The sequence below is a fragment of the Pseudomonas abietaniphila genome, from assembly GCF_900100795.1.
GTDB lineage: Bacteria > Pseudomonadota > Gammaproteobacteria > Pseudomonadales > Pseudomonadaceae > Aquipseudomonas > Aquipseudomonas abietaniphila.
The window spans coordinates 1-805,289 of sequence record NZ_FNCO01000001.1 but is presented as its reverse complement, the minus strand read 5'-3'; the positions used below and the strand labels follow the sequence as shown (position 1 = coordinate 805,289).

Genomic DNA, 805,289 nt, shown 5'->3' with positions numbered 1-805,289 from the left:
TTCAGCGCATTGATACCTCCGGCATGGTACAGCCTCTTCCATTCCCCGATGCTGTTTTGCCCGCGGATGCCAAAGAGAATGGCGGCTTGCTGGTCCGACAATCCATCCTGCTCAATGCGCTGTAGAACACTGAGTTTGAACTGGGCGTCATAGCGGCTGTACTGCCTCGCAAGGCCGGGCAGACCGTGTTGCTGATAGCTGCGCACCCAGCGCTGCAGGATGGAATGACCGATACCATTTTTGACTGCAACCCCGTTGGTGCTGCTGCCGGCCAGGCATTGTTTAACCAGTTTGAGTTTGAAGGCTGGATCGTACTTCGTCATGGCTGTCCCCTCGGTTGGACTGGGTGTCCAACTTTCGGGGGTCAGTTCATTCGGCGGGTTACTTGATGACCCCAAGTAACCAAGGGTTTCAGGCTCCCGGTTTGGCGACTCCTTCGTCGCCGTCCCCTCACTCCGGCGACGCTCCGTGGGCCCGCCGCCATCGGCCATCCATGGCCGGGGGCGGCTCTCGCGGCATCCATGCCGCTCGGCCCACTCCGCATCGCCTGCGTTCAGCCTGCACCCAAGTCGCGTTTTGTGGTGTCTGGACGGGCGTGGTATGAAAAACAGATCAAGAGCTGGATGCGCTTGCGCTTTCTCTTTTGATCATTCCCACGCTCCGCGTGGTAACGCAGCGACTGACGCTCTGCGTCAACGTCGACGCGGAGCGTCCTGGCAGGCATCCCAACGCAGAGCGTTGGAACGATCAACCTGCACTTCGACGCGGTACCTGTGGGAGACGTCCGAGGTTACGAGGGCAGCGAATGCGGTGCGTCAGGTACATCAAAGCTGAATGACACGCTGCATTCGTCAGCAAGCTGAATCCCACCGGTCTGAGGTAGACCGCGTGGATACTCGCAAACGGTAGGAGCGACCGGGGTGGCGTTCCACCTTGCCCGCGACCTGCCGGGAACCGGCAGCAAGACCTGTGCACGCGGGGTGTCAGGCATGATTGAGTCGCCTGATTTTGCTACCGCTGCGCGGTAGATCGCGGGCAAGGTGGAACGCCACCCCGGTCGCTCCTACAGGGAAAGCGTCAACCTGATGTTTCTGTTTCTGGTCTGGAGCCAACGCTCTTCGCTTTCTTGATTCGATCATCAAGCGCCCGCACGCCGCCCCTAATTGTAGGAGCGCGCTTGCCCGCGATCTGCCGGGAACCGGCAGCAAGACTTGTGCATGCGGAGTGTCAGGCAGAATCGAGTCGCCTGATTTTGCTACCGCTGCGCGGCAGATCGTCCGGATGCGGCCCAGACACAAGCCACGCTCCTACAGGGACTGCGTCAACCCGAGGTTTCTGTTTCTGGCCTGGGGCCAACGCTCTTCGCTTTTTGATTCGATCATCAAGCGCCCTCACTCCGCCCCATATTGTAGGAGCGCACTTGCCCGCGATCTGCCGGGAACCGGCAGCAAGACCGCTGCATGCGGAGTGTCAGGCAGAATCGAGTCGCCGGGTTTTGCTACCGCTGCGCGGTAGATCGCGGGTTTGGCCGTTAGGCCAAACCAAAACGGGCGTCAGGCAACGCTCACACCTGACGATGCCAGCCCCGTCGCGCCAGTGGCAAGTCCACCAATCGCCGCCCGACCGCCTGGCTCAACGCATTCCCCAGCGCCGCTGCCATCGGCCCCTGCACAATCTCCGCCGCGCCCAGAAACGGCTGGCCCGGCTGATCGATCAACGCCACCTCCACCTGACGCGGCAACGCCGGAAAGCGGATGATCGGGTATCCGCTCCAGTCATAACTGCGCACACCCTGCGGGTCATAATCGACCTGCTCGTACAACGTCCAACTGGCTGATTGAACAATTCCACCCTCAACCTGATTGCGCAAACCATCCGGCGTCACGATCTGCCCGACGTCCACCGCTGTCACCACCCGGTCGATCACCACCTCACCCGTCTGCCGCTGGACATGCACCTGAACCGCGATCGCGCAGTAGCCCATGATGTTCTTGTAACGGGCGAAGGCAAAACCAATGCCGCTGCCGGGCCCCGGCGCTTTTTGCGGCCAGCCAAACGCTTTGGCCGTGTGTTCGATAACGGCTCGGGCGCGGGGGTCACTGAGGTTCTGCAAGCGAAACTGAACCGGATCGACACCCGCCTGTGCCGCTAACTCGTCCATCGCGCTTTCGATGCTGAAGACATTGATGTGCGCCCCCAGCGAACGCATCGCTGACGTCCGGAACGGCATCTGCGTGACGAACGTCATGTTGATCCGGCTGCTGGCAACGTCATACAGCGGTACGACGTTTCGGTCACCGTCGCCTTCGGGCTGAGCGATGGGGACCGAAGGAGCCGGTGTGAAAGGTCGGGCCAGTAACCAGGAGGGCATCAAGCGCCCCGCATTGACGATCCGCTCATTGTGCGGCGTGGTCCACAGTTCAGTGTTCCAGTGTTGCAAGCGCCCGGAATCGTCCATCCCGACGTCCAGGTCGACACGCATCGCGGAGCTGTAAGGCTCCCAGAGGTTTTCCTGCTCGCGCATCCATTGCAGCCGCACCGGCTGGCCGGGCATCGCCATCGCGATCAGCGCCGCGTCGGCGGCGGCATCGTCAGCGCCGTTATGGCCATAACACCCCGATCCCTCGACATGGATGCAACGCACCTGCTGCACCGGCAGCCCGACCATTTCCGCGATACCCGCACGCAACGGGTAAACACCCTGGGTGTGCGTCCAGACAGTCAACACGCCGTCCTTGAACCAGGCAACCGAGCACGACGGGCCGATAGAGCCATGCATCAGGTATTGCTTGGTGACCCTGGTTTTCCAGCCGTGGGGCGCAGGGTCATCCGGCGTGCCTTTGCGGGTGATGGGGTAACGCCGAGAAGGCAGCTCGGTGAGCAATTGATGAATGTTTCCGGCGTCAGGCAACGGGTTGCCATCGGACCAACGCGCCACTTCATAGCCTTTGCGCATGGCCTTGATGGCCTGCCATTCATCCTTGGCGACCACCGCCAGATAGCTGCCGTCGCGCACCAGCTTGAGCACGCCGTTCATGTGTTCGATGACCGCCTGATCAATCTCCAGCAACTGGCTGCCACGTCTGGGTGGACGGATGACCCGCGCATGCAGCATGCCGGGCAGGCGCATGTCCTGTACGTAGCTGGCGCCTCCACTGACTTTGCCCGGGATGTCGAGACGCGGCATTGATCGGCCGATCAACGTGAAATGTTCAGGCGGTTTCGGCGGCGAATCAACACTCGCATAGCGGTGCAGTTGCACGCCTGCAACGGCCTGAACATACGTCATGGATCGACCGTCACGCCCCAGCACGTTTCCGTCTCGGGTACTCAGGGTGTTGACCGGCTGCCCCCACTGCCGCGCAGCGGATTCCAGCAGCAACTGCCGAACCTGCGCGGCCGCGTTGAACAATGCCGTGCCGCTGTCGAACATCGTGTGGCTGCCCGCCGTGTAGCCTTCATTGGGTGTCAGCGCGGTGTCGGCCGTCAGAAACCGGATGGACTGCGGCGTAACCTCAAGGCGCTCTGCAGCAACCTGCAATAGCGCCGTCTTGACCCCCGTCCCCAGTTCGACCTTGCCGGTGTACACGGTAATGCCGTCCTGCTCGTCGATGCGAATCCACGCATCCAGAAACGGGTTGGTGCGCAGGCTGCCCGGTAAATCCGGCGCCAGCACCTGAGTCCCGAGTGTGTCGACTTCCGTGTCGGCAAACGCCCGACCGGCGCCGGGAATCATGGCAAAGCCGACCACCAGCGCGCCATTGATCAGGAAGGCACGGCGGCCCTGATAGACCTCCTCATGACGACTCTTCATGGTTTCACCCCGCTGGCGACCACGGCCTTGATCGCCGAGAAAATCCGCATGTGAGTCCCGCAGCGGCACAGGTTGGGCGCCATGTGTTCGCGTATCTGCTCATCAGAGGGGTGCGGCACCGTCTCGATCAAGGCTTGGGCGCGCATGATCATCCCGGCGATGCAGTAACCGCATTGCGCGGCCTGCGCGTCGATGAAGGCGGCCTGCAACGGTCCCGGCTTGTCGGCGCTGCCGAGGCCTTCCACCGTTCGGACCGTTTTGCCCGACGCCGCAGCCGCCGGCACCAGGCAAGAAAACACCGGCTTGTCGCCGACCATTACCGTGCACGCACCGCACTGACCCAGGCCACAGCCGTATTTGGCACCGTTGAGCGCCAGGTGATTACGCAGGGCATATAACAGGGGCATGTCGGGATCGATGTCCAACTGATGATCCTTGCCGTTGACGTTCAAGGTGATCATTTCGGCTCCCCCTCATGACGAATCGTGGTGACGGTTTTTTCAAGGTCGGCCCACGGTTTTGCGGCACACGCCTGACCGCGCAGGTAACCGGCCAGTGCGGCGATATGGGTGTCGTCGAGGGCGTCGGCGAACGGCGGCATGTAATGACTGGGCGCGCGGGTCGACAACGGAATGCCTTCGAGGATCGTCTTGATCAGGTTGCGCGGACTGTCCGACGTTGCCGCAGACACCACGCTCAGGCCTGGCCGACCGTCAATCGTGCGCATCGGCGCGCCGCCGCCGTGGCAACCCGCACAGGCGCCTGCGAACAGCGCCGCGCCCTCGCGTTGATCGGGTTTGATCGGTTCAGGGGATGCCGCAACGCAACTCGACGCCGGCGGGGTTATGTCGGCCTTCAGGCTGAGGATGTACTCAGCCACGGCTTCGGCATCCTCCTGCGGCAGCTGCGCCATGCTCAGGCTGACCGGCAGCATCGGCCCGGCGGCACCTCCATGGCCCTGCGCGACTTCACCGCGCAGGTAAGCGACCAGTTGCTCCGGCGTCCACGGATTGGCCGCCTGCGTCATGCCGGTCAGGGCCGGCGCGTGCCAGCCATCCACCAGGCCACCTCCCAGATGCTCGCTGGATTTTTCGCCGCCGATGAAGTTGAGTGGCGTATGACAAGACGAACAATGTCCTGCGCCCTCGACCAGATACCGGCCCCGGTTCCAACGTTCCGACTGGCCTGCGACCGGCACCAACGGGTCGTCGCGAAGGAACAACAGGTTCCAGAACGTCACCAGCGGCCGGAAGTTCATCGGGAACATCATGTGGTTTTCCGGCGCACGGGCCTGCACCGGGTCAACGCTCATCAGGTACGCGTATGCGTCGCTGATGTCGGCGTCCGACATCCGGCTGTAATGCACGTACGGGAACGCCGGGTAAAGGAAATGCCCGTCACGGGAGACGCCTTTGCGCATCGCACGGACAAAGGCTTCTTCCGGCCAATTGCCGATGCCGGTGCCCCAGTCAGGGGTGATGTTGGTGGTGTAGAGCGTGCCGAACGGCGTCACCAACGGTAGCCCGCCCGCCATGTAGGCACCGCCGGGACGCGTGTGGCAGACAGCACAGTCGCCCTGCTCCACCACCCTGGCACCCCGTTCTATCTTCGTGGCATCCGCCGTCACCGGCGTGTTGAGCGGCTGGATGGATGGGCGCCACATCATCGCGGCACACACGATGACGCCGATCAATGCGATCAGCAGCACTGCCCAGAGCGTCATTCGCTTCATGGTCGGGCCTTCCTCGGATTCACGGCTTGTTGAGCAGAAAATCTATCGGTCGGCTCGCGGCTCGGCTTGTACCGCTGTGCTCATTCCTGTGCCTGACTCAAGAAAAACCCCATTGCTCGTTGCCGATTGCGCCAGGCGCTGGGGGTTTCACCGGTCAGACGCGTAAACACCCGGGTCAAGTGCGGCTGATCGGCAAAACCGCAATCCTGGGCGATCTGCGCCATGGGGATAGGCGGCACGGCGCGCAATAATTCCCGCGCTCGCTCGACGCGCATTTTCAGCAGCCAGGCATGAGGCGCGATACCTGTGGCCTGTTTGAAGGCCCGGGAAAAGTGGCTGCGGGTCAAGGCGCATTCCTGGGCAATGCGCTCGACCGACAACTCGCCATCCAGTTGACTGGCGATCATGTCCTTGGCGATAGCCAACTGAACCGAGGTCAGTGCCGCGTGAGGCTTGCCGGACAGCGGTGCCACTCGCCCGTAACGGTCGATCGCATGGCTGCACATCGCCAATAAAAGATGATCGAGAAACAGCCGGTTAGCCGTCTCGGGTTGCTGTAAGGCGGGCAACATCGCCTGGGCCAAGTGATACAGCACGGCATCCTGGGCACCGCCCTGATCGTACCGAAAGACGCCCATTTTCTTGGCGCCACGCTCGGCCTGCAGCTCGTCCAGTGTCTGGCGGGAGATCGTCAGTCGAAGGTTGTCGTAAGGCGAGCGGTGCTGGCAGCGAAGCTCGTTACCCATGAAGGGCAAGGACACGCTGCCCGCACGATAGCCGCCTGAATAATTAAGGCGTCGACCGTGCCACAAGCGATGGGCGGCGAAATCCTGCAGTTGGACGATGATCGAGAAGGCATCGAGACAGGGTATATCGATGACTTTTTCAGGATCGGGCGTCATCTGACGGACGCGCACGGCGGTAAATTTGTCGTGGCTCAGCTGTGTGATCAGGGGCGCATTCAAGGATGCCTCCTCGTCTGGAATCCTGTTTGATGGGGTCAGCCAACCGACCACTCCCTGTATATGGACGGCTGGCTTGCGGCAATGTTAGTCCACCAGCGGCACGTGCGCTGCACGCTGGTACGGACCGTACTCAACAGGCACCCACTGGAAATGCTTGCCAACGGTTTCGATGTGGCCGGTGCCAGGGAACGGCAGATGGGCGGCCGCGACCCAGACTTTGCGCTTGGCCGCATCGCTGAACACGGCATCGCGACTGGCGATCGCGTTTTTGCTGTTTTCATCGAAGGCGATGCTGACCTCCGGGTGTTCGAACTGCACAGCGAGGTTATGCACCAGGTCGCCGATGAACACGATGCTTTGTCCGTTAGAGGTGAACTGATAGGTCGTGCTGCCTGGCGTGTGCCCCGCCTCCAGCGTGGTATGCACTTCAGCGACCGGCGACTGACCCGGATTAAAGGTTTTGAAGCGGCCGGCCGCGACGTAAGGCGCTGTCGAATCCTGGGCGATCTTGAAATACGCCTTGGCTTGTTCCGGCACGCGGTTCAGTGCGGTGGGGTCCAGCCAGTAATCGGCTTCGGGCTTGGCGGCATAGACCGTGGCATTGGCAAATACCGGCTGCTTGTTGGCGTCGACCAGGCCGCACACGTGATCCAGGTGCAGGTGCGTCAGCAGGATGGTATCGATCTGATCCGGCTGATACCCGGCGGCCTTGATGTTCTGCGGCAGCATGCCGGCGGTTTCGCCGATGCACTGCCCGGCGCCGGTGTCGACCAGGATCAGGTTTTTCCCCGTGTTGATCAGAAAGGCATTGAACGCGGTCTGTACACCGGGGGTTTCGATGGCATGCCGGGCAAGGAGCGCACGAATCTCTTCGGGCTTCATGCCTTTGAGCAATTTGGGTGACAGGTCGTTGTAGCCATCGAACAGCGCGGTGACTTCGTAATCGCCCACGGCAAGGCGGAAGTAACCCGGCACCTGGGTTTTCTGCTGGGCAGGGGGTTGAGCAGCGGCAAACGGGATGGACAAGGCCATACCCAGTCCCGCAATGACGGCCAGAGGAAACAGGGAAGCGCGCATGGGAAGCCTCAATCGATGTGTGTAGAGGCGCTCGATGGTGAGGCTCGCGTCCGCCGCGCGATTGAAGCAATGTGCTTGTTTTCCGACCGCGCCGCGCGCTCGGCCCTCCTTGCGCCCGCATGAACGCGTTTGAAGGACGTCAAGCTGACCACAGACTTTCGGCGGTGCCCCAAGCACCATCGGTTATAGACATCCCGCCACCTCTGTCCCTACCATCCGCGCGTGCCACAGCGACCTGCAACTTTCTAGCGGATATCCCTCAATGTCTACAGCCGTCCCCCATTACTCGCTGGCCTGGAGCCTGCTTCTGCTGTTGGCCGACGTGATCGCCTGGCATCTCCTCGCCGAGCGCAACCGCCTGGCGCGGATTGCCACCCGCCTGGTGGGATTCGTGGCCTACAGCCTGGTGATCATCAATGCCGGCGTCAGCCCGTTGGAAGCGCCGGCCTGGCCGGACGACAGCGCGCTTCAGTTCGGCGCGACGGCGCTGGCGATTGTCTGGTGGATGTACGCGGCCCGTACCTTGACCGTGTTGCTGGGGCTGTTGCTGACCGGGCGCGTCGGCCACAGCGGGCGACTGTTGCAGGAGGTCATCGGCGCCGTGATCTTCCTGATCGCCATCGTTGCGGCCGCCGGTTATGTGTTGCAGTTGCCGGTGAAGGGGTTGCTCGCGACCTCTGGCGCCATGGCGATCATCGTCGGCCTCGCGTTGCAGAGCACGTTGAGCGACGTGTTCTCCGGGATCATCCTCAATACCACCAAGCCCTATCAGGTGGATGACTCGATCGCCATCGACGGCATGGAAGGCAAGGTCATGGACATTGACTGGCGGGCCACGCACCTGCTGACCGGGGTCGGTACGATGGTGGTGATTCCCAACTCGGTGGCGGCCAAGGCGAAAATCGTGAATTTGAGCCGACCGGTCAATATTCATGGGGTATCGATCAACATCATGATGTCGCCCCACATCCGCCCGCGTCGGGTACTCGATGCGCTTGAGCGTGCGTTGCAGGGTTGCAGCGCGCTGTTACCGACACCCCGCCCTCGCGCCGTCGTCAAAGACACCAGCCCGACCACCATCGAGTACTCCGTCACCGGTTTCATCAGCGACCTGGCGAACAAAAGCGACGTGCGCAATTTGCTGTTCGACCTGGCGTATCGTCACCTGGAAGCTGCCGGTATTGCCTGGCAGTCGGAAACCACGGCCGAAGCCGTGTCGCGACCAAGGGCCTTACTGGACGAAGTGAAGGTCTTCCGCACCAGCACAGCCGATGAGAAAGCGCAGTTGGCGCAGACCATGGTGTCGCGCGAATACGCGACCGGACAGACCATCGTCGAACTGGGGGACATCACCGACGGGCTGTTGGTCATCGCCACCGGCGTGGTCTCCGCCAACGTTCCGGATGGCAGCAACATGGTTGAAGTCGGGCGCATGGGACCGGGCGAAGTGATGGGCGAACAGAGCGTGCTCACCGACACGCCGTCGGAGGCCCGCTTCATCGCCCTCACCTCCTGTGTCGTCTACCGCATCGACAAAGCCGCCACCCGCCAATGCATGGAGCACCGCGCCGACATCACCACCGCACTGAATAAACTCCAGGCGATTCGTCAGCAAAGCACCCAGCATGTGCTGCTGCGCAAACCGGTTGCGATCAAGAAAAACAATTTCCTGGGCTGGTTGCAGAAGCGTTGATCAACAGGTTCGATGCCTGCTCCAGGTTTCGTCTGCGCTGCGGGACCTGTGGGAGACGGCCGAGGTTACGAGGGTTTGGGCCGCACTTCGGACGAATGCGATGGGTCAGGTACATCAACTGTAAATGACACGCCGCATTCGTCAGCACGCTGACTCCCACCGATCTGAGGTGCACCACAGATCCGGTAGACGCAAAGCATCAGGGGCCGGTTGAAGCGCTTTTCAGGTCATTCGTCTTCCAGCAGCGAGCGCAACATCCAGGCGGCTTTTTCGTGCACCTGCATACGCTGGGTCAGCAGGTCGGCCGTGGGTTCGTCGCTGACTTTCTCCAGCAGCGGGAACAGTCCGCGCGCGGTTCGGGTCACGGCTTCCTGGCCTTCCACGAGCTGTTTGATCATGTCGGTTGCAGCGGGCACACTCGGTTCTTCCTTGATCGACGACAGGCGTGCGTAGGTGGAGTAAGTGCCAGGGGCCGGAAAGCCCAGCGCCCGGATCCGTTCGGCAATGGCGTCAACGGCGGTGGCGAGTTCCGTGTATTGCTCTTCGAACAGCAGGTGCAGAGTACGGAACATCGGACCTGTGACGTTCCAGTGGAAGTTGTGGGTTTTGAGGTACAGCACGTAGGTGTCGGAGATCAGCCGCGACAACCCCTCGACGATCTCTGCGCGATCCTGTTCGTTGATGCCGATTTCAATAGCCATGTGTTGCTCCCTAATGGTCTGTTTTCTCGTGATGGGACCATTGTAGGGAGCCGTTCACCGGGCCGGAAATCAGCCGTGGCAATCGCGGCCATCGACAATCGCTATGACTGCGTGCGGTCTGGCCGGGTGAGTCCGAGCTTGTCGATACGGTAACGCAGCATGTCGCGGGTCAGCCCCAGCAGACGTGCCGATTTGGTGACGTTCCAGTCGGTCTTGTCGAGCACCTTGCGCACCATTTCGTTTTCCACTTCAGGCAAGTTCATGTTGCCCATGCCCTCGTCTGCCGAGGGCGAGTGAGGGTGCGGTTGATAGGGTGACTGCGACTGCGCCTGACCTTGCAGATGTGAGTGTGCCGGAGGAGTGAACTGCTGCATGAACCCGTGAGGCGTCATCGGCTCATCCATCAGGCTCATGCATAACCCCAACTGATGAGGGGCGATGCAGCTGTTCTGGGTCAGCAGGACGGTCTGCTCCAGCATGTTGCGCAGTTCGCGGACGTTCCCCGGCCAGCTGTAACTGCGCAGCAGGTTTTCGGACTCGACGCTGAAATACAGGTCTGTCTTGCCATAGCGCTTGCCGTGCAACTGCAGGAAATGCCGCGCCAGGCGGATGACATCGTCGCCCCGTGCCTGCAGGCGCGGCACCTTGATGGAGATGATGCGCAGGCGGAAAAACAGATCACGGCGGAATTTACCCTGCTGCACCATCTGTTCGAGGTTGCAGTTCGTCGCGCTGATGATCCGCAGGTCCACCTTGCGCTCCTTGACCGACCCGATCCTGCGCACCGTCCGGTCTTCGAGCAATTTGAGCAACTTGGCCTGCAGCAACAGGTCCATTTCCCCCACTTCGTCGAGGAACAGCGTGCCGCCGTCCGCGGCTTCCACCAGGCCCGTGCGGCGGTCCTTGGCATCGGTAAAGGCGCCTTTCTCATGACCGAACAGCTCGGCTTCGATCAAATGCGCCGGAATCGACGCACAGTTGAACTCCACGAACGGCCCTTTGGCACGCGGCCCGTCGAAATGCAGGGCCCGGGCAATCAGCTCCTTGCCGGTGCCGGTGTCGCCCTCGACGAGCACCGGTGGCAGGTCGCTGCTGGTCATGCGCCGCTCGGCGTCGAGCAACTGGGTGACCACGCCCTTGACGTGCATCATGGCCGGTGAGTCGCCGATCAAGGCTTGCAGGCCGGAATGCTTGGCGTCCCGGTCTTGATAGAAGGACAGCGTTCGCTCCAGACGCTCTGCCGCCAGCGCCTTGTCCAGCAGCAGCTTCAGTTCAGGCAGCGCGACCGGTTTGGTCAGGTAATGAAACGCGCCCTCTTTCATCGCCGTGACCGCGTCTTCGATGTTGCCGTAGCCGGTCATCATGATGAGTTTGAGGTCTGGCGCGCTTTCTTTGAGCGCATTGATCAACTCATGGCCGCTCATGCCCGGCAAGGAGTTGTCGGTCAGTACGACGTCAGGGCGCCAGTTCTGCAGCAGTTTCAGCGCGTCTTCGGCCGAATGACACACCCTGGCCTCGAAATCCCTGCGTTCCAGATAGGTCTGAATGTTGCTGGCCAGGAGCTCGTCATCTTCAACCACCAGTATGCTGCGTTCCATCGAGTCTCCCTCCTGCCGCAATTTTGAAGGTCAGTTTCACACGGGTGCCTTCCTGTTCACGGCTGGTCAACGAGACCTTGCCGGAAAACCGCTCCATGATCCGCTTGACCAGAACCAGCCCTACACCGAGCCCTCCCTGCTTGGTCGTAAAGAACGGTTTGAACACCATCGCCTCTTGCTGCCGGGACATGCCCTTGCCATTGTCAGAAACGGTCAGGTAAACCCGGCCTCTGGCCGGCTCGGAAACGACGTCGATCTTCAACTTGCCGTCCGTGGTCATGGCTTCCAGTGCGTTGGCCATCAAGCTATTCAGGATCTGTGCCAACAAGATTCGCTGACTGATGACCAGAGGGACTTCGACCGGATTGAACGCCACGTCGATATTGGCGCGACGAATCTGCTGCTCGTACGACTGCAGCACATCCTGCATGCACGACACCACATCCACCGCCTCGGACTCGCCGCTGATGGGGCGCAGCGAGAGCAGCAGTTCGCGCACCCATTTCGACATGCGGTCCACTTGGTTAATGATGTCGTTAATGTTCTTCTGCGCGGCCGGATCGACCACTTCCAGCGCCAGCTCGGCGCTGGACCGGATCGTCGCCAGCGGGTTGCGCAGGCTGTGCGCCACAGCCGAAGACATCTCGCCCAAGGCGGCGAATTTCTCGCTGTTGATCAGCTGCCGTTGCTGGAACTCCAGAAGCCGGGATGCCCGACGTACGATCCAGAACAGGCCCAGATAAATAAGCAGGCCGCCGATACCGGTCGAGACCCAGATCACTACATAACCGCGCTGGATGCTGGCGATCAGATCCTTGGGCTCCTTATAGATCTCGACGATCGCCAAGACGTCTTTCTCTTCGGCATCGAACAACGGAACGTAATTCTCGATGAACAGGTAATCCGGCGGGTTCAGGAACTTCTGTTCGTTCTGATGGCGCTGAGTTTCATGATGCGCGCTGCCCGTGCGCTGCCGAGAGCGGAATGCAGCCTCCAAGTCGTCATTGCCCAGAATGGCCTTGCCGATCAGTGCAGGGTTGGTTGACCAGATAATGACCCTGTCCTGAGCGTAGACGTTGACCAACAAGGCATCGGGCAGCGACGAAATATGGTCAAGGAATTCATCACGCGATCGGCGGCGAAGCTCTTGATCGACATCGGCAAGCGGTAAATCACGTCGGATGTCCAGCAGTTCGGCCATGGTTCGGCTATAGGGAATCTGGGCGTGACGGATTTCGGCAGAGGCAATGGCGTGGACGAATTGCGAGGTCAGCAGTGAGTCTCGCTGGACCGCTTCGCTGACGACGAAACGGGTGGAAATCAGCCCTAAACCAATGGCCACCGAGGCGATGACCAACAAGCTGACAATTGAAAACCAGCGCAGCAGGTTAAAGCGAGGCCGTGGTTTTTTTTCGAGTTCTTTGATGCTGGCTTGAGTCAGCATTTCACTGCGCCCTATAGATCCCATGACAGCCGTCCTGGTCACTTTTTAAAGTCGGTATAGCGTAAGGCGTTGCTTTGCGATAGCTGATTTTTAGCGGCCTTCATGGCAATTGATATCATCATGACAGCATTTCGAATGACCGTTCGGCGCTTAGTCCCTGATAGCCAAGGCACTTTTCAAAAAAGCACTGAACTTTTTTGAATACTCGCCGTCCGTCCGACTTTCTTAACAGCTTTCCCGGGGCTCTTCCCCAGCGGTTCCCCAACAGTGGGGAGAGCGCCCCACTCCCCGTAGTGTTTCACCTGCGCAACGCTGCGTCCCACTCTCGGGACCTGAACCACCCGCCCCTCTAGATCAAGCCTTCCAGCCGACATTCAGCATTCTGGTACAGATGTTGCGCTGCCCCTCCCAGCCTCCTGGAACCGACGCCTTCGTCCGACTCACGCCAGAGGCAGGTTCATTGCGAGAGGGAAGACAAATGCCCAGCAAATTGACCCCCGCCGTAACGTTGCTGTCATTGATCGCAGCGATTCACGGTTCCGCCCAGGCCGCGTTGTTCGCGGTCGATCAGGGCCCCTACAGTCCGCAAAACGGTAACTTCGCCCAGTGGTATCAGGACACGCACGGTCGCACGCTCGACTTGTGCCTGGGCAAGGCGCTGAGTTCCCGGGTCCCTTCCACCCCTGGCGTTCCATCGTATATGTGCACCCTGGCCGTCGCCGCCGGCGTGTTCGACGACAACCAGCCCACCGTGTTTCCAACCAACTTTCCTGATGAAGCGTTCTGGTTCCTGGCCGACGCCGCCATCCCGACAGCGGGCGCCACCGCACTCAATCTGAAATATACGGCAGCTCTGGAAGCGGCATTTGGTGGCGGCGATCCCGCGCCGAATGACCAGATCAGCTTTGCGCGGATCCGTATCCGGATGGACGCTCCCGTCGCAGGGACCTACACGATCACTCACCCCTACGGCGTCGATGTTTTTCAGGTGGACACACCCGGCACCAAAGCCATCAACATGACCCGCGACATCGGCATCGGCTCACCTGGAAATTACAGCGGAGCGTTGACGGGCGACGTTGGCCCCTTCCTGCGCAGCGTGAACGGCCCCTACATCGAGACCGACCCCACGACAGGCATCGCCTCAAGCTACGTCGGAGACCCCAACCTGACGGAACAGGTCACCGGCAGCCCGTTCAACACCAACTTCATTCATGTCGAAGGCCCCAACGGCATTGACGGGCGCACCGACGTATTCGGCATTACCGGCAAGCTGTCCACGGTCGTAAGGCCCACCCCGACGATCGTTCAGCGCGCCACGTACTCCCGCAAGACCGGCGGCACCGGTAACAGTGGCGTTCAGGCCCAGGAGGACGTGTTCTCGCTGGCGCCACCACCGCCCGGCACGTCGAAGTTCGTCGACACCGATAACGCTGACATTGCCATGACCGAGGCCGACGGCACCGGCAGCTGGTACGGCCAGTCCACGGCCAACCCGACACTGCCCGTCAATCTGCAGGTCACTGCCGACAACCATGTGGCGATTCCCCAGAACACGCCGACCACGGTGCCGCATGCGTTAACCGACCTGGTGAGCATTGACACGGCCAATTACAGCCTGTCGTCCGGGCAACTCACTCTGGTCGCCAGCACCAGTGACGCGGCCACCGCGACCTCTCTGACAGCGACCGGCAGCTCAGGCGGCGCCATCGGCACCCTCAGTGGCGACGGCGCGATCAAGACATTGACGACCGGCATTTCGCCGATTCCCCCGGCCAAGGTCACGGTGACATCGGCCAACGGCGGCAGCGATACCGAAGAAGTGGTGATCGTTCCCTGATCGCAACCACTCCTTGCTCTCGAATCTGGAGGCAACATGAACAGTTGGCCAAGTCTGATTTTCGGCGCCATGAGTCTGATCGCAGTCAGTGAGGCGGCGTATGCCGGTCTCTCGGCTGTGGACCCGGGGCCTTATACCGTCGCCACAGGACGTTTCCCCAAGTGGTACAAAGACCAGAACGATCTGTCGCTGGAACTGTGCCAGTCCAGGGCCGTGAGCTCGCGGGTCGCGGCGACCGTTCCACCGGCTTACATGTGTACCCTCGGCGCGGTGCCGGGGCTGTATGACGATGCATTTCCGATGGTCTATCCGGACAACTTCCCGGATGAGATGTTCTGGTATCTGCTCCAGGCTCAGTTGAAAACAACGGTGAGCCCGATCGCCGGTTACGGACTGGAAATCTACACCGCCGGTGTCGAAGCGGCGTTCGCCACCGATCCACCCACCGACGGTTCGCAACAGAGCTTCGCGCGGATTCGCATCCGCATCGATATCCCGGCCGGTCGGCCCGGGACGTACACCGTCACCCATCCCTACGGCGTGGACACCTTCAATGTCACCACCACCGGGCGGCGGGCGATCAACCTCACCCGCGACATCGGCATCGGTGCCGCCGGCGACTTCGGTGGTGCGCTCAACGGCAACCTGGGGCCGTTCATCAAAGGCGTCGGTGCGCCTTACACCGAAGTCGATCCGGAAACCGGCAGCGTCAACACCTACATTGGCGACCCCAATGTGCCGGAGGCGATTGTCGGCAGTCCGTTTGGCACCAACTTCGTGAAAATCGAAGGACCCGCCGGGACGCTCATCCAGAACCTCTTCACCGTCAGCGGCAAGGTGCTCGACCCGAGGGTTCAAACCCCGGTCGAGGTCAAACGCGGCACGTACAGCCGCAACGGCTCCGGCACCCGGATCGAGTTGTTCGCCTCATCCCCGAACAGCTCAAGCCTGTGCTATCGCGAGACGCTCGCACTGGTTCCCGGCACGCCGGCTTCACCTTGCCAATTCAATATGCTCAGCGACAACAACGGCCACTTCTTCGTGGCGCACTCAGCCTCGACGCTGCCACCGTTCGTGATCCTCACCGCGAGCAACCCGGTTGGCACCACCAAGCCCACCGCCGTTTCGACCAAGCTGGTGGACCTGGTGAAAATCCGTACCGCGCGTTACTCGTGGGACAACCACACTCTGGTCATGGAGGCCACGTCGAGTGACGAAACCTCAGTGCCTGATCTGCTGGCCCAGGGTTTCGGCCGCATGTCCAAGTCCGGCACCACGCAGCAGTTAAGCGTGCCGAACCTGACCCAGCCACCGGCCTTCGTGACCGTCAAATCGGCCAGGGGCGGTGCCGACACCGAACCGGTGACCATCGTCGGCACAGCACCGAATACCGGCGCCAACCAGCCTCCCGTGGTGGTCAACGACACCGGCACCACCGGCTTCGGTGTCCCGCTGACCTTGAGCGTGCTGGTCAACGACAGCGATCCGGACGGCGACCTGCCGCTGACCATCAGCGACCTGACTCAACCGGCCTCTGGCCAGGGCACCGTGGCGCTGAACGGCACGACGTCCATCGTCTACACACCGCCAGCAGTGATCAACGCGCCGATCACGGCCACGTTCACCTACAAGGCCGTGGACAGCAAAGGGCTGAAGTCGACCTCGGCGGGCACTGTCAGCGTGACCGTGACGCCTAACCGCCCACCGGTTGCGGGTGCCGACACAGGCGCAACGCTGGCCGGGACACCGTTGGTGGTCAACGTACTGGCCAACGACACCGACCCTGAGGGCAACGTGCCGCTGAGCGTGACCAACCTGACCCAGCCTGCTGTCGGACGCGGCACCGTGACCACCAATGGCACCACCGTGACCTACACACCGCCTGCGACGATCACCGCACCGTTCACCGCAACCTTTACCTATCAGGCAGCGGACTCGTTCGGCGCACTGTCGACACCGGCCACGGTCAACGTCTCGGTCACCGCGCCTCCGGCCGGCACCGAAACCCTGACCATCACGGCGGCAACCGTGCAGGTACGTGGCGGCGGAGCACTGTTCAGCTGGGATGTTTCGGGGACCAGTTCGGTGACGACGGGCAACACCATCGTCATCCGGGTGACCACACCCACCGGGGTGCAGGAGCTTGATCGCGTGACGGTGCCTGTCACGGGTCGCTGGAGAAGTTCGGTGGTGAACACCATCGCACCGTCGGCCACCAACCCGACCGCTACGGTGACCTCGTCCAAAGGCACGGTCCGGACACTGCCGATCACCGTTCGTTGATGAAACCGGCCCGCCTGCGTGCAAACGCAGGCGGGCCAACGTCGCGGGCCGCACACGCGGCTTTAGACAGGAGAACACCATGTCAGTCCATCGTTGCCGTTCCCTGTACCGCGCCGCCCTGGTTGTGGCGTTGGGCTTGGTTTGCCTGTCAGCGCAGGCGGACGAGTTCACGGGTGGCGACGAGCTGGGCGGCGGTTCGGAACTGGGCGATGCGCCGATCAACTTTCCCGGAAGTTCGATCATCGGCCAGCACGCGACGATCCTGCAGCAAGGCTCGTCGAACATCGCCAGCCTGTCGCAAAGCGGCAGCTCGTTGTTGGGCAACATCGTTCAGGTCGGCAGCGCGCAAGAGGCTTACATCCTGCAACAGGGCTCCAATCTCTCGGCGTCCATCAACCAGCAGGGTTATGGCAACCAGGCGGACATCACGCAGACCGGTTCGAACAACCAGGCAGCAATCACGCAGAACGGCGCCAACAACAGCGCCAGCATCAAACAGGCCGGCACAGGGCTGCAGAGCAGCATCAGTCAGTCTGGAAATGGCCAGAGCGTAGAGGTTCGTCAGCTGCATTGACGCGCTCGACACCTCGGCAACCAACCATCAGGAGGTCTACATCATGCTTTTTAAACTCACCCCTGTCGCTGCGGCTGTTCTGGTCATGCTTACCGGACACGCCATGGCGGCCAACAGCCTGTCCACCCAGTACCAGAACGGTACGGGCAACACCGCCGACGTGCAGCAGATAACGGCGGCCCAAGCCAGCGTCCAGCAGGTGCAGATCGGTGACGGCAACGACACCGCTGCCTTCCAGCAGGACACCAATTCACAGATCGACCAGTTGCAGAACGGCAACCAGAACGGCGCTTATGGCGAGCAGCTTCAGGAAGTGGCGAGCAAGATTACCCAGCGCCAGGCCGATCAGCGCAACAATACCCATGCCAGTCAGTCGTTGGGGAGCGGCAACCGGATCACGACCCAACAGTCGGGCAACAACAATATGGTTTTCGCCTATCAGGACAGCCAGATTGGCAGCACCATCACTACGGATCAGGCCGGCAGCGCGAACGACATCGCCGCCGAGCAACTCTTCGGCGGCAGCAACAACAGCGCGCAGATCACCCAGCGTGGCGATGGCAACCAGGGTTACAGCGAACAGGTCAGTCACTTCAACGGGCAGATCCAGATCAATCAGAACGGCGAAGGCAACTACGCATACACCGACCAGCGCAATGGCCTGGGTGGCTCGATTACGGTCGACCAACTGGGTCAGTACAACACCGTACAGATGTTCCAGGATGCGCAGACCAACAGCCATTCGAGCGTCAACCAGACCGGTACTTTCAACGAAGGCATCGTCGATCAGTACCAGGGTGCCAACAACATGGGCGCCATCATCCAGTGGGGTGATCGCAACGCTGCAAGCGTTACGCAATACTTCGTCACCAGCAGCACCACCAACGTGTCCCAGAATGGCCAGGACAACCTGCACTACAGTTCCCAGGACGGCACCGGTCACAACCTGACGGCCGTCGCGACCGGCTCGGGAAACAAGGTGTACGCCAGCGATTACGAGAACACCAAGCCGGGTGGGCAGTTCGGTAGTGGTCAGACGGCATTCCTGAACCAGAACGGTCAGCAAAACAGCATCAACCTGACACAGAAAGGCGTCGGCAACCTCAGCAACCTGAAACAGGACGGCGCGCGTAACGATGCGAAGGTGACCCAGAACGACAACTACAACGAGCTGTATTTCGAGCAGAACGGCAGCGACAACATTCTGATTGCCGATCAGCGCGGCGATGGTAACTACGCGACGGGCAACAGCTTCGGGAACGGCAACACGACCGATATCACGCAGTCGGGCAGCGACAACCGTTCGTACACCTATCAGGATGGCGACGCGAACATTGCGACGGTCAAGCAGGCTGACAGCTACAACACGGCGTATGTGAGTCAAACCGGTAATGGGAACACCGCGAACGTGAACCAGAGCGCTACCAATCAGGCGGCGAGTGTGACTCAGGTGGGTTCTGCGAACGTGGCGAGCGTGCGTCAGCAATAGTGGGTTCAGCTGGATTTCGAAGCCGCCGAAAGGCGGCTTTTTGTTTGGTCTCGGTCTGCTGGGCGGACGCCGAAACCTGTAGGAGCAATCGGAGGTTACGACGGTCGCGAATGCGGTCTTCCTGACTGGATTGGGATTGGGATTGGGATTGGGATTGGGATTGGGATTGGATTGGATTGGATTGGATTGGATTGGGTTGGGTTGGGTTGGGTTGGGTGAATATCCATTATTTGCGGTGGGGGCAAATGGTTGGGTTCTGCCTAACCGTAAAGGCAGAAGCGTTACGCCTTCATCCTGGCTCCTCCCACAGATCTGAGGTGCACCACCGATCCAGTAGACGCAGAGCGTCAAAACCTGCATGCCCACGCGGAGCGTGGGTACGATCAAGATATTTCGTCTGCGCTGCGATACCCGTGGGAGACGTCCGAGGTTACGAGGGCATGGGCCGCACTTCGGACGAATGCGGTGGGTCAGCTACAGCGACGGTGAATGACAACCCGCATTCGTCAGCCAGCTGACTCCCACCGATCTGAGGCGGACCGCGTGGGTACTATCAGATCTCCCGAACTTCACGTCTCAGTGTAGGAGCACGCTTGCTCTGGGCCGCACTCGGACGATCTGCCGGGAACCGGCAGCAAGACTTGTGCATGCGGGGTAGCAGGTAGATTCGAGTCGCCTGGTTTTGCTACCGCTGCGCGGTAGATCGCGGGCAAGCGCGCTCCTACAGGGACCGCGTCAACTTGGTGTTTCTGTTGCTGGTCTGGAGCTAAAGCTTTTTGCACGTTTCACTCGGGCATCCATCTCCCGAACTCCACATCTCAGTGTAGGAGCGTGGCTCGTCCCGCGATCTGCCGGGAACCGGCAGCAAGACCGGTGCATACGGGGTGCCAGGCATCATCGAGTCGTCTGATTTTGCTACCGCTGCGCGGTAGATCGCGGGGCAAGCCGCGCTCCTACAGGAACCCCTTCAACCTGATGGTTCTGATCTGAAGCCAACGCTCTTCGGTTTTTTCACTCGGGCATCCATCTCCCGAACTACACGTCTCAGTGTAGGAGCACGCTTGCCCTGGGCCGCACTCGGACGATCTGCCGGGAACCGGCAGCAAGACCGGTGCATGCGGGGTGCCAGGCATCATCGAGTCGTCTGATTTTGCTACCGCTGCGCGGTAGATCGCGGGGCAAGCCGCGCTCCTACAGGAACCCCTTCAACCTGATGGTTCTGATCTGAAGCCAACGCTCTTCGGTTTTTTCACTCGGGCATCCATCTCCCGAACTACACGTCTCAGTGTAGGAGCACGCTTGCTCTGGGCCGCACTCGGACGATCTGCCGGGAACCGGCAGCAAGACCTGTGCATGCGGGGTAGCAGGCATCATCGAGTCGTCTGATTTTGCTACCGCTACGCGGTAGATCGCGGGGCAAGCCGCGCTCCTACAGGAACCCCTTCAACCTGATGGTTCTGATCTGAAGCCAACGCTCTTCGGTTTTTTCATTCGGCATCCATCTCCCGAACTTCACGTCTCAGTGTAGGAGCACGCTTGCTCTGGGCCGCACTCGGACGATCTCCCGGGAACCGGCAGCAAGACCTGTGCATGCGGGGTGTCAGGCATCATCGAGTCGTCTGATTTTGCTACCGCTGCGCGGTAGATCGCGGGCAAGCGCGCTCCTACAGGGACCGCGTCAACGGACGATCTGCCGGGAACCGGCAGCCAGACCGGTGCATGCGGGATGTTCCGCACCTATCCAATTCACCGAGCGAAGCGCCCTCACTGCCCTTCTTCCGCCGGCTTGTTCTGGCTCAAATACCGGTCCAGTGTCTCATTCGGCTCGCTGGTATCCCCGGCGATCTGCCACATGTGCCGCTCGATCCCCTGCGCAACCAGATGCCCCACCGCCGCCTCGATCGCCGACAGCACACACAACTGCGCTGGCTCGTTGGTGGTGTAGCCCGCCTCCAGTTCAAGCAGCTTCTTGAACTCCACGAACTTGAACACCCCGGCGTTGTAACTGGTCGAGTAGATGGTCTTGCTGGTCATCACATTCGCCAGCACCTGACCGCTGCGCACGTCGACGGCGCGCAGGTTGATGGTCACCTGATCCACCCGGTACTCCTGAGAGGCACCGATACCCAGATAGCGCGCGCCCTCCCCGCCGCTGCGCACATTGGTGTCGTACGCCACGATGCCGCCTTCGAGCATCAGGTTCGCCGCTTGCAAGGGCGGCAGTTCGTTGGGCAGTTGCACGTTCACCGGCGCACCGTTCGGTCCCACCACGGCAGGCGGTTTTTTCTGCGAGGCGCGGATGATCTTGCGTTCGGTCAGCAGATTCTGCAGCCCTTCGCGCTCGAGCACCACGAACCAGCCGCTGGCCTGCATGGCATCCATCAGCATGCTGGCAGCGCCTTGGGTGACGCTGGTGGAGAACGAACTGGCCGGCGTGGGTTTGTACTGCCCGGTCTGGTCACGAAAACCGTAGACCACCGCCACCAGGCGCCCTTTGGGCCGCGGCATGGACAACAGGTCGTAATAGGTCGACGCGCGTGGCGTCAGGGTCGGGGTTTCCTTCGCCTGTTCGGCCGGCATCGGCTCGCGGACGGCGCAGCCTTGAAGGGCTGCGACCAGCATCAGAACGGTGATGCACTTTTTCATGGTCTTTCGCTCCTTTGGAACTTCAGCACCCGTCAGTTGGAGGTGAGTCCGTTGACGTTTACTTCCGAGATTTCGCCCGTGACCCGATCGGTGATCTGGATGCTCAAGGAGCCCGAATCGTCGATGACGTTGACGATAAAGGCATCCGTGGTCAGGCTGCCGCTGTTGCCGTTACGGATATTGGTGAGCACCTGGGACAGCAAGCTTGATTGCAGCTGCTGGCTGAACCGCTCCAGTGCCGTCGTCCCCGCCGTGCTCGACCGTTTCAGGTCCGGGTCCTTATAGTCGTTCTGCGCCTGCGCTTCGTTGAGCAACGTGGGGCCGTTGAGCGGGTTGCCTCCGAAATTCGGGTTCACCGGTGTGTACACCAGTTCGGTGGCCTGACTCAGCACGCTGAATCCAGTCAGGAACAGGCAGGTCGAGACGGCCGTTATTGTTCTGTTCATAGTTCGTCCTTCCCCAGATCAATGTTGTCCTGCAATTGGACTTGCAGCTTGCGTTGAACCACCGCCGCGCGAACGTCGTCGGCGGCTTGCACTGCCAGTTCGCGGGTTTCGGTGGCGTTGGGTGCGATAAAGCGGCGGTACACGATGCGCTGGTCGTACTCGACCCAGATCAGGCTGCCCCAGCGCGGGTCGGGCCGTTCACGCACCACGAGGTTGAAATCCAGGCGGCTGGTGGCGCGCAGGCGGTCGGTAAACGCGTTGTAGAAGTTATGGCCGACCAGCGAAATGCAGTCGTCGACGATGAACCCCATCATCTCGTCTTCCTCGTCGGCATGCCCGACGGCAGCCGCCAGGCCGCCGATCAGCAATGCGGCGCACAACCCGATCTCTTTCAGACACAACCCTTTGAGGTGAAGGCCGACTGCGTTCATTGGCTGCCCCCTCCCAACGGTGTGCCCAGGGACGTTCCCAGCGACACACCCGGTCCGTTGCCCGGCGGTGCGCCCACGGTGCCAGGTGCCCCTGCCGGGCGATTGTTCGAGGATTCCAGGAAGGCTTTTTCAGCCACAAAACGCCAGTCGGCATAGCTGGTCATGTCTTCGAATTCCTGCCACTGCGGCGGGAAGTTCGCGGTTTTCAGCGGGGTCTGACTGGACAGGCTGTAGACACCGGTGATGCGGCCGTCGATGGACTTGGTCAGGCCCCAGTCGTCACTGCCTGTCATGGGGTCCGGGTACAGGCGACGGATGTGCCGTTGAACCGACGGAAACCGATGGTCTTCGAGGAGTTCATCCAGCGTGGCCGGGTACTGAGACACGCCGGTTCCACTGCGGTAATAGCTGCGCAGCGCCTGGGCGTACTGAGTGCCGACCCAGATCAGTTGCACTTCGCGCTCACGGGCGCCAATGGTGGACCAGACCTGGCCGACGGCTGCCAGCGCCGTGCCCATCAGAACGATCAGCATCATCGCGCTCATGTAGGTGAAGCCTTGCTGGCCTCCCGCAAAAGCGAGCGACTTACCATTGACCGAAGAGACTGCCATCACGCGCCCTCCCGGTGGCCCCGCTTTTGATATCCGCCACCGTACCTGCGACACCTTCCGGTGGCGGGACGATGACCCACATGTCATTGCGCTCGGTGATCGGGTCGGTCGGCAGGCTGCGCAGGTAACGATGAGTGACCATGTCTTCCAGCGAGTCGGGATAATGGCCGGTGTCCCCGTAGTAGTGATCCAGCGCCTCGCGCATCACCGACAGGCTTTGGCGCAGCGCCGTTTCCCGGGAGTTTTCCAGGCTGGAAAAATAGCGCGGTACGGCGATGGTCATCAGCGTGGCGATGATGGCCATGACCACCAGCAACTCAATCAACGTGAACCCCTTGTGCTTTTTCATGGCTCACCACTCCGAATAGGCAATGCCGTTGAGGCCCTTGCCGCGTGTTTTGGAGTAAACGTCGAACACATCTTCACCATCGCGGGGGTTCTGCGCCGGGCTGTCGTAGGAACGCAGGCCCCAGTCGTCCTGCGCTTCACGCTTGGGTTTGCCAAACGGATCGCGCGGAATACGACGCAGGAAAAAAATCTTCGCGCCCTTGGGGCTGCGCAAGTCCCGCACGCCCTCGACCAACACCTTGAGGTTGGCCGGATACCCGTTGCTGGCCACCAACTTCTCGATCCTTCCCGAGTCGGCCGCACGCTTGTAGGCGTCCAGCGCATCGCGAATCTGGTACAAGGCGGTGCGCAGTTCCTGCTCCTTGCCACGGCGAATCACGGTTTCGGTCAATGGCGCGGCGATGCTCGCCAGCAGACCGACGATGGCGAGGGTCACGACCATTTCGATCAGGGTGAAACCGCGGGTGGCGCGCTGGCGGTTCATGCTCAAGGTCTCTCTGCAGCAGCAGCGGGTGCAGCCGAAGGCACGGCGGCCAGAGGCGCCGACCGGCCGTTGATTTCCACGGTCACCGGCGCCATGTCCGGGTTGACCGAATTCATGCGCATGCTGGTTTCGGTGCCGGAGTCAAATTCCATGTCGCTCGGCGCCTGATACGGCAGGTTGCGCACGATGCGCGGCGTGATCGACAGCACCAGCTCGGACTTGCCGACGGTGTCCTTGTTGCTGCCGAACAAGCGGCCGAAGCCCGGGATGTCACCCAAACCGGGGATTTTGTTGCCGGTGGAGCTGTTGTCGTTACGCACCAGGCCGGCGAGGATCTGGGTTTCGCCGTCGTGCAGGCGCAGCGTGGTCTGTGCGTTACGGGTGTCGACCTGGACCGGAATCGTGCCCTGGCGGGTCGGTTCCAGCGGCGTGGCGTTACTCACTTCCAGCGCGATCTTGATCGCCACCTCGTTGTCCAGGTGCACGATGGGCGTCACTTCCAGCTTCAGACCGACGTCCAGGTACGTGATGCTTTCAGTGATCACCGGACCTTGTGTCGATGGCACCGAGGTGGCGCTGATGATCGGCACGCGTTGACCGATGTGAATCCGAGCCTGTTCGCGGTTGCTGACGCGAATGGTCGGGCTGGCCAGGGTGTTCACGTCGTTGTCTTGGGCGTTGATTTTCAGTTGCGGCGAGGGCGAGATCGAGATCCGCCCGGAGTTGATGCCCTTGAGCTGGTTGAGCACGCTGACCGCGGTGCCGTCGCTGTTGATCACCCCGAAGGTGTTCGGCCATTGCAGGCCCAGGTCAAGAATGCGCTGACGGGCGACCTCCATCACTTCCACTTCGAGCACCACTTCAGGGTTGGATTGGTCCTGGGAGAAAAACAGCTTCTCGGCCATGCGAATGGCATCCGGCGTGTCACGCATGGTCAGGGTGTTGAGGCGCTCGTCGATGAACACATCGCGGGTCTTGAGCATGGTCTTGACCATGTTCAGCGCCGTATTGGCGTCGGTGTTGGTCAGGTAAAAGGTGCGCATCACCAGCTCCTGATAGTCCTTCACCTTCTGCGGCGAGTCGGGGTAGATCAGCAGCGTGTTGTCATTCACCACTTTCTGGTGCAGCTGGTTCTGTTGCAGCAGCAGATCGATGGCGTCCTCGATGCGCACTTCACGCACGAAGATCGTGGCTTTCAAGTCCGCACGCATGTCTTTGTCGAAGATGAAGTTCAACCCGGCGACCTGGGACAGCACCTCGAAGATTACCTTGAGGTTGGCGTCGCGAAACTCCAAGGTTACCGGTTTTTCCAGGCGGGTCTTGAGCTGCGGGTTGGACACGGTGTTGCGGGTGCGCATCAGTTCGACGTTGCGCATCAGCTCCATCGCCCCTTCGTGCCGTGGGTCGAGCGCCAGCACCTGGCGGGCCTGCTGTTCGGCGCCCGTCAGGTCGCCGCGACGCAGGCTGGTCTGGCCCTTGATCAGCATGTCGTTGATGTTGCGCATCTGCTCCAGCAGGTACAGCGCGTCCCGGGCGCGGCCGTTGCTGGGTTCGATGGCGATCACCCGCGAGTAGTCGATCGCCGCGCTGTTGAAGTCCCGTTGTGAGCGCTCGGAATCCGCCTTGGTCAGCAAGGTCTTGACCACTCGGGCCTTGCCTGATGTCAGGGCGATGCGCAGGGTCGCATCCCGGGGATTGGCATTGACGGCCTCCTGTAACTTGGTCAGGCCTTCTTCGTAGCGCCCCTCCTCGATCAGGTCCTGACCGATGGCCCGATTCATGTCCGATGTGCAGGAAGCCAGCATCAGCCCCAGCGCCAAGGTGAAGCCCAGCAACAACGCGTTCAACGACAACCGCAGCGGACTCATGGTGCACTCCCCACAGACAAAGTCTGCGCAAACTTCAACGGCAGATAGACGAGGCTCATTTCAGTGGCGGAGATGCGGTCGACTTTGTAAACGTCGTCGATTACATCACCGGCCCTGACCACATAGAGCCGTTCTCCGTTCTGCAGGAAAACCTGCAACTGCTGGCTGTCCGCAAGCTTGCCAATGAACTGGAACGGAAGGGGCGGTGCAGTGGGCACCGTTGGGGCAGCGGGTACGCTGTTGAGCGCGGCCTGCTCGGCAGTCACCACGGGGGCGACGTACCAGCTCTGGGCAGCGAACAAATCCAGTTGCGGCACCTTCGCCACACCTGCTTTAGCGTCGCCGCCCTTGTCGGAACCGCCCTTCGCGGTGGCGACGGCATCCCGATGTTTACTCGCCACCGGCGCGGCAGCGCTGCTCAGGTCCTGCGCCTGTTCGCCGAAAAACTGCTCCGGCACCCAGGCGATCAGCCCGCAGATACCAAAGAACGCCAGCCAGGCTGTTACGCGACGAGTGTTCATCACGACCTCGACAGGTAAAGGGTCATGCGGATACGCCCGGTCAACTCGGTGTCGGCGATGCGTTTACGCTGAAGGTCCACATCCTCGATCACCACCGCCGGCAGCTCGGTCAGCAACGCGTGGAGGAAGCGGCGCAATTGCGGGTAGCTGCCCCTTACCGGAAGCAGAATCTGATAACGCGCCAGTTGGGTTTTAGGGTCGATGCCCAGCGAGTACTCGCCGCGCGCCAGGTTGATTTTTTCCTTGCCGGCCATGGCGTAGATACGGTCGATGGCCGACGTGGCGTCCAGCTGGGTCGGCAGCGCGCGATGGAATTCGTCCAGTTGCTGCTGGGGCACTACGGGCAGTACCGCAGTGCCGTTGGCGACTTTCTCCAGAAATTCGCTGGCCTTCTGGCTGTTCTGACGCAGGCTGTCCAGTGACTGCCAGTCCGGCAGCAGGCTGAACATCCCATACGCCAAGACCAGCACCACCAGCGCCGCACCGCCCAGCCCCGGCCAACCGGCCCGCTGAACATGTTCACGCAGAATCAGGCTAGGGACGGACATCGCTCACCTCCCAGGTGGCCAGCAGGTTGAAGACGATCTGTTTTTGTGGCGAGTTGGCGACGATCTCGTGGTTGACCAGCGAGACATCGCTCAACTCGGGGCTGTCTTCCAGTTGCCGGTGAAAAGTCAGCATCGCTTCCAGATCCCGCGCTTCGGCGGTGATCCTGAGCTGGCCCTTGCGTGCGTCGGGGCTCAGGCTGAGCAGCGCGATGTCCTTGCCGCGCAGGGTTTCCATTGCAGCAAACAGACGTTCCCAAGGACGGCGCAATTGCGTGGAAATCTGCTTCATCTCCTGCAGACGCACTTCCTGTTCACGCTGTTGCGCCGGGGACAGACCGGCGACAGGGCCGCTGTGCACCTGCAATTTCTTTTGCGCGTGGCCCAGTTGGCTTTGCTGCTCGTGAATCTCCTGACCGATGACGTGCGCACCGGCCGCCACCGACACCCCCAGCACCAGACCGATGGCCAGAAGGCTCCAGCCCATCGCGCTGCCACGACGTTGCGGCTGAAATTCCAGATCCAGGGCGCGCATGTCAGTTCACCGCTCTGGACATGATGTGCAGAGGATCCTGGGTGTCGGCCTGATCGGCGGGCAACTCAAGGGTCTGGACGCCCAGAATCAGCGGTGCATCGGTGTGACGGGCCGGCGCATGCACGAACAGGTCGACAGGTTTGTCACCGTTCAGGCCGTGCAATTCGCTCTCGCGGGCGATCATCGCGGCCAGTGCGGCATCGCTGTCGGCGATGCGCAGCGAACGCACGGCGGACCAGCGCCCTTCCCTGGCCAGCAACAAGGTGCTGCGACCCGGCTCGGCGACCACGAACAGGAAGTCACGGTCACCGAAGCTTTTGTGAAAGCGGTTGAACGCCGTCATCACGTAGGGTTGCACCGACACTAGGCGCAAGCCGAGCGCTTTGACGACGTCGCGCAGCCGGCTCAGCAAGGCTTCTGGCAAAGCGACGGCGATGCGCGCCAGCCCGGCGTTTTCTGGCGACAGACTGAGCGTCCACGCTTCGGCCGACTTGCCAAAGGTGTCGTCGAAATATGCGCTGGCGTAGGCGCGCAGCTCATCGGGCGTGGTGATGTGGTCGCTCCAGGGAATCAGTCCGAAACGGCTGTAGTGGCTGGACAACAGAACACTCAACCGGGCGCGGCCCTTGACGTGCTCGGTGAGTAACCGTTGCAGCGTGTCCAGCGCCAGCGTGGCGGTCGATTGGCGGTCGGCGATGAACCCGGCACTGCCCAGCCAGGTTTTGCCGCGCGCATCGCAGCGGGAAAGGCCGACGCCATTGGCGCCGATCACGGCGACGTAGTGTTCACGAAATGAAAGTGACACGATTGATCTCCTCCAGCGTGGTCCGGCCATCGCGCACCAGTTCCAGTGCCGAGCCGCGCAACAGGCGCAGGCCACGGCTGCAGGCGTACTGCTTGATCTGGGAAATGGGTTTGCGCTCAACGATCATCTGGCGAATTTCGTCGTCCAGGTGCAGCAGTTCGGCGATGGCCGTCCGGCCGCGATAGCCGGTGCCACGGCAGCGGCCACACCCGCCGCCGTGTACGAAGCGGTAATGGCCGCTGTCCTCGGCAGTCAGGCCAGAGGCCCGCAACTCACTCTCGTCCGGAACGACCGGCGTCGCGCAGCCAGTGCACACCAGACGAATCAGGCGTTGGGCAACCACCGCATTGAGGGCGGAGACGAAGCTGTAAGGGTCGACTTCCATTTGGGTGAAACGGCCAATCACATCGAACACGTTGTTGGCGTGAATGGTGGTGAACACCAGGTGCCCGGTCAGGGCCGATTGCACGGCAATCTGTGCGGTGTCGGGGTCGCGGATCTCACCGACCATGATCTTGTCCGGGTCATGACGCAGGATCGAGCGCAGGCCGCGGGCGAACGTCAGGCCTTTTTTCTCGTTGACCGGAATCTGCAGAACACCCGGGAGTTGGTATTCCACCGGGTCTTCGATGGTGATGATCTTGTCCACGCCGTGGTTGATCTCGGTGATCATCGCGTACAGCGTGGTGGTCTTGCCGCTGCCGGTGGGGCCGGTCACCAGCACCATCCCGTAAGGTTCGGCGGCCAGCCGACGCAGGCTGCGCAACGTGGCCTCTTCAAACCCCAGAGCTTCGAGGCTGACGCCACTGACCCGATCCGCCAGGTCCTGTTTGTCCAACACCCGCAGCACGGCGTCTTCACCGAAAATGCTGGGCATGATGGAGATCCGGAAGTCGATCTGCCGACCACTGATGCCGATCTTGAAACGACCGTCCTGAGGCACGCGTTTCTCGCCGATGTCCAGCTCGGCCATGACCTTGATGCGGGAAATCACCTGATCGGCGAACTCGGCGCCCTGCACTTTACTGATGTTGTTCAACACGCCGTCGATGCGGTATTTGATCACCAGACCGTTGCCGGTCACGCCCAGATGAATGTCGCTGGCGTGCATTTTCAACGCGTCGTAGAGGGTCGAGTTGACCAGCTTGACCACGGCGCTCGCGTCTTCGCTGATGCTGGTCAGCGACAGGCTTTCCAGGTTGTCGTATTCGTGCTGTTCGTCGCCGTGGCTGCCCAATGCGGCGACCGCATGGAAGCCTTCTTCCTGACGGGCAAGGTATGCGCCCAGGTCGTCGGCGTGACACAGATACAGCGCGGCGCCTTGCAGGCACTCATCGATCCAGGCCAGCCGCGCGTCGTCGAAGGGGTCGGCAAACACGCCGATCAGCGTGTCGTCGTGGCGCAACATGACGAACTCGCGTTTCAGCGCCTGGGCCAGGCTGACTTGATCGAACTCGGGGGTGCATTTGAACAGGCTGGAAGCGTCCAGCACCGGGTAATGCAAGGTGGCGCCAAGGGCGCGAATGAAAGCGGCAGGTTCCAGGGCAGAGAGGGCTTCAAGTGCTTCGATCGGACGTTCGCTTTCAGCGACGGCGCGTTCTCTGGCGGCTGTCAGAAGGCTGCCCGGGAAACGTGTGGGTGACTCGACTGGCTGCGCCAGTGGCGGTCTTTCGACTGCGAGCGTAAGACTTTCCATCGAATGCACTCCCGGACCCCAAAAAAGGAACCACACATTCGACGCGCCCGACCCTCCCTGGCCGGTGTGCCGTTCCCGGAGCGCTCAAGAACAAGGTTCCCGAGGCGTCCGGACCCGGCTAGAGTTTGCCCTCCCCATCGAGGACCGCTTTGTCACCGTCAGGCGACGCGGTCTGCTTGTTGCCGCGACGGTCCGAGTTAACCCAGGTACCGTCGTACAACTGCAACGGGAATGCCTCTGCCGGGCTGTGCCGCCGTTCGATGAACCCGGCCGCCGGTGGCGACTTGCTCGTCGAACGTCGCTCAGTACCCAACAAGTCACAGACAGCTCGGGCCAGTTCGGCCAGCGGAAACGGCTTGAAGAGAATGTGGCTGACACCCAGATCAGTGGCCCGACCGCAGACTTCGCTGGTCGGATGGCCGGTGATCAGAATGAAGTAACAATCCCTCTGTTTGCGTACCGCATCGAGTACCTGAAACCCTTCCATATCGGGTAGGCGAAAATCGAGGACAACCACGTCCGGTGCGAAACCTTGTGCAAGGTCGATGGCACCCGCGCCATCGTTCGCGACCCGGACATCCAGGCTCTTGGCCTCCAGATACGACTGGAGGTTCTGCGCCAGGATCTGCTCGTCCTCTACAACCAACACTTTGTTTAACAAGGTGGACTCCTGAAATCGGGACAGGTCCTGTGGCCCGGTCTGGGGATTCCCGCCTTGTATTGGTACAAGAGCACTGTTCATGCCAGACCCTCCACTTGAAATTCTCTTCGCCCATGCCACTGATTTACTTCAATAAAAAACCAACACCATGGGCACAACCTCAACCCCACTGCTGGGGGCAGTCGCCATCGAGAACCGGATTTGCCCCCACATTCGGGGAAAACCCGGGTCATCGCTCTGCCACCCGTTCTATCCTGCTTGCCGCGCGCAATCGTTGCAGTGCCGCAGCGGTCGCTTGCGCCTGTCGTTGCTGATCCAATGCCTGACGCGCCATCGCCAATCCTTGACCGTCGTCGATGGCGGTGTCCGAGACTGTGTTCTCAACTTTGATCAAATGCCAGCCATAAAGGGTCCGTACCGGCTGACTGACGGTGCCGGGCGTCAGACTGAAGGCCGCATCGGCGAACTCCGACACCATGCTTTCACGAGAAAAATAGCCCAGATCGCCGCCTTCGGCTGACCGGCTGTCCTGTGAGTAGCGTTGAGCGAGGGCAGCAAAGTCCTCGCCGCCGACGATCCGGGCCCGCAACTGGAGAGCTTGCTGGTACACGGCTTCGACGTTTGCTGCGTCGGCGTTGGCCTCAAGGGGCAGCAGAATGTGCCGGGCGTGGATGCGCGGCGAGAGTTGCCGGTAGAAGGCTTCGACGTCGGCATCACGGGCAGGTGCCACCTGGCTCAGCTCAGACAGCATGCGCTGGCTGGTCAACTCCCGCCGCAGGTATTCGGTGAATGACGGGGTGTCAAACCCGGCTTCCTCCAGTCGCCGATTGAAGATGTCATCGGAGGTGAACTCGTTACGCAGGGCGGATAAGTTGTCCTGCACACTCTTTTCGTCGACGCGCACGCCGCGCTTGCCCGCTTCCTGCCACAGCAGTTCCTTATCGATCAGGTCATCAAGCGCCGCGCTGCGCAGACGGTTGTAGGCCACGGGATTGCGAATGGAGCCGACCATCCGTCCCTGGGCCTGCAGGTAATCGGCGAAGTAGTGCTCCAGCTGCATCTGCCCGATCTCCACGCCGTTGACCCGCGCCACCGCCAGTTGCCCGAACGTGGGTTCTGCCACCGCCTCGGTGCGGCCCACCATGAGCAGCAGACCGGGCATTACGAACGCCAACACGAATAAAATCAGCTTGAGCTTCATGGCGAAATCTCACTTCAGTTAGCAGCATTGACCCTGGCGTATGGGCTGACCAGGTCAAAACGTTGTTGCTGCACATCCACCGTCACGACATGGGCGCCCGACATGCCCAGCCGACGTCCCGGCCCAAACCCCAACAGTGGGGTAAGCCCGGTGTTCACGTCATGCAACCCTTCCAGCGCCTTGACCAGTTGCTCGCGCGCCGGATGACGACCGATCTGTCGCAGTGCCTCGGCGACCAGCAGCACCGAGCAATACGCGTCCACCTGCAACACCGCGTACTGTCCTTTCAGCCCGCTTCGCGCGCGTACGCTGGCAAGGGCCGCCTTGCCCTGCTCCGTCCAGTCGCCCGGAATGAACGGATACGCCAAAAACAGGCGGCGGGAAAAAGACGCGGGGACTTGCCAGACGTCCGCCGGGAGCTGGGCCGAGGCCGCAAACAGATACGGCGGCAATGCCGGACCTTGCCGTGAAGCGTGCAGCGCCTGCGCCATTGGCACGAAGTCCGCGGAGCGTCCGAGGAAGAACAACGCGTTGGCAGCGGCCAGCGATGCGTCGACCGTGACGGGTTGATCCAATGAATAGGCCCGCAGGCCGACATCGCTCCAGCCCTGCCCGTTGAGGTGCTGCTTGAGGGTTTCGGCCTGATGCAGCCCCGGCGGGTTGTCCTGATACACGATCAGCGTCTTCTGCGCTGCCAGTGCCAGTGTGTCCTGCGCGTAGCCGGCCAAGGCCCGCAGTTGCTCGGAAACGCCGGGCAACGGTTCGAAGATCATCGGACTGTCGCTTTCCCCACCCAGCAACGAGACCGATCCCACCAACGGGACCCGGGCCTGCTCGAGCAGCTCACCGATGCGACCGTCCAGCGCCGGAGCAAGGGGCGCAATCAATGCAAACACACCGTCTTCACCGGTCAGCGTCTGCAAGGCTGCCTCGGCAGTTTGCGCGTCAGGGCCAGGGTCGACGATCTGCAGGGTCAGTTGCCGTCCATGAATACCGCCCGCCTCGTTGATCGCGGCCAATGCGCCTTTCAGCACGGCGGCCATTGTCTCGCCCAACGGCGCCAGCGCCCCCTGACTCGGCAGCAAGGTGCCCAACCGCAGGGTCGAGCCTTGTATGCCTGGATCGCCGTCCTCTTCAATGCGTTTGAGGTAGGCCACGAGGTTGATCTGGTCCTGACTGGACATGACGAAACGCGGCATGGCGCTGTCCAGCGCATTACCGCCCGGATCGACGCCTTCAATGACAGCGTGAGCGACAGCACCGTCGCTGTAAGGCGGATGGCTGCGCCCTGATCTGACCTGTTGACCGTAGGGCGTGCTCAATCGCCGCCAGGTGATGTCCGGCGGACGCACGCCGCCTTCCGGTCGCCCACGGCCATCGGCGCCATGGCAGCCGGCGCACGGAACGGTCGACGCTGGCACAACGCTGCCGGACACGCCGATGCGCGCTGACACATCGGCACCGCTGACGGAAACGCCTTCGCGGTACAAACGTTTGCCAGCCGCCTCTGCCGGGCTCAGCGCTATCGCGTGAGCCGCGCTCGTCAGGCACCCCAGCAGGCTCAGCGTCATGCTGAAAATCGCCAGCGACTTCATGGTCGACTCCTTAACGTCCGGCCACAGGCAAGGTCAGGAACTGCAAGCGTTGGGCAATCGCGTCCACCGGCGCATCCGGACGGATCTTCGCCCAGCGCTTGTTCGCCACGTCTCCCACGATCAATTGCGTGGAGTGTTGTTCAGGGCTCGGAATCACTTGGCCCAAACGCCGCAACACCAGGTTCATCTGCTCCTGCGTGCCGGTCAAAAAGCGCCAGTTGGGACCGTCGACCCCGTGTTTGACCGCGAATGCCTTGAGCACGTCAGGCGTGTCGTTTGTCGGGTCGCTGGTCAGGGTGATGAAATACACCTGACGCGCCACCTCATCGCCCATCGCGGCCCGAACGTCCTTGAGCTTGCGAGTGATCAGCGGACAGGCATCCTGACAGTGGGTGAACACCACGTTGAGCAGCACCAGACGATTCTTGAGCTCGTCGCTGTAAAAGCGCACGGTGTTACCGTCCTGATCTTTCAAGGGCGTGTCGGTGAAATATTCCTGCGCGTCGTGTGTACCGCTGGACGGCGGCGCGACCTGCACAGGCGACACCTTGGCCAGGGTCGGGGTTTCGTGGGCTTCATGGGCCATCAATGCGGGCACAGCCGACATCAAGGCCAAGCCTATCAGCCACCCTCTGGTCGACCGGCGGGCAGCATCAAACGGTATCCCGCTCATTGCTGTTCCCCCATCACATACACCCCGTGCCGACCGCTTTTGGACGCGCGGTCGCCGCGCAATTGTTCCACCCGTTCAACCAGCAAATCAGGGTCGGTAAAACCGTAGAACCGCGTCCAGTGGCTGCTGCGCCCGTCTCCGACCATGATCAGCGGCGGGTGGTTCTGCGGGTCGGCTGTCCATGTCCCCAGGCCTTTGAGCGTTGCGTCGATGGCCTGCGGCGTGCCGGTCAGCCAGGCCCAGCCCGGTCCGTGCTGGAATCGGTTGGCATACGTGAGCAAGCGCGGTGCGGTGTCGCGCAGCGGATCGACCGTGATGGAGACGATCTGCACCTCGGTGCCGACTTTCGCGCCCAGCTGCTTTTGCACCCGGGACATGATCGAGGAAATCACCGGGCACACCGTGGTGCAGGTGGTGTAGATGAAGCCCATCACCACAATCCGGTCGCTGACCAGATCGTGCTTGAGGTTGACCGGCTCGCCGTTCTGATTGGTCAGCTTGACGTCGGCAAAATGCACCACCGCGCTGTCCTGTTTCGGGGCCGACTGGTGTTGAGAATGGTCAGCGCCACCTTGCGCCTGGTGTTGCGCGTGATTGTCCCCTCCGTGCGCCTGGACCAATGGAATGAAACCCTGAGCAATCATCAAGGCCAACATCGATACTGCAATGGCGTTTTTCATGGCGTCGTCCTGTCGGAAACAGAAGGGCTTTGGTTGCTCAGGTGGACCGGCGAGGTGTCGACCGGTATCACCCGCAAGCTGGCATAGGATTGCTCGTTGGCGCGGATGCCCAAGGATTCAGAGCGCGCGTGCAGGTAATACGCGCCGGTCTCGCTCAGGTCCGCCTGGGCTTCATAGATCCCCTCACCGATTTCCACCGCCAGCACTTCTCGTGGCCGGGAGCTTGGTGCAAGGAAGTAACGCAGGTACACGTCTTTGGCTTCGGTCATGGGTGTGTTGTCGCGGCCCTGAACCAGGCGAATACGGATCGGTACCAGCTTGCCCACGGGTTCAAAACGGCGCTCCAGCAGGAAGGTCACGCGCGGTATGGCCAGGCGTTTTTCCAGCACCGGGTTGACCTCGATCTGCGCGGTGAAACAGTGAATGACCTGTGGCTGGTTGAGCATGAACGCCACGTCGAATTTGCCCGCGCTCGGCAGGCGCACCCGCGAGCTGTAAACCCCTGGTTCAACTTCACGCAGGCTGCGGTCGACCACCCGGACGGCACGCGCCGCGTTGCCCCGGTTGGGGTAACCGGACATCGGCGCGTTCATGCCTTCGGCGTAGAAGTAAGTGGTGTTGTCCACGGGATTGACCACGAACACCGCGTCGTTGTCCCGCGCCGGGCTCAGGCCAGCCGCCAGCGGCAAATCGCCCGCCAGGCGGGGTGCGGCGGGTCCGGCTACAAACGATTGCAAGATCGGCTTGCGGTCCTTGCCCAGGCTGGAGAGGTTGACCATGGTCACCCGGGGCGACGCCAACCCACGGATGTACGCGTAGTTTTGCGTCACGGTGATCTGAAACGGCTCGGGCGACACCTCCAGGTCATGCACGACGCTGTCGCTGGAAGCGTCGATCACCAGGGCGTGGCTGGTGAGGGTGTTGAGCACGAAACCATAACGACCGTCTTCGCTGAAACTCATCGGCCCCAACCCTTGCTGCGAAGCAATGACCTTGCGCACGTCCAGGCTGCGCGCATCGATCACGGTCACAGAGCCGTCCTGACCGTCGGCGACATACACCGCCTCGGACAACGGCGAATAGGCGAGCGACAGCGGATGAGCACCGGTTTTCAGGGTTTTGCTGCGCGTGAGCGTCGCGACGTCGAAAACATCCACGGTGCCGGCGTCACGGCTGCTGACAAAGGCAAATTGCGAGTCCTTGCTGAAGGCGATCTCATGATGACCGGCACCGGTCGCCAGAAAACTCAGAACCTTCATCGACTGCGTATCGATCACGGTCACACCGCTGGCGCCCTCGGGGGCCGCGTTGTTGCCCACCCACAGGTATCGCTCGTCCGGCTGCAGCGCCACACGTAACGGGTTCTCGCCCGCTGGAATGTTCAGCAGCACCTGGAATTTTTCAGCGTCGATGACCGCGACTTCACCGGCGGCGGGCATCGACACGAACACCCGCTTGTCATCGTTGGTGGACGTCCAGTCCATACCGGGCTGCTTGAGCGCGATACGGCTCATGGTGCTGGTGATCCCGCCCACCGAGACCGTGGGGTCGATCACCGTGGCGCTGGCGTCCTTGTTCAACACCATCAGAAAGTAACTGTTGAGGTCCAGCAGAGGCCGCGCGCCAATCGTGCTTTTCAGGTAAAGCCCGACCCGCGACTTGCATTGCGCGTCGTGGGAGCCCGGCTTTTGCTCGGCCACCGACGGGTCAAGCCAGGCCCCCGGTGCGACGCCCGGTAACGGTTGGCCCGTGGCGGTGTCCGTCACGCTGAAGCGCACGTCGGCAAACATGCCCTCCATGAGCGGGCCGCTGTTCAGCGGCCGCGCTTCGAACTTCACGGTCACACCGTTTTTCACCCACTGCTGCTTGTCGCTGGCCATGCCGGGGATCGCCTGAGGGCTCTCACTTTCACCCAGGGCCTGGTTGGCCTCCTTGAGCGGCTCACCGGTGTGCCCCATGACCACCAGAGCCATCGCCAGCGCGCCGCCGGCAAAACCACCTCTGATCCATCCATTCACGCTGCACCCCCTGTGGAGCGGGCGCCAGTGCGCCGCTCCGATGAGTTGTGTCTGACCCGCGCCGATTGTTCTTGGGCGCGCGGGCGGCTGGTTCGCAAGCCGGGCGCTAGGGCGCCGCAGCGGGTTCTGGATCGTTGGTCACCCGGAGAATGCCCCACAGCCCCGAAACGTTGCCGAACCCGGCATAGTCACGGAACAGGTAATCCCCCGGCACGGCGTTCGCGCCCCCGGCACTCGGGAACATGAGGTTGAAGTGCGCGGCGGGCAGGAGGCTCTCCTGTGCGCCGATGTACAACGACATCGGGTTGTAGGCGAACCGCACCGAGCCCACGCCCGACGCCCCCATCGGGTAGCCGCCGATGTCGGACTTCTCGGCCTGGAACGGATGCATCGCCCAGACGTGACCGTCCAGCTGGAAGGTCGTGCCGCGACTGCCGCCGCCCGGCACCGTCAGGTGCGTACGGAACGGCTGCCCCGGTTTGACGTACAGGACCGGTGTTTGCGGATCGCCGCCGACCAATGCATTGCTGTAGGCCATGTGCGCATTCGGTACATCGGCAAACCCATGGCCGTCGGCGTGGCCGAACGGTGCATCCGGGGACAGCCCAAACCGGTACCACAGCGGCTCGGTCCGATAGTTGATGGCCATGCCGGAGTTGTCCTGCGGATCAGCCGGCACGCCATTGCCTTCGGCGGCCAGGTTCTCCACGGGCCGTCCATTGCCCCAGCGCATGTTCAGCGACTTCTGCATGACCAGCATGAAGTCCCGGTAGGCGGTCTGCCCGCTGACGCTGACCGTGGCATTGGCCCGGGATTTGGTGTCCTCGGTCCAGGTCGCACCCAGCGGCATGATTGCCATGGCGCCTGCCAGCCCTTTCTGCGGTTGCTTGATCATGTCCGCCGACGTCAGGTTGAAACCGCCGAACTCGATGGGCGTGGTGTTGATGTTGTCCACGGCGCGCCCCAGTTGCGACACCGGTTTGCCTTCACGCTCCAGATGCCCCGCGTAGTACTGATAGGTGCGGGTTGGCCAGGCGCCCGATGTGCCTGCCCGAGGTGCAATGGTTTGCACGGGGTTGAGGCCGACGTTGAAACCGTCCGACTTGGTGATGTCGTAAGCCAGCAACTGCGTGTGCATGCCCACGTGGCTCGATGGACGCATCAGGTTGTTATTGAAGGTCGTCGAACCCTGCGCACTGTTGCGGTCACGTTTGACGGTACCGGCCATGACGGCGTAGTTCGGCAGGTCGGGCATGGCCGTTGGCAGTCGGTTTTCCAGGGTCACGTTGATGCAGTCACCCGCACCGGCTCGCAACATCAGCGGCTCGATCGGTACGCCGGCCTTGAGCTTGCCCGTGATCGGGTCGAGATCGGCCTTGCGCACGTACAGGATCGCGGTCGGATCGTGCAACGGCCCGGCTTGACCGCCGATGGTGAAGGTCACGCCGTCCTCAGGGTCCGTGACCGTCGCCTGTGGAATGGTTACCGCACGCTTGTTGTAGACCAGCGTACCGCCCGCCGGATTGAGCGGCGCGCCGACGTGCTGGCCCTGCCCTGCGGCGTCGCCGAGGGTCAGGTTCAGCGGATTGCCGAGGATGTCGTTGGCCAGTGCGACCACCACTTCGAAGTTGCGCTGTACCGTCGGACGTGTGCCGATACCATTGGCATTGGTGGTGTAGCGTGGGCAGATACCGTCGAACGCCACGGTGTTGCGCGCAATGACCGGTTTGGGGTTGTTCGGCAACGCGAACAGATCACTGCGCTGCGACCCGTAGTTGCGCATGATGCCCCACATGCCGTTCCAGTAGCCTTCAAGCGAAGCGTCCATCGAATACAGGTAGTCGCCGGTGTCGCTGGCCGCGCTGGAGATCGTCGCGACCGGTGCGTTGAAGCCCATCTGCTCGGAGATGCCGACCATCTGCGACGACTTCCACCCCGAGTTGGAGCTGTTGCCGAACCCACTGCCTGAATGCAGCCACTTCACGCCGTGCAGGGTCACGTTGTGTTCTTCCTCGTGACCACCGGCGTGCAAACGCAAGCGCACATTGTCACCGGTGTACGTACGCAGCATTGGCGTAAACGGATCGCCCGGCATGTCGCCGCCACGGTTGATGTGTGGCGGGAACTGCGTGATGCCGCCGGTAGGGCCGGTCGCCGACGTAATCGCACTCGGTGCCAGGTTCAGCGCAGGAATCGCCCTGTCGGTGCGGGTCTGCAAGGCGTACGCCAGGTCCCCGGCCAGACCATTGGCCTGCATGCCCGGCTTTCCATCCGGGGCCGTGCGGTTCGGGTCATAGACCCTCAGCCCCACAGGCTCGTGACGGTAGTTGACGACGAAGATGCCAGGGTCGTCCACGGAAATGGCCTGCGGGCAGGGCCGGGTCGGACAGCCTTCCAGCTCGCCGCTGCCAACTTCCAGCACCGAATCCAGCAGATTGGCCGCTGCCTTGCGTCCTGGCGGGTTGATCGCGTAGCGGAAGCTGTTGGCGGTGGCAGGGTAAGCGTTGCCGTTCGGCACGCCGTTTGGCCCTGCCCCGACATACACCCCGGCTTCATAGGCATGCACAAAGTCGCTGTACTCGAGGAAGAACTCACGGAAGCTGTCGTTCTTGCCGTCGCCATCCAGATCGCCGGTGGAAACCACCGCTTGCCACGACGTCGGACCGCCGTCCTGCCGCGCACCGCTGTACAGAGGTTCGCCTGTCTCGGCATGGAACCAGGTGGAACCGGCCGGTTCGGCCAGCACCGTGGCATACAGACCCAACTGCTGGTGGGTCGATGGGCCGAGGTGGTCGTGGGTAAAGATGGTGCCCAGGCCTCGGTCGATACCCCGGGTGTTGACCACCGGGTCAGCGAACCAGCGCTGCATGGCGGTGCGGGCGCCCATCCAGTCCGCCCGGCCGTACTGCCCGAAATACGGGTGCGCCTTGGCTTTCGGACACGCCGGGGTGCCATCGCGGGCGTCCGCTTCGGTGCAGTTGTTAAAGGCACGAATGGCATGCACCCGTTCCACCACCGTCGCCGGTGAAAGCAGCCCGTCTTCGTAGTTCCAGCCGTTGGCCGAACCGTCGGCGGCCGTCAGGTCCCATTTAGGCAGGTGAATGTGCTGGCCGATCACGTCGGTCGGCGTGCGCACCTGGTAATCGTCCAGCTCGTAGTAATTGGGGATCAGGTTGGTCTGCTGATACATCACGCAATCAAAGGTGTTGATGCGCATCACCAGCGGTTCCGGCGGACGTTGCTTGTTGATGACCGGCCACACGTCCTCCCAGAGCGCCAGGATGCGTGCTTGCGGGAAGTGATAGCCGACCTTGTTGTACACCGCGTCGAATTGCAGGTTCGCCGCTTTATAGATACGCGGGTGATCGGCGCTGTACTGCGAAGAACCGGTGAACGACATGCCGTTGCCCGTCTCGCCGCTGTTGAACATGCCGTTGCCCGCCATCGACGTCAGGCGCTTGCCCCGATCGTCCATGCAGGGTTCGTAGAACGGCGCGCCCGCCACCGGCAAGGCGCCATTGGTGCGAAATGCCTTGGCGACCACTTGCTTGCCAGGCAGCAAGGCGAAGCTGGGGTGATCCGGTTTGGAATGGAACAGCATGGCGGCCTGCTCCACGTCCGTGCCCTCTTCCGGCATGAACACGGCCTTGGCCTTGTGAACCACCTTCGACAAATCGGTAGCGGTGGTCACCGTTTCGGCTTCCCCGCCCGCCGCGACGCCATCGAGCGCGTGGCGTGGCAAGCCGCCGTCCCAGCCGGCCGATTGCAATGGATCGAGATTGGCCCACAGGGCATTGCCGCTGTCGCGCAGGGCCTGGGCCTTGGCGCTGTCGAGCATGTCCAGGGGTGGGGTCGGTGGGCGTTGTCCTACGGTGCTTTCCATGCCGCCGATCCAGAACGGATATCCCGGGTTTTTCAATGAACCGTCGGCGTTGCGGTTGGCTTCGCTGCGGTCGACCAGCGCCACCGAGCCAATGACTGCCTGACCGCCCTCACCCGAGTGACTGGCGTCGCCGCCGCCCTGATCATCATCGTCATCGTCATTGTCATCATCATTGGCGGCCACCAGCTCACCGAGCTTGGGCACCACAGCGACCTTGCCAGGCATGGGGGCCATCGCCTTGCCCGGCAGCGGTACGATGGCGGGTATTGGTGTGCCCGCTACGATTTCACCGTCCGGCAATGCGCGGGCACCCGCAGCCGGTTTACCGCTGCGCAGGGCAAACGGAGTGGTGTGGAACCCGTCGTTACTGGCCTGAGACACCTCAAGCCGGGTTCCTTCTTCGAATACGTCATGGATGCGCCACATGGTCCACATGCCTTGGGCAAAGTGCGGATAGAAGTGACAGTGGTAAATTGCATCGCCCGACACCCGGTTGCGGTTGCCCGAACCGCCATTGGCGATTTCATAGGTATAGCCGACGCCCGGACCGATGCCTTGGGCATCCATGTAATCGGAGTTGTCGTCGTTGGGGTTGAACAGCCACTGATGCCCATGCAAGTGGAAGATGTGCTGTTCCTTGCCGTTGTGCGTGTTGCGGATCTTCACCAGATCGCCGATGTAGCTGTGGTTCACGTTCGACGGCTCGGAGGGATACAGCGCCATGCTCGCCTTGATGCCCGTCGCATCCCTGGGTGGCACCTGGCCGGGCAGGATCTGTTCAAGGCCGACGTTGGCCGGTACGTCCACCAGCATGCCGATGTCCCCCACGGTGTGGGAGCTGAGGAAGAACTCCTCATACGCGCATGACAGGCAGTCATGCATCGGCCCGACGCCCAGGCGGTTGGCGATCACTTCGGCGCCGATACCGCCTGATCCGTAGTTGATCATGAACGCGTCGCGGGTCGGTTCAAGCATGTGCCCGAACACAGGGTCGGCAAAATAGCCGGGAAACGCCTGGGTCACGGCGGACTCATCGTTGAACACGGCGGCAAAGTCCCGAAACGGCTCCAGTCGGTTGGGCACGGCCGGGTTGCGCTTGCCGATGCTTTCCAGCGGATAGGTGGAAGGCGGGAAACTGCCGTCAGGGTTGGGCCCCATGACAACGGCGTCCGTTTCACTGTTGATGATCTCGTTGCCGTTGACCATGTTGATGATCGGCAGACCGGCTTTGCCTTCGGTGATCCAAGGCTGACGCTGCGGGTAGCGGGCTTCGTAGTCGACGATGGGCTGACCGGTTGGCGCGCGGCCGACACTGGCCAGGCGCATCTCCTCTTCACTCAGGGTGTTGCGGTACATGCGGCCACCCTTGGGCACCACAACGACCTGGGCAAACAAGCCGTTGGCCATGTTGCCGGACGTGCCTTCTCCCCCAAACGTCGCTGCCTGGCTGTTGGCGTTGAACGCACCCTCACGCTCGGCGTACAAGGTGTAGGAGCGTGTTGCACCGGGTGCCAACAGGAAATTGCCGTTGCGTCCGACGTTGGACGACATGTCGGCAATGCTGTTGACCGCCTGCATGCCGTTGACCGAGAAGCCGACATAGCGCTCGCTGACCTGGTCGTTCACCACGAATTCGCCCGGCATGTTGGCAGCCGGTGCCTGGGCATCGTCTTCACCTTCCGGCAACTCCGGCCCTTCCATCTCGCTGTTCGGGTTGGCTTGCAGCGCCAGGAGGTTCTGCAAGGTGACGGTCAGACAGTCCCCCGCCGCCACCCGCAGCACCATCGGCCGCGGACGCTTGTCGGGGCGCAACGTCACCTTGCCGGGCACTGCAGCACCGCCCTGACTGAGCAGGACGTTGTGTTCGTCGACCACATCACCGCGCAGTGCGTAGATCATGCCATTGGCGTTTTGTGCGCCGAGCCGGTTGTACATCAGCGGTTGATCGAGCGCCACGACGTTGGCGACCAGATTGCGCTCACAACGGATGGCGGCTTCGACGGTGTCCTCGACGGCGAACAAGGCGCCGATCGACAGACAGAGATTGAGCAGACGAGATGGATTGGGTTTCATCGTGACGGGTCCTCCGCAACGGAAAATCTCACCTAACGGCGCATAACAGCCCTGAGCAACGTCCATGCCACAAAATCATTGCCTGTAATTCAACGAGTTAGCGAATAGCGATGCAAGAAATGGGGAAATGACAACGGTTTCGAACAACGCCCAGTCCCCGGAAGTGGGGCAATTCCCCAACGTGTTTTCCGCCTGAACCACCCGACTCCCACCCGCCAGCCCCACCCCGTTGAATCCACGTTCGCAGTGGCCCGCAATCATCGGCCCTCAATTGGCCAGAGCGGTCGACGCATCCCCCAACAGCCGGTGGTAATCGCGCAGTACGTCGGGGACGTAACGCTGGGTTTCGGCGAAGGGCGGGATCACATTGCCGCGTTTGCTCACGGCTGCCGGGCCTGCGTTATAGGCGGCCACGGCGAGCGACACGTCGTTGCCGAACATCACCAACAATTGCTTGAGATAACGCGCGCCGCCCTGGATGTTCGAGCTCGGGTCCCAGACATTGGTGACCCCCATTTCCCGGGCCGTGTCGGGCATCAACTGCATCAGCCCCGCCGCCCCTTTCACCGAGCGTGCCGAGGGGTTGTAGCCGGACTCGATGCGGATCACCGCGTGCAGCAACGCTTCGGGCAGATCATTGCTGGCTGCGGCCTGCGACACTTCCTGCGCATAGGGACGTTGACTGGCCGTCATGCTTTTTTCGTCGGTCCCGGCCAAGGCGGTGCCGGCAGGTTGAAACGGGGGTTGCGACACGGGTTCGTGGAACACGCTCTGAATGTTGCGACCGGCTCGCTTGACGTTGGAAATGATGATGTTGCCGTCCGGTCCCTTCGAGATGTACACGTCGGCCTGAGCGGCCAGCGGCAGTATGCACAGCGTCAGCAATACGCCTCTGAACGTACGTTCAAAGTCCATCCGTGCCTCCTCTGGCACGCTCGCTAAAACTGGGGGTTATTCCCCACTCGCGGTGCCATGCAGGGGGTCAACGCAAAGGCTGTGCCGAACTGGCGTCCCCCGCAAACGCCCGGTCCAGAAGGCTGCACGCAAAAGCTCAAGGCCGCGGCTGTCGGCGCGCACGGCAATTGCATAAGCCCTCAATACAACCCAGTTTGCGGAGGTTTCCATGGGGCTTTTCACCCGCTGTGCGCCGTCTTCTTCCCCACGTTTTCAGCGCGGCTTCACCCTGCTCGAATTGCTGGTGGTCCTGGTGGTTCTGGGTCTGCTGGCCGGCATCGTGGCACCCAAATACTTCAGCCAGCTGGGTCGCTCCCAGGCCAAAGTCGCCCGTGCCCAAATAGAAGGCCTGTCCAAGGCACTGGACCTCTACCGGCTGGAAGTGGGTCATTACCCCTCTTCCGAACAAGGTTTGCAGGCGCTGGTCGCGGCCCCGCCCGAAGAGACGCGCTGGACGGGCCCCTATCTGCAGAAAAACGTGCCGCAGGACCCCTGGGGCCGCAACTACGTCTATCGCTATCCCGGTGAAAACGGTGAGTACGACCTGCTGTCCATGGGCAAGGACGGTCAGCCCGGTGGCGAAGGCGAAGACGCCGAAGTCGCCAGTTGGCAGTGACGGCCATGAAATTCCTGATCAAGGCCGTGGGTAAACGCGGCGAAGTCCTGTCCCTGGCGATGGACGCCGACAACTCGATCGATGCGCAAAGCCTGGCGGAAGCGCAAGGCATGCGCGTGCTCAATGTCCGCGCCCAATCGCGCTGGGTGATTCGAGGCTTTCGCAAACCTGAACATTTCAACCTGGTGCTGTTCAGCCAGGAGCTGACCACCCTGCTCAACGCAGGCCTGCCACTGATCGATGCGCTGGAGAGCCTGGCGGAAAAAGAAACCGCGCCTCAGGCCCGCAAGACCCTCTGCGGGCTGGTGCGTCTGTTGTATGAAGGCAAGTCGTTCTCCCAGGCGCTGACCCAATTCCCGGCGGTGTTCCCCACGCTGTACGTGGCGCTGGTGCAATCCAGCGAGAAAACCGGCGCGGTGGGCGAGGCGCTGGGGCGTTACGTGTCGTACCGCAAACGCATGGACGAAGTGCGCCAGCGCATCGTCAGCGCCTCGGTCTATCCGATGCTGTTGCTGATTGTCGGCGGCGCGGTAGTGCTGTTCCTGATGGGGTATGTGGTCCCGCGCTTCAGCCTGGTGTTCGAAGGACTGGGCTCCAACCTGCCCTGGCTGTCGCGGGTGCTCATGGAAACGGGGATGTTCCTGCACGCCCACCAGATGGACTTCGCCATCGGTTTCGTGGCGTTCGTGCTGGGCTCGGTGGTGCTGGTCCGTCAGCGCCGTTTTCGTCTGGGATTCAACCGCGCCATCGAGCGGATACCCACGGTCTATCAGCGGGTGTTCATGTACGAGCTTGCGCGGTTCTATCGTTCGCTGGGCATTCTGCTGCAAGGCGGGATTCCGATCCTCACGGCCATGGGCATGGTCCGTAACCTGCTGGGCAGCGCGTCACAGCTGCGTCTGGATGCGGCCAGCGAACGCATCCGCGAAGGTCAGGCGCTGTCGGTCGCGCTGGAGCAGAACAGCCTCTCCACGCCGGTGTCGTTGCGCATGCTTCGCGCGGGCGAACAGTCCGGCAACCTCGAACAGATGATGGAACGCACCGCCGACTTCTACGACGAAGAGATCAGCCGCTGGATCGAGTGGTTCGTGCGCCTTTTCGAACCCCTGCTGATGACCTTCATCGGGCTGTTGATCGGTTTGATCGTGATCCTGATGTACATCCCGATCTTCGAGTTGGCGTCGAGCATTCATTGAAAGGGCTGCCACGCCTAAAGACTGGAGGAGCCCCGCTCTGCGCGAGCAAAAAAAAACGCCACGGCGAACCGTGGCGTTTTTATCTTTCAACGACTGCCGTTCAACGGATCAGCAGCACTTGGGACCGGCCTTGCCGCCGTAACGGGCGTCCTGACGTTCGCGGAAGAACGCTTCGTAGGACATCACCGCCTGGTCCGGGTGAGTCTTCTGCATGTGCTCGACGTAGTTATCGTAGTCAGGCATGCCCACCATCAGGCGGGCCGCCTGCCCGAGGTATTTGCCGAGGCGACTCAGGTCATTGAACATCAGCGTACTTCCGGCATCGCCTGGAACGGTGCTTCCTTGTCACTGCGCTCCTTCTTGACCCATGCCGCGCGGCCGACTTTCACCGCATAGAACAGGATGCTCAGGACCACGAACAGGAACAGTGTGGTCAGCGCCGCGTTGGTGTACGCGTTGAAGATCACATGCTGCATCTGATCAACGGTCTTGGCCGGGGCCAGAATCTGACCCGCGTCAGCCGCCGTGCTGTATTTCTTCGCCAGCGCCAGGAAGCCTACCGCCGGGCTTGGGTCGAACAGCTTGATGAAGCCTGCGGTCACGGTGCAGATCAGCAGCCAGGACGCGGGCAGGATGGTGACCCACACGTACTGCTGACGCTTCATCTTGATCAGGACCACGGTTGCCAGCATCAGCGCGATACCCGCCAGCATCTGGTTGGAGATACCGAACAGCGGCCACAAGGTGTTGATACCGCCCAGTGGATCGATCACGCCCTGATACAGCAGGTAACCCCATAGCGCCACGCAACCGCCGGTGCCAATCACGTTGGCGGTCCAGGACTCGGTGCGTTTGAGTGCAGGGACGAAGCTGCCCAGCAAGTCTTGCAGCATGAAGCGACCGGCACGGGTACCGGCGTCAACGGCCGTCAGAATGAACAGCGCTTCGAACAGGATCGCGAAGTGGTACCAGAACGCCATGGTGTTTTGACCTGGCAGCACCTGGTGCAGGATCTGCGCGATGCCGACTGCCAACGTGGGTGCGCCACCGGCTCGGGCCAGCACAGTGTTTTCACCGATGTCTTTGGCCACCGCAGTCAGCGTGTCGGGGGTAATCGCGAAGCCCCAGCTGGTGATGGTCTGAGCCACGGTAACCACGTCACCGCCGACCACCGCTGCCGGGCTGTTCATGGCGAAGTACACGCCTGGGTCGATGACCGAGGCAGCCACCATCGCCATGATGGCGACGAAGGATTCCATCAGCATGCCGCCGTAACCGATGTAACGGGCGTTCTTCTCGTTATCCAGCAGTTTTGGCGTGGTGCCCGAGGAGATCAGTGCGTGGAAACCCGACACCGCACCGCAAGCGATGGTGATGAACAGGAACGGGAACAGAGCGCCTTTCCAGACCGGACCAGTGCCGTCGGTGAACTGGGTCAGGGCCGGCATTTTCAGCTCAGGCGCAAGAATCAGAATGCCGATCGCCAGGGCGACGATGGTGCCGATTTTCAGGAAGGTCGACAGGTAGTCACGGGGCGCCAGCAGCAGCCAGACCGGCAGCATCGCCGCCACAAAGCCGTAACCGACCAACATCCAGGTGATCTGCACGCCAGTGAAGGTGAAGGCATGCGCCCATTCCGGGCTTGCTGCGACCTGACCACCGGCCCAGATCGACAGCAGCAACAGCACCACGCCGATGATCGAAATCTCGCCGATGCGACCTGGACGGATGTAGCGCATGTACACGCCCATGAACATCGCGATCGGGATGGTCGCCAGCACCGTGAACATGCCCCACGGGCTCTCAGCCAGCGCTTTAACCACGATCAGCGCCAGCACCGCGAGGATGATGATCATGATCAGGAAGCAGCCGAACAAGGCGATGGTGCCGGGAATACGGCCCATTTCCTCACGGACCATGTCGCCCAGCGAACGGCCGTTACGGCGGGTGGACAGGAACAGGATCATGAAATCCTGAACCGCACCGGCCAGTACCACACCGGCGATCAGCCAGAGCGTGCCGGGCAGGTAACCCATTTGCGCAGCCAGCACCGGGCCGACCAGCGGACCTGCGCCGGCGATGGCGGCGAAGTGGTGACCGAACAGAATGTGTTTGTTGGTGGGAACGTAATCCAGGCCGTCATTGTTGATCACCGCAGGCGTGGCCCGGGTCGGATCAAGTTGCATGACGTGATTGGCGATGAACAGGCTGTAGTAGCGGTACGCAACCAGATAGATGGCAACGGCAGCAACGACAATCCAGAGAGCGTTGATGGCTTCGCCGCGGCGCAGCGCGACGACACCCAAGGCGCATGCCCCAAGGGCAGCGACGGCGAACCAACCCAGATGTTTGGTCAGTCGGGTCATTGTGGGTCTCCTGCCGAAGCTCATGGCTTGCGGCGTAATTGTTATTGTGTGCACCGGGATAACGGAGCGTCGCCACTATCCCCGCTGCTGTCACCCAGATAAATTCGTATTACTACGGGATCAACTGCGTAGAACTACGCAGACGCCCCTACAGATTCCTGACTCTGCGTTCGGTGCGGCAGGCTGCTGTGGGAGCGAATTCATTCGCGAAAGATGTTCCAGGCAGCGCAGATGTTCGTGCTGTAATGCGCCCTACAACAACACACCCGCCCGCCGGACATCACCACCATGCAACTCAAACACAAGATCGTCGCCCTTGGCATTCTGCCGCTGATCCTGGCCGTGTCGGTGATCTGCGCATTGGTCATCGTGCAGAATCAGCGCCTGGGTGAGCAGCAAGCGCAGTTGATCGAAGACAGCATCCTGGCCAGCAAGCGCGCCGAACTGAAAAACTACGTAGAGATGGCGATGAGCGCCCTGGCACCGATCTACGACAGCGGGCGCAACGACGAGCAGACCAAACAGCAGGTGCTCGAAGAACTGTCCAAACTGAGCTTCGGCATCGACGGCTATTTCTTCGTGTACGACCAGAGCGGCCGCAACCTGATGCACCCGCGCCAGGCCGCGCTGGTGGGCAAGGACCTGTGGAACATGACCGACCCGCAAGGGTTGCTGGTGATCCGCGCATTGCTGCAAAGCGCGGAATCCGGCGATGGCTTCCAGCACTACGCTTGGGAAAAACCCTCCACCGGTCAGGTCACCGGCAAACTTGCCCATGTGGTCATGCTCAAGCGCTGGGGCTGGATGCTGGGCACCGGCATCTACCTGGAAGACGTCGAGCGCGCCACGCAACAGGCGCGACAGGAAGTGGCGCGCGGCATCTATGCCACCATGCTCGACATCGGCGCCGTGGCCCTGATTGCAGTGCTCCTGGTCTTTGTCTGTGGCGTCACGCTCAACGCCAGCGAACACCGCCTCGCCGACCGCAAGCTGCAAATGCTCAACCAGCGCATCATGAATTTGCAGGAAGAAGAGCGCTCCCGGTTGTCGCGAGAGCTGCATGACGGCATCAGTCAGGTTCTGGTGTCGATCAAGTTCCAGTTCGAACTGGCCGGTCTGCAACTGGAGGGCAATGACCAGCGAGGCCTGGACACCCTGCGTCAGGGCACCGAGCGTCTCGGCGAGGCCATCGGTGAAATCCGCACCATTTCCCACGACCTGCGCCCTTCCCTGCTCGACACCCTGGGCCTTGCCGCCGCCGTCACGCAACTGGTGGCCGAATTCGAGCAACAGACCGGGCTGACGATTCATTACACCCACCACCTGAGCAACCTGAAACTCGCCGAGGGTGCGCCGGTGGCGCTGTTCCGGATTCTTCAGGAGGCGCTGACCAACATCGAGCGCCACGCCCATGCGCAGAACGTGTACATCGACCTGCAAGGCACCCGCAAACAGGTGCAGTTGACCGTTCGCGACGACGGCGTCGGCTTTCGGGTCGATGTCGCCCACCTGCCAGAGATACAGGGCGGCATCGGATTGCGTAATATTCGCGAGCGCGTCGAACACTTCCACGGCCAACTCAACCTGTATTCGGCGCCGGGCCACAGTGAATTGACCGTGACCATGCCCGTGAGCGTCGCCGCATGAACACTTTCTTCAGAACAGGAACCCCATCGCGATCATGAGCGCCAGCCAGACCATCCGCATTGCCCTGGTCGATGACCATTCTCTGGTTCGCGATGGTGTGCGCGCGCTGCTGTCGACCCGTCCCCTGTTCGAGGTGGTGGGCGAAGCCGAGAACGCCGCCCAGGCCTTGACGATGTGCGAGTCGCTCAAGCCGGACATCCTGCTGGTGGACATCGGCCTGCAGGACATGAACGGGCTGGAGCTGACGCAACTGATCCGCCAGCGCTGCCCGGCGATCAAGATTCTGATCCTGAGCATGTATGACAATCAGGAATACGTCGCGACCTCGATCCGGGCGGGCGCCAGCGGTTACGTGCTGAAGAACGCCCCGTCCAGAGAAATCGTCGCGGCCATCGAGGCCATCGCCACCGGCGGCACGTTTTACAGCGCCGAGGTGACGCTCAAGCTGGTGTCGAAAAAATCCGAGGAGAACGAGCTGACGCCCCGTGAAGTGCAGGTGCTCGTGGGATTGGCCAAAGGGCTGGACAACAAGACCCTCGCCCGGGACCTGGCGATCAGCGTCAGGACCGTGGAAACCCACCGCCTGAGCATCCGCCGCAAGCTGAAAGTCGACAAGCCGGCGGGGCTGGTGAAATACGCGATGGAGCACGGGTTGCTGCTGCCGTGATCAGTGATGACATCCTTCCATTCACCGGTAATCGTCACCCCTGCGGCAACGCCTTCTCTGCCGTGTCCTGATCCACTGGCAGCGCGAACCTGAAGGTCGCTCCCTGCCCCGGCACATCGATCAACTCAATCCTGTGCCCGTGCAGTTGCAGGATCTGGTGAACGATCCTCAACCCCAGCCCGCCGTCGCGCCGGGCGCCGCCAATGTTGAACGGCCGCAGAAACAGGCCTTCCCGTAGCTCGGCGGCGATGCCGGGGCCGCTGTCGCTGACGGTGACTTCGACGACTCGCCCCTTAGGCAGCAGCGATACGCGGATTTCTCCGCCGTGGGGCGTATGGCGCAGGGCGTTGTCCAGCAGGTTGGTCATGACCCGTTCGATGAGTCCCAGGTCGGCATGCACGCCAGGGATGGACGGCGCGAGCACGGGGGTTAACGTCACGGCCTTGGCTTCCGCGCTCAGTTCGAATTTCTGAAAGATGTCCTGCACCAGGTCCGTCAGCGAGAAACGCTCGACCACCGGGACCACGAACCCATGCTCCAGTCGCACCAGTTCCAGCAACGACTGGGCGAGTCCACCGACCTTGCGGCTCTGGTCCAGCGCGATCCCCAGGTAACGTCGACGCTCCTCGGGACTCAGGCTGGCGTCCTTGACCGACAGCACTTCCAGATAGCCGTGCAACGACGCCAAGGGCGTGCGCAGGTCGTGAGAAATGTTGGCGACCAGTTCGCGCCGGTCCTGACTCTGCCGGGTCAATGTCTGCCATTGCTCGCTCAACCGGTTCTGCATCTGTTTGAACGTCGCATCGAGCACCGCAATCTCGTCATGGCCCTGACGCGGGGGCTCCATTGACGCATTGGGCAGCGCCACAGGCGCGGCATTGATGTCGAAGCGTCCCACCGAATCGGTCAGCCGTCGCAAGGGCCGCGTGATCAAGCCGAAGGCCGCGAGCCCCGCAAAGAGGCAGAGCAATGCAATCAGACCGATGGACCACAGGGCCGTGTTCAACGCCTCGCTGGTGGCGCCCCGCTCGGCAAACCGGTCGTGGGCCTCACCCAGCAGCACGACGTACAAAAAACCCGACGGCTTGCCCATGACCATCAGCGGTGCTGCGCTGAACACCTTGCGCGCGTCCACGCTGCGCGGATCATCGCCCAGAATCGGCAGCGGCGCCCCGCTGAGCAATTGCCGCACCGGCGCCAGATCGACCCGATCACGCAGGATGCGGTCTTTGGGCGCGGCGTCACCGACGATCTTGCCGTCCATGTCCAGCAGGTAAACCTCGACACTGGGGTTGACCAGCATCAACTGACTGAACAGCTCGCGCACCGCGTCCGGTTTGAGGCCGTTGGCGTCCATCAACTGCGTGTCGCGGGCGATGTGCTGGGCAAGGTCACGGGACAGGCCCTGAACCACTTCCAGCTCGTGCATTTTGTTGGAGCGCACCTGCAACCACACCGAGGTGCCGCAACAGATCAGCAGCAACAGCGCGAAGACCAATGACAGCCGCTGGGTCAGGGTCATCTTCATGATGCGTCCCCCGACGACTCACCGGGTGCCACGAACTTGTAACCGCGTCCCCACACCGTGAGGATCCGCAACGGTTGGGCCGGATCGGCTTCGATCTTGGCGCGCAGGCGGTTGATGTGGGTGTTGACGGTGTGCTCGTAGCCTTCGTGGTTGTAGCCCCACACCGAATTGAGCAGGTCAAGCCTGGAGAACACCTTGCCGGGTTGGCGAGCGAAGAAATACAACAGGTCGAACTCGCGCGGGGTCAGGTCCAGCACGCGGCCTTCCAAGGATGCCTCACGGGTCAGCGGATCGATAAACAACCCGGCGCTCGACAGGCTGCCGGCGTCCATCTTCAGGTTGCGCGCCATGGCATCAACCCGACGCAACAGGGCTTTGACCCGGGCCACCAGTTCCATCATCGAGAACGGTTTGGCCAGGTAATCATCGGCGCCCAGCTCCAGGCCGAGAATCCGGTGCATTTCGCTGGAGCGGGCGCTGGTGATGATGATGGGTGTGTAGCGGGTCATGGCGCGGGCGCGGCGGCAGATCTCCAGGCCGTCCACGCCCGGCAGCATCAGGTCCAGGATCAACGCATCCCAGCCGCCTTGCTCCAGCAGGCGCAGGCCCTTTTCGCCGTCGGCACTGTGCACCACGTCAAAATGCTCATCCCGCAGATGCAGGCAAATCAGGTCGGCGATATGGCTATCGTCCTCGACCACCAGAATGCGTTTGGGCTGATCCATTGAAAGCAAACCTTACGGGCGCATCGTTTGCGCAATGACGCCATTGTGCCGATTTTGTCGGCGGGCAGTTATCACGAATTGTTTAACTCTCGGTGAGGATTCCGGGAACAGCGCGTGCGTAGCCTTGGCTCCATCGCATCAACGACCCGATCCGAAAGCGGAACGGGCTGTGCCGAGGAGATCATCATGCTTTCAAGAAGACAGTTCATGGTGCTGAGCAGCAGCGCCGGGGTCGCCGCCATTGCGCTGGGCGTCCTGCCCAAGTTTGCCGACGGCGAAACCATGACGCCACATAGCGCGTTAATGGAAGACCAGCCCATCGGCAGTTTCGAAGTCAGTCACACCGACGCTGAATGGCACGCGCTGCTCAGCGACGAACAGTTTCAGGTGCTGCGCCGGGAAGCCACCGAGCGTCCCTACAGCAGCCCCCTGAACGACGAGCACCGCACCGGTACGTTTGCCTGCGCCGGTTGCCAGTTGCAGCTGTTTTCCTCGACCACCAAGTTCGACAGCCATACCGGCTGGCCCAGTTTCTGGCAGCCGCTGGACAACGCCACCGCCATCCGCACCGACACCTCGTTCGGCGTGCTGCGCAAGGAGGTCCACTGCCGCCGCTGCGGCGGACACCTGGGCCACGTCTTCACCGACGGCCCGAAACCCACCGGCCTGCGGTATTGCATGAACGGGCTGGCGATGAATTTTGCCGAGCAGTCGTGACGACACCGCACTTGTAGGAGCGTGGCTTGTCTCTGGGCCGCATCCGGACGATCGGCGGGGAACCCGTCGTAAAACCTGAGAATGCCGTTTGTCTGGATCGACGCGTGATCTGAATCTACGACGACTTCGTCGCCGATCGTCCGGATGCGGCCCAGAGACAAGCCCTGAGAATGCCGTTTGTCTGGATCGACGCGTGATCTGAATCTACGACGACTTCGTCGCCGATCGTCCGGATGCGGCCCAGAGACAAGCCACGCTCCTACAAATGTGCCGTCGCTTTCAAACTGGATTTATCTGAAGGGAATTAACCCATGCTCCTGATCATCCTTGCCTACCTCGGTGGCGTGCTGACCATCGTCAGCCCTTGCATTCTGCCGGTGCTGCCGTTTGTTTTTGCCCGCACCGGCCAACCGTTCGTGCGCAGTGGCCTGCCCTTGCTGGTGGGCATGGCGGTGACCTTTGCGCTGGTGGCGACACTGGCGGCGGTCGGCGGTGGCTGGGTCGTGCAGCTCAATCAGTACGGACGCGGTCTGGCGCTGATTTTCGTCGCGCTGTTCGGCCTTACGCTGCTGCTGCCCAAGCTCGCCGAGCGCCTGACCCGGCCGTTGGTGGCCGCTGGCAGTCGTTTGTCTGAAAACGCCGGCGTGGACGCCAGACCCAGCCCATGGGCGTCGTTCATGATCGGTGTCGCCACCGGGCTGCTCTGGGCACCGTGCGCCGGGCCGATCCTCGGTCTGGTGTTGACCGGCGCGGCGCTGCAAGGCGCCAGCGTTGGCACCACCTTGCTGCTGCTGGCCTATGCCGCAGGCGCTGCCACGTCCCTGGCCCTCGCGTTGTTGCTGGGCGGCAAGGTGTTCACAGCAATGAAACGCTCACTGGGTGCCGGTGAATGGATTCGTCGCGGGCTGGGCGCTGCCATGCTGGCGGGCGTAGCCGCCATTGCGCTGGGCCTCGATACCGGCATTCTGGCCCGCGTGTCGACCGCATCGACCGGCGGCCTGGAACAGTCGCTGGTCGGCCGCCTCACCGGGCACACCCAGCCCGACAGCAATGTGATGCAGGGCGGCGCGATGATGGCGCAAAACATCCCCGGTCGCGACGAGGGCGGCGCGAGCATGCAGGCTTCAGGGGCGATGATGATGGCCGCGAAAAACGCCACGTCGAGTTTGCCGATCGAAGGTCAACTGCCGTCGCTCGAGGGTGCCGTGCAGTGGCTGAACTCTGCCCCGCTGACCGCCGAACAACTGAAAGGCAAAGTGGTGCTGGTGGATTTCTGGACCTACTCCTGCATCAACTGCCTGCGCACCCTGCCCTACGTCAAAGCCTGGGCCGACAAATACCGTGACCAGGGTCTGGTGGTGATCGGCGTTCATGCCCCTGAGTTCGCGTTCGAACGCGACGTGAAGAACGTCACCAAGGCCATGGCCGATCTGGGTATCCACTACCCGGTGGCGATCGACAACGACTATAAAATCTGGCGCGCCTTCAATAACCAGTACTGGCCTGCCCACTACTTTGCCGACGCCAAGGGCCAGATCCGCTACCACCACTTCGGTGAAGGCGCCTACGACGAATCCGAACGCGTGATTCAGGAGCTGCTGCGCGAAGCCGGCAACAACCAGATCACCACCGACCTGATCGATGCCAACGGCAACGGTGTGCAGCAGGCCGCAGACATGGGCGAGGTCAAATCGCCGGAGACCTACCTGGGGTTCGAACGCGCCGAAAACTTCGTCTCGCCGGGCGGCGCCAAAGCGGATCGCGCGGCCCGCTACAGCACACCGGACACCCTGGCACTCAATCACTGGGGCCTGGACGGTCAGTGGAGCATCGGTGCCGAACGCGCCAGCCTGACCGCGCCGAAAGGCAAGATCGTCTACCGCTTCCACGCCCGTGATCTGCATCTGGTGCTGGGCCCTGGCAGCGACGGCAAGCCGGTACGGTTTAACGTCATGATCGACGGCCAGATGCCCGGTGCATCACACGGCTCCGACGTCGCGCCGGACGGCAGCGGCACCGTGACCGAACAACGTCTGTACCAACTCGTGCGTCAATCCGGCGATGTCGCCGACCACACCTTCACCATCGAATTCAGCGATCCGGGCGTGTCCGCTTACGCCTTCACCTTCGGTTGATTCCATCCCGTTTCAGGAGTGTCAGACATGAAAAAGCTCAGTGTTTCCGGTTTTACCGCCGCCTTGCCTGCCTGGCGCCGCAATGGCCTTCGGCTGTTTGCCGGGGCCGTGCTGCTGCAAACCGCGGCCTGCTCGTTCGCCGGTGCGGAAGATGCCGTAAGCATCGCGCCGCCGCAGAAGGACGAAATGATCACCACCTCGCACAGCGAAACTGCGGTGCTCGCGGGCGGCTGCTTCTGGGGTGTCCAGGGCGTGTTCCAGCATGTGCAAGGGGTGAAAAAAGTCGTCTCCGGTTATGCCGGCGGCAAGGCCGATACCGCGCAATACGAGCGCGTCAGTGAGGGTGACACCGGGCACGCCGAATCGGTGGAAGTGACCTTCGACCCAACTCAGGTGAGCTACGGCAAACTGCTGCAGATCTTTTTCTCGGTCGCCCACAACCCGACCGAACTGAACCGTCAGGGCCCGGACCACGGCACTCAATACCGGTCGGCGATTTTCCCCGAGACACCGGAACAGCAGGCCGTGGCCCAGGCGTACATCGCCCAACTCGATTCCGCCAAGTCATTCAACGCGCCGATTGTCACCAAAATCGAGCAGTACAACGGGTTTTATCCGGCCGAGGATTATCACCAGAACTTCCTGACCACCCACCCGACCTACCCCTACATCGTGGTCAACGATCTGCCTAAAGTGGGTCAGTTGAAGCAGCTGTTCGCCGATCGGTACAGCGAGCAGCCGGTGTTGTTGAAAACCGGGCAGTAGCGTGCCGCGGCGTTGATTCCGGGCGGCATCGACTGCTCACAGGCGGTTGAACAAACCAAAGTATGACCGCCAAAAACCTACGTATCAGCCCATGGTACCTAGGTACAAGTGACCTGGGCCGTCGGCAGGAATACCTTTAAGTCATTCCTGTCGCCCAGGCCGATCTCTCTCCAAGCTGTGGGAAACAGACCGTAACGGACAGGCCCGTCGAAGCACACTGTGAGGAGATTCATCATGTTTGCCGAACTCGATCCACGGCCCGGGCTGAACGCCGAATTCGCCGCCGATGCCCACGGTTTGTTCACCACCCTGCACGGTCAGGAGCGTGAGGCGTTTGTGCAACTGCTTGACGAACATCTGCGCACGACCGAGCAGGTGGGAGGTTTCGCCCGGGAAGTGCGCTGGCGTTTGCGCAAGCTGAATTACCGCGCCATCAAGGAATTGTTCAAGGGCCTCGATCAATCGACCCAGCAATTCATGATGTTCCTGCGGGCAAAAATTCATGGGTTCAACGGTACACCGGGACAGGATTTGCTGCCTGCACTGTCCTTGTCCGATGCCGAACAGGCCCCGGGTTTTCGTGAATGTTTCAAGGAAATCCATCAGTTATCCCAGCACCTGGCCGCATTGGCCGCTCGTTCGCAGCACTTCATGGACAAAGCGGTGGATGCAGGCGATTACGCCACGGCCAATCTGGTCAGTGAGCTGCTGTACCGCACCAATCAGCTGATCTGCAAAATCAAACTGGACATTCCGTCCGGGGCCTCGTTTACCAGCGAATGCCGCCAGACCACCCGCCCACATACCTGGTTTTCGACCATGGAAGTCTGGGCACAAAGCCCGGGCCTGCAGGCCGTTACCGCCCTTGACAGTCATCGCCTCTAGTTTCACCTGCCGTGCCGTTTCTCTCCTCCCTTTGGCGCCCTGAACGGGCGCTTTTTTTAGGTCTCGTTATCCGCGGGTCACGCTCGCGTCATGAATTTCACCTATTGATGAGAACGGACTACGCTCACTCGATTCGAATGAAGCGCTGCGGGCAAAAAAATCATTCAACTGCATGGTAGGGTGGCTGCCCGGATGAGCTAAACCGCTCTATCTCAGGCTCCTTGAGCCTCGGGCATAACCCGAAAAAAGAAAAAAGGCGCACGAGCGTCCAAGAACAAGTTCGTTGATCCAGCGAGACTGACCGTCCCTTACCGGAGCCTGATAATGAATAAACTCACCACAGTGGCGGGCGCCCCCGTCGTCGATAACCAGAACTCACAATCGGCGGGCCCACGCGGCCCGTTGATGCTGCAGGACGTGTGGCTGCTGGAGAAACTGGCCCACTTCGACCGTGAAGTCATCCCGGAGCGTCGCATGCACGCCAAGGGATCCGGCGCGTTCGGCACGTTCACCGTCACCCACGACATCAGCCGCCATACCAAGGCGCAGCTGTTTTCGGAAATCGGCAAGCAAACCGACATTTTCATCCGTTTCTCGACCGTGGCCGGTGAGCGCGGCGCCGCCGATGCCGAGCGCGACATCCGTGGGTTCGCCATCAAGTTCTACACCGAGCAAGGCAACTGGGACCTGGTGGGCAACAACACGCCGGTGTTCTTCCTGCGCGACCCGCTGAAATTCCCGGACCTGAACCACGCGATCAAACGCGACCCACGCACCAACATGCGCAGCGCCGACAACAACTGGGATTTCTGGAGTTCGCTGCCTGAAGCGCTGCACCAGGTGACCGTGGTCATGAGCGACCGTGGCCTGCCCAAGTCCTACCGTCACATGCACGGTTTCGGCAGCCACACGTTCAGCTTCATCAGCCCGAAAAACGAACGCTTCTGGGTCAAGTTCACGCTGAAAACCCAGCAAGGCATCGAGAACCTGACCGATCAGGAAGCCGCCGATCTGGTGGCCGGTGACCGCGAAACCCACCAGCGCGACCTGTACGACAGCATCGAGAAAGGTGACTTCCCGAAATGGAAGATGTTCGTGCAGATCATGCCGGAGCAGGACGCCAACACGTACAAGATCCACCCGTTCGACCTCACCAAAGTCTGGCCGCACGCGGACTACCCGCTGATCGAAGTCGGCACGCTGGAGTTGAACCGTAACCCGGAGAACTATTTCCACGACGTGGAGCAAGCCGCCTTCAACCCGGCCAACGTGGTGCCGGGCATCAGTTTCTCGCCGGACAAGATGCTGCAAGGCCGTCTGTTCTCCTACGGCGACGCACAGCGCTACCGCCTGGGGGTCAACCATCATCAGATCCCGGTCAACGCACCACAGTGCCCGGTCAACAGCTATCACCGCGACGGCCAGATGCGCGTGGACCGCAACGGCGGCGGCACCATCGGCTACGAGCCCAACAGCAAGGGTGCGTGGGTCGAACAGCCGGACTTCTCCGAGCCGCCGCTGGAGCTGCATGGCGCGGCAGCGAACTGGGATTTCCGCAAGGACGATGACGACTATTACTCCCAGCCGCGCGCATTGTTCCGCCTGATGACCCCGGCGCAACAGCAGGTACTGTTCGACAACACCGCTCGCGCCATCAGCGGTGCGTCGACGCTGGTCAAGCAGCGTCACATCGACAACTGCACCAAGGCTGACCCTGCGTATGGCGCAGGGGTTGCCGCAGCCATCGAGTTGCTCGGCTGACGCACATTCGGCGTTGACACAAAGGGGTGTTCAGGCGACGGTACTGACACCCCTTTTTCTTGCGCCGTTTTTACCTGCGTCTTCTGTGGAGCAACCCGCCATGAACGAACTCCAGCAATTGAACGAAAGCCACGGCCTGCTGCTGGTGTTCGTCAACGTGCTGCTGGAACAGATCGGCTTGCCGGTCCCGGCCTACCCCACCCTCATTGTCACTGGGGCGCTGGCCATGCAAAGCAAGCCTCTGCTGGGCGCAGGCGTGCTGGTCGCCATGGTTGCCTGCCTGATCGCCGATGGTTTGTGGTATTGGGCGGGCAAACGTTACGGCGGCGTGCTGCTGAAATCCATCTGCAAGATCTCGTTGTCTCAAGACACCTGTATTCGTCAGGGCCTTAACGTCTACGACCGCGTCGGCCCGCGGGCCATGCTGCTGTCGAAATTCCTGCCCGGCGCGGGCGCGCTGGTCACCACCGTGGCGGGCATGAACGGCACGCCGATCGCCACCTTCATGCGTTACTCCCTCGCCGGCTCCTTCATCTGGGCCGGCTCGGCGCTGCTGCTGGGCATGCTGTTCACTGACGCCATCATTCCACTGCTGAGCCTGTTGGCCAGTTATCTGCCCATCGCCATCGCAGGCGTGCTGACGGCGCTCGGACTGTTCATCGGCTGGAAATACTGGAAGCGCCGGCACCTGATGTCTCGCACCTCGAAAGTGCCACGCATCACCGTGCCCGAGTTGCTTGCCCTGCGCGACTCGGTGGACGCGCCCGTGGTGATTGATGTGCGCCCTAAATTTCACACCGCCGTGGTCGAAGGCATTCCCGGCGCGGTGTCGATCAGCCTTGAAGAACCACTGGAACCCTGGCTCGCGCAACTGGCTGACGTCGACATGGTGTTTTACTGCGCCTGCCCGAACGAGCTGTCGGCCGCCCTGCTGGCGCAGAAACTGCGCGCACACGGCCTGACACGGGGCAAGGCACTGGTCGGCGGGCTGGATGCCTGGCGTGAAGCACACAATGAGTCCGACACCCCAGGCCAGACCGCGACGGCCTGACCCGCTTCCGCGCCCATCAGGCGATATCGATCACCACCTTCCCTTGATTGCCTGCGCGGCTGACGCGTTCATACGCCTGATTGACCTCTGCCAGGGTGAAGCGCTGCTCGTCCAATAAAACCCGCAGTTGCCCGGCTTCGGCCATCCGCGTGGCCTCGGCCATGATCTCGCCGTGGTGCTTGCGTCCCTTTCCGGTCAACAAAGGCAACAGGGTGAACACACCCGAGTAAGTCGCGCCGCGAAACGACAGCGGTGCCAGCGCGTGGTCGCCCCAGCCCAGGCAACTGAGCACATGCCCGGTGTAGATTTTTGCCGCGGCAAACGAGGCGTCCAGCGTGCTGCCGCCCACGGTGTCATAAACGATGTCGAAACCCTCGCCACTAGTGTGCAGGGCCATGTAGTCATCGACGCTGCTGCTTCGATAATCAATGGCGGTGGCGCCAAGACGTTCAATGGCAGCCCGGCTGTGCGCCGACCCGGTGGCGAACACGTCTGCGCCACGTGCCTTGGCAATCTGCACGGCAACATGCCCCACGCCGCCAGCGCCGCCGTGAATCAGGACTTTCTGACCACTGCGCACATTGGCACGGTCCACCAGCCCTTCCCAGGCGGTGATGAAGATCAACGGTAACGCCGCCGCCTCGCGCATGCTCAAGTTGTTTGGTTTGCGAGCCAGCAGCTCGGCGTCCGCCGCGATATACTGCGCCAGCGCGCCCTGATGCCCGCCGATGCCGCCCGCCATGCCATAGACCTCATCGCCTACCGCAAAGGCCGTCACGCCTGAACCGACCTGTTCCACGACGCCGGCCATGTCCATCCCCAAGACCGCCGGCAGCGACTGTCGGGCATGCCCACCCTTGCCTGCGCTGATCTTGGTGTCCAGCGGGTTGACGGCACTGGCCATCACCCGCACCAGCACTTGACCTGCGGCCGGCGACGGCTTCTGCAGCGTTTGCACGTCCAGAGGCTGTTGATACTCCACCGCGACAGCGGCTCGCATGGTGTTCAAGGGATGAGTGCTCATGGTGGTCTCCGATTCAGTGACCCGGTGTCGGGTGATGAGGCCAGTGTGTGCCCACGCCATAATTCCGATAAGCCTCTAAATGGCTATAGTATTCATTCCATAACACGACTAACTGAGGCTTCGATGGACACGCTTGAAGCGATGACCATGTTCGTGAGAGTTGTCGAACGCGGAAGTTTTTCGGCAGTGGCCCGCGAACTGGGCACGACGCAGCCGACGGTCAGCAAACAGATCAGTGCGCTGGAACAGCGTCTGGGCGGACGGCTGATTGCGCGCAGCACCCGGCAGTTATCGCTCACGGACGAAGGACAGCGTTACTACCGGCAATGCCGCGAGATTCTGGCGGCCGTGGACAATGCCGAGCACAGCTTTCAGACCGGTCGCGAAGGCGTCGCGGGGCCGTTGCGCATCGCCTCTTCGGTCAGTTTCGGCCGATTGCAGATCGCGCCCCGGTTGCGCGGGTTTCTGCAGCGCTATCCGGACGTCACGATCGACCTGCAACTCAGCGACCAGAATGTCGACCTCGTCAGTGAAGGCGTGGACGTCGCGTTGCGCATTGGAGACCTCAAGGACAGCAGCCTGATCGCCCGTCAGATTGGCCTGACCCGCCGGCTGACCGTGGCATCGCCCGCGTACCTGGAGCAACACCCCGCGCCGCAAGTACCCAGCGACCTGGCCCGGCACAACTGCATCCTGTTCAACCTGCTGGAACACTTCGACACCTGGACATTCGACGCAGGGCTGCATCAGGTGCAGGCGCGCGGGAACGTGCGCAGCAACAACAGCGAGGCGATCCGGCAGATGGTGTTGAGCGGGCTGGGGATTTCACTGTCGCCGTCGTGGCTGTACCGCAAAGACATTGAGGCCGGCCGGGTGATTCGGGTGTTGGAGGGCTACACGCCCTCTTCGCTGCCCATCCACGCCGTGTCACCGGCGAACCGCAGGCAGTCGGCGCGGATTCGCGCGTTCGTGGATTTTCTGGTGGAGGCGTTTGCGGCGGATGAAGACCTGGCGGTTGTGTAAACGCCATGGATGCTGGTCGAAAGCCGTGGGAGCGCCACACGGGGCGCCTCCCACGCCCCTAGCGCAGAAACTCGGCGGATGCTTCAGACAGCGCTCAATGCAACACACTCTGCAAAAACTGCCGGGTTCGAGGGTGCTCAGGTGCCGAGAAAATCTGTGCTGGCGGGCCCATTTCAACGATCTTGCCGCCATCGAAAAACACCACCCGATCGGCCACTTCACGAGCAAAGCCCATCTCGTGAGTCACTACGATCATCGTCATGCCTTCCGCCGCCAGGCCCTTCATGACGTTCAGCACTTCGCCAACGGTTTCCGGGTCCAGCGCTGAGGTCGGCTCATCGAAGAGCAGCAGGCGCGGCTTCATCGCCAGAGCACGGACGATCGCCACACGCTGTTGCTGCCCGCCCGACAGCTCGCTCGGATAGCCATCGGCCTTGTGCCGCAGCCCGACACGATCCAGCAACGCCAGCGCATTGGCCTGGGCCTCGGCCTTGCTCTGCTTCTTGACCTTGACCGGCGCCAGAATCATGTTGGCCATGACCGTCATGTGCGGAAACAGGGTGTAATCCTGAAACACCATGCCGATGTCTTCACGCAAGCGGGCCATGGCATTGCGGTCATCGGCCCGTACCGAGTCGCCGCCCTCCACCACCACGCTGCCTGCCGAAGGCTCTTCCAGGCTGTTAAGGCAACGAATGAACGTCGACTTGCCCGAACCGCTAGGGCCAATAATGACGACCACCTCGCCCTGCGCAACGTCTAGGTCGACGCCCTTGACCACCTCGAGCTCGCCGAAGTGCTTGTGCAATCCACGCACCGTCAACATGCTTTTCATAGACCGGCCTGCGCACGCGTGGCGGCTTGCAATTTGTCCTGCGCGACCGAGAGGCGGTCCCGTCGCGCCTGATTGGCCTGACGCTCCTCCTGCAAGCGCGCATTGGCCCGCTGCAAGCTTGGGCGCAGCGACGACAACGCAGGGCCACCGGCCGAATCGCGGGACTGCACGTTGGCCGTCGGGTCCAGGCATTCACGGACCTTGTGCGCTGGCAGATTCAGCGCGTGCCCCAGTTGCTCCATGGCACAGCGGTCGACCATGTCGGTGTCGATACGATGCGCAGGCAAACCGGCGTCCATGGCCATGCGCACGGCAGCGCCGACCACGTGATGAGCCTCGCGGAACGACAGGTCAGCCTCACGCACGATGAGGTCGGCCAGCCCGGTCGCCGTAGAGAAATCTTCCCCGGCACGACGTACCGCGAGGTCAGCGTTGGGGATCGCCGTGCGCAGCACCAGCTCCAGCAGTTTCAGACAACGCAGGGTTTCTTCCGCCGCTTCCCAGAAACCCCGAGTGCCTTCGCGGTTGGCGTCGCCGGTGTGGGAAAAGTTGCTGCCCTTGACCGTCACACTCGCTGCCATCAGCAGGCCGACGATATGCCCGGTACGCCCTTTGAGGTATTCGAGCACGGTCGGGTTTTTCTTCTGCGGCATGATGCTCGAGGTCGCGGCCACGCTGTCCGGGAAGTCGATCAGGCTGAACTCGTGGGTGCTCCAGACAAAGTAATCCTGAGCCACCCGACTCCAGAACACCGACAACAGGCTCAGATGCGACAGGCTTTCCAGAATGAAATCCCGTGAGCCTACAGCGTCCAGTGCGTTGTCCAGATACCCGTCGAAACCCAGCAGTTCAGCCGTGCGCGCACGGTCGATGTCGAACGGCGTACCCGCAAACGCGGCGGCGCCCAGTGGGCTTTGATTCATGTTTTCCAGGGTCTGGGTCAGGCGCTTGCAATCGCGCTCAAGGGCCTGCTCCACAGCCGACAGGTAATACCCGTAGGTGATCGGCTGCGCAGGCTGCAAATGGGTGTAACCAGGCATCACCACTTCAGCGAAGACTTCAGCATTGTTCAAGGCGGTCTGACGGGTCTGGATCAGCGCGTCGATCAGGCTCATCAGCACTTCCCGGCAACGCAGGCGATCAAGGGTGGCGAGGATGTCGTTGCGGCTGCGCCCGGTGTGGAGACGGCCGCCGATGTCGGTGCCGATCTGCTCGATCAGGTGCGCCTCGTAGTTGAAATAGGCGTCTTCGCGGGAAGGGTCGAGCGTCACCTCGCCGGGGCCGGCGGCTTCCATGTCCAGCACGCCTTTGGCCAGCGCGGTGGCGTGTTCGCCGCGGATCAGACCCTGCTCGGCCAGCATCACGATGTGCGCCTTGTTGACGTTACCCAGGTTGATGAAGCCATCGGCAAACCCTTCCAGACGTGGCCGGTAGATGTACTCGTTGACCTCAGGGGCGGTGGTTTCTTTCAGGCGACGACTGACTTTGGATTCTTGCATGATCAAACCCCTTGACGAGTTACGCGCATCGCCGGACGACCCAGACGACGTTCGAGATAACGGCTGAGCCAGCTCAGCAATGAACAGATGACGAAGTACACCAGCAGCACCAGCCCATAGACGCTGAACGCAGGGCTGACACCGGTCATGACGGTGGAGCGTTCGACGATGATCTGGCCGACCTTGAGAAACTCGCCGACGCCGACCAGCGCCCCTAGAGAGGTGGCCTGCACCAACATCGTCAGCAACCCCGTGTACGCAGGAAGAATCGCTTTCATGGATTGCGGCGCAATCACATGCAGGTAGATCTGCCAGGGGCGCAGCCCCAACGTCCACGCGCTTTTCCACTGGTGGCGGGATACCGATTCCAGGCCACCGCGTACGATCTCGATCCCGTTGGCGCTGCCCCACAACGTCAGACCGGTGACCACCGCCGCGAATGGACTCAAATCGAGTCCGAGCATCGGCGCGCCGAAGAAAATGAAGAACACGTTGACGATCAGCGGGATCGAGCGAAACAGCTCGACATAACCATGAATGGCAAGGCGCAACAGACGACTCTTTAGGGTCGCCAGCACACCAAATACCGCCGAGATGATCGTGGTAAACAGCAGAATCACCAGCGCCAGACGCACGGTCATCCACAGTCCCTTGAGCACGAAGCCCCAGTTTTCGACCAGAAAATTCATGTGGGCCTCAGTGCCTGAATGGACGTTGCAGGTGGGCGGACAGACGTCCGGTCAACAGCGACAGAATCGCCACCAGGGTCAGGTACATCACACAGATCGCGCTGAACATCTCGATAGCCCGAAAATCGGTGGCGATCCGATCGACCGCCACGAACGTCAGTTCCGCCAGGCCAATGGCTTGCAGGTACGACGAGTTTTTCAGCAGTGAGATCGCGGTATTCAGCACAGCCGGCAAACTGGTACGAAAGGCGATCGGCAAGGCCACCAGATAAAGGTATTGATGAGGCTTAAGGCTCAAGGCCATGCTCGCCTCGCGCATCTTGTGCTCCACCGTGGCCAACCCGCCCCGCATGTTCTCTACCTGATAGGCGCCCGCCCACAACGACAGACAGAACACCCCCGACCAGAACAGCGACAGTTCGAGCCCTATCGCTGGCAGGCCGTAGAAGATGAAGAACAACTGCACCAGAATCGGCGTGTTGCGGATCAACTCGACGTACAGCGCTACGACCTGCGCCAGCACCGGGACGCGCATCGCCCGCGCCGCACCACCAAAGATGCCGATCAGTAGGGAGAAGGTGATGGCGAGCAGCGAGACCCGGAGTGTCATCAGGACACCGTCGAGCAGCGCAGGCCATTGCGCCAGCAGGTAATTGAAATCGAAATCCATGACAGCGCCCGATCAGAGTTTTTCAGCGGGTTTGGCTTGCTCGAATACGCTCAGGTAATAGCTCTGAATGTTTTCCGGAACGTACTGACGCACCCAACCGCCGAACAGCTTGTCCTCGTGCATCTTCGCGATGGCGGCGCTGAGATAGTCGCGTAATGGCTCGTCGTTCTTGCGCACGCCGATGGCGGCATCGGATATCTGGAACGGCTCGTTGATCAGGCGTGCATCGCTGTCGTTCGCCGCGACCACCACCAGTGTTGCGGCGTCATGGGTATAGGCATCAGCGCGGCCCTGACGAAAGGTCTGCAAGGCGTCGGCGGCACTGTTCATGCGCAGGGTCTTGACCTGAGGCATGTGGTCCTCAAACCACTTGGCTTGCACCGAGCCTTTGAGCGTGGCGAGGGTCTTGCCGTCGAGGTCCTTGATTGACTTGATCGGGCTGTCCTTCTTGACCACCACGTCACTCGCTCCCCAGCGATACGGTGTGGTGAAGTCGATCACCCGTTGACGCTCAGGCGTGACACCGAGGGTCGCGATGAGGAAGTCGACCTTGCGCCCCAACAACTGCGGAACGCGGTTCTCGGCGGTGACGCAGGTGAAGGTCACCTTGTCTTTGGAGCCCAGCGCCCAGAGCGCGATTTGCCGCGACATTTCCACTTCAACCCCGGCGAACTCGCCGTTGCCGTTCTGGAAACCGTAAGGCGGCTGGTCGCACCGTACCCCGGCACGCAGTTGGCCGGCTTCCTTTATTTCATCGGGCACTGGCGGAAGATCCGTCGCGTGAACCTGTGCGATGCCTGTCAGGGAGACGCATGAGAGCGCAAGTGCACGGCCCAATACGCTTAACGAAAACAGCCTGGATGAGAACGGCATATTGCCTCCTGGTTACCTACCAGCGCGGCGCCACACCACGTGACGTCACGCAACGATTTCAAGGGCAGAGAGCAGCGGGATTTACAGCGCACCCTGAGGACGCCAGACGCGCTTGAACATCGCGTCCGTCTGCGCGGAAGCTTCGATGTCGAAAACAGTTATAAAGCCTCTGGCTCATGCCAACAAATGACAATACATTGGTCATCCATACCGAATTGATATGGCCTGCCATGAACTTCAAACAAGTCGAAGCCTTTCGCGCCGTGATGTTGAGCGGCTCAATGACTGCCGCAGCCGAGTCGCTGCACACCTCGCAACCCAATATCAGCCGCCTGATTGCGCAACTGGAACGGGCCAGTGGCTTCAAATTGTTCGAACGTGTGGGTGGCCGCCTCTTGCCCACCGATGAAGGCGCGGCGCTGTTCGCCGATGTGGAGCGGGCATTCATCGGTCTGCAAAACCTGGAGACGTCAGCGCAGAACATCCGCCGTGGGGGGACGGGGCAATTGCGCATCGCTGCGGTACCGTCGCTGTCGCTGACCGTTTTGCCGAAGGTCATCCAGCGCTTTCGTCAGGAGAATCCCGAAGCGGCCATCTCGATCCACACCAGCGATTCGCCGATGGTTGCCCACTGGGCGGCTTCGCAGTTCTGCCATGTGGGGCTGGCGTCGTATGTCGGCGAGGACATGCCCGGGGTGCGCACGCGCAAGATATGCGACGTGCCGGGGGTCTGTGTGTTCCCCACGGGGCATCGGTTAGGCAAGCTGAGGGCGGTCAAACCGGAGGATCTGAAAGGCGAGGAATTTATTTCGCTGTCGCTGAGTGACGGTTCGCGAGCCCGCGTGGATCGTGTGTTCGCAGGCGACAAGGAGTATCGCAAGCTGAACCTGGAAACGCCCTATGCCGCGACCGTGTGCTCGTTGGTGGCGCTGGGACTGGGGGTGAGTATCGTCAGCCCGATGGTGGCACTGGAGTATGTACACATGGGCATCGAAACCCGCCCGTTCCTGCCCCAGATCCGTTTTTCCACTTACCTGTTGCTGCCGGAAGACAGGCCACAAAGCCTGCTGAGTCAGCGGTTCGGTGTGTTGATCGAAGAGATGCTCACCGAGGCGAGCAAAGACTGGCAGGGATAGCGGACATGTCGATCGACCGAACGCTGTGAGCGTGAATGCGTTCACGAACACCGGGGCCATCCCTGAAAGGTTCATTGGATGTGCCCCGGCATTCGTCGGAATGCCGCCCAGAGCGAGCTCACTCCCACAGGTCTGCGGTCTGGACACAGGTTCGCGCATCAACCCGGCTCCCTGTGGGAGACGTCCGAGGTTACGAGGGTATGGGCCGCACTTCGGACGAATGCGGTGGGTCATTCACCGTCGACGTCGCTAACCCAACGCATTCGCCAGCAAGCTCCCACAGACTCTCTGCTGCGTATGAATCAGATCCCGCTCAGCGCCAGATCCATCGCGAAGTACGTGAAGATCAGGTCTGCGCCCGCGCGTTTGATCGCGCCCAGGCTTTCGCGGACCACGCGGCCCTCGTCGATTGCACCGGCTTGAGCGCCGAACTTGATCATCGCGTACTCGCCGCTCACCTGATACGCCGCCAATGGCAGGTTCGAGGCTTCACGGATATCGCGAATGATGTCCAGGTAGGCGCCCGCCGGCTTGACCATCAGGGCATCGGCGCCTTCGGCCTCGTCCAGCAGCGACTCACGCAGGGCTTCACGGCGGTTCATCGGGTTCATCTGGTAGCTTTTGCGGTCACCCTTGAGCGCCGAACCGCCTGCTTCGCGGAAAGGGCCGTACAGCGACGACGCGAATTTGGTCGAGTAGGCCATGATGGGTGTCTGGGTAAAACCTGCTGCGTCCAGCGCGGCACGAATGGCCTTGACCTGGCCGTCCATTGCCGCCGACGGGGCAATGACATCGGCGCCCGCGCGCGCCGCCATGACCGCCTGCTTGCCGAGGTTTTCGATGGTCGCGTCGTTGTCGACATGCGCACCGTGCATCACGCCGCAGTGGCCGTGGTCGGTGTACTCGCAGAAGCAGGTGTCGGACATCACGATCATGTCCGGCACGGCGTCCTTGATGGTGCGCGACATCCGCGACACCAGACCGTTCTCCTGCCAGGTGTCACTGCCAGTGGCGTCCAGATGATGGGACACACCGAAGGTCATCACTGACTTGATCCCGGCGCGGGCATAACGCTCCACTTCCTGGGCCAGTTTCGACTCGGGGATCCGACGCACGCCCGGCATGCTGTTGATCGGCACGAAATCGTCGATTTCTTCCTCGACGAAGATCGGCAGCACCAGATCGTTCAGCGTGAACTCGGTTTCCTGGAACAACGCGCGAAAATTTGCGTTGCTGCGCAGGCGACGTGGACGGGCGGCGGGAAACAGACTGGACATGGCAATTCCTGATGAAAAGTTTCCGAAAAACGACCGGGCTGACGCATCCGGGCGATATCAATGGCGCGAAGCTTATGCCTGCACCGTTCTCGATTCAAATGTCGCGGCAATAAAGTCTCTTACCGAACCGGTAATAGTGGCTGAAGGGTCGTCGAACCAACTCAACGGCGCCCGGTCATTAAGCAAGAGCGGCACCCATTCCGGTTGCACGAGCGCTTACCCCGAGAACTCTCTTGACCAGCCCATCCGCCGCGCGTCATTCAGACCTTCGTAACAACCGTTCACTGGACGGCCTCAACTTTTTCCTGGCGGATGTTCGCGACGGGCTGGGTCCGTACCTCGCGATCTACCTGTTGGCGGTCCATAAATGGGACCCGGCCAGTATCGGGCTGGTAATGACCCTGGCCGGTATAGCGGCTTTGGTGACCCAAACGCCAGCGGGTGCGCTGATTGACCGCACCCGCAGCAAGCGGATGGTGGTGGTCGTGGCGGCCTTGCTGGTGACCGCCGGATGCGTGGTGCTGCCTTTCATCCACAGTTTCACGTGGGTCGCCATCACCCAGTCCCTCAGCGCAATTGCAGGGTCTGTGTTTGCGCCGGCCATCGCGGCAATTTCCCTGGGAATCACCGGGCCCAAGGCGTTTACCCGGCGTACCGGACGCAATGAAACCTGGAACCATGCCGGTAACGCTTGCGCGGCGCTGCTGGCGGGCGGTTGTTCCTGGTTGTTCGGGCCGATCGCGGTGTTTTATCTGATGGCGTTCATGGCCTTGGCAAGCGTCGTCGCGGTCAGCTTCGTCGACGGTAATGCCATCGATCATGAAGTGGCCCGAGGCTTCGATCCCAGCCACAAGGGCGCGAACGATCAACCGAGCGGATGGGCGGCGCTGCTGAACAATCGGCCGTTAATGGTCTTCGCGATCTGTTGCGGGCTGTTCCATCTGGCCAATGCCGCGATGCTGACGCTGGTCAGCCAGAAGCTGTCACAGATCGACCTCCAGCTCGCCACGCCACTGACCTCGGCGTGCATCGTGGCCGCACAACTGGTGATGGTGCCGGTGGCCTGGCTGGTGGGCGCCAAGGCAGACAGCTGGGGACGCAAACCGCTGTTGATGGCGGGTTTCGTGATCTTGCCGCTGCGCGGCGTGCTGTATGTGCTCTCGGACAACCCGTACTGGCTGGTGGGCGTGCAATTGCTCGACGGCATAGGCGCCGGCGCTTTCGGCGCACTGCTGCCGCTGGTGGTCAAGGACCTGACCCAGGGCACTGGACGCTTCAATGTCAGCCTGGGTGCGATCTCAACGGTATTCGGTCTGGGCGCGGCCTTGAGCAATGGCCTGGCCGGTCTGGTGATTCGCGAAGCCGGTTACAGCGCGGCCTTTCTCACACTGGCGGCCATTGCCGCCGTCGCCTTCGTGCTGCTGTGGTTAGGCGTGCCTGAAACCCTTGGGATCAAAGCCGACCCGACAGAGCGCCAGCGCCATGCAGACGCTGAGGACAACGATGAACAGGGCCAGCCAGAGCAACGCCCGATCACCTGACGAGTCGCGCACAAAGGCGAAGCACTCATATTACGTAATACGCCCGATACACCCATTCATGGGCCAAGCGTGAGTGACAGTAACTGAGCGGCCCCTCCATTCGACAGCCAGCGGATGGCTAGCCACGGGGCACGCTGCCTGCGCCTTCACCCAGTTCGCGCTGCATCAAAACCGTGTCCAGCCAACGGCCGTGCTTGAAACCCACTGACTCAAACACGCCGACAGTACGAAATCCCTGGCGTTGATGAAGCCGAACCGAGGCCGTGTTTTCGCTGTTGCCAATGACAGCGACCATTTGTCGACGACCACCGGCGATGCAACGCTCGATGATCAGCGCCAGCAAGGCCTGGCCGATGCCCTTGCCCGCCATACCCTCACGTACGTACACGGAGTCTTCCACAGTAAAACGGTAGGCCGGACGGGGCCGATACAGCGTCGCATAGCCGTAGCCGACGACCTCACCCTCAAGTTCGGCCACCAGGTACGGGAGGTCATGGCCACGGACGTCCGTACGTCGCTGACACATCTGCGCAAGGGTCGGCGGTTCCAGTTCGAAGCTGGCAGTGCCATGAATCACGTGGTGGGCGTAAATCGCCTGCACGGCAGGCATGTCGTCTTCAAGGGCGTCGCGCAAGATGAGGTCGTGAGGCATGTGCGGTCTTCTTCTGGATCAAGATAAAAGCAGGTGAGCAATGATGAAGCGCTGCCACCCCAAAACAAAGCTATGATTTATCATCCTCAGCATCAGTAAAACTTTGCCATGCAGCGGCTCAACCTCAATCACCTTCACTCCTTCGCCCATGTTATCCATCACGGAAGCTTTTCCGCTGCGGCGCAGCGCCTCGGTTTGACTCAGCCAGCCGTGAGCCTGCACATCCGCCTGCTGGAGGAGCGGCTGAACCTGCGCCTCATCGAGCGCGTCGGTAAACGCATCAAGCCGACGCCCGCCGGCAGCACGCTGCTGGAGCACATTGGTCGAATCGATGCCGTGGTCGAAGACGCATTGCTTGACCTGTCGAGCCACGCGCAGGGCGTTGCCGGGCGAGTCGCTATCGGCACGGGCGCGACGGCCTGCATCCATCTCCTTCCGCCGATTTTACAAACCTTGCGCCGGCAGTTTCCGGCACTGGATGTGCGCGTCAGTACCGGCAACACCGACGGCATCTTGCGCGCAGTGGAGGAGAACCGCCTGGACCTTGCGCTGGTCACCCTGCCCGCATCCGGTCGCAGCCTGTCGGTGACCCCGCTGCTGGACGATGAGTTCGTGGCGATTTTCAGTGCTGAGCAACATCCTCTTCCAGCGGACGTGACGGCAGGTTCGCTGCTGGACTTGCCCTTGGTGGTGTTCGAAGCCGCTAGCAGCACTCGCCTGCTGATCGATGAGTGGTTCCTGCAGGCTGGGCTGCGTATCAAGCCGGTGATGGAGCTGGGCAGTATCGAGGCCATCAAGGAAATGGTCGCCGCCGGCCTGGGTTACAGCATCGTGCCACGCATGTCGGTGGCGGCGCCCCATCATCAACGGGGCTTGCAGGTTCAGGCGCTGACGCCACCCCTGAACCGGACGCTGGGCATCGTGCTGCGTCAGGACAAACCGGTGAACAAGGGACTGAGGCAAGTCCTCGACGCATTACAGACGCTTGCCCCCTGATTGGGTTTAGAATGCCGCCCTTTCTCATGACCGACCCGCCGCCACCCGATGAATGCCGACGCGCTGAACACCCTCAACGAACACCTGCTGACTGCCCTCGCCCCTGCACCCGCAGAAACCCGCCGCCTGTTCCATGGCCGTGGGCGACGCTGGCCAGGGCTCGAGCAACTGACCGTGGACTGGATGCAGGGTGTCGTGCTGGTGTCGCTGTTCAAGGAGCCTGCCGGCGAAGACCTCGACGCGCTGAAACGCCTGCTCATTGAGCTCGTGCGGACGCCCACGTGGCAGAACAGCCAGGCTCACACCCTGTTGCTGCAACACCGTTACCTGCCGGACAGCCTGACCGAAGCGCTCGCAGGCGAGATGCCGGACGAGTGGACCCTGACCGAAGGCGGCTTGCGCTACCTCGTGGATTTCGGCAAGAAGCAGAACACGGGTCTGTTCCTGGACATGCGTTACGGCCGCGACTGGGTGCGCGCCAATGCTTCAGGCAAACGGGTGCTCAACCTGTTTGCTTACACCTGCGGCTTTTCCGTGGCGGCCATCGAGGGTGGCGCGGAGTTCGTGGTCAACCTGGACATGTCCCGGGCGGCGCTCAGCCGAGGCCGCGACAACCATCGCGTGAACGGCCATGACCTGAGCAAGGTCAGTTTTCTCGGGCACGAGCTGTTCAAGTCGTGGGGCAAAGTGAAGAGCGGCGGCCCTTATGACCTGGTGATCATCGACCCGCCGTCGTTTCAGAAAGGCAGCTTCCTGTTGACCAAGGATTACCAGCGCGTCCTGCGCAAACTGCCGGAGCTGTTGAGCCCCCACGGCACCGTATTGGCCTGCATGAACGACCCGGCATTGGGCGCCGATTTCTTGATTGAAGGGGTGACCCGTGAAGCGCCGAGCCTGCGTTTCGAACGGCGACTTGAGAATCCCCCGGAGTTTGCCGACGCGGAGCCTGAGGGTGGGTTGAAGGCGCTGGTGTTCCGCCAAAGTTTCAACTGACACCGGACGACGCGTGTCGACGATGAGCCTGTGAACGGCCATCGTCGGCACGCCGGACGCCTTCGGGCTTATCTCGCCAATGCCTGTTCCAACCGGGGCTGTAGCAAGCCCGGGATCTTTCGTCCTTGCTCGAGCACCGGCAAGAACCGCCTGCGTTTTTTCTCCTCGTGGTTCTGCGCGATGTCGGCAATGCGATGTTGCAGAAACGGATTGAGAAAACGGTCGCGCACACTGGCCAGATAATCCCGCGCTTGCGCCAGCTCTCCTTTCGCGGCAAACACCGGCAGCACTTCCTCCTCCCACAGCGCCTCAAGACTCTGACGCAACGCTGCGTCGCCCATGGCCTGATACACCGTTTCCTCGGCCGCACGCCCGTCCACCCGCCAACGCTCGGCGAGCCAGCTGTGCCCCAGATTGAGCATGTACAGCTTGAATTGCTCGTATTGTTCCAGTTGGTCGGTGAGGACGATGCAGGGATGCGTGCACGGCAATTGCAGCCCCTCCTGCCGCTCGATGGCCCAGATTGCGTAGGGCTCCGCCACCGCGCCGACAGGCTGGATGGGCTGCGAAACAATACGGTCGACCAGTGAGTTGGCCCAGCGACAGGTGTCGCGCAGATACACAATGAACGCAGGCGCCATTTGCCATTCCGTCGCGAGGCGAATGATCAGGTCGCGCAGCACATCGCCGTTGCGCGACACCAACTCACAGGGGAACAACGACAACGTGCTGTGTGGATTCAACAACCAGCGATCATGCAGCAAGACCAGCAATTTGGCCGGGAAGCTCACGGGCGCTGGCGCGTTGGCCGACAGCAGGTCAGTGGAGTCTGCCGCATCGAGCACATAGCCTTTGTCGCCGGTATTGGAAATCACCACCTCGACGTCCTTCACGATGGCCCGACGCAGCTGCGACCAGTCTCGCCCGGCGTGCAGCGCCGTGGCGATGGACGACGACCAGTACTCTTCATCGACCGTGCGCCCGCCTTCCGTGCCCTGGATCCGCACCGGATAACCGACGCCGCTCGCCAACGCCTGAACACGTTGCGCGCTGTCGGCACTGGCGGTGGTTTGTACGACCGTCACCTTGCCCAGTGCCTCGCCCTTGGCGAGCGCTTGCGAAATAAAAAGGTCGGCATGTGCCTGCAGGAATCGGCTGGTGCCAAATTGCAGGATCGGGGTTGAAACGGGAGTGTTCATGCAGTGTCCCTTTCAAAGTGATGCGCGCCGCCCATTCGACGCTCGAGGACCTGTAGGAGCGAATTCATTTGCGATACGGGGGTGAAGCCGTAACATAAGCCGCGCCTGAAACATTTTTCGCGAATGAATTCGCTCCCACAGACGTTTATCTCTGCCCGATGCGTGCGATCAGCACTCGACGATCGCCTTGACCACGCCTTGCGTCGGGTCAAGCAGCATTTGAAAACGCTCCGGCACTTCGCTCAATGTCATGCGATGGGTGTTCAGTGCTGCATCGGGAATCAAACCGTCGCGCAGGCACTGCTCCACGTAACGAAAATCCTCGACCGTCGCGTTACGGCTGCCCATCAACGTGGCTTCGCGCTTGTGAAATTCAGGATCGGAGAAGCTGATGGTGTCGCGCACGATGGACACCAGGACGTATTTGCCGCCGTGCGCGATGAACTCGAACCCTCGCTCCATGGCCTTGGCGTTGCCGGTGGCGTCGAACACCACGTCAAAGAATTCGCCTTGGGTCAGGTGTTCCAGTTGCTGCTTGTCCTCGGCGCCAATCAATACGGCCGAACTGACTTTCAGATGCGCCTTGCAGAACACCAGCCGATCCTCGCGGGTGTCCAGTACCGTGACCTGCGCGCCGCGCAGGCGGGAGAAAATGGCCACGGCCATGCCAATCGGGCCGGTGCCGACCACCAGCGCACGCTGCCCCGCCTGAATATCGGATCGACGCACCGCGTGCGCGCCAATCGACAGAAACTCGATCATCGCCGCTTGGTCCAGCGTGATCCCGTTTGCCTTGAGGACAAAGGCGTGCGGCAGGCTGAGGTATTCGGTAAACGCGCCATCGCGATGCACGCCCAGTACCTGAATGCGCACGCAACAATTGGTTTTCCCCTGACGACAGGCGATGCAGTCGCCACAGGACAGGTAGGGCATCACGTACACCACGTCCCCCGCCACCAGACCGCTGCCCGCCTCGCTTTCTTCGACAATGCCCGAGAATTCGTGCCCCATGACCCTGGGGTATTCCAGAAACGGTTGATTGCCGTTGAAGATGTGCAGGTCGGTGCCGCAGACCCCGACGCGCTTGATCCTGACCAGCGTTTCGCCAGGCGCGCGCTCAGGCTTTTGACGATCCTGGGCCAGCAGGGAGCCGGGTGTTTCGCAGACGACGGTGAGCATGCTTTCTCTCCAGACCATGCACGCCGGCACAGCGGTGATGACGAACGCTGCGGGTGACTGGGCGTGATCTATTGTTGTTGTGATCCTGGATGCGCCGGCCCGTGTAACGCGCTCGGCGCCGCTGCGAAAAAACTACACAGCGATTTGCATATTGGCAAGACCAATTAAGTTTTAATCATATTGGCCTGACCAGAAAGCCAGTTGACAGGTGCGTGCTGCGCGCCGACAACCGGCTGTAATTCAGCCCCGAGCCTCGCTATGATCAGACCCCATGACGCCCACTCTGCCCATTCGCTCACCCTGCCCGCCCGGCGCCTGCACCTGCGACCGCGAACGCCTGCTGGAAACCCCCGGCACGGACATGCGCATCCTGTGCCTGACCCGTCAGGAGGAAAAGCGTCTGCTTGAGCGTCTGGAGAGCATCGCCAGCCTGAGCGATCTGGAGCACATGCAGCGGCGCATGTTCGAGTTGCTCGGCATCCGCCTGGCCATTGCGCCCGGCTTCAATGAAGTGCGCAGCATGCGCGGCCTCGTCATCGACATCGCCGAACTGCCCGGCATGTGCCGCAAGACCCGCGCAGCGATCCCGGCGGCGATCCGGCGCGGCCTGGAAAAGAACCCTGAAATCGCTTACGGCCTGCTCAATGCCCATGACCTGTTGCGGGATGCTTGAGGTCGGCCTCCGCCCGCCTGGCACGTGAGCGTGCGAATACTCTGATCATTCCCACGCTCCCCGGGGTAACGCAGTGGCTGAAGTTCTGCGTCAACATGGACGCAGAGCGTCCTGACAGTCACTCCAACGCAGAGCGTGGGAACGATCAATCCTGTGGGACATCGCAGGCTACAACGGCCGCGAAGGCGGTGGGTCATTTACCGGTGATGTGACTGCACCTACGCATTCGCCACTGTCGTAACCTCCAGCAGCTCCCACAGGTCTTGCACCCGCCACGCGCCCCGGCCTACCCGGTCGATGGACTGAGACTCTCCCGTGGAATTTGGCGCAGCAGCCCCACCTTGTCGCATCAGTAAGGCTTACTTCTCCCATTGCGCCTTGTCGATCTTCAAGCCGTGCAGGCCGTTGTACTCCGCGCGCTTGGGTTGCTCCCACCCGTGCAGCAGCGACGCGTCGAGGTCGTAGATTTCCACGCCCAGCGGGCGGCAGACGGTCAGCGGGTCCTGCGCATCGGGGCCCCACATCGGCAGGGACAGGTCGCCGCCCGGGCAGGTCGACAACGCACACAGCAGGTCGATCTCAGCGAAGAATTCCAGATAATCCCCCTTCTGCGCCGGACAGGCTTTCATGAAGTACATATCATCGTGGTTCAGGCCCGTGCACTGGAAGATGTTCAGCACATCGTGCACATCGAACTCGGTCAGGCCGTGAGGCAAAACGGCACGGGTCAGGTTCGAATGGCAGTGATGATGGAAATCCTCCCCCGTCAGCATCTTGTTCACGTACGGGTCGCAACGGGTCCCGAGCAGGTCATGCAAGCGGCCGCCGTGCTCATCGATGCCGTAGCTCGCCAGGCTGTCATCGGTGATGGTGACCATCGGCCGCAGGAACGGCAGGTTCGACCACAGGCGATCATGGGTGGTCACGTGCGCCCCTTGTAACTGACGGGTACGCGATGCCCACATGCGCTCACGCGGGTCGTTGGCGTTCCAGACGTTGAAGTCGCCCACCTGCGGACCCACGGGCGTCGTGACGCGGAACACCTGTCCCGCCTTGACCTTCCAGGCACGCCCGGTGCGAATCGGCACCTCGAACTGCTCGACCTGCGTGCGACAGTCCTGACGCTCGCGAATACGGTCATAGAACGCCGTATCGACCTGCAACGCAGCGCCTTTGCTGACCTGATACGCGGCTGGGTAATCTTTGTACATGGCAATCTCCTGGTTCAGTGTCTGGTAGCGCGCGAAAGCAGGTCCAGCGCCTGGTGTTCGGAATCGTTGAGGTAGCTGTCCATGGCTTCACCCGCTTCGTGGCGATGGCCGTCGATCAGCAACTGATGAATGTGCCGGTCGCGCGCCAGCCAGGGCGCCTGATAGCGCGCTTCGTCGGGGGCGGCGGAAAACACCAGGCGCATCTGCGCCACGATGTTGGTGAAAAACTCATCGAACGACGGACTGTGCAACAGGCCCACGACCTGCTGGTGAAAGCGCAGGCTGTGGGTGCCAAAGGCGCGCCAGTCTTCGCGTTCGCTGGCGAGCTCGGCGGCTTCAATGGCATTCGCCATGCGCGCGGAAGACGAATCGACCAGCAGCTTGCCGGTGAGTATGGCTTGGGATTCAAGGGTGCGGCGGACCATGAAAAGGTCACGTACATCGTCCACGGTCAGACGACGAACGATGACGCCCTTGTGCCGGACGTAGGTCGTCAGTCCCTCGCGGCCGAGCAGGTGCAGCGCTTCGCGCACGGTGTTGCGCGAGGCGTTATAACCACGCACCAGTTCGCTTTCCACCAACGGCATGCCGGACAACAGCCGTCCGCCGATGATGTCTTCGCGCAGTTCGTGGGCAACCTGGTCGGCCAGCGACAGGCCGTTTTCTTTGGCGATGGACACAGTGTGCAGTTCCTGAAAGATCGGGATTGTTCAACAACCCGTATTCATTCAGGACAGCACACAGCGTGCCAGAAATGGCGACTGTATCTTTGCAGGAAACATACAACATCCAGCACCACCGATGAATCATTGGACTCAGGCCAACCGCTTAACCCGCATCACCTCAACTGCCTCGACAAACCGCTCCACCGGCCAACGCTCCTGCAACGCCAACTCGAACAATTGCTGCCCCGTCTGTGGCGCCATGCCGTGCAATGGCGGGTCAGTGTCCAGGTTGGTCGGAAATGAATACCCGTCCGCACTCATCGCAATCACCGCCTGCATGCCCTCTTCATCCAGTTCGCCTTGCTCGACCCGCTTGAGCATCAGCGGATACAGCGCCAGCATCATCCGCTCCCGATTGACCGTCTCCATCGGCTTGCCGAACGCCGACGAAATCTGCAGCAGGTTCGCCATCCGGAACTCATCCGTCGTGCGGTTGGTGCCCGCCGCATGGAACAGCGCGGGGTTGAAGAACAGCAGATCACCTTTGTTCAGCGGCAACTGAATCGCGTGACGATCGAAGTAGTCGATGAACGCCTGATCACGCCACGCCAGATAACCCAGCTCGTACTGCTGCGAGAACGGCAACAACAGTGTCGGCCCGGTTTCCAGCGGCATGTCGGTGTGCGCCACCGCCCCTTGCAGCGTGAGGTGCTGCGACAGGCGATGCATCGGCAGCGGAAAACGCGCGGCCACTTCATCGCTCTGGAAGCCCAGGTGATAGTCGCGATGGGGCTGTTGCGCCTGACCGCCCGGCGTCACCACATTGACCTGCGCCGTGGCCTGAAAATAAGGCCCCAGCCACGATTCGGCGATCAGGCCGAGCAAAGGGTTGGCGTAGTACTCGATGAACGAGTCCGGCGAATGTTCGGCGGCTTTCTGCAGCGAATTCCAGATCCGCTGATTGGCGCCCGCCTTGGCGAAGTGGTCGGCCCGCACCACCCTCGCCGCTTCGTCGGTGATGATCTGGCGGAACACCTCGCTGTGCCGGTCAACGACCGCGAGATCGGGAAAGGCATTGCGCACCACCATCACACCCGGGCCGTCGCGAAACAGCCGGTGCAGCTCGCTCAATATGCCCAAGCGGTCATGCAGAGCGGCGCTGCGCAGCGCATCGGCGTCATAGATCACCACCTGACTGACCACTTCCTGCGCATGAGGATACTCGGCGGCATTCACCCGCTGTTCACATACCGCCGCGAAGGCCCGGACATCGATGTCACGCGAGGTGGCGAAGAGGCTCACAACGCTGCTCCGGCAACGCCGTTCAGGGTCAACGGTGCATCAGGACGGGGTGTGGAACCGTCGCCGCAGCCCATGATGCCCTGCTCCATGTCGATCACCGCGCCGGTGGTCATGCCCGATTGATCGGAGAGCAGATAGGCGACGCTGTTGGCCACTTCCTGAGGTTTGAGCAAGCGACCGAACGGTGACTGCGCCTCGGCGCGGGCGAGCCAGCCTTCGTCGGCACCGTGGTACTGGCGCTGGATCTGGTCTTCGTGGGGAGTGTCCATCCAGCCGATGTTCAGGCCGTTGACCCGAATGCGGTTGCGCAAGGTACTGAAGGCGACGTTCTTGGTCAGCACGGCGAGTGCGCCTTTGGAGGCCGCATACGCTGACAGGAACGACTGACCGCCATGGCCGGAGACACTGAGGATGCTGACGATCGAGCCTTCGACGTTGTTGGCGATCATCAGCTTGATGCATTCCTGCATGAGAAAAAACGGGGCTTTTACGTTGACCGCAAAGATACGGTCGAACAGCTCGGGTGAGGTGTCGATGATGGTGCCGCGGTCAGACATCCCGGCGCAGTTGACCAGGCCGTGAACAGTCCCGAAGTGTTCCTTGGCAGCGGCCACGACACGACGGCAATCGTCGACGTTCTCCATGTCAGCCTCGACGAAGAACGCCTGGCAATCCAGTTCGGCCAGTTGACGCACTTGCTGTTCGCCTTTGTCACGACTGCGTCCGCAGATGATCAGGCCCGCCGCACCGCGCTGCGCAAGGGTATGAGCCACCGCGGCGCCCAACCCTTGAGTGCTGCCGGTGACGACGAAGTAGCGACCGGTGAAAGAAGTGGAAAGATCGAGTGCTGACATGCCTGTCTCCTGCTGTTGTTGTTTTTGGCTGCGGGTGATCGTCGTCGCAATAGAATTTAAATTCCATCTGTACAACGATTGGAACTGAGACTAGCATTGCGAAAACCTCACAGACGCCCGAATCAACCTCAACAAGACCTCAAAAAGGCTCAGGGACTCTCATGCTCGACCGCGCCCGACGTTTCTCCATCAAGCAGATCGCCGCCCAGGCCGGCGTCAGCAAGGCTACAGTCGATCGCGTGCTGCACGAACGCGGCAGCGTCCATTACCAGACCAACCGTCGCATTCAGCAGGCCCTCGAAGAACTGGAAGCCCAAGAAAAAACCGGGCCTGCGGTCGGCCGCACGTTCCATATCGACATCATCCTGCACACGCCCAAACGCTTCAGCGACGCGGTGCAGGAGGCGATTCACGCGCAGTTGGGCAGCCTGGCGCCGTTTCGCATTTTTCCCCGTTTCCACCCGTACCAGGAGATCGACACCCAGGAGATGCACGACCTGATCCTGCGGTGTGCCGGTAAAGGCAGTCAGGGCCTGATCCTCAAGGCGGCGGACGAGCCGCAGATCAATGAGGCCGTGAATCAGGTCACCGCCGCCGGCATCCCGGTCGTGACATTGGTCTCCGATCTGCCCCAAAGCGATCGCATCGGTTACATCGGCATGGACAACCGCACGGCCGGGCAAACGGCGGCGTACCTGATGGCGAGCTGGCTGGACCAGGCCGCGCAAGACGTCGCCGTGGTCATCAGCAGCGAGTTGTTCCGGGGTGAAGAAGAACGCGAAATGGGGTTTCGCACCTGGTTACGCAGCCGCGCGCCGCATCTGCGCGTGGTCGACATCACCGGCGGATTTGGCGTGTACGAGCCCACACTCGAACGCGTGACCGAAGCGCTGAAGGCCAATCCGTCGATCAAGGCCATCTACAGCGTCGGCGGCGGCAACCGCGCCATCGTCGACGCATTCGCCACGCTTGACCGCTCGCTGGCCGTGTTCATCGGCCATGACCTGGACCAGGAAAACCGCCAGCTGCTGGCGGAAGAAAAGATCGCCGCCATCATCGACCACAACCTGCAGGTCGACGCCCGGCATGCCTTCCTGCACATCCTGCAGTTTCACCGTCTGTGGAAGGTCGATCCGATTCCCGCCTCTCAAGTACAGATCGTGACGCCGTTCAATCTGGTGAACTGACCCCCGTTCCGAGCCACAACCGATCTACCCGACAACAACAATCCAAGGAGATCCACCCATGCTACGCATCGCAGTCCTCGGCGCAGGCCGCATCGCCAACATTCACGCGGCCAACGTCGCGGCCAATCCGGATGTGCAACTGTCGGTGATCGCCGACCCCTGGCGCGAAGGCGTCGACACACTGGCGGCCAGACTGGGTTGCGCGGCGGCTTATGACTGCGCCGAGGCCATTGCCCGTGCCGACGTCGATGCAATCGTCATCGGCACGCCCACCGACACCCACATCGACCTGATGCTGCGCGCCGTTCAACTGGGCAAACCGGTGCTCTGCGAAAAGCCCATCGATCTGGACTTCGCCAAGGCCGCCAAAGCGGTGGAAGACATCGAGCGCCTGAACGGCAAGGTGATGCTGGGCTTCAACCGCCGCTTCGACCCGGACACCCTGCACATGCGCAAAGCGATTGCCAACGGCGACATCGGCGATGTGCGCCAGGTGGTGATCACCAGCCGCGACCCCGGGTTGGCACCGGTGGAATACCTCAAGCATTCTGGCGGGATCTTCCGCGACATGACCATCCACGACTTCGACACCGCGCGCACGTTGCTCGGCGAGGAACCGGTGGAAGTGCTGGCCATCGCCAGCCGTCTGGTCGACCCGGCGCTGGCGCAGATCGACGACTACGACAGCGTCATGGTTCTGCTGCGTACGGCGTCCGGCAAGCAATGCCACATCAACTGCTGCCGCGAAGCGGTGTACGGCTACGATCAGCGTCTGGAAGTCTTCGGTTCCAAAGGCATGATCCTCAACGACAACCACCGCCCAAGCACCGTGCGCACCTACAGCGCGACCCAGACCGAAGCCCGTGAGCCGCTGGAGAACTTCTTCCTTGAGCGCTACGCCGATTCCTATCGCAACGAGCTCAACCAGTTCATCGACGCGGTGAACGCCGGCGAGCCGTTGCCGACCAACGCCCGCGATGGCCTGAAAGCGCTGCACCTGGCCAACTGCGCACTGGAATCGATCAAGACCGGTCGAGCGGTAAAGGTAGAGGTTTAAGCCGTCCCGATCTTCCAGCCAACTGCAGCCCCTGTGGGGGCGAGCGTGCTCGCGGATGCTGTTCTACGACCGTTGAAGGTGTATCGGGTGTAGCGACGTCTTCGTGAGCAAGCTCAGACCGTGTTCGTCTGTCCATGCAGTGGGTGTCGGTTGTCCTGCTCATCACTTGAAATCACGGCTGCGCACATCCAGTCCCGTCAGTAACGGCGTCAGGTCGAACAGCCGTTGCGCAATCACGTGGCGCACGCCTTTCTGGTATTCGAACTTGCCGAACACCTGCATCAATTGCGACCCCACCAGCACCTTGCGCTGACGCTCGGCCAGGTCGCGCCAGACCACTACGTTGATCATGCCGTGCTCGTCTTCCAGGGTGACAAACGTCACGCCGCTGGCCGTGCCGGGCCTTTGTCGACCGACCACCAGCCCGGCGACGCTGAAATTGCGCCCGTGCTCTTCGGTGAGCAGGTCCTTTGAGCTGCGAAAGCGTTTGGCCGCCAGTTTATTGCGCAGCAAAGACAACGGGTGCGGGCCCAGTGTCGTGCCAAGGGTGTCGTAATCGGCCACCAGGTCCTGAGCCACGCTGGGCAGCGGCAAGGCCACCTGTGCCTCTTCGCCAAAACAGTCATCGCCGAACAAGGGCCGCTGCGCTTCGACCCCGGCAATCTCCCAGCGCGCGCGATGGCGATGCCCGGCCAACCCGCGCAAAGCCCCCGAATCGGCCAGTGACGCACGGCCGCGGTTGTCCAGATCGGCGCGGATGCACAGGTCGGTGACGTCCTTGAACGCGCGTTGTTGCCGCGATTGCTCGATGCGCCTGGCGTCTTCTTCGCGAAACCCGCGAATCATGCGCATGCCCATGCGGATCGCCAGGTTGCGCGTGTACTCGGGGCTGTCGACCGGCTCCAGCGAACAGTCCCAGTCGCTGTAGCGCACGTCCACCGGACGGATTTCGATGTGATGCCGACGCGCGTCCTGCAGCAACTGGTCAGGGCTGTAGAACCCCATGGGCCAGCTGTTGATCAGTGCGCAGGTGAACGCGGCCGGTTCGTGGCATTTGAGCCAGCAGCTGGCGTAGGTCAGCAAGGCGAAGCTGGCGGCATGGGACTCGGGAAAGCCGTAGCTGCCAAAGCCCTTGATCTGCTCGAAGATGCGGTGGATGAACTCGTCCGGATAGCCCTTCTCTTTCATGCGCTCGCTGAGGCGAATACGGTGCGGTTCGAGCCCGCCGTGACGTTTCCAGGCGGCCATGGAGCGGCGCAACTGGTCGGCTTCTCCCGGGGAATAGTCGGCGGCGACGATGGCCAGTTGCATGACCTGCTCCTGAAACAGCGGCACGCCCAGTGTGCGCTTGAAGACGTCCTCGAGCGCCTCGGAGGGATAGGTCACCTCCTCCTCGCCATTTCGACGCCTTAGATACGGATGCACCATGTCGCCTTGAATAGGCCCCGGTCGGACAATGGCGACCTCGATTACCAGGTCGTAAAATTCCTTGGGTTTGAGGCGCGGAAGCATCGACATCTGCGCCCGCGATTCAATCTGGAACACGCCGATGGTGTCTGCCCGGCTGATCATCTCGTAGGTCGGCTCATCCCCGTCCGGCAGCGTGGCGATGGTCCAGCGTTTGTGCCGATGCAACTCGACCAGATCGAACGTGCGGCGCAGAGCGCTCAGCATGCCGAGGGCCAGAATGTCCACTTTGAGCAGGCCCACCAGGTCCAGATCGTCCTTGTCCCACTGAATGATCGTGCGGTCAGCCATGGCGGCGTTTTCCACGGGCACCAACGTCTCCAGTGGATGCTCGGAGATCACAAAGCCGCCGGGATGCTGGGACAGGTGCCGGGGAAAACCGATCAGTTCGCCGGTCAACGTCAATACACGGCGCAACACCGGGCTGTCGGGCTCGAAACCGCATTCACGCAGACGTTCAGGCGACGGCAGCGTGTCGCTCCAGCGGCTGAAACAGTCCGCCAGTGCGTTGATCTGATCGGGCGGCAAGCCGAGCACCCGCGCCACATCCCGAACCGCGCCCGCGCCGTGATAGGTGCTTGCCACGGCCGTTAACGCCGCCCTGCCCCGGCCATAACGACGAAAGATGTATTGCAGGACTTCCTCGCGGCGCTCGTGCTCGAAGTCGACGTCGATGTCCGGCGGCTCATTACGTTCTTCCGAAATGAAGCGTTCGAACAGCAGATTGATGTTTGCCGGGTCCAGCTCGGTGATGCCCAGGACGAAACACACGGTCGAGTTGGCGGCCGAGCCACGGCCCTGACACAGAATGCTCTGATCGCGGGCGAATTTGACGATGTCATGCACGGTGAGGAAGTAACTTTCGTACTTCATCGTCGAGATGATCTTCAACTCCTTCTCGATGTTTTTCCGCGCCACCTCGGGCACGCCGTTGGGCCAGCGCCAGCGTGCACCCGCTTCGGTGAGCTGGCGCAGCCAACGGGCCGGGGTGTAGTCGGCGGGCACCAGTTCGTGTGGGTATTCGTAGCGCAACTGCTTCAGGTCAAAGCGGCAGCGCCGGGCGATGTTCAGGGTTTCAGCCAACAGGTCGGCGGGGTACAACTCGGCCAGTACGTTACGCGTGCGCAAATGCCGCTCGCCGTTGGGGTACAGGCGATGGCCGGCTTCAGCCACGGTGGTGTGGTGACGAATGGCGGTCATGGTGTCTTGCAAGGCGCGGCGGCCTCGGGCGTGCATGTGCACATCGCCGCTGGCCACAGCAGGCAGGTCGAGCGAACGCGCCAGCGCCAGCAGCCTCGACAGACGCAGGCTGTCATCGGGCCCGCAGTGCAGCTGCACGCTCAGCCACAGGTCTTGCTTGAAGGTCTGACGCAACCAGTCACCTTGCTCTTGCAGCGCCTCGGCACGCTGATCCAGATCCGGCACCCATAACGCCAGCAACCCTGCCACCGGTCGCCGGAAATCTTCGCGCAACAGTCGGTACTCGCCCTTCTTGCTGCGCCGTCGACCTTCGGTGATCAAACCGCACAAGGCCTGATAACCCGCGAGGTCTTCCACCAAGAGCACCACCTTCGGGCCGTTCTCGAGGGTAACCTCGCTGCCGATGATCAACGGCAACTCACATTCACTGGCGGCTTGCCATGCCCGCACGATACCCGCCAGCGTGCATTCATCGGTGATGGCCAAGGCTTGATAGCCGTGACGTTTCGCCCGCTCGAACAGCTCCTTGGCGCTGGACGCTCCGCGCTGAAAACTGAAGTTGGACAGGCAGTGCAGCTCGGCGTAGTCCCCCCTCATGCGAACCAGCCCTGCAGCAACAGGCCGCTGTCATCCCCGACCTTGCGATAGGCCCAGCCGCGCTGCCCGGTGCGGGTCTCGACCAGGAAGTAATCGCGACGCACATCACCGCCGTCCCACCACCCCGATTCGATGCGCTCAGGCCCGGCCAGCACGCGGACGCTGGAATCGCTGAGATGTTCGGGTTCGCGCAGCAGCCATCCCGGACGCGAAACCTTGTGCGCCGCCATCACGGGCTTGCTGACAGATGTCGGCAACCACGCACACTCCGGACGGTGGTCGGCATGAAAACCCAGGCCGCTGACGGCCTCATCGCCCAGTCGAGCACGCAGGCGTTCGCGTAACTGCTCCCACGGCATGTTCTGTTGCGGGCGGTCATCGAACAGCTCGCGATGAGACGGCACGAAGGCCGGCAGGTCCTTTGCCTGCAACCTCAAGGCGCGCACGGGCGACGGCACCACCACCTGTTCCAGACGCCCGCGGGCCAGTTCGAACAGCCTGTCGGCTTCACGCTCGGCACTCAGCAAGCCCACCGGAATCAGGGTATCGGGCGCCACGCTGCCGACACTGGGCACATGCTCCAGATGGATGATGAACCGCTGCACACCGCTGTCGCGCCCGCCGAGAAACAACGCCAGATCGGCAATCATGCGCTTGAGCGGGAACAGCAGGGCCTGATGGGATTCCACGTCGAAATTGAGTTCGATGCGGGTGTCGAAATGATCGGGCGGCACGTAGCACTCAAGGGGCATCGGCCTGCGCCCAAGCAAGGTGTCCAGGTGCTGCAGCACTTGGGGCGCAAAACGTCTGGCCAGGGTATCGCGAGGCAATGCCGACACCTGGCGCAGGCGATGCAGGCCCATGCGGCCGAAGGCTGTCGACACGTCCTGAGACAAGCCGATGCGATTGACCGGCATCTGTTCCAGCACCTGTTGCAGGCTGTCGTTGCAGGTCACCGCCAGACCATCGTGGGCATTGGCGAGCATGCGCGCCGCCACCGGATTAGGCGCCACGACGATGCGATGACTGAACCCCAACGCCGTCAGTTCCTGACGCAAGCGCGCTTCGAACACCGGCCAGGGTCCGAACAGCCCCAGGCTGGACTCGACTTCCATCAGCAGGACGCGGGGGTATTTCAGGCTGACCTGCGAGCTGAACCGATAGGCCCAGGCGGCCAATAAACGGTGCCAGCGGCCTGTTTCGTCCGGGTCGTATTCGACCGTCGCAAACTCGCGAGTCATGGCATGTGCGGCGGTCAGTGACTGACCGGGGCGCAATCCGAGTTCGCGCGCAGCGACATTGACGGTTTGCAACACCCGACGCTGGGCCGAGCCGCTGATCAACGCCAGCGGTTCTTCAGGGTTGGCGCGACGACGCATGACGCCGTCCAGCGCCAGTTGCGGCAGCAGGACACAGGCCCAGAGCATGGAAACCTCAGGCGTCGGTGGTAAACGGAATCGGTGAAGACGGCGCCAGACCGCCACGGCACTTGAGCACCCGTAGCTGACGCGGTCGTACATCGATGGCGATGCGCAAGGCAGCGGGCGACGGGTTGACCGCGGCGTATTGCCCACGGCAGGCAAAGGCCAGGGTTTCCCCGGTTTCCGCCGCCACTTGCAGACGGCGCAAGGCACGGTCATCGACCTTGTTCGGCCAACACAGCACCGCGCCACAACTGCCCGAACGCAGGCACTGCTCCACGGCCCACAATGCGTCGCGTTCACTGGCTTCGATCACCGACAACTGCCGCAGATCGACACCAGCCGCCTGCCAGGCCTGGGGATACGGCACATGAGGCGGCGCCACCAGCACGATGCGCTCGCCACTGTCGGCCAGCCGCGCAAGGGTCGGCCACAGCAGGCGCAACTCGCCGCTGCCATTGGCGGGAATCAGGATTTCGGTCAGCGCCGCAGGCGGCCATCCGCCCATGGGCAACGCCGCGTCGAGCAAGGCATGGCCGGTGGGTTGCGCGGCCACCGGCTGAACCTCGGGGCGCCCTTTCCAGACCCGACGCTCGTCCAGCAGCGCGTTTAGGCTGACCACCGCGCCCATCATTCTCGGCGCACCAGGCCGCAGAACACGCCTTCGATGGCGAAGTCCTGATCGGGACGCACGACGATGGGCGCATAAGCGGGGTTACGCGGCATCAGGCGGAAGGTGTCATGGCCGCGCTCAAGGCGCTTGATGGTCACCTCGCCGTCGAGCCGGGCCACGACGATCTGTCCATCCCGGGCCTCGGCACTTTGCAGGATGCCGACCAGATCGCCGTCGAAAATGCCGTCCTCGATCATCGAGTCGCCTTTGACCCGCAGCAGGTAATCGGGGATGCGCAGGAAGGTGCGGCTGTCGAGGGTGAAGGTGTCGTGGATGTCGATATCGGGACCGATCGGCGCCCCGGCGGCGACGCGACCCAGCACCGGAATTTCCAGCATGTGTGCGCGCGGCCTGTTCTCCACCAGACGAATGCCCCGCGCCTGATTGGCCGTGACCTCAATAAAACCGGCTTCGGTCAGCGCCACGATGTGCTTGCGCGCCACGCTGCGCGAAGCAAATCCAAAGGCTTCGGAGATTTCCGCCAGGCTCGGTGGCTGGCCATTCTGGGCGATGCGATCCCGAATGAAGGTCAGGATGGCAGAGCGTTTGGGAGATAAAGTCGTCATGGAGCACATTTGTACTCTTTTCGGACAATTCTGGCTAGGGCCGTTTATCCAGAGGCAGCGTCTTACAGACAAAGGTGACTTCAGAGTGAGGAACCGAAGGCCGCGGCACGGTCATGGCGTATGCTCTGGAGAACCGCGCCCGCCACTGTGCAGTCTTGGAGTCCCAGCATGAATACACTGCCCGGCTTGTGCGCTCTGCTGCTGACCCTCGGTTGCGCCTCGGCGACGGCCGAGGACTGGAAGCTGGCCAAGGTCGAAGATGGCATCAAGGTTTACCTGAACCGTTCACCCACTTCGCAATACCAGAGTTTTCGCGGCGTAGCGCTGATCAAGGCCGACGTGGCAACGCTCAGCCACCTGCAAGAGAACCTGACCATTGCGTGCAAATGGCTGTACGCCTGCGACGACATGCGCCTGTTGAAAGTCGATGGCGACAGCACCTTCGTCTACCTGACCACCGCCCTGCCCTGGCCCGCCAATACACGGGACATGGTGCTTAAGGTGCAGACCGAACAGGCCGGCGACGGCAGCGTGATACGCCATTTGAGTGCGGTGAATGGCATGGAGCCGATCGTGCCGGGAATGATTCGTGTCGAACAACTGCAAGGCGTGTGGCAGATGGTGCCCAAGGGTGAGCGGGAAACAGAGGTGACGTATCAACTGCAAGCCGAACCCGCCGGGGACATTCCCTCATGGCTGGCAAATCGATTCGTGATCGATGCGCCCATGGTGACGCTCAAAACCTTGCGCGCGGTCGCTGAGCGTCAAGGCGGGCATGCTGCGGACAGCGATCTCCCGTAGGGCAGAAACAGGAAATGTCCTGGCAGAAGCAGGCATGGTCATCTCCGTTGTTCGTTTTTATGCGGCAAGGCGGATGAGTCTAGAACAGCGATGCCTGAGTGGGCGTGCCAGGATTCGCGGGCTTTGCCGATCGCTGAGGCATGCCGCCTTCCAGGGTCAGCAGCAGTTCCTTGGCGGCCAGGCCACCGGCAAACCCGGTCAGCGCGCCGGAACGGCCAATCACACGATGACAAGGCGCGACGATGGAGATCGGGTTCTTGCCATTGGCGGCACCGACCGCACGGACAGCGGCCGGGTTGCCGATCTGGAGGGCAATATCCAGGTAGCTGCGGGTTTCGCCAAAAGGGATGGTCAGTAAAGCGCGCCAGACTTTTTTCTGAAACTCGGTGCCGTGGAAGTCCAGCGCCAGATCGAACCGGTGACGGGTCCCGGCAAAATACTCAGCCAGTTGCTGTTCGGCCTGATCGAGGATCTCGCTGCCCTGATCCTCGTTCATGTCACCCAGCAAGACGCGATTGGGACGGTCGTTTTCCCAGAGAATGGCCGCGAGAAAAGGACCTTTTGCGATCAGTTTCAACTGACCGACCGGCGATTCGATGAAGCGATAGGTGAAGGTCATGAGGGCTCCTTGTCGAGCGTCGACCGGGCCTCTCAGACATTTGAGGCGGGCCGGCATGTGCCCATAGTAACCGCGGTGGTTATCGCGGCCATCCCGTTCTTGCGATCAAATTCGGACTCAACCGCCCTTGGCCTTGCCCGCGACGTCCGCCGCCGAATTCCAGATGTGCATCGCCGCGTAAGCGCGCCAAGGCTTCCACGCCTCGGCCCGCACTTTATGCAGCGCCAGCCGCGTGAGGCTAGGGTCGTGCTGGGTCATGAGGTTCATCAGCACCAGGTCCGATGCGGGCCAGGCATCGGGGTCGCGCCAGGCGCGCATGGCGATGTACTCGACCGTCCACGGGCCAATGCCCGGCATCGCCAGCAACTGACGACGCAGTTGTGCGACCTCATCGCCATGGCTGACATTCAGCGAAATCTCGCCACTGGCGACGGCGGCGGCCACCCGCTGCAGCGTTTCAACCCGTTTGCCGGGCATGCCGATCTTGTCCAGATCGACGCGCGCCAGTGCATCCGGCGTAGGGAACCGCCAGGCAAGCTGTTCGACGGGGCTTTCAGGCACCTGCACGCCCGCGCGCTGCACCAGACGCCCGACGATGGTGGTCGCGCCCTTGACGCTCACCTGTTGCCCGACGATGGTCCGCACCACCAGCTCAAACCCCGAAAAAGCGCCTGGCACGCGCAGCCCCGGACGCTTCTGCACCAACGACGCCAGCCAAGGGTCAACCGACAGGCAGCGGTCGATGTCATCCGGCGCCGCGTACAGGTCGAACATGTGCGAGATCGGCTCGACCAGGTCGTCGATGTGCCGACTGACCTCGCCATGCACCGTCGCGATCAGGTGATCCTGCGAAGGCGCCATCGCCACCGAGAGCGTGCCGACGCTGCCTTTGAACTCGATATTGCGCAGGTACACGCCCTCAACCACTGCCTCAACCCCGGCCGTCATCCGCGCCGCGAAGAAGTTGAGCATGCGTTGCCAGTCGAAGGGCGGTTTGAACGGGAGGTTGCGGGAAGCCTGGAGGTGGGATGTTTCGAGCATGGGGAAGCCAGAGAGTGTTCGACCGGCTGAACGCTAGCGCAGTCTCGGGCCAAATACAAAACCTGCAGGCGCCCTCAAGACGCGGAGCGTGGGAACTATCAACAACAGGCGTGGGGCGTCCAGAGGGCTACCACGCGGAGCGTGGGAACGATCAACCTGTGAAGAACGAAAGGCGTTTGAGAAAACGACAGCGCGTCATCACGTTGGACACCCCACCGACCCGTCATTCAGATTCTGCTTGTAGTTCTCGTACTGCAGCGTGGCTTTGCCGTTGTTCCATTTCAGCGTCAGCACCAGCACGGAGTCGAAGTCATCGCCCGTCCAGTCCTTGACCAGTTTGAGGTCCTTGCCGGAGGCCTCTTGGGCGACCTTGTTGATCAACTCCGGCAGGTAACCGTGGGACCAGGCGGTGTAGATCGTGGCGTCGTGGTATTTGTCGCGCATGAACTCATCGGCCAGGTCCGTAGTGTCATTGGCCGCGAAGTCGATATTGACCGGCAGGCCCAGCTTGATCGCGCTCGGCCCGACGGTCATCAGGGGGCGAAGGTAGCTGTAGGAATGGTCACCTACGCCCTCTTCCACATGCCGGCTCGGGTTGGCGGCGAAGATGAAATCGGCTTTGCCGAAGGTCTTCGGCAACACCGTGGAAAGGTCGATGGCGCGGTTCAGGCCTTGGCAGTTCAATTGCCCCAAGCCCATATCGGGTTTTTCGGCGTGCCGCAGGAAAACGAGGGTCTGAGTGCCGTTCTTGGGTTCTGCATGAACGCCCTTGCCCACGGTGAACCAGAACACCGCTGAGCAGATGAGCAAAAAGGGCAACAGAAAATACGCGAAACGCTGGAGCACGTGAGAGGCAGAGGGTGATTTGAAAAAGGTCATAATGGCCCGGGTTCTGATGGTGCATGAGGGGCGGTTTCGCCCTGAGCAACGTCCCTGTGAACTGGCAATTGGCTAACGAATGCAGGCTAGCGAAGCTTTATGTCCGTATGAAGAATGATCATCAGATGGGAAACAGCGTCAGAGGTTGCACGCAACCTGCTGATTTATCGTATTAATCGCCGAACGGTATGTAAGCGGATGTATCAGGGTCAGGGTTACGCGACGGCTTCGCGCCCCCTGTAACGGCTGCAAACGACGGCGCTCACCACCACCGCCAGGCCCGCCACGCTGTACACCCAAGAGGGTGAGGCGATGGGCAGCAACACCCCGGCCAGCAAGGGACCGACACCTGCACCAACATCACGCCAAACGGCATTGCCGGCCAGCGCCTGAACTCGCCCCGCGCCCGGATTGCGCTCCGCGACCAGCGTGGTCACCAACGGCAGTTGCAACGCGCGCAAGATCAAGACACCTCCCGCACCCAGAATCAGCCAGTGAAACCCAAAGGCTGTGAGCGCCAGCGTGGTCAGCCCGGAAAACACCACCAGCATGCGCACGGCCCCAAACGCATCGGCTGCACGCCCGCCCAATGGGCTGAGCAGCATCTCCGAGACATACCGCAGCGCCAGCAGGACGCCCGCAATGAACACCGCGTTGCCGCCGAGCACCGATTGCGCCTGCAAGGACAGGCCGAAAATGAACAACCCGTCCAGCGCCACGCCTTCGATGAAGGACCACATCGCGATGCTGTCAGGCGCCTTGAATCGGCGTCCGCCCGGGCTGGGCATCGCATGGGGAATCTTCGGCAATCCCTTGGCGATGAACAACCCGGCCAACGAGAAGAACGCCAGAATCAGGAAAATCAACCGGGGACCGAAATGCAGGCTGATCAAGGCGCCAATCGGCAGCGCCAGCATGGGTCCGATTGCGATGATCGCCCGCGAGGTCCCTGAGCGGCGTGCAGCGCCACCGGGCTCGGAGGTCGCCAGCGCCTGGGTCGAGAGGTTCAGCGCGCCGAACGTCAGGCCCCACCCCAAGCGCAGGATCAGCAACCACCAGAACCCGGAAATGAACGAATTGCCCAGCGCACACAGTGCTGACACCACAGCCGCCAGCATCACTGTCGGGCGATCACCGTGTTTGGCGTAGAACCGCACCACGTAGCTGTAGCCGAAGATGCGCACCAACCGATTGGCCGCCAACAGGATCCCCGCTTCCGGCAGGCTGATGCCGAACGCATCAGCGTTCATCGGCAGCAGCAGATACAGCAAGACATCGCTGGGCAGGCACAGGCTGAGAACGGTCGCCGAACGGCGTGAAGCGGAATCGGCATCTCGAGCGGCGACAGACATGCGCGGAAAGATCCTGTAACACGTTGAGAGCCGCAGCATGAACAGCGGCAGCGCAACTGACAACCTTTGATCGGGGAATTCTCTAAAAAACACGACGCGTCCTGCGCAGATGTCTGTCCTGCAACAGCCATTCAGCAGCCCTGTTGACCGGGCAACTTTCCCGCCCTGGGAGAAACAGCCACAAGCACGGTTTTCCGCAGGAAACCTGCTCATGGCACAGAGCCTGCAATATTCCAATAACGCAGGCTGACTCGCGCTGACTGCTGAATTCGACATAAGCAGCCCTGTGCAGCTTCCGCCTCTTTCGAATGGAAATCATCCCATGAGCACCTTTCCTCGCTTGCCCACATCCCTGAAGCTGCTGGCTGCGGCACTGACCCTGACGCTTGGGCCTCTGGCTCAGGCCGCTGAGACGCCACCTGCCGAGGTCCATCTGGACTACGCCTACTATTCACCCGTCAGCCTGGTGCTCAAGCATTTCGGCTGGCTGGAGAACGCATTGCCCGATACCAAAGTCAGCTGGGTTTTCAGTCAGGGCAGCAACCGCTCGCTGGAGTACCTGAACAGCGGCGGCGTTGATTTCGCCTCGTCTGCCAGCCTTTCTGCGGTGCTGGCGCGCGCCAACGGCAGTCCGATCAAATCGGTGTATGTCTACAGCCGCGCCGAATGGACAGCGTTGGTGGTGCGCAAGGACTCCACCCTCAAGAGCGTTGCCGACCTCAAGGGTAAGAAGATCGCCGCCACCAAGGGCACTGACCCTTACCTGTTCACCCTGCGCGCCTTGCAGCAGGCGAAACTGACCAAAGACGATGTCGAGCTGCTGCACCTGCAACACCCGGATGGCCGCATCGCGCTGGAAAAAGGCGACGTCGACGCCTGGGCCGGCCTTGACCCTCACATGGCCGCCAGTGAAATCCAGGCCGGTTCGCGCCTGCTTTACCGCAACAAGGACTTCAACAGCTATGGCGTTGTCAGCGTGACCGAGCGCTATGCCAAGGAACACCCGGAGGCGATCAAGACAGTGATCGCGGCCTACGAAAAAGCCCGCGAATGGGCGCTGAATAATCCGGATGAGTTTGCCCGGTTGCTGGCGACCGAATCGGGCCTGCCGCTGGACGTCGCCAGGCTGCAACTGACTCGCACCGACATCACCCGCCCACAGCTCACCGACAAGGACGTGACGGCGTCGAAAGGCGCCGCGCCGATCCTGGTGTCCGAGGAGCTGGTGCGCAAGGGTACGGACGTTGGCCACGTCATCGACGAGCTGATAGCGCCAGACTTTGGCAAGGCCGTGATCGGCAAAACCATTGCCGAGAAGCCATGAACAGTTCCAGGGTCGAAACGTTGAAGGCTGACGAGGCTCAACCTGCGCGCCAGCCTGTGCGCCTGCCCACGCGATGGCGCACCCGACTCAAAGGCCTGGCCGTGCCGGTGGCGATTCTGGTGTTGCTGGAAATCGTCGTGCGCATAGGCTGGGTGCAGTCGTATCAAATGCCCGCGCCCAGCGAAATCGCCGCCACCCTGACCGACCTTGCCGACGGCGCCTTGTGGAAGCACATCGGCGCCAGCCTGATTCGCGTACTCAGCGGGTTCGCCATCGGCGCCAGCCTTGCGCTGATGTTCGCGGCCTGGGTGGGGCTGAGCCGCGAGGCCGAAGCCTATCTGGAGCCGACGTTTGCCGGCCTGCGATCCATTCCGAGCCTGGCGTGGGTGCCGCTGCTGCTCTTGTGGCTGGGGATCGGTGAGACGTCCAAGATCGTGCTGATTGCCATCGGTGCGTTCTTTCCCGTGTACCTGAACGGCGTGGCGGCGATACGCGGCATTGATCGCAAGCTGGTCGAAGTGGGTCGGATGTACCGGTTCAGTCAACGGCAGATGATCGTTCATCTGTTCTTGCCGGCCGCCCTGCCCGGCCTTTTTACCGGCCTGCGCTCAGGGCTGAGCCTGGCCTGGATGTTTCTGGTGGCGGCGGAACTGATCGCCGCCACCAAGGGGCTGGGGTATCTGCTCAGTGATGGCCGGGAAACGTCACGCCCGGACATTGTGCTGGCAGCAATTATTGTGCTGGCGTTGTTGAGCAAATTGACCGACGGCGTGCTGGCGATGCTGGAAAAACGCTTTCTGGCATGGCGCGATACGTTCAAGGGGAATCATTGATCTCGCAAATAATGCAGAAACCTGTGGGCGTGAGCTTGCTCGCGATGGGAGTGTTCCAATCGATGAACACGCGTGGGCAGTACCGGCCCCTTCGTAAGCAAGCTCACTCCTACGGAAAACCCTGTTCACGCCTGGCATCCACCCTCTGAACCCACCCACCTTTCATCCGATCCGGAGTTGACGACGCACTCGCTTTGGTGTTTCCTGAAACCGGTTTCAGAGCCGAACACGCTTTCCGCAAAAGCCTGCTGATAAATCCAATAAGGGTCAGGCCATGAACAGTATTCCGACACCGGCGCGTGCCCGCGTCACCATGAACGATGTCGCCGACATGGCCGGCGTGTCCAAAGCCAGCGTCTCGCGCTTCATCGGCGAAGACCGGCAATTGCTGTCCGAAGCCATTGCCCAGCGCATCGAACACGCCATCGAAACCCTCGGTTATCGCCCCAATCAGATGGCGCGCGGCCTCAAGCGTGGCCGTACCCGCTTGATCGGCATGCTGGTCGCAGACATCCGCAACCCCTATTCCATTGCCGTCATGCACGGCGTCGAAACCGCCTGCCGTAAACACGGCTACAGCCTGGTGGTGTGCAACACCGACCGCGATGACGAACAGGAACGCCTGCATCTGGCGGCACTGCGTTCGTACAACATCGAAGGCCTGATCGTGAACACCCTTGGCCACCATCTGGACGAATTGCGCGAACTGCACCGCGAACTGCCGATGGTGCTGGTGGATCGCAAGGTCGATCAACTGCAAAGCGATCTCGTGGGCCTGAACAATATCTCTGCGGTGAACCAGGCTCTCGACCACCTCCAGCAATCGGGGTATCGCGACCTCCTCATGGTCACCGAACCGCAGGATGGCACCAGTTCGCGGATCGAGCGCGTCGATGCCTTCAAGGCCGGTATCGCCCGGCGCGCCGGCATGCGCGGTCAGGTGCGCGAGACCGGTGACAGCTTGCGCGATCACCTTCGTGAGTTCCTTGCCCAGACCGGTCATGGCCCTAAAGCCCTGTTCACCGGCAACGGCGTCGCGACCCTGAACACAACCCGTCAGCTGCATGATCTGGGCTGCCATCTGTTCGATGACATCGGCTTGATCGCCCTGGACGAACTGGATTGGTACCCGTTGGTGGGCGGCGGGATTACTGCCCTGGCGCAACCGACCCACGACATCGGCGTGACCGCCTTCGAGTGCCTGCTCGGGCGGCTGCGCGGTGATCTGGATGCCGTGAAAACCTATGACTTCCCGGCGCAACTGATTGTGCGCGGCTCCACGCGACAGCGACCCTGAACGCCCCTTTTTGATACCGCAGGTCTTCACGCCTGCCGATTTGAAGAACTTTCCTCGGGCGCCCCCGCTCGAACAAAAATGAAACCGGTTTCAGAGGACAATAACAATGAGCCGATTCCCCGTTGCCATCAGCCTGGGCGCCTTCGGTGCCGACTTCGTCCGCGAGCGCGGCCAAGCAAGTTTCATCCCGCTTCTGGTAGAAGCAGGCGTCACGCGCATCGAACTGCGCGAAGAACTCTTCAACGGTCGCGAAGACCTTGCAGCCCTCGGCGAAGCCATTCGCGCACAAGGTCTGGAATGCCTGTATTCGGCACCGCTGGAGCTCTGGCTTGAAGGGCAGCGTCAACCCAACCCGGCGCTGGAACCGACGCTGCAACGCGCATCGGCGTGTGGCGCTGCATGGCTCAAGGTGTCGCTCGGGCATTTGACCGAGGACAGTGACGTCGCCGCCCTCGCCGACCGTCTGGCCCGTTACGACCTGCACCTTCTGGTGGAGAACGACCAAACGCCACAAGGCGGTCGCATCGGGCCTCTCACCGACTTCTTCGCCCGCGTCGATGCGTTGCAGATGCCCATTGGCATGACCTTCGACATCGGCAACTGGATGTGGCAGGACCAATCGGCCTCCAGCGCCGCTCGCCAGTTGGGCCGTTTCGTCGAATACGTGCACTGCAAAGCCGTGGTGCGCAACCCGGCGGGCAAATTGATTGCCGTGCCGCCTGCGCCAACCGATCTGCATCAGTGGGAGCAATTGCTCAAACACATGCCCAGCGGCTTGCCCCGGGCCGTCGAATACCCGCTGCAAGGCGAGGACCTGCTGGAGGTGACACGCACCCAGGTTGACGCCCTCGCCCGACTTGGCCAACCGCTTGTTCAACCTGCTACTGAGGCCTTGAGCCATGTCTGAGATCGATATCCTTTGCTTCGGCGAAACCATGACCATGCTGGTCGCCGAGCAGACCGGCGACCTGGCTCAGGTTCGTCATTTCGAAAAGCGCATTGCCGGCGCCGACAGCAACGTTGCCATTGGCTTGTCCCGACTGGGCTTCAAGGTCGCGTGGCTGAGCCGCGTGGGCAACGACTCCATGGGCCGCTTCGTCACCGACAGCCTGCAACAGGAAGGCGTCGATTGCAGCCATGTGACGGTCGATAACGGCCACCCCACCGGGTTTCAATTCAAATCGCTGGAACTCGAAGGCGCTGACCCCGTGGTCGAGTACTTCCGCCGTGGCTCGGCCGCCAGTCACCTCTCGGTCAACGACATCGTGCCGGAGCTGCTCAAGGCCCGGCACCTGCACGCCACCGGGATTCCCGCCGCCCTGTCCGACACCTGCCGGGAGCTGTCGCATGTGCTGATGACGCAGATGCGCGATGCCGGACGCAGCGTGTCGTTCGACCCCAATCTGCGGCCTTCGCTGTGGTCAAGCCAGGCGACGATGATTCGTGAGATCAACCGTCTCGCCAGCCTGGCGCACTGGGTGATGCCGGGCATGGCCGAAGGTGAACTGTTGACGGGCTACGACACCCCGGCCGACATCGCCAGGTTCTATCTGGACATGGGCGTGGAAGCGGTGGTGATCAAACTCGGCGCCAAAGGCGCGTATTACCGCACCCAACTCAATGAAGCGTTCGTGCCCGGCGTGCCGGTGGCCAAGGTCATCGACACGGTCGGTGCGGGTGACGGCTTCGCGGTCGGCGTCATCAGCGCGCTGCTGGAAAACCTGGGTTTCGATCAAGCAACGGCCCGTGGCAACTGGGTCGGCAGCCAAGCGGTGCAGAGCCGTGGCGACATGGAGGGTCTGCCGACCCGCGCCGCGTTGCAAGCCGCCGAACTGAACCCGACATTGCGACGACAGACCGCCTGATCCCCCCGTTTATTGCGTGCACACACTGTTCCCCTTCACCTGCTGCGACAAAAACAACATGCTCAGGGAGCCTGAAATGGAAAAGCTACTCGAAACCGTCAAGCACGCCGGCCTCAAACGTCGCTGGCTGCTGATCATGCCGATCGTCTTCATCACCTACAGCCTGGCCTATCTGGACCGCGCCAACTATGGCTTTGCCGCAGCCTCGGGCATGGCGGAAGACCTGCACATCACACCGGGTATGTCGTCATTGCTGGGGGCCTTGTTCTTCCTCGGCTACTTCTTCTTCCAGGTCCCGGGCGCCATCTACGCGCAGAAGAAGAGCGTGAAGAAGCTAATCTTCGTCAGCCTGATTCTCTGGGGCGGCCTCGCGACCCTGACCGGTATCGTTTCCAACGCCTACATGCTGATCGGCATCCGCTTCATGCTCGGGGTGGTCGAGGCCGCCGTGATGCCCGCCATGCTGGTGTACCTCTGCTACTGGTTCACCAAGGCCGAACGCTCGCGCGCCAACACCGTGTTGATCCTCGGTAACCCGGTGACCATGCTCTGGATGTCGGTGGTGTCGGGTTATCTGGTGGCACACTTCAGCTGGCGCTGGATGTTTATCGTCGAAGGCCTGCCTGCCGTCATCTGGGCGTTTATCTGGTGGCGTCTGGTGGACGAGCGTCCCGCGCAGGCCAAATGGCTGACCGAGGAAGAGAAGACCGAACTGCAAGCGCGTCTGGACGCCGAACAGGTCGGCATCAAGCCGGTGAAGAACTACGCCGAAGCCTTCCGTTCGCCGAAAGTCTTGCTGTTGGCCGCTCAGTATTTCTGCTGGAGCATCGGCGTATACGGCTTCGTGCTGTGGCTGCCAACGATCCTCAAGAAAGGCATGCAGATGAACATGGTCGAAGCCGGCTGGTTGTCCGCATTGCCTTATCTGGCGGCGGTGATCGGCATGGTGCTGGTGTCATGGGCCTCGGACAAACTGCAAAAACGCAAACTCTTCGTCTGGCCGCCGCTGCTGCTGGCTGCCGTGGCGTTCTACGGCTCTTACGCACTGGGCACCGACCACTTCTGGTGGTCCTACGCCCTGCTGGTGATCGCCGGGGCCTGCATGTACGCGCCTTACGGCCCGTTCTTCGCCATCGTGCCGGAAATCCTTCCGGCCAACGTGGCCGGTGGTGCCATGGCATTGATCAACAGCCTCGGCGCACTGGGTTCGTTCGCAGGCTCTTATCTGGTGGGTTACCTCAACGGCGTCACCGGCACGCTGAGCGCGTCCTACCTGTTCATGAGCGGCGCGTTGCTGGTGTCGGTCGTATTGACCTTATTGCTCAAGCCGGACAACGCCGCAAAGCAGGTGCTCGATGAATCGACGGTTCGTCGCACGCCCGCGCACCCCTGATCTGGAAATCATTCGATGAAAAAGCACGTTGTTCTTTATAAAAAGCTGTCGGCGCCCCTGATGGAGCGCCTGCAGGCGTACGCCGAGGTCACGTTGATCGAGGATCCGAAAAGCGCAGGTGGCGTGGCCCGCCTGCGCGACGCCCTGCCCCAGGCTGACGGTCTGCTGGGCGCCAGCCTTAAGCTCGACGCGCAACTGCTCGATCTGGCGCCGCAGCTCAAAGCGGTGTCCAGTGTCTCCGTGGGGGTCGACAACTACGACATCGACGACCTCACCCGACGGGGCATCCTGTTGAGCAACACCCCGGACGTCCTGACCGAAACCACGGCCGACACCGGGTTTGCGCTGATCATGGCCACGGCCCGTCGTGTGGTGGAACTGGCCACGATGGTGCGCAATGGCGAATGGACGCAGAACATCGGCCCGGCCCATTTCGGCACCGATGTTCACGGCAAGACGCTCGGTATTGTCGGCATGGGAAGGATCGGTGAAGCCGTGGCACAGCGCGGCCACTTTGGTTTCGGCATGCCGGTGCTCTATCACAGCCACTCGCCCAAGCCGGCCGTCGAAGCGCGTTTCAATGCGCAGTACCGCAGCCTCGACGCACTGCTGCAAGAAGCCGACTTCGTCTGCCTGACCGTGCCGCTGACCGCTGAAACCGAAGGTCTGATCGGTGCAGAGCAATTTGCCCGGATGCGCCCCGAGACGATCTTCATCAACATCGCGCGGGGCAAAGTGGTGGATGAGCAGGCCATGATCCACGCGCTGCAGACGGGACAGATTCGCGCGGCAGGCCTCGACGTGTTCGAGAGTGAGCCGCTGCAGACGGACTCCCCGTTGTTGCAACTGGACAACGTGGTAGCGACCCCGCACATGGGATCGGCCACGCACGAAACCCGCGAGGCGATGGCGCGTTGTGCCGTGGAAAACATGATCAGTGCGTTAAGCGGCGAACGACCGAAGGACCTGGTGAACAAGGAAGCCTGGAAACACGCCTGACCATTTCCGGCGGTGGCCAGGCGATGGCGATCAACTCAAACCTTGAACCGCGTCACCATTGCCTTCAGGTCCACCGCCAGGCGCGACAGTTCATGGCTGGCCGCGCTGGTCTGGTTAGCCCCTGCCGCCGTCTGCGCGGCCAGGTCACGAATGTTCACCAGATTGCGGTCCACTTCACGCGACACCTGCGCCTGCTCTTCCGAAGCGCTGGCGATCACCAGGTTGCGCTCGTTGATCTGAGAGATCGCCTCGGTAATGAGCTCCAGCGCGTCGCCCGCCGAACTGGCCAGGCCCAACGTGGTGCGCGTGCTGTCCGTGTTACGTGACATCGATTGCACCGCGTCGCCCGTCCGGGTCTGAATACCCGCCACCATTTGCTCGATTTCGGTGGTGGATTGCGCCGTACGGTGGGCCAGTGCACGGACCTCATCGGCCACCACCGCAAAGCCACGCCCCGCCTCGCCCGCCCGTGCGGCTTCGATCGCGGCGTTGAGCGCCAACAGATTGGTCTGCTCGGCGATCGAACGAATCACATCAAGCACCTTGCCAATGTCGCGGCCCTGCTCCGCCAGGCCTTCCACTAACCCCGTGGTCGCCTGAATCTGCTGAGTCATGTCCTGAATCGACTTGACCGTTTCCACCACCCGGTCACGCCCCTTGCGCGCGGTCTGGTTGGACTGCTGCGAGGCTTCAGAGGTCGACACCGCGTTGCGTGCCACTTCTTCCACGGCCGCGGTCATCTCGTTGACCGCTGTGGCCGCCTGTTCGATTTCATTGTTTTGCTGCTGCAATCCGCGGGACGATTCTTCAGTCACCGCGCTCAGTTCCTCGGCGGCCGACGCCAGCTGGGTGGCAGAGCCGGAGATCAGCTCGAGGGTCTTGCGCAAGTTCTGTTGCATGGTCGCCAGCGCCTTCAACAACTGCGAGGCCTCGTCCTTGCCGTCCACTTCAATCGGTCGGGTCAGATCACCGCCAGCAATCTCTTCGGCAACCCGCACCGCTCTAGACAGCGGGTTGACGATACTTTTAGTCAGCAACCAGGCCAACAAGATGGTCATGAGTGCGGCAATAACCGAGACGGATATAACGCCGACATTGGCCCCATCATATTGTTGTTGGGAAACAACCGCCGCGTCGCCGGCGCTCTTCTTGTTAATGGCAATGAGCTGATTAAGCTGGACACCCATAAGGTCGGTGGCGTCTTTCATACGGGTGTTGATCAAGTTGCGCATCTCTTCCATTTTTTCCTGACGCGACAAGTCCAGTACTTGCGCCTGCACATCAAGAAAGGTTGCCAGCGTCGCTTCGAACTGACGATAGACCGTGAGTTCTTCGCCGTCGGCAGGTAACACGGCGTAGTTTTTCTTCGCGTCCTGCAACTTGCCGATCAACTCGGCAATGCGCCCTTCGGTCTCGCGCAGCGCTGCAGGCTCGCGATTGACCAGCGTGCGAAAGGACGTAATGCGCAGGCGCAAGGTGTTTTCCAGCATGTTGCCCAGGTACCCCACGCTGGGCAGCTGATTGGTTTCAATGTCGGTGGTGGCCTGTCGAATCACCGCCATGCGATTGAGAGAGAAAAAGCCCAACCCGATCACCAGCACGGCGATGAAGGCGAACCCCAGGAATGCGCGAGGCGCGATGTTCATGTTTCTAATCGACATGGAATGTCTCTCTTCAAAGATCCGGCTGAGGCGTCCATGCGTAAATCAGGCACTCGAGACTTGAGTTCGTCTCGTTAGTAAAGGGTGGCCGTCCTGTCACACGGAAGTTGATGTCTTGGCGGCCACCTGATCTTCTATCGGCAGAGGACAATCATTTATTCAGTCGACTTTGAAGTTATTTTGAAACGGATGTTTTGCTGGATCCCATTTGGCGCAGTAAAACGTTTGCGTGTTAAGCGCGTGTAACACCTCCCTTAAAAGCTGTTCTTTTATAGGGGCATTACACGTGGCGAATGCCCCCGCGATCAGATCAGATGCAGAGGGGGAAACCTCGAATACTGGCCGTGTGCCTTATTTTGAAATAACGATTCAGTGGTCAGTCGTTTTGATTAATCGGATATAACGGAGTTTGACCGATATCAAAGAAACATAAATTTTTTACGGCTGTAGGATTTTTTTCTCATACCTGTCAGAAGTCGGTGCTACCTTTAGCTGACTCGTGAACTGTGGATCCATGATCCGGCGAACGCGGTATTTACAAGATGCATCGTTGTGCTCTGGCACACGCGTTGCGACGTTCCCGGCACCGACACACAGACACTTTTTCCTGCCCTGCGGAGCTCTGGATTTGCTCGATTGAACGAGGTAGGCCCCATGAACAAAGTCACGTTTCCAAACGCCTGTCAGCTGATGCGCTGGCATTTCCACCCGGTGGGCTTCGAAGCCAACATGGACGCGCCCAGCAGTATGGTTGCGCGTCTGTTCGACCGCGCCAGCGGCGAGACGGTGATCGCGATCGCGGGGATTCCCTGCCAGACGGTCATGAACGCCATGGACGTGGAGCGCATCATCGAGGCCATTGAACTCGAGCTGGAAACCTTCGTTCCGCAGCAGACGCTCTACCTCAATCAAGCCTGACATCTGCGGCACGATGCCGTTCTAGCCGTTTGACCCGATGATGACAACTGTCGACGGGCCTAACGGCTACAGCCATCAATGCCCCACATCACTGAGATGATCCAGCCCCGCCAGCATCAACTCGTGCCGGCGAATCGTGTCCAGGCTGGCCTGTGACTCCGACAGGCCAGGCACCGCGTGCCACACCACGAAGTCACGTTGCACATCAAGAAACAGAAAGTAGTCGTTGAACAGTTCCGCCTGGGAGAAACGCCTCTCCAAGGCATCTCGCAGCTGTTCGGGACGTAACGCCCGACCTTCGATGTGCAAAGCGATGCCCCAATCGCGGTGCTCGCGTCGGCTGACGAAGGCCACTCCGGTCGCCACCGGCCAGATTGCCGCGCGTTCGGCCGCGACGTGGGCGTAGAACGCCGCCTTTTCCGATACCCGAATCATGCTCAATCCTTTAATGGCACAACGGTGAAATCCAGTTCGTGATCCCGCTCGTCCAGGCCCTGGCGCATGTCGGGGGGCCACCAGATCACCAGCTCGCGATCATTGGAGTCCGGGCGCTTGCAGGCATACCCCGAACACCCCGAATGGCTCGCACAACCCGTCAGGGTGGCGAACAGCACGAGCAGGAAGACGTAAACGCGCGCGGTCATCGTGTTGCCCCCTTGAGCAGCGAAGGTCGGTTCTGTCTGGCTTTGGTCGACACCTGCGGCTGGCGCAAGGCGATATAGATTTCACTCTCCGCGCCCGGTTGCAACCAGGCGCGTGGCCAGGCGCTGACGCCCATCACCCAACGCCCGCCGCATCGGCTCTCATCGATGCGAACCGGCTTGCTGGTGGTGTTGCGGGCCACGACGACGGCAATGCCCCAGTCTTTTTTCGAGAACCACTGCGACCGCTGTTTATCCAGCACCAGACCCTCACCCGGATCGCACAGGCTGTCGGCCTCGAACGGCAGCGCCTCGCCGCTGCTGAATCCCACGGGCGCCACGCCGTCCAGCAGTTGGGTAAACACGCTCTGCACATCGCCACGGGTGGGCGCTTCGCCGCCGTCGCGACGTTGCTGGATACGCTTCATCTGGTCATCGACATCGTGCGGGTTACTGATTTCGACATAGCGCGACGGGTTGACCTGATCGCCAATCAAACGCGGCGTGAGAATAAACAAGCGCTCGCGCTGGTTGAGCTCGCGATTGCGCGATTGAAACAGCAACTTGCCAATGACCGGAATGTCCCCCAGCAACGGGATCTTGTGGACCTTGTCGGTGGTTTCCAGCCCGTGAAAACCACCGATCACCAACGAGCCGTGTTCGGCGATCACCGCCTGGGTGCTGACATTGCCCTTGCGCACCGCAGGCTGGTCTTCGTTGATCTGCGAGGTGTCGATCTGGCCGTCTTCGATGTCGACGATCAGTTGCACTTGAGACTTGCCGCCCTTGTCCAGCGAGCGCGGGATGACCTGCAGACTGGTGCCTGCGGTGATCGGTTGAATATCGGCGACCCGCTCCGAGGTGGCGGTGAGGTATTCGGTGCGACTGAAGTCGATCACCGCCGGTTGGTTTTCCAGGGTCAGGATCGATGGGTTGCCGATCACCGAGGCGGCCCCGTTACCTTCCAGCGCGTGCAGGTCGGCGGCGAACTTCCCGGCGTCCTGGATGAACAAGGTGGAACCGCTGCCCTGCTCGAACAGGTTGGCGCCGCCACTGACGCTGCCGGCATTGAAATTCCAGCGGCTGGACAATTGCGCCAGCTCGTTGCGGTCGATGTCGAGGATGACCGCGTCGATTTCGATCAGGTTGCGCGGCGTGTCGAGTTGCTTCACCAACTTCTGGTACATCGCCTTGCGCTTGGGCAAGTCATAGATCAACACCGAGTTATTGCGCACGTCGGCGCTCACCCGGATTTTCGAACGGCTGCTGGAACCGCCCGACGAACCCGCGCGTTTGCCACTGGCACCCAGTACCCGATCCAGCCCTTGCTCAAGCGCGCCGGTATCAAACCCACCACTGTCCAGACCGCCATAGTTCAAACCCACGGCGTTGTTGCCGCCGGTCATGCCGCTGGCGGTGCCGCCCCGGCCTTGTAAAAGACTCACGCCATTGATCGTCTCACCCCGGGAGCGGCTTTCCAGCAGTTCCTGAAGAATACTGGCGACGCCGGCCACGGTGAGCTGTTGGTCGCGGTAGCGAATGGTGCGATCGGCGGCGTTGGCGTATTTGAGCGGCAACACCACGATGTCCTGTTTCTCGGCCTTTTCCGGCGCTTCAACCTTCTTGCTGTAAGTGCGCACAAAGTCGACGTATTTGGCCGGTCCGCGCACCAGCACCACGCCTTCGTCGGGTAAGGCACCCCAGCCAAAACGCTTGTCCAGCAACCCGACGTCGGACAACGCCTGTTGCAGGTCGTCGACCGCCTCGGGCGACACTTCGATGCGCGCCGAGGTCTGTTCACGGGTGGGGCTGATGTACAGGGTTTCGTTGTACACGAACCACTGGAAATGGTGCTCCTGGCCCAATCGGTCGAGGAATTCCTGCGGGTTCTGGGCGCGGATACGGCCATCGAGCGTGCCTTGAATCGGCGCCATGTCCAGTCCGATACCGAACTCCTTGGCGAAATCGCCCAGCGCCGTCGCCAGATCGGTCTGCCGCGCGTCATAGGCATACGCTGTGTGTTTCCAGGCGTCGGGCACCGCCGCCAGGGCGGGCGCCGTCACGCCGATCATCAGCAAAGGCAACCACATTAAGGCCTTGCGCATTTCACACTCCTGGTTGCCAGGTATTGAGGGTGGCGCGGGGCGAGGCCGTGGCCGTCGCGTTGCGCATTGAGGTCTGCATGAGGCTCAGCATGGCCGCACGCTGGTTGGCCAGACTTTCCAGACGATCGAGCAGCCGGTCAGGGGTGCAGGGATCCGGCAGCCAGCTGAGCAGCACGACACAACGTGTTTCGGGGTCCATGCCCAGCGCACCGTCGCAGGCACAGGCGACGCTGGCGCCGCCCTGATTGAGCAAGGCATCGAGACGCTGCGGGTCGCTGCCGTCGTAGGGGTCCAGCAGATCGAGGCTCAGACGAACGCCCTCCCCGTGCACGGACAAACGCGCGTTGGCGTCGTCGATCCAGCAGTCCAGCGGTGTAAGCGGACGACGCTCACACCACTGAACGAGGATCGCCGTGAAGTCACTGAACGCCATCGATGATTGCTTTGGTGATGCCGTGTTTGGCGCGCAGCCCCTCGTTGAGGATCATGTTCGCCACGTTGGTCTGCTGGGAGGCATCGTTGAAGGCGCGCATGTCTTCCAGAGAACCGCTGTCGGAAGCCGCCTCTGCGGCATCGTCCATATGGCTCTGGGCGCGGGTGAAGGAATGGTCGAGGTGGTTTTGCAGGGATTTGAAACTGATCATGCGGCAACTCCAACGGAAGGGTTCATTCCCTGAGTGGAAGCTGCCCACGCTCCGGTTCCATCCGCGGGCGCATAAACCGTGAGCCCGGATTCAGGAACGATCATTCGTCGCCGCAGGCGCCCAGCAACCCCCTGCGCAGGCTCGACCACTCGATATCGAACGCGCCATTGGCGTCACTCAAACGCAAGCTCTGCGGGGCGAGCGAGGGGTCAGCCTTGAGTTGCCAGTGCTCGGCAAACCGACTCTGCGCCAGCCATTGCCTGAGGTCATCGAGCATGTCGGGAGGCGCACCAAGCGTCGCCTGCGCTCCACAGGTCTGGCTGTCCGCCAGATTTCTCACCAGGGCGCGGGTGCGTTCGGCCAGCGTGCTCTCATCCAGCAACCGCGCGAGCGTGCTGTTCAGCAACCCCTCCACGGCCACCATCGATTCGCGCTCAAGGGCTTGGCGTTGCTGATTCAGGCCTTGCAGAAAGTGATTGGCGCTCGCCCAGAACTGGCCAAGCGCTTCGTCTTTTTCCTGCTGAGCCTGATGCCGGGCCTCCTCCAGGATCAAAGCGGCTTCGCGGCGGGCGTTGCTCAACACCTCGGCGGCCCGTTGGGTATCGGCAATGTCCTCACGTCGCAGGAGCGGTTCAACGAGCACCGCGGACGGCGACAGGACAAGGCGGCGTTTGGTGAGCATAGGGGCATTCCTGAAAGGGTCGCGAGGCTTGGACTCAAGGCGTCATGACGCGCCACAGCACTGACTGCCAGAGTGTTTGCAGTTTGTTAGACGGCATGTTGGTGGTTGCGGGTTGCACTGCGTGGGGCGGCCAGCTCAGGCGCAAGCGCGACCAGCAATGCTCACCGACCCAAGCGGCCAGCAGCAGGCGCGGATCGTCGAGTGTCGGGTCCAGCCATGCGCCCGGCCTCAGCGCCTTGGCCACCGCCCGGCACCAGCCTTCGTGTGCCGACGCAACGCTTGGCGCGTTGGCATCGCCCACGGATGTGAGGCAAATACGGGCAGCCAGGTGCAGCGCCTGCTGCTGTTGATCCGCCGTGAGTGCCAACCATTGCAGTACCGCATCGACAGGGGCCGGAGGCTGACCAGGTTCGACGTGCGCACTGTGTAAAAAGGCGTTGTGACGGCCGTGTGGTGCGTCAATCCGATCGTCTTCAGGCAACCCGTTAAGCGCGAGGAACCGCGTTTTCCACGCCGGATGCGCCCACTCCCAGGGCGCACACCACCACTGAATCCAGCGCGCTTCGGTGGCGTGCATCACGCACGCACCGGCAAGCTCGAACGCTCACCGCGACGCAGGCCGATGCGCTGCAGCACCGCGGCTCGCCAATCGCCACGAATGCCCAGCACCAGCAACATGATCACCAGCAAGGCGGCGAATGGCACGGCCCAGAGCATGTTTTGCCAGAACCCGAGGTTGTCGCTGTCGATCAGAAACGGTCCGAAGTTGACCAGTCGTTCGGTGTCCTGAAACTCCGCCGCCGGCACGAATACGATGGCGAATTTCTTGGAGTCCAGAGGCTCGCCCGACATCCCGGGAATGCTGCTGGCGACCATCTGCTGAATGCGTCCGCGCACGCTGTCCGGATCCAGTGCTGGCGTGTGCTTGATGAACACGGCAGCCGACGCGGGTTGCACCGGTTCGCCCGGCGCAATGCGCTCCGGCAACACCACATGCACCCGTGCGACGATCACACCGTCGATCTGCGACAACGTCGCTTCAAGCTCTTGCGACAGCGCATAGATGTACCGAGCACGCTCTTCCAGCGGCGTGGAAATCACCCCTTCCTTTTTGAAGATTTCGCCCAGACTGGTGCGCGATCGTCTCGGCAAACCTGCGGCGTCCAGGATACGCACGGCACGGTTGATATCGCCCGTCGGGACGCTGATCACCACACCGGTCTTCTCGCTGCGCTTGCGCGCATCGATATGCTGATCGGCGAGACTGGCAATCACATCATTGGAGTCCTGCTCGGACAGACCGCTGAACAGGTCGGTTTCGTCACTGCAGCCACTGAGCAGCAACATCAGGCACAACAGACCCGCAGTCAGATACTTCACGTCAGACCTCTATTGCAGGTTGGTCAGCTTGTCGAGCGCCTGCGCGCTCTTGTTCACGACCTTGGTCGTCAACGCCATTTGCAACGAGTACTGCGACAGCGAGCGGCTCATTTGGACAATCTCCATCGGATCGTCCGTTGTCGAGGCGTTTCTCATCTTGCGCACCGCTTGCTGAGAGAGCTTGTCAGTGGCGCCCAGCCGCTCGGACAAGGCACTGGCGATCTGCTCGGACAGATGGCTTTGCTGCAACGCCATGTCGGGACGCATGGCGGCATTGAACAGGTCGACATCCGCCTGCGAAGGCGTGCTCACCAATCCCTGATCCATGGACGGCTCAAGATCGGGGGATGACGATTTGAGTTGATTGATATGGGAAATGGTCACGGGTGATCTCCAGCAGACGGTGTCGATTATTTAGCGCGAAGCCTGACTGAGAAGATCAGGCGGCCTGGCGGGTGTCGCCCGCGCCCAACAGTGCAGAAACGATTGCCGTGGCCGCTTGAGCCAGGGTGTTCTGCAGGTCGTGTTGCGCGAACAGCGGATTGGGCTGACCGCCCGTGCCGCCGACGCCGCCACTGCCCGAACCACTGCCGCTTTGGCTGGCTTCCAGGCCTTTCTCAATCAGCCCGCCGAGCAGCTTGCCAAGGTCCTGTGTCACGCTGTTGCCAGAATTCCCTGGCTGCTGGGCATCATTGACCGGCGTACCTAGACCACCGCCGACGTTGTTGCCGTTGCCCAGGCTCGCGTTCATGCCTTGTTGCAGCAGGCCGCCCAGCAATTGACCCAGTTCCTGAGTCGGGTTGCCGCTGCCAGGCATTTCCAGGGTTGAAAGGCCGTTGGATAACGCATTGCTGTCCAGTGGACTGCCGCCGCCATTCTGTTGCTGCTCCAACTGACCGCCCAGCATGTCCAGCGCGGCACGGAAAGCACCGGTCTCTTTGCTGTCGAGGTAGTTGTCTTCCTTGAGTTCGTTCTTCCAGGAACCGGAATCCGGCGCCGGGAATTTGCTCGAATTCTGGTCCATGAACTGCGCGATCTTGTCCAGCAGCGGCATGTCGTCAGAGGAAAACTTCGTTCCATCACCCTGCTTGCTCAAAAGGTCATCCAACGACGCTTTACCCAGACCGTTGAGGACCTGAGACATCAGATCTGGCTTACCGGAACCCGCGCCACCGCCGAGCCCGAAATCGGCAGCAGCACCGAAGTTGTCGCCCAGTTTGTCTTTGATGACGGCGCTGAGGGCCGCCTTGATCATGTCGGGCGAGCCGCCGCCGAGCGAGGCCAACGGGTTCATCTTTTCCATTTGCTTACCGACCATTTTGCCCAGCGGCGAGTCCTGGTCGAGATGACCGTCCTTGGTCAGGGCCTGTGCGAGTTTGTCGATGACGTCCTTGAGCGACTGCGGGCCTTGCTGCCCACCGATGCCGCCGGTGGAGACGACCGTGCCGATATGCGCGCCCTGCAGCGGATTGATGTTGGCGTTGAGACTGATCATGAAACCTCCGTATTCAGGTGATTGCCCCCTTGATCAGGGGGCAGTCCAACAGGATCAGAAACTGATGCCCTTGGCGTTCTGGGCGGTCGCACTGATTTCCTTGTTGGCGGAGTCGGCCTTGCCGGACGCGATGGCGTTGAGGACGTCCATGGTTTGTTTGCGCTCGGTTTCCTGTTCTTGCAGGCCGATCAGTTTGGCCTGGTTGGCATCCGCCTGTTGGCTGGCCTGTTGTTGCGCGGCGACGGACTGGCTGTTGCCGGTCCCTTGAAACAAAGCGGATTGCATGTTGGCGTTTGCCGCCAGGCTGTTGGCGCCCTGAGCGAGGCCACCGGCAGCGTTAACACCGGAGTTGAGCATGTTGGTCAAGCTGGACATGGGGTTCAAATTGACAGCCATTTTGCATACCTCTTGATCGACACCAGCGTCATTGCATGGTGTTGATGGGTGGCAGCGAGACTGGAATCGGTTCCGCGGGACATTCAATTAATTTGGGAGAGTGTGGAAGGTGAACATGCCTGTGATCTGGGGGTTGGGTTGGGTGAATATCCATTATTTGCAGCGAGGCAAATATTTGGGTTCTGCCTGACGGCAGAACCCGCATTCAGCCTCACCAGAGAGAAGAGATACGGGATAAACACACCATTGCGTCCTCACCTGGAAAAACGCCATCTCAAACATCCAGCTCTTTCATCCGGTGATACAACGTCCGTCGCGGGATATTCAGCTCCTGACTCACCGCCTCGATGCTGTTGTTATGCCGCTTGAGCGCGGCCTGAATCAGCACCTTCTCAATCACCCGCAACTGCGACCTCAACCCCGCGGAAGACACACCCTCGCCCCCCGACTCACTGCCCAACAGTGGAACCCCCAGCACAAACCGTTTGGCCGCCGACTTCAGTTCACGGATGTTGCCCGGCCACTGATGATTCAACAGCACATGCCGCAACACCCCGCTCACCTCCGGCACCGATAACCCTGCTTCACGCGCCGACGCCGCAGCAAACTGCCTGAAAAGCGGGATGATGCGCTCGCGCTGAGCCCGCAACGGCGGCAACTTGAGGGTCAGCACGTTAAGCCGAAAATACAGGTCTCGACGAAACCGGCCCAGCTCTACCCACTCATCCAGAGAATGCTGCGCCGACGCAATCACACAGACATCCAGCGCGATCGGTGTTGTCGATCCCAGCCGTTCAACCGAACGCGTCTCCAGTACGCGCAGCAGCTTGGCCTGAAGACTCAACGGCATGCTGTCGATTTCGTCCAGGTACAACGTGCCACCCTGCGCCGCTTCGATGTACCCCACCCGTGAACGATCGGCACCGGTGTAAGCACCACTGACCACACCAAACAGTTCGCTCTCGGCCAGTGATTCAGGAATCGCCGCGCAGTTCATCGCGACCAGGCGCCCCTTACGCCCCGACAACCCGTGAAGACGTTGCGCTACCGTGTCCTTGCCCGTTCCGGTCTCACCGGACAACAAAACGTCGATGCCCAGTTGTGAAATGCTCTGAGCGACGATCGCCAGGTTCGGCACATGAAGATTGTCTTCCAGCTGTTCATCAAAAAAATCGTACACACTCATCCACGACCTCTGACACTTCAAGCGCCTGTGGCTGCCCCGTGCACCGAGCCTTCACAGCCCCCACCAGGCAACGGGCATTCAGGTGTTACGAAAACAGCGGATCGGACGCGCCGAGGCAGGTCAGACCCAGCTCCTTCATGCGGTGATACAAGGTGCGTCTCGGGATTTCCAGCTCCTGCACCACGGCATCAAGGCTGTGCTTATGGCGTTTGAGGGCGTCCTCAATGAGCATTTTTTCGATGACCCGCAGTTGGGTCTTCAGGCCGGTGTCGGGGTCGCGGGCGGGTTCGGCATCAGCGCCCAGCAAGGGAAACCCCAGCACGAAACGTTTGGCGGCTGACTTCAACTCGCGGATGTTGCCGGGCCAGGCGTGGCTGAGCAGCACCTGCACCAAACCGTTACTGAGCGTAGGCACCGGGCGGCCGAAGTCGCGGGCGATGCTCTGGGTGAACTGGTCGAACAATGGCAGGATCTGTTCCCGACGCTTGCGCAAGGCCGGCATTTGAATGGTCAGCACATTGAGTCTAAAAAACAGATCGCGACGAAACAGCCCTTGTTCCACGAGTTCATCCAGGGAGCGCTGTGCCGAGGCAATGACGCGCAAGTCCACCGGAATGAAGGCGGTGGAGCCCAGACGTTCGATCCCGCGGGTTTCCAGGATCCGCAGCAGCTTGGCCTGCAGGCTTAACGGCATGCTGTCGATTTCATCCAGATATAGCGTGCCGCCAGACGCTGCTTCGATGTACCCCTCGCGAGACCGGCTGACACCGGTGTAAGCCCCGTTCACCACACCGAATAGCTGACTTTCCGCCAACGACTCGGGAATGGCCGCGCAGTTCATCCCGACAAAAGCGCCTGTGCGACCCGACAGCTCGTGGATGCGTTTTGCCAGCGTGTCCTTACCTGTCCCTGTCTCCCCACACAAGAGCAAATCCATGCTCAGACTTGCGGTATTGACTGCAATCTGGTGAATGTCCAGCGCTGCATTTTCCCCCAAAGACGCCCAGCCGCTTACATCGATTTCTTCCTTCATCGATACCTCTCAAAGTGGGTGCAAGCGAGTTATTAGTACCACGCATTACACAGGCATCAATATTTAATTTAAGTTCCCACACTCGATGAGAACAGGTTCACAAGGTTCCCCAGTGATATCATTATGATCTTACTTGCTGTACCACTAATACGCCGTCTACTTTCAAACGATTATTTAAATTTAAGACTTGCTTGTGCTACGACGATGTTTTATTGAGGAACACCCGGAAAGGAAAGGTTCTCAACAATCATCACAATACATTAACAATCAATGGGTTATGCTTCAAAACTGTGCGCCTCAGCGCCAGCTTGCCCGGCGTCATCAGACCTCCAGAAGCAAACACCGGCGTCTGACCTTTCCCTGTCGTTGGCAGGATTGTTTGCACCCTCTTGCGAATGAACCCACCGCCTATTTATAAACGACGCACCCTCTCTATAACATCACCCGCAGCATTCAACTCACTTTTCCGCGGCGCATTAATTCGTCATGTAATTAACACTTTAAACTCCTCAACGCACCTTCATAAAACTTCATTTATTATCTATCAGACATTGCAACTTCACTCTAACTAACAGCTCGTTCGGATTACCAACTAAGGAGGTTCGGATTTCCGAACATTGCTTTATCCATTCAGCCGGATCCTCCAGAGCCCTTTATTTTCGGGGGCTTCTGAGTAGCACTACGCTTGTATTGACAGCGCTCGCGGGTGCAGAGGAGGACGTGATTTGTCTCCAGATCTGGATTGGGATCCAACTAACGGGAAGTGACCCAGCCCCACCCTCACACCGTGGCTGATACCGGCCTATTTGACAGAGAAATACGGGCACGATGTTTCAAGATATGTCGAAACAACGCGAAACCGTTCTGTATCAACAGGGTTACACCACGGCGAAAAAGTTCATGGCACTTATAGGGTTTCAGCTGAATGAAGGCCCCTGTGCTGGCTGATAATCGCGATGACATCAGCATTAGACGGGCTATCGGAGCTGTGTCACCGACGTTACAAAAACGCGGAACGCCCCACTGCAAGGCACAGCGCGCTTGAAGGGTGAGCAGCGGCGCGTACGTAACGCCACGGTCACGGCACCCACCTGACAGACGGCGATGAAGGTGTCGCGCTGATCGCCAGCGTTTCGGCAGAAACGTCGGCGGCGCCCTCCTCCATATTTGCGAGGCCAGCCGCCAACTGCCGCGCTTGATCTCGAGGAACCAGCAGGTGACGCGGTCCATCGATGGTTTTCTTGCGTACAAACGCAGGATTCAAGCCTAGAAGCACGGCTTCATCGACCCCAGCGGCGGCCGCCAACCGGGAAAGGTCGACAGGGTGCGTGAGCTCGATAGCCGTGAAATACGGTGCGTTGGCCACTGGGCTCAATTGCACGCCGTAGGCAGCCGGTTCGCGCACCAGCATCGACAACGCCAGCAGGCGCGGAACGTAATCCTGGGTCTCTCGCGGCAGATTCAGATGCCAATAGTCTGTAGGCAGGCCCCGACGCTGATTCGCCTCGATTGCCCGCATTACGGTGCCCTCGCCCGCGTTATAGGCAGCCATTGCCAAGAGCCAGTCGCCATTGAATTGGTCGTGCAGACGGGTCAGATAATCCATGGCTGCTTTGCTCGAGGCCACGACATCGCGCCGGCCGTCGTAAAACGCTGTCTGGCGCAGATTGAAGTCACGCCCGGTGGCGGCCATGAATTGCCACAGTCCGGCGGCGTCGCGAGCAGAGTTGGCTTTGGGGTTGTAGGCGCTTTCGACAATGGGCAACAACGCCAACTCTGACGGCATGTTTCGCTCGTCCAGAGACTGCGCAATGAAATGAAGATAAGGACTGGCCCGCTGGCTGGCATTGCGCAGAAAGGCCGGGTTTTCCAGCAACCAGTCACGCTGACGGACGATTCGCGGGTTAAGGCCGTTGTCATCGACCAGGCTGAAACCTTGCCCCAACCGTCCCCATACATCGCTGCCGTCATAGCGCGCCGGCACAGCGCCCGGTGTCTGAGGATTTACATCGCGATGAAGCCCCGCCACCAGCCGAGGCGTACGCTCAGCGGCGGCCTCGGGCGAGTAGTCGAAGGACTGGCAACCTGCGCAAAGCATGAAGACGCCGAGCGACCCGATGCGTATCTGACAGCCGAGTCGTGACAACCCGGTCGGAAAGGTCAAGGCAGGCCGCATGAAGGGATAATCCTGAGATCGTGATTACCCTAGGTGGTCCAGGCGCCCGGCCGGTTCCCTCTCAACAGCCATCCTCGCGCATGGCCTGGTGTGAACGCGGCAAGCGGCGGCAGGGGTTCACGCGCTCAGGTGCTTTTGCTCCACAGCAATCGTACGCCCCGCACGCCGATGGTAGGCCTCGACGTATGCATCCCGCGAGGGCGCCAGATGCGCACGACACAACTCGACAAGGCGCTGGGCGTCGGCGGCCTTGAGCGCGTCGATGATCGCCCAGTGTTCCCGGCGCGCACGCTCCAGTTGTTCGGGAAGCACCAGCGAGGACGATCGAATGGAGTGGGCACGCTGGGCGTGGTCCTGAATGGCTGCGACCAACACCGGGTTGTCGGACAGCGCAAACAACTGTCGGTGGAAACGCATGTTGGCGCGAAACACCAGGCGCAAATTGCCAGCGGCGATCTGCGCGTCATGCTCCTGCTGGGTCGCTTCCAGTGCGTCAAGCTGATCGAGTGGCACCGGAAAACGGATCAATTGCACGCACTGGCATTCGAGCAGTTCACGGACTGCGTACAAATCCTCCACTTCTTTAACGGTGTACGCGCGAACCAGTGCACCGATGTTGCGCTTGCGCTCCACCAGGCCCATACGTTCGAGCTCGACGAGCACTTGGCGCACAACGTGCCGTTTGAGGTTGAAGCGTGCGAGCAGTTCGTCTTCGACCAAGCGCTCGCGCGGGTGCAGAAACCCCAGCACGATTTCTTCTTCGAGGGTTTGCACGGCCCTTTCAAGGCCGCTTTGGGGATCATCGAGTTCCAGGGATTGCATAGCGGGTACAGCGCTCACGTGATCAGGATTGACCGCGTCAGACTGCCACAAACCCTCGTCCGACGCAGCTTGGTTTCGGCCTCATGATGAAAAACACAAGGCGCTTGCATCGCCTCGGTGTTCCGTGATTACATCGCCTTCACGGATTATCGATAATATACCCAATAATAAAATCAACCGAGGTGACCATGCCTGAGCACGATCCTGTCATCAAACCCCAAGGCATCCGCAAGGGGCTGACCAACTATGGCGACACCGGCTTCGCGCTGTTTCTGCGCAAGGCGTTCATCAAAGGCGCGGGCTACACCGACGACGCGTTGAATCGCACCATCGTCGGCATCGCCAACACCGGCAGCGGCTACAACCCCTGCCATGGCAACGCCCCGCAACTCATCGAGGCGGTAAAACGTGGTGTGATGATGGCCGGCGGGCTGCCGATCGATTTTCCGACCATTTCCATTGCCGAAAGCTTTTCGCAACCCACCAGCATGTACCTGCGCAACCTGATGTCCATGGACACCGAGGAGATGATCCGTGCGCAACCGATGGATGCGGTGGTGTTGATCGGAGGCTGCGACAAGACGGTTCCTGCGCAACTGATGGGTGCAGCGTCGGCGAACGTGCCCATGGTGCAACTGGTGACCGGTGCCATGCTCACGGGTGGCCATCGGGGCGAACGCGTAGGCGCGTGTACCGATTGTCGGCGCTTTTGGGGTCAGTACCGGGGCGATCAGATCGACGAGCAGGAAATCACCGAGGTTAACGACAAGCTGGTCGCCAGCGTCGGCACCTGTTCAGTGATGGGCACGGCCAGCACCATGGCCTGCATCGGTGAGGCGCTGGGCATTGTGATGCCCGGCGGCGCCTCCCCACCGGCCGTGACGTCCGACCGTATCCGCATTGCCGAGCTCAGCGGACGTCAGGCGGTGATCATGGCCCGGAGCGGTCTGACGCCGGACAAGATCCTCACCGAGAAAGCCTTCGAAAATGCGCTGCGGGTGCTGCTGGCCATTGGTGGTTCGACCAACGGCATCATCCACCTGACGGCCATTGCCGGGCGCATGGGGTTCGACATCGACCTGGAGGCGTTTGATCGCATGAGCCGGGAAACGCCGGTGCTGGTCGACCTCAAACCGTCCGGCCAGCACTACATGGAAGACCTGCACCGCGCCGGGGGACTGCAGACCGTACTGCGCGAACTGCGCCCGCAGCTGCACCTGGACGCCTTGACCGTGACCGGCCGCACCCTGGGCGAAGAACTCGATGCAGTGCCATCGTTCAAGCAGGACGTGGTCCGCAGCTTCGCCAACCCGATCTACCCGGCCGGCGGCATCGCCTTCCTCAAAGGCAACCTGGCGCCCGATGGCGCGATCATCAAACAGTCAGCTGCCGACCCGGTGTTGATGGAGCACGAAGGCCGTGCCGTGGTGTTCGAGAATTCCGAAGACATGGCCGCGCGCATCGACGACCCGGAACTGGACGTCAACGCTGACGACATTCTGGTGCTCAAGAACATCGGTCCCATCGGCGCTCCGGGCATGCCGGAGGCCGGTTACCTGCCGATTCCGAAAAAGCTCGCGCGCGCTGGCGTCAAAGACATGGTGCGGATTTCCGACGGTCGCATGAGCGGCACAGCGGCGGGCACCATCGTTTTGCACGTCACGCCTGAAGCCGCGCTGGGCGGGCCTTTGGCGCTGGTGCGCAACGGTGACCGAATTCGCCTGAGCGTGGCCGAACGCAGCATTGAGCTCAAAGTCTCCGCCGAGGAACTGGAACAGCGTAAAGCGCACTGGGTACGCCCTGTTCCTCAGGGCGCCGAGCGCGGTTACCGCAAGCTGTTCTTCGAGCAGGTGACGCAGGCCGACAAAGGCTGCGACTTCGAATTCCTGCGCCCGCCGCAGATGATCGCGCGGGTCCCCGCCCGCGATTGATCAGCACCGGTATCTCCCAGAATGTGCACCGCTGCGTGAACCCGCGCAGTGGCGCACTGACTCAAACAATAAAAACAGGACCGCCGTCATGACCGCACGCCCCACTCGAATCAGGTACCTGATTCTGTTGATACTGTTCATCGTCACCACCCTCAATTACGCAGACCGCGCAACGCTCTCCATCGTCGGCTCTACCTTGCAAAAAGACCTGGGCCTGACCCCTGTTCAAATGGGGGTCATCTTCTCGGCGTTCGCGTGGGCTTATGTGATCGGGCAAATCCCCGGCGGATGGCTGCTGGACCGCTTCGGTTCCAAGCGGGTCTACGCCTGGAGTATTTTTCTCTGGTCGATCTTCACCCTGCTGCAGGGCTTTGTCGGTGTGCTGAGCGTAAGCGCCATCGTCGTGGCGTTGTTCATCCTGCGATTTATGGTCGGTCTGGCAGAGTCGCCGTCTTTTCCGGGCAACAGCCGCATCGCTGCCGCCTGGTTTCCCACCGCCGAGCGCGGTACCGCCGCCGGAATATTCACCTCCGCGCAGTACTTCGCCACGGTATTGTTCGCCCCGTTGATGGGCTGGATCACCTTCCAGTACGGCTGGCACTACGTGTTTCTGGTCATGGGCGGCCTGGGAATCCTGATGTCGCTGATCTGGCTGAAAACCATCCATGCCCCTCGCCAGCACCCTAAGGTCAATGAGGCCGAACTGCAGCACATTTCCAGTGGCGGCGGCCTGATCGAAATGGACCAGATCGGGGTCAAGAATGAATTCACCCGTCCCCGCTGGACCCACTTCAAGCAACTGCTGACCCATCGCATGATGCTCGGGGTTTTCATTGGTCAGTACTGCATCAACACCCTCTCGTATTTCTTTCTGACGTGGTTCCCCGTTTATCTGGTGCAGGACCGTGGCATGTCGATCCTCAAGGCTGGACTGGTAGCGTCCGTGCCGGCGATTTGCGGGTTCCTCGGCGGCGTGCTCGGCGGCATCATCTCCGACGGCATGCTGCGACGGGGCCGCTCTCTGACCTGGTCACGCAAGACGCCGCTGGTGCTGGGCATGTTGATGTCGACCAGCATGATCGCCTGTAACTACATCGACGCTGAATGGTTGGTGGTGACCGTCATGGCCATCGCCTACTTCGGCAAAGGTTTCGGTGCTATCGGCTGGGCGGTGGTGGCCGACACCGCGCCCAAACAGATCGCGGGCCTGTGCGGCGGGATGTTCAACGGATTTGGCAATACGGCCGGCATCACCACCCCCATCGTCATCGGTTTCATCCTGCAATCGACCGGATCGTTCGAAGGCGCATTGATCTTCGTCGCCGCTAACGCGCTGGTGGCGATGTTCTGCTACCTGGTGATCGTCGGAAAAATCGAACGCATGACGCTCAAGGATGAGCCGGGCGAAACGCCGGTCACCTCCGGTGAGTCGTTGACGAGTAAACGCTGAGTCCAGCCGGCCGAACGCTGGATCAGCGATTCGCCCACCCTTCCACCGTACGGACCAGATCGGTCAGATCGCGATCTGCGCCGTCCTGCTGCGCGGCAACGTTCCACAGTTGCCGCGCAGCATTGCCGAGCCACATCGGCACGCCCAGCGCCTGACACTCCTCGACGGCGAGGCCCACGTCCTTGCACACGCTGGAAATGGGAAATCCGAAATCGAAGGTGCCCGGCAGTACATGTTTGGGAAATTTGTCCAGCGTCGCGCCATTCTTGCCGCTGCCGGCGTTGATCACCGCCATCATCACTTCGGGGTCCAGCCCTCCTTTGACGCCTGCAACGAAAGCTTCACTGGTGATCGCAAAAGCCGTCGTGGAGAGCATGTTGTTCAGCAACTTCAGCAGTTGGCCTTGCCCCGGCTGCTCGCCGACGATGAACACCTTGCCGAACACATCGAACAACGCCCGCACCCGTTCAACGACCTCGGATTTGCCCGCGATCATCAATGCCAGTGTGCCGTTCTCCGCGCCAGCTGCTCCGCCGCTGACGGGTGCATCGACGGTTTCGATGCCTTTGGTTGCGAGCGCACTGGCCACCTCCTGCTCGGCGCGTGAACCCACCGTCGACAGGTCCACCAGAATCCTGACCGCACCGCCTTCGATAATGCCATCGGCACCAGTCGCCACGGCCTTGAAAATCGCCGGGCTGGGCAAGCTGGTAAAAATCACTTCGGCACTGTCAGCCACTTCTCGCACACTGGAGGCCACTCGCGCTCCGAGCGCCGCGAGTTCATCCAGCGCGCTCTGATCTTTGTCGTAAATCACCAGTGAATGCCCGTGTTGCAGCAGTCGCCTCGCCATGGGGCGCCCATGACGCCCACCCCGATAAAACCCAATTGATGATCGGCCATGATGATTTCCTGATGGTTAGAGACTGGCCAGGCGCATCAGCGCGCCAGCGTCGGTTGAATGATCCAGTGCCCACAGCGCGTCGAGCAACGGCTGTGGTTCGCAGCCCGAACGGCCGTAGGCGACCAGTTCCCGCAATTTGTTTTCCAGGAACTGATCACTCAGCGGCGCACCCAGACTGCCCAGTGATACGTCGATGGTTCGGCTGAGGGTTTCTCGTGATGTGAAGAAAATCCGGACGTGTGCAGACTCCACCGCATAATCGGTGTCATCGATGAACTGCAAACGCCCATACAGCGCCCGCAGACGCTGATCGCTCACAGCGGCATCGCTGAACTCGCCGAGTCCTGCCTTGCCGGTGGCCAGGCTGACGGCCACCGCGTGCTGCGCACTGACCTGAGATTGCCGTCCCAGAACGATGTCCGGGCGATCGGTGCGCTGACGCAATAAAGGGTGGCCGGTCAGCTCGATACGCACGATGTCTTCCAGCGCCCAAGTGCGGTCCCGTGACAGCTCAAGACACGCCTGAATCACCGGATTGAGCACCACACCGCAGGGGTACGGCTTGTAGGTGTTGGCAAGCAACGCCCACGACTCACCCAGTCCGCTGCTGACCTCGCTGTAGCGAGGCTGCTCGCCGAAGACGTTAAGAAACCCTCGTTCACCCTCCAGTGGTTGCTCTGGCCCGGCGAAACCTTCCTCGGCCAGCAACGCCGACAGCACGCCATTGCGTGCCGCATTTCCGACACCGATGCTCTTGGCCGCGCTGCCCAGGGTTTCCACCAGCCCCGACGCCTGAGCGCTGGCGTTGCCCAAGGCCCAGACCAATTGCCGGGCGTTGAGCCCGAGCACCTTGCCCACCGCTGCCGCCGCGCCAAACACGCCGCAGGTCGCGGTGATGTGCCAGCCTCGACGGTAATGCTCAGGGGAAATAGCCATGGCCAACCGACACTCGACCTCTACCCCCAGTACGAAGGCGAGTAAAAAATCCTCCCCACTGATCTGCCGGGTTTCAGCCAGTGCAAACAACGCGGCCGCAACGGGCGCGGTCGGATGAAGAATGGTCGGAATGTGCGTATCGTCGTAATCGAAAACGTTGGCACTCATCGCATTCAGAGACGCCGCATTGAGCAGGTCCATCGATTCACTGCGGCCGACCACGTGGGCCTGATTGCCCGCGTTGTAGTGCGAAAACAGCTTCACCGCCCTGACGACATCCGGGTCGCTGCAGCCGGCCATGCAGACCGCGAAATAGTTAACCAGCGCCCGCTTGGCTTCATGTCCCACAGACGATGGAATGTCGGCCCAGGTCGTGCGTTCGATGTACTCGGCAAGTTGATGACTTAATGCATGGGTCATGCGGTATTCCCGATTCGTGTTGGGGTGGTTTTTTGGGTGGCACGCACTTAACCCGCCATCCATCCATCGTCCACCGGCAGGGTCGCACCGGTGATTGATGCGGCGGAATCGCTGCACAGGTATACGATCAGATCGGCGACGTGGCTCGCCTCGACAAAACGCCCGGTGGCCTGCTTGCCGTTAAGAAATTCACGGGTGGCGGTGTGCCTGTCCAGCTGTTTCTCCGCCATCAAGGCATTCAAACGGCCTTCGATATTCGGTGTCAGCACCGACCCCGGACACACCGCGTTGCAGGTAATGCCCTGGCCCTGGGTTTCCACTGCCACGGCCCGGGTCAGGCCCAGCAGCGCAGTCTTGGTGGTGACGTAATCAATGCGGTTGGCAATCGCGCGCGAGCCGTAGGCTGAAGACAGATTGAAGATGCGCCCCCATTGCCGCTCGCGCATGCCTGGCAACACTAACTGGGTAGCACGAAACGCCGCTGTCAGGTTCACCGCCAGCGCCTGATCCCAGCGCTCCAGAGGAAATGCCTCCAGCGGCGCAAAGTGCCGGACCACTGCGTTGTTGATCAACACGTCCACCCGGCCTGCGGCATCGATGAGCGACTCGATTTCATCGGGGTGGGCGACATCGGCCCTGACGTAGCGGACCCCCACATCATGGGCACGCATCAATTCATCGCACGTCTGACGCATCCCGTCAGGGTTCGCCAATCCGTGCAGAACCACGTCGAACCCCGCTGCTGCGAGGCCCTTGCCCATCGCCAGACCCAGTCCGTCTGAAGACCCTGTCACCAGCGCGACACGCCCCTTCATACGCCTGCCCCTCGTGAATCGATGCGCACCGCAAACGAGGGATCGCCGGGATCAACCGGCGCGAAGCGATTCATCACATCCGGGTCGTGCCCCGGTACGGCTACAGCACCGGGACGTTGCAACCACTCGCGAATCTGCACGTAGCCCTGATACATGTCAGCCAGGCTGTCGAGAACGGCGAACGGCCGGTCCTGCTCAAGCTCTTCGTAATAGTGAATGGCGTCCGATGCCAGAATCACCGGCCCTCCCGGCATCTCCACCACCACCGCCAACTGCCCCGGCGTATGCCCGCCGAGTTCGTGCAATTCGATGCCGGGGATCAACGTGTTGCGAGGCCCGTCCAGCAAAGTGATACGGCCTTCACGGTGCAAGGCCTGAATCCGCTCGATGTCCAGCGGATCGATATGATGGGCATACTGAGGCCGCTTGCCCATGTCGGTGCCCCAAAACTCGAACTCGCGCCGCGACATGACGATGCTGGCGTTGGGGTACAGCCCCAGATTGCCGGCGTGGTCGTAGTGCGCGTGGGTCAATACCAGCAGCTTGACCTCCAGCGGATCAATGCCCAACCGCGCGAGCGCGTCGGCCGGCGCAACCACGGGCTGTCGGCGCCGTGCAGTGGCCGCTTCCGGGCTGAACCCGGTGTCGATGACGATAGTCTGCCCGGCGTTGCGGAAGATCCAGAAAAAGTAGTCCATGGTGATTTCCGCGTCGGGCTCGCGGTACGCACGGAAGTTGTAATAACACTCGCTTTTGGTGGTCTGGCGCGTGCCGTAGCGCACGATAATGATCTCTGGATCGATCCAGTCGGGTTTGCTTGGGCTCGATTGCGTGCTCTTTGATGGCGTGTCCATAAAACAACTCCAGATAAAATCCAGGCAGATTCAGATGTTGACGTTTTGCGGGGCGCGTTCGACGGGCAGCGGCACGTCGGCAATGTCTTCCAGCGAACGGTTTTTCGTTTCCGGCCCGATCGTCGCCACGATCACCGCCTGCAGCAGCAACGTCCCGGCAATCAGCGAAATCACGCCGACAATGCCGAACCCGGCAAACACCGCTGCGATCGCGTATGGCACGAGAATATTGACGCCTCGCCCGATGGCGTTGCACAGCCCGGCACCGCGCAAGCGCAGCTCCGTCGGGAACAGCTCCGGTACGTAGCTGGCGACGCTCAGCGAGGACAGCACGTAAATGCAGCAGGTAATTGCGAAACCGGCCGCGATGATTGCTATCTCGGACTGGGCAAAGGGATAGCTCACGCCAAAGCCGATGCCGACCAGCGAAAACAGCACGATGCCCCACTTGCGGCCCAACCGCTCGGCAAGCGCAAACGCGATCAACGAACCCAACGGGCCGCCCGCAAACATCAGGGTGGTCAGGCCCAGAGAATTCGATACGCTGTGGCCCTGTTGCACGAGAAAGGTCGGGATCCAGCTGACGAAGGCATAGTTCACCGTGAACAACCCGACCAGTACCGTGATGCCGGTGATCGTGCGCGTAAGCAGTCGGCGGGAGAACAAGTCGCGAATGCGCGCAGGGGTTGCCGTGGTTTCTGCCAACGGTTCCTGAGCCACGTAGCTGTTTGGGCTGACACCGCAGCGGGTCTCGATGGTAGCGACGATCTTTTCCGCCTCTGCCGCGCGTCCCTGAGAGGCCAGCCAGCGGGGCGATTCCGGCATCGACTTACGAAGAAACCACACGACCAGGGCGCCCACGCCGGCAATCGCAAACATCCAGCGCCAGCCGAAATGCGGAATGATCAGCCAGCCCAGAAACGCCGCCAGAAACAGCGACGTGTTGATGATCAGATTGAGGACAGTGCCAAAGCGGCCGCGCCAGTCGGCAGGAATGAATTCACTGAGAGTGCCGTAGCCCACGACGATCTCCGCCCCCATGCCAACGCCCATGACCAGACGGAAGAAAATCAACCAGTACATCGAGGGCGCCAGCGCTGCTGCAATCGAGGCGAAACCATAGATACCGAGGTTGAACTGGTAGGTAAAGCGACGTCCGAAACGATCGCCCAAGACCCCGGACAACCAGGCGCCGGCCATCATGCCGATGAAGGTGACCGACACGAAGGTGGCGTTCAGTGCCAGGGTCGATTCATGGCTGTTGATCAATGCCGCGAGCACTGATCCGGCGATGTAAATGTCGAACGAGTCGAAGAACATGCCAGCTGCGATCAAGCCGAGCAGCCGGTAGTGAAACCCCGATAACGGCAAACGATCCAGGCGTGCGCCGATGCTGGATGTTGTATTCATGTGCGTGCCTCGTTGTTATTTTTATGAGTGGTCATCAAAGCGTTGCTACACGCCCGGTCGTGGTGGCGCCTTCACGTTGCACGTGTGCGTCATCAGGTTGAGCGTTGGTTCGGTTCCCCCAGCGCCTGTTCGAGCATGGGCGCCGCTTCCAGCGCGCCATGGATGCCGATGACACTGACGATCTCCAGCATTTCCATGATTTCTTCCCTGGTCGCGCCATAGCGCAAGGCATTGCGCATGTGCAGCTTGAGGCCCGGTACGTACAGGTGCGTGGCCGCTGCATCGAATGCGCAATACATCAGTTCCTTGACCTTGGGCTCCAGCACCCCCGAACGCCAAGGCACCGATGAAAACTCGACGTACGCCTCGAACAGTTCCGGGTCCAGTTCAAGCAGCCCTTCCCACGACGAATGCCAGTAACCGCGGTTGTCGATGAAACGGGACTTAAGCGCTTCTCGACGGGCATCGAAAGGCTCGGGACCTTCACGCATGCCCTCTTCCTCCAGCACCTCAAGCAACACCGGCACGCCGACATTGGACGCGTGTATGCCCACGGTGCTGATCAGCTCAAGCACTTCGGTCAGCTCTTCGCGGGTGGCGCCATGCTGGACGGCGACACGCAAATGCTCCTGGATGCCAGGCCGGTACAAGTGCGTGGCCGCTGCATCGGCAGCGATGGCAATGAACGCCTTGACCTTGCCGGGCAGGTGATTCTTCTGCCACGGCACGGCAGCGAAACCGGCGTAGGCCTCGACGAAGCCGGGATCGAGCCTGAGCAGGCTGTCCCACGCCAGGTTCCATGTCCCGCCACTGCGGGCGAAGGCATCTCTGGCCTTTTGTTGTTTTTCTGTGAGGTTCATGCGTACTTTCCCCTAACCGAAACAAGCGCTATCCGAGGCATGCGGGCCCACTGAGGGCGCACATTCATTCGCGAAAAACCCAGCAGGCGATACCGACGCGTCGATCCTGATGGCCAATCGCGAATGAAGGTGTTCTCACAGGCCTCCTCCGTCAGACCGGGGATTTTTCAATCCGCCGAACGCAGGTAGTCCGTGTCCTCCACCGCCTCCTGCCAAACGGTCTTGCCAATGGAGGTCGCCGTGTGAACCATGAAATTTTTGGTATTGGCGCCATGCCAGTGCCGTTCGTGCGGACCGATCCAGACCGTGTCGCCCTGGCGTATCGCCTGCGGCTCACTGCCTTCCAGGCAAATCCAGCCGCTGCCGGCGGTGACATACAGCACCTGCCCCTGTTCGTGATAATGCCAATAGGTGCGCGCACCGGGATTGAACGACACGTTATTGATCGTCACCCCATCGGTTGCGGGCATCACCGGGTCTGCCCAGACCACGCCCGTAAAGGTGCTGGAACGTTGCTCTGAAACGGCGCCTTCGATGCTGCCGTGAAAAACCTTCATGCGTTCTCTCCTGTGTTCATTGCTTGACGCGATTCGTGCAGGCGCACCCCACCGGACATGTCGCCAATGGCATCCACCACGCGATTGCTGATCAGGTCGCCATAACCCAGCGCTACCTGCAGGCCAAAACTGGCCAACGGCCCGGACGCATTGAGCGAAGCGACACCCAATTCACGAACGCGGTCCAGGTACAGCACCACATCCTTGCTCATCAACTTGCCGGTCAGTCCACCTTCCAGGTAGTTGCCATCGACGATGTGCGGGAATCGGTTGAGCGTGGCGAAGTTCACCCCGCTGCTGCTGTTGAGGACATCGAGCAATTGATGCAGGTCCAGCCCGGCCTTTTTGCCTGCGACCATCACCTCCGCCGTCGCGGCGAGGCTCACCGCATTCAGGAAGTTATTCAGCAATTTGGTCGTGTGCCCGGCACCGCTTTCCCCCATCACAAAGACCTTGCTGGCGATGGGCTTGAACACCCAGGCCAGCGCATCGACGGTGGCGGCATCGCCACCGACCATCAGCGTCAATGCGCCCTTTTCGGCCGCTGCCGCACCGCCGGAAATCCCGGCATCGATGTATTGCACACCGCGCTCGGCAAACAGACCGTGCAAGCGCAAGGTCGAACTGGCCGCTGCGGTGCTCAGGTCGACGACGATCTGGCCTTGGCGACAATGAGCGAGCAACCCTTGCGGACCTTCGACGACCGCCTCGACCACCTTACTGTCCGGCAATGACAGCAACACCACGTCGGCCTCGACCGCGACGTCGGCGACAGAGGACGCCACCTGTGCCCCCGCCGCTTCTATTCGCCGGGCGTCAGTGTCATAACCGAGCACATTCAGACCGGCATTCACCAGGCAGCGCGTCATGCGCCCGCCCATGTTGCCCAGACCGATGAAACCCAATGTCTTGTTGTCCACGACAGCTCTCCTCAAGCGCTCACGTTGTAGTGAGCCTTAGAAATCCACGTCTTTGGTTTCCGGCCCCATGTGGGCGCCGATGGTTGCAATCACACCGCCGACCACCAGCAACACGGCAGGCGTGACGGAAAACGGCATGAACTCGCCCAGCCAGGCCATATAGAAGGCGTAGAACGATGGGATGATCACCGACAGACTGAACCCGACACCGAATCCAGTGGCGCGTACATCGGTCACAAAACGCTCGTTGATGTAGGTCACGATCACGCCCCAGGGTGCGGTCACCAGCACCGACAGCACGCAGACGAGCGTCATGATCACCGGCAGCGAAAGGCCCTGGACGTTGGCGAGCACGTACATGATGGCGGCACCGACGGTGGCGATGACCGGCCCCAGGGTGATGAAGAAACGGCGGCGTCCGATCTTCTGCCCGATCATTCCCGAGCCGATGTAACTGAAAAACAGCACCGAGTAAGCGATCAGCAACGTGCCCGTCACCTCCATCCCTGACAAGTGCAGGATGTTTCTGAGCAGGCCGGTGGGCAGGAAGATGGTAATGACGTTCTGGGTCAGCCAGAAACCGGTCATCATCAGCAGCACCTGCAGCAGGTTGCGTCCGCTCTTGCCTTTAAGCAGATCGGTCAGCGGCAGTTTTTCACGGGGTGTGTTCCCGGCTTCGCTCTCCCAGATCTCCGATTCCGACACCGCGTACACGTAATACAGCGCCAGCACGCCAGCCAGCACCGCGCCGATCACGAACGGAATCCGCCACCCCCATTGCACATAAGGCGAGCCGGGGCCATCGAGCGGAAACAGGATGAACATCAACATTGCCACCAGATTGATGCTCACATACGCCAACGGGAACCCGGCAATGATCAGACCGCCGACAAAACCGCGCTGATGCTTTTTGGAATACTCGATGGCCAGCGGCATCGCACCGGTGTAACCACCGCCGAGGAAAATCCCGTCGACAAAACGCAGCAGCACCAAGGCCCAGTAAGACGCAATGCCGATGGTCTCGTAACCGGGCAGCAACGCGATCAACAACGTGACCACGCCAAAGCCGGACACTGAATAAATCGACGCCATGCGCCGTCCGGTCTTGTCGGCGATCATGCCGAACAGCAACGCACCAATCGGACGACCCAGCAACGTGGTGATAAACACCAGTGAGGCGAGAATCGCGGCCATGCCTGGCGACAACTGAGCGGGCTGAAAGAAAAACAGCACCGGGGACAACACCACTACCGGCAAGTAAATGTCGAACATGTCGATGTATTCGGAAAAGAATGCGCCCTTGATGGCGTTCCTTCTTTTCTTCTCGATCGACTGATCGGTTTCAGCCACCGAGCTGGCTGGGGCGTAAGTGCTCATGACGTTTCCTTATAGTTATTGTCGGACGCAAGCAGGGGGTCGTGGTGTCAGGATTCAGCGTGCCGAGGTTTCGGCTTCATAAGCCTTGATCGCTTCGGAGGCCACGCGAAACGCCGCAAGGCCCAGCGGCGCGCCGCAATAAATCGCTGCCTGCATCAGCACCGCGCGAATCTCCTCCTGCGTCACCCCATTGCGCAGTGCGCCGCGCACATGAATGCCAAGTTCATGGTGCTGACTCATGGCCGTGAGCATGGCGATGTTGATGATGCTGCGGGTCTTGAACGGCAATGTCGGGTCGCCCCAGATTTCACCCCAGCAGTACTCGGTGACGAGTTTCTGCATCGGCCGGTTGAAATCGTCGGCCGCTTCCCACGATTTCTCGACGTGGCGGTCGCCTAGTACTTCCTTGCGATTGTTGAAGCCCTGATTGAAACGTTCGTTGTTATCCATGATTCCCACCTTGTTCGTACGATCGACTGATTGTCATACAGTTAAAACAGGTAAATTTTTTTGAGGTGTTCATGTGCGTGCTACTGCAGCGCTCAGTGCATTGAATCAGGTCCCGTAGCCCACCAGCGACTTCACTTCCAGGTACTCGCGAAGACCGTACTCGCCCCACTCGCGGCCGTTGCCGGAGCGCTTCACGCCGCCGAACGGCGCTGCGAAATCGGCGGGCGGATAATTCAGGTGCACGCTGCCGGCCCGCAATTGACGCGCAACCTGGCGGGCACGCTGCTGGTCGGCCGATTGCACATAGGCGGCCAATCCGTAGTGGGTGCCGTTGGCGATGGCAATCGCCTCGGCTTCCGAGTCATAGGGAATCATCGACAGGACAGGACCGAAGATCTCCTCCTGAGCGATGCTCATGTGCGGGCTGACGTAGGCAAACACGGTGGGTTTCACGTAATAGCCTTTCTGGATACCGTCTGGCAGACCAACACCGCCGGTAACCAACTGCGCCCCTTCGTCGATGCCGTTCTGAATCATCGCCTGCACCCGGCGAAACTGGGCGCGATTGACCAGCGGACCGAGGTGGGTGCTCTCATCGCCCGTGGCGCCCACGTGGTAGCCCTCGGCCGCGACCCTGGCGATCTGAATGGCCTGATCCATAAGCGAACGCGGGATCAGCATGCGGGTTGGAATCGAGCACGACTGACCGCTGTTGGTGAAGCAAGCCGCGACGCCACGGGTCACGGCATCCTGAAGATTGACGTCATCGAGCAGAATATTCGCCGACTTGCCACCGAGTTCCTGCGCCACGCGCTTGACGGTGTCTGCCGCCGACTTGGCCACAAGGACGCCTGCGCGAGTCGAACCGGTGAACGAGAGCATGTCGATGTCGGGGTGTGACGACAGTGCTGCACCCACACCAGGGCCGTCGCCATTGACTAGGTTGAAGACCCCGGCCGGAACGCCCGCTTCGTCCAGCACTTCAGCGAACAGCAGGCTGCTCAGCGGTGAATATTCACTGGGTTTGAGCACCATGGTGCAGCCAGCGGCCAGCGCCGGGCCGACCTTGACGACGATCTGATTGATCGGCCAGTTCCATGGGGTGATCAGACCACAGACACCGACCGGTTCGTGACGTATCAGTGTGCTGCCTTGCGCTTCTTCAAACGCAAAGTGCTGCAGCACGTCGATCAACTGGTTCAAGTGCAGCCAGCCGCGCGGCACCTGGAATGTTCTGGAAAAGGTTATCGGCGCGCCCATTTCCAGACGCATCGCCTGAGCGAACGCCTCCTGACGGCGCTCATAGATCGAAACGATGCGTTTGAGCAATGCAATGCGGTCGGCCACGCTGGTCTGCGCGAATCCTGGCAGCGCCTTGCGCGCGGCAGCCACCGCACGATCCACGTCGCGGGCGTCCCCCAGCGCCAGGCGCTCGACCACGGCCTCGGTGGCCGGGTCAATGACGTCGAACCAGGTCGGCGATGCCGGCTCGACCCAGCGGCCGTCTATATAAAAGCAGGCTGCACGGGACATTTACTCGCCTCCTCGCTCGCCTTCCTTCGCCAGCATGCGGTACATCTCGGTGTGATCCGTGGTGGGCGTTGCCTCCTGCGCCACCTCGTTCCACACCACGATTGCGCTTTGGCCGAAGGTCAGCGGGTAATCCAGCGCATCGGACAGGCCTTTGGCAATCTTCAGGTCTTTGTTCATCAGCTGCATGGAAAACCCGGAGCCGAACGTGCCGCTGAGCATGAATTGTTTGGCCTTGTTCAACGAGGTGTTGGTGCCGCCGCTGGACGCGTTGAGCACATCGACCATGACGGCCGGCGCGATACCAAAACGCTTGGCCACGTGCAACGCTTCGACGGTCGCCATAAGCCCGGCGGCAGATACGAAGTTGTTCAGCGCCTTGGCCGCGTGACCGGCACCGGCGTCGCCAATGTGCAGGATATTTTTTCCCATGGCGTCCAGCAGTGATCGGCAGCGTCGCATGACCGTTTCGTCACCACCGACGAGAATGGCCAGGCTGCCATCAACGGCACGTTTGACCCCACCGGAAACCGGGGCGTCGAGGTATTCAAGGTTCAGGGTTTTGAGCGTCTGACCCAGTTCGCGGGAGCGTGCCGGCTCCGAAGAGCTCATGTCGATCACCACTGAACCGGCCTTCAAGTGCGCCGCCCAGCCACCGTCGGCCAGCAGCACGTTCTCGACGATGGCCGAGTTGGGCAGCATGGTGATCAAAACATCGAGGGTATTGGCGTTTTCAGGGGTGAGCGCGGAGGCATTCAGGGCAGCCTGCACATCGCGCAGCCGTGCGGCATCCGCGTCCGCAAGCAATAGCTGAAACCCGGCCTTGGCCAGGCAGGCCGTCATCGGCGTGCCCATCATGCCCAGTCCGATGAAACCGATTCGTTGCGGTTGCGTCATGTTCGTGCCCTTTGATTTTTATGTTCTTTTCAATCGGGTCGAGGCGACGTCACGCGGTGTTCTGAAGCGGTGACCCACGCCAACCGTTGCGACAAAACTATAGGATTGTCATACAGTCGGTCAATAGGCTAGTTTACAGTTTCCTACCAGCGGCACCTTTGAGGAGTAGAACGAATGATTGTCGAATTGCGCACCTATCACTGTGCACCAGGACGTCTGCCTGCCTTGCACGAGCGTTTTACCAGCGCCACCTTGGGATTCTTCGAGAAGTACGGGATCAAACAGATCGGTTTCTGGACCAACCTGACCGGGCCAACCAACCAGTCGCTGACCTACCTGTTGCAATGGGAAAACCTGGCCGAGCGCGAAACGAAGTGGAATGCGTTTCAGAGCGATCCCGAATGGATCGCCAAACGTGCGGCGAGTGAAGCACAGGCGATTATCGTGGAGCGGATCGAGAACCAGTTCCTGGCGCCGACGGTTTATTCGGCGTTGCGTTAAACCTGGCTGTGACTGTGCCCATTCGACAGTCTCAATGGTGAGGGTGCCTGGGTTCGGTCTGACGCCGAACCTTCAGCCCCGTCATCAACGGACGAAATCAATAGATACGCGGGTCAGAAGCGCCGGTTACTGCACTGAATGCCCCGCATCCACCGCCAGCATTTGCAGCACGTTCTTCGACGCGTTCTCGACGTGCAACAACGCCGCCGCACAGGCGCCTCCTTCGTCCCGCAACTGAATGTTGCGCACGATTTCCTGAAGCTCGGCCAGGGTGTGCGGCATCCGCCCTTCCCGGCCCAACGACAGTGCGCGGAGCAGGCTCACGCGGTTGTTCAACTGCTCCAGCATGCCGCCGACCACCCGGCTCTGCTCGATGTCCAGCAGCACATGGTAGAAACGTCGTTTGATGTCCAGCAATGCCGCACCGTCGAGGGTCGCGGTGTGGGATTGTTCGACGAACTCATCGAACACTTCAGCCAGTTCGCGAACGTCTTCATCACTGGCATGGCGGACAAAATTGCGCACTGCCAATACTTCCAGGGCGCCGCGCACGTCGTAAATCTGTACCGCATCGTTAGCGTCCACCGACGCGACGTAAGCACCGCGATGTGGCACCTGCTCCACAAGCCCTTCGGCCTCAAGCTGCCGCAACGCCTCACGCAGCGAGGTGCGGCTGACGTCCAGCGCGGTGTACAGCTGCTGCTCCACCAGTCGATCACCGGGTTTGAAACGACCCGAGATGATTTCATTGCGCAGTGCATCCTGCACTTGATGCCGCAAAGACGACGCCTGGCGTTGTACTTTCATGCTGTATTCCCGAAGACCTATGAATTTCATGGCTGCCACCCTTCTCGAGGAAGAAGACGCCGGATCGAATCTGGCGACCGATCCTCATGATCGGCCCCGCCAGAAGCAATCGTATTGTATTACAGCTCTTTTCGGAAAAATAAAATCGGTCTTCTTCAACTGGGGCGCACCACGTCTTCAGGAGGGTGATTCATCAGCGGCGTTCACCACACCGCAATCGTCGAATCCGCCCTCGGCTCGGTCCCTCCGCACAACACGCCGCTGACGGGATCGCGCACGATGATCTGCCCACGACCGTAATCGGTGGAATCGTAGGTGATGCTGATGTCGTGCCCTCGCCGGGCCAGCCCTGCCGCCAGAGCCTTCGACGCGCCCTGCTCGATGCCAATTTTCATGCCGCCCAGCCACTGCCAGCGCGGTGCGTCCAGCGCCGCCTGCGGGTTGAGGTCGAAGTCCACCAGGTTCATCACCATCTGCACATGCCCCTGGGGCTGCATGTAACCGCCCATGACACCAAACGGACCGACCGCCTGATCGTCCTTGGTCAGGAAGCCGGGAATGATCGTGTGGAAGGTCTTTTTGCCCGGTGCCAGGCAGTTGGCATGGCCTGGATCAAGGCTGAATTCCTGCCCGCGATTCTGCAACGCGAGGCCGCTGTCCGGCAGTACTACCCCAGAACCGAAGCCGTGGTAGTTGCTTTGAATGAACGACACCATGTTGCCCTCGGCATCGGCCGTCGCCAGATACACCGTGCCGCTGGCCTGCGGGTCACCAGGTTGGGGTGCTTGCGCCTGATCGCCGATCAACGCCCTGCGCTGGTCGCTGTAGCGGTCGCTCAACAGATCAGCCACTGCCACGCGCATGTGATCGGGATCGGTGATGTGGTGCAGGCCGTCGCTGTACGCCAGCTTCATGGCCTCCAGTTGCCGATGCCAGGTCAGCTGACTGTCGCGATGATCGAACGTAAAGCCTTCAAGGATCTTCAAGGTCATGAGTGCGACCAGGCCCTGGCCGCTGGGCGGGATCTCCCAGACGTCGTAGCCGCGATAACGGATGCTGATCGGGTCGACCCATTGCGCACGAAAACCCGCCAGGTCTTGTGCCCTCAAATAGCCGCCGGTTGCGCGGGCATGAGCGTCGAGTCGCTGTGCCAACGCCCCGCGATACAGGCTTTCGCACTCGGTGGCGGCCAGTTCTTCCAGGGTCTTCGCCTGGGCCGGATTGCGGAACAGCTCCCCGGCTTTCGGCGCGCGCCCGTCGATGAGGAAGGTCTGGAACCAGCTGTCCATCACCGGATCGCGATGAGCACTGAACTCGTCGAACGCGATTTGCCATTGATGAGCAACCACCGGGGACAGCGGGAACCCGTCGCGGGCCAGGCTGATCGCTGGCTGGAGGAGCTCGGCAAACGGCAGTTTGCCAAAGCGTCGGGACAGCTCTGCCCAGGCCGACGGACAACCAGGCACCGTCACCGGTGTCCAGCCGTACATCGGCATCTGTTCATGCCCGGCCGCCTTCACAGCCTCGATACTCAATGCCGCCGGCGCATGGCCGTTGGCGTTCAGTCCGTGGAGCTGGCCCTTGCACCAGACCAGCGCGAAGGCGTCGCCGCCAATCCCGCAACCGGTCGGTTCGACCACGGTCAACGCGGCCGCTGTGGCAATGGCGGCGTCGATCGCATTGCCGCCCTTTTGCATGACTTCAATACCCGCTTGTGCCGCCAGCGGTTGCGACGCGGCCACCATGCCGCGGCGAGCGAACACGCTCTGGCGTTGCGACGGATAGGGGTATTCGTGAGCAGAAAATTTCAACATGACGAACGCTCTTCAGAAAACTGGATTCATTGCCCGGACTTGATGCGGTTCCATTCACGCGTGATCAGGCGCTGGATGTTGTCCGGCAGATCGGCAGACACGAAGGTGTGGTTGATCACCTCGTCGCCCGGATAGATCCCCGGATTGCCGCTGACCTTCGGGTCCATCAAGGCAGTGGCGTCGGTGTTCGGGTTGGCATAACCGACGTAGTCACTCACCGGCGCGATGACTTCCGGACGCAGCAGGTAATTGATGAACGCATGGGCGTTGGCGACGTTGCCGGCATCCTTGGGAATCGCCAGCATGTCGAACCACAGGTTCACACCTTCCTTGGGGATCAGGTAACGGATGTCGACGTTCTTCCCGGCTTCTTTGGCGCGTGTCTGCGCCTGCATCACGTCGCCCGAATAACCGACCGCCACGCAAATATCGCCGTTGGCGAGGTCAGCCGTGTACTTGGACGAGTTGAAGTAGGTCACCGACGGGCGCAGTTTCATCAGCAAGGCAGAGGCCTTTTTGTAGTCGTCGGGTTTCACGCTGTTGGGGTCAAGGCCCAGGTACAACAGGGTCTGGGGAATGATCTTCACCGGCGCGTCGAGAAACGCCACACCGCAGCTTTTGAGCTTGGCCAGGTTGTCCGGGTTGAGCACCATCGACCACGAATCCAGCACCACGTCCTTGCCCAGCACCGCGCGCACTTTCTCTTCGTTGTAGCCGATCCCAACCGTGCCCCACATGTACGGCACGGCGTAACGATTGCCCGGGTCCGCGGCTTCCAGACGCTTCATCAGGCGCGGGTCCAGGTGATTCCAGTTGGTCAACAATGACCGCTGCAACGGTTGGTACGCACCCGCGCGAATCTGCTTGGACAGAAACTGGCTGGAAGGCACCACCAGGTCATACCCCGAATGCCCCGACAGCATCTTCGCTTCGAGCATTTCGTTGGTGTCGAAGATGTCGTACTGGACCTTGATCCCGCTGTCCTTTTCGAAGTTTTTCAGGGTGTCGGGGCCGATGTAATCCGACCAGTTATACATCTTCATCACGCCGTCGGCGGCATGCGCCACCGGCAGGAAGGCAACAGAGCACAGAGCAGCGGCAAAGCAGAATGAACGCATGACGATTTCCTTGTGAGCGTTACAACACGCGGCTGAGAAAGGCTTGGGTACGGGGATGGGTGGGACGGCTGAAAATCTGTTCGGGCGGGCCTTGTTCGATCAGTTCGCCCTGATCAAGCACCACCACACGGTCGGCGACTTCGCGGGCGAAGCCCATTTCGTGGGTCACGACCACCATGGTCATGCCGTCTTCGGCAAGCTCCTTCATGACCTGAAGGACTTCGCCAACGGTTTCCGGGTCCAGCGCGCTGGTCGGTTCGTCGAACAACATGGCCTTGGGTTTCATGGCCAGGGCGCGGGCGATCGCCACCCGCTGCTGCTGACCACCGGACAGCATCGAGGGGTAATGCGCGGCCTTGTCTGCCAGGCCGACCCGGGCCAGCAGTTCACGGCCCTGGATCAACGCCGCCTCGCGCGAAACACCGAGCACGTGAATCGGCGCTTCGATGATGTTTTCCAGCGCGGTCATATGTGCAAACAGGTTGAAGCGCTGGAACACCATGCCGATATCACGCCGCTGGCGTGCGATATTGCGTTCCGAATCACGCACCAGACGGCCATCGGCGCGTTCGCGATAGCCCATCGGCTGGCCATTGACCCGGATGCGCCCGGACTGGATGTCTTCCAGCAGATTGATGCAACGGATGAACGTGGTTTTCCCCGAGCCCGAGGCGCCGATCAGCACCACCACTTCCCCGCGACGGACCTGCAGGGAGATGCCCTTGAGGATTTCCAGATCGCCGAACGACTTGTGAACGTCCAGCGCTTCGATAATCAGTTCTTCGCTTTGATGCGCCATCTCAACGCCCCCTCAACAGTTTCATCGCACTGCGGCCAAACATGCGTTTCGCCGCCGGGGGTTGACGATCGGACTGGCCGAAGCGTTTTTCCAGCCAGCGCTGGAAAAACCCCCACAGCGTGGTGAGCATCAGGAAATAGATCGCGACGACCAGGTACAACTCAAAGACCCGGAACGTTGCCGACGTCACCATTTGCGTGCTCAGCAGCAACTCCTGCACGCCGATCACACTGACCAGCGTGGTGTTTTTCAGCATCACGTTGAACTCGTTGCCCAGTGGCGGCACGATCACCCGGAACGCCTGTGGCAGCACGATACGGCGCATCAATTTGCCGAAGGTCATGCCCAGCGACCGGCCGGCCTCATACTGGCCCTTGTCCACCGCACCGATGCCCGCGCGAATGATCTCGGCCATGTAGGCGCCTTCATTCAGGCCCAGGGCGATGATCGCCGCCTGAATGTTGCCCGGCACGATGAACCAGCCCAGGTCGATGTCCTCGAAACGAAAGATGCCGCCCGCCGCCAGCGCGGTGTAGAGAAAGACGATCTGCACCAGCAACGGGGTGCCGCGCATCAGCCAGACGTAAAAGCGAACCGGCAGGTTCAGCAACGGATTCTTCGACAGGCGCATCAAGGCGGCGATCAGGCCCAGCGTGCAGCCGAGCAGCATCGCCAGCACGCTGATCAGGCAGGTCAGCCACAGCCCGGTGAGGTACACCCCGCTAGGCTGCAACAGGTACTGCCAGAACACTTCCCAATTGAAATTCATCGGTCTATTCCGTTCTGCGGGATTTCAATCGAGCTTGTCGCTTTCGACGTGCCATTTGGCGAGAAGCTGCGTGTAGCTGCCATCGCTGCGCATGTCGCTGATCACCTGCTGCACGGCGGCGGTCAGTTGCGGGTCGCCCTTGCGAATACCCAGCCCGGTCAGAATCCGGCTGAAAGCGGGAACGCCTTCCTGGAACAGGTCGGGCGCCATGTTGGCGTAGTAACCGGCGGTTTCCACCGTGGTGCCATACGCGTCGACCTGGCTGATGCGCAGCGCCTGGAAGGCATCGGTGTCGGTGTTGTACACCACCAGTTTGAGCGGCGGCTTGCCGGCCTTGGTCAGGGTTTCATTCTGGGCGTCCAGCAGGGTCTTGATGGTGGAGCCATTGAGCACCGCGACCTTGTGCCCCGACAGATCGTCCAGCGACTTGATGCCTTTCGGATTGCCTTTGGGCACCACCACCGACTGGCTGGAGTACATGTAGTTGACGATGTTGATCACTTCCCGGCGCTCGGGTTTGTCGAACAGCTGATCGACGATCATGTCGCACTGTTGCGCCAGCAACGCCGGTACCAGGCCGGAAAACGGAATGACCCGCCACTCGACTTTCTTGCCACCCAGACGCTTGGCGATTTCCACCCCGAGATCGATGGTCAGGCCCACCGGTTTCTGCGCAGCATCGAAGGACACCAGCGGTGGCGAGTCCATACCGGAGCAATAGGTGACCTTGTCGACCTTCTGCAGACGGTCCGGCACGGTCGGGTTTGCGAACACCAGAGGTGCACACAGACTCAGGGAAACGAGGGCGGCGAGCGCGGCGGGTTTGTGCATGACGAAAGCTCCGATTTCGGTAAGAAAGTAAGGGCAGTTCTAAACGTCGATACAGGGTGACCGGGTGTCTCTGGCGGACTGGCTGCCCGCTTCTGGTGTTGAAAGAGAGTCAGGCGCTCATGCTGGTTTCTGCTGTTCGAGAAACGCAATCAGGCTGGGAATCGTGCCGTCGATGTGGTCGCGCAGGACGAGCTCCGCCTGATCGGCATCGCCCGCGCGCAGCGCCTCGAGAATGACCGCGTGTTCGTCGCGGGCGCTCAACGGCTTCTCCCCATGCTCCAGCCAGACCCGCATGTGCGGTTCGATGGCCGTGTACAGCGCAGAAATCTGGCGCATCAGTCGCGCACGCCCGCTGATGCTGCAGAGGTATTCATGGAATGCACGGTGGCGCCCTACCCACTCCGAACTGTCGTCGCGGTAGTCGTCCATGTCGTCGAGCAGGCGTTCGAGGTGGGTCAGGTGACGCTCGGTGATGTTCGGCACGGCGACCCGAATCGCCAGCCCTTCCAGAGCGCTGCGCATTTCGAACACTTCGCGCATTTCTTCGATGTTCAGCCCGCTGACCACCGCGCCGCGATTAGGCCGCAAGGTGACCAGCCCATCGGCCGCCAAACGCCGAAACGCCTCGCGTACCGGCATGCGGCTCATGCCGATCTCCGTGGCGATGTCTTCGGCGATGAGCCGTTCGCCCATGCGGTACGTGCCCTTGCAGATGGCATCCAGCAAAAAGGCGTAGGCCTCTTCTTCAGCGGTGACAGGTGGGCGGTCGGCGTATCCGGGTACGAGTCGCATGGCATTACCTTTTGAATTTTTGTATCCAATCATCCACGGATACACAAAAGCAAAAGCAGTGCCAGCTCGATGAATCGTGCGGCAACTCGATGAACCTGTTACGAATTTTCAGCATTACCGTGCGCTAAGCCGTCACCGTGGACTGCTACCGATTGGATCAGGCGTGGGAATGAACGCACCACCATCAAGCACAGGTGTGCGTTTGGGAAACGCGGAAATGACAGCGAATCGTTACGGGTGACGGATCACTGATTCGATCTGCAGCATGGCCGGCAGCAACGCGTCGGCTATTGCCTGGGCCTTTGGCGTGGGCTGCATCTTGCGATTACGCCGCAGAAACAAGGGGTCGCCGAAACACTGGCGCAACCGCACAAGCGATCCACTGACCGCAGGCTGAGTCACACGAAGATGACGGGCCGCTTCACTGACGCTGCGTTCGCGAAAGACCACCAGAAAAGTCAGCAGCAGATTCAGGTCAATGCCTAGCAGAATGTCTTCATTCAGGGACATGTCAGGTCACCTCATTCGCATCGACGACGAAGCTGTTGAACTGGATATGACTGATGGCCCCGCTCCACAGCAATTCCATAAAGCCGGTCAGTTCAGGGTGAGAGAAATGCGCTTGCATCTGAGTCTCGGACTGCCAGTAACCGCTGACGATCCATGACGCGTTGTCATGTTTGCTGGCAGTAAAGGTGTAGGCGACACACGGGGTCGTGCTGTTCAAAACGTCAAGCATGCGGGGCAAACGCGTACCGACCTCGTTTGAACGACCTTGGTTGGCGTGTATCTCTACGGTATTGATGGCCGAAACAAGCATCATCCTCTCCTGCGATAAACGATCGGGCAAGTCTGACGACCGGAGGCTTGCGGATAAACCACAGGTTTGGAGTTTCAGCGTTGCGGATTAAGTGACAATTAAGCAGAGCTGGCTGAACAGAGGACCCTCATGGCAGGCCGCAGACTTTACCTGTGGAGTCAGCTTGCTGACGAATGCGGCGTGTCATTCAGCGGTGATGTCACTGACCCACCGCATTCGCCACTGTCGTAACCTCCAGCAGCTCCCACAGGGTGCGCGGCAGGCACGGGGTCTCGGGTTATCCGGGCTTCTGCTGTTTTATGCGTACTACGGAGCATGGTTCTTACAAGGAGCGTGCGCGATGGTCGCCGAGAAACCTGACCTTGTGTCCATTTTTTTTTGCGCCTGCCGCCTCGCCACCAACGACGCGTCATCTGTAGGAGCTGCCGGAGGTTACGACGGTGGCGAATGCGGTGTGCCATTCATCATGGATGCCGCTGATCCACCGCAGTCGTCGAAATGCCGCCCAGACCAAGCTCGCTCCCACAAGTCATATGGCGTTCAACCGGGATGCCCGATCAGAAGTTACCTTTCAAGGCTTCAAGACCGCCGTCGTAGACGCCCTGAAACAACGCTTCGGCCTCGGCATCGGAAATGCCGTTCGGGGTAAAAATACCGGACCATTCGACCAAGGCCTCGTTGTCGCCCTTGGGACTGACTTTAAGCGTCGCCAGATAGCCCGTCACCGGGAACGGACCTTCAGTGATCGAGTAGCTGTACGTGCGTGCCTGATTGTCGTAAGACTGAAGACGTTCGCTGATTTTCTCGCCGTCCTGGGTCGTGAGGTCGCGAACGCGGCCACCTTCGGCGGACTCGCTTTTGGCGATGAACGGCAGCCAGTCGGGCAGCGAAAGAAAACCGCCCACGAGTTCCCAGACCTTGTCCGCTGAAACCGGGATGTGAACGGATGCAGATGCTGTAGCCATGATGATTCTCCAGAAAATTGTTCAGATAGCCAGGCTGTCGACGACACCGCCATCGACACGCAAGGCAGCCCCGGTGGTCGCCGAGGACAGTGGCGATGCGAGGTACGCAACCAGATTGGCCACCTCGTCCACTTCCGCAGCGCGCTGGATGATAGACGAAGGCCGTGCACGACGGACAAAATGATCGGCTTCTTCACGGGCGCTGCGCCCGGATTCGGCGATAGCGTCCTTGAGCATTTCCTCGACACCGTCGGTGAACGTCGGCCCCGGCAGAATGGCGTTGACGGTCACGCCGGTCCCCGCCAGGCGCTTGGCCAGCCCGTGGGAAACCGCCAGATTCGCCGCTTTGGTGGTGCCATAGTTGATCATGTTGGCGGGGATCGCGACGCCGGACTCGGACGAGACAAAGATCACCCGGCCCCACTTGTTGGCCACCATGTCATTGACGTAGTGCCGCGACAGGCGAACCCCGGAAATCACGTTCACCTCGTAGAAGCGCGTCCACTCCTCGTCGGGTGTGTCGAAGAAATCCACTTCGTTGAAGATGCCCAGGTTGTTCACCAGAATGTCCGCGCGGGGTTCGGCCTCGAACAGACGTTGTGCACCGTCGGCGGTGCCCAGATCTGCCACCACACCGCGCAGCTGCGCATCCGGCACGTCTCGCTTGATCGCGGCAATGGCTTCGTCGACCTTCGCGGCCGCACGGCCGATGATCACAACGGTTGCACCGGACAGCGCCAGCGCCTTGCCGATACCCAGACCAATGCCAGCCGTTGAGCCGCTGACAATCGCAAGCTTTCCACTTAAATCAATTTTCATCGTACACCTCAGAAATGTGGGTTTGGCCGGGGCCGCTGGAGCGGCACACAGTGGCCGGTCACCTGCGCGATGACGTTGAACCGAAGCGTAAGGCGATCAACAAAGATCGTCCAAGACGTGGGTTAGATGAGTTGAGTCTCCGAACGTCTTACCCATCGAGTCTGTGTCCATCCGAACACAAATAACCTCGTCTTTCCCTTCAGTCGCGTAGGACTCTGCCGATAACGTTGTCAGAACTGATACAAATACGGACGAATGCCGTCCAACAAAACAAACAATAGAGACGTCCCGGCCCGACAGAGCGCCGGGTTCAAGCCTTTAGCTTGACTCAGGCGCGTGCCCACGTTGCCGCCGCTGCCAAGGAAGCCGAGATGATCGTCAATACTGCTTCAAGCGCTGCACTTGCAGCCTACTCCAGCGCTGCCACCCGCAAAGCCTCGACTGACACCAGCTCGGTGCGCACCGACAGCGACCCGGTCGACAGCAACAGCCAGACGGGCAGCACCGACTCGGTGAGCCTGTCAAAAACGTCCACAAACTATAGCCAGTCAATCGCCAACTACTCAGCCTTCTTCCCGGTACGTTCAGGCATGGCCGCCGATGCGCTGGTGCTGGGTGTGTCTCAGCCTGGCGCAACGTCCAGCTCCAGGGACAAGGCGTTCGCCGACGTCGCGACCGACGCCCGCAAGCGCATGGATGACAAGTACGCGCTGATGAAAGCCAGCGGCAAAGCCTACGACGGCAGTGACACGGACCGAAACTCGCTGATGGGTGATCTGGACCGGCGTTCGCTGTACGCCGTGGCCACCAACCAGGGCGGTCAGTTCAGTGCCGAAGAGCAAACCGCAGCCAAGGGCCTGATGCGCCAGCAAGAGCGTCTGGCCACCGGTTATTACAGTGGGCCGGCGGATCAGGAAAAGAACTTCACCGACCCCTACGCCAACGACCCGGTGGGTCGTGCAAAGGCGGCGCTGGCCTTCCTCGACAACATGGGGCCGGAAGAAAAAGCCGATCCGCAGTGGCTGATCCAGCACCAGACCCTGAGCGATGCGCTGGCACAGACCGGCACCGACGACTCAACCACGAAGAAAGACCCAGGCCATTTCCATAATCTGTCGGAGATTCTGGCAGGCATCGACACCGACGGCTCAGACAGCAAAAAGCCCGGCAGCGATGAGAACTCCGCCAGCTATGTGTTCGAGCAGGTTCAGGCCGCGTTGCGGGCGACGCAGTAATTCAAAAGCGCTGCCATCGACCACCAACACATCAACCTGTGGGAGCGCATTCATTCGCGATGGGGTGACCCAGCCGATAGACACCTATCGGCGGTACCGCCCTATCGCGAATGAACTCGCTCCCACAGACGTTGCGAGTGACGGGCTCGTTTACTTGGCGGTAAACGCCGAGTAGCTGTTCATCAGGTTACGGTAGTTCGGAATGCGCTGGGACAACAGGTTGGCCAGGCCTTCCATGTCGTTGCGCCAGTCGCGTTGCAGCTCGCACGCCACCGAGAACCAGTTCATCAACTGCGCACCGGCCGCCGTCATGCGCGCCCAGGCGGCTTTCTGTACCACGTCGTTGAAGGTGCCCGACGCATCGGTGACCACGAACACATCAAAACCCTCTTCCAGCGCGCACAGCGTCGGGAACGCCACGCACACATCAGTCACCACGCCCGCAATGATCAGTTGCTTGCGTCCGGTGGCCTTGATCGCCTTGACGAAGTCTTCGTTGTCCCAGGCGTTGATCTGACCTGGACGGGCAATGTAAGGCGCATCCGGGAACATTTCTTTCAGCTCAGGCACCAGCGGGCCGTTCGGGCCGGATTCGAAGCTGGTGGTCAGGATGGTTGGCAGTTTGAAGAACTTGGCGCAATCGGCCAGAGCCAGCACGTTGTTCTTGAATTCGTTCGGCGAGAAGTCCTGCACCAGCGAGATCAGGCCCGTCTGGTGATCGACCAGCAGCACGACGGCATCGTTGATATCCAGACGCTTGTAGGGAACGGTCATGGTTGACTCCAGTTATGTAGGTGACAGGTGTGTGCGAGTGCCAGCGGACTGCGCCGGCGGATAGCCTCGCCGGTGAGTCCCGGCGAGGTGTTTCATGCTCTTTCGGGCCGTGTCGTCAGAACGCGAAGCACGAGCAGCCAAACGCGCCCCAGAACCCCTGGAAGTCGCTGACCGGCACTTTCGATTGACGGGCCTTGTCATGGCTGTGGGCATGCACGGTGCATGGGCCGCTGCACTGGTGAACGGCCGCCGCCATCGGCGCACCCGGACGCCAGTGCCCAGGCACCTTCGCCACCGGCGACCAGTCCGGCAGCACCGGTACGCTTGGCGGGGACAACTGATCAAACTCCTGGGTGCCGTAGACCACCTTGCCGTCGACGACCGTCAGCACCGACTCGATCCACTTGATCGACTCTTCCGGCACGCTGAAGAAATCCTGCGACAGGGCGACGACGTCCGCCAGTTGACCCACTTTGATCTGACCCTTCTTGCCCTGCTCGGACGAGAACCAGGCGCTGCCACGGGTGTACAGCTCGAGCGCGGTGTCCCGCGAAAGCCCTTCGGGGTACAGCTCCAAACCGCCCACGGTACGACCGCTGACCATCCAGTACAGCGAGGTCCATGGGTTGTAGCTGGACACGCGCGTCGCGTCAGTGCCCGCACCGACCGGCACGCCTTCGGCCAGCATCCGCTTGATCGGCGGCGTGTGCTCGCCGGCCTTGGCGCCGTAACGCTCGACGAAGTATTCGCCCTGGAACGCCATGCGGTCCTGAATCGCAATACCGCCGCCCAGCGCTTTCACGCGTTCGATGTTTTTCGGGGTGATGGTTTCGCAGTGATCGAAGAACCAGGGAATGCCGTTGAACGGGATCTCGCGGTTGACCTTCTCGAACACGTCGAGCATGCGCGAGATCGACTCGTCATACGTGGCGTGCAGACGGAACGGCCAGCGGTGCTCGACCAGATGCCGCACCACCGGTTCCAGGTCCTGTTCCATGCCGGGCGGCAGGTCCGGACGAGGTTCGAGGAAGTCTTCAAAGTCCGCCGCCGAGAACGTCAACATCTCGCCCGCGCCGTTGTGACGCAGGAAGTCATCGCCCTGATGCAACGTGACCGAGCGGGTCCAGTTCTTGAAGTCGTTGAGCTCTTCTTTCGGCTTCTGGGTAAACAGGTTGTAGGCGATGCGCACGGTCAACTGCTTGGCTTCAGCCAGTTGCGTGATGACGGCGTAGTCATCCGGGTAGTTCTGGAAACCACCGCCGGCGTCGATCGCACTGGTCACGCCCAGGCGGTTCAACTCGCGCATGAACTGGCGGGTCGAGTTGACCTGGTATTCAAGCGGCAGTTTTGGTCCTTTCGCCAGGGTCGAGTACAGAATCATCGCGTTCGGTTTGGCCACCAGCATGCCGGTCGGGTCACCGTTGCTGTCGCGCACGATTTCACCGCCCGGCGGGTTTGGCGTGTCACGGGTATACCCGGCGACGCGCAGCGCAGCACGGTTGAGCAACGCGCGGTCATACAGGTGCAGGACGAACACCGGGGTATCGGGCGCTGCCTGGTTGAGCTCTTCCAGGGTGGGCATGCGCTTTTCCGCGAACTGGAATTCGTTCCAGCCACCCACCACCCTCACCCACTGCGGGGTCGGTGTGCGGTCGGCTTGCGCCTTGAGCATGCGCAAGGCGTCGGCCAGCGACGGCACGCCTTCCCAGCGCAATTCGAGGTTGTAGTTCAGGCCGCCACGAATCAGATGCAAGTGCGAGTCGTTAAGGCCCGGGATCACCGTGCGCTTGTGCATGTCGATGACCTGGGTCGCACTGCCGCGCAACGACATGATTTCAGCGTCGGTGCCGACCGCGACGAACTTGCCGTCGCCGATCGCGACCGCGCTGGCCTTGGGTTTTTCCTGATCAACGGTGTGAAAGTTGCCGTTGTAAAGAATCAGATCGACGTTCATGGGGCCTCCGGCGGCTGAAGAGTGAGAAGCACCGACGGCGAAGCCGGTGACAGGCATTGAAGAGAAAATGGCGGCCGCAGCGCTGAGCAATGAGCCTTTGGCGACGAAGCTGCGACGCTCGCTGCTGGCCGGGGCTTCATCGCCCGGATCATCCTTCATGATCAGCTCCGGGCATGGGTTCAGGCTTGGCGTTAAGCCATGGCGCAAACAACCGGGTCGCCTGAGGCATCAGCAGGTAGACCACCAGCAGCACGATGGTGATGGTCACCAGTGCCGTGCTGATGACGTAATTGCCCAACGGTGGAAAGGCACGGAACACCGGGCCCCATAGGAGCGGGATCAACAGGGTCAGCGGGCAGATCACGAAAAAGGTGACGACCGCCTGCTTCCATCGTGGCGGCGGTGAACTGTCGCTGGCCGGCACAAACCAGAATTCGTTGTGTCGGTTGACCTCGGTGAAATCGCCGTCAGCGAGCATCGGCGCCGCTTCAGCGACCAGTTCCCGGCGTTGCGCCGAGTCCAGCCAGCTTTGCATGACCTCGGTTGAGCAGAACCGCAGCACGCAGGTGAACATGTGCAGACCGTCGGTCTTGCCACGAATCACGTCCACGCCCAGATGTCCCGGATAAGTGGCCGCAATCGCCACGGTGCGCCGCAGCCATGCTTCGTATTGCGCCTCCATGCCCGCCTTGACACGGTGCTTGATCACCAGCGTGACGATCTCGTCGGGCGACAGTTTCGAGGTCGGCGTGACCTCGGCAGACAAGGCGGAATCAGGCATAGCGAAGCGCTCCGGGCAAACGAATATTGAGCGCCAGACGGCCAGGACCGGCGATCAGCACACTGGTAAAAATGATGATCAGCAACCAACCGAACTGGCCTTGATCAACGCTCCAGTCGCTGTGCACCACGACCAGTGCCACCAGCAGCAGGAAGAGAATAGGCAGGCAAGCGATTCGCGCCAGTACGCCCGTCAGAATCAGCAGCGGGCACAGCACCTCGGCGAAGATCGCCATGCTCAGGGTCAGGGGTGCGCCCAAATGGAAAGGGTCTTCGATCAGGGATAACTGCGCCTTGAAGTTCAGCAGCTTCGGCAGCCCGTGCACGAACAGCAGGAACAACGCGCCACTGGCCCGCAGAAACAAAAGCCCCAGGTCCTGCGCACGGTCGTCGACAGTTGAATAGCTCATCGCACACCCACGAATTCAGCGATACCCGTCTAGCCGAATCAACGTGGACGGGAGGTGAAGCCATAGTGTCGTGGTGGGGTATTCGGGTCTTGAACAGACGTGCTGTGAATGGACGGTTTGTGCGCGGGGAAAAAGTTACCGCTTGTTTCCGGACCATCCCGAATGACGCAGAGCGTCATTGAATGTGTCAACACGCGGAGCGCGGGAACAATCATCAGCGCAAAGCGCGCTGTGGCTTTTGATCTTCATACCGCAGCAGGCCAGACACCACAAAACGCGACTTGGGTGCAGGCCAAACGCAGACGGCGCGCAGTGGGTCGAGTGGCATGGATGCCGCGAGAGCGCCGTCAGGACATGGATGTCCGTTCGGCGCGGGCCCACGGAGCGTCGTCGGAGTGCGGGTACCCGACGAAGTCGGGCCTAACCGGGCGCCAGGACCCTTGGTGACTTGGGGATGGTCCGGCATTCCGGTTTTCAAGTAACCCGCCGAAGGCGGAACAGTTTGGCCGTTAGGACAAACCAAACCATCAGCGTCACCTCAAATAACGGAAATTCACACCCTACATGTGAGCTTGGTCTGGGCCTGGAGGTGGACCACCGTCAGTGGCCACTACTGATTTCAACGATACTCCCGACTTCAGTTGGCTTCCTGAATCTGCCCCTTGCGCTCCATGATCATCCGCTCGCCGCTCTGCTGACGCTGCTGTTGCAGGGAGTCGGAGGTGCCGCCTGAAGAAGATGAGCCTGAGGTCGCGCCGGGCCGCAATGCAGGGTTGGTCGTGCCCACACCGTTGTTGTTCACGCCGCTGTTGTTCATGCCGTTCTGGTTGCTGGAGTTCTTAACACCGTTGGTGCCCGTCGCAGTGGTGTTATTGCTGTTGCTGCCATTGGTGTGGGTGGCATCGGTCCCGTTGGCGTTCGTGCCATTGGTGCCCGTCGCGTTGGTGTTGCCGCTGTTACTGCCGTTGGTGTGGGTGGCGTCGGTGCCGTTGGCATTAGTGCCGTTCGTCCCCGTCGCATTCGTGTTGCCGCTGTTCGTACCGTTGGTTCCGGTGGCGTTGGTGTTACTGCTGTTGGTGCCGTTAGTCCCGGTGGCGTTGGTGTTACTGCTGTTGGAACCGTTTGTGCCGGTCGCGCCGGTACCCGAGGCGCCGCCGCCCGCGGAGCCCGCCGCACCCCCCGCTGCGCCACCGCCCGCTGCACCACCGCCACCAATGCCCGAAGCGGCGAGCATCAACGGCAACGAAGCCGGCGGCTGCGCCATGGCACCACTCGACACGGAGGTTGTGGCTGCAAACAACAAACACATCAAGGTCTTGTGCGAGCTGATCATCATCGTCTCTCCAGAATTCCCGCAAGGGTCTTTTCGTTCGAGGACAGACGATCATCAGCGTTCGCTTTTTTTACGCCTCAATACCTCGGCTTGAGCGCTTTCCAGTCCGGCTTGTACTTCTGCATCTGCTTCACGTCGTCCCGTGAACGGATGCCGCAGGTCAGGTACTGGTCGTTGAGTTTGCCCAACTGGTCATAGTCCAGCTCAAGCCCCAGGCCTGGCTCGCGAGTGATTTTCACGCACCCGTCGACGATCCGCAGCTTGCCGCCCTTGATCACTTCTTCGTCCGGCTCCTGCCATGGGTAGTGGGTGTCGCAGGCGAAATCCAGATTCGGCACCGCCGCGGCCACGTGCGTCATCGCCATCAGGCTGATGCCCAGGTGCGAGTTGGAGTGCATCGACACCCCCAGGCCGAACGTCTCGCACATCTTCGCCAGCGCCTGGGTGTCGCGCAGGCCGCCCCAATAGTGGTGATCGGCGAGGACGATCTGCACGCTGTTCTGCGCCACGCTGCGACGGAACTCGTCAAAATCGGTGACCACCATGTTCGTCGCCAGCGGCAAGCCTGTGCGCTTATGCAACTCGGCCATGCCGTCTAGGCCCGGCGTCGGGTCTTCGTAGTACTGCAGATCGTCGCCCAGCCGTTCGGCCATGCGCAGGGACGTTTCCAGCGACCAGTTGCCGTTCGGGTCGATGCGCAGCGGGTAACCGGGGAAAGCTTTCTTCAGGGCCTTGATGCACGACACTTCATGTTCCGGATCGAGGGCGCCGGCCTTGAGTTTGATGCTCTTGAAGCCGTAGGCCTCGATCATCCGCCGCGCCTGGGCGACGATCTGCTCCTCGCTCAGTGCCTCACCCCAACTGTCCGGCGCATAAGGCGCGTCGGCGTGCTGCGCGTATTTGAAAAACAGGTACGCGCTGAACGGCACCTGATCGCGCACAGCACCGCCGAGCAGGTCCACCAGCGGCAGGTTCATCGAACGCGCCTGCAGGTCGAGGAAGGCGACTTCGAACGCCGAATACGCGTTGCTCACGGCTTTGCTCGCGTGCGAGCCCGGTGCCAGTTCGGCGCCAGCAATGCTCGCCGGTTTGTGGGCCGCGACCGTGGCTTTGACCACGGCTTTGAGCTGCGCAAGGTTGAACGGGTCCATGCCGATCAACTGGCTCTGCACCTGTTGCTGGATCGCCAGCGCCGGGGCGTCGCCGTAGCTTTCGCCCAGACCGATATACCCGTTGTCGCTCTCGATTTCGATGATCGAGCGCAGCGCGAAGGGTTCGTGGATTCCGCTGGCGTTGAGCAACGGCGGGTCACGGAACGCAATCGGAGTGACAGTAACGCGTGTGATTTTCAAAAGATGTCTCCCGGTCAATCTGGGTTTGAGGCTCGGCTCGAAACGGGTCTGGGGTCACTTGGCAGCGCGCAGCGCCACCGGCTTCTCAATCGAGGGGGCGAGCGCGACGTCTCGCGGCTTTCCCGGTTGTTCACCGTTGGGCGTGGTGCGGGCAAAGAAGATCACCACCGCAGCCACCAACGAGGTGATCGCCAGGCCGTAAAGGCCGCCCTGAATCGAGCCGGTGGTTTGTTCGAGGAAACCAAAAGCGGTCGGCGCGACGAATCCGCCAAGGTTGCCGATGGAGTTGATCAGCGCAATCACCGCCGCGGCGATGCGAGCGTCCAGATAGCCTTGAGGAATCGGCCAGAACAGGGCCGAAGCCGCCTTGAAACCAATCGCCGCGAAGCAGATGGCGACGAAGGCAAAGACCGGCCCGCCGATGGTCGACATGAACATCCCGCAGGCGGCAATCACCAGCGTCACGGCGACCCACGCCTGTTGGTGCTTGAAGCGCGCGGCCAGTGCAGCAAAGCCATACATCGCCACGATGGAAATGATCCACGGAATCGAGTTGAACAGGCCAACCTCGAAGTCACTCATACTGCCCATCTTCCTGATCATGCTCGGGAGCCAGAATGTCGCGCCGTAAATCGTCAGCGCCACCGAGAAGTAGATGAAGCAGAACAGCAGGATCTGCCGGTCCGCCAGCAACTTGAAGATCGACGGCTTGATCACCTGTGCCGCTTCACGGGCACGCTGCTCTTCTTCGATCGCACGGATGAGTGCGCCCTTCTCTTCCTCGCTCAGCCACTTGGCTTCGCGGGGATGGGACTGCAACCAGAACCAGACAAAACCGCACAAGGCAATGGAGGCAAAGCCCTCGATGATGAACATCCACTGCCAGCCGTGCAGGCTCAGACCGCTGACGCCCAACAACGCACCGGACACAGGACCGGAAATCACCGACGCAATGGCCGAGCCGCTGAGGAAGATCGCCATCGCCTTGCCACGCTCGGTCGAGGGCAGCCATTGGGTGAAGTAATAAATGATGCCGGGGAAGAAGCCCGCTTCCGCCGCACCGAGGATGAAGCGCAGGACATAAAAGCTGGTTTCACCGCGCACGAACGCCATGGCCATCGCCGCTGCGCCCCAGGTGAACATGATGCGGGTCAGCCAGGCGCGGGCGCCGAATCGTTGCAGCAGCAGGTTGGACGGGACTTCGAAGAGCGCATAGCCCACGAAGAACAGGCCGGCCCCCAAGCCGTACGCCGCTGCGCCGATACCAAGGTCGGTTTCCATGTGGCTGCGCACGAAGCCGATGTTCACCCGGTCGATGTAGTTGACGATGAACATGATGACGAACAGCGGCAGTACGTGCCGCTTGACCTTGGCAGCAGCGCGGGCAAGTACGGTCGGGTCCGTCGTGGGATTGAGGGTATTCAAAGGGCAACTCCCGTTCATTGTTTTTTTGGGGATGCGCCGATGATGGACGCCGGTATTGTTCCCGTCTAATCTAGATTGACTGTTGATTGATACCCGGAATATATCAATGTTCGAACTCGCTCAACTGCGCTGCTTCACCACGGTTGCCACGGAACTCAACTTCCGCCGGGCCGCCGAACGGCTGAACATGACCCAACCGCCGTTGAGCCGACAGATTCAGTTACTGGAGCATCATCTGGGGGTTGAGCTGTTCACGCGCAGTACCCGCAGCGTGGCCCTTACGGCTGCCGGCCGCGCCTTTTTCATCGAAGCCCAGACGCTGCTGGAGCACGCGCAACAGGCCGCACTCGCCGCCAAACGGATCGCCGAAGGGGATATCGGGTCGGTGACCATCAGTTTTGTCGGCAGCGCGGTGTATGAGTTTCTGCCGAAAGTCATCGCCGAGGCCCGCCTCAGTCAGCCCCACGTGAAAATCTCACTGACCGAAATGAACACCTATTCCCAGCACGAAGCCTTGAGGGCCCGGCGTATTGACCTGGGTATCGTCCGCGCGCCACTGCTGCAGGCGGGGTACGAAACCGAATGCCTGGTGCGCGAGCCGTTCGTGCTCGCCGTGCCCGGCAGCCATCCGCTGGCCAGCGCGGCTGCGGTCAGCGTGCAGGATCTGGACGCGCAACCCTTTCTGATGTATTCGCACTCCGCCTACCCGCCGTTCAACGAACTGCTCACCGGCACGCTGCGTTCCGCGCAAGTGGCGCCGGAGTACGTGCAATGGCTGGGCTCTTCACTGACGATTCTGGCGCTGGTGAACGCGGGGATGGGCTTGGCGTTGGTGCCGCGCTGCGCCACCAATGTGGTGTTCAAGAACGTGGTGTTCCGCGACATTGACCTGGGCGAAGGCGTGCAAAGCGAGCTGCACCTGGTCTGGCGTTCGGACAACGATAACCCGGCGTGCATGATGTTGCTGGAGGCGATTCGTGCGGCGGTGAAGGCAGAAACGGCGTAGCGGGTGCGGCCCGGTCAGGCCGCGCCCCTACTCACGTCAGGTGCGATGGGCGACCGTTGCGGCGTCCGTCGCCTCGGGTTGGTCCGGCGTGACCGACAGCGGCTCGATCTTGCCGACGATGAACAGGTAGCTGAACGCTCCCAGCAACGCGAATGCGCCTGCGGTCATCAACGGCGCCGTAAACGAGCCGTTGCCCATCACCAGCATGAAGCCGGTAAACGTGGTGATGAAGATCCCCGCCGTGTTCGACGCGAAATTCTGGATGCCGCCGATGGAAGCGACGTGAGCCGGCGTCGGCGCCACGTCGGCGGGCAGGCACCAGATGCTCGCACCGGCAAACGCCAGGCTCGCATATGCCAGGCTGAAGAACGCGAGCATGGCGTAGGTGTTGGCGGTGAATACCGACAACGAGATGCTTGACGACATCAGCATGCCGCCGACGATGCAGGTCTTGCGGGCTGCGGTCAGGCTCCAGCCACGACGGTACAACGCATCTGAGGTCAGGCCGCCGACCCAGCCACCGACAATGGATGCAATGGCCGGAATGGTCCCCAGCGTGCCGAGGGACTTCAGCGAGAAGCCGCGTTCGGTGACCAGATAGGTCGGGAACCAGGTGATGAAGAAGTAGATGACGAAGTTCAGGCAGAAGAAGCCGAGCATCATGCCCCACAGCGTGCGGTGGCGGAACAGCGATGCCCACTTTACCCTGGGGCGGGCGGCGACGGCCGCGACCTTGCCGGCCTCGTGCTGCTCGATGGCGGCGACGGCCTGCGGCTCTTTGTAGATCAGCCACCAGCCGATCACCCAGATCACGCCCACGGCGCCGGTGATGACGAACGACGCGCGCCAGCCCCAAAGTTCGATGATCAGCGCCACGACCGGAATCGACAGCGCCGAACCGACCCGCGAGCCGCTGTCGAAAATGCTGGTGGCAAACCCGCGCTCTTTCACATCGAACCATTGACTGACGATCTTGGCGCAGGACGGATACGCCCCCGCCTCCCCCACGCCCAGCATCAACCGACAGCCGAACATCGTAGCCAGACTGCTGGCCGCGGCCGTTGCTGCCGTGAACAGCGACCACCAGGCCACCGCCAATGGCAGCGCGATCCTTGCGCCGACCTTATCGACGAACCAGCCAAAGGGCATTTGCATCAGTGCGTAGGTCCAGAAGAAACCGCTGAGCAACAGGCCCATTTGCCCCGAGCCCAAGCCGAGTTCTTTCTGGATATAGGGCGCCGCAACCGCGAGGTTGGCCCTGTCGATGTAGTTGATGGCGACGGCAAGGAAACAGAGAAAAATGACCAACCAACGACCTTTCTGCATAGCGAGTCCTCCTGATTATTTTTATGAGTAAGACTTCGTGCGCGCTTCGGACAGGGCCTTGAACCTGGATTCACGCATGACTTTTAAACGCGTTCACACCGCATTAAAAATCGCGAATTGGCCTGACCAAATATCCGAATGCAGCCGATACTAGACCCGAAAAGGACGGTATGGGAATCACGTGAGCGGCTTTTTTCACATTTTTTTGCCAGTCGGTAGCGATTTGCATAATTTGGCCTGACCAATCTATGCTCCGCTCAACCGTCTTCCAAGAGGCTCTGCAAGGGCGACAGACTCGGACAGCAACTGTAGGCGCGCGCTTGCCCGCGATTGCGATTGACCTGCGACCAATTCGTTAACTGGCACAACGTAACCCATAACAAAAAGGACTCCGCGATGAAGATGACTTTCCGTTGGTACGGGGAAAGCGACCCCGTGACCCTCCAGTACATCCGCCAGATCCCCGGCATGACCGGCGTCGTGTCAGCCATCTACGACATCCCCGTCGGCGAGGTCTGGCCGCTGGAAAAAATCGCCGAGCTCAAAGCCACCGTGAATGCCCATGGGCTGGACCTCGACGTCATCGAAAGCGTGCCGGTGCATGAAGACATCAAACGCGGCCTGCCCAGCCGTGATCACCTGATCGACAACTACGGCCAGACCCTGCGCAACCTCGCGGCGTGCGGGATCAAGGTGGTCTGTTACAACTTCATGCCGGTGTTCGACTGGACACGTTCGACGCTGGCCATGGAACTGCCCGATGGCTCCACCACACTGGCCTTCGACGTCGCGGTCATTGAACAGGCGAACCTCGACAACGGCATCAGCCTGCCGGGCTGGGACGTCAGCTATGAACCTGAAACCCTGAAAGCGTTGATCACCGAATACGCTCAGGTCGACGAAGCCACCCTGCGCGAGCGTCTGGCGTATTTCCTGGAACGCATCATCCCGGTGGCCCGCGACGCCGGAATCAAGATGGCCTTGCACCCCGACGACCCACCCCGCTCCATGTTCGGCATGCCACGGGTGGTGAAAAACCGCGAAGACCTCGCGCAGGTCATGGCGATGGTCGACGACCCGGCGAACGGCCTGACGCTGTGCTCGGGCTCATTGGGCGCCGACCTGGGCAATGACATACCGTCGCTGGTCCGGGAATTCGGCAGCCAGGGCCGCATCCACTTCGCCCACCTGCGCAACGTCAAGGTCAACGAAGCCGGTGACTTCCACGAAACAGCCCACCGCTCCGAAGACGGCTCCCTGGACATGGCCGAAATCGTCAAGGCCTACGTGGAAACCGGCTTCGGGGGCTACTACCGCCCCGACCACGGTCGCATGATCTGGGGCGAAACCGGCAAACCGGGGTACGGCCTGTACGACCGGGCGTTGGGCGCGGTGTATTTGAACGGCTTGTGGGAAGGGATTCGCAAGGGGATGCCAACAGCGCAGTGAGCGATGCGTGGATGGCGGTCAGCTCTAACCGAGGAGGTCAATCGGGTTATGTCCCTGAATCAGACCTGAGGCCAGCATGCAGAATCAACAGCAGCGATGATCAACTGTGGGAGCGAATTCATTCGCGATTGGCCGGGATCAAGCACATCTCTGTTGCCTGAGCCTGTTTCGCGAATGAATTCGCTCCCACAGCGTACGGGCCCAAGGCGGTCTCCAGTGTTGGCTCAACCCTGTTCGGTGTTCATCCCGTCCAGCCAGCGCGCTTCGGACCGGCGCAGGTGCTCGCGCATGGCGGTCTGTGCGCCGATCAGGTCGCGGGCTTGCACCGCCTGCAGGATGGCTTCGTGTTCAGCGACGGCAATTGCCCAGGTCTCGCGGGTTTCAGAGTGTTCGCTGACGTGAGCCGTGAGCGGGCTGTAACGCTCTTCGAACAACGAGGTGATGATGCGCACCAGCGTCGAGTTGCCGCTCATCTTCGCCAGACGTTGGTGAAACTTGCGGTCGTCGTCCAGCGCAGGCACACCCTTGATCGCGCCTTCGCGCATCTTGTCGATGCAGGTCTGCAAATAACGATAGTCAGCCTTGGTGCCGTGCAGGCAGGCCAGCATGACGCTCTCGCCCTCGATCAACGCACGCGCCTGCATCAATTCGGACGGGCTCTCACCCAGCGTCCGCGTCTTGCCCTTGACGCCCAGCAGGTGCTCACAAACGTAAATCCCCGACCCCATGCGAATCTCGACACTGCCTTCAATCTCCAGCGCGATCAACGCTTCACGCAGCGAAGGCCGCGAGACCCCCAGCAACTGCGCCAGATCCCGTTCAGGAGGCAAACGGGAACCGGCCTTGATGCCATTCTTGCGAATATGCTCACGCAGGCGGTCAGCGGTAATCTGGTAAAGGCGTCGTTCGGCGGGAAGGCTTGGCGCGGTCATCTATCACGTTCCATCAGTCTGCGCCGGAGCATATCACAGGCCTTCCAACGAACCGTGCACGCGCCTAGCGATCCCGTTTCGATTTTTGCCCGACCGGCCCCTGCCCCTGCCCTTGCCCTTGCCCTTGCCCTTGCCCTTTAGCTTTTGATCTTCCTACCGAGAAAGCCCAGACACCACAAAGCGCGACTTGGGTGCAGGCTGAACGCAGGTGGCGTGGAGTGGGCCGAGCGGCATGGATGCCGCGAGAGCCGCCCCCGGCCATGGATGGCCGATGGCGGCGGGCCCACGGAGCGTCGCCGGAGTGAAGGAACCCGACGAAGTCGGGCCCAACCAGGAGTTCAGACCCTTGGCTGCCTCTTGAAACAAAGAGGGGGGTCCTTTCAAGTAACCCGCCGAAGGCGGAACAGTTTGGCCATTAGGACAAACCAGACCGCTCATCCTCGTCGCAAAATCAGATATTGCGGCTTACTCAAACTGCCAATACCCCATCAAGCACTCAACCGAGAAATCACATCATTCAACCCCACCGACAACCCATGCAAATCCTCACTGGCCGTCTGCGTACGCAACACATTGCTCTGATTCGTCGTCGCAATCGCCGTAATCTCCGTCAGATTGCGCGAAATATCCTCCGCGACCGACGTCTGCTCCTCCGCCGCCGTCGCGATCTGACGGTTCATGTCACGGATCGCCTCCACCGCAACCGTGATCCGCTGCAACGACGAACCGGCCAACGCCACCTGATCCACACTTTCCTGACTGCGCGCCTGCCCGCTCTCGATCGCCTGAGCCGCATCAATGGCGCCTGTCTGCACCGAACTGATGATCTGATTGATCTCCGCCGTCGACGCCGCGGTCCGCTGCGCCAACGTCCGCACCTCATCGGCCACCACCGCAAAACCGCGCCCGGCGTCGCCCGCACGCGCTGCTTCGATCGCCGCGTTGAGCGCCAGCAGATTGGTCTGCTCGGCAATTCCCCGAATCACCTCCAGCACCTTGCCGATCCGCCCGCTGTCACTTTCCAGACGGCGAATGACGTCGGCGGTATTGCTGATCTCGGTGCGCATCTGAGTGATCGCCGTGATGGTCGCGCTCATCACCTTGCCGCCGTCCTGCGAACTGCGATCGGCTTCGTCAGCCGCCTGGGCGGCTTGTGCCGCATGACGCGCCACTTCCTGCGCGGTCGCCGACATCTCGGTCATCGCGGTGGCCACCTGATCGGTGCGTTCGAACTGCTCGTGCGTGCCTTGCGCCATCAAGGCGGCAATCGCCTTCAATTCACCACCGGCGCTGTCCAGGTCAGTGGTGCTGCGTTTGAGGCGGGTGAAGGTATCCGCGAGAAAATCACGCAGCGTATTGGCAGCCACCGCCAGACGCCCCAGTTCGTCCTGACGTGTCACGCTGACACGGTCACTGAAACGTCCCTGACTCAACTGCGCGACGTATTCGATCAGCAGCGTGATCGGGCCAACGATATTGCGATTGACCACCCACAGCGTCAGCACACCCACCAGTAGCGCCGACACCAGCATCACCAGCGTGCCGATCAGAATGGTCCGATCCGCCGCGGTGCTGATCGACAACGACTGCTGGTCACTCTGCTTGCGCAGGCTGACCACCAGCTCGCTCATCTGCTCGCTGGCCGCGCGATCCACACCTTTAACGGCCTGGTCGCCGGCGACCGGATCGCCCCCCGCCGCGACGAACGCATCACGCCCCTTGCGGTAAGCAACACCCAGCGCACGGTGCTCGTCACGCAGCGTTTCCACCTGCACTCGGGTTGCGGCATCCAGAACGGGCATGGCACTCAGGCGCCCCAACGTGTCCTGCACCTGGCGCTCCTGCTCTTCGAATTGAGCCCAGAACTTGTCGCGATCCGCCGGCTGTTTGCCGCGCAACAGCACGTTCTTCCACTCCTGAACCTGGATCTTGAATTGAAGATTGGCCTGGTCGACCCACTGCGACGCGTGCAACGGACCCTCGAGCAAACCTCGATAATCCTTTACGTTGCTGGAGAGGAACTGAAAACACGCCAGGGCAATGAGCAGCACCAGCAACAGGCTGCCGCTGAGCAGCGCCAGAATCTGCAATCTCAGGGATTTGGACATACGGGAAAATCTCGTCAGGGGAACTGCCGTCTTCAGCGCTGGCCTCGTGAGCGCGCCGAAGGCTTGCTTGCTGGTCACGTCCCTGTGCCGCCGTGTTGATCACGTTCGAAAACGTTTAAAAAACAACAGGGTTACCTAACCTGATTCGACCCCGCGAGACCGTTCTTTAAGCGGCTGAACAGGCCTCCGACAGACGGTAAGAAACCGTCAACGAAGCGTCTGAAACCCAGGTCAAAAACTTGGCAGCCACCACCAGCGCCACCGACTCATGGACGAGATCACGGTGCGACAGGGGAGTGTCTCAACCAGCCCTCACGGCACTCCATCAGGTAGTCGATGAAGGCACGCAACCGCAGGGGCACGTGACGGTTACTTGGGTAAAGCAGCGTGAACGGCCGAGAGCGTCCGGCGTAATCAGCCAGCACTTCCACCAACGAGCCTTCTCGCAGCTCTTTTTCCACCGAAAAACGGTAGGCCTGAAACAGCCCTGCGCCGTTCCTGGCCAGCGTCACCCCACCCAGAACGTCGTCGGAGCAGCAGTACCCGCTTTCGGCGAGCAACTCGCGCGGCTGGCCGTTCTCCTGAAACAACCAGGGAATCCGTCGGCCGTTGCTCGGCAGTTCGTACTGAATGCACTCATGATGGGCAAGGTCGTCAAGGGTCTGCGGCGTGCCCGCCCGCTGCAGATAGTCCGGCGTTGCGATCATGACCAGCGCCCCGTCCTCCAGCTTGCGCGCAATGAGCGTCGAGTCCGGCTGCGTGCGCACGCGAATGGCCATGTCGTAGCCCTCGGCGACGAAATCGATGTTGCGATTGCTCAAGTTGATGTCGACAGTCACGTCCGGGTAGCGACGCCGGAACTCGGGGAGCAGCGGCAGGATCCGGTGATGCCCGTAGGTCGTCGGAATGCTCATGCGCAACGTACCGGAGGGCTTCAATTGCTGGCCCGAGACCTGACGTTCGGCTTCCACCAGTTGCGTCAGGGCCTGGCTGCACTGCTCAAAATACACCCGGCCGCTTTCGGTCAGACGAATACTGCGGGTGGTGCGCACGAACATGCGTGCACCGAGCCGCTCTTCCAGCCGGGAGATGGAGCGGCTCACGGCTGCCGGGGTCACCCCCGCCGTCAGCGCAGCCGCTGTGAAGCTTCCCGCCTCCGCGGCCAGACAGAACAGCTCGATGCTGCCCAGTTGAATGTCGTCGAAATGGCGTTTCACGATTCGTTGCACCGCTATCAAGTGGGGTTTTAGGCACGCGGTTTATCACTTTGATCAGCGTAAATATAGCCCCGTCAGACATCGCCGCCGGGCTTTAGGTGTTGCCCAAACACCTGGGATGGTCTGCGCAGCACCGGATCGAACGGGTTGATCTTCTGGCTGATGGCCGCCGCCTCACGTTTGAGCATGTCGACCACGGTCGGCATGCGTTCGGCGTTCAGACGGTCGCTGATGGTTGCCACGCTCAAGGCAGCGACGGCGCGGCCTTCCCGGTCGAGGATCGGTACCGCAAGCCCGGCCATGCCTTCGAGCACGCCGGTGTTGCGTGAGGCATAGCCCAGGCGACGTACGTTGTCGATTTCCGAGCGCAGCATCACTTCGTCGTACAGGTGAAAATCCCGCAGGCGTGGCAGGTTGTAGCGAATCACGGTGTCGCGTTCTTCTTCAGGCAGGAACGCCAGAATCGCCAGGCTGCCCTGTCCGACGCCCAAGGCCACGCGACCGCCAATGTCACCGGTAAAGGTGCGGATCGGGTACGGCCCTTCGCTGCGATCCAGGCAGACAGCATCGAAGCCGCTGCGCGCCAGCAGGAACAACGAGTCGCCCAACGAGGCCGATAATCGCAGAAGGCTGGGTCTGACCACGTCACGCAGATTGCCGGTCTGTCCCGCCCTCGCGGCCAGTGCAAAAAACGCCAGGCTCAGGCGATACCGTTTGCTGCGTGCGTCCTGCTCGACCATCCCTTCGTCCACCAGACTGCGCAGCAGACGATGCGTCGTGGGTTGGGACAGCCCCACCTGTTGCGCAAGTTGCGTGACCCGTTCACCGCCCTCGGGGCATTCACCCAGAGAACGCAAGACGGCGAACAGGCGCGAAACCGCCCCGACACCCGTTTCCTTAGACTCATCTTTATTCCGTTCAGTGGAATTCATTTGCACAGGTTCCTTTGTTAAATCCACCCAATGAATAAACTTGAAAAAATCACTCATTCAGTGAAATTCAGCGTTGAGCCCATCCTATTCCCGGGCATAGGATCAGTCCACAGGGCGATTTGAATAACAGCGGCAGCCGACCCAGATCGAGCGCCAGCGTCCACAGGTTTGCCAGCATCCCGGCACGCCTTCTCTCTTCGCATCTGCCCATAAAAAACGCATGCCACAGGCGTGCACGAATACGAGGTGGAAGCAGCCATGGCCTTTCTTCAACTCCAGGCACTCTGTAAACGCTACGGCCCCGTCGATGCGGTGGTTGCCACTGATCTGTCGGTGGAAAAAGGCGAGTTCGTTTCCCTGCTAGGCCCTTCGGGTTGCGGCAAGACCACCACACTGCAAATGATCGCCGGTTTCGTGGACGTCAGCGCCGGACGCATCCTGCTCGACGGACGCGACATCACCCACGCAAAGCCGGCGAGTCGCGGTCTGGGCGTGGTCTTCCAGTCCTATGCGTTGTTCCCGCACATGACCGTGCGTGACAACGTCGCTTTCGGCCTGAAAATGCGCAAGGTGGCCGCCGCGGATGTGCAACGCCGCGTGTCGCGGGTGCTTGAACTGGTGCGTCTGGATCAACACGCTGAACGCTACCCCCGTGAACTGTCCGGCGGTCAGCGTCAGCGCGTGGCGCTGGCGCGCGCGTTGGTGATCGAGCCCCCGGTCCTGTTACTCGACGAGCCGCTGTCCAACCTCGACGCCAACCTGCGCGAAGAGATGCAATTCGAGATTCGGCGCATTCAGCGCGAGGTCGGGATCACCACGCTGATGGTGACCCACGACCAGGCCGAAGCCCTGTCGATCAGCGATCGCGTGGTGGTCATGCAGGCCGGTCGTATCACGCAGATCGACGAGCCCTACAAGCTGTACGAGCACCCCCGCACACGTTTTATTTCCGGCTTCGTCGGCAAGGCCAATCTGCTGCACGGCGACCGGGATCACAGCGGCACGGCCCAGGTGCGCGAGCAACAGGGCGAAGGCGAACTGACCCTCAGCCTGCGTCCGGAAAAGATCGATCTGGTGGAGGCTGGCGCGGGTCGCCTTCAGGGCCGTATCGTCACCCGCTATTTCCTGGGCAGTCAGTGGTTGTATCGCGTCGAAACGTCCATCGGAGAAATGACCGTCGTGCGCCGCAACAACGGCGACGCGCCGCTCAACGAAGGCACCGCCGTCGGCCTCGACTGGCCCGCTGAATTGCTGCGCGTGCTGACTGCCGACGAGGTGTCGGCATGAGTGGGGCAAGCGTGCTGCGCGACACCGGTCGCGGCTACCTGCTGTCGGCGCCTGCGCTGGCGCTGTTCGTGGGTTTGTTGGTGTTGCCGTTGCTGCTGACCCTGGTGCTGTCGTTCAACGTGTTCGATTACGAAGTCGGGGTCAAAGGTGATGCCTGGACCTTTGCGCAGTACCTGAACCTGATCACCGATTCATACTTCTATGAAATCTTCTTTCGCACCTTTTGGATCAGCGCGCTGGTGACACTGCTGTGCGTGGTGATCGGTGTTCCGGAGGCGTACATCCTCAGTCGCATGGGCACACCGTGGCGCTCGATCTTTCTGATTCTGATCCTCACCCCGCTGCTCATTTCGGTGGTGGTGCGGGCGTTCGGCTGGAGCCTGTTGCTGGGGGCCGACGGATTGGTCAACCAGGCGATCCAGGCGCTGGGCGGTCGCCCGATCAGGATGCTGTACACCCCGTTCGCGGTGATCCTGGCACTGGTCCACGTGATGCTGCCATTCATGATCATTCCCGTGTGGACCTCACTGCAGAAGCTCGATGCCTCGGCCGAGCAAGCGGCGCTGTCGCTGGGCGCGACGCAAGCCAAGGTCATGCGCCTGGTGGTGTTGCCGCAGGTCATGCCGGGCGTGTTGTCCGGCACGTTGATCGTGTTCGGGCTGTCGGCCAGCTCCTTCGCGATTCCGGGGCTGCTGGGCGGACGCCGTCTGAAAATGGTCGCGACCGTCGTCTACGACCAGTACCTCTCTGAGCTCAACTGGCCCATGGGCGCGACCATCGCTGTGGCGCTGTTGCTGATCAACCTGCTGGTCATGTTGTCGTGGAACCGGCTGGTCGAAGGTCGCTATAAAAAATCCCTGGGGGAATGATTGATGTCCAAGAACGGTCCTCTGGCCCTGTCCTTCCACGCCCTGGTCGTGGTGTTCATGCTGGCGCCGCTGGTGATGGTCTGCCTGGTGGCGTTCACCCCGGAAAACACCCTGAGCCTGCCGTGGCACGGTTTCTCCCTGCGCTGGTTTGCTGCGGTGTTCGAACGCGCCGACTTCATTCAGTCCTTCTATAACAGCCTGATTCTGGCGGTGGTTGCCGCGACGCTGGCGACGCTGATCGCAGTGCCCGCCGCCCTGGCGATCACCCGCTATCAGTTTCCGGGACGCAACTTCCTCAATGGCCTGTTTCTGTCGCCGATCATCATCCCGCACCTGGTGCTGGGCGTGGCGATGCTGCGCCTGTTCGCGCTGATGGGCGTCAACGGCAGTTTCGTCTGGCTGATGTTCGCCCATGTCGTGGTGATCACGCCCTATGTGTTGCGTCTGGTGATCGCCGCGGCCATCGGCGTGGATCGCAGCGCCGAACAGGCCGCCGAATCACTGGGCGCCAGCCGCTTTACGCTGTTCCGCCAGATCACCTTGCCGATGATCCTGCCCGGTGTTGCCGGGGGCTGGCTGTTGGCGTTCATCAACAGCTTCGACGAAGTGACGCTGTCGATCTTCGTCACCTCGCCATCGACCCAGACACTGCCGGTGCGCATGTACGTCTACGCCACCGAATCCATCGACCCAATGATGGCGGCGGTGTCGGCGCTGGTGATCGCACTGACCGCCGCCACCATGATCATCCTCGACCGGGTTTACGGCCTGGACCGCGTACTCGTGGGTCGTCACTGATGCCCACGACCTGGATGGACCCAACCTGCCCCTTCTGCTGTTACCGGATAGAGAACGCACCATGGCTTTGCTGAAACGTCTGGCAGAACACGACCGCGACGTCCTGCCGTTTACCCTCGATGGCCAACCCGCCACCGGCTTGCAAGGCGACACCCTGCTGACCGCCGTGCTGACTCGTGTCGATTCGCTGCGCGGCAGCGACTTCAGCGCCGAGCCCCGTGCGGGTTTCTGCCTGATGGGCGCCTGTCAGGATTGCTGGGTCAAACTGGGCGACGGTCGCCGGGTGCGTGCCTGCGCCACGCTGCTGGAGGCAGGACAGTGCGTCAGCCGCGAACCGGGGCGGACGCTATGAAACATTCAGGCATTGTCATCATTGGTGCGGGGCCGGCCGGTATACGTGCTGCCCAGACCCTCGTCGCTTACGGCCTGCAACCTTGCCTGATCGACGAAAGCCTGCGCGGTGGCGGGCAGGTCTATCGGCGCCAACCCGAAAATTTCACGCGTTCAGCCAAGGCGCTCTATGGCTTTGAAGCCTCGAAAGCGCAGGCAGTGCACTCGACACTGGACCGGCTTCAGGCCGACATCGATTACCGCCCGCAAACCCTGGTATGGAACGCCGAAGCGCAGACTCTGGACACACTGCACGACGGCGTCGCCGCGCAACTGCCCTACACGCAGCTGATCGTGGCGACCGGCGCGACCGACCGCATCCTGCCGGTGCCAGGCTGGACGCTGCCGGGCGTCTACAGCCTGGGCGCTGCGCAAATCGCCTTGAAATTCCAGGGCTGCGCCATCGGCGAACGTGTGGTGTTCGCCGGCAGCGGGCCTTTGCTGTACCTGGTGGCGTATCAGTACGCCAAGGCGGGCGCGAACGTGGCGGCGGTGCTCGACAGCTCGCCGCTGTCCGCGCAGACCCGCGCCCTGCCCGCGCTGCTCGGTCAACCGGCGACCCTCGCCAAAGGCCTGTATTACCGGGGCTGGCTCACCGCCCATGGTGTGCCGGTGCATCAAGGGGTTCACCTGCAAAGCATCCAGGGCAATCAGCGTGTGCAGAGCGTGCGGTGGCGTCAGGGCGATAAGGACAAGACGCTCGATTGCGATGCCGTGGCCTTTGCCCACGCCTTGCGCAGCGAGACCCAACTTGCCGATCTGCTGGGCTGCGCTTTCAGCTGGAGCGACCTCAACCGCGCCTGGTTACCGACTCGGGATGCGTTCGGCCGCAGCAGCGTTGAAGGCGTTTATCTGGCGGGCGACGGCGCGGGCATCATGGGCGCTGACGCTGCCGAGATGGCCGGCGAGCTCGCCGCCTTGACGCTCCTCAGCGACACCGGCCATCAGGTCGATGCAGCACGCAGCACGGCACTGCAACACCAGCTCGACGCTATCCAGCGCTTCCGTCATGGACTGGAAACAGCGTTCCCTTTTCCCGAGGACTGGGCCGCCAATGCCCCCGACAGCCTGACCGTTTGCCGCTGTGAAGAGGTCAGCGCAGGCGAGATCCGGCAAACCGTCGAGCAAGGCCATTGGGAGATCAACCGCGTAAAAGCCATGTGCCGCGTGGGCATGGGCCGCTGCCAGGGGCGGATGTGCGCCATGGCGGCCACCGAGATCGTCGCTCAGGCCTCGGGCCGGGACGTGGCCAGTGTGGGCCGACTGCGCGGCCAGGCGCCGATCAAGCCGATTCCGTTCGGCGTGGAGGTGGAGCCATGAGCCTGCCGATCGACATGGACGCGGTGGTAATTGGCGGCGGCATCGTTGGCGCCTCCGCTGCGTTGTTTCTGGCGAAAAGCGGCCAGCGTGTGGCGCTGCTGGAGCGTGATTTTTTCGGTGCTCACTCCAGTGGTGTCAACTACGGCGGCGTGCGACGCCAGGGCCGCCCTCTGTCGCAGTTGCCGCTGTCCCAAAGGGCCCACGCCATCTGGGGCGACCTGACCAACCTGATCGGGATCGATGGCGAATACCTGCGCTCCGGTCATCTGAAACTGGCGCGCAGTGACAAGGACATGGCGGCGCTGGCGGCCTACGAGCAGGCGTCTCGAGGGTTTGGCCTGGACCTGCAATTGCTTGACCGCGACCAGTTGCGCGCCCGCTTTCCGTGGGCCGGTGATGTGGCCGTCGGCGCTTCGTTATGCGCCGACGACGGTCACGCCAACCCGCGCATTGTGTCACCGGCGTTTGCCCATGCCGCACGTCGAGCCGGTGCCGACATCTACGAGCAGACAGAGGTCTCTGAGGTCAGCCATGACGGTCATGCTTTCACCGTCCGCACCGCCAGCGGCCAGACGTTTCGCGCGCCCTGGCTGCTGAACTGCGCCGGCGCGTGGGCGGCGGCGCTGGCAGAACAGTTTGGCGAACCCGTGCCGATGCGCTCGGGGCACCCTGCGATGCTGGTCACTGAACCGCTGCCGATGTTCATGGACGTCAGCACCGGCGTCGAAGGCGGCGGCATTTATGCCCGCCAGGTCGCCCGCGGCAACTGTGTGCTGGGTGGCGGTCAGGGCTTCGCACTGGATCCTGCCACGGCGCGTCCCGGCCAGGCGGCGATCCTCGACATCCTGCGCAACGCCGTCGAACTCTACCCGCCATTGGCCGGTGCTCAGGCCATTCGCACCTGGAGCGGCACCGAAGGGTACCTGCCGGACCGCGAGCCGGTGCTGGGTGCCAGTTCCACTCAGGCGGGCCTGCTGCACGGCTTTGGTTTCGCCGGCTCTGGTTTTCAGATCGGCCCGGCGGCGGGCGAGGCCCTGGCACAGATTGTCTGCACCGGCACGCCGTCGATTCGACTCGACGCCTTTTCGATCCAGCGTTTTCAACCCGTTTCCCAGCCCACCTTGCCTACCGCACCGCCCGCCACCGCCGCCCCGGCTCACGCGGAAAACGTCATTCCATTGTTCAGAGGAAGATCGCAGCCATGAAAAACATGAACCTCGTTAAACGTTTTGCCCTGACCGGCTTGTCGTGCCTGCCGTTCGCCGCCTTGCTCACCTCGCTGCCGGCGCAGGCCGAGCCGACGCTGTATCTGGGCATGAACGGCGGCACCATGGAACGGCTGTACGCCGATCAGGTGCTACCGGCCTTCGAAAAGGCCAATCACGTCAAAGTGGTGATCGTACCGGGCACCTCGTCAGACATCCTCGCCAAGGTCCAGGCCAGCAAGGACAACCCGCAGATGCACGTGATGTTCCTCGACGACGGCATCATGTACCGCGCCATTTCCATGGGCCTGTGCGGCAAGCTGCAACCGAGCGCGACGCTGGCGGACATTCCGGCCAAGGGCAAGATCAAGGATGAAGCCGTGGCGGTCAGCCTCGGGGTGACGGGCCTGGCGTACAACACCAAGATGTTCGAGGAAAACGGCTGGAAGGCGCCGACATCGTGGGGTGACATGGCCGACAAGCGCTACAAGGACAAACTGGTGTTTCAGTCGCTCGCCTCCTCGACGTTCGGCCTGCATGGTTTCCTGATGTTCAACCGGTTGCAGGGCGGCAGTGAAACCAACGTCGAGCCCGGCTTCAAGGCCTGGCCGAAGACCGTGGGGCCGAACGTGCTGGAGTACATCGCCAGCTCCGCGAAGATTTCCGAGATGGTTCAGACCGGCGAAGCGGCGTTGTTCCCGTTGACCCCTACCCAGGTGACCGCGCTGAAACTCAAGGGCGTACCCGTCGAATACGCGCCGCCCAAGGAAGGCGCCGTGGTGTTGAACGTCGCTGAATGCACCATCGCCAATAACGACCAGCCGGAGCTGGCGCAGAAACTGGCGGAATTCCTGCTGACGCCCGAAGCTCAGGCCCCTGCGCTGGAACTGGGCGACCAGATCCCGTCCAACCCGAAAACGCCGACCACCGAGCGCACACGTGGCCAGGTAGACGCGATGAACAAATACCTGGAAACAGCCGTGACCATCGACTGGGATCAGGTCAACCAAATCCGCCCTGAATGGAACGCGCGCTGGAGCAAGACCATCGAGCGGTAATCGCGCTGCAGCAACCGTCCACCGTGGGAGTGAGCTTGCTCGCGAAGAGGTCTGTGCATCCGCAGGATCGCGGGTGATGACCCACAAGCTTCGCGAGCAAGCTCGCCCACAGGTCTTGCCGCAGCCATGAGCTCTGGGGCTGCCCTGTCCAAAGGTCTCGAGGTAGCAACAAGCTCTGTGGTCTACACGGTACCTGTAGGAGACGTCGGAGGTTACGACGGCAGCGAATGCGGTGCGTCAGTTGCCGCAGATGTCGCTGTCACACCGCATTCGCCACTGTCGTAACCTCCAGCAGCTCCCACAGGTCTTGCCGCAGACATGAGCTCTGGATCTGCCCTGTCCAAAGGCCATGGGGTAGCCGCAGGTCCTGTGGTCTACCCCGTCCCTGTAGGAGACGTCGGAGGTTACGACGGCAGCGAATGCGGTGGGTCAGTTGCCGCAGATGTCGCTGTCACACCGCATGCGCCACAGTCGTAACCTCCAGCAGCTCCCACAGGTCTTGCCGCAAACATGAGCTCTGGGTCTGCCCTGTCCAAAGGCCATGGGGTAGCCGCAGGTTCTGGGGCTGCCCAGTCCAAAGGTCTCGAGGTAGCAACAAGTTCTGGATCTGCCCGGCCCACAGGTCTTGAGGTAACAACAGCCTCTGTGACCTACCCCGTCCCTGTAGGAGACGTCGGAGGTTACGACGGCAGCGAATGCGGTGTATCAGTCGCCGCAGATGTCGCTGTCATACCGCGATTCGCGAGCACGCTCGCTAACAGGTCTTGCAGCGGTGTGTCATTCGCGGCGGATGTCGATGCGCGCTCACCGAACATTGCGTCCAACTATCCTCCCTCGCGTCGGTCACACCCTGGGTAACCCACTGATTGATGACGAGGCCGGATGAGTTTCATTCTTTGCATGACCGTGCTCGGCGTCCTGTTGATGCTGCTCGCACTCACCTCCTCTTCCCTGCGCTGGCTTCCGGTCACGACCTCGGCCGTGTGCCTGGGCTTCGGCACCGGTATCGGCCCCTGGGGCCTGGACCTGGTGCAACTGGACATCCGCGACGCACGCCACTGGCTGGAGCGTCTGACCGAAGTCGCCGTGCTGTTCTCACTGTTCAACACCGGCATCAAACTGCGCCTGTCATTGCATCGTAAAGCCTGGCATTCGGCGTACCTGCTGGCGGGGCCGGTGATGCTCGCCAGCATCCTGGGCGTGTGCCTGGTCGCCCATTACCTGCTGGAAGTGCCGTGGGCCATCGCGCTGTTGCTCGGTGCAATGTTGTCCCCCACCGACCCCGTTCTGGCGGGGCTGGTGCAGGTCAACAACGCGCAGGATTTCGACCGGGTTCGTTTTGGTCTCTCGGGAGAAGCCGGGCTGAACGACGGCACTGCCTTTCCGTTCGTGATCTTCGCCCTGCTGTTCCTCGGTCATGGCCCCTCGGACTTCACCTGGGTGCAGGGCTGGTTGCTGAAGAACCTGATCTGGGGCGTCCCCGTCGGCCTGCTGATCGGCTACGGATTAGGCCGCGGCGTCGGGCACTTGATGATCTACCTGCGGATCAAGAACGCCGACAGCACCAGTTCGCCCAATGATTTCCTGGCCCTCGCCCTGATCGCGGTGGCCTACGTCGTCGCCGAGGGCCTGGGCGCCTATGGCTTCCTCTCGGTGTTTGCCGCAGGCCTTGGCCTGCGACGCGCCGAAGTTCGCACCACGCAATCGGATCTTCCGTCCGAGCACGTGACAAAACCGGTTTTGGGACACATGGACAGCGACCCCAGGGCCGCCACGGTGACCCGGCACGAAGAACTCAGCGAGTCGCAGTTGGCGGCTGGCGTGATGATGGGGGACATGCTCGCGTTTGGCAGTCTGGTGGAACGGGCGATGGAAGTGCTGCTGATCACCCTGCTCGGCGCGGCCATCGCCCTTTACTGGGACTGGCGGGCGGTGGGCCTGGGCCTCGCGTTGTTCTGTGTGATCCGACCCCTGAGCGTCTGGCTGCTGATCAGCGGCCGGCTACTCTCTCGTCCGCAGAAAGCGCTGGTGGGATGGTTTGGCATTCGCGGCATCGGCACGCTGTATTACCTGTGCTACGCGCTGTCTCACGGTTTACCCGCCGAGGCGGTGCAAACCACCATCGGCCTGACGCTGTCCGTGGTCGCGCTGAGCATTCTGCTACACGGCATCAGCATCCAGCCGTTGCTCGAACGTTATGAGCGCAGCATGACGAACGACCAGGAGAAGTGATCGCTATACCGAAACAGGCGACAGCTGGCTTTCGATACCCGCGATCAAGTGCTCCAGGCTGACCGGTTTATGCAGGACCACGGCGCCGTGCTCACACGACGCCCGCACCGCGTCCAGATCGGCATGCCCGGTGAGCAACAGAATGGGCAGTCCCGGCCGGATATCGCGCAGCACGCGCGCCAGTGCCACGCCACTGAAATCACGCATGGCGCAGTCGCTGACGACAATGTCAGGCGGGCGATGCCGGATCGCCTCGATGGCTGCATATCCGCTGCAAACCGCCTCCACCTCGTAACCGGCATCGGCCAGAAGACGGGCCATGACGTCACGTAAACGGTCATCATCATCGACCAACAGCACGCTCACGGCACTGACAGTCTGAGGGGCAGACTCAGGCGGCGCGGCATGCGCCCGTTCCTCGATAGCGCGGTCGCGCACCTTCAGCAATAACGTCACCGTGGTCCCGGAGGTCATCCCGCACTGAATGGTCGCCGAGCCGCCCGCCTGTGCAGCGAATGCATACACCTGAGACAACCCCAGACCGGTGCCCTGGCCTTCCTTCTTGGTGGTGAAAAACGGCTCGAACACCTGGCTGGCGATGGCCGGGGGAATGCCTGGGCCGTCATCTTCCACCGTCAGTTCGACGTAAGCGCCGTCCGCCAGAAGCTCATGCCCGCCCAGTGTCAGCAAGCGCGTGGCCACCCGAATATTCCCTGTGCCCTGCATCGCATCGCGTGCGTTGACCAGCATGTTGAGCACAGCGGCCTCGAGCTGCGTGGCGTCGCACAGTATTCGGGCGGGTGTGGTGTCCAGCTCGAACTGCAGGTTGATGTCCGGGCTCAGCACCCGGTTGAACAGCTCTTCGAGGCTGCGCACCTGGGCGCTGACGTCTAGCAGCGTCAGGGCCGAAGGATCTTCGCGAGTGAATGCCAACAGTTGCGCGATCAGCGATGCGCCTTTGTTCACCGCTTGCAAGCCGACTGACGCCCAGCGCCGGACATCCTGCGGTTTCTCCGCCTTTCGTTCGACGAACTGCAAGCTGGCGCTGATGGCTTGAAGCAGATTATTGAAGTCGTGAGCGATGCCGCTGGTGAGCTGCCCGATTGCAGAAACGCGCTGGTGTTGACGCAAGCGCGCGTGCTCATGCTGATCATCGGCCAATGCCGAGATGACTTTACGACTCAGGCTGCGGGCCTGTTCGTCTTTCTCGGCGCTCAATTCACGCAATTGCAGCAGCGCAGCCGTCTGACGTGCCAACGCGGTCAGCGCGCCGACCTGACGCGCGTCCAGGGTTCGCGGCACAGTATCGATCACACACACCGTACCCAGCGCATGGCCTTGGTCCGTGACGATCGGCGCGCCTGCGTAAAACCGAATGAACGGCTCGCTCAGGACCAACGGATTGTTGGCAAAACGTTGGTCCAGTGCCGCATCTTCAACGATCAGCAATTGATCCGGTTCAAGAATGGCATACGCACAAAACGCCTGGTCACGATGGGTTTCACGTACCGACAGGCCTATGCAGGCCTTGAACCATTGCCGCTGATCGTCGATCAGAGACACCAGCGCAATGGGCGTGCCGCAAACGACCGACGCCAACTCGACGATGTCATCAAACGCTTGTTCTGGAAGGCTGTCGAGGATCTGAAGGTGATCCAGTGCCTGGATACGTCGAGCTTCATCAAGTGGCAGCGGCGCGGGTCGATGGGTCATGGGGTACGCAGGTCCACTCAAGGGGCGGTTTACCGGTTCTGTGATCGGAGCACCTTTCCATGCGCTTTGTTCCGCTCTGTACTGCACATGATGCCCGCCCCTCGACAAGGCTGGCAAATGACCATGGCGTTTTAATGGCTCCACCGGTCTGATTGTCAATCGTTCTTCAGAATCTTCTCGGCTGAACGAAATCGTCAGGGCCGCGTTGATAGACGACATCGATCATTTCATCGGAATAAGCGATTGGACGCTCTACGTACAGGTCGGTAGCTTGCTTATCAACTGATCACGTCTTTTTCGCCGCTTCTGCAATGTGGCCAAAAGTCGCACATCGTTGCCCTCACAAGGACCTGCCGTCGTGTCTTGCGACACGGTCGCGCATCGAGACCGGATGCTTTGAACCACTCCTATATCTGCGTGGCGCGCGGCCTTGTGTCGTGGTGCCGGCCATTGCGTGCGAGTCCAGAAGAACATGTCCATCAATACGCCTCAACAGATCGCTGAAATCACCATCGAAGCCGGGGTGAAGAAGTCGCATTTGCCCACCCTCTCGATCCTTGTGCTGGGATTTCTGGCCGGCGCGTTCATCGCCCTGGGTTTTCTGCTGGACATCCATGTCAGTACCATGATCCCGGCGCAGTGGGCCTCGCTGGGTAACCTGCTGGGCGCTGCGGTGTTTCCGATTGGTCTGATCCTGGTGATCCTGGCCGGCGGCGAACTGTTGACCGGCAATATGATGAGCCTGCCGACCGCGCTGTTCGCTGGACGCATTTCGCTGGCTGCCGTCGCGCGCAACTGGGTGCTGGTGACCTTCGCCAATCTGCTCGGCGCCCTGTTCATCGCCTACTTCTTCGGCCATGTGCTGGGCCTGACCGAAGGCGCCTATCTGGCCAAGACGCTGGCGATTGCCAAAGCCAAGGCCAGTGCCGATTTCGCTCAGGCCTTCATCTCGGGCATCGGCTGCAACTGGCTGGTATGCCTGGCCGTGTGGTTGTCGTATGCGAGCAAGGACGTCACCGGCAAGATCCTCGGCATGTGGTTCCCGATCATGGCGTTCGTCGCCATCGGCTTCCAGCACGTGGTCGCGAACATGTTCGTGATTCCGGCCGCGATCTTCGCCGATGCGTTGAGCTGGGGTCAGTTTGTCGAAAACTTCTTCGCTGTGTTCCTGGGCAATGCGGTAGGGGGTGCAATTTTTGTCGGGCTGGCGTATTACGTATCGTATTCAAAGGCTTTGCCTGCCTCGGCAGTCGGCGAACATGCCGCGATGATCGAGCAACCGGGAAGCCAAAAGATTTAAACGATTCAATCGCGGAACGTTCACAATGACGTTCCGCGGTTTGCTTCTGCCATGCAGCACGTTGTCGAGAAAAGCTATGTCGGATCGGGTTTTGATAGACGGGTATTCACGCAAGGTCGATTACGTTCGGATGTCCGTGACCGATCGTTGCGATTTCCGCTGCGTGTATTGCATGGCGGAGGACATGACGTTCCTGCCCCGCCAGCAGATCCTCTCCCTCGAAGAAATCCAGCAGATTGCCGAGCGCTTCGTCGCGCTGGGCACCAAAAAGATCCGCCTGACCGGTGGCGAGCCCCTGGTACGCGCCGGCATTGTCGGCCTGTGCAAAAACATCGCGGCCCTGCCTGGCTTGCGTGAGCTGTGCATGACCACCAACGGGTCGCAACTGGAGAAGCTTGCGGCACCGCTGTTCGAAGCCGGCCTCAAACGCTTGAACATCAGCCTGGACAGCCTGGACCCTGCCCGCTTCAAGGAACTGACACGCACCGGTGACCTGGCCAAGGTCATCGCGGGCATCGACGCCGCCAATGCGGCCGGCTTCACCCGCACCAAGCTCAACTGCGTGGTGATGCAAGGCCGCAACGATCACGAGATCAACGACCTGGTGGCATTTGCCATCGACCGGGGGCTGGACATCACGTTCATTGAAGAGATGCCGCTGGGCGTCATCAGCGAACACAGCCGTGCCGAGTCGTTCTTTTCCAGCGATCAGGTGCGTGAACGCATCGCCGAACGCTACACCCTGATCAACTCCACCGAGTCGACCCAAGGTCCCTCCCGCTACTGGCGCCTGGCCGAGGCCCCAGGCATCCGCGTAGGCTTTATCTCGCCCCACAGCCACAACTTCTGTGCGACCTGCAACCGGGTTCGTGTCACCGTCGAGGGCCGGCTGTTGCTGTGCCTGGGCAACGAGCATTCGGCCGACCTCAAAGCCGTGCTTCGGGCCAATCCCGGGCAACCGGAAAAGCTGGAAAATGCGCTGATCGAAGCCATGAAGCTCAAGCCCTACAAGCACAACTTCGAGATCAACGACGACGTGCAGGTGGTGCGATTCATGAACATGACGGGCGGCTGATACACCCTGCACCCTGTTCGTGACTGCTCCCTGGCCAGAGGTCAAGCCTAACCCAGCAACTGACTCACCACTGCCCGCAACTTGCCCGGTTTCACCGGCTTGTTCAGCAACGGCGCGCCCAGCTTCTGCAAGGACCTGCGACACAGGTCCGTACGATCGGCGGTGATCATTACGCATGGGATCTCCAAGCCGAAGTGCACACGAATGTTCGCCACCACCTCGCACCCCAACACGCCGTGATCCAGGTGAAAATCAAACAGAATCAGCTCCGGCGCGCGGTCCTGCAGAACGCTGTAGCACCCCGCCTGATCCGTTGCCGTGAGCACTTCACACCCCCACTGCTCCAACAACGCCGCCATGCTCTCAAGAATATTGGTCTCGTTATCCAGCACCAACAAACGCCGTCCTGGCAGCGGGTTGCCTGCGCCCGGCAACTGCTGCGCAACCACTTTGATCGGCACCGGCATGTCGGCCGACAGCGGCACATCGATCGAGAACACTGAACCGCGTCCTGGTTGCGAACGCACGTGAATGGCACAACCGAGAATCCGGCCGATGCGCTCCACAATCGCCAGCCCCAGCCCGACGCCTTTACGGTCCGCCGCGCGGCCGACGTCCAACTGGTTGAACTCCAGAAAAATCGAATCCAGCCGGTCCTCGGCGATGCCGCGTCCCGTGTCCCACACCTCAATGCGCAATGACTCGCCACGCTTGCGGGCCGCCAGCAAAATGCCGCCGTGCTCCGTGTACCGGCAGGCGTTGCTGAGGAAGTTGCGCAGGATGCGGGTCAACAAACGCAGGTCCGTTCGCACGGCCAAATGAGCGATGTGCGCCCGCAGGGTCAGCCCCGCTGCCGCGGCCACCGGCTCGAACTCGGACACCAGTGGCGCCAGTATTTCTTCCAGCCGATACAGCTCGATGTCCGGCTCAATGGACGCCCGGTCGAGCTTGGCAATGTCCAGCAGGTCTGTGAGCAGGTCTTCTGCCCCCTCCAGCGCCTGATGCGTACGCTCCACCAAGGTCTGTTCGGCGGTTGGCAACGTGCGCTCACGCAAGGTGGAGATCAACAGCCGCGCGGCGTTCAAGGGCTGCAACAGGTCATGACTGGCCGCAGCGAGGTATTTGTCTTTGCTGCGGTTGGCGGATTCGGCAGCGTCCCTGGCCTCGCGCAGGTCATGCTCGATCTGCTCCCGCTGAGTGATCTGCTGTTGCAGGTTACGGTTAGCCTCCAGCAACTCGTCGGTGCGGGCGGCCACGCGCAATTCCAGTTGATCGTTGAGTTCCTGCAACCGTTGCTGGGCCAGTTTGCGCTCGGTAATGTCGGCCACGAAGCCTTCGAACAAGCCGTCCTCGTCCGGTTTGAGCAACAGGTTCATCAACACGTCAACGTAACTGCCGTCCTGGCGCCGCAACCGGGTTTCATAACCTTGCAGGCTTTGCTCGCGTTGCAGCACCTGAGCAATGGCGTTCATTTCCGCGTCGCCGCCAATGAACAGCGTGCTGGCGAGGTCATCCAGCAACGACAGCACCTCGCGCTCATCGCGATAACCGAGCATGCGCGCCAACGCCGGGTTCGCGGCGCGCAGGCCTTGGTGCAGGCTGGCCTGGAAGATGCCGTGCACGGCATTTTCAAATAACCATTTGTAGCGGTTGCGCTCGGTTTCCAGTTCCCCAAGCCGCAGGGTCAGTTCCGGGTAATGGCTTTTTCGGGTCGAGTGATTGCCCAACCCGAGCAGCGCCGTGAGCGCGCCTTGCTGGACGTCAGAGGGCTTCGCCATACACCACTTCGACGTCCCGCTGACTGGACGCACGCGGGTTGGTCAGGATGCAGGGGTCGCCCATCGCATGCTGAGACAGAAACGGGATGTCGGCCATGCTCACGCCTTGCAGGCCGAGGGTTTCGTGAAATCCGACCTGATGCTTGAGGGCGATCAGGTGTTCCACCAGGCGTTTGCTGATGGCGACATGATTCAGGCCCCGGCAATCGATACCCAGGGTTTCGGCGATCACTTTGAAGCGGTCCGGTGCCGAACTGTAGTTGAACGCGACCACATGCTCGACCAACACCGCATTGCACAGCCCGTGCGGCAAGTCCAGAAAGCCACCCAGGCTGTGGGACATGGCGTGCACGGCCCCGAGAATGGCGTTGGAGAACGCCAGACCGGCCTGCATGCTCCCGAGCATGATTTTCTCGCGCAAGGCAATGTCGGCAGGGTTGGCAATCATCTGCACCAGATTGCCGTTTATCAGGCGCATGGCTTCCAGGGCATGAGGGTCGGTCAGCGGGCCATGACCGGTCGAAACGAACGCCTCAATGGCGTGAACCAGCGCATCGATGCCGGTACAGGCAGACAGAAACGGGTCCATGCTCAGGGTGGTTTCCGGGTCGATCAGCGACACGTCGGGGACGACTGCCTTGCTGACGATGGAGAATTTCATGCGTTCCTGCTGATCGGAGATGATCACGAACTGCGATACGTCAGCAGACGTGCCCGCAGTGGTCGGAATCAAGATCAGCGGGGGGCTCGGCACGCGAATGGTGTCGACGCCTTCGAACTCAAGGATGTTGCGCCCATGGGCCACGGCGATGCCGATGCCTTTTCCGCAATCCATCGGACTGCCGCCGCCCACCGCGACGATCACATCGCAATGGTGCTCGCGATACAGCTCGGCGCCGAGCATGACTTCTTCGACCCGGGGGTTGGGCGACACGTCGCTGTAGATGAAGTATTCCAGGCCCTGGGCCTGCAAGCTGGCTTCGACGTCGGCCACCCAGCCGGCAGCGATGACACCAGGGTCACTGACCACCAGCACTTTACGTGCGCCGAAGGTTTTGGCGTAGTTGCCCACGCTGTGACGACTGCCCGCACCGAAGATGATTTCCGGGGACACGAATTTACGCAGCTGGTTGAGGCTTTGGCTCATATCAAGCGCATTCTTATTGTTATTAGAGAATGAACGCCAGCCTAGAGCATCTGCGGGGTAATGCAATAAGACCAACGACTGACGGTGTCGGCTCATGGCGAGGGTCTTCGTGCAGGAGAGAAGACCCGGTCAACGTTCATTGACCGGGCATGCCGATCAACGGCTGGCGAAGTACATGGTCACTTCAAAACCGATACGCAAATCGGTGAACGCTGGTTTTTTCCACATGGGCCTTTCCTCGTGTCGTTCAGGGTAGTGCCGGATGGTCCGGCCCTTCATTAGGGCACGGAGCCGTTGCCTGGCGAATAGTACTTTGGGACTGATCTGATCGTCCCCACGCTCTGCGTGGGGATGCCGCCCCGTACGCTCTGCGTCCACGCAAAGCCGACGCGGAGCGTCGAGGGATGCATTCCCACGCGGAGCGTGGGAACGATCTTCACTCCCTCAGATGGACCGTCCACATCCGCAACGAGGGACGATCACATTGGCCGTATCAGCGCTTGGTCACCAGATCTTTGGGCAGCTTGAAGGTCCAGAGCATGCCGCCCTGGTTGAAGTCCTTCACCCGCTTGGCCACCTCGCCACCCCACAGCGGCACCGCGCCGCCCCAGCCGGACAGCACGGACACGTACTGTTCGCCGTCCATCTCCCAGGTGATCGGTGAGCCCAGTACGCCTGAACCGGTCTGGAACTCCCAGACCTTGTCGCCGGTTTTGGCGTTGAACGCCTGCAGGAAGCCTTCCGGCGTGCCGGTGAACACCAAATTGCCTTTGGTTGCCAGCACCCCGCCCCACAGCGGCGCATAGTTCTTGTGACGCCAGACTTCCTTGCCGGTTTTCGGGTCGATAGCGCGCAGCACGCCGATGTAATCCTCGTTCAGAGGCTTGATGGTGAAGCCCGCGCCCAGGAACGCGGCGCCTTTCTTGTAGGCGATACCCTCGTTCCAGATGTCCATGCCCCACTCGTTGCCCGGCACGTAGAACAGGCCGGTGTCAGGGCTGTAGGCCATGGGCATCCAGTTTTTCGCGCCGAGGAAGGCCGGCGCCACGAACGCCGACGAACCCTTGGCTTCGCCGTCTGGCGCGCCGGGGCGGCTGGCGTCGATATAGTTTGGCCGACCGTCCTTGTCCAGGCCGCTGGCCCAGGTGATCTTGTCGGCGAACGGGAAACCGCGAATGAATTTGCCGTCCTTGCGATTGAGCACGTAAAAAAAGCCGTTGCGGTCGGCCGTCGCCGCAGCCTGAACGGTCTTGCCGTTTTCCTGATAGTCGAAGGAGATCAGTTCGTTCACGCCGTCGTAATCCCAGCCATCGTGGGGCGTGCTCTGGAAATGCCATTTGATGGTGCCGTCATCAGGGTTCAACGACAGCCGAGAAGAGGAATACAGGTTATCGCCCGGCCGCATGTGCGAGTTCCACGGCGACGGGTTGCCGGTGCCAATCAGGATCTGGTTGTTGCTCGGGTCGTAATAGCCGCCAAGCCACGGCGCAGCCCCGCCGGTCTTCCACAGGTCGCCCGGCCAGGTCTTGTTCGCCTCGCCACCGGAGATACCGTTTTCAATGGCCTGACCGTCTTTGTAGACGTAACCCATATTGCCCTCGACGGTTGGACGCGACCACAGCAACGTACCGTTTTTCGGATCGTAGGCCTCGACCTTGCCGACCACGCCAAACTCGCCGCCCGCAACGCCTGTGATCAACTTGCCGTTGACGATCATGGGCGCGGCGCTGATGGAGTAACCGGCCTTGTGGTCAGCCACCTGCTTGCTCCACACCACTTTACCGGTGTCTTTGTTGAGCGCGACCAACTTGGCGTCGAGGGTGCCGAAGTACACCAGGTCGCCGTACAGCGCCACGCCCCGGTTGATCACGTCGCAGCACGGACGGATGTCGTCAGGCAGGCGCGCGTCGTATTGCCAGAGCTTCTTGCCGGTGTGCGCGTCCACCGCGAACACCCGAGAATAGGAGCCGGTGAGGTACATGACCCCGTCCTTGACCATGGGTTGCGCCTGCTGTCCGCGCTGTTTTTCACCACCAAACGAGAAGGCCCAGACGGGTCGAAGGTCCTTGACGTTGTCGGTGTTGATGATGTCCAGCGGGCTGAAGCGCTGGCCCTGCACGCCCAGGCCGTTGGTGACGATCTGATTGGGGTTCTTGGGGTCCTGGAGGATTTCTTCGTCGGTCACGGCGGCCAGAAGGCTGCCGGACGACAGCATGGCGCTGACCAGCAGGCCCAGTGCGAAAGAATGGCGACGTGCGGGTTGAATCATGACGGCTGCCTCTACGGTTTATTGTTGTTTTCTTCCTTTCGGGACAGTTTCCCGAACAAGTCGATTGTTGGCGGTGAGGCCCCTGCCAGCAATTGACCGCAGTGTGGAGGTTTCTAGTTCTTTGGTAGGTGGGCCAGCACCCGGCGAACGCGCGTCAGCGAGTATCGACCCTGACCATCTGCGCCCGCTCGTACGTCGGATACAGATGGCTGACGCTGCGAATCAGTTCGTACCGGGTCAGGCTGATGGCCGCGAAACGCTCAGGAACAGGCGTTCTGATCAGCTCTGCCATGTCGGCGCCCTGGGCCGCCCCGTCCCTCAACAGCCCGTCAAGCCAACCCAGGTAGTCACGCATCTGCTGCAGAGGCCGGGCGTCCGTCGCCACGGGCCCATGGCCGGGGACCAACCGTTTCCACGGCAGCGCCTGCAGGGTATCCAGGTCGTTCAGCCACACCTGTAGACCCGGGCTGTTCGGGGTCGTCAAGGCGCGCTGGTAAAAGACGATATCGCCCGCGAACAACACGCCCGTGTTTTCATCAAAGATGGCGAGGTCGGCGCCCGTATGCCCGGAGAGCGCCAACAGGCGCAAGCGGTGGCCGCCGAACGCCAGTGTGCCCGGCACCAACACCTGCGTCGGCAAACGCGTTTCAGTGCCGCGCATCCAGTCACCGACCATCCGGTACATGTTTTCCGTCAGGGCATCGCCCTGCGTGCGCATCAATTCGGTGGTACCGGCCAACGCACCGATCGGCACATCGGCGAATGCCTGGTTGCCCAGCACGTGATCGGGATGATGATGCGTCAGCAGCACCTGAATCACCGGCTTGTCCGTCACCGAGCCTATGGCCTTGCGCAGGGCCTCGCCATAGCGACGTGACGGTCCGGTGTCGATGACCACCACACCGCCGCCGGTGACAATGAAGCCAGTGTTAACGATGTTGCCGCCGTTACGTTTATCGAAGTTTTCGGTCGTGCCTTCCAGCAAGTAGGTATCTTCAGCGATCTGCCGGGGTTGCAGGCGATACTCCAGCTCAGCGTGTGCCAGCGCACTGACGCAGAACAGCAAGCACCCAATAAGGCGCATGGCGGCACTCCGGTTCATTTCACAGCCGCGCTGAACAGGTTGCCGCTGATATCGCGCAACGACAATTGCGTCTCGCCGTCACCCTCAATGTCGAACCCCAGCGTCGGGTTCTCACTCACGGCGGGAAACAGTTCCAGCGTCGCCAGCAGCTTGCCGTGGGTGTCTTTGAGTTGCGCCTGATTCAGATAGAACTCAGGGATGCCGCTGACCATGCCGTTGTCCATCGGATGGGAGATTGTCACCCGCAAACGGCTGAAGCCTGAGCGTGGATAACGCCCTCCCATCACCTCGCCGATATGCTCCTCCCAACCAGGCTGTGTGCGCACGACGCTGGGCGCGGTGCACCCTCCGCCCGCCGCGTCGATAGTGGTCGAACCGATGTGCCAGACGCCGTCGCGGGTCAGCACGGCGGCACGCAAGGGCGTGGCCTGCTCGATCCGGATACGGATCGACAGCCAAGGCAGCACCCGCTCGACCGGTTGAAAATCGACGATCTGCGGCAAGGGATTGAGCTCGGCCCACGCCAGAATCCGTACCACCTCCCCGGTGTACGCCCGCGCATCGATCTCGATCGGAACTTGCCGGGCGTCTTCGGCAAACGGCGGTGCGCGCAACAGCACCTTGTCGTCGAAGACGTAGGGCTGATCCTTGAGGAACTTCTGCTGGTAGTAGCCCCACATCACCGACGTAACCGGGTCTTTGCCAGGATCGGCGTGGGCCACACCTTGCAGAAAAAGCAGCAAGGCAAACCCGACCGCCCTGCCCCGGACACGGTTCACGGATACATCTCCGGCACGTCGTAACGCATGCCGTAAGCGGCGTAGATGCGCTGCACCTCGCCTTCACGAATCAACGTCTCGAGCGCCTCTTCGATGGCGTAGGCCAACTGGCGGTTGCTCTCATGCACCGCCATGCCGATCTCCCAGGTTTGCCGTCCCATGCTCGGGTAAGCGTTTTCGGCCAGCGACCATTGCGGGTCATGGGCCTGATGCAGTTGCCAGTCCACCTCGCCGCGCATGGCCATGACCGCGTCGACTTTGCCGTCGTGCATGGCAACGAAAGCCTCCTGCACCGACGGGAAATGGTGGGTGCTGCCTGCAAACTGGGCATTGAAGATCGACGTCAGGTAGAACGACGGCACACTGTCGATCTCGACCCCGATCGGATGCTCGGCAAACACCGCAACGCTGGGCACCGCGTCCAGCCGCTTGCGGTCGAATGCGACCTGCCAGCGCTCTGTCTGATAGGGCGCGAACATCACGACGTGGTCGTTTTCCAGTTCGCCGACGTCGTTGCGCTTCTGCGAGTAACCCTTGTCGTAGGGCACGCGCATCATCAGGTCGGCCAGTTGCTGACCGCGCAACGGGCTGCCGCGCCAGATCAAGTCGCGCAGGTCGTCGTCGAGCTTTTCGCCGGGCGGCGCCCACATCAACTCCAGCCGCACGCCCAACGCTTTAGCCAGCGCCGTCGCCAGGTCGGCATCGACGCCACGGGGCTGCCCGTCCACCTGAAAGCTGTAGGGTGGAAAATCCTGGTACACCGCCACCTTGATCACCCCGGCCGCGATGATGCTGTCGTAGGTGCGAATCTGCGCGTGGACGGGCTGGAACATCAATGCCAGGCAACAGAAGACGGGGCTCAGCAGTACGGCGAAGGCGCGCATACCGATCATTCCTCGTTATGAACACTGTCCAGATAGGTGCGAACAGCCCACAGGGCCTCCTGACTCAGGTAGTCGGCCATCTTGGGCATGTACACACGACCGTCGCGCACCGCGCCGTTACGAACCCGCTCGACAAACCACTCATCGCCCGCACTGCCGACGTCCAGGTGCCGCAGGTCCGGCGCGATGCCTCCGGAAATGGCTTCCAGCCCATGGCAGGCGGCACAGTTCTGGGTGTAGGCCGACTTGCCGATTTCCAGTGCCTTGTCGTGATCTTTGGATTCACGATACGGGTTTTCAGCACGCCACTCAGGCCCCAGCTGTTCCAGGCCATCAGTGGCAACGGCATGGGGCACTACATCACCGTGGGCCTGAGCCAGGTTGCTGGCGAGCAGACCGCAGAGCATCAATGCGCCCACCAGCAACGTGCATTTTTGGATTCGGGACTCGGTCTCAGCCGGGATCAGGTTTTTTGTTGTCATTGTTATGTCCTCAGAAGTGCATGCAAAGGCCTGTCGTCATCTTAGGAACGGCGTCTGCGCGCCCGAATGCTGCTTTGGTGGCCGCGCCTTACTACCTTGGTACTGGCAGACCCGTACCATCTGCATATTTCCCCACCGGACAGGCATTTCTATGCTGGCCCTGTCTGTCGGGAGTGCTCTATGCGCCAACTGGTGTTTCACCCATTGCTTTGCCTTGCCCTCGTCGCATGGTCGTTGCTGGCGATAGCGGCCGAAGACCCTGTGCAGGTGCGCATCGGCTATCTGGCGTATATCCCGGACACCGGCCCGATTCTGTCCAACGTCATTCCCGAACCCACAGACGCAGGGCTTCGCGGCGCAGAACTGGCCATCGTCGACAGCAACAGCACCGGGCGTTTTCTCAACCACCGCTACAGCCTGACGAATGCCAGTGCGAACAGCACTCACGCGCTGCTTGAGCAAGCCAGTGCGCAACATGAACAGGGTTTGCGCCTGTTCGTGGTCAACGCGCCGGTTGAAACGTTGCGTCAGCTCAGCGCCGCGATGCCGGACAGCCTGCTGTTCAACGCGGGCAGTCCCGACGACAGCCTGCGCAGCACCGCCTGCCTGCACAACGTGCTGCACACACTGCCCAGCCGCGCGATGCTGGCCGATGCACTCGCGCAATTTCTCACTGTTCGGCGCTGGACACGCTGGCTGTTGATCGTCGGCCAGACCCCCGACGATAAGGCCTATGCCAATGCCTTGCGCCGCGCGGCCAAACGCTTCGGTCACACCATCGTCGCCGAGAAGGCCTTCACCTTCGATAACGATCAGCGACGCAGCGCTCAGGCCGACATGCCGCTGTTTACCCAAACCGCCGAGTACGACGTGGTGCTGGTGTCGGACGAGCGCGGGGACTTTGGCGAATACGTGCCTTACCAGACCTGGTACCCGCGCCCGGTGGCGGGCACGCAGGGCCTGACCCCGATCGGCTGGCACAAGACCGTGGAAACCTACGGGGCCGCGCAACTGCAAAAACGCTTCGAAGCCACTGCCGGGCGCTGGATGAACGACCGGGATTTTGCCGCATGGATGGCGGTGCGCAGCATCGCCAGTGCCGTCACCCGGCTGCGAGGCACCGATGCAATGCAGATTCGTGAACTGGAGCTGGGCGACAACCTGCCGCTGGACGGCTTCAAAGGCAGCAAGCTCAGCTATCGGTCATGGAACGGCCAGCTCCGCCAACCGATTCCGGTTGTCCAGCCCCGCGCGTTGGTCACCACCTCGCCGCAGGACGGCTTTCTGCACCCCGGCACCGAACTCGACAGCCTCGGCTATGACAAGCCCGAGGTGGCCTGCACCTTTTGAGCGCCTGACGCTTTTAAGCAACGACCCACGCCAGACAATTCCAACAACAAGGACCGCACCATGCGCCGCACCCTGATAGCCACTGCCCTGTTGATCGCTGCGGGGCCAAGCCTGGCCGCCACCGCGTTCGTCTCCAACGAGAAGGACAATACCCTCAGCCTGATCGACATGGACACCTTGCAGGTGACCCAGACCTTGCCCGTCGGGATGCGACCGCGCGGCCTGCTGCTGTCCCACGACAACAAGCTGCTGTACATCTGCGCAAGCGACTCGGACCGCGTGCAGGTGATGGACGTCGCCACGCACATGATCATCAAGGAACTGCCCTCCGGCAAGGACCCCGAGCAATTCGCCCTGCACCCCAACAACCGTTGGCTGTACGTCTCCAACGAAGACGACTCGCTGGTGACGGTCATCGACACCGAAACCTCGAAGGTGCTGGCACAGGTGGACGTCGGCGTCGAACCCGAAGGCATGGCGGTGAGCCCCGATGGCAAGTGGGCGGTCAACACCAGTGAAACCACCAACATGCTGCACTGGATCGACACGTCGACCCAGACACTGGCGGATAACACGCTGGTCGATCAACGCCCGCGCTTCGTCGAGTTCAACAAGGACGGCTCGCAGCTGTGGTCGTCGGCAGAGATTGGCGGCACGGTGAGCGTGATCGACGTTGCCAGCCGCAAGATCCTCAAGACCCTGAAATTCGAGATCAAGGGCGTGCACCCGGACAAGGTGCAGCCGGTGGGCATCAAGATCAGCGATGACGGCAAATACGCATTTGTCGCCCTGGGGCCAGCGAACCATGTCGCGGTGATCGATGCAAAAACCCTGGACGTCATCGACTACCTGCTGGTGGGGCGACGGGTGTGGCAGTTGTCCTTCACCCCGGATCAGAAACAGCTGTTGGCAACCAACGGTGTCAGCGGCGACGTTTCGGTGATCGACGTGACCAGCCTCAAGGTGCTCAAGTCGGTCAAGGTCGGGCGTTATCCGTGGGGTGTGGTGGTGGCGCCATGAGCGCGTTGCACGTCGATCAATTGAGCTTTTCCTACGGCCCGCGCGAGGCATTGCGGCAGGTTTCGTTCAGCCTGGCGCCCGGTCGCTTCGCCGCCTTGCTGGGCCCGAACGGCGCGGGAAAATCCACCTTGATCGCGCTGTTGACCCGTCTCTACGACGTGCAAAAAGGCGAGATCCGTATAGGCGAGTTTTCGCTGCGTCAGTCACCTCGTCCAGCCCTGAAGCAACTGGGCGTGGTGTTTCAGCAAAGCACGCTGGATCTGGACTTGAGCGTTGAACAGAACCTGCGGTATCACGCCGCGCTGCATGGCCTGGCCCGGCGTGAGGTCAACGAACGGGTTGAACAGGAGCTGGCACGTCAGGGGTTGAGCGAGCGCCGTCGCGAGCGGGTCCGCGAGCTCAATGGCGGCCACCGACGCCGGGTGGAAATCGCGAGAGCGTTGCTGCATCAACCACGCCTTCTGCTGCTGGACGAAGCCAGCGTGGGCCTGGACCCGGGGAGTCGTCTGGCGCTGAACCAGCATGTGCGCAGCCTGTGCCGCGAACAGGGTATCAGCGTGCTCTGGACCACCCATTTGCTCGACGAAGTCCACAGCGACGACGACCTTCTGATTCTGCATCAGGGCCGCCTGGTTGCCAGCGGCCAGGCCCGTGAGGTCAGCGCCGAACACGGGGGCGGTCTGGACACGGCCTTCAATCGCTTGACCACCTCCGCGGGAGCGTCCCCACGATGAGCGCTTATTGGCATTGTTTCAGCGGGATCGTCCTGCGTGAATGGCTGCGATTCGTACTGCAACGCACACGGTTCCTCAGCGCACTGGTGCGGCCGTTGCTGTGGCTGCTGGTGTTCGCCGCCGGTTTCCGCGCGGCACTGGGCATCGCGATCATCGAACCGTATGACACCTACATTCCGTATGAGGTGTACATCATCCCGGGCCTGGCCTGCATGATCCTGCTGTTCAACGGCATGCAGGGTTCCCTGTCGATGGTCTATGACCGTGAGATGGGCAGCATGCGCGTGCTGCTGACCAGCCCCCTGCCCCGCACATTCCTGCTGGTGAGCAAACTGCTGGCGACTTCGCTGATCTCGCTGTTGCAGGTGTATGCGTTTCTGGCCGTGGCGTGGGTGTATGGCGTGCAGCCACCCGCGGCGGGGCTGCTCGTTGCATTGCCGGCCTTGCTGTTGGTCGCGTTGATGCTCAGCGCCCTGGGTTTGCTGCTGTCCAACGCCATTCGCCAACTGGAGAACTTCGCCGGGGTGATGAACTTCGTGATCTTCCCGCTGTTTTTCATGTCTTCGGCGTTGTACCCACTGTGGAAGATGCGCGAGGCCAGCGAGTGGCTGTACGGGCTGTGCGCGGTCAATCCGTTCAGCCATGCGGTGGAGCTGGTGCGTTATGCACTGTACGAACGGCTGAACCCGCTGGCATTGGCGGTCTGCCTGGTATTGACCGTGCTGTTTGCCTGGCTCGCCGTACTGACCTTCAACCCGCAGCATGCGGCGGTGCGCAAACCGGGCTGAACGACGAAATTACGACTTTAGTACTGGTTTTCCTTTCTATGGTCGCATTCACAAAGCAGCGGGAGTGGCTTGTAATGCAGTTCATAAGAAGAAAGGAATTCTCGCCATGCCCCGTGCCTTGTCATTCGCCTGCCTGCTTGCGCTGGCCTTGGGTTCAAGCCCGACGGTTCAGGCGGCAACCGCTGATGCGGCCGCGCCGCTGTTCAACGCCGACGGTTACCGCATCACGCTGTATCGTAGCCCGACGCCTGAACAGGTAGACGGTGCGCAGATCGTCGACACAGCACAACTTCAGGCGATGCTCAGCCAACGCCCCAAACCTGTCCTGATCGACGTTTACCGCCGGCAATGGCTGCAAGGGCGTTTCATTGAAGACGAACCCCACGCCAACCTCCCCGGCAGTCACTGGCTGGCCAACACCGGCGACGGCGAACTGGCCCCGCGCTGGATGGAATACCTGACCCTCAACCTGCGCGCGCTGACCGATGGTCATCAGGACACGCCCTTGGTGTTCTACTGCCGCGCCGATTGCTGGCTGAGCTGGAACGCGATAAAACGCGCCAGCGCCTTGGGCTACAGTCATCTGTATTGGTATCGCGATGGCCTGGACGCCTGGCAGGCCGCCGGACTGCCCGTGGAACCGGCACAACCCGAACCTTTGCGCTAAACGGCATCGACAATAAAAAAGGTGAAACACCATGTACAAGATCCTGATTGCCGACGATCACCCGCTGTTTCGGGAAGCCATTCACAACGTCATCAGCGATGGTTTTCCCGGCAGTGAAGTCATGGAAACCGAAGACCTGGACAGCGCGCTGGCCCTGACCCGGGAGCATGACGATCTGGATTTGATTCTGCTGGACCTGAACATGCCGGGCATGCACGGCCTCAATGGCCTGATCAACCTGCGCAACGAAGCGCCGACCATTCCCGTGGTGATCGTGTCTGCCGAACAGGACAAACAGGTGGTGCTGCAGGCAATCACCTATGGCGCGGTGGGCTTTATCACCAAGTCTTCGCCCCGCAAGCAGATGACCGACGCCATCGAGCAGATTCTCAATGGCAATGTGTACCTGCCGTCAGACATCATCCGCAGCCAGAAAAGCACGACACGGCGCAGCGGCAATGAAGCGCCCCACTTCCCGCCCGAACTGCTTCAGGCGCTTACCCGCAAGCAATTGCTGGTGCTGGAGCGCATGACCAAGGGCGACTCCAACAAACAAATCGCCTACAGCCTGACCATTGCGGAAACCACGGTGAAGGCGCACGTCTCGGCGATCTTGCGCAAACTCAACGTGCATAACCGGGTGCAGGCGATCCTGAGTGCGGGCGACATCGATTTTGCGGCGTATTTGCGCAGGTAGCGGATCGCTTCAACGCCTGCGGTGCGAGGGTTGCTGCGGGAGCGAATTCATTCGCGATTCAGCACAGCCGACAGACACCGCTCTGTCGGCTGTGCGAGCCTCTCGCGAATGAATTCGCTGCCACAAGGTTCTCACCCACACCGAAAATACCCAGGGCGATTACCCCTGCTGCACCAACACCTCGAATGCCTCCTCGATATAACTGACCTTGGTCGGTCGCACCAACCGGGCCACCTCTTCGCCGTCGCGCATAAACACCAGCGTCGGCCATAACTTCACCCCGAAAGAACGCCCCAGCCGGCGTCCGCTGCCGTCCTCGATTTTGAGGCGGCGCACCTGCGGGTACTCGGCGATCACTTCCTCTATCAACGGCTGCGCGGCATTGCAGTGACCGCACCAGTTGGTGCCGAACTCGATGACGCTGACGCCGCGCAGTGCATCAACGTCCGCTCGGCTCAACGTTTGGGCCACGTAAGGCTCGGTAGTCATGTGTTCACTCCCATCACGATCCCGCCAGTGTAGCGGCCTGCTGAAACCGGACGCAAAACACCGGCCGTCACTCCCATAGAAATAGTTACTTGCATAATGAAAGCCACAAGATTAGATTACGCCCATCATTTTCACGCAAACGATGCGTTGGAGGCCTGGTCATGCAAAAGAAAAGCTTCGCCGACATGCCTTGTCCGATCGCCCACAGCCTCGAACACGTGGGCGATTGGTGGAACATTTTGATCCTGCGCGACATGTCCTACGGACTGAGCCGTTTCGACGAATTCGAGAAGAGCCTGGGGATCGCGGCCAGCACCCTGACCCGTCGCCTCAACGGGCTGATCGAGTCTGGCCTGGTCGAACGCCGCGCCTACACCGACAAGCCGCCGCGCTACGACTACGTGCTCACCGACAGCGGTCGTGATTTTCGCCCTGTCGTGCTGACCCTTATGAAATGGGGCGCGCGGCACTTCTCACCCAACGGCTCGAACATCGAACTGGTGGACGAGACCAGCGGCCAGCCCGTTGATCTGGTGCTGACCGATGGCAACACCGGCAAGCGCATCAACATGCAGGACCACAGCCTTCGCTACAAAGGCCCGTCCGACAGCCTTTCCGCCTGGCGCCTGGAGGCCGGTCGCGCCCGCCGCACCGCCTACCGCGACTCGCTCCCTCCTTCCACCCCACTGCAGACCCACAGGTAAACCGCGATGAACAACCCACACATCGTCACCGAGCCGGCCGTCGCCGACGCGCCGCCCAAACCCGCTCGGGGCAAGCGTCTTATCCTGTTGTTACTCGCGGCTGCCATCCTGGTCGGCGCGGTCCTGTTCGGTATTCACTGGTGGACCGTCGGGCGCTTCCTCGAATCCACCGACGACGCCTATGTCGGCGGCGACGTGACGGTGATTGGTCCGAAGGTCCCTGGTTACATCACTGAACTCAAAGTGGTCGACAATCAGTTCGTACACGCTGGCGACCTGCTGGTGAAAATTGACGACCGTGATTACGTGGCGGCCCTCAACAAGGCCGAAGGCGCAGTCGCTGCGCAACAAGCCTTGCTGGCCAACCTCGACGCCACCGAACAGTTACAACACGCCGTCGTCAGCCAGGCGAAGGCCGGCATCGATGCCGCCAATGCCGAAACCGTGCGTTCGCGGGACGATCAGGTTCGTTACCAGGTCTTGTCCGGTCGCTCGGCCGTGTCAGTGGAAAGCTTTCAGCGCGCCGACGCCACCTATAAGACAGCTCAGGCAAACGGCGCAAAAGCGCAGGCGTCAATGCTCGCCTCGCAACGCCAACTGGACGTGATTGCCACTCAGAAACAACAAGCCCGCGCAGCCCTTGAGCAGGCCAGGGCCGAACGTGACATGGCACGCCTGAACGTCGGTTACACCGAGCTGCGTGCTCCGGTCGACGGCGTGATCGGCAACCGCCGGGCACGGGTCGGCGCGTATGCCGCCGCCGGCACTCAGCTGCTCGCTGTCGTACCGGCCACCGGTTTGTGGGTCGACGCCAACTTCAAGGAAGACCAACTGACCCACATGCACCCTGGCCAGGCAGTCACCATTGAAGCCGATGTGTTGCCCGGTCAGGTGTTCCACGGTCATCTGGACAGCCTCGCCCCCGCCACCGGTTCGCAATTCAGCGTGCTGCCGCCGGAGAACGCCACCGGCAACTTCACCAAAATCGTTCAGCGGGTTCCTGTAAGGGTTTATCTGGATGGCGAAGACGGCAAACTCGGCAAACTGCGCCCTGGTCTGTCGGTGATCGCCGAAGTCGACACCCAGGCCGATGCTCAAAACGAACACGTCGCCAGCGCCGCTGACGGGAACAAAGCCCCATGAGCGCCGCAACCGCCAATGCCAGTGCACCGGCTGCAAAACCCAAAGGCCCGGTAGACGCCGCGTCGATGGCCACCGCGGCCAAGGTCTTCGCGTTCGCCAGCATGTGCCTGGGGATGTTCATTGCGTTGCTGGACATCCAGATCGTCTCCGCCTCGCTGCGTGACATTGGCGGTGGCTTGTCGGCGGGGTCCGATGAAACCGCTTGGGTGCAGACCAGCTACCTGATCGCCGAAATCGTGGTCATCCCGCTCTCCGGCTGGCTTGCCCGGGTGTTCTCCACTCGCTGGCTGTTCTGCGCCTCGGCCGTCGGCTTTACCCTCGCCAGCCTGTTGTGCGGTCTGGCCTGGAATATCCAGAGCATGATTGCGTTTCGTGCGCTGCAGGGCTTCCTCGGCGGTTCGATGATCCCGATGGTGTTCACCTCGGCGTTCATGTTCTTCACCGGCAAGCAGCGCGTCATCGCGGCGTCCACCATTGGCGCCATTGCTTCGTTGGCGCCGACCCTTGGCCCGGTCATCGGCGGCTGGATCACGGACGTGTCATCGTGGCACTGGTTGTTCTACATCAATCTGGTGCCCGGCATCTTCGTTGCCATCGCGGTGCCGATTCTGGTGAACATCGATTCGGCGGACCTGAAGCTGCTCAAGGGTGCCGATTACATCAGCATGGTCTTTCTAGCGCTGTTTCTGGGCTGCCTGGAATACACCCTTGAAGAAGGCCCGCGCTGGAACTGGTTCAGCGATCAAACCATCCTCACCACTGCCTGGATTTCCGGTCTGTCGGCGATTGCGTTCATCAGTCGCACGTTGATGGTGAATAATCCGGTCGTCGACCTGCGCGCCCTGAAAGACCGCAACTTCGCCCTCGGTTGTTTCTTCTCGTTTGTCACCGGTATCGGCCTGTTCGCCACGATTTACCTGACGCCGCTGTTTCTTGGCCGCGTGCGTGGCTACAGCGCGCTGGACATTGGCGAAGCCATCTTCTCCACCGGCGTGTTCCAGTTGGCGGCCATTCCGGTCTATGGCTTCCTCGCCAACCGCGTCGATCTGCGCTGGATCATGATGTTCGGCCTGTCACTGTTTGCGCTTTCGATGTGGGACTTCTCGCCCATCACCCATGACTGGGGTGGACACGAACTGCTCCTCCCGCAAGCCATTCGTGGATTTGCCCAGCAGATGGCCGTACCGCCGACCGTGACCTTGACCCTGGGCGGTCTGCACCCGTCGCGCCTGAAGCAGGCGTCCGGGCTGTTTAATCTGATGCGAAACCTGGGCGGCGCTATCGGCATCGCGGCCTGTGCCACGATCCTCAACGACCGCACCAACCTGCATTTCACCCATTTGGCCGAGCACCTGAACACCACCAACGAGGCCATGAACAACTGGCTGTCCACCGTCGCCGGCAACTTCGCAGGTTTGGGACAGAACACCGCCGACGCCAGTAACTCCGCGCTGCATCAGCTCTGGCTGCTGACGTACCGCGAGGCCCAGACGCAGACCTACGCCGATGCGTTTCTGGCGATCATGGTCTGTTTCATCATTGCCGTGGCCATGGTGCCGCTGATGCGCAAAGTCGCTCCACCGGCCGCGCCCTCCGCCGATGCTCATTGAGACCGCCATGAACAGCCCCTTCCCACTTTTCGCATCACGTTTCGAGGACAGCCCCATGAACACTCTGGCGTCTCGTTTCAAACGCACCGGCCTTTTTGCCCTGAGCGCCCTGTTTATCGCCGTCGCCGGCTGCACCGTGGGTCCGGATTACACACAACCGGAAAACACCCTGACCGCGTCATACCAGAACCAGACCCTGTTGCAGCAGCGGGTCGGCGAAACCCCCGCCCCGGCGCTGGACACCTGGTGGACCGGCTTCAATGACCCGGAACTGACGCGCATCATTCAGCGCGTGCTGGATCAGAACCTCGACCTGGCAAAATCCTTCGCCCGTGTCGAGCAGGCGCGCGCCGTCGCGCAACAGGCAGGCGCCATCCGGCTGCCGCAAGGTGCACTGGACGCCAAGGCGGTCCGTCAGCGTCAGTCCACAGAGAGCTCGCAGGGTCAGGTGGGCAGCACCTTTCCCGGTTATGACCGTAACCAGACCCTGGAAACCATTGGCGTGGGCGCGAGCTGGGAAGCTGACCTCGCAGGCGGTTTGAAACGTGGCGAAGAAGCCGCGGTAGACGAAGCCCAGGCCGCCGAGGCAAACCATGTGGGTGTGCGGATTTCGGTTGCTTCAGAAGCGGCCGACGCCTACTTCCGTATTCGTGGTGCCCAGCAGCGGTTGGCCGTGGCCGAAGATCAGGTCAAGACTCAGAATGGCCTGCTTGATCTGATCAAAGACCGCATGGGCAGTGGCTTGTCCACCAACCGTGAACAGGCCCAGGCCCAGGCGCTGGTGTTGCAGGCCCGGGCGACGATCCCGCCGCTGCGCACCGAGCTGGCGACTCAGCTCAATCGTCTGGATGTGTTGATGGGTGCGCAGCCCGGCACTTACGCTCAGGCACTCAAAAACAGCCCGCAGCAGTACAGCGTGCCCACCATCAGCGACTCCGAAGGCCCGGCCGAGCTGCTGCGCCGTCGCCCCGACGTGATCGCCGCCGAACGTAAGCTCGCAGCCTCCAACGCACGGATCGGTGCGGCCATTTCCGAGTACTACCCGAAGGTGTCGTTGTCCGGGTTGCTGGGGTTCGACACCGCTCACAGCGGCCAATTGTTCACGTCGTCAGCGTTCCAGCCACAAGCGATCCTCGGCCTGCACTGGCGGCTGTTCGATTTCGGTCGCGTGGACGCCGAGGTCGCACAGGCCAAAGGTGCCAACGCCGAAGCCTTGGCCGAATACCGTCAAGTGATGCTCAAAGCCACCGAGGACGTCGAAAACGCCATCGTCACGCTGGTAGAGCTGGAACAGCAGCGGGTCGAAGTCGATCAGGAAGTCACTGCCCACCAAACCGCCCGCGACGCGGCGCAGGATGCCTACAAAGGGGGTGCGATCAGCCTCGTGGAAGTGCTTGATGAGGATCGCCAGCTATTGGTCTCACGGGATCAATTGGCGCAACTGCACGCCAACGATGCGCGCGCGGCTGTTTCCACCTTCCGCGCACTGGGAGGCGGCTGGCCGCAGGCGAGCAAAGAGAACGTGGCAAAACGGTAAGGTCGGTAAACCGAGCGCGCAGACGTGTGACGGCTGCGCAGCCCCTCGTCGACAAGGTTCGGGAGTGCGCTTGCCCGCGATTTGCCAAAGGCCGGCAGCGCCTGCGCTGCCGGCCGAGGGCTGGAACGTATTAACCCTTGATGAATTCCAACAGGATCTTGTTGATCTCTTCCGGCTGCACATTGCACATGCCGTGAGCGCCGCCTTTCACCACATGCAGGGTCGAGCCCTTCACCAGTTCGTGGCTCTTGTAGCCAGACGCGACGATCGGCACGATCTGGTCGTCGTCACCGTGCAGGATCAGGGTCGGGACGTCGATCTTTTTCAGGTCTTCGGTGAAGTCGGTTTCGGAGAACGCCTTGATGCAGTCGAACTCGCCTTTGACGCTACCGAGCATGCCGATCGACCAGAACGAATCGATCGCGCCCTGGGAGGTTTTCGCGCCGTCGCGGTTGAAGCCGAAGAACGGCACCGCGAGGTCTTTGAAGAATTGCGAGCGGTCGGCGGTGAAGCCGGCGCGGATGCCGTCGAACACGTCCATCGGCAGGCCTTCAGGGTTGGCCGCGGTTTTCAGCATGATCGGTGGAACAGCGCCGATCAGGACGGCTTTGGCCACACGCGAGGTGCCGTGGCGACCGATGTAGCGTGCGACTTCGCCGCCACCGGTGGAGTGGCCGATCATGATTGCGTCTTTCAGGTCCAGCGCTTCGAACAGCTGCGCCAGGTCATCGGCGTAGGTGTCCATGTCGTTGCCGTCCCAGGTCTGCCCCGAACGACCATGGCCGCGACGGTCATGGGCAATGACCCGGTAACCGTTCTGACCGAGGAACAGCATCTGTGCGTCCCAGGCGTCGCCGTCCAGTGGCCAGCCGTGGGAGAACACGATTGGCTGGCCGGTGCCCCAGTCCTTGTAAAAAAACTCGGTACCGTCTTTCAGGGTCAAGATAGACATGGGACGCAATCCTCGGGAACTGTGTAGGGAAGATTGAGCGTAGTCCGGGATTGTGAACGTGACTTGAAGTTATGTGCTTGTTTCAAGCCTGGTGCGGATGACCTGGGGGAGCGAATTCATTCGCGATGCGGGTGCAGACGCCAACTATGTCTCGGCTGTTCTGGCCTCTCGCGAATGAATTCGCTCCCGCAGGGAATTGCTTGCGGTCAGATGCGGCCGCGATGGGCGCTAGACCTCCATACCGTCTCGAGCCACGTGCACACCGTCCGGAAGCTCCCCGGCATGCTGGATCAGCCATGCATCCAGCGTGTGTCCGACGTGGGTCAGCACCGCCCGCTCAGGCTTCAATGCCTCGATGATCTGCAACGCCAGGTTCAAATCATTGTGATTGCGCGGCGCCTGCGGTTGCGGCGGCATCGAGCAGTCCAGGACCAGTGCGTCCAGTGCCTGGCGCTGCAGATACGCCGTGGTGTCGGCGGGCAACCCCACCGTGTCGGTCAAGTACGCCAACCGCCGCCCACCGCCTTCCAGCAGATAGCCCAAGGTCGGTTTCGAATGCAACAACGGCAAGGCCGTGACGCTGAGCTCGCCAAACAGGCGCGTTTCAAACGCCGAGAACGGCTGGCTGAAATCCAGAATCCCCGGGTGTTTATAGAGGTCCGACAGCCCTTCCGGATCGGCCGGGCCATGCACGGGAATCACCAGCCCCTGCCCCCAGCGTAAATGCAACAAGCCCTGGGCGTGGTCCGCGTGGTAATGGGTCTGGAGGATGCCGCTGAAGCTGCGCGGCGGGAACCGCTCGGTGAGGTCTGGCAGGCCGCTGTCGATCAACCAGCGTTGATCACCCAGCTCCACCAGCGCCGAGCAGGGTCGTCGACGCAGACGTGCATCGGCATGGGCCGCCTGACAGGCCGGACACTGACATCCGTAGACCGGCACCTGCCGCGCATCCCCCGTCCCCAACAAGGTCAAACGCATGCGTGCTCCCGATCGATTCGTTGCAGCAAGCGGGTGACGGTGTGTTCCAGCGCACCGGAGTTGTCCAGCACAATCACTGACGGAACATCGGCGAGCAGGTCATCGGCGAATTGCGCGTTGCGCGTCAATCGCTCTTCGACCTCGTCCGCCGACTCCCGACCTCGCGCCAGCAGCCGTTGACGAAGCACCGCCTGATCAACCGACAGCAGCACCACCAGCAGATCCGGATAGCGCTCCCGGGCCTGTGATAGATGCCCGCGCGAGCCGTTGATCAACACGTCGTGACCGTCCGCCAGCCATTGATCGATCTCTTTCGGTATCCCGTAGTGCAGGCCGTTGGCGAACCAGTCCAGGGCAAAAGCGCCTTCAGCCTGCAACTGGTTGAACTGCTCGACGCTGACCGCCTGCGCCGCTTCGCCCTTGGCTTCCGCCGAACGGGTGATCACCCGGCGCACGATCCGGCAACCGCGTGCGGCCATCGGTTCGCGCGCGGCATCCAGCAGGCTGTCCTTGCCCGAACCGGACGGTCCGATGAGATAGATCAACCTGCCTGCCATCAAAAAACCCTCTTCGCTTGTCGCCAGACCTGCCGGATCACCGGCAGCGTGCCCACGGCGCGGGCATGGATCAGGTCGGCACGCAGCCCGACGCGGATTTCGCCGCGATCCTGCAAACCGGCCGAACGTGCCGGGGCCAGACTGACCGTGGTCACGGCTTTGGCCAGCCCTGCCCCGGATGCCTGCTGTTCGTGGTCCAGTTGCGCACCCAGCGCAAAGGCCGCCTGCAGCAGGCTGGCCGGATAGTAATCGCTGGAGAGAATATCCAGTAGCCCTTCTTTAGCAAGGGTGGCCGCTGCAATATTGCCCGAGTGCGAACCGCCCCGGACGATGTTCGGCGCGCCCATCAGCACGCTCATGCCCAGACGACGACACGCTTGCGCGGCGTCCAGCGTGGTCGGGAACTCGGCGATGCTCATGCCGTAACCGGCTGACTCCTCGACGTGCTCGACCGTCGCGTCGTCGTGGCTGGCGACCGACAGCCCGCGCTCCAGGCAAATGTCGACGATCGCGCGGCGGTACCGATCACTGTAGATCTTCGAGTTGGCGACTTGCTCGACGATGAATTCATCCATCTGTTCGCTGCTCAGGTGGTACTTACCCATGTAGTACTCACGGTACTTGGATTCAAGGGCAAACTGACGCTGACCCGGCGAATGGTCCATGGTCGAAACCAGTTGCACCAGGGGCTGCTCCACCAGATCGCGGAACACGCTCAACGTGTCCGGGTGACAGACCTCGCAACGCAGGTGCAAGCGGTGTTCGGCACGGGTCATGTCGGCGGCATTGGCCTGGGCGATGGCCTCGACCATGCCGGGCAGTTGCTGCATGCGCTTGCCCTTGGGGTTGACGTCGCCGATGGACAGCGCGTCGAACACCGTGGTGATGCCCGCCGCGATGATCTGCGCGTCATGGCTCATCACCGCCGAGGCCGACGGCCAGTCCACACCCGGACGCGGGCTCAGGTGTTTTTCCAGGTTATCGGTGTGCAGTTCAACCAGCCCCGGCAGCAGGTAATCGCCGTCCAGGTCCTGTGCCTGAGGCAGATGGCTCACGCCGGTCTGAACATCGCTGATCAGGCCGTCGCGAAGGACCACGGTGCCGGTGAACACCTGATCGGCAGTGACGATTCTGGCATTCGTCAGGATCTGTTCGTTCAGCATTGCAGTAACTCCTTCGCAGTCAGGTCGAGCGGTGTCATGTCCAGATGGCGGTCGGACACCGCCTCGCGAGCCAGACGGTCATGGAAAATGCCGATCACGGCAGCACCGGCAGCTTTCGCTTCGTTGATCAGCTCCAGCACCACCTGGCGATTGCTGTCATCCAGCGACGCCGTGGGTTCGTCCAGCAGCATCACGGGCCACGGCACCATGAAACCCCGTGCAATGTTGACCCGTTGTTGCTCGCCCCCGGAGAAGGTCCCCGGCGCCAGTTGCCACAGGCGCTGCGGGATGTTCAGACGGCTCAGCAGGTGTTCGGCACGGGCCTGGGCCTGTTCACGGTTCCAGCCCCGGGCCAAGGCGGGCTCCATCACCACATCCAGCGTCGCGACACGGGGAATCACCCGCAGAAACTGGCTGACGTAACCCAGCGTCTGTTGCCGTACCGCCAGCACGTCGCGCGGCTCGGCGCCGACCAGCTCCAGCCATTGGCCCTGATGCTGCACGCGGATGCTGCCGCCTGCGGGCAGATAATTGCCATACAACGTGCGCAACAGCGTGCTTTTACCGGCGCCGGAATGGCCGTGCAAGACCAGGCACTCACCTCCGCGTACGGCGAAACTCAAACCGCGCAACACGTTCAACACCACCCCGTTCTGCTGATGCAGGGTGAAGGTTTTCGAGAGGTCACGGACCTCGATCAGCGTGTTCATTGGGACACCTAACAGTCAAAGGCTGAATTCAAATCAGGGCTGCAGCACCGAGGACACCAGCAGTTGCGAATACGGGTGCTGCGGGTCATCGAGGATCTGGTCCGTGAGACCGGTTTCCACCACGTGAGAACGGCGCATCACCATCAAGCGGTCGGCCAGCAGACGGGCCACGGCCAGGTCGTGTGTCACGATCACCACGGCCAGGTCCAACTCACGCACCAGGCTGCGCATCAGGTCCAGCAACCGCGCTTGCACCGACACATCGAGGCCACCCGTCGGCTCGTCCATGAACACCAGACGCGGTCCGGAAACCAGGTTGCGGGCAATCTGCAGACGCTGTTGCATGCCGCCGGAGAACGTCCGGGGCAGGTCGTCGATACGGGCCGGATCGATTTCCACCTGATTGAGCCAGTCGAGGCCGGCTGCACGCAGTTGCTGATAATTGCGCACGCCCTGAGCCATCAGGCGTTCACCGATGTTGGCGCCCGCCGACACCGCCATGCGCAGACCGTCACGGGGGTTCTGCTCGACGAAGCCCCATTCGGTGCGCAGCAACGTGCGGCGCTCGGCTTCACTGGCGCTGTACAGGTCCAGCCAGGCGCCTTGTGTGGTGCGGTAATCGATGACACCACGGTCCGGGGGGCAGCGACCGCTGAGCAGCGAAAGCAGCGTGGATTTGCCCGAGCCGGACTCACCGACAATGCCGAGCACCTCGCCTGGGTACAGCTCGAAGCTGACGTCCTGACAGCCCTTCTCCAGGCCGTACAGTTTGGTCAGGCCATTGACCTTGAGCAGCGGTTGCGTGCGATCCGCGACCGTCACCTGAGAAACCTTCTGAGCGGCGTTCATTGGCCCTCCCTCCCCTCATTGACCCGCTGCGCGCAGTAGTCGGTGTCCGAACAGACGAAGCTCTGGGTGCCCTGATCGTCGAGAATCAGCTCATCGAGGAACGAGTCCTGGCTGCCACAGATGGCACAGTTGTGTTCCCACTTTTGCACCTCGAACGGGTGATCCTCGAAGTCCAGGCTGGTAACGCGGGTGTAAGGCGGCACCGCATACAGACGCTTTTCACGGCCTGCACCGAACAGCATCAACGCCGGGCTCATGTCGAGTTTCGGGTTGTCGAATTTAGGGATGGGCGACGGGTCCATCACGTAACGCTCGTCCACGGTCACCGGGTAGGCATAAGCCGTCGCGATGTGACCGAACGTGGCGATGTCTTCGTACAGTTTTACGTGCATCACGCCGTAGTCGTTCAGCGCGTGCATGGTGCGGGTTTCGGTTTCCGAGGGCTCGATGAAACGCAGTGGCTCGGGGATCGGCACCTGATAGACCATGATCTGATCGGCTTGCAGGGGCGTCTCCGGGATGCGGTGGCGGGTCTGGATGATCGTCGCCTCCGGCGTGCGCTCGGTGGTTGCGACGCCAGCGGTGCGGGCGAAGAAGCGGCGGATTGACACGGCGTTGGTGGTGTCGTCGGCGCCCTGATCGATGACTTTGAGCACGTCTTCGGCACCCAGGATCGCGGCGGTCAGTTGCATGCCGCCGGTCCCCCAACCATAAGGCAGCGGCATTTCACGCCCGCCAAACGGCACTTGATAGCCGGGAATTGCCACGGCTTTGAGCAGGCCGCGACGGATCATGCGTTTGGTCTGCTCATCCAGATACGCGAAGTTGTACGCCTCGTCGCGCTGTGGGCGAGACTGCGGCCGAGGTTGCGTAGCGGCATTCATTGGGCCTGCTCCTTGGAGGGCTTGCGCAGTTTGCGGATCAGTTCCACTTCGGCCTGGAAATCGACGTAGTGCGGCAGTTTCAGGTGCGAGACGAAACCTGAAGCTTCGACGTTGTCGCAGTGCGCGAGCACGAATTCTTCCTGCTGCGCCGGTGAGATGATTTCCTCGGCGTATTCGCCAGCGCGCAGCGAACGGTCCACCAGCGCCATGCCCATCGCCTTGCGCTCGGCATGACCGAACGCCAGGCCATAGCCGCGCGTGAATTGAGGCAGCTCGGTGGCGGAACCGACGAACTGGTTGACCATCTCGCACTCGGTGACTTCGATGGCGCCGATGGCGATCGGGAAGCCCAACTCTTCAGGCTCGATCCAGACCTCGACGCCTCCGACCCGTATCTCGCCCGCAAACGGGTGGTTGCGGCCGTAGCCACGTTGCGTCGAATAACCCAGTGCCAGCAGGAAGCCTTCGTCGCCCCGGGCCAAGGCCTGCAAACGCTCTGCACGGCTGGCCGGGTATTCCAGCGGTTCGCGGGTGATGTCGGCGACCGGCGCGCCGGTGTCGGCCTCTTCCTTGATCAGCCCTTCCTTGGCGAGCAAGCCCAGCACCCGCGGGCAAGCCTCTACAGTGGCATCCGGTTTGCCTTGCGGCCCTGGGTATTCACCTTCGGCCAGCAGGGTGAAATCCAGCAGACGGTGGGTGTAGTCGAAGGTCGGCCCCAGCAACTGCCCGCCCGGAACGTCCTTGAAGGTCGCGGACAGACGACGGTTGAGCTGCATCGACGAGGTGTCGATCGGCAGGCTCGCGCTGAAACGCGGCAGCGTGGTGCGATAAGCGCGCAGCAGAAAGATCGCCTCGACCAGATCGCCGGCCGCCTGTTTGATCGCCAGTGCGGCCAGTTCTTCGTCGTACAGTGAGCCTTCGGTCATGACCCGGGCGACGGCCAGCGGCAGTTGCTGACGGATTTGCTCGACGCCGAGCTCCGCCACCGTGGTGTCGCCCCGGCGCTTCTTCGCCAGCAGCTTGTGAGCATTGTCGATGGCCTGCTCGCCACCTTTGACGGCAACGTACATCAGGCACCTCCTTTCTTGAACGCGACCTGGGTGCTGCGCGGCAGGCCCATCAGTTCGCTGCCCGCGAGGAAGAACACGTCGATGCCACGGGGGAAATCGTTGTGCGCTTCACGTTCTTCCCAGAACGCTTCCTGCAACGGCAGGCTCACATGATTCCGGGTTTCGATGCCGGGACCGCGCAGGGCCACCTGACGCCCGCCCTGCAGACTCGGCAGCTGAATCAGCAGCGTGCAGGACTGGTCGGGATAACGGTCGTTGCCCAGATCGAAGCCACTGAGGTCGTGCAGTTGGCTGTCGTCCAGCAGGGCAAAGCGCGCATTCTGCCGGTCGCTGACGATCGGGCAGCCACAATGAAAGGTCAGGTTGGCGCGAATCGCCTGGGTGTCGAACCTCGGTGCCAGCCACAGCGGTGTGTCGATATCCAGCAGCGCGAGGCACAGCGCATGACTGGCCGATGCCAGGCCTTCAAGGTGCGGCGGGGTCTGCGCTGACAGCAGGCTTTGCGTGACGCCGGGACCTGCCAGGGCCTTGAGGGCGGCACGAAAACTGCGCTGGGCATCCAGCACGGGGTCAGCGAAAGCAGGCTGCAAAAGGGTCGCACTCATCAGTTTTCTCCTCTGACCAGCGTGAAGAACTCCACTTTGGTCGCTGCGGTTTCGGCTTGTTGTCGGGACCGGCGCGCGGCTTGCGCCTGGGCCAGCGGTTCAATCAGCTCACGCATCCAGTGAGCCTGTTGCGCACCTTGCAAATGCGCATCGGCCAACGCGGCCAGTTCGGCATGGGCCTTATCGCGCCCCGCCAGATAGCTGTAACCGGTGCGGCCATCGGCCAGGCGCACGACACAACGCGTCACGCTCATTTCACCGACGTTGAACGGGGCGCCGCTGCCGCCCATGCGGCCACGAACCAGGGTCATGCCGATTTCAGGCGCGCGAATCAGCTGGTATTCGGCGTCACGCAGCGCGTTTTCATGGGGCAGCAACTCGGCGCGATGGGTGCGCGAGAGCACGCCGATCCAGTGCTGACGGGCAGCATGCTCAGGCGCGGTAGCGGGAACAGATGTGGCAGTCATCGAGGGCATCTCCATCAGGTGACGATCTGATACTGGAAGCGGTCGGAACGGCTGGTGGAATGGGCAATCTCCACCGGGTGTCCGTCCGCGTCACGGGAAAGGGTGAGCACGGTCAGCGCCGGAAGGTGGCGCGGCATCAGCAACACGCTGGCCTCCTCACGGCTGGGCAGGCGTGCGCCGATGAGGCTGAACGTGCGGGTCAGCGGCAAGCCGTGCGCCGCGAGAAACTGGCGCACCGAACCGCTTTTGTAGTCGGCGAGCAGGTCGCTGCGGCTGGCGCAATAACGATGCCGAATCAGGCTCACTGGCTGGCCGTCGAGACGACGCAGGGTTTGCAGTTCGATCAGCGGCGCGTGTTCTTCGAGGCCCAGGTGCCCGGCTTCCTCGCGCGTCGCAACGCACGGGCGGCGTTGCAGCAGAATGGCTTCGACGCCATGGCCCTGCGCCGACAGCGACTGGCTGTACGCGCTTTCCGCCGCCACCGGGTACACCAGCGGACGGCCCAGCACCTGAGTGCCCTTGCCTTGACGGCGCAGCAGGCTGCCTTCGCGGACCAGCTCGTCGATCGCCCGACGCACCGTGTGGCGGTTGACGTCGAAGCGAGCCGCCAGTTGCGTTTCGGCGGGCAGGAATTCGCCTGCGATGTAACGGTTCAATTCGCTGCGCAAGGTGTCCGCCAGTTCGCGGTACACCGGTTCTCGGCTCATCGATTCCCGCTGCGGGGGTTCACGGTGCAGGGCTTCGGCTTGTCTAGACAACTGCATGGCTAAAAAAAGGGTTCGCACCCTCTCCTGTCGTTGGCATTAGATGAACTGCTTGCGCAGGCGCTGGGAGAAGATGTCGATCACGCTGACCACCACGATGATCACCAACAGCACCGAGCAGGTCTGGGTGAACTGGAAGGCGCGGATGTTTTCCCAGAGGATCACACCGATCCCGCCCGCGCCGACCATGCCGACGACCGTGGCCGAGCGCACGTTGGATTCGAAGCGGTACAAGGCGTAGGAAATCCACAGCGGCATGACCTGCGGGATCACCCCAAAGATCACTTCCTGCAGTGCACTGGCACCGGTGGCACGCACACCTTCGACGGGGCCGGGATCGATGGCTTCCACGGCCTCGGCGAACAGTTTGGCGAGCACCCCGGTGGTGCTGATCCACAACGCCAGGACACCGGCGAACGGGCCCAGGCCTACGGCCACGACGAACAACATCGCGAAGACCATTTCATTGATGGAGCGGAATGCGTCCATGACCCGACGCAACGGTTGGTGAATCCACCACGGGGTGATGTTGTCGGCGCACAGCACGCCCAACGGCACCGAACAGACGATCGCGAGCAACGTGCCCCAGAGGGCGATGTGCACGGTGACGATCATTTCCTTGAGGTAAGCGCGCCATTCATGGAAGTCAGGCGGGAAGAAGTCGGCGGCGAACGTCGCCATGTTGCCGGAGTCGCGGTACAGCGCCAGCGGGTTCATTTCAGCGCCGTGCCAGGCCCAGGCCATGATGGCGAGGAACAGGCCCCAGCCCAGGTATTGCGGCCAACTGCGCTTGCCGGCGACTTCAACGTAAGCAGCGTGAGTGGTCATAAAATTTCCCGATTGCGAATGCATGAACTGCAGTGACTGACGCGGCGCCCCGCTTGCCGTGAGGCTCAGCTTGAGCGCCGCGTCCATACCATCAACCCGCCTTGGCGGTGTTCTGTTTTTCCAGTTCCGAAATGCGGTCCTGCAGTTTGGTCAGGCCAGCGTCGATCTCTTTCAGGCGGCTCGCCTTTTCGTCGGCGCTGAGCGTGGTGCTGGCGGTGGTTTCGGTCTTTTGCTTGAACAGCTCAAGCTGGCGAATGGTCAGCAACTGGTCGTCCGAGGACTTGAGGAACTTGCCCATCTGCATGTTCTTCAGCACGGCTTTTTCTTCGTCGGTGTCGCCATAGTTGGCGAAGAAATCGCGGATCTTGTTCTTGGTCTCATCGGCCATGCCCTTGCGCCAGACCATCGGGTCGGCCGGGATGATCGGCGACTTCCAGATCACCTTGAGCATGGCGGCCTTGTCCGGCTGCGTGACTTCCAGACGGTCCCAGCTTTCGGTGTTGAACGTCGCGACATCCAGCTGGCCCTTGGCAACGCTCAGCGCGTTGACTTCGTGGCTTGAGTTCAGCGTGCGTTTGAAAGCGGTGGCCGCATCAACGTGGTTCTTGGCGAACACGTAGTAACCCGGTACGAGGTAGCCCGAAGTGGAGTTCGGGTCACCGTTGCCGAAGGTCAGTTCCTTGGCGTGCTTGAGCATGTCCTCGACCGAATTGATCGGGCTGTCCTTGCGCGCAATGATCACGCTCCAGTAACCCGGCGCGCCGTTGGCGGCAGCGGTCTGGGCGAAGATTTCGCCGCCTGAACGGTCCACGGCTTCCATCGCCGCCTTGTTGCCCAGCCAGGCCACGTCGACCTTGTTGAAGCGCATGCCCTGGATCAGGCCGGCGTAGTCAGAGGCGAAGGTGGCGTTGACTTTCAGACCGGTTTTCTTCGACATGTCGTCGAGAAACGGCTGCCAGACGCTTTTCAGGTTCTGCGAGGATTCGGTGGACATGATGCCGAAGTTGATGGCGCTGTCGTCAGCCTGCGCGGTGCCCATCAGGCAACCGGCGAGCACAGCGGCAGACGCGAACACGCGACCGAAACGGTTCAACATGGAGAGCTCCTGGAACGTAGTTGTGGTGTGTTGTGAGTGGTTAAAGCGACGCAGTCGTCAGGCCTGGGCCAGCGCCAGCTGTGGCGGGTGGCCTTGATTGCGCCCTTTGTCTGCGAACATCAGACTGGCGTCGGCGTCGGCGCCATACAGGTCGTTGAGGAACGGTCCGCTGAGCTCTGTACCGTTACCGTCGAAGTGGATGCGGCCACCCTTCAGGGCCACGGCACGCGGGCAATAGCGTACGGCGTAGTCCACCTGATGCAGGGTGACGACGACGGTCTTGCCGTCCTGACGGTTGATGTCGGCAAGAATTTCCATGACCTTGCGCGCGGACTCCGGGTCCAGCGATGCGATGGGTTCGTCCGCCAGGATGACTTCGGCTTGTTGGGTCAGCGCCCGGGCAATCGCCACGCGCTGCTGCTGACCGCCGGACAATGTTGAAGCACGCTGGTGAGCCAGATCGGCCAGACCCACGCGGCCCAGGTTGGCCATCGCACGGGCTTTTTCCTCGGCATTGAACATTCCCAGGCTGCCACGCCAGCGCGGCATGCGGCCCAAACAACCGAGCAGGACGTTGTCCAGCACACTCAGGCGGTTGACCAGATTGAACTGCTGGAAGATGTAGCCGATGTCGGCGCGCAGTCGGCGGACCTTGCCATTGAGTCGGCCCGAGGCCTGCACTTCACGGCCCAGAACCCGCACACTGCCGCCATTGCTGCGATCGCAGCAGGCCAGACCTGCGAGATGGCGCAACAACGTGGATTTTCCCGAACCGGAAGCGCCGATCAGCGCGACCATTTCTCCGGGTTGTATAGACAATGCGAGGTCAACCAAAGCGGTTTTGCGAGCAAATGTCTTGTTCAAGCGGTCGACATGGATGGCTGCGTTCATGGGCTTCTCTTGTCTTTGATTGCGGCGTCCTGCCGAGGTGAATGTTCTACCGTTCAGCCCGTCCCTGGCCGCGTTCGGTGCGAGTGACATTAGAGAGCGCGTGTGGCAGTTCGATGAACCGTCCATGAACGCGAGATAACAGTTCGTTGACCATTTGATGCGGGGTAATTGGCGGTTTTTGTCGACATGTTTGCCGAAAACAGCGGCCTTGCGGGGGTGCTGGCTAGACAAGTCGAACGAAAGGAACGTGGCTTGTCCCGCGATCAACTGCGCAGAAGTCGTGAAGAAAAATGCAGTGGGTCAGGTAAAACGCGTAGCAGGCATTACGACCGGTTCCCGGCCGATCGCGGGACAAGCCACGCTCCTACACATTCAGCACCTGAGCACCTATCAATGAACTGGAAACAAACCCTCACCGTCGTACTGCTCAGCGTTTTGCCCTTCCTGGCCAGCGCCGACAATCAGGAGAAGCCCACTTTGGCCGCAACCGGCTCTGCCCATTACCGCTTCGAACGCCTGACCATCGATTCTCCGGATGGCCAGCGACATTACCGCCTCGACATCGGCATCCCTCGTAACCCTGCGCCAGCGATTGGCTATCCGGTGATGTACCTGCTGGATGGCAATAACGTGTTGGCCGAGTTGCAGGACAGCTGGCTGGGCGAGCTGGACGCAGGCTCCCCGCCGCTGCTGGTGATGATCGGCTACGACATCGAAGACACTTACGAAGGCGAACAGCGCACCCGGGATTACACCGGGGCCACGTCTAAAGCGTTTCTGGAACTGATCGAGTCAACGATCAAACCGCAGATACAGGCGCGCTACGCGACCGACCTCACCCGACAAACGCTGTGGGGCCATTCGTTCGGCGGGCTGTTCGTGCTCTCTGCACTGCTGGAACGCCCTGACGCTTTCCAGACCTGGATCGCCGCCAGTGCATCACTGTGGTATCAGCCGATCACCTTCGACCATGGCATGGCGCTTGGAAAATTCCCCGAAGGGACCACACGCACCGTGCGCCTGGTCAGGGGCGAAAGAGAAGGCAAGCCGCCCATCGCACAATTCGATGGCGGCTCGCCGGAAAGAAGGAAAGCGATGCAGGCAGTGCCCAGCGACGCCAATCGCCTGCTGGCAGAACACCTGGCCACCCTGCCCGGCACCGAGGCCAGCTACGAGCAGTTCAATGGCCGCAACCACGGCCAGATGTTCAGCACCGCGTTGCATCTGGGTTTGCGCAGGGCAGCCGGATTGCGCGAGCGGCCTTGAGGTTCTGAGGTTCTGAGCGATAAGCCGTGCTCACGACAAAACCTGTGGGAGCGAATCCATTCGCGATGCAATCCATCAGCCGACACATCCGCGGCGGATGCAACGGCATTTCGCGAATGAACTCTCTCCCACAAAGGCGTGCGTTGCGCCGCAATCGATGTTGTCAGATCCTGAACGTCCCCACCAGGTGCTGCAACCGCGCTGCCTGATGCTCAAGATGAGTACAGGCGTCCAGCGTCGACTTCAGGTTGTCCACGCCTTCCTGGTTCAGGGTGTTGATCTCGGTGATGTCAACGTTGATCGACTCGACCACGGCGGTCTGCTCTTCGGTCGCGGTGGCCACCGACTGGTTCATGCCGTCGATTTCACCGATGCGCCGCGTCACGCTGTTCAACCGCTCACCGGCCTGGTTGGCGATGGTCACGCTGCTTTCGCTCCGGCGCTGGCTTTCAGTCATGTTCGCCACGGCATCGCGAGCACCCACCTGCAGCTCTTCGATCATGCCCTGCACCTGCTGCGCCGAATCCTGCGTCCGGTGCGCCAGGTTACGCACTTCATCCGCGACCACGGCGAAACCACGACCTGCCTCACCCGCCCGCGCCGCTTCAATGGCCGCGTTGAGCGCCAGCAAGTTGGTCTGCTGCGAAATGCCGGTGATCACCTCGAGAATCTGGCCGATGTTGGCGGTCTTGTTGTTCAGCGTTTCGATGTTCAGGCACGACTCGCTGATCTTTTCCGACAGCTGATCCATCGCCTTGATCGTCTGCGTGACAACGCCCTGACCTTCGCTGGCCAGTTGCGTGGCTTCGCTGGAATGCTGCGACGCCATGGCGGCGTTCTGAGCGATCTCCTGGGCTGCGGCACCCAGTTGATTGATCGCCGCGGCCACGCTGCTGGTGCGGCTGGCTTGCTGGTCGGAATTGCTCATCGACGAGTTGGAAGCGCCCACAACGCGGGCCGCCACTTCACCCAATTGACCGGCGGTGGACGCCACCTCACGTATCGAACCATGAATACGCTCGACGAAGCGGTTGAACGACTGCGCCATCGCGCCGAATTCGTCCTGCGAGACAATCGACAGACGCTTGGTCAGGTCGCCCTCACCGTCCGCGATGTCCTGCATGGCGCGGCTCATCTGATGCAGCGGCTGCATGAGCACGCGGATGAGCAGGCCAAGCAGCAGCATGATGATTGCCACGGCGATGACCATGGCGGTGATCGCCGAAGAACGGAACTCACTGAGCATCGAATACGCCGCATCCCGGTCCAGCACCAGCGCGACATACCAGTTGGCCGAGGACAGGCCCTCAACCCTGGTGAACGAAATGAACTGCGCCTTGCCGCCCGATTCGATTTCAGCCACGCCTGGGGCGATCTTCGGCGCCCCGTTGGGGTAGGCCTCACTGACGTTCTTCAGGACTAGCTTGCTGTCGGGGTGGATCAGGATCTTGCCGTCGGCGCTGACAATATAGGCGTAGCCGTGCCCGCCGAAATTCAGCGCGTTGATGGTCTTGCTGATGGCATCCAGCGAGATGTCCGCGCCCGCAACGCCGATCATCTGGCCCTGCTGACGAACCGGGGTGGCCAGCGTCACCACCAGTTTGCCGGATGAAGCCGCGATGTAGGGCTCGGTGACAATGATGCCCTGCGCGGCATCGGCCGCCTTGTACCAGCCGCGAGCACGGGGGTCATAGTCGGCGGCCCGGTTACCGGCCGGGACCGAGAACATCAGGCCGTCCTTGCCGCCGAAGTAACTGAGCTGGAAGTTGTCCGGGTACACCGGCAGGCCGACGATGCGCTGCAAACTGCTCGGTGCCGGGCCGTCAGCCGCAATCTGCTGAGCCATGGAGTACAAAAGCTGAGTGCGACTGTCCAGCCAGGTTTGAATGTTCTGCGTGGTCAGACTGCCCAGTTGTTGCAGTTCTGCGTCTACGTTGTTCTTCAGTGTTTCCCGCTGACGAAAATCGTTCACCAGTATGAAACACGAGAAAGCAACAACAACTATCAGTGCAGCGGCCAGCAGGATCTTTCTGCTGAAACCCAGACGATTGATCATACGATTGTGTCCATAACCAAGAATGACAGCGACGTGAATGCGTAGCCGATCAGGCGCGCGCCGCGCTTTTTACGGGGTTATGCGAAGAAAGGGAAGACGCGGCCTGAAATATACTTCGGCCGTTGAGTGGCAGAGTTTAATGCCGGTCGTCGACGACACTAATCGGTCAGTACTTATTAGGGGCGATAGTTGGATTTTAATTTAAACATCCGTCTAAGTGTGTTTAAAGCTGGATCCAATAATGTGTATCACGCCGATAACGTGTAGGCGCTTGCTTGCCCGCGATTGCGGAGTGTCAGTTGATAAACTCATCTCAGACAGATCGCATTCGCGGGCAAGCGCGCTCCTACAATAAATGTGCGGCGTGTCAGGGCCCGACACGCACGTCGTTATTTCGCGAACAACTGCCCGATGTCCTTGAATGCTTTGAACTCCAGCGCGTTGCCGCACGGGTCGAACAGGAACATGGTCGCCTGCTCCCCGACCTGCCCCTTGAAGCGCACGTAAGGCTCGATCACAAACTTCACGCCCTGACCCTGCAATCGATCCGCCAGCGCTTCCCATTCTTCCCAACCCAGCACCACGCCAAAATGCGGCACCGGGACGTCATGGCCGTCCACGGCGTTGGTGCCAGCGTGGGCTTGCGAATCGGTTTTCGGGTGTTCGTGGATCACCAGTTGATGGCCGAAGAAATCAAAATCCACCCAGTGATCGCTGGAGCGGCCCTCGGGCAAATTGAACACGTTGGCGTAGAAATGCCGTGCGGCGGCCAGGTCATAGACGGGAATGGCGAGGTGAAACGGCGAGAGCTTCTGCGGGGTGGCGGTCACGGTCAACTTCCTCTATTTGGGATGGGAACATCTTTACCCATTGAATCATTGATTGAAAGATCATAATTTTCACGTCGAGCCACAACTATTTTGATCAGTGAGCCAGCATGATTCGCGAGTTGAAAACCTTCCTAACCGTCGAACGCCTGGGCACGTTCGTTGCGGCGGGCAACCAGATCGGCCTGACCCAATCGGCGGTCAGTGCGCAGATCCGCACCCTGGAAAAAGCGCTCGGCACGAAGCTGTTTGATCGCAGCGGACGCAGCGCCACCCTCAATGCGGCCGGTCAACGCGCATTGCCGATGGCGCGTGAAATCGTGGAGCTGTATGAACGCATGGCCACGCCATCAGCGGACAGCGGCTACTTTGGCGAGCTGGTGATCGGCGCTATCGCCACCGTGCAAACCGGCTTGCTGCCCGACGCGCTCGTGCAACTCAATACCCAGGCGCCCACGGTCGAGGCCAAAGTGGTGCCGGGTGTTTCGCAGACATTGCTCAATAGCGTTGATGCCGGCGAGATCGACCTGGCAATCCTGATCCGACCGCCCTTCGCACTGCCCAAGGAATTGTCGCTGGAGGTCATCGAACGCGAGCCGTTCGTGCTGATCGCACCCGTGCAGATAGAAGGCGACGATGCCCTTCAACTGCTTCGCGACAGCCGGTTCGTGCGATACGACCGCCATTCATTCGGCGGCCGTCAGGTGACGCGGTTCCTGCGTGAACAGAAAATCGAAACACGTCCGGGGCTCGAACTGGACGAAGTCGACGCCATCGTGCGCATGGTCGAGGCCGGACTCGGGGTATCGCTCGTGCCGCGAGCGGGTTTATGGCTGGAACGCGCGGCCCACATCCGGATCGTCGAACTCGGTGCGCTGACGTTTTACCGTGAGCTGGCGTTGGTGATGCGTCATGCGAACCGGCAACTCCCGCTGCAGCGGTTGTTTCGCGAGTGTCTGGCACCAAAACGCCTGTAGGAGGATTCGCGATCGGCTCGACGCCTCGCGCGCGATCAAGGGCAAATTCAAGGCGTGAGGCTCACCGCAGATCAGCTTTTGTAGGAGCGCGCTTGCCCGCGAAGACGGTGTGTCAGTCGATACATTCGTCGCAGGCATACCGCCTCGTCCGGATGCGACCCGGAACACGCGCACTCCGACAGGCTTCTGGCCCAGTTCACACCGATTGCAAATGACACCTCACCCACTCGGCACCGGCTGCGCCTCTGGCGGGCAACAACGCCTGCGGCTTATCGCAGCCCACGGTTGCCTTCGGGCAGCGGTCCCGAAAGAAACACCCGGTGGGCAGGTTGCGATTGCCGGGCAATTCAGTCGGCGCGGAGACTTGGGCGTCGTCCACCGCCACGCCCAGGCGCGGCACGGCTTCGAGCAATAACTGGGTGTAGGGATGACGCGGGCGCTCCAGCACCTCGGCGGCGCTGCCCAGCTCGACGATCTGCCCCAGGTACATCACCGCGACCCGATCGGCCATGTGCCGCACCACCGAGACGTTGTGCGAGATCAGGATGTACGTCAGGTCACGACTGCGTTGCAGTTCGGCCAACAGGTTGAGGATCTGCGCCTGCACTGAGATATCCAGCGCCGAGGTCGGCTCGTCGAGGACGATGATGTCCGGGTTCGACGACAGCGCCCTGGCGATGGCGATGCGCTGCCGTTGACCGCCGGAAAACTGATGCGGAAAACGGTCCATGTACTCCGTACGGATTCCGACCTGAGAAGCCACTTTGGCAGCGATGTCGCGCATGTCCCGACGCGGCGCCGAACGCTGGACGAACAGCGGCTCGGTGATTACCTTCCACACCGGCAGCCGCGGATCGAGGGACGATTGCGGGTCCTGAAACACGATCTGCACGTTGCTGCTGCGCTCCTTGGCGTTGTTGTAAATCCACTCGAGCTTGCCTGAGGTCGGTTTGATCAGCCCCATCAGCAATTGCGCCAGCGTGCTCTTGCCGCACCCCGACTCCCCCACCACGCCCAGGGTTTCCCCGGCACGCACCTGCAGGTCGATGCCGTTCAAGGCGTGGGCCAGGGCCTTTGGTCGACCGAGCCAGTCCTTGCCCATGGGGTAATGCACGCGCACGTCTTCAAGGCCGAGAATCACCGGATGTTCATCGGGCAAAGATTCAAGTGCTGCACGGGTCATGACGGCATCTCCTGTGCTGAGAAATGGGATGGCTCGCTCAACCAGCAAGCGCTCTTGCGATCAGCAACGGCATCAATGACCTGCATGGGCGGACGCTGCAGGCATTTGGGCATGGCATAAGCGCAACGGTCGCGGAAGGTACAGCCCTCAGGCAAAGCCGACAGATTGGGGACCTGACCGGGAATGGTCATCAGGTCCTGACCGGGTTCGACCTGTTCCGGCAAACCACTGAGCAGCCCTCGGGTATAGGGATGGCGAGGATCGGCCATGACTTGCGAGGTCACGCCCTGCTCCACCACGGCGCCGGTGTACATCACATAGACCCGGTCGCAGAACTGCGAGACCAGCGCCATGTCGTGGGTGATCAGTAAAATCGCCGTCCCTCGCTCGCGGGCTTTTTCGCGCAACAGCAGCAACACCTGCCGCTGCACGGTCACGTCCAGCGCCGTGGTCGGCTCGTCGGCAATCAACAACTGTGGATCGCAGGAGAACGCCAGGGCGATCATCACCCGCTGACGCATGCCGCCGGAAAGCTCGAACGGGTAACTGTTCATTACCTGCTCGGGATCGGCGATATGCATGTCGCGAAGCAAGGCGACGGCTTTGGCGCGGGCGTCGGTCTTGCTCAGTTGCTGGTGATGAATGATCACGTCGAGCATTTGTCGGCCGATGCGTCGTGTCGGATTCAGCGCAGTCATTGGTTCCTGAAAGATCATCGCGGCGTCGCGGCCACGGACCTTCAACAGGTCTTTCTCCCTGGCGCTGAGCATGTCGCGGCCCAGGATGCTCAGGCTGCCGCTCTTCACCTGATACGCGCGTTCAGGCAACAGACGCAGGCTGAGCATCGCGGTGACTGACTTGCCGGACCCGGACTCACCGATCACCCCGACAATCTCACCGGGATTGACGTGCAATGACACGCCATTGAGCGCCTTGACGGTGCTCTTGTACGCAGGGAACTCGATGCTCAGGTTGTCGATGGTCAATACCGGTGAAGTGCCGAGAACGGAATTGGAGGCTTGTGCGTGCATGGTCATTTCCCCTGCTGGCGTGGGTCGAGCAGGTCACGTACGCCGTCGCCCAGAAGGTTGAAACCCGTGGCGGTGATCAGAATCGCCACACCGGGAAAGGTCGAATACCACCATTGATCGAGGATGTAATTGCGCCCTGTCGCGACCATCGCCCCCCATTCGGCCGTGGGCTGTTGCGCACCGAGGCCAATGAATCCCAGCGCCGAGGCCATGAGAATGGCGCTCCCGATGTCCAGACTGAGCTGCACCAGCAAAGGCGGCATGGCGTTGCGCGCCACGTGCCAGAGCACCATGTGCCAGCGCCCTGCGCCGAAGGTTTCAGCGGCTTTGACGTAGCCCATCTGGCGGATGCTCAGGGCTTGCCCCCGCGCCAGTCGCACGTAAAACGGAATCCGCACCAGGGTGATCGCCAGCATCGCATTGAACAGGCTTGGGCCCAGCGCCGCGGCCAGCGCCATGATCAGCACCAGCGACGGCACCGAGAGCATGATGTCCATCAAGCGCATGATCAGGCTGTCGAAGCGCCCGCCGATGATCCCGGACATACAGCCCAGCAAGCCGCCCGCGATACATGACGCGAATGCGACGAACAGTCCGACGCCCACTGACTGACGGCTGCCGTACAAGACCCGGCTGAACAGGTCGCGGCCCACTTCGTCAGTGCCAAACCAGTGCGCGGCAGACGGCGCCGCCAGGCGCTGGCCCAGATTAAGCGCATTGGGATCATGGGACGCCAACCAGGGCGCGAAGACCATGCACAGCAGCACCATCAGGGTGATCAGCAACCCGGCCATGGTCAGCGGGCTGCGCCGCACCTGGTGCGCCAGGTACGCGAGTTTGTCCTGCCAGCGCGAAGCCTTGGGCAGCGGCGCCGCGACCGGCGCAGTGAGGGGAGTGGACATTTCAATTGACCTCGCCGATGCGTGGGTCGATCAGGCGGTACACCAGATCGATCGCCATGTTCAGCAGTACATAAATGAAGGACACCAGAATCGCGAAGCCCATGACCGCCGGGAAATCCAGCGACTGGATCGACTTGACCACGTAGGCGCCCATGCCGGGCCAGGCGAATACGGTTTCAGTCAGGACCGCGCCGTAGAGCAGATCGCCGAGGGTCAGGCCCAGCACGGTCACCGAAGGGATCAAGGCGTTGGGCAGCGCATGGCGCAGGATCACTGCCCACTTCGACAAACCATAGGCCCGCGCTGTCCGGATGTAGTCCTCACCCAGTTGATCGAGCATCGCCGAGCGGATCTGCCGCGCCACTACGCCAAGATTGACGAAACCCAACGTGATCGCCGGAAGGATCAGGTGCTGGACAGCATTGAAGAACAGGCTGGTATCCCCCACCAGCAAGGTATCGATCAGGTAAAAACCGGTCACCGTCGGCGGCGGTTCCAGGCCTTCGTCAATCCGTCCGCTGCCGGGCAGCCAGTTCAAATGCCCGTAAAACAGCACGATCAGTCCCAGCCCGAGCCAGAACGCCGGGGTGGAAATCCCGGTGACCGCCAGGGTTCGCGCCACCTGATCGATGAAGCGGTTGTGGTAAACCGCCGACAACACGCCCAGCGGCACCCCGACCAGAATCGACAGGGTCAGCGCCGCCAGCGCCAGCTCGAGGGTCGCCGGGAAGAACGCTTGCAGGTCTTCGAGCACCGGACGATGGGTGCGGATGGACGTGCCCAGATCGCCCTGCAACAGGTCGAGCATGTAGCGGCCGTATTGCTGGTACAGCGGCAAGTCCAATCCCAGTTGATGGCGAATGTTCTCGACAATCGCATCGGTGGCACGGTCGCCGGCAATCAGCCGCGCAGGATCACCCGGAATCAGATGAGAGATGGAAAAGGTAATCAGGGAAACGCCAAACACCACCAGCAGCAGACCGCCCAGGCGTTTACGCAAAATATTCAGGAAGGCCATCAGGCACCTCGGTCACGCATTCAATCGACAACGCGAATCAGCTCGCGGACACAGCCTTGCCATCCAACCGATACTCTGTGGGAGCGAATTCATTCGCGATACGGCGGTACATCCGGCAGAGATTTATTGGATGTACGGCCAATCGCGAATGAATTCGCTCCCACAGGGGTCAGAAGCATGGCAACACGATCACTTTGCCGCCCATGGGCTTCTTGAAATCCATGGGCGACGACGGCTTACTTGGTGATCGTGCCGATGTTGAACACTTGCTCCAACATCGGGTTGAACACGTAGCCCTTGACCTTCTCGCTCATCGGCAAGGTGTAGGCCTTCTGGTACAGGTAGGCGTAAACGCTGTCGTTGAGCACAATCTTCTGCGCCTGCTGGTACAGCTCGGTGCGTTTGGCCATGTCGTTGGTGGTCGCCGACTCGCGGATCAGCTTGTCCACCGCCGGGTTGTCGTAGAACGAACGGTTGCCCGCCAGCCCTTTCAGCTTCGAATCGAAGAAGAAGTTCATGAACATGTAGGGGTCGGCGAAGTCCGGGCTCCAGGAACCGATGGCAACGTCAAAGTCGCCGGTGCCCAGACGCTCACGCATGCTCGCGTTGGCCAGCTTCTCCATCTTCAGGTTCACACCCAGCGACTGCAGACCGGCTTGCAGCGTCAGACCGATCGGCTCCCAGTTCGGGTCCTTGTCGGAATACATGAAGGTCAGGTTGCTGATCTTCGGCGAGACCTTGGCCAGGTCTTCCTTCGCTTTGGTCATGTCCTGCTTGAACGCAGGCTGCTTCTCGTCGTACGCCCACATGCCCTGAGGGATCGGGCCGTTCAGCGGCTTGGCCTTGCCTTTGAGAATGCCGTTGATGATGCCGTCATAATCGAGCGACTCGACGATGGCGCGACGTGCATCCGGGTTGTTCATCGGCGCTTTCTGGGTGTTCAGGTAGAGCAAGGTGACACGCAAGGACGGATAGTCGCCGACCACGATGCCGGGCTTCTTCGCCAGTGCTTCGAGCTGGTCTTCGGGCATGTCCTCGATGATGTCCAGATCGCCGTGTTCCAGCTGCAGACGACGCACCGACGCCTCACCGATGATCTTCACCACGACCTTTTTCAGGGTCGGCTTGGGACCGGCGTAGTAGCTGTTCTGCTCCATGGTGAGGGTCTGGCCCTTCTGCCAGTTGACCAGTTTGAACGCACCGGAACCGGCAGTGTGGTTCGACAGATAAGCCTCGGCGCCTTCGCTTTTCTTGGCCACATCGGGGTTGATGATTGCCGCCCCGTTGTGCGCCAGCGTCGAGAGAAACGGCGCGTAAGGCGCTTTGAGCGTGAATTTCACGGTGAGCGGATCGACCACCGACACCGTCATGTCGTCCGGGAATGCACCGGACGGCCCTTGCTTGAGCTTCATCACCCGATCAAACGAAAACTTCACCGCCTCGGCGTTCACGTCGGCGCCGTCATCGAACTTGTTGCCGGGCTTGAGCTTGAATTCCCAGGTCAGGTTGTCCGCCGACGTCGACCAACTGCTGGCCAGCTCGCCCATGACTTCGGTGCTGCCTTTGCCGTTCTCGACCTTGTACGTCACCAACCGCTGATATGCCGGATAGGTCACGGTCCAGTCGTTGTTGTCGATGGTCACAGCCGGGTCGAGGGTCTGAGGGTCGGACGGTTTGCCGATCATCAGGGTGTCCTGAGGCACGGCTGCGCTGGCCGATTGCCAGGCACCCAGGCCCATGGCGGTGCAGAGGACTGCCATCGCCAGCGTGCGTGGGAGGGCGAGTGAGGTAACGATTGATTTCATGCCGGTTCCTTGATCGTTCGATGTGTGGAAGTTCGTCAGGTTTGTTGTTGGCGCTATACCGGGCAGTCAAAGCTCGAAGCCTTGCGGGCTTCGACAGGGGGCGCCCTGCTCTTGCGAGTCAGGTCGTCACCAGGTTCAGCCGGGATTCATGTTCGTCCCGGTCAGGTGTCACAGGTGTCTCGGTCAGTGGGCGGGGCGGATCGAACCGTCGTCGATCAGCGGATAATCGTCGGCGCCAGGCAGCTCGTAGTGCCACCACTCGCTGTCGATGTAAGTGAATCCGGCGGCCAGCATGATCCCCAGCAGCAGCAGGCGATTGCGCTGCACGTCGGCGGGCAGATCGGCGAAAAACTGGTGAGAGTGCTCACGCATGTCATCGAAGCCTGTGCCCATGTCCAGCGCCTGTCCCGTGGCATCGATCAGCGTCAGGTCGACCGCCACCCCCCGGGAATGATGCGAACCAAGGCTCGGGTCACGCACGTATTCGGGGTTGGGCAGCGCTTCCCACAGCAGGTATTGCGCGTACGGCGGACGATAGGCATCGAAGATGCGCAGGGTCAGCCCGGCCTGACTCGCCAGTCGGCTGGCCTTGCGCAGGCAGGCTTCGGCGTCGCGGTGCAACAGGCAGCGCGGATCCTGATAAATCTGCTTGCCGGCCAGGTTGTCGACGCCGGCATAGATCAGGTCGACTTCGACCTGCAGCGCCTTGGCATCGACTTCGACGAGGGGGCTATTCACGTAAACATTCTCCAGATCAGCTCAAACGGTTCATCACGCCCAAGGCGCTTGTCTCAAACAGGCAATCGGGTTATTCGAACTGCCCGAACAGTTGTTGCAGTTCACGGTTCTTCGCCAAGCGTTGATCGAGCCGGTCTCCGTACTTCTCGGCCACCGCCGACACCATCAGGTTGAACAGGCAGGTCAGCGGCGCGAGCGAGTCCCAGAACTGGCCGACATCGGAGTTCAGTTGCAGCAGATCGGTGGGGTAATCCCGCGCCCATGGGCAATGGAAATCCGTGATAAATGCCAGCGCCAGGCCCTGCTGGTGCGCCACCTCGCAGAACGTTCGGGTGACCGCCGAGTAGGTGCGAAAGTCAGCGATCACCGCATAAGGGTTGTCGAACTGCGAGTTGAGCGATTCGGCATAGGTGCCTGAAAGCCCATCGACGTAGTAGACCTTGGGCCGGATGTACTCGAGGTGCGAAAAGAACGCATTGAGAATCCCCCGTGTGGTCTGAATACCGACGATGAACACCGCATCGGCACTGCACAGCCGCTCGACGATGCGCACGAACGTGTCACTGCGGGCCAGGCCGTAGACGCGCTGGATGGCTTCCAGCTCCCGGTTCATCGAACGTTCCAGAGCATCGCCATGGGTGCTTTCTTCGCGAAAAGCCCCGAGACGGTCGGTGATCACCCACGGGCTGACGCTGTCGCCGCGCAGGCTTTGCTTGACGTCGTCAATGTTGCGATAGCCCAGCGAACGCAAGAACCGGCCCACCGAAATCCCGGTGGTGCCCGTTTGCTGAGCGATGCTGTCGGCAGTCTCGAACGGCAGCTTCTGGGGATTGGCCAACAGATACCCGGCGATACGTTTGCCGGTCGGCGTCAGGTCGCTGAACCGCTGCTCTAACGTCTCGAGGAAAGGACTCTTGACCATGAACATTCCGCTTGAAACCGGCATTGAGGAGAGTCGAAAAATGTTATCAGGAGGTCATTCATCGACAGGATGTTACCAACATAACATCGGTTTTCGAGATGGCACAATGATTTTTTTCAGGCGTTTTCCGTGGGGAGTTTTTGTGGTTCAGGGTGGTGCGGGCGGGACGCGAAATGCGCTTTTTATGGGCAAAAAACATCCCTGGACCGCTCTCCTGTAGGAGCGTGGCTTGTCCCGCGATCGGCGACGGAGTCGTCGTAAACCCTCACACTGAGTCGTATCTCAAACGCCGCGTTTACCGAATCCACGGCCGGTTCCCGGCCGATCGCGGGACAAGCCACGCTCCTACAGGAGAATGGCGCTTACCGCAAATTGGTCTTCGCCAGTTCCAGCACCTGATCCGCCTTGCCATTCATCACGGCCTTGAGCATGAACAGGCTGAACCCCTTGGCCTGCGCCAGTTTGATCTTCGGTGGCAGGCCCAATTCCTGTTTGGCGGTGACCACATCCACCAGCACAGGCCCCGGGTGTTCAAAGGCTTTTTTCAGGGCGTTGGGCAGGTCCGCCGAGTCCTCCACGCGGATGCCCAGAATGCCCGCGCCGATGGCGATGTTGGCAAAACTGGTGGCGTGCAGATCGGTGTCGTGTGGCACGTAACCGCTGGCCTGCATTTCCATGGCAACGAAACCCAGCGAGCTGTTGTTGAACACCACCATCTTGATCGGCAGGTTGAGCTGACGAATGCTCAGCAAGTCCCCCATCAGCATCGACAGGCCACCGTCACCGCACAGCGCTACCACCTGGCGTTGCGGGTGCGCAGCTTTCGCGCCCAGCGCCTGCGGCATGGCGTTGGCCATCGAGCCGTGGTTGAACGAGCCCAACAGTGAACGCTGGCCGTTCATGGTCAGGTAGCGCGCGGCCCACAGCGTCGGTGTGCCGACATCGACGGTGAAGATCGCGTCCGGGTCGGCGTAGGCATCGACCATGCGCGTCAGGTATTGCGGATGAATCGGCTCGCCGTGTGCCGACGGCGTGGCCAGCTCGTCGAGCTCTTCCCGGGCCTTGGCATAATGATCCAGCGCCTTGTCCAGGAACTTGCGGTCGGTATGAGTCTTGAGCCGTGGCAGCAGCGCGACGATGGTTTCGGCAATGCCGCCCGCCAACCCCAACGTCAGCGGCACACGCCGGCCGAGCGCTGCGGGGTCGATGTCGATTTGAATGATGTTGGCTTTTTCCGGGTAGAAATTGCGGTACGGAAAACTGCTGCCCAGAATGAGCAGCGTGTCGCAGGACAGCATCGCGTGGTAGCCAGAGCTGAAACCGATCAGACCGGTCATGCCGACATCGAAGGGGTTGGCGTATTCGATGTATTGCTTGCCACGCAGCGCATGGACCACGGGGGCCGACAGCTTTTCCGCCAGCGCCACCACCTGATCGTGAGCGTCGGCGCACCCGGCACCGGCCAGAATGGTCACGGCTTTTGATTGGTCGAGGAGGTCCACCAACCGTTGCAGATCGTGCTCGGTCGGAATGACATGCGGTGGCGTGTGATTGACCCACGCAGGTTTGGCGTCCGGCGCCTCGCTCAGGGCGACGTCGCCCGGAATCACGATCACTGCAACGCCACGCTGACTGATCGCCGCACGCATGGCGCGCTCAAGCACGCGGGGAAACTGCTCGGCACTGCTGACCGCTTCGACGAAGTGGCTGCATTCCTTGAACACATCCGTAGGATGGGTTTCCTGAAAGTAGTTCAGCCCGATCTCGGACGACGGGATTTGCGCAGCAATGGCCAGTACCGGGACGCGGCTGCGATGGCAGTCATAAAGGCCGTTGATCAGGTGCAGGTTGCCCGGACCACAGCTACCGGCACACACCGCCAACTGGCCAGTGGTCGCCGCTTCGGCGCCAGCCGCAAACGCCGCAACTTCCTCATGCCGGGTGTGCATCCACTTGATCTTGCCCAAACGCTCCAGGCTGTCGGTCAGCCCGTTCAGGCTGTCGCCACTGACGCCCCAGATTTTCGAGACGCCTGCAGCGGCGAGGGTTTGCGCGAGGTAGTCGGCGATGGTTCTGCTGGACATGGGGCAGGTTCCTTGTCGAGTCAAAAGGTACGCACGATGCCAAAGCCGACATCGCGCGCCGTTTCAAATCGACCTGTAGCACCGGTCACAGTTCAGTGCTTGTCAGGATGTGCGCCTTGTGGACAGCCGAATACGCAATGAACTGCACTGGACCTGTGGGAACGGGGGCCGCGTCAGGGCGGCGGCGAAGCCAGAGCACCATTCCCGCGCCCTGCACAACATCTCACGCGCCACACACAACCCTTGTGGGAGCGAATTCATTCGCGATTGGCCGGTACAGACGAGACATCTCCATCGCCTTCCACATCCTTCGCGAATGAATTCGCTCCCACAGGGGTTCGTTCACGTATTTCTCACACCGGCGGCTGCGCCACGGCCTTGCTCGGTGCGGCGATCTGCACTTTCGGGTTGACCGCTGTGGCCGCAGGCGTCGCGTATTGCTGCTTGAGGTGGCCGTCCTGGTCTAGCAGCCAGGCGTCGAGGATCTGCCGCACGACGGGACCGGCCACGCGACCGCCCGCCTCGCCGTTCTCGATCATCACCGCGACGGCGATCTTCGGGTTGGCGGCGGGCGCAAAGCCGACAAACAAGGCGTTGTCACGATGACGCTCCAGCGTCTTTTCACGGTTGTAGCGCTCGCCCTGCTTGATCGCCACCACCTGCGCGGTACCGCTCTTGCCGGCAATTCGGTATTGCGCGCCTTGCGCGGCGGCACGGGCGATACCCCGCGGGTCGTGCATCACCGCTTGCATGCCGTTGTTCACCTGATCCCACTCACGAGGATCACGCAGAACGATGTTCGGCATCGGGTGCTCGTCGACCGGTGCGACCCCGCCGATTTCCTTGGCCAGGTGCGGCCGGTTCCATACGCCTTTGTTGGCAATCAACGTAGTGGCCTGCGCCAGTTGCAACGGCGTGACCTGCATATAACCCTGACCAATACCGAGAATGACGGTTTCGCCCGGGAACCACGCCTGACGCCGGGTAGTGCGCTTCCACTCCTTGGACGGCATCAAGCCGGCGGATTCCTCGAACATGTCCAGCGAGACCTTCTGCCCGAGGCCGAACATGGTCAGGTAATCGTGCAGCCGGTCGATGCCCAGCTTGTGCGCCAGATCATAAAAGTACGTGTCGTTGGACCGCATGATCGCAGCGTTGAGGTCTACCCACCCGTCGCCGCTGTGGTTCCAGTTGCGGTATTTGTGATCGAAGTCCGGCAACTGGAAGTAACCCGGGTCGAACACCCGGGTCGATGGGGTGATGATGCCGCTGTCCAGACCGGCGATCGCCACTTCCGGCTTGATCGTCGAACCCGGCGCATACAACCCGCGCAGCACGCGGTTGAACAGCGGCCTGTCGACCGAATCGCGCAGCGCCGAGTACTCCTTGAAGCTGATTCCGGTCACGAAGAGATTGGGGTCGAAACTGGGTTTGCTGACCATCGCCAGCACCTCGCCGGTGGCCGGATCGATGGCCACCACCGAGCCGCGTCGATCACCGAGCGCTGCCTCAGCCGCTTCCTGCAACTTGATGTCCAGGCTCAGCGTGATGCTTTTCCCCGCCACCGGATCGGTGTGTTTGAGGACCCGCAGAACCCGACCCTGCGCATTGGTTTCCACCTCTTCATAGCCCACGTGGCCATGAAGTTCGTTCTCATAGAACCGCTCGATGCCGGTCTTGCCGATTGATTGAGTGCCGCGGTATTCGACTTGATCCAGCTGAGAGGCTTCTTTTTCGTTGATACGCCCGACGTAGCCGATGGAGTGCGCAAAATGCTCGGCCAGCGGGTAATGCCGAACGAATTGCGCCTCGACGTCCAGCCCCGGCAACCGGAACTGGTTCACCGCCAGCAGCGCGATCTGCTCTTCGGTGAGTTCATAGAGCAGCGTGACCGGCACGAAACGGTGCGGCGAGTTCTTCATCGCCTTGTCGAAGATGATGCGGTCTTCGTCCGGCAGGCTGAGGATCTGCATCAGTGTGTCGATGACCGCGTGCCAGTCCCCTGCCCGTTCGCGGGTCATGGTCAGGTTAAAGCTGGGACGGTTGTCGGCGAGAACCACACCGTTACGGTCGTAGATCAGCCCACGTTCCGGTGGAATGGGCAGCACGTGAACGCGGTTGTTTTCCGAGATGGTCGAGTGATAGGCGTATTCGGTGACCTGCAGGAAATACATCCGGCAGACCAGTGCAACGCTGAGGATGGCCACGAACAAGGCGCAGGCGATCAACCGCTTGTTGACCAGTCGCGTCTCTTTCTCATGGTCCTTGAGGGGTATGGGATCAGGCATTTCTACAGCTACTCGGTGAAGATATGAACGGCACAGACAGCGTCCGCTGAAGATTGTCTGGACGCAAATGGCGTGCACGATACCAAGAAGCGCCTTCTTTCATGGACCGAACTTCATGAAAATCCTGTCATGTTGGGGAAAAACGACCGAGGGCCGTCATCGCTGATGTGATCTCGCCAGGCCATTTTCATTGAAGAATTATTACTGCAATCCAATGCAATGCCCGACTGCCGATCAGTACAGATGATCGCCCCTGGAACGGATCAGATTGATCTCGTTTTTCACGCCCCTTCCATCAGCACACGAAACTCAGTAAATACCTGCTTCCCGGCAATCTTGAATATCTGTGCTGCAACAGGATCCGGATCAGCGCACACGTGGGCAAAAAACTCGACTATTACCAAATACGTAACAGTGATTTACGGATCCCGCAGGATGCAACAGCCAGTAACACATCTATGATTGTGATTCGCGTGGAAAAGATGGCTGTCGGTAATGGTAGTGCCCCGCCTAGCGTGCGCCTTTCGCTCGCGGGCTCGCCAGAGACCTAATGTCACACCTGCCGCTAAGACGACCGCACGACACCTCGCGCTGTCGTGCAAAACCGTGAATGACACTTTTAACGCCGCCCGCCTTTGGACCGTGCCCGTCATGGCCCTTGGACGGGTGCGTTCGCAAGGAGCCCTGAATGACAGAGAAATCCAAAGGCTTCACCCGCCGGCAGTTGCTGAAATCCTCAGCAGCGTCGCTGGCCGTGGGTGCTGCCGCTACGGCCAAGGCCGCCACCGTCGTCGGCGTGCCACAATGGGTGCCCTTCGACCACAACGGTCCGATGCACTAGGACACACCAGGCTGGCAGTTCTTCAGTGCTGCCGAGGCCACGGCGGTCGAAGCCATCGTCGCTCGCCTGATTCCGGCCGATGAATTGAGCGTAAGCGGCAAAGACGCCGGTTGCGCCGTGTTCATCGACCGCCAGCTGGCCGGTGAATACGGCACGTTCAGCCGTCTGTACATGCAGGGCCCTTTCGAAAAAGGCACGCCGATGCAAGGCGATCAGTCGCAGTTCGTGCCACGCGACCGTTACCGCCTTGGCCTGGCCGGGCTTGAGGCGTACTGCCAGAAGCAGTTCCAGAAGGGCTTCGCCGCCCTTGCCCCGGAAGAACAGGACAAGGTCCTTGTCGGCCTGGAAAAAGGCGAGATCGCCCTGGACGGCATCGACGCCAAGCTGTTCTTCCAGCAGATATTGGGCAACACCATGGAAGGCTTCTTCGCCGACCCGGTCTACGGCGGCAACCGCGACATGGTGTCGTGGAAAATGATTGGCTTCCCCGGTGCCCGCTACGACTACCGCGAGTACATCGGCCTGCATAACCAGAAGCTCGACCTCGTGCCGCTCTCCATCATCGGCAGCTCCGCCTGGACCAAGAAGGGTTAATTCGACATGGCCAAAAAACTACCTTCCACGGACGTCGTGGTTGTCGGGCTCGGCTGGGCCGGATCCATCATCGCCAATGAACTGGCTGACGAAAACCTGAAGATCATCGGCTTCGAACGTGGGCCATGGCGCGACACCGCTGCGGACTTCAACATCGCCTCGGCGGCCGACGAATTGCGTTATTCCCGTCGCCAGGAACTGATGCTGAGGACCCGGCAAAACACCACGACCATTCGTAACAGCGTCACCGAGACAGCGCTACCCATGCGCGCCTGGGGTTCTTTCCACCCCGGCAACGGCACAGGCGGCGCGGGTAATCACTGGGCGGGCATCACCTTCCGCTTCCAGCCTCACGAATTCCATCTGGCCACGCACCTCAAGGAACGGTACGGCAAGGAACTGTCGCCGGAACTGACCCTGCAAGACTGGGGCACCGACTGGGAAGAAATGGAGCCGTTCTACACCAAGTTCGACCGCCTGGCAGGCGTCTCGGGCAAGGCCGGCAACATCAAGGGCGTGATTCAGGAAGGCGGCAACACCTTCGAGGGTGCGCGCTCCGAGGAGTACCCCAACCCGCCGACGAAACAGACCTACGCGCCGACACTGTTTGCCGAAGCCGCGAAAAACCTGGGTTACAAGCCGTTTCCGGTGCCATCGGCGCTGGTGTCCCAGCCTTACGTCAACTCGTTGGGCGTCGCGATGGGACCGTGCACCTATTGCGGCTTCTGCACCAACTACGGTTGCGCCAACTACTCCAAGGCCAGCGCCATCACCACCGTGTTGCCGGTGCTGATCCGCAAGCCGAATTTCACCGCGATGACCAACTGCGAAGTCCTGCGCGTGACCATGGACGGCAGCGGTAAACGCGCCACCGGTATCGTCTACATGGACGCCAATGGCGAAGAGTGGGAACAGCCTGCGGAGTTGGTGGTGATCAGCGCGTTCATCTTTGAAAACGTGCGCCTGATGTTGCTGTCCGGCGTCGGCCAACCGTACGACCCGGTCACCAACACCGGCACTACTGGCCGTAATTACGCGTACCAGACCGCCAACAGCGTGCGCATGTTCTTCGATGACAAGAACTTCAACCCGTTTATCGGTGGCGGCGCGATCGGCATGGGGATCGACGAGTTCAACAACGACAACTTCGACCATTCGGGCCTGGGCTTCGTCGGTGGCGGCAGCACGCGGGTCACGCCGATCGGTGCCGCGCCTATCGACTCGCGCCCGCTGCCACCCGGCACACCTGCCTGGGGTTCGGAATGGAAGAAGGCCACGGTCAAGAACTACGCCAGCACCATGTCCATCGGCTGTGAAGCAAGCAGCTACGCCACACGCACCAACTACCTGTCGCTGGACCCTACCTACAAGGATCCGCTGGGGCGTCCGCTGCTGCGCATCACCTTCGACTTCCCGGAAAACGACCGCAAGATGGCGGCGTATGTCACGGGCAAGGTCGGCGAAATCGCCAAGAGCATGAACCCGCGCCAGATGGTGCCGAGCGCCCAGACCGGCCACTGGAACAGTTCGCCCTATCAGTCTTCGCACATCGTCGGCGGCTTCATCATGGGCGCCGATCCGAAGAACAGCTCGGTCAACAAGTACCTGCAAGTCTGGGGCGTACCGAACCTGTTCGTGGTCGGTTCCTCGGCCTTCCCGCAGAACCCTGGCTACAACCCGACCGGCACCGTCGCGGCGCTGGCCTTCAAAGCGGCGGACGCCATCCGCACCCGCTACCTCAAGCGTCCAGGGGAGATGATCACACTATGAAAACCCTTCTGACTGTTTGTGCGGGCGTCATCGGACTGTCCTTTTCAATCGCTCACGCCGCAACCGGTGCCGATTCCTACAACATCGTGGAAAAAGGTCGCTACCTGGCCACGGTTGGCGACTGTACGGCGTGTCACACCATGCCGGGCAAACCGCTGTTTTCCGGCGGCGTGATCCTCGACACGCCGTTCGGCAAGCTGGCGGGCGCCAACATCACGCCGGACCCGGTCAACGGCATCGGTCGCTGGAGCTTCGAAGACTTCCAGAACGCCATGTCCAAGGGCCACGGCCTGGACGGCAAACGCTTGTATGGCGCCATGCCGTTCACCGCGTACACCAAGGTCCTGCGTGAGGACAATCTGGCGATCTTCGCGTATCTGAAAACCGTCGATCCGGTGGACAACAAGGTCGAGACCAATCAGCTGCCCTTCCCGTTCAACGTGCGCACCAGCCTGATCGGCTGGAACCTGATCAACTTCAAGGAAGGCGAATTCAAGGCCAATCCGCAGAAGTCCGAACAGTGGAACCGGGGCGCGTATCTGGTCGAAGGACTGGGCCACTGCGGCACCTGCCACACGCCGAAAAACCTGATTGGCGGGGACAAGAATGACCAGTTCCTGACCGGCGCCAACCTGCAGAACTGGGTGGCGCCGAATATCACCTCGACCGGCCACGACGGGCTTGGCGCGTGGAGCGAGGACGACATCGTCAAGTACCTGAAGACTGGCGCCAACCGCTTCGACATCGCCTCCGGGCCGATGGCCGAAGAAGTCGAACACTCGTCGCAACACTGGACCGATCAGGACCTGATGGCCGTGGCGGTTTACCTGAAGGACGGCGCGAAGCCGGTGGAAGCGGCCAAACCGGTTGCAGCGACCGATGCCTCGATGGTGGCAGGCAAGGCGATCTACGCCGACCGCTGCTCGGCGTGCCATACGCCCAATGGTGAAGGCGCGCCGAACCTGTTCCCGAAACTGGCGATGGCCCCGCTGATCAACAGCAACGACCCGTCGTCGCTGATCCGTGTGGTCCTGGCGGGCAGTCGCGCAGGCGCCACCGACGCGGCGCCTACCGCCCCGGCCATGCCGGCGTTCGGCTGGAACCTGTCAGACGATAACGTCGCTGACGTGCTGACCTACGTGCGCAACACCTGGGGCAACGCCGCGCCGGCGGTGTCCAGCGCCAGCGTGAAAGATGTGCGCGAAGCCTTGCGAGCGAAGTAACCGCGCCGCAACGGTTCACAGGCTGTTGGCGACATGAAATGCCCGGCCTCAGAGATGAGGTCGGGCATTTTTTAGCGTCATCAAAACGTGCATCGAAATACGTGATCGGCACTGCGTAAAAACCTGTAGGAGCGCGCTTGCCCGCGATTGCGGTGAGCCATGAACAGCCTCGTAGCCAGACCTACTGCACTCGCGGGCAAGCGCGCTCCTACCCTTTAACGCGCCACCGCAACACTTGTACGATGTCTTATCACAAGGTATTACTAGCGCGCCCGTAAGAAAAACAATCAACGGAGAACGCTACATGGACTCAACGCTTTCTGACCTGCCCGGCAACGACGGTCGCAGACGTTTCCTGAAAAAATCCCTGGCTGTTTCGGCCACCCTCGCCGCCGCTGGCAGCATCACCCTGCCCCGCATCGCCAGTGCAGTGGAACCGCTTAGCCAGCGTTATCCGGACCCTCTGATCCACATCCTCGACGACAGCTTTCTGGAACTGCGCGTGTTCAACGCCGGGGTCGAAAAGCTCGCCACCGGCATGCGCTGGGCGGAAGGCCCGGTGTGGGTCGGCGACGGACGCTATCTGCTGGTCAGCGACATCCCCAACAACCGCATCATGCGTTGGGACGAGATCACCGACACCTTCACGGTGTATCGCCAGAACTCAAACTTCTCCAACGGCATGTGCCGTGATCGCCAAGGGCGTTTGATCGTGTGTGAGGGGTCGACCACTACCAGCGAAGGTCGTCGGATCACCCGCACCGAGCCCAACGGCAGGATCACCGTGCTGGCGGACAGCTTTGACGGCAAACCCTTCAACTCGCCGAACGACATCGTCTGCAAGCGCGACGGCTCGATCTGGTTCACCGATCCGCCTTTCCAGACCGGCAACAACTACGAAGGGCACAAGATCACGCCGACGCAGCCTCATGCCGTGTACCGGATCGATGGTCAGAGCGGCAAGGTCACCCGGGTCATCGACGACATGAAAGGCCCGAACGGCCTGTGCTTTTCGCCGGACGAGAAAACCCTGTATGTGGTCGAGGGCCGTGCGACGCCCAATCGCCTGATCTGGGCCATCACAGTGAGCGAAGACGGCTCCCTGGGCGCCCGACGCAAGCACATTGAAGGGCTGGATTTTGCCGCCATCGACGGCATGAAATGCGACGAAGCCGGCAACCTGTGGTGCGGTTGGGGCGGCAACGGCGACCCGAAAGCCGACCTGGAGAAGCTCGACGGTGTGCGGGTGTTCAACCCGCAAGGCAAGGCGATCGGGCATATTTCCCTGCCTGAACGCTGCCCCAACCTGTGCTTTGGCGGACGCGAAGGCAACCGGTTGTTCATGGCCAGCAGCCACTCGATCTACTCGCTGTTCGTCAACACGCGGGGCGCCACTTTCGAATGAGGGTGAACGCCGGCCCATAGCCGTTTGGCTCAGGGGCAAAGAAAAAAGGGCAGCCGGTTTACACCGCTGCCCCTCTTCATGAATCACCCAGCTGACCTTTCCAGTCAACCCCTCAAGCCATTTCAGCCTTGGCCATCGCGATCTTGGTCTTGACCTCTTGCTCAGCGATCTGCTGCTCTTGCTTTTGCTTCTGCAAATCGGCCACTTTCTTGTCGACCGCCGCCTGCTGCTCCGGCGACATGCCGTCGTACTCTTCCTTGCTCACACCGGTCAGTTGCTGACGCACCTTCTCGGCATCGGTCTGGTTCATGTACGCCAAAAACTGCTCTTTGGCCGATGAAGTCGCCGACGTACCGGAATCGCTGCCATCCACCGCAGCCATTTCGTTGTCGACGGTTTTGGTGACGCTGTCCGTCGCCGCGATTTGCTTATCAGCGCTGGACGAAAACGCAGCCGCAGCGGCTGCTTTGTCGTCATCCGACACTGAAGCGGTGGTGTTGGCCATGGCCGCCTTGAGGTTCACCATCATTTTGGCGAAAGACTCGTTGTAGCCCTGATCAGTGCTGCTTGCGGTCCAACTGTCGTTACTGCCGGCAATCGCCGCGACAGGCGCAGACGCCCCTGCCATCGCGCTGACGGTGTACGCATCCTTCTCCGTTGGGTCGAAGTGCGTGTGGGCCACGGCTTTCGACGCAAAGTGCTGGATGGCACTGTTACCGATGATCATCTTTCACCTCCTTATCCAGGTTATCGATGTATCACAGGTCACAGCAAAACCGGTGCCACATGCCGTTACATATGACGCAAGCCCCGTCCTGCAAGGCCTCCGACCCTGTCTGTCCGCCAACCGGAGCGGCAATACCGGCCCCGATTTGCCGTCGGCGGCAGCCGCTCGCCGCAGGGTCACTCCGCGCGTCTCTCATTCAAGGAACGCTTTCACCGTCTGGTCGACCTTTTTCATTTCGCAGACCGGTGCCATGTGCCCGCAATCGTTGTCCAGCACAAGCAGTTTTGTGGTGCGTTTCTGGGCGGCCAGGGCTTTGGAGGGCGCCGGATCGACCAGACGATCCTGCTCGGAGGTGATGATGAGCATCCGGGCCTTGATCTTGCGGGACAAGGTTGCCATGTCGCCGTCCCGCACCAGATCAAAGGTGGTCATGGCCTGCAATTGTCGATACCAGTCAACCGCGCTGAAACTCTGGCTGGTTTGCGTGCCATGGAGGCGGTCTTCCGTGGGGCGCCTGGCCGCCACGGTTTTCGCCGCGGCATGCTCCGGCGTCCACAGCGACTCGGTGTGCAGCGCGGCAAGGTTTTTGAAGGGCGTGCCCGGCAGGTAATTTCCGCCGTTCCACCCTGGATTGCGCTCGATGGCGGTCAACTCGGCGTTCCAGATCTGCAGATCGTTGGCCGTCGGTTGCGGCGTGCCGACGATGGTCACGATGTTGCTGGCGTAATCGGGGTACATCACGGCCCATTGCAACGCCTGCATGCCGCCCATCGAAATGCCGACGATGGCATGGACGTGATCAATGCCCAAGGTCAATGCCAGCAACCGATGTTGTGCCTTGACCATGTCGCGAATCCCGAACTGAGGGAACTTCAGGCGCGGGTCGGTCTTGCTGTTGGAGGGCGAACACGACACGCCATTGCCCACCGCATCCAGTGCGATGACGTACCAGCGGTCGGTGTCGATGAGCTTGCCAGGGCCGATCATGTCGACCTGATCCGCCGTCCGTCCGGTGAGCCAGGTCGGCACCAGCACCACATTGCTCTGGTCAGCCGCCAGCGTGCCGTAGGTGCGATAGCCGATCGAGCATTGTTTGACCTTGCCGCCAACCATCGTCAGTGAGCCGATACTCGCCAGTTGTTGTTCAGACGCGATGGACACACAGGCACTCGTCACCGCCAGCAGCGCGCAGAGCGTCTGGCCCGTCATTCGAAACAGATTCATGGCCTTCCCCCAAGAAGATCAGACGTCAATAATGCGGCCGAGGAAAACCATGTACGTCACAGACCATGCCGTCGTGCTGCAGGCTCAGCGTAGACGGTTGTATCGCGGGGAATGAAAGAAGGGATGAACTGCCGTGTTCGCGCGTTACACCGGCGATTGTGAATCGGGGTCTTCAGCCTGCAACTGCAAGCCCCAGTCACGCAACGACGCGACCACCGGCCCGACCGCTCTCCCCTTGACGGTCAGCAGGTATTCCAGCCGTGGCGGGTGCTGTTCGTACAGACGGCGCTCGATCAAACCGTGGGCTTCAAGCGCTTTGAGCCGCGTCGACAGAGTGCTGGGCGCGCACCCCTTGAGCGAGTCCTGCAGGTCCTGAAAACGTCGCGTGGGGTTGCGCAACAAATCACGCAGGATAAGGATCACCCACCGCTCCCCAATGACCTCCAGCGCGGTAATCACCGGGCAAAAGGCGTAGGTCGGCATGGCCTTGAAGTCTGTTTTCTTGGTAGGGATGTCTGACATGGGCGGGAGTCTAGCAAGGGCATACGGCACTGGAAAGCGCCCATTCCCGAGGTCAATCCGACCCGTGCAAGCAATCGACGTGCGTTTCACTGGGCAGCACGGCACCACCACGATTGCGCGTACCAGCGCTCGCCATCGAACTCGATCCCGCTCAGCGTGAAGCCCTCTCTGGCCATCGCCGAAACCGTCGCGTCGTAGAGTTCTGGCAATAACAACGCGCCCGCCCCGTAGACCGGTCGCAGGCTCGCCACGTTGGAATGCCGGTTCAGCGATTCGCACACGCGGTGGGCGATGGTCAGGTCGCCGAGGATGGCTGCGGTGCGTTTTGCAGGCACCGACTGGAGTGCAACGCCTTTGCTGCGTCGAGGGGTGATGACAAATTGCATGGTGGGGTTGCTCGATTAACTGTACGTATATACAGTTAACGCAACAGGGCGCGCAGGGTCAACGGCGCTGAACCTCATTCCGACAAGGTGACTGCTCATGTGCGGCGGAATCGAAGCGAAAGACAAGAACCGGGCGTACGAGCCCGTGCGGGTGTATTTCCCCAATCCCAAGGCGGCGTTCCCGGTCATGCTGGAAGACGGCACCGATCTGGGATGGTTGCCGTGGGGACGTCGTAAAGAACAACCTGGCAGCGGGCCGCAAGGCGGCTGGGCACGACAGGAGAGTTTAGAAAATGGCAGCTGGGCGAAATACCGTCCCCAGCGCGCATTCGGGCTGATCAACCGCTACATGGAGAAAGACGCAGAGCGCGTGTCGCACTGGTTCGACGTGGAAGATGGGCAGGCGCTGGAATGCGTGGTAACCGGTGAGCCGGGCAACCAACGCGTGTATGTCGTGACCGCCTCATCGCCGCTGCAGTTTTCAGCCATTCACGACCGCTGGCCGCTGATCGCGCACATTCCGGGTGATGGGTTCATTGCAGCGTACTGAGGTCCAGTTTGTCCTGCGGCACCGGCATCGAAAAATAATAGCCCTGCGCCTGCCCTGCGCCCATCTCCCTCAACAGCTGCAGAGTTGCCGCGTCCTCGACCCCTTCTGCGACCACCGTCAGCCCCAGGGACTCGGCCATGCGCACAATAGCGCGGACGATGGCGCGGCTACGGGAACTGGTGGTCAGTTCCAGGGTGAACGACTTGTCGATCTTCAAACCGCTGAAATGGTACTGGTGCACGTAACTGAGCGAGGAGAAACCCGCGCCGAAATCGTCGAGCACCACGGAAACACCGTTGTCGGCCAGGTGCTTCATGGCCTGACGGGCCAACTCGGGCTCTGCCACCAGCGCACCTTCGGTCAGCTCGAGGCAAATTCGCCCCGGCGCCACGCCGTGTTGACTGAGCAAGCCCAGCACCTCACTGGCGAACTCGGGCCGGCTGATGCTGTAGCTTGAGCAATTCACGTGCACCGTGGGCCAATGCGCATGCTCGGGCTGGGCGAGCATCGCCACGACCTGCTGCAGCATGTAGAAATCCAGTCTGCCGATCAGGCGCAACCCCTCCAGCGCGGGCAGGAATTGCCCAGGCGCAATCACCCGGCCATCGGCCTGGCGCCAGCGAATGAGCGCTTCCAGCGCGAGAATCCTGCCGGTAGCGACATCAATGATCGGCTGAAAATACGGCAGCAATTCGTCGGTGCGCTTGAGCGCATTGCGCAGCGCCCCTTCCTGCTCCATCTGGTCGGACACCTCGCGGCGCACTTCCTGGTTGAATACCGCATAACTGTCGCGGCCGGCGTTCTTGACGCGGTACATCGCCGTGTCGGCATCGCGCAGCAGATCGGCCGGCTCTTTGTGGAACTGCAAATCCGCCCCCACCACACCGATGCTGCACGAGGAAAACACCGCGTGCCCGTCGATGTAAAACGGCACGTCGAACGCCAGCAGAATGCGCTCGGCAATCGCAACCGTGATGTCGGGCGGCGCCGCATAGGCCAGCACCGCGAACTCGTCGCCCCCCAGCCGCGCCAGCAGGTCGCTGTCACGCATGCAACTGCGCAAGCGGTCGGCGGCCTGAATCAACAGCAAGTCGCCCGAATGATGCCCCAGGCTGTCATTGACCATCTTGAAGCGATCGAGGTCGATGAACATGACCGCCAGTTCCTGACCCTTGTCGCAGAAGTTGTCCCACGCCACCTGCAGACGCTGTTGCAAATGACTGCGGTTGGGCAAGCCGGTCAGTGAGTCATGGGCGTTTTCATGCTGCAGCTTGGCGTTCGCGTAATCCAGCTCACGGGTGCGGTCTTGCACACGGGCTTCAAGCCGCAGATTGGCGGTATGGATCGCCTCGGCAGCGCTGCGGCGTGACAAGGCGGTGTCGATGTGCCGGGAAACGAAGGTCAGCAAATCCTGATCGCGAAGCGAATAACTCACCTGCGGCGAATAACTCTGCACCGCCAGCACCCCGCGCACGACATCGCCGTCGAACAGGGGGATCCCCAGCCAGGAGCAGGAACGGTTGATTTCGTTCTGGAGCGTGATCTCACCCGAGTTTTCCAGGCGCCGTGCCTCGGCACTGTCGATCAGGCACGGACGGCGCTGGCGAATGACGTACTCGGTGAACCCACGCTCACCCCGTCGCGGCTCCGGTCGGCGGGTCAGGCGCTCGTCGACGTAGTACGGGAAGGTCACCTCCCCCGTCGCGTCGTCGAACAGCGCGATGTAGAAGTTCAGGGCAAACAGCAGCTCGCCCACAATGCCGTGCAGGCTTTTGAATAAGTCGGCCATATCGCCCGGCTGACTGGACAGCTCGGTGATCTGGAACAGCGCACTCTGCAAGTGTTCGGCGCGCTCGCGGTCGGCGACTTCACTGCGCAAGGCGTCGTTGAGGCGCGAGAGTTCAAGGGTCCGGCGGGCCACGGTCTCTTCCAGCTGAGCGCGGTGCAGGATGCGGTCCAGCGCCATGGCCACGTGACGGGCGACGACCAGAAACAGCTCCTGATCCTCAACGCTGTAGACCCGCGAAACGTCATAGACTTGCATCGCGAGCATGCCGAACACATCGTCGGAGGCATTCTTCAGCGGCGCCCCCATCCAGAACTCGGGGCGGTGCCCGACGCAGTGAAAATGCTCCAGCGCCTGTGCGCGCTCGATACCGGCGGCATCAACGAACAGCGGTTGCTCGGTGGTGAGGACATACCCGGTCATGGACAGCCGTTCCGGGTCGAGAAACTCCTGGGTTTCGGCCTCCAGCGCGTCCACGTCGGTGATGTCGATGTAATACGGATAGGTGACCTTGCCGCTGTGGCTCTCGTACAGCGCCAGGTAGAAGTTTTCGGCGTCGATCAGCGTGGACAGCTGTTCATGAACACCCTGAAGAAACGCCGAACGGTCACGGGTCGAACTCGCCAGGTAGGTGATCTCGTACAGCACCCGCTGAGTGGCCTGGGCGCGCGCCAGCGCATCGGTCTGCAAACGCATCCCCAGCTTGCTGGCCAACGCCACCAGAAACGGATTCCCCGACTCGCGCTCAGGGGTCAGTAACCAGCCCAAGGCCGATTCGCCGTGCCCCGTTACCCAGCGCTGCAAACCATGATCGCGACAGAACACGGCGAAGTCTTCCCGCGCAATCAGCCGGGGCCACTCGGTCGACGCATTGCCCTGCCCCATCAGATGCATGTGCTGGCCGGCACGGTAGGCCGCCCAGCTCAAGTCAGGAGCGGCCAGCTTCGCTGCGCGCAACAACGATTCAAGGGTGGTTTCGTCGATCATCGAAGACACATCTTCCAGCCCGTGGTCGGGTGATCGCGTCGCCTGTTCGTCGGCGAATGGCGAGCGCTGGGTAGGGTTCGAGACACGGGAATTCATTGGCGCTCCATTGCCAGCGTGGGACTGGGCTATCTTCATGGGGTCTGACAGATGGTTGCAAGCGCCATATTCGTTTTTGCTGCCTATAAACGACGGAAAATCGGAATTTCACGACATTTCACGTGACTCCCGCTTCTTTATCGGCAGGCTGGCATCGAAATGAAAGATTTTGCTGAAACGCTGGTCGGGTAAAGGGTCTGCAACGTTGCGCTGCCAGCGATTGTCCTTTGACCGTTTTCCCCGGTCTCAAAACCCCAAAACACCGTCCTTTTTGCCCAACTGGAGATGATCGCAAAATGATCAAGACTTACAGCTATGCCGCGCAAAGCGCCACCGACAAACTGGCGCCCTTTCAAATCGAGCGCCGTGATCCGGGCGCCGATGACGTGCAGATCGACATTCTCTTTTGCGGCGTCTGCCACTCCGACCTGCACACCGCGCGCAACGAATGGAAGAACACCCTGTATCCCTCGGTGCCGGGCCACGAAATCGTCGGCAAAGTCACGGCCGTTGGCGCCAACGTCAAACAGTTCAAGGTCGGTGATCTGGCGGGCGTCGGTTGCATGGTCGACAGCTGCCAGCACTGTGCTTCCTGCGCTGAAGGCGACGAGCAATATTGCGAAAGCGGTTTCACCGGCACCTACAACGGGCCTGTGTTCGGCGGTGAGAACACCTTCGGCGGCTACTCCGACAAGATCGTGGTGAAGGAGAAGTTCGTTCTGAAGATTTCTCACAGCGACAACCTTGCCGCTGTGGCGCCGCTGCTGTGCGCCGGGATCACCACCTATTCCCCGCTGCATCACTGGAAAGTCGGCCCAGGCAAGAAAGTCGGCGTGGTCGGGCTCGGCGGTCTGGGTCACATGGCCGTGAAGATCGCGCATGCCATGGGCGCACACGTGGTGCTGTTCACGACTTCGCCGAACAAGCGTGAAGACGGCCTGCGCCTGGGCGCCGACGAAGTCATCGTCTCCAAAAACGCAGATGAGATGGCGACTCAAACCAACCAGCTCGACTTCATCCTCAACACCGTCGCCGCGCCTCACGATCTGGATGCGTTCCTGAACCTGCTCAAGCGCGACGGCACCATGACGCTGGTCGGCGCGCCGGATCATCCTCATCCATCGCCTTCGGTGTTCAACCTGATCTTCAAGCGCCGCAGCCTGGCCGGCTCGCTGATTGGCGGCATCAAGGAAACCCAGGACATGCTGGATTTCTGCGCCAAACACGGGATCGTCTCGGACATCGAGATGATTCATATGAAGGACATCAACGAAGCCTACGAACGCATGGTCAAGGGCGACGTGAAGTACCGTTTCGTGATCGACATGGCCACCCTTAAAGAAGAAGCGTCAGCCGCCTGATACTTCCCAGGTGCAGGGCTGATCAGTTTCACCTGATCAACCCTGCACCTTTAGTAACAATCTGTGTTTTTCATCTGCGAAATTCCCGCAACCATTCCCTCCAGCACAGGTCACAAACCCTGCGTCCCTTGCTCCGCAAGCCCCGCACTCCCTTGTTCCGCCCGAGTCGCCAGCCTGTTTTTCATACCCATGGCAGGGATTAGAGAGAACCATTCAAAAGTGTATGTACTTATTCAAATGAATGCGCAGACCGTTCATTGATTATGGTGGGTCGCTTGACGCATCAACTGCCGTACATGCCTGGGCGCCCGCTCACCGTCGGGGGCCAGGCTTGACTCAACGCTGACGAGGAACCTGTCCATGACCGATCAGCCTGATAAAAATGAGCCGCAAACCGACCTCACGGCCTTCACCGTGCCGTCGCGCAGAAACTTCCTCAAATCCATCGGTGTTTCCAGCCTCGCCGCAGCGACGGCGCCGATCTGGACCCAGGCACTGGAAGCGCAGGCGGCCGTGCCGGACGACACCCACCCACCGGCCAAAGATGAGCGGCGCATGACCCTCAAGGTCAATGGCCAGGCCCATACCCTCAACCTCCCCGCCAATGCTGCGCTGCTGGATGTCCTGCGTGACCGTTTGCAACTGACAGGCACCAAAAAAGGCTGCGACCACGGCCAGTGCGGGGCCTGCACCGTCCACGTCAATGGCACTGCAATCAACTCATGCCTGTCGCTCGCCGCCATGCACGAAGGCGACGAGGTCACCACCGTTGAAGGCCTCGCGAAAAACGGAACACTGCACCCGGTGCAGGAAGCCTTCTGGGAACACGACGCTTATCAATGCGGTTACTGCACCAGCGGCCAGATCATGAGCGCCGTGGCCATGCTTCAGGACAAGAACATCGGCAGTGACGACCACAGCGTGCGCGAGGCCATGAGCGGCAATATTTGCCGCTGCGGCGCCTACAAGAACATTCTGGCGGCGATTCAGAGCGCGAGAATCAAGCTGCAGGAGGTGACCTGATGAGAGCCTTTGATTACGTGCGCGCGGACAGCGTCGAGCAGGCCGTCGCGACCCACGCGAAAAGCGACACGGCATTTTTTCTCGCCGGTGGTACCACCCTCCTCGACCTGGTGAAACTCGACGTGATGCCAGCCGATCAGGTGATCGACGTCAATCACCTGTCCCTCAAGCAGATCGACGTGCAGAAAGACGGCAGCGTGCGCATCGGGGCGCTGGTGACCAACAGCGATCTGGCGCATCACGCCTACATTGTCGAACACTACCCGGTGCTGTCTCAGGCGCTTCTGTCCGGTGCGACCACGCAGTTGCGCAACAAGGCGACCACGGCGGGCAACGTGATGCAGCGGGTGCGCTGTAATTACTTCCGCGACGGCTATTCGCCGTGCAACAAACGCCAGCCCGGTTCAGGCTGCGCGGCCATCGACGGCCATAACCGCAGCGTGCACGCGGTCCTCGGCACCAGCGACCAATGCATCGCGACGCATCCGTCGGACATGTGCGTGGCAATGGCGGCGATTGGTGCAACCGTCGACGTGCAGGGGCCCAAAGGCAAACGCAGCATCGACTTCCTCGACTTCCATCTGCTGCCCGGTTCGACGCCCTGGAAAGAGCACGCCCTGCAGGACGACGAATTGATCACCCACGTGGTGCTGGAGGCACCGCTGGCCGGGAGCACATCGGGTTACCTGAAGCTGCGGGACCGGGCGTCGTATCAGTTTGCCCTGGCGTCCAGCGCGGTGATTCTGGTGATGGACGGCGACACCGTGCGCGAGGCACGCATTGCCATGGGCGGCGTGGGCACCAAACCGTGGCGGGCGATGGAAGCCGAACGTGCGCTCAAAGGTGCAACGCTGACACTTCAAAACATGGAGAAAGCGGCCGCGATCGCCATGCAAGGCGCCAAACCCTATCGCCATAACGCCTACAAGATCGCCCTTGGGCAACAGGCGATCGTGCGCAACCTCAGCACCCTGACGGCATGACCGGGAGGACACGAACATGACGGACTCAACCATGATCGGCTCGGCGCCACGCCGGATCGACGGGCGACGCAAAGTGACCGGCACGGCCATGTACGCCTCTGATCACCACCTGAAAAACATGGCGTACGGCTACGGCGTTTTCAGCTCCGTCGCCAGCGGCAAGATCACCGCCCTGGACCTCGACGCGGCGCGCAAATCCCCAGGCGTGCTGGAGGTTTTCCACCACGGCAACTTCCCGTCGCTGTACCACAACTCCGCGCTGCCGATGTCTTTCGCGCAGATCCTCAAGGCGGCCAAGTCCGACGAAAGCCGCCTGCCGTTCGAGGACGACACGGTGTACTACGCCGGGCAGTTCGTCGCCCTGGTAGTGGCCGATACGTTCGAGCACGCCCGCGCGGCGGCCTACAAGATCAAGGTCAGTTACAGCAAGACCACCGCCGTTGCCAACCTTGAGCAGGGCCTGAAAGCCGGCACGCTGCAGGACGGCAGCCCGAACCACACGCGAGGGAATGCGGCATCGACCTTTGACAGCGCCGCGCACAGCATCGACGCGACGTATTCGACGCCGGTTGAAACCCACAACCCGATGGAAATGCACGCCACCGTCGCCAGTTGGGAAGATGGCCGACTGATTGTCTATGAGGCCTCCCAGGGCGTGGTTGCGCATCGCAACTCGCTGGCGAAAATCTTCGGGTTGATGCCTGAAAAGGTCGAGGTTCGCGCGCCGTTCATTGGCTCGGGGTTTGGCAGCAAACTGTGGATCTGGCCGCATTCGGTCGCAGCCTGTGGCGCAGCCAAAGTCCTCAACCGCCCTGTGCAACTGGTGGTTCCGCGGCAACAGATGTTCACCACCACCGGGCATCGGCCTGAAACCCGGCAGCGACTGCGCCTGGCCACCGACGACCAGGGCAAGCTGGTGTCGGTCCGTCACGAGTCGATCAACACCACCTCGTTCACCGACCCGTACAAGGAAAACTGCGGCACCTCGACCAAAAGCCTGTACAGCTGCGCGAATGTGCTGGTGACCCACAAGACCATCGAGGTCAATCGCGGCACACCGACCTCGATGCGCGCGCCAGGCGCCGCGCCCGGACTGTTCGCGCTGGAATCGGCGATGGACGAAATGGCCGACAAGATCGACATGGACCCGCTGCAGTTCCGCAAGCTTAACGTCTCGGAGCGTGACGAGAGCCAGAACCTGCCATGGTCCAGCAACCATTTGCAGGAATGCATCGATCAGGCGGCTGAACGCTTCGGCTGGAGCAAGCGCAATCCCAAACCGGGTTCGATGAAGGAAGGCACTGAAATCATCGGCTATGGCATGGCGGCCTGTAACTGGGACGCCTATCGCACCCCCGCCGAGGCGCAGGTTTCATTGCGTGCAGACGGCACGGCGTACGCGATCTGCGGTGTGCAGGACATCGGCACCGGCACCTACACCATCGTGGCGCAGGTGGTCAGCAGCATCACCGGCATACCGCTGGACAAAATCGACGTCGAACTCGGCAACTCCTCGTTCCCGCCCGCGCCCGTATCGGGCGGCTCATGGGCGACGGCCAGCGTGTTGCCTGCGATAGCCGAAGCGACGCGTCAGGCCATCGAGCAGCTGAAAGCCTTCTCTGCAGCGCCCAAAGGCGTGTTTGCAGGGACCAAGGCCGATCAGATCAGTTTTGAACAGGGTCAGTTGAAAAGCGCAGAGAAATCCTTTGCCATCGCCGACGTGCTCAAGGCGCAAAAGCAGTCCAGCGCTTTCGGCGAAGCGAAAACCGGGATGAACGACACCAGCAAGCATTCATTCCGCTCGTTCGGCGTGCATTTCGTAGAAGTTCGCTGGGATCCGGGCATCTCGCGGCTGCGCGTCGCGCGAGTGGTCAGCGCCATCGACGTCGGCAAAGTGATCAACCACAAGACCTCGCTCAATCAGGTCGAAGGCGCCATCGTCATGGGCGTCGGAATGGCACTGTTCGAAGCCACTGATTTCGACGAACGCGACGGCATGCCGGTCAATAACAACTACGCCGAGTACGTGGTGCCCGTGCACGCGGACCAGCCGGAAATTGACGTGATCCTGCTCGATTATCCCGATTACGAACTCAATGAGTTCGGCGCACGCGGCATTGGCGAGATCGGCATCACGGGCCTGGCCGCTGCCGTCGCCAACGCTGTGTCGCACGCCACCGGCAAACGCATCCGAGACCTGCCGATCACCCTCGACAAATTGATGGAGTTACCGCCAACGATGAGTGCGTAAGTGCTTGTGCCCGCAGGGCGTACGAGCGAGCCTCGCTACGCCCTGCGGGTAGAATCAAGAGCCTCTCATCCACCGCTGCGCCTCTGCCGAGGGCGTAGGAGCGCGCTAGCGCTGCGGGCAGAATCAAGGCAGCGGATCACGGCAGCTCCGGCTCGATCCGGTCCCGCCCTCCCATTTTCGCGGCATAGACGCCCGAATCCGCGCGCAGCAGCAAGGCATCGCCGCCCTCGCCTTTACGCCAACTGGCGATCCCGAAACTCGCGGTCACCCGGCCAACGCCGTCCACCGGCTCAGCACGCAACGCCGCCCATAACTCACTGGCGAGTGCAAACGCCTGATCGCCATCGGTGTCCGGGCACAGCACCATGAACTCCTCGCCTCCCAGGCGGCAGAACACATCGCTGCGGCGCAAACGGTGACACAAGCGCTTGCAGATCGCCTGCAACACATGGTCACCCACCGCGTGCCCCAACTGATCGTTGATGCACTTGAAATGATCGATGTCGAGCATCACCACCGAGAAAATCCCGCCGTGGCGGTCGACACGCAGCAGTTCCGCCTGCAGACGCTCCTGGAAATAGCGACGGTTGTAGACGCCGGTCAACGCGTCGGTCACTGACATGGTGCGCAGCTCTTCCTCGACACGCTTACGCTCGGTGATGTCCAGACACACCGCCAGGTAGCCAATCCACTGATCGTGCTCATCCAGCACCGGACTGACCTGCATGTTGACCTGCAGATGGCTGCCGTCCTGGCGCACCAATGTCCAGTCATGTGCCTGATGGCCATGCTCCTCCACCGACTCCACGAGCATGGCTTCGCCGGTCTTGATCGAGCGTCCATATCGCTGGCTCAGCTCGCAGACATGCTCGGCCAGTTCGGACGACAGGTGCAGTTGACGCAGGGTGAGTTGCCCGCACACCTGCGCACTGCTGTAACCCAGCATGCGTTCGGCGCCAATATTGAAGGTGGTGATCACCCCTTCCAGATCGGTGGCGATGATCGCCACCTGCGTCGCGGCGTCCAGCACATTACGCAACTGGCCGTGCGCGCTGCGCAATTGCTGCTCGCGCTGACGCAATTGCACAGTGCGCTGCTCCACCAGCCGCACGGCGCGCTGACGCTGGCTGATCAAGGCATACAACAAGGCACTGAGCATGAAACTGAGCAACGCGCCGAGGACCACCACGCTGTCATTGCCGGACGGGTTGGCAGTCATGAACACCGCCGTCGGGCGAACCTGCAAGCGATAGCTGCGCCCAGCAAAATCCACCGTTTGAGTGAGTTGCAGATCGCTGATCGCCGCTTTGGCAGCCGACCCATATAACACTTGGGGCGCCTGCGCCGACGTGATGTCCTCCAGACCCACCGCCAGATTGTCCTCATCAGTGGCGGGCAGACCTTCGGTCATCAATTTGCGCAGGCTGATCACCGCCAGCAGGAAACCCTGAAACGGCCCCGCCTCGGCCCCGGTGGTATGAGAGCGGGCGGTCACGGGTGCGACCAACAGCACCCCTTTACGGTTTTCCGTTTCCAGGCCGACCAGTTCCATCAGGGACGATGCTGCCATATCACCCGATTGGAGCGCGCGCTCAAGCGTTGCCCGCCGTACGGGTTCGGAATTTACATCGAAACCCAATGGCAAGGCCAGGGTGCTGCGGCTAAGGGTATACCGGACCGGGAAGTAATACGGGCGTGTGTCGGCGACCTTTAGGCTGCTGTCGGGACCAAGCTCTCGCACGGAATAATCCGTCACACCGGCCTCGCGCACGCGATGCTCGTACGATTCCCGCTCGGCGTCGGCCACTTTTGGCGTCCACGAGTAGGCCTGGGTGTACACCAGCAAAGGGTGGGCGAATCCATTGAATTCGTCCTCGGACACCTCATCGGAATACACGAAAAAGCGACGAAGACTGTCCAGCCCGCGGACTTGTCCCTGGAGGCGGTCCTCGATCCGGCTGACGCGCTCGCTGGCCAGCAGTTCGAACCGCTGACGCAACTGACGCTGGTACAACTCGACATTGGCCAGCGCCAGCAAGGCAGTCAGCACCGCGCCCGCCGAAAACACGAGCGTACCCACAACCCATGAGGAGCTGTCTTCGCTGATGAGGCCAAGGATCTTGGCGCTTGCCTTGTTTGACGACATACGCTGAACTCATGACGCCACAGTGTTGCCGCGACACGTGGCCAGAATTCACTTATAGCTATTCGCCATTAGTTTGCATAGTGCTGTGTGTCGCTCCGCTTATAACGCGTCGAAGCGCCAGCCCGTGCGGGTTGGCGCCTAACGTAGCGCGATGACCGCTCAGCGCGCGGTGATTTTCCAGGCGCGGTGGATTTTGCCGTTACGGGCGAAATCCGGGTCGATGGTCTGCTGGGTGATTTCCTCGACGGCATAACGCTCGGCCAGGTTTTCTTCCAGCTGGAACTTGCGGAAGTTGTTCGAGAAATACAGCACCCCGCCGCTGGCCAGACGCGCCATCGCCAGGTCAATCAGTTGCACCTGATCGCGCTGCACGTCGAACACACCCTCCATGCGCTTGGAGTTGGAGAAGGTCGGCGGGTCGATGAAGATCAAGTCGTACTCGTCCCGACTGGACTCAAGCCAGGCCATGACATCGCCTTGCTCCAGACGGTTCTTGTCCGAGAAACCGTTGAGCGAGAGGTTGCGGCGCGCCCAGTCCAGATAGGTTTTCGACAGATCGACACTGGTGGTGCTCCGTGCCCCACCTTTGGCCGCATGGACGCTGGCCGTGGCGGTGTAACAGAACAGGTTAAGGAAACGCTTGCCCGCCGCTTCACGCTGAATGCGCATTCGCATGGGTCGGTGATCGAGGAACAGACCGGTATCCAGATAGTCGGTCAGGTTGACCAGCAGCTTGATGCCGCCCTCGTTCACCTCGTTGAACTTGCCCTGCGCGCTCTGACGCTCGTATTGCTTGGTGCCGCTCTGGCGCTCACGGCGCTTGACCACCACGCGGCTCTTGTCGATGTTCAGCGCCTGCGGAATCGCGGCCAACGCGTCAAACATGCGAATCGAGGCCTTTTCAGGGTCGATGGACTTCGGTGCTGCGTATTCCTGAACGTGAACCCAGTCGTGATACAGGTCGATGGCCATCGCGTATTCAGGCATGTCCGCATCGTAGACGCGATAGCAGTCGATCCCTTCGCGCTTGACCCACTTGCCCATCGCCTTGAGGTTCTTCTGCAGGCGATTGGCAAACATCTGCCCGCCTTCGCTCAGGCGTGGCTGCTCGATGACCGGAGCCGGCGCGGGTGCCGGTTTGATCGGGTTGCCGTTCTTGTTGAATTGACGCGCTTGCGGCTCGTCCGGTGTCTGGTCGTACGCGGCCTGCTCGCGCTCAGCCTGACGCTGCTCCGGGGTACGCCGCTCGCCCGTGACGAACTGGTCTGGCTGGACCTTGATCAGCAACAGCTTGCAGGGCAATGCACCGTTCCAGAATGCGTACTGCTTGTGGCTGCGGATACCCATGCGCTTGCCCAGGTCCGGGGCGCCGGTAAACACGGCTGCTTCCCAGTTCAGGCATGCCTGACGCAGACGCTCGCCGAGGTTCTGGTAGAGGTACAACAGGCTCGCCTCATCACCCAGCCGTTCGCCGTACGGAGGGTTGCAGATGACCAGGCCTTTCTGGTTCTGATCCGGACGTGGCTCGAAGGTCGCAACTTCACCCTGATAGATCTTGATCCAGTCCGACAGGCCGGCGCGCTCGACGTTGTTGCGGCCCGGTTGAATCAATCGTGGATCGGCTTCGTAGCCACGGATCCAGGACGGTGTCTTGGCAAGGCCCGCCTCGGCACGCGCCAGCGCTTCGTCGTGCAATTTGCGCCACAGGGCCGGAACATGCCCCAGCCAGGCAGAAAAGCCCCAACGTTCACGTTTCAGGTTCGGGGCGATATCGGCGGCGATCATGGCAGCTTCGACCAGGAATGTGCCTACACCGCACATCGGGTCAGCCAGTGCGCCGCCTTCCGCGGCGATACGCGGCCAGCCGGAACGAATGAGGATGGCGGCTGCCAGGTTTTCCTTCAACGGCGCCGCACCCTGCTGCAAGCGATACCCACGCTGGTGCAGGCTGTGGCCGGACAGGTCCAGGGAGAGAATGGCTTCGCCACGGTCCAGCCGCAGATGAACGCGCAGGTCGGGGTTAAGCTTGTCGATCGAAGGGCGCAAACCGTCCGAGGTGCGCAGGCGGTCGACGATGGCGTCCTTGACCTTCAAGGCGCCGAAATGGGTGTTGTCAATGCCCGAGCCGTGACCGCTGAACTCCACGGCCAGTGTGCCGTCGGACTCCAGATGGTCGGCCCACTCGATGTCGTGAACGCCGTGATAGAGGTCTTCGGCGTCCTTCATCGGGAAGCGCTTGAGCACCAGCAAAACACGGTTGGCCAGCCGCGACCACAAACACAGCCGGTAGGCGGTTTCCATGTCGGCGCTGCCACGGATAGTCGAGGTGTGCTCGCGGGTTTCCTGGAGGCCAAGTGCAGTGGCTTCCTCAGCGAGCAGCCCTTCGAGGCCTTTGGGACAGGTGAGGAAAAGTTCGTAACGGTCCGACATGAGTATTCCAGAGCCTTGGCTATGAGTGGCTGGACAACGCATTGTCCAGCCCGATTCAAACAGACGCCTTTCATGGAGGACGCCTGCGTGGCACACACATTGTGCCGATCCACCACACCGATACATTTCGAGTGTGGCAGCTGTGCCGGCCCGCAATGGCGGGCCGACATTCTGATATTAAAAAACCACTATTCAGCCCGACGCCGGCAGTAATAAAAAGTCACATCACTGACCCTTCGTCGTTTTAAATCTGACGTCAATCAGCCATCAGACCTACATGAGAACCAGTCGCGAATCTCATGAAGACCCCCGAATCAGGGCGCCTGGTGAAAAAATCACCCTTCAAACCGCTCGTCTCTTATGGTCGTAACGCCTCAATGGTTACGTTCTTATGACAAAACGATCATTCACAGCGTCCCATGCATTGGTTAGAAATCAACTCAGGTTGTCGTCGCAACGGCGACAGCACCTGGCCCGCGACGCCGGCAGCGGGCCTGCAGAGGCAGAAGATTTCTGCCTGACCTCGACACGAGGTCTCCAAGGACATAACAGTCAACAAACGAGGGCAACACCCTATGAGAAGACTTAAGCGTGATCCGTTGGAAAGAGCTTTTTCGCGCGGATATCAATACGGCGTAACTGGTAAATCCCGTGAGCTTTGCCCATTTACTCTACCGTCGGTACGTCAAGCCTGGATCAATGGCTGGCGAGAAGGACGAGGCGACAACTGGGACGGTATGACCGGCACTGCGGGTATACACAGGCTCAACGAACTTCACGCGGTCGGCTGACGCTTAACGACCAAAGGGACATTCCGACTTTTTAAGATTTCCTCAGGAAATTCGACAATCAGATTCGTTTCACCCTAACCATGCACGTCCCATCCGGACGGCGGGCTAAAGCCCAAGAGGGGTTCCAGTCGGAACCCCTCTTTTTGTTTCGGCCTTTCAAGCGCGCTGGCGTGATCTATTTCGGCATCGCGGCGATGGCGTCAACCGACTCGCGAATCAGCGCCGGACCTTTGTAGATGAACCCTGAATAAATCTGCACCAGGCTCGCACCGGCGGCGATTTTCTCCGCTGCGTGCTTGCCCTCGGTGATGCCGCCCGCCGCGATGATCGGCAACTTGCCGCCCAGCTCACTGGCCAGCACTTTGACGATGTGCGTGCTTTGCTCACGCACTGGCGCACCCGACAGACCGCCCGCTTCGTCGCCGTGAGGTAGCCCTTCGACACCCACGCGGCTCAATGTGGTGTTGGTGGCGATCACCGCGTCCATCCCCGACTCCAGCAGCGCGCTGGCGACCAGTACCGTTTCTTCGTCGCTCATGTCCGGGGCGATCTTGATGGCCAGCGGCACGCGCTTGCCATGGGCCAGCGTCAAGGCCTCCTGACGTACACGCAGCGCTTCGAGCAACTGCTTGAGCGAATCACCGAATTGCAGGCTGCGCAGGCCAGGGGTGTTCGGCGAGCTGACATTGACGGTGATGTAGCTGGCGTGGGTGTAAACCTTGTCCAGGCAGATCAGGTAATCGTCGACCGCACGCTCGACCGGGGTGTCGAAGTTCTTGCCGATATTGATGCCCAGCACGCCGTTGTATTTGGCGGCCTGCACACGACTGATCAGGTTGTCGACGCCCAGGTTGTTGAACCCCATGCGGTTGATGATGCCTTCGGCATGGGGCAGTCGGAAAATCCGCGGTTTGGGATTGCCCGGCTGCGGACGCGGCGTGACGGTGCCGATTTCAACGAAGCCGAAACCCAACTGAGCAAACCCGTCGATGGCCGCACCGTTCTTGTCCAGACCCGCGGCAAGCCCGACCGGGTTTGGAAACTGCAAGCCCATGACCGTCACCGGCAACCGCGCGGGCGCCTTGTTGAGCAGGCCATTGAGCCCCAGACGACCGCCCGCGCCGATCAGGTCGATGGACAGATCGTGGGAGGTTTCCGGGGAGAGTTTGAACAGTAACTGGCGGGCCAGGTTATACATGGGCGGGCGCGGCTCGTTTGAGGCTGAAGTCAGCGGCGGATTATAGACGCGCACAGGGGTGCAGCGCGAGGCATGTCGAGCACTTTGCTCAACGTTCGACCGCTCACTGGCATATCGCTTGCTTGAACAGGTTATCGAGCTCCCTCCAACGGCGGAGAGAGTGATCGGACAATGGCGTCGTTTTCGTCCCGGTTAAGGCCCGGACGTGGCGACGTTTTTTTATGGAAGACCGGCAGCGCCTGCGGGCACGTCGATCTTCAGGCGGAACCGAAAACCATGAACGACACCCTTGATACACCACTGGCCTGGGTCAACGGCAGCGACGCTCCGGAACTGACCACCATCGACGTAGGCTTCATGGCGCTCACCGACGCCGCTTCGCTGATCATTGCCGCGACGCAGGGTTTCGCTCAACCGTACGGCCTGAACATCAACCTGCACCGGCAATCGTCCTGGGCGAGCCTGCGCGACAACCTGGTCAATGGCGAACTGCACGCCGCCCACAGCCTTTACGGTCTGGTGTACGCCGCACAGCTGGGGATTGGCGGCCCTGCGAAAGACATGGCGGTTTTGATGGGGCTGAATCAAAACGGCCAAAGCATCAATCTCTCCCGGGCCCTCCAGGCACAAGGGGTGATCACTCCTGAGGCGCTGGACCGTCGCACGCACCAAAGCGGAACAAAACTCACCTTTGCGCAGACCTTTCCGACGGGCAATCACGCCATGTGGTTGTATTACTGGCTGGCCAGTCAGGGGATTCACCCCTTGCAGGACGTCGACAGCGTGGTCGTCCCACCGCCGCAGATGGTCGAACACCTCAAGGCGCAACGCATCGACGGCTTTTGTGTCGGTGAGCCCTGGGGTGCGAGCGCCGTCAGCCAGAACCTGGGCTTCACCCTGGCGACCACCCAGGCCATCTGGCCAGATCATCCTGAAAAGGTGCTTGGCTGCAGCCTGGAGTTCGTCGAGCGATACCCCAATACCGCGCGCGCCCTGGTCATGGCCGTGCTGGAGGCCAGCCGATTCATCGAACAGAGCCCGGAAAATCGCCGCAGTGCCGCGCATATGCTCAGCGGCAGCGATTACGTGAACGCCCCCGTCGAGGACATCGAAGGTCGTCTGCTCGGCCAGTACGGCGACGGTCTCGGCAACCACTGGCAGGACCCACATGCCGTGAGTTTCCATCGCAACGGAGAGGTGAACATGCCTTATCTGTCGGACGGCATGTGGTTCATGACCCAGTTTCGCCGCTGGGGCTTGCTGCGCGAGGACCCGGATTACCGCGACATCGCCCGGCGGGTGCAGCAGCTCGCACTCTATCGACAGGCTGCCGAGGCATTGAACATCCCCGTGCCCGCGTCAGCGATGCGCAGCAGCCAGCTCATCGACGGCAAGGTCTGGGATGGCAGCGATCCGGTGGGTTATGCCCATGGTTTCAAACTGCACGCGCTGGCCCCTGCCGCGCCTGCCTCCATTGATCATTGAAGGGAGACGCCATCATGCTGCGAATCCTGTTGATCAACGACACCCCCAAGAAAGTAGGACGCTTGAAGGCTGCGCTCATCGAGGCCGGTTTCGAGGTGATCGATGAGTCCGGGCTGATTATCGATCTGCCCGGGCGCGTGCAGGCGGTGCGTCCGGATGTCATTCTGATTGACACCGAATCGCCGGGACGCGACGTGCTGGAGCAAGTCGTGCTGATTACCCGCGACCTGCCCCGCCCGATCGTGATGTTCACCGACGAGCACGACCCGGGCGTCATGCGCCAGGCCATCAAGTCCGGGGTCAGCGCCTACATCGTTGAAGGCATTCACGCACAACGCCTGCAACCCATTCTCGACGTGGCCATGGCGCGCTTCGAGAGCGATCAGGACCTTCGCGCGCAGCTCCACGCCCGTGACCAGCAACTGGCCGAGCGCAAGCGCATTGAAACCGCTAAAGGCCTGCTGATGAAAATGAAGAGCTGCACCGAGGATGAGGCCTATACGCTCATGCGCCGTCAGGCCATGAGCCGGCAGCAGAAGCTGGTGCAAGTGGCGGAGCAGATTATCGCCATGAGCGAGCTACTGGGTTAACGATTGGCCCACGTTTTGCTAGATAGTTTCCACAGGTAGCCAACGGCGGTTGCCCCACTTTCGACAAAGACGTCGCACACCCCTTCGCACAGCGCGAACAGGGTTGCGACGTTTTTTCGTTTTGGCCCCAGACAACGGGCCAGGTGGAGCGCCGGACGGTTGCTTCACCTGCAAGACCTGACCCGTGAAGGTGCGAGCGACAGCCGCTCCCGCAACGATTTCCTGCAGATGAGGTGTTAGATGAATACAAGCTTCTGGAACGCCGGACATAAACCCACGCTGTTCGCAGCCTTCCTCTACTTCGACCTGAGCTTCATGGTCTGGTACCTTCTCGGTCCACTGGCCGTTCAGATCGCCACAGACCTGCACCTCACCACGCAACAACGCGGGCTGATGGTCGCCACACCCATCCTGGCGGGTGCGCTCCTGCGGTTTGTGATGGGCATGCTCGCCGATCAGTTGTCACCCAAAACAGCCGGCGTCATCGGCCAGATCATCGTCATCGTCGCCCTGCTTTGCGCCTGGCAACTGGGCATTCACAGCTATGAACACGCGTTGTTGCTGGGCGTGTTCCTGGGCATGGCGGGCGCCTCGTTTGCCGTCGCCCTGCCGCTGGCGTCGCAATGGTACCCGCCGCAGCACCAAGGCAAGGCGATGGGCATCGCGGGTGCCGGTAACTCCGGAACGGTGTTCGCCGCCCTGATCGCACCGGTATTGGCCGCAAGCTTTGGCTGGAGCAATGTATTCGGCTTCGCGGTCGTGCCGTTGGTGCTGACGCTGATTGCCTTCTCGCTGATGGCCCGCAATGCGCCAGAGCGCCCGAAAGCCAAGTCCATGAGTGACTATTTCAAGGCTCTGGGCGACCGTGACAGCTGGTGGTTCATGTTCTTCTACAGCGTCACATTCGGTGGCTTCATCGGCCTGGCCAGCGCCCTGCCCGGCTACTTCAACGATCAGTACGGCCTGAGCCCAGTGACTGCGGGTTACTACACCGCAGCCTGCGTGTTCGGCGGCAGCATGATGCGCCCTCTCGGCGGCGCGCTGGCAGACCGCTTTGGTGGCATTCGCACCTTGTCCGGGATGTACGCGGTTGCAGCGATCTGCATCGCCGCGGTCGGTTTCAACCTGCCAAGTTCATGGGCCGCGCTGGCCCTGTTCGTCGCCGCCATGCTGGGCCTGGGTGCAGGCAATGGCGCGGTGTTCCAACTGGTGCCACAGCGCTTTCGTAAAGAAATCGGTGTGATGACCGGCCTGATCGGCATGGCGGGCGGCATCGGCGGATTCCTCCTCGCCGCGGGCCTGGGTGCAATCAAGCAAAATACCGGCGACTATCAGCTGGGTCTGTGGCTGTTCGCCCTGCTCGGTGTACTGGCATGGTTCGGCCTGATGAACGTCAAGCGCCGCTGGAGAACCACCTGGGGATCAGCTGCCGTCACCGCTGCTCGTGTCTGAGCCTGACGGAGGTTGGCGATGAATCAACCGTTGACGTTGAACACGGCCAAGGCAGTCGGCTTGCAGGTGCACTTTGCCGAGTTCAGCGCCAGTGGACCACGGCCTGAGAACCAGGACGCCACGCGCCTGGTCACGCCCGCGCCAGCACTCGCCGCCAGCAAGGGATACCTGTTCGGGCTGGCGGACGGTGTCAGCCACTGTTCGGATGGCGGCCTGGCGTCCCGCTCGACCCTTCAAGCCCTGGCAATGGATTACTACTCAACACCGGAAACCTGGGGCGTCGCTCAAGCGCTGGACCGCCTGCTGCTCGCACACAACCGCTGGCTGCTGGCGAACGGCCTTTTGACCACGCTCAGCGCGCTGGTCCTGCGAGGCCGTCGCTTCACCCTCGCCCATGTCGGTGACTGCCGGGTGTACCGCTGGCATAAAGGGGTGTTACAGCGCATCAGTGAGGATCATGTCTGGGAGCCACCGGACATGCAGCACGTACTCAAACGCGCACTGGGCCTGGATCAATACGTCGTCATGGATTATCTGGACGGTGAGCTGCGTCAGGGCGAACGCCTGCTGCTGATCAGCGATGGCGTCTGGTCGACACTGAACGATACGCGGATCGGCACGATCCTCAGCGAACAGCAGGATCTGGACGCCGCTGTGCGGACGTTGGTGAACGCCGCGCACCTGTCTGGAAGCCAGGACAACGCCAGCGCCGTGCTCATCCAGATCGATCAGTTGGGCACCGATACGCTGGCCGATACGCTCATTCAGTTACAGCAATGGCCGTTGCCGCCGTCACTCAAGCCTGGCCAATCCTTTGAGGGCTGGCAGATCGAGCAGCGCCTGGGCGATTCAAGACAATCCTTGCTGTATCGGGTCCTGGACGCCGAGCGACAACCCTGGCTGCTCAAAACCCTCCCGGACGCCCGTCACGACGAGCCCGGAGCCGGTCAGGCATTGCTGCTTGAAGAGTGGTTTTTGCGCCGGGTTGCCGGACGTTTCTTCCCTCAGGTTCATCCGCTGCCCGATCGCCAACACCTGTACTACGTCATGCGCCAGTACCCGGGCCAGACGTTGGCGCACACCTTCCAGAAACAGGGACCGATGGAACTGGCGCGATGGCCAAGCCTGGCGCGGGACCTGATAGGGGCCGTCGGCTTACTGCACCGACGCAACATCGTCCATCGCGACATCAAGCCGGAGAACGTGCTGATCGACGACAACGGCGAGCTACGCGTGCTGGATTTCGGCCTTGCCTTCTGCCCCGGTCTGTCTGCCGACGGTGAAGGCGACGTGCCCGGCACGCCTAGTTTTATCGCCCCGGAAGCGTTCGAAGGCGCCGACCCCGCGCCAGCGCTCGATCTGTACGCCGCCAGCGTCACGCTGTATTTCCTGCTGACCGGGCACTATCCGTACGGAGAAATCGAAGCCTTTCAACACCGACGTTTCGGCAACCCCATTCCCGTCAGCCGCTACCGTCCAGACGTCCCCGAATGGATCGAACACCATCTGGATCAGGCGCTTCAGGCCGACCCGGCAAAACGCTTTGAAACGGCCGAACAATGGCTGCTGCAGCTCCAGCACGGCGAACTTGCGACATTGAATACGCGGACCAGACCCTTGCTGGAACGCGAACCGCTCAAAGTCTGGCAAACCGTGGCACTGCTGTCGCTGGCGCTTAACCTGTTGTTGTGGATCATGTTACTTAAACACTGACGCTGCCAACCCTGCGTGAATCCATCGCTGCGCATCACGCCATGCGCGAATACTTCCAAAGAAGAATGCATCGCAACGCCGATTATTTTTACAAACGCCAGAAAAAGAAAAACCCGGCCGAGGCCGGGTTTTTCGTGAAGCGGGGCTAATTACTTAGCTTGAGCTTCTACTTGTGCTTCTACGCGACGGTTTACAGCGCGGCCTGCTTCAGTTGCGTTGTCAGCAACTGGGCGGGATTCGCCGTAGCCAACCGAGTTCACGCGGTTAGCGCCAACACCGTACTGGTTAACCAGAACTTGCTTAACGGCGTTTGCACGACGCTCGGACAGTTTCTGGTTGTAAGCGTCAGGACCGACGGAGTCAGTGTGACCTTCAACAGTGGTGGTGGTTTGTGGGTACTGCTTCATGAAGTCAGCCAGGTTCTTGATGTCGCCGTAGCTGTTTGGCTTGACGACCGACTTGTCGAAGTCGAATTTCACGTCCAGCTCAACACGTACGACTTCAGCAACAGCCGGGCAACCGTTGGCGTCAACAGTAACGTTGGCCGGGGTGTCTGGGCACTTGTCGACGTTGTCGCATACGCCGTCGTTGTCGCTGTCGGAGCACACTTCAGCTACTGGAGCTGGTGCTGCTTCAACTTTCTTGGAGCCGCCACCGAAGTTCACGCCGATACCGACGCTAGGTGCCCACTCGGTGTCGCCCTGGTCGATGTTGTACTGAGCTTCAACGCCAGCACGGGCGTAGAAGTTGTCGGTGAAGTACAGCTTGGCACCGCCGCCGATGTTGGCGAAAGTGGAGCGGTTACGACCGCCGCTGCCGTTCTGACCGATGCTCTGATCGGAGAAACCAGCCGAGACGTACGGACGCAGCATGTCGCCCGGGTTGTTGAAGTGGTACAGAGCGTCCAGAGCGGTGTTCGCGCCCTTGATGTTCTTGCCATCATCGCTACGAACGTTGTGAACTTCGTCGTAGCCCAGACGCAATTCAACGTCGTCAGTCAGGAAGTAGCCAACCGAACCGCCGAACAGGTTGCCGTCGTTTTTGAAATTACGAGCGCTGTCGAACTGTTCTTTCTTGGCGAAGCCTTCGATTTCGACTGCGCCTTGGCCTTGTGCCAGAGCGCCGAACGAAGTTGCGGCAACAATAGTACCAATGGCCAAGCCCAAGGTGTTTTTCAGTTTCATCCGTTAAATCCCCATCTGGTGATTGTAAAGCGGTCCCCCTAATCGAGGGACAACTCGTCGGCAAGTCTATCAGAACTTGCCTGCCCGTTAGAGATATTTGCTCCGAGTTAAGTTTCGGTAACGCCTGCAAATTTCTCACGTAATTTATCAAGTGCCCGCTTGTATCGCATTTTCGTTGCACTCAGGCCCATATGCATTATGTCTGCGATCTCCTGAAATTCCAGCTCTGCGACAAATCGAAGCACCAGAATTTCCCTGTCAATCGGGTTCACATGCACGAGCCAGCGATCGAGGCCGCCCTTCTCTTCCGGTTTCGGCGTCTTCTCTTCAGACGCTTCCTCGAGGGGGTCCAGACTCAAAGCGTCCAACAACCGACGCTTTCGTCGCTCCTTTCTGTACTGCGTGATGCATTCGTTGTAGGTGATGCTGTAAAGCCAGGTTTTGAATTTCGATTTCCCTTCAAAATTCTTCAACCCATACAACACCTTAAGCATCACCTCCTGACAGACATCGTCCGCGTCGCGATCGTTCCCTAAATAGCGCGCGCAGACGTTAAAAAGTGTCCGCTGGTAGCGTCGCATCAGCTCTTCGTAGGCTCGAGTCACATGGAACAACTCGGCGTGCGAGCGCGCAACCAACTCCTCATCAGAGAGCTCGCGGGGGTCGTAACGCAGTGAGAGCGATTGGGGTTTATTCAAAACAGGTCGTGCCGACAGTCAGATAAATGTCCGCCTGGTCCCGGAACCTCCGGGATTTTGCGGCGGCATACATTAGCAGATTTGCCGGTTCAGCGGCTGCTCACTCGCTGCTCGAGAAGGATGCGGTTCGACAACGACACCAGTTCCCCTTCATCGGTCAGCAGTGTGGTCTTCACCGTGCCAATCTCTTCGATCTGTCCTTCGACCTCTCCAATACGCACTTGTTGCCCTACCTGATACAACTCCCGCACATAAATTCCTGCCAGGATCTGGCTTGCGATCTCCCGACTGCCCAGCCCCATGGCCAGCGCAACTGCCAGACCAACGGTAATCAAACCAATCACGATGACGTGGTTCAGCAGGTCGGTTTTCACCTCCAGCTGACTGATCGCGACCGAAATGCTGATGATGATCACCAGCCATTGCGCGACGCGCCCCAACCCCGCCGAGTAATCCAGCCCAACGCCTTCTGCCGCGCCGCGAACGATGCCGTTGACCAGCTGCGCCAGCAGCACGCCGACCAGCAGCACCAGCGCCGCGCCAAACACCTTCGGCAGGTACAGCGCAAGCATGTCCAGGGTTGCCGAGACACGTTCAAGGCCCAGCGACTCTGCCGCCGACACCAGGAAAATCAACAACACGAACCAGTAGACAATCTTGCCGATCAGCGTCGAAATCGGGACCTGAATCCCTGCGCGGCTGATCAGTTTCGTCAGGCCGGTGCCGCCCATCAAGCGGTCCAGACCCAGTTTTGCCAACAGTTTGGACAACAGGGTGTCGAGCAGCTTCGCTACCACGAAGCCCAACAGAACAACTACCAGAGCGCCGAACAGATTCGGGATGAAGTTCGCGACTTTGGTCCACAACGCAGTCATTGCGGTGACCAGGCTCTGTGTCCAGAGATCCAATTCCATATTCAATCAGCCTTGTCTTTGGCAGCGGTAAACGCAGTGCCGGCAATCGTCGTCTTGCGACGGGAAACAGGTGAAACGTGAGCCGAGCCGTTGTTCACGGCCATCATCAATGCTTGTATGCAGCGGCCGAGCAGGCTGAACAGATCGCCCGCGCCGACCTGACGGTTGGCCGTCTTCAGCACACGCCCCAATGCCGCATCATCATCCCGGCTGGAGGACGAGGAATTAAGCATGTCTCGCAGTGATTCTTCAAACGGGTCGTGCATAGGCACCTCACGTGATGTCACTGGAAGACGCAGCCCGTTTTGCCTGAGTCACACACCACACCATAAACGACGTCGTTTTTTTTCATCAGACCCACCGCAAACGCTTGAACAGCCACATCTGCCCCACCGCAACCACAATCATCAGCGCGCAGGCGAACACGAAGCCATACGGATTATCCGAACCTGGAATGCCGCCAACGTTGATGCCCAGCAACCCGGTCAGGAAGCTCATGGGCAGGAAGATTCCGGTGATGATTCCGAAGCGGTACATGGTGCGGTTCATGCGCTCGTTGAGGCGTCTGTCTTCAGCCTCCAGCACCAGCCCCACGCGCTCTCGGGTCAGCTCCAGCTCCTCCAGATACCGCGTCAGGCTGTTGTTCAATTCGTTCCAGTAATCCGCATCGTCGTCCACGAACCACGGCATCTTGCTGCGCGTCAGCTGCGCATAGATTTCCCGCTGAGGGTGCAGAAACCGACGCATGCCTGCCGCCCTGCGCCGGATGTGAACCATGTTGCCGTGCTCAGGCATGTACCGTTCGTCGGCATCTATGCGCTCTTCCATGTCGTCGACCAGTTCGGTCAGCTCGCTGACCACCGCCTGGACCTTGTCAGTGAGCAATTGCGCGAGATAAACCAGCAATTCGGACGCCGTTTTCGGCCCTTTGCCCTCGTTGAGCAGGTCAATCAACTCATCCGTCGCACGCAACGAGCGAAGCCGCAGGGAGATCACACGCTGCGCCGCCGCGAAAATCCGTACCGACACCATGTCTTCAGGTTCGGCGCCGGGGTTGAGATTCACTCCGCGTAAAAACAACAGCAACTCATTGTCCGGCAGCGGCAGCAGGCGTGGCCGGGTATTTTCCTCAAGCATCAGGTCGCAAACGAATTCGCTGAGGCCACTCGACGACCGCAGCCACGTCTGCGTCTGCGGGTGACTGCGGTCCCAGTGAAGCCACACACTTTCGTGCGGCTCCAGTTGCAGGCAATCCAGTTCGGTTCGAGCTATTGAACGCGCCCCGCCTTTTCCGTCCAGCACGAAGGCATGAACCAGCCCCCACTGCGCGTTTGTCTCATCGAACATTCACTGTCCTTGGTGTCCTTGCTGTTTTCTGAATGGAGAAACCGGTCAATCCGGCATTTTCAAGGGACTTGGGGAAACGATAATGCCGTTGTTGTCGGCGTACACGTATTCGCCCGGGCGGAAGGTCACGCCGCCAAATGTCACCACCACGTTCAGATCACCCAGCCCGCGCTTGTCGGTCTTGAGCGGGTGACTGGCCAATGCCTGCACACCGAGATCGGTCTGCGCCAGGACATCGACATCGCGCACACAGCCATAGATGACCATGCCTTCCCAGCCATTTTTCGCCGCTTTCTCCGCCAGCAGATCACCCAGCAACGCCCGCCGCAGCGAGCCACCACCATCGACCACCAGTACTTTGCCTTTGCCGTTCTGGTCGGCTTGCTCACGCACCAGCGAATTGTCTTCGAAACACTTGAGGGTGACGATTTCGCCACCGAACGAATCGCGACCGCCAAAATTGCTGAACATTGGCTCGACTACCTGAACCAGCTCAGGGTAGGCGTCGCACAAATCCGGAGTGATGTAGTGCATGGGTAACTCCTGTCAGTGATTCGTTTCAAGGATGAACCTGCGGCTGGCAGGTTCGGGTGGCTCGCATGTCAGACCATGACGAACGCCACAATGCTTCCTTATATAGAACAAAATACTGACCGACGAGTCTTGATCACCTGCCGCACACCGTGGCCACTCGAACGGGGGTAGCTTAGCGCCACACGACGCCCATAGGAACGCTTATGGGCGCGCAACTCAGGGAGTTGCCACCCTATTCAGCGTTGATTCAGCATTTAAGGGCGTGATCTGCCGGTTGAGCCAGTCAGCGACCTTTGGCCAGACCTGCGCCTGAGCAGCCTTGCTGACCAGCATCTGCACATGACCGAAATCTTCGCTGAAGCCTTCCTGGCGCCCCAGGCACCAGAATGCTTTCTGCTCCGAGCCCATTTGCTCGAACAGCTCACGACATGCCCACTCGGGGTCCTGATGGTCACCAGCGCCCGCGACACACAGCAGCGGCACCTGCACGTGACGCAGGCCTGACCACCAATCGTCCTTCTTGTCGCCGAAGCGACCGAACAGGCCGTGCCAGCGCATGCTTTCAAGCAGTATGCCCATCGGTTCGTCTTCCGGGCCTCGCTTGAAACGCGGGCCGGACACATGCTCGAAGCGCTTGAGCAGCAGTCGCGTACTCCACTGCAATGGCGGCACCTTGAGCGGCCAGTACGTGCGAGAGACCTGACTGCCGAACAACGCCGCCGAGGCCACCTGCCCTGCGTCCAGGTAGTGACCGCCCAATGCCGCGGCGAGCGTCGTGCCGCCGAGAGAATGACCGATCCAGTGCGGGACCTGCCCGGCCTGCTCACAGACGAACGCCGCGATGGCCGGCAGGTCGTAGCGCGCGTAATCGGCGACCCGGTTGTGCCGGTAGGCTTCATTGCGCGCAGACAACCCGTGCCCACGCATCTCCGGGATCCAGACGTCGAACCCTGCACGTGCCAGATAAGCCCCTAGCCCGATGCCTTTGGGCGAGTACCAGAAACGTCGATTGGAGAAGCTGCCATGCAGCAAGATCACTGGAACGCCGCGTACATCGGGGGCGTTGACCTGCCCCAGTCGGGTGACGGCCAGCTCGACCGTGAAGTCCATGCTGTTGCCGGGTTTCAGACGGTAGACGTCCTCGATCAGGTCGCCACGTCGTTCGGCGCTGATCAAGGCCACTGGAAAAAGATCGCTGCTGCTTTGCATATTGCTCTTGCTTGGCTCTGAGAAAGGCACATTGCCGGAATAGCACGCAGAGGCTGTCCCGGGGCTGAACCCTTCGCTTGGAAAATTCGCATGAAAAAGGGCGGAACCGTTAAGGCCGCCCTTCTTTGGAAAGCCGACCCGTTGAAACGGGCCAGCATCTTACTCGATTGCTCTACCTGCGGGGTATCAGGTTGGCGCATCCTCCTCGGAGAGGAAGAACCAGGTTTCCAGTACCGAGTCGGGGTTCAGCGACACGCTTTCGATGCCCTGCTCCATCAGCCAGCGCGCCAGATCCGGGTGGTCGGACGGGCCCTGACCGCAGATGCCGATGTACTTGCCCGCCTTGTTACAGGCCTGAATGGCGCTGGACAGCAGCTTCTTGACCGCAGGATTCCGCTCGTCGAACAGGTGCGCGATGATCCCGGAGTCGCGGTCCAGGCCCAGTGTCAGCTGGGTCAGGTCGTTGGAACCGATGGAGAAGCCGTCGAAGAACTCGAGGAACTCCTCGGCCATCAGGGCGTTGGACGGCAGTTCGCACATCATGATCACGCGCAGACCGTTTTCGCCTCGCGCCAGACCGTTCTCCGCCAGCAGGTCGATCACCTGGCTCGCTTCACCCAGGGTGCGCACGAACGGCACCATGATTTCCACGTTGGTCAGGCCCATCTCGTTGCGCACGCGCTTGAGGGCACGGCACTCGAGCTCGAAGCAGTCACGGAAGTTTTCGCTGATGTAACGCGATGCACCGCGAAAGCCCAGCATCGGGTTCTCTTCTTCCGGCTCGTACAGCTTGCCGCCGATCAGGTTGGCGTACTCATTGGACTTGAAGTCCGACAGGCGCACGATGACCTTCTTCGGCGAAAACGCCGCGGCCAGGGTACTGATGCCTTCGACCAGCTTCTCGACGTAGAAACCGACCGGATCGTCGTAACCGGCAATACGCTTGTCGACGCTTTCCTTGATGTCCAGCGGCAGATTCGGGTAGTTCAGCAATGCTTTGGGGTGCACGCCGATCATGCGGTTGATGATGAACTCCAGACGCGCCAGACCGATACCGGCGTTGGGCAACTGGGCGAAGTCAAACGCACGGTCAGGGTTACCGACGTTCATCATGATCTTGAACGGCAGTTCCGGCATGGCATCGACCGAGTTCTGCTTGATGTCGAAGCCCAGCTCGCCTTCGAAGATGTAACCGGTGTCGCCTTCGGCACAGGACACAGTCACGCCCTGACCGTCTTTCAACAGCTCGGTGGCGTTGCCGCAGCCCACGACGGCAGGAATACCCAGTTCACGCGCGATGATCGCGGCGTGGCAGGTACGACCGCCACGGTTGGTGACGATGGCGCTGGCGCGCTTCATCACCGGTTCCCAATCCGGATCGGTCATGTCGGAGACCAGCACGTCGCCGGCTTGAACCTTGTCCATCTCGGACACGTCCTTGATGATCCGCACCTTGCCCGCGCCGATGCGCTGACCAATGGCGCGGCCTTCTGCCAGAACGGTGCCCTTCTCTTTCAGCAGGTAGCGTTCCATGACGTTGCCCGAGCTGCGGCTCTTAACGGTTTCAGGACGCGCCTGAACGATGTAGAGCTTGCCGTCGTCACCATCTTTCGCCCATTCGATGTCCATCGGGCACTGGTAGTGCTTCTCGATGATCATCGCCTGACGCGCCAGGTTGCTGACTTCTTCGTCGGAGAGGCAGAAGCGTGCGCGATCAGCGGCTTCCACGTCGATGACCTTGACCGACTTGCCGGCCTTGGCTTCGTCGCCGTAGATCATCTTGATGGCCTTGCTGCCCAGATTGCGGCGCAGGATCGCAGGGCGACCGGCTTCAAGGGTGTTCTTGTGAACGTAGAATTCGTCCGGGTTGACCGCGCCTTGTACGACGGTTTCGCCCAGGCCATAAGCACCGGTGATGAAAACGACGTCACGGAAACCGGATTCGGTGTCCAGCGTGAACATCACGCCCGCCGTGCCGGTTTCGGAACGGACCATGCGCTGCACGCCAGCGGACAGTGCGACCAGCTTGTGGTCGAAACCCTGGTGCACGCGGTAGGAAATGGCGCGGTCGTTGAACAGCGAAGCGAAGACTTCTTTCGCCGCGCGGATCACGTTCTCGACGCCGCGAATGTTGAGGAAGGTTTCCTGCTGGCCGGCAAACGAGGCGTCAGGCAGGTCTTCTGCAGTGGCGGAAGAACGCACGGCAACGGCGATGTCCGGATTGCCCGCCGAGAGCGCGGCGAAAGCAGTACGGATTTCAGCGTTGAGCTTCTCGGGGAATTCGGCTTCCATGATCCACTGACGAATCTGCGCGCCGGTTTTTGCCAGTGCGTTGACGTCGTCGACGTCCAGAGCATCGAGCGCCGCGTGGATCTGATCGTTCAGGCCACTTTGCTCAAGAAAATCACGATAGGCCTGAGCGGTAGTGGCGAAGCCACCGGGAACGGAAACGCCTGCGCCCGCCAGGTTGCTGATCATCTCGCCGAGGGATGCGTTCTTGCCCCCCACATGCTCAACATCATGTTTGCCGAGCTTATCGAGGGAAACTACGTACTCTACCAAGGTGATCTCTCCACTAACCGAATTGTTGTTGGGAAAAGCATGGGTGCTGTCATCACAGGAAAAAAGCGACCCGCTCACGCGAGTGGCTCGGCCCCTGAAAATCTTCATCCTTAAAATCAGAACCTTGAAAAAAGGTAGAATGCGGCCAGTCATGGCTCGCAAGCCCGCCTATGATATCCAAGAATCGTCACCAGCTTAAGGCCCAAGGCGCAAATGAAACGATCCGCTTTCTTTATCTCCGACGGCACCGGCATCACGGCCGAAACGCTTGGTCAGAGCCTGTTGGCGCAATTTGAAAACATAACCTTCAACAAGTTCACCAGGCCCTATATCGACAGCATCGAGAAGGCCCGGGCGATGGTCCAGCAGATCAACAAGGCTGCCGAAAAGGACGAGGCGCGCCCGATCATCTTCGACACCATCGTCAATCAGGACATTCGCGAGATTCTGGCGACGTCCGACGGCTTCATGATCGATATTTTCTCGACCTTCCTGGCGCCACTTGAGCAGGAGCTTAGTTCACACTCCTCCTACTCGGTGGGCAAATCACACTCCATCGGTCACAACTCCAATTACATGGAGCGGATCGAGGCCGTGAACTTCGCGCTGGACAACGATGACGGTGCCAGAACCCATTATTACGACAAGGCCGACATCATTCTGGTGGGCGTTTCCCGCTGCGGGAAGACGCCTACCTGTCTATACATGGCCATGCAATTCGGCATCCGCGCGGCCAACTATCCGCTGACCGAAGACGACATGGAGCGCCTGCAACTGCCGGCAGCGCTCAAGCAACACCGGTCGAAGCTGTTTGGCCTCACCATCGATCCCGATCGACTGACCGCCATTCGTCACGAACGCAAGCCCAACAGCCGTTATTCGAGCTTCGCCCAGTGCGAGTTCGAAGTGCGCGAAGTGGAAAACCTGTTCCGCCGGGAGAACATTCCGAACATCAATTCCACACATTTTTCGGTTGAGGAAATTTCGGCGAAAGTGCTGGTGGAAAAAGGCGTTGAGCGACGGTTTAAATAGCGTGTTTGTGAACTGTAGGAGCGCGCTTGCCCGCGAATGCCTTCTGTCTATAACGAATACGTACCTGACAGAATGCGTTCGCGGGCAAGCGCGCTCCTACAAAAGACGAAGCAAAACGTCAGAAGCTATCGCCCGGCACACGCACCCACCCTTCCATCAACACCCGCGCACTGCGGCTCATGATGGCTTTGTTCACCTGCCATTCGCCGTCGACCAGCGCCGCTTCAGCGCCGACGCGCAACGTGCCGGATGGATGACCGAAACGGACCGCGCTACGCTCGCCGCCACCGGCCGCCAGGTTAACCAGCGTGCCAGGAATGGCCGCTGCAGTGCCGATCGCCACCGCCGCCGTCCCCATCATGGCGTGGTGCAGCTTGCCCATGGACATGGCGCGCACCAACAGATCGGCATCCTCCACCGTCACCCGCTTGCCGCTGGACGATACGTACTCGCTGGGGGCCGCAACAAAGGCTACCTTCGGCGTGTGCTGACGCTTGGCCGCCTCATCCACATGGGCAATCAAACCCATGCGCACGGCGCCGTACGCGCGGATGGTTTCAAACCTGGTCAAGGCATTTGCGTCGCTGTTGATCGCGTCCTGCAACTCGGTGCCGGTGTAACCGATGTCGCTGGCGTTGACGAAAATGGTCGGGATGCCGGCATTGATCATGGTCGCCTTGAACGTGCCGACGCCCGGCACCTCAAGCTCGTCCACCAGATTGCCGGTCGGGAACATCGAACTGCCCGCGCCCTCTTCTTCGGCTGCCGGATCCATGAACGCCAGCTGTACCTCGGCGGCGGGAAAGGTCACGCCATCGAGTTCGAAATCACCGGTTTCCTGCACCGCGCCGTTGGTCATCGGCACGTGGGCAATGATCGTCTTGCCAATATTGGCCTGCCAGATCCGGATCACGGCGACGCCGTTATCAGGCACGCGGCTGGCATCCACCAGGCCGTTGCTGATCGCGAACGGCCCGACTGCCGCCGAGAGGTTGCCGCAATTGCCGCTCCAGTCCACGAACGGCGTGTCGATGGACACCTGGCCGAACAGGTAGTCAACGTCGTGATCGGCCTTGATGCTTTTGGACAGGATCACCGTCTTGCTGGTACTGGACGTCGCGCCCCCCATGCCATCGATCTGCTTGGCATAAGGGTCGGGGCTGCCAATCACCCGAAGCAACAGGGCATCACGGGACGGACCCGGTACTTGGGCGGCCTCGGGCAGATCCTGCAGGCGAAAAAACACGCCTTTACTGGTGCCGCCACGCATGTAGGTCGCGGGAATCCTGATTTGCGCTGTATGAGCCATGGAATCGCTTTCCTTTCGTTCAAACGCCGACACCACCCTTTGGTGGCGTCGGCACGTCGTCAGGCCACGGAGGCCGATTCGAGGAAGTCTTGAGCGAAGCGCTGCAAGACACCGCCCGCTTCGTAAATCGACACCTCTTCGCCGGTGTCGAGACGGCAGGTGACCGGCACGTCCAGACGCTCGCCGTTGTTGCGATGAATCACCAGCGTCAGGGTCGCACGCGGCGTGCGCTCGCCGATGACGTCATAGGTCTCGGTGCCGTCGATACCCAATGTCGTGCGGTTGGTCCCGGGTTTGAACTCCAGCGGCAAGACGCCCATGCCGACAAGGTTGGTGCGGTGGATGCGCTCGAAACCTTCGGCAACGATGGCTTCCACACCTGCCAGACGTACGCCCTTGGCCGCCCAGTCGCGGGACGAACCCTGACCGTAATCGGCGCCCGCAACGATAATCAGCGGCTGTTTGCGCTCCATATAAGTCTCGATCGCTTCCCACATACGGGTCACCTTGCCTTCCGGCTCGATCCGCGCCAGCGAGCCCTGCTTGACCTTGCCGCCTTCCTGAACCATTTCGTTGAACAGTTTAGGGTTGGCGAACGTCGCGCGCTGGGCGGTCAGGTGGTCCCCACGGTGGGTTGCGTACGAGTTGAAGTCCTCTTCCGGCAGGCCCATTTTCGCCAGATACTCGCCCGCCGCGCTGTCGAGCATGATCGCATTGGACGGCGACAGGTGATCGGTGGTGATGTTGTCCGGCAATACCGCCAGGGGTCGCATGCCCTTGAGCGTACGCTCCCCCGCCAGCGCGCCTTCCCAGTAAGGAGGACGGCGAATATAGGTACTCATCGGGCGCCAGTCGTACAGCGGATCGACTTTCGGGCCGGTGTCTTCATGGATTGCAAACATCGGGATATAGACCTGGCGGAACTGCTCCGGCTTGACCGAGGCCTTGACCACCGCATCGATTTCTTCGTCAGTCGGCCAGATGTCTTTCAGACGGATTTCCTGGCCGTTTGTACCAACCCCCAGCACATCCTTCTCGATATCGAAGCGGATGGTGCCCGCGATCGCGTAGGCCACCACCAGCGGTGGTGAGGCAAGAAACGCCTGTTTGGCGTAAGGGTGGATACGGCCATCGAAGTTGCGGTTGCCCGACAACACGGCGGTGGCGTACAGGTCGCGGTCGATGATTTCCTGCTGAATCACAGGGTCCAGCGCACCGGACATGCCGTTGCAGGTGGTGCAGGCAAAGGCGACAACGCCGAAGCCCAACTGCTCCAGCTCGGTGGTCAGCCCGGCCTCGTCCAGGTACAGCGCGACGGTCTTGGAGCCCGGCGCCAGCGAAGACTTCACCCACGGCTTACGGGTCAGGCCCAGTGCGTTGGCATTGCGGGCCAACAAACCTGCGGCAATCACGTTGCGCGGGTTGCTGGTGTTGGTGCAACTGGTGATGGCGGCAATGATGACCGCGCCGTCGGGCATTTGGCCGGGCGTTTCTTCCCAGGCACTGGCGATGCCTTTGGCCGCCAGATCAGCGGTCGCGACACGGGCGTGCGGATTGGACGGCCCGGCCATGTTACGCACCACACTGGACAGGTCGAAGCTCAGTACCCGCTCGTATTCGGCAGTCGTCAGGCTGTCAGCCCACAGGCCGGTTTCCCTGGCATAGGTTTCTACCAGTTTCACTTGATCGTCTTCACGGCCAGTGAGCTTAAGGTAGTCAATGGTCTGCTGGTCGATGGAGAACATCGCCGCCGTGGCGCCGTATTCGGGTGCCATGTTGGAAATCGTCGCACGATCCCCCAGCGTCAGCGCCCGAGCGCCCTCGCCATAGAATTCGAGGTACGCACCGACCACTTTCTGTTGGCGCAGGTATTCGGTCAGCGCCAACACCACGTCGGTGGCGGTAATCCCTGGCTGTGGGCGGCCGTTCAACTCGACACCGATGATGTCCGGCAAACGCATCCACGACGCGCGACCGAGCATGACGTTCTCGGCTTCCAGGCCGCCCACACCGATGGCGATCACGCCCAGGGCGTCCACGTGCGGCGTATGGCTGTCGGTCCCCACCAAGGTATCCGGGAATGCGACGCCATGGAGCGTCTGAATCACCGGCGACATTCGCTCCAGGTTGATCTGGTGCATGATGCCGTTGCCCGGCGGGATCACCTCCACGTTCTTGAACGCCTGCTTGGTCCAGTTGATGAAGTGGAAACGGTCCTCGTTGCGACGGTCTTCGATCGCACGGTTTTTGGCGAACGCATCAGGATCGTACCCGCCACACTCGACGGCCAGCGAGTGGTCGACAATCAGCTGCACCGGCACTACCGGGTTGACCTGCGCCGGATCACCGCCCATGTCGGCAATGGCGTCGCGCAGCCCGGCGAGGTCCACCAGCGCGGTCTGCCCCAGAATGTCGTGACACACCACGCGGGCTGGAAACCACGGAAAGTCGAGGTCGCGCTTGCGCTCGATCAGTTGCGTCAGCGATGCCTTCAAGGTCGCGGGGTCGCAGCGGCGAACCAGGTTTTCGGCCAGCACGCGGGAGGTGTAGGGCAGCGTTGCGTAGGCACCGGGCTTGATGGCATCGACCGCCGCTCGGGCGTCGAAGTAATCAAGCGAGGTGCCGGGCAGTTGTTTGCGATGTTCAGTGTTCATCATCAGGGCTCGGTCACGGTAGTTTCGGAGGGTGGGGCCTGATCCGGCATAGCGCGCGCCTACAGGTATTCAGGCATCCCCACCGTTCAGCGTTGTTCGATTGGCACGAACTTGCGCTGCTCGACGCCGATGTACTCGGCGCTTGGACGGATGATGCGGTTGTTGGCGCGCTGTTCGAACACATGGGACGCCCATCCCGTCAGGCGCGAACAGACGAAGATCGGCGTGAACAATTTGGTAGGAATCCCCATGAAGTGATACGCCGAGGCATGATAGAAATCGGCGTTGGGAAACAGCTTTTTCTGCTCCCACATGGTCTTGTCGATGGCTTCGGACACCGGGAACAACACCGTGTCGCCGACCTCGTCCGCCAGTTTTCTGGACCAGCCCTTGATCACTTCATTACGCGGATCGTTGTCTTTATAGATCGCGTGACCGAACCCCATGATCTTGTCCTTGCGCGCCAGCATCGCCAGCGTGCCTTGGGTGGCTTCTTCGGCCGAGGAAAACTTCTCGATCATGTCCATGGCAGCTTCGTTGGCGCCGCCATGCAACGGGCCGCGCAGCGTGCCGATAGCGGCCGTGACACACGAAAACAGGTCCGACAAGGTCGACGCGCAGACCCGCGCGGTAAACGTCGAGGCGTTGAATTCGTGCTCTGCGTACAGAATCAGCGAGACGTCCATCACCTTGCGGTGCAGTTCGCTCGGCGTTTTGTCCAACAGCAGCTTGAGGAAATGCCCGGCAATGGACACCTCGTCGGTCACGCAGTCGATCCGCTTGCCCTCGTGGCTGAAGCGGTACCAGTAACACATGATCGCCGGGAACGCGGCCAGCAGCCGGTCGGTGGAATCGTGCTGCTGATCGAAGCTGACTTCAGGTTCCAGCGTGCCAAGCATCGAGCAGCCGGTACGCATCACGTCCATCGGATGGGTGTCGGCAGGAATACGCTCCAGCACTTCTTTCAAGGCTGGCGGCAAGTCACGCAGCCCTTGCAGCTTTTCCAGGTAACGGTCCAGTTGCACCTGATTCGGCAGCTCGCCGTACAGCAGCAAATAGGCTACTTCTTCAAAACGGGCATCAGCCGCCAGCTCGCGAACGTCATAACCGCGATAGGTCAACCCGGCGCCGGCCTGGCCAACGGTCGACAGGGCCGTCTGCCCAGCCACCTGGCCACGCAGGCCAGCGCCACTCAATACTTTTGCTTCAGCCATTGCTGTCTCCAATCTTATAGTTTTCGGGGAATCGGCAATTCATGTCAGCGCTCACCGGATCATCAGAACGACGCGGGTCTGTAGGAGCGAATTCATTCGCGAAACATTCAACAGGCACAGAGATGCACCGCCTCAACGGACGTCTCGCGAATGAATTCGCTCCCACAGCGTTGTAGACGCCCATCCAAAAATCAGGGTGAACGCTCAGCCCTTCTTCTGCGCAAACAGCGCGTCCAGCTTCTGTTCAAAAGCGTGGTAATCGATGCGGTCATACAGTTCCATGCGGGTCTGCATGGTATCGACAACGTTCTTTTGCGTGCCATCGCGACGAATCGCCGTGTACACGTTTTCGGCGGCCTTATTCATTGCGCGGAAGGCCGACAGCGGATACAGCACCAGCGAAACCTCCGCTGACTTCAGCTCTTCGGTGGTAAACAGCGGCGTCGAGCCAAACTCAGTGATGTTCGCCAGAATCGGCGCCTTCACCCGCGACGCGAACAGTTTGTACATTTCAAGTTCTGTGATGGCCTCGGGGAACACCATGTCCGCCCCCGCCTCGATGCACGCCGCCGCGCGGTCCAGTGCGGATTCGAGACCTTCGACCGCCAGCGCATCGGTCCGCGCCATGATCACGAAACTGTCATCGGTGCGCGCGTCGACCGCCGCCTTGATGCGGTCGACCATTTCCTGCTGCGAGACGATTTCCTTACCGGGACGATGGCCGCAACGCTTGGCGCCCACCTGATCCTCAATGTGCATGGCGGCCGCGCCGAACTTGATCATCGACTTCACGGTCCGCGCCACGTTGAACGCCGACGCCCCGAACCCGGTGTCCACGTCCACCAGCAGTGGCAGCTCGCAGACATCAGTGATGCGACGGACATCGGTCAATACGTCGTCCAGGCCGGTAATGCCCAGATCAGGCACACCCAGCGAGCCGGCCGCCACACCGCCGCCCGACAGGTAAATCGCCTTGAAGCCGGCACGTTGCGCCAACAGCGCGTGATTGGCATTGATCGCGCCGACCACTTGCAAAGGATGCTCGCTCGCGACGGCATCACGGAAGCGTTGGCCGGCAGTCGTTCTTGAAGTCATTGTTCACCTCGGGCAGGAGTGGCTTGATGGCGTTGTTCTTGATAGCGCTGTTCGATATTGCGTTTCGATGCGCCGATATGACGGCGCATCAACAATTCGGCCAATTCGCCGTCGCGGTCGGCGATGGCATCCAGAATGCGGTGATGCTCCGTGAAGGCCTGACGCGGGCGATTGGGCGTGGTGGAAAACTGGATACGGTACATGCGCACCAACTGGTAAAGCTCGCCGCAAAGCATCTGGGTCAACGTGCTGTTGCGCGCGCCCTGGATGATCCGGTAATGAAAGTCAAAATCGCCTTCCTGCTGGTAATACCCCACGCCCGCCTGAAACGCCGTGTCGCGCTCGTGAGTCTCGAGCACACGTCGCAAGTCGTCGACTTCCTGAGCCGTCATGCGCTCGGCAGCGAGTCGGCACGCCATGCCTTCCAGCGACTCGCGAATTTCATAGAGCTCCACGAGTTCGGCATGACTCAGGGACACCACGCGAGCGCCAACATGCGGAACGCGCACCAGCAGGCGCTGACCTTCGAGACGATGGATCGCCTCACGCAGCGGCCCGCGACTGATGCCGTAAGTACGCGCCAGTTCCGGCTCGGAAATCTTGCTGCCCGGCGCGATCTCACCTTTGACGATCGCAGCCTGAATGCGCCGGAAAACGTTCTCCGACAACGTTTCCGAATCGACCTGAGCAATCGCTGCAGTTTCGATGGATTCCAGCATTGTCGACACCTTTCAATGGAATGCGCCTAAATCTAGTCAAATACTCGCTTTCCGTCAAAGAGAAATTAATGATTGTCGACAATCGTCTAACAACCTCGAAGCAGCAGGCGTTTTCCCACAGGCACTGTCCATCCAACCCGTTACTGGCGCCATAAAACCTTCATGCTAGAATGCCGACCGCATTAGCCTGCCTGACCCTGCGATCAGGGACGTCCTTGCTGGCCGTGGCTCTCAAGCCAGTCCGAACCCCGAGCTGACGTCAGAACAGCTCCTCGTTTCCCTCCACCATGCCAGGACCTATGAGCCGCCATTCCCTACTTCTTCTCTTATGCCTGCTCCTGTCGGGGGTGCTCCGCCCAGATTCGAGCCTGGCAGCCGACAAGACCGTCTATGGACTGAACGAGTACGCTGAGCTGGCCGGCATTGATCTTCAAGTCGCGGCGAAACTGGACACGGGTGCCAAAACGGCTTCGCTCAGCGCGCGCGACATCAAGCGTTTCAAACGTGACGGCGAGTCCTGGGTACGCTTCTACCTGGCCATCGATGATGCCCACGAACACCCGATCGAACGGCCTCTGGCCAGGGTCAGCAAGATCAAGCGCCGCGCCGGCGATGTCGATCCCGACGATGAAAAGAAATACACCGCGCGGCCGGTGATCAGTCTCGATGTGTGCATGGGCAGGGCTTCACGCACCATAGAAGTGAACTTGACCGACCGAAGTGCATTCCAATACCCGCTTTTGATTGGCTCCGAAGCGCTCAAACGCTTCGATGCGCTGGTTGATCCAAGCCTTAAATATGCAGCGGGCAAACCCGCCTGCGTCACTGATGCTCAAACCGCAGAGTAAACACATGCGCTCTCTAACCCTTCATCTGAAAATCCTGATCACGGCCCTGGTGGCACTGGGCATCGCGATCACGGCCTATCAGATATTGGTGCTCGGCATCCCGGTGACCGAAGACGAAACCGACGATTTGTGGAACATCGACGCCAAGGTCGAGTTCGTGGCCAACCCGAAAGACTCGGTCAAGGTCCAGATGTACGTACCGCCGCTCTCGCGCGACTACATCAGCCTCAACGAAAGCTTCATCTCCAACAACTACGGCGTGAACGTCAACCGCGCCGACGGCAACCGCAAGGTCACCTGGTCCGCCCGACGCGCCAACGGCAACCAGACGCTTTATTACCGCCTGGTCTTGACCAAGCGCTACGGCGGCGAAAAAGCCAAGATCAAGGGCCCGATCTTCCGTGACAGCATCGCCGTGGAAGGCCCGGAAAAAATCGCTGCCGACGCCCTGCTCGCCCCGATCCGTCAGCACTCGGCCGACGTCGAGACGTTCGTCAGCGAAGCCATCCGACGTGTCAACAATCTGAGCGACGACAACGTCAAGCTGCTCCTGGCCGGCGACACCTCGGTCCAGAACAAAGCCCGTATTACCGAAATCCTGCTGTCCATTGCTCACGTTCCCGTCGAGAAGGTCCACACCATTCGCCTGGTCGCCGACCAGCCGCAGACACCCGAGCTGTGGTTGCGCAGTTTCAACGGCAAGGACTGGCTGTATTTCAACCCCGAAACAGGTGAAGCGGGCCTGCCGCAAGACCGCCTCCTGTGGTGGATCGGCGACGACAACCTGATCACCGTCGAAGGGGGCAAGAAAGCGGCGGTCAGCTTCAGCCTGAACAACAGCGAGATGAACGCCATTCGCCTCGCCAAACTCACCGACGAAAGCACGGACGCCGACTTCCTCGAATATTCGCTGTACGGCCTGCCGCTGCAAACCCAGCAGACCTTCATGATCATGGTGATGATCCCGATCGGGGTGCTGATCATTCTGATCCTGCGCAACCTGATCGGCTTGCAGACCCTGGGCACGTTCACCCCCGTACTGATTGCACTGGCGTTTCGCGAGACCCAGCTGGGCTTCGGCATCGTCTTGTTCACGATCATTACCGCGCTGGGGCTGTCGCTGCGCTCCTACCTTGAACACCTCAAGCTGCAAATGTTGCCCAGGTTGTCGGTGGTGCTGACCTTCGTGGTCGTGCTGATTGCCGCCATCAGCCTGTTCAGCCACAAGCTGGGGCTTGAACGAGGCCTGTCGGTGGCCCTGTTCCCGATGGTGATCCTGACCATGACCATCGAGCGCCTGTCGATCACGTGGGAAGAACGAGGCGGCAGCCACGCGATGAAAGTCGCCATCGGCACGCTCTTCGCCGCTTCGCTGGCCCACATCATCATGAGCGTCCCGGAACTCATCTACTTCGTGTTCACATTCCCGGCCATTCTGCTGATTCTTGTCGGTTTCATGCTGGCGATGGGTCGCTATCGCGGCTACCGGCTGACCGAACTGGTGCGTTTCAAGGCCTTCTTGAAGGAAGACGCCGAACGGGAAAACGTCAAATGATCGGCTGGTGGAAAACCTGGAAGGCCCTCGAAGCCAAAGGGATCATGGGCATCAACCGGCGTAACGCCGACTATGTGCTCAAGTACAACAAGCGCAGCCTGTACCCGATCGTCGACGACAAGATCATCACCAAGGAGCGGGCCATCGCGGCCGGCATTCATGTGCCTGAAATGTACGGCATCATTTCCACCGAGAAGGAAATCGAGAAGCTCGACGACATCATCGGCGGGCGCAGTGACTTCGTCATCAAACCCGCGCAGGGTGCGGGCGGCGACGGCATTCTGGTGATCGCCGACCGGTTCGAGGAGCGCTTTCGCACCATTTCCGGACGCATCATCAGCCACGAAGAAATCGAGCATCAGATTTCCAGCATCCTGACCGGCCTGTATTCCCTGGGCGGACACCGCGACCGCGCGCTGATCGAGTACCGCGTAACGCCTGACCAGATCTTCAAGAGCATCAGTTACGAAGGTGTGCCTGACATCAGGGTGATCGTGCTGATGGGTTACCCGGTCATGGCCATGTTGCGCCTGCCGACCCGCCAGTCCGGAGGCAAGGCCAACCTGCACCAGGGCGCCATCGGCGTCGGCGTTGACCTGGCCACCGGCCTGACCTTGCGCGGCACCTGGCTGAACAACATCATCAGCAAACACCCGGACACTACCAACGCGGTGGATGGCGTGCAGTTGCCCAATTGGGACGGATTCATGAAACTGGCTGCCGAATGCTACGAGCTGTGCGGCCTGGGCTACATCGGCGTCGACATGGTGCTGGATCAGGACAGGGGCCCGCTGATTCTGGAACTCAACGCCCGTCCGGGCCTGAACATTCAGATCGCCAACGACTGCGGCCTGACGCATCGCACGACAGCCGTCGAGCAGCGACTGGCCGAGCTCGCCGCTCAAGGCAGACACGAGAGCCCGGAAGAACGCGTGAAATTCGCTCAGGCATTGTTCGGGCACGTTTGACGGCATGTGATCAATGCGCCTCAACACAGCTCAGACCCGACATGGCCTCTAGGACACAACCCTCCCGGAGGACTACAATCGCCCTCCGCTGCCACGACTGATTTACCTCGAATGCCAACCTGCTCCGTACACCCGCTTGCCTATCAGGTCGACCCGACCGGGTACTTCTCGATCATTCGCCACGCGCCCGGCGCTGTGTTGCTGGACAGCGGCCGGCCCGAGGCTGAACGCGGGCGCTTCGACATCCTCAGCGCCTGGCCGCTGGAGACGTTGGCGCCGGCGGCCGATGAAAGCGGTACCGCCTTCCTGCAGCGACTGCGCGACCACCTTGTCCTAATGGGCGAGGCGGATTTACCGAAAGAAAACCCATTGCCGTTTGCCGGCGGGCTGATCGGCTATCTGGCCTACGATTTCGGTCGGCTGCTCGAACCCCTGCCCTCGCAGGCCGTCGACGATCTGCATCTGCCCTCGGCCCGGCTCGGGCTCTACGCCTGGGCATTGATCAGCGATCACCAGTCAGGCACCAGCCAGTTGGTGTTTCACCCGTCACTCGACGACGAAACACGTAATCGACTGATCGGTCTATTTGAGCAACGACCTGGCAAAGACGACGGGCGTTTCCAGTTGGCGGCTCCTTTTGCTCCGGACATCACTGCCGACCAGTATCAGCACGCCATCGAACGCATTCATGCCTATATCCACGCAGGCGACTGCTATCAGGTGAATTACGCGCAACGCTTCCGTGCCGGATACCACGGAGATCCGTGGGCGGCCTATCAGGCGTTGCGTGTCGCCTGCCCCACCCCGTTTGCCGGCTATCTCGGCCTGCCCGATGGCAACGCAGTGCTGAGTCTGTCACCGGAGCGCTTCGTCAAGGTCAGTCAGCGCCAGGTGGAAACCCGCCCCATCAAAGGCACCCGGCCACGGGGCAAGGATGCGGCCGAAGACGCCGCCTACGCTGAAGAACTGCTGTGCAGCCCGAAAGACCGCGCTGAAAACCTGATGATCGTCGACCTGCTGCGCAACGACCTGGGTCGCAGCTGCCGCATCGGCTCGGTGAAGGTGCCGGAATTGTTCAGCCTCGAAAGCTACCCGAATGTCCACCATCTGGTCAGCGCCGTGACGGGCGAGTTGGCAACGGGCAAGGACGCACTGGACCTCATTGGCGGCAGTTTCCCCGGCGGCTCAATCACTGGCGCGCCGAAAATCCGCTCCATGCAGATCATCGACGAACTGGAGCCCAGCCGTCGGGCGCTTTATTGCGGGTCGTTGCTGTACCTGGACGTGCGCGGCGAGATGGACAGCTCCATCGCCATTCGCAGCTTGCTGGCCAAAGACGGGCAGATTGCCTGCTGGGGCGGCGGCGGTATTGTCGCCGACTCGCAGTGGGAAGCCGAATACCAGGAAACCTTCACCAAGGTTCGGGTATTGATGCAGACGTTGGAATCGCTGTAATACCCGTCTCAGTTTCACGGTAGGCGCCAGCCGGCTGGCGCCTACCGAAAATGACCGCGCGATTACAGACTCAACGCCCGGTTCGACGCCTTGATGAACTCCCTTTTCAACGCCTCGAACGAATGCACGGCCGGGAACTGGGGAAATTCCCGTATGACATTGTCGGGCGCATGAAACAGGATCCCGACATCGGCTTCACCCAGCATGGTTGTGTCGTTGTACGAATCCCCCGCTGCGATCACGCGGTAATACAGGCTTTTGAACGCCAGTACCGACTGACGCTTCGGATCTTTCTGGCGCAGCTGATAACTGACCACCCGGCCGCTCTCATCCGTCACCAGACGGTGGCACAGCAAGGTCGGGAATCCCAGCTGACGCATCAGCGGCTGGGAAAACTCGTAGAAGGTGTCAGAGAGAATGACCACCTGAAACCGTTCGCGCAGCCAGTCGACAAAATCCACGGCACCTTCCAGCGGCGACAGCGTGGCGATGACTTCCTGGATGTCAGACAGCTTCAGCCCGTGGTCGTCGAGAATGCGCAGGCGTTGTTTCATCAGCACGTCGTAGTCGGGGACATCGCGCGTGGTCGCGCGCAGCGACTCGATACCGGTTTTTTCCGCGAACGCGATCCAGATTTCCGGGACCAGCACACCTTCCAGGTCAAGACAGGCAATTTCCACAAACCACTCCTTGTGTGTTCAGTCATGCGACGTCAGGGAAGCAGCACTCTAACCAGCTCGACGGGCAGTGCGCAAACTCAGGTTTCAGGCAAATCGCCGAAGGTTTTTGTTACCATCTGCGCCACTACGAGCGCTCAAGCGCCGCATTAAGAGCGCCTACGCGCCGCCACCGATTAGGAAGCCGCCTGATGAGCCATCCCTTCGACGTCGCCGAGATTGCAGCGACCTACGCTAACAAGTCCGCCCAGGACATTTTGAAGTTCGCCTTCCAGCACTTCGGCGATGAGCTGTGGATTTCCTTCAGCGGCGCGGAAGACGTGGTGCTGGTGGACATGGCCTGGAAGATCAACAAGAACGTCAAGGTCTTCAGCCTCGACACCGGCCGCCTGCACCCCGAAACCTATCGCTTCATCGATCAGGTCCGCGAGCAATACAAGATCGCCATCGATATCGTGTCACCTGACCGTGAAACGCTTGAGCCTTTCGTCAAGGAAAAGGGGCTGTTCAGCTTTTACAAGGACGGCCATGGTGAATGCTGCGGCGTGCGCAAGATTGAACCGCTGCGCCGCAAGCTGACTGACGTGAAGGCCTGGGCAACCGGCCAGCGTCGTGACCAGAGCCCGAGCACCCGCAACAGCGTGGCCGTGGTCGAAATCGATAGCGCGTTTTCGACGCCAGAGCGCCCGCTGTACAAATTCAACCCACTGGCGCAGATGAGCAGCGAGGACGTCTGGAATTACATCCGCATGCTCGAACTGCCTTACAACAGTTTGCATGAGCGCGGTTTCATCAGCATTGGCTGCGAGCCTTGCACACGCCCGGTGCTGCCGAATCAGCACGAGCGTGAAGGTCGTTGGTGGTGGGAAGAGGCAACGCAGAAGGAATGCGGGCTGCATTCGGGGAATTTGATCACCAAAGCTTGATGACCGCCGAACCGTAGACGCGTGCTGGCCCGCGATTGCGTTATCTCAGCCACAGATCCAATACCGTGGCTGACAAACCGCGGGCAAGCGCGCCCCTACACATTAATGCCTGTCAATGCTCCGGCAGCACCACGCCGTCGAACAGCTCTTCCAGTTCCTGCTTGTTATGGCACTGGATCGCCTTGGCCATGACATCACGGGTCAGGTGCGGCGCGAACTTCTCAATGAAGTCGCACATGAAGCCCCGCAGGAACGTGCCGCGACGGAACCCGATCTTGGTAATGCTGGCTTCGAACAGTTCGCTGGCATCCAGCACCACCAGATCGCTGTCCAGCTTGGGGTCGACGGCCATTTTGGCGACGATGCCCACGCCCAGCCCCAGCCTTACGTAGGTCTTGATCACGTCGGCGTCGGCGGCAGTGAACACCACTTTGGGCGTCAGACCGCGATGACTGAACGCTTCGTCCAGCTTCGAACGCCCGGTGAAACCGAACACGTACGTCACGATCGGGTATTCGGCCAGAATTTCCAGCGTCAGCTTGGGCAACTTGGTGAGCGGGTGCCCCTGAGGCACGACCACACAGCGATTCCAGGTGTAGCACGGCATCATCACCAGATCGCCGAACAATTCCAGCGCCTCCGTGGCAATCGCGAAATCCACAGTACCGTCCGCCGCCATTTCGGCGATCTGCATCGGCGAACCCTGATGCATATGCAACGCCACGTCCGGGTATTGCTTGATGAAGTTGCTGATCACGGGCGGCAAGGCGTAACGCGCCTGAGTGTGCGTCGTCGCAATCGACAAGGTGCCTTTCTTCTCGTTGGAGAACTCTTGAGCGATCTGCTTGATGCTCTCGACCTTGCGCAGGATTTCGCCTGCCGTGGTAATGATCCGCTCCCCCGCCGGCGTCACACGTGTCAGGTGCTTGCCGCTGCGTGCAAAAACCTCGACGCCCAACTCGTCTTCGAGCAAACGGATCTGCTTGCTGATACCCGGCTGCGAGGTATACAGGCTTTGTGCCGTCGCCGAAACGTTGAGGTCGTGGTGCGCCACTTCCCAGATGTAGCGCAATTGCTGAAGCTTCATATGTGTCCCTCAAAGCCGGAAGACGCCGCAGGCATCAGCGACGGTATATAACTGGATTAATGGTCTGGAAGGCAAAGATAGAACTTTTTATCACTTTTAAGCGGTAATGGCACGCTGCTTTTTTTCACGCCCCCTGCGTTTCCACCTTTTACGCTCACACATTGGAACGGTTCTGCACCATTGGCACCATGTACACCGGCACCTCGGAAAGCTGTAACACCCTCGCTGCAGTTCGTCCGATCGGTGTATCCCCCTCGGCACCGTGGCTGTGACTGCCGACCACCAGCAGATCGACTTCAAGCCTCTGGGCCTGATCGAGGATCACGTTGGAGGGATCGCCCTGAACGACGCGTACGCTGCGGATCAGCTCAAGGTCCTGGTGATTCTCGCCAAGCTCATCACGAAAGCTGGCGAGCACCCTCAGCTCGATACCTTCGATGACCGTATTCACGCCTTCGCTGTGCAACTCTCTGAGCACGTCCTCGGCCAGATAACTTTGCAGCACGGATTCCGCAAACAGCCCCATAGGCTCGACGACATGGACCACGTGAAGCTCGGCATTGAACGTTTTGGCCAGCGCCAGCGCATGCTGCAGGACGTAGGGCGCATAAAGACCAAGGTCCGTGGCATACAGCATCGAGCGAATCATGTGACCTCCCGGCAGCCATGAAGGCGGAGTCACCATTGAGCGTAGCAGCGCACACGCGAATCGGCGGGTTTGATACAGCTTTCCGGTCTAAAGGTTCACGGTTTTAGCTCATTGCTGATGCCATGCGGAACATGCCCGGTGGCGACCACTTCGCGCGCTTTCTCGCAATGCCCGGGTTGATCGTCGAAAAACACGTCGGCCGCGAAGGCTTCGAGGAAGGCCGATTTTTCCAGCCCGCCCAGGAACAGCGACTCATCCAGTCGGATGTCCCACTCCCGTAGCGTGCGGATAACACGCTCGTGAGCGGGCGCAGAACGCGCGGTGACCAACGCCGTGCGAATGGGGCATGACTCTTCGGGAAACTCGCGCTGCAGCAGGTTCAACGCGGCAAGGAAGGGCTTGAAAGGGCCGCCTGGCAACGGCTGACGCGCGGCTTCCCGTTCGCTGGCCTGAAAGGCCTCGAGCCCACCGGATTGATAAACCCGTTCGGACTCGTCGGAAAACAGCACGGCATCGCCGTCGAAAGCAATGCGCAACTCGGCACTGGCGGCGCGCCGGGCACCACCGGAGAGAATCGTTGCCGCCGCAAACCCCGCGTCCAGCGCGCTGCGCACATCCTCCGCGTGAGTGGACAGAAACAGGTGGCTGCCAAAGGCCGCGAGGTACGGAAACGGACTGCGCCCTCCGACGAACGCCGCTCGGGAGATGTCCAGACCGTAATGCTGAATCGAATTGAAGACACGCAGGCCGGTGTCCGCACTGTTGCGTGACACCAGAATGACCTCCACGCGGGACTGACTGAGACTGGCATTGAGGCTCAGCAGCTTTTCCACCAGCAGAAAGGCATCGCCGGGCTCCAGCACTTCATCTTCATGATCGATCTGGTACTGGCGATACGCGGCAACCCCGTCTGTCATGTAGATCGCATGACTTTCCCGCAGGTCGAACAACGCGCGCGAAGAGATCGCCAGAACCAGCTTGCCGCCTGCAGTTTTCATGGTCAGATCGTTGGCCATCGGCTACTCCGTCAATTCAATGAGCTCGCGCGCCGACAGAGCGCGCGATTACAGAAAGATTGCCTCTAGCCTCCACGGCGACTGCGATCAATGAAGGCCAGCGCGTGGTACAACGCCCGAATCTTCGGCATGTCACAGCCCGCCGCCAGCGCGGCTGCCAGTGGTTTTGCGTAAATCGCTTCCAACTCCAGCGGGCGGTGTTCGACGAAATCGTGGTGCATGCTCGGGCGATAATCCGGCATGTGCCCGGTAACCTTGAAGAGTTGCTCCGCGTACCCTTCCGGCAGGGTATGGCCGCAGGCTTCAGCGCCCTGCACCACCTCGGCCATCAGACCTTGAATCAATTCGCGGCTGTCCGGGTCTGCCATCAGCGGCGTGGTGCTGGCATTGAGCAGCACTGATAGCCCGTTGTAAGGCACGTTCCACACCAGCTTCTGCCAGCGCGCCCTGTCGAGGTTGTCCATTGCCACCGATTCGATACCGGCCGTGTGGAACAGCGCAGCCCCCTCTTCGACAATGTTCTGACGAGTTGCACCTTCGGCTGCGGGCCCGCTGTGGTATCCAATGTTCACGGCGCCGAACGCCTGGTGTGCGATCTGACCGGGACCGGTGCGGTGTACGCAAATGAAGCAGAGTCCGCCGAGCAGATGCAGCGAGTCGGGCAACACGGCGCGCAGGTCGTCCTCGACGCCCAGGCCGTTTTGCAGCATCAACACCTTGGCGTTTGGCGCGGCGGCCTGAATGATTGCCGGCGCGACACCGTTATTGCCGGTGGTCTTTGCGCCCACCAACAGCCAGTCACAGGCGGGCATATCGTCGGCTGAGGCATACGCCTGAACCGACTCCAGGCTCAACGCACCGTGCACCTGGCTGTCCACGCGTAAACCGTTCTGCGACACCGCGCTGAATTCACTGCGCAGCAGAAAATGCACGTCATAGCCGGCCCGGGCTAGCATCAGGCCGTAAAAACCGCCGATGGCGCCGGTGCCAATGATGCCCACGCGAGGCTTTTTAATGATTTCGCTCATGCTTCCCCCGTTCAAGGTAACTCGTCAGGCGCGCGCGCCAAGGCCTGCTCCAGGCCGACAGCAATGGCTTCAAAGGACATTTTGCTGCGTAACGCGCCGTAAAATTCTCCGTCGCGAATGACGAACAGCGAAGGCAGGTGGAATACGCCGTAGCGTTGCACCGCACCACCGTTCTCCTCGGCATCGATCCAGCACAGCCGGTCGACCGGCAACGATTGCTCCGGCAGGTGATGCCGGGCCCAGCGGCAACTGGAGCAACCCACGCTGGTGAATATAAGCAGCGAGACGCCAGGTAACGCCAGCAGTTGCTGATCGAGGTCAAAATCCGTCAGTTGCAGTTGGTCCACGCCGATCTCTCCAGGGTGCGCCTCGTGCGCTGTCGGTCCACAGGGCGCAGTTTACCCACATCAGGCGCCCTGTCGGCTCCGCCTGCGGACAAATGTGCTCGACAATCCCGCGCCTGCAGGAGGAAAGCCACGTTTACCCATTGTCGAAGTACCGGCGAACGCGCTAAGGTTCGGCTCCCCCGTTGCGCTTAATAATGCTCGGCTCCGCCGCACGGGGACGTTGGCGGCCAGCATCCGTGACCTGATGAGTAACACGATGGCTGATTTACCGATTGACGACCTCAACGTTGCCTCCAACGAGACACTGATCACTCCGGATCAGCTCAAGCGCGAAATCCCCCTCACCGCTGCCGCCCAGGCCACCGTGAGCAAGGGTCGCGAAGTGATCCGCAACATTCTTGATGGCAAGGACCACCGCCTGTTCATCGTGATCGGGCCGTGCTCGATCCATGACATCAAGGCTGCTCACGAATACGCCGAGCGCCTGAAAGCTTTGGCGGCGGAAGTGTCCGACACCCTGTACCTGGTCATGCGTGTCTACTTCGAAAAACCGCGAACCACCGTCGGCTGGAAAGGCCTGATCAACGACCCGTACCTGGATGACTCTTTCAAGATTCAGGACGGTTTGCACATCGGTCGCCAACTGCTGCTGGATCTGGCCGAGAAAGGCCTGCCCACCGCGACCGAAGCCCTTGATCCGATCTCGCCGCAGTACCTGCAGGACCTGATCAGCTGGTCGGCCATTGGCGCACGCACCACCGAATCCCAGACTCACCGTGAAATGGCGTCCGGCCTGTCTTCGGCCGTCGGCTTCAAGAACGGCACCGACGGTGGCCTGACGGTTGCCATCAACGCCCTGCAGTCGGTGTCTAGCCCGCACCGTTTCCTGGGTATCAACCAGGAAGGGGGTGTCTCCATCGTCACCACCAAAGGCAACGCCTACGGTCATGTGGTGCTGCGCGGTGGCAACGGCAAGCCGAACTACGACTCGGTCAGTGTCGCACTCTGCGAACAGGCGCTGAACAAGGCGAAGGTCAAACCGAACATCATGGTCGATTGCAGCCACGCCAACTCCAACAAGGATCCGGCGCTGCAGCCACTGGTCATGGAAAACGTCGCCAACCAGATCCTGGAAGGCAACGAGTCGATCATCGGCCTGATGGTCGAAAGCCATCTGAAATGGGGCGCTCAAGCCATCCCTAAAGACCTCGCCGATCTGCAATACGGCGTGTCGATCACCGATGCATGCATCGACTGGGAAAGCACCGAGAATACCTTGCGCAGCATGCACGCCAAGCTCAAGGACGTGCTGCCCAAGCGCAAGCGCGACTGATCGCTAATCTGGAAACAACAACGCCGAGCAATTGCTCGGCGTTTTTCATGACAACATTTACGGCTTCAATCCACGGTTCAGATCTTGGCGGCCTGACGCTGATTGCGCTCCATGTAGCGCTCAACGTAAGAGCACGAGGGAATGACGGTGTAGCCCATACTTTCTGCGTAATCGAGCGCCACCTCAGTCAGTGCCGCCGCAATGCCTCGTCCCCGCAACGCGTTGGGAACGAACGTACGATAGATGTCCAGGGTCTGTTTCCCCAGGTCCATGTACGTCAGATAGGCTCGGTGACCGTCGATGTTGATCTCGAACTGGTGACCGGTCTGGTCATGGTGGATGGACAACGCCTCGCTCATCACTACTCCTCGCGGGTCTTGGAATTGGACCCTTACCTTACCCATCTTTGTCCGGCGAAGGAACCTCTACAGGCAAGTATGAAAACCACCGCGCGCCGACCGCTTTCGGGCCTGTGCGCGCAATACTGCCTTCTACGCCACCCTGTGCCTGATTTGGACACCGAGAAGAGCCTGGCTGTTCTCAAACAAAGAGCACCTGCAAATAGTAGGCGCCATTATCGAATCCGCTCAAGTGAATCAACAGGAAAATGCACTGCCGCACATCTGACTGGACAGCACGATGGAACCTGACGTCGCCGGGTAATGTCCATTGAGACGTCAATGGTTGGGCAAAGTCACTTTGAGCACCAAAGAACAAGCATCATCGCCGATCATCGTCTATACAAAAAAAGGCTGTAACGCGGTTCAGCGTAGCTTGGCCGGGGCCAGCGTCCCGATGATTGACCCTGGTCACGTTATTGACGCACGCAGGGTCAACCGTCCACGGCCGCCCCACTGGCAGGTGTATTCGCCTGAAAGGGCTGCGTTTTTTCCAGACAAAAAGCGTGAAGAAGTGCGCGGAACACTTTCAAAGCAAAGAATTTTATGCGGTTCTTGCGCTTAGTCCGTTTACTTACTACAAACAATGGGTAGTATGTACGCCGGTCATTTTCTCATTTTCGAGAGATGATTAATTTGATAGAAGTCCTTTAAGGGGAACACGATGAACAACGTTCTGAAATTCTCTGCTCTGGCCCTGGCCGCAGTTCTGGCTACCGGTTGCAGCAGCGCCTCCAAAGAAACCGAAGCTCGTCTGACTGCAACTGAAGACGCAGCTGCTCGTTCGCAAGCTCGTGCTGATGAAGCCTATCGCAAGGCTGATGAAGCTCTGGCTGCTGCTCAGAAAGCTCAGCAGACTGCTGACGAAGCCAACGAGCGCGCTCTGCGCATGTTGGACAAGGCAAGCCGCAAGTAATAATCCCTCGGGATTATTGATAAGCCGATCCGGTTTCGGATCGGCTTTTTTGTTGCCTGATTTCCTTACCCGGGACGCTTGCGAAACCGTTTCACGGCACGGTCTTCAGGCAATAAAAAACCCATTCACCCTGCCCTGCGTCGCAGAGCGTGGTGAACGGGTATCAGCGTCAGGTCAGGCAGTTGCGGTTACTGCAGCGTGACCGGCGTGTTGTTAACGGCCGGAGCCGCCGTTCCTGGCACCGCGATCTCTACCGGCATGCCGTCTTCGGCAGCGACCACATCACGTACTTCATCCCAGTTGATCCGCAGGTTGTTGGCCAGGTCTTCACGCTTGAGCAGCGCGTTGATGACAGCCGTGTGCTTGTCGACCACCGACGGGTTGCCGCTCTCATCCAGCGGCGTGTGCGCTTCGAGGTAAACCTTGCCACCGCTGATGCCGAACTTGTAGGGCTCGTTCATGATGCGCACGGTCGTGCCGACCGGAACCATGTCCGCCATTTCCAGCACATTGTTGTTGTACATGCGGAAGCAGCCGTGGCTGGTGCGCATGCCGATCCCGAATTTTTTATTCGAGCCGTGGATCAGGTAACCCGGCAGGCCCAGACCGAACTTGAAGGGCCCGAGCGGGTTATCCGGCCCTGCCGGCACCACGTTGGGCAGGATGTCGCCATCGGCGGCATGTTCGGCCTTGACCGACGCCGGCGGCGTCCATGTCGGGTTGGGTGTCTTGGCGGTCACCTTGGTGGTGGACACCGGCGAACCCCAGCCTTCACGACCAATACCCAGCGGGAAGGTGTACACCACATTCTGGCCTTTCGGGTAGTAGTACAACCGGTACTCGGCGAGGTTGATGACGATCCCTTCACGCGGACCCGGCGGCAGAATGAAGCGGGTCGGCAGAATGACCTGCGTCCCGGCGCCCGGCAGCCAGGCGTCGACGCCGGGGTTGGCCGCGATCATTTCCAGATAGCCCAGGTCGTACTTTGTGGCGAGGTCGGCGAAGGTGTCTTCGTACTTGGCTGTTACGGTCTGGACCGCGCCGATGATGTCTTCGCCGGGTGGCGGCAACGGAAACTCCAGAGCGGAGACAGGGCCGGCCGCACACAGTGCAGCAAGCGACAGACAGCGGGCGAAAGCTGGAATGCGCGACAACATCCGGGGAATCCTTGGGTAAACGGGAGGCTTTAATGAGGGCGATTGTACACGCACCCAAGGGCCTTCGGGAGTAGGCGCGACCGCTTACTCGCCGGTGTCCAGTTCAGGCCAGATGGGATTCCATCCGCGGCGCTGTGCGTCGATGATCGCCCGGCACAACGGGCACAGACGCTCATCCTGGTAAATGGCCTGCTCAACGCTGGACCAACGCGGCTGTGCAGGCAGCAGGCTTCCGCACAAAGTACGGTCGGCAGAACCGGCCAGTTCCAGTTGCCGGGCGGCCAGATGCACTCGAACTTCCTGGCACGCGAACAGGTCGAGCTGCTCATCGGGCTCGATCAGTTGATAGGCATAAAGGGACCAGGCGGGACGGCGCGGCATGAGGGGCTCCAGTTCGGGGGCGCCACATTAGCCGAAAGCCTTGTTTTGGAAAAGGGTCGGCTTGAGATTGTGACGCTCAAGCCCTTCAGCCCTGTTCGCCAGCAAGCCGGCGCCTACATGTTCTGCAACGTGCAGCAGCCTGAAAGATCGCCGTGCCCGCTCTGTGGTGCCCAAACCCATCTTAAGCGGACTCAAAGACCGACAACTCGATCCATCAGGCCATGGCACGTTAAAGCAGATGTAGGAGCCGGCTTGCTGGCGACCAGGCCCGACAGGGCATCAAAGTAATCATCCCCAGCCAAACCCTTGAGCCAAACCCTCAAGCCACCCCCTAAAGCAACGGCTTCAACACCGGCCAGACATTCTCCAATAACCGACCTTGCGCATTCGCCGCCGGGTGCAGGCCGTCCGCCTGGGTGTACTCGGGAACGCCGCCAACGCCCTCCAGCATGAACGGCACCAGCGCGACCTTCTTCTCAGCGGCCAGGTTGCTGTAGACCTCCTTGAACGCCGTCGTGTAACGCGCCCCGTAGTTCGGTGGAATCTGCATGCCCAGCAGCAACACCTTGGCCCCGGCTGCGCGTGAGCTGTCGATCATCGACGCAAGATTTTGTTGCAATTGTGCAGGAGGCTGGCCGCGTAACCCATCGTTACCGCCCAGCTCCAGGATCACGAGATCCGGTTTGTGGGCTGCAAGCAGCGCCGGAAGCCGCGCCTGCCCGCCTGCGCTGGTGTCGCCGCTGATCGACGCGTTGACCACTTTGTCCTTGTACCCCTGCTCCGCCAGGCGCTGCTCCAGCAAAGAGACCCAGCCTAGACGGGTATCCAGGCCGAAAGCCGCGCTGATACTATCGCCAACGATCAGCACCGTGCCTGCCATCGCTCCTTGAGACAACAGCAGCAACCCCAGGCCAGCACTTAAAAACCACGCACGCATCGGATTCTCCATGAGCGAAAGTATTCTCAGTGCTCGGAACCTCAGCAAAGTGGTCCCAAGCACCGAAGGTGACTTGACCATCCTGCACGAACTCTCCCTGGAACTAAACAAGGGCGACACGCTGGCCATCGTCGGCGCTTCGGGTTCGGGCAAATCGACCCTGCTGGGCCTGCTGGCCGGCCTGGACTTGCCCAGCGCGGGTGCCGTGACGCTGTCGGGGCGCAATCTCAGTGAACTGGATGAAGATCAGCGGGCCAGAGTTCGCGCCGAACACGTGGGCTTCGTGTTTCAGTCATTCCAGCTGCTCGACAGCCTCAATGCGCTGGAAAACGTCATGTTGCCCATGGAGCTCGAGGGTCGCAAGGACGCCCGCGAACAGGCACGGCATCTGCTGGAACGGGTCGGCCTGGGCCAACGACTGACCCACACGCCTCGACAGTTGTCCGGCGGCGAGCAGCAACGGGTCGCCATCGCCCGCGCCTTTGCCGCTGACCCTGACGTGCTGTTCGCCGACGAGCCCACCGGCAACCTTGACAGCCACACCGGCGAGCGGATCAGCGACCTGCTGTTCGAACTGAACCAGGAGCGCAACACCACGCTGGTGCTCGTAACCCATGATGAACGTCTGGCCCATCGATGCCGGCGCCTGATCCGACTTGAAGGTGGCCGTCTCGTCACCCCTATGGAGCCTTGATGGCACGTCTGCCTTTTGCCCGTCTGCTCAGCCTCGCCGCCCGCCAGTTGCTGCGCGATGCCCGCGCGGGAGAGCTGCGGGTGCTGTTTTTTGCCCTCGTGGTCGCCGTGGCGGCCAGTACCGCCATCGGTTATTTTGGCTCGCGCCTGAACAGCGCGATGCTGCTGCGCGCCACTGAATTCCTCGGCGCCGACCTGATCCTCAGCGGCTCGACCCCGGCCAGCCCCGAGCAGATCGAAGCGGGAACTGCGCTTAAGCTCGACCATTCGCAGATCGTGATCTTTTCCAGCGTGGTGGCAACCGACAACGGTATTCAGCTGGCGAGCGTGAAGGCGGTGGATGCCGCTTATCCGTTGCGGGGCGAGCTGAAAAGCGCCGATGCGCCGTATCAGCCGGAGGTCACCGGTGGCGAGCCGAAGGCAGGCGAGGCCTGGGCGGAAGCGCGCGTGCTGGCGGCGCTCAATCTCAAGGTGGGTGACAGCATCGATGTCGGCTCCACCACACTCAAGCTGACGCGCGTCCTGACCTACGAGCCCGACCGAGCAGGCAATTTCTATAGCCTGACGCCACGCGTGATGATCAACATGGCTGACCTTGAAGCCACCAAGGTCGTACAGCCTGGAAGCCGCGTCAGTTTTCGCGACCTGTGGCGGGGCACGCCGGAAAACCTGGCGGCGTATCGCAAAGCTATCGAACCTGCTCTGGCCGCGAATCAGAAGATCGACGACGCCCGCGATGGCAACCAACAGATCGGCGGTGCACTGGGCAAAGCCGAGCGCTACCTGAACATGGCCAGCCTCGTGGCTGTGCTGTTGGCAGGTGTTGCGGTCGCGCTGTCTGCCGCCCGTTTTGCCGTGCGACGGTTCGATGCCAGCGCCTTGCTACGCTGTCTGGGCTTGTCACGCAACGAAGCCCTGGTGCTTTTCAGTCTGCAACTGGCGATGCTCGGCATCGTGGCCAGCGTTGCAGGCGCCCTGCTCGGCTGGTTCGCCCAGATGGGCCTGTTCTATCTGCTGGAAAATCTGCTGCCGGCCGCCGTGCCACCGGGAGGCTGGTTGCCTGCGCTCGCCGGCATCGGCACCGGTCTGGTCGCACTGGCCGGTTTTGCCCTGCCGCCGCTGGCGGCGCTGGGCCGCGTTCCACCGTTGCGCGTGCTGCGCCGCGACATGCTGCCGATTCCCGCCAGCACCTGGCTGGTGTATGGCGCGGCATTGCTGGCGCTGGGCCTGATCATGTGGCGTTTGAGCCTGGATCTGGTACTGACCTTCGCCCTGCTCGGCGGTGGCCTCATCGCCGCCGTGGTGCTGGGCGGCGTTCTGCTGATCGCCTTGCAAAGCCTGCGGCGTTTGCTGGCCGGGGCTTCGTTGCCTTGGCGCCTGGGCTTGGGGCAACTGCTTCGGCATCCCATGGCGGCAGCCGGGCAGTCCTTGGCGTTTGGGCTGATCCTGCTGTCGATGGGATTGATCGCCCTGCTTCGCGGCGAACTGCTGGACACCTGGCAGAACCAGTTACCCAAAGATGCCCCCAACTATTTCGCCCTGAACATCCTGCCCGCCGAGCGTGACCGCTTCGCCGAGCGCATGGGTCAACTGTCGACCCACAGCGCGCCGCTGTACCCCATGATTCCGGGGCGCCTGATGAGCATCAATGGCGAGCCGGTCAGCAAGTTCGTGACCAAGGACTCACGCGGCGAAAACGCCACCCAGCGTGATCTCAACCTGACCTGGTCGGCCCACCTGCCCGAAGGCAACAGCATCACGGAAGGCCAGTGGTGGACCAGCGACCAACCGCCCACCGCCGATGAGATCCCCGGTGTATCGGTTGAAACCAAGCTGGCCAAGAGCCTGAACATGAAACTGGGCGATACGTTGAGTTTCGTGATTGGCGGCGCGAATCATGAGGTCAAAGTCACCAGCCTGCGCGACATCAACTGGGACACCTTCCAACCCAACTTCTTCATGATCTTCCAGCCCGGCACGCTCAAGGACGTTCCGACCACCTACCTGACCAGCTTCTACCTCGCACCTGGCAACGACCAGCAGATCGTCGAGCTGTCGCGCGCCTTCCCCGCAGTGACCATCCTGCAAGTGGAAGCGTTGCTGGAACAACTGCGCAGCATCCTCGATCAGGTCACGCTGGCGGTTCAGTACGTGCTGTTGTTCGTCCTCGCCGCAGGCCTGGCGGTACTGTTCTCCGGCTTGCAGGCCACCCTTGACGAGCGCATTCGCCAAGGTGCGCTGCTCAGGGCTCTGGGCGCTAACCGGGCGCTGCTGATCAAGGCACGGCGCATCGAGTTCGGCCTGCTGGGCGCGGTCAGTGGCGTGCTGGCAGCACTGGGCTGCGAACTGGTCAGCTTCGCGCTCTACCGCTACGCCTTCAATCTGGAATGGCACCCGCACGTCTGGCTGCTGGTCCTGCCATTGATCGGCGCGGCGCTGGTGGGCGGCGCAGGCGTGTTCGGCACACGCCGGGCGCTTAACGCCAGTCCGCTGACCGTCCTGCGCGAAGGCTGACCGCAAGGGTTGACCGGGGCGATGCCGACAGCAAAGATGTCGGCATCGCCCCCGGCCGCTCATCCTTGAGGCCGACCCTCGAACAGCGACCATCGAGAAATGCTTTGAGCACCAATATCAGTACCCGCGAAGGCCACACCGCCCTCAAGCAAGAACTCGATCACCTGTGGCGCGTCTACCGCCCGGAAATCACCCAGAAAGTCGCCTGGGCGGCGTCCCTGGGTGACCGCAGCGAGAACGCCGACTATCAGTACAACAAGAAGCTGCTGCGTGAAATCGACCGCCGCGTGCGCTACCTGCGCAAGCGCCTGGAAGACATGCGCGTGGTGGATTATTCCCCAGAACAGGAAGGCCGGGTGTTCTTCGGTGCGTGGGTCGAAATCGAGAACGATGACGGCGACACCAAACGCTTTCGCATCGTTGGCTACGACGAAATCTATGGACGCATGGACTACATCTCCATCGATTCACCCATGGCCCGGGCGCTGCTCAAAAAAGAGCAAGGCGATGAGGTGATGGTGCAGACGCCCACCGGAGAAGCAATGTGGTACATCAACCACATTTCCTACGAAAACCCGTCAGACGCTGCGCCAGTGCCCGAACAGAGCGAGTAGCGCAGATGCATTCGGCGAGCCAGCGCATCAGCGTGAGCCCCTTCGCAGAGGCTCACGCGATCTTGAAACGTATCAGTACTTCCAGGTCAGCGAAGCCGTGACGTTGCGAGGCGCGCCGTAGTTGCTGGCGGTGCCGCTGTACAACGACGTCAGGTACTTGCGATCGGTGACGTTGTTGAAGTTCAGCGCCGTGCTCCAGTTGCTGTCGATGTCGTAGCTGGTCATCAGGTCGACCAGCGCGTAGGCGTTCTGGCGGATGACGCTGATGTTGTCGTTCTGAATGCCGCTCTGCCAGCTGACGCGGGTGCCGATGCGGGCCTGCGGCAAGCCCGGCAGGCGATAGGTCGCCATGCCACGGAAGCTGTGCGTCGGAACGTACCGGCGCGACTTGTCACCGTCTTCATTTTCGATATGCACGTAGGTGTAGCCTGCCAGCAGGTCCAGGCCTGGCAGGGCTTCGCCCGACGCTTCGAGCTCGATACCGCGGCTCTTGTAGTCCCCGGTTGGGTAGCGGTACTGAGAGCCGACCTGCACCGCTTGATCCAGCGCGACCACGTTGCTCTGCTCGGTCTTGAATACCGCCGCCGTCAGGTTCAGGCGCTCATCCAGCAGGCTGCCTTTGACACCCGCCTCCAGGCTCTTGCCTTCGAGCGGGTCCACCGGTTTTCCATCAATACCGGCGTAGCCGTATTGCGGGTTATAGATTTGCGTCCAGCTGGTGTAAAGGCTCCACTCCTTGTTCAGGTCATACACCAGCCCGGTGTACGGCGTGACCTTGCCGTGCTCGCGCTGCGCGTGATCGACGCCATAACTCTCGCCCGTACCATCAGTGCTGAGCATGCGCGCCCCGGCAATCCAGTGCAGGTCATCCGCCAGACTGAAGCGGGCGCCGGCGAACAGGCTCTTCTGCCGGTCAATGATGTTCTGGGTGTTGATGTCGCTGGTGTAGAGGAATTGAGGTGGCGCCTCGGTGCCGGCCAGAATGCTGGCGAACGAGGTGTTGTAATACCCCGCTTGCGCCGCATCGTACTCGCGCGCCTTCTGGTGCGTGCGGCCATAGCTGGCGCCGAAGGTCAGCTCATGGTCGCGCCCGAACAGGCTGAAGGGGCCAGAGACTTTCGCTTCGCCGATCAACTGGTGCGATCTGCCTGAGGTTTGAGCGGCGAAAGCCAGTGCATCGTCGTCGGTGACGCTGGCGACATACAACATGCTGCTGTTCTGGTATTCGGTGATGGCGGTGCCGGTGAGCGTGGCGTTCCAGCCGTTGCCAAAGTCATGGGTCAGTTCGGCAAAGACGCGCTGCGTATGGATGTCCCAGTAGGACCAAGGCTGACCGACGTTTGAGCTGCGACTTGAGTAATGAATAGGGTTGTTGCTGCTGTCGACCAACGGCAAGTTGCCCCAGGTGCTGCCGTTCGAGTCGCTGTTGTGCTGAGAGAATCCGACCGTCAGGGTGTCGGCGTCGGACAGGTCGAATGCCAGCAAGCCCGCCGCGACGTTCTTCTCGTGGCTGTAGCGGTCCATCCACGAATTGCCTTTTTCATGGGCGTAGATGAAGCGGCCGCGTACGTTTCCGGTGTCCGTCAGCGGGCCCGAAACATCCACGTCAACACGACGGGTGTCCCAGGAACCCACGCTGGTGTCGATCTGTGCCTGGAATTCCTTCGTCGGTCGCTTGCGCACAAAGTTGACGGTGGCCGACGGGTTCCCCGCCCCGCTCATCAACCCGTTGGCACCGTGCAACACGTCGATCTGCTCGTATTCGGCCATGTCCAGATCACCGTTCAGGATGGTCTGGGTAAACGGCATGTTCATACCGTCGAATTCGAAGCTGTTGATTTCAAACCCGCGGGAGGTGAATTCCGTACGGTCGGTTTCACTCTGCTCCACGGTCACCGACGGTGCGGAACGGAGGGCGTCCTTGACGCTGTTCATCTTGTAATCGTTGATCTGGTCACGGGTGATCGTGGTGATCGCCTGTGGCGTTTCCTTGTTGGTCAGCCCCAGCTTCGTGGTGCTGGAAGACGGCCTCCCGACGTACCCCACGCTTTGCGCATCATCCTGAGCGGCAACGTCCTGAATTTGCGTGGCGGGCAGGGTCATTTCATCGGCGGCCTGCGCGAGGGAAACACTGCTGACGGCACTGGCAAGAAGCAAAGTGGCGGAAACACAACGATTCAAGGTCTCGGTTCCTGATAGCGTAAAAAAGAAACCGGATTCTGAATCAGAGTGAGAATGATTACTATATGTATCACTAACATTTATTCACATATTTTTCACAATTCACCTCAAACCCATTGCGCGGTGTCCGCCACGTAATGCTTATGAGGGGTTCGTGGCCATCTGGGCGGAGAAGCCCGACGTAAAGCGGTCCCGCAATCATCCCTCCAACGCGGCCTTCCTTGAATGGACTATCCGGTCTTGGCGATTGGCGTGAAGCGCAGGCCTGGTGGATGGACAGTCTACGGCGCCGAGACGGACCCAGGCGCACAGCAAGCCCGCCCATCCACGGCGATGATTGGTCAGTGACGGATCTGGCGCAGGGATCATGGTCATCGACAGGCTCGTAGGCGAAAAAACGCGAATGAAGAATTCTGCTGTCGAAGGTGGCTCACAACGGTTTTTTCGCCTGTTTCATGCGCGCCATCGCGACAAGCTGCTAACGTGTGGCGCCACTACGAACGCATTGATAACCGACGACACCAAGGACAGACATGTTCGAATTTATCTTCCTCGCCGTTCTCATCGGCAGTGGCGGTACCGCCTTGCTGGACCTCTGGGCACAACTGCTCAAAAGAACCCTCGGTATGCCCACCCCGCCATGGCATCTGGTGGGACGCTGGTTTGCCGGGATGCGCCATGGCCAGTTCGTGCACCGCAACGGCATCGGCAACTCGCCGCCAGTCCCGAATGAGCTGAAGATTGGCTGGGCCATGCATTACGCCGTCGGGATCATTTTCGCTGCCGCGTTGCTGATGATCTGGGGCGTGCAATGGGCGCACGCTCCGACATTTTTCCCAGCGCTGATCGTGGGGCTGGTCACGATCGGCGCCGGCTGGTTCATCCTGCAACCCGGCATGGGCGTTGGCGTTGCGTGCAACAAGGCTCCCAACCCAACCGTGGCACGCTTGCAGAATGTCATCGGCCATGTGGTATTCGCGACAGGCATGTATGGGGCGGCGTTGTTGGTGGGCTGAATAACGGTTGGCCCTAACGGCGTCTTATCGAGATGAACCTCTGCCCTGCCTGCGGGCTCTGAGTCTTCAGGGCCGACAAGGCTGATTCTCTTCATCTTCAAGGAGCACCCCATGACTCAGACCGCATTGGTCGTCGGCGCCAGCGGCATTGTCGGCAGCGCAACCACCCAACTGTTGCTTGCGGACGGCTGGCAGGTCGCCGCCCTCTCCCGCCATCCTTCGCAAGCTGCGGGGGTGATTCCCGTCGCCGCCGACCTGCAGGACCCGGCGTCGGTGAAGCAAGCGCTCGAAGGCATCAAGCCGACCCACGTCTTCATCACCACGTGGTCGCGTCAGGCCACCGAGGCGGAGAACATCAAGGTCAACGCGGGCATGGTGCGCAACGTGCTGGATGCGTTGAGCCCGGGCAAAAGCGTCAAGCACGTCGCCCTGGTGACCGGTTTGAAGCATTACCTCGGCCCGTTCGAGGCGTACGGCAAAGGCTCGCTGCCGCAGACGCCGTTTCGTGAAGAACAAGGGCGTCTGGACATCGAGAACTTCTACTACGCCCAGGAAGACGAAGTGTTTGCCGCCGCCAAGCGCGACGGTTTTACCTGGAGCGTGCACCGTCCGCACACCGTGACCGGCGTTGCCGTGGGCAATGCCATGAACATGGCGACCACACTGGCCGTGTATGCCTCGATCTGCAAAGCCACAGGCAGGCCCTTCGTGTTCCCGGGCTCACGGGTGCAGTGGGACAGCCTCACCGATATGACCGACGCACGCCAATTGGCCAAGCAGCAGTTGTGGGCAGCCACGACGCCTGCGGCAGCGAACCAGGCGTTCAACGTCACCAACGGCGACGTGTTTCGCTGGAAGTGGATGTGGACCCGGATCGCCGACTACTTCGGCCTGCACCCTGCGACCTACCCGCCAAGTGTCTCGCCACTGGAGACTCAAATGGCCGAGGATCAAGCGGCCTGGACCGAGATCGTGCGTGAGCACGGCCTGAAAGAAGCGGACATCAACCGTCTGATCTCGCCTTGGCACACCGACGCGGACCTGGGGCGCCCCATTGAAGTGATCACCGACATGTCGAAAAGCCGCGCATTGGGCTTCAAGGAGTTTCAAGCGAGTGATCAGGCGTTTTTCGACGTGTTCGACGAGCTGCGCAAGCAGCGGTTGATTCCGTAACGTCGCCTGCCCCCGCGTGAGTCAGCTCGTTCCCACAGGTTAATGATCGTTCCCGCGCTCTGCGTGGGAATGCCGGACAGGACGGTCTGCGTCCAGGCTGACGCGGAGCGTCAATGACTGCGTTACCACGCGGAGCGTCGGAACGATCATCATCATGAATACCTACATCTGCGCAATCAGACGCGCGACATCAGCGATGACTGTATTAACCTGATCGTCACCCAGCCTTGGATGGTCGTAATAAACACTCACGACCAACGGTGGACGTCCGGTCGGCCAGACAATCGCTACGTCATTGCTAGCGTTTTTGGCATTGGACCCCGTCTTGTCCCCCACCCTCCAGGCTTTGGGCAACCCGGCACGCAGTTTCTTGTCGCCTGTCGTGTTGCTCACCAGCCAGGCGATCAGTTGGTCCCGCGAAGCACCGGACAGTACATCCCCCAGGATCAGCGTACGCAGGCTCTGCAACATCGCAATCGGCGTGGTCGTGTCCTGGGGATCACCCGCCCGGTTTTCGTTCAGATCCGGTTCGCGCCGATCAAGCCGGGTGACCTGATCGCCCGTCGAACGCAACCACGCGGTCAACGCAGGCGGGCCGCCGAAACTGTCCAGCAGCAGGTTGGCCGCCGTGTTGTCGCTCAACGTCACGGCTGCCTCGCAGATCGAACCCACGCTCAACCCACCCTCGCCTGTGTGTTTTTCCGTGGTCGGTGAGTACGGCACCAACTGATCCTTGCCGTACACGATCACACGTGAAAGGTCTTCTTCCTTGCGGTCGACCCGCGCCAGCACATACGCAGCGGCGAGCGCCTTGAACGTGCTGCACATCGCGAAACGCTCATCGCCGCGATGGGCGATCAGGCGTTGGCTGCCCGTGTCGAGGATGGCCACACCCAGGCGACCGCCGTGGCGACGCTCCAGCTCAGCCAGTCCCTGTTCAATTGAAGAGGATGATGCAGTGCCGAGATCGGCAGCCAGTAAGTTGAAACAATAAAGCGAAGGGATGGCCACCAAAGAGGCGCCAATCAGTTTTCTGCGGGTAATCGACATACACTTCCTTGTCTTGATGGATGGACAACCTGATCACCGTGCGGGCCAGCCCTGTACCTTGGGCGCCGTCAGGTCACGGTGATCAACGCATTCAGGCAGGTACGCCCAGCATGATGTGCGACGCCCGGTAACGGCGTACGTATCGCGACCGACGCACATCATCCGGTCAGACAGCGAATCATTTCAACCCTCAATTTGTGCCCGAACGAGCATCCTGGTGGGAGGGTGAACCTCGACCGAGCATCAGCCACCCGGGGTGTCGAGGGCCGGCCCGGCCATCACCGGTGGCGACTGAACGTTGACACCGAACGCACCCAGGAAATCAGCCGCAAGGTCGTCGGAGACTCATGCTCCTCGTGGCTTGCAGCCAGTTCGCCAGCCAGCGAGGCCAGTGACTGTGGCAGCAGCCACGACACCTCCTGCTCGGTGGCGTGCATCAGATTGGGATCGTCTTCTTTTTCGAACGCTGGCCATTCACTCATCGCAGTGACTCCCGTCAAACATGTTCTGCACTCGCATGGATGTTTACAGATCGAGCACCAGCGGCCCTGAGGCCGGGACTGCGCAGCAGATCAGCACGTGGTCGGCCGCCGGCATTTCGGCGGGCGGGACCGGGTAATGCACCTGGCCACTGACGAGCCGGGTCTTGCAGGTGCCGCAGGAACCACCGCGGCAGCTGTACTCGGGTTCAAGGCCCCGGCTCTCGGCCAGTTCCAGCAACGTCCCGCCATCGGGTTGCCAACGCGCTTCCTTGGCAGATCGCTCAAACAGCACGGGCACCGAAACCGTGGCGGCAGGCGGCTGCTGGATCCCGGCCGTCTGTTGGTCGCGGGTGCGCTGCAGGGTCGACGGGCCGAAGGTTTCCGCATGGATTCGCTCATCGCGTACATGCATCGCCCTTAATTCGTCATACAGCCCCTGTGTGAAGCTTGCAGGTCCGCAGACATAAAAATCGAAGTCATCGAACGGCAACAGCGCCTTGAGCAGGTCCAGGTCAATACGACCCGCAAGGTGATAATCCTTGCTTAGACGCGCGTCGCGCTCGGGCTGGCTCAGCAGACGGACAGCCGTCAGTTGATCTCCGGCGTTGGCAACCAGTGTGTCCAATTCTTCGCGAAATGCCAGATCCGCCAGACGACGTGCACTCTGAATGAACCAGGTCGGCCGCATGCGTCGCACGCGTTTGCCTTCATAAATCACCTCGCGCAGCATCGACAGCATCGGTGTCACGCCAATGCCGGCGCCCAACAACACCAGTGGCCGGCGTTCCCGCGGGTCTACTACAAAGCTGCCTTGCGGCGCCCGCGCCTCGATCAGGTCGCCGACCTTGTACGCGTCGTGCAAGTGCGCCGACACCAGGCCATCACGCTTGACGCTGATGCGAAAGAAATCATCGGACGGCGCGCTCGACAGGCTGTAGGTGCGGATCACCGGTTTGGCGTGCCCCTCCAGGGTCAGTCGCAACGGCAGGTGCTGGCCGGCCTTGAAGGCGGACAAACCGGCGCCATCGACGGGCTCGAAATAAAACGAGCGGATGCCTGCGCTTTCGTCGGCGATGCGCGTCACCCGCAACGGACGCCATTGGTCGCGCAATGCATCGGCCTGAAGACGCGCAGCGGTCTGCTCCCAATCGCCGGTCATCAGGCTATTGGGCGAGAAGCCCTGGAACTCCCAGCGCGAACGCAACGCCTGAGGGCGTCTAACCACGGCCTCGACCTTGACCTGCCAGAGTCGCTCGGCGCCCTGAAAGGCAGCGATTTCCGGCCCGTCGAGGATCACTGTGGTACGGCCCACCAGTTGCAGCAGATCACCGGTGGTGAAATCGATGAACACCAACCCGGCTTTCGGGTTAACAAGGAAGTTGCCCAGCGTATTGAAATGCAGGTTCCCGGCGAAGTCAGCAATGGTTAGCACGTCGCCCTCGACCCTGACGAAGCCCGCCTGCCCGCCGCGATGGGAAACGTCCACCGAGCGGTGTGGCTGATCGCCTTCAAGGTCCACGTAGCTGGCGACGAAAAAAGTATCGGCAGCACGAATCGTTGCCACAGCCGCATCGTCCAGCGTGCTCATGCGTTCAATCGGCGCACGTGCCTTCAGGTCAGGCAGCGCGGTCTGTTTGAGTTCACGCAGCTGAATGTATTGCGGGCAATTGCCGAACGAGTGCTCCACCTGCACCGAGAACCCCTGATCGCTCACGGACTGGATATGCCCGTTGATGCGGTTGCGCCGACGGGTGCGCAGGTCAATGCCCAGCATGCCCACCGCCGCCCCCGGTACGAAGTGCGCGCCCATGGGGTCGTCGCTGTCAGGCAAGCGGGAAAACTGCAAATGCCGTGGATCGGGTGACGCAATGAAGCCTGCGTGGGCGTCCATCAGGCTTGCCCAAGGCCAGCCCTCATCGTCCACCGCACCGATGAAAATGTAGGGCAGATGCGCATAAAACTCACGGTGCTGATCGGGCATGTAATCACGAATGACTTTCTTGCCCATCACGCCCATGCGCTCGGCGACGCCGACGTGAACTTGCATTTCCAGCTCACCGGAATGCCAAGGTGAGGGTCTTTCAGAAGGGACATCGTTCATGACACAGACTCCCACTATCAGAGGGCCTCGCTCTGCCCGACGGGCGCAGAGGCCTGATTTGTCAGCGAACAGACCGCCAGCAAACAAACCCCTACGGCCTTCGGCCAGAATCAAAAACAGCATCGAACTCCGTCAGCCGTTTCCCGGCACCCCGGAGGTTCCCGTCGAATCAGACCACCAGGCCTGCTTTAGTCCGGGGCATCGGGACAAAGCCGTTGAGGCCTTCGATGCGCGCCAGCCAGGCACGGACGTTCGGGTATTCCTGCAGCGAAACGTTGCCTTCCGGCGCATGGGCGATGTAACTGTAGCCCGCAACATCCGCGATGGTGGGGTGATCAGCCGCCAGGAATTCGCGACCGTCCAGGTGCGTCTCGATCACTTTCAGCACAGCGTGAGCGCGGTCGATAGTGTCCTTAGGGTCGAAACCTGCACCGAATACGGTGATCAGACGTGCGCGGGCCGGACCGTTGTTGATCTGCCCAGCGGCAACCGCCAGCCAGCGTTGCACTTCTGCGGCACCGGCCGCATCGGCGGGGAGCCATTTGCCCGAGGTGTCGTACTTTTTCGCCAGATACACCAGGATCGCGGTGGAATCGGCGATGATCGTGCCGTTGTCGTCAATGACCGGTACTTGGCCGAAGGCATTGATCGCCAGGTATTCAGGGGTCTTGTGCGCGCCCTTGGCCAGATCGACGAACTCAATCTGAGGGTCGAGTCCCAGCAGCGACAGCATCAACTGGGCACGATGAGAGTGGCCGGACAACGGGAAATGATAGAGCTTGATGGCATTCATGGGTTTGGCTCCTGAGGCTGTCGTGAAGTAAGGGTCAGCGCGGAAGCGGTGTTGCCGCCTGAGGGTTCACCGCGCCGATGGGTGAATAGTGAGCCACGACGCCAAAGAGCAGAATCACCACAAAAGGCAATCCAGCATTTCACCCCATGAAATGATCCGTCAGCAATAGCGCAGTGGTCAGTGCTGCAGCACCGGGTGCTGACGCATGCGTTCGACGGCGAAGTCGACAAAGCTGCGCACGCGGGCCGACGCACGCCGTCCCTCCCGATACACGAGGTGTACCGGTAACGGATCGGGCTCGAACCCTTCCAGCACACTTGTTAGCCGGTCCGCCTGGAGATGCCCGTGAACTTCATAGCCCAGGCAAGACGCGAGTCCCGCGCCGTTGATGGCAGCGCCGATAACGCCGACTTGGGTGGTGCAGCGCAGGTTCGGCTTCAAGGCCACGCTGCGCAGTGAGCCGTCGCGCTGAAATCGCCACTCGAGCATGCGGTGGCTGGCGCTGCAAAACACCAGGGAGTGCGCCGCGAGGTCGGTCGGCGTCAATGGCGCGCCGTGCCGCTCCAGATACGCAGGGCTGGCACAGATCATTTGGCGTACCGTTCCGACCTTTCGCGCCACCATGTAGGCATCGGGTAAGGCGCCGATGAGCACGGCGACATCGACACCCTCCTCGTGCATATGGGGAAAGCGATCCTGATAGACCACCGACAGTTCGATACCGGGCCAGGCGTCCAGATAATCAAGAATCACCGGCATTAACAGCTGGTCCCCGAACAACAGTGGCGTGACCAGTGTCAGCAAGCCACGAGGCTCGACGTGCAGTCCGTTGGCCGAGGCATCGGCTTCGTCGGCCGCGCGCAGCAACCGCGCGCATTCGTTGGCGAACAGGCGCCCCGATTCGGTCAAGGTCACGCCCCGCGTACTGCGCGCCAAAAGCCGTGTGCCCAGACGCGCTTCCAGCGCGGCCAGCGAGCGACTGACCGTCGCTTCGGAAACGCCCAGTCTGCGCGACGCCGCCGCCAGCCCCTGCTCGGCGACCACGACGTCGAAAATGGTCATCTGCTGGTGGCGATCCATCAGCGATGACTCCTGCCTGCCGCCTTGATTGCCGGGTCCTGCATCATGCGTTCGGCGCAATAATCGACGAACGTGCGCACCTTGGCCGACACCTTGCGCTCCGCCTGGTAGCAGACGTGTATCGGCAAGGCAGGCTCTTCGAACGCTTCGAGCACCAGCTCCAGCGCACCGCTGGCCACCTGACTGGCGACCTGATACGACAGAACGCGGGTAATGCCCCAACCCATGGTCACCGCGGTAATTGCCGCCTGATTTGCCGACACGGTCAGGCGCGACTGGAGATCGACGTGCACCGGTTTGCCTGCGTCCATGAACTCCCAGCGTCGCAGCAACACGCTGGCGTGAGAAACCACCAGCCGATGCTGTTTCAAGTCTTCGGGATGCTGCGGACGCCCGTGGGCGTCGAGGTACGCAGGCGATGCGCACAGCACGCGACGCACTTCCCCGACCTTGACGCCATGCTGGGTACTGTCCATGAGATGGCCGATGCGCACCGCGACGTCGATGCCCTCCTCGACCATTTGCGTCACCCGGTCCAGCAACAGCGCGTTGATGCTCACCCCGGGGTATTGCTGCAGATAGCCCACCACCAACGGCATGACGAACAGTTCGCCGAAGAGCATGGAGGCAGTGATCGTGAGTTGGCCGACCGGCGCGGCGATGCTGCCCCCGGCAGACTCTTCGGCCTCTTCAAGCTCGCTCAGAATGCGTCGGCAATCGGTGAGGTAACGCTGCCCCGCTTCGCTCAGGTGCACACTGCGTGTGGTCCGCGACAACAGCAAGGTGCCGATGCGTTTCTCCAACGCGGCGACGGCTCGGGTGACACTGGGCGCCGACATGTTCAGACGTCGGGCGGCCGTGGCAAAGCTGCGCTCTTCGCACACGGCAATGAAGACCTGCATTTCCTGAAATCTGTCCATGGATGGGCTCGGCTATACGCTGTTCTTGTAAGTGGTTGCGATAGTAGCGTTTTGAACCGAGAAACGGGCAACTCCTCCGGAGCCTGGCGAATGTCGACTGCGAATTTGACGCAGGCTCAACGACGAATGCGGAGTCCTGTACTGCCCAACAACTGGATAGGTCTCCAACTCCTTGGGGCGACCCATTCCTGTGGGAGCGAATTCATTCGCGAAACGCTCGTACAGCCAACACACCTTCAGAGCCTGATACACCTTTCGCGAATAAATTCGCTCCCACAGGTTTAAGGTCAGTCTAGAAAACCTTCTGTTCACACCCTTTTTTGCTCCCTCCATCAGCGAAACATCCAGAAATATCCTCTTGACGAGACCCATGCTTCTGAGCGTTCATATTGGCGCACGGTCATACTCTATTTTTTCGCTTTTTTGCTTCTCGGGGAACACTCATGGTTTCGTCGGTTCTTGCTGCGTCGCTCTCGCGTCGCCGCATTCATTACAGCTGGGTCATTCTGGCCGTCACCTTTCTGACCATGCTGGTGATGGCTGGAGCGGTCGGTGCTCCCGGTGTGTTCATCAACCCGCTGGAAGCGGAGTTCGGCTGGGACACTGCCGAAATATCCTCGGCGCTGGCGGTGCGCTTTGCCCTGTTTGGTCTGGTCGGACCGTTCGCGGCCGCCTTCATGAATCACTTCGGCGTGCGCAAGGTGGTGCTGACTGCGCTGACCCTGGTCGCCAGCGGCATGGTCCTGTCGCTGTTCATGACGCAGTTCTGGCAGTTGGTGGTGCTGTGGGGATTGGTGGTGGGCTTCGGCACCGGTCTGACGGCCATGGTGCTGGGGGCAACGGTGGCCACACGCTGGTTCTCGCAGCGCCGTGGCATGGCGATGGGCCTGTTATCGGCCAGCTCTGCCACCGGTCAACTGGTGTTCATGCCGATGCTCGCCAACCTGACTGAGCACTATGGCTGGCGGACCGCGCTGACCTGCATCTGTGTCGCCATCGTGATTGCCGGCGTTGCCGTGCTCGCGCTGATGCGCAACCGTCCCGCCGACCTGCAACTGCCGTCCTATGGCGAAACCGACATCCAGCCGCTGGTGGCGAGCACTCAGACGTTCGCCGAGTTGCTGACGACGCCGCTCAAGGTATTACGGGACGTCTCCGGGACCTGGACGTTCTGGGTGCTGTTCATGACGTTTTTCATCTGCGGGGCCAGCACCAACGGCCTGATTCAGACCCACTTCATCAGCATGTGCGGTGATTACGGCCTTATTGCCACTACCGCAGCAGGCATGCTTGCCGTGATGGGGATTTTCGATTTTGTCGGGACCATCGGTTCAGGCTGGTTGTCGGATCGCTTCGACAACCGCTGGCTGTTGTTCGCCTATTACGGGTTGCGTGGGGTGGCGCTGATCATCCTGCCGTTCTCGGACTTCACGGTCTACGGCCTGTCGTTCTTTGCTCTGATCTACGGCCTGGACTGGATCGCCACCGTACCGCCAACGGTGAAGCTGACGGTGCAGAAGTTCGGGCCTGAGCGTGCCAACATCGTCTTCGGCTGGATTTTCGCCGGCCACCAGCTAGGCGCCGCCTTTGCCGCCTTCGGTGCCGGATGGACCCGCACGCACTTTGCCAGTTACCTGCCGGCCTTCTTTATCTCCGGCCTGCTGTGCGTCATTGCCGCGCTGATCGCGCTGTCCATCCTGCCTGTCCTGAAGACGCCCAAGGCTCAGACCCACTGACGCGCGAGTATCCAAAGGCCGAACCCCAACGCCATAAAAGCCCACGCCAGCAACGGGTGGAACACCACCCGCCAGGCCAGCGCACGAGGCTCGAAGCCGACCCCGTGCACGTAGCCTGCGCCCACGCCCCACATGATCAGCATCAACAGGCTGTGGGAGTAATGACCTTGGGCATTGAGCATCGATGCCGGGTGGATCAGCAGCACCAGACTCAAGGGCACCGCCATCAGCAGGGACGAGACCCGGCCGACGGCATGCCTGAAAGGAGCGGCCAATGCCTCAGCGGTCACGACCATTCTCCCGAGAGCGGGCGTCCGCAGCCTCCAGCCACAACGCGTTGATGATGCCGAAGCTGCAGGCCAGCAAGACGCCAAGAATCCAGGCGAAATACCACATGACGATTCTCCTTAATAAAGACCGTGAGGGTTGTGCTCGATGTGCGCGGTGGTGACCTTGCCCCACATTTTGGCGTAGCACCACAGCGTGTAGCAGAGGATCAGCGGCACGAAGATCGACGCTGCGACGAGCATGATGATCAGGGTTTTATGGCTGGACACTGCGTCCCATACGGTCAGGCTGGAGGCCGGGTCCAGGCTCGACGGCATGACGAAGGGAAACAGCGCAAAGCCTGCGGTGCACAGCGCGCCGACAATCGCCAGGCTGCTGCCCAGAAAGGCCGTTCTACCCTGCCCCGCACTGGCACCGAGCAACGCCAGCAGCCCGCCAAAGATCCCCAGCAACGGCGCAATGACGGTCAAAGGATGCGCGTGATAGTTGGCCAACCAGCCAGGGTTGGTCGCCGCGACGGTCTTGGCCAAAGGGTTCAGCGCGGCGCCAGGGTCAAACGTCGACGTGATGGCCAGGCCCTGAATGCCGCCGAACAGCAGCCAGGCACCCGCACCGATGAACGCCAGCAAGAACACCAGTGACAACCCTTGCGTGGCACGCCGCGAACGATGGGCAATCGCGCCTTCGGTGCGCATCATCAACCAGCTGCCGCCATGCAGGCCGAGCATGCTCAGGCTGACCACACCGGCCAGCAATCCGAACGGGCTCAGTAACTGCCAGAAATTACCCTGATAGCTGGAGCGAAGCGTGTCATCGAACTGGAACGGCACGCCCAGCAGCAGGTTGCCAAAGGCCACGCCGAACACCAGCGACGGCACCAGGCCTCCGACGAACAGGCCCCAGTCCCAGCTTTGCCGCCATCGGGTGTTTGCAAGCTTGCTGCGGTAATCGAAGCCCACCGGGCGCACGAACAAGGCGAACAGCACCAGCAGCAGCGCCCAGTACAGCCCGGAAAACGCCGCCGAGTACACCAGTGGCCAGGCGGCGAACAGCGCGCCGCCGGCGGTGATCAACCACACCTGATTGCCGTCCCAGTGCGGCGCGATGGTGTTGATCACCACCCTTCTTTCAGTGTCGTTGCGACCGACAAAAGGCATCAGCATCGCTGCGCCCAGGTCGAACCCGTCGGTCAGGGCGAAACCGATCAGCAGCACGCCGACCAGCACCCACCAGATCAGTTTGAGTGTCTCGTAATCGAACATCGTGCGTTCCTCAGGCCAGCGTCGGTTGGGGTGCGGCGGACACGTCAGCGTCACGTCGTTCGAAGTGATAACGACCAGTGTGCAAACTGCTTGGGCCGAGTCGGGCGAACTTGATCATCAGGTACATCTCGATGATCAGCAGCACGGTGTAGAAACCCACCAGCGTCAGGATCGAGCCCAGCACATCCCCCGACGACAGCGTCGACGCCGACAGGTGCACCGGCAGCACTTCACCGATGGACCACGGCTGACGGCCGTGCTCGGCCACCCACCAGCCGGTCTGCGTGGCGATCCACGGCAGCGGCAGGCTGAACAGCGCCCACTTGAGCAACCAGGGTTTGCTGGATTCATTCTTGCGCGCCGAGGCCCAGAAGGCACAGGCAAACAACAGCAGCATCAACACACCGCTGAGCACCATCAGGCGGAAGGTCCAGAAGATCGAGGCGACGTGAGGAATGGAATCCAGAGCCGCCTGATGAATCTGTTGCTCGCTGGCGTCCACCACCTTGTCGGTGTACTTCTTCAGCAACAGGCCGTAACCCAGGTCTTTCTTCACATCATTGAAGGCAGTAAGCGTCTGCTGGCTCTTGTCGCCGGCGCGCAACTTGCCCAGCAGGTCGTACGCGACCATGCCGTTGCGGATGCGCGCCTGATGTTCGCTGACCAGGTCCTTGATGCCGGTGACCTGCTTGTCCACCGAGCGCGTGGCGATGATGCCCATCACGTAGGGGATCTTCACCGCGTAATCGGTGCGCTGCTCCGCCTGATTCGGCAGGCCGAACAAAGTGAACGCCGCAGGCGCGGGTTCGGTTTCCCACTCGGCCTCGATAGCGGCGAGTTTGGTTTTCTGCACGTCACCGATTTCGTAACCGGATTCGTCCCCCAACACGATCACCGACAGAATCGAAGCCATGCCGAACGCCGAGGCAATGGCGAACGAGCGCCGCGCAAAGCCAATGTCACGGCCTTTGAGCAAATACCAGCTGGAAATCGCCAGCACGAAGATCGCACCCGTGACGTAGCCGGAAGCAACGGTATGAACAAACTTGACCTGCGCGACCGGGTTGAACAGCAGGTCGCTGAAGCTGGTCAGCTCCATGCGCATGGTGGTGAAGTTGAATTCGGCGCCGACCGGGTTTTGCATCCAGCCGTTGGCAATCAGAATCCACAAGGCCGACAGGTTGGAACCGATCGCCACCAGCCAGGTGACGGTCAGGTGCTGCACACGGCTCAGACGGTCCCAGCCGAAAAAGAACAAGCCAATGAAGGTCGACTCAAGGAAGAACGCCATCATGCCTTCGATGGCCAGCGGCGCGCCGAAAATATCGCCCACGTAATGGCTGTAATACGCCCAGTTGGTGCCGAACTGGAATTCCATCGTCAGGCCCGTGGTCACCCCCAGGGCGAAGTTGATGCCGAACAGCTTGCCCCAGAACTGGGTCATGTCCTTGTAGACCTGTTTGCCGGTCATGACGTAGACCGACTCCATGATCGCCAGCAGAAAGGCCATGCCCAGCGTCAGCGGGACGAACAGAAAGTGGTACAGCGCGGTCATTGCGAACTGCAGTCGAGATAAGTCGACGACTGATTCCGAAATCATTTTGGGTTCTTCTCAGGAGGTTCGGGAGGGGCGCCCAGTACATGCAGGCCGGCTTGCACCCCGTCGTCCCTGACGTCGACCGGAGCGTCGAACCAGACGCTGCGGATCCCCATCAGCAAGACGAGTTTGATCAACAGGATCAGACCGATCTCTTTCGCCAGCGGGTGTTTGAGGAAATCGAAAGGGCCGGGCATGTTGAGGACTCGTCGGGGTGCGGGGTATTTTTCCTACAGCCATGTCCGAGACCCTTGATCTGGATCAAACAACGCGGCAAGCGCTGGTGTGGCAGAACGCCACAGGGTTGCGCCCGGCCGGATGCGTCCTCCGGGTCTTCAGGCGCTCGACCCACGCAACCGACCACCCGCAACACCACAGGATGAACGGCAGATAAACCTCTCAAGTGCCGGATTTTGCAGCCGATATCGTGGATGTACGAAGCAGTCTGGTCGTGTTCCTTTGCCGATGTCCGCCCGGAATCGGAACACCTTGCGACTGCAGCCATGAGGTAGCTGTCCATGACACCCCCTGTTCTCCGTCGCCTGGCCCGCCGCGTGCTTGATCACGCGGTATGGCTGTGCCTGAGTGTTTTGGGTGTCCACGCCGATCCGATTCGCATCGTCACCGAAGAGCTGCCGCCCTACAACATGACCCGCGACGGTCAGCTGACCGGCATGAGCACCGAGGTGGTGCAGGCGGTATTGAAGGAGGTGAACGTTCAGGCAAGCATCCAGTCGATGCCGTGGGCGCGCGCTTACGACCTGGCGCTGCACGACCCTGACGTCCTCATCTACTCCATCACCCGCACGGCCGAGCGCGAGCACCTGTTCAAGTGGGTCGGCACCATCGCCTCTTCGCGCTGGTACATTTATTCCTCGTCTGCCCATCCGGTCAGCCTCATGGACCTGAACGACGCACGCGACTGGCAGACCGCCACGGTCAATGAAGACGTCGGCGAGCAATACCTCATGAGCCAGAAGTTCGTGCTCGGCCAGCAATTGCAGTCCAGCAACCGTTACGAACTCAACTACCAGAAACTGCAAACCGGGCACGTCGACCTGTGGATCTCCGACGAATTGAATGCCGACTACCTGGCCCGCCAGGTTGGCGACGATCCTGACCGCACGCTGGTGCAATCCTTGCGTGTGCCCGCGCTGGAAGAAGCGGGAGGGTTCAACATGGCTTTCAGCACCGGGACGGCGGATGCTACTGTTCAGCTGTTTCAACAAGGCCTGAAAGCCATCCGTGAGAACGGAACCTACGATGCTATTGCGCGGAAATGGAATTGAGCATGCTCGCAGAGTCCGAATCGACACGCCCTGAACACCTCGCCGCGCGGCCTCGCAACGGCTCGCTGGCGCGCCGGTTGGTGATGGCGACCCTGGCGTTTTGTGTGCTGTTTACGGTTGCCACCGTCACGGTGCGCACCTGGTTTGCCTGGAGCAACAACCTGGCGACCATGAACGCCGAGTTGAACCTCATCGATCAGGTGTTTCAGGGCACGCTGTCCAAGGCCGTGTGGGAAATGGACAGCGAAGCGCTGCAGGCCCAGATCGACAGCGTCGCGCTGGCCGCCCCCGTTGGCCGTGTCGAGCTGCGCATCCTTCGCCCAGGCCGTCCGGCGGAGGTGCTGGAGCGTCAACATCCGGGGCATTCGGGCTCGATTCTCGCCCCTGCGTTGCATCGCCAGTTGATGGTCACGCCCTACCCCGGCGCCAACGAAGTGGTCGGCGAGTTGACCATCGAAGGTGATGAGAGCCTGCTCTGGAAGCGCCTGTGGAAAGAAGTCGGGATCATCATGCTGACCCAGATCATCCAGTCCCTGGCCCTTGCCGGTCTGATCATGGGCATGTTCAACCGGTCGGTCACCCTGCACGTACGCCGCATCGCCCGGCATCTGGAGCAACTGACGCCGCAAAACCTCAAACAGCACCTGTCCCTGGAGCGCCGGAGCAACGCCAGCGACGAACTGGACCTGCTGGAGGCCGGGGTCAACGATTTGCAAGACAAGCTGGCCAACCACCTGGAGCGTCAGACCCGCGACGAAATCGCCTTGGCCGCCAGCCGTGACCAATTGGCCGAACTGGTGGAACAACGCACGGCGCAACTGAAAGCGGCGAACATCCGTCTCGAAGCCCTGACCCGTTTCGACCCGTTGACGGGCCTGGCCAACCGCCGGCACTTCGACGAGCTCAAGGAGCTGGAATTCAACCGTGCGTTGCGCCACCAGCAGCCGTTTTCGGTACTGATGTGCGACATCGATTTTTTCAAACTCTACAACGACACCTATGGCCATGCCGTGGGCGATCAGTGCCTGCGCGACGTCGCATTGACCATGAGCGCGCTGTTTTCCCGATCAGGGGAGCTGGTGGCGCGTCTGGGCGGGGAAGAATTCGCCGTGCTGTTGCCGGGGCAAAACCGGCAGCAGGCGCTGGCGTCCGGCGAGCGACTGCGTGAACTGCTCGAAAACCAGAGACTGCCCCACAGCGCGTCAGTGGTGTCGCCCTACGTCACGCTGAGCATCGGCATCGCCGAACTCGACGCGGCGACGATGGATCGCTTCGATCAATTACTCCAAAGCGCCGACAAGGCTCTGTATCGGGCCAAAAGTCAGGGCCGTAACCGGTGCGTGATCTGATCAGGGAGGGTCTGACATGAGCAATACCCCATATTCGGTTAAACAGGGCTGGGGCGTTTTCGCAGCCACGGTGCTGGTGCTGCTCTGCCTGCAGGCTCAGGCCGAGACGCTGCAGGTGGTTACCGAAGACTCCTCGTACAGCGAATTGCGTGACGGCAAAGTGGTCGGCGTCGCCAGTGAAATCGTCGAGAAGACCCTGGCCAAGGCCGGCGTCACCGATTACCACATGGCCCTCTATCCGTGGGCGCGCGCCTACGACATGGCGCGGCTGGAGCCCAACGTGCTGATTTATCCGATCATCCGCAGCGCCGAGCGCGAGCCGCTGTTCAAGTGGGTGGGTGAACTGGATCAGGTCACCCCGATGTTCTACAAACTGCGTGAGCGTCGCGACGTCGTGGTCAAGAGCCTGCAGGACGCTAAAAACTACACGGTCGGCGTGGTGCGTGATGACTCTCGTCAGGAATACCTCGAGGGCAAGGGTTTCAACAAGATGGTGGTGTCGTCCAACAACCTCGACAACCTGCGCAAGCTGCTGAGCGGCCAGGTCGCACTGGTGCCGTTGCCGGAACGCGAGGCGCGGGAGCAGTGCGAAGACCTGCACATTGCCTACGAAGACCTGGAAAGCGTGTACACGATTGATGAGCTGTCGAAAGGGCTTTACGTCGCCCTGAGCCTCAAGACGCCCGACGACACGGTCAAACGCATCACCGCCGCCTTCGCACACTTGAAAGACGACGGGACGCTGGCGAAGGTCATGGCACAGTAGGCCCAGGCTGGCCGAGTCTACCGCGCGCGGGCCTAAACCATCGGCAGGCTTTTGAAGATGTCCAGTTGTTCGGCCTCTGACGCGAACGCCGCCAGCACCGGGTAGGACTCGGCACTGATCAGATCAGGCACCACCAGTTGAATGAACGACCAGCCCACGGCGATGCTGATGCCATCCTGGCCGATGTCCTGACTTGCACTCAACGGCCGCTCGGTCAGCTCTCGCTCAAGTTCCGCGCACGCCGTTTTCAATTGCCCACTGACCCGCTCGACCCACGGTGCATGCTGAATCTCGGCCGGTCGCAGGTTGCGTTCATAGTAAATCTGCACGGCTTTCTCGTAAGCCACCAAGGCGAGACCGGTCAGACGCAGGGTCCGGGCACGCTCCGCCAGTGCCACAGGCATCAGTCCATTGCCCGCGCCCTTCAGACACCCCACATAGTCGAGAATCAGGCTCGACTCCATAAGCACCAAACCGTCATCGGTAATGAAAGTGGGCGCCTTGATCACCGGATTGAGCTCCCTGAAACGCTCCATGCCTCGAAACACCGACACAGACTCGTGTTCGAACGCAATGCCCATGCGTTTAAGACTGACCGCGACTCGCCGAACGTAAGGCGAATCCAGCATACCGATGAGTTTCATCCGACAAGCTCCTGTCAGTTGGCGATATCAAGATAATTGCGCGTTTGCGCGACGACGTTTCGCAGGCTAGCAAAAAGGCTCTGGCGCGCAACGCTAGATGCTCAAAAAAAGAATTTATCGTCCTGACAGCTCGTCTACGCTGTTTCACAAAGTCTTCACAATCGTTCTGAAAAACTCCGCGCGATCTACGCCTCCCTCATTAATCCGCCTGTCACCGACAGGTTTGTCCGACGTGCCGGTCGCAAGGATAGGACCGCTTTGGCGCACGTGTGGGCCATGTTTCGAGTAGTGCTTTATATGGAAATGCGTTCAAAGCTGAAACCCGTCACCTCCACTCGCCTCGTCATGCTGTTCTCCCTGTCTCTGGTTGCCTTCTACAACCTGGCGACATGGCATGCCCTGGTCGGTTTGACCCAGCTGCAAGGCATCAAGGCGGTCGCGTTCTATGCCTCTTTTGCGTTCTTTCTCTGGGCAGCCATTACGCTGCTGCTGACGCCCTTCTCCTTCAAACCCACACTCAAGCCGGTCCTGAGTCTGGTGGCACTGTGCTCCGCGTCGGCCGCCTACTTCATGAACACCTACGGCATCACGATCGACACCGTGATGATGCAGAACGTGCTGGAAACCAACCCCGGCGAGGCCGAGGCCCTGATCAGCGGCAAGCTGTTCCTCTATCTGGGCTTGCTGGGTGTCTTGCCCATCGTATTGATCTGGATGACGCCGGTGACCTACCGCCGCGTGCTGCCCGGCCTGGTCAACAAGGTGCTGGTGTGCATCGGTTGCGTGCTGGTGATCGCCGCCTCCGTCGGGCCGTTCTATTCCACCTATGCGCCTATTTTTCGGGATGAAGACAAGCTGACCCACTTCATCAACCCGACCAATTACATCTACGCCATCGGCAAGCTGACCAAGCAGACGGTCGCGATCAAGGAAACCGTCAAGATCCAGGCCGTGGGTGAAGATTCGGTACTCAGCGCAGAAGCCCGGCAGCGGCCGAAAAAGAGCCTGATGATTTTCGTCGTGGGTGAAACCGCCCGCGCGGACCATTTCTCGCTCAACGGTTATGCACGCGACACCAACCCGGAATTGAAGAAGCAGGACATTCTCAACTTCACGCAAGTGTCCTCGTGTGGCACCTCGACGGCGGTGTCGGTGCCGTGCATGTTCTCCAAGTTCCCGCGCAGCGATTACAGCGACAAGAAAGGCAAGACCTACGAAGGCCTGCTGGACATGCTGCAGCGTGCGGGGCTGAAGGTCGTGTGGCTGGACAACAACAGTGACTGCAAGGGCACCTGCCTGCGCGTGCCGCACAGCGACATTCCCAAAACTCAGCCGAGCCCGTTCTGCGACGGTCAGAACTGCCTGGACGAATCGCTGCTGGTGGGCTTGCAGGACTACATCGATTCGCTCAAGGACAACGCCATCATCGTGCTGCACTCCGACGGCAGCCACGGTCCGGAATACTACGATCGTTACCCGAAAACCATGGAGCGCTTCACGCCGGTCTGCCACACCAACCAGTTGGGCAGTTGCACGTCGGACGAGCTGAAAAACGTCTACGACAACACGATCCTGTACACCGACCACTTCCTGTCGCAGACCATCGAGCTGCTCAAGCGCAATCAGGACAAAGTGGACACCTCGATGATCTATGTTTCGGACCATGGCGAGTCGCTGGGTGAAAACGGTGTTTACCTGCACGCTGCGCCGTATGCCATCGCCCCGAGCGCGCAGACCCACGTGCCGATGGTCATGTGGTTCGGCAACCAGACGCTGGAAGACGCCAGCATCGACCGCAGCTGTCTTGCGGCGAAACAGAACCAGCCCGACCTGAGCCATGACTACCTGTTTCATTCGGTGCTAGGCTTGCTCGGCGTCAACACCACTGAATACCAACCAGCCCTCGACATTTTCCACAGCTGCAAGCGCAGCAAAGGATGACCTGACATGCCCCTCCAGAACCCGGTGAACCGCTCAGCAATACCGGTGTTCTGGAGGGATGCGCAGTTGCCTTTCATTGAGGCGCGATCCATCGCCGATGGCCGCAAGGTCTGCTATTCACGCCATTCCCACGACGTGTTTTCCATCGGCGCCATCACCTCCGGATTCAGCACGTACCTGCACGAAAAGACCGACCAGCGCATCAGCACCGGCACGGTCGTATGGATGAATCCCGGCGACGTTCATGCCTGCAACCCCATCGATGATCAGCTCTGGTCGTACATCATGCTGTACGTCGATGCACAGTGGCTGGGCCGGGTTCAGCAGGCGTGTGGCATCAATGGGTTTCGCCCGATTCCGGGCATCTCCAGTAGCGATCCGACGCTTTTTTCCGCGCTGCTCGATCTGCACCAAACCTTGATCGACCCGGCGCTGGACGCGCTGGAAAAACATGAAGCCGCCATCGTCTTTTTCACCCTGATGCAGCAGCGGCCAGGGGGTGCGGACGTACCGCTGAAGAAGGTCAACGCCAAGGTGGAGCGCGCGGCGCAGTACATCAATCAGCACTTTTTGCGCGCCATCCGCCTGGAAGAAATCTGCCAGGTCGCCAACCTGTCGGAGGCGTACCTGATTCGTGCTTTCGAGCAGCATTACCACATGACGCCACACGCCTACCTGATCAACCGGCGCATTCAGCATGCGCAGGCGCAACTGCGCGAAGGCGCGCCCATTGCCGACATCGCCCAGCAAAATGGGTTTTCCGATCAGGCGCATTTCCAGCGTGTTTTCAAAAAGCACCTTGCTGCGACGCCGGGGCAATATCGTCAGTGATTCAGACGTAGAGCAAAGAGATTGCGCACCCGGCCAGCAACGCCGCCATGCTGCGGTTGAACACCCGGATGCGTTGCGCACTGCGCAAGTACGGCCCCAGAAAGGCACCGGCATAGGCCCAGCAGGCGACCGACACGTAGCAGACAACGAAGTAGACCAGTGCGAACAAACCGATCAACCGCGCTTCGCCATCCGCGACAAACGCCCCCATGCCCGCCACCGCCGCGAGCCATGCCTTTGGGTTCAGCCACTGCATCGCCGCGCCATGCCAGAACGAAGGATGCCGGGTGGGTTTGTCGACGTTCAGATGGCCGTCGTCGATCGCCAGTTTCCACGCCAGATACACCAAAAACCCCATCCCCGCCCAGCGAATGAGGTCGGTCAGCATCGGGTACTGATGCAGCACCTCGTGCAGGCCGAAGCCGGTGAAGATCAGCAACACCACAAAGCCGACCGTCGCCCCCATCACGTGCCGCAAACTGGTGACCAGCCCGAATTGCGCCCCGCTGCTCAGCGCCACCACATTCACCGGCCCGGGTGAAATGGACGCCGCCAGTGCAAACGCGGCCATGGAAATCGTCAGGTTCATTACCGCCATTCTCCGTTCAATGAGTGAACGGGGACGTTAAAGAAGCGGGCGCACGGCGTATTGAAGAAAACTGACCAGTCCATCCGCGTCCACCCTTAGCTCAATCGCTGGCCTGGGACAGCGGGCGCGCCACCTGTTCCAGCGACTTTCGTTCCGACGCCACGCCCCAGATCGCTTGCACAATCGCCGCCAACAGCATCAACGCTGCGCCAATCAAGTAGCCCACGAATACCGGGCCGCGTTGATGGCTGTCGATCAATTCGCCAAACAGCATCGGACCGACAATCCCGCCAAGGGCGGTGCCGAACGCATAAAAGACGGCGATCGCCAACGCACGAATCTCCAGCGGAAAGGTTTCGGCCACGGTGAGATACGCCGAACTGGCCGCCGCCGATGCGAAGAAGAAAATGACCATCCAGGCGATTGCCTGCTGGGTGACGCTGAACACACCCTGCTCGAACAGGTAACCGCTGATGCTGAGCAGCACCGCAGAAACGGCGTACGTGAGGCTGATCATGATGCGCCGCCCGACCACGTCGAACAGTCGCCCCAACAGTAGAGGCCCGCAGAAGTTACCCAAGGCCAGCGGCAGCACGTACCAGCCAATTGACGCCGACGGCACCTGGTAAAACTCGGTCAGGACCAGCGCGTAGGTGAAAAAGATCGCGTTGTAGAAAAACGCCTGGGCGGTGAGCAGGGTCAAACCCACCAAGGCGCGCTGCCGGTAGGTGTTGAACAAGGTGTCGAAGATCTCGCCCAGCGGCGTGTGGTCCCGGGCGTGAAGGCGCAGCTTCTCACCGGTGGGCGGCGATAACGCATGACCTTGTTGGCGAAGGCGCTCTTCGATGCCTTCGACAATGACCCTCGCCTCCTCGGCCTGACCATGAATCAGCAACCAGCGTGGACTTTCCGGCAACCACAGGCGCATCAGCAGGATCACCAACCCCAGCACGGCACCTATCCCAAAGCATAAACGCCAGCCGAGATCGCCACCGACCCAACCTGGGTCGAGCAACAGTATCGAGCCGCCCGCCCCCAGCGCCGCGCCAATCCAGAACGTGCCGTTGATGGTCAGGTCGACCCAGCCGCGAAAGCGCGCCGGGGTGAACTCCTGAATCGTCGAATTGATCGCCGTGTATTCGCCGCCGATGCCCATGCCGGTGAGGAAGCGAAACAACATGAAGCTCCACAGGCTGAACGAAAACGCCGTGGCGGCCGTCGCGCTGATGTACAGCGCAAGGGTGATAAAGAACAGCTTTCGCCGCCCCAGGCGGTCGGTCAGCCACCCGAAGAACAACGCGCCGAGCACCGCACCGGTGATGTACGCGCCGCCCGCCAGACCGATATCGGCGTTGCTCAATCGCAACACCGGACTTTCTTTCAACGCCCCGGACACCGACCCGGCCAGCGTGACCTCCAGCCCGTCGAGCAACCAGGTGATGCCCAGCGCAAACACCAGCAACGTATGAAACCGTCCCCACGGCAACCGGTCGAGACGCGCCGGGAGGTCGGTTTCGAACAACTTGCCCTTGCCCTGCTGCGATTCGGATGGAGTGCCGGTGGTGCTCATGCCTGATCCTTGCGCCAGTGATCGGGGTGATCTCTGGCTTGAGAGTCCGGCGTGTGGGAGGGAGTTCAGACGGTGCACAATCAAGTCGGACCAGCGTCAATTCGTACGCCGTCCCCCAAAGCGCGAAGATGACGAAGACGCCAGTGCGCCGGGCCAGTCAACTCCACGCACCTGACCCGATCGCGCACCAAAAGGTCCCCTGCGACTAGGGGCGCTCAGCCAAGCCGGGCGCCACCATGAGCTCAGGCCGCACCCACCGCTCGTACTCTTCGGGCGTGATAAACCCCAATGCCACCGCTGCCGACTTGGGCGACAATCCCTCCTGCAAAGCCTTGCGGGTGATTTGGGCGACGCGGTCGTAACCCAGCACGGGATTGAGGGCGGTGGCCATGAGCAAGGCGTTCTCCAGGTTGTCGTTCAGCTGTTGACGGTTGATCTCCAATCCCCTGAGCAGTTTGTCGGTGAAGATGCGGACAGAGTGAGCGAGCACGCCGATCGACTGCAGCAGGTTGTGAATCAGCACCGGTTTGGCCACGTTCAATTCAAACACGCTGGAGGCACCCGCAAGGGTGATGGTGGTGTGATTGCCCATCACTTGCATTGCTGCTTGAACCAGCACCTCGGCAAGGGTCGGATTGCGCTTGCCCGGCATGATCGATGAGGTCAGTCCATCGTCTGGCAGCCGCAATTCACTCAGCCCGCAACGAGGCCCTGAACCCAACAGGCGAATGTCGTTGCCAATTTTGCTCAAGGACACCGCCAGCACATTCAGCGACCCGGACAGTTCGACCAGCGTGTCATGGGTGCCCATTCCCTCGAACTTGCTTGGATTTGGCGTAAACCTCTCTCCCGTTACCGCACTGAGCGCTTCACAAAACGCGACATCGAAACCTTCTGGCGAGTTAAGGCCTGTGCCCACCGCCGTTCCCCCCTGAGGCAGCAAACGCAGCCGTGGCAGGCAGCCTTCTATACGCTCGATACCGTGGCCAATCTGATGGGCAAAGGCGTCGAACGCCTGCCCCTGAGTCATCGGGACCGCGTCCATCAGGTGCGTGCGACCGATCTTCAATACACCGGCCCACGCCTGCGCCTTGTCTGCCAACGCATCTCGCAATGCACCCAGCGCCGGCAACAACTGATCGCGCAACTGCAGGGTTGCTGCCAGGTGCATTACCGTGGGGAAGCTGTCATTGGACGATTGCGAGCGATTGACATGGTCGTTCGGGTGCACCGGATGTTTGCTCCCCAGTTCACCGTTCAAGGCCAGGTTCGCCAGATTGGCAATGACCTCGTTGGCATTCATGTTGGTTTGCGTCCCGGAGCCAGTCTGCCAGATCGTCAACGGGAAATGCTCGTCAAACGCCCCTGAGGCCACTTTTTCAGCGGCGTGTTCAATCGCCTCTGCCAATGTGGCGGGCAATACGCCGAGACGTCGATTGGCGCGCGCCGCCGCGACCTTCTGCTGACCGAACGCGTGGATCAACTCAGGTGAAAAGCGCTCACCGTGGCCGCCAAACACCTCCAGCGCACGCTGCGTTTGCGCCCCCCAATAGCGGTCAGCCGGTAGGGTGACAGGGCCGAACGCATCATGTTCTGTTCGGGTGAGTGTCATAGCGCTGCCCCCGGCTCGCGGCCCAGTTCCCGTCGATATTCCTCGCGGGCGGTCTGTTCGGAAAACTCACCGGCCCACTTGGCAACCACAACGGTAGCCACGCTGTTGCCAATGGTATTGCACGTGGCAATCGCCATGGACATGAAACGGTACACGCCAAACAGCAAGGCCAGGCCCTCGGCCGGCAACACGCCAACGGCAGTCACGGTGGCCGCGAACACCACGAAGCTGCCGCCGGACACTGCTGCTGCGCCTTTGGACGTCACCAGCATGATGGCGATGATGCCCAATTGGTGCTCCCAGCTCAGCGGCACACCGTAGGCATTGGCAATAAACAGGACGCACAAGGACATGTAGATGGAGGTGCCGTCCAGATTGAACGCATATCCGGTCGGGAGCACCAGGCCGACGCTCTGTTTCGAACACCCAAACTTCTCCAGCTTCTGCAACAGCCTAGGCAACGCACTTTCGGAAGATGCGGTCCCCAGCACAATGAAAATCTCGTCCTTAATGTAGTTAAGGAAGCGCCAAAGGCTGAACCCCGAAAGTCGGCACACCGCACCCAGCACCACAAAGATGAAGAAGAAAATCGCCACGTAAAACATCAGCACCAGATTGGCCAGCGACATCAGGACCGCCGTGCCATTACTGCCCACCGCGTAGGCGACCGAGCCAAACGCGCCCAGCGGTGCAAACTTCATGATCAAGTTGATGAATTCAAAGAAGCATTCAGAGATGCGACTGAGCCCTTCTTCGATGACCTCGCGACGCTCAGGCTTGAGCGCCAATAACGCGAAGCCAAACAGCACCGAGATCACCAGAACCTGCAATAACTGGCCTCCGGCAAAAGCGCCCACGAAGTTGTCAGGGAAAATGCCGTAGATGAAATCCATCGTCGAAACGGGGCCATGCCCTTTGGCAACCGCAGCGCTCGCCGCAGCAGCCGTCGCGCTGCTCGGGTGAGCGTCATGCATACCGGAGCCGATCTGCAGCAGGTTGCCCCAGACCAATCCGATAGCCAGCGCCACGGTCGACAAGACTTCAAAGTAGATCAAAGCTCGCAGTCCGAGTTTGCCCACCCGTTTGATGTCACCCGCCGAGGCAATGCCATGGACAACGGTGAAGAACACCAACGGAGCCACGGCGGTCTTGATCAGCTTGAGAAAAATGTCGCCAAGGATCTTGAAGCTGGCGGCCGTTTCCGGGGCCAGAAAGCCGAACGCGATCCCCAGGACCATGGCCGCGATGACCTGAAACGTCAGGTCGCGGTAAAACGGTTTTTTACCGGTAGAAGACATGCTTGCGCTCTCATTGTTGTTATGGGGCAAAAACAGGATTTGAAACAGCCAGCGACCGGACGCGCCACACTCCGCGTCCGGCCTCGAGCGTCAGCGCTTGACTGAACCTTCACGCTCCAGCGCGCGGTCAACCATCTGGGGCGCCAGACCCAGGTAATTGCACGGGTCGGTGAGGCGTTGCAGTTCCGCCAGATCCAGCCGTTCGGTGACTGCGCCTTGTGCGAGCAGCGCGTCAAGCAGGCTGATGTTCCGGTCGTTCGCCTCGCGGCAGGCGGCATATACCACGTCGTGCGCCAACTGCCGACCGAGCGCAGGCGCCAGCCCCATCATCACCGCTTCGGCGACGATCAGACCCTGCGTCATGTTGAGGTTCTTCAACATCCGCTCAGGGCGAACCTCAAGACCGGCGAGCATGAATTTCGCCTGACCAAGTGACGCCGCGCTGAGGGCGAACGCCTCCGGGATGGCGATCCACTCTGCCTGCCACGGGCCGGTGGAGCGTTCGAAGTCCTGAATCATCGCGTCAAGCATCAGGCCGGCCTGTTGGCGCACCCCCTTGGCAGCGGCGTACATCAGTTCACAGGAAATCGGGTTGCGTTTCTGAGGCATGGTGCTGCTGGCGCCACGTCCTTTGACGAATGGCTCGTAGGCTTCACCCAATTCGCTGGTCATCATCATCATGACGTCCAAAGCGACCTTGCCCAGCGAAGCCGTGACCAGCCCAAGAAAATTGAGCGTTTCGGCCAGACCGTCGCGGGCTACGTGCCAGGTGGCTTGCGGCACGCCGAGGCCCAGTTCGTTCATCAGCGCTTCCTGCACGTCCAGTCCCTTGTCGCCAAGCGAGGCCAACGTTCCAGCGGCGCCCGCAAACTGCCCGACTTCCACTCGCGGACGCAGCTCCACCAGGCGCTCGGCGTGACGGTCGAACATGCTCAGCCACACCGCGCACTTGTAACCGAACGTGATCGGCAACGCATGCTGCAAGTGCGTACGCCCGGCCATCGGCGTGTCGCGATAACGCAGCGCCAAGCCAGCCAACAGGCCACGTACGGCCTGAATATCGCGCTCGACCAGCACCAACGCAGCGCGCACCTGCAGGACAACGGCGGTGTCCATGATGTCCTGCGTGGTTGCCCCCCAGTGCACGTAGCGCCCTGCCTCACCACAGGTTTTCGACAGTTGCTCCACCAGCGGCAGGATTGGATAACCGACGATTTCGGTTTCGTGTTGCATCAATGCAAGGTCCAGCGACTCGAAGGTCGCTTTGGTTGCAATCTGCTCAGCCGCCTCGGCCGGGATCACGCCGCAGCGTGCTTCGGCCCGTGCCAGCGCGACCTCGACTTCGATGTAGCGCTCAATCAAGGCCCTGTCGGAAAACACGTGGCGCATTTCGGCGGTGCCAAACATGTCGCGAAACAGCGCGGAGTCAAAAACGGTAGTGGACATGGAGAAGGTCTCAAATGCTGTTATTGGCCGTACATATTTTATATGTCCGTACATAATTATTACCCCTTGCCCTGATACACTGTCAACTCGCTGTGGAGAGAGCTCGATGGAAGGCATCAATCAAACGCGTTACGCGGCGGTCGCCGACGACCTGATGGAAGGCATCAGCAGCGGTCGTTACCCCGTCGGTTCGTTGCTACCGACAGAGTTCGAGTTATGCGAGCTGTACGCAGTGAGCCGGCACACGGTACGTGCGGCGATCACGCAGTTGCAGAATCAGGGCATGGTGTCGCGGCGCAAACGCGTCGGCACCCGCGTGGAAGCGGATACGCCCAGTGGCGGGTATTCCCAGTCGCTGGCGTCGGTTGCTGATCTGGTGCATGTGGCCGAAACCCACATTCGGGATGTGCAGGAGGTCCGTCACTTCGTCGCCGACATCGCTCAGGCCAGGCGTCTGGGTCTTGAGCCAGGTTCACATTGCTTTTGCATGTCCAGCATCAAGGTCGATGTCAACCAACGCCATTCGCCGCTGTGCTGGACCGATGTCTACGCCGATGAAATCTACGCGGCAGTTATTCCAACGGCCGAGCAGTGTCCTGGCGAACTGATTGCCGCCTTGATTGAGCGGGAGTTCGGGCAACGGATCGATACGGTGGACCAGCAAGTCCGCCCAGTGCAACTGAACGCCGAGCTGGCGACACGCCTGAATGCCGCTGCCGGTTCACTGGGTCTGAACATCATTCGTCAATACCGTGATGATCAGGGCGCTCTGATCGCGGTATCGGAGACGGTCTACCCGGACGACCGCTTTACCTTGGTGATGCAGATGAAGCGTGAGAGGCGTGCGTCTATCCACGACGTCTGACCCTTTTTAGCCTACAAAAAAAAAAGCCCACCGATCGGTGGGCTCTCTGTTTGCTTGCAGCCGTCCAAGCGTTACAGGTTGAACACCGTCACCAGCTTGGTGTTCAGGTACGCCTCGATTGCCTCGGTGCCGCCTTCGGAGCCGTAACCGGAATCCTTGACGCCGCCGAACGGTACTTCCACCAGGCCGATGCCCTGGTGGTTGATCGACAGCATGCCGGCTTCGATGCGGGTGCTGAGGATGTGGGCGGTTTTCATCGAGGTGGTGAACGCGTAGGACGCCAGACCGAATGGCACGCGGTTGGATTCCTTAACGGCGTCTTCGACGGTGTCGAATGGCACCAGCAACGCCAGTGGACCGAACGGCTCTTCGCTCATGACGCGCATGTCAGTGGTCAGGCCACTGAGCACGGTTGGCTGGAAGAAATAACCCGGGCCGTCGATGGCCTTACCGCCGGTGTGCAGTTTGGCGCCTTTTTCACAGGCATCGTTGACCAGCGCGGACAACGCCGGCGCGCGCCGTTCGTTGGCCAATGGGCCCATGGTGACGCCCTGCTCCAGACCGTTGCCGACTTTGACCTCGTGGGTCAGGCCGACGAACTTCTCGACGAACGCATCGAACACGCCACGCTGCACCAGAATACGAGTCGGAGACACGCAGACCTGACCGGCGTTACGGAACTTGGCGGTCGCCAGGGTGCGCGCCGCCAGGTCGATGTCGGCGTCGTCGAACACCAAGGCAGGTGCGTGGCCGCCCAACTCCATGGTGGCGCGTTTCATGTGCTGACCGGCCAAGGCTGCCAGCTGCTTGCCGACGGGCGTGGAGCCGGTGAAGGTGACTTTCTTGATGGTCGGATGGGCAATCAGGTAACTGGAGATCTGTGCCGGATCGCCGTACACCAGACCTATCACACCGGCGGGCACGCCGGCGTCGATGAAGGCGCGAATCAGTTCCGCAGGCGAAGCCGGGGTTTCTTCCGGGGCCTTGACGATAATCGAGCAGCCCGCTGCCAGCGCAGAAGACAACTTGCGCACCACCTGGTTGATCGGGAAGTTCCACGGGGTGAATGCCGCGACCGGGCCGACGGGTTCCTTGATGACTTTCTGTTCCACAGACACATTGCGCGACGGCACCAGACGGCCATACGCGCGACGGCCCTCTTCCGCCAGCCAGTCGATGATGTCGGCGGCGGCCAGGGTTTCCATGCGCGCTTCGGCCAGTGGCTTGCCTTGCTCCTGGGTCATGATGCTGGCGATGTTATCGACCCGGTCACGCAGCAGGTTGGCGGCTTTTTGCATGATCTTGTAGCGGTCATATGCCGGGGTGCTGCGCCAGGTTTCAAAACCACGCTCGGCAGCGGCCAGCGCCTGATCCAGGTCGGCGATGTTGGCGTGGGCAACCGTGCCCAGGGTGTCGCCCGTCGCCGGGTTGATCACGGCGATGGTGCGGCCGTCTTCACTGGCTCGCCATTGGCCATCGATATACAGCTGAACGTCTGGGTACATAAGAAGCTCCGAATGCGCCTGAAGGAGGCGGGAGAATGATAAAAACAAGCCGGACAATTTACGGGCATATACCAGTAATGGTCAAGGCTGCTTGATAGGATGTCTGATGAGGATGACAGGCATCGATGACGAGCAAAGGTTGCGTCAGCAGAACTGCATGAGTTGCTCCGCGTACGCCTTAAGCACTTCGCGCTGCATTAAAAAGCTGGCGTATTTGCCTTCGCGAATGGTGGAAATCAAACCGGCGCGTTCCAGCTCTTTGGTGTGATGGGACACCGTGGCGGCGCTCACCGGATGCACCTTGAGCAACTCGGCGCAGGGCACCGGTTCTGTCGACTCGCTGATCTGGACCAGAATCTGATAACGCCGGCGATCGGCCAAGGCCCGAGAGATCAGGGCGATTTGCAGATCAGTCAGCGGAAATTGATGTGCAGTGCTCATGAAGATCAGTAAACCCCAGTTGAAACCTCCTTGTCGGGACCTTTTGGTTGAGAGTCATGCCGACCACCGCTGACTTCCCCGAATGTCGCACCCTGAGTTCGACGCCAGCAGACGGCTCAGGTTCACCGGCGACAGAATAAGCGTCTGCCGCACACCCGCGTAGTCTTTTCTGGCATTCTGCGCGCCCTTTTTACTACGACCTTGCGTCCCGCCCATGCCATTTTTTTGTACACAATTTAAAAATGAATTGTTTTTACATTTGTCGACATGTTGTAGAGTCGCAAAACCTGACCAGCTAGACAGTTTTTGTATACAGGTCAGTACAGCGTCACTTGCAAAGCCCATGACCGTATAAAAACAAATGGCAGGCTAAACATGACCACACCGCAAAGCAGCTCTTCGTCCCGCCCCGTCTCAGCCAAGAACAGGACCGACCTGATCTACGGGCTCAATGACCGTCCGCACTTTACCGCCGCGATATTTGCAGCGTTGCAACACGTGCTCGCCAGCTTCGTCGGCATTATCACACCCACCCTGATCGTCGGCAGCGTGCTGGGGCTGGACAGCGAAGTGCCCTACCTCATCAGCATGGCGCTGTTTGTGTCCGGCCTGGGCACCTTCGTCCAGGCCAAACGGTTCGGCCCGATCGGTTCGGGGCTGCTGTGTTTACAGGGCACCAGTTTTTCGTTTCTCAGCGTGATCCTCAGCGCGGGATTTCTGGTGAAAAGCCGAGGCGGCGGTACCGAAGAAATTCTGTCGACCATTTTCGGCGTGTGCTTCTGCGCCGCCTTCGTCGAAGTTGCGCTAAGCCAGTTCATCGGCAAGCTGCGCAAGCTGATCACGCCTGTGGTCACCGGCACCATCATTACCTTGATGGGGCTGTCGTTGTTAAAGGTCGCCATGACCGACATGGCGGGCGGCTTCGGCGCCACCGATTTGGGTTCCGCCACCAACCTGGGGCTGGCTGCACTGGTGCTGGGCACCATCGTGGTCCTCAATCGTTTCAATATTCCGTTGCTGCGCCTGAGCGCAATCATCATCGGCCTCACCTTGGGCTTCTTGGTGGCCTGGTACATGGGCCGCGTAGACTTCGCGCACATGCCGCAGGTGCCGGTCATGAGCATTCCGGTGCCGTTCAAATACGGCTTCTCGTTCGACCTGCTGGCGTTCATTCCGATCGCGGTGATCTTTCTGGTGTCGCCACTGGAAGCGGCCGGCGATCTGACGGCCAACTCGATGATCTCGCAGCAACCTGTCAGCGGGCCGGTTTACATTCGGCGGATCAAATCGGGGCTGTTGGCTGACGGTCTGAACTCAGCGATGGCGGCCACCTTCAACAGTCTGCCCATGGTCACGTTTGCGCAGAACAACGGGGTGATCCAGTTGACGGGCGTAGCAAGCCGCTACGTGGCGTTTTTCATTGCCGGGATTCTGGTGCTGTTGGGGCTGTTCCCAATCATTGGCGCCGTCCTGCAACTCATGCCCAAGCCCGTGTTGGGCGGCGCCACGCTGATCATGTTCGGTACCGTGGCGGTCGCAGGCATCAAGATCCTGTCCGAGGCCGGGCTACACCGTCGCAACATGCTGATCGTGGCGATTTCGCTGGGCATGGGTTTGGGCGTCGCGGCGGTCCCGGAGGTGTTGCGTGAGCTACCCAAAGCGTTGCACAACATCTTTGAATCGCCGATTACCGTCGGCGCGTTCTGCGCAATCCTGCTCAATATCTTCCTGCCGGAAGAGTATGTGGAGGACGAGCTGACCGACTTCGACCCGGAAGCCTCAACCCTCAAAGTGTTACAGGACCCGGCACCCGACGCCGCAAAGAGCGCCGAAACAGAACCTCTCTCCACGCGAGCGGTCGCACAGTTGAACCGCTAGGCTGCTTGGCAGGGGTGCAGTCGTGCCCCTGCCTGGCCTCGGCAACTGGAGCATTACGATGCAATTACGTCCCCTGCGGACCTTTTTTGCCTGCTTGCTGGTTTTGGGCTTGAGCGCCTGCGCGCTGTTCCCGAACCGCGACCCGCTGAACATCAACGTGGTGGGCATCGAGCCACTGCCCGGGCAGGACCTGGAAATCCGCTTTGCGGTCAAACTGCGCCTACAGAACCCCAACGATACGGACATTCAATACGACGGCGTCGCGTTGAACCTTGACGTGAACGGTAAGCTGCTGGCGTCGGGCGTCAGCGATCAGAAAGGCACGATCACGCGGTTTTCTGAAGGGGTGTTAACCGTGCCGGTGACCGTGTCAGCCTTTGCCGCACTGCGTCAGGCAGTCGGCCTGACCGAGACGCAGCGTCTGGACAACCTGCCTTACGAATTGCACGGCAAGCTGGCGGGCGGGCTGTTCGGCACGATGCGTTTTTATGACAGCGGGACCTTGAGCCTGCCACAGCCGGCAAGTGGCAATTGGTGAGCTGCACCCAAACCCTGTACGCCCAAACCCTGTAGAGACGCGTTTGCCCGCGATGTCGACAGGTCGGCAACGAAGAGGTTGACTGACATGACGCAATCGCGGGCAAGCGCGCTCCTACAGGTGGCATTGATCACGGACATGTTCAGTCAGGCACTCACAAATCGCACGCCAGGCTTGGCGCGCTCATCCACCACCAGTTCGAACACGTCTGGCCGCGAATAATGACCGACAACGTCGAAGTCGTACCGCGCGCGCACCAGTTCGTCCGTGTCGATCTCAGCCGTCAGCAAGCCCTTTTCTCCCACGAGCGGTCCGGCCAATACCTCTCCCATGGGGCTTACGATCACGCTGCCGCCATTGATCAATGGGCGTTCAGAGGGCCAATTGGCCACCTCGATGCCTAATGCGTCGGGCGACGCCTGCACCTGACACGCGCTGATCAGAAAGACCCGTCCTTCCTGCGCGACATGGCGCATCGTGCATTGCCACATTTCCCGCTCATCCACGGTCGGTGCACACCAGATCTGCACGCCTTTGGCATACATCGCGGCGCGCAATAGCGGCATCTGGTTTTCCCAGCACACCGCAGCACCGATGCGCCCGGCCTTGGCATCGATGACCGGCAACGTCGACCCGTCACCCTTGCCCCAGATCAGCCGTTCGGTGCCGGTTGGCATCAGCTTGCGATGCTTGGCGACCAGACCGCCCTGCGGCTCGAAGAACAGCACAGTGCAGAACAGACTGCTGCCCGCTCGCTCGATCACCCCGATCACCAGGCTGGCGCCTGTGCGGGCCGACATCTCGGCCAATGCATCGGTCTCGGCACCGGGAACATCGATGGCGTTCTCGAAATAGCGGGCGAATGCATCACGCCCCTCCGGCAGTCGATAACCCAATTGAGTGCCGAAGGTTTCACCTTTGGGGTATCCGCCGAGCAACGCCTCGGGCATCACCACGACGCTGGCGCCGGCATCGCGGATGGCCCCTTCGTAAGACAGAATCTGCGCCAGCGTGTCGGCTTTGCCTCCGGGCAAGGCGCCGATCTGCAGCGCAGCAACGATGGATTTGGGCATTGGAAAACTCCTGTTGAGCGGTAAGAGGCATCTGTTGCTAATTCTCTATGCCTCAACCAACATGAATAAAGCCCTGCTCAATTGTTAATGATATGAACCAGATGAATATCGCCGACGTCGACCTCAACCTGCTGAAAGTCTTTGAAGCGCTGCACGATGAAACCAGCGCCAGCCGTGCAGCCCTGCGCCTGGGCGTCACGCAATCGGCGGTCAGCGCGGCGCTGCGGCGTTTGCGCGACGTGTACGACGATCAATTGTTCATCCGCACCGGGCGCGGCCTGGCGCCCACCTTGCGAGCCAATCAGCTCAAACCCGTGGTGACGGACGCCTTGAACAAGTGCCGACAAAGCCTGGCCATGGTCGATCCGTCAGGCGCACATTTCGAAGGTCGCTCTGTCGCGCTGGGGCTGTCGGACGATTTCGAGATGGCGTTCGGCAGGCGCCTGATGGCGTCCATTCGCGAACGAGCGCCCGGCCTCAGGTTGATCTTTCGTCAAACCCACAGCCAGATCGTCGGCGCGGCATTGATGGCGCGCAGCATCGATCTGGCGATTGCGTCAGGCGGACTGGCCGACCGGTTGCTGAGTCGAAGGGTGTTGGGTGAAGGGGGTTATCGGTGTCTGGCCGATCCTGCGAGTCTGAGGCCGGGCCAGCAGGCACTGACGCTGGACGAGTTCATCGCCCGCGAGCAGATTCTGGTGTCGTCGGGAGGCATCATCGGCATGGTCGATGAGGGGTTGTCGAGTCTGGGCCTGACGCGAACGGTGTGCGCATCGACCACCCACTTCGCCGCGCTCCCCTACCTGCTCAAAGGCACTGACGCGATCTCGACCATCCCTGGGCATGCGGCCGAAGCGGTGGCGCACTTATCGGGCCTGGCCCTGCTCGACTGCCCGTTGTCGATGCCGCGCTACCCCATCGAGCTAGGCTGGCGTACCAACGCTCAGATGGACCCGGCGGTCATGAAAGTACGAGAGGCCATTGAGGCGCTGTTCAAGGTCAGCGCCTGCTGATCCATCAGCCTCGGGCGGCGGCCACCAGCCGGTTGACTTCGGCACGGACCATGTTGGCGAATTCCGGCGGCGACATGGCATCCAGCTCGGCCCGGACCCACTCCGACCACTTGCCTTTGCGCTTGGCGCGCTCGCCCATCAGCCGGGCGGCTTCGCCCTTGGCCTTGCCAAGGTTGCTCTGCCACAGCTCGAACAGACGGGACTTTTCGTCTTCGATTTCGGCGCGCTCGGCGAGAGACTTGTTGGCCAGGTTGTAACTCATGACGTTTACCTCGGTCTGCAAAAACGGGTGTTCAAAAACAGGACGCGTGATTCCGGGCAGTGCTGGCCCGAAAGCGTCAGCATCTTACACGTGACGGCACGGATGCCCGATTACATTCGTCGCACTTTTTACGTTGAGGCGCACACACACTGCAACTTTTCCGGCCCCGGATGACTCCATTGGTCACTGCCATTATCAACTGAAAGGAAATAACCATGGCTCGTAAAACTGCAGCCCAGACTGCCGCCGAACAGATCAAGGATCAGGCATTCAGCGAATTGGCGGCCCTGATCGAAGAGTCCGACAAACTGCTCAAGGACAGCGCCGCGCTGGTCGGCGAAGAGGCAGATACCGTGCGCCAACAGCTGAGCGTGAAGCTCAAGCAGGCGCTGGATTCGGTCAGCAACGTGCGTGAGCGCACCAAGCCTGCCGTCGAAGCCACCGAAACTTACATCGGCGGCCACCCTTGGCAGACCGTGGCAATCTCCGCCGGGTTTGGTCTGGTTGTAGGTCTGCTGCTGGGTCGTCGTTGATTCAAACCAGGCCAACCCTGTAGGAGCGCGCGTGCCCGCGATTGCGCTGGATCAGCCAAATACTCTTTGGCTGATACTCAAAGTTCGCGGGTAAGCTCGCTCCTGCAATAGAACACTCTGCAACCGTCAAAAGGCTTAACCCTGCCGCTGCGGCACCACGCCTTGCAGCAATCGGCCAAAGTAATCCGCCGTGAACGCCAACGGCTCAGTGTCCTTCACGCCCACGGTCTTTCTCAGCATCCAGTCACGGCGCCCCGCATCCAGTTGCAGGCTGTATTTTTCCTGTCCATGCAGGCTCAAGCCGCTGACTGACAGGCTCACCTGCCCTTTCGAACCCATCGCATCGGGCACGAATTCGACCGGATGAGCACCCAACGCAAAGCACATGCGGCGCGTCATGAACGGCGAGTTTTCGTCAGGGTATCCCTTGTTCTGGGCCAGATGCGGTTCGTACTCAAAACGGGTTTGCCCCGCTTCGACCAGTCGTGCAAGCCAGTCTTCGACTTGCTGATACAGGGCCTCGATACTGGCGTTCCACTGCGTCAGGTCATCGCGAAAACGCTGATGCTTTTGCTCCTCGAAACGCTGATTGGCAGACAGCAGTTCACTGAGGCGTTGAATCTCGTCCATAACGGCCATTCCCGGTTCACCCGCTCGAGCATTCGAGCGCGTGAACGGAGGGTGGCACAGCAGACCAATGCTGTCGCGTCACATCGTCGGGAGAGACTCAGGATTTGGGCGGGATCACTTCCAGCTGTGACAGGCGATGACCCTTGACCAAGGCGGCATCGATATCGGTCTTGGCTTTTTCGGCGACTTCCTGCGACTCGAACGGACCGATCATGACGACTTCCTTGCCCTCGACCTTGACCACGTACGAAGGGTAATGGTGCTCGACCAGCCAGTACGTCATATCGCTTAACGCTTCTTTCAAATGAACGCGAATGGTCCATTGAGGTGACGCCGGGGTCGGTGCTTCTGCGACCGAGTCAGCGGTCGATACCTTGGGGGCTGGTGCGGGTTTGCCAGCGTCACAGCCTGCCAGCATCAATACCGCTACCATCATTGCCATCTTGCGCACGTCTGTCGCTCCTCGTCTGAAGTGGCGAGAGTCTACCACCGCAGGCAACTGCGAGTTGTAACGGGAAGGGCCGACGGATGGCGAGCAACCACCGACCACCGGCCCCTGCGCATCACACCTGCGACTTTCCGACGCGGGCCGGGCTCAAGGCCTCGGCGCCGGAGGTGGCAGTCCCACCGCGTTTCCCCGAACGCGCATTCATGGCGGCGATTTCCTGCGCGGCCTTGGCCTGGTCGAACGAACCGTCCCACTTGGCGATGGCGATGGTGCCAATGCCGTTACCGATCAGGTTGGTCACCGCCCGCGCTTCATTGAGAAAACGGTCGACCCCCAGCAGCAATACCAGACCGATCATGGGAATGCCGTGAAACACGGACAGCGTCGCTGCCAGCGTCACGAAACCGGCCCCCGCCACACCCGCTGACCCTTTGGAGGTCAACAGCAGCACGCCCAGCACCGTCAACTGGTCCCACAGGGTCAGTGGCGTGTTGGTTGCCTGGGCCACGAAGATCGCGGCCATGGTCAGGTAAATGCAGGTGCCATCGGAGTTGAACGTGTACCCGGTGGGCAGCACCATGCCCACCACAGACTTCTCGCAGCCGAGTTTTTCCAGTTTGACCATCATGCGCGGCAACACCGCTTCGGTTGAGCAGGTGCCCAGCGTCACGAGGATTTCATCCTTGAAATACCGCAGGAACTGCAACAGCGGAAGGCCCGACCAGCGCGCCACGGCCCCGAGAATCACCACGATGAAGATCAAAGTGGTCACATACAGCGCGACCAGCAATTGGCCCAGCGACAACAGCGTGCCAATGCCGTATTTGCCGATGGTGAAGGCCATGCCCGCGCCAGCCCCCAGCGGCGCCAGGCGCATGACCATGGCGACCACGCGAAACAGGCTCTGCAACAACATGTCGATCACGTTGACCAACGGTTTGACCGGCTCGCCAATCTGCACCAAGGCCAAGCCCATCAACACCGAGACCAGAATCACCTGCAGCATCGCGCCCTTGGCGAAGGCGTCGAACAGCGTGGTCGGGATGATGTTCATGAAGAACTCGACCACCCCACCCTGCGCGGCCGCCGCCTGGGTATAGCCGGAAATCGCGCTGCCGTTGATGGTGTTGACGTCGATGTTCATGCCGACGCCCGGTTTGAGGATGTTGACCACCACCAGACCAATCACCAGCGCCAGCGTCGAGAGGACCTCAAAGTAGATGAGTGCCTTGGCGCCGATGCGCCCGACCTCCTTGACGCTGCCCATCTTGGCAATGCCCACCACCACGGTGCCGAAGATGATCGGCGCCAGCAGCATCTTGATCAGTTTGATGAAGCCATCGGCGAACGGTTGCAGCTTGGCGCCAATGTCGGGAAGGAAGAAACCGATCGCACCGCCGATGACGATACCGATCAGCACCTGAACGTAGAGCTGGGAATACCAGCGTGTCGAAGCCTGTTCCATGGAATGCCTCACTGTTGTTTTTGTATGAGGGGAAAGGACTGAGCGGATACTGCAGGTCTCTCTGTGGGAGCGAGCTTGCTCGCGAAGCGATCGGCACAGCCGCTGCCTTGTCGGTGGTTGAACCATCGTCTTCGCGAGCAAGCTCGCTCCCACAAAAGAGCTATTACCCGTCGAGCGAAATCACGCGCCCTCACCCAGCTCGCGCATCACCGCATACAGCGCCGACTTGGCTTCGAAGCCCACGCCCGGGATGTCCGGCAGGCCGACATAGCCATTTTCGACGCGGATGCCATCGGCGAACCCACCGAATGGCTGGAACACGTCCGGATAGGATTCGTTGCCGCCCAGGTGCAGGCCCGCGGCGATGTTCAGCGACATCTGGTGACCGCCATGGGGCACGACGCGGCGTGAGGACCAGCCCAGCTCTTTCATGACGTCGAGGGTGCGCAGGTATTCCACCAGGCCGTAGGACAGCGCGCAGTCGAACTGCAGGAAATCGCGGTCCGGGCGCATGCCGCCGTGGCGCAGCAAGTTGCGGGCGTCCTGATGGGAGAACAGGTTTTCGCCTGTCGCCATCGGCAGGTCGTAGTGATTGGCCAGTTCCGCTTGCAGCGCGTAATCCAGCGGATCGCCGACTTCTTCGTACCAGAACAGGTTGTACGGCTTGATGGCTTCGGCGTAAGCAATACCGGTCTTCAGGTCGAAACGGCCGTTGGCATCGACCGCCAGACGCTGACCATCGCCTACCACTTCCAGCACCGCTTCGATGCGGCGCAGGTCTTCGGCCAGCGGCACGGCACCGATTTTCATTTTCACGACGTCATAGCCGCGATCCAGATAGCTCTGCATTTCGGCCTTGAGCTTGGTCTGGTCCTTGCCGGGGTAGTAGTAACCGCCGGCGGCGTACACCCAGACCTTATCGTCCGCTACACCGTCGCGATAACGGTCGGCCAGCAGGCGGTAAAGGGGCTTGCCTTCGATCTTTGCGACCGCGTCCCAAACCGCCATGTCGATGGTGCCGACGGCGACCGAGCGCTCACCATGACCGCCCGGCTTCTCGTTGGTCATCAGGGTTTTCCAGATGGCGAACGGGTCCAGGTTGTCATGTTCCTTGTCGATCAACGATTCAGGGTCGGCCTCCAGCACGCGGGCCAGGAAACGGTCGCGCATCAGGGCGCCCTGGCCGTAACGGCCGTTGGAGTTGAAGCCGTAGCCGATGACCGGTTTGCCATCGCGGATCACGTCGGTGATCACCGCAACGACCGAGCAGGTCATCTTGGAGAAGTCGATGTAGGCATTGGCAATCGGCGAGGCAATGGAAACAGTTTTCTCGCGGATATCGACGATACGCATGGGTAACTCCTATTGTTTTTTGATAGCGGTTTCGAATGGTGGTGCAGCCGTTGGTGGACTCACTCTAGGGCTGGACCTTTCGCTGCGGCCAATGCTAAAAACGCGGCACTCAATGCGCGGACGGCATCACGATGGAATTGGTCTGGCTGGAAGACTTCAATGCGCTGGCGCAGAGCGGCAACTTTTCTCGCGCCGCGGAACTGCGTCATGTGACCCAACCGGCATTCAGCCGAAGGATCCGTGCGCTGGAGACGTGGGTCGGCGTGGACCTGTTCGAGCGCACCACGCAAGGCGCGATGTTGACCGATGCCGGGCGACACATGCTCGGCAGTGCGCAGGAGATGACCCGGCGCCTGTATCAGATGCGTCAGGAAGCCCGCGAAGTCGCCGGCAAACAGGCGCGCACGCTGCACTTCGCGGCCACGCATTCGCTGTCGTTCACTTTTTTCCCCGGCTGGGTGCGTGCGGCGGAACGCACCAGCCCGATCGAGGCGATACGGCTGCACTCGGACAATATGCGGGTTTGCGAGCAGATGCTGCTCGGCGGCGAAGTGCAGTTTTTGCTGTGTCATCAGCACCCGGACGTGCCGCCACAATTTCCCGCTGAATCCTTCCATTCAAAAGTGGTGGGCAGCGACGTGTTGATGCCTTTGCAGGCACAGCAGTTCGAACCCAACGCGGTCGCCGAACCACTTTCATTGCTGGGTTACACAGCGGAATCAGGGCTGGGGCGAATCGTTTCGGCGCGCCTGCTTCAGGAGTCGCAACCACCCCAGATGCACACGGTGTTCAGCTCACACCTGGCGGCCGTCCTGCTGTCAATGGCGCTGGAGGGCAAAGGCTTTGCCTGGCTGCCGAAAACACTGGCCGAACCCGAATTCGTCAGCGGCAAGCTGATACGCGCACTGGACGCGCACTGGGATATTGCGCTGGAGGTCCGCCTGTTCAGGCCCGCCATGGCCCTGAGCGATTTCGCGGAGGATTTCTGGGCGAAACTTTAGCCGTCTCGATACTCCTGGGCGCGGCGTGCAACGACCACGAAAAAGCCCCGACATTCTGGGATTGCCGGGGCTTTCGTTTTGGGTTCAACGGCTGGCGAAGTACATCGTGACTTCAAAGCCGATGCGCAGATCGGTGTAGGTCGGTTTGGTCCACATAGGCAACACTCCCTGGCGACACCGGGACAGTCCGGTGGCTCAGTTATACGCCGATGTTTACGCGCCGCAAGGCCTGCAGCAGCCAGACCTGGCAGTGACCCTTACCGCCAGCGCAACACGGTCGCTACACCTGTAGCACCGCCGGGACGAACGTTGCGCAACAGAACGGGCGGATGAAAACCCTTTGGCCGCGCAGCAGTGGCGTTGCGCTCATCCAAGGTGAGCCGGTACGGGTTTTGCTGCGGTGTTTTTGCATCACTGGATTATTTTTTGTAACAGGTGATATTCCTGATAAAGGCTAGTCTGAAGCATTACGCCCGCCGCCAAGAACGTTCGCGGCCTCATTCGTTGAGCACTGAAGAACAATAATTCATGCGCTGTCACCCCCAGGTCGCAGACGCATCAGGAGAGAACGCTATGTCCTTGCAGAGCACGGGAGCCGGTCCCGCTGATCTCAATGCCTTTGTCGGAGACTATTTCCCCGACCGCAGCCTGCCTTCCGATGGTCTGATCGTGCAGTCCTGGTATCGCAGCGTCGTGGAGCACGGCCTGGAACCCGCCGCCCGCGGCAACAAGGTGGTGCTCAGTGCCGCCGAGATTCATCGCCATCAGGATTTTCATCACGACTACATGTCCATCGCCGGCCAAGGCGTCAGCGGTCTGGCAAAGCGCGTGGGTCAAGCGGGTTTTGCAGTGCTGCTCAGCGACGAGCACGGCATCGCCCTCGATTCTCGCGTGCCCACCACGGGCAGTGCATATGCCGACTCGGGGTTGATCGTCGGCTCGCGCTGGGACGAGTCGCTGGTCGGGACCAACGGCATCGGCACGGGCCTGGCCTCGGGCAGCGCGCTGATCATTCACCGGGATGAGCACTTTCTGCGTGAGAACGACCGACTGAGCTGTTCCGTGTCGCCGATCTTCGATTCGCTGGGCAATGTGCGCGGCTGCCTGAATGCCTCATGCCTCAACAGCAACGGTCCAAAAGAGGCACAGTATCTGACCCTGCAACTGGTGATCATGTACGCGCGGATGATCGAAAACGCGTATTTCCGCCACAGCCACCGCAACACCCTGACGCTCATGGTCAAGCCATGCGATGAGATCAGCGACCTGGCCAACGAGCAGTTATTGGCGCTGGACGATCAGGGACGGGTCATCGGCGCCAACCGCGCCGCCTTCGTTGAACATGAAACCCACGGCCACGGCGTACTGCTTGGGCGCAGGCTCAGTGACCTGCTGCCGGTGGACGTCGATGAGCTGCTGCGCTTGAACAACGGTGGCGCCAATGCGACACGACTGCGCGTCGGGACGCGTCTGGTGGAGGTCGGGCTGCGCATGCCGGTCAAGGTTCGCTCCGCCAAACCTGCCGACAGTCGGCCGACCGCCGGCATTCACCGCGCGCCAACCTTGGGTCAGCTCAGTGGTGCGGACGTTCGCCTGCAACAGCGCGTGGCGCGCTTGTACAGGGTGCTGGACAAGGACCTGCCCATTCTCATCAACGGCGAAACCGGCACCGGCAAAGAAGCCTTCGCCCGGGCGATCCATCAGGCCAGCCGACGTCGGACCGGGCCCTTCGTCGCGCTCAATTGTGCGGCGATTCCCGAAACCCTGATCGAAAGTGAGCTGTTCGGCTACCGTAGCGGGAGCTTCACCGGTGCCAACAAGAAGGGCATGAAGGGCAAACTGGAAATCGCCAACGGCGGCACGCTGTTCCTCGATGAGATCGGCGACATGCCGGCTCATCTGCAAACCCGTTTGTTGCGAGTGCTCGCCGAACGTGAAATCTCGCCGCTGGGTGCCGACACGCCGCTGCCCCTGGATATTCAGGTGATCTCGGCAACCCACCAGAACCTCTCACAGATGATCGCGGGCAAAGCGTTTCGGGAAGACCTGTTCTATCGCCTCAACGGCATGACCCTGCAACTGCCTGCGTTGCGCGAGCGCAGCGATATCGGCTCATTGATCGAAGCCGTCCTGCGCGATCAGCCTGGAGGGGAACACTGCCGGATCGACACCACGAGCATGGCGTTGCTGAGCCGGTACGCCTGGCCAGGCAATATTCGCCAGTTGATCAATGTGCTGCGTTACGCCGTGGCGCTGGCGGACAATGGCAGGATCACCACCGATTGCCTGCCTGCCGAACTGCTCGATCAGGCGCAAGCGCTTCACTCGCCCGCGCCTGTCGAAGCCCGACCGCCTTTGGCGCGATTGGCTGCGGACGATGAAGGCCAGCATCTGCTGGAAGCCTTGCGCCGTCACCAATGGAACATCACCGCAGTGGCTGACGAATTCGCGGTGGCGAGGTCGACGCTTTACCGCAAGATGAAGAAATACCGCCTCGTGGCGCCGAACCGACTGAGCTGACGAACGCGCCAGGCCGGGCAGTGCCCTACTTCATGAACCCTTCCATGAAATCGGCCACACCGCTGGCGATCTTTCGCCGCCACGGGGCTGTCGAGGGATCCGCCAGGGTTTGATCCTCGTGCACAAAGCTGCGGATGATCGCGTTGTAGCCCAGCCAGCGGCAGGGTTCAGGCTCCCAGCTTTTGAGCCGGTTGAGCCCTCCCTCGCGGATGACCCAAGGCTGATGAACCAGCGGTGTGTCGCGCTCAAGGATCAGGTCGGCAAGCGTCCGACCGCCCAGGTTACTGGCGCCGACGCCCTCCCCACCATACCCGCCTGACAGCGCAATACCGGTGGCTTTATCACACAGCATGTGCGGATGAAAACGTCGGGACATGCCCAGATTGCCGCCCCACGAATGCGTGATTCGGGTGTTTTTCAGTTGCGGGAACAGTTCGCCAAACAGGTAGCGGCGCAACTCGACCTCGCTGTCGGTCAGGTCGAAGTTTTCCCGCAGACGCCCGCCAAACTGATAACCACCCCGGGCACCGAACACCAACCGGTTGTCCATCGAGCGCTGACCGTATGTCACCTGCCGACTGTTTTCACTAAAGGCCTGACCGTGACTCAGACCGATCTCGTCCCAGACACTTGCGGGCAACGGTTCAGTGGCCACCAGCAGGCTTTGTACAGGCAATTGATAGCGTCCCAGCGGTGGCATTTGCGCGGCGTAACCTTCCACCGCCAGCACCACCCAGCGGCTGCGAACCTTGCCGTGAGCCGTCGACACCTGCCCGGATCGCCAATCGGTGGCGGGCGTTGTCTCGTAGATGCGCACGCCCATGTTTTCGACCACGCGCGCCAGCCCTCGCACCAGTTTTGCAGGGTGTATCGTGGCCAGATGAGCGTAGTGAATGGCGCCGTAAGGGCGGGCGATGCGCAACTGCCCGGCCAGTTGATCAGGGTTTAGCCAGCGATAATCGGCCTCGGTCAGCCCTTGCTTGTAAAGCTTGTCCAGGTATTCACGCAGGGTACGTTCCTGTTCGGGGTAGCGGGCGGCGCAGTACAGCGCACCACCTTTGCGATAATCGCAATCGATGCCTTCTCGGTCGAGAACGGTTTTGACCTCGTCGGGAATGCCGAACAACAGGTCATACGAGGCGCGACGCTCCGCGGTCGACAGGCCTGCCAGCATCCGGTCCTCACCCAGCAGGTTTCCCATCAGCCAGCCGCCATTACGCCCCGAGGCACCGAAGCCTGCGGTCTGCCCCTCAATGATGACGACATTCAGATCCGGCGCCTGACGCTTGAGGTAATAGGCCGTCCACAGCCCGGTGTATCCCGCGCCAATGATTGCCACATCAACGTCCAGATCCTCTTGTAACGAGGGTCGCGGTGACAGGGGTTCGTCGAGCTGGTCCATCCACACGCTGATCGTTTGCCAGGCGGGCATTGCACTCTCCATCAAACAAAGGCCGATAACGACGATCCTAGTCGTTACGCGTAGCGGCTGTCGTGCTTGCGTGCCCGCAAAGAATACCGCCTACCGGGATTCGGTCTGTTTGATCCAGGCTTTGGGCGACAGACCCGTGCGCTGGCGAAAGCAACGGTAGAACGCGGACAGGGAATTGAAACCGGCGGCGAAAGCCAGCTCGTCGATGCGAACCGGTTGCGGTGTGTTTTCCAGTGCATCGAGCACGTGCTGCAAACGGGCCTGATTAACGTAGCGATAAAAGCTTTGGCCCAGCACCTGATTGAGCAGATAGGACATCTGGTTACGGCTGTAGCCGCAGGCCGTGGCGACGCGCTGCAAATCCAGCTCCGGGTCCAGATAAGGCTGCTGACGCTGAAAGTAGTCTTGCAGGTCATCGGCCATGAAGCTCAACTGGCGAGGCGAAAGGCCCAATCGACTGACACTGGGACGGGCACTTGGGCCGGCGCTGTCATCGGCTTTCTGCCGCACCAGCGAGGCATATTCGTTGACACGCCAGATGAGCCCTCCACGCACAGTGATCGCTTCGCTGGCATGGAACGACACCAGCCCTCGCCCACCGCGCAGCGTCACTTGGTACTGAATGAACGCCGTGTTGCCGTCGACGCGGATACGGTCACTGTGCTCCAGCGCTTCGCCGGCTTGTCGGGGCATGCTGAGGCGCACGTAGTCACGCAGCTCGGACAAACCCAGCGTGCAGTTTTGAAAGAAATCGTTGTATTGGATCTCGGGGTGATAGAGCGCCATGACGCCGTCCAAATCGCGGCGTTTCCAGCACAGGTGATAACGCAAGACGGTTTCGCCGGTGGCCGCCGTGTGTTCAGGGCCGTCGTCGGGCAAGGACATGGGGTGACTCGGGTGGTGGTGGAGACGGGTGACAAATTACACGAATGTGAGCGGGTTTGAAGACGTGTGCTGTGCAAAACCCGTTGCAGGCGTGAGCGTGTTGGCGAGCACGTTCACGCCTGCAGGATCGGCGTCACGTCGCGATACCGATGCAAGAACCGACGACAGATCGACCGGCGGCACGCGTCAGATCTGGATATACACCACATGCGTGTGCGTGAATTCGTACACGCCGTGCTTGCCATCCGCGCCGCCGATCCCTGATTTACGAACCCCGGCATGGAAACCCTGCATCGCCTCGAAGTTCTCGCGGTTGATGTAGGTCTCGCCGAAATCGATCTCGTTGCAGGCACGCATCGCGGCGCTCAGGTCGCGGGTGTAGAGCGAGGACGTCAGGCCGTATTCGCAATCGTTGGCCAACGCGATGGCTTCGTCCAGGTCGTCGACGATCTGGATCGGCAACACCGGTCCGAAAATCTCCTGACGCATGACTTCCATGTCCTGACGGCAATTGGCGAGCACGGTGGGCTGGTAGTGAAAGCCCTTGCCGTTCCTGTCCGCAATGGCACCACCGGTGATGATCTGCGCCCCCTCGCTGACCGCGGTCTTGACCATCTGAGCCACCTTGTCCAGACCCGCCTTGTTGACCAGCGGGCCCATGTCCAGGCCCTCTTCGGTCAGCGGATCGCCATATTTGGTCGCCGCCATGGCCACGCTGACCTGCTCGACGAATTGATCGGCGACTTTGCGTTCGACGTAGACCCGCTCGGCGCAGTTGCAGACTTGCCCGGTATTGATCACTCGCGATGCGGTAATCGCTTTGACGGCCAGTCCCAGGTCGGCATCGGCCAACACTATGGCCGGGGCTTTACCGCCCAGCTCCAGGTTCAGTTTGGTGATGTTGTGTGCCGCAGCCGCCATGATGCGCTGGCCCGTGGCGACGCTGCCGGTAAAGTTGACCATGTCCACGGCGGCACTGGCGCTGAGCGCATTGCCCACGGTCGCGCCCCTGCCCGAAACGATATTGACGACGCCTTTGGGCAGGTCGGTCTCAGCCAGCAGCCTGGCGAACTCGAAGCAATTGATCGGCGTTTCTTCGCTCGGCTTGATGACGATCGTGTTGCCGGTGATCAACGCCGGGGCAAGTTTGCGGGCAATGAGGAAGAACGGGAAGTTCCACGGCAGGATCCCGGCCACCACACCCAATGGTTTGCGGAACACGAAGATGTTTTCGCCAGGCCGGTCGCTGGTGAGGATTTCCCCTTCCAGGCGACGGCCCCACTCGGCCATGTAGTCCAGGTAATCGGCGGTGAAGTTGACCTCCACCAGCGCCAGCCCCAACACCTTGCCCTGCTCGGCGGTGATGATTCGTGCCAGGCGGTCGGCATTCTCGCGCACCTTCGTCGCGATCCGGCGCAGGTAACCGGCGCGTTCATTGGCCGGCTTGCGTGCCCAGCCCTTCTGCGCACTGCGGGCGGCCGCGATGGCGCGCTCGACCTCGCTGATGCTGGTCTCAGGTACTGACCCCAGCAGCTCGCCGTTGGCCGGGTTGAAGACTTCGATCAGGCTGTCGCCCGCGCTGAAGGCGCCGTCGATGTAGCTTTGGTAGATCGGTAAGGAATTGCCCATGAATGCTGCCTCTGCTGATTGATTGTTCTGTTGCGTTCCTTCCAGAACGCGTCCGTTCTCCTGCGGGAGCGAATGCATTCGCGAGAGGCTGACTGGACCGACACACTCGCATCGCCTGCCCGATTTCTTCGCGAATGAATGCGCTCCCACAGGTTCTCCGCCGCCGCTGATTTCGGGGTCACTGGGTCGCAGCGGTTTTGGCCGATGCCATTTCTTTCTTCAGGTCGTTGGCGCGCTTGATGATGTATTGATGCACCAGTTCCACTTCGTCCGGCTTGAGTTCGTCGGCGAACGACGGCATGCCATCGTTGACCCGACCGCCGTACACGATCCCGAGGAACATCTGGTGGTTTTCCTTGCTGAGCATGCGCAGGTCCGGCAACACGCCTCCGCTGATCGCATTGATGCCGTGGCAGGTGTCGCAATGGCCGTTGAACAGCGCCCGGCCCTTGTCCACTTGTTCGGTGGTGCCGGTGAACGCAGGAGGATCGACCTTGCGGTCGGCGTATTTGTATTTGAGGTCAGGCAGCTTCGCCGTCCCACCCAGCTTGTAGGTCAGCACTTGCGCGTTGGGCTTGACCCCGGCGCGCAGCGACAGCGCACCGGCAAAGGTCGAAAACGCCCCGCCCCAGCCCGCCATGAACGTCACGTACTGCTCGCCGTCCACCTCGTAGGTCACGGGGCCTGCCATCACACCGGTGTTGGCGGGTTGCTCCCAGAGCACTTTGCCCTTGTCCGCCGAATAGGCGACCACCCGCCCATCCGCCGTGCCCTCGAACAGCAGGTTGCCCGCGGTACTCAAGGTGCCGCCGTTGAAGATCGTCGAGTACGGCACTTCCCAGCGCGCTTCCTGCTTGAGCGGGTCCCAGGCGATCAGCTTGCCGGTCCAGGTGTCCGCCAGTTTGCGCAGGCCTTCAGGGTCTTCCGGCATCATCCCGGTATTGACCTGCAGCTGGTACATGCTCTTGAACTTCTTGCGGGGTGGCTGGCCGTCGACGTCCTGGTACAGCGCCGACATGATGTGCGCCGGGATGTAGACCAGGCCGGTTTGCGGGTTGTAAGACATCGGCTGCCAGTCGTGGGCGCCCCAGAACGCAGGTTGCACCAGCAGCGCTTTCTTCTCGGGATCGCGCCAGTAAACGGCGGCTTTCTCGTCGACGATCGGCCGGCCGGTCTTCATGTCGACGCCGGTCGCCCAGTTGATCGGGACGATGTTCTTCGCCGAGAGCAATTCGCCGGTCTTGCGATCGATGACATAGAAGAAACCGTTCTTTGGCGATTGCATCAGCACCTGACGCATTTTGCCGTCGATCTTCAGGTCCGCGAGCATGATGTGCGCGGTCGCGGTGAAGTCCCACGCGTCCCCCGGGGTGGTCTGGTAATGCCAGACGTACTCGCCGTTGTCCGGGTTGATCGCCACGATCGAAGACAGAAACAGGTTGTCGCCCTTGCCTTCCGACCGCAGCCGCGGGTTCCACGACGAAGCGTTGCCCACGCCGATGTACAGCAGATTGAGTTTCGGATCGTACGACATGGAGTCCCAGACCGTGCCGCCGCCACCCTGCTCCACGAACTTGTCGCCAAACCAGGTTTTGCTGGCGATCTCCATGGCCTTGTTTTCCGGCGGCAGTTTCGGGTCACCCGGCACCGTGAAGAACCGCCAGTCCTGCTTCCCGGTGTTCGCATCGTAAGCGGTGATGTAACCGCGCACGCCATATTCGGCACCGCCGTTGCCAATGATGACCTTGCCCTTTACCACGCGCGGCGCACCGGTGATGGTGATGGAGCGGTCCGGGCTGGTCCGGGTGTCCACCGACCAGACCTTCTGCCCGGTTTTGGCATCGATGGCTTCAAGACGGCCGTCCAGAACGCCCACGAAGACTTTACCGTCCCACACCGCCACGCCTCGGTTCACCGCGTCGCAACAGGCTTCGCCCGCACGACTGCGGTCCGACTGCGGGTCATACTTCCACAGCAGTTTCCCGTCGCGAGCGTCCAGCGCGTAGACCACCGAGAACGGCCCGGTGGTGTACATCACGCCATCCACCACGATGGGGGTGGCCTCGACGCCCCGGTCGATATCCAGCTTGTATGACCAGGCCAGACCCAGCCCGCTCACGTTGTCGTCGTTGATTTTTTTCAGTGGGCTGAAACGCTGCTCGTCGTACGTCCGCCCGTGGCTCATCCAGTTGCCCGGTTCCTGATCGGCTGCGCTGATTCGCGCACCGTCGACAGCGGCAGGCTGCTCGGCCGCGAGGCTCGAGGCAATGAAGCCGCCCTGGGACACGAAAGCGACACTCAGCGCGACGGCGCTGACAAACAGACGGGGGGGTGTGCCGGGAAGGCGAAGGTGCTGGCCAAATCGGTTCATGTGGCTCTCCGTTCTTATTAGAACCGGGCGCTCGTGTGCCCCGGCTTGACACGGAAAGAGCAAGCGCTGTGCCACGCCCGTGAAACGTCGATCTTTCAGTCACTTATGGCGAGAATCGCGAGCGCAGCACACTGCTGTCGCGCTACACTTGTCGCGTTTTGGACGACACACGCCGCAACAACCCCACGGTGGAGTGCGACAGTCAACGAGGTTTGATCCTGATTGTTTTTTGATACTGTCTGGCCACCGCCGAACCGGATGCTGGCATTGTGGTCAATCTCTCAATCGAATGCTCATCAGCGTGCTGTTCATGACCTCAGTCACCCGTGACACAAACGCATACCACGGGGCGAACCTCGCTGGCGCGGTACTGCCCTCAAGCACGCTATGCTGCAAGCCCGAACTATCGTGAACACGTCGAATCCGCCAACGATGGCCACAATGACCGAACGCACTGCGACCGATACCCCATCGCCTCTGGACGATCCCGCACAGTGGATCATCTGCGAGCACTGCGATTCGCTCTATCAGGCTCAAAGCCTGAACAAGGGCGAGGCTGCGTATTGCCTGCGGTGTGCTGCCCTGCTCGACCGCGGGCACCGCATGACCATTGAACAGATGCTGGCACTGAGCATTGCGGCGGGCATCCTGTTTATCTTCGCCAACGTCTTTCCCGTCATCAGCATCAGCATGAAAGGGCTGTACAACGAGGTGACCTTGTGGGGGTCGGTCGAGGCCCTCGCCCAAGGGCAGATCACCCTGATCGCACTGGTGGCAGGCCTGGCGATCATTCTGGCACCGGCCCTGCAGATCGCCCTGCTGTTCTGGGTCCTGGTCCACGCGCACCGCAACGAAATCGCGCCGGGTTTCAAAACCTGCATGCGCACCCTTGAACATTTACGCCCGTGGAGCATGCTCGAGGTCTGCCTGCTCGGCATTCTGGTGGCCATCGTCAAGCTCGCTGGCATGCTTGACGTCCATCCCGGCGTGGGCCTGTGGGCCATGGCGATGCTGATGGTGTTGATCGTGCTGATTGCCGGCAAAGACATACGCAGGCTGTGGGACGAGTTGGGAGTGGAACCCGAATGAACGGCATTCCTTTCGCCCGTGAGCACAAGGTCACCCTCTGCCATGTGTGCAACTACGTGTGCCCGCAGGACGCCCACGATTGCCCGCGTTGCGACTCCGCCGTACACGCCCGCAAACCCAACAGCCTGATCCGGACATGGGCCTTCCTGATCGCCGGTCTGATTTTCTACGTTCCGGCAAATACACTGCCGGTGATGTTCACGACACTGCTGGGCAGCGCCAGTGAAAACACCATCATGAGCGGTGTGATCGAGTTCGCCGAAGGCGGCTCCTGGGACATCGCCATCCTGATTTTCGTCGCCAGCGTGCTGGTGCCCTGCATCAAGTTTCTGGTGCTGGGGACGCTGTTGATTACCTGCCAGCGCCGCAGCCAGTGGGCCATGCGCGAGCGGTCACGGCTTTATCGGTTCATCGAGTTGATCGGCTACTGGTCGATGCTCGACGTGTTGGTGGTCGCCCTGGTGGCGGCGCTGGTTCAGTTTCGCGGGCTTAGCACCATCGAGCCACGGCTGGGCATCCTGTTCTTTGGTTTAGTGGTGGTCATGACGATGTTGGCCGCCATGAGTTTCGATCCCCGGCTCATCTGGGACGCAGAGGTTGAAGATGTCTGATAACACCCTACCCCCGTCAGCGCCCGCGCCTGTACGACCGCAGGTCAAGGCGCGCAAGGCCCGTATTTCACTGGTCTGGCTGGTACCGATCGTTGCCGGTGTCATCGGGCTTTCAATGGTCGTCCACGACTTCCTCAACGTCGGCCCCAAGGTCGTGGTCAGCTTCCAGACCGCCGAAGGCCTGGAAGCCAAGAAAACGCAGGTCAAATACAAGAACGTGGTGATCGGGACCGTAACCGACATTACGCTCAGCGATGACCGCACACACGTTCTGGCCACCATTGAGCTGAACCAGTCGGCGGCGCCGTTTACCCGCGCGGACTCTCAATACTGGGTGGTACGTCCGCGCATCGGTGCGCACGGCATCTCCGGGGTCGACACCTTGCTGTCCGGCGCATTCATCGGCGCCGACGCGGGCAGCTCGGAAAAGACCGAGAAAAATTTTACCGGCCTTGAAAACCCGCCGCCCGTCACCTTTGGCGAAAAAGGCAAACGCTTTATCCTGCACACCGACGACCTGGGCTCGCTCGACATCGGCTCGCCCATCTACTTCCGTCGCATTCAGGTGGGCCAGGTCGTCGCGTACGAACTCGCCAAGGACGGCAAAGGCGTCGATGTCGAGATTTTCATCAACTCGCCCAACGACAAATACGTGCTCGACGACTCGCGGTTCTGGAATGCCAGCGGTGTCGACGTCAGCGTGGGTGCGGCCGGCTTGAAGGTCTCGACCCAGTCACTGACCTCGATCATTTCCGGCGGCATCGCGTTTCGCGAGCCTAAATACAGCCCCGACGCCAAGCCCGCTCAGGGCAATGCCGAATTCAAGCTGTTTGAAGACCAGGCCACCGCCCTCGCGCCGCCCGATGGCGAGCCCAAGTACATCCGCATGCGCTTCAACCAGTCGCTGCGCGGTCTGGTGGTCAATGCGCCGGTGGATTTTCTGGGCGTGAACATCGGTCGAGTGGTGTCGGTCGACCTGGACTACGACCCCGCCACCGGCTCATTCCCGGGCGTGGTGGGCGCCGTGATCTACCCGCAGCGCCTTGGCGCGGCCAACGACAAACTCAGAGAGCAGGCGGGCGGCGGCGACGAAGAAGAACAGACCTCACGCATTCTTGGCCGCTTCGTCGAACGCGGGCTCCGGGCTCAGGTGCGCACGGGCAACCTGCTCACAGGCCAACTCTATGTGGCGATGGACTTCGATCCGAAAGCCCCCAAAATCGCCTACGACGCCAAGGCCCGACCGCTGGAAATTCCAACCGTGGGCGGCAGCTTCGACAAGCTGCAGGAACAATTGCAGGCGTTCGTCGACAAGCTGGGCAAAATCCCGATCGACGAGTTGGCGACCAACCTGAACGGCAGCCTGGTTGAACTGCAAAAAACCATGAAGCAGGTGAACACAGACATCCTTCCGCAAATGCGCGGCACCCTGCAGCAAGCACAGAAGACCATCGGGACCGCCAATTCGGCATTCTCCGAAGATTCGCCAGCGCGTCAGCAACTGGGTCAAGCGATGGAAGAAGTCCAGCGCACGGCCCGCTCGGTCCGCGTGCTGACAGACTTCCTCAGCCGCCATCCTGAATCGCTGATCCGTGGCCGCTCCGGTGATGCAGCCCCGGGTTCGTACAAAGGTTCTTCCTCTTCCCGTGAAATCGCTCCGGAGCCTGCCCAATGATTGTGCGCAAACACCTGTTAACCCTGGCCTGCGCGTTGGGCCTTGGCGCCTGTTCGTCGACACCAACGCATTACTACACCCTGATCGCGCCCGCCATCCAGGCACCCGCCACCACCGCGCAAGCGCCTTTTCAGTTCGAGATGCAGCCGGTGCTGATGGCCGTACAAGTGGATCAGCCGCCGCTGGTGGTGCGTCAGGGCGACGGCAGTCTGGCCATTCTGGAGAACGAACGCTGGGGCGCGCCGTTGGGCGATGAGTTCCACGACGCCTTGACCGGAGAACTGGAGCGCAGGTTTGGTTCCCGCGACCTGGCGGGCCTGCCCAAGCAGAACGACGAGCCGGTATTGTCGGTGCGCACGGATGTGCGACGGTTCGAATCGGTGCTCGACCACTATGCAATGATTGACGTGGTCTGGAACCTGAGCCTGCGCAACAGCGGAACCAAACGACAGTCACTGACCTGTAGCAGTGTCATTCGTCAGCCAGCAGGTGTCGGCATGGAAAGCCTGGTTTTGGCCCATCAAAAAGCGGTATCCCGTCTGGCCGACGCCATCGCCAAGACGGCGAATGAATGGGCGCGTCAACCCACTTCCCGTTGTCCTTCATAAACACAGCAAGTACCGGATTTGATACAACGTAATGACCTCAAATAAACCCCAAACAGACTGTTCGGGGTTCTTCAATACATTCAATCGACAGCCTTTATAAAACTTGTACAACCTTACGCGCACGTACAATTCTTGTAACAATGTGCTCAAACGACTGTTTAAGAATAATGCTTTCGCCCTTCCCTAGAATGGATCCACAATCCGCCGCATCGGCCGCAAAGCCCCGTCCACCGGGACGTGGGCCCACACGATGCATTGCTGCCGTCGCAACAAACCGTATGTCGTCCACACTCTCGGTGCATGAGAGTGGAGGTGAGAGGTAACCCGACGGGTCGCTTTTCCACACAACGGTGAATGACCAAACCAGGGAGAAACTTATGACAGGGATAGGTCCGAGACTGCGTCAGGAACGCCATCGTCTCAAACTTTCGCAAAGTGCAATGGGCACCCTCGGCGGAGTAGAAACCAATGCACAAGGCAACTACGAAAGTGGCGCCCGATATCCAAAAGCCGATTATCTGTTGCGCCTCGTCGACGCTGGCGTCGATATCACGTACGTCATGACAGGCACCCGGTCATCGGACGTCGGCCCCTATACTTCAGTGACGCCGCCACCCAGCCATGTCGTCGATGAACATCTGGGCAAGGTCACCCATCAATTGCATCGCAACCTCCATGGACTCATCGATGCGCTTTACCAGATGGCGTTGCTGATCGAGTCCCGGGTGAACGACACCGCTGATGAAGCGGTGAAGAAGGAACTCGATACCATTCGTTCCGAAGCACAGGCACTTGCGCAAGCGTCTGTGAGACTGATTTTCGTCACCTCGAAACTGAGCTGATTCACGCAGCCACGGTGTACAACTTAACGGACGTTGGGGCATGATCCGGGCACCGTCAGACCTTCTGGACAGCACCGTGCCCCTCGCCGACCACGACCTCACCCGCCTCACTGCCTGCGCCGCCGCTCGCCTGCTTCAACGTCGCGAACTGAGCGCTCAGGACCTGCTCACCGCATGCCTTGAACGTATTCAGCGACGAGAACCAGAAGTTCTGGCCTGGCGCCAGTACGATGCGGAACGCGCGATGGCGCACGCTCGACAACTCGACAACGGCCCTTTGCGCGGCCCTTTGCATGGCTTGCCGCTGGGCGTCAAAGACCTGTTCGACACTCGGGACTTTCCTTCTGGCTATGGCTCGCCGATCTATCAACGCCATCAGCCCGTCAACGACGCAGCGGCCGTCGCGCTGTGCCGGGAAGCCGGTGCAGTCGTCGTGGGCAAGACGGTCACCACAGAGTTCGCGACGTTCACACCCGGTCCGACTCGCAATCCGCACAACCGCGCCCACACGCCCGGCGGATCATCGAGCGGTTCGGCCGCTGCCGTTGCCGCACATATGGTGCCGCTCGCGCTGGGCACGCAAACCGCTGCGTCGGTGATTCGACCGGCCGCCTATTGCGGCATCGTCGGCTTCAAGCCCAGCTTTGGTCTGATTCCGCGGGCTGGCATCAAGAGTCTCAGCGAGTCGCTGGACACCGTTGGCGGGTTCGGGCGCAGTGTCGAAGACGTTGCCTTGCTGACCTCGGTACTGGCCAACGCCCCGCAATGGCGTCAACTGCCCCAAGACGCCAAACCTCGCGTCGGCGTGTGCCGTACACCCAGTTGGGACAGCGCCAGCCCCGCCGCACAACAAGCGTTTGAAGCCACGGTTCAACGGTTGATCAAGGCAGGCGTGCGGGTGGTCGATGTCACACTGACCGACGCCGTCTGCGCTCTGACCGAGGTACACAATGAGGTCATGTGCGCCGAGGCGTTCAAGGCGTTGAGCGATGAGCGCTTGAACCACCCGGATCAGTTGAGTGAACGCCTGAAAACGATGCTGGAGCGCGGGTCACGGGTGACCTTTGAAGACAGCCTGAGACACCGTGCTCAGGTGGCTTCGGCAAGGCATCAGCTGGGACGTGGATTTGTCGATTACGACCTGTTGTTGACGCCCAGTGCTTGCGGCGAGGCCGAACAGGGGCTTGAGCGCACTGGCGACCCACTGTTCTCGCGAATCTGGAGCTTGCTGGGATTACCAAGCCTGAACCTGCCGGTTGGGTTCGGGCCGCAAGGTTTGCCGCTGGGCGTGCAGTTGATAGGGCCCGTCATGAGCGACACCGCCACGTTGGCGTTTTGCGCATGGATCGAGCGCAGCCTCGACGCGTAATCCTCCTCAGGATCACGCGCGCCCGCGAGCGCAGTCTTTCAGACACCCTCGCGGTGCCTGAACGAATGTGTCGCGGGCGAGCCCGCTGGTAGTGCTGCTCGGTTTAGCGACGCTTCATCCGGTCGATGATCACCGCCAGCAACAGGATCGTGCCGCGAATCACGTACTGGTAGAAGGTGTCGATGTTCTTCAGGTTCATCGCGTTTTCAATGATCGCCAGAATCAGCACCCCGGCAATCACATGGCGAATCATGCCGATCCCGCCACTCAGTGACACACCGCCCAGTACACAGGCAGAAATCACCGTCAGCTCGAACCCCTGACCAACCATTGGCTGCCCGGACGTCATGCGCGAGGCCAGCACTACACCCGCCAGGGCGCCAATGACGCCATGCACGACGAAGATGATGATCTTGGTGCGATCAACATGCACACCGGCCAACAACGCCGCTTCCTGGTTGCCCCCGATGGCCAGCGTGTTGCGGCCGTAGGTGGTGTAGTTGAGCAGCCAGCCGAAGAACACGAAGCACACGACAGTGATCAGGATCGGCACCGGTACGCCGAACAGCTGGCCGTTGCCGAACACAAAGAAGGATTCCTCGCCGACGCCGACGGCCTTGCCGTTGGAGAAGATGTAAGCCAGCCCGCGAACGATCTGCATGGTCGCCAGTGTCGTGATCAGCGCATTGATGCGCAGCTTGGCGATGACGATGCCATTGATCAGGCCCACCACCAAGCCCATGGCCAGTGCTGCTGAGACGCCAAGAAACACGCTTTCGGTGTCGCGGATGACGATGGCCGCGATGACCCCGGAGCAGGCCAGTACAGACCCGACGGACAGGTCGAAATGTCCGGAGGCCAGGCAATACAGCATCGTGCAGGCGGCAATGCCGACCGTGGAAATCGCCAGACCCAGGCCACGCATGTTCAACGGCGACATGAAGTTGTCGATCAGCAAGGCACAGAGCACAAAGATACCCAGTGCAGCCAGAAGCATCGCCCAATCGTCGACGAATCGACGCATGTTCATGCCCTGGCGGGGAGCCGTCAGGCTGGTTTCGGTAGACATACGCACCTCGTTTTTATTTTTCACTGTCGTGACCAGATTGTTCAGCCGCGTGTGCGCGGCAGTGCCAATTGCAACAACCGTTGTTCATTGGCCTCATCGCGAGAAAGCTCGCCGGTGATGGCGCCTTCGCTCATGACCAGAATGCGGTCGGAAATACCCATGACTTCCATCAGATCGCTGGACACCACGATGACCGCGATGCCGTCGGCGGCCAGGTTATGGATGATCTGGTAGATCTCGGATTTGGCGCCGATGTCGATGCCGCGTGTCGGCTCGTCCAGCAGCAGGACCTTCATCGGCATCGAGAGCCAGCGACCGAGAATGGCCTTCTGCTGATTGCCGCCCGAGAGGAACAGCATTTGCTGATCCGGCGACGGGGTCTTGACGTTCATCGAGCGGATCTGGCCCTTGGCGTTTTCCCGCTCCCACTTGCCCTGAATCAGGCAGCCCAGGTGCACGTGCCGTGGCCGCGCGCCGATGTTGATGTTCTCGGCGACACTGGACAGCGGCACGATGCCTTCCTTCTTGCGATCCTCCGGGCAGAGCAGAATCCCGGCGTCGATGGCGTCGCGGGGGGAACGCAGGTTCAGCGACTGCCCCTCCAGCTGCAACGTGCCGGCCTGACTGCGGGTGAGGCCCGACAGCATGCGGAACAGTTCAGTACGGCCCGCGCCGACCAAGCCGAAAAAGCCCAGCACCTCGCCCTTCTGCACCGCGAAACTCGCAGGCTCCTGAAGCCCCGGTCCCATGAGACCAGTCACCCGCAGGCTCGGCCCTTGATGCTGACGTGGACGGTAGTTGTAGATGTCCTGAATGTCGCGCCCGACCATGCAGGTCACCAGCCGGTCGTGATCCAGCTCGGCCATGTCCTCGAAGGTGCGCACGAAGCGGCCATCCTTGAACACGGTCACCGCATCGCAGACGCGGAAGATTTCTTCCATGCGATGGGACACGTAGAGAATGACCCGGCCTTCGTCACGCAGCTTGACGATGATCGCCATCAGCCGGTCGATTTCCCGCGCAGACAGGCTGCTCGTGGGCTCATCGAAAGCGATGACGTGGGCGTTGCGCGACATGGCCTTGGCGATTTCCACCAACTGGCGTTGCCCCAGCGACAAATCGCCCAGACGAGTGCCCGGATCGATTTCGTCGGCCAGGCCCTTTAACAGCTCCCGCGCGCGACGAATCATCGCCCGACGATTGACCATGCCCCAGCGGTTGGGCATGTGGCCGAGCAGCAGGTTCTCCGCCACCGACATTTCCGGCACCAGATGCAGCTCCTGGTGAATCACCGCTACGCCAGCGGCAATGCTGTCGGCCGTGGACTTGAACGCCAGATGCTCGTCGCCGATCTGCAGGTCGCCGCTGTTGGGCTGATACGAACCGCCGAGGATCTTCAGCAGCGTCGATTTGCCCGCGCCGTTCTCGCCCATCAGCGCATGAACGCTGCCTGGCCGAGCTTCGAAATTGATGTCCGACAGGGCCTTCACGCCGGGAAATGTCTTGCCGATCCCGTTGAAGCGCAGGCTGCCGCCGTGCTGCGTTTGTTGTTGAACCGATGCCTGTTGCATGAACCACCTCCACCTCGCTCCACCCCTGACGGAGTGGAGCGAGGTCTTGCAGATATCCGCCTGAACTTCAGGCGTCCCGACTCGACTGCCGCGTTACTTGTACAGACCGATTTTGGTCAGCACGTCCTTGAAGTTGGCGCGGGTGATCAGGGTCACGTCGTCCATGGCGGTGTACTTCGCAGGTTCCTTGCCGGTGGTGACCCACTCGTACATTTGCAGGGCGGTGTTGTAGCCCTCTTTATCCGGGCTAGGCAGCATCGAGCCGAAGAAGCCGCTTTCCTTCTTCTTCAGTTCGTCGATGGCGTCGGTGCCGTTGATGCCGATACCGATCACGTTGGCCGGGGCGAAACCTGCGCCGGCGGTGGCACGTACGCCACCCAGAACGGTGTTGTCGTTCATGCCGCCGACGATGAGGTTTTTCGCGCCGCTTGGCAGTTTAGGCAAGGCCGCGTTGGTGGCGTCCATGCTGCCAGGTACGTCGAGGGTTTTCTGCGGCGTGAAGAGGATGTGGTCTTCTGGCAGACCGGCTTTTTTCAGCGCATCAACCGAACCGTCGGTGCGTTTCTTGCCCGTGTCCAGTTCGTTGTAGGTGTTGATGATCGCGTAGGTTTCTTTCCAGTCCCACTTGCGGTTCTGCGCTTCAGTGGCCATCGCCGCGCCCTGTTTCTGGCCGACTTCGAACGCCGCCATGCCCAGGTACGGCACGTCTTCCATGAACTTGCCCTTGGCGTCGACGAAGCGGTCGTCCACCGCCATGACCTTCAGGCCATTAGCCTTGGCTTTGGCGACGATGGCAGGGCCGAGGGAGACGTCAGGCGGGCAGATGACAAAACCCTTGGCGCCATTGGCGGCCAGGTTATCAATCGCGGAGAGGGTTTTCTCGCCGTCCGGTACGGCAATTTTGATCACTTCAAAACCGTGATCCTTGCCCGCCTGTTCAGCGAAGGCCCATTCGGTCTGGAACCAGGGCTCTTCAGCCTGCTTGACCAGAAATCCGATTTTGACCTTGTCGGCAGCGGACACACCGCCGCTCATGCCCAGAATGGCGGTGGCAACAGCGGCACAGCACAGGGAACGAATCCCGTGGCGACTCAACATAGCTAACTCCTTATTTTTATTGACTAGCTACAGCGTTCAGCAGTGAATGTCGTGACGACCGAACCGTTACCGGCGCGGGCGTCGATCGACTGAAAACAGTCATATCATATTATCAATGACGTCTATGTAACCGAGTGTCACACCCTCTTGAGCGGTCCGACATTCATCCGGAAAAACGATGTGAAACCTGCCCTCGGATGCCCGTTTCGACGCTGATCACACAGCCATCCAGCTCCAGCGCATCACTGGCCGGTCTGGCACTGGTGACGAACAGCGTGGTCATGTCCGGTCCGCCGAACACGCAACTGGTGGGATGACTCAGCGGCACTTCGACGATTCGGTCGACACGGCCATCCGGCGCAAAGCGAATGAGGCAGTGACCGCCCCATCGGGCGTTCCACACATAGCCCTGGGCATCCATGGCGGAGCCGTCGGGCACGCCGCGTTCGTGTTGTTGCGCCCAGAGCGTGCGCTCGCCCAGCGCTCCGTCAGCCTGAATCGGGTAGCGATAGATCACCCCGTCGAGGCTGTCGGCGCTCAGCAACGCGTGGTCGTCATCAGCCCAAAGCAAGGTGTTCACGATGCCTTGCCCATTGAGCAACGGCGTGACGCGAGCATCGGCATCGACCCGATAAATCCCGCCGGAACGCCGCTCCAGTGGGAGGTCGCCGCCTTCGGCATCCAGGTTGTTTTGCATGCTGCCGAGCCACAGTCGGCCCTGGCGGTCACACCGAGCTTCATTGGCGCGGTTGCCCGAAATCGGGTCGGCGACGCACAGCAGCGAAAACGCGGGGTGATCGGCGGGAGAATCAAGGTCAAGCCGGTAGACACCGCTGGCGAGGGTCACCAGCGCGTCACCGTGAACAGTGGGAATGAACGCAGACACCGGCTCGTTGAATTGCCAGTGGCGCACCTGCCCTTGATGCAGGCGCAGCGCGCGGAATCCGGCGATATCGACCCAATACAGCGACTGTTGGACGTCATCCCAGAACGGCCCTTCGGCCAATTTGAATCGCTGGTCACTGACCGGCTGCCACTTCATAGCGAATGTCCTTTTTTATTCTTGTCGGGGGCCGACGCTCCCTCTTGTCTACTGACCTTCGAACGCTTAATGCGCCAGCGATCGCGAGATCACCTCGCAGGCGTTTTCAATCAGACTCATGCAGGCCCAGACACCCCGAGCCGAATCACGTGTTGCGATGGCGTCGGCCAGGTCCTTGTGCAACGGCAACGTTCTGCCCAGTTCACCCGGTACGGCCGAGGACACCTCGAACGAAATCGCCAGCAGCGCACCGAGCGCGGGCAGCATCTGCTCGATGAACTGGTTGTGACTGGCCGCCAGCACCGCTTCGTGGAAACGCTGGTCGGCGTGGTTGTAGTCACCCTTGTCCTTGACGCTGGTCTCCAGCACACGGTACGCGGCCTGAATCTCGTCAATCTGCTGCGGCGTCGCACGTTCACACGCCCAACGCACCGCCATCGGTTCAATAGCGCGGCGCAGGTCGAGCAGGTCCATCACAAAGCTGGCGGGCAAGCCTTTGGCCGCTAACCAACCGACGACTTGCGGGTCGAACAGATTCCAGTTGCGGACCGGCAAAACCCGCGTCCCCACCTTCGGACCGACTTCCAGCATGCCCTTGGCCACCAGCGTCTTGATCGCTTCGCGGATCACCGTACGGCTGACCCCGAACTCTTCACCCAGGGCCGCCTCGACCTTCAACGACTGCCCTGCCCCTACGTTGCCTTGAGCAATCCAGGCACCCAGGCGGTCTACCGTCGACGCGTGAAAACTGTTGCTCATTCGACCACCCCTCCTCGCGGCGTTTTCCGCGAATCGAGGCTAATCATCATACGATTGAGTGTCAAACGCCTGTACAACCCGAAAAAGCTCGTCTAAACCTGTTCGACGAATCGCATCAGACTGACCGCGCCTCAATAGTATTACAATTTATTTTTAAATCGAGTGGTTTTGCTCTATAAATCGATTAATTCGGTGATGAGACACCGAATAGTATTACGAATTCCAGTTGCAAGCCTCCGCGGCAAGGCGAGTCTCCTTGTTGATGGATCTTGCAGCCTGTCGCTGTTCCTAAAACAACAAAAGGAAGGACGTAATGAGGAAGACGCTTATCCCTGCTATTGGACTCTCACTGCTCGCAGCAGCCCTTCAGGCAAATGCCGCCGGGCTCTCTGCGGAACACGCGGCTTTCGGCAAGATGCCGGATGGCACCACCGTCGAGAAATACACCCTGCGCAACAGCCTCGGCATGCAGGCCACAGTCATCACCTACGGTGGCACTCTGCAGTCGCTGCTGGTGCCGGACAAACACGGCAAGACCGAGGACGTCGTACTGGGCTTCGATGACCTGGACGGCTACCTCAAAGGCACCTCCTACTTCGGCGCAACCATCGGGCGCTTCGGCAACCGCCTGGCAGATGGCAAATTCAGCCTCGACGGCACGACCTATCAAGTCCCGCAGAACGACAAGACCAATGCATTGCACGGCGGCCCGAAGGGCTTCGACAAGCAGGTGTGGAAGGCTGAGCAGATCAAGGACAAGGGCTGGGTCGGGGTCAAACTGACCTATGTGTCGGCCGACGGAGAAATGGGCTTCCCCGGCACCCTGAAAACCGAGGTGACCTACAGCCTCAACGAAAAGAATGAGCTGCGCATTCAGTACCACGCCACCACCGACAAGCCGACGGTGCTGAACCTGACCAACCACAGTTACTTCAACCTGGCGGGTGCCGGCAATGGCGACATCCTCGACCAGGTGGCGATGGTCAAGGCGTCGCACTACACGCCTGTCAACGTGAAGCTGATTCCGACAGGCGACCTGCCGCCCGTGGCGGGCACACCGCTGGACTTCCTCAAGCCCACTGCGTTCGGCAAGCGAATCCGGGAAGATAACGAACAGTTGAAGTTCGCCGAACCCACTCAGGGCGGGTATGACCATAACTGGGTGCTGGACACCAAGGGCAAGGTATCGGCGCTGGCCGCTGAAGTGGTCGATCCCAAATCCGGTCGTCACCTGCAACTGTTCACCAGCGAACCTGGCGTACAGCTCTATACCGGCAACTTCCTGGACGGCACCGTCAAAGGCAAGGGCGGCAAGATTTACCCGCACTGGGGCGCCTTCACCCTGGAAACACAGCACTACCCTGACTCACCGAACCAGAAGGGTTTCCCGTCGACACGTCTTGATCCCGGCAAGGCCTACACGCAGACCACCGTGTTCAAGTTCGTCAGCAAGTAAACCCAACCACATTCGCCATGCCCTGGGCATGGCGAATGCCTGTTTACTCGTCCACCGCGACTCCCGCAAGCCGCGCCTGAACGCGTACTCCCCTCCTCAGGACCACGATCCATCCATTCGCGTCCATCCGGTTTTTCGCCCGCCCTCTTCTGTACCGAACGTAACCGTTTGGCACCCAAAGCATTATTTCGAGTGAATTTTCCGCACAGCAGCGACTCACTGAACTGTGAGCGACTGATACGGAGGTTTGCAAGAGTGGCACAGTACAAGCACTTCAGAATCGATTATCTGCTGCATGGCAAGTACAAAAGCTTCTACATCAGTGCCGAAGCCATGGACAACGCATCGGCCTGGCATTGGGCATCCGTGGACGCAGGATTCGGGCAGATACCGAAGTACCGTTCGGACAAAGTGCCGAAAGTCAGCAAACCCAAAGCCGAGCAACTCGGGCTGACGGATGTTGAGTGGGCTGAATCCTGAGACGAGGGCTCAGCCTTGGGCAGAGCGCTGTGCTCTGCCCTCTCCTCGACAGCATCTGCGGGTCTGCTGCAAACCTGCGAGAGCGAACTTCCTCGCGAGCGCAGCCGTTATGCTCCATCCATGCTGAGTGACCTTTTGCAGCCGGTCATGGACGCTCTTCCCACGGCTTTTACCCAGCCCCGCCACTGAATGGATTTCTGACAATTGGCGCACTGCATCGGTGCCATTGAAGGAACTGATCATTAAACGATCATTACGAGTCAGCCCTTGTTTTTAATGGCTTGCAGCCAGTTATCCACAGAGATATTCACGCTTTCCGTGGACAACTTTTTGAACGATATCCCGTTGACTTTCAAGGACTACCCAGCGTAGCCCCTCGCCAGAAAACGGGTCAAAAGGTGCCTCTGCTCCACCGCCTCGACGCCCGCGTTGGCCTGCAAAGAACTCACCCGATACTTGCAAGTTGGCCTGAACAGGTCTATTAACTTCCAGCGTTGCAGCAATGCTGCTGTCGAACATTCATTGAATCGGACCCCGACAGGTCATGCGAATCACCAACCTCCCCATGGCCTTGCGCCGTTCCAAAGTACGGCACTCTGCCCGTCCGCCGGATACCTCGTCTCTCGCTTGAGCGCGCCTCGACAATCGCGCCAAGTCCGTTCGCTTTTCCCCTTTCAGTACGCCTGCCACCACGACCTCGCGCCTGCACGCTTGGCGTTGTCACGTGGCCTGATCCTGCGCGCCCATGCGGCGCAAGCGAGAGACCCATGAAATTTGCACCCGTTGAACATGCCCAGCGTTTTCTCACTCAACACCCCGATATCGAGATGTTCGAACTGTTCATCCTCGATGCTAACGGCGTACCGCGCGGCAAGCTGTTGCACCGCGATGAGCTGATCGCTGTTTATGAAAATGGACGGCCGTTGCCGAGTACGATTCTGGGCCTGACGCTGCAAGGCGACGATGTCGAGAACTCAGGACTGGTCTGGGACGTGGGTGACATCGATTGCCGCGCCTACCCGCTGGAGGGCAGCCTGGTGCGCCTGCCGTGGCGGCAGATTCCAACCGCCGCAGTACAGGTCAGCATGCACCCGACCGAGGGTGTGCCAGCCAGCATCGCCGATCCTCGTCACCTGCTGATCAAGGTCATCGAGCGCTTGAACGCCGACGGCTATTACCCGGTCATGGCCTGCGAGCTCGAGTTTTATCTGCTCGATGCCAAACGCGACGCCAATGGTCGTCCGCAACCCGCGCTGGACGCCGACGGCTCCCGCCCTCGCCACACGCAAGTCTACGGACTGCGAGAACTGGAACAGATCGAACCCTTCCTTGCCGACCTCTATGCCGCCTGCAAGCTGCACGGCATTCCCGCGCGCACGGCGATCTCCGAATACGCGCCCGGGCAAGTGGAAATCACCCTGGAACACGGCGACGCCCTTGAAGCCATGGATCAGGCCGTGCGCTACAAACGCCTGGTCAAGGCCGTCGCGCACACGCACGGCATGCAGGCCACGTTCATGGCCAAGCCGTTCGACGACCTCGCCGGCACCGGTATGCACATGCACGTCAGCATCGCCGACGCAGAGGGCCACAATCTGTTTGCGTCGCAAGATCCGGCGGGCACGCCACTGCTGCGCTACGCCGTTGGGGGAATGCTCGAGTCGCTGCTCGACTCGTTGCTGCTGTTCTGTCCGAACGCCAATTCCTATCGTCGCTTTCAGGCCAACAGCTACGCGCCGCTCGCGCCGACATGGGGCGTGGATAACCGCACCGTCAGCCTGCGCGTGCCGGGTGGACCGGCGCACACCCGGCACATCGAACACCGTATCTGCGGCGCCGACGCCAACCCGTATCTGGCGGCGGCTGCGATCCTCGCGGGCATCCATCGCGGCATCACACACAGCATCGACCCAGGCGCACCCGTCGAGGGCAACGGCTACGCGCAAGCCACGCGCCTGCTGCCCACTGACTGGTTGACCTCGCTGACCGCACTGGAAAACTCGGCATGGGCCCGCGATGCGCTGGGAACGGAATTCCTGGGGGTGTACCTGGCCGTCAAGCGCGCGGAATACCGGCAGTTCATGGCCGAGGTGGGAGAACAGGACTGGCGTTGGTACCTGACGCAAGCCTGACCATTGAACCCACTTCTGACGAGTATCGGACATGACAGCACGAAGTAATTCCTACTACACCGCAACCCTGAATCAGGAAACGGACTACCCGACGCTGCACGGCCAGCATCAGGTCGACGTGGTGATCATCGGCGGCGGTTTCACCGGGGTCGCCACGGCGGTGGAACTGGCGGAGCAAGGCCTGAAGGTCGCTATTGTCGAAAGCCACAAGATCGGCTGGGGAGCGACGGGACGCAATGGAGGACAGGTGACCGGCAGCCTCTCGGGCGACGACGCCATGCGCAAGCAGATGCGCAAAACCCTGGGCAACGACGTCGACGACTTCATCTGGCAACTGCGCTGGCGGGGACACGAGATCATTCGCCGTCGCGTCGAAAAATACGCCATCGCCTGCGACCTGCGACACGGCCACCTCCACGCTGCCTACAAACCCGGCCACATGAACGGCCTCAAGCACGACCATGACGAAGCGGTGCGTCGAGGCATGGGGGACGAGGTCACCCTGCTCGACCGCAGCCAGGTGCGGGACATCCTGCAAACCGACCTTTACTACGGCGCGATCAAGAACACCCGCAACCTGCACCTGCACCCGCTCAACCTGTGCATTGGCGAAGCCCGGGCAGCAGAAGGACTGGGCGCACTGATCTTCGAGAACAGCGAAGTCGTGCAGATCGTTCACGGTGACCGGCCCGCTGTCATCACGGCCCACGGGCGCATCGACGCGAAACAGGTGATGCTGGCAGGCGACGTCTACCACCGCCTGGAGCCCGGAAAACTCAAGGGCAAGATCTTTCCGGCCATGGGCGGCATCGTGACCACCGCCCCTCTGGGCACGCTCGCGACCGAGCTCAACCCGGAAAACCTCGCGGTGTACGACTGCCGTTTCGTGCTCGACTACTACCGGATGACGGCCGACGGAAGGCTATTGTTCGGGGGCGGTGCCAACTACAGCGGCAAGGATTCACGGGACATCGCCGCTGAACTGCGCCCGTGCATCGAACGCACGTTCCCGGCCCTGAAAGGCGTGGCCATCGACTATCAGTGGAGTTGCGCGATGGGCATCGTGATCAACCGGATCCCGCAGCTCGGCAAGCTGTCGGACAACGTCTGGTACTGCCAGGGTTACTCGGGGCACGGCATCGCGACCACCCATATCATGGGCGAGATCATGAGCCGGGCGATCACAGGCCATCTGGAGCAATTCGACACGTTTGCCGCGTGCCAGCACATTCGCGTGCCGATGGGCGATGTCCTCGGCAACCCAATGCTGGCGGCGGGTATGTGGTACTACCAGATGCTTGAACGGCTGCGCTGAGACCCTGAAACGGGAGCCGGGCGATCAGCCCGGCTGCGCAATCAACGTCAAACGTCAACGACTCTCGACCGCGTCATAGCGCCAACAGCAATGGCGATGACCCGGCAGGATGATACAGCCTCCGAGGCTCAGAATAAGGGCGCAGAGGGCGAGCAGTTTCAGGGATCGGGACATGGACATTTTCCTCTCATAGATCGCGGGCGGCTGTCAGCCAACGGGACCCGCCGGCGTCAGCGTTATCCATTGAACGGAACAACCCGACAGCATCCGTCGTTACGAACGCACCCTTTTTTTTTAAAAAAAATGGCGTTTCCCGCGACGGACATCGGCGCGTCCTGCGTTAAACCCTTAGCTGCACTCACTTTCGCGTGCAGGCATCAAGGAGTTGTCATGAGAGTCCCACCATCTCTGGCGAAATTACGCTATGCCCTGATCATCCCGCTGGCCTTCGCGGCGTTGGCCAGCACACCGGTCTATGCAAGGACCGAGGTCATCATTCAGCAAGCCCCTCCACCCGTGCGCATGGAGCCCATCCCGGGCGCTCGTCCCGGTTATGCATGGGACCGTGGACACTGGCGCTGGCAAGGCCGGGGTTATGCCTGGGTTCCGGGTCACTGGCAGCCGGTGCGGCGTAATGCCCGCTGGGAGCCCGGACACTGGGAGGCGCGAGGTCCTAACTGGTACTGGATAGAAGGTCGCTGGGTGCGCTGAACCAATGGCGGGATTGTGGTCTGTAGTTACAGGATATTTCAGCCCACTTTCCCGCCAGCCCTCAATCGGATCTGGCTGCCCAGTGACCGGACCGAGACACGCCCTATTGAAAGACACTGATCCGGACATCGAATTGTTGGCCCGCGTCGGCAACAACGACCCGGAGGCCGTAAAAGAAATGGTGTCGCGCAAGTTGCCCCGCTTGCTCGCGCTGGCCAGCAGATTGTTGGGCGACGCCGAAGAAGCGCGTGACATCGCCCAGGAAAGTTTTCTGCGGGTCTGGAAAAACGCGTCCAGTTGGCGCAGTGGCCAAGCCCGATTCGATACGTGGCTGCACCGCGTAGCGCTGAACCTGTGTTACGACCGCTTGCGCAGTCGCCGAGAGCGGCCGCTGAATGCCGTCGCCCTGGAAGACGAACAGCTGATCGAAGCGATCGACAGCTCGCCGTCGCCCGAAGAGCAGTTACAGGATCAGACGCAAAGCACACAGTTGGCCGCGGCGCTGGCCGCATTGCCGGAACGTCAACGTGAGGCCATCGTGCTGCAGTACTACCAGGAGCTGTCGAACATCGAAGCGGCGGCGCTCATGGAGGTCAGTGTCGAGGCACTGGAAAGCCTGCTCTCGCGAGCAAGGCGAAACCTGCGCCGCTATTTAGCTGAATCGGACCGCGTCGAATCAGCCGGAACGGTCACACCAGGGAGAGGAAAGCGATGACGCCCGAACGTTTTGCCCATCTGGCCGATGCCTACGGCGCCGACCTCAAACACTGGCCCGAAGCCGAACGCGAAGACGCACGCAATCTGATCGCGAGCGGTAATACACGCGTGCTTGGCGCACTGGACCAGGCGGCCTGGCTCGATCAGCGACTGGATACCCATCAGGCGGCACAACCGGATGTACGGCTGATTCAACAGGTCGTCGCCTCGGCATTTGCAGTCGAGCGCCCCGCTTTGCGGTCGCGTTTTTCAAACTGGCTGCCGCGTCTCGGCTTCGTCGGCGCGGGCGTGGCGGGCATCGCTGCCGGCATGCTGGTGGCCTCCCTCAGCCTGCCGCTGACCGGCACGCCCGATGTGCTTCCAAGCATTTTCGATCATGGCGATGCCGACCTGATGCTGAGCCTGGATGCCGAGGAGAGCGAGCAATGATTCAATCGTCCAAGCGCTTGAAAACCCTGCTGGTGGCGTCGCTGCTGCTCAATGTCTTCCTCATCGGGGGCGTGGTCGGCGGGCTTTATCAATGGTCCAGCCATCAGCGCACGACAGGAACGGTGGTGCAGCACGGCTTACGCCAGACACTCGCGCAACTGCCCGAGGCGCAGCGGCATCAACTGCGGCGAATGCTGCGTGAAACCCGCTTGAAAAATAAGCCGCTGATCGTTGCCAGTCGTCAGGCGCATCTGGACGTCATTCATCGCCTCCAAGCCCCGACGCTGGATCGCGATGCGCTGGACGTCGACCTGGACCGCGCGCGCACCGCTGACATCACCTTACGCACACGGGTCGATGCCACGCTGGCGGATTTTGCCGCCAGCCTGCCTGCGGATGAGCGAAAGACGCTGGCCGAAGCGATCGCCTCGCGCCGCCACAATAACACCCCAAAGGTGATGAACGACTGAACGTGGGCGACGGATTTTGCCCACAGCCGCGTTAAACCCTTGTACGCCTCATCCCTCTGGCCGAGGCAGGATGAAACAAGGATTACTTATGCTGCGAATCACCAAGGCTGTATTGATCGCCACGGCGGTGACGATCTCGTTGTCAGGTTGCGTTATCGAACGCCCTCATCCACGCCGACCACCACCGCCTGTCGAAGTGGTTCCGGTCATGCCCGCCCCCGGGGCGCAATGGGTTGGCGGACACTATCGATGGGGCGGTAACCAATGGCTGTGGGTGCCGGGCCACTGGCGCAGAATCTAAGGCGAACCCTCAGGCTGCAGTCCCCTTGGCCTGTTGCTCAAGATGGACCTGCAGTTGCGGGTCTATCTGTAACGCAGCGGCCAACTCATCCAGATAATGACGCTCGGCGTCCTGTTGATCGTCCACCAGCAGGACGCTTGCCAGGTACATTTCTGCCGCCATGCCCGGCTCATTTTTCGCTGACTGCGCGACCTCGGTGGCGTCGAGCGGTTTGGCGACCTCATTGTCCAGCCACTGCTGCAGTCCAGGATCGTCCGTGTGCTGAGCGATTTCTTTGCTGATCATCGCCCTTTCCTGGTCATCGATCTCCCCATCCGCTTTCGCGGCGGCAATCAATGCGCGCAGGATCGCGTGACTGTGATCCTCCGCCTCCGGGCCGGCCAACTGATCCACCGTCCGCGGCGCTTGTTGTGGCGCTGAGGCCTGTTGCCGCTGCCAGGCCTGGTACGCCTGGAACGCCATCATCCCCAATGACGCCAGCATCGCGTAATTCGTACCGCCCTGGCGCGCCGGCGCATTTCGCCCAAGACCGCCGCTCGCGGCTCCACCCCCTAACAAACCACCGAGCAGGCCACCGAGCCCTCCCGCGCCGGCGCCGGATCCACCGCCGCCCAACAAACCACCGAGCAAACCACCCAAACCGCCTTGCCCTGCGGTATCGGTACGTTGCTGCGTCGCGGATCCCTGACTCGCGCGCAAGAGTTGTTCCAGCAAATCACTGGTGTTCATGACTCTGTCCTCATCCAATAAGCGTACGCCGAATTCCAACGATAGCCCCCGGACGGTGGAGAGCCATGACCGTCTGGCCGACATTGACACATCACCTGCGGCCGCAGGCCCGCCACGGGCAAACGCACTGCGCGCCAGCATCGGCGAGTTTTCGCTCAACGAAGGAAAGAGGGCATGCTAAAGCCGGATCAACGCCCGGCAGACAACTGCGCTCACAGCGAACGCACAGGATGGCAGGCACCGATTGCCGGTGCCTGTCGTTACCTCCTGATCAAGCAGCGCTGAGCACCCGCGCCAACGTCGCCTTGACCTTGCCAATGCCGTCGTGCAGCGCCTGCTCGATTTCAGCCATGGTGATCACGGCCGAAGATTTACCCGCGGCCGGATTCACCACCAGCGCCAGACACGCATAGTCCAGCTCCAGCTCTCGGGCCAAGGCGGCCTCCGGCATGCCGGTCATGCCGACGATGTCGCAGCCGTCACGCTCCAGACGAACGATCTCCGCCACCGTTTCCAGACGCGGACCCTGGGTGCACGCATAGACGCCGAAATCGCTGAACGCGCACCCTTCTGCCGCCAGCGCTGCAATCAGACGCGCGCGCAACGGCTCGCTATAGGGATAACTGAAGTCAATGTGCGTGACCTGCTCCAGATCGTCCGCAAAAAAGGTGTGTTCGCGCCCGCTGGTGTAGTCCACCAGATCATGGGGAACGCAGAAATGTCCTGTGCCCATGTCAGGGTGAATGCCCCCAACCGCGTTGACCGCCAGAATGGCTTGCGCGCCTGCCTGCTTCAAAGCCCAGATATTGGCGCGGTAGTTGACCTTGTGCGGCGGAAAACGATGCGGATGGCCGTGACGTGCAAGAAACATCACCTCGCGTCCGGAGTACTCGCCCACCTGAATGTCACCCGACGGAGCGCCATAGGGGGTGTTCATTGGCAGTGACTGCCGAATGGTCAGACCGTCCAGTTGCGTCAGGCCAGTGCCGCCGATAATCGCGTAAACAGTCATGGCAAATCCTTAATCGATCAGTTGAGCGGAGCGCAAAGCGCCCAGCGCCGCCAGCCAGCGAGGATGCTGACGGTATTCGGTGGTGACCAGGCCCTGGCCGCGCATGCGAGCGAGGCGCGCAGGTACGCTGAGCTTCATCCGTTGCGCAGCGCTCAAGGCCAGCTCCGCCGCCAAGCGATCGTTGCACACCAGCCCCATGTCGCAACCTGCCGTCAAAGCCGCTTCGATCCTGCTGGCCGCATCACCGACCACGTGAGCACCGGCCATGGACAGGTCGTCACTGAAGATCACACCGTCGAAGCCCAACTCCCCGCGCAAGATGTCTTGCAGCCAAAGGCGCGAAAAGCCTGCGGGTTGCGAATCGACTTGCGGGTAGATGACATGCGCGGGCATCACGGCCGCCAACTGCCTGCTCAAACGCGCGAAGGGCACCAGGTCGTTGGCGCGAATGGTTTCCAGGCTGCGCTCGTCATTGGGAATGGCCACATGGGAGTCCGCCTCGGCCCAGCCATGACCTGGAAAATGCTTGCCGGTGGCCGCCATGCCCGCATCGTTCATGCCACGAATAAATGCACCTGCCAACAACGCCGCACGTTCTGGATCGCCTTCGAATGAACGGCTACCGACCACGGCGCTGCGTTGGTAATCCAGATCCAGGACCGGCGCAAAGCTCAGGTCCAGGCCAACCGCCAGCACCTCAGTGGCCATCAACCAGCCACATTGCTCGGCCAGAAACTCGGCATTCGGGTTGTCCGCGATCGCACGCATGGCGGGCAAACGCACGAAACCCTGACGCAGGCGCTGAACGCGACCGCCCTCCTGATCCACCGCGAGCAGCAGGTCGGGACGAATGGCGCGAATGGACGCGCTCAGCTCGCGGACCTGCCGAGGGCTTTCGATATTTCGCGCGAAAATAATCAGGCCGCCCACTTCGGGCTGACGCAGAAACTGACGGTCTTCGGATGTCAGCCAGGTACCGGCGATATCCACCATCAGGGAGCCTTGCAGGCCAGAACTCATATGAAGATCCTTCAACAACCGTTGCTCAGTGCGGCATGGTGAGGGATCGACGGGTGCGATGCAAATGCTCGCACCCTCGACGTGGCAGCAAGCCCAGGATCAGACTTTTGCAGGGGCTGGTGCGGCGCTTTTGCTGCGTGGCTTGAGCTGGGCGCTGATCATCGCAGCGTCAGTGACACCGGTTTCGGCACGCATACCAGCGGCAAGGAACGGCACCATCAGCCTCATGACCTGTTCGATGGAGGTGTTGACACCAAAATCGGTTTCCGCGATGGCGCGCAGGGCCTTGATGCCGGACATGCTGAACGCTGCGGCACCCAGCATGAAATGCACGCGCCAGAACAGTTCGATCGGGGGAATACGCGGTGCGGCTTCATTGACCAGCAGCATGTAACGGCGAAAAACCTTGCCGTACATGTCTTCCAGATAACGCCGCAAATGGCCCTGACTCTGACTGAACGCCAGCCCCAGCAAGCGCATGAAAATAGACAAATCATTGCCGCTTCGAGGCTGCACGACCAGCGCCTGCTCGACGAGCATATCAAGCAGCTCTTCAAGTGTCGGCTTGTGCTCGGGCCTTGCCTGACGACGTTCCAGCTCTTTATCGAGGCTGGCGCAGAAAGGCCCGAGAAACCGCGAGAACACGGCTTGAATCAGCGCCTTCTTCGAACCGAAATGGTAGTTGACCGCTGCAAGGTTCACGGAGGCCTTGCTGGTGATGAGCCGCAACGACGTTTCGGCAAAACCCTTTTCCGCGAACAGCTGCTCCGCAGCATCGAGAATTCGTTCAACTGTTTCCGACTGAGCCATGGTTAATCGCCTGACAAACACTTGTTTGAAACATACGTTTCAGTCGGCGCGCTGTCAACCCTGGCTGTTCGCTTTCTGCCTGATCAGTCACGCCATTTAATCATACAAACCGGGGCGTTGAGACACTCTCTCCCGCCGACGTAACGGCTCTGAGGAACAGCCGTCAGGCCCGACCACTGAAATGGAGGATTGCCAAGACGCAATCACTGTATATAATCCCAGTCACTGTATAAAAAGCCAGAGCGATGCACATGATCAAACTGACGTCACGCCAAGCCGAGATTCTGGACTTCATCAAACGCTGCCTTGAAGACAACGGCTACCCGCCCACCCGCGCGGAGATCGCTCAGGAACTGGGGTTCAAATCACCGAACGCTGCGGAAGAACATCTCAAGGCGCTGGCCCGCAAGGGCGCGATCGAAATGACACCGGGCGCTTCGCGGGGCATCCGGATACCAGGCTTCGAAGCCAAGACCGAAGAAAGCGGCCTCCCCATCATCGGCCGTGTGGCGGCGGGTGCCCCGATCCTGGCGCAGCAACATATTGAAGAGTCCCTGGCGATCAATCCCGCCTTCTTCCATCCCAGCGCCGATTACCTGTTGCGGGTTCACGGCATGAGCATGAAAGACGTCGGCATCCTCGATGGCGACCTGCTGGCGGTGCACACCACCCGTGAAGCCCGTAACGGCCAGATCGTCGTGGCGCGGATCGGTGATGAAGTCACCGTCAAACGCTTCAAGCGTGAGGGCAGCAAGGTCTGGCTGATTGCCGAGAATCCAGACTTCGCGCCCATTGAAGTCAACCTGAAAGATCAGGATCTCGTTATTGAAGGGCTGAGCGTTGGCGTCATTCGCCGCTAAGGAGAACGTTTATGCAGTTCCCACAGACACCGCAACAACATGCACAACTGCCGCTGTTCGAAGCATTCATGGCACCCAGCCTGCCCATGCTCGACGTTCCGCGGCTTCAGGTACCGGTATTGGACGACATCGTCGAATCGCCCTGGAGCAACGAACCCGAAGTCTTCAGTGAATTGTCATTGCGCGGCGCCGCCGGAAACTGCCTGAACCTGCTTGCGCCGATTCTGCGCGACCTGAGCCAGGACACAAATGATCGCTGGCTCACCCTGATCGCACCTCCAGCCAGCGTGACGCAAGCGTGGCTTCGCGACGCAGGACTAAACCGGGAGCGCATTATCATGATGCAGCCACGGGGCACGCAAAGCGCGCTGGAACTGACTCGCGAGGCCTTGCGTCTGGGCCGCAGCCACACCGTGGTGAGCTGGATCAACCCCATCTCCAGCCACGCACGCCAGCAACTGGTCAGCGCAGCGCGAAGCGGGAGCGCACAAAGCCTGAACATTCGTCTGGGCTGAAACGCCTCAACGGACGCACGGGACAGGTAAGGGAATATCCCGGGCTTCTTTATCGCAAAGAAGCCGGCTGGTAGACATGCGACGATGCCGATCCTGAACAGGAGCGACGCAGAATCAATGCAGGACCCGAGGCCCCTCTTCTTCTTTGCTCAACTCGCCTTCGGCCAGGCGGCCGGCCATCTGCACGCCAACGCTGAGCATCGCCTTGGCGACTTCAACGTGTTGACCCTGCAGAAATGCCTTGGCGTCCTCGGAAAAATTCAAGGTCACGAGGGACCCTTCATCCTCGGCGCGGCGCAGCTCGATGCGACCGTCAGGCAGTTCAACGATTTCCAGAAAAGAGGTTGGCATCAGGACAGTTCTCCACGAAAGGCGGGCATTGTAACAGCCTGATGACTCATGCCCTAGCCCATCGATCATTCTGTCTCAGCACTCACTCAACCCTTCACGAAAGCGGATGGCGAGCCCCTTGAGCTGCTGACGCCAGCTTTCCATCTCCTCGCGGGTCAACACAGGCTCTGCTGATTCGTCGCCACCGACGGCAATGATCAACGGCTGAGTGACATCGCCTTTCGGTTTTTTCGGGGCACGAGGCGGCTGAAACAATGCGTTGTAGGATGCCAGCAATTGCGCCAGCCAGGTTTCGCGCTGCTGTGCCAGTTCAACCAGCTCACCCATTTCAGGAATGGCGATGGCCTCCAGCACCTGCGGCGTCAGGAGGTCCTCGGCGCGCGGGGAGTTGGCCTGCGGCAGGCGATAGAAGCCCGCAATTTCGTGGCACAGCCCCAACAATGCGCCGTACAGATGAAACACTGCCGACTCCCGCTCGGCTTGCTCCAGCCCCTGTGCGTTCATGGCCCGGCTTTCTTTGGCCTTGGCCATGGATTCCAGCGCGAGTCCTGCGAAGAAAATCTTCTGATTGGTGCGGGTATAGAGTTCGTGAGCCATGACGACGGCCTCCACATCAATGAAATTTGAACGAGTAAGCCAGGGTCAAAAAAATCCCTCGGCGCACTGTGCACGCCGAGGGATCTTTTAACGCAAAGCGCGAAGGCTCGCCAGTCTGACGGGAATCAGGCGGGCTCGATCAACGCTTGTCTTCGACCTTCCAGGTGCCGCCGTCGTAGAACGCGCGCCAGCCTGTCGGCTTGCCGTCCACTTCGGTCTGCACATATTGCTCCTTGGACTTGCGGCTGTAACGGATCACTGCCGGACGGCCATCTGGATCTTTCTTCGGCGCTTCGCACAGGAAGTGGTACTTCGGATCGATCTCGTCCTTGTGCGGCACGATTTCCAACACCAGTGGCGCACGGGTCTCGCGATTTTTCGGGAACTGGCTGGCTGCCAGGAACAGGCCCGAAGCGCCGTCACGAAGGATGTAGGTGTCGTCCACCTTCTCACACTTGAGCTCCGGCATTTTAACCGGGTCCATCTTGGGCGGCGCCGCTTCACCGCTCTTCAGCAGCTTACGTGTGTTCTTGCAGTTGGTGCAGCCGAAGAACTTGCCGAAACGGCCGGTCTTGAGCTGCATCTCGCCGCCACACTTGTCGCATTCGACGCTCGGGCCTTCATAGCCCTTGATGCGGTAGGTGCCTTCTTCGATCTCGTAACCGGTGCAGTCCGGGTTGTTACCGCAGATGTGCAGTTTGTGCTTCTCATCCAGCAGGTAAGCATCCATGGCGGTGCTGCACACCGGGCAACGGTGCTTGCCGCGCAGAACGCGGGATTCCGACTCACCCTCGTCGTCCTCGGCAATTTCATCGCCCGGCGTCAGGTTGACAGTGGCCTTGCAGCGCTCTTTCGGCGGCAGGCTGTAGCCCGAGCAACCGAGGAACACGCCCGTCGATGCGGTACGAATCTGCATCGGCCGTCCGCACACCTTGCACGGGATATCCGTCATGACCGGCTGGTTGGCGCGCATGCCGCTGTCGGCAGCCTCGGCCACTTCCAGTTTTTTCTTGAAGTCGCCGTAGAACTCGTCGAGCACGTTCTTCCAGTCACGCTCGCCTTGCGCCACGTCGTCGAGGTTCTCTTCCATGCCGGCGGTGAAGCCGTAGTCCATCAGGTTCGAGAAACTCTCGGACAGACGCTCCGTGACGATGTCACCCATCTTTTCCGAATAGAAGCGACGGTTGTGAAGCGCCACATAACCGCGATCCTGAATGGTCGAGATGATCGCCGCGTAGGTCGACGGGCGACCGATACCGCGCTTTTCCATCTCCTTGACCAGGCTCGCTTCGGAGTAACGCGCGGGCGGCTTGGTGAAGTGCTGACTCGGGTCGAGCTTGATCAGCTTCAGGGTGTCGCCCTGGGCCATGTCCGGCAACACGTCGTCATCGCCAGGCTTGCTCATCTGAGGCAGCACACGGGTGTAACCGTCGAACTTGAGGATACGACCCTTGGCACGCAGCTCGAACTGACCCGCGGCCACGCTCACAGTGGTCGACAGGTATTGCGCCGGTGGCATCTGACAGGCCACGAACTGACGCCAGATCAGCTCATACAGGCGCTCAGCGTCACGCTCCATGCCCGTCAGCTTGCTCGGGTGGGTATTGACGTCGGAAGGACGAATCGCTTCGTGAGCCTCCTGAGCGCCTTCTTTGCTGCTGTACACGTTCGGCGATTCAGGCAGGTACTTTTTGCCGAATTCGGTTTCGATGTACGTGCGCGCCATCGCCACAGCGTCGGCCGACAGGTTCGTCGAGTCCGTACGCATGTAGGTGATGTAACCCGCTTCGTACAGACGCTGGGCCATCATCATGGTTTTCTTCACGCCGTAGCCAAGACGATTGCTCGCCGCCTGCTGCAACGTGGAGGTGATAAACGGTGCCGACGGCTTGCTGCTGGTCGGTTTGTCTTCACGCTTGGCGATGCTGTAAGCAGAAGACTTGAGCTTCTCCAGTGCCGCCATGGCCTGCGCTTCGTTCAGCGGCTTGAAGGCTTCGCCGTTCTCGCGCGCCACTTCGAAACGCACGTTGGCGCCCTTGGCGGTGCCCAGATCGGCATGAATTTCCCAATACTCTTCCGGGATGAAGGCGCGTATCTCACGCTCGCGCTCCACCACCAGCTTCACGGCAACGGACTGCACGCGACCTGCCGACAGGCCCCGGGCGATCTTTTGCCACAACAGCGGCGAGACCATATACCCCACGACGCGGTCGAGGAAGCGGCGCGCCTGCTGAGCATTGACGCGGTCGATGTCCAGCTCGCCCGGCTTGGAGAAGGCCTCCTGGATGGCTTTCTTGGTGATCTCGTTGAACACCACGCGCTTGTAACGATCGTCGTCACCACCAATGGCTTCGCGCAGGTGCCAGGCAATGGCTTCCCCTTCGCGGTCCAAGTCCGTCGCGAGATAGATGGTGTCGGCATCCTTCGCCAACCGGCGCAACTCGTCGATCACCTTCTCTTTGCCGGGAAGGATCTCGTACTTGGCTTTCCAGCCATGCTCCGGATCGACGCCCATACGCGCCACGAGCTGGCGCTTGGCCTTTTCCTTGGGCGACAGGGCAGGCGCTTCAGACGCGGTTTTGCCGCGCTTGGCAGCAGGCTCTTTGGCGGCGCTCGCCGAACCGCTGGTGGGCAGGTCTCGGATATGGCCGATACTCGACTTCACCACGTACTGGCTGCCCAGGTACTTGTTGATGGTCTTGGCCTTAGCCGGGGATTCCACAATGACCAGCGATTTGCCCATGGATCGGAAAATTCCTAATGCGAGAAAAAAGACGTTGGAGCCGTCGAGGCCCCGCTATATATAGTGGCTACAAGGTGAGGTCAAGCAGAGGCTACTGCAAGGTCTCGCCTTACGACCTTGAAAAAAGGTCAGGTTCGGCCTGGACCAAAGCAAAGCGCGGCACGTGCTCGCCGTCAACCTCAACCGATTCCAGAAACATGCTCAAAGGGCGTACCCACAGGCCGAATTCGCCGTACAGCGCCTGATAGAACACCACTTCCTCTTCCGTCTCGGAATGCTTGGCGACACCGAAAACACGGTACTCGGGGCCTTTGTAGTGGCGATAGAGACCTGGCTGTAACTGCATGGTGCGGACCTCAGGGACTGACGCGAAAAAAAACTTTCAAAAAACATTTCTCGAGAAAAACAAAAGCCGGGGCACTAGGCCCCGGCTCGCACACTCAGACCGGTTAAACGCGTTCGAACACGGTAGAGATGCCTTGGCCAAGGCCAATACACATGGTGGCAACACCCAGGGTGCCACCCTTCTGCTTCATGACATTGAGCAACGTGCCGGAAATACGCGCTCCCGAGCAACCGAACGGGTGACCCAAAGCGATAGCGCCGCCGTGCAGGTTAACCTTCTGGTCCATCTTGTCGAGCACTTTCAGATCTTTCAGTACAGGCAGCGCCTGTGCAGCGAAGGCTTCGTTGAGCTCGAAATAGTCGATGTCAGCAATGCTCAGACCCGCGCGCTTGAGGGCTTTCTGAGTCGCCGGCACCGGTCCGTAACCCATGATCGCAGGGTCGACACCGGCGACAGCCATGGAGCGGATCACCGCCATCGGCTGAATGCCCAGGTCCATCGCACGCTGACCGGACATGACGATCATGCACGAGGCGCCGTCAGTGATCTGCGAGGACGTACCCGCCGTCACGGTACCACCTTTTGGATTGAAGGCAGGCTTGAGGGCCGCCAGACTTTCCAGCGTGGTTTCAGGACGAATGGTCTCGTCGAAGTCATACATCTTCAGGAAGCCGTTCTCGTCATACCCTTGCATCGGGATGATTTCGTCCTTGAAGTTGCCTTCAACGGTCGCGTGGTGCGCCAGACGGTGCGAACGCACGCCGAACGCATCCTGTGCTTCACGGGTGATGCCGTGCATCTTGCCGAGCATTTCCGCTGTCAGCCCCATCATGCCCGAGGCTTTCGCTGCATACAGCGACATATGCGGGTTGGGATCGACGCCGTGCATCATGCCGACGTGGCCCATGTGCTCGACACCGCCGATGACGAAGACGTCACCGTTGTTGCTCATGATCGCCTGAGCCGCCGTGTGCAGCGCACTCATGGACGAACCACACAGGCGGCTGACCGTCTGCGCAGCGGAGGTGTGCGGGATCTGGGTCATCAGCGACGCCATGCGCGCAATGTTCCAGCCCTGCTCAAGGGTCTGGTTGACGCAACCCCAGATCACGTCTTCGACTTCCGCCGGATCGACTTTGCTGTTGCGTTCCAGCAGTTTGCTGATCAGGTGCGCCGACATGTCTTCAGCGCGGGTATTGCGGTGCATGCCACCCTTGGAGCGGCCCATCGGGGTGCGACCGAAGTCGACAATCACGACGTCTCTCGGATTCAAGCTCATATTTTCACCTGTTCGTTGGGCACTTAGCCGAAGAAGCGCTGGCCGGTCTTGGCCATTTCGCGCAGCTTCGCAGTGGGGTGGTACAAAGCGCCCAGATCAGCGTATTGGTCAGCCAGGGCAACGAATTCAGCGACACCGATCGAATCGATGTAGCGCAGCGCACCGCCACGGAACGGAGGGAAACCGATACCGTAGATCAGGCCCATGTCAGCCTCGGCCGCGGTGTCGACGATGCCGTCTTCCAGGCAACGCACGGTTTCCAGGCACAGCGGGATCATCATCCAGTTGATGATGTCTTCGTCAGTGACTTCACGCTGCTCGTAGACGATCGGCTTGAGCACTTCCAGCACGGAAGCGTCGACGACCTTCTTCGGCTTGCCTTTCTTGTCGGTCTCGTAGACGTAGAAGCCTTTGCCGTTCTTCTGACCGAGGCGGTTGGCCTCGTAGAGCGCGTCAACCGCGGAGCGACGGTCGTCTTTCATGCGATCCGGGAAACCTTCGGCCATCACGTCACGGCCGTGGTGGCCGGTGTCGATGCCGACGACGTCCATCAGGTAAGCAGGGCCCATCGGCCAGCCGAACTTCTCCATCACCTTGTCGATGCGCACGAAATCAACGCCGGCGCTGACCAGCTTGGCGAAACCGCCGAAGTACGGGAACAGAATACGGTTGACCAGAAAGCCCGGGCAGTCGTTGACCACGATCGGGTTCTTGCCCATCTTCTTGGCGTAGGCCACCGTAGTCGCCACCGCGACTTCGCTGGACTTCTCGCCACGGATGACTTCAACCAGCGGCATCATGTGCACCGGGTTGAAGAAGTGCATGCCGACGAAGTTTTCAGGGCGCTTGAGGGCTTTCGCCAGCAGGCTGATGGAGATCGTCGACGTGTTGGACGCCAGAATGGTGCCCTCGGCGACCTGACCTTCCACTTCGGACAACACCGCTTGTTTGACCTTCGGGTTCTCGACCACCGCTTCGACCACCAGATCGACATGGCCGAAATCGCCGTAGGACAGCGTTGGACGAATCGCATTCAGCGCTTCAGCCATCTTCGCAGGGGTGAGGCGGCCCTTCTCTACGCGCTTACCGAGCAACTTCGACGCTTCGTTCAGGCCCAGTTCAATGGCCTCTTCACGAATGTCCTTCATCAGGATCGGCGTGCCTTTGACAGCCGACTGGTAAGCGATGCCGCCGCCCATGATGCCGGCGCCCAGTACGGCTGCCTGCTTCACGTCCTTGGCGACTTCGTCGTAGATCTTGGCTTTCTTCTTCAGTTCCTGATCGTTGAGGAACAGACCGATCAGACTCTCGGCGGCCGATGTCTTGGCCATTTTGACGAAGCCGGCGGCCTCGACTTCCAGCGCTTTGTCACGACCAAAGTTCGCGGCTTTCTGGATGGTCTTGATCGCTTCGACCGGGGCCGGGTAGTTCGGACCTGCCTGGCCGGCAACGAAACCCTTGGCGGTTTCGAAGGCCATCATCTGCTCGATGGCGTTCAGTTTCAGCTTCTCCAGTTTCGGCTGGCGCTTGGCCTTGAAGTCGAACTCGCCCGAAATGGCGCGTTTGATCAGGTCCAGTGCCGCTTCCTGAAGCTTCTCTGGCGCGACAACAGCGTCCACGGCGCCCACTTTCAGGGCGTCTTCGGCACGATTGTCCTTGCCGGAGGCAATCCACTCGACCGCGTTATCGACGCCAATCAGACGCGGCAGGCGGACGGTGCCACCAAAGCCGGGGTAGATCCCCAACTTGACCTCAGGCAGACCGATCTTGGCAGTCGCAGACATGACCCGGAAGTCGGCTGCCAGGCACATTTCCAGGCCGCCACCCAGCGCGATGCCATTGATGGCAGCGAGGGTTGGCACGTTCAGGTCTTCGAAGTCACTGAAGATCTTGTTCGCTTCAAGGTTTCCGGCAACCAGCTCGGCGTCCGGCAGCTTGAAGTTATCGACGAATTCGGTGATGTCGGCGCCGACGATGAAAACGTCCTTGCCGCTGGTGATGATAACGCCCTTGACTGAGCCGTCGGCCTTGATGGCATCGACAGCCTGACGCAGGTCGTTGAGGGTGAGGCGATTGAACTTGTTGACGGACTCACCCTTGAGGTCGAATTTCAATTCGACGATGCCACTTTCAAGAGCCTTAACCGTGATGGCTTTACCTTCGTAAATCATCAACTGATCTCCACAATATGGAAGCTGAACAATACGCGTCAGACGCTGAAATCCGGCGAAAAACACGACGTTTCCGTCGACGTACACACCAAACGCCAGGCACCCCGTCGACGCGATTCGGGCGTCTGTAAGAGCGTTCCTACGGCAAACACTCAATTCATACGCCCGTTTGATTTGGGTGCGCCTACCTTCGGCCATATTCCAGCAATTGTCAATTCACTCAACAGCGGACAAAACCGGCAAAACACAGGTAAAAGACACAGCTGATCAACCGACATTCATCGAAATGATCACGTTGAGTGATGAGGCTGGTGAATAAACACAGGAAGCGACGACTGGTGGGCGTTTCTTGAAAAATGATTGAATCCGCAGCAGACAAACGCACCATTAAGGTCTACATTCAGCGCACTGCGCATCAAGACGGGTCGTTTTTCACAAGCATGTGAAACGAATTCGGACTTTGTATGCGGCATTGCACCGCAAAGCGCCACGAATTATCGGCCTGCCTGGCCAACCCCCAGCCCGATGTTGTTATCGGGCTTTTTAATGCCCACGATTTGGCCAGGCGCCCCAACTTGAGGTCATGCCAAGGCCTTGATCACAGCAGAAATGCGATGCAACACTTCCGTTTCGCCCCGCTCCCCCCAATACAGTGCAATCAGCTGCTTGCCCGCCTCGACCTTATAGACATCGGGCGGCAGCGTCAGCAAGTGCGGCAGCACACGTGCATCTTCACAGGGCTCGCGCCACTGATTCACCCAGTTTCCGGGCGTCGTCTGCCAGTACATCCACGTATCCGGTTCACGTGCTCGCCGAGGCCGGTGATATTGCGCACAGGGGCTCGGCGGCTCGACGGGCAGCCAGTGCGGCCAGTCCTGAGGGATCAACTGCATCGCCAGCCCCCTACGCCGCGCCTCCATGCGCATGGCCATCCGGCCACTCTGGGAGCGGGATGGACGCAGCCACACCAATGGACTCAAAACCACCGCAACGATTGACAGCACTATCCACACCGTCATATCTGTATGCCCCCGCTGCGGGGAGCAGCGGACAAAACGTAAAGGCTTGCCATGAGGCGCGTGAAAAAAGCCATAATCAAAACCATCGCAAACCTCAGAAGGAACATCCCATGTCCTATAAACATATTCTGGTAGCCGTGGACCTCACTGAAGAGTGCGACCCCGTTATCAAGAAGGCTATCGGCCTGGCCATCGGCAGCGAAGCCAAGTTGTCGCTGGTGCACATCGTGGAGCCGATGGCCATGGCCTTTGGTGGCGATGTACCGATGGACCTGTCGCAACTGCAACAACAGCAGTTCGATCAGGCCAAGGAAAAGCTGGCAGCCCTCAAGCTGAAATACCCCGATGTGCACACCGGCGACAGCCACCTGACCTACGGCCAGCCTCGGCAGGAAATCCACAACCTGGCCAAGGAGCACAACGTCGACCTGATCGTCGTAGGCAGCCACGGCCGTCACGGCCTTTCGCTACTGCTTGGCTCTACCGCCAACGACGTACTGCACGGCGCGCCTTGCGACGTCCTGGCCGTGCGCCTGGTCAAACGCACGGAGTAATCGCTCCCTCAAACAAAAGCCCGAACCCTTGAAGGGGCTCGGGCTTTTTTGTTGCGAGGTGTCAGCGGGTTACTCGTCCAGTTCAGCCCATCGCTCAACCAGCGCTTCCAGTTCGCTGTTCATCTGCTCAAGGGACGCAAGCACCTTGGTCGTCTCTGCGGCAGGACGCTGATAGAAAGCAGGATCAGCGATTTCCGCCTCAACGGACGCGATCTGCTGTTCCTTGGCATCGATCTCGCCAGGCAAAGCCTCCAGCTCACGCTGCAGCTTGTAGCTGAGCTTCTTCTTCGCAACAGGTGCGGTTTCAGGCGCAGGCGCCGGAGCGGCGACCGGCTCGACAATCGCCGAGTTCAGGTCGGCCTTGCCGGATTTGCTTTCGGTGACGCCCAGCAGACGCGGCGAACCGCCCTGACGCAACCAGTCCTGGTAACCACCGACGAACTCACGCACCTTGCCCTCGCCTTCGAAGACCAGCGTGCTGGTGACGACGTTGTCGAGGAATGCCCGGTCGTGACTGACCATCAGTACCGTGCCCTTGAAGGTCAACAGCACCTCTTCGAGCAGCTCCAGCGTTTCGACGTCCAGGTCGTTGGTGGGTTCGTCGAGGACCAGCAGGTTGGCAGGTTTACTGAACAGCTTGGCCAGCAGCAAACGCGCACGCTCACCACCCGACAGCGCCTTGACCGGCGTCCGCGCACGTTGCGGGCTGAACAGGAAATCACCGAGGTAACTGAGCACGTGGCGGCTCTGACCGTCGATGTCGATGAAGTCGCGACCTTCCGCGACGTTGTCGATCACGGTCTTTTCCAGATCAAGCTGGTGACGCAACTGGTCGAAATAAGCGACGTCCAGACGCGTGCCGACTTCCACCGAGCCGCTGGTGGGCTGGAGGTTGTCCAGCATCAGCTTGAGCAAGGTGGTCTTGCCGGTACCGTTGGCGCCCAGCAGACCAATGCGGTCTTCGCGCTGCAGCACCATCGAAAAATCCTTGATCAACATCGGACCGCCCGGGTGCGCGAAGCTGACGTTATCCAGGACCATGACCTGCTTGCCGGACTTGTCGGCGGTGTCCAGCTGGATATTGGCCTTGCCGGTGCGCTCACGACGCTCGCTGCGCTCTACGCGTAATGCCTTGAGGGCGCGCACACGACCTTCGTTGCGGGTGCGACGGGCCTTGATGCCCTGGCGAATCCACACTTCTTCCTGGGCCAGACGCTTGTCGAATAACGCATTCGCGGTTTCTTCGGCGGCGAGCATCGCTTCCTTGTGCACCAGGAAGCTGGCGTAGTCGCCGTTCCAGTCGATCAGACCGCCACGGTCCAGCTCGAGAATGCGGGTCGCGAGGTTCTGCAGGAAAGACCGGTCGTGCGTGATGAACAGCACGGCACCCTGGAATTCCTTGAGCGCCTCTTCCAGCCAGGCAATCGCGCCGATATCCAGGTGGTTGGTCGGTTCGTCGAGCAGCAGCAAATCAGGTTCGGACACCAGTGCCTGCGCCAGCAGGACACGACGACGCCAGCCACCGGACAGCTCGGCAAGGGTCTTGTCGGCAGGCAGTTGCAGGCGGCTGAGGGTACTGTCGACGAGTTGCTGCAGGCGCCAGCCGTCACGGGCTTCGAGGTCCGACTGAACGTGCATCAGCTTGTCGAGGTCTTCGGCGGTGACGATGTTCTGGCTCAGGTGATGGTATTCGGCAAGCAAGGCACCCACGCCGTCCAGGCCTTCCGCCACAACGTCGAACACGGTGCGACCATCGGCCACGGGCAATTCCTGGGGCAATTCGCCGATTTTCAGGCCGGGTGCGCGCCAGACGCTGCCGTCATCGGGCAATTGCACGCCCTTGACCAGCTTCAGCATGCTGGATTTACCGGTGCCGTTACGACCGATGATGCAGACCCGCTCTCCACGGGCGATCTGCCAGGACACCTTGTCCAACAACGGCATGGCGCCGAACGCAAGGGACACATCGGTGAATTTGAGCAGGGTCATGAGCTTCTCCAAAAACCGGGCGCGCATTCTACCTGAGATAGCGCAAGGATTGGGCGGGATTCGATGACGGGTTGAGAATCCCAAGCCCACCACCTGCTTCAACTGCAAGTATTTGTTTCCTTACCCCCCTCGCCCACACCTTCGCGCTTCAACCCGCGCTGGCAAAAGGCTAAGCTAACGGCACTTTTCACGGTTCATCTGCACGGAAGTCTCATGCGCAGTCGTTTGTTCAGCCTTTTGTCCTGCCTGCTTCTGTCGGCCACCGCCGCCCAGTCCGTCCAAGCGGTCGATATCACCACCCAACGTCAATATTACGATCAAGCCAAGCGCGCGCTGGCCAAAGGCGATGCAGGCCCGTATCGCATGTACGGCGCAGCGCTGGCGGACTATCCGCTCGAACCTTATCTCGCGTACGACGAACTGACGGCTCGTCTGAATACCGCGAGCAACGACGAAGTCGAGAAATTTCTTGCCGATCATGGCGATCTTCCGCAGGCCAACTTCATGAAGTTGCGCTGGTTGCGCCTGCTGGCCTCACGAGGCGACTGGCAACCATTCGTCAAGTATTACGACCCCAAACTCAACTTCGTGGAGCTCGACTGCCTCTACGGGTCTTATCAGCTCAGCCATAATCTGCGGTCGGAGGGCTACGCCAACGCCGAAAAGACCTGGATGACGGGCAAGACCCTGCCAACGGCCTGCGACACTTTCTTCACGCAGTGGGCCGTGGAAGGCCAACTGACTGAACAGAAGCGCTGGCAACGCGCCAAGCTGGCGGCGCAGGCGCGCAACTACGCACTGGCCAATCAACTGGTCAACAGCATGACCACCCTGGCGCCCCAGGGCCGTTTGCTGATCGCCGTGGCGCAGAAGCCGGAGATGGTCAACAACCAGGGCCAGTTCATGCCGGCAGACGAAGCCATGTCGGATGTCGTCGGCCTGGGCCTGAGACGCCTGGCCAAACAAGACCCCCAACGCGCGATGGAGCTGCTGGACAGCTACTCCCCTGTCTTGCACTTTTCCCATGAAGAGCAAGTGCAGATCGCCAAGGAAATCGGCCTGACGCTGGCGCGCAGCTACGATGGTCGCGCCCTGGAGGTGATGACCAAATACGACCCTGACCTGCGCGACAACACGGTGACTGAATGGCGTCTGCGTCTGTTGCTGCGCCTGGGTCGCTGGAACGATGCGTACGAACTCACCCGACGCCTGCCTCAGGATCTGGCCACGACCAACCGCTGGCGCTACTGGCAGGCCCGTGCTCTGGAGTTATCCCAACCCAACAACCCGCAACTGCCGGCGCTGTACCGGACGGTTTCGAAAGAGCGCGACTTCTATGGCTTCCTTGCCGCCGACCGCATTCAGACCCCGTACATGCTCAACAACAAGCCATTGATGCTGAGCCAGGCAACGATCAATAAGGTCCGCAATACGCCGGGCGTGCGTCGGGCCCTGGAGTTCTACGAGCGTGGCGAGGTGGTCAACGGGCGCCGCGAGTGGTACCACGTCACCCGCCGCTTCACCCGCGACGAAATGGTCGCCCAGGCCAAACTCGCCTACGACATGCACTGGTACTTCCCGGCCATTCGCACCATCAGCCAGGCGCAATACTGGGACGACCTCGACATCCGGTTCCCCATGGCGCATCGCGACACCCTGGTGCGTGAAGCACAGATCCGCGGCCTGCATTCCAGCTGGGTGTTCGCCATTACCCGCCAGGAAAGCGCCTTCATGGACGATGCCCGGTCAGGCGTCGGTGCCAGCGGCCTGATGCAACTGATGCCCGCTACCGCCAAGGAGACGGCACGCAAGTTCAGCATCCCGCTGGCCTCCCCGGCGCAGGTGCTGGATCCGGACAAGAACATTCAGTTGGGTGCGGCTTATCTGAGTCAGGTGCATGCTCAGTTCAACGGCAACCGGGTGCTCGCGTCAGCGGCGTACAACGCAGGTCCGGGCCGTGTGCGGCAGTGGCTCAGAGGCGCGAATCATTTGTCGTTCGATGTGTGGGTCGAGAGCATTCCGTTCGACGAGACGCGTCAGTATGTGCAGAACGTGTTGTCGTATGCAGTGATCTATGGCCAGAAGCTGAATGCGCCGCAGCCTCTGGTGGATTGGCACGAGCGGTTTTTTGATGACTTTTGAGCCGTAACGGCTTGATAAAAGGGGCCGATCACGTCAGCGTGATCGGCCCCTTTTTTATCGGCTGGCTGGGGCTGGTTTCGTGTGAATACCCCATTACTCTGGCCGCGCAGATACGGTTTGGCCTGCACCCAAGTCGCGGTTTGTGGTGTTTGAGCCATTAATGTAGAAGAGCAACATCAAAAGCAACAGACACGAAACTCTCAGGTTGACGTGGTCTCTGTAGGAGCGCGCTTGCTCTGGGCCGCACTCGGACGGTCTACCGCGCAGCGGTAGCAAAACCAGGCAACTCGATTCTGCCTGACACTCCGCATCCACAGGTCTTGCTGCCGGTTCCCGGCAGATCGCGGGCAAGCGCGCTCCTACAATTTGGGGCGGTGTGCGGGCGCTTGATGATCGAATCAAGAAAGCGAAGAGCGTTAGCTCCAGCCCGCCTTGCTCCAGTACTCAATAGTCCAGTCACCACAAACCGCGACTTGGGTGCAGGCTGAACGCAGGCCACGGGTTTAAACCGAAATCCCGCGCCAAAGAACACACCTGCGCGTCATTCGCACAACGCAACATCACTCCAGCACTTCAACCTCCATCCCAACCTCCACCACACCGGGCCCGTCATTTACCATGTTCTGCCCAAACCACACCTCACCCTCTTTCTCGCGGTAGGTCTTGAGCGTGCTCAGCGGTTCACGGTCTTCACTGCGCTCGCCGGTGGCCGGGTCGATCGTGGTCAGAATGCAACGGGAGCACCCTTTGAGCAGCCGAAATTCAACGTCACCAATGCGGATACGCTTCCAGCCATCTTCAGCGAACGCCTCAGCACCTTCCACCACCAGATTCGGACGAAAACGCAGCATCTCCTGAGACCGGCCGATTTTTGCGGACAGATCGTCCAGCGACGCCTGGCCGATCAACAACAACGGAAATCCGTCGGCGAACCCGACTTTGTCCTCGACCGTGCCATACCCGGATGGCAGCCAGCGCGCCCGTTCCTGGGGGATATGTACCATGCGCGTGGGCTTTCCGATGAACTCACTGACCCAGCGCGCCGCCTCGTCGCCCGCATCGGGCACACGCAAGGTGTCGCGCCAGACTGTCACACCGCGCAGGTTGGCTTCGAGATCTTCCGGCAGCGGGACGTCCAGCCCCTCGACACCTGGCGCCGACAGCGTCACACCGCCGCGACCATTCCACAGTACCGACAGTTGCGACATCTGCGGCAAGGCGCGTTGGGTGAAGAATCGACCATTGCTCTCGTCGACCAGCATCCAGCGTCGATCACCTGTCAACCCCAACGCGTCGAAGCTGGCCTGCTGCAGCGGTTCGGCCTTGCAGGATTTCAGGGGATACCGATACAGCGCACTGAGATGCATCATGAACGCGTCCTTGAAGTGATGAGCGCAAAGCCATCACTTTATACGAGGGAAAGCCTCAAGGATCGGTACAGATACAAAAAAGCCCCTCCATACAGCAAGGGGCTCGAAACGCGTGCACGTGAATCAGTGGTCGAGCATCAGACGCTCGCGAACCACATCCACCAATTTGTCCGGCTGGAATTTGGAGAGGAAGTTGTCGCAGCCGACCTTCTTCACCATCGACTCGTTGAAGCTGCCGGACAGCGACGTATGCAGGACGACGTACAGACCGCGCAGACGCGGATCGTGGCGTATTTCGGTGGTTAACCGGTAACCATCCATTTCAGGCATTTCCGCGTCGGTAAAGACCATCAGCAACTTGTCGGTCATCACCTCGCCGCTGTCGGCCCAGCCCTTGAGCATGTTCAACGCCTTGAGCCCGTCGCTGGCCACGTGCATCTTCACACCCAATTGAGACAAGGTGTCACGCAGCTGCGAAAGCGCCACGTTCGAGTCATCGACCAGCAGCACTTCACGACCACGGGCACGTTCCAGGACAGGGTCTTCCAGCTTTTCGCGGGACACCTTGGCACTGTAGGGGACGATTTCCGCCAACACCTTTTCGACGTCGATGATTTCGACCAACTGGTCGTCGACCTTGCTGATGGCCGTCAGGTAATGCTGGCGCCCTGCACTGCTGGGCGGCGGCAAGATGGCCTCCCAGTTCATGTTGACGATGCGGTCGACGCCGCCGACCAGGAACGCCTGGACCGAGCGGTTGTATTCGGTAACGATGATGGTGCTCGAAGGGCCCGGGACCAGCGGACGCATGCCGATGGCCTGAGACAGATCAATCACGGGAAGGGTTTGACCGCGCAGGTTCACCACGCCACAGACAAACGGATGCCGCTGGGGCATCAACGTCAACTTGGGCAGTTGCAGCACTTCCTGCACCTTGAATACGTTAATCGCGAACAGTTGCCGACCCGCCAGGCGGAACATGAGGATTTCCAGGCGGTTCTCACCCACCAGCTGTGTTCGTTGGTCTACTGTGTCGAGAATGCCAGCCATCTGTTGCTCCTGGAGCAGGTTCTAGTAAGTCCGCCTACCCTTTATCGGCAGAACCGGTGCAGACCTTAATGCTGATAAAAATGCCCGCCGGCACAATTGATATCACATTAACATCATGCTTTACTGACGTGCATCTAAAACACTGAAACTGCTGACGAATAGTGGCTTTTCGCCTAATCTGCAGACGGCCTCAGTGCATCCCCTAGGGGTATTCCTTAACGACAATCAGGGCAAACCTGATATTCGCGGTTTCTAATAGCCATTATTGTGACGCCATTCTCATTGAATGAATGGAGTCAGGTACGTGGTCGTGTTCGTGGAATCCCCCGATCCCCTCGTCAAACCAGTGATAACAGACCGGACTGTCTGGGCTGCGGCACGAGGTATCGCACACAACTGCACCTTGCTGACTGCAAACAAATCACAACAATCAGAAACGCCCTACAGACATTCAATTGCCTTCAACATTAACTTTGGGCCACTCGCCCCCTGCGACCTTGATTCGCTGTCCATGAAGAGTGGAGATTTCAGATGCTGAACGGCAATGAGTGGCATCAACTGCACGGTGATTTTCTCAGCGACACCCAGCACCTGATGGGCCGCGCAGACGAATGCCTGAGTCACCTGGAACTGATCAGTGACGATAAGGATGCGATCGAGTGCCTGCTCGGCACGCTGCAACAGATCGCCGGCAAATCAGACGCAGCTCACGTCCAGGCGATCGCCAGCTTCGCCAGACAATTGCGTTACCTCTTGTACTTTGCAAGTGCTGCCGGACGCTTGCAGCCCAAAGCACTCATTTCCTTGCGCCAGTGCCTGTCGCTGCTGTCGTGGCAGATCGAACTGGTCGACCCCCTCACCGGTCAATTGCCGCTGGACGACAGCGAACAGCAACATCTGCTGGAACAGTTCGGCTGCTGTTGCGGCATCGGCCAGGTTGAAAGCAGCCCTGCCGTTCCTGTCGAGTGGCCCGTCCCTCTGACGTCGGTTCATTCGGAAACCGCTCTGGGCGAACGTGGCGAGCGCTCCAGCACACTCTGAGTTCCCCCGTTGCGCCCTGCCGCTGATGTTCGCCAGGGCGACCTGCCTTGATCAACAGACCTTGTTGCGCGCCCCTCAATTGGTCGGATTCAGACCCGCCATGTCTGTGCGCTTCTGTTGCAGCGTAACTTGGCAAGCGGCACGCTGAAGTTCTGCGATACAGACAACGGGCTTATATGTCGCCCGCCGTCTTATTAGCACTGTCGTGCCAATCATAAATCCTGACTAAATGGACAACCTTCTTGTGTGCGTTGTTTGCACGCGGTGCTTAATAACGGCGGCATTTAAGGTAAGATCGGCGCCCGCGAATGAAAGCGGGAAGTTTGTGAACACGTTGTTCCTGTTGAAAGTCGACTCCTGGTTTTTGTACACACGTATAAAGGTGAACAGAGCCGTGCCGCTCTGTTGACCACGATAAGTGGCCTGACACATCCTGTTCAGGTATCCGCAACAATTATCCGATGGCTTCATCCGCTATGCATGGCAGCAACAAGACCTTCACGTTATGGCCTATGAGCTCGAACACCGTATTTCGATGGGTAGCGATGGTCTGTCTCGCGATCACCGCGTGCAATCTCGTCGCTTTTTTTCTCGACGATGGCCTTTCATCCGCGCTGGCGCTCATTAACGTGCTCGCCTTGCTGGGCATCTGTTACTGCGTAAGTCGCCCCAGCAAAACCATACAGTTCCAGCCCCAAGAGCTGGCCGATCACATGCTGCAGGTCCAGGAAACGGAGCGCCATCGTCTGAGCCGCGAACTGCATGACGATATCGGTCAGATGCTGACCGCCGCCAAACTGCAAAGTGACTGGCTGCAACGTCGGGCGACGGAAGACCTGCATCCCCACTGCGCCATGCTCAACAACATTCTCGACGAAACCCTGGCCAAGGTACGGGACGTGTCGGCCATCCTGAATCCACGGCAGCTGGCAAGCCTGGGGCTCGAAGCCAGCCTGCGTGCGCACCTGCTGCGCACGCTGGTGGACACCCCTGTGCTCTGGAGTCTTGAATGCCACCAGCGGCTGGCTGGCATTCCTGAGGAAATGGCCGTGGCGGCCTTTCGCATCACGCAGGAAGCGGTCACCAACATGCTGCGCCACGCGCAAGCGAAGAACCTGCTGGTGCGGATTCAGCGTCGCCCCGACGGTCTGGCGCTCAGCATTTCCGATGACGGGCTGGGATTTTTGCCCGCCGCCAATCCGGGTCAGCAAGGGCAACGCGGCATGGCGGGCATGGTCGAGCGGGCCACCCTGCTGGGCGGGCATTTGACCGTAGAAAGCGAGCCTGGTCGCGGCACTCACATTCAAGCCTTGTTTCCCTGGGCACCCCGCGCTCGGGAACGCGCCGACATAAGTAAGCACTCATGATCTGCAATCTTCTTCTGGTCGACGACCACGCTCTGATTCGTGCGGGTGTCCGCGCACTGGTTTCCGACATTCCCGGCTATCAGGTTATCGGCGAAGCCGCCGATGGCGAGCACCTGCTGGAGATGACACAGGAATTGAAGCCGGACATCATCCTGCTCGACATTTCGATGAAGGACAGCAACGGACTCGATGCGCTGGAGCGGCTTCACAAAGCCTTGCCGGACAGCAAGGTGCTGATCCTGTCCATGCACACGGAACCGCAGATGATCATGCGGGCGCTGGAGGCCGGGGCACACGGTTACCTGCTCAAGGACGCCACCGGCACCGAGATCGAGCAGGCTCTCGAGGCGCTGAGAAACGATGAACGCTACCTCAGCCCCGCCATCGCGCACACGGTGATCAACCAGGCATTGGTCAGTGCTCAGTCGAATAAGGTAGAGCCGGTCGAGAACCACAATCTCACAGCACGCCAGTTGGAGATCCTGCGCCTGATCGTACGCGGCAAATCCACGCGGGAAATCGCCAACGGCCTGAACCTCAGCGTCAAGACCGTCGAGACCCATCGCTCGCAGATCATGAAGCGATTGCAGATCTACGACGTGGCGGGCCTGGTGCTGTTCTGTGTGAGGGAGCAGATCATCAGCCTTGATGATTGACGCTCGCCGCACTGCGCAAACGTTTGTCCATGGTCGGCTGCCCCCCATGGCTTCGCACTCCTTTCGCAGACGAGCGGGCTGATTGCTGCAACCCCTGAGATTCAAAGGCTGAGTCGCGAAGGCACGCCCGTCTGCGGGTCAAGGCACGCGTCAGCCGATCCGCTTCGACTGCCCCAGCAACGGCGAATGCGCGGGCAGGTGAATGCGCAATGCGCCGGGACGGGCCTCGAAACGCAGGCTTTCGCCACGCAACGGCTCACCGTCCAGATTGATGTCAAGGCCCTCGGCAGACTTCAGTTCAACCCACGGCAAGCGTGCGCGAACGAACAGGTTGTCGATCCCCAACCCGCCCTCCAGCAAGCTCTTGAGCGTACCGACGATTTCCTGTGGCGCCGGCAGAATACTGATGTCGAGCAGACCATCGTCCGCTAACGCATCGGGGCACAACGGATGCCCGCCACCCGCCTGTCGACCATTGCCAATCCCCAACGCGAGCAGGTCGCCGCGCCAATGGAAATCCGGACCGTTCAATTCGCCGTAAGCCGCTTTCAATTCACTGAAACGCGACAGCCCCGTAAACAGATAGGCGGCGCCGCCCAGCACCTTTTTCAAGTCTTCCGAGGTGTTGGCGGTGACCTGACTGCCGAACCCTCCCGTGGCCATATTCAGGAACATCTGGCCGTCGACAACGCCCATGTCGACCGTGCGCGCCGGCACATCCAGCAAGTCGAGTGCGCGTTCGGTCTCCAGTGGAACGCCTGCAGAACGGGCGAAATCGTTGGCGGTGCCCAACGGCAGGATCGTCAGACTCGCGTCGCTGTCCGCCAATGCCAGCGCCTCGGCGATATCGCGCAGCGTCCCGTCGCCGCCGCCTGCAATGATTTGCGTGTGTCCGGCCGCCAGCGCTTCTGCGACCAGACGCTGCGCATCGCCGCCTTCCCACGTCAATCGAACGTCCAGTTCCCAGCCATGCTTGCGTTTACGGTTAACGGCGTCGCGAACGTCGTCGTTGAGCGCCTGTTTACCATGAAGAATCAAGAGTGCCCTGCGCTCCGTCATACCTTTCCCTCTACCTGTGCGATTCATTGCGTGAGGTGTTGACCTCAAGCCCGCGAAAAAAAGCCCGGACACCGATTTTTTTTTGCATCAGGGCGAAAAGAGCGGAATGCCCATGATCATTGGATCCCAACCGCCACGACTTGCCGTGATGGTCCGGCCCGGGCATCGCCCCGATGGGTCATGACCGCCTTCAGCATGACAGTGGCTGTTTCATGGGCTTTACTCTCGTAAGCACTCGTTTGAGGGACTTTCTGACCTGCTTTTGGAAGTAGTCCTACGCCGCTTGAGAAGAAATAGGATTTTTTCCTAACGACGGGATTGAAAAGCAGGGCAATAGGGTGCTTAATCGACAAATTATTGGCTTATTTTGAATTACCTCGCAGAAAAGTCATTAAATTGACTTTAGGATGGAATGCGGGGCAGCTAAGCCAGTCATGGATTCATGGATCGAAGATGTGAGGACGATGTATGCGACTGCAACCGGTCGACAGCCTTGTGCTGACGCGCACCAGCCTGATCGAGTATTTCCTGTTCGCCGTCCGACTGGTTCATGGAGTCACAGCCGTTCTACCCGGCATCCTGATCCTCGCCTACTGGAAAACCGACACCCCGACACCGCCTCAAGGCTACCTTATGGTGCAGGTCTTCTTCGGCGTGGTGTGCGTGCTGATGTTTCAGGCGCTGGGGGTTTATTCGGAAAGCATTTTCACCAACCGCTCTCGCTTCAAGATGATCCTGTTCGTCTGGTCGTCGGCGTTCTGCGTGTTGTTGTTCATGTACAAGGCGATGGACCTTTTCGACTACATCACCCAGGAACAACTGATGGTGTGGTTCGTCGCCAGCCTGGCGATGTTCTGCGCCGACCGCATACTGCTCCTGCTGATCTACAAGCGCCTGATGGCGCGCGGGTTCTTCCTGCAGAACGCAGTGATTCTGGGCGCCACCGAGAACGGACAGCGTCTGGCCGAATACATGCTGCAGAACCAGGACATTCGCTCCGGGGTATTGGGGTTCATAGACGACCGCATCGGTCGCCTGCCGAAGACCATGGCCGGCTTGCCCCTGCTCGGTAACACCAAGGACCTTGAAGGCCTGATCCGCGAGGAGAAAGTCACGCAGGTGCTGGTCGCCCTTCCCTGGTCGGCAGAAAATCGCATGGACTACATCATTCGTGAGCTGCGCAGGCTGCCGGTCAACGTGCTGTTGGTGCCGGACATGGTCGCCTTCAGGCACGCGCACAACCGCATCACCGAGGTCGCCAGCCTGCCGATGTTCAATGCCTCCGACGTGCCGTTGCGCGGCTGGTCGCCGTTGTTCAAGCGGGTCGAAGACATGTTGCTGTCGAGCCTGGCGATCCTGCTGCTGTCCCCGGTCATGCTGGTCATCGCCGCGGCCATCAAGCTGGACTCCCGAGGGCCAGTGCTGTTCTGGCAAAAACGCTATGGCTACAACAACCGCTTGATCACAGTCTGCAAGTTTCGCTCGATGCACACCCATCAGGCGGACGCTACGTCTGAGCAGCAGACCGTCAAGGGCGATGCCAGGGTGACCCGCATCGGCCGTTTCATCCGCAAGACCAGCCTGGATGAGTTACCGCAATTGTTCAACGTGTTCGCGGGCAGTATGTCAATGGTGGGGCCGCGCCCACATGCCACGGCCACCAAGGCCGCCGGCATTTTGTTCGAACAAGCTGTCAAGGAATACACCTCGCGTCATCGGGTCAAACCGGGCATTACCGGGTTGGCTCAGATCAACGGTTTTCGTGGTGAGACAGATACGGTGGAAAAGATCGAAAAGCGTGTCGAATTCGACCTTGAGTACATCGAAAACTGGTCCGTCTGGTTCGATCTATACATCCTTTTGCGCACTGTTCCGGCAGTGCTCTTCTCCCGCGAGGCTTACTGATGGGCACCCTTATTCCCTGCATTATCGCCGGCGGTGCCGGCACCCGATTGTGGCCAGTGTCACGTGAAGCCATGCCAAAGCCCTTCATGCGGCTGCCAGACGGCGAAAGCCTGCTGCAAAAGACCTTCAATCGTGCCAGCCACCTGGACGGCGTCGAAAGCCTGCTGACGGTAACCAACCGGGAAGTCTATTTCCGGACCGTCGACGACTATCGCCTGTTGAACAAGAACAAGATTCACCTGGACTTCCTGCTGGAGCCGTTCGGACGCAATACCGCGCCTGCCATCGCCGCTGCCGCGCTTCATGTCCAGGCGCTGCGGGGTGACGACGCTCAGTTGCTGATCCTGCCTGCCGATCATCTGATCCACGACGTGGAGGCGTTCGCCACGGCGGTCACAGACGCCCGCAAGCTGGCCGATGAAGGCTGGATGGTGACCTTCGGCCTGATCCCCACACGTGCGGAAACCGGCTTTGGTTACATCGAAAAAGGCCAGGCTTTGAGTGACAAGGCGTACCAGGTGGCGCGATTCGTCGAGAAACCCGACGCGACCACCGCCAACGAATACCTGAACGGTGGCCTGCACCTGTGGAACGCCGGGATGTTTTGCATGCGCGTCGACGTGCTGTTGCACGAACTGGAAACCCACGCCCCCGATGTGCTGGCGGCTGTGCGTCACTGCCTTTCCCAATGCAACAGCAAAGAAGGCAGCAATGAACGGCAGATGGAACTGGACGCCACCACGTTCGCCCTCGCTCCGGACATTTCGATTGACTACGCCTTGATGGAGCGCTCGCAAAAAGTGGCCGTGGTGCCGTGCGAGCTTGGCTGGAGCGACATCGGCTCGTGGTCAGCGATTCGCGAACTGGCTCCGGCGGACGAAAACGGTAACCAGTGCAATGGCCAGGTCGTGCTGCACGACGTCACTAACTGCTACATCGATTCCAAGAAGCGACTGGTCGGTGCCGTCGGTCTGGATAACCTGATCATCATCGACACCCCGGACGCCCTGCTGATCGCCGACGCCGAGCGCAGCCAGGAAGTCAAAGTCATTGCTCAGGAGCTCAAGCGCCAGGGCCACCCCGCTTACCTGTTGCACAACACCGTGACCCGTCCGTGGGGCACCTACACGGTCCTTGAGGAAGGCAAGCGCTTCAAGATCAAACGCATCGTGGTCAAGCCCCAGGCGTCGTTGTCGCTGCAAATGCACCACCATCGCAGCGAGCACTGGATCGTCGTCAGCGGCATGGCCCGCGTCACCAACGGCGAGCGCGAATTCATGCTCGACACCAACGAATCGACCTTTATCAAGCCTGGCCACACTCACCGTCTGGTCAACCCCGGCGTGATCGATCTGGTGATGATCGAGGTACAAAGTGGCGAGTACCTGGGTGAAGACGACATCGTGCGCTTCACCGACGTCTACGGCCGCGTACCGGCTGCACCGTCGGCCTGATCAGCCCCTGAACCGGCCGCGCGCGTCGCGGCTGATACCTCTTCAACGCAGCGAGGCCAGCGTTCTCCCCTGAGCAGCACCCCGTCCACGGCCAAGCCGGGGCACCACAGACATTGGACTTGGCAGTATTGCCGACATGATTGTTTTACCCGCAAGGGAGCCGTATTCATGCATGACAGGAGTTCTGGACCAATGAAAAACACGTTGATGCTCGTCAGCGTGCTGTTGCTGTGCGCGTGCAACACACCCGCACGGATAGGGCTGCCGGAATCACCGGAAATCAAGGCCGCGCAGGATGCAGGCCGAGCCCTGGCCGGCAAACCGCTGCCGCCTGAACGCATTCACGCAGGTGACACCCTGCGTATCGTGCGCAACACCGGCGAAGCGCCTTCGATCTCGGCGTTCACGGCCAACTCCATCTATGAGCTGACGCTGTTTCCGGTGCTCAACGACGGCACGTTTTCCTACCCGTACATCGGCTCGGTGAAAGCGGCCGGGTTGACCGTGCCGCAGCTCATCCAAGTCCTGGAGGACAAGCTGGCGCCGGTCTACCGGGAAACCGCGTTGACCGTCAACATCAGCCAGGCGCCGAGCAACATGGTGTTCGTGGGAGGCGCGGTTCGCAATCCCGCCAACCTGCCCGTGTCGATGGTCACCAACCTTGAGCAGGCGCTGGTAGGCGCCGGAGGCATCAACCCGGATGCCGATGCGCGCCTCGTCGCGCTGCTACGTCAGGGCGACGACGGCCTCTACAAGACGTATTTCTTTGATTACAGCAAGCTGCTCTACGCGGGCAGCGGAGGCCCGACGGCGCCGGTGTTGTTGCAGCGCGGTGATGTTGTGTTCGTCCCTAAATCCGGGGTCGGCAACAAGATCGACGGCGTGAATCTGTACTTCAACCAATTGATCCCCTTCTCTAAATCGTTGGGCTTCGGTGTGAATTACAACTTGCGCGACAACAACTAACCGGAAGGGACCGCCGACATGATAACCATCCGCTCATTGCGCGATGTACTGCGCCTGTTTTTCATCTTCCGGCGGGAGGTGCAGATCACCGTGGTGGCGACGTTCGCGATCATCGTGCTCGGCGCTTTCCTGTTGCCCAACCGGTATGAGTCCACGGCCCTGCTGCTGGTCAAGCCTGGCCGTGACACCAGCACTGTGCCGATCGAACTCGCAGACCGGCAGTCGATCGCCGTGCCGAGTGCCCTGCGCGACCCGTTGCTCGACGAAGAGCGCATGCTGACGGGTCGCCCCATCATCCGGCGGGTCGCGCAGCGGTACATGGAAAAGCTGGCCGAGGCACCGAAGCCCTCCGGCGTTTTCGCCGCCATCAAAAACGCCCCAGGTGCGGCCTTCCGAGCCATCATCGATGTGATTCGCAGCGGGCTGGAAATGGTCGGACTGGTCGAGGCCCGTTCACCGGAAGAGCGCCTTGCCGAGGACCTGGAAAAGAATTTCAGGGCCAGTCACGAACCGGGCTCTTCGGTGATGGAGCTCACCTTCACCTGGAACGATCCCGAGGTGGCCCAGGCAGTGTTGAAAAACTGGGTCGATGAGTACGGCAACGAGCGCGCCCGGACGCTGGGCCGGGTAAACCTCTATGCGTTTTACGAGCAAGAGGTGAAGGACACGCAAGCCAACATTCTTTCTCACAAGCACGACATCCAGACACTGCTCGACCAGCTGGGCACCGTGAGCATCCATCAACGAATGGCCGATATCGCCCAAGGCCTGAATGACCTGCGCACCGAGCGCAACAACACCGCCCGCTCCATTGCCTCGACCAAGGCCGGGATGGACAAGATTCAGGAGCAGATGAACAAGCAGACACGGCTGATCAGCTCGGGCAAGGAGCTGGCCCTCAATCCGAGCCGTCAGGACTTGCAAAACCGCATCAACAGCAAGGAAGTCGAACGCCAGGAATTGCTGCGCTCGTTCAAGGAGAGCGCGCCGCCGGTCCAGGCGCTGGACAACGAGATCAAAAACCTCAAGGCGCTGTGGAGCAGTCAGGCAACAACGGTGCAACGCACGGAAAATATCGCGCCCAATCCACTGTTCACCCGCCTGCAAAACATCCTGAACGACCAGCAGGCCAGTTACACCCGCCTGCTGGTACAGCGCGAGCAACTCGACGCCCAACTGGCGCAACTGGAGAAGGATCGTACTCAGGCACTGGACCTCGAACCCCGATTCTCGCGACTGCAAAGCGAGCTGAATGCCGAGGAGAAGAACTTCATTCTCTACACCGACAGCCTGGAAAAGGCGCGCATCGACCGCGAGCTGGATAACAAGCGCATCAGCAATATTGCGATCATCGAACACGCCACGCTCAACCCCAGCCGGGTATTTCCGAAAAGCCTGTTGATGTTGCTGCTGGCCATTCCGTTGAGCCTGGGTGTCGGGCTGCTGGCCTTGTACCTGTTCTATCTGCTGGACCAGCGCATCCACGACGGGGACAGGATCGAGGCGCAGTTCGGCGTGCCGCTCTGGACCAGCCTGCAGGACACGACGGTGGCGCAACCGCATCGCAACAGCGCCTTCATCGCCAGTCTGTATCGCCTGTACAGCGTGCTGCCGCTCAAACAAGTGCCTGACAAAGGGTTGAGCATCGGCCTGACCTCCGCGCATTCGGGCGAAGGGGTGAGCTTCGTCGTCGAACACCTGCGCGCGCTCCTTGAAGAGCATGGCCACAGCGTCCGTGTGGAGGCTGGACGTGCGGCACAACCGGGTGAAATCCAGCTGATCGCTGCGTCCGATTTCTACGCGAACCAGCAAGCGTTCGTGCACTTGCGCGATGCCGACCTCATCGTGCTGGTGGTCCGGGCAGAAAGCTCCACCCTGCCGATGCTGCAAAACGCACTGACGACGCTGACCACCGCGTTCAAGCGTGTCGACGGGATCATCCTCAACCGCCGTCGCTTCGAAATTCCGGAGAGCGTCCTGGCCTGGATCGGCCGTTTCCGGAGGCATCATTAACATGCAAATTGCCCTGCTCGCCCCTTTGCCGCCGCAACAGAACGGCATCGCCGATTACGCCGGCCACCTCAAGCACGCCCTTGAGGACGTGGGGGTGAGGGTCCGAACGCCGCTTCAAGGCATTGGCAACGATCCCGAGGCGGCCCGGCAGCGTGTGGCCGATGCCGACTGGACGGGCATCGACCTGGTGCACGCGGAAATCGGCGGCGGGCGACTCGCCGAATTTCACGCCTTGCGCGCGTTACGTGAGCGCTACCCGCAGTTGCCACTGACCGCTACGGTTCACGACCCTGAACGCCTCGTCTGGCGTCGGCACACCCTGCCCTGGCCACTCTCGGTGGCGGCGTCGCTGCGCTCGCCCCTGCCGGAAATGGCCACCGTGCTCGCTGACCCGCTCTGCTTGCGCGAGGAACGTCAACTGGCGCGGCACATGACCCGGCTGGTGACCCTGACCCACACCGGGAATCGCTGCCTGCAACAACGCATGGGGCTGCAACAGGCCCAGATGGCCGTGATCCCTCACGGCAATCTGCCGATCGCACCGTTGCCGTTGCCTGCGCTGCAACCCCTCAAGCTGCTCTATTTCGGCTTCATCTATCGGGGCAAGGGCATTGAAGATTTACTCGAAGCCCTGGCGCAGCTGTTTATCGAGAAACCGGCCTTGCGCGCGCGGGTGCGCCTGACCCTCGCGGGCGGCAGTGAGCCGGAAATGGCGTTTGGCCCCTCGGGCAGTTATCTGCAACAACTGCGTCAGCGTATCCGTGAGCTGGGGCTGGCGGACCTGATCGGCTGGCACCTGGACCTACCGGCCGCCGATATCCCGCAGGTGATCCAGGCGCATCACGTGATGGTCCTGCCGTATCGGGAGTCGAGCAAGCTGAAGATCCTCGGCAAACTGCGCGGCACCAGCGGCGCCCTCTCGTGGGCCATGGCCTGCGGGCGAGGCGTGATCACGTCCGATGCCCGCTCGTTTGCCGAAGAGGTGTCCCATGGCAATGGCGACATTTACCCGCAAGGCAACGTTCCGGCGCTGATGGCGGCGTTGTCTCGTCTGTGCGAGCAACCCCAAATGGCTCAGACGTGGGCCGACCGGGCGTCTACGCTAGGACGCGAGCGGGTCTGGAGCCTGACCGCCGAACGCTTTCAATCACTTTTCCAACAGGCTTGCGGGGTTCGTCCATGAAGGGCAAAGCGTTACGGGCGATGGCATGGGTCAGCGCCTGCGCATTGACGATGAGCAGTCCGGCCGTGGAAGCCGAAACCGTGTTGCGCGCGCAACGGGCGGTGACCTGGAAAGACTTTCTGGGGGTTAACGTGCAATTTCACTATTTCACCCCGGACATTTACCAGAAGCAGATGGCGCGGCTCGACGCGTTGGGGCTGAACTGGATTCGCTGGACGTTGCACTGGCCAATTCTCGAGCCAGCGCCCGGGCAGTACAACCTGGCGGACCTGGACGCCGCGATGGCTGCTGCCGCACCCCATAACTACAACACGGTGGCCTACCTGGTGGGTTCGGCAACCTTCGACAGCAGCGGACCGCAGGGCGCCAGCAACGCGGACCAATACCCGCCTCGCGACAACAGCATCTTTGCCGAGCGCATGACCGCCCTCGCCCAGCATTACCCGCAGGTCAGCCACTGGCAGGTCTGGAACGAGCCCAACATCATCTGGCTCCCACAAGCGGATCCCGTGGCCTATTACACCCTGCTGACAGAGACCGCCAGCGCCATCCGCACCGCGTTGCCCGGCAAACCGATCGTCACCGCCGGCGTTGCGTATTACGGGCAAATGCGCGGCTCTACCGGTTACATGCTGCAATCGATGGTCGACCAGGGCCTGGCCAGTCAAAAGATCACGGCGGCCTACCATCCGTATTCCGAATACCCCGAAGGCGACTCGATCGGCGACCGGGATTTTCTGGTGCGTGGCAACGCCCTGAACAAGAGCCTGCATGACGCAGGCGTCAAAGACGTCTGGGCCACCGAATGGGGCTGGTCGAGCTACAAAGGGCCGGTGGAAATGCAGCACATCATCGGGCTTGATGGCCAGGCTGACTACACGCTGCGGCGCTTGGCCATGATGAGCACGATGGATTATCAGCGCATCTTTGTGTTCAACCTCAGCGACCTCGATCAACGCGCCAGCACCCGCGATCGAGGTTACGGGCTGGTGGACCTCAATGGCGAACCCAAGCCGGTGTACACCGCGCTGAAAAATTTCTTCGACGTCACCGGCCCCACGCTGATGCCTGCCGATCCACCGCCGGCACTGGCGATCCCCGAAGACCTGTATGCCATTGCATGGAACCGTGCGGACGGCGCTCATCTGTTGATGGCCTGGAGCGCCAGCAGCGCGCACCTGAACTTCCCTGGCATCAAGACCGCCACACTGTATGACCCACTGACCGGCAACCACAGCGAGCTGGCCAGCGCCAAGGGCGTCGATGTACCGCTCACGCCCACGTTGCAAATCCTCGTCTGGAAGCCTTGACCATGCGTATTCTCTGGACATTGCCCTACCTGCCCTGGCCCACCACCAGCGGCGGCAAGACCCGGCAGTTTCATCTGCTGCGCAACCTCGCTGCGCGCGGCCATCGCATCACGTTGCTGGTGCAGTCCAAGACCGAACTGGACGACGCCACCCGCGCCGCGCTCGAACCCTGGCTGGAGCGGCTAATCGTGATCCCGCGACGGCCGTTGCGCAGCGTTCGCACATTGCTCGCAGTGGCGTTCGCCCGACCGCCGATGCTCGCCAGCGCGAACGGTTTTTCCGCCCCCCTGCAACAGCAATTCGAGGCCCTGCTGCAAGAGCAATGGGACGTGATCCAGATTGAGCACAGCTACAGCTTTCAGCCTTTCGAAGCGCCGCTGCGTCGCACCGGCAAGCACTTCATCATGACCGAACACAACGTCGAGTCGGGTCTGGGCGCTGCCAGCTATCACCACTTTCCGGAGTGGGCCCGCCCGTTCACCCGCTTCGATCAATGGCGTTATCGGCAATGGGAAACGCGGGTATTCCGTCAGACCAGCGAACTGATCGCGGTCACCGAAGAAGACGCCAAAGGCCTGGCCCGATTGACCGCCAGAGCCACGGCGGTGGTGGTCAACGGCGTGGATTGCGATTACTACGCCAAGGTCTGCCCGGACCGCTACAGCCGTCGCCTGCTGTTCATTGGCAACTACGAATACGGGCCGAATCTGGACGCCATGGAATGGGCGCTCGAACACATCATGCCCAGGGTCTGGAACCTCGACCCGATGGTGCGCCTGACCGTTGGCGGCTATGCGCTGCCAGAAGAATGGAAGGAACGCTGGGCCGATCCGCGCATCGACTGGCTGGGTTTCGTGCCGGACCTGCGCACGGTCCAGAAGGAAGCGGCGATCTTCTTCGCCCCGCTGCGTGAAGGCGGCGGCTCCAAGCTCAAGGTGCTTGAGGCCATGGCGGCGGGCCTTGCGGTGGTCACCACCGAGCAAGGTTGTTCGGGGTTGAACGTGATCAATGGCACCCACTATCTGGGGTGCGAGGACGCACACGGTCTTGCGCGGCTGCTGGTGGAAGCCATCGAGCAGCCCGCCCGACTGGCGAAAATCGGCGAGGCCGGCCGGGCCTATGTGCGCAAGCACCATGACTGGTCGGTGTCGGCTGCGCAGCTGGAAGGCATCTACTCTCGGGTTCACCAGCAGGAGGACGCTGACGCATGCGCGTAGGTCTGGATTACCGCCCGGCGACGGGCTTTCCCAACAGCGGCATCGGCCGACAGAACATCGCGCTGGAGGACGCTTTGCGCGCCAGGCCCGACGTGCAGCTGCAACTGTTCAGCATCGGCCCGCTCGGTCACGGGGTTCGCCAGGTTGCCCATTGTCCGCGCTGGGCGACCCCGCTCGACGGCATTCACCGTCTACCGGAACGCCTGCGTTTCGAAGCCTGCTTTCTCCCGCAGGCATTGCGTGATGCCGAGGTAGACGTCTACTTGGCCAACCTGAACATGGGCCTGCCGATTGGCCGCAAGCCAGCGGGCATGCGCTACATCCTGCAACTTCACGACGTGTTCCAGCTGACCCTGAACAACGCTCACGGTTCGAAGATCAAGGCCAGGGTCTACGGTCAGACCGATCGGCTGTCCATCGCTCATTCGGTGCGCGTCGCCGACCGCATCTGGACGCCCTCGCAGTTCACGGCCGATGAAACCGTACGCCTGTTTCCCCATGCTCGGAACAAGGTGCGGGTGCTGCCCAATCTGGTGGACGGTTTTACCGCCGAACCCGTCGACCTCGACACCCCGCTGCCCGAGCGTTACTGGTTGTGCGTGGGCACCCGCGAGCCGCGCAAGAACATTCCCTGGTTCGTCGAGGCCTGGCAGATCGCTCGCCGGCAGTTTCCCAAAACGCCCGACCTCATGCTGGTCGGCGGGCCTGACGGATTGACCAGCGCGCAACGTGAATTGCCCGGCCTGCACATCGTCAGCGGGATCAGCGACGGCCAATTGCATCAGGTTTATCGGCGGGCAGATCGCCTGTGGCATCCGTCGTACGGTGAGGGTTTCGGGTTGCCCGTCGTCGAAGCATTGGGTGTCGGGACGCCCGTTGCGGTGGCCAGCGGCTCGTCACTGGACGAGGTGACGCCCGACGCCAGCCCACGTTTTTCACCTGACGATCAGGCCGCGCTGGTGCGACTGATGGGCATGCTGTCCACGGAAGAACAACACGACCCGGCGCCGCTGCTGGCATGGGCGCAGCATTACGGCGTCGACGCGTATCGCCGACGCTTCAATGAACTGCTGGACGAGCTGTCCCGGGAGCCCGATTGATGCCATTGGCCATGCCGGTAGGCGTATTCATCGCACTGCTGTTCGGTGTGCTGGTCTGGGTGTTGCCCGCCATCAAGGTGACGGCGGCACTGATCGGTGTCGCCGCGGTGGTGACGATCATTCGCCGCCCATTGCGTGGCCTGCTGCTGTTCGGTGTGCTGGCGACCTTTTTGCCGTACGCCACCGTGCAGATCGGTCTGCGCACCACGGTGTCGGAAGCCCTGGTGATGCTGATCTGGGCCAGTCTAGTGGTCCATCGGCTGTTTGCCTTGTACACCCCGCCGCTGCATCTGTTGCGCACTGAACGCTGGTTGATCGCCCTGATGATGTTCAGCGCTCTGCCCTTCGTGGCAGGACAACTGACGGTCAATGCCGACGGCAACGGACCGGTCAACTGGGTGCGCTGGCTGTTCAACCTGTCTCCTCTGTTTCTCGTCCCTCGCTTGTTGAACGATGACAAATCCCGTGAACAGATGACGATCGCGCTCCTGCTGGGGACGCTGTTTCTGTTGCTGCTGTCGATTCCGGTGTACCTCAAGAGCGGCAGCTCGACGGCGATTATCTCGATCATCGGCGGGCTGGGTTACAGCAACCTGGACACCCTCAACGAAGGGTTGTCCGGCTTGTCGACACGCATGGGCACGCCGTGGACGCATCCCAACATCGCCGGCGGTGCCTTGGCCATGCTGCTGCCGCTGGCGTTCTGCATCGGCGTCACCCGTCAAGGTCCGGTGCGCACCCTGGGGCTGGCGGTGGCCGGGCTGGCCGCGGCCGGTCTGCTGTTTACCGGCTCACGCGGCGCCTTGCTCAGCCTGATTCTGGTGATGTGCTGGATGGCACGCAGGCGGGTACCGTATGTCGGCCGACTGCTGATGGCGGGCGTGTTTCTCGGCGCATTGCTGCTGATGTTCTACCCGCCGCTGCAAGAGCGACTGATCGGGCTGTTCTCCAGCAATGACGCCAGTACCGCGATCCGTTTCCAGGAATACTCGCACTTTCCAGACGCCATGAAGATGTTCCCGCTGGGCATCGGCTTCAAGGTCGACCCACCTGTCCCAGGCACCGGGCTGTGGGGGATCTCCAATCTGTGGCTGAACTACGTCTACAAGCTGGGCATCCCCGGCATGCTGCTATTCACCGCCGTCACCGTCAGTTGGTGGAAAGAAGCGCGGCTCGACAGCCACGTCGTCCCGTTGAATCGCGACACCGCCTTGTGGTTCGGTACCCGTGCCGGTGTCATGGCGGCATTACTGAGTGGCGTCTTCGACCACTATTTCAGCTTCACCACGGTGCTGATTGCGCTGTTCTGGCTGCTGCTCGGGCTGAACCTGCACGAAGCCCGACGCCTGCAGAACACGCAGCACCGCACGGCAACGGAACCAGGGGAGAGACCATGAAACACCGCATGATGCATTCGCACGACCTGCGTCAACGACTGCCGGAATACGCGCGCAAGATGGGGGTCAGCGCGGAGGAACTCGAAAGCACGTACGCCTGGATGCTTGAAAATGACGTGTGCTTCGAAACGCCAATGAAGGACAAAACCCTGTGTTTCATCAGCTACCTGAATATCGAGCCGCGCATTGAGCCGCCCCTTGCCCGACGTTTCTACCGGTTGTTGGCCAACGAAACGCCAGGCGCACTGATTCCGCTGTACGGGATCAACTGGCCGACCCTGCGCGACCGCATGTTGCGCACCTGGGAGCAGGCCTACAACATCCTCATCTGCAAGATCCCCAGCCACACGCTTCGGCTGTTATGGCTGCGCGTCGGCGGGGCGAAGATCGGCAAGGGGTCATCAGTGTGGCGCAACACGGAAATCCTCGGTGTCGACGGCCTGAGGATCGGCAACGACAGCACCGTAGGCTGGCATTGCCAACTGGACGCGCGTGGCGGTCTGATCATCGGTGACCACGTCACCATTGCCTCGCACGTCCTGATCATTGCCGGTGGCCACGACCTCAAGGCACCTGAATTCTGGGCGGTGGGCGGTCCCGTGTTCGTCCGCGACTACGCCTGGATCGCCAGCCGTGCCCTGCTCTCGTTCGGTGCCGACATTGGCGAAGGCGCCGTTGTCGGCGGCGGTTCGGTGGTGTCCAAAGCGATTCCACCCTACGCCATCGTCAGCGGCCCGAATGCCGAGATTAAGGGCGAGCGCGCCCGGGGCCTCAACTACAAAGTGGGCGGCAAAGGCCTGTTCACTTTGTTCCACTGAGGTCAACCCATGTTCGGTTCGGCGCTGTGGCTGACCCTGGCGACCCTGACAGGGCTGGCGGCAGGGTTCGCGCGCGAGTGGCTGGTGGTGGCCGCCTGGGGCGCGGGCGGCCGCAGCGATGCGTTTCTGGTGTCGTTGTTTCTGCCCGAGGCAGTGCGCATGGCGCTGGCCGCCGGGCTACTCAGCGCCGCCGCCCTGCCCCTGTATCAGCAGCGTTCGCCACAGGCACAACACGACTGGCTCGGCGCATTGGTGCCGCGACTGCTACTGTGCGGGATTGGCTTGAGTGCGCTGCTCAGTGTCGGTTCGCCCTTCTGGGTAAGGCTGATCGGGCCGGGACTGGACGACTCGGGGTACGTATTGGCGGCAGCGTCACTTCAGTGGCTGGCATGGTCGGCGCCAGGTTTTCTGTTGCATGCGCTGTTGTGCGTACCCTTGCAGGCCCGCTCGCGCTTCGTGCTGGCGGGTTTGGGGTCCCTGCTGTTCAACCTGCCGCCGGTGATTTACCTGACACTGATGCGCCACGCGGCCACGCCCACGGGGCTGGCCAGCGCGTGCGTGCTCGGCAGCCTGCTGATGCCCGCGGCGCTGCTGCCCAGGCTGCTTCGCGACGGCTGGACGCCGTGGCGCCTGAGCCGCGCGCCCGGTGCGGGCCGTGAACTGCTGCGGCGCATCGGCCCGTTGCTCAGCAGTAACCTGGCAAGCCAGGGTCTGGCGTTACTGGAGCGCATGGTCGCTTCGTTGCTGGGCGAAGGTGCGGTGACCTGGGTCAACCTGGCGCGCAAGCTGATCAACCTGCCATTGATCGCCCTCATGAGCTTGAATCAGGTGCTGTTGGGGCTCATGAGCGGCACCCAGGGCGATCAACGCCTGACGTTGTTGCGCAAAGGTTTGAGCAGCGCCACGTTGCTGACCGTGCCAGCCGTGGCCGGGTTGATTGGCGCAGCCGGCGCGCTGGTTGCGTTGCTGCTGCCCCATCAAGCCATCGACAGCCCCTTGCCTGCACTGCTGGCCTGGTTTGCGGTGCCGCTGATGTTTGGTGCCTGGAACGCGTTGCTGGCCCGGTATGCCTACGCAGCGGGCGACACGCGCCTGCCACTGCACTGTGAACTGGCGGGCAGCTTGCTCAACGCCGTCCTGCTGGCGGTGCTGCCGTTTTTCTTCGGTTTGATCGGCATCGCCATGGCGGCGGTCTGCGGCGCGATCCTGACCGGGCTGCTGTTGATGCGTCGTCAGGACTTGCTCAAGCGTTTGCCGTGGCGTCAGCAGTGGCTGCTGGGTGTCGCGATCATGCTGCTCGCGGCCATCGTGTTGCATCCGCTGAGCGACACCTGGCTGCAACTGGGCTTGAGTAGCGTGTATGGCGCGGTGTTGCTGGCCGGTCTGGCGCTGTGGTTGAAGCCTTGGCGTGCCGTGAGCGCTTGACGTTTCCGGCGCTACCTCTGCGGCCAGATACCCGCGTAATGCGCATTCACTGTGCCGCAGATTTCCTTGACCGTCTGACGCAGCCAGCGGTGTGCCAGGTCCTTGTCGAAACGCGGGTGCCAGGCCTGAACGACCTGAACCGGCTCGAACTCAAGGGGAATCACGAACGGACGCATGCGCAGCCCTAGCTCGCGCAGCCCCCACAGCACCGTCTCCGGCAAAGAGACGATCCGGTCGGAACTCGCCGTGGAGAAAATCGCGGAGTGGAAATTCGGCGTGGTCAGGGTGACACGCCGAGACAGCCCAAGGCGCTCCAGCGCCAGGTCAATCGGTCCGTGAGGGCGACCCCGTCGGGACACGCTGACGTGGTCGTAACGAGCGAACGTCTGTGGGGTGATCGGCGCGTCGAAGATCGGATGGTCGCCACGCGCCAGCGCAACAAAGCGGGTGGTGAGCAGTTGTTGCACCTTGATTTCAGGCCCGAAGTTACGCCGCGCGGTCACGTGCAGGTCAATCCGGCCTTCACGCAGGGCATCGTCGTCACCCTCGCCCTCAGGCGCAAAACGCAGGGTACTGTCAGGCGCATGGACCCGCAACGCGTCGACCAGTCGCCCGCCAAACGCGCCGAAGAACACATCGTTGGAGCGCACATTGAAACAGCGCGCCAGCGTGCTCATGTCCACCTCATCCCGCGCCTGGAACACCTCCGTCGCCTGTTCGACCAGGTTGCGCACCTGCGTCTGTAACGCCAGCGCTCTGGGCGTGGGCACCAACCCGCGCCCAGCCCGCACCAGAACCGGATCGCCCAGCGCCTCGCGAATCCGTGTGAGCGTACGGCTCATCGCCGCCGGGCTCAGGTGCATGCGCCTGGCGGCACCGACGACACTGCCCTCTTCCAGCAAAGCGTCGAGGGCGATCAGCAGGTTCATGTCAGGTAAAGGCATGGCGCGGTATCCGGTGTCAGTGGACGCCGATGATGCGGGAAATGGCGGGGTTTGAGAATGACGGGAGAAGCAGAGGCCGCTGTTCCCTCGGTTGGAATTCGCTTGAGAGGGGTGGTTCGGTTGGAAACAGTCGGGCCGTTAGGCCAAACCTGTCAGCCGCGCCCCTCAACAGCGGATTTGCACATGCCCTATGAGCCCTTTTAAACCATCTCTGAAATCTCAATCAGATTCAGGTCAGGATCGCGCACGTACACCGACCGAATCGGCCCCGTCGCACCGGTTCGCAGGATCGGCCCCTCGATGATCGGCCACCGGGCCTCGTTCAGCCGGGCAACCACCTGCTCCAGCGGAATTGACGCGATGAAACACAGGTCCAGCGCACCGGGCACCGGCACGTGAGCTTTGGGCTCGAACTCCTGCCCGCGAATGTGCAGGTTGATTTTCTGGTTGCCGTACCTGAACGCCATGCGACCGGCGCCAAACGTTTCCAGTTGCATGCCCATCACACGGGTGTAGAAATCCACGGTAGCCTCGGCGTCGACCGCCGTCAGCACCAGATGGTCGAGATGATCGATCATGGTGTTGCCTCCCGACAGGTAAGCCTCAAATCAATCCGCGAGCGCGCCATTCGGCCCGTTGTCCGGCATCGATACCCAGCTGCTCCAGCACCTCGTCGGTGTGCTGCCCCAACGTCGGAGCAGGACGACTGACACCGCCCGGCGTGCTGCCCAGTTTGGGCACGATGCCCGGTAACGTGACCGGCGTGCCGTCCTCCAGCTGGCTGTCTAGCAGCATGTCGCGCGCCTTGTAATGAGGGTCACTGGCGATGTCGGCAGCGTCGTAGATCTTGCCCGCCGGAATACGCTCGGCGGTGAGTTTGGCCAGCACCTCGTCGAGGTCCAGGCTCGCGGCCCAGGCGGAGATCGCCGCGTCAATCAGCTCGACTTGCTTCACCCGGCCATCGTTGTGCGCGAGCGCCGGATCGGCGGCCAGATCAGGCCGTTCGATCAAGGCCATCAGACGCTGATAAATACTGTCGCCGTTACCCGCAATCAGCGCATAGCGGCCATCCCGGCAACGGTAGGCATTGGAAGGTGCGATGCCCGGCAGGCTGCTGCCCGCGGGCTGACGCACGGCGCCAAACACCGAAAACTCCGGGATCAGGCTTTCCATCATGTTGAAGACCGACTCGTACAGCGCCACGTCGATCTCCTGACCTTCGCCACCGTTCTGGTCGCGATGACGCAGCGCGAGCAGCACGCCAATGACGCCATGCAGGGCCGACAGCGAATCGCCGATGGAAACGCCGACCCGCACCGGCGTGCGGTCAGGCTCGCCCGACAGATGACGCAGACCGCCCATGGCCTCACCGACCACACCGAAGCCCGGGCGATCCCGGTACGGGCCGGTCTGGCCGTACCCCGACACCCTCAGCATCACCAGTTTTGGATTGAGCGCATGCAGGTCTTTCCAGCCCAGACCCCACCCTTCGAGCGTGCCGGGGCGGAAGTTCTCCACCAGCACGTCAGCTTCGGCGATCAGCTTGCGCACGACGTCCTGACCTTCCGGCTCGCGCAAGTCAAGGGTCACCGAGCGCTTGTTGCGGGAGGACACGGCCCACCACACCGACGTCCCTTCGTGCAGCAAGCGCCATTTGCGCAGCGGATCACCGGTGCCCGGCGGCTCGATCTTGATCACGTCGGCGCCGAACTCCCCCAGCATCTTGGCGGCGAACGGGCCGGCGATCAGTTGACCGAGTTCAATGACCCGGATCCCTTGCAAAGGCTTTTGCATGACATGCCCTTTGTTGTTCTGGAAAAAGTGGGCCAATTGTCTGCTCTGACGCGCGGGATGAAAATGCCTAATTTTTCCACACGCCTTTCTGTTTCGGAAAGGCTCGACTCACCACCCGCCGCCCAGGGAGGCGTACAGACCCACCAGCGCCAGCGTCTGTGCGGTCGCGCTGGCCACCTGTTGTTCCTGACTCGCCAGCAGCGCCTGCTGCACGGTCAGCACGTTGAGAAAATCCACCGCGCCGGCCTTGTACTGCTCCTTGGCGTTGTTCAACGCGATCTGATTCTGCCGCACCGCTTCCTGGAGCGTGTGCTGCTGCAACTGGCTGGCGTTGTACAGGCTCATGCTGTCATCGATTTCCTGCCAGGCACGCAGCACGGTTTTCTGATAATTCAACGCCGCTTCCTGCTCCTGCGCTTCACGCAGGTGCAACATGCCGCGCAGCCGCCCGCCTTCGAAAATCGGCACGCTCAACTGAGGGCCTATCCCGAACTGGCGAGCACCCCAACTGCCGAAATCCGCCAGTTGCAGAGACTGAAAACCGACGTTGCCCGACAACACGATCCGTGGATAAAAATCCCCTTCGGCCACCCCGACACTCGCGGCGGCAACGTGCAGGCGTGCTTCGGCCTGACGAATGTCCGGCCGCCGCTGAGCGAGCTCCGACGGCAGACCGACCGGAATCGCAGCGGGCAATGGCGTCCTGTCGACGGGTTTTTGCAGCGCCGACTGCAAGGTTCGGGGCGTCTGCGCGAGCAACAGGCTCAGCGCGTTGATCAACTGCGCCTGACGTTGCTCGAGCAACGGAACACGTGCCTGGACCGTCGCCACTTGCGCGGCGGCCTGGGCCACGTCCAGGTCGGTCGCGACGCCGCTGGCCAGCCGTGCGTTCGACAGCTCCAGGCTGTTGCGCGACACCGCCAGGTTGTCCCGGGTCACGGCAAGGGTGTGCTGCACGCCCCGCAGTTGCAGGTAATCGCGGGCCGTTTCCGCCTGCACCGACAGCAGCACGCCGCGTCGGTCATTGTCAGCAACGGCCACGCTCGCGTCGGCCGCTTCGACCTCGCGTTTGACCCGGCCCCAAAGGTCCACTTCCCAGGAGGCATCCAGCCCGCCGTCCCACAGGTTGAACGCTGACTTGCCGTTCACGCCGGCCGGATCGAGCAACCCTTCCCCACTGTTGCGTGCACGCTGGTAACTCATGCCTGCGGAAACGCTCGGCAGTTGATTGCCGGCCACGACCTGACGCGCCGCGCGGCTCTGCTCCAGCCGGGTGCTGGCGATCTTCAGGTCAAGGTTCGCGTCGCCGGCCTGGTCTATCAGCGATGAAAGCAGCGGGTCGTTGAACACCTCCCACCAGCGCGGCTTGATGGGCGTGGCTTGAGGGCGGCTCGGGGCCTGCTCGCCCTGGGTTGGCAGCCAGTCGACCTGCACCGTGTTCACCGGCGGCTGAAAATCGTGACCGACCTGACAGGCGGACAGTGCAACGGTCAGCGCAGCCAGCGTCAATCCACGAAACCTTGTGGGCCTGAACGTGCTCACGGACGCTGACGGCGCACTGCTCGAAAAGTTACCGCCAACTCGTGCCCACAGGGTCAATACCAAGCGGCTCATCGAACACTGACCTCTGCGCGGGGTGCAGCGTGGGTATCGATGCTGGCGTCCACCGACATCCCCACCCGCAGGCGACTCAACACAGGTTGCTGCGCATCCAGTACGATTTTGACCGGCAACCGTTGCACGACCTTGGTGAAGTTGCCCGTGGCGTTGTCCGGCTTGATGGCGGCAAAGGTCACGCCGGTCGCCGGGGCCACGCTCTCCACGCGGCCTGTGAGGGTTTCACCGGGAAACGTGTCCACGCGCACTTGCACCGCCTGACCGGGCGTGACGTCAGTCAACTGGGTCTCCTGAAAGTTACCCACCACGTACACCTGATTCAGCGGCACCACCGACAGCAAACGCGCACCGGGGCTGACGTAGTTGCCGACGCGTACGGCGCGCTCGCCGACCATGCCGTCCACGGGTGCGACGATGCGCGTGTACGACACCTGCAACTGCGCCTGATCATGCGCCGCTTGCGCGCGTTTGAGCCCCGCTTCGGCGGCGTGTTGCTGGGCGGTCAGGATGTCGACCTGTTTACGATCAGCCGCCAGCGAGGCCACCGCGCTGTTCTGCCGCGCCCGCGCCGTGTCGATCCGGTTACGCGCCTGCTGCGCGTTCTGCACCGTGCCGGCGCCCATGCCGGCCAGATGCGCGTACCGCGCCTGCTCCTGCTCCGCGAAGGTCACTTCGGCCTTGCTGGCAGCCAGCGCCGCTTCAGCCTGAGCGATCACCGAGGCCTGGCGTTGCAGCACCGCGCTCGCCTGTTCGTACTGCGCTTTGGCCGTGAGCACGTCAGCCTCGGAGGCCGCCAGTGCCGTCAGAAAATCCCGGTCGTCAATCACCGCCAGCAACTGGCCCGCCTTGACCTGTTGGTTGTCTTCCACCAGCACCTGGCTGATGAAACCGGCGACTTTGGGCGCGACATTCGAATAGTCGGCAGCGATGTAGGCGTCGTTGGTGCTCTGGCGCCCGCCCGTGCCGGTGAAAACGTAAATACCTACAGTCGCCACTGCGATCACGGCGCCGCACAGGGCCAGGGTTTGCTTGGAGGTCATGCTCATGAAGGTGCTCTCAAAGGTCGTGGAATCAGGCAGCAGCGCGCGGCGGGTAGACCCGGCTCGGCATCAGCGGGATGAGCAGGATCAGCGCAGCCGCCACCCAGCCCATGCAGTAATAGAGGTCGATGCTGGTCAGGGTCACAACCTGCTCGTGAAGGCGGTGCGCCAGTGACGCCAGAGCGTCCTGCCCCGCCAACTCCGGCGTGTTGCCCAGGCGATCCACCAAAACATGGGAATGAAAGTGCTGACGCGAGGTGGTCAGGGCATCCAGCACCCCGGTCGCGATCACCGAGGCGAGGCCACGCACGGTGTTGAACCATGCCGAGGCGAACGGGCCGTCGGGCGGCGCAATGCCGCCCGTGGCTTGCATCAGCAACGGCAGGACGGCCATGGGTTGCCCGACCGCCTGCAGCAGTTGCAGCGCGTAGAAGTTGTCACGAATCCACTCCGGGCTCATCCGGGTTGCGGCGAAGCAATACAGCGCCAGCAGGCCCAGTCCGGTGGTCAGTACCCACCGGCAATCGATACGGCGGATGTTGCACAGGGCGGCCACCAGCGGCAGCACGAGCAATTGCGGCAACGCGACGAGGAGCATCATCGGCGCGGTCTGCAACGGTCGGTAGCCATGAACCTGAGCCAGGTACGACGAGGGAATCGAGCCTGTCGCGGTCAGCACCACCAGCACGCCACCGAGCGTGATCAGCGCGTGGGACAGGTTGAGATTGGAGAGCATCTGCAGCTTGAAGAACGGGATCGGCGCAAACCACTCGTTGACCAGAAACAGCACCAGCAGCAACGTCCCGCCACCGAGCAAGCCGACGATCAACGTTGACTCGAACCCGTCCAGACGGTTGCCCTGCAAGAGCCCAGTGACCAGCATGCAGATCGCAGGCGTCCCCAGCAGCACGCCACGCCAGTTGAACGACTTGAACCGCTCAAGGCGCAGTGGGTCCTGCGGAATGCCGTGGGCAATGGCGATCATCGCCACGGCGCACGGCGCGATGACCTGCCAGAAGGTCCAATGCCAATTGAAATACTCAGTCCACAACGCGGCCAGCGGTGTGCCGAGACTGGGCGCGAAGGTGGCCGTCAGCGCATAACCCGCCAGGCCATAGAGCTTGATGCCTGGCGGCAGAAATCGCAGCGCCACGGTCATCAGCATCGGTGGCAGGCAACCCGCCGCAAGCCCCTGCAAGGCGCGCAGCAACAGAAAGCTTCGATAGTCCGGTGCCAGTGGGCACAGGAGCGCCAGCACGATAAACGCCGCAATGGCCCCCAGGGTGAAGCGGCGCAAGGACAGGGTGACGGCGAACCAGGGCGCGAACGCGGTGGCGGTCAACGAGGTGGCCGAATACAACGAGGTGACCCACGTGGCTTCGTCGTAGCCGATGAACATCGCCCCGCGAATGTCTGCCAGGGCGATGCGGGTCACACCTTCATTGATGCCCGCGACGAGGACCGCGATCAATACACCCACCAGACCGATGATGGTTTGCAGGCCGAACGCGTTGGGCGCCGGGGCTTTGAGCGGCGGCAGGGTGGCAACCGCCGTCACGGCCGGGCACGCAGGCTTTTGCGCGGCGCACCGATCAACGCATCGCGAAACATAGGCAATCAACTCCGGGAACCAGGTTTATGTCCGGCAGTTTAAAAAGCCTTGGCAATGAGAAAAATTGACATTTGAGCAGTGTATGAGTGCACCAGACGCACGAATCCAGCGGAATCGCTGTTGCTGAATATATTCCTTAGTGATTGATGCCAGACGCCGCGTGGCGCGCCAGACGTGCTCCCTGTGGGAGACGTCCGAGGTTACGAGGGCAGCGAACGCGGTGTTACAGTCGACATCTTCATCGCTGACCCACCACATTCGTCCGACCGACGCCCGCACCCAACTCCCTCACCGTTCGCAAAGGGCTCAAGCGTGCTCACTGTCCCAGAAGCGTTTGTACATCCCCAGTTTGCGCTTCAAGGGTCGTGACAACCGGGCCTCTTCCTTGCCCAGCTTGAACGCCACCAACTTCAGGCCGTTGCGCACACACGATGCCGGCCACAAATACCAGCGCCGCACGCCGAGAAAATCCAGCTCGGACTTCACGTAGCGAAACCCCTCCCCTCGTACACCGCCAAACCGCGCGTGAATCCAGGATTCGCGGGCCTGAAAGACACCAATGTCGAAGTACCGGCGAAATTCTTCCCGCAGCGTGTAGTTGTGCGAATGACGGCAAACGGCGGAGCCCTGATAAGCGACTTTCCAGTGGGTCAGCAGCATTTTTGCGGCGACGTACATGTCCTCGGACAGAATCACGTGCCGAGGGAACCCGCCCACCGCACGCAAGGCATCGCGGCGGTAGGCCGAAAACGAGTTGGACATGAACGGCACCTTGATACCCAGCTCCGGCACGTCGGCCATGCTCTTGATGCGAGACACCGGCGGGTAGTTGAACCAGCGGGCATGCTGGGACAGGACGGTGGCATCCAGATGCGGCAGTTGACGCCCGCACACGGCGCCGACCAAGGGGTCCTCGAACGGCATCAGGATGTTTTCAACCGCACGGGGGTCTTCGAGATAAGTGTCCTGGGTCAGGTACACGAAGACGTCATACCGGGGATGAGTCTCGGCCATCATCTGCCGGGTGCCACCGTGGTTGAAGTCCTTGCTGTCGATCCGGATCACGTCATTGCAACGTGAGCGCGCCAGCTCCAGCGTGCCGTCGGTGGAGCTGGAATCAACGATCAAGGTGTCGAACTCTGCGGTCTGGGCCCAGAGAGAATCGAGCAAACGCTCAAGCTCCCTGCGCCCGTTGTACGTCGGGATCACACAGGCCACGCGCAAAGACTGCATAACAATACTCCAAGGCAAATGCTGGATGCCTACTTGTCATGACACGCTTTGAGGTTAGCGCAGGATCCCGAGATTGGATCCAGCCGCTTGTCAGCCCATGACCTCGCTCAACGGGATGAAGTTGAGCAAGTCACCTTCGGCGACCGTGGTGCCTTCGATCACTTCAATCAAACCATCGGCCCACGCTGCGCTGCGCAGCACGCCCGAGCTTTGGTTGCGGTAAGCGATCAGACGTCCCTGCTCCAGACGCCCGCGCAGGTACTCGCGACGGTTGCCCGGCTTGTCCCAGACAAACCCGGCGGGCACTTTGAACTGCAGCGGTTTGACCTCCTGCACGCCAAGACGGCGCAGCAGGTAAGGCCTGGCCAACAGCGCAAAGGTCACCAGCGTGGAAGCCGGATTGCCGGGTAAACCGATCACAGGAACGCCACGGAAATGACCGAAGGTCAGGGGTTTTCCCGGCTTGATCGCCAGTTTCCACAGCGCAATCTCACCTTCTTCACGCAACGCATGGCCGAGGAAATCCGCCTCGCCCACCGACACCCCGCCCGTCGACAGGATCAGGTCCACGTCACCCAGTGCGCCCAGCGCGGCACGGGTCTTTTCAAGGTTGTCGGGCAGAATCCCGGCATCCACGACTTCACAGCCCAGACGCTTGAGCCAACTGCACAGCAGAACGCGATTACTGTTGTAAATCTGCCCCGGTCCCAACGGCTGCCCCGGCTCGATCAACTCGTCGCCGGTCGACAGCACGGCAACACGGGCGCGCCGGACAACGTCCAGTTGGCCCAGGCCCAGAGTGGCCGCCAGTCCCAGCTCGATGGACGTCATGACCGTGCCCGCGTCGAGCACCTTGTCGCCGACGGTGGTCTCCTGGCCTTTGGGACGGATGTTCTGCAGGGCGCTCAACGGTTCAACGAAGCGCACGCGCGCGTCGGCCTGAACCTCGGCGTTCTCCTGCATTTCCACACAGTCAGCGCCTTCGGGCACCGGAGCGCCGGTAAAGATCCGCGCGCACGTGCCAGGTTGCAAGGGTTGCGGCGCCTGGCCAGCGAAAATCCGCTGGCTGACCGGCAACGGCTCGCCGGTCCAGTCGGCCACGCGCAGTGCATAACCGTCCATGGCGCTGTTGGGCCACGGCGGCAGGTCCAGCGTTGAGATCAAGTCATCGGCGAGCACCCGGCCCTGTGCATCGGCCAGCGCCACCGTTTCACGCTCGGTGATCGACGTGGACTCGGCCAGGCTCATCAAGCGTTCCATGGCCTCTTCCACCGGGATCAGGCCACGCATTTCAGGCTTGCTCATTGGTTCTCACCCACGGGTTGCGCACGGTTCAGCTTTTTTCAGGTGAGGCACGAAGTTGCACGGGCGAAAACTGTTGTTCAGCTGATCGGCAAGGATGCCGTCCCAGCCCGTGCGCACCGCATTGGTCGAACCCGGCAGGCAGCAAACCAGCGTGCCATTGGCCAGGCCCGCCAGCGCACGAGACTGGATAGTGGAACTGCCGATGTCCGGCACCGAGATCTGGCGGAACAGCTCGCCAAACCCGTCGACCTGTTTGTCCAGCAGACAGGCCACGGCTTCAGGCGTGCTGTCGCGACCGGTGAAACCGGTTCCGCCAGTGATCAGCACCACCTGCACCGAGTCGTCTGCGATCCAGGTCGCGACCTGAGCGCGGATCTTGTAAAGATCGTCCTTCAACAACACGCGCTCGATCAGCCCGTGACCGGCTGCGGTCAGGCGGTCGACGAACATCTGTCCGGAGGTGTCATTGTCAAAAGTACGGGTGTCGCTGACGGTCAAAACCGCAATGTTCAACGGCACAAAAGGTGTGTCAGCCTTGGCTTTCATCGGCAGGTCCAGTTGTAGGGGAAACAGTCCGGTGTTATATCACAGCACTCCTTTTTTCTCCGCTGAACGAGTTCGCCATGACCGCTTCCGACGCCCTGCCGCCCTGCTCGATTCTGCTGTTGGCCGGCGGACGGGGGCAGCGCATGGGCGGGCGCGATAAAGGGCTGATCGACTGGCGCGGCGAGCCGCTGATTCAGCACCTGCACCGCCTGACGCGTCCCTTGACCGATGACCTGATCATTTCCTGCAACCGCAACCGTGAGCAATACGCGCGTTTCGCCGACCAACTGGTTCAGGATGACGAGAGCGATTTTCCGGGGCCCTACGCCGGGATTCGCGCGGGGCTGGCGGTGGCGCGGCATGCGTACCTGCTGGTGATGCCGTGCGACTCGCCTTTGCTGGATATCGACGTGCTGGAGGGTCTGCGGCGCACGGCACTGGCGCATCCCGCACAGCCGGTGATGGTGCGTCAGGGTGAGCAATGGGAGCCTTTGTTGTGTTGCATTCCTGCGGTTCACGCGCCGGTGTTCGAGGCGCATTGGCAGCAAGGCCAACGCAGCCCGAGGCGGACCATGGCCGAACTGGGCGTCGTGCCGTTTCAGTGCCCGGCGAACGATCCGCGGCTGGCGAATCTGAATACGCCGGATTTATTGACCGACGTCAGGCCTTGAAGCGGCGAATGAGGTTTCATGGAACTTTGCTGACATCCCCTGCGTCAGAAACTTCACTACATAAAGAATTACCCTCGGAGACACAGTAATGAACCAACGGACCCTTCCCGCAGCCTTTCTGCTCGCCCTTGGCCTGGCTTCCCTCGCCGGTTGCTCTTCGCCGACAGTGATCACTCTGAACGACGGCCGTGAGATCCAGGCTACGGATGCGCCGAAATACGACGAAGAATCCGGTTTCTATGAGTTCAAGCAACTGGACGGCAAAGAGACCCGTATCAACAAGGATCAGGTTCGTACCGTAAAAGAACTGTGATGTTTGATTGATTGAAAAGACGCCCCGACCGGTTCGGGGCGTTTTTTTTGGTGATGATTTTGAGTACACGTCTGTCGTTTGTGGTGACGCTGATTTTCGGTTCTGCCTAACGGCCGAACTGTTCCGCATCGGCGGGTTACTTGAAAAGACCCCAAGTAACCAAGGGTCTGAACTCCCGGTTAGGCCCTCCTGCGTCGGGTCCCTTCACTCCGGCGACGCTCCGTGGGCCCGCCGCCATCCGCCATCCATGGCGGGGGGCGGCTCTCGCGGCATCCATGCCGCTCGGCCCACTCCGCATCGCCTGCGTTCAGCCTGCACCCAAGTCGCGTTTTGTGGTGTCTGGACTGCTACGGTTTGAAGATCAACAACTAAGCCCGCTTACGCGCTTGATCGTTCCCCCGCTCCGCGTGCGAACGATCAACGAAATAAGTGTCATGGATGTCCGCTGTGCTGTTGATTCTGCCGAAGGCGTAGGAGCGCGCTTGGTCTGGGCCGCACTCGGACGATCTGCCGGGAACCGGCAGCAAACCCGATGCATGCGGGGTGTCGGGCATGATCGAGTCGTATGGTTTTGCTACCGCTGCGCGGTAGATCGCGGGACAAGCCACGCTCCTACAGGGCTGCGGAATCCTGAAGCTCCTGGCCTTGCCGTTGATTTTGCTCTTTTACATCAATGGCCCAGACACTACAAAACGCGACTTGGGTGCAGGCTGAACGCAGGCGGCGCGCAGTGGGTCGAGCGCCATGGATGCCGCGAGAGCGCCGTCAGGACATGGATGTCCGTTCGGCGCGGGCCCACGGAGCGTCGCCGGAGTGACCGATACCATTTTCGACTGCAACCCTGTTGGTGCTGCTGCAGGCTAGGCTGCGCCCTACCCTCAAATCAACTCCTTGAACCGATACCACATCATCCCCAACGCCAACAGCGGCGAACGCAGCCGCTCCCCGCCGGGAAACGTACGGTGCGGAACCTTGGCAAACAACTCCACCGCCCGGCTGTCCCGCTCGGCAATCGCCTGCGCCAGAATCCGCGCCGCAAAATGCGTGACGTTCAAACCGTGCCCCGAATAACCCTGCGCGTAAAACACATTCGGCGCCTTCGGCAAATACCCGATCTGCGGAAACCGATTGGCACTGATCCCGATCATCCCGCCCCACTGAAAGTCGATTCCCACCCCTTTCAACTGCGCAAACACCCGCTCCATCTTCGGCCGCATGTAATCACCGATGTTCGCCGGATCACGCCCCGAATAATGACAGGCGCCGCCGAACAACAGCCGGTTGTCTGCGGACAACCGGTAATAGTCCAGCGCCACCCGCTGATCACACAACGCCATGTTCTGCGGAATCAACGCTCTCGCCCGCGCCTCGCCCAACGGCTCGGTGGCGATGATGTAACTCCCCGCAGGCAGAAGCTTGCCCGTCAGTGCCGGCTCCAGCTTTTCAAGAAACGCATCGCACGCCAGCACCACCTGACCGGCCGTGACCTGACCCTGATCGGTGAACACCTGGACCTTGGCCCCGTGCACGATCCGGCGTACCGGGCTGGCCTCGTAGAGGATCGCGCCCTTCGCCTCCGCCAGCCGTGCCTCGGCCAGGATCAGCTTGAGCGGGTGCAGATGCCCCGAGCCCATGTCGATCAACCCGCCCACATAGGCGGATGAATTCACCACTTCATGCAGCGCGTCCTTCTCCACCAGCCGCAGCGGATGCGGATAACCCTGGGCCGTCAGCGCACCCAGTTCTTCCTGCAAACCCTTCCAGTGCGAGGGCGTGTTGGCCAGGTCGCAATACCCCCAGCGCAGGTCGCACGCCAGGCCGTTGTCGTTCACCCGCTGTCGCACGATGTCGACCGACTCGGAACCCGCCTGCTGCAGATACCGCACGCCCTCCTTGCCGACCCAGCGTTCGACACCGCTGACGTCATGCCCCAGGCCACGAATCAACTGCCCTCCGTTGCGGCCACTGGCGCCCCAGCCGATGCGCTGCGCTTCCAGCAGCACCACCGACATCCCACGTTCGGCCAGTTCCAGCGCGGTGTTCACCCCGGTGAAGCCACCGCCGATGATGCAGACGTCTGCGTTGATGGCGGTGTCCAGTGAGGCGCGCTCGGGCTCGGGCGCGACCGACGCGGCATAGTACGAACCCGTGTGTGGCAGTGCAGCAGGCATAAAGCGTTCCTTAACGATTGGATTTGATGTCGGTCCACTTGCGCGTCATCAGGCGCAGGGTCGCGGGCTTCAATTCCGAGGAGATGTAGAACCGGCTCATGACTTCAGGTGTCGGGTAGATCGACGGGTTCTCGGTGATCTCCTTGCCCATCAGCGCATTGGACGCCGGGTTCGGGTTGGCGTAGCCGACGGTCTCACTGACCTTGGCAATGACCTGAGGCTCGAGCAGGTAGTTGATGAACGCCAGGGCTTCTTTCGGGTGCTCGGCGTCCTTGGGAATCGCCAGCATGTCGAACCAGACGTTGGCCCCTTCCTTGGGAATGGAGTAGGCGATCTTCACGCCATTCTTCGCTTCTTCGGCCCGGGACTTGGCCTGCAGCACGTCGCCGGAATAACCGAACGCCACGCAGATGTCGCCGTTGGCAAGGTCCGACACCCACTTGGACGAGTGGAAATAGGTGATGTACGGGCGCACCGCCTTGAGTTTCTCGGTCGCCGCGTCGTAGTCCTTGGCGTTCTCGCTGCGGGGCGATAAGCCCATGTAATTGAGCACGGCGGGGAAGACTTCATCGGGCGAGTCCATGTAGGAGACGCCACATTTTTGCAGCTTTTTCATGTTTTCCGGTTCGAACAGCACGGCCCAGGAGTCGATGGTGTCGACACCGAGCACGGCCTTGACCTTGTCAACGTTGTAGCCGATGCCGTTGGTGCCCCACAGGTACGGCACGGCGTACTGGTTGCCCGGATCGTTGGCCTCCAGTTGCTTCATCAGTTTCGGGTCGAGGTTCTTCCAGTTGGGCAGTTGGGCCTTGTCCAGTTTCTGGAACGCACCGGCCTTGATCTGCCGACCGAGGAAATGGTTTGACGGCACGACCACGTCGTAGCCCGAGCGCCCGGTCAGCATTTTGCCTTCCAGCGTTTCGTTGGAGTCGAACACGTCGTAGGTCGGCTGGATGCCGGTGGCCTTCTGAAAGTCCTCCAGCGTCGTCGGGCCGATGTAATCGGACCAGTTGTAAATCTTCACGGTGTTGCCTTCGGCGTGAGCCTGGGTGACTGCTCCGGCCAGCACAGCCGGCAGAAACAGCGTGGTAACGATCAACTTCATGGTGCCCCCAACGTCAATGGAAAAGACCGCTGCGCTTAGACGCTCATCATCAGGAACTGGCGTTCCCATGAGCTGATCACGCGCTTGTAGTTTTCATGTTCGGCGCGTTTGACCGCGACGTAACCCTGCACGAACTTGTCGCCGAGTACCCTGCGTACGGCAGCGCTGGCCTCCATGCGTTCCAGCGCATCTTCGATGGTCAACGGCAGGCGCAGGTTACGTCGCTCATAGCCTCGGCCCTGCACCGGCGCGCTCGGGTCGCAGCCTTCGATCATGCCCATGTAGCCACACAAGAGGCTCGCGGCGATCGCCAGGTACGGGTTGGCGTCAGCGCCCGGGAGCCGGTTTTCGACCCGCCGTGCCTGCGCGTCGGAGGCTGGCACGCGCAAGCCGACGGTGCGGTTCTCCTCGCCCCATTCCACGTTGACCGGCGCCGAGGTGTCCGGCAGAAAACGGCGGAACGAGTTGGCATTGGGTGCGAACAGCGGCAGCACTTCGGGGATATAGCGCTGCAGACCGCCGATGTGTTGCAGGAACAGCTTGGTGGGCTCGCCTTCCGGGGTGCTGAAGATGCTGAGCCCGGTCTTGATGTCGACCACACTCTGATGCAGGTGCATGGCGCTGCCGGGTTCGTCGGTGATCGGCTTGGCCATGAAGGTCGCCGCCACGTCGTGCTTGAGTGCTGCCTCGCGCATGGTCCGTTTGAACACCGTGATCTGGTCGGCCAGGTCCAGCGCGTCGCCATGGCGGAAGTTGATTTCCATCTGCGCCGGGCCGTCTTCGTGGATCAGCGTGTCCAGGTCCAGCCCCTGCGCTTCGCACCAGTCGTACACGTCCTCGAATAACGGATCGAACTCATTGGCCGCTTCGATAGAGAATGATTGACGGCCGCTCTCAGGACGTCCGGATCGCCCGGTCGGCACTTGCAACGGCAAGTCAGGGTCCGCGCAGCGCTGGGTCAGGTAGAACTCCATTTCCGGCGCCACCACCGGTCGCCAACCCTGCGCCGCGTAGAGCTCCAGGACTTTCTTGAGCACGTTGCGCGGTGACAGCTCGATGGGATTGCCGTAGCGATCAAAGGTGTCGTGGATGACCATCGCCGTCGGCTCGATTGCCCAGGGCAGCACGTAGACCGCCTGCGGATCGGGGCGGCAGGTCATGTCGATGTCGGCCGGATCGAGCAGGTTGTAGTAGATGTCGTCGTCGACGTAATCACCGGTCACGGTTTGCAGCAGCACGCTTTCCGGGAGGCGCATGCCGTGTTCGTTGAGGAATTTGTTGGTGGGCAGAATCTTTCCGCGGGCGATGCCGGTCAGGTCACTGACCACGCATTCGACTTCGGTGATGCCGTAGCTCTTCAACCACTCGGCGAGTGGGTCTTTCACGCTGCTGTCCATGAGACCTCTGGGGGTGACGACGAATCCTGGCGCGGTGGGCTTCGGCCCGAGCGCTGTGCTGGGCCTTATGCTGGAAGATCGTCGAGCCGCCGGTCTATCCACTTTCGCGCAACCTGTCCGCCCTGTTTTGGTGCGAACACAGATTCAGTCAGCGGGGCACCGAAAGCCCCGGAAAACGTGGGTTGCGGGGCGCCAAGGCGGGCTGCTATGGTGCCCGCACCTCATAACAACAGCGCTCAAGCGCAGGCTATTTATGTCGGTCAAGGTATTCGAAACCGTCGCCGCCGATCAGCAAGGCACTTCTTACGCAGGCTGGAGCCTGCACTACGCGCAGATGTCGTCGGGGCAGTTCAAGGGACGGCTGGTCGAGGCGGAACTGGGCGGCGTGCAAGTCTACGAAGAGCACATGAATACCCGCATCGAGCAGTATTACAAAGCGCCAAGCGATGCCTTGGTGTTCAGCTTCGACATGGCCGACCGCGCGCTGTACCTGCTGGACGCCAGCACGCAGAACCTGTGGATCACACCGGAGAACTACCGCGAAATCGCGGTGGTAATCAGACAGGACAGCCTGGGCACCCGCCATCTGCACCGCACCTTCGAAGACCTGCTGCTGACCCCGCTCAAATCCCCTCACGGCGCGCTGTTCAGCGGTTGGCTGAGCACGATGCTGACCCGCATGACCCACGCTGACACCGCCGAGTCGATTCACTTGGGGGATCAGTTGATCGAGGACTGTCTGTACGTGCTGGAACAGTCGCAGTGCTCGCCCTTATCGGGCAGAAATCTGCGAGTCCGTGATCAGCGAAAGATCGTGCAGCGGGTGTTCGAACAGGTCAGCGCTTACCCCACGGAAAATTTCAGCGTCGTGCAATTGGCCGAGACCGCGGATACATCGTTCCAGCAGTTGCGCAAGGCCTTCAATGAATGCGTCGGCATGGCGCCGACCGCCTGGCTACGGACCCGACGCCTGAACCTGGCACGTCAGGATCTTTTGTCAGCCAGGCGCGAAGGCACCAACGTTGCAGAAGTTGCGATGCGCTATTCGTTCTGGCATCTGGGGCGGTTTGCGGAAACCTATCGGTCGCTGTTTCTGGAATACCCCAGCCAGACCCTTGCCCGGTCTTCTCGTTAGCACAGGCAAGCGCACGCCGACCGGCTCCCGCCCTGCAAAAATCCCTCCACCCGCTGCACCCGGACATTCGTTGCCTGCGAGCGACACGTCGCGCATTCAGCGTCCCCAAATCAGAAACAATGATTCCCCATTTAGCCTAATTGTTCCCTCATCGTTTAGTCCGTACATTCACCTCCAAGCCAGCAAGCATCCCGCTCAACGAGCGTCAGCGGCCACCCACTCCCGACTCATTCGACCTAAAGGACTAAGCCCTCATGAACACCCTGAAAAAGATCCTGACCGCTACCCTCCTCGCACTGTCCATTGGCAATGCGTTCGCCGCCGAAACCACCGTGCCTGAGCACCAGACTCAAGCCTTCCTCAACGCCCTCGCGGCAGGTGGCGGCCGACCGCTGGAGCAAATGACGCCCAAGGATGCCCGTGCGGTGCTCACCGGTGCACAGAACTCGGTGAAGGTCGATATGTCCGGCATCCAGGTCAGCGAGAAGACCATCAAGGCCGACAACCAGACCATCAAGCTGACGATCGTGCGCCCCGCAGGCGTCAAAGGTGAACTGCCGGTATTCATGTATTTCCACGGCGGTGGCTGGGTCCTCGGTGATTATCCGACGCATGCCCGCCTGATTCGTGATCTGGTGGTGGGTTCAGGTGCGGTGGCGGTCTACGTGGACTACACGCCTTCGCCGGAGGCGCATTACCCCACCGCGATCAATCAAGCCTACGCCGCGACCCGCTGGGTGGCCGAGCACGGCAAGGACATCAATGTCGACGGCTCAAGGCTCGCCGTGGCCGGTAACAGCGTCGGTGGCAACATGGCAGCCGTGGTAGCGCTGATGGCCAAAGAGCAGAACACGCCGAAGCTGCGTTTCCAATTGCTGCTGTGGCCGGTCACCGATGCGAACTTCGACACAGGCTCCTACCAGACCTACGCCGAGGGTCACTTCCTCACCAAAAACATGATGACGTGGTTCTGGGACAGCTACACCACCGATGCGAAACAGCGCGCCGAGATTCACGCATCGCCACTGCGTGCGACCACCGAGCAGCTCAAGGGCCTGCCACCGGCGCTGGTGCAGACGGCCGGCCTGGATGTGTTGCGTGACGAAGGCGAAGCCTATGCCCGCAAGCTGGATGCCGCTGGCGTCGATGTGACCGCGGTGCGCTACAACGGCATGGTCCACGACTACGGGCTGCTCAATCCGCTGAGCAACATTGCGGAGGTCAAGGCAGCGATGCGTCAGGCGGCGGGCGAGCTCAAGGCTCACTTGAATTGATCTCCTGACCCGGCTGGCTGGCTAAGCGGTGGGTCAATTGAGGACGATATTGACTGACCTGCCGTATTCGCTGCCGTCGTAACCTCCGACGTCTCCCACAGGCACCGGGCAGACCCAGGACTCGCGGCTGCCGCAAGACCTGTGGCTGCCGCGGAACCTGTGGGAGCGAGTTTGCTCGCGAATGCGCTGGGGCAGTTATATCGATGGCGACTGACACACCGTATTCGCTGCCGTCGTAACCTCCGACGTCTCCCACAGGCACCGGGCAGACCCAGAACTCGCGGCTGCCGCAAGACCTGTGGTTGCCGCGGAACCTGTGGCAGCGAGCTTGCTCGCGAATGCGCTGGGGCCGTTACATCGATGGCGACTGACACACCGTATTCGCTGCCGTCGTAACCTCCGACGTCTCCTACAGGGACCGGGCGGACCCAGAACTCGCAGCTGCCGCAATACCTGTGGTTGCCGCGGAACCTGTTGGAGCGAGCTTGCTCGCGAATGCGCTGGGGCCGTTACATCGATGGCGACTGACACACCGTATTCGCTGCCGTCGTAACCTCCGACGTCTCCCACAGGCACCGGGCAGACCCAGGACTCGCGGCTGCCGCAATACCTGTGGTTGCCGCGGAACCTATTGGAGCGAGCTTGCTCGCGAATGCGCTGGGGCAGTTATATCGATGGCGACTGACACACCGCATTCGCTGCCGTCGTAACCTCCGACGTCTCCCACAGGCACCGGGCAGACCCAGGACTCGCGGCTGCCGCAAGACCTGTGGCTGCCGCGGAACCTGTGGCAGCGAGCTTGCTCGCGAATGCGCTGGGGCAGTTACATCGATGGCGACTGACACACCGTATTCGCTGCCGTCGTAACCTCCGACGTCTCCTACAGGGACCGGGCAGACCCAGGACTCGCGGCTGCCGCAAGACCTGTGGTTACCGCGGAACCTGTGGGAGCTGCTGGAGGTTACGACAGTGGCGAACGCGGTGTTTCGGCCACTGCAACGCTGGCTGACTGGACACCGCAATCAAACGCACATCGGTACAAGGCTTTTTCGCCTGTGCACCTTAACGTCATGACTGACACCCTCGAGGCAACTGACATGAGCCAAAACTCCCGCACATGGGGCCGCAAACGCAGTTTCTGGGTGGCCGCTGCCGTGGTTGTCCATACGCTGTGGACCAGCGCCGCACCGGCCATGATGTACCCGCTTTACGCGCATCAATGGCAACTGACACCGACCGTGACCACGCTGATTTTTGCGGTGTTCCCCGTGTTCGTGGTCGCAACGCTGATTGCCCTGGGCGACCTCTCCGATTACATCGGCCGCCGCGCCGCGATGCTGTGGGGACTGACGGCGTCGTTGATCGGCGTCCTGCTGTTTGCGGTCGCCCCTGACGTCACTTGGTTGTTGGTGGGCCGGGCGTTCATGGGCATTGGCGTCGGGCTTTCCGCCGGCCCTTCAGCGGCCGCCGTGGTGGAGTTCAGCGCGCCGGGTAAAGCCAAACTCGCCGGCGCCATTACCACCGCGGCGCAGGCGTTCGGTCTGGCAGCGGCACTGATCATGGGGGGCGGGTTGATCCAATACGCACCCTTCCCCACCCGTTTGAGCTTCTGGGTGCTGGTGGTGGTGCTGGTCGCCACGCTGGCTGGCGTCTGGCACCTGCCGCGTCACACCAAGGCGGAAAGCAGCAAACGCTGGTCGCTGAAGTTGCCGCAGATTCACAAGCCGTTGCGCCGCGTTTTTCTGGTGTCGGTGAGCGCGGTGCTCAGCGCCTATTCAGTGGGCGCGACCATGTTGTCGCTCGGCTCGCAGATCGCCCATGACCTGATCGGCTCCAGCAATGCACTGGTCAACGGCGGTGCAATCTCACTGTTCGCCATTCTGGTGGGTTTCACCGGGATCGTTGCCAAACGCTTCAGCTCCAAGCTGTCCATCATTGCCGGTGCGAGTTTCTCCATTGCCAGCCTTTTGTTGCTGATGCTGGCGACCGCGACCCATGCGCTGCCAGTGTTCCTGTTGTCCAGTGCCGCCAGCGGCGCCGGTTACAGCCTGTTGTTCATGGGCGGTCTAAACCTGATCAACGCCCATGCGCCGATGCACCACCGGGCCGGAACGCTGTCGGCGCTGTTTCTGGTGGCCTACCTGATGCAAGGCGTGGTCGCGATGCTGCTGGGCCGCGCGGCAACCGCCTGGGGCCTTGATCTGGCGATCGATGTGGGCTCTCTGGCACTGGCCGGATTGAGCCTGGGCGCGATGTTGTTGGCGATTTTTGTCCGAGAGCCGCAAAAACCGCCCGCCGACCAACCGGTTTCCAGCGCTCAACCTGAGGCCGGTCGTTGATTGATAGCACGGCGCACACCCTGCAAAACGCGTTCATTCGCGAGGGTCGGCATCCTGATTGCCTGATCGTTTCTCGCGAATGAAGCCGCAGCCCTGCGATCTGACGGAGTTTCAAAATGCCCGCGATTCATCGCTCCATGGCCCCGGCCCTCAGCTTCAACGGCGGCTTTGTCGACACCGTCGGCTTTCTCGCCCTGCAAGGCCTGTTCACGGCTCACGTGACCGGCAACTTCGTGACCCTGGGCGTCAGCATTGTCCACGGCACCTCGGGGGCGCTGGCCAAACTCCTGGCATTGCCGGTGTTTGCCGTGGTGGGTGGGCTGAGCCACCTGGCAGCCGTTTCGATCAACCGGCGTGGATGGACACCCCTGCGACCGCTGCTGATCCTGCACACCCTTTTACTCGCCGCGTTCAGTGTACTGGCTATCGAATTGGGACCCTTCAGCGACGGCGACAGCGCCTCCGCGTTGATCACCGGCATGACCGGCGTGGCCGCCATGGCGATTCAGAACGCGATCTCGCGTCAGCACCTCAAAGGCGCGCCGCCCACCACCCTGATGACCGGGAATGTCACCCAGGGCGCTATCGATGTGTTTGCGCTGCTCGGTTTACGCGACGAGCAAGAACGCGGTGTGATCAAGCAACGACTCAAGCCCATCGCGCTGAACCTGCTGGGTTTCACCGCCGGTTGCATCGGCGCCGCGCTGTTGTATCTGGCACTCGGTCTGTGGTGCCTGACCGTGCCGGTGCTGGTTGCGGTCTGGACGTGCGTGAGCACGTTTGGCAGCAGTGACAGTCTGGCGTGAAATCCTGCGCCTCTGCGCGTCCCAATCGCTGAGGCGAACCCGAAGCCGTAAACCTGCCGGCGCTCTTCATGGGCGCCACGCCACTGACTTTAATGCTGCCATGGCCGGGCGCATGGCCATCTGCTGCTTCGGCCATCCAGATGAATACATCGGTTTTTCACCCCCCTGCGTTAGGACTCATGTCCCGCTTGCTCCGACGACCGGCACGCAATCCGTTTATCAGCCATTACCTGATAGTTATCAGTCTGTTAACGCTACTGACAGTGCAAAAAACAGGCGATTGTCAATTTAGCAGGCATTGAAACCCGCGGGATCCAATCTAGCTTTCTAACCAAACGGATAACCGCAGACGAATAAAACAGCACTCACTCTGACGGTATTAACGCCCAAAGAGCGGCGGCCAGCTTGATGGAACGGCCGCGCGGTTGTTGTCCCGAAGCGAAATATGGAACCAGGATTCAACGAAATGGAAAACATCGTCGTCGCTGACAAAACAACCTCTCAACTCACTGCCACTACCTGGGGCGATCTGGCCCTAAACCACCCCTCTGTCGTTCAAATGCCGATCGCGCCCGACCGAGTCGCCTCGGCGAGCCGCAGTGGGCAGGACCTGGTGGTCAATCTCAAGAATGGCGAACACATCAGGGTCGCCAACTTCTTCAATACCGGACCGGACGGCGTCCACAGCGACATGGTGTTTCAAGGCGACGACGGCGCACTGTGGCAGGCACAGTACGACGCACAAGTGTTCAAAGGCTTTACCTTCGAGGAAGTCTCTTCCATTGACGAGCTGATTGCCGGTGCCGGTGTCGTGGGCAGCGCCACACCTACATGGGCGATCGCCGGATTAGGGTTGCTCGGCGCAGGCGGTGCCGCTGCGGCGGCAGGTGGCGGCGGTGGAGGCGGCAGCGGAGGTGGCGCAGCGTCCCCTGATACGACAGCGCCCGATGCCCCCACAGGACTCGGCTTGTCCGCCGACGGTCTGTCGTTGAGCGGGCTTGGCGAAATAGGGTCTCGAGTCACCGTGTACGATGCCGCCGGGAACGTGTTGGGCTCCGGAACGGTAGGCAGCGACGGCCGTTTCCAAGTCGTTCTCAATGCCCCGCAGACCAACGGCCAGGCGCTGGATGTGACGCTGACCGATGCGGCGGGTAACGTCTCGACGCCGGGCTCGGTGACCGCGGCAGACACTACAGCACCTGATGCGCCTGGCAGTCTGGCCGTCAATGCGGATGGCACTGCCTTGAGCGGCACCGGTGAGGCCGGTGCAACGATCCAGGTCCGGGCGGCAAATGGCACCTTGCTCGGAACCGCCACGGTTGCCGCTGACGGCACGTTTAACGTGACATTGAATCCGCCGCAGACCGACGGCCAATCGTTAACGGTCATCGCCATCGATCCAGCAGGTAACACCTCGACACCGGCCCAGGCCCAGGCGCCCGATACGGACGTCACGACACCGGGCAATGGCGATGCCACGCCACCGGACGCCCCGACGGGTGTCGCGATAAGCGGCAGCGGTTCGTTGGTCAGCGGACACGGCGAAGCAGGCAGCACGGTCAACATCATCGACGCTAACGGCGCGTTGCTGGGGACCGGCAGTGTCGGCGCTGACGGGACCTTCAGCGTAGGGCTCAATCCAGCCCCGCATAACGGTCAAGTCCTGCAGGTGACCTTGACTGACGCGGCCGGCAACGTCTCATCCAATGTGCCGCTGCAGGCGCCCGACACCACCGCTCCGGCGCAGCCGGGCACCTTCGTTCTGTCAGCGGACGGCTTGACGCTGACCGGTGTCACCGAAGCCGGCGCCCGGGTGCTGGTTCGCGATGCCTCAGGCGCGGTGATCGGCTCGGCACGCGCCGGTCTGGATGGCACGTTCAGCGTGACGTTGGCGAGCGCCCAGACCAATGGTGAACATCTGGACGTCAGCGCCACTGACGCCGCGGGCAACACATCCTCCACGCCCCTGACCGCGGCCGACACCACCGCCCCGGCTCAGGTGACCAACGTGGTGATCAGCGTCGACGGTGCGCTGCTGTCCGGCAACGGCGAAATCGGTGCAACCGTTACCGTGCTCAACGCGGGCGGAACGGCCATCGGCACCGGTGTTGTCAGCGCAAACGGTACGTTTTTGATCACGCTGACGACGGCGGCCGCTCCAGGTGAACCGTTGAAGATTACCCAAGCCGATGCCGCAGGCAATCCTTCGCCGGCGCTCGACGTCCTCACGCCTGATGCTCAGGGTCCAGGGACGCCTGGCAACCTGGCGTTGAATGCCACAGGCACTCAATTGAGCGGTAACGGCACGGCAGGCGACTTGATTGAGGTTCGGGACGCGAACGGCACGTTGCTGGGAAGCGCAGTGGTTGGTAACGGTGGCACCTTTACGGTGACGTTCTTTGAGCCACGGGCCAACGGTGAAATGCTCAATGTCACCGCCACCGACAGCAATGGCGAGACGTCGGTCAGCGTGCCGGTCACAGCGCCGGATATCACAGGGCCTGTTGCGGCGGCCGATGTCGCGGTTGCCCACGACGGTCTGTCCGTCACCGGTCGTGGAGAACCCGGGGCGACAATCACGATCACAGACGCTCAAGGTACCGTGCTCGGCACCGGCACGGTCTCTGCGACCGGCGCGTTTTCCGTGACCCTGAATACCGCACAGACCAACGGTCAGACCTTGCAGGTCGTGCTGGCGGATGCCGCCGGAAACCCGTCGGCGTCGGCACCGGTGGTTGCCGGGGACCTGGACGGGCCCCTGCAGCCTGATGGTTTCTCGCTCAGCAGTGACGGTACGTTGCTCAGCGGCCACGGTGAAGCGGGATCGAGAATCACCGTCACCGACGCCAACGGCAATGTGCTTGGCAGCGCCAACGTCGCCGCCGACGGCTCATTCAGCGTGACCCTCAGCAGTGCGCAGAACAACGGGCAGACGTTACTGATCAACGCGAGCGACAGCACCGGGAATCCTGCAACGCCTGTTCCCTTCACGGCGCCTGATACCCAGGCGCCGACGCCGTTGACCAACGTTGCGCTGGATACTTCGGGCGGGGTGCTCACCGGTCGAGGCGAACCTGGCGCGACTGTGACCGTACGTGATGCGCTCGGCACCATGATCGGTACGGGCAGCGTTGGGGGTGACGGTCGTTTTACGCTCAACCTCACCACGGCGCAGACCGACGGGCAGGTGCTGCAGGTCACCCAGACCGATGCCGCAGGCAATCCATCCACGCCGGTACCCGTCAACGCGCCGGACCAGAGCGTGCCCGATGCGGTAACTAACGTCGAGATCTCTGCCAATGGCGCGGTGGTCACCGGTAATGGCCAGATTGGCGCGACGGTCACCGTGACCGATGCCTCAGGCAATTCACTGGGCACAGCGGTGGTGGGCGCAAACGGACGGTTTGAAATCACCCTTTCCAGCCCGCAGATCAACGGCCAGGGGCTGAACGTGAGCCAGGTGGATGGTTCGGTGACGCCATCGACGCCAGTGCCTGTCGACGCCCCGGACATTCAGGCACCCGACGCGCCTGGCAACCTTACCCTCAACAGCACAGGCGTTCTGCTGAGCGGGCAAGCCGAACCGGGTGCGACCGTGTACGTACGGGACCAGAGCGGCAACCTGTTGGGTACTGCGACGGCGGATGCCACGACCGGTGCTTTCCAGGTGACGCTGTCTCCGGCTCAGAACAACGGCCAGACAGTCCAGGTCACGCAAACCGATACTGAGGGAAATCTGTCGGTTTCCACTCCGGTGACCGCGCTGGACACGACGCCCGCCGACGCCCCGAGCAACGTGGCGATCACTGCGGACGGGCTTCATGTTTCGGGCAATGGCGTTGCGGGCGACACCATTGAAGTCCGCAGTGTGAACGGCACGCTGCTGGGGAGCGTGGTGGTGGCAGCCAATGGCAGCTTCACCGTCATCCTGACCAGCCCTCAACAAAACGGCGAAACGCTGAACGTGACGCAAGTTGACGCCAGTCAGATCCCTTCGGCTGCGAGCAACGTCACCGCCCCTGACATTACCGCGCCGCTCGCGCCGACTGACCTGGCCGTCGACGCCAATGGCGTGCTGAGCGGCACGACCGAAGCCGGCGCCACGGTCAATGTGCTGGATGCCAACGGCAACCTGTTGGGCACCACCACAGCCGGACCCAATGGCGAATTCACCTTTAGCCTCCCCGGCACACTCAATAACGGCCAGTTAGTGCAGGTCGTCGTTTCCGACGGCCTCCATGACTCACTCCCGGTCAGCACTCAGGCGCCCGACACCACGCCTCCGCCTCCAGTGGCCAACCTCGCCGTCAGCCCGGACGGCGCTCAGGTGTCCGGGACCGGCGAGCCCGGAACGACCATCACCATCACCGCCCCCGGCAACCTCGTGATCGGGACGGGCGTTGTCGGCAACGATGGTGTCTTTGTCATCGGTCTGAACCCGCCTGCGGAAAACGGCAGCATCAGCACGGTCATCAGTACCGACAGCAGCGGCAACCCCTCCACGCCGGTCGACCTTTCCGGCCCCGACGGCAATCAGGTAGCCATGCCGACGGACCTCGTCATCAGCAGCGACGGCTTCACCCTGACCGGGGCGGGCACCCCTGGCACCACGGTCAATATCGTTGCGGCCGACGGGACGAACCTTGGATCGGGCACCGTCAACAGTCTGGGTCGCTTCACCATTTTCATGCGCTTTGCTCAGTTGAATGCGCAGACGTTGCAGGTGACCGCCAGCGACGGCAGTGGCCACCACTCAGTGCCCGGTACAGTCACTGCTACTGACGCGACGGCGCCTGACGCGCCCTCGGATCTGACCATCAACGCCAACGGCAGCGCAGTCACGGGCAAAGGTGAAGTCGGCGCCACCGTTACCATCACCGACAGCAGCGGCACCGTATTGGGCACAGGCGTGGTGGCCAGCACCGGTCACTTCAGCATTGTCCTCAACCCTGCTCAGCTCAACGCGCAACCCCTGACCGCCACCCAGAGCGACGCGGTCGGTAACGTTTCGCAACCGGGCAGCGTGATCGCCCCGGACCTGCAGGCACCGAATGCCGCGACCGGCTTAGCCATCAACGGTGTCGGAACCGTGATCAGCGGCCAGGGTGAAGCGGGTGCCACGGTCACCGTTCGCGATGCAGCGGGCAACGTGCTGGCCACCGGAACCGTCGACCAGAGCGGTCAGTTCCAGGTGATGCTGCCCAGCGCGCAAACCAGCGGCGCGGCCTTGCAGGTCACCCTCACCGATGCAGCGGGCAACACCTCGCCGCAGAGCAGCCTGAATACGGTGGACACCACGCCTCCGGCCCTCGTCCAGAACCTCAACATCAGCGCCAGTGGCAACACGCTCACCGGCACCGGCGAAGTGGGCGCTACCGTTCGTGTCACCGACAGCAATGGCACCCTGCTGGGCACGGGCGTCGTGGCGGCCGACGGTGCATTCAGCGTCACCCTCGCGCCACCTCCGAACAACGGCCAGACACTGGACATCAGCCAGGTCGACCCCAGCGGCAACGCATCGCCATCCGCCACCTTGCAGGCACCGGATATCAGCCCACCGGCGGCGCTCACTCAGGTCGCGGTCAATGCCGACGGCGTGACCGTCACCGGCCACGGCGAGCCCGGGGCGACGGTTTCCGTGCGCAGCGTGGACGGTACCTTGCTCGGCACCGGGCTGGTCGGGGCGAACGGTTCATTCAACCTCACGCTCAGCTCGCCACAGACCAATGCGCAGGTGCTGACGGTCACCCAGGAAGACCCGCCGGGCAACGTCTCCACTGCGGTGAACGTGGTAGCGGTCGACCTCACTGCGCCGGATGCACCGACTGCGCTTGTGCTTAATGGCGCTGGTCTGCAACTGACCGGTAACGCCGAAGCCGGTAGCACGGTGATCGTACGGGATGCCGCTGGCGGAATAATCGGTACCGCCACTGCGGCCGCGAATGGAACCTTCCAGGTCACGCTCGGCTCGCCGCAACTCAATGGTCAGGCACTGACCGTGACGGCCACCGATGCGGCAGGCAATGTATCGAATCCGGCAGCCTATGCCGCGGCTGACACCACCGCCCCGCTGGCAGTGAGCAACCTGGCCGTCACGGCGGACGGTCTGTCGCTGGCCGGTCACGGCGAAGCGGGCGCGACCGTGGTGGTAGGTGATGCCAACGGTGTCCAGTTGGGCACGGCAACGGTGAACGCCAACGGCAATTTCAACCTGACGCTGAGCCCGGGGGCCGCCGCAGGCACCGTCCTCAACGTCATTCAGACCGATGGGGCGGGTAATGCATCGCCGCAAGCGGCCGTCACCGCGCCGGGCAATCTGGCAGAGCCGGCACCGGCCAACCTCGCCCTGAGTGCTGACGGCCTCACCTTGACCGGTACCGCCACGGCGGGCAGTACGGTGAGCATACGCAGCCCGTCCGGCACCCTGCTGGGCTCGGCGCTGGTCGCCAGTGACGGTACTTTCAGCGCCACGCTCAATACGGCGCAACTGAACGGCGAGCAGCTTTCGGCGACGGCGACGTCCAGCGACGGTATCAATTCCTTGCCCACCGGTTACACCGCCGCAGACGTCACCGCCCCTGCGCCCCTGAGCAACCTCGTGCTTTCTGCCGACGGCGCGCTCCTCTCCGGCCATGGCGAAGCGGGCTCGACCGTCACGGTGATGGGCACAGGTGGCGTGATTCTGGGTAACGCCCTGGTCGCCGCCAATGGCACCTTCAGCCTGACCCTGACCACGCCGCAAATTGCAGGGCAAACCCTGAACCTGAGCCAGACCGACGCGGCCGGGAACGAATCCCCCAGCCTGAACCTTGTGGCAAGGGACCTCGTGGCGCCCGACGCGCCGGCCGCGCTGGCGGTCAGCAGCGACGGCAGTGTGCTCTCCGGGACGGGGGAAGCCGGCGCGACGGTCAACGTCTTCAATGCCGCCGGCGCACTGTTGGGGTCCGGCAGCGTACGCCTCGACGGCAGCTTCCAGATCACGCTGACCAACCCTCAGGCCAACGGCCAGACGCTTGCCGTCACCCTGACCGACGCCGCAGGGAATACCTCGGCCGCCACCAACCTGATCGCCATCGACACCACCGCACCGATAGCGCTTACGCAATTGGCCATTTCCAGTGACGGTGCAACGCTGACCGGACATGGCGAGGCCGGCGCCACGGTGACGGTCAGCGACAGTGACGGCAACGCACTGGGCACCGTCGTGGTCGGCAGCACCGGAACATTTACGCTGGTGCTGAGCCCACCGCTGACCAACGCCGAAGTGCTGACGCTGGTGCAGACAGACACCGCAGGGAACGTGTCACCCAACGCCACCCTGGTGACGCCGGACTTCACGCCGCCCGACCCGCTTGCCAACGTCGACATCAACGCCGCGGGTGCAGTGGTGACCGGTACCGGTGAGCCCGGCGCGACGGTCACCGTCAAAGACCCTGCCGGTAATGTCCTCGGCAGCAGCGTGGTATTGGCCGATGGCTCGTTCAGCGTCACGTTGAGCACGCCGCAGATCAACAATCAGATCCTCAACGTCCAGCAGGCCGACCCACCGGGCAACGTCAGTGCGGCCGTGCCGGTGACCGCGCCGGACCTGACGCCCCCAACAGTGCCCACTCAACTGCTGTTGAACGCAGACGGCGGTGTGCTCAGCGGCAGTGGTGAAGCCAACGCGACCGTGCGCATCACCTTGGCCGATGGCACCCAGATCGGTACCGGCTCGGTCGGTGCCAACGGCACGTTCCTGATCACACTCACGCAAGGCCAGACCAACGGCGAGCAAGTCTTCGTCGTGCTTACCGATGCCAAAGGCAATGCGTCGGCGGCGGGCACTCTGTTCGCCCCGGACACCACCGCGCCAAACGCAGTGGCCAACCTGGCGATCGATGAAGCAGGCCGAGTCGTCAGCGGCACCGGTGAAGCAGGCGCGGCCATTGTCGTCAGCGATGCCGCGGGCAACGTCCTCGGTACCGCAACGGTCAGCGCGGGCGGCACCTTTACGCTCACGCTGTCAGTGCCTCAACTCAATGGCGAGACGCTTTCGGTCATTCAACGAGACACGGCGGGGAATCCTTCGACGCCAACGACCGTCGATGCACCGGACATCACAGCGCCTGCCCTGCCTGTCGTCACCGGGCTAAGTGCCGATGGCGTAACCCTGAGCGGAACCGGGGAAGCCGGTGCAACGGTCCAGGTCACCAGCGCAACCGGCCTGGCGCTGGGCACTGCGACGGTCGATCCCGATGGCACCTTCAGCATCACACTCAGCCCCGCGCAGCTCAACGGTCAGGTACTCACCCTGTCACAGACCGACGACGCCACTAACGTCTCAGGCAACGCAACGTATCAAGTCCCGGACGTGACCGATCCGGCGCCGGTCGACAACCTCGCGGTCAGTCTCAATGGCCTGGTGCTGACCGGTACCGGCGAAGCGGGCGCCACAGTGAATGTGTCCTTCGAAGGCGCCTTTCTGGGCACTGCGACCGTTGCGGCCGACGGGACGTTCAGCGTCGACCTGTCGACCGCGCAGCTCAATGGACAGTTGCTGTCTGTGGTTCAGGTGGATACCGGGACCAATGATTCAACACCGGCGACCGTCAACGCACCGGATATAACAGCCCCGGCGCTGCCGACCGTCACCGAACTGGCGGGTGGGACTGCCCTGACCGGCACCGCTGAAGCGGGCAGCACCGTGACCGTGACCTCGGCAAGCGGCGCGTTTCTGGGATCGGCGATAACAGGGGATGACGGCACCTACACCGTCACGCTGAATGCGCCACAAACCAACGGCCAGACGCTGTTGGTGACCGCCACCGATGCCGCCGCCAACCCGTCGGCCACCCTGCCCTTTACGGCGCCCGACACCACCGATCCGGACCCGGTCAGCAATCTGTCGATCAGCCCGGATTACACCCAACTCGCCGGCCGTGGTGAGGTCGGCGCGACCGTCACCGTCAGCGTCAACGGTGTAGAGATCGCGACCGGGACCGTGGGGGCGAACGGCACCTTCGTCATCGACCTGACCGGCATCGCTGCCGATCAGATACTGTTCGTCGTTCAGAGCGATGCCGCGGGCAATGACTCCACCGCGTCCACGCTGGTGGTGCCCCTCACGCCTGCGCCGGATGCCCCGGACAACCTGGTCCTCTCGGCGGACGGTGTGACACTGACCGGGACCGCCGCCAGCGGTGCAACGATCACGGTGTACAGCCCGACGGGCACTCCGTTGGGTACGGGCGCCGTCGGCATCGACGGCACCTTCACGGTGACACTCAGCCCGGCGCAAACCAACGGCCAGATTCTGGACGTCACCGCCAGCACGGTGCTCGGTGGCTCGTCGGTGCCGACCGAGATCACTGCAGGTGACACCACAGCCCCTGTTCCGCTGACCGATCTGGCAATCAACGCAACGGGCACAACGGTGACCGGGCGCGGGGAAGTCGGCGCGACGGTCACCATCACCTCTGCCAACGGCACGGCACTGGGAACGGCTGTGGTCGGCGCAAACGGCACCTTCAGTGCGCAACTCAACAGCGCCCAAGCCAATGGACAGATCCTCAACGCGTTCCAGACCGACACGGCGGGGAATCCTTCGACCACGCTGAACGTCACGGCGCCGGACATCACCGCGCCCAGCGCGCCCTCCACGTTGGGGCTCAATGGCACCGGTCTGCTGTTGACGGGCCTGGGTGAAGCCGGGGCCACAGTGACCGTGCGCAGCGCCGCCGGCCTGGTGCTGGGCACCGGAACCGTGGCGGCGAACGGCACGTTCTCGGTCACGCTGAACACCGCACAACTCAACGGCCAGCCGCTGACCGTGAGCCAGGCCGACGCAGCCGGCAACGTCTCGGCGTCAACCGGCTTCACGGCACCGGACACCACGGCGCCTGCGGGTCTGAACAATCTGGCGCTCAACCCTGGCGGCCTGCAACTGAGCGGGTCCGGCGAGCCGGGTGCGACCGTCAGCGTGACCAACGCCGCAGGCCAGGTGCTGGGCACCGCGGTGGTGGGTGCCGGTGGCAGCTTCACCGTGCAACTGTCCAGCGCGCAGCTCAACGGCCAGTCACTCAACGTCCAACAGGCGGACCCTGCCGGGAATCTGTCTCCGGTCGCCAACCTGGTGGCCACCGATATACAGGCACCGACTGCACCGACCGGCCTGACCCTGGCAGCCAACGGTCTGACGGTAAATGGCAGCGGCGAAGCGGGCGCGACGGTCAACGTCTACAGCGCTGGCGGTGCCTTGCTGGGCACCGGCACGGTAGGCAGCGGCGGCACCTTCAACTTCAACCTGACCTCGGCCGCGCAACTCGACGGTCAACCGCTGACGGTGCGTCTGGTCGACGGTGCGGGGAATGTCTCTGCGGCGGGCAGCCTGACAGCGCCCGACACGACAGCCCCCGGCGCGCCCACCGGCGTTGCCGTCAACGGCAGTGGCACCGTGTTGACCGGACTGGGTGTGGCGGGCTCGACCGTGACCGTGCGCAGTGCCACAGGTGTTGTTCTCGGCACAGGCACCGTGGCGGCCAATGGCAGCTTCTCCGTCGCACTGGCCGCTGCGCAGATCGACAACCAGGTCCTGACCGTCACGCAGGCCGACCCGACCGGCAACGTCTCGGTATCGGCCACGGCAACCGCACCGGACCTGACGGCTCCTGTCGCGCCGACCACGCTGTTGGTCAGTGGCGACGGCCTGACGGTCAGCGGCACCGGGGAAGCCGGTTCTACGGTAATCATCAAGTCCGCCAGCGGCACCGTGCTCGGCACGGCGGTGGTTGGCGGCACCGGTGTGTTCAGCGTCGGGCTCAATGCAGCGCAGATCAACGGTGAGAAGTTGTCCGTCAGCCTCACCGACACCCATGGCAACGTCTCGGTCGCAACGGTCGTCACGGCACCCGATATCGATGTCAACGCGCCGGTGGTCGCCAGTGACAATCTGGCCACCGCCACGGTGATCATCGCGCCGGTCAAGGTCACGCAGAACTTCTCCGACTCTTTCACCACCCTGCTGTCCGGCTTCTCGAAAACCTTCACCTTTACCGTGGCCAGCGGCACCAGCATCGACCCAACGCTGACCCTGACCTCGGGCAGCCTGATCTCGCTGCTCGACGGCGTTTCCTACACGCTGCAAGTCAAGAGCGCCAGCGGCGCCTGGGTCACACTGGACGTCAATGGCAGCGGTGGACTGCTCGACCTGATCGCCATTGCCGGTCAGGGCGTGCGGGTCAATATCGGCGACCTGCTGGGGGGCGACTATCGCCTGACCGTGGCCAGCGCCGGCATCGGCGTGCTGACCACCGTCACCACCCAGCTGCAACTGGATATCACCAGCCTGACGCAGTTCACCGGAACCGCCGGTGCGGCGATCACCGGTAACGTGATCAGCGACGTCGGCACTGACGGTCAGGTCGACCAGACCGGCCCTGATCAAGGCGCCTTGTTGCAGATCCAGAAAAACGGCAGCTACGTAGCGGCAGCCGGTGGCACGACCGTGCAGGGCCTGTACGGCACGCTGACCATCGACGCGAACGGCAACTACAGCTACAAACCCAATGGCAGCCTGAGCAGTGTCGGCAAAGTGGATGTCTTCAACTATCAACTGGTGCACGCCAACGGGCTGAGCGACACCGCCACGCTGTACGTTCGCATCGACAGTCCACAAGCGGCGGAAATCTGGAGCAACACCAACCTCGCCAGTCCGGCCTTGCTGGTGGACGCCACCAACGACATCGCTCATACGGGCATCACCCTGGTCAATCAGGAGGTCACCACAAACTCGGCGCTGGGCAGCTTCGGCGTGTTGCTGGGTGGCAGTAGCGGTACCTATGCCACCAGTGTCGCGGCCAACACCGTCAGTGACCTTACGGTCGTGGTCAACGCCAGTAATCTGTTGAGCCTGCTGAGTTCGGTGACGGTGAGTCTTTACAAGCTCAACACCACCACGGGTCAATACGTGTTGGTGAAAAGCTACGGCGGCGGCTCGTTGCTCAATCTGGGCGGGGGCAATTACGGCATCCAGTTCGACGATCAGACGTCCGGCAGCTATCAGGTCAAAGTGGCCGTTGGCGGTCTGGGCGTGGGAAGCACGATCAACACCAGCCTCATCAATGTGGCCACCTCCACCAACCAGTTCGTCGTCGGCAGCTACACGCCTGTGGCAGGCAACCTTCTCACTGACACGGCGGGGGCCGGTGCAGACGTACTCGGCTCGGCCTATACCGTGCTCAGCGTGCAGCAAGCCGGGATGTTCGTCACGCCGGGCTACAACGGCACGACCCTGGTCGGCACCTACGGTTCGTTACTGGTGCATGCCGACGGCAGCTACGTCTACACCCTCAACCCCGGCCAGACCAGCGCGGTGGTTGGCCATCAGGATGTGTTCACCTACCAACTGACCCATCCCAACGGCACCACGGACACTGCCACGTTGACGGTGGACCTGGACGCGGCCGGCGCCGTGGCCACCACATCCTTCGCGGCCCTGGCCAGCGTCGACGATCACAGCGCCGCGTCGGTCGCGACAACGGCCGCCGCTGCGGGCACCGAACTGATTCAGGGCACCGACGGCAACGACACCCTCGACGGATCCCACGGCGGCGCCGTGACCTTGCAAGGCGGTGCCGGTAACGACACGCTGATCATCAGCGACCCGCATTTCGCGTCGGTGGACGGCGGTACTGGCACCGACACGCTGCTGTGGGCCGGTGGCGACGCGGCAATCAATCTGGGCGATCTGCAAAGCCGGATTCACAACATCGAAGTGCTGGACCTGAATCACACCAGCGCCGTGTCACTGACCGTGAGCCTGGCAGACCTGGTGGCGATCACCTCCTCTGACAACAACACCCTGCTGATCAAGGGCGACAGCAAAGACAGTGTGCACATGACCGACACCTGGGCGGCCGACGGCACCCACCAGGCGGACGGAATCGACTACACCCAATACACCCCGCAGGAGGACCCGAGTCACCATTTGTGGGTACAGAACGGCATTCAGGTTGTTTGAGATCCAGGGAAGTCTGACCCAGGTCAGTAAGGAAACCATGTGAAGTGCGTACGCCGTCACCCCTGGCCGATGGTGCTATTGACCATCGGCCTGCAACACCTGATCCACCTGCCCGCGCAGGCAGACGAATACATCGACCCGGGGCTGCGCAGCATCAGCCCTTCCCGGCTGCAACATCAACCGGGGGACAAACAACCGAAACCACGGAGCAGCCAATCGCCTGTCGCTGCAGTACCGGGCAAAGAAGACACGCAGACACTGGGGCTCGAACAGGCGGTGAGGCTCGCGGTGGACTGGCACCCCAGCATCAGCGAGGCCATCGGCACGCTGTATCAACAGGCCGAGGGCATCAACGTGGCCGAGGCCGGTTATTACCCGCAGATCGCCGGCGGCATCAAGGGCGGCTACAACAGCGGCTATGGCAGTGACGCCAGCAGCCAGTCGGTGAGCATCTCGCTGAAGCAGATGCTGTATGACTTCGGCAAGGTTTCAAATGCCGTCGAGGCTGCCCGGGCCAAGGCCGCACGCAGTCAGGCGAGCATTCTGCTGGCGATCGATCAGGTCGGTCGGGACACCGCATTCGCCTACGTCGAGGTTCAGCGCTATCAGCGTCTGATCGACATCGCCCGCCAGCAGATTCAAGGGATTGGCGGGATTGTCGATCTGGCCAAACAGCGCAGCGACATGGGCGCCAGTACCCGCTCCGATGTGGTTCAGGCACAGTCCCGCGCCGAGGGCGGCATGGCGACCTTGCAGGAGTACAAGGCGCAATACGCGCGCTGGCAAGCGACGCTGGGCAATCTTCTGGGGCGACAGACGTCCCCGCAAGTGACCGACGCCTTTCCGGACTCGCTGAATCAGTCCTGCAACACGCCTGTGATTACCGATGCCCTGCCCGCCGTACTGCAGGCAGCCGCCCAGCGCACCCAGGCCCAGGCCGAACTCGCTCAGGCCAAGGCCGAGGCGTATCCGACGCTGTCGCTGGAGCCCTCGTTCAATCAGTACCTGGACAACAATTACGACAGCCAGAACCCGGCCATCGACCGCACCCAGGTCGGCATTTTCCTGAACCTTGAAGTGCCGATTTATCAGGGAGGCGCCATCAGTGCCCGCAGCCGTGCTGCCGGTTATGCGCTGACCGCTGCCGACGCCGCCGAGGACGCCGCTCGCTTGCAGGCGCGCCAGGGCTTGAGCGAGTCCCAGGCCCAGACGTCCGGCCTGACACGCCGCCTCAACTCATTGGAGTTTCGCGAAACCACGATTAAAGAAGCCCGCGAGCTGTACGGCCGGCAATACCTTGAGCTGGGCACGCGGCCGCTGCTGGACCTGCTCAATGCCGAGCAGGAGATCCACCAGTCGCGCTTCGATCTGGCCAACACTCAGGCCGACCTGCGTCGCCTGCAAATCGATTGTCTCTACAACAGTGGCGCATTGCGCCGGGCATTCGGTATCGATCACAGCACCATCCAGCATGTGGAGATCCTGCCATGACCGATCCCATCGTCATCGCTCAACCTGTGCAGGCCGACGCGGCGCGTCAGGACTACTCACCGTGGCTTGAGGCTGTGCTCACCGTCGCACGGCATTACCGACTGGACGTTTCACCGGAAAGCGTGCGCCTGGCGTCGATCCACAGTGAGGGACGGGTCGAGGAAGTGGTCCGGCACATGGCGCGTCAGGCCGGGCTCAGCGTCAAGTTCGCCGACTACGACCACAAGAGCCTGAGCCGCTGGCGCACGCCTTTGCTGGTGCAATTGCAGGATGGTCAGGTCGGGGTCATTGAAAGCGTCGGTGAAGACGGCGAACTGGGCATTGCCTACAGCGGCGATCAAGGCCTGCAAAGCCGGATCGAACCTGCGGCCCTCGCGGACCAGGCCGTGCGCACGGTGATCCTGCGGCCGAGCCAGCCACTGAGCGATGTGCGCACCAACGATTACATCAAGCCCTACGACGAGCACTGGTTCAGGCGCATCGTGCTCAGCGACCTGCGCCCCTACAGCCAGGTCATGCTCGCCTCGCTGGTGGCCAACCTGCTGGGCATGGCCGGTGTGCTGTTCTCGATGCAAGTCTATGACCGAGTGATTCCCGCCGAATCGCTGCCGACCCTGTACGTGCTGTTCGGCGGCGTGATGCTGGCGCTGGTGTTCGATTTCGTGATGCGCATCATGCGTCTGCGCATCACCGATATTCTCGGCAAACGCGCCGACTTGCGGGTCTCCGATCTGGTCTTCGGTCACGCCCTGCGCCTGCGCAATTCGGTCCGCCCCAAATCCACCGGCTCGTTCATCTCGCAGTTGAGGGAGCTGGAGCAAATCCGCGACCTGATCACGTCCAGCACCGCGACGGCGCTGGCGGACATGCCGTTCTTTTTCCTGTTTTTGCTGGTGTTCTACCTGATCGGCGGACCTTTGGTGCTGATTCCGCTGCTCGCGTTGGTTGCCATGGTATTGCCGGGCATTCTTGCGCAACACCGGTTGGCGAAACTGGCCAACGAATCGATGCGCGAAGCCGCGCTGCGCAACGCGATGCTGGTGGAAGGCGTGCAAGGCATGGACGACATCAAGGCCTTGCAGGCCGAGCAGCGTTTTCAGCAGCAGTGGAATCACTACAACGCCGCCTCAGCCGACAGCAGCCTGCGCTTGCGCACCTTGACCAACAGCCTGGTGACCTGGACCCAGAACGTTCAGGGCGGCGTCTTCGCGGTGGTCATCGTGTTCGGTGCGCCGATGGTGATTGCCGGCGACCTCACCACCGGCAGCCTGGTGGCGGCGTCGATCCTGTCATCGCGGATGATGGGTCCCATGGCACAGCTGACTCACGTATTGACCCGCTGGCAGCAGGCCAAAGTCGCCTTGCAGGGCTTGAACCGGATCATGCAGATGCCAGTGGATCACCCCGAAGGCAGCCAGCGCGTGCACCTGCCCGCGATACGCGGGGAATACCGGATGCGTCAAGCGGGCTTTCGCTACAGCGAAGAATCATCGCCTGCGTTGAGCAATATCGACCTGAAGATACGCCCCGGCGAACGGATCGCCATTCTAGGGCGCAACGGTGCTGGCAAGTCGACCCTGCTTCAGGCATTGGCCGGCGCCGTGGACCTGAGTACAGGTGAAACCACACTGGACGGCATCGCCCTCGCCCACATCGACCCCGCCGACCTGCGTCGCGACGTGGGCCTCATGTCGCAACAGGCACGACTCTTTCACGGCACGCTGCGCGACAACATTACCCTTGGCGCCGGGCAGGCCAGCGATCAGGAAATCATCGCGGCGCTCGCCGTCACCGGTGCACTGGATTTCGTGCGGCAGATGCCCAAAGGCATGGACCATCTGATTCTCGAAGGTGGCCTGGGTTTGTCGGGCGGGCAACGCCAGAGCCTGCTGCTTTCGCGGCTGTTGATCCGGCAACCGCAGGTCCTGCTGCTGGATGAACCCACCGCCTCGCTGGACGACATCACCGAGCGCCTGTTGCTGGAAAAACTCGCCACCTGGTGCACCGGCAGAACGCTCGTCGTCGCCACTCACCGGGTCAGCGTCCTGCAGCTTGTCGAGCGCATCATTGTCCTGGACAACGGCCGGGTCGTGATCGATGACCACCGCGACGCCGCGCTTGCGCGGTTGCGGCAGCCCCAAGGAGCACCGTCATGAAAGCACTGACGGCCGAACACGCGCCGCGCTTGCCGGATTCGATCACCTACCTGGACGGTCGCGACGAGCGCAGCATCACTGGCGGCATCCGGGTCATCTGGGGCTGCGCCGTGATGATCGCCTGCTTTCTTGCCTGGGCGGCATGGTTTGAAGTGGTGGAAGTGTCCACCGGCACGGGCAAGGTGGTCCCCAGTTCCAGGGAGCAAGTGATCCAGTCCATGGAAGGCGGCATCATCAAGGAAATGAACGTCACTGAAGGTTCGCTGGTGGAGCGTGGCCAGGTCCTCGCCCAGCTCGATGCCGTGAAAACCGAATCCAACGTGGGGGAAAGCGAAGCCAAGTATCGGGCGGCGCTCGCCAGCGTCAATCGCCTGCAAGCAGAGGTCAGTGAAAAAACCCTCTCGTTCGATGCGTCGCTCAGTGGTTTCCCCGAACTCATCCGCGCCGAAACCGAGCTGTACACCACCCGCCGCAAGGGCCTGCAGGACACGCTGGACGGCATCCAGAGTTCGCTGAAACTGGTGCGCAGCGAGCTGGAGATTACCGAGAATCTGGCGAAGATCGGCGCGTCGAGTCGGGTCGAAGTGCTGCGTCTGAATCGGCAGCGTTCGGAACTCGAACTCAAGGCCACCGAAGCCCGCTCCGATTACATGGTGCGCGCCCGCGAAGACCTGGCCAAAGCCAACGCCGAAGCGCAGATGCTGGTCGCAGTGATTCGTGGCCGCAATGACTCACTCTCCCGTCTGACCCTGCACTCGCCGGTGCGTGGCATCGTCAAGGACATCGAAGTGACCACCATCGGCGGCGTGGTTCCACCCAACGGAAAGTTGATGCAGATCGTGCCGCTGGACGAACAACTGCTGATCGAAGCGCGGATTTCACCGCGCGATATCGCCTTCATTCACCCGGATCAGGAAGCCAAGGTAAAGATCACCGCCTACGACTACTCGATCTACGGCAGTCTCGACGGCAAGGTCGTGACCATTTCCCCTGACACGATCCAGGACGAGGTCAAACCCGAGATCTTCTATTACCGCGTGTACATCCGCACCGACTCCGATGTACTGCGCAACAAGGCTGGCAAGACGTTCGCCATCGTGCCCGGCATGATCGCCACCGTGGATATCCGCACCGGCCAGAAGACGGTGCTGGATTATCTGATCAAACCCCTGAACCGCGCCCGCGAAGCCTTGCGCGAACGATGATCAGCGACTGGCAAGGTGAGTCGGTGCCGCTGTCACCGGCTGGGCCTGCGCCAGGTAACGGCCCCACTCGCGATTGATCTCGGCGTAGGGCAGAAAGATGCTGACCCGAGACTGACTGGCGAGGTCCGGGCGCTTGAGTGCAGCCAGTTCGCTGGACGACAGGAATGCAACGGTGATGCCGACGACCTTGCCATCGGCGGCAAACACTGGGCCGCCCGACATGCCTTTGGCGACCGGGCCATCGTGGGTGCCATAGAGCACGTTGCCCTCTTTGGCGTCCAGCCGCACCATCGCAGGCAAGGCGTGGCCACTGCCCTTCACCGACATGTACAGCGAGTTGTAACCCACTGCCGTGACGGCCTCGCCCGGGGTGTATCCACGCCAGAGTGGAACGCCATTGGCCTTGTGCCGGAAAAACTGGATGTCCCCCTGCCCTTGGTAAACCGACCCGGGCACGTAGGGTATGTGCTTGACGGTGACGGCGTACTCTTCATTCCACTGCACCGCCGTGCCCATCAGCATGTAGGGAAGCGGCCCGCCGGAGTGGACGACGAACGCTTGGTCATAAACTGGATCCTGAGTAAAAGCGACTGGCATTCCATTGCACCCGCTGAGCAGCACTGAGGCCGCAACAAGTGACTTTAGGGGGCGCATTTTGCACACGGAGAGTGAGTTGAAGACGGCTCAAATATGTCATTGAGCCATCACTCCATCAATAGCCTGAGACTACCTTTTGTCCGAATTCGATACAGTGAGTGCATTGGATCCAATGCCTGCTGTCCAGGCATTGATCAGGTCGCGGAGAGAATCAGAAGAACGAATAGGTGTAGTTGAAGATCAGTCGAGTCTGGTCCTGATCCGCAATGCTAGTGCCGCCACCCCGGTACGTACCATGACGCAGTGTCGTGCCAAAGCCCTTCAAGGGACCTTGTGCCACAACGTAGTCGACCCGCATGTCGGTTTCCCACTCGTGGGTATCCGGTCCGCTGCCGTTGACGGCCTTGGCGTCCACGCCGCGCAGGTAGCCAATCGAAGCCTTCAGGCCAGGCGCACCCAGGCTTGCAAAATCATAGGTGTATTGACCGAACGTCGTGTTCTCACCCGCACGACCAAAGTTGCCGACCACGGCGTCGGTGAAGGAGTAGAACGAAGCGCCCCCCTCGCCTTCGTTGCGACCACGGCTGTCGGTGACGTTCGCCTGGTTCAACCAGACAAACCCGCCGTTATCCGACACACGCTGCTGGCCCAGCATCAGGCTGTGGCTGCCCAAGGTGTAGGTGAACATGGCAATGGCCGTGTCGTTATCCACTTCGCCCGGTGTTTTCGCGTATCCGCCGTTGTTGTTGAACCGGTAGCCAGCCTGACCGTTCGCACCGTCCGCGTAGCTCTTGAAGTAGCGCAGATCCGTTTTGAAACTTTGGCCTTCGCCCAGTGGCTGGACATGGATCAGGCCGAAAAAGTGCTGGGAGTAATAGTCCTGGAGGTTGGCGTAGTAGTACTGCAGGGTCAGGTTTTTGCTGGCTTTCCAGTCGCCCCCCGCAAACCTGAACGTGTTGCTGTCCTGAGTGCCGCCCGCCACCGACAGGCCTTGGCTGTTAGTCGACGCCCGGCCCCTGGCGCGCTCGATCTGCCCGCCCGTGAGGGTCAGGTTGTCGATTTCTTTCGAGGTGAACATCGCCCCGCCATAGGTCTGCTGCATCAGTCGGCTGTCGGACGCTATCAGGATGGGCAGGTTCGGCGTCAGCGAGTTGCCTAAACGAAACTCGGTCTTCGAAATGCGCGCTTTGGCCGTGGCGCCGAGGCTGCTCCACTCATGCTGAGCGGAACCGTCACTGTCGCTGGGTGCGAAGGTATTGGTGTCCGGGTGGTGGCCTTTGCCGCCATCCAGATGAATACCGGTCAGGCTCAGCACGTCAACGCCGAAACCGACCGTGCCTTCGGTAAAGCCGGAGACGTAATCCAGCCTGAACGCCTGCGCCCATTCCCGTTGGTCCGCACCGCCTTCACGGTTATCGGCGTCGTAATAAAAGTTGCGCAGTCCCAGTGTCAGTTTGCTGTCTTCGATGAAGGCGGCATGGGCCATGGGCACCGTTCCAAGTACAGAACCGGCAAGCAGGTAGTTGAGGGAAGTGCTGATGTGTTTAATCACGCTTATTGTCACTCTTATCGTGTGGTGCCGGGAGCAGATAAATTATTTTTTTGAGAGGGGCTCGTGCTTTCTACATGCCCTTGTGACGAACTTCCGCAGACTCTGTCATCCCCAAAAGCGATGAATGACAGGCCTGCACAGGCGCCCGCACGCAGGTTAAGTCTTTGATGAACCTGCACCTATACGCGTGAAGGACAAAGACTTTGTTCAAAAGACCCGATCATCATGACACCCAAACTTGTTACATGGGGTATCGACTGAAACAACGCGAAAGGGGATAAAACAGTGCCCGCCCGCTCGCTAAACTTTCGCTGGGAAGTATGGATTCGGCAGATGATTGAAAACGGCACACAGCCTCATCCGTGCAAGGGGCACGGACAGACCATTGCCCGACGTTAAAGAGTGTTCACTCTTCTTCCAGCACGTCGTAGGAGTATCGGTTTCGTCCCGCACTCTTGGCCTTGTACATCGCATGGTCGGCATGCTGAATCAGTGCGCCGATGTCGTCGCCGTCACGGGGGAACAGACTCACGCCCATGCTGGCGTGGATCTGCACGCGGTGTCCGTCGATGAACAAGGGCAACTGGAAACACTGGTGCAGCTTTTCCAGCAACGTGACGATTTTCTGCGGGTCGGTGACGTCGCTGAAGAAAATCACGAACTCATCGCCTCCCAGGCGCGCAACGCAATCGGCGTTGTCGCTTGCCGACGTCAGCAGCTTGGCCACGGCCTGCAACACCAGATCGCCGAAACGGTGGCCGTACTGGTCATTCATCTCTTTGAAGTGGTCCAGGTCGACAAACAGCAAGGCCATCTTCTTGCCGCTCTCCCGTGCGGACACCAGCGCCTGCTCGAGACGCTCAAAGCACAGGCGGCGGTTCGGCAGTTCGGTCAGCGGATCGTGTCGCGCCAGGTGTTCGAACGCCGCGCGGCTGCAGGTCAGGTCATCAAGCTGGCTGAGAATCTCATGCTTCATCGCGTGGAATCGATGCGCCAATACGCCCAGTTCGTCGTCTCTGGGTGGCAGTACGCTGATTTTTCGTTCGCGGGAAAACAGCTCGACGGCGTCGGTCATGCTGCGCAGCGGTCGTATCAAGGCGCGCGACGCAATGAACGCCGCCAGCAACGCCAATGCGCTGAACAGCAGGGCAATCTGCGCGATGTTAGTGCCGGCACGGGACGCCTGAGCGAGTACATGACTTTGCGGTTGTCCCAGCCCAAGCACCACGAACGGTTCGGAGGCATCGTTATGGGAAAGCCGGACGAATGCCGCCACCAACCGGTCCTGCTGCCCTTGTTCGACGCTGCGACTGATCAGATTGCTGGGGCCGGTTTCTGTGAGAAGGCGCGCGACTTCCGGGAACTCGTCCTGCAAAAAGAGCCGGCGGCCCTGATCGAAACCGAAAGTGCGCCGATGGTCCGGGTGGATCAGCAAGTCGCCCCAGCGGTTGCTCAGGTACACCTGATATTCCTTGGGTAAATCGCTTTGCAGCTGGCTGAACAACTGATCGAGGTCAACGTTGATCACCAGCAGCGCGAACACCTTGCCGGTTTCGTCCGCCACCGGCGTCGAGACGTGCAGCGTCGGCTTGCCCAGGCCCGAGTGCGCGCCCTGTTCGTGATTGATGACGATCGGAGAGATCCGTACTTCACCCGGCGCCAGTCGCAATGTCTCGAACACGTAGGCGTAGTGTCCCTTTTCCTGCAGATCGTCGCCCTCGACCCTGACGATGCTCGGCCCGTCACGGTCCTGCCGGACCAGCTCCAGCCCATGGTTCGTGGCGCTGATCAGGCGGATCTGCATGTAGTCGGGATGCGCCAGCAACATCGCGCGAAACACTTGAGCCAGATCGTCTTGCGCGTGGCTGAGTTCGCCCGGGTCTTTGATCTGCCCTAATTCGTGCACTTGCGGCCCATTGGTCAACACGGCGGCATCCAGAGAGATCGTGCGCAGGCTGCCGTGCAAATTACGCCCCAGCACTTGCACCGACGTCAGCAAATCACGCTCGGCCGCGTGCAACAGCATCTCGCGACTGCTGCTGTAGATGTAGTAACCGGCCAGGCCTGTCGGCAGCATGCCGAACAGGGCCATCAGGCAACCCAGCTTGAAGGCGATGCCGAACCTCATCATTGTTCCCTCAATGGCGGGCGTTCCCCGGAAACGATGCGCTGCCACAGCATTGCGCGACGCTCGTCGTCCTCCACCGGACGCAGCCATATCAGACGGCTTGAAGGGCTGGCATCCTTGGGCTCCTGCAGGGTGTTGGAGAGATCCTGTCGATCGGTCAATGCCCGACTGACCTCAGGCTCGAGCATGTAGTTGATCCAGAGACTGGCGAGAGCAGGATCCCGCGCGCCCCGACTGACGGCCCAGCAATCGAGCCAGGCCAGCGCACCCTCTCGTGGCACTACATAGCCTACATCCACCCCGGCATCGCGCAGTTGCCTGAGCTGCTGACGACCGTAATTGGCGAAGATCAGCGCCACCGAATGGGTGCGGAACAGCTCAGCCGCCTCTTCGGGCAACGAATAGAAGGTCAGGACATTGCGCCGCAAGGCGATCAGCTTGTCGGCCACCTTCGGGAAATCGGCCGCTCGGATCTGAAACGGATCACCGCCCAGCGCGAGACTCGCCAGCGAAAAGTTATGGTTGCCGGTATTGAATGCCAACACTCGCCCTTGAAACCTGGGGTCCCACATGGCGTCGATCGACTCCGGCGGCTGACTGAATTGCTTGCGGTCATAAATCAGCCCCATGTCGGACCATGCATAGGGAACGGCATAAATCTGGCCGTCGACGACAATGTCGGGGATGCGCGAATAGTCACGGAAACGCGGGAGCTGGCGCGCCGTGTTCGCGATGCGTTCGGGGTGCAGGGGCTGCAGCAGACCTTGGTTCACATAATTGTGGATTTCGGCGGTATTGGCAGCGATGACGTCAAAATCGCTGCCCTGATTGTCCGCCAGCTTGCTGCGCAGCACTTCATCACTGCCAACCAGCGTCACCTCGACCTTGACCTTGTAACGCTTTTCAAAAACCGCGACCAGGTCACCGTCGGCGTAACCGGGCCATGCCAGAACACGCAATGTCTGTTCAGCGCCGCTCGCCTGAAACGCGGCGAACAAACAACCAATCATCAACCAAAATGGGCACAGGTATTTCATGGACGATGCCCGGAACCGGTAATCACGCCACTATACATATGGCAATGTGCCGTTGCTTGGCAACCTGCTTGCGCAAACCAAGCCTGCGGTCGGAAACGTGACGCGCGACGCGCGACGCGCGACGCGCGCACCGATGATGCGACCTGCGAAGACGCGCCGCCCCACGTACGATCCGCTAGAATCGTCGCTCAAACCATAAAGGAGCGTGGGGCCGTGCAGATTTCAGGCGCAATACCGTTGATTCGTATTTTTTCCGAAGAAAAGGCCAGGGAGTTCTATGTCGACTTTTTGGGTTTCAGCATCGAATGGGAGCACCGGTTCGAGGACGATTTACCGCTTTATGCGCAGATCCGTCGGGGCAATCTGGTGATTCACCTCACCGGCCACCATGGCGACGCCACGCCGGGCTCCACGCTGTTCATCCCCATGACGGGCATTGACACCCTGCACGCCGAGCTGAACGCCAAGCGCTACGCCCACGCCCGCCCCGGCATCAAGCACGAAGGCTGGGGCAACGTCATGGAAATCGCCGACCCGTTCGGCAACCGCCTTCGTTTCTGTGAACTTGCACCTGACTGAAGACCACACTGGCGACTGGGTCGAGCCCCCGCATTCCCCCGCCAAGTGGCGTGCACCGTGGGCTGTGCTAGCGTTTGAGAGCCGCCACTCTCATGCGAGCCCCCGCCATGGACGAAACCATCGTTAACCTCACCACCGAGAAATTCAATGCGCTCCTGGCAGTAGTGCAGCTGTACGGTGCTGCTTTTGCAGTCAAAATCCTCTCCGCCATTGCCTTCTGGATCGTAGGTCGCTGGCTGATCGGCGTTGCCGTCAGCATGGTGCAGCGAGCCTTGGGCAAGCAAAAGGTCGACCCGACCGTCTTGCGTTATGTTGGGTCGGCCATCACCGTGACGCTGAACATCATTCTGGTGATCGGCATTCTCGGTTACCTCGGCATGCAGACCACCACGTTCGCCGCGCTGCTCGCCGCAGTGGGTCTGGCGATCGGTATGGCCTGGTCCGGGTTGCTGGCCAACCTTGCAGCAGGCGCGTTCATCATTGTCCTGCGTCCATTCAAGGTCGGTGATTTCATTTGCGCCGGAGGTGTCACGGGAACGGTCACGGAAATCGGCCTGTTCGCCACCGCCATCAATACACCTGACAACGTGCTGACCCTGGTCGGCAACAACAAGATCTTCAGCGACAACATCCAGAACTTCACCCACAACCCGTTCCGTCGCGTCGAACTCAAGGCCCAGCTCTCGGGCAGCGCGGACTGGAAAGCCGCAGCCGCGTTGCTCAAGGAGAAGATCACCACACTCCCCAACGTGCTCGCCGCTCCCCCGGTGGATGTGGAAATCCTGGAGTTCAACCTGGTCGGACCGGTGCTGGCCGTAAGGCCCTACTGCCACAATGAGCATTACTGGCAGGTGTACTTCGACACCAACCGCACGATCAAGGATGCATTGGGAGAGGCCGGATTCCCCGCGCCCATGCCGGCACAGACCGTTATCCTGCAACAAGCGGCAGCGGGTTAAGCCGCTGTGAAACCACCGGGGGGCTGCGACGATCTGACGGCACGCGCAGCCACCCGGTTTTTTCAACGCTGACCGTCAACACCGCCCACCGACCACCACTGAACTACTTGCTGCTCGCCTTGATTTTTTCGAACGATTGATGAAGGTCCGAGGCCCAGCCATCCAGCACACCTTTGGCATCGGCAACCGTCATCGTCGACTGACTGTTCTCCAGATTCTTGCCGGCGCCTTTTCGGATAACTTGAGCGACCACCTTGTTGGTGTCGGCATCCAGAAAAGCAACTTCCGTTGCAATCGTGGTTTCCTGATCGCGCCCTCCCGCAGCGGTATTGACGGCCGCAGCCACCAAGGCAATGGGCAAGACTTCGTACGGTTTAAACCCTTCTGCCTTGCTGCCGACGGCTGTGATGGCGGGACGAACGACAAGCGTGCCCGGGCCAGGCGCACTGGCCAGCGGCAATGACTTGCCAATTTCGCGTTTTAACGCCTGATCATAGTATTGAGTAATGCCCTGCAAGGTCCCTTGAGGGATCTGCGCCGTGGGTTGGGGCTTGGGATAAAGCTGGCTGGGCTCGATGTAAACGCTGGTGAACTTCGAGACTTTGACGTCAGGATCAATCCAGCGCATGACAGCCACGCCACTTGCGGATTTATCCTCTTTCAGATGACTGTAGTCCTTCAGAAAACCGGAGTATTCCTCAGGCGGCGTGGCAGTCGACGCGCACCCGGCCAGGATAAGCGTTGTCATGCACACTGAGTGAGCGATTAGCGATAACTTCATTGGGCAGCTCCTTGACGTTGCGTGGCGGATCCATGAACCAAAGCAACCACGGGCCCGCGGCATATGGCGCGGATGTCCGTTGTTTTGAGCAAAGATAGTTATAGTTGAGGATTTCAGGAGAGATGGTTCAAGGGGCCGTTATTTTTGGACGGTTGAATATTTTCGGGCGGTGCAGGCGAAACAGGCTCGACGTGCTATTACGTATTAACGCCTCTCAAAACAGCTCATAACCCAATAGCATTAACCGGGTACGGCGGGTGAGTAATATCGTTTTCAACTCGCACGTGCTTGATTAACCGTTTTGCATTCACCGCAGTCTTTTGAAGTCAGGTTAAACCCGACAAAGGCGACTCCGCTGTTCCTGTGCGAATAGTGCGCCTCGGGTGATGGCAGAGCAGTGCTCAACCAGCATTGAAACAGGAGTTTCAACATGAGCCCTCAACCGCTTCATCCCGCCACTGCCTCCCGGCTATTGCTCGACGTGCTGATCCGCGCGGGCCTGATCGTGTTGCTGGCACTGTTCTGTTTCGATATCTTCCGCCCGTTCCTGAGCCTGGTGCTGTGGTCGCTGATCCTGGCGATCACCCTCTACCCCTTGAACCAACGGCTCGCCACCCGAATGGGCAACCGCTCGGGGTACGCCGCCGTCGTATTGGTGATCATCGGCCTTGCGTGCCTGATCGGGCCGTTGAGCTTGCTCGGAGCGTCGATTGCAGGCTCGGTCGAGTCCGGGGTCAAGGCGTTCGAAACCGGTCAACTCGACATCCCAGCGCCACCCGCCAGTGTCGAGAACTGGCCGTTGATCGGTGATTCCCTGTACGCCGTCTGGTTGCACGCGTCCGAGGACCTGAGTTGGGCGATCCATCAACTCATGCCACACCTCAAGGGCTGGAGCAGCATTGCCTTGCATCAGGCCGCCGGAATCGGCGCAGGCATTGTGATGTTCGTTTTTGCCTTGATCGTGGCTGGCATCATCATGGCTCACGGCGCGAGCGGTCATCGCACCGCCCTCGCCATCACCTCGCGGATCTTTACCCCCGCTCGTGGCCCTCAGGTGGCGACGCTGTGCACCGCGACCATACGCGCAGTGGCGCAGGGCGTGGTCGGCATCGCCTTTATTCAGATGCTGTTGCTGGGCATCGGCTTCGTGCTGATGGGCATCCCGCTGGCAGGCGTTCTGGCATTGATCGCGCTGCTGCTGGGGATCATCCAGCTGCCGATGCTGATCCTCACCATTCCCGTCGTGATCTACGCCTTTGCCCACTTCGGCAGCAGCGCGGGCACCATTGTTTTCGCGATCTGGAGCATCCTCGCCGGGCTTGCCGACAACGTCCTCAAACCCCTGTTGCTGGGGCGCGGCGTGGCGGTGCCAATGCCTGTCGTGCTGATTGGCGCCCTGGGCGGCATGATCAGCAACGGCATCATTGGCCTGTTCATCGGCCCGGTGATCCTGGCGGTGGGTTACGAGCTGTTCATCAGTTGGGTCCATCAACCCGCGCTGCCCGCCGATCAGCCACGCGTGGCCGATGAGATCGTGCCTGAGCTGCTGCCCGGGGACTGAAGTCCAGCGGTCGATCACAGGCCATTGCCCGCTCTTCACAGTCGCTTTGAGTCAGCGCAACGGACCGTGGACATTCACCACCTGACTCCGTAATGTGCGCTGTTTTTCAGAATCTCAACGTCGAGTGCCGTCATGAACCGCCAAAAAAAGATCAAGCAGCTCTTGAAGGCACACGCCAAAAAGGCGAGCGCCAAGCTCGCCCCGAAGAAAGAGAAATACATCAGCAAGGCGGACCGTTTGAAGCTTGCGGCTGAAACCGACCAAGACGCGACGACCACGGCGCAAGGCTGATCAAGACCGCGCCGCTGTTTGCCGCACCAGCCCCAGGATTTTGCGTCGCTGCGCAAGTTTCTGGCGTTGGGCTGGACGCTCTGACAGGACGCTGTTTGTCGGCTGAACGCCCGGCCATGTAGCGCTAGTGCAACTTTTTACGGTTTCTGATTTCATTACGAACACAGGAATGATTGTCAAAAAGCCAGCACAGGAATGAGCGATGCGTGATCGGGGGCTGCTCTGGAAAGACTGACTCAAGAAGAGCTGGAGGCCGAAATCATTCGTCTCCACACCGCGTTGGACACGACGGCACAACGCGAAGAGCGATTCCGGACCATTCTGGAAACGATCGAGGCCGCGTTCGCCATCGTTCAGGTCAAGTACGACGCTGACGATCGCCCCATCGATTACCGCTTCGTCGAGGCCAACCCGGCCTTTGAAAGGCAGGCCGGGGTCAACCTTCGAGGCAAATGGGTCACCGAATTTGCGCCTGATCTGGAGGACTTCTGGTTCCAGACTTACGGCCACGTTGCCAAGACCGGTGAACCCGCCAATTTCGAGAATTACGCCAGTCACTTCGAACGCTGGTTCGACGTGAAAGCCATTCAGGTCGGCAACCCGGCGGACCGGCAGATCGCGATCTTCTTCAGTGACGTCACCGAGCGGCGGGCCGCGCAAGAGCGTCTTCGGATCAGCGAGGCGCTTGCGCGGGAAAACGTCGAGCGTGTGCAACTGGCCCTCGCGGCCGGCGCAATCATTGGCACCTGGCACTGGGATCTGCCCACTGATCGTTTCACCGTGGACAAGGCCTTCGCCCAGGCGTTTGGCCTGGACCCGGCATTGGGCCGCGAAGGTCTGAGCCTTGAGCAGGTGATCGCCACTGTTCACCCCGAGGACAGAGACCCTCTGAAAACCGCCATCACCGAGGCGATCGGTCGCGGCGGTGCATACGCTCACCAATACCGGGTTCGGCGTGCTGACGGTCGTTATTACTGGATTGAAGCCAACGGCCGCGTTGAGCACGCTGACGACGGCACCCCGCTGCGTTTTCCCGGCGTGCTGATCGACGTGGAAGAACGTCGCTCCGTCGAGCGCGAACGCGACCGGGCCACCGCCGCGCTGCGCGCCCTCAATGAAACGCTTGAACAACGCGTCGTCGAACGCACCGCCGACCTGATGCAGGCGGAAGAAAAACTGCGTCAGTCGCAGAAAATGGAAGCAGTGGGTCAGCTGACCGGCGGCATTGCCCACGACTTCAATAACCTGCTGGCCGGTATCTCCGGCTCTCTCGAGTTGATCAACCAACGGATCGACCAAGGCCGGCTGGAAGAAGTCGACAAGTACATGCACGCCGCGCAAGCCGCGACCCGCCGTGCCGCCGCACTCACTCACCGACTGCTCGCCTTCTCGCGCCGCCAGACGCTCGACCCCCGGCCGACCGACGTGAACACGCTCATGGTCGGCATCACCGAAATGGTCCAACGCACGGTCGGCCCCGGGATTTCTGTCGAGACCGTGGGTGCGCCCGCTCTGTGGCCAACGCTGGTCGACGCCGGGCAACTGGAAAATGCGCTCTTGAACCTGTGCATCAATGCCCGGGATGCCATGCCTGAAGGCGGAAGCATCACGATAAAGACGGCGAATAAGCGAATCAAAGGTGAATTCGCCGCTGCACTCGATCTGCCTGCAGGCGAGTACGTGTCCCTGTCGGTCACCGACACGGGCACCGGCATGTCGCCGGACATCATCGCCAAGGCGTTCGACCCCTTCTTCACCACCAAACCCATTGGCCAGGGCACCGGCCTGGGTTTGTCCATGATCTACGGGTTCGCAAAACAGTCAGGCGGGCAGGTCCGCGCCTACTCGACCGTCGGCGAAGGCACTACCATGTGCATCTACCTGCCTCGCTACGAGGGCGAGGCTGTCACCGACGACCTCGACACCCGCCATTTGCATGGCCCTTGCGCCGCTGCCAGCGAAACCATTCTGGTGGTCGATGACGAACCCACGGTGCGCATGTTGCTCACCGACGTTCTGGCAGAGCTCGGTTATACCGTGATAGAGGCGCCAGACAGCGCCGCCGGATTGAGGATTTTGCAGTCCGATGCGCACATCGACCTGTTGATTACCGACGTCGGCTTGCCGGGGGGCATGAACGGGCGGCAGATGGCCGATGCCGGACGAGAAACCCGACCGGATCTCAAAACGCTGTTCATCACCGGCTACGCCGAGACCGCTGCGATCGGCAACGACCCGCTCGGCGTGGGCATGTGGGTGCTGACCAAACCGTTCGGGGTCGATGCACTCACGTCTCGCGTACGGGAGCTGATGAGCAGTCAGGCTTAGCCCGCAAGGTCCATGACCATTTCATGCCACGCCATCCCGCCGTGCTCGGACGGTGATGGCTGAACATAGCGATAGCCCATGCGCGTGTACAAGGGTACGTGTTGCGCCTTGCACATCAGGTGGAGGGTCTGCTTGTTCGAGTCCTTCATGCGTTGCACGAACTCGCGCATCAGCAGTGTCGAGTAGCCTTTGCCTTGCGAGGCGGGTTCGACCACCACCGACATGATCACTACGTTCGGCGCATCGGCCGAATGCCCCACCAGTTCCTTGAAGTCTTCATCCGACATCACGACCTCGTGGGCACACCCGCTATTGATGAAACCGACCATGTGCCCGGCCTCTTCCAGGATCAAAAAACCTTGCGGGTACTGGTCGATCCTCGTGGCGATCTTTTCCAGCGTGGCGGCTTCGTCACCCTCGTAGGCACTGGACTCAATCTCGAAGCAGCGCGGGGCGTCCGCGGCGGTGGGGAGGCGAAAGCTAAGGGTGGACATGGGTGTTCCTGGCTCCTGAAACGTTGAACGGCATTGTGCAATTGCGCTCACGCTAACGAAGACGCCACACGGATACAACCGCCGTGCAGATGACGACCCACGTGATGCCATAACGAAAAAGGTGAACGGCTCACTTCTGTCGAAATGAACCGTTCACCTTTTCGCTTGCACCGGTTTGCGCAACAGGCGCGCTGTTACAGGTCGGTGATTTCTTTATGACGCGGCACCAGAGCCTTCATCACGGTCCAGGCCACCAGGTAGGCCAACGCACAGATGGCAAACATGATCATGTAGCCGGTGTGAATGTCGTTGATCGATTTGTAGTAGTCGAACACCCAACCGCCGATCTTGGTCATGACCACGCCACCGAAACCACCGGCCATGCCGCCGATGCCCACGACCGAGGCAATGGTTTTCTGCGGGAACATGGCAGACACGGTGGTGAAGATGTTGCACGACCAGGCCTGGTGCGCCGAAGCGCCGATGCCGATCAACAGCACCGGTACCCAGAAACTGATGTAGCCCAATGGCTGCGCGAGCAGCACCAGCAGCGGGAACAGCGCAATCACGAACATGGCTTTCATGCGGCCGTCGTAGGGCTTGTCGCCACGGGCCATGAAGTAGCTGGGGAACCAGCCGCCACCGATGCTGCCGAACATGGTCATGCTGTACAGCACGAACAGCGGGATCACAATGGCCTGGCCTTTCATGCCGTACTGCGCCGACAAGTAGGTCGGCAGCCAGAACAGGAAGAACCACCACACACCGTCCGTCATGAACTTGCCGAACGCAAAGGCCCAGGTCTGGCGATAGGTCAGCAGCTTGAACCACGACACTTTTTTCTCGCCAACGCTCGACGCAGGCCGGGCAGCAGCGTCGGCGGTCTCATCACTGCGGATATAGGCCAGCTCTTCTGCGGTCAGGCGCTTCTGCTGCTCAGGCTTCTCGTACAGCGCCATCCAGACCGCCAGCCAGACAAAGCCCAGCAAGCCAATCACGATGAAGGCCCACTCCCAACCCCAGACGCTGGCAATCAGCGGCACACAGATGGGCGCGGTGATCGCACCGACGTTGGCGCCGGAGTTGAAGATACCGGTCGCAAACGAACGCTCTTTCTTGGGGAAGTATTCAGCGGTCGCCTTGATTGCGATCGGAAAGTTACCGGCTTCGCCGATCGCCAACACCGCGCGCGACAGCATGAAGCCCGCGATCGACACCGGAATGACTGCCAGGCCTAACGCCCCGCACACAGAGGCGATGCCCTCCCCCAGCGGCACCGAAAACGCGTGCATGACCGCGCCGGTCGACCAGATGCCGATCGCCACGATGTAAGCAGTTTTGGTACCGATTTTGTCGACCACGCGACCGGCAAAGATCATGGCGATCGCGTAGACGAACTGGAACACCGAGGCGATGTTGGCGTAGTCGGTGTTGGTCCAGCCAAATTGCGTCGAGAGATCCGGTGCCAGCAGGCTGAGCACCTGACGATCCAGGTAGTTGACGGTGGTAGCGAAAAAAAGCAGCGCACAGATCGTCCAGCGGTATTTGCCGACGGCCTTACTGATGACGGCAGACTGACTGACGCTTTGCGGATGAGTGGACTCGTTCAGGTTCATGGCATCACTTTATTGTTTGGATTCGGGTGATGATCTCTCGACAGTATCGTGAGAGCGCACGCGTACGGACTTCAGGCGTTGTGGCCTGATTCAAGACGTGTGAAGTGGACTAAGAGGTGGTAGGCGGGACGTTGACGTCTGCCGAGGACACGCGACGAACTGCCGGGATCGAGTCGTTGGGTGCAGCATGGAGCGAGATGAGTGAGCAAGTCGATTTCATGAGGGAGGCCGACACTGTTTTTTATAGTTGGGCGTGATCAGTATTGATCATCTGTCGTCGTACAACGATCCTTATATCGAGTCCATGCTCTTGCTGTCAATCGGGAAAAACGGCGAGACTCAGGCGGCATGTTCCCGGCTAAAACTCCACGAAGCCTAAAAACAGGGCGAGATACGGCGAGGCCTGATGCCCACGTGATCTCCGTCCCACCCTGTCCGATGAATACCGTTGTATGACAACGGGTGATGAAGCCGCCTATTTGACGACCTGAATACCCGAGATCCCGACCACCTCCGCCTGCTCCAGGATTTGCTCGGGGGTGGCGTCCGCGTTGGGCATGATGAGGCTGTTTTCACTGTCGCCAAAGTGCAGTTGCAGCAGGTGCATCGCGGCTTCATGGACGGCTAGCTCAGGTTGCTTGAGCTCGAACCGGTGGCTGCGAGGTTCGTCGTTGATCAGGTAGTGGACCGTGTAGGTGTGCATATCGGGCTCTCGTGTCGGGATGATCAGGAAATGTCGTGACGCTGGTTATCCTGACTTATCAGTCAATTTTTAGTTCAAGTGTCGGACCATCGCGCCGCTGACCGGAAGCGCAGAAAGACTGGATTCGACTGACATTGAGCGCCGTTCGCCCGACACAGGGCAAAACCTTGGCGGTCATGCAGGTGTGCGGTGGTTCGCAGTCGTTCAACGTGGTGAACCAGCTCCGCGTACTGGGCCGCTGGATGCGCACGCCACGCTTCGCAGCTACTGCCCGATCAGCGCCTGCGCGGTGGCCGCCAGCTGACTGCCGACCTGCTCTTTCAGCGCGTCGATGAAGCAGGTGATTTTGGCGTCCACGTACTGCCGGGAGGTGTAGACGGCATACACGTTGCGCTCAAGGGTGTGGTACTCGGGCAATACGCGCACCAGTTTCCCCGAGCGCAAATCGTCTATCGCCGAAAATCCCGCGAGCAAACCTATGCCTGCGCCTGCACGGACCGCAACCGCCATGGCGTCCATATCATTCACGCTGAAACTCGGCCCCGTCGGTACAAAGGTGGCGGTGCCAGCGCTGCTCTTGAGTTGCCACTCATCCCGTGCGTAATCCACCGTGCCCAACAACAGGCACGCGTGCTGGCTGAGATCTTCCGGCACCACGGGCGCCGGGTGTTTTGCCAGGTACGCCGGGGACGCCACCAGCACGCAATGGCTGACCCCGATCGTGCGGCTCACGTAGGCGGAGTCCGGCAGCGTTCGCGCAATCAGGATCGAGACATCCAGCTGATCCTCCAGCAGATTCGGCATCCGCTGAGACAGCAACAGATCAACGGTGACTTCCGGAAACGCCTGGCGGTACTCAAGCACCGCGTTTGTCACCAGGTGGCGCGCCAGACCAGGAACGCAATGCACCCGCAGCGTGCCTTTGGGCGTCAACAGCGCGTTGCTCGCTTCAGCTTCCGCGTTCTCAAGGTCAGCCAGGATTTTGGTGCAGCGCTCATAAAACCGCCGGCCCGCATCGGTGACTGACAGCCGCCGGGTCGATCGCTGCAGCAAGCGGGCATCGAGCAGGGTCTCGAGCGCAGAAACGGCCCGGGACACGTTGCCAACGGTGGAATCGAGGTGATTGGCCACGGCGGTGAAACTGCCCATTTCCACGACCTTTACGTACACCGACATATTAGAAAATTTATCCATCCCTACCGTCCTTCCCGGTCTGAACTACCGCTCGCGTTGTGGAAATGCCCGGCCATCATGGCTGCCTGCAGCGGCGGGCGCAATCGGTCGCTGGCCGCCGATATTTCCTCTGCACACAACAATGATTCCCTCCCCACAGGCTCAATCAAACAGGGCGTCCTCCATAGACTCGGTTGCACAGGCCAGCGGCACCCGCCGCGCTGAATGGCCACTGACCCGATTTCTGATAACCCTATGAAGGCCCACACTATGAATACCCCCTACGACTCGCTCTATCTTTTCATCGGCGGTGAATGGATCGGTACTGAAGGACGCGACACCGCGGTGGTCGTGAACCCCGCGACAGAAACGGAACTGGGACGCGTGCCGCTCGCCACCGCGAGTGACCTTGATCGCGCGCTGAACATCGCGCAGGCGAGCTTTGACGTATGGCGTCGCACGGTGCCGGATCAGCGCGCCAGGATCCTCAAACGTGCAGCCGATCTGATTCTGGAACGGGCACCGCACATCGCGGCACAGATGACCCTGGAAGAAGGCAAGCCGCTCGGCGAAGCCCTGGATGAGGTCACACGCGCCGCTGAGTATTTCGAGTGGTTCGCCGAAAGCGCACGGCGCATCGACGGCCGTGTCGTGCCGGCCAATCGCCCGGGCGTTCTGCAACTGGTGAAACGTCAACCCATTGGGCCGGTCGCTGCCTTCACGCCCTGGAATTTCCCGGCCATCACCCCGGCCCGCAAATTGTCCGCCGCCCTGGCCGCCGGTTGCAGCGTCATCCTCAAGCCTGGCGAAGAGAGCCCCTCAACGGCGCTGGCCCTGGCCCGTGCCCTTGACGACGCGGGGCTGCCGAAAGGCGTGTTGCAGATCGTGTTCGGCGTGCCCGATCAGGTTTCCAGCCACCTGATCGCATCGCCGATTATCCGCAAGGTCACGTTCACCGGCTCCGTGCCGATCGGTCGGCTGCTTTCTGCCCGAGCTGCAGAGGGCGTCAAACCCATCACGCTGGAACTGGGAGGCCATGGGCCGGTGCTGGTGTTCGAAGATGCGGACGTTGAAAAAGCCGCCGTTGAAGGCGTTGCAAACCGCTTTCGTGGTACTGGTCAGGTCTGCATCTCGTCCACGCGCTTTCTCATTCAGCGCGGTGCTTATCAGACGTTCGTCGAGCGCTTCGTCACTGCCACCCAGGCGCTGCGAATCGGCAATGGCCTGCAACCGGAGACCCAGGTCGGGCCGCTCGCCAACCCACGGCAACTGGCGAAAATGGAAGAGCTGGTCGCTGACGCAGTGGCCAAAGGCGCCACCCTGTTGGCGGGCGGCAAACGTCTGTCGGGCCAGGGTTTCTTCTTCGAGCCCACGGTTTTGGCCGATGTGCCCATGACCGCGCGCGTCATGCATGAAGAGCCCTTCGGCCCTATCGCGATCCTGATGCCATTCGACGAAATGGCCGACGGGCTGCAAGAAGCCAACCGCTTGCCGTACGGGTTGTCGGCCTACGCGTTCACCACCAGCGCACGCACGGCCATCGACGTCGCCGACGGCCTGGAGGCGGGAATGATCGGCATCAATCAATACCGCATCGTCGCCACTGAACTGCCCTTTGGTGGCCTGAAGGAAAGCGGCCATGGCTCGGAAGGCGGAGTCGAAGGCATTGAGCACTACCTCACCCACAAATTCATCAGCCAGGTGTAAGGACGCGATCATGTCGAACATCAATTTCAGCAGCCCTCGTGAAGCGGCCAGAGCCTTCACCCCCACCCTCTCGCAGTTCGTCGACATCACACTGTACCCAGTGATCTGGAGCGATCCGGCACTCTCCCAACGTGACCGCAGCCTGATCACGGTCGCTGCGCTGATTGCCGGTGGTCATGTTGAAGAGTTACCTGCGCATCTGCGGCGAGCAGTGACCAATGGCGTCACCCGTGAGGAGCTGTCGGCCTCAATCACGCACCTGGCGTTCTACGCGGGCTTTCCCGCCGCCATCACAGCCTCGGCCATCGCCAACGCCACCCTCAACGAATCGGAGCAACAGCCATGAAAGCCATCATCATCCATGAGTTTGGCGACGCCGACGTGCTCAAGCTGAGCGACGCAGCCACGCCCGAAGTGCGCCCGAACGACCTCTTGGTGCGCGTCTATGCGGCCGGCGTCAACCGCGCCGACCTGACCCACCGCACCGGCGGTTACGGGCACCCCGACTTCGGCGACTCGCCGATCATCGGCCTGGAAATCGCCGGCGAGGTGATCGGAAAAGGCAGCGCCGTCGAAGGCTTCGAGGTGGGCGCACGGGTGATGGGCGTCGTGGGCGGCGGCGCCTATGCCGAGCTGGCACGTATCGACTACCGCATGGCGATGCCGATTCCGGCCCAGCTGGATTACGTTCACGCGGCGGCGATTCCCGAGGTGTTCGTCACCGCGCATGAGGCGATGATCCACCTGGCGCGGCTCACGTCGGGTGACTCCGTGCTGATTCATGCCGCGGCAGGCGGCGTGGGCTCCGCCGCCGTGCAGTTGGCGTACGCCACCGGCGCTACCGTGTATGCGACCACGGACGGCAGCAAGTTGTCGCGCGTCGAGCACCTCGGCGCCGATGTCGCGATTGACTACAAGACGCAGGATTTCGCCGACGTCATCGCCCGGAAGACGGACGGCCAGGGTGTGGATGTGATTATCGACTTCGTCGGCAAACCTTACTTCGAACGCAACATCGCCTCCCTCGCCAAAGGCGGCCGACTGATCCAGGTCGGTATCCTCGGTGGCGGCGGCAGCGTGAACGTGACGCTGGAGCAGATTCTGTATCGCCACCTGCAAATCATCGGCACGGTCATGAAGTCCCGCACCCAACCGCAAAAGCACGCGATGATCAAACGCTTCCGTGACCACTGGCTCGAGCGGTTTGAAGGCGCAGGCAGCCTGGAACCCGTGGTCGACAGCACATTCCCGTTGTCGCGTGCCGCCGATGCCCATCGTCGGATGGAGTCTTCGGAAAACGTCGGCAAGATCATCTTGACGATGCAACCTGAGGACTTGATCGAGGGCTGACGGTTCATAGCCCGGCCTTGAACACAGGCGCCCTCTGATCGGAGGGCGCCTTGCTCTGGCGTCAAAGCGCCCCTCACTCACTATCGAACAAGCAGGTTGATCCTGATTACGGATTCAACCCATCCCGTTGCTGTGCATTCCAAAGCTCCAGGTTTGACTTCACAAGGACCTCAGGCAGAGGGCTCGACACGATTTTCTGCATCTCGTCGGTTATCCGGGCTTGCAGTGCGGGGTGGATGCAATCTGCATTGGGCGACAGCGCCAGATAAAGGCCCTCGCTGCTGATCGGCGGTTCAAGGGCTTCTACCGCCGCTTCAACGCCCAGCTTTTTAGCCAGGGCCATGCCGGGGTATTGCTCGAACAACACGAAGTCATTGCGTTTGAGGATGAGCTTCTGGAACGCCTGACTGGCCGTAGGCACCGCCTCGAGCGAAAGGTGGGCCTTCGCGTAATCATCGAACGCCTGACCGAAACTGTTGTTGACCAGCGTTCCCCCGTTGCGTCCGATCAGATCGGACCATTGGTGATAGGGGAAGGCTTCGTGTTTCCTCACCCAGACCATGCTGGGCGTAAACAGGAAAGGCGGCTTCACAAAGTTCAACGCCTGCTCACGCTCCGTGGTGAGAAAATACCCCGCCAACATGTCGATGCGCCCCGCCCTCACCTCCTCCTGCGCACGCGACCAGGGCCCTGCGTAAATGACATCGATCTGCAGGCCTAACGCGTTGCCCAACTGCTTGATCAGGTCGGCATTGGCGCCGATGAGTCGACGCGGGTTGTGGGGGTCTCGCCACAGGTAGGGAGGGTATTCCGCATTGCCGGTTGCGGTGAGGTGATCGCATGCGGTCTCACTCAGCGCAACACCGGGCATCACCAGCAGCAAGGCGGTTACGGACATGCACCTGCACACACGACGGTCGATCATATTCAACCCCTGATGAAAACCCCGCGTATGAGCAGTATGCTCCTCATCGCCTGACGCCTGCCGTTAAAAGGGCGATGGCTCAGGCAGGAACACGCAACGATCCTTGATGCCGCCTGCACACCCGTGAAGAGGGGGCGGTTCACAGGCGTGTGTCGGTTTCAGGTTAGAGGTCATACAGTGCTCTGGTTCCATTGACTGCATGAAACAATAGACCGAATCCAGGAATCAGCATCCGTTTAATCAGGCGTTGCGAAGCGTGAAAAGCGCTCGTGGTTTCGTTCCCGCTCAGGAGAAGGTTCGATCATCGAACTCACAACGGCGACAGCAGGTCGACCGCGCACCGTCGCCTTCTCGTCTGGCGGCTTCAGTCGGTACTGCGCTGGTGATGACTCGCCACAAACTGCCGAAAGCGCTCGGTGGGCAGCCCTTCAAACAGTTCATCCGGCGTGCCCTGTGCGTCGATCAGGCCCTGCGCCATGAACACCACCCGGTTCGAGACGTGGCGGGCGAAGCCCATTTCGTGGGTCACCACCAACATGGTCCTGCCCTCTTCGGCCAGCGAGCGCATGACGCGCAGCACCTCGCCGACCAGTTCCGGGTCCAGCGCGGAGGTCGGTTCGTCAAAAAGCATGACTTGCGGGTTCATGGCCAGCGCGCGGGCGATGGCGACACGTTGTTGCTGCCCGCCGGAAAGGTGCGCCGGGTAGTAGTCACGTCGGTCGTACAGGCCGACCTTGTGCAGCAATTGCTCGGCTTCTTCCACGCACTCGGCGCGCGAGCGTTTCAGCACGCGCATCGGCCCTTCGATGATGTTCTGCAGCACGGTCATGTGCGACCAGAGGTTGAAGCTCTGGAACACCATGCCAAGCTTGCTGCGCATCGCTTCAACCTGGCGAGTGTTGCTGGGCTGAAGGCGTCCGTTGGCGTGCTGCTTCATTTCGATGACTTCGCCGTCCAGCACGATGCGGCCCTGGTCAGGGGACTCCAGCAGGTTGATGCAGCGCAGAAAGGTACTTTTACCTGATCCGCTGGCGCCAAGAATGGAGATGACATCACCCTTGTGCGCCTCCAGCGATATCCCTTTGAGCACCTCCACCGAGCCGAACGATTTGCAGATGTTGGTGACCGACAAAGCAGCCGCGACGTGTTGATTCATGATGAGCTCCGCTGCGATCAAAGGGACGAAGGGGTTTCAGGGACCGGTTCGGCCGCCCGCTGTGTAGGACGCTCGCGCAGGTGCGGCGAGAGTTGGTACTCGACCCACGCCATGGCCCGAACGATCAGGAAATTGAGCACCAGGTAAATCAGCGCGGCACAGAGGAAGACCTCCATCGTGCGGTAGGTGCGCTGAATGATTTGCTGGGCAATGCCGGTCACGTCCCACACGGTCACCAGGCTGGCAATGGCCGTGGATTTGACCATCAGCACCGCTTCGGTCGAATAGGACGGCAGCGCCTGGCGCAAGGTGACGGGGCCTATCACGCGCCACAGCAAGGTCCAGCGGCTCATGCCGACCGCAAGTCCGGCTTCGATCTGGCCCTGGGGAACGCTCTGGATACCGCCCCGAATGATTTCAGCCGTATAGCCCGCAGTACACATGGCCAGGGCGACCACGGCGCAGCCGTAGGGGGAACGCAGGATTTCCCACATGAAACTGCTGCGGATCGCACTGAACTGGCCCAGGCCGTAGTAAATCAGGAACATCTGGATCAACAGCGGAGTGCCGCGAAACAGCCAGATGTACATACGAGCCGGGTAGCTGAGAATCGGCCAGCGGCTGACGCGCATGGCCGCCACGCCCAGCGCGAGCAGCAAGCCAAGCGACAGGCTGGAAAAGAACAGACTCAAGGTGGTGGGCAACGCCGCCAATAGTTTGAGCATCGTGTCACTGAGAAAGGCAAAGTCGATCATGAGTGTTTCCCCGTCTCAGGAATGTGGCGTGCGGCGCTGCGTGCGCAACACCCGGTTTTCGGCGATGTTGAACAGGCGACCGGACAAGCCGGTAAGGATCAAGTAACAGGCACCACCGACGATATAGAACGTGAAGTACTGGCGCGTGGAACCGGCCGCCACCTGACTGGCGCGCATCAATTCGACGAGGCCAATCACGGAAATCAGCGCCGAGTCTTTGAGGGTCATCTGCCAGACATTGCCCAGACCCGGTAATGCGTAACGCCAGACTTGCGGAATCAGCACCCGCCTGACGCGCATGTGCCAGGTCATGCCGATCGCCAACGCGGCTTCAAGCTCGCCCTTGGCGACGGCCAGGTAAGCACCGCGGTACACCTCGGCCTGATACGAGCCGGAAATCAACCCGACCGCGAGTGCGCCCACCAGAAACGGTGGCGTGTCGACGAACCCTTCGCCACCAAACCAGTGATTGATGGCGCCCAGAACGCTGGCACCGCCGAAGTAAAACAGGTAGATCACCAGCAGCTCGGGAATCCCCCGGAACAGGATCGAATAGGCGTCGCCGGCGTAACGAAACAGACGGCGCTTCGAGAGTTTTGCCGCCGCCACCGTGCTTCCGGCAATGGCCCCCACCACCAGCGCTGACAGGGTCAGCAACACGGTCATGCCGGCCGCTTTCAAGAGGGCCGCGCCCCATCCGTTGTTTCCGAAACTGAGCAGCTGTAAGAGATCCATAGCGTTATTCCTGCAACGAACGGCGAAACGTCTGGTGCCTGAAGACACCGCCCAACTCATACATACTTGTCTTTACAAGCATATGCAATTTGATTGCCACATCCTTCCGTAGGCTGGAACAAGGACATGGCAAGCCCTCTGGTTAGGCGGTCAGATGCTCATAAGGTTTAACGGGATGCAGGAGAAAGATCGCGAGCAAAAGGGGTTGGGTGACCGCAGGACGCCTCACGCTGGGGCGGGGAGAAACATCGGGCCCCAGCAAAGTGCGTCGACCTGTAACAACCCGTGGCAACGTTCGGGTCAGGGTGTAGCCAGCAATGCGATGAAGCTTTGCACGTTCGGGCGCTTGCGTTTTTCCGCCGGTACAAACGCGCAATAAGGGTGCCCTAGCGGGAGCGATCGGGCGGACAAGACGATCAAGCGTCCCGCCGCCAGATCGGGCTGAGCGATGAGCTTCTGCCCTAATGCGATGCCGCAACCGAGTTTCGCCAAGGTGATCGACAGGCTGGACAGCCCGGAGCGACGCCCCAACGCAGGATCCGGCGAGGCCTGTCCGACCTCACTGGCGTACCAGTCACTCCAGGTCGGGTGCGAGGCGTAACTCGGCCCCCACTGCGTATGAATGAACAGGCTTTCGTGGATACGCGTCAGGTCGAAATCGCTGTTACCGTGGCGATACCACAACTCCGGTGCGCACAGCGGCACCACCTGATCGTGTACCAGAGGGATCGCTTCCAGCGACGGGTAATGGTAGTCGCCGTAGCTGACACGAATGTCGACGTCATGGCGGGCAAGGTCAACAGGGTCATCTTCGACCCGCACGTCCACCGAGAGCTGCGGATAGCTTTCCAGCAAGACCGCCAGCTTCGGCGCCAGCCAGACCTCGGCCAGCGAGAACGGCACGCTGATGATCAACCGGGTGCGCATCTCGCCTTCCAGCAGGCGTACGGTCATGGCGGCGATGTCATCCAGCGCGCGGGATGTCTGCGGAAAAATCGCCAGCCCCGCGTCCGTCAACGAAAGCCGGTTGCCGCTGCGCACGAACAGCTTCTTGCCGAAGTAGTCTTCCAGGTGACGGACCTGTTGGCTGACCGCAGCGGCTGAAACGCCCAGCTCTTTCCCGGCCGCGACAAAGCTTGCCAACCGCGCAGCAACTTCAAATGTTCTCACGGCATTTAGCGGCGGCAGTCGTTTCATTGAAGCGCTTCCCTAAGTTTTCCTGGGGGGAGGCTAACAATTTTTGCCGTTGTTGCGAAGATTTTCACAGGTTAGGTTTAAGCCACACCTAACGGAGGGCCGACATGAACACCGTCATCAATCTTCAACGCTATCCGCTGGACCGCCCAGGCAGTGAGGAATGGATCGCCCTGGTCCACCACGCTCGCGCAGCGCTGGCCCGCGACGGCATGTTCAGCCTTGAAGGCTTCATACAGGACGACAACGTGCGTGCCGCCGCGCAACAGATCCAGCCGACCATGGACGCTGAATCCCACACCCACAAGCGCTCGCACAACATTTATTTCAAACCTGAAATCCCTCAACTGGCCGCCGATCATCCTGCGTTGAAGAAGGTCGAAACCGTCAGCCATACGCTGTGCGCAGACCAGCTCAAGAACAGCCTCGTCACCGACGTGTATGAATACCCGCCGCTGGTGGCGTTCCTCAGCGCGGTCATGGATAAACCGGCGTTGTACGTCATGGCCGACCCATTGGCACGGGTCAACGTGATGAGTTATCGCGAAGGCGAAACGCTGAACTGGCACTTCGATCGCTCTGAATTTACCACCACGCTGATGCTCCAATCACCCGAAGCAGGTGGCGAGTTCGAGTACCGCACCGACTTGCGCACAGCGGATGATCCCAACTATGACGGCGTGGCCGATCTGTTGAACGGTCGCGACCCCGACGTGAAGACATTGCGACTCAGGGCTGGCACTCTCAATGTCTTTCGTGGGAAAAATACCGCGCACCGCGTCACCCCCGTGCGTGGCCACCGCGAGCGGATGGTGGCGGTGTTCTCCTACTACGAAAAACCCGGCGTGATGTTTACGCCTGAAGAACAAACGGGCTTCTACGGACGTGCGTCTCACTCGACGACTGAAGACACAGCGGCATAATAAAAATGACTGTTTCGCGGCTTTTGATCTAGCTTGACCCTGCCAGTCTTATTTCCAATTAGATGGGGAAACACATGGGCCACACCTACCACGTCACTAAAAAAATCCTCGCGTGTGCGGCTTTAGGCAGCAGCCTGGTCTTCGGCAGCACCGCCTTCGCAAAGGACTGGACCTCGGTCCGGGTTGCGACCGAAGGGGCTTACGAGCCTTGGAACATCACCCTTCCGAACGGCGAAATTTCCGGCTTCGAGCCGGAGCTGCTCAAAGATGTCTGTGCCCGGATCAAGCTGGAGTGCAAGCTGCAGGCCCAAGACTGGGACGGCATGATCGCAGGCCTCAATGCCGGCAAGTTCGACGTGCTGATGGACGCCATCGTGATCACCCCTGAACGCGAAGCGGTGATTGCGTTCTCCAAACCTTACGCCAATACCCAAGCGGTTTTCGCCAGCGCCGACCCCAAGCTGATCGCCAGCATGCCGAGCAATGAAATCATCAAACTCAGCGGTGACGAGAATGCCGACAAGGCCGCGATCGACAAGATGAAAGCGCTGGTGAAAGGCAAGACCCTGGGCATTCAGTCCGGTACGGCCTACACCGAGTTCGTCGAGAAGAACTTCCGCGACATCGCGACCATTCGTGAGTACAAGAAATCCGGCGAGCACATGCTGGACCTGAACGCTGGCCGCATCGACTTCGCGTTCGATGACGTGACCTTCTTCACGTCGGCACTGGACAACCCGGATAACAAGGGCGTGCAAATGATCGGCCCGAAAATCGGCGGCACCATCTGGGGCCCGGGTGAAGCCTTGGGCTTCCGTAAGGCCGATAACGACCTGCGCGAGAAATTCAACGGCGCGCTGACGGCCGCGCTGGAAGACGGCACCGTCAAGCGCCTTTCGGAGAAGTGGTTCAAGGCTGACATCCGCCCTTGATGCGCCCCGCGTAAACGCGTCAAAAGCCACTGCCTTGGGCGGTGGCTTTTTTGTTTTTGCTGCCTGCGCCCTGCCCCGCAACGAAAAATACCGGCCGGCGCTGAATTATTTCGTGTCTTCTTGTATCTGATCGGAAATAACGTGCCACCAAAACGCTTTCATCGACTTCACGCGCGACACCTGTGTCCCGAGGCGACGTCGACAACCGCGTTTTGCAGCAACACCGATCCGCAAGAGAGTGATTCGCATGAAATCAGGCAAGAAAAAAGTCAGCCCGATCGGGTTGAACGACATCACCATCGTTGACGACGCGAAGATGCGCAAGGCGATCACCGCCGCTGCCCTGGGTAACGCCATGGAATGGTTCGACTTCGGCGTGTACGGCTTCGTCGCTTATGTGCTCGGCAAGGTGTTTTTCCCCGGTGCCGACCCCAGCGTGCAGATGATCGCGGCACTGGCGACCTTCTCCGTGCCCTTCCTGATTCGCCCGCTGGGTGGCTTGTTCTTCGGCGCGCTGGGCGACAAGTACGGTCGCCAGAAAGTGTTGGCGGCGACGATCGTGATCATGTCCCTGAGCACCACCGCCATCGGCTTGATCCCGTCCTATGACTCGATCGGCATCTGGGCACCCATCCTGCTGTTGCTGGCGAAGATGGCCCAAGGTTTCTCGGTCGGGGGCGAATACACCGGTGCCTCGATTTTCGTCGCCGAATACGCCCCGGACCGCAAACGCGGCTTCCTCGGCAGTTGGCTCGATTTCGGCTCCATTGCCGGCTTTGTGCTCGGCGCCGGCATCGTGGTGATGATTTCTGCGGTCATTGGCGAAGACCAGTTCCAGGCGTGGGGCTGGCGCCTGCCGTTCTTCCTCGCACTGCCATTGGGCATGCTTGGCTTGTACCTGCGTAATGCCCTTGAGGAAACACCTGCGTTCCAGCAGCACGTCGAGAAACTCGAACAGGGCGACCGTGAAGGCCTGTCGGGTGGCCCGAAGGTGTCGTTCAAAGAGGTGGCGACCAAGCACTGGCGCAGCCTGATCACCTGCATCGGCATCGTGGTGGCGACCAACGTCACCTACTACATGCTGCTCACCTACATGCCGAGTTACCTGTCGCACAACCTGCATTACAGCGAAAACCGTGGCGTGCTGATCATCATCGCGATCATGGTCGGGATGCTGTTCGTCCAGCCGCTAATCGGCTTCATCAGCGACAAGATCGGCCGTCGGCCGTTCATCATCGTCGGCAGCATTGCGCTGTTCCTGCTGGCGATTCCGGCGTTCATGCTGATCATCAGCGGCAAGATCGGGCTGATTTTCGCCGGGTTGCTGATCCTCGCCGTGGTGCTCAACTTCTTTATCGGCGTCATGGCGTCCACGCTTCCTGCGATGTTCCCGACGCACATTCGCTACAGCGCACTGGCCGGCGCCTTCAACGTCTCAGTGCTGATCGCCGGCCTGACGCCGACTCTCGCCGCGTGGCTGGTGGAAACCACCAACAACCTGTACATGCCGGCGTATTACCTGATGGTGGTTGCAGCGATTGGTCTGGCCACTGGCCTGACGATGAAAGAGACCGCGAACAAACCATTGCGCGGCGCGGCGCCTGCCGCCTCCAACATCGAAGAAGCCAAGGAGTTGCTGGAAGACCTCCACGACAACATCGAACAGAAAATCGAAGACATCGACGCCCAGATCGCCGAGCTCGAAGCCAAGCGCAAGGAGCTGGTGCAGCAGCATCCCCGCATCGACTGAACACGCGCGGACGCTGATTGAGTGTGTGGTCGATTGCGTTGAACAGCCGCCTCGCTTACGGTGTTGAACCGTAACCCGGTGCCTGTTCATGCATCGACCCACCCTTGCTTGGAAGCAATCCATCATGCCCCTGCACATTGAAACGCCACTGATTGAATCCCGTCCGATGAGCGCCATTGCCAAGCGCACAATTAACCTGAAGCTCGATGCGCTTCAGCCCTGCGGCTCCTTCAAACTGCGGGGCGTGGGGCACGCCTGCGAGGTTCATCATTCCCGTGGCGCGAAACGCTTCATCTCTTCTTCAGGTGGAAATGCCGGGCTGGCCGTGGCCTATGCCGGGCGCGTTCTGGGCGCGGCAGTGACGGTCGTCGTCCCGGAAACCACCACAGACCGGGCCAGGGAGCTGCTCATTCTTGAAGGCGCGGACGTCATCGTTCACGGTCGCTCCTGGCAAGAGGCCAACGAACTGGCCCATACGCTGATCGCGCCAGGAGACGCGTTCATTCATCCCTTCGACGACCCGCTGTTGTGGACCGGCCACGCCAGCATGATCGACGAGGCCGCCAAAACAACGCGCAAACCCGGGGCCGTGGTGTTGTCAGTCGGTGGTGGCGGATTGCTGTGCGGCGTGATCGAAGGCCTGCAACGCAACGGCTGGGATGATGTGCCGGTGATCGCGGTGGAAACCGAAGGCGCCGCGTCTTTCCGCGCCGCCACGTTGGCGGATGCGCCCGTGGAAATAGACGCCATCACCTCCGTCGCCACGTCGCTGGGCGCCAAACGCGTGTGCAGCCAGTCTGTCGCCTATCTCAAGACCCATCGGATCGAAAGCGTCGTGGTCAGCGACAAAGACGCCTTGGACGCCTGCGAACGCTTTCTCACCGATCACCGAATCCTGGTCGAGCCTGCCTGTGGCGCGGCACTGTCTTTAGGGTATTCCCCGCCCCTGCTGACGGGGTACGACAACGTGTTGATGGTGGTCTGCGGCGGCGCCACCGCCACGCTTGAGCAGATCAGGGCGTGGCGACAGGCACTCTGACGAAGCGGTTTGTCTCTTCAACCTGGAGTGAAACGTCTCGATACCGCCTGCCTTCACACGGCCTCGGCTGGCAGAAGCCCCGCGTTTTGATAGCTGTCGATCAACTCGTCGAAAATCGAAATGTCTGCGCGGCTGCGGGCCATGAGTTGAGCACCGGAGACCGCTGAGAAGACGGCGCGGGCGCGCTTTTCGGCATGCTCCGGTAGCACCTGCTTCGCCGCGACCAGCGCTTTTCCCAGCCAGGCCACGTTCACCTCGGCGAAGGCCTGAACTTCTGTTTTTACGGCGTCCGGCAGGTCGTCGTATTCAGCCGACATGAAGCTGCACAGACACAGCCGATTGCCGCACTCCAGGGATCTGCGAAAGATCCACGGGTATCGGCGCAGTGCGCTTTCCGCATCGTCGGTTTCTGCCAGCAGCTCATCCAGATCCCGTGCGGTGTCTTCCCAGTAGCGACGCGCCACGGCTGCGCCGAGGTCGGCCTTGCTGGGGAAGTGATGGTAAATGCTCGCCGCCTTGATGCCGACCTCCGCCGCCACGTCGCGGAAATTCAGGCCGCCATAACCGTGGGCCTGAGCGGCTTGCCGAGCCGCCGCCAGGATCGACTCCTTCGCATTCGTGCTCATGTAAACACCTCATGTTCGTCAATGGCGACAAGCCTACCATTTGTTAGGTAGGGCTTGACAGTCCCTTTTTAAAGCTCTAGCTTTTCCCCTACCAATTGGCAGGTAGAGAAACACTTCTGTCGATTCACAGGCATCAATCCCCTTTCCCATCAGGCAGGAAAAACCACATGAGCCACGAATTGTTTTTCTCCGACGCAACCCGTTTGGCCGAGTTGATTCGCACCCGGGAGGTTTCACCGGTTGAAGTGATGCAAGCCCACCTTGACCGCATTGAAGCGGTCGATCCCCAGGTCAATGCGATCGTGACCGTGGTGGATGACGCGCTCGAGGCCGCGAAAGCCGCCGAGCGAGCGGTGTTGAAGGGCGAACCGCTGGGCGTGCTGCACGGCGTCCCGTTCACCGCCAAGGATTCCATCGACACCGCCGGCGTACTGACTCAGCGTGGTTCGCCCATTTTCAAAGGTCGCCAGCCAGACACCGACGCCACCAGCGTGGCGCGCATGAAGCAGGCCGGCGCCATCTTGCTGGCCAAAACCAACCTTCCCGAATTTTCCTACTGGATCGAAAGCGACAACCTGCTCTCCGGTCGTTCGAACAACCCTTGGGACCTGGAACGCACACCAGGAGGTTCGAGCGGCGGTGAATCAGCGGCAATCGCCGCCGGGATGTCGCCCATCGGCCTGGGCACCGACCTTGCGATTTCCGTAAGGGGCCCGGCAGCACAAACAGGGATCACGTCGATGAAAGCAACCCACGGTCGCGTGCCCATGACCGGCATCTGGCCTCGCGTGCCCCGCCGCTTCTGGCACGTCGGCCCGATGGCCCGGTCGGTTCGGGACATCGCCCTCGCCTTCTCGCAACTGGCCGGGCCGGACGGACGGGACGCCTTTGCGACCAGCACCGTCGGGTTCGACGCAGGCATCGGTCGCCAGCCTTATTGCCCGCTGCGGGTGGGCTGGATGACGGGGCCAGGTTTCGGCCCGGTCGATCCCGAAGTCGTCGCCACCGTCCGGGCCGCCGCCGAGGCGTTGAAAGACATCGGCATGGAGGTCGAACACGTGGGTATCCCTGCACTGGAGCGTGACTTTGCCCTCGATGTGTTCAACAAGCTGCACGTGATGGAGATGAAATCCGCGTTCGCCGAAGCCACCGCCGGACGCAGAGAGGACGAGCTCTACACGATGGCGAAGACCATGCGCTCGTTGCCCGACACCTCGATGAAGGACTTCATCGAGGCCGAGCAAGCCGCCGAACGGCTGCGCGACGGTTACGCCGAATACTTCGCGCAATACGACGCCTTGATAACTCATGTACTGCCGATACCGGCACACCGGCATGGGGTCGAACAGTTCATCATCGACGGCCAGACCGTGGACGCCACCTACCTGCAGGGCGCGACCGTACCGCTCAACGTGACCGGGTTGCCGGGTGTGTCGATGCGGTTCGGGACGAGCAAGGAAGGACTGCCGATCAACGTGCAGATTGTGGGTGCGTGGCAGGCTGAGTCGACGATCCTGCACATCGCTTCATTGCTCGAAAGCATCAGCAAAGTGCGCACGCTTCGTCCCGCGCTGTAACACCTGCCGCAGCAGAGCATCAAGCGGCGAGCGTTGACCCGCTCGACGCCATGCTCTACGGACAATGACGAGACTGGCCGGACGCTTCACATTAGCGTCCGGCCTTTTACGCTGCCCTCAGCCGGCGTAGACCGGGTAATCCGTGAGGCCCGCTTCGGCGCCGCCGTAAAGGGTGGCGGGGTTAACAGGATTGAGCGGCCAGCCATTGACGATGCGGGCGGGCAGGTCCGGGTTGGCAATGAACGGACGGCCGAAGGCGATCAAGTCAGCCAGACCTGCCTCGACCAGCCGTGCGCCCCGCTCCGCCGTGTAACGGCCCGCGTAAATGATCCGGCCACTGAAAGTGTTCCGCACGTCACGGCGAAAGGTTTCCGGCAGGTCGGGGGCATTCTCCCAATCGGCTTCGGCGATGGAGACGTAGGTGACACCCGCGTTTTCCAGCACCTTGACCGCTTCGATGTACGTCTGGTGCGGGTCCTTTTCCACCATGCCGATGTACACCCGATCCTGATCGGTGGTGGTGAACAAGGGGGTGAACCGCACGCCCAGACGGTCAGGACCGATGGCCTGAGAAACCGCTGCGACGATTTCACGAAGGAAGCGCAGACGGTTCTCAAGCGAGCCGCCGTATTCATCATCCCGCTGGTTGGCGTGCTCGGAGATGAACTGATTCACCAGATACCCGTTGGCCGCATGGATCTCGACACCGTCGAAGCCTGCTGCAATGGCATTGCTCGCAGCAGTGGCGTACAGGCGGACCAACTCTTTGATTTCAGCCACGGTCACTGCGCGAGGCATCGACGGCGCCACCAGTTCACCGGTTCCGGCGCCGGTTTCGATGAAGGCCTTGGAGCTGGTGGTCTGAATTGCCGACGGCGCGATGGGCGCGCTGCCATCAGGCTGCAGGGCGTGGTGGGACACCCGGCCAACGTGCCAGAGCTGCGCGAAGATCACACCGCCTTCGGCGTGCACCGCATCCGTCACTTTGCGCCAGCCGTCAATCTGTTCTGGGGTGTAGATGCCCGGCGTCCAGGCGTACCCCTGACCGCGCGGCTCGATCTGCGTGCCTTCACTGACCATGAAGCCTGCCGACGCCCGCTGGCCGTAATACGTGGCCATCAAGTCAGAGGCAACATCGCCGGGCTGCGCACTGCGCTGACGGGTCAATGGCGGGAACACAATGCGGTTCTTGAGGGTCAGGCCACCCAGTGTTACAGCAGAAAACAGTGATTCATGTTGCATAGGTTCAACTCCGGATAATCAGGGAAAAAGGCTGAGCGTGCGGCCCCCGAACCCAGGGGCCGCGCGTCACTCACTTCTTGATCAGAATGGTTTTAGGGTTGGTGAACAGCAGCCGGCCTTCATGACCGCCTTCGGTGCCGACACCCGACTGTTTGTGCCCACCGAACGGGATGTCCACGCCTTGGGTGTGCATCTCGTTCACCCAGACCATGCCGGTCTCCAGACGGTTGGCAACCGCCACTGCTGCCCGTGTGTCGCGCCCCCAGACCGAGCCACCCAAGCCGTAGGGGCTGTCGTTGGCGCGCTCGATGACATCGTCCACGTCGTCATAAACGATGATGGGAACGATCGGGCCGAATTGCTCTTCCTGGACAATTTTTGAGTCTTCAGGCGGGTTATCGACCACCGTGACCGGGATGAAGTAACCCGCACGGTTTTCGTCCACTTCGCCACCCAGCACGATGCGCTGACCGTTGGCCTTGATGTCGTCCAGGAACTCGCGGACCTTGTCGAATTGCATCTTGTTCTGCACCGGGCCGACGGTGACCTCAGGATCCAGGCCATCGCCCAGCTTCTGTTGCCCGGCGTATTCCACGAAGGCCGACACAAATGCTTCGTGGTGCGAGCGATGGACGTACAGGCGTTTGATCCCCACACACCATTGCCCCGAGTTACCAATGGCGCCCCAGAAGAGTTGTGGGATCACCGACTTCCAGTCGGCATCGGGCAGGACGATGGCAGCGTCGTTGCCGCCCATTTCCAGGGTCAGGCGCTTGACGGTCCCGGCTGCCGAACGGATGACGTGTTTGCCGGTTTCGGTCGAGCCGGTGAAGCTGATCTTGGCGATGTCCGGATGCGCGGTCATTTGCGGACCCAGTTCATTGCCACCCGACACCACCGACAGCACGCCAGCCGGCAGGACGGACTGTGCAATCTGACCAAAGCGCAGGGTGGTCAGCGGGGTGAACGGCGAAGGCTTGATGACCATCGTATTGCCGGTGAGCAACGCCGGTGCGACTTTCCACAGGGCCAACAGCACCGGGAAGTTCCACGGCGTGATGGCACCGACAACGCCCAGCGGTGTGTGGTGCAGTTCGACGGTATGGCTGTCGTTGTCTTCCAGAACCTCGACCGGGATGCGGCGAGCGGCGATCTGACGAATCCACGAAATCGCCTGATCGACTTCCGGCTCCGCCATCGTTTTGAGGGGCTTGCCTTGCTCAAGGGTCAAGAGCACCGCCAGCTCGTCACGATGTGCCTGAAGCGCATCGGCGTACGCCACCAGATAATGCTCACGCTCGTCATAGCTCAGCGCCGACCAGGTCTTGAAAGCAGACTTGGCCGCCGCCACCGCGTCATCCAGTTGTTGAGGCGAGCCCGACGGTGCCTTGGCAAGGACCTGGCCGGTGGCCGGGTTCATGACATCGAACGAGGCCGTGGCGTCGACCAGTTTGCCGGCGATGCTGAGGTAGTACGGCCCTTCGAACAAAGAAGTTGCTGCTTGTTTTGCGGACACAGTCGTCATGTTCCTACTCTCCAGATTCAATGATTTGTAAACGTTCGTGACGTCGAAAAGTGCAACTAAACAGCTTGTTTTTTGGGCAACAGATCCCGAGAGATCAACTGACGCTTGATCCCGTTAAAAGTCGTTAATAGCGGTTACCCGGGGTGTTTCAATACGGCGCGAGTCATGACACTGGCGTCGACGAAGGGGCTGGCGCTGCGCGTAATCTTGGCCATCACGCTGGCGCCCAACCACAGCGAGTAGAGCCGAAATGCCGTGCGCTCTGCTCCCTCACTCACCGTGACCGATCGCTCTTCAAGACCGCGGGCTATCGACGCTGCCAGGGCAGCAATGATCCTCGCCGTGCCGCGTTCCAGGGCCAGCCTCATGGGCTCTGACAGGTCGGCAACCTCGGCGCCAAGCTTCACGGCCAGGCAGTTTCCCGACTCGGTCTCGCTCGTCTGGTTGTCGATCCACTGTTGCCAGTACAGGTCCAGTTTTTGGTATTCGGATAATCCCGTTCTGCTGAAAATCCTTGTCACGTCATCCATGTAGGTTTCAAAGTAACCGTCCAGCAGCGCCACTCCGAAAACGTCCTTTGAACCAAAGTAGTTATAGAAAGAACCTTTGGGCACCTGTGCAGCCTGAAGCACTTCGTTAAGACCGACGGCGGAGAATCCTTTCCTGCCGATGATTAACTTCGCGACATCGAGAATGTGCTGTCGGGCATGTTTACGTTCAGTGACGGTCATCGTCTTCGCCTCTAAGTAGACCAGTCGTCTCACCTGTTGAAGCGAATGTTAAGAGCAGGTGCTCCCCTTCACAATGTCGAATCCGCAAGGATTTCGGACATGGGCTTCTGTCCTTTTTTCGGTCATCGGCCCACTGGCCCGCCTGATTCGCAGAACACAGTTGCCAGCCACGCGGCGGGCCATGACAATCCATGCGCATGCCCCGCTCACCTGGAGATGTCTTGATGCATAGCGTTGCGCTGGTGGTTCACCCCGGCTTTCAATCCCTCAGCCTTGCGGTGGGCTCTGTATTCGAATGCGCCAACCTGTTCCAGGGCGAGCAGGCCTATGAATTTCATCTGGTGTCTGAGGCGGGAGGCGCCGTGATGTCCTCGCAGGGGTTTTCGGTCAATAGCACAGCACTCAGGCCCGAGGGCTACGACACGGTGATCGTCAGCGGTTACCTCGAACTCGACACCCCGGACAACGCCCTGATCGAATTTGTGAAGGCGGCCTCGGCCCAGTCCCGTCGCGTCGCTTCGCTGTGTGTCGGTGCCTTCTTGCTCGCCGAGGCGGGCCTGCTGACCGGCAAGCGCGCCACCACGCACTGGTTGCACGCACCGGCATTCCGGCAACGCTATCCCGAGATACAGCTGGAAGAGGATCGCCTGTTCGTCGTGGACGGTCAGACCTGGACAGGCGCCGGCATGAGTGCCGGCGTGGACATGGCACTGGCGATGGTCGAGACCGATCTGGGCAGCGATCTGGCCCGCAGGATTGCCCGCAAACTGGTCATTTATCAGCGTCGGGGCAGCGAGCAATCACAGTTTTCCGCACTGCTGGAACTGGACCCGAAGTCCGATCGCGTCCAACTGGCGATGGCCTATGCGCGTGAAAACCTGACGGACGACTTATCAATCGACGCACTCGCTGCCGTGGCCCGCCTCAGTCCTCGGCAGTTCAGTCGGGTGTTTCGGGAGGAGACCGGGCAAACCCCGGCGAAGGCCATCGAAAGCCTGCGCCTTGAAGCCGCTCGCGTGATGATGGAGACCAGCCGCCATCCGGTGGAAGTTGTCGCCAGGGCTACCGGATTCGGTGACCGGGAACGTATGCGCCAGGCCTTTTTGCGCGCGTTCGGCAAGCCGCCACAAGCGATGCAGAAAACGTTGTTTACGGCCGCTAACGGCGCCAATGGCTGAGGACGCTCGGTCGGCCGTCAAGGCGCCGCATACGCGACCAGGTTTTCACGGCTGATGATGTCCGGCTCCGCGACATAACCGATCTGCCGGGAAAACGCCTCGACGAACTGACCCCGCAGCTTCTGGATTTCCTGGGCGCTGTAATTGACCAGCCCGCGTGCCAGTTCGACGCCGTCGGCGCCCCGGCACACCACCATGTCTCCGCGCTGAAAGACGCCCTCGACACGCAGGACCATCAGCGCCGTGATCCCGCTTGCATCCGATTCACCGGGGTATGAACCGGCGATGATTTCCAGTACGCCGCGCATCGGCAACTGATTGGCGAGCCAGCGTCCCCGCGACGCCGCCGGGTGCGTGTCCGAGGTGAGCAACGTACCGACTGGCGCGCCACGGGCAATGGCGTCGAGGACACCGGCCTGGCGCCCGTCGGCGATCACCGTGTGCGCACCGGAGCGCGCCGCCAGCCGCGCCGAACGCAACCAGGAACGCACGTCGAAGCCGAGGCGTTCGGTCATGTCGTGCGCGCATCGGTCCAGGGTCGCATCACCCGCTGCGGCCTGGTCGATGAAGGTGTCGGCTTGTCCGGATTCAGCGGCAGGCATCAGCAGACCTTGCACCTCGGTCAGCAGCACGTACACGTCGGCTTGAACCAGGTTGACCACCAGCGCGCCCAGGCTGTCGGTGTCACCGGCACGAATCCCGTGACTGGCAATGGTGCCGTTTTCACTGACCACCGAGACCACACCTTTGCCGAGCAACACCTGCAAGGTGCTGCGGGCGTTCAGATAATGCTTGCGATGTGACAGGTCGTCCTGGGTCAGAAGGATCTGCGCCGACTGCAGACCATGCGCGGCCAGGCCCTGGGCCCATCCATTGGTCAGTTTGATCTGGCCAATGGCGGCCAACGCCTGCGCTTCGTGCAGCGGCAACGGGGCGGCATTGGCGGGGCCTGCGCACGCAGCTGTGGCACCGGCCGACACCACCACCACGTCGAGGCCGCGTTGATGCAGGGTCGCCAGTTCACCGGCCAACCGGTTGATAGCGTCCGTGTTCAGGCCATCATGCCCCGCGATCAGACGGCTCTCGATGTGGATGACCCAGCGTTGTGTGGTCGCTATCGCCTCACGCATGTGCTCACCTCGGTTCTCGTGTAAAGCCCGGTTGACGCCGGGCGCGGATCACGACGTGGGCGCAACCGTCACGCCATCGCTCATCTGTGCCAACACGCTCGCCGACTCAAGGTCTGCGCCATTGGAGCCATGAATCACGTAAAGGCATTGCCCCGGCTTCACGTGATCACCCTGCCCGACCTTGAGGTCTATACCTGCGGACTTATCCGCCGGAGCGCCTGCGCGTCGGGCGATCTCGCCGATCCGCCAGCCATCCAGCTCGGTCACCCGTCCCTCAGCCGTGGCGCAGACCGAAACCGTCAATGCACTGGGCAAGACCGGTGTCTTTCTGCCCTGCGCATCAATGATCCGCTCGAAGGCGGCATTGGCTTCGCCGCTCGCCAGCAGTTTTTCGGCCAGTTCACGGCCGGCTTCCACGCTGCCCACGGCAGGGTCCCACGCCAGAATCTGCCCCGCGAAGAACACCGCCTTGTCGCGCAGGTCCTGTGGCGCCGCTGGCTCATTGGCCAACACCGCACGCACGTCACGCACCTCCAGCGACGGCCCGATGCCCCGGCCAATCGGTTGGCTGCCGTCGGTGGCGAAGGCGACCACGGTCAGCCCCAAACCCGCCCCGACACGCTCGAACAGGTCACCCAGTTCCCTCGCCTGGGCCTGGGTCTTGAGCTTGGTGCGCGGGCCGTACGGCAGATCGACGACCACGTGGGTCGAACCTGCCGTGAGCTTCTTCGACAGGATCGAGGCGACCGACCAGCGATTGGAGTCCAGCCCGAGTGGCCGGGTGATTGCGTTCATGACGTCATCGACCACCGAGTGATTGAGCCGGCCGTTCCAGGCGATGCACGCCCCGGCCTCTTGCACACAGCGCTGAACATCGGCGGTGGTCAGGTCCACACGTGCCACCGACTCCATGGCATCGGCCGTGCCCGCCGCCGACGTGATCGCGCGCGATGAAGTCTTGGGCATTGCCATGCCGTGGGCGGCCACGATGGGCACCACCAGGAGTGTGATGCGGCTGCCGGGCACACCGCCCATCGAGTGCTTGTCGACCACGATGGGACGCTCCCATTGCATGGTCGGCGTGAAGCGGCTGCGCACCCTGGCGAGGGCGATGACTTCGGCATCGGACAGGCTGCGCGTGGCGCTGACCAGAAACGCACTGATTTCACCGTCCGTATAGCGCCCTTCAATGATGTCGCGCAGCAGCATTTCGTATTCCGTTTCGCCCAGCTCGTGACCCTGGACTTTTTGGATCAACGCCTGGCGGCTGGCCGGCGATGGCGTACGGCGCAGGGCGATCTCGGTGCCCTCGGCCACGCCCCAGTGCGAGAACGCCTCCTCGCTCAAGCCGATCTCGTTCGCCGCCAGCAGTCCCGCCGCGTCCAGGCCGTGAATCTGCACGCTCAAGGAGGTGTCGTCGGCCAGCAGGTCCACCTTCGATCCCCCCAGGTAATCCGCCACCGACAGAACAGCGCTTTTGACAGGCAAATAAGCCACCCGCTCAAGCCCGGTAGACAAGGGCACACGGCGCAACCGAACGCGCTGGGTGGCGTTGGCCAACGCGCGAACAAAGGCGTTGATCCCTTGCTCCAGTGCGCCGTCGTTATTGACGCGGATCGTTTCGATGTCCACCGGCAACGGCTCAACCTGACGCATGACCCGCGCCCGCGCCTCAAGCGCGGTTTCCCGCCCGCGAGCCAGAATCCGCGCTGCCAGCACGTCGGTGGACGCCGTGACCTCCACGACGATCAGCCTCGGCACCCGCCGCGCCAGCTCGCGGATCATTTTGCGCGAGCCATTGGCGATGACGTTGCAGCCATCGTTCAACGCAGCGAGCAGATCGACTGGCAAACCATAGGACAGCCCGTGAGCATCCCAGGTGATGAGGAATTCCCCTGCGCTCACGGACGACCGGAATTGAGCCTCGGAGACGCCGTTGTGATCCTCGCCCGGCGCGCCGGTGGGGCGCGTGATCGTGCGGCGAGCGAACACATAACCACCGGTGTCACCGAGGTGGGCGCGGGCGCCTTCGATCAACGAATCCTTACCGGCTCCGCTGGGGCCGACAACAAAGAAGAAGATGCCCTGCGCCATGTGCCTTACTCCGCTTCGTCCAGACCGATGTCTACACAGACCGCCGCCTGGTTGAGTTTGCTGGTGGAGATGTAGTCGACACCGGTCATGGAGATGGCGCCAATGGTGGACAGGTTGATGCCGCCTGACGCTTCCAGTTTGGTGCGCCCGTTGACCATCTTCACCGCCTCGGTCATGTCCACCACGCTCATGTTGTCGAGCATGATCACGTCGACGTTGGCTTCCAGTGCTTCGGCGACCTGGGTCAGGCTGTCGCACTCGACTTCCAGCTTGGTCAGCACCGGCAACTGACGACGTGCGCGTTGCACCGCCTGGGTGATACCGCCACACACCGCGATGTGGTTGTCCTTGATCATCACGCCGTTGTCCAGGCCAAGACGATGGTTCAAACCGCCACCGCAGGTCACGGCGTGCTTCTCCAGCATGCGCAGACCGGGTGTGGTTTTGCGGGTGTCGATCAGGCGAGCCTTGCTCCCCGCAACAGCGGCCACGTACTTGGCGGTTTCGTTGGCGATGCCGGACATGCGCTGCACGATGTTCAGCGCGGTGCGTTCCGCGGTCAGCACGCTGCGAGCGTTGCCGCGCACATCGATCATCACGGTGCCCGCTTCGATCTTCTGCCCGTCTTTGACGCGGACAATCACTTCCAGCGTCGGGTCGTAACGCTTGAAGACCCGGGCCGCAATGTCGATACCGGAAACGATCAATGTCTCGCGGGCATTCATGTAGAAAGCGCCGACTTCGTCCGCCTCGATCATGACCTGGGCGGTCAGGTCGCAATAACCGATGTCTTCGGCCAGCCAAAGATCGATGAGGCGGTCAGTCTGGAATACGTCATACATCGTGGTTACCCCTAAGTGTGGATACAGTTCGGTGAACGTCAGTTATCGGTGCTGCAGTTTCTTGTCGAGCATCAGCATCAAGCTGTTGCAGGTGACGGCAATCAGCGTGAGCAACAGCGCCACGGCCATGATCGTCGGGATGTCGCCGAGGCCCATCGCATTGACGGCCATGTAGCCCAGGCCGCGCTGCGAGGCGAACATCTCGCCGATCAGCACGCCAAGCAGTGTCAGTGCGAAACCCAGTCTCACGCCGGCCACGATCTCCGGCAGAATCGCCGGCAGCAGCACATGGAACAGCGACTGGATCGGCGTCAGCCGAAGGGTGCCGGCCGTGCGCAGGTACACGGGGCGCATCTGGCGGATGGCGTTCATGGTGAACAGCAGGATCGGGATCAGCCCGTGCATCACGCCGAACGCCACTTTCGAGGACAGCCCAAGCCCGAAGCACAGCAGCACCAGCGGGTACAGCGTCACTTTGGGAATGGCGTACAGGTTAAGCAGGATCGGCTCGGCGACCGCGCCCGCCAGCCGGTTCACCCCCAGCAGCACGCCAAGGACGATGCCGCCGACCAGTGCGAGGCTCATGGCGTAGGCAAACGCCTTGGCGGTTTCGCCGACGTTTACCCAAAGCTCGACCGTGCCCATCATCGACAGCAAATGCGTGAGCGTCATCCAGGGCGATGTGAGGGCTCCCGCCCCTATCGCCATGTGCAACAGCTGCCACGCGGCGATCAGCGCGATCACCAGTAAACAGGTCGGAAAAAATCTCTGCATGGCAGTCACCGTTGACGACGCGCTTGCAAGCGACGGTCGAAGAAGTTGAGCACCGCATTGATCAACGTGACGCTGATCAACACCAGCAACATGAGGGCGTACATGTTGTCGCTTTCAAAGTTGTTGTAAGCGAAGGCAATGGCGTAACCGATGCCAGCCCCCGACAGGATGAACTCGGACGCAATCACACCGATGAACGCGTACGCCACGGCCAGCTTCACCCCGCCGAACAGGTACGGCAACGCGGCGGGCAGCTCGATGCGCCAGGCCGTCTCCAGCCGCGACATGCGCATCACCGCCGCGCTTTTACGCAATACGTGGGGAATGCGGTCCAGGCCGGTCAGCGTCGCGGTGATCATCGCCACGATGGCAAGCAACACGGCGATCGCGATGATCGAGCCATGACCGACCCCGAATACGACGATGAACACCGGATAGAAAATGAACGTCGGAACGGCGTAGTAGCTGGCCAGCAATGGCTCCAGTGCAGCGCGAAAACGCGGCATCGAATGCACCGCCAGGCCGATGAAAAATCCGCTGATGATGGCGATGAACGCCGACACCAGAATGTTGGTGAAACTGAACAGGATGTCGTTGCCGTAATGACCGGCCGACATCAGCGCCAGCAGATGGGCGAACATCTGCGAAGGCGGAATCAATACGCTTTGCGGGATGACATGAGTGCGACACAGCAACTCGATCAGCCCGATAAAACCGGCGACCAACGCGGACCGCAGCACGCTTTCGGTATTCAAATCGACGTCCTCGACAATGGCTCGGCCAGATCAGTGCTGCGTGCCCATGACCTTCATGGTTTCCACCCGCAGTTTTTCCCACAGACGCGCATTGATCTCGCCAAATCGCGGCGTTGACACCACGCGACTGTCGCGGTCGCGATCCCAGCCGGTCTCGACCATGTCGATGAACAACCCGGGCCGTGAAGACATCACCCCGACCCGGTCCGAGAGCATTGCCGCCTCGTCCAGCGCGTGGGTAATCAGCAATACCGTGGCGGAGGTTTCGCGCCACAGCCGCAGCAACTCATCGCCCATCAGCAGACGGGTCTGCTGGTCCAGGGCGCCGAAGGGTTCATCCATCAGAATCAGCCGTGGCTGCATCACCAGCGTGCGGGCGATACACACGCGCTGGCGCATGCCGCCGGACAGTTGGGCCGGGTAAGCGCCCGCGAAATCCCTCAGGCCCATGAACCCCAGCGCATAGGCAACACGGCGCTCGACTTCGGGGCCATCGACACCACTGCGACGAAGCCCGAAAGCGATGTTGTCGCGCACGGTCAGCCACGGAAACGAGGCGTCTTCCTGAAACACCACACCGACGCCGTCCGGCACGCTGGAAATCACTTTTCCCTCGAACATCACTTCGCCAGACGTGGGACGGGCAAGCCCGGAGAGCACGTCCATCAAGGTGGACTTTCCGCAGCCCGAAGGCCCGACAACGGAAAAGAATTCCCCTTTGTTCAGCGTCAGATCGATAGGTCCCAGCGCTGCGAACATCTCGCGGGCCCCAGCCTTTTTGAATGAGCGAGTCACTTGACTCAGGGTGACATGCGGCGTCCGGGTTTGCGCAGTGACCCGCAACGTTTCGACCGAACCACCTTTTAATGCAAACGTCATTCTTCACTCCTCCGAACCGGCTGGTGACCCTTGAGCCCGCTAAGGCTGAAAGCGTTAAAATTACAATGCATACGCTAGATATAAGAGGAGTAGCAAAATAGACGCCAGAAAGGCGACAAGGTTTTTAAAGTATAAATACAATAAAAACAGATGATTGATTTATAACGACTTAAAAATTTTTATGACGTTTAATTAATCCGAAAACGCTTAATAAGCGACGTCTTTATGCACAGGCATTCCAGAGGTCTTTTAGTGCGTATACGCTATTCGCTCCAGTGTAGTGCCCTCGCGACAGCTGCCGCACCAAAGCAGGACGCCGCGTCTGCCTGCCCCCCGGCCATCGGCCCTGACCGCTAATCGCGCACGAATCAACGTACACACTTGTTTAAGGGGCAATACCTCAAACTCGGGACAACAGGTGGCTCGTTTATGAAAAAACCATTTAAATCTTTGTTATCAAACAGTTAAAAAAACGCAGACAAGCCTTGAACGTGAATTAAGGCGTTGGCCTGCATTTTGCTCCGAGATTCTTAATAGCGTACAGAAACTAAAAAAACACCGCTCAGCCCTGATTCTTGCCATGACCCAAGCACACTGATGCTATTAGGAGTTTCAAGAATGACCGCACAGCAAGCCCTGTTCCGCTCAACCAGAAAGCTCGCCGTTGCCAGCCTCGCGACGCTGTCGCTGGTGGCCTCGATTGCACACGCCGATGAAATCTCCGTGACCCAATGGGGCACCAGTCTCTATGGCTTGCCCTACGCCGTGGCCATGGAAGACGGGTTGTTCAAAAAGGCCGGTGTCGATATTACCGGCATCCTGGGTTCGGGCGGAGGCGGAACCACGGTGCGCAACATTCTGGCAAGCGACACACCGTACGGTGAGGTGGCAGTGGCCGCTGCCTTGGCCGCTCAACGGCAAGGTCTGGACCTGGTCATCGTCAACATCGGCACCCGGTCGGTGGCCGAATCGTCGGTGGTGACCCTCAAGGGCTCTGCGCTGAAAGACATCGCCCAGCTGGACGGCAAAAAAGTCGCGATCACCTCGCCCAAAGGCGTGTCGGAAATGCTGCTGCTGATGTCGCTGAAAGCCAAGGGCATCGACGCAGACAAGGTCACCCGGGTGGCCTCCGGCGGTTATGTGAACGGGCTGACCCTGCTGGATCAAAAAGCCGTCGATGCCGCCGTGCTGATCGAACCGTTGTCGATTCTGCGCAAGGACCAATACGCCACACTCTATAAGTCCAGCGACCTGCTGCCCCCCATGACCACCTCGGTCGGCATCACCACCCGCGAGTTCGCCAAGGCGCACCCGGACAAATTGAAGGCGATCATCGAAGGCCGCCGAATGGGCGTCAACGCCATTTACGACAATCCGCAACACGCCGCCGACATCCTCGCCAAGGGCTTCAAGCTTGATCCGGCAGTCGCCAAAGAAGCCGTGGACAACATGATTGCGCCACACATGTGGAGTGAAGGTGATTTCAACCTGGTGGAAATGGAGCGCATGGCCGACGGCCTGCGGCTTAACGGCGAGTTGAAGGGTGACGTGGATTGGGCAGCGATCATGGACAAGTCTTATTTGCCGAGTGACCTGCTGCATTGATCAAAGACGGTCCACGGACGCATGGCTGAACGAAGTCAGAAAACGAGCGGGCATTAAACAGCCCGCATGGACGGTAAACACCGGCAGACAATGGATGGCTCGCTCCAGGCCGTCATCCATTGCCGAGCCGATTACTGCAGCACGAATTCGTGAAAGATTTTCGAACCGTGCTCATCGTTATTTCGGCAGGTAAACCCGAGGCTTTTCGCCAACAGATCCATGTGCTGATTGTTGGACGCATCCATCGAGGAGATTTTTTTAAAACCCTGCCGTTTGGCCGTGTCCATCAGATGTTGCATGAGCGCGGAAGCAACCCCTTTGCGCTGCCATTGTTCGGACACCGCCACGGCAAACTCACAATGAGCGTCTCCTTCGAACGCCCCGTAACGCGCTTTGCCGATTTCTTTCAACTCCTTGCCTTCGTACGCGAGCGCGATGTAGGCCATGCGGTTGGGCAAGCTCACATCCATCAATTGGTCATGGGTGTCTTCACGCTCGCTGAAAGAGGCCAGAAACCGAAAATGCGGCGTGTCCGCCCCTAACCCTTCAAAGAAAACAAGGTCACGTTCACGGTCCCGCGCCGCCAGCTCACGGATCAACATCGGCGTTCCATCCTGCATGGGCTCAAGCCAGTAATCCCCGTTGAGTGCTTTGGTCTCGTCATCGAACCTTGTCACAATGCTCGCATCGTAAGCCATGTCTAACACCCCCAGTTGACCCAGTAACCTCCTTGCTGACCTTAGGCTTATAACGATCAGTGCAGGGAGAATTTCAGCGATGTCGCACACGTAACGGATGGTCGGTCACTTTCAAGGCGTCGTGGTAAAGGGCGCGCCGGTAGCCCTTACTCCGTTAGCCTGACAACGCTATGTGGGCCAGCGCACAGACGCAGAATGCTTGAGAACTCCACACTCGTCGCTGCAAAGCTTCGTCCTATAAGGCGCTGCTCGCGCTGGCGCATGACGTCGGTGCACCTTTCAAAATGCACGCATTCACCTCCGTGCGTTTCAGGCTCAGGACCTTATGAACAGCATATGGACACGCATACGGAGAGTGGCTGCTCGCTCGTCCGGGTTTTACCGGACCGGTTCATTTGCCCTTCCCCGCTTCGAATACGAGCCGATTCTGCGCTCCGAGCTGTTCAGTGCCGATCAGATGGCAGAGCACGGGATTGCACTGGCCAGGCAGCATCGGCTCACGGCGTTGTCTGCGCGGGACGCGATGCTCGGCAGGCTGGACGATAACGAGGCGCTGCTCAAGCGCAGCTTTGCGGCGCTGGCCGAGGCACAACTGTCCAGTCGGCGGGTCACGCCGGCAGCGGAATGGCTGCTGGACAACTTTTTTCTGATCGAAGACCACATCCGCACCGCAAAGACTCACTTGCCCAAAGGCTATAGCCGAGAACTGCCCCGGCTGATGAATGGCGCCTCCGCCGGCCTGCCAAGGGTTTACGACATTGCCCTGGAAACCATTTCCCATGGTGACGGACGGGTCGACGAACAAAGCCTCAGCCGCTTCATCTTTTCCTATCAGACGGTCATGCCGTTGGCGCTCGGGGAGCTCTGGGCGATCCCCATCATGTTGCGACTGGCGCTGATCGAAAACCTGCGCAGGGTCGCTTCTCGGGTCATGGCCAATGCTGACGACCGAAACCTGGCCGATGACTGGGCCGAGCGGTTGATCGAGACCTCCGAGCGCGACGTGAAGAGCCTGGTGCTGACCGTCGCCGACATGGCGAGGTCCGCACCGCCCATGTCGCCAGCCTTTGTCGCCGAGTTCACCCGACGCTTGCAGGGGCAGAGCGCGTCCCTCGCCCTGCCGCTGAACTGGATCGAACAGATGCTCGGCGAGACAGGCTCAAGCATCGAGCGCCAGGTCCAGATCGATGCCCAGCAGCAGGCGGCCGACCAGGTTTCCATCAGCAACAGCATCGGCAGCCTGCGCCTGTTGTCAGCGACGGACTGGCGAGAGTTCGTCGAGTCGATGAGCCACGTGGAGCAAATCCTGAGCGAAGACCCTGCCGCCGTTTACCGGGCAATGGATTTCGGCACCCGGGACAGCTATCGGCATGTCATCGAGCGACTGGCACGCCGCAGTCCGCAGCACTCGGAAATCCAGGTGGCGCGCGTGGTGGTCAATCTCGCCACCGCCGAAGCCGCCTCGGTGTCTTGCAAAGTGCTGGCGCGTCATATCGGCTATTACCTGGTCAGCGCGGGGCTGCCGCTGCTGGAGCGCAGGCTGAATGCCCGCGTGCCGATTCATGAGCGCTGGAAACGGTTGTTACAGCGCTCGCCGCTGCTGTTTTACCTGGCGCCGGTGTCGCTGCTGACGATGATCTTCGCCGCGCCCTTACTCGCCTCCGCACACCGGGACCGCATGCCGGACATCGCCCTGCTGGTGTTGGCCGTGCCCTGCCTGATCATGACCAGCCGCCTGGCGATCAGCCTGATCAACTGGCTGGTGACCTTCAGTCTGTCGCCCTCCGTGCTGCCCAAAATGGATTACGAGCGCGGGATTCCCGCCGACGCGCGCACGCTGGTGGTCATCCCCACCCTGATCGCAAACCTGGCCGATGTGGACGAGTTGGTCGAAGGCCTCGAAGTGCGGTTTCTCGCCAACCGCGATGCGCATCTGCGCTTCGCCTTGCTCAGCGATTTTCTCGACGCCGCCGAGCAGACCTTGCCGCAGGACGCCGGACTGCTCGCCCACGCCTGTCAGGCAATCGCTCGGCTCAACCTAAAATACGCTGAAGGCGGTGAAGGCGGTGAAGGCGGTGAAGGCCCCGAGGATCGTTTCTTCCTCCTGCATCGACCACGTGCCTGGAATCCCAGTGAGCGGGTGTGGATGGGGTATGAGCGCAAGCGCGGCAAACTGATCGAACTCAACGCGCTGTTACGCGGCAGCGGGCGCGCGTCTTTCAACGCCATCGTCGGAGACGTCGATCAGTTGCTGGGCGTTCGCTACGTGATCACCCTGGACACCGACACGTTATTGCCGCGGGACGCCGCGCGCCACTGCGTGGCAGCAATGATGCACCCGCTGAACCGGCCGGTGTTCGATGCCATGGGGGCGCACATTGTCGCCGGTCACGCCATTTTGCAACCGCGCGTGGGCATCAGCCTGACCAGCGTTACCCGCTCGGCCTATGCACAATTGTTTGGCAGCGATGCCGGTGTGGATCCCTATACCCGTGCGGTGTCGGACGTCTACCAGGACCTGTTCCAGCAAGGCTCGTTCATCGGCAAAGGCATCTACGACGTGGACGCGTTCACCTGCGCGCTGGAGGGTTGCCTGCCGGACAACCAGATCCTCAGCCACGACTTGATCGAAGGGTGCTATGCGCGCTCCGGCCTGCTGAGCGATGTGCAAGTGTACGAGCAATACCCCGCGCGCTATGGCGCTGATGTCAAACGTCGGCATCGCTGGATTCGGGGCGACTGGCAGCTGCTGCCGTGGCTATCGCCCTGGGCGCGCGATGCCAGCGGCGGGTGGGCGCGCAACCGGCTCGGCGTCATGGCTCGATGGAAAATCCTCGACAACCTGCGCCGCAGTCTCGAACCCCTGGCCACGATGCTGATGCTGGGTTGGGCCTGGCTGTTCAGCAACGCTCCGTTGGGCTGGACGCTGACCGTCGTCGGATTGCTGGTGATTCAGCCGCTGCTTCGCGCACTCACCGAACTGATGCAGCCACCGGCGTCCGCCGTACCCTATCGGCAACACGTCCAGGCAATGGCGGGCGATCTGGGGCAAGATCTCGCCCGCGCCTGCCTGACGCTGGCCTGGATGCCATTCGAGATGTTCTACAGCACCGACGCGATCCTCAGGTCGCTGTGGCGGCTGGGTTTCAGCCGACGCCTGCTGTTGCAATGGCAGCCCTCCCGAGAGGTGGAGCGCGATGCCGCCAGTCGGCTGGGCGGGTTCTACCGGCTGATGTGGGTCGCGCCAACGACAGTGGCGATCGCCGTCGCCGTGCTGTGCAACAATCCGCTGACCCTGGGGATTGCCGCCCCGCTGCTGCTGGCGTGGTTGCTCGGGCCGTGGGTCGCCTGGCGCCTCAGCTCGCCTCCCCGTCAATCGGTGTTCACACCGTCAACCGAGGCGCTGCGGTTCCTGCGCATCCTCGCACGCAAGACCTGGGCCTTCTTCGACCAGTACGTCGGGCCCGACGACCATTGGCTGCCGCCCGACAACATCCAGGAAGCCCCTAAACCCGCCATCGCCCATCGCACCTCGCCGACCAACATGGGCATGTCGTTGCTCGCGCACCTGGCGGCCCACGACTTCGGTTACCTGAGCACGGAGCGTCTGCTGACCCGGCTCGCCGCGTCGCTCGACAGCATGGACGGGCTGGAACGGCATCAGCGGCATTTCTACAACTGGTACGACACCCGGACGCGCGAACCCCTGCGGCCGCAGTATGTGTCTACCGTCGACAGCGGCAACCTGGCGGGGCTGTTGCTGACCCTGCAAGCCGGCCTTGCGCAATTGCCGGATGCGCCGATGTTCGGCGTGACGGTGCTCAATGGTCTACGCGATACGCTGGACACGCTGATCGAAGTACAACGTGCCAGCGGCGGTGACGAAGACCCGCTGGATCAGTTGAGGAAGGGAATTGACCGGGCCGCGCTGACGCCGGACGCCGACACGTTGAGCGACCTGCTGCACACCGCGCGCGCCATGGCTTCACGGGTTCATCCCGGCAGCGATGAGGACAGCACCTATTGGCGAGACGCCTTCAACCGGCAATGCATCGACTGGACGCAGGAGCTGCAACGTTTCCGCCTCCCGCCGCCTCGGGTGGGCGTGTTCCCGATGACGCCGACCTTGCGACAGCTGGCGTGCCTGAACATCGACGATTGGGAAGCCGTCCACCATGACGACGTCACGCGCGTTCTCCGGGCCGCCGATGAGCGCCTTAAGACGCTGGAACGGCTGAGTCAGCTCGCGGCATCGATGGCGCTGATGGATTTCTCGCTGCTTTACGACCGTCAACGAGACCTGTTTTTCATCGGATACAACGTCGACGAAAGGCGGCTCGACACCGGTTATTACGATCTGCTGGCGTCCGAAGTGCGTCTGGCCAACTTCGTGGTCATCGCCCAGGGACAGATTCCGCAGCGGGCCTGGTTCACGCTGGGCAGGTTACTCGGCGAAAACGCCGGGACGCCGACCTTACTCTCCTGGTCCGGCTCGATGTTCGAGTACCTGATGCCCATGCTGGTGATGCCCAACTACGACGGCAGCTTGCTGGATCAGACGTGCCGCGCCGCCGTAGCGGTGCAAATCGAACATGGCAATGCGCTGGGTATTCCGTGGGGCGTTTCGGAATCGGGGTATTACACCCTTGATGCCCATTTCAATTATCAATACCGCGCGTTCGGGGTTCAGGGTCTGGGGCTCAAGCGCGGGCTGAGCGACGATGTGGTGATTGCGCCCTACGCCAGTGCACTGGCGTTGATGATTGATCCGGACGCGGCCTGCAAGAACCTGCAACGCCTTGCCCAGCAAGGTTCGTCCGGCCGTTTCGGCCTGTACGAAGCGGTGGATTACACCGAGGCGCGGCTACCGCGCGGTCAGCGGTTTGCGGTTGTTCAGTCATTCATGGCGCATCACCAGGGCATGAGCCTGCTGGCCCTGAGCAGCGTGTTGCTCAATCAACCCATGCAGCGACGCTTCGAAGCCGATCCCTCGCTGCAGTCGGCGTTGCTGTTGCTGCAGGAGCGAGTTCCCAAGGCGGCGGCACCGTACCTGCAAACCGCGCAGTCACCGATACCCGGCGACAACCCTCAAGCCCCCGGGCTTCGGGTCTTCGCCGACCCGGGCCGCAAACGCCCGGCCGTGCAACTGCTGTCCAACGGTCGCTACCACGTAATGCTGACCAGCGGTGGCGGCGGCTACAGTCGGCGCAACGATATGGCGGTGACGCGTTGGCAAGAGGACACCACCCAGGACAACTGGGGCATGTTCTGTTATCTGCGCGATGTCGAAACCTCGACCGTCTGGTCGGCGACGCACCAACCCACGTTGCAACAGCCTGAAAGCCACGAAGCCATCTTCAGCGACTCCCGCGCCGAGTTCAGAGCCCGTCATCTGGATTTCGATACGCACCTGGAAATCGTTGTCTCGCCCGAGGAGGACATCGAACTGCGGCGTCTGCACCTCACCAACCGGGCGTCGTCGCCAAAGACCATCGAGATCACCACCTACGCCGAAGTCGTGCTCACTGCCTCAAGCAGCGACGCCATGCACCCGGCCTTCAGCAAGCTGTTCGTGCAGACCGAACTGCTGCGCTCGCTTCAGGCCATCGTGTGCAGCCGCAGACCGCGAGCCAGCGATGAGCCAACGCCCTGGATGTGCCATTTCCTGGCCGTGCATGGGGTCGACATCGATGCGATTTCCTACGAGACCGACCGCATGCGATTTATCGGGCGAGGACGCAACCTGGTCGCGCCCCAGGCACTGGATGCCGACTGCGAAGCGCTGTCGGACACGGCCGGGCCGGTGCTCGATCCCGTGGTCGCAATCCGCTGCCGAATCACGCTGCAGCCCGGCCAGCAGGCCACTATCGATCTGGTCACGGGCGTGGCCGACAGCCGAGACGAGTGCCTGTCGTTGATCAACAAATACCGCGACCGCCACCTGGCCGACCGCGTGTTCGACCTGTCCTGGACCCACAGCCAGGTGCTGCTGCGCCAACTCAATGCGTCACTGTCCGACGCCCGTTTGTTCGAGCAGATGGCGTCCTCGTTGCTGTATGCCAACACCTCGATGCGCGCCGACAGCGCCGTACTGATCGCCAATCGACGCAACCAGTCCGGTCTGTGGGGGCAGGCGATTTCCGGGGACCTGCCGATCGTGCTGTTGCAGATCTCCAGCCTGGACAACATCGAACTGGTGCAACAACTGGTTCAGGCCCATGCCTACTGGCGGCAGAAAGGGTTGATGGTCGATTTGCTGATCTGGAATGAGGATCAGGCAGGCTACCGTCAGCAGTTGCAAGACGCGATCATGGGGCTGATCACCTCGGGCAGCGAAGCCACGTTGCTGGATCGTCCGGGCGGCATTTTCGTTCGGCCGGCCCAGCAGATATCGGCCGACGATCGCGTGCTGGTTCTGTCGGTCGCCCGGCTGGTGTTATGCGAAGGGTATGGCACGCTGGCCGAGCAGGTTCATCGGCGCAGGGTATCGCCCGTGCACGCCCCGTTCGTTGCGACCCGGCAGCACCTGTCTGCGCCGTCTGCGGCGCAACCGGACCCGCCTGATCTGCTGCTGGGCAATGCCTATGGCGGGTTCAACGCCGACGGCAGTGAGTACATCATCGCAGGCCTCGCCACTCATCCAACGCCCGCGCCGTGGGTCAACGTACTGGCCAACGCGCATCTCGGCACCGTGGTTTCCGAAGCGGGCAGCGCCTACACCTGGGCCGAAAACGCCCATGAGTTTCGCCTGACGCCCTGGCACAACGACCCGGTCACCGACCGCACCGGCGAAGCGCTTTACCTGCGTGACGAAGAGACCGGTCACTTCTGGTCGCCCACACCGCAGCCCTGCCCGGGCGCAGGGCCTTACCGCACCCGACACGGGTTCGGCTACAGCGTCTTTGAACACGAAGAAGATGGCATTCACAGTGAGCTGTGGGTCTATGTGGCACTGGATGCGCCCATCAAGTTCTCGCGGCTGGTATTGACCAACCGCTCCGGGCGCGCCCGGTCCCTGTCGGTCACCGGTTACGCGGAATGGGTGCTGGGCGATCTGCGCAGCAAGTCAGCGATGCACGTGGTGACCCAGTCCGACCCGGTGAGTGGTGCCCTGTTTGCCCGCAACGCGTATTCAGTGGAGTTCTCCGACCGGGTGGCGTTTTTCGACACCGACACGATCAACCACGGCATCAGCGGGGATCGCACGGAATTCCTCGGGCGCAGCGGGACACTGGCCTCGCCGGCCGCCATGCGCCACGCCGGCCTGTCCGGGCGTGTAGGCGGCGGTCTGGACCCCTGCGCGGCACTGCAAGTACAGGTCAGCATGGCGGACGGTCAGAGCAAGGAAGTCATTCTGCGTCTGGGCGCGGAAACGTCGACAGAGGCCGCCACCCAGCTGGTGCAACGGTTCCGCGGCAGCCAGGCGGCCGCGACCGAACTGCAGAAAGTCCGGGAGCACTGGCGCACGGTGCTGGGCGTCATCCGCATCGAATCCCCTGCCCCTGCGGTGGATGTGATGGTCAACGGCTGGCTGATGTACCAGGTCATTGCCTGTCGCTTCCTGGCCCGCAGTGGCTACTACCAATCGGGCGGCGCCATTGGCTTTCGTGATCAATTGCAGGACAGCATGGCGATGATTCACGCCGATCCGGCGGCGGTGCGAACCCATCTGTTGCTGTGCGCCGGCCATCAATACGCCGAAGGTGACGTGCAGCACTGGTGGCACCCACCGATGAACCGGGGCGTGCGCACCGCGTGCTCCGACGATTTCCTGTGGCTGGTCGCCGCCACCAGTCGCTACGTCGAAATGACAGGCGACCTCGGCGTTCTGGATCAGTCCGCCGGCTATCTGGAAGGACGGCCACTGGTGGCGGGCGAAGAGTCCTATTACGACCAACCCGGGACCTCTCCTCTGCAAGAGTCGCTGTACCGGCATTGCGTGCGTGCCATCGAACACAGCCTCAGCCGCGGCCGGCACGGCTTGCCCCTGATGGGTTGCGGTGACTGGAACGACGGGATGAACCGCGTCGGTCATCTGGGCAAGGGTGAAAGTGTCTGGTTGGGTTTCTTTGGCTATCAGGTGCTGGAGCAGTTCGCCGAAACGGCACGCCTGCACGGTGATCTCGCCTTCTCCCGTCGCTGCAGCGACAACGCGGAGCTGTTGCGTCGCGCGCTGGATCAGAACGCCTGGGATGGCGCCTGGTATCGGCGCGCCTGGTTCGATGACGGCCAGCCGCTTGGCTCGGCCACCAACCAGGAATGCCGTATCGACTCGATTGCCCAAAGCTGGTCAGTGTTGTCCGGAGCCGGTTCGCCCGCCCGCCAGCGTCAGGCCATGCAGTCACTGGACGAACACCTGATCAAACGCGACATTCGCGCGGTGCTGCTGCTCGATCCACCGTTTGATACAAGCAGCCTGGACCCGGGCTATATCAAAGGCTATGTGCCCGGCGTGCGCGAGAACGGCGGTCAATACACCCATGCGGCCGTCTGGGCGGGCATGGCCTTCGCGCGACTGGGAGAGGTCACTCAGGCGTGGGAACTGCTGGGGCTGATCAACCCTGCCGACCCTGCGAACCTGACGCGAATCGACACTTACAAGGTCGAACCTTACGTCATGGCGGCAGATGTCTACGGCACACCGCCCCATGGAGGACGCGGCGGTTGGACCTGGTACACCGGCTCCGCTGGCTGGATGTACCGTTTGATCGTCGAATCCTTGCTCGGGGTGCAACGCATCGGCAAGACCCTGACGCTTGAACCGCTGATGCACCCTGAATGGTCAGGCTTCACGCTGCACTACCGTTTCGGCAACACCCTGTACCACTTCGACATCCGCCAGGGCAGTTCGGCGATAACGTCCATGACGCTGGACGGCGAGCCCGTCACCAACAGTGCGCTGACCCTCAACGATGACGGTGGCGAGTACCGGGTCAGGGTCGACTGCCGGGCGCGCTCACCCCGGCCTGAAGAGCGGGCCCACGCGCCCGTCGTCGCTGACTGACGAACTATCCCCTGTGAGGGCGTGCAGGGGAGTACCCTGACCCGGCACGCCCCCCTTCCCCTTCGGTGCTTCGCCATGTCTGTTCCCCCCCAGCCCAGCCACAATCACCTGCTTGCGGCGCTCCCGGCCGATGACCTCAAACGGCTGGCGCAGCACCTGGAGCAGGTGTCTCTGAATCTGGGTGAGGTGTTGTATGAACCGGGGGACACCCTGCGTCATGTCTATTTCCCGACAGACGCCATCGTGTCCCTGCTGCATGTCACGGAAAACGGCTCGTCTGCCGAAATCGCCGTGGTGGGAAACGAGGGCCTGATCGGCATTGCGCTGTTCATGGGCGGCGAAAGCACCTCCAGTCGGGCGGTGGTGCAAAGCGCCGGCGTTGCCTTCCGGCTTCCCGGGCAGAAGCTGAAAAAGGAATTCAACCGCCACGGCGATTTGCTCCTGCTGATGCTGCGCTACACCCAAGCGCTGATTACGCAAATGTCCCAGACCGCCCTGTGCAACCGTCATCACTCCATCGATCAGCAATTGTGCCGATGGCTGCTGTTATCGCTGGATCGCCTGCCCGGAAATCACCTGAACATGACCCAGGAGCTGATCGCCAACATGCTCGGCGTGCGCCGCGAAGGCGTGACGGAGGCAGCCGGCAAGCTTCAGCGCCAAGGCGTCATCGAATACAGCCGCGGGCAGATCACTGTCCTGGATCGCCCGCGCCTGGAAAGGCTGAGCTGTGAGTGCTACTCGGTGGTCAAGACCGAAACCGATCGACTGCTGCACTACACCCGTCGTCAGGATGAATAGTGCGAGCGCCCCCTGAATTCAACGCAAAACAGGCCAGCACGAGACAGGTCGCTAAACGGCGCCCATTAAAAAGCCCGGCATTGAGCCGGGCCTGAAGATTGCAACTCAGGCTGCAATATTTGGGGCCATGGACTTTTTATAGCTGGCCTTCATCGCTTCCATCTGCGCGCCCAGCTCATCGAGCCTGGCCTTGCCGAGCAACTTATTCGCCTGAGGAAACATCTCTGTTTCTTCCTCCTCGATGTGGTGCTCCAGCAGTTCTTTCACGACTTTGACGCGACCTGAAAACTCAGGGGTCGCGGGATCGGTGGCCTTCAGGTCAGGCAGCACCAGTGAATCCACGGTGCGATGCTCTTCCTTCGCTTCGTAATACATCACGTCCTGCTCTTTGCCGCCTGCCTCTTTAAAGGCCGGGTAAAGAATTTCTTCTTCGAGCTTGGTGTGGATCGTGATTTCCATCTCAAGCTTCTGGAGCAGGTCCGTCCTTTTCTTCACACCCCGCTCGGTGGATTCACTGAGCTGCGTCAGAATCGACTTAACACGCTCATGGTCAGCTTTCAGCAGTTCGATAGCGTTCATGGTTCGTCCTCTGGTATCACGGTGTTGAATCGGTCTACTCGCCGATCCTTCTCAGTCAACAAAGGATGTTGCAGCGTGCATGCCAGTCTGGCGGTAAATCATTCCCCAGGTTTATCAACGGCTTACAAATGCGTTTCCAGACGGTATCGGGCGTCCTGCACGAATCTGCTCAACCGGGTGTTGCAGATAGCCGTGCCCGGCGAGCGGCGCCATGACGAATGGATCGCACACAACTGCGTGAATACCGTGCAACTGAGACGTCAGCGTACTCACGCTGTCTTCCACTCGACATCGGTGATCCCGTGCTTCTCGGCCTGTGGCTTACTGAGCTTATTGATCGGATCGGTCCGGTACTTGGGCAACTGCCCGATGCCAGCATCCACCGTTGCCCAATGCCAGGCTTCTGCGTTGTCCATCTTCGCCGCCCGAATGTAGAAGGTTTTGTAGCTTCCGTTGAGCAGATAGTCGATGCGGTAATGCTTTTCCTGCGCCATGTTTTTTCTCCTTGGCTGCTGTCCTGATAAGCCAAAGATTGTTCGACACAGAAAAAATTCCCTTTTTAAAACAGAAGATTAAACCGGGCATTCGTTTGAGTGGCGCGGAATTTTGACCCCGTTGCAAACGCGTGCCTCAGCGTCGGCATCGCGCAGTCGGGGCAGCCTGGCCTATTTTTACGGGGTCTCTGCGAATCTCGGCCTGTCACAGGGCGAGCCGGGACCCGGCAGGTAAAACGATATAGGCGTTCTGCTGCTTCACCCCATTGTGCTCGCCTTCGACCAGATGAACGTAACGGCCTTCCACCCGATCAATCGGCAAACAATCGTCGACGTCCATCACCGCATCGGTATGCGGCAGTCCCCAGCTCGCGAGCATGTGCCGCTTACCCTTGGACTTCGCCTCGTTCTTGCTGTGAGCCACCACGACCAAGTAGTGATGCGCCTCGCCAAAGGCTCGCGCGTCATAGCCGCCCAGGTTGATCAGATACAGGCGGGGCGATCCGGGAAGAGGCGCCAGCGGACTCAGTTCCACCTTCCAGTTCGCCACGCCCTCGATGGCCATCCATGCGTCGATGTGCAGACCGGCCTGAGCACCAAACCAGCCCTCGCGCAATTGCGGATAGGTCGCTTCAAGGCTGTCACCGACGACGACCGCGATGTCATGCACTTCAATCTTTGCCTTCGGGTGCTTGCCACCCAGCAACACGACAAACAGCACCTTCACCTCTCCTCAAGCCCGTTTGGCACGGGCAAATCCTTCTTCAAGCCCACACTATAAGCTCGCACAAAAAAGCCCGCATTGAAGGCGGGCAAACGTCATCCGGAAGGTGATCAAGACCGGGAGGCAATTTCGTCAAGGTGATCGAGCAGATCAAGCGGGTCGTCGTAGACTCTCAAGGCCCCGGCACGCTCCAGCTCACCCACGTCATAGCCACCGGACAGCACACCGACGCCCGTTGCTTTGGAGCGTCTGGCCGCGAGCATGTCCCAGATGGCGTCCCCAACCACGACGCACTGCTCAATCGGCACGCCCATCCGGTCGGCTGCCGCGAGGAACAGATCGGGATCAGGCTTGCCGTGATTCACGTCATCGCGGGTGATGATGGCGACCTCATCGAAACCCAACCCCAATGCCTTCAGATTGATTTTCGCCGTTTCCGCACCACCACTGGTGGCAATGCACCATTTGAGGTTTTCACGGGTGAGCGTGTCCAGCAGCTCTGCCGCGCCGGGCAGCGCGATAATCTGGTGTTGCAGCCTGGCGTAGGCTTGATCGTGCCTGTCACTGAGACGCTTGGCTTGCGCCTCGCTGATATTCAAGCCGGTTTCGCGAGAAAGCGACTTGAGCATCAGGCCGCCGCTCATGCCGATTTTTCGATGAATGCGCCACATGGCCAGCGGAATATTTTCCGAGTCGAGGGCTTCCTTCCACGCGGCGACGTTCTGGTAAACGCTGTCCGTCAGCGTGCCATCCAGGTCAAAGATGAACGAGGTTTTCGGTCGCATACATTCTCCGTTGCTTCAAAAGCCAGATCTTTCCAGCACTTCACAGCGCTCTATGGCGCGAAAGCGCGCAGGGCTTCAGACCGGGGCGCCTGATCGATTTCAAGTCATCTGAACATCAGGCTGAATCAGGCGGTCACTTTAGCCATCGCCGTGAACTGACTCTGCTTGTTGTTCACCCGCTCAAGCACCTCAGGCGGCGTGGACTCGCGGAACACCACCAGATGCCCCACGTCCTTGCCGCCCTCGGTGACCCGCTCGATATCGTTGATCATCCAGGTCTTCAACTCCTCGAACGTGATGCCCAGCTCCTGCGCCACTCGGTGGTGAAACTGTTCAGCGTCGTACTGATTGAATTGATCGTTATTCATAAGGCCGCCTTTTGGGTTAGCTGTCAGGGTGAGGCCACAGTGCACCTCGACAGTTCACTCATTCAGATGAGCTGATCGGCGTGCCAGCGGGTCAAAGCGGTAAGAGACAATGATGGAGCGTCTATGAACACAACCACCCCTGATGGACGCTATCTTGTCGTCAATGGACGGCTATGGCGTTGCTCGAATCCCGCCCTTGATGCAGGTGAACGGCAGCATTGGGTCAATCAGCTCATGGAGGCACGCAGGGCAGTAAAAGCAGCGAAAGCTTCGGGCGACCCTGACGAGATGAAGGTCGCACGGGCGGCCGTTCAGACCGCTAAAGTGGCACTGGGAGAACGTGGACCGGTCTGGTGGGAGGACGGCTCGCCAGACTTCAACCGCTACAAGGTCGCGAATACCCCTTACGCGGATGAGTACCGCACGCGGGATTCAGGCGATGCTTGAACAGCAGAACGGACTTTTCACGCGTATAAGCGTCCAATCCTCAGATGGCCCATTGGCCGCTCAAACCCGGATTCTTCAGCCAAGGACAACCGATGACCTTTTATATCTTCCTGATAGCCTGCTGCGCCGCTGCCACTACCGGCATCATCTTCAAACCGGGTGCGTGGTACGCATCGCTTCAGAAGCCCAGGTTCACTCCGCCCAACTGGCTCTTCCCTGTCGCCTGGACGACGATTTATCTGTTGCTCGCCTGGGCGGGTTATCGACTGACGCAGCTACCTGGCAGCGAGACCGTGTTGGCGCTATGGGCTGCACAAATTGCCCTCAACACGCTGTGGACACCGGTATTTTTTGGGGCGAACCGGATGCTTGCCGCCATGGTGATACTGGCCGTGCTTTGGGTCGTGGTCGCTGTGATGGTCGTCATGGCGCTGCAACTGGACGTCATCACCGGGTTGATCCTGTTCCCCTACCTGGTCTGGCTGTGCGTGGCCGCTGCGCTGAACTTCTCGATATTGCGTCAAAACCGATAACGGGGAGCGCCCTGCCAGCTTCATTACCGACGCCAGCCGCACAATCTTTCTTCAACCGCGACTGGCGGCGGTAATCACCACCTCGATCAACGCATTTCCCCCTAAATCAGCGACACCCACCGTCGCGCGAGCCGGCAAGTCCGGGCCGCCTACCCATGCCTTCCAGACGGTGTCCATGGCCGGTTTCAGCGTCAGGTCAGTCAAAAAGACTGTTGCGCTCAGGAGCCTGGTGTTGTCCGTTCCCGCAAGCGCAAGGTAGTCGTCGATTTTGCTGAGTACCTGTCGCGTTTGCCCCGCCATGTCCAGGCGCTCGTCATCGGCGGTGACGCCACCCAGGAACACAAGCCCGCCGTGCTCGACGACGCGGTGCATGATGGGGGTTTGCAAATGTCTAACGGTCATCGCAAAGGGCTCGTTCAGTAAGGGATGGGGAGGCGTCGGTGGCGTTTTCGGGGTGCAGCCCGGTCACGGCAAACGTGTCGGCGTCGCCGTGCGGTAATGCTGCGATTTCGGACAGCCTGAGCGGCTTGATGGGCGGACGCAGTCGGTAGGTGCCAATGTCACCCGGCTCGGTGCCCTGCTCATCCGCCAGGAGTTCGGCCACCGTGGAACCGCACATTCGCCCTTGGCAAGGCCCCATGCCGCAGCGAGTGAACACCTTCAGTTGATTGGGCCCTGTCACGCCGCGGCGAGCCGCACGCCGAATGGCACCGACCGTCACCTCCTCACACCGGCAGACCACGGTCGATTCGTCCTCAGGTGCGAGGAAATGGCGGGCGGGCAAATAGACCGTGTCGATGAAGGGTCGCCCACGCTGCAACCGTGCGCATTCGCGAAGCGTACCCTGGCGTCGCGCTTCGAACGGATGGGCATCGCCCGGCGACAACTCGGCCATGACTGCCAGTGCGACAGCCCGTCCGGCCTCAGCGGACGCGAGGGCTCCGGCCATTCGAGCGCCGTCCCCGGCGATGAAAATATCGGGCAGCGAGCTGCACCCGCGGTCATCGGTCCTGGGTTGAAAGGCTCGAAGCGTTTCATTCCACTCAAGGGCGCAGCCAGCGGAATTGGCCAACGCGGTGTCCGGGATAATTCCCTGGTGCAGCAGCAGGTGATCAACGGTCAGCGTCTCTTCAAAGCGGTCGGTCTTGAAACGCACGGCAGTGGCGCGATCCCGTCCCTCTACCTGCAGCCGCCGAACGCCGGACACCACCCTCAGGCTGCGTCGCGCCTTGAACAGCAACGCAGCGCCCTTGAGCGCATAGGGCGAAACGAGAAATGAAGGCAGATACCGCCAGCCGCGCCGCAGCCCCCCGCCCGTGTCGAGCAAGGCAACGATGTCCGCGCCCGCATCCTTGAGCTGGACGGCGAGTTGGTAGAGCAATGGCCCACAGCCCGCCAGCACGACGCGCCCTGACGGCACCAGGCCGGCGGATTTGAGCGCTATCTGCGCAGCGCCCGCCGTCATGACGCCGGGGAGCGTCCAGCCGGGCACCGGCATCGGGCGTTCCAATGCACCCGTGGCCAGAATGACTCGCCGGGCTTGAACATGCCGGGCGACGCCGCCCAACGAAATCCCGACCCGTGCATAAGGCTCATCCAGCGACGGGTTCGCGCTGTCCAGACTCCACACCCGGCAACGCGGTGCATAGGTCAGCGCAGACGTCATGAACACGGCCGCTATCGGCCGGCCGGCCCAGTACGCGGCGCCCAGATACGGCCTCTTGGTCTGGGCGTTGAGGGTAATGTGGCGATAGATCTGCCCACCGGGCGCCGGGTTTTCATCCAGCACCAGAACGCTCAGGCCTTCTGCGGACATCAGGGCCGCTGCGCTCATGCCAGCCGGCCCCGCGCCGACTACGATCACGTCGTACAGCTCGACGAGGTCGCCTGCGTGCGCAATCACTGAGGCCGTCATGATGGGGTCGCCTCATCCATCGAGCGCGCACCTGACTGACGAACGACGCGCATCCCGGCCTTCACCTCAACCTGACAGCCCTGGCAGCTGGGAACACCATCAATGACCACAAGGCATTCGAAACAGGCACCCATCAGGCAGTAAGGTCCCCGAGGTTCCCCACTCACGACACTGTCACGGCAGCTTTGAATGCCTGAAGCGAGCAACGCCAGCGCCACGCTCTCACCTTTTTCAGCCGTCATCGGGCGGCCCTCGAATTCAAAGCTTACGGCTTGGGAAATCGGAGCGAGTCTACGAAACATGCAACCTCCGCGAATGAAACGGCAGCAATGAGTCCGCCAGGTGTCCCGACGCGATCTGCGGAGCAATGTGCATTGCGTGCAGCGAGGTCAGCGTGACACCGGAATGACAGAGCATGAGAAAGGCGCCGGGATACGCAGCCGACTGTTCATAAATCGGCATGCCGTCGGGCGTTTTAACTCGCAGGCCGGTCCAGATACGCACCACATTCAAGTGCCGGATGACGGGGAATATCTGCGCGGCGCGATCGGCGAGGACGGCACTGATGCCGTGATTGACCGCCAACGCATTGGACTGCGTCTCCTGGCTTTCCCCGATCAGCACACTGCCCTCGCCGGTCTGTCGCAGCGAGCCGCCCACCGAGTCGAAAAAGGGCTGACACTTCTCCGTCACGATGACCTGCCCCTTGGAGCGCACCAACGGAGCGGACATTTCGACCATGGGCGCCAGACGCGTGTTGTCCAGGCCCGCAGCGAGTATCACCTTGCGTGCCCGAAGCGCGCCCCATGATCCGGTCACGGTGAATCCGCTCGCCATCGGTTCGATGTGCTGCACCGGAGAATGCGAACGGTATTCCACTCCACGCCTGGCCATCCCCAGGTGCAAGGCGTTGAACAGGCGCAGGGAGTTGACATGGCCGTCATAGCGGCAGAACGAAGCGCCGACCACGGTCGGCCCGATGTGCGGCAAGCGCGCGCGGAGCTCAGCGCGACCCAGCATTTCGTAATCGCCCAGGCCGCCATGGGTCTGGGCGGCAATGGTCGCCATGTTCGCTTGCAGCTGAGCGAGTTCGCGTTCCGACAAGGCGAAGTTGTAGCCACCCGGCTGCTGCAATTGCAGGTCGATACCGGTCTCGCGCTCGAGGGTCTCGGCAAAGGCTGGCCACTGCAACGCGGCGTCCCTGGACCACAGCGCGTAGTGCGGCTGATTGAGGCCTTTGTCACTGACCCAGACCAGCCCCAGGTTGGCGCGTGAGGCACGCGGGTCGAGGTCACCACCGTCGAGCACCAACACCTCATGGCCAAGGCCCGCCAGACCCCACGCCAGCGCGGCGCCCATGAGGCCCCCGCCGATAACGACAATTTCGCGCTCTTCCACACCGCTTCCTGCTTTAAATCACTGCACCGAACGTGCGGGTTGCGGTTAATGTGCGATTCGACGAGCATGAGGTCAAATGCCTAAAAACGCCTCGTGCATAAGCCAATATTATGGAGCCGCTCAATGAACTTCAGGCAGGTCGAAGCCTTTCGAGCGGTCATGACCACGGGAAGCATGACCGCTGCTGCGGAACTCATGTCCGTCACACAACCCGCTGTCAGCCGGTTGATCCGGGATTTTGAAGCCGCCACGCGTTTGCTGCTGTTCGAGCGCCACGGTAACCAGATCATTCCCACCCAGGCGGCCTTCACCCTGATCAAGGAAGTCACACGCTCCTTCGTCGGACTGGATCGATTGACGCAAGTGGCCGCCGACATCAGTCGTCACTCCGCCGGCTCACTGCGGATCTCGGCCATGCCGGCGCTGGCGAGCGGAATCCTGCCGCGTTTCGTGGCGCAATTCGTGCTCGACAAGCCCAATCTTTACGTGGCCGTCACCGGTCTCGGCTCCCCGCAGGTGATTGAAACCGTGGCGTCCGGACAAGCCGATCTGGGGTATGCGGACGGTCCGATCGACCGTTCCGGTTTCGATGTGGCGATGCAACCTATCGCAGCGGTGGTCGCCCTGCCGGATGGGCATCCATTGGCGCAGAAAGCAGTGATCTACCCTTCCGATCTGGCCGGGCAAAAGATGATCGCACTCGAACCTGGCAGCCTGTTCGCCATGCGCGTGGAGGTGGCGCTGGCTGGCGTGCCGCGCACCGTGACGCTGGAGGCGTTGCTGTCCCACACGGCGTTGATCATGGTCGCAGCAGGCGCCGGGATCACCATCCTTGACCCCACCGCCACGCTCGACTTCCTCGACAAGGGCATCACCATCCGGCCGTTCGGCGTGTTCATTGATGCCAGCTTTGCCGAGCTTCGCCAGTCGGGGCGCAACCGCTCGGCAATCGTCGATCTGTTCCGCAAACAGTTCATGGACTGGCACAACGATCTGATCGCTCAAACCGGCCTTGACCTTTCCCCCCCTCAATAACCCTTGCTTCGGTCGATGGCGCCCGCCAACGGCAAACCGGCCCGGTGCTGGGCGATCACCTCGAGCACCGTCGTCACGGCGGTCTCGGGGCGCGTCATGCTGGCAACGTGCGGGGTCAGCAAAATGCGAGCGTCATGCCAGAAAGGGTGATCTGGCGGCAATGGCTCCGGGTCGCACACGTCCAGCACGGCGGCGCGCAGGCGCCCCTCGTCCAGCGCGGCCAGCAAATCGGCATTGACCAAATGGCCCCCACGCCCGACGTTCACCAGCGCAGCGCCCTGGGGCAGTTGCGAGAACAAGCGCCGATCGAGCACACCCTGTGTCTGATCGGTCAAGGGCAACAGGCACACCAGAATGTCGGTGCGCGCCAGGAATTCCGGCAACTGCGCATCACCGGCAAACACCTCCACGCCCTCAATCTCTCCCCCCGAACGGCTCCAGCCCGCGAGGGGGAAACCAAACGGCTGCAATTGCCGCAACGCCTGCCGGGCCAACCGCCCCAGGCCAAGCACACCGACACGGCGCCTGGCGGCGGGCACATTGCGCACCTCCCGCCAGACCGCCTGCCGTTGCTGCGCCAGGTACTGCGGCCAGTCACGGTGCAGTGCAAGCACCGCCAACGTGACGTACTCGGCCATGTCCTGAGCAATCCCCGGCTCAGTCATTCTCACCACGGGCAGGTGCGCAGGAATATCAGCCCCGGCCAGTTGGTCGACACCCGCGCCCACTGAAAACAGGACGTCCAGATGGGGAAACCGCTCGGCCAACCGGTCAGGTGGTTGCCACACCACCAGGTAACGCACGTCTTCCACCGGCCCGGTTTGCGGCCAGATGTAAAACGGCATCTGCGGCGCCAACTGCCGGAACAGCGCACGCCATTCCTCCCCGCGTTCAGGGTCAGCCTTGTAGACCAGACTCATGGCCGTCAGTCCAGCTGAACCCAGACTTTGCGGGTGGTTTCGATCACGCGCCAGATGCCTTTGAAGCCAGGTTGCATGATGAAATTATCCCCCGCCTGAATGCGCTTGACCGGTTGGCCCTCTTCCACCAATTCCGACACGCCGGAGAGGATGGAGCAGAACTCCCAGCTCTCGCCCTTGATCGACCAGTACGCGCCGGGAGTGACTTCCCAGACGCCCGCCGTGACGCGACCGTCAGCACTTTTTGCAATGTCCCAGGTGGTGAACTGCGGGTCGCCCTCCACCAGACGGCCTGGCAGTGGCTCGCCTTTGCGGCCGGCGCCAAGGTTGGAAAAATCGAAATGGGTCAAATAGCTCATGTTCTGTGTCCTGTTCGTTGAGTGCTGTTGAATAGGTATTGATAAATGGATTACCGCTCGCCCGCCGCCCAGCGCGTAAGCTCGTCAGCGGCCAACTCCCCGTCGATGCACGCAAGCACCCGCTCGCCCATCAACGTGGAAAACTTGAACATCTGACCGTCGCAATTGGTGACGACCACGGCCTGGCCATCCTGCTGCACACGGAATTTGCTCGACGCGTCCTTGACGTAATAACCGACGGCCATGCGAACCGGTCGGTACTCCGATGCATCGCGCAGGTAAGGGGCAAAGTGGGCGATGACCTCGTAGCCTTCCTGGACATCGGCCTTGAACCCTGTGAGCGCTGGCGTACCGGCGCGGCGGTGCAATCCGGAGCCGAATTTGAGGCCGGTCCCGCCCGCAGGTGCCAAGGCGTAGTTGTCGCCAATGCCAAGGTCGGTGAGGCAGGGACCGTTGGCCCAATCCGCCAGGTACTGCTGCGGTGCATCGACATAGCACACCGCCTGGCGCCAGATCGGCAGATCGTCGAGTTGCGGCATCAAGCCCGGAAGCCAGGCCCCCGCCGCGACCACCACCGCATCGCCCTGGAGCACGTCGCCGTTATCGAGGGTCACGCGACTGCTGAAGGTGTCGATGTGAGCCACTTTGCTCTGCGAACGAAGTTCCCCGCCCTGCCCTCGCACCCAGGCCAGCAGGCTGTCGACGATGCGGTCGGCGAACAGCACGCCACCGTCGGCCTGATACAGGCCCTGAGCCGATGCCGGAAGCGTGAGTTGCGGACACAGCCGCTCCGCCGCGGCACCGTCCATCAATTCGTGGGATATCCCCAGGCGCTTGAACGTCGGCACGGTCAGCTGGATTTCGTCGTTCGCCTCAAGGGACACGCCGAAGGTGCCTGTGGGCACAAAGTGACGCTCGCCAATGTCCTGCCAGAGTCGGTCCCAGGCGCCAAAAGCCTCGCCAACCATCCGCGTATAGCCTTCAGCGTCACCGTATTGGTAACGGATCATCCGGTGCTGGTCATAGGACGCCGACTGGGGATTGGGTAACGGACCCTGCTCCAGAACGGTGACTCGATGACCGCGTTTCAGTGCGGCACGCGCGCAGGAAAGCCCGACGGCGCCAGCGCCGACGACGATGATGTGTTTCATGAAACGACCCTTGAGCAGAGCGCGACAGGCGTCGCGCGCACTAATGACATCCCGCGGACGCGGGAATCAGATCCGAATGTTGCGGGTGGCCTTGACGCCTCCCGACAAGTACTTCTCGAACTGGCGCACGAGCAGCATCGCCAGCAGATTGATCACCAGGTAAAACACCGAGGCGATCACAAAAATCTCGATGATGGCGAAGGTTTCGCTCATCAACCGTTTGGCGTATCCGGTGATCTCGAGCACCGTGATGGTCGACGCCAGGCTCGACTCCTTCACGACAATCGCGATCTCGTTGCCATACGCCGGCAAAGCCTGGCGCAGCGCAAGCGGAAAGCGAACCCGAAGCAGCGTGATCCACTTCGACATGCCGCAGGCTTGCGCGGCCTCTACCAGGCCGTGGGGTATCGACTGGAACGCTCCCCGAAAAATTTCGGAGGTGTAGGCCACGGTATTGAGCACCACGGTCAGAATCGCGCAGTTCAGACTGCTGCCCACCACCCACCAGAGGACCGGGTTGTGCCGCACGAACTCCAGCTGCCCCAACCCGTAGTAAAGAATGAACAGCTGCACCAACAGCGGCGTACCCCGAAAGAACGCGCTGAACGCCGAGCAACCGGCCACGACCCACCGCCTGCCGGACAACCGCAGCAGCGCCAGCAGAACCCCCAACGGCAGCCCCACCACCACGCCGAAGAACCCGATGAGCAAGGTCACCTGTGCCCCTTTGAGCAGAAACGGAATGGCTTCCTGCAGCAACTCCATGTCCATCAGTGTGCCCCTCTGAATCCGCGATTCAGGCGCACTTCACACACCCGAAACAGTCGCTGGCTGAGCCAGGTGATCAACAGAAACACCAGGCCGGCAATGAGGTAGAAAACCAGCGGGCTACGGGAGATGCCCGCCGCCAGCGCCGCCGTTCGCATCAACTCGCCCAGGCCGACAACCGACACCAGTGAGGTGTCCTTGATCGTCATCTGCCAGACGTTGTTGAGGCCCGACAACGCACCGCGCAACATAAGCGGCAAGACCACTCGCAGGTAAATGGCCCTGCGCGGCATCGCCAGTGATTTCGACGCCTCGATCAGCCCCTCCGGAATCGCCTGCAGTGCGCCACGCAGCACTTCCACCGAATAGGCACTGGAAATGATGCTGATGGCCAACACCCCCATCAGAAACGGATAGGCGCTGCGCAACGCCGACTGAAACCCGAAGAACGCACCGATCTTGTCGACGACCTGCACTGAGCCGAAGAAAATCAGGTAGATGATCAGCAGCCCCGGAATGCTGCGTACCAGCATGGTGTAGGCCTCGACCAAGCGGCCCAGCGCATAGACCTCGCGCCAGCGCACGATCGCCAGTGGCAGCGCGACGATCAAGCCGACGCACATGCCCAGCAAAGCCAATCCCAAGGTCACGGCACTGCCTTTGAGCAGGGAAACCGCCCAGCCCTGCTCGAATAAAAACCGCCATACGTCAGTCATCAACCACCCGACTCATTCAATACTGCATGAACGCTGCTCTTGCCCCACACGCTGGCAAGAGCCACGGTGGCCGTTCTACTGCTTGCAGGCGATGGCGTAGTCTTCGTCGAACCACTTCTGGCTGATCGCCGAGAGTTCGCCTTTTTTCGACAGTGCACAGAGGGCCGTGTCGACCTTCGCCTGCAACGCGGTGTTGCCTTTACGGATCCCGACGCCCATGCCGTAGCCCAGCACGGTCGGGTCATCGGCTTGTCGCACGGCGACCTTCACGCGGGTGAACTTCGCACCGCCCGGCGTCTTGAAGAAATCCGTCCAGGTGGGCGAATCGCTGTAAGCGGAATCAATGCGTCCGGCCTCAAGATCGGCCAGCATCTGGGTCGTCGCGTCGTAGGTCTTCACCTCGGACTTGGGCAGATGCTTCTGCACGTATTTGGCGTAGGTGGTGCCGTTGACCACACCCACCGTTTTGCCGTCGAGCTGCTTCTCGATTTCAGAGATCGAGCCCAGCGCGGCAATCGGCGAATCCTTGGCGATCACGTAATACTGCGGCACACCGCCGTACGGTATGGAGTAATCGATCTGCTTCTTGCGCGCTTCGGTAATGCCCAGGCCCGACACGATGACATCGAATCGATCCGTGCTCAGCGAGGGAATGAGCGTGCTGAACGACTGGACCACGAAGCGGCATTTGACTTTCATTTCACTGCACACCGCATTGGCAATGTCGGCGTCGTAGCCGGTCACATTCCCGTTGACGTCAGCCATGCTGTAAGGCGGGGCATCGCCCTCGGTGCCTACCGTCAATGTATCTTCCGCCGCGTTGACGACCGAGGTCATGGTGATCAACGCAGAGCCACAAACGAACGCGAGCAATGTCTTCTTCATCGAGAGATACCTAAGGTCAGTTCAGTGACGGCAGTGATTCAATGTTGCGCAAGGAATTTCCTGACGCGTTCGGACTTGGAGTTATTGAAGACCTCTTCCGGGGTGCCGTCGTCCTCGATGCCCCCTTGGTGCAGGAAGATGATGCGGCTGGAGACTTCCCGTGCAAAACGCATCTCGTGGGTCACCAGCAAAATCGTATTGCCCTCATCCGCGAGCTGGCGGATGACCCGCAACACTTCACCCACCAGTTCAGGGTCAAGCGCGGAGGTGGGCTCGTCGAACAACATGATGCCGGGCTTCATCGCCAACACCCGTGCGATGGCGACACGTTGCTGCTGTCCTCCCGACAGCGCCGACGGATAGGCTGAACACTTCTCGGCCATGCCAACCCGGGTCAGCACGTCGAGCGCCCTCTCCCGAGCCTCGTCACGTCGCAACTTCTTCACCCAGACCAACGCCTCGGTGACGTTCTCAAGCACCGTGCGGTGCGGCCACAGGTTGAAGCTTTGAAAGACCATGCCCAGTTCGGCACGAAACGCATCCACCAGGCGAGGATTGCTCAAGTGCACACTGCCGTCGCTGCGGGTTTCGATGTGCAGATCACGGCCGTTGACTTCGATGGCGCCGGAGGTCGGCATTTCGAGAAAATTCAGGCAGCGCAGAAACGTGCTTTTGCCCGACCCCGAGGAGCCTATCAGCGAGATCACCTCTCCCTGACGGACCTTCAGATCAATACCTTTGAGCACCGCGGTATCGCCAAATTGCTTGTGCAGCGCATCGACTCTGAGCACAACGGGTGATGTCTGCGTGTTCAAATCGATGCTCCAGTTCAAGCGGATCGGCGGGTGGGCGTGCCCTCAATCTGGAACGTGGCGACCATACTGTCAAATGCGATAAATATTGCCGTGCATAACCAAATGTTATTCACAATGGACTTCTGCACGCTGGGAACCATCGGCTACTCTAGGGCGAACTCAAGCCGCCTCAGGGGATCATGACCGTGGAACTGGACAGAATCGATGCAAGGCTGCTTGCCGAATTGCAACGCAACAACCGCGTGTCCAGCGAAGAACTGGGCGAGCTGGTCGGCCTGTCCAGCACCGGCATTCAGCGCCGTCTCAAGCGGCTTCGCAGTTCGGGGATCATCGAGGCCGACATTGCCGTGGTGTCGCCCAAAGCCGTCGGGCGCGACGTGATGATGCTGGTGATGGTCTCGCTGGAGCGCGAGCGGGCCGACATCATCGACACCTTCAAACATTCGATCCGCACGACCCCGGAAATCATGAGCGGCTACTACGTCACCGGTGATGCCGACTTCGTGTTGGTCGTGACGACACGCAACATGGAGGAGTACGAGCAATTCACCCGGCAGTTCTTCTACAACAACCCGAACATCAAGGGCTTCAAGACCATGGTGGTCATGGACCGGGTCAAGGCAGGTTTCAGCATCCCGATACCGGGCGCCGTTGAAGTCAAATAGCGCTCCGCCCATCCTGACTTCCCTGCAGAAACGGATTTGACCCCGGAGCCGCAGTAAAGCTGCGCGGTTTTCCGTTATTCGCAGTATTGCTGCGCTATCGACTGCCGTTACGCAGCTTTGCCCCTAGGGCCCGTCCGTAAAATGAGTCATCAGCCCGTCATCGACGATGAGACTCTGCACATGAACCACCTTGCCCCACTCGCGCTTGAGCAACTGCGCCGTCCGGATTTGCTGGAGACCCGCGCCTACATCAATGGAACATGGGTCGAGGGTGAGTCGCGTCTCCCTGTGACCGATCCGGCCACCGGCGCCGTGATCGCTCACGTTGCCCATTGCACTGTCCAGTGGCTGGACACCGCCATCGATGCCGCCAGCGAAGCGTTCCTGACCTGGCGGGATTTGCGCCCGGCACAGCGTGGTGCATTGCTGCGACGCTGGGCAGCTTTGTGCCGGGAACACGCCCAGGACCTGGCCATCCTGATGACCGTCGAGCAAGGCAAGCCGCTCAACGAGTCGCTGGGGGAAATCGAATACGGGGCCGGCTTTCTGGACTGGTTCGCCGCCGAGGGCGAGCGCAGCTACGGCGAGTCGATCCCCAGTCATTTGCCAGGCAGCCAGCTCAGTACGCGGATGCAGCCTATTGGTGTCACGGCGGCGATCACCCCGTGGAATTTTCCCCACGCCATGATCACTCGCAAGGCCGCCGCTGCCCTCGCGGCCGGGTGCAGCATGATCGTCAAGCCTGCTCCAGAAACGCCGCTTTCAGCGCTGGCACTGGCCAGGCTGGCCGAGGAAGCCGGCCTGCCGGCTGGCGTATTCCAAGTGGTGACCGGCGATGCACCGACGCTCAGCGCACGGCTGATGGAGCGCCCGGAAGTGCGCGCATTCAGCTTCACCGGCTCCACCCAGATAGGCCGGCTGCTGCTGCAGCAGTCGGCGCAGACGCTGAAAAAGGTTTCGCTGGAATTGGGCGGGCATGCGCCCTTCATCGTCTTCGACGACGCCTCGCTGGAAGAAGCGGTGGCCGGTTGCATCGGCGCGAAGTTCGCCACCTCCGGGCAGGATTGCCTGGCAGCCAATCGCATCTATATTCAACGGGCGCTGTACGAGCCCTTCGTAGCGGCCTTCAGTGAAGCGACGCGCCAGCTGAAAGTTGGCCATGGCCTGGAAGACGGCGTGGACATCGGGCCGATGACGCGTGTGTCGGTGGCCAACAAATGCCGTGACCAGATTGGCAACGCCCTGGCGCTGGGCGCACGACTGACCGCCGGCGGCTTGAACAGCGCCCTTGGCAGTTCATTCGTCACCCCGACCGTTCTTGCGGACGTTACCGACGACATGGACATCGCGGTGGAGGAAACCTTTGGCCCGGTCGCCGCCCTTCTGCCCTTCGACAGCGAAGACGAAGTCCTGCGCCGCGCGAACAACAGCGAATACGGCCTCGCCGCTTACGTCTACACCAACGACACCCGCCGCGCAGCCCGCGTCTCGGACCGGCTGGAGTTCGGCATGGTCGCCCTCAATACCGCACGCTTCACAGGGCCGCCGATTCCGTTTGGCGGCTGGAAACAATCAGGCCTGGGGCGGGAAGGTTCTCGTCACGGCCTGGCTGAATACATGGAACTCAAATACGTCTGCGTCGGCAGCCTCTAACCCCGCTTGGAGTATTCATCATGGATAAACACACTCAGGACCAGATCAGCGCACTCGACCGTGCGTCCGTACTGCATCCGTTCACCCAGCTGAAGGATTTCGCCAGCGGCAAGGCCGGGAACCCGACCATCATCGAAACCGGCAAAGGCATCCGCATCACCGACGCCACCGGGCGCGAGTACATCGACGGTTTTGCCGGGCTGTACTGCATGAACGTTGGCTACGGCCGCACCGAGGTCGCCGATGCGATTTCCCGCCAGGCGCACAAACTGGCCTACTACCACTCCTACGCCGCGCACACCACGGAAGACCTGGCACGTTTGTCTGACCGTCTGGTGCGCATGGCGCCGGGCAAGATGAGCAAAGTGTTCTATGGCATGTCCGGCTCGGACGCCAACGAAACCCAAGCCAAGCTGGTCTGGTATTACAACAACCTGCGCGGCCTGCCGAAGAAGAAAAAAATCATCAGCCGCGAGCGCGGATACCATGGTTGCTCGGTCATTGCCGGTTCCATGACCGGAATGAGCTTCTATCACGACCATATGGACCTGCCGGTTTCCGGCATTCTTCAGACCGGCGTGCCACACCATTACTGGGGTGCGGAACCTGGCGAGAGCGAGGAGCAGTTTTCAGCCCGCCGCGCCGAAGAACTCGAAGCCCTCATCCTGCGCGAAGACCCGGACACCATCGGCGCGTTCATCGCTGAACCGGTCCTCGGCACGGGGGGTATCACGCCGCCGCCAGCCGGGTACTGGGCAGCGATTCAACCGATCCTGAAAAAGTACGACATTCTGCTGATCGCGGACGAAGTCATCACCGGTTTTGGCCGCACGGGCGCCCTGTTCGGCTGTGACAAATACGGCATCGAACCGGACCTCATCACCGTCGCCAAAGGCCTGACCTCGGCATACGTTCCGCTGTCCGCCGCCATCGTCGGTGAGAAGGTCTACAAGGTGCTGGAAGACGGTGCGGATCGAGTCGGCGCCTTCTCCCACGGCTACACCTACTCCGGTCACCCACTGGGCGTCGCCGCGGCAAATGCCGTGCTGGACATCGTCGAGCGCGAAGACATTCCGGGCAATGCGCACCGGGTGGGCAGCTACTTCCAGCAGAGCCTGAAAGAGACGTTCGCCGGTTTGCCGATCGTCGGTGAAGTGCGTGGCGTCGGCCTGATGGCGGCGATCGAATTCGTCGCCGACCCTGCTACCAAAACCCGCTTCGATCCGGCCCTCAAGGTCGGTGCCCGCGTCTCCAAGGCCGCCCGCGACCTGAACCTGATCGCCCGTGCCATGCCTCACGGCGACATCCTGGGTTTCGCACCTCCGCTGGTGACCACCCAAAGCGAAATCGATGAAATCGTCGGCCTGGCGCATAAAGCCGTGCTGAGTGTGATGGACGAATTGAAGGTTTAAATTTCACGCCCCATCAAGCCCTGAGAACGTGGGTTCTCAGGGCTTTTTCATGGGCGTTTCAATGTCCGGAATCCGGAAGGTCTGCGTCATTTTATTTGCCCCAATGCGTTGCACTATGGCCGTGAGCCGGGTGATGCGTGAATCACATGATTACCGTCATCCATGCGCTTTAGAGACCACTCACAATTGCTCCACGCCTACAGCACCGCTCACAGCGCGTTGAGTGAATAAAGGCAGTACCCCGCTTACTTTTCCAGGAGCCATATCATGAAAGCCATCGTGTACGATCAGCCAGGATTGCCCATCGACAGCCTAACTTCGTTGTATGACATCGAAGTTCCGACACCGGTGCCTGGCCCACATGACCTGCTGGTTAAAATCGAGGCGATCTCTGTCAACCCGGTCGATAGCAAGTTGCGCAACAGCATGCCAACGGCCTCGCCGCGCATCCTGGGTTGGGACGCTGCCGGAACGGTCGAGGCCGTAGGGACCGAGGTCAGCGCGTTCAAAGTGGGCGACAAGGTCTGGTACGCCGGCGACATCACCCGCCCGGGAAGCTATGCCGAATATGGGCTGGTGGATGAACGCATTGCCGGTCATCGCCCTTCCTCTCTCGACGTCGCAGATGCCGCCGCGCTCCCGCTGACGACCATCACTGCCTGGGAATTGCTGTTTGACCGTCTTGGTGTGAAGGAAGGCGCAGGTCACGGTGAGACGCTGCTGATCATTGGCGCAGGGGGTGGAGTGGGTTCGATCCTGGTTCAGCTCGCCCGCAAGCTGACGGCATTGACGGTCATTGGCACCGCATCCCGAACGGAAACCAAAGACTGGGTCACGGCACTGGGCGCTCATCACGTCATCGACCATCGCCAGCCGCTTCAGGCTCAGCTGAGCGATCTGGGTCACAAGGAAGTCGATCATGTCATCAGCCTGACTCACACCGATACGTACTACGAGCAGATCGTTGCCCTGCTCAAACCCGAAGGTCAACTTGCCCTGATTGACGACCCCGCCACGCTGGATGCGATGCCCCTCAAGCGCAAATCCATCTCGCTGCACTGGGAGTTCATGTTCACCCGCTCCATGTACCGCTCTCCTGCCATGATCAAGCAGCACGCATTGCTGAACCGTGTGGCTGAACTGATCGATTCGGGCGTTCTGCAAACCACCACCGGCGCGCATTTGGGTGCGATAAACGCCGAGAATCTCCGCCGCGCCCACGTGTTGATCGAAAGCCACAGCGCGAGGGGCAAGATCGTGCTGGAAGGGTTCTAGTACACCCGCCGCTTGACGTGTCTGCCCGGTGGACACGGTTTTCATATCACGCACAGCGTCGCTTCTGCCCGAAGGAAACCGGCGTCATAGCCGGCACAGATTCGTCGTGGGAGCGCGCTTGCTCTGGGCCGCACTCGGACGATCTGCCGGGAACCGGCAGCAAAACCGGTGCATGCTGTGTGTCAGGTAAAACCGAGTCGCCTGATTTTGCTACCGCTGCGCGGCAGATCGCGGGCAAGGTGGAACGCCACCCCGGTCGCTCCTACGGCCTCCGGCCAGAATCAAAAGCTGTGAATTCTCCCCAACATCGCTTCTGCCCGAAGGAAGCCGGCGTCATAGCCGGCACAGATTCGTCGTAGGAGCGTGGCTTGTCCCGCGATCTGCCGGGAACCGGCAGCAGAACCGGTGCATGCTGTGTGTCAGGTAAACCGAGTCGCCGGATTTTGCTACCGCTGCGCGGTAGATCGCGGGCAAGGTGGAACGCCACCCCGGTCGCTCCTACGGCCTCCGGCCAGAATCAAAAGCTGTGAATTCTCCCCAACATCGCTTCTGCCCGAAGGAACCCGGCGTCATACCCCGCACAGCCTCGTCGTAGGAGCGTGGCTTGTCCCGCGATCTGCCGGGAACCGGCAGCAAAACCGGTGCATGCTGTGTGTCAGGTAAAACCGAGTCGCCTGATTTTGCTACCGCTGCGCGGCAGATCGCGGGACAAGCCGCGCTCCTACGGCCTCCGGCCAGAATCAAAAGCCTCGAATCCCCGCCCAAAAATCGCTTCTGCCCGAAGTAACCCGGCGTCATACCCCGCACAGCCTCGTCGTAGGAGCGTGGCTTGTCCCGCGATCTGCCGGGAACCGGCAGCAAACCCGGCTGATGCGGTCTCTCTGACACACCGAGTTGCCTGACTCTACTGCCGCTGCGCGGCAGATCGCGGGACAAGGTGGAACGCCACCCCGGTCGCTCCTACGGCCTCCGGCCAGAATCAAAAGCCTCGAATCCCCCCCCAACATCGCTTCTGCCTGAAGGAACCCGACGTCATACCCCGCACAGCCTCGTCGTAGGTAGGAGCGTGGCTTGTCCCGCGATCTGCCGGGAACCGGCAGCAAAACCGGTGAATGCGGAGTGTCAGGCCTCATCGAGTCGCCTGATTGTGCAACCGCTGCGAGGCAGAACGTGAAATGCGGCGCTGACACAAGCCGCGCTCCTTCAACGCTACCGAGGCAGCGTTCAGCCCTTCGAAACGATTTGCTCGATACAGTCAATGATCACTTGGGCGTTATAGGGCTTCGCCAGGAAACACACCGCGCCCGCCGTCACCGCACGTGTGCGAACGGATTCTTTTGGGTAAGCCGTGATGAAGATAATCGGAATGTGGCGTTCGGTTTCAGCCAGTTTCCGCTGCAGATCCAGTCCATCCATGCCTGGCATTTGCACATCGGATATCAAGCAATCGGTGTTATCGATGTCTGTAGAGGCGAGAAATTCTTCGGCAGAAGAAAACAGGCAAGGCCGGTAGCCTAAAGAGCGCACCAGACTGCCAAGGGCCATTCGGCATGATTTATCGTCATCGACGATAGCGATACAGGGGGCGTTATTCACGTTATTTTTCCTGGGCTCACGAAGACACGGATTAAATGCAGCGTGCGCCCGTCATTGACGTCCACTCTAGCGAATACAGTGTGCGGGGAAGTACCCACCCCTCGTGTTCATCCGCTTGTTCTCGGTGATGAAGTGCAGACTTGATTGGAATTTAATGGAGTACTGACCAGGGCCCGCCGTTAAGCCTGTCGTCAGGTTTAACAGGACGCGGCGACATCCACCAAGTGCGTGACCTCACCGCAGTTCTGCGATTGCCAGCGCCGTGGGCTTACACCTTTCAACTGCCTGAATACGCGCGTGAAGTAAGATTGGTCCGAAAATCCGCATTCTTGCGCCACTCGGCTGATGGGCACTCGCCCTGTTCTCAGCAGCGCTTCGGCGCGGCGTATTTTTTCCTGGCGAAGCCAGTCGTGCGGAGCCAACCCAGTGGCATTCTTGAACGCCCGCGAGAAATGGCTTCTGGAGATCGCACACTCATTCGCCACGCGCTCAATCGAACAGCCTTGGTCCATGAGCTCTATCATCAACGCCTTGGCTCTTTTGACCCGCCAGGGAGCCAGGTTTTCCTGGGTGCGCTTTGGCGACTGTTGATCATCAACCTCGGCTTGAGGCTCGGTCCGGTCATATTCATTGCAAAAACGTGAGGAGAAGCCAGGCTCTTCAATCAAACCGGCCGCACGGGCCGAAGAACCGTCGTCGTAAAGGCGGGTATCGAAAAACAGGCTCCCAGGATCGGCGGGGTTTGCCTTCGCGCTTTTGAGGAGCGCGCCTCCAGAGTAAGACTCCATCGATCGCTCGAGTCGAGTCAGTTTGATGCCCGGTAACATGACCACACGAATATCCTCTGCATCGGATGAAATGGGCGATACGGCCCCTGAAGCTTCTTTGCCCGCCATCACGATGCGCCGCAGGAACACCACCACGAAGGGCGGCGCACCCATCAGGAGAGTTGCAGTTGATGACCCGCCATGACGACGTCTGCAATGGAGTTGGCGTGCATTTTCCGCATCATGTTGGCGCGGTGAAGCTTTACCGTGATCTCACTGACCACAAGGTCGCTCGCGATCTGCTTGTTCAATAATCCGTTGACGACCCCGACCATGACTTGCCGTTCTCTGGGCGTCAGGCATTCGAACCGTTTGCGCAGAGAATCAAGGGCACGTTGTTTTTCCAGATACGCTTGATAGGCCGCGACCGCTTCGGTCACGGCATCAATCAAATCCTGGGATCGAAAGGGCTTGGTCAAGAAGTTCGCGGCACCTGCTTTCATGGCACGCACCGACATGGGGATATCCCCATGCCCCGTCATGAAAACGATGGGCAGATGGTTGCCGGATTCCGAGAGTCGTTGCTGCAGGTCAAATCCACTGTAGCCTTGCAGCCTGACGTCCAGCACGAGGCAGCCGGCCAAACCGGCCAGCGGGTCCGCGAGCATTTCGTTGGGGCCCGAGAACGCCCTGACGTCGTAACCCACCGATTTGAGCAAACTCGTGACCGCGCCGCTGACCACTTGGTCGTCATCTACCACGAAAACGATGGGCGCACCCGTTGGGGTGGGCGGCGAAGACGTGAAGGTATGCATTCAGCCTCCTTACGACTGTCGGCGGTGACGCGCCAGGCAAAACCGGACGCGTTCAGCGCTACCCACTCGCAGAGTTCATGACCGGTGCGGTTAACCCACAGGAATCGGGTTATCCACCAACGACTGGTTGAACCCATGAATCAACGCGTGCTCCTGCGAACCCGGGTTGTCACGCAATGGGCGGATGGCCTCGACGATCACCTCGGGCACATCGGTCGCCAGGCCCAGCATGGTCTCCTCGATAAACGCATCGAGCGGCATCGCACGAGGATCATCGCCCTTGTGAACGAGATCGGTATTGACCCAAGGCGGCGCGATTTCTTGCACCGTCACCGATGTGTCACGCAGCGTAAAACGCTGAGAAAGGGAGTAAGAATGCAGCGCCGCTTTGGTGGCAGAGTAAACCGCATTGCCGGCCAACGGCACGAAGGCCAGAACGGAGGTGTTATTGATGATCACGGCACGAGGCTGCGATTTCAGGTGTTCGATCAACGCCGAGGTCAGGCGGATCGGCCCCATCAGATTGGTCGTGATCGTTCCGATCATCGTGGCTTCGTCGATGTGCCCGGCGGCATCGTCGAACGGCATGATCCCCGCGTTGTTGATCAACACGTTCAACGACGGGTAGCGGCTGATCAGCGTCTTGGCCACCTTATCGATGCTTTCGGGGTCATTGATGTCGAGCTCGAGCCCTTCCATCCCCGGATTGGCCGCGATGACCTCATCGAGTAACGCCTTGCGGCGGCCTGCGATAATGACTTTATTACCCAGTTTATGGAAAGCCTCTGCGAGACCACGGCCAATACCCGAGGCGCCACCGGTAATAAATAATGTGTTATTGGTCAGTTGCATGGGGATCAATCCTAACGTGGGAAGTTCATGACAACACTTCATGATGTGCCGGCCATCAGCGCCGGTTAAGCCGTCAGTCGCCTACAACTTATTTATCGCCTAAACAGCGTAAAGAAGCCGGGGTTATTACGGCGAACTGCAGCGTGTTGTCACTAACTCTGGACCCGCAAGACGGCAGGGTCAATTCATACGAAAGGATAGGTCGCGTATCGAGACGAGGGGTTTACCCGATAAACACAGGCACCCGCTCGTCCCGATACTTCAATGGTTTTATACAACCGAGTCATCTTCTCGGGCATCACGTCGTAGCGACTGTGGCGATACGCCTAGTTTGCGGATAAACACTTCACGCAGATGCCGTCTGTCTCGAAACCCTGTCTCCCTGGCGATGACTTCCAGCGGGTGGTGACCCCGCTGAATCATGTTCCTGGCGGTCTCAAGCCGGAGCTGCTCCACGGCTTTGGCAGGGGACATGCCGGTTTCCGCCAGGAAAATCCGCCTGAATTGCCGCTCACTGAGGTGAACGACCCTGGCCAGGGCATCGGCACTCAAATCACCTCCAAGGTTGGCCCGCGCGTGGGCCAGCGCGGCCTGAATCCGGTCAGACTTGGGCGCTATCTTGAGCATTTCCGAGTGCTGGGACTGCCCGCCCGACCTGCGGTGATACATGACCAGGACGCGAGCGACTTTATTGGCCAATTCATGCCCCAGGTCATTCTCGACCATCCCCAGTACCAGATCCATGGCCGAAGAGAGCCCGGCTGATGTCCAGATGCTGCCGTCATTAATGAAGATCCTGTCAGCCTCGACATGGGTGTTCGGAAAACGCTCCTTAAAGACACCCGCATACGCCCAGTGCGTCGTGACACGCCGCCCCTCAAGCAATCCGGCCTCGGCGAGCACGAATGCGCCCGTGCACAGCCCGCCCACGCGCTGGGCGCGACCCGCGGCAGACTTGACGAAATCCAGCTCATCGACCGTGCTGTCCCGGGCAAGGGGATCGACAATGCCTGACACCATCCACGTATCGGCCTGCGACTCGGAGGACGCTCGCTCGGTGTTGACCGACGCCCCGATCGATGAAGTGATGACCCCGCCGGTCAGCGAATAATTGGTGACCTTGTAGACCTGCTCCTTGGCGACGACGTTGGCGAACTCGAACACTGACTGGGTGCCCAGCGCCATGACCTGGAATCCTTCCGTCAAGAAGTAACCGATCTTGTGCATTTTCTCTCCGTCCGGCGTCATGTCCGAAAACACGACCGTAAATGTCGTTTCAATTCCAGTCAACGCGATGCACGATGACTCTACTGGTCGCACGTCAAGAGAGGTCATGCAACGAAGGGGCTGGCAGGTCATCGGGGGATGATCACGGTTGCATCCTACGCCAAGCCGAACACTTAAGCCACGCTGTAACTCACTCACTTTAACGCCGCACCTGCACGACCTGTGCAGCCGTTAGAGTGTGCGCGACACACACTAAAGAGCCGGCAACACCGAGCACCCGAACAACTTACACAATAAGCACCAGAGTCCTAGTCAAGCCTTCCGCTTGATCGTTGTAATAACAGTCACACGATAACGCCAGCGAGGCCAGCGGCCCCTGCGCTTAATTAGTCGGTATATGACGCTTTCAATAACAAAGAGCAACCGCTATGACTGAACATTCCGTAAGTTTTCATGCACCCACTCAATATATAAACATCAGTGGCAGGACGCTCGCTTACAGAACGTTTGGACAAGGCACACCTCTCGTACTTTGCGTCAGGTTTCGCGGAACAATGGAATCGTGGGACCCGGTATTTCTCGACGGCCTCGCGCAGCAGGGTTTCCAGGTCACGGTATTCGACTACAGCGGCCTGGGGCGATCCACGGGTGAAAAAAGTTACAACCCGGGCGTGCTGGCGAAGGACACCATTGAGCTGATCACCGCGTTGGGATTAGGAAAGGTTGCCCTCGGCGGCTGGTCGATCGGGGGTGTCGCGGCGCAAATTGTCCTCGCCCAAGCGCCTCAACTCGTCAGCCATCTGGTGCTGATCGCAACAACGCCTCCAGGCAAGCTGGCCAAAATGGGCGAGCCGCTTTTTTACGAACTGGCCAAGCGCGAAAACGACTTCGAGGATTTCGTCAGTCTGTTCTTCGAGCCCGACTCAGCCTCCAGCAGAGCCGCCGCTGAGCGTTCGTGGGCGCGGCTTGCGTCGAACAGAGAAGACGCAAGCCCCGCCGTTCCTCACGAATGGGCGGGCGCGCAGCTGGGCGACGGGCCCAAGAATCCGGTGTTCCCGGTCGATGCCGTGCTCCATGTACTGAAAACGACGGACATTCCGGTCCTGCACCTTGGGGCCGATCACGACATCGCGTTCCCGGTGGAGAACTGGTACGCCCTCAGCGATCAGCTACCCACCCTGCACATCGTGACCTTCCCCAGTTCCGGGCATGGCCCACAACTGCAGTACCCACGCACTGCGGCCAAACACATCGCGGCTTTCGTCGACGCTTCGAATGACTGATGCCTGAGCAATCGGGCCACCGTTCGAGCAACCGGACTGCTGGCCCCCTTTAACTTCCAGCAAGACGGCAACGGACTGCTTCTTCTCGCACCTGCGAAGGAGATCCGACATGCAGAACCGTGGCCGATGCCGCTGGCGAATCACTGAACACAACCCTTGGCGCTCGGCTCTCGCGCGTTCAAGCCCTCTCGTGCACGCGATGAAAAGCCACGCCTTTGGCCCGCAAGCGTGTGCGAACGCCCAACAACACACCCTTGCATTCAGGTGACATATGACAACCCGCACGACTTACAGAGCAGTTGTGGCAACCGCACCCGGTCAACTTGAACTGGTGGAACGCCCGGTTCCAACGCCCGGGCCCGGCCAGGTCCGCATTGAGGTTGAAGCCTGTGGCGTTTGCCATTCGGACAGCGCCACGGTTGAAGGTTTTGCAGGCGTCCCCTACCCCCGCGTGCCTGGGCATGAAGTCATCGGGCGCATCGACGCCGTGGGGGATGGCGTTCATGAATGGCGCGTGGGCCAGCGCGTCGGCGTGGGCTTTCTTGCGGGCGAAGACGGCACTTGCCCGTCCTGCCGCCAAGGTGACCCGGTCACTTGCCAAAACCCGGTGATCACCGGCATGACCACCGATGGCGGCTACGCCGAAATCATGCTCGCTGAAGCACGCGGGCTGGTGAAGGTGCCGGAAGACCTCGACGCTGCGCAAGCCGCTCCTCTGCTGTGTGCAGGCCTCACCACGTTCAACGCACTCCGTCACTCGGGTGCCCAAGCGGGTGATGTGGTGGCCATTCACGGGCTTGGCGGCCTGGGTCACTTGGGGGTGCAGTTCGCCCGCAAGATGGGTTTCCACACCGTGGCCATCGCGCGCGGGGCGAACAAGGCAGCGCTGGCGTTATCCCTGGGGGCCCATCGATACATCGACGCCACGGTAGAAGACGTCGCCGCCGTATTGCGCTCCATGGGCGGCGCACGCGTCGTGCTCGGCACCGCCCCGACCGCACAGGGCATGGCGCAGACCATCCCGGGCCTGTCGCCACGTGGTCAGCTGGTGGTGGTCGCCGTACCGGGCGAGCCTATCAGCGTCAACGCCACGGATCTGATCTTCGGCGCACGCTCCGTCGCCGGCGCACTCACCGGCACGGTGGCGGACAACGAGCAGACACTCGCTTTCGCCAACCTTCAAGACATTCGCGCGCAGGTTGAGACCTTCCCCCTCGAACAGGCGCAAGAGGCCTACGACCGAATGATGCGCGCGGACGTTCGGCTGCGTGCGGTTCTGGTCATGAAACCGTCGTCACCTCAACACCCATGAGATAGCCGCAGTCGGCGTCCATGGGGAGACATCCCGGGCGCCGATTTCCACGGATGATTCCGAGGCCACTCAGGCCGTTATTTGAAAACCCGCTGACATTGAGATCTGGAGATTCACCATGGCACGTTTTACCTCTGTTCCCGCAGACCAAGCCACCGGCGCAACGGCAGACATCTACGCTGGCATCAAAAAATCGTTGGGCAAGGTCCCTAACGCCTACGCCACCCTCGCAACCCTGGCACCTGCTGCGCTCCAGGCGATGCTGGCGGCCGATAAAGTGCTGTCCGGCGGCCCTCTGAGCAAACCCGATCAGGAAACCATCAAGCTGGTGATCAGTGAACTGGCCGGCTGTGACTACTGTGTGGCGGCCCACAGCATGGTCGGCAAAATGGTCGGGCTCTCCGTTGAGGCCATGCACCGCATTCGTGAAGGCCAAGTGACCGGGGACACCAAGCGAGATGCCCTCGTGGCGTTCGTTCGTCATCTGGCGCTCAACCCCGGCACACTTCCTGATGTTCAGGTGCAGGCGCTGCAGGAAGCCGGCTACAGCGGGGAAGAAGTCGTTCACATCGGACTGGCGATCTCCGTGATCACCTTTACCAACGTGTTCAATCGCATCAACGACACCACCGTCGATTTCCCCAAGCCCGAGTAACCGCCTGAGCGGCATCAGGCCTCAAGGACTCAGCCCATGAGTACGTTCCAGAACCTGCTATCGAACGATCCCGCCCTCGAGGCGGCATGCAGGGCATTCGCTATCCCGGACCGAGTACCCGCCACGGCGCAAGAAAGGGCCTTTCTCGACACGGCGACCTGCTCCCGGCTCAAGGTCGATGCGCGAGACATCGTGTATTGGACCCTCGGAAAGGGCCCCCGCGTTCTGCTCGTGCATGGCTGGTGCAGTCGCGGTTCGCACCTCATGGGCTTTGTAGAACCCTTGCTCGCGGCAGGGTTCTCTGTGGTCTTGTTCGATGCGCCCGCCCACGGTGACTCCGAGGGCGCTGTCTCGAGCATGATCCACGCCGGCAGGACTGCCTTGGCGCTTGCCCAGGTGCTCGGCGACTTCCATTCACTGATCAGTCATTCGGGTGGGTCGACGGCGGCGCTGTGGGCATTGGCAAACGGCCTGTCGGTAGAGAAAAGCGTCCACATCTGTGGCCCTTGCTCCATGAAGCAGGTCGTGATCGGCAGCGCCCACGCCCATGGGCTCGATGACACACAAGCCAAGGCCTTTCAACGCTGGGCAGAAGCGTTCACACGCGTCAGCCTGGATTCTGCAGATCTTCCGGCGCTGACCGCCGGGCTTTGCCATCAGGGCTTTATTGTTCATGACACGGGTGACCGCGTCGTAAGCGTCACGCAGTCACAAGCACTCCAGAGTGCCTGGGCGAACTCAACGCTGCTTATCACAGAGGGGCTTGGGCATCGCAGGATTCTCAGCGACCCTCAGACCATCACCTCCATTGTCGGGTTTGTATCCATTGAGCATTAACGCCATACCCACTTTGAAAAAGGTGATCCCCTGGAAAGCCGAAAGCCTATTGAGGGCGGCCGAATGACACCACCGATCAGTTCCGTCGAGGCCGAGGTATTCGAGCGTTTTCACGACGCCGTTTTTGTGCGTGACATGGAGGGGAATATCCATTTCTGGAATTCAGCCGCCGCTGCCCTGTACGGATGGCCCTCACACTCGGCGTTGGGCACCAGCGCCCGGGCCTTGCTTCAATGCAGGCACGAGAAAGAAACCTACGACGGTGTTGACGCGCTGCTGTTGGAGCACGGCTATTGGGAAGGCGAACTTTCCCGGCTGACCGGCAATGGATCCCGCCGCCTTGTGAACGCCCGCTGGTCACTGCGCAGGGACGCGGCGGGTCATCCCGTGGGTGTTCTGGAGACCGGCTATGACATTTCTTTGGCAAAAGAGACAGAGCTGCATCTGAAGGCCACCGAATACCGTTACCGTAATCTGTTCCAGGCCATGGCCGCCTCATTCTGGGAGCTTGATTTCACGGCGGTCGGACCCAAAATCCGCGCGCTACTCGACGCCGGCGTTCGCGATCTCGAAGCACACTTCCTGGCCCACCCTGAAGTCGTTCGCGACTTCATGCACAGCACCCAGGTGGTCGATTTGAACGACCACAGCGTCCGACTGTTCGGCCGCGGTGATCGTACCGAGATGTTAGGTGCGATCGATCGTTACTGGCCTGACGAAAGCATTCAGGTTTATGCCCGCTGCGTCGCCAAATCCCTGACCGGGCAACCTAACAACATTGAGGTCACGCGGTTAAGAACCCTTGAAGACAAGGAATTCGAATGCCTGTTTACCGCGTGCTTCTCCAAAGAGAACATTGCTCGCGGCGTGATTCTGATTGGCATCATTGACCTGTCGGAACTGGCCGAGGCGCGCCACGCACTGGAGATCATGCAGACAGAACTGGCGCATGTGGCACGCATTTCTATACTGGGCGAATTGAGCGCGTCCATCACCCACGAGATCAACCAGCCACTGACTTCGATATCGACCTATGCGCAAGCCGGACTGCGCTGGCTGCAAAGGCCGGAGCCTGATTTGCGAGAGGTCGAAAACGCGCTGTTGCAGATCGTTGACGAAGCCCAGCGCACCAACGATGTGATTTCGCGTATCCGCAGCATGGCCCTGCGCAGACCGGCTCAAGAAACGGCTCTTGCGTTGAACGAGGTGATTCAGGATTCACTTCAATTCACTGACCATGAGCTGCGCAAGAATTCGGTAAGGCTTACGACCGATCTGGCGATATCATTACCGCCTGTGCGCGCTGACCGGGTGCTGATGCAGCAAGTGATCGTCAATCTGGTCATGAACGCCGCGCAAGCCATGGCCTGTGCGAACTCAACGACCCGCGAACTGACGGTCAGGAGCGAGGTTGTTGGCGCTAACGAAGTCCGGCTCGAGGTACTGGACAGTGGACCCGGCATCGCGCCCGGGCTCGAAGGGAAACTGTTTGACAGCTTCTTTACCACCAAAGCCACAGGAATGGGGATGGGGCTGCCTATCTGTCGGTCGATCATCGAGGCCGCCGGGGGGCTGATCCAACTCGCAAACAGGGATGACGGCAAGGGGGGCGCCAAGGTAGCCTTCACATTGCCTGCGTTACCGCACTCGAGCGCTCTCGGTCGCGGGTTTCCACACGTTTCACCCTAAAAAAGACCGCCCTGGTCGATGACACGGGGCGAAGTCGAATAAACCAAGCTTTGCGCCCATGCCTGATTCAGCGTTCCGGCATGGGCGTCTACCGTGATGAACGCCAGAGGTAGCGATGCAAAAATTAATGGTTAATGGCGTAGAGCATCAGTTGGATGTCCCCGATGACATGCCGCTGCTCTGGGTCTTGCGGGATGTGATGGGACTGACCGGCACCAAATACGGCTGTGGCATCGCCCAATGCGGCGTGTGCACGGTGCACCTGGACGGCCATGCAACGCGGTCCTGCGTGTTGCCCGTCAGTGCGGTGGCGGGCCGGCAGGTCACCACGATCGAAAGCGTCGGTGAGCAGCCAGTCGGCCAGGCCGTGCAGAAAGCCTGGCTGGAGCATGAGGTCGTGCAATGCGGTTACTGCCAGTCGGGACAGATCATGTCCGCGGTCGCGCTGTTGACCGAACACCCCAAGGCCAGCGATGAGCAGATCGTCGATGCGATGTCCGGCAACCTGTGCCGTTGCGCAACGTACACGCGCATCCGCGCGGCCATCAAAAGCGTCAGCCAGGCGTGAGGGAATGACCATGTCCGACAATCAATCGTCCCCTGCCCTGCTTTCACGTCGTGGCCTGCTCAAGGGCGGTGCCGCCCTGAGCGGTCTGATCATCAGCGCCTACTTGCCGCCCATGGTGTCTCGCAGCTTTGCGGCGGATGTCGTCAAGGGTGCCAATCTGGGCGATGGCGCGGAAAAAGGCTACGGTGCATTCGTGCGCATCGACCACACCGGCGCGGTCACCGTCATCTCGCCGAAGATCGAAATGGGCCAAGGGGTTCAGACCGGCATCGCCATGATGGTCGCCGAGGAGCTTGAAGTGCCCTTGAGCCAGGTCACCATCGCTGAAGCCCCGCCCAATGCGGCCTTGTATACCGACCCGCTGCTGACGTTCCAGGCCACCGGCGGCTCCACCTCGACGCGCTATACCTGGGAGCCGTTGCGCAAGGCCGGTGCTGGCGCGCGCATGGTGCTGATTCAGGCGGCCGCTTTGCGCTGGAACGTTGCCCCGAGTCTGTGCCGCGCCGAAAACGGCAGGGTATTGGGCCCGAACAATCAAAGCGCCGGCTACGGCGAACTGGTCGATGCCGCTGCGGCCCTTCCACTGCCGACCGACATTCCACTCAAGCCCATCAATACGTTCAAGCTGCTGGGCAAATCCGCGCAGCGTCTGGACACGCCGCACAAGGTCAACGGCACCGCCAAGTTCACGATTGACCTGCAAGTGCCCGGCATGCTGATCGCGTCCACGCGGACCTGCCCTGTATCGGGCGGCACCCTGCGCAACCTCAAGAACGAAGCCGCCGCAAAAGCGATCGCCGGCGTTCGAGACGTCGTGCGGCTGGACAACGCGGTCGCGGTCACGGCGACGAACTTCTGGGCGTGCCAGCAAGCGCTCAACGCCTTGGACATCGAATGGGACATGGGGCCGCACGCAGGTCTCGACTCAGCGAAACTGGATAAATCCCTGTTCGACGCCAGCGCGGGCGACGGTGTTTTTGCGCACAAGGCAGGCGATATCGCCAGCGCACTGAAAAATGCGTCCAGCCGTTTCGAAGCGATTTACGAGCAACCCTTCCTGTCGCACTCCCCGCTCGAGCCGATGACCTGCGTCGCCCATGTTCGAGCCGATGAATGCGAGCTGTGGGTCGGCTGTCAGGCACCGGGACTGGCCCAGATGGGCGCCGCGAAAGTCTGCGGACTGCCCGTTGAAAAGGTCGTGATCCACAACCAGTTGATCGGCGGCGGCTTTGGCCGACGCCTGGAATCCGACTTCATTTTTCAAGCGGTGGACATTGCTCGCAAGCTCAGCTACCCGATCAAATTGATCTGGAGCCGCGAAGAGGACATGACCCACGACCGCTACCGTCCGCACTACGTCGATCGTCTGAACGCAGCCCTGGACAAGGACCTGCGCCCCGTCGGCTGGGAGCATCGCATCGCGGGTGCATCGGTCGTCGCCGCCTACCTTGGAGGGCTGCCCGCCGATGGCGTGGACTTTGACGCCGTGGAAGTCGCCAAAGACCCGATCTACACCCTGAAGGATTTGCAGGTTCGCTACATCCGGCACGACCCGGAGGTCATTCCGGTCTCCTGGTGGCGAGGCGTAGGCCCACTGCGCAGTACATATGCAGTGGAGTGCTTTATCGACGAATTGGCGCACAACGCCAAAGCCGACCCGGTGAACTACCGCCTTGGCTTGATGCAATCGCAACCTCGTGCCCAGGCCGTGTTGCGCAAAGCGGCGGAAATCACCGGGTGGGACAAACCTCTGCCTGCCGGATCCGGCCGTGGCGTGGCGGTGTCTGCGGTGTTTGGCAGCTTCGTTGCGACCATTGTCGAACTGGAAAAACAAGGCGCCAAAGGCCTGCGCATCAAACGCCTGGTGACAGTGATCGACTGCGGGTTTGCGAACAACCCGACCTCCGTCGCGTCGCAGATGGAAGGCGGCACCCTGTTCGGTCTTTCGGCCGCGCTGTTCAACGAAATTCTCATTGAGAACGGACAGGTCCAGCAAACCAACTTCCACCAATACCGACAAATTCGCATGAGCGATGCGCCCCCTGTCGAGGTGCATATCGTCGACAGCGTCGAGAGCCCTGGTGGCGTAGGTGAAACGGGGGCAGTCCCTGCCGCCGCAGCGTTGGTCAACGCGCTGTATGCCGCGACCGGCGTACGCGAGCGCCGCCTGCCATTGAGCCGCTCGGGCTATTTCACTGTTTAAGGAGTGCACCATGAAATTTTTCCATCATGCACTCGGGCTTGTCGCCAGTTGCCTGACCCTGAGCGTTTACGCGAATGAAACCGCCACCCTGAGCAAGGGTGAGTACCTGACGCGCGCTGCCGACTGCGTGGCTTGCCATGTCGTGCCGGGCGGTAAACCCTTCGCCGGGGGACTTGAGTTCAAGCTACCATTCGGCAGCATCTACTCACCCAACATCACCCCGGACAAAGAAACCGGCATCGGTAACTGGACCGACGACGAGTTCGTCAGCGCCTTGCAAAAAGGCGTCGGCAAGGACGGCAAACATTACTACCCGGCATTCCCGTACACGTCGTACACCCTGATGTCGCGTGAAGACATTCTGGCGATCAAGGGCTACCTGTTCAGCCTCGAACCGGTGAAGCAAGTACCGCCCGAGAACACCGTGTCGTTTCCATTCAACCAGCGCTGGGGAATGATGTTCTGGAACGCGATCTTCGCGTCCAACGAGCGGTTCACGCCCGACAGCAAGCAAAGCGCTGAATGGAACCGGGGCGCCTACCTGGTTCAAGGGCCTGGCCACTGTGGCGAATGTCACACCCCGCGCAATCTCTTCCAGGCGATGAGCTCGGGTCGGCCGCTGGCGGGCGCCGAACTGGGGAACTGGCAGGCGTACAACATCAGTTCCGATGTTCAACACGGCATCGGTGCATGGCCGGAAGACGCCCTTGTCAGCTACCTCTCCAAGGGCTACGCGCCGGGCTTTGGTGGCGCTGGCGGGCCGATGGCCGATGCGGTCGAACACAGCCTGCGTTACCTGAGCCCGGAAGACCTCAAAGCCATCGCGGTATACCTCAAGAGCACGCCGGCGCAAGCGGAAGGGATCACACGACCATCGATGGTCATGAACGATGCGGCGCTGCAAAAAGGCGTCGGCCTGAAGCTGTTCAACGACACCTGCGTCGCCTGTCACCAACTCGATGGCAGCGGACGGCAATCGCCCGCGGGCGGTCTCGCAGGCCTGAAGACCGTCAACGACCCTTCGGGTAAAAACCTGATCGCGACCCTGATCGAAGGCCACACGCCTAAGGCCATGCGAGTAGATCAGCGCATGCCCGACTTTGCCGGCAGCTACTCCAACGAGGAACTGGCGGCGGTGAGCACGTTTGTGCTGCGGCGGTTCGGTCAGTCTCAAGGACAGGTCAAACCGGAAGACATCGAAAAAAGCCGCGCCAGCGCTCTGCACTGATCGGCGCTTCAATCGAATCCCCGGCAGGTGACTGCCGGGGATTTTTTTTGTTTCATCACAAACAACGTACCACCCGTTGCTATCCCAAAAATCGCACAGACCTCCTAGTCGCAACAGGCCTGGTGATTGATCCTTACCCCTGACCCGTAACGCTTCTTGGCACGTGCTTCAACGGTGCTGACGCGCAGACATTTGCTCTGCAGCATTCAACGGTCAAGGGCCAGGAGCACGCGCTGAACATCGCTGACGAAAGGCCTTTGCTGCTGGTCCAGCGTGATGCTTCGGCCTGGCCGCAAGCATATGAATCCCGACACCATAGGAATCTCCATGAGGACAGATCAGCAGGTGACGCGAGCACTTCGCACCTTGAGCGTGGCGTATTTCGTACAGGCCGTGGGCGCTCTGTCGGTCATTGGTAGCCTGGAACCGATTGGCCGTGAATGGGGCCTCAGCAACGCTGAGGGCGCCTACCTGATGACGGCCTTCGGCATCACATTTGCGTTGGCCGCTCCGCTCCTGCAAGTGTTGCTCGGGCACCTGCACAGACAGCGCCAAGTGTTGCTCGGACTGTGCGTATTCGGGGCCGGCGCCCTCTTGTTCGCAGCCGCTCCGACCTATCCAGTACTGGTGGTTTCCCGAATCGTCATGGGATTGGGCGCCGCGTTTATAGGCCCGGTTCTGGCAGCCCTGGGCTCAAGCCTGGTCAGCAGCGAACGGCAGGGAAGCGCTATCGCCATCGTACTGCTGGGACTGAGTGTTGCAGGGTTGGCAGGCATTCCGCTGTCCAGTTGGGTGGCGTATCAAGTGGGCGTTCGCAGTCTTTTCCTGGCCATAAGCGTGGCCGCATTCGCGACCGCATTGCTGATCGCCTGGCAGGTTCCCAATCAATCCGAAGGCCAACGCGTCGCATTAAGTACCCTCTTCAAACTGCTGACCCGAGCGCATTCCCTGAGCGTGTTCGGCGTTGCTTTTTTTGTCACCGCCTCGGTTTACACCACGTATTCATTTATCGCGCCGATCGTGCATGATTTTTATAACGGGAGTGCACATGACGTCTCTATCGCCCTTCTGGTATTGGGGGTGGCCGGTGTAACCGGCAATCTCCTGGTCACTCGTCTCGCTGCGCGTCATAGCTCCGATCGCCTGCTCGTCGGCAGCATGTCAGTGCTGGCTATCTTGATGCTGGCCCTGGGGGCTGGACCGCGCTCACTGGGGTGGCTCTTCCTGATGCTCGTGATGTGGGCGCTTGCAACAGACGTCATCTGGCCGTCGCAGCAGCGAAGGGTCATCGAGCATCTGGCAGAGTACCGAGGCGCCGCATTGGCGTTGACGGCGGCGTTCGTATTCTGCGGCATCGGCAGCGGGGCCGCCGTGGCGGGCTGGGTATACCCGATCGCAGGCTTCACAGGCTTACTGGGGGCAAGCTTTGCGCTCATGGTGTTGGCTGTCGTCTGCATGCTCATCTCTGCAAAGCGGTCGCCGTTGCGTGCACAGGCGGTCTAAGCCGCCCTCCTCCATCAATGCTCAGGCTGCAATTCCTCCCGCTCTCAGTAACCGGCTCATGCTCTGCGGTGACGACAGTGCAATGTCCAACTCGCGCATGGGTCCGAGAACGGTGAACAATATGTCGCTGCGGGCGACACCCATTGAGCGTGGGCTTTTGACGTGGCCGCTTTTACTCTGTCGTTCGACATAATTATATCGTTGGCTCAATACGCCCCTTGCTCGCCCCTTCGCGGTTTGCCTGATCTATCTTCTCCATGAAAACTCTCGGTGTCCAGCCTTGCAATATCCCATCGAGCAGGTGTTGATCCAACATATCAAGCCCTACATCGGCAGCACCCTCGATTAGTTTTCCACCTGCGGCACCAAGCATCGCGGCAGCAGGGCCTCCCACCAGCGCGCCCACCCCCATTCCAATAGCTGACATCGTGATCGTCTTGGTCATCTTCCCAACGCCTGTATGAAGAAAGCCTTGCGGCTTAAGGATCGCTTCATAATAAGCCCTGAGCACTTCCTCTGAATCCACTTCATCGCTCAAGTCGGACAGCCAAGATCTAAATTTCTTTGCGTAGCCTTTATTTCGGATTTTGACAAGCTTTGCGAACGGATCGACAGAGTTGTGGTACATGGACTTTAAGTCAGGAATATTCTCATATTCTGCAATACGGCAGAAGTTATTCATAGCAGAGCTAGCTGCGTTAAATCTATTACTCGACGTTGTGAGGTAATCGTGATACTCCACCTTGGACACAGAGCTCAATTGGTTATCCAGAAGGTAAATATATTCCAAAATACTGTCGGCGTGTTTAGCCAACCCACCAATGAGATGATGTGGGATATCCCGATAAGCTACTTGTTTGGAGTCAAATCCATATACATCAAGCCGCCCACTGCTGTAGGCCGATACTGCAAGGCCCACGGCTTGCTGAGGAAGCTCATCATCAGTAATTTGGTATTTATCACGTAGCTTTCGAACAAAAGCACGGCGCTTGGACCGCTTCAAAGGTTTTTTTAGCCACTGCAAGCCCAGTTCTAAAGATTGCTCAGGATCAGAATGCGCAGGGCTTGAAGTGTTTCCATAGCTCAGAGGATCTAAACCCTCAATCTTGTCAACGAAATGGGTCACTAGCGGCTTCCATAGCACAAACCCCAAGGCATCCTGCTCAATGAGTTCTTCAAATGCCCTTTCGCCCATAGTGCCGATCAGATAGGCTAAAGGAATATTTTCTCCATACACTTTAAACATTGTTTTTTCGAAAATCATCAGATTTTCAAAAGTGGAGGCATCAACCTGCATCTTCCTAGGAACAAAGACGGCAAATTCTTCCTTCGAAACCTGTCGATTACTATCTAGATATTTGCGACAAAAGTCATTCAAATCGCAATAAAAAGCATTTATAGCTGACATACAATAGCCGCTCCCTGTTTGACAACAACCACTACGCTTAGTGGATCATGTGCACTCATTCATACTTTTAACACACCCTACCAAAATGGCTCCTTCCATAATGCACGGCTACAAATTCAAAGCACTGAATCTAAATTTTAGTTTGTGCTTACCTGGATGCTTAGACAGATTTTGAGCTGGACCATCAGCAGTGAACAAATTCGAAAGCACCGTAAGCAACGCCCTACCCCAGCACCAGCCTTTAACCTAGCCGCCTTCTACGTTGAGCCTGAAGCTTGTGAGTAGTGAGGTTAATACGCTTTTTGGTCAGCCTGGCGCCCCTACCCAGCGTAAGCCCCTGCGGAGCGATTTATCCGATCTGTCGCGTCGACCGGTTGAATCCACAGTTGATAGCTGCCTGCGTTCGATGATTGCTAGCGCCCGAAGCAGGCGATGCACACGCCCGCCCGTTTGGACAACCAGTGTTCAAACCAGCCCACCTCCATCACCCCTCAGGCTGCACCAGCTTCTCCCCACCCTCAGTCACCAGCACCATGCTCTGCGGGGACGACAACGCAACACCCAACTCGCGCAGCCTTCCGAGGACGGTGAACAGCAAGTCGCTGCGGGCGCCGCCCACTGAACGCGGGCTGTTGACGTAGCCGCTGACGGCGATGATCACGCCGGTGTTCGTCAGGTCCTTGAAGGACACCGAGGGCTCAGGGGTGTCGAGTATCGCCTCGTGCTCGGTGAACGCTTGCAGCAGCAGTTCGCGGATTTTCAGTACGTCGGTGTCCAGCGGCAGGGTCAGGGTGATGCCGACCACGCCCAGTGCATTGCCCATGGTGACGTTGCGCACGTTCTGGGTGATGAATTGCGAGTTGGGCACGATCACGGTGGAGCGGTCGGACATCTGGATTTCCGTCGCACGCACGTTGATCCGGCGGATGTCCCCTTCCACGCCGGCGAGGCTGACCCAGTCGCCCACTTTGACCGGCCGCTCGGTGAGCAGAATCAGCCCGGAAATGAAGTTCTGCACGATGGCTTGCAGGCCGAAACCGATACCCACGGACAGCGCACTGACCACCCACGTCAGGTTGGTGAGGCTGACATTCAACGTGGACATCACGACGATCGCGAGCAGGACGACGCCGATGTAACCGACCAGCGTCACCAACGACGCGCGCATGCCGGCGTCCATGTTGGTTTCCGGCAGCAGCCGTTCGGCCAGCCAGTCCTTGAGAATCCGGATGCCCAGCATCCCGACTATCAGAACGCCGATGGCCAACAGGATGTCGCTGGGCGCGATGGTCAATCCACCCAGGGGTTTGTTGCCGAAATCCAGCTGAGTGAAGCCTTCGAGCAATTCGCCTGGGCTGGAACCCGACGGCATAAAGGCGAGCACGACCGCGGTGAACAACAGCAAAGTCCGGCCAATGCCCGCGAGCGCGGTGCTCGCTTGCGCCTGATGACGCGGCGAGAGGCCCAGCGCGCTGCCCAGCGCCTCGCCACCGGGTTGTTTGGGCGACAGGAGGGTTTCGCAGATGTCACCAAAACAGGCAATCAGGAGATAACCGGTGGCAGACACCACGCTTATCCAGAGCAATTTCACCGTCAGGAAGTACGCCAGCGTGAGGTAGCCGGCCAGCAACGCCAATAGACTGAACCCCACCCAGACCGCCACCACGAATGGAATCAGGCCGGCGAAACCGGGCAGACGTTCCAGACCCTGCTTGCGGCGGGTTCGGCGATAGCGCAACAAGGTGAAGAAGAACACCAGCGAAACCGCCAGCGCGGTCAGACCGTTCACCGCCACGGTCAGCGCCAGGCTGCTGGCGATCACGCTGTTGATCCGCTCTTGGGTCCCGATGATGACCAGCGCCAGCGCCAGCAACACGGGAAAATGGCCGATGGCCTCGGCGATTGGGTCCGGTATCTGCGGCAGGCGCCACGAGGGGTGAGGAAGCATCAACAGCCCGCGACCGAGGCCGACGATGAAGGCGCAGAAAATGATCAGCGTCTGCATCTGGTCAAGCAGGTTCACCACGTCAGCGCTCAGTACCGCATTGGTTTCAATGCCCCAATGCAGCAAGGACGTCGCCGCGCCGATGGTCAGAACGGTTGTGAGCCCGACCGTCAGCGCCAGTGCACTGCGTCGCAGGCGCCCCTCGGGCAGCCAGCGGATCATCAACCAGATCAGCAGATGCTCCATCAGGCGCCGGCCGGCGACCCAGATCAGCAACGCACCGACCAAAACGCCGAAGAAGAAAAACCGCTTGCCCGGCGCCAGCGCGGTGCTGGAGGCGCTCTTGATATCGTCGAACAGCCCACGTAAACGGCCCAGGTCGTCGTCGGTCGGGCGGATCATCGTTGACCAGAACACCGTGCTGAGCGGACTGGCCGAGCGCGCAGTGATCTGAGAGTCGAAGAGGCTGCGGCGCAGGCTGAAAATCTGGCTGGCCAGGTCGCGAGCCGACTGACTCAGGGTGTTGGTCTGACGCTGATCGTCCACCAGCGCATTTTTCTTCGCGGTCAGCGCTTTTCGCTGGCTGCTGATGGTGGGCGGCTCGTCGGGCTGTGGCGCCCCGAGAATGTTCAGTTGGTCATTCAGGTGTTCAATGCTGGTGGCTTGCTGGGCAATGAGCGTATCGGCCTGCTTCTGCACCTGAAGCGCGGCCTGACGCAAGTCCGAGAGCCCGTCGTCATTGGCGCTGCCCGACACTTTTTGCCGGATCTGATCGAGTTGATCGTTGAGCTGCTCCAGCGTCGGTCCCTCGGCGGGGGCCTGTAACGCATTGAGTTCGTTATCGGGAGCAGGACTCGATTGAGCGAAGGCTGGCAGGGTGACGCACATGGCCATCAGGACGAGCAGTCCAACAAAAAAGCGGTTCAGCGAGACGGGCTGCATTCTCATTACCTGTTCTGGGCGGTGGCACGAAAGCCTGCCTGCCCCGGGTGCCAATAGATTCGGACGCCAGTTTAGGGAAGTCGGGTCGTGGCCGCATCACCGCTAATCCATTTCACGGGTGATTGGTGAAATGAAACTGCGGCGCCGCCTGCTCCGCTCTGTATTTGAGCCATGCCAAAGGTCAGGGATCATCGGGAGGGTCAGCGACTTCACACTGGCGATCGGGGTACGCTCACCGAGGCGTTTTTAATGCGTTAACCGCGAAACCCGCGACCGCTTTCAACTGATCGGTAGTCATTCCACCTTTGGCACTGACTTTCATCCCGTTCAATGTAGAAAGCAGAAAATCACAGGCGCTCTGGATGTCGGTGCTCGGTGGGACTTCGTCCATCTCCACCCCTCGCGTAAGCGTATGCGCGAGGGCTTCACGCAACGTTTGGCCTGCGCTCAAGTGGAGTTCATTAAGCTCAGCATCGCTCAAGCCGAATTCGCAGACCGCGTTGACCGCCATGCACCCAGCCGAACCTTCACGCTCCGTGCGCGATGCAAATGACAGCAAGGTGTTGTACAGCGACTCCATCGGCGTGGCGTCTTTACCCAGACGCCAGACGAGGTCTGTGATGCTGTTGGCCTGGTACTGCTTCATCGCTTCGACGTATAACTCGCGCTTGTCTCCAAACGCGTTGTACATACTCTGTCGACTCAACCCCATTGCTTTCATCAACTCATCCGTCGATGCAGCCGCAAACCCCTTTTCACAGAACACATTAATCGCCTGAAGCAATGCCTGGTCACGGTCGAATTGTCTCGGTCTTGCCACAGCCATTGCCTCGAGGATTAAACACTCAACTTAGAGGGATCAGGCCAGGAAACCACCATCGGCGGTCAAGCTGGCCCCCGTTACGAACGACGCTTCATCACTGGCGAGGTAGGCTGCCAGGCTGGCGATTTCATCGGGAGTACCCAGACGGCCCAGTGGAACCAGGCCGATGACCTGGTCGATGTACGGCGCGTCCGCGGGATTCATGTCAGTGGCCGTCGGGCCGGGCTGGATATTGTTGACGGTGATGCCACGTGCCGCGAAATCAAGCGCCAGCCCGCGGATCATACCGCCGATCGCCGCCTTGGTCATGGAGTACGCACTTGCACCCGCGAAGCCAGCGCGCTGCCCCGAGACGCTGCCGATACTGATGATGCGGTCTCCTCGCTTGAGATAACCGGAGGCGGCTTTGGCCGCTACATAGGTGGCACGGACGTTGATGGCGTACATGTCGTCAAGCGCCTCGACACTGAACTCGTCAACAGTCCCCATACCCAGAACTCCCGCGTTGTTGACCAGGATATTCAACGCACCAAAGTGTTCGACCGTCGTGACCACCGCCTGCTCGATGTCCTGGATCACCTTGCTATCCGCCTTGATTGCCAACGCACGACCGCCCTCGGCAGCAATGTCCCTGGCCAGTGCCTGGGCTTGATCGGCCGCAGCGGAATAAGTGAACGCGACCGCCGCGCCCTCCTTCGCCAGTCGACGAACGATAGCGGCGCCGATGCCGCGAGAGCCACCGGTGACTAGGGCGATTTTTCCGGTAAAACGGTGAGCATAAACGGTCATATCAACACTACCTTAAAATGGATTAATTAATCTATAACGAAGTCATTAGAACTGTCCGCTCCAATGAAAGCAATGGCTGGTAGATAAATTAATCCATAAATCAGCTGTTCGATCGGACCCCACCCTCTCTCCTGCTTCGAGGGCTTGCGAAACAGCCTGAGGCAAGCGGCCGAGTACCCGCTTGTCTGCTGCCGTTCTTGAGAGCAAGCCTTGGCCGCACGACGTTTCGTCGCGTGGCAGAGAGAAATGAAAGACGCTTAGGTCGGCGTATGCTCATGGCTGAAAGCCGCCACTTCTCGCACCAGGCTTTCGGCTGCCAACATCACCAGTGCCCGCCCCTTCTCAGGCGTTGCCTGAGCGGGATCCGAACCCATACGTCCGTCTGGATAGCGGGCACGGAAATCGTGTGCCTCGCGGATCGGGCCAGAGTCTGCGATCTGCGGTGAGTAATGCGCCTCCTTGATCGCCTCAGGATACGCCCATTGGGTAACGGCTATTTCCGAAGGGGTCGCATGTGCGCCGTGCCCTGTGGGAAATTGCTCACGCGCCAGATCAGTTACACCGTCAAGGTCCCACCAATTGACCAGCTTGAGCGCGAATCCCGCCGGACGCCGGGCGAAGCTCGCTTCGGCATAGAGTTCGGAAAACGCCGCTTCAATCGAAGCCACATTTCCACCATGGCCGTTGAGGAACAGGATCTTTTCAAACCCGTGCGCCGCCAGCGAACGCACCCAGTCGCCGATCGCGGCAATGAACGTCGACGGCCTCAAGGAGAGGGTTCCGGGGAACGCCAAATGGTGTTGAGCCATACCAATATTGAAGGTCGGTGCCACCAGAATATCTGCGTTTTTGTGCGCCTCTCGGGCGATGATTTCAGGGCACATCCAATCGGTGCCCAAGAGTCCAGTGGGGCCATGCTGCTCATTCGAACCGATCGGAATGATGATCGTCTGGCTGCGCTCAAGGTATTGACCAATTTCGGACCACGTCGACAGATGCAAAAGCATTCGAATGCTCTCCTTAGGGGATCGTTGGAAACAGGAATCAAGGCTTGGCGCGCATCAGTCACGCCGGTGATGACGATGGTGCATCGGTGGCGATAGCCGAGCAAGAGCAACAAAAACCAGTCAACGTTGCCTTTAGAGCAACACCTCTTTTGCTGCTGTTCCGCAGATTGCGTTCCCCATTGGCTTAGTATCCTGGTTCTGCTACCATTTTTGACCGATCATTCTTAAACCACGGCATAAACCATGGCCAGACCCAGAGAGTTTGATGAAGAGCAGGCGCTAAACGCGGCTGTCGAGGTCTTCCGTGAGCACGGGTTCGAAGGAACCTCAGCGGTCATGCTGACCGAATCCATGCGAATTGGTCGTCAGAGCCTGTACGCGACGTTCGGTGACAAATGGAATCTGTACCTCGCCGCTCTACGCCACTACAGCTCAAGCGAGGTTACGGCCCATCTGGCAACAGTGCGAGGGCAATCCGATGGCTACGCTGGCATCGCCGCATTCCTTGACCGGGTCGTGCACGAGGCCCATCGCGGCTGCCTGGGGATTGGCTCGATTTGCGAGTTTGGGGATACGGAATCCGAGATCTCTCAGATTCGCCAGACGATGGGAAGCGTTCTGCGAAACGGCGTTGCCGAGCAGGTGCGCATCGCTCAGTCGGAAGGCCACATATCGCCGGATCTTGACCCTGAATCAGTCGTCGATTTTTTGCTCGCCAGTGTCACTGGAATCCGGATCGCAGCACGAGGAGGAGCGGATCAGGCTCACCTCGCATCCCTCAAAGAAATGGCATTACGCGCGTTGCGATAGACGCTTTTTTTACCCCATTCTGGACTGATCGTTCAATAACGGAGAACCCCATGAAAGCTGTCAAAGTCATCCCATCGGGCGAGAGCGTCGTGCTGACGTACGAACAGGTTGAGCCGCCTGTGTCGGGCCCTCATCAGGTCACCGTCGAGGTTTCGGCCATCGGCGTGAACTTTATGGACCTGGCCGCAAAAACCGGCGCAATGGGCGGTAATTACAGGCCGGACGTCCCTGGCGTCGAAGGCGCTGGCCGGATCGTAGCAATGGGCGCCGAGGTAACGGGTTTCCAGATCGGAGATCGGGTCGCCTGGGTTTTCGTTCGGCACAGCTACGCTCAGCAAATCGTTGCGGACGTGGATGCGCTGGTGAAAATCCCTGACGACATCGATGATCACACCGCCGCCGCGGTGATGATGCAAGGCCTGACCGCAAGCCACTTCGCGACCTGCTTTTATCCCGTCCAGCCAGGCGACATCGCGCTTGTGCATGCGGGCGCCGGTGGTTTGGGTCGGTTGCTGACACAGATCATCAAACTCCGAGGCGGCACCGTCATCAGTCGCGTTTCCAGCGAGGCGAAAATAGCCGTTGCCAAGGCGGCGGGCGCCGACCACGTCATCGTCAGTGACAACGGGACGTTCGCGCAAGAAGCGATTCGTCTGTCCGCAGGTGAAGGCGTCCACGTCGTTTACGACGGGTCAGGACCTGCCACCTTTCAGGGATCGCTCGACGCATTGCGTCGAGCCGGCACGTTTTGCTGGTACGGGCCCGTGCTAGGCGGCCCCGGCCCCATTGACATCATGAGCTTGCCGAAAAGCATCAAGCTTGGGTATGCCGTGTTTTTCGACCATATTCATACGCCGGATCTGCTGAGGGAGAAGGCCGGGCAACTGTTCGATTGGCTACGCTGCGGAGCACTTACCATTGAAATCGGCGGCGTGTATCCGCTGGCTGATGCAGACAAGGCATTGACCGACCTTCAAAGCCGGAAGACCACGGGAAAGCTCATCCTCATTCCATGATGCAGCCACCACTCCTCGCCTGCCGGTGCAACAGGCGAGGGAATGGTCTGCCCCATCACCTGCAATGATCCTCCGTAAGGCAGGCGATTTGACGCTCCATAGCAGCAGAGAGACCGCTAGAGATGATCCGCGTCGATCACCGCCTGAGCGAAAGCTTGTGGAGCCTCCTGCGGCAGGTTGTGGCCGATGCCGCCGCTGATCAGGCGATACTCGTACTTGCCGGTGAAGCGTTTGGCGTAAGCCTCGGCGGGTGGGTGTGGCGCGCCGTTCGCGTCGCCTTCAAGGGTGATCGTCGGAACACGGATGGATGGGAAGCCCGCCAGTTTTTTCTCGATAGCATCGTATCTGGGCTCTCCTTTGATCAGGTTCAGGCGCCAGCGATAGTTGAAAACCGAGACGGCGACGTGATCCGGGTTTTGCAGGGAAGCGGCGCTGCGATCGAACGTCGCGTCGTCAAAATCCCACTTGGGTGAAGCCAGCTTCCAGATCAGCTTTGCGAAGTCATGGGTGTTCTTCTCGTAACCCTGACGACCACGCTCGGTGGCAAAGTAAAACTGGTACCACCACTGCAACTCTGCCGCCGGTGGCAGCGGTGTCTTGCCTGCCGCCTGGCTGCCAATCAGGTAACCGCTCACTGCGACCAGCGCTTTCACCCGCTCCGGCCACAGCGCTGCGACGATGTCGGCGGTACGAGCGCCCCAGTCATATCCGCCAAGCACGGCCTGCTTAATCTTCAAGGCGTCCATGAAGTCGATCAGGTCGGTGGCCAGCGCCGCCGGTTGTCCGTTGCGCAGCGTCTTGGTTGAGAGAAAACGTGTGTCGCCGTACCCACGAGCGGACGGGATGAGCACGCGGTAGCCTTTTTCGGCGAGGGCCGGCGCGACATCGGTGTAGCTATGAATGTCATACGGCCAGCCGTGCAGGAGAATGACCACCGGGCCATCCGCCGGTCCGATCTCCGCGTAGGACACATCCAGCAATCCTGCCTTGACGTGCTTCAGTTCGCCGAAGGATGTAGTCGCCCCCGGTGTGATTGCGCGAATCGTGGACGCCGGTACATCGGCAGCATTGGCTTGGGAGAACCCTACGCTCATCGCTCCAAATTGCAGAAAAGCGGCCACCAGAAGAAAGGGGGCAGCAGTGCGCAGGCGTCGAGGTCTGTCAGGCGATTTCAACAGGGTCATCTTCATGGTGTTTCTCCGTATCGAACCGCCATCCAGCGGCTCGGTGTGTTGAATCAGTTGTGGATGAATCAGTGGTCGACCTTTGTCGCGTCGAGCCTTACGCGCAATGGCCGAAAGGCTTCGCGCAACTCTTCGCTAAACAATTGCGGTTGCTCCCACGATGCGAAATGACCGCCCTTGCTGACCTGGCTGTAATAGGAAAGTGATGGGTACGCGCGTTGCGCCCAGCTTTTCGGCGCCTGATAGATCTCGTGCGGGAACACTGTGATCGCCACCGGAACCTTGATGTTGGTGGTTTTCTGCGCGACGGCGCTGAAGTTGTTGTTGTTGTTTTCCCAATAGAAACGCGATGACGACGCGCCAGTGTTCGTCAGCCAGTACAGGCTGATGTCATCCAGCATTTCGTCACGGGTGAGCACGCGTTCAGGCTGACCGCCGCTGTCCGTCCAAGCGGCGAACTTCTCGTACATCCACGCCGCAGTACCGGCTGGGGAGTCCGCAAGCAGGTAGCCAATGGTCTGAGGGCGGGTGACCATCATCGCCCCGTACGCGGCGTTGCGGCCGAAGAACGTGCTCAGGGCATCAAACGCTTTACGCTCAGGTTCGGTCAGCCCTGCCGGTGCGGGATCCCCGCTGTTGATCGGTTTGACCAGCTCAGGGGGTACGGTTGCAGGCATGTTCAGGTGAATACCCAGCAGCCCGGGCGGATTAAGACGACCCCATGCATCAGAAATCACCGAGCCATGATCCCCACCCTGCGATACGTAATATTTGTAGCCAAGACGCCTCATCAGCACGTCCCAGGCTTTGGCAACGCGGTCAGGCCCCCAGCCGAGTTCGGTGGGCTTGCCGGAAAATCCATGTCCGGGAATAGAGGGAATGATGACGTCGAACGAATCTTTGACCTTACCGCCGAACGCCACCGGATCGGTCAGCGGCCCGATGGTTTTAAGAAACTCGAATTGCGAACCAGGCCATCCGTGTGTCAACAGCAACGGCATTGCGTTGGGGTTGCGCGACCGAACGTGAATGAACTGGATGTCGACGCCGTCGATGGTGGTGATGAACTCAGGCAGTGCATTGAGCTTCGCCTCGGCCTTGCGCCAGTCATAACCGTCGCCCCAGTATTTCAAGAGTGCTTGAACCTGAGCCAGTTGCACGCCCTGAGCGTCATTATTGACGGTCTCTTTATCGGGCCAGCGGGTCGCCGCGATGCGCTTGCGCAAATCGATCAACTGGGCTTCATCGACATGAACCCGATAAGGTCGAATCGAATCGGAAGCGGTCGTTGCGGCGGTGCTGGACGACGCACCGACAGCAGTGCTCGCCGCCCATGCACCGCCACTCGTTATCAACGCCAGCCCCAGTACACTCATCCTCACGGAGGACGTCAGATCAGAGCGCAAAGTGAAACCCGGACAAGCTACAGGCATTTTGAATCTCCTATCAGTAAGTGGCCGACCCGGAGGCGACCGTTACCGGAGTTTCCCTCGTGGGACGGTGGGATCCGGTGCATCCAGGCTCCATCAGATCACCAGGACCCTGCGCCGGACGATTGCACCATGGTGTCGATCGATACCAAGGTATGACTTGCCACACACGACAGACGCATGTTGCTGTTGCAGGCTTGAACGGTGCGGCTGGCGGTGACGGCAGACAGCCCGCACGCCATCGTTGCAAGCGCAAATGCACGTAAAAAAGGATGTGAATGAACACAGACTCGGTATCCGGATCCGCCGCCAATATGCCGATGGCCACCGCTCAGTGGGGCATCGTTGGACTGTGCATGCTGTTCAACCTGATCGATGGCCTGGACGTCATGGCCATGGCGTTCACGGCAGGCAGCGTTGCCGAAGAGTGGAGCCTGAACGGCGTGCAGACCGGCATGCTGCTCAGCGCAGGACTGGTCGGCATGGCCTGCGGCTCCATCGTCGCGGCGCCCATTGCCGTGCGTCATGGTCGTCACAGGTTGCTGGTAATCAGCCTGCTGCTGAGTGGCGTGGGCATGCTCATCTCGTTCAAAAGTCCGGGGATCGGACCGCTGCTGAGCGCACGCTTCATGACCGGCATCGGCGTCGGGGTGATGCTGGTGATGGCAAATGTGTTGACCTACGAACATGCCAGTCCAGATCGGCGCGGGTTGGCGGTCGCACTTCAGTCGATGGCCTTCGCCCTGGGTGCCGTGTTGTGTGGCGCGCTTGCCCATGGATTGAATGACACCGCCGGATGGCGATACGTTTTCCTGACTGGCGGCTGTATCACGTTGGGCGCAGCGGTCATCGCCGCGTGCTGTTTTCGCGAGTCGCGGCACGGCCAGGCGTTCAGCCATGACACGCGTGAGCGGCCACTTCATGGAGAGGATCCGCCCCGGATGATGCGCAAGGACGCGTATCGGTTGCTGTTTTCCGCAGAGCAATGGCAAAAAACAGCTTCGTTGGCGTTGGCATTTTTCCTCCTCATGTTCGGCTTTTATTTCGTGATGAGCTGGACACCGACTCTGCTGATGCAGAGCGGTTTCTCCGAGCACAACGGAGCCGCAGGCGGCATGCTCCTCAACGCCGGCGGTATGCTGGGTGCGCTGACCGTGGGTTTGGGGGCCAATCGATTCGGCTGTCGTCAACTGCTATTGGGCTGCTTGCTACTCAACACAGGCCTGATGGCAATCATGGTTCCAGTGACGCAGGTGCCAGGACTGTCCATCGCGGCGGGCTGCCTGGCGGGCCTGCTGCTGAACGGTGCAGTGGCGGCCCTGTACAACCTGACGGCACAAGCGTTCACCGCCCCTCTGCGCACCAGCGGCGTCGGTCTCGTCCTGGCCACGGCACGCCTGGGTGCGATCCTTTCTCCGGCGGTGGCGGGACTGTTGCTCGACTCCGGCTGGACCCATCAAGGGCTGTTCACGTTTTATGCAGGCAGCCAACTGCTGGCATCGCTGCTGCTCTGGTTTCCCGGGAGACGCGCCTGAACGGATTACCCATGGGGCGCGTACGGATGCCTTCGGTCAGACGGGTCCAGTCCAGCGCTGAAGGATCGGCAACCGCCGGCCCGGGTACTTTCGCCACCAGCACAGCCTCGGCGATGGGTTCGAAGTCGGCGCGAAAATGCACCGAGCTTTTATTGACCAGAATCCTCATGCGTTCAGGTTCGATGCCTGCGACCCGGTAGAGATTGCGATCAAACATTTGTGCCTTGTTAGAACTGACGGCTATCAGAACGCCATCGATCCTGAGACACGCCACCGGACCCAGCTGCGCGAGCATGCCTTGCATCATCGGGCCGTCGAAACGGCAACGACCGTCGGACAGCGACATCACCTCAAAGCGGCCGTATAGAGGTTGGTCCCCCGCAACGTTCGGGCAGCCGCCTAACCCAATATCGATGAAGGCCCCAACACCGGCGTCATGGGCGGCGTGCGCCGCTTGCGGATCCCAGATCAGACCAATCGCGGCGTTCACTGCGCCGTTGCGTATCAACGCCCGCAGCATTCCCGTAGTGTTGGAGTCTGCGCCAGCGCCCGGATTGTCCTGGGTATCGGCTATGATCACGGGCTTGCTCGCCCCTGCACTGAGCCGCATCGCTTCCTGAACGGCGTCATCGGGCTCGAGCAGCGTGACTGTCCACTGCGCCTCCTCGGCCAGCAGCAAATCGTACAGCGCCGAGACCGCCTGCTGGACGGCGGCAGGATCACTGCCATGTCCCCAGATGGCTGGGCCGCATTCGGGAAAATCCGCCGCCGGGAATCCCGGGGAGAACGACAGCGACTGCACCCCGTCCGTTTCGAGCTCGGCCAGACGACCGTAGAAGGACCTGGCAGGATCGAGCAGCGTACACATGCCATTGATGGGGATCAGAAACGGTATCCGTTGCATGACCGATCGATACGGTTCGGCCCGAGTCACTCGCTGCTCCAGCAACTCAGCGGCCCGGCGTCCCGTCTCTGCCAGATCGACATGCGGGTACGTGCGGTAGGCGACCAGCGCGTCTGCGTGATGGAACATCTTCTGAGTGAGGTTCGCGTGCAGATCCAGCGACACCACGATCGGCAACTGAGGCCCTACGATCGCCCGCAAACGCTCCAACAATGTCCCTTCCCCGTCGTCCGTATGTTCGGCGACCATCGCGCCGTGCAGATCCAGATAGATGGCATCGAAATTCCACTGGCGGGCCGCGTCGGTAATCTCACCGACGATGCGTTCATAGGCACTCTGCTCGACGTGCGCACTCGGGCTCGCCCCCGCCCAGATCACCGGTAGCAGTTCATGACCCGCTTGCTCAGCGGCCTGGATGAAACCACCGGCAGCGACGTTGACATCGCGCAATTCAAGTACCGCTGCGCCACGGGCCATCATTGGAAAGCCCTCGCCTTTTTCGAAGCTTACGTATGTCGCCCTGGAGGGTGCGAACGTATTGGTCTCGTGCTGGAAGCCTGCGATCAGTATCCGCATGTTCATGAACCTCACTCCTGAAACCCGCATTCGTCAGAAATCGGCCTGCTGCGATGACCGCTCACTGCACAGGCAACGCGCTTGCGATTGATTGCTCCGGCGCACGACTGGCCAGCAATAACAGCGCTCCGACGACCAGCAGCGACGACATCAACAACAGGCCGCTGCTGGTGGTCCCGGTCGCCGTTTTCGCCCATCCGATGATAATCGGGCTGAAAAAGCCGCCGGTCTGGCCGATGCTGTTGATCAAGGCGATTCCGCCTGCCGCGCTATCGCCTTTGAGGAATTGGCCAGGCATGGCCCAAAACACGGTATAGGCCACCCAGCTCATGGAAGTTGCAACGATCAGGCTCACCATCGTCCAGAAAAGATTGCCGATGATTTGCGTACTGCATGCCAATGCCACAGCGGCGATCAACGCGGGGATGGCACTGTGCAGCCGTCGCTCCCCGTGTCGATCGGAGCTGCGGCTGAAAACAATCATTGCGACCACCGCCGCGACGTAAGGAATGGCCGTGTACAGTCCGATTTGTTTGATGTCGGCAATTCCCGCGTCTCGTAGCAACGTCGGTAACCAGAAGCTGGTCGTGTAGATGCCGTTCAAAAGACAGAAATAGGCTGCCGCAAGCAGGTAGATTTTTGGATCACGCATGACGGCCTTGAACGAGTGGTGGGGGGCCTTTTCCACGTTGACTTGCGCCGCCAGTAATCGCTTTTCATCTGCGCTTAACCAATCCGCATCTGCCGGTCGATCGGTCAGATAGAACCAGGCAACAACGCCGAGTGCCGCACAGGGCAGCCCCTCCAACAGGAACATCCACTGCCACCCCGCCAACCCACCGTGACCGGCGAAGGCGTCCATGATCCAGGTGGAAACGGGCGCTGCAAAAATGCCAGCCAGGGGCGCCGCCAACCAGATGATCGACATCACACTGGCCATGCGTTTCTGCGCATACCAATAGGTCATGTAGAAAATCATCGCAGGAGCGAAGCCAGCTTCGAACACGCCGAGGATGAAGCGCAATACATAAAAGGTGGTTTGGCTCTGGACGAACAGCATGCTCGTCGACGTCAGCCCCCACAACACCATGATCCGGCCCACGGTGCGGCGCACGCCGACTTTTGGAAGCATCAGATTGCTGGGGACTTCAAACAGCACATAGCCCACGAAAAACATACCGGCGGCGATACCGTACACCTTGTCGTTGAATCCCAGATCCGCCTGCATCTGCAATTTGGCGAAGCCGATGTTGACGCGATCCAGATACGCGAAGACGTAACAGAGGAGCAGAAACGGCAACAGCCTCCAACTGATCTTGCGATACAGGCGGGACAGTGCATCTGGATTATTGTTGTTGTTCGATTCGACTGACATGGCCAGACCTCGTGTGGGTAAGCCAGGCGCAAGGTGATCGCCTGCTCGATGGCCCAATCGTCCGTCGCAGAGGCCGATGCAGCAAGAGCAACTTATTGCTGCTATCGTTGCCATTCGAGCAACGGAGGTGAACATGCGCGAACTCAACCAGCGTCGAATACGCTACTTCTACGAGGTGCTCAAAAGCGGATCGATCCGGGGCGCTGCAGACAATCTGAACACAGCGCCTTCGGTCATTACCCGGCAGATCAAACTGCTGGAAAGCGAGGTGGGCGCGCTGTTGTTCGAGCGTCAGGCCCGGGGTGTGCAGCCCACTGCGGCTGCCCACTACCTTCTGGACTTCTGGCGCGGCTGTCAGTCTGAGCAGGAGCGTCTGGAAGACCAACTGAATGCACTGATGGGCTTGCAAACCGGTGAGATCCGCATCGTTTTGAGTCAGGGCTATGTGGACGGGCTTATGGAGTCAGTGCTCACCGATTTTTGTACGACCTATCCCGGGCTCAGGATAATGATGGACATTCTGCCGGTGGACGAGGTGCTCACCGAAGTTGCGCAGAACAAAGCCCACATCGGACTGGCCTACAACCCCTCCCCTCACCCCGAAATCGAATACCGGCGCAGCGCTTCGCAGCCGGTGGAACTGCTGGTGCATGCACGTCATCCTCTGGCGTTGCGCGGCACTGCGGTGGAGGTCAGGGAGCTGCTCGACTACCCGCTCGCTCTCATGCCCCCGGAATATGGCCTCGGCCAAGCCGTGCGCTGGGTCGCTTTCTCGGAAAACCTGCAACTGCACCCCACCTTGGTCACCAACTCGCTGGAAGGGCTGCGACGTTTTGTAAGCCGGGGCAACGGCATCACGTTACTGGGTGGATTTGCGGACTCTTTGAGTATCACAGGAGACGAACTCGTCGCGCTTCCCATCAACCACAGTTTTTTCCAGAGCGCTCACGCACGCCTGTTGGTAAAAGCCCGGCGCCCGTTGTCCGCTGCTGCCGAAGAGTGCCTGAACTGGATTACCGAGCGCATGCCGCTCTTCGCACGGGATCGTTAGCCGTCGTTATCAGGCGACCGGACGCGGGAAGATCCGGCCGTTCCGATGACCGCCGAGGCAGCCCGCGTGAAGGGTCCCATCACTCAACGTCCGGGCATCAGAAACTCTCGGGGCGACTCACCCATGACCCGACGAAACATCGCACTGAACGCGCTGGCGCTGGTATAGCCCAGGTCGCGAGCGATCACGCCTACTGACTGGCCCTGTTCCAGCCGATCCAGTGCGGTGGCCAGACGTACCTGCTGCACCCAGTGACGAAACGTGAGCCCGGTTTCCTTGAGGAACAACCGGATTAACGTTCGCGAACTGGCCCCCACTTTATCGGCCCAATACTCCACAGACTGCGCGTTTTCAGGCCTTGCCAGGATGGCCTCGCAGACGACTGCCAGGCGACGATCCACCGGCCACGGTATCTGCACCGGCAGGCTACGAGACCGCTCGAGCTCACTGAGAATAAGCGCAACGATATGCGCGTTCCGGCTGTTCTGCGGGTATTCAACCGGCTGGTCGGCAAGCGCCAGGATCAGCTCACGCAGCATCACCGACACCTCCACCACCTTGCACATGGGCCCGAATACACCGCAGGCCTGCGGATCGATATACACCGAACGCAACTTGACGGGACTCAACATCAATTGATCGTGCACCACCCCGGCGGGAATCCACAAGGCTCGCCTGGGCGGGAGATACCAGAGCCCGTTCTGTGCCGAAACGCGCATCACCCCGGCGCACGCGTAGAGCACTTGCCCATGCCGGTGGGTGTGCGGCGCGTTGAAGGCCCCGGTTTGTTGATTGCGCACCAGAACCGTCATTGGCCGAGTGACATCCCGATAGTCCAGGTAATCCTCGCTGCGACCCGTTTGCGTAACACAAACGGCGGCAGTCCGAACCTCTCTTTCCATCAGGCTATCTCCCTGCCATCAAGCGGCCGCACACCGCTTGCTCCATCACAGGTTGTCACTTTCGCGATGATTATTGGCATTTGTCGTGTCTCGATCATTTCTACCATCACCCTCGTTCCAATCACTCACTGAGGGCCTTTCATGAAAGCGTCTCACCCCCCCATCAGCAGCAGACATTCGATCACAGCCGTCGTCGGTCTCTTGGTTCTTTCGATCGCGTTGCGCCCTGCCATCGTATCGATAGGCCCCATCCTGCTTTTGATCCAGCAGCACTTTCATCTCAACTTTACCCAAGCAGCACTCCTGACCTCGATCCCTGACGTGTGCATGAGCATTTTCGCCCTGGGAGCCCCCAAGTTGATACAACGCTTTGGTACCGACCGCTGCGTCGTAGTCGCCCTGACCCTGCTTGGCGCCTCTACCCTGCTGCGGGCGCTTTCGCCAAGCCCCCTCTTCCTGCTGGGAAGCACATTCCTTATCAGCGTAGGGATTGCCGTGGCAGGAGCACTGATCGGTGGCTGGATCAAGTCACACTTCCCCCATCGCGCAGCCTTTTTCATGGGTATTTACGCGGCAGGCCTGAGTCTGGGTGCCACCTTGGGTGCGGTTTTCGCAGCGCCGATCGCCGAGCTGACCCAGAGCTGGAGATTCAGCGCAGGCGTCTGGAGCATTCTGTGCGTGACCGCCGTGATCAGCTGGGTCTGGATGAGCCGGTACTTCGTCACCGGGGCTCAGGGTGCGAAAACGCACATCAAACCCGCCGTCCCCTTGCCGTGGGCCGATCCGCAAGCGTGGCTGGTCGCACTCAACTTCGGCGCCGGTCAGTTCGTGGTGTACGCCCTATTTGCCTGGCTAGCCCCCGCGTCATCCGAGACGGCAATCAGCCAACTACCCTCCGGCGTTCTACTCGGCGTGTTCACGGCCGTGTTCGCGATAGCCAGTGTCGGGGCGGGAATGATGCCAGGCAACGCACACGATCGTCGTCTGATGCTAGGGGCTTCATCTTTGCTCGCAGCACTGGGAATGGGCGGTCTGTGGCTCGCTCCAGGACTGGCGCCCACCCTTTACGTGGTTCTCGCTGCAATAGGACTGGGCATGGGCTTCACCGTAGCCATGACGCTGCCATTGGATAACGTCGCAACACCCGAGCAAGCCAGCGCCTGGACCGTCTTTATGCTGTTCATCGGGTACCTGATCGCGGCACTCGGCCCCCTCAGCTTCGGCGCACTGCGGGACCACACCGCAAGCTACACGCTGTCGTATGAAATGCTCTTTGCAGTCACGGTCCTGATGGTCTGCTTCGCACCGATGCTCAAACCCGCCAGGACTTCCCGCCTGGCGGCAACGATCGAACGCAAGTTGATGAGGTAGGCGTTTAGAGCGGCAGCCATTTGTATCGCTCTGTGTACCGATTGCCTTCCTACACGAAACGATGCGCCGAGGCCCGCTGCGCGACACATTCGAGATACCTCGGCGTCGTTCAATGGCTTCCATCGGGGCGACGCACAGGCGCCTCAGCTCAGCACGTTTACTGACCGACGACCATGAGGACACAGAAATGAAATCGAAACTGACGCTCGCCGCTTGCCTGTTCGCCGCCTTGAACGTTTGCACCTTCGCCGCTCGGGCCGAGGCCTCCTCCTTTGCAGGCCTCGCCTCTGCGCCGGACATTCAGCACGTGCTGTCGTCGAGCCAGGAGCCGTCAGCCACCTGCGGTTTGGTGACGACCCATATCACGTACCTGGACGCCAAAGGTCAGACCCGGATGCTCGACTACTTGAAGCCTGCGGACAATTGTCATAACCAGAACGGTTGAGTGCGAGGTGCGTCAGGCGCGTCAGGCGCGTCAGGTTCGGCGTGACGCGTCATTGACTCAATCGGCCGCACGGGCGGGTCGATGACTGGACGACCTGGCCGTCCTGCTGCCCTGCCACAGAGGACACTGGCGACACCAAAGTATGATGGGCGGGCGCCCAAAGGATGGCGCATCCTTCCCGGATAGTGACTGCTAAGGTGAGAACGGGCATGCCGAATGACTTCGACCGCGTTGTCGATACGCTACCGGGTATCGCATTCACCGCGTCGCCCGATGGCGCCTTCGGCTACGTCAATCATTGCTGGCGCGCCTACTCCGGCCTGAGCCTCGAGCAGTCAGCAGCAATGGGCTGGCTGTCTGTCATACATCCCGCAGACCGGTCGCACATGCTCGCATACTGGGCATCAGCCACCCGTCGTGGCCACGCCGATGACATTGTCATTCGCCTCCTGCGACGCGATGGTCTCTATCGCCGTTTTCTGCTTCGGGCCAATGCGATGTGCAACGAAGATGGCCAGCTTGCGAAATGGTGCGGCCTGTTCATCGACATCGACACCCTTCCAGCGCAATCCAGCCAGCAGCAGTCCGACAAGATGGACGTCACCTCGATCATCGACAGTATCCCCGCGATGGTGGCGTTCATGACACCCGATGGCGAACTTGAGCAGGTCAATCGGCAGATCAACGACTACATCGGGTTGCCGTTCGACGCGCTGAAAAACTGGTCAACCAGCGGCACGATTCACAGTCAGGATCTGGCTGCCGTGACGGCGGCCTGGACTCACTCGATCCATACGGGTGAGCCCTACGACATCGAGCTCAGGATCCGCCGATTCGACGGCGTTTATCACTGGTTTCATGTGCGCGGCCTGCCGATTCGCGACCAGCAGGACCGCATCGTTCGCTGGTGCGTGCTGCAGGTCGACGTTGACGAACGTAAACGGGACAAGGCCTTGATCGTCAAAGCCCTGCGCGAGGTCAGTGCCTCCGAAGACCGGATGCGCAACCTGATCGACGCGGTGCCGGGGTTCGTGTGGAGTGCGGCGCCCGATGGCAGCGTCAGCTTTGTTAATCAACGATGGTGTGATTATACGGGGATGACCGCCGATCAATCGCGGGGATCTGGATGGACCGCCACCGTTCACCCGGACGATGCTCAGGCACTGGAAGAGTATTGGGTGAAGCTGCTTGCGTTGGGTCATGCAGGGGAGTTCGAAGCACGCCTTCGCCGCTTCGACGGTGCCTATCGCTGGTTCCTGATCCGTACCGTGCCGCAACGCGATGAGTCCGGCGCCGTGGCGAGCTGGTTCGGCGAGAACACCGATATTGAAGACCGTAAGCAGACCGAAAGGCTTCTGGCGGGAGAAAAACTGCTGTTCGGCATGATGGCCGCAGGCTCGCCGCTGAGTGCCATTCTGGGAAAGTTATGCGAATTGGTCGAGGTAATGGTGGACGACTGCGGGTGCTGCGTGGCGGTGGTGGACCAGAAACGGTCGCACTTGTCGACCGACGCGGGCCTTCGGTTGCAGACCTGTGCGTCGCCAAATGCGCCCTCCGGTCTGATCCAGTTGGGCGACAACAGCGGCGCGGGTGTGGACACCTGCCCGACGATGGCGGCGGCCGTACTCAATGCCCCCGTCATCGTGAGCGATCTGACTGAAGAGAGCCGTTGGGAACGCTGGCGAGCGGTTGCCCTCGAGCAGGGGGTGCGGGCAATCTGGGCGCTGCCCATCACCTCCACCGGATTGGACGTAACCGGCGTACTCGCTTTCTATCCAAGGGCCCCTGCAACACCTTCACCCGAACAGAACAACCTCATCGCTCAATTCACGCACCTGGCGAGCATTGCCATTGAACGTGCGCGGGCGGACGCGGCACTGATGCAAAGCGAGGCGTTCCTGGCCAAGGCACAGCGCTTGAGTGCTACGGGAACATTCTCTTGGCGATTGGGGGCCGACGACATCATCTGTTCAGAGGAGATGTACCGCATTCTTGAGGTGGACACGAGCGTCAGGCCTACGCTCGACCTTCTATACCAGCGAATCCACCCGGACGACGTGTCGACCTTCAAAGAGGCGTTAAGGCTTGCGCGAGCCCCTGGAAGAGACTTCGAGCACGAACCTCGCCTGCTGATGCCTGGCGGTAAAGTGAAGTTCGTCCACCTCGTCGCCCACCTCATCCCGGACGCAAGGGGCGAGCTTGAATACATTGCGGCCGTTCAGGACGTGACACAACGCAGGGTGTCGGAAGAGACCTTGAGCAAGGTGCGCTCGGAGCTGTCGCACCTTGCCCGCGTTGCAAGCCTGGGCGCCGTCACCGCGTCGATTGCGCACGAGGTCAATCAACCGCTGGCGGGCATCATCACCAATGCCAGCACCTGTCTGCGCATGCTAGGGGCGGAACCACCCAACATCGAGGGGGCTCGGGAAACGGCACGCCGCACCATTCGTGACGGGAACCGGGCGGCGGATGTCATCAAGCGCCTGCGTGCGCTGTACGCAAAAAAGAGCATCAGCATCGAAGACGTTGACCTGAACGAAGCCGCACGTGAGGTCATTGCGATGATCCTGGGCGAGATGCAACGCAATGGCGTCATGATCCAGCCCGACTTCGCCGACGCGCTCCCGACGGTTCAAGGTGACCGGGTCCAACTCCAGCAAGTGATCCTGAACCTCATCTTGAATGCGGCCGAGTCTATGAACAAAGTCAGCAGCCGCTCACGGCGCATGCTAATCACCACGCGGGTCAATGAAAACCACGACGTGAACCTTGCGGTCAGGGACAACGGCAGCGGTTTTGATCTGCAGGATTCGGAGCGGCTTTTCAATGCGTTCTACACCACCAAAAATACCGGCATGGGCATCGGATTATCCATCAGCCGGTCAATCATCGAGCGGCATGACGGACGACTCTGGGCATCGGTGAACGAGGGCCCCGGTGCCACGTTCCAGTTTTCCATCCCGCAGGGCCTCGACCGTTCTTCCCCCGCGTGCGACGAACCCCTTGCCTCGCAAGACCTGAACGATGATGAGCGTCACGCCGAGAGGGATTTGAAATGAACATGCCATTACTCGTATCTGTCGTGGATGACGACGAGTCGGTGCGTGAATCGCTGCCGGACCTGCTCAAAGAGTTCGGATTCGCCGTTCAGGCCTTCTCCTCCGCACAGGCCTTCCTGGCGTCAGCCCATGTTGATCAGACGCGCTGCCTGATTCTCGACATTGCCATGCCTGGCATGTCCGGACCGCAACTGCAGCAAGAGTTGAAAGTTCGAGGCTTTTGCATCCCGATCATTTTCATCACCGCTCATGGGGATCTCAGCGAGCGGCCACGTTTAATGAGCCATGGTGCCGTGGACTGCCTGATGAAACCGTTCAGTGAAGCTCAATTGCTCAAGGCCCTGAGCGCGGCACTGCCGGTGGCCTGAGCGCCGCAAACGAATCCATGAGGAGACCGCATCTTGAACCTGACCACCCTACCCGCGCGCGATCGAAGCGCCGGGACAACAACCGTCGTCACACCCATCGTCTTCGTCGTGGACGACGACATTTCCGTGCGCGAATCCCTCGAATTGCTGATCCGTGTCGCCCAATGGGAACCACGCCTCTTCGAGTCCGCCCAGGCCTTTCTCGATCATCCGCGGCCGTCAGTGCCCAGCTGTCTGGTGCTGGATATGAATCTCCCCGATCTCAGCGGCCTGGACTTACAGTCCTTGATCGCCCACGACGGTTCGTGCATGCCCATCATCTTCATCACCGGCTACGGAGACATTCCGGCAACGGTGCGCGCCATGAAAGCCGGCGCCGTCGAGTTTCTGACCAAACCGTTCGATGACGACGTCCTGCTCTGCGCCATCACCGACGCGCTTGAGACCAGCCGTGCCGCCCTGGAGCACGACCGACATGTGCAGGCCTTGCGCATCTTGTACGCGACCCTCACACCTCGCGAGCAGGAGGTCATGACGATGGTGGTGGCGGGAAGGATGAACAAAGTGATAGCGGCTGATCTCAACATCAGCGAAATCACGGTGAAGGCCCACCGTGGCAAAGTCATGCGCAAGATGAAAGTGCGTTCACTGGCTGATCTGGTCAAAACGGCAGCGACGCTTTCGCTCCCGGTGGCCTAGTCAAGCGATTGTGCACGTTGAATGCGTTGCTCGATCGCGTGCAGCTCACGAACGTCCAGCGTACCGAACCCTTCCGTTACCCATGACCGGCAAGCCCGGAGCAGCTCCGAGGCCTGCGTCCTGCGGCCCTGGTCCAGCCACAACCGTGCAAGGTCCATCGAAGTGCGCAGCTCCCAAGCACGGGCGCCCTGCTGGCGACTCAACTGGAGCGACTCAGTCAGAATCTCCTCCGCCAGACCCTCATTGTCTGGCTCAAGTGCCTGAACCACACCGGCCTGGATTCTCAACAATTCAGGCAGCGCGAAGGCGTCTCCGCTCTGGTGGCAGTGGTCAATGGTCCGGGCGAGGAGCGAGGCGGCCTTTTCATGCTGGCCCTCCATGATCAGTCCTTCCGCCAAGGCAATTTCGAACGAGGTGGTCAGCAGCTCATAACGCATGCCGTGCAGCTGATGAAGGCTTTCCTCCAGCACCGAGACAGCATTTCCCGCCGTTTTGGAGCGAATGGCAACGGCGGCCCGCAGCCCCTTCGCCGCCGACAGATAAGGTCTGAACGCATTCGCCTGCGATATTCGGCTAAAGGTGTCCAGGCTGGCCGTGGCTTTCTCCAGATCGCCGTTCCAGATATAGACGCAAGACGTCCAGATCACCGCTATACAAAACGTGACGGCGTGCTCGAGCTCCGCGGCTTCAGCTTCCACTTGTGCCGCCCAGGCCTGCGCCTGATCCGGGTGGCCCTGCAGCCAGAGCGTGCGCGCCAACGCCAGCCCTGTACGATTTCGATGATCAAACCCATAGTGGATTGTGTTGCTACGCCTGGACGGCAAACTGTGGCGCAGAGAGTTTTCCAGCTCTTGCCGCGCAAGGGTCTGGTTACCCAGCAAATGATGGGAGATGCCCGCAAGCGAAGCGGCGATGGCGGTCGCCTCAGGATCGCCGATCAACGCGCCCACCTGGACAGCGTGCTCAGCCCAGGCCAATGAGGATGCAAAATCGCCGATGCGTTCGTAAAAGATCTGCAACCGCCCGAGCAACCTCAGCTGCGACCAACGGTCGTTCAGCGAGACCGCAATATCCAGCGCCCGAAGCAACGCCTTTTCCGCAGCCTCGGTGTTGCCTTGGGTGAACATCAGCACGAGCCCCAGTGCAGCCTGAAGCTCCAGCTCGGCCGGGGTGCCGAAATAGCCCAATGAGAGCAACTCGGTCGCACGCGCACACCAGGTGCGGCACTCCACCAGTAACGAAAAATGCAGAAAAAGGTGAGTGCTCGCGGCAGCCAGCGGCAGCGCCAACCCGGGATCGCCATGAGGGCCGAAACTCCACTCAAGCGCGCTTCGAATATTGCCCAACTGGCTCGCCAGGCGTGCGGAACCCGTGAAAATTTCTTCTGGCGAGCCACCCAGTTTGCCAAGCAGATTCAGATAAAACGCCGCATGCCTGAAGGCCAGCGCATTCACCTCGCTGTCGCCATACAGGGTGAGCTTTTCGCGGGTGTAGGCCCGCGTCATTTCAAGCAGACGATACGCCGACATCGAATCCGAATGGTCCACAGTGACCAGCCCCTTGGAAGCCAGGTCGTCAAGGATCGCCGCCGCAGCGATCGAATCGATCTGCCGGTCAGCAATGACCTGAGCAGCCGCTTCCTGGGAAAAAGGCCCGACAAAAATCGAGAGACGCGCAAACGCCAGGCGCTCGGCAGGACTGAGGATGTCATAGCTCCAATCGAACATGGCGCGCAGCGTCTGATGCCGGGGCAGTGCCGTACGTCGCCCCGACCACCCGAGCGAGAAACGCTCGCCCAGCGACGTATGCGTCGGCTTCACCCCGTGGCTGGCGACACGCACCGCTGCGAGCTCAATCGGTAACGCCATGCCTTCCAGCCGCTTGCACATGTCCGCAATCAACAGGGCGTCACCCTCTCCAAGCGCCAGCGTTGTGTTGCTCGAAGTGGCCCGTTCCACAAACAACCTCAGCGCCGGGAACGCCAGGAGCTCGTCGCTGGCAAAATGGTGTGGTTCGGAAGGAAAATCCAGCGGGTTCAACCAGTGCACGTACTCGCCCTTGGCACGCAACGGTTCACGGCTGGTCGCCAGGAGCCCGACTCCCGGTGCGGCATCCCTGATCTGCTCGACAACCTCGCAGACGGCATCGATCACATGTTCGCAATTGTCGATGACCAATAGCAGTCTGCGTCCACGCAAGTGCGCCAGTAACACGAACAGCGGGTCTTCGGCCTGAACAGGAATGTCGAGCGACCCCGCGAGTGCGGAAGGCACCAGCGCCGCATCCTCCACCTGAGCCAGGTCCACGAAACGAACACGCTCATAGTCATGGCTGGCAATCTGGTGCGCGACATCCACCACGAGACTGGTCTTGCCCACCCCTCCGGGCCCCACGACGGTGAAAAGTTTGGGTTGCTGCAAATGATCGGCAATCAGCCTCACATCGGCCTCTCGCCCTATCAGCTTCGCTCTGGGCGGCAGGCTTCCCACACTACTGACATAGCCGACCGCTTCCACACCTGCCGACGCCGGCGAGTTGTCGCCAGGGGTCGCAGCAGGCTCTGGGTGAGTTTTCTCTATCGGTGTGACGAATGCATAGCCGACGCCTACCTGGGTGGCGATGTAACGCGCTCCGCCCTCACCGTCGGCGAGAATGCGACGAAGTGCGTTCATGTGAAACCGCAGACTCCCTTCTTCAACGACGATGTCGGGCCAGACACGGCGAATCAGCTCGCGTTTGGACAACACCCGACCAGGGTTTTCCAGCAGCGCAATCAGCAGATCCAGCGCGCGCCCGCCTATCTTGATGGGGATGCCATTCTTTGCGATCAGCCGCTTGGCCGGAACCACGCAGAACGGCCCAAACGCATACTGAGTACTGAGTGATTCGAGCAGCTCGCCTGAGGAGGGCTCCACAAGGATCGTTCTCTTGAAGGGTGGCGGTGTCTCGCAGTGAAAAGCCCTGCGCGCGGGTTCCTGCATGATAAGTGTTTTGCATGATCGTTCAAGCACGGCAGCGCCCCTCAGGCAGACCACGCAATCCGTCAGACCGGAAGCCAACGCAGGGTTACTCAATGGCGCCAACGATGTTGACATCGATGTTTTCGCGCATCGCTTTGGAGAAGGGACAGGTATGGGTGGCAGCCTCGACCAGTTCATGGACAAGCGCCTCGTCGACTCCGGGCAAAGCGATCGACAGATGAGCCCTCAGGAAAAATCCCCTTTCCCCATGCCCCAAATCGATTTGCGCCTCGACCGCAGTGTCAGCGGGAAACGTAACCTTGCGAGCATTGCACGCATGACGAAGCGAGCTGATGAGCGAAGCCGACCAGCCCACTCCAAGCAACTGTTCGGGATTGGTGCCATGTCCTGGCGTACCCGGCGGTGAGAGCAACACGTCGAGTCGGCCATCAAGGCTGTTCCCCGAGCCTTCGCGCCCTCCCGTCGTTCGGGTCCGACTTGAGTACAGAATTTTCTCAATATTGATCATGGCGTTCTCTGAATCGACTTCATCGCAAGCATGTTCATAGCGCTTTCGATCTTACGTGTTCGCTGGCGAAGGGTACTGCGGCGGACACCGCCACCAAGGCTTCATCACCAATCGACTGCAGGTAGTCGACTAGCTTGCAGCGAGCAATATCGATCAGCCAGGCACGTGTCGATAGCGCGCAATCGAAGCTGGCGCTGCGTTGGTGAACGACCATGAACGCCTCCTGAACAAGGGTCTCAAGGTGTTCGTGCCTGGCCCGGCCGGCCTGTACCTGACCTTCATAAAACGCCATGAGCAAAGGGGCAACGGCCGCAAACAATTGTTGCGACGCCCCCTTTTCCTGCACCACGACATTAGCAATCAATCGTCCAAGCTCTTCGTTGCTGAGCCAGTCAATGCCACAGAGGCCGCTATTGCGGTTGCCATCGTTCATGATCAATCCCTTCCAAGTCTTCGATTCACCTGTCAATGACAACGCTGCTGTCTGGCAGCCGCTGCAGGTTCGTGTGTCCAGACCGCTGTTTCGAGACTGTAGGATGAGTGGCCCGTTGGCCTGGTGCCAGTTATTCGCTGTTAGCGTGTGTTAGTTGAACGGCTTAACACACCTTAACCAAGCGCTCGGAACCACTAAGCCCGCACCGTATCGGGTTGGCGGAACACGCGTGAGTGTCAATACCGGATCGACTCAGAATCGCAATGTGCGACCGGGCAGCACGTTCCACCACACGTAAACATGCCGATGCTGCGCTCATGAACTGTCTCTTTACGTGAGCAGGCTCAGCGCCCCCGCTGCTCGGGCCGCCAGAGTCCATTCACACCCGGATGGCACCAACGTGTAATGGCTGGTGGGCTCGCTCAATGGTTTTATTGATTGGTGACTGATCTCGACGACCGGGTAATCCCCCGCTAATTGTCTCGTCCAGCAGTGGAGAAAGTACGATGCCTTCCGTCCTTAATAATATTCGTGACCACTCTCCCAAGTGGACTCACACGTTATCCTTTCGACTTTTTGCGATCTTCGTTGTCAGCCTGCTCCTGACACAGATGCTTTCTGCAATCAAAGACGTTTCGTCTCCTTGCGCCTCGGCGGTCGAATTTCTTCAGGTCCTGCTGATCTGCGGGTGTGCCTGGCTCGCGGTCAGAGCGTCGATCAGACCCTTGATCAAGCTGTCGCGGGAAATCGAATACCTCGATCCACAAAACCGCCTTATCAGACTCGATGAAACGGGTCCTCTGGAAATAGCCAACGCAGCCGCTGCATTGAACGCGATGCAGGATCGGGTAGCCATCCATCTGAAGGAGCATTTACTGATTCTGGCCACCATCTCCCATGACCTGCAAACCCCTATTACGCGCATGCGCTTGCGCACAGAGTTCATGGATGAGTCCTGCGAAAAAGAAAAACTTTGCCATGACCTGGGCGAGATCGAGCACTTGATTACCGAGGGTGTGTCTTATGCCTGTAGCGCCCAAGCGTCCAGCGAAAACAACCATCGAGTCGACTTGAATGCGTTTCTTGAAACGCTGGTGTTCGATTACGAGGACATGGGCAAACCGATTCAGCACCGGATCGTCGGCAAACACGTGCTTCACACCCAGCCCTATGTACTTCGTCGGCTTCTGGTCAACCTGATCGACAACGCCATTAAGTATGGCGGGGGCGCGCAGCTGGAGGCCGACTCACAGGTCCCTGGCGTCATCCTGATCTGCATTCTGGATCGAGGCCCCGGCATACCCGAATCGGAACTTGAGCGAGTACTGCAGCCCTTTTACAGAATCCCGTCTGATCGTCAAAACGGGACCAAAGGCTCGGGGCTAGGCCTGGCGATCGCCAATCAACTCGCGTGCGTTCTGGGCGGACAGTTGAAACTGTCGGCGCGCGCCGGTGGCGGCCTGTGCGTCCAAGTGACATTGAAGTCGCTTGCTCACTGACCCCGGGCACCCCAGCTGTGTCCGGCGCCGAGTGGTCGCCAAGATGACACCCGCCCCCCCGTCGAGCACTCTGCCCCCGTCAGCATTGTTCGCTAAGGGGATCGATGACCTCAGACAACGCGTGAGCTTCAGCCTGCTGCAGGCTGACTGGACGGAGTACCGCCAGAACCTGGAGCAATCGGCGAACGACGTGACAAGCCTCCAGGCGCGCTTGCTGCAACTGTACAAGGACGACTACTCAGCACAGATTCAAAAACCGCCCATCCAGGGCGGTTTTTTATGGCAGGGCGTTCGTTAGAGCCACGCTTTTATCCGGGCACTCACCGCGTCGGTTGAGATACCGTAACGGTCATGCAGGGTCGGCAGCGCGCCCGCGTCCAGGAACGCATCCGGCAGTGCTATCTGGCGGAAGGTCGGTGTCACGCCATTTCGCATCAGCAGCCCCGCCACCGCCTCGCCCAAACCACCGATGATCGATGCGTTCTCGGCCGTCACCACCAGCCGTCCGGATTTACGCGCTTCAGCCAGAATGGTTTGTTCATCCAGGGGTTTGACCGTGGGCACGTGCAGCACCGCCACGTCGACACCATCGGCTTTCAGCTTCTCGGCCGCCTCAAGGGCGCGCATGGTCATCAGGCCGGTAGAAATGATCAGAACATCGTTGCCCGTGCGCAGGGTCTTCGCTTTGCCGATTTCAAACGTGTAACCGTACTCATCCAGCACGACCGGTACATTCCCTCGCAGCAAACGCATATAAACAGGGCCTTGGTGAGCGGCGATGGCCGGCACGGCCTGCTCGATCTCCTGCGCATCGCAGGGGTCGACGATCATCAGATTGGGCATGGCACGGAAGATCGCCAGATCATCGGTGGCCTGGTGACTGGGGCCGTAACCGGTGGTGAGTCCGGGCAAACCGCAGACGATCTTCACGTTGAGGTTTTCCTCGGCAATCGCCATGCAGATGAAGTCGTAGGCACGACGTGAAGCGAATACCGCGTAGGTCGTGGCGAACGGCGTGAAGCCCTCACGCGCCATGCCTGCGGCGGCGCTCATCAGCAGTTGCTCGGCCATGCCCATTTGGTAGAAACGGTCCGGGTGCGCCTTGGCGAAGATGTGCAGGTCCGTGTATTTCGACAGGTCGGCGGACAGACCGACGATGTCGTGGCGTTGCTCTGCCAGCGCCGCCAGCGCGTGGCCGAAAGGCGCGGACCGGGTGGCCTGACCTTCCGAGGCAATCGAGGCAATCATGGCCGAGGTTGTCAGGCGTTTTTTACCGCTTTGAGGGGTGTTTACCGTGCTCATTTGTCGCTCCCGACCTGAAGGTTTTGCAATGCCAGATCCCACTCGTTTTCATCGACGCGGATGAAATGAGTCTTTTCACGGGTCTCGAGGAAATCCACCCCTTTGCCCATTTTGGTGTCGCAGATGATCACGCGAGGTTGGCTGCCGGTGTGGTTGCGCGCGGCGTCGAATGCGTCGACCAGCGCGTGCAGGTCGTTGCCGTCCACCCGTTGAGTGAACCAGCCAAATGCCTGCCAACGATCGACGATGGGCTCGAACGCCAACACCTCGCTGGAATGTCCGTCCGCCTGTTGGTTGTTCACGTCGATGATCGCGATCAGGTTGTCGAGCTTCCAGTGCGAGGCCGACATGGCAGCTTCCCAGGTGGAGCCCTCGTTCAGCTCACCGTCGGAAAGCAGGTTATAAACGAACGCGTCGGACTGTTTGCGCTTGAGACCCAGGCAGGCGCCGACTGCGATCCCCAGGCCGTGCCCGAGCGACCCGCCGGTGATTTCCATGCCGGGGGTGTAAGCCGCCATGCCCGACATCGGCAGACGGCTGTCGTCCGAACCGTAGGTTTCCAACTCATCCAGCGGAATGACGCCCGCCTCGATCAGCGCGGCGTACAAGGCAATCGCATAGTGGCCGATGGAAAGGTAAAAGCGGTCACGCCCTTCCCACTCGGGATTGTCCGGCTGATAGCGCAGCGCGTGGAAGTACGACACGGCCAGCAGATCGGCGGCGCCCAACGCTTGCCCGACATAGCCCTGGCCCTGAACCTGCCCCATGCGCAGTGCGTGACGACGAATGTTGTAAGCGCGCTCGGTCAGTGACGCGAGACGGGTGTGTGATGCATGAACTGTCATTTGAGAAGTCTCCATTGACTCAACGATTGACCGACGCGGCCGGAATACGCAGCACCAGAACTGCGCCGATAAACAGCACAGCGGTGATGAGGTACATACCGATGGCGCTCGATCCGGTCGTGGTCGTAATCCAGCCGATCAGATAGGGCGAGCAGAAACCCGCAAGGTTGGCGAAGCTGTTGATGCCCGCGATGCCGGCTGCCGCTGATACCCCGCCCAATAGCGTGGTGGGTAACATCCAGAAGAGTGAAGACGCAGACAGCACGCCCGCTGCCGCCAGACACAGACTCAGCACAGAGAACACCAGGTTGCCGCCCATTAACGCCGCCAGCGTAAGGCCGATGGCGCCAGCGATCATGGGGGCAACCAAGTGCCAGCGGCGCTCGCGGTGTTTGTCTCCACTGCGGCCCATCAACAGCATCGCGACGATGGCGCACAGGTACGGCAGGCTGGTCACCAGGCCGATGTGCAGCGGGTCGGAGACACCGGCGTTACGGATCAGCGTTGGCAGCCAGAACGTGATTGCGTACTGGCCCATGACTACGCAGAAGTAGATGCAGGCCAACAACCAGAGACGGCGATCACGAATGAATTCCCGCGGCGATGCATGGGTCACTTTGCGGCTGTTGTCTTCTGCCAGTTCCTTGTTCACCAGCTCCTTTTCGTCGTCGGTGAGCCAGGTGGCCTGATGCACGCCATCTTTCAGGTAGGTCAGCACCAGCAGCCCGACGATGACCGTGGGAATGGCCTCGATCACGAACATCCACTGCCAGCCGGACCAGCCGTGCATGCCCGCGAAGTGGTTCATGATCCAGCCGGACAACGGGCCGCCGATCATGCCCGACAACGGGATGGCCACGAACCAGAGCACCGTCATCTTTGCCCGACGGTAAGACGGGAACCAGTACGTCAGGTACAGCAGCAAGCCGGGGGCCAGGCCCGCTTCGGCAATGCCCAGCAGGAAGCGCAACGCGTAAAACTGCCAGGCCGTTTCCACGAAGGCGAAGAGTGCCGAGATGATCCCCCACGAGATCATGATGCGTGCGATCCAGCGACGAGCGCCGACTTTGTGCAGGATCAGGTTGCTGGGGACTTCGCAGAGGAAATAACCGAGAAAGAACATGCCGGCGCCGAGCCCGTAGACGGTCTCGCTGAGCGACAGGTCATTCATCATCTGCAGCTTGGCGAAACCGACGTTGACCCGATCCAGATACGCGCAGAGGTAGCACAGCATGAGGAATGGCATCAGGCGCCAGGCGGTTTTGCGATAAGCATTCGAGCGCACGGCCGATGCCGCGTCGAGCGTCATGGTGGTAATCATGATGATCTGATCTCTTGTTTTTATAGACCGCCAGGCCGCATAGCCCGGCGAATCATCGATCCAGAACAGTACGGGCGGATCGCCCGGCCACTTGTTATCAGTGAATCAGCATGCCGCCGTTAACATCCAGCGTAATGCCTGTCAGGTAAGAGGACAGGTCACTGGCCAGAAACAGCGCCGCATTGGCCACGTCCTGCGCCTCACCCAGACGGCCCAGCGGAATGCCGTCGATGATCGCGTGGCGGCGCTCATCCTGCATCAGCCCACCGGTGATATCGGTGTGGATCAAGCCGGGGGCGATGGAGTTGACGCGTACGTTGTCAGGACCGAGTTCGCGAGCCATCGCCTTGGCCAGGCCCAGCACACCGGCTTTTGCGGCGCTGTAGTGAGGACCGCCGAAGATACCGCCGCCACGCTGCGCGGACACCGAGGACATGCACACGATGCTGCCCGAAGACTGCTTGCGCATCAGCGGAATGACCGCCTGGGACATCAACAACGTGCCGCGCAGACTGACATCGAGCACTTTGTCGTAGTCCGCGTGGCGGATGTCGAGGGTCTTGAGGGGTTGGGTGATACCGGCATTGTTGATCAACACGTCGATACGGCCGAAGTGCTCGATGACCTGGGCGACGGCCTTGTTGACCTGTGCCTCGTCGGCGACGTTGGCAGCGAGTCCGAGATGACCTTCGCCCAGCGACGCTGCGGCGTCTCGTGCGGCGGCTGCATCGAGGTCGAGAATGACGACCTTTGCCCCGTGCTGTGCGAAGGTGGCCGCAGTGGCCCGGCCGATACCACGTGCAGATGCTGCACCCGTGATGATTGCAACTTTGCCCTGAAGAAGCATGAGCGAAACCTCTGATTGTTTTTATGAGATTTTGGGTGGCTTCGATCCCTGGGAATCGATGGGGTCAGCTTGGTCCTCGAGGTCAGGGCGAGCAATAACGCAAAAGTCATTGGATGCTGAAAAAAATTCAGCCCTCGTCAGGACAGTCGCAGGAGTGCTTGAATAGAAAGCGCCGAATCACAAGAAGAACAAAGGAGTCCTCACCCATGTCCACTGGCGGCGAAGCCTCACCACCGCTCCCACCCTTGAGAGCAATTCAGGCCTTCGAACAGACGGCACGCTTCGGCAACGTCGCCAGAGCGGCCGAAGCGCTGGACCTCACGCCCTCGGCCGTGAGCCATCAACTGGCCAATCTTGAAGCGATGATCGGGCGCCAATTGTTCGTCCGCAACGCCCGCGGCGTGACGCTGACGCCGGTGGGTGAGCAATACCTGAAGGAGATTTCCGGGCTACTACACAGCCTGGCCATTGCGACCGAGCGAGCCTCCAGCGACGTCAGTCTCGATTGCCTGCGCCTGCATTCTTCGCCCAGTTTCGGGCTGCTGTGGCTGATGCCTAGGCTGGAGGCATTTCGTGTGAGCCATCCCGATATCCAGATCAACCTTTCGTGTTCATACGAATCCCTGCACTTCAGCCGGGACAAGATCGACGTGGACATTCGTCATGGCGTGCCGAACTGGCCCAGCTATGAAGTGCGCACCGTGCGTAACGAACACTTCGCGGTGCTGGCCGCGCCCAAATTACTCGCCCGCAGACCGATCAGCGCCGCAGCGGATTTGCTGGACTGTGAGTTGATCCTGTCGGAAGCGACATTGTTGAAGTGGCCCGCCTGGTTTGCCCAACACGGCCTGGCACGCCCGGAGAATCCCTATGCGCTGAGCTTCGATCGCTCCTACATGACCCTCGAAGCGGCAAGCCATGGGCTGGGCTTCGCACTTGAGAGCTCGCTGCTGGCGCAGAAGTACCTGGCGTCCGGAGAACTGGTGGAGGTATCACCCGAATCGTTGAGTGCTCCGGTGGCCGCGCATCACCTGGTATTCCCGAAGGCCCACTCCAGCTTTCCGCGTGTCAGGCGGTTTCTGGAGTGGATGGAGAGCGAACTGGGGCACGGCTTCGTTTTTTGATCTGTTGCGGCAATCGGCCGCCGGTTCATCACGACACTGACGCGCTGTTTTTCTACACCGGGGGTATGAATGACGGACCAGGAAATCAGCGTCGTCCGTCGGGCGTGAGATGGGCACTCAGGTACGCAAGCAAAGCGCTGACTTTCGGCAGCGCCTCACGACTTTTGAGCCATACCAGGTTCATCGGCAGGCCTTCGGTGGCGAGATGCGGCAGCACTTCAATCAGTCTGCCGCTGCTCAAGTGCGTTTGAACCAGCCAGGTCGGTAACTGCGCGATGCCAAGGCCTGCCAGAACGGCCATGACCTCACCCTCACCGTCCCCCACGGCGATGTGAGGATGAATGATCCTGCGTTCCCGGTCGCCCGGTTGCCGGCCTTCGAAATACCACGGGATGGTCATGCCATCGTTCTGCCCATAGCCCACGCACTGGTGCCCGTCCAGATCGGCCTCCGAGGCCGGTGCCCCGTAGCGCTCGAGGTAGTCAGGCGACGCGCAAAAAATGAGCGTCTGGGTGCCGAAAAACTGATGCCCTATGGACGCGGGCCACGCATCGGAGCCCCCGATCCTCACGACGATATCGATACCTTCGTGTACCGGGTCCACATAACGGTCCGAAAACGACACATGGGGCGAGAGTCGCGGGTGCAGCTTCATGAACTCAAGGATCAGCGGCAGAACGTGCAAGCGGCCATAGGAAGCGGGCAAATCGATGCGGACCTTGCCTTGCGGCTCGGTCTGCGTCGACGTCAGGGCAATTTCGACCTCCTCCAGATCGGACAGCACGGTGGTGCAGGTGCGGTAGAAGGTTTCCCCGGCATCCGTCAGCGACAATCGACGCGTGGTGCGTTGAAACAACCGCGTCCCCAGCCGACCTTCCAGTCGCGCGATGCTCTTGCTGACGGCCGAGTTGGTGAGGCTCAGACGTTCCGCCGCCGCAGTGAAGCTGCCCATATCGGCGACGATGACGAACACATCAATGCCCTTAAGCCGTTCTGAAGAAAACATAGCCACTCCAATTAGTGAATCTGATTCCATTCACTCGGTAAAAACCAGCCAAGATAAAACACAATTTCTCCAATAGGCTATGCCGAAATCCGTTTGGAGTTAAGCACCATGCAGTCCCCACCCACGGCAAGCGCCACGCTGAACCCCGCCGAGACCTCAAGTTCCGGGCTTCAGATCCTGATCATGGCGGTCGCGGCCTTCATTATTGTCACCACCGAATTCCTGATCGTCGGGCTGCTGCCCGCCCTGTCCCGAGACCTGAACATCTCCATCGCCCTCGCGGGCCAGGTGGTCACCCTGTTCGCGTTCACCGTGATGCTGTTCGGGCCCGTCCTCACCGCCAAGCTGGCCCACGTCGAGCGCAAGAAGCTGTTCACCCTGATCCTCATGGTGTTCGCCGCCTCGAACGTACTGGCGGCGGTGTCCACCAACATCTGGATAATGGCGCTGGCACGGTTCATCCCGGCCCTGGCATTGCCCGTGTTCTGGGGAACAGCCAGCGAAACCGCAGAACAGCTCGCAGGTCCGGGTCAATCGGGCAAGGCCGTGGGCCGGGTCTATCTGGGTATTACGGCCGCGCTGGTATTTGGCGTGCCGCTGGGCACGCTGGCGGCTGACTCGGTGGGCTGGCGCGGAAGCTTCTGGATTCTGGCGGCGATTTCCTTTTTCATCGGCGTGCTGATGCACCTTGTGATGCCACAGTTGCCGGTCTCCGCCAGTGCGCACCCTGATCAGAAACAAACTGCAATCCTGCGCCAACCACGCTTCCTGGCTCACCTGTTGCTGTCGATCCTGACGTTCACCTCGCTGTTCACCGCCTACACCTACCTGGCCGACATCCTTGAGCGACTGGGTGGCATTCCTGCGGGTCAGGTGGGCTGGTGGCTGATGGGCTTCGGCGCGATCGGCATGGTCGGTAACCACCTGGGCGGCAGCATGGTCGACCGCAAACCCCTTGCCGCGATGGTGCTGTTTCTGGTGCTGGCCGGTGCAGGCATGCTCGCGGCGGTGCCTCTGGCGCCGAACCACACGTGGCTGATCGTTGCGTTGGTCGCGTGGGGCATTGGATACACCGCACTGTTCGTCGTGTGCCAGGTCAGGGTCATGCAGGCCGGGGCGCATGCTCAAGCATTGGCCGCCTCCATGAACATCTCCGCAGCCAACGCCGGCATCGGCCTGGGTGCCATCTTCGGCGGTATCGGCATTGGTCACTTCGGCCTGGGCTCGATTGGCATCATCGCCACCCTCATCGCTGCGCTGGCTGTGATCGTCGCGTTGCTGATGATGCGTCGCCCGTAACAAAGACGGCTGCAGTTTCAGGGAGGCATCGGGCGTTGATCGGCCAGGTGCGGATCATTAACGCCAGAAAAAAAACAGTTCCCGCGATTCCGCCCAAGTAGACGGAGGTGATCAACAGTCGCGGGAACTGGAAAAGAGCGAACGTTTACTGCTGGCTCAGGAACCCGTCCCGAAGCAGTGATTTGGACAGGCGCTCAGGCCTGCATTTCGAGCGGATGATCGGTTGGCATCATGAACCTGACGGCACATTCGATGATGTGAGCGTCAGAAAGAATGCGGCGATGCCCGAGCCCGCGGGTTTCAATCAAGGTCGAACGCCTCCATGCGCCATGCAGCGCCCGGGATTGAGCGACCGGTACGACACGGTCATCGCCATCATGCACGATCAGCCCCGAGTGTTTGAGCCCCATGGCCAGTGCCGGAAGGTCGATAGACGCCAGCGTTACCCCCATGAATGCTTCCACCCACGCGCAGAACTCCGTCGTTTGCCGATCATTCAGACAGTGAGCACGGGCGATCTCCAAAACGACGGTGGTCATCGAACTGGGCCCGCAAACATGCACACTTCGCTGTACCGACAAACCATTGCACAGTGCCCAGAGTGCTGCGGTGGAACCGGCCGAATGGGCGATAACGCCATGGACATCGCCCAGATGCCCCGCCAGCTTCAATGCCGCCTTCCCCGCATGAATCACACTCGACCCTGCTCCAGTGGAGTGTCCGTGGCCCGGCGCATCGAGCACGGCAACAGAAAACCCTGCCGCGATCAGCGGTTTTACGAACCCCATCAGACGGGAACCCCGACTGGACCAGCCGTGCATCAGCAAAATGACCGGCCCGCAGCCAAACATCCAGAACGCCAGGCGATCTCCGTCAACGTCCAGAGATGCCTGCCATCCCTTGCCCAGGAAACTCACTTCGCTCCACGAGGCAGCAATCCGCTCTGGCACGGCGAACGCCTGGCACACAGCCGCAAGCTCAGGATGTGGGATGCTCAAGTCAGGATGCTTCACGGTGCAGTTCCCTTTCTCGTAGGTGCCGCAGGCCGCGATAAAAGCACCTGAAAAATCGTGAGCGTCAGATGCCTTGGCCAGGCGCCAGAACAGGCGTTGTTCTTTGCCCGAGCAATTGGCGTGCGGAATCAGCGATCATGACGACGGCCCCGGCCAGCATCAGGACGTCTTTGAGTACCAGTCTTCCGCCGCCTGACAAGTAGGGAAATCCGAACTCGGCATCGCCCGTACTCTGTACCCACGCCTCGGGCGTTGTAATGAGAAAGGACAGCGTCACCAACGGCGTCAGAAACGCCAACACGGAACCGGCCATGCCGAGCCTGCGAGAAAACAGGTAGGACAGCACCAGCAAGCCGATCAGGATCTCCACTGTTCCCAACCCATTGGAAAACGCATAAGTATGATTAGCGGTCTGCCATTCCCGCTTGGCCGGATCAAGTTGGCCCTCATGCGTAAGATGCTCTTTGTATTGATCCGGGTGCGCATAGAACATAGACATCACTGGATTATTAGCCACGAACGGCGTGATGCTGTCGGCCTCATAAGGGACGAATTTCAAGGCGCCTATCCATAAAAAGATGATCGCGACACCGAGTCGAATCAAATGAATACCGAGGTTTTCAAGGCGGCTGGCGCCCACAAGCAGTCCATGCACGACTGAGTGTTGATTGTTCATGATCATTTACATCCGGTGATTGAATCAGTTGAATGCCAAGAGGGTTTAAACCGATTATTGAACCCGCGCCGCTCAGCCTGTTGTTCAGTACGGTTAAATCCAATGGGATGAAACCGAGCCACATGGGTTAACTTAACTGGACCGCATAACGGCCCAAATGGCCAACTCGTAAGTAAGAGACTATCCGCGCGGTGCATCACCCGACAATAATCCAATAGAACAGGGTCCCTAAACCAACGTATGGTTATGCACTGACACTCAAGAACAGGAAGAGCGTGGGTCCGGGCCGCGCAACGCCTGTCGAGTCATAGCGCGGGTCAGACTGACCGCGCGCAGGGGCTCAGGTGGCCAACAGAAATTGGGGAGGCGCTGCGGGCGATGGATTGGGTAACCTCATCGACACTCGAGATGTCGCAGAGGCCACACAGGGTTGCTGTGCCAATGCCGAGAACCGGGCAACCAACGTTCATGCTGACAAGCATGGAGTTTAAAAAGAATGTCGTTAACACGGGCACGCAATGAGCGTTTCAAGCGCGCGGCCAGGGATCCTTTGACCAGCCAACTATCCAGTGGTGAATGGCCGATGGCGGCATTGGCTGAGCAATACCGTAGCCCTGAGCCACCTCACATCCAAGCTGCAAAAGCTGAGCAGCCTGCGCGGGGTTGTTGACACCCTCGGCGATGACCTCGCGCCCAAATGCCGACGCCAGTCCCAGGATTGCCTGCAGGATTGACACATCCGAAGGTGCATCGAGCATCCCGTGAATAAATGTTTGATCAATCTTCAACTGAGCTACCGGCAAGCGCTTGAGGTAGCTGAGAGACGAATAGCCGGTACCAAAATCGTCCAGCGCGAAATGCACGCCGAGCGCTGCGCACTTGCGCAACGTAAGCGACACGCCTTCGATGTCTTCCAGCGCACTTGTTTCGAGAATTTCGATGATCAACATGTGCGGCTCGACATCGGGGTGCGCTGCCAGCCGTTCCATCAGGTTGGGGACAAAGTCCGGATGCTGAAGTTGTCGAGCGCCCACATTGATACTGACCGGGAGCAGCAACCCTTCCCGTTGCCACTGCGCGACTTGGATCAAGGCGTTTTCCAGCACCCACTCACCCACCACCTCCGAAAGCGCATTGCTCTCAATCAGCGGCAGGAAATCGTCGGGCATCAGCAGCCCCCTTTCCGGGTGCTGCCAGCGTAACAATGCTTCTGCACCGACGACTTCACCGGTGCGCAGGTTGACCTTGGGCTGGTAATACAGCCGCAGCTCGTGCTCTCGAATGGCCCTGTCGATCCTGTCCAGCCGGGCGTTGTGTCCACGCATGTCCAGATCGTTCCTGGCGTCGAACACATGGAAGCGATCTTTACCCGCCAGCTTGGCCTGATACATCGCCTGATCGGCCTGGCGCAGCAGCTGGTCGGCGCTTATGTCACCTTCTTGAGGGTAGTAACTCACGCCTACGCTTGCGGACAGCGACACCTTCAACGCGCCGATGTGCACCGTGTCGCTTGCGCACGCCAATAAACGCTCCAGCACCAGCGCACTGTCGCAGACCTGATCGAGAGCAACGATCAGGGCAACGAACTCATCGCCACCCAGACGGGCCATGGTGCAGCCCGCTGGCAACGTTTGGTTCATGCGTCGCGAAACGTGGGCAAGTACCCTGTCGCCCACTTCGTGACCATGTTCGTCATTGATCGCCTTGAAGCCATCAAGGTCCAGATAAGCGACGGCGAGTTGAGTGCCGGTACGCAACGCGACGGCCATGGCCTCATGCATGCGGGACGCCAGCAACACGCGATTGGGGAGGTGAGTCAACGGATCGTAGTGGGCAATGTATTCCAGCTGGCGCTGGTGTTCGTGGGACTCGGTGACATCGGTGAATAGCGCGACGTAATGCTGAGGTTGCCCCTGAGCGTCCAGAATGGTCGTGATTGTCTGCTGTGCAGCGAACGGCTCTCCGTTACGCCGCCGGTTCCACAGATCCCCTTGCCAGTAGTGGTCCTTCAGCAGGCTGTCCCACAGATTCACGTATTGAGCCGGTGGCGTAAAACCCGAGGCCAGCAGGCGAGGATTCCTTCCAACGGCCTCGGCCCGTGAGTAACCCGTGATCGTACTGAAAGCGTCGTTGACCTCAATGATTGTCCCGATCGCATCGGTGATCATGATGCCTTCGCGCGCATGGGTGAAAACGCTCGCGGCAAGGTTCAAGCGGCTTTCGACCTGCCGCCGCGTCGTCAAATCGGTCAACGCCAACCGGATCGTCGGCACCTCGCCTTTTTGCTGAATACCGTTGAGCCTTGCCTGCCACTGACTGCCATCGGCACGCTCCAGCGACAGGTCGCATTCCTGTGCCAGGCCGTCTCTGCACAACCTGGCGAAGACCTGCTGCCACTGGTCGCGGTCCGTCTCAACGATTCGCCCGGCAAATCGGCGTTGCAGCAACCGGTCTCGAGACCAGCCCAGCATCGTTTCTCCCGTGTGGTTGACAGCCTGCACCACACCGTGGAAATCCAGCGTGAGATAGCCCACTGGGGCGTGCTCGTACAAGTCCAGATAAAGGTCCCGCGAAGCTTCCAATGCAGATTGAGCGCTACGCAGTTCCTCGTTCTGCATCTCGAGCTCGACTTGATGAAGCCGCAACTCTCGTAACAGCCGATCAGGGTCTTCCAGGCCACCGACCTGCTGGGGAATCTGAGCAAAGGGCGCGGAAGTCGGTGGCTTCATGATGGTCCGGGCCTAGAGCACTGAGGGTTGGGGCTGCATCGCCAGCAGGATCAGATGCGGTCGCGCACCCTCGCCCGACACGCGCCGGGCGTTGAGCAGGACGGTTTGAGGCTGGGTGCCAGCGAGTTGATGGGTGACCTCGAAGCCATCGAAGCTCGTGTCGTCATCGAGGATGGTACCCAGCTTCTTGCGCAGCGAAGCGATGTCCCATTGGCTGTTGTTCAACTCGTAGAGCCTGCGGCCGGTAGTCTGGCTGGCGGTGGTATTGAATGTGCGATAGTAGGACCGGCTTGCAGACACGACGCACAGGTCATGATCCAGCAACAGCAGCGGCTCGATCACCGTGTCGACGATGGCCTCGGCCAGCTCGCGCGCGGCTTGAATGGCTCGCTCATTGGCAATGCGCGAGTTGATATCGTGGAACGTCATGACCACGCCGCTTATGACGTTGTCCAGCGTGCGGTACGGTGCCAGGCGCGCGAGAAACCAGTCCCCGGAGACCGTGCACAGTTCGACTTCCTGAGGTATCAACATATCAAGCACTTCCTGTGCGGGAACCAGCAAATCCACTGAATGGATGTGCGAGGAAATATCGGCCAGCGGCCGTCCGATGTCCTTGGGAATCAAGCGGTAAAGTTTGACGGCATCCCGGGTGAAGCGTCGGATGATCAGTTGAGTGTCAAGGAATATAGTTCCGATATTGATGCTGTCGAGCAGATTTTTCATGTCATTTTGCATGTCGCCCAACTGCTCGATCTTGGCTTGCAACTCCGCATTGACCGTCACCAACTCCTCATTGACCGACTGCAGCTCTTCCCTTGAGGTTTCCAGCTCTTCGTTCGAGGATTGCAGCTCCTCGTTGGTCGACTGCATCTCTTCATTTGCAGCACCCAGTTCCTCGTTGGTGTGCTGCAATTCGTCGATCGTGGCTTGAAGATTTTCGCGGGTGTAGGCCAGGTCACGCTCCAGCGAGTTCACACGGTCGGGGGGCGATTGCGGCACAACACGTTGTGATGTCCCGTCGCTGTCGGCGAACGCAGCATCGGTGGTCTCCTGAAAGGTGATCAACAGCAGTTGTTCGCTTTGCGAGGCGCCCGCCATGCGGCGCACGCTCAGGTGGACCGGGCGGGCAATGCCATCGCCGGTCACCGTGACTGGCTGGCCGGATGTCGACTCACCGCCCTGCGCAGCACGACGGACGGCACTGCGCAGCTCCAGCTGCAGGCCTTCGCGGGCCATGTCGATGACATTCAGGCTGGCCTGCCCGGGTGCCGGACGCAGGTAACTCCCGGTATCGCCATGCACGTAAAGAATGTTGCCGGCCAGATCCGTCACGACCGACGCGGGCCCGAAATCCTGAAGCAGTGCGCGGCGAGTCAGTTCGGCGAGGTTGGTTTCTTTGTTCAAGGTCAAGGTACGGTCCGCAGGTCGGCTGATTTTTTGGGGAAGCCAGGAAAGACTGCTGCCCAGCTGCATCAATCTGTTGTTGTGGGCCTTGTTCACCCGATAAAACTTCCACTTGCGGTGCATAGGCGTGAACAACGTTGCGTAACTGCCGATGCTCTCGGAAGGAGAAAGAAACAGCACGCCTTGGGACTTCAGCGAGTAATGGAAGATCGGGATCAGGCGGTTCTGCAGCGCGGCGCCCAGGTAAATCATCAGGTTGCGACAGCAGAGCAGATCAAGCCGCGTGAACGGCGGATCCTTAATCACATTCTGCACCGCGAACACGATCATCTCGCGGATTTCTTTCCTGACTCTGTAGCCGCCTTCGACAGGGCTAAAGTAGCGGCTCAGGCGTTCGGGGCTCATCTCCTGGGCGATCGTCTCGGGATAAAGGCCGGCCCGCGCAATGTTGATCGCGTCAGCATCCAGATCAGTCGCAAACAGCTGCACCTTGCACGCGGATCCATGGGTTTGCAGCAGTTCATGCAGCACAATGGCCACGGAATACGCTTCCTCGCCGCTGGCGCAACCCGCGATCCAGACGCGAAACTCGTCGTTGCTCGCTTTGCCCGTCAGCATGGGCTCAAGGATGTCCGTGCGCATGACCTCGAACGCCTCAGGGTCTCGGAAGAACTGAGTCACGTTGATCAGCAATTCATTGAACAGCAATTGGCACTCCACCGCAGAACGCTGCAACAGGCTCGAATAGTCAGTCTGACTGGCTATTTGCAGGACCTGCATTCGCCGCTCTATCCGTCGCGCAATCGTCGTTTTCTTGTACTGGGTGAAGTCGTGTCCGGTGACCGTGCGCAAATGCACCAATATCTGCTGCAACGATTCGCCGGATGCGGTATTAGCCATGGGCTCGACCTTACGCCCCAAAAGCACCTCAGGCATTTGCTCCAACGTCAGGACATGACTGGCGTTACCGGCCTCAATAGCGCTGCTGGGCATGCCACTGTAGGTCGCCTCGTCTGGCCATTGCACCAGCGTCTTGCCCCCGCCGTCGAGAATGGCCCGGCAGCCCTGCGTGCCGTCGTGCCCTGTGCCGGAAAGCACGATGCCCACGGCATTGGCGCCAAGCTCGCTCGCCATTGAAGTGAAACAGGTGTCGATGGGCAGGTGCAGGCCGCCTGACGGCATGGGTGCCTGCACCACCAGTGTGTTTCCTTCAAGGGTGAGGTCACGATTGGGAGGCAGAACATAAACAGTATTGGCTTCCAATGACACGCCATGTTCGGCGTCGGCGACTCTCATTGTGGTCGCGCGGCCAAGGATTTCGCTCAACAAACTGGGCATGGACGGGGCCAGGTGCTGGATCACCAAAAAGCTGAAGCCGGTGTCGACCGGCATCAATGTCAGAAAGCGCTGCAACACCTCGAGCCCGCCTGCTGATGCACCTAATCCAACGACCAATCGGTTGTCAGGCACGGTAGAACGTTGAATGGAGGGCACTGGAGAACCTGCGCAGGTATTTGGCCGTCTATGTTAGCGATTATCTGCCTCTAAAGCGTCAGGGTGTGAACGACGATTTGGCTTCGCACATCTAACGCAATGGCCGGGCCCCAAAACGCTCGCGAGCGTTACTGTTCGAAGGTGCGATCTTGTCCAGACACGTGATCGCGCATTATTGGCGCATGGAGCCTCAGCCTCGCGTTTTTTACTATGATCAAGGCTCAGCCAATCCACCAGGCCACTCCCAATGAACAGCTTTCTGGCGCAGGCACAAAACAATCAATGGTCGAATCGACGTTTGCTCTCAGCCTGCTTCGCGTTAAGCCAGGAGGAATACGTGGCCAAGCGAACCAGTTTCTTTCCTTCGATTGAAAAGACGCTTCTGCATATAGTGGACGTCGATCAGTTCTATCTCGCCGCGCTGGAGTTCGACATCGAGGGACAACGCAACGAACTTCCTGACACCTTGTCGCTGCACGCGTTGTCGCAGCTCCAAGCCGCGGCAGATGCACGGCTGATCGCGTATTGCGAAAGGCTGGACGATCAGTCATTGAGTCGCCAGGCAAGGGTTGTCCGGGCCGAGGGAATCGTGCTCGAACGCGTTGACTGCCTGTTGCTGCACCTGTTTCAGCATCAGATCCATCACAGGGGGCAGGTTCACGCCATGCTGTCAGGAACCCGAGTCGCACCGCCGCAGCTGGATGAGTTTTATCTTGATGCAGACCTTCCGCTGCGAGCGATGGACGAAGAGCGTTTCAGCTGGCCGACGGGGAACATTTAAAAAGAGCCATCCTCTTTCGACGCGTGTGTGACAGACGGCTGTCGAAAGCAGTCGTTTGCCGAAAGCCTGCAACGATGCTCAGCGATCGAGGGGCTGTGGAGCTTCGATTTCCAAAATGCTCCCAGCCGTTTCGAGCAAGCAGCGCGGGAACGAGATGTGGAGCTGTAATCAAGCGTCCGTCATACCGACTCTGGCGCGGTGCCGACGGTAAGCTGACAACGGCACTCCGCCCTGGCTGATGTCATCGATCTCGTGCTCGTGGAAGATCACGGTCGTGTCTTCACGAGGCTTGCCCATGACGTTAAAGAGCAGATCGGCGATGCCCTTATAGACGGCCGCCTTCTGGTCGGCAGTGGTTCGGTCCGCGCCCGGCGTTGTGCCTTCCCGGGTCACCAGAATGTTTACGATTGGCATTGGGAAACTCCAGGGTAATGAGGGGAGCGCGCTTGGCGCCCTCCTCCAAAGGCTTTAACGGCCGGCGATAAGGCCGCCATCAACGTGCAGGATCTCGCCGGTCGAGAAGGCAGCGTCCTCAAGGTAAAGAACGGCACGGACGATGTCCTCGACTTCACCCAGCTTGTTCATGGGATGGAAGGCTGCCAATTGCTCGACAATTTCAGGGTTGTGCATTGGGGTGCGAATAACACCAGGCGCGACGGCATTCACGCGAATCCCTCGGGTGGCGTATTCGATCGCCAGACTCTTGGTAGCCGAATTCATGCCGCCTTTAGTGAGCATGGCAATAAGGGCAGGTGAACGCGAACTGGCGAACTCTGCCGTCGAGGCAGTGATCTGAACGACGTGGCCGCTGCCTTGCTCAAGCATCACGGGAATGACGGCTTGGGTGGTGAAGTAAAAGCCGTCGACGTTGGTTCTCAACTTCAGGCGGTAGTCTTCTTCTGTGTAGTCGGTAAACGCTTTGCCGATGAAGATGCCAGCGTTGTTGACCAGCGTGTCGATGCGGCCAAAGCGCTCCAGCGCCGCTGCTACCAACCGCTTGCTCGTCCCGGGATCGCCAATATCCCCGGCGACGGTGATCAAGTCAGGATCGGTGGACGGTTTTATCGAGCGCGAGGTAGCGACGACACCGTAGCCCTTGGCGAGGAACGCATTCACGATGGCCTCGCCCATTCCCTGCGAAGCACCGGTGACGATTGCTACTTTCTTGATGGTTGACATGGCTTTACTCCTCATACGGGTTGGTTGAGGGGACGATAAAGCGTTGTCGCCTGTTCGAAAATTCCCTATCTTCGCTCAATGACTGATCAAAAACGCACAGACCTCGATTGGCAAGACGTCCGCATTTTTCTGGCGCTGGCGCGCTGTGGCAGCTTGTCTGCCGCCGCGCGGATGCTGTCGGTCAACCATGCGACCATCGCGCGCCGCCTCCACGCTCTGGAGGAGACGCTGGGCGAGAAACTCGTGGAGCGCCGCCCTGACGGCTATGCCCTGACGCTGGCCGGTACGCATGCGCTCGAAGCGGCAAGCGACATGGAGCAAGCGGCGCAGGTCCTCAGCCGGGGCAGGCAGGACGGCACGCCTTCGGGCCTCGTCAGAATCAGCGCTTCCCCCGGCCTCGCTGGCAGCTTTCTCATCTCGCGCCTGCCTGCGTTGACAGCCCGTTATCCCAAGCTGGATATAGATCTGTCCCCTGCCCTGCGGTCCATCAGCCTTGACCGACGTGAAGCGGATATTGCCATCCGCTTCGACAAGCCCAAGGACGGCGATATCATCGCGCGTCCGATGGTCGAGGTGGGCTATGGGTTTTATGGGACGGAGGAGGCCTGTCGCTCGTTTGAAGCCGCAGGCAATCTGGTTTTGATCGGCTTCAATGAGGCCGATGGTTACCTGACCCAGGAAAAATGGGTGGCCCGGCATTTCCCTCGTGCTCGCATTGCTTTTCGCGCCAAAGACCAGGCGCTTCATGCGATAGCAGCGCGGTCGGGTATCGGGCTGGCGTTGATTCCACACTATATCGGGCGCGCGGATTCGGCACTGCGGGTATGCGATCTTGGCGCAGTGCGCTCCAGCCGGGAGGTTTTTCTGTTGACGCGCAGTCGCGATCGTAAGGACGCCTCCATCCGGGTCGTGGCCGATGAAGTGGCTGACATGTTTGAGCAGGAACGCGATCTTTTCGTGTGAGTCGCGAAACCGCAGTACAGTTTCTGCCCCCTGCGGCTCGCGGCTTCGCACCCGATCATCCGGTTTGCTCAAACCGGGCTTTGTGGCGGAGTGAAGTAGACGGATGCGTCGTCATCGGATGCGTCTGTCGCGGTGTGATAGCTGGATGCGTCGTCATCCGAGAGATTCTCTGTCTGCACGGCGAGTTGAGCCAGGCGCTCGGCAGGTGTTCCCGAAGACGTCGAGCCTGAGCGCTCTGCCTCGCTCGAGGGTCCGCCGCTGATCGTGGGCTGCGCCTGCTCGCTGTCGAGGCTTCCCCGCACGCTGCTTGCTGGAGATTGGTTGGCGTTGCGTGCCGTGTTATCGGCATTCATGATTCGATTGCCGGTGAGGCTGGTGCGTGCAGGAGAACTCGATTCAGAACCCGCTCGCCGGGACCGCTGACTGGACGTTCTGTCGATACGGCCTGACGCCTCGTCGGGAGCCTCCTCCGCTTGTCCATGCGCTGGCTGAGCGGTCTCTGTCGCGCCCGCCGTATCGGCCGTTGTCCCGCCTTGCGCCATTAAATCCTCAACCAGCTTGTCTGCGACGGCGACGCTCGCGGCATTGGCACCGAACACGACGGCGCCGCCCGCTGTGTTGATGGCGTGTTTTGCAAACGACCCCCAGGCTTGTTGTTGGGCCAACGCGTTGACTGCAGCGCCCTTACCGGCTTCCAGCGCGGCGAAGCCACCGGTCAGTGTGGTGACGTTAGCGGCACCGGAAGCGGTGAAAGTGCCTTTGGCGGTTCTCGACAACGCCCCAAGCGGATCGGTGAGCAATGTGCGCCCCGCGTCGGCCAAACGCCCTCCCGCATTGGTGAGAGGCGTACTGAAGGTGTTTGCGCCCCGCAGTGCTTGCAAGACGTCGAACCAGTCGGTTTCCTGATTCAAGTCCTGTTTGGGTTCGGCATCTCTTCGTCCCAACAGCAGCGCGGGGCCACTGGTGAATTGCTCCGTCCGACGATTGTGGGCGGCGTAGCCGGTGCCGGCGCCAGCGGCTAACCCACCCGTTATGGCAAGGGCGGTATCCAGAATGGGTTCAACCGCAGGATTGAGTTTGGCCGCCACCGGGCCAGCAATCATCCTGGCGGCATTTCGGACAGTGAATGTCTGCGCCTCCTTGGCGTTTTTGATGGCCAGGTTCGCTTTGGTATCGATGCTCTCCAGCGCGACTTTTAAAGACTCATGCAGTTTGTCCCCGGGGGCCTGCAGGTAATACGCATCTTCTCGAAGTTTTTTCATGGACGCGCCGCCGACCTGATCGATCACTGACGCCGCCGCGAGAGAGATCGCCCCTTGCGCGGCCGCTTTCGCCACCGGATGTTGTATGTTTGCTCCGGCGCCTGTGATGGCGGGAATGGTGGCCTGGAGCGTCGATGCCAGAGCAAATGGCAAGCCGCCAACCGTCCCCGACACCATTGACGCGTTACGGTCCATCTTCTTCGCTTTATCCATCACCGTTTGAAGCTCTTCGAACGAGATGTTCTCTTCCATCAGTTTGTTGACTCGGCTCTCGATGATCCGATCAATTTCTCCCCGATGTGGCGATTCTGCCTCCAGACGGTCCCGATAGGGCCTGAACTGCCGGCTTATAAAGTCGGTAAGCAAATGCCGCATTTCACGGGAGTCGTTCACAGCCGCGGCACTCACCTGTCCGGATTGGGGATGACCTTGTCCCACGCAAGCATGATCGGTGACGGCATTTGCACCCGACCCCTCTTGGCGTTCGATGGAGGGTGAGGAATCGGGGGTTTGCTGGCCAGACACGCGCATGGTGAAGTCCTCTTTGGTAATACGGATGCATCGCTGCTAACCGCAATGGTTATTCAAAGAGGTGTGTGGCCTACCGCGTCATTCCGGTTCCGGTGCAAACGTCGGTATTTGACGGTTGTGTTTCAGGATGATGACTCGCCTCCTGTCCCACGGCCGCGTTGCGCTAAAGGCGCCGATCAAGGCGCTGCTGTCTGGCCCGCAGAATCGTCCCGAGACTCGCCACGCAGCTGCGAGAGGCTTGCCGCCAGTTCATTCTTGCGAAACGGCTTGGTGAGCCGAGGAAGATCCGGGTCAAGGCCCTCACGTTCTGCATAGCCGGAAATGAGAAGGATCGGGGTTCCTGGCCTGGAGGTACGAACCACCCTCGCCAGGTCGGTCCCGTTTATGCCCGGCATCAGATGGTCCGTGACAAGCAGGTCGAACGCCTCCCCGGCCTCCATCAGCCCAAGAGCTTCTTCGCCTGACGCCGCCTCGATCACGCCATAGCCCAGTTCGGCCAGCATGTACGCTGTACTGGTGCGTACCAGTTCTTCATCATCGACCAACAGCGCAAGCCCACTCGTCAGCTGCGGCTCCAATGCGTCCACGATGCGCAAAGCCGGTGCCGGCTCGGTCATGCTGCGCGGCAGCCAGAGTTCTACGTTTGTGCCGAGACCGGGTGCGCTCTGAATCGTGAGTGCGCCGTTCAACTGCGATGCCAGCCCATGCACCATCGAAAGGCCGAGGCCAGTACCTTTGCCAACGCCCTTGGTGGAAAAGAATGGCTCCACGGCGCGAGCCAGCGTCGCCGCGTCCATGCCAATGCCGGTGTCCGCGACGGACAGACACAGGTAGTCGCCCGCCCCAAGCTTGGAACGGTGACCCGTGCCGACCCGCTCGGTGCTGGCAGAGATGCGCATCGTCCCGCCCTCAAGCATCGCGTCGCGCGCGTTCACGGAAAGATTGAGAAGGGCCATTTCGAGCTGATTCAAATCTGCAATGGCCGCAGGCAGATCCTCTGGCACATCGATGACCACCTTGATTTGCGGCCCCGTCGTGCTGGCCACGAGATCGCCCATATCGCCCACCAGCTTCGCCACGTCGACGGGAACCGTGCGCAGCGGTTGACGCCGTGCGAAGGCAAGCAACCGTTGCACAAGGGTCTTTGCACGTTCAGCCGATTGCACCGCGCCAGAAATCAGCCGCTGCTCCCGTTCGCCGCCTACGCCTCGTCGCTGAAGCATGTCGAGGGTGCCGACAATGGGTGTGAGCAGGTTGTTGAAATCGTGGGCCACACCGCCGGTAAGCTGCCCCATCGCTTCCATCTTCTGGCTTTGACGCAGCGCTTTTTGCGCCTCTTCCCGTTCGGCAATGGCTTGCGCAACCCTTCCTTCAAGGGTGGCATTGAGCTCTCGCAGTTTCTCCTCGGCGACCTTGCGCGGGGTGATTTCGATCGCAGTGCCGGTCACGCGCAAGCAGCGGCCGGCCGTATCGAACACGCCCCGGCCCTTGGCCGCCACCCAGCGAACGATGCCGTCTTCGCGGCCAATCGTGCGGTAGTCGACTTCGTACAGCGCGCGGCGTTCAGGGTCAACGGCCGCCGTGAAGGCTTCAATGGTTGCGTCCCTGTCCTCGGGGTGCAAACCGTCATAGAAGTCTTGCAGCGTGACGGGCACGTCAGCCGAGATGCCGAACATCGCTTTCGTCTGCGATGGCCAGATCAGCGTGTTGCGCACGAAATCCACGTCCCAGAAACCCACATCCGCATGGTCAACCGCCAGGCGCAGTCTCGCCTCGCTGATCCGGTTCGCGGAGTCCGCTCGAGCGCGGAGTGCGACAAGCCCGACCGTGTGCACCACGAAATCAATGATCTCAATATCCGCGGACAACGGCTCACGCGGCCCTTGGTGGTACATGACGAAAGCGCCGAGCACAGCGCCTTGCATCGAACGAATCGGGATTGACCAGCAGAGGTGCAGCCCCTGTCTGATAGCCAGCTGACGCAACTCGCCCCAGAGCGGATCGCCTGAACTGTCGCAAATGAGCACCGGAGCATGACCCAACGGCTCGGTGCCCAAGGCCTCAGAGTGCGGCCCAACGGTGATGCCTTTGACAGCATCGATATAGGCACCCGGCAAGCTTGGGCCGGCGCAATGCTCCACGTGGCGACCGTCCTCGGTCAGGAGCAGGACACTTCCCAGGAAACGGGAGGTGGACAGGTCCTCCACCTCGCGGACGATCGCGTCCAGCGTGACGCTCAGGGCGGTCTCTTGTACCGCCAGTTCCAGGATGCGGTTCTGCGCAGCCCCAAGCGCGGCCTCGCGATTGCGCGCTTGGGTGAGGCGAGCGTTTTCGATGGCGATCGTGGCCAGCCGCGCCAGACTTTCCAGGCGCTCGATCGTATCGCAATCGTGATCACGAACCTGCGACCAGTAAGCCCCCAGCGCTGCAACGGGGACAGGTCTGCCTATGGGCACCATCACCAGGCTGCGGACGAACGTGGGTGCATAGGCATCCTGCGGGACTCGCGGATCGAGCCTGACGTCAGGGATCACCACCGTCTCGCGGTGACGCATCGCCCACCCCGAAATGCACTGATCGACGAGAAAGCTCTGGCCTTGCCAAAGCGCAGAGACGGCATCTTCAGCCACGTAAGCACAGCGGCCGTCATTTTCGATAACGACTGCAATGCCCTCCGCGCCCACCGTGGCACGCGCCGTGTCTCGCAACACATCGACGACCTCGTCCACCGACGCCGCTCTGACCAGCCTTTCACTGGCATTCAGCACATGAGACAAACGGTCATCAATGACGGGGTTCATCGGAACAGTCGGCAAACAGATCTCCCAACGGCCAGAGAATCTTGTCCGGCGGTCTGGTTCAGGTTGAAGGCGGGGAAAACAGATGCCGTGGCGCGACGCTTTCTTATCGACACGGACGGAAGTCAGTTTCTCAGAAAAGACCCCATCAAGCATCACCCCGAAGCAAGCGTGCGACGGACAGCAGCCGGCTCAGAAACAGCCTGTCGGATTACCTACCCGATCACGGCCGCCTGCTTGCCGGGCACTCGGTCACACCGCAACGACGTCAATGACAGGGAGGGAAATGCATGGAAGGAGACAGCCTTCACGAAAAGCATGAGCGAACACTAGAACGGTTGCAGCCCACTCTCCTGTATCACTGCCCGCCCCTGTGAAGACGTCATGTAGTCGAGTAACGTCTTGGCTTCCATGGGATGAGGGCTGCCCTTCATGACGGCACCGGAGTACAAGACCATCTGCTGCACGTTGTCGGGGATCAAGCCCACAATATCAATGCCGGGCGCGGCTTTGAGTTCACTCAACTGCTGAAACCCCAGTTGAACATCACCGCGCGCCACGGCATTGCCGACGGGTTCGGTGGAGATGGCCCTGCTTTTGAGCACAAAGTTCTGATCAAGCTCCATCCGCGGGAACAGCCAATGTGAAAGGTACATGCCTGTGGGACTGTTGGCGTAAGCGACAGACTCGGCGTTCATCAGCGCCTCGCGCAGGGCATCAACGGTGTCAATCCTGGGCTTCTGAGCGCCGTCCCTGACTGCCATGGCGATCAACGACTGTCCAAGATCAACGCGGGTGGCCGGATCCACCCTGCGTTGCGCAACCAGTCGGTCCATGGACACCCGGTCGGTCAGCACCAGGTCAAACGCACCGGGACTGGGCGCGGGCTCAAACGTATCGGCCAGCGTCACGCCAGCGGGCGGCGCCTTGATGATGTCCAGGTGAATAGCGCGGCCTTTTTCGTAGTCAGGCGCGATGGCCTGAGCCGCACCGATGAAACCGCTGGAGCAGAGCAACCTCAGGGTCACTGGACCTTCTGCGGGCTTGTCGGCGGCGTGGCTCAGGCCGTTGCAAAGAAGAAGGCAGGTCAGCAAAACGGGTCTGAAGCACGGGTGCATGGCAGGCGAATCCTCGTCCGGAAAACCTTCACGCTAAAGCAGCGTTCCACCTCCCCCGTGTTAACCCGCGTTAAGAAAAATTTACTTTAACGGACAAACGTACCGGCCCACCTTGCGCCTGCCGTTAGAATGTACGCCCCCCACTCTGGAGTTCAGAATGAATCGTGCGTTAGTCATCGAGGACGACGAAGTCACCGCACACGCCATCATGACCGAGCTTGACGCCCATGGCTTCCAGGCTCAATGGGCGGACAACGGACGCGACGGTCTCGCGCTGGCCATCGCAGGAGGCCATGACGTCATTACCCTGGATCGCATGCTGCCCGATTTTGACGGACTGACAATCGTCAGCACGCTGCGGCAGTTGTCCATTCAGACCCCGGTGCTGATGATCAGCGCCCTGTCGGACGTCGACGAGCGGGTTCGAGGTCTGCGCTCCGGTGGCGACGACTACCTGACCAAACCGTTCTCGATGATCGAAATGATTGCGCGCCTCGAGGTGCTGCTTCGTGACCCGGCGCCCGGTGAAACGGAACATTGCCTGCGCTTCGGCGGGCTGCAGATGAACCTGATTGCCCAGACGGTGACGCTTGACGGTCAGGCAATCGCGCTGCTTCCCACCGAATTCAAACTGCTGACCTACCTGATGCGCAACGCCGGTCAGTTGGTCACGCGCACCATGTTGTTCCAGGAAGTCTGGGGTTACCACTTCGATCCCGGCACCAACATCATCGAGGTGCACCTCGCGCGCTTGCGTAAAAAAATAGAAGGACCGGGCGCGCCCGCCATCCAGACGATTCGTGGGTCAGGCTATGTCCTCGTCGACAAGGACTGAACGCTGGCGGTCCAGCGGCAGCCGTCTGATCGGTCTGTATGCGTTGTTCTTCGTGGCCTGGGGTGCCGTTTTCACCGGAGTACTGTACTGGGAGATCACGCGCTACCTGGGCACCGTGGCCGAGCGAACGCTGATGCAACGCGCGCATTATTATCAAAAAGTCAGCGATGCGGCGCTGGTGTCCGAGCTCGCCGGAAGTGAGGTGTACTCCACGCCGGGCATCGATGCTTACGGGTTGTTCGAAGCCAACGGCGCCCACCTGACCGGTGACTTGCTCAAATTGCGCTCCAACCTTCCCGACGATGGACAGGTGCATTATCTGGAGCGCGGTTTAAGCATCGCGTTGCCCAATGAAGAAACCCGCAGCAGCTATGCACTGCGGCTGGATCGCGCGGATGGCAGGATCCTGATCCTCGCGCGCGACGGAGGCTCGATCTCCGCCGTGGGAGGCATTATCGGGCAGGCCCTGTTCTGGGGGTTGTCGCTGACGCTGGTGCCGGGGCTGATCGGCTGGCGCCTGTTGCGAAGACGCCCCATCAGGCGCGTGGAGCGGTTGCAGCGCAGCACCGAACGCATCGTATCGGGCAACCTGCGTGAGCGGCTGCCGCTCTCGGCCCGCCGCGATGAACTCGACATGCTGGCCAGCGCCGTCAACACCATGCTCGAACACATCGAGCAACTGATGCTGGAGGTCAAAGGTGTGTGTGACGGCATTGCCCATGACCTGCGAACCCCACTGACCCGGTTGCGGGCCCGCCTGTATCAGCTGCAAAAACTGCCGCTGCAGCAGGCCCATGTCGATACGCTGAACCTGGCACTGGAGGAAAGCGAATCGATCATGTCGCGCTTTCAGGGCCTGCTTCGAATATCTGAGCTGGAGGACACCCGACGGCGCTCGGCCTTCGAAGCATTTCAGCCCGCGCGGCTGCTAAAGCAGGCTCACGAGTTTTATGAGCCGCTTGCCCATGAGAAACACCAGCAATTGATCCTGCAGACGCCTGATGAATGCCCAATGCTGGAGGGTGATACCTCTCTGCTGTTCGAGGCGTTGGTGAACCTGATGGACAACGCGATCAAATTCACTCAACCGGGAGGCCACATCTGCCTGCGCTGCGTGCGAAAGGAGCACAGCCTGAGTATCGAGGTGCAGGACAACGGCCCAGGCATCCCGCACCACGAACGCAACAGTGTGACCCGACGTCTCTACCGCGGCGATCAGTCCCGGCAGCAACCGGGCAACGGGCTCGGCTTGTCACTGGTGGCTGCGATTGCCCGACTCCACGGATTCGGGCTGGACATCAAAGCAGGCGTCGACGGACGCGGTACCCGAGTGACACTCGAATGTCCTCTGCACGATGCTCGGCACGGCGCTTCTTAAACTTTTCTTAACCCTGCTTAATTGGTCGCTGTTTTTGCGCTGATCTAGGTTGTCGCACCTCGCGTCTAACCAAGGCTTTCTGTTCGTGAAACACCTGACCCCACGGCTCGTCCTGACTCTTGCGTTGACTCACTGGCCGACAGTGTTCGCCGCTCCCGTTCCCTCAGGCCCCATGACACCTTCGGCGCCTCAGCTTCATGCAAAATCCTGGGTGCTGATGGATGCAGGCAGCGGGGACGTGATCACCAGCCATGATGCAAATGAACACCTGCCCCCTGCCAGCCTGACCAAATTGATGACGGTGTACGTCGCGACCAACGAGATACAGAGCGGCCGATTGCGATCCGACGATGAAGTCACCATCAGTGAAAACGCCTGGCACACCGAGGGCTCGCGCATGTTCCTCGATCCGCGAAGCAAGGTGGCGGTCCATGACCTGTTGCGCGGGATCGTCATCGACTCGGGCAATGACGCCAGCGTCGCGCTCGCCGAGCACATCGCTGGCGATGAAACCAGTTTCGCCGGCTTGATGAACGCAACGGCAAAGCGGCTGGGGCTCGACGACACGCACTTCCTGAACCCGACCGGCCTGCCCGCGCCAGATCACTATTCCTCAGCGCTGGACATGGCGAAGCTCGCTCGGGCGATCATCAACGACGAGTCCGCTTACTACCCGCTGTATAAACAAAAGCACTTCACCTGGAACGGGATACGCCAACCCAATCGCAATCTGCTGTTGTGGCGGGACGAGTCCGTGGACGGCCTGAAAACCGGGCATACCGAGGCAGCGGGCTATTGTATGGTCACCTCTGCCCTGCGCGACGGTCATCGATTGATCACGGCAGTATTTGGCTCCACCTCGATGAAAAATCGCGCCAATGACGCTGAAAAACTGCTGAGCTACGGCTTTCGCTTCTTCGACACCCAAACCTATGTGAAGGCGGCTCAGGTCCTGTCCAACCCGATGCTCTGGAAAGGCGAAGACCGGACGCTGCCCGTAGGGTCGCTGGATGATATTTCCCTGACCCTGCCAAAGGACCGGAATCGCAAAGTCGATCTCCGCTTCAACATCGACCACCCTCTCGTCGCCCCCATCGCCATGGGCACCGTGGTCGGCAGCCTGGACCTGTACGACGGCGATAAGAAACTGGCGACGCGGCCTTTGATCGCCCTGGAAGAAGCGCCTGAGGGCGGCTGGTGGAAGCGGACCTGGGACACCGTGCGGCTGTTCTTCCTGAACATGTTCGGACAAGGAGAATCGGACCAATAAGCCAATGCCAGCTGGCAGGATCCGGTCAAAGATCCTGCCGGATTATCGCGAGTTATCAAAGCCACAAGGGCTGGCCTCAAGGAGGGACGTGACCAGCCCTTGATGGATTAAACACAGGTTTTTTATCCTCAGCCCTTTATTTGGAAACGATTGATTCCTATACTCGCGCCATGACTACGAAAAATGACTTCTCCGTCCGGCCAGGTCGGCCGCGTGAATTTGACACCGACGCGGCGCTGGACAAAGCGATTACACGCTTCAGTGAATATGGGTTTCACGGCACCTCGATCTCGGACTTGAACACGTGCCTGGGCCTGACGTCGGGCAGCATCTACAAGGCCTGGGGCGACAAACGCGGCCTTTTTCTGGCAGCACTTGATCGCTATTTGACCCGACGGGCAGAGGCGATTGCCGCCTGCCTGGAGAGCAAGCGCTCTGGACGCGACAAAATCGAAGCGCTGCTCATTCACTACGCGCACCTCAGTTGCGAGGCTGCAGGCCGCACAGGATGCCTGGTCGTCGAAACCGCGGTTGAGCTTTCGCGGGCTGATAGCGAGATTGCACGCTTGATCGGCGCGCAGCAGGACAGGCGAGAAGCCCAGCTCCGCCGCCTGATCGAGGAAGGTCAGTCAGATGGCTCCGTTCGTGAGGAGCTTGATGCCCCGAATCTGGCAAAGCTGCTCTTGGTCCTCCAGCAAGGCATGCGGGTAGTGGGCAAAACGGGCTCAGACACCGAACAGATGCTCGCAATGGTGAACGAACTGATGGGACTGCTGGAGTAAACATTTAGTCAATTAGGAAACGATCAATTCCATTTTGGGAGATACCATGAAGATTCGATCAGAACAACCAACGTATGTGGGCACGGATTTCATGGTGCGCACAGATTTCTGGCAGCGATTCCGCCACGCAAGTACGCAGATCAGCGGAGTCAATATTCACTACGTCGAGGGCGGCGCAGGCCCGACGCTTCTGCTGATACCTGGCTGGCCGCAGAGTTGGTATGCATGGCGTTACGTAATGCCCCAATTGGTGGATGCCGGTTACCGAGTGATTGCGGTTGATCCCCGCGGCATGGGGGAAAGCGATGCGCCGGCAGGCAATTATGATCTGCGGACCGTCGCCACTGAGTTGCATCAGTTTGCAGAAAAAATCGGCCTGTTTGATGAAGGCCCGATCCATGTTGCGGGGCACGATGTGGGCACCTGGATTGCCTATGCGTGGGCTGCGGACTGGCCTGCAGACATCCGGCGCGTCGCGTTGCTTGACGCACTGATTCCCGGCGTTTCAGCGCCGCGCACTGATTTGCCGTCCGACGAGGCCAACCGGCGCAGTTGGCATTTTGCGTTCAACCAACTCGACGACCTTCCTCAATTGCTGATATCGGGTCGCGAACAGGCATTCCTGACCTGGCTGTACAAGGCCAAGGCGCTGCAACCCTGGACCATTACCCCTGAAGACATTGCCGTCTATGCGCGCCAGCTTGCCGCCCCCGGGGCATTGCAAGCGGTCACCGGGTACTACCAGTCAGCGCTGTCACCGGAAGGGGTTGCCGCTAACCGACGTCGCGCTGAAACGCCGCTCAATATTCCGGTATTGGCCCTGGGGGCAGAGCGAGGGGTGGGCGATCATATCGTCAAAGTCCTGCGCGCCTTGGCCACCGATGTACAGGGTGATGTGATCCTCAACGCGGGCCATTACCTGCCGGAAGAGGCTGCGAATCGGATAGCCGATGAGTTGATCGGCTTTTTCGGCAATCAAGAAGAGTAGCGATGCTTCTATTCTTTTTTCTGGCTGCTGCGGCAGGCGGGAGTATCGCCGCGCTCTGAAAAATCCCGGCTCAACCAAGCTCGATCAGCATGTCCAGAAAAGCGCGCACCGCAGGATTACTGCGACGGCTCTCGGGCCAGATGGCGGTGATGTTGTGCCGATGCACCGCGAACTCGGACAGTACAGGCACCAGCTCCTGTCGCCTCACCCTCGGGGCGGCCATGAAGCTCGCCGCCAAGCCTATCCCCGCCCCCGCTGCGATGGCCGCCAGAACGGCTTCGCTCGCATCCAGGACGACAGGCGATGACGGCAGCCGCTCGATCTCCTTGTCGCCCACCCGAAACGGCCAGCGCAAGGTCTGGCCGGTGCTTTGATAGCGCAGGTTGACCGTCTCGTGCTCCACCAGATCATCGGGGTGCTGAGGCGTGCCGCACCTGGCCAGATAATCCGGCGAAGCGTAACAGCAGAGGGTGTACGGCAAGAGCCGGCGGGACAACAGGGACGAGTCCGAAAGCTCACCAATCCTCACCGCCAGATCAATGCCCTCGCCAATCAGGTCGACGATCTGGTCACTCAGCCGAACGTCGAGCAGCACCTTGGGGTGGCGTTGCCGAAACGCCGTGATGACGGGCGCTATCACGTGCAGCCCAATGGGAAGTGACGTCGCGATCCTCAACGTGCCCGCCGGCTCGGAGCGCGCGGACTTCGCCACCTGCTCGATCTCTTCGGCCTGGCGCAACAGCTGCAACACCCGCTCGTGAAGATCGCGACCTTCGGCGGTGAAGACCAGCGAGCGCGTGGTGCGGGTGAACAATGACACGCCGAAATGATGCTCAAGCCGCTGGATGCTTTTGCTGATCGCGGAGGGTGAAACGGACAGCGAGCGGGCCGCCGCTCTGTAGCTGCCCAGAGAGCCTGCGCGGGCGAATGCGATCATCCCGCTCAGTCGTTCAAATCCGATTGGTTCCTTCATGGCACCATTGAAACGAATTGCAACCTTATTATCAACCCGACCATTGAGGCTTACGCTGAGTCATCCCCATTGATCTGCACGAGGTTGCGATGAACGACACGATGAAAGCGGTGCTGCTACGGGAATTTGGCGGGCCGGACGTCCTGCGTTACGAAGAGGCGCCCACACCCATTCCCCAACGTAACGAAGTGCTCGTCCGTGTGCACGCGGCCAGCCTCAACCCGCCCGACCTCTATTTGCGCGACGGCTATCGGGCGTTGCCACCAGCGTGGCGTCCAGACGCGCGATTCCCCCTGATTTTGGGTACCGATGTTTCAGGAGAGGTCATTGCCGTTGGCGACAGCGCCTCCCGCTTCAGCGTCGGTGACGAAGTCTATTCAATGGTGCGTTTTCCGGAAGACGTGATGACCGGCAGCGGCGCTTACGCTCAGTTCGTTCGCGTCCATGAGGACGAGTTGGCCTTCAAACCCCAGGGCATCGATCATGTGCAGGCTGCCGGCGCGCCCATGTCGTTGCTCACGGCCTGGCAATTCCTGATTGACCCCGGCCATGACGCGCCGAACCCGTTCCAGGCATTTCGGCATGCACCCGTCCCGCTGAAAGGCAAAACGGTGCTGGTCAACGGTGCTGGAGGGGGTGTGGGGCATTTGGCGTTGCAGGTTGCTAAATGGCAAGGAGCGCGTGTGATCGCGGTGGCCTCTGGCAAACACGAGAACCTGCTCCGCGAATTGGGCGCCGACGCCTTTATCGATTACACAAAGACCGCCGCCGACGCTGCAGCAACGGATGTGGATCTCGTGATTGACGCCGTCGGCGGCGAGAACATGGAACGCTTTCTGCGCGTGATCAAACCGGGCGGCGCCCTCTTCCTGGTCAATCCGCTGGGGTTCTGCGGGCATGAAGAAGCCGCCCATCGAACTGTCACGGTGTCGTCGACGCAGGTGCGCTCCAATGGAACACAACTGGCCGAGGCCGGTCGGCTGCTGGATGACGGCACGCTGCGTGTGGTGATTGACAGCACATTTGCACTGGCCCAGGCAGCGGATGCACACCACCGCGCTTCACAGGGCGGTATCCAGGGCAAGATCGTGCTCATCGCCTGAGTCATCGATGCCCTCGAAGATGAGCCGGCGTTAGAGGCATCACCTCACCCCATTTTTTCGGCTCGCTGTAACCAGAGCCTGAAAGCAAGCGAATTAACTTCCGGGCGTGGTCGCCAGTGTTATCCGTCTGGGTATCAAGGTCCGCGCGCCAACCGCCCGGAAAGAGACAACTCGCCTCTCCGGATCATCGCCTTCCACGGCCCTCGCGACCCTCCGGAATTGATATGCAACCTGACGTAACCCACTTCTCCTGCACTGGCTGTGGCGTCTGCTGCAAAGGAAGACTTATACCGCTCACGCTGGATGAAACCCGACAATGGTTGCGTCGAGGACATGATGTGTCGGTGATCGTTGAAGCCTTCGATGAGTCGAACTGGGCAGGCTCCTCGCTGCAATTCTCCCACGCCTCAGGCCGGTCCGTGACCGTACGCAGCGGGGATGCTACGGTCCAGTTGATCGCTCTATTCGCAGGGCGAGCCCTTGAGCAATGCCCAAACCTGAAGGACGACAACCTCTGCGGTATCTATGAAGAACGACCGCTGGTTTGCCGCATCTACCCCATGGAAATCAACCCGTTCATTCCCCTGGTCAAAGAAAAAAAGGCATGCCCGCCCGAAGCGTGGCAGAGCGATGACGTGATCTGCACCGATGGGCGCGCTGACTCAACGATGGAAGCACTCATCCACCAGTCCCGGCAGGCAGACAGGGACGATGCGGCAACCAAGGTCGCCATCTGCGCAGCGCTGGGGTTGAATGTCGCCGGCTGGAAGGATGACGCGCTGGTGGTCTACTTCCCGGAGCGGGCCCGACTGCTCGAAGCCATTGATCGTGCAGGGGACGGCTCGGCGCTGGCATCGGAAACACAGTGGCGGGTACGAGTGGACAAGCCTTCGTTACGCAACAGGTTGACTCACGCGGCCATTGAGCTGGCTGACAACGAACCGGCCCATTACATTTTTCATGAACTGTGAAAGCGTCTGTGCCCCGCGTAGCAGCTGTGAATCATTGCAGTGCCGGCTCAAATCGCGCTCCACGTCACAGGGATCAATGACGCTCGCACGCCCACAGTTCAATGCCGGGTTGGCGCGCGTCGGGCGCGCCCACCCAGGTGCTCATTGCCTGACACCGATCCTCAAAGCACAGCTGATAATCACCGGCTTCCGGCGTTCGGCCCAGTTTCAAGGGTTGCAGAGGACTCAGTTGGCGGCGGTAGTGCCAGCTGCCGTTTCTCAGGAAGGCGTCATCGGGGATTTCCATCCCCGCGCCATTGCCGCGCACGCGGGCCTCGCCCAGCACCAAGCCCTGCTCGGTGACACGGTAGTCTTCTTCCCAGCGGATTTTCTCGATGGTGTGGTTCCACGCCAGCGTGAAGCTGGAGAGAGGAAGTTGGGCCCAGACCACGCCGGCCAGGCCCAGGCACAGTCCGATCATGCGTTGGCGACGGCGGTATGGCGTGAACGCCAGAGGTGCTGACCGATGACCAAAGCGCCCAGCACGAAGCCAGCTTCGTCGGTCAGCGGCAACGCCACCACCAGCAACGCGCCTGCGGCAAAGGCCAGCAACCGTTCCCACATCGGCATTTTCACGTTCAGATAACCCGTCGATGCCATGCCCCACAGACCCACCGCCAACACGGTTTTGATCAGCATATAGGCGGTCATCCACAGATTGCCGCCTTGCAGCATCAGCGCTGGGTTATAGACCGCCATGAACGGAATCACGAAGCCCGCAAGCGCAATTCGCACCGCCCACAGACTGATCTTGAACCCGGTTTCCTTCGCGATCGGCGCCGCCGCAAAACAGGCCAGTGCGACAGGCGGCGTCAGGTCGGCGAGGATGCCGAAATAGAACACAAACATGTGCGAAACGATGAGCGGCACGCCCAGCTCGAGCAACGCGGGCGCGGCGATGGAGCTGGTGATGATGTAATTGGGAATGGTCGGAATGCCCATTCCCAGCACCAGGCAGGTGATCATCGTCAGAATCAGCGACAGCAACAGGTTGTCCCGGCCGATCGCCAGAATGTAACCCGCAAACGTAGACGCCACCCCCGTCAACGAAACGATCCCGATGATAATCCCGACCAGCGCGCAGGCGATTCCCACCGGAACCGCGTGACGTGCACCGTCGACCAGCGCATGCAGGCAGATCACCAGGGTCTCGCGCCCGCCCTTGATGAACCAGCACACCAATACCAGCGCTGCGATGACGGCGAAGATCACCCCGATACCCAGCTGGAAGAACCCGACGCACAGCACCCCTAGCGCAATCCAGAACGCACAGCGAAGGGCGAAACTCGACACTCTGAGGATAATGGCCGAGCCGAGAATCACGATAGCGGTCAGGGCCAGCCCCACCATGCCGGAAAACAGAGGCGTGCGGCCGGAAAACAACAGATACACCAGCACCAGCAATGGAATCAGCAAATACCAGTTTTCTTTCACGGCACCCAGCGCGCTGGGGCATTGGTCCTTGGGCAGGCCTTTGAGGTTGGAACGCTTGGCCTCCAGATGCACCATCCAGAACACTGAGCCAAAGTAGAGGATCGCCGGAATCAATGCGGCCTTGGCGATCTCCACGAACGGCACATTGATGGTCTCGGCCATGATAAAGGCGACCGCGCCCATGACCGGTGGCATCAATTGGCTGCCCATGCTGGATGTCGCCTCAACGCCACCGGCGAATGCTGCCCGGTAGCCAAAGCGCTTCATCAAGGGAATGGTGAACTGGCCCGTGGTGACGACGTTGGCGATGCCGGAACCTGTAATCGTGCCCATCAGCGCCGAAGACGCGACCGCGACCTTGGCGGGGCCCCCAAGTTTGTGGCCGAACAGCCCCATGGCGAAGTCGGTGAACAGTTTGATCATCCCGGCCTGCTCCAGGAAAGCGCCGAACAGGATGAATAGAAAAATATAGGTCGCAGACACGTAGGTCGGTGTCCCGTAAAGCCCTTCGGTGCCAAACGCCAGCTGATTAACGATCTGGTCAACGCCATAGCCGCGGTGCGCGAGGCCACCCGGCAGGTATTCACCAAACAGGCCATAAGCCAGAAACAGCCCACAGATGATCGGCAGCGCGATGCCCATCACCCGCCGGGCCGCTTCGAACACCAGCGCGATCAGCAGCAGGCCAATCACCATGTCGCTCGTTGTAAGGTCGCCGGAGCGCTGGATCAGATCCGCCTCAAATACCCACTGGTATAACGCGGTGGCGATGCCCGCCAGACTGAGCACCCACGCCAAGGGCTGCCAAGGACGGTTTGTGCCGTGGGCGGGGTAACTGAGAAACACCACCCACAGCAGGAACCCCACGTGAACGGCGCGTAATACCTGGCTTGAGATCGGAGAAAACGCGGCTGTCACGATCTGAAAGATCGAAAACGCCAGCGCGACAAAGAAAAGGGTTCTGGGCCAATCCCGCGGGCTCGCGGGAATGCCGTGATGATCTTCACTCATTGACTGCCTCATGACCGCATTGAACAAGGACGGAAACGGGCGCGGTCACCGAAGCGACACCGCGCCCGTGAGCGTTACAGCGCGCCTTTTTCCTTGTAGTAGCGTTCGGCACCGGGGTGCAGCGGGATTGGCAGGTTCTTGGCCGCGGTTTCCAGCTTGATGTCCTTGGCCGCGGAGTGCGAGTTGCCCAGCCGGGTAAGGTTGTCGAACATCAGTTTGGTCATCTCATACGCCACTTCCTCCGGAACGTCCTCACGGGTGACAAGGATGTTGGTGATGGCCACGGTGGGCACCGCTTCGGGCTGACCGTCGTAGGTATTGGCGGGAATCATCGCGCTTTGATAGGCAGGATTGCCGATTTTGGCGACGACGTCAGTCGGGATGGACACGTAGTTGAGCGGCATCACCGAGGACAGGTCCCGAATCGCCGCCATACCCAACCCCGAAGACTGAAGCGTAGCGTCGAGCTGGCGATTCTTGATCAGCTCGACCGACTCGGCGAATGGCAGGTATTGCACCTTGCCCATGTCCTCATAGGTCAATCCCGCAGCCTTGAAGATGGCCCGTGCGTTGAGTTCGGTGCCAGATTTCGGTGCCCCGACGGAAATGGTCTTGCCCTTGAGGTCAGCGAGGGTCTTGATCCCCGACTCCTTGCTGGCAACGATCTGGATGTAGTTGGGGTAGGCGCCGCCGATGGCGCGGAGCTTGGTCAGCGGTGCTTTGAAACCTGCGTCCTCCACGCCGTTTTTGGCATCGGCAACCGAATCGCCGAGCGCTAGTGCAAGTTCGCCGCGACCGGCCTGCAACAAGTTGAGGTTTTCGACCGAGGCCTTGGTGGCCTGGACGGACGTCTTCGACCCCGGTATCCCGTCGCTGTAGATCTGCGACAGGCCAACGCCAATCGGGTAATAAACCCCGCTGGTGCCTCCGGTCAGGATATTGATGAACACGGGGGCTGCGTGTGCGGCGCTGGTGACAGCCAGCGCGGCTGCCGCGGCCAGGAGGGTGAAACGGGTGGACACTCGCATTGGGAACTCTCCGTCTTGTTATGGCTTTATGCAGAGTCCTTCCAATGTAGTAGATAGATGAGCAGAGGGTGGCAAGTTGATAGCCAATCTGTGAGGTGATGTTTCCCAAACCCGCCGTTTAAAGAGCGTTGTGACCGGACTGCAAGGCGCTAGCGGGGCATTGTACGGGCCAGCGAAAGAAGCCGATCCTTCTCATATTGCAGTTGCAATGTGGCCTCCGCACGGCTGAGCAGAAGATCCGCGTGCTTGATGCAGACCTGTCGGAACAGCTCGGGGTTTATCTGAGAAAGACTGATCAGCGCCTTGAGAAGTCGAATGTTGACTTCCAGCAAACCTGCACCGTCCCTGCTGATCGGCGAAAAGAAATCATCGAACAGATCCTCGACCGTCAGGCCTCGCAGATAGACCCCGTCACAGCCTGGATCATGCTCCGGTGTTGAAAGCTGCGGCTTGCCCCAGCAGGTCAACGTTCGCACGCCCCGGCCTATGACATCAATTGCCGTGCCTGGGTCGTTTACGGCCGGAGACAAAGCGCGCGATGCAATTTCCGAGAGGACCGAGAGCCCAAACCGGGGATCGTGTTCAAACGTCCTTCTGACGCCTATGGTCAGTGCCGCCCGGATCTTCTCAGCGTCCAGGCGCCCGTCATCGATGCTCGCCGGGTCCAACGCGACGATACGGATCACTGGCATCCCCACGTGAACGAAACTCCCCGGAAGGACCTCCAGATAGAGCTGAATCTGGCGCTCTTGGGCGATAACGTCCAGCGCCTGCACATCGATATGCTGAACATAGCCGGTTCGCTCACTGGACAGCGTTCGTGCAGAAGCGGGAAGCACCAGGTCAGGTGGATACGCTGCACCACCCAGATACGGCCACTGTGCTCGCTGGTTGATGGCGGCTATCGTGGCGTTTTCCACCCGGTCAATGGTCTCACCCACCCTCCCGAGTTTGGACAAGTGGTCAATCCAGCGCAGCAGGGTGTAAACAATGAGGATGACCACGCCGATCGTCACCGCAAACAGCAGCACACGCCCCTGCGTGCCGTAGGCGCCCGTGCTCAACGCAATGATGCCGACCAGGCTGAACAGAAATGAGCCGATGAACGTGGCGAGTGCGTTTTGCGTCGTGGTGTCTTCCATGACGAGCGTCGTCGCACGAGGGGTCACCCCGCTGCTGGCGGCACTGTACGCGCTGACCATGGTACTCAAGGAAAACGTGGTGACCGCCAGCATGCTCGATGCAATGATCCCCAGAATCTTGTCCACCGCATCAGCGCCGATGCGCGCAGACAGGGACTCGGGGATGAAGTCCTTGAAGACCACCGCAACCAATGCCGTGGCAACCCCAAGCAGTGAAAACAGGGACGCTCTGAACCACAGCCGTTTGGTCAGTTGACTCGTGATCCAACGCCAACGCGCAATCATGTGAAGTACCTTCAGGGGTGACGGCTCATTGAGTGGTTGCCGGGGCAGAAGTTTCATTGTGCGATGAAGAGGGTCGTTTGCATCTTGCCTGCTGGCTACCTATCATCGCGGTGGGTGCGCTGCTGCATAAGGCACAGGGCAGGTTAAAGCTTAAACGTTGGTCGGGCCGCCAACGGAGAGTGATCGTGCCCCATACAAAACCGGCGTCCACTGCTATTCCCCGTCCTCAGGTTCTCACCGAACGTGCGCTGTCGGCACTGGAGCGCTTCTCGCACATCGAAGCCGTCAGTGGCATCGTCCTTTTACTCGCTGCGGTGGCTGCCCTGATCTGGGCGAACAGTCCGGTTGCCGAATCCTACGAGCATTTCTGGAATACCCGACTCACCCTCGGCCTCGGCGATTTCACGCTGTCTCGTTCGCTGCACTTTCTGGTTAACGACGGATTGATGACCGTTTTTTTCCTCGTCGTCGGGGCAGAAATACGCCAGGAGATCAGAGACGGCGCGCTGGCCAACATGAAGCTCGCCACCCTGCCGCTGGGCGCCGCACTGGGCGGCGTGATGATGCCTGCACTCATTTACACGCTGCTCAACCATGGCACCGAAGCCAGCGCCGGGTGGGCTGTCCCCACGGCTACCGACATTGCATTTGCGGTGGGCGTACTCGCTTTGCTGGGGAAGTCGATTCCGGCAGGTGTGCGCATTCTGCTGCTGGCGCTGGCAATCATTGATGACATCGTCGCGATTCTTATCATCGCAGTGTTCTACACGGCCAGTCTGGACTACCTGGGTCTGGTGGTTGCTGCTGCTGGGCTGTTGCTTGTGCTGGTGTTCCAAAGAATGGGCATTGGTAAGGCCTACGCCTACCTGTTACCCGGCGCAATTGTCTGGTTTGGCTTGTTGAAAACGGGCGTGCACCCGACGTTGGCAGGCGTCATTCTGGGCCTCATGGCGCCCGTAAACTCCAAGCCTGCCCAAGAGCGCCCACTGGACACCATCGGGCGGAATTTTCATGAACTGATGGATCGTTTTTCTCAAGCCAGAGACAACCCGCAGGCCGTAGCCAAACCGCTGAAACAGCTACGTCACGCTCAACGGGAGGTACTGCCGCCGGTCCAACGCATCCAGGTCGGCCTTCATCCCTGGGTGGCGTATGGCGTCATGCCCCTTTTTGCACTGGCCAATGCGGGAGTGAGCCTGGAAGGTGCCAACCTGAACGATGCAATGTCGCACAATGTCTTCGTGGGCGTGATCCTGGCGCTGGTGCTCGGCAAGCCGCTGGGCGTGATGCTGGCCAGTTGGGCGCTGGTCAAACTCAACATCTGCGAACTGCCGGATGGCGTGACCTGGAAAGGCGTCACCCTGGTGGGGTTGTTGGCAGGCATCGGGTTCACCATGTCCATCTTCATCGCGTCCCTCGCCTTTTCGGATCCGGCGCTGCTGTCATCCGCCAAACTCAGTGTGCTGGCGGCGTCCTCGGTCGCGGCCGTCATAGGGTTGAGCTGGGGAAAGCTTAAATTCTGAGCAGTGATCGCTGGGCGCTACAGCAGCGCTTTCAGACACACTGTGCGGCATGATCAGCTTTCCCTCACCCTTTCCAGCGCCACAAGCCGCTCCAAAATCCGGCGGGACTGCACCCCGCCGGAATCGATATTGAGTTTCAGCAATGACCTGTCCGGATGAGCCAGAATATTGCGCTGTTGCTGCTCGAGCATCTCAAGGTCTTCTGAGAAGATTTTCGCCTGACCGTCCCTGATGGCCTGTGTCAGGCCCTCATCGCGGGTGTTGAAGTTGCGGGCCATTCCCCAGAAATACCAGATCGAGGTTTCGGTCTCTGGCGTCATGAAGTCCACCACGATGCTGGAGACTTTGTGCTGCTGATCTGAGTGATAGCCGCCCTTTCCCGCATGGGCGACGCCCACTTCTATCAGGACATGACTGGGCGGGCTGAACCGGCAAATCTGCCAACGATCCACCAGCACATCGTCGGCCAGATGGTTGCCTCTCAGGGCCATACGCCAGAACGGCGGTGGCGTAACGTTCTCCATGTAACGCGCGGTGACCACCTCGTCACCCTCGACTTTGGTGATCGGCACGGTCTCGTCGATCTCTTTCTGACCAATGCTTGAGGCATGCACATAGGTCTCGTGAGTGAGGTCCATCAGGTTATCGATCATGAGCCGATAATCGCAGTGGATATGGAACATTCCACCGGCATAGGTCCATTCCTCGCTCTGCGCCCATGCCTGGTGCCTGATCAGCGCAGGATCAGCGGTCTGCTGATCGCCCGGCCACACCCAGACAAAACCATAACGCTCGACGACCGCATAACGTTTATTGCAAGGAAAGGCCCCGACCCGCTGCCCCGGCATCTCGATGGTTTTGCCGTCATCCCCCATCGTCAGGCCATGGTAGCCGCAGACCAGCTTTCCATTTTTGACAGAACCCAGTGACAGCGGCGCGCCGCGATGAGGGCAGAAATCCTCAACCGCGGCGACCGCGTTGTCGACGCCACGGTAGAAGACGATCTTTTCTCCGCAGACCTGCCGCCCGAGCGGCTTTGCAGCGATTTCGTCAGGGGTGCACGCGACATACCAGGCATTTTTCGGAAACGTGCTGCTGCTCCCAGTCATGGCGACATCACCGGCTCGTCGAATATCGCCACCGCACGGACGAACCCGGCCGATGCATGCTTGATCTTGTAGGGAAAACAGGAGACCTGAAAACCATGGGCTGGCAGCTGCTCGAGATTGGCCAGTTTCTCCATTTGGCCATAACCGATGTCCCGGCCCGCTTTGTGCCCTTCCCAGATAATCGCGGCATCGCCTGTCCGGGCAAAACGCTCACGGGTGTACTTGAACGGGGCGTCCCAACTCCAGGCGTCTGTCCCGACCACCCGAACCCCGCGCTCCAACAGGTACATCGTGGCTTCGCGGCCCATTCCCACGCCTGCGTCCAGATAGCCTGGTTGACCGAACAAGGCGCCGGCACGGGTGTTGATGAGCACGATGTCCAGCGGTTGAAGGTCGTGGCCGATGCGGGCCAGTTCCTCCTCGATCTCGCGCGCAGTGACAATGTGGCCATCAGGCAAGTGACGAAAATCAAGCTTTACACCGGGTTGCAGGCACCACTCCAGCGGCAGCTCATCAATGCCCCACGCGGGATGGCCGCCGTCCGTGGTCGACGCGTAGTGCCAGGGCGCATCCATGTGTGTCCCGCTGTGCGTGGTGATCTGCAGACGTTCCGCTGCCCAGGACTCATTGCCGGGCATCTGATCCAGCCGCAACCCCGGGAACATCGCGGCCATTTCAGGCCACCCTTGCTGATGGTCCATGTACTCGATTTTTGGCAGCAGCGGTGGCGGATCAGTGTAGGGGTTGTTTTCGAGGGTGACGGACAGGTCGACCAGACGGCGCTTGGTAGTGCTCACAGCGTTTTCCTCATGGCAGTCAGATTAAGGGCATTGCGAATCAGCGCGCCGGCGTTGCCGTCGTGGCAAAAACCGGCAGCGCGAGCCTGGGGTGTTTTGAGCGCTGGCATTGCGCCAAACAGCGCCTGGAGGTCGGCATCGGGCTCGAACGAGATGCGTGCCCGCCCCGCTTCTCCAAACCGGGTAGCCAGTGCATCGATGACTTGCTCAATGGAAAGACGAAGCACAGGTAGCTGCCAGACCCGCTCGGTGTCTAGCAACAGCGACGACAGCTCTGCGGCATGAATCAGGTTGCTGACGCAGCAGTAAGCGGACATCCACCAGGCGGTCGCTTGCGCACTGACCGGACAGATGTAAGCTTCACCGGCGGCGTAGGCCTGCAAAAGATCACTCATGAACGCCGAGCGCAGTCCATTGGGTTGCCTTGGGCGCGCGACGATGCCGGGCAATCGCAACGCGCGACCGTCGACCTCGCCCCGCCGGGCCAGATCGCGAAGCGCCATCTCGACCATCAGTTTGTGCGTCCCGTACGACATCTGAGGATGGGCAGGCGCATCCTCACCCATGCGGTCAGGCAGCTGGGCGCCGTACACCGCGACGCTGCTGGCGTACACCAGGACCGGCGGCCGAGGCTGACGGCGCAGTTGGTCCAGCAGCTCCAGGCTCGCCATCAAGTTGACCTGGTAGCCCACGTCGTAGTCCTGCTCGGCCGCGCCGCCCGGCAGACTCACCAGATGGAACACGACGTCGACACCGTCCGCCAAGACTCGTCGGATCAAGGCGGCGTCGGTGATGCTGCCTTTGTGCAATCGAATCCGCGAATCGGGCGGGAAACCCTCAAGATGGGCATCGAGCAGCAGCAGCGTATTGATCGCTCTACCACTAATGGCAGCGCGCGTGAGCAACTGCAGCGTCAGGTGTCGACCAATAAAACCATTGGCACCGGTTATCAATACACGCATGGAAGCCCCTCAGCCGTTGGCTTGCACGATGCGCTGATCGATAGCGCCAAACACCGACTGACCGTCTGCGCCCAACACCTCCATTTTCACGCGGTCGCCAAATTGCATGAAGGACGTCCGCGCGCCGCCGTGGTCGATCATTTCAATGGCGCGTCGCTCGGCGATGCACGCAGAACCGGCGGACCGATCCCTGTTGGAGATCGTGCCCGACCCGATCAACGTGCCCGCCCCCAGCTTGCGGGTGAAGGCGGCGTGTGCAATCAGCTGCCCAAAGCTGAAATTCATCTCCCCGGCATGGGGGTTGCCGAACCACTGGCCGTTCCACTCCACATTCAGGTGCAGTTGCACACGCCCGTCGCGCCAGTCATCACCCAGTTCGTCGGGGGTCACCGCAACAGGCGCGAAGGCGGAGGATGGCTTGGCATGAAGAAAGCCAAAGCCGGTTTTCATCTCGCGCGGCGCCAGGGCGCGAAGGCTGACATCATTGATCTGCACCAACAGCTTGATATGGCTGAGTGCGTCCTGGGCCGAGCAGCCCAGAGGCACGTCATCGACCAGCACGCCGAACTCGCCTTCGAAATCGATTCCCTGGCTGACGCTCGGCAAACAGATGTCCTGTTGCGCGCCGAGAAAGTCATCGCCGGCGCCCTGATACATCAACGGCGTCTGATCGGCACCTTCGATAGGCTCAAGGTTGAAAGCCTTCTGCATCAGAGTGCCGTGGTTGAGGAACGCCGAGCCATCGCACCATTGGTAGGCCCGGGGCAACGGCGCCATCGCCTTGGCCGGTTCAAACGCGAAGGCGCCTTCCGCGGTACCGGCCTCCAGCGCCGAGGACAAGGTCCTCAGCACCGGTTCGGATCGCGCCCAGTCCTCTATCGCCTCACGCATCGTTGCAATCGGTGCGGCGATCGCTCGCTGCAAATTGCGGGACACCACCACCAGATAACCGTCACGGCTGCCGTCGCGCAGCGTTGCCAGCTTCATGGCTGCAGCTCCTGCGCGAACTGACCATCGAGGAGGATGAACACCATGCGGGCCATGGCATCGGTCCGGTTGCTCCAGGCATGGTTCGTGCCGCGCTGGACCACCACGTCGCCTCGACGCAGATGCACGTCCTCGTTGTCCAGCACCAGCCACACTTCGCCCTCGGTGACGATGCCGTAATCCACCGTTTCGGTGCGGTGCATCAGCTTGTGGCGAGCGTCAGCGTGTCCCGTTCCCGCGTGCGCCTGGCCGATTTCGGCGAAGGCAGCCGCGGCGGCCTCGTCGCTGACCGCGTTCTGCACGCTGTCGGGCGGGATGTCCACGACTCGAATCAGGCTGCCCAGTGGATCAGGACTCAAGTGCAAGGGACGCGCGGTGGGATCGTCGCCGTTGTCGATCATCGCCGGGCTGGACCCGGTGCTCCAGATTTCATGAAACACGGTGCCCGGCACGGACTTCAGCGCAAAGGTGTTGGGCGCCGCCGCGCAATGACTCACGGTGGCCTTTCCATCGGGGGTGTGTCCGGTGACAACGCGTTTGAAGGCAGGTAATTGATTCATGTGGCCGTCCTTATTCAATTGCCATCGCCAATGGTGGTGCCACCGTCAACGATGAAGTTTTGTCCCGTCATGAAACCGCCCGCTGGAGTGACCAATAAGAGCGCCATCCCGGCGACTTCTTCAGGCGTGCCAACGCGCCGCAAGGGGGTGAGCGCCAGGCGTTTTTCCAAGAGGGCTGGAGCGTCGGTGAGGGGTCGGGCGAATTCGGTTTGAATGACGCCGGGGCTGATGGCGTTGACCCTGACGTTCGCGGGCCCCCACTCCACCGCAAGGTTTCGTGCCAGTTGGGCCAGTGCCGCTTTCGACAAGCCATAAAGACCCAGCGACTTGTTTCCCCGCACACCCGCGATGCTGGCCATCAGCACCACACTGCCCCCGCCACGGGCGGCCATGGAAGGAATCAGGGCAGTGCTCAGCCACAGCGCGCTACGCAGATTTATGGTGAATGTGGTGTCCCAATCTCGATCGCAAGCCGCCGCCAGCGGGCCCATGTGCGGGGCAACCCCGGCATTGCACACCAACGCATCAAGCCCCCCGAAATGATCCAGGACGGCATCGGCCAACGCGTTGACGTCGGCCTGTTGCCCCAGATCAGCGCTCATCGGCCATGCGTCGATTCCCTCGCGCGATAAGGTGGAGGCGACGCGCCGGCAATCGTCAATGTTCTCGCTGCTGATCACCAAACGGGCTCCAGCCCGCCCGTACGCGCGAGCGATCGCCAAGCCGATGCCACGCGTCGCGCCGGTAATCAGTGCCGTCTTGCCGGCCAGGCTGAAGAGGTCCTGATTCATGCCCGCTCTCCTACCGCGACCGGCGCGGAGATTTTCAAACAGCACAACGCGATCACGCATTGCAGGCCGCCAATGATGACGAGCGCCGTGGGCAGCGCCGAGCTGGCGCCCTGCGTCATCATCAGCACCGCCAGGGGGCTTATGAATTCACCGGCGAAGATCGCGGCGGTAAAGAATCCGCTCGCCCGTCCCCGCTGGTTGAAGTCAACCAGCGCCATGATCCGGGTGATCAGCGTTGGCAACATCAGGCCAATGCCCAGGCCGTTGATAAAGACCGCCATCGACAACGTCCGATGTGATCCTGCCGCCGCCATGAGCAGTCCGCCGATGCCGGCCAGTGCAAATGCCAGCAGCAATAAACGCGCGGGGCGGGTACTGCCAATCAGCCGGAAACTCAGCGCCCCCAGCACGACGCCCAGCTGGTTACCGCCCATGGTCATGCCGATCTGTTGAGGTGAGTCCACGCCCAACAGATTGAGCAGATAACCGGCTTGCACGGGCACGATGAGCAGGCTCAACCCTGCCAACAAGGCCAGACCCAGCAGGGGCCGCAATCTCGGCCAGGGCATCGGTGCCCCGCCTTGCTCAAACGCCTTTTGCGAAACGGGCTCCCACAGCCAGAACGCCATCAGCGGCAAAAACACCAGGCCGACCGCATACAACGTGAATGGCGTGCGCCAGCTGTCCTGTCCGAGATAGCCACCCACCCCCATGAACACGGCGGCAGACAACGAGGTCACGACCATTTGCAGGGCGAACAATCGCTCCCGTCGCCCGCCTCGGTAGTAGTCGCCCATCAACGTGGTGCAGCAGGTCATGATCCCCGCTTCAGCCAGTCCGATCCCCGCGCGACTGATCACGATCGCCTGCAAAGACTCCAGCCACAGCGGCAAGGTGCCGCAAACGGTGTACAGCAGCATCGCCATGAGCAGCAGCGGCTTGCGCCCGACATGATCAACAATCATCCCGGCCAATGGCGCGAGGACGGCAATCATCAGCGCGGGCAGCGTCAGCGCGACCGGTACCAGCACAGCGGCACCTGAGGTATCGGCAAAGTGCGCCTGCATGCGGGGCAGCACCGGCGCCAGCAACACCGCACCGAGCACCGGCAGGCAACTGCCCAGCAACAACAGCACAGATTGGGGCAGACCCGCAGGGCGTTGCTCAGCTGTCATGACGCACCTCCAGACGCTGGAGTGCCTTGCGCTTCGACGAAGGCCGGGTAACGGACGCCGCAGGCGCAGGTGTGCTCACCCGCACCTGCCGCTGTGGCAGCAGGAAGTACGCCAGCGCGGGCAGAAGGACTAGCGCGCCGACCATGTTCCAGACAAACATGAAGGCCAGCAGCACGCCCATGTCCGCCTGGAACTTGATAGGCGAAAACATCCAGGTGCCGACACCGATTGCTAGCGTCACGCCGGTCAGCATTACGACCTTCCCGGTGAACTGCAGCGCTTGGTAATAGGCCTGGGACAGGCTCGACCCACGGCGCATCTCGGCCAGCACAATGCTCATCACATACAGTGCGTAGTCCACGCCAATGCCCACGCCAAGGGCAATGACCGGCAACGTCGCCACCTTCACCCCGATCCCTAGCCAGACCATCAGTGCTTCGCAAAGGATGGACGTGAGCATCAGTGGCAAGACCGCGCAGAGGACGGCCCGCCAGCTGCGGAACGTCACCAGGCAAAGCAGACAGACTGCGCCGTAGACCCACCAGAGCATCTCGTGGCTGGCCTGTTTGACCACGATATTGGTGGCCGCTTCGATGCCCGAGCTGCCGGCCGCCAGCAGGAACTGCGCCTGGTCGCTGTCGTTTTCTCTCGCGAAGCCCTGGACACTGGAGACCACGCGTTCCAGGGTGTCTGCTTTGTGATCGGTCAGGAAGGCGTACAGCGTCAGCAGACTGCAGTCTTCGTTGTACAGACCTCGCGGCGCCCCGGCCGTGACCATGTTGAGGGTCGCCTGGTTGTTGAGCAGCTCGTACCATTTGGGGTTGCCCTCGGACAAGCCCACCAGCACCCGACGGTTGAGCAGCGCCAGCGAGTTGGTGGAATCCACGCCCGGGAGCCCGCGCAACTGCCAGTCCAGGTTATCGACCCGTTGCAACGTGTCGTAGCTGGAGCAGCCCCCCGGAGCCGTCTTGACCATGACCGCAAAGACATCGCTGCTGGCACCGTAGTGCTGCGTCAGATAGGCATTGTCCTGGTTGTAACGTGAGTCGGCGCGTAACTCTGGGGCGCCGGCGTCCAGGTCGCCCACCTTGAGGTGCAGGCTCACCAGATAACCCGCCACGGCCAGAACGGACGCGACTAGCACGCAAGTCGCTGCCCAGCGTCGCTGCGTGAAAAGGTCGAGGAAACGCCAGGCGGGATGGCGCGCCGCGCCCGCCATGTCGGCCTCCTCACTGCGAAGGCTGCGCTTGGCAGCCACTGCGCTCACGCCCAGATAGGACAGCAGAACCGGTAGCAGAATCAGATTGGTGAAGATCAGCACCGCCACGCCGATACTGGCAATGACCGCGAGGTCCTGTATGACCTGAATCTTGATGATCATCAGCACCGCAAAGCCCACCGCGTCACACAGCAGTGCCGTCAGTCCGGCCAGAAACAAGCGGCGGAAGGTAAAACGCGCGGCCACCAGCCGGTGCATGCCCCGGCCGATGTCCTGCATGATCCCGTTCATTTTCTGTGCGCCATGGCTCATGCCGATGGCGAAAATCAGAAAGGGCACCAGCACCGAATATGGGTCCAGCTCGAACCCGAGCAGCGGGAGCAGGCCCAACTGCCAGACCACCGCCACCAGCGAACAACTCATCACCAATACCGTGCTGCGCAGGCACCGGGTGTACCAGTAGAGCACCGCTGCGGTGATGGCGATGGCCGCGCCGAAGAACAGCAGGATCTGCCTGAGCCCCTGAATCAGATCCCCGACCACCTTGGCGAACCCGGTGATGCGAATCTCGATGGATGAATCTTGGTACTGCGCCCGAAGCGCCTCCAGTTGCTGCGAGAGCACCGTGTAATCCAGCGGTCTGCCATCGGCAGTGGTGGTCAGCAAAGGTACGTAGATGATGCTCGACTGCTGGTCGAATGCCACCAACTGCCCGATCTCGTTGGAGCGTTCGATATTGCGCTTGAGTGCATCCAGACTGGCGGCGGAACCGTCATACCCGTCAGGAATGACCGGCCCGCCTTCCAGCCCTTCTTCGGTGACGCCTACCCATCGGGTGGCGGGCGTCCACAGCGACTTCATGAAGGCACGGTCCACGCCCGGCAGCAGGTAGACGGCATCGTTAAGCTTCTGCAGGGTCTCCAGATAATGTGCGTCATAGATGCCTCCGCGGGTATTGATGACCGCAATGCGCACGGCATTACCCAGCCCCGAAAGCTCCTGGCGGTGCTGCAGATAGTTGGCGATGAAGGGGTGATCGGTCGGGATCATCTTTTCAAAGCTGGCATTGAGCTCAAGCCGTGTGGCTTGCCAGCCCAACAGCACCGTCACCAACAGGCAAAGCAGGAGGACAATGCGACGGTGATTAAACAGGGCTCGCTCAAGCAGAGAGCCAGAGCGCTGATCGAAATCGGCAAGGTTGCCATTCAAGGGCATCGAGCCTGGTGGGTTCGCGGCATGCATGGGCTTACTCCGCAGCGTTCAAGGGCGTGACCAGGCGCGCGGGTCCGGCAAAACCTGCACCCACCAGGGTGCCGTCGGCCGCCTGGGCTATCGAGGTCAGGGGTGGTCCGGGTGGCAGCGCGAGTGGAGCCAGGTGGGTACGATCGGCCGATGCCTGCAACACACCGCCGGCCTGGTTGACCAGTACAAGTTGCTGACCGAGCAAACGCATATCGTTGATGGAAACGGGAAGTGGGTTCACCACCTCGACGAAAGTCTGTCCGTCATTGGCGACACGGAAAACCTTGCCGCGAAGGCCCGCGACCCAGACGGAGCCATCGCTCTGCACGGCGAGGGTGAAATAACTGCCCTCATAGGGCGTGTCGACCGCCTCGAAATGTTCGCCTTGGTCGAGAGAGCGCAGAAACAGGCCCTGTTCACCCGCCACATAAACGTGATGGCCGGTTTGTGCGACGGCGTACAGGTGCAGCCCCTGAGGATTAGGCAGACGTCCCGCGAGCGATGACCACGTCTGACCGCCGTCGCGCGTGATCAGCGCCATCCCGTAGGCGCCCACCACGATGCCGTTGAGCGCGTCGGTGAAACTGAGGGCCAGGAGCGGCTTATCGGCGCCATCGGTGACCCCTTGCCGTGCAGCCGCGAGCCGACGTTCGTCGCCTTGCTGCCGCGCGGCCTTCAGTTCCAGTGCGGCCACCGCGCGCCCGTCAAGCTGACGTGCCCAATGCTCACCGCCATCTGTGCTGTGCAGCACCACACCGGCATGCCCTACCGCCCAGCCTTGCTGCCCTACAAACTGCACGGCGGTCAGCGTACTGCTCACCGGGACCGTCGCCTGACGCCAGGTCGCGCCGTTGTCATCAGAGAGCAGCACTGTGCCGCGCTCTCCCACCGCGATCAATCGGTCCCCGGCACGGGTAATGGCCTGCATGACGCCGTGCAGCGCCTGCACCGACTGCGTTGCCGGGTGGCTCAGCACATCGACAGGAGGGGCTGCCAGCAGCGGCGGGACAACCGCCACCAGGCACAGGGTCAGCCAACGTTTGCCGTTCATATCAGCGCACGCCTTCGCCAGCCAGGGCGTCCGGCGTGAACACCGAATCCTTGTAGGCCTGCACCACGCGATACTGCTCACTCTTTCCAGCAAAGATGTCACCGGTGAACCAGGTGCTGGAGAGCAAGTCGTAGAAGCCGTTGGTCACCGTCACGACACCCGGCAAATCGGGCAGCACGACCGGCGTGGTCCACAGCACTTTGGCCAGTTGGTTCTGAGCGTCATAGCGCTCGCCCAGCACCGCTGCCCAGGTATCCTCGTCCAGGTAGTACGTGCTGCGTGGCATCACGTGACGTTTGCCGGATTTGAGCGTTGCCTCAACGACCCACACACGGTGCAGTTCCCAGCGCAGCACATCGGGATTGAGGTGGTGATCACCCAGTAAGGCTTCGGGACTGGCAGCCGTGAAGACCTTGTTGGAGTTGTAAGGGATATACATCTCCTTCTTGCCCACCAGTTTCCAGTCAAAACGGTCCACCCGGCCCGTGAAAACGTACAGCTCGTCGAAGCTCATCACGCCGGCAGTGGCCGGTGTCGGCGTATCGCAGCACGCGTTGGGCAGACGACGGACGCGCCGTTGGCCAGGCAGATAGGTCCACGCGCCGGTGTTGTCGGCGTTCACGTTTTCACGACCGGTGATGGCCTCGCCGGCGCGCAATGGCGGGCCGTCGTTGATCATGCGAATGCTCCAGAAGGTGCCGTCTTTCTTACCGCCATCCGGCAAATACCAGGGCATCTGATAGTCGGCACGCGAATCGTTGGTCAGCACATGCTTGCCATCGGAGGTCGTCAGGTACTGGGAGAAATCCGTATGCCACGATGCGGCGCGCCAGCGCATCAAATGGTTCCAGATGGCTTGAACGCCGTCTTTCGCCAAAGGAAAGGGAATGCCGCCCTCCCCGTCCTGGGGAATCAGACCGGCTGAACTGTCGACCAGTCGGGTCTTGCCCGCGTTGGCATAGGTGGCGTCATACACCGACTGAGGCGCCGCCGCGGTCCGGTGCGTGGGGTAAACGTCCAGACGATAGCTGTCCGGGTACTTCTTCAACATCGCCTGAATGCCCGGCGTGACCTTGTCGGCGTACTGCCCGATGTTCTTTGAGGTGATGCTGAACAGCGGCTTCTCGGCCGCGAAAGGGTCGGTGCGCTTGCCGCCCTCTTTGAAGCCAGGGTCGACTTTGGTCAATCCCCCGGTCCAGGCAGGAATGCTGCCGTCGGCGTTGCCCGCCCGCTCGGCGCCCAAGGGCGTGAGGGTGGTTTTCAAGTCAGCCGCATCGGCTGCCAGAGCGCCCTGAGACACCAGCGTGGCGACCGCAAGCGAGGTAATAAGAAGCGTCATTTTTTTGCGAAGGGGCACGGTTTTACACATAGTCATGGCAGTTGTTCCCAGGCTCAAAAAGTACGGCTGACGCTGAAGGCGACGAAGTCTCGGTCCTTGAGCGACTGTTCGAAGGTGTAGTTGTTGCTGGCGTCGAGGAAGGTGTTGGCCGGGCCGTAGTAATGGGTGTACGTCAGCCCCAGGTTCCAGGTATTGAGGTAATTACCCTTGACGCCGATGTTGATGTCGCCGCCTCGGTCAGTACCGAAGGCCGTCCCCAGTGACTCCGAAGCGCCATGGGTGAAGCTCACGCCGAAGGGAACGCTGATGTCCATGCCGGAAAACGCCTGGCGATACATCGGCTCGTAAACGGTTCTGAAGCTCCACGCATCACGATCGGCGTTGTGATCGACGGCATCCGGATTGCGGGTCACGCTCAGGGTGCGGTTCCACGCGAACTCACCCAGAAAACTGGTTTCCTGCGCTAAAAAATTCGGACTCAACGTCGCCAGCCATGAAAGGTTGGCGTGCAATGTGCGCCCCGTTGCATACAACGCGTCGTCGGCTTCATTGGAGATGCCTTCGCCCGGCAACAGCGTGCGCTGATTGGTCGACGCCAGCGGCTGGTCCCAGCGTGTCGACATCTCGCCTGCGATGTTGAACGCGTCCACCGTGGTGGAAAAACTGGCGCCCAATGCTTTGATGCCCTCCCCGTACACCCAGCTGTATTCGCCGGCATCACCGGTCAGCGGGTTCAGATTGGCAAAGTCCGGACGGACCAATAGCTGGGGGTTTTTGTCGTGGAAGCGAATCGCGTAGACACCGAAGTCATAGTTTTCGGTGCGCCATTTGACCTGTACGCCACCCTGCCCCGAGTCCTTGGCCTGTTTGTCGGCGCCGTGATAGAACGCCAGCGGCTGAGCGCCGGGGAAAAGCGGTGCCCCCACGAACAAACGCTCATTGCCCTCACCGATGGAATCGAAAGACGAGAAGTAACTGCCCGAACCCGGTAACCGGTTCGCCTCCCACTCAAACTGGTAATACGCGCCAATCGAGACATCCGGCGTGATCTGCAACTGCCCGGACATCTGGTTGACCGGACGTATCAACTCCTTGAACTGGGTGTTGGGCACTGACACACCCTTCACCACATCAATAGGCGCCATGCCTCCGGCAATACCGTTCATGCCGTAGAACAGACTTTCACCCCATTGCATGGCGTATTGACCGATGCGTCCCGACACCGGCATTTCGCCCAGATCGCCTTTGCCGTAGATGAAGGCGTCGAGCAGTTCCGCCTGGCGGCCGTGCAAGTTCCGGGTGCGGTCCGTGAAATGGTCGTAATTCACCGAGACGCTGTTGACGGTGCCCGGGGAGTTGTTGTCGTTCTGCTTGTTATAAACGTCGTCGTACCAGGCGGCGCCGCTCACCCGGGCACCGAAGTTCTGGTAACTGATGTCGAATTCAGAGAGCAAATCCAGGCGGCTGGAGATCAAGCCCTTGCCGAAGTTGCGATCACCGTCGTCCCCGTTGACTGACGTACTGCTGTTGGTGAGTTGCGACGAGGCGCTTTTGGTCCGCCATGCCGAGCTGTACTTGAGCGTGTTGTCCCAGCGCGTCCGGATATCCGGATTCCCCGTGTCGAAATCAAACGCTTGCACCAGCGGCACACCGCCGAACACGGCTGTTAACGCAAATACCAGTGGGTGACGGGCAAATGTCGGGCGCGAGTTTGCCCTTGCCCCTTTATGAGTGGCCATCAACTATCCCTCTTTGTTGTTTTTATCCGTAGGACTGACGTACTGCTTTCACGCAGGCGAGCAGCGCTCCTCGTAGACGAGTTTCAGCGGGCGACAGGCTCAGGTGGAGTAAGTGTCGAGATTGAAAGAGACGGAGGGATACCTTCCAGAGAAGGCGACGCTTTTTGCGCGGGAGGAGAACAACGGTTTGCTCGAGATCATGGTGAACCTCACTCTTCTTATTTTATGACCCCCACCATTACCGAGTAACAATCACCGGGAACAATGGGTTGGCTGGGTACAGCTTCAGGCCAAACAGGTGTTTTGACTAATCGACTCTTGAGATGCGATGTATTGCAAACCTAGATACCTGAACGGGTCGCAGCATTGCGTAAGCGATGGCTGTCGCACACCGAACAACGCCCTTGGCGTGGCGCTTTCACTGTGAACCAGCATCGGCGACAAGACCGACCGCAGCGATCGCCGCCAGGGCGCAACGCTCATCGTTGTCCGAGGTGTCTCCGCTGATGCCGATGGCGCCCACGATGTCTCCAGCGTCGTCTCGAATCAGCACGCCACCGGGAACAGGCAGCATGTTCCCGCCAGCCAGATCGCTCAGCGCGCCGAAAAACGCCGGCATCACTTCCGCCCGACGCGCCAGCTCACGACCGCCGAAGCCCATGCCAAGCACGGAGCTGGCTTTACCGTTGGCAATCTGCGGGCGCAGCAGGCTTGCACGCTCGTCACGTTTGAGTGCCAACAGATGCCCGCCCGCGTCCAGCACGGCGACGCAAAGGGGTTGAAATCCTTGCCGCGCGCCTTCGCTCAGCGCCTCGTCGACCATGCGGTCCGCGAGGGTCAGGGTGAGTCGGTTCATGCCACGCTCCTTATTGCCGATTCAGGGTGGACAGCGTGCGCTTGCCCATCTCCACCGCGCGTTGGCGCGTGTGCAGCTCGGACCACTTCACGGTATTGAAATCGCTGACCCGGTTAGGGTCATAGCCCGGCACTTGGGCCTCGATACGGCGGCCACCCAGATACACGCCACAAATGCGCTGGCGTTCTTGAAGGATGGCGACGTTGTCCAGCGGCGAACCGTCGACGCGAATGAAGTCTGCACGGCGCCCCACTTCCAGTGCCCCGACCCGTTGCGTGGCAGGCATCATTTTGGCCGACACCGAAGTGGCAGCGCGCAGCGCCTGGGCGGGACTCAAGCCCAACCAGTCCACCAGGATTTCTATTTCTCGCGCATGCCACTCGCCATAAGGGGTGATGGCAAAGCCGCTGTCGCTGCCGGTCATGAAGGGAACCCCGGCTGCAAAGGCTTTTTTCAGGTTACGACAGCCTGCTTCGATCACCCTGCGCTGCATGGAGGCGTAGCCGGATTTGGTCGACGCTTCGTAGGGCTCGGCGAACTCCGTGTTGTTCGCCAGCATGGTGAAGGTCGGGGCGACGTGGCTGCCGGATTTCAAGATGGCTTCAATGCACTCGTCGTCCATGAAGAAGGCGTGGAAAATCACATCAACGCCGGCCTTGGCGGCGTACAGGACGGCTTCGCGGCCATAGGCGTGCACGGCGACTTTCTTACCCAGACGGTGGATTTCGTCGACCATGAAGCGTGTTTCATCCTCGGTGAATGCCGCAATGTGCTCACCGTTGGGACGAAAATGCGGGCCATCCATGGCGATCTTCATCAAGTCCACACCGTCCTTTGCCTGACGCCGGATCTCGGCGATCTGCTCGTCGCGCGTGGCGCACAGCCGGCCACTGAAATACTCAGGTGTGCCGACCCAGCTGGGGAACCAGTCGTTGAGGCTTTGCCGATTGGAAATGACATTGCTGCTGGCAGCGATGCGCGGGCCTGTGAACATGCCGGCGTTGATCGCGTTGCGGACCGAAATACTGCACTGGCCTGCATCGCCGGGCACCACGACCGAGGTGTAACCGGCCGCGAGCACATGCTGGGTGAAAAACAGACCGCGCAGGGCGCGAAACTCAGGCGACACATGCAGATCAATGTCCTCCTCGCTTTTCGCGTTACCGAACACGAGATGGGTATGCACATCGACCAGTCCCGGCATGACGAAATGCTCGCCGGTGTCGATGACTTCCTCACCGGCACCGATCGCCGGTGCTGAGTCCTGCGGGCCGACATACGTGAAGACGCCGTCTTCGATGATCAGTCGCTGATGCTGCCGCGCGGTGTCTTCGAGGCCGGTAAAAAGCGTGTTGCAATTGACATGCGTGCGAGCCATGGCTGGGTTCTCTTGTTGTTATGCCGTGAGGGGTTGCGCAGGGGTATCCACCAACCAGACAGCACCGTCCTCGTCGATGACGATCGGTTGCTGCTGCAGCGTTTGTCCAAGACAAGGGCCCAGTACACACCGCCCGTCATCCGGTCGGAACAGGGCGCCATGTGCGAAGCAGACAATGTATTGGCCGTCTGCGGACATGAACCGGTCTTTGCGGTATTGCATGGCGACGTCCATGTGCGGACAGCGGTTCAGCCAGGCACGAAGCACGCCCCGCCAGCGGACGACAAACAGCGTGTCGCGCCCCTCGGCATGAGGATCGAATCCGCGTGCCGAGCCGTCCACGATCATGTCCTGCTGGCACAGAAAAATTCGGCTGAGTGTCACAGGGGAACGTTGCGTCACGGGCTAAAGGTCCAGCACCAGGCGTGGACTTTTAGACCGCGAACAGCAGGGCGTGAATTGATCGTTCAGCGCCTGCTCGGCCGCAGTCATGAACATGTCCCGATGGTCGGGCTCGCCCTCGAGCACACGGGTCAGGCACGTGCCGCAAATGCCCGCTTCGCAGGACAACGGCAGGTCAATGCCATTTTCCAGCAGCACCTGAGCCACCGAAAGATCGGCAGGGACAGAGAAACAGCGGCCGGTACTCGCCAGCATCACTTCGAAGCTACCGTCATCGGCTTGCGCCACCGCCTGTGGCTGGGCGGCAAAGTACTCCCGGTGCAGACTGCCTTCAGGCCAGCCGGCCAGACGTGCCTGCTCCAGGATGAATGCCATGAATCCGCCGGGTCCGCAGACATACAGGTGATCGCCTTCGCAATAGCCGCTTAACGCCTGAACTGCATCAAGCCGGGTCTCGGGCTGGTCATCAAAATGCAGGTGCGCCCGTTCGGCAAAACGCGATTGCTGAATACGCTCGATGAACGCGACGCTGGCGAGCGAACGGCCGCAGTAATGCAGCTGGAATGGGGCATCGATCTGCGCCAGACGTTCAGCCATGCAAAGAATCGGCGTAACACCGATGCCCCCAGCAAACAACAACGAGCGTCGAGCACCGTGTGCGAGGGCAAACAGGTTGCGCGGCTCACTGATCTGCACAACGGAGCCTTCTTCGAGGGCATGCATGGCCTTGGAGCCGCCACGAGACGCCGCGTCTAGCAATACCCCGATCTGATAGCGAAACTGCTCGTCGGGGTGATTGCACAGCGAATACTGGCGCACCAGCCCTGAACCCAGGTGCACGTCGATGTGCGAGCCGGCGCTGAACGGCGCCAGTGGTACGCCGTCCGTACGGGCGAGCTCGAAGCTGAAAATCCCGTCGGCCTCGCGTTTTTTGCGGGTCACAATAACGTCGATCATTGCCGTTCCCTTGCTTGTTGTTCAGGGCAGCGCCACGGCGATGGCGCGCGAGGTCAGATAGGCTCGGCGGTCAGCTTGAGCATTTGCTTGGTCAGGCCGATGCGATCAAAACTCTGATCCCGCGCCATTTCCCGATCACCCGCCAGCACCGACTTCTCGCTGATGAACTTGCAGCGCTCGAAGCGGCGATTCATGAAGCGTTGAAGCTTCTGCTCCATGCTGCCGTCTGCGGTCAGCTCCATACTCAGCACCAAGGCATCTTCAATCGCCATGCCCGCGCCCTGCCCCAGATGTGGGGTCGTGGCGTGTGCCGCGTCGCCGATCAGCAACACGCGTCCCTTGAACCAGGGTTCATCCACGAACACGACTTCCATGGGCTTGTAGACCACCTGGCTGCTGTCGGTGATCTGCTCGCGCAAGCGACCGACCAGCCCGCCAATGTTGCTGATGCGATCACGCATCAGCTCAGCCAGTTGCTCGGGCGGATACCAAGGGTTCTCGGGCTCGTGTGAGGTCGAAAACATGTACATGAGGTTGTCAGAGAGCGGCACCAGACCGGCGTTGCCGCCGGGACCCATGTAGCTGGCGAGATGATCGATGGAGGGGTCGCGGGGAAAGTTGTAGCGCCAGACTGCCTGGCCAGTGAAGCGCGGCCGATACGTGTCGCCAAACAGGAGGGTGCGAATTTTCGAGTAAACCCCATCGGCCCCGACCATCAAGGCATAGCGTCCCTGTGAGCCGTCGGTGAAGCTGACGTCCACGCCGTCTTCATCCTGCTCGAACGCTTCGACGCTCAGTCCCAGACGAATCTGTGCCCCCAACTCGATGGCGGTGCTGCTCAGGACTTTATGCAGCGCCAGCCGTGAAATACCGACGTTGGCCGGGTATTGCGGACCCGCCAACCGTTGGCCGGGAATGCGCGCCAGCGGTTCGCCTTCCAGATCATAGATGCCGACATCTTCGAAGCTGTAGGCGGCATCCAGATACCGGTCGAGGACGCCCAGGCGGGCCATTTCCCGGACCACGTTGCTTTGCTGGATGATCCCCACGCCGTAAACGGTCCAGTCGGATTTGATTTCCACCAGATCCACCGGCACGCCTTCACGACGCAGCGCGATGGCGGCACACAGACCACCGATACCTCCGCCCACGACCAGGACCTTATCGACTTCGCTCATTCGGCGTTCCTTTTGTTTTTGTTGTTTTGATCATCAAACGGCAAGCGCTGAACGCACGGCGGCGATGCCGCAAAAGCCATCGTTGGCCGGTGCTGCAGGCTTACTGTTGAGCCGACCATAAGCAGGAAATGAGGCGTTGACTAATCGGGAGTTGCCATGGAAAGTATTTCAAAAATAAATACAACAATGAGCCAGCTACCATGCGATTCAACCACCTCGATCTCAATCTGCTCGTCGCTCTGGATGTCTTGCTCGAAGAGCAGAACATCACCCGTGCGGCGGGACGCCTGCATATGACGCAGTCTGCATTGAGCGGAATTTTGCGCAGGCTGCGTGCCTACTTCGAGGACGATTTGCTGGTTCAGGTGGGGCGCACAATGACGCCGACGATGCTCGGCAAGGACTTGCAGATTCCGGTGCGCGAAGTGCTTCTGAAGATTCAGACGTCGATCGCTGCAAAGCCTGTTTTTGACGTCGCCCAGAGCAAGCGCCATTTCCGGATCATGGCCTCTGACTACCTGATCAACGTGCTGTTTGCCGAGGTGATTCAGCGCATCGTTTCGGACGCCCCGCACGTCACGTTCGAGTTGATGAGCCCAGGCGAAACCGCTGTCGAAATGCTGATGCGCGGTGAAATCGACCTGATGATCGCGCCTGAACAGCACATCAATGCGGAGCATCCCTCACAGCTGCTGTTTGAAGAACAACACGTGTGTGTGGTGTGGGAAGGCAATACGAGCGTCAGAGAGCCCTTCACGCTGGAGAACTACCTGGAACTGGGTCATGTCGCGGCTGCCTTCGGCCGCAGTCGCACGCCTGCCATCGAGCAATGGTTCATGGACCAGTACGGCTGCCAGCGCCGCATGGAGGTCATTACTCACGACTTCAACACCATCCCTCATCTTCTCATCGGCTCGCAGCGAATCGCGACCATGCACAGCCGCCTCGCCTCGCTCTACGCGCAGCTGCTGCCATTGAGGCTCGTTCCGCCCCCGGTAAAAATTCCGGTGATGCGCGAGTACATGTCGTGGCATCGCAGCCTGGACGGCGATGCCATGCTGATCTGGCTTCGTACAAAACTGCTTGAAACCGTCCGCAGTTTTGAAACCCCTCCCCTCGCCTGATGGCTCTCCCTTCCTGCTAACGCTTCGCGCACCGATCTGCTGGCCCACCTATCGCGAACCGCGATGGCTGGCATGTGAACTCGCAATTTGTCGATCAGATGCAAGCGTGCGAGCTTCCTTGCGTGCTGGCACTGATGCGTGTGCCCGCTGCGGCATGCGTTTCACAGTGCCGCGCCTCGGAACCGTTAGAAGGATAATAAAAATATGTTTCGCTACTTCCCCACCAATTACGTCTGGAATCTGTCCGTAGACCTGGCCATCGAGATGGGTGCCCGCATTGGCGAAATCGAAGAGATGTGCGCGCCGCTTCAAGAAAGCGCCAAGCACCCCGACGCGACCGGCACACAGGCGTTTCGTGAGACCTGGTCAAAAATGGCTGACAAGTTGTGCAGCCTTGCCGAGGAAGACGAGGCCCGCGGCCGGCTGTTTTCGGCCGGCGAGAAATACAACCGTGCGGCCACGTATTACATCACCTGCGAACGCCTGCAGGCTCACGGCGCTCCGGCCCGCGAAGCGCTCTATCAGCGGTTTCTGGACACCTTTGCCCGCGGCGTGCGCCTGTCCTCGGAAAATTGCGAACGCGTAGAGATTCCCTACGAAGGCAGTCACCTGTCAGGCCTCTATACCCGCGCCGAAGGGGTGCAGGGACCTGCGCCCATTCTGGTTCAGGTCAATGGCCTGGATTCCACCAAGGAGATGAAATACCGGGTGGGTCTGCCGACATGGCTGGCCAAACGCGGCATTGCTTCCCTGGTCATCGATCAGCCCGGGACCGGCGAGGCCTTGCGCCTGCAAGGGCTGACAGCACGCTATGACAGCGAGCACTGGGCCAGCCGCGTGGTGGACTGGTTAGAGACCCGTGACGACATCGACCCGAAACGCATTGGTCTGGAAGGCGTGTCTCTGGGCGGCTATTACTGCCCGCGCGCCGTTGCTTTCGAGCCACGCTTTGCCTGTGGCGTGGTCTGGGGTGCCAACCATGACTGGCGCGATGTCCAGAAACGGCGCCTGGCCAATGAGGGCAACTTACCGGTTCCGCACTACTGGAAACATGTGTGCTGGGTGTGGGGAGCGAAGGACATTGATGAGTTCATGACGGTGGCCGAGCACGTCCATCTGGATGGCGTGCTGGATCGAATCAAGGTGCCCTTCCTGGTGACCCACGGCGAAAAGGACAGCCAGATTCCGCTGAAATGGGCGCATCGCACCTATGAGCAACTGATCAACAGCCCGCAACGCGAACTGAAAGTTTTCACCGAGCGAGAAGGCGGCGTGCAGCACTCAAGCTTCGACAACAGCATCAACGCGGGTCAGTACATCGCTGACTGGGTCGCTGAAACTTTGGGCGGCCGTACGGCCTGAGCCACAACAAGAGAGACAGCTCATGAATATTATCGGACCTGAATATCTGGTATTCGGCGTCGACGACGTTAGCGTTTGCGTACAGTACCTGACCGACTATGGCCTCAAGCCCGTTGATGTCGACGACACCGGCGGCTTCCTCGAAGCGCTGGACGGCACCGGCGTCCTCATTCGTCATCGGGATGATCCACAGCTGCCGCCCGCAATGGGCACGGCCAGCACCCTGCGCGAGACGGTGTACGGCGTCGCTGACGAGGGAACGCTACTGGCCATCGAGACCGAATTGCGCAGGGATCGTGAGGTCAGCCGCACAGAGGATGGTGTGCTGCATGCCGTAGACGACATGGGATTTGCGGTCGGTTTCAGGATTACCCAGCGCCGTGAACTGTCGCTGCCCGGAGAAGTGAGCAACGCACCAGGATCGTCGACGCTGCGCGAGATCAACAGCCTGGGCGCCAGCAATGATATGCCTGCCCTGCCCCGCAGCTTGTCGCACGTTGTCTATTTCGTCCCGGATGCCGATAAAGCAGAGGCGTTTTACACGCGACTGGGCTTCGTCTGCACTGACCGTTTCATTGGAACCGGCCCTTTCTTGCGCCCGGCGGGCACACAAGACCACCACACGTTGTTCTTCATTCAAACGCCGCCGTTCATGAAAGGCATTGAGCACTTCACCTTTCACATGGCAGGTCCCACCGAGGTCATGCTCGCGGGTACGCGTTTCGTCGAAAAAGGCTACGAGTCCTTCTGGGGTCCGGGCCGGCATCAGCTGGGTTCGAACTGGTTCTGGTATTTCAACAGCCCCATGGGCTGCCACGTCGAGTACGACGCCGACATGGACTTGCACGACGACAGTTGGTCGCCGCGAGTTGAACCCTCCAGTGCCGACACCTCGCAGTACTTCCTGTTCCAGCACCGTGAAAAGTGGATGCCGGGCGGGAAGCCGGAATAAATCACTGGGGTAACGCGCGTTAATCCCGCACAACGAAAAAGGCCGCTGCACTCCGCGAGGTTTGCAGCGGCCTCGTTACTTACACCGTACGCTGATCGCCTCGATGACGGCTAGAGGCCGACCTCTTTCTCCTTCGCGATCAAACCGTCGAGTACCCGGCGCGCACGAATGGCGGCCGCATCCCCCGGCAGCAACACGGGTTTCAACGACCAGAAATCGTCGTCCCCCATCGCCAACTGCTGCGCTTCCAGCATCGGCAGGTCTTCCTCGGTGAAAGGGACGGCCAACGCGGACACCTGCCCTTGCGCAATCTGCTGACCCAACACCCCCATTTCCACGGGCATCGGAAAAGAAAACCAGTAGTGAGTGGCCGTTTCGGTTTCCGGCGTGAACAGATGCGGCAGCGCCGTTTCACGGCCCTCACTGCGCGGACGGCCAGTGGGTACCGCGCCGGCAAACAGCAACATATTGGCGGGGGCATCCCAGCGCACGTCTGTCCACCGGTCCACGGGCGTATCGGCCGGGATACCCATTGCGTCGTAAAGGAATGCCGGCATGATCTCGTTAACGGTCTGGCGATAGGACCAGACCGTAGAACCGTCCTGCTCGACCTTGGTGATCGCGCTGCTGACATCTTCGCTGCCCAGGGTCGTGGGATGCAGGTACTGGATATGCGACAGATCGAGGATGTTGTCGGACTCCAGGACGTAATTGGCCCGGGCATGAAGGTAGCGCTTGGCAACGTAGAATCGCTGCGGGTCCATGCAGGAGAAATCAGGAATGAGTGTTTCATCCGCTTTCTCCACATCACCCATCCAGATCCAGATCACGCTGTACTTCTCCACCACCGGGTAGGCGCGAACCTGAGCAGCCTTCGGGATGGCACCGTTTCCGTGAGGGTTGCGGGTGCACTGCCCTTCGCCGTCGAACTCAAGCCCGTGGTAAGGACAGCGCACGGCATCGTTGCACAGGGTGCCTTTTGACAAAGGCGCGAAACGATGGGCACAACGGTCAGCGAGGGCGCGAACCTGACCCGACTGCTCACGGAAAAAAACCAGTGCTTCCCCCAGCAAACGCCTGCTGAACAGCGCTTCGGGCTTCACTTCCTCATCCCAGGCCGCGACGTACCAGGTGTTTCTCAAATAGGTCATTTTCTTATTATCCTCGTTCGCCTGTCGGGTTATCCGCGTGATTCTGACGTAACCGTTCGATGATTCGCCGTGCACGGTTCGCCCCCACGTCGACATGGATATCGACGGTGGCCGGCTTACCAAACCGACACATGTTTCGGTATTGCGCCTCGATGACCACTTTGTCTTCGTCGAAGGTCAGAATCGTCTGCTCGACCACTTTTGCTTTGACGGCCTCCGGATCGCTCAGCGGATTGGTCGCCATCGTCCAGAAGTAGTGGCTTGTCGTTTCGGTCTCGGGGGTCACTCCGTGAAAGCCACGCATGTGAAAACCGCCGCGATGCGGATCATCGATCGACTCGGAGCCTGCATCCACGGCGCCCGTCCAGATGCGCAGGTGGCTGACGTGAAATTCAATCTCCTGCCACCGATCCACGTTGCCCGAAAAGGGATAGGCCGCGGTATAGGTGGGAGGCGGCACGGAATCAAGCATGTGTCGCACCACCCGCACCGTCTGATCATCACTCTGGACATCCATGCGCGCGTTCATGTGGATGCTTGCATTGCCACCGATGGTGCGCAGATGGACATAGCCCAGATGGCTTAAATCCAGAAGGTTGTCGTGGATGAGTTGGTAAGGCGCATCGTAGTGATAGACATCGCCGTCGTAGAGGTAGCGGCCGCTGCTGTGGACGTCATAAGCAGGCGGTTCGGACAGGGGTTGAGGGTGCGCCTCGCTGCCGTGCCAGATCCAGACAATGTGATCCTTTTCACGGACGACGTACGCAGGGACTTTCGCCTTTGCGGGAATTCGATCCTGCCCCGGCACCTCGATGCATTTGCCTTGAGCATCGAACAAAAGACCGTGGTAGCCGCAACGTATGCCTGCCTCTTCCAGGGTGCCGTTTGACAGTGGCAGCGCGCGGTGACAGCAACGGTCTTCCAACGCCGCAACCGTGCCATCGGCGCATCGAAAAAGGACGACCGGGAGGCCCAGTAACGTGCGCGCCAAGGGAGCACCTTCAAGCTCTTTGGACAAGGCCGCGACGTACCATTGATTGATCGGAAAGGTCGCGGGTTTGGGGGCAGCCTGGGGTTGAACGGCCGAGTCGAAGACGGTAACGCTCATTATCATCTCACCTTGCTTGTTTTTAGTATGAGGTGCCCAGATCCATGAGGTGACGGTCGTTCACCGACCCTTGAGCAACCCTGCCGGTAGACCTTAGCGCTGAGCACCCTGCGCGCACCAATCAGATCCTCCGCTAGGAGGTATCGCCAACCGCGATGCCTGACCCGGAAGACAGGTGTGATCGGTGACGGCCAGGGGCGTCAGGCGTTGTCCGTCACGGGTCCGTTTGACGCAGGCCCTGGCCACGAAAATCCGAGGGTGAGAGACCGCTGAGGCGCTTGAAAAAGCGAGAGAAGTACGCCGGATCGGAAAAGCCCAGCGCATCGGCCACCTGAGCAACGGTCATGCTGGTGTAGATCAGGCTGCGCTTGGCCTCGAGCAGCATGCGCTGGTGCACGACCTGCAACGCACTGAGGCCGGCCAGTTCGCGGCAGATATTGTTTAGCTGCGCGACCGAGAGGCCGACCTTGTAGGCCAGGTGCTCGACGCTGGGCTGCTCTCGAAAATGTGTTTCGATCAGGCTGATGAAGTGTGCAAGGTAGCGTCGACCACGCTCCGGCGCCTGCTTTGAACTGTTGCGTGCGGTGGCTTGTCGACCCACCCAGACCAACGCCACATTGATCAGCGAATGAAGCATCACATCCCGGCCCGACTGGAGCGTTTGGTACTCACGCAGCAGCGCCGTAAAGAGCGTCGTCAGGTACTTGCGATCGCTGCCCGCCAGATAGAGCGCCGGCTGAGCCAGCACATCATGGGTGGCACCCGCCTGAGCCTGCAACTGAGCGATCAGCGGAGCGGCGAGCGTTACCACGTACCCATCGATGTCCTCCGAGAAACGAAAACCGTGGACGCATTGGGGTGGAACGACTTGCAAGGCCGCTTCGCGCACCACGAGGTGCTGCCCCTCGATATCAATCTGCGCCTGTCCCTTGCGTACGTAGAGCAGCTGGCACAAATCGGCGTGCCGGTGAGGCTGGATTTCCCAATGGTGGAGGCGACTGCGTTTGGCAATGGTCTCGCAATGCAGCAGGTCGGGGGTCGCCCAACGCTGTCCCTCGCCATACAGCTTGAACACCGGAATGTTGTCCAGCACCGCCCTGACCATGCCCGCCTCGCACTGGGCGATAATCGCCCCAATTACTGAAAAGTACCTGAAGTTCTGGTTTTTTAACCTTCTAAACCACCTTCAGCAAGCGAAAAATGCAAGCTCATAACCACAACAAGCTTGCGTGGAATAACAACAATGAAGACTCAAGTCGCAATCATCGGTGCCGGTCCATCCGGTCTTCTGCTCGGTCAGTTGCTGCATAAGGCTGGCATCTCCAACATCATTCTTGAGCGGCAGAGCCCGGAGTATGTGCTCAGTCGCATCCGTGCAGGCGTGCTCGAACAAGGGATGGTTGACCTGCTGCGCAAGGCCGGAGTGGCCGATCGCATGGATGCCGAAGGCCTGGTGCACGACGGGTTTGAGCTGGTGTTCGCCGGCAAGCGCCAACACATCGACCTGAAGAAGCTCACGGGCGGCAGGGCCGTCATGATTTACGGCCAGACCGAAGTCACCCGCGACCTGATGACGGCGCGCAAAGCGGCGGGTGGCGAGACCTTTTACAACGTCGAGAACGTCAGCCCTCAGGATTTGAAAACCGAGCGTCCCTGCGTCACCTTCGAGAAAAACGGTGAGACGGTGCGTCTGGAGTGTGACTACATCGCCGGATGTGACGGCTTTCATGGCGTGGCCCGGCAATCGATCCCTGCTGATGCACTGAAGATTTTCGAACGGGTCTACCCGTTTGGCTGGTTGGGCGTGCTCGCCGATACGCCGCCGGTCAACGACGAACTGGTGTATGCCGCCCATGAACGAGGCTTCGCGTTGTGCAGCATGCGCTCGCCCACGCGAACCCGTTACTACTTGCAGGTCGGTGCTCAGGAGAAAGTCGAAGACTGGTCCGATCAGCGCTTTTGGGATGAATTGAAGTGCCGCCTCCCCGCAGAGCTGGCGGACCGTATGGTGACCGGCGACTCCATCGAGAAAAGTATCGCCCCCCTGCGCAGTTTCGTGGTCGAACCCATGCAGTTCGGCAGGCTGTTCCTGGTGGGCGATGCCGCCCATATCGTCCCGCCGACAGGCGCCAAGGGCCTGAACCTCGCCGCCAGCGACGTCAGCACGTTATTCGACATTCTGTGCAAGGTGTACAAAGAAGGCCGTGAAGACGCGATTGAGCAGTACTCGGCCATCTGCCTGCGGCGGATCTGGAAAGCCGAGCGTTTCTCGTGGTGGATGACCTCGATGCTGCATGCCTTCCCGGACGTCGATGCGTTCGGCCAGCGCATCAAAGAGACCGAGCTGGATTATTTCGTGGGATCTCTGGCGGGACGCACCACCATTGCCGAGAACTATGTGGGATTACCGTACGAGAACGTCGAGTAAGCTGGGATCAAGGGTGGCGCGGGCGGCGGCAAGGATTACCCATTCCCCTGAAAGCCTGCCCGAGGACAAACGAAAAACGGTCATCCTGAGATGACCGCTTTTTTTGAACACCTGACCGCTGTCAGTGTTTATCCACCGCGTCCTTGACGTCCCCGACCACCTGCTGGGCCTCCCCCTTCTTTTCCTGAATCTTGCCTTTGACCTGCAACGATTCGTTGCCCGTGACTTTGCCTACGCCTTGCTTGATGTTGCCGACCGCTTCGTTGGCCAGGCCTTTGATTTTGTCTGAAGTGCCGCTCATGGTTGCTTCTCCGATAACGTGAGTGCCAATGCCTGGCACTTTGGGTCATTCGGCAACGGTCAAGGCACGTGGCCTTCCGCACCGAACAGTCGAAACGCGTCCGTCGTCGATGTCTGTGTCTGTTTCTGCGACAGAGCGCTGATGGGCTCTACCCGCCAGGTTCAGCGGCGGCGTTTGATGAGCCAGGCCACCGCGAACGTCAGGCCCGCGAGGGTAAACAGAGTGGCGCGCGGCCTGCGTTGCAGATAGGTTGCGCAGGTGTCCAGCACATCACCATAGCGCTGCTGAAGCTCCCCAGCCGACTGCCTGGCTTTTCCTTCCATCTGCAAGCGCTCGTCCCCGGTCAGTTCGCCCAGAAAATCCTGGGTTTTACCCGCGGCCTTTTCCAATGCGCCCTTCACCTGTTCCGCCTTCATGGTATGTCCTCCAGGATCACTCTCATTCATTGCGGCCCGCAGCGGCCGGTACACTCACAGGTTAAGCAGTGAGTGCTCGGCCTTTAAGGCGCTTTTGCACCAGTATCGCCAGTGCATTTGCATCAGGGATTAGCGTTTTTTTGTGCCCTGGCTTGCAAACAGGTGGCGTTCACGGGCCCAGACGATGGCTTCGGCCCGGCTGTGAACGTCGAGCTTGGAATAGACGGTGGCCACGTGGTTACGAATCGTGTTGAGCGCCAGGTTCAAACGGGACGCAATTTCCTTGTCCGCGAGCCCTTCGCAGATCAAGCCCAACACGTCCCGCTCCCGGGCCGTGAGGTCGGTAAAAGACGCGGTGGGCAGGTTCTGGCCATTGACGCGTTTGGCGTTGGCGAGTTTTTCAATCAGCGTCTGGCTGAACCAGGAGGCATCTTTCATCACTGTCTCGATGGCCTCCACCAGCTCCAGTTCCGACCGCTTGCGCTCGGTGATGTCCATGAACACAAACAGATAACAGGCCGCGTCCTGAATGGTCACGGTGTCTGCCGCAAGGACACAGTGCATGATCTCACCGCTCTTCTTGCGAACCTTGAAATCCACGCCCTCGATGTGCCCGCTCTTTTCCAGGATATCGAACAGCTGAACCGCGTCTTTACCCTTATCGAGGAAGTCCATCTCGGCGACGGTTTTGCCAATCATCTCCAGGGTGGTGAAACCCAATGTGGAGAGAAAGGCTTCGTTGGCGTCGACGATCTGCTGACGATCGGCTGTGCACACCATGATCGGCACCGGGGTTAACTTAAAGGTCTTGGCAAACCGCTCTTCGCTCTGACGCAACGCGGTCTCCGCCTTACGCCGGGCTTCGAGGTCGATGAACGAAAACAGCATGCAGTCTTCTTCATTCATGTCCAGGGGCTGCCCGGCCACGATGACCAGCTTGGTGCCGCCCTCGGGCATTTTAAGCTCGGCCTGCATCTGCGGAATGGTCGCACCGGCGTTCAGCCGTTCGATGGCGAGGTCTTTGCGCTCCGCATTTTCCAACACGTCGACTTCGTAGACAGAACGGCCGATCACGTTTTCCCGGGAATGCCCGGTCATCTCCAGGAAGCCCTGATTCACCTTGATGAAGCGCAGATCGCTCAGACGGCAGATGACGGCCGGGGCCGGGTTGGCGTTGAAAGTCTTCTCGAACCGCTGCTCGGCACTCGCCCATTCAGTGGCGTCGGCCATGATCAAGACCAGAGATTCCGGCTCGCCGCTGCTGTCTGACAGCACCATGCTGCGCACGCGATGCACGCGGCTGCGATCTTCTTCATCTCCGACTCGACTGACCTCCACCAGCACATCGCTGAACTCCTCGCCGGCCGCCACCCGGCTGATCGGGTATTGATCCGGATCCAGCGGGTGGTTGTTGCGATAGCGCAGCGAAAAGCGTTCACGGTAGGCGCCGCCGTCGGCACCCAGCTCGCTCACTTCGTTCACACCGTGCATCAGCAGCGCAGCTTCGTTGGCCCAGATGATGGTCTGATCGACCTCGACCAGAATGACCCCATCCGACAACCCGGAAATTATGTGCTGCAACTGACGACGGTTGGTTTCTCGGGCAAGCACAGCATCTGTCATGTCATCTCCTGGATCGGTTAACGAATGCTGCACCTCGACTGTCAAGGCACTGCAAACAAGGCACAGCAAACCATCGGACTCGCGGGTGCAAGCTTAGTGCAGCGCCGCGCACAAACGTCGGTGCGAATGCACCAGTGCAACCAGTGCAAATGCGCCATCACACGCTCGCGCTGCGTGCGCAGACTGATAGCACGTCACAAAAGACGAGTTGAGCCGCACGTGATGGCGGCTCGTATCACGCACGCAGGTAATGCGCTGCCATTGGACACGAGGAATCGCTTATGACTTCGACTTACGCTGCCCCCGCTACCCTTCATTCGGCCTCCCCTTTCAGGGTGTCGTGGAGTTCAGTCTTCGCGGGTGCGTCCATTACCTTGGTCACCTACCTGGTGCTGAGCGTACTCGGAACGGCCATTGGCGCCGGTGCAATCAATCCGCTGGCGCAGGGCAACCCCTTGCAAGGGTTCGGAACCGGCGCAGGTGTCTGGCTGTTTGTGAGCACACTGCTTGCCATCGGTGTCGGTGCCTGGGTGTCGGGCCGCACAGCGCCGGATCGCGGCGGGCTGCACGGTCTGCTGAGCTGGACCATCAGCACCCTGCTGACCACCTGGCTGCTGGCGTCGCTGGCGGGTTCATTGGTGGGCACTGCGGGCAACATCGCGGGTAAAGGTCTTTCCCTGGCCGCCGATGGCGTGGCCGCTGCGGCGCCCGGGGTTGGGCAGACCATCAAGCAACAGCTGGACAAGAACGGCATCAGCCTGGATTGGGACAGCCTGAAATCAGAACTGGACACCACGCTCAAGCAGTCCGGCAAGCAGGCGCTTGACCCCGCAACACTCGATCAGAAGGCCGACGCCGCCGGAGAAGATGGCAAGCAGGCTGCGGCTCAAGCGTCCACTGATCCGACCCAGGCCGGCGATCAGTTGAAGCAGTGGTTCGAACGCATCCAGAAAGCGGGTGAGCCTGCCCTGAACGCTGCGGACAAGGAAGCGCTGGTCAATATCGTTGCGGCGCGCACCGGCAAAAGTAAGGATGAAGCCCAGCAGATCGTCGACAACTATGCCCGCGCGTATCAAGAAGCTGCCGCCAAAGTGAATCAGCTCAAACAGCAGGCTGAGCAACAGGCCCGCGAAGCAGCAGACGTTGCCGCCAAACAAGTCTCCAAAGCGGCCTGGGGGACGTTCTTCATGTTGCTGCTGGGTGGCGCAGTGAGTTTCTTTACCGCCCGTTACGCCATTCGGTCGCGTCCAGAACTGCTGGTTGTAACTGAATAACCGATAACGCCCTTACGCTCACATTGAGTCCGGTACGAATCGCTTCGTACCGGACTTTTTTCTGGGCGATTGAGAACAGGCTAGAGCTGCATGACTGCGAGCGCCCTGCGCAGGGGCTCGTCGGATATCTGAATGGGGCCATGAAAAGGTATATCCATGTCCAGGACCAAATACACAGAGGCCGCGATGAGCAATGACGAGGCGACGAACATGCCCACGACCATCGAATTGCGGGGTGCGCGGTATCCGAAGCTCGCAAAGATCAGCGTCAGCCACGCGACCAACATCCCGATCAAAGGGCCTGGAATCGCACCTTCTGACTGCTCCACGATCCTCCAGCGTTGCTCGATGAGCGAGTGGTATTGCTGACGGATGTCCTGAAGCATCGTTTCATGAAAGCGGTCCGGCGGTTTTATACCGGTCAAGGACTTCCCGATGTTATCCAGATACTGAGCGGCCTCGCTGTTGCGATGCTGCAGGGCCTCGTCTCCTCGATAGGGGGTTTCGACCGCACGCTCGACATACGTCAGCAGACGACCGCGGGTGTCCTGGGCCGCGTCGCCATAGCTACGCAGGGTGCGATCAAAAATGATCAGGCTGGTTGCATACCCGTGGAAGCTTGCATCAATCGACTCGAAGGTATTCTTGGCCGAATTGATCATCAGGCCAAACACCAGCGACGTCATGACCACAAAGATGTTGGCCACCAGGCGCACGACCGTGTTGGTGTCGTCATCCCGGTGGTGGGCTGGCAGCCTGGGGCACCAATGCATCATGAGCAACGAGGCAGCCACCAGGCACACGAAGATGGCCAGCGGGATCACAAGTGAGTTCATACGTCAGCGCCCTGCTTGATTGGACTCAAGGGTGTGAAGGGTAGACTGCCGCACCGTCGCAGAGGTTGCGTTCAGCCATTCGCGGACCAGGCACGTGAGCCAGTCCCCCCCGAGTATTGATTACGCGATGTAATAATTGATATCCAGTTCAGGGACTCTATCGACTTTTGCCCCAGTAATAAGATGAGGCTATCAAACCATCGCTACTGGAGAACCGTGTGAAAAAAACCATTATGGCCGCGCTGCTGACCGTTGCCGCCAATTACGCCCATGCCGGCACTGTCCTTGTTGTCCTGTCAGACCAGGCTCAACTGGATCTTAAAGATGGCAAGGTCATGGAAACAGGATTTTTCCTGAACGAGTTGATGCAGCCGGTACAGACCTTCATCGCAGCGGGTCAAACCGTGATATTTGCCACCCCCAGCGGTAAAGCGCCAACGGCAGACCAGAAATCCAATGATGTCAGCTTCTGGGGCGGCGATGAAAAAGCCCGTCAGGAAAGCCTCGCGATGCTGACCACACTTAAGCTGACCGCAAAGACCGGTTCGCCCGCCATCAGCTTTGCGCAGGTTCAGAAAATCGGCTACGACAAGTTCGACGCCGTATTCGTACCTGGCGGCCATATTCCGATGCAGGATCTGCTCAAGGACAAGCAACTGGGTCAGTTGCTGACCCATTTCCATGAAAAAGGCAAAATCACCGGCTTCACCTGCCACGGCACTATAGCCATGTTGTCGACGCTCCCGGACGCGCGCGGGTTTGTCTCGTCGCTGGAATCTGGCAAACAGCCGGCGGCTCCCGCCAACTGGATTTACAAGGGCTACAACGTCACCGCGTTTACCGACGCAGAAGAAGAGCAGGCGAAAGGTTTCCTCGGCGGCGGTCATATGAAACTGTTCCCGCAGGATGGGCTGACGGCAGCCGGTGCCAACTTTTCCGAAGCCAAGCCATGGAGCGAACACGTGATCGAAGACCGCGAAGTCATTTCCGGTCAGAACCCACAGTCGGCCAAGGCCGTCGCCGTGGCCATGCTGGCGAAACTGAAGTCATCCTGAGCGCACGCAGCGTGATGACGCCTGGGGACCTTCGACGACCAAGCCTTTCCAGTCTGTTTATCTGCTCGAGCAGGAAGATGCCCGGCCGTTGGAGATGCGCGCGTACTGAACGCGCCTGATTGATCCTCCAGAGTCCGCAGGGTGAAACCGATGGCGTACACGCTCTGAGCGCGGTACGCCATCGGTCCTGGGTGTCTCGCCGAAACGCATCAGCTTGACCCAGGCGGTATGCCGTCCTTGTTAAAGTCTTTCAGCCGCTCCCTCTCCTGTTCGGTCGAATGGGCAGGAACATCTTCTTTGGGCGCTTCTTTCTTTTCTTCGGCCATGATCATGTCCTCTGATGGGTATCTGATTGGGCACCCGCTTCGCTGAACGGTTCAGGGAAAATCCGAGTCAGGCGGCGATGAGCGGCCAACAGCCCCGCACTGCACGATCAGCCAGGAATGAAGCTGACCGTATTGGCAATGCCATCCTCGCTGGAACCGCGCTCAACGCGCAGTGGCACCTCGCGTCGGTCGCGCAGATAGCGGTAAATTTTTCGGCTTTGCTCAACGCGCTCTCGATCCAGCGTAACGCGCACAGGGTGTCCATCGGTGGACTCCACCAGCACGGTCCCGAACGGATCGACGGCGACACTCTCGCCGGGAAACGACAACCCTTTGCCTTCGCCGATCCGATTCACCAGCACGGCAAAGCACTGGTTCTCCATGGCGCGAGTGATCACGGCGCGTCGATGAACAGGCCCGTAAGGGATCATGTTGCCGTCCAGCACCAGGATCAGGTCGGCCTCCAGCAAGGCCAGCGCCCGGGCTGTTTCCGGAAACTCAATGTCGTAGCAGATGAGCATGCCCACCCGCAGCGAGGCGATCTCGCACACTGCGTAATGCGAACCGGCATTGAACACCCCCCAATCCGTGTCGGGCCAGAGATGGGTCTTGCGGTACTTGAGGGCGATGCGTCCAGAGCCGTCGATCAGCAGCGCCGTGTTGAACGCGCCTTCGTCAGCCACTTCGCAAAACCCGAACGCGACGGCAATGCTGCGTTTGCGTGCCGCGTCCTGAATGAGCCGCACGGGTTTGCTGTGGGTGGTGAGCCCCGTGGTTTGCACCTGGTCCGGGGTCGGAAAGCCAGACAGCGTCGTCTCTGGAAACACGATCAAATCCGTATCCAGAGGCGCGTTGCGGATCATTGACAGCATGTTGCTCAGATTGAGCTCAACCTGAGCATCTGCGATGGGCATTTGCGCCAAAAGAATGTTCATGCAGGCCTCCATAAAAAAGGGCGTCGCACCTGGGTCGAAGAGCGCGGCGCCCGAAACGTCGAAGGGTGTAACCGTCGATCAGAACCAGAAGACCGGCGTGGTGGTGAGCAACTCGATCCCGGTCCGGGTGACGATGAAGTTCTGTTCCCAACCTACGCTGCCGACCCCTTTTCGCGTCATGAACGATTCCCCCGAGGCGACCATCCCTTCTTCAAAAATGTCGTCTGCCGTGACCGAATCCCGGTTGATGATCGGGTGTTCCCACATCGAACCATTGCCGTGGCCGAAGTACGGCCATTGCTTGGCAGCCAGGTCCTCTTCCTCGGCGACGCGCGCCTGTACACGCTCGGCTTCGCCCACCACGTCGAGGACCTTGGCGCCATGCTTGACGGAGTTCATCACCGCTTCTGTGATCGAATAGGAGTCAACCAGCAGCGAGCGCTGCTCCGATGTAGGCTTGCCGCCACAGACCAAAGAGCGGCCGGGGTCGAGCCAATACCCTTGATGGGTCGGGCCATAGATCCAGGTGCGAACGATGTCGCCTTTGCTCGGCGCGCCCATGGAGTACCCGTACATCGGGTCGCGCTCGAAGAACTGGCTGTCAGCGTCATTCCCGAAGTTGACCGGAATGCGCAGCCAGCCGCCTCCACGACGCGTCAGTTCGTAGGCGCCCTCCGCCGCTGCTTCTGCTGCGGTCTTGCCGGCGTAGAGGCTGTCGCACACGCGGTACAAGGCACTGGACACCATCTGTCCTGCTTCACGGAACATGTCCAGTTCCCGAGGGCTCTTGATACGGCGGCAACGGCGAATCAGGTTATCGTCATACTCGAACTGGATACCCGGTGTCTGCTCGGCAAGCTGACTGGCGTACTTCATGGGCAGGTTGTCCGACCCGACGAAGACAACGCTACGACGTGGTTTGCGGGCGTTCAGCGCCTTGGCAACGCTGCTGATCGGGTCGTCACTGAAGAAGTAATCGCCACAACGCACCATCCGACGCCGCACCGTGGCCACATCGGCATGCAACTCCGGTTCCTTGCCAGGCTCCAGTATCACGCAGCAAAAACCTCGAGCGTTCCAGATAGGAGAGTCCGGTTCCTGGCCCGAATGCTCCGACCAGAAGTTGGTCAGCCAAAGTGTTTCCATGGCCCGCTCGTAGTGACCGGCTGTCTTGCCCCAGACAATGGCCAGTTCATGACCCAGACGGCGCATTTCGTCTTCTACCTTTTTCCAGCGACCCTGGTATTCGTCCACTGGGAAATAGCCGTCGGGATAATTCATTCTTTCGATTGTCATCACGATTACCTCACTGTTTTTTTATACGAAGCGCGACGAGCACACACCCGTTTTTAAGCGCCATGACGGACATGTTCAGTGCAAAACGTGGGAACTCAAATACTGCAAATCTGCACTATTGCGGTTGTTATCAATGCCATTAAAGAAACGTCGTATCGCTAGAAACTTCGCGCCACGACAACATGCGCAAGTTGACGAAGTTCATCGGCCTCCGCGCCAAAGGCGTCCAATGACGTGAGTGCACCCAGCAGAAGTTGCGAGGCATACTGCCGTGCACCTTCCAGTCCCCGTGAAGAAACAACCGTGGACTTGTCGGCACGCCGGTCTGCGCAAGTGGCTTTACCCAGGAGCAGTGGATCCCCGACGACGTCCAGAATGTCGTCTCGCACCTGAAAGGCTCGGCCGATCTGTTCGGCGTATTTGCTCATGGCCACGAAGCGGCTCGTTTGAAGGTCTGCACCGCTTGCCATCGCGCCCAGTACGACACTGGCCTCGATCAGTGCGCCGGTTTTCAAACGCTGCATTTCGGCGATCTGATCATTGTTCGGTCGGTCACCGGCCAAGGTCATATCGAGGAACTGACCGCCAGCGAGGCCCGCAGGCCCCGCCGCCTTGGCCAGGACCTCCACCATCTGCAACCGTATACCGGCGCTGACCTGCGACGATTGCGTCAATGATTCGAACGCCAGCGCTTGCAAGGCATCACCTGCAATCAGGGCCGTGCTCTCACCGTAGGCCACATGCAACGCCGGTTTCCCTCGGCGAACGAGCGCGTCGTCCATGGCCGGGAGATCATCGTGAACCAGAGAGTAGGTATGCAGCAGCTCCACCGCACAGGCGGCACCGTCCGCAGCATCAAGCTGCCCTCCCATGGCCTCACAGGCGCTGTAAGCGAGCATGGGCCTCAAACATTTACCCGGTTCGAATACGCCATAGGCCATGGCGCTGTAGAGCTTCTGCAGTGAAGGACTGGCGGGCATCAGCAGCGTGCGCAAGCCAGTGTCCAGTCGGGCACGAAGGGTCAGATACCGTTCACTGTTCACGCGTTCAGGTATATCGATCACCTCGTCATCACCTGTATTCGTTATCTGCGACGGCAGCGCGTAACGGTGAGCAGGCATAAGACGGTGAGGCCCATTTTGAATAAATAACTGCGCCCACAATAGCCAGGAAAACAATCATGATGGGCACTGCCCAGTTCTCATACCAGGCAAGTTCCGGGTAGCGAGGCCATGAAATATTGACGGCCTCAAACAGTGTCCAGCCCGTCGCGACGAAGATCACCGGGATACTGAAAATACCCAGAGAGAACGGCCCTTCTCGCCAATCACCTTTCAACATACTCACACAGGCGCCCACCAGCGGGAACGCAAAGGCGAGATAGAACCCCGCAATGCTGAATGCCAGTAACAGCGGATAGATATTGGTGAACGACAACATGAACAACAGCGCCGATAACCCGCCCGTCAATAGAAAGGCGCGCGTTGGTAATTTGTCGTCCCCGCTCAACTGCCGCAGAAAATCCGAGCAGGGAATGGTTCTGTCTCGAGCGAACGCCCAGATCACCCGGGACACCGACGCTTGAATGCCGAGCATGCACGCGACGAACCCGATAATGAACAACACCAGCATCCCCTTGTAAGCGACCTGCCCTAAATGCGTGATCAGCGTCACCGTGACAGGGTCGCTTCCGGCCGGGAATTCCAGCGCAGGCAAGGCAAGAATCAGCGAAAACGCCGAGAACGCCACCACCGCGCCAACGGACAGCAAGCAAAACAGCATCGCCCTGGGCACCGCACGTTCAGGGTCTTTGACCTCCTCGGCCACTGCACCGGCACTTTCGAAGCCCACGAATGCCCAGCCACAATAGGCAATGGCGAGCGCCACTTTCGACGAGAAGAAACCGGAGACACCGGGTTCCGGCCAGGCAAACACTTGCGCATCTGGAATCAGAACAGACAAGGCATTGACCTTAAACTCCACCAGCAACAGCACTCCGATGCCGACCGAACCGATGACTTCCGCGCCAATGCACAACCAGACGATGGTGGAGAAAATCTTCCGCCCCTGTGTATTGCCCCATGTGGCGAATGCGATGAGAAACAAGGCAATCGGCACGCTGATCATCTTGTCTGTCGCATCGACACCAAACAGTTGCGCTACGAATCCCGCACCACCCAGAGCGACGGTGGCGATGGTAATCGGCAACGTGCACATGTAAGTCCAGCCTGCAAACCAGCCAAAGCGGCTGCCGAGTAAATATTTGGACCACTGATAAATGCTGCCTTCAAAGGGAAATCGCGATACCAGCATGGCGAAGACCAACGCCACCAACAGTTGCCCTGCCATGGCCACCACCAGGCCCCACCAGAAAGCAGGGCCTACCGTTAAGATGCCGATACCGAAGATGGAGTAGAGCGCCACGATGGGCGATATAAAGGCAAACGCCAGGGAAAACGTGGAGGAAAAGTTCAGTTCACGCTGGAGGTGCTGACCCTGTTCCTGACAATCGTCCTTGCCTATCGGTGTGCTGTTCATGGGCAAACTCCCGCCGCTCGCGTAAAACCGCGAATCTTCAAGTTCATGTTGTTATCGTTTTAGGCCCGTCGCTGGAAAGCCGCCGGAGTACGGGTGCGTGCCGAGCCTTGAAGGCGATGTTATCGCGGGTCGATGACCGGACCAATAGTGCTAATCTGCACTACCCGCCCGTCATGACTGCCCGAACATATGCATCATGAACAAGGAAAATATTTCCCGTTCACTGGTGATGTCGAGCTTGGCGTATAACCGCTGTTTGTAATTTCGTACCGTGCCCAGACTAAGATCAAGTTTCTCTGCAATCACGGGCATCGAATAACCGCGCAAGGTCTTTTCAACCAACTGCCGCTCACGTGGACTCAGGTGATAGGCATCATAAAACTGCTCGAAGAACTCATTTACATCGGTCTGGATATACCCCTCACTTTTTTGTTCGAGAAAGACCGCCCTGATGCCCGTCGCACAGGCAGATACAGGCTTCGAATACTCCCAGTGGGCAATCAAACCTTTGACATTGACGGCGATCAGCTCAGGCTGACCCAATATGAAGTCGAGTGTTTCGTTTCCGAAGTCGTGACCGGTCAAGGCATGCCACGCAGGATTCTGGTAGATCATCCTGTTATCGCTGCCCAGCGTGAGAACGCCAACCTTCCCGTTGCCAAAGAGGGCACCCAGCCCCTCCAGAAATTCGGTTCGCATGTGGGCGGCCTGGGCAGCGACGATGATCGGGTACAAGGTGGTGAACAAGGCAATTTCATCTTCGTTGAACACCCTGTTTTCCCGGTCGAAACAAAAACCCAGATAGCCACCTCCGATGACAGGCAGCATCAGCGTCAGCTCATCCAGAATCTGCCCGGATTTAAATATTTCATCGTAGTAAACATTGCAATCGTCCTCGTTTTGCATCAGTGAAAACGTGACGACTGAGGGCACACGGTCTTCTGTCACTAATCGCAGCAGCGGGTCAATTCTGTACAGATGACTCATGTATTGTTCGACTGCCTCATGACTCAAGGCGGTATTGACAATAAACTCCGGGACGGAAAATCGGCTGTACTTGATAGCCAGCCAACGCTCACAGTCAATATAGAGCCCCAATGTCTCCAACACGATGGCGTAAAAGTCTTGATGCCCCACAGCATCGATAACGGAGGCTATCGCTGCCGCAACGCGCTTGTGATCACCAAAGAGTTCATTCATGAGGATCTCCGTCTTGCAAACGACCTCCGATCATTCAAACAAAGCGAGCAGTCACCATGCCACATTAATCCGCCGATCACGATCCGCAATACTGCAACGTTACATCATTGACTTCTGGGCAACGGCGTTGCAGTTCAGGTGTGTTTATTAACCCCAACAATGCGTCGACGCACGTGAACAAGGTTCTGAAAATACACAACCAACCGAGCAAACGGCCTCAACGCGACGCCGGCAGCCCTTCGTGGGCCTTGGAACTGGCAATCGAGAACTCGCTCGGCACACTGACGCCGTTCTTGGCGGCAAGGATTTCGGCCATGACGCTGACGGCGATCTCCGCAGGGGTCTTGCTGCCAATATAAAGACCGATAGGCCCGCGCAGACGCTCGAGCGACGCGTGGGTCTCACCGAAATGCTCGATCAGACGTTCGCGGCGCAGCTGGCTGTTGCGACGCGAGCCAATGGCGCCGATGTAAAACGCCGGACCGTGGAGGGCTTCGAGCAAGGCGAGGTCGTCGAGTTTTGGGTCATGACTCAAGGCGACGATGCAGGTTCGCACATCGACTGCGAAGTCGCGGACCACATCATCCGGCATGCCGACGATGCGCTCCACCCCGCTCACTTCCCACGCCTCGATGTGTTCCGGACGTGGATCGCACACCGCAACCTTGAAGCCGTTGAACAGCGCCATGGTCGCCAGGTATTCGGCCAGCGCGCCAGCCCCGATCATGAGCATGCGATATCCCGGCCCCAACGTGTTGAGCATCTGCTGGCCGTCGAAAGTGAATTGCGCCGGTGTCGCCGTGGGCTGGAGGGTGACCTCACCGGTCTTCAGGGTCAGCTCGCGGCGCACCAGCCGCCCGGCATCCAGCTCGCGCAGCAGCTCATCGAGCGACGACAAGGCGGGGTCGAATTCGAGAACCAGTTCAAGGGTACCGCCACACGGCAGGCCGAAACGGTGGGCGTCATCGGCACTGACACCGTAACGCACTACTTCGGGGGCGCTTTCCCTCATTCCGCTTCCCCCGTGAAGGGTCGTGTAGCGATGAATCAGGTCGTCTTCGATGCAGCCACCGGACACGCTGCCCACCACCCGGCCGTCGTTACGCAAAGCCATCATCGACCCGACCGGACGCGGTGAAGACCCCCATGTGCGCGCCACCGTGGCAAGCAGCACCCGCTCGCCGGCGGCGAGCCAGTCGCGCGCGGTGCGCAGGACCAGCACGTCGATACTTTCCATCAGGCTCTCCTCTTAGCGCATCTGCAGGATGATCGGGCTGCTGCTGGCAGGATCCGTGTGGTCACGCAGCTTGCCCACCGCTTGTGCCTCGACGGCAGTGCCCTGATTACCCCAGTGACTGCGCATGAATGTCAGCACGTCGGCGATTTGTTGATCGGACAATTGCTCACGGAAGGCAGGCATACGATACGCGTCTGGCACCCCGGCCGCCACGACACGCTGAGAGCCATTGAGGGTGATGTTGATCGCCGACGCGCTCTCTTTTGCCAAGGCGGAGGTGGCGCCCGCCAACGGCGGCATCCACTCGGGTTGCCCTTTGCCGTCCAGCCCGTGGCACGACGCGCAGCGCGTCGCATAGGTGTGAGCGCCAGGCGTCTGCGACCCCACTGCTGCAGAGCGCTCCTGATACTGCCAGGGCGCTCCGTCGCGCTGACGGTCACCGGGCAAGGATTTGAGATAACGGGCAATGGCGGTCAGATCATCGTCGGTCATGAACTGGGTGGAGTTGTTGAAGGCCTCGGTCATCGAGCCGTAGACCACCGCGTGCCTGTTGCGCCCCGTCTTGAGGAACTGCACGATCTCCGGCTCGCTCCATCGGCCCAGCCCGGTGTTGTGGTCATCGCGCAGGCTCGGTGCGTACCAGCCGTCCAGCAAGGCGCCCGCAAGGAACGGTGTACCCGATTCATCAAGGGCCTTCTCGTTGAACGCCAGGCCTCTAGGCGTATGGCAACTGCCACAATGCCCCGCGCCCTGAACGAGATAAGCACCGCGATTCCACACCTCATCTTGCGATGTGTTGGCCGCGTACGGCTTGGCGTCGACAAACACCCCGTTCCACAGCGCGATTGGCCAGCGCAGGTTCAGAGGCCAGGGAATGGCGCTCGGGATGTTCGCCTGGTTGACCGGCGCCACGCCCTTCATGAAGAAGGCATAGAGCGCTCGCACGTCGTCATCACTGAGTTTGGCGTACGAGGGATAGGGCATGGCGGGATACAAACGGCGACTGCCGGGTGCCACGCCGTGACGCACAGCCCGATCGAAGTCCGGCAGGCTGTAGCGGCCAATACCGGTTTCCGGGTCGGGCGTGATGTTGGTGGCGTGTATCGCCCCCAGCGGCGTGGCCATTTCCAGGCCGCCCGCGAATGGCGCACCGCCCGGCACGCTGTGGCAGGCCACGCAGTCGCTGAGCCTGGCAACGTATTCGCCACGGGCAACCAACGCCGGGTCGATGTCGGCCACGGTGATGGGTGGGCTTTCAAGACGCGAGACAGGCTCGCGCGTGACATACCAGGCCAGCAGGCCTGCCGCGACCAGGCATGGCACGGCCAGCCAGCCTGCGGTTCTTGCGAATCGGCTGTTCTTCATGGACGCTCCGGCGCTGATCAGGTGAAGGTGTGTCGGCTCATGGGCAGGCTGCGAACCCGCTGCCCCGTCAGTGCGGCCACCGCATTGGCGACGGCGGGCGCGACAGCAGGCAGTGGCGGCTCGCCGACGCCTCCCATTTTTTCCCCGCTCTCGACGACCCGGACATGCACTCGCGCCATCCGCGCAGGCGGCAGAATCGGGTACAGGTCGTAATTGCGGGCCCGAGGCTTGCCGTCTATCCACACCGACTCCTCCACGAGCGTCTGAGAAAGGCCCAGCGCCACGGCACCGTTGACCTGAGCCTCGACAATCGCCGGGTTGACGATGCTGCCGGGGTCGATCGCCTGCCAGATGTCATGCACCTTGACCTGCCCGTTCTCGATGGACACTTCGGCAATCACCGCCGTCTGCGTCCCGAACGGCGATGCCATCGCCACGCCGCGCGCCCTTTTTGTACCGTCCTCGGCGGTAAACGGCCCCCGCTTCCATCCCCCGGACAGTTCACCCACAGCCTGCAGCAGCGTGGTCAGGCGTGTGTTGTCACGCAGCAGGTGCAGGCGCAGTTCGAACGGGTCCTTGCCGCCCTTGTCGGCCAGCTCGTCCAGGAACGACTCGTAGAAAAAGTCGTTGAGGGAGTTCCCCACTGAACGCCAGTAACCGAGCATGGCTGGGCCTTTGACGTAGATCTGCGCGATGCGTTTGTTCGGGATGGCGTAGGACTTGCCCGACAACCCTTCCAGAGCCGTCGGGTCAAGCTTGTCACCCTGCTTGCCCGCGAGGGCCTCGGTAGGCCCTTCCGTGGCGCTGATCGCTTCAATTGCCAGCGGCCAGCCGTCGTTATCCAGTGCCGCGCGGAAATTGACCGCGGCAACCGGACGGAGCACGTCGCGCAGAAACTCTTCCTCCCGCGTCCAGATGAGCTTGACCGGACGGCCGACCGCCTTGGCCAGGACGATGGCCTGCGGGTACGGGTTGGCGGAGTCGTACAGAAAGTGCCGCCCGAAGAACCCGCCCAAGAGCGGCGAATGCAGTGTGATCTGTGAAAGGTCGAGACCGGTGCGCTTGGCGATGTCAGCGCGGAACATGTCCGGCGCCTGATTGGGCAGCCAGGCCTCCAGCGAGCCATCCGGGTTGAAGCGCGCCAACGCCGAGGGCGGCTCCAGTTGTCCGTGATTCAGGTACTGGTTGTGGTAAGTGGCGTCGACACGGACCTTGGCACTGGCCAGGCTCGCGGCAACGTCGCCTTCATTTTCATCGTCGCGGGCGGGGCCTTTCTCCGCCGCCAGTCGCTTGAAGTGCGCATCGCTGGAGAAATCCGCAGGCATGGGTCTTACTTTGCTGTCGGCCGTGGGCTCCTGCCAGTCGACCTGAATCGCCTCCACCGCACGTTTGGCGTGCCACCAGCGCTCGGCAACCACGGCCACGGCACCGTCGAGCCGGTGCACGGAATGCACGCCCTTCATGGCCTTGACCTGATCTTCGTTGCGCAGGTTTGCCACGGTCATCCCAAGACGTGGCGCATGCTGAACAGCCGCGTGCAGCATGCCGTCGACCTTGAGGTCGATGCTGTACAACGCCTTGCCGGTGGACTTGTCGTAGGCATCGAGACGCTTCACAGGCTTGCCGATCCAGCGGAACTGACTCGGATCGCGCAGTGGCACGCTGGCAGGATCAGGCACCGGCAGGCTCATCGCACGCTCGGCCAACGCACCGTAATCGAGTGAGCGACCGGAGCTGGCGTGGACCACCTTGCCCGGTTCAGTGGTCAACTCGCTGACCGGCACGTCAAGGGCCTGTGCGCCCGCCTCCAGCAGCATCGCGCGGGCCAGGGCACCGAGGCGGCGCATGACCGGGTAGCTCATGCGCACCGACATGCTGCCGCCGGTGATGCGCATGCCGTTTTCCATCACCACATAGGCTTCGCCGGGCGGCGCGGCTTCGACCACAAAGGTCGCCGGGTCGGCGTCCAGTTCTTCACCGATGATCTGCGCCATCGCAGTGAACGTGCCCTGCCCGCCTTCCATAAAGGGGCACAGCAGACGCACGCGGTTGTCAGGGCGGATTTCCAGGAACGCCGGCACCTGCGTGCCGCGCTCGGCCGTCGCTGCAGCCGCAGCCTGCACGCGGGTCGATCCCAGTGGCAGGCCGAAGCCCAGCACCAGTGCACCCACTGCGGTCCCTGTCAGAAAACGGCGCCGGGACAGGTTGACCGGGTCAGTCAAGGCAAGCGCGGAGGGTTGCAAGGCAGGGTCGATACGCACGTTCATCATGCGTCCCCCTTGCCGGCCAGTTCATGCACGGCGGCATGAATGGCGTTGTACGTGCCGCAGCGACACAGATTGACCATTGCGGCCTCGATCTGCGCAGCACTCGGTCTGGGGTTGTGTTTGAGCAGCGCGGTGGCCGCCATCACCTGCCCGGACTGACAATACCCGCACTGGGCAACCTGAAGATCAACCCAGGTCGCGACGACGCGCTTGCCCACGTCATCGGCCTCAATCGCCTCGATGGTGGTGACTTCTCGGCCGACCACACCCGCCACGGGCGTGACGCACGAGCGCACCACATTGCCGTCGACCAGCACGGAGCAGGCGCCACACTGCGCCAGGCCACAGCCGTACTTGGTGCCGGTCATGCCCAGGTCATCGCGGATCACCCACAACAGGGGCGTGTCGGCGTCGGCGTCGACCTGATAGGTCTTCTGGTTGATTCGTAGTTCCATGGTTCACCCGCTTGATCATCGGTTGACGTGCAATGTTATGAGCGGTGACGCGCAGCCAGGCACCTCATCGGTACAGCGTGTTTTTCGCTCAAGGCGTCGCAGTGCCCAGCGCTTGAGTTTCCGTTGGTTGCCCCCGCAGCAACGCCATGTCACGGCTGGGGGCCGTACCGAACAGACGACCGTATTCGCGGCTGAACTGAGAGGGGCTTTCATACCCGACGGCGAACGCCGCCCGCGAGACATCCAGGCGCTCCGTCAGCATCAGCCGACGCGCCTCGTTCAGGCGCAGCCACTTCTGATACTGCAGGGGACTCATGCGCGTCAGCTGGCGAAAATGATGGTGAAAGGTCGGTGCACTCATCTGCACGCGGGCCGCCAGATCATCGATGCGCAGCGCGGCGGCGTAGTTGAGCTTGAGCCAGTCGATGGCCTTGGCAATGCGATACCCCTGACCATCGACCGCCGTGATCTGCCGCAGCCTTGGCCCCTGATCGGTATTAAGCAGCCGATAGTGAATTTCCCGCAGAACCAGCGGCGCCAGCACGGGAATCGCCTCGGGTTCGTCGAGCAACGTCAGCAGGCGATCAAGCGCGCTCTCCAACGCCGATGACAAGTGGCCAATCCCGGCACCCGTCCCTTCCGCTCGCTGACGGGTTGCGGGCAAACCACCTTGAGTGATGACCTCGGCGAGCATGCTCACATTCAGTTTCAGCACCAGCCCGACACAGGGCTGCTCGGGGCTGGCAACCATCACTTCAGAGTTGGCGGGCAAATCCAGTGAGGTGACCAGGAACCTCGACGGGTCGTAGCAGTAACTCTCGCCTCCCACCCACAACCGCTTCTCGCCACGGCCCACCAGAATCAGGCTTGGCTCGATCATGCACACGGCGGGAGGCGCCGGTTGGTCGCGACGAAACAGCGACAGGCCGGGAATGGCTGTGGCGATGTCTCCCGTCACGCTCATGCGGGGGTCGATGTTGGCCGCCAAGGGGGATTCATGGCGCGGGGTGGTCGGCATCATGTCAGGTCTCTTGTGTTGACCGAACTCTAATCCGCTGAGGAAACGTTTCCTATCCACCGCCCTGCATCCCCATAGGATTAGGCAAGCATTCAAGAGGAATGCACTAGGGCGCGGGCGGATCGACAGCGAGAATGTGTCGAACTGTTACGGGAGAGGCGTCACGCAACGTTTCCCTCCCCGAGCCATGCCGGCAACAACCGCTTGTCCCGGTCATTCCCATGCACCGACGCGGACGCCCCAGGCCTCGCTGTTCAGCGCCGCTTTCAGCAAACCGAATCAACGCGCTTGTCGCACCACAGGTATTCCCATGACTTCACGTTCTACAGAAAAACGCGGCTGGAGCGCCGTGCTCGCCATGTCGCTGGCCGCCTTCGCGCTGGTCGCTTCAGAGTTCATGCCCGTCAGCCTGCTGACGCCCATCGCCGCCGAACTGCAGATCACCGAGGGCCAGGCCGGCCAGGGCATTTCCGTGTCGGGTGCGTTTGCACTGGTCACCAGTCTGGTCATCGCAGCGATCGCCGCGCGCGTCGAACGCAAGAAGCTGCTGCTGTGCCTGACCTTGCTGATGATCGTCTCAGGAACGGTTGTCGCGCTCGCGCCCGGCTATCCCTCATTCATGTTTGGGCGTGCCCTGATCGGCATCGCAATCGGCGGGTTCTGGTCGTTGTCAGCGGCGACCGCCATGCGACTGGTGCAGCCTGCTCAGGTTTCCCGTGCGCTGGCCATCGTCAATGGAGGTAACGCGCTCGCGACGGTGATTGCAGCGCCGGCCGGCAGCTTTCTCGGCGCGTTGATCGGCTGGCGCGGTGCGTTTTTCTGCGTCGTGCCGGTCGCAACCCTTGCGGCCGTGTGGCTGCTGATCAGCCTGCCGTCCTTCAAGACCGAACGTCAGGCAGGCAGCGGCAATGCCTTGCGGTTGATGAAGCAGTTGCCCGTTGCCTTGGGCATGGTCGCCGTCAGCGTTTTTTTCATGGGGCAGTTCATGCTCTTCACGTACCTGCGCCCGTTTCTTGAGGGCGTGACCGGTGTCAGCGTTTCCACCCTGTCTTTCATGCTGCTGGGTCTGGGCGTTGCAGGTTTCATCGGAACCTTCCTGATCGAAAGATTCATCGGCAATGGCCTCTACCGGACACTGACGGTGATCCCGCTGATCATGGCCGTCATCGCCCTGGCGCTGGTGAATTATGGTGCTTCGCCGCTGCTGACCGCGGTCCTGCTCGGGCTGTGGGGACTGGTCGCAACCGCTGCACCCGTCGGCTGGTGGACATGGCTGGCGCAGACGCTTCCTGACGATGCGGAAGCCGGTGGCGGCTTGCTCGTGGCCATTGTCCAACTGGCGATCGCAGGCGGCGCAATCATTGGCGGCCTGGCCTATGACCTCAGCGGGTACAAGGCCACCTTCGAGCTCAGCGCAGCCGTGCTGGTCGCCGCGTCTTTCCTCGCCTGGCTGGCGGGTCGCTACGCCACTGAGGTTCATCTCTGCGAATCGAACGCAACCGCCTGAACAGGTCTGCAAACGGAGGATTAAACCGGCCATCGCTCCGCCCATCAGTGCCTTGCGAAGTCAGAGTGATCAAAATGCGTCCCAGCCTGTCCCAGTAGAAGCCGCTTCTTGAAAGCGGCGGAAAAGGTTCTAATGCATGCTTGCGCAACGGTGCGGATCACCGAGCAGCATCATCAGGTACGTATTCCTTTCGCCTATGGAGCAGGACACGCATGACTCAGCGCACTCCCACCCCCGTTTTCAAGTCTGTCGGATGCGCTGAATGCCGCAATGCTGACGGGCTGGGATTCGACTTCACCATGGCTTTCCAGCCGATTTTCAACGTCAAAACCGGCGCCACCTACGCGTACGAGGCGCTGGTGCGCGGCATCAACGGAGAGTCGGCCGCCAGCATTCTGGGGAGAGTGAACGACAACAACCGTTACCGGTTCGACCAGGCCTGTCGGGTCAAGGCCATCGAGCTGGCCGCAGAGCTCGGACTGTTGGCGATTCCTGATTGCAAACTCAGCATCAACTTTTTACCCAATGCCGTTTACAGGGCCGAGACGTGCGTACGCGCCACACTGGAAGCCGCTCGCCTGTTTGATTTTCCCGTTGGGCGCCTGATGTTCGAGGTCACGGAAGGCGAGCGCGTGGACGATCCTGAGCACCTGAAATCGATTTTTGAAGAGTACGAGCGTCAGGGTTTCACGACGGCCATCGATGACTTCGGATCGGGCTACTCGGGGCTCAACTTTCTGGCGATGTTCCAGCCTAACGTCCTGAAAATCGACATGGCGCTGACCCGTGGCATTGATCGAGACCGCGCACGTCAGGCGATCATCGAGGGCATCGTGCTGGTGACCAACCGGTTGGACATTACCGTCATTGCCGAGGGCATCGAGACGCCGCAGGAGTGTGAAACCTTGCTGAAAATGGGCGTCGAGCTGATGCAGGGCTACCTGTTTGCCCGGCCGGCCATCGGCGTGCTGGCCGGCATGTCGCCGTATACAAGACCGTAGACGGTTAACCCGCGCCGGTAGAAACGCCAAACCACGCCCTTTTTCAGCATCACGTACCGAGTTCCAGGAGTTTGTCATGCCATCCATTGACCTGAGTTTGCTGGGTGGACGCTACTCCCCGGTGGCGCTCATTGAGCGCGAAAGAAAGGTCTTGGGTCAGATCGCCAGCGGTATGCCGCTGGCGGAAGTGTTGAATGACCTTCTGCTCGCCATTGAAGCGCAGAGCCGTGACATGAAGGCGTCAGTGCTGTTTTTGAGCGAAGACGGTCAATACATGCTTCATGGAGCGGCGCCCAGCCTGCCGGCGCCTTACAACGAGGCCATTCACGGAATCGCCATTGGCGAGGGCATTGGCTCGTGCGGCACCGCTGCAGCGCGCGGTGCTGCTGTTTATGTCGACGATATCGCCAGCAGCCACCTGTGGCAGGGATACGCGGACCTCGCGGTGCCTCACGGGCTGCGTGCTTGCTGGTCGATGCCAGTCAGGGCCGCGGACGGGAAAATTCTCGGCACGTTCGCGGTCTACTACGGCGAACCCCGCACGCCAACCGATGGCGATATCGAAGCCATCGCTGTCATTGCCCAGACCGTCGCGCTCGCCATCGAACGGCATCGCTCGGATCAGCGGTTGCGCCAGAGCCAGGATGAACTGCGTGACCTCAACAATTACCTCGAGCGCAAGGTCAATGAGCGCGCCACAGAGCGAAGCCGTACCTGGCTGCTCAGCAATGACTTGCTGTCCGTCATCAACGCCCACGGAATCATCGAGGCCTCCAATCCTGCCTGGACGATTTCCCTGGGCTGGTCTCCGGAAGAATTGCACACCACCTTTCTGTCCTTCATCCATCCGGACGATGTACCCGGCAGTGAAGCCGTCCTCACCCAGGCTGCCCGAGGCCGGCCGGTCTCCCGTTTTCAGAATCGCGTCCGTCATCGCAATGGTAAATACCGCTGGGTCGCGTGGGTGGCGGTCCTCGAGGACGGAAAGATCTATTGCAGCGGCCGCGACATCACCCACGAAAAAGATCAGGCCAACAACCTGGCGATTCGTACCCGGGAACGTGATCGGGCCTGGGGACTGTCACAGGAGCTGCTGGTGATCGCCTCGCCCAACGGCACGCTGGATGAAGTCAACGGACGCTGGACCGAACAGCTGGGATGGTCGGAAAGCGAGCTGGTCGGTACCACCTTTTCAGACTACACGCACCCGGATGACCTGACGGGCTCGCTGGCCGCATTCACTACCCTGCTCGAGGCTCCACTGACCGTGCCCTATGAGTACCGACTGCGCCACAAGGACGGTTCTTACAAATGGTTCAGCTGGACAGGCACCTTCGAAGACGGTCGTGTCTACGCAGCAGGTCGGCATGTGACCAAGGAAAGAGAACAGGCCGAAGCGCTGCGCCAATCCCAGAAGATGGAAGCCTTCGGACAACTCACTGGCGGCGTGGCCCATGACTTCAATAATCTGCTGACGGTCATCCGGTCTTCGACCGATCTGCTGATGCGCCCGAACCTGACCGAAGAACGAAGACTGCGGTACGTGACCGCCATTTCAGAGACCGTCGATCGCGCCGCCCGGCTGACCGGGCAGTTGCTCGCCTTCGCGCGCAGACAAGCCCTTCAGCCGGAAGTCTTCAGCGCCTGCGAAAACGTCGATGCGATCAGCGGGATGATGAGAACACTCAGCGGCTCGAGAATCGAAACGGTGATCCAGCTCGACGAGCAGCCTTGCTGCGTGAACGCCGACCCCAGTCAGTTTGATACCGCGCTGGTCAACATGGTCGCCAATGCCCGGGACGCGATGATGGGCGAAGGCAGGCTCACACTCACGGTACGCCCCGTCGAATCCATGCCCTCCGTCAGGCTTCATCCGCCCTCGACCGGCGCTTTCGTGGCCATCTCGATCTCGGACACGGGCACAGGCATCGCTGCGACGCAGCTGGAGCACATTTTCGAACCGTTCTTCACCACCAAAAGCGTCGGCGAAGGCACGGGATTGGGGTTGAGTCAGGTATTTGGCTTCGCCAAGCAGTCCGGTGGCGAGATCGCCGTGGCCAGTGAATTGGGCAAAGGCACCACCTTCACCCTCTACCTCCCGCGCGTGAGCGAGGCAGGCTGGATGTCGAAACAGGCCCTCGCCGATATTCCCCTGCAAGAAGGTCACGGCACCTGTGTGCTGGTCGTGGAGGACAACAGCGACGTGGGCACCTCCGCCGTGCAGGCACTGACCGAACTGGGCTACAGGACAGTCCTGAGCACCAATGCGCTCCAGGCCATGGCCGAACTTGAATCCGCTGCCCAGCCGTTCGATGTGGTGTTTTCCGACGTGGTCATGCCAGGCATGACCGGCATCGAGTTCGCAAACGAGCTTCACACGCGCTACCCGGAACTCCCGGTCGTTCTGACGTCCGGTTACAGCCATGTACTGGCTGACAAAGGTTCCGACGGTTTCGAGCTGCTGCATAAGCCCTACTCCCTGGATCAACTTTCCCGAGCGCTCAGGAAGGTCGTCAGAAAATGAAGGCCTTTCCGGTGACCCGTCCAGGGGTCACCGCTGCATCACCTGCTCTGTTCTTTCTTGGCCTCTTCGCTGAGTTCGACGACGAGTTTTGCCGCATCCACCTCGTCTTCCCGGTAATGCGTGCTGCCGTCGACGTCAGTCACCTCAAAGACCTGTTGATCTTCACCGCGACGTAACACCTCAGGCACTTCAATTCCTTCCAGCTTTTTGACGGTGACGGCCATAAAACCTCCTCGCGTTGCCTGCATGCCGGTGGCACGGCTGATGTGAATGTAAAACTCGGATCTCAAGGGCATACGGCCGTTCAATTTTCCTTCCTGCAAAAAACATTGAACCATTCTAATGGCGATCTGCCCTATCCCTCGCGCGGCGTCGTCCGCATCCCTACCCTCATCAAGATATTGCCTCATGAAGAATATGAAAAAGCTCCTGATCGCGGCGTTCTGCCTGTCCAGTCTCTCGCTCAATGCATACGCCGCCGAAATCTCCGGCGCACTCGGCGCCACCAGTCAGGGCGGTCTCACGGCCCGCGTCGGCTTGGGTTTCGATTGGGACAAGCGCTGGATGGAAAGCTCGACGGGCAAACTGACCGGCTACTGGGATCTGGGTTACACCTATTGGGAGGCTGGCGATGAGGCTGGCGGCCGTCATTCCGTGTCCTTCGCCCCGGTGTTCGTGTACGAATTCGGAAACGGCCACGTCAAGCCATTCGTAGAAGCAGGCATCGGCGTCGCGATGTTTTCAGGCACCACGGCGGGCGATCAGAAATTCGGTTCGGCCTTCAACTTTGAAGACCGCCTGGGCGCCGGCCTCAAGATCGGGGACACGCAAAAGGTAGGGTTGCGCGTCACCCATTACTCCAACGCGGGCATCAAAGAGCCGAACGACGGGATCGAATCCTACGCGTTGTTCTATAGCCATTCGATCTGACGCGAACTCGCCGCCCGTAGAAAATGGGGTGGCAGGTTTTTCACCTGCCACCCGCCCGCAGCACTGAGACCCTTGCGGGGCTGCGGAACCAACATTTTCAACGATTTGTCAGAACCTTAACTATCCGTTTGACGAGCAATGATATGGCCGATTGGTACAGTAAATCGTTGGGGCATGGGGCGCCCGTCTACCACCGTTTGAGAATTCTGGACGAACTCCGGCTGTTGCTGTGCCCGATGGCTGAATCGCCCTATCGCCTGATGATCGACGCCGCGACGGCAGAAACGTTTGTATTTTTCTCGAGCGAGCACGCCGAGATAGCACTGGCATTCGGGGCGCGGGCCTGCGCGTCTCCCGACGAAAACGCAGAGCATCTTGTCGACTTGCAGTATCGCCCCGTCATCATCACTGACAGCACTCGCGAACTGCTGCAACCGACGCCGCTGACCGCGTCCTGAAGACGCCACCGACGAAACCTGTCCAACGAGACGCTCTCTGAAAAGAGGGCTAGCGCACGCCTTCGCTTTGGATAGAATAGCTGTCCGCAACAACCAGCAGCATCAGCCCCGCCCCGTACACTCATCGTGTTGCTGGCTGAATCAGTAGAGGACTGAGACGTGGAACAGTTAAAACGCCTGAAAAGCGGCATTGAGGGCCTTGATACCCTGTTGAAGGGCGGATTGGTCGCCGGGGCTTCGTATATTGTTCAAGGGCGCCCTGGCTCCGGGAAAACAATCCTTGCGAATCAGATCGGCTTCAACCATGTGCGCAACGGCGCCAATGTCCTCTTCGCCACGTTGCTCGCAGAGCCTCACGATCGCCTGTTCCACTTTCTGTCGACGCTCAGTTTCTTCGACAAAACCCAGATCGGCGGAAAGATCCAGTTCGTCAGCGCGTTTGACACCCTGGAAAATGATGGCCTGGACGAGGTCGTCAAATTGCTGCGGCGGGAAATCAGCAGACAGAAGTCCACGCTGATGATTCTGGATGGCCTCCTGAACGCCCGCTCCCAAGCCGAACTGCCTATCGATACCAAGAAGTTCATTTCCGAACTTCAGGGTCATGCCGCGTTCGCCGGCTGCACCGTCATCTTCCTGACCAGCTCGCAGCTGGACGACGGCAGCCCGGAGCACACCATGGTCGATGGCGTCATCGAGATGGGTGAAGAGACCTTTGGTCCCAGGACCGTTCGCCGCATGAGGCTGCGCAAAACCCGCGGAAGCGGTTCGTTGCCAGGTGCCCACGAGTTTGAAATCACGGACAAGGGCATTGATGTTTACCCAAGGCTCGAAAGCGTCTTGAGCTGTGCGTCAGTGGTTGACCTGGCTTCGATCGCGCCTGTCAGCAGCGGCATCGACTCACTGGATCCGCAGATCGGCGGTGGGCTCGTAGGCTCTTCAGTGACCTTGCTCACGGGCCCGTCCGGCGCCGGGAAAACCTCCATCGGGATGCATTTCCTGAGCAAATGCACGCCGCAGGAGCCGGGGCTGTTATTCGGTTTTTTCGAATCGCCGCAGCGGCTGAGGGTCAAGGCCAACGCGTTCGGTATCGACCTTGACGCCATGCAGAGCAGCGGAGCCCTGCACCTCATCTGGAATCCCACCACGCCCGGTCTGATCGACAAGCTGGGCTACGACTTGCTCAAGGTTGTCGAAGAGAAAGGGATCAAGCGAGTCTTCATCGACAGCCTCAGCGGAATGGGCCGCGTCGCGGCGGACAAGAGCAGAATTCATGACCTGCTCGCCGCGCTGATGGCGGAATTGCGGACCCGAGGCGTCACCACCATGGCCTCGTGGGAGACGCAGACACTGCTGGGCAGTGAGATCGATGCACCGGCTTCGGACCTCTCAAGCATCGTGGACAATCTGCTCCTCATCCGATTCGCACGAAAAGGTTCTGAACTTAAACGCGAGCTTTTTATTCTGAAAATCAGGGACAGCGCCTACGACCCCTCTCTGCTGGAGGTGGCCATAGGTGATTTCGGGGTAGCCGTGAATAAGGTCTGACTCATGCACATGTTTAAAACGACACAGCGAGTCTGGCTTGCACGACCAAGCACATTTGACTGGCTCCGACGAGCGCTCACGTCATGACGACCATTCTTATCGTCGACGACGAATACCTGATTGCAGACATTCTGAGCTTTGCGCTTGAGGATGAGGGGTACATGACCGTCACCGCTGGAAGCGGAAAGAAGGCGCTGGAAATCCTGGACAGGGAGCGCCCGGACCTCATCATCACCGACTTCATGATGCCCGGCATGACTGGTATCGAGTTTGCGGACGCGGTGAGGAGCAGAGATCTTCACGCCGCCACGCCAATCATGCTCATGAGCGGGGCACAGGCTTACCTCGGCGTTGCGCGCCCGGACCTCTTCATCGAGGTCCTGGATAAACCGTTTGATATCGATGTGGTGGTCGACAAGATCAAAGCGCTGGTTGCCAGAAGCTGACCGGCGCCCCGTTGCCTGTCTCGGGTCTCAGTGACGGTTCCTCACAGCGCCGTGCCACGCGTACGCAGAATCTGCAATATCAGGGCTCTGCCCAGCATCCCCCGCCCTCACGCCAGACCGTATTCGGGAATCAGAGCCTGCGCGGGATCAGGGTAACTCCCCTGAACACCCACACAGACCTTCGATCAGAACGTCATGCTGGCCGTGAGCCGAGCGGTTCTCAACGCACCCTCTTCCACCTGGAGCTTGCTGCTGCCAGTCGTCGACGGGTAGTACTCCTTGTTGAACAGGTTGTCGATGTTCAGTTGCAGGCTGGTTTTGTAGTCTCGGGTCGGCAGGTCCCAGCGAACGAACGCATCGGCCAGGGTGTAGCTGTCGAGCCAGAAGCTGTTGGCATCGTCCCCCGGACGCTGGCCGACGTAGCGAGCACCGGCGCCGACATGCCACTTGCCCGTATCAGCCGGCAGCGCGAGATGGTGAGTCAGGTAGAGGCTGGCGCTGTGCATCGGCGCGTTAGGCAGACGATTGCCTTCCTGCTCGGGCGACTCGTCGTTCTTCAACACTTCTGTATGGTCGTACGCATAGGTGCCGATAACGCTCCAGTTTTGGGCGATCTCACCGGTCACATCCAGCTCGACCCCGCGTGAGCGTGCTTTACCCACCGCTTCGTCGATGCTGTCGCCATTGCTTTGCAGCACGCTGTTCACGAGGTTCTTTTTAACGATGTCGTAGACCGCCAGGTTCACGTTGAGCTTTTCGACTGGCGTGTATTTGATCCCGGCTTCGTAGCTGCGACCTTCAGTGGGTTTGAAGCTGTTGCCTGCATCATCGGCGTCGTTGGGCACGAAGGAACGGCTGTAGTTGGCATAGAGCGCCACCGTTTCCGTTGGCTGATAGACGATCCCGCCAAACGGAATAAATTTATCCCCGTTGGAATCAGCGCCCGGCGCATACGCGCTGCCCAGCCCCTGATCGCTGTACTGATCCCAGTGCTCCTGACGCCCGCCGAACACCAGAATCCACTGGTCGTTCAGGTGCCAGTTGTCCTTGAAGTACGCCGAAGTGGTGACGAGGTTGTTTTGCGCATTGCTCTGTGCGGCGCTGATGGTCACAGGTTCGGCGAGGTTGCCGTAAGCGGGATTCTGAATGTTGAGGTTGCCGGCCGTGGTGCTGGTATTGCGGTAGGTTTTGCCACGGTATTTATCCAGCGATTCGTTGTCGATGCCGACCGTGATCTCGTGCCGTTGCCCGAATATCTGCTGGTCGCCCAGGAAATCCAGCGCGGTATAGCGGCTTTCGTAATCGTAATGGCCACCGTTGGCGATTCGCCGCAAGGTGTTGCCGTTTAACGTGCTGGGCTGTGCAATGGCCAGACTGTAGCGATCCTCCGTCCAGCCATAGGTCAGGCGGCTGCGCCAATCGTCGTTGAGCTGATACTCGAACTTGGCGGTCGTGCTTTGGCTGATACCCTGCGTCTTCGCCCAACGCTCATCCAGACGATCGCGGTAGCTGATGTCCGCAGGATGCCCACCCACAAACACCGTGCCGCGATCAAACGGGCTGGCGTAGTCGTTGTAGGTGTAGGCCAGCGAGAAACTGGCACGATCACCCACCCAGGCAATCGAGGGCGCAATCAGCGTGTGTTCGTCGACACCGTAGTTGCGCCAGTAATCTTCATGGCTGCGTTCGGCGATCAGACGATAAGCGAGGCCGGTATCGCCCAGCGGGCCGGTCGTGTCGACGCCGAAAGACCCGCCGCCCTCGCTGTAACCTGACCCGGTCAGCGTCGTGCTGCGGGTGAACTGCGGCTGTTTGCTGATCACGTTAATAAGCCCGCCGGGCTCAAGCGCGCCGTACATCAGTGATGCGGGCCCCTTCAGCACTTCCACATGATCGGTGGTGGCGCCCAGGTTGTGGCCGATGGCCGAACGGATGCCGTCGCGCAGGATGGAGTTGTCGTCGTTGCTGCCGAAACCGCGTTTGATCACCGCGTCCTTGGTGCCGCCCAAGGTGTTGGTCTGCGTGACACCGCTGACGAAACGCATCGCATCATTGAGGTCCTTCACCTGATAGTCATCGAGCGTTTGTGCCGTCACGGTGTTGACGGTCTGCGCCTCATCGCGGTTCTGGGTCGATCCTCTGCTCGCGGTGCTGTTGTCGGCGCGGGTATAGCTGCTGGCCTCACCCCTGGCGTCATACGTGGACTCAATGGTGCTGACCGGAAGCTCGGTGACCGGCTGGGCGGCCATCGCCAGACACGGCAGGGCCGAACACAAAAGGAGCGAAGCATTGGTGCGGTTGAGCAGCATGACCACGTGAGTGACTCCGTAGAGAAAAGCGAAAGAGAATGATTCCTATCTCTCTACACGGGTCGAAACGGCATTTACCTCACAGGTTTTTGAAAAATATTTTCGGCTGGATGAAAACACGGCACCACAGACCTGACACCGACGGTGCAGCACAGCGGCAAATCCGGCGTCCGTGGAGGGAGCAATGGCGACCTCGACTCAAGAAATAGGGTTGATCCAGAAGTGCGGGAGCCCGCCATCCGCACAGACGCCATGGGTGTGATGACTCTCTTGCGCCGGGCGCTGATACCCTGTCGGAACTATCGCTTTGCAACCGACTCGCATAGCAATCCACCCTGCCTCTGATGGACTTGAGTCTCTATGATCCAGCCGCCCGCGACAGACAGTCTGTCGTTCCTGCCTCCGAGTAAACTTGGCGAGCTGATTCGTCACCACGACTGGTCCTCAAGTGGTTTGGGCGCCCCTGCGCTGTGGCCGCAGAGTCTTAAAACGGTGACGTCGATGCTGCTCGCATCCCCGGTGCCCATCGTGCTGCTGTGGGGCGCCAAGGGCATCATGATCTACAACGACGCCTATTCCGTTTTTGCCGGGGAGCGCCATCCCCGCCTGTTGGGTTCTGAAGTCCGAAAAGGCTGGGCGGAAGTCGCCGACTTCAATGACCAGGTCATGCGCATCGGCCTGTCGGGCCAGACCCTGGCCTACAAAGACCAAGAGCTGACGCTGTATCGCCATGGGCACGCGGAGCAGGTCTGGATGGACCTGGATTATTCCCCCGTTTATGACGAAAGTGGCACGCCTGCCGGTGTGATTGCCATTGTCGTGGAGACCACATCGAGGATCCTGGCACGCCGCAACCTTCAGCAAAGCGAACAGCGCTTCCGCGCGCTGGTCAACGCAACGGCTGACGTCGTGTATCGGGTATCACCCGACTGGCGCAACCTGCGTCAACTCGACGGTAAAGGTTTCCTTGAAGACGGCATCCCTTCCGACCTCAGTTGGCTGGACACCTACGTCCCGCCGCAACACCAGCCGCAGGTCAATCTGGCGATCAAAGAAGCGATCCGCACTAAAAGCACGTTCACCCTCGAGCACCCGGTCATACGGACCGATGGAACGTTGGGCTGGGTGCTGTCCCGCGCCGTTCCACTGTTTGACGAGCACGGCGAAATCATCGAATGGTTCGGCACCGCCACAGACGTTACCGGGCGCAGGGAAGCGGAAGAAGCACTGCGGGCCAATGAGCGGCGGCTGCATTTTCTGGATGCGCTGGGGAAGGAAACCGCCCGCAGCAACGACGCCGACGTCATCATGGCCACCACCACGCGGATGCTGGGCGAACACCTGCAGATCGCCGTCTGTGCCTATGCCGACATGGAGTCGGATGAGGACAGTTTCACCATCCGCGGCGACTGGCATGCGCCCGGCTCGACCAGCATTGTCGGGCATTACCGTCTGGCTGACTTCGGCAAACTGGCAATGCGCAACCTGCATTCGGGCCTGCCATTGATCCTGAACGACAACGCAGGCGAGCTGGAACCCGTCGAGGCTCAGGCGTTTCTGAGCATCGGGCTGGCGGCCACGGTTTGCATGCCGTTGGTGAAGGACGGTCGGCTCACGGCACTGATGGCGATTCATGACCGGGTTCCCCGCCAGTGGGCCCCGCGCGAACTGTCGATGCTGGCCGAAGTGGCCGAGCGGTCCTGGGCGCATATCGAACGGGTGCGCGCCGAGTCCAGACGCCGCGACAGCGAAGAGCGCTTTCGCCTCGACCTTGAGGCCCGGGTGCTCGAGCGCACCGAGGCCTTGCGCCAGAGCGAAGCCAACATTCGTCGCACCGAGCAAGCCTTGCATCAATCGCAGAAAATGGAGGCGTTAGGCAGTCTCACAGGCGGCATTGCCCATGACTTCAACAACCTGCTGATGGCGGTCATTGGCAGCCTTGAGCTGTTGCGTCGGCGAATGCCACCGACCCCGCACCTCCTGCAACTGGTCGATAACGCGCGCACGGGCGCAGAGCGAGGCGCCACGCTGATCGCCCGCATGCTGGCGTTCGCACGCAGGCAAGAACTGCGGGCTGAGGCTGTCGAACTCGGTGAATTGATCACGGGCATGAGCGAACTGCTGCAACGCTCCCTCGGGCCCACCATCGAGCTGCAGATAACCCCCGCGTCCGCCGCGGTCTGGGTGCTCACCGACCCCAATCAGCTGGAAGCGGCGCTGCTGAATCTGGCTGTCAATGCGCGCGACGCCATGGACGGCCAAGGGCAGATCAGAATCGAAGCAAGCCTGCGGACCGTGCTGGCAGCGGACGCACAGCTCAACCCCGGAGAATACGGGTGCCTTTGCGTCATCGACACCGGCACAGGCATGGACGAAGAGACGCTCAAGCGCGCGACTGAACCGTTCTTCACCACCAAGGGCATCGGGCAAGGCACTGGCTTGGGCTTGTCCATGGTGCACGGTTTGGTTCAGCAATCAGGCGGGGCGTTGCGTTTGTGCAGCAGCCCGGGTATCGGAACGACCGCCGCGCTGTGGTTACCGGCCACAACAGCCCCCGCACAGGCGCTGGATACAGGCTCGCAACAACCGGTGCGCGACCTGGCTCACCCTGCCGCGTGGGACATTCTGGCGGTGGACGACGATGAGCTGGTGCTGCTCAGCACCGTGGAGATGCTCAGGGACATGGGGCATCGCGTGCAGGCCGTACGTTCCGCGCACGAAGCGCTGAGCTGGCTGGATCGGCAACGATTCGACATGGTGATCTCCGATCACGCCATGCCCCACATGACGGGGGCCCAACTGGCGGCCCTGGTCTGCGAGCGCTGGCCGGACCTGCCGCTGATCCTGGTCTCGGGGTATGCGGAAATGGTCACCGGGCTCCCTGCGCAAATCCCTCGCCTCGCCAAGCCATTCTCTCAAGCGCAATTGATGGAGGTGATGAGCGCTGTCGCGGCGAAACGGCCCTCAACCCCCGATGCTGACGACCCTGAACGCTAGCCGCCTTAGCCCTGGCCGCCGTTCGATGGCAAACTCTTCTTCATTTGATCCTTTCGGAGACCACCATGCTGCGTGCATTTGAGCGTTGGCTCGACCCCTTCCCACCCGACGAAGTCCCGCCACCTCCCGACGGGCTGGCGCGTTTCCTGTGGGCCTGCACGCGTGGCGCCCGGGGCTATATCCTCGCGCTCGCGTTGCTCAGCGCCGGGGTGTCGATCTACGAAGCCTGGCTGTTTTCCTTCCTGGGCCAGGTCGTGGACTTGCTCTCGACCTGGAAGACCGGCGGCGCGGTGACCGATCAGGAACGTCACGTGTTGTGGGGCATCGGCATTGTGTTGTTGACCAGTATCGGGCTGGTGGCGTTGCGCACGATGGTCCAGCACCAGATTTTGGCGATCAACCTGCCGTTGCGTCTGCGCTGGGACTTCCATCGCCTGATGCTGCGCCAGAGTCTGTCGTTCTTTTCCGATGAATTCTCAGGCCGGGTCACCACCAAGGTGATGCAGACCGCACTGTCCGTACGTGAAGTGCTGTTCACCCTTATCGAAATCGCGCCCGGAATCGGCGTGTATTTCATCGCGATCATCGCACTGGCCGGTGGCTTCGCGCTGAAGCTGATGCTCCCGTTCATAGCCTGGATCGTATTGTTCGGGCTGGCCATGTGGTACTTCGTGCCGCGCCTGGGGAAAGTCGGGCAGGAACAGGCCAATGCGCGGTCGTCGATGACCGGACGGATCTCGGACGCCTACACCAACATCACCACCGTCAAATTGTTCTCCCATTCCAAACGTGAAGCGCACTTCGCACGCGCGGCCATGGAAGACTTCAAGCAGACCGGCTTCCGGCAGATGCGCCTCGTGAGCCAGTTCGAGATCGTCAACCAGGCGCTGGTGGTCGGATTGATTCTGGCAGCCGGCGGCTACGCGCTGTGGTTGTGGCATCAAGACGAAGTCGGCGCAGGCGCCGTCGCCGCGATTACCGCGATGGCGTTGCGCATCAACGGCATGTCTCACTGGATCATGTGGCAAATGACGTCCCTGTTCGAAAACATCGGCACGGTACAGGATGGCATGGCGACCCTGACCCGCGGCCCCAAGGTTCAGGATGCGCCGCACGCAAGCGTACTGGTGACCTCCGGCGGCGCCGTGACCTTCGACAAGGTGAGCTTCAATTACGGTGGGGAGCGGCAAGTGCTCGACGGGTTGAGCCTGAGCATCCAGCCGGGTGAAAAGATTGGCCTGGTCGGTCGCTCCGGCGCGGGCAAATCCACGCTCATCAACCTGCTGCTGCGCTTCTACGACGTGGACAGCGGCGAGATCCGCATCGACGGGCAGAACATCGCGCACGTCACCCAGGACAGCCTGCGCAGCGCCATCGGCATGGTCACTCAGGACACCTCCCTGCTCCACCGCTCCATTCGCGACAACATCGCCTACGGCCGACCCGACGCGACCGACGCTCAGATTCACAGCGCCGCAGCCAACGCCCAGGCCGACGGTTTCATCCGCCAGCTCAGCGACAAGCAGGGACACACCGGGTACGACACCCTGGTGGGCGAGCGCGGTATCAAGCTTTCGGGCGGTCAGCGTCAACGGGTCGCGATTGCGCGGGTGATGCTCAAGAACGCTCCCATCCTGCTGCTGGACGAGGCGACCAGCGCGCTGGACTCAGAAGTCGAAGTCGCCATTCAGGAAAGCCTGGATGAAATGATGGAAGGCAAAACCGTGATCGCCATCGCCCACCGGCTGTCCACGATAGCCGCCATGGACCGACTCATCGTCATGGATGACGGCCGTATCATCGAGCAAGGCACGCACACTGAATTGCTCGCGAAAAACGGCGTCTATGCACGGCTGTGGCAGCACCAGAGTGGCGGGTTTCTGGGTGAGGATCAGGGGGTGGTCGAGGCGAGCGAGCAGGCTTGAGGGTTGTAGGCATTGGGCGATCAACGCTGATCGCCCAGGCTTCGCCGTCATTAATTGACGAACAGTAACGCGACCGCCGACACCTGCATCGCTGGATCAGAAAGAGTCCGACCCGGAAGCCGGCGCCCCATGTTGCACAAACGGCACAGGCTGAACACCCTCCGCGCCCGCAGTTTTCGGCTTACCTTTGAGCGCTTCCATCAACTGCGCGGTCGCACTGGCGAGTGAAGCGTTGAGACTGGCAAGTTGTTGGTTGATGGCTTCAATACGTTGAGTCTTTTCATCGTCGGACACGTTTTTAGATGACTGGATTGACTGCAGTTGCGCCTGCTGCTCCTGAAGGGCTTGTTGCAACTCTTTAATGTGCTCGCGAATTTTCGCGATTTCCTTGGCCTCAGTATTCGCCGGTTTTTTGCTGTCGCTCTGCGCGGACGCAAAGGCCTGCAACCCCTCAACAGAGAGATTGACTTTGACGGCGTCGCGAGGCTGGATACTGCTGCTCACCTCGGCCGCCGTCAAAGCAGGCTGAACAGTGATTCTTGCATCAATGTCTCGATTAGAGGGGATGATCGAGTGATGGATAGTGACACCAGAAAGGGTATTCATTGTTCATTCCCTGTTTGAATAAACGTCTTGGTTTTGTCTGGTCATGACAGTGCGCCAACCGCCGTTGCAGTGAACAGAACGATAAGGTTCATCGTGACGATGTCCATGAAGAGTGCCAATAGTTGGAAATCCTTATAATGCCGTCAAGCGCGAAATCTCTCATGGCACTTATTCAGGGTTAATTGTCCGCTTGGGGCGTTACTTACAGAGTGGACGTTTGCAACCCACGTTAAAAACATCAACTTCACACTGAATAACTGTTTCATCAGCGCGAAACTTAAAACGTCCCGCGGATGACAGATCACACTTGGCCGTTACGCCATTGCCTTCATGCTGGACTTGCCAACGCCGAGGGCTCACGCCTTTCACTCGTCTGAACAAGCGCGTGAAATACGACTGATCCGTGAACCCGCACTCAAGGGCAATCTGATTAATCGTCAGGCGTCGGTCCTTTAACAGTTGTTCGGCTTTCGACAGTTTTTCCCGCCGGAGCCAGTCATGCGGCGAAAGCCCGGTAGAATTTTTAAACGCCCGAGAAAAGTGGCTTCTGGACAGAGCACACGCTTTGGCGACTTTTTCGACCGTCCCTCGCTCTACCATCAGTTGAGACATGAGCACCTGCGCCTTCTTGACTCTCCAAGGGGCTAATCGCTCTCTGGAACGCTTCCAGTCAGCGGCATTTTCCGATTGCATCGATTTGTCTTCCAGGCTTCATCCAAACTTCTTCACCGATCCACGGCGCGCCGACAATCGTCTCGCGACACCTTTGCGGTCAGCAAAACACCCCTCGCTGCAGCGCAACGAAGGGCTTCGCGTTGCTCGACCCTCAGTCAGGTCATCAGTAATCCCAGAACCCCGCTACCCACCGAAAGGCGTCGCCGTCGACGGCGATTCGACCCACCGACGGAAACGGCAGGTGGGTCGCGACGAACAGCTCCCCACTGGCCGCGGCTTCTTGCAGCAACCGAACGCGCACCCGGACCGACTCCTCGGGATCATGTTCGAACCCGTTCTGCCAGTCGGGGTGCTCGAAGGCCACCGGGAACAGCGCGTCGCCGGCGAATGTCAGCCGTTCGCCGCAGGAGTTCACATAAACCACACAATGCCCTGGTGTATGGCCCCCTGTAACCTTGGCAACTACGCCGGGCGCGACTTCATATTCGTCCTCGAAGGTGCGCACCTTGCTGCCGTATTCATTCATGAACTGATTGGCAGTCGTGCGCAAAACATCAGGGACAGGCTCAGGCATAGACGTCTGCGAAAAGTCAGGCGCTTTCCAGAACGCGACTTCGCTCGCCGCCACGTGGATACGGATGTCCGGACGCAACCGGGCTTTCACCTCCTCGACCAGCAGCCCGCCAATATGGTCCATGTGCATATGGGTAATGATCACGTCAGTCACGGCAGACAGCTCGATACCCGCCGCTTTCAAACGCTTGGGGAACTGACCTGCGCGCGGGAATCCGGGGAATTGTCCGCCCAGCCCCGCATCGACCAGAATGACCTGCTCGCCGCTGCGCACGACCAGTACATTCAGTGCCCAGTCGAAGGCATCAGGCCCCAGAAACATGTCCTTGAACCAGGCGGCGCGCACGACCGGGTCGACGTTGGTGGACATGGTCTCGGTCGGCAGCGGCAGAACACCGTCGCTGACCACCATCACGTCGATGTCGCCGACACGCAGCGCATAGCGCGACGGAACGAGCTCTTCAAACCCGGCGGCGCCAATGGGTTGATGCCCGTCCAGCGTCGACGACGACTGCCCACTGTCCGGCAGAAACGACGATGCCCGTGGGGCGGGATGATTGAGGTAGGTTGTCATGGTGGTTCTCCTTAGGCTCGGCTCAGACATTCAGGCGCGCGGCTGGGTTACCGCGCGAGCGATGAATCGCTCAGGGGGAAAGTCTGCGCCGCCGCCTCTTGGGCCCGGAACCACACTTGGGTATATATTTTTCATCCTCATTGAGGGATGTAAATCACCCGTGAGGGTGGACGCGAGCGCCGCTGAACACGATCGCGAACCCGAAGCGCTCGGGGTCAGTCGTAGAACGTGGCCATCTCACTCAGCGGGCTTCGTGGCGTCTCGATATGATTTTCCAGCCGTTCGGAATCAGCCCACCCCAATGCCATGCCCGCCACCACCATGTCCTGCGCCGGGATGTCCAGTTCCTCGCGCAGGACCGCATGCTGCAGCGACCATATTTGCTGAGGACACGTGTCCAGTCCGCGCGCTTTGGCCGCCAGCATGATGTTCTGCAGAAAACAGCCATAACAGATGAAATTCGCGCGCTCGAGCTTGCGATCCATGATGAATATCAGGCCGACTGGCGCATCGAAGAATCGGTATTGGCGCTCGATGTTGAGCATCCGTAACGCTTTCTCCGTGCGAGGACACCCCTGCGCTTCGCCCAACTGATCCCGAAATAAATAGACGCGTTGTGCGTAGGGCTCATGCAGCTCAGCCGGAAAAAAAGGGTATTCAGGGGTCAGGCTTTCCGGGGCAATACGATACCGCTGCACCGCGCGCTCGGTCACACGTCCCAACGTACGGCCAGTCATCACGATGCAACGCCACGGCTGGCTGTTGCTGGAACTTGGTGCAAACCGCGCGACCTCAAGAATGTCCCTGAGGGTTTCAGGCGCGACGGGTTTGTCGAGATAACCTCGCTTGGAGCGTCGGTCCCGTATCAATTGATCGATGGAAAAAGTCTCGGCCATCTGTGTGCGCTGCTCGTTGAACATCCATGGGACAGGACACGGGCGCGCACAATCACACGCCACTCTCCTGCGCCAGCACGATCGTTTCTCTGCAGATGAGAATGTTTAGCTTAACGAGTTTAGGCCCGGATCCCGGGATTGAAAACGCGTCGGTCGGAATCGTGCGCAGAAGGGATCATGAACCCGTCAGGCGCTTTTAAGCCAGCGCAGGAAGCCACCTTTTTTGATCGCCACGGGTTTTTGAAGCAACAGCGATTGCCGCACGCCCTGACGGAACAACTGCAACTTGTTGAGCGCCGCCTTGAATTCATCGCCCTGTTCCAGATAAGCACGCAACGTGACCTGGTCGATGCGGAACAGCACACACCCCGTGATACAGCGGAACTGCGCCCGTGATCGACCCTCTGACAAAATCCCCTCCTCGCCCAGCACTTCACCGGGCCCCATGCGCGCGGCTTCGAGCAGTCGCTCCCCGTCATGCACGGACGCCGACATCACGCCCGTGCTGATGACCATCAAGAAGTCGGACACCTGGGCCAGCTCGAGCACCACCTGACCGGGAATGCACTCGACCATGCGCATGTCCTGAGCCAATTGGTCACGCTGAACCTCGCTCAAGGAGCGAAAGATCTTCACGTCCTCCAGCAGCAACCTCTGTCGGCTCCAGCGCTGTGACTGCGCCCCCTGAACAGCGGGACCAAGGGGTGCGCTGCCCAGGCTTATGCCCGCCGCTTCCAGATGTCGATGGGCAAGATCGAACAAGTGATTGCAGACTTCCGTTCGCTGGCCTATCGATACAATGAAGCCTCGCGCCTCGTACTCGATGAACTCAGGGCCTGCGCCCTTCACCGAGGCCTTGGGCGGGTGGGACGCGAGCAGATGCCGTGTGCCTTGCAGCGCCCGCTCCAGCGCCTCGATCACCCGGCCGGGGCGCACATGCGCTGCGACCTGCAAGGTGATGTTGACCCCGTGAAGATCAACAGGACGGCTGAAATTGAGCACTTTGGCGTTGGCGACAATTGAGTTCGGAATCACCGCCATGCTGCCGTGGGAGGTGATGAGGTGAGTCGCTCGCCAGTCGATGTCGACCACCTTTCCCTCAATACTGTCGATCTTCACGTAATCATCGACCTGATACGGTTTGGTGGTGTTGAGCACAACGCCGGAGAACAGATCGCTCAAGGTGCTGCGCAACGCCAGACCGCCGACGATCGCCATCCCGCCGGACGTGGCCAACAACCCCTTGACCGGCAATTGCATGACGTAGCCAGCGGCGGCGACGATCGCAACCAGAAAGATGCCCGCGCCGAGGATGTCTTGGAACAGTCTCGCGGCGTGCTCGCCCCGGTTGAAGAACATCGCGCTTAACACCACGGTCGGCGTCCGTGCGGCGAAGAACCACCACAGCACCGCGAGTACCGTACTCAGCATGTTCAGTGCGACATTGTCAGGCCACGGCGACGGCTGTAACGGACTGACGCCGATTGCGATGATCAGCCAGGAAAACAGCAGAAAAAGAAAAATGCGCACCAGCGTTCGATGCAGCATGCGAACCGAGGGCGTCAGATGCCACACCAACAGGTCCAACGCCAGCAATACGAAACCGGCAATCAGCGAGCAGATCTGCGGAAAGTCCAACGGCACGTCTCCCTGCCATTCACGAAAAAAGCCCGTCCCGGACGAACCGGGACAGGCGAACACTTGAAAGCCGTGATTACGCGACAGGGATTGAGGGGTCCGCCGCGGCCAATGCCGCCGTGCGATCGGCGACAGGTGGGTAAATCCATACGGAATTGATCTGCCGCTTGAGCTGCTTGGCCTCGTCCTTGATCAGCTTGACCTGACGGTCCCAGCCTTCGGTGTACACCGCACCCCATTCGCCCAGATCCAGGCATGTCACATATTTGGGTTGGCGGTAGGGTTGGGTCGCCGCGCCGATCAACTCGGCAGCGACGTTATTGCCAGCATGGCGCCCCAGCGAGATAGCATGCTGGCACGACATGGCGGCGAAGTTGCCCAGATCATCGGTCGCCGCATAGGCGGTATCGCCCGCTGCGTAAATATCCGGCTGCCCGACCACTTTGAGGTTGTGATCCACGTACAACCGGCCCAAGGGGTCACGCTCGCCCGGGATCTGAGCGGTCAGAGGGCTGGCACGGAACCCCACTGTCCAGATCACCGTCATGGCCTCGATGTGGCGCCCGTCATCGAGGGTGACTCCGTTGGCGTCGACAGCGGCGACCGTGGCGCCCAGGTACCATTCAAGGCCCAAGGCCTCACTGGCCTGAACGATAGAGGGGCTGATGCCTTCGCCAAACGCCGCCCCGATCTTCGGACCGCGCTCGACGACGATGACGCGCACGCTTGCATCTTCCCCCAGCAGCGCACGCATGCGTTGGGGCATTTCAGTTGCGGTTTCGATGCCGGTGAAACCACCGCCGCACACCACGACGGTGTTGCGTGCGACGGAATCCGGCTGCTCAGCCAACGCATGCAGATGCGCCTCGAGTCGAGCCGCCGCCTCGAGGGTGTCGACATCGAACGCGTGCTCGCTGACGCCCTCAAGGTTCGGCCGCATGACGTGACTGCCGGTCGCCAGCACCAGTCGGTCGTAGGGCATCGACTGTCGCTCACCGCGAGCATCGACGTACTCGACCGTCTTGGCCGCCACCTCGATTCTGTCTGCCATGCCCTGCACGAACCTGATGCCGGCAACCTCGAACAAGGCCTGCAGGCCGGCCTTCATCTCATGCACATCGGGTTCATAAAAGCGGGGTCGAATGCGCAATTCGGCCTGTGGGGCCAAGACGCTGATCTCGACGTCCTGACGGTCATTGAGGTCAAGCTGACGCGCGGCGCTCAAGGCACTCCAGACGCCGCCGAATCCAGCGCCAATTACCAGGATTTGCTGTTTCATTGTTCTGTGCTCCGGGCTTATTTCCCAGAATGCTAGGAGCCTGAAGAGCACCGGTAAACGACATAAAACCCTGAAATCCGGCCAACGGTTTGGCCGGGCCCAATTTTGCGCGCCGAGGGCCGCTTCAAGGCCCTCAGCGAGAAAAACGGGTGCGGTAATCCCGAGGCGAAATTGCCAGGTGGCGCTGAAACGTCACACGCATCCGCTCTTCGTCACCGAACCCGCAGGCAGAAGCGATCTGGCAGATGCTGCGGTCTGAGTCCTCCAGCAAGCGACGCGCTGCTTCCAGGCGAAACACCTCCAATGCCTTGGCCGGACTGCGGCCGGTTTTCTGTTTGTAGACCCGGCTGAAATTCCGCGCGCTCATGTTGGCCTGACGCGCCAGCGTCTCGACGTCCAGGTCCTCGCGTCGCAAGTTCTCGGTCAACCAGACATGGAAGCCGGCGAACGTATCGCCGTCGCTCATCTGCGACTGAAGCATCTCGCTGAACTGCGACTGACCGCCCGGGCGTTTCATGAAAACGACCAGCTCACGCGCCACTTTCATGGCGATATCCCGCCCGCAGTCTTCCTCGACCAACGCCAGCGCCAGATCAATCCCGGCAGTGACGCCGGCGGAGGTCCAGACGCTGTCCTGCTGAATGAAAATGGCGTCCTGATCGACCTCCACCGTCGGGAAGCGGGATTTGAGCATGTCGCACATTGCCCAGTGCGTGGCCGCGCGCTTGCTGTCCAGCAGCCCCGCCTGCGCCAGTAAAAACGCCCCGCTGCACACCGACGCCGTCCGCCGCGCCTGGGGCGAGTGTCGCGCGATCCAGTCAATCACATCGGGATTGTTCTCCAGCGCCGTGAGAATTTCGGGCGATCCTGGCACCACAATCGTGTCCACCTCCTCGTCGATGAGCGACGACAGCTCCCGCGTATCCACCGCGACCCCCTCGGCGGTCGGGGTGATGCCTCCCGCGATGCTGCCAGTCGGGCAATGATAGCCTGGCAAACCGAGCGCCTTCATGGCCCTGCTCGCCACCCAGAAAACCGTTTGCGCGCCGGTCAGGTCCAGCAACCCCACTTGCGGATACGCCACGAACAACATGGTGCGAGGACGACTGAACGGCGCGGACAGCGCAGAACTGTTCATGAAAGAGGTCTCCTTGAAAAACACAACAGATGGCGCCGACAAAGCCCGCGCGCTTCAGTATTCATGGGTTTGGCGAACTTGTGTAGTGAGTCGGCGGTGGCCCAGAGCAGGCCTCCGTGCGCTTCGATGATCGAGCGACAGATCGCCAGCCCCATTCCCAGGCCCTGGCTGTTTTCCATCGACGTCGGAACCATGATTTTTCGATTACGCCAGGTTGGGGATCACGCTATGGAAGGCGTATTGCCGAGTGTCCGGCCGGGTAAAAAGGCTAGCGTGACCATGAGGCTGGTCGCCACGACAGAAACCCCTGTTTCTCTGCCAGCGCAGACCTCCAGAAGGCGTTGTTTTATATCGGCACGATCAGTCTCAAGGACGGCCTGCCCGTCAGCGTGATAGACACACGAGGCAGGGTGACGTCATGGCCACCGGCACGCGCAGACTGCTGTACTCGCGAAGCACCCGGTGGCTACGGGCGCTTGACCGGTATTTCGCCGTGTCACTGGCGCGCGTAAGTCGGGGTTATGGTCGCTTTGCCGGGCACATTCGCGTTGAGCATGTACCCCACCAGCGCACCGCTGGCCTGCTCATCCAGCGGCAGCTTTTCAACCTTCAATGCCCAGACCGTGAATTGATAGTGGTGGGGGGTGTCCCCGAGCGGTGGACACACACCCCCAAACCCCGGCTGACCGTAATCCGTACGTCCTTGCACAGCACCGACAGGCAGATGAGCACCGACGCCGCGCGGCAGGCTTCGGACACTCGAGGGAAGGTTGACCACCGTCCAATGCCACCAGCCGCCGCCTGTCAGGGCATCCGGGTCGTAGACCGTCACAGCAAAGCTTTTCGTTTCCGCGTTGATGATGCGGCGTCGGTGTGCGCCCGCTCTAGGGTGGTTCTGCGCCCCGCCCCGCCGCTGGCATAAATTCCGGGGTTTATGTCATATCAGTGCCGCGCCCGGACTCATAAACTTGACCAGGGTCTTCACACCCCCATGTTAGCCACCTCCAAGCACGGAGATCAGCGCCCTGGCGCGTCCTGGCCGCTAGGCAGTGGTTTCTTTTTCTGGACCGGCTCCTTGCTGCTGGAGCTTCCCTCAGTTGCGGCACCAGACCCATGGGCACTTTTCAGATGACCAGTCAGATGACCAGCAAAATGATCAACGACGCCTCCTGCGTCTACATCGTCGACGACGATCAGCTACTACGCGAATCCCTGAGCAGTTTGCTGCGCTCGATCGGTTGGCGGGTTGAACTCTTTGCGTCGGTGGCAGAGTTTCTAACCTTCAAAAGACCCGAAACCACGAGTTGCCTTGTGCTGGACGTGAGGTTGCAAGGGATCAGCGGTCTCGACTTTCAGGATGAACTGGTCAAAGCCCGCGAGACGCTGCCTATCGTCTTCATGACCGGGCATGGCGACATCGCGATGACGGTGAAAGCCATGAAGGCCGGGGCGGTGGATTTTCTCGCCAAACCCTTCCGCGAACAGGATTTGCTGGACGCAGTGGGCCTGGCGTTGCGCAAGGACGCGGAGCAGCGCGAGGCGAACAAGAGCTTGAACGAACTGACTGATCGCTTGCGCACCTTGAGCGCCCGGGAGCAGGAAGTCATGGCACTGGCGGCCTCCGGCCTCATGAATAAACAAATCGCCAGCGAAGTGTGCCTGAGCGAAATCACCGTGAAGATCCACCGCGCCAATGTCATGCGAAAAATGCGGGCTAAAACATTTGCGGAATTGGTGCGCATGGCCGAAACACTGAAACTTCGTCTCGAAAAGTAGAATATATATACGCAGGTATAATTAATGATAAGCCGACAGGGGGTATCGTGTAGGTAAGGACGGTCAGCGAACGCGACCCTCATCATTGGAAGGTGCATACAGTGGTCACCCGCTCAACCATCGCCATTATCGATGACGACGACTTTGTTCGAACTTCACTGAGCAGTTTGCTGCGCGCTTATGGTTATTCCGTTCATTTATACGAGAGCGCCGAAGCGTTGCTGGCGTCGGACGTGATCCCCCTGCTGGACTGCCTGGTGTCCGACATCCAGATGCCCGGCATGAGTGGCCTGCACATGTACCAACGGCTACTCCGCGATGGCCATACCATTCCCGTCATCTTCATTACGGCCTCCGCAGCGCAGGCGCCGCGGCTGACCGCCGCGGAGCTGGGGGCCCGTTGCTATCTGTCCAAGCCGTTCGATGGAGAGCATTTGATTGCCTGTCTGGAGGTGGCATTGAAACTTGATCGCCCCTGAAAATATCGCCCCTTCCCTTCCACGCGCAACCGCCGGATTTTTAATGAATTGGCCACTATACCAACGTATACACCTGTCACACTCATTCACTAAAGCCTGCAACTTATGCAGCCATGACGCGCGGAACTTCGCTCGTTAAAGTGACGCCATCAATCACAAACTTTCCGCCCCTGAACAATGAAGTACGGAGTTAAACATGAAGCGAAACATCCTGGTAGTGGGCGCTGGATTCGGTGGTGTCTGGAGTGCATTGAGCGCGGCTCGGTTGCTGGATTTACAGGGCAGCAGCGATGTGCAAATCACTGTATTGGCGCCTCAGGCGGAGCTGCGTATCCGCCCACGCTTTTATGAGTCGAACGTGCACGAAATGAAAGCGTCCCTGCTCGAGTTGTTCGACGTTACCGGCGTCAGGTTTGTCGAAGGCACGGCGGACCGGATCGACCCGCAGGGCAAACGCGTCGAGTACACCGCAGGCCGAGGGGTTCATTCCTGGCTCAGTTACGACAAGTTGGTGCTGGCGACGGGCAGCCAATTGATCCGTTCCAATATTACCGGTATCGAGCATGCCTTCGACGTGGATGAAATCGAGGCAGCAACCTGCCTTGAGAAACACATCAACGCATTGGGCAGCTACTCGGATTCCGAAGCCCGTAACACTGTCGTGGTGTGCGGGGGTGGTTTCACCGGCATCGAAACCGCCACTGAACTGCCCAAACGACTGCGCGCCGTATTGGGTGACGATGCGAAGGTCAATGTGCTCATCGTCGACCGTGGCGCAGAAATTGGCGCAGCGCTGGGCAAGCACATCAGCCCCTCGATCGCCGAGGCGTCTGCCGCGCAAGGCATCGAGTGGTGCCTGAATGCATCGGTGACAGCGATTGATCCAGACGGCGTCACCTTGAGTGATGGACGCTACATCGCATCGAAAACAGTGATCTGGACGGTCGGTTTCCGCGCCAGTCCACTGACCGCTCAGGTCCCTGGCGAACGTGACCCGCTCGGCCGACTCCACGTGGATGCAAACTTGAAGGTGATCGGTCAAGACGACATCTATGCCGCTGGCGACGTCGCCTTTGCCGCGACCGATGATCAAGGCCACGTCGCCGCGATGTCCTGTCAGCACGCCATTTCACTCGGACGCCATGCAGGCAACAACGCCGCAGCTGCCCTGCTGGGTGTTCCCACCACCGGCTACAGCCAGCCTAAATACGTGACCTGCCTGGACCTCGGTGAATGGGGCGCGGTGTACACCGAAGGTTGGGATCGTCAGGTGAAGCTGGTCGGGCAGGAAGCGAGGACGCTGAAACACACGATCAATTCGGTCTGGATTTACCCTCCGGTCGCGGAACGCGCGAGCGCGTTGAGCGCCGCAGACCCATCGATTCCGGTTGCCTGATTGCCCGATCACTGCGGCACACCCTTCGAGCCGCATCTGTTTAGGCCTGGCCAGCGTTGTTTGCGTGCCAGGCTTTTCCGTGTCGATGGCCTCACCGAAAGGGACAGCGCAGCGTAATGAGTGATACCGAGTCTTCGAGCAAGCGCAAACGACAGGACTTCAATTTGTTCAAGTCTTCGCCAACCCCGGACAGCACCGGCAACCTGATCCCGCGGCCGTTGATCTGTCTCAGCAAACGCCGCTACGAAACGTGGCTGGTCTGGGCCATTGGCCTTGTGGTGACGGCAGGCATCGCCGTGATAAGCACGGCCGCGCACCACCGCGACATCGCGGCCACAGTCATCTATGTGACGTTATTGCTGATGGCCGCCAATGTGTTCACGTTGCGCATCGTGATAGGCGTTTCGCTGATGTGCATGGCAACCATCGTCGTCATGTTTTTCGTCGACCACGGTTATCAGGACTGGGACTCTTTCACCAGTTTCGTGCGTTGCCTGACGGCCTTGTCCGCCATCGGTTTTCTGGCAACGCGCGCCAAACAGGCCGCAGACGATCTTCGCCAGCATCAGATTTATCTGACGGGAGCTCAGTGCTTGAGCCAGACCGGCAGTGTCACGTTCAGCGGCCTCACCGAACGGATGGCGTGGTCGGCGGAAAGCGCGCGAATCTTTGAGTACCCGGTCGAGATGCCCGTGTCGAAGTCAATGATCCTGGCGCGTACACCGATAGAAGATCACGCACTGATCCACGATGTGTTCAACCGGGCAGCGCAGCGTGAGCCACAGATTGAAGTACGCCACCGGCTGCTCATGCCGGACGGGCGCATCAAGCATGTGCACATGGTCGCCACTGTGTTGTTCGTTCAGGACGACCGCTTCGAATATCTGGGTGCCGTGATGGACATCACCGAAAGAATGCAGGCCGAGGAGATGCTGTACCGAACCCAGGCCCAGTTGACCCACATCTGCAGGGTCACCACCTTGGGTGAACTCACCGCGTCGATCGCACATGAAGTCAATCAGCCCCTGACTGCCATCAACAGCAGCGCCGATGGTTGTCGCCGCTGGCTGGATCGTCCGCAACCGGATATCCCCGAGGCCATGCGCGGATTACGGCAGATCAACGACAGCGCACGCCGGGCCAGTGAAGTCATCAGTCGCGTCAGGGCGCTGTCACGCAAAAGTGACCCGATACGTCGACACGAGCCCATCAACGATATCGTCAGGGAGACACTCTGTGTGGTGCAGTATGAAATGACCCATCACCATATCAGCCCGCGCATGGACCTGGCCGCAGAAAACCCTTGGGTATTTGCAGACCGGATACAACTGCAACAGGTCCTTATCAACCTGCTGATCAACGCATGCCAGGCCATGAGCGGGGTCGAGCAGCACCGCCGTCGGCTGTGCGTTCAGACCTTCGTCACGCCGTGTGAAGTCATCGTTGAGGTCAGTGACGGTGGGCCTGGAATACGTGAAGATGTGTTGCCGTCGCTGTTCACGCCATTCTTCACGACCCGGGATAGCGGGCTGGGGATGGGCTTGTCCATCTGTCGGTCTATCATCGATTTTCACGACGGAAAGATCTGGGCACGAAACTCGCCCACAGGCGCCTCGTTCTTCTTTTCGATACCTCAGGTTAAAGGGCCACAGTGATCCGTAAGGAGGCCGTCCTCTGTGATCGCGCTCAGCCCAGCAACTCGGTGATCCACTGCACCTGCTGGACCAGCGCTTGCACCTTGGCGTCGGGTACGTTCTGGCGTGCGCGTGCGAACTGATTCAGGGTCTTCTCTTTCTGCTTGAGCCTGCGCTGCCATTTGGCGAGAAAGGCGTCACTGCGTTCCTGTATCTGCAGCGGACCGAAATACAGTTCTTCTGCGGTGTACACCACAGGGCCGCTGCGGTCGGCGACGATGATTTCGTAGTCGAAGCGATTTTCCCGCAGCACTTCTTCGAAGAGGATGCGGTAGTCGTTTTCCATCAACCATTGGCGAAGCGGCTGCTCGCCGCCGTTGGGTTGCATGATCAGACGCTCACGACCCGTCAGGTACGCTTTGCCGCTGTCGAGAATGTCGCGAATGGTTTCCCCGCCCATGCCGCAAAAGCTGATGGCCGTGATCTCGTCCTCGGGTTTAATCGCCTCGAGGCCGTTGGCCAGGCGCACGGTCATGCGGTCGTTCAGATGGTTCTCACGCACGGTACGCTCGGCCGCGCGGAACGGCGTCATCGCCACCTCACCCGCGACCGCATACTCGATCGCCCCACGACGCATGAGCGCGACCGGCAGGTAACCGTGGTCCGAGCCGATGTCCGCCAGCCGCGCCCGGGCCGGTACCCGCGCTGCGACGTGCTCCAGGCGCCTGGACAATGTGTGTTCGTTCAACTGCCACTCCTTCCTCACCCTGAACCGCCGGCACCTTGGCCAGCCGGGGCGCGATTCTGTCGGGCAATGCCGGGCAATTCAAATGTTTTGCTCAGTAATCCCTCGGCCCGACTCAAGGCACATGCGTCGAGGCAGCCACTGTGGTTATGAGGGTTGGGCCGTATTCCGGACGATTGCGGTGGGTCAGTGTCTGTCGCCGTGCCTGACCCGACGCCTTCGCCACTGTCGTAACCTCCAGCAGCTCCCACAGGTTTTGCGGCGGCTGCGGTGGCCTGGTTTACCACACCCCCAGTGGGAGACGTCGGAGGTTACGACGGTATGGGCCGCAGTCGGACGAATGCGGTGGATCAGTCAACGGTGATGTTACTGCCCCACCGCATTCGCCACTGTCGTAACCTCCAGCAGCTCCTACAGGTTATGCGGCGGGCATGACATCTCTGTCTACGCGGTTCGTGTAGGAGACGTCGGAGGTTACGACGGTATGGGCCGTATTCAGGACGAACGCGATCTGCTTCACACATCCTGATGCAGATCTTGGGTCAGGTCATTTGTTTTGGTCGCTAGTCTTCTGGCTTTACTTCTTAAACAGGAGAGCACGCGATGCCTCTACCCGCTGACTCCAAGCGCTTGCGCATTGGTCGTTATTCCCAGAAAGGCCAGATTTATCTCGTGACTTCAATCACCCACAATCGTCAGCCCTTCTTCAACGACTGGGTCACAGGGCGGTTGCTGGTAAATCACTTCCGAAAAGCGCAGCAGGAAGGCTGGGCAAATGCTTTGGCCTGGGTCGTGATGCCAGATCACTTTCACTGGTTGCTCGAGCTTGAGAAAAAGGATCTTCCCGCTTTGGTGCTCACGGTCAAATCACGCGCAGCGCGAGACATCAATACGCATCTAGGCAGGTCCGGCCAACTCTGGCAGAGAGGCTTTCACGACCGGGCGATTCGGAAGGAAGAAGACTTGCTCAGCGCAGGGCGTTACATCATCACCAATCCGATCCGCGCCGGTTTGGTCACTCGGGTTCATGACTATCCTCTATGGGACGCGAAATGGATCTGAACGCGTGACGACATCGAACGGCAAAAGGACGTAGGTGCTGCCGAACAAGCATTCGCCACTGTCGTAACCTCCAGCAGCTCCCACAGGTTTTGCGGCGGGTAGAACATCTCGGTCTACCCGGTTCGTGTAGGAGACGTCGGAGGTTACGACGGTACGGGCCGCAGTCGGACGAGCGCGGTGGATCAGTCACCGGTGATGTCGCTGTCCCACCGCCTTCGTCAGCAAGCTCGCTCCGACAGTATCAGCGTCGAGCTCAAGTCTTCGGAGCGACGCGAACACTGTAGGAGACGTCGGAGGTTACGACGGCAGCGAAAGCGGTGGATCAGTCAACGGTGATGTCTCTGAACCAACACCTTCGCCAGCAGACGCCTGGAGGTTAACGGGCGAAAACACCGATCTGCTGCAGGAACGTGAGATTGTCTTCCAGGTGCCAGTTTTCGGCGATCCGCCCATCGGCGATGCGGTAGATGTCGGTCGCGATGAAGTTCACCGCTTGCCCTTGTCCCTTCACGCCGTTGAACGTTCCGGTGAAATGCCCGGTGAAACGCAGGTGCGAAACCACCCGGTCGCCACTGACGATCATCTGTTGCACCTCGCAGTTCAGGTCCGGTACTGCAGAGTGGAAGGCGATGGACGCGGCCAGCGGTCCGGCGATGCCTTGTGCGCGGCCTGGCGGCAAGGCCCGGTCCATGAAGTCGGGCGCCAGCGCTTCGCGGGCCAGCGCCGGGTCACCCGACGACCAGAACGTCGCGTAACGGCGGGCTGCGAGGGTTTGCGCCTGAAGCTGCTCCGGCGTTGTGCCTGGGTCGGTGATCAGCACCTTCGAGGTGATCAGGACCGGCTCGGCGGCAACGGCAGGCCGGGTGAGTACGGTGGCGGTGATGGCGACTGCCAGCAGGCCGGTGATCAACGAGCGCATGAGGCTTCTCCTGTGCGAGCGACGGGGTAATCGCTGTAGCCCCGAGCCGTCCCGCCGAACAAGGTGGCCGGATCGAGCGGTGTCAACGGCAGGTCCTGCTCCAGGCGGGCCGGCAAGTCGGGATTGCCCACAAACGGTCTGCCGAACGCCACCAGGTCGGCATAACCCTGGGCGATGACCCACTCGGCACGGGCCTTGTCGTAGTTGCCGGCCACGATGATCGGGCCGGTGAAGCGCTCGCGAATCGCCTGGCGGAATGACTCGGTAAACACTGGCGCGTCGTCCCAATCGGCTTCGACCAGGTGCAGATAACCGATGCCCTTCCCTTGCAGGTACTCGGCGGCTTCAAGGATCGTCGGAAGAATGTCCGGGCAGTCCATGCCACGGGCGGTCAGGAACGGCGCCAGGCGAATGGCTGTGCGTTCGGCGCCGATTTCATCACTGATCGCATCGACCACTTCCCGCAGAAAACGCAGGCGATTGCTGCGTGAGCCACCGTATTCGTCGGTCCGCGTGTTGGACGTGGTGCGCAGGAACTGATCGATCAGATAACCATTGGCGCCATGGACCTCAACGCCGTCAAATCCGGCGAGCATGGCCCGGCGTGCGGCTTGACGGAAGTCATCGACAATCTGCGCAATCTCGGCCCGGCTCAACGCCCGAGGTGTTGGCGAGTCCACCATCGCACCCTGCCCGGTCGCCGGGTCGACCTTCCAGATCTGCCCTTCGAACGGCTGTGCGGAGGGCGCCACGGGCAACGCTCCGCCATGGAAGTCAGGATGGGACATGCGCCCCACGTGCCACAGTTGCAGGAAGATGCGGCCGCCCTCGGCGTGCACGGCCTCGGTCACCCCGCGCCAGCCTTCCTGTTGCGCGTCATTATGGATGCCGGGGGTGAAAGAATATCCCTTGCCCTGTGGAGAAATCTGCGACGCCTCGGTCACGATCAACGCCGCCGACGCGCGCTGAGCGTAGTACTGCGCGTTCAGCGCGTTGGGAATGTCGCCGGGCTGAGTGCTGCGCGCGCGGGTCATGGGCGCCATCACCACACGGTGCGGTGCATTAAGGCCTGCGAACGCGATGGGGGTAAACAAGGTCGCTGGAGTCGTCATGGTGAGGGTTTCCTGAGCCAGTGAAAGGGAATGGGCTCAGTCTGCGGTGGAGGACCGCGTTTGATAATTGGGCTAATCTTTGATGGATTTTCAAAAATAGCGGAAGAATCATGGACAACCTCGAAGCCATTCGCCTGTTCGTCGAAGCGGCCCAACTCGGTGGCCTGTCGGCAGCCGGTCGCAAACTGGGGCTGTCCCCCGCCGCTGCCAGCGCGCGTCTGCTCAAGCTCGAAGCCTCACTCTCCACGCGGCTGTTCGAGCGCACCACGCGTCAGTTGAGGCTGACCGATGAAGGCCGGCTTTATCTGCAACATTGCCGCCCGGCGTTGCAGGCGCTGGACGATGCCCGTGCGGCACTGTCCGCCGAGAAGAAAGAGATTCGCGGCAAGATTCGGATCTCCGCGACCTCGGATTTCGGCCGCCACGTGCTCAACCCCTGGCTGGACGCCTTTACCGCCCTGTATCCGCAGGTCGTGCCTGCGCTGCACTTGTCGGACTCGTTGTCCCACCTGATCGCCGACGAGGTCGATCTGGTGATTCGCTTCGGCGTGCCGCCTGACAGCTCGCTGATCGCACGGCCGTTGGCGGCCAATCGCCGCGTGCTGTGCGCCGCACCGGAGTATCTGCAGCGCCGAGGCACACCCAAGCACCCCGACCAACTGGCGGACTTCGACCATATCGTCGCCGGACAATCAGGCTGGTCCAGCGAATGGCGTCTGCAACGAGGGGAGGAAGTGATGCTGTTCAAGGTGCCGATGGAGGCGGCACGGGAAACCAACGACGGCTCGCTGGCTCGGCAATGGGCAATCGATGGCCACGGTATCGCCCTGAAATCGATCTGGGACGTCAGCGCCGACCTCGCCGCCGGTCGCTTGAGCCTGGTGATGCCAGACTGGCAAACCGCCGAGGCGCCGGTGCATGCGCTGTATCCCCGCAGTCGCTACCTGGCCCCTCGGGTACGGGCCCTGCTGGACTTTCTGCGCGAACGATTCGAACAGGCGTCGCGGGACATGGCGCTTTAGGCGGCCTGTAATGCCCTCCTCAACCGTGTGAAGGCCAGCGGCATTGATGAAAAAGCCGACACACGCCATGAAAGCAGCGACTTCCAGCGCTCGGTCTTTTTCAGCGCGGGGATTACCGTTGAAGTTCGCCCAATACCGGGGGTTGGACTAGACGCCTAAACCTGAGATTGGCCTTGCCAGCCTCACTTCACCAGCCGCGTTTCCTTGGAAGGCCGGTAGCCGAAATAGGCGCTGTAGCACTTGCTGAAGTGGCTGGGGGAAACGAAGCCGCAGGCGACGAGGACTTCGACCTGGGAGAGCTCGGTGTGTTGCAGCAGCCGCCGTGCTTCGGTGATGCGCAGCTCCAGGTAATAACGCTGCGGCGTGGTGCCCAACTGCTCCTTGAACAGACGCTCGATCTGCCGGCGTGAGCGCCCTGCGTAGACCGCCAGCTGGTCCATTTCCAGCGGTTCTTCAAGGTTGGCGTCCATCAGTTTGACGACTTCCTTGAGCGGTGCGCTGACCGAAATGTGCCGGCTCGGCTTGATGCGCCGATAGCGTGATTCCTCGAACGACAGGATGTCTTCGATGCCTTCGACCAACGCCTTGTCGTGCAGGCCTTTGATCCATTCCAAGGCCATGTGGAACGCACCCGAAGGACTGGACGCCGTGAGCCGGTTGCGGTCCACCACAAACGGCTCGCTGGTCACGTGAGTGACTTTGGAGATCTCGGCGAGTGCGGGACGGTGCTCGGGGTGAATCGCGCAACGGTAGCCCTCAAGCAGGCCCGCCGCGCCGAGAAACCACGCCCCGTTCCATAACCCGGCCAGGGTGATGCCCAGGTCGGAGGCGGTGATCAGCAGCGTGATCAGTGCGTCATCGGCTTTGAGTTCCGTGCGATAGCCACCACAGATCACCAGCAGATCAAGGTCTTTGAGCGCGGGCAGTTCAAGGCGGGCATCAGGCCGGATGACCAGCCCCAGATCACTGATGACCTCGCCGTCCTGCAAGCCGAACGTTCGGGAAGAAAATAGCCCGGGGCGCAGCAGATTGGCGGTGACGATGGTGTCCAGCGCCTGAGTGAAGGCCGGGAGCGAGAAGTGTTCGAGCAACAGAAAACCCGTCCGCGTGTGCGTACACGGCAGCCGCCGATGCTCTTCCAGATAGCGAAGGTTCTTGCCCTTCATGCCGCCGCTGAACTCTCTTCTCTCGCTCAACGTTCGCCCCGCCTGTTTTTTCCAACGATCGTTTTTGTGGGACTCTCACACGTGCCCTTACTGCCCTGAGTCCGGCTCGCTGAGCGAAGCCTGTCGCACTCGCCTCAGGCAAACCTGACCATCCGTATGCAAGGGGGCCCCGAGGTTATCTCAAAGTGATGGCGTGTGACAGAAAGCGCTGTTATCCCTTGAGCGCGGCTTCGATGGCGGCCACGTCAATCCGGGTCATGCCCATCATCGCGTTGAACGCTCGCTTCGCCGCGGCCCGGTCAGGGTGGGCGATCGCCTCGGTCAGCACACGCGGGGTGATCTGCCACGAGATGCCCCATTTGTCCTTGCACCAACCGCAGACGCTGGCCTCTCCGCCATTACCGACAATCGCGTCCCAGAAGCGATCCGTTTCCGCCTGATCGTCCGTCGCGACCTGAAAGGAAAACGCCTCATTGTGCTTGAACACCGGCCCGCCGTTCAGTCCGATGCAGGGGATACCCATGACCGTGAACTCAACCGTGATCACATCGCCCTCCTTGCCCGACGGGTAATCCCCGGGCGCGGAATGAACAGCGGTGACGGCACTGTCAGGGAACGTCTTCGCATAAAAGTTCGCCGCCTTTTCGGCGTCGCCTTCGTACCAGAGACAGATTGTATTCTTCGCGACCATGTCAGCTCTCCAGCGTATGGGGTGGAGCGCTGAGTTTAGACGGGTGACATCGACCTGCCTGCCACGGATGTCCTCCTCAGGTTTGCGTCAGCCGGGTCCGTATCCGGTAAACCGCATGCTCAGGATTTGCTGCCCGTTCCCGGCAGATCGCGGGACACGGTGGCGCGCCACCCCGGACGCTATGGCTGCGCCAGAATCAAAAGCAGAGCGGTGCTCCGTCGGGGGATAGCCAATACAGCGCCAGTGCCTGACACTCAGCCTTCGTGAGCAAGCTCACTCCCACAGTGGCAGGTGGTGTGGCACAAAAAGCCGTCGTCAGACTTCACTCCTGTGGGCGATCAATGGTTCTCAAACCAGTGATGTCCGTCCGTTTCTTGAAGGCCGCAAAGCCTGAGCATGCGCCACATCCCGGATGACGCAGAGCGTCATTGAACGTGTTACCACGCGGAGCGTGGGAACAATCAGCACGAAGCACCCAATCGCAAAAAACGCCTCGCACCGCCTTTGATCTTGATCTTGATCTTGATCTTGATCTTGATCTTCGTACCACAGCAGCCCAGACACCACCCAACGCGACTTGGGTGCAGGCTGAACGCAGGCGATGCGGAGTGGGCCGAGCGGCATGGATGCCGCGAGAGCCGCCCCCGGCCATGGATGGCCGATGGCGGCGGGCCCACGGAGCGTCGCCGAAGTGAAGGAACCCGACGAAGTCGGGCCCAACCAGGAGCATAGGACCCTTGGTTACTTGGGGTCCTTTCAAGTAACTCGCCGAAGGCGAAACAGGTCTGGCGTTAGCCAGATCCCTATCAGCGGCAGCACCGATAACGGATACACACAAAACCCGCTCCAACCCGTCAATCAGAAAAATCAGAAAGACCGCCTTCGCGACCGTCGTAACCTCCGATTGCGCCTACAGAGACCTGCGTACATCTCAAGCCGGCCATCTCCGCCCAAATCCCGGCCATAAAAAAGGGCAGACACGTTGACCCTGTCTGCCCCTTCCAAACCACTAAAACTCAAACGTTACCAGCGAAACGCAACCGTCCCCATCACCGTACGCTCCTCACCCCAGTAACAACGACCCGCATTGTTGCAACCACTGACGTACTCCTTGTCGAACAGGTTCTTCGCGTTCACATCCACCGACCAGTGCTTATCGATGTCATACCCCACCAACGCATCCACCAGCGTCACATCGCCGGTTTTCAACTTGCCGTACAAGGTCGGTGAGGTGTACGCAAAGGTATTGTCGAAATAACGCACACCACCTCCCAGACGGACACCGCTCAGCGGGCCATCGAGGAAACGATATGTCGCCCAACCGGAGGCCTGGTTACGCGGAATCCCGGTCAACTGGTGATCTTCCACCAACGATCCCGGCGCATCCTTGGTCACGCGCGCGTCGGTATAGGTGTAAGACGCCGTCAGGCTGAGGTTTTTGGTGATATCGCTGTTGGCCTCCAGCTCGATGCCTTTCGACTCGCTCTCGCCCACCTGACGGCTGAAGCCATTGCTGCCTGCCACCACGTCATGGGTCTTGGTCAACTGAAAGACAGCGGCGCTGAAAGTGGTATTCCAGCCAGCCGGCTCAAACTTCAGACCCGCTTCGTACTGGTGGCTGAGGATCGGGTCGAGCAGTTCACCGTTGGGTTGCGAAGACTGCTGCACCGGCGTGAACGCCGTCGAGTAGCTGACGTAAGGCGAAATGCCGTTTTCGAACTGGTACATCAGACCGGTCTGCCAGCTGAAACGATGATCCCAGCCATCCAGATCGGCCAAACCACTGGTCGTGCCCGCACGGTTACGGTATTTGCTGTTGACGAAGTCCTGACGGCCGCCCAAGAGGAAGATCCAGTTGTCGTACTTGCTCTGCAACTGGCTGTACAGGCCGTACATCTGCTGGTCCAGCTGCGAGTTCTGGATCGTCGCGATCATCCGCGGATTCCCGGCCGGGAACACCGGGTTGAAAGCGTTGTACGTACCGCCGTTGCCCGCCGCCCAGTCCTGGTTGAACGAGGTACGGTCGTAGCTCGCACCCAGCAACACGGTGTTTTCCAGCGCGCCGGAGGTGAAGTGACCTTCAAACTGGTTGTCCAGCGAATACGCCAGGGACTTGTTGTCACGGTCATACGCGGTGCTGGTCAGGATGCTGCCGAAACCGGCGTTGTTCAGGTTGTTCGGCCAGGTTTCATGGCGGTCGATCCGTGACTCCATGAAACGCGAGTTCTGGCGGAACTGCCACGTATCGTTGATCTGATGGCTGAACTCGTAACCCAGGCTCCAGGCTTCGCGCTCGAAGTCATCCCAGTTCGGGTTGCCGTTGTACTGGTCCTTGCCGATCTTGCCATTGACGTTGTTCAGCAAGGTCCCCGCGGCCGGATAACCGAGCAGCAGCTGGGTACGGTCGCGCTGGTAGGTCGACAGCAACGTGAGCGAGGTGTCTTCGTCGAAGTTGAAGGTCATGGACGGCGCGATGTACAGACGATCGTCCGGCACCGAGTCCACCTGCGTGTCGGCGTTGCGGCCCAGCATCACCACACGACCCAGAATGCGGTTGTCGTCGGTCAGAGGACCAGACACGTCCAGGCCCAGTTGGCGACGGTTGTTGCTGCCGTAAGAGAACCTGGCTTCGCCCTGTGCCGTTTCGGTCGGGCGTTTGCTGACCAGGTTGACCAGACCGCCCGGGGCGTTTTCGCCGTACAGGATCGAGCTCGGACCGCGGAACACTTCGGTGCGCTCCAGGCCATACGGTTCGGTGGTGGTGTCGTAACGGTTGCCTTGCAGACGCAGGCCATCCTTCAGCAAGCCGTAGCCATAGTCGGTGGCGTTGTAGCCACGAATGGAGAACAGGTCACCCGCCAGGCCGTCACCCACTGCAAACGGCGGGGCGAAGATGCCGGGCACATAACCCAGGATATCGGTGAGGGTCTGCGAACCCTGATCCTGAATGCGCTGACGTGTCACCACCGATACAGAACGCGGTGTTTCAGATAATGGAGTGCTGGTTTTCGTGCCCGCTGTGCTGTTCTTGGCCTGGTAGCCAACGTCGGGTTCAACCGCCAGTGACTCCCCGGTGATCACCGAATTCTGCAGCTGAATCGCTGAGCCTTTTGCAGGCTTGGCAGGGGCATCCTCTGCCCATGCCATGCCGTGACAGGCGACTGTGGCCACCAGTGCTGCCAAGGCATTCACCTTGAATTGTTTGTTCTTGTTGCTCGCCATCCGAACTCCCCCTCCCTTTGAAATGACCCGGGGCCTGAGCCCCTGCGCAGTGCTTACAAATGTAAAAAAAGCGTGAAAATGTAACAGAGAAACATTCTCGTTACCATTGTCATTCAAAATAAAAGCGAAGTGCCATCCCTTGTCACTTCGCTGATACAGGTCGGGGGGATTAACGCGTGTTGACGGCGGCGGAAACAGCGGCGCTGAAGATCTCGGCGATCTGGTCGATCTGGGCTGCGGTGACGATCAAAGGCGGCAGGAAGCGGATGACGCTGGAGTGACGGCCCCCCACTTCGATGATCAGTCCGCGTTGCAGGCATTGGCGCTGAATGCTCGACGCCAGCACGCCACTTTGCGGGAAGTGACCCAGCACGTCTGGACGCCCTTCCGGATCGACCATTTCCACGCCCAGCATCAAGCCCATGCCGCGCACATCGCCCATCTGCGGACAGTCTTTTTGCAGGGCGCGCAGGTGCTGGGTCAGACGTTCGCCCATGGCCGCCGCGTGCTGATCGAGTTGCTGTTCGCGGACGATGCGCAGCGTGGTAGAGCCCGCCACCATGGCCAGTTGGTTGCCCCGGAATGTTCCGGCGTGAGAGCCCGGTTTCCAGACATCCAGTGATTTGTTGTACACCACCACGGCCATCGGCTGGCTGCCACCAATCGCCTTGGACAGCACGAGCACGTCGGGCACGATGCCGGCGTGCTGGAACGCGAACGGTTTGCCGGTGCGCGCTACGCCGCACTGGATTTCGTCGAGAATCAGCGGAACGCCGGCGTCGCGTGTGATACGGCGCACTTCGCGCAGCCAGTGGGCCGACGTCGGCACCACGCCGCCTTCTCCTTGTACGGGCTCAAGGATCATCCCGGCAGGCGGCATGACCCCGCTTTCCGGGTCGGTCAGCTGGTTTTCAATGTAGTGCAGACCGATGCGCTCGCCCGCTTCACCGCCCACACCAAACGGGCAGCGATAGTCGTACGGGAACGGCAAGAACTGCGCGCTTGAGGCCAGGCCGCCCAGGTACGCCTTGGGCCCCAGGTTGCCCATCAGACCCAAAGCACCCATGGTCATGCCGTGGTAGGCGCCATGGAAGGCCATCATGTTGCTGCGCCCGGTGGCCGTGCGCACCAGTTTCATCGCCGCTTCCACCGCGTCGGTGCCCGCCGGGCCGCAGAACTGAATGCGTGCATCCCTGGCGAACTCCGGCGGCAGCAGCGCGAACAGTTCGTTGATGAACGCGTCCTTGGCCTCGGTCATCAGGTCCAGGGTGTGCAATGGACGCTGCCCGTCGAGCAGATCCCTCATTGCCTGCACCACCTCGGGGTGGTTGTGCCCCAACGCCAGCGTACCGGCGCCTGCCAGGCAATCGATGAACCAGCGCCCCTCGCTGTCCTGCACATGAATGCCTTGTGCCCGCTTGAGCTCCAGCGGAATGCGCCGCGGGTAGCTGCGAGCGTTGGACTCCACCGCCGCCTGACGGTCCAGCCGCGCGGTCGGCGCAAACCGGTAGTCTGCATGGGCCAGTGCCGCATCGGGGGTCAGCTCGGCAATCGGCGTCACGTTGTGTTGGCTATGCATATTCCTGCTCCTGGAAATCGTGTGACTGAGGTCGTTCGTTGACTTGCGCGAGCGCCTCGGCCAGTTGGGTAATGAACGGCTGATCACGGACAATCGAAAGGTGGTCGGCGTCGATCCAGGCTGAAACCTGCAAGCGGCTGCCCATGCCCTGCTCCAGAAGAGCCGGTGCGTTATCGTTATTTTCCGGGGAGCGCTCCGCCCACCAGGCATACACAGGCACGCCTGAGGGGTGAATGTCCCGGCATTGGTTGGCGAGTTGGCGCAGGTGTCGCTCGACGCCAAGCAACTGTTGCCAGTGCTCATCGCCCTCGCCGTCAGCATCGTCGGCAGCAGGGTCGACCGGCCGGGTATCCGCCACCGCAGGGCGCGGCTGGCCGGCACCGGGCACGTAGCCGTCGATCAGGCCGACAAATGCCACGCGCTTGCCCAGACGGGTGAGCAGCCGAGCCATTTCCAGCACCATCGTGCCGCCCATCGACCAGCCGATCAGGCGATACGTCCCGGACGGTTGCTGCTCCAGCAAGGCTTTCACGTAGTCGCGGGCCATCTGTTCGATCGAACGGTCGCGCCACTGACCGTCGAGCACCTGACGGTTCTGGATACCCCACACGTCCCACTGCGTGGACAGCCGACGCGCCAGGGCGTAATAACCCACCACCGTGCCGCTGACCGGATGCACGCAGAACACCGGCGGCTTGTCGCTGGCGCCGCTGCTCAGGCGAATCAGCGGATTCGGTGCGCTGTTGTTGCTGACAGGGTTGCTGACAGGTTGAGCCGCAGCGGCCGCCGATTGCGCCGCTGGCAGGCCATCCAGCAATTGCGTCAGAGCCACAAGGTAAGCCGCTTGCAAGCGCTCGATGGTCGGGCGCCGATAACGCTGACCGCTGAAACGGAAGGTCAGGCCCAGTTGCCCGGCGAACACCTGTCCGTTGATTTCCAGCTCGCGATTGAGCGGTGTGGCAGGATCGACCAGCGCCCCGGCGGACACGCCGGACGGCGCAAAACGTCCGTCGCCCAGGTCCTGATCGAACTGGCCGAGGTAGTTGAACACCACCTTTGGTTCCGGCAATGCCGCGAGTGACTGACGCACCGCATCGTTGCCCAGATAACGCAGCAGCCCGAAGCTGACGCCCTTGTCCGGCAGTGCGCGAACCGTCTCCCGGACCTGCTCGACGGTCTGTCTGATCGTGCCCGCAGCCTTGACCCGCACCGGGAACAGGCTGGTGAACCAACCCACGGTGCGACCCACGTCCAGCCCGTCGGACAAGGCCTCACGACCGTGACCCTCCAGCGCGACGAGGTGGTCGCGCTGTCCGGTCCAGCCGCTCAGCGCCTGGGCCAGTGCAGCCAACAGGATTTCATCCATCCGCGCATTCAGCGCCGCCGGCGCTTCACGCAACAAACGACGCGTCTGCTCGGCGTCCAGCAGCAGTTCGCATTGCTCAAGGTCCTGTTGAGTCGCCCGACCGTTTGCGTCGTCAACCGGCCATGCTGCGTCGTCGGCGCCCCCGGTCAACTCAAGCCATTGCGTGGCCTCGGCTTGACGCTCCGGGGCCTGCGCGGCCTGCACCAGGTGCTGTGCCCAGCGTTGATAACTGCTGGATTTCGGGCCCAGATTCACCGGGCCGTCGGACGACAACTGGGCATAGGCGCGCGCGAGGTCTTCGAGCAGAACCCGCCAGGACACGCCGTCGACCACCAGGTGATGGGCGACCAACAGCAGACGTTGACCCTGCGGCATCTGCGCCAGCACCAGCCGCAGCAATGGACCGTTTTCCAGATCGAGACTGCGTTGCGCCTGCTCGCACAGCGCGACCATTGCAGCGTCATCCGCCACATCCCGCACCCACAGGCTGTCGCTCGCGGACGTCTGGCGATACGCCTGCTGCCACCGCCCATCCTCCAAGGCGCGGAAGCTCAGGTTCAGGCCGTCGTGATGACGCACTACCGCCTCCAGCGCCCGTGCCAGCAACGGCGCTTCCACCGCGCGCTGCACGTCCAGCAGCAACGCCTGGTTGAAGTGTGCGCGGTTGGTCATGGGCTGTTCGAAGAAATGCGCCTGAATCGGTGTCAGCGCCACTTCGCCCCGTGGGGCCTCATCAATGACCGCTTCAGCACCGGCTTCGACCACGGCCAGACGCAACGCCAGATCCTTCAACCGTGGATGGCTGAAAACGTCTTTGGGCATCAGTTTCAGACCGGCCTGACGCAGACGGGTGATGACCGCCAGCGATTGAATCGAGTCGCCGCCCAGTTCGAAGAAGCTGTCCGAGCGACCGATGCTCGCCACACCCAGCAGTTGTTGCCAGACGTTGGCCAACTGCTGTTCACGCTCACCCTGAGCTGCTTCGAACTGCTGGCCGCTGACCTGCGGATCCGGCAACGCGTTGCGGTCCAGTTTGCCGTTCGGCAGTTGCGGCAGGCGCGCCATGACGATGATGTGATGCGGCACCATGTATTCCGGCAGCGTGGTTGCCAGTTGCTGTTTCAGGCTGTCTTCACTCAGATCATTGCCACCGACGTAACCCAGCAGACGTTTGCCACTGCCGTTGAGCGAGCCGACGTCCCGGACGATCACCAACGCCTCGCGCACGCCCTCGCAGCCTTTCAGCGCCGCTTCGATCTCACCGGCCTCGATGCGGAAGCCGCGAATCTTGATCTGGTGGTCGATCCGGCCGAGGTATTCCAGCAAGCCTTCGCTGTTCAGACGTACGCGGTCGCCACTGCGATAAATACGTTCACCGGGACGGAACGGGTGCGGCAGAAAACGCTCGGCCGTCGCGCCGGGACGGTCGAGGTAACCCCGTGCCACCGCGCCGCCCAGGTACAACTCGCCGGCAATGCCTTGCGGCAGCGGGTTCAGATCGGCGTCCATCACGTAACCCTGACGATCACCCACCAGATCACCGATTGGCGCGTACGCGGTGGTGAAGTCAGCGGTTTCCGAAGACGCCAGCCACAGGGTCGGCGTGACCACGGTTTCCGTCGGGCCATAACCGTTGATGATCCACAGCGGCTGCAGATTGCGAATCACGTCGTGCAGCATCTCGCGGCTGAACGCTTCACCGGCAAAGCAGTAGGTTTTCACCCCCGGCCCTTTGCCTTGCACGCCCGCCCAGTCCGACAGCTGACGCAGGTAACTCGGCGGGAACGAGGCGACGGTGATGCCTTCTCGAATCAGCGTGTCGTAGGTCTGCTCGACGCTCCACAGTTCCTGATCGCGCAAAACGACGCGGGCGCCGTAACACATCGGCATCATCCAGCCTTCGTGGGCGCCGTCGAAGCTGATCGAGAGGAAGTGGAATTTGCGGTCCTCGGGGGTGAAGCCATAACGCTCGCCGATGGTCTGGATGTGCATCGAGATATCGCCGTGGGCAATGGCCGCGCCTTTCGGTTTGCCGGTCGAACCCGAGGTGTAGATCAGGTAGGCGAGTTGCTGCGGATGAATCACCACGGCCGGCGCGGTTTCCGGCTCGCAGGAAACGTCCAGTTGATCCAGATTGAGCAGCGGCACGTCGCCCACCGGCACACGGTTTAGCGCGGCATCGTGGGAGATCAGCAGCTTCACGCCGCCGTCTTCCAGCATGTAGCGCAGGCGTTCGGTCGGGTAATCCGGGTCCAGCGGAATGTAGGCGCCACCGGCTTTCAATACCGCCAAGAACGACAGCCACAGATCAATACCGCGTTCCATAGCAATCGCCACCCGCACTTCGGTGCCGATGCCGCGCGCCCGCAGGGCGTGGGCGAGCTGGTTGGCACGGCGGTCGAACTCGGCGAAGGTCAGGTGCTGCTCACCATGCACCAACGCGATGGCGTCAGGACGCAGCCGTGCATGGTCGGCGATCAGCGCGTGAATCGGGCGATCGGCATAAGGCGAGAACGGTGGTGTATTCCACTGATCCAGCGCAACGAGGTCGGCTTCACTGAGCAGCGGCAAATCACCGATGGCGGTGTGCGGTTGCGCGCAGACAGCGTTCAGCACGGTCAGCAGTTGCCCGTACAGACGCTCAACCGTCGAGGCATCGAACAGGTCGGTGGCGTAATCCAGATAGCCGCTGATGCGACCGTCCTGATGTTCGAAGGTGCCGAGCACCAGGTCGAACTGCGCACCCTTGATGTCCCACTGTTGCGCTTCGATGCTCAGGCCGTCAAATTGCAGCAGCGACATGTCCGGCTGCTGCTGGTGGTTATAGCTGACCTGGAACAGCGGGTTGACGCTGAGGCTGCGCGCCGGTTGCAGCGCTTCCACCAGTTGCTCGAACGGCAGGTCCTGATGGGCATGGGCGCCCAGCAGGTTGTCTTTCACCTGCGCCAGCAATTCGGTAAACGGCTGATCCCCACTGACCTGGGCCCGCTGCACCAGGGTGTTGACGAAGAAACCGATCAAACCTTGTGTCGGCGCGTCGGCACGCCCCGCCACCGGCACGCCGATGCGCAGATCTCGCTGGCCGCTGAGGCGATACAACAGGGTGTCGAACGCGGCCAGGAACAGCATGAACAACGTGGCGTCATGGGTTCGCGCGGTATGACGCAGCTTGTCGGCCAGGTCCTGCGGCAGCACGAACGCATGGCGTGCACCCTTGCCATCGCGCTCGGCCGGACGCGAGCGGTCTGCCGGCAACTCCAGCACCGGCTGTTCGTCACCCAGCGCCGCGCGCCACCAGCTCAACTGCCGCTCGCGTTCACGCCCGGTCAGGTATTCACGCTGCCAGGCGGCGTAGTCCGCGTACTGCACGCTCAGGGTCGGCAACTGCGCGTCGTCCCCTTGAGAGAAGGCGCGATACAGCTTCGCGAAGTCATTGAGCATGACCTGCACCGACCAGCCATCGGAGATGATGTGGTGCATGCACAGCAGCAGACGCCACTTGCTCTCCCCCACCCGCGCCAGGCCCACACGCCACGGCGCACGCTCGGCATCCAGATCGAAAGGCTGATTCATGAAGCCATGGGCCAGTGCGGCGAAATCTTCATCGGGCGTAGCGCTCTGGCGCAGGTCGTGGCGAGCGATGCTGACGCTGCCAACCGACAGAATGTGCTGCTGTGGAACCCCAGACTCGCCAGGAAGGAAGCAGGTGCGCAGGCTTTCATGCCGTGCGGCAAGCGCATCGAAGCTGCGTTGCAAGGCGTCGATCTGCAACGCGCCACAGAGGTTCAGTACGCAGGGCAGGTTATACGCCGTGCTCTCCGGTTCCAGTTGTGCGAGGAACCACAGGCGCTGTTGCGCGAACGACTGCGGCGCGAACTCACCCTCGCGGCGCGGCAACAACACCGGCATCGCTGCGCGCTCTGCGCGTGTGTCGAGGTAATGCGCCAGGTTGGCCAACACCGGCGCCTCGAACAACGCACGCAACGGCAATTCGAGCTTGAGGTCGCGACGGATCTGCGCCACCAGTTGAATACCCAGCAGCGAATGCCCGCCCAGCTCAAAGAAGTTGTCTTGACGACCCACCTGCTTCACGCCCAGCAGGTCTTGCCACAACGAGGCCAGTTCGCTTTCCACCCCCTCCACGGGCGCCTCAAACGCACGTAGTTGCAGTTGCGGTTCTGGCAGCGCCTTGCGGTCCAGTTTGCCGTTGGCCGACAGCGGGAACGCGTCCAGCGTGACCAGGTGCGCCGGCACCATGTAGTCCGGCAGGCGTTGTTTCAGCTGGGTGCGCAGCTGTTCTTCGTCGAAATCAGTGGCGACCAGATAACCCACCAGCTGCATGCCGGTGCTGAGTTCGCGAGCGACCACCACGGCTTCGCTGACAGCCGGATGGTCCAGCAGCGCCGATTCGATCTCGCCGATCTCCACGCGCAGGCCGCGCAACTTGATCTGGTGATCGAGACGACCCAGGTACTCCACTGCGCCGTCAGTACGCCAGCGCGCCAAGTCGCCGGTGCGGTACAGGCGCTCGCCATTGCCGAACGGGCTGGCGACGAAGCGTTCTGCGGTCAGGCCCGGACGCTGGTGATAACCCCGGGCCAGACCGGCGCCGCCGATGTACAGCTCACCGGGCACGCCGATGGGTTGCGGGTTCAGGCGGCTGTCGAGGATGTGCACTTGCAGGTTGGCAATCGGACGGCCGATGGGCACGGACGCGCCCGGTTCATCGCGGCAGGTCCAGTGGGTGACGTCAATGGCCGCTTCGGTTGGGCCGTAGAGGTTGAACAGATTGGCATTCGGCAGGCGTTGCAGGGTGTCTCGGGCCAGATCGGCAGGCAGCGCTTCGCCGCTGCACACGATGCGTTTCAGCGAGGCACAACCGGTCAGGTCGTCTTGCGACATAAAGGCTGCGAGCATGGAAGGCACGAAGTGCAACGTGGTGATCTGGTGCTGTTCGATCAACGCGGTGAGCAGCGCAGGATCGCGATGATCGCCCGGTTGGGCCATGACCAAGCGCGCGCCGACCATCAATGGCCAGAAGAACTCCCAGACCGAGACGTCGAAGCTGAACGGGGTCTTTTGCAGGACGGCGTCGGTCGCGTCGAGTACGTAGGCTTCCTGCATCCAGGCCAGCCGGTTGAACAGCGCGGCGTGGGTGTTGCCTGCGCCCTTCGGTTTCCCGGTCGAGCCCGAGGTGTAAATCATGTACACCAGTTGCTCGGGATGAATCTCGACATCCGGGGAAGAAACAGGTTGGTCGTCTAGATCAAGACGATCAAGATTCAAGACCTGCAACCCTTCAATAACCGGCAGATCATCGATCACGGCGTCATGGCTCAGCAGCAGACCAATCCCGGCGTCTTCGAGCATGTAACGCAGGCGATCAACCGGGTATTCCGGGTCCAGCGGCACATAGGCAGCGCCAGCTTTGACGACCGCATACAACGCCACGACCATCTCAACCGAACGCAACGCCGCCACACCCACCAGCGAATCGCGCCCCACGCCCTCCCCACGCAGACAGTGCGCCAGCTGATTCGCACGCTGATCCAGTTGCTGATACGTCAGCACCTCATCGCCACAACGCACTGCTTCACGCTGAGGATGCTGTTGCGCCAGACGTTCGAAATGACGATGCACAACAGATTCATCGGCAGACCAGTCGCGGGCCGTGTCATTGACCAACACCAGTTGCGCACGGTCCTGCCGATCCAGCAACTCAAAATCGCCAATCGCCGCGTCCGGCTGCTCCAGCAACTGCGCAAACAGCTGCACGAAACGCTCATGCATCCGCTCGACAGTCCCGTGATCAAACAGATCGGTCGCATAATTCCACGAGCCACCCAGCGCACCGTCGGCGTCCTCATGGGTGTTCAGCGCCAGGTCGAACTGGCAGCTGCCATCGTCCAGCGGCAGGACATCGGCGTGTAGCCCCGGCAACCCGGAAAGCGGTGCAAAGTCACGTTGCTGATGGTCGTACGCCACTTGGAACAGCGGGTTGTGGCTCAGGCTGCGCTGCGGTTGCAGGGCTTCGACCAGTTGCTCGAACGGCAGGTCCTGATTCGCCTGAGCACCAAGAGTGGCGGCCTTCGCCTGCGCCAGCACCTCGCGGTAAGACAGTTCAGCGCTGACGTTTGCGCGCAACACTTGCGTGCTGACAAAGAAACCGATCAGGCCTTCCACTTCCAGGCGCGAACGCCCGGCAATCGGCACGCCGATGCGCAGGTCGTTCTGCCCGCTGAGGCGATGCAGCAACACTTGATACGCCGAGAGGATCGCCATGAACGGCGTCGCGCCCTGCTGTTTGGCAAACGCGCGCACGCGATGGCTGAACGCGGTATCCCAGTTGAACAGTACCCGGTCACCCTGATAGCGCTGCTGCGCCGGACGCGGACGGTCGGTCGGCAGTTCCATCACCGGGTGCTCGTCGCCCAGTTGTTGGCGCCAGTACTGCAACTGACGCTCACCCTCGCCCGCCTCCAGCCATTCGCGCTGCCAGGCCGCGAAGTCGGCGTATTGCACCGGCAGTTCCGCCAGGTGCGGCGCGCGGTTTTCCACGGCAGCGCGGTACAGCTCGCAAAATTCCTGCAACAGCACGCGCACCGACCCGCCGTCAGAAATCATGTGATGCAGGCACAACAACAGGCAGTGCTCGTCGGCGGCGACACGCACCAGCGCCAGACGCCAGAGCGGGCCTTGCGACAGGTTGAACGGCCGCTTGACGAAGTCCTGAGCCAGCGCTTCGAAGTCCACTTCGAGATTCGCGTCGGCGCGGATGTCCAGACGTTCGATGTGCAGCGTACTGGCTGCATCGATCTGTTGCAGCGGCACACCGTCTCCCGCAACGAAACGCGTGCGCAGCACTTCATGACGCGCCGCCAACCCGTCGAACGCCGACTGCAAAGCCGCGTCGTTCAGCTCACCGCGCAAGCGCACTGCACCCGGCAGGTTGTACGCGTGACCGCCCGGCTGCAATTGATCGAGGAACCACAGGCGTTGCTGGGCGAATGACTGCACGGCGTTCGTCGCGTGGCGTGCGGTGAGTTCAAGTTGCTTCGCAGGTTGCGCCAGCTGTGTGATGCGCTGGGCGAAATCAGCCAGACGCGGTGCGTCGAACAGCAGCCGCAACGGCACGCTCACGTCCTGTTCGTGACGCAGGCGCGAGATCAGTTGCATCGCCAGCAGCGAGTGGCCGCCGAGTTCGAAGAAGTGATCGTTGCGCCCTACCGCCTCGATCCCCAGCAAGGGCTGCCACAAGGCGGCCAGTTGCTGCTCCAGTGCGTTTTGCGGTGCCTCATAGTCGCTGGAGCTGAGCTGCGGATCGGGCAACGCGTTGCGGTCCAGTTTGCCGTTCGGCAGTTGCGGCAGGCGCTCCATGACGATGATGTGCGCCGGGATCATGTATTCCGGCAGGGTCACCTGGAGTTGCTGCTTGATCTGCTCTTCGTTCAGCTCGTTGCCGCCAACGTAGCCCAAAAGACGTTTGCCACTCGCACCCTCACGGACGATGACCAAGGCTTCACGCACGCCCTCGCAGCCTTTCAGCGCCGCTTCGATTTCCCCTGCTTCGATACGGAAACCACGAATCTTGATCTGGTGGTCGATCCGGCCCAGGTATTCCAGCAAACCTTCGCTGTTCAGACGCACGCGGTCGCCACTGCGATAGATCCGTTCACCGGGACGGAACGGGTGCGGCAGGAAACGCTCAGCGGTGGCGCCCGGACGGTCCAGGTAACCCCGTGCCACCGCGCCACCCAGGTACAACTCACCGGCAATGCCTTGGGGCAGTGGGTTCAGATCGGCATCCATCACGTAACCCTGACGGTCACCCACTAGGTCACCAATGGGCGCATAGGCCGTGGTGAAGTCAGCGGTTTCCGAAGACGCCAGCCACAAGGTCGGCGTGACCACGGTTTCCGTCGGCCCGTAACCGTTGATGATCCACAGCGGCTGCAGATTGCGAATTACATCGTGCAGCATCTCTCGGCTGAACGCTTCACCGGCAAAGCAGTAGGTTTTCACCCCCGGCCCTTTGCCTTGCACACCGGCCCAGTCCGACAGCTGCCGCAGGTAACTCGGCGGGAACGAGGCGACGGTGATGCCTTCTCGAATCAGCGTGTCGTAGGTCTGCTCGACGCTCCACAGCTCCTGATCGCGCAAAACAACGCGGGCGCCGAAACACATCGGCATCATCCAGCCTTCGTGAGCGCCGTCGAAGCTGATCGAGAGGAAGTGGAACTTCCGGTCCTGGGGCGTGAAGCCGTAACGCTCGCCAATGGTCTGGATGTGCATCGAGATGTCGCCGTGAGCGATGGCCGCGCCTTTCGGCTTGCCGGTCGAACCCGAGGTGTAGATCAGGTACGCCAGTTGCTGCGGATGAATCACCACGTCCGGCGCGGTTTCCGGCTCGCTGGAAACGTCCAGTTGATTCAGGTTGAGCAGCGGCACGTCGCCCACCGGCACGCGGTCCAGCGCGGCATCGTGGGAGATCAGCAGCTTCACGCCACCGTCTTCGAGCATGTAGCGCAGGCGTTCGGTCGGGTAATCCGGATCGAGCGGGATGTAGGCCCCGCCCGCTTTCAGCACGGCGAAGAACGACAGCCACAGATCAATACCGCGTTCCATGGCAATCGCCACCCGCACTTCGGTGCCGATGCCGCGCGCCCGCAGGGCGTGGGCGAGCTGGTTGGCACGGCGGTCGAACTCGGCGAAGGTCAGGTGCTGTTCGCCATGCACCAACGCGATGGCGTCGGGACGCAGCCGCGCATGGTCGGCGATCAGTGCGTGGACAGGACGGTCGACGTAGGGCGAGAACGGCGGATGGTTCCAGGCGTGCATGTCGCTGACGTCACGCTCGGTCATCATGGACAACTCGCCCACGCTCCTTTCAGGGAAGCGGCAGAGGCCGTCCAGCAGTGTCTGGAAATGCCCGCACAGGCGGTCGATCTGTTCGGCGCTGAACACGTTGCTGTGGTAGTTGACGTGAACATGCGCCTGCTCGCCCGCCACCACCGCCAGGCTCAGCGGGTAATGGGTCTTGTCGCTGAGTTCCACGGAACCCAGATTCACACCGCCTGCTTGTTTGTCCCGCAGTACGGCGTCCACCGGGTAGTTTTCGAACACCACCAGGCTGTCGAACAGGTCACGGCCGGCGTGCCCGGCGTAGCGCTGAGCTTCGAACAGCGGCGTGTGTTCGTGCTCGCGCAGTTCCAGGTTGTGCGCTTGCAGTTCATTGAGCCAGTCGCCGACCTTCTGCTGCGATTCCGGCGCCTGCACCAGCGGCAGGGTGTTGATGAACAGGCCCAGCATGCGTTCGATGCCTGGAACCTGCGCTGAACGGCCCGACACGGTAGCCCCGAACGCGACGCGCTGTTGCCCGGTGTAGCGTTGCAACAACAAGACCCAGACCGCTTGGATCAGCGTGTTGACGGTCACCCGCTGACGGCGCGCGGCGTTGTGCAGCAACTGACTGTCCAGGTCCATCGACGTGACCCTCACCTGCGTCGGCAGCGGTTCACCGTTGGCAGATATAGGCGCGGTGACGGCTGCCGCCATCAGCGTCGGTTGTTCGAAACCGGCCAGATGTTGCTGCCAGAACGTGGCGCTGTGCTGCGCGTCTCGGCTGAGCAGCCACTCAACGTAATCGCCGTAATGACCAGCAGGTGTCAGTGCGGCGTCGGACATTGCCGACTGAATCACTTCGCCCAGCACCGCCGCGCTGCTCCAGCCGTCGAGCAGGATGTGGTGGAAGGTCCACACCAGCTTCCACAGCGTTTCGCTTTGACGCACCAGCAACACGCGCATCAGCGGCGCTTCGTGCAACTGGAACGGGGTTTCCCGCTCGGCAGCCAGCACCTCGCTCAGCGCCTGTTGATCGGCACGCAGGTCCAGTTCGCGGACCATCAGCGCCGCGTCGCGACGAATCAATTGCACCGGTTGCTGACTGCCGGTCAGACGCAGGAAGGAGGCACGCAGAATCGGATGACGCTGCACCGCCCCCGCCCAGGCCGACTTGAAGCGCGCCAGCGGCAGGTGCTCAATGTCCAGCGCCACCTGATTGATGTACAGGTCGCGCGCACCTACAGTGCCATGGGTCTCACCCAGTTCACTGTGGAACAACAAACCCTGTTGCATCGGCGTCAGCGGATACAGGTGTTCGATGTCACGGGGAGCGACCGGCAATGCATCGAGTTGCGCCTGAGTCAGGTCCAGTGCCGGAAAGTCCGACGGCGTGACCGCCGAATGCGTGCGGCAATGCTCGATCACCTCGTCCAGCGCCACCCCATAGGCATCGAGCAGGCGCTGAACCGAGGCTGTGTCATGACGTTCGCCGCTGTAGCTGCACGTTACGCGGAACTGTCCGCCGCGCACCTCAGCATCCAACGACAGCTCGCAGGCCAAAGGCGAGTCGGCGCCACGTTGAGCGCCGCTGCCTTCTTCGGCCAGCGTGAACAGGCCACTGCTGTTTTGCAGGCGGCCCGGTTGATGGCCGACACGGCCCATATAATTGAAGAGTACGCAGCCCTCCAGCGACGGCAACGCTTCGCCGCGCAAATGACGCAGCAAGCCGTAACCCAGACCGCCATTGGGCACGGCGCGCAAGGTTTCCTTGGTGTTTTTGAGGGCAGCATCGAGGCTGTCCTGAGCCTGCAAGCTGACCGGATACAGGCTGGTAAACCAGCCCACGGTGCGGGACGGGTCAAGACCCTCGAACAGGTCCTCACGACCGTGACCCTCGAGCGCGATCAGCGCGCGGGATTCGCCACTCCACTGCGCAATCGCGCGGGTCAGTGCGGTCAGCAGCAGGTCATTGATCTGCGTGCGATACGCCGCTGGGGCTTCGCTGAGCAATGCCTGACTGCGGGCCGTGTCCAGTTGCAGATGGCGCTGTTGAACCGAAGCGTGCAAGGCCTTTCCATGAGGATGGGCAACCGGCAATGGCGGAGCACTCGGCAGGTTACGCCAGTACTCGGCCTCGGCCAGCAGCGCATCGCTGTAGGCGAAGTCCAGCAGGCGATGGGCCCAACGCTGGAACGGCAAGCCTTTCTCACCGAGGTCGATCGTCAGACCGGCCTGTGCCTGGGCGTACGCGTTGTGCAGGTCTTCCAGCAGGATGCGCCACGAGACGCCGTCCACCACCAGGTGATGCACGACCAGCAAAAGTCGCTCGCCGCCATCGGCCAGTGTGAACTGCACGGCACGCAGCAGCGGACCGTCTTTCAGATCCAGGCTGGCCTGCGCTTCATTGCAGGCTGCTGCGAGGCCATCATTGCTGACGTCACGCTGCCGCAACAGACCGTCGGCAGCATGTGCCGGATGGACTTCACTGCGATAACGCTGCTGCCACTGGCCGTTGTCGTGCTGCACGAACGTCATGCGCAAAGCGTCGTGATGATTGACCAGCGCGTGCAGCGCCAGCGCCAGTGCCGGCGTTTCCAGTGCCTCATTCGGCGTCAGCAACAGTGACTGGTTCCAGTGACTGCGACGGCGCATCGGTTGCTCGAAAAACCCATGTTGAATCGGCGTCAGCGGGATGTCGCGGTTGAGTTCGATGCGTGGCTGAGCAGAGGCTTCATTGCGGTCGAGCAGTTGGGCGACTTGCGCCAGTTCGGCGATGGTCTGGCGCTCGAACATCTGCCGAGGCGTCAGTTGAATGCCGCGCTTCTTCGCGCGCGAGACGATTTGCAGGCTGAGAATCGAATCGCCGCCCAGTTCAAAGAAATTGTCCTGACGGCCGATCTGTTTGACGCCCAACAAGTCCTCCCACAGCTCGGCGAGTTCGCTTTCCACGCCTGCCTGTGGTGCTTCGAACGCACGTAGCTGCAGTTGTGGTTCTGGCAGCGCCTTGCGGTCCAGTTTGCCGTTGGCCGACAGCGGGAAGGCGTCCAGCGTCACCAGATGCGCCGGGACCATGTAATCCGGCAGGCGTTGTTTCAGTTGGGTGCGCAGCTGTTCTTCGTCGAAATCAGTGGCGACCAGATAACCCACCAGTTGCAGGCCGTTACTGAGTTGACGCGCGACGACGACGGCTTCGCTGATGGCCGGGTGATCCAGCAGCGCCGATTCGATCTCACCGATCTCCACGCGCAGGCCGCGCAGTTTGATCTGATGATCGAGACGGCCAAGGTATTCCACTGCGCCGTCGGCACGCCAGCGCGCCAAGTCGCCGGTGCGATAAAGCCGCTCGCCGTTGCCGAACGGGCTGGCGACGAAGCGTTCTGCGGTCAGGCCCGGACGCTGGTGATAACCCCGCGCCAGACCGGCGCCGCCGATGTACAGCTCGCCGGGTACGCCGATGGGTTGCGGGTTCAGGCGGCTGTCGAGGATGTGCATTTGCAGGTTGGCAATCGGACGACCGATGGGCACAGACGCGCCCGGTTCATCGCGGCAGGTCCAGTGGGTGACATCGATGGCCGCTTCGGTTGGGCCGTACAGGTTGAACAGGTCGGCGTTTGGCAGGCGTTGCAGGGTGTCTCGGGCCAGATCGGCAGGCAGCGCTTCGCCGCTGCAGACGATGCGTTTCAGGGATGCGCAACCGGATAGATTGTCCTGCGCCATGAACGCAGCCAGCATGGAAGGCACGAAGTGCAGCGTGGTGATCTGGTGCTGTTCGATCAGCGCAGTCATTAAGGCAGGATCGCGATGGTCGCCCGGTTGGGCCATGACCAAACGCGCGCCGACCATCAATGGCCAGAAGAACTCCCAGACAGAAACGTCGAAGCTGAACGGGGTCTTTTGCAGCACGGCGTCGGTCGCGTCGAGTACGTAGGCTTCCTGCATCCAGGCCAGCCGGTTGAACAGCGCGGCGTGGGTGTTGCCTGCGCCCTTCGGTTTCCCGGTCGAGCCCGAGGTGTAGATCATGTAGGCGAGTTGCTCGGGATGAATCTCCACAACCGGGGAAGAAACAGGTTGGTCGTCTAGATCAAGCCGATCCAGATTCAAGACCTGCAACCCTTCAATAACCGGCAGATCATCGATCACGGCGTCATGGCTCAGCAGCAAACCGATTCCCGCGTCTTCGAGCATGTAACGCAGGCGATCAACCGGGTACTCGGGGTCCAGCGGCACATAGGCAGCGCCCGCTTTAACGACCGCGTACAACGCCACGACCATCTCAACCGAACGCAACGCCGCCACACCCACCAGCGAATCGCGCCCCACGCCCTGCCCACGCAGGAAATGCGCCAACTGGTTGGCCCGCTGATCGAGTTGCTGATACGTCAGCACCTCATCGCCACAACGCAGGGCTTCGCGATCAGGATGCAACTGCGCCAGACGCTCGAAATGACGATGCACAACAGATTCATCGGCAGACCAGTCGCGCGCCGTGTCATTGACCAACGCCAGTTGCGCAAGGTCCTGCCGATCCAGCAACTCAAAATCGCCAATGGCCGCGTCCGACTGTTCCAGCAACTGCGCAAACAGCTGCACGAAACGCTCATGCATCCGCTCGATACTGCCGTGATCGAACAGATCGGTGGCGTAGTTCCAGTTGCCCGCCAGTTCGCCCGCAGCGTTTTCCCAAGTGTGCAAGGCCAGGTCGAACTGGCTGCTTCCGCTGTCTAGCGGCATGAGCGTGGCGTTGAGGCCGGGCATCAATTGCAGGGCTTCGTCCTGACGCTGCTGGTGGTTGTACAGCACCTGAAACAGCGGGTTGTGGCTCAGGCTGCGCTCCGGCGCCAGCGCGTCGACCAATTGTTCGAACGGAAGGTCCTGATGGGCCTGGGCGCCTTGGGAAGCAAGGCGTACGTTATCGATGATCTGGTTGAAACTGGCGCCGGCCGTGACCTCGCCGCGCAGGATCTGGGTGTTGACGAAGAAGCCGATCAAGCCTTCGGTTTCGGCGCGTTGACGCCCGGCAATCGGCACGCCGATGCGCAAGTCGTTCTGCCCGCTCAGGCGCTGTAACAACACTTGGTAGGCCGCCAGTATGACGTTGAACACGGTCACGCCACGTTGCTTCGCCAGCGCACGCATGCGATCAGACAAGGCCGCGTCGAAGCTGAACGGCAGGCGCGCACCCCGGAAGCTCTGACGCGCCGGACGTGGACGGTCGGCAGGCAGTTCCAGCACAGGCGGCTCTTCGCCCAATTGCTCTTTCCAGTACGCCAGTTGGCGGTCACCCTCGCCCGCGTCCAGGCAGGCACGCTGCCACAGGGCAACGTCGGCATAGTTCAGCGGCAGTTCCGCAAGGGCCGAATCAGTGTTCTCCAGCGCCGCGCGGTAGGCCTGCACGAAGTCCAGCAACAGCACCTGGATGGACCAGCCGTCCGCGATGATGTGGTGCAGACAGACCAGCAATACATGCTCGTCATCAGCGCGCTTAACCAGCGCCACGCGCCACAGCGGACCCTGGGCCAGGTCGAATGGACGGCGCGCGAACGCATCGGCAAGGGTCTCCAACTGGCTTTCATCGTCCGCGTTCAACCGCTCGAACGGCAAGGCGTGCGGCGCCTGAATCACTTGCTCCGGCGTGCCGTCTTCGGCGGTGTCGAACACGGTACGCAGGCTGGCATGACGCTCGGCCACACGCTCGAACGCCGACTGCACGGCGGCGATGTCCAGCGTGCCTTTCAGACGCAGCGCGCCCGGCAGGTGGTAGGTGCTGTTGCCCGGTTCCAGTTGTTCGAGAAACCACAGGCGCTGCTGGGAAAAGGACGTCGGGCTGCGCTCGCCCGCAACCCCGGACGGAATCGGCAGCGCCGACGCATCCAGCCCCTGCTCGCGCAACTTGCCCAGAAACACCCGCCGCTGTGTGGCGCCGAGGCTGAGGAAGCGGGTGGCCAGGGCCAGCAGCTTGCTTTGCGAAGTCATGCTCGGTTGCGACATCAGTTGCTTTCCTCCAGCTCATTCATTAACTCGTCCAAGGCATCGAGCCGGTCGAGCGTCAGGGTCTGCCCCTGCAAGGTGTCGATCAGGGCGGCCTGTGCGGCAACGGTGGTGGCCTCAAAGGCCTGCGCCAGCGGAATGCTCACTCCCAGGCGCTCGCGAATGCGCGACAACAGCCGTGTTGCCAGCAGCGAGTGCCCACCCCGTTCAAAGAAGTTGTCGTCACGTCCAACCCGCTCGACCTTCAGCAGGCTCTGCCATAGCTCGGCAAGGATCTCTTCGCGCTCGCCTTGCGGCGCCTCAAAGGTCCTTTCCTGCACACTGAGCGCAGGCAATGCCTTGCGGTCGAGCTTGCCGTTGGCGTTGCGCGGCAGGCGCTCAAGCTGCACCACGTGGGCGGGCACCATGAACGCCGGCAGCGCTTGGGCCAGTGCGGTTTTGAGGACGTCGGCAGACAGTGCCTGCTGCGCCTCGGTGACCACGTACGCCACCAGTTGCGGACCGTGCGGGGTCGGTTGCGCACTGACCACAGCGTCATGCACGGACGGTTGAGCCAGCAGGACGTTCTCGATTTCGCCCAATTCGATGCGCTGGCCACGGATCTTCACCTGGAAATCCGCACGGCCGACGTACTCCAGCACACCGTCGGCGTTCCAGCGCGCGAGGTCACCACTGCGATACAGGCGCGCACCGGCTTCACCGAACGGGTCCGGCAGGAAGCGCTCGGCGGTCAATGCAGGCCGTGCGGCATATCCGCGACCTACGCCAACACCTCCGATGTACAACTCGCCGACGACGCCCGTCGCCGCCAGTTGCAGGCTGGAATCCAGCACGTACAAACGGTTGTTGTCGGTCGGTCGACCGATCGGCATGTTGGCCCTGGCGGCTGGGGCTGCGGTCAAGGTGTGCAGGGCCACGTCGTCGGCGCATTCGGCCGGGCCGTATGCGTTGACCAACGGCACGTTCGGGTATCGATTGAACCAACGTGTCACCAGGTCCACGGTCAGCGCTTCACCGGTCGGCAGCAACCAGCGCAGGGCGTCTAGTTTGTGCGTGGATACCGCGAGCATGCCGTCGATCACGGCGGGCACGCACTCCAGCACGCTGACTTGATTGGCCACGACCTCCTCCAGCAGACGCTGCGGGTCGTGAACAACCGAGTCCGGCAGAATCTCCACGCGTCCACCGAACAGCGGCGCCGTGAGGAACTGCCACACGGAGATGTCGAAACCGGTGGCGGCGGTCTGCGCGATCACGTCGTCCTCGCCCAGACGCAGGTACGGCAGCTTGGACATCTGGTTGTTGAGCATGCCGCGCTGGTTGACCATCACCCCTTTCGGCTCACCGGTGGAGCCGGAGGTGTAGATCACATAGGCCAGTTGCTCGGCGGTGGCGTAACGCCCCGGATTGCCCTCGGCGCCGCTGGCGACCAGGTCTTCCAGAATCAGCAGACGCGGCTTGACCTCGGTCAAAGCGAGAATCGCCTCGACCTGCGGCAGACAATCGCGGGGCGTGAGCAATACCGGGGCGCCGCTGCTCACCAGCATGCGCGCGCTGCGGCCTGCCGGGTGGCGATCGTCCAGCGCCAGGTAGGCACCCCCGGCCTTGAACGCGCCGATGATCATGCTCAGCAGCGGCAAGCCGCGCGGCGCGAACAGCGCCACCACGTCGTCGCCCTGCACGCCCGCGTCGATCAGGCCGTGACCAATGCGATTGGCCTCGCGGTTGAGTGCGTCGTAGGTCAGGCTCTGGCCCTGGCAGCGCGCCACTTCCAGGTTCGGATGCGCCTGCACGCGGGACTCGAAACGCTCCAGATAACTGATGCCGTACCAGTGCTTTTCCACCGGTCCCTGACCCTGCTGCAGCAACTGTTCGCACTCGGCCTGTTCCAGCACCTGCAACTGGCTGAGGGTCTGTTGCGGGTTATCGATCAGTTGCGTCAGCAGCCGACGGAAATGCCCGACCAGCGAGGTCATGTCGCGGTCGTCGAAGTGACGGGTGTCGTAGGTCAGCTGCAGTTGCAGCGATTCGCCCGGCAGCAGCACCACGGTCAACGGGTAGTTGGTGTGGGTGCGGTTGGCCAGCGGTTTGATCCGGTAGTCGTTCACGGCCTGCTGAACCTCGGCGCCCAACGGAACGTTTTCAAAGACGAACAAGCTGTCGAACAGCGGCTGACCGCGCGGCGTGTCGGCCAGCAGTTGAATGTCCGCCAGTGACAGGTGTTCGTGCTGACGCATCTCGGCGTTCTGCGCTTGCAGCGCGTTGAGCAACTCCAGCGCAGAAGAGCCCACTCCCGGGCGCTTCAGACGCAACGGCAAGGTATTGATGAACAGTCCCAGCGCGCCTTCGATGCCTTCGAGTTCGGTGGGACGACCCGCCACGGTAACGCCGAACACCACGTCGTCGCGGTCGGCATGGTGCATCAGCAACAAGGCCCAGGCGGCCTGCACGAAGGTGTTGGCGGTCAGGCGATATTGCCGCGCCTGGTCAGCCAGTCTGGCGGTCTGCTCGGTGCCCAGCGCCAGCGTGACGTCACGCATCTGCGGCTCGCCTTGCGGACTGTGGCGATACGGCAGCGGCGTGACGTCGGTGAAGCCGGCGAGCGCGTTGCGCCAGTAATCGCGGCTGACGGCTTCGTCCTGCTCGGCCAGCCAGGCGAGGAAATCACGATAAGGTCGCGCAGCCGGCAGACTGACATGGCGCCCGTCGAGGAACGCGCGGTAATGGGCGAAGAACTCGGTGAGCATCAGGCCACGGCACCAGGCATCGATCAGGGCGTGGTGATGGCTCTGCACGATGCGGAAATCCGCCTTGCCGAGCTTGACCAGGCGAAGGCGCAGCAGCGGCGCGCGGGCGAAATCGAAGCCCTGTTCGCGCTCGGCGCTGAGCAGTGCCTCCAGCTCCGCTTCGGCAGCCTCGCGGGACAGGTGACTGAGGTCGATCAACTGCGCCGGGGACGGCACACGACGCATCACCACCTGACGCTGCACACCACTTTCCAGACCGTAGAAGGCCGTGCGCAAGGCTGGATGACGCTGCACCACCTGCTGCCAGGCGAACTTGAAGGCCTCGAAATCGACGTCGCTGCCGACTTCGTACTGATCCTGCATCAGGTAGATGCCGTTGCCCTGCTCCAGCAGGCTGTGCAGCAGAATCCCCTGTTGCATGGGCGCCAGTGGCAGGATGTCTTCGATCTCCCGGGCTGGAATCGCCAAGGCATCCAGTTGCGCCTGACTGAGCCCGGCCAACGGGAAGTCCGATGGGGTCAGGCCGGCATGGCGTTCATCGCTGCAATGGTCGATCAGTTGCATCAGTTGCTCACGGTACAACGCCACCAGGTGCTCGATGCTGTCGCGGCTGAAGCGCTCGCCACTGAAGGTCCAGTCCAGATGCAACTGACCGCCGCGCACCTGGCCGTCCACCGCCAACGCGTTGGCCAGCGGCCCTTGCGGGTCACGCGGGTTGGCGGGTGTCACGCTCGACAGCGAGAACAGTGCGCCCTCACTGTCGTCGAAACGACCCAGATAGTTGAAGGTCAGGCCCTGCCCCACCAGCTCTGGCAGATCGGCGCCAGCCAGATGCTTGAGCACGCCATAGCCCAAGCCTTTATCAGGCACGGCGCGTACCGCTTCTTTGACCGCTTTCAACGTGGCAATCGCATCGTCACCGGCTTCCAGCGCCAGCGGATACAGGCTGGTAAACCAACCGACGCTGCGACTCAAATCCAGCGCGCCGCTGGCGTCTTCGCGACCATGTCCTTCGAGGCTGATCACGTGACGACGACGCCCGGTCCACTGATGCAGCGCCTGGGCCAGCGCCGCCAGCAGCAGATCGTCGATGCGCGTGCGGTAGGCCGCCGGGGCTTCACTGAGCAGGCGACGGGTGTCGTCTGCATTCAGCGTCAGGCCGACGGTTTCACGATCGCCGACCCGGCTTTGAATCGAGGTATCGCCCGGCAGACAGGCATCGGCCGCGTGCAGCGCTTGCCAGTGCGGCAACTGGGCCGCCAGTTCAGGGCTTTGAGCCAGGGTGTGCAGAGACTGCGACCAGCGCTGAAAGCTCGCGGTCTTCTCCGCCAGCGTCACGCGCTGACCCGAGGCCAGGCGGCTGTAGGCGTGTTGCAGGTCCTCCAGCAGCACGCGCCACGACACGCCATCGACGGCCAGGTGATGAATCGCCAGCAGCAGACGACCTTCTCCCGAGGGCAGGCGCGCATGGACCACGCGCAGCAACGGCCCGGTCTCGATGTTCAGGCTGCGCTGGGCTTCATCGCTCAGTGAAGCGAGGTCTTCCTCGCGGGTCAGTTCGCAGGTCCACAGCACGCGCTCGGCGTTTTCGCTGTCGCGATAGCGCTGCAGCCACTGGCCGTCGTCGCCCTGATGGAAGCTCAGGCGCAGGCTGTCGTGTTGCGCCAACAGCAACGCGAGCGCTTGTTGCAGCACAGCGACGTCAAGGCCCTGAGGCAGGTCGAGCAGCAGCGACTGGTTCCAGTGCGAACGCTGAGCCATGGGTAAGGCGAAGAAGCGGGTTTGAATCGGTATCAGGGCAAAATCGCGCGGCACCACAGCAGCTACGACGGGCGCAGCGGCAGGCGTGGCCTCGGACAACACGGCGACTCGCGCCAATTCGGCGATGGTTTGTTTTTCGAACAGTTGCTTGGGTGTCAGGCGAATGCCCTGACGACGGGCGCGCGCGATGATCTGCAGGCTGAGTATCGAGTCGCCGCCCAAGGTGAAGAAGTTATCGTGACGGCCTACCGTTTCCACGTTGAGGGCCTTTTCCCACAGGGCCGCCAACGTCGCTTCGACGCCTTCGTGCGGGGCCTCGAAGCTTTGTGAAACCACCTGCGGCGTCGGCAACGTGCTGTGATCGAGCTTGCCGTTGGCGGTCAGCGGGAACGCATCCAGCGTCAATACATGGCTCGGCACCATGTAGTCCGGCAGGCGCTCGCCGAGCTGCGCGCGCAGGCTTTCGCCATCGATCTGCACGTCCTTGGCGATCAGGGCGTAGGCGATCAACTGGCCACGGTCGTCGACGCGGACATGGGCATCGCGCACACCGTCGAGCTGACGCAGACGTTGTGCAATCTCGCCCAGCGCCACGCGATAGCCACGCACCTTGACCTGATCGTCGGCACGCCCGAGAAACTGGATCTGCCCGTTGGCCAGCAAGCGCGCACGGTCGCCGCTGCGGTAAAGACGACGGCCTGTGCCGTTCGGATCCGGAATGAACACCGCAGCGGTCATGCCCGGACGGTCGTGATAACCACGGGCAAGACCCGGCCCGCCGATGTACAGCTCGCCAATGTCGCCCTGCACCACCGGTTCCAGTTGATCATTGAGAATCAGCGCCACGGCGTTGGGCAGCGGACGCCCGACAGGCGCCGTTTCTGACGTCGTCTGTGCGTGCGTCAGCTCGTTGCTCAACGCGCCGACGGTGGTTTCGGTCGGACCGTAGTGGTTGATGACGCGGCAGCCCGGTTTCAGGCGCTTGACCTGCGAGACCAGCTCCCACGGCAACGCATCACCGCCCAGAATCAAAGCGTGTTCCGGCAACACGTCGGCGGCATTGGCGGCCTGCAACAGCCCGCTCAGGTGGGTCGGGACGATCTTCAAAACGCCCACGTTGTGCTCGGCCATGTAGGCCGCAAAACGGTCCGCGTCGTTGGTGCGATCCGGGTTGATCAGGTGCAGCGTGCGCGCCGAGCACAGCGCGCCAAACAACACGGTGTGGCCCAGGTCAGCACCGACGGTGGAGACCATCGCCATGCTTGCATCCGGCGCAAGTTCCAGGCGCTTGAGCAGCCCTTGAACATAATCGGCCAGCGCGCCATGGCTGATCACCACGCCCTTTGGCGTGCCGCTGGTGCCCGAGGTGTAGATGAGGTACGCCGCTTGCTCGGGGTGCAGGCGCACGTTCAGCGCAGTAGAAGGCTGTAAGCGCCATGCCGCCTCGTCATCCATGCCGAAGACGTCGCCCTTGAAGTCAGCAGGCGCTGCGGCATCGCTGATCAGCCAGAGCGCGCCGCTGTCGGCAAGCACAAAGGCCTGACGCTCTGCCGGCCATTTCGGGTCCAGCGGCACGTAGGCCGCGCCGGTCTTGAGAATCGCCAGCAGACCGACGACGAACGCCACCGAGCGCTCCAACGCCATGCCGACGCGGTTCTCCACGCCGACTCCCGCTTGACGCAAGTGCCGGGCCAGGCGGTTGGCCTGAACGTCGACGGAGGCGAAATCCACCCGGTGCTCTTGCGCTTGCAGCGCCAGACGACTCGGCTGCGCCTTGACGCTGGCGTCCCACAGTGCCAAGACATCGCTTGCCGGAAACGACAGGGTTTCAGCGTCCAGTCGCGACGGCATGGCCGAAACCCGCAGATCGGCCAGACGCGCTTTCGGCTGATCGACCGCCTGCGCGCAAATGCGCAACAAGTCCGCGGCCAGACCGGCGATGCGCGCCTCGTCGAACAGGTCACAGGCGTAGGTGAACACCGCCTGGATGCCATCGGCGCTGTCAGTGATGTCCAGCCCCAGATCGAAGTGCGCGGCGTAGTCATCCAGCTGATTGACGTCCATGCGCAGGCCGCCGGTTTCCACGTTCTGCGGCAGCGGGAACTGCTGGGTGAATTTCACCTGACACAGCGGGTTGTGGCTGAGGTTGCGCGACACGCCCAACGCCTCGACCAGTTGCTCGAACGGCAGGTCCTGGTGGCTCTGCGCGCCCAGCGCCGTGTGCTTGACCGCCTCGATCAGTGCGCTGAACGATTGCTGCGGCGACACCTCCGTGCGCAGCACCAGGGTGTTGACGAACAGACCGATCAGGCCTTCGGCCTCGGTGCAGGTACGCCCGGCCACCGGCACACCGACACGCAGGTCAGTCTGACTGCTGTAGCGCTGCAGCAGGGTTTTGTAGGCGGCGAGCATGACCATGAACAGCGTGGCGCCGTGGCTCGCAGCCAGTTCGCGCAGGCCTTGGCTCAGGCGGCTGTCGAAGGCGATGGCATAGCGCGCGCCGCGATGGCTTTGCTGGACCGGGCGCGGACGATCGGCTGGCAGCGTCAATACCGGCTGCGTGTCGCCGAGGCGTTCGCGCCAGTAGGCCAGTTGCCGCTCACCTTCGCCCCCGGCCAGTCGCTCGCGCTGCCAGGCGGCGAAGTCAGCGTACTGGATCGGCAACGGCGCAAGCGCCGGCGTCAGCCCTTGAGCGTGAGCGCTATAAAGCGCGGCAAAGTCCTTGAGGATGACTTGCACCGACCAGCCGTCCGCGATGATGTGGTGCAACACCAGCACCAGTTGCTGCTGGTTCGGTGACAGCCGCACGTTGAGCACGCGCCACAGCGGCCCGGTCTGCAGGTCCATCGGTTGCTCGACGGCGGCCTTGGCCAGCTCGCCCAATGCGTCCAGCGGTTGCGCGTGCAGGCTGAGGTCGTGCTGCTCGATGACCACCGGCTGCGCGGCGTGAATGCGTTGCACCAGCGAGTCGTCCGTGTCGATGGCGAAGGTGGTGCGCAGGCTTTCATGACGCACCGCAAGATCATCAAAACTGCGCTGCAGCGCGAGGTCATCTATGGCGCCGCTAAGGCTCAGTTGACCGCACAGGTGATAGGCACTGCTGTCAGGTTCCAGCTGGGCGAGGAACCACAAGCGTTGCTGCGCGAAAGATTGCTCCGGTGGCGTCTCGCGGGAAATACGCGCCACGGATGCGGGCGCCTGACCGCTGCGAGTCTGGCGAGCGACGTGAGCGCTGAAGCCCCCCAGCGTCGGGTGTTCGAAAAGATGCGTAGGCTCAAGGGTGAGGCCCAGCACGTTGTTCAGACGCGACAACACCTGAACAACGCCGACCGAATCGCCGCCACGGGCAAAGAAATGGTCGTGCGGGGCGAGGTCCTGTTTACCGAGCACTTCAGCCCAGGCGGCAACGACTTCTGGCAATAAAGACGAAGCTTCGGCGGCGCTTGCTTCGTCATTGCTCTGAGTGTCGAGCAGACGACCGTCCTGCCAGATGGCGAAGCTGTCGAGACTGCCGTTCTGCCAGCCGACGCGGCAGGCCGAACGCTGCAGTTTGCCGCTGGTGGTGCGCGGCAAGGCGCCCGGCTCCAGCAACACGATGACCTTCGGCGCCACCAGAAACAGCGCCGACACCGCGTCGCGGACGGCTTCGCAGATCATCTGAGGCTTCATCAGGCGCCGCACATTGCGGCTGATTTCCAGCGCCAGGCCAACGCCTTCGGCGCCCTGCTCGTCGATGACCGGAAAGGCCGCAATACGACCGCGACGCAGCAGTTCCACGCTCTTCTCCAGCGCCTGTTCGATGTCCTGCGGGTAAAGGTTCTGGCCATTGAGAATGATCAGGTCCTTGAGGCGACCGGTGACGAACAGCTCACCTTCGCTGGCGATCCCCAGATCGCCGCTGCGCAACCAGCGCTTGCCGTCTTGCTCGACGAAGGTGTGCGCGGTGGCTTCCGGGTTCTGCCAGTAGCCTTGGGCGACGCTCGCCCCGGCAATCCAGATTTCCCCCACTTGCCCAGAGTGCAGCACTTGCTGACTCGCAGGGTCGACAATGCGCAGGTCGTGGTCATCGCGGCACCAACCACAGCCCGGCAGGCGACTGGTGGAATTCTGGTTGGCGAACAACGCTTCTTCGGCCTCGCCCGCAGCCAATTGACTGCCATCAAAGCGCTTGATACCGAACGGCACCTCACGGTTTGCCGCGCTGACAAACAGGGTGGCTTCGGCCAGACCGTAGCTCGGGGTCAGCGCACGGCGGTCAAAACCGGCGGGGGCAAAATGCTCGCTGAACGCATCCAGGGTTGCGATGCGAATCGGCTCGGAACCGGAAAACGCCAGGCTCCAGTTGTCCAGTTTGAGGTGCTTCACGGCGCTGGGCTTGATCCGCTCCACGCACAGGCGATAAGCGAAATCCGGCCCACCGGAGAAGGTGCCGTTGTATTGGCTCATCACCTCGAGCCAGCGCGCCGGACGGCCGAGAAAATAATTCGGCGACATCAGGTTCAGCGTGCCGCCGTAGTAAAGCGGTAGCAGCAGACCGCACATCAGGCCCATGTCGTGGTAAAGCGGCAGCCAGCTGACCCAGCTTTCGGCCGACGCGTCGGTGACGAAGTGGCGCGCCATCGCCACCTCGTTGGCCATCAGGTTGTCGTGGGAGACCATCACGCCTTTCGGTGCGCTGGTTGAGCCCGAGGTGTATTGCAGGAACGCCAGCGACGAGGTATCGATCAGTAAGGGCTGCAACGAGTCCTGCCAGCCATGTACGTCTTCGATGGCGACAAAGCGCCCGCCCGCCGGCATGAACGGTTGCAGCAGGTGCTGGAATTTATCCAGGTCCTCACGACGGCCCAGCACCACGCCGGGCGCGGCGTCCTGAAGAATGCCGGTCAGTCGGTCCAGGTGGGTTTGCCGGTTGTATTCCGGGGCGAACGCCGGCACTGCGATGACCCTGGCGTACAGGCAGCCAAGAAACGCCGCGGCGTAATCGGCGCCGGTCGGCAGCATAAGGACGCAACGTTCAGCGCCCTGCGGGCCGAGATGATGCTGCAACACACCCGCGATCGAGCGCGCGTGCAGATCCAGCTGCGCGTAGGTGGTCTGCTGCGGTTCCTGGTCTTCGTGCTGGATGTGTCGAAGGGCAATCCGGTCCGGCTGGCTCTGCGCATAGTGGCCCACCAGTTCGGGAAAATGCGCGGCCTGATCTCGTATGGATTTCATGCTTTCACCTGTTTGTTTCGGCAAGGCTCAACCCACGGACGGCCAAACGGGCCTCATCCGCAACGTTGTGAGAAAGGTTGGGTGGCCGCGAACGGCCACCGGTGCGACGCGTTGGCGTGCAGGTCCGGCTTAGCGCATGTGAATCAACGCGCCAGTTTCAGCGCCACACGCTCATGGGTCTGCGCCGGTCGGCTCGAACAGGGCTGTTCGTACTCGGCGAAGATCGACTCCACCACCTCCTGCGAGCGCACGGCCAGTACCGACAGCAGCGTGTCGCTCAGGCCATGGCTGTCCTCGCAGCAGCCCTGCAGGAAGATGCCCGCCTCGCTGCCCGCACTCAGCGGCAGGCGGTAGTGGCGATCCACGTTTGCGCCTTGAATGTAAGGCTGTACGCCCGCCAACAGCTCCAGGTGATAGTCGCGGCGGTAGCCGGTGGCCAACACCACGACGTCGAAGGTCTCGCTGTGCATCTGGTCATGAGGCGCATCGCGCAGGAACAGTTCGATGCCCCCCGCGCTGAGTTCGGCGTGCGCCACTTCGCGGTTGGTCAGCAACCGGTGACGCTGCTCGCCGCGCACTTTCTGCTGGTACAGGCGCTGGAAGATGGTCTCGATCAGGTCGGTATCGACCACCGAGTAGTTGGTGTTGCGAAACTCGGCGAACAACGCGTCGCGGCGTTCTTCGCTGTGATTGAAGATGGTGTCGGTGAACGACGGGTTGAAGATCTGATTGACGAACGGGCTGTCATCCGACGGCTTCAACGCGCTGCCGCGAATCACCAGGCTGGCCTCGACGTTGTCGAACCGGCTGGCGAGGTCTTCGAAGATTTCCGCCGCGCTCTGACCGCCACCGACCACCGCGACACGCACGGGGCCCGGGCGATTGGTCAGCAAGCGCTCGATGCCGCCGCGATACCCTGCCGAGTGCAGAACCCGCGGGTCGTCGATGCCGTCGAACGCCGCTGGCGCCTGGGGAATGCCGCCGATGCCGAACACCAGATTGCGCGCACGGCGACGGGAAACACCGCCGCCCGGCCCACGGGACAGCACGTCGACGGCGACGAAACGACCGTCCTCGAAATGCGGTTCGACCGAGATCACCTCCTCACCGTAATGCGCCTGCTCGTTGAAGTGCGAAGCGGCCCAGGTCAGGTAATCGGTGTACTCCTCACGGGTCGGGAAGAACGTCTTGAGGTTGATGAAATCCTGCAGACGGCCGCGTTCCTTCAGGTAATTGACGAAGGTGAAACGGCTCGCCGGATTGCGCAGCGTCACCAGATCCTTGAGGAAGGAAATCTGCATGGTGGACCCGTCGATCAGCATGCCTTCGTGCCAGTTGAAGGCAGGTTTCTTTTCGAGGAAACACACTTGGGGCGCCAGACCGCTGCGCAGTGCATGCTCCTGGGTGGCGATGGCCAGAGCCAGGTTCGACGGGCCGAAACCAATGCCGATGTAGTCGTAGACGAGTTCCATGCTTCCCTCTCGTTAGGAGCGATGCGCCGTGAGTTCCAGCGGGTGCGTGACCGTTGCCACAGACGCTTGGGCCGCTCACGGGCATCAAGAATGAGTAAGAGTGATTATCATTACAAAGACGCCTGAGCCCTCTGGCTGTTTAGTCTTTGCCGATGAAAAACTTACAAAGCCTTGACGGTTTTCATGGCGTACGCGCCGCCGATCTCTTCCACCGCATCCCGGCTGGCGTTGTCGCGACGATCGCCCTGCAATTCGCTGAGCTGACCGGACTCCATCTTCACCAGCCGGTCGGCCAGGTCGAAGTACTGGTCGTCATGGCTGATGGCGAACACGGTGATGCCGGCCTTCTTGAACATCGGCAGCAGCTCGCGATAGAAAAACCGGCGAAACAGCGGGTCCTGGTCGGCGGCCCATTCGTCCAGCAGCAGGATGTCGCGCTGCTCAAGCAACGCCAGCAACAACGCCAGACGCTTGCGTTGACCTTGGGAGAAACGCGTGTCGAGCAGTTGACCCTCGCCGATCTGCACCTTGTGCTTCATGTGCAGCTGATCGAGCCAATGGTCGATGTGCGCGGCTTCGGCGTCCTGGCCGTCGCCGCCCAGCAGTTGCGAGAACAGATGGAAATCGGTGAACACGCTGGCGAACAGGCGACGATAAGCCAGCCAGTCGCCTGAACCGATGACCTGGCCGTCGATCAGGATTGAGCCGGCTGAGGGCCGATACAGGCCACTGAGCAGGCGCGCCAGACTGGATTTGCCGCTGCCGTTGCCGCCCATCAGGAACACGGTTTCGCCACGGCGCAGGGTCAGGTTAACCGGACCGACATCGAACCCGGGTTCGTCGCCCTGTGCCGGGTAGTGATACTCGACGTCGCGCAATTCCAGGGTCTGCCAGTGGCCGACGATGTGACTGGGGGCGACCTCAAAACTGTCGTGGTGCTCGGCCAGCGCCAGCGACTCCACTTTGTCCAGCGCCACGCGGCCGGAGATCTGCGCCGGGATGGCGGCCACCGCCAGCACCAGCGGCGTGCGCATGAACAGCACGGTCAGCGCGTAGGTCGCGGCCACTTCGGTCGGTGCCCAGCCCAGACCATTGGCGAGATAAAACGCCAGGCCGATAGTGCCCAGCACCATGATGTTCGCCCAGTTGCTGGCCAGCCCGTGATACCGGTCGGCGAGCGTGAAATGTTCGCGATAGCGCTGGGCTGCCACGTCGAAGGTTTCTTCGTACAGACGACGGGCGCGGTCGCGGTTGAGGGTCAGCTCCTTGCGCCCGTCGATCACCCCCTGATAGCTCTGGTACAGCGTGTCCTCCGACTCGCGCAAGGCACGGATGTGGGCGTTGAGCTTGCCCACCAGCAACCAGCCGACGCCCAGCGTGAAAGCCATCCAGCATAGCGTGGTGATGAACAAAGACGGCGAGAGCCAGGCCAGATAACTGAACGACGCGACGCTGAGCACGGTGCCGTAGATCAAGTCCGGCAACTGCACGAACGCCATGGTCACGGCACGAATGTCGCTCGACAGGCTGGCGAAAATTTTCGCCCCGCCAATGGATTCGATGCGTTCGATGTGGGTGTCCAGCAGGCGTTTGACCATCACCCGGCGCAGGCCGTAGACGAAGCGATGCCCCAGCGCCGTCAGCGACAGCGACGCCCCGGACGCCAGCGCCAGCAGCAGCAACAGCATCAGGCCGAACTGCCACAACGCGGTGCCCAGACCGTCGTGGGTGCTGATCATGCGCTGGTTGACGAAGGCAATCACGCCCACGCTCAACAGGCCGCTGCTGATGCTCAGCAGCAGAACCATCGCGAGTGGCCAGCGGTATTGCTGGAAGACCAGACGAACTAATTTCATGGATGACTCCGGGCAGTGGAAGCAAAAAACAAAAAACATAAAGTGTGAATCGACGACGCCTAGATCTCGCCCAGCCGCGCGCGGCAGTGAGACAGGGTGTCGCGCAAGAGGAAGTTGACCATCGTTGGAGACGTGCCAATGACCTTGGCGACGTCGCGCTGGGTGTAGCCCTGAATCTGGCTGAGGTTGAACACGATGCGCATGCGTTTGGGCAGCTCGTTGAGGGCGCCGACCAGCTGGCTGAGCGACTCGCGTCCGGCCAGCACACGCTCGGGCGACACCTCGAAGCGTGGCTGCTCGTCCAGCTCGATTTCGGCGCCGTGGTTGCGCTCAAGGCGTTGGCGACGCAGACGGTCGATGGCGAGGTTGCGCACCACCCGAAACATGTAGCGGGCAGGTTCGGTGGAGGCCAGGTCGCTTTCGAGCATTTTCACGAAAGCATCCTGCACCACATCTTCGGCGCGGGCACGGCAGCCAAGGAATTTTGCCGCCAGACGCAGCAGCCCTTCCCGATGGGTGTTGTAGGTGCCCATCAGCGCATCAAGACGAGGATCAATCGATACGCAAGACCCGTTCACACAGGTGGAGCGAAGCCGTGTCGGCTGGCTCATTGCAGGACGAAAATCCATCTTGTTCGACATCCTTGGTAACGAAAGAACGCGAAGGATAACGCAAACGATTCTCATTGCAATGTAAGAAATTTTACCGATTGGTGAAACTTTCGGTATAAGGGCGGGGTCTTTCGGAGGGCCACCAGATGGCGGCTAATTGATGGCTAACGAGCTATAACCCGCTGATTTACAGGCATTAGATGGAGCGACACCGCGTTTTGACGAGGTGGCGATCAGGAGGTGGGAGCGCTTTTTTTTCGGTCAAAAAAATAAGCCGGGGCTGATAGCTGTCAACGCTTACTGTGACGTGCTTCGCAGGATGGGCCCGATCTGACAGACCGCTGTTTATCCCTTGAGGGCAGCTTTCATCGCATCAAACGCAGCTCCAGATATTGCAGCAGCATGATGGTTTTTCCGTCGGCGATTTCTCCGCTTTTGACCATGGCGATCGCCGTTTCGAAACTCAATTCAAGCACCTCGATGTCCTCGCCCTCCTCCTCCAGGCCACCGCCATCGCTGACGCGGTCGGCAGGTTGATACTCACCCACGAAAAAGTGAATGCGCTCGGTGACCGAACCGGGGCTCATGAACGCGTCGAAGATTTTCTTCACCGACCGGACCACGTACCCGGTCTCTTCCTCGGCCTCCAGTCGGATACGCTCTTCCGGGCTCGCGTTGTCGAGCAAACCGGCAGCGGCCTCGATCAGGTAACCGCTGTGGCCATTGACGAATGCCGGCATCCGAAACTGACGGGTGAGCACGACAGTACGGCGCTCCAGGTTGTACAGCAGGATGGTCGCCCCGTTGCCACGGTCGTACACCTCGCGGGTCTGCGACTGCCAACTGCCATCGCGGCGCTGCAGCTCGAAGCTGTATTTCTTCAGCACGTACCAGTTGTCCGAGAGGGTCTGTTCGTCGGTGATGCGGATCGGTGTGGAGGGCATGGAGGTCCTTAGGTGCGGGGAGCATCGGTGCAGTGCGAAATCCGGAATACCCTATCAGCCCCGGCCCTCGCGGGCGAGCTTGCGATGCGGCAGGTCAGACACACCGCGGTGCCTGATTCTGCTGCCGCTGCGCGCCAGATCGTCCGAGTGCGGCCCAGAGCAAGCGCGCTCCTACGGCCTGCGGCCAGAATCAAGAGCCCGAGGTCGCACCGCAATCCCGCTTCTGCCTGCAGGGCGTAGCACCGGCCTTCGCGGGCGAGCGTGTGATGCGACAGGTCAGACAAACCGCGGTGTCTGAATCTGCTGCCGCTGCGCGCCAGCACCGCAATCCCGCTTCTGCCCGCAGGGCGTGGGAGCATTCGGAGGTTACGACGGACGCGATGGAGCGCGCAGCGGTCCTGAAATCATCCGGCGCGGTGTGCCAGGCTGATCGCGTTTGCAGGATTCACTGCCGCTGCGCGCCAAATCGCGAGCTACTCCGCGCCCACGGCTTGCGGCCAGAATCAAACGCCGCGCCTCCGCTACTGCAGATTCACAAACAAACCGCCATCCACCAGCAGCGACGCACCGGTCACGTACTTCGCCATGTCTGAGGCCAGAAACACGATCGGGCCGGCAACGTCGTCCGGTTCGCCCAAACGGCCCAAAGGCGTCCGCGAGGTCATGTAGGCCAGTTTCTCTTCATCGGCCAGATCGTCTTTGTTGATGTCGGTGGCGATGGTGCCGGGCAGCACCGAATTGCAGCGAATGCCATACGGGCCCAATGCGATGGCGCAGGATTGCATCAACGAATGCAGCCCTGCCTTGGTCGGGGTGTAGTGGGTCTGCATGCCGCCGCCCACCAAGGCACTGATCGAGCTGACGGCGATGATCGCCCCGCCCTTGCCTTGATTCTTCATCTGGTTCGCCGCTGCCTGCACCGCGAAATAAGCGCCGTTGAGGTTGGTGTTGACGGTCTTCAGGTAGACCTCGCGGGGCATGTCGAGAAACGAATGAAACGGACAGATCCCGGCGTTGTTGACGAACACGTCGACACTGCCGAACGCATTGACAGCGCCGGCGACCAGCCTGTCCCCTGTGTCCGGATCGGCGGCGTCGCTGCCCACTTCGATGGCCTGTCCGTCGAACGCAGCAATCTCTTCGATCAGGCTGCGTGCAGCCTCGGTGCCCTGCTCGCTGCCGCTGTGACCTATCACCACGCGAGCGCCCTGCCTTGCGCATTCCTTTGCCGCAGCGCGTCCGATGCCACGGGATGCGCCGGTGATGATTACGGTTTTGCCTGCCAGTAACATAGAAAACTCCTCAAAAAATGAACGGGTAAACCTGACCCGGACTCAGCTCAGATAATTGCCATAACCGACCATGCCGATCGCCCCCAGAATCACCGCAATACCCGACACCAGCACGCCTTTGTTCGCGGCTGTCGTGCCCTGCCATTCGCGGAAATAAAGGCCCCAGCAATTCGACACGATGATGATGAACGACATGTGCAGCACCCACGAACTGGCGTCGTTGTGCAGGCGGCTCTCGCCCATGCCGTAGAAAAAGAACTGCAGAAACCACAGGGTTCCGGCGCTGGCCACCAGGAGGTAATTGCGCAGCAGCGGCGTCTGCGTGTTGGTGTAATCACCGAAGCTGCGGTTGCGTCGGTTGAGCCACAGGCACCAGATCGCGTTGGTGGTCAGCCCGCCCCACATGATCACCATGAAGGTCACATTGTTTTGAAACAGGCTGTTGGCGCCGTGCTGAACCGCCGCTTCCGCCAGCGGCCGGCCCGCCGTGATGCCGTAACTGAAACACGCACTCAGGACACCGGAGATCACCGCCACCAGCGCACCTTTGCTCAACGAGAATTCGCTGATGCTGGCGAACTTGGTTTCCTCGGACACGTCTCGCTCTTTCAACACCCCCGCACGCCCACACAGCGCAATCCCCACCAGCGACACAGCAACGCCCCACAGCACCCAGTTTCCGCTGGCGCTGGTGATCATCTCACTCAACGTGCCCGCTTTGGCGTCGGTAAACAGGTCGCGATACAGCGCAGGCATCAAGGCGCCCAGCGCCGACGTCAGCCCCATGACCAATGACATCCCGAGCGACAAGCCGAGGTAACGCATGGTCAGGCCGAAGGTCAGCCCGCCAATGCCCCACAACACGCCGAACAGGTACGTCCAGAACAAGGTGGCGCCGTCGGCCTGACGCAGGATGTCGACGTACCCCGGCACTGTCAGTTGCGCGGCAATCAGCGGCACGATCAGCCAGGACGCCAGCCCGCCGGTGATCCAGTAGCTTTCCCAGGCCCAGCCTTGAACCTTCTTGTAAGGAATATAAAAACTGCCCGAGGCCGAACCTCCGATGAAATGCAGCAGCACGCCCAGCAGAATGATTTCCACGTCTCATGTCCTTTTGTTTTTAGATTTTTTGGAGAACCCGGGCCCACCTGGAGCACGGCTTGCTCAGCCTCGCTCAACGCCGGGGCGGGCCTGCAGCGTGAACATCGGCAGCAGCTCAACACTGACCGGCGAAGCATCAGGGTGGCTGGCCATGATCGATTGCATGTGCCGCCACCAGCGCTGCATGACGTCCAGCGCTGGCAATTGATCCAGACGATGCTCATCGTCGTGGGTGAGCACGGCGAACAAGGCCAGCGTGTCGGGGTCGAGATAGATCCGGTAATCCGACACGCCCGCGTCGCGCAATGCGTCGACCAGATCTGGCCATATCTCGTCGTGACGCTTGCGGTATTCCTCCGCCTGGCCAGGATTGAGGTTCATGCGAAAGGCGCGGACAGCCATCAGCGGGCTCCCTGCAGGACAGGCAATGAGTAGGCATGGGCGACGTTGCGCAGGAAGAACTTCTCCTGGACCGCCAACGGCTTGTCGGCCATGCAGTGCCTGACCAGATTCACGGTGCTGTCGAAGTCGGCAACGGAATTGCTGTTAGGCCAGTCGCTGCCGAAGAAACAGCGGTCTTCGCCGAAGGCGTCCCACAAATACGCCAGCCGATCGCGATAGAACGCAGGATCGGTTACCAGCCCCTCGTTCCCCTGTTGGGGAATTTCCGCAAGCTTCGCGAAAACATTGGGCCGCTCGGCCAGCGCCAACACGTCACGCTGAAAATCGGCCCAGTGCTCGCCAGGTACCGATGCGCTAGGCAAATGATCGACGACGATCCGCAGCGTTGGCACGGCGTCGCTCAGCCTGATCAATCCCTTGATCAGACGCGGGTCCGGGTTGGCACTGTCCAGCGTTCGACCGGTCGCTGCCAGACGCTGCATCGCCTCGATGAAACCGGGCCGGGTCTGGTCGTCGAGCACATCGCGCTGCCACAGGTTGCCGTAACGCAGACCGAGGAACAGCGGCTCGCGCTCCAGACGGCTCAGGTCATCGTGAAACGCTGCGTCGAAGGGCGAAAGATTGCCGATAAAGCCCAGCAGGTGCGGGCTCTGTCGCACCCTTTCGAGCAACCAGAAATTGTCGAGCCGCCAGTGACTGGCTTCGACCACGATGGCGCCGGTGATACGGTGTTTTTCGGCGAGGGCCCAATAGTCCGCCGCAAGCGCGACCCCATGCAAAGGGTGGCCGGGCTCGGGCCAGGGAATGCCCTCATCGCGGGAGGCGTCGAAAAGATGGATGTGGCTGTCAATGATGGGGCCGGTGTATCGGTCAACGGCAGTCATGCCCGATTCCATTCAAATTTGTTGTTATTGGCGATGGACTGTAGGACGGGCTGCGATGCATGACTAATCGAATTTGGGTTAGCAGTGATACCCGCAAGGTATCGGCCTCCTGATCAGTGCTTGAGGCCCACTGTCACGTAAACGCCTTGCTCGCGCTGAACCTTCCGGGCCGACAGGGCTCATTTGTTCAGGACTTGCTTTCCCTTCCTGCACAGGATTTGCCATGGGCCGTTACGCCGACACGCCGTTGTCCACTGTCCGTATCGAACGCGAACTCAGCCTGCGCGCGGTGCTGACCGGCGCCGTGCTGGGCATCCTGTTGACGCCGTCGAATGTGTACGCCGGACTGAAAATCGGCTGGTCGTTCAACATGTCGATCATCGCGCTGCTGGTGGGATTCGGCGTCTGGCAGAGCCTGGCCCGACGCAACACGCATCAACCTGCGTGGACCTTGCATGAGAGCAACATCAACCAGACCGTGGCCTCGGCGGCTGCATCGATCATCTCCGGAGGACTGGTCGCGCCCATTCCGGCCTATACGCTGCTGACCGGCCAGCAACTCGACCCGATACCCATGATGGCCTGGGTGTTTTCGGTGAGTTTTCTCGGTATCTGGATCGCCTGGTATTTGCGCCCCACCCTCCTTAACGATCATGGTCTGAAGTTTCCGGAGGGCATGGCGACGCTGGAAACTTTGCAGCACATCTACCACCACGGACAGGAAGCGGTGGTGAGGATCAAGGTGCTGTTCAGCGCCGCGCTGGTGTCCGCAGCCGTCAAATGGGTCGACGGTTTTGTCTGGGCAATCCCGCGCTGGGCGCCCACCGCGCAACTGGAACGCCTGACCTTCACGGTGGACCCGTCACTGTTGCTGATCGGTTTTGGCGGCATTATCGGCATTCGTGTCGGGTTGACCCTGCTGCTGGGTGCGCTGCTGGCGTGGGGCGGCCTCGCACCCTGGTTGATCGATCAGGGCTGGGTGATGCTTGCGCCCGATGCCCAGGGTCCGCAATTCGCCAAACTGGTGGAATGGTTACTGTGGCCGGGCGTGAGCCTGATGGTGTGTTCGACGTTGACCGCCCTGGGCGTCCGCCTGTTTCAAACGCCCAAAAAGGCAACGGCCAACAGCACACCCCGCGCCCGCGCGCCTTTTTCGCCGGGACCTGCCGTCGGCCTGGTGCTGTCCATCGCCCTGGTCGTGGGTTTGCAGGCGGCGTTGTTCGGCATCGATCTGTGGATGGCGCTGCTGAGCATTCCGCTGGCGATCTGTCTGGCCGTGGTCGCCGCCCGCGTCGTCGGTGCCACCGGGATCGCGCCGATTGGCGCCATCGGCAAGCTCTCGCAACTGACCTTCGGCCTCATTGCACCCGGCCAAGTACCGATCAATCTGATGAGCGCCAACACCGCTGGCGGCGCGGCCGGTCAATCCACTGACCTGATGAACGATTTCAAGGTCGGGCTGGCCATTGGTGCAACGCCGAAAAAACAGGTGATCGCCCAATGCATCGGGATCTTTATCGGCAGCGTGGTCGGGGTCGCGGTGTATCTGGCACTGATTCCGGACCCGCAGCACATGCTGCTCACCGAAGAATGGCCCGCGCCTGCCGTCGCCACCTGGAAGGCCGTCGCCGAAACGTTGACCCACGGGCTGGGATCGCTGTCGCCACAGATTCGCTGGGCGATTTTCGTCGGCGCGTTTTTTGGCGTGCTGCTGGGGGCGCTGGACAGCCTGTTGCCGCAACGTCTCGCGCGGTGGTTGCCGAGCACTGCAGCGCTCGGGCTGGCATTCGTGCTGCCCGCCTCCACGTCAATGATGATGGGACTGGGCGCCGTACTCACCTGGATCGTGAGCCGCCGCTGGCCCAGTGTGACCGAGCGCTTCGCGATCACCGCAGCGGCAGGGTTGATTGCGGGCGAGAGCATCACCGGCGTCGGGGCGTCGTTCTGGGAAATGTTCAAGGGCTTGTAACGGGTATCACACAACTCGCAGGACTGACTGCAACGCAGCGCTCATTGACACCCGCGCCGGCAAACCGCAAAGGCATGCGGCTGCAGGGTTTCACTTGGCACAGCTGCCGCCATAGGTTCAAAGCGTCGGACTATTGATTGTGTCGATAGCCAACATACTCGAGAACGCCGTTCATTTTCCCATCGCGGATTGGGATCATGCCGACATTGACTACCCGAACAAGGATTTCCTCAATGTCCATCAACATGTCCATTCTGCTGATGCTGATCGTTTCGTTCTGTATCGCCTTGTCGGGCGTTGGCCAGTTCTGATCCGCGTTAACGCCCGAATCTGCGCTTGATTCATTCCGCTGACTGTCTTTTGTCCCACGCTGCATTGAGCCAGCTCGAGAACGAAGGCGGTGTGTGATTCATCACCGATGGTTCTGAACCACCACCTTCTCGAGCCAGCTCGCGCCTACAGGGTGTGTGCTGCGTCAGCGCAACGCTTTACTCGTGAAACGCGGCCACCGTCTCCTTGCTGCCGACAAAAAAACTGTCCGCCACAATGCGCAGCGGCTGCAGGTCGAGGTCGCTCTGCTTGTCGGCGATCAATTGCGCGAAATGCCGGTACATCGCCGGGTATTCGCCCTCCTCTGAAACGCCCTGCGGCACGCCATCGATGCTGACCTGAGCGCCTCCCGAATCCAGACGCATCATGCCTTCCTCGCTGTGCAGCTCGATGCGCCACAGTTCGTTGTCGCTGTGGTCGAAATCGAATTCGGCCAGCACCTCCACCTGGGCCTGGCTTCGAATGCTCAGGTTCGCAGCAATCGGGGACTGGCAGTTGTCCGGCACGCTCAACGCGGCAGACGTGACGAACAGCGAACCCGGAAGCAGATCGGTGACGATGGACAGCGCGTTGATGCCCGGGTCGAACACACCCAGACCGCCTGCCTGCCAGATCCACGCTTGACCGGGGTGCCATTTGCGCACCTGCTCTTTCCATTCGACGCGCACCTGGGTCAGGGTTCTGCCCTTAAGCCATGCTTTGGCGTTCGCCACACCCGGCGCGAAACGCGAATGCCAGGCGAACAACCCACTGACACCCGCCTGTTTTACCTCATCGATCAGCGACATCGCTTCACCGAGGGTCGAGCACGGTGGCTTTTCCACCAGCACATGCTTGCCGGCGTCCAGGGCCTGTTGAACCAGTGCGAAACGGCCTTGCGGCGGTGTGCAGAACGCAATCGCATCCACCTGCGGACCGTGCGCGAGCAGATCGGCGAGCGAGCTGAAATTGTCGACGCCGGGGCAATGTGGACCCAAGGTGGCGACGGCCACCAGCTCGAACTGCGGGTTGGCGCGGATCGCCGGCACGTGCTGGTCTTGCGCGATCTTGCCGTAACCCACCAGCCCTAAACGAATCGGATGCATCGATGACTCCCATGATGTTGTCGTTGTTATGGTCAGGCACGCCCGGCAGGCCGTGCCTCAAAAGCAATTCAATGCGCGACGTCCTGTTGATACTCGCGCGGGGTGCAGCCGAACTCTCGGCGAAACACGGTATGCAGGTACTGCGCGGATTTGAAGCCGCAATGCTGCGCGATGTCGGCGATGGCCGAATCGGTTTTTTCCAACCGCGAAGCCGCCGCCGCCAATTTGAAGCGAAGGATTTCGTCATGCACGCTGCAACCGCGCGCCTTGCGGAAATGCGATTCCAGCGAAGAGCGCGAGATCCCGACATACCCCGCGACCTGCGCGGTCTTGATGCCCTGGCACGCGTACTGTCGAATGAAGTGCAGCGCCTGCATGACGTAAGGGTTGCCCAACGGCTGGTGCAGGCTCGAGGCCTGCACGTTGATGGCTTCCGGCGGCACCAGGATCTGACTTGTCGTGGAGGGCATGCCGTGCAGCATCTGGTGCAACAGAGCCGCGGCCGTGCGGCCCATGCTCTGGGTGCCCTGAATCACTGAGCTCAGCGGCACGCGGGTCAAGGTGCGGGTCAGCGGGTCGTTGTCGATGCCGATCAGCGCCACCTGCTCCGGCACGGCGATGCCCGCCGTCAGACAGGCCTGCAGCAACTGACGGGCACGTGCGTCGCTCACGGCAATGATGCCGATGGGTTTGGGCAGACTCTGCAACCAGGCGATTTGCTGTTCCACGGCGCTGTCCCAAAGCGGCGCGCTGGTGCTCAGGCCTCGATAGACCTCGCCGCGCAAACCGTCTCGTTGCAGCAGGCGGCGGAAGGCCTTTTCCCGCTCCTGCGCCCAGCGATTGCTCTGGGCTTCCGGCAGGCTGAAGCAGGCAAAACGCGTCAGCCCGGCCTCGATCAGGTGCTCGTACGCCAGCTTGATGAGCGCGAAGTTGTCGGTCGCCACATAGGGAATGTGCTTCGGGTAGGCGCGTTCGTCTTCGTAAGAGCCGCCCACCGCGACCACAGGCAGTTTGCTCCCGGCCAGCGCCTCGCCAATCAGCGGATCGTCAAAGTCGGCAATGATCCCGTCGCCTTGCCAGCGCTCGATGCCTTTCAGACGGCAGAGAAAATCCTCCTCAAGGAACAGATCCCAGGACGCGCGCGTGCTGCTCAGGTAATTGCCGATGCCGGTGATGATGCCGCGATCGTAGATCTTGCCGCCGTTGAACAGCAGGGCAATACGGTGAACGGGCGGGACGGTTTTCATTGTTTTTCCCCGAGCCGGTGAAACAGGTCGGCACAGACTAGGCCTGCGCGAGGCGAATCTCAATACTCAAAATCGAACACCGAGTTGGTGATTTTCATAATTTTGAAGGTCAGGCCCGTTGTTAGTATCGGGACAGTCGCCGATCAACCAGAACAACAAGGAAACGACCGATGCCCTGCTTCCCCGAGATCGACAGGATTCGCTACGAAGGTCCCGACAGCGATTCTCCCCTTGCCTTCCGCCATTACAACGCCGACAAGATCATCCTTGGCAAGCCGATGCGCGAGCACCTGCGCATGGCGGCCTGCTACTGGCACACCTTCGTCTGGCCAGGCGCCGACATGTTCGGCGTCGGCACCTTCAAGCGTCCCTGGATCAAACCGGGCGATGCCATGGAACTCGCGCGCTTCAAGGCCGAAGCCGCGTTCGAGTTCTTCTCCAAACTGGGCATCGATTACTACAGCTTCCATGACACCGACGTGGCGCCTGAAGGGGCCAGCCTGAAGGAATACCGCCACAACTTCGCGCACATGGTCGACGAGCTCGAACGTCATCAGGAAAGCAGTGGCATTCAGTTGCTGTGGGGCACCGCCAACTGCTTCAGCAATCCGCGCTTTGCGGCGGGCGCTGCGAGCAACCCGGACCCGGAAGTCTTCGCCTATGCCGCCACTCAGGTGTTCAGCGCCATGAACGCCACGCAGCGCTTGAAAGGCTCGAACTACGTCCTGTGGGGCGGTCGTGAAGGTTACGAGACGCTGCTCAATACCGACCTTAAGCGCGAACGCGAGCAACTGGGGCGCTTCATGCGCATGGTGGTCGAGCACAAGCACGCGATCGGCTTCAAGGGCGACCTGCTGATCGAGCCCAAGCCGCAGGAACCGACCAAACACCAATACGATTACGACAGCGCCACCGTGTTCGGCTTTTTGCAGCAGTACGGCCTGGAGAAGGAGATCAAGGTCAACATCGAGGCAAACCACGCGACCCTCGCGGGCCACAGTTTCCATCACGAAATCGCCACGGCGGCCTCGCTGGGCATTTTCGGCAGCATCGACGCCAACCGGGGCGACCCGCAGAACGGCTGGGACACTGACCAGTTCCCTAACAGTGTTGAAGAGATGACCCTGGCGACCTACGAGATCCTTAAAGCAGGCGGGTTCAAGAACGGTGGCTTCAACTTCGACTCCAAGGTGCGCCGTCAGAGCCTCGATGAAGTCGACCTGTTCTACGGCCACGTCGCAGCGATGGATGTGCTTGCCCTGGCCCTTGAGCGCGCGGCGGCCATGATCGAAAACGATCAGCTTCAGCAGTTCAAGAACACCCGCTACGCCGGTTGGGATCAACCGTTTGGCCGCGCCGTCCTGTCCGGGGAGTTCAGCCTGGAAGCACTGGCGCAACATGCGTTCGACCATGAACTCAACCCACAGGCGGTCAGTGGCCGTCAGGAGATGCTCGAAGGCGTGGTGAACAGATTCATCTACCGCTGAGCAGTGTCTGGCACCGGCTCCCAGGTCTTGCATTGATGTTGTAGGAGCCGGCTTGCTGGCGAATGTGGTGCGTCACTCACCCTTGCGATTGACTGACACACCGCCTTCGTCAGAGGCGGCCGCATGACCGGTAGGAGCCGACCGCAGCACGCCGGCTCCTGCAAAAAGACCCGCACAGTGGTTCAAAAGGTGGCGGTTACAATCTCGCGACAATTCGTTGCTCGCGGGCTCCGACAACTCACTACAGTTTTACCCGGTAACACGTACACGCTCAGGAAGTGCCCCCAAACAACAATAAAAGGACGCACCACAATGAAAAACCTGAAACGCACCTTGCTCGCCAGCGCCCTGGCCCTGCTCAGTCTGCCGGTGATGGCCGACGCGGCCCATCCGAAAATCGGTTTCTCCATCGACGACCTGCGACTGGAACGCTGGTCGCGCGACCGTGACTACTTCGTTGCGGCGGCCGAGAAGATGGACGCCAAAGTCTTCGTTCAATCGGCCGATGCCAACGAACAGAAGCAGATCTCCCAGATCGAAAACCTGATTTCTCGCGGCGTCGACGTGATCGTCATCGTGCCGTTCAACGCCACCGTCCTGACCAACGCAGTGGCCGAGGCCAAGAAAGCCGGGATCAAGGTGGTGTCCTATGACCGCCTGATCCTGAACGCCGACATCGACGCCTACATCTCGTTCGATAACGAGAAAGTCGGCGAAATGCAGGCTGCCGGCGTGTTGAAGGCGCAGCCGAAGGGCAACTATTTCCTGCTCGGCGGCGCCCCGACCGACAACAACGCCAAAGTGCTGCGCGAAGGCCAGATGAAAGTGCTGCAGCCGGCCATCGACAAGGGCGACATCAAGATTGTCGGCCAGCAGTGGGTCAAGGAATGGAACCCGACCGAAGCCCTGAGCATCGTTGAAAACGCCCTGACCAAGAACAGCAACAAGATCGACGGCATCGTCGCCTCCAACGACGCCACGGCCGGTGGTGCGATCCAGGCCCTGGCCGCGCAAAAACTGGCGGGCAAGGTGCCGATCTCCGGTCAGGACGCCGACCTTGCGGCGGTCAAACGCGTGATCGACGGCACCCAGACCATGACCGTCTACAAACCGCTGAAGCTGATCGCCTCGGAAGCGGCCAAGCTCTCGGTGCAACTGGCGCGCAACGAGAAACCGGCGTTCAGCTCTCAATACGACAACGGCACGAAAAAGGTCGACACCATCCTCCTGACCCCGACGCCGTTGACCAAGGACAACATCGACCTGCTGGAGAAGGACGGGTTTTACACCAAGGATCAGATCGCCGGGAAGTGATCGCCCCTCGCAGGGTGCCATAGCTGCAGTGTGAGCCCTGCACCGACACCTGTAGGAGCGTGGCTTGTCCCGCGATCGGCGGGGAACCCGTCGTAAAACCTGACACTGTGGTTTGCCTGCCACAACGCGTCTGCTGAATTTACGACGGCTTCGCCGCCGATCGCGGGACAAGCCACGCGCCTGCATGAGACCTCCGGCCTGTCCTGGAATACCGCGCAATGTCCGACTACCTGCTGCAAATGAACGGCATCGTCAAATCCTTCGGCGGTGTCAACGCCCTGAACGGCATCGACATCAAGGTCCGGCCCGGCGAGTGCGTCGGGCTGTGCGGCGAGAACGGTGCCGGCAAATCGACCCTGATGAAAGTGCTGTCAGCGGTCTACCCCCATGGCACCTGGGACGGCGAAATCGTCTGGGACGGCCAGCCGCTCAAAGCCCACTCCATCAGCGAGACCGAAGCCGCCGGGATCGTCATCATCCACCAGGAACTGACGCTGGTCCCCGACCTGTCGGTGGCAGAAAATATTTTCATGGGCCATGAGCTGACCTTGCCGGGCGGCCGCATGAATTACCCGGCGATGATCCACCGTGCCGAAGCCCTGATGCGCGAGCTGAAGGTGCCTGACATGAACGTCTCGCTGCCGGTTTCGCAGTACGGCGGTGGCTATCAGCAACTGGTCGAGATCGCCAAGGCACTGAACAAGCAAGCACGTCTGCTGATCCTCGATGAGCCCTCGTCGGCCCTGACCCGCTCGGAAATCGACGTCTTGCTGGACATCATCCGCGACCTCAAGGCCAAGGGCGTGGCCTGCGTCTACATCTCGCACAAGCTCGATGAAGTGGCCGCCGTGTGCGACACGATTTCGGTGATCCGCGACGGCAAACACATCGCAACCACCGCCATGGCCGACATGGACATCCCCAAGATCATCACTCAGATGGTCGGCCGCGAGATGAGCAACCTCTACCCCACCGAACCCCACGCCGTCGGCGAGGTGATTTTCGAAGCCCGGCACTTCACCTGCTACGACATCGACAACCCCAGACGCAAACGCGTCGACGACATTTCTTTCACCCTCAAACGTGGCGAGATCCTCGGCATTGCCGGGCTGGTCGGCGCCGGTCGCACGGAGCTGGTGTCAGCGCTGTTCGGCGCTTATCCCGGACGCTATGAGGGCGAGGTCTGGCTGGAAGGCCAGAAAATCGACACCCGCACGCCACTCAAGTCGATTCGCGCAGGGCTCTGCATGGTGCCCGAGGACCGCAAGCGTCAGGGCATCATCCCCGACCTCGGCGTCGGCCAGAACATTACCCTGGCAGTGCTCGACAGCTTCGCGCACCTGACACGCATCGATGCCGAGAAGGAACTGGGCAGCATCGACAAGGAAATCGCGCGCATGCACCTCAAGACGGCGAGCCCGTTCCTGCCCATCACCAGCCTCTCGGGCGGTAATCAGCAGAAAGCGGTGCTGGCCAAAATGCTCCTGACCCAGCCGCGCGTGCTGATCCTCGACGAGCCCACACGCGGTGTCGATGTGGGCGCCAAGTACGAGATCTACAAACTGATGGGCGCACTGGCTGCCAACGGTGTGTCGATCATCATGGTGTCGTCGGAGCTGGCCGAAGTGCTCGGCGTCTCCGACCGCGTACTGGTGATCGGCGAAGGCCAGTTGCGTGGGGACTTCATCAACCAGGACCTGACGCAGGAACAGGTGCTCGCCGCCGCGCTTAGCCAGCCCGACGGACATAACAATAATGATCGACCAGCTGCCGTGGGGAGCTCCGCTTAAATGAATCAGGTCAAACAACTCTTCACCCGCTACAAAATGCTCGCGCTGGTCATCGCCATCGCCGTGATCTGGCTGTTCTTCAGCTGGCAGACCGAGGGCGGCTTTCTCACGCCGCGCAACCTCTCCAACCTGCTGCGGCAGATGTCGATCACCGGCATCCTGGCGTGCGGCATGGTGCTGGTGATCATCAGCGGTGAAATCGACCTGTCCGTGGGCTCGTTGCTCGGCTTGCTGGGCGGCGTGGCGGCGATTCTTGACGTGGTCTACCACGTGCCCCTGCCGGTAAACCTGGGCATCGTGGCGCTGTGTGGGCTGCTGATCGGGCTGGCCAACGGCGCCATGACAGCGTACCTGCGCATCCCTTCCTTTATTGTCGGCCTGGGCGGCATGCTGGCGTTTCGCGGGATTCTACTGGGCATCACGGGCGGCACGACCATTGCGCCGGTGTCGCCGCAACTGGTCTATGTCGGCCAAGGGTATTTGCCGCCGCTGGTCGGCGTGACACTTGGGGTCCTGCTGTTCGCCCTGACTGTGTTCCTGACCTGGCGCCAGCGTCGCAACCGCGCGCTGCATGGTCTGGCCCCGCACGCACTGCTGCGCGATGTTCTGCGGGTCGTGCTGATCGGCGCGGTATTGGCAGGTTTCGTCTACACGCTCAACAGCTATGACGGCATCCCGGTGCCGGTGTTGCTGCTGTTGGTCTTGCTCGGCGTCTTCAGCTACATCACCAGCCAGACCGTGTTCGGCCGCCGCATCTATTCGGTGGGCAGCAACATGGAAGCCACGCGGCTGTCGGGCATCAACGTGCAAGCGGTCAAGCTGTGGATCTTCGGCATCATGGGCGTCATGTGCGCCCTGGCGGGGCTGGTGAACACGGCGCGTCTGGCGGCGGGTTCGCCGTCGGCGGGCAGCATGGGTGAACTGGATGCCATCGCCGCCTGCTTCATCGGCGGCACGTCCATGCGCGGTGGGTCCGGCACGGTGTACGGCGCGTTACTTGGCGCGCTGGTGATCACCAGCCTGGACAACGGCATGTCGATGCTCGACGTCGACAGCTACTGGCAGATGATCGTCAAGGGCAGCATTCTGGTACTGGCGGTCTGGGTGGACGTGAGCACGCGCACCGGACGGCGTTGAGCCGGGCTACAGAAAATCCCGGCGAGCAGCTAGGCTAAGCGCACTTCCGTTCCGGACACATTCATGCGCAACGCCCTGCTCGCCCTGCTTCTGACCTGCCTTGGCGCGAGTGCCCTCGCCGACCCTGTGTCCTGTCCGGCCGGGGAACAACTCATCTGCCTCAATGGCTGCATCTGCTTGCCCGATCTGGGAAAGATCCTCGGCAGCGGCCTGCCCACCGAAGTGACCCAGGTCGCCGGTCCGGCGCTTGCCCTCTGGCTCAGCCAGTCCCGCGCCGACGCCGCCATGAGCGGTACACAACCCATTCCCGAGGCGATCCGCGAGCAACTGCTGCGCTGGTATCCGCCCAGCGTGCTGGACGCAGCCCTCTATAAAGTCGGCGACAACGGCGAACTCAGCGCCGCCAGCGCGATGATGCAAAACCCCGACATCGGCGCCGTCACCCTGATCGACATCATTGTCTTCCGCACGGCCGAGTCCGCTGAGCACGACGTTGCCCTGTGGGCTCACGAACTCAAACACGTGCAGCAGTATCAGGAATGGGGCGTTGACGGGTTCGCCCAGCGCTACACCCAGGATTTCAATGCGGTGGAAGCGCCGGCGTATCAGATACAGACCGAGGTCGGACGCGTATTGCGCGGGCTCGATCCCTGAACCGGGCAGGCGAGCGCCGCGCTATCCCTCGTAGGAGCCGGCTTGCTGGCGAACCCGATGGTTGAGGCACGCACCTGCCGACGGGCTCACCGCCCTTCCAGCAACTCCCCAGCCTTGTCCAGCAAGCCCAGCGGATCGTCGGTCTTGTGAATGTCCACCGACAACAGCTGGCGGAATTTACGGGCGCCGGGGAAGCCCGTGCCGAGCCCCAGCACATGGCGGGTGATGTGGTGCATCGAGCCGCCATCGCGCAGGTGGGCTTCGACGTAAGGACGCAGCTGCGCCAGTGCTTCGGCGCGGGTGATGGGCGGTTCAGTGCCGCCGAACAGTTCGCGGTCGACGTCCGCCAGCAGGTACGGGTTATGGTAAGCCTCGCGGCCCAGCATTACGCCGTCGAATGTTTTCAAGTGTTCCTGGCATTGTTCCAGGCTCTTGATGCCGCCGTTGAGGATGAACTCCAGGTCGGGAAAATCCTGCTTGAGCTGCGCGGCGACCTCATAGCGCAACGGCGGGATGTCACGGTTTTCCTTCGGCGACAGGCCCTCAAGGATCGCAATACGGGCATGCACGGTGAAACTGGTGCAGCCCGCGTCGCGCACCGTGCCGACGAATTCACAGAGCTGCTCGTAGCTGTCCCGGCCGTTGATGCCGATGCGGTGCTTGACGGTCACCGGAATCGACACCGCATCGCGCATCGCCTTGACGCAATCGGCGACCAGCTGCGGGTGGCCCATCAACACCGCGCCAATCATGTGGTTCTGCACCCGGTCGCTCGGGCAGCCGACGTTGAGGTTGACCTCGTCGTACCCCGCCGCCTGTGCCAGACGTGCGCTGGCGGCGAGGTCTGCCGGGTTGCTCCCGCCCAGTTGCAGCGCCAGCGGATGCTCGCTCTGATCGTGGCGCAGGAAACGCTCGCTGTCGCCGTGCAGCAAGGCGCCGGTGGTGACCATCTCGGTGTACAGCAGTGCGTTCTTCGACAGCAGGCGCAGGAAGAACCGGCAATGGCGATCGGTCCAGTCCATCATCGGCGCAACGGAGAAGCGGCGTGAAGGTTCGCGGGGCGCGCTGGCGGGGCGTGAAGCGGTCATTGGCAGCATGGGGCGGTCAGAAGGGTCAGGCGTAATGGGCGCGCAGTTTAACAGTTAGCGCGATCAAGCTGTAGGCGCATGGCCATGTTCCGGATGGCGTGCGGCGTGCAATGCCCCTTTCCCGAGGCCCGAACTAAGTGGCAATGAGACATCACTTTTGCGCAACTTCGCGAGTGTTTCAGAATTGATACGAGAAGGGTTCGCGCCTCAATCCGAATCCCATATGCGCCAGAACAACGCCGTGCATCTGACTCGATTACCGCACGAACAATGTCTGGATCCAAGCCGCGTGCCAGACGCCTCCCGTTCAGACACCTGATTGAAACGGCGCAAATTGACTGACTTACATACACCCTCAAAACACTGACCCCTTTAAACATGACGCTTAATTATTATCGCCAAACTTTCATTACACGACGCCCCTCACACCGAGTAATAACAGCAAAAGAAAACACCCTGACGACTGCCTACTTAATCTCACACGCCCACTGACTTCAAACGCGCCCCCTTAATAAGAGGCTGCGATTAAACACACGCAAAAGACTCTCCGCGCAGTACGACACCTCGACATTCAATTAAACAGGCCTCACCGAGGCGCCCCTACCCATGCGTAAACCCCAGCATTTACAAGGGCTAACACCCAACCCCATACCTCTTTTTTTGACGCCATGAATTCTCTCCCCCTTTCATTAAGCCTCTATCGACTCAACTAAAAAACCGCACGCAATTTGACGCCAATAAAAATAATGAAATTATTTTTAAGTTCGTAGTGGCAAAGTGAATTTATTCCTATATAACAAGTACCAACTCTGTAACACCGGCCCTACAAACATGACGTACTCACGCGCTATTTGCGTCCTGATCGTACAACTGTGCGCGGCATCCACACTCTTTGCACAAACGAGCGTGAACAGTTCTGCGACCGTCGATCAACACCGCACACTCAATCGCCGAGATGTAGGCGGGCTGGTGATCGGCCAGACCATGACCATGGCCGGTCGTGCGTTCTACGACAGTTTTGCCAGTGCGTGGCGCGACAAGGACGAGGACGGGACCTTCACCGTCGCCATCAGCGAACGCCCGACTGCACGTCTGGGCAGTCAAGTGTTCGTCGACTACGGCAACCGCCGCCTGTTCTCGATGTTCCTGCCACCTAACCGTACGTTGATTCCCGCCATTGGCGCCGACGCCGCGGCGCAGGTGTATCAGGCGATTCTCGATTACCAACTCGCACAATTCTTTGGCGACCCGGACCTGGGCCGCGACGAACTATGAAAGGTATGGATATGCAGCGCATTTCACTGGCCGTAGTCAGCCTGGCACTTGTGTCCGGCGCCTTTGTCAACGCCCACGCCAGCGAGCTGGCTTATGTGCCCAACAACCCGTCATTCGGTGGCAACCCGCTGAACGGACCGGTGCTGTTGAACCAGGCGCAGGCGCAAAACCACTTTACCGAGAAGTCGTCGTCATCCGGCGCATCGGGACAGACCGCACTGACGCAATTCAACAGCATGTTGCAGAGCGCCATTCTCAGCCGCGTGTCGTCAGCCGTGACCTCCAGCATCGTCGGCGCCAACGGCCAACTGGTGCCCGGGATCGTTGAAACCACCGACTTCCGTATCTCGATCACCAACCTTCAAGGCGGGCTGCTGCAGATTGTCACCACCGACAAGAACACCGGCCAGACCACCCAGTTTCAAGTGAATCAACCGTAAGACCTGCCGCAAGACGATTTGCAACACCCAAAACCCAAGTACAAAACTGAAAAAGGAAGATCATGATGCACGCACGTAAATCCCTTCTGTCTCTCGCTGTCCTGATGGCTCTCTCTGGCGCAGCCATGGCTGACGACAGCACCGTCAACACCACTCAGGACGGTTCCAGCAACGCCCTGAACGTCGACCAGCAAGGCGCGACCCAGTCGACCGTCAACATCAACCAGAAAGGCAGCCAGAACACCGCCGGCATTCCTGCTGCAGGTCGTTACTCGGGCGCCGCGATCAGCCAGACCGCCAGCTACAGCTCCCTGAATATCAATCAGAGCGGCAACTACAACAGCGCCGCTGCCAAGCAGTCCGGTAACAACAACTCCGGCGCGATTACCCAGACCGGTGGCTCTTACGTGCTGGGTCAGTCCGCAACCCTGGATCAATCCTCTGCGTACAACACCGCGACCATCGGTCAGGCGTCCAACACCCGTACCAGCGCCAGCATCACTCAGGGCAACGGCAACAACAACACCGCGACCACCTCGCAAACCGGTAACGGCAACGGGACTGGCGCGTCCATCACCCAGTCGGGCAACTACAACCTGGCAAGCGTGACCCAACAGGGCAACAGCAGCTTCATCTCCGGTACCGTCAACCAGACCGGCAACTCCAACACCGGCAGTGTTCTGCAGCTGAACAGCACGTATGCGGTCACTGCCAAAGTGGACCAGAACGGCAACAACAACCTGGGCAACGTTCAACAGAACGGCGCCAGCGCCAGCACCGCGACGGCCACACAGCGTGGCGATTACAACACCGCGGGCCTCTACCAGAGCGGCAGCTCGCTGGAAGCCAACGTTCAGCAACGTGGCAACAACAACTACGCGTCCAGCACCCAGACCGGCAGCTACAACGAAGAATCCCTGCTGCAAACCGGCAACAACAACCGCGCGACCGTCAGCCAGACCGGTTCCAGCTCGGGCTACTTCAGCGCAGCCAACGTGGTGGGCGTGACTCAATCGGGCAACAACATGGTCGCCAACGTCAGCCAGTCTGGCGGTGGCGGCAACGTCGCAACTGTCTACCAACACTAAGATGTCTTACCCCGCCGGTGATCCGGCGGGGTTTTCTTTGTAGGAAGAATAAGAATGCGCGTCCGTTCGTTTACATTGATTGTCTCTGCCGTAATGCTAATCGCCGGCTGTGCCACTTCGCGTCCTGCAGCGACCATCTCGCCCGCTACGCTGTCGCCGCCGACACAGAGCCTGCGAGACCTGACGCACCTGCCTGCCCCTGCGGGCCCTATCAGCGTTGCCGTGTACGGCTTGCGTGACCAGACCGGTCAATACAAACCGTCACCCGACAGCTCGTTTTCCACATCAGTGACTCAGGGCGCCGCGTCGCTGCTGATCACTGCGCTGCGCGATTCGCGCTGGTTCAAACCGGTCGAACGCGAAAACCTGCAAGACCTGCTGACCGAGCGCAAGATCATCCGCGCGCTGGAGCAGCCACAAGACCAGTCCCAGGTTCAACTGCCCGCCTTGCGGCCAGCCAACATGATCATCGAAGGCGCGATCGTCGCCTACGAAAGCAACGTCAGGACCGGCGGTATCGGTGTTCGCTACCTCGGTGTAGGGCCGTCCGAGCTCTATCGCCAGGACCAGGTGACGGTGAACCTGCGCGCAATCGACATCCGGACCGGCGACATCATTCAGAGCATCACCACCACCAAGACCGTGTTCTCGATCCAGGTCGACTTCGGCATCTTCCGCTTCGTGTCGCTCAAGCATTTGCTGGAAGTGGAAACAGGCCTGTCACGGAACGAGCCCGTGCAGCAATGCGTACGCGAAGCCATCGAAACCGCGCTGATCCACATGATTGCCCAAGGTGCGCGCGACGGCAGCTGGAACCTCAAGAACCCCGACGATCTGAACAAGCCGTTGTTGCAGAGTTATCTGCAGAGCTATGACGAACAAATGTCCACGGCGCCGATGGCCGAAGCCGACAAGGCGCTGCTGCCAACTGGAGACAAGAATGTCACTCAAAAATAACAAGGGTCGAAACGGCGTGCTGCTGGCGGCTTTGCTGCTCGGCAGCACCCTCTGCCACGCCGCCGATCTGGTGCGCGAAGATCGCTACGCCGACATCACGGTGGGCAACAGCGTCGCGACGATTTCGCAGATCGGTTCCTACAACAAGGCGCGGGTCGATCAGAGCGGTGCCTCGCAACGGATGGTGCAGAGTCAAGTGGGCAGTCGCAACCAGGCGGTCATCAACCAGAGCGGCGCGAACAACTCGATCACTGCGCAGCAAAACGGATCGGGTAACACCACGCAGGTCACCCAGTCGGGCAATCAAAACCAGACCGGCGTCGCGCAGCACGGCACCGACAACTCGGCGAACGTGGTGCAGGCCGGCGCCTATAATCAGGCATTCGTCGGGCAGTACGGACAGTCAAACCAAGCGACCGTGAACCAGGCCGGATTCGGCGGTACGGTGTCGGTGACCCAGTACGGCGATAACATGAAAGCCAGCGCGACCCAGAGGTAGACCTGATGATGGACGTTTCCCAACTGGCGGTATCGATCGATACCCAGCGCCATGGCGCGATGGTGGTCATTCGCCCGCACATCGAAAACCCGGTGCCGTTGACCCTGCAGTACCGCATGACGGTCAGCCAGACGAGCGTGAACGGGATGTCGAGGATCAACCAGCAAGGCGATGTGCAGAGCGGTGTTCCGGCCAACAGCGTGAGTGTGAACCTGCCTGCGGGCGGGACCTGTCAGGTGCATCTGCAGGTGTTTCAAGAGAACACGCTGGTGAAAGAGATGGACAGCGCGTGCGGTGGTGCGGGCAGTCAATGACTGCGAAACGCCTGCGTGTGCCTATGACAGTGATTTCAATGACCCACCGCACACCTTGTAGGAGCAGTCGGAGGTTACGACGGCCGCGAATGCGGTATGCCTAAGGCAGTGATTTCACTGACCCACCGCGTTCGCGGCCGTCGTAACCTCCGACTGCTCCTACAGGATGCGTGGCGTATTCCCGACCGGGCAAACGTTAAATAAAGAATCACCGCCCGCATCGGCAAAAAACTCGAAAAACCCTTAAGTTGCAGCCATAAAAAAACCCGCCGAAGCGGGTCGTTTTTCAGTTCAAGGCCATTCCAACATCCTGTCGGCAGCGCTCCGCGCCATGGCTGATCATCCGTGATCTGCGAAGCGGTTCCTTCGCTTCAGTTGATGGATCCAATGTAACCCTCAAATGTTTCAGTTCATAGGGCGAGTTCGCCTCAGCCCGTGTAAGCCTTTGGCTATAGTCTCAGTCACTGACAGGTCAACGCGTCCGCTCACATCGCCCTGCTTCAATCGCCCAAGGCCGAAGCAACCGCACGCATCCACAGCGCCACCGCGTAAGCCCCTGGATCGACGTGCCCCAGCGCCCGCTCACCGAGGTAGGAAGAACGTCCCTTGCTCGGCAACATCGTACGCGTCGCCTCAGCCCCGATCTCTGCGGCAATGGCCATTTGCAAGACCGCATCGGCCGTAGCCACACCCTTCGCTTGGGACGAAAGCGCAGCCGCAGCGGGAATCAGCGCATCCAGCATCGTTCTGTCGCCCGCACTGGCACCGCCGAGCCTCACCATCCCGTCGCACCCCGCTTGCAATGCCTCGGCCCATGCTCCCACAGAACCTGGTTCGGCGTGCTCCGAAAGCGCCACACCCGCACGCAGCACGAAAACGGCATACAGCGGCCCCGACGTCCCGCCCAAAACCCGCCGCAGAATGGCCGACAGCTGTTGCAACGCGACCGCTGGCCGGTCCAGCGCAAGTGATTCCAACGCCGCATCGATGGCTCGAGCCCCTCGCGCCAGACTGATGCCGATATCACCGTCCCCCACCACCGAATCGAGTTCCGTCAGCACCTGTTCGCTGTGCTGAAACGCCTGGCTGACCGCCTGCAGCACCTTCCTCATGGCATCAGCCTGGTCCGACGACCAGGACGCGCCTGTGAACGCATGCTGCTCGGTCACGCTCACCACCGGCACCCGGGAGACGACAGCACTGGGCGTCGTCATGCCTCGCCATGCGGTCGCGTCAGTCGGCGCCTTGAGTCGTGTCAGCAGCGCGTCATCGACACGCAGGATCGAAAGCGAACACCCCGCCATCTCAAGGGCTGTCAGGAACGTACCGACCATGACGGCCTCGACCTGCATTCCCAGTGCCGCACACCCCGATAACGCCTGACGCGCCACGATGTCCAGTTCCTGAACCGCCGTACCACCGAGGTTATTGACCATCAGCGCGATGCGCTCACCCGCCTTCAGCTCACCCTGCTCGACGAGGCGTGCCAACAACACGTCGACCATCTCGTCCGCCGATTGAATCCGGCCGCGCCGCACGCCGCTTTCCCCATGAATGCCCAGCCCATACTCGACCTCATCGTCGCCGAGGTTAAACCCCGGCTTTCCGGCGGCAGGCACGGTGCAGGCGCCGAGTGCCAGGCCCATGCTGAACAGCCCCGCGGCCGCACGCTCCGCTTCGGCCTTGACCTGCGACAGCGTGAGTCCAGCCTCCGCTGCCGCACCGGCCACCTTGTGAATGAACACGGTTCCGGCAATGCCCCGCCGCCCGACTTGCCCGCCTTGGTTATCCAGCGCGACATCGTCACCGACAACCAGCATGTCAACTTCCACACCCGCCGCCCTGGCGATTTCCGCCGCAAGCCCGAAGTTGAGACGATCGCCGGTGTAGTTCTTGACGATCAGCAACACACCCGCCGGTCCGGCAAGGGCCATGATCGCCTTCAACACCGCGTCGACACTCGGCGACGTGAACACGGGCCCGGCGACCGCAGCCGTGAGCATGCCGCCGCCGACATAGCCCCCATGCGCCGGCTCATGACCTGCGCCGCCACCCGAGATGATGCTGACTTTTCCGCTCTGGCCAAGCGCCTGAAAATCCCGGCGAGCAACGATGTTTTCCCCTTCCAGCAGCACTAGCCGCTGATCGGCCAGCACGGCCCCCTCCAGCATGTCATCGACGACACCCAGCGGGTCATTGATCAATTTCTTCATGGTGATGATCCCTTTCGCCCGAATCGGTCAGACCACAATAGACGACAGTGCGGGGAACAACCCGCCACCTCCGGGCTCCAACCAGTCTGGATCGAGTATCCGCCCTCCTCGGGAACCGTCAACCACGCACCCTGACTGACAACCTCAACGTCATGTTTTTCCGGGATCGTGGCTGATGCACAGGTCTGCTGTTTGCGCAAATGCAGCCCTCTGGATCAGCGTGTTTGTTGCGGTTTACGCCCTTGAGTGACCGGCGGCGCTCGGGTAATGTCATCACACCCACAGGACAGAGCACGCTCATGACTTCCAAGCTGGAACAACTCAAAAAAATCACCACCGTCGTCGCCGATACTGGCGATTTCGCTGCCATTGAAAAGCTCAAGCCGGTTGATGCCACCACCAACCCTTCCCTGTTGCTCAAAGCCGCCTCCAGCGACAGCAACGCCGACCGCCTGAAGGAAGCGTTCAGCGGCGCGAAGAATGACATCGGCCTGGCCAGCGACCGTTTCGCCGTGGCGATCGGCCAGGAAATTCTGAAAGTGGTTCCGGGTCGTGTTTCCACCGAAGTGGACGCCCGCATCTCTTTCGACACCAACGCCTGCATCGAACGCGCAGAACGTCTGGTCGAGCTGTACGACCAGGCCGGTATCGGCCGTGATCGCATCCTGATCAAGCTGGCCTCGACCTGGGAAGGCATCCGCGCTGCGGAGCAGCTGGAAAAGAAAGGCATCCAGTGCAACCTGACGCTGCTGTTTTCCTTCGCTCAGGCCCAGGCCTGTGCTGACGCGGGTGTGTTCCTGATTTCGCCGTTCGTGGGTCGCATCTACGACTGGTACAAGAAGGCCGAAGGCAAGGATTACGTCGGTGCCGAAGACCCGGGCGTCAAGTCGGTCACCCGCATCTACAACTACTACAAGGCCAATGACTACAAGACCGTGGTCATGGGTGCCAGCTTCCGTAACTTGAGCCAGATCGAAGAGCTGGCCGGCTGCGACCGTTTGACCATCAGCCCGGACCTGCTGCAAAAGCTGGCTGAAGACACTGGCACCCTGGCTCAGAAGCTAAAGCCGGGTAACGGTGGCGAGCCACGTCAGACGCTGAACGAAAGCCAGTTCCGCTGGGCGTCGAACGAAGATGCGATGGCGACCGAGAAGCTGGCTGAGGGCATTCGTCAGTTTGCCCGCGACCAGGAGAAGCTCGAGGCGTTGTTGAGCGCCAAGGCGTAATACATCGGGTTGGTGAAAAGGGCGGCATCCTTTTTGGGTGCTGCCCTTTTTTTCGTCTATGGAATCGCGTCGTCGGGCTTGGGCTTTTGATCGTTCCCACGCTCCGCGTGGTACGCAGCGCATGACGCTCTGCGTCATTGGGGGCACGAAGCGTCCTGACGGGCATTGCCACGCAGAGTTTGACCTGCGCACTGTCTTGCTTCTGCCCGGAGGGCGTAGGAGTTTGGCTTGCCGACGATCTGCCGGGAACCGGCAGCAAATCCTGCATACGCAGTCTGTCTGACACTGTCAGTGAGAACGATCAAAAACAGGGACAGCAATATCGGTTACTTCTGGTAGGTCCACTTCCCCGCTTTTAGAAGCAATTTGCTAAAGCGAAACCGATCGGCCTCAGCCAGAGCCAAGAGAAAATCCTACTGATGCTCGAGCGCGTTCACCAGGTCGCGAAACGCTTCGCGATTGGAGTCGTTGAGCCCCATCAGAATCTTGTGCGCTTCCAGGACCTTGGCCTTGACCACGTCCTCGCACTGATCCTGCGACGGAAGGTCGCTCAGCGTCTCGGGACGCGGAATCGGACGACCTACGATGTTGAACACCTGATCGAAGCCCATCGACTGCAACAGGCGCGTGATGTCTTCGTGAGTGGTCACGACAGTGGGCAGCAGGCCCGCTTTCTGCCGCGACAGGATGGACAGCTTGGCCAGCAGGCCGAGCGTTGTACTGTCAATGCTGCGGGTTTCGGTCAGATCGATCACCACGGTCGAAAAATTCATCGAGGTGAAGATCCGCTCAATCGTCGCATCCAACGCCGAGCAGAGAGTCAGACGCACTTCACCCACAAACTTCAGGACAAAGGTGCCATCTTGCTCGGCAAACTGGATTCTACCGGTACTCATTAAAGGTTCCTGCTCAACACTAACAAGGCGATATCATCCGGCATCTCCCCGAGTGTGGCCAATCCAAACTTACGACGCAGGCCATCCAGGCTGCCGCCCGCCGACTTCACCAATTCAGGTAAGTTGGCTTCTTTCTCTTTGAGTGTATCACCTGGCAAAAGGTCCAGAATGCCATCAGACAGCAGGGTTAGACTAAAGGACTCAGGCAGATCCAGCACATGGTCTGTATACGTCGCTTCATTGAACAACCCCACCGGCAGACCGCGCCCTTCGAGATAACGCGTCTCGGTTGGCGTGTACAGCACCGGCAGCGGCAAATGGCCGCCAACGCTGTAGGTCAATTGCCCGGTTTCTTCGTCGATCACGCCACCCACCATCGTCACGTGTTTGCCCAGCTTACAGCTGATCAGACCACGGTTGATATGGCCGAGGACCTCGGAAGGCTTGAATTTCGGTAACGTACCGCCGCGCTTGGATTCGAACAGCAAGCGCGTGGTCATGAATTTCAGCAGCACGGTGATGAAGGCCGAGGAAGCACCGTGGCCTGACACGTCGGCCAGGTAAAACGCTACACGACGGTCGTCGACCCGGAAGTAATCCACGAAATCGCCGGAGAGGTACAACGACGGAATGATTTCGTGTTCGAACTCGAACGAGTCGATGGCCCAGGGACTGGTCGGCAGCATGTTCATTTGAACCTGACGGCCCGCGTCCTGGTCCTCCTGCAGCAGGTGCAGGCTGGCTTCGAGCTCGCGGTTGGCGGTCTCCAGCTTCTGACGGTACAGCTTGTTCTCTTGCAGCAAGCGCGCGCGATCCAGCGCCCGTCGTACCGAGTGCTCAAGCACTGCAAGGTCTTCGAGGGGCTTGATCAGGTAATCGGCCGCACCCAGACGCAACGCTTCGACGGCGTCGCTCATCACACCCGCACCCGACACCACGATGACCGGGGTTTCCGGAGCGAGACTGGTCACCTGCCGAATCAGCTCAAGGCCGCCCACTTGAGGCATGCGCAAGTCGCAGATCACGAGATCAGGCTTTTCTTGCTCGAAGGTCTGTAGACCCTGCATGCCGTTACTGGCTTGCAGGACGCTGAACCCACTGTCTTCCAAATAGGCCGCGAGGCTCGCGCGCACTACTTCGTCGTCATCGATAATCAGCAGCGTGGCACTGGTTTTTTGCATGTGGGCAAACGGCGCCAGATTAGGTTGGCGTACGCGGTCGGATTCTGTCAGGCCGCATACTGGATTCGCTTCTAGCCTCTCTGGAGTCAGGGAGCGGACTTTTGGTCAAACGCTTCACGTGTCAGAGGTGCCCTTCAAGGCGCAGACGGTACTCCCATCCGCCGGGCGTTTCAAGCTCGCTCCAGCGGTCGGCCAGCGTCTTTACATCGCAAATCGCCGGGAGTTATAAGAACCTTTAAATCAGCAACGAAAACGAAGGATGCGCCATGGGCCAGATTGATCGCGACTATGCAGAGAAACGAGATTACATCCGCATGCGTGTCGACGCGGACATCAGCCTGATCTATGCGGGTCAGATCATCCCTGCGGTGTGCGTGGATTTATCCAGCTCAGGCATGCAGATACAGGCGCCGCGCTCGTTCAAGGTGGGTGACAGGATCAGTGTTCGGATCGAATCCGAACACACTGCATTGAAGGGTCTGGAAGCCGACACCGAGGTGGTCTGGATTGCCGACATCGACGGCGGCGAGCAAAAATTGGGACTGACCATCCTGACCATGAAGTGATGGCACTTCGGAACTACTTCACATTTTCGACAAATTCCGAAAAAGAAAAGGCGACCCAAAGGTCGCCTTTTTTGCATCTTCACGCGAATCGCAAGGCGATTAAAAATCGTCGACGACCTTGCCGTCTTTCACCTTGAACTCACGGTTCTGCAGGTACGCGTTACGAATGAAGATGTATTTGTCGCCGTTGATCAGCTTCTCTGCAGACAGCAGGCTGGCACGGGTATCCACCACGCTTACGCCCAACGCCGTGTTACGGGTCGGCACGTGATCGATGTAGCGATACGGCTGGGTGTAGGTGTCAGGGTATTTGGCGAATGCGTCACGCACGGTGCTCGGGCCGAAAAACGGCAGCATGACGAATGGACCGCTTTCCACGCCCCAATGGCCAAGGGTCTGACCGAAGTCTTCATCGTTACGTTGCAGGCCCATTTTGGTGCCCACATCGAAGAAGCCCAACAGGCCGAAGGTGGTGTTGAGGATCAGGCGCGCGGTGTCCACACCGGCGGCTTCAGGCTTGGCCTGCAGGACATCGTTGGCGAAGTTGGTCACTTCACCGATGTTCTTGAACATGTTGTGGATGCCGTCTTCAAGAAACTGCGGGGTGATGAATTCATACCCCTGGGCGATGGGTTTCAACGCGTAGGTGTCGACGGTGTCGTTGAAACGGAAGATCGCGCGGTTGACGCCTTCCCATGGATCGTCTTCAGCGGCCTGAGCCGCCATTGGCACCAAGGCCAGACCGGCCCAGAAACACGTTCGAGCCAGACGATTGATAAAGCCTGCACCGGTCACGGGCATAGCTGAGACTCCCAGTCAAAGTAATGAAGCGGGCGCTACGCCCCAAACCAAAGAGAGGGAGTATAAAGCGTTCCGCGACGTTTTACGTCGTCGAAAACTGACGGAATGCCGTAGGCCCTTAAACATCTGCTCACAATGTCACACGCCGGTCACCGGACTGTCATGCAAATCCCTTAGCGTCATTGCCATTTGAGAGGGAATTCCATGCTCGCCCCGGTCGCAGTGCCCGCCCCGTCTTTCACCGCCGTGCTGTTTGGTCTGAGCGGTTGCCTGGTTGATTTCGGCGCACAGGCCCGGACATTACGCAGCAGTGACGGCCTTTCTTTCCATTCTCAGGATGCCAGCCCGTTCGCCACCCCCACCCCCGGCGCACTGGCAGCGCTCAAGAGCCTCAAGCAACAACAGATTCCCTGTGCTTGGATCGACGAGTACCCGGCCAGCATCGCCGAGCAACTGGCGGCGCCTCTGGAGGGTTTGATCCATTCCACCCCCCGCCCGAATAACCACTGGCCCGCACCGGACGCGTGCTGGCAGGCGTTGATGCGCCTGAATGCCGGACAGCTTGACGGTTGCGTGCTGGTCAGTGGCGACCCCCGGCTGCTGATGGCCGGTCTCAACGCCGGACTGTGGACGGTGGGTCTGGCCTCGTGCGGCCCCCTGTGCGGATTGTCTCCTGCACAGTGGGAGGCGTTGAGCGATCTGGACCGCGAACGTCGGCGTGGCCGGGCGACGCTGGAACTGTACGCGGCCGGTGCGCATTCGGTGATCGATCACTTGGGTGAGCTGGAGTCCTGCCTCGCCGACATCACCTTGAGACGCCTCAAAGCCGAAAAGCCCTGACACTCGTTTGATCGGCGTCATGCAAGGTGGCGCAGAGTGGATTAGTCTTAGCTGCAAAGGACCTTTGCGCACGCGTCGCGGTCCATGCTGAGACTATTCATGAAGGGAGCACCCTATGCCCGCCCGCGAACTGCAAGCACAACTCAACACCCTGCGCGAGCAACTGGAACAGAATCCTCCGCTGACCGAGGAAGAGCGCGCTGACCTGCACACGCTGATGGCGCAAATTGAAGCGGAGATCGCTGTCGAAACCGCCACCCCGGACAATAATCTGGCCGACGGCGTGAACCTTGCGGTCGAGCGGTTCGAGCTGGAACACCCCGGGATTGCAGGGACCCTGCGCAACATCGTGCTGACCTTGGGCAATATCGGAATCTGACGTTTCGGTTGATTTGAAAGGCAAAGCCCGTCGTGATGACGGGCTTTTTAGTTTCCAGCAACGAAAGGCGGCCCCTGTAGAAGCATTGCCTGTTACTGACGTGCCAGACGCCCGTTTTCCAGCGTGAGCGTTTCGGTGCTGCGGTACGGATTGATGTCCAGCCCGCCGCGACGCACATAGCGCGCGGACACGGTGAGTTTTTCGGGCTTGAGCAGCCGCTGCAGGTCCATGAAGATTCGCTCTACGCACTGCTCATGAAAGTCCGAATGCTGGCGGAAACTGACGATGTAAGCCAGAAAGCTCGCGTGATCCAGCGCCGCACCCCGATATTGCACTGCAACGCTGCCCCAGTCCGGCTGGCTGGTGACCGGGCAATTGGATTTGAGCAAATGGCTGTGCAGCGACTCCTCGACCACACGCGCCTCATCGCACCGCAGCAATTCAGGCTGTGGCCGGTCATAACTGTGGATGGTCACGTCCAGCTCGTCGACGCACACCCCTGGCACCGGCACGATGCCCTCGGCCTCGATGTCCTTCAGCGAACGAATGCGCACGCCCACGGGCTTGCCCGCAGCGGACGACAGGTCTTTCTCCAGGGTGGCTACCAGATCATCCTGAGAGGCGAACGGCGTCTGGTTCAGCGAGTTCAGGTAAAGCTTGAAGGACTTGGACTCAATGATGTTGGGCGAGTCCGCCGGGATGCAGAACTCGCCGATGGCGACCACCGGCTTGCCCGACGGCAACAGCCAGGACAGCTCGTAGCAGTTCCAGAAATCGAAGCCCTGATACGGCAGCGTCTCGGCCGTCAGCCCCAACTCCGCCCACTTGGCGGCACGGGGAATCGGAAACAGCAGAGACGGCGTGTAGGTGGCGATGTATTCACTGGACTTGCCCAGCGGCGAGTGTTCGGCTGCGGGATGCATGGCGGGACCTGAACCTGAAAGCGGATGTGAGGGGCTGATTTGAAAATCCTGACCGCGAAGTTTATAGGTTTTGTCCCGCGCTTTCAGCGATTAGTCGGCAATCGCGATTTTTCCGACCATGCCAGCCTGATAATGGCCGGGAATATTGCAGGCAAACTCAAGGTCGGTGGCCTTGGTGAAGGTCCAGGTCAGCTCAGCGGTTTTGCCAGGCTCCACCAGCACACTGTTCGGGTCGTCGTGCTTCATGCCCATGGCGCCGTGATCCATCCCCGCCATGCCGTCATGTTTCATCCCGGTCGACGTCAGCATGCCGCTGGCGACCATCTTGAGCATCTCCTGTTGATGCGCGGCGTGCATGGCCGCGTCACCCAGGTTGAACTCGTGCAGCAACTGCCCCTTGTTGACCAGCACGAAGCGTACGGTCTCCCCTTCCTTGACGGCCAGAGACTTGGGTTCGAAGTACATGTCGCCCAGGGTCAGCTCCAGGGTGCGGGTCGCCTGGTCGGCTTTGGCCGGGTGGCCGAAGGCAAAATGCTCACCGGGGGACGCCAACGACGACAAACTTACGCCCAGCAACACGGCAGCAGCGATTAAACGAGCAAACATGTGAATCTCCAGTCAACGACGATCGATGACGCTAAGGTAGGCCGCCGCCACTGGCAATCAGCTGACCGCAAGATTACAACTTTGTAAGCTTGACCACCGCCCACTCCGCTCGCGCTATAAAGCGTGACCGCGAACGCCACTGTCCAGCGTCATGACGACCGATGAGCTGCCCATGAAATTACTGATCGTCGAAGATCAAGCAAAAACGGGTCAATACCTGCGCCAAGGGCTGACCGAAGCCGGATTCAACACCGAATGGGTGGCCGACGGCGCCAGCGGCCAGCATCTGGCGCTGACCGGCGACTACGCGTTGCTGATTCTGGATGTGATGCTGCCCGGTCGGGACGGCTGGCAGATTCTGCAGGCGGTACGCGGTGCGGGGCTCGACACACCGGTGCTGTTTTTGACCGCCCGCGACGCGGTGGAAGACCGAGTACGCGGCCTGGAACTGGGCGCCGATGACTATCTGATCAAGCCTTTCGCGTTCTCCGAGTTGCTGGCACGCGTGCGCAGCCTGTTGCGCCGTGGCAACAGCGCCAGCCAGGAAACCCACCTGCAACTGGCCGACCTGCGCCTTGACCTGCTGCGTCGTCGCGTCGAACGCAGCGGCCAGCGCATCGACCTGACCGCCAAGGAGTTCGCGCTGTTGGAGCTGATGCTTCGTCGTCAGGGGGAAGTCCTGCCCAAATCGCTGATCGCCTCGCAGGTCTGGGACATGAACTTCGACAGCGACACCAATGTGATCGAGGTGGCCATCCGGCGCTTGCGCCTCAAGGTCGACGACGATTATCCCGACAAGCTGATTCATACGGTGCGCGGCATGGGCTACGTCCTCGAAGAGCGAAGCCTCTGATGCTCCAACGCATTTCCCTTGGCAGTCGACTTGCCTTGTTGTTCGCCGCCTGCACCGCGGTGGTGTCGCTGACGGCAGGCGTGTTGTTCAACCGTGCCAGCGAAGCGCACTTCCTGGAGCTGGATCAGCAACTGCTCGACAGCAAGCTGCCGACGCTGCGAGATGCCTTGAAGGACGTGCTCACCGCCGAGCAGTTCGACGCAAGAAAACCGGCACTGCTGAATGAACTCAGGCATTCACCGGACCTGACCTTGCAGGTCCGCAGCCAGACGGGCGTGCTGTGGTTCGACAGCCAGGTCCCGTCAATACCGCAGAATGGCGTTCATGCAGGCTTGCACACCCTGACCGAGAGCGGCGTTGCCTATCGCGCCTACACGGTTGCGCTGTACCCGGAGAAACAGGACTCGCCACAGCTGACGTTGTTGCTGGACATCACCCACCACCAGCATTTCCTGGAGCGCATGCAGCACCTGATCTGGCTGACCGTGGGTTTGTCGGCGCTGGCCACCGCATTACTCGGCGCGTGGGCGGCCCGCAGTGGTCTGCGTCCTTTGCGCAAGATGAGCGAAATCGCCGCCAGCGTGTCGGCCAGCTCGCTGACCACGCGCCTGCCGCTCGACGAGATGCCGGCGGAGCTGGCAGAGCTCACTCAGGCGTTCAACGCGATGCTGGGGCGCCTGGACGATGGGTTTCAGCGCTTGTCGGCCTTCTCGGCCGACATTGCCCACGAGCTGCGCACGCCGCTGTCGAACCTGCTCACGCATACCCAGGTCACCCTCACCCTCCCACGGGATCTTGAAGCGTATCGCGAGGCGCTGCTGGATAACCTCGAAGAACTGCAGGGGATGGCGCAGATGGTCAACGACATGTTGTACCTGGCAAAAGCCGAGCATGGCCTGCTGAGTCCGAGCCGGGAGCGCTTGCATCTGGCGGAAGAAACTGACGCGCTGCTGGAGTTTTTCCTGCCGCTGGCCGAGGAAGCCCACGTGCAACTCCGTCGCCAGGGAGACGCCGAACTGGCGGGCGATCGCCATATGCTGCGTCGAGCACTGTCGAACCTGCTGGGGAACGCCCTGCGTTTTACCCCGGCCCAAGGGCAGGTCGCCGTGAAGCTCGAGTCGGCGGCCCAACGCGTGCGGATCACCGTTGAAAACTCCGGTCAGACACTCCCGTCCGAGGTGTTGCCCAGACTGTTCGACCGGTTTTACCGCGCCGACCCTGCCCGCCATGAAGGCAGCAGCGAACACGCGGGGTTGGGATTGGCGATTACCCAATCGATCATCCACGCACACGGCGGGACAATCAGGTGTGAGTCACAGCATGGGATGACGCGGTTTTTGATCGAGTTGCCTGCCGGGAGCCAGTGATCTTTCTTGTGGGAGTGAATTCATTCGCGACGCAAGCGTCCAGGCGACATGGATGCGTCAACTGTACCGGCCTCTCGCGAATGAATCTCCCACAGATGTCATGCTGCGTCAGAAATATCGGCGCTTACTCATACCGCAACGCATGCGCCGGCTGGATCTGTGCCGCGCGATACGCCGGATAGATCGTCGCCAGAAAGCTGAGAATGAAGCCGGCACTGCAAATCAGCGCCACGTCACTGCCTTCCAGATGCGACGGCAGGTTACTGATGAAGTACACGTCGGAGGTGAAGATGTGCTGCCCTGTCACCCGCTCCACCCAGCCGACCAACTGACTGACGTTGATTGCCGCGATCACACCCAGCACACCGCCGATGACAGTGCCCACGACACCGATCACCGTGCCTTGCACCATGAAGATGGTCATGATCTGCCGAGGAGTGGCGCCGATCGTCCGCAAAATGGCGATGTCCGCCCCCTTGTCATTCACCACCATGATCAGTGTCGCGATGATGTTGAAGGCGGCCACGGCCACGATCATCAGCAGCAGCAGACCGATCATGGTCTTTTCCATCTTCATCGCGCTGAACAGACTGCCTTGCGTGTGCGTCCAGTCGTCGGCCTTGTAGTCAGCGCCCAACCCGCCCGCGATGGCCGCCGAGACGTGCGGTGCAGCGTACAGGTCTGTCAGAGCAAGGCGTACGCCCTGCACCTGATTGGGCTGCCAGCGTTGAATGGTCGCGGCATCGGCCACGTTCACCAGCGCCATCGAACCGTCCAGTTCGGCGCCCACCTTGAACACACCCACCACGGTCAGGCGTTGCAGGCGCGGCGTGATGCCGCCCGGGTCGCTGCTGATTTCCGGCACGATCAGGGTGATCTTGTCACCGACGTTCAGGCGAAAGCGCCGCGCGGTGATCTCACCGATCACCACGCCGAACTCACCGGCTTTAAGGTCCTGAAGGCGACCCTGCACGATGTGTTGAGTGACGATGGAGACTTTCGACTCGAGCGCCGGATCAACACCGTTGATCTCGATCGGCTGCATGGTGCCCTTGTACGAGAGCATGCCGTCCATTTGCGTAAACGGCACGGCAGCCGTGACCTGCGGATTCTTCATCGCCGCATCGGCGGCCGGTTTCCAGTCATCCAGCGGCTTGACCCCGTCGATCACCGCGTGCGGGACCATGCCAAGAATGCGCGAGCTCATTTCCTGCTGGAAGCCGTTCATCACGGACAGCACCACGATCATCGCCAGGACGCCCAACGCCAGGCCGATCATCGACGTCATCGAAATGAACGAGATGAAGTGGTTGCGTCGCTTGGCCCGGGTATAGCGCGTGCCGATAAAGATGGATAACGGTCTGAACATTCGTGGAGCACCGTAGCTAAAAGCCGCTGAAATTAAAAAACCACCGCTGCCGTAAAGACCGGCAACGGGTTGTTGGCATCACGCCTCGACCAGACGGCCTTCTTCCAGGCGCCATACGCGGTCCATCTGACGGGCCAGCGCCATGTCGTGGGTCACCACCAGGAACGCGGTCCGCGATGAGGTGCTCAGTTCCAGCATCAGGTCCTGAATGCCTTGTGCGGTATGGGAGTCGAGGTTGCCGGTCGGCTCGTCGAGCATCACCAGCCCCGGCTGATTGACCAGCGCACGGGCAATGGCCACGCGCTGACGCTCACCACCCGACAGCTCCGAAGGCTTGTGCGCCAGACGGTGCTTGAGCCCTACCCGCTCCAGCAACGCCGTCGCGCGTTGGCGCGCTTCCGGAATCGGCGTCTTGCCGATCAGCAGCGGCATGCAGACGTTTTCCAGCGCGGTGAACTCAGGCAGCAGGTGGTGGAACTGGTACACGAAACCCAGTGCGCGGTTGCGCAGCAGGCCACGGGCCTTTTCGTTGAGTGCGGACAATTCTTCACCGGCCAGCCAGACGCTGCCTTCGGTAGGCGTGTCCAGTCCGCCCAACAGGTTGAGCAAGGTACTTTTGCCCGACCCCGAACTGCCGACGATCGCCACGCGCTCGCCCGGGTGCAGTTCCAGCTGCAGGCCCGACAGCACCACGACGGATTCCGGGCCTTCCTCGTAGGATTTGCCCAGGTTGCGGCAACTCAGTACAGCTTTATCACTCATGCCCGACTCACTCATAACGTAGCGCCTCCGCCGGCTGGGTGCGCGCAGCACGCCAGGCGGGATACAGGGTGGCGAGGAAACTCAGGACCAAGGCCGCGCCGCAGACCAGCAGCACGTCTTCAGCCATCAATTGCGAAGGCAGATAGTCGATGAAGTAGACATCCGCGTTGAGAAACTTGTGACCGATCAGGCCTTCGAGCGCCGAAATCGCCGAGCTGACGTTGAGCGCGGCCAGAATGCCGACACCGGCACCTACCAGCGTGCCGACGACGCCGATCACCGTGCCCTGAACCATGAAGATGCGCATGATCTGGCCCGGCGTGGCGCCCAGCGTACGCAGGATCGCGATGTCACCGCGCTTGTCGTTGACCACCATCACCAGCGTGGAAATGATGTTGAACGCCGCCACGGCCACGATCAGCAACAGGAGCAGGCCAATGATGGATTTTTCCATGCCGATGGCCTGATACAGGTTGCCGTGGGTACGGGTCCAGTCGCGCGAGTAATACTGGTGCTCACCCAGGTTCTGGGCAATCTCGTAAGCCGTACGCGGTGCCTTGAACAAATCGGTGAACTTCAGGCGCAGCCCTTGCACCTGATCGGGCTTCCAGCGATGCAGACGCGCCAGGTCCTGCAGGTTGGTCACACCGAGATAACCGTCCAGCTCGCCGGCGCCGACGTGGAAGATGCCGACCACGGTGAAGCGCTTCATGCGCGGGAACATGCCGGCCGGAGTGACCATCACTTCAGGCGACACGAACGTCACCTTATCGCCCAAGCCCACACCCAGTTTGGTCGCGGCCTTGTCGCCGATGACCACGCCAAAGCCGCCTGACACCAGATCGTCAAGACTGCCCTGTTTCATGAAGCCGTCGATAATCGAAACTTTGCGTTCCTGAACCGGGTCGATGGCATTGAGCAGGATTTTCTGCACATTGCCATTGTTGGTCAGCAAACCCTGCATCTGGGTGAACGGCGCGACCGCCTCCACCTGCGGGTTCTGTTTGACCTTGGCCGCCAGGCTTTGCCAGTCGCTGATCGGTTCGCCGGATTCGATGGTCGCGTGGGGGACCATGCCGAGGACGCGCGTGCGCATCTCATGATCGAAACCGTTCATGACCGATAACACGATTATCATCACCACAACGCCAAGGGCGAGACCGATCATCGACGTCAGGGAAATGAAGGAGACAAAATGATTACGGCGTTTTGCACGGGTGTAACGCGTGCCGATGAATACAAAAAGAGGTCTGAACATGTAGGGGCTTGTTCGGAGGAATGGGAACGTCCTTGTGGCGGGCCTTGGCCGGCAGCTTTACACTCAAATCGCTGAGTAACGATTGCGAGCAATCACTCTGACAACCGCCGCTACCATGGGTTCGCCATGTCGACATTAGATGAAGAAGAACGCCGCGAATACTACCGTATCGAGGACAGCGTCGCACTGGAAATTCAACGCATTCCAGCCGCTGGCACCCTTGATGAACACCCCCATGACACCAGCTCGACACTCTTCGACCTGCTGAGCGAGCTGCACGTTGCCGAGTTCGAGTCCCAGCACCTGCTGCGCCAGCTCGACGATCGCGACCGCACGACCAACAGCTTTCTGCGGGCCATGAGCAAGCGCATTGACCTGCTCGGCCAAGTGGTCGCGCAGACCGTGCTGGGCAAGCTGGGCGCCCCGCAAAAGGTGATCATGTCGGAAGGCGGCTTGCAATTCGAGTCCCACCAACCCTTCCCTGTCGGCAGTCTGCTGTCGGTCAAAATGGTACTGATGCCCCAAGCCTCCGGCATGATGCTGCGAGCCAAAGTGACGCAGTGTCACTCATTGACCATTGGCGATTTCGAGATCGGCACCGAGTGGATCGACCTCAGTGATGCCCAGCGCCAGTTGCTCGCCCGACACATCCTGCAACGACAAGCCGCACAGCGGCGGTTGGCGCGTGAGCAGAACGACCCTGATGTGAAATAAACCGATTACTGCCTTAGCGCGCTTTCGAGGAACAATTGTGACCTTAATTTACGGCCACCGCGGCGCCAAGGGCGAAGCACCGGAAAACACCCTGACCAGCTTTCAGGAATGCCTCAAACACGGGGTCAAACGTTGCGAACTGGACCTGCACCTGTCTCGCGACGGCGAACTGATGGTGATTCACGACCCGACCCTGAAACGCACCACTGACCGGCGCGGTAAGGTCATCGAACATGACGCCGCCGATCTGGTGACCTACGACGCCCGCAAAGGGGGTCCGGGCTGGGTGCAGCCCTGTCCGATACCGCGACTCGAAGAGCTGTTCGAAAAGTGCGCGTTCGATCACTGGCAACTGGAAGTTAAAAGCGCTTCGCGTACCCGCGCAGCAACCACCGTGCTGGCGATTCGCGAGATGGCTCAGCGTCACGGCCTGCTGGACAAGGTCACCATTACCTCAAGCTCCCGGGAAGTCCTGCGCGCAGCCTTGGAGCTTACGCCCGATCTGTCCCGTGGACTGGTGGCAGAGTACGCATGGCTGGACCCACTGAAGGTCGCGGTGGGTTATGGGTGCGAGATTCTGGCGCTGAACTGGACGCTGTGCACGCCGGAACGCCTGAAGAAAGCCCAGGCGCTGGGCCTGCATGTGTCGGTGTGGACCGTCAACGAGCCTGCGCTGATGCGCAGACTCGCCGACTTCGGCGTTGACAGCCTGATTACAGACTTTCCCGGTTTGGCCACTGCCACGCTCGAGAATTACTGAAATCGGTCTCCCCGGCCGGCTCAGGCCACCGGCCGGAGCCGCTCAAAAAAGCCGGTTGAGGCCGTCGTACGCCGCGACCCGATAGGCTTCGGCCATGGTCGGGTAGTTGAACGTGGTGTTGACGAAATACTTGAGGCTGTTCGCTTCACCCGGCTGGTTCATGATCGCCTGACCGATGTGCACGATCTCCGACGCCTGGTCGCCGAAGCAATGCACGCCAAGGATCTGCAGGGTCTCGCGGTGGAACAGAATCTTCAGCATGCCGACCGGCTCGTTGGAGATCTGCGCTCGGGCCATGCTCTTGAAGAACGCCTTGCCCACTTCGTACGGCACCTTGGCCACGGTCAGGTCGTGTTCGTTCTGGCCGATCGAGCTGATCTCCGGAATGGTATAGATGCCGGTCGGCACGTCGTTGACGAAACGCCAAGCGCCGTTGTCGACCGCGCTGCCCGACGCCGAACGCCCCTGGTCATAGGCGGCGCTTGCCAGACTCGGCCAGCCGATCACGTCGCCCGCACCGTAGATATTCGGTTGACTGGTGCGATACGCCTCATCGACTTCGATCTGGCCACGACCGTTGGCCTTGATGCCGACGTTTTCCAGGCCCAGTTTGTCGGTGTTGCCGGTACGGCCGTTACACCACAGCAAGGCGTCGGCCTTCACCTTTTTGCCTGACTTGAGGTGCAGCACGACACCGTTTTCCAGGCCTTCGACGCGCTCGTACTCTTCGTTGTGGCGAACCATCACGTTGTTGTTGCTGAAGTGATAGCTCAAGCCCTGGGAGATTTCCGAGTCGAGGAAGCTCAGCAGTTGATCACGGTTGTCGATCAGTTCGATGTCCACGCCCAGACCACTGAAGATCGACGCGTATTCGCAGCCAATGACGCCGGCACCGTAGATGATCAGTTTGCGCGGGGTGTGGTTGAGGCTGAGGATGGTGTCGCTGTCGTAGATACGCTTGTGGGAAAAGTCGATATCGGCCGGACGATAGGGACGCGAGCCGGTGGCGATAATGATCTGGTTCGCGACCAGTTTTTCCATGACACCGGTGTTGCACACCACGTCGACGGTTCGCTCGTCAGCGAAACTGCCGGTTCCGAAAAACACGTCAACGCGATTGCGCGCGTAATAGCCGGTGCGCGACGCCACCTGTTTATTGATGACTTTTTCGGCGTTCTTCAACACGTCCGGGAACGAGAACCAGCGTGGCTCGCCAATGGCCCGGAACATCGGGTTGGTATTGAACTGAATGATCTGCTTGACCGAGTGACGCAACGCCTTGGACGGGATCGTGCCCAAGTGAGTGCAGTTGCCGCCGACCTGCCGACGGCTGTCGACCATGGCTACCTTGCGCCCAGCCTTGGCGGCGTTCATTGCCGCGCCTTCCCCAGCTGGGCCGGAACCCAGTACCACTACGTCGTAGTTGTAGACAGCCATGCGTACTCCTTAGAACAGGCCGAGGCGCCACTCTGGCGTCTCTGGCTAAATCATGCCGCGGCCGGCGGCATGAGAATCGAAACTCGCGGCGCAGTCTAATCGTCCAGCGTCGCGGCGAACATTAACCCTTGGTCGCGTCGCAGGCCAATCTTGTCTGCGGCAAGGGCATACGATCACCGCAAAAAGCCGGCTGTATGCCCAATTGCTGCGGATGATAAATCCCTTGGCGTTACGAATCCTAAAAAAACCTGCAATTTTGTGGGTTTCTACCGAATTCCGACGTTTATTAAGGAGCAGCGACTGACTTGCTGTGGCCGCATCGCGCAGAAAGTGTCATACCCTTGTGTGGGATCTTTCGATAAAGGGCGCGATCATGCGACACCGCTTCATTCACTGGATGCTGTTAATGGGACTGCTGTGCAGCGCGCAGGCCATGGCCTCTCAGGCGGACCTGCTAAAGCAGGCCGATTTTCCCGCTCGCCTCGAGGGGCAAACCCCGGCGCTGGAGCGCAAGAATCAGGCGATTCTCACCTACTTGTGGACCGATGTTTACGCCGCCGCGTTTTATGCCGAACCGTCGATCACCGCCAGGCAGGCGGTTTTCACCCAGGCACCGCAGAAACTGGAACTGTTTTATTTCCGCGACATTGACCGTGAGGACGTGATCAAGGCCGCCAACGCCACGCTTGAACGTCAACAGACCAAAGAGACGCTGGCACGGCTGAGGCCCGAACTGGACCGACTCCACCAAAGTTTTCAGAACATCAAGCGAGGTGACCGTTATGACCTGAGCTGGGACCGCAACGATGGCCTCAACCTCACGCGTAACAGCAAAGTGATCTTCGCCAGCCCCGACCCCGAACTGGCCAAGGCCTACTTCGCGATCTGGCTCGCGCCGGACGGTTTATCGTCCGATCTGCGTGAAGCCTTGCTGAAGTAAAAAACCGCCCCCGGCGCTCGTCGGGGGCTTCAGGCGACTCCTCTGCCTGCGCGCGACATAAAACCGCATTGCCTTTCATCGCGACGGTCTACCGCCAAGGCCCGCGGCTGCCCGAATTAATTGCCATTCGCCACTTTTACACATATCGTTACAAATCTGTATCGCTCGAGACCCAGCTCGAACGGCGCAGGAGAGGACGCATAAATACAACGGATCCCCCCAGCTAGACAGCCTAAGTGAGTAATTCCAAATGGCCTCGAACACAGGCAAAGGCAAGGCGATATTTCGCGTTGTCAGCGGCAACTTCCTTGAAATGTTTGATTTTATGGTCTATGGCTTCTACGCCACGGCCATCGCCAAGACCTTCTTCCCCGCCGACAGTGAATTCGCGTCCCTGATGCTTTCGCTGGCGACCTTCGGCGCCGGTTTCCTGATGCGCCCGCTGGGTGCGATCTTCCTTGGCGCCTACATCGACCACCACGGCCGTAAAAAAGGCCTGATCATCACCCTCGCCATGATGGCGATGGGCACGATCCTGATTGCCTGCGTGCCGGGTTACGCGACCTTGGGTGTCGCGGCGCCGCTGCTGGTGTTGGTCGGTCGTCTGCTGCAAGGCTTTTCCGCCGGTGTGGAACTGGGCGGTGTTTCGGTCTACCTGGCCGAAATCTCGACCCCCGGCCGCAAGGGCTTCTTCGTCAGCTGGCAGTCCGCGAGCCAGCAAGCGGCTGTGGTGTTCGCCGGTTTGCTGGGTGTGGGCCTGAACCACTGGCTGAGCCCGGAAGAGATGGGGCAATGGGGCTGGCGCGTACCGTTCCTTGTCGGCTGCATGATCGTTCCGGCCATCTTCATCATCCGCCGTTCGCTGGAAGAAACCCCCGAGTTCGAAGCCCGCGCTCGCAAACATCGCCCGACCATGGGCGAAGTGATGAAGTCCATCGGCCAGAATTTCGGTCTGGTGATCGCCGGTATGGCGCTGGTGGTCATGACCACTGTGTCGTTTTATCTGATCACGGCGTACACGCCGACCTTCGGCAAGAACGAACTGCACCTGTCGGATCTGGACAGCTTGTTGGTCACGGTGTGCGTAGGGATTTCGAACTTCATCTGGCTGCCGGTCATGGGCTCGCTGTCGGACAAGATCGGCCGCAAGCCGCTGCTGCTGGCGGCGACCATTCTGGCCATCGTCACAGCCTACCCTGCGCTGTCCTGGCTGACCTCGAACCCGAGCTTCGTCAACCTGTTGATGGTCGAGCTGTGGCTGTCGTTCCTGTACGGGTCGTACAACGGCGCAATGGTGGTTTCGCTGACCGAGATCATGCCGATAGAAGTGCGTACCACGGGTTTCTCGCTGGCCTATAGTCTGGCGACCGCGACCTTCGGTGGCTTCACGCCAGCGGCCTGTACGTATCTGATTCACGTGCTGGACAACAAGGCGGCGCCTGGCATCTGGCTGAGTGGCGCTGCGGTGTTGGGCTTGATTGCGACGCTGGTGCTGTTCCGTAAGGGTCAGACGCGCATTCAAGGTGCTCCAGCGGCGGGTTGAGCCTGATTCGTTGTGACGCTGAAAGAAATGCCCCGACTGGTTCGGGGCTTTTTTTTGGCGGGGATCTCGCGCTCTTGGCATATCCGAGATCTCGGGTGATGCTGATTTTTTGGTTCTGCCTAACGGCAGATCTGTTCCGCCTTCTGGCTCCTGGTTGGGCGACTCCCTCGTCGTCGTTCCTTCACTCCGGCGACGCTCCGTGGGCCCGCCGCCATCGGCCATCCATGGCCGGGGGCGGCTCTCGCGGCATCCATGCCGCTCGGCCCACTGCGCATCGCCTGCGTTCAGCCTGCACCCAAGTCGCGTTTTGTGGTGTCTGGACTGTCGCGGTACGAAAAGCACGTCAAGAACGAGGCAGAGCGAGAGCTAGCAGGCGACTTCAATGTTGTTTTTGACTCTGCCGAAGGCGTAGGAGCGCGGCTTGTCCCGCGATCTGCCGGGAACCGGCAGCAAATCCGGTGCATGCGGTGTATCAGGTACAACCGAGTTGCCTGATTTTGCTACCGCTGCGCGGCAGATCGCGGGACAAGCCACGCTCCTACAGGATTCGCGCTATCCGATGCTTTTGCTCTTGATCTTCCTGCCTCGCCAGGCTAGACACCACAAAACGCGACTTGGGTGCAGGCTGAACGCAGGCGGCGTGGAGTGGGACGAGCGGCATGGATGCCGCGAGAGCGCCGCCAGGACATGGATATCCGTTCGGCGCGTGCCCATGGAGCTTCGCCGGAGTGAAGGGACCCGACGCAGGAGGGCCCAACCAGGAGCCAGGACACTTGGCTGCCTCTTGAAACAAAGAGGGGGGTCTTTTCAAGTAACCCGCCGAAGACGGAACAGGTCTGCCGTTAGGCAGAACAAACTTCAGCGTCACCACCGAAATCGGATACCACCCAAAAGCTAACACCGACACTTAACCCATAAAAAAACGCCCCGAACCAGTCGGGGCGTTTTCATGTGGCTTCAACGTGCAGCTTGAAACTCGCCGTTCAACGCTGCTTTTACTTCGGGAACGCCGGTGGGTTAACGCCCGCCATGTCTTCCATCACGCGAACCACCTGGCAGCTGTAACCGAATTCGTTGTCGTACCAGACGTACAGAACAACGCGGTTATCCATGCAGATAGTCGCTTCAGCGTCCACCACACCCGCGTGGCGCGAACCCACGAAGTCGGTGGAAACCACTTCCTGCGAGTTCACGAAATCGATCTGCTTGTGCAGGTCCGAATACAGCGCGGTGTGGCGCAGGTACTCGTTCATTTCTTCGCGGGTGGTCGCGGTGCCCAGGTTCAGGTTCAGGATCGCCATCGACACGTTCGGCGTCGGAACGCGGATTGCGTTACCGGTCAGCTTGCCGGCCAGTTCAGGCAACGCCTTGGCAGCCGCTGTCGCAGCACCGGTCTCGGTGATGACCATGTTCAGCGCGGCGCTACGGCCACGGCGGTCGCCTTTGTGGAAGTTGTCGATCAGGTTCTGGTCGTTGGTGTACGAGTGAACCGTTTCAACGTGACCGTTGACGATACCGAACTTGTCGTTCACAGCCTTGAGGACCGGAACAATGGCGTTGGTGGTGCAAGAAGCCGCGGAAATAATCTTGTCATCAGCGGTGATCTGCTGGTGGTTGATGCCGTGAACGATGTTCTTCAGCTTGCCTTTGCCCGGTGCGGTCAGCACCACGCGGTCAATGCCAGGGCACTGCAGGTGCTGGCCCAGGCCGTCGGCATCACGCCATACGCCGGTGTTGTCGACCAGCAGCGCATCCTTGATGCCGTACTGGGTGTAATCCACCTCGGTTGGGCTCTTGGCGTAAATCACCTGAATCAGGTTGCCGTTGGCGCTGATGGTGTTGTTGGCTTCGTCGATGGTGATGGTGCCGTCGAACGGACCGTGTACCGAGTCACGACGCAGCAGGCTTGCACGCTTGACCAGATCGTTCTCGGCGCCTTTGCGCACGACGATGGCGCGCAGACGCAGGCCGTCGCCACCACCGGTTTTTTCGATCAGGATACGCGCCAGCAGACGACCGATACGGCCGAAACCGTACAGCACGACGTCAGTGCCTTTGCGAGCGCCGGAATTCTGTTGGCCTACGATTTCGGCCATTTCTTCACGGACGAACTGCTCGGCAGTGCGACCGTTGGCTTCGGCCTTGTATTTGACGGCCAGCTTGCCCAAGTCCACCGAAGCGGCACCCAGTTTGAGCTCGCTCATCGCTTTGATGAGCGGGAAAGTCTCGTGTACAGACAACTCGGTTGCGTCTGCCTGGCGGTGACGCGCAAAGCGGTGAGCTTTGAGAATCGCGATGACTGAACGGTTGATCAGGGTGCGGCCATAGATCGAACTCACCACATTGTTATTGCGGTAGAGCTGACCGATAAGCGGGATCATCGCCTCGGCGAGTGCTTCACGATCGATCCATTCACCAAGACACTGGTCGGGCTTCTGAGTCACGGGAACCTTCCACATGTAGGGGCTGAAAAAAGGGACTACATTATGCCCAAGCCTTTGTTTATGAGCAATCCAGTGTTTTGAGATCTCGGAGCACTACATAAATCGGCGAGCACAAAACTGACAGCGGATTCCCGATTTAGTTACAATCCCCGGCTTTGCCGCAACGCCTGGAGCTTTATCTTCCGTGCCCGTTCTGCGCCTACCGATTCTCCCTGCTGCCGCAGGCAAACAACATTGGGGCAACCTGCCCGGTGCCGCTCAGAGCCTGGCCATCGCCGAGGCCGCCAGCGCCGCGAAACGCTTCACCCTGCTTTTGACCGCCGACAGCCAAAGCGCCGAGCGACTCGAGCAGGAACTGAAGTTTTTCGCCCCTGAGCTTGCGGTGCTGCATTTCCCTGACTGGGAAACCCTGCCCTACGACCTGTTCTCGCCGCACCAGGACATCATCTCCCAGCGCATCGCAAGCCTGTATCGGCTGCCCGAGCTGGAACATGGCGTGCTGGTCGTGCCCATTACCACCGCCCTGCACCGCCTGGCGCCGACCAAATTCCTGCTCGGCAGCAGTCTGGTGCTGGACGTCGGGCAGAAACTTGATGTCGAGGCCATGCGAACGCGGCTCGAAGCCAGCGGTTATCGCTACGTTGACACAGTGTACGAACACGGCGAGTTCACGGTGCGTGGCGCCCTGATCGACCTGTTCCCGATGGGCAGCAAACTGCCCTACCGAATTGACCTGTTCGACGACGAAATCGAAACCCTGCGCACCTTCGAGCCGGAAACCCAGCGTTCCATCGACAAGGTCGATTCAGTGCGCCTGTTGCCGGCCAAGGAATTCCCGCTGCAGAAGGAGGCCGTCACCCGGTTCAAGGCGCGGTTCCGCGAGCGGTTCGACGTCGATTTCCGCCGCAGCCCGATCTTTCAGGATTTGAACAGCGGTATTACCCCGGCCGGTATCGAGTACTACATCCCGCTGTTCTTCGAAGAAACCTCCACCCTGTTCGACTACCTGCCACAGGACACCCAGGTGTTCTCGCTGCCGGGCATCGAACAGGCGGCGGAAACGTTCTGGAAGGACGTGCGCAGCCGTTACGAAGAGCGCCGCGTCGACCCTGACCGACCGCTGTTGCCGCCTGCCGAGTTGTTCCTGCCGGTGGAAGACTGCTTCGCGCGCCTCAAAAGCTGGCCTCGGGTGGTCACCAGCCAAGACGACGTCGACACCGGCGTGGGCCACGAGCGCTTCCCGGCGCAGGTGTTACCGAACCTGGCGATTGAGGCCAAGGCCAACGAGCCATTGGCGGCGCTGTCCAACTTCCTCAACGACTTCCCCGGCCGCGTGCTGTTCACCGCCGAATCGGCCGGTCGACGCGAGGTGCTGCTTGAACTGCTCGAGCGCCTGAAGCTGCGCCCGAAAACTCTGGACAGCTGGCAGGAATTCGTCGACAGCAAAGAGCGGCTGGCGATCACCATCGCACCGCTGGACGATGGCCTGGTGCTGGACCAGCCCGCGCTGGCGCTGATCGCGGAAAGCCCGTTGTTCGGTCAGCGCGTGATGCAGCGTCGTCGCCGTGAAAAGCGTGCGGACGGCCATGCCAACGACGCGGTCATCAAGAACCTTGCCGAGTTGCGCGAAGGTGCGCCGGTGGTTCACATCGACCACGGCGTCGGGCGCTATCTGGGCCTTGCCACGCTGGAAGTGGAAAACCAGGTCGCAGAGTTCCTGATGCTGGCCTACGCCGAGGACGCCAAGCTGTATGTCCCGGTGGCCAACCTGCATTTGATCGCACGCTACACCGGCAGCGATGACGAACTGGCACCGCTGCACCGTCTGGGTTCCGAAGCCTGGCAGAAAGCCAAGCGCAAGGCCGCCGAACAGGTGCGCGACGTGGCGGCCGAGCTGCTCGATATCTATGCCCGTCGCGCCGCGCGCGAAGGCTACGCGTTCGCCGATCCGAAGCTCGACTACGAAACCTTCAGCGCCGGCTTCCCGTTCGAGGAAACCCCGGACCAGCAGACCACCATCGAAGCGGTGCGCGCCGACATGCTGGCGCCTAAACCGATGGACCGCCTGGTCTGCGGCGACGTCGGTTTCGGCAAGACCGAAGTGGCGATGCGCGCGGCGTTCATCGCCGTACACGGCGGCAAGCAGGTCGCGATCCTGGTGCCGACCACCCTGCTCGCCCAACAGCACTACAACAGCTTCCGCGACCGTTTCGCCGACTGGCCGGTGACCGTTGAAGTCATGAGTCGATTCAAGTCGGCCAAGGAAATCAATGCCGCCGTGGCCGATCTCGCCGAGGGCAAGATCGACATCGTCATCGGCACCCACAAGCTGTTGCAGGACGACGTCAAGATCAAGAACCTGGGGCTGGTGATCATCGACGAAGAACACCGCTTCGGTGTCCGTCAGAAAGAACAGCTCAAGGCGCTGCGCAGCGAAGTCGACATCCTGACCCTGACCGCCACGCCGATCCCGCGGACCCTGAACATGGCCGTGGCCGGTATGCGCGACCTGTCGATCATCGCCACACCGCCTGCGCGTCGCCTCTCGGTGCGCACCTTCGTCATGGAGCAGAACAAGCCGACCGTCAAAGAGGCGCTGCTGCGCGAGCTGTTGCGCGGCGGTCAGGTCTACTACCTGCACAACGACGTGAAGACCATCGAGAAGTGCGCCGCGGACCTCGCCGAGCTGGTGCCCGAAGCGCGGATCGGCATCGGTCACGGCCAGATGCATGAGCGCGACCTCGAACAGGTGATGAGCGACTTCTACCACAAGCGCTTCAACGTCCTGATCGCCTCGACCATCATCGAGACCGGGATCGACGTGCCAAGCGCCAACACCATCATCATCGAGCGCGCCGACAAGTTCGGGCTGGCCCAGCTGCACCAGTTACGCGGCCGGGTCGGACGCAGTCACCACCAGGCGTACGCGTACTTGCTGACACCGCCGCGCAAACAGATCACGCCCGACGCCGAGAAGCGCCTGGAAGCGATCGCCAACACTCAGGATCTGGGTGCAGGCTTCGTGCTCGCAACCAACGACCTGGAAATCCGCGGCGCGGGTGAACTGCTGGGCGAAGGCCAGAGCGGGCAGATCCAGGCGGTCGGCTTCACCCTTTATATGGAGATGCTCGAGCGCGCGGTAAAGTCGATCCGCAAGGGCGAACAGCCGAACTTGGATCAACCGCTCGGCGGTGGACCGGAAGTCAACCTGCGTGTGCCGGGGCTGATTCCCGAGGATTACCTGCCCGATGTGCATGCACGCCTGATTCTGTACAAACGCATCGCCAACGCCGCCGATGAGGAAGGCCTGAAAGACCTGCAGGTGGAAATGATCGACCGCTTCGGCTTGCTGCCGGAACCGACCAAAAACCTGGTGCGCATGACCTCGCTCAAGCTCAAGGCCGAGCAACTGGGCATTAAAAAGGTCGATGCCGGGCCGCAGGGTGGACGAATCGAATTCGGCGCCGATACTCCAGTAGATCCGCTGGCGCTGATCAAGCTGATTCAAGGGCAACCCAATCGCTACAAATTCGAAGGCGCCACGCTGTTCAAGTTCACGGTGCCGATGGAGCGACCCGAGGAGCGCTTTAATACGCTGGAAGCGCTGTTCGAGCGTCTGACCCCGCCGCCTTCCAAACAATCGGCTTAAGGATTCACCATGCGTCTGCTTCACTCGCTCACCCTGCTGCTGGTGCTATTCGCCCCTGCAGCGTTCGCCGATGGTACGTATCAGGTGGAACTGATCCTGTTCCGCCAGAACGGTGAACCCGCGGAGACCAACCAGCCAGCGCCGGAAGACTGGGCCGCCGGCGCGCGAACACTGGGACCCGACAACCAGGCGTCCACCGCGCTGGACACACTGGCGGGCAAGCTGGAATCCAGCGAGGGCTATAAAGTGCTGTTGCACCGTGCCTGGCAGCAGGACCTGAGCGCGACGCCGAGCAAGGTGGCGATCAGCAGCGGCCAGAAACAGTTTGGCCACTACCCGATCGAGGGCACGGTGAGCCTGGGTCTGGCGCGTTTTACGGACATCGACGCCAATTTCTGGGTCAACCAGCTCGATGACCATGGCGTGCTGGTCACCAGCGAACGCATGCGTCAGGCGACCCGCGTCAGAAACGGCGAATTGACCTACATGGACAACGGGAGCCTGGCGATGTTGATCAAAGTCTCTCCTCTTCAAGCACCGCGTTGACGTAGGGCAAGACGTGTCATCCTCATTGGAAAAAGCCCTGGCGCTGCCATGGGAACCGTTATTCAAGGCGCAAAGCGTGGAACGCGGGCTTGACTATGCCCGGCAGAAACGCGTCACCCTGGATCACATCAGCGCCGATCTGGTGCGCACCGTGTGCCGAGGGTCGAGCCTTGAAACCTACACCCAGACCCTGCTATTCAAAGACCCCGACCGCACCCGTAATTTTATCGTCGGCAAGTGCACCTGCCCGGTCAGAAACAACTGCAAGCATTGCGCAGCCGCGTTGTTTTTCCTTCAGGACCCGGAAAACAGGCCTACGATCGCGGCGGCTGCGGGCAATCTGAATGGCGCACGCAAGCCGGGGATCGAGAAAAAACCCGCGCTGCCGGTCAAGCTGTTGAAAGGCGTCGAACCGGAGCCGCGCCTGATCCTGGCCAGCTTTGAGTTCAGCGCCTACGAACCCCGTAACGGCAAGATGCAACGGCACATTCAGCACCGTGCGGCCCTGGCGTTCCGCTACCGCGAGATGTTTGTCTCGGGCGTGCCCAGCGCCGGCCGCTCCAGCGACATTCTGTGGCACCTCAAAGAAGAAACCATTCGCATGCGCCGCGTGCTGGATCGCGAGGCGCAGTACCGCAAGCAGTTGCAGGACATGGGCTTTCGCATCGCCACCCGGCAGAGCAAGGCATTGCCCGATAGCGCCGGTGAAATGTTCGAGCTGCCAACCGACAAGGCCTGGCTGACCTTCATGCTCGACGAGCTGCCCGTGCTGCGCGAGCAGGGGTGGCAGATCGAAATGAACGCCGATTTCGGGTTTGACGTGACGCCCGTGGACGACTGGTACGCGACGGTCGATGAAGCACCGGAACGTGACTGGTTCGATCTGGAGCTGGGGATCATCGTCAATGGCGAGCGTCTGAGCCTGTTGCCGATCCTGATCAACCTGCTGCGCACGCACCCCGAATTGATGACGCTGAACGGCATCGCCAAACGGCGTGATGATGAACAGCTTCTGGTGCAGCTCAATCACTTCACCCAGCGTGGCGGCGTTCCGATTCAGGTCGCCCTGCCCTACGGTCGCTTGAAGACCGTGCTGGCCACGCTGGGCGACTTCTACTGGCGTGAAGACGGCAACACCGCGATTCGCCTGAGTACCGCCGATGCGGCACGGCTCAAGCCGCTCGACGACATGCCGTTGCTGTGGCAAGGGGGCGACCGGGTCCGTCAGTTTTCCGAACGGCTTTTTAACATCAAAGACACCCAGGTCACGGTTCCGGAAGGTCTCAATGCCACGTTGCGCCCGTATCAGCTGGAAGGGTTGAGCTGGATGCAGGCCCTGCGCGAGCTGGAAGTCGGCGGCGTGCTGGCCGATGACATGGGTCTGGGCAAGACCCTTCAGACCCTGGCGCATCTGTTGCTGGAAAAACAGGCCGGGCGACTGGATTGCCCGGCGCTGGCGGTCATGCCGACCAGCCTGATCCCCAACTGGATGGACGAAGCGAAACACTTCACGCCGCAGCTCAACGTGCTGGCGTTGTATGGCGCGAACCGCCACCAGGACTACGAGAGCCTTCAGGATTACGACCTGATCCTCACCACCTACGCCCTGTTGCCACGGGACGTTGAGCTGCTGAGCAAACAGCTGCTGCACGTGCTGGTGCTCGACGAAGCGCAGTACATCAAGAACCCCAACAGCAAGGCCGCGCAGGCCGCTCGCCAGCTCAACGCTCGTCAGCGCCTGTGCCTGAGTGGCACGCCGCTGGAAAACCACCTGGGCGAGCTGTGGTCGCTGTTTCATTTCCTGATGCCCGGCTGGCTGGGCGACGTGAAGCAGTTCACCCTCAATTACCGCACGCCCATTGAAAAGCTCGGCAACGAAGAGCGTCTTCAGCACCTGAACGCGCGAATCAAACCCTTTCTGTTGCGGCGCACCAAAGAACAGGTCGCCACCGAACTGCCGCCCAAGACCGAAATCGTCCACTGGGTCGAACTCAACGATGCTCAGCGCGACGTGTACGAAACCATGCGCCTGGCCATGGACAAAAAGGTCCGCGACGAGATCACGCAAAAAGGCGTGGCACGCAGCCAGATCATCATTCTGGAAGCATTGCTCAAACTGCGGCAGGTCTGTTGCGACCTGCGTCTGGTCAACAGCGTGCCGCCCAATCCTCGCCATTCCACCTCGGCGAAGCTGCAGAGCCTGATGGAAATGGTGGAAGAGCTGCTGGCGGAAGATCGCAAGATTCTGCTGTTTTCACAATTTACGTCGATGCTCGAGTTGATCGAAACGGAGCTGGAACACCGCGGGATCGAGTACGCCTTGTTAACCGGCAAGACCAGGGACCGTCGAACACCGGTCCAGGACTTCCAGAGCGGCAAACGCTCGATTTTCCTGATCAGCCTCAAGGCCGGCGGCACGGGTTTGAACCTGACAGCGGCCGATACGGTGATCCACTACGACCCTTGGTGGAACCCGGCCGCTGAAAACCAGGCCACCGACCGCGCCTATCGCATCGGTCAGGAAAAGCCGGTCTTCGTCTACAAGATGATCGCCCGAGGCACGGTGGAGGAGAAAATCCAGCACCTGCAGCAAGAGAAGCGCGCGTTGGCATCCGGCGTGCTGGACGGTCGCGCCGCCGGAGACTGGAAACTGCAGGGCGACGACATCGAAGCACTGTTCGCCCCCCTGCCCTTGCCGCCCAAGAAAGCGAAGCGCTAACCCGCCAGCACAGATTCCTCGGCCCACTGGACGTAACACACCACCACCGGCATCTCGTGTTCGGCGCAGAAATCCAGCCAGCGCAGTTGGTTGTCCTGCAACCGGTCGCCCGGGCCTTTGACTTCGATCATTCGATAGCTGCGCTGCTCAGGGTAGAACTGGATCAGGTCGGGCATGCCGGTGCGGTTGGCCTTGATGTCTTGCAGCAGACGGCGGAACCAGCGTTTTAGGTGCTGCGGCGGCAGGCAGTGCAGCGCCTGCTCGAGCAGCTCCGGCGTCAGCGTGCCCCAGAACACGAAGGGTGATTGCAGGCCGAACTTGTCGACGTAGTTCTGCCGGATCGCCGCCTGATAGCGACCATCGTCCAGTTGCGCCAGACAGGCATCGAACAACGTCGCGCGACGCGGGTAGAAGTCGGGGCTGTGCAGGTCGCTGGGCGCGCTGTGAAACGGATGGAAGAATGCACCGGGCAGCGGGGCGAAGATCGCAGGCCAGCACAACAGCCCGAACAGCGAGTTGATCAGCGCATTCTCGACGTAATGCACCTCACTGCCCTCTTCGGCCAAGTGCAGTTGAATCAATCGCTCAACGCTGTGTTCCGGCAACGGCACCACGCTCAGGTCCAGCCGAGTGACGGCCCGAGTGGTCCGCCGTCGAACACCACCCTGCCCCAGCTTGCGTTGCAGGCGCGGCTGAATGCGCAGCAGGTGCTGGGTTTCTTCATCGTTTTCAGGCGCCGACTGAGCCTGCAGCAAGAGCGCCATGGCTTCAGCGTAGTGCTCGATGCGCTCAAGCACGCGAATCCTGCGTACCCGCGCACCGGGATAACTGGACTGTGTGTACACGGCCAACGCCAGCGGCCAGTCCTGCTCGCGCTCGGCCTGATAACCGATCTGGAACAGCAGCTTGGCCCGGCGCATCGCCAGCCACGGGTTTGCGGTGTTGACGCTCGTCGCCTGAGCGGCCAGTTCGTGCAACACCGCGCCTTCGTCCAGCGCCTGGCGGCAGGCGTGCAGATGCAGGCACGTGTCGATGTCTTCCCGTCGGCCGATACCCCGCGACTCGACGGAAAATTCGACTTTCTCGTAGCGATAAATGCCCAGATCCGCCAGCACGAATTCGGACCACTCCTGGTACAGATTGCCGAAATACAACAGACGCAAGCGATCGCACAACGGCATGACCTCCAGCCCGAAGACCACGTCATCAAGGCCTGAGAACCACTGATCCAGCGGTTGCGCCTGCGCGTACAGCGGCAGGAGTCGCTCCAGCAGATCCGCTTTTTTCTCCGTGCTCCTGATTCCGTGATCCTTGAAACAAAGCCCCAGTTCGTCCTTGCGCAGCAGCGCGAATAACCCATGAAGATCCAGATGAGGCTGTGCGTCGACCCATCCACACGCCAAAAGCGACGCGGCAGCCAGCCGCACGTCACCGATCTCGGCATAATTCAGCTTGCTGGCACGAAACAGAGTCCCCTTGCGCATGACCATCCGCACCAGCAACGCCTGGGAAGGCTGTGACAGACGCGCAAAGTGCTCGATGAACCGACGCTCGTCATCATCGAGCAGATCGTCGTAGCGCTGACCAATCCAGCCCAGCACCTGGCGAAAGTTCTCCAGGTAATAGAACGGGTTGTCGAGGGGGGAAGTGCTCACGGCGCGGTCACGTTACGGCAGTTGGAAAGGCGTCAGGATACTGTGTATCCGTACAGATTCCAGCCCCTTTTTGCCATCAATCGCAACCGGTCTGATCAACGGCAACCGGTCACCCGATTCGTTAGAATCAATGCCTTCGTCTACAAGGGAAACGGCCATGCTCTCCTCTCGCACACCTCGGGTTTATCTGGCGGGCTTTGACGTCTTCCGAAGCGACGCCATCGAGCACGGGCGTTATCTGAAAGCGCTGTGCAACGCACACGGCCTCGAAGGGTTGTATCCATTCGATAACGAGGTCACGCAGGGGCTGCCGCCGCAGGAAACGGCCGCGCTGATCTGCACTGCCAACATCACGATGATCAAAGGCTGCGATGCCGTGCTGGCGAATTTGAATGTGTTTCGCGGTGCCGAGCCGGATTCCGGGACAGCATTTGAAGTCGGCATGGCCGTGGCGCTGGCCAAACCGGTGTGGGCCTACTTCGATGACCTCGGATCGCTGCGCGAGCAGATCCAGCACGACGCCGAAGGGTTCGATGCACAGGGGTTTCAGGTCGAGGACTTTCATCTGCCGAAAAACCTGATGCTGGCGTGCACCTGGGCGGGCAGCAGCGCGACGGCCGAGGGCGCGATCGAGGCGCTGGCCCGGTATCTGTCAGCACAACGCTGATGCTCGCCCGGTGATGAGGCTTCGGCCGCAGGCCTAGGAGCGCGCTTGCCCGCGATCTGGCGCGAAGCGGCAGTCATCGGGTTGATGCTTTCTGCCTGAAAGGGCAAAGGTGCCTGGCTTTACGGCTGCTGCGCAGCAGATCGCGGGCAAGCGCGCTCCTAGGCCTGCGGCCAGAAGCCTATTCACCTCCACCTAAAGAATGGCATCTGCAGGAACGACATCGGCGTCAACCTCACACCGCAGGTATCACTCAGTTACTTCAACAACCCTTCCACCACGTCTGGCGTGACGTAATGCGGGCCGTCGAACAGGTACAGCGGGTAGCCTCGGTACGCTGCAATCTGGGGTTTCAGTTCGTCGGCCGTTGCGGAGCGAAAGCCGCCGCCGACCTGAGGGCGAAACGCTTCGACGATGATCTTCACGCGGTTTTTGCCCAGGGTTTTGCGCAGCGCATCGGCATAGGTGCGCGCGACCGGGGCAGTGCGCGCGTAGACGCCGACGCCGTCCTGGAAGAACACCCCGATGTCGTCCGGCAGCCAGGACTTGAGCCAGTCAGCCGTGGCTTGCGGGCCGATGTTGGCACCGTCGTAGACGCTGATCCACAGCGGCCTCGGCAAGCGGGCGAGCAACGCGGGCAGTTCTTTGGCGCGGCTCCAGCTGGGATCGACTTCCGCGGGAAAGTACCATCCGGTGACATTCAATGGCGTTTTGACCCGGGCCATCTGCTCGGACAACGTCGCCAGTTCCTCAATGTTGTCCCGCGAGCGGTTTTCACTGAAGAACCCTGCCAGCCCAACGATCACATCTTGCGCCCAAGGCGCTTTGGCAATGCGCGCCCAATCGGGTAAGGCCGGCACCTCAGGCAACCCGCTGCCGGGCACAAACGCCTGGCCGTCCACCGCGGTCCATTGCACCAGCAATTCATGGGCACCCAGCTTTTGCCACTCGCCCTGAATGCCCACGGTCGCGTTGTCCGGCTGCCAGACAATGCCCGCAATGTTCGGTCGTGCGCCTTGCCCGAGTTCGTACAACGCATCGACAGCCACACCCATCACGCCTACCAGCAGCGCGGCCAACGAGGTTTTCAGCCATCGCGACATTCCGGGCCTTTCCAAAACATCCCTCCCGATCTGAGTCACCAGGCAAACGTCATGCGCGCAAACACCCCTTGGGCGCTGTCGTCACCAAACACCTTCTCGCGGTACTGCACGGAAAAGTCGATGTACGACTGCGGCGCCTTGTGCCGGGTCTCACGGAACCAGTAGCGCACGCCGACTCCGACACCCGCCCCGCCCGCGCTGTCGCCAGAGGTTTTATTGCGACCGAGGGCGTCGACTTCACTGTGCATCTTCGAGTCGTAATCCACGGCGGCGACCACGTGCGGAAAGACGACCAGCCGTGGGCTGACCCGGTCCAGGCGAATACTGCGACCCAATTGCCATTCACTGTTGAAGTAGTTGCGTTTGTCCTGCAGATAACGCCCCCCTTCAGCGTAGAACTGAGAGGTCCACCAGCTCGGCACATCGACGCGCAGGTCGGTGCCGATGCTCGAACCATAGCCCAGCCGCACCAGCCAGTCGCCGTCGACCTTCGAGCCTGCCAGCGGGAAGGTGCGCTCGAATGCCGCCATCACGTTGTAGTCGGAAAACGGTTTGATCCGTGCCCCGACCGCGCCCTGCAAGGCATCCAGCCCTTTGTCGTTGCCACTCTCCTTGTTCCACAGCGTGTCGGTCACGCGCCCGTACAGTTCGACGAACCGTGCGTCGCGATACCCGGCCGGGCGCCAGAACACTTCGGTGCTGTTCTGCACGCTGTCGTTACTGCTGCTCGGCGCACCGCTCAAGCCGTTGGTAGTACTGGCGCCGCGGTAGGTCGTGGTGTTGGTCACGCCCCAGACCCGCGACAGATCCGATACGGCACGCCGCGTGTCAAACACTTGCTGATCAGGCATCTGCAGATCGCCCGTCTGCTGGTAATCGAGTACGCGCTTGAAGTAGGCAATCGCCTGCACATCGTCGGGCACGCGCATGGCCGTGTACGCCGCGTCCTGCACCTCCTTGGGCTTGAGGCCGTTTTGCCGATCCAGGCGTTTGAACACGCCCAGCGCGGCGCGATCATCACCGGCCTGACTCAGGAAATACGCCATCTGCACCTCATCGCCCGGCTGCAACTCACCGGCATCGCGGGCCTTTTGCAGGCGTTCGAGCGCTTCGTGCGGCTCGCCCATCGCGGCATACAACGACGCCTGTTCGCGCAGCGGCAAGTTGCCGACGGCCAGCGCTTGAGCAAAGTCCTGCTGCGCGCCGGGCTTGTCGCCCAGACGCAGCCGCATCTGCCCGCGCTGGGCCAGCAAGGTGGCGTCATTGCCTTTCAGGGCCAACGCTTCGGTCGCTGCAGAACGTGCATCGGCGTATTGCGCCTGCGCGATCAATGCGCTGACCAGCAACCGGCGATAGGCGATCTCGTCCGGATAACGCCGCACCACGTCACGGGCGTAACTGACCGCAGCCTCGTTATCGCCCCGCGCCAACGCCTGGTAGCCCTTGGCGGCGGTGACCACGGCAATCTGTTCGTGGACCGATTGCAGACGCCGGTCCAGCACCGCTTGAGGCCCGACCGCCTGAGTCGCCTCGTTGATCGCGACCTCGGCCTCCTCCAGATGCTGCTGACGCTGCAACGCCTCGATCAGCATCATCCGGTAGTCGAGGTTTTTCGGCGCCTGGAGGATCGCTTTGCGGGCAAACCCGGCCGCACGGTCGTAGTCGCCATTGGCGTACGCGCGCAACGAACGGTTCCCGTCCAGATAACCCGGTTTGGGTCGCGCATCCGGGTAACGCTCAGGGTGATCCCGGCGGTCTTTGTCGCGCTCCGCCAACGTGATCAGCTTACGCAGCTGATCCACGTCGTCGCGTTGGCGCAGCGCCTCCCGGGCCTTGGCGATCGCGAGGTCGTAATCCTTACGGTTGTAAGCGCTGTAGGCCTCGTTGGCGATGGCAAACGCAGGACCGGTCAACGGCAGCGGCAGGATGTGCGGCTGCGCCTGAGCCTGGCACAGGAGCGGCAGCACGCCGAGGCCAAAGCCAAGGTGCAAACGCAGGTGACGATGCAGCAATACAGGGAGCTTCATGAAGGTTGCTCCGTTTGAGCGTTCGACGCCGACTGGCTGTGCTGCTTCGCCACGGCCTGCTCGATGGTTTCCCGAGACAACACATCGGTGTCCACGAGGTAATCGCCGATACGGCCGTGAATGTGCGGACGGTACTGCAACATGGCGCGATTGAAGGTCTGGCGATCCAGCAAGCCCTGGTCGATGAGCAAGTCACCCAGCAACGGCGTGGCCGCGGAAAGCGGTTGACCCGCCACCACGTCCAGCCGGCGCAACTGCTCGATGATCTCGCTTTCCCGGGCAATCAACTGCACCGGCTCTGCACCCATCTGGTCCGTGATTTGCTGCAAACCTTCTTCAGTCAGTGGGCTGGCCACGGCGATTTCCGGGCGGCCTTGGCTGTCCAGTGCTAAAGGCACCACGCGCCAGCGCAACCAGTATTCGTCGGCCAGAATCGATGTCGGTTGGACCTTGGCCGCCAGGTCGAACACCCGCGGCAAGTCGTTCTGAAACGCAATGGCTTCCGCCAGGGTTTCGTCGTCGAGCCAGCCGTGACTGAGCAGGATTCGGCCCAACGGCAACTGTCGCGTCTGCTGTTGCTGCAGCGCGGTTTGCAGCTTTTCGTCGTTGATTGCCTGCCAGGACAACAGCACGCTCCCCAGCTTGCGAGGCGCTTGCGCCACCAGATCGGTCGACGGAAAGTCATGCATGGTCTTGTCCCAGACCAGCTTGCGGTTGAGCAACTTGCCCACCAGAAACAGCCGCCACGCGCGGGCGGCGGCCATGAAGTTGACGAAATTGCCGACGATCATGCGCGGCATCGACAACAGCCCATGCTGCCAACCGTAAAGAATCGTGGTGAAGTAGCACCGATGCGCCATGCGCCAGAGCAATGCGACGCCGTTGGCCGCCAGCAGAAAGCCGACCAGCCCGTTGTTCTCGAACGGCGTTGGAAAGCTGATGTTCCACAGTCCACTGGCGCGCAGGACGATCAACGCCAGCAACTGCATAAGGATTACGTAAGCGATGATGCTTACAAACGAAGTCACCACGCCTTTACGGTCGCGAAACAGCAGGTAGCGGTTGGCAAGCGAGCCCGTCCAGCCCATCTGTTCCCAGCCTTGCAGGCCGATGCCGAGGGTCCAGCGAGCCTTTTGACGGAACGCCGTGCGAAAGGTATCCGGGAAGAATTCGCGGACACACAGCGGCATTTCAAGGGTCGATTCGTACGGCTCACGGAACCACGACTTGCGCAAAACCCGGTACTGCACCGGGAAGCGCACGAAGATCGCGCTCATGCCGTAACGCGCCAGCCGCGCGCCGACGTCGTAGTCCTCGGTCAGGCTGTCGGTGTTGAACGGCTGGTTGCGGTTTTCATCGGCGAGCACCTGCAGCGCACGTCGCGAAAAGCAGGTGCCGACACCGGCGGACGGCACGCTGTCCGTCATGCTTTCGCGCACCACCAGGTCCTTGCCGTGCCACTCGGCGAACTCGTCCATGTAGGTGCCTGCCACCCATTCGTACCAGTTACGCTCCAGCGACACGACCGGTAACTGAATCATGTCCTTGCGTGGCAACAGGTAGTTGAACAGGCGCAACTCCAAGGGGTGTAACACGTCCTCGCTGTCGTGCAGCACGACGCCGGCGAAGCTCACCGCGTGGGTCTGCTCATACAGAAAGATCGCCTGAATGACCCAGTTGAGGCAGTCGGCCTTGCAGGTCGGACCGGCGTGGGGCACTTCCACGCGATGCAGTTGCTTGTAGCGCCGACGCATGCGCTCGACTTCATCAATGGTGCGCTGATCGTTGACGTAGGTGCCGACGAAGACCACGTAATGCTGGTAGTCCAGCGTCGACACCATGTTCTCGATCATCGGCGCAATCACATCGTATTCCAGCCACGCAGGCACCATGATCGCCAGTGGTTGCTCATCCCGCGCCATCAACTGCTCTGCAGTCAGCGGACGGTACCGGCGCTCGGCCGTGAACTTGCGGTACAGACGTCGTGCCCAGTACCACAGGTCGATGAACAGATCGTCCAGGCTCGACACCAGGATGATCGCCGCGACCAGGATGGTCGCGACCTCCAGCGCGCTGTAGTAATGAGCCAGCCAATAGGGCCAATAAAGCGAGGTCATCGCGGCTCCCGTTACTGGCGATTGCGACGGGCGCGACGGCCAGTCAGCAGCAACACGAGAAACGCAATCACGCCTGCCGGAATCAGCCACAGCAATGAGGGTTTGCGCCAGGCATCCAGCCCTTTGGGTTCCTGGTCGTCAATCATCTGGCTGCCGGTCGGGTCCTTCGCGTCGAAGGTAGTCAACGCGCCGCTGTCGCCCAGAATCGTGACATTGCCGCGCTCAAGCAGCACGGGCCGCGCGAAGTCTGGCGCTTGCCCGCCCAGCGTGCGATAGACCATCCCATGCTGGCTGCCAGATTCGACCACTTGCAGTGCCGCCAGGTGATTGAGCGATTTCAGGTCGAGCAACGTTTGCTCCTTGTGATGAATCAGCAGACGCCCCTCGTAATCGACCTGCACCGTTTCATCGCTGTCCTTGACCGGCACTTCGAAGGTGAGAAATGCCTTGTCCGGAGCAATGGCAGATTTGGCATCGGCATTCACCTTCAGCTCGGCGCGCAGTGGCGACACCCCGCTCGCACTGGCGATGCGAATCAGTTGCGGCAGGCTGCTGGCGGGACGGTCCAAATAGCTCTGCGGCACCACCACTTCTGTGCCCGACGCAAAGCGCGCCGCCATGCCTGAGAAGTCGTTATCCAGCGCCGTCTTTTCCAGCGTTATGTGGCTGCTCGGCAGCACGGAAACCGGAAAGGCCTGTGGCGTTTCGCGGCACAGGTCACTCACCGGCTGACGCTGAAAAGACACGCGCAAGGTGTTTTGCGCCGCCAGCGCGTAACGTGGAATACGCGCTTCGATGCGCTCCTTCTGGCCGTCTGCGTCCAGTTGTTTCGCGCCAATCAGGTAATCGTTGAGGAACAGGCTGACCACCGGAGAGGTGCCGGAGGCGCCCGGAGCGGCCGCTACATCGACAGCGGCGCGGGTCGGAATGCGACCGTCATATGCCACGCTACCAAGGGGAAAACTGGCGCTCCAGTCGCTCTTGGCCAGCACGTCGATGCTGCCTGGCTGGCCGCCCAGACGGCTCAATGCGACGCGACCGTCCTCGCTGAGTGGCAGGTTGGCTTCTTCACCCACGGTCAACTGGCGTGTCTTCGCCAGCTTGTTCCATGCGGCGCTGAACAGACCGATGGCCTTGCCCGCAGCATCCTGGTTGATCATCAGCACCGGGCGTGCGCCCAACAGCGCCAGACGCACATTGTCGGTCCCTGGGTTATTCAGCGCACCGTTGGCATGACGCTCGCGCCATTGAGTGAAGGCGCTCGCCGCACTGGCATCGGCGCTTTGCACCTGACGCTGCAATGCATCCAGAGAATCATTGATCGCCTTGAGCAACTGCGGATCGCCGACCGCCAGGTCGGCGCTCAGTGCGTCTGTTTGCCCCAACATCAACAACGCGCCGATCTGCGCCGGATCGTCCAGCGTGTGCATGCCTTTGCCGTCCAGGCTGGCGAACGCCGGGATCTGTTTCAGCTCGGCGGGAACGTTCAGCGATCCAAGGTCGATGCTGTCCTTGACCGAAGGAAACGGCACGATGCGTGCTTGCTTGCCAATCCTCTCCAACGCAACGCCGAGGCGCCAGGCGGCGTCATAACTGGCGCTGGACAACGCACCCGGCGCCACCAGGATCCCCGGTTTGCCGGGCAGTGCGTTCCACGCCGCGCCAACATCCTGCAGCTGACTGGCATCGTAGCTGTAACTCAGGCGGGTGTGCGGGTCGATGCGCAGCACGTTGCCGATGGCGCGGTCGTCTTCGCATTGCACGCGGGAAATGATCGACGACCACGCGATGCCTAGGCGCACCGAACCGCTGTCTCGCGGTGCCTTGTCCACGCCCAGCGTGGCGCTGGCATCGCCCTCCCCTTCGTTGAGCCCGAGCGCGCGGACCGGGTAGCCGTCCAGGGACAGCAACAGCGTGTTGCGACCGGCCTCGCCGTTGAGGTAACTGGCGTCGAAGTGCAGGGTCGCGTCGGTCAGCGGCACGTCCGCAGGCACCGGCAGGTACAACTCCCGCCGGGCATCGGAGGCATTGAGAATGATCGGTCGATCAATGCCCAGATCCTGCAACTCGATGGAGCGCTGCTGCCGGGTATCGGCATTCAGACGGCTGATGGCCTGGCTCAGCGGCGTCTCGGCAGCCAAGGCGAAAGCGGGCATGACAGCCAACAGGCTCATGCCACAGACAAGGGCGGGCAACGCGCCCGGGTGAACGGAAACGGAAGACTTCATTCAGACGAATCTCTTATGACACAAAGGGCGTGGAAGATCTCGGAGCGAGGCGCTTTGCCGACAGTGTCGGATCTGGCGTCTTCATCGTTGAATCCGCTCCCACGGGGGAGTTGGAAGGACCTCGCCCTCGAAAGGGCGGGCCGAAACGTTCAGGTCGTGGCTAATGCAGATTGGCGACCGAACGCCGTTGGATCGACGGCCATTGCGCCTCACTCGGCTCTGGATGCCTGAGCGATGTTTGCGCGACGAACTCGTCCACGGGGCGACCCATCAAGGCGTCGACAATGCGCGCGCACGCTTTGCCGTCGCCGTAGGGGTTCGCCGATCGCGACGCCATGCGCCACAACTGCTCGTCATCGAACAGCGCACAGACCCCTCGCACGATGGCATTCGGATCGGTGCCCACCAGCCGCACGGTGCCTGCGGCCACGGCTTCCGGGCGCTCGGTGACATCACGCATGACCAACACGGGTTTGCCCAGCGAGGGTGCTTCCTCCTGAACACCGCCGGAGTCGGTCAGCACGACATGCGCCAGCTGCATCAGGCGCACGAACGAGAGGTAGTCCAGCGGCTTGATCAAATGAACATTGGGCAAATCGCCCAGACGCTCGGTCACCGGGCCCAGAACATTAGGGTTGAGGTGCACCGGGTAGACGATCTGAATATCGGCGCGGCTGGCGAGGGTCCGCAGCGCCTGGCAGATATCGAGGAAACCGTCGCCGAAATTCTCTCGGCGATGGCCGGTCACCAACAACACTTTGCGCCCGGGCTCAAGGAAGCTGAACTGTCGGTCGAGCGCGACGCGCAACTGACGGTTACTGTCGATACGCTCGGCGGTCATTTTCAACGCGTCGATCACGGTATTGCCGGTCACGAACGAGGTGCCTTGCAGGCGCTCGCCGAGCACGTTGCGGCGCGACTCAGACGTGGGCGTAAACAGGTGATCGGAGATCAGGTCGATGCTGCGACGGTTCATCTCTTCCGGCCACGGCTGGTGAATGTCACCGGTACGCAAACCCGCTTCGATGTGCGCCACCGGGATCCGCCGATGAAACGCTGACATCGCCGCCACCATCGCCGACGTCGTGTCGCCGTGCACCAGCACCTTGTCCGGCTGTGCCTGCTCAAGCACCGGATCAATGGCTGCGTACAGCGCAGCGGTCAGGGTATTGAGGGTCTGTCCGGGCGTCATCACGTCCAGGGTGTAATCGGCTTTGAGCTCGAACATATCGAGCACTTGCTGGAGCATGCTCTGATGCTGACCGGTGATGCAGATCTGCGAATCGATACCCGGTTCAGCGGCGAGCGCCTTCACCAACGGGGCCATCTTGATGGCTTCCGGGCGAGTACCAAATATCGACAGGACTTTGAGTCTTGGATGAGCTCGAGCCATTCATATTCCTCCCGCGCATTTGCATGCGCCGCACGGCAGCGTACTTGTGCCGACGGCAGGCAAGTCGCTCGAAAGTGTCATTAATGGTCGGACGGCAATAATCGGAGAGATGATTCGATGTTCACTTCATTGTGAGAGCGAGGCAGTCCTTAGTGCCCGAAACAGGGACGATTATTAGCAGATAAACAGCACATTGCAAAAGATTTTATAACCTTTTTAATCAATCGCTTAAATTTTAAACTTTCACAAATAAGGGAGGTCAATGAACTATTTTTTCAACGCAAGGCCCGCAGAGCAAGGGCCGCAGCGCGAGGCTGATTTTGCATCAATTTACGCTGAAGAGTAAAGCTTTGAACTTATGCAGCCAGTGTTGTGTCGCGTCGCCACGACACGAACAGCTAATGGAGATACATCACGCTATCAACCTTTTAAATAATGGATCCAAAGCCAACACCCATCATCACGGAAGCCTTAATGACGGCGTACAACTTCAACAATAAACAGAAACTGTATACAGAGAGTGAAACAATATTTCGCCCATCACGGACGAAGAGATGACGCAACGGGCAGAGCAATATTGCACATACCCGTGTTAGCTCGTCATACAGGCGCTAAAGCCTTTCTCCGAACACTCCCACAGGGGGACGGCGCCGGTGTGCATTACGCCAGGTATTTGCGGAACCACTCCAGGGTCCGATCCCACGCCAACCGCGCGGCCGCATCGTCGTAGCGTGGCGTTGAGTCATTGTGGAAGCCGTGATTGACCCCGGGGTAAACGTAAGCCTGATAGGTCTTGCCGGCGGCTTTCAGCGCCTGCTCATAGGCGGGCCAGCCATCGGTAATGGGCTTGTCGAGCTCCGCGTAATGCAGCAGCAAAGGTGCCTTGATGCGCGCGACATCTTCCGCCTTGGGTTGCCGGCCGTAAAACGGCACTGCCGCCGCCAGTTCGGGGTAGGCAACGGCCGCCGCATTGGCCACGCCACCGCCATAGCAGAACCCGGTGATGCCGACTTTGCCGGTCGACGCGTGGTGCGCCATCAGCCATTCGATGGCCGCAAAGAAGTCGTTCATCAATTTCTCGGGATCAACCTTCTGCTGCAGCTCTCGGCCCTTGTCGTCATTGCCCGGGTAGCCGCCGACGGACGACAGGCCATCAGGCGCCAACGCGACGAACCCGGCCTTGGCCACACGACGGGCGACGTCTTCGATGTACGGATTGAGGCCACGGTTTTCATGCACCACCAGCACCGCCGGTACTTTCGCGCTGGCCTTGGCTGGCCGCACCAGATACCCACGGACCTGGCCGTGGCCTTTGGGCGATGGATAGGAAATATACTCGGCGACGATGTCGGGGTCGGTGAATTCGACCTGCTCGGCCAGCGCGTAATCCGGGCTCAGGGATGACAGAATCGCGGTCGCGGTGAGTCCACCCAAGGCGAACACCGCCGCCCGATCAAGAAATTCACGGCGGTTGATCTTGCCGTGAACGTAGAAGTCATACAGCTCGAGCAATTCAGGGGCGAAATCCTTGGCAGTGAGACGGGTCATCTGTGCACTTCCTCATTGATTGTCGGCTTGGCACCGCGCCTGAACCTTACGACTCGGTGGCGCGGTAACGAACAATCATTAAAGCAGTGTTTTGACCCGATAGCAGGTGGCGGATTATTCAGGAGAGCTGGTTGATCGATCGCCGTCGCACATCACCACCTGCCCCGTCGAAAAAACGCGATGACTTTATATATAAACAGGCAATAGCTGACGCGGTGTGATTTCACACAAGCGCTACTTCGTTACATAGGCGCGCCTCAACGCTTACTTTAAAACCTGTCCTGACCTTAACTGCACGAGTCTCTATAAAATTACGCCACCCGCCCGTTAACACTCAGCCCACACCCTCACTTAGCAATTTGTTTGCCAATGTCCACAATCGGAGACATCATCGCTCAACCAATTGAAAAATATTAATTTTTTATTAATCGCTTTACCATTTTCCGGTTACTTCCCCAATAACGGGGAAGAACACCCCCCACACTTAGGGCTTTCCATGCACCTCCATAGACACTTCCCCCCCTTCATTAAATTATTTCAAAATATAACTTCCATTTTTTTCTCGCAGCGCTATTGTCACTCTCAGCAGCCTTCTGTCTTCGCGACAGTACGTGATCGGCAACCGTAAGCGCCGACCTGTCGTCTGCACCGCGCCATTCAACTTTCAGTCGACGTGATGTTCACGAGGACCGCTATTGCTTTGGCCTGTTTTTAAACAAGAACACTGCAAACAGTTCCGGTAATCCTTCACTTACCGAGAGTGCCGATATCATGAATCACCTGATGAGCGTTCGATCCCTGCGTCTGACCTGCACCCTCGTGGGTGGCCTGATTGCCGGTTGCCTGTTGATACCCCTAGCCTCTGCGGCGACACCTGTGGAAGTGGTCGCGCCCGGCCCGGACATCCCCACGCTGCAATCGATGCGCGGCGTGACGCCGCCCGATCCCTCCGGTACCGAAGGCGGGCGCAAGGTCGACCTGATGGGCGACTTCGTGCTCAACCGCGACGCAGCGATTCGTTTGGGCAAGGCGATGTTCTGGGATCAGGACTTCGGCAGCGACGGCTTCACCGCCTGCGCGTCCTGTCACTATCACGCTGGCGTGGATCACCGCATCAGCAACCAGCTCAATCCGGGTCAGGCCCACACCAACGCCAACGTTGCGTCGCTGTTCAGCAAACCGTTCATTGCGCCGAACATCCCGGGGGATGTGCCGTCCTACACCACCCTGTCCGGCGGCAAGGGCGGCCCCAACTACACGCTGAAGAAAGCCGACTTCCCGACCCACGTGCTGGCCGATCCGCTGGACCGTAACTCGGCGATCGTTTATTCCTCGGACGATGTAGTGGGCTCACAAGGCGTGTTCGAAGCCAACTACGTCAGGCCTCGTCAGCCTCGGTTCGACCGCTGCACCCCGCAAACCGACGCGTTGTTTGCGGTTGGCAAGACCAGCGTGCGCCGAAGCACGGGACGCAACGCCCCAACGGTAATCAACGCCGCCTTCAACGTGCGCAACTTCTGGGATGGGCGGGCCAACAACGTGTTCAACGGCTTCTCGCCATTCGGCAATCGCGACCCCGACGCCGCCATTTTCGTGACCACTGAACGCAACCCCGTGGCGACCAAAGTCAGGCTGGCGCTCAATGACGCTTCTGCCGCTTCCCAGGCGGTCGGCCCGCCCGGCAGCCCGGTGGAGATGTCCTGTGGGGGCCGTACGTTTGCCGACATTGGTCGACGCATGCTGGACTCATTGGCGCTCAGCCATCAACGCATCGCCTCCAATGATTCGGTGTTGTCGTCGATTGCCGTGCGGCGTCCCAGCTACCGCGACCTGATCAAGGCGGCGTTCCACCCACGGCTGTGGAACGCCGCGCAGCCGGTGTCGCTGGGCGGCGTCGACTATGCGCAGATCGAGGCGAATTTCCCGCTGTTCTTTGGCCTTGCCATCCAGCTGTATGAGTCGACGCTGGTGTCCGACCAGACGCCCCTCGACGCTTACCTGCAAGGCAACACCCAGGCGATGGACGCGCAGCAGATTGAGGGCATGAACCTGTTCACCGGCAAAGGCAAATGCGTGGCGTGTCACGCCGGGCCCGAGCTGACCAATGCCGCAACACGCCTGCGCCTCGAACCCCGCGAGCGTATTGAACGGATGGTAATGGCCGACAACCTGGTCACGCTCTACGACAACGGTTTCTACAACACCGGCGTGCGCCCGACCGAGGAAGACCTGGCGCTGGGTGGCAGCGACGCCTGGGGCAACCCGCTGTCGTTCACCCGTCAGTACAACACCCTGCTGCAAGGCCTGAGCGTGCCGGACCCGTTCGAGGTCGACGTGTGCAAATTCGAAGCACCCTTGAGCCCGGCCATTCCGTGTGATGCGACGCTCAAGCCTAATGTCGGGTTCCGCGACTCGATCGATGGTGCCTTCAAGACACCGACCTTGCGCAACATCGCGCTGACCGGGCCGTACTTTCATAACGGCAGCCGCTCGACGCTCAAGCAAGTGGTGGAGTTCTACAACCGTGGCGGCGACCGGCGCGGTCAGGACGCGAGCAATACCAGCGGGTTCGACCATCCAAGTGTGAACCAGCACAACGCCTCGAACCTGGACCCGGACATGACCGCGCTGAACCTGACCCCAAGCGAAATAGACGCACTGGTCAAATTCATGGAAGTGGGCCTCACCGATCCACGGGTAGCGTGGGAACAAGCGCCGTTCGATCATCCGTCATTGACGATCGCGCAAGGGGAAGTCGGTGACGAGAACGCCGTGACCGTCCGGCCGGTGGACGCCAGCTCCACCACGCCACGGGCGAAAGACCTGGAAATCATGCTCAACGCCGTCGGGGCCACGGGCCGCCGTCCGAGCGATGGACCCCTGATGCCATTTGCCAGTGATTTGAAGTGAGGTGCCGGTAAGGGGATGCGGTGGGTCAGGTACATACGTTTTGAATGACCCAACGCGTTCGTCCGAAGTGCGGCCCATACCCTCGTAACCTCGGACGTCTCCCACGGGGATTCCGGTGTACCCAGGACTTAGCTCAGCCATCCGCCCGCTGCTCATTGATGAAATTTCGTTGCCTCCTGCAACTAGTCTGCAAACCCGCAGTCCTATCCGCGCCCCGAAATCCCGTTCAGCAACCTCCCCGTTTGATCACCCGAGCTGTCCGCCTCATGCGCCCACCTGTTCAGCTGTCTCGTTTTGCCCTGCTCAGCCTTGCCGCTTCGCTCTACCTCGTTACCCCACCGGCCATTGCCGACGGCGAGCGACAACTGGCGCAAGCCATCAACAGTTATCGGGCGCATCCGCAGCGGTGCGAAGGCCGGATCGCTTCGCCAATGCCGCCGCTGTCGTTGAAGGCCAACGTCGCCCTGCCGGTGGGCTATGGCGGCAGCTTGCGCGAAGGCTTGAAGGCGGCGGGTTATCAGGCCGCCACGGTTCAGAGTATTCAACTGGTCGGCGCACGTGACGCCGATGCCGCGTTCGCCATGCTGCAACGCGAATACTGCGATTCGATGCTCGACAGCCAGGCCGCCGACCTCGGCATCAGCCATGGGGGCGGGCAATGGCAACTGGTGCTGGCCAAACCGCTGGTGGATGCCCGTCTCACCGACGTGCGCGCGGCGGACAAGGCGTTGCTGGCACAGGTCAACGCCGCCCGCGCCACTTCGCGCATGTGCGGCTATCGGCGCTTCGCGGCGGCTCGCCCGTTGAGCTGGAGCAACGCGCTGGGCACTGCCGCCCAAGGTCACAGCAAGGCCATGGCCAACGACAACTACTTTGCCCACCAGGACCCGGATGGCGACACGCCGGCGGACCGCGCGCGGGTGGCAGGTTATCGCGGGCGGCAGATCGGCGAAAACATCGCTGCCGGTCAGGGTTCACCGAACCAGGCCATGCAGAGCTGGCTGGCGAGCCCCGGTCACTGCGCCAACCTGATGAACCCGATGTTCACTCAGGTCGGCGCGGCCTACGCAACCAATACCCGCAGCGATCTGGGCATCTACTGGACCATGCTGTTCGGCGCCCCTTGATCGCGTCTACCGTCACTTCCCACTAGCCAGCCCATCACAGTTGTATGATAACGTACGAAAACTCGTTTTCCGGGTGGCTTTGCCGGCGCCCGAGCGGGGATTCCGTTTCGATCCGATCACAATAAAAAGGGAAACATCAATGACCAAGTTCAAACTGGTGGTAGGGTTTGTGTGCCTGTTTTCGGGCTATGTAGCCGCTGCGCCGTCTGCCGATGAGCAAAATGTCGCCAAGGCCGTCGACCAGATGACCCAGGCCATGTTGCACAAAGACATCAAGGCACTGAGCGCCCTGACATCAGACAACGTCACCTACGGTCACTCCAGCGGCAAGATTCAGAACAAGCAGGAATTCATCGCCGACATCGAAACCGGCCGCAGCGGTTTCAAGACCCTTCAGATGCTCAACCAGAAAATCACCCTGGACGGCGACACCGCGCTGGTTCGCAACCACTTCTCCGCCCAAGCCGTGAACAGCGGCGTCGAAGTACCGACCGAGATCGAAAACTTCCAGGTCTGGCAGAAGCAGAAAGGCCACTGGCTGCTGATCGGCCGTCAGGCATTCAAGTTCTGATCGACCGCTGATGCACCTGTGGGAGGCGGCGTATCACCGTCGCTGTTCCCACAGGTCCACCTTGCGTCGTTACAACGCTTCCAGTTCCCACAACACCTCCAGAACATGCCGGGTCGAGCGTTCGACCTCTCCGGCCCGATGGGCGATGCCCAGCTCTCGCCATAACGACGGCTGCAACGGACGCATGACGATGCGGCTCTCCGGCGCCGGCGTCGACGCTTCATGGGGCAGTACCGTCGCGCCATACCCGGCCGCCACCAGACTCTTGATCGCGTCGTTGTAGTTGAGCTGAATGCGCGGCGTCGGTTGCGGGCCTTCTGTTGCGAACCACTCCCCCACCTGACGCGACAGCCGGGTGCTGTTGTCGTTGAGAATCAGCGGTTGGGCCGCCAGCCAGGCGGGCGAAATAATGTCCGGGCACGCCCAGCGCGCTGGCAGGAACGCCATCACCGGGTCACGTCGCCACGGTTTGATTTTAAGCCCCTTGACCGGCGATTGCGGCAACGCAATCACGCCGATGTCGAGACTGCCATCGGCCAGTTTCTGCAAGGTCTGCTGCGAAGTGAGCACCGCCACCTGCACATCGATGCCCGCGTGCTCCTGACTGAGCGTTTCCAGCGCCTGCGGTATCAGTTGCGCGATGACGCCGGTCGACGCGCCGAGCCTGACCCGCCCGGCCAGGCCCTGGACCTGACGCTCGACATCTTCGAGCGCCTGTTCGGCATCGGCCAGCAAACGACGGGCCCGTTCGATAAGCGTTTCCCCGATCGCCGACGGCTGGACGCGACCTCGGGTGCGCGACAACAACAGCCCGCCGACACGCTCCTCCAGATCGGCAATGTGCAAGCTCACTGTGGGCGGCGCCAGGTTCAACACCCGCGCCGCTTCAGCAAACGAGCCGTGGTCGGCAATCGCCACCAGTGTGCGTAACCGGTCGAGGCTGATCTCACGCACAGCACCACTCCTTCATAAAATCTGAATCTGATCATCAATAAATTCAACTTTTCCTATCTTACGCCTTGTTCGAAGATGCTTGCCATTGATGACTGTAAGCGAGCGCAACCTCATGACCCTTCCTGTTGTTTTCATCGACGGTGACCAAGGCACGACCGGCCTGCAAATCCACCAGCGGCTGCAGGGCCGAACCGACCTGCAACTTGTGACGCTGCCTGCCGCACAGCGCAAGGACGCCAGAAGCCGTGCAGCGGCCATCAACGCCTGCGACATCGCAATCTTGTGCCTGCCCGACGACGCCGCCCGTGAGGCCGCAGCGAGTATTGAGAACCCTGCCGTACGGGTTATCGACGCCAGTTCTGCCCACCGTACCCATCCGGATTGGGTCTATGGGTTTGCGCAGATGAGCGAACAGCAGAAAACGCTCATCGCCACCGCTCGCCGGGTGACCAACCCCGGGTGTTACCCGACGGGCGCCGTCGGACTGCTGCGTCCTTTGCTGGACGCCGGGCTGGTGCCCCGGGACTACCCGATCAGCATCAACGCGGTGTCAGGCTACTCGGGTAAAGGCCGTGCCGGTGTCGATGAATTCGAGGGGCCGGACGCTGCCCAGGCGACGCCGTTTCAGGTGTACGGCCTGAGCCTGGCACACAAGCACGTGCCGGAGATCCAGCAATACAGCGGCCTCAGCGAACGTCCGATGTTCATCCCGGCCTACGGTTCATTCCGTCAGGGCATCGTGCTGACCCTCCCGCTGCAACTGCGCTTGCTGCAATCGGGTGTCACTGGCGCCCGGCTGCACGCGTGCCTTGAGCAGCACTACGCGGGCAGCGATTTTGTCGAGGTCATGCCGATGGACGCCTCGCAGGCCCTGACCGGCCTGGACCCTCGGGTCATGAACGACACGGACAAACTGCGGCTGATGGTGTTCGAAAATGCCGGGCACGTGCTGCTGGCCGCCGTGTTCGACAACCTGGGCAAAGGTGCGGCCGGTGCGGCCGTGCAGAACCTGGACCTGATGATCGCGGGCGGTTGAGAACCCGCGCTCAGTTCAACTCAGCGCGCAACCATTCCACCAGCAGGCTCGCCTCTTCCCGGCGCGCCTGCCCGTGGCGGCGGTAGACCGACAGCGCTTCGCTCAGGTGAACGCTTTCGGCGAACGGGGCAATCAGCACGCCGCTGTCGAGCATGCGTTGCGAGGTGCGCCGCCAGCCCATGGCCAGGCCGTGTCCCTCGACGGCGGCGTGCAGCATCAGTGAATAATGATCGAATACCAGCCCACGGGCCTGGCGTGGGACTTGGTGGCCGAACGTCGCCAGCCAGGTGTCCCATTCCAGTTGATAAGCGGGCAAGGCGTCGTGATGCAGCAAGGTGTGGTTGCCCAGCTCATCGAGCGCGACGGGTAAAGCGCGCCCTTGGAGGTACTCTGGGCTGCACACCGGAAAGACCTCGTCAGCAGCCGTGAACAACAGCGGATGCAAGCCGTGGTCGCGGTTGCTGCTTTGCATCGCCACGTCGAAGTAGCCCTGGAAGTCAGTGAGCGGGTTGGCCCAAGTGACCATCTTCAGTTCGATTTCCGGGCACTGCTGGTGGAAATTCGACAGCCTGGGCATCAGCCAGTGAAAGGCTTCGCAGGGCTGACACAGCAACACCACTTCATTCTTCCTGGCCACCCCGCGCAGCCGATCCGCCGTGCTGCCCACGTCACGCAATGCATTACCCAACGTTAGGCTGAACTCGCGCCCGGCATCGGTCAGGAAAACCGCCCGGTTGCGCCGCTGGAACAGGCTGATGCCCAGATCCTCCTCCAACGCCCTGATCTGCCGGCTCACGGCCGCCTGAGTCAGGTTCAACTCTTCGGCCGCGCGGGAAAAACTCAACAATCGGGCAGCGGCCTCGAAAGGCAGAAGACTGGCCAGTGGAGGCAGGGATTTGCCGAGCTTATTCATAATGTCCAGTAATGCATCGTGACGAAGACATCATTTGTAGCACAGCCGCCTCGATCGGCAAGATGGGATCGTCGGCATTGATGGCGCCTGACGGAACAGCTTTCTGTGGGAGCGAATCCATTCGCGATGGTCAGCTGAATCGACACATCCCTGTTGCCAGGAATATTTTTCGCGAATGAATTCGCTCCCACAGCTCTCGACCCTCTCAGCGCTTAAGGCAGCCCATGAACCCACCCCGTTCAATCCTCTTGCAAGGCGTGGCGTTCGCGGTGCTCGCGACGTTGAGCTGGGCGTGCAACTTCATTGCGCCGTACGTGCTGCAGGGCTACAGCATTCAGGACTTCATGCTGGTGCGTTTCATGATGGCCGGCGCGCTGGGCGTCTTGCTGCTGCCCCTGTATCGCTCGCAACTGCGCGGCCTGCGCCCACGGCAGTGGATTACCGGCATGGGATTGGGCGCATTGGGGTATCTGGCTTACAGCAGTTGCATCGCGGGCGGCGTGATTTACGGCGGCCCGTTGATGATTGCCGCCTTCATCGGCGCGGTCCCGGTGTTGCAAGCGTTGCTGGGTAACGCCCGCGACCGGGCCTTGCGCTGGGGCCAGTTGGCGATGCCGATTGCCTTGCTGAGCCTGGGTCTGGGCCTGATCAACCTGCAAGTGCTGCGCGACCCGCCGGATGCCAATACGCATCTAGGGGCAGGGTTGGCATTTTCGCTGGGTGCCGTGCTGATCTGGCTCTCGTTCAGCGTTGTCAATCAGGCCACGATGGAACACCTCCACAGCCGCGCCACCAGCGCCTGGACCTGCCTGATGATGATCGGCGCGGGGCTGGCGGCCCTACTGCTGACACCGCTGGCGTGGGCCTCGCATTGGCTGCAACTGCCGGTTCAGGGCATCGACACACCCGCCGCCATGCGCCTGTACGGCTGGGCGATGCTGATCGCGCTGCTCTCTTCCGTGATTGGCGCTTGGGCCTGGAACCTCGCCTCGCGACGCCTGCCCATGGTGCTGTCCGGGCAATTGATCGCGCTCGAATCGTTTTTCGCCACCGCACTGGGCCTCGCGTTTCACGGGCGCTTGCCCACCCCGGCTGAAGCCACCGGTCTGGCGCTGATCCTGTTTGGCACCGTGTATGCGGTGCGCATCATCCTCGCGCCTCGCCGATCCGAGCATTGCCGATCCGCTGCCCAGTGATCCGCCACAGGGTTGACTTCACACCGCACAGACTCAGGAGCATTGCCCATGAACGCCATCGCCGACTACCGCACCTACCCGCTGATCAGCCCGCTGCTCCGTGTAACGCTGGCACCCGATCTGATCGAGGTGACATGGGCGGATCAACGCCGCAGCCCCTTTCATCACCTGTGGTTGCGCGACAACTGCCCGTGCCCGCAATGCGTGTACAGCGTCACCCGCGAGCAGGTGTTCGAGATCGCCGACGTGCCGGAAACCCTGCAGGCGATGAGCGTTGAGGTCGATCGCGACGGCGCGCTGCACGTCCAATGGGATGACGGTCACGAAAGCCGTTTCGACCCCGGCTGGTTACGCGCCCATGCCTACGACGAGGCATCGCGCGCCGAACAACAGGCCAGACGTGTGAACAAGCGGCACTGGGTGGCTGGACTGGAATTGCCGGTGTTCGAGTACGACGCGGTGATGGAAGACCCAAAGGCCTTGCTCGACTGGCTGCTGGCGGTGCGCGACATCGGTCTGACGCAGGTGCGGGGCGTACCCACCGCGCCGGGTTCGCTGAGTGCGCTGGCTGAGCGAATCTCGTTCATTCGCCAGAGCAATTTCGGCGTGCTGTTCAACGTGCAATCCAGGGCCGATGCCGACAGCAACGCCTACACCGCCTTCAACCTGCCGTTGCACACTGACCTGCCGACCCGCGAGTTGCAGCCCGGCCTGCAGTTTCTGCATTGCCTGGTGAACGACGCCGAGGGCGGCGACAGTCGCTTCGTCGATGGCTTCGCGATTGCGCAAACGCTGCGTCAGGAAGACCCGGACGCCTACCGTTTGCTGTGCGAAATCCCGGTGGAGTTTCGCAACAAGGACCGGCGCAGCGACTACCGCTGCCTGGCCCCGGTGATTGCGCTGGACGCCTTGGGCGAGGTTGCGGAAATCCGTATGGCGAACTTTCTGCGCGGACCGCTCAATCTACCGCCTCAATGGGTGCTGCCGTATTACCGCGCCTATCGGCGCTTCATCGAAATGACCCGCGAAGCACGCTTCCAGTTTCATCAGCGCCTGGAGGCCGGGCAATTGTGGTGTTTCGACAACCGGCGCACCCTGCACGCCCGCGACGCCTTCGATCCTGCCAGCGGCGCACGGCATTTTCAGGGGTGCTACGTGGATAGGGATGAACTGCTGTCGCGGATATGGGTGTTGCAGCGTTGACGGTCTGAATCTGGAGTGAACACGTTTTTGCAGGCGCCGGCCCGCTGCACGCCGGCGCTTACAACGCTCATTGTGCAGCAGGCTGTCGACCGTCACCCGCCGATCAGAAAGTTACCCGGACGCACGCCTTCGCCCGCCTCCAGTACCGGCACCTGCGCGTCATCTTTCAGGTTCACACCGGACAACTGCCGCCGCCAGGCTTCGCGCATCAAGTACAGCAACTTGTGCGCGGCCATCGCGTAGCTCATGCCTTCCAGCCGCACGTTGGAGATGCAATTGCGCGCCGCATCGTTGAGGCCGACCCGAGGCGCGTAAGTGAAATACAGGCCCAGGCTGTCCGGCGAACTCAGGCCCGGCCGCTCACCGATCAGAATCACCACCATCCGCGCCTTGAGCACTTCGGCCACTTCATCCGCCACCGCGACACGGCCCTGCTCGACCAGCACCACGGGCGCAACGCTCCAGCCCTCGGCAGCCGCCAGCTCATCGATGCGTTCGAGCATCGCCGGGCTATGGCGCTGCACGGCCAGCGACGACAGGCCGTCCGCCACGACCACCGCCAGATCGAAGCCGTCAGCGTGCGCTTGGGCGTAAGTGCGCAATTGCTCAACCGAGTCCGCCGACAAGCGACGCCCCAGGTCGGGCCGTTGCAGGTAGACGTTTCGGTCTGAGGCGGAACTGTGGACCGTCAGCGTTTCGCGCTGGCGCGCCGCCAACTGCTCACTGAGGGCGGCGTGATCGAAGGGCAAGTGCACAGCGTCTCTGGCTTGCGCGTGAGCAAACTGGAAATCCAGTTGTGCGGCGGTCGGCAGGCTCGTGCCCGCGTGCCCCAAGGCAATTCGCGCCGAGGTCAGCGCGCGCAACTGACGCCAGGCATCGGCTTGCGCGGGGGATTTACTGCGGTCATCGCTCATGGCCCATCCTTCTCTCTTTTCACGGCTACTGCTGTCTCGATCGCGTTATTTCAACTGCGCAAGCGCCTGACGGAACAACGGGGGCACACCCTGCCCCAGACGCACGCCGCCATCGTCCTGACGCAGGATGTCCATGCGCGTCAGCCATGCCTCGAACTCCGGCGCCGGGCGCAGGCCCAGCGTCTTGCGCGCGTACAGCGCATCGTGGAACGAAGTGGTCTGGTAGTTGAGCATCACATCGTCGGAGCCGGGAATGCCCATGATGAAATTGATGCCCGCCACACCGAGCAGTGTCAGCAACATGTCCATGTCGTCCTGATCGGCTTCGGCATGATTGGTGTAGCAGATGTCACAGCCCATCGGCACGCCCAGCAACTTGCCGCAGAAGTGATCTTCCAGGCCTGCGCGGATGATCTGCTTGCCGTTGTACAGGTATTCCGGGCCGATGAAACCGACCACGGTGTTGACCAGAAACGGGTTGAAATGCCGCGCCACGGCATAGGCACGGGCCTCGCAGGTCTGCTGGTCAACGCCATGGTGAGCGTTGGCCGACAACGCGCTGCCCTGCCCTGTTTCGAAGTACATCAGGTTGTTGCCGAGCGTGCCACGGTTCAGGCTCAGGCCCGCTTCGTAGCCTTCGCGCAGAATCTCCAGGCTGATGCCGAAGCTGCTGTTTGCCGCTTCGGTGCCGGTAATGGACTGAAACACCAGATCCACCGGCACGCCTTTCTCGATGGCTGCGACCGAGGAGGTAACGTGAGTCAGCACACAGGACTGGGTAGGAATGTCGTAATGGCGAATCACGCCGTCGAGCATTTTCAGCAGTTCGGTGATGGCGCTGATGCTGTCAGTGGCCGGGTTGATGCCGATCATGGCGTCGCCGTTGCCATACAGCAAACCGTCGAGCACGCTGGCCGCGATGCCCGCCGGGTCATCGGTGGGGTGATTGGGCTGCAAGCGGGTGGACATCCGCCCGCGCAGGCCCACGGTGTTGCGAAAACGGGTGACCACGCGAATTTTCTGCGCCACCAGTACCAGATCCTGCACGCGCATGATCTTCGACACCGCCGCCGCCATTTCCGGGGTCAATCCCGGCGCCAGTGCCTTGAGGCTGGCCTCGGTGGCCTCGTCACCCAACAGCCAGTCGCGGAAACCGCCGACCGTCAGGTGACTGACCACCGAAAACGCCGCCAGGTCGTGAGTGTCCACGATCAGCCGGGTGACTTCGTCCTCCTCGTACGGAATCAGCGCCTCGTTGAGAAAGCGCTTGAGCGGCACCTCGGCCAGGGCCATTTGCGCCGCCGCACGTTCCGCGTCACTGGTGGCGGCGACTTCGGCGAGGAAGTCCCCGGAGCGTGCAGGGCTGGCCTTGGCCATGAGTTCCCGCAGGCTGTCGAAGCGCCAGACCATGCCACCGATGCTGTGGGAAAAGCTCATGCGTAACCTTCCTTCTATCGACTCACTTGATTAACCGGCCGCAGCAGCGACTTCAACGAGCCACTGCAACCACTGTGCCGCGACTGCGCACGACTTTGACGAACAGCGCACCCAGTGCCATCAGGCACAGGAAGATGCCGCAGATCACCAGATTGAACCAGACCATCGCGATCAGGCACACCACCGCCAGCACCAACGCGATGCCCGGCACGATCGGGTAGCCCGGCGCACGGAAGCTGCGTTCCAGATCCGGTTCGCTGCGACGCAGTTTGAACAGGCTCAGCATGCTCACGATGTACATCACGATAGCGCCAAATACCGACATGGTGATCATCGCGGCGGTCAGGGTCATGCCCTGCAGGTTGACCAGGCCGTCGCTGAGAATGGCCAGGATACCGACAACGCCCCCGGCAAGAATGGCACGGTGCGGCGTCTGAAAGCGCGACAGCTTGGCCAGGCTCGGCGGCAGGAAACCGGCCCGGGCCAGAGCGAAGAACTGGCGCGAGTAGCCCAGGATGATGCCGTGGAAACTGGCGACCAGACCGAACAGGCCGATCCACACCAGCATGTGCATCCAGTTGGAGTTGTTGCCGACAACGGCCTTCATCGCCTGTGGCAACGGGTCGTTGATGTTCGACAGCGCACGCCAGTCACCCACGCCGCCGGCGAAGATCATCACACCAATTGCCAGCACCACCAGGGTCAGAATCCCCGCGACGTAGGCACGCGGAATGGTGCGTTTCGGGTCTTTGGCTTCTTCAGCGGCCATGGCCGCGCCTTCGATGGCGAGGAAGAACCAGATGGCAAACGGAATCGCCGCGAAAATCCCGCTGATTGCGGGCAGGCTGAAGGTGTCGGAACCGGCCCAGCCGCCAAGCACGAAATTGCTGAAGCTGAAGCCCGGCGCGACCACGCCCATGAACACCAGCAGTTCGGCGACGGCGAGCACGGTCACCACCAGTTCGAACGTCGCGGCGATGCTGACGCCGAGGATGTTGAGGGTCATGAAAACGATGTACGCCCCGATCGCGGCGACCCGCGGATCAAGGGACGGATACTGCACATTGAGGTACGCGCCAATGGCCATCGCGATGGCCGGTGGCGCAAACACGAATTCGATCAGGGTCGCCAGCCCGGCAATCATCCCGCCGGTCACGCCGAAGGCACGCAAGCTGTAGGCGAAGGGACCGCCCGCGTTGGGGATTGCCGTGGTGAGTTCGGTGAAGCTGAAAATGAAGCAGGTGTACATCACCGCCACCATCAGCGTGGTGACCAAAAAGCCCAGCGTTCCCGCCGTGCCCCAGCCATAGCTCCAGCCGAAGTATTCGCCGGAAATCACCAGGCCTACGGCCAGTCCCCACAGGTGCAGGGTTCCCAATGTCGGTTTGAGTTGTGTAGCGGTCATGAGTGTGTACCCCGGTAGCCAAGCGACGGTATTTGCCTGACGTCGAGCATAGCCACAGGTTTACCGGCAAGGCTTGACCGTACAGGACGCGGGTTGTCGTGTGCGGTCAAGTTTTTCGGGTATTGGCGCGGGGTGCGCCAAGGCGGCGCGTGAAATGAGGGGGTGTGCTTTATAGAGGGTCACGATTTATGACACCACACTACCCAGGTGGATGAGTGGATGAGTAGCAGTTGGCGGCTTGCAGGCCACTTGTAGGAGCGTGGCTTGTCCCGCGATCGGCGACGAAGTCGTCGTAAACCTGATAACCAAGGCATATAGGAAGTACAGCGTGCGTCTGTTTTAAGACTGCTACGCAGCCGATCGCGGGACAAGCCACGCTCCTACAGAAAATAGCGGCCTGCTCTCGTCAAACCGCAACAAGGTACGACATTTGCTTGAATAAAATTCATACAGACCCTGACGGCCCTTCATCTCGATGCTTCAGACCCTCATCCCCAGCGCTGCACCGACCTCTCCCGCCGCCAGCAATCGCGGCGTGCTGTCGGCTGCCGCCAACGGTCTGGATGGCTTCATCGTGCAGCACGGCGGCGACCTTGATCGGGTGTTCGGCTGTGCCGGCATCGATCCCGAGCAACTGCTGCACCCCACGCTCAGCCTGCCCCTGACCAACTACTGCAAAGTGCTCGAGGAAGCCGCCTGGCAAACCGGTTGCGACAACTTCGGCCTGCGTTATGGCCAGCAATTTCAGCCTCAGGCGCTGGGTCTGCTGGGCTACATCGGGTTGTGTTCCGCAACCCTGGAAGACGCCCTCATCAACTTCTCGCAAGCCTTTCCGTTTCACCAGCACAGCACATTGATCGAACTGGTGGACCAAGGGGACTGCTACCGCTTCAACTATCAGGTCCGGCACGGCGCGATCCATGAGCGTCGCCAGGACGCCGAACTGACCATGGGCATGGCGATGAATCTGGTGCGTCATGTGCTGGGCCCGGACTGGGCGCCTCGGCAAGTGGCCTTCGAACACGCCAGACCGCAGGAATGGCACGAACACCGCGACACCTTTCATGCCGACGTCAGCTTTGGCCAAGGCTGCAATTCGCTGCTGATTCCCAAGCGGGAACTGGTCGGTAAGGCCATGCCGGGCAGTGACCCGATCCTGCTGATGCTGATCAAGGACGCCATTCGCCAGTTGGGCGACAACGGCAGCGAGATCAGCCTGCTGGAACGTGCCCGGCAGACCATCCTCGCCACGCTGCACCTGGGTGAACCGGCACTGGACGAAATCGCCCACCACCTCGGTCTTTCCGAATGGGCCTTGCAACGCAAGCTGCGCGAACAGGGCCTGAGCTTCACGCAACTGGTGGACCAGATTCGCCAGGACTCGGCCATCGCCCACCTCAAACAGCAGAACCTCAGCGTCACCCAACTCGCCTCCATGCTGGGTTACTCCGAGACCAGCGCCTTCTCCCGGGCGTTCAAGCGCTGGTTTGGGTTGAGCCCCAAGCAGTGGCGCAGCGCGGCGGTCAACACCCAGTAAACGCTGTGCCACCCTTTATAACTCTCGTGCCGAACGTACCTGTCTCAAGAAATCACCGACCTGCCACTCAATGGCGGATGCTGAATCCGTGGGGTTTAGCGTGCTGGTGAAGGCAGGGGGCCGTTCGGCGCAGGCCCCACGGAGCGTCTTTTGAGTGAGCCCCAGGCTGATGCTATTTGAAAGCGTCGTTTCGAGAAGCTGCATAGTGCCGGGTCTGGTAAGGCAACAGCGTCTGGATTTTCAATCCAAGTCCTTCATCCAGCCCCCAACACAGGGCAAGCCTGTCGCGCCGCTCACGTAGCCGCGCTCCAGGTGTGTCACTCAGTTCATCCTGGCTCCGATAACGCTTGAGTAGCAGACTCAGTGAGTAAAGCGCTTCAGACGCTCGTTCCTCACTGAGGCAGGTAAATCGAGTCAGCTTCTCCAAAAAATAACCCGCTCGGCGCACCGCTACCTCATCGGGGCTACGCGCAAGAAAGAGCCGAAGTTCGGATTCAAGGCTCGAATGCTCATACCAAACCTCTTGAGCGGCACTTATCAAGGTCTCATCATCGGCCAGACTCAGTGGGCCCCTGCCTAGGCTGTCCAATGCTTCAGAAAGAATGTGGCGATCAGAAGGTTTGGTCATCTGCGGTCTCCAGATAGTCCTGCAGGATGTTCTTCAGAATCGAAGTCGGTGGCTCATGATTGCCAACATAGCAATCAATCGCCTCCAAGGCCAAGCGCTCAAATTCGGCAGCCAGAATGAAACCAGTGCGTAATAGAGCGAAAATGTCGCTGATGTCTTGATCAGTGGCACGACCGAGCTTCGAGATAGCGATATCAACGGGCGACGCAATGAATACATGAAGGGGTGACGCAGAATCGAATGTAGGCAGTCGTAGGCCTCGTTCAAGAAAATCTTCGTGCAACGGGCCGAGGCCGGTCGAGAAATTTAAATCATAGGTCAACTCGATCAAGCGTCCCGTTTGGTCATCCAGAAACTCTTCGGGAAGTTCAGCGAGCAATCTGCAGACGTCAATCTCTGAAGGCAGCGTCGTTGAAAAGAACTCCGCATCAACATCCATCGACACCCTATGGCTGGTGTAGAGGTGAACCGCACACCCGCCGAAGACAATGACCCTGAGCGCGCCCGGCGGGGCATTTTCAGCTTCCAGTTCCCGGGCCAGAGAACCAAACATCGAAATCAGTGCCTGCCCTAACGGGGTCTCGCAGTTGAGTACGGCAGGCCTGACATCACCTGAATTGCCCTCGCTCATCGTTCATCCCTGCACCGAATTGATCGGTCAGCAACTTAACAATGCCAAGGCAAACGGTAAGTCAGGCGATTCCACGGCGACTCGTAGGACGCGCCGCCAATTCAGGCAGGCGTCGGCCCTCTACAAGAACTCTTCCCCCTCCCGCATCAACACCGCGCGATCCACTTCGTCCAGCGAGCACACGCCGAGCATGCCCATGTTGCAGCTGATTTCCTGTGACAGCAGTCGGGCGGCGTGGAGTACGCCCTCATCGCCTGCAACGGAGGCGGCGAAAGCTTCGCTATCAGAGAGGGAATGGGCTCATGACTCCTTGCGTCCGATGTCCTGCAGCCAGTCATTCAGGTTCCCCGGTAACAACAGTTCATGCCGCGCCCGCGAGCTGGCGGTGTACAGCAGCGAGCAGACGCTGGCCAGTGAATGCGGCGAACCGGTGCGCGGAGGACGCATCAGGTCGCGGGAGAGCAGAACGGTGTCGAACTCCTGGTTCTTAACGTCTTCGACCTTCGCCAGCTTGAGGATGGCGCCAGGTTCGCTGCAGAACCGTTGCAACGTCTCGACAAACTGCGGCTCCGTGTTGCCTTGCCCCAGCCACTCGTGCACCGCCTTGAATTCGTGACTGCCGCCCATGGCTTTAGCCAGCGCGTCCCAATGGGTGTAACGAAAGATCAGGCGATGCTGGGGCCGCAGGTCTTCACGGTAAAGCAGTACCAGGCCCTTGATGAACAGGGTCAGGTCCTGAGCCGTGCCCGCCGGCAATTGAAACCGCGCACCGGCTTCGGTCAAACGCTTGAACCAGGCGAACAGGCCCCATTCGTTGGCAACCAGAATCGTGGTGGGTTTGTCCGGAATCGGCATGACGCTGTGGCCGATGATGCGCGTCGGGTAAGGCGCGCGCCCGACGAAGCCTTCTTTGATATCGCTGGGGTGCAGCTGAATCAGCGGGTTGAGGACGTCGGCCATCTGCCGCCCGGCACGGATCGACTGGGTCATGAACCGCTGACGAATGGAACCCCCATGGCGCGGGGCCTTGCCGCTCAGTTGCTGAAACTCATCGCCCAGCGTGATCACTGCCTGTGGGCTTCGATCGAGGATCTGCACCATCGGCGCGGTCAGTTCGTGGCTTTCATCGATGATGATGTGGGTGAAGTTTTCGAAGACCACTTCCGAGGTCATCGAGAGGAACTTGATGCGATGGCTGTTGCGCACCGGCAAACGGATGTGCGGCGCTGAGGGCCGGACGGTTTCCCGCCACAACAACCGGCTGTATTCCAGCAGCATGGCGATGTCCGCCTGACTGGCGGCGTACCCCAATGACGGCAGATGCCGCGGCTCAAGGGTGGGCAGCGGCGACAGGCAAAAGCTGTAAACCGTGGTGCGGCACACCCATGCCACCTGCCGGGGAGGCAGATTGCCAACCGTTTGCAGGTTCAGCCATTCGGCGATTTGCTGATCGGACACCAGCGAGTCGGCGCCGGTGCGCTGCCTGCCCGTGTTGCGCCAACCGGCCGAAGTCTGGTCGCGATTGAGCAGCAGGTTGGCCATGTGGCCGAAGGTGCAGGCGTGGAGCTTTCGGCTCGGATCACTCTGCCTGACGCGATCCTCCAGCGCCTTGACCTGTTGCGGGTACGTCGCCATGAGCAAGGTCGTTTCAGCGGGCAGCGTTTCGAAGAACTTCGCCAGCAGGAAGGTCTTGCCGACGCCCGCGTAGGCCTGCAAATGAAACGACTCATCCTGGCAGCCACGGAACTCGTCGAAGATCCGGCTCTGCTGGTCGCTCAGATACAGCAGGTCGCCCGTCGGCAAGACCACTTCGCGGGTCAGGGGCTCAAGGGTCTGGCGATGGCGTTTGCCAAAACCGAAGTCCCAATGGCCTTCATCGTCGAGGTAGTCCTCATCGTCGACTTCGTGCGCCTCAAGCAAGCTGATGCCTGCCACTTCCAGAACACTCAGGCCCTGCGCGAGGTGGGCGGCGTTGAATCGCATGCGCAGCAGATCGCCGAACGACCCGCCCGCCTCTTCCATCGACAGCGCCGCACGCATGACATCGTCAAGCATGCGCTCCAGCTTCTCGATGGGCGTGTTTTGCTCGACCAGTGCGTTGAGGTTGATCAACAGCATGAGGGCAGCGAGCTGCGCCCGGGTCGCCTCGGCGAGAAAATCGTCCAGCGACTCGCCGGCGGCCAGGCTTTGAGCCGCCTCTTCGGTCACGGGTAAAAACAGCGAGGGCGGTGGAGCAAACGGACCGGGTGAACTCATTACGGGGCAATCGTCCTGATAAACGCGACGGCGTGGGGCAGAAACAGCGGAAGATGACGCAACAGCTTACCCTTCCCGACGCCCCGTCGCCCACCACGTTGTCATGCCGATTCGGCAGGGCAAAGCAACGGCCGTCATCGCATCACATTTACAGCCTCTCTGGAGGTATCTAACCGCACGCTGCAGGAGCCTGGCTTGCCTCGCGATCTGCCGGGATCCGGCAGCAAAACCTGTGCATGGGGCGTCTCAGGTACAAACGGGACGCCCGATTTTGCTGGCGCTGCATCAAAACCCATCACACCCGACTCGTGCGCTCGCCAACAGGCCGAACACGCCGGGATCAGTTGTCCCCTGCGCAGTCCTGAGCAACGGTGCGGTAATTCAGGGTCTGCTTCTGGCCGTGAGAATCGACGTAGTTGAGGTGCGTATTGACCAGACCGCAGGTGGGTGTTGCATCGACTTCGGTAGACAGGGCCCTGGCGATGTCCAGGTGTTCACCATACATGTAGCTGTGTGCAGGAACGCTGTCCTGGGCTTGAGCCGAAAACGCACCGAGGCTCAGGGCGGCAAACAGCGTGGCGATTCCGATGTTCTTCATGTTCATGGTGTTCTCCGAGGTTCAATGGGTCATTCGTCGTTTGAGTGCGAGACGGTGTGCCTGTGTTGTCTCGATGGGTCCCATTGAATGCCTCGCAGGTGTCCCGGATGTGTCGGGAAATGCCTGAAAATCATCTTTAAGTGTCATGGCGTGGTCTGGATACACAGCGATACATTCGCATTGAAAAATGCGCTTTTTGCATCCGGATGTATTCGTCGCAGGATCAGATACAGTGCAATACAAAGGGCGGCAGGCAAGCCCTGCGCAGCTGGGTAAGATGCGCCACACGTCAATGAAAACGGGGAGCTGAGGCAATGGAGCACGTAGACCACATTCTGATTGTCGACGACGATCGCGAAATTCGGGAGCTGGTGGGCAACTACCTGAAGAAGAACGGATTGCGCACCACGGTGGTCGCCGACGGCCGCCAGATGCGCTCGTTCCTGGAGTCGACCCCCGTGGACCTGATCGTGCTGGACATCATGATGCCCGGCGACGACGGCCTGCTGCTGTGCCGCGAACTGCGCGCGGGCAAGCACAAGACCACCCCCGTATTGATGCTCACGGCCCGCAGCGACGAAACCGACCGCATCATCGGCCTGGAAATGGGCGCCGACGATTACCTGGTCAAGCCCTTCGCCGCCCGTGAGTTGCTGGCGCGCATCAACTCCGTGCTACGCCGTACCCGGATGCTGCCACCCAACCTGATCGTCAGCGAGAGCGGTCGTCTGTTGGCGTTCGGCAAATGGAAACTGGACACCACCGCCCGTCACCTGCTGGATGCCCAAGGCACCGTGGTCACCCTCAGCGGCGCCGAATACCGCCTGCTGCGCACCTTCCTCGATCACCCGCAACGGGTGCTGAGCCGCGATCAACTGTTGAACCTGACCCAGGGCCGTGACGCCGACCTGTTCGACCGCTCCATCGACCTGCTGGTCAGCCGCCTGCGCCAGCGCCTGCAAGACGATGCGCGGGATCCGGCCTACATCAAGACCGTGCGCAGTGAAGGTTATGTCTTCACCTACGCCGTCGAAATCCTCGGGGACGAGGCATGAAGCTGACGTTCGGATGGCCGCGGACCCTGGCATCCCGGCTGTCGCTGATCTTTCTGATCAGCCTGGTGCTGGCTCACGGCTTGTCGTTCGGGTTGCAGTTCTACGAGCGTTATCAGAGCGCGATGACCCTGATGCTGGGTAACCTGGAGCAGGACCTGACCACCACCGTTGCCGTACTGGAACGTTTGCCCGCCAATGAGCGTGAAGCCTGGCTACCGCGCTTCGAACACGCCAATTATCGTTACATCCTCGGCACCGGTCAGCCGGGCACGGCGATGGACATGAGTCATTCGCCGGTCTCGGTGCGCTCGATGCAGGCCACGCTCGGCCGCGAATACACCTTGCGCTTTCAGGACGTGCCGGATATTCGCCCACACTATCAGGCGCACCTGACGCTCAGCGACGGCTCCCCGCTGACGATCGACGTTCGCCCCTCGATCATGCCGTTGTCGCCTTGGCTGCCCCTGCTGCTGATCGTGCAATTGGTGCTTCTGTTCACCTGCACCTGGCTGGCCGTGAGAACCGCGATTCGCCCGCTGACGCGCCTGTCCGAGGCCGTCGATAACCTGGACCCGAACGGCGAAGGCACCCGCCTGGACGAAAGCGGCCCGACCGAAGTGGCCTTCGCGGCGGTGGCGTTCAACACCATGCAGCAACGCATCGCGACCTACGTCAAAGAGCGCATGCAATTGTTGGCGGCCATTTCCCACGACCTGCAGACCCCGATCACCCGCATGAAGCTGCGCGCCGAGTTCATGGATGAAGGCGTCGAGAAAGACAAGCTGTGGAGCGACCTGAGTGAAATGCAGCACCTGGTTCAGGAAGGCGTGGCCTATGCGCGCAGCATGGACACCTCCACCGAAGCCGTTCGACGTGTGGACCTGGACTCGTTCCTCGACAGCCTGACGTTCGACTATCAGGACATGAACAAGCAGGTCCAGCTGTGCGGAAAGACCGGCGGTGTGATCGATACCCGTCCCCATGCCTTGCGCAGGGTCTTGGTGAACCTCACCGACAACGCGCTGAAATTCGCCGGCGCAGCCGAGATCAAGGTGCAGACCCTCGGTGACCAGGGCTTGTCGATCCAGGTCCTGGACCGCGGACCCGGCATTGCCGAGGCCGAGCTGCTGGAAGTGCTCAAGCCGTTCTATCGCGTCGAGAGTTCGCGTAACCGTGATACCGGCGGCACGGGATTGGGCCTGGCGATTTCCCAGCAACTCGCCTCGGCGCTGGGCGGCACCTTGAGCCTGTCCAACCGGGACGGCGGTGGGTTGTGCGCCGAACTGCGCTTGCCTAAGAAGGTGGGTTGACAGGCTCTGTAGAAGCGCGCTTGCCCGCGAATGCATTCTGTCTGTGACATCTGCTTCACTGACGCACTGCAATCTCAGGCAAGCCGTTCCTGCACGAAGCGCGGATATCAAACGCCACTCCAAGAGGCTCTAACGTGGCACGAACCTCAAACAAATAAGCAAACTGCCATCAATCCGGTTTTCCGAAACACCCTGTATCATCCGCCCTCGCCCCACCCTCTCTACGTAGCGAAATCAAGGATTGTTCATGCGTATGCGCGTTCTGACCCCTCTTGCATTGATGATTGGCGCGTCCCTCTGCGGTCAGGCGCAGGCCAGCGGTGACGATTCCTGCTACCCCGCCTGGTCGCTGCTGCGTGACTCGCTGGACGTCTGCAACAACCTGGCCTTTCTCAATCCTGGTAACGACAGCCGGGTCAACCTGCGCCTGCTGCTGGCGGACCGCAAAGCGGTGGAACTCAAGCCCAATGCGCTGACCGAGGACGAGCTGTCAGAGGGGTATGGCCCGGTGCCGTTTGCGGTGGCGCGCCTCGACACTGCGCAGATCGAGGGAGACGACAGTGAAGAGTCCGGCGCGGCCGCCTTGAACGGCCTGCTGGAAAAGCTCGGCATCAAGCGCGACAGCACGGACAGCGCCGGGCAGGCGTTCCTGCAAGGGGAAGGCAGCCGTTGCCGCAGTAATCGCGACGACAGCGCAGCGGTGTTTATCGGGCAACTGGTCGACACACCGTCGCTGTCTGATTCAGAACGTCAATTGCTGGCACGCAGTCGTCTGCAACTGCTCGATGGCTGCACCTGGGACGCAGCAAAACAGGCAAGCCTGCTGCCGACCGATGTTCAGTCTGTCGAAGGCAAGGCGTTTGTGACCTACCTGCAAGCAGCCTCGGACTTTTACAGCGGCCGATTCAACGAAGCCGAAAACGGCTTTGCCAGCCTCAACGATAACGCGCAGCCGTGGCTTAAGGAGGTGTCGTTTTACATGGTCGCCCGCACCCGCCTCAACGCGGCGCAGCAGGACGCATTCGATGAGTACGGCACCCGCAAGGACACCCTCGACACAGCGCCTTACGCCAAGGTCGGGGAAGCCTTCGACCAGTACCTCGCGGCTTACCCGCAAGGCATTTACGCGTTGTCGGCCAAGGGGTTGATGCGCCGGGTGCACTGGCTGTCCGGGGACACCGATAAACTGGCCGACGATTACACCTGGCAAATGACCCAGGCGGACGACTCGCAACGCAACCTGCCGATCGACGCGTTGATCCAGGAGACCGACAACAAACTGCTGATAAACATCGCTGACGCAACGCCGTCCGCCTTGATGACCGCCGTCAGCGACCTGATGCAGATGCGCAAGGACGCTCAGCCGAAACTGACCCGCGAGAAACTGGCGGCGCAAAAAGCGCTGTTCGCCGATCAACCGGCCATGTTCGACTACTTGCAGGCGGTGTATGCCTTCTATGTTGATCAGAAGCCGGAAGAAGCCCTGAAGCGGCTGCCGAAGGACGTTCCCGCTGCGCTCGACTATTTCGCGTTCAGCCAGCACACCTTGCGTGCCCTGGCACTCGAGGCGAGCAACGATCTGCCTGGGGCTCAAAGCCTGTGGCTGAAAATGCTGCCACTGGTGAGACAGCCACTGCAACGTGAGCAGTTGGAACTGGCGCTGGCCATGAACCACGAGCGCAGCGGTCAGCTTGAACAGGTATTCGCTACCGATTCGCCGATCCAGTCGGCCCAAGTGCGGCTGATCCTGCTGGGCAAGGTGGCGGGCGCGCCTTTGCTGCGTCAACAGATCACCCAAGGCATCAGCGACACGGAGAAGAACACCGCGCGATTCGTGCTGCTTTATAAAGACCTGCTGCACGGTCAGTACGCAGCCTTCGCCGATGATTTCAAAGCACTGCCCGAGAAGTCCGGCGAAGAGCAACTGGGAACCAGCCTGGGCTATGTCTACGGCACCGGGCAGACCTTGCAGTTGTTCCGCTGGAACGGCGACAAGGCCGAATCGAACTACGCCTGCCCGAGCATCGGCGACACAGCGGCCCTGCTGCAAGCCAACGACAAAGACCCCAAAGGCCTGAATTGCCTGGGCGAGTTCGTTTTGCGCAATGGTCTGGACAGCATGCCGCTGGACCAGCGACCGGGCAGCGGTCAGTTGGGCAGCGGCGAGTCGGGTTTCAAGGGCGACGTGTTCTCCCGTCTCAACGGTTATCAAACGGTCATCGCCGACACCACGGCCGGACGTGACGACAAGGCCTACGCCCTCTTCCGCGCGATCAACTGCTACGGGCCTTCGGGCTACAACAGCTGCGGCGGCAAAGACGTCGCCCAGTCGGTGCGCAAGGCATGGTTCAAACAACTGAAAACCGCCTATGGCGGCACCCCGTGGGGCAAGTCGTTGCAGTACTACTGGTGAGGCTTCAGGCACTGTTGTTCGCACTGATTGGACTGTTGGGCAGCCCGTCGGCATCGGCCGCCGTGGAGGCACGAGACTACGAAGCGTTCTGGCTGTGGAGCGGCGTGACCAGTCAGCCGGTCCTGCATCAGGCCAAGACGCTCTATGTGCTGCAAGGCCAGATCAGCACCCCCCGCACCGACCGCCATAATCCCGTACTGATCGCCCAAGGCATGAGCGTGACACGCCTGCCGCAGCCAGCGCTGTGGATCGTCTACCGCGCCCACACCTTGCGCTGGCCCGAGACGGTTTACCGACAGGTGTTTGGCCAGGTCGAGCGTTGGCAGCAGGCGGGAAATGCGGTGACCGGGATTCAGATCGACTTCGATGCGCGAACCCGTTACCTGCAGGACTACGTGATGTTTCTCAAAGACCTGAGGTCGCGCCTGCCTGCCTCACTGAAGCTCAGCATCACGGGCCTGATGGACTGGAGCAGCAACGCCGACCCGCAGGCCATCAGCCAACTCAAAGGCGTGGTGGATGAAGTGGTGGTGCAGACCTATCAGGGCCGCCATAGCATCCCTGACTATGCCGCGTACCTGCCGCGCATGGGCAGGCTGGGCCTGCCGTTCAAGGTCGGCTTGATTCAGGGTGGCACGTGGACGGCGCCGGACTCTCTGAAAGACAGCCCGTGGTTTCGGGGGTATGTGGTGTTTTTGCGTAATCAGGATTGAGCGCAATTTCGCTTCTGGCCGGAGGGCGTAGGAGCAAGCTGCTTGTAGGGTGTGCATTTCAACTATTTGGCGTGACGCTGAGGGTTTGGTTTGTCCTAACGGCCAAACTGTTCCGCCTTCGGCGGGTTACTTGAAAACCGGAATGCCGGACCATCCCCAAGTAACCAAGGGTCCTATGCTCCTGGTTGGGCCCGACTTCGTCGGGTTCCTTCACTTCGGCGACGCTCCGTGGGCCCGCCGCCATCGGCCATCCATGGCCGGGGGCGGCTCTCGCGGCATCCATGCCGCTCGGCCCACTCCGCATCGCCTGCGTTCAGCCTGCACCCAAGTCGCGTTTTGTGGTGTCTGGACTGCTGCGGTATGAAGATCAAGATCAGATCAAGATCAAAAGCGAAGCGCGCCCTGCGCTTTCGCAGGCTCGCCACATAAACTGCCGGCTGAACACAAAACCTGTGGGAGTTAGCTTGCTGACGAATGCAGTGTGTCATTCACCTTTGAGGAAACTGGCTTTATCCCATCGCGAGCAAGCTGATGGTTCCCACGCTCCGCGTGGTAACACAGTCCATGACGCTCTGCGTCATCCAGGAGGTGGCGCATGCTGTCAGGCTTTGCGACCCTAAAGAAACGGACGGACAGCACGGGTGTGACAACCATGAAATCTCCCACGGCCCCCGGCCACAATCTAATGCAGATCGCGCTTGCAGGCCTCCCTCTATTCGATCTCGATATCCAGCAATGCCGCGCCTAATGCCTTGCCGTGCGCATCCTGCGCCAACGAGCGGGTGACGCCGCCTTTGAGGATGCCGGGCAGCACGAAATTCAGGGCCTGTACGTTGGGCAATTCATAGCGCCGCACCGGTCCTGCTGCTGAGTCGAGCAGTTCAGCAAAGTGCGCCGTGACGCGTTCCACCGTCAGTTGTTGAACCAGACGCCGGTAGTCTTCGGGCTTGAAGGCAATCACCGAGATGTTCGACGTATCGCCCTTGTCTCCGGTCCGCGAATGCGCGAGTTCGCGCAGTTTGATCGTGCTCACGAGGCGTCCTCCAGATGAACGTGGGGTTTGACCGCATCACGGGGCAGCAACAAGGACGCCACCGCCACCACCTGCCGTACGCCCTTGGTCGCACCGCCACCGCCATACGGGCCGTTGGTGTAGAGGGTTTCGACTTCGTTGCCGATGCGTATGGCGTCGGATTTGTCGGCGCACCGGGCCGCTACGCGCAAACGCACTTCCCACGGTTCAGCCGCGGTGCGCGAACCCAATGTTGCCCCATGCAATGAATCCACACCGATCAGTTCCGCGCGGACTTCATCGACAACCACGCCGGTCAGCTTCAAGCGTTCCAGGACGACTTCACGCGCCAGTCGTGCTCGCGCCAATGCACCCGGCCCGCCATAGGACATCTGCCCCTCGCCGATCCAGCCATCGAGGTAGCCAACCGATACCTTCAGCGTGTCGGGGCGCGCGCGACCCTCTGCGCCGTCGGCACGGACCTGGTTCGTCCCTACGGCCGTGAACGAGACGTTTGAAAAGTCGGCGGTCACGTCCGGTGTCAGATACGCCTTGGGATCGTGCACTTCGTAAATCATCTGCTCGGTGCAGGTGGCGGGGTCGATTCTTCCGCCGGAGCCTGCGACCTTGCTGATCACCGCGCGGCCCTCGGCGTCCACTTCGGCCAGCGGAAAACCCAATCGGGCGAGGTCCGGCACATCCTTCACCCCCGGATCGGCAAAGTAACCGCCGGTGATCTGCCCGGCGCATTCCAGCAAATGCCCGATCAGGGTGCCACGTCCGATGCGCGTCCAGTCATCCTGAGCCCAGCCAAAGGTGAACAGTTGTGGCGCGAGAAACAGTGAAGGGTCCGCCACGCGGCCGGTGATCACCACATCAGCGTCGGCATTCAACGCCTCGACAATGCCTTCTGCCCCCAAATAGGCGTTGGCGGAAATCAGCCTATCCCCCAACGACGCCACCGTCGCGCCGTTGTCCAGCAACGCCTGAGGGTCGGCGTGCAACGCTGCCAGCACGTCATCGCCGGTCAGTGCAGCGACCTTTAGCCCGTGCAGGCCCAGCTCGGCCGCGACGCGCCGCACTTCCTGCGCCGCCGACAAGGGATTGGCTGCGCCCATGTTGCTGATGATGCGCAAACGTCGCTGCCCGATTTCACGCCCTCGGGCCACGAACGGCAGCACGCGGCGCATGCGCTCACTGAGCAACGGGTCGAACCCGGCGTCGGGGTCAGCCAGTCGAGCCTGTTGCGCAAGGGCTATGGTGCGTTCGGCGAGGCACTCGAACACCAGAAAATCCAGATCGCCCTTATCGGCCAGTTCCACCGCCGGCTCGATGCGGTCACCGGAATACCCGGCGCCCGAGCCGATACGTAAGGTTGTCATTCAGAACACTCCCAGCAGCAATGCGGTCAGGGTCATCAGCACCGATGCGCCGAACAGAAAAGGGATGGTGAAGCGTTGATGATCGGCCAGTTCGACCTTGCACAACCCGACCAACAGAAAGGTCGCGGGGGTCAGCGGGCTGACCGGGAACCCGGTGGTGTGGACGCCCAGCAAGGACGCTTGCGCCACCTGCAAGGGGTCGACACCCAGCGCGCGTCCGACCTCGGCGATCACCGGCATCACGCCGAAATAGAAGGAGTCCGGGTCGAACAACAAACTCAACGGCATGGACAGGAAGCCAACCACCATAGGGATCAGCTTGCCGTGACCCGCCGGAATCTGCGCCACTGCCACCTCGGCCATGGCCTTGAGCATGCCGGTGCCTTGCATGATGCCGGTGAATACGCCCGCTGCCAGAAGAATGCTGGCCATGGTCAACGCCGTTTTGGCATGGGCATCGATACGCGCGCGTTGCGCGTCCACATTCGGGTAGTTGATGCACAGCGCCAACACCGTGCCGACCATGAACATCACCACGGGATCGACCCAGCCGGCGATCATCACCGCCATGACCACGATCGTCAGCAACAGGTTGAGCCAGAACAGGCGTGGGCGGCGCAGCACCTCTTCCTGCTCGGTCAGCGTCCGCTCCGGCACCACATCGACCTTCGCACCGGCGCCCAGCCCGAGGCGTTTTTCTTCACGACGCCCCAACCACCAGGCACAGATGAACACGAACGCCAGACCGACGATCTGCACCGGAATCAACGGCTGGAACAGGTCGGCCACCGGCACATGCAGGGCGGCGGAAGAGCGCAGCACCGGGCCGGTCCATGGCAGGAAGTTGACCCCCGCCGCCATCGCGGCGACGCACGCCAGAATTCGCCGATCAATGCCCAGCCGCGTGTACAGCGGCAACATTGCCGGGATGGTCACCAGAAAGGTCACGGCGCCCGACCCGTCCAGGTGCACCAGCAAGGCGAGCAGCGCGGTGCCCACAACAATACGTGTCGGACGTGTGCCCACCGTGCGCAGGATGCGGTCGATGATCGGGTCGAGCATGCCGGCGTCGGTCATCACTCCGAAAAACAGGATGGCAAACACGAACATGCCAACCACGGGCGCGACGTTCTTGATACCGGTGATGATGAAACCGCTGGTTTGCAGACCGAAACCACCGATCAATGCCGCGATGATCGGCAAGGCAATCAGCGCAACCAGAGGCGAGAGACGTTTGCTCATGACAGCGGCGAGCAAACAGAGAATGGTGATGACACCCAGAGTGGCGAGCATGGCGTGATCCTTTCGTCATCCCTCACCGGCAGGCGGCGGGACGAGCTGTTGTTGTTTTCAGCGAGTATCGAAACGGGGGTAAGCTTTGTAAATTGAAATGTTCAGGGCCTTACGTTCTGAAAATACGAACGCTGATCCAACAGCTGCCAACGGGAATTCATGATGAAGAACGCCATCCAGCACATCCGCGCCTTTCTCGCCGTGGCCAACAGCGGCAGCTTTGCCAAAGCGGCCCTTGAGCTGAACCTGTCGCCCTCGGCCCTGACCGTGCAAATCCAGCAGTTGGAGGAATGGCTCGGCGTCACGCTGCTCGAACGCAGCCCGCGTCAGGTCAGCCTCACCTCCGCCGGGCAGAACAACCGTGGCCCCATGGAAAAACTGCTACTGGACCTGGACAACATCGTCAGCGGCTCACGGGATCTGGTCGCGTTGCGCCGAGGCGTGGTGACCATCGCCGCCCTGCCCTCGCTGTGCGCCGGGGCGCTGCCGCCGATCCTTAAAACCTTCCGTGAACAATTCCCCGGCGTCGAAGTGCGCCTGCGCGATGTCGTGGCGCAACGCATCGACACGCTGGTGCGTGACGGGGAGGTGGATTTTGGCGTGGGCGTTCGTGCGCGAATGAACCACGGGCTGAATTTTCAGGTAGTGATGATGGATCGCCTGAGTCTGTTCGTCCCGGCTCGCCATGCGCTCGCCAAACGCTCATCGATCACCCTGTCGGAACTGGCCGGCGAGCCGATCATCCTCACAGGCCGGGACAGCAGCGTGCGCGAACGGGTTGAACAGTTGTTTTCAGAGCAAGGGCTGATGCTGACGCCGGGCCTGGAAGCGAACTACATGTCGACGGTCATGGCGTTGGTGCGTCAGGGGTTGGGTATGACGCTGTTACCGGAATCGGCCGACGAAGGCCGTGGCGACCTGGTTCAGGTGCGCGTCGAACATGCGGGGGTGAATCGAGAGATCGGCGTGATCACGCGCGCGGGGACTGGATTGAGTCCTGCGGCCGCACGCTTCATCGAGATGATGAAAGCCGGCATGTCGACGCAACCCTAGTAGTAGCGCTTGCCCCGATGGCGTCCGCCCTGTCACCTCTTTATTGATTGACACACCGCAATCGCGGGCAAGCGCGCTCCTACACAGGTCCTGTGAAACGCAGTAGCTGAACGCCAGCTGAACACCTGCACAAAACCGGGGAAAAGCAAAAAAACAAGTATGCTCATTCAATAATGAGTATCATTATGTTACACATGCCTGAATGCGAATGACTTACCGAAGCGTTCACGGCTCACACCCTATCAGATTTGTACCGGTGATAAATGCTCGTTCCTTTTTTGATCATGCTGCGCGAAGGGATTGAAGCCGCGCTTATCGTTGGCATCATTGCCAGCTACCTCCGTCAAACCGGCCGTGGCGAGTGGATGCCCGCCGTCTGGATCGGGGTTTTCCTCGCCGCCGCGCTCGCACTGTTCGTCGGTGGTGGCCTGGAACTGGTCAGTGCCGAATTCCCGCAGAAGCAACAGGAACTGTTCGAAGGCCTGGTCGGACTGCTGGCGGTGATCATCCTCAGCTCCATGGTGTTCTGGATGCGCAAAGTGGCGCGCTCCATCAAGCATGAGCTGCACGAATCACTGGACGCCGCCCTCGCCGGCTCAAAAAACCAGACGTATGCCCTGATCGGCATGGTGTTCTTCGCGGTTGCTCGCGAAGGTCTGGAAACCGTGTTCTTTCTGCTGGCGATATTCCAGCAAAGCGAAGGCGCCAGCGCGCCGATTGGTGCCCTCCTCGGCCTGATCATTGCCGTGGGCATCGGCTTTGCCATCTACAAAGGCAGCATGCGCTTGAATCTCGGGCGCTTCTTCCGCTGGACCGGCTTGTTCATCCTGGTGGTCGCGGCGGGCATTCTGGCCAACTCGGTTCAGGCCCTGCATGAGGCCGGCCTCTGGAACCACTTCCAGACCGTGGTTTTCGACATCAGCGCCATCCTGCCGATGGACGGCCCGACCGGCTCGGTGCTCGCCGGCATGTTCGGTTATCAGGATGCACCGACCGTCAGCGTGCTGACCGTGTACGTCGCCTACCTGATCTTCGCGCTGGTGTTGTTCTTCCTGCCGCAGCCTCGCGTGGTGAGTCTTCCCACGCGACCTGCGCACGCACACGGCCACTCTTCTTCAGTTACGAATAAATAAGGGCTTCCATGACCAGCAGTCCCTCCGGGCTTCCTCCCCAGCAAGCCAAGCCTCCTCGCGCACTGCGAATGGCCGTCGCCGGATCGGTGATCCTGATGATCGGCGCCGGTGCGATGTTTTACTACGCCTCTCAACAGGCGCAAAAAAAACGCCAGGCCAACAACAGCGCCGAGACCGTGGTGACCATCCACCCCAAAAGCTGTGAGCCGAACGCGATCACGGTGCCTGCCGGGAAGAATGCCTTCCGCATCGTCAACGCCTCGGAGCGTGCGGTCGAATGGGAAATCCTGGACGGCGTGCTGGTGATCGAAGAGCGCGAGAACATCGCCCCCGGTCTGAGCCAGATCATCAACGCCAACCTGCAACCGGGTGATTACGCGATCACCTGCGGACTGCTCAGCAACCCGCGCGGCACCCTGCACGTGACCGCAACCGCTGAATCCGACGCTGCCGCCAAGGCACGGCCTTCGATGGTCGCGTTCATCGGCCCGTTGTCGGAATACCGGGTCTACCTGAGCACCAGGAGCAGTGCGTTAATCCGCGCGGTGAACGATCTGCAGCAAGCCATCGAAAGCGGCGACCTGGCCGCGGCGCAGCAAGCCTATGCGCCAGCGCGCGCAGCCTATCAGCGCATCGCCCCGGCCGCTCAGCGTCTGGCTGAACTGGACAACGCGATCAACGCCCGTGCCGATTACTTCGAGAAGCGCGAACAGGATCCGGGCTTCAGCGGGTTCCATCGCATCGAGTTCGGTCTGTTCTCGCAGAAGTCTGTCGAAGGCCTGGCGCCGGTCGTGCAGAAACTGCAGGCCGACATCGCGTCCCTGAAAGAACAACTACTGGCCCAGAGCATCGCCCCTGAGCAACTGGCGAGCATGGTCGTGCGCAACATGCGCAGCCTGGCCGACATCCGCAGCAATGGCGAGGAAGAGCGCTACAGCCACCTGGACGTCAACGGTTTCGCCGCCAACCTGGAAGGCACCCGCAAAGTCATCGAACTGCTGCGCCCTCTTCTGGCCAAGACCTCGGGCGAGGTGCTGAAGAAGATCGACGATGCGACCACCGCGCTGGATGACCAATTGCTGATGCTCAAGACCGACAACGGCTTCACGCCGTACGACCAGGTCAGTACCGAACAACGAAAACACATCGCAGACAAGGCCAAGGCGCTGGCCGATGCACTCGAAGGAATCGATCCGGCCCTGGGCCTCACCGGCCTGTAAGCGTGCCCTGGCGGGTGCCCAATGCGCCCGCCCGGCCCTGAAACCAGAACGAAGTAAGCATTCACATGAAAGACTCCGATTCATCCAACGCCCCTGTTTCCGTTGAACGCCGCCGTGTCCTGATGGGCCTGGGTGCTGCCGGCGCGGCCATCGCTGGCGCCAGCCTGACCGGTAATGCGCTGGCCGCCACCGCGCCGGCGCAAGTAACCGAAGCCCCGAAGAGCGAAAAGACCCAAGACCACAACGCATTCCATGGCGTGCATCAGACCGGCATCGTCACCCCGCGCCCGACGGCCGGGATGATGGTCTCTTTCGATGTGCTGGCGCAGGATCGCGAGGACCTGGAGCGGCTGTTCCGCACCCTGAACGAGCGCATCGCATTCCTGATGACCGGCGGTCCCGTGCCACAGGTCGACCCGAAATTGCCGCCGCTGGACTCCGGCATCCTCGGCCCTGTCGTCACCCCCGACAACCTGACCATCACGGTGTCCGTGGGCGATTCGCTGTTCGACGAGCGCTTCGGTCTGGAACACGTCAAACCCAAGCGCCTGCAGCGCATGGTCGGGTTTCCCAACGATGCGCTGGAAGCCGACTGCTGCCATGGCGACCTGAGCATTCAGTTCTGCTCCAACGCCCCGGACAGCAACATCCACGCCCTGCGTGACATCGTCAAGAACCTGCCGGACCTGCTGCTGGTCCGCTGGAAGCAAGAAGGCACCGTACCGGCCCAGGCGCCGCTCAAACCCGGCCAACCACCGGAAAGCGCCCGCAACTTCCTCGGGTTCCGAGACGGCTCGGCCAACCCCGACTCGAACAACCAGAAGACCATGAACGAGCTGGTCTGGGTACAACCGGGCAGCGACGAACCGGCCTGGGCCGCCAACGGCAGCTATCAGGCCGTGCGGATCATCCGTAACTTCGTCGAGCGCTGGGACCGTACCCCGCTGCAGGAACAGGAATCGATCTTCGGCCGGAGCAAGGCCTCGGGTGCGCCGATGGACGGCAAGACCGAAACCGACGTCCCGGATTACACGAAAGACCCGGAAGGCAAGATTACCAAGCTGGATGCGCACATCCGTCTGGCGAACCCGCGCACCCCGGACAGCCAGCGCAACCTGATCCTGCGTCGCCCGTTCAACTACTCCAATGGCGTGAACAAGAACGGGCAACTGGACATGGGCCTGCTGTTCATCTGCTACCAGTCGGACCTGGAAAAAGGCTTCATCACCGTCCAGACCCGTCTCAACGGCGAGCCGCTGGAGGAATACCTCAAGCCCATCGGCGGCGGGTATTTCTTCACCCTGCCGGGCGTCGTGGACAGCAACGATTTCATTGGCCGGTCGCTGCTGGCCGCCTCTGCTCGAACAACAAAAACTGCCTGACAACCCTTACCTCACAGGAAGAGCTCTATGAAAAAGTCGTCTCTCGCGTTGTTGCTTACTGTTGGCTTGCTGCAGACCCCACTGTCCGTGTTCGCGGCAACCGCCCCGCTGGACCTGGTCACCCCGGTTTCGGACTACAAGATCTACGTCACCGAAAACGTCGACAAGCTGGCCGAAGACACCCAGAAGTTCACCGACGCCATCAAGAAAGGCGACCTGGCGACGGCCAAGAAACTGTTCCCGACCACTCGCATTTCTTACGAGTCCATCGAGCCCATCGCCGAACTGTTCAGCGACCTGGACGCCTCGATCGACTCCCGTGAAGACGACCACGAGAACGGCGTGAAAGCCGACGACTTCACCGGTTTCCACCGTCTGGAATACGCGTTGTTCTCGCAGAACACCACCAAGGACCAGGCTGTTTTCGCTGACAAGCTGCTGGCAGACGTCAAAGAGCTGCAATCGCGCATTGCCGACATGACCTTCCCGCCCGAGAAAGTGGTCGGCGGTGCTGCCGCACTGATGGAAGAAGTGGCCGCGACCAAGCTGTCCGGTGAAGAAGACCGTTACAGCCACACCGACCTGTATGACTTCCAGGGCAACGTTGACGGTTCCAAGAAAATCGTCGACCTGTTCAAGCCGCAACTGGAGAAGTCGGACAAGGCGTTCGTGAGCAAGGTGGACAAGAACTTCGCCACCGTGGACAAGATCCTGGCCAAGTACAAGACCAAGGACGGCGGTTACGAGACCTATGACAAGGTCAAGGAAAACGACCGCAAGGCTCTGGCCGGTCCGGTTAACACGCTGGCAGAAGACCTGTCGCAGATGCGTGGCAAACTCGGTTTGAACTGAGTCTGTACGCGATGAAAAGCCCGCCTGCCGAGTGATCGGCAGGCGGGCTTTTTTATTTGCGGCTGTGGGTTTGGGTTTGGGTTTGGGTTTGGGTGTATATCCGTTATCGGCGGGGACGCCTATGGGCTCTGGCTAACGCCAGAGCTGTTTCGCCTCCGGCGAGTTACTTGAAAAGACCCCAAGTAACCAAGGGTTGGCTCCTGGTTAGGCCCGACTTCGTCGGGTACCCGCACTTCGGCGACGCTCCGTGGGCCCGCGCTGAACGGACATCCCTGTCCTGACGGCGCTCTCGCGGCATCCATGCCGCTCGGCCCACTCCGCGCCGCCTGCGTTCAGCCTGCACCCAAGTCGCGACATTTGGTGCATGGGCTATCGCGCTAGAAAAGCAAAATCAAAAGCATCGAATGACGCGAATCCTGTAGGAGCGTGGCTTGTCCCGCGATCTACCGCGCAGCGGTAGCACAACCAGGCGACTCGGTCATGCCTGACACTTCGCATGCACAGGTTTTGCTGCCGGTTCCCGGCAGATCGCGGGACAAGCCACGCTCCTACACTAAGAGGTGGAGTTCGGGAGAATGGTGGACGAACCAAGAATGCGAGGAGCGTTAACTCCAGCCCGCGGTGCTCTTGTACGCGATAGTTCAGGCACCACAAAACGCGACTTGGGTGCAGGCTGAACGCAGGCGGCGCGCAGTGGGCCGAGCGGCATGGATGCCGCGAGAGCCGCCCCCGGCCATGGATGGCCGATGGCGGCGGGCCCACGGAGCGTCGCCGGAGTGAAGGTACCTCGACGAAGTCGAGGCCAAACCAGGAGCAGGGCCTTTGAACTGACCCCCGAAAGTTGGACACCCAGTCCAACCGAGGGGACAGCCATGACGAAGTACGATCCAGCCTTCAAACTCAAGCTGGTTAAACAATGCCTGGCCGGCAGCAGCACCAATGGAGTTGCAGTCAAAAATGGTATCGGTCATTCCATCCTGCAGCGCTGGGTGCGCAGCTATCAGCAACACGGTCTGCCCGGCCTTGCCAAGCAGTACAGCCGCTATGACGCCCAGTTCAAACTCAGTGTTCTACAGCGCATTGAGCAGGATGGATTGTCAGACCAGCAAGCCGCCATTCTCTTTGGCATCCGCGGGCAAAACAGCATCGGGGAATGGAAGAGGCTGTACCATGCCGGAGGTATCAATGCGCTGAA

General features: G+C 61.0%; 671 protein-coding genes and 8 pseudogenes. 266 read left to right on the top strand and 413 right to left on the bottom strand.

All coding sequences use genetic code 11. The features are described 5' to 3' along the window. The 6 genes from BLS87_RS03380 to BLS87_RS03350 all read right to left on the bottom strand — a co-directional run. Nucleotides 1-323, bottom strand: a 323-nt coding sequence (locus tag BLS87_RS03380) for a transposase (protein ID WP_143024453.1), incomplete at its 3' end; no start/stop codon positions are given. A 1,241-nt stretch (nt 324-1,564) separates the two neighbouring features. Beyond that, nucleotides 1,565-3,814 (bottom strand): xanthine dehydrogenase family protein molybdopterin-binding subunit, encoded by a 2,250-nt coding sequence (locus BLS87_RS03370; RefSeq protein ID WP_074750165.1) that lies wholly within the window; start codon nt 3,812-3,814, stop codon nt 1,565-1,567. Next, complete coding sequence (locus tag BLS87_RS03365; protein WP_074750163.1) at nt 3,811-4,275, bottom strand: (2Fe-2S)-binding protein; 465 nt, start codon at nt 4,273-4,275, stop codon at nt 3,811-3,813. Before BLS87_RS03365 ends, BLS87_RS03370 begins: the two co-directional genes overlap by 4 nt. Beyond that, nucleotides 4,272-5,546 carry a c-type cytochrome gene (locus BLS87_RS03360; protein WP_074750161.1) on the bottom strand — a complete coding sequence of 425 codons (1,275 nt, stop codon included), beginning with the start codon at nt 5,544-5,546 and terminating at the stop codon, nt 4,272-4,274. The genes BLS87_RS03365 and BLS87_RS03360 overlap by 4 nt, the downstream gene beginning before the upstream one ends. A gap of 80 nt (nt 5,547-5,626) precedes the next feature. After that, complete coding sequence (locus tag BLS87_RS03355; RefSeq protein WP_083370588.1) at nt 5,627-6,511, bottom strand: helix-turn-helix domain-containing protein; 885 nt, start codon at nt 6,509-6,511, stop codon at nt 5,627-5,629. An 84-nt stretch (nt 6,512-6,595) separates the two neighbouring features. Further along, the gene (locus BLS87_RS03350; protein ID WP_244165793.1) at nt 6,596-7,543 is read right to left on the bottom strand and encodes an MBL fold metallo-hydrolase; all 948 of its coding nucleotides are present in this window, start codon (nt 7,541-7,543) and stop codon (nt 6,596-6,598) included. A 307-nt stretch (nt 7,544-7,850) separates the two neighbouring features. Between BLS87_RS03350 and BLS87_RS03345 the strand changes: the two genes are divergently transcribed. Beyond that, the gene (locus BLS87_RS03345; RefSeq protein ID WP_074750157.1) at nt 7,851-9,281 is read left to right on the top strand and encodes a mechanosensitive ion channel family protein; all 1,431 of its coding nucleotides are present in this window, start codon (nt 7,851-7,853) and stop codon (nt 9,279-9,281) included. A gap of 227 nt (nt 9,282-9,508) precedes the next feature. Here BLS87_RS03345 and BLS87_RS03340 read toward each other — a convergent pair whose 3' ends face one another. The 3 genes from BLS87_RS03340 to BLS87_RS03330 all read right to left on the bottom strand — a co-directional run bounded on the left by BLS87_RS03340 (nt 9,509) and on the right by BLS87_RS03330 (nt 13,024). Next, the gene (locus BLS87_RS03340) at nt 9,509-9,982 is read right to left on the bottom strand and encodes a Dps family protein (protein WP_074750155.1); all 474 of its coding nucleotides are present in this window, start codon (nt 9,980-9,982) and stop codon (nt 9,509-9,511) included. Nucleotides 9,983-10,083: 101 nt separating this feature from the next. Beyond that, entirely contained in the window at nt 10,084-11,580 is a 1,497-nt protein-coding gene (locus tag BLS87_RS03335; protein ID WP_074750153.1) for a sigma-54-dependent transcriptional regulator, read from the bottom strand. Continuing rightward, nucleotides 11,555-13,024, bottom strand: a complete 1,470-nt coding sequence (locus BLS87_RS03330) for a sensor histidine kinase (protein WP_244165792.1) — start codon at nt 13,022-13,024, stop codon at nt 11,555-11,557. The genes BLS87_RS03335 and BLS87_RS03330 overlap by 26 nt, the downstream gene beginning before the upstream one ends. A gap of 478 nt (nt 13,025-13,502) precedes the next feature. Between BLS87_RS03330 and BLS87_RS03325 the strand changes: the two genes are divergently transcribed. From BLS87_RS03325 to BLS87_RS03310, 4 genes are all read left to right on the top strand, one after another. Beyond that, nucleotides 13,503-14,864 (top strand): hypothetical protein, encoded by a 1,362-nt coding sequence (locus BLS87_RS03325; RefSeq protein WP_074750150.1) that lies wholly within the window; start codon nt 13,503-13,505, stop codon nt 14,862-14,864. Nucleotides 14,865-14,900: 36 nt separating this feature from the next. After that, entirely contained in the window at nt 14,901-17,147 is a 2,247-nt protein-coding gene (locus BLS87_RS03320) for an Ig-like domain-containing protein (RefSeq protein ID WP_074750148.1), read from the top strand. Between the two features lie 79 nt (nt 17,148-17,226). Next, on the top strand, nt 17,227-17,721 hold the full coding sequence (locus BLS87_RS03315; protein WP_074750146.1) for a hypothetical protein: 495 nt from the start codon (nt 17,227-17,229) through the stop codon (nt 17,719-17,721). 43 nt (nt 17,722-17,764) lie between these two features. Further along, a complete protein-coding gene (locus BLS87_RS03310) occupies nt 17,765-19,210 on the top strand; it encodes a hypothetical protein (RefSeq protein ID WP_074750145.1) in 1,446 nt (481 codons plus the stop codon). Between the two features lie 1,764 nt (nt 19,211-20,974). On the opposite strand, the gene BLS87_RS03305 is transcribed toward BLS87_RS03310, so the two are convergent. The 20 genes from BLS87_RS03305 to BLS87_RS03210 form a co-directional block, all read right to left on the bottom strand. Next, nucleotides 20,975-21,856: a CsgG/HfaB family protein gene (locus tag BLS87_RS03305; RefSeq protein ID WP_074750143.1), complete on the bottom strand. Its 882-nt coding sequence runs from the start codon at nt 21,854-21,856 to the stop codon at nt 20,975-20,977. A 32-nt stretch (nt 21,857-21,888) separates the two neighbouring features. Next, nucleotides 21,889-22,302 carry a curli assembly protein CsgF gene (locus tag BLS87_RS03300; protein WP_074750141.1) on the bottom strand — a complete coding sequence of 138 codons (414 nt, stop codon included), beginning with the start codon at nt 22,300-22,302 and terminating at the stop codon, nt 21,889-21,891. After that, the gene (csgE, locus tag BLS87_RS03295) at nt 22,299-22,733 is read right to left on the bottom strand and encodes a curli production assembly/transport protein CsgE (protein ID WP_074750139.1); all 435 of its coding nucleotides are present in this window, start codon (nt 22,731-22,733) and stop codon (nt 22,299-22,301) included. Before csgE ends, BLS87_RS03300 begins: the two co-directional genes overlap by 4 nt. Continuing rightward, nucleotides 22,730-23,344, bottom strand: a complete 615-nt coding sequence (locus tag BLS87_RS03290) for a type II secretion system protein (protein ID WP_074750137.1) — start codon at nt 23,342-23,344, stop codon at nt 22,730-22,732. The genes csgE and BLS87_RS03290 overlap by 4 nt, the downstream gene beginning before the upstream one ends. Then, complete coding sequence (locus BLS87_RS03285; RefSeq protein WP_074750135.1) at nt 23,319-23,693, bottom strand: type II secretion system protein; 375 nt, start codon at nt 23,691-23,693, stop codon at nt 23,319-23,321. Before BLS87_RS03285 ends, BLS87_RS03290 begins: the two co-directional genes overlap by 26 nt. A 3-nt stretch (nt 23,694-23,696) precedes the next feature. Further along, a complete protein-coding gene (locus BLS87_RS03280; RefSeq protein WP_074750133.1) occupies nt 23,697-24,176 on the bottom strand; it encodes a type II secretion system protein in 480 nt (159 codons plus the stop codon). A gap of 2 nt (nt 24,177-24,178) precedes the next feature. After that, on the bottom strand, nt 24,179-26,044 hold the full coding sequence (locus tag BLS87_RS03275) for a secretin N-terminal domain-containing protein (RefSeq protein WP_083370587.1): 1,866 nt from the start codon (nt 26,042-26,044) through the stop codon (nt 24,179-24,181). Then, nucleotides 26,041-26,565 (bottom strand): hypothetical protein, encoded by a 525-nt coding sequence (locus BLS87_RS03270; protein WP_074750131.1) that lies wholly within the window; start codon nt 26,563-26,565, stop codon nt 26,041-26,043. The genes BLS87_RS03275 and BLS87_RS03270 overlap by 4 nt, the downstream gene beginning before the upstream one ends. Then, on the bottom strand, nt 26,565-27,113 hold the full coding sequence (locus BLS87_RS03265; protein WP_074750129.1) for a GspMb/PilO family protein: 549 nt from the start codon (nt 27,111-27,113) through the stop codon (nt 26,565-26,567). The genes BLS87_RS03270 and BLS87_RS03265 overlap by 1 nt, the downstream gene beginning before the upstream one ends. After that, nucleotides 27,100-27,645: a PilN domain-containing protein gene (locus BLS87_RS03260; protein WP_074750127.1), complete on the bottom strand. Its 546-nt coding sequence runs from the start codon at nt 27,643-27,645 to the stop codon at nt 27,100-27,102. Before BLS87_RS03260 ends, BLS87_RS03265 begins: the two co-directional genes overlap by 14 nt. 1 nt (nt 27,646) lies before the next feature. After that, nucleotides 27,647-28,450 (bottom strand): hypothetical protein, encoded by an 804-nt coding sequence (locus BLS87_RS03255; RefSeq protein ID WP_074750125.1) that lies wholly within the window; start codon nt 28,448-28,450, stop codon nt 27,647-27,649. After that, nucleotides 28,431-30,146 carry a GspE/PulE family protein gene (locus BLS87_RS03250; RefSeq protein WP_074750123.1) on the bottom strand — a complete coding sequence of 572 codons (1,716 nt, stop codon included), beginning with the start codon at nt 30,144-30,146 and terminating at the stop codon, nt 28,431-28,433. Before BLS87_RS03250 ends, BLS87_RS03255 begins: the two co-directional genes overlap by 20 nt. A 118-nt stretch (nt 30,147-30,264) precedes the next feature. Next, on the bottom strand, nt 30,265-30,807 hold the full coding sequence (locus BLS87_RS03245) for a response regulator (RefSeq protein ID WP_074750121.1): 543 nt from the start codon (nt 30,805-30,807) through the stop codon (nt 30,265-30,267). A 229-nt stretch (nt 30,808-31,036) separates the two neighbouring features. Further along, nucleotides 31,037-32,008, bottom strand: coding sequence for a peptidylprolyl isomerase (locus tag BLS87_RS03240; protein WP_074750119.1), 972 nt, complete (start codon nt 32,006-32,008; stop codon nt 31,037-31,039). Nucleotides 32,009-32,022: 14 nt separating this feature from the next. Further along, nucleotides 32,023-33,603: an ABC transporter substrate-binding protein gene (locus BLS87_RS03235; RefSeq protein WP_074750117.1), complete on the bottom strand. Its 1,581-nt coding sequence runs from the start codon at nt 33,601-33,603 to the stop codon at nt 32,023-32,025. A gap of 10 nt (nt 33,604-33,613) precedes the next feature. Next, the gene (locus tag BLS87_RS03230; protein WP_083370586.1) at nt 33,614-34,210 is read right to left on the bottom strand and encodes an SCO family protein; all 597 of its coding nucleotides are present in this window, start codon (nt 34,208-34,210) and stop codon (nt 33,614-33,616) included. 62 nt (nt 34,211-34,272) lie between these two features. Beyond that, nucleotides 34,273-34,956 (bottom strand): SCO family protein, encoded by a 684-nt coding sequence (locus BLS87_RS03225; RefSeq protein ID WP_074750115.1) that lies wholly within the window; start codon nt 34,954-34,956, stop codon nt 34,273-34,275. Then, nucleotides 34,953-36,974: a cytochrome D1 domain-containing protein gene (locus tag BLS87_RS03220; RefSeq protein ID WP_074750113.1), complete on the bottom strand. Its 2,022-nt coding sequence runs from the start codon at nt 36,972-36,974 to the stop codon at nt 34,953-34,955. The genes BLS87_RS03225 and BLS87_RS03220 overlap by 4 nt, the downstream gene beginning before the upstream one ends. Before the next feature lie 106 nt (nt 36,975-37,080). After that, entirely contained in the window at nt 37,081-42,930 is a 5,850-nt protein-coding gene (gene mnxG / locus BLS87_RS03215) for a manganese-oxidizing multicopper oxidase MnxG (RefSeq protein WP_074750111.1), read from the bottom strand. Nucleotides 42,931-43,197: 267 nt separating this feature from the next. Further along, nucleotides 43,198-43,845, bottom strand: coding sequence for a lytic transglycosylase domain-containing protein (locus tag BLS87_RS03210; RefSeq protein WP_074750109.1), 648 nt, complete (start codon nt 43,843-43,845; stop codon nt 43,198-43,200). Nucleotides 43,846-44,053: 208 nt separating this feature from the next. Between BLS87_RS03210 and gspG the strand changes: the two genes are divergently transcribed. Continuing rightward, complete coding sequence (gene gspG, locus BLS87_RS03205) at nt 44,054-44,500, top strand: type II secretion system major pseudopilin GspG (protein ID WP_074750107.1); 447 nt, start codon at nt 44,054-44,056, stop codon at nt 44,498-44,500. Nucleotides 44,501-44,505: 5 nt separating this feature from the next. Further along, nucleotides 44,506-45,696 (top strand): type II secretion system F family protein, encoded by a 1,191-nt coding sequence (locus BLS87_RS03200; RefSeq protein ID WP_074750105.1) that lies wholly within the window; start codon nt 44,506-44,508, stop codon nt 45,694-45,696. Between the two features lie 108 nt (nt 45,697-45,804). Here the strand turns inward: BLS87_RS03200 and BLS87_RS03195 are convergent, their stop codons facing one another. Beyond that, nucleotides 45,805-46,002 carry a YbdD/YjiX family protein gene (locus BLS87_RS03195; protein WP_074750103.1) on the bottom strand — a complete coding sequence of 66 codons (198 nt, stop codon included), beginning with the start codon at nt 46,000-46,002 and terminating at the stop codon, nt 45,805-45,807. Continuing rightward, nucleotides 46,002-48,062, bottom strand: coding sequence for a carbon starvation CstA family protein (locus BLS87_RS03190; RefSeq protein WP_074750101.1), 2,061 nt, complete (start codon nt 48,060-48,062; stop codon nt 46,002-46,004). Before BLS87_RS03190 ends, BLS87_RS03195 begins: the two co-directional genes overlap by 1 nt. 288 nt (nt 48,063-48,350) lie before the next feature. On the opposite strand from BLS87_RS03190, the gene BLS87_RS03185 reads away from it, so the two are divergent. Further along, complete coding sequence (locus BLS87_RS03185) at nt 48,351-49,709, top strand: cache domain-containing protein (protein ID WP_074750099.1); 1,359 nt, start codon at nt 48,351-48,353, stop codon at nt 49,707-49,709. A gap of 34 nt (nt 49,710-49,743) precedes the next feature. Further along, nucleotides 49,744-50,376 (top strand): response regulator, encoded by a 633-nt coding sequence (locus BLS87_RS03180; protein ID WP_074750097.1) that lies wholly within the window; start codon nt 49,744-49,746, stop codon nt 50,374-50,376. A 34-nt stretch (nt 50,377-50,410) separates the two neighbouring features. On the opposite strand, the gene BLS87_RS03175 is transcribed toward BLS87_RS03180, so the two are convergent. Further along, nucleotides 50,411-51,904 (bottom strand): sensor histidine kinase, encoded by a 1,494-nt coding sequence (locus BLS87_RS03175; RefSeq protein WP_074750095.1) that lies wholly within the window; start codon nt 51,902-51,904, stop codon nt 50,411-50,413. Further along, nucleotides 51,901-52,629 (bottom strand): response regulator transcription factor, encoded by a 729-nt coding sequence (locus BLS87_RS03170; protein WP_074750093.1) that lies wholly within the window; start codon nt 52,627-52,629, stop codon nt 51,901-51,903. Before BLS87_RS03170 ends, BLS87_RS03175 begins: the two co-directional genes overlap by 4 nt. Nucleotides 52,630-52,815: 186 nt before the next feature. On the opposite strand from BLS87_RS03170, the gene msrB reads away from it, so the two are divergent. The 6 genes from msrB to BLS87_RS03140 all read left to right on the top strand — a co-directional run bounded on the left by msrB (nt 52,816) and on the right by BLS87_RS03140 (nt 59,943). Continuing rightward, a complete protein-coding gene (gene msrB / locus BLS87_RS03165; protein WP_074750091.1) occupies nt 52,816-53,346 on the top strand; it encodes a peptide-methionine (R)-S-oxide reductase MsrB in 531 nt (176 codons plus the stop codon). A 311-nt stretch (nt 53,347-53,657) separates the two neighbouring features. Then, a complete protein-coding gene (locus tag BLS87_RS03160) occupies nt 53,658-55,481 on the top strand; it encodes a cytochrome c biogenesis protein DipZ (protein ID WP_074750089.1) in 1,824 nt (607 codons plus the stop codon). A 27-nt stretch (nt 55,482-55,508) separates the two neighbouring features. Further along, nucleotides 55,509-56,246: a peptide-methionine (S)-S-oxide reductase MsrA gene (gene msrA / locus BLS87_RS03155; RefSeq protein WP_074750087.1), complete on the top strand. Its 738-nt coding sequence runs from the start codon at nt 55,509-55,511 to the stop codon at nt 56,244-56,246. A gap of 234 nt (nt 56,247-56,480) precedes the next feature. After that, nucleotides 56,481-57,131 carry a hypothetical protein gene (locus BLS87_RS03150; RefSeq protein WP_074750085.1) on the top strand — a complete coding sequence of 217 codons (651 nt, stop codon included), beginning with the start codon at nt 56,481-56,483 and terminating at the stop codon, nt 57,129-57,131. A 324-nt stretch (nt 57,132-57,455) separates the two neighbouring features. Continuing rightward, entirely contained in the window at nt 57,456-58,892 is a 1,437-nt protein-coding gene (locus tag BLS87_RS03145; RefSeq protein ID WP_074750083.1) for a catalase, read from the top strand. Between the two features lie 100 nt (nt 58,893-58,992). Then, nucleotides 58,993-59,943 carry a VTT domain-containing protein gene (locus tag BLS87_RS03140; protein ID WP_074750081.1) on the top strand — a complete coding sequence of 317 codons (951 nt, stop codon included), beginning with the start codon at nt 58,993-58,995 and terminating at the stop codon, nt 59,941-59,943. Nucleotides 59,944-59,959: 16 nt separating this feature from the next. On the opposite strand, the gene BLS87_RS03135 is transcribed toward BLS87_RS03140, so the two are convergent. Then, nucleotides 59,960-60,967 (bottom strand): zinc-dependent alcohol dehydrogenase family protein, encoded by a 1,008-nt coding sequence (locus BLS87_RS03135; RefSeq protein ID WP_074750078.1) that lies wholly within the window; start codon nt 60,965-60,967, stop codon nt 59,960-59,962. A gap of 123 nt (nt 60,968-61,090) precedes the next feature. Here BLS87_RS03135 and BLS87_RS03130 point away from each other — a divergent pair, with 123 nt between their 5' ends. Continuing rightward, a complete protein-coding gene (locus BLS87_RS03130) occupies nt 61,091-61,990 on the top strand; it encodes a LysR family transcriptional regulator (RefSeq protein WP_074750076.1) in 900 nt (299 codons plus the stop codon). 94 nt (nt 61,991-62,084) lie between these two features. Here the strand turns inward: BLS87_RS03130 and BLS87_RS03125 are convergent, their stop codons facing one another. From BLS87_RS03125 to BLS87_RS03105, 5 genes are read right to left on the bottom strand one after another with little or no spacing between them, the layout of a single operon-like run. Next, nucleotides 62,085-62,825, bottom strand: a complete 741-nt coding sequence (locus BLS87_RS03125) for an amino acid ABC transporter ATP-binding protein (RefSeq protein ID WP_143024278.1) — start codon at nt 62,823-62,825, stop codon at nt 62,085-62,087. Next, on the bottom strand, nt 62,822-64,324 hold the full coding sequence (gene argH / locus BLS87_RS03120) for an argininosuccinate lyase (protein ID WP_074750074.1): 1,503 nt from the start codon (nt 64,322-64,324) through the stop codon (nt 62,822-62,824). Before argH ends, BLS87_RS03125 begins: the two co-directional genes overlap by 4 nt. A gap of 2 nt (nt 64,325-64,326) precedes the next feature. Next, nucleotides 64,327-65,013 (bottom strand): amino acid ABC transporter permease, encoded by a 687-nt coding sequence (locus BLS87_RS03115; protein WP_074750072.1) that lies wholly within the window; start codon nt 65,011-65,013, stop codon nt 64,327-64,329. Between the two features lie 7 nt (nt 65,014-65,020). After that, the gene (locus BLS87_RS03110) at nt 65,021-65,683 is read right to left on the bottom strand and encodes an amino acid ABC transporter permease (RefSeq protein WP_074750070.1); all 663 of its coding nucleotides are present in this window, start codon (nt 65,681-65,683) and stop codon (nt 65,021-65,023) included. A gap of 12 nt (nt 65,684-65,695) precedes the next feature. Next, nucleotides 65,696-66,556, bottom strand: a complete 861-nt coding sequence (locus BLS87_RS03105; RefSeq protein WP_074750068.1) for a transporter substrate-binding domain-containing protein — start codon at nt 66,554-66,556, stop codon at nt 65,696-65,698. A gap of 230 nt (nt 66,557-66,786) precedes the next feature. Here BLS87_RS03105 and BLS87_RS03100 point away from each other — a divergent pair, with 230 nt between their 5' ends. Next, nucleotides 66,787-67,692, top strand: a complete 906-nt coding sequence (locus BLS87_RS03100; protein ID WP_074750066.1) for a LysR substrate-binding domain-containing protein — start codon at nt 66,787-66,789, stop codon at nt 67,690-67,692. 302 nt (nt 67,693-67,994) lie between these two features. Here the strand turns inward: BLS87_RS03100 and hemB are convergent, their stop codons facing one another. Continuing rightward, nucleotides 67,995-68,969, bottom strand: a complete 975-nt coding sequence (gene hemB, locus BLS87_RS03095; RefSeq protein ID WP_074750064.1) for a porphobilinogen synthase — start codon at nt 68,967-68,969, stop codon at nt 67,995-67,997. Between the two features lie 233 nt (nt 68,970-69,202). Here hemB and BLS87_RS03090 point away from each other — a divergent pair, with 233 nt between their 5' ends. After that, nucleotides 69,203-70,510, top strand: coding sequence for an MFS transporter (locus BLS87_RS03090; RefSeq protein ID WP_083370585.1), 1,308 nt, complete (start codon nt 69,203-69,205; stop codon nt 70,508-70,510). A gap of 118 nt (nt 70,511-70,628) precedes the next feature. Here BLS87_RS03090 and BLS87_RS03085 read toward each other — a convergent pair whose 3' ends face one another. Continuing rightward, complete coding sequence (locus BLS87_RS03085) at nt 70,629-71,162, bottom strand: GNAT family N-acetyltransferase (RefSeq protein WP_074750062.1); 534 nt, start codon at nt 71,160-71,162, stop codon at nt 70,629-70,631. Between the two features lie 108 nt (nt 71,163-71,270). Here BLS87_RS03085 and BLS87_RS03080 point away from each other — a divergent pair, with 108 nt between their 5' ends. Together BLS87_RS03080 and BLS87_RS03075 are read left to right on the top strand one after the other, a co-directional pair. Next, the gene (locus BLS87_RS03080; RefSeq protein ID WP_074750060.1) at nt 71,271-72,158 is read left to right on the top strand and encodes a LysR family transcriptional regulator; all 888 of its coding nucleotides are present in this window, start codon (nt 71,271-71,273) and stop codon (nt 72,156-72,158) included. A gap of 48 nt (nt 72,159-72,206) precedes the next feature. Continuing rightward, nucleotides 72,207-73,151 carry a class I SAM-dependent methyltransferase gene (locus BLS87_RS03075; RefSeq protein ID WP_074750058.1) on the top strand — a complete coding sequence of 315 codons (945 nt, stop codon included), beginning with the start codon at nt 72,207-72,209 and terminating at the stop codon, nt 73,149-73,151. A 68-nt stretch (nt 73,152-73,219) separates the two neighbouring features. Here the strand turns inward: BLS87_RS03075 and BLS87_RS03070 are convergent, their stop codons facing one another. Together BLS87_RS03070 and BLS87_RS03065 are read right to left on the bottom strand one after the other, a co-directional pair. Further along, nucleotides 73,220-74,350, bottom strand: a complete 1,131-nt coding sequence (locus tag BLS87_RS03070; protein WP_074750056.1) for a mannitol dehydrogenase family protein — start codon at nt 74,348-74,350, stop codon at nt 73,220-73,222. A gap of 168 nt (nt 74,351-74,518) precedes the next feature. Beyond that, nucleotides 74,519-75,529, bottom strand: a complete 1,011-nt coding sequence (locus BLS87_RS03065; protein WP_074750054.1) for a zinc-binding alcohol dehydrogenase family protein — start codon at nt 75,527-75,529, stop codon at nt 74,519-74,521. 271 nt (nt 75,530-75,800) lie between these two features. Between BLS87_RS03065 and BLS87_RS03060 the strand changes: the two genes are divergently transcribed. Continuing rightward, nucleotides 75,801-76,202 carry a hypothetical protein gene (locus tag BLS87_RS03060; RefSeq protein ID WP_074750052.1) on the top strand — a complete coding sequence of 134 codons (402 nt, stop codon included), beginning with the start codon at nt 75,801-75,803 and terminating at the stop codon, nt 76,200-76,202. A gap of 359 nt (nt 76,203-76,561) precedes the next feature. On the opposite strand, the gene BLS87_RS03055 is transcribed toward BLS87_RS03060, so the two are convergent. The 4 genes from BLS87_RS03055 to BLS87_RS03040 all read right to left on the bottom strand — a co-directional run bounded on the left by BLS87_RS03055 (nt 76,562) and on the right by BLS87_RS03040 (nt 80,234). Beyond that, complete coding sequence (locus tag BLS87_RS03055; protein ID WP_074750050.1) at nt 76,562-77,413, bottom strand: urea carboxylase-associated family protein; 852 nt, start codon at nt 77,411-77,413, stop codon at nt 76,562-76,564. 14 nt (nt 77,414-77,427) lie between these two features. Beyond that, nucleotides 77,428-78,093 carry a GntR family transcriptional regulator gene (locus tag BLS87_RS03050; protein ID WP_074750048.1) on the bottom strand — a complete coding sequence of 222 codons (666 nt, stop codon included), beginning with the start codon at nt 78,091-78,093 and terminating at the stop codon, nt 77,428-77,430. A 135-nt stretch (nt 78,094-78,228) separates the two neighbouring features. After that, on the bottom strand, nt 78,229-79,380 hold the full coding sequence (locus BLS87_RS03045) for a phytanoyl-CoA dioxygenase family protein (RefSeq protein WP_074750046.1): 1,152 nt from the start codon (nt 79,378-79,380) through the stop codon (nt 78,229-78,231). Beyond that, a complete protein-coding gene (locus BLS87_RS03040) occupies nt 79,377-80,234 on the bottom strand; it encodes an SDR family oxidoreductase (protein ID WP_074750044.1) in 858 nt (285 codons plus the stop codon). The genes BLS87_RS03045 and BLS87_RS03040 overlap by 4 nt, the downstream gene beginning before the upstream one ends. Nucleotides 80,235-80,395: 161 nt before the next feature. Here BLS87_RS03040 and BLS87_RS03035 point away from each other — a divergent pair, with 161 nt between their 5' ends. Continuing rightward, nucleotides 80,396-81,421, top strand: a complete 1,026-nt coding sequence (locus tag BLS87_RS03035; RefSeq protein WP_074750042.1) for a LacI family DNA-binding transcriptional regulator — start codon at nt 80,396-80,398, stop codon at nt 81,419-81,421. A gap of 58 nt (nt 81,422-81,479) precedes the next feature. After that, entirely contained in the window at nt 81,480-82,478 is a 999-nt protein-coding gene (iolG, locus tag BLS87_RS03030) for an inositol 2-dehydrogenase (protein WP_074750040.1), read from the top strand. Nucleotides 82,479-82,640: 162 nt separating this feature from the next. Here iolG and BLS87_RS03025 read toward each other — a convergent pair whose 3' ends face one another. The 4 genes from BLS87_RS03025 to lexA (BLS87_RS03010) are packed head-to-tail and all read right to left on the bottom strand — an operon-like array spanning nt 82,641 to nt 88,411. Then, nucleotides 82,641-85,742: an error-prone DNA polymerase gene (locus tag BLS87_RS03025; RefSeq protein WP_074750038.1), complete on the bottom strand. Its 3,102-nt coding sequence runs from the start codon at nt 85,740-85,742 to the stop codon at nt 82,641-82,643. After that, entirely contained in the window at nt 85,739-87,169 is a 1,431-nt protein-coding gene (locus BLS87_RS03020) for a Y-family DNA polymerase (protein WP_074750036.1), read from the bottom strand. The genes BLS87_RS03025 and BLS87_RS03020 overlap by 4 nt, the downstream gene beginning before the upstream one ends. Before the next feature lie 7 nt (nt 87,170-87,176). Further along, entirely contained in the window at nt 87,177-87,794 is a 618-nt protein-coding gene (imuA, locus tag BLS87_RS03015) for a translesion DNA synthesis-associated protein ImuA (RefSeq protein WP_074750260.1), read from the bottom strand. Further along, nucleotides 87,794-88,411 carry a transcriptional repressor LexA gene (gene lexA / locus BLS87_RS03010; protein ID WP_074750034.1) on the bottom strand — a complete coding sequence of 206 codons (618 nt, stop codon included), beginning with the start codon at nt 88,409-88,411 and terminating at the stop codon, nt 87,794-87,796. The genes imuA and lexA (BLS87_RS03010) overlap by 1 nt, the downstream gene beginning before the upstream one ends. Before the next feature lie 159 nt (nt 88,412-88,570). Here lexA (BLS87_RS03010) and BLS87_RS03005 point away from each other — a divergent pair, with 159 nt between their 5' ends. Further along, nucleotides 88,571-89,203, top strand: a complete 633-nt coding sequence (locus BLS87_RS03005) for an START domain-containing protein (protein ID WP_074750032.1) — start codon at nt 88,571-88,573, stop codon at nt 89,201-89,203. Between the two features lie 79 nt (nt 89,204-89,282). Here BLS87_RS03005 and BLS87_RS03000 read toward each other — a convergent pair whose 3' ends face one another. The 4 genes from BLS87_RS03000 to BLS87_RS02985 form a co-directional block, all read right to left on the bottom strand. Continuing rightward, nucleotides 89,283-89,822, bottom strand: a complete 540-nt coding sequence (locus tag BLS87_RS03000) for a methylated-DNA--[protein]-cysteine S-methyltransferase (protein WP_074750030.1) — start codon at nt 89,820-89,822, stop codon at nt 89,283-89,285. A 117-nt stretch (nt 89,823-89,939) separates the two neighbouring features. After that, complete coding sequence (locus BLS87_RS02995; protein WP_074750028.1) at nt 89,940-90,863, bottom strand: DNA-3-methyladenine glycosylase family protein; 924 nt, start codon at nt 90,861-90,863, stop codon at nt 89,940-89,942. A 198-nt stretch (nt 90,864-91,061) separates the two neighbouring features. Next, nucleotides 91,062-91,742, bottom strand: a complete 681-nt coding sequence (locus BLS87_RS02990) for a hypothetical protein (RefSeq protein ID WP_074750026.1) — start codon at nt 91,740-91,742, stop codon at nt 91,062-91,064. A gap of 215 nt (nt 91,743-91,957) precedes the next feature. Next, entirely contained in the window at nt 91,958-93,094 is a 1,137-nt protein-coding gene (locus BLS87_RS02985; protein WP_074750024.1) for an MFS transporter, read from the bottom strand. A 322-nt stretch (nt 93,095-93,416) separates the two neighbouring features. Here BLS87_RS02985 and BLS87_RS02980 point away from each other — a divergent pair, with 322 nt between their 5' ends. From BLS87_RS02980 to BLS87_RS02950, 7 genes are all read left to right on the top strand, one after another. Beyond that, entirely contained in the window at nt 93,417-94,418 is a 1,002-nt protein-coding gene (locus BLS87_RS02980) for an aliphatic sulfonate ABC transporter substrate-binding protein (RefSeq protein ID WP_074750022.1), read from the top strand. Beyond that, nucleotides 94,415-95,251: an ABC transporter permease gene (locus BLS87_RS02975; RefSeq protein WP_074750020.1), complete on the top strand. Its 837-nt coding sequence runs from the start codon at nt 94,415-94,417 to the stop codon at nt 95,249-95,251. The genes BLS87_RS02980 and BLS87_RS02975 overlap by 4 nt, the downstream gene beginning before the upstream one ends. Nucleotides 95,252-95,525: 274 nt before the next feature. After that, complete coding sequence (locus BLS87_RS02970; protein WP_074750018.1) at nt 95,526-96,548, top strand: LacI family DNA-binding transcriptional regulator; 1,023 nt, start codon at nt 95,526-95,528, stop codon at nt 96,546-96,548. A gap of 106 nt (nt 96,549-96,654) precedes the next feature. Next, nucleotides 96,655-97,455 carry a sugar phosphate isomerase/epimerase family protein gene (locus BLS87_RS02965; RefSeq protein ID WP_074750016.1) on the top strand — a complete coding sequence of 267 codons (801 nt, stop codon included), beginning with the start codon at nt 96,655-96,657 and terminating at the stop codon, nt 97,453-97,455. Continuing rightward, a complete protein-coding gene (locus tag BLS87_RS02960) occupies nt 97,448-98,413 on the top strand; it encodes a sugar kinase (protein WP_074750014.1) in 966 nt (321 codons plus the stop codon). Before BLS87_RS02965 ends, BLS87_RS02960 begins: the two co-directional genes overlap by 8 nt. 76 nt (nt 98,414-98,489) lie before the next feature. Next, complete coding sequence (locus BLS87_RS02955) at nt 98,490-99,806, top strand: MFS transporter (RefSeq protein WP_074750013.1); 1,317 nt, start codon at nt 98,490-98,492, stop codon at nt 99,804-99,806. A 15-nt stretch (nt 99,807-99,821) separates the two neighbouring features. Beyond that, nucleotides 99,822-100,805, top strand: a complete 984-nt coding sequence (locus BLS87_RS02950; protein WP_074750011.1) for a 2-hydroxyacid dehydrogenase — start codon at nt 99,822-99,824, stop codon at nt 100,803-100,805. Nucleotides 100,806-100,840: 35 nt separating this feature from the next. On the opposite strand, the gene BLS87_RS35065 is transcribed toward BLS87_RS02950, so the two are convergent. Together BLS87_RS35065 and BLS87_RS35060 are read right to left on the bottom strand one after the other, a co-directional pair. Continuing rightward, nucleotides 100,841-101,704 (bottom strand): methyl-accepting chemotaxis protein, encoded by an 864-nt coding sequence (locus tag BLS87_RS35065; RefSeq protein ID WP_425262195.1) that lies wholly within the window; start codon nt 101,702-101,704, stop codon nt 100,841-100,843. Next, nucleotides 101,699-102,451: pseudogene (locus tag BLS87_RS35060) on the bottom strand (MCP four helix bundle domain-containing protein); the annotation flags it as partial. The gene BLS87_RS35065 and the pseudogene BLS87_RS35060, both read right to left, overlap by 6 nt. Nucleotides 102,452-103,102: 651 nt before the next feature. Between BLS87_RS35060 and BLS87_RS02940 the strand changes: the two are divergent. Continuing rightward, nucleotides 103,103-103,384: a DUF1652 domain-containing protein gene (locus BLS87_RS02940; RefSeq protein ID WP_074750007.1), complete on the top strand. Its 282-nt coding sequence runs from the start codon at nt 103,103-103,105 to the stop codon at nt 103,382-103,384. A 75-nt stretch (nt 103,385-103,459) separates the two neighbouring features. On the opposite strand, the gene BLS87_RS02935 is transcribed toward BLS87_RS02940, so the two are convergent. The 15 genes and pseudogenes from BLS87_RS02935 to BLS87_RS02865 form a co-directional block, all read right to left on the bottom strand. Further along, nucleotides 103,460-103,819, bottom strand: a complete 360-nt coding sequence (locus BLS87_RS02935; RefSeq protein ID WP_074750005.1) for a type III secretion protein HrpV — start codon at nt 103,817-103,819, stop codon at nt 103,460-103,462. 2 nt (nt 103,820-103,821) lie between these two features. Then, entirely contained in the window at nt 103,822-104,028 is a 207-nt protein-coding gene (gene hrpT / locus BLS87_RS02930) for an HrpT family type III secretion system protein (protein ID WP_062389021.1), read from the bottom strand. Beyond that, on the bottom strand, nt 104,025-106,130 hold the full coding sequence (gene sctC / locus BLS87_RS02925) for a type III secretion system outer membrane ring subunit SctC (RefSeq protein WP_074750003.1): 2,106 nt from the start codon (nt 106,128-106,130) through the stop codon (nt 104,025-104,027). The genes hrpT and sctC overlap by 4 nt, the downstream gene beginning before the upstream one ends. Before the next feature lies 1 nt (nt 106,131). After that, on the bottom strand, nt 106,132-106,563 hold the full coding sequence (locus tag BLS87_RS02920) for a type III secretion protein (protein WP_074750001.1): 432 nt from the start codon (nt 106,561-106,563) through the stop codon (nt 106,132-106,134). Continuing rightward, a complete protein-coding gene (locus BLS87_RS02915; protein ID WP_074749999.1) occupies nt 106,550-106,774 on the bottom strand; it encodes a type III secretion protein in 225 nt (74 codons plus the stop codon). The genes BLS87_RS02920 and BLS87_RS02915 overlap by 14 nt, the downstream gene beginning before the upstream one ends. Before the next feature lie 100 nt (nt 106,775-106,874). Beyond that, nucleotides 106,875-107,456: a type III secretion system stator protein SctL gene (gene sctL, locus BLS87_RS02910; RefSeq protein WP_074749997.1), complete on the bottom strand. Its 582-nt coding sequence runs from the start codon at nt 107,454-107,456 to the stop codon at nt 106,875-106,877. Between the two features lie 34 nt (nt 107,457-107,490). Continuing rightward, nucleotides 107,491-108,033, bottom strand: coding sequence for a hypothetical protein (locus BLS87_RS02905; RefSeq protein WP_074749995.1), 543 nt, complete (start codon nt 108,031-108,033; stop codon nt 107,491-107,493). Then, nucleotides 108,033-108,836, bottom strand: a complete 804-nt coding sequence (gene sctJ / locus BLS87_RS02900; protein WP_074749993.1) for a type III secretion system inner membrane ring lipoprotein SctJ — start codon at nt 108,834-108,836, stop codon at nt 108,033-108,035. The genes BLS87_RS02905 and sctJ overlap by 1 nt, the downstream gene beginning before the upstream one ends. Nucleotides 108,837-108,845: 9 nt before the next feature. Then, nucleotides 108,846-109,220: a type III secretion system inner rod subunit SctI gene (gene sctI, locus BLS87_RS02895; protein WP_074749991.1), complete on the bottom strand. Its 375-nt coding sequence runs from the start codon at nt 109,218-109,220 to the stop codon at nt 108,846-108,848. Between the two features lie 55 nt (nt 109,221-109,275). Next, the gene (locus tag BLS87_RS02890) at nt 109,276-110,331 is read right to left on the bottom strand and encodes a harpin HrpZ family protein (protein ID WP_074749989.1); all 1,056 of its coding nucleotides are present in this window, start codon (nt 110,329-110,331) and stop codon (nt 109,276-109,278) included. Between the two features lie 54 nt (nt 110,332-110,385). Then, the gene (locus tag BLS87_RS02885; protein WP_074749987.1) at nt 110,386-110,727 is read right to left on the bottom strand and encodes a type III secretion system major pilin HrpA; all 342 of its coding nucleotides are present in this window, start codon (nt 110,725-110,727) and stop codon (nt 110,386-110,388) included. 274 nt (nt 110,728-111,001) lie between these two features. Beyond that, nucleotides 111,002-111,913 carry a sigma 54-interacting transcriptional regulator gene (locus tag BLS87_RS02880; RefSeq protein WP_074749985.1) on the bottom strand — a complete coding sequence of 304 codons (912 nt, stop codon included), beginning with the start codon at nt 111,911-111,913 and terminating at the stop codon, nt 111,002-111,004. A gap of 85 nt (nt 111,914-111,998) precedes the next feature. Next, nucleotides 111,999-112,946 carry a sigma 54-interacting transcriptional regulator gene (locus BLS87_RS02875; protein ID WP_083370584.1) on the bottom strand — a complete coding sequence of 316 codons (948 nt, stop codon included), beginning with the start codon at nt 112,944-112,946 and terminating at the stop codon, nt 111,999-112,001. A gap of 1,129 nt (nt 112,947-114,075) precedes the next feature. After that, nucleotides 114,076-115,122 (bottom strand): annotated as a pseudogene (locus BLS87_RS02870) (transglycosylase SLT domain-containing protein); the annotation flags it as partial. 117 nt (nt 115,123-115,239) lie between these two features. Then, complete coding sequence (locus BLS87_RS02865; protein WP_143024276.1) at nt 115,240-115,944, bottom strand: GntR family transcriptional regulator; 705 nt, start codon at nt 115,942-115,944, stop codon at nt 115,240-115,242. Between the two features lie 188 nt (nt 115,945-116,132). Between BLS87_RS02865 and BLS87_RS02860 the strand changes: the two genes are divergently transcribed. Beyond that, nucleotides 116,133-117,875 (top strand): IlvD/Edd family dehydratase, encoded by a 1,743-nt coding sequence (locus BLS87_RS02860; RefSeq protein WP_074749981.1) that lies wholly within the window; start codon nt 116,133-116,135, stop codon nt 117,873-117,875. 88 nt (nt 117,876-117,963) lie between these two features. Then, nucleotides 117,964-119,325: an MFS transporter gene (locus tag BLS87_RS02855; protein WP_074749979.1), complete on the top strand. Its 1,362-nt coding sequence runs from the start codon at nt 117,964-117,966 to the stop codon at nt 119,323-119,325. A gap of 22 nt (nt 119,326-119,347) precedes the next feature. On the opposite strand, the gene BLS87_RS02850 is transcribed toward BLS87_RS02855, so the two are convergent. The 12 genes from BLS87_RS02850 to BLS87_RS02795 form a co-directional block, all read right to left on the bottom strand. Beyond that, complete coding sequence (locus tag BLS87_RS02850) at nt 119,348-120,178, bottom strand: NAD(P)-dependent oxidoreductase (RefSeq protein WP_143024275.1); 831 nt, start codon at nt 120,176-120,178, stop codon at nt 119,348-119,350. Nucleotides 120,179-120,244: 66 nt separating this feature from the next. Further along, on the bottom strand, nt 120,245-121,585 hold the full coding sequence (locus BLS87_RS02845; protein WP_074749975.1) for an MmgE/PrpD family protein: 1,341 nt from the start codon (nt 121,583-121,585) through the stop codon (nt 120,245-120,247). A gap of 47 nt (nt 121,586-121,632) precedes the next feature. Further along, complete coding sequence (locus BLS87_RS02840; RefSeq protein WP_074749973.1) at nt 121,633-122,400, bottom strand: SDR family NAD(P)-dependent oxidoreductase; 768 nt, start codon at nt 122,398-122,400, stop codon at nt 121,633-121,635. Then, nucleotides 122,397-123,254, bottom strand: a complete 858-nt coding sequence (locus tag BLS87_RS02835) for an N-acyl homoserine lactonase family protein (RefSeq protein ID WP_074749971.1) — start codon at nt 123,252-123,254, stop codon at nt 122,397-122,399. The genes BLS87_RS02840 and BLS87_RS02835 overlap by 4 nt, the downstream gene beginning before the upstream one ends. Before the next feature lie 30 nt (nt 123,255-123,284). Next, a complete protein-coding gene (locus BLS87_RS02830; protein WP_074749969.1) occupies nt 123,285-124,664 on the bottom strand; it encodes an MFS transporter in 1,380 nt (459 codons plus the stop codon). 92 nt (nt 124,665-124,756) lie between these two features. Then, nucleotides 124,757-125,524 carry a carboxymuconolactone decarboxylase family protein gene (locus BLS87_RS02825; protein ID WP_074749967.1) on the bottom strand — a complete coding sequence of 256 codons (768 nt, stop codon included), beginning with the start codon at nt 125,522-125,524 and terminating at the stop codon, nt 124,757-124,759. A gap of 167 nt (nt 125,525-125,691) precedes the next feature. After that, entirely contained in the window at nt 125,692-126,081 is a 390-nt protein-coding gene (locus BLS87_RS02820) for a cupin domain-containing protein (protein WP_074749965.1), read from the bottom strand. Further along, nucleotides 126,078-127,016, bottom strand: a complete 939-nt coding sequence (locus tag BLS87_RS02815; protein WP_074749963.1) for an NAD(P)-dependent oxidoreductase — start codon at nt 127,014-127,016, stop codon at nt 126,078-126,080. Before BLS87_RS02815 ends, BLS87_RS02820 begins: the two co-directional genes overlap by 4 nt. 21 nt (nt 127,017-127,037) lie before the next feature. Next, on the bottom strand, nt 127,038-128,378 hold the full coding sequence (locus BLS87_RS02810) for an MFS transporter (RefSeq protein ID WP_074749961.1): 1,341 nt from the start codon (nt 128,376-128,378) through the stop codon (nt 127,038-127,040). Nucleotides 128,379-128,432: 54 nt separating this feature from the next. Then, nucleotides 128,433-128,828: a carboxymuconolactone decarboxylase family protein gene (locus tag BLS87_RS02805; RefSeq protein ID WP_074749959.1), complete on the bottom strand. Its 396-nt coding sequence runs from the start codon at nt 128,826-128,828 to the stop codon at nt 128,433-128,435. A 105-nt stretch (nt 128,829-128,933) separates the two neighbouring features. Continuing rightward, the gene (locus tag BLS87_RS02800; protein ID WP_074749957.1) at nt 128,934-130,361 is read right to left on the bottom strand and encodes an aldehyde dehydrogenase family protein; all 1,428 of its coding nucleotides are present in this window, start codon (nt 130,359-130,361) and stop codon (nt 128,934-128,936) included. Further along, a complete protein-coding gene (locus BLS87_RS02795; protein WP_074749955.1) occupies nt 130,362-131,255 on the bottom strand; it encodes an NAD(P)-dependent oxidoreductase in 894 nt (297 codons plus the stop codon). Between the two features lie 174 nt (nt 131,256-131,429). Between BLS87_RS02795 and BLS87_RS02790 the strand changes: the two genes are divergently transcribed. Next, a complete protein-coding gene (locus BLS87_RS02790; RefSeq protein WP_074749953.1) occupies nt 131,430-131,756 on the top strand; it encodes an NIPSNAP family protein in 327 nt (108 codons plus the stop codon). A 126-nt stretch (nt 131,757-131,882) separates the two neighbouring features. Here the strand turns inward: BLS87_RS02790 and BLS87_RS02785 are convergent, their stop codons facing one another. The 11 genes from BLS87_RS02785 to BLS87_RS02735 form a co-directional block, all read right to left on the bottom strand. After that, nucleotides 131,883-132,563 (bottom strand): GntR family transcriptional regulator, encoded by a 681-nt coding sequence (locus tag BLS87_RS02785; RefSeq protein WP_083370582.1) that lies wholly within the window; start codon nt 132,561-132,563, stop codon nt 131,883-131,885. A 203-nt stretch (nt 132,564-132,766) separates the two neighbouring features. Next, nucleotides 132,767-134,377: a gamma-glutamyltransferase family protein gene (locus BLS87_RS02780; RefSeq protein WP_074749949.1), complete on the bottom strand. Its 1,611-nt coding sequence runs from the start codon at nt 134,375-134,377 to the stop codon at nt 132,767-132,769. Between the two features lie 26 nt (nt 134,378-134,403). Then, complete coding sequence (locus BLS87_RS02775; RefSeq protein ID WP_074749947.1) at nt 134,404-135,495, bottom strand: polyamine ABC transporter substrate-binding protein; 1,092 nt, start codon at nt 135,493-135,495, stop codon at nt 134,404-134,406. A gap of 19 nt (nt 135,496-135,514) precedes the next feature. Beyond that, nucleotides 135,515-136,294, bottom strand: coding sequence for an amino acid ABC transporter ATP-binding protein (locus BLS87_RS02770; protein WP_074749945.1), 780 nt, complete (start codon nt 136,292-136,294; stop codon nt 135,515-135,517). Nucleotide 136,295: 1 nt separating this feature from the next. Further along, on the bottom strand, nt 136,296-137,063 hold the full coding sequence (locus BLS87_RS02765; RefSeq protein ID WP_074749942.1) for an amino acid ABC transporter permease: 768 nt from the start codon (nt 137,061-137,063) through the stop codon (nt 136,296-136,298). A 24-nt stretch (nt 137,064-137,087) separates the two neighbouring features. Next, the gene (locus BLS87_RS02760) at nt 137,088-137,894 is read right to left on the bottom strand and encodes an ABC transporter substrate-binding protein (RefSeq protein WP_074749940.1); all 807 of its coding nucleotides are present in this window, start codon (nt 137,892-137,894) and stop codon (nt 137,088-137,090) included. Between the two features lie 117 nt (nt 137,895-138,011). Next, complete coding sequence (locus tag BLS87_RS02755) at nt 138,012-138,686, bottom strand: GntR family transcriptional regulator (protein ID WP_074749938.1); 675 nt, start codon at nt 138,684-138,686, stop codon at nt 138,012-138,014. Between the two features lie 231 nt (nt 138,687-138,917). Continuing rightward, nucleotides 138,918-139,196, bottom strand: a complete 279-nt coding sequence (locus BLS87_RS02750) for a helix-turn-helix domain-containing protein (protein WP_074749936.1) — start codon at nt 139,194-139,196, stop codon at nt 138,918-138,920. Between the two features lies 1 nt (nt 139,197). After that, the gene (locus BLS87_RS02745) at nt 139,198-139,506 is read right to left on the bottom strand and encodes an antibiotic biosynthesis monooxygenase (RefSeq protein ID WP_074749934.1); all 309 of its coding nucleotides are present in this window, start codon (nt 139,504-139,506) and stop codon (nt 139,198-139,200) included. A gap of 557 nt (nt 139,507-140,063) precedes the next feature. Next, nucleotides 140,064-140,471: an SRPBCC family protein gene (locus BLS87_RS02740; protein WP_074749932.1), complete on the bottom strand. Its 408-nt coding sequence runs from the start codon at nt 140,469-140,471 to the stop codon at nt 140,064-140,066. Nucleotides 140,472-140,492: 21 nt separating this feature from the next. Beyond that, nucleotides 140,493-141,290, bottom strand: a complete 798-nt coding sequence (locus BLS87_RS02735; RefSeq protein WP_074749930.1) for an SDR family NAD(P)-dependent oxidoreductase — start codon at nt 141,288-141,290, stop codon at nt 140,493-140,495. A gap of 371 nt (nt 141,291-141,661) precedes the next feature. Here BLS87_RS02735 and BLS87_RS02730 point away from each other — a divergent pair, with 371 nt between their 5' ends. Next, nucleotides 141,662-142,525, top strand: coding sequence for a hypothetical protein (locus tag BLS87_RS02730; RefSeq protein ID WP_074749928.1), 864 nt, complete (start codon nt 141,662-141,664; stop codon nt 142,523-142,525). A 150-nt stretch (nt 142,526-142,675) separates the two neighbouring features. On the opposite strand, the gene ycaC is transcribed toward BLS87_RS02730, so the two are convergent. The 7 genes from ycaC to BLS87_RS02695 all read right to left on the bottom strand — a co-directional run bounded on the left by ycaC (nt 142,676) and on the right by BLS87_RS02695 (nt 150,571). Further along, complete coding sequence (gene ycaC, locus BLS87_RS02725; protein WP_074749926.1) at nt 142,676-143,299, bottom strand: isochorismate family cysteine hydrolase YcaC; 624 nt, start codon at nt 143,297-143,299, stop codon at nt 142,676-142,678. A 115-nt stretch (nt 143,300-143,414) separates the two neighbouring features. Then, nucleotides 143,415-145,253: an amidohydrolase gene (locus tag BLS87_RS02720; RefSeq protein ID WP_074750254.1), complete on the bottom strand. Its 1,839-nt coding sequence runs from the start codon at nt 145,251-145,253 to the stop codon at nt 143,415-143,417. A 148-nt stretch (nt 145,254-145,401) separates the two neighbouring features. Next, on the bottom strand, nt 145,402-146,034 hold the full coding sequence (locus BLS87_RS02715; protein ID WP_074749924.1) for an antibiotic biosynthesis monooxygenase: 633 nt from the start codon (nt 146,032-146,034) through the stop codon (nt 145,402-145,404). After that, nucleotides 146,027-146,443: a DoxX family protein gene (locus BLS87_RS02710; protein WP_074749922.1), complete on the bottom strand. Its 417-nt coding sequence runs from the start codon at nt 146,441-146,443 to the stop codon at nt 146,027-146,029. Before BLS87_RS02710 ends, BLS87_RS02715 begins: the two co-directional genes overlap by 8 nt. 637 nt (nt 146,444-147,080) lie before the next feature. Further along, nucleotides 147,081-147,779 carry a hypothetical protein gene (locus tag BLS87_RS34095; RefSeq protein WP_074749921.1) on the bottom strand — a complete coding sequence of 233 codons (699 nt, stop codon included), beginning with the start codon at nt 147,777-147,779 and terminating at the stop codon, nt 147,081-147,083. A gap of 74 nt (nt 147,780-147,853) precedes the next feature. Next, nucleotides 147,854-149,128: a glucarate dehydratase family protein gene (locus BLS87_RS02700; protein ID WP_074749919.1), complete on the bottom strand. Its 1,275-nt coding sequence runs from the start codon at nt 149,126-149,128 to the stop codon at nt 147,854-147,856. A 54-nt stretch (nt 149,129-149,182) separates the two neighbouring features. Then, nucleotides 149,183-150,571 (bottom strand): MFS transporter, encoded by a 1,389-nt coding sequence (locus BLS87_RS02695; protein ID WP_143024273.1) that lies wholly within the window; start codon nt 150,569-150,571, stop codon nt 149,183-149,185. Nucleotides 150,572-150,659: 88 nt separating this feature from the next. On the opposite strand from BLS87_RS02695, the gene BLS87_RS02690 reads away from it, so the two are divergent. Beyond that, complete coding sequence (locus tag BLS87_RS02690; RefSeq protein ID WP_074749915.1) at nt 150,660-151,559, top strand: LysR family transcriptional regulator; 900 nt, start codon at nt 150,660-150,662, stop codon at nt 151,557-151,559. A 36-nt stretch (nt 151,560-151,595) separates the two neighbouring features. On the opposite strand, the gene BLS87_RS02685 is transcribed toward BLS87_RS02690, so the two are convergent. Further along, complete coding sequence (locus tag BLS87_RS02685) at nt 151,596-152,885, bottom strand: MFS transporter (protein WP_074749913.1); 1,290 nt, start codon at nt 152,883-152,885, stop codon at nt 151,596-151,598. 396 nt (nt 152,886-153,281) lie between these two features. On the opposite strand from BLS87_RS02685, the gene uxuA reads away from it, so the two are divergent. Beyond that, the gene (gene uxuA / locus BLS87_RS02680; RefSeq protein ID WP_074749911.1) at nt 153,282-154,334 is read left to right on the top strand and encodes a mannonate dehydratase; all 1,053 of its coding nucleotides are present in this window, start codon (nt 153,282-153,284) and stop codon (nt 154,332-154,334) included. Nucleotides 154,335-154,558: 224 nt separating this feature from the next. Here uxuA and BLS87_RS02675 read toward each other — a convergent pair whose 3' ends face one another. The 5 genes and pseudogenes from BLS87_RS02675 to BLS87_RS02660 all read right to left on the bottom strand — a co-directional run bounded on the left by BLS87_RS02675 (nt 154,559) and on the right by BLS87_RS02660 (nt 159,523). Further along, the gene (locus BLS87_RS02675) at nt 154,559-155,266 is read right to left on the bottom strand and encodes a FadR/GntR family transcriptional regulator (protein ID WP_074749909.1); all 708 of its coding nucleotides are present in this window, start codon (nt 155,264-155,266) and stop codon (nt 154,559-154,561) included. A 488-nt stretch (nt 155,267-155,754) separates the two neighbouring features. Then, a complete protein-coding gene (locus tag BLS87_RS35055) occupies nt 155,755-156,468 on the bottom strand; it encodes a methyl-accepting chemotaxis protein (RefSeq protein WP_425262194.1) in 714 nt (237 codons plus the stop codon). A gap of 171 nt (nt 156,469-156,639) precedes the next feature. After that, nucleotides 156,640-156,798, bottom strand: a pseudogene (locus BLS87_RS35050) (HAMP domain-containing protein); the annotation flags it as partial. An 854-nt stretch (nt 156,799-157,652) separates the two neighbouring features. Further along, nucleotides 157,653-158,591 carry a LysR family transcriptional regulator gene (locus tag BLS87_RS02665; protein ID WP_074750252.1) on the bottom strand — a complete coding sequence of 313 codons (939 nt, stop codon included), beginning with the start codon at nt 158,589-158,591 and terminating at the stop codon, nt 157,653-157,655. A gap of 74 nt (nt 158,592-158,665) precedes the next feature. Then, nucleotides 158,666-159,523, bottom strand: coding sequence for an IclR family transcriptional regulator (locus tag BLS87_RS02660; RefSeq protein ID WP_074749905.1), 858 nt, complete (start codon nt 159,521-159,523; stop codon nt 158,666-158,668). 258 nt (nt 159,524-159,781) lie between these two features. Between BLS87_RS02660 and BLS87_RS02655 the strand changes: the two genes are divergently transcribed. The 8 genes from BLS87_RS02655 to BLS87_RS02620 all read left to right on the top strand — a co-directional run bounded on the left by BLS87_RS02655 (nt 159,782) and on the right by BLS87_RS02620 (nt 168,682). Next, on the top strand, nt 159,782-160,810 hold the full coding sequence (locus BLS87_RS02655) for an ABC transporter ATP-binding protein (RefSeq protein WP_074749903.1): 1,029 nt from the start codon (nt 159,782-159,784) through the stop codon (nt 160,808-160,810). Continuing rightward, nucleotides 160,807-161,679 carry an ABC transporter permease gene (locus BLS87_RS02650; protein WP_074749901.1) on the top strand — a complete coding sequence of 291 codons (873 nt, stop codon included), beginning with the start codon at nt 160,807-160,809 and terminating at the stop codon, nt 161,677-161,679. The genes BLS87_RS02655 and BLS87_RS02650 overlap by 4 nt, the downstream gene beginning before the upstream one ends. 3 nt (nt 161,680-161,682) lie before the next feature. Beyond that, nucleotides 161,683-162,477 carry an ABC transporter permease gene (locus tag BLS87_RS02645; RefSeq protein ID WP_074749899.1) on the top strand — a complete coding sequence of 265 codons (795 nt, stop codon included), beginning with the start codon at nt 161,683-161,685 and terminating at the stop codon, nt 162,475-162,477. 61 nt (nt 162,478-162,538) lie between these two features. Next, a complete protein-coding gene (locus BLS87_RS02640; RefSeq protein WP_074749897.1) occupies nt 162,539-162,829 on the top strand; it encodes a (2Fe-2S)-binding protein in 291 nt (96 codons plus the stop codon). Further along, nucleotides 162,826-164,187: an FAD/NAD(P)-dependent oxidoreductase gene (locus BLS87_RS02635; protein ID WP_074749895.1), complete on the top strand. Its 1,362-nt coding sequence runs from the start codon at nt 162,826-162,828 to the stop codon at nt 164,185-164,187. The genes BLS87_RS02640 and BLS87_RS02635 overlap by 4 nt, the downstream gene beginning before the upstream one ends. Then, nucleotides 164,184-165,392, top strand: coding sequence for an NAD(P)/FAD-dependent oxidoreductase (locus BLS87_RS02630; RefSeq protein WP_074749893.1), 1,209 nt, complete (start codon nt 164,184-164,186; stop codon nt 165,390-165,392). Before BLS87_RS02635 ends, BLS87_RS02630 begins: the two co-directional genes overlap by 4 nt. Before the next feature lie 5 nt (nt 165,393-165,397). Next, nucleotides 165,398-166,450 (top strand): ABC transporter substrate-binding protein, encoded by a 1,053-nt coding sequence (locus tag BLS87_RS02625; protein ID WP_074750250.1) that lies wholly within the window; start codon nt 165,398-165,400, stop codon nt 166,448-166,450. A gap of 882 nt (nt 166,451-167,332) precedes the next feature. Continuing rightward, the gene (locus tag BLS87_RS02620) at nt 167,333-168,682 is read left to right on the top strand and encodes a cation:proton antiporter (protein WP_074749891.1); all 1,350 of its coding nucleotides are present in this window, start codon (nt 167,333-167,335) and stop codon (nt 168,680-168,682) included. Between the two features lie 3 nt (nt 168,683-168,685). On the opposite strand, the gene BLS87_RS02615 is transcribed toward BLS87_RS02620, so the two are convergent. Continuing rightward, nucleotides 168,686-170,395: a response regulator gene (locus BLS87_RS02615; RefSeq protein WP_074749889.1), complete on the bottom strand. Its 1,710-nt coding sequence runs from the start codon at nt 170,393-170,395 to the stop codon at nt 168,686-168,688. Between the two features lie 472 nt (nt 170,396-170,867). Between BLS87_RS02615 and BLS87_RS02610 the strand changes: the two genes are divergently transcribed. Both BLS87_RS02610 and moaA read left to right on the top strand, forming a co-directional pair. After that, a complete protein-coding gene (locus BLS87_RS02610; RefSeq protein WP_074749887.1) occupies nt 170,868-171,695 on the top strand; it encodes a formate/nitrite transporter family protein in 828 nt (275 codons plus the stop codon). Nucleotides 171,696-171,771: 76 nt separating this feature from the next. Next, entirely contained in the window at nt 171,772-172,770 is a 999-nt protein-coding gene (gene moaA / locus BLS87_RS02605) for a GTP 3',8-cyclase MoaA (protein WP_074749885.1), read from the top strand. A 47-nt stretch (nt 172,771-172,817) separates the two neighbouring features. On the opposite strand, the gene BLS87_RS02600 is transcribed toward moaA, so the two are convergent. From BLS87_RS02600 to pedF, 8 genes are all read right to left on the bottom strand, one after another. Next, complete coding sequence (locus tag BLS87_RS02600; RefSeq protein WP_074749883.1) at nt 172,818-174,548, bottom strand: hybrid sensor histidine kinase/response regulator; 1,731 nt, start codon at nt 174,546-174,548, stop codon at nt 172,818-172,820. Further along, nucleotides 174,532-175,695 carry an alcohol dehydrogenase-like regulatory protein ErcA gene (gene ercA / locus BLS87_RS02595; RefSeq protein ID WP_074749881.1) on the bottom strand — a complete coding sequence of 388 codons (1,164 nt, stop codon included), beginning with the start codon at nt 175,693-175,695 and terminating at the stop codon, nt 174,532-174,534. The genes BLS87_RS02600 and ercA overlap by 17 nt, the downstream gene beginning before the upstream one ends. Nucleotides 175,696-175,851: 156 nt before the next feature. Beyond that, complete coding sequence (gene pqqA, locus BLS87_RS02590) at nt 175,852-175,923, bottom strand: pyrroloquinoline quinone precursor peptide PqqA (RefSeq protein ID WP_020289857.1); 72 nt, start codon at nt 175,921-175,923, stop codon at nt 175,852-175,854. A 265-nt stretch (nt 175,924-176,188) separates the two neighbouring features. Beyond that, complete coding sequence (locus BLS87_RS02585) at nt 176,189-177,964, bottom strand: PQQ-dependent methanol/ethanol family dehydrogenase (RefSeq protein ID WP_074749879.1); 1,776 nt, start codon at nt 177,962-177,964, stop codon at nt 176,189-176,191. Between the two features lie 154 nt (nt 177,965-178,118). Further along, nucleotides 178,119-179,048 (bottom strand): quinoprotein relay system zinc metallohydrolase 1, encoded by a 930-nt coding sequence (locus BLS87_RS02580; protein ID WP_074749877.1) that lies wholly within the window; start codon nt 179,046-179,048, stop codon nt 178,119-178,121. Between the two features lie 14 nt (nt 179,049-179,062). After that, nucleotides 179,063-179,791 carry a quinoprotein dehydrogenase-associated SoxYZ-like carrier gene (locus BLS87_RS02575; protein WP_074750249.1) on the bottom strand — a complete coding sequence of 243 codons (729 nt, stop codon included), beginning with the start codon at nt 179,789-179,791 and terminating at the stop codon, nt 179,063-179,065. Nucleotides 179,792-179,823: 32 nt separating this feature from the next. Further along, entirely contained in the window at nt 179,824-180,711 is an 888-nt protein-coding gene (locus BLS87_RS02570; protein ID WP_074749875.1) for a substrate-binding periplasmic protein, read from the bottom strand. 5 nt (nt 180,712-180,716) lie between these two features. After that, nucleotides 180,717-181,193, bottom strand: a complete 477-nt coding sequence (gene pedF, locus BLS87_RS02565) for a cytochrome c-550 PedF (RefSeq protein WP_074749873.1) — start codon at nt 181,191-181,193, stop codon at nt 180,717-180,719. Between the two features lie 180 nt (nt 181,194-181,373). Here pedF and BLS87_RS02560 point away from each other — a divergent pair, with 180 nt between their 5' ends. From BLS87_RS02560 to BLS87_RS02535, 6 genes are all read left to right on the top strand, one after another. After that, nucleotides 181,374-182,543: an ABC transporter substrate-binding protein gene (locus BLS87_RS02560; protein WP_074749871.1), complete on the top strand. Its 1,170-nt coding sequence runs from the start codon at nt 181,374-181,376 to the stop codon at nt 182,541-182,543. A 60-nt stretch (nt 182,544-182,603) separates the two neighbouring features. Then, a complete protein-coding gene (locus BLS87_RS02555; RefSeq protein ID WP_074749869.1) occupies nt 182,604-183,563 on the top strand; it encodes a YVTN family beta-propeller repeat protein in 960 nt (319 codons plus the stop codon). Further along, on the top strand, nt 183,560-184,297 hold the full coding sequence (locus tag BLS87_RS02550) for an ABC transporter ATP-binding protein (RefSeq protein ID WP_074749867.1): 738 nt from the start codon (nt 183,560-183,562) through the stop codon (nt 184,295-184,297). The genes BLS87_RS02555 and BLS87_RS02550 overlap by 4 nt, the downstream gene beginning before the upstream one ends. Continuing rightward, complete coding sequence (locus BLS87_RS02545; protein WP_074749865.1) at nt 184,294-185,085, top strand: ABC transporter permease; 792 nt, start codon at nt 184,294-184,296, stop codon at nt 185,083-185,085. The genes BLS87_RS02550 and BLS87_RS02545 overlap by 4 nt, the downstream gene beginning before the upstream one ends. 106 nt (nt 185,086-185,191) lie before the next feature. After that, nucleotides 185,192-185,752: a PQQ-dependent catabolism-associated CXXCW motif protein gene (locus tag BLS87_RS02540; protein ID WP_074749863.1), complete on the top strand. Its 561-nt coding sequence runs from the start codon at nt 185,192-185,194 to the stop codon at nt 185,750-185,752. A gap of 31 nt (nt 185,753-185,783) precedes the next feature. Continuing rightward, a complete protein-coding gene (locus BLS87_RS02535; RefSeq protein ID WP_074749861.1) occupies nt 185,784-186,449 on the top strand; it encodes a response regulator transcription factor in 666 nt (221 codons plus the stop codon). Nucleotides 186,450-186,608: 159 nt separating this feature from the next. Here BLS87_RS02535 and BLS87_RS02530 read toward each other — a convergent pair whose 3' ends face one another. Then, nucleotides 186,609-186,938, bottom strand: coding sequence for a thioredoxin family protein (locus BLS87_RS02530; protein WP_074749859.1), 330 nt, complete (start codon nt 186,936-186,938; stop codon nt 186,609-186,611). Nucleotides 186,939-187,099: 161 nt separating this feature from the next. Between BLS87_RS02530 and BLS87_RS02525 the strand changes: the two genes are divergently transcribed. From BLS87_RS02525 to BLS87_RS02510, 4 genes are read left to right on the top strand one after another with little or no spacing between them, the layout of a single operon-like run. Next, nucleotides 187,100-187,642, top strand: a complete 543-nt coding sequence (locus BLS87_RS02525) for a winged helix-turn-helix transcriptional regulator (RefSeq protein WP_074749857.1) — start codon at nt 187,100-187,102, stop codon at nt 187,640-187,642. Between the two features lie 6 nt (nt 187,643-187,648). Continuing rightward, a complete protein-coding gene (locus BLS87_RS02520) occupies nt 187,649-188,785 on the top strand; it encodes an HlyD family secretion protein (protein WP_074749855.1) in 1,137 nt (378 codons plus the stop codon). Then, entirely contained in the window at nt 188,782-190,395 is a 1,614-nt protein-coding gene (locus BLS87_RS02515; RefSeq protein WP_074749853.1) for a DHA2 family efflux MFS transporter permease subunit, read from the top strand. The genes BLS87_RS02520 and BLS87_RS02515 overlap by 4 nt, the downstream gene beginning before the upstream one ends. A 55-nt stretch (nt 190,396-190,450) precedes the next feature. Then, nucleotides 190,451-191,932 carry an efflux transporter outer membrane subunit gene (locus BLS87_RS02510; RefSeq protein ID WP_074750247.1) on the top strand — a complete coding sequence of 494 codons (1,482 nt, stop codon included), beginning with the start codon at nt 190,451-190,453 and terminating at the stop codon, nt 191,930-191,932. A gap of 130 nt (nt 191,933-192,062) precedes the next feature. Here the strand turns inward: BLS87_RS02510 and BLS87_RS02505 are convergent, their stop codons facing one another. From BLS87_RS02505 to phnC, 14 genes are all read right to left on the bottom strand, one after another. Further along, entirely contained in the window at nt 192,063-192,884 is an 822-nt protein-coding gene (locus BLS87_RS02505; protein ID WP_074749851.1) for an alpha/beta fold hydrolase, read from the bottom strand. A 228-nt stretch (nt 192,885-193,112) separates the two neighbouring features. Next, nucleotides 193,113-193,862 (bottom strand): phosphonate metabolism protein PhnP, encoded by a 750-nt coding sequence (gene phnP / locus BLS87_RS02500; RefSeq protein WP_074749849.1) that lies wholly within the window; start codon nt 193,860-193,862, stop codon nt 193,113-193,115. After that, entirely contained in the window at nt 193,853-194,419 is a 567-nt protein-coding gene (gene phnN, locus BLS87_RS02495; protein ID WP_074749847.1) for a phosphonate metabolism protein/1,5-bisphosphokinase (PRPP-forming) PhnN, read from the bottom strand. Before phnN (BLS87_RS02495) ends, phnP begins: the two co-directional genes overlap by 10 nt. Then, nucleotides 194,419-195,582 (bottom strand): alpha-D-ribose 1-methylphosphonate 5-triphosphate diphosphatase, encoded by a 1,164-nt coding sequence (locus tag BLS87_RS02490; RefSeq protein ID WP_074749845.1) that lies wholly within the window; start codon nt 195,580-195,582, stop codon nt 194,419-194,421. Before BLS87_RS02490 ends, phnN (BLS87_RS02495) begins: the two co-directional genes overlap by 1 nt. Then, nucleotides 195,576-196,292 carry a phosphonate C-P lyase system protein PhnL gene (gene phnL, locus BLS87_RS02485; RefSeq protein WP_074749843.1) on the bottom strand — a complete coding sequence of 239 codons (717 nt, stop codon included), beginning with the start codon at nt 196,290-196,292 and terminating at the stop codon, nt 195,576-195,578. Before phnL ends, BLS87_RS02490 begins: the two co-directional genes overlap by 7 nt. 33 nt (nt 196,293-196,325) lie before the next feature. Next, nucleotides 196,326-197,141: a phosphonate C-P lyase system protein PhnK gene (gene phnK, locus BLS87_RS02480; RefSeq protein WP_074749841.1), complete on the bottom strand. Its 816-nt coding sequence runs from the start codon at nt 197,139-197,141 to the stop codon at nt 196,326-196,328. Beyond that, nucleotides 197,138-198,025: an alpha-D-ribose 1-methylphosphonate 5-phosphate C-P-lyase PhnJ gene (locus tag BLS87_RS02475; protein ID WP_074749839.1), complete on the bottom strand. Its 888-nt coding sequence runs from the start codon at nt 198,023-198,025 to the stop codon at nt 197,138-197,140. Before BLS87_RS02475 ends, phnK begins: the two co-directional genes overlap by 4 nt. Beyond that, nucleotides 198,022-199,095, bottom strand: a complete 1,074-nt coding sequence (locus tag BLS87_RS02470; protein WP_074749837.1) for a carbon-phosphorus lyase complex subunit — start codon at nt 199,093-199,095, stop codon at nt 198,022-198,024. Before BLS87_RS02470 ends, BLS87_RS02475 begins: the two co-directional genes overlap by 4 nt. Next, a complete protein-coding gene (phnH, locus tag BLS87_RS02465) occupies nt 199,095-199,700 on the bottom strand; it encodes a phosphonate C-P lyase system protein PhnH (RefSeq protein WP_074749835.1) in 606 nt (201 codons plus the stop codon). Before phnH ends, BLS87_RS02470 begins: the two co-directional genes overlap by 1 nt. Beyond that, entirely contained in the window at nt 199,700-200,167 is a 468-nt protein-coding gene (gene phnG, locus BLS87_RS02460; protein WP_062382544.1) for a phosphonate C-P lyase system protein PhnG, read from the bottom strand. The genes phnH and phnG overlap by 1 nt, the downstream gene beginning before the upstream one ends. A 14-nt stretch (nt 200,168-200,181) precedes the next feature. After that, nucleotides 200,182-200,874 carry a phosphonate metabolism transcriptional regulator PhnF gene (gene phnF / locus BLS87_RS02455; RefSeq protein WP_074750245.1) on the bottom strand — a complete coding sequence of 231 codons (693 nt, stop codon included), beginning with the start codon at nt 200,872-200,874 and terminating at the stop codon, nt 200,182-200,184. Nucleotides 200,875-200,970: 96 nt separating this feature from the next. Beyond that, nucleotides 200,971-201,759: a phosphonate ABC transporter, permease protein PhnE gene (gene phnE, locus BLS87_RS02450; RefSeq protein WP_074750243.1), complete on the bottom strand. Its 789-nt coding sequence runs from the start codon at nt 201,757-201,759 to the stop codon at nt 200,971-200,973. Between the two features lie 91 nt (nt 201,760-201,850). Next, complete coding sequence (gene phnD / locus BLS87_RS02445; RefSeq protein WP_074749833.1) at nt 201,851-202,855, bottom strand: phosphonate ABC transporter substrate-binding protein; 1,005 nt, start codon at nt 202,853-202,855, stop codon at nt 201,851-201,853. Between the two features lie 57 nt (nt 202,856-202,912). After that, complete coding sequence (gene phnC / locus BLS87_RS02440) at nt 202,913-203,746, bottom strand: phosphonate ABC transporter ATP-binding protein (RefSeq protein ID WP_074749831.1); 834 nt, start codon at nt 203,744-203,746, stop codon at nt 202,913-202,915. Between the two features lie 393 nt (nt 203,747-204,139). Here phnC and BLS87_RS02435 point away from each other — a divergent pair, with 393 nt between their 5' ends. Continuing rightward, nucleotides 204,140-205,012, top strand: coding sequence for an alpha/beta hydrolase (locus tag BLS87_RS02435; protein ID WP_074749829.1), 873 nt, complete (start codon nt 204,140-204,142; stop codon nt 205,010-205,012). 163 nt (nt 205,013-205,175) lie between these two features. Here BLS87_RS02435 and BLS87_RS35045 read toward each other — a convergent pair whose 3' ends face one another. The 3 genes and pseudogenes from BLS87_RS35045 to BLS87_RS02425 form a co-directional block, all read right to left on the bottom strand. Further along, entirely contained in the window at nt 205,176-205,940 is a 765-nt protein-coding gene (locus BLS87_RS35045; protein WP_425262193.1) for a methyl-accepting chemotaxis protein, read from the bottom strand. A gap of 93 nt (nt 205,941-206,033) precedes the next feature. Continuing rightward, nucleotides 206,034-207,068, bottom strand: a pseudogene (locus BLS87_RS35040) (HAMP domain-containing protein); the annotation flags it as partial. Nucleotides 207,069-207,457: 389 nt separating this feature from the next. Next, nucleotides 207,458-207,898, bottom strand: coding sequence for a VOC family protein (locus BLS87_RS02425; protein ID WP_062382530.1), 441 nt, complete (start codon nt 207,896-207,898; stop codon nt 207,458-207,460). A gap of 107 nt (nt 207,899-208,005) precedes the next feature. Here BLS87_RS02425 and BLS87_RS02420 point away from each other — a divergent pair, with 107 nt between their 5' ends. Continuing rightward, nucleotides 208,006-208,872: a LysR family transcriptional regulator gene (locus tag BLS87_RS02420; RefSeq protein WP_074749825.1), complete on the top strand. Its 867-nt coding sequence runs from the start codon at nt 208,006-208,008 to the stop codon at nt 208,870-208,872. 196 nt (nt 208,873-209,068) lie between these two features. On the opposite strand, the gene BLS87_RS02415 is transcribed toward BLS87_RS02420, so the two are convergent. The 7 genes from BLS87_RS02415 to BLS87_RS02385 all read right to left on the bottom strand — a co-directional run bounded on the left by BLS87_RS02415 (nt 209,069) and on the right by BLS87_RS02385 (nt 216,471). Beyond that, the gene (locus BLS87_RS02415; RefSeq protein WP_074749823.1) at nt 209,069-210,055 is read right to left on the bottom strand and encodes an oligopeptide/dipeptide ABC transporter ATP-binding protein; all 987 of its coding nucleotides are present in this window, start codon (nt 210,053-210,055) and stop codon (nt 209,069-209,071) included. After that, nucleotides 210,052-211,092: an ABC transporter ATP-binding protein gene (locus BLS87_RS02410; RefSeq protein WP_074749821.1), complete on the bottom strand. Its 1,041-nt coding sequence runs from the start codon at nt 211,090-211,092 to the stop codon at nt 210,052-210,054. The genes BLS87_RS02415 and BLS87_RS02410 overlap by 4 nt, the downstream gene beginning before the upstream one ends. After that, on the bottom strand, nt 211,089-211,988 hold the full coding sequence (gene ddpC / locus BLS87_RS02405; protein WP_074749819.1) for a D,D-dipeptide ABC transporter permease: 900 nt from the start codon (nt 211,986-211,988) through the stop codon (nt 211,089-211,091). The genes BLS87_RS02410 and ddpC overlap by 4 nt, the downstream gene beginning before the upstream one ends. Before the next feature lies 1 nt (nt 211,989). Next, a complete protein-coding gene (locus tag BLS87_RS02400) occupies nt 211,990-213,006 on the bottom strand; it encodes an ABC transporter permease (RefSeq protein ID WP_074749817.1) in 1,017 nt (338 codons plus the stop codon). Nucleotides 213,007-213,242: 236 nt separating this feature from the next. After that, entirely contained in the window at nt 213,243-214,811 is a 1,569-nt protein-coding gene (locus tag BLS87_RS02395; protein WP_074749815.1) for an ABC transporter substrate-binding protein, read from the bottom strand. A gap of 183 nt (nt 214,812-214,994) precedes the next feature. Beyond that, entirely contained in the window at nt 214,995-215,549 is a 555-nt protein-coding gene (ddpX, locus tag BLS87_RS02390; RefSeq protein ID WP_074749813.1) for a D-alanyl-D-alanine dipeptidase, read from the bottom strand. Nucleotides 215,550-215,619: 70 nt separating this feature from the next. After that, nucleotides 215,620-216,471, bottom strand: coding sequence for a MurR/RpiR family transcriptional regulator (locus BLS87_RS02385; RefSeq protein ID WP_425262190.1), 852 nt, complete (start codon nt 216,469-216,471; stop codon nt 215,620-215,622). On the opposite strand from BLS87_RS02385, the gene BLS87_RS33570 reads away from it, so the two are divergent. Further along, on the top strand, nt 216,470-216,691 hold the full coding sequence (locus BLS87_RS33570; protein WP_143024270.1) for a hypothetical protein: 222 nt from the start codon (nt 216,470-216,472) through the stop codon (nt 216,689-216,691). The genes BLS87_RS02385 and BLS87_RS33570 overlap by 2 nt on opposite strands. A 142-nt stretch (nt 216,692-216,833) precedes the next feature. Here BLS87_RS33570 and poxB read toward each other — a convergent pair whose 3' ends face one another. Further along, nucleotides 216,834-218,555 (bottom strand): ubiquinone-dependent pyruvate dehydrogenase, encoded by a 1,722-nt coding sequence (poxB, locus tag BLS87_RS02380; protein WP_074749809.1) that lies wholly within the window; start codon nt 218,553-218,555, stop codon nt 216,834-216,836. Nucleotides 218,556-218,908: 353 nt separating this feature from the next. Further along, entirely contained in the window at nt 218,909-220,843 is a 1,935-nt protein-coding gene (gene mrdA / locus BLS87_RS02375) for a penicillin-binding protein 2 (protein ID WP_074749807.1), read from the bottom strand. A gap of 688 nt (nt 220,844-221,531) precedes the next feature. On the opposite strand from mrdA, the gene BLS87_RS34545 reads away from it, so the two are divergent. The 5 genes and pseudogenes from BLS87_RS34545 (at nt 221,532) to BLS87_RS02355 (ending at nt 226,676) form a co-directional block, all read left to right on the top strand. Further along, complete coding sequence (locus BLS87_RS34545) at nt 221,532-221,684, top strand: hypothetical protein (RefSeq protein ID WP_244165781.1); 153 nt, start codon at nt 221,532-221,534, stop codon at nt 221,682-221,684. A 42-nt stretch (nt 221,685-221,726) separates the two neighbouring features. Beyond that, nucleotides 221,727-222,278 (top strand): annotated as a pseudogene (locus BLS87_RS02370) (gluconate 2-dehydrogenase subunit 3 family protein); the annotation flags it as partial. Nucleotides 222,279-222,284: 6 nt separating this feature from the next. Further along, nucleotides 222,285-224,048, top strand: a complete 1,764-nt coding sequence (locus tag BLS87_RS02365) for a GMC family oxidoreductase (RefSeq protein ID WP_074749805.1) — start codon at nt 222,285-222,287, stop codon at nt 224,046-224,048. Further along, a complete protein-coding gene (locus tag BLS87_RS02360; RefSeq protein ID WP_074749803.1) occupies nt 224,045-225,271 on the top strand; it encodes a c-type cytochrome in 1,227 nt (408 codons plus the stop codon). The genes BLS87_RS02365 and BLS87_RS02360 overlap by 4 nt, the downstream gene beginning before the upstream one ends. A 304-nt stretch (nt 225,272-225,575) precedes the next feature. Next, nucleotides 225,576-226,676 carry an SMP-30/gluconolactonase/LRE family protein gene (locus BLS87_RS02355; protein ID WP_074749801.1) on the top strand — a complete coding sequence of 367 codons (1,101 nt, stop codon included), beginning with the start codon at nt 225,576-225,578 and terminating at the stop codon, nt 226,674-226,676. A 112-nt stretch (nt 226,677-226,788) separates the two neighbouring features. On the opposite strand, the gene BLS87_RS02350 is transcribed toward BLS87_RS02355, so the two are convergent. The 4 genes from BLS87_RS02350 to BLS87_RS02335 all read right to left on the bottom strand — a co-directional run bounded on the left by BLS87_RS02350 (nt 226,789) and on the right by BLS87_RS02335 (nt 229,535). Continuing rightward, nucleotides 226,789-227,403: a hypothetical protein gene (locus tag BLS87_RS02350; protein ID WP_074749799.1), complete on the bottom strand. Its 615-nt coding sequence runs from the start codon at nt 227,401-227,403 to the stop codon at nt 226,789-226,791. Nucleotides 227,404-227,595: 192 nt separating this feature from the next. Next, the gene (locus BLS87_RS02345) at nt 227,596-228,627 is read right to left on the bottom strand and encodes an alpha/beta fold hydrolase (protein WP_083370579.1); all 1,032 of its coding nucleotides are present in this window, start codon (nt 228,625-228,627) and stop codon (nt 227,596-227,598) included. A 144-nt stretch (nt 228,628-228,771) separates the two neighbouring features. After that, nucleotides 228,772-229,149: a winged helix-turn-helix transcriptional regulator gene (locus tag BLS87_RS02340; RefSeq protein WP_074749794.1), complete on the bottom strand. Its 378-nt coding sequence runs from the start codon at nt 229,147-229,149 to the stop codon at nt 228,772-228,774. 86 nt (nt 229,150-229,235) lie between these two features. After that, the gene (locus tag BLS87_RS02335) at nt 229,236-229,535 is read right to left on the bottom strand and encodes a hypothetical protein (protein WP_074749792.1); all 300 of its coding nucleotides are present in this window, start codon (nt 229,533-229,535) and stop codon (nt 229,236-229,238) included. A gap of 97 nt (nt 229,536-229,632) precedes the next feature. Between BLS87_RS02335 and BLS87_RS34400 the strand changes: the two genes are divergently transcribed. Continuing rightward, nucleotides 229,633-230,085, top strand: coding sequence for a hypothetical protein (locus tag BLS87_RS34400; RefSeq protein ID WP_208605126.1), 453 nt, complete (start codon nt 229,633-229,635; stop codon nt 230,083-230,085). On the opposite strand, the gene BLS87_RS02325 is transcribed toward BLS87_RS34400, so the two are convergent. Continuing rightward, nucleotides 230,069-232,954 (bottom strand): sensor domain-containing phosphodiesterase, encoded by a 2,886-nt coding sequence (locus tag BLS87_RS02325; protein WP_074749790.1) that lies wholly within the window; start codon nt 232,952-232,954, stop codon nt 230,069-230,071. The genes BLS87_RS34400 and BLS87_RS02325 overlap by 17 nt on opposite strands. Nucleotides 232,955-233,250: 296 nt before the next feature. Here BLS87_RS02325 and BLS87_RS02320 point away from each other — a divergent pair, with 296 nt between their 5' ends. From BLS87_RS02320 to BLS87_RS02305, 4 genes are all read left to right on the top strand, one after another. Then, nucleotides 233,251-234,315, top strand: a complete 1,065-nt coding sequence (locus BLS87_RS02320; protein ID WP_074749788.1) for an NAD(P)-dependent alcohol dehydrogenase — start codon at nt 233,251-233,253, stop codon at nt 234,313-234,315. A gap of 360 nt (nt 234,316-234,675) precedes the next feature. After that, complete coding sequence (locus BLS87_RS02315; protein ID WP_074749786.1) at nt 234,676-235,338, top strand: (2Fe-2S)-binding protein; 663 nt, start codon at nt 234,676-234,678, stop codon at nt 235,336-235,338. After that, nucleotides 235,338-236,321: an FAD binding domain-containing protein gene (locus BLS87_RS02310; protein ID WP_074749784.1), complete on the top strand. Its 984-nt coding sequence runs from the start codon at nt 235,338-235,340 to the stop codon at nt 236,319-236,321. The genes BLS87_RS02315 and BLS87_RS02310 overlap by 1 nt, the downstream gene beginning before the upstream one ends. 16 nt (nt 236,322-236,337) lie before the next feature. Then, nucleotides 236,338-238,572, top strand: coding sequence for a xanthine dehydrogenase family protein molybdopterin-binding subunit (locus BLS87_RS02305; protein WP_074749782.1), 2,235 nt, complete (start codon nt 236,338-236,340; stop codon nt 238,570-238,572). Between the two features lie 136 nt (nt 238,573-238,708). Here BLS87_RS02305 and BLS87_RS02300 read toward each other — a convergent pair whose 3' ends face one another. Together BLS87_RS02300 and rlmKL are read right to left on the bottom strand one after the other, a co-directional pair. After that, nucleotides 238,709-240,718, bottom strand: coding sequence for a sensor domain-containing diguanylate cyclase (locus BLS87_RS02300; protein ID WP_074749780.1), 2,010 nt, complete (start codon nt 240,716-240,718; stop codon nt 238,709-238,711). 159 nt (nt 240,719-240,877) lie between these two features. Then, nucleotides 240,878-243,148, bottom strand: coding sequence for a bifunctional 23S rRNA (guanine(2069)-N(7))-methyltransferase RlmK/23S rRNA (guanine(2445)-N(2))-methyltransferase RlmL (gene rlmKL / locus BLS87_RS02295; RefSeq protein WP_074749778.1), 2,271 nt, complete (start codon nt 243,146-243,148; stop codon nt 240,878-240,880). A 575-nt stretch (nt 243,149-243,723) separates the two neighbouring features. Here rlmKL and rmf point away from each other — a divergent pair. Continuing rightward, nucleotides 243,724-243,939, top strand: a complete 216-nt coding sequence (gene rmf / locus BLS87_RS02290) for a ribosome modulation factor (RefSeq protein ID WP_010223328.1) — start codon at nt 243,724-243,726, stop codon at nt 243,937-243,939. Nucleotides 243,940-244,114: 175 nt separating this feature from the next. Here the strand turns inward: rmf and BLS87_RS02285 are convergent, their stop codons facing one another. Next, nucleotides 244,115-245,137: a quinone-dependent dihydroorotate dehydrogenase gene (locus BLS87_RS02285; protein ID WP_074749776.1), complete on the bottom strand. Its 1,023-nt coding sequence runs from the start codon at nt 245,135-245,137 to the stop codon at nt 244,115-244,117. A gap of 276 nt (nt 245,138-245,413) precedes the next feature. Here BLS87_RS02285 and BLS87_RS02280 point away from each other — a divergent pair, with 276 nt between their 5' ends. The 4 genes from BLS87_RS02280 (at nt 245,414) to BLS87_RS02265 (ending at nt 250,377) form a co-directional block, all read left to right on the top strand. After that, complete coding sequence (locus BLS87_RS02280; protein WP_074749773.1) at nt 245,414-246,622, top strand: CmpA/NrtA family ABC transporter substrate-binding protein; 1,209 nt, start codon at nt 245,414-245,416, stop codon at nt 246,620-246,622. Nucleotides 246,623-246,636: 14 nt separating this feature from the next. Continuing rightward, nucleotides 246,637-247,212: an ANTAR domain-containing response regulator gene (locus tag BLS87_RS02275; RefSeq protein ID WP_074749771.1), complete on the top strand. Its 576-nt coding sequence runs from the start codon at nt 246,637-246,639 to the stop codon at nt 247,210-247,212. Nucleotides 247,213-247,452: 240 nt separating this feature from the next. After that, a complete protein-coding gene (locus tag BLS87_RS02270) occupies nt 247,453-248,664 on the top strand; it encodes a nitrate/nitrite transporter (protein WP_074749769.1) in 1,212 nt (403 codons plus the stop codon). 18 nt (nt 248,665-248,682) lie between these two features. Then, nucleotides 248,683-250,377 carry a bifunctional protein-serine/threonine kinase/phosphatase gene (locus tag BLS87_RS02265; RefSeq protein WP_074749767.1) on the top strand — a complete coding sequence of 565 codons (1,695 nt, stop codon included), beginning with the start codon at nt 248,683-248,685 and terminating at the stop codon, nt 250,375-250,377. Between the two features lie 149 nt (nt 250,378-250,526). On the opposite strand, the gene BLS87_RS02260 is transcribed toward BLS87_RS02265, so the two are convergent. The 8 genes from BLS87_RS02260 to ppsA form a co-directional block, all read right to left on the bottom strand. Further along, nucleotides 250,527-251,561 (bottom strand): OmpA family protein, encoded by a 1,035-nt coding sequence (locus tag BLS87_RS02260; RefSeq protein ID WP_074749765.1) that lies wholly within the window; start codon nt 251,559-251,561, stop codon nt 250,527-250,529. A gap of 107 nt (nt 251,562-251,668) precedes the next feature. Then, nucleotides 251,669-252,259: an RNA polymerase sigma factor SigX gene (gene sigX / locus BLS87_RS02255; protein ID WP_074749762.1), complete on the bottom strand. Its 591-nt coding sequence runs from the start codon at nt 252,257-252,259 to the stop codon at nt 251,669-251,671. An 89-nt stretch (nt 252,260-252,348) separates the two neighbouring features. After that, on the bottom strand, nt 252,349-253,173 hold the full coding sequence (locus BLS87_RS02250) for a mechanosensitive ion channel family protein (protein ID WP_074749761.1): 825 nt from the start codon (nt 253,171-253,173) through the stop codon (nt 252,349-252,351). A 2-nt stretch (nt 253,174-253,175) separates the two neighbouring features. Further along, nucleotides 253,176-253,439: a CrfX protein gene (locus BLS87_RS02245; RefSeq protein WP_074749760.1), complete on the bottom strand. Its 264-nt coding sequence runs from the start codon at nt 253,437-253,439 to the stop codon at nt 253,176-253,178. Nucleotides 253,440-253,524: 85 nt separating this feature from the next. After that, entirely contained in the window at nt 253,525-254,520 is a 996-nt protein-coding gene (locus tag BLS87_RS02240; protein ID WP_074749759.1) for a zinc transporter ZntB, read from the bottom strand. A gap of 45 nt (nt 254,521-254,565) precedes the next feature. Then, nucleotides 254,566-255,054, bottom strand: a complete 489-nt coding sequence (gene rraA / locus BLS87_RS02235; RefSeq protein ID WP_074749758.1) for a ribonuclease E activity regulator RraA — start codon at nt 255,052-255,054, stop codon at nt 254,566-254,568. Nucleotides 255,055-255,270: 216 nt separating this feature from the next. Then, a complete protein-coding gene (locus tag BLS87_RS02230; RefSeq protein ID WP_074749757.1) occupies nt 255,271-256,263 on the bottom strand; it encodes an alpha/beta fold hydrolase in 993 nt (330 codons plus the stop codon). A 186-nt stretch (nt 256,264-256,449) separates the two neighbouring features. Further along, nucleotides 256,450-258,825 (bottom strand): phosphoenolpyruvate synthase, encoded by a 2,376-nt coding sequence (ppsA, locus tag BLS87_RS02225; protein ID WP_074749756.1) that lies wholly within the window; start codon nt 258,823-258,825, stop codon nt 256,450-256,452. Between the two features lie 213 nt (nt 258,826-259,038). Between ppsA and ppsR the strand changes: the two genes are divergently transcribed. Continuing rightward, nucleotides 259,039-259,857, top strand: a complete 819-nt coding sequence (ppsR, locus tag BLS87_RS02220; RefSeq protein WP_074749755.1) for a posphoenolpyruvate synthetase regulatory kinase/phosphorylase PpsR — start codon at nt 259,039-259,041, stop codon at nt 259,855-259,857. A 118-nt stretch (nt 259,858-259,975) separates the two neighbouring features. On the opposite strand, the gene prpF is transcribed toward ppsR, so the two are convergent. The 5 genes from prpF to BLS87_RS02195 form a co-directional block, all read right to left on the bottom strand. Further along, entirely contained in the window at nt 259,976-261,166 is a 1,191-nt protein-coding gene (gene prpF / locus BLS87_RS02215; protein ID WP_074749754.1) for a 2-methylaconitate cis-trans isomerase PrpF, read from the bottom strand. 59 nt (nt 261,167-261,225) lie between these two features. Beyond that, entirely contained in the window at nt 261,226-263,820 is a 2,595-nt protein-coding gene (acnD, locus tag BLS87_RS02210) for a Fe/S-dependent 2-methylisocitrate dehydratase AcnD (protein ID WP_074750239.1), read from the bottom strand. An 86-nt stretch (nt 263,821-263,906) separates the two neighbouring features. Next, nucleotides 263,907-265,034 carry a bifunctional 2-methylcitrate synthase/citrate synthase gene (gene prpC / locus BLS87_RS02205; protein WP_074749753.1) on the bottom strand — a complete coding sequence of 376 codons (1,128 nt, stop codon included), beginning with the start codon at nt 265,032-265,034 and terminating at the stop codon, nt 263,907-263,909. A 204-nt stretch (nt 265,035-265,238) separates the two neighbouring features. Then, entirely contained in the window at nt 265,239-266,129 is an 891-nt protein-coding gene (gene prpB, locus BLS87_RS02200) for a methylisocitrate lyase (RefSeq protein WP_074749752.1), read from the bottom strand. Continuing rightward, on the bottom strand, nt 266,126-266,848 hold the full coding sequence (locus tag BLS87_RS02195; RefSeq protein WP_074749751.1) for a GntR family transcriptional regulator: 723 nt from the start codon (nt 266,846-266,848) through the stop codon (nt 266,126-266,128). The genes prpB and BLS87_RS02195 overlap by 4 nt, the downstream gene beginning before the upstream one ends. Nucleotides 266,849-267,147: 299 nt before the next feature. Between BLS87_RS02195 and rloA the strand changes: the two genes are divergently transcribed. The 4 genes from rloA (at nt 267,148) to pabB (ending at nt 271,674) form a co-directional block, all read left to right on the top strand. Then, nucleotides 267,148-267,696 (top strand): retropepsin-like aspartic peptidase RloA, encoded by a 549-nt coding sequence (gene rloA, locus BLS87_RS02190; protein WP_074749750.1) that lies wholly within the window; start codon nt 267,148-267,150, stop codon nt 267,694-267,696. A gap of 4 nt (nt 267,697-267,700) precedes the next feature. Further along, the gene (rloB, locus tag BLS87_RS02185; RefSeq protein WP_074749749.1) at nt 267,701-269,251 is read left to right on the top strand and encodes an osmotic stress tolerance membrane protein RloB; all 1,551 of its coding nucleotides are present in this window, start codon (nt 267,701-267,703) and stop codon (nt 269,249-269,251) included. Further along, on the top strand, nt 269,251-270,219 hold the full coding sequence (locus BLS87_RS02180) for an alpha-L-glutamate ligase-like protein (protein WP_167362027.1): 969 nt from the start codon (nt 269,251-269,253) through the stop codon (nt 270,217-270,219). The genes rloB and BLS87_RS02180 overlap by 1 nt, the downstream gene beginning before the upstream one ends. A 111-nt stretch (nt 270,220-270,330) precedes the next feature. After that, nucleotides 270,331-271,674 (top strand): aminodeoxychorismate synthase component I, encoded by a 1,344-nt coding sequence (pabB, locus tag BLS87_RS02175; protein WP_074749747.1) that lies wholly within the window; start codon nt 270,331-270,333, stop codon nt 271,672-271,674. Between the two features lie 62 nt (nt 271,675-271,736). Here pabB and thrH read toward each other — a convergent pair whose 3' ends face one another. Beyond that, nucleotides 271,737-272,354 carry a bifunctional phosphoserine phosphatase/homoserine phosphotransferase ThrH gene (gene thrH / locus BLS87_RS02170; RefSeq protein WP_074749746.1) on the bottom strand — a complete coding sequence of 206 codons (618 nt, stop codon included), beginning with the start codon at nt 272,352-272,354 and terminating at the stop codon, nt 271,737-271,739. A gap of 188 nt (nt 272,355-272,542) precedes the next feature. Here thrH and BLS87_RS02165 point away from each other — a divergent pair, with 188 nt between their 5' ends. Further along, nucleotides 272,543-273,277: a phosphoadenylyl-sulfate reductase gene (locus tag BLS87_RS02165; protein WP_074749745.1), complete on the top strand. Its 735-nt coding sequence runs from the start codon at nt 272,543-272,545 to the stop codon at nt 273,275-273,277. A gap of 112 nt (nt 273,278-273,389) precedes the next feature. Here BLS87_RS02165 and cysB read toward each other — a convergent pair whose 3' ends face one another. The 5 genes from cysB to BLS87_RS02140 form a co-directional block, all read right to left on the bottom strand. Beyond that, the gene (gene cysB / locus BLS87_RS02160) at nt 273,390-274,364 is read right to left on the bottom strand and encodes an HTH-type transcriptional regulator CysB (RefSeq protein WP_062382408.1); all 975 of its coding nucleotides are present in this window, start codon (nt 274,362-274,364) and stop codon (nt 273,390-273,392) included. 154 nt (nt 274,365-274,518) lie between these two features. Next, the gene (locus BLS87_RS02155) at nt 274,519-275,013 is read right to left on the bottom strand and encodes a universal stress protein (protein WP_074749744.1); all 495 of its coding nucleotides are present in this window, start codon (nt 275,011-275,013) and stop codon (nt 274,519-274,521) included. Between the two features lie 95 nt (nt 275,014-275,108). Beyond that, a complete protein-coding gene (locus BLS87_RS02150; protein WP_074750237.1) occupies nt 275,109-276,011 on the bottom strand; it encodes a 5'-nucleotidase in 903 nt (300 codons plus the stop codon). 83 nt (nt 276,012-276,094) lie between these two features. After that, nucleotides 276,095-277,057: a putative 2-dehydropantoate 2-reductase gene (locus tag BLS87_RS02145; RefSeq protein ID WP_074749743.1), complete on the bottom strand. Its 963-nt coding sequence runs from the start codon at nt 277,055-277,057 to the stop codon at nt 276,095-276,097. A gap of 11 nt (nt 277,058-277,068) precedes the next feature. Then, the gene (locus tag BLS87_RS02140; protein ID WP_074749742.1) at nt 277,069-277,404 is read right to left on the bottom strand and encodes a thioredoxin family protein; all 336 of its coding nucleotides are present in this window, start codon (nt 277,402-277,404) and stop codon (nt 277,069-277,071) included. 256 nt (nt 277,405-277,660) lie between these two features. Here BLS87_RS02140 and BLS87_RS02135 point away from each other — a divergent pair, with 256 nt between their 5' ends. Continuing rightward, nucleotides 277,661-278,737, top strand: a complete 1,077-nt coding sequence (locus BLS87_RS02135; RefSeq protein WP_074749741.1) for a 3-deoxy-7-phosphoheptulonate synthase — start codon at nt 277,661-277,663, stop codon at nt 278,735-278,737. Between the two features lie 77 nt (nt 278,738-278,814). On the opposite strand, the gene BLS87_RS02130 is transcribed toward BLS87_RS02135, so the two are convergent. Next, entirely contained in the window at nt 278,815-279,096 is a 282-nt protein-coding gene (locus BLS87_RS02130) for a GNAT family N-acetyltransferase (RefSeq protein ID WP_074749740.1), read from the bottom strand. A gap of 703 nt (nt 279,097-279,799) precedes the next feature. Here BLS87_RS02130 and oprI point away from each other — a divergent pair. Further along, complete coding sequence (oprI, locus tag BLS87_RS02125; RefSeq protein WP_003199355.1) at nt 279,800-280,051, top strand: outer membrane lipoprotei OprI; 252 nt, start codon at nt 279,800-279,802, stop codon at nt 280,049-280,051. A gap of 188 nt (nt 280,052-280,239) precedes the next feature. Here the strand turns inward: oprI and BLS87_RS02120 are convergent, their stop codons facing one another. The 3 genes from BLS87_RS02120 to BLS87_RS02110 all read right to left on the bottom strand — a co-directional run bounded on the left by BLS87_RS02120 (nt 280,240) and on the right by BLS87_RS02110 (nt 282,526). Then, nucleotides 280,240-281,208 (bottom strand): L,D-transpeptidase family protein, encoded by a 969-nt coding sequence (locus BLS87_RS02120; protein WP_074749739.1) that lies wholly within the window; start codon nt 281,206-281,208, stop codon nt 280,240-280,242. 84 nt (nt 281,209-281,292) lie between these two features. After that, a complete protein-coding gene (locus BLS87_RS02115) occupies nt 281,293-281,589 on the bottom strand; it encodes a hypothetical protein (RefSeq protein ID WP_074749738.1) in 297 nt (98 codons plus the stop codon). Nucleotides 281,590-281,920: 331 nt separating this feature from the next. Then, nucleotides 281,921-282,526, bottom strand: a complete 606-nt coding sequence (locus tag BLS87_RS02110) for an arylesterase (RefSeq protein WP_074749737.1) — start codon at nt 282,524-282,526, stop codon at nt 281,921-281,923. Between the two features lie 10 nt (nt 282,527-282,536). Between BLS87_RS02110 and BLS87_RS02105 the strand changes: the two genes are divergently transcribed. From BLS87_RS02105 to greB, 3 genes are all read left to right on the top strand, one after another. Then, entirely contained in the window at nt 282,537-283,220 is a 684-nt protein-coding gene (locus tag BLS87_RS02105; RefSeq protein WP_074749736.1) for an ABC transporter ATP-binding protein, read from the top strand. Further along, on the top strand, nt 283,220-285,733 hold the full coding sequence (locus BLS87_RS02100) for an ABC transporter permease (protein WP_074749735.1): 2,514 nt from the start codon (nt 283,220-283,222) through the stop codon (nt 285,731-285,733). The genes BLS87_RS02105 and BLS87_RS02100 overlap by 1 nt, the downstream gene beginning before the upstream one ends. A 104-nt stretch (nt 285,734-285,837) precedes the next feature. Continuing rightward, a complete protein-coding gene (greB, locus tag BLS87_RS02095) occupies nt 285,838-286,347 on the top strand; it encodes a transcription elongation factor GreB (RefSeq protein ID WP_074749734.1) in 510 nt (169 codons plus the stop codon). Nucleotides 286,348-286,419: 72 nt separating this feature from the next. On the opposite strand, the gene BLS87_RS02090 is transcribed toward greB, so the two are convergent. Next, the gene (locus BLS87_RS02090) at nt 286,420-288,528 is read right to left on the bottom strand and encodes a TonB-dependent siderophore receptor (protein ID WP_425262189.1); all 2,109 of its coding nucleotides are present in this window, start codon (nt 288,526-288,528) and stop codon (nt 286,420-286,422) included. Nucleotides 288,529-289,061: 533 nt separating this feature from the next. Here BLS87_RS02090 and BLS87_RS02085 point away from each other — a divergent pair. Beyond that, the gene (locus BLS87_RS02085) at nt 289,062-289,544 is read left to right on the top strand and encodes a DUF2938 domain-containing protein (RefSeq protein ID WP_074749733.1); all 483 of its coding nucleotides are present in this window, start codon (nt 289,062-289,064) and stop codon (nt 289,542-289,544) included. Between the two features lie 111 nt (nt 289,545-289,655). Further along, nucleotides 289,656-290,717, top strand: coding sequence for an SDR family oxidoreductase (locus tag BLS87_RS02080; protein ID WP_074749732.1), 1,062 nt, complete (start codon nt 289,656-289,658; stop codon nt 290,715-290,717). A gap of 162 nt (nt 290,718-290,879) precedes the next feature. On the opposite strand, the gene bla is transcribed toward BLS87_RS02080, so the two are convergent. From bla to BLS87_RS02050, 6 genes are all read right to left on the bottom strand, one after another. Then, the gene (gene bla / locus BLS87_RS02075; protein ID WP_074749731.1) at nt 290,880-291,767 is read right to left on the bottom strand and encodes a class A beta-lactamase; all 888 of its coding nucleotides are present in this window, start codon (nt 291,765-291,767) and stop codon (nt 290,880-290,882) included. Nucleotides 291,768-292,045: 278 nt separating this feature from the next. Beyond that, nucleotides 292,046-292,249: a hypothetical protein gene (locus BLS87_RS02070; RefSeq protein WP_074749730.1), complete on the bottom strand. Its 204-nt coding sequence runs from the start codon at nt 292,247-292,249 to the stop codon at nt 292,046-292,048. 43 nt (nt 292,250-292,292) lie between these two features. Further along, complete coding sequence (locus tag BLS87_RS02065) at nt 292,293-294,350, bottom strand: 2Fe-2S iron-sulfur cluster-binding protein (RefSeq protein WP_074750233.1); 2,058 nt, start codon at nt 294,348-294,350, stop codon at nt 292,293-292,295. Nucleotides 294,351-294,519: 169 nt separating this feature from the next. After that, nucleotides 294,520-295,143 (bottom strand): glutathione S-transferase family protein, encoded by a 624-nt coding sequence (locus BLS87_RS02060; protein ID WP_074749729.1) that lies wholly within the window; start codon nt 295,141-295,143, stop codon nt 294,520-294,522. Nucleotides 295,144-295,320: 177 nt separating this feature from the next. Further along, nucleotides 295,321-296,223, bottom strand: coding sequence for a LysR family transcriptional regulator (locus tag BLS87_RS02055; RefSeq protein WP_074749728.1), 903 nt, complete (start codon nt 296,221-296,223; stop codon nt 295,321-295,323). Then, nucleotides 296,223-297,143, bottom strand: a complete 921-nt coding sequence (locus BLS87_RS02050) for a LysR family transcriptional regulator (RefSeq protein ID WP_074749727.1) — start codon at nt 297,141-297,143, stop codon at nt 296,223-296,225. Before BLS87_RS02050 ends, BLS87_RS02055 begins: the two co-directional genes overlap by 1 nt. Nucleotides 297,144-297,586: 443 nt before the next feature. Here BLS87_RS02050 and BLS87_RS02045 point away from each other — a divergent pair, with 443 nt between their 5' ends. Then, nucleotides 297,587-298,879 carry an MFS transporter gene (locus BLS87_RS02045; protein ID WP_074749726.1) on the top strand — a complete coding sequence of 431 codons (1,293 nt, stop codon included), beginning with the start codon at nt 297,587-297,589 and terminating at the stop codon, nt 298,877-298,879. Here BLS87_RS02045 and BLS87_RS02040 read toward each other — a convergent pair. Genes BLS87_RS02040 through cydP form a run of 5 tightly spaced genes read right to left on the bottom strand, consistent with a single transcriptional unit; the run spans nt 298,867 to nt 302,223 of the window. Further along, nucleotides 298,867-299,169, bottom strand: a complete 303-nt coding sequence (locus BLS87_RS02040; RefSeq protein ID WP_425262188.1) for a cyd operon YbgE family protein — start codon at nt 299,167-299,169, stop codon at nt 298,867-298,869. The genes BLS87_RS02045 and BLS87_RS02040 overlap by 13 nt on opposite strands. Beyond that, nucleotides 299,159-299,275: a cytochrome bd-I oxidase subunit CydX gene (gene cydX / locus BLS87_RS02035; RefSeq protein WP_074750231.1), complete on the bottom strand. Its 117-nt coding sequence runs from the start codon at nt 299,273-299,275 to the stop codon at nt 299,159-299,161. The genes BLS87_RS02040 and cydX overlap by 11 nt, the downstream gene beginning before the upstream one ends. Before the next feature lie 11 nt (nt 299,276-299,286). Then, nucleotides 299,287-300,429, bottom strand: a complete 1,143-nt coding sequence (gene cydB / locus BLS87_RS02030; protein ID WP_074749724.1) for a cytochrome d ubiquinol oxidase subunit II — start codon at nt 300,427-300,429, stop codon at nt 299,287-299,289. Nucleotides 300,430-300,439: 10 nt separating this feature from the next. Beyond that, nucleotides 300,440-302,029, bottom strand: coding sequence for a cytochrome ubiquinol oxidase subunit I (locus tag BLS87_RS02025; RefSeq protein WP_074749723.1), 1,590 nt, complete (start codon nt 302,027-302,029; stop codon nt 300,440-300,442). Further along, the gene (cydP, locus tag BLS87_RS02020) at nt 302,026-302,223 is read right to left on the bottom strand and encodes a cytochrome oxidase putative small subunit CydP (RefSeq protein ID WP_074749722.1); all 198 of its coding nucleotides are present in this window, start codon (nt 302,221-302,223) and stop codon (nt 302,026-302,028) included. The genes BLS87_RS02025 and cydP overlap by 4 nt, the downstream gene beginning before the upstream one ends. A 321-nt stretch (nt 302,224-302,544) precedes the next feature. Between cydP and BLS87_RS02015 the strand changes: the two genes are divergently transcribed. From BLS87_RS02015 to BLS87_RS02005, 3 genes are read left to right on the top strand one after another with little or no spacing between them, the layout of a single operon-like run. Next, nucleotides 302,545-303,315 (top strand): substrate-binding periplasmic protein, encoded by a 771-nt coding sequence (locus tag BLS87_RS02015; protein ID WP_074749721.1) that lies wholly within the window; start codon nt 302,545-302,547, stop codon nt 303,313-303,315. Between the two features lie 2 nt (nt 303,316-303,317). Further along, the gene (locus tag BLS87_RS02010) at nt 303,318-304,664 is read left to right on the top strand and encodes a GGDEF domain-containing protein (protein WP_143024268.1); all 1,347 of its coding nucleotides are present in this window, start codon (nt 303,318-303,320) and stop codon (nt 304,662-304,664) included. A 16-nt stretch (nt 304,665-304,680) separates the two neighbouring features. Beyond that, the gene (locus BLS87_RS02005) at nt 304,681-305,430 is read left to right on the top strand and encodes a substrate-binding periplasmic protein (protein ID WP_083370578.1); all 750 of its coding nucleotides are present in this window, start codon (nt 304,681-304,683) and stop codon (nt 305,428-305,430) included. Between the two features lie 32 nt (nt 305,431-305,462). On the opposite strand, the gene BLS87_RS02000 is transcribed toward BLS87_RS02005, so the two are convergent. Beyond that, nucleotides 305,463-306,074, bottom strand: coding sequence for a glutathione S-transferase (locus tag BLS87_RS02000; RefSeq protein ID WP_074749719.1), 612 nt, complete (start codon nt 306,072-306,074; stop codon nt 305,463-305,465). Between the two features lie 297 nt (nt 306,075-306,371). Between BLS87_RS02000 and BLS87_RS01995 the strand changes: the two genes are divergently transcribed. Both BLS87_RS01995 and BLS87_RS01990 read left to right on the top strand, forming a co-directional pair. Next, a complete protein-coding gene (locus BLS87_RS01995; RefSeq protein WP_074749718.1) occupies nt 306,372-308,015 on the top strand; it encodes a phosphoethanolamine transferase in 1,644 nt (547 codons plus the stop codon). 6 nt (nt 308,016-308,021) lie between these two features. Beyond that, nucleotides 308,022-308,846, top strand: a complete 825-nt coding sequence (locus BLS87_RS01990) for a helix-turn-helix transcriptional regulator (protein WP_074749717.1) — start codon at nt 308,022-308,024, stop codon at nt 308,844-308,846. Nucleotide 308,847: 1 nt separating this feature from the next. On the opposite strand, the gene BLS87_RS01985 is transcribed toward BLS87_RS01990, so the two are convergent. The 5 genes from BLS87_RS01985 to BLS87_RS01965 all read right to left on the bottom strand — a co-directional run bounded on the left by BLS87_RS01985 (nt 308,848) and on the right by BLS87_RS01965 (nt 315,361). After that, entirely contained in the window at nt 308,848-309,435 is a 588-nt protein-coding gene (locus tag BLS87_RS01985; RefSeq protein ID WP_074749716.1) for a LysE family translocator, read from the bottom strand. 100 nt (nt 309,436-309,535) lie between these two features. Further along, on the bottom strand, nt 309,536-311,005 hold the full coding sequence (locus BLS87_RS01980) for an MFS transporter (protein ID WP_074749715.1): 1,470 nt from the start codon (nt 311,003-311,005) through the stop codon (nt 309,536-309,538). A 205-nt stretch (nt 311,006-311,210) separates the two neighbouring features. Then, complete coding sequence (locus BLS87_RS01975; RefSeq protein WP_074749714.1) at nt 311,211-312,617, bottom strand: class II fumarate hydratase; 1,407 nt, start codon at nt 312,615-312,617, stop codon at nt 311,211-311,213. Then, on the bottom strand, nt 312,614-313,915 hold the full coding sequence (gene dctA / locus BLS87_RS01970) for a C4-dicarboxylate transporter DctA (protein WP_074749713.1): 1,302 nt from the start codon (nt 313,913-313,915) through the stop codon (nt 312,614-312,616). The genes BLS87_RS01975 and dctA (BLS87_RS01970) overlap by 4 nt, the downstream gene beginning before the upstream one ends. Nucleotides 313,916-314,005: 90 nt before the next feature. After that, complete coding sequence (locus BLS87_RS01965) at nt 314,006-315,361, bottom strand: class-II fumarase/aspartase family protein (protein WP_074749712.1); 1,356 nt, start codon at nt 315,359-315,361, stop codon at nt 314,006-314,008. 115 nt (nt 315,362-315,476) lie between these two features. On the opposite strand from BLS87_RS01965, the gene BLS87_RS01960 reads away from it, so the two are divergent. Then, nucleotides 315,477-316,226, top strand: coding sequence for a GntR family transcriptional regulator (locus tag BLS87_RS01960; protein WP_074750227.1), 750 nt, complete (start codon nt 315,477-315,479; stop codon nt 316,224-316,226). Nucleotides 316,227-316,297: 71 nt separating this feature from the next. Here BLS87_RS01960 and BLS87_RS01955 read toward each other — a convergent pair whose 3' ends face one another. Further along, the gene (locus BLS87_RS01955) at nt 316,298-317,731 is read right to left on the bottom strand and encodes an NAD-dependent succinate-semialdehyde dehydrogenase (protein ID WP_074749711.1); all 1,434 of its coding nucleotides are present in this window, start codon (nt 317,729-317,731) and stop codon (nt 316,298-316,300) included. Nucleotides 317,732-317,875: 144 nt separating this feature from the next. Next, a complete protein-coding gene (locus BLS87_RS01950) occupies nt 317,876-318,172 on the bottom strand; it encodes an ArsR/SmtB family transcription factor (protein ID WP_074749710.1) in 297 nt (98 codons plus the stop codon). A 375-nt stretch (nt 318,173-318,547) separates the two neighbouring features. Between BLS87_RS01950 and BLS87_RS01945 the strand changes: the two genes are divergently transcribed. Both BLS87_RS01945 and BLS87_RS01940 read left to right on the top strand, forming a co-directional pair. After that, nucleotides 318,548-320,050 (top strand): nucleobase:cation symporter-2 family protein, encoded by a 1,503-nt coding sequence (locus BLS87_RS01945; protein WP_074749709.1) that lies wholly within the window; start codon nt 318,548-318,550, stop codon nt 320,048-320,050. 58 nt (nt 320,051-320,108) lie between these two features. Continuing rightward, nucleotides 320,109-320,588 carry an LEA/WHy family protein gene (locus BLS87_RS01940; RefSeq protein ID WP_074749708.1) on the top strand — a complete coding sequence of 160 codons (480 nt, stop codon included), beginning with the start codon at nt 320,109-320,111 and terminating at the stop codon, nt 320,586-320,588. 146 nt (nt 320,589-320,734) lie between these two features. Here the strand turns inward: BLS87_RS01940 and BLS87_RS01935 are convergent, their stop codons facing one another. Next, nucleotides 320,735-321,661 carry a carbon-nitrogen hydrolase family protein gene (locus BLS87_RS01935; RefSeq protein WP_074749707.1) on the bottom strand — a complete coding sequence of 309 codons (927 nt, stop codon included), beginning with the start codon at nt 321,659-321,661 and terminating at the stop codon, nt 320,735-320,737. A gap of 92 nt (nt 321,662-321,753) precedes the next feature. Here BLS87_RS01935 and BLS87_RS01930 point away from each other — a divergent pair, with 92 nt between their 5' ends. Further along, complete coding sequence (locus BLS87_RS01930) at nt 321,754-322,674, top strand: LysR family transcriptional regulator (protein ID WP_074749706.1); 921 nt, start codon at nt 321,754-321,756, stop codon at nt 322,672-322,674. A 4-nt stretch (nt 322,675-322,678) separates the two neighbouring features. On the opposite strand, the gene BLS87_RS01925 is transcribed toward BLS87_RS01930, so the two are convergent. Beyond that, nucleotides 322,679-322,936: a hypothetical protein gene (locus BLS87_RS01925; RefSeq protein ID WP_074749705.1), complete on the bottom strand. Its 258-nt coding sequence runs from the start codon at nt 322,934-322,936 to the stop codon at nt 322,679-322,681. Nucleotides 322,937-323,151: 215 nt separating this feature from the next. Here BLS87_RS01925 and BLS87_RS01920 point away from each other — a divergent pair, with 215 nt between their 5' ends. Beyond that, nucleotides 323,152-323,469: an ElaB/YgaM/YqjD family protein gene (locus BLS87_RS01920; protein ID WP_074749704.1), complete on the top strand. Its 318-nt coding sequence runs from the start codon at nt 323,152-323,154 to the stop codon at nt 323,467-323,469. A 135-nt stretch (nt 323,470-323,604) separates the two neighbouring features. Here BLS87_RS01920 and BLS87_RS01915 read toward each other — a convergent pair whose 3' ends face one another. The 4 genes from BLS87_RS01915 to BLS87_RS01900 form a co-directional block, all read right to left on the bottom strand. Further along, entirely contained in the window at nt 323,605-324,099 is a 495-nt protein-coding gene (locus BLS87_RS01915) for a hypothetical protein (protein WP_074749703.1), read from the bottom strand. A 97-nt stretch (nt 324,100-324,196) separates the two neighbouring features. Beyond that, complete coding sequence (locus BLS87_RS01910; RefSeq protein ID WP_074749702.1) at nt 324,197-324,550, bottom strand: hypothetical protein; 354 nt, start codon at nt 324,548-324,550, stop codon at nt 324,197-324,199. Between the two features lie 112 nt (nt 324,551-324,662). Beyond that, nucleotides 324,663-326,012 (bottom strand): C4-dicarboxylate transporter DctA, encoded by a 1,350-nt coding sequence (dctA, locus tag BLS87_RS01905; RefSeq protein ID WP_083370576.1) that lies wholly within the window; start codon nt 326,010-326,012, stop codon nt 324,663-324,665. Nucleotides 326,013-326,192: 180 nt separating this feature from the next. Then, on the bottom strand, nt 326,193-327,365 hold the full coding sequence (locus BLS87_RS01900; RefSeq protein WP_074749701.1) for a mandelate racemase/muconate lactonizing enzyme family protein: 1,173 nt from the start codon (nt 327,363-327,365) through the stop codon (nt 326,193-326,195). Nucleotides 327,366-327,496: 131 nt separating this feature from the next. On the opposite strand from BLS87_RS01900, the gene BLS87_RS01895 reads away from it, so the two are divergent. Then, on the top strand, nt 327,497-328,366 hold the full coding sequence (locus BLS87_RS01895) for a LysR family transcriptional regulator (RefSeq protein ID WP_074749700.1): 870 nt from the start codon (nt 327,497-327,499) through the stop codon (nt 328,364-328,366). An 84-nt stretch (nt 328,367-328,450) separates the two neighbouring features. Here BLS87_RS01895 and pqqA (BLS87_RS01890) read toward each other — a convergent pair whose 3' ends face one another. Continuing rightward, nucleotides 328,451-328,522, bottom strand: a complete 72-nt coding sequence (pqqA, locus tag BLS87_RS01890) for a pyrroloquinoline quinone precursor peptide PqqA (protein ID WP_074750225.1) — start codon at nt 328,520-328,522, stop codon at nt 328,451-328,453. A 417-nt stretch (nt 328,523-328,939) separates the two neighbouring features. Here pqqA (BLS87_RS01890) and BLS87_RS01885 point away from each other — a divergent pair, with 417 nt between their 5' ends. Next, on the top strand, nt 328,940-330,886 hold the full coding sequence (locus BLS87_RS01885) for a sigma-54-dependent Fis family transcriptional regulator (RefSeq protein ID WP_074749699.1): 1,947 nt from the start codon (nt 328,940-328,942) through the stop codon (nt 330,884-330,886). Nucleotides 330,887-330,911: 25 nt separating this feature from the next. Here BLS87_RS01885 and BLS87_RS01880 read toward each other — a convergent pair whose 3' ends face one another. The 4 genes from BLS87_RS01880 to BLS87_RS01865 form a co-directional block, all read right to left on the bottom strand. Further along, nucleotides 330,912-332,318 carry an NAD(P)/FAD-dependent oxidoreductase gene (locus BLS87_RS01880; RefSeq protein WP_074749698.1) on the bottom strand — a complete coding sequence of 469 codons (1,407 nt, stop codon included), beginning with the start codon at nt 332,316-332,318 and terminating at the stop codon, nt 330,912-330,914. 90 nt (nt 332,319-332,408) lie between these two features. Then, nucleotides 332,409-333,203 (bottom strand): helix-turn-helix domain-containing protein, encoded by a 795-nt coding sequence (locus BLS87_RS01875; protein ID WP_074749697.1) that lies wholly within the window; start codon nt 333,201-333,203, stop codon nt 332,409-332,411. A 186-nt stretch (nt 333,204-333,389) separates the two neighbouring features. Further along, entirely contained in the window at nt 333,390-334,832 is a 1,443-nt protein-coding gene (gene aldA, locus BLS87_RS01870; protein WP_074750223.1) for an aldehyde dehydrogenase, read from the bottom strand. A gap of 178 nt (nt 334,833-335,010) precedes the next feature. After that, a complete protein-coding gene (locus BLS87_RS01865; RefSeq protein WP_083370575.1) occupies nt 335,011-337,203 on the bottom strand; it encodes a PQQ-dependent dehydrogenase, methanol/ethanol family in 2,193 nt (730 codons plus the stop codon). Nucleotides 337,204-337,644: 441 nt separating this feature from the next. Between BLS87_RS01865 and BLS87_RS01860 the strand changes: the two genes are divergently transcribed. The 5 genes from BLS87_RS01860 (at nt 337,645) to BLS87_RS01840 (ending at nt 342,028) form a co-directional block, all read left to right on the top strand. After that, nucleotides 337,645-338,292: a paraquat-inducible protein A gene (locus BLS87_RS01860; RefSeq protein WP_074749696.1), complete on the top strand. Its 648-nt coding sequence runs from the start codon at nt 337,645-337,647 to the stop codon at nt 338,290-338,292. After that, a complete protein-coding gene (locus BLS87_RS01855; protein ID WP_074749695.1) occupies nt 338,289-338,903 on the top strand; it encodes a paraquat-inducible protein A in 615 nt (204 codons plus the stop codon). The genes BLS87_RS01860 and BLS87_RS01855 overlap by 4 nt, the downstream gene beginning before the upstream one ends. Further along, nucleotides 338,896-340,578, top strand: coding sequence for a PqiB family protein (locus BLS87_RS01850; RefSeq protein WP_074749694.1), 1,683 nt, complete (start codon nt 338,896-338,898; stop codon nt 340,576-340,578). The genes BLS87_RS01855 and BLS87_RS01850 overlap by 8 nt, the downstream gene beginning before the upstream one ends. Beyond that, entirely contained in the window at nt 340,575-341,186 is a 612-nt protein-coding gene (locus BLS87_RS01845) for a PqiC family protein (RefSeq protein ID WP_074749693.1), read from the top strand. The genes BLS87_RS01850 and BLS87_RS01845 overlap by 4 nt, the downstream gene beginning before the upstream one ends. A gap of 377 nt (nt 341,187-341,563) precedes the next feature. After that, nucleotides 341,564-342,028, top strand: a complete 465-nt coding sequence (locus tag BLS87_RS01840; protein WP_074749692.1) for a helix-turn-helix domain-containing protein — start codon at nt 341,564-341,566, stop codon at nt 342,026-342,028. 55 nt (nt 342,029-342,083) lie between these two features. On the opposite strand, the gene BLS87_RS34540 is transcribed toward BLS87_RS01840, so the two are convergent. After that, on the bottom strand, nt 342,084-342,281 hold the full coding sequence (locus tag BLS87_RS34540) for a hypothetical protein (RefSeq protein WP_244165795.1): 198 nt from the start codon (nt 342,279-342,281) through the stop codon (nt 342,084-342,086). Between BLS87_RS34540 and BLS87_RS01835 the strand changes: the two genes are divergently transcribed. Then, nucleotides 342,192-343,397: an amidase gene (locus BLS87_RS01835; protein ID WP_244165789.1), complete on the top strand. Its 1,206-nt coding sequence runs from the start codon at nt 342,192-342,194 to the stop codon at nt 343,395-343,397. The two genes, BLS87_RS34540 and BLS87_RS01835, sit on opposite strands and share 90 nt — an antisense overlap. Before the next feature lie 103 nt (nt 343,398-343,500). Here BLS87_RS01835 and araH read toward each other — a convergent pair whose 3' ends face one another. The 5 genes from araH to BLS87_RS01810 all read right to left on the bottom strand — a co-directional run bounded on the left by araH (nt 343,501) and on the right by BLS87_RS01810 (nt 348,936). Further along, nucleotides 343,501-344,466: an L-arabinose ABC transporter permease AraH gene (gene araH / locus BLS87_RS01830; RefSeq protein WP_074749690.1), complete on the bottom strand. Its 966-nt coding sequence runs from the start codon at nt 344,464-344,466 to the stop codon at nt 343,501-343,503. Nucleotides 344,467-344,507: 41 nt separating this feature from the next. Continuing rightward, nucleotides 344,508-346,037 carry an L-arabinose ABC transporter ATP-binding protein AraG gene (gene araG / locus BLS87_RS01825; protein WP_074749689.1) on the bottom strand — a complete coding sequence of 510 codons (1,530 nt, stop codon included), beginning with the start codon at nt 346,035-346,037 and terminating at the stop codon, nt 344,508-344,510. A 93-nt stretch (nt 346,038-346,130) separates the two neighbouring features. Further along, nucleotides 346,131-347,135, bottom strand: a complete 1,005-nt coding sequence (locus BLS87_RS01820; RefSeq protein ID WP_074749688.1) for a substrate-binding domain-containing protein — start codon at nt 347,133-347,135, stop codon at nt 346,131-346,133. Between the two features lie 163 nt (nt 347,136-347,298). Continuing rightward, nucleotides 347,299-348,177, bottom strand: coding sequence for an SMP-30/gluconolactonase/LRE family protein (locus BLS87_RS01815; RefSeq protein WP_074749687.1), 879 nt, complete (start codon nt 348,175-348,177; stop codon nt 347,299-347,301). Nucleotides 348,178-348,243: 66 nt separating this feature from the next. Next, the gene (locus BLS87_RS01810) at nt 348,244-348,936 is read right to left on the bottom strand and encodes a FadR/GntR family transcriptional regulator (protein WP_074749686.1); all 693 of its coding nucleotides are present in this window, start codon (nt 348,934-348,936) and stop codon (nt 348,244-348,246) included. Nucleotides 348,937-349,249: 313 nt separating this feature from the next. Here BLS87_RS01810 and BLS87_RS01805 point away from each other — a divergent pair, with 313 nt between their 5' ends. Both BLS87_RS01805 and BLS87_RS01800 read left to right on the top strand, forming a co-directional pair. Further along, nucleotides 349,250-350,392, top strand: coding sequence for an aldose epimerase family protein (locus BLS87_RS01805; protein WP_074749685.1), 1,143 nt, complete (start codon nt 349,250-349,252; stop codon nt 350,390-350,392). 255 nt (nt 350,393-350,647) lie between these two features. Continuing rightward, a complete protein-coding gene (locus BLS87_RS01800; protein ID WP_062382299.1) occupies nt 350,648-350,872 on the top strand; it encodes a DUF6555 family protein in 225 nt (74 codons plus the stop codon). Nucleotides 350,873-351,163: 291 nt separating this feature from the next. Here BLS87_RS01800 and BLS87_RS33565 read toward each other — a convergent pair whose 3' ends face one another. Then, nucleotides 351,164-351,391: a hypothetical protein gene (locus BLS87_RS33565; RefSeq protein ID WP_143024266.1), complete on the bottom strand. Its 228-nt coding sequence runs from the start codon at nt 351,389-351,391 to the stop codon at nt 351,164-351,166. A 248-nt stretch (nt 351,392-351,639) separates the two neighbouring features. On the opposite strand from BLS87_RS33565, the gene BLS87_RS01795 reads away from it, so the two are divergent. The 7 genes from BLS87_RS01795 (at nt 351,640) to BLS87_RS01765 (ending at nt 356,947) form a co-directional block, all read left to right on the top strand. Then, nucleotides 351,640-353,004: a glutamine synthetase family protein gene (locus BLS87_RS01795; protein WP_074749684.1), complete on the top strand. Its 1,365-nt coding sequence runs from the start codon at nt 351,640-351,642 to the stop codon at nt 353,002-353,004. Nucleotides 353,005-353,035: 31 nt separating this feature from the next. After that, nucleotides 353,036-354,319, top strand: a complete 1,284-nt coding sequence (locus BLS87_RS01790; RefSeq protein WP_074749683.1) for an NAD(P)/FAD-dependent oxidoreductase — start codon at nt 353,036-353,038, stop codon at nt 354,317-354,319. A 390-nt stretch (nt 354,320-354,709) separates the two neighbouring features. Then, nucleotides 354,710-355,030 carry a YXWGXW repeat-containing protein gene (locus BLS87_RS01785; protein ID WP_074749682.1) on the top strand — a complete coding sequence of 107 codons (321 nt, stop codon included), beginning with the start codon at nt 354,710-354,712 and terminating at the stop codon, nt 355,028-355,030. 106 nt (nt 355,031-355,136) lie between these two features. Next, nucleotides 355,137-355,745: an RNA polymerase sigma factor gene (locus tag BLS87_RS01780; protein ID WP_074749681.1), complete on the top strand. Its 609-nt coding sequence runs from the start codon at nt 355,137-355,139 to the stop codon at nt 355,743-355,745. Beyond that, nucleotides 355,742-356,176 (top strand): hypothetical protein, encoded by a 435-nt coding sequence (locus BLS87_RS01775; RefSeq protein ID WP_074749680.1) that lies wholly within the window; start codon nt 355,742-355,744, stop codon nt 356,174-356,176. Before BLS87_RS01780 ends, BLS87_RS01775 begins: the two co-directional genes overlap by 4 nt. After that, complete coding sequence (locus tag BLS87_RS01770; protein WP_074749679.1) at nt 356,173-356,646, top strand: periplasmic heavy metal sensor; 474 nt, start codon at nt 356,173-356,175, stop codon at nt 356,644-356,646. Before BLS87_RS01775 ends, BLS87_RS01770 begins: the two co-directional genes overlap by 4 nt. Nucleotides 356,647-356,734: 88 nt before the next feature. After that, a complete protein-coding gene (locus BLS87_RS01765; RefSeq protein WP_074749678.1) occupies nt 356,735-356,947 on the top strand; it encodes a YXWGXW repeat-containing protein in 213 nt (70 codons plus the stop codon). Between the two features lie 9 nt (nt 356,948-356,956). Here BLS87_RS01765 and BLS87_RS01760 read toward each other — a convergent pair whose 3' ends face one another. The 4 genes from BLS87_RS01760 to BLS87_RS01745 all read right to left on the bottom strand — a co-directional run bounded on the left by BLS87_RS01760 (nt 356,957) and on the right by BLS87_RS01745 (nt 360,518). Beyond that, the gene (locus tag BLS87_RS01760; RefSeq protein WP_074749677.1) at nt 356,957-357,676 is read right to left on the bottom strand and encodes a tellurite resistance TerB family protein; all 720 of its coding nucleotides are present in this window, start codon (nt 357,674-357,676) and stop codon (nt 356,957-356,959) included. A 271-nt stretch (nt 357,677-357,947) separates the two neighbouring features. Beyond that, complete coding sequence (locus tag BLS87_RS01755) at nt 357,948-358,688, bottom strand: S-methyl-5'-thioinosine phosphorylase (protein WP_074749676.1); 741 nt, start codon at nt 358,686-358,688, stop codon at nt 357,948-357,950. Between the two features lie 9 nt (nt 358,689-358,697). Then, nucleotides 358,698-359,696 carry a beta-N-acetylhexosaminidase gene (gene nagZ, locus BLS87_RS01750; RefSeq protein ID WP_208605130.1) on the bottom strand — a complete coding sequence of 333 codons (999 nt, stop codon included), beginning with the start codon at nt 359,694-359,696 and terminating at the stop codon, nt 358,698-358,700. 111 nt (nt 359,697-359,807) lie between these two features. Beyond that, nucleotides 359,808-360,518, bottom strand: a complete 711-nt coding sequence (locus tag BLS87_RS01745) for a TetR/AcrR family transcriptional regulator (RefSeq protein WP_074749674.1) — start codon at nt 360,516-360,518, stop codon at nt 359,808-359,810. A 251-nt stretch (nt 360,519-360,769) separates the two neighbouring features. Between BLS87_RS01745 and lexA (BLS87_RS01740) the strand changes: the two genes are divergently transcribed. Next, nucleotides 360,770-361,378 carry a transcriptional repressor LexA gene (lexA, locus tag BLS87_RS01740; RefSeq protein WP_062382291.1) on the top strand — a complete coding sequence of 203 codons (609 nt, stop codon included), beginning with the start codon at nt 360,770-360,772 and terminating at the stop codon, nt 361,376-361,378. Between the two features lie 11 nt (nt 361,379-361,389). Next, entirely contained in the window at nt 361,390-361,893 is a 504-nt protein-coding gene (gene sulA, locus BLS87_RS01735; RefSeq protein ID WP_074749673.1) for an SOS-induced cell division inhibitor SulA, read from the top strand. A gap of 114 nt (nt 361,894-362,007) precedes the next feature. Here the strand turns inward: sulA and BLS87_RS01730 are convergent, their stop codons facing one another. From BLS87_RS01730 to BLS87_RS01700, 7 genes are all read right to left on the bottom strand, one after another. After that, the gene (locus BLS87_RS01730) at nt 362,008-362,244 is read right to left on the bottom strand and encodes a hypothetical protein (protein ID WP_062382289.1); all 237 of its coding nucleotides are present in this window, start codon (nt 362,242-362,244) and stop codon (nt 362,008-362,010) included. Nucleotides 362,245-362,319: 75 nt separating this feature from the next. Beyond that, a complete protein-coding gene (locus tag BLS87_RS01725) occupies nt 362,320-362,841 on the bottom strand; it encodes a DUF6586 family protein (protein WP_074749672.1) in 522 nt (173 codons plus the stop codon). A 139-nt stretch (nt 362,842-362,980) separates the two neighbouring features. Further along, entirely contained in the window at nt 362,981-365,584 is a 2,604-nt protein-coding gene (gene topA / locus BLS87_RS01720) for a type I DNA topoisomerase (protein ID WP_074749671.1), read from the bottom strand. A 109-nt stretch (nt 365,585-365,693) separates the two neighbouring features. Next, nucleotides 365,694-365,930 carry a DUF1653 domain-containing protein gene (locus BLS87_RS01715; RefSeq protein WP_074749670.1) on the bottom strand — a complete coding sequence of 79 codons (237 nt, stop codon included), beginning with the start codon at nt 365,928-365,930 and terminating at the stop codon, nt 365,694-365,696. Between the two features lie 103 nt (nt 365,931-366,033). Next, nucleotides 366,034-367,209 carry an acetyl-CoA C-acyltransferase FadA gene (gene fadA / locus BLS87_RS01710; protein WP_074749669.1) on the bottom strand — a complete coding sequence of 392 codons (1,176 nt, stop codon included), beginning with the start codon at nt 367,207-367,209 and terminating at the stop codon, nt 366,034-366,036. 23 nt (nt 367,210-367,232) lie between these two features. Further along, complete coding sequence (gene fadB / locus BLS87_RS01705; RefSeq protein WP_074749668.1) at nt 367,233-369,380, bottom strand: fatty acid oxidation complex subunit alpha FadB; 2,148 nt, start codon at nt 369,378-369,380, stop codon at nt 367,233-367,235. Between the two features lie 581 nt (nt 369,381-369,961). After that, entirely contained in the window at nt 369,962-370,399 is a 438-nt protein-coding gene (locus BLS87_RS01700) for a hypothetical protein (RefSeq protein ID WP_074749667.1), read from the bottom strand. 110 nt (nt 370,400-370,509) lie between these two features. On the opposite strand from BLS87_RS01700, the gene BLS87_RS01695 reads away from it, so the two are divergent. Continuing rightward, nucleotides 370,510-370,953 (top strand): universal stress protein, encoded by a 444-nt coding sequence (locus BLS87_RS01695; protein ID WP_074749666.1) that lies wholly within the window; start codon nt 370,510-370,512, stop codon nt 370,951-370,953. A 69-nt stretch (nt 370,954-371,022) separates the two neighbouring features. On the opposite strand, the gene BLS87_RS01690 is transcribed toward BLS87_RS01695, so the two are convergent. Further along, a complete protein-coding gene (locus BLS87_RS01690; RefSeq protein WP_074749665.1) occupies nt 371,023-372,942 on the bottom strand; it encodes an ATP-binding cassette domain-containing protein in 1,920 nt (639 codons plus the stop codon). Between the two features lie 213 nt (nt 372,943-373,155). Between BLS87_RS01690 and BLS87_RS01685 the strand changes: the two genes are divergently transcribed. Continuing rightward, on the top strand, nt 373,156-375,084 hold the full coding sequence (locus tag BLS87_RS01685; RefSeq protein WP_074749664.1) for a transglycosylase SLT domain-containing protein: 1,929 nt from the start codon (nt 373,156-373,158) through the stop codon (nt 375,082-375,084). Nucleotides 375,085-375,644: 560 nt separating this feature from the next. On the opposite strand, the gene BLS87_RS01680 is transcribed toward BLS87_RS01685, so the two are convergent. Together BLS87_RS01680 and BLS87_RS01675 are read right to left on the bottom strand one after the other, a co-directional pair. Next, complete coding sequence (locus BLS87_RS01680; protein ID WP_074749663.1) at nt 375,645-376,454, bottom strand: MOSC domain-containing protein; 810 nt, start codon at nt 376,452-376,454, stop codon at nt 375,645-375,647. 123 nt (nt 376,455-376,577) lie between these two features. Continuing rightward, nucleotides 376,578-377,504, bottom strand: coding sequence for a chemotaxis protein CheV (locus tag BLS87_RS01675; RefSeq protein ID WP_074749662.1), 927 nt, complete (start codon nt 377,502-377,504; stop codon nt 376,578-376,580). Nucleotides 377,505-378,035: 531 nt separating this feature from the next. Between BLS87_RS01675 and BLS87_RS01670 the strand changes: the two genes are divergently transcribed. From BLS87_RS01670 to BLS87_RS01660, 3 genes are all read left to right on the top strand, one after another. Continuing rightward, nucleotides 378,036-378,545, top strand: a complete 510-nt coding sequence (locus BLS87_RS01670; RefSeq protein ID WP_074749661.1) for a hypothetical protein — start codon at nt 378,036-378,038, stop codon at nt 378,543-378,545. Nucleotides 378,546-379,021: 476 nt separating this feature from the next. Continuing rightward, nucleotides 379,022-379,912, top strand: coding sequence for a sensor histidine kinase (locus tag BLS87_RS01665; RefSeq protein ID WP_074749660.1), 891 nt, complete (start codon nt 379,022-379,024; stop codon nt 379,910-379,912). Next, nucleotides 379,909-380,568, top strand: a complete 660-nt coding sequence (locus BLS87_RS01660) for a response regulator (protein ID WP_074749659.1) — start codon at nt 379,909-379,911, stop codon at nt 380,566-380,568. The genes BLS87_RS01665 and BLS87_RS01660 overlap by 4 nt, the downstream gene beginning before the upstream one ends. Nucleotides 380,569-380,718: 150 nt before the next feature. Here the strand turns inward: BLS87_RS01660 and yegS are convergent, their stop codons facing one another. Further along, a complete protein-coding gene (gene yegS / locus BLS87_RS01655) occupies nt 380,719-381,627 on the bottom strand; it encodes a lipid kinase YegS (protein WP_074749658.1) in 909 nt (302 codons plus the stop codon). Nucleotides 381,628-382,095: 468 nt separating this feature from the next. On the opposite strand from yegS, the gene BLS87_RS01650 reads away from it, so the two are divergent. The 11 genes from BLS87_RS01650 to BLS87_RS01600 all read left to right on the top strand — a co-directional run bounded on the left by BLS87_RS01650 (nt 382,096) and on the right by BLS87_RS01600 (nt 396,415). Next, nucleotides 382,096-383,532, top strand: coding sequence for an undecaprenyl-phosphate glucose phosphotransferase (locus BLS87_RS01650; RefSeq protein ID WP_074749657.1), 1,437 nt, complete (start codon nt 382,096-382,098; stop codon nt 383,530-383,532). Beyond that, a complete protein-coding gene (locus tag BLS87_RS01645; RefSeq protein WP_074749656.1) occupies nt 383,532-384,986 on the top strand; it encodes a mannose-1-phosphate guanylyltransferase/mannose-6-phosphate isomerase in 1,455 nt (484 codons plus the stop codon). Before BLS87_RS01650 ends, BLS87_RS01645 begins: the two co-directional genes overlap by 1 nt. Before the next feature lie 192 nt (nt 384,987-385,178). Continuing rightward, nucleotides 385,179-385,952 (top strand): polysaccharide biosynthesis/export family protein, encoded by a 774-nt coding sequence (locus BLS87_RS01640; RefSeq protein ID WP_074749655.1) that lies wholly within the window; start codon nt 385,179-385,181, stop codon nt 385,950-385,952. Nucleotides 385,953-385,970: 18 nt separating this feature from the next. After that, a complete protein-coding gene (locus tag BLS87_RS01635) occupies nt 385,971-387,965 on the top strand; it encodes an exopolysaccharide transport family protein (RefSeq protein ID WP_074749654.1) in 1,995 nt (664 codons plus the stop codon). A gap of 1 nt (nt 387,966) precedes the next feature. Further along, nucleotides 387,967-389,148 carry a glycosyltransferase gene (locus BLS87_RS01630; RefSeq protein ID WP_074749653.1) on the top strand — a complete coding sequence of 394 codons (1,182 nt, stop codon included), beginning with the start codon at nt 387,967-387,969 and terminating at the stop codon, nt 389,146-389,148. Nucleotides 389,149-389,168: 20 nt separating this feature from the next. Further along, complete coding sequence (locus tag BLS87_RS01625; protein WP_074750219.1) at nt 389,169-390,458, top strand: cellulase family glycosylhydrolase; 1,290 nt, start codon at nt 389,169-389,171, stop codon at nt 390,456-390,458. Between the two features lie 2 nt (nt 390,459-390,460). After that, entirely contained in the window at nt 390,461-391,675 is a 1,215-nt protein-coding gene (locus BLS87_RS01620) for a glycosyltransferase family 4 protein (RefSeq protein WP_074749652.1), read from the top strand. Then, nucleotides 391,666-392,775 (top strand): glycosyltransferase family 4 protein, encoded by a 1,110-nt coding sequence (locus BLS87_RS01615; RefSeq protein ID WP_074749651.1) that lies wholly within the window; start codon nt 391,666-391,668, stop codon nt 392,773-392,775. Before BLS87_RS01620 ends, BLS87_RS01615 begins: the two co-directional genes overlap by 10 nt. Continuing rightward, nucleotides 392,775-394,172, top strand: coding sequence for an O-antigen ligase family protein (locus BLS87_RS01610; RefSeq protein WP_074749650.1), 1,398 nt, complete (start codon nt 392,775-392,777; stop codon nt 394,170-394,172). Before BLS87_RS01615 ends, BLS87_RS01610 begins: the two co-directional genes overlap by 1 nt. Next, a complete protein-coding gene (locus BLS87_RS01605) occupies nt 394,169-394,990 on the top strand; it encodes an acyltransferase (RefSeq protein WP_074749649.1) in 822 nt (273 codons plus the stop codon). Before BLS87_RS01610 ends, BLS87_RS01605 begins: the two co-directional genes overlap by 4 nt. A gap of 9 nt (nt 394,991-394,999) precedes the next feature. Then, complete coding sequence (locus BLS87_RS01600; protein ID WP_074749648.1) at nt 395,000-396,415, top strand: lipid II flippase MurJ; 1,416 nt, start codon at nt 395,000-395,002, stop codon at nt 396,413-396,415. Nucleotides 396,416-396,426: 11 nt separating this feature from the next. Here the strand turns inward: BLS87_RS01600 and BLS87_RS01595 are convergent, their stop codons facing one another. From BLS87_RS01595 to moaB, 9 genes are all read right to left on the bottom strand, one after another. Further along, nucleotides 396,427-397,359 (bottom strand): LysR family transcriptional regulator, encoded by a 933-nt coding sequence (locus BLS87_RS01595; RefSeq protein ID WP_074749647.1) that lies wholly within the window; start codon nt 397,357-397,359, stop codon nt 396,427-396,429. 200 nt (nt 397,360-397,559) lie between these two features. After that, nucleotides 397,560-397,937, bottom strand: a complete 378-nt coding sequence (locus BLS87_RS01590) for a VOC family protein (protein ID WP_074749646.1) — start codon at nt 397,935-397,937, stop codon at nt 397,560-397,562. Nucleotides 397,938-397,962: 25 nt separating this feature from the next. Beyond that, nucleotides 397,963-399,153, bottom strand: coding sequence for a CaiB/BaiF CoA transferase family protein (locus BLS87_RS01585; protein WP_074749645.1), 1,191 nt, complete (start codon nt 399,151-399,153; stop codon nt 397,963-397,965). A 108-nt stretch (nt 399,154-399,261) separates the two neighbouring features. Continuing rightward, the gene (locus tag BLS87_RS01580) at nt 399,262-400,662 is read right to left on the bottom strand and encodes an efflux transporter outer membrane subunit (RefSeq protein ID WP_425262187.1); all 1,401 of its coding nucleotides are present in this window, start codon (nt 400,660-400,662) and stop codon (nt 399,262-399,264) included. Between the two features lie 101 nt (nt 400,663-400,763). Beyond that, nucleotides 400,764-401,816 (bottom strand): HlyD family secretion protein, encoded by a 1,053-nt coding sequence (locus BLS87_RS01575; protein WP_074749644.1) that lies wholly within the window; start codon nt 401,814-401,816, stop codon nt 400,764-400,766. A 25-nt stretch (nt 401,817-401,841) separates the two neighbouring features. Further along, complete coding sequence (locus BLS87_RS01570; RefSeq protein WP_074749643.1) at nt 401,842-403,368, bottom strand: MFS transporter; 1,527 nt, start codon at nt 403,366-403,368, stop codon at nt 401,842-401,844. 360 nt (nt 403,369-403,728) lie between these two features. Then, on the bottom strand, nt 403,729-404,655 hold the full coding sequence (locus BLS87_RS01565; protein WP_074749642.1) for a glycosyltransferase family 2 protein: 927 nt from the start codon (nt 404,653-404,655) through the stop codon (nt 403,729-403,731). Nucleotides 404,656-404,745: 90 nt separating this feature from the next. Then, the gene (locus BLS87_RS01560) at nt 404,746-405,960 is read right to left on the bottom strand and encodes a molybdopterin molybdotransferase MoeA (RefSeq protein WP_074749641.1); all 1,215 of its coding nucleotides are present in this window, start codon (nt 405,958-405,960) and stop codon (nt 404,746-404,748) included. A gap of 6 nt (nt 405,961-405,966) precedes the next feature. Beyond that, nucleotides 405,967-406,506: a molybdenum cofactor biosynthesis protein B gene (gene moaB / locus BLS87_RS01555; protein WP_074749640.1), complete on the bottom strand. Its 540-nt coding sequence runs from the start codon at nt 406,504-406,506 to the stop codon at nt 405,967-405,969. Nucleotides 406,507-406,583: 77 nt separating this feature from the next. Here moaB and mobA point away from each other — a divergent pair, with 77 nt between their 5' ends. Continuing rightward, nucleotides 406,584-407,177, top strand: a complete 594-nt coding sequence (mobA, locus tag BLS87_RS01550; RefSeq protein WP_074749639.1) for a molybdenum cofactor guanylyltransferase MobA — start codon at nt 406,584-406,586, stop codon at nt 407,175-407,177. Nucleotides 407,178-407,265: 88 nt separating this feature from the next. Beyond that, a complete protein-coding gene (locus BLS87_RS01545) occupies nt 407,266-407,490 on the top strand; it encodes a YgdI/YgdR family lipoprotein (protein WP_074749638.1) in 225 nt (74 codons plus the stop codon). 878 nt (nt 407,491-408,368) lie between these two features. On the opposite strand, the gene BLS87_RS01540 is transcribed toward BLS87_RS01545, so the two are convergent. Genes BLS87_RS01540 through BLS87_RS01530 form a run of 3 tightly spaced genes read right to left on the bottom strand, consistent with a single transcriptional unit; the run spans nt 408,369 to nt 412,151 of the window. Then, nucleotides 408,369-409,661, bottom strand: a complete 1,293-nt coding sequence (locus BLS87_RS01540; RefSeq protein WP_074749637.1) for an NAD(P)/FAD-dependent oxidoreductase — start codon at nt 409,659-409,661, stop codon at nt 408,369-408,371. Nucleotides 409,662-409,671: 10 nt separating this feature from the next. Continuing rightward, on the bottom strand, nt 409,672-410,766 hold the full coding sequence (locus BLS87_RS01535; RefSeq protein WP_074749636.1) for a polyamine ABC transporter substrate-binding protein: 1,095 nt from the start codon (nt 410,764-410,766) through the stop codon (nt 409,672-409,674). Between the two features lie 35 nt (nt 410,767-410,801). After that, nucleotides 410,802-412,151, bottom strand: coding sequence for a glutamine synthetase family protein (locus tag BLS87_RS01530; RefSeq protein WP_425262186.1), 1,350 nt, complete (start codon nt 412,149-412,151; stop codon nt 410,802-410,804). A gap of 265 nt (nt 412,152-412,416) precedes the next feature. Between BLS87_RS01530 and BLS87_RS34880 the strand changes: the two genes are divergently transcribed. The 8 genes from BLS87_RS34880 (at nt 412,417) to BLS87_RS01490 (ending at nt 435,569) form a co-directional block, all read left to right on the top strand. Next, nucleotides 412,417-413,298: a helix-turn-helix domain-containing protein gene (locus BLS87_RS34880; protein ID WP_074749634.1), complete on the top strand. Its 882-nt coding sequence runs from the start codon at nt 412,417-412,419 to the stop codon at nt 413,296-413,298. Between the two features lie 254 nt (nt 413,299-413,552). Beyond that, entirely contained in the window at nt 413,553-414,572 is a 1,020-nt protein-coding gene (locus BLS87_RS01520; protein ID WP_074749633.1) for an alpha/beta hydrolase, read from the top strand. A 1,097-nt stretch (nt 414,573-415,669) separates the two neighbouring features. Further along, the gene (locus tag BLS87_RS01515; RefSeq protein ID WP_074749632.1) at nt 415,670-416,911 is read left to right on the top strand and encodes an MFS transporter; all 1,242 of its coding nucleotides are present in this window, start codon (nt 415,670-415,672) and stop codon (nt 416,909-416,911) included. Nucleotides 416,912-417,027: 116 nt separating this feature from the next. Continuing rightward, nucleotides 417,028-417,717: a YoaK family protein gene (locus tag BLS87_RS01510; RefSeq protein WP_083370570.1), complete on the top strand. Its 690-nt coding sequence runs from the start codon at nt 417,028-417,030 to the stop codon at nt 417,715-417,717. 466 nt (nt 417,718-418,183) lie between these two features. Next, nucleotides 418,184-430,717, top strand: coding sequence for a BapA/Bap/LapF family large adhesin (locus tag BLS87_RS01505; RefSeq protein ID WP_074749631.1), 12,534 nt, complete (start codon nt 418,184-418,186; stop codon nt 430,715-430,717). Nucleotides 430,718-430,786: 69 nt separating this feature from the next. Beyond that, nucleotides 430,787-432,208, top strand: coding sequence for a TolC family outer membrane protein (locus BLS87_RS01500; protein WP_074750213.1), 1,422 nt, complete (start codon nt 430,787-430,789; stop codon nt 432,206-432,208). Continuing rightward, nucleotides 432,205-434,364, top strand: a complete 2,160-nt coding sequence (locus tag BLS87_RS01495) for a type I secretion system permease/ATPase (RefSeq protein WP_074749630.1) — start codon at nt 432,205-432,207, stop codon at nt 434,362-434,364. The genes BLS87_RS01500 and BLS87_RS01495 overlap by 4 nt, the downstream gene beginning before the upstream one ends. Beyond that, entirely contained in the window at nt 434,361-435,569 is a 1,209-nt protein-coding gene (locus BLS87_RS01490) for a beta-barrel domain-containing protein (RefSeq protein ID WP_074749629.1), read from the top strand. The genes BLS87_RS01495 and BLS87_RS01490 overlap by 4 nt, the downstream gene beginning before the upstream one ends. Here BLS87_RS01490 and BLS87_RS01485 read toward each other — a convergent pair whose 3' ends face one another. From BLS87_RS01485 to BLS87_RS01470, 4 genes are all read right to left on the bottom strand, one after another. Next, entirely contained in the window at nt 435,570-436,166 is a 597-nt protein-coding gene (locus tag BLS87_RS01485; protein WP_143024262.1) for a trypsin-like peptidase domain-containing protein, read from the bottom strand. It abuts the gene before it with no gap. Between the two features lie 211 nt (nt 436,167-436,377). Continuing rightward, entirely contained in the window at nt 436,378-437,652 is a 1,275-nt protein-coding gene (locus BLS87_RS01480) for an OprD family outer membrane porin (RefSeq protein ID WP_074749627.1), read from the bottom strand. 472 nt (nt 437,653-438,124) lie between these two features. Beyond that, nucleotides 438,125-439,849, bottom strand: a complete 1,725-nt coding sequence (locus BLS87_RS01475) for a GGDEF domain-containing protein (RefSeq protein WP_167362023.1) — start codon at nt 439,847-439,849, stop codon at nt 438,125-438,127. After that, on the bottom strand, nt 439,846-440,844 hold the full coding sequence (locus BLS87_RS01470; RefSeq protein WP_244165776.1) for an ABC transporter substrate-binding protein: 999 nt from the start codon (nt 440,842-440,844) through the stop codon (nt 439,846-439,848). Before BLS87_RS01470 ends, BLS87_RS01475 begins: the two co-directional genes overlap by 4 nt. A gap of 252 nt (nt 440,845-441,096) precedes the next feature. Between BLS87_RS01470 and BLS87_RS01465 the strand changes: the two genes are divergently transcribed. Together BLS87_RS01465 and BLS87_RS01460 are read left to right on the top strand one after the other, a co-directional pair. Continuing rightward, the gene (locus BLS87_RS01465) at nt 441,097-441,462 is read left to right on the top strand and encodes a glyoxalase superfamily protein (RefSeq protein WP_074749625.1); all 366 of its coding nucleotides are present in this window, start codon (nt 441,097-441,099) and stop codon (nt 441,460-441,462) included. Between the two features lie 107 nt (nt 441,463-441,569). Next, entirely contained in the window at nt 441,570-442,421 is an 852-nt protein-coding gene (locus BLS87_RS01460) for a mechanosensitive ion channel family protein (protein ID WP_074749624.1), read from the top strand. A 103-nt stretch (nt 442,422-442,524) separates the two neighbouring features. Here BLS87_RS01460 and BLS87_RS01455 read toward each other — a convergent pair whose 3' ends face one another. Next, the gene (locus BLS87_RS01455) at nt 442,525-443,202 is read right to left on the bottom strand and encodes a DUF3313 domain-containing protein (protein ID WP_074749623.1); all 678 of its coding nucleotides are present in this window, start codon (nt 443,200-443,202) and stop codon (nt 442,525-442,527) included. 430 nt (nt 443,203-443,632) lie between these two features. Here BLS87_RS01455 and BLS87_RS01450 point away from each other — a divergent pair, with 430 nt between their 5' ends. The 3 genes from BLS87_RS01450 to BLS87_RS01440 all read left to right on the top strand — a co-directional run bounded on the left by BLS87_RS01450 (nt 443,633) and on the right by BLS87_RS01440 (nt 447,382). Then, a complete protein-coding gene (locus BLS87_RS01450) occupies nt 443,633-444,763 on the top strand; it encodes an AI-2E family transporter (RefSeq protein ID WP_074749622.1) in 1,131 nt (376 codons plus the stop codon). Nucleotides 444,764-444,895: 132 nt separating this feature from the next. After that, complete coding sequence (locus BLS87_RS01445) at nt 444,896-445,054, top strand: DUF2986 domain-containing protein (RefSeq protein ID WP_074749621.1); 159 nt, start codon at nt 444,896-444,898, stop codon at nt 445,052-445,054. A 222-nt stretch (nt 445,055-445,276) separates the two neighbouring features. Beyond that, nucleotides 445,277-447,382 (top strand): ATP-binding protein, encoded by a 2,106-nt coding sequence (locus BLS87_RS01440; protein WP_074749620.1) that lies wholly within the window; start codon nt 445,277-445,279, stop codon nt 447,380-447,382. On the opposite strand, the gene BLS87_RS01435 is transcribed toward BLS87_RS01440, so the two are convergent. The 3 genes from BLS87_RS01435 to BLS87_RS01425 form a co-directional block, all read right to left on the bottom strand. Beyond that, nucleotides 447,379-447,876 (bottom strand): GNAT family N-acetyltransferase, encoded by a 498-nt coding sequence (locus tag BLS87_RS01435; protein ID WP_074749619.1) that lies wholly within the window; start codon nt 447,874-447,876, stop codon nt 447,379-447,381. The genes BLS87_RS01440 and BLS87_RS01435 overlap by 4 nt on opposite strands. Before the next feature lie 194 nt (nt 447,877-448,070). After that, the gene (locus tag BLS87_RS01430; RefSeq protein ID WP_074749618.1) at nt 448,071-449,492 is read right to left on the bottom strand and encodes an MFS transporter; all 1,422 of its coding nucleotides are present in this window, start codon (nt 449,490-449,492) and stop codon (nt 448,071-448,073) included. A gap of 475 nt (nt 449,493-449,967) precedes the next feature. Beyond that, nucleotides 449,968-450,195: a hypothetical protein gene (locus tag BLS87_RS01425; RefSeq protein WP_074749617.1), complete on the bottom strand. Its 228-nt coding sequence runs from the start codon at nt 450,193-450,195 to the stop codon at nt 449,968-449,970. 104 nt (nt 450,196-450,299) lie between these two features. Here BLS87_RS01425 and BLS87_RS33550 point away from each other — a divergent pair. Then, nucleotides 450,300-450,443, top strand: a pseudogene (locus BLS87_RS33550) (arsenical resistance protein ArsH); the annotation flags it as partial. A gap of 16 nt (nt 450,444-450,459) precedes the next feature. On the opposite strand, the gene BLS87_RS01415 reads toward BLS87_RS33550, so the two are convergent. Beyond that, nucleotides 450,460-451,389, bottom strand: a complete 930-nt coding sequence (locus BLS87_RS01415; protein ID WP_074749615.1) for a LysR family transcriptional regulator — start codon at nt 451,387-451,389, stop codon at nt 450,460-450,462. A 249-nt stretch (nt 451,390-451,638) separates the two neighbouring features. Here BLS87_RS01415 and BLS87_RS01410 point away from each other — a divergent pair, with 249 nt between their 5' ends. From BLS87_RS01410 to BLS87_RS01400, 3 genes are read left to right on the top strand one after another with little or no spacing between them, the layout of a single operon-like run. Further along, on the top strand, nt 451,639-453,075 hold the full coding sequence (locus BLS87_RS01410) for an NAD-dependent succinate-semialdehyde dehydrogenase (RefSeq protein WP_074749614.1): 1,437 nt from the start codon (nt 451,639-451,641) through the stop codon (nt 453,073-453,075). A 10-nt stretch (nt 453,076-453,085) separates the two neighbouring features. Beyond that, complete coding sequence (locus tag BLS87_RS01405) at nt 453,086-453,421, top strand: carboxymuconolactone decarboxylase family protein (protein WP_074749613.1); 336 nt, start codon at nt 453,086-453,088, stop codon at nt 453,419-453,421. Continuing rightward, entirely contained in the window at nt 453,418-454,425 is a 1,008-nt protein-coding gene (locus tag BLS87_RS01400) for an NAD(P)H-quinone oxidoreductase (RefSeq protein ID WP_074749612.1), read from the top strand. The genes BLS87_RS01405 and BLS87_RS01400 overlap by 4 nt, the downstream gene beginning before the upstream one ends. Before the next feature lie 106 nt (nt 454,426-454,531). On the opposite strand, the gene BLS87_RS01395 is transcribed toward BLS87_RS01400, so the two are convergent. The 5 genes from BLS87_RS01395 to BLS87_RS01375 all read right to left on the bottom strand — a co-directional run bounded on the left by BLS87_RS01395 (nt 454,532) and on the right by BLS87_RS01375 (nt 459,193). Beyond that, entirely contained in the window at nt 454,532-455,350 is an 819-nt protein-coding gene (locus BLS87_RS01395) for a substrate-binding periplasmic protein (protein ID WP_074749611.1), read from the bottom strand. Between the two features lie 364 nt (nt 455,351-455,714). Next, nucleotides 455,715-456,506 (bottom strand): ABC transporter ATP-binding protein, encoded by a 792-nt coding sequence (locus tag BLS87_RS01390; protein ID WP_074749610.1) that lies wholly within the window; start codon nt 456,504-456,506, stop codon nt 455,715-455,717. 17 nt (nt 456,507-456,523) lie between these two features. Beyond that, nucleotides 456,524-457,261, bottom strand: coding sequence for an ABC transporter permease (locus tag BLS87_RS01385; RefSeq protein WP_074749609.1), 738 nt, complete (start codon nt 457,259-457,261; stop codon nt 456,524-456,526). 15 nt (nt 457,262-457,276) lie between these two features. After that, entirely contained in the window at nt 457,277-457,996 is a 720-nt protein-coding gene (locus BLS87_RS01380) for an ABC transporter permease (RefSeq protein ID WP_074749608.1), read from the bottom strand. A gap of 300 nt (nt 457,997-458,296) precedes the next feature. Next, on the bottom strand, nt 458,297-459,193 hold the full coding sequence (locus tag BLS87_RS01375; protein WP_074749607.1) for a LysR substrate-binding domain-containing protein: 897 nt from the start codon (nt 459,191-459,193) through the stop codon (nt 458,297-458,299). A 104-nt stretch (nt 459,194-459,297) separates the two neighbouring features. Between BLS87_RS01375 and BLS87_RS01370 the strand changes: the two genes are divergently transcribed. The 4 genes from BLS87_RS01370 to BLS87_RS01355 all read left to right on the top strand — a co-directional run bounded on the left by BLS87_RS01370 (nt 459,298) and on the right by BLS87_RS01355 (nt 463,834). Then, complete coding sequence (locus BLS87_RS01370) at nt 459,298-460,113, top strand: HalD/BesD family halogenase (RefSeq protein ID WP_074749606.1); 816 nt, start codon at nt 459,298-459,300, stop codon at nt 460,111-460,113. Between the two features lie 74 nt (nt 460,114-460,187). Continuing rightward, nucleotides 460,188-461,045 (top strand): transporter substrate-binding domain-containing protein, encoded by an 858-nt coding sequence (locus BLS87_RS01365; protein ID WP_074749605.1) that lies wholly within the window; start codon nt 460,188-460,190, stop codon nt 461,043-461,045. Between the two features lie 247 nt (nt 461,046-461,292). Continuing rightward, entirely contained in the window at nt 461,293-462,795 is a 1,503-nt protein-coding gene (proP, locus tag BLS87_RS01360) for a glycine betaine/L-proline transporter ProP (RefSeq protein WP_074749604.1), read from the top strand. A gap of 124 nt (nt 462,796-462,919) precedes the next feature. Then, the gene (locus BLS87_RS01355; RefSeq protein WP_074749603.1) at nt 462,920-463,834 is read left to right on the top strand and encodes a pyridoxal-phosphate dependent enzyme; all 915 of its coding nucleotides are present in this window, start codon (nt 462,920-462,922) and stop codon (nt 463,832-463,834) included. A 53-nt stretch (nt 463,835-463,887) separates the two neighbouring features. On the opposite strand, the gene BLS87_RS01350 is transcribed toward BLS87_RS01355, so the two are convergent. Further along, on the bottom strand, nt 463,888-464,460 hold the full coding sequence (locus tag BLS87_RS01350; RefSeq protein WP_074749602.1) for a TetR/AcrR family transcriptional regulator: 573 nt from the start codon (nt 464,458-464,460) through the stop codon (nt 463,888-463,890). A gap of 167 nt (nt 464,461-464,627) precedes the next feature. On the opposite strand from BLS87_RS01350, the gene BLS87_RS01345 reads away from it, so the two are divergent. After that, nucleotides 464,628-466,037 carry an amidase gene (locus tag BLS87_RS01345; protein WP_074749601.1) on the top strand — a complete coding sequence of 470 codons (1,410 nt, stop codon included), beginning with the start codon at nt 464,628-464,630 and terminating at the stop codon, nt 466,035-466,037. A 117-nt stretch (nt 466,038-466,154) separates the two neighbouring features. Here the strand turns inward: BLS87_RS01345 and BLS87_RS01340 are convergent, their stop codons facing one another. The 3 genes from BLS87_RS01340 to BLS87_RS01330 all read right to left on the bottom strand — a co-directional run bounded on the left by BLS87_RS01340 (nt 466,155) and on the right by BLS87_RS01330 (nt 469,535). Then, nucleotides 466,155-467,279: an alkene reductase gene (locus BLS87_RS01340; protein ID WP_074749600.1), complete on the bottom strand. Its 1,125-nt coding sequence runs from the start codon at nt 467,277-467,279 to the stop codon at nt 466,155-466,157. Nucleotides 467,280-467,349: 70 nt separating this feature from the next. After that, a complete protein-coding gene (locus tag BLS87_RS01335) occupies nt 467,350-468,804 on the bottom strand; it encodes an aldehyde dehydrogenase family protein (protein ID WP_074749599.1) in 1,455 nt (484 codons plus the stop codon). Between the two features lie 134 nt (nt 468,805-468,938). Next, nucleotides 468,939-469,535 (bottom strand): TetR/AcrR family transcriptional regulator, encoded by a 597-nt coding sequence (locus BLS87_RS01330; RefSeq protein ID WP_074749598.1) that lies wholly within the window; start codon nt 469,533-469,535, stop codon nt 468,939-468,941. 224 nt (nt 469,536-469,759) lie between these two features. Here BLS87_RS01330 and BLS87_RS01325 point away from each other — a divergent pair, with 224 nt between their 5' ends. Next, nucleotides 469,760-470,713 (top strand): GlxA family transcriptional regulator, encoded by a 954-nt coding sequence (locus tag BLS87_RS01325; protein WP_074749597.1) that lies wholly within the window; start codon nt 469,760-469,762, stop codon nt 470,711-470,713. Nucleotides 470,714-470,730: 17 nt separating this feature from the next. Here the strand turns inward: BLS87_RS01325 and proB are convergent, their stop codons facing one another. Genes proB through BLS87_RS01295 form a run of 6 tightly spaced genes read right to left on the bottom strand, consistent with a single transcriptional unit; the run spans nt 470,731 to nt 477,187 of the window. After that, the gene (proB, locus tag BLS87_RS01320) at nt 470,731-471,843 is read right to left on the bottom strand and encodes a glutamate 5-kinase (RefSeq protein ID WP_074749596.1); all 1,113 of its coding nucleotides are present in this window, start codon (nt 471,841-471,843) and stop codon (nt 470,731-470,733) included. Between the two features lie 48 nt (nt 471,844-471,891). Continuing rightward, entirely contained in the window at nt 471,892-473,937 is a 2,046-nt protein-coding gene (phnN, locus tag BLS87_RS01315) for a phosphonate metabolism protein/1,5-bisphosphokinase (PRPP-forming) PhnN (protein ID WP_074749595.1), read from the bottom strand. Nucleotides 473,938-473,942: 5 nt separating this feature from the next. Then, entirely contained in the window at nt 473,943-474,779 is an 837-nt protein-coding gene (gene nadC, locus BLS87_RS01310; protein WP_074749594.1) for a carboxylating nicotinate-nucleotide diphosphorylase, read from the bottom strand. 42 nt (nt 474,780-474,821) lie between these two features. Continuing rightward, nucleotides 474,822-475,553 (bottom strand): ABC transporter permease, encoded by a 732-nt coding sequence (locus BLS87_RS01305; RefSeq protein WP_074749593.1) that lies wholly within the window; start codon nt 475,551-475,553, stop codon nt 474,822-474,824. Between the two features lie 5 nt (nt 475,554-475,558). Beyond that, a complete protein-coding gene (locus BLS87_RS01300; RefSeq protein ID WP_074749592.1) occupies nt 475,559-476,308 on the bottom strand; it encodes an ABC transporter permease in 750 nt (249 codons plus the stop codon). Nucleotides 476,309-476,338: 30 nt separating this feature from the next. Then, nucleotides 476,339-477,187: an ABC transporter ATP-binding protein gene (locus tag BLS87_RS01295; protein WP_074749591.1), complete on the bottom strand. Its 849-nt coding sequence runs from the start codon at nt 477,185-477,187 to the stop codon at nt 476,339-476,341. A gap of 618 nt (nt 477,188-477,805) precedes the next feature. Here BLS87_RS01295 and BLS87_RS01290 point away from each other — a divergent pair. Next, complete coding sequence (locus tag BLS87_RS01290; RefSeq protein WP_074749590.1) at nt 477,806-478,792, top strand: ABC transporter substrate-binding protein; 987 nt, start codon at nt 477,806-477,808, stop codon at nt 478,790-478,792. 131 nt (nt 478,793-478,923) lie between these two features. Here the strand turns inward: BLS87_RS01290 and BLS87_RS01285 are convergent, their stop codons facing one another. Continuing rightward, complete coding sequence (locus tag BLS87_RS01285) at nt 478,924-479,580, bottom strand: GNAT family N-acetyltransferase (RefSeq protein WP_244165774.1); 657 nt, start codon at nt 479,578-479,580, stop codon at nt 478,924-478,926. A gap of 235 nt (nt 479,581-479,815) precedes the next feature. Between BLS87_RS01285 and BLS87_RS01280 the strand changes: the two genes are divergently transcribed. Together BLS87_RS01280 and BLS87_RS01275 are read left to right on the top strand one after the other, a co-directional pair. Then, the gene (locus BLS87_RS01280) at nt 479,816-488,494 is read left to right on the top strand and encodes a glycoside hydrolase family 94 protein (RefSeq protein WP_074749588.1); all 8,679 of its coding nucleotides are present in this window, start codon (nt 479,816-479,818) and stop codon (nt 488,492-488,494) included. Nucleotides 488,495-488,569: 75 nt separating this feature from the next. Beyond that, complete coding sequence (locus BLS87_RS01275; RefSeq protein WP_074749587.1) at nt 488,570-489,295, top strand: Crp/Fnr family transcriptional regulator; 726 nt, start codon at nt 488,570-488,572, stop codon at nt 489,293-489,295. 105 nt (nt 489,296-489,400) lie between these two features. On the opposite strand, the gene BLS87_RS01270 is transcribed toward BLS87_RS01275, so the two are convergent. The 5 genes from BLS87_RS01270 to BLS87_RS01250 form a co-directional block, all read right to left on the bottom strand. Further along, the gene (locus BLS87_RS01270; protein ID WP_074749586.1) at nt 489,401-489,874 is read right to left on the bottom strand and encodes a hemerythrin domain-containing protein; all 474 of its coding nucleotides are present in this window, start codon (nt 489,872-489,874) and stop codon (nt 489,401-489,403) included. A gap of 269 nt (nt 489,875-490,143) precedes the next feature. Further along, nucleotides 490,144-490,368 carry a DUF6555 family protein gene (locus BLS87_RS01265; protein WP_074749585.1) on the bottom strand — a complete coding sequence of 75 codons (225 nt, stop codon included), beginning with the start codon at nt 490,366-490,368 and terminating at the stop codon, nt 490,144-490,146. 205 nt (nt 490,369-490,573) lie between these two features. After that, nucleotides 490,574-491,089, bottom strand: coding sequence for a DUF1543 domain-containing protein (locus BLS87_RS01260; protein ID WP_074750209.1), 516 nt, complete (start codon nt 491,087-491,089; stop codon nt 490,574-490,576). A 113-nt stretch (nt 491,090-491,202) separates the two neighbouring features. Then, entirely contained in the window at nt 491,203-491,877 is a 675-nt protein-coding gene (locus BLS87_RS01255) for an HAD family hydrolase (protein ID WP_074749584.1), read from the bottom strand. A gap of 125 nt (nt 491,878-492,002) precedes the next feature. Next, nucleotides 492,003-492,245 carry a hypothetical protein gene (locus tag BLS87_RS01250; RefSeq protein ID WP_074749583.1) on the bottom strand — a complete coding sequence of 81 codons (243 nt, stop codon included), beginning with the start codon at nt 492,243-492,245 and terminating at the stop codon, nt 492,003-492,005. A 123-nt stretch (nt 492,246-492,368) separates the two neighbouring features. Here BLS87_RS01250 and BLS87_RS01245 point away from each other — a divergent pair, with 123 nt between their 5' ends. Together BLS87_RS01245 and tspO are read left to right on the top strand one after the other, a co-directional pair. After that, nucleotides 492,369-492,692, top strand: a complete 324-nt coding sequence (locus BLS87_RS01245; RefSeq protein ID WP_074749582.1) for a hypothetical protein — start codon at nt 492,369-492,371, stop codon at nt 492,690-492,692. A gap of 92 nt (nt 492,693-492,784) precedes the next feature. After that, entirely contained in the window at nt 492,785-493,225 is a 441-nt protein-coding gene (tspO, locus tag BLS87_RS01240) for a tryptophan-rich sensory protein TspO (protein WP_074749581.1), read from the top strand. Nucleotides 493,226-493,276: 51 nt separating this feature from the next. On the opposite strand, the gene BLS87_RS01235 is transcribed toward tspO, so the two are convergent. The 4 genes from BLS87_RS01235 to BLS87_RS01220 are packed head-to-tail and all read right to left on the bottom strand — an operon-like array spanning nt 493,277 to nt 496,538. Then, on the bottom strand, nt 493,277-493,627 hold the full coding sequence (locus BLS87_RS01235; protein WP_074749580.1) for a RidA family protein: 351 nt from the start codon (nt 493,625-493,627) through the stop codon (nt 493,277-493,279). Then, complete coding sequence (locus BLS87_RS01230; protein WP_074749579.1) at nt 493,617-495,140, bottom strand: NAD(P)/FAD-dependent oxidoreductase; 1,524 nt, start codon at nt 495,138-495,140, stop codon at nt 493,617-493,619. The genes BLS87_RS01235 and BLS87_RS01230 overlap by 11 nt, the downstream gene beginning before the upstream one ends. Continuing rightward, the gene (locus BLS87_RS01225; protein ID WP_074749578.1) at nt 495,137-495,442 is read right to left on the bottom strand and encodes a (2Fe-2S)-binding protein; all 306 of its coding nucleotides are present in this window, start codon (nt 495,440-495,442) and stop codon (nt 495,137-495,139) included. Before BLS87_RS01225 ends, BLS87_RS01230 begins: the two co-directional genes overlap by 4 nt. Beyond that, a complete protein-coding gene (locus BLS87_RS01220) occupies nt 495,432-496,538 on the bottom strand; it encodes an NAD(P)/FAD-dependent oxidoreductase (protein WP_074749577.1) in 1,107 nt (368 codons plus the stop codon). The genes BLS87_RS01225 and BLS87_RS01220 overlap by 11 nt, the downstream gene beginning before the upstream one ends. 123 nt (nt 496,539-496,661) lie before the next feature. Between BLS87_RS01220 and BLS87_RS01215 the strand changes: the two genes are divergently transcribed. Next, on the top strand, nt 496,662-497,573 hold the full coding sequence (locus BLS87_RS01215) for a LysR family transcriptional regulator (RefSeq protein WP_074749576.1): 912 nt from the start codon (nt 496,662-496,664) through the stop codon (nt 497,571-497,573). Here the strand turns inward: BLS87_RS01215 and BLS87_RS01210 are convergent. From BLS87_RS01210 to BLS87_RS01180, 7 genes are all read right to left on the bottom strand, one after another. Beyond that, on the bottom strand, nt 497,567-498,493 hold the full coding sequence (locus BLS87_RS01210) for a 2-hydroxyacid dehydrogenase (RefSeq protein ID WP_074749575.1): 927 nt from the start codon (nt 498,491-498,493) through the stop codon (nt 497,567-497,569). The two genes, BLS87_RS01215 and BLS87_RS01210, sit on opposite strands and share 7 nt — an antisense overlap. Nucleotides 498,494-498,498: 5 nt before the next feature. Further along, nucleotides 498,499-498,852 carry a cupin domain-containing protein gene (locus BLS87_RS01205; RefSeq protein ID WP_074749574.1) on the bottom strand — a complete coding sequence of 118 codons (354 nt, stop codon included), beginning with the start codon at nt 498,850-498,852 and terminating at the stop codon, nt 498,499-498,501. Nucleotides 498,853-498,902: 50 nt separating this feature from the next. Continuing rightward, nucleotides 498,903-500,048: an NAD(P)/FAD-dependent oxidoreductase gene (locus BLS87_RS01200; RefSeq protein WP_341845428.1), complete on the bottom strand. Its 1,146-nt coding sequence runs from the start codon at nt 500,046-500,048 to the stop codon at nt 498,903-498,905. Nucleotides 500,049-500,069: 21 nt separating this feature from the next. Beyond that, on the bottom strand, nt 500,070-500,774 hold the full coding sequence (locus tag BLS87_RS01195) for an ABC transporter permease (protein WP_074749572.1): 705 nt from the start codon (nt 500,772-500,774) through the stop codon (nt 500,070-500,072). Then, complete coding sequence (locus BLS87_RS01190) at nt 500,774-501,487, bottom strand: ABC transporter permease (RefSeq protein ID WP_208605125.1); 714 nt, start codon at nt 501,485-501,487, stop codon at nt 500,774-500,776. Before BLS87_RS01190 ends, BLS87_RS01195 begins: the two co-directional genes overlap by 1 nt. 75 nt (nt 501,488-501,562) lie before the next feature. Continuing rightward, on the bottom strand, nt 501,563-502,372 hold the full coding sequence (locus tag BLS87_RS01185; protein WP_074749570.1) for a transporter substrate-binding domain-containing protein: 810 nt from the start codon (nt 502,370-502,372) through the stop codon (nt 501,563-501,565). A 38-nt stretch (nt 502,373-502,410) separates the two neighbouring features. Then, on the bottom strand, nt 502,411-503,187 hold the full coding sequence (locus BLS87_RS01180) for an amino acid ABC transporter ATP-binding protein (protein WP_074749569.1): 777 nt from the start codon (nt 503,185-503,187) through the stop codon (nt 502,411-502,413). Nucleotides 503,188-503,372: 185 nt separating this feature from the next. Here BLS87_RS01180 and BLS87_RS01175 point away from each other — a divergent pair, with 185 nt between their 5' ends. From BLS87_RS01175 to BLS87_RS01160, 4 genes are all read left to right on the top strand, one after another. Further along, nucleotides 503,373-503,852 carry an Lrp/AsnC family transcriptional regulator gene (locus BLS87_RS01175; RefSeq protein ID WP_074750207.1) on the top strand — a complete coding sequence of 160 codons (480 nt, stop codon included), beginning with the start codon at nt 503,373-503,375 and terminating at the stop codon, nt 503,850-503,852. Nucleotides 503,853-504,032: 180 nt separating this feature from the next. Further along, complete coding sequence (locus tag BLS87_RS01170; RefSeq protein WP_074749568.1) at nt 504,033-505,505, top strand: NAD-dependent succinate-semialdehyde dehydrogenase; 1,473 nt, start codon at nt 504,033-504,035, stop codon at nt 505,503-505,505. Between the two features lie 20 nt (nt 505,506-505,525). Beyond that, nucleotides 505,526-506,917 (top strand): aspartate aminotransferase family protein, encoded by a 1,392-nt coding sequence (locus tag BLS87_RS01165; RefSeq protein WP_074749567.1) that lies wholly within the window; start codon nt 505,526-505,528, stop codon nt 506,915-506,917. A 267-nt stretch (nt 506,918-507,184) separates the two neighbouring features. Beyond that, entirely contained in the window at nt 507,185-508,192 is a 1,008-nt protein-coding gene (locus tag BLS87_RS01160) for a zinc-binding alcohol dehydrogenase family protein (RefSeq protein WP_074749566.1), read from the top strand. A gap of 1,224 nt (nt 508,193-509,416) precedes the next feature. Here BLS87_RS01160 and BLS87_RS01155 read toward each other — a convergent pair. The 5 genes from BLS87_RS01155 to BLS87_RS01135 form a co-directional block, all read right to left on the bottom strand. Further along, entirely contained in the window at nt 509,417-509,788 is a 372-nt protein-coding gene (locus BLS87_RS01155) for a response regulator transcription factor (RefSeq protein ID WP_074749565.1), read from the bottom strand. A 197-nt stretch (nt 509,789-509,985) separates the two neighbouring features. Next, nucleotides 509,986-510,729, bottom strand: coding sequence for a helix-turn-helix domain-containing protein (locus BLS87_RS33330; protein WP_083370567.1), 744 nt, complete (start codon nt 510,727-510,729; stop codon nt 509,986-509,988). Next, nucleotides 510,729-511,370 carry a response regulator transcription factor gene (locus tag BLS87_RS01145; RefSeq protein WP_074749564.1) on the bottom strand — a complete coding sequence of 214 codons (642 nt, stop codon included), beginning with the start codon at nt 511,368-511,370 and terminating at the stop codon, nt 510,729-510,731. The genes BLS87_RS33330 and BLS87_RS01145 overlap by 1 nt, the downstream gene beginning before the upstream one ends. Nucleotides 511,371-511,460: 90 nt before the next feature. Next, nucleotides 511,461-512,222 carry an SDR family oxidoreductase gene (locus BLS87_RS01140; protein WP_074749563.1) on the bottom strand — a complete coding sequence of 254 codons (762 nt, stop codon included), beginning with the start codon at nt 512,220-512,222 and terminating at the stop codon, nt 511,461-511,463. Nucleotides 512,223-512,492: 270 nt separating this feature from the next. Beyond that, a complete protein-coding gene (locus tag BLS87_RS01135; protein WP_074750205.1) occupies nt 512,493-513,449 on the bottom strand; it encodes a GlxA family transcriptional regulator in 957 nt (318 codons plus the stop codon). A 428-nt stretch (nt 513,450-513,877) separates the two neighbouring features. On the opposite strand from BLS87_RS01135, the gene BLS87_RS01130 reads away from it, so the two are divergent. The 9 genes from BLS87_RS01130 to BLS87_RS01090 all read left to right on the top strand — a co-directional run bounded on the left by BLS87_RS01130 (nt 513,878) and on the right by BLS87_RS01090 (nt 524,727). Next, entirely contained in the window at nt 513,878-514,732 is an 855-nt protein-coding gene (locus BLS87_RS01130) for an alpha/beta fold hydrolase (RefSeq protein WP_074749562.1), read from the top strand. A gap of 301 nt (nt 514,733-515,033) precedes the next feature. Then, a complete protein-coding gene (locus tag BLS87_RS01125) occupies nt 515,034-516,044 on the top strand; it encodes an alcohol dehydrogenase catalytic domain-containing protein (RefSeq protein ID WP_244165772.1) in 1,011 nt (336 codons plus the stop codon). Nucleotides 516,045-516,162: 118 nt separating this feature from the next. Further along, nucleotides 516,163-516,699: a carboxymuconolactone decarboxylase family protein gene (locus BLS87_RS01120; protein WP_074749560.1), complete on the top strand. Its 537-nt coding sequence runs from the start codon at nt 516,163-516,165 to the stop codon at nt 516,697-516,699. 36 nt (nt 516,700-516,735) lie between these two features. Beyond that, nucleotides 516,736-517,536 carry an alpha/beta fold hydrolase gene (locus BLS87_RS01115; RefSeq protein ID WP_074749559.1) on the top strand — a complete coding sequence of 267 codons (801 nt, stop codon included), beginning with the start codon at nt 516,736-516,738 and terminating at the stop codon, nt 517,534-517,536. 63 nt (nt 517,537-517,599) lie between these two features. Next, nucleotides 517,600-519,225: a PAS domain-containing sensor histidine kinase gene (locus BLS87_RS01110; RefSeq protein WP_074749558.1), complete on the top strand. Its 1,626-nt coding sequence runs from the start codon at nt 517,600-517,602 to the stop codon at nt 519,223-519,225. A 115-nt stretch (nt 519,226-519,340) separates the two neighbouring features. Beyond that, nucleotides 519,341-519,793 carry a (2Fe-2S)-binding protein gene (locus BLS87_RS01105; protein WP_074749557.1) on the top strand — a complete coding sequence of 151 codons (453 nt, stop codon included), beginning with the start codon at nt 519,341-519,343 and terminating at the stop codon, nt 519,791-519,793. 10 nt (nt 519,794-519,803) lie between these two features. Then, on the top strand, nt 519,804-521,996 hold the full coding sequence (locus tag BLS87_RS01100; protein ID WP_074750204.1) for a xanthine dehydrogenase family protein molybdopterin-binding subunit: 2,193 nt from the start codon (nt 519,804-519,806) through the stop codon (nt 521,994-521,996). Between the two features lie 10 nt (nt 521,997-522,006). Further along, a complete protein-coding gene (locus tag BLS87_RS01095) occupies nt 522,007-523,224 on the top strand; it encodes a cytochrome c (RefSeq protein ID WP_074749556.1) in 1,218 nt (405 codons plus the stop codon). A gap of 300 nt (nt 523,225-523,524) precedes the next feature. Further along, on the top strand, nt 523,525-524,727 hold the full coding sequence (locus BLS87_RS01090) for an MFS transporter (protein WP_244165771.1): 1,203 nt from the start codon (nt 523,525-523,527) through the stop codon (nt 524,725-524,727). Between the two features lie 193 nt (nt 524,728-524,920). Here BLS87_RS01090 and BLS87_RS01085 read toward each other — a convergent pair whose 3' ends face one another. The 5 genes from BLS87_RS01085 to BLS87_RS01065 all read right to left on the bottom strand — a co-directional run bounded on the left by BLS87_RS01085 (nt 524,921) and on the right by BLS87_RS01065 (nt 531,641). Then, nucleotides 524,921-526,135, bottom strand: coding sequence for a hypothetical protein (locus BLS87_RS01085; RefSeq protein ID WP_074749554.1), 1,215 nt, complete (start codon nt 526,133-526,135; stop codon nt 524,921-524,923). Between the two features lie 484 nt (nt 526,136-526,619). Beyond that, entirely contained in the window at nt 526,620-529,022 is a 2,403-nt protein-coding gene (locus tag BLS87_RS01080; RefSeq protein WP_074749553.1) for a DUF3772 domain-containing protein, read from the bottom strand. Nucleotides 529,023-529,254: 232 nt separating this feature from the next. Continuing rightward, complete coding sequence (locus BLS87_RS01075) at nt 529,255-529,842, bottom strand: TetR/AcrR family transcriptional regulator (RefSeq protein WP_074750202.1); 588 nt, start codon at nt 529,840-529,842, stop codon at nt 529,255-529,257. 39 nt (nt 529,843-529,881) lie between these two features. Beyond that, nucleotides 529,882-530,634 carry an SDR family oxidoreductase gene (locus BLS87_RS01070; protein ID WP_074749552.1) on the bottom strand — a complete coding sequence of 251 codons (753 nt, stop codon included), beginning with the start codon at nt 530,632-530,634 and terminating at the stop codon, nt 529,882-529,884. A gap of 257 nt (nt 530,635-530,891) precedes the next feature. Next, a complete protein-coding gene (locus tag BLS87_RS01065; RefSeq protein ID WP_074749551.1) occupies nt 530,892-531,641 on the bottom strand; it encodes a creatininase family protein in 750 nt (249 codons plus the stop codon). 243 nt (nt 531,642-531,884) lie between these two features. Between BLS87_RS01065 and BLS87_RS01060 the strand changes: the two genes are divergently transcribed. Both BLS87_RS01060 and BLS87_RS01055 read left to right on the top strand, forming a co-directional pair. Further along, complete coding sequence (locus tag BLS87_RS01060; protein ID WP_074749550.1) at nt 531,885-532,451, top strand: TetR/AcrR family transcriptional regulator; 567 nt, start codon at nt 531,885-531,887, stop codon at nt 532,449-532,451. A gap of 50 nt (nt 532,452-532,501) precedes the next feature. Then, on the top strand, nt 532,502-533,467 hold the full coding sequence (locus BLS87_RS01055; protein ID WP_074749549.1) for a quinone oxidoreductase family protein: 966 nt from the start codon (nt 532,502-532,504) through the stop codon (nt 533,465-533,467). Nucleotides 533,468-533,583: 116 nt separating this feature from the next. Here the strand turns inward: BLS87_RS01055 and BLS87_RS01050 are convergent, their stop codons facing one another. Next, nucleotides 533,584-534,657 carry an alpha/beta fold hydrolase gene (locus tag BLS87_RS01050; protein WP_074749548.1) on the bottom strand — a complete coding sequence of 358 codons (1,074 nt, stop codon included), beginning with the start codon at nt 534,655-534,657 and terminating at the stop codon, nt 533,584-533,586. Between the two features lie 62 nt (nt 534,658-534,719). Further along, nucleotides 534,720-536,084 (bottom strand): epoxide hydrolase family protein, encoded by a 1,365-nt coding sequence (locus tag BLS87_RS01045; protein WP_074749547.1) that lies wholly within the window; start codon nt 536,082-536,084, stop codon nt 534,720-534,722. 275 nt (nt 536,085-536,359) lie between these two features. Here BLS87_RS01045 and BLS87_RS01040 point away from each other — a divergent pair, with 275 nt between their 5' ends. Next, nucleotides 536,360-537,616 carry an MFS transporter gene (locus BLS87_RS01040; RefSeq protein ID WP_074749546.1) on the top strand — a complete coding sequence of 419 codons (1,257 nt, stop codon included), beginning with the start codon at nt 536,360-536,362 and terminating at the stop codon, nt 537,614-537,616. On the opposite strand, the gene BLS87_RS01035 is transcribed toward BLS87_RS01040, so the two are convergent. Together BLS87_RS01035 and BLS87_RS01030 are read right to left on the bottom strand one after the other, a co-directional pair. Beyond that, nucleotides 537,549-539,102 (bottom strand): M81 family metallopeptidase, encoded by a 1,554-nt coding sequence (locus BLS87_RS01035; RefSeq protein ID WP_083370565.1) that lies wholly within the window; start codon nt 539,100-539,102, stop codon nt 537,549-537,551. The two genes, BLS87_RS01040 and BLS87_RS01035, sit on opposite strands and share 68 nt — an antisense overlap. Nucleotides 539,103-539,157: 55 nt before the next feature. Next, nucleotides 539,158-540,606 (bottom strand): MFS transporter, encoded by a 1,449-nt coding sequence (locus BLS87_RS01030; protein WP_341845427.1) that lies wholly within the window; start codon nt 540,604-540,606, stop codon nt 539,158-539,160. Between BLS87_RS01030 and BLS87_RS01025 the strand changes: the two genes are divergently transcribed. After that, on the top strand, nt 540,605-541,522 hold the full coding sequence (locus BLS87_RS01025) for a LysR family transcriptional regulator (protein WP_074749544.1): 918 nt from the start codon (nt 540,605-540,607) through the stop codon (nt 541,520-541,522). The two genes, BLS87_RS01030 and BLS87_RS01025, sit on opposite strands and share 2 nt — an antisense overlap. 83 nt (nt 541,523-541,605) lie before the next feature. Here BLS87_RS01025 and BLS87_RS01020 read toward each other — a convergent pair whose 3' ends face one another. Both BLS87_RS01020 and BLS87_RS34530 read right to left on the bottom strand, forming a co-directional pair. Beyond that, a complete protein-coding gene (locus tag BLS87_RS01020) occupies nt 541,606-542,424 on the bottom strand; it encodes an AraC family transcriptional regulator (RefSeq protein ID WP_074749543.1) in 819 nt (272 codons plus the stop codon). A gap of 45 nt (nt 542,425-542,469) precedes the next feature. Further along, nucleotides 542,470-542,718 carry a hypothetical protein gene (locus tag BLS87_RS34530; protein WP_244165794.1) on the bottom strand — a complete coding sequence of 83 codons (249 nt, stop codon included), beginning with the start codon at nt 542,716-542,718 and terminating at the stop codon, nt 542,470-542,472. Between BLS87_RS34530 and BLS87_RS01015 the strand changes: the two genes are divergently transcribed. The 5 genes from BLS87_RS01015 to BLS87_RS00990 all read left to right on the top strand — a co-directional run bounded on the left by BLS87_RS01015 (nt 542,626) and on the right by BLS87_RS00990 (nt 548,366). Further along, complete coding sequence (locus tag BLS87_RS01015; RefSeq protein WP_244165785.1) at nt 542,626-543,795, top strand: MFS transporter; 1,170 nt, start codon at nt 542,626-542,628, stop codon at nt 543,793-543,795. The genes BLS87_RS34530 and BLS87_RS01015 overlap by 93 nt on opposite strands. Before the next feature lie 187 nt (nt 543,796-543,982). Beyond that, nucleotides 543,983-544,240 carry a DUF2790 domain-containing protein gene (locus tag BLS87_RS01010; protein WP_074749541.1) on the top strand — a complete coding sequence of 86 codons (258 nt, stop codon included), beginning with the start codon at nt 543,983-543,985 and terminating at the stop codon, nt 544,238-544,240. Between the two features lie 209 nt (nt 544,241-544,449). Beyond that, nucleotides 544,450-547,299: a PAS domain-containing protein gene (locus tag BLS87_RS01000; RefSeq protein ID WP_083370564.1), complete on the top strand. Its 2,850-nt coding sequence runs from the start codon at nt 544,450-544,452 to the stop codon at nt 547,297-547,299. After that, a complete protein-coding gene (locus BLS87_RS00995; protein WP_074749540.1) occupies nt 547,296-547,667 on the top strand; it encodes a response regulator in 372 nt (123 codons plus the stop codon). The genes BLS87_RS01000 and BLS87_RS00995 overlap by 4 nt, the downstream gene beginning before the upstream one ends. 33 nt (nt 547,668-547,700) lie before the next feature. Then, nucleotides 547,701-548,366: a response regulator transcription factor gene (locus tag BLS87_RS00990; RefSeq protein ID WP_074749539.1), complete on the top strand. Its 666-nt coding sequence runs from the start codon at nt 547,701-547,703 to the stop codon at nt 548,364-548,366. Here BLS87_RS00990 and BLS87_RS00985 read toward each other — a convergent pair. From BLS87_RS00985 to BLS87_RS00975, 3 genes are all read right to left on the bottom strand, one after another. Further along, on the bottom strand, nt 548,363-551,281 hold the full coding sequence (locus tag BLS87_RS00985; RefSeq protein ID WP_074749538.1) for an ATP-binding protein: 2,919 nt from the start codon (nt 551,279-551,281) through the stop codon (nt 548,363-548,365). The genes BLS87_RS00990 and BLS87_RS00985 overlap by 4 nt on opposite strands. 151 nt (nt 551,282-551,432) lie before the next feature. Beyond that, nucleotides 551,433-551,855: an Ohr family peroxiredoxin gene (locus BLS87_RS00980; RefSeq protein ID WP_074749537.1), complete on the bottom strand. Its 423-nt coding sequence runs from the start codon at nt 551,853-551,855 to the stop codon at nt 551,433-551,435. Between the two features lie 34 nt (nt 551,856-551,889). After that, a complete protein-coding gene (locus BLS87_RS00975; RefSeq protein ID WP_074749536.1) occupies nt 551,890-552,288 on the bottom strand; it encodes a hypothetical protein in 399 nt (132 codons plus the stop codon). A 611-nt stretch (nt 552,289-552,899) separates the two neighbouring features. Between BLS87_RS00975 and BLS87_RS00970 the strand changes: the two genes are divergently transcribed. Continuing rightward, nucleotides 552,900-553,787 (top strand): ATP-binding protein, encoded by an 888-nt coding sequence (locus BLS87_RS00970; RefSeq protein WP_074749535.1) that lies wholly within the window; start codon nt 552,900-552,902, stop codon nt 553,785-553,787. A 121-nt stretch (nt 553,788-553,908) separates the two neighbouring features. After that, the gene (locus BLS87_RS34090) at nt 553,909-554,085 is read left to right on the top strand and encodes a hypothetical protein (RefSeq protein WP_167362022.1); all 177 of its coding nucleotides are present in this window, start codon (nt 553,909-553,911) and stop codon (nt 554,083-554,085) included. Here BLS87_RS34090 and BLS87_RS00965 read toward each other — a convergent pair. The 4 genes from BLS87_RS00965 to BLS87_RS00950 form a co-directional block, all read right to left on the bottom strand. Then, nucleotides 554,082-555,089 (bottom strand): transketolase family protein, encoded by a 1,008-nt coding sequence (locus BLS87_RS00965; RefSeq protein WP_074749534.1) that lies wholly within the window; start codon nt 555,087-555,089, stop codon nt 554,082-554,084. The two genes, BLS87_RS34090 and BLS87_RS00965, sit on opposite strands and share 4 nt — an antisense overlap. Continuing rightward, nucleotides 555,086-555,934, bottom strand: coding sequence for a transketolase (locus BLS87_RS00960; protein ID WP_074749533.1), 849 nt, complete (start codon nt 555,932-555,934; stop codon nt 555,086-555,088). Before BLS87_RS00960 ends, BLS87_RS00965 begins: the two co-directional genes overlap by 4 nt. A 19-nt stretch (nt 555,935-555,953) precedes the next feature. Beyond that, nucleotides 555,954-557,255, bottom strand: coding sequence for an MFS transporter (locus tag BLS87_RS00955; RefSeq protein ID WP_074749532.1), 1,302 nt, complete (start codon nt 557,253-557,255; stop codon nt 555,954-555,956). A gap of 97 nt (nt 557,256-557,352) precedes the next feature. Next, a complete protein-coding gene (locus BLS87_RS00950) occupies nt 557,353-558,102 on the bottom strand; it encodes an SDR family NAD(P)-dependent oxidoreductase (protein WP_074749531.1) in 750 nt (249 codons plus the stop codon). Nucleotides 558,103-558,308: 206 nt separating this feature from the next. On the opposite strand from BLS87_RS00950, the gene BLS87_RS00945 reads away from it, so the two are divergent. Next, on the top strand, nt 558,309-559,226 hold the full coding sequence (locus tag BLS87_RS00945; protein ID WP_074749530.1) for a LysR substrate-binding domain-containing protein: 918 nt from the start codon (nt 558,309-558,311) through the stop codon (nt 559,224-559,226). Nucleotides 559,227-559,311: 85 nt separating this feature from the next. On the opposite strand, the gene BLS87_RS00940 is transcribed toward BLS87_RS00945, so the two are convergent. Continuing rightward, on the bottom strand, nt 559,312-560,232 hold the full coding sequence (locus tag BLS87_RS00940) for a LysR family transcriptional regulator (RefSeq protein ID WP_074749529.1): 921 nt from the start codon (nt 560,230-560,232) through the stop codon (nt 559,312-559,314). Nucleotides 560,233-560,340: 108 nt separating this feature from the next. Here BLS87_RS00940 and BLS87_RS00935 point away from each other — a divergent pair, with 108 nt between their 5' ends. After that, entirely contained in the window at nt 560,341-561,531 is a 1,191-nt protein-coding gene (locus BLS87_RS00935) for an MFS transporter (RefSeq protein ID WP_074749528.1), read from the top strand. Nucleotides 561,532-561,725: 194 nt separating this feature from the next. Here the strand turns inward: BLS87_RS00935 and BLS87_RS00930 are convergent, their stop codons facing one another. The 4 genes from BLS87_RS00930 to BLS87_RS00915 form a co-directional block, all read right to left on the bottom strand. Then, nucleotides 561,726-562,544 (bottom strand): alpha/beta hydrolase, encoded by an 819-nt coding sequence (locus BLS87_RS00930; protein WP_074749527.1) that lies wholly within the window; start codon nt 562,542-562,544, stop codon nt 561,726-561,728. 64 nt (nt 562,545-562,608) lie between these two features. Continuing rightward, nucleotides 562,609-563,220, bottom strand: coding sequence for a reactive chlorine resistance membrane protein RclC (rclC, locus tag BLS87_RS00925; protein WP_074750198.1), 612 nt, complete (start codon nt 563,218-563,220; stop codon nt 562,609-562,611). A 527-nt stretch (nt 563,221-563,747) separates the two neighbouring features. After that, on the bottom strand, nt 563,748-565,949 hold the full coding sequence (locus BLS87_RS00920) for a putative bifunctional diguanylate cyclase/phosphodiesterase (protein WP_074749526.1): 2,202 nt from the start codon (nt 565,947-565,949) through the stop codon (nt 563,748-563,750). Between the two features lie 12 nt (nt 565,950-565,961). Next, the gene (locus tag BLS87_RS00915; protein WP_244165770.1) at nt 565,962-568,772 is read right to left on the bottom strand and encodes a CheR family methyltransferase; all 2,811 of its coding nucleotides are present in this window, start codon (nt 568,770-568,772) and stop codon (nt 565,962-565,964) included. A gap of 325 nt (nt 568,773-569,097) precedes the next feature. Between BLS87_RS00915 and BLS87_RS00910 the strand changes: the two genes are divergently transcribed. After that, nucleotides 569,098-569,631: a DinB family protein gene (locus BLS87_RS00910; RefSeq protein ID WP_074749525.1), complete on the top strand. Its 534-nt coding sequence runs from the start codon at nt 569,098-569,100 to the stop codon at nt 569,629-569,631. 168 nt (nt 569,632-569,799) lie between these two features. Here BLS87_RS00910 and BLS87_RS00905 read toward each other — a convergent pair whose 3' ends face one another. Together BLS87_RS00905 and BLS87_RS00900 are read right to left on the bottom strand one after the other, a co-directional pair. After that, the gene (locus tag BLS87_RS00905; RefSeq protein WP_074749524.1) at nt 569,800-570,045 is read right to left on the bottom strand and encodes a tautomerase family protein; all 246 of its coding nucleotides are present in this window, start codon (nt 570,043-570,045) and stop codon (nt 569,800-569,802) included. A gap of 54 nt (nt 570,046-570,099) precedes the next feature. Next, complete coding sequence (locus BLS87_RS00900) at nt 570,100-570,810, bottom strand: SDR family NAD(P)-dependent oxidoreductase (RefSeq protein ID WP_074749523.1); 711 nt, start codon at nt 570,808-570,810, stop codon at nt 570,100-570,102. A gap of 78 nt (nt 570,811-570,888) precedes the next feature. Here BLS87_RS00900 and BLS87_RS00895 point away from each other — a divergent pair, with 78 nt between their 5' ends. Beyond that, entirely contained in the window at nt 570,889-571,773 is an 885-nt protein-coding gene (locus BLS87_RS00895) for a LysR family transcriptional regulator (protein ID WP_074749522.1), read from the top strand. A 68-nt stretch (nt 571,774-571,841) separates the two neighbouring features. Here BLS87_RS00895 and BLS87_RS00890 read toward each other — a convergent pair whose 3' ends face one another. The 3 genes from BLS87_RS00890 to BLS87_RS00880 form a co-directional block, all read right to left on the bottom strand. Then, nucleotides 571,842-573,566 carry a hypothetical protein gene (locus BLS87_RS00890; RefSeq protein ID WP_074749521.1) on the bottom strand — a complete coding sequence of 575 codons (1,725 nt, stop codon included), beginning with the start codon at nt 573,564-573,566 and terminating at the stop codon, nt 571,842-571,844. A gap of 176 nt (nt 573,567-573,742) precedes the next feature. Next, complete coding sequence (locus BLS87_RS00885) at nt 573,743-576,520, bottom strand: GAF domain-containing hybrid sensor histidine kinase/response regulator (protein ID WP_244165769.1); 2,778 nt, start codon at nt 576,518-576,520, stop codon at nt 573,743-573,745. Between the two features lie 173 nt (nt 576,521-576,693). Then, nucleotides 576,694-577,482, bottom strand: a complete 789-nt coding sequence (locus BLS87_RS00880; RefSeq protein WP_074749519.1) for a substrate-binding domain-containing protein — start codon at nt 577,480-577,482, stop codon at nt 576,694-576,696. Between the two features lie 157 nt (nt 577,483-577,639). Here BLS87_RS00880 and BLS87_RS00875 point away from each other — a divergent pair, with 157 nt between their 5' ends. The 5 genes from BLS87_RS00875 to BLS87_RS00855 all read left to right on the top strand — a co-directional run bounded on the left by BLS87_RS00875 (nt 577,640) and on the right by BLS87_RS00855 (nt 582,735). Next, nucleotides 577,640-578,317, top strand: a complete 678-nt coding sequence (locus BLS87_RS00875) for a response regulator transcription factor (RefSeq protein ID WP_074749518.1) — start codon at nt 577,640-577,642, stop codon at nt 578,315-578,317. Beyond that, nucleotides 578,295-579,695, top strand: a complete 1,401-nt coding sequence (locus BLS87_RS00870) for a sensor histidine kinase (protein ID WP_074749517.1) — start codon at nt 578,295-578,297, stop codon at nt 579,693-579,695. The genes BLS87_RS00875 and BLS87_RS00870 overlap by 23 nt, the downstream gene beginning before the upstream one ends. A gap of 79 nt (nt 579,696-579,774) precedes the next feature. Further along, a complete protein-coding gene (locus BLS87_RS00865) occupies nt 579,775-580,965 on the top strand; it encodes a D-alanyl-D-alanine carboxypeptidase family protein (RefSeq protein WP_425262192.1) in 1,191 nt (396 codons plus the stop codon). 140 nt (nt 580,966-581,105) lie between these two features. Next, nucleotides 581,106-581,747, top strand: a complete 642-nt coding sequence (locus BLS87_RS00860; RefSeq protein ID WP_208605124.1) for a TetR/AcrR family transcriptional regulator — start codon at nt 581,106-581,108, stop codon at nt 581,745-581,747. Nucleotides 581,748-581,781: 34 nt separating this feature from the next. Beyond that, a complete protein-coding gene (locus BLS87_RS00855) occupies nt 581,782-582,735 on the top strand; it encodes an alpha/beta fold hydrolase (RefSeq protein ID WP_208605123.1) in 954 nt (317 codons plus the stop codon). 70 nt (nt 582,736-582,805) lie between these two features. On the opposite strand, the gene BLS87_RS00850 is transcribed toward BLS87_RS00855, so the two are convergent. After that, complete coding sequence (locus BLS87_RS00850; RefSeq protein ID WP_244165768.1) at nt 582,806-583,672, bottom strand: LysR family transcriptional regulator; 867 nt, start codon at nt 583,670-583,672, stop codon at nt 582,806-582,808. 125 nt (nt 583,673-583,797) lie between these two features. Here BLS87_RS00850 and BLS87_RS00845 point away from each other — a divergent pair, with 125 nt between their 5' ends. Further along, entirely contained in the window at nt 583,798-584,811 is a 1,014-nt protein-coding gene (locus BLS87_RS00845; protein ID WP_074749513.1) for an NADP-dependent oxidoreductase, read from the top strand. 224 nt (nt 584,812-585,035) lie between these two features. Continuing rightward, complete coding sequence (locus BLS87_RS00840; RefSeq protein WP_074749512.1) at nt 585,036-585,782, top strand: YkgJ family cysteine cluster protein; 747 nt, start codon at nt 585,036-585,038, stop codon at nt 585,780-585,782. 73 nt (nt 585,783-585,855) lie between these two features. Here the strand turns inward: BLS87_RS00840 and BLS87_RS00835 are convergent, their stop codons facing one another. From BLS87_RS00835 to BLS87_RS00820, 4 genes are all read right to left on the bottom strand, one after another. Further along, nucleotides 585,856-586,242 carry a DUF1850 domain-containing protein gene (locus BLS87_RS00835; protein ID WP_074749511.1) on the bottom strand — a complete coding sequence of 129 codons (387 nt, stop codon included), beginning with the start codon at nt 586,240-586,242 and terminating at the stop codon, nt 585,856-585,858. Then, nucleotides 586,239-588,266 (bottom strand): TRAP transporter permease, encoded by a 2,028-nt coding sequence (locus BLS87_RS00830; protein ID WP_074749510.1) that lies wholly within the window; start codon nt 588,264-588,266, stop codon nt 586,239-586,241. The genes BLS87_RS00835 and BLS87_RS00830 overlap by 4 nt, the downstream gene beginning before the upstream one ends. A 74-nt stretch (nt 588,267-588,340) precedes the next feature. Next, complete coding sequence (locus BLS87_RS00825; RefSeq protein ID WP_074749509.1) at nt 588,341-589,294, bottom strand: TAXI family TRAP transporter solute-binding subunit; 954 nt, start codon at nt 589,292-589,294, stop codon at nt 588,341-588,343. A 149-nt stretch (nt 589,295-589,443) separates the two neighbouring features. Beyond that, nucleotides 589,444-590,721, bottom strand: coding sequence for a DUF2254 domain-containing protein (locus tag BLS87_RS00820; RefSeq protein ID WP_074749508.1), 1,278 nt, complete (start codon nt 590,719-590,721; stop codon nt 589,444-589,446). A 179-nt stretch (nt 590,722-590,900) separates the two neighbouring features. Between BLS87_RS00820 and nhaA the strand changes: the two genes are divergently transcribed. After that, entirely contained in the window at nt 590,901-592,244 is a 1,344-nt protein-coding gene (nhaA, locus tag BLS87_RS00815; protein WP_482211654.1) for a Na+/H+ antiporter NhaA, read from the top strand. Nucleotides 592,245-592,297: 53 nt separating this feature from the next. Here nhaA and BLS87_RS00810 read toward each other — a convergent pair whose 3' ends face one another. From BLS87_RS00810 to BLS87_RS00735, 16 genes are all read right to left on the bottom strand, one after another. After that, nucleotides 592,298-593,353: an aromatic ring-hydroxylating oxygenase subunit alpha gene (locus tag BLS87_RS00810; RefSeq protein WP_074749506.1), complete on the bottom strand. Its 1,056-nt coding sequence runs from the start codon at nt 593,351-593,353 to the stop codon at nt 592,298-592,300. Next, complete coding sequence (locus BLS87_RS00805) at nt 593,350-594,150, bottom strand: cyclase family protein (protein WP_074749505.1); 801 nt, start codon at nt 594,148-594,150, stop codon at nt 593,350-593,352. The genes BLS87_RS00810 and BLS87_RS00805 overlap by 4 nt, the downstream gene beginning before the upstream one ends. Continuing rightward, the gene (locus tag BLS87_RS00800) at nt 594,147-595,112 is read right to left on the bottom strand and encodes an NAD-dependent epimerase/dehydratase family protein (protein WP_074749504.1); all 966 of its coding nucleotides are present in this window, start codon (nt 595,110-595,112) and stop codon (nt 594,147-594,149) included. The genes BLS87_RS00805 and BLS87_RS00800 overlap by 4 nt, the downstream gene beginning before the upstream one ends. Nucleotides 595,113-595,121: 9 nt before the next feature. After that, the gene (locus BLS87_RS00795) at nt 595,122-596,099 is read right to left on the bottom strand and encodes a fumarylacetoacetate hydrolase family protein (RefSeq protein WP_074749503.1); all 978 of its coding nucleotides are present in this window, start codon (nt 596,097-596,099) and stop codon (nt 595,122-595,124) included. Beyond that, a complete protein-coding gene (locus BLS87_RS00790) occupies nt 596,096-596,659 on the bottom strand; it encodes a cupin domain-containing protein (RefSeq protein ID WP_074749502.1) in 564 nt (187 codons plus the stop codon). The genes BLS87_RS00795 and BLS87_RS00790 overlap by 4 nt, the downstream gene beginning before the upstream one ends. A 14-nt stretch (nt 596,660-596,673) precedes the next feature. Beyond that, nucleotides 596,674-597,450 carry an SDR family NAD(P)-dependent oxidoreductase gene (locus BLS87_RS00785; RefSeq protein ID WP_074749501.1) on the bottom strand — a complete coding sequence of 259 codons (777 nt, stop codon included), beginning with the start codon at nt 597,448-597,450 and terminating at the stop codon, nt 596,674-596,676. Beyond that, nucleotides 597,447-598,625 (bottom strand): MFS transporter, encoded by a 1,179-nt coding sequence (locus tag BLS87_RS00780; protein ID WP_074749500.1) that lies wholly within the window; start codon nt 598,623-598,625, stop codon nt 597,447-597,449. Before BLS87_RS00780 ends, BLS87_RS00785 begins: the two co-directional genes overlap by 4 nt. Next, entirely contained in the window at nt 598,615-601,086 is a 2,472-nt protein-coding gene (locus tag BLS87_RS00775; protein ID WP_074749499.1) for an efflux RND transporter permease subunit, read from the bottom strand. Before BLS87_RS00775 ends, BLS87_RS00780 begins: the two co-directional genes overlap by 11 nt. Nucleotides 601,087-601,090: 4 nt before the next feature. Beyond that, complete coding sequence (locus tag BLS87_RS00770; protein WP_074749498.1) at nt 601,091-602,137, bottom strand: WD40/YVTN/BNR-like repeat-containing protein; 1,047 nt, start codon at nt 602,135-602,137, stop codon at nt 601,091-601,093. Between the two features lies 1 nt (nt 602,138). After that, complete coding sequence (locus BLS87_RS00765) at nt 602,139-603,476, bottom strand: DUF1329 domain-containing protein (protein WP_143024284.1); 1,338 nt, start codon at nt 603,474-603,476, stop codon at nt 602,139-602,141. Between the two features lie 53 nt (nt 603,477-603,529). Then, nucleotides 603,530-605,215, bottom strand: a complete 1,686-nt coding sequence (locus tag BLS87_RS00760; RefSeq protein WP_074749497.1) for a DUF1302 domain-containing protein — start codon at nt 605,213-605,215, stop codon at nt 603,530-603,532. A gap of 418 nt (nt 605,216-605,633) precedes the next feature. Beyond that, nucleotides 605,634-606,071: a GlcG/HbpS family heme-binding protein gene (locus tag BLS87_RS00755; RefSeq protein WP_074749496.1), complete on the bottom strand. Its 438-nt coding sequence runs from the start codon at nt 606,069-606,071 to the stop codon at nt 605,634-605,636. A gap of 10 nt (nt 606,072-606,081) precedes the next feature. Continuing rightward, nucleotides 606,082-607,449 carry a metal-dependent hydrolase family protein gene (locus tag BLS87_RS00750; protein WP_074749495.1) on the bottom strand — a complete coding sequence of 456 codons (1,368 nt, stop codon included), beginning with the start codon at nt 607,447-607,449 and terminating at the stop codon, nt 606,082-606,084. Between the two features lie 18 nt (nt 607,450-607,467). Next, nucleotides 607,468-607,851 (bottom strand): Rieske (2Fe-2S) protein, encoded by a 384-nt coding sequence (locus BLS87_RS00745; protein WP_341845426.1) that lies wholly within the window; start codon nt 607,849-607,851, stop codon nt 607,468-607,470. A 3-nt stretch (nt 607,852-607,854) separates the two neighbouring features. Further along, complete coding sequence (locus BLS87_RS00740) at nt 607,855-608,808, bottom strand: PDR/VanB family oxidoreductase (RefSeq protein ID WP_074749493.1); 954 nt, start codon at nt 608,806-608,808, stop codon at nt 607,855-607,857. Nucleotides 608,809-608,861: 53 nt separating this feature from the next. Further along, a complete protein-coding gene (locus tag BLS87_RS00735) occupies nt 608,862-609,986 on the bottom strand; it encodes an FAD-dependent oxidoreductase (RefSeq protein ID WP_074749492.1) in 1,125 nt (374 codons plus the stop codon). Between the two features lie 200 nt (nt 609,987-610,186). On the opposite strand from BLS87_RS00735, the gene BLS87_RS00730 reads away from it, so the two are divergent. The 3 genes from BLS87_RS00730 to BLS87_RS00720 all read left to right on the top strand — a co-directional run bounded on the left by BLS87_RS00730 (nt 610,187) and on the right by BLS87_RS00720 (nt 613,424). Continuing rightward, nucleotides 610,187-611,110 carry a LysR family transcriptional regulator gene (locus BLS87_RS00730; protein WP_074749491.1) on the top strand — a complete coding sequence of 308 codons (924 nt, stop codon included), beginning with the start codon at nt 610,187-610,189 and terminating at the stop codon, nt 611,108-611,110. Nucleotides 611,111-611,314: 204 nt separating this feature from the next. After that, the gene (locus tag BLS87_RS00725) at nt 611,315-612,472 is read left to right on the top strand and encodes an alpha/beta hydrolase family protein (RefSeq protein ID WP_074749490.1); all 1,158 of its coding nucleotides are present in this window, start codon (nt 611,315-611,317) and stop codon (nt 612,470-612,472) included. A gap of 22 nt (nt 612,473-612,494) precedes the next feature. Next, on the top strand, nt 612,495-613,424 hold the full coding sequence (locus BLS87_RS00720; protein WP_074749489.1) for a VOC family protein: 930 nt from the start codon (nt 612,495-612,497) through the stop codon (nt 613,422-613,424). A gap of 110 nt (nt 613,425-613,534) precedes the next feature. Here BLS87_RS00720 and BLS87_RS00715 read toward each other — a convergent pair whose 3' ends face one another. From BLS87_RS00715 to BLS87_RS00705, 3 genes are all read right to left on the bottom strand, one after another. Next, nucleotides 613,535-614,575 carry an aromatic ring-hydroxylating oxygenase subunit alpha gene (locus BLS87_RS00715; RefSeq protein WP_074749488.1) on the bottom strand — a complete coding sequence of 347 codons (1,041 nt, stop codon included), beginning with the start codon at nt 614,573-614,575 and terminating at the stop codon, nt 613,535-613,537. Between the two features lie 7 nt (nt 614,576-614,582). Beyond that, nucleotides 614,583-615,683: an aromatic ring-hydroxylating oxygenase subunit alpha gene (locus tag BLS87_RS00710; RefSeq protein WP_074749487.1), complete on the bottom strand. Its 1,101-nt coding sequence runs from the start codon at nt 615,681-615,683 to the stop codon at nt 614,583-614,585. 214 nt (nt 615,684-615,897) lie between these two features. Beyond that, nucleotides 615,898-616,788 (bottom strand): helix-turn-helix domain-containing protein, encoded by an 891-nt coding sequence (locus tag BLS87_RS00705; RefSeq protein WP_074749486.1) that lies wholly within the window; start codon nt 616,786-616,788, stop codon nt 615,898-615,900. 129 nt (nt 616,789-616,917) lie between these two features. Here BLS87_RS00705 and pobA point away from each other — a divergent pair, with 129 nt between their 5' ends. Next, nucleotides 616,918-618,111, top strand: a complete 1,194-nt coding sequence (pobA, locus tag BLS87_RS00700) for a 4-hydroxybenzoate 3-monooxygenase (protein ID WP_208605128.1) — start codon at nt 616,918-616,920, stop codon at nt 618,109-618,111. A 121-nt stretch (nt 618,112-618,232) separates the two neighbouring features. Here the strand turns inward: pobA and BLS87_RS00695 are convergent, their stop codons facing one another. From BLS87_RS00695 to BLS87_RS00685, 3 genes are all read right to left on the bottom strand, one after another. Continuing rightward, a complete protein-coding gene (locus BLS87_RS00695) occupies nt 618,233-618,412 on the bottom strand; it encodes a CsbD family protein (protein ID WP_074749484.1) in 180 nt (59 codons plus the stop codon). A 161-nt stretch (nt 618,413-618,573) separates the two neighbouring features. Beyond that, on the bottom strand, nt 618,574-618,828 hold the full coding sequence (locus BLS87_RS00690) for a CsbD family protein (RefSeq protein WP_074749483.1): 255 nt from the start codon (nt 618,826-618,828) through the stop codon (nt 618,574-618,576). A gap of 129 nt (nt 618,829-618,957) precedes the next feature. Next, the gene (locus BLS87_RS00685) at nt 618,958-620,451 is read right to left on the bottom strand and encodes a PAS domain S-box protein (RefSeq protein ID WP_074749482.1); all 1,494 of its coding nucleotides are present in this window, start codon (nt 620,449-620,451) and stop codon (nt 618,958-618,960) included. Between the two features lie 281 nt (nt 620,452-620,732). Here BLS87_RS00685 and BLS87_RS00680 point away from each other — a divergent pair, with 281 nt between their 5' ends. Further along, complete coding sequence (locus BLS87_RS00680; protein WP_074749481.1) at nt 620,733-621,725, top strand: hypothetical protein; 993 nt, start codon at nt 620,733-620,735, stop codon at nt 621,723-621,725. 80 nt (nt 621,726-621,805) lie between these two features. Here the strand turns inward: BLS87_RS00680 and BLS87_RS00675 are convergent, their stop codons facing one another. Beyond that, the gene (locus BLS87_RS00675; protein WP_074749480.1) at nt 621,806-622,561 is read right to left on the bottom strand and encodes a bestrophin-like domain; all 756 of its coding nucleotides are present in this window, start codon (nt 622,559-622,561) and stop codon (nt 621,806-621,808) included. A 218-nt stretch (nt 622,562-622,779) separates the two neighbouring features. On the opposite strand from BLS87_RS00675, the gene BLS87_RS00670 reads away from it, so the two are divergent. Continuing rightward, nucleotides 622,780-623,616 (top strand): type 1 glutamine amidotransferase domain-containing protein, encoded by an 837-nt coding sequence (locus BLS87_RS00670; RefSeq protein WP_083370557.1) that lies wholly within the window; start codon nt 622,780-622,782, stop codon nt 623,614-623,616. 433 nt (nt 623,617-624,049) lie between these two features. Here BLS87_RS00670 and BLS87_RS00665 read toward each other — a convergent pair whose 3' ends face one another. The 10 genes from BLS87_RS00665 to BLS87_RS00620 all read right to left on the bottom strand — a co-directional run bounded on the left by BLS87_RS00665 (nt 624,050) and on the right by BLS87_RS00620 (nt 636,256). After that, on the bottom strand, nt 624,050-624,877 hold the full coding sequence (locus tag BLS87_RS00665) for a carbon-nitrogen hydrolase family protein (protein ID WP_074749479.1): 828 nt from the start codon (nt 624,875-624,877) through the stop codon (nt 624,050-624,052). Nucleotides 624,878-624,955: 78 nt separating this feature from the next. Next, nucleotides 624,956-626,173: a M24 family metallopeptidase gene (locus BLS87_RS00660; RefSeq protein WP_074749478.1), complete on the bottom strand. Its 1,218-nt coding sequence runs from the start codon at nt 626,171-626,173 to the stop codon at nt 624,956-624,958. A gap of 158 nt (nt 626,174-626,331) precedes the next feature. Next, nucleotides 626,332-627,237 carry a polyprenyl synthetase family protein gene (locus BLS87_RS00655; RefSeq protein WP_341845425.1) on the bottom strand — a complete coding sequence of 302 codons (906 nt, stop codon included), beginning with the start codon at nt 627,235-627,237 and terminating at the stop codon, nt 626,332-626,334. Between the two features lie 7 nt (nt 627,238-627,244). Further along, entirely contained in the window at nt 627,245-628,711 is a 1,467-nt protein-coding gene (locus BLS87_RS00650; protein WP_074749477.1) for an APC family permease, read from the bottom strand. Between the two features lie 171 nt (nt 628,712-628,882). Further along, complete coding sequence (locus tag BLS87_RS00645; protein WP_074749476.1) at nt 628,883-629,911, bottom strand: helix-turn-helix transcriptional regulator; 1,029 nt, start codon at nt 629,909-629,911, stop codon at nt 628,883-628,885. A gap of 217 nt (nt 629,912-630,128) precedes the next feature. After that, on the bottom strand, nt 630,129-631,148 hold the full coding sequence (locus tag BLS87_RS00640) for an XdhC family protein (RefSeq protein ID WP_074749475.1): 1,020 nt from the start codon (nt 631,146-631,148) through the stop codon (nt 630,129-630,131). A 12-nt stretch (nt 631,149-631,160) separates the two neighbouring features. Next, on the bottom strand, nt 631,161-632,513 hold the full coding sequence (locus tag BLS87_RS00635) for a c-type cytochrome (protein ID WP_074749474.1): 1,353 nt from the start codon (nt 632,511-632,513) through the stop codon (nt 631,161-631,163). A gap of 17 nt (nt 632,514-632,530) precedes the next feature. Then, on the bottom strand, nt 632,531-634,780 hold the full coding sequence (locus tag BLS87_RS00630) for a xanthine dehydrogenase family protein molybdopterin-binding subunit (RefSeq protein ID WP_074749473.1): 2,250 nt from the start codon (nt 634,778-634,780) through the stop codon (nt 632,531-632,533). Beyond that, entirely contained in the window at nt 634,780-635,235 is a 456-nt protein-coding gene (locus BLS87_RS00625; protein ID WP_074749472.1) for a (2Fe-2S)-binding protein, read from the bottom strand. The genes BLS87_RS00630 and BLS87_RS00625 overlap by 1 nt, the downstream gene beginning before the upstream one ends. Before the next feature lie 88 nt (nt 635,236-635,323). Next, nucleotides 635,324-636,256, bottom strand: coding sequence for an AraC family transcriptional regulator (locus BLS87_RS00620; protein WP_074749471.1), 933 nt, complete (start codon nt 636,254-636,256; stop codon nt 635,324-635,326). A gap of 307 nt (nt 636,257-636,563) precedes the next feature. Between BLS87_RS00620 and BLS87_RS00615 the strand changes: the two genes are divergently transcribed. From BLS87_RS00615 to BLS87_RS34395, 3 genes are all read left to right on the top strand, one after another. Then, on the top strand, nt 636,564-637,760 hold the full coding sequence (locus BLS87_RS00615; protein ID WP_074749470.1) for an MFS transporter: 1,197 nt from the start codon (nt 636,564-636,566) through the stop codon (nt 637,758-637,760). A 212-nt stretch (nt 637,761-637,972) separates the two neighbouring features. Beyond that, on the top strand, nt 637,973-638,761 hold the full coding sequence (locus tag BLS87_RS00610; protein WP_074749469.1) for an EAL domain-containing protein: 789 nt from the start codon (nt 637,973-637,975) through the stop codon (nt 638,759-638,761). A gap of 76 nt (nt 638,762-638,837) precedes the next feature. Beyond that, nucleotides 638,838-641,285 (top strand): PAS domain-containing protein, encoded by a 2,448-nt coding sequence (locus tag BLS87_RS34395; protein ID WP_074749468.1) that lies wholly within the window; start codon nt 638,838-638,840, stop codon nt 641,283-641,285. 38 nt (nt 641,286-641,323) lie between these two features. Here BLS87_RS34395 and BLS87_RS33530 read toward each other — a convergent pair whose 3' ends face one another. After that, nucleotides 641,324-641,509, bottom strand: coding sequence for a hypothetical protein (locus BLS87_RS33530; RefSeq protein ID WP_074750186.1), 186 nt, complete (start codon nt 641,507-641,509; stop codon nt 641,324-641,326). Nucleotides 641,510-641,702: 193 nt separating this feature from the next. Between BLS87_RS33530 and BLS87_RS00595 the strand changes: the two genes are divergently transcribed. The 4 genes from BLS87_RS00595 (at nt 641,703) to BLS87_RS00580 (ending at nt 644,667) form a co-directional block, all read left to right on the top strand. Continuing rightward, a complete protein-coding gene (locus tag BLS87_RS00595; RefSeq protein ID WP_208605127.1) occupies nt 641,703-642,215 on the top strand; it encodes an acyloxyacyl hydrolase in 513 nt (170 codons plus the stop codon). A 143-nt stretch (nt 642,216-642,358) separates the two neighbouring features. Then, complete coding sequence (locus BLS87_RS00590; protein WP_074749466.1) at nt 642,359-642,673, top strand: hypothetical protein; 315 nt, start codon at nt 642,359-642,361, stop codon at nt 642,671-642,673. Between the two features lie 159 nt (nt 642,674-642,832). Next, nucleotides 642,833-644,221 carry an ATPase domain-containing protein gene (locus BLS87_RS00585; protein ID WP_074749465.1) on the top strand — a complete coding sequence of 463 codons (1,389 nt, stop codon included), beginning with the start codon at nt 642,833-642,835 and terminating at the stop codon, nt 644,219-644,221. An 83-nt stretch (nt 644,222-644,304) separates the two neighbouring features. Beyond that, nucleotides 644,305-644,667 carry a response regulator gene (locus BLS87_RS00580; RefSeq protein ID WP_074749464.1) on the top strand — a complete coding sequence of 121 codons (363 nt, stop codon included), beginning with the start codon at nt 644,305-644,307 and terminating at the stop codon, nt 644,665-644,667. A gap of 185 nt (nt 644,668-644,852) precedes the next feature. Here the strand turns inward: BLS87_RS00580 and BLS87_RS00575 are convergent, their stop codons facing one another. Beyond that, a complete protein-coding gene (locus BLS87_RS00575; protein ID WP_074750184.1) occupies nt 644,853-646,976 on the bottom strand; it encodes a TonB-dependent siderophore receptor in 2,124 nt (707 codons plus the stop codon). A 501-nt stretch (nt 646,977-647,477) separates the two neighbouring features. On the opposite strand from BLS87_RS00575, the gene BLS87_RS00570 reads away from it, so the two are divergent. Together BLS87_RS00570 and BLS87_RS00565 are read left to right on the top strand one after the other, a co-directional pair. After that, the gene (locus BLS87_RS00570; RefSeq protein WP_425262185.1) at nt 647,478-649,973 is read left to right on the top strand and encodes an ATP-binding protein; all 2,496 of its coding nucleotides are present in this window, start codon (nt 647,478-647,480) and stop codon (nt 649,971-649,973) included. A 65-nt stretch (nt 649,974-650,038) separates the two neighbouring features. Next, a complete protein-coding gene (locus BLS87_RS00565; protein ID WP_074749462.1) occupies nt 650,039-651,898 on the top strand; it encodes an ABC transporter ATP-binding protein in 1,860 nt (619 codons plus the stop codon). 96 nt (nt 651,899-651,994) lie between these two features. Here BLS87_RS00565 and BLS87_RS00560 read toward each other — a convergent pair whose 3' ends face one another. The 8 genes and pseudogenes from BLS87_RS00560 to BLS87_RS00525 form a co-directional block, all read right to left on the bottom strand. After that, on the bottom strand, nt 651,995-652,504 hold the full coding sequence (locus BLS87_RS00560) for a hypothetical protein (RefSeq protein ID WP_074749461.1): 510 nt from the start codon (nt 652,502-652,504) through the stop codon (nt 651,995-651,997). Between the two features lie 198 nt (nt 652,505-652,702). Next, nucleotides 652,703-653,197 carry a helix-turn-helix domain-containing protein gene (locus tag BLS87_RS00555; protein WP_074749460.1) on the bottom strand — a complete coding sequence of 165 codons (495 nt, stop codon included), beginning with the start codon at nt 653,195-653,197 and terminating at the stop codon, nt 652,703-652,705. A gap of 145 nt (nt 653,198-653,342) precedes the next feature. Beyond that, complete coding sequence (locus tag BLS87_RS00550; RefSeq protein WP_074749459.1) at nt 653,343-654,326, bottom strand: MBL fold metallo-hydrolase; 984 nt, start codon at nt 654,324-654,326, stop codon at nt 653,343-653,345. Between the two features lie 215 nt (nt 654,327-654,541). Then, nucleotides 654,542-655,222, bottom strand: coding sequence for a nitroreductase (locus BLS87_RS00545; RefSeq protein ID WP_074750182.1), 681 nt, complete (start codon nt 655,220-655,222; stop codon nt 654,542-654,544). A gap of 186 nt (nt 655,223-655,408) precedes the next feature. Next, on the bottom strand, nt 655,409-656,866 hold the full coding sequence (locus BLS87_RS00540) for a mechanosensitive ion channel domain-containing protein (protein ID WP_425262184.1): 1,458 nt from the start codon (nt 656,864-656,866) through the stop codon (nt 655,409-655,411). Between the two features lie 70 nt (nt 656,867-656,936). After that, nucleotides 656,937-658,139, bottom strand: a complete 1,203-nt coding sequence (locus BLS87_RS00535; RefSeq protein WP_074749457.1) for an NAD(P)/FAD-dependent oxidoreductase — start codon at nt 658,137-658,139, stop codon at nt 656,937-656,939. A gap of 133 nt (nt 658,140-658,272) precedes the next feature. Further along, on the bottom strand, nt 658,273-659,277 hold the full coding sequence (locus tag BLS87_RS00530) for a GlxA family transcriptional regulator (RefSeq protein ID WP_074749456.1): 1,005 nt from the start codon (nt 659,275-659,277) through the stop codon (nt 658,273-658,275). A 496-nt stretch (nt 659,278-659,773) separates the two neighbouring features. Beyond that, nucleotides 659,774-660,124: pseudogene (locus BLS87_RS00525) on the bottom strand (YbhB/YbcL family Raf kinase inhibitor-like protein); the annotation flags it as partial. 266 nt (nt 660,125-660,390) lie between these two features. Here BLS87_RS00525 and BLS87_RS00520 point away from each other — a divergent pair. The 4 genes from BLS87_RS00520 to BLS87_RS00505 all read left to right on the top strand — a co-directional run bounded on the left by BLS87_RS00520 (nt 660,391) and on the right by BLS87_RS00505 (nt 664,583). Next, a complete protein-coding gene (locus BLS87_RS00520; RefSeq protein ID WP_244165767.1) occupies nt 660,391-661,053 on the top strand; it encodes a response regulator transcription factor in 663 nt (220 codons plus the stop codon). Nucleotides 661,054-661,154: 101 nt separating this feature from the next. Further along, a complete protein-coding gene (locus BLS87_RS00515; RefSeq protein WP_074749455.1) occupies nt 661,155-661,532 on the top strand; it encodes a response regulator transcription factor in 378 nt (125 codons plus the stop codon). 196 nt (nt 661,533-661,728) lie between these two features. Further along, entirely contained in the window at nt 661,729-662,928 is a 1,200-nt protein-coding gene (locus BLS87_RS00510) for an NAD(P)/FAD-dependent oxidoreductase (RefSeq protein WP_074749454.1), read from the top strand. A 116-nt stretch (nt 662,929-663,044) separates the two neighbouring features. Continuing rightward, nucleotides 663,045-664,583, top strand: coding sequence for a sensor histidine kinase (locus BLS87_RS00505; RefSeq protein WP_083370553.1), 1,539 nt, complete (start codon nt 663,045-663,047; stop codon nt 664,581-664,583). A gap of 31 nt (nt 664,584-664,614) precedes the next feature. On the opposite strand, the gene BLS87_RS00500 is transcribed toward BLS87_RS00505, so the two are convergent. Next, nucleotides 664,615-665,310 (bottom strand): tRNA (adenine(22)-N(1))-methyltransferase, encoded by a 696-nt coding sequence (locus BLS87_RS00500; RefSeq protein WP_083370552.1) that lies wholly within the window; start codon nt 665,308-665,310, stop codon nt 664,615-664,617. A gap of 600 nt (nt 665,311-665,910) precedes the next feature. Between BLS87_RS00500 and BLS87_RS00495 the strand changes: the two genes are divergently transcribed. After that, nucleotides 665,911-666,369 carry an REP-associated tyrosine transposase gene (locus BLS87_RS00495; protein ID WP_074749452.1) on the top strand — a complete coding sequence of 153 codons (459 nt, stop codon included), beginning with the start codon at nt 665,911-665,913 and terminating at the stop codon, nt 666,367-666,369. A 376-nt stretch (nt 666,370-666,745) separates the two neighbouring features. Here BLS87_RS00495 and BLS87_RS00490 read toward each other — a convergent pair whose 3' ends face one another. Together BLS87_RS00490 and BLS87_RS00485 are read right to left on the bottom strand one after the other, a co-directional pair. After that, nucleotides 666,746-667,288 (bottom strand): ester cyclase, encoded by a 543-nt coding sequence (locus BLS87_RS00490; RefSeq protein ID WP_074749451.1) that lies wholly within the window; start codon nt 667,286-667,288, stop codon nt 666,746-666,748. Further along, nucleotides 667,276-668,400 (bottom strand): alkene reductase, encoded by a 1,125-nt coding sequence (locus BLS87_RS00485; protein WP_074749450.1) that lies wholly within the window; start codon nt 668,398-668,400, stop codon nt 667,276-667,278. The genes BLS87_RS00490 and BLS87_RS00485 overlap by 13 nt, the downstream gene beginning before the upstream one ends. Nucleotides 668,401-668,510: 110 nt before the next feature. Here BLS87_RS00485 and BLS87_RS00480 point away from each other — a divergent pair, with 110 nt between their 5' ends. Continuing rightward, a complete protein-coding gene (locus BLS87_RS00480) occupies nt 668,511-669,422 on the top strand; it encodes a LysR family transcriptional regulator (protein ID WP_074749449.1) in 912 nt (303 codons plus the stop codon). A gap of 182 nt (nt 669,423-669,604) precedes the next feature. Here the strand turns inward: BLS87_RS00480 and BLS87_RS00475 are convergent, their stop codons facing one another. From BLS87_RS00475 to BLS87_RS00405, 14 genes are all read right to left on the bottom strand, one after another. After that, nucleotides 669,605-670,618 carry a GlxA family transcriptional regulator gene (locus BLS87_RS00475; protein ID WP_244165766.1) on the bottom strand — a complete coding sequence of 338 codons (1,014 nt, stop codon included), beginning with the start codon at nt 670,616-670,618 and terminating at the stop codon, nt 669,605-669,607. Nucleotides 670,619-670,799: 181 nt separating this feature from the next. Beyond that, on the bottom strand, nt 670,800-671,279 hold the full coding sequence (locus BLS87_RS00470; RefSeq protein ID WP_074749447.1) for a VOC family protein: 480 nt from the start codon (nt 671,277-671,279) through the stop codon (nt 670,800-670,802). A gap of 1,023 nt (nt 671,280-672,302) precedes the next feature. Beyond that, a complete protein-coding gene (locus tag BLS87_RS00460; RefSeq protein WP_425262191.1) occupies nt 672,303-674,426 on the bottom strand; it encodes a TonB-dependent siderophore receptor in 2,124 nt (707 codons plus the stop codon). A gap of 244 nt (nt 674,427-674,670) precedes the next feature. Continuing rightward, nucleotides 674,671-676,080, bottom strand: a complete 1,410-nt coding sequence (locus tag BLS87_RS00455; RefSeq protein ID WP_074749444.1) for an aspartate aminotransferase family protein — start codon at nt 676,078-676,080, stop codon at nt 674,671-674,673. Then, nucleotides 676,073-692,275 carry a non-ribosomal peptide synthase/polyketide synthase gene (locus BLS87_RS00450; protein ID WP_244165765.1) on the bottom strand — a complete coding sequence of 5,401 codons (16,203 nt, stop codon included), beginning with the start codon at nt 692,273-692,275 and terminating at the stop codon, nt 676,073-676,075. The genes BLS87_RS00455 and BLS87_RS00450 overlap by 8 nt, the downstream gene beginning before the upstream one ends. Further along, nucleotides 692,275-701,997: a non-ribosomal peptide synthetase gene (locus BLS87_RS00445; protein WP_244165764.1), complete on the bottom strand. Its 9,723-nt coding sequence runs from the start codon at nt 701,995-701,997 to the stop codon at nt 692,275-692,277. The genes BLS87_RS00450 and BLS87_RS00445 overlap by 1 nt, the downstream gene beginning before the upstream one ends. A 143-nt stretch (nt 701,998-702,140) precedes the next feature. Further along, the gene (locus BLS87_RS00440; protein ID WP_074749443.1) at nt 702,141-703,469 is read right to left on the bottom strand and encodes a lysine N(6)-hydroxylase/L-ornithine N(5)-oxygenase family protein; all 1,329 of its coding nucleotides are present in this window, start codon (nt 703,467-703,469) and stop codon (nt 702,141-702,143) included. Nucleotides 703,470-703,630: 161 nt separating this feature from the next. After that, nucleotides 703,631-705,325, bottom strand: coding sequence for a multidrug ABC transporter permease/ATP-binding protein (locus BLS87_RS00435; protein WP_074749442.1), 1,695 nt, complete (start codon nt 705,323-705,325; stop codon nt 703,631-703,633). A 59-nt stretch (nt 705,326-705,384) separates the two neighbouring features. Next, nucleotides 705,385-705,954, bottom strand: coding sequence for a sigma-70 family RNA polymerase sigma factor (locus tag BLS87_RS00430; RefSeq protein WP_167362021.1), 570 nt, complete (start codon nt 705,952-705,954; stop codon nt 705,385-705,387). Nucleotides 705,955-706,301: 347 nt separating this feature from the next. Next, nucleotides 706,302-706,880, bottom strand: a complete 579-nt coding sequence (locus BLS87_RS00425; RefSeq protein WP_074749441.1) for an NUDIX hydrolase — start codon at nt 706,878-706,880, stop codon at nt 706,302-706,304. A 521-nt stretch (nt 706,881-707,401) separates the two neighbouring features. After that, nucleotides 707,402-708,172, bottom strand: a complete 771-nt coding sequence (locus tag BLS87_RS00420; RefSeq protein ID WP_074749440.1) for an L-rhamnose 1-dehydrogenase Lra1 — start codon at nt 708,170-708,172, stop codon at nt 707,402-707,404. 42 nt (nt 708,173-708,214) lie between these two features. After that, nucleotides 708,215-709,273: an L-rhamnose/proton symporter RhaT gene (gene rhaT / locus BLS87_RS00415; RefSeq protein ID WP_074749439.1), complete on the bottom strand. Its 1,059-nt coding sequence runs from the start codon at nt 709,271-709,273 to the stop codon at nt 708,215-708,217. Between the two features lie 63 nt (nt 709,274-709,336). Beyond that, nucleotides 709,337-709,675: an L-rhamnose mutarotase gene (rhaM, locus tag BLS87_RS00410; protein ID WP_208605121.1), complete on the bottom strand. Its 339-nt coding sequence runs from the start codon at nt 709,673-709,675 to the stop codon at nt 709,337-709,339. Further along, a complete protein-coding gene (locus tag BLS87_RS00405) occupies nt 709,675-710,559 on the bottom strand; it encodes an amidohydrolase family protein (protein WP_074749438.1) in 885 nt (294 codons plus the stop codon). Before BLS87_RS00405 ends, rhaM begins: the two co-directional genes overlap by 1 nt. Nucleotides 710,560-710,782: 223 nt before the next feature. Between BLS87_RS00405 and BLS87_RS00400 the strand changes: the two genes are divergently transcribed. Continuing rightward, a complete protein-coding gene (locus BLS87_RS00400) occupies nt 710,783-712,528 on the top strand; it encodes an OPT family oligopeptide transporter (RefSeq protein ID WP_074749437.1) in 1,746 nt (581 codons plus the stop codon). 488 nt (nt 712,529-713,016) lie between these two features. On the opposite strand, the gene BLS87_RS00390 is transcribed toward BLS87_RS00400, so the two are convergent. Both BLS87_RS00390 and BLS87_RS00385 read right to left on the bottom strand, forming a co-directional pair. Further along, nucleotides 713,017-713,943, bottom strand: a complete 927-nt coding sequence (locus BLS87_RS00390; RefSeq protein WP_074749435.1) for a Gfo/Idh/MocA family protein — start codon at nt 713,941-713,943, stop codon at nt 713,017-713,019. A gap of 68 nt (nt 713,944-714,011) precedes the next feature. After that, on the bottom strand, nt 714,012-715,190 hold the full coding sequence (locus BLS87_RS00385) for a XylR family transcriptional regulator (protein ID WP_074749434.1): 1,179 nt from the start codon (nt 715,188-715,190) through the stop codon (nt 714,012-714,014). 170 nt (nt 715,191-715,360) lie between these two features. On the opposite strand from BLS87_RS00385, the gene xylA reads away from it, so the two are divergent. The 5 genes from xylA to BLS87_RS00360 all read left to right on the top strand — a co-directional run bounded on the left by xylA (nt 715,361) and on the right by BLS87_RS00360 (nt 721,572). Further along, nucleotides 715,361-716,677 (top strand): xylose isomerase, encoded by a 1,317-nt coding sequence (gene xylA / locus BLS87_RS00380; RefSeq protein WP_074749433.1) that lies wholly within the window; start codon nt 715,361-715,363, stop codon nt 716,675-716,677. A gap of 312 nt (nt 716,678-716,989) precedes the next feature. After that, entirely contained in the window at nt 716,990-717,991 is a 1,002-nt protein-coding gene (xylF, locus tag BLS87_RS00375) for a D-xylose ABC transporter substrate-binding protein (protein ID WP_074749432.1), read from the top strand. A 218-nt stretch (nt 717,992-718,209) separates the two neighbouring features. Continuing rightward, a complete protein-coding gene (xylG, locus tag BLS87_RS00370) occupies nt 718,210-719,781 on the top strand; it encodes a D-xylose ABC transporter ATP-binding protein (RefSeq protein ID WP_074749431.1) in 1,572 nt (523 codons plus the stop codon). Beyond that, nucleotides 719,782-720,918, top strand: a complete 1,137-nt coding sequence (locus BLS87_RS00365) for a sugar ABC transporter permease (RefSeq protein WP_074749430.1) — start codon at nt 719,782-719,784, stop codon at nt 720,916-720,918. Nucleotides 720,919-720,981: 63 nt separating this feature from the next. Next, a complete protein-coding gene (locus BLS87_RS00360) occupies nt 720,982-721,572 on the top strand; it encodes an eCIS core domain-containing protein (protein WP_074749429.1) in 591 nt (196 codons plus the stop codon). A gap of 86 nt (nt 721,573-721,658) precedes the next feature. Here BLS87_RS00360 and dusA read toward each other — a convergent pair whose 3' ends face one another. Then, a complete protein-coding gene (dusA, locus tag BLS87_RS00355) occupies nt 721,659-722,660 on the bottom strand; it encodes a tRNA dihydrouridine(20/20a) synthase DusA (RefSeq protein WP_143024282.1) in 1,002 nt (333 codons plus the stop codon). A 906-nt stretch (nt 722,661-723,566) separates the two neighbouring features. Here dusA and BLS87_RS00350 point away from each other — a divergent pair. The 6 genes from BLS87_RS00350 (at nt 723,567) to csgH (ending at nt 727,233) form a co-directional block, all read left to right on the top strand. Continuing rightward, nucleotides 723,567-723,935, top strand: a complete 369-nt coding sequence (locus tag BLS87_RS00350; protein WP_074749427.1) for a CsgE family curli-type amyloid fiber assembly protein — start codon at nt 723,567-723,569, stop codon at nt 723,933-723,935. 11 nt (nt 723,936-723,946) lie between these two features. Next, nucleotides 723,947-724,375 (top strand): curli assembly protein CsgF, encoded by a 429-nt coding sequence (locus tag BLS87_RS00345; RefSeq protein WP_083370549.1) that lies wholly within the window; start codon nt 723,947-723,949, stop codon nt 724,373-724,375. Nucleotides 724,376-724,437: 62 nt separating this feature from the next. Further along, on the top strand, nt 724,438-725,463 hold the full coding sequence (locus BLS87_RS00340) for a hypothetical protein (RefSeq protein ID WP_083370548.1): 1,026 nt from the start codon (nt 724,438-724,440) through the stop codon (nt 725,461-725,463). Nucleotides 725,464-725,517: 54 nt separating this feature from the next. Beyond that, complete coding sequence (locus BLS87_RS00335) at nt 725,518-726,420, top strand: CsgG/HfaB family protein (RefSeq protein ID WP_074749425.1); 903 nt, start codon at nt 725,518-725,520, stop codon at nt 726,418-726,420. Continuing rightward, complete coding sequence (locus tag BLS87_RS00330; RefSeq protein ID WP_074749424.1) at nt 726,404-726,919, top strand: curlin-associated protein; 516 nt, start codon at nt 726,404-726,406, stop codon at nt 726,917-726,919. The genes BLS87_RS00335 and BLS87_RS00330 overlap by 17 nt, the downstream gene beginning before the upstream one ends. 5 nt (nt 726,920-726,924) lie before the next feature. Continuing rightward, the gene (gene csgH / locus BLS87_RS00325; protein ID WP_074749423.1) at nt 726,925-727,233 is read left to right on the top strand and encodes a curli-like amyloid fiber formation chaperone CsgH; all 309 of its coding nucleotides are present in this window, start codon (nt 726,925-726,927) and stop codon (nt 727,231-727,233) included. A gap of 500 nt (nt 727,234-727,733) precedes the next feature. Here the strand turns inward: csgH and dhaL are convergent, their stop codons facing one another. After that, nucleotides 727,734-729,446, bottom strand: a complete 1,713-nt coding sequence (gene dhaL / locus BLS87_RS00320) for a dihydroxyacetone kinase subunit DhaL (protein WP_074749422.1) — start codon at nt 729,444-729,446, stop codon at nt 727,734-727,736. A 299-nt stretch (nt 729,447-729,745) separates the two neighbouring features. Here dhaL and tal point away from each other — a divergent pair, with 299 nt between their 5' ends. Continuing rightward, the gene (gene tal, locus BLS87_RS00315; RefSeq protein ID WP_074749421.1) at nt 729,746-730,672 is read left to right on the top strand and encodes a transaldolase; all 927 of its coding nucleotides are present in this window, start codon (nt 729,746-729,748) and stop codon (nt 730,670-730,672) included. 413 nt (nt 730,673-731,085) lie between these two features. On the opposite strand, the gene rssC is transcribed toward tal, so the two are convergent. Beyond that, on the bottom strand, nt 731,086-731,568 hold the full coding sequence (gene rssC / locus BLS87_RS00310) for an anti-sigma factor antagonist RssC (protein ID WP_074749420.1): 483 nt from the start codon (nt 731,566-731,568) through the stop codon (nt 731,086-731,088). Beyond that, nucleotides 731,568-732,749, bottom strand: coding sequence for a two-component system response regulator RssB (gene rssB, locus BLS87_RS00305; RefSeq protein ID WP_074749419.1), 1,182 nt, complete (start codon nt 732,747-732,749; stop codon nt 731,568-731,570). Before rssB ends, rssC begins: the two co-directional genes overlap by 1 nt. Nucleotides 732,750-733,015: 266 nt before the next feature. Between rssB and BLS87_RS00300 the strand changes: the two genes are divergently transcribed. Further along, nucleotides 733,016-733,315: a PilZ domain-containing protein gene (locus BLS87_RS00300; RefSeq protein WP_074749418.1), complete on the top strand. Its 300-nt coding sequence runs from the start codon at nt 733,016-733,018 to the stop codon at nt 733,313-733,315. Between the two features lie 99 nt (nt 733,316-733,414). On the opposite strand, the gene BLS87_RS00295 is transcribed toward BLS87_RS00300, so the two are convergent. Further along, nucleotides 733,415-734,116: an MlaA family lipoprotein gene (locus BLS87_RS00295; protein WP_074749417.1), complete on the bottom strand. Its 702-nt coding sequence runs from the start codon at nt 734,114-734,116 to the stop codon at nt 733,415-733,417. A gap of 204 nt (nt 734,117-734,320) precedes the next feature. Between BLS87_RS00295 and pcrP the strand changes: the two genes are divergently transcribed. Both pcrP and BLS87_RS00285 read left to right on the top strand, forming a co-directional pair. Then, nucleotides 734,321-734,956 carry an HAD superfamily inactivated hydrolase PcrP gene (gene pcrP / locus BLS87_RS00290; protein WP_074749416.1) on the top strand — a complete coding sequence of 212 codons (636 nt, stop codon included), beginning with the start codon at nt 734,321-734,323 and terminating at the stop codon, nt 734,954-734,956. Between the two features lie 115 nt (nt 734,957-735,071). Next, on the top strand, nt 735,072-735,335 hold the full coding sequence (locus BLS87_RS00285; RefSeq protein ID WP_074749415.1) for a DUF4404 family protein: 264 nt from the start codon (nt 735,072-735,074) through the stop codon (nt 735,333-735,335). A gap of 92 nt (nt 735,336-735,427) precedes the next feature. On the opposite strand, the gene queF is transcribed toward BLS87_RS00285, so the two are convergent. Further along, on the bottom strand, nt 735,428-736,258 hold the full coding sequence (queF, locus tag BLS87_RS00280; protein ID WP_074749414.1) for an NADPH-dependent 7-cyano-7-deazaguanine reductase QueF: 831 nt from the start codon (nt 736,256-736,258) through the stop codon (nt 735,428-735,430). A 90-nt stretch (nt 736,259-736,348) separates the two neighbouring features. Then, nucleotides 736,349-736,864, bottom strand: coding sequence for a copper-resistant cuproprotein CopI (gene copI / locus BLS87_RS00275; RefSeq protein ID WP_074749413.1), 516 nt, complete (start codon nt 736,862-736,864; stop codon nt 736,349-736,351). A gap of 172 nt (nt 736,865-737,036) precedes the next feature. On the opposite strand from copI, the gene BLS87_RS00270 reads away from it, so the two are divergent. Both BLS87_RS00270 and BLS87_RS00265 read left to right on the top strand, forming a co-directional pair. Continuing rightward, the gene (locus tag BLS87_RS00270; RefSeq protein WP_074749412.1) at nt 737,037-737,717 is read left to right on the top strand and encodes a heavy metal response regulator transcription factor; all 681 of its coding nucleotides are present in this window, start codon (nt 737,037-737,039) and stop codon (nt 737,715-737,717) included. Continuing rightward, nucleotides 737,717-739,084 carry a heavy metal sensor histidine kinase gene (locus BLS87_RS00265; RefSeq protein WP_074749411.1) on the top strand — a complete coding sequence of 456 codons (1,368 nt, stop codon included), beginning with the start codon at nt 737,717-737,719 and terminating at the stop codon, nt 739,082-739,084. The genes BLS87_RS00270 and BLS87_RS00265 overlap by 1 nt, the downstream gene beginning before the upstream one ends. Before the next feature lie 124 nt (nt 739,085-739,208). On the opposite strand, the gene BLS87_RS00260 is transcribed toward BLS87_RS00265, so the two are convergent. The 3 genes from BLS87_RS00260 to BLS87_RS00250 form a co-directional block, all read right to left on the bottom strand. Continuing rightward, nucleotides 739,209-740,453: a lipoprotein-releasing ABC transporter permease subunit gene (locus BLS87_RS00260; RefSeq protein WP_074749410.1), complete on the bottom strand. Its 1,245-nt coding sequence runs from the start codon at nt 740,451-740,453 to the stop codon at nt 739,209-739,211. Between the two features lie 78 nt (nt 740,454-740,531). After that, nucleotides 740,532-741,215: a lipoprotein-releasing ABC transporter ATP-binding protein LolD gene (gene lolD, locus BLS87_RS00255; protein WP_167362020.1), complete on the bottom strand. Its 684-nt coding sequence runs from the start codon at nt 741,213-741,215 to the stop codon at nt 740,532-740,534. A gap of 7 nt (nt 741,216-741,222) precedes the next feature. Then, entirely contained in the window at nt 741,223-742,473 is a 1,251-nt protein-coding gene (locus BLS87_RS00250; RefSeq protein WP_074749409.1) for a lipoprotein-releasing ABC transporter permease subunit, read from the bottom strand. A 126-nt stretch (nt 742,474-742,599) separates the two neighbouring features. On the opposite strand from BLS87_RS00250, the gene BLS87_RS00245 reads away from it, so the two are divergent. After that, nucleotides 742,600-743,187 (top strand): PilZ domain-containing protein, encoded by a 588-nt coding sequence (locus BLS87_RS00245; protein ID WP_074749408.1) that lies wholly within the window; start codon nt 742,600-742,602, stop codon nt 743,185-743,187. 37 nt (nt 743,188-743,224) lie between these two features. Next, entirely contained in the window at nt 743,225-743,947 is a 723-nt protein-coding gene (locus BLS87_RS00240; RefSeq protein WP_074749407.1) for a glycerophosphodiester phosphodiesterase, read from the top strand. A 42-nt stretch (nt 743,948-743,989) separates the two neighbouring features. On the opposite strand, the gene sthA is transcribed toward BLS87_RS00240, so the two are convergent. Next, complete coding sequence (gene sthA / locus BLS87_RS00235) at nt 743,990-745,384, bottom strand: Si-specific NAD(P)(+) transhydrogenase (RefSeq protein WP_074749406.1); 1,395 nt, start codon at nt 745,382-745,384, stop codon at nt 743,990-743,992. Nucleotides 745,385-745,757: 373 nt separating this feature from the next. Between sthA and BLS87_RS00230 the strand changes: the two genes are divergently transcribed. Then, the gene (locus tag BLS87_RS00230; protein ID WP_074749405.1) at nt 745,758-746,324 is read left to right on the top strand and encodes a chalcone isomerase family protein; all 567 of its coding nucleotides are present in this window, start codon (nt 745,758-745,760) and stop codon (nt 746,322-746,324) included. Between the two features lie 250 nt (nt 746,325-746,574). Beyond that, nucleotides 746,575-747,867: an MFS transporter gene (gene tcuC, locus BLS87_RS00225; RefSeq protein WP_074749404.1), complete on the top strand. Its 1,293-nt coding sequence runs from the start codon at nt 746,575-746,577 to the stop codon at nt 747,865-747,867. 995 nt (nt 747,868-748,862) lie between these two features. On the opposite strand, the gene BLS87_RS00215 is transcribed toward tcuC, so the two are convergent. Continuing rightward, on the bottom strand, nt 748,863-750,326 hold the full coding sequence (locus BLS87_RS00215; RefSeq protein WP_074749402.1) for a glyceraldehyde-3-phosphate dehydrogenase: 1,464 nt from the start codon (nt 750,324-750,326) through the stop codon (nt 748,863-748,865). A gap of 169 nt (nt 750,327-750,495) precedes the next feature. On the opposite strand from BLS87_RS00215, the gene mfd reads away from it, so the two are divergent. Genes mfd through BLS87_RS00200 form a run of 3 tightly spaced genes read left to right on the top strand, consistent with a single transcriptional unit; the run spans nt 750,496 to nt 757,225 of the window. Continuing rightward, nucleotides 750,496-753,960 (top strand): transcription-repair coupling factor, encoded by a 3,465-nt coding sequence (gene mfd, locus BLS87_RS00210; protein WP_074749401.1) that lies wholly within the window; start codon nt 750,496-750,498, stop codon nt 753,958-753,960. Nucleotides 753,961-753,969: 9 nt separating this feature from the next. After that, complete coding sequence (locus tag BLS87_RS00205; RefSeq protein WP_074749400.1) at nt 753,970-754,506, top strand: CsiV family protein; 537 nt, start codon at nt 753,970-753,972, stop codon at nt 754,504-754,506. Between the two features lie 13 nt (nt 754,507-754,519). Continuing rightward, nucleotides 754,520-757,225, top strand: coding sequence for a DEAD/DEAH box helicase (locus BLS87_RS00200; protein WP_074749399.1), 2,706 nt, complete (start codon nt 754,520-754,522; stop codon nt 757,223-757,225). Here the strand turns inward: BLS87_RS00200 and BLS87_RS00195 are convergent. After that, nucleotides 757,222-758,880, bottom strand: coding sequence for a VRR-NUC domain-containing protein (locus tag BLS87_RS00195; protein WP_074749398.1), 1,659 nt, complete (start codon nt 758,878-758,880; stop codon nt 757,222-757,224). The genes BLS87_RS00200 and BLS87_RS00195 overlap by 4 nt on opposite strands. Before the next feature lie 157 nt (nt 758,881-759,037). On the opposite strand from BLS87_RS00195, the gene BLS87_RS00190 reads away from it, so the two are divergent. Next, on the top strand, nt 759,038-759,547 hold the full coding sequence (locus BLS87_RS00190) for a nucleoside 2-deoxyribosyltransferase (protein WP_074749397.1): 510 nt from the start codon (nt 759,038-759,040) through the stop codon (nt 759,545-759,547). Nucleotides 759,548-759,801: 254 nt separating this feature from the next. Here the strand turns inward: BLS87_RS00190 and BLS87_RS00185 are convergent, their stop codons facing one another. The 6 genes from BLS87_RS00185 to yghX all read right to left on the bottom strand — a co-directional run bounded on the left by BLS87_RS00185 (nt 759,802) and on the right by yghX (nt 769,960). Beyond that, on the bottom strand, nt 759,802-760,647 hold the full coding sequence (locus tag BLS87_RS00185) for an alpha-amylase family protein (protein WP_074749396.1): 846 nt from the start codon (nt 760,645-760,647) through the stop codon (nt 759,802-759,804). A 35-nt stretch (nt 760,648-760,682) separates the two neighbouring features. Then, entirely contained in the window at nt 760,683-762,674 is a 1,992-nt protein-coding gene (locus BLS87_RS00180; protein WP_074749395.1) for a bacteriophage N4 adsorption protein A, read from the bottom strand. Beyond that, on the bottom strand, nt 762,671-764,791 hold the full coding sequence (locus tag BLS87_RS00175; protein ID WP_074749394.1) for a glycosyl transferase family protein: 2,121 nt from the start codon (nt 764,789-764,791) through the stop codon (nt 762,671-762,673). Before BLS87_RS00175 ends, BLS87_RS00180 begins: the two co-directional genes overlap by 4 nt. Nucleotides 764,792-764,802: 11 nt before the next feature. Next, complete coding sequence (locus BLS87_RS00170) at nt 764,803-767,019, bottom strand: cellulose biosynthesis cyclic di-GMP-binding regulatory protein BcsB (RefSeq protein WP_074749393.1); 2,217 nt, start codon at nt 767,017-767,019, stop codon at nt 764,803-764,805. Nucleotides 767,020-767,179: 160 nt separating this feature from the next. Beyond that, a complete protein-coding gene (wecB, locus tag BLS87_RS00165) occupies nt 767,180-768,412 on the bottom strand; it encodes a non-hydrolyzing UDP-N-acetylglucosamine 2-epimerase (protein WP_074749392.1) in 1,233 nt (410 codons plus the stop codon). Nucleotides 768,413-769,072: 660 nt separating this feature from the next. Continuing rightward, nucleotides 769,073-769,960, bottom strand: a complete 888-nt coding sequence (yghX, locus tag BLS87_RS00160) for a YghX family hydrolase (protein WP_074749391.1) — start codon at nt 769,958-769,960, stop codon at nt 769,073-769,075. Nucleotides 769,961-770,743: 783 nt separating this feature from the next. Between yghX and BLS87_RS00155 the strand changes: the two genes are divergently transcribed. From BLS87_RS00155 to BLS87_RS00145, 3 genes are all read left to right on the top strand, one after another. Beyond that, nucleotides 770,744-772,870 (top strand): cytochrome-c peroxidase, encoded by a 2,127-nt coding sequence (locus BLS87_RS00155; protein ID WP_074749390.1) that lies wholly within the window; start codon nt 770,744-770,746, stop codon nt 772,868-772,870. A gap of 266 nt (nt 772,871-773,136) precedes the next feature. Then, nucleotides 773,137-773,997 carry a CAP domain-containing protein gene (locus BLS87_RS00150; RefSeq protein WP_074749389.1) on the top strand — a complete coding sequence of 287 codons (861 nt, stop codon included), beginning with the start codon at nt 773,137-773,139 and terminating at the stop codon, nt 773,995-773,997. A gap of 139 nt (nt 773,998-774,136) precedes the next feature. Further along, nucleotides 774,137-774,568 carry a nuclear transport factor 2 family protein gene (locus tag BLS87_RS00145; protein ID WP_074749388.1) on the top strand — a complete coding sequence of 144 codons (432 nt, stop codon included), beginning with the start codon at nt 774,137-774,139 and terminating at the stop codon, nt 774,566-774,568. Nucleotides 774,569-774,637: 69 nt separating this feature from the next. Here BLS87_RS00145 and BLS87_RS00140 read toward each other — a convergent pair whose 3' ends face one another. Beyond that, entirely contained in the window at nt 774,638-775,522 is an 885-nt protein-coding gene (locus tag BLS87_RS00140; protein WP_074749387.1) for a LysR family transcriptional regulator, read from the bottom strand. 112 nt (nt 775,523-775,634) lie between these two features. Here BLS87_RS00140 and argC point away from each other — a divergent pair, with 112 nt between their 5' ends. Further along, nucleotides 775,635-776,558 carry an N-acetyl-gamma-glutamyl-phosphate reductase gene (argC, locus tag BLS87_RS00135; RefSeq protein ID WP_074749386.1) on the top strand — a complete coding sequence of 308 codons (924 nt, stop codon included), beginning with the start codon at nt 775,635-775,637 and terminating at the stop codon, nt 776,556-776,558. Nucleotides 776,559-776,568: 10 nt separating this feature from the next. Here the strand turns inward: argC and BLS87_RS00130 are convergent, their stop codons facing one another. Next, nucleotides 776,569-777,471 carry a LysR family transcriptional regulator gene (locus BLS87_RS00130; protein ID WP_074749385.1) on the bottom strand — a complete coding sequence of 301 codons (903 nt, stop codon included), beginning with the start codon at nt 777,469-777,471 and terminating at the stop codon, nt 776,569-776,571. A 224-nt stretch (nt 777,472-777,695) separates the two neighbouring features. Here BLS87_RS00130 and BLS87_RS00125 point away from each other — a divergent pair, with 224 nt between their 5' ends. Both BLS87_RS00125 and BLS87_RS00120 read left to right on the top strand, forming a co-directional pair. Further along, complete coding sequence (locus BLS87_RS00125; protein ID WP_074749384.1) at nt 777,696-778,667, top strand: DMT family transporter; 972 nt, start codon at nt 777,696-777,698, stop codon at nt 778,665-778,667. A 48-nt stretch (nt 778,668-778,715) separates the two neighbouring features. After that, nucleotides 778,716-779,870 carry a gamma-butyrobetaine dioxygenase gene (locus BLS87_RS00120; RefSeq protein ID WP_074749383.1) on the top strand — a complete coding sequence of 385 codons (1,155 nt, stop codon included), beginning with the start codon at nt 778,716-778,718 and terminating at the stop codon, nt 779,868-779,870. Nucleotides 779,871-779,962: 92 nt separating this feature from the next. Here the strand turns inward: BLS87_RS00120 and eutC are convergent, their stop codons facing one another. Genes eutC through eat form a run of 3 tightly spaced genes read right to left on the bottom strand, consistent with a single transcriptional unit; the run spans nt 779,963 to nt 783,626 of the window. Next, complete coding sequence (eutC, locus tag BLS87_RS00115; RefSeq protein ID WP_074749382.1) at nt 779,963-780,784, bottom strand: ethanolamine ammonia-lyase subunit EutC; 822 nt, start codon at nt 780,782-780,784, stop codon at nt 779,963-779,965. Between the two features lie 45 nt (nt 780,785-780,829). Further along, nucleotides 780,830-782,221: an ethanolamine ammonia-lyase subunit EutB gene (locus BLS87_RS00110; protein ID WP_074749381.1), complete on the bottom strand. Its 1,392-nt coding sequence runs from the start codon at nt 782,219-782,221 to the stop codon at nt 780,830-780,832. A gap of 52 nt (nt 782,222-782,273) precedes the next feature. Continuing rightward, the gene (gene eat / locus BLS87_RS00105) at nt 782,274-783,626 is read right to left on the bottom strand and encodes an ethanolamine permease (RefSeq protein ID WP_074749380.1); all 1,353 of its coding nucleotides are present in this window, start codon (nt 783,624-783,626) and stop codon (nt 782,274-782,276) included. A gap of 475 nt (nt 783,627-784,101) precedes the next feature. Here eat and qhpR point away from each other — a divergent pair, with 475 nt between their 5' ends. Beyond that, nucleotides 784,102-785,163: an AraC-like transcriptional regulator QhpR gene (qhpR, locus tag BLS87_RS00100; protein ID WP_074749379.1), complete on the top strand. Its 1,062-nt coding sequence runs from the start codon at nt 784,102-784,104 to the stop codon at nt 785,161-785,163. Nucleotides 785,164-785,335: 172 nt separating this feature from the next. Here qhpR and BLS87_RS00095 read toward each other — a convergent pair whose 3' ends face one another. The 5 genes and pseudogenes from BLS87_RS00095 to BLS87_RS00075 form a co-directional block, all read right to left on the bottom strand. Then, nucleotides 785,336-785,791 carry a hypothetical protein gene (locus BLS87_RS00095; RefSeq protein WP_074749378.1) on the bottom strand — a complete coding sequence of 152 codons (456 nt, stop codon included), beginning with the start codon at nt 785,789-785,791 and terminating at the stop codon, nt 785,336-785,338. Then, complete coding sequence (locus BLS87_RS00090; protein ID WP_074749377.1) at nt 785,775-786,422, bottom strand: DUF6036 family nucleotidyltransferase; 648 nt, start codon at nt 786,420-786,422, stop codon at nt 785,775-785,777. The genes BLS87_RS00095 and BLS87_RS00090 overlap by 17 nt, the downstream gene beginning before the upstream one ends. 120 nt (nt 786,423-786,542) lie before the next feature. Continuing rightward, nucleotides 786,543-786,683 (bottom strand): annotated as a pseudogene (locus BLS87_RS35035) (alpha-hydroxy-acid oxidizing protein); the annotation flags it as partial. Between the two features lie 39 nt (nt 786,684-786,722). Next, entirely contained in the window at nt 786,723-788,678 is a 1,956-nt protein-coding gene (locus tag BLS87_RS00080) for a hypothetical protein (protein WP_074749376.1), read from the bottom strand. Between the two features lie 340 nt (nt 788,679-789,018). Continuing rightward, nucleotides 789,019-789,282, bottom strand: a complete 264-nt coding sequence (locus tag BLS87_RS00075; protein ID WP_074749375.1) for a DUF2790 domain-containing protein — start codon at nt 789,280-789,282, stop codon at nt 789,019-789,021. A gap of 308 nt (nt 789,283-789,590) precedes the next feature. On the opposite strand from BLS87_RS00075, the gene BLS87_RS00070 reads away from it, so the two are divergent. The 4 genes from BLS87_RS00070 (at nt 789,591) to BLS87_RS00055 (ending at nt 794,767) form a co-directional block, all read left to right on the top strand. Beyond that, on the top strand, nt 789,591-790,331 hold the full coding sequence (locus tag BLS87_RS00070; RefSeq protein ID WP_074749374.1) for a response regulator: 741 nt from the start codon (nt 789,591-789,593) through the stop codon (nt 790,329-790,331). After that, entirely contained in the window at nt 790,328-791,641 is a 1,314-nt protein-coding gene (locus BLS87_RS00065) for a sensor histidine kinase (protein WP_074749373.1), read from the top strand. The genes BLS87_RS00070 and BLS87_RS00065 overlap by 4 nt, the downstream gene beginning before the upstream one ends. A gap of 247 nt (nt 791,642-791,888) precedes the next feature. Beyond that, a complete protein-coding gene (locus BLS87_RS00060) occupies nt 791,889-794,054 on the top strand; it encodes a PA5441 family protein (RefSeq protein WP_074749372.1) in 2,166 nt (721 codons plus the stop codon). After that, nucleotides 794,024-794,767: a DUF3142 domain-containing protein gene (locus tag BLS87_RS00055; protein WP_074749371.1), complete on the top strand. Its 744-nt coding sequence runs from the start codon at nt 794,024-794,026 to the stop codon at nt 794,765-794,767. The genes BLS87_RS00060 and BLS87_RS00055 overlap by 31 nt, the downstream gene beginning before the upstream one ends. Before the next feature lie 712 nt (nt 794,768-795,479). On the opposite strand, the gene BLS87_RS00045 is transcribed toward BLS87_RS00055, so the two are convergent. From BLS87_RS00045 to BLS87_RS00035, 3 genes are read right to left on the bottom strand one after another with little or no spacing between them, the layout of a single operon-like run. Continuing rightward, nucleotides 795,480-795,800: an AtuA-related protein gene (locus tag BLS87_RS00045; RefSeq protein ID WP_074749369.1), complete on the bottom strand. Its 321-nt coding sequence runs from the start codon at nt 795,798-795,800 to the stop codon at nt 795,480-795,482. Beyond that, on the bottom strand, nt 795,797-797,161 hold the full coding sequence (locus BLS87_RS00040; protein ID WP_074749368.1) for an acyclic terpene utilization AtuA family protein: 1,365 nt from the start codon (nt 797,159-797,161) through the stop codon (nt 795,797-795,799). Before BLS87_RS00040 ends, BLS87_RS00045 begins: the two co-directional genes overlap by 4 nt. Further along, nucleotides 797,162-798,454: a CitMHS family transporter gene (locus tag BLS87_RS00035; protein WP_074749367.1), complete on the bottom strand. Its 1,293-nt coding sequence runs from the start codon at nt 798,452-798,454 to the stop codon at nt 797,162-797,164. A 162-nt stretch (nt 798,455-798,616) separates the two neighbouring features. On the opposite strand from BLS87_RS00035, the gene BLS87_RS00030 reads away from it, so the two are divergent. The 6 genes from BLS87_RS00030 to BLS87_RS00005 form a co-directional block, all read left to right on the top strand. Further along, nucleotides 798,617-799,507, top strand: coding sequence for a LysR family transcriptional regulator (locus tag BLS87_RS00030; RefSeq protein ID WP_074749366.1), 891 nt, complete (start codon nt 798,617-798,619; stop codon nt 799,505-799,507). A gap of 263 nt (nt 799,508-799,770) precedes the next feature. After that, nucleotides 799,771-800,640, top strand: a complete 870-nt coding sequence (gene efeU / locus BLS87_RS00025; RefSeq protein WP_074749365.1) for an iron uptake transporter permease EfeU — start codon at nt 799,771-799,773, stop codon at nt 800,638-800,640. A gap of 8 nt (nt 800,641-800,648) precedes the next feature. After that, nucleotides 800,649-801,860: an iron uptake system protein EfeO gene (efeO, locus tag BLS87_RS00020; RefSeq protein WP_074749364.1), complete on the top strand. Its 1,212-nt coding sequence runs from the start codon at nt 800,649-800,651 to the stop codon at nt 801,858-801,860. A 65-nt stretch (nt 801,861-801,925) separates the two neighbouring features. Continuing rightward, nucleotides 801,926-803,242 (top strand): iron uptake transporter deferrochelatase/peroxidase subunit, encoded by a 1,317-nt coding sequence (efeB, locus tag BLS87_RS00015; RefSeq protein WP_074749363.1) that lies wholly within the window; start codon nt 801,926-801,928, stop codon nt 803,240-803,242. 27 nt (nt 803,243-803,269) lie between these two features. Beyond that, nucleotides 803,270-804,094 carry an iron uptake system protein EfeO gene (gene efeO / locus BLS87_RS00010; protein ID WP_074749362.1) on the top strand — a complete coding sequence of 275 codons (825 nt, stop codon included), beginning with the start codon at nt 803,270-803,272 and terminating at the stop codon, nt 804,092-804,094. Between the two features lie 872 nt (nt 804,095-804,966). Beyond that, nucleotides 804,967-805,289, top strand: a 323-nt coding sequence (locus BLS87_RS00005) for a transposase (protein WP_167362019.1), incomplete at its 3' end; no start/stop codon positions are given.

Coding starts and splice junctions, on each gene's coding strand:
- BLS87_RS03300 (WP_074750141.1), bottom strand. CDS start 22,302: ATGAACAGAACAATAACGGCCGTCTCGACCTGCCTGTTCCTGACTGGA.
- BLS87_RS00495 (WP_074749452.1), top strand. CDS start 665,911: ATGCCTCTACCCGCTGACTCCAAGCGCTTGCGCATTGGTCGTTATTCC.
- BLS87_RS00940 (WP_074749529.1), bottom strand. CDS start 560,232: ATGTTTTCTTCAGAACGGCTTAAGGGCATTGATGTGTTCGTCATCGTC.
- BLS87_RS01520 (WP_074749633.1), top strand. CDS start 413,553: ATGAACACCCTGAAAAAGATCCTGACCGCTACCCTCCTCGCACTGTCC.
- BLS87_RS03325 (WP_074750150.1), top strand. CDS start 13,503: ATGCCCAGCAAATTGACCCCCGCCGTAACGTTGCTGTCATTGATCGCA.
- BLS87_RS00095 (WP_074749378.1), bottom strand. CDS start 785,791: ATGACCAAACCTTCTGATCGCCACATTCTTTCTGAAGCATTGGACAGC.
- BLS87_RS02005 (WP_083370578.1), top strand. CDS start 304,681: ATGAGCAATACCCCATATTCGGTTAAACAGGGCTGGGGCGTTTTCGCA.
- BLS87_RS01190 (WP_208605125.1), bottom strand. CDS start 501,487: ATGACTGACGTATGGCGGTTTTTATTCGAGCAGGGCTGGGCGGTTTCC.
- BLS87_RS01095 (WP_074749556.1), top strand. CDS start 522,007: ATGAAATTTTTCCATCATGCACTCGGGCTTGTCGCCAGTTGCCTGACC.
- BLS87_RS00365 (WP_074749430.1), top strand. CDS start 719,782: ATGAATCAGGTCAAACAACTCTTCACCCGCTACAAAATGCTCGCGCTG.
- BLS87_RS01685 (WP_074749664.1), top strand. CDS start 373,156: ATGCGCAGTCGTTTGTTCAGCCTTTTGTCCTGCCTGCTTCTGTCGGCC.
- BLS87_RS02100 (WP_074749735.1), top strand. CDS start 283,220: ATGGCACGTCTGCCTTTTGCCCGTCTGCTCAGCCTCGCCGCCCGCCAG.
- BLS87_RS00945 (WP_074749530.1), top strand. CDS start 558,309: ATGTCCACTGGCGGCGAAGCCTCACCACCGCTCCCACCCTTGAGAGCA.
- BLS87_RS02385 (WP_425262190.1), bottom strand. CDS start 216,471: ATGGTCAAGAGTCCTTTCCTCGAGACGTTAGAGCAGCGGTTCAGCGAC.
- BLS87_RS02755 (WP_074749938.1), bottom strand. CDS start 138,686: ATGCGACTCGTACCCGGATACGCCGACCGCCCACCTGTCACCGCTGAA.
- BLS87_RS01445 (WP_074749621.1), top strand. CDS start 444,896: ATGAACCGCCAAAAAAAGATCAAGCAGCTCTTGAAGGCACACGCCAAA.
- ercA (WP_074749881.1), bottom strand. CDS start 175,695: ATGAGCCAAAGCCTCAACCAGCTGCGTAAATTCGTGTCCCCGGAAATC.
- BLS87_RS01535 (WP_074749636.1), bottom strand. CDS start 410,766: ATGAAGTTGATCGTTACCACGCTGTTTCTGCCGGCTGTGCTGGCCGGA.
- BLS87_RS00335 (WP_074749425.1), top strand. CDS start 725,518: ATGCGCGTCCGTTCGTTTACATTGATTGTCTCTGCCGTAATGCTAATC.
- ppsR (WP_074749755.1), top strand. CDS start 259,039: ATGAAACGATCCGCTTTCTTTATCTCCGACGGCACCGGCATCACGGCC.
- BLS87_RS01335 (WP_074749599.1), bottom strand. CDS start 468,804: ATGACGACTGTGTCCGCAAAACAAGCAGCAACTTCTTTGTTCGAAGGG.
- BLS87_RS00170 (WP_074749393.1), bottom strand. CDS start 767,019: ATGAAGTCTTCCGTTTCCGTTCACCCGGGCGCGTTGCCCGCCCTTGTC.
- BLS87_RS02935 (WP_074750005.1), bottom strand. CDS start 103,819: ATGATTCGGGTATCGGAAAAGGCGGCGTTCTACGCCCACGTCGCGGCC.
- BLS87_RS01635 (WP_074749654.1), top strand. CDS start 385,971: ATGATAACCATCCGCTCATTGCGCGATGTACTGCGCCTGTTTTTCATC.
- BLS87_RS02265 (WP_074749767.1), top strand. CDS start 248,683: ATGAATCAACCGTTGACGTTGAACACGGCCAAGGCAGTCGGCTTGCAG.
- BLS87_RS01325 (WP_074749597.1), top strand. CDS start 469,760: ATGCATAGCGTTGCGCTGGTGGTTCACCCCGGCTTTCAATCCCTCAGC.
- BLS87_RS02620 (WP_074749891.1), top strand. CDS start 167,333: ATGAGTTTCATTCTTTGCATGACCGTGCTCGGCGTCCTGTTGATGCTG.
- BLS87_RS00610 (WP_074749469.1), top strand. CDS start 637,973: ATGACTCAGCGCACTCCCACCCCCGTTTTCAAGTCTGTCGGATGCGCT.
- BLS87_RS03170 (WP_074750093.1), bottom strand. CDS start 52,629: ATGGATCAGCCCAAACGCATTCTGGTGGTCGAGGACGATAGCCATATC.
- BLS87_RS01985 (WP_074749716.1), bottom strand. CDS start 309,435: ATGAACCTGACGATTTCCATGGCCGCGTTTGCACTGGCGGCGTCCATT.
- BLS87_RS00560 (WP_074749461.1), bottom strand. CDS start 652,504: ATGAATACCCTTTCTGGTGTCACTATCCATCACTCGATCATCCCCTCT.
- BLS87_RS01215 (WP_074749576.1), top strand. CDS start 496,662: ATGAACTTCAGGCAGGTCGAAGCCTTTCGAGCGGTCATGACCACGGGA.
- BLS87_RS01265 (WP_074749585.1), bottom strand. CDS start 490,368: ATGGCGCAGGAAAAGCATTACCGCATCGACTATCTGCTCAACGGAAGC.
- BLS87_RS02085 (WP_074749733.1), top strand. CDS start 289,062: ATGTTCGAATTTATCTTCCTCGCCGTTCTCATCGGCAGTGGCGGTACC.
- BLS87_RS00215 (WP_074749402.1), bottom strand. CDS start 750,326: ATGTGGAAGGTTCCCGTGACTCAGAAGCCCGACCAGTGTCTTGGTGAA.
- BLS87_RS01560 (WP_074749641.1), bottom strand. CDS start 405,960: ATGAGCAAGCCTGAAATGCGTGGCCTGATCCCGGTGGAAGAGGCCATG.
- BLS87_RS00755 (WP_074749496.1), bottom strand. CDS start 606,071: ATGAACCGACTCACCCTGACCCTCGCGGACCGCATGGTCGACGAGGCG.
- BLS87_RS00385 (WP_074749434.1), bottom strand. CDS start 715,190: ATGAAAACCGTCCCGCCCGTTCACCGTATTGCCCTGCTGTTCAACGGC.
- BLS87_RS03240 (WP_074750119.1), bottom strand. CDS start 32,008: ATGAAGCTCAAGCTGATTTTATTCGTGTTGGCGTTCGTAATGCCCGGT.
- BLS87_RS02505 (WP_074749851.1), bottom strand. CDS start 192,884: ATGTCTATCTTGACCCTGAAAGACGGTACCGAGTTTTTTTACAAGGAC.
- BLS87_RS01930 (WP_074749706.1), top strand. CDS start 321,754: ATGAACCAGATGAATATCGCCGACGTCGACCTCAACCTGCTGAAAGTC.
- BLS87_RS03180 (WP_074750097.1), top strand. CDS start 49,744: ATGAGCGCCAGCCAGACCATCCGCATTGCCCTGGTCGATGACCATTCT.
- BLS87_RS02975 (WP_074750020.1), top strand. CDS start 94,415: ATGAACAGTTCCAGGGTCGAAACGTTGAAGGCTGACGAGGCTCAACCT.
- BLS87_RS00470 (WP_074749447.1), bottom strand. CDS start 671,279: ATGGTCGCGAAGAATACAATCTGTCTCTGGTACGAAGGCGACGCCGAA.
- BLS87_RS02920 (WP_074750001.1), bottom strand. CDS start 106,563: ATGGCGTTCAGTGACTTCACGGCGATCCTCGTTCAGTGGTGTGAGCGT.
- rclC (WP_074750198.1), bottom strand. CDS start 563,220: ATGAACAATCAACACTCAGTCGTGCATGGACTGCTTGTGGGCGCCAGC.
- BLS87_RS00440 (WP_074749443.1), bottom strand. CDS start 703,469: ATGGAACTCGTCTACGACTACATCGGCATTGGTTTCGGCCCGTCGAAC.
- BLS87_RS03130 (WP_074750076.1), top strand. CDS start 61,091: ATGGACACGCTTGAAGCGATGACCATGTTCGTGAGAGTTGTCGAACGC.
- BLS87_RS03025 (WP_074750038.1), bottom strand. CDS start 85,742: ATGAGGGGGGACTACGCCGAGCTGCACTGCCTGTCCAACTTCAGTTTT.
- BLS87_RS01790 (WP_074749683.1), top strand. CDS start 353,036: ATGACAGCACGAAGTAATTCCTACTACACCGCAACCCTGAATCAGGAA.
- BLS87_RS00690 (WP_074749483.1), bottom strand. CDS start 618,828: ATGAAGGCGGAACAGGTGAAGGGCGCATTGGAAAAGGCCGCGGGTAAA.
- BLS87_RS03315 (WP_074750146.1), top strand. CDS start 17,227: ATGTCAGTCCATCGTTGCCGTTCCCTGTACCGCGCCGCCCTGGTTGTG.
- BLS87_RS00795 (WP_074749503.1), bottom strand. CDS start 596,099: ATGAAGCTGGCAACGCTGCGCGACGGCAGCCGTGACGGTTATCTGGTG.
- BLS87_RS02880 (WP_074749985.1), bottom strand. CDS start 111,913: ATGAGTGTGTACGATTTTTTTGATGAACAGCTGGAAGACAATCTTCAT.
- aldA (WP_074750223.1), bottom strand. CDS start 334,832: ATGGGCAATTCCTTACCGATCTACCAAAGCTACATCGACGGCGCCTTC.
- BLS87_RS02740 (WP_074749932.1), bottom strand. CDS start 140,471: ATGGCTACAGCATCTGCATCCGTTCACATCCCGGTTTCAGCGGACAAG.
- BLS87_RS00075 (WP_074749375.1), bottom strand. CDS start 789,282: ATGAACATGAAGAACATCGGAATCGCCACGCTGTTTGCCGCCCTGAGC.
- BLS87_RS01425 (WP_074749617.1), bottom strand. CDS start 450,195: ATGCACACCTACACGGTCCACTACCTGATCAACGACGAACCTCGCAGC.
- BLS87_RS01035 (WP_083370565.1), bottom strand. CDS start 539,102: ATGAACATGCGGATACTGATCGCAGGCTTCCAGCACGAGACCAATACG.
- BLS87_RS01120 (WP_074749560.1), top strand. CDS start 516,163: ATGGCACGTTTTACCTCTGTTCCCGCAGACCAAGCCACCGGCGCAACG.
- BLS87_RS00625 (WP_074749472.1), bottom strand. CDS start 635,235: ATGGAACTACGAATCAACCAGAAGACCTATCAGGTCGACGCCGACGCC.
- BLS87_RS02660 (WP_074749905.1), bottom strand. CDS start 159,523: ATGAATTCCACTGAACGGAATAAAGATGAGTCTAAGGAAACGGGTGTC.
- yegS (WP_074749658.1), bottom strand. CDS start 381,627: ATGACGGAGCGCAGGGCACTCTTGATTCTTCATGGTAAACAGGCGCTC.
- cydX (WP_074750231.1), bottom strand. CDS start 299,275: ATGTGGTATTTCGCCTGGATTCTTGGCGTCTTGCTGGCCTGCAGCTTC.
- BLS87_RS02775 (WP_074749947.1), bottom strand. CDS start 135,495: ATGCGTTCATTCTGCTTTGCCGCTGCTCTGTGCTCTGTTGCCTTCCTG.
- BLS87_RS03105 (WP_074750068.1), bottom strand. CDS start 66,556: ATGCCGTTCTCATCCAGGCTGTTTTCGTTAAGCGTATTGGGCCGTGCA.
- BLS87_RS01730 (WP_062382289.1), bottom strand. CDS start 362,244: ATGCCAACCTCTTTTCTGGAAATCGTTGAACTGCCTGACGGTCGCATC.
- BLS87_RS02650 (WP_074749901.1), top strand. CDS start 160,807: ATGAGTGGGGCAAGCGTGCTGCGCGACACCGGTCGCGGCTACCTGCTG.
- BLS87_RS00575 (WP_074750184.1), bottom strand. CDS start 646,976: ATGCTGCTCAACCGCACCAATGCTTCGCTCCTTTTGTGTTCGGCCCTG.
- BLS87_RS01700 (WP_074749667.1), bottom strand. CDS start 370,399: ATGACGGTGTGGATAGTGCTGTCAATCGTTGCGGTGGTTTTGAGTCCA.
- BLS87_RS00205 (WP_074749400.1), top strand. CDS start 753,970: ATGCGTCTGCTTCACTCGCTCACCCTGCTGCTGGTGCTATTCGCCCCT.
- BLS87_RS03175 (WP_074750095.1), bottom strand. CDS start 51,904: ATGAAGATGACCCTGACCCAGCGGCTGTCATTGGTCTTCGCGCTGTTG.
- BLS87_RS02045 (WP_074749726.1), top strand. CDS start 297,587: ATGGTTTCGTCGGTTCTTGCTGCGTCGCTCTCGCGTCGCCGCATTCAT.
- BLS87_RS00885 (WP_244165769.1), bottom strand. CDS start 576,520: ATGCTTGATGGGGTCTTTTCTGAGAAACTGACTTCCGTCCGTGTCGAT.
- BLS87_RS02600 (WP_074749883.1), bottom strand. CDS start 174,548: ATGGCGAAGCCCTCTGACGTCCAGCAAGGCGCGCTCACGGCGCTGCTC.
- BLS87_RS00270 (WP_074749412.1), top strand. CDS start 737,037: ATGAAATTACTGATCGTCGAAGATCAAGCAAAAACGGGTCAATACCTG.
- phnC (WP_074749831.1), bottom strand. CDS start 203,746: ATGAACGCAGCCATCCATGTCGACCGCTTGAACAAGACATTTGCTCGC.
- BLS87_RS34400 (WP_208605126.1), top strand. CDS start 229,633: ATGTGCGGCGGAATCGAAGCGAAAGACAAGAACCGGGCGTACGAGCCC.
- BLS87_RS02915 (WP_074749999.1), bottom strand. CDS start 106,774: ATGATCAGTTTCAAATCCCTGCAAAACCACCTCGACCATTCCTTCACC.
- mobA (WP_074749639.1), top strand. CDS start 406,584: ATGACCGCTTCCGACGCCCTGCCGCCCTGCTCGATTCTGCTGTTGGCC.
- BLS87_RS02695 (WP_143024273.1), bottom strand. CDS start 150,571: ATGAACGGGAGTTGCCCTTTGAATACCCTCAATCCCACGACGGACCCG.
- BLS87_RS01160 (WP_074749566.1), top strand. CDS start 507,185: ATGAAAGCCATCGTGTACGATCAGCCAGGATTGCCCATCGACAGCCTA.
- queF (WP_074749414.1), bottom strand. CDS start 736,258: ATGCATCCCGCAGCCGAACACTCGCCGCTGGGCAAGTCCAGTGAATAC.
- BLS87_RS02360 (WP_074749803.1), top strand. CDS start 224,045: ATGAAAACCCTTCTGACTGTTTGTGCGGGCGTCATCGGACTGTCCTTT.
- BLS87_RS00635 (WP_074749474.1), bottom strand. CDS start 632,513: ATGAAGAACAGCCGATTCGCAAGAACCGCAGGCTGGCTGGCCGTGCCA.
- eutC (WP_074749382.1), bottom strand. CDS start 780,784: ATGAGCGATGACCGCAGTAAATCCCCCGCGCAAGCCGATGCCTGGCGT.
- BLS87_RS00480 (WP_074749449.1), top strand. CDS start 668,511: ATGGACAACCTCGAAGCCATTCGCCTGTTCGTCGAAGCGGCCCAACTC.
- BLS87_RS01430 (WP_074749618.1), bottom strand. CDS start 449,492: ATGAACCTGAACGAGTCCACTCATCCGCAAAGCGTCAGTCAGTCTGCC.
- BLS87_RS03020 (WP_074750036.1), bottom strand. CDS start 87,169: ATGCTCTGGGCCTGTGTCCTGCTGCCGCAACTGGCGCTGGACGGCGTC.
- rhaM (WP_208605121.1), bottom strand. CDS start 709,675: ATGGCTGTCCGCGCCTTTCGCATGAACCTCAATCCTGGCCAGGCGGAG.
- BLS87_RS02055 (WP_074749728.1), bottom strand. CDS start 296,223: ATGGATCGCCACCAGCAGATGACCATTTTCGACGTCGTGGTCGCCGAG.
- BLS87_RS02745 (WP_074749934.1), bottom strand. CDS start 139,506: ATGCTTGTTTCGGCCATCAATACCGTAGAGATACACGCCAACCAAGGT.
- BLS87_RS02955 (WP_074750013.1), top strand. CDS start 98,490: ATGGAAAAGCTACTCGAAACCGTCAAGCACGCCGGCCTCAAACGTCGC.
- copI (WP_074749413.1), bottom strand. CDS start 736,864: ATGTTTGCTCGTTTAATCGCTGCTGCCGTGTTGCTGGGCGTAAGTTTG.
- BLS87_RS02305 (WP_074749782.1), top strand. CDS start 236,338: ATGACGGACTCAACCATGATCGGCTCGGCGCCACGCCGGATCGACGGG.
- BLS87_RS00125 (WP_074749384.1), top strand. CDS start 777,696: ATGAACCCACCCCGTTCAATCCTCTTGCAAGGCGTGGCGTTCGCGGTG.
- BLS87_RS03270 (WP_074750131.1), bottom strand. CDS start 26,565: ATGAACACTCGTCGCGTAACAGCCTGGCTGGCGTTCTTTGGTATCTGC.
- BLS87_RS01495 (WP_074749630.1), top strand. CDS start 432,205: ATGACCGATCCCATCGTCATCGCTCAACCTGTGCAGGCCGACGCGGCG.
- BLS87_RS02470 (WP_074749837.1), bottom strand. CDS start 199,095: ATGTACGTTGCCGTCAAAGGTGGCGAGCAGGCCATCGACAATGCTCAC.
- BLS87_RS35065 (WP_425262195.1), bottom strand. CDS start 101,704: ATGCAACAGAACTTGCGCAAGACCCTCGAGCTGATCTCCGGCTCTGCC.
- BLS87_RS01645 (WP_074749656.1), top strand. CDS start 383,532: ATGGGCACCCTTATTCCCTGCATTATCGCCGGCGGTGCCGGCACCCGA.
- BLS87_RS00180 (WP_074749395.1), bottom strand. CDS start 762,674: ATGAAGCTCCCTGTATTGCTGCATCGTCACCTGCGTTTGCACCTTGGC.
- cydB (WP_074749724.1), bottom strand. CDS start 300,429: ATGTTCGATTACGAGACACTCAAACTGATCTGGTGGGTGCTGGTCGGC.
- BLS87_RS02105 (WP_074749736.1), top strand. CDS start 282,537: ATGAGCGAAAGTATTCTCAGTGCTCGGAACCTCAGCAAAGTGGTCCCA.
- BLS87_RS03080 (WP_074750060.1), top strand. CDS start 71,271: ATGCAGCGGCTCAACCTCAATCACCTTCACTCCTTCGCCCATGTTATC.
- BLS87_RS02000 (WP_074749719.1), bottom strand. CDS start 306,074: ATGAAACTCATCGGTATGCTGGATTCGCCTTACGTTCGGCGAGTCGCG.
- imuA (WP_074750260.1), bottom strand. CDS start 87,794: ATGGGCGCGGTGGTCAGCCTAAACGCGCTGCTGGACGAGCGTCGGGTC.
- BLS87_RS00810 (WP_074749506.1), bottom strand. CDS start 593,353: ATGACTGGGAGCAGCAGCACGTTTCCGAAAAATGCCTGGTATGTCGCG.
- BLS87_RS01045 (WP_074749547.1), bottom strand. CDS start 536,084: ATGCCTGTAGCTTGTCCGGGTTTCACTTTGCGCTCTGATCTGACGTCC.
- BLS87_RS00405 (WP_074749438.1), bottom strand. CDS start 710,559: ATGACTGCCGTTGACCGATACACCGGCCCCATCATTGACAGCCACATC.
- BLS87_RS02365 (WP_074749805.1), top strand. CDS start 222,285: ATGGCCAAAAAACTACCTTCCACGGACGTCGTGGTTGTCGGGCTCGGC.
- BLS87_RS02315 (WP_074749786.1), top strand. CDS start 234,676: ATGACCGATCAGCCTGATAAAAATGAGCCGCAAACCGACCTCACGGCC.
- phnF (WP_074750245.1), bottom strand. CDS start 200,874: ATGAGCCGAGAACCGGTGTACCGCGAACTGGCGGACACCTTGCGCAGC.
- proP (WP_074749604.1), top strand. CDS start 461,293: ATGAAATCAGGCAAGAAAAAAGTCAGCCCGATCGGGTTGAACGACATC.
- BLS87_RS01370 (WP_074749606.1), top strand. CDS start 459,298: ATGAACACCGTCATCAATCTTCAACGCTATCCGCTGGACCGCCCAGGC.
- BLS87_RS02065 (WP_074750233.1), bottom strand. CDS start 294,350: ATGAACGATGTCCCTTCTGAAAGACCCTCACCTTGGCATTCCGGTGAG.
- BLS87_RS01280 (WP_074749588.1), top strand. CDS start 479,816: ATGAACAGCATATGGACACGCATACGGAGAGTGGCTGCTCGCTCGTCC.
- BLS87_RS01760 (WP_074749677.1), bottom strand. CDS start 357,676: ATGAACACCAGTGATTTGCTGGAACAACTCTTGCGCGCGAGTCAGGGA.
- phnL (WP_074749843.1), bottom strand. CDS start 196,292: ATGAACACGCTGATCGAGGTCCGTGACCTCTCGAAAACCTTCACCCTG.
- rraA (WP_074749758.1), bottom strand. CDS start 255,054: ATGCACTACATCACTCCGGATTTGTGCGACGCCTACCCTGAGCTGGTT.
- BLS87_RS00535 (WP_074749457.1), bottom strand. CDS start 658,139: ATGAAACAGCAAATCCTGGTAATTGGCGCTGGATTCGGCGGCGTCTGG.
- BLS87_RS03060 (WP_074750052.1), top strand. CDS start 75,801: ATGACGCCCACTCTGCCCATTCGCTCACCCTGCCCGCCCGGCGCCTGC.
- BLS87_RS03335 (WP_074750153.1), bottom strand. CDS start 11,580: ATGGAACGCAGCATACTGGTGGTTGAAGATGACGAGCTCCTGGCCAGC.
- BLS87_RS03235 (WP_074750117.1), bottom strand. CDS start 33,603: ATGAAGTCGCTGGCGATTTTCAGCATGACGCTGAGCCTGCTGGGGTGC.
- BLS87_RS00435 (WP_074749442.1), bottom strand. CDS start 705,325: ATGAAATTAGTTCGTCTGGTCTTCCAGCAATACCGCTGGCCACTCGCG.
- BLS87_RS02825 (WP_074749967.1), bottom strand. CDS start 125,524: ATGAACCTCACAGAAAAACAACAAAAGGCCAGAGATGCCTTCGCCCGC.
- BLS87_RS02675 (WP_074749909.1), bottom strand. CDS start 155,266: ATGACCGCGCCAAGCCTTCCCGCCGAACGACGCCTTTACCAGATTACC.
- nadC (WP_074749594.1), bottom strand. CDS start 474,779: ATGTATGACGTATTCCAGACTGACCGCCTCATCGATCTTTGGCTGGCC.
- BLS87_RS00030 (WP_074749366.1), top strand. CDS start 798,617: ATGAAGAACGCCATCCAGCACATCCGCGCCTTTCTCGCCGTGGCCAAC.
- BLS87_RS03075 (WP_074750058.1), top strand. CDS start 72,207: ATGAATGCCGACGCGCTGAACACCCTCAACGAACACCTGCTGACTGCC.
- eat (WP_074749380.1), bottom strand. CDS start 783,626: ATGACCGCTACACAACTCAAACCGACATTGGGAACCCTGCACCTGTGG.
- BLS87_RS02545 (WP_074749865.1), top strand. CDS start 184,294: ATGAGCGCTTATTGGCATTGTTTCAGCGGGATCGTCCTGCGTGAATGG.
- BLS87_RS02080 (WP_074749732.1), top strand. CDS start 289,656: ATGACTCAGACCGCATTGGTCGTCGGCGCCAGCGGCATTGTCGGCAGC.
- lolD (WP_167362020.1), bottom strand. CDS start 741,215: ATGAGTGATAAAGCTGTACTGAGTTGCCGCAACCTGGGCAAATCCTAC.
- BLS87_RS00185 (WP_074749396.1), bottom strand. CDS start 760,647: ATGTCGCGATGGCTGAAAACCTCGTTGGCCGCGCTGCTGGTAGGCGTG.
- BLS87_RS00695 (WP_074749484.1), bottom strand. CDS start 618,412: ATGAGCGGCACTTCAGACAAAATCAAAGGCCTGGCCAACGAAGCGGTC.
- araH (WP_074749690.1), bottom strand. CDS start 344,466: ATGTCTACCGAAACCAGCCTGACGGCTCCCCGCCAGGGCATGAACATG.
- BLS87_RS01070 (WP_074749552.1), bottom strand. CDS start 530,634: ATGACCGTTTATGCTCACCGTTTTACCGGAAAAATCGCCCTAGTCACC.
- BLS87_RS02735 (WP_074749930.1), bottom strand. CDS start 141,290: ATGAAAATTGATTTAAGTGGAAAGCTTGCGATTGTCAGCGGCTCAACG.
- BLS87_RS00910 (WP_074749525.1), top strand. CDS start 569,098: ATGAACAGCTTTCTGGCGCAGGCACAAAACAATCAATGGTCGAATCGA.
- csgH (WP_074749423.1), top strand. CDS start 726,925: ATGATGGACGTTTCCCAACTGGCGGTATCGATCGATACCCAGCGCCAT.
- BLS87_RS00175 (WP_074749394.1), bottom strand. CDS start 764,791: ATGACCTCGCTTTATTGGCCCTATTGGCTGGCTCATTACTACAGCGCG.
- proB (WP_074749596.1), bottom strand. CDS start 471,843: ATGCGTGAGGCGATAGCGACCACACAACGCTGGGTCATCCACATCGAG.
- oprI (WP_003199355.1), top strand. CDS start 279,800: ATGAACAACGTTCTGAAATTCTCTGCTCTGGCCCTGGCCGCAGTTCTG.
- efeB (WP_074749363.1), top strand. CDS start 801,926: ATGAAAGACTCCGATTCATCCAACGCCCCTGTTTCCGTTGAACGCCGC.
- BLS87_RS02860 (WP_074749981.1), top strand. CDS start 116,133: ATGCCTGAGCACGATCCTGTCATCAAACCCCAAGGCATCCGCAAGGGG.
- BLS87_RS00245 (WP_074749408.1), top strand. CDS start 742,600: ATGTCGACATTAGATGAAGAAGAACGCCGCGAATACTACCGTATCGAG.
- phnH (WP_074749835.1), bottom strand. CDS start 199,700: ATGAGTGCGACCCTTTTGCAGCCTGCTTTCGCTGACCCCGTGCTGGAT.
- BLS87_RS00935 (WP_074749528.1), top strand. CDS start 560,341: ATGCAGTCCCCACCCACGGCAAGCGCCACGCTGAACCCCGCCGAGACC.
- BLS87_RS03275 (WP_083370587.1), bottom strand. CDS start 26,044: ATGAGTCCGCTGCGGTTGTCGTTGAACGCGTTGTTGCTGGGCTTCACC.
- BLS87_RS00040 (WP_074749368.1), bottom strand. CDS start 797,161: ATGACAACCTTACGTATCGGCTCGGGCGCCGGGTATTCCGGTGACCGC.
- BLS87_RS02950 (WP_074750011.1), top strand. CDS start 99,822: ATGAAAAAGCACGTTGTTCTTTATAAAAAGCTGTCGGCGCCCCTGATG.
- BLS87_RS00820 (WP_074749508.1), bottom strand. CDS start 590,721: ATGATTGCGCGTTGGCGTTGGATCACGAGTCAACTGACCAAACGGCTG.
- BLS87_RS00680 (WP_074749481.1), top strand. CDS start 620,733: ATGACTTCGACTTACGCTGCCCCCGCTACCCTTCATTCGGCCTCCCCT.
- BLS87_RS00250 (WP_074749409.1), bottom strand. CDS start 742,473: ATGTTCAGACCTCTTTTTGTATTCATCGGCACGCGTTACACCCGTGCA.
- BLS87_RS02685 (WP_074749913.1), bottom strand. CDS start 152,885: ATGCAGAAAGGTCGTTGGTTGGTCATTTTTCTCTGTTTCCTTGCCGTC.
- argC (WP_074749386.1), top strand. CDS start 775,635: ATGACCCTTCCTGTTGTTTTCATCGACGGTGACCAAGGCACGACCGGC.
- BLS87_RS00775 (WP_074749499.1), bottom strand. CDS start 601,086: ATGCATGCCGCGAACCCACCAGGCTCGATGCCCTTGAATGGCAACCTT.
- BLS87_RS03340 (WP_074750155.1), bottom strand. CDS start 9,982: ATGGCTATTGAAATCGGCATCAACGAACAGGATCGCGCAGAGATCGTC.
- BLS87_RS33570 (WP_143024270.1), top strand. CDS start 216,470: ATGAACATTCCGCTTGAAACCGGCATTGAGGAGAGTCGAAAAATGTTA.
- BLS87_RS01990 (WP_074749717.1), top strand. CDS start 308,022: ATGCCCCTCCAGAACCCGGTGAACCGCTCAGCAATACCGGTGTTCTGG.
- BLS87_RS00615 (WP_074749470.1), top strand. CDS start 636,564: ATGACTTCACGTTCTACAGAAAAACGCGGCTGGAGCGCCGTGCTCGCC.
- BLS87_RS01010 (WP_074749541.1), top strand. CDS start 543,983: ATGAAATCGAAACTGACGCTCGCCGCTTGCCTGTTCGCCGCCTTGAAC.
- BLS87_RS00455 (WP_074749444.1), bottom strand. CDS start 676,080: ATGCATAGCCAACACAACGTGACGCCGATTGCCGAGCTGACCCCCGAT.
- BLS87_RS01255 (WP_074749584.1), bottom strand. CDS start 491,877: ATGCGACCGAAAACCTCGTTCATCTTTGACCTGGATGGCACGCTGACG.
- BLS87_RS02715 (WP_074749924.1), bottom strand. CDS start 146,034: ATGCCTGATTCCGCCTTGTCTGCCGAGGTCACGCCGACCTCGAAACTG.
- BLS87_RS01865 (WP_083370575.1), bottom strand. CDS start 337,203: ATGAACCGATTTGGCCAGCACCTTCGCCTTCCCGGCACACCCCCCCGT.
- BLS87_RS03110 (WP_074750070.1), bottom strand. CDS start 65,683: ATGGATTTCGATTTCAATTACCTGCTGGCGCAATGGCCTGCGCTGCTC.
- BLS87_RS01770 (WP_074749679.1), top strand. CDS start 356,173: ATGATTCAATCGTCCAAGCGCTTGAAAACCCTGCTGGTGGCGTCGCTG.
- BLS87_RS02015 (WP_074749721.1), top strand. CDS start 302,545: ATGACACCCCCTGTTCTCCGTCGCCTGGCCCGCCGCGTGCTTGATCAC.
- BLS87_RS03100 (WP_074750066.1), top strand. CDS start 66,787: ATGAACTTCAAACAAGTCGAAGCCTTTCGCGCCGTGATGTTGAGCGGC.
- sthA (WP_074749406.1), bottom strand. CDS start 745,384: ATGGCTGTCTACAACTACGACGTAGTGGTACTGGGTTCCGGCCCAGCT.
- BLS87_RS02515 (WP_074749853.1), top strand. CDS start 188,782: ATGAGCGCCGCAACCGCCAATGCCAGTGCACCGGCTGCAAAACCCAAA.
- BLS87_RS01690 (WP_074749665.1), bottom strand. CDS start 372,942: ATGACCCTGCTCAAATTCACCGATGTGTCCCTTGCGTTCGGCGCCATG.
- BLS87_RS00660 (WP_074749478.1), bottom strand. CDS start 626,173: ATGACAATCGAAAGAATGAATTATCCCGACGGCTATTTCCCAGTGGAC.
- BLS87_RS02865 (WP_143024276.1), bottom strand. CDS start 115,944: ATGCAATCCCTGGAACTCGATGATCCCCAAAGCGGCCTTGAAAGGGCC.
- BLS87_RS01225 (WP_074749578.1), bottom strand. CDS start 495,442: ATGTTTCGTAGACTCGCTCCGATTTCCCAAGCCGTAAGCTTTGAATTC.
- wecB (WP_074749392.1), bottom strand. CDS start 768,412: ATGGCTCGAGCTCATCCAAGACTCAAAGTCCTGTCGATATTTGGTACT.
- BLS87_RS00490 (WP_074749451.1), bottom strand. CDS start 667,288: ATGCGCTCGTTGATCACCGGCCTGCTGGCAGTCGCCATCACCGCCACC.
- BLS87_RS00875 (WP_074749518.1), top strand. CDS start 577,640: ATGAATCGTGCGTTAGTCATCGAGGACGACGAAGTCACCGCACACGCC.
- BLS87_RS01605 (WP_074749649.1), top strand. CDS start 394,169: ATGAAACACCGCATGATGCATTCGCACGACCTGCGTCAACGACTGCCG.
- fadB (WP_074749668.1), bottom strand. CDS start 369,380: ATGATTTACGAAGGTAAAGCCATCACGGTTAAGGCTCTTGAAAGTGGC.
- BLS87_RS01305 (WP_074749593.1), bottom strand. CDS start 475,553: ATGCAGAGATTTTTTCCGACCTGTTTACTGGTGATCGCGCTGATCGCC.
- BLS87_RS03200 (WP_074750105.1), top strand. CDS start 44,506: ATGAAATTCCTGATCAAGGCCGTGGGTAAACGCGGCGAAGTCCTGTCC.
- BLS87_RS00685 (WP_074749482.1), bottom strand. CDS start 620,451: ATGACAGATGCTGTGCTTGCCCGAGAAACCAACCGTCGTCAGTTGCAG.
- BLS87_RS01275 (WP_074749587.1), top strand. CDS start 488,570: ATGTCTGTTCCCCCCCAGCCCAGCCACAATCACCTGCTTGCGGCGCTC.
- BLS87_RS02970 (WP_074750018.1), top strand. CDS start 95,526: ATGAACAGTATTCCGACACCGGCGCGTGCCCGCGTCACCATGAACGAT.
- BLS87_RS01615 (WP_074749651.1), top strand. CDS start 391,666: ATGCGCGTAGGTCTGGATTACCGCCCGGCGACGGGCTTTCCCAACAGC.
- BLS87_RS01025 (WP_074749544.1), top strand. CDS start 540,605: ATGCGCGAACTCAACCAGCGTCGAATACGCTACTTCTACGAGGTGCTC.
- BLS87_RS01130 (WP_074749562.1), top strand. CDS start 513,878: ATGACTGAACATTCCGTAAGTTTTCATGCACCCACTCAATATATAAAC.
- BLS87_RS01410 (WP_074749614.1), top strand. CDS start 451,639: ATGAATACCCCCTACGACTCGCTCTATCTTTTCATCGGCGGTGAATGG.
- BLS87_RS02845 (WP_074749975.1), bottom strand. CDS start 121,585: ATGACCCATGCATTAAGTCATCAACTTGCCGAGTACATCGAACGCACG.
- BLS87_RS00650 (WP_074749477.1), bottom strand. CDS start 628,711: ATGAACAGCACACCGATAGGCAAGGACGATTGTCAGGAACAGGGTCAG.
- BLS87_RS01540 (WP_074749637.1), bottom strand. CDS start 409,661: ATGCCTGCTGCACTGCCACACACGGGTTCGTACTATGCCGCGTCGGTC.
- BLS87_RS02120 (WP_074749739.1), bottom strand. CDS start 281,208: ATGTTGTCGCGCATTCCAGCTTTCGCCCGCTGTCTGTCGCTTGCTGCA.
- BLS87_RS01950 (WP_074749710.1), bottom strand. CDS start 318,172: ATGAGCACTGCACATCAATTTCCGCTGACTGATCTGCAAATCGCCCTG.
- BLS87_RS02985 (WP_074750024.1), bottom strand. CDS start 93,094: ATGTCTGTCGCCGCTCGAGATGCCGATTCCGCTTCACGCCGTTCGGCG.
- cysB (WP_062382408.1), bottom strand. CDS start 274,364: ATGAAGCTTCAGCAATTGCGCTACATCTGGGAAGTGGCGCACCACGAC.
- BLS87_RS01855 (WP_074749695.1), top strand. CDS start 338,289: ATGAACGGCATTCCTTTCGCCCGTGAGCACAAGGTCACCCTCTGCCAT.
- BLS87_RS00060 (WP_074749372.1), top strand. CDS start 791,889: ATGCGTATGCGCGTTCTGACCCCTCTTGCATTGATGATTGGCGCGTCC.
- BLS87_RS00920 (WP_074749526.1), bottom strand. CDS start 565,949: ATGAAGCCACCGACTTCCGCGCCCTTTGCTCAGATTCCCCAGCAGGTC.
- moaB (WP_074749640.1), bottom strand. CDS start 406,506: ATGAAAGCCAAGGCTGACACACCTTTTGTGCCGTTGAACATTGCGGTT.
- phnP (WP_074749849.1), bottom strand. CDS start 193,862: ATGCGTTTGACCTTGTTGGGGACGGGGGATGCGCGGCAGGTGCCGGTC.
- BLS87_RS02335 (WP_074749792.1), bottom strand. CDS start 229,535: ATGCAATTTGTCATCACCCCTCGACGCAGCAAAGGCGTTGCACTCCAG.
- BLS87_RS00880 (WP_074749519.1), bottom strand. CDS start 577,482: ATGCACCCGTGCTTCAGACCCGTTTTGCTGACCTGCCTTCTTCTTTGC.
- BLS87_RS00630 (WP_074749473.1), bottom strand. CDS start 634,780: ATGAACGTGCGTATCGACCCTGCCTTGCAACCCTCCGCGCTTGCCTTG.
- BLS87_RS01895 (WP_074749700.1), top strand. CDS start 327,497: ATGGAATTGGTCTGGCTGGAAGACTTCAATGCGCTGGCGCAGAGCGGC.
- BLS87_RS02790 (WP_074749953.1), top strand. CDS start 131,430: ATGATTGTCGAATTGCGCACCTATCACTGTGCACCAGGACGTCTGCCT.
- BLS87_RS02270 (WP_074749769.1), top strand. CDS start 247,453: ATGAATACAAGCTTCTGGAACGCCGGACATAAACCCACGCTGTTCGCA.
- BLS87_RS01400 (WP_074749612.1), top strand. CDS start 453,418: ATGAAAGCCATCATCATCCATGAGTTTGGCGACGCCGACGTGCTCAAG.
- BLS87_RS03145 (WP_074750083.1), top strand. CDS start 57,456: ATGAATAAACTCACCACAGTGGCGGGCGCCCCCGTCGTCGATAACCAG.
- BLS87_RS02965 (WP_074750016.1), top strand. CDS start 96,655: ATGAGCCGATTCCCCGTTGCCATCAGCCTGGGCGCCTTCGGTGCCGAC.
- BLS87_RS01060 (WP_074749550.1), top strand. CDS start 531,885: ATGGCCAGACCCAGAGAGTTTGATGAAGAGCAGGCGCTAAACGCGGCT.
- BLS87_RS01490 (WP_074749629.1), top strand. CDS start 434,361: ATGAAAGCACTGACGGCCGAACACGCGCCGCGCTTGCCGGATTCGATC.
- BLS87_RS02530 (WP_074749859.1), bottom strand. CDS start 186,938: ATGACTACCGAGCCTTACGTGGCCCAAACGTTGAGCCGAGCGGACGTT.
- gspG (WP_074750107.1), top strand. CDS start 44,054: ATGGGGCTTTTCACCCGCTGTGCGCCGTCTTCTTCCCCACGTTTTCAG.
- BLS87_RS02800 (WP_074749957.1), bottom strand. CDS start 130,361: ATGTCCCGTGCAGCCTGCTTTTATATAGACGGCCGCTGGGTCGAGCCG.
- BLS87_RS01575 (WP_074749644.1), bottom strand. CDS start 401,816: ATGAGCATGACCTCCAAGCAAACCCTGGCCCTGTGCGGCGCCGTGATC.
- BLS87_RS02510 (WP_074750247.1), top strand. CDS start 190,451: ATGAACACTCTGGCGTCTCGTTTCAAACGCACCGGCCTTTTTGCCCTG.
- qhpR (WP_074749379.1), top strand. CDS start 784,102: ATGCTTCAGACCCTCATCCCCAGCGCTGCACCGACCTCTCCCGCCGCC.
- BLS87_RS03085 (WP_074750062.1), bottom strand. CDS start 71,162: ATGCCTCACGACCTCATCTTGCGCGACGCCCTTGAAGACGACATGCCT.
- BLS87_RS02885 (WP_074749987.1), bottom strand. CDS start 110,727: ATGGCTGTCAATTTGAACCCCATGTCCAGCTTGACCAACATGCTCAAC.
- BLS87_RS03250 (WP_074750123.1), bottom strand. CDS start 30,146: ATGGAAAGTCTTACGCTCGCAGTCGAAAGACCGCCACTGGCGCAGCCA.
- BLS87_RS00550 (WP_074749459.1), bottom strand. CDS start 654,326: ATGACAACCTACCTCAATCATCCCGCCCCACGGGCATCGTCGTTTCTG.
- BLS87_RS01715 (WP_074749670.1), bottom strand. CDS start 365,930: ATGCAGTTACAGCCAGGTCTCTATCGCCACTACAAAGGCCCCGAGTAC.
- BLS87_RS01365 (WP_074749605.1), top strand. CDS start 460,188: ATGGGCCACACCTACCACGTCACTAAAAAAATCCTCGCGTGTGCGGCT.
- BLS87_RS00505 (WP_083370553.1), top strand. CDS start 663,045: ATGAGTGATACCGAGTCTTCGAGCAAGCGCAAACGACAGGACTTCAAT.
- BLS87_RS01545 (WP_074749638.1), top strand. CDS start 407,266: ATGAACCAACGGACCCTTCCCGCAGCCTTTCTGCTCGCCCTTGGCCTG.
- BLS87_RS02760 (WP_074749940.1), bottom strand. CDS start 137,894: ATGCACAAACCCGCCGCGCTCGCCGCCCTCGTTTCCCTGAGTCTGTGT.
- msrB (WP_074750091.1), top strand. CDS start 52,816: ATGCTTTCAAGAAGACAGTTCATGGTGCTGAGCAGCAGCGCCGGGGTC.
- moaA (WP_074749885.1), top strand. CDS start 171,772: ATGTCGGATCGGGTTTTGATAGACGGGTATTCACGCAAGGTCGATTAC.
- BLS87_RS01585 (WP_074749645.1), bottom strand. CDS start 399,153: ATGCAAAAGCCTTTGCAAGGGATCCGGGTCATTGAACTCGGTCAACTG.
- BLS87_RS01435 (WP_074749619.1), bottom strand. CDS start 447,876: ATGTCCACCCTTAGCTTTCGCCTCCCCACCGCCGCGGACGCCCCGCGC.
- BLS87_RS02525 (WP_074749857.1), top strand. CDS start 187,100: ATGCAAAAGAAAAGCTTCGCCGACATGCCTTGTCCGATCGCCCACAGC.
- BLS87_RS03360 (WP_074750161.1), bottom strand. CDS start 5,546: ATGAAGCGAATGACGCTCTGGGCAGTGCTGCTGATCGCATTGATCGGC.
- BLS87_RS01590 (WP_074749646.1), bottom strand. CDS start 397,937: ATGATCGATCATCTCGACCATCTGGTGCTGACGGCGGTCGACGCCGAG.
- BLS87_RS01675 (WP_074749662.1), bottom strand. CDS start 377,504: ATGGCTGGCATTCTCGACACAGTAGACCAACGAACACAGCTGGTGGGT.
- BLS87_RS01040 (WP_074749546.1), top strand. CDS start 536,360: ATGAACACAGACTCGGTATCCGGATCCGCCGCCAATATGCCGATGGCC.
- BLS87_RS34095 (WP_074749921.1), bottom strand. CDS start 147,779: ATGATGATCAGCTCGCACAAGACCTTGATGTGTTTGTTGTTTGCAGCC.
- phnE (WP_074750243.1), bottom strand. CDS start 201,759: ATGACCACTCACGCTGCTTACGTTGAAGTCGCCGGCAAGCGCAGTTGG.
- BLS87_RS01415 (WP_074749615.1), bottom strand. CDS start 451,389: ATGGATAAATTTTCTAATATGTCGGTGTACGTAAAGGTCGTGGAAATG.
- BLS87_RS03115 (WP_074750072.1), bottom strand. CDS start 65,013: ATGAATTTTCTGGTCGAAAACTGGGGCTTCGTGCTCAAGGGACTGTGG.
- BLS87_RS00130 (WP_074749385.1), bottom strand. CDS start 777,471: ATGAATAAGCTCGGCAAATCCCTGCCTCCACTGGCCAGTCTTCTGCCT.
- efeU (WP_074749365.1), top strand. CDS start 799,771: ATGCTCGTTCCTTTTTTGATCATGCTGCGCGAAGGGATTGAAGCCGCG.
- BLS87_RS01595 (WP_074749647.1), bottom strand. CDS start 397,359: ATGCCTTTACCTGACATGAACCTGCTGATCGCCCTCGACGCTTTGCTG.
- BLS87_RS00730 (WP_074749491.1), top strand. CDS start 610,187: ATGCGATTCAACCACCTCGATCTCAATCTGCTCGTCGCTCTGGATGTC.
- BLS87_RS02280 (WP_074749773.1), top strand. CDS start 245,414: ATGAACGACACCCTTGATACACCACTGGCCTGGGTCAACGGCAGCGAC.
- BLS87_RS02610 (WP_074749887.1), top strand. CDS start 170,868: ATGTCCATCAATACGCCTCAACAGATCGCTGAAATCACCATCGAAGCC.
- phnG (WP_062382544.1), bottom strand. CDS start 200,167: ATGACTGCCACATCTGTTCCCGCTACCGCGCCTGAGCATGCTGCCCGT.
- BLS87_RS01205 (WP_074749574.1), bottom strand. CDS start 498,852: ATGAGCTATTTGACCCATTTCGATTTTTCCAACCTTGGCGCCGGCCGC.
- BLS87_RS00835 (WP_074749511.1), bottom strand. CDS start 586,242: ATGATCGGACTGTGCCTGGGCCTGGCCGGCGTGGTCTGGGCCCAACTT.
- lexA (WP_074750034.1), bottom strand. CDS start 88,411: ATGTGCTCCATGACGACTTTATCTCCCAAACGCTCTGCCATCCTGACC.
- BLS87_RS00590 (WP_074749466.1), top strand. CDS start 642,359: ATGGCCGATTGGTACAGTAAATCGTTGGGGCATGGGGCGCCCGTCTAC.
- sctL (WP_074749997.1), bottom strand. CDS start 107,456: ATGCTCACCAAACGCCGCCTTGTCCTGTCGCCGTCCGCGGTGCTCGTT.
- BLS87_RS01110 (WP_074749558.1), top strand. CDS start 517,600: ATGACACCACCGATCAGTTCCGTCGAGGCCGAGGTATTCGAGCGTTTT.
- BLS87_RS01000 (WP_083370564.1), top strand. CDS start 544,450: ATGCCGAATGACTTCGACCGCGTTGTCGATACGCTACCGGGTATCGCA.
- BLS87_RS00710 (WP_074749487.1), bottom strand. CDS start 615,683: ATGAGCGTTACCGTCTTCGACTCGGCCGTTCAACCCCAGGCTGCCCCC.
- sctC (WP_074750003.1), bottom strand. CDS start 106,130: ATGCGCAAGGCCTTAATGTGGTTGCCTTTGCTGATGATCGGCGTGACG.
- BLS87_RS00070 (WP_074749374.1), top strand. CDS start 789,591: ATGGAGCACGTAGACCACATTCTGATTGTCGACGACGATCGCGAAATT.
- BLS87_RS00740 (WP_074749493.1), bottom strand. CDS start 608,808: ATGATCGACGTTATTGTGACCCGCAAAAAACGCGAGGCCGACGGGATT.
- BLS87_RS03365 (WP_074750163.1), bottom strand. CDS start 4,275: ATGATCACCTTGAACGTCAACGGCAAGGATCATCAGTTGGACATCGAT.
- prpF (WP_074749754.1), bottom strand. CDS start 261,166: ATGGCTCATACAGCGCAAATCAGGATTCCCGCGACCTACATGCGTGGC.
- BLS87_RS02625 (WP_074750250.1), top strand. CDS start 165,398: ATGAACCTCGTTAAACGTTTTGCCCTGACCGGCTTGTCGTGCCTGCCG.
- BLS87_RS01975 (WP_074749714.1), bottom strand. CDS start 312,617: ATGACACTCACCCGAACAGAACATGATGCGTTCGGCCCTGTCACCCTA.
- BLS87_RS34395 (WP_074749468.1), top strand. CDS start 638,838: ATGCCATCCATTGACCTGAGTTTGCTGGGTGGACGCTACTCCCCGGTG.
- BLS87_RS02550 (WP_074749867.1), top strand. CDS start 183,560: ATGAGCGCGTTGCACGTCGATCAATTGAGCTTTTCCTACGGCCCGCGC.
- BLS87_RS01030 (WP_341845427.1), bottom strand. CDS start 540,606: ATGTTCACCTCCGTTGCTCGAATGGCAACGATAGCAGCAATAAGTTGC.
- BLS87_RS00400 (WP_074749437.1), top strand. CDS start 710,783: ATGGGCCGTTACGCCGACACGCCGTTGTCCACTGTCCGTATCGAACGC.
- BLS87_RS02345 (WP_083370579.1), bottom strand. CDS start 228,627: ATGAATCTGTTTCGAATGACGGGCCAGACGCTCTGCGCGCTGCTGGCG.
- BLS87_RS01755 (WP_074749676.1), bottom strand. CDS start 358,688: ATGACTGTTTACGCGATTATCGGCGGCACTGGCCTGACGCAACTGGAC.
- fadA (WP_074749669.1), bottom strand. CDS start 367,209: ATGAGCTTGAATCCGAGAGACGTCGTGATTGTCGACTTCGGTCGCACC.
- BLS87_RS33565 (WP_143024266.1), bottom strand. CDS start 351,391: ATGTTCGACAGCAGCATTGCTGCAACGCTGGAAGTTAATAGACCTGTT.
- csgE (WP_074750139.1), bottom strand. CDS start 22,733: ATGAACGCAGTCGGCCTTCACCTCAAAGGGTTGTGTCTGAAAGAGATC.
- BLS87_RS00545 (WP_074750182.1), bottom strand. CDS start 655,222: ATGGCCGAGACTTTTTCCATCGATCAATTGATACGGGACCGACGCTCC.
- BLS87_RS00995 (WP_074749540.1), top strand. CDS start 547,296: ATGAACATGCCATTACTCGTATCTGTCGTGGATGACGACGAGTCGGTG.
- xylA (WP_074749433.1), top strand. CDS start 715,361: ATGCCCTGCTTCCCCGAGATCGACAGGATTCGCTACGAAGGTCCCGAC.
- BLS87_RS02710 (WP_074749922.1), bottom strand. CDS start 146,443: ATGAGCTATTCAACTGTCGACGACCGTGCGCAGGACCTGGGGCTTTTG.
- BLS87_RS03055 (WP_074750050.1), bottom strand. CDS start 77,413: ATGTACAAAGATTACCCAGCCGCGTATCAGGTCAGCAAAGGCGCTGCG.
- BLS87_RS00555 (WP_074749460.1), bottom strand. CDS start 653,197: ATGCAATCGGAAAATGCCGCTGACTGGAAGCGTTCCAGAGAGCGATTA.
- BLS87_RS01390 (WP_074749610.1), bottom strand. CDS start 456,506: ATGAATCAACACGTCGCGGCTGCTTTGTCGGTCACCAACATCTGCAAA.
- BLS87_RS01500 (WP_074750213.1), top strand. CDS start 430,787: ATGGTGCTATTGACCATCGGCCTGCAACACCTGATCCACCTGCCCGCG.
- BLS87_RS03230 (WP_083370586.1), bottom strand. CDS start 34,210: ATGTCGGCTGTGCCCGCATTGATGGCCCATGAAGCCCACGAAACCCCG.
- BLS87_RS03135 (WP_074750078.1), bottom strand. CDS start 60,967: ATGAGCACTCATCCCTTGAACACCATGCGAGCCGCTGTCGCGGTGGAG.
- BLS87_RS00090 (WP_074749377.1), bottom strand. CDS start 786,422: ATGAGCGAGGGCAATTCAGGTGATGTCAGGCCTGCCGTACTCAACTGC.
- BLS87_RS01485 (WP_143024262.1), bottom strand. CDS start 436,166: ATGCCAGTCGCTTTTACTCAGGATCCAGTTTATGACCAAGCGTTCGTC.
- BLS87_RS00430 (WP_167362021.1), bottom strand. CDS start 705,954: ATGGATTTTCGTCCTGCAATGAGCCAGCCGACACGGCTTCGCTCCACC.
- BLS87_RS02240 (WP_074749759.1), bottom strand. CDS start 254,520: ATGTTCGATGAGACAAACGCGCAGTGGGGGCTGGTTCATGCCTTCGTG.
- BLS87_RS02285 (WP_074749776.1), bottom strand. CDS start 245,137: ATGTATAACCTGGCCCGCCAGTTACTGTTCAAACTCTCCCCGGAAACC.
- BLS87_RS02960 (WP_074750014.1), top strand. CDS start 97,448: ATGTCTGAGATCGATATCCTTTGCTTCGGCGAAACCATGACCATGCTG.
- BLS87_RS02980 (WP_074750022.1), top strand. CDS start 93,417: ATGAGCACCTTTCCTCGCTTGCCCACATCCCTGAAGCTGCTGGCTGCG.
- hrpT (WP_062389021.1), bottom strand. CDS start 104,028: ATGACCGCGCGCGTTTACGTCTTCCTGCTCGTGCTGTTCGCCACCCTG.
- BLS87_RS01925 (WP_074749705.1), bottom strand. CDS start 322,936: ATGAGTTACAACCTGGCCAACAAGTCTCTCGCCGAGCGCGCCGAAATC.
- rmf (WP_010223328.1), top strand. CDS start 243,724: ATGAGAAGACTTAAGCGTGATCCGTTGGAAAGAGCTTTTTCGCGCGGA.
- BLS87_RS00750 (WP_074749495.1), bottom strand. CDS start 607,449: ATGGCTCGCACGCATGTCAATTGCAACACGCTTTTTACCGGCCTCGAA.
- BLS87_RS00870 (WP_074749517.1), top strand. CDS start 578,295: ATGTCCTCGTCGACAAGGACTGAACGCTGGCGGTCCAGCGGCAGCCGT.
- BLS87_RS02875 (WP_083370584.1), bottom strand. CDS start 112,946: ATGAAGGAAGAAATCGATGTAAGCGGCTGGGCGTCTTTGGGGGAAAAT.
- BLS87_RS01340 (WP_074749600.1), bottom strand. CDS start 467,279: ATGCAACATGAATCACTGTTTTCTGCTGTAACACTGGGTGGCCTGACC.
- BLS87_RS01330 (WP_074749598.1), bottom strand. CDS start 469,535: ATGACCGTCACTGAACGTAAACATGCCCGACAGCACATTCTCGATGTC.
- rssB (WP_074749419.1), bottom strand. CDS start 732,749: ATGCAAAAAACCAGTGCCACGCTGCTGATTATCGATGACGACGAAGTA.
- BLS87_RS00570 (WP_425262185.1), top strand. CDS start 647,478: ATGCTGCTCGCATCCCCGGTGCCCATCGTGCTGCTGTGGGGCGCCAAG.
- BLS87_RS02410 (WP_074749821.1), bottom strand. CDS start 211,092: ATGACCATGCACGCACAAGCCTCCAATTCCGTTCTCGGCACTTCACCG.
- BLS87_RS00035 (WP_074749367.1), bottom strand. CDS start 798,454: ATGCTCGCCACTCTGGGTGTCATCACCATTCTCTGTTTGCTCGCCGCT.
- BLS87_RS01900 (WP_074749701.1), bottom strand. CDS start 327,365: ATGCGTATCGTCGATATCCGCGAGAAAACTGTTTCCATTGCCTCGCCG.
- BLS87_RS01100 (WP_074750204.1), top strand. CDS start 519,804: ATGTCCGACAATCAATCGTCCCCTGCCCTGCTTTCACGTCGTGGCCTG.
- phnN (WP_074749847.1), bottom strand. CDS start 194,419: ATGGCAGGCAGGTTGATCTATCTCATCGGACCGTCCGGTTCGGGCAAG.
- BLS87_RS01945 (WP_074749709.1), top strand. CDS start 318,548: ATGACCACACCGCAAAGCAGCTCTTCGTCCCGCCCCGTCTCAGCCAAG.
- BLS87_RS02750 (WP_074749936.1), bottom strand. CDS start 139,196: ATGTCCCTGAATGAAGACATTCTGCTAGGCATTGACCTGAATCTGCTG.
- BLS87_RS01745 (WP_074749674.1), bottom strand. CDS start 360,518: ATGGCTCAGTCGGAAACAGTTGAACGAATTCTCGATGCTGCGGAGCAG.
- ycaC (WP_074749926.1), bottom strand. CDS start 143,299: ATGACCGTTCCCTACAAGCGTCTGGATATCAACGATGCCGTCGTGCTG.
- BLS87_RS03185 (WP_074750099.1), top strand. CDS start 48,351: ATGCAACTCAAACACAAGATCGTCGCCCTTGGCATTCTGCCGCTGATC.
- msrA (WP_074750087.1), top strand. CDS start 55,509: ATGAAAAAGCTCAGTGTTTCCGGTTTTACCGCCGCCTTGCCTGCCTGG.
- BLS87_RS01810 (WP_074749686.1), bottom strand. CDS start 348,936: ATGAGCAACAGTTTTCACGCGTCGACGGTAGACCGCCTGGGTGCCTGG.
- BLS87_RS02520 (WP_074749855.1), top strand. CDS start 187,649: ATGAACAACCCACACATCGTCACCGAGCCGGCCGTCGCCGACGCGCCG.
- BLS87_RS00770 (WP_074749498.1), bottom strand. CDS start 602,137: ATGAACGGCAAACGTTGGCTGACCCTGTGCCTGGTGGCGGTTGTCCCG.
- BLS87_RS00640 (WP_074749475.1), bottom strand. CDS start 631,148: ATGGAAAGTATCGACGTGCTGGTCCTGCGCACCGCGCGCGACTGGCTC.
- BLS87_RS01245 (WP_074749582.1), top strand. CDS start 492,369: ATGAACACAACCACCCCTGATGGACGCTATCTTGTCGTCAATGGACGG.
- BLS87_RS03310 (WP_074750145.1), top strand. CDS start 17,765: ATGCTTTTTAAACTCACCCCTGTCGCTGCGGCTGTTCTGGTCATGCTT.
- BLS87_RS01145 (WP_074749564.1), bottom strand. CDS start 511,370: ATGCATACCTTCACGTCTTCGCCGCCCACCCCAACGGGTGCGCCCATC.
- BLS87_RS01480 (WP_074749627.1), bottom strand. CDS start 437,652: ATGGCCCATGCCGCCTTCATCGAAGACAGCAAACTGACACTGGGACTG.
- BLS87_RS01170 (WP_074749568.1), top strand. CDS start 504,033: ATGAACCACCTTGCCCCACTCGCGCTTGAGCAACTGCGCCGTCCGGAT.
- BLS87_RS02890 (WP_074749989.1), bottom strand. CDS start 110,331: ATGATCAGTCTCAACGCCAACATCAATCCGCTGCAGGGCGCGCATATC.
- BLS87_RS01805 (WP_074749685.1), top strand. CDS start 349,250: ATGAGGAAGACGCTTATCCCTGCTATTGGACTCTCACTGCTCGCAGCA.
- BLS87_RS02110 (WP_074749737.1), bottom strand. CDS start 282,526: ATGCGTGCGTGGTTTTTAAGTGCTGGCCTGGGGTTGCTGCTGTTGTCT.
- BLS87_RS01510 (WP_083370570.1), top strand. CDS start 417,028: ATGCCCGCGATTCATCGCTCCATGGCCCCGGCCCTCAGCTTCAACGGC.
- tspO (WP_074749581.1), top strand. CDS start 492,785: ATGACCTTTTATATCTTCCTGATAGCCTGCTGCGCCGCTGCCACTACC.
- mnxG (WP_074750111.1), bottom strand. CDS start 42,930: ATGAAACCCAATCCATCTCGTCTGCTCAATCTCTGTCTGTCGATCGGC.
- BLS87_RS02420 (WP_074749825.1), top strand. CDS start 208,006: ATGATTCGCGAGTTGAAAACCTTCCTAACCGTCGAACGCCTGGGCACG.
- BLS87_RS35045 (WP_425262193.1), bottom strand. CDS start 205,940: ATGAGCAATTCCGACCAGCAAGCCAGCCGCACCAGCAGCGTGGCCGCG.
- BLS87_RS02245 (WP_074749760.1), bottom strand. CDS start 253,439: ATGCACGACCCGTTTGAAGAATCACTGCGAGACATGCTTAATTCCTCG.
- BLS87_RS02260 (WP_074749765.1), bottom strand. CDS start 251,561: ATGAAACTGAAAAACACCTTGGGCTTGGCCATTGGTACTATTGTTGCC.
- BLS87_RS02585 (WP_074749879.1), bottom strand. CDS start 177,964: ATGATTCAACCCGCACGTCGCCATTCTTTCGCACTGGGCCTGCTGGTC.
- BLS87_RS02415 (WP_074749823.1), bottom strand. CDS start 210,055: ATGACCCGTGCAGCACTTGAATCTTTGCCCGATGAACATCCGGTGATT.
- BLS87_RS34880 (WP_074749634.1), top strand. CDS start 412,417: ATGTCGGTCAAGGTATTCGAAACCGTCGCCGCCGATCAGCAAGGCACT.
- BLS87_RS02535 (WP_074749861.1), top strand. CDS start 185,784: ATGTACAAGATCCTGATTGCCGACGATCACCCGCTGTTTCGGGAAGCC.
- BLS87_RS03265 (WP_074750129.1), bottom strand. CDS start 27,113: ATGTCCGTCCCTAGCCTGATTCTGCGTGAACATGTTCAGCGGGCCGGT.
- rloA (WP_074749750.1), top strand. CDS start 267,148: ATGAGCCGCCATTCCCTACTTCTTCTCTTATGCCTGCTCCTGTCGGGG.
- BLS87_RS00890 (WP_074749521.1), bottom strand. CDS start 573,566: ATGCGCGTGTCTGGCCAGCAAACCCCCGATTCCTCACCCTCCATCGAA.
- BLS87_RS01085 (WP_074749554.1), bottom strand. CDS start 526,135: ATGTCAGCTATAAATGCTTTTTATTGCGATTTGAATGACTTTTGTCGC.
- BLS87_RS02795 (WP_074749955.1), bottom strand. CDS start 131,255: ATGACGCAACCGCAACGAATCGGTTTCATCGGACTGGGCATGATGGGC.
- BLS87_RS01955 (WP_074749711.1), bottom strand. CDS start 317,731: ATGTACCCAGACGTTCAGCTGTATATCGATGGCCAATGGCGAGCCAGT.
- BLS87_RS02690 (WP_074749915.1), top strand. CDS start 150,660: ATGTTCGAACTCGCTCAACTGCGCTGCTTCACCACGGTTGCCACGGAA.
- BLS87_RS02570 (WP_074749875.1), bottom strand. CDS start 180,711: ATGCGCGCCTTCGCCGTACTGCTGAGCCCCGTCTTCTGTTGCCTGGCA.
- BLS87_RS00760 (WP_074749497.1), bottom strand. CDS start 605,215: ATGGCCACTCATAAAGGGGCAAGGGCAAACTCGCGCCCGACATTTGCC.
- uxuA (WP_074749911.1), top strand. CDS start 153,282: ATGAAGATGACTTTCCGTTGGTACGGGGAAAGCGACCCCGTGACCCTC.
- BLS87_RS02320 (WP_074749788.1), top strand. CDS start 233,251: ATGATCAAGACTTACAGCTATGCCGCGCAAAGCGCCACCGACAAACTG.
- BLS87_RS02645 (WP_074749899.1), top strand. CDS start 161,683: ATGTCCAAGAACGGTCCTCTGGCCCTGTCCTTCCACGCCCTGGTCGTG.
- BLS87_RS03320 (WP_074750148.1), top strand. CDS start 14,901: ATGAACAGTTGGCCAAGTCTGATTTTCGGCGCCATGAGTCTGATCGCA.
- BLS87_RS00450 (WP_244165765.1), bottom strand. CDS start 692,275: ATGTCGCAACCGAGCATGACTTCGCAAAGCAAGCTGCTGGCCCTGGCC.
- BLS87_RS03140 (WP_074750081.1), top strand. CDS start 58,993: ATGAACGAACTCCAGCAATTGAACGAAAGCCACGGCCTGCTGCTGGTG.
- BLS87_RS03330 (WP_244165792.1), bottom strand. CDS start 13,024: ATGCTGACTCAAGCCAGCATCAAAGAACTCGAAAAAAAACCACGGCCT.
- BLS87_RS01475 (WP_167362023.1), bottom strand. CDS start 439,849: ATGATGAGGTTCGGCATCGCCTTCAAGCTGGGTTGCCTGATGGCCCTG.
- BLS87_RS02115 (WP_074749738.1), bottom strand. CDS start 281,589: ATGCCGCGCCGTCCCGCCTGGTCCCTTTATGCCTATCAACTGATCGAG.
- BLS87_RS01885 (WP_074749699.1), top strand. CDS start 328,940: ATGTCCTTGCAGAGCACGGGAGCCGGTCCCGCTGATCTCAATGCCTTT.
- BLS87_RS03225 (WP_074750115.1), bottom strand. CDS start 34,956: ATGAAAAACGCCATTGCAGTATCGATGTTGGCCTTGATGATTGCTCAG.
- BLS87_RS03070 (WP_074750056.1), bottom strand. CDS start 74,350: ATGAACACTCCCGTTTCAACCCCGATCCTGCAATTTGGCACCAGCCGA.
- BLS87_RS03370 (WP_074750165.1), bottom strand. CDS start 3,814: ATGAAGAGTCGTCATGAGGAGGTCTATCAGGGCCGCCGTGCCTTCCTG.
- BLS87_RS01625 (WP_074750219.1), top strand. CDS start 389,169: ATGGCATGGGTCAGCGCCTGCGCATTGACGATGAGCAGTCCGGCCGTG.
- BLS87_RS00485 (WP_074749450.1), bottom strand. CDS start 668,400: ATGACGACTCCAGCGACCTTGTTTACCCCCATCGCGTTCGCAGGCCTT.
- efeO (WP_074749364.1), top strand. CDS start 800,649: ATGACCAGCAGTCCCTCCGGGCTTCCTCCCCAGCAAGCCAAGCCTCCT.
- BLS87_RS02025 (WP_074749723.1), bottom strand. CDS start 302,029: ATGATTTCGGAATCAGTCGTCGACTTATCTCGACTGCAGTTCGCAATG.
- BLS87_RS02230 (WP_074749757.1), bottom strand. CDS start 256,263: ATGCAAAGCAGCAGCGATCTTTTTCCAGTGGCCTTGATCAGCGCCGAA.
- rssC (WP_074749420.1), bottom strand. CDS start 731,568: ATGAGTACCGGTAGAATCCAGTTTGCCGAGCAAGATGGCACCTTTGTC.
- BLS87_RS02850 (WP_143024275.1), bottom strand. CDS start 120,178: ATGGCGAGGCGACTGCTGCAACACGGGCATTCACTGGTGATTTACGAC.
- BLS87_RS00230 (WP_074749405.1), top strand. CDS start 745,758: ATGCGACACCGCTTCATTCACTGGATGCTGTTAATGGGACTGCTGTGC.
- BLS87_RS01140 (WP_074749563.1), bottom strand. CDS start 512,222: ATGCAACTGACCAATAACACATTATTTATTACCGGTGGCGCCTCGGGT.
- BLS87_RS02145 (WP_074749743.1), bottom strand. CDS start 277,057: ATGAGCGAAATCATTAAAAAGCCTCGCGTGGGCATCATTGGCACCGGC.
- BLS87_RS01460 (WP_074749624.1), top strand. CDS start 441,570: ATGGACGAAACCATCGTTAACCTCACCACCGAGAAATTCAATGCGCTC.
- BLS87_RS01915 (WP_074749703.1), bottom strand. CDS start 324,099: ATGGACGAGATTCAACGCCTCAGTGAACTGCTGTCTGCCAATCAGCGT.
- pabB (WP_074749747.1), top strand. CDS start 270,331: ATGCCAACCTGCTCCGTACACCCGCTTGCCTATCAGGTCGACCCGACC.
- BLS87_RS02325 (WP_074749790.1), bottom strand. CDS start 232,954: ATGAATTCCCGTGTCTCGAACCCTACCCAGCGCTCGCCATTCGCCGAC.
- BLS87_RS01270 (WP_074749586.1), bottom strand. CDS start 489,874: ATGAACGCTATCGAACTGCTGAAAGCTGACCATGAGCGTGTTAAGTCG.
- BLS87_RS00360 (WP_074749429.1), top strand. CDS start 720,982: ATGCGCAACGCCCTGCTCGCCCTGCTTCTGACCTGCCTTGGCGCGAGT.
- BLS87_RS01795 (WP_074749684.1), top strand. CDS start 351,640: ATGAAATTTGCACCCGTTGAACATGCCCAGCGTTTTCTCACTCAACAC.
- bla (WP_074749731.1), bottom strand. CDS start 291,767: ATGTCGATTACCCGCAGAAAACTGATTGGCGCCTCTTTGGTGGCCATC.
- BLS87_RS03040 (WP_074750044.1), bottom strand. CDS start 80,234: ATGTCAGCACTCGATCTTTCCACTTCTTTCACCGGTCGCTACTTCGTC.
- BLS87_RS01620 (WP_074749652.1), top strand. CDS start 390,461: ATGCGTATTCTCTGGACATTGCCCTACCTGCCCTGGCCCACCACCAGC.
- xylF (WP_074749432.1), top strand. CDS start 716,990: ATGAAAAACCTGAAACGCACCTTGCTCGCCAGCGCCCTGGCCCTGCTC.
- BLS87_RS02355 (WP_074749801.1), top strand. CDS start 225,576: ATGGACTCAACGCTTTCTGACCTGCCCGGCAACGACGGTCGCAGACGT.
- BLS87_RS00790 (WP_074749502.1), bottom strand. CDS start 596,659: ATGAATCAATTACCTGCCTTCAAACGCGTTGTCACCGGACACACCCCC.
- BLS87_RS01630 (WP_074749653.1), top strand. CDS start 387,967: ATGCAAATTGCCCTGCTCGCCCCTTTGCCGCCGCAACAGAACGGCATC.
- BLS87_RS01725 (WP_074749672.1), bottom strand. CDS start 362,841: ATGGCTCACGAACTCTATACCCGCACCAATCAGAAGATTTTCTTCGCA.
- BLS87_RS02195 (WP_074749751.1), bottom strand. CDS start 266,848: ATGCTGGAATCCATCGAAACTGCAGCGATTGCTCAGGTCGATTCGGAA.
- BLS87_RS01050 (WP_074749548.1), bottom strand. CDS start 534,657: ATGAAGATGACCCTGTTGAAATCGCCTGACAGACCTCGACGCCTGCGC.
- BLS87_RS03280 (WP_074750133.1), bottom strand. CDS start 24,176: ATGAACCGCCAGCGCGCCACCCGCGGTTTCACCCTGATCGAAATGGTC.
- BLS87_RS00420 (WP_074749440.1), bottom strand. CDS start 708,172: ATGTTACTGGCAGGCAAAACCGTAATCATCACCGGCGCATCCCGTGGC.
- cydP (WP_074749722.1), bottom strand. CDS start 302,223: ATGCCCGGCCCTTTCGATTTCCTCAAACACCCGCTGGCGAAAGAGATC.
- BLS87_RS01090 (WP_244165771.1), top strand. CDS start 523,525: ATGAATCCCGACACCATAGGAATCTCCATGAGGACAGATCAGCAGGTG.
- BLS87_RS01210 (WP_074749575.1), bottom strand. CDS start 498,493: ATGAGTCTGGTCTACAAGGCTGACCCTGAACGCGGGGAGGAATGGCGT.
- BLS87_RS00955 (WP_074749532.1), bottom strand. CDS start 557,255: ATGATTACCACCATGACGCTCGACGCGGCATCGGCCGTGCGCTCGAAT.
- BLS87_RS00445 (WP_244165764.1), bottom strand. CDS start 701,997: ATGAAATCCATACGAGATCAGGCCGCGCATTTTCCCGAACTGGTGGGC.
- phnK (WP_074749841.1), bottom strand. CDS start 197,141: ATGAACGCCGCTCAGAAGGTTTCTCAGGTGACGGTCGCGGATCGCACG.
- tal (WP_074749421.1), top strand. CDS start 729,746: ATGACTTCCAAGCTGGAACAACTCAAAAAAATCACCACCGTCGTCGCC.
- BLS87_RS00665 (WP_074749479.1), bottom strand. CDS start 624,877: ATGAACATTCTTTTGGCGCAAATGCCCATCGCAGATGCTCAGGTTGAG.
- BLS87_RS00725 (WP_074749490.1), top strand. CDS start 611,315: ATGTTTCGCTACTTCCCCACCAATTACGTCTGGAATCTGTCCGTAGAC.
- BLS87_RS01080 (WP_074749553.1), bottom strand. CDS start 529,022: ATGCAGCCCGTCTCGCTGAACCGCTTTTTTGTTGGACTGCTCGTCCTG.
- BLS87_RS01845 (WP_074749693.1), top strand. CDS start 340,575: ATGATTGTGCGCAAACACCTGTTAACCCTGGCCTGCGCGTTGGGCCTT.
- BLS87_RS02010 (WP_143024268.1), top strand. CDS start 303,318: ATGCTCGCAGAGTCCGAATCGACACGCCCTGAACACCTCGCCGCGCGG.
- BLS87_RS02150 (WP_074750237.1), bottom strand. CDS start 276,011: ATGAAAACTGCAGGCGGCAAGCTGGTTCTGGCGATCTCTTCGCGCGCG.
- BLS87_RS33330 (WP_083370567.1), bottom strand. CDS start 510,729: ATGGGTGCGCCGCCCTTCGTGGTGGTGTTCCTGCGGCGCATCGTGATG.
- BLS87_RS01940 (WP_074749708.1), top strand. CDS start 320,109: ATGCAATTACGTCCCCTGCGGACCTTTTTTGCCTGCTTGCTGGTTTTG.
- BLS87_RS00825 (WP_074749509.1), bottom strand. CDS start 589,294: ATGCGAGTGTCCACCCGTTTCACCCTCCTGGCCGCGGCAGCCGCGCTG.
- BLS87_RS03000 (WP_074750030.1), bottom strand. CDS start 89,822: ATGACCTTCACCTATCGCTTCATCGAATCGCCGGTCGGTCAGTTGAAA.
- BLS87_RS01880 (WP_074749698.1), bottom strand. CDS start 332,318: ATGCCCGCCTGGCAAACGATCAGCGTGTGGATGGACCAGCTCGACGAA.
- BLS87_RS02990 (WP_074750026.1), bottom strand. CDS start 91,742: ATGACCTTTTTCAAATCACCCTCTGCCTCTCACGTGCTCCAGCGTTTC.
- BLS87_RS00345 (WP_083370549.1), top strand. CDS start 723,947: ATGCAGCGCATTTCACTGGCCGTAGTCAGCCTGGCACTTGTGTCCGGC.
- BLS87_RS02730 (WP_074749928.1), top strand. CDS start 141,662: ATGATCGTCAATACTGCTTCAAGCGCTGCACTTGCAGCCTACTCCAGC.
- dhaL (WP_074749422.1), bottom strand. CDS start 729,446: ATGAAGAAATTGATCAATGACCCGCTGGGTGTCGTCGATGACATGCTG.
- xylG (WP_074749431.1), top strand. CDS start 718,210: ATGTCCGACTACCTGCTGCAAATGAACGGCATCGTCAAATCCTTCGGC.
- BLS87_RS01600 (WP_074749648.1), top strand. CDS start 395,000: ATGTTCGGTTCGGCGCTGTGGCTGACCCTGGCGACCCTGACAGGGCTG.
- BLS87_RS01380 (WP_074749608.1), bottom strand. CDS start 457,996: ATGGATCTCTTACAGCTGCTCAGTTTCGGAAACAACGGATGGGGCGCG.
- BLS87_RS01250 (WP_074749583.1), bottom strand. CDS start 492,245: ATGAATAACGATCAATTCAATCAGTACGACGCTGAACAGTTTCACCAC.
- BLS87_RS02640 (WP_074749897.1), top strand. CDS start 162,539: ATGGCTTTGCTGAAACGTCTGGCAGAACACGACCGCGACGTCCTGCCG.
- BLS87_RS01505 (WP_074749631.1), top strand. CDS start 418,184: ATGGAAAACATCGTCGTCGCTGACAAAACAACCTCTCAACTCACTGCC.
- BLS87_RS02840 (WP_074749973.1), bottom strand. CDS start 122,400: ATGAAGGGGCGTGTCGCGCTGGTGACAGGGTCTTCAGACGGACTGGGT.
- BLS87_RS02655 (WP_074749903.1), top strand. CDS start 159,782: ATGGCCTTTCTTCAACTCCAGGCACTCTGTAAACGCTACGGCCCCGTC.
- BLS87_RS01995 (WP_074749718.1), top strand. CDS start 306,372: ATGGAAATGCGTTCAAAGCTGAAACCCGTCACCTCCACTCGCCTCGTC.
- lexA (WP_062382291.1), top strand. CDS start 360,770: ATGATCAAACTGACGTCACGCCAAGCCGAGATTCTGGACTTCATCAAA.
- BLS87_RS00780 (WP_074749500.1), bottom strand. CDS start 598,625: ATGACAGCTGAGCAACGCCCTGCGGGTCTGCCCCAATCTGTGCTGTTG.
- BLS87_RS00965 (WP_074749534.1), bottom strand. CDS start 555,089: ATGAGCACGGTAAACACCCCTCAAAGCGGTAAAAAACGCCTGACAACC.
- iolG (WP_074750040.1), top strand. CDS start 81,480: ATGCTACGCATCGCAGTCCTCGGCGCAGGCCGCATCGCCAACATTCAC.
- BLS87_RS00120 (WP_074749383.1), top strand. CDS start 778,716: ATGAACGCCATCGCCGACTACCGCACCTACCCGCTGATCAGCCCGCTG.
- poxB (WP_074749809.1), bottom strand. CDS start 218,555: ATGTCCAGCAGAACCATCGCCGACTACCTCGCGCAAACCCTCGCCGCT.
- BLS87_RS02635 (WP_074749895.1), top strand. CDS start 162,826: ATGAAACATTCAGGCATTGTCATCATTGGTGCGGGGCCGGCCGGTATA.
- BLS87_RS01815 (WP_074749687.1), bottom strand. CDS start 348,177: ATGAAGTGGCAGCCGGTCAGTGACCAGCGATTCAAATTGGCCGAAGGG.
- BLS87_RS01850 (WP_074749694.1), top strand. CDS start 338,896: ATGTCTGATAACACCCTACCCCCGTCAGCGCCCGCGCCTGTACGACCG.
- BLS87_RS00260 (WP_074749410.1), bottom strand. CDS start 740,453: ATGTTCAGACCGTTATCCATCTTTATCGGCACGCGCTATACCCGGGCC.
- BLS87_RS03035 (WP_074750042.1), top strand. CDS start 80,396: ATGCTCGACCGCGCCCGACGTTTCTCCATCAAGCAGATCGCCGCCCAG.
- BLS87_RS03260 (WP_074750127.1), bottom strand. CDS start 27,645: ATGCGCGCCCTGGATCTGGAATTTCAGCCGCAACGTCGTGGCAGCGCG.
- BLS87_RS00970 (WP_074749535.1), top strand. CDS start 552,900: ATGCTTTCTGCAATCAAAGACGTTTCGTCTCCTTGCGCCTCGGCGGTC.
- mrdA (WP_074749807.1), bottom strand. CDS start 220,843: ATGCCTGATCCCATACCCCTCAAGGACCATGAGAAAGAGACGCGACTG.
- topA (WP_074749671.1), bottom strand. CDS start 365,584: ATGGGCAAATCGCTGGTCATTGTGGAATCCCCGGCTAAGGCCAAGACC.
- BLS87_RS00460 (WP_425262191.1), bottom strand. CDS start 674,426: ATGGCATGGGCAGAGGATGCCCCTGCCAAGCCTGCAAAAGGCTCAGCG.
- tcuC (WP_074749404.1), top strand. CDS start 746,575: ATGGCCTCGAACACAGGCAAAGGCAAGGCGATATTTCGCGTTGTCAGC.
- BLS87_RS02400 (WP_074749817.1), bottom strand. CDS start 213,006: ATGGCCTTCCTGAATATTTTGCGTAAACGCCTGGGCGGTCTGCTGCTG.
- BLS87_RS01935 (WP_074749707.1), bottom strand. CDS start 321,661: ATGCCCAAATCCATCGTTGCTGCGCTGCAGATCGGCGCCTTGCCCGGA.
- BLS87_RS02770 (WP_074749945.1), bottom strand. CDS start 136,294: ATGGCGCATCAAAGCGAAGAACTGATTATCGAAGCGCTGGACGTTCAC.
- BLS87_RS02135 (WP_074749741.1), top strand. CDS start 277,661: ATGGCTGATTTACCGATTGACGACCTCAACGTTGCCTCCAACGAGACA.
- BLS87_RS00950 (WP_074749531.1), bottom strand. CDS start 558,102: ATGCTTCTTCAGGGCAAAGTTGCAATCATCACGGGTGCAGCATCTGCA.
- BLS87_RS34545 (WP_244165781.1), top strand. CDS start 221,532: ATGACAGAGAAATCCAAAGGCTTCACCCGCCGGCAGTTGCTGAAATCC.
- BLS87_RS02050 (WP_074749727.1), bottom strand. CDS start 297,143: ATGGACAGATTTCAGGAAATGCAGGTCTTCATTGCCGTGTGCGAAGAG.
- BLS87_RS01185 (WP_074749570.1), bottom strand. CDS start 502,372: ATGAAGAAGACATTGCTCGCGTTCGTTTGTGGCTCTGCGTTGATCACC.
- BLS87_RS00705 (WP_074749486.1), bottom strand. CDS start 616,788: ATGGTCAGGGCGGTGCTGGACAACATTCCGGTGTTCAAGCTGTATGGC.
- BLS87_RS00150 (WP_074749389.1), top strand. CDS start 773,137: ATGCGCCCACCTGTTCAGCTGTCTCGTTTTGCCCTGCTCAGCCTTGCC.
- BLS87_RS01165 (WP_074749567.1), top strand. CDS start 505,526: ATGGATAAACACACTCAGGACCAGATCAGCGCACTCGACCGTGCGTCC.
- BLS87_RS00975 (WP_074749536.1), bottom strand. CDS start 552,288: ATGAACGATGGCAACCGCAATAGCGGCCTCTGTGGCATTGACTGGCTC.
- BLS87_RS02275 (WP_074749771.1), top strand. CDS start 246,637: ATGCTGCGAATCCTGTTGATCAACGACACCCCCAAGAAAGTAGGACGC.
- BLS87_RS02060 (WP_074749729.1), bottom strand. CDS start 295,143: ATGAATGCCATCAAGCTCTATCATTTCCCGTTGTCCGGCCACTCTCAT.
- BLS87_RS02630 (WP_074749893.1), top strand. CDS start 164,184: ATGAGCCTGCCGATCGACATGGACGCGGTGGTAATTGGCGGCGGCATC.
- BLS87_RS00830 (WP_074749510.1), bottom strand. CDS start 588,266: ATGAGTGAAGATCATCACGGCATTCCCGCGAGCCCGCGGGATTGGCCC.
- BLS87_RS02070 (WP_074749730.1), bottom strand. CDS start 292,249: ATGAGTGAATGGCCAGCGTTCGAAAAAGAAGACGATCCCAATCTGATG.
- BLS87_RS02820 (WP_074749965.1), bottom strand. CDS start 126,081: ATGAAGGTTTTTCACGGCAGCATCGAAGGCGCCGTTTCAGAGCAACGT.
- BLS87_RS03150 (WP_074750085.1), top strand. CDS start 56,481: ATGTTTGCCGAACTCGATCCACGGCCCGGGCTGAACGCCGAATTCGCC.
- BLS87_RS00800 (WP_074749504.1), bottom strand. CDS start 595,112: ATGCGTGTATTGATAACCGGTGCCAATGGTTTTATTGGTCGACACCTG.
- BLS87_RS01670 (WP_074749661.1), top strand. CDS start 378,036: ATGCTGAACGGCAATGAGTGGCATCAACTGCACGGTGATTTTCTCAGC.
- BLS87_RS01920 (WP_074749704.1), top strand. CDS start 323,152: ATGGCTCGTAAAACTGCAGCCCAGACTGCCGCCGAACAGATCAAGGAT.
- BLS87_RS00265 (WP_074749411.1), top strand. CDS start 737,717: ATGCTCCAACGCATTTCCCTTGGCAGTCGACTTGCCTTGTTGTTCGCC.
- BLS87_RS01405 (WP_074749613.1), top strand. CDS start 453,086: ATGTCGAACATCAATTTCAGCAGCCCTCGTGAAGCGGCCAGAGCCTTC.
- dusA (WP_143024282.1), bottom strand. CDS start 722,660: ATGACCGCTTCACGCCCCGCCAGCGCGCCCCGCGAACCTTCACGCCGC.
- BLS87_RS00620 (WP_074749471.1), bottom strand. CDS start 636,256: ATGATGCCGACCACCCCGCGCCATGAATCCCCCTTGGCGGCCAACATC.
- BLS87_RS00785 (WP_074749501.1), bottom strand. CDS start 597,450: ATGAATCAGGACCTCTTCAGCCTGGCCGGCAAGACGGCACTGATTACC.
- BLS87_RS03210 (WP_074750109.1), bottom strand. CDS start 43,845: ATGGACTTTGAACGTACGTTCAGAGGCGTATTGCTGACGCTGTGCATA.
- BLS87_RS01965 (WP_074749712.1), bottom strand. CDS start 315,361: ATGTCCACTACCGTTTTTGACTCCGCGCTGTTTCGCGACATGTTTGGC.
- BLS87_RS01640 (WP_074749655.1), top strand. CDS start 385,179: ATGAAAAACACGTTGATGCTCGTCAGCGTGCTGTTGCTGTGCGCGTGC.
- BLS87_RS01650 (WP_074749657.1), top strand. CDS start 382,096: ATGCGACTGCAACCGGTCGACAGCCTTGTGCTGACGCGCACCAGCCTG.
- BLS87_RS33530 (WP_074750186.1), bottom strand. CDS start 641,509: ATGGCCGTCACCGTCAAAAAGCTGGAAGGAATTGAAGTGCCTGAGGTG.
- BLS87_RS01565 (WP_074749642.1), bottom strand. CDS start 404,655: ATGCAGTCTTTGCGCGTGGCCTGTGTGATCCCGACGTACAACGGGCGC.
- BLS87_RS02250 (WP_074749761.1), bottom strand. CDS start 253,173: ATGGAATTGGATCTCTGGACACAGAGCCTGGTCACCGCAATGACTGCG.
- BLS87_RS01875 (WP_074749697.1), bottom strand. CDS start 333,203: ATGTCCTTGCCCGACGACGGCCCTGAACACACGGCGGCCACCGGCGAA.
- BLS87_RS35055 (WP_425262194.1), bottom strand. CDS start 156,468: ATGACCGAGATGTCGGCGACCGCGCAGGAAGTGGCGCGTCATGCGGCA.
- BLS87_RS02155 (WP_074749744.1), bottom strand. CDS start 275,013: ATGATTCGCTCGATGCTGTATGCCACGGACCTTGGTCTTTATGCGCCC.
- BLS87_RS00720 (WP_074749489.1), top strand. CDS start 612,495: ATGAATATTATCGGACCTGAATATCTGGTATTCGGCGTCGACGACGTT.
- BLS87_RS01230 (WP_074749579.1), bottom strand. CDS start 495,140: ATGACGGCCTCAGTGATTGCGCACGCAGGCGACCTCGTCGAGCTGTAC.
- BLS87_RS01375 (WP_074749607.1), bottom strand. CDS start 459,193: ATGAAACGACTGCCGCCGCTAAATGCCGTGAGAACATTTGAAGTTGCT.
- BLS87_RS00330 (WP_074749424.1), top strand. CDS start 726,404: ATGTCACTCAAAAATAACAAGGGTCGAAACGGCGTGCTGCTGGCGGCT.
- BLS87_RS01020 (WP_074749543.1), bottom strand. CDS start 542,424: ATGGAAAGAGAGGTTCGGACTGCCGCCGTTTGTGTTACGCAAACGGGT.
- BLS87_RS02300 (WP_074749780.1), bottom strand. CDS start 240,718: ATGTCGTCAAACAAGGCAAGCGCCAAGATCCTTGGCCTCATCAGCGAA.
- dctA (WP_083370576.1), bottom strand. CDS start 326,012: ATGGAACAGGCTTCGACACGCTGGTATTCCCAGCTCTACGTTCAGGTG.
- BLS87_RS01980 (WP_074749715.1), bottom strand. CDS start 311,005: ATGAGCACCACCGGCACTCCATCCGAATCGCAGCAGGGCAAGGGCAAG.
- BLS87_RS01860 (WP_074749696.1), top strand. CDS start 337,645: ATGACCGAACGCACTGCGACCGATACCCCATCGCCTCTGGACGATCCC.
- BLS87_RS02580 (WP_074749877.1), bottom strand. CDS start 179,048: ATGCGCCTTATTGGGTGCTTGCTGTTCTGCGTCAGTGCGCTGGCACAC.
- BLS87_RS00580 (WP_074749464.1), top strand. CDS start 644,305: ATGACGACCATTCTTATCGTCGACGACGAATACCTGATTGCAGACATT.
- BLS87_RS00285 (WP_074749415.1), top strand. CDS start 735,072: ATGCCCGCCCGCGAACTGCAAGCACAACTCAACACCCTGCGCGAGCAA.
- BLS87_RS02905 (WP_074749995.1), bottom strand. CDS start 108,033: ATGCACGCCACCGAAGCGCGCTGGATTCAGTGGTGGTGTGCGCCCTGG.
- BLS87_RS02490 (WP_074749845.1), bottom strand. CDS start 195,582: ATGCTGAACGAACAGATCCTGACGAATGCCAGAATCGTCACTGCCGAT.
- BLS87_RS02830 (WP_074749969.1), bottom strand. CDS start 124,664: ATGAATACAACATCCAGCATCGGCGCACGCCTGGATCGTTTGCCGTTA.
- BLS87_RS01395 (WP_074749611.1), bottom strand. CDS start 455,350: ATGATCGACCGTCGTGTGTGCAGGTGCATGTCCGTAACCGCCTTGCTG.
- BLS87_RS03125 (WP_143024278.1), bottom strand. CDS start 62,825: ATGAAAAGCATGTTGACGGTGCGTGGATTGCACAAGCACTTCGGCGAG.
- BLS87_RS01195 (WP_074749572.1), bottom strand. CDS start 500,774: ATGGACATGGAGTTGCTGCAGGAAGCCATTCCGTTTCTGCTCAAAGGG.
- BLS87_RS00645 (WP_074749476.1), bottom strand. CDS start 629,911: ATGAATGAACTCTTTGGTGATCACAAGCGCGTTGCGGCAGCGATAGCC.
- BLS87_RS01515 (WP_074749632.1), top strand. CDS start 415,670: ATGAGCCAAAACTCCCGCACATGGGGCCGCAAACGCAGTTTCTGGGTG.
- phnD (WP_074749833.1), bottom strand. CDS start 202,855: ATGTTGAACCGTTTCGGTCGCGTGTTCGCGTCTGCCGCTGTGCTCGCC.
- BLS87_RS02785 (WP_083370582.1), bottom strand. CDS start 132,563: ATGAAAGTACAACGCCAGGCGTCGTCTTTGCGGCATCAAGTGCAGGAT.
- BLS87_RS01295 (WP_074749591.1), bottom strand. CDS start 477,187: ATGACGTTTGCATTAAAAGGTGGTTCGGTCGAAACGTTGCGGGTCACT.
- BLS87_RS00390 (WP_074749435.1), bottom strand. CDS start 713,943: ATGCATCCGATTCGTTTAGGGCTGGTGGGTTACGGCAAGATCGCGCAA.
- BLS87_RS00300 (WP_074749418.1), top strand. CDS start 733,016: ATGGGCCAGATTGATCGCGACTATGCAGAGAAACGAGATTACATCCGC.
- BLS87_RS01840 (WP_074749692.1), top strand. CDS start 341,564: ATGACAGGGATAGGTCCGAGACTGCGTCAGGAACGCCATCGTCTCAAA.
- BLS87_RS00155 (WP_074749390.1), top strand. CDS start 770,744: ATGAGCGTTCGATCCCTGCGTCTGACCTGCACCCTCGTGGGTGGCCTG.
- BLS87_RS00190 (WP_074749397.1), top strand. CDS start 759,038: ATGCTCTCCTCTCGCACACCTCGGGTTTATCTGGCGGGCTTTGACGTC.
- BLS87_RS02805 (WP_074749959.1), bottom strand. CDS start 128,828: ATGGATAACAACGAACGTTTCAATCAGGGCTTCAACAATCGCAAGGAA.
- BLS87_RS01350 (WP_074749602.1), bottom strand. CDS start 464,460: ATGAGCACGAATGCGAAGGAGTCGATCCTGGCGGCGGCTCGGCAAGCC.
- BLS87_RS03160 (WP_074750089.1), top strand. CDS start 53,658: ATGCTCCTGATCATCCTTGCCTACCTCGGTGGCGTGCTGACCATCGTC.
- BLS87_RS03005 (WP_074750032.1), top strand. CDS start 88,571: ATGAATACACTGCCCGGCTTGTGCGCTCTGCTGCTGACCCTCGGTTGC.
- BLS87_RS03195 (WP_074750103.1), bottom strand. CDS start 46,002: ATGTTCAATGACCTGAGTCGCCTCGGCAAATACCTCGGGCAGGCGGCC.
- BLS87_RS02810 (WP_074749961.1), bottom strand. CDS start 128,378: ATGAGCACTTACGCCCCAGCCAGCTCGGTGGCTGAAACCGATCAGTCG.
- phnN (WP_074749595.1), bottom strand. CDS start 473,937: ATGGCGCAGGGCATCTTCTTCTTTGTTGTCGGCCCCAGCGGAGCCGGT.
- BLS87_RS02340 (WP_074749794.1), bottom strand. CDS start 229,149: ATGTCAGACATCCCTACCAAGAAAACAGACTTCAAGGCCATGCCGACC.
- BLS87_RS00565 (WP_074749462.1), top strand. CDS start 650,039: ATGCTGCGTGCATTTGAGCGTTGGCTCGACCCCTTCCCACCCGACGAA.
- dctA (WP_074749713.1), bottom strand. CDS start 313,915: ATGTCTTCTACCGGTAAAAAACCGTTTTACCGCGACCTGACGTTTCAG.
- ddpC (WP_074749819.1), bottom strand. CDS start 211,988: ATGTCCACTCCCCTCACTGCGCCGGTCGCGGCGCCGCTGCCCAAGGCT.
- BLS87_RS02995 (WP_074750028.1), bottom strand. CDS start 90,863: ATGCTCGAAACATCCCACCTCCAGGCTTCCCGCAACCTCCCGTTCAAA.
- BLS87_RS02780 (WP_074749949.1), bottom strand. CDS start 134,377: ATGTTGAAATTTTCTGCTCACGAATACCCCTATCCGTCGCAACGCCAG.
- yghX (WP_074749391.1), bottom strand. CDS start 769,960: ATGACCCGTCTCACTGCCAAGGATTTCGCCCCTGAATTGCTCGAGCTG.
- BLS87_RS00510 (WP_074749454.1), top strand. CDS start 661,729: ATGAAGCGAAACATCCTGGTAGTGGGCGCTGGATTCGGTGGTGTCTGG.
- BLS87_RS00735 (WP_074749492.1), bottom strand. CDS start 609,986: ATGAGCGAAGTCGATAAGGTCCTGGTCGTGGGCGGAGGTATCGGTGGT.
- BLS87_RS00850 (WP_244165768.1), bottom strand. CDS start 583,672: ATGATCGCATTCGCCCGCGCAGGCTCTCTGGGCAGCTACAGAGCGGCG.
- BLS87_RS00980 (WP_074749537.1), bottom strand. CDS start 551,855: ATGATCAATATTGAGAAAATTCTGTACTCAAGTCGGACCCGAACGACG.
- BLS87_RS03065 (WP_074750054.1), bottom strand. CDS start 75,529: ATGCTCACCGTCGTCTGCGAAACACCCGGCTCCCTGCTGGCCCAGGAT.
- BLS87_RS02310 (WP_074749784.1), top strand. CDS start 235,338: ATGAGAGCCTTTGATTACGTGCGCGCGGACAGCGTCGAGCAGGCCGTC.
- BLS87_RS01355 (WP_074749603.1), top strand. CDS start 462,920: ATGCCCCTGCACATTGAAACGCCACTGATTGAATCCCGTCCGATGAGC.
- BLS87_RS01450 (WP_074749622.1), top strand. CDS start 443,633: ATGAGCCCTCAACCGCTTCATCCCGCCACTGCCTCCCGGCTATTGCTC.
- BLS87_RS00145 (WP_074749388.1), top strand. CDS start 774,137: ATGACCAAGTTCAAACTGGTGGTAGGGTTTGTGTGCCTGTTTTCGGGC.
- BLS87_RS01665 (WP_074749660.1), top strand. CDS start 379,022: ATGCATGGCAGCAACAAGACCTTCACGTTATGGCCTATGAGCTCGAAC.
- BLS87_RS01290 (WP_074749590.1), top strand. CDS start 477,806: ATGACCGCACAGCAAGCCCTGTTCCGCTCAACCAGAAAGCTCGCCGTT.
- BLS87_RS00895 (WP_074749522.1), top strand. CDS start 570,889: ATGACTGATCAAAAACGCACAGACCTCGATTGGCAAGACGTCCGCATT.
- BLS87_RS03350 (WP_244165793.1), bottom strand. CDS start 7,543: ATGGCCTTGTCCATCCCGTTTGCCGCTGCTCAACCCCCTGCCCAGCAG.
- BLS87_RS00905 (WP_074749524.1), bottom strand. CDS start 570,045: ATGCCAATCGTAAACATTCTGGTGACCCGGGAAGGCACAACGCCGGGC.
- BLS87_RS01065 (WP_074749551.1), bottom strand. CDS start 531,641: ATGCTTTTGCATCTGTCGACGTGGTCCGAAATTGGTCAATACCTTGAG.
- BLS87_RS01660 (WP_074749659.1), top strand. CDS start 379,909: ATGATCTGCAATCTTCTTCTGGTCGACGACCACGCTCTGATTCGTGCG.
- BLS87_RS02130 (WP_074749740.1), bottom strand. CDS start 279,096: ATGAGCGAGGCGTTGTCCATCCACCATGACCAGACCGGTCACCAGTTC.
- BLS87_RS02165 (WP_074749745.1), top strand. CDS start 272,543: ATGAGCCATCCCTTCGACGTCGCCGAGATTGCAGCGACCTACGCTAAC.
- BLS87_RS02540 (WP_074749863.1), top strand. CDS start 185,192: ATGCCCCGTGCCTTGTCATTCGCCTGCCTGCTTGCGCTGGCCTTGGGT.
- BLS87_RS01820 (WP_074749688.1), bottom strand. CDS start 347,135: ATGTTGAGTCGCCACGGGATTCGTTCCCTGTGCTGTGCCGCTGTTGCC.
- BLS87_RS02475 (WP_074749839.1), bottom strand. CDS start 198,025: ATGAATGCCGCTACGCAACCTCGGCCGCAGTCTCGCCCACAGCGCGAC.
- BLS87_RS02555 (WP_074749869.1), top strand. CDS start 182,604: ATGCGCCGCACCCTGATAGCCACTGCCCTGTTGATCGCTGCGGGGCCA.
- BLS87_RS01105 (WP_074749557.1), top strand. CDS start 519,341: ATGCAAAAATTAATGGTTAATGGCGTAGAGCATCAGTTGGATGTCCCC.
- BLS87_RS01785 (WP_074749682.1), top strand. CDS start 354,710: ATGAGAGTCCCACCATCTCTGGCGAAATTACGCTATGCCCTGATCATC.
- BLS87_RS02615 (WP_074749889.1), bottom strand. CDS start 170,395: ATGACCCATCGACCCGCGCCGCTGCCACTTGATGAAGCTCGACGTATC.
- BLS87_RS00425 (WP_074749441.1), bottom strand. CDS start 706,880: ATGCCCTCCACACCGATCCGCATCACCGACGAACAGACCCTCTCGGAC.
- BLS87_RS03290 (WP_074750137.1), bottom strand. CDS start 23,344: ATGGCAGTCTCTTCGGTCAATGGTAAGTCGCTCGCTTTTGCGGGAGGC.
- BLS87_RS01055 (WP_074749549.1), top strand. CDS start 532,502: ATGAAAGCTGTCAAAGTCATCCCATCGGGCGAGAGCGTCGTGCTGACG.
- BLS87_RS01765 (WP_074749678.1), top strand. CDS start 356,735: ATGCTGCGAATCACCAAGGCTGTATTGATCGCCACGGCGGTGACGATC.
- sulA (WP_074749673.1), top strand. CDS start 361,390: ATGCAGTTCCCACAGACACCGCAACAACATGCACAACTGCCGCTGTTC.
- BLS87_RS00960 (WP_074749533.1), bottom strand. CDS start 555,934: ATGACAGTTCATGCATCACACACCCGTCTCGCGTCACTGACCGAGCGC.
- BLS87_RS02855 (WP_074749979.1), top strand. CDS start 117,964: ATGACCGCACGCCCCACTCGAATCAGGTACCTGATTCTGTTGATACTG.
- rloB (WP_074749749.1), top strand. CDS start 267,701: ATGCGCTCTCTAACCCTTCATCTGAAAATCCTGATCACGGCCCTGGTG.
- BLS87_RS02395 (WP_074749815.1), bottom strand. CDS start 214,811: ATGAAATCAATCGTTACCTCACTCGCCCTCCCACGCACGCTGGCGATG.
- pedF (WP_074749873.1), bottom strand. CDS start 181,193: ATGACAACAAAAAACCTGATCCCGGCTGAGACCGAGTCCCGAATCCAA.
- BLS87_RS03345 (WP_074750157.1), top strand. CDS start 7,851: ATGTCTACAGCCGTCCCCCATTACTCGCTGGCCTGGAGCCTGCTTCTG.
- BLS87_RS00840 (WP_074749512.1), top strand. CDS start 585,036: ATGCAACCTGACGTAACCCACTTCTCCTGCACTGGCTGTGGCGTCTGC.
- BLS87_RS01135 (WP_074750205.1), bottom strand. CDS start 513,449: ATGCACAAGATCGGTTACTTCTTGACGGAAGGATTCCAGGTCATGGCG.
- pcrP (WP_074749416.1), top strand. CDS start 734,321: ATGCTCGCCCCGGTCGCAGTGCCCGCCCCGTCTTTCACCGCCGTGCTG.
- BLS87_RS00295 (WP_074749417.1), bottom strand. CDS start 734,116: ATGCCCGTGACCGGTGCAGGCTTTATCAATCGTCTGGCTCGAACGTGT.
- argH (WP_074750074.1), bottom strand. CDS start 64,324: ATGCAAGAATCCAAAGTCAGTCGTCGCCTGAAAGAAACCACCGCCCCT.
- BLS87_RS01610 (WP_074749650.1), top strand. CDS start 392,775: ATGCCATTGGCCATGCCGGTAGGCGTATTCATCGCACTGCTGTTCGGT.
- BLS87_RS01235 (WP_074749580.1), bottom strand. CDS start 493,627: ATGACCGTTAGACATTTGCAAACCCCCATCATGCACCGCGTCGTCGAG.
- efeO (WP_074749362.1), top strand. CDS start 803,270: ATGAAAAAGTCGTCTCTCGCGTTGTTGCTTACTGTTGGCTTGCTGCAG.
- BLS87_RS00715 (WP_074749488.1), bottom strand. CDS start 614,575: ATGACCTATTTGAGAAACACCTGGTACGTCGCGGCCTGGGATGAGGAA.
- acnD (WP_074750239.1), bottom strand. CDS start 263,820: ATGAACACTGAACATCGCAAACAACTGCCCGGCACCTCGCTTGATTAC.
- BLS87_RS03305 (WP_074750143.1), bottom strand. CDS start 21,856: ATGAAAAAGTGCATCACCGTTCTGATGCTGGTCGCAGCCCTTCAAGGC.
- BLS87_RS00080 (WP_074749376.1), bottom strand. CDS start 788,678: ATGAGTTCACCCGGTCCGTTTGCTCCACCGCCCTCGCTGTTTTTACCC.
- BLS87_RS01385 (WP_074749609.1), bottom strand. CDS start 457,261: ATGATCGACTTTGCCTTTCTCAGTGACACGATGCTCAAACTATTGGCG.
- prpB (WP_074749752.1), bottom strand. CDS start 266,129: ATGACTTCAAGAACGACTGCCGGCCAACGCTTCCGTGATGCCGTCGCG.
- BLS87_RS00845 (WP_074749513.1), top strand. CDS start 583,798: ATGAACGACACGATGAAAGCGGTGCTGCTACGGGAATTTGGCGGGCCG.
- BLS87_RS00900 (WP_074749523.1), bottom strand. CDS start 570,810: ATGTCAACCATCAAGAAAGTAGCAATCGTCACCGGTGCTTCGCAGGGA.
- BLS87_RS00595 (WP_208605127.1), top strand. CDS start 641,703: ATGAAAAAGCTCCTGATCGCGGCGTTCTGCCTGTCCAGTCTCTCGCTC.
- BLS87_RS02835 (WP_074749971.1), bottom strand. CDS start 123,254: ATGGACACGCCATCAAAGAGCACGCAATCGAGCCCAAGCAAACCCGAC.
- BLS87_RS01775 (WP_074749680.1), top strand. CDS start 355,742: ATGACGCCCGAACGTTTTGCCCATCTGGCCGATGCCTACGGCGCCGAC.
- BLS87_RS03190 (WP_074750101.1), bottom strand. CDS start 48,062: ATGACCCGACTGACCAAACATCTGGGTTGGTTCGCCGTCGCTGCCCTT.
- BLS87_RS02435 (WP_074749829.1), top strand. CDS start 204,140: ATGAACTGGAAACAAACCCTCACCGTCGTACTGCTCAGCGTTTTGCCC.
- BLS87_RS03285 (WP_074750135.1), bottom strand. CDS start 23,693: ATGAAAAAGCACAAGGGGTTCACGTTGATTGAGTTGCTGGTGGTCATG.
- BLS87_RS02765 (WP_074749942.1), bottom strand. CDS start 137,063: ATGAATTTCAATTGGGAAGTGTTCTGGCAGTACCTGTTGCAGCCTAGC.
- araG (WP_074749689.1), bottom strand. CDS start 346,037: ATGCAACAGGCATCGGTTCAACAACAAACGCAGCACGGCGGCAGCCTG.
- BLS87_RS01115 (WP_074749559.1), top strand. CDS start 516,736: ATGAGTACGTTCCAGAACCTGCTATCGAACGATCCCGCCCTCGAGGCG.
- rlmKL (WP_074749778.1), bottom strand. CDS start 243,148: ATGTCGGACCGTTACGAACTTTTCCTCACCTGTCCCAAAGGCCTCGAA.
- hemB (WP_074750064.1), bottom strand. CDS start 68,969: ATGTCCAGTCTGTTTCCCGCCGCCCGTCCACGTCGCCTGCGCAGCAAC.
- BLS87_RS00340 (WP_083370548.1), top strand. CDS start 724,438: ATGATGCACGCACGTAAATCCCTTCTGTCTCTCGCTGTCCTGATGGCT.
- BLS87_RS00765 (WP_143024284.1), bottom strand. CDS start 603,476: ATGACGCTTCTTATTACCTCGCTTGCGGTCGCCACGCTGGTGTCTCAG.
- BLS87_RS00065 (WP_074749373.1), top strand. CDS start 790,328: ATGAAGCTGACGTTCGGATGGCCGCGGACCCTGGCATCCCGGCTGTCG.
- BLS87_RS01345 (WP_074749601.1), top strand. CDS start 464,628: ATGAGCCACGAATTGTTTTTCTCCGACGCAACCCGTTTGGCCGAGTTG.
- BLS87_RS00530 (WP_074749456.1), bottom strand. CDS start 659,277: ATGAACAGTTCTGCGCTGTCCGCGCCGTTCAGTCGTCCTCGCACCATG.
- BLS87_RS01695 (WP_074749666.1), top strand. CDS start 370,510: ATGTCCTATAAACATATTCTGGTAGCCGTGGACCTCACTGAAGAGTGC.
- BLS87_RS01680 (WP_074749663.1), bottom strand. CDS start 376,454: ATGATGCATCTCAGTGCGCTGTATCGGTATCCCCTGAAATCCTGCAAG.
- BLS87_RS02350 (WP_074749799.1), bottom strand. CDS start 227,403: ATGATCATCGGTAACAGTGCCATCCAGCACTTTGCGTCGAAAGCCGTG.
- prpC (WP_074749753.1), bottom strand. CDS start 265,034: ATGGCTGAAGCAAAAGTATTGAGTGGCGCTGGCCTGCGTGGCCAGGTG.
- BLS87_RS00110 (WP_074749381.1), bottom strand. CDS start 782,221: ATGAGCTTTTCCCACAGCATCGGTGGCATGGTCTGGCGCTTCGACAGC.
- BLS87_RS00675 (WP_074749480.1), bottom strand. CDS start 622,561: ATGAACTCACTTGTGATCCCGCTGGCCATCTTCGTGTGCCTGGTGGCT.
- BLS87_RS02720 (WP_074750254.1), bottom strand. CDS start 145,253: ATGAACGTCGATCTGATTCTTTACAACGGCAACTTTCACACCGTTGAT.
- BLS87_RS02560 (WP_074749871.1), top strand. CDS start 181,374: ATGCGCCAACTGGTGTTTCACCCATTGCTTTGCCTTGCCCTCGTCGCA.
- BLS87_RS01455 (WP_074749623.1), bottom strand. CDS start 443,202: ATGAAGTTATCGCTAATCGCTCACTCAGTGTGCATGACAACGCTTATC.
- BLS87_RS00520 (WP_244165767.1), top strand. CDS start 660,391: ATGGGCACTTTTCAGATGACCAGTCAGATGACCAGCAAAATGATCAAC.